Origin of the sequence: Cellulophaga sp. RHA19, from assembly GCF_002813425.1 — a bacterium.
Lineage (GTDB): Bacteria > Bacteroidota > Bacteroidia > Flavobacteriales > Flavobacteriaceae > Cellulophaga.
In genome coordinates, this window is record NZ_PHUL01000001.1 from 2,632,401 (window position 1) to 3,522,500 (window position 890,100).

The 890,100-nt window shown below is 31.2% G+C and carries 732 protein-coding genes, 4 tRNA genes, 2 other RNA genes, 2 pseudogenes and 1 riboswitch (1 of these 741 cut by a window edge); of the genes and pseudogenes, 394 read left to right on the plus strand and 346 right to left on the minus strand.

Features of this window, described 5'->3' with window-relative positions:
* Positions 1 to 642 carry the 3' portion of a DUF3307 domain-containing protein gene (locus AX016_RS11645; protein WP_100895773.1) on the plus strand. Its footprint begins 78 nt before the window's first position, so the window shows 642 of its 720 coding nt (coding positions 79-720); its start codon lies off the left edge, out of view; it ends in the stop codon at positions 640 to 642.
* 7 nt (positions 643 to 649) lie between these two features.
* Positions 650 to 1,390, plus strand: a complete 741-nt coding sequence (locus AX016_RS11650) for a hypothetical protein (protein WP_100895774.1) — start codon at positions 650 to 652, stop codon at positions 1,388 to 1,390.
* A 149-nt stretch (positions 1,391 to 1,539) separates the two neighbouring features.
* Here AX016_RS11650 and AX016_RS11655 read toward each other — a convergent pair whose 3' ends face one another.
* From AX016_RS11655 to AX016_RS11675, 5 genes are all read right to left on the minus strand, one after another.
* On the minus strand, positions 1,540 to 2,169 hold the full coding sequence (locus AX016_RS11655) for a response regulator (protein WP_100895775.1): 630 nt from the start codon (positions 2,167 to 2,169) through the stop codon (positions 1,540 to 1,542).
* Positions 2,170 to 3,050: 881 nt separating this feature from the next.
* Positions 3,051 to 5,063, minus strand: coding sequence for a PorP/SprF family type IX secretion system membrane protein (locus tag AX016_RS11660; protein WP_100895776.1), 2,013 nt, complete (start codon positions 5,061 to 5,063; stop codon positions 3,051 to 3,053).
* A gap of 109 nt (positions 5,064 to 5,172) precedes the next feature.
* Positions 5,173 to 6,390: a TolB family protein gene (locus AX016_RS11665; protein ID WP_100895777.1), complete on the minus strand. Its 1,218-nt coding sequence runs from the start codon at positions 6,388 to 6,390 to the stop codon at positions 5,173 to 5,175.
* Between the two features lie 138 nt (positions 6,391 to 6,528).
* Positions 6,529 to 6,909: a response regulator gene (locus tag AX016_RS11670; protein WP_100895778.1), complete on the minus strand. Its 381-nt coding sequence runs from the start codon at positions 6,907 to 6,909 to the stop codon at positions 6,529 to 6,531.
* A 3-nt stretch (positions 6,910 to 6,912) separates the two neighbouring features.
* Positions 6,913 to 8,472, minus strand: coding sequence for a sensor histidine kinase (locus tag AX016_RS11675; RefSeq protein WP_100895779.1), 1,560 nt, complete (start codon positions 8,470 to 8,472; stop codon positions 6,913 to 6,915).
* 958 nt (positions 8,473 to 9,430) lie between these two features.
* Between AX016_RS11675 and AX016_RS11680 the strand changes: the two genes are divergently transcribed.
* From AX016_RS11680 to AX016_RS11690, 3 genes are read left to right on the plus strand one after another with little or no spacing between them, the layout of a single operon-like run.
* Entirely contained in the window at positions 9,431 to 13,042 is a 3,612-nt protein-coding gene (locus AX016_RS11680) for a carbohydrate-binding protein (RefSeq protein ID WP_100895780.1), read from the plus strand.
* A 57-nt stretch (positions 13,043 to 13,099) separates the two neighbouring features.
* Positions 13,100 to 15,037: a CBM96 family carbohydrate-binding protein gene (locus AX016_RS11685; protein WP_100895781.1), complete on the plus strand. Its 1,938-nt coding sequence runs from the start codon at positions 13,100 to 13,102 to the stop codon at positions 15,035 to 15,037.
* Positions 15,038 to 15,090: 53 nt separating this feature from the next.
* Entirely contained in the window at positions 15,091 to 17,829 is a 2,739-nt protein-coding gene (locus AX016_RS11690; RefSeq protein ID WP_100895782.1) for a right-handed parallel beta-helix repeat-containing protein, read from the plus strand.
* Positions 17,830 to 17,952: 123 nt separating this feature from the next.
* Here AX016_RS11690 and AX016_RS11695 read toward each other — a convergent pair whose 3' ends face one another.
* From AX016_RS11695 to AX016_RS11710, 4 genes are all read right to left on the minus strand, one after another.
* Positions 17,953 to 18,642 carry a hypothetical protein gene (locus AX016_RS11695; protein ID WP_100895783.1) on the minus strand — a complete coding sequence of 230 codons (690 nt, stop codon included), beginning with the start codon at positions 18,640 to 18,642 and terminating at the stop codon, positions 17,953 to 17,955.
* Positions 18,643 to 18,739: 97 nt separating this feature from the next.
* Entirely contained in the window at positions 18,740 to 18,997 is a 258-nt protein-coding gene (locus AX016_RS11700) for a hypothetical protein (protein ID WP_100895784.1), read from the minus strand.
* A 22-nt stretch (positions 18,998 to 19,019) separates the two neighbouring features.
* Positions 19,020 to 19,274, minus strand: a complete 255-nt coding sequence (locus tag AX016_RS11705; protein ID WP_100895785.1) for a hypothetical protein — start codon at positions 19,272 to 19,274, stop codon at positions 19,020 to 19,022.
* Positions 19,275 to 19,391: 117 nt separating this feature from the next.
* Positions 19,392 to 20,765: a hypothetical protein gene (locus tag AX016_RS11710; RefSeq protein ID WP_100895786.1), complete on the minus strand. Its 1,374-nt coding sequence runs from the start codon at positions 20,763 to 20,765 to the stop codon at positions 19,392 to 19,394.
* A gap of 419 nt (positions 20,766 to 21,184) precedes the next feature.
* On the opposite strand from AX016_RS11710, the gene AX016_RS11715 reads away from it, so the two are divergent.
* The 16 genes from AX016_RS11715 (at position 21,185) to AX016_RS11790 (ending at position 46,196) form a co-directional block, all read left to right on the plus strand.
* A complete protein-coding gene (locus AX016_RS11715) occupies positions 21,185 to 22,171 on the plus strand; it encodes a GntR family transcriptional regulator (RefSeq protein ID WP_100895787.1) in 987 nt (328 codons plus the stop codon).
* Positions 22,172 to 22,173: 2 nt separating this feature from the next.
* Positions 22,174 to 23,658, plus strand: coding sequence for a xylulokinase (locus AX016_RS11720; protein WP_100895788.1), 1,485 nt, complete (start codon positions 22,174 to 22,176; stop codon positions 23,656 to 23,658).
* Position 23,659: 1 nt separating this feature from the next.
* Positions 23,660 to 24,985: a xylose isomerase gene (xylA, locus tag AX016_RS11725; RefSeq protein WP_100895789.1), complete on the plus strand. Its 1,326-nt coding sequence runs from the start codon at positions 23,660 to 23,662 to the stop codon at positions 24,983 to 24,985.
* A gap of 88 nt (positions 24,986 to 25,073) precedes the next feature.
* Complete coding sequence (gene xylE / locus AX016_RS11730) at positions 25,074 to 26,504, plus strand: D-xylose transporter XylE (protein WP_100895790.1); 1,431 nt, start codon at positions 25,074 to 25,076, stop codon at positions 26,502 to 26,504.
* Between the two features lie 329 nt (positions 26,505 to 26,833).
* On the plus strand, positions 26,834 to 39,679 hold the full coding sequence (locus AX016_RS11735) for a T9SS type B sorting domain-containing protein (RefSeq protein WP_100895791.1): 12,846 nt from the start codon (positions 26,834 to 26,836) through the stop codon (positions 39,677 to 39,679).
* A 117-nt stretch (positions 39,680 to 39,796) separates the two neighbouring features.
* Positions 39,797 to 39,991, plus strand: a complete 195-nt coding sequence (locus tag AX016_RS11740) for a hypothetical protein (protein ID WP_100895792.1) — start codon at positions 39,797 to 39,799, stop codon at positions 39,989 to 39,991.
* 127 nt (positions 39,992 to 40,118) lie between these two features.
* The gene (locus AX016_RS11745; RefSeq protein WP_100895793.1) at positions 40,119 to 40,478 is read left to right on the plus strand and encodes a hypothetical protein; all 360 of its coding nucleotides are present in this window, start codon (positions 40,119 to 40,121) and stop codon (positions 40,476 to 40,478) included.
* A gap of 6 nt (positions 40,479 to 40,484) precedes the next feature.
* Positions 40,485 to 40,973 carry a hypothetical protein gene (locus AX016_RS11750; RefSeq protein WP_100895794.1) on the plus strand — a complete coding sequence of 163 codons (489 nt, stop codon included), beginning with the start codon at positions 40,485 to 40,487 and terminating at the stop codon, positions 40,971 to 40,973.
* A gap of 29 nt (positions 40,974 to 41,002) precedes the next feature.
* Positions 41,003 to 42,217, plus strand: a complete 1,215-nt coding sequence (locus AX016_RS11755) for a DUF4272 domain-containing protein (protein ID WP_100895795.1) — start codon at positions 41,003 to 41,005, stop codon at positions 42,215 to 42,217.
* A 29-nt stretch (positions 42,218 to 42,246) separates the two neighbouring features.
* Positions 42,247 to 42,777 carry a hypothetical protein gene (locus AX016_RS17300; RefSeq protein ID WP_198519434.1) on the plus strand — a complete coding sequence of 177 codons (531 nt, stop codon included), beginning with the start codon at positions 42,247 to 42,249 and terminating at the stop codon, positions 42,775 to 42,777.
* A gap of 20 nt (positions 42,778 to 42,797) precedes the next feature.
* A complete protein-coding gene (locus AX016_RS11765) occupies positions 42,798 to 43,058 on the plus strand; it encodes a hypothetical protein (RefSeq protein ID WP_100895796.1) in 261 nt (86 codons plus the stop codon).
* Between the two features lie 144 nt (positions 43,059 to 43,202).
* The gene (locus AX016_RS11770; RefSeq protein ID WP_100895797.1) at positions 43,203 to 43,823 is read left to right on the plus strand and encodes a hypothetical protein; all 621 of its coding nucleotides are present in this window, start codon (positions 43,203 to 43,205) and stop codon (positions 43,821 to 43,823) included.
* 41 nt (positions 43,824 to 43,864) lie between these two features.
* Complete coding sequence (locus tag AX016_RS11775; RefSeq protein WP_100895798.1) at positions 43,865 to 44,353, plus strand: AAA family ATPase; 489 nt, start codon at positions 43,865 to 43,867, stop codon at positions 44,351 to 44,353.
* A 23-nt stretch (positions 44,354 to 44,376) separates the two neighbouring features.
* Positions 44,377 to 44,760, plus strand: a complete 384-nt coding sequence (locus AX016_RS11780; RefSeq protein WP_100895799.1) for a hypothetical protein — start codon at positions 44,377 to 44,379, stop codon at positions 44,758 to 44,760.
* Positions 44,761 to 44,789: 29 nt separating this feature from the next.
* Positions 44,790 to 45,473: a hypothetical protein gene (locus AX016_RS11785; protein ID WP_100895800.1), complete on the plus strand. Its 684-nt coding sequence runs from the start codon at positions 44,790 to 44,792 to the stop codon at positions 45,471 to 45,473.
* 129 nt (positions 45,474 to 45,602) lie between these two features.
* A complete protein-coding gene (locus AX016_RS11790) occupies positions 45,603 to 46,196 on the plus strand; it encodes a DUF3592 domain-containing protein (RefSeq protein WP_157811124.1) in 594 nt (197 codons plus the stop codon).
* Here the strand turns inward: AX016_RS11790 and AX016_RS11795 are convergent.
* Both AX016_RS11795 and AX016_RS11800 read right to left on the minus strand, forming a co-directional pair.
* The gene (locus AX016_RS11795; RefSeq protein ID WP_100895802.1) at positions 46,178 to 47,002 is read right to left on the minus strand and encodes a hypothetical protein; all 825 of its coding nucleotides are present in this window, start codon (positions 47,000 to 47,002) and stop codon (positions 46,178 to 46,180) included. The two genes, AX016_RS11790 and AX016_RS11795, sit on opposite strands and share 19 nt — an antisense overlap.
* Before the next feature lie 35 nt (positions 47,003 to 47,037).
* Complete coding sequence (locus tag AX016_RS11800) at positions 47,038 to 47,490, minus strand: hypothetical protein (RefSeq protein WP_100895803.1); 453 nt, start codon at positions 47,488 to 47,490, stop codon at positions 47,038 to 47,040.
* 158 nt (positions 47,491 to 47,648) lie between these two features.
* Between AX016_RS11800 and AX016_RS11805 the strand changes: the two genes are divergently transcribed.
* The 13 genes from AX016_RS11805 to AX016_RS11865 all read left to right on the plus strand — a co-directional run bounded on the left by AX016_RS11805 (position 47,649) and on the right by AX016_RS11865 (position 58,105).
* The gene (locus AX016_RS11805) at positions 47,649 to 49,493 is read left to right on the plus strand and encodes a tetratricopeptide repeat-containing sensor histidine kinase (RefSeq protein ID WP_100895804.1); all 1,845 of its coding nucleotides are present in this window, start codon (positions 47,649 to 47,651) and stop codon (positions 49,491 to 49,493) included.
* Positions 49,490 to 50,224 (plus strand): LytR/AlgR family response regulator transcription factor, encoded by a 735-nt coding sequence (locus AX016_RS11810; RefSeq protein WP_100895805.1) that lies wholly within the window; start codon positions 49,490 to 49,492, stop codon positions 50,222 to 50,224. Before AX016_RS11805 ends, AX016_RS11810 begins: the two co-directional genes overlap by 4 nt.
* Before the next feature lie 110 nt (positions 50,225 to 50,334).
* A complete protein-coding gene (locus AX016_RS11815) occupies positions 50,335 to 50,745 on the plus strand; it encodes a hypothetical protein (RefSeq protein ID WP_100895806.1) in 411 nt (136 codons plus the stop codon).
* A 12-nt stretch (positions 50,746 to 50,757) separates the two neighbouring features.
* Positions 50,758 to 51,219 carry a DUF3806 domain-containing protein gene (locus tag AX016_RS11820; RefSeq protein ID WP_100895807.1) on the plus strand — a complete coding sequence of 154 codons (462 nt, stop codon included), beginning with the start codon at positions 50,758 to 50,760 and terminating at the stop codon, positions 51,217 to 51,219.
* A gap of 14 nt (positions 51,220 to 51,233) precedes the next feature.
* Positions 51,234 to 51,788, plus strand: a complete 555-nt coding sequence (locus AX016_RS11825; protein ID WP_100895808.1) for a hypothetical protein — start codon at positions 51,234 to 51,236, stop codon at positions 51,786 to 51,788.
* Positions 51,789 to 51,824: 36 nt separating this feature from the next.
* Positions 51,825 to 52,544, plus strand: a complete 720-nt coding sequence (locus AX016_RS11830) for a DUF6882 domain-containing protein (protein WP_100895809.1) — start codon at positions 51,825 to 51,827, stop codon at positions 52,542 to 52,544.
* Positions 52,545 to 52,715: 171 nt separating this feature from the next.
* Positions 52,716 to 53,204, plus strand: coding sequence for a MepB family protein (locus AX016_RS11835; protein ID WP_100895810.1), 489 nt, complete (start codon positions 52,716 to 52,718; stop codon positions 53,202 to 53,204).
* Positions 53,205 to 53,332: 128 nt separating this feature from the next.
* Positions 53,333 to 53,827 (plus strand): hypothetical protein, encoded by a 495-nt coding sequence (locus AX016_RS11840; protein ID WP_100895811.1) that lies wholly within the window; start codon positions 53,333 to 53,335, stop codon positions 53,825 to 53,827.
* Positions 53,828 to 53,839: 12 nt separating this feature from the next.
* A complete protein-coding gene (locus AX016_RS11845) occupies positions 53,840 to 54,418 on the plus strand; it encodes a DUF1287 domain-containing protein (RefSeq protein ID WP_100895812.1) in 579 nt (192 codons plus the stop codon).
* Positions 54,419 to 54,542: 124 nt separating this feature from the next.
* Positions 54,543 to 55,133, plus strand: coding sequence for a hypothetical protein (locus tag AX016_RS11850; protein WP_100895813.1), 591 nt, complete (start codon positions 54,543 to 54,545; stop codon positions 55,131 to 55,133).
* A gap of 79 nt (positions 55,134 to 55,212) precedes the next feature.
* Complete coding sequence (locus AX016_RS11855; RefSeq protein ID WP_100895814.1) at positions 55,213 to 55,500, plus strand: acetyltransferase; 288 nt, start codon at positions 55,213 to 55,215, stop codon at positions 55,498 to 55,500.
* Between the two features lie 20 nt (positions 55,501 to 55,520).
* On the plus strand, positions 55,521 to 56,120 hold the full coding sequence (locus tag AX016_RS11860) for a DUF4272 domain-containing protein (protein ID WP_100895815.1): 600 nt from the start codon (positions 55,521 to 55,523) through the stop codon (positions 56,118 to 56,120).
* A gap of 137 nt (positions 56,121 to 56,257) precedes the next feature.
* On the plus strand, positions 56,258 to 58,105 hold the full coding sequence (locus AX016_RS11865) for a PLP-dependent transferase (protein ID WP_100896857.1): 1,848 nt from the start codon (positions 56,258 to 56,260) through the stop codon (positions 58,103 to 58,105).
* A gap of 796 nt (positions 58,106 to 58,901) precedes the next feature.
* On the opposite strand, the gene AX016_RS11870 is transcribed toward AX016_RS11865, so the two are convergent.
* Complete coding sequence (locus AX016_RS11870; protein ID WP_100895816.1) at positions 58,902 to 59,936, minus strand: flavin-containing monooxygenase; 1,035 nt, start codon at positions 59,934 to 59,936, stop codon at positions 58,902 to 58,904.
* A gap of 282 nt (positions 59,937 to 60,218) precedes the next feature.
* Here AX016_RS11870 and AX016_RS11875 point away from each other — a divergent pair, with 282 nt between their 5' ends.
* The 3 genes from AX016_RS11875 (at position 60,219) to AX016_RS11885 (ending at position 62,017) form a co-directional block, all read left to right on the plus strand.
* Positions 60,219 to 61,028: a hypothetical protein gene (locus AX016_RS11875; RefSeq protein ID WP_100895817.1), complete on the plus strand. Its 810-nt coding sequence runs from the start codon at positions 60,219 to 60,221 to the stop codon at positions 61,026 to 61,028.
* Positions 61,029 to 61,075: 47 nt separating this feature from the next.
* Positions 61,076 to 61,333, plus strand: coding sequence for a hypothetical protein (locus AX016_RS11880; protein WP_100895818.1), 258 nt, complete (start codon positions 61,076 to 61,078; stop codon positions 61,331 to 61,333).
* A 141-nt stretch (positions 61,334 to 61,474) separates the two neighbouring features.
* A complete protein-coding gene (locus AX016_RS11885) occupies positions 61,475 to 62,017 on the plus strand; it encodes a hypothetical protein (protein ID WP_100895819.1) in 543 nt (180 codons plus the stop codon).
* A 114-nt stretch (positions 62,018 to 62,131) separates the two neighbouring features.
* Here the strand turns inward: AX016_RS11885 and AX016_RS11890 are convergent, their stop codons facing one another.
* Positions 62,132 to 62,524, minus strand: coding sequence for a hypothetical protein (locus AX016_RS11890; RefSeq protein WP_100895820.1), 393 nt, complete (start codon positions 62,522 to 62,524; stop codon positions 62,132 to 62,134).
* A 181-nt stretch (positions 62,525 to 62,705) separates the two neighbouring features.
* Here AX016_RS11890 and AX016_RS11895 point away from each other — a divergent pair, with 181 nt between their 5' ends.
* From AX016_RS11895 to AX016_RS11945, 11 genes are all read left to right on the plus strand, one after another.
* Positions 62,706 to 63,164: a hypothetical protein gene (locus tag AX016_RS11895; RefSeq protein ID WP_100895821.1), complete on the plus strand. Its 459-nt coding sequence runs from the start codon at positions 62,706 to 62,708 to the stop codon at positions 63,162 to 63,164.
* A 24-nt stretch (positions 63,165 to 63,188) separates the two neighbouring features.
* On the plus strand, positions 63,189 to 63,383 hold the full coding sequence (locus tag AX016_RS11900) for a hypothetical protein (RefSeq protein WP_100895822.1): 195 nt from the start codon (positions 63,189 to 63,191) through the stop codon (positions 63,381 to 63,383).
* Positions 63,384 to 63,414: 31 nt separating this feature from the next.
* On the plus strand, positions 63,415 to 63,780 hold the full coding sequence (locus AX016_RS11905) for an arsenate reductase family protein (RefSeq protein ID WP_100895823.1): 366 nt from the start codon (positions 63,415 to 63,417) through the stop codon (positions 63,778 to 63,780).
* 89 nt (positions 63,781 to 63,869) lie between these two features.
* On the plus strand, positions 63,870 to 64,715 hold the full coding sequence (locus tag AX016_RS11910; protein WP_100895824.1) for a universal stress protein: 846 nt from the start codon (positions 63,870 to 63,872) through the stop codon (positions 64,713 to 64,715).
* A gap of 143 nt (positions 64,716 to 64,858) precedes the next feature.
* Positions 64,859 to 65,710 carry a universal stress protein gene (locus AX016_RS11915; protein ID WP_100895825.1) on the plus strand — a complete coding sequence of 284 codons (852 nt, stop codon included), beginning with the start codon at positions 64,859 to 64,861 and terminating at the stop codon, positions 65,708 to 65,710.
* A gap of 145 nt (positions 65,711 to 65,855) precedes the next feature.
* Positions 65,856 to 66,077, plus strand: coding sequence for a hypothetical protein (locus AX016_RS11920; RefSeq protein WP_072302358.1), 222 nt, complete (start codon positions 65,856 to 65,858; stop codon positions 66,075 to 66,077).
* 428 nt (positions 66,078 to 66,505) lie between these two features.
* Positions 66,506 to 68,950, plus strand: a complete 2,445-nt coding sequence (locus AX016_RS11925) for a UvrD-helicase domain-containing protein (protein WP_100895826.1) — start codon at positions 66,506 to 66,508, stop codon at positions 68,948 to 68,950.
* Positions 68,951 to 69,050: 100 nt separating this feature from the next.
* A complete protein-coding gene (locus AX016_RS17305; RefSeq protein ID WP_198519435.1) occupies positions 69,051 to 71,282 on the plus strand; it encodes an McrB family protein in 2,232 nt (743 codons plus the stop codon).
* A gap of 1 nt (position 71,283) precedes the next feature.
* Positions 71,284 to 72,528: an McrC family protein gene (locus tag AX016_RS11935; protein WP_100895827.1), complete on the plus strand. Its 1,245-nt coding sequence runs from the start codon at positions 71,284 to 71,286 to the stop codon at positions 72,526 to 72,528.
* 57 nt (positions 72,529 to 72,585) lie between these two features.
* Positions 72,586 to 73,044 (plus strand): RNA methyltransferase, encoded by a 459-nt coding sequence (locus AX016_RS11940; RefSeq protein WP_100895828.1) that lies wholly within the window; start codon positions 72,586 to 72,588, stop codon positions 73,042 to 73,044.
* A gap of 156 nt (positions 73,045 to 73,200) precedes the next feature.
* A tRNA-Ser gene (locus tag AX016_RS11945) sits at positions 73,201 to 73,285 on the plus strand.
* Positions 73,286 to 73,807: 522 nt separating this feature from the next.
* Here AX016_RS11945 and AX016_RS11950 read toward each other — a convergent pair.
* From AX016_RS11950 to AX016_RS11975, 6 genes are all read right to left on the minus strand, one after another.
* Positions 73,808 to 74,569, minus strand: a complete 762-nt coding sequence (locus AX016_RS11950) for an RDD family protein (RefSeq protein ID WP_100895829.1) — start codon at positions 74,567 to 74,569, stop codon at positions 73,808 to 73,810.
* 118 nt (positions 74,570 to 74,687) lie between these two features.
* Entirely contained in the window at positions 74,688 to 75,068 is a 381-nt protein-coding gene (locus AX016_RS11955) for a Fur family transcriptional regulator (protein ID WP_100895830.1), read from the minus strand.
* A gap of 92 nt (positions 75,069 to 75,160) precedes the next feature.
* The gene (locus tag AX016_RS11960) at positions 75,161 to 75,640 is read right to left on the minus strand and encodes a DUF4625 domain-containing protein (protein ID WP_100895831.1); all 480 of its coding nucleotides are present in this window, start codon (positions 75,638 to 75,640) and stop codon (positions 75,161 to 75,163) included.
* A gap of 53 nt (positions 75,641 to 75,693) precedes the next feature.
* The gene (locus AX016_RS11965) at positions 75,694 to 76,482 is read right to left on the minus strand and encodes a DUF4625 domain-containing protein (protein WP_100895832.1); all 789 of its coding nucleotides are present in this window, start codon (positions 76,480 to 76,482) and stop codon (positions 75,694 to 75,696) included.
* A gap of 27 nt (positions 76,483 to 76,509) precedes the next feature.
* Positions 76,510 to 78,873: a TonB-dependent receptor gene (locus AX016_RS11970; protein ID WP_100896859.1), complete on the minus strand. Its 2,364-nt coding sequence runs from the start codon at positions 78,871 to 78,873 to the stop codon at positions 76,510 to 76,512.
* A 156-nt stretch (positions 78,874 to 79,029) separates the two neighbouring features.
* On the minus strand, positions 79,030 to 79,338 hold the full coding sequence (locus AX016_RS11975) for a hypothetical protein (protein WP_157811125.1): 309 nt from the start codon (positions 79,336 to 79,338) through the stop codon (positions 79,030 to 79,032).
* A gap of 294 nt (positions 79,339 to 79,632) precedes the next feature.
* Here AX016_RS11975 and AX016_RS11980 point away from each other — a divergent pair, with 294 nt between their 5' ends.
* The 3 genes from AX016_RS11980 (at position 79,633) to AX016_RS11990 (ending at position 82,305) form a co-directional block, all read left to right on the plus strand.
* On the plus strand, positions 79,633 to 80,385 hold the full coding sequence (locus AX016_RS11980; RefSeq protein WP_100895834.1) for a sulfite exporter TauE/SafE family protein: 753 nt from the start codon (positions 79,633 to 79,635) through the stop codon (positions 80,383 to 80,385).
* Positions 80,386 to 80,400: 15 nt separating this feature from the next.
* Complete coding sequence (locus AX016_RS11985; RefSeq protein ID WP_100895835.1) at positions 80,401 to 81,033, plus strand: nitroreductase family protein; 633 nt, start codon at positions 80,401 to 80,403, stop codon at positions 81,031 to 81,033.
* Between the two features lie 78 nt (positions 81,034 to 81,111).
* The gene (locus AX016_RS11990) at positions 81,112 to 82,305 is read left to right on the plus strand and encodes a DegT/DnrJ/EryC1/StrS family aminotransferase (RefSeq protein ID WP_100895836.1); all 1,194 of its coding nucleotides are present in this window, start codon (positions 81,112 to 81,114) and stop codon (positions 82,303 to 82,305) included.
* An 80-nt stretch (positions 82,306 to 82,385) separates the two neighbouring features.
* On the opposite strand, the gene ribB is transcribed toward AX016_RS11990, so the two are convergent.
* Genes ribB through tpx form a run of 6 tightly spaced genes read right to left on the minus strand, consistent with a single transcriptional unit; the run spans position 82,386 to position 88,993 of the window.
* Entirely contained in the window at positions 82,386 to 83,516 is a 1,131-nt protein-coding gene (gene ribB, locus AX016_RS11995) for a 3,4-dihydroxy-2-butanone-4-phosphate synthase (RefSeq protein WP_100895837.1), read from the minus strand.
* Positions 83,506 to 84,999, minus strand: coding sequence for an LptF/LptG family permease (locus tag AX016_RS12000; RefSeq protein WP_100896860.1), 1,494 nt, complete (start codon positions 84,997 to 84,999; stop codon positions 83,506 to 83,508). Before AX016_RS12000 ends, ribB begins: the two co-directional genes overlap by 11 nt.
* A gap of 25 nt (positions 85,000 to 85,024) precedes the next feature.
* The gene (locus AX016_RS12005) at positions 85,025 to 85,666 is read right to left on the minus strand and encodes a LolA family protein (protein ID WP_100895838.1); all 642 of its coding nucleotides are present in this window, start codon (positions 85,664 to 85,666) and stop codon (positions 85,025 to 85,027) included.
* 20 nt (positions 85,667 to 85,686) lie between these two features.
* Positions 85,687 to 88,083, minus strand: coding sequence for an FtsK/SpoIIIE family DNA translocase (locus AX016_RS12010; protein ID WP_100895839.1), 2,397 nt, complete (start codon positions 88,081 to 88,083; stop codon positions 85,687 to 85,689).
* A gap of 38 nt (positions 88,084 to 88,121) precedes the next feature.
* Entirely contained in the window at positions 88,122 to 88,493 is a 372-nt protein-coding gene (locus AX016_RS12015) for a diacylglycerol kinase (protein WP_100895840.1), read from the minus strand.
* 2 nt (positions 88,494 to 88,495) lie between these two features.
* Positions 88,496 to 88,993, minus strand: a complete 498-nt coding sequence (gene tpx, locus AX016_RS12020; protein WP_100895841.1) for a thiol peroxidase — start codon at positions 88,991 to 88,993, stop codon at positions 88,496 to 88,498.
* Between the two features lie 228 nt (positions 88,994 to 89,221).
* On the opposite strand from tpx, the gene AX016_RS12025 reads away from it, so the two are divergent.
* Together AX016_RS12025 and AX016_RS12030 are read left to right on the plus strand one after the other, a co-directional pair.
* Entirely contained in the window at positions 89,222 to 90,679 is a 1,458-nt protein-coding gene (locus AX016_RS12025; protein ID WP_100895842.1) for a catalase, read from the plus strand.
* Between the two features lie 60 nt (positions 90,680 to 90,739).
* Positions 90,740 to 91,213 carry an ankyrin repeat domain-containing protein gene (locus tag AX016_RS12030; RefSeq protein WP_100895843.1) on the plus strand — a complete coding sequence of 158 codons (474 nt, stop codon included), beginning with the start codon at positions 90,740 to 90,742 and terminating at the stop codon, positions 91,211 to 91,213.
* A 137-nt stretch (positions 91,214 to 91,350) separates the two neighbouring features.
* On the opposite strand, the gene AX016_RS12035 is transcribed toward AX016_RS12030, so the two are convergent.
* The 5 genes from AX016_RS12035 to AX016_RS12055 all read right to left on the minus strand — a co-directional run bounded on the left by AX016_RS12035 (position 91,351) and on the right by AX016_RS12055 (position 94,638).
* Positions 91,351 to 91,608: a DUF6952 family protein gene (locus AX016_RS12035; RefSeq protein ID WP_100895844.1), complete on the minus strand. Its 258-nt coding sequence runs from the start codon at positions 91,606 to 91,608 to the stop codon at positions 91,351 to 91,353.
* A complete protein-coding gene (locus AX016_RS12040; RefSeq protein WP_100895845.1) occupies positions 91,589 to 91,903 on the minus strand; it encodes a thioredoxin family protein in 315 nt (104 codons plus the stop codon). The genes AX016_RS12035 and AX016_RS12040 overlap by 20 nt, the downstream gene beginning before the upstream one ends.
* A 7-nt stretch (positions 91,904 to 91,910) precedes the next feature.
* The gene (locus AX016_RS12045) at positions 91,911 to 92,555 is read right to left on the minus strand and encodes a peroxiredoxin (RefSeq protein WP_100895846.1); all 645 of its coding nucleotides are present in this window, start codon (positions 92,553 to 92,555) and stop codon (positions 91,911 to 91,913) included.
* Positions 92,556 to 92,673: 118 nt separating this feature from the next.
* A complete protein-coding gene (locus tag AX016_RS12050; protein ID WP_100895847.1) occupies positions 92,674 to 94,338 on the minus strand; it encodes a Na+/H+ antiporter NhaC family protein in 1,665 nt (554 codons plus the stop codon).
* 87 nt (positions 94,339 to 94,425) lie between these two features.
* Positions 94,426 to 94,638: a hypothetical protein gene (locus AX016_RS12055; RefSeq protein WP_100895848.1), complete on the minus strand. Its 213-nt coding sequence runs from the start codon at positions 94,636 to 94,638 to the stop codon at positions 94,426 to 94,428.
* Positions 94,639 to 94,867: 229 nt separating this feature from the next.
* Between AX016_RS12055 and lpdA the strand changes: the two genes are divergently transcribed.
* Complete coding sequence (lpdA, locus tag AX016_RS12065; protein ID WP_100895849.1) at positions 94,868 to 96,268, plus strand: dihydrolipoyl dehydrogenase; 1,401 nt, start codon at positions 94,868 to 94,870, stop codon at positions 96,266 to 96,268.
* A 54-nt stretch (positions 96,269 to 96,322) separates the two neighbouring features.
* Here the strand turns inward: lpdA and thiD are convergent, their stop codons facing one another.
* The 3 genes from thiD to AX016_RS12080 all read right to left on the minus strand — a co-directional run bounded on the left by thiD (position 96,323) and on the right by AX016_RS12080 (position 98,691).
* Positions 96,323 to 97,141: a bifunctional hydroxymethylpyrimidine kinase/phosphomethylpyrimidine kinase gene (gene thiD / locus AX016_RS12070; protein ID WP_100896861.1), complete on the minus strand. Its 819-nt coding sequence runs from the start codon at positions 97,139 to 97,141 to the stop codon at positions 96,323 to 96,325.
* Positions 97,142 to 97,279: 138 nt separating this feature from the next.
* A complete protein-coding gene (locus AX016_RS12075; RefSeq protein WP_286142099.1) occupies positions 97,280 to 97,525 on the minus strand; it encodes a CDGSH iron-sulfur domain-containing protein in 246 nt (81 codons plus the stop codon).
* Positions 97,526 to 97,572: 47 nt separating this feature from the next.
* Positions 97,573 to 98,691, minus strand: a complete 1,119-nt coding sequence (locus AX016_RS12080; protein ID WP_100895851.1) for a heparan-alpha-glucosaminide N-acetyltransferase domain-containing protein — start codon at positions 98,689 to 98,691, stop codon at positions 97,573 to 97,575.
* Positions 98,692 to 98,815: 124 nt separating this feature from the next.
* On the opposite strand from AX016_RS12080, the gene AX016_RS12085 reads away from it, so the two are divergent.
* From AX016_RS12085 to AX016_RS12125, 9 genes are all read left to right on the plus strand, one after another.
* Positions 98,816 to 99,346, plus strand: a complete 531-nt coding sequence (locus AX016_RS12085) for an NADPH-dependent FMN reductase (protein ID WP_100895852.1) — start codon at positions 98,816 to 98,818, stop codon at positions 99,344 to 99,346.
* A gap of 4 nt (positions 99,347 to 99,350) precedes the next feature.
* On the plus strand, positions 99,351 to 100,655 hold the full coding sequence (locus tag AX016_RS12090; protein ID WP_100895853.1) for an anthranilate synthase component I family protein: 1,305 nt from the start codon (positions 99,351 to 99,353) through the stop codon (positions 100,653 to 100,655).
* Positions 100,656 to 100,675: 20 nt separating this feature from the next.
* The gene (tilS, locus tag AX016_RS12095; RefSeq protein WP_100895854.1) at positions 100,676 to 101,983 is read left to right on the plus strand and encodes a tRNA lysidine(34) synthetase TilS; all 1,308 of its coding nucleotides are present in this window, start codon (positions 100,676 to 100,678) and stop codon (positions 101,981 to 101,983) included.
* Between the two features lie 84 nt (positions 101,984 to 102,067).
* Positions 102,068 to 104,461 carry a penicillin acylase family protein gene (locus tag AX016_RS12100; RefSeq protein ID WP_100895855.1) on the plus strand — a complete coding sequence of 798 codons (2,394 nt, stop codon included), beginning with the start codon at positions 102,068 to 102,070 and terminating at the stop codon, positions 104,459 to 104,461.
* 88 nt (positions 104,462 to 104,549) lie between these two features.
* Positions 104,550 to 106,085, plus strand: coding sequence for a YifB family Mg chelatase-like AAA ATPase (locus AX016_RS12105; RefSeq protein ID WP_100895856.1), 1,536 nt, complete (start codon positions 104,550 to 104,552; stop codon positions 106,083 to 106,085).
* Positions 106,086 to 106,194: 109 nt separating this feature from the next.
* On the plus strand, positions 106,195 to 107,427 hold the full coding sequence (locus AX016_RS12110) for an Nramp family divalent metal transporter (RefSeq protein ID WP_100895857.1): 1,233 nt from the start codon (positions 106,195 to 106,197) through the stop codon (positions 107,425 to 107,427).
* On the plus strand, positions 107,427 to 108,167 hold the full coding sequence (pxpA, locus tag AX016_RS12115) for a 5-oxoprolinase subunit PxpA (RefSeq protein WP_100895858.1): 741 nt from the start codon (positions 107,427 to 107,429) through the stop codon (positions 108,165 to 108,167). Before AX016_RS12110 ends, pxpA begins: the two co-directional genes overlap by 1 nt.
* A gap of 6 nt (positions 108,168 to 108,173) precedes the next feature.
* Entirely contained in the window at positions 108,174 to 108,899 is a 726-nt protein-coding gene (pxpB, locus tag AX016_RS12120) for a 5-oxoprolinase subunit PxpB (protein ID WP_232732622.1), read from the plus strand.
* On the plus strand, positions 108,880 to 109,737 hold the full coding sequence (locus AX016_RS12125; RefSeq protein WP_232732623.1) for a biotin-dependent carboxyltransferase family protein: 858 nt from the start codon (positions 108,880 to 108,882) through the stop codon (positions 109,735 to 109,737). Before pxpB ends, AX016_RS12125 begins: the two co-directional genes overlap by 20 nt.
* Positions 109,738 to 109,852: 115 nt before the next feature.
* Here the strand turns inward: AX016_RS12125 and AX016_RS12130 are convergent, their stop codons facing one another.
* Entirely contained in the window at positions 109,853 to 112,708 is a 2,856-nt protein-coding gene (locus tag AX016_RS12130) for a VPS10 domain-containing protein (RefSeq protein WP_100895861.1), read from the minus strand.
* Between the two features lie 378 nt (positions 112,709 to 113,086).
* Here AX016_RS12130 and AX016_RS12135 point away from each other — a divergent pair, with 378 nt between their 5' ends.
* Both AX016_RS12135 and AX016_RS12140 read left to right on the plus strand, forming a co-directional pair.
* Positions 113,087 to 113,908, plus strand: coding sequence for a GLPGLI family protein (locus AX016_RS12135; RefSeq protein WP_100895862.1), 822 nt, complete (start codon positions 113,087 to 113,089; stop codon positions 113,906 to 113,908).
* A 96-nt stretch (positions 113,909 to 114,004) separates the two neighbouring features.
* Positions 114,005 to 116,596 (plus strand): hypothetical protein, encoded by a 2,592-nt coding sequence (locus AX016_RS12140; protein ID WP_100895863.1) that lies wholly within the window; start codon positions 114,005 to 114,007, stop codon positions 116,594 to 116,596.
* Between the two features lie 39 nt (positions 116,597 to 116,635).
* On the opposite strand, the gene AX016_RS12145 is transcribed toward AX016_RS12140, so the two are convergent.
* Genes AX016_RS12145 through AX016_RS12155 form a run of 3 tightly spaced genes read right to left on the minus strand, consistent with a single transcriptional unit; the run spans position 116,636 to position 118,621 of the window.
* The gene (locus tag AX016_RS12145) at positions 116,636 to 117,400 is read right to left on the minus strand and encodes a TIGR02757 family protein (protein WP_100895864.1); all 765 of its coding nucleotides are present in this window, start codon (positions 117,398 to 117,400) and stop codon (positions 116,636 to 116,638) included.
* Positions 117,400 to 117,957, minus strand: coding sequence for a CPBP family intramembrane glutamic endopeptidase (locus tag AX016_RS12150; RefSeq protein WP_100895865.1), 558 nt, complete (start codon positions 117,955 to 117,957; stop codon positions 117,400 to 117,402). The genes AX016_RS12145 and AX016_RS12150 overlap by 1 nt, the downstream gene beginning before the upstream one ends.
* A 1-nt stretch (position 117,958) precedes the next feature.
* The gene (locus AX016_RS12155) at positions 117,959 to 118,621 is read right to left on the minus strand and encodes an ABC transporter ATP-binding protein (RefSeq protein WP_100895866.1); all 663 of its coding nucleotides are present in this window, start codon (positions 118,619 to 118,621) and stop codon (positions 117,959 to 117,961) included.
* Positions 118,622 to 118,787: 166 nt separating this feature from the next.
* Here AX016_RS12155 and folE point away from each other — a divergent pair, with 166 nt between their 5' ends.
* Genes folE through AX016_RS12180 form a run of 5 tightly spaced genes read left to right on the plus strand, consistent with a single transcriptional unit; the run spans position 118,788 to position 121,653 of the window.
* Positions 118,788 to 119,387, plus strand: coding sequence for a GTP cyclohydrolase I FolE (folE, locus tag AX016_RS12160; RefSeq protein ID WP_100895867.1), 600 nt, complete (start codon positions 118,788 to 118,790; stop codon positions 119,385 to 119,387).
* 52 nt (positions 119,388 to 119,439) lie between these two features.
* Positions 119,440 to 119,742 (plus strand): hypothetical protein, encoded by a 303-nt coding sequence (locus AX016_RS12165; protein WP_100895868.1) that lies wholly within the window; start codon positions 119,440 to 119,442, stop codon positions 119,740 to 119,742.
* 1 nt (position 119,743) lies between these two features.
* Complete coding sequence (locus tag AX016_RS12170) at positions 119,744 to 119,929, plus strand: hypothetical protein (protein ID WP_100895869.1); 186 nt, start codon at positions 119,744 to 119,746, stop codon at positions 119,927 to 119,929.
* A gap of 21 nt (positions 119,930 to 119,950) precedes the next feature.
* Positions 119,951 to 121,171, plus strand: a complete 1,221-nt coding sequence (locus AX016_RS12175; RefSeq protein ID WP_100895870.1) for a sulfite oxidase — start codon at positions 119,951 to 119,953, stop codon at positions 121,169 to 121,171.
* Positions 121,171 to 121,653 (plus strand): monoheme cytochrome C, encoded by a 483-nt coding sequence (locus AX016_RS12180; RefSeq protein WP_100895871.1) that lies wholly within the window; start codon positions 121,171 to 121,173, stop codon positions 121,651 to 121,653. Before AX016_RS12175 ends, AX016_RS12180 begins: the two co-directional genes overlap by 1 nt.
* A gap of 35 nt (positions 121,654 to 121,688) precedes the next feature.
* On the opposite strand, the gene AX016_RS12185 is transcribed toward AX016_RS12180, so the two are convergent.
* The 6 genes from AX016_RS12185 to AX016_RS12210 form a co-directional block, all read right to left on the minus strand.
* A complete protein-coding gene (locus AX016_RS12185) occupies positions 121,689 to 122,009 on the minus strand; it encodes a DUF6787 family protein (RefSeq protein ID WP_100895872.1) in 321 nt (106 codons plus the stop codon).
* 32 nt (positions 122,010 to 122,041) lie between these two features.
* Positions 122,042 to 122,494: a DUF6146 family protein gene (locus AX016_RS12190; RefSeq protein WP_100895873.1), complete on the minus strand. Its 453-nt coding sequence runs from the start codon at positions 122,492 to 122,494 to the stop codon at positions 122,042 to 122,044.
* Between the two features lie 80 nt (positions 122,495 to 122,574).
* The gene (locus AX016_RS12195; RefSeq protein ID WP_100895874.1) at positions 122,575 to 123,216 is read right to left on the minus strand and encodes a DUF937 domain-containing protein; all 642 of its coding nucleotides are present in this window, start codon (positions 123,214 to 123,216) and stop codon (positions 122,575 to 122,577) included.
* 82 nt (positions 123,217 to 123,298) lie between these two features.
* On the minus strand, positions 123,299 to 124,252 hold the full coding sequence (locus AX016_RS12200; RefSeq protein WP_100895875.1) for an NAD(P)-dependent oxidoreductase: 954 nt from the start codon (positions 124,250 to 124,252) through the stop codon (positions 123,299 to 123,301).
* Positions 124,253 to 124,278: 26 nt separating this feature from the next.
* Positions 124,279 to 125,343: a 3-phosphoserine/phosphohydroxythreonine transaminase gene (gene serC, locus AX016_RS12205; protein ID WP_100895876.1), complete on the minus strand. Its 1,065-nt coding sequence runs from the start codon at positions 125,341 to 125,343 to the stop codon at positions 124,279 to 124,281.
* Between the two features lie 161 nt (positions 125,344 to 125,504).
* Positions 125,505 to 126,566 (minus strand): acyl-CoA reductase, encoded by a 1,062-nt coding sequence (locus AX016_RS12210; protein WP_100895877.1) that lies wholly within the window; start codon positions 126,564 to 126,566, stop codon positions 125,505 to 125,507.
* 87 nt (positions 126,567 to 126,653) lie between these two features.
* Between AX016_RS12210 and AX016_RS12215 the strand changes: the two genes are divergently transcribed.
* Entirely contained in the window at positions 126,654 to 127,007 is a 354-nt protein-coding gene (locus tag AX016_RS12215) for a 4Fe-4S dicluster domain-containing protein (protein ID WP_100895878.1), read from the plus strand.
* 67 nt (positions 127,008 to 127,074) lie between these two features.
* On the opposite strand, the gene AX016_RS12220 is transcribed toward AX016_RS12215, so the two are convergent.
* Positions 127,075 to 129,765 (minus strand): TonB-dependent receptor, encoded by a 2,691-nt coding sequence (locus AX016_RS12220; protein WP_100895879.1) that lies wholly within the window; start codon positions 129,763 to 129,765, stop codon positions 127,075 to 127,077.
* A gap of 108 nt (positions 129,766 to 129,873) precedes the next feature.
* Here AX016_RS12220 and ychF point away from each other — a divergent pair, with 108 nt between their 5' ends.
* The 4 genes from ychF to AX016_RS12240 all read left to right on the plus strand — a co-directional run bounded on the left by ychF (position 129,874) and on the right by AX016_RS12240 (position 136,734).
* A complete protein-coding gene (gene ychF, locus AX016_RS12225) occupies positions 129,874 to 130,968 on the plus strand; it encodes a redox-regulated ATPase YchF (RefSeq protein WP_100895880.1) in 1,095 nt (364 codons plus the stop codon).
* 229 nt (positions 130,969 to 131,197) lie between these two features.
* On the plus strand, positions 131,198 to 133,054 hold the full coding sequence (locus tag AX016_RS12230; protein WP_100895881.1) for a DNA topoisomerase IV subunit B: 1,857 nt from the start codon (positions 131,198 to 131,200) through the stop codon (positions 133,052 to 133,054).
* Positions 133,055 to 133,085: 31 nt separating this feature from the next.
* Positions 133,086 to 135,725, plus strand: a complete 2,640-nt coding sequence (locus AX016_RS12235; protein ID WP_100895882.1) for a DNA gyrase/topoisomerase IV subunit A — start codon at positions 133,086 to 133,088, stop codon at positions 135,723 to 135,725.
* A gap of 49 nt (positions 135,726 to 135,774) precedes the next feature.
* Entirely contained in the window at positions 135,775 to 136,734 is a 960-nt protein-coding gene (locus tag AX016_RS12240; protein WP_100895883.1) for a sterol desaturase family protein, read from the plus strand.
* A 151-nt stretch (positions 136,735 to 136,885) separates the two neighbouring features.
* Here AX016_RS12240 and AX016_RS12245 read toward each other — a convergent pair whose 3' ends face one another.
* Positions 136,886 to 137,266, minus strand: coding sequence for a hypothetical protein (locus AX016_RS12245; RefSeq protein WP_100895884.1), 381 nt, complete (start codon positions 137,264 to 137,266; stop codon positions 136,886 to 136,888).
* A 65-nt stretch (positions 137,267 to 137,331) separates the two neighbouring features.
* On the minus strand, positions 137,332 to 137,694 hold the full coding sequence (locus AX016_RS12250) for a helix-turn-helix transcriptional regulator (RefSeq protein WP_100895885.1): 363 nt from the start codon (positions 137,692 to 137,694) through the stop codon (positions 137,332 to 137,334).
* 304 nt (positions 137,695 to 137,998) lie between these two features.
* On the opposite strand from AX016_RS12250, the gene AX016_RS12255 reads away from it, so the two are divergent.
* From AX016_RS12255 to AX016_RS12265, 3 genes are all read left to right on the plus strand, one after another.
* On the plus strand, positions 137,999 to 139,114 hold the full coding sequence (locus AX016_RS12255; protein WP_100895886.1) for a M14 family metallopeptidase: 1,116 nt from the start codon (positions 137,999 to 138,001) through the stop codon (positions 139,112 to 139,114).
* Positions 139,115 to 139,221: 107 nt separating this feature from the next.
* A complete protein-coding gene (locus tag AX016_RS12260) occupies positions 139,222 to 139,701 on the plus strand; it encodes an Lrp/AsnC family transcriptional regulator (protein ID WP_013622539.1) in 480 nt (159 codons plus the stop codon).
* Positions 139,702 to 139,775: 74 nt separating this feature from the next.
* A complete protein-coding gene (locus AX016_RS12265) occupies positions 139,776 to 140,291 on the plus strand; it encodes a DinB family protein (RefSeq protein WP_100895887.1) in 516 nt (171 codons plus the stop codon).
* A gap of 13 nt (positions 140,292 to 140,304) precedes the next feature.
* Here the strand turns inward: AX016_RS12265 and AX016_RS12270 are convergent, their stop codons facing one another.
* Positions 140,305 to 140,604: a hypothetical protein gene (locus tag AX016_RS12270; protein ID WP_100895888.1), complete on the minus strand. Its 300-nt coding sequence runs from the start codon at positions 140,602 to 140,604 to the stop codon at positions 140,305 to 140,307.
* Positions 140,605 to 140,702: 98 nt separating this feature from the next.
* Positions 140,703 to 141,764 carry a 3-dehydroquinate synthase gene (gene aroB / locus AX016_RS12275; protein ID WP_100895889.1) on the minus strand — a complete coding sequence of 354 codons (1,062 nt, stop codon included), beginning with the start codon at positions 141,762 to 141,764 and terminating at the stop codon, positions 140,703 to 140,705.
* Between the two features lie 95 nt (positions 141,765 to 141,859).
* Between aroB and AX016_RS12280 the strand changes: the two genes are divergently transcribed.
* Positions 141,860 to 143,026 carry a proline dehydrogenase family protein gene (locus AX016_RS12280; RefSeq protein WP_100895890.1) on the plus strand — a complete coding sequence of 389 codons (1,167 nt, stop codon included), beginning with the start codon at positions 141,860 to 141,862 and terminating at the stop codon, positions 143,024 to 143,026.
* 78 nt (positions 143,027 to 143,104) lie between these two features.
* Here the strand turns inward: AX016_RS12280 and AX016_RS12285 are convergent, their stop codons facing one another.
* The 4 genes from AX016_RS12285 to AX016_RS12300 form a co-directional block, all read right to left on the minus strand.
* The gene (locus tag AX016_RS12285) at positions 143,105 to 143,491 is read right to left on the minus strand and encodes a hypothetical protein (protein WP_100895891.1); all 387 of its coding nucleotides are present in this window, start codon (positions 143,489 to 143,491) and stop codon (positions 143,105 to 143,107) included.
* 1 nt (position 143,492) lies between these two features.
* Positions 143,493 to 144,692, minus strand: coding sequence for an alanine dehydrogenase (locus tag AX016_RS12290; protein WP_100895892.1), 1,200 nt, complete (start codon positions 144,690 to 144,692; stop codon positions 143,493 to 143,495).
* A gap of 85 nt (positions 144,693 to 144,777) precedes the next feature.
* Positions 144,778 to 145,185, minus strand: coding sequence for a tRNA (adenosine(37)-N6)-threonylcarbamoyltransferase complex ATPase subunit type 1 TsaE (gene tsaE / locus AX016_RS12295; protein WP_100895893.1), 408 nt, complete (start codon positions 145,183 to 145,185; stop codon positions 144,778 to 144,780).
* 55 nt (positions 145,186 to 145,240) lie between these two features.
* Entirely contained in the window at positions 145,241 to 146,785 is a 1,545-nt protein-coding gene (locus AX016_RS12300) for a T9SS response regulator signal transducer PorX (protein WP_100895894.1), read from the minus strand.
* Between the two features lie 37 nt (positions 146,786 to 146,822).
* Here AX016_RS12300 and AX016_RS12305 point away from each other — a divergent pair, with 37 nt between their 5' ends.
* The 19 genes from AX016_RS12305 (at position 146,823) to hisIE (ending at position 165,629) form a co-directional block, all read left to right on the plus strand.
* Positions 146,823 to 148,046, plus strand: coding sequence for an HD domain-containing protein (locus AX016_RS12305; protein WP_100895895.1), 1,224 nt, complete (start codon positions 146,823 to 146,825; stop codon positions 148,044 to 148,046).
* A gap of 227 nt (positions 148,047 to 148,273) precedes the next feature.
* Positions 148,274 to 149,299 (plus strand): UDP-3-O-(3-hydroxymyristoyl)glucosamine N-acyltransferase, encoded by a 1,026-nt coding sequence (lpxD, locus tag AX016_RS12310; protein WP_100895896.1) that lies wholly within the window; start codon positions 148,274 to 148,276, stop codon positions 149,297 to 149,299.
* Positions 149,289 to 150,692 (plus strand): bifunctional UDP-3-O-[3-hydroxymyristoyl] N-acetylglucosamine deacetylase/3-hydroxyacyl-ACP dehydratase, encoded by a 1,404-nt coding sequence (locus tag AX016_RS12315; RefSeq protein ID WP_100896862.1) that lies wholly within the window; start codon positions 149,289 to 149,291, stop codon positions 150,690 to 150,692. The genes lpxD and AX016_RS12315 overlap by 11 nt, the downstream gene beginning before the upstream one ends.
* Position 150,693: 1 nt before the next feature.
* Positions 150,694 to 151,479: an acyl-ACP--UDP-N-acetylglucosamine O-acyltransferase gene (gene lpxA / locus AX016_RS12320; protein ID WP_100895897.1), complete on the plus strand. Its 786-nt coding sequence runs from the start codon at positions 150,694 to 150,696 to the stop codon at positions 151,477 to 151,479.
* An 8-nt stretch (positions 151,480 to 151,487) separates the two neighbouring features.
* Positions 151,488 to 152,054 (plus strand): elongation factor P, encoded by a 567-nt coding sequence (gene efp, locus AX016_RS12325; protein WP_100895898.1) that lies wholly within the window; start codon positions 151,488 to 151,490, stop codon positions 152,052 to 152,054.
* A 45-nt stretch (positions 152,055 to 152,099) separates the two neighbouring features.
* Positions 152,100 to 153,035, plus strand: a complete 936-nt coding sequence (locus AX016_RS12330) for a UDP-3-O-(3-hydroxymyristoyl)glucosamine N-acyltransferase (RefSeq protein ID WP_100895899.1) — start codon at positions 152,100 to 152,102, stop codon at positions 153,033 to 153,035.
* 69 nt (positions 153,036 to 153,104) lie between these two features.
* Positions 153,105 to 153,977, plus strand: a complete 873-nt coding sequence (sucD, locus tag AX016_RS12335) for a succinate--CoA ligase subunit alpha (RefSeq protein WP_077399679.1) — start codon at positions 153,105 to 153,107, stop codon at positions 153,975 to 153,977.
* A gap of 185 nt (positions 153,978 to 154,162) precedes the next feature.
* Positions 154,163 to 154,909 carry a 3-oxoacyl-[acyl-carrier-protein] reductase gene (fabG, locus tag AX016_RS12340; RefSeq protein WP_013622522.1) on the plus strand — a complete coding sequence of 249 codons (747 nt, stop codon included), beginning with the start codon at positions 154,163 to 154,165 and terminating at the stop codon, positions 154,907 to 154,909.
* A gap of 43 nt (positions 154,910 to 154,952) precedes the next feature.
* Positions 154,953 to 156,989, plus strand: coding sequence for a vWA domain-containing protein (locus AX016_RS12345; RefSeq protein ID WP_100895900.1), 2,037 nt, complete (start codon positions 154,953 to 154,955; stop codon positions 156,987 to 156,989).
* 8 nt (positions 156,990 to 156,997) lie between these two features.
* Positions 156,998 to 157,813, plus strand: a complete 816-nt coding sequence (locus tag AX016_RS12350) for a prohibitin family protein (RefSeq protein ID WP_100895901.1) — start codon at positions 156,998 to 157,000, stop codon at positions 157,811 to 157,813.
* Positions 157,814 to 158,068: 255 nt separating this feature from the next.
* Positions 158,069 to 158,926 (plus strand): ATP phosphoribosyltransferase, encoded by an 858-nt coding sequence (gene hisG / locus AX016_RS12355; protein WP_100895902.1) that lies wholly within the window; start codon positions 158,069 to 158,071, stop codon positions 158,924 to 158,926.
* The gene (gene hisD / locus AX016_RS12360) at positions 158,926 to 160,209 is read left to right on the plus strand and encodes a histidinol dehydrogenase (RefSeq protein WP_100895903.1); all 1,284 of its coding nucleotides are present in this window, start codon (positions 158,926 to 158,928) and stop codon (positions 160,207 to 160,209) included. Before hisG ends, hisD begins: the two co-directional genes overlap by 1 nt.
* The gene (gene hisC / locus AX016_RS12365; RefSeq protein WP_100895904.1) at positions 160,209 to 161,258 is read left to right on the plus strand and encodes a histidinol-phosphate transaminase; all 1,050 of its coding nucleotides are present in this window, start codon (positions 160,209 to 160,211) and stop codon (positions 161,256 to 161,258) included. The genes hisD and hisC overlap by 1 nt, the downstream gene beginning before the upstream one ends.
* 43 nt (positions 161,259 to 161,301) lie before the next feature.
* On the plus strand, positions 161,302 to 162,435 hold the full coding sequence (gene hisB / locus AX016_RS12370; RefSeq protein WP_100895905.1) for a bifunctional histidinol-phosphatase/imidazoleglycerol-phosphate dehydratase HisB: 1,134 nt from the start codon (positions 161,302 to 161,304) through the stop codon (positions 162,433 to 162,435).
* Between the two features lie 25 nt (positions 162,436 to 162,460).
* Complete coding sequence (gene hisH, locus AX016_RS12375) at positions 162,461 to 163,042, plus strand: imidazole glycerol phosphate synthase subunit HisH (protein WP_100895906.1); 582 nt, start codon at positions 162,461 to 162,463, stop codon at positions 163,040 to 163,042.
* Positions 163,043 to 163,091: 49 nt separating this feature from the next.
* The gene (locus AX016_RS12380; protein ID WP_100895907.1) at positions 163,092 to 163,445 is read left to right on the plus strand and encodes a four helix bundle protein; all 354 of its coding nucleotides are present in this window, start codon (positions 163,092 to 163,094) and stop codon (positions 163,443 to 163,445) included.
* 62 nt (positions 163,446 to 163,507) lie between these two features.
* The gene (hisA, locus tag AX016_RS12385) at positions 163,508 to 164,236 is read left to right on the plus strand and encodes a 1-(5-phosphoribosyl)-5-[(5-phosphoribosylamino)methylideneamino]imidazole-4-carboxamide isomerase (protein WP_100895908.1); all 729 of its coding nucleotides are present in this window, start codon (positions 163,508 to 163,510) and stop codon (positions 164,234 to 164,236) included.
* A gap of 18 nt (positions 164,237 to 164,254) precedes the next feature.
* A complete protein-coding gene (hisF, locus tag AX016_RS12390; RefSeq protein WP_100895909.1) occupies positions 164,255 to 165,010 on the plus strand; it encodes an imidazole glycerol phosphate synthase subunit HisF in 756 nt (251 codons plus the stop codon).
* A gap of 22 nt (positions 165,011 to 165,032) precedes the next feature.
* Positions 165,033 to 165,629 carry a bifunctional phosphoribosyl-AMP cyclohydrolase/phosphoribosyl-ATP diphosphatase HisIE gene (gene hisIE / locus AX016_RS12395; RefSeq protein ID WP_100895910.1) on the plus strand — a complete coding sequence of 199 codons (597 nt, stop codon included), beginning with the start codon at positions 165,033 to 165,035 and terminating at the stop codon, positions 165,627 to 165,629.
* Here hisIE and AX016_RS12400 read toward each other — a convergent pair.
* Entirely contained in the window at positions 165,626 to 167,113 is a 1,488-nt protein-coding gene (locus tag AX016_RS12400) for a sensor histidine kinase (protein ID WP_100895911.1), read from the minus strand. The two genes, hisIE and AX016_RS12400, sit on opposite strands and share 4 nt — an antisense overlap.
* Before the next feature lie 2 nt (positions 167,114 to 167,115).
* Positions 167,116 to 167,808 (minus strand): response regulator transcription factor, encoded by a 693-nt coding sequence (locus AX016_RS12405; RefSeq protein WP_100895912.1) that lies wholly within the window; start codon positions 167,806 to 167,808, stop codon positions 167,116 to 167,118.
* A gap of 218 nt (positions 167,809 to 168,026) precedes the next feature.
* Here AX016_RS12405 and AX016_RS12410 point away from each other — a divergent pair, with 218 nt between their 5' ends.
* Entirely contained in the window at positions 168,027 to 168,908 is an 882-nt protein-coding gene (locus AX016_RS12410; RefSeq protein ID WP_100895913.1) for an anti-sigma factor, read from the plus strand.
* 82 nt (positions 168,909 to 168,990) lie between these two features.
* Here the strand turns inward: AX016_RS12410 and AX016_RS12415 are convergent, their stop codons facing one another.
* Positions 168,991 to 169,476 carry a hypothetical protein gene (locus tag AX016_RS12415; protein ID WP_100895914.1) on the minus strand — a complete coding sequence of 162 codons (486 nt, stop codon included), beginning with the start codon at positions 169,474 to 169,476 and terminating at the stop codon, positions 168,991 to 168,993.
* A 183-nt stretch (positions 169,477 to 169,659) separates the two neighbouring features.
* Entirely contained in the window at positions 169,660 to 170,097 is a 438-nt protein-coding gene (locus AX016_RS12420) for a hypothetical protein (protein ID WP_100895915.1), read from the minus strand.
* 87 nt (positions 170,098 to 170,184) lie between these two features.
* On the opposite strand from AX016_RS12420, the gene truA reads away from it, so the two are divergent.
* Complete coding sequence (truA, locus tag AX016_RS12425; protein WP_198519436.1) at positions 170,185 to 170,979, plus strand: tRNA pseudouridine(38-40) synthase TruA; 795 nt, start codon at positions 170,185 to 170,187, stop codon at positions 170,977 to 170,979.
* A gap of 26 nt (positions 170,980 to 171,005) precedes the next feature.
* On the opposite strand, the gene cysM is transcribed toward truA, so the two are convergent.
* Together cysM and AX016_RS12435 are read right to left on the minus strand one after the other, a co-directional pair.
* Positions 171,006 to 171,887 (minus strand): cysteine synthase CysM, encoded by an 882-nt coding sequence (gene cysM, locus AX016_RS12430; protein ID WP_100895917.1) that lies wholly within the window; start codon positions 171,885 to 171,887, stop codon positions 171,006 to 171,008.
* Complete coding sequence (locus AX016_RS12435; RefSeq protein ID WP_100895918.1) at positions 171,877 to 172,671, minus strand: serine O-acetyltransferase; 795 nt, start codon at positions 172,669 to 172,671, stop codon at positions 171,877 to 171,879. The genes cysM and AX016_RS12435 overlap by 11 nt, the downstream gene beginning before the upstream one ends.
* Before the next feature lie 98 nt (positions 172,672 to 172,769).
* Between AX016_RS12435 and AX016_RS12440 the strand changes: the two genes are divergently transcribed.
* Positions 172,770 to 173,450 carry a DUF2461 domain-containing protein gene (locus tag AX016_RS12440; protein WP_100895919.1) on the plus strand — a complete coding sequence of 227 codons (681 nt, stop codon included), beginning with the start codon at positions 172,770 to 172,772 and terminating at the stop codon, positions 173,448 to 173,450.
* On the opposite strand, the gene AX016_RS12445 is transcribed toward AX016_RS12440, so the two are convergent.
* Positions 173,442 to 173,849 carry a glyoxalase gene (locus AX016_RS12445; RefSeq protein ID WP_100895920.1) on the minus strand — a complete coding sequence of 136 codons (408 nt, stop codon included), beginning with the start codon at positions 173,847 to 173,849 and terminating at the stop codon, positions 173,442 to 173,444. The genes AX016_RS12440 and AX016_RS12445 overlap by 9 nt on opposite strands.
* A 102-nt stretch (positions 173,850 to 173,951) precedes the next feature.
* Between AX016_RS12445 and AX016_RS12450 the strand changes: the two genes are divergently transcribed.
* From AX016_RS12450 to AX016_RS12485, 8 genes are all read left to right on the plus strand, one after another.
* Entirely contained in the window at positions 173,952 to 174,848 is an 897-nt protein-coding gene (locus AX016_RS12450; protein ID WP_100895921.1) for a DUF72 domain-containing protein, read from the plus strand.
* 31 nt (positions 174,849 to 174,879) lie between these two features.
* Complete coding sequence (locus tag AX016_RS12455; RefSeq protein ID WP_072302246.1) at positions 174,880 to 175,269, plus strand: acyl-CoA thioesterase; 390 nt, start codon at positions 174,880 to 174,882, stop codon at positions 175,267 to 175,269.
* Positions 175,270 to 175,549: 280 nt separating this feature from the next.
* The gene (locus AX016_RS12460; protein ID WP_157811126.1) at positions 175,550 to 177,223 is read left to right on the plus strand and encodes a response regulator; all 1,674 of its coding nucleotides are present in this window, start codon (positions 175,550 to 175,552) and stop codon (positions 177,221 to 177,223) included.
* A 10-nt stretch (positions 177,224 to 177,233) separates the two neighbouring features.
* Positions 177,234 to 177,608 carry a response regulator transcription factor gene (locus AX016_RS12465; protein WP_330400365.1) on the plus strand — a complete coding sequence of 125 codons (375 nt, stop codon included), beginning with the start codon at positions 177,234 to 177,236 and terminating at the stop codon, positions 177,606 to 177,608.
* A 3-nt stretch (positions 177,609 to 177,611) separates the two neighbouring features.
* Entirely contained in the window at positions 177,612 to 179,513 is a 1,902-nt protein-coding gene (locus AX016_RS12470) for a HEAT repeat domain-containing protein (protein ID WP_157811127.1), read from the plus strand.
* Between the two features lie 25 nt (positions 179,514 to 179,538).
* A complete protein-coding gene (locus tag AX016_RS12475; RefSeq protein WP_100895925.1) occupies positions 179,539 to 180,969 on the plus strand; it encodes a glycosyltransferase family 2 protein in 1,431 nt (476 codons plus the stop codon).
* Position 180,970: 1 nt separating this feature from the next.
* The gene (locus tag AX016_RS12480; RefSeq protein ID WP_100895926.1) at positions 180,971 to 183,298 is read left to right on the plus strand and encodes a sulfatase-like hydrolase/transferase; all 2,328 of its coding nucleotides are present in this window, start codon (positions 180,971 to 180,973) and stop codon (positions 183,296 to 183,298) included.
* A 31-nt stretch (positions 183,299 to 183,329) separates the two neighbouring features.
* Complete coding sequence (locus tag AX016_RS12485) at positions 183,330 to 184,559, plus strand: YaiO family outer membrane beta-barrel protein (RefSeq protein WP_100895927.1); 1,230 nt, start codon at positions 183,330 to 183,332, stop codon at positions 184,557 to 184,559.
* Between the two features lie 445 nt (positions 184,560 to 185,004).
* Here the strand turns inward: AX016_RS12485 and AX016_RS12490 are convergent, their stop codons facing one another.
* Entirely contained in the window at positions 185,005 to 185,868 is an 864-nt protein-coding gene (locus AX016_RS12490; RefSeq protein WP_100895928.1) for a sigma-70 family RNA polymerase sigma factor, read from the minus strand.
* Between the two features lie 209 nt (positions 185,869 to 186,077).
* Between AX016_RS12490 and AX016_RS12495 the strand changes: the two genes are divergently transcribed.
* The 5 genes from AX016_RS12495 to AX016_RS12515 all read left to right on the plus strand — a co-directional run bounded on the left by AX016_RS12495 (position 186,078) and on the right by AX016_RS12515 (position 191,201).
* The gene (locus AX016_RS12495; protein WP_100895929.1) at positions 186,078 to 186,587 is read left to right on the plus strand and encodes a DUF6155 family protein; all 510 of its coding nucleotides are present in this window, start codon (positions 186,078 to 186,080) and stop codon (positions 186,585 to 186,587) included.
* Between the two features lie 149 nt (positions 186,588 to 186,736).
* Entirely contained in the window at positions 186,737 to 188,248 is a 1,512-nt protein-coding gene (locus tag AX016_RS12500) for a DEAD/DEAH box helicase (RefSeq protein WP_100895930.1), read from the plus strand.
* 11 nt (positions 188,249 to 188,259) lie between these two features.
* The gene (locus tag AX016_RS12505; RefSeq protein ID WP_100895931.1) at positions 188,260 to 189,495 is read left to right on the plus strand and encodes a glycosyltransferase; all 1,236 of its coding nucleotides are present in this window, start codon (positions 188,260 to 188,262) and stop codon (positions 189,493 to 189,495) included.
* Between the two features lie 13 nt (positions 189,496 to 189,508).
* Positions 189,509 to 190,351 carry a 1,4-dihydroxy-2-naphthoyl-CoA synthase gene (locus AX016_RS12510; RefSeq protein ID WP_170932137.1) on the plus strand — a complete coding sequence of 281 codons (843 nt, stop codon included), beginning with the start codon at positions 189,509 to 189,511 and terminating at the stop codon, positions 190,349 to 190,351.
* A gap of 238 nt (positions 190,352 to 190,589) precedes the next feature.
* On the plus strand, positions 190,590 to 191,201 hold the full coding sequence (locus AX016_RS12515) for a DEAD/DEAH box helicase (protein WP_100895932.1): 612 nt from the start codon (positions 190,590 to 190,592) through the stop codon (positions 191,199 to 191,201).
* A 154-nt stretch (positions 191,202 to 191,355) separates the two neighbouring features.
* Here the strand turns inward: AX016_RS12515 and AX016_RS12520 are convergent, their stop codons facing one another.
* From AX016_RS12520 to AX016_RS12540, 5 genes are all read right to left on the minus strand, one after another.
* Positions 191,356 to 192,687: an alkaline phosphatase D family protein gene (locus tag AX016_RS12520; protein ID WP_100895933.1), complete on the minus strand. Its 1,332-nt coding sequence runs from the start codon at positions 192,685 to 192,687 to the stop codon at positions 191,356 to 191,358.
* A 228-nt stretch (positions 192,688 to 192,915) separates the two neighbouring features.
* Positions 192,916 to 194,157, minus strand: coding sequence for a right-handed parallel beta-helix repeat-containing protein (locus AX016_RS12525; RefSeq protein ID WP_100895934.1), 1,242 nt, complete (start codon positions 194,155 to 194,157; stop codon positions 192,916 to 192,918).
* Between the two features lie 18 nt (positions 194,158 to 194,175).
* A complete protein-coding gene (locus tag AX016_RS12530; RefSeq protein WP_100895935.1) occupies positions 194,176 to 194,571 on the minus strand; it encodes a hypothetical protein in 396 nt (131 codons plus the stop codon).
* Positions 194,572 to 194,696: 125 nt separating this feature from the next.
* Complete coding sequence (locus AX016_RS12535; RefSeq protein ID WP_100895936.1) at positions 194,697 to 195,467, minus strand: TIGR03915 family putative DNA repair protein; 771 nt, start codon at positions 195,465 to 195,467, stop codon at positions 194,697 to 194,699.
* Positions 195,468 to 195,476: 9 nt separating this feature from the next.
* A complete protein-coding gene (locus tag AX016_RS12540; protein ID WP_100895937.1) occupies positions 195,477 to 196,739 on the minus strand; it encodes a putative DNA modification/repair radical SAM protein in 1,263 nt (420 codons plus the stop codon).
* Between the two features lie 135 nt (positions 196,740 to 196,874).
* Between AX016_RS12540 and AX016_RS17370 the strand changes: the two are divergent.
* The 4 genes and pseudogenes from AX016_RS17370 to AX016_RS12555 all read left to right on the plus strand — a co-directional run.
* Positions 196,875 to 197,051, plus strand: a pseudogene (locus AX016_RS17370) (helix-turn-helix transcriptional regulator); the annotation flags it as partial.
* Positions 197,046 to 197,477: a transcriptional repressor LexA gene (gene lexA, locus AX016_RS17210; RefSeq protein ID WP_232732660.1), complete on the plus strand. Its 432-nt coding sequence runs from the start codon at positions 197,046 to 197,048 to the stop codon at positions 197,475 to 197,477. The pseudogene AX016_RS17370 and the gene lexA, both read left to right, overlap by 6 nt.
* 332 nt (positions 197,478 to 197,809) lie before the next feature.
* Entirely contained in the window at positions 197,810 to 198,388 is a 579-nt protein-coding gene (locus AX016_RS12550) for a hypothetical protein (protein WP_157811129.1), read from the plus strand.
* 175 nt (positions 198,389 to 198,563) lie between these two features.
* Positions 198,564 to 199,196 carry a hypothetical protein gene (locus tag AX016_RS12555; RefSeq protein ID WP_100895939.1) on the plus strand — a complete coding sequence of 211 codons (633 nt, stop codon included), beginning with the start codon at positions 198,564 to 198,566 and terminating at the stop codon, positions 199,194 to 199,196.
* A 217-nt stretch (positions 199,197 to 199,413) separates the two neighbouring features.
* Here AX016_RS12555 and AX016_RS12560 read toward each other — a convergent pair whose 3' ends face one another.
* Entirely contained in the window at positions 199,414 to 199,566 is a 153-nt protein-coding gene (locus AX016_RS12560; protein WP_100895940.1) for a YqaE/Pmp3 family membrane protein, read from the minus strand.
* Positions 199,567 to 199,929: 363 nt separating this feature from the next.
* Here AX016_RS12560 and AX016_RS12565 point away from each other — a divergent pair, with 363 nt between their 5' ends.
* Positions 199,930 to 201,363, plus strand: coding sequence for a T9SS type A sorting domain-containing protein (locus AX016_RS12565; protein WP_198519437.1), 1,434 nt, complete (start codon positions 199,930 to 199,932; stop codon positions 201,361 to 201,363).
* A gap of 149 nt (positions 201,364 to 201,512) precedes the next feature.
* Here AX016_RS12565 and AX016_RS12570 read toward each other — a convergent pair whose 3' ends face one another.
* Positions 201,513 to 205,226, minus strand: a complete 3,714-nt coding sequence (locus AX016_RS12570; RefSeq protein WP_100895942.1) for a YobI family P-loop NTPase — start codon at positions 205,224 to 205,226, stop codon at positions 201,513 to 201,515.
* Positions 205,227 to 205,985: 759 nt separating this feature from the next.
* A complete protein-coding gene (locus AX016_RS12575) occupies positions 205,986 to 206,348 on the minus strand; it encodes a helix-turn-helix domain-containing protein (protein WP_100895943.1) in 363 nt (120 codons plus the stop codon).
* Positions 206,349 to 206,979: 631 nt separating this feature from the next.
* On the opposite strand from AX016_RS12575, the gene AX016_RS12585 reads away from it, so the two are divergent.
* From AX016_RS12585 to AX016_RS12680, 20 genes are all read left to right on the plus strand, one after another.
* A complete protein-coding gene (locus AX016_RS12585; protein WP_100895945.1) occupies positions 206,980 to 207,384 on the plus strand; it encodes a hypothetical protein in 405 nt (134 codons plus the stop codon).
* Between the two features lie 278 nt (positions 207,385 to 207,662).
* Entirely contained in the window at positions 207,663 to 208,619 is a 957-nt protein-coding gene (locus AX016_RS12590; RefSeq protein WP_100895946.1) for a hypothetical protein, read from the plus strand.
* A 251-nt stretch (positions 208,620 to 208,870) separates the two neighbouring features.
* Positions 208,871 to 209,545 (plus strand): response regulator transcription factor, encoded by a 675-nt coding sequence (locus AX016_RS12595; protein WP_034643588.1) that lies wholly within the window; start codon positions 208,871 to 208,873, stop codon positions 209,543 to 209,545.
* A gap of 14 nt (positions 209,546 to 209,559) precedes the next feature.
* Positions 209,560 to 210,813: a sensor histidine kinase gene (locus AX016_RS12600; protein ID WP_034643585.1), complete on the plus strand. Its 1,254-nt coding sequence runs from the start codon at positions 209,560 to 209,562 to the stop codon at positions 210,811 to 210,813.
* A 59-nt stretch (positions 210,814 to 210,872) separates the two neighbouring features.
* Complete coding sequence (locus AX016_RS12605) at positions 210,873 to 211,268, plus strand: hypothetical protein (RefSeq protein WP_232732624.1); 396 nt, start codon at positions 210,873 to 210,875, stop codon at positions 211,266 to 211,268.
* A gap of 123 nt (positions 211,269 to 211,391) precedes the next feature.
* Positions 211,392 to 215,726, plus strand: a complete 4,335-nt coding sequence (locus AX016_RS12610; RefSeq protein ID WP_034643579.1) for a CusA/CzcA family heavy metal efflux RND transporter — start codon at positions 211,392 to 211,394, stop codon at positions 215,724 to 215,726.
* Positions 215,727 to 215,730: 4 nt separating this feature from the next.
* Positions 215,731 to 216,936, plus strand: coding sequence for an efflux RND transporter periplasmic adaptor subunit (locus AX016_RS12615; RefSeq protein WP_100895947.1), 1,206 nt, complete (start codon positions 215,731 to 215,733; stop codon positions 216,934 to 216,936).
* Positions 216,937 to 216,939: 3 nt separating this feature from the next.
* Positions 216,940 to 217,353 (plus strand): Fur family transcriptional regulator, encoded by a 414-nt coding sequence (locus AX016_RS12620; protein ID WP_028283530.1) that lies wholly within the window; start codon positions 216,940 to 216,942, stop codon positions 217,351 to 217,353.
* Positions 217,354 to 217,409: 56 nt separating this feature from the next.
* Positions 217,410 to 217,772: a DUF3703 domain-containing protein gene (locus AX016_RS12625; protein ID WP_042506456.1), complete on the plus strand. Its 363-nt coding sequence runs from the start codon at positions 217,410 to 217,412 to the stop codon at positions 217,770 to 217,772.
* The gene (locus AX016_RS12630; RefSeq protein ID WP_100895948.1) at positions 217,769 to 219,718 is read left to right on the plus strand and encodes a heavy metal translocating P-type ATPase; all 1,950 of its coding nucleotides are present in this window, start codon (positions 217,769 to 217,771) and stop codon (positions 219,716 to 219,718) included. The genes AX016_RS12625 and AX016_RS12630 overlap by 4 nt, the downstream gene beginning before the upstream one ends.
* Before the next feature lie 61 nt (positions 219,719 to 219,779).
* A complete protein-coding gene (locus AX016_RS12635; RefSeq protein ID WP_100895949.1) occupies positions 219,780 to 220,193 on the plus strand; it encodes an HYC_CC_PP family protein in 414 nt (137 codons plus the stop codon).
* Positions 220,194 to 220,304: 111 nt separating this feature from the next.
* A complete protein-coding gene (locus AX016_RS12640; protein WP_100895950.1) occupies positions 220,305 to 224,033 on the plus strand; it encodes an efflux RND transporter permease subunit in 3,729 nt (1,242 codons plus the stop codon).
* Positions 224,030 to 225,247: a TolC family protein gene (locus AX016_RS12645; RefSeq protein ID WP_100895951.1), complete on the plus strand. Its 1,218-nt coding sequence runs from the start codon at positions 224,030 to 224,032 to the stop codon at positions 225,245 to 225,247. Before AX016_RS12640 ends, AX016_RS12645 begins: the two co-directional genes overlap by 4 nt.
* Positions 225,248 to 225,249: 2 nt before the next feature.
* Entirely contained in the window at positions 225,250 to 227,751 is a 2,502-nt protein-coding gene (locus tag AX016_RS12650; RefSeq protein ID WP_100895952.1) for a heavy metal translocating P-type ATPase, read from the plus strand.
* 19 nt (positions 227,752 to 227,770) lie between these two features.
* A complete protein-coding gene (locus tag AX016_RS12655) occupies positions 227,771 to 228,253 on the plus strand; it encodes a DUF305 domain-containing protein (protein ID WP_034643558.1) in 483 nt (160 codons plus the stop codon).
* Positions 228,243 to 230,018 carry an efflux RND transporter periplasmic adaptor subunit gene (locus AX016_RS12660; RefSeq protein WP_100895953.1) on the plus strand — a complete coding sequence of 592 codons (1,776 nt, stop codon included), beginning with the start codon at positions 228,243 to 228,245 and terminating at the stop codon, positions 230,016 to 230,018. Before AX016_RS12655 ends, AX016_RS12660 begins: the two co-directional genes overlap by 11 nt.
* A 36-nt stretch (positions 230,019 to 230,054) precedes the next feature.
* Positions 230,055 to 230,453 (plus strand): heavy-metal-associated domain-containing protein, encoded by a 399-nt coding sequence (locus AX016_RS12665; protein ID WP_100895954.1) that lies wholly within the window; start codon positions 230,055 to 230,057, stop codon positions 230,451 to 230,453.
* Between the two features lie 164 nt (positions 230,454 to 230,617).
* Positions 230,618 to 233,035 carry a TonB-dependent receptor domain-containing protein gene (locus AX016_RS12670; RefSeq protein ID WP_198519438.1) on the plus strand — a complete coding sequence of 806 codons (2,418 nt, stop codon included), beginning with the start codon at positions 230,618 to 230,620 and terminating at the stop codon, positions 233,033 to 233,035.
* A gap of 130 nt (positions 233,036 to 233,165) precedes the next feature.
* Positions 233,166 to 233,924: a COG4705 family protein gene (locus AX016_RS12675; RefSeq protein WP_330400368.1), complete on the plus strand. Its 759-nt coding sequence runs from the start codon at positions 233,166 to 233,168 to the stop codon at positions 233,922 to 233,924.
* Positions 233,925 to 234,011: 87 nt separating this feature from the next.
* Complete coding sequence (locus AX016_RS12680; RefSeq protein WP_100895956.1) at positions 234,012 to 234,452, plus strand: PepSY-like domain-containing protein; 441 nt, start codon at positions 234,012 to 234,014, stop codon at positions 234,450 to 234,452.
* 50 nt (positions 234,453 to 234,502) lie between these two features.
* Here AX016_RS12680 and AX016_RS12685 read toward each other — a convergent pair whose 3' ends face one another.
* On the minus strand, positions 234,503 to 234,856 hold the full coding sequence (locus AX016_RS12685) for a phosphatase PAP2 family protein (RefSeq protein ID WP_157811130.1): 354 nt from the start codon (positions 234,854 to 234,856) through the stop codon (positions 234,503 to 234,505).
* Between the two features lie 512 nt (positions 234,857 to 235,368).
* Here AX016_RS12685 and AX016_RS12690 point away from each other — a divergent pair.
* From AX016_RS12690 to AX016_RS12705, 4 genes are all read left to right on the plus strand, one after another.
* Positions 235,369 to 236,250, plus strand: coding sequence for a diacylglycerol/lipid kinase family protein (locus AX016_RS12690; protein WP_100895958.1), 882 nt, complete (start codon positions 235,369 to 235,371; stop codon positions 236,248 to 236,250).
* Positions 236,251 to 236,650: 400 nt separating this feature from the next.
* Positions 236,651 to 238,294, plus strand: coding sequence for an LTA synthase family protein (locus AX016_RS12695; RefSeq protein ID WP_232732625.1), 1,644 nt, complete (start codon positions 236,651 to 236,653; stop codon positions 238,292 to 238,294).
* Positions 238,295 to 238,323: 29 nt separating this feature from the next.
* Positions 238,324 to 238,863 (plus strand): phosphatase PAP2 family protein, encoded by a 540-nt coding sequence (locus AX016_RS12700; protein WP_034643529.1) that lies wholly within the window; start codon positions 238,324 to 238,326, stop codon positions 238,861 to 238,863.
* An 11-nt stretch (positions 238,864 to 238,874) separates the two neighbouring features.
* Positions 238,875 to 239,477 carry an HD domain-containing protein gene (locus AX016_RS12705; RefSeq protein WP_157811131.1) on the plus strand — a complete coding sequence of 201 codons (603 nt, stop codon included), beginning with the start codon at positions 238,875 to 238,877 and terminating at the stop codon, positions 239,475 to 239,477.
* Between the two features lie 306 nt (positions 239,478 to 239,783).
* Here AX016_RS12705 and AX016_RS12710 read toward each other — a convergent pair whose 3' ends face one another.
* The 8 genes from AX016_RS12710 to AX016_RS12745 form a co-directional block, all read right to left on the minus strand.
* Positions 239,784 to 241,130, minus strand: a complete 1,347-nt coding sequence (locus AX016_RS12710) for a vanadium-dependent haloperoxidase (RefSeq protein WP_100895961.1) — start codon at positions 241,128 to 241,130, stop codon at positions 239,784 to 239,786.
* Positions 241,111 to 244,281: a glycerol kinase GlpK gene (gene glpK, locus AX016_RS12715; RefSeq protein ID WP_100895962.1), complete on the minus strand. Its 3,171-nt coding sequence runs from the start codon at positions 244,279 to 244,281 to the stop codon at positions 241,111 to 241,113. Before glpK ends, AX016_RS12710 begins: the two co-directional genes overlap by 20 nt.
* Before the next feature lie 31 nt (positions 244,282 to 244,312).
* Complete coding sequence (locus tag AX016_RS12720; protein WP_100895963.1) at positions 244,313 to 245,968, minus strand: solute:sodium symporter family transporter; 1,656 nt, start codon at positions 245,966 to 245,968, stop codon at positions 244,313 to 244,315.
* Positions 245,969 to 245,972: 4 nt separating this feature from the next.
* Positions 245,973 to 247,745: a glycoside hydrolase family 36 protein gene (locus AX016_RS12725; protein ID WP_100895964.1), complete on the minus strand. Its 1,773-nt coding sequence runs from the start codon at positions 247,743 to 247,745 to the stop codon at positions 245,973 to 245,975.
* On the minus strand, positions 247,742 to 251,095 hold the full coding sequence (locus tag AX016_RS12730) for a VCBS repeat-containing protein (RefSeq protein WP_100895965.1): 3,354 nt from the start codon (positions 251,093 to 251,095) through the stop codon (positions 247,742 to 247,744). The genes AX016_RS12725 and AX016_RS12730 overlap by 4 nt, the downstream gene beginning before the upstream one ends.
* Positions 251,096 to 251,188: 93 nt before the next feature.
* Positions 251,189 to 252,766 (minus strand): RagB/SusD family nutrient uptake outer membrane protein, encoded by a 1,578-nt coding sequence (locus AX016_RS12735; RefSeq protein WP_100895966.1) that lies wholly within the window; start codon positions 252,764 to 252,766, stop codon positions 251,189 to 251,191.
* An 18-nt stretch (positions 252,767 to 252,784) separates the two neighbouring features.
* Positions 252,785 to 255,805 (minus strand): SusC/RagA family TonB-linked outer membrane protein, encoded by a 3,021-nt coding sequence (locus AX016_RS12740; RefSeq protein ID WP_100895967.1) that lies wholly within the window; start codon positions 255,803 to 255,805, stop codon positions 252,785 to 252,787.
* Between the two features lie 162 nt (positions 255,806 to 255,967).
* Entirely contained in the window at positions 255,968 to 256,984 is a 1,017-nt protein-coding gene (locus AX016_RS12745; protein WP_100895968.1) for a GntR family transcriptional regulator, read from the minus strand.
* A 647-nt stretch (positions 256,985 to 257,631) separates the two neighbouring features.
* Between AX016_RS12745 and AX016_RS12750 the strand changes: the two genes are divergently transcribed.
* Together AX016_RS12750 and AX016_RS12755 are read left to right on the plus strand one after the other, a co-directional pair.
* Positions 257,632 to 257,937, plus strand: coding sequence for a hypothetical protein (locus tag AX016_RS12750; protein ID WP_100895969.1), 306 nt, complete (start codon positions 257,632 to 257,634; stop codon positions 257,935 to 257,937).
* A 198-nt stretch (positions 257,938 to 258,135) separates the two neighbouring features.
* The gene (locus AX016_RS12755; protein ID WP_100895970.1) at positions 258,136 to 258,438 is read left to right on the plus strand and encodes an HPF/RaiA family ribosome-associated protein; all 303 of its coding nucleotides are present in this window, start codon (positions 258,136 to 258,138) and stop codon (positions 258,436 to 258,438) included.
* A gap of 58 nt (positions 258,439 to 258,496) precedes the next feature.
* On the opposite strand, the gene AX016_RS12760 is transcribed toward AX016_RS12755, so the two are convergent.
* Complete coding sequence (locus AX016_RS12760; RefSeq protein WP_100895971.1) at positions 258,497 to 260,473, minus strand: alpha-ketoacid dehydrogenase subunit alpha/beta; 1,977 nt, start codon at positions 260,471 to 260,473, stop codon at positions 258,497 to 258,499.
* A gap of 129 nt (positions 260,474 to 260,602) precedes the next feature.
* Here AX016_RS12760 and AX016_RS12765 point away from each other — a divergent pair, with 129 nt between their 5' ends.
* The 5 genes from AX016_RS12765 (at position 260,603) to AX016_RS12785 (ending at position 264,734) form a co-directional block, all read left to right on the plus strand.
* Complete coding sequence (locus AX016_RS12765) at positions 260,603 to 261,553, plus strand: isopenicillin N synthase family dioxygenase (RefSeq protein ID WP_100895972.1); 951 nt, start codon at positions 260,603 to 260,605, stop codon at positions 261,551 to 261,553.
* 130 nt (positions 261,554 to 261,683) lie between these two features.
* Entirely contained in the window at positions 261,684 to 262,013 is a 330-nt protein-coding gene (locus tag AX016_RS12770; RefSeq protein WP_100895973.1) for a translation initiation factor, read from the plus strand.
* A 69-nt stretch (positions 262,014 to 262,082) separates the two neighbouring features.
* Positions 262,083 to 263,015 (plus strand): DUF1835 domain-containing protein, encoded by a 933-nt coding sequence (locus AX016_RS12775; protein WP_100895974.1) that lies wholly within the window; start codon positions 262,083 to 262,085, stop codon positions 263,013 to 263,015.
* Between the two features lies 1 nt (position 263,016).
* On the plus strand, positions 263,017 to 263,886 hold the full coding sequence (locus AX016_RS12780) for a nucleoside phosphorylase (protein WP_100895975.1): 870 nt from the start codon (positions 263,017 to 263,019) through the stop codon (positions 263,884 to 263,886).
* 2 nt (positions 263,887 to 263,888) lie between these two features.
* Positions 263,889 to 264,734 (plus strand): substrate-binding domain-containing protein, encoded by an 846-nt coding sequence (locus AX016_RS12785; protein WP_100895976.1) that lies wholly within the window; start codon positions 263,889 to 263,891, stop codon positions 264,732 to 264,734.
* Between the two features lie 13 nt (positions 264,735 to 264,747).
* On the opposite strand, the gene AX016_RS12790 is transcribed toward AX016_RS12785, so the two are convergent.
* Positions 264,748 to 265,413, minus strand: a complete 666-nt coding sequence (locus tag AX016_RS12790) for a uracil-DNA glycosylase (protein WP_100895977.1) — start codon at positions 265,411 to 265,413, stop codon at positions 264,748 to 264,750.
* A gap of 66 nt (positions 265,414 to 265,479) precedes the next feature.
* On the opposite strand from AX016_RS12790, the gene AX016_RS12795 reads away from it, so the two are divergent.
* The gene (locus AX016_RS12795) at positions 265,480 to 266,976 is read left to right on the plus strand and encodes a YfcC family protein (protein ID WP_100895978.1); all 1,497 of its coding nucleotides are present in this window, start codon (positions 265,480 to 265,482) and stop codon (positions 266,974 to 266,976) included.
* A gap of 160 nt (positions 266,977 to 267,136) precedes the next feature.
* Here AX016_RS12795 and AX016_RS12800 read toward each other — a convergent pair whose 3' ends face one another.
* From AX016_RS12800 to AX016_RS12815, 4 genes are all read right to left on the minus strand, one after another.
* Positions 267,137 to 267,736 carry a DUF6642 family protein gene (locus tag AX016_RS12800; protein WP_100895979.1) on the minus strand — a complete coding sequence of 200 codons (600 nt, stop codon included), beginning with the start codon at positions 267,734 to 267,736 and terminating at the stop codon, positions 267,137 to 267,139.
* Between the two features lie 58 nt (positions 267,737 to 267,794).
* Positions 267,795 to 268,316: a DUF421 domain-containing protein gene (locus AX016_RS12805; protein WP_100895980.1), complete on the minus strand. Its 522-nt coding sequence runs from the start codon at positions 268,314 to 268,316 to the stop codon at positions 267,795 to 267,797.
* 162 nt (positions 268,317 to 268,478) lie between these two features.
* Positions 268,479 to 268,949: a nucleoside deaminase gene (locus AX016_RS12810; RefSeq protein WP_100895981.1), complete on the minus strand. Its 471-nt coding sequence runs from the start codon at positions 268,947 to 268,949 to the stop codon at positions 268,479 to 268,481.
* A 134-nt stretch (positions 268,950 to 269,083) separates the two neighbouring features.
* Positions 269,084 to 269,275 (minus strand): cold-shock protein, encoded by a 192-nt coding sequence (locus AX016_RS12815; protein ID WP_027075965.1) that lies wholly within the window; start codon positions 269,273 to 269,275, stop codon positions 269,084 to 269,086.
* A gap of 357 nt (positions 269,276 to 269,632) precedes the next feature.
* Between AX016_RS12815 and AX016_RS12820 the strand changes: the two genes are divergently transcribed.
* Complete coding sequence (locus AX016_RS12820; RefSeq protein WP_100895982.1) at positions 269,633 to 270,202, plus strand: Crp/Fnr family transcriptional regulator; 570 nt, start codon at positions 269,633 to 269,635, stop codon at positions 270,200 to 270,202.
* Between the two features lie 81 nt (positions 270,203 to 270,283).
* Positions 270,284 to 271,027, plus strand: a complete 744-nt coding sequence (locus AX016_RS12825; RefSeq protein ID WP_100895983.1) for an acyl-CoA desaturase — start codon at positions 270,284 to 270,286, stop codon at positions 271,025 to 271,027.
* 71 nt (positions 271,028 to 271,098) lie between these two features.
* Here the strand turns inward: AX016_RS12825 and AX016_RS12830 are convergent, their stop codons facing one another.
* Positions 271,099 to 271,698, minus strand: a complete 600-nt coding sequence (locus tag AX016_RS12830; RefSeq protein WP_100895984.1) for a hypothetical protein — start codon at positions 271,696 to 271,698, stop codon at positions 271,099 to 271,101.
* A gap of 238 nt (positions 271,699 to 271,936) precedes the next feature.
* Between AX016_RS12830 and AX016_RS12835 the strand changes: the two genes are divergently transcribed.
* Entirely contained in the window at positions 271,937 to 272,797 is an 861-nt protein-coding gene (locus AX016_RS12835) for a sigma-70 family RNA polymerase sigma factor (protein WP_100895985.1), read from the plus strand.
* Positions 272,798 to 272,895: 98 nt separating this feature from the next.
* Here AX016_RS12835 and AX016_RS12840 read toward each other — a convergent pair whose 3' ends face one another.
* The 7 genes from AX016_RS12840 to AX016_RS12870 form a co-directional block, all read right to left on the minus strand.
* A complete protein-coding gene (locus AX016_RS12840) occupies positions 272,896 to 273,633 on the minus strand; it encodes a LytR/AlgR family response regulator transcription factor (RefSeq protein ID WP_100895986.1) in 738 nt (245 codons plus the stop codon).
* 3 nt (positions 273,634 to 273,636) lie between these two features.
* Complete coding sequence (locus AX016_RS12845) at positions 273,637 to 274,677, minus strand: sensor histidine kinase (protein ID WP_232732626.1); 1,041 nt, start codon at positions 274,675 to 274,677, stop codon at positions 273,637 to 273,639.
* Between the two features lie 5 nt (positions 274,678 to 274,682).
* A complete protein-coding gene (locus AX016_RS12850; RefSeq protein ID WP_100895987.1) occupies positions 274,683 to 275,903 on the minus strand; it encodes an ABC transporter permease in 1,221 nt (406 codons plus the stop codon).
* A 2-nt stretch (positions 275,904 to 275,905) separates the two neighbouring features.
* Entirely contained in the window at positions 275,906 to 276,649 is a 744-nt protein-coding gene (locus tag AX016_RS12855; protein ID WP_100895988.1) for an ABC transporter ATP-binding protein, read from the minus strand.
* Positions 276,650 to 276,654: 5 nt separating this feature from the next.
* Positions 276,655 to 277,860, minus strand: a complete 1,206-nt coding sequence (locus AX016_RS12860) for an efflux RND transporter periplasmic adaptor subunit (RefSeq protein ID WP_100895989.1) — start codon at positions 277,858 to 277,860, stop codon at positions 276,655 to 276,657.
* An 11-nt stretch (positions 277,861 to 277,871) separates the two neighbouring features.
* Complete coding sequence (locus AX016_RS12865) at positions 277,872 to 279,200, minus strand: TolC family protein (RefSeq protein ID WP_100895990.1); 1,329 nt, start codon at positions 279,198 to 279,200, stop codon at positions 277,872 to 277,874.
* A gap of 255 nt (positions 279,201 to 279,455) precedes the next feature.
* Positions 279,456 to 280,214 (minus strand): hypothetical protein, encoded by a 759-nt coding sequence (locus tag AX016_RS12870; RefSeq protein ID WP_100895991.1) that lies wholly within the window; start codon positions 280,212 to 280,214, stop codon positions 279,456 to 279,458.
* A 333-nt stretch (positions 280,215 to 280,547) separates the two neighbouring features.
* Between AX016_RS12870 and AX016_RS12875 the strand changes: the two genes are divergently transcribed.
* The 4 genes from AX016_RS12875 to AX016_RS12890 are packed head-to-tail and all read left to right on the plus strand — an operon-like array spanning position 280,548 to position 285,639.
* The gene (locus tag AX016_RS12875; RefSeq protein WP_100895992.1) at positions 280,548 to 281,228 is read left to right on the plus strand and encodes a TetR/AcrR family transcriptional regulator; all 681 of its coding nucleotides are present in this window, start codon (positions 280,548 to 280,550) and stop codon (positions 281,226 to 281,228) included.
* Complete coding sequence (locus AX016_RS12880) at positions 281,218 to 282,885, plus strand: peptidase domain-containing ABC transporter (protein WP_100895993.1); 1,668 nt, start codon at positions 281,218 to 281,220, stop codon at positions 282,883 to 282,885. Before AX016_RS12875 ends, AX016_RS12880 begins: the two co-directional genes overlap by 11 nt.
* A gap of 3 nt (positions 282,886 to 282,888) precedes the next feature.
* A complete protein-coding gene (locus AX016_RS12885; RefSeq protein ID WP_100895994.1) occupies positions 282,889 to 284,244 on the plus strand; it encodes an HlyD family secretion protein in 1,356 nt (451 codons plus the stop codon).
* A 6-nt stretch (positions 284,245 to 284,250) separates the two neighbouring features.
* Positions 284,251 to 285,639 carry a TolC family protein gene (locus AX016_RS12890; protein ID WP_100895995.1) on the plus strand — a complete coding sequence of 463 codons (1,389 nt, stop codon included), beginning with the start codon at positions 284,251 to 284,253 and terminating at the stop codon, positions 285,637 to 285,639.
* Positions 285,640 to 285,694: 55 nt separating this feature from the next.
* On the opposite strand, the gene AX016_RS12895 is transcribed toward AX016_RS12890, so the two are convergent.
* The 8 genes from AX016_RS12895 to AX016_RS12930 form a co-directional block, all read right to left on the minus strand.
* Positions 285,695 to 286,180, minus strand: coding sequence for an Mpo1 family 2-hydroxy fatty acid dioxygenase (locus AX016_RS12895; protein WP_100895996.1), 486 nt, complete (start codon positions 286,178 to 286,180; stop codon positions 285,695 to 285,697).
* 10 nt (positions 286,181 to 286,190) lie between these two features.
* Entirely contained in the window at positions 286,191 to 286,817 is a 627-nt protein-coding gene (locus tag AX016_RS12900) for a TetR/AcrR family transcriptional regulator (protein WP_100895997.1), read from the minus strand.
* 143 nt (positions 286,818 to 286,960) lie between these two features.
* Complete coding sequence (locus AX016_RS12905) at positions 286,961 to 287,845, minus strand: carbohydrate kinase family protein (RefSeq protein WP_100895998.1); 885 nt, start codon at positions 287,843 to 287,845, stop codon at positions 286,961 to 286,963.
* The gene (locus AX016_RS12910) at positions 287,846 to 289,342 is read right to left on the minus strand and encodes a mannitol dehydrogenase family protein (protein ID WP_100896865.1); all 1,497 of its coding nucleotides are present in this window, start codon (positions 289,340 to 289,342) and stop codon (positions 287,846 to 287,848) included. It abuts the gene before it with no gap.
* A 13-nt stretch (positions 289,343 to 289,355) separates the two neighbouring features.
* A complete protein-coding gene (locus tag AX016_RS12915; protein ID WP_100895999.1) occupies positions 289,356 to 290,324 on the minus strand; it encodes an ABC transporter permease in 969 nt (322 codons plus the stop codon).
* 18 nt (positions 290,325 to 290,342) lie between these two features.
* Positions 290,343 to 291,866, minus strand: a complete 1,524-nt coding sequence (locus AX016_RS12920) for a sugar ABC transporter ATP-binding protein (protein ID WP_100896866.1) — start codon at positions 291,864 to 291,866, stop codon at positions 290,343 to 290,345.
* 1 nt (position 291,867) lies between these two features.
* Positions 291,868 to 292,932 (minus strand): substrate-binding domain-containing protein, encoded by a 1,065-nt coding sequence (locus AX016_RS12925; protein WP_100896000.1) that lies wholly within the window; start codon positions 292,930 to 292,932, stop codon positions 291,868 to 291,870.
* A 20-nt stretch (positions 292,933 to 292,952) separates the two neighbouring features.
* Positions 292,953 to 293,783, minus strand: coding sequence for a hypothetical protein (locus tag AX016_RS12930; protein ID WP_100896001.1), 831 nt, complete (start codon positions 293,781 to 293,783; stop codon positions 292,953 to 292,955).
* Between the two features lie 261 nt (positions 293,784 to 294,044).
* On the opposite strand from AX016_RS12930, the gene AX016_RS12935 reads away from it, so the two are divergent.
* Positions 294,045 to 294,776: an NUDIX hydrolase gene (locus tag AX016_RS12935; RefSeq protein ID WP_100896002.1), complete on the plus strand. Its 732-nt coding sequence runs from the start codon at positions 294,045 to 294,047 to the stop codon at positions 294,774 to 294,776.
* 346 nt (positions 294,777 to 295,122) lie between these two features.
* On the opposite strand, the gene AX016_RS12940 is transcribed toward AX016_RS12935, so the two are convergent.
* Both AX016_RS12940 and AX016_RS12945 read right to left on the minus strand, forming a co-directional pair.
* The gene (locus AX016_RS12940) at positions 295,123 to 296,586 is read right to left on the minus strand and encodes a CotH kinase family protein (RefSeq protein ID WP_100896003.1); all 1,464 of its coding nucleotides are present in this window, start codon (positions 296,584 to 296,586) and stop codon (positions 295,123 to 295,125) included.
* A 186-nt stretch (positions 296,587 to 296,772) separates the two neighbouring features.
* Positions 296,773 to 297,867 (minus strand): alkene reductase, encoded by a 1,095-nt coding sequence (locus tag AX016_RS12945; protein WP_100896004.1) that lies wholly within the window; start codon positions 297,865 to 297,867, stop codon positions 296,773 to 296,775.
* A gap of 300 nt (positions 297,868 to 298,167) precedes the next feature.
* Here AX016_RS12945 and AX016_RS12950 point away from each other — a divergent pair, with 300 nt between their 5' ends.
* Positions 298,168 to 299,646: an Iota-carrageenase gene (locus tag AX016_RS12950; protein ID WP_232732627.1), complete on the plus strand. Its 1,479-nt coding sequence runs from the start codon at positions 298,168 to 298,170 to the stop codon at positions 299,644 to 299,646.
* 54 nt (positions 299,647 to 299,700) lie between these two features.
* Here AX016_RS12950 and AX016_RS12955 read toward each other — a convergent pair whose 3' ends face one another.
* From AX016_RS12955 to AX016_RS13000, 10 genes are all read right to left on the minus strand, one after another.
* Entirely contained in the window at positions 299,701 to 301,590 is a 1,890-nt protein-coding gene (locus AX016_RS12955; protein ID WP_100896006.1) for a monovalent cation:proton antiporter-2 (CPA2) family protein, read from the minus strand.
* A gap of 4 nt (positions 301,591 to 301,594) precedes the next feature.
* Entirely contained in the window at positions 301,595 to 302,188 is a 594-nt protein-coding gene (gene kefF, locus AX016_RS12960) for a glutathione-regulated potassium-efflux system oxidoreductase KefF (RefSeq protein WP_100896007.1), read from the minus strand.
* A gap of 67 nt (positions 302,189 to 302,255) precedes the next feature.
* Positions 302,256 to 303,044, minus strand: coding sequence for an SDR family NAD(P)-dependent oxidoreductase (locus tag AX016_RS12965; RefSeq protein ID WP_100896008.1), 789 nt, complete (start codon positions 303,042 to 303,044; stop codon positions 302,256 to 302,258).
* 76 nt (positions 303,045 to 303,120) lie between these two features.
* Positions 303,121 to 304,083 carry a 2OG-Fe(II) oxygenase gene (locus AX016_RS12970; RefSeq protein ID WP_100896009.1) on the minus strand — a complete coding sequence of 321 codons (963 nt, stop codon included), beginning with the start codon at positions 304,081 to 304,083 and terminating at the stop codon, positions 303,121 to 303,123.
* Between the two features lie 163 nt (positions 304,084 to 304,246).
* The gene (locus AX016_RS12975; RefSeq protein ID WP_100896010.1) at positions 304,247 to 305,110 is read right to left on the minus strand and encodes an AraC family transcriptional regulator; all 864 of its coding nucleotides are present in this window, start codon (positions 305,108 to 305,110) and stop codon (positions 304,247 to 304,249) included.
* A 202-nt stretch (positions 305,111 to 305,312) separates the two neighbouring features.
* Positions 305,313 to 306,146 carry a DUF4437 domain-containing protein gene (locus AX016_RS12980; protein WP_100896011.1) on the minus strand — a complete coding sequence of 278 codons (834 nt, stop codon included), beginning with the start codon at positions 306,144 to 306,146 and terminating at the stop codon, positions 305,313 to 305,315.
* A 21-nt stretch (positions 306,147 to 306,167) separates the two neighbouring features.
* Entirely contained in the window at positions 306,168 to 306,644 is a 477-nt protein-coding gene (locus AX016_RS12985; protein ID WP_100896012.1) for a cupin domain-containing protein, read from the minus strand.
* A gap of 96 nt (positions 306,645 to 306,740) precedes the next feature.
* Positions 306,741 to 307,748, minus strand: coding sequence for a zinc-binding alcohol dehydrogenase family protein (locus tag AX016_RS12990; protein ID WP_100896013.1), 1,008 nt, complete (start codon positions 307,746 to 307,748; stop codon positions 306,741 to 306,743).
* 21 nt (positions 307,749 to 307,769) lie between these two features.
* On the minus strand, positions 307,770 to 308,429 hold the full coding sequence (gene nfsB, locus AX016_RS12995; RefSeq protein WP_100896014.1) for an oxygen-insensitive NAD(P)H nitroreductase: 660 nt from the start codon (positions 308,427 to 308,429) through the stop codon (positions 307,770 to 307,772).
* A gap of 217 nt (positions 308,430 to 308,646) precedes the next feature.
* The gene (locus AX016_RS13000; RefSeq protein WP_100896015.1) at positions 308,647 to 309,276 is read right to left on the minus strand and encodes an alpha-ketoglutarate-dependent dioxygenase AlkB family protein; all 630 of its coding nucleotides are present in this window, start codon (positions 309,274 to 309,276) and stop codon (positions 308,647 to 308,649) included.
* Between the two features lie 290 nt (positions 309,277 to 309,566).
* On the opposite strand from AX016_RS13000, the gene AX016_RS13005 reads away from it, so the two are divergent.
* From AX016_RS13005 to AX016_RS13015, 3 genes are all read left to right on the plus strand, one after another.
* Positions 309,567 to 310,460: an AraC family transcriptional regulator gene (locus tag AX016_RS13005; RefSeq protein ID WP_100896016.1), complete on the plus strand. Its 894-nt coding sequence runs from the start codon at positions 309,567 to 309,569 to the stop codon at positions 310,458 to 310,460.
* A 132-nt stretch (positions 310,461 to 310,592) separates the two neighbouring features.
* The gene (locus AX016_RS13010; RefSeq protein WP_100896017.1) at positions 310,593 to 311,069 is read left to right on the plus strand and encodes an Hsp20/alpha crystallin family protein; all 477 of its coding nucleotides are present in this window, start codon (positions 310,593 to 310,595) and stop codon (positions 311,067 to 311,069) included.
* Positions 311,070 to 311,138: 69 nt separating this feature from the next.
* Positions 311,139 to 311,606: a hypothetical protein gene (locus AX016_RS13015; RefSeq protein ID WP_100896018.1), complete on the plus strand. Its 468-nt coding sequence runs from the start codon at positions 311,139 to 311,141 to the stop codon at positions 311,604 to 311,606.
* 67 nt (positions 311,607 to 311,673) lie between these two features.
* On the opposite strand, the gene AX016_RS13020 is transcribed toward AX016_RS13015, so the two are convergent.
* The 3 genes from AX016_RS13020 to AX016_RS13030 all read right to left on the minus strand — a co-directional run bounded on the left by AX016_RS13020 (position 311,674) and on the right by AX016_RS13030 (position 315,238).
* Positions 311,674 to 313,536 carry a T9SS type A sorting domain-containing protein gene (locus tag AX016_RS13020; RefSeq protein WP_100896019.1) on the minus strand — a complete coding sequence of 621 codons (1,863 nt, stop codon included), beginning with the start codon at positions 313,534 to 313,536 and terminating at the stop codon, positions 311,674 to 311,676.
* A 373-nt stretch (positions 313,537 to 313,909) separates the two neighbouring features.
* Positions 313,910 to 314,530, minus strand: coding sequence for a hypothetical protein (locus AX016_RS13025; RefSeq protein ID WP_100896020.1), 621 nt, complete (start codon positions 314,528 to 314,530; stop codon positions 313,910 to 313,912).
* Positions 314,531 to 314,668: 138 nt separating this feature from the next.
* Positions 314,669 to 315,238, minus strand: a complete 570-nt coding sequence (locus tag AX016_RS13030) for a phosphatase PAP2 family protein (RefSeq protein ID WP_100896021.1) — start codon at positions 315,236 to 315,238, stop codon at positions 314,669 to 314,671.
* An 81-nt stretch (positions 315,239 to 315,319) separates the two neighbouring features.
* Here AX016_RS13030 and AX016_RS13035 point away from each other — a divergent pair, with 81 nt between their 5' ends.
* On the plus strand, positions 315,320 to 316,132 hold the full coding sequence (locus tag AX016_RS13035) for a DUF1853 family protein (protein WP_100896022.1): 813 nt from the start codon (positions 315,320 to 315,322) through the stop codon (positions 316,130 to 316,132).
* Between the two features lie 9 nt (positions 316,133 to 316,141).
* Here AX016_RS13035 and AX016_RS13040 read toward each other — a convergent pair whose 3' ends face one another.
* Both AX016_RS13040 and AX016_RS13045 read right to left on the minus strand, forming a co-directional pair.
* Positions 316,142 to 316,849: a LytR/AlgR family response regulator transcription factor gene (locus tag AX016_RS13040; RefSeq protein WP_100896023.1), complete on the minus strand. Its 708-nt coding sequence runs from the start codon at positions 316,847 to 316,849 to the stop codon at positions 316,142 to 316,144.
* Position 316,850: 1 nt separating this feature from the next.
* Positions 316,851 to 317,828, minus strand: coding sequence for a sensor histidine kinase (locus tag AX016_RS13045; RefSeq protein ID WP_100896024.1), 978 nt, complete (start codon positions 317,826 to 317,828; stop codon positions 316,851 to 316,853).
* Positions 317,829 to 318,041: 213 nt separating this feature from the next.
* Here AX016_RS13045 and AX016_RS13050 point away from each other — a divergent pair, with 213 nt between their 5' ends.
* From AX016_RS13050 to AX016_RS13070, 5 genes are all read left to right on the plus strand, one after another.
* Positions 318,042 to 319,364, plus strand: coding sequence for a serine hydrolase domain-containing protein (locus AX016_RS13050; protein ID WP_157811132.1), 1,323 nt, complete (start codon positions 318,042 to 318,044; stop codon positions 319,362 to 319,364).
* Between the two features lie 4 nt (positions 319,365 to 319,368).
* Positions 319,369 to 320,232, plus strand: a complete 864-nt coding sequence (locus tag AX016_RS13055) for an ABC transporter ATP-binding protein (RefSeq protein WP_100896026.1) — start codon at positions 319,369 to 319,371, stop codon at positions 320,230 to 320,232.
* Between the two features lie 4 nt (positions 320,233 to 320,236).
* Positions 320,237 to 321,784, plus strand: coding sequence for a hypothetical protein (locus AX016_RS13060; RefSeq protein ID WP_100896027.1), 1,548 nt, complete (start codon positions 320,237 to 320,239; stop codon positions 321,782 to 321,784).
* Positions 321,785 to 321,830: 46 nt separating this feature from the next.
* A riboswitch (SAM-I-IV-variant riboswitch) is annotated at positions 321,831 to 321,929 on the plus strand.
* Positions 321,930 to 321,976: 47 nt separating this feature from the next.
* On the plus strand, positions 321,977 to 323,293 hold the full coding sequence (locus AX016_RS13065; RefSeq protein ID WP_100896028.1) for a Na+/H+ antiporter NhaC family protein: 1,317 nt from the start codon (positions 321,977 to 321,979) through the stop codon (positions 323,291 to 323,293).
* A 45-nt stretch (positions 323,294 to 323,338) separates the two neighbouring features.
* A complete protein-coding gene (locus AX016_RS13070) occupies positions 323,339 to 324,241 on the plus strand; it encodes a DMT family transporter (protein ID WP_100896029.1) in 903 nt (300 codons plus the stop codon).
* 15 nt (positions 324,242 to 324,256) lie between these two features.
* On the opposite strand, the gene AX016_RS13075 is transcribed toward AX016_RS13070, so the two are convergent.
* The 4 genes from AX016_RS13075 to AX016_RS13090 are packed head-to-tail and all read right to left on the minus strand — an operon-like array spanning position 324,257 to position 326,600.
* Entirely contained in the window at positions 324,257 to 324,985 is a 729-nt protein-coding gene (locus tag AX016_RS13075; protein ID WP_100896030.1) for an SCO family protein, read from the minus strand.
* Positions 324,900 to 325,388 carry a toxin-antitoxin system YwqK family antitoxin gene (locus AX016_RS13080; protein ID WP_232732628.1) on the minus strand — a complete coding sequence of 163 codons (489 nt, stop codon included), beginning with the start codon at positions 325,386 to 325,388 and terminating at the stop codon, positions 324,900 to 324,902. Before AX016_RS13080 ends, AX016_RS13075 begins: the two co-directional genes overlap by 86 nt.
* Positions 325,389 to 325,443: 55 nt before the next feature.
* Entirely contained in the window at positions 325,444 to 326,289 is an 846-nt protein-coding gene (locus AX016_RS13085; protein ID WP_100896031.1) for a YHYH protein, read from the minus strand.
* A 20-nt stretch (positions 326,290 to 326,309) separates the two neighbouring features.
* On the minus strand, positions 326,310 to 326,600 hold the full coding sequence (locus tag AX016_RS13090; RefSeq protein ID WP_100896032.1) for an EF-hand domain-containing protein: 291 nt from the start codon (positions 326,598 to 326,600) through the stop codon (positions 326,310 to 326,312).
* A 192-nt stretch (positions 326,601 to 326,792) separates the two neighbouring features.
* On the opposite strand from AX016_RS13090, the gene AX016_RS13095 reads away from it, so the two are divergent.
* Positions 326,793 to 327,824, plus strand: a complete 1,032-nt coding sequence (locus tag AX016_RS13095) for a sensor histidine kinase (RefSeq protein ID WP_100896033.1) — start codon at positions 326,793 to 326,795, stop codon at positions 327,822 to 327,824.
* Positions 327,817 to 328,494, plus strand: coding sequence for a LytR/AlgR family response regulator transcription factor (locus AX016_RS13100; protein ID WP_100896034.1), 678 nt, complete (start codon positions 327,817 to 327,819; stop codon positions 328,492 to 328,494). Before AX016_RS13095 ends, AX016_RS13100 begins: the two co-directional genes overlap by 8 nt.
* 65 nt (positions 328,495 to 328,559) lie before the next feature.
* Here AX016_RS13100 and AX016_RS13105 read toward each other — a convergent pair whose 3' ends face one another.
* The 3 genes from AX016_RS13105 to AX016_RS13115 all read right to left on the minus strand — a co-directional run bounded on the left by AX016_RS13105 (position 328,560) and on the right by AX016_RS13115 (position 334,297).
* Positions 328,560 to 331,067 (minus strand): outer membrane beta-barrel protein, encoded by a 2,508-nt coding sequence (locus tag AX016_RS13105; protein WP_100896035.1) that lies wholly within the window; start codon positions 331,065 to 331,067, stop codon positions 328,560 to 328,562.
* A 79-nt stretch (positions 331,068 to 331,146) separates the two neighbouring features.
* Positions 331,147 to 331,962 (minus strand): AraC family transcriptional regulator, encoded by an 816-nt coding sequence (locus tag AX016_RS13110; protein ID WP_100896036.1) that lies wholly within the window; start codon positions 331,960 to 331,962, stop codon positions 331,147 to 331,149.
* A gap of 211 nt (positions 331,963 to 332,173) precedes the next feature.
* Positions 332,174 to 334,297 (minus strand): M3 family metallopeptidase, encoded by a 2,124-nt coding sequence (locus AX016_RS13115; protein WP_100896037.1) that lies wholly within the window; start codon positions 334,295 to 334,297, stop codon positions 332,174 to 332,176.
* Between the two features lie 150 nt (positions 334,298 to 334,447).
* Here AX016_RS13115 and AX016_RS13120 point away from each other — a divergent pair, with 150 nt between their 5' ends.
* From AX016_RS13120 to AX016_RS13150, 7 genes are all read left to right on the plus strand, one after another.
* Complete coding sequence (locus AX016_RS13120; RefSeq protein ID WP_100896038.1) at positions 334,448 to 335,029, plus strand: pseudouridine synthase; 582 nt, start codon at positions 334,448 to 334,450, stop codon at positions 335,027 to 335,029.
* Positions 335,030 to 335,122: 93 nt separating this feature from the next.
* Positions 335,123 to 335,491, plus strand: a complete 369-nt coding sequence (locus AX016_RS13125; protein WP_100896868.1) for a DoxX family protein — start codon at positions 335,123 to 335,125, stop codon at positions 335,489 to 335,491.
* Positions 335,491 to 336,072, plus strand: a complete 582-nt coding sequence (locus AX016_RS13130; RefSeq protein WP_100896039.1) for a TetR/AcrR family transcriptional regulator — start codon at positions 335,491 to 335,493, stop codon at positions 336,070 to 336,072. The genes AX016_RS13125 and AX016_RS13130 overlap by 1 nt, the downstream gene beginning before the upstream one ends.
* A 26-nt stretch (positions 336,073 to 336,098) precedes the next feature.
* Complete coding sequence (locus AX016_RS13135) at positions 336,099 to 336,731, plus strand: NAD(P)H-dependent oxidoreductase (protein ID WP_100896040.1); 633 nt, start codon at positions 336,099 to 336,101, stop codon at positions 336,729 to 336,731.
* Between the two features lie 10 nt (positions 336,732 to 336,741).
* The gene (locus AX016_RS13140) at positions 336,742 to 337,740 is read left to right on the plus strand and encodes an NADP-dependent oxidoreductase (RefSeq protein ID WP_100896041.1); all 999 of its coding nucleotides are present in this window, start codon (positions 336,742 to 336,744) and stop codon (positions 337,738 to 337,740) included.
* A 34-nt stretch (positions 337,741 to 337,774) separates the two neighbouring features.
* Positions 337,775 to 338,932 (plus strand): iron-containing alcohol dehydrogenase, encoded by a 1,158-nt coding sequence (locus AX016_RS13145; RefSeq protein ID WP_100896042.1) that lies wholly within the window; start codon positions 337,775 to 337,777, stop codon positions 338,930 to 338,932.
* Positions 338,933 to 338,941: 9 nt separating this feature from the next.
* Complete coding sequence (locus tag AX016_RS13150; protein WP_198519439.1) at positions 338,942 to 339,748, plus strand: type 1 glutamine amidotransferase domain-containing protein; 807 nt, start codon at positions 338,942 to 338,944, stop codon at positions 339,746 to 339,748.
* Positions 339,749 to 339,889: 141 nt separating this feature from the next.
* Here AX016_RS13150 and AX016_RS13155 read toward each other — a convergent pair whose 3' ends face one another.
* The 7 genes from AX016_RS13155 to AX016_RS13185 form a co-directional block, all read right to left on the minus strand.
* A complete protein-coding gene (locus tag AX016_RS13155; protein WP_100896043.1) occupies positions 339,890 to 340,339 on the minus strand; it encodes a KTSC domain-containing protein in 450 nt (149 codons plus the stop codon).
* Between the two features lie 77 nt (positions 340,340 to 340,416).
* Positions 340,417 to 341,676 (minus strand): NAD(P)/FAD-dependent oxidoreductase, encoded by a 1,260-nt coding sequence (locus AX016_RS13160; protein ID WP_100896044.1) that lies wholly within the window; start codon positions 341,674 to 341,676, stop codon positions 340,417 to 340,419.
* 142 nt (positions 341,677 to 341,818) lie between these two features.
* Positions 341,819 to 342,010 carry a cold-shock protein gene (locus tag AX016_RS13165; RefSeq protein ID WP_013622397.1) on the minus strand — a complete coding sequence of 64 codons (192 nt, stop codon included), beginning with the start codon at positions 342,008 to 342,010 and terminating at the stop codon, positions 341,819 to 341,821.
* 162 nt (positions 342,011 to 342,172) lie between these two features.
* Positions 342,173 to 342,679, minus strand: coding sequence for a peroxiredoxin-like family protein (locus tag AX016_RS13170; protein ID WP_100896045.1), 507 nt, complete (start codon positions 342,677 to 342,679; stop codon positions 342,173 to 342,175).
* A gap of 132 nt (positions 342,680 to 342,811) precedes the next feature.
* Positions 342,812 to 344,362 (minus strand): SDR family oxidoreductase, encoded by a 1,551-nt coding sequence (locus AX016_RS13175; protein ID WP_100896046.1) that lies wholly within the window; start codon positions 344,360 to 344,362, stop codon positions 342,812 to 342,814.
* A gap of 3 nt (positions 344,363 to 344,365) precedes the next feature.
* Positions 344,366 to 345,676: a DEAD/DEAH box helicase gene (locus AX016_RS13180; protein WP_100896047.1), complete on the minus strand. Its 1,311-nt coding sequence runs from the start codon at positions 345,674 to 345,676 to the stop codon at positions 344,366 to 344,368.
* Positions 345,677 to 345,690: 14 nt separating this feature from the next.
* A complete protein-coding gene (locus AX016_RS13185; protein WP_100896048.1) occupies positions 345,691 to 347,028 on the minus strand; it encodes a DEAD/DEAH box helicase in 1,338 nt (445 codons plus the stop codon).
* 101 nt (positions 347,029 to 347,129) lie between these two features.
* On the opposite strand from AX016_RS13185, the gene rlmF reads away from it, so the two are divergent.
* The gene (gene rlmF, locus AX016_RS13190) at positions 347,130 to 347,993 is read left to right on the plus strand and encodes a 23S rRNA (adenine(1618)-N(6))-methyltransferase RlmF (RefSeq protein ID WP_100896049.1); all 864 of its coding nucleotides are present in this window, start codon (positions 347,130 to 347,132) and stop codon (positions 347,991 to 347,993) included.
* Positions 347,994 to 348,058: 65 nt separating this feature from the next.
* Entirely contained in the window at positions 348,059 to 350,233 is a 2,175-nt protein-coding gene (locus AX016_RS13195) for an endonuclease MutS2 (RefSeq protein WP_100896050.1), read from the plus strand.
* 1,031 nt (positions 350,234 to 351,264) lie between these two features.
* On the opposite strand, the gene AX016_RS13200 is transcribed toward AX016_RS13195, so the two are convergent.
* Positions 351,265 to 353,223 (minus strand): thiol-activated cytolysin family protein, encoded by a 1,959-nt coding sequence (locus tag AX016_RS13200; protein WP_100896051.1) that lies wholly within the window; start codon positions 353,221 to 353,223, stop codon positions 351,265 to 351,267.
* Positions 353,224 to 353,581: 358 nt separating this feature from the next.
* On the opposite strand from AX016_RS13200, the gene AX016_RS13205 reads away from it, so the two are divergent.
* The 5 genes from AX016_RS13205 to AX016_RS13225 all read left to right on the plus strand — a co-directional run bounded on the left by AX016_RS13205 (position 353,582) and on the right by AX016_RS13225 (position 359,858).
* Entirely contained in the window at positions 353,582 to 355,459 is a 1,878-nt protein-coding gene (locus tag AX016_RS13205) for a tetratricopeptide repeat protein (RefSeq protein WP_100896052.1), read from the plus strand.
* A 38-nt stretch (positions 355,460 to 355,497) separates the two neighbouring features.
* Positions 355,498 to 355,905, plus strand: coding sequence for a thiol-disulfide oxidoreductase DCC family protein (locus AX016_RS13210; protein ID WP_100896053.1), 408 nt, complete (start codon positions 355,498 to 355,500; stop codon positions 355,903 to 355,905).
* A gap of 69 nt (positions 355,906 to 355,974) precedes the next feature.
* On the plus strand, positions 355,975 to 357,240 hold the full coding sequence (locus AX016_RS13215; RefSeq protein WP_100896054.1) for a mechanosensitive ion channel family protein: 1,266 nt from the start codon (positions 355,975 to 355,977) through the stop codon (positions 357,238 to 357,240).
* Positions 357,241 to 357,348: 108 nt separating this feature from the next.
* Positions 357,349 to 359,376, plus strand: a complete 2,028-nt coding sequence (locus tag AX016_RS13220; protein WP_100896055.1) for a DUF4139 domain-containing protein — start codon at positions 357,349 to 357,351, stop codon at positions 359,374 to 359,376.
* A gap of 26 nt (positions 359,377 to 359,402) precedes the next feature.
* Positions 359,403 to 359,858, plus strand: coding sequence for a hypothetical protein (locus AX016_RS13225; protein ID WP_100896056.1), 456 nt, complete (start codon positions 359,403 to 359,405; stop codon positions 359,856 to 359,858).
* A 38-nt stretch (positions 359,859 to 359,896) separates the two neighbouring features.
* Here the strand turns inward: AX016_RS13225 and AX016_RS13230 are convergent, their stop codons facing one another.
* Together AX016_RS13230 and aroC are read right to left on the minus strand one after the other, a co-directional pair.
* Entirely contained in the window at positions 359,897 to 361,228 is a 1,332-nt protein-coding gene (locus AX016_RS13230) for a dicarboxylate/amino acid:cation symporter (protein WP_100896057.1), read from the minus strand.
* 126 nt (positions 361,229 to 361,354) lie between these two features.
* On the minus strand, positions 361,355 to 362,416 hold the full coding sequence (aroC, locus tag AX016_RS13235; protein ID WP_100896058.1) for a chorismate synthase: 1,062 nt from the start codon (positions 362,414 to 362,416) through the stop codon (positions 361,355 to 361,357).
* Between the two features lie 166 nt (positions 362,417 to 362,582).
* Here aroC and AX016_RS13240 point away from each other — a divergent pair, with 166 nt between their 5' ends.
* Positions 362,583 to 363,449 carry a UDP-2,3-diacylglucosamine diphosphatase gene (locus AX016_RS13240; protein WP_100896059.1) on the plus strand — a complete coding sequence of 289 codons (867 nt, stop codon included), beginning with the start codon at positions 362,583 to 362,585 and terminating at the stop codon, positions 363,447 to 363,449.
* Between the two features lie 13 nt (positions 363,450 to 363,462).
* Here the strand turns inward: AX016_RS13240 and AX016_RS13245 are convergent, their stop codons facing one another.
* A complete protein-coding gene (locus AX016_RS13245) occupies positions 363,463 to 366,369 on the minus strand; it encodes an FAD-binding and (Fe-S)-binding domain-containing protein (protein ID WP_100896060.1) in 2,907 nt (968 codons plus the stop codon).
* Positions 366,370 to 366,459: 90 nt separating this feature from the next.
* On the opposite strand from AX016_RS13245, the gene AX016_RS13250 reads away from it, so the two are divergent.
* Positions 366,460 to 366,975 (plus strand): hypothetical protein, encoded by a 516-nt coding sequence (locus AX016_RS13250; protein ID WP_100896061.1) that lies wholly within the window; start codon positions 366,460 to 366,462, stop codon positions 366,973 to 366,975.
* A 105-nt stretch (positions 366,976 to 367,080) separates the two neighbouring features.
* The gene (locus AX016_RS13255) at positions 367,081 to 368,190 is read left to right on the plus strand and encodes a TlpA disulfide reductase family protein (RefSeq protein WP_100896062.1); all 1,110 of its coding nucleotides are present in this window, start codon (positions 367,081 to 367,083) and stop codon (positions 368,188 to 368,190) included.
* A gap of 78 nt (positions 368,191 to 368,268) precedes the next feature.
* Here AX016_RS13255 and AX016_RS13260 read toward each other — a convergent pair whose 3' ends face one another.
* Both AX016_RS13260 and AX016_RS13265 read right to left on the minus strand, forming a co-directional pair.
* Positions 368,269 to 369,906, minus strand: coding sequence for a hypothetical protein (locus AX016_RS13260; RefSeq protein ID WP_100896063.1), 1,638 nt, complete (start codon positions 369,904 to 369,906; stop codon positions 368,269 to 368,271).
* A gap of 116 nt (positions 369,907 to 370,022) precedes the next feature.
* A complete protein-coding gene (locus AX016_RS13265) occupies positions 370,023 to 370,670 on the minus strand; it encodes a rhomboid family intramembrane serine protease (RefSeq protein WP_100896064.1) in 648 nt (215 codons plus the stop codon).
* Between the two features lie 58 nt (positions 370,671 to 370,728).
* On the opposite strand from AX016_RS13265, the gene AX016_RS13270 reads away from it, so the two are divergent.
* Positions 370,729 to 371,616 carry a lysophospholipid acyltransferase family protein gene (locus AX016_RS13270; protein WP_100896065.1) on the plus strand — a complete coding sequence of 296 codons (888 nt, stop codon included), beginning with the start codon at positions 370,729 to 370,731 and terminating at the stop codon, positions 371,614 to 371,616.
* A 56-nt stretch (positions 371,617 to 371,672) separates the two neighbouring features.
* On the opposite strand, the gene glmM is transcribed toward AX016_RS13270, so the two are convergent.
* Positions 371,673 to 373,061 carry a phosphoglucosamine mutase gene (gene glmM / locus AX016_RS13275; protein WP_100896066.1) on the minus strand — a complete coding sequence of 463 codons (1,389 nt, stop codon included), beginning with the start codon at positions 373,059 to 373,061 and terminating at the stop codon, positions 371,673 to 371,675.
* 95 nt (positions 373,062 to 373,156) lie between these two features.
* Here glmM and AX016_RS13280 point away from each other — a divergent pair, with 95 nt between their 5' ends.
* Together AX016_RS13280 and AX016_RS13285 are read left to right on the plus strand one after the other, a co-directional pair.
* Positions 373,157 to 373,750, plus strand: coding sequence for an acyl carrier protein phosphodiesterase (locus AX016_RS13280; RefSeq protein WP_100896067.1), 594 nt, complete (start codon positions 373,157 to 373,159; stop codon positions 373,748 to 373,750).
* A gap of 12 nt (positions 373,751 to 373,762) precedes the next feature.
* A complete protein-coding gene (locus AX016_RS13285) occupies positions 373,763 to 374,452 on the plus strand; it encodes a hypothetical protein (protein ID WP_100896068.1) in 690 nt (229 codons plus the stop codon).
* 34 nt (positions 374,453 to 374,486) lie between these two features.
* Here AX016_RS13285 and AX016_RS13290 read toward each other — a convergent pair whose 3' ends face one another.
* The 3 genes from AX016_RS13290 to AX016_RS13300 form a co-directional block, all read right to left on the minus strand.
* Complete coding sequence (locus AX016_RS13290; protein ID WP_100896069.1) at positions 374,487 to 375,839, minus strand: DEAD/DEAH box helicase; 1,353 nt, start codon at positions 375,837 to 375,839, stop codon at positions 374,487 to 374,489.
* A 124-nt stretch (positions 375,840 to 375,963) separates the two neighbouring features.
* On the minus strand, positions 375,964 to 376,413 hold the full coding sequence (locus tag AX016_RS13295) for a cold-shock protein (RefSeq protein ID WP_013622372.1): 450 nt from the start codon (positions 376,411 to 376,413) through the stop codon (positions 375,964 to 375,966).
* Between the two features lie 257 nt (positions 376,414 to 376,670).
* Positions 376,671 to 377,243: a uracil-DNA glycosylase family protein gene (locus tag AX016_RS13300; protein ID WP_100896070.1), complete on the minus strand. Its 573-nt coding sequence runs from the start codon at positions 377,241 to 377,243 to the stop codon at positions 376,671 to 376,673.
* Positions 377,244 to 377,409: 166 nt separating this feature from the next.
* Here AX016_RS13300 and AX016_RS13305 point away from each other — a divergent pair, with 166 nt between their 5' ends.
* Positions 377,410 to 377,673, plus strand: a complete 264-nt coding sequence (locus AX016_RS13305) for a hypothetical protein (RefSeq protein ID WP_100896071.1) — start codon at positions 377,410 to 377,412, stop codon at positions 377,671 to 377,673.
* A 60-nt stretch (positions 377,674 to 377,733) separates the two neighbouring features.
* Here the strand turns inward: AX016_RS13305 and AX016_RS13310 are convergent, their stop codons facing one another.
* The 11 genes from AX016_RS13310 to AX016_RS13360 all read right to left on the minus strand — a co-directional run bounded on the left by AX016_RS13310 (position 377,734) and on the right by AX016_RS13360 (position 387,372).
* Positions 377,734 to 378,342 carry a hypothetical protein gene (locus tag AX016_RS13310; protein ID WP_100896072.1) on the minus strand — a complete coding sequence of 203 codons (609 nt, stop codon included), beginning with the start codon at positions 378,340 to 378,342 and terminating at the stop codon, positions 377,734 to 377,736.
* 2 nt (positions 378,343 to 378,344) lie between these two features.
* Positions 378,345 to 378,833: an RNA polymerase sigma factor gene (locus AX016_RS13315; protein ID WP_100896073.1), complete on the minus strand. Its 489-nt coding sequence runs from the start codon at positions 378,831 to 378,833 to the stop codon at positions 378,345 to 378,347.
* Positions 378,834 to 378,948: 115 nt separating this feature from the next.
* Entirely contained in the window at positions 378,949 to 379,533 is a 585-nt protein-coding gene (locus AX016_RS13320; RefSeq protein ID WP_100896074.1) for a nucleotidyltransferase family protein, read from the minus strand.
* 9 nt (positions 379,534 to 379,542) lie between these two features.
* Positions 379,543 to 380,610: an XdhC family protein gene (locus AX016_RS13325; RefSeq protein ID WP_330400373.1), complete on the minus strand. Its 1,068-nt coding sequence runs from the start codon at positions 380,608 to 380,610 to the stop codon at positions 379,543 to 379,545.
* On the minus strand, positions 380,555 to 381,754 hold the full coding sequence (locus AX016_RS13330; protein ID WP_100896076.1) for a molybdopterin molybdotransferase MoeA: 1,200 nt from the start codon (positions 381,752 to 381,754) through the stop codon (positions 380,555 to 380,557). The genes AX016_RS13325 and AX016_RS13330 overlap by 56 nt, the downstream gene beginning before the upstream one ends.
* A 2-nt stretch (positions 381,755 to 381,756) precedes the next feature.
* Positions 381,757 to 382,821: a HesA/MoeB/ThiF family protein gene (locus tag AX016_RS13335; protein ID WP_330400374.1), complete on the minus strand. Its 1,065-nt coding sequence runs from the start codon at positions 382,819 to 382,821 to the stop codon at positions 381,757 to 381,759.
* A gap of 11 nt (positions 382,822 to 382,832) precedes the next feature.
* Positions 382,833 to 383,435 carry an NTP transferase domain-containing protein gene (locus AX016_RS13340; protein WP_100896078.1) on the minus strand — a complete coding sequence of 201 codons (603 nt, stop codon included), beginning with the start codon at positions 383,433 to 383,435 and terminating at the stop codon, positions 382,833 to 382,835.
* Between the two features lie 30 nt (positions 383,436 to 383,465).
* Positions 383,466 to 384,449 carry a GTP 3',8-cyclase MoaA gene (moaA, locus tag AX016_RS13345; protein ID WP_100896079.1) on the minus strand — a complete coding sequence of 328 codons (984 nt, stop codon included), beginning with the start codon at positions 384,447 to 384,449 and terminating at the stop codon, positions 383,466 to 383,468.
* Positions 384,450 to 384,474: 25 nt separating this feature from the next.
* Positions 384,475 to 384,720, minus strand: coding sequence for a MoaD/ThiS family protein (locus AX016_RS13350; RefSeq protein WP_100896080.1), 246 nt, complete (start codon positions 384,718 to 384,720; stop codon positions 384,475 to 384,477).
* Positions 384,721 to 384,723: 3 nt separating this feature from the next.
* Positions 384,724 to 386,889 (minus strand): xanthine dehydrogenase family protein molybdopterin-binding subunit, encoded by a 2,166-nt coding sequence (locus AX016_RS13355; protein WP_100896081.1) that lies wholly within the window; start codon positions 386,887 to 386,889, stop codon positions 384,724 to 384,726.
* A gap of 21 nt (positions 386,890 to 386,910) precedes the next feature.
* Positions 386,911 to 387,372 carry a (2Fe-2S)-binding protein gene (locus tag AX016_RS13360; protein WP_100896082.1) on the minus strand — a complete coding sequence of 154 codons (462 nt, stop codon included), beginning with the start codon at positions 387,370 to 387,372 and terminating at the stop codon, positions 386,911 to 386,913.
* 213 nt (positions 387,373 to 387,585) lie between these two features.
* On the opposite strand from AX016_RS13360, the gene AX016_RS13365 reads away from it, so the two are divergent.
* Together AX016_RS13365 and AX016_RS17220 are read left to right on the plus strand one after the other, a co-directional pair.
* Positions 387,586 to 388,686, plus strand: a complete 1,101-nt coding sequence (locus tag AX016_RS13365; RefSeq protein WP_100896083.1) for a vWA domain-containing protein — start codon at positions 387,586 to 387,588, stop codon at positions 388,684 to 388,686.
* Positions 388,687 to 388,856: 170 nt separating this feature from the next.
* Positions 388,857 to 389,024 carry a hypothetical protein gene (locus tag AX016_RS17220; protein WP_157811133.1) on the plus strand — a complete coding sequence of 56 codons (168 nt, stop codon included), beginning with the start codon at positions 388,857 to 388,859 and terminating at the stop codon, positions 389,022 to 389,024.
* Here the strand turns inward: AX016_RS17220 and AX016_RS13370 are convergent.
* Positions 389,021 to 390,499, minus strand: coding sequence for a M14 family metallopeptidase (locus AX016_RS13370; RefSeq protein ID WP_100896084.1), 1,479 nt, complete (start codon positions 390,497 to 390,499; stop codon positions 389,021 to 389,023). The genes AX016_RS17220 and AX016_RS13370 overlap by 4 nt on opposite strands.
* An 87-nt stretch (positions 390,500 to 390,586) precedes the next feature.
* Here AX016_RS13370 and AX016_RS13375 point away from each other — a divergent pair, with 87 nt between their 5' ends.
* On the plus strand, positions 390,587 to 391,921 hold the full coding sequence (locus AX016_RS13375; RefSeq protein WP_100896085.1) for a serine hydrolase domain-containing protein: 1,335 nt from the start codon (positions 390,587 to 390,589) through the stop codon (positions 391,919 to 391,921).
* A gap of 609 nt (positions 391,922 to 392,530) precedes the next feature.
* On the opposite strand, the gene AX016_RS13380 is transcribed toward AX016_RS13375, so the two are convergent.
* Both AX016_RS13380 and AX016_RS13385 read right to left on the minus strand, forming a co-directional pair.
* Positions 392,531 to 394,084, minus strand: a complete 1,554-nt coding sequence (locus AX016_RS13380; protein ID WP_198519440.1) for a DEAD/DEAH box helicase — start codon at positions 394,082 to 394,084, stop codon at positions 392,531 to 392,533.
* 110 nt (positions 394,085 to 394,194) lie between these two features.
* Complete coding sequence (locus tag AX016_RS13385) at positions 394,195 to 395,130, minus strand: EamA family transporter (protein WP_100896087.1); 936 nt, start codon at positions 395,128 to 395,130, stop codon at positions 394,195 to 394,197.
* A gap of 149 nt (positions 395,131 to 395,279) precedes the next feature.
* Between AX016_RS13385 and AX016_RS13390 the strand changes: the two genes are divergently transcribed.
* Positions 395,280 to 395,993, plus strand: a complete 714-nt coding sequence (locus AX016_RS13390; RefSeq protein ID WP_100896088.1) for a pirin family protein — start codon at positions 395,280 to 395,282, stop codon at positions 395,991 to 395,993.
* Here AX016_RS13390 and AX016_RS13395 read toward each other — a convergent pair whose 3' ends face one another.
* From AX016_RS13395 to AX016_RS13425, 7 genes are all read right to left on the minus strand, one after another.
* On the minus strand, positions 395,994 to 396,590 hold the full coding sequence (locus AX016_RS13395) for a Crp/Fnr family transcriptional regulator (protein WP_100896089.1): 597 nt from the start codon (positions 396,588 to 396,590) through the stop codon (positions 395,994 to 395,996).
* Entirely contained in the window at positions 396,574 to 397,329 is a 756-nt protein-coding gene (locus tag AX016_RS13400) for a GNAT family N-acetyltransferase (RefSeq protein WP_100896090.1), read from the minus strand. Before AX016_RS13400 ends, AX016_RS13395 begins: the two co-directional genes overlap by 17 nt.
* Positions 397,326 to 397,775: a DMT family transporter gene (locus AX016_RS13405; RefSeq protein WP_100896091.1), complete on the minus strand. Its 450-nt coding sequence runs from the start codon at positions 397,773 to 397,775 to the stop codon at positions 397,326 to 397,328. The genes AX016_RS13400 and AX016_RS13405 overlap by 4 nt, the downstream gene beginning before the upstream one ends.
* Positions 397,772 to 398,401, minus strand: coding sequence for an NAD(P)H-dependent oxidoreductase (locus AX016_RS13410; protein ID WP_100896092.1), 630 nt, complete (start codon positions 398,399 to 398,401; stop codon positions 397,772 to 397,774). The genes AX016_RS13405 and AX016_RS13410 overlap by 4 nt, the downstream gene beginning before the upstream one ends.
* Before the next feature lie 71 nt (positions 398,402 to 398,472).
* Positions 398,473 to 399,069, minus strand: coding sequence for a Crp/Fnr family transcriptional regulator (locus AX016_RS13415; RefSeq protein WP_100896093.1), 597 nt, complete (start codon positions 399,067 to 399,069; stop codon positions 398,473 to 398,475).
* Positions 399,070 to 399,714: 645 nt separating this feature from the next.
* On the minus strand, positions 399,715 to 400,299 hold the full coding sequence (locus AX016_RS17310; RefSeq protein WP_198519441.1) for a hypothetical protein: 585 nt from the start codon (positions 400,297 to 400,299) through the stop codon (positions 399,715 to 399,717).
* 16 nt (positions 400,300 to 400,315) lie between these two features.
* On the minus strand, positions 400,316 to 402,241 hold the full coding sequence (locus AX016_RS13425) for a heavy metal translocating P-type ATPase (protein WP_100896094.1): 1,926 nt from the start codon (positions 402,239 to 402,241) through the stop codon (positions 400,316 to 400,318).
* Positions 402,242 to 402,535: 294 nt separating this feature from the next.
* Here AX016_RS13425 and AX016_RS13430 point away from each other — a divergent pair, with 294 nt between their 5' ends.
* A complete protein-coding gene (locus AX016_RS13430) occupies positions 402,536 to 402,970 on the plus strand; it encodes a COG2426 family protein (RefSeq protein ID WP_442861207.1) in 435 nt (144 codons plus the stop codon).
* 5 nt (positions 402,971 to 402,975) lie between these two features.
* Here AX016_RS13430 and AX016_RS13435 read toward each other — a convergent pair whose 3' ends face one another.
* Positions 402,976 to 403,731, minus strand: a complete 756-nt coding sequence (locus AX016_RS13435; protein WP_100896096.1) for an XRE family transcriptional regulator — start codon at positions 403,729 to 403,731, stop codon at positions 402,976 to 402,978.
* A gap of 158 nt (positions 403,732 to 403,889) precedes the next feature.
* On the opposite strand from AX016_RS13435, the gene AX016_RS13440 reads away from it, so the two are divergent.
* Positions 403,890 to 404,963, plus strand: a complete 1,074-nt coding sequence (locus AX016_RS13440) for a copper resistance protein NlpE (protein WP_232732629.1) — start codon at positions 403,890 to 403,892, stop codon at positions 404,961 to 404,963.
* A gap of 167 nt (positions 404,964 to 405,130) precedes the next feature.
* Complete coding sequence (locus tag AX016_RS13445; RefSeq protein WP_232732630.1) at positions 405,131 to 406,207, plus strand: hypothetical protein; 1,077 nt, start codon at positions 405,131 to 405,133, stop codon at positions 406,205 to 406,207.
* Positions 406,208 to 406,289: 82 nt separating this feature from the next.
* On the opposite strand, the gene AX016_RS13450 is transcribed toward AX016_RS13445, so the two are convergent.
* Complete coding sequence (locus AX016_RS13450; protein WP_100896097.1) at positions 406,290 to 406,817, minus strand: hypothetical protein; 528 nt, start codon at positions 406,815 to 406,817, stop codon at positions 406,290 to 406,292.
* A gap of 125 nt (positions 406,818 to 406,942) precedes the next feature.
* Here AX016_RS13450 and uvrA (AX016_RS13455) point away from each other — a divergent pair, with 125 nt between their 5' ends.
* The 5 genes from uvrA (AX016_RS13455) (at position 406,943) to AX016_RS13475 (ending at position 416,437) form a co-directional block, all read left to right on the plus strand.
* Entirely contained in the window at positions 406,943 to 409,771 is a 2,829-nt protein-coding gene (uvrA, locus tag AX016_RS13455) for an excinuclease ABC subunit UvrA (RefSeq protein ID WP_100896098.1), read from the plus strand.
* 53 nt (positions 409,772 to 409,824) lie between these two features.
* Positions 409,825 to 410,511: a TIGR00730 family Rossman fold protein gene (locus AX016_RS13460; protein WP_100896099.1), complete on the plus strand. Its 687-nt coding sequence runs from the start codon at positions 409,825 to 409,827 to the stop codon at positions 410,509 to 410,511.
* A gap of 6 nt (positions 410,512 to 410,517) precedes the next feature.
* On the plus strand, positions 410,518 to 413,361 hold the full coding sequence (locus AX016_RS13465; RefSeq protein WP_100896100.1) for a metalloprotease: 2,844 nt from the start codon (positions 410,518 to 410,520) through the stop codon (positions 413,359 to 413,361).
* 163 nt (positions 413,362 to 413,524) lie between these two features.
* Positions 413,525 to 415,936 carry an alpha-ketoacid dehydrogenase subunit alpha/beta gene (locus tag AX016_RS13470; RefSeq protein WP_100896101.1) on the plus strand — a complete coding sequence of 804 codons (2,412 nt, stop codon included), beginning with the start codon at positions 413,525 to 413,527 and terminating at the stop codon, positions 415,934 to 415,936.
* A 120-nt stretch (positions 415,937 to 416,056) separates the two neighbouring features.
* Positions 416,057 to 416,437, plus strand: a complete 381-nt coding sequence (locus AX016_RS13475; RefSeq protein ID WP_100896102.1) for a DoxX family protein — start codon at positions 416,057 to 416,059, stop codon at positions 416,435 to 416,437.
* Here AX016_RS13475 and holA read toward each other — a convergent pair whose 3' ends face one another.
* Positions 416,438 to 417,439 (minus strand): DNA polymerase III subunit delta, encoded by a 1,002-nt coding sequence (holA, locus tag AX016_RS13480; protein WP_100896103.1) that lies wholly within the window; start codon positions 417,437 to 417,439, stop codon positions 416,438 to 416,440. It abuts the gene before it with no gap.
* Positions 417,440 to 417,465: 26 nt separating this feature from the next.
* Here holA and AX016_RS13485 point away from each other — a divergent pair, with 26 nt between their 5' ends.
* The 3 genes and pseudogenes from AX016_RS13485 to AX016_RS13495 all read left to right on the plus strand — a co-directional run bounded on the left by AX016_RS13485 (position 417,466) and on the right by AX016_RS13495 (position 419,881).
* Positions 417,466 to 417,912 (plus strand): type I restriction enzyme HsdR N-terminal domain-containing protein, encoded by a 447-nt coding sequence (locus tag AX016_RS13485; protein WP_100896104.1) that lies wholly within the window; start codon positions 417,466 to 417,468, stop codon positions 417,910 to 417,912.
* Positions 417,913 to 417,950: 38 nt separating this feature from the next.
* A pseudogene (locus tag AX016_RS13490) lies at positions 417,951 to 418,956 on the plus strand (glycosyltransferase family 2 protein).
* Positions 418,957 to 419,029: 73 nt separating this feature from the next.
* Positions 419,030 to 419,881, plus strand: coding sequence for an OmpA/MotB family protein (locus AX016_RS13495; protein ID WP_100896105.1), 852 nt, complete (start codon positions 419,030 to 419,032; stop codon positions 419,879 to 419,881).
* 80 nt (positions 419,882 to 419,961) lie between these two features.
* On the opposite strand, the gene AX016_RS13500 is transcribed toward AX016_RS13495, so the two are convergent.
* From AX016_RS13500 to AX016_RS13510, 3 genes are all read right to left on the minus strand, one after another.
* A complete protein-coding gene (locus AX016_RS13500) occupies positions 419,962 to 420,582 on the minus strand; it encodes an L-threonylcarbamoyladenylate synthase (RefSeq protein WP_100896106.1) in 621 nt (206 codons plus the stop codon).
* 83 nt (positions 420,583 to 420,665) lie between these two features.
* Positions 420,666 to 421,268, minus strand: a complete 603-nt coding sequence (locus AX016_RS13505) for a zinc-ribbon domain-containing protein (protein ID WP_100896107.1) — start codon at positions 421,266 to 421,268, stop codon at positions 420,666 to 420,668.
* Between the two features lie 78 nt (positions 421,269 to 421,346).
* Complete coding sequence (locus AX016_RS13510) at positions 421,347 to 423,668, minus strand: ATP-dependent helicase (protein ID WP_100896108.1); 2,322 nt, start codon at positions 423,666 to 423,668, stop codon at positions 421,347 to 421,349.
* A gap of 154 nt (positions 423,669 to 423,822) precedes the next feature.
* On the opposite strand from AX016_RS13510, the gene AX016_RS13515 reads away from it, so the two are divergent.
* The 3 genes from AX016_RS13515 (at position 423,823) to AX016_RS13525 (ending at position 427,296) form a co-directional block, all read left to right on the plus strand.
* Complete coding sequence (locus AX016_RS13515; RefSeq protein WP_100896109.1) at positions 423,823 to 424,284, plus strand: GNAT family N-acetyltransferase; 462 nt, start codon at positions 423,823 to 423,825, stop codon at positions 424,282 to 424,284.
* A gap of 46 nt (positions 424,285 to 424,330) precedes the next feature.
* Positions 424,331 to 425,611 carry an amidohydrolase gene (locus AX016_RS13520; RefSeq protein ID WP_100896110.1) on the plus strand — a complete coding sequence of 427 codons (1,281 nt, stop codon included), beginning with the start codon at positions 424,331 to 424,333 and terminating at the stop codon, positions 425,609 to 425,611.
* A gap of 104 nt (positions 425,612 to 425,715) precedes the next feature.
* Complete coding sequence (locus AX016_RS13525; protein WP_100896111.1) at positions 425,716 to 427,296, plus strand: FMN-binding glutamate synthase family protein; 1,581 nt, start codon at positions 425,716 to 425,718, stop codon at positions 427,294 to 427,296.
* Positions 427,297 to 427,329: 33 nt separating this feature from the next.
* Here the strand turns inward: AX016_RS13525 and AX016_RS13530 are convergent, their stop codons facing one another.
* Together AX016_RS13530 and AX016_RS13535 are read right to left on the minus strand one after the other, a co-directional pair.
* Positions 427,330 to 428,751, minus strand: coding sequence for an ArnT family glycosyltransferase (locus tag AX016_RS13530; RefSeq protein WP_100896112.1), 1,422 nt, complete (start codon positions 428,749 to 428,751; stop codon positions 427,330 to 427,332).
* 12 nt (positions 428,752 to 428,763) lie between these two features.
* A complete protein-coding gene (locus AX016_RS13535; protein ID WP_100896113.1) occupies positions 428,764 to 429,513 on the minus strand; it encodes a glycosyltransferase in 750 nt (249 codons plus the stop codon).
* A gap of 189 nt (positions 429,514 to 429,702) precedes the next feature.
* Here AX016_RS13535 and AX016_RS13540 point away from each other — a divergent pair, with 189 nt between their 5' ends.
* Both AX016_RS13540 and AX016_RS13545 read left to right on the plus strand, forming a co-directional pair.
* Positions 429,703 to 430,446: a hypothetical protein gene (locus AX016_RS13540; protein WP_100896114.1), complete on the plus strand. Its 744-nt coding sequence runs from the start codon at positions 429,703 to 429,705 to the stop codon at positions 430,444 to 430,446.
* Positions 430,447 to 430,535: 89 nt separating this feature from the next.
* A complete protein-coding gene (locus AX016_RS13545) occupies positions 430,536 to 431,054 on the plus strand; it encodes a DUF7935 family protein (RefSeq protein WP_100896115.1) in 519 nt (172 codons plus the stop codon).
* A 141-nt stretch (positions 431,055 to 431,195) separates the two neighbouring features.
* Here AX016_RS13545 and AX016_RS13550 read toward each other — a convergent pair whose 3' ends face one another.
* From AX016_RS13550 to AX016_RS13565, 4 genes are all read right to left on the minus strand, one after another.
* On the minus strand, positions 431,196 to 432,266 hold the full coding sequence (locus tag AX016_RS13550; protein ID WP_100896116.1) for a hypothetical protein: 1,071 nt from the start codon (positions 432,264 to 432,266) through the stop codon (positions 431,196 to 431,198).
* An 83-nt stretch (positions 432,267 to 432,349) separates the two neighbouring features.
* Positions 432,350 to 433,255 (minus strand): patatin-like phospholipase family protein, encoded by a 906-nt coding sequence (locus AX016_RS13555; protein WP_100896117.1) that lies wholly within the window; start codon positions 433,253 to 433,255, stop codon positions 432,350 to 432,352.
* The gene (locus AX016_RS13560) at positions 433,252 to 434,157 is read right to left on the minus strand and encodes a patatin-like phospholipase family protein (protein ID WP_100896118.1); all 906 of its coding nucleotides are present in this window, start codon (positions 434,155 to 434,157) and stop codon (positions 433,252 to 433,254) included. Before AX016_RS13560 ends, AX016_RS13555 begins: the two co-directional genes overlap by 4 nt.
* A gap of 2 nt (positions 434,158 to 434,159) precedes the next feature.
* On the minus strand, positions 434,160 to 436,250 hold the full coding sequence (locus AX016_RS13565; RefSeq protein ID WP_100896119.1) for a M1 family metallopeptidase: 2,091 nt from the start codon (positions 436,248 to 436,250) through the stop codon (positions 434,160 to 434,162).
* Between the two features lie 68 nt (positions 436,251 to 436,318).
* Between AX016_RS13565 and recG the strand changes: the two genes are divergently transcribed.
* The 5 genes from recG to leuB (AX016_RS13590) all read left to right on the plus strand — a co-directional run bounded on the left by recG (position 436,319) and on the right by leuB (AX016_RS13590) (position 443,309).
* Complete coding sequence (gene recG / locus AX016_RS13570; protein ID WP_100896120.1) at positions 436,319 to 438,424, plus strand: ATP-dependent DNA helicase RecG; 2,106 nt, start codon at positions 436,319 to 436,321, stop codon at positions 438,422 to 438,424.
* Positions 438,425 to 438,570: 146 nt separating this feature from the next.
* The gene (gene leuC, locus AX016_RS13575; protein WP_100896121.1) at positions 438,571 to 439,962 is read left to right on the plus strand and encodes a 3-isopropylmalate dehydratase large subunit; all 1,392 of its coding nucleotides are present in this window, start codon (positions 438,571 to 438,573) and stop codon (positions 439,960 to 439,962) included.
* A gap of 106 nt (positions 439,963 to 440,068) precedes the next feature.
* The gene (leuD, locus tag AX016_RS13580; RefSeq protein ID WP_100896122.1) at positions 440,069 to 440,665 is read left to right on the plus strand and encodes a 3-isopropylmalate dehydratase small subunit; all 597 of its coding nucleotides are present in this window, start codon (positions 440,069 to 440,071) and stop codon (positions 440,663 to 440,665) included.
* Positions 440,666 to 440,699: 34 nt separating this feature from the next.
* Positions 440,700 to 442,214, plus strand: a complete 1,515-nt coding sequence (locus AX016_RS13585) for an alpha-isopropylmalate synthase regulatory domain-containing protein (protein WP_100896123.1) — start codon at positions 440,700 to 440,702, stop codon at positions 442,212 to 442,214.
* A gap of 39 nt (positions 442,215 to 442,253) precedes the next feature.
* Positions 442,254 to 443,309, plus strand: a complete 1,056-nt coding sequence (leuB, locus tag AX016_RS13590; RefSeq protein ID WP_100896124.1) for a 3-isopropylmalate dehydrogenase — start codon at positions 442,254 to 442,256, stop codon at positions 443,307 to 443,309.
* A 66-nt stretch (positions 443,310 to 443,375) separates the two neighbouring features.
* Here leuB (AX016_RS13590) and AX016_RS13595 read toward each other — a convergent pair whose 3' ends face one another.
* Together AX016_RS13595 and AX016_RS13600 are read right to left on the minus strand one after the other, a co-directional pair.
* The gene (locus AX016_RS13595) at positions 443,376 to 444,938 is read right to left on the minus strand and encodes a TPM domain-containing protein (RefSeq protein ID WP_100896125.1); all 1,563 of its coding nucleotides are present in this window, start codon (positions 444,936 to 444,938) and stop codon (positions 443,376 to 443,378) included.
* Between the two features lie 67 nt (positions 444,939 to 445,005).
* The gene (locus AX016_RS13600; protein WP_100896126.1) at positions 445,006 to 446,196 is read right to left on the minus strand and encodes an MFS transporter; all 1,191 of its coding nucleotides are present in this window, start codon (positions 446,194 to 446,196) and stop codon (positions 445,006 to 445,008) included.
* A 233-nt stretch (positions 446,197 to 446,429) separates the two neighbouring features.
* Between AX016_RS13600 and AX016_RS13605 the strand changes: the two genes are divergently transcribed.
* Together AX016_RS13605 and AX016_RS13610 are read left to right on the plus strand one after the other, a co-directional pair.
* Positions 446,430 to 448,586, plus strand: coding sequence for a TonB-dependent receptor (locus AX016_RS13605; protein ID WP_100896127.1), 2,157 nt, complete (start codon positions 446,430 to 446,432; stop codon positions 448,584 to 448,586).
* A gap of 107 nt (positions 448,587 to 448,693) precedes the next feature.
* Positions 448,694 to 449,332 carry a hypothetical protein gene (locus tag AX016_RS13610; protein ID WP_100896872.1) on the plus strand — a complete coding sequence of 213 codons (639 nt, stop codon included), beginning with the start codon at positions 448,694 to 448,696 and terminating at the stop codon, positions 449,330 to 449,332.
* A gap of 34 nt (positions 449,333 to 449,366) precedes the next feature.
* Here AX016_RS13610 and AX016_RS13615 read toward each other — a convergent pair whose 3' ends face one another.
* Both AX016_RS13615 and ilvA read right to left on the minus strand, forming a co-directional pair.
* Entirely contained in the window at positions 449,367 to 450,953 is a 1,587-nt protein-coding gene (locus AX016_RS13615; protein ID WP_100896128.1) for an NADP-dependent glyceraldehyde-3-phosphate dehydrogenase, read from the minus strand.
* Positions 450,954 to 451,109: 156 nt separating this feature from the next.
* On the minus strand, positions 451,110 to 452,360 hold the full coding sequence (ilvA, locus tag AX016_RS13620) for a threonine ammonia-lyase IlvA (protein ID WP_100896129.1): 1,251 nt from the start codon (positions 452,358 to 452,360) through the stop codon (positions 451,110 to 451,112).
* 293 nt (positions 452,361 to 452,653) lie between these two features.
* Here ilvA and AX016_RS13625 point away from each other — a divergent pair, with 293 nt between their 5' ends.
* Entirely contained in the window at positions 452,654 to 453,778 is a 1,125-nt protein-coding gene (locus AX016_RS13625) for a hypothetical protein (RefSeq protein WP_100896130.1), read from the plus strand.
* 82 nt (positions 453,779 to 453,860) lie between these two features.
* Here the strand turns inward: AX016_RS13625 and ilvC are convergent, their stop codons facing one another.
* The 8 genes from ilvC to AX016_RS13665 all read right to left on the minus strand — a co-directional run bounded on the left by ilvC (position 453,861) and on the right by AX016_RS13665 (position 466,389).
* Positions 453,861 to 455,336, minus strand: coding sequence for a ketol-acid reductoisomerase (ilvC, locus tag AX016_RS13630; protein ID WP_100896131.1), 1,476 nt, complete (start codon positions 455,334 to 455,336; stop codon positions 453,861 to 453,863).
* A gap of 46 nt (positions 455,337 to 455,382) precedes the next feature.
* Positions 455,383 to 455,910: an acetolactate synthase small subunit gene (gene ilvN / locus AX016_RS13635; RefSeq protein WP_100896132.1), complete on the minus strand. Its 528-nt coding sequence runs from the start codon at positions 455,908 to 455,910 to the stop codon at positions 455,383 to 455,385.
* 60 nt (positions 455,911 to 455,970) lie between these two features.
* The gene (gene ilvB, locus AX016_RS13640) at positions 455,971 to 457,704 is read right to left on the minus strand and encodes a biosynthetic-type acetolactate synthase large subunit (RefSeq protein ID WP_100896133.1); all 1,734 of its coding nucleotides are present in this window, start codon (positions 457,702 to 457,704) and stop codon (positions 455,971 to 455,973) included.
* Positions 457,705 to 457,784: 80 nt separating this feature from the next.
* Positions 457,785 to 459,461, minus strand: a complete 1,677-nt coding sequence (gene ilvD / locus AX016_RS13645; protein WP_100896134.1) for a dihydroxy-acid dehydratase — start codon at positions 459,459 to 459,461, stop codon at positions 457,785 to 457,787.
* 405 nt (positions 459,462 to 459,866) lie between these two features.
* Positions 459,867 to 461,630, minus strand: coding sequence for a hypothetical protein (locus AX016_RS13650; RefSeq protein WP_100896135.1), 1,764 nt, complete (start codon positions 461,628 to 461,630; stop codon positions 459,867 to 459,869).
* Between the two features lie 10 nt (positions 461,631 to 461,640).
* Entirely contained in the window at positions 461,641 to 462,864 is a 1,224-nt protein-coding gene (locus AX016_RS13655) for a DUF4249 domain-containing protein (protein WP_100896136.1), read from the minus strand.
* 6 nt (positions 462,865 to 462,870) lie between these two features.
* Positions 462,871 to 465,639: a TonB-dependent receptor domain-containing protein gene (locus AX016_RS13660; RefSeq protein ID WP_100896137.1), complete on the minus strand. Its 2,769-nt coding sequence runs from the start codon at positions 465,637 to 465,639 to the stop codon at positions 462,871 to 462,873.
* Positions 465,640 to 466,389 (minus strand): hypothetical protein, encoded by a 750-nt coding sequence (locus AX016_RS13665; protein WP_157811134.1) that lies wholly within the window; start codon positions 466,387 to 466,389, stop codon positions 465,640 to 465,642.
* A 290-nt stretch (positions 466,390 to 466,679) separates the two neighbouring features.
* Here AX016_RS13665 and AX016_RS13670 point away from each other — a divergent pair, with 290 nt between their 5' ends.
* The 8 genes from AX016_RS13670 (at position 466,680) to AX016_RS13705 (ending at position 473,731) form a co-directional block, all read left to right on the plus strand.
* The gene (locus AX016_RS13670; protein ID WP_100896139.1) at positions 466,680 to 467,123 is read left to right on the plus strand and encodes a hypothetical protein; all 444 of its coding nucleotides are present in this window, start codon (positions 466,680 to 466,682) and stop codon (positions 467,121 to 467,123) included.
* 118 nt (positions 467,124 to 467,241) lie between these two features.
* Positions 467,242 to 467,928 carry an SGNH/GDSL hydrolase family protein gene (locus AX016_RS13675; protein WP_100896140.1) on the plus strand — a complete coding sequence of 229 codons (687 nt, stop codon included), beginning with the start codon at positions 467,242 to 467,244 and terminating at the stop codon, positions 467,926 to 467,928.
* Between the two features lie 4 nt (positions 467,929 to 467,932).
* Positions 467,933 to 468,940, plus strand: a complete 1,008-nt coding sequence (locus tag AX016_RS13680; RefSeq protein ID WP_100896141.1) for a glycosyltransferase family 2 protein — start codon at positions 467,933 to 467,935, stop codon at positions 468,938 to 468,940.
* A 53-nt stretch (positions 468,941 to 468,993) separates the two neighbouring features.
* The gene (locus AX016_RS13685; protein ID WP_100896142.1) at positions 468,994 to 470,913 is read left to right on the plus strand and encodes a BatA domain-containing protein; all 1,920 of its coding nucleotides are present in this window, start codon (positions 468,994 to 468,996) and stop codon (positions 470,911 to 470,913) included.
* Complete coding sequence (locus AX016_RS13690; RefSeq protein WP_100896143.1) at positions 470,910 to 472,166, plus strand: dihydroorotase; 1,257 nt, start codon at positions 470,910 to 470,912, stop codon at positions 472,164 to 472,166. The genes AX016_RS13685 and AX016_RS13690 overlap by 4 nt, the downstream gene beginning before the upstream one ends.
* A gap of 70 nt (positions 472,167 to 472,236) precedes the next feature.
* The gene (locus AX016_RS13695; RefSeq protein ID WP_100896144.1) at positions 472,237 to 472,659 is read left to right on the plus strand and encodes a hypothetical protein; all 423 of its coding nucleotides are present in this window, start codon (positions 472,237 to 472,239) and stop codon (positions 472,657 to 472,659) included.
* Between the two features lie 87 nt (positions 472,660 to 472,746).
* Positions 472,747 to 473,070, plus strand: coding sequence for a hypothetical protein (locus tag AX016_RS13700; RefSeq protein WP_100896145.1), 324 nt, complete (start codon positions 472,747 to 472,749; stop codon positions 473,068 to 473,070).
* A 1-nt stretch (position 473,071) separates the two neighbouring features.
* Positions 473,072 to 473,731: an alpha/beta hydrolase gene (locus AX016_RS13705; protein WP_100896146.1), complete on the plus strand. Its 660-nt coding sequence runs from the start codon at positions 473,072 to 473,074 to the stop codon at positions 473,729 to 473,731.
* A gap of 68 nt (positions 473,732 to 473,799) precedes the next feature.
* Here AX016_RS13705 and AX016_RS13710 read toward each other — a convergent pair whose 3' ends face one another.
* On the minus strand, positions 473,800 to 474,312 hold the full coding sequence (locus AX016_RS13710; protein ID WP_100896147.1) for a hydrolase: 513 nt from the start codon (positions 474,310 to 474,312) through the stop codon (positions 473,800 to 473,802).
* Between the two features lie 11 nt (positions 474,313 to 474,323).
* Positions 474,324 to 475,091: an MBL fold metallo-hydrolase gene (locus AX016_RS13715; protein WP_232732631.1), complete on the minus strand. Its 768-nt coding sequence runs from the start codon at positions 475,089 to 475,091 to the stop codon at positions 474,324 to 474,326.
* Between the two features lie 89 nt (positions 475,092 to 475,180).
* Between AX016_RS13715 and AX016_RS13720 the strand changes: the two genes are divergently transcribed.
* Entirely contained in the window at positions 475,181 to 476,626 is a 1,446-nt protein-coding gene (locus AX016_RS13720) for a nicotinate-nucleotide adenylyltransferase (RefSeq protein WP_100896149.1), read from the plus strand.
* A gap of 42 nt (positions 476,627 to 476,668) precedes the next feature.
* On the opposite strand, the gene bcp is transcribed toward AX016_RS13720, so the two are convergent.
* Positions 476,669 to 477,121: a thioredoxin-dependent thiol peroxidase gene (gene bcp / locus AX016_RS13725; RefSeq protein ID WP_100896150.1), complete on the minus strand. Its 453-nt coding sequence runs from the start codon at positions 477,119 to 477,121 to the stop codon at positions 476,669 to 476,671.
* Between the two features lie 52 nt (positions 477,122 to 477,173).
* Here bcp and AX016_RS13730 point away from each other — a divergent pair, with 52 nt between their 5' ends.
* On the plus strand, positions 477,174 to 477,836 hold the full coding sequence (locus tag AX016_RS13730; protein WP_100896151.1) for an endonuclease III domain-containing protein: 663 nt from the start codon (positions 477,174 to 477,176) through the stop codon (positions 477,834 to 477,836).
* Between the two features lie 225 nt (positions 477,837 to 478,061).
* On the opposite strand, the gene AX016_RS13735 is transcribed toward AX016_RS13730, so the two are convergent.
* Positions 478,062 to 478,643 (minus strand): RNA polymerase sigma factor, encoded by a 582-nt coding sequence (locus tag AX016_RS13735; protein ID WP_077405619.1) that lies wholly within the window; start codon positions 478,641 to 478,643, stop codon positions 478,062 to 478,064.
* Between the two features lie 255 nt (positions 478,644 to 478,898).
* On the opposite strand from AX016_RS13735, the gene uvrA (AX016_RS13740) reads away from it, so the two are divergent.
* Positions 478,899 to 481,676, plus strand: a complete 2,778-nt coding sequence (gene uvrA, locus AX016_RS13740) for an excinuclease ABC subunit UvrA (RefSeq protein WP_100896152.1) — start codon at positions 478,899 to 478,901, stop codon at positions 481,674 to 481,676.
* Between the two features lie 117 nt (positions 481,677 to 481,793).
* Positions 481,794 to 483,002 carry a hypothetical protein gene (locus tag AX016_RS13745; protein ID WP_100896153.1) on the plus strand — a complete coding sequence of 403 codons (1,209 nt, stop codon included), beginning with the start codon at positions 481,794 to 481,796 and terminating at the stop codon, positions 483,000 to 483,002.
* Between the two features lie 68 nt (positions 483,003 to 483,070).
* On the opposite strand, the gene AX016_RS13750 is transcribed toward AX016_RS13745, so the two are convergent.
* From AX016_RS13750 to AX016_RS13765, 4 genes are all read right to left on the minus strand, one after another.
* Complete coding sequence (locus AX016_RS13750; protein WP_100896154.1) at positions 483,071 to 484,534, minus strand: lipopolysaccharide biosynthesis protein; 1,464 nt, start codon at positions 484,532 to 484,534, stop codon at positions 483,071 to 483,073.
* Positions 484,518 to 485,804, minus strand: a complete 1,287-nt coding sequence (locus AX016_RS13755) for a glycosyltransferase family 4 protein (RefSeq protein WP_100896155.1) — start codon at positions 485,802 to 485,804, stop codon at positions 484,518 to 484,520. The genes AX016_RS13750 and AX016_RS13755 overlap by 17 nt, the downstream gene beginning before the upstream one ends.
* The gene (locus tag AX016_RS13760; protein ID WP_100896156.1) at positions 485,804 to 488,239 is read right to left on the minus strand and encodes a YfhO family protein; all 2,436 of its coding nucleotides are present in this window, start codon (positions 488,237 to 488,239) and stop codon (positions 485,804 to 485,806) included. Before AX016_RS13760 ends, AX016_RS13755 begins: the two co-directional genes overlap by 1 nt.
* 109 nt (positions 488,240 to 488,348) lie before the next feature.
* Entirely contained in the window at positions 488,349 to 488,615 is a 267-nt protein-coding gene (locus tag AX016_RS13765; protein WP_100896157.1) for a DUF4834 family protein, read from the minus strand.
* A 104-nt stretch (positions 488,616 to 488,719) separates the two neighbouring features.
* On the opposite strand from AX016_RS13765, the gene AX016_RS13770 reads away from it, so the two are divergent.
* Positions 488,720 to 489,742 (plus strand): transporter, encoded by a 1,023-nt coding sequence (locus AX016_RS13770; protein ID WP_100896158.1) that lies wholly within the window; start codon positions 488,720 to 488,722, stop codon positions 489,740 to 489,742.
* Positions 489,743 to 489,826: 84 nt separating this feature from the next.
* On the plus strand, positions 489,827 to 490,945 hold the full coding sequence (locus AX016_RS13775; protein ID WP_100896159.1) for a GTP cyclohydrolase: 1,119 nt from the start codon (positions 489,827 to 489,829) through the stop codon (positions 490,943 to 490,945).
* Positions 490,946 to 491,002: 57 nt separating this feature from the next.
* Here the strand turns inward: AX016_RS13775 and AX016_RS13780 are convergent, their stop codons facing one another.
* From AX016_RS13780 to AX016_RS13790, 3 genes are all read right to left on the minus strand, one after another.
* Entirely contained in the window at positions 491,003 to 492,262 is a 1,260-nt protein-coding gene (locus AX016_RS13780) for an aminotransferase class I/II-fold pyridoxal phosphate-dependent enzyme (RefSeq protein ID WP_100896160.1), read from the minus strand.
* A 123-nt stretch (positions 492,263 to 492,385) separates the two neighbouring features.
* Entirely contained in the window at positions 492,386 to 493,426 is a 1,041-nt protein-coding gene (locus AX016_RS13785; RefSeq protein WP_100896161.1) for a PLP-dependent cysteine synthase family protein, read from the minus strand.
* A gap of 74 nt (positions 493,427 to 493,500) precedes the next feature.
* Positions 493,501 to 495,639 carry a S9 family peptidase gene (locus AX016_RS13790; RefSeq protein WP_100896162.1) on the minus strand — a complete coding sequence of 713 codons (2,139 nt, stop codon included), beginning with the start codon at positions 495,637 to 495,639 and terminating at the stop codon, positions 493,501 to 493,503.
* A 69-nt stretch (positions 495,640 to 495,708) separates the two neighbouring features.
* Between AX016_RS13790 and AX016_RS13795 the strand changes: the two genes are divergently transcribed.
* Together AX016_RS13795 and AX016_RS13800 are read left to right on the plus strand one after the other, a co-directional pair.
* Positions 495,709 to 496,035 carry a YbaB/EbfC family nucleoid-associated protein gene (locus AX016_RS13795; protein ID WP_100896163.1) on the plus strand — a complete coding sequence of 109 codons (327 nt, stop codon included), beginning with the start codon at positions 495,709 to 495,711 and terminating at the stop codon, positions 496,033 to 496,035.
* A gap of 41 nt (positions 496,036 to 496,076) precedes the next feature.
* Positions 496,077 to 496,532: a thioredoxin family protein gene (locus AX016_RS13800; RefSeq protein WP_100896164.1), complete on the plus strand. Its 456-nt coding sequence runs from the start codon at positions 496,077 to 496,079 to the stop codon at positions 496,530 to 496,532.
* A 286-nt stretch (positions 496,533 to 496,818) separates the two neighbouring features.
* On the opposite strand, the gene AX016_RS13805 is transcribed toward AX016_RS13800, so the two are convergent.
* A complete protein-coding gene (locus AX016_RS13805; protein ID WP_100896165.1) occupies positions 496,819 to 497,919 on the minus strand; it encodes an OmpA family protein in 1,101 nt (366 codons plus the stop codon).
* Positions 497,920 to 498,158: 239 nt separating this feature from the next.
* On the opposite strand from AX016_RS13805, the gene AX016_RS13810 reads away from it, so the two are divergent.
* Positions 498,159 to 498,464 (plus strand): YegP family protein, encoded by a 306-nt coding sequence (locus tag AX016_RS13810; RefSeq protein WP_100896166.1) that lies wholly within the window; start codon positions 498,159 to 498,161, stop codon positions 498,462 to 498,464.
* Between the two features lie 5 nt (positions 498,465 to 498,469).
* Here AX016_RS13810 and AX016_RS13815 read toward each other — a convergent pair whose 3' ends face one another.
* A complete protein-coding gene (locus AX016_RS13815) occupies positions 498,470 to 499,492 on the minus strand; it encodes a threonine aldolase family protein (protein ID WP_100896167.1) in 1,023 nt (340 codons plus the stop codon).
* Between the two features lie 20 nt (positions 499,493 to 499,512).
* Complete coding sequence (locus AX016_RS13820) at positions 499,513 to 501,912, minus strand: zinc-dependent metalloprotease (protein ID WP_100896168.1); 2,400 nt, start codon at positions 501,910 to 501,912, stop codon at positions 499,513 to 499,515.
* 94 nt (positions 501,913 to 502,006) lie between these two features.
* On the opposite strand from AX016_RS13820, the gene prfB reads away from it, so the two are divergent.
* The 4 genes from prfB to AX016_RS13840 all read left to right on the plus strand — a co-directional run bounded on the left by prfB (position 502,007) and on the right by AX016_RS13840 (position 506,552).
* Positions 502,007 to 503,105, plus strand: a protein-coding gene (gene prfB, locus AX016_RS13825) for a peptide chain release factor 2 (protein WP_157811135.1) whose coding sequence is annotated in 2 segments (ribosomal slippage) — positions 502,007 to 502,069 and positions 502,071 to 503,105 — 1,098 coding nt in all. Because the reading frame shifts where the segments join, the coding sequence is not laid out codon by codon here.
* Positions 503,106 to 503,122: 17 nt separating this feature from the next.
* The gene (arsC, locus tag AX016_RS13830) at positions 503,123 to 503,464 is read left to right on the plus strand and encodes an arsenate reductase (glutaredoxin) (RefSeq protein WP_100896169.1); all 342 of its coding nucleotides are present in this window, start codon (positions 503,123 to 503,125) and stop codon (positions 503,462 to 503,464) included.
* A 107-nt stretch (positions 503,465 to 503,571) separates the two neighbouring features.
* Positions 503,572 to 504,045: a hypothetical protein gene (locus AX016_RS13835; protein ID WP_100896170.1), complete on the plus strand. Its 474-nt coding sequence runs from the start codon at positions 503,572 to 503,574 to the stop codon at positions 504,043 to 504,045.
* Positions 504,042 to 506,552, plus strand: a complete 2,511-nt coding sequence (locus AX016_RS13840) for a TonB-dependent receptor domain-containing protein (RefSeq protein ID WP_100896171.1) — start codon at positions 504,042 to 504,044, stop codon at positions 506,550 to 506,552. The genes AX016_RS13835 and AX016_RS13840 overlap by 4 nt, the downstream gene beginning before the upstream one ends.
* Positions 506,553 to 506,728: 176 nt before the next feature.
* On the opposite strand, the gene AX016_RS17315 is transcribed toward AX016_RS13840, so the two are convergent.
* Positions 506,729 to 506,902: a hypothetical protein gene (locus tag AX016_RS17315; RefSeq protein ID WP_013622269.1), complete on the minus strand. Its 174-nt coding sequence runs from the start codon at positions 506,900 to 506,902 to the stop codon at positions 506,729 to 506,731.
* 267 nt (positions 506,903 to 507,169) lie between these two features.
* Here AX016_RS17315 and AX016_RS13845 point away from each other — a divergent pair, with 267 nt between their 5' ends.
* Positions 507,170 to 509,602 (plus strand): outer membrane beta-barrel family protein, encoded by a 2,433-nt coding sequence (locus AX016_RS13845; RefSeq protein WP_100896172.1) that lies wholly within the window; start codon positions 507,170 to 507,172, stop codon positions 509,600 to 509,602.
* A 113-nt stretch (positions 509,603 to 509,715) separates the two neighbouring features.
* A complete protein-coding gene (gene fumC, locus AX016_RS13850) occupies positions 509,716 to 511,113 on the plus strand; it encodes a class II fumarate hydratase (RefSeq protein ID WP_100896173.1) in 1,398 nt (465 codons plus the stop codon).
* Positions 511,114 to 511,185: 72 nt separating this feature from the next.
* Here the strand turns inward: fumC and AX016_RS13855 are convergent, their stop codons facing one another.
* Complete coding sequence (locus tag AX016_RS13855; RefSeq protein ID WP_100896174.1) at positions 511,186 to 512,073, minus strand: hypothetical protein; 888 nt, start codon at positions 512,071 to 512,073, stop codon at positions 511,186 to 511,188.
* Positions 512,074 to 512,240: 167 nt separating this feature from the next.
* Here AX016_RS13855 and AX016_RS13860 point away from each other — a divergent pair, with 167 nt between their 5' ends.
* Positions 512,241 to 512,708, plus strand: coding sequence for a GNAT family N-acetyltransferase (locus AX016_RS13860; RefSeq protein ID WP_100896175.1), 468 nt, complete (start codon positions 512,241 to 512,243; stop codon positions 512,706 to 512,708).
* Between the two features lie 42 nt (positions 512,709 to 512,750).
* A complete protein-coding gene (locus AX016_RS13865; protein ID WP_232732632.1) occupies positions 512,751 to 513,497 on the plus strand; it encodes an MBL fold metallo-hydrolase in 747 nt (248 codons plus the stop codon).
* Between the two features lie 72 nt (positions 513,498 to 513,569).
* On the opposite strand, the gene ettA is transcribed toward AX016_RS13865, so the two are convergent.
* The 3 genes from ettA to AX016_RS13875 all read right to left on the minus strand — a co-directional run bounded on the left by ettA (position 513,570) and on the right by AX016_RS13875 (position 516,574).
* Positions 513,570 to 515,261: an energy-dependent translational throttle protein EttA gene (gene ettA, locus AX016_RS13870; RefSeq protein WP_100896177.1), complete on the minus strand. Its 1,692-nt coding sequence runs from the start codon at positions 515,259 to 515,261 to the stop codon at positions 513,570 to 513,572.
* Between the two features lie 87 nt (positions 515,262 to 515,348).
* Complete coding sequence (locus AX016_RS17320; protein WP_170854685.1) at positions 515,349 to 515,525, minus strand: CAL67264 family membrane protein; 177 nt, start codon at positions 515,523 to 515,525, stop codon at positions 515,349 to 515,351.
* A gap of 65 nt (positions 515,526 to 515,590) precedes the next feature.
* Positions 515,591 to 516,574, minus strand: coding sequence for a Gfo/Idh/MocA family protein (locus AX016_RS13875; RefSeq protein ID WP_100896178.1), 984 nt, complete (start codon positions 516,572 to 516,574; stop codon positions 515,591 to 515,593).
* 92 nt (positions 516,575 to 516,666) lie between these two features.
* Between AX016_RS13875 and AX016_RS13880 the strand changes: the two genes are divergently transcribed.
* Positions 516,667 to 518,295, plus strand: coding sequence for an acyl-CoA carboxylase subunit beta (locus tag AX016_RS13880; RefSeq protein WP_100896179.1), 1,629 nt, complete (start codon positions 516,667 to 516,669; stop codon positions 518,293 to 518,295).
* Positions 518,296 to 518,324: 29 nt separating this feature from the next.
* On the plus strand, positions 518,325 to 519,599 hold the full coding sequence (locus AX016_RS13885) for an MFS transporter (RefSeq protein ID WP_100896180.1): 1,275 nt from the start codon (positions 518,325 to 518,327) through the stop codon (positions 519,597 to 519,599).
* A gap of 39 nt (positions 519,600 to 519,638) precedes the next feature.
* Here the strand turns inward: AX016_RS13885 and AX016_RS13890 are convergent, their stop codons facing one another.
* From AX016_RS13890 to AX016_RS13960, 15 genes are all read right to left on the minus strand, one after another.
* A complete protein-coding gene (locus AX016_RS13890) occupies positions 519,639 to 521,735 on the minus strand; it encodes a VWA domain-containing protein (protein WP_100896181.1) in 2,097 nt (698 codons plus the stop codon).
* A gap of 5 nt (positions 521,736 to 521,740) precedes the next feature.
* Positions 521,741 to 522,337 carry a carboxypeptidase-like regulatory domain-containing protein gene (locus tag AX016_RS13895; protein WP_100896182.1) on the minus strand — a complete coding sequence of 199 codons (597 nt, stop codon included), beginning with the start codon at positions 522,335 to 522,337 and terminating at the stop codon, positions 521,741 to 521,743.
* A gap of 92 nt (positions 522,338 to 522,429) precedes the next feature.
* A complete protein-coding gene (locus AX016_RS13900) occupies positions 522,430 to 523,485 on the minus strand; it encodes an AMP-binding protein (RefSeq protein ID WP_100896183.1) in 1,056 nt (351 codons plus the stop codon).
* The gene (locus tag AX016_RS13905; RefSeq protein WP_100896873.1) at positions 523,475 to 524,413 is read right to left on the minus strand and encodes a CPBP family intramembrane glutamic endopeptidase; all 939 of its coding nucleotides are present in this window, start codon (positions 524,411 to 524,413) and stop codon (positions 523,475 to 523,477) included. Before AX016_RS13905 ends, AX016_RS13900 begins: the two co-directional genes overlap by 11 nt.
* Positions 524,404 to 525,453, minus strand: coding sequence for an o-succinylbenzoate synthase (locus AX016_RS13910; protein ID WP_100896184.1), 1,050 nt, complete (start codon positions 525,451 to 525,453; stop codon positions 524,404 to 524,406). Before AX016_RS13910 ends, AX016_RS13905 begins: the two co-directional genes overlap by 10 nt.
* Before the next feature lie 12 nt (positions 525,454 to 525,465).
* Positions 525,466 to 526,146: a metal-dependent hydrolase gene (locus AX016_RS13915; protein ID WP_100896185.1), complete on the minus strand. Its 681-nt coding sequence runs from the start codon at positions 526,144 to 526,146 to the stop codon at positions 525,466 to 525,468.
* Positions 526,147 to 526,168: 22 nt separating this feature from the next.
* Positions 526,169 to 528,199 carry a sensor histidine kinase gene (locus AX016_RS13920; RefSeq protein ID WP_100896186.1) on the minus strand — a complete coding sequence of 677 codons (2,031 nt, stop codon included), beginning with the start codon at positions 528,197 to 528,199 and terminating at the stop codon, positions 526,169 to 526,171.
* 301 nt (positions 528,200 to 528,500) lie between these two features.
* Positions 528,501 to 529,247 (minus strand): LytR/AlgR family response regulator transcription factor, encoded by a 747-nt coding sequence (locus tag AX016_RS13925; protein WP_100896187.1) that lies wholly within the window; start codon positions 529,245 to 529,247, stop codon positions 528,501 to 528,503.
* Positions 529,248 to 529,284: 37 nt separating this feature from the next.
* Positions 529,285 to 530,190 carry a 1,4-dihydroxy-2-naphthoate octaprenyltransferase gene (menA, locus tag AX016_RS13930; RefSeq protein ID WP_100896188.1) on the minus strand — a complete coding sequence of 302 codons (906 nt, stop codon included), beginning with the start codon at positions 530,188 to 530,190 and terminating at the stop codon, positions 529,285 to 529,287.
* A gap of 2 nt (positions 530,191 to 530,192) precedes the next feature.
* Positions 530,193 to 530,801 carry an SPOR domain-containing protein gene (locus tag AX016_RS13935; protein WP_100896189.1) on the minus strand — a complete coding sequence of 203 codons (609 nt, stop codon included), beginning with the start codon at positions 530,799 to 530,801 and terminating at the stop codon, positions 530,193 to 530,195.
* Between the two features lie 152 nt (positions 530,802 to 530,953).
* Positions 530,954 to 531,781, minus strand: a complete 828-nt coding sequence (locus AX016_RS13940; RefSeq protein WP_100896190.1) for a CvfB family protein — start codon at positions 531,779 to 531,781, stop codon at positions 530,954 to 530,956.
* An 83-nt stretch (positions 531,782 to 531,864) separates the two neighbouring features.
* Positions 531,865 to 532,209 carry a DUF2853 family protein gene (locus tag AX016_RS13945; protein ID WP_100896191.1) on the minus strand — a complete coding sequence of 115 codons (345 nt, stop codon included), beginning with the start codon at positions 532,207 to 532,209 and terminating at the stop codon, positions 531,865 to 531,867.
* Between the two features lie 41 nt (positions 532,210 to 532,250).
* Positions 532,251 to 534,008: a 2-succinyl-5-enolpyruvyl-6-hydroxy-3-cyclohexene-1-carboxylic-acid synthase gene (gene menD / locus AX016_RS13950; protein ID WP_100896192.1), complete on the minus strand. Its 1,758-nt coding sequence runs from the start codon at positions 534,006 to 534,008 to the stop codon at positions 532,251 to 532,253.
* Positions 534,009 to 534,073: 65 nt separating this feature from the next.
* Positions 534,074 to 535,183, minus strand: a complete 1,110-nt coding sequence (locus AX016_RS13955; protein WP_100896193.1) for a chorismate-binding protein — start codon at positions 535,181 to 535,183, stop codon at positions 534,074 to 534,076.
* A gap of 4 nt (positions 535,184 to 535,187) precedes the next feature.
* Positions 535,188 to 535,613 (minus strand): PaaI family thioesterase, encoded by a 426-nt coding sequence (locus tag AX016_RS13960; RefSeq protein WP_100896194.1) that lies wholly within the window; start codon positions 535,611 to 535,613, stop codon positions 535,188 to 535,190.
* A 90-nt stretch (positions 535,614 to 535,703) separates the two neighbouring features.
* Between AX016_RS13960 and AX016_RS13965 the strand changes: the two genes are divergently transcribed.
* Positions 535,704 to 536,351, plus strand: a complete 648-nt coding sequence (locus tag AX016_RS13965) for an alpha/beta hydrolase (RefSeq protein WP_100896195.1) — start codon at positions 535,704 to 535,706, stop codon at positions 536,349 to 536,351.
* A 5-nt stretch (positions 536,352 to 536,356) separates the two neighbouring features.
* On the opposite strand, the gene AX016_RS17225 is transcribed toward AX016_RS13965, so the two are convergent.
* The 3 genes from AX016_RS17225 to dnaK form a co-directional block, all read right to left on the minus strand.
* The gene (locus tag AX016_RS17225; RefSeq protein ID WP_157811136.1) at positions 536,357 to 536,572 is read right to left on the minus strand and encodes a hypothetical protein; all 216 of its coding nucleotides are present in this window, start codon (positions 536,570 to 536,572) and stop codon (positions 536,357 to 536,359) included.
* A 239-nt stretch (positions 536,573 to 536,811) separates the two neighbouring features.
* Positions 536,812 to 537,756: a hypothetical protein gene (locus AX016_RS13975; protein ID WP_100896197.1), complete on the minus strand. Its 945-nt coding sequence runs from the start codon at positions 537,754 to 537,756 to the stop codon at positions 536,812 to 536,814.
* Positions 537,757 to 537,879: 123 nt separating this feature from the next.
* Positions 537,880 to 539,778: a molecular chaperone DnaK gene (gene dnaK / locus AX016_RS13980; RefSeq protein WP_100896198.1), complete on the minus strand. Its 1,899-nt coding sequence runs from the start codon at positions 539,776 to 539,778 to the stop codon at positions 537,880 to 537,882.
* A 235-nt stretch (positions 539,779 to 540,013) separates the two neighbouring features.
* Between dnaK and AX016_RS13985 the strand changes: the two genes are divergently transcribed.
* From AX016_RS13985 to AX016_RS13995, 3 genes are read left to right on the plus strand one after another with little or no spacing between them, the layout of a single operon-like run.
* Complete coding sequence (locus tag AX016_RS13985; protein ID WP_100896199.1) at positions 540,014 to 541,438, plus strand: L-serine ammonia-lyase; 1,425 nt, start codon at positions 540,014 to 540,016, stop codon at positions 541,436 to 541,438.
* 24 nt (positions 541,439 to 541,462) lie between these two features.
* Positions 541,463 to 543,310: a Xaa-Pro dipeptidyl-peptidase gene (locus AX016_RS13990; RefSeq protein ID WP_100896200.1), complete on the plus strand. Its 1,848-nt coding sequence runs from the start codon at positions 541,463 to 541,465 to the stop codon at positions 543,308 to 543,310.
* Positions 543,311 to 543,318: 8 nt separating this feature from the next.
* The gene (locus tag AX016_RS13995) at positions 543,319 to 543,810 is read left to right on the plus strand and encodes a hypothetical protein (protein WP_100896201.1); all 492 of its coding nucleotides are present in this window, start codon (positions 543,319 to 543,321) and stop codon (positions 543,808 to 543,810) included.
* A gap of 2 nt (positions 543,811 to 543,812) precedes the next feature.
* Here AX016_RS13995 and AX016_RS14000 read toward each other — a convergent pair whose 3' ends face one another.
* A complete protein-coding gene (locus AX016_RS14000; protein WP_100896202.1) occupies positions 543,813 to 544,265 on the minus strand; it encodes a nuclear transport factor 2 family protein in 453 nt (150 codons plus the stop codon).
* A gap of 114 nt (positions 544,266 to 544,379) precedes the next feature.
* Here AX016_RS14000 and panB point away from each other — a divergent pair, with 114 nt between their 5' ends.
* Together panB and AX016_RS14010 are read left to right on the plus strand one after the other, a co-directional pair.
* On the plus strand, positions 544,380 to 545,198 hold the full coding sequence (panB, locus tag AX016_RS14005; RefSeq protein WP_100896203.1) for a 3-methyl-2-oxobutanoate hydroxymethyltransferase: 819 nt from the start codon (positions 544,380 to 544,382) through the stop codon (positions 545,196 to 545,198).
* Positions 545,199 to 545,244: 46 nt separating this feature from the next.
* Positions 545,245 to 545,937: an RluA family pseudouridine synthase gene (locus tag AX016_RS14010; RefSeq protein ID WP_100896204.1), complete on the plus strand. Its 693-nt coding sequence runs from the start codon at positions 545,245 to 545,247 to the stop codon at positions 545,935 to 545,937.
* 1 nt (position 545,938) lies between these two features.
* Here the strand turns inward: AX016_RS14010 and AX016_RS14015 are convergent, their stop codons facing one another.
* Positions 545,939 to 547,483, minus strand: coding sequence for a hypothetical protein (locus AX016_RS14015; RefSeq protein ID WP_100896205.1), 1,545 nt, complete (start codon positions 547,481 to 547,483; stop codon positions 545,939 to 545,941).
* Between the two features lie 147 nt (positions 547,484 to 547,630).
* Here AX016_RS14015 and AX016_RS14020 point away from each other — a divergent pair, with 147 nt between their 5' ends.
* On the plus strand, positions 547,631 to 548,803 hold the full coding sequence (locus AX016_RS14020; protein ID WP_100896206.1) for a 2-isopropylmalate synthase: 1,173 nt from the start codon (positions 547,631 to 547,633) through the stop codon (positions 548,801 to 548,803).
* Position 548,804: 1 nt separating this feature from the next.
* The gene (leuB, locus tag AX016_RS14025; protein WP_100896207.1) at positions 548,805 to 549,923 is read left to right on the plus strand and encodes a 3-isopropylmalate dehydrogenase; all 1,119 of its coding nucleotides are present in this window, start codon (positions 548,805 to 548,807) and stop codon (positions 549,921 to 549,923) included.
* On the opposite strand, the gene AX016_RS17440 is transcribed toward leuB (AX016_RS14025), so the two are convergent.
* Both AX016_RS17440 and AX016_RS17445 read right to left on the minus strand, forming a co-directional pair.
* Positions 549,916 to 550,560 carry a peroxiredoxin family protein gene (locus tag AX016_RS17440; RefSeq protein ID WP_330400381.1) on the minus strand — a complete coding sequence of 215 codons (645 nt, stop codon included), beginning with the start codon at positions 550,558 to 550,560 and terminating at the stop codon, positions 549,916 to 549,918. The genes leuB (AX016_RS14025) and AX016_RS17440 overlap by 8 nt on opposite strands.
* Before the next feature lie 47 nt (positions 550,561 to 550,607).
* Entirely contained in the window at positions 550,608 to 551,153 is a 546-nt protein-coding gene (locus tag AX016_RS17445; RefSeq protein WP_330400382.1) for a hypothetical protein, read from the minus strand.
* Positions 551,154 to 551,279: 126 nt separating this feature from the next.
* Between AX016_RS17445 and pheT the strand changes: the two genes are divergently transcribed.
* Complete coding sequence (gene pheT / locus AX016_RS14035) at positions 551,280 to 553,706, plus strand: phenylalanine--tRNA ligase subunit beta (RefSeq protein ID WP_100896208.1); 2,427 nt, start codon at positions 551,280 to 551,282, stop codon at positions 553,704 to 553,706.
* A gap of 4 nt (positions 553,707 to 553,710) precedes the next feature.
* Here the strand turns inward: pheT and AX016_RS14040 are convergent, their stop codons facing one another.
* Positions 553,711 to 554,265 carry a fasciclin domain-containing protein gene (locus AX016_RS14040; protein WP_100896209.1) on the minus strand — a complete coding sequence of 185 codons (555 nt, stop codon included), beginning with the start codon at positions 554,263 to 554,265 and terminating at the stop codon, positions 553,711 to 553,713.
* A 122-nt stretch (positions 554,266 to 554,387) separates the two neighbouring features.
* Complete coding sequence (locus tag AX016_RS14045) at positions 554,388 to 556,010, minus strand: ABC-F family ATP-binding cassette domain-containing protein (protein ID WP_100896210.1); 1,623 nt, start codon at positions 556,008 to 556,010, stop codon at positions 554,388 to 554,390.
* Positions 556,011 to 556,179: 169 nt separating this feature from the next.
* Here AX016_RS14045 and AX016_RS14050 point away from each other — a divergent pair, with 169 nt between their 5' ends.
* Positions 556,180 to 557,574 carry a thioredoxin-like domain-containing protein gene (locus AX016_RS14050; protein WP_100896211.1) on the plus strand — a complete coding sequence of 465 codons (1,395 nt, stop codon included), beginning with the start codon at positions 556,180 to 556,182 and terminating at the stop codon, positions 557,572 to 557,574.
* A gap of 85 nt (positions 557,575 to 557,659) precedes the next feature.
* Here the strand turns inward: AX016_RS14050 and fsa are convergent, their stop codons facing one another.
* From fsa to ffs, 3 genes are all read right to left on the minus strand, one after another.
* Entirely contained in the window at positions 557,660 to 558,313 is a 654-nt protein-coding gene (gene fsa, locus AX016_RS14055; RefSeq protein WP_100896212.1) for a fructose-6-phosphate aldolase, read from the minus strand.
* 76 nt (positions 558,314 to 558,389) lie between these two features.
* Complete coding sequence (locus AX016_RS14060) at positions 558,390 to 559,199, minus strand: SDR family oxidoreductase (protein ID WP_100896213.1); 810 nt, start codon at positions 559,197 to 559,199, stop codon at positions 558,390 to 558,392.
* An 83-nt stretch (positions 559,200 to 559,282) separates the two neighbouring features.
* Positions 559,283 to 559,380: signal recognition particle sRNA small type (gene ffs / locus AX016_RS14065), an RNA gene on the minus strand.
* Positions 559,381 to 559,468: 88 nt separating this feature from the next.
* On the opposite strand from ffs, the gene AX016_RS14070 reads away from it, so the two are divergent.
* The 7 genes from AX016_RS14070 (at position 559,469) to AX016_RS14100 (ending at position 565,965) form a co-directional block, all read left to right on the plus strand.
* On the plus strand, positions 559,469 to 560,518 hold the full coding sequence (locus AX016_RS14070) for a glutaminyl-peptide cyclotransferase (RefSeq protein ID WP_100896214.1): 1,050 nt from the start codon (positions 559,469 to 559,471) through the stop codon (positions 560,516 to 560,518).
* Between the two features lie 3 nt (positions 560,519 to 560,521).
* Positions 560,522 to 560,923, plus strand: coding sequence for an acyl-CoA thioesterase (locus AX016_RS14075; RefSeq protein ID WP_100896215.1), 402 nt, complete (start codon positions 560,522 to 560,524; stop codon positions 560,921 to 560,923).
* Between the two features lie 352 nt (positions 560,924 to 561,275).
* Positions 561,276 to 562,007: a LytR/AlgR family response regulator transcription factor gene (locus AX016_RS14080; RefSeq protein WP_100896216.1), complete on the plus strand. Its 732-nt coding sequence runs from the start codon at positions 561,276 to 561,278 to the stop codon at positions 562,005 to 562,007.
* A gap of 138 nt (positions 562,008 to 562,145) precedes the next feature.
* Positions 562,146 to 562,409: a hypothetical protein gene (locus AX016_RS14085; RefSeq protein WP_100896217.1), complete on the plus strand. Its 264-nt coding sequence runs from the start codon at positions 562,146 to 562,148 to the stop codon at positions 562,407 to 562,409.
* Between the two features lie 89 nt (positions 562,410 to 562,498).
* On the plus strand, positions 562,499 to 564,478 hold the full coding sequence (locus AX016_RS14090; RefSeq protein ID WP_100896218.1) for a tetratricopeptide repeat-containing sensor histidine kinase: 1,980 nt from the start codon (positions 562,499 to 562,501) through the stop codon (positions 564,476 to 564,478).
* Positions 564,479 to 564,501: 23 nt separating this feature from the next.
* The gene (locus AX016_RS14095; protein ID WP_100896219.1) at positions 564,502 to 565,167 is read left to right on the plus strand and encodes a response regulator; all 666 of its coding nucleotides are present in this window, start codon (positions 564,502 to 564,504) and stop codon (positions 565,165 to 565,167) included.
* Between the two features lie 150 nt (positions 565,168 to 565,317).
* Entirely contained in the window at positions 565,318 to 565,965 is a 648-nt protein-coding gene (locus AX016_RS14100; protein WP_100896220.1) for a hypothetical protein, read from the plus strand.
* Positions 565,966 to 566,021: 56 nt separating this feature from the next.
* Here the strand turns inward: AX016_RS14100 and glyA are convergent, their stop codons facing one another.
* Positions 566,022 to 567,293 carry a serine hydroxymethyltransferase gene (gene glyA, locus AX016_RS14105; protein WP_100896221.1) on the minus strand — a complete coding sequence of 424 codons (1,272 nt, stop codon included), beginning with the start codon at positions 567,291 to 567,293 and terminating at the stop codon, positions 566,022 to 566,024.
* 111 nt (positions 567,294 to 567,404) lie between these two features.
* Between glyA and fahA the strand changes: the two genes are divergently transcribed.
* Positions 567,405 to 568,688 carry a fumarylacetoacetase gene (gene fahA / locus AX016_RS14110; protein WP_100896222.1) on the plus strand — a complete coding sequence of 428 codons (1,284 nt, stop codon included), beginning with the start codon at positions 567,405 to 567,407 and terminating at the stop codon, positions 568,686 to 568,688.
* Positions 568,689 to 568,906: 218 nt separating this feature from the next.
* Positions 568,907 to 570,091 (plus strand): hypothetical protein, encoded by a 1,185-nt coding sequence (locus AX016_RS14115; protein ID WP_100896223.1) that lies wholly within the window; start codon positions 568,907 to 568,909, stop codon positions 570,089 to 570,091.
* Positions 570,092 to 570,144: 53 nt separating this feature from the next.
* Here the strand turns inward: AX016_RS14115 and ytxJ are convergent, their stop codons facing one another.
* Positions 570,145 to 570,537 carry a bacillithiol system redox-active protein YtxJ gene (ytxJ, locus tag AX016_RS14120; protein WP_100896224.1) on the minus strand — a complete coding sequence of 131 codons (393 nt, stop codon included), beginning with the start codon at positions 570,535 to 570,537 and terminating at the stop codon, positions 570,145 to 570,147.
* Positions 570,538 to 570,704: 167 nt separating this feature from the next.
* On the opposite strand from ytxJ, the gene clpB reads away from it, so the two are divergent.
* From clpB to AX016_RS14135, 3 genes are all read left to right on the plus strand, one after another.
* Positions 570,705 to 573,293 (plus strand): ATP-dependent chaperone ClpB, encoded by a 2,589-nt coding sequence (clpB, locus tag AX016_RS14125; RefSeq protein ID WP_100896225.1) that lies wholly within the window; start codon positions 570,705 to 570,707, stop codon positions 573,291 to 573,293.
* 100 nt (positions 573,294 to 573,393) lie between these two features.
* Positions 573,394 to 573,990: a TetR/AcrR family transcriptional regulator gene (locus AX016_RS14130; protein ID WP_100896226.1), complete on the plus strand. Its 597-nt coding sequence runs from the start codon at positions 573,394 to 573,396 to the stop codon at positions 573,988 to 573,990.
* A gap of 103 nt (positions 573,991 to 574,093) precedes the next feature.
* Complete coding sequence (locus tag AX016_RS14135) at positions 574,094 to 574,639, plus strand: histidine phosphatase family protein (protein ID WP_100896227.1); 546 nt, start codon at positions 574,094 to 574,096, stop codon at positions 574,637 to 574,639.
* Here the strand turns inward: AX016_RS14135 and AX016_RS14140 are convergent.
* Positions 574,626 to 575,363, minus strand: a complete 738-nt coding sequence (locus AX016_RS14140) for a DUF6503 family protein (RefSeq protein WP_232732633.1) — start codon at positions 575,361 to 575,363, stop codon at positions 574,626 to 574,628. The genes AX016_RS14135 and AX016_RS14140 overlap by 14 nt on opposite strands.
* Before the next feature lie 85 nt (positions 575,364 to 575,448).
* Between AX016_RS14140 and smpB the strand changes: the two genes are divergently transcribed.
* Positions 575,449 to 575,910, plus strand: a complete 462-nt coding sequence (smpB, locus tag AX016_RS14145) for an SsrA-binding protein SmpB (protein ID WP_198519469.1) — start codon at positions 575,449 to 575,451, stop codon at positions 575,908 to 575,910.
* Here smpB and AX016_RS14150 read toward each other — a convergent pair.
* On the minus strand, positions 575,907 to 576,548 hold the full coding sequence (locus AX016_RS14150; RefSeq protein WP_100896229.1) for a protein-L-isoaspartate(D-aspartate) O-methyltransferase: 642 nt from the start codon (positions 576,546 to 576,548) through the stop codon (positions 575,907 to 575,909). The two genes, smpB and AX016_RS14150, sit on opposite strands and share 4 nt — an antisense overlap.
* A gap of 173 nt (positions 576,549 to 576,721) precedes the next feature.
* Here AX016_RS14150 and AX016_RS14155 point away from each other — a divergent pair, with 173 nt between their 5' ends.
* Positions 576,722 to 577,300, plus strand: coding sequence for a PhnA domain-containing protein (locus AX016_RS14155; protein ID WP_100896230.1), 579 nt, complete (start codon positions 576,722 to 576,724; stop codon positions 577,298 to 577,300).
* 31 nt (positions 577,301 to 577,331) lie between these two features.
* A complete protein-coding gene (locus tag AX016_RS14160; protein ID WP_100896231.1) occupies positions 577,332 to 578,072 on the plus strand; it encodes a tyrosine-protein phosphatase in 741 nt (246 codons plus the stop codon).
* 52 nt (positions 578,073 to 578,124) lie between these two features.
* On the opposite strand, the gene AX016_RS14165 is transcribed toward AX016_RS14160, so the two are convergent.
* From AX016_RS14165 to AX016_RS14180, 4 genes are read right to left on the minus strand one after another with little or no spacing between them, the layout of a single operon-like run.
* Positions 578,125 to 580,500: a GumC family protein gene (locus tag AX016_RS14165; protein ID WP_100896232.1), complete on the minus strand. Its 2,376-nt coding sequence runs from the start codon at positions 580,498 to 580,500 to the stop codon at positions 578,125 to 578,127.
* A 33-nt stretch (positions 580,501 to 580,533) separates the two neighbouring features.
* Positions 580,534 to 581,322, minus strand: a complete 789-nt coding sequence (locus AX016_RS14170; RefSeq protein ID WP_100896233.1) for a polysaccharide biosynthesis/export family protein — start codon at positions 581,320 to 581,322, stop codon at positions 580,534 to 580,536.
* A 17-nt stretch (positions 581,323 to 581,339) separates the two neighbouring features.
* The gene (locus AX016_RS14175) at positions 581,340 to 583,271 is read right to left on the minus strand and encodes a polysaccharide biosynthesis protein (RefSeq protein WP_100896234.1); all 1,932 of its coding nucleotides are present in this window, start codon (positions 583,269 to 583,271) and stop codon (positions 581,340 to 581,342) included.
* The gene (locus AX016_RS14180) at positions 583,268 to 584,395 is read right to left on the minus strand and encodes a DegT/DnrJ/EryC1/StrS family aminotransferase (protein WP_100896235.1); all 1,128 of its coding nucleotides are present in this window, start codon (positions 584,393 to 584,395) and stop codon (positions 583,268 to 583,270) included. The genes AX016_RS14175 and AX016_RS14180 overlap by 4 nt, the downstream gene beginning before the upstream one ends.
* A gap of 426 nt (positions 584,396 to 584,821) precedes the next feature.
* Between AX016_RS14180 and AX016_RS14185 the strand changes: the two genes are divergently transcribed.
* Genes AX016_RS14185 through asnB form a run of 12 tightly spaced genes read left to right on the plus strand, consistent with a single transcriptional unit; the run spans position 584,822 to position 598,980 of the window.
* On the plus strand, positions 584,822 to 585,820 hold the full coding sequence (locus AX016_RS14185; protein ID WP_100896236.1) for an SDR family oxidoreductase: 999 nt from the start codon (positions 584,822 to 584,824) through the stop codon (positions 585,818 to 585,820).
* An 18-nt stretch (positions 585,821 to 585,838) separates the two neighbouring features.
* Positions 585,839 to 587,125, plus strand: coding sequence for a nucleotide sugar dehydrogenase (locus AX016_RS14190; RefSeq protein ID WP_100896237.1), 1,287 nt, complete (start codon positions 585,839 to 585,841; stop codon positions 587,123 to 587,125).
* Between the two features lie 40 nt (positions 587,126 to 587,165).
* Entirely contained in the window at positions 587,166 to 588,689 is a 1,524-nt protein-coding gene (locus AX016_RS14195) for a lipopolysaccharide biosynthesis protein (RefSeq protein WP_100896238.1), read from the plus strand.
* Positions 588,690 to 588,724: 35 nt separating this feature from the next.
* Positions 588,725 to 590,008 (plus strand): hypothetical protein, encoded by a 1,284-nt coding sequence (locus tag AX016_RS14200; protein WP_100896239.1) that lies wholly within the window; start codon positions 588,725 to 588,727, stop codon positions 590,006 to 590,008.
* Positions 590,009 to 590,011: 3 nt separating this feature from the next.
* A complete protein-coding gene (locus AX016_RS14205; RefSeq protein WP_100896240.1) occupies positions 590,012 to 590,992 on the plus strand; it encodes a polysaccharide pyruvyl transferase family protein in 981 nt (326 codons plus the stop codon).
* A 4-nt stretch (positions 590,993 to 590,996) separates the two neighbouring features.
* Positions 590,997 to 592,106: a glycosyltransferase family 4 protein gene (locus AX016_RS14210; RefSeq protein ID WP_100896241.1), complete on the plus strand. Its 1,110-nt coding sequence runs from the start codon at positions 590,997 to 590,999 to the stop codon at positions 592,104 to 592,106.
* Positions 592,107 to 593,309 (plus strand): glycosyltransferase, encoded by a 1,203-nt coding sequence (locus tag AX016_RS14215; protein WP_100896242.1) that lies wholly within the window; start codon positions 592,107 to 592,109, stop codon positions 593,307 to 593,309.
* A 34-nt stretch (positions 593,310 to 593,343) separates the two neighbouring features.
* Positions 593,344 to 593,901, plus strand: coding sequence for a serine acetyltransferase (locus AX016_RS14220; protein WP_100896243.1), 558 nt, complete (start codon positions 593,344 to 593,346; stop codon positions 593,899 to 593,901).
* Positions 593,902 to 593,903: 2 nt separating this feature from the next.
* Positions 593,904 to 595,001 (plus strand): EpsG family protein, encoded by a 1,098-nt coding sequence (locus tag AX016_RS14225; RefSeq protein WP_100896244.1) that lies wholly within the window; start codon positions 593,904 to 593,906, stop codon positions 594,999 to 595,001.
* A 6-nt stretch (positions 595,002 to 595,007) separates the two neighbouring features.
* Entirely contained in the window at positions 595,008 to 595,907 is a 900-nt protein-coding gene (locus AX016_RS14230; RefSeq protein ID WP_100896245.1) for a glycosyltransferase family 2 protein, read from the plus strand.
* A gap of 37 nt (positions 595,908 to 595,944) precedes the next feature.
* Positions 595,945 to 597,045, plus strand: coding sequence for a glycosyltransferase family 1 protein (locus AX016_RS14235; RefSeq protein WP_232732634.1), 1,101 nt, complete (start codon positions 595,945 to 595,947; stop codon positions 597,043 to 597,045).
* 24 nt (positions 597,046 to 597,069) lie between these two features.
* The gene (asnB, locus tag AX016_RS14240; RefSeq protein ID WP_100896247.1) at positions 597,070 to 598,980 is read left to right on the plus strand and encodes an asparagine synthase (glutamine-hydrolyzing); all 1,911 of its coding nucleotides are present in this window, start codon (positions 597,070 to 597,072) and stop codon (positions 598,978 to 598,980) included.
* A gap of 53 nt (positions 598,981 to 599,033) precedes the next feature.
* On the opposite strand, the gene AX016_RS14245 is transcribed toward asnB, so the two are convergent.
* A complete protein-coding gene (locus AX016_RS14245) occupies positions 599,034 to 601,028 on the minus strand; it encodes a NosD domain-containing protein (protein ID WP_100896248.1) in 1,995 nt (664 codons plus the stop codon).
* A gap of 375 nt (positions 601,029 to 601,403) precedes the next feature.
* Between AX016_RS14245 and AX016_RS14250 the strand changes: the two genes are divergently transcribed.
* From AX016_RS14250 to AX016_RS14270, 5 genes are all read left to right on the plus strand, one after another.
* Entirely contained in the window at positions 601,404 to 602,573 is a 1,170-nt protein-coding gene (locus AX016_RS14250; protein ID WP_100896249.1) for a glycosyltransferase family 4 protein, read from the plus strand.
* Positions 602,574 to 602,751: 178 nt separating this feature from the next.
* Positions 602,752 to 603,819 (plus strand): hypothetical protein, encoded by a 1,068-nt coding sequence (locus AX016_RS14255; RefSeq protein WP_100896250.1) that lies wholly within the window; start codon positions 602,752 to 602,754, stop codon positions 603,817 to 603,819.
* A 26-nt stretch (positions 603,820 to 603,845) separates the two neighbouring features.
* Complete coding sequence (locus AX016_RS14260) at positions 603,846 to 604,460, plus strand: sugar transferase (RefSeq protein WP_100896251.1); 615 nt, start codon at positions 603,846 to 603,848, stop codon at positions 604,458 to 604,460.
* Positions 604,461 to 604,569: 109 nt separating this feature from the next.
* A complete protein-coding gene (locus tag AX016_RS14265; RefSeq protein WP_100896252.1) occupies positions 604,570 to 606,264 on the plus strand; it encodes a NeuD/PglB/VioB family sugar acetyltransferase in 1,695 nt (564 codons plus the stop codon).
* A gap of 10 nt (positions 606,265 to 606,274) precedes the next feature.
* Entirely contained in the window at positions 606,275 to 607,303 is a 1,029-nt protein-coding gene (locus tag AX016_RS14270; protein ID WP_100896253.1) for a peptidoglycan bridge formation glycyltransferase FemA/FemB family protein, read from the plus strand.
* A 22-nt stretch (positions 607,304 to 607,325) separates the two neighbouring features.
* Here the strand turns inward: AX016_RS14270 and AX016_RS14275 are convergent, their stop codons facing one another.
* From AX016_RS14275 to AX016_RS14320, 10 genes are all read right to left on the minus strand, one after another.
* The gene (locus AX016_RS14275; protein ID WP_100896254.1) at positions 607,326 to 608,267 is read right to left on the minus strand and encodes a hypothetical protein; all 942 of its coding nucleotides are present in this window, start codon (positions 608,265 to 608,267) and stop codon (positions 607,326 to 607,328) included.
* A 4-nt stretch (positions 608,268 to 608,271) separates the two neighbouring features.
* Positions 608,272 to 609,720, minus strand: coding sequence for an MBOAT family O-acyltransferase (locus AX016_RS14280; RefSeq protein WP_100896255.1), 1,449 nt, complete (start codon positions 609,718 to 609,720; stop codon positions 608,272 to 608,274).
* A gap of 24 nt (positions 609,721 to 609,744) precedes the next feature.
* On the minus strand, positions 609,745 to 610,926 hold the full coding sequence (locus AX016_RS14285; protein WP_100896256.1) for an OmpA family protein: 1,182 nt from the start codon (positions 610,924 to 610,926) through the stop codon (positions 609,745 to 609,747).
* Positions 610,927 to 611,035: 109 nt separating this feature from the next.
* Positions 611,036 to 612,181 carry an N-acetyl-alpha-D-glucosaminyl L-malate synthase BshA gene (gene bshA, locus AX016_RS14290; protein WP_100896257.1) on the minus strand — a complete coding sequence of 382 codons (1,146 nt, stop codon included), beginning with the start codon at positions 612,179 to 612,181 and terminating at the stop codon, positions 611,036 to 611,038.
* Between the two features lie 18 nt (positions 612,182 to 612,199).
* On the minus strand, positions 612,200 to 615,136 hold the full coding sequence (locus AX016_RS14295) for a glycoside hydrolase family 3 N-terminal domain-containing protein (RefSeq protein ID WP_100896258.1): 2,937 nt from the start codon (positions 615,134 to 615,136) through the stop codon (positions 612,200 to 612,202).
* Positions 615,137 to 615,230: 94 nt separating this feature from the next.
* Positions 615,231 to 615,719 (minus strand): ABC transporter ATPase, encoded by a 489-nt coding sequence (locus AX016_RS14300; RefSeq protein ID WP_100896259.1) that lies wholly within the window; start codon positions 615,717 to 615,719, stop codon positions 615,231 to 615,233.
* A 69-nt stretch (positions 615,720 to 615,788) separates the two neighbouring features.
* Entirely contained in the window at positions 615,789 to 616,580 is a 792-nt protein-coding gene (locus tag AX016_RS14305) for a (Fe-S)-binding protein (protein ID WP_013622165.1), read from the minus strand.
* A gap of 19 nt (positions 616,581 to 616,599) precedes the next feature.
* Positions 616,600 to 617,934, minus strand: coding sequence for a (Fe-S)-binding protein (locus AX016_RS14310; RefSeq protein ID WP_100896260.1), 1,335 nt, complete (start codon positions 617,932 to 617,934; stop codon positions 616,600 to 616,602).
* 13 nt (positions 617,935 to 617,947) lie between these two features.
* Positions 617,948 to 618,916 carry an MlaD family protein gene (locus tag AX016_RS14315; RefSeq protein WP_100896261.1) on the minus strand — a complete coding sequence of 323 codons (969 nt, stop codon included), beginning with the start codon at positions 618,914 to 618,916 and terminating at the stop codon, positions 617,948 to 617,950.
* Between the two features lie 33 nt (positions 618,917 to 618,949).
* Positions 618,950 to 620,224, minus strand: coding sequence for an N-acetylmuramoyl-L-alanine amidase family protein (locus AX016_RS14320; RefSeq protein WP_100896262.1), 1,275 nt, complete (start codon positions 620,222 to 620,224; stop codon positions 618,950 to 618,952).
* A gap of 103 nt (positions 620,225 to 620,327) precedes the next feature.
* Here AX016_RS14320 and AX016_RS14325 point away from each other — a divergent pair, with 103 nt between their 5' ends.
* Both AX016_RS14325 and AX016_RS14330 read left to right on the plus strand, forming a co-directional pair.
* Positions 620,328 to 623,024 (plus strand): putative LPS assembly protein LptD, encoded by a 2,697-nt coding sequence (locus AX016_RS14325; protein ID WP_100896263.1) that lies wholly within the window; start codon positions 620,328 to 620,330, stop codon positions 623,022 to 623,024.
* Positions 623,025 to 623,069: 45 nt separating this feature from the next.
* On the plus strand, positions 623,070 to 623,450 hold the full coding sequence (locus AX016_RS14330) for a RidA family protein (RefSeq protein ID WP_100896264.1): 381 nt from the start codon (positions 623,070 to 623,072) through the stop codon (positions 623,448 to 623,450).
* Between the two features lie 84 nt (positions 623,451 to 623,534).
* Here AX016_RS14330 and AX016_RS14335 read toward each other — a convergent pair whose 3' ends face one another.
* From AX016_RS14335 to AX016_RS14350, 4 genes are all read right to left on the minus strand, one after another.
* The gene (locus AX016_RS14335) at positions 623,535 to 624,386 is read right to left on the minus strand and encodes an N-acetylglucosamine kinase (RefSeq protein WP_100896265.1); all 852 of its coding nucleotides are present in this window, start codon (positions 624,384 to 624,386) and stop codon (positions 623,535 to 623,537) included.
* A gap of 86 nt (positions 624,387 to 624,472) precedes the next feature.
* Positions 624,473 to 625,474, minus strand: a complete 1,002-nt coding sequence (gene gap / locus AX016_RS14340; protein WP_100896266.1) for a type I glyceraldehyde-3-phosphate dehydrogenase — start codon at positions 625,472 to 625,474, stop codon at positions 624,473 to 624,475.
* Positions 625,475 to 625,495: 21 nt separating this feature from the next.
* Positions 625,496 to 626,482 (minus strand): 6-phosphofructokinase, encoded by a 987-nt coding sequence (gene pfkA / locus AX016_RS14345; protein WP_100896267.1) that lies wholly within the window; start codon positions 626,480 to 626,482, stop codon positions 625,496 to 625,498.
* A 206-nt stretch (positions 626,483 to 626,688) separates the two neighbouring features.
* Positions 626,689 to 631,014, minus strand: coding sequence for a translocation/assembly module TamB domain-containing protein (locus AX016_RS14350; protein WP_232732635.1), 4,326 nt, complete (start codon positions 631,012 to 631,014; stop codon positions 626,689 to 626,691).
* Positions 631,015 to 631,153: 139 nt separating this feature from the next.
* Here AX016_RS14350 and tsaD point away from each other — a divergent pair, with 139 nt between their 5' ends.
* The 5 genes from tsaD to AX016_RS14375 are packed head-to-tail and all read left to right on the plus strand — an operon-like array spanning position 631,154 to position 635,878.
* Positions 631,154 to 632,182, plus strand: a complete 1,029-nt coding sequence (gene tsaD, locus AX016_RS14355; RefSeq protein ID WP_100896269.1) for a tRNA (adenosine(37)-N6)-threonylcarbamoyltransferase complex transferase subunit TsaD — start codon at positions 631,154 to 631,156, stop codon at positions 632,180 to 632,182.
* A 30-nt stretch (positions 632,183 to 632,212) separates the two neighbouring features.
* Positions 632,213 to 632,920 carry a 16S rRNA (uracil(1498)-N(3))-methyltransferase gene (locus tag AX016_RS14360; RefSeq protein WP_100896270.1) on the plus strand — a complete coding sequence of 236 codons (708 nt, stop codon included), beginning with the start codon at positions 632,213 to 632,215 and terminating at the stop codon, positions 632,918 to 632,920.
* 26 nt (positions 632,921 to 632,946) lie between these two features.
* Positions 632,947 to 633,597 (plus strand): DUF4159 domain-containing protein, encoded by a 651-nt coding sequence (locus AX016_RS14365; protein ID WP_100896271.1) that lies wholly within the window; start codon positions 632,947 to 632,949, stop codon positions 633,595 to 633,597.
* A 6-nt stretch (positions 633,598 to 633,603) separates the two neighbouring features.
* Positions 633,604 to 634,692 carry an AI-2E family transporter gene (locus tag AX016_RS14370; protein WP_100896272.1) on the plus strand — a complete coding sequence of 363 codons (1,089 nt, stop codon included), beginning with the start codon at positions 633,604 to 633,606 and terminating at the stop codon, positions 634,690 to 634,692.
* Between the two features lie 7 nt (positions 634,693 to 634,699).
* On the plus strand, positions 634,700 to 635,878 hold the full coding sequence (locus AX016_RS14375) for a THUMP-like domain-containing protein (protein WP_100896273.1): 1,179 nt from the start codon (positions 634,700 to 634,702) through the stop codon (positions 635,876 to 635,878).
* Here the strand turns inward: AX016_RS14375 and AX016_RS14380 are convergent.
* The 5 genes from AX016_RS14380 to AX016_RS14400 all read right to left on the minus strand — a co-directional run bounded on the left by AX016_RS14380 (position 635,875) and on the right by AX016_RS14400 (position 640,722).
* Positions 635,875 to 636,798, minus strand: coding sequence for an alpha/beta hydrolase (locus AX016_RS14380; RefSeq protein ID WP_100896274.1), 924 nt, complete (start codon positions 636,796 to 636,798; stop codon positions 635,875 to 635,877). The two genes, AX016_RS14375 and AX016_RS14380, sit on opposite strands and share 4 nt — an antisense overlap.
* Positions 636,799 to 636,810: 12 nt before the next feature.
* Positions 636,811 to 637,536: a M15 family metallopeptidase gene (locus AX016_RS14385; protein WP_100896275.1), complete on the minus strand. Its 726-nt coding sequence runs from the start codon at positions 637,534 to 637,536 to the stop codon at positions 636,811 to 636,813.
* Between the two features lie 5 nt (positions 637,537 to 637,541).
* Positions 637,542 to 638,210 carry a hypothetical protein gene (locus tag AX016_RS14390; protein ID WP_100896276.1) on the minus strand — a complete coding sequence of 223 codons (669 nt, stop codon included), beginning with the start codon at positions 638,208 to 638,210 and terminating at the stop codon, positions 637,542 to 637,544.
* An 82-nt stretch (positions 638,211 to 638,292) separates the two neighbouring features.
* Positions 638,293 to 639,000: a gluconate 2-dehydrogenase subunit 3 family protein gene (locus AX016_RS14395; RefSeq protein ID WP_100896277.1), complete on the minus strand. Its 708-nt coding sequence runs from the start codon at positions 638,998 to 639,000 to the stop codon at positions 638,293 to 638,295.
* 3 nt (positions 639,001 to 639,003) lie between these two features.
* On the minus strand, positions 639,004 to 640,722 hold the full coding sequence (locus tag AX016_RS14400; RefSeq protein WP_100896875.1) for a GMC family oxidoreductase: 1,719 nt from the start codon (positions 640,720 to 640,722) through the stop codon (positions 639,004 to 639,006).
* A gap of 438 nt (positions 640,723 to 641,160) precedes the next feature.
* Between AX016_RS14400 and AX016_RS14405 the strand changes: the two genes are divergently transcribed.
* The 6 genes from AX016_RS14405 to AX016_RS14430 all read left to right on the plus strand — a co-directional run bounded on the left by AX016_RS14405 (position 641,161) and on the right by AX016_RS14430 (position 651,635).
* Positions 641,161 to 643,962, plus strand: a complete 2,802-nt coding sequence (locus AX016_RS14405; RefSeq protein ID WP_100896278.1) for a M16 family metallopeptidase — start codon at positions 641,161 to 641,163, stop codon at positions 643,960 to 643,962.
* A gap of 19 nt (positions 643,963 to 643,981) precedes the next feature.
* The gene (locus AX016_RS14410; protein WP_100896279.1) at positions 643,982 to 645,361 is read left to right on the plus strand and encodes a TlpA disulfide reductase family protein; all 1,380 of its coding nucleotides are present in this window, start codon (positions 643,982 to 643,984) and stop codon (positions 645,359 to 645,361) included.
* A gap of 228 nt (positions 645,362 to 645,589) precedes the next feature.
* Positions 645,590 to 647,575: a cytochrome c biogenesis protein CcdA gene (locus AX016_RS14415; protein ID WP_442861203.1), complete on the plus strand. Its 1,986-nt coding sequence runs from the start codon at positions 645,590 to 645,592 to the stop codon at positions 647,573 to 647,575.
* A gap of 46 nt (positions 647,576 to 647,621) precedes the next feature.
* Positions 647,622 to 648,071, plus strand: coding sequence for a protein-disulfide reductase DsbD domain-containing protein (locus AX016_RS14420; RefSeq protein ID WP_100896280.1), 450 nt, complete (start codon positions 647,622 to 647,624; stop codon positions 648,069 to 648,071).
* A gap of 165 nt (positions 648,072 to 648,236) precedes the next feature.
* Positions 648,237 to 648,950, plus strand: coding sequence for a YebC/PmpR family DNA-binding transcriptional regulator (locus AX016_RS14425; RefSeq protein ID WP_100896281.1), 714 nt, complete (start codon positions 648,237 to 648,239; stop codon positions 648,948 to 648,950).
* Positions 648,951 to 649,166: 216 nt separating this feature from the next.
* The gene (locus tag AX016_RS14430) at positions 649,167 to 651,635 is read left to right on the plus strand and encodes a VPS10 domain-containing protein (RefSeq protein WP_100896282.1); all 2,469 of its coding nucleotides are present in this window, start codon (positions 649,167 to 649,169) and stop codon (positions 651,633 to 651,635) included.
* 119 nt (positions 651,636 to 651,754) lie between these two features.
* Here AX016_RS14430 and AX016_RS14435 read toward each other — a convergent pair whose 3' ends face one another.
* The 7 genes from AX016_RS14435 to AX016_RS14465 all read right to left on the minus strand — a co-directional run bounded on the left by AX016_RS14435 (position 651,755) and on the right by AX016_RS14465 (position 658,255).
* Complete coding sequence (locus AX016_RS14435) at positions 651,755 to 652,291, minus strand: 1-acyl-sn-glycerol-3-phosphate acyltransferase (RefSeq protein WP_198519470.1); 537 nt, start codon at positions 652,289 to 652,291, stop codon at positions 651,755 to 651,757.
* Between the two features lie 50 nt (positions 652,292 to 652,341).
* Positions 652,342 to 653,475 carry an FAD-dependent monooxygenase gene (locus AX016_RS14440; RefSeq protein ID WP_100896284.1) on the minus strand — a complete coding sequence of 378 codons (1,134 nt, stop codon included), beginning with the start codon at positions 653,473 to 653,475 and terminating at the stop codon, positions 652,342 to 652,344.
* 93 nt (positions 653,476 to 653,568) lie between these two features.
* The gene (locus tag AX016_RS14445) at positions 653,569 to 654,648 is read right to left on the minus strand and encodes an iron-containing alcohol dehydrogenase family protein (protein WP_100896285.1); all 1,080 of its coding nucleotides are present in this window, start codon (positions 654,646 to 654,648) and stop codon (positions 653,569 to 653,571) included.
* A gap of 80 nt (positions 654,649 to 654,728) precedes the next feature.
* Positions 654,729 to 655,433: an HAD family hydrolase gene (locus AX016_RS14450; RefSeq protein WP_100896286.1), complete on the minus strand. Its 705-nt coding sequence runs from the start codon at positions 655,431 to 655,433 to the stop codon at positions 654,729 to 654,731.
* Complete coding sequence (kdsB, locus tag AX016_RS14455) at positions 655,424 to 656,152, minus strand: 3-deoxy-manno-octulosonate cytidylyltransferase (RefSeq protein ID WP_100896287.1); 729 nt, start codon at positions 656,150 to 656,152, stop codon at positions 655,424 to 655,426. The genes AX016_RS14450 and kdsB overlap by 10 nt, the downstream gene beginning before the upstream one ends.
* Before the next feature lie 12 nt (positions 656,153 to 656,164).
* Positions 656,165 to 656,734 (minus strand): DUF4126 domain-containing protein, encoded by a 570-nt coding sequence (locus tag AX016_RS14460; protein WP_100896288.1) that lies wholly within the window; start codon positions 656,732 to 656,734, stop codon positions 656,165 to 656,167.
* A gap of 81 nt (positions 656,735 to 656,815) precedes the next feature.
* Complete coding sequence (locus AX016_RS14465; RefSeq protein ID WP_100896289.1) at positions 656,816 to 658,255, minus strand: ATP-dependent DNA helicase; 1,440 nt, start codon at positions 658,253 to 658,255, stop codon at positions 656,816 to 656,818.
* A 103-nt stretch (positions 658,256 to 658,358) separates the two neighbouring features.
* Here AX016_RS14465 and AX016_RS14470 point away from each other — a divergent pair, with 103 nt between their 5' ends.
* Genes AX016_RS14470 through AX016_RS14480 form a run of 3 tightly spaced genes read left to right on the plus strand, consistent with a single transcriptional unit; the run spans position 658,359 to position 660,365 of the window.
* Positions 658,359 to 659,012 (plus strand): hypothetical protein, encoded by a 654-nt coding sequence (locus tag AX016_RS14470; protein ID WP_100896290.1) that lies wholly within the window; start codon positions 658,359 to 658,361, stop codon positions 659,010 to 659,012.
* Positions 658,990 to 659,817 carry a DUF3822 family protein gene (locus AX016_RS14475; RefSeq protein WP_100896291.1) on the plus strand — a complete coding sequence of 276 codons (828 nt, stop codon included), beginning with the start codon at positions 658,990 to 658,992 and terminating at the stop codon, positions 659,815 to 659,817. The genes AX016_RS14470 and AX016_RS14475 overlap by 23 nt, the downstream gene beginning before the upstream one ends.
* Complete coding sequence (locus AX016_RS14480) at positions 659,817 to 660,365, plus strand: RsmD family RNA methyltransferase (RefSeq protein WP_100896292.1); 549 nt, start codon at positions 659,817 to 659,819, stop codon at positions 660,363 to 660,365. The genes AX016_RS14475 and AX016_RS14480 overlap by 1 nt, the downstream gene beginning before the upstream one ends.
* Here AX016_RS14480 and rnpB read toward each other — a convergent pair.
* An RNA gene (gene rnpB / locus AX016_RS14485) (RNase P RNA component class A) lies at positions 660,365 to 660,677 on the minus strand. The genes AX016_RS14480 and rnpB overlap by 1 nt on opposite strands.
* Before the next feature lie 121 nt (positions 660,678 to 660,798).
* On the opposite strand from rnpB, the gene AX016_RS14490 reads away from it, so the two are divergent.
* On the plus strand, positions 660,799 to 662,598 hold the full coding sequence (locus AX016_RS14490) for a DNA polymerase III subunit gamma/tau (RefSeq protein ID WP_100896293.1): 1,800 nt from the start codon (positions 660,799 to 660,801) through the stop codon (positions 662,596 to 662,598).
* A gap of 189 nt (positions 662,599 to 662,787) precedes the next feature.
* Entirely contained in the window at positions 662,788 to 664,179 is a 1,392-nt protein-coding gene (locus AX016_RS14495) for a hypothetical protein (protein ID WP_100896294.1), read from the plus strand.
* A 59-nt stretch (positions 664,180 to 664,238) separates the two neighbouring features.
* On the opposite strand, the gene AX016_RS14500 is transcribed toward AX016_RS14495, so the two are convergent.
* Positions 664,239 to 664,964 (minus strand): ThuA domain-containing protein, encoded by a 726-nt coding sequence (locus tag AX016_RS14500; protein ID WP_100896295.1) that lies wholly within the window; start codon positions 664,962 to 664,964, stop codon positions 664,239 to 664,241.
* Between the two features lie 456 nt (positions 664,965 to 665,420).
* Between AX016_RS14500 and AX016_RS14505 the strand changes: the two genes are divergently transcribed.
* Entirely contained in the window at positions 665,421 to 666,002 is a 582-nt protein-coding gene (locus tag AX016_RS14505) for a tRNA-(ms[2]io[6]A)-hydroxylase (RefSeq protein WP_100896296.1), read from the plus strand.
* A 2-nt stretch (positions 666,003 to 666,004) separates the two neighbouring features.
* Here AX016_RS14505 and AX016_RS14510 read toward each other — a convergent pair whose 3' ends face one another.
* The 5 genes from AX016_RS14510 to AX016_RS14530 all read right to left on the minus strand — a co-directional run bounded on the left by AX016_RS14510 (position 666,005) and on the right by AX016_RS14530 (position 671,075).
* On the minus strand, positions 666,005 to 666,901 hold the full coding sequence (locus AX016_RS14510) for a Ppx/GppA phosphatase family protein (RefSeq protein WP_198519442.1): 897 nt from the start codon (positions 666,899 to 666,901) through the stop codon (positions 666,005 to 666,007).
* Between the two features lie 9 nt (positions 666,902 to 666,910).
* The gene (ppk1, locus tag AX016_RS14515; RefSeq protein WP_100896298.1) at positions 666,911 to 668,986 is read right to left on the minus strand and encodes a polyphosphate kinase 1; all 2,076 of its coding nucleotides are present in this window, start codon (positions 668,984 to 668,986) and stop codon (positions 666,911 to 666,913) included.
* Complete coding sequence (locus AX016_RS14520; RefSeq protein ID WP_100896299.1) at positions 668,979 to 669,464, minus strand: SixA phosphatase family protein; 486 nt, start codon at positions 669,462 to 669,464, stop codon at positions 668,979 to 668,981. The genes ppk1 and AX016_RS14520 overlap by 8 nt, the downstream gene beginning before the upstream one ends.
* A gap of 94 nt (positions 669,465 to 669,558) precedes the next feature.
* Positions 669,559 to 670,734 carry a GlmU family protein gene (locus AX016_RS14525; RefSeq protein ID WP_100896300.1) on the minus strand — a complete coding sequence of 392 codons (1,176 nt, stop codon included), beginning with the start codon at positions 670,732 to 670,734 and terminating at the stop codon, positions 669,559 to 669,561.
* Positions 670,735 to 670,823: 89 nt separating this feature from the next.
* Positions 670,824 to 671,075 (minus strand): type B 50S ribosomal protein L31, encoded by a 252-nt coding sequence (locus AX016_RS14530; RefSeq protein ID WP_077403788.1) that lies wholly within the window; start codon positions 671,073 to 671,075, stop codon positions 670,824 to 670,826.
* 171 nt (positions 671,076 to 671,246) lie between these two features.
* Between AX016_RS14530 and AX016_RS14535 the strand changes: the two genes are divergently transcribed.
* The 7 genes from AX016_RS14535 to AX016_RS14565 are packed head-to-tail and all read left to right on the plus strand — an operon-like array spanning position 671,247 to position 677,907.
* Positions 671,247 to 671,750 carry a DUF4199 domain-containing protein gene (locus tag AX016_RS14535; protein WP_100896301.1) on the plus strand — a complete coding sequence of 168 codons (504 nt, stop codon included), beginning with the start codon at positions 671,247 to 671,249 and terminating at the stop codon, positions 671,748 to 671,750.
* Between the two features lie 41 nt (positions 671,751 to 671,791).
* Positions 671,792 to 672,742 carry a glycosyltransferase family 2 protein gene (locus AX016_RS14540; RefSeq protein WP_100896302.1) on the plus strand — a complete coding sequence of 317 codons (951 nt, stop codon included), beginning with the start codon at positions 671,792 to 671,794 and terminating at the stop codon, positions 672,740 to 672,742.
* Between the two features lie 31 nt (positions 672,743 to 672,773).
* Complete coding sequence (locus AX016_RS14545) at positions 672,774 to 674,483, plus strand: phospho-sugar mutase (protein WP_100896303.1); 1,710 nt, start codon at positions 672,774 to 672,776, stop codon at positions 674,481 to 674,483.
* Entirely contained in the window at positions 674,483 to 676,312 is a 1,830-nt protein-coding gene (locus AX016_RS14550; protein WP_100896304.1) for an ABC transporter ATP-binding protein, read from the plus strand. The genes AX016_RS14545 and AX016_RS14550 overlap by 1 nt, the downstream gene beginning before the upstream one ends.
* Before the next feature lie 52 nt (positions 676,313 to 676,364).
* Positions 676,365 to 676,907, plus strand: a complete 543-nt coding sequence (locus AX016_RS14555) for an RNA polymerase sigma factor (protein ID WP_100896305.1) — start codon at positions 676,365 to 676,367, stop codon at positions 676,905 to 676,907.
* 33 nt (positions 676,908 to 676,940) lie between these two features.
* Positions 676,941 to 677,468, plus strand: a complete 528-nt coding sequence (locus AX016_RS14560) for a hypothetical protein (RefSeq protein WP_100896306.1) — start codon at positions 676,941 to 676,943, stop codon at positions 677,466 to 677,468.
* A complete protein-coding gene (locus AX016_RS14565) occupies positions 677,458 to 677,907 on the plus strand; it encodes a hypothetical protein (RefSeq protein WP_100896307.1) in 450 nt (149 codons plus the stop codon). The genes AX016_RS14560 and AX016_RS14565 overlap by 11 nt, the downstream gene beginning before the upstream one ends.
* A 15-nt stretch (positions 677,908 to 677,922) precedes the next feature.
* Here the strand turns inward: AX016_RS14565 and AX016_RS14570 are convergent, their stop codons facing one another.
* Positions 677,923 to 678,951 carry a WD40/YVTN/BNR-like repeat-containing protein gene (locus tag AX016_RS14570; RefSeq protein ID WP_100896308.1) on the minus strand — a complete coding sequence of 343 codons (1,029 nt, stop codon included), beginning with the start codon at positions 678,949 to 678,951 and terminating at the stop codon, positions 677,923 to 677,925.
* Positions 678,952 to 679,234: 283 nt separating this feature from the next.
* Between AX016_RS14570 and AX016_RS14575 the strand changes: the two genes are divergently transcribed.
* A complete protein-coding gene (locus tag AX016_RS14575; protein ID WP_100896309.1) occupies positions 679,235 to 680,446 on the plus strand; it encodes an RsmB/NOP family class I SAM-dependent RNA methyltransferase in 1,212 nt (403 codons plus the stop codon).
* Between the two features lie 80 nt (positions 680,447 to 680,526).
* Here the strand turns inward: AX016_RS14575 and AX016_RS14580 are convergent, their stop codons facing one another.
* Entirely contained in the window at positions 680,527 to 680,961 is a 435-nt protein-coding gene (locus tag AX016_RS14580; protein ID WP_100896310.1) for a hypothetical protein, read from the minus strand.
* A gap of 731 nt (positions 680,962 to 681,692) precedes the next feature.
* Here AX016_RS14580 and purL point away from each other — a divergent pair.
* Together purL and AX016_RS14590 are read left to right on the plus strand one after the other, a co-directional pair.
* Positions 681,693 to 685,352, plus strand: coding sequence for a phosphoribosylformylglycinamidine synthase (gene purL, locus AX016_RS14585; protein WP_100896311.1), 3,660 nt, complete (start codon positions 681,693 to 681,695; stop codon positions 685,350 to 685,352).
* A gap of 107 nt (positions 685,353 to 685,459) precedes the next feature.
* Positions 685,460 to 685,942: a CIA30 family protein gene (locus AX016_RS14590; protein WP_100896312.1), complete on the plus strand. Its 483-nt coding sequence runs from the start codon at positions 685,460 to 685,462 to the stop codon at positions 685,940 to 685,942.
* 4 nt (positions 685,943 to 685,946) lie between these two features.
* On the opposite strand, the gene AX016_RS14595 is transcribed toward AX016_RS14590, so the two are convergent.
* On the minus strand, positions 685,947 to 686,399 hold the full coding sequence (locus tag AX016_RS14595; RefSeq protein WP_100896313.1) for a hypothetical protein: 453 nt from the start codon (positions 686,397 to 686,399) through the stop codon (positions 685,947 to 685,949).
* Positions 686,399 to 686,953: a hypothetical protein gene (locus AX016_RS14600; RefSeq protein WP_100896314.1), complete on the minus strand. Its 555-nt coding sequence runs from the start codon at positions 686,951 to 686,953 to the stop codon at positions 686,399 to 686,401. The genes AX016_RS14595 and AX016_RS14600 overlap by 1 nt, the downstream gene beginning before the upstream one ends.
* Before the next feature lie 144 nt (positions 686,954 to 687,097).
* On the opposite strand from AX016_RS14600, the gene AX016_RS14605 reads away from it, so the two are divergent.
* The gene (locus AX016_RS14605; RefSeq protein WP_100896315.1) at positions 687,098 to 687,751 is read left to right on the plus strand and encodes a DinB family protein; all 654 of its coding nucleotides are present in this window, start codon (positions 687,098 to 687,100) and stop codon (positions 687,749 to 687,751) included.
* A 92-nt stretch (positions 687,752 to 687,843) separates the two neighbouring features.
* Here the strand turns inward: AX016_RS14605 and AX016_RS14610 are convergent, their stop codons facing one another.
* Positions 687,844 to 690,435 (minus strand): DUF6923 family protein, encoded by a 2,592-nt coding sequence (locus AX016_RS14610; protein WP_100896316.1) that lies wholly within the window; start codon positions 690,433 to 690,435, stop codon positions 687,844 to 687,846.
* Positions 690,436 to 690,876: 441 nt separating this feature from the next.
* Here AX016_RS14610 and AX016_RS14615 point away from each other — a divergent pair, with 441 nt between their 5' ends.
* The 6 genes from AX016_RS14615 (at position 690,877) to AX016_RS14640 (ending at position 700,476) form a co-directional block, all read left to right on the plus strand.
* The gene (locus AX016_RS14615) at positions 690,877 to 692,646 is read left to right on the plus strand and encodes an AMP-dependent synthetase/ligase (protein WP_100896317.1); all 1,770 of its coding nucleotides are present in this window, start codon (positions 690,877 to 690,879) and stop codon (positions 692,644 to 692,646) included.
* 168 nt (positions 692,647 to 692,814) lie between these two features.
* Positions 692,815 to 693,249 (plus strand): MarR family winged helix-turn-helix transcriptional regulator, encoded by a 435-nt coding sequence (locus tag AX016_RS14620; RefSeq protein WP_100896318.1) that lies wholly within the window; start codon positions 692,815 to 692,817, stop codon positions 693,247 to 693,249.
* Between the two features lie 28 nt (positions 693,250 to 693,277).
* A complete protein-coding gene (locus AX016_RS14625) occupies positions 693,278 to 695,683 on the plus strand; it encodes a 3-hydroxyacyl-CoA dehydrogenase/enoyl-CoA hydratase family protein (protein ID WP_100896319.1) in 2,406 nt (801 codons plus the stop codon).
* Between the two features lie 74 nt (positions 695,684 to 695,757).
* Complete coding sequence (locus tag AX016_RS14630) at positions 695,758 to 696,948, plus strand: acetyl-CoA C-acyltransferase (protein ID WP_100896320.1); 1,191 nt, start codon at positions 695,758 to 695,760, stop codon at positions 696,946 to 696,948.
* 126 nt (positions 696,949 to 697,074) lie between these two features.
* Positions 697,075 to 698,883, plus strand: coding sequence for an acyl-CoA dehydrogenase family protein (locus tag AX016_RS14635; protein ID WP_100896321.1), 1,809 nt, complete (start codon positions 697,075 to 697,077; stop codon positions 698,881 to 698,883).
* Positions 698,884 to 699,060: 177 nt separating this feature from the next.
* On the plus strand, positions 699,061 to 700,476 hold the full coding sequence (locus AX016_RS14640) for a pyridoxal phosphate-dependent decarboxylase family protein (RefSeq protein WP_100896322.1): 1,416 nt from the start codon (positions 699,061 to 699,063) through the stop codon (positions 700,474 to 700,476).
* Positions 700,477 to 700,537: 61 nt separating this feature from the next.
* Here AX016_RS14640 and AX016_RS14645 read toward each other — a convergent pair whose 3' ends face one another.
* The gene (locus AX016_RS14645) at positions 700,538 to 702,340 is read right to left on the minus strand and encodes a glycoside hydrolase family 15 protein (protein WP_100896323.1); all 1,803 of its coding nucleotides are present in this window, start codon (positions 702,338 to 702,340) and stop codon (positions 700,538 to 700,540) included.
* A 102-nt stretch (positions 702,341 to 702,442) separates the two neighbouring features.
* Here AX016_RS14645 and AX016_RS14650 point away from each other — a divergent pair, with 102 nt between their 5' ends.
* From AX016_RS14650 to AX016_RS14670, 5 genes are all read left to right on the plus strand, one after another.
* Entirely contained in the window at positions 702,443 to 704,650 is a 2,208-nt protein-coding gene (locus AX016_RS14650) for a bifunctional alpha,alpha-trehalose-phosphate synthase (UDP-forming)/trehalose-phosphatase (RefSeq protein ID WP_100896324.1), read from the plus strand.
* A gap of 50 nt (positions 704,651 to 704,700) precedes the next feature.
* Positions 704,701 to 705,876 (plus strand): MFS transporter, encoded by a 1,176-nt coding sequence (locus AX016_RS14655; protein WP_100896325.1) that lies wholly within the window; start codon positions 704,701 to 704,703, stop codon positions 705,874 to 705,876.
* 19 nt (positions 705,877 to 705,895) lie between these two features.
* Positions 705,896 to 707,233 (plus strand): M28 family peptidase, encoded by a 1,338-nt coding sequence (locus AX016_RS14660; RefSeq protein WP_100896326.1) that lies wholly within the window; start codon positions 705,896 to 705,898, stop codon positions 707,231 to 707,233.
* A 74-nt stretch (positions 707,234 to 707,307) separates the two neighbouring features.
* Positions 707,308 to 707,778 carry an FKBP-type peptidyl-prolyl cis-trans isomerase gene (locus AX016_RS14665; protein WP_100896327.1) on the plus strand — a complete coding sequence of 157 codons (471 nt, stop codon included), beginning with the start codon at positions 707,308 to 707,310 and terminating at the stop codon, positions 707,776 to 707,778.
* A 110-nt stretch (positions 707,779 to 707,888) separates the two neighbouring features.
* Positions 707,889 to 709,511, plus strand: coding sequence for a M1 family metallopeptidase (locus AX016_RS14670; RefSeq protein WP_100896328.1), 1,623 nt, complete (start codon positions 707,889 to 707,891; stop codon positions 709,509 to 709,511).
* 82 nt (positions 709,512 to 709,593) lie between these two features.
* Here the strand turns inward: AX016_RS14670 and AX016_RS14675 are convergent, their stop codons facing one another.
* Complete coding sequence (locus AX016_RS14675) at positions 709,594 to 712,446, minus strand: M16 family metallopeptidase (protein ID WP_100896329.1); 2,853 nt, start codon at positions 712,444 to 712,446, stop codon at positions 709,594 to 709,596.
* Between the two features lie 36 nt (positions 712,447 to 712,482).
* Positions 712,483 to 713,019, minus strand: a complete 537-nt coding sequence (locus tag AX016_RS14680; protein ID WP_232732636.1) for a hypothetical protein — start codon at positions 713,017 to 713,019, stop codon at positions 712,483 to 712,485.
* Between the two features lie 106 nt (positions 713,020 to 713,125).
* On the opposite strand from AX016_RS14680, the gene AX016_RS14685 reads away from it, so the two are divergent.
* Complete coding sequence (locus AX016_RS14685) at positions 713,126 to 713,701, plus strand: YdeI/OmpD-associated family protein (RefSeq protein ID WP_100896331.1); 576 nt, start codon at positions 713,126 to 713,128, stop codon at positions 713,699 to 713,701.
* Position 713,702: 1 nt separating this feature from the next.
* Here the strand turns inward: AX016_RS14685 and AX016_RS14690 are convergent, their stop codons facing one another.
* Complete coding sequence (locus tag AX016_RS14690) at positions 713,703 to 715,169, minus strand: magnesium chelatase (protein WP_100896332.1); 1,467 nt, start codon at positions 715,167 to 715,169, stop codon at positions 713,703 to 713,705.
* 81 nt (positions 715,170 to 715,250) lie between these two features.
* Positions 715,251 to 716,378, minus strand: coding sequence for a vWA domain-containing protein (locus AX016_RS14695; protein ID WP_100896333.1), 1,128 nt, complete (start codon positions 716,376 to 716,378; stop codon positions 715,251 to 715,253).
* A gap of 155 nt (positions 716,379 to 716,533) precedes the next feature.
* Here AX016_RS14695 and AX016_RS14700 point away from each other — a divergent pair, with 155 nt between their 5' ends.
* From AX016_RS14700 to AX016_RS14725, 6 genes are all read left to right on the plus strand, one after another.
* The gene (locus AX016_RS14700) at positions 716,534 to 717,094 is read left to right on the plus strand and encodes a PepSY-associated TM helix domain-containing protein (protein WP_232732637.1); all 561 of its coding nucleotides are present in this window, start codon (positions 716,534 to 716,536) and stop codon (positions 717,092 to 717,094) included.
* 49 nt (positions 717,095 to 717,143) lie between these two features.
* Entirely contained in the window at positions 717,144 to 720,350 is a 3,207-nt protein-coding gene (locus tag AX016_RS14705) for a WD40/YVTN/BNR-like repeat-containing protein (protein ID WP_100896335.1), read from the plus strand.
* Positions 720,351 to 720,402: 52 nt separating this feature from the next.
* A complete protein-coding gene (locus AX016_RS14710; protein WP_100896336.1) occupies positions 720,403 to 721,059 on the plus strand; it encodes a YceI family protein in 657 nt (218 codons plus the stop codon).
* Positions 721,060 to 721,165: 106 nt separating this feature from the next.
* Positions 721,166 to 721,744: a superoxide dismutase family protein gene (locus tag AX016_RS14715; protein ID WP_100896337.1), complete on the plus strand. Its 579-nt coding sequence runs from the start codon at positions 721,166 to 721,168 to the stop codon at positions 721,742 to 721,744.
* 79 nt (positions 721,745 to 721,823) lie between these two features.
* Positions 721,824 to 722,354 (plus strand): RNA polymerase sigma factor, encoded by a 531-nt coding sequence (locus tag AX016_RS14720; protein WP_100896338.1) that lies wholly within the window; start codon positions 721,824 to 721,826, stop codon positions 722,352 to 722,354.
* 4 nt (positions 722,355 to 722,358) lie between these two features.
* Positions 722,359 to 723,159 carry an anti-sigma factor gene (locus tag AX016_RS14725; RefSeq protein ID WP_100896339.1) on the plus strand — a complete coding sequence of 267 codons (801 nt, stop codon included), beginning with the start codon at positions 722,359 to 722,361 and terminating at the stop codon, positions 723,157 to 723,159.
* A gap of 546 nt (positions 723,160 to 723,705) precedes the next feature.
* Here the strand turns inward: AX016_RS14725 and AX016_RS14730 are convergent.
* The 3 genes from AX016_RS14730 to AX016_RS14740 all read right to left on the minus strand — a co-directional run bounded on the left by AX016_RS14730 (position 723,706) and on the right by AX016_RS14740 (position 726,453).
* Positions 723,706 to 724,983 (minus strand): tetratricopeptide repeat protein, encoded by a 1,278-nt coding sequence (locus AX016_RS14730; RefSeq protein WP_100896340.1) that lies wholly within the window; start codon positions 724,981 to 724,983, stop codon positions 723,706 to 723,708.
* Between the two features lie 75 nt (positions 724,984 to 725,058).
* Positions 725,059 to 725,754, minus strand: a complete 696-nt coding sequence (locus tag AX016_RS14735) for a hypothetical protein (protein ID WP_100896341.1) — start codon at positions 725,752 to 725,754, stop codon at positions 725,059 to 725,061.
* Between the two features lie 21 nt (positions 725,755 to 725,775).
* Positions 725,776 to 726,453, minus strand: coding sequence for a DUF4331 family protein (locus AX016_RS14740; RefSeq protein ID WP_100896342.1), 678 nt, complete (start codon positions 726,451 to 726,453; stop codon positions 725,776 to 725,778).
* A 144-nt stretch (positions 726,454 to 726,597) separates the two neighbouring features.
* Here AX016_RS14740 and AX016_RS14745 point away from each other — a divergent pair, with 144 nt between their 5' ends.
* A complete protein-coding gene (locus tag AX016_RS14745; protein ID WP_100896343.1) occupies positions 726,598 to 727,782 on the plus strand; it encodes an LETM1-related biofilm-associated protein in 1,185 nt (394 codons plus the stop codon).
* A gap of 92 nt (positions 727,783 to 727,874) precedes the next feature.
* Here the strand turns inward: AX016_RS14745 and AX016_RS14750 are convergent, their stop codons facing one another.
* The 5 genes from AX016_RS14750 to AX016_RS14770 all read right to left on the minus strand — a co-directional run bounded on the left by AX016_RS14750 (position 727,875) and on the right by AX016_RS14770 (position 731,057).
* Positions 727,875 to 728,630 (minus strand): LytR/AlgR family response regulator transcription factor, encoded by a 756-nt coding sequence (locus AX016_RS14750; protein WP_100896344.1) that lies wholly within the window; start codon positions 728,628 to 728,630, stop codon positions 727,875 to 727,877.
* A 92-nt stretch (positions 728,631 to 728,722) separates the two neighbouring features.
* A complete protein-coding gene (locus AX016_RS14755; RefSeq protein WP_100896345.1) occupies positions 728,723 to 729,064 on the minus strand; it encodes a 2TM domain-containing protein in 342 nt (113 codons plus the stop codon).
* Between the two features lies 1 nt (position 729,065).
* A complete protein-coding gene (locus AX016_RS14760) occupies positions 729,066 to 729,398 on the minus strand; it encodes a 2TM domain-containing protein (protein WP_100896877.1) in 333 nt (110 codons plus the stop codon).
* Positions 729,398 to 729,703, minus strand: coding sequence for a 2TM domain-containing protein (locus AX016_RS14765; protein ID WP_100896346.1), 306 nt, complete (start codon positions 729,701 to 729,703; stop codon positions 729,398 to 729,400). The genes AX016_RS14760 and AX016_RS14765 overlap by 1 nt, the downstream gene beginning before the upstream one ends.
* Positions 729,704 to 729,734: 31 nt before the next feature.
* Positions 729,735 to 731,057: a 2TM domain-containing protein gene (locus tag AX016_RS14770; RefSeq protein ID WP_100896347.1), complete on the minus strand. Its 1,323-nt coding sequence runs from the start codon at positions 731,055 to 731,057 to the stop codon at positions 729,735 to 729,737.
* Between the two features lie 227 nt (positions 731,058 to 731,284).
* Here AX016_RS14770 and rluF point away from each other — a divergent pair, with 227 nt between their 5' ends.
* The 5 genes from rluF to AX016_RS14795 all read left to right on the plus strand — a co-directional run bounded on the left by rluF (position 731,285) and on the right by AX016_RS14795 (position 735,069).
* Positions 731,285 to 732,022 carry a 23S rRNA pseudouridine(2604) synthase RluF gene (gene rluF, locus AX016_RS14775; RefSeq protein WP_100896348.1) on the plus strand — a complete coding sequence of 246 codons (738 nt, stop codon included), beginning with the start codon at positions 731,285 to 731,287 and terminating at the stop codon, positions 732,020 to 732,022.
* Positions 732,015 to 732,845: an endonuclease/exonuclease/phosphatase family protein gene (locus tag AX016_RS14780; protein WP_100896349.1), complete on the plus strand. Its 831-nt coding sequence runs from the start codon at positions 732,015 to 732,017 to the stop codon at positions 732,843 to 732,845. The genes rluF and AX016_RS14780 overlap by 8 nt, the downstream gene beginning before the upstream one ends.
* A 2-nt stretch (positions 732,846 to 732,847) precedes the next feature.
* Positions 732,848 to 733,444, plus strand: coding sequence for an FMN-binding negative transcriptional regulator (locus tag AX016_RS14785; RefSeq protein ID WP_100896350.1), 597 nt, complete (start codon positions 732,848 to 732,850; stop codon positions 733,442 to 733,444).
* A gap of 123 nt (positions 733,445 to 733,567) precedes the next feature.
* On the plus strand, positions 733,568 to 734,398 hold the full coding sequence (locus AX016_RS14790; RefSeq protein ID WP_157811137.1) for a metallophosphoesterase: 831 nt from the start codon (positions 733,568 to 733,570) through the stop codon (positions 734,396 to 734,398).
* Positions 734,399 to 734,640: 242 nt separating this feature from the next.
* Positions 734,641 to 735,069, plus strand: coding sequence for a DUF2141 domain-containing protein (locus AX016_RS14795; protein WP_100896352.1), 429 nt, complete (start codon positions 734,641 to 734,643; stop codon positions 735,067 to 735,069).
* An 82-nt stretch (positions 735,070 to 735,151) separates the two neighbouring features.
* On the opposite strand, the gene AX016_RS14800 is transcribed toward AX016_RS14795, so the two are convergent.
* Entirely contained in the window at positions 735,152 to 735,625 is a 474-nt protein-coding gene (locus AX016_RS14800; RefSeq protein ID WP_100896353.1) for a Dps family protein, read from the minus strand.
* A gap of 106 nt (positions 735,626 to 735,731) precedes the next feature.
* Between AX016_RS14800 and AX016_RS14805 the strand changes: the two genes are divergently transcribed.
* Positions 735,732 to 736,682, plus strand: a complete 951-nt coding sequence (locus AX016_RS14805; RefSeq protein ID WP_100896354.1) for a LysR substrate-binding domain-containing protein — start codon at positions 735,732 to 735,734, stop codon at positions 736,680 to 736,682.
* Between the two features lie 36 nt (positions 736,683 to 736,718).
* Here the strand turns inward: AX016_RS14805 and AX016_RS14810 are convergent, their stop codons facing one another.
* Positions 736,719 to 736,916, minus strand: coding sequence for a hypothetical protein (locus AX016_RS14810; RefSeq protein ID WP_100896355.1), 198 nt, complete (start codon positions 736,914 to 736,916; stop codon positions 736,719 to 736,721).
* Between the two features lie 105 nt (positions 736,917 to 737,021).
* On the opposite strand from AX016_RS14810, the gene AX016_RS14815 reads away from it, so the two are divergent.
* Together AX016_RS14815 and AX016_RS14820 are read left to right on the plus strand one after the other, a co-directional pair.
* The gene (locus AX016_RS14815; RefSeq protein WP_100896356.1) at positions 737,022 to 738,317 is read left to right on the plus strand and encodes a D-alanyl-D-alanine carboxypeptidase/D-alanyl-D-alanine-endopeptidase; all 1,296 of its coding nucleotides are present in this window, start codon (positions 737,022 to 737,024) and stop codon (positions 738,315 to 738,317) included.
* Between the two features lie 35 nt (positions 738,318 to 738,352).
* The gene (locus tag AX016_RS14820) at positions 738,353 to 738,736 is read left to right on the plus strand and encodes a hypothetical protein (protein ID WP_100896357.1); all 384 of its coding nucleotides are present in this window, start codon (positions 738,353 to 738,355) and stop codon (positions 738,734 to 738,736) included.
* A gap of 139 nt (positions 738,737 to 738,875) precedes the next feature.
* Here AX016_RS14820 and AX016_RS14825 read toward each other — a convergent pair whose 3' ends face one another.
* Positions 738,876 to 739,331: a DUF4442 domain-containing protein gene (locus tag AX016_RS14825; protein WP_100896878.1), complete on the minus strand. Its 456-nt coding sequence runs from the start codon at positions 739,329 to 739,331 to the stop codon at positions 738,876 to 738,878.
* Positions 739,332 to 739,570: 239 nt separating this feature from the next.
* On the opposite strand from AX016_RS14825, the gene AX016_RS14830 reads away from it, so the two are divergent.
* The 5 genes from AX016_RS14830 to AX016_RS14850 all read left to right on the plus strand — a co-directional run bounded on the left by AX016_RS14830 (position 739,571) and on the right by AX016_RS14850 (position 744,602).
* The gene (locus AX016_RS14830; RefSeq protein WP_100896358.1) at positions 739,571 to 739,915 is read left to right on the plus strand and encodes a PadR family transcriptional regulator; all 345 of its coding nucleotides are present in this window, start codon (positions 739,571 to 739,573) and stop codon (positions 739,913 to 739,915) included.
* Complete coding sequence (locus tag AX016_RS14835) at positions 739,908 to 741,641, plus strand: PspC domain-containing protein (protein WP_100896359.1); 1,734 nt, start codon at positions 739,908 to 739,910, stop codon at positions 741,639 to 741,641. Before AX016_RS14830 ends, AX016_RS14835 begins: the two co-directional genes overlap by 8 nt.
* Positions 741,642 to 741,741: 100 nt before the next feature.
* A complete protein-coding gene (locus AX016_RS14840; RefSeq protein ID WP_100896360.1) occupies positions 741,742 to 742,458 on the plus strand; it encodes a head GIN domain-containing protein in 717 nt (238 codons plus the stop codon).
* 90 nt (positions 742,459 to 742,548) lie between these two features.
* Entirely contained in the window at positions 742,549 to 743,559 is a 1,011-nt protein-coding gene (locus tag AX016_RS14845; RefSeq protein ID WP_100896361.1) for a dipeptide epimerase, read from the plus strand.
* Entirely contained in the window at positions 743,559 to 744,602 is a 1,044-nt protein-coding gene (locus AX016_RS14850; RefSeq protein WP_100896362.1) for an aminotransferase class I/II-fold pyridoxal phosphate-dependent enzyme, read from the plus strand. The genes AX016_RS14845 and AX016_RS14850 overlap by 1 nt, the downstream gene beginning before the upstream one ends.
* 10 nt (positions 744,603 to 744,612) lie before the next feature.
* On the opposite strand, the gene AX016_RS14855 is transcribed toward AX016_RS14850, so the two are convergent.
* The 4 genes from AX016_RS14855 to AX016_RS14870 all read right to left on the minus strand — a co-directional run bounded on the left by AX016_RS14855 (position 744,613) and on the right by AX016_RS14870 (position 751,735).
* Positions 744,613 to 746,097: a SusD/RagB family nutrient-binding outer membrane lipoprotein gene (locus tag AX016_RS14855; protein WP_100896363.1), complete on the minus strand. Its 1,485-nt coding sequence runs from the start codon at positions 746,095 to 746,097 to the stop codon at positions 744,613 to 744,615.
* Positions 746,098 to 746,107: 10 nt separating this feature from the next.
* On the minus strand, positions 746,108 to 749,230 hold the full coding sequence (locus AX016_RS14860; protein WP_100896364.1) for a SusC/RagA family TonB-linked outer membrane protein: 3,123 nt from the start codon (positions 749,228 to 749,230) through the stop codon (positions 746,108 to 746,110).
* A gap of 291 nt (positions 749,231 to 749,521) precedes the next feature.
* A complete protein-coding gene (gene trxB, locus AX016_RS14865) occupies positions 749,522 to 750,478 on the minus strand; it encodes a thioredoxin-disulfide reductase (protein WP_100896365.1) in 957 nt (318 codons plus the stop codon).
* Between the two features lie 111 nt (positions 750,479 to 750,589).
* Positions 750,590 to 751,735, minus strand: coding sequence for a formylglycine-generating enzyme family protein (locus AX016_RS14870; protein ID WP_100896366.1), 1,146 nt, complete (start codon positions 751,733 to 751,735; stop codon positions 750,590 to 750,592).
* A gap of 336 nt (positions 751,736 to 752,071) precedes the next feature.
* On the opposite strand from AX016_RS14870, the gene AX016_RS14875 reads away from it, so the two are divergent.
* Positions 752,072 to 753,427, plus strand: a complete 1,356-nt coding sequence (locus AX016_RS14875; protein WP_100896367.1) for an MFS transporter — start codon at positions 752,072 to 752,074, stop codon at positions 753,425 to 753,427.
* Between the two features lie 78 nt (positions 753,428 to 753,505).
* Here the strand turns inward: AX016_RS14875 and AX016_RS14880 are convergent, their stop codons facing one another.
* Together AX016_RS14880 and AX016_RS14885 are read right to left on the minus strand one after the other, a co-directional pair.
* A complete protein-coding gene (locus tag AX016_RS14880) occupies positions 753,506 to 754,282 on the minus strand; it encodes a patatin-like phospholipase family protein (protein ID WP_100896368.1) in 777 nt (258 codons plus the stop codon).
* Between the two features lie 11 nt (positions 754,283 to 754,293).
* Complete coding sequence (locus tag AX016_RS14885) at positions 754,294 to 754,884, minus strand: DUF6134 family protein (protein WP_100896369.1); 591 nt, start codon at positions 754,882 to 754,884, stop codon at positions 754,294 to 754,296.
* 448 nt (positions 754,885 to 755,332) lie between these two features.
* Between AX016_RS14885 and AX016_RS14890 the strand changes: the two genes are divergently transcribed.
* The 5 genes from AX016_RS14890 to AX016_RS14910 all read left to right on the plus strand — a co-directional run bounded on the left by AX016_RS14890 (position 755,333) and on the right by AX016_RS14910 (position 764,527).
* Positions 755,333 to 756,967, plus strand: a complete 1,635-nt coding sequence (locus AX016_RS14890; protein ID WP_232732638.1) for a hypothetical protein — start codon at positions 755,333 to 755,335, stop codon at positions 756,965 to 756,967.
* 242 nt (positions 756,968 to 757,209) lie between these two features.
* Positions 757,210 to 760,293, plus strand: a complete 3,084-nt coding sequence (locus tag AX016_RS14895; protein WP_100896370.1) for a SusC/RagA family TonB-linked outer membrane protein — start codon at positions 757,210 to 757,212, stop codon at positions 760,291 to 760,293.
* A 20-nt stretch (positions 760,294 to 760,313) separates the two neighbouring features.
* Positions 760,314 to 762,044, plus strand: coding sequence for a RagB/SusD family nutrient uptake outer membrane protein (locus AX016_RS14900; RefSeq protein WP_100896371.1), 1,731 nt, complete (start codon positions 760,314 to 760,316; stop codon positions 762,042 to 762,044).
* A 10-nt stretch (positions 762,045 to 762,054) separates the two neighbouring features.
* Positions 762,055 to 763,620, plus strand: coding sequence for a PKD domain-containing protein (locus tag AX016_RS14905; protein ID WP_100896880.1), 1,566 nt, complete (start codon positions 762,055 to 762,057; stop codon positions 763,618 to 763,620).
* A 91-nt stretch (positions 763,621 to 763,711) separates the two neighbouring features.
* Positions 763,712 to 764,527, plus strand: a complete 816-nt coding sequence (locus AX016_RS14910; RefSeq protein WP_100896372.1) for a sugar phosphate isomerase/epimerase — start codon at positions 763,712 to 763,714, stop codon at positions 764,525 to 764,527.
* Between the two features lie 25 nt (positions 764,528 to 764,552).
* On the opposite strand, the gene AX016_RS14915 is transcribed toward AX016_RS14910, so the two are convergent.
* Genes AX016_RS14915 through AX016_RS14925 form a run of 3 tightly spaced genes read right to left on the minus strand, consistent with a single transcriptional unit; the run spans position 764,553 to position 767,270 of the window.
* Complete coding sequence (locus tag AX016_RS14915; RefSeq protein ID WP_100896373.1) at positions 764,553 to 765,797, minus strand: NAD(P)/FAD-dependent oxidoreductase; 1,245 nt, start codon at positions 765,795 to 765,797, stop codon at positions 764,553 to 764,555.
* Between the two features lie 5 nt (positions 765,798 to 765,802).
* Entirely contained in the window at positions 765,803 to 766,111 is a 309-nt protein-coding gene (locus tag AX016_RS14920) for a 2Fe-2S iron-sulfur cluster-binding protein (protein ID WP_100896374.1), read from the minus strand.
* Position 766,112: 1 nt separating this feature from the next.
* On the minus strand, positions 766,113 to 767,270 hold the full coding sequence (locus tag AX016_RS14925; protein WP_100896375.1) for a cytochrome P450: 1,158 nt from the start codon (positions 767,268 to 767,270) through the stop codon (positions 766,113 to 766,115).
* Between the two features lie 182 nt (positions 767,271 to 767,452).
* Here AX016_RS14925 and AX016_RS14930 point away from each other — a divergent pair, with 182 nt between their 5' ends.
* The 11 genes from AX016_RS14930 to AX016_RS14980 all read left to right on the plus strand — a co-directional run bounded on the left by AX016_RS14930 (position 767,453) and on the right by AX016_RS14980 (position 778,154).
* A complete protein-coding gene (locus AX016_RS14930) occupies positions 767,453 to 768,289 on the plus strand; it encodes an AraC family transcriptional regulator (RefSeq protein ID WP_100896376.1) in 837 nt (278 codons plus the stop codon).
* Positions 768,290 to 768,439: 150 nt separating this feature from the next.
* A complete protein-coding gene (locus AX016_RS14935) occupies positions 768,440 to 769,345 on the plus strand; it encodes a YihY/virulence factor BrkB family protein (protein ID WP_100896377.1) in 906 nt (301 codons plus the stop codon).
* A 104-nt stretch (positions 769,346 to 769,449) separates the two neighbouring features.
* A complete protein-coding gene (locus AX016_RS14940) occupies positions 769,450 to 770,469 on the plus strand; it encodes an AI-2E family transporter (RefSeq protein WP_100896378.1) in 1,020 nt (339 codons plus the stop codon).
* Between the two features lie 192 nt (positions 770,470 to 770,661).
* Positions 770,662 to 771,318 (plus strand): NADPH-dependent F420 reductase, encoded by a 657-nt coding sequence (locus AX016_RS14945; protein WP_442861208.1) that lies wholly within the window; start codon positions 770,662 to 770,664, stop codon positions 771,316 to 771,318.
* Positions 771,319 to 771,366: 48 nt separating this feature from the next.
* On the plus strand, positions 771,367 to 771,666 hold the full coding sequence (gene hpf / locus AX016_RS14950; protein ID WP_100896380.1) for a ribosome hibernation-promoting factor, HPF/YfiA family: 300 nt from the start codon (positions 771,367 to 771,369) through the stop codon (positions 771,664 to 771,666).
* Positions 771,667 to 771,738: 72 nt separating this feature from the next.
* Entirely contained in the window at positions 771,739 to 772,053 is a 315-nt protein-coding gene (locus AX016_RS14955) for a hypothetical protein (protein ID WP_100896381.1), read from the plus strand.
* A gap of 40 nt (positions 772,054 to 772,093) precedes the next feature.
* A complete protein-coding gene (locus AX016_RS14960) occupies positions 772,094 to 773,482 on the plus strand; it encodes an NAD-dependent succinate-semialdehyde dehydrogenase (protein WP_100896382.1) in 1,389 nt (462 codons plus the stop codon).
* Positions 773,483 to 773,697: 215 nt separating this feature from the next.
* The gene (locus tag AX016_RS14965; protein WP_100896383.1) at positions 773,698 to 774,147 is read left to right on the plus strand and encodes a ferritin-like domain-containing protein; all 450 of its coding nucleotides are present in this window, start codon (positions 773,698 to 773,700) and stop codon (positions 774,145 to 774,147) included.
* A gap of 260 nt (positions 774,148 to 774,407) precedes the next feature.
* Positions 774,408 to 774,962, plus strand: coding sequence for a helix-turn-helix domain-containing protein (locus AX016_RS14970; protein ID WP_100896384.1), 555 nt, complete (start codon positions 774,408 to 774,410; stop codon positions 774,960 to 774,962).
* 12 nt (positions 774,963 to 774,974) lie between these two features.
* Positions 774,975 to 775,421: a response regulator gene (locus tag AX016_RS14975; protein ID WP_100896385.1), complete on the plus strand. Its 447-nt coding sequence runs from the start codon at positions 774,975 to 774,977 to the stop codon at positions 775,419 to 775,421.
* Positions 775,422 to 775,574: 153 nt separating this feature from the next.
* Positions 775,575 to 778,154: a PAS domain-containing sensor histidine kinase gene (locus tag AX016_RS14980; RefSeq protein ID WP_100896386.1), complete on the plus strand. Its 2,580-nt coding sequence runs from the start codon at positions 775,575 to 775,577 to the stop codon at positions 778,152 to 778,154.
* Between the two features lies 1 nt (position 778,155).
* Here the strand turns inward: AX016_RS14980 and AX016_RS14985 are convergent, their stop codons facing one another.
* Positions 778,156 to 778,950, minus strand: a complete 795-nt coding sequence (locus AX016_RS14985; protein ID WP_100896387.1) for a TerC family protein — start codon at positions 778,948 to 778,950, stop codon at positions 778,156 to 778,158.
* Positions 778,951 to 779,169: 219 nt separating this feature from the next.
* On the opposite strand from AX016_RS14985, the gene AX016_RS17230 reads away from it, so the two are divergent.
* From AX016_RS17230 to AX016_RS14990, 3 genes are read left to right on the plus strand one after another with little or no spacing between them, the layout of a single operon-like run.
* Entirely contained in the window at positions 779,170 to 779,316 is a 147-nt protein-coding gene (locus tag AX016_RS17230) for a hypothetical protein (RefSeq protein ID WP_157811138.1), read from the plus strand.
* A 48-nt stretch (positions 779,317 to 779,364) separates the two neighbouring features.
* The gene (locus AX016_RS17235) at positions 779,365 to 779,511 is read left to right on the plus strand and encodes a lmo0937 family membrane protein (RefSeq protein ID WP_157811139.1); all 147 of its coding nucleotides are present in this window, start codon (positions 779,365 to 779,367) and stop codon (positions 779,509 to 779,511) included.
* Positions 779,512 to 779,537: 26 nt separating this feature from the next.
* On the plus strand, positions 779,538 to 780,569 hold the full coding sequence (locus tag AX016_RS14990; RefSeq protein ID WP_100896388.1) for a helix-turn-helix domain-containing protein: 1,032 nt from the start codon (positions 779,538 to 779,540) through the stop codon (positions 780,567 to 780,569).
* A 280-nt stretch (positions 780,570 to 780,849) separates the two neighbouring features.
* Here the strand turns inward: AX016_RS14990 and AX016_RS14995 are convergent, their stop codons facing one another.
* Positions 780,850 to 781,341, minus strand: a complete 492-nt coding sequence (locus AX016_RS14995; RefSeq protein ID WP_100896389.1) for a Dps family protein — start codon at positions 781,339 to 781,341, stop codon at positions 780,850 to 780,852.
* Between the two features lie 270 nt (positions 781,342 to 781,611).
* Here AX016_RS14995 and cls point away from each other — a divergent pair, with 270 nt between their 5' ends.
* Both cls and AX016_RS15005 read left to right on the plus strand, forming a co-directional pair.
* Complete coding sequence (cls, locus tag AX016_RS15000) at positions 781,612 to 783,033, plus strand: cardiolipin synthase (protein WP_100896390.1); 1,422 nt, start codon at positions 781,612 to 781,614, stop codon at positions 783,031 to 783,033.
* A gap of 22 nt (positions 783,034 to 783,055) precedes the next feature.
* Complete coding sequence (locus AX016_RS15005) at positions 783,056 to 783,658, plus strand: hypothetical protein (RefSeq protein ID WP_100896391.1); 603 nt, start codon at positions 783,056 to 783,058, stop codon at positions 783,656 to 783,658.
* A gap of 27 nt (positions 783,659 to 783,685) precedes the next feature.
* Here AX016_RS15005 and AX016_RS15010 read toward each other — a convergent pair whose 3' ends face one another.
* The 13 genes from AX016_RS15010 to AX016_RS15070 form a co-directional block, all read right to left on the minus strand.
* The gene (locus AX016_RS15010; RefSeq protein WP_100896392.1) at positions 783,686 to 785,209 is read right to left on the minus strand and encodes a GH3 family domain-containing protein; all 1,524 of its coding nucleotides are present in this window, start codon (positions 785,207 to 785,209) and stop codon (positions 783,686 to 783,688) included.
* 384 nt (positions 785,210 to 785,593) lie between these two features.
* Positions 785,594 to 786,886, minus strand: a complete 1,293-nt coding sequence (locus AX016_RS15015) for a DUF4832 domain-containing protein (protein ID WP_157811140.1) — start codon at positions 786,884 to 786,886, stop codon at positions 785,594 to 785,596.
* A gap of 346 nt (positions 786,887 to 787,232) precedes the next feature.
* Positions 787,233 to 790,322 (minus strand): right-handed parallel beta-helix repeat-containing protein, encoded by a 3,090-nt coding sequence (locus AX016_RS15020; protein ID WP_100896394.1) that lies wholly within the window; start codon positions 790,320 to 790,322, stop codon positions 787,233 to 787,235.
* 377 nt (positions 790,323 to 790,699) lie between these two features.
* Positions 790,700 to 791,803 carry an acyltransferase family protein gene (locus AX016_RS15025; RefSeq protein ID WP_100896395.1) on the minus strand — a complete coding sequence of 368 codons (1,104 nt, stop codon included), beginning with the start codon at positions 791,801 to 791,803 and terminating at the stop codon, positions 790,700 to 790,702.
* Positions 791,804 to 791,915: 112 nt separating this feature from the next.
* A complete protein-coding gene (locus AX016_RS15030; protein ID WP_157811141.1) occupies positions 791,916 to 792,818 on the minus strand; it encodes a PKD domain-containing protein in 903 nt (300 codons plus the stop codon).
* A 31-nt stretch (positions 792,819 to 792,849) separates the two neighbouring features.
* Positions 792,850 to 794,211, minus strand: coding sequence for a DUF4832 domain-containing protein (locus AX016_RS15035; RefSeq protein ID WP_198519443.1), 1,362 nt, complete (start codon positions 794,209 to 794,211; stop codon positions 792,850 to 792,852).
* A gap of 31 nt (positions 794,212 to 794,242) precedes the next feature.
* Entirely contained in the window at positions 794,243 to 795,601 is a 1,359-nt protein-coding gene (locus AX016_RS15040) for a Gfo/Idh/MocA family protein (protein ID WP_100896398.1), read from the minus strand.
* Between the two features lie 118 nt (positions 795,602 to 795,719).
* Positions 795,720 to 797,195 carry a RagB/SusD family nutrient uptake outer membrane protein gene (locus AX016_RS15045; protein WP_198519444.1) on the minus strand — a complete coding sequence of 492 codons (1,476 nt, stop codon included), beginning with the start codon at positions 797,193 to 797,195 and terminating at the stop codon, positions 795,720 to 795,722.
* Between the two features lie 10 nt (positions 797,196 to 797,205).
* On the minus strand, positions 797,206 to 800,484 hold the full coding sequence (locus AX016_RS15050) for a SusC/RagA family TonB-linked outer membrane protein (protein WP_198519445.1): 3,279 nt from the start codon (positions 800,482 to 800,484) through the stop codon (positions 797,206 to 797,208).
* A 382-nt stretch (positions 800,485 to 800,866) separates the two neighbouring features.
* Entirely contained in the window at positions 800,867 to 802,795 is a 1,929-nt protein-coding gene (nagB, locus tag AX016_RS15055) for a glucosamine-6-phosphate deaminase (RefSeq protein WP_100896400.1), read from the minus strand.
* 130 nt (positions 802,796 to 802,925) lie between these two features.
* Complete coding sequence (locus AX016_RS15060; RefSeq protein ID WP_100896401.1) at positions 802,926 to 804,245, minus strand: sugar MFS transporter; 1,320 nt, start codon at positions 804,243 to 804,245, stop codon at positions 802,926 to 802,928.
* Positions 804,246 to 804,396: 151 nt separating this feature from the next.
* Positions 804,397 to 805,470, minus strand: a complete 1,074-nt coding sequence (locus tag AX016_RS15065; protein WP_100896402.1) for a phosphotransferase enzyme family protein — start codon at positions 805,468 to 805,470, stop codon at positions 804,397 to 804,399.
* A 1-nt stretch (position 805,471) separates the two neighbouring features.
* Positions 805,472 to 806,380 (minus strand): nucleotidyltransferase family protein, encoded by a 909-nt coding sequence (locus AX016_RS15070; RefSeq protein WP_100896403.1) that lies wholly within the window; start codon positions 806,378 to 806,380, stop codon positions 805,472 to 805,474.
* Positions 806,381 to 806,545: 165 nt separating this feature from the next.
* Here AX016_RS15070 and AX016_RS15075 point away from each other — a divergent pair, with 165 nt between their 5' ends.
* A complete protein-coding gene (locus AX016_RS15075; RefSeq protein WP_100896404.1) occupies positions 806,546 to 807,583 on the plus strand; it encodes a LacI family DNA-binding transcriptional regulator in 1,038 nt (345 codons plus the stop codon).
* 5 nt (positions 807,584 to 807,588) lie between these two features.
* Here AX016_RS15075 and AX016_RS15080 read toward each other — a convergent pair whose 3' ends face one another.
* The 3 genes from AX016_RS15080 to AX016_RS15090 all read right to left on the minus strand — a co-directional run bounded on the left by AX016_RS15080 (position 807,589) and on the right by AX016_RS15090 (position 808,813).
* Positions 807,589 to 808,230, minus strand: coding sequence for a sugar-binding protein (locus AX016_RS15080; protein WP_100896405.1), 642 nt, complete (start codon positions 808,228 to 808,230; stop codon positions 807,589 to 807,591).
* A 353-nt stretch (positions 808,231 to 808,583) separates the two neighbouring features.
* Positions 808,584 to 808,658 (minus strand) — tRNA-Pro (locus tag AX016_RS15085).
* Positions 808,659 to 808,724: 66 nt separating this feature from the next.
* A tRNA-Ser gene (locus AX016_RS15090) sits at positions 808,725 to 808,813 on the minus strand.
* A gap of 385 nt (positions 808,814 to 809,198) precedes the next feature.
* Here AX016_RS15090 and AX016_RS15095 point away from each other — a divergent pair.
* Both AX016_RS15095 and AX016_RS15100 read left to right on the plus strand, forming a co-directional pair.
* Positions 809,199 to 809,272 (plus strand) — tRNA-Arg (locus tag AX016_RS15095).
* Positions 809,273 to 809,564: 292 nt separating this feature from the next.
* A complete protein-coding gene (locus tag AX016_RS15100) occupies positions 809,565 to 812,309 on the plus strand; it encodes a hybrid sensor histidine kinase/response regulator transcription factor (protein WP_100896406.1) in 2,745 nt (914 codons plus the stop codon).
* Between the two features lie 419 nt (positions 812,310 to 812,728).
* Here the strand turns inward: AX016_RS15100 and AX016_RS15105 are convergent, their stop codons facing one another.
* On the minus strand, positions 812,729 to 813,526 hold the full coding sequence (locus AX016_RS15105; protein WP_100896407.1) for a hypothetical protein: 798 nt from the start codon (positions 813,524 to 813,526) through the stop codon (positions 812,729 to 812,731).
* A gap of 94 nt (positions 813,527 to 813,620) precedes the next feature.
* Between AX016_RS15105 and AX016_RS15110 the strand changes: the two genes are divergently transcribed.
* Complete coding sequence (locus AX016_RS15110; RefSeq protein ID WP_100896408.1) at positions 813,621 to 814,052, plus strand: hypothetical protein; 432 nt, start codon at positions 813,621 to 813,623, stop codon at positions 814,050 to 814,052.
* Between the two features lie 259 nt (positions 814,053 to 814,311).
* On the opposite strand, the gene AX016_RS15115 is transcribed toward AX016_RS15110, so the two are convergent.
* From AX016_RS15115 to AX016_RS15145, 7 genes are all read right to left on the minus strand, one after another.
* Complete coding sequence (locus AX016_RS15115; protein ID WP_100896409.1) at positions 814,312 to 814,548, minus strand: hypothetical protein; 237 nt, start codon at positions 814,546 to 814,548, stop codon at positions 814,312 to 814,314.
* Positions 814,549 to 814,583: 35 nt separating this feature from the next.
* The gene (locus AX016_RS15120) at positions 814,584 to 815,801 is read right to left on the minus strand and encodes a TlpA disulfide reductase family protein (RefSeq protein WP_100896410.1); all 1,218 of its coding nucleotides are present in this window, start codon (positions 815,799 to 815,801) and stop codon (positions 814,584 to 814,586) included.
* Positions 815,802 to 815,812: 11 nt separating this feature from the next.
* Positions 815,813 to 816,994, minus strand: a complete 1,182-nt coding sequence (locus AX016_RS15125) for a TlpA disulfide reductase family protein (RefSeq protein WP_100896411.1) — start codon at positions 816,992 to 816,994, stop codon at positions 815,813 to 815,815.
* 15 nt (positions 816,995 to 817,009) lie between these two features.
* Positions 817,010 to 818,209 carry a TlpA disulfide reductase family protein gene (locus AX016_RS15130; protein WP_198519446.1) on the minus strand — a complete coding sequence of 400 codons (1,200 nt, stop codon included), beginning with the start codon at positions 818,207 to 818,209 and terminating at the stop codon, positions 817,010 to 817,012.
* Between the two features lie 212 nt (positions 818,210 to 818,421).
* Positions 818,422 to 819,972, minus strand: a complete 1,551-nt coding sequence (locus AX016_RS15135; RefSeq protein WP_100896413.1) for a RagB/SusD family nutrient uptake outer membrane protein — start codon at positions 819,970 to 819,972, stop codon at positions 818,422 to 818,424.
* Between the two features lie 12 nt (positions 819,973 to 819,984).
* Entirely contained in the window at positions 819,985 to 823,635 is a 3,651-nt protein-coding gene (locus AX016_RS15140; protein ID WP_232732639.1) for a SusC/RagA family TonB-linked outer membrane protein, read from the minus strand.
* A gap of 100 nt (positions 823,636 to 823,735) precedes the next feature.
* Positions 823,736 to 824,914: a FecR family protein gene (locus AX016_RS15145; protein WP_100896415.1), complete on the minus strand. Its 1,179-nt coding sequence runs from the start codon at positions 824,912 to 824,914 to the stop codon at positions 823,736 to 823,738.
* A 110-nt stretch (positions 824,915 to 825,024) separates the two neighbouring features.
* On the opposite strand from AX016_RS15145, the gene AX016_RS15150 reads away from it, so the two are divergent.
* Positions 825,025 to 825,636 carry an RNA polymerase sigma factor gene (locus AX016_RS15150; protein ID WP_100896416.1) on the plus strand — a complete coding sequence of 204 codons (612 nt, stop codon included), beginning with the start codon at positions 825,025 to 825,027 and terminating at the stop codon, positions 825,634 to 825,636.
* Between the two features lie 57 nt (positions 825,637 to 825,693).
* On the opposite strand, the gene AX016_RS15155 is transcribed toward AX016_RS15150, so the two are convergent.
* From AX016_RS15155 to AX016_RS15175, 5 genes are all read right to left on the minus strand, one after another.
* The gene (locus AX016_RS15155) at positions 825,694 to 827,448 is read right to left on the minus strand and encodes an alkaline phosphatase (RefSeq protein ID WP_100896417.1); all 1,755 of its coding nucleotides are present in this window, start codon (positions 827,446 to 827,448) and stop codon (positions 825,694 to 825,696) included.
* Positions 827,449 to 827,577: 129 nt separating this feature from the next.
* Complete coding sequence (locus AX016_RS15160; protein WP_100896418.1) at positions 827,578 to 829,164, minus strand: RagB/SusD family nutrient uptake outer membrane protein; 1,587 nt, start codon at positions 829,162 to 829,164, stop codon at positions 827,578 to 827,580.
* A 22-nt stretch (positions 829,165 to 829,186) separates the two neighbouring features.
* Positions 829,187 to 832,258 carry a SusC/RagA family TonB-linked outer membrane protein gene (locus AX016_RS15165; RefSeq protein WP_100896419.1) on the minus strand — a complete coding sequence of 1,024 codons (3,072 nt, stop codon included), beginning with the start codon at positions 832,256 to 832,258 and terminating at the stop codon, positions 829,187 to 829,189.
* A 180-nt stretch (positions 832,259 to 832,438) separates the two neighbouring features.
* Positions 832,439 to 836,149 carry a two-component regulator propeller domain-containing protein gene (locus tag AX016_RS15170; RefSeq protein WP_100896420.1) on the minus strand — a complete coding sequence of 1,237 codons (3,711 nt, stop codon included), beginning with the start codon at positions 836,147 to 836,149 and terminating at the stop codon, positions 832,439 to 832,441.
* A gap of 220 nt (positions 836,150 to 836,369) precedes the next feature.
* On the minus strand, positions 836,370 to 837,857 hold the full coding sequence (locus tag AX016_RS15175) for an aminotransferase class V-fold PLP-dependent enzyme (RefSeq protein WP_100896421.1): 1,488 nt from the start codon (positions 837,855 to 837,857) through the stop codon (positions 836,370 to 836,372).
* 616 nt (positions 837,858 to 838,473) lie between these two features.
* Here AX016_RS15175 and AX016_RS15180 point away from each other — a divergent pair.
* Genes AX016_RS15180 through AX016_RS15190 form a run of 3 tightly spaced genes read left to right on the plus strand, consistent with a single transcriptional unit; the run spans position 838,474 to position 848,464 of the window.
* Positions 838,474 to 845,568 (plus strand): Ig-like domain-containing protein, encoded by a 7,095-nt coding sequence (locus tag AX016_RS15180; protein ID WP_100896422.1) that lies wholly within the window; start codon positions 838,474 to 838,476, stop codon positions 845,566 to 845,568.
* Positions 845,569 to 845,577: 9 nt separating this feature from the next.
* The gene (locus tag AX016_RS15185; RefSeq protein ID WP_100896423.1) at positions 845,578 to 846,531 is read left to right on the plus strand and encodes a PorP/SprF family type IX secretion system membrane protein; all 954 of its coding nucleotides are present in this window, start codon (positions 845,578 to 845,580) and stop codon (positions 846,529 to 846,531) included.
* A 1-nt stretch (position 846,532) separates the two neighbouring features.
* Positions 846,533 to 848,464 (plus strand): OmpA family protein, encoded by a 1,932-nt coding sequence (locus AX016_RS15190; protein ID WP_100896424.1) that lies wholly within the window; start codon positions 846,533 to 846,535, stop codon positions 848,462 to 848,464.
* Between the two features lie 61 nt (positions 848,465 to 848,525).
* Here the strand turns inward: AX016_RS15190 and AX016_RS15195 are convergent, their stop codons facing one another.
* The 5 genes from AX016_RS15195 to AX016_RS15215 form a co-directional block, all read right to left on the minus strand.
* Positions 848,526 to 849,233 (minus strand): hypothetical protein, encoded by a 708-nt coding sequence (locus AX016_RS15195; RefSeq protein WP_100896425.1) that lies wholly within the window; start codon positions 849,231 to 849,233, stop codon positions 848,526 to 848,528.
* Positions 849,233 to 852,571 (minus strand): alpha-amylase family glycosyl hydrolase, encoded by a 3,339-nt coding sequence (locus tag AX016_RS15200; protein ID WP_100896426.1) that lies wholly within the window; start codon positions 852,569 to 852,571, stop codon positions 849,233 to 849,235. The genes AX016_RS15195 and AX016_RS15200 overlap by 1 nt, the downstream gene beginning before the upstream one ends.
* 109 nt (positions 852,572 to 852,680) lie before the next feature.
* Complete coding sequence (locus tag AX016_RS15205) at positions 852,681 to 853,709, minus strand: SusE domain-containing protein (protein ID WP_100896427.1); 1,029 nt, start codon at positions 853,707 to 853,709, stop codon at positions 852,681 to 852,683.
* Positions 853,710 to 853,723: 14 nt separating this feature from the next.
* Positions 853,724 to 855,325 carry a RagB/SusD family nutrient uptake outer membrane protein gene (locus tag AX016_RS15210; RefSeq protein WP_100896428.1) on the minus strand — a complete coding sequence of 534 codons (1,602 nt, stop codon included), beginning with the start codon at positions 855,323 to 855,325 and terminating at the stop codon, positions 853,724 to 853,726.
* Positions 855,326 to 855,335: 10 nt separating this feature from the next.
* Positions 855,336 to 858,281: a SusC/RagA family TonB-linked outer membrane protein gene (locus tag AX016_RS15215; protein WP_100896429.1), complete on the minus strand. Its 2,946-nt coding sequence runs from the start codon at positions 858,279 to 858,281 to the stop codon at positions 855,336 to 855,338.
* Between the two features lie 265 nt (positions 858,282 to 858,546).
* Here AX016_RS15215 and AX016_RS15220 point away from each other — a divergent pair, with 265 nt between their 5' ends.
* The 6 genes from AX016_RS15220 (at position 858,547) to AX016_RS15245 (ending at position 867,489) form a co-directional block, all read left to right on the plus strand.
* Complete coding sequence (locus AX016_RS15220) at positions 858,547 to 859,584, plus strand: LacI family DNA-binding transcriptional regulator (protein ID WP_100896430.1); 1,038 nt, start codon at positions 858,547 to 858,549, stop codon at positions 859,582 to 859,584.
* Between the two features lie 135 nt (positions 859,585 to 859,719).
* On the plus strand, positions 859,720 to 861,096 hold the full coding sequence (locus AX016_RS15225) for an MFS transporter (protein WP_100896431.1): 1,377 nt from the start codon (positions 859,720 to 859,722) through the stop codon (positions 861,094 to 861,096).
* A 1-nt stretch (position 861,097) separates the two neighbouring features.
* Positions 861,098 to 861,754, plus strand: a complete 657-nt coding sequence (gene pgmB / locus AX016_RS15230; protein WP_100896432.1) for a beta-phosphoglucomutase — start codon at positions 861,098 to 861,100, stop codon at positions 861,752 to 861,754.
* Between the two features lie 59 nt (positions 861,755 to 861,813).
* Positions 861,814 to 864,117: a glycoside hydrolase family 65 protein gene (locus tag AX016_RS15235; RefSeq protein ID WP_100896433.1), complete on the plus strand. Its 2,304-nt coding sequence runs from the start codon at positions 861,814 to 861,816 to the stop codon at positions 864,115 to 864,117.
* Between the two features lie 14 nt (positions 864,118 to 864,131).
* Positions 864,132 to 866,054: a glycoside hydrolase family 13 protein gene (locus AX016_RS15240; protein ID WP_100896434.1), complete on the plus strand. Its 1,923-nt coding sequence runs from the start codon at positions 864,132 to 864,134 to the stop codon at positions 866,052 to 866,054.
* A 1-nt stretch (position 866,055) separates the two neighbouring features.
* Positions 866,056 to 867,489, plus strand: a complete 1,434-nt coding sequence (locus tag AX016_RS15245) for an alpha-amylase family glycosyl hydrolase (protein WP_100896435.1) — start codon at positions 866,056 to 866,058, stop codon at positions 867,487 to 867,489.
* Positions 867,490 to 867,557: 68 nt separating this feature from the next.
* Here the strand turns inward: AX016_RS15245 and AX016_RS15250 are convergent, their stop codons facing one another.
* Genes AX016_RS15250 through AX016_RS15265 form a run of 4 tightly spaced genes read right to left on the minus strand, consistent with a single transcriptional unit; the run spans position 867,558 to position 873,151 of the window.
* Complete coding sequence (locus tag AX016_RS15250; protein ID WP_100896436.1) at positions 867,558 to 869,105, minus strand: acyl-CoA carboxylase subunit beta; 1,548 nt, start codon at positions 869,103 to 869,105, stop codon at positions 867,558 to 867,560.
* A 1-nt stretch (position 869,106) separates the two neighbouring features.
* The gene (gene accC, locus AX016_RS15255) at positions 869,107 to 870,585 is read right to left on the minus strand and encodes an acetyl-CoA carboxylase biotin carboxylase subunit (protein ID WP_100896437.1); all 1,479 of its coding nucleotides are present in this window, start codon (positions 870,583 to 870,585) and stop codon (positions 869,107 to 869,109) included.
* 2 nt (positions 870,586 to 870,587) lie between these two features.
* On the minus strand, positions 870,588 to 871,067 hold the full coding sequence (locus AX016_RS15260) for an acetyl-CoA carboxylase biotin carboxyl carrier protein subunit (RefSeq protein WP_100896438.1): 480 nt from the start codon (positions 871,065 to 871,067) through the stop codon (positions 870,588 to 870,590).
* Between the two features lie 47 nt (positions 871,068 to 871,114).
* Positions 871,115 to 873,151, minus strand: coding sequence for an HD family phosphohydrolase (locus tag AX016_RS15265; RefSeq protein ID WP_100896882.1), 2,037 nt, complete (start codon positions 873,149 to 873,151; stop codon positions 871,115 to 871,117).
* A 132-nt stretch (positions 873,152 to 873,283) separates the two neighbouring features.
* Here AX016_RS15265 and AX016_RS15270 point away from each other — a divergent pair, with 132 nt between their 5' ends.
* Together AX016_RS15270 and AX016_RS15275 are read left to right on the plus strand one after the other, a co-directional pair.
* The gene (locus AX016_RS15270) at positions 873,284 to 874,459 is read left to right on the plus strand and encodes an acetyl-CoA C-acyltransferase (RefSeq protein WP_100896439.1); all 1,176 of its coding nucleotides are present in this window, start codon (positions 873,284 to 873,286) and stop codon (positions 874,457 to 874,459) included.
* A 23-nt stretch (positions 874,460 to 874,482) separates the two neighbouring features.
* Positions 874,483 to 875,235 (plus strand): C40 family peptidase, encoded by a 753-nt coding sequence (locus tag AX016_RS15275; RefSeq protein ID WP_100896440.1) that lies wholly within the window; start codon positions 874,483 to 874,485, stop codon positions 875,233 to 875,235.
* Between the two features lie 78 nt (positions 875,236 to 875,313).
* Here the strand turns inward: AX016_RS15275 and AX016_RS15280 are convergent, their stop codons facing one another.
* A complete protein-coding gene (locus tag AX016_RS15280) occupies positions 875,314 to 876,579 on the minus strand; it encodes a tetratricopeptide repeat protein (RefSeq protein WP_100896441.1) in 1,266 nt (421 codons plus the stop codon).
* A gap of 33 nt (positions 876,580 to 876,612) precedes the next feature.
* The gene (gene gyrA / locus AX016_RS15285; protein ID WP_100896442.1) at positions 876,613 to 879,168 is read right to left on the minus strand and encodes a DNA gyrase subunit A; all 2,556 of its coding nucleotides are present in this window, start codon (positions 879,166 to 879,168) and stop codon (positions 876,613 to 876,615) included.
* Positions 879,169 to 879,425: 257 nt separating this feature from the next.
* Here gyrA and AX016_RS15290 point away from each other — a divergent pair, with 257 nt between their 5' ends.
* Together AX016_RS15290 and AX016_RS15295 are read left to right on the plus strand one after the other, a co-directional pair.
* Positions 879,426 to 881,975, plus strand: a complete 2,550-nt coding sequence (locus tag AX016_RS15290) for an ATP-dependent Clp protease ATP-binding subunit (protein WP_100896443.1) — start codon at positions 879,426 to 879,428, stop codon at positions 881,973 to 881,975.
* 207 nt (positions 881,976 to 882,182) lie between these two features.
* Positions 882,183 to 882,605 (plus strand): STAS/SEC14 domain-containing protein, encoded by a 423-nt coding sequence (locus AX016_RS15295; RefSeq protein ID WP_198519447.1) that lies wholly within the window; start codon positions 882,183 to 882,185, stop codon positions 882,603 to 882,605.
* A gap of 28 nt (positions 882,606 to 882,633) precedes the next feature.
* Here AX016_RS15295 and AX016_RS15300 read toward each other — a convergent pair whose 3' ends face one another.
* Positions 882,634 to 884,178, minus strand: coding sequence for an NAD(P)H-hydrate dehydratase (locus tag AX016_RS15300; RefSeq protein WP_100896445.1), 1,545 nt, complete (start codon positions 884,176 to 884,178; stop codon positions 882,634 to 882,636).
* Positions 884,179 to 884,447: 269 nt separating this feature from the next.
* Between AX016_RS15300 and thrA the strand changes: the two genes are divergently transcribed.
* The 3 genes from thrA (at position 884,448) to AX016_RS15315 (ending at position 889,973) form a co-directional block, all read left to right on the plus strand.
* Positions 884,448 to 886,892: a bifunctional aspartate kinase/homoserine dehydrogenase I gene (gene thrA, locus AX016_RS15305; RefSeq protein WP_100896446.1), complete on the plus strand. Its 2,445-nt coding sequence runs from the start codon at positions 884,448 to 884,450 to the stop codon at positions 886,890 to 886,892.
* 2 nt (positions 886,893 to 886,894) lie between these two features.
* Entirely contained in the window at positions 886,895 to 887,821 is a 927-nt protein-coding gene (locus AX016_RS15310; RefSeq protein WP_100896447.1) for a homoserine kinase, read from the plus strand.
* A 157-nt stretch (positions 887,822 to 887,978) separates the two neighbouring features.
* Positions 887,979 to 889,973 (plus strand): DUF349 domain-containing protein, encoded by a 1,995-nt coding sequence (locus AX016_RS15315; RefSeq protein WP_100896448.1) that lies wholly within the window; start codon positions 887,979 to 887,981, stop codon positions 889,971 to 889,973.
* Positions 889,974 to 890,100 lie beyond the last annotated feature (127 nt).

Sequence of the window (890,100 nt, forward strand, 5' to 3'; positions counted from 1 at the left end):
GACAAGCAAGAAAAGAAACAAAAATCTGTATACCTTTATTTGCACATACTTGTACATTTAACTGCTTTGCTTGTAATTTTTGAGTTTAACTTAACCTACTTTTTAGGAATAGGAACAATTATAATTACTCATTATTTAATAGATTTAGCAAAACTTATATTACAGAATGATGCCAATGCAAGAGTGTTATTTTTTTTAGATCAAGCATTGCACTTGGTAATATTAGTATTGGTAGCTACTACTTATACAGATTATAGTTTAGACCTAGCTTATTTAACTACTCCTAATGTAATACTATTTTTAATAGCTATTTTTTTACTTACAAATGTGTCTTCTATTTTAATGAAAGTTATAATTTCTAAATGGAAATTAGAGGACGACACAAAAAAATCACTAAAAAATGCAGGTGCTTACATAGGTGTGTTAGAGCGCTTGTTTATTTTTATGTTTATTGTTTTGGGACAATGGAGTGGAATAGGGTTTTTACTAACAGCTAAATCTGTTTTTAGGTTTGGAGATTTATCTAAAGCAAACGATCGTAAGTTAACAGAATACATATTAATAGGAACTTTAATAAGCTTTGGGTTGGCTATTTTAATAGCTTTAGGATATAATTATATAATAGAACAATTACCTAAATAGTATTGTTATGAAGTTAGGGAACGAAAAAACATCGCCTTCTAAAATGCAAAAAATGTTACATTTAAACTATGATAGGGATGATGATATTTGGCTAACTAATACTCAGACTTTACGTAAATTAATAGGTGTTTTAGGCATTATATTACCTGTGCTATTATTTGGTTTTTTATGGCTTACAACAGAGCATCCAAGCACATTAGAATCTATTAGTCATTATTACTATACACGTGCAAACCCTATTTTTATTATAGTTGTAAGTATTATGGCTATATTTTTAATGGTATATAAAGGCAGAGAGCCTATAGATTTTTATGTCTCTTTTATAGCAGGGCTTTTTGCAATTTTATTACTACTGTTTCCTACAGATAATATAGCGGTTACGTGTTGTGATGCAGATGCAGCATATAGTGTAACATATATAGAAGATAGTGTTTGGCGTGTACGTTTTCATTACATAGCAGCAGCTATATTTTTGCTAAGTCTTAACTATATGTCGCTCTTTATTTTTACAAGATCTAACAAACCAAAGGCAGAACGCACTAAAGAAAAAAAGCAGCGCAATACCATTTATAAAATAAGCGGAATATTAATGTTGTCTGCATTAACTGTAATAGTGCTAGGTTTATTAAAAGTAATACCAGAAGATGTGTATTACCAAAACCACATTACTTTTTGGATGGAGACCGTTGCTATAGAGTGTTTTGGAATAGCTTGGTTAGTAAAAGGAGAAACTATTTTTACTGATTAAAAGTATAAAACCCCTGAAAAAATCAACAATTTCAAGGGTCTTATGGTAAAATATGGACAATCTACATAAATAGCCTAGACTATTTAAATTTTAGCATAAGCAAATAGCATAAGTAGGTTTTTGTATGTTTTTGCTTTGCTTGTGTGCTTTTAAGCACAATCTAACTGTCTTAGCCTGTCCAATGCTTCAGACTTAGAATTTACATTAAGTTTTAAGTATATGTTTTGAATATGAAAGTTTACTGCACTTGCAGTAACAAATAATTTTTCTGCTATTGTTTTGTACGTAGCTCCTTCAAACAATAAATCTATAATTTCGTTTTCTCTTTTAGAAAACTCACTAAAAGATTTACGCTGAAACATAGATATTACTTGCTTAGCAATATCATTACTAAGTGCAGCGCCATCAACTTTAATAGAGTTTAAGGCATCATAAAGCCTCATTTCTGTAAGCGGTTTAGTTAGGTAACCATTTGCTCCGTTTTTAAAAGCTTTTTTAATTAGCGTAAAATCATTTTGTTCACTAACAATTATAATTTTAGCATTAATTGCTTTCTTTTTAAATTTAATAAGTACGTCTATACCACCTAATTCTTCTTCAGGAATATCTGTAATAATAATATCTGGTGATACAGTTGTAGAAGATCTTAAAGCTTCTTTTGCAGAACCATATATACCAATTAGGTTGTAGTCTGAGTATAACTCAAAATAGTGCTTGTACGTTTTTTTAAACAGTGGATCGTTATCTATTACAATAACATTTAAATTTTTAGTTTGCATAAGTTGGGGGTTTTTGCATACTTAAAAGCATACAGGTTAAGTTTATAAGTGAAATTTGGGGTAGTATTTATTTTTAAAATAGGCCATAGAAATCCATTCTTAACTATTTTTTACAATAATTAAGTACTATTTAATAGATAAATATTATACTTAAAATTAAAAGGGTAGGGGTTACTCTTATTTTTTAATTTTAGCTACAATACTATATAAATAATAGTTTTCTAGACAGTCAAAAAAAATTAAATACTGAGATTAAAATAACGTTTACAGCGTAGATGATCATTTTTTTGTAGGGGTAAAAATGACTGCTGATTGCAGTTTTTGTAGGCTTGTTTTTGGTTACTTTTTAAAGTGTAAAAAAGTGTCATATAATTTGGGTTTTTCGGGGGTTAAAGAAACCTTTTTACAAGCTTCTAAATTTAATTTTTAGAGTAGATAAATATTATATTTTAATTGATTTAAGCTTTTTCCTAACGTTCATTTTAATAGAAAAAGCTTTGTTTATTAAATAGGTTCTATACTATTTATCTGTATCTCTATACTAAAGATATGACTTTTGCGTTATCTGGCAAAATTTAAAAGTAAGTAAAATCGTATTTAAAAATAGTTAAACTGCATTTCAACGTCACTTTTGTGCTTTTGAGCGTTTATCAGGAAAGGGCTAATCGATAAAGTGTTAAAAAATTAACACCTTATTTAGAATAATTCTAAAGTATGTTTATTAGATGAAATACACTTTTTTGTAAAAAAAAATAGTCCAAAAGACAAGTATAAGAACGTTATATACTTTGTCTTTTAGGACTACCCGCAACCCCCGATGCGTAATTTTCACTTATAAAATAACCCAATTTTTCCTCTTGGGAGAGGCAACTTATATTGTATTAATCTTCATATATATTTGAAGCTGTAGCAGTTGAAGCAGAATATGTAGGTTTGTCTACCTTTAATATCCATTTTTCATCCTGGTATTTACCGTTTAGGTTAGATGCGTATGCATCTTCAGCATCTTGCATATAACTGTAGTCTGCTAAGTACACATAGTAAAGATCATTTTCTTTATTATAAAATTGCTTAGCATCTATATTTTCTTTTTTAAGTTTAGCCATAAAAGCATCTAAGTACTTTTTTGTTTTATACACATTTGCAATAACGTAGAAGCCAGACTTAACACCATCCATATCTGATTGGTTTACTACTTTTAAAGGAATCTTCTTAAATTTTTTGTTCTCTGTTGTTGCAGCAACTTTTTTATCTGCATCTAACTTATAAGTAACCTTTTTAGTTGTTGTAGCTGCTACAGCGCTGTTAGGTACTGTGTTTACTTCTTGTGCTGTAGTTTGTAGGTTTTGTTTAATATCGTTTCTTAAAATACGTACTATAGACTCAAACTTTTTTTCTAAATCTCTGCTTCTAGCATTTTCTATAGAATCTTGTCTTAAAATAAGCTCATCTAAAATTAATCTGTTTTCATAAGCTAAAGAGTTTACGTCTGTTTGTACAGTTGTTTGCTCTGTAACAGCTCTAGATTTAGAAGCTCTTTTATTTTTACGGTTGTCTTTTTTCTTTTTGCTATTTAATGTAACACTTTGCGACTCAAAGTTTTTTACAATTGAGTTAAACTTATCTTGCACTTTGTTTTTTGGAGTATTTGTAGTGCTAGCGTATGTGTTTATGTTGCTATTGTTAGTAGTGTTACTTTTAGGAGTATTGTCTTGCTCTCTTTTTAAGCTATTTTGCTTTGTTATTAATGCTAATATTTCATTTTCTCTTTTTTTGCTAGAAATAGCCATTCTGGTAGCAACTTTACCGCTTTCTAATGCTACAATTCTTTCTTTATCTCTTTTTTGATCTTCCATAAGAGCTAAAATTTGCTCTTCATAATTTCTTATAATATTGTCTACTTTACGGTCTTGTGATTCTTGCTTATCATTAGTAGCAAATGCAGGACCGTTGTTTTTAAATGTATATGCTAAAGACAACTCATGGTTCCACCCTAAATCTGTTTCGTTGTTCATTATATCTTTTTCTAGCAAATAACCTAAAGACATTTTGTTGTTTAAGTTAAATCCTAACCCCATAGATACTCCGTGTTCGTTGTCTATTGTAGATTGTAACCATCCGTACTTAGGTAAATCTAATAACATAGAACCTATATAAGATATGTTTCCGTTTTCGTTTTTACCCACTTGTACAAGAGGCATAAACCTTGCTTCTGCAAATAAACCTCTAGTAGCATTAAATGGTTGTGTGTATTGTAAAGATGCCTTTACACTTTTATCATTAAAGTTAGTAGAAAAAGCATTTGTTGTTTGGTTATATCTTACTAAATCTTTAGCGTAAATACCAACATCAAATCTACCAACAGATAGTGTAATAGCAGGCTGTATAGCTAATTTACTTTCTTTTTTAGCATCTATTAACTGTAAATCGTTATTGTCTGCTACAATTCTGTTTTTATCTAATCCCTCGTTAAAATAAGTAACATTAGCGCCAAATGTAAGCATACTCTTTTCACCTAGTTGTACAGCAGTTGCATAATTTGCATTAAAGCCAAACTCTTGTACAACACCAGCCCACTGACTGTAAATACCAATACCAAAAGCGGCATTGTCGTTAATTTTACTACTAAAACCTACAAAATAGTTTTGTACGTTATCATCAAAAGTTGCGTACTGGTTTCTATGCAAAATGTTTAAGTAAGATTTATTTTCTCTTACCAATGAAAAGGTAGGATTTATTAAAAATCTATTAAAAAACATTTGATTGTGGTACGAATTGCTTGAACTATTTTCTGAAACAGTAGCTTCTTGTGCAGTTACTGTTTGTAAGCCTAATACAATACATATTAAAGCTAGTAAATAGATTTTGTTAGATGATGAAACTTGACTTTTCATAGTAGTAAAAATTACGGTTATTTTTGGGGTGAAAGTGATAAGTACTTTTTTTTACTTAAGTACTGTAAAAGAATTATAAACTAAGGGGGTGGTTTATAATACTTGGTTCTTAATCTTCAAAAACAGATGTTGAGTAGTTTATTGATGATTCATCATTAACAGCCTCTAAAGAGTTAAAATCTCTTTTGTTACTGTTGGTATAAGTAAAGGCTACTTTTTCTACATTACCTTGTCCTCGGTTAGACATTACATAGCCCATTCCATTTTTAGATCTTAAGTCTAAAGAAAAATCATCTTTGTCGCTATTAATTTTACTTCCTAAGTTTGCAGCAATACCAACTTTACGTTGTCCAACTTCTACCATATATATATCTAGTCCGCCATATCCTTTATGTCCGTTAGATGCAAAAAATAAAGAGTTTCCGTTTACTACTTTAGGATACAAGTCGTTTTTTTCTGTGTTTACTTTTTTTCCTAAGTTTTTAGCAACTCCAAATTCTCCTTTTGAGTTAATAGAAGCTACATATATATCAAACTTACCAAAAGTACCAGGCATATTAGAAGCAAAAAATAAACGTTTACCATCTTCAGAAACAGTAGGGTGCATTGCCGAGTAGTTTTTAGGTGCTAAAGCAATTTCTTTTACGTTTTTCCATTTTCCGTTAACATTTTCAGCTCTATATATTTTATGAACTATTTCTTTTTTAGAAAAAATTCCGGTAGCTGGCTTCACATAAACACCTTTACTAAAGTAAGCTGTTTTACCATCTGCAGTTACTGCAACTGGTGTTTTGTATGCATTGTGTTTATCTTTAATTTCTTCTAAGTAATTATTTTGCTGAGATACTGTTTCTAGAGAAGAATTACCTCTTGGGTTAAAACTATAGTCGCCATATTTACCAGCATAAGTAGTATTGTTTTTTTGCTTTGTAGTTTTATAATCACTAGCAACAGCTTTCATCCAATCTTTATTGTCACTAGCATTGTCTGTAGTGCTTACACCAACTTTTTTAAGTGCAAATTGGTAACGTTCTTGGTAGCTATTGTTTAGCATTTTATCTTTGCTAACATCTTTTAGTTTCTTGTACCAAAAAATAGCTGTTTTGTATTTTTTTACTAAAAAGTTAGCGTTACCAAGATCTTCGTAAATCTCTTTGTCTGCGTAACCTAAGTTTTTAAGTTGTTTGTAGTTGTCAATTCTTTTTTGAACTTCTACGGTTGTAGTTTTTGAAGAGTTATGAGCAACTGATTTTTGTGCTGATAACGAATAGCAAAAGAAAGTAGATATACATACTATTGCTGCTTTGTGGGTTATTAAATTTTTCATAAGATAAGGGGTTATATTATTCTTACATCAAAGATCTAGAATTAACCCGTTACTTATACTAGTAAATATTCATAGGTTTTTGTAAAAAAGGCTCATTTCATCGATTAAAATCATTTTTTATATGCTGAAATGCACTTTTTAGAGCTTTTCGACTAGTTTTCCACATATAATTTCAAACTCAGCCTTTAACTGATTTTCATCAATAGGTTTACGAATTATGTGCATTGGGTTTGTTTTATTTGCTCTTTCTATTGTAGATGCATCAGAGTTACCAGTTATAAAAACAAATGGTATTTGATAATCTTTATTTATTACCTCTGCAACTTCAATACCGTCTTTATCTCCGCTTAATCCTATATCTAATAATATAATGTCTGGTGAAAAAAAGCGTAAGGCAGACATAGCCTCGTTACTATTACTTGCTGTTCTAACAATATTATTGTCTATACCTTCTATAATGCTCTCTATAAACATTTGGATAATCATATTATCCTCTACTATGAGTACTTTTAATGCCATAATTTATGATGTTTGTTCTATTTCTTGAAATGTGATGATGTAATTTGTTCCTTTTTTAGAGTTGTCTTTTTCTATGTTACCTCTAAGTTGTAGGGCTAGCTTGTGTATAAGTTTTAAACCCAGTGATTTTGTGTTTCTAAAATTTATACTTTTTGGAAATCCTTTTCCGTTATCTCCTATTAATAGTAAAAAATTTGGGTACACCAGTTTTTTTACTTCAATACTTAAAGTACCCTCTTCTGTATTTGTAAAGCCGTACTTTAATGAATTTGTAATTATCTCGTTAATCATTAAACCTAATGGTACAGAGGTATCAATATTTAAAAATAAATCTGTTGCTTTAATGTCTAATTTTATGTTTGTGTTATTGCCTTTCATAGAAATTAGCATTGTGTTTGCTAATTGGCTCATATACTCACCATAATTAATTCTACTTAAGTCATTAGAGCGGTATAACATTTCATGAATAATAGCCATTGAGTTTATTCTATATTGGCTATACCTAAATAAAGCTCTAGTTTCTTCGTCTTTAATAAAGCTAGACTGCAGGCTTAATAAGCTAGTTATAACCTGTAAATTATTTTTTACTCTATGGTGTATTTCTTTTAAAAGTGTATCTCTTTCTGATAATCTAGACTCTACTGTATGGTTTAATTGAGATATATTTTCGTTTTTAATGTATAGGCTATATACAATAATTAAAAAAATGAGCAATCCTAAATTAAGTAAAGCAGCATTCTTATAGGTCTCAAACTCAAACAGAGCAATTTTTTCTTTGGTATTATTGGTTTTGTGTGTTGTATATATGGTCCAATTGTGGTTGCCCTCTAAGCTTAATTGTTTTGTAAAAAATAAATTATTACCATTTTCATCTTTTTTATTAAAGTCTACGTCATCTTTTTTATATAATTTTTTACTGTCTCCATAGAATATTTCACCTTTTGCATTTAAAATGGTTAGGTTATAATTATCTAAGTTTTTAAACCAGTTTTTTGCATTTAAGTTTAAACCAACAATTCCTTGTAATTTTTTATTTGCATATACTGGTGTAAAAAATCGTATTGTTGGTCTGTATGGTTTTTCAATTTGTTTTTTCTCTACATTAAGATCTAAATGAGAAACATAAACTTCGTTTTTATGTAATTGTATAGCTTCTTTAAAGTAATACCTGTTAGATTTATCTTGAAATTTTTCAGATGAAGTTAAAGAGTCTATATCTACACGTATAACTTCTATACCTTTAGAGTTAATTAATCTAGCCTGAAAATAATTTGGGTCTACATCTATAAAACTTTTTAATTTTTTTTCAATTTCTAAGATAGATACGTTATTTTCTAAATCTAATTCTACTAATTGACTAATAAATAATACGTTTTTTCTACTAATATTATATAATTCATTTAGTTTTGATTCTGATTCTACTAGCTTGTTGGTAGATTTAATACTCTCTACCAAAACTATATTTTTTGTGTACGACTGTACTTGATTATATGAAACGTTCCATATAATCACAGAAATTATCAAGAATAGTACTACAGATATGAGTATGAGTTTTTTGCCCATAGTATAGGTGGAAAAAAGGGGGTTAAAGGTTTGTAACTTTTAAATGGTACTATAAAGCTACAAAATACTTCTTGTTTATGTAGTATTTTTAACACCTAAAATTTTAACTATTTTGTTACAATAGTATAGAAAGCAGGCATTTAATTATAGACTGTATCTTTTTATGTATGGTTGGTAAATACTAATTTGTTCTTTTTTTACCTAAATGTTAAAGACTTCTTAATTAGTTATTTGATATTTGTATTGTTTATGTTTTTATGAACTTTTATATTTATTATTTATCTGTAAGTTTGCTTATTTATTACAGATTATTCTTTTAATAATATAGTCTTATCTTACATAAAATGTAGTTAAGTATTGCATTATAGAATAGCTTAATCCTTTTGTTTTAAATTAATTAAATTATGTAGTATTTATTTTTATTTCTTTATAAGAAATTACTTACCTTTGAATTCCCCAAGCATTTTACAAACTTAATTATTTACGATATGAAGAAAATTGTACTCAAATTCTACTTTATTGCTAAAAACAAGTTTTTGGCTTGTAACTCTTTCTATAATAACTATTTAAAATTTAGTCATTCTATATTAGGCTGTACAGCTTAAAGTTTTGTTTTATAAAAAACATATAGTGTGTAATTATACAATATAGCTGCTTTTTAGATTACAGTTAATACTCTAACAGGTTATATTATTAGTTGTAGCTGTGCTTTTTTATGAAAACAGACTTTTGCTCTTACATAAAAATATAATAAATCTTATGACTACTTACTAAAGTTTTTTAAACAAAAAAGTATAGACATTAGAAAGTTCCTTGTGCGTAAATTTTATAATTTATCTTCAAGGGCAATAGGACTGGTATGTCTATTCTTATCTGTTAAAAACAAAGTCAAAATCTTTTATTTAGGTCATAAGTAATTTATTATCAATTAATTAATTCTTAATTTAATTTTACTACTATGAAATTATTAAAACCTTTTTTATTAGTTACATGCTTGTTTGTAAGCGTGTTTTTAAAGGCTCAAACTCCAGACGGAGAACTAAAACGATGGCACAAATTATCGTTAACATTTAATGGGCCAAGTACAACAGAGACCTCTAACCCAAATCCATTTTCAGATTACAGGTTAGACGTTACATTTACACACATAAGCAGTAGCAGAAGTTATACTGTGCCTGGTTATTTTGCAGCTTGTGGTGATGCAGAAAACACAGGTTGTAGCTCTGGTAATAAATGGAGAGTAAATTTTGCTCCGGATGATATTGGAGCTTGGAACTGGACAGCTGTTTTTAAGTCAGGATCAAATGTAGCTATTAATGGTGGTGGTTCTAATGCAGGATTTATGAATGGTGCAACCGGAACCTTTAACATTGCAGAATCTGATAAATCTGGTAAAGATTTTAGAAGAAAAAACCTAGGTAGGCTACAGTATGTGGGAGAACACTATTTAAAACATACTGGTACTAACCCTAATAAACCAAATGGTCCTTGGTTTTTAAAAGTAGGCGCAGATTCTCCAGAAAATAGGTTTCACTACGTAGATTTTGATGGTACACCTGGTAACACAGCAGGTGGTAACAAAAGTAAAACTTGGCAAGCACATACTAGAGATTATGTAGCTACAGATGCTAGTGCTTATACCTGGAACGGTGGTAAAGGAAAAGGTTTGCTAGGTTCTATTAATTACTTATCTGGTCAGGGAGCAAATGTGATATCTTTTTTAACATGGGCAGCTGGTGGTGATGATGGTGCTGTTTTTCCTCATATATTAAAAGTTTCATCAAGCGATTATTCTAGTACGGGTAAATCTGGACAATGGAATAAATTACATAAAGATAGGTTTGATGTATCTAAACTTGCCCAGTGGGAGAAAGTGATGGAATACGCTGATAAAAAAGGAATGTATCTGCATTTTAAAACAATGGAAACAGAGAATTGTGAAAAAATGGATGGTCATACTTTTGGTAGAGAAAGAAAACTGTATTACCGCGAGTTAATTGCTAGATTTGGTCACCATTTGGCATTAAACTGGAACTTATCTGAAGAAACGACACTTAAAGATGAAGTTGTAAAATCTACAGTTAATTACATAAAAAACCTAGATCCGTATAAGCACCATATTGTATTACACACATATCCAGGACAACAAGACCAAAGATACAATCCGTTAATTGGTAATAAATCTAACCTTACAGGTGTATCTGTACAAACAAGTCAAAATAATGTACATAAAGATATACGTAGATGGGTAATAAACTCAAGAAATGCTGGTAGAAAATGGGTGGTAGCAAATGATGAGCAAGGTAGTGCAACACAAGGTATTATGGTGTCTGACAAGCAGGTTAGAGAAAAAGTACTTTGGGCAACATTTTTAGCTGGTGGTGCTGGTGTAGAGTATTACAGTGGTTACACTAGTGATGATGGAGATCTTAACGGTCAAGATCATAGAAAAAGAGGAGCTAAATATAAAGAAGGAAGCTATGCTCTTAACTTTTTTAATGAAAACCTTTTATCTGGTATAACAAAAATGGTTTCAGATGATGGTATTACTGCAGATAGTAAAGATTATGTTTTTGCTGAAGAAGGAAAAACATATGCTATTTACAGACCAAACGGAGGAAGCACATCTTTAAGCTTACCTAGTGGTAACAATAAATATAATGTGCAATGGTTTAACCCTAGAGCAGGAGGTAATTTAACAGCTAAAACTACTTTGGGTTCTAATTTAGTAGCTCCAGATAATAATGACTGGGTTGCTTTAGTTACAAGTAAAAATGACGACGGTAATGCAGGTGGTTGTACTAATAACCTAGCAGCAACACTAACTCAAGATGCTTATTTGCAAGGAACAACAAGGTTTAATAACGGCGATTTAAGAGTTGAGAGTGGTAAAAGACTGGCTTACCTACAATTTACCGTACCAGCAACAACTAAAACGGTTACAAGTGCAAAACTAGAGTTAACAGTTTCTAGTGATGGTGGTAATGGCTTAATAGAGGTTTTTAAAGGTAGTGCAAACAGTTGGTCAGAGGCTAACTTGTCTAATTCTAACAAACCATCAGAAGGTGTTAAATTAGGATCATTAAATACCAATTACAGTATTGGTAATACATACACTTGGAACCTGTCTAACGTAACACCAGGACAAACAATTTCTTTAATTGTAAAGCAAACAGGTGGTAATGATGTTTCTTTTTCTTCAAAAGAAGGAGTGGCTTCTCCAAGACTTATTTTAAATATTGAGTGTGATGAAGTTAGTAGTGCAGTTGATACTTCTATTTCTTTACCAGGAATTTTAGAAGCAGAAAGTTTTACAGATCAATTAGGTATTGAAGTAGAAAACACATCTGATGTTGGTGGAGGAAAAAACATTGGATATGTAGAAAGTGGTGATTTTACCAGCTACAAAGTAAGTGTAGCAGAAGCAGGTGTTTATAAAGTGCAGGCTAAAGTAGCAACAAAAACTACAGGAGGTAAAATTAAGATTAATGCAGATGGTACCAGTGTTGGTGAACTAACAGTTGCAAACACAGGAGGCTGGCAAACTTGGCAAACGGTAAGCACAACTGTTAATTTAGAAGCAGGAGAGCAAACACTTCAATTAAACTTTACAGGTGGTTCTGGTTATTTATTTAATGTAAATAAGCTAATTTTTGAAGAAGATGTTACTACCGTAGAGCCTGGCAATGATTGTATTGCTGTAGAAAAAAATGGAGTAGTAGCTGTAGAAGCAGAACATTTTCATAGTCAGTCTAAAGATGGAGATAGAAAATGGTATACTTTTAATGAAACTACAACAGGTACTACAACTCCAGATCCAGATGCAAACCACTATAACGGAGCAAGTGGTAGTGGATATTTAGAAATTTTACCAGATACAAGGGTAACTCACAGTGACCCTCTTAACGCTCAGAGTTTCTCTAATCAACCAGGAAAAATAGCAATAGTAGATTACAAAGTAAAGTTTACTAGTCCAGGAAAGTATTTTGTATGGGTAAGAGCATACTCTACAGGATCTGAAGATAATGGTGTACACGTTGGTATTAATGGTACTTGGCCAGCTTCAGGACAAAAAATGCAATGGTGTTCTGGTAAACAGCAATGGACTTGGGAGAGCAAACAACGTACAAATGCAAATCATTGTGGAGAACCACAAAAAATATTTGTTGATGTACCAAGTGCAGGAGTGCATACAATTTCTTTTTCAATGAGAGAGGATGGGTTTGAGATGGATAAGTTTGTACTTTCTAAGACGTATACTAAACCTGTTGGATCTGGACCAGAAGAAGTTTTAGAGGGCTGTTCTAGTTCTAGTTCTAGAAGTGCTGCTGTTACTTTAAAAGTTATGAGTAGTGAGGTTAAAGTTTTTCCTAACCCTGCACAAGATTATATAACTGTTTCTGGTGTTACTACTGGAGAACAAATTATTGTATATGATTTTACAGGCAATGTAGTACTTAAAAAAGTAGCTAGTACTACAGCTGAAACCTTAGATGTATCAACCTTAAAATCGGGTAAATATATAATTAAAACTCAAGGAGAAAAAGGCATTCATTTTTTAAAAAAATAATTAACCTATAGCTATTTGGGAGTATATCCCAAATAGCTTTTTTAAAAATTAAAAATTATGAAAACTTCTCTTTTTAAACAAGTTTGTAATGTTGTTAGCTGCTTAGTTTTTTTATTATTAATAGGTCAAAAAGTAAGTGCTCAATTAAAAGTAGGTGATCCAGGAGTAACGTTTGATGCTAGTAAGTATGATAACCGTTACCCGCAAATGAAAGAATGGCAAAAAGCCGGTGTTAGAGGTGGTATTCCGTTTTTAAAAGATGTAAAAATTGTAAAAACACTTACAAACGGAGCAAATAGTGACGCTATTAATAGTGCTATAAATGATGCATCTAAACAAAGTGGGTTAGTAGCAGTTTTACTTAAAAATGGAACTTATACTATTGATAAGCGAATTAAAATGAAATCTAATGTCTCTTTAATAGGAGAAAGCAGAGATAATGTAAAGTGTATTATAAAAATGAACAGTGGTGATGCTTTTAGTTTTTATAAGGTTCGTAAAAGTGGTATTTACACACTAACTATACAAGGTAGTTGGGGAAAACCTAAATACGACTGGAACTATAGTTTGGATGCTAATGATGAGCTAAAAAGTAACAATAATATCTCTGTTAAGTTTAATGACTCTGAAGATTGTTGGTTAGATAAAGTTAACATTTTAAATTCTGCTAGAGATCCTGTTAGAGTACCAGCAAATCATATAACGTTAAGAGATTTAAACGTTGATGGTGCGCATAAAAAAGCAGGTGGCGCACAAGGATATTTTTTTATTCAAGGTGCATATAACTTAATTACGGGTTGTAAGGTTACACATTTAAGACATATTTCTTTACAAGGAGGTAATGTAGAGTACAATGTGGTTTATGATAATGATTTTAGACAAGAGGTAAGTTTCCATAGCGGAGATAAAGGCAATAATTTAATAGAGAATAATAAAATTACTTTGCCTTTTGATATGCCAAACTCTAAAGCAGATACACCTAATGCGGTTTACAACAATAGTAATGAACCTAACTATTATGCTATTATGGGACCTTGGTCTAGTCAGCATCAAAACTCAGAAAAGCCTAATTTTATTTTTAAAAATAACTGTTTAGAAAAAAACCATAATAATGCTAGGCCTTGGTCTAATCCTAGTTTATTATATAAGGGACCTAGACAAGTAAAGCCATCTAATCCTGCTACTAATTTCCCTGCATTATCTGCAAGTTTAACACCTAAGGGAGGTACATTGTATCCTATGATTTTGAGTAAAAATACAGGAGGCTCTAATGCTTGTAATAGTACAGTAACGGTTGCTGGGGCTAATGATGCATACTTACAGCAATCAGCTAAATATAATACTAATGAGTTAAGAGTAGAGGGCAATGAACGAGTTAGTTACTTGCAGTTTAAAATACCTGCTAATTCTGCATCTATTGTAAATGCTAAGTTGCAATTAACTGTGTCAACAGATAGTGGTAGTGGCCGAATTGATGTTTTAAAAGGTAAATCTAATAGTTGGACAGAAGATAACTTGTCTACTACAAACAAACCTTTACAAGGTGCTAAATTAGGTACATTAACAACTACTTATACAAAGGGTGAAACTTATAGTTGGACACTAACGGACTTGCAACCAGGAGAAACTTTAACCTTAGTTGTAAAACAAGTTAATGGTAACGATGTTTCTTTTTGGTCTAAAGAAGGTGTAAAACCACCAAAATTAGAGCTAAAGTTAAGTTGTAATTCAGCTGCTTCTAAAAGCATACTAAGTTTAGAGGAAAAAGAACTTACATCTGCTATAAAAGTATATCCTAATCCTACGCAAAATTATGTAACAGTTTCTAATATAAAAGCAGGTCAGGAGCTTATTATTTATGATTTTTCAGGAAATGTAATATTTAAAAAAGTAGCTAATAGTTCTGCAGAAACCTTAGATACTTCTGGTTTAAAACCAGGAAAATATATAATTTCAATTCAAGGAAAAAAAGGCATTCAATTTATAAAAAAATAATAATCAAAAGCCGCTTAGCTATTATAGTTAAGCGGTTTTTTAATACTCTTACTATGATATTAAATAAACAAAAAATAAAAGCATATTTGTTCTGTGCTTTTCTATTATTAAGCGCACTATCTGTAGTTGCACAAAAAAACTATTACGTTAGTGCTTCTGGTAACGATGCTAACAACGGAACATCTGAAGCATCTGCATGGAAAACAATAAATAAAGTAAATAACTCAAAAAACAATATTAACGCAGGTGATATTATCAATTTTAATAAAGGAGACGTTTTTTATGGTTCTTTGGATTTAAAAGGAAAAAAAGGATCATCTGGTAAATCTATTGTGTTAAAGGCGTATGGTTCTGGTACAAAACCAGTAATTAGAGCAACAAAAAGGGTTAATAACTGGACACGCCACAGTGGTAATATTTGGAAAACAAACCTAGGTAAGGTAAATAATGGTAGAATTGCGTCTCTGTTTTTAAACAACCAAGCACAGCAAATAGGTAGGGAGCCAAATGTTAGTGCAGCTAATGGTGGTTACAGAACAATAAAATCTCACGCAGGAAATAATAAATCTATTTCAGAAGCATCAAGTTTACCATATGCATCAAACAGGTTTAAAGGCGGTGAAATTACTATTAGAACTACAGACGATAATGTAAAGGTAGAAACAGTTACATCTCACGGAGGTACAACGGTAAATTTTAGTTTATCTGATCCTAGTGCAGGTTTTGAAAACAATTTGGAAAACAATTTTGGATACTTTTTTCAGAATCACGTTAACACATTAGACAAAAACGGAGAATGGGCACACGATACCAATGCTGGTGTTTTGTATTTGTATAGCAATGGTAACCCTAACAATTTAAATGTAGAAATACCATCAGGGGAAGAGGCTTTAGCTTTAAATAATACCAATTTTATTAAAATTCAGGATTTAAGAGTAGAAGGAGGTTTAAGTCAGACTTTATCTATTAGCGGTGCATCTAACTTAACTATTACAAACTGTAATTTTTACAATGGTAATAACTACTTGTCTTTAGGTTTTACCTTAAGCAATATTAAAGTAACAAATACTGTTTTTGAAGAAAGTAATAACGTAGCAATACGTTGGGAAGGTATAAATGGATTAACCTTTAGCAATAATACAGTTAAAAATATTGGTATGCGTACTGGTATGGGGGCACCAGGTTTTATTGGTTATACAGGAGTTAGGTTTATTAGTAAATCTGGATCCTCTACTAACATTATAGAAAAAAACACAATTAAAGATATAGGATATCATGCATTAAATTTTGGTGGAGGTAATTTAAAAATTAGGTATAACAACATTAGTAATTATTGTTATACTAAAGATGATGGTGGTGGTATATATTCTGTTGGTAATAAAAACGGAAATAACAGCATTTATAACAATATTGTACACGATTCTCCTGGTGCAATTAGAGGTATACCAAGTGGTAGAGGCTTTAAAACAGCTGGTATTTATATAGATAACGATTCCCAAAACCAGTTAATTTATGAGAATACAGTATACAATATAGTAGGTTGGGGTTTAATGGCAAACTTGTCTAGTAAAAATACAATTAAAGATAATACAGTTTATAATTGTGATAATGGATTGGTACTATCTACTTATAGCAATAGTTTTGGTGCTGGTGGTAGTGTAGCAAAATCAACAAATAACACTATAACTAATAATATTTTGTTTTGTAAAAATCCAAATCAATTTTCTGCAAGGTATACCAACCAAATTACAGATGCTGGTTTTAATACCTTTTTAGGAGATGTAAATAGTAATTATTACTGTATGCCTTTTAATGGAAGTAAACAAATTAGTATAAGAGCAGGCAGACAAAATACAGAGTATAACTTAGGTGAATTTAAATCTAAATATCCTAATTACGAGGAAAAAGGAAAGAGTGCTCCGGTTACTTTTGCAGCAACAGCAAACCCTAATACTTTTATAAAATTTGAAGTAAATAATACAGGTGTTGCAAAATCTGTGAGTTTAGGGTCTACAGAGTATGTAGATGCTAAGCATAAAAATTACACAGGCAATATAACTTTAGCTCCTTACTCTGCTATAGTATTATTAAAAGGTAAGGGTGATGATGCTTTGCCAATAACTTCTCAGTTAATAGATAACGGTATGTATACTTTGGAGTCTGTAACCTCTAACCAAAGACTTTTATCTAGAGCCTTAGAGACATTTAACGCTAAAATGGTAAATCCAGGTAATTTTGATGATCAAAAATGGATTTTTACACATTTAGGTGATAACGTATACACTATAAAGAACAAAGCAAACAATAGATTTTTAGAAGTGCCTAATGCTAAATGTGAGAATAAAGTACAAGTAGCAACTTATACTAGTGCAGCTGGCAAACACCAACAGTGGAAAGTTGTAGAAAACGGAACTAATGTATACGGCTTATTGCCTAACCACTGCCAAACACAAGGTTTAGACCGTAATAACGGAACACTTAATACCAATGCTATAACTTATACTTATGAAAAAGGAAATGGCAATCAAAAATGGAAAATAGTACCAACAACAGCTAGTTTAAGAAGCAGTGAAGCTGTTTTAACAGTATATCCTAATCCTGCAAGTGAATTAATAAAAGTAGCAGGAGTAAAAGTAGGAGACAAGCTTGTAGTTAGGAATATGAATGGTGTTGTTGTAAAAGAAATGAATGCAACAGCAGAAGAAGCGGTTATTATTTTAGACAATTTAAAATCTGGAATGTATATTATTTCTATACCAGGAACAGAAAGCAAACAGTTTTATAAACAGTAATACTTAAAAATTAGTAAAATGCCACCTAAATGTAACGTTTGGGTGGTTTTTTAGTTTTCTGTTACTCTGCTTACTTGTTACGGCACGAGCGTGACGCTCGCGCTAGCGGGGGTAAATAAAAACTCAATCGATTATGGAATTATTAAAATCTTCATTTTCAAGATAACTTATTAATCTTTGTAATATTTCATAATCTTTTCCATATTTCGTTGCATTTATCTCGACTCCTTTTTTATAAGCACTTAATGCCCATTCTTTAAAATCAATATATTTAGAACTATTACATAATTTCATTATTATAAGAACTTTAAAATTAGTTTGTCCTGGTATATAGTTCGCATATTCTTCTTTTGACAAGTCATTTAAAATTTCATCATTTACAGACTTGGCATTAGGAAACTTTTCAAAAAACGGTAGAATATAAGAATCTATGTGACTTATTATTTCATTTTCAAACTCTTTAATATCTAAGTCTGTTTTAAGGGGAAGGCTTTCTAATTCATCAAATATTTTATTATATTTTTCTTTGTTTTTATACAAATCGTAGTTCACTACAACAGCTTCATAAACATTTGGTCTAAGCTCTATAAATCTACTTAGTATATCTATTACATTAGTAAAAGATATTCTTCCATAAACATTGACAAAACCTTTTGTTGTATCATCAAGTTCAAGAGTTATTTGATAATTACTATGTTTATTTGATTTATAAAAACTTAGACTTCCACTACGCTCTGAATAAGTTGATTCTGTTAATCCTCTATTTTTTAAAATTGGAATTAAAGAATTAAAAATTTGTTTATTAAGCTTCATATTAATTTGTTTTTAACACTCCTCCTTCATTAAATAACTTTATAAAATCCCCGCTAGCGCAAGCATCTTGCTTGTACCGTTAAACAAACTAAAAGTTTTACTTGTTTTTACTAAAGTTTCTTATAATTTTATAGATGTAATAAGCGCTTAAAACAAGTAAAGTTCCTTTACCTAAAAATACACCAAATTTGTTGTTGTGTAGGTATCTTAATATTGCTTCTAACAAACCAGCTCGCCAACTAGAAGGAAATTCCTCCATAGGTGTCCAAAAGTCATAAATATAGTAGAGAAACTCTAAACAGAGTACCGCAAATAAGTTATGTAACAGCTCTTGTGTTTTATCTGAGAGTTTCATTATAACATACAAATTATTAAACCTACTTTTTACTAAAGTCCCTTATTATTTTATAAATATAATAGGTGCTTAAAACAAGTAAAGTTCCTTTACCTAAAAATACACCAAATTTATTGTTGTGTAGGTAAGCTAATATAGCTTCAAATAATATAGGTCGCCAACCCGAAGGTTGAGTTTCACTAGGCGTCCAATAATCATATATGTAGTAGAGAAACTCTAAACAGAGTACCGCAAATAAATTATGTAACAGCTCTTCTGTTTTATCTGAGAGTTTCATATTTAAAATATTAACTCTTGCCTAAATATTTTATAAAATATTTAAGCAAGAGTTTCTGTAAGTTAATAAAGTTTTATTTATCTAAATAAAATTCTGTTTTAAAATTTAATGTGTTATTTATTTACAATTTTTATAAGCTGTAATTATTTTTTTTAAACCTTCAGCTTCATCTAAGTTAATTTCTGCAGTATTTAAATTCTCTTTAAGGGAAGGACAATCATTTAAATATTCAAATAATTTTTCAAACATTTTTTCTGAATTGTCTTTTTTGAATATTGTAGAACCCTCTACAATAAGCCCTTTTTCTTCACTGTCTTTCTTTAGAATATGGTATGTACTAGTTATAGATTTATATAACTTTAAGTTTTTAGAGTCATCTATAATTAAGTTAAATTTAGGTCCAGTTACTCCTTTAGTCGCAATCCCTGCATAGCAATCTCCAGATTCTTTTAAACATATTTTTACACCATCCTTAGCTTTGTAAGTTGTGTATTTATCTTTACCATTTTCTTTTTTTGTTATTAGGGACGCTACACCACCATAATTTTTAATAGAAGACATTCCAGATTTTTCTGATTCTAATTCATAAAACTCTATTGTTACAATACCTTCTATTTTTTCTCCTTCTGTCGTATAAACTATTGCTTCTTTTTTGTAAATATTGTCAGAAGTTTTCATTTCTGCCAATACTTCGTTTTTATGATTTTCTCTATTGATATTAAATTGCTTTGTTTGCATATCACCAAGAGTATAACCACTCATTATCATACGCTCTATTACTCTTTTTGCAATTTCATCACTATTGGTAGATTTTAAAGTATAATCTATGCCATTTTTGTTAAAAAGTGAAATTTCTCCCTTCTGATAAGTACCAGTTAAAAAATTAGTGGCATCGTATACCTTTACAATTGTTTGTTTTGTAGAACTATTGTAATTTGTTTTATAATGGCCGATAATAATGTCCTCTGCACCACCTTTTATAATGTTATTTTTATCAAATTTCAGGTTAAAATTTTCAACAACTTTATAAGCTTCTTTAAATTGGGCTATTTTATCATCTACAATAGAGTTTCTGGGTCTTGGCTTAGCAAAAAAAGCATTAATTTTATCATAGTTAATACCAGTGTCGCTTATAAATTCATTTTTTTTAACTAAATGTCTAACAATATTTTTTTCATTGCTAAGTGAAAACTTTAATCCAGTATCATCATAATCAAAAAAGTAAATATCGTTATTGTTTGGTTTACTAAATTTAAAAAATTTAAATGTTTCATCTCCTTTTAAGGATATTATGTTTTCTGATTCTACCTTAAAACTAAGTATGTCTTTATCGTTTAAATCTTTAAGGTCATAATGATTTAGCTCTATTTTAATAAGCTTACAAACTTCATTTTTATTAAGACTTAAAATATCTTTTTTTACCTTAACATCTTGGGCTATAGATGTTAATGATGTTAAAAACAAAGCAGCAATGAGTATTTTTTTTTTCATAATTATATTTAATTTATTTGATGAATATTTTTAGTTATTTGTGAACTCTCTAAAGTGTTAGAGTTTATGGTAATTTAATTATTGTAGACAAGTTACTTTAGTAGTTTTTTCAAGCTATTTTTTGCTGGCAATATAAGAATTTACTTTGTTTTGTAGTAGTTTAGTTTTAATCACTTGATTTATATTCTTACACATAAATTCCCTTTCCATAACAGTTATAATAGGTTCTTTACTATTGTTCTATTAATGAATTATGTATACTGTTTAGTATTTATTTTAGATGAAATAATTAATATAGTCGACGTATTGCATCTTTGATTTAAGAATTTACTTACTATTGATATTTACTAATTATGACTTATTTATTAATTAAAAATAATTTTCTATATTTGACTAACCAGAACAGAACAGAACGGTTTATGAAATTTAAAATTAATTCTAACAGTGATATTCCAAAATACTTACAATTGGTTAATGCAATTAATGATGCTTTAGCTAGTAATACTTTAACTAGTGGTGATGCTTTACCTTCTGTAAATAATGTATGTAAAGATTTTAGTTTGTCTAGAGATACCGTATTTAAAGCATATTCTATTTTAAAAGAAAATGGTGTTATAATATCTGTTCCAAATAAAGGATATTATATAGCAAATGATACTAAAAAAGTACTTCTAGTTTTAGATACTTTTAAAGCGTACAAAGAAGTTTTATATCATTCTTTTGTAAATAACTTGCCTAAAAATGTAATTGTAGATGTGCAGTTTCACCATTACAAAATAGAAAACTTTAAAACCATATTAAACAACAGCAAAGGAAAGTATTTTAAGTATGTTGTTATGAGTTTTAATGATAATGAAGTTGCCGAGGTGTTGTCTAATTTTGATAATGACGACCTGCTTTTAATAGATTGGAATATACACGCAAAAGAATATAACAATTATGTATTTCAAGATTTTGGCGTTTCTTTTTCTAATGCTTTAAAAGAGGCTATCTCTAATTTAAAAAAATACAAGCGGCTGGTATTTGTGTATCCTACATTCACATTTCATCCTTTTGAAACGGTTACATATTTTAAGAAATTCTGTAAGGAAAACAATTTAGATTTTGATGTTGTATTAGATGTAAATGACTTTAAGGTTCTAAATAATGAAGCTTACATAAGTGTAAGTGATAGAGTTTTAGGTAATTTTTTAGAACAGTGTAAAGATCAAAATCTGGAGCCAGGTACAGATGTAGGTTTCTTGTCTTATAATGAAACTCCAATGAAAAAATTTATATATAAAGGTATTAGCGTTGTATCTACAGATTTTAAAGCCTTAGGTTCTACAGCTGCTTCTTTCGTTACTAATGATGAGCCTTTGCAAAGCTATATTCCAACAAAATTAATATTAAGAGAATCTTTATAAGTATGTATTATATAGGGTATGATATTGGTAGTTCTTCTGTTAAAGCAGCATTGGTAGATGCAGATACAGGCAAACAAATAATTATTGTTAATGAGCCAGAAAGTGAAATGGAAATTATTGCTCATCAACCAAATTGGGCAGAACAAGATCCTAATGAATGGTGGAAACACGTTTGCAACGCTACAAAACGAGCAATTAAAGAATCTGGTATTAACGCATCTAAAATATCTGCAATAGGTATTTCTTACCAAATGCACGGTTTAGTAATTGTAGACAAAGAGTTAAAGTCATTACGTAATTCTATTATTTGGTGTGATAGTAGAGCTGTAGAAATAGGGGAAAATGCTTTTAATAAAATTGGCAAAAAAGAATGCGCAGCAAGACTTTTAAATTCACCTGCAAATTTTACGGCATCTAAACTAAAATGGATTAGAGATAATGAACCAGATGTTTATAGTAAAATTTACAAATATATGCTTCCAGGAGATTTTATTGCAATGCAACTTACAGGGGAAGTAAACACTACAAAAAACGGATTGTCTGAAGGGATTTTGTGGGATTTTAAAAATGATGAATTGGCTTCGTTTTTATTAAATCATTATGGGATAAATGAAGGGTTAACACCAACCATTGTATCAAACTTTAAAAATCAGGGTGTTGTAACTAATAATGCATCTTTGGCTTCTGGACTTCCTGTTGGTATTCCTGTAAATTACAGAGCCGGAGATCAACCAAATAATGCACTTTCTTTAAATGTATTTAACCACGGAGAGGTTGCAGTAACCGGAGGTACATCTGGTGTAGTATATGCAGTAACAAGCAATTTGCAGTCTAAAGAAACATCTAGAATTAACCATTTTGCTCACGTAAATTATACTCAGAATACGCCTGTATTAGGTAAACTCTTAAATATAAACGGTGCCGGAATTCAATACCGTTGGTTAAAACAGAATTTAGGAGCTACTAGTTATGATGAGATGAATAAAATGGCCTCTAAAATTTCTGTAGGGTCTAATGGATTAAGTTTGATACCATTTGGTAATGGAGCAGAACGTATGTTTAATAATAAAACTATAGGGACTCATTTTTGTAATCTAAACCTAAATAAACATACAAACGCACATTTATATAGAGCAGCATTAGAAGGTATTGCTTTTTCATTTGCTTATGGTATGCAAATATTAATAGAGGATAATACAGCTATTAATGTTATTAGAGCAGGAAACGATAATTTATTTAGGTCTCAAATTTTTTCTGAAACAGTAGCTACTTTAATTGGTTATGAAATAGAAATATACAATACCACAGGCGCTGTTGGTGCAGCAAAGGTTGCGGGTGTAAAAAATGGTGATTTTACAGTATTTAAAAACAATAGCACAACTAATGATCACATAAAAACATACAAACCATTAAAAGATAAAACTCCTTATGTTTTGGCATACGAGAAATGGAAAAACGAATTAGAAATCATTTTAAAACATAAATAATATGGCATTAATTGGCAATAAAGAATATTTTAAGGGTATTGGAGATATCAAGTTCGAAGGGAAGGAGTCTACAAATCCTTTAGCGTTTAAATATTATAATCCAGACCAAATGGTAGCTGGTAAAACAATGAAAGAGCATTTTAAATTTGCTATTGCGTATTGGCATTCTTTCTGTGGTCAGGGTTCAGATCCTTTTGGGCCTGGGACTCAAAATTTTCCTTGGGACTCTTCATCAGACCCATTACAAGCAGCAAAAGATAAAGCAGATGCTGCATTTGAGTTTATTACAAAAATGGGATTTGATTATTATTGTTTTCACGATTTTGATTTGATTAATGAAGGTTCAACTTTGGTAGAATCGGAAAAAAGAATTCATAGTATTACAGATTATCTTAAGGATAAAATGGAAGCTTCAAAAGTGAAGTTACTTTGGGGAACATCAAACTGTTTTTCTAACCCAAGGTATATGAATGGTGCTGCTACTAATCCAGATTTTAATGTGGTTGCAAGAGCAGGAGCACAGGTAAAATTAGCATTAGATACTACTATTGCTCTAAACGGAGAAAATTATGTGTTTTGGGGTGGTAGAGAAGGTTATATGTCTTTGTTAAACACAGATATGGGCAGAGAGTTAGATCATATGGCGCAGTTTTTAACTACAGCTAGGGACTATGCTAGGTCACAAGGGTTTAAAGGTACATTTTTTATAGAGCCAAAACCTATGGAGCCAATGAAACATCAATACGATTTTGATTCGGCTACTGCAATTGGTTTTTTACGTAAGTATGGTTTAGATAAAGATTTTAAAATTAATATAGAGGTAAATCACGCTACTTTGGCACAACATACTTTTCAGCATGAGTTAGAGGTTGCAGCTAACGAAGGTATGCTTGGTAGTATTGATGCAAACCGTGGTGATTACCAAAATGGTTGGGATACAGACCAATTTCCTAATAACATACAAGAAACTACAGAGGCAATGTTAGTATTTTTAAAGTCTGGAGGTTTACAAGGTGGTGGTGTTAATTTTGATGCTAAAATTCGTAGAAATTCTACAGATTTAGAAGATGTTTTTTTAGCACATATTGGTGGTGCAGATACTTTTGCTAGAGCACTGTTAACAGCAGAAAAAATTATAAATTCTTCTGCTTATGATGAGCTTAGAAAAAAACGTTATGCTTCTTTTGATACAGGAAAAGGTAAAGACTTTGAAAACGGAAAATTAAACCTTCAAGATTTACATAAAATAGCATTAGAAAATGGTGAGCTAGATTTAAAAAGTGGCAAGCAAGAATTGTTTGAGAATATCATAAATCAATATATATAATAAAAATATAACTTAAGGTGCATAAGCCACATAAACTGGCTTTGCACCTTTTTTTATTAACAAGTACCAACCAAAAACCTTAAAACTTATGAAAACCTCAACCAATACCTTAACCAATACCTTATTTCTATGGAGACTAACCTTGGTAGCTACTTTAGGCGGACTCCTATTTGGTTATGATACTGCAGTAATATCTGGAACAGTAAGTTCTCTGGAACAGTTTTTTGTATTACCATTTGGGTTGTCTGAAACAGCATCTAATGTAAGACTTGGCTTTTTAGTGTCTAGTGCGCTAATAGGATGTGTTATTGGTGGTGTTTTTGGAGGTTTAATAAGTAAAATACTTGGCAGAAAAAAAGGGTTAATCTTAGCAGCTACTTTGTTTTTAATATCAGCCTTAGGTTCTGCTATGCCAGAGCTGTTTATAAAACCAATAGGAGAGGCAGACCATACTTTTATGTATATATTTATCTTATACCGTATTATTGGAGGTATAGGTGTTGGTTTAGCGTCTATGTTATCACCTTTATACATTGCAGAAATTGCTCCAGCTAATAAAAGAGGAAAGTTAGTTTCAATGAATCAGTTTGCTATAATTTTTGGTATGCTTATAGTTTATTTTGTAAACTATTCTATTTCAAATCAAGGAGATGAAAATTGGTTAAATACAATTGGTTGGCGTTGGATGTTTGCTTCAGAAATAATACCTGCAAGCTTGTTTTTACTGTTATTGGTTTTTGTACCAGATACACCAAGATCTTTAGTTTTAAAATCTAATCCAGATAAAGCGCTAGACGTTTTAATTAAGGTTAATGGTGAGCGAGAAGCTTTACATATTTTAAATCAAATTAAAAATACGGTTACAAGTAATTCTGCTAAATTATTCTCATATGGTATACCTGTTATAATAATAGGAATTTTGCTATCTGTTTTTCAGCAATTTGTAGGCATAAATGTAGTCTTGTATTATGCTCCTGAAATTTTTAAAAGTATGGGGTCAGAAACAGATACTGCTTTATTACAGACCACTATTGTTGGAGCCATAAACCTACTTTTTACAATATTAGCTATACAAACAGTAGATAAGTTTGGGAGAAAACCATTAATGATTATAGGAGCTATAAGTATGGCAGTGTCTATGTTTGCTCTAGGAACCTCTTTTTTTACAGCGTCATTAGGTGTTTTTGCATTATTGTGTATGTTAATTTATGTTGCAGGTTTTGCTATGAGTTGGGGACCTGTTGCTTGGGTTTTGTTATCAGAAATTTTTCCTAATAATATTAGAGGCAAAGCACTGGCAGTAGCTGTTGCTGTACAATGGGTAGCTAATTATTTGGTGTCTTTGACTTTTCCTATGATGGATAAAAACAGTTATTTAATTGAAAAATTTAATCACGGTTTTGCATATTGGGTTTACGGTATAATGGCAGTTTTAGCAGCATTTTTTGTTTGGAAATTTATACCAGAAACAAAAGGAAAAACATTGGAAGAAATGAATGATTTGTGGCGTAAAAAATAACCCATATTTTAAGTCATTCAACTTAATTTCTTGTTATAAATTTTAGCCTAAACAAAGAAATTTTTAGGTTAAAAAGCTATTAAAACACGATAAAATTCATTTGTGTTTTTTGTTCTTCATTTTCTCTTGAGCGCTCTATTATAGTACGTTCACCGATGTTTTTTACATATTTAAAAAAATCATTTTAACTTTTAATTTTTCTTGATGTTCACAAATGTAGTTGTGGCAACATTCTGATGGCGTTTTACAACAAAATATTGCAATTATGCCTACTAAATGTTCTTTTTGATAGTATTAATAATAGTGAAGTTACAAACAAATACCATCTGATGAACAAAAGAATACTTATTTTACTTTTCTTACTTCTCGGCTTTAGTTTTTCAATAAAAGCCCAATTAAGTGATCTCCATTATTTGCCCCCATTAAAGCAAGGTCAAAATAATCAAGCTGTACAACAACAGGCTGTTTATTTGTCTACACCAGAGCCAACAACTTTTACGGTTAATGCTTACAGAGGTACAAATACAACACCAATTGCAACGTTTAACATTTCAAATGTTAGTCCGGCTGTATACACACTTGGTAACGGAGACAACAATATTACGTTGGTTACAAATGAAAATACGGGTGTTGTATTAAGCAACAGTGGTTTACGTTTTGAATCTCCTAGTGGAAATAAATTCTATGTTAATTATAGAGGTTATTCTGCAGCTCAGGCCGCATCTTTAACATCTAAAGGTAGAGTTGCAATGGGAACAAGTTTTAAATGGGGAGGTATTCCTAATTTAGGACAGCACTCATCTAAATCTAATACATTAGGTATAATGGCTACAGAAGATAATACTGTAGTAGATGTATATGGTTATGATCCAGATTGTGTATTTAGAAACGGTAATGATGTAGATGGTCATACAGATAATACTTATCAGATAACATTAAACGCAAATGAGTCTTTTGTTTTTGAAGCTTACGTTGGTAACTCTCCAACTCAAGCTCAAAGAGATGGGTGGATTGGAGCATCTATTAAATCTACAAAAGATATTGTAATTAGTAATGGTGGTATGAACTTTGGTCGTCAGGCAGGTTCATCAAACCGAGATGCAGGTATAGATCAACCTGTGCCAGAAAATAGATTAGGAAAAGACTATGTTTTTGTAAGAGGTAACGGTAATACAAATGGTACAACAGAGTTTCCTTTAATTATAGGAACAGCAGATAACACAAATATATATGTTAATGGTGGCACAACACCAATAGCAACAATTGATGAAGGAGAGTATTTTGAGGTGCCAAGCAGTTACTATTCTGGTAACAGTGTTGGTGCAAATATGTTTGTACAAACCTCTAAAGATGCTTATGCTTACCAATGTATGGCAGGTGCAGCAGAAGTGTATACACAAGGTTTAAACTTTGTTGCTCCTGTAAACTGTTTGCTGCCAGATAATATGGATAATATTCCTAATATTAGAAATATGGCAGGTACTACTGTAACAGGTGGTGTAACTATTATTGCGGCAACTAATACTCCAGATGCAAACATAAAAGTTTATGAAAACGGAACAGAAATAACATCTATGCCAGCTTCTGTAGCAGTTGCAGGAACATCAGACTGGAAAACATTTTTTATTCCTAACTTAGATGGTAATATAAGTGTACAATCTACAGGACCAGTAGCTGTTGGCTTTTTTGGTTATAATGGTGCCAGAGGTGTTGCAGGATATTTTTCAGGTTTTGATACAGTACCAGAAGTTATTTTAGAAATAAGAGGAGGTAGTGGTTGTTTTGTTGGATCAGAAATATATGAAGCAACAAATAATTTTGATGCCTACCAATGGTATGAAGACGGAGTACTTATACCAGGAGCAAATAGTCCTAATTATGCGCCTTCTGGAGCAGGAGAATTTTTTGTAAGAGGAACAAAAGGACCTTGTACTTATGATTCTCAGCCAATTAAAGCACTTTATTGTGATCCAGATGTTGTTTTAGACAAAACGGTAGACAAGTCTGAGATAGTAGAAGGTGAAACTGCGACCTTTACAATTAAGGTTCGTAACTTAGGTCTTGGGCCATTAACCAATCTTCAAATAACAGATAATATACCAACAGGCTTAACATTGGTATCTAACTTTACAATAACAGGTTCATTTAGTGGTAATGTTTGGAACATAGGTACACTAGATGGAGGAGAAACTGCTGAATTAGAATTAGTGGTTAGAGGAGATGAGATAGACATACTTCCTTTATTAAATTTAGTAAATACAGTAACTAACACACAAGATCAAACAGATACAAATAGAACTACAGATAGTCCAACAGCAAGAATTATTGTACATAATGATTATGATAATGATGGTGTAATTGACTCTATTGATTTAGATGACGATAATGATGGTATCTATGATTCTGTAGAGCAACTTTGTACTATATCTGGAGATGTAACTTTTGGAACTCCTTCATCAACAGTACAAGGAGGAACACCAATAACAGAAATTTTTACCAATTTTAATGATTTTTGGAGAAGTTCTTCTACAAGTATAAATAGTGTAAGACCAAACTTATCTCATGAATTATTAGCTTTTACTTCTGGCGGAACAACTTTTTCTACAGGTGTCATAGATGATGATCTTTTTGACGCTAATAGTAATGGCTTAATGGATGGTATTGACACTAATAACGATGGTTTTGCAGACTTAACCGTTTCAGAATCTAATTGGTTAGGGTTAACGCCTTCTAATAATATTTTTGGAGAAATGACTATAGAGGGTAGTCTTAACGATGGTGATGTAAATAATGCTTTAGGTTTAACAGTAGTAGGAGACCCTACAACAGACCCACTAAACCCTTTATTAACTAACGGTCAAAATAGTTTAGATTTAGGTACAGCAATTGCAAATATTGGAAATAACTGGACCTATGAAATAGATCCGATTGTAGCAGCTACAGTTGGTGATGGTATTCCAGATATTTTATTAACACAAGTTGCACAACCAGGTGGTGCAGGGCATATTATTAGTTTGTACGATGCTACAGGTGCTCCTTTAGGTAATGCTGTACAAATACAAGCTTCAGGTAGTGGAGCATTGTCTACAGTAGTTGGGGCTTATAATTTAGATGTCTATTACCCAAATGGTAGCGTTTTCTTTGCAAACACAACCAGAGAATATCGTTTAGCTACTATTGAATTATCTGAATTTGGTATACCAGCTAGTAGTATAAGTGATGTTGCATTTTTACGTTTAGAATTATCTAGTGATGCAGACATTGCTTTTTTAGCTTACAATACAGACTCATTCTCTGGATTTTGTGCTAATTTAGATACAGACGGCGATGGTATTCCAGATCACCTGGACTTAGATAGTGATGGTGATGGGTGTAGTGATGCTAACGAATACTATAAAGATGATAATGCAGATGGTGGTGATGATGGTGTTTATGGTGTAGGAACACCTGCTGTAGACCCTACAGACGGTACAGTAATTGCCGCTTCATACACACAGGTTTTTGCTCCAGAAATTTTATTAGAAAATACAGTTGAAGATTTATCTGGTACCGATATTAATGGTGATGCAGTTAGCTTAGGGCAAACAATGCAGTATGTACTTCGTTTTCAAAATACAGGAGATGATGATGCTACAAATTATACTATTAGAAATATACTACCAGAGAATGTTATTTTAGACGGAGTAGATTTTTCTGGTGCTCCAGGAGCATCTTATACAGAAGATGTTGCTAATCACACATTAAACTTTACTATTCCAAATAGCTTAGTAGAAGTAGGAGATCCAGAATATATTATAAGAATAAAAGTATCAATTACAGCCAATTGTTCTGAGTTTGTAGCAGCTTGTTCTTCAACATTAGAAAACATAGCATACTCTACTTACCAAGGTACAGTAAATACAAATACTTTTTCAGATGAGGGTGGTGCAACTTCTATAGGAGCTTGTACAAGAGATCCAGAAGTGGCTAGTAATTCAATTTTAGATGATTTAGCAGCTTGTAACCAAGCAAGAACAGTACAATTGTGTGGAGATGATGTTGTTTTGTCTGCAGGTACTGGTTTTACGGCTTACAACTGGGTATTAGATAATAATGATAACGGCATTGTAGATGCTGGTGATACGGTATTAAATGATGGTGATCCAGATACAGATCCTAGTACATACTTAACAACTGTTATTGGTAATTTTATTGTAGAAAAAACAGGAGATGCTACTTGCCCTAATTTAATAGAGCGTATAAAAGTAGAACGTTTTGGTACTACGCAAACAAACCCTGTATTAGACTATTTTAATTTTGTAAATAGTGATGCTAACCCAGATAATGATATGCAAGGTGAAATAGCTACTTGTCCTATAGACGGTAGTTTATTACCTAAAATTTATTTATGTGGTGCAGCAGATGAGGCTACAATACAGTTAGGTATTACAGATGCAGATAGTATTACTTGGGAAAAATTAGATGATACTAGTTGTTCTGATGCTGGTGATGACTGTGCAAATAAAAATGGAACCTGTACTTGGAATGCTGTATCTAATGTAGATAACTATACAGCTACAGAAAGCGGAGAATATAGAGTTGTTGTTCGTTACTCAGGTGGTTGTTTTAGTCGTTTTTACTTTACAGTTTTTAAAAATGAATTAGATATAGAATTTACAACTAAAAATATCTTATGTGATACAGATGGTAACATAAGAGTAACTAATGTAGGTGCTGGTTACGGTTTTCAGTTGGTAGATGCAATTAGTGGTGCAGTAGTTGTTCCTTTTTCAGCTAACAACGGACCAAACTTTGATATTGCTACAATTGGTACATATAGAGTACAAGCAACACAATTAAACCCAGCAGATAATACACCTATAGACGGTGCTTGTATTTTTGAAACTGAAGATATAGGTATTAGGGAAGATATTTTTACTGTTAATATAACTACAACTCCAGAAGATTGTAATACGGGTGGTACAATATCAGTACAAGTAACTAACGCATTACCAAATTACGGTTACGAACTTCGTTTAGATGATGGGGCTAATGGAGGCGATGGTTCTCCATTACGTAACCATCCAACTGTGAATGATAATACATATGAGTTTACAGGTGTTTCACCAGGAGATTATATTGTAATTACAACTACACAAGATGGTTGTTTAAATTCACAAGATATAACAGTAGGTGAAATAGAAGAGCTTAAATTAGGTGCCGTTACTACAGAAAATATTACTTGTACAGCCGGTGTTGTAAACTTAACTCCTACGGGAGGTTTACCTAGCCCTGTATATGAAATGGCTATTTGGAGTAAAGACGGAGTAGCATTATATGCCGATGAAGCTTCTATTCCAGATTCAGCCTTTACAGAAAGTACTACTTTCTTATTTGGATACAGAGGTGCGCCATTAACTTATTTTGATAATGAGGAAGGTGAGTACACTTTTATAGTAAGAGATAAGAATGGATGTTATGCTACGTCTGTTCCTGTTATTATTGAAGATTTAGGAACTCCAGAAATAACAGCAACACATAGTACAATTACCTGTGCAGATTCTGCAACATCTACACTAACAGTTAATGTTACAGGTGGTACAGCACCTTACAGATATAGTCTAGATGGTGGTACAAATTACCAAACAGTAAACACATTTAATAATTTAGCTGCAGGTATTTATACTATTACAGTTATGGATTCTAGCGGAGCTACTATAGACACAGGTTGCGAGGTAAGCGAAGATTATGAAATAGACCAACCTTTTAGGTTATCTGCTTCTGCATCTATTATAGAAGACGCTTCTTGTAACCCAGCTGGAGCCTTAATAAAAATATTAAATCCTAATGGAGGAGATGGTACATACGAGTATAGTTTTAACGGCGGTACAAGCTTTAGTGCTACAGATACAGCTAATTTAGCTCCTGGAGATTATGAGTTAGTACTGCGTGATGGTTTAGGTTGTACTTACGAAATGGAAATTACAGTTCCAGACCCAATTACAGCACCAACATTTTCTAGTAGTGTTACGTATGACTGTATTGGAGATGGTACAATAACTATGACACCGTCTAACACAACAGACTTTAGTTATATTTATAAGTTAAATACAATAGACAATACACCACCAAGCAATAATGTATTTGCAGGAGTTAGTAATGGTAGTTATACGGTTACTGTAGACTATGCAAGTGTATTAACTGCTGGTCAGTCTACATTGTTCTATGAGAGTTTTGGAGCAGGTGCTACTACACAAATAGCAGAAATAGGATCAGATTATTGTTATGAACCGCAAAGTGGTGCAGAAACAGCTTGTAATCGTGGTCCGGCTGGTATTCTAGTAAATGGTGAGTACACAGTTACTAACACTGTTACCAATCCGGTTCCTAGCTTCAGAAGCCCTAACGACCATACAGGTTTAACAGACGGTCGTTTTTTAGCTATAGATGTTAGTACATTCTCAGATGTATATGCAGCTCCAGTTTTAAACGGTGTTTTATGGTCTAGAAACGGAATAGAAGTATTAGCTAACCAAGATATTACTTTTTCATTATGGGCATATAACTTAATGCAAGTAGGTAGCAGCGGTAATAACCCAGAAATGACAATAGAATTAGTAGATGGTTCTGGTACTGTTATTTCTAGTGTAGCAACTGCAGAAATACCTAAAAATACAAGTGCAGACGACTGGCATAACCGTACGGTTACTTTTAACCCAGGAGCTAATACAACTGTAGGTATTGTTATACGTAATAACGTAAATAGTAATGATGGTAACGATTTAATAATAGATGACCTTAGAGCTACACAAGCACCAGAAGCTTGTGCGCAATCTGCAGATGTTACTGTTGTAGTAGAAGATAATAAAGAGTTTAGTGCAGCATTACTTGGAACAAAAGATCCTAATTGTAATGGTGGTTCAGATGGTAATATCCGTTTTGAGGTTTCTAATTTTGATGCAGCAACAGGATTTGAATATTCTGTAGATGGAGGTACAAACTGGGTAACATCTTTAACATCACCAGTAACAACAGCATCTAATTTAGCAGATGGTGCATACAATGTACTTATTAGAAAAGTAAGCGATAATGCTTGTGTTACAGATATTGATGCAACATTAACAGATCCAACAGCAATAGTACCAAGTTTAAGTGAGACTTCTGCATATACGTGTTTTAACACAGGCGCAACATTAACAGCTTCTGCTACAGGTGGTTCTCCAGGTTATGAATATCAGTTAGAAAGAGCTGCTGATAATTCTATTGTAAGAGCATACCAAACAGATGTTAACTTTGTAAATGTTACAGAAGGAGATTATGTAGTTCGTGTTAAGGATGATAAAGGTTGTGAGCTTGCTTCAACAGTAGCTGTAACAGTAGATAAATTTGAAGATATAGATTTTGATTTAACTGCTACATCTTGTTATGATGGAGCAAACAACGCTACTGTAACTGTTACAGTTACAAGTGGTAATGGCGACTACAATTTTAGAATAAATGGAGGTGCTTGGATTACTCCAATCCCATCAACTTCTAATACGCATACATTTACAGGTTTACCAAATGGTAGTTATGATATTGAAGTTACAGATGCTTTTGGATGTGTATCAGTATTAAAAACAATAGTTATACAACCAAACTTAAATGCAACTGTAAATGTTGTAGATGTAAGTTCTTGTGCAGATGGTAGTATAACCGTAGATGCTAGAGGTGGAGATGGTAATTTAGCTTATGCTTTTGTACCAACAACAACTCCTGTTACTGCAGCAGATTTTTCAGTAACAGATACATTTGCTGTAGCAGCAGCAGATGCAGGTAGTTATGATGTGTATGTTTGGGACAATGGAGCGGCAGACCCACATTGTGAGTATATGGAAACTGTTACAGTGAACCCAGCAACACCTTTAACTTTTACTGCAGATCCAACAGATCCTGATTGTTATAACGGCTTAGGAACAATAGCAATAGAAATAACTTCTGGTATTGCACCTTATACTTATGAGATTGTAGATATAGATAACGCTGGTGCCTCTAACGAGACAGTTACCAATGTAATTAACAACACCAAAACATTTTACAACTTAGCACCAGGAAATTATACAATTAATATTACAGACGCAAGTGGATGTGCAGTAACAACTACTCCTAATGTAACCATTAATAACCCTGATGAGTTGACGGCAGATATTATAGGTATTACACCTGTTACTTGTACAGGTACTGCTAGTGATTTTGGTTTTAGATTTGATGCTTATCCATCTACTTTAGGAACTATAGAATTTAGTGCAGATGGTGGTGCTACCTGGACTGCAGATAACTCTGTACCTGGAACGACAGATAGGTTAACTGGTTATTTGTCAGGAGATAGTGTTTACCCTTCTATGAGAACGGTAGATGGCTCAGGAAATACAATTTGTCAAACAGATTTTCCAAGGTATACAATTCCTTATCCTTTAGATAATTTAGATATTACGATAGATGCTGTTGTTGTAAATTGTAATGAGTTACAAGTTAAAGTACAAGGTTCTGAGGGTACTCCGGGTTATGAGTATGCAATTTCTGAAGATCCAGCAAACTTTAACCCTGCTGCTGCTACTTGGATAGCTGGTGGGTCAGTAAATGATTCTTCTGGATCTGCTGTACCGGTTACAGCAGGTCACGGTAATTACTTGTGGACAGGCTTAACTCCTGGTAGAACATATGTTTTTTATGTGCGTGATTTTAACGGTTGTGTTCGTCAGAGTGATGTGAATGTAAACGATATTGTAAATCCACTTCCTTTAGATGTAGATTTTACATCTACTCCTTCTTGTGATGGAGCAGATAATGCAACAATAGATTTTACAATTACAGATAATGATCTCCCTTTTGGATCACAATACAGATGGGAATTGTACAATATAGCAGGTAACATTATTAGATCTAGTGGTAATGGTACTACTCCTGGTATGGCAGGTACTATAGTTACTTTTGATAGTAATTTACAAATAACCAATTTGGTGCCAGATGAATATTACATTGTAGTAACAGAAATTGATGGTGCTACAGATACGTGTATATCTGCATCAGAGAATGTGTTGTTAGAAGAATTAGAACCTATTACTGCTACTTTAAGAAAATTAGAAGATATTGCTTGTGACACTCCTGGACTTATTGCAGTAGAGAGTATCACAGGTGGTGGCGGTACATATACATTTACGCTTACAGATCCTTCTGCAACAGTAATTGCTACTGGTACACCAGATAATCCTTTAGAAATTCCTGCTGGTTCTGTAGCAGGTAATTATACTGTTAGTATTAGTGACCAATATGGTTGTGAGTATCCTTTAGGAACAATTAATATGTTATTAGCTGCTAATCCAACAATTGATGGTATTGAAGTTGATAACTGTAGTACATCTACAACGGTAACAGTGAATACAACTATTGGAGATTCATCAACTTTAGTTTACTCTATAGATGGTGGTGCAAATTACGTTTCTAACGGAGGTGTATTTACAAATGTAACTGTGGGCAACTATACTATTTTTGTAAAAGATGGTAATGGGTGTATAGATTCTAGCACTGTAGATGTTTATCCTTCATTGCAGGCGTCTGCTACTCTAGAAGAAAGTTTAGGTTGCACCAATGATGCCGAGATTTTAATAAAGGCAACAGATGGATCTGGTAATTATGAATATAGAATTGTTAACTCTTCTGCCACTGAAATTGTAGCTAGAACAGGTTTCACAACTTCAGTAAATGCAGTAGTAACAACTGCAGATACCTATACTGTAACTGTATATGACACTAATTCTGTTCCAGAATGTTTAAGACAATTTACAGTTGTAGTTGCACCAGCAATACAGCCAAACTTTACAGCTACGCCAACAGACGTAACTTGTAATGGTGGTGTAGATGGTGTTATTAAAATTACCGAAGTAAATAATGGTAATAACCCATTAACATATACAATATCACCAGCAGCAACTTATGACCCAGTTACAAATTCGTTCTCTGGTTTATCTGCAGGATCTTATGACGTTACAGGTACAGGGCCAAACGGTTGTGTAACTACTAGAACATCTGTAGTGGTAGGTGAGCCAAATGTAGTAGCGTTTGCTACACCAGTTGTTAACCAATTTGGTTGTACATCAGATAATACTGCAAACAATGCAACTATTGTTTTAGATGAAACTAGTATAATAGGAGGTAGTACTACTTACGTTCGTTATGAGTTTGAAGATGTAGCTACTGGTACTGTATTGCAAAGTGGTACAAATGCAACATATAACTATACAGAGTTTGCTGGAGGTAATGTTATTGTTCGTGTTATTGATGATAAAGGTTGTAGTGCAGAGCAAACAGTTACAGTGTTAGCATACAATCAATTGCTAACGGCCAATGCTGTTGTAACAGACGCAATAGCTTGTTCTAATGCCGGCGAAGATATTAGGGTAGATGTTACAGGTAGCATTACAAGTTATACTACTGGTGCTAACCCTGGTGATTATCAATTTACATTATTGCCAAGTGGTACACCTCAAGCATCTAATTTGTTTGCAGATTTACAACCAGGTACGCATACTATATTAATAGAAAATACAACTACTGGTTGTCAAATAACTACAGAGCACATTGTAGCAGAGCCTAATACTTTTGATGTTCATGTTGAGATAGTATCTGATGTTATTTGTTTTGGTACTGAAGGACTAGTTAGGTTAACTATAAGTGATGCCACTTATACAGGAGGATTTACATACAGAATTTATGAAACTAATAATACACCAGCAGATCCTTTAGATGATGGTATGGCTATTAGAAGTGGTAGTTCTGCAGATTTTGGACCTACTGCACCTATAAACCTAGACGCTGGTAATTACAGAGTAGAGGTAATACAAGATGGTTTCCCAGATTGTACTCAAAATAGATTGTTTAATGTAAAGTCTCCAAGTGCTGCTTTAGCATTAGATCCTATAGCTACAGAGGATGTTGGCTGTACAAATGATATGGGTACGGCAAATATTAAACCAACAGGAGGTTTAGCTCCATATACAATTTCTATTGTAAATAATGTTACTCTGGCTACAGAAACAGTAAGTGGTGTTAACTCATACTTATTCCAAAACTTAGCTGCAGGCCAATACACTGTTACTGTAGATGATGCTCTGGGATGTTCTAACACTTTCTCTAATGCGTTTAATTTGGTAGTTCCAGATCCTATTTCAGGAACAATTACAAACACAGATTTAGTTTGTTATGGAGATTCTGATGCAACAGTAACCTTAACTGTAAACCCAAGAAATGTTACTACTACTTACAAGTATGTATTAAATAAATACACAGATGCTAGTGGTAGTACATTAGAAACAAGTAGTGTTAGTCAGTCTGCAGACACATTTGGTAATTTAAGTGCAGGTTTCTATAGCATAAGTGTTGTAGATGCTATGTACTGTGACTTTGAATCTTCAATTATAGAAATTGTAGATCCATTAGAACCAAATGCTAGCTTGGCTACAGAAACATCATTAGGTTGTACTACAGGTGCAGCATTAGAGTTGTCTGCTACAGGTGGTACTGCTCCTTATACTTGGAGTACAGATGGTGTAATATTTACAGCAATGAACAATGCAAACGGTCCAGGAACGCATTTGTTTACAGGCCTTTCAGATGGTACATATCAATATTATGTTAGAGATAATTTTAACTGTATCTCTACTGTATCTAATGTTGTTGTTATAGATCCAATTGCACCTTTAACACTTGTTGTAGATGAAAGTGCAGCGGTTATTAATTGTAACGGAGAAAGTACAGCTGTAATTACTGCTAAAGCAGATGGCGGGTTAGGTAACTATGAATACGGATTATTTACAGACGCTACGTTAACTAATCAAGTTAGAGCATACCAAACCTCTGAAATATTTGCAAACTTACCAATGGGTACGTACTATGTAAATGTACAGAGTCAGGATTGTGAAACATTATCAAGTGTAATAAATATAACAGAACCAACACCATTAAATGTAGTACCAGATATTACAAATGTGAGTTGTAATGGTGATGATGATGGTAGTATTGTATTAAATGTAACTGGTGGTACAGGTAATTATCAATATGCAATATCTCCAGATCTTAATAAATTTGATGATGAAAATATGTTTGATGAGCTTGTTGCTGGTGATTACAGTGTAATTGTACAAGATGAAAATGGATGTTTTGATCTTATAGAGTTTACAATTACCGAACCAGTAGAGTTACAAATGAGTTTAGCATCTACACCAGAAATTTGTGCAGGTGAAGAAGATGGTACAATTACAGTAACTGTAACTGGAGGCACAGCGTCATACAGTACTAGTATAAATAGTAATGCTGATGCAGATTTTGTAGAGGGCAAAATGACGTATACAGATTTAGCAGCCAATAGTTATGTAATTTTTGTTAAAGATGCTATGGGTTGTATTACTAATGAAATTGTAGAAATTGCAGCAGGTGCAAACCTAACAGCATCGGCTGAGGTTATGTATGAGTGTACTGGTGATACTCCAAATAACAGTGTTGCTATAATTTTTGAAGATCCAACAGTTACAGCAGATGTACTGTATGGTTTAGATACTACAGACCCAGCATTAATGGTATTAGATCCAGACTTTACAAACTTGTCTCCTGGTATGCATTATATTACTATTGCACACGCTAATGGATGTATAAACACGGTAGATTTTGAAATAGAAGACTTTACACCATTACAACTAATTGCAGAGCAGCAAAGTATTAATGAAATTACAGCTTTAGCAACTGGTGGTAAACCAGGGTATACATACTACTTTAACGATGTTAATAATGGAGATGATAATACATTTTACATTAAAAAGACAGATACGTATACAGTAAGAGTTGTAGATGAAAACGGATGTGAGTCTATACAAACCATATTTATGGAATTTATAGATATTGAAATTCCTAATTTCTTTACACCAGATGGTGATGGTCAAAACGATTTTTGGATACCTAAAAACATAGATCAGTTCCCAGATATTTATATTACTATTTTTGACCGTTATGGTAGAGAAGTATATAAATTAGAGGATAATGAACAAGGTTGGGATGGTTTATACCAAAATACAAATTTACCAACGGGTGATTATTGGTATGTTATTAAATTAAATGGTGAAAGTGACGAAAGAGAATTTATGGGTCACTTTACATTATACAGATAAGCAATTTTAAAATTGATATTAACCCTTCTAAATTTTTAGAAGGGTTTTTTATTTTGGCAAGCTTTTAAAATTGTATTTACTACATTTGAAAAATTATTACACAAATAAACTTTAAGGTTGGACTCCACCAAATTTGTATTATTTACCGCAGACAATAAATACGTAGTAGAGTATTTATTGCAACAACTTATACTTAGCGATAGTATTACAGAAGCCTTAATTTTTGAAGAGTACGACCTAGCAGTAGGTTTTAGAAAAATGCTAGCTAAAAACTGCAAATTAGACTGCTCTATAAATACGTATATAGAATAATTTTTTTGCTCCATTAAAAAACAATCTCTAAATTACTCTCTGTAAGAACTATCTTTTAATTTTATAGGAAAGAAGTCTTAGATCATAAGCTTTTATTAGAATTTCAAGGTAAACAAATAACAATTAATTGAATAAAACAATAAGAAATAATAAAGCAAAAAATAAGATACTAAAATATCTTACAAAAGATTTTAAATATTATTTAATTTTTGATGTTTCAAAAAATGAAAATATTGATGAAGATTTAACTTTTGTATGCGCTGAAGAATTAGAAAGATTAGAATTTATCGATATAATGGACGTTTCTACTCAGCAAGGCCCAGGAATTAAATTAAAACTAACTAGAAAAGGGAGTTTATTTTTAAAGGATGGAGGTTTTCCATTTACTAAGTATGAAGTATTTAAATTATTTATCAAAAACCATAAAACAACAATTATTTCAATACTAGCACTTATTTTAAGTATTATTAACTTTTTTATAAAATAAATTAGAGTGGGACTATTCAATTTCTTTAAAAAAAAGAACACCAACACAAGTAAAAGTGAATCATCTTTAGATGACAAACAAAATAATTTTATAAATGATATGACTAAATCTGCTGATTTTTTTGTGAGTAGTAGTTCAGAAAAATTTAAAGGATTAGATTATTCCGTTAAAAGTTTAGAGGTTGTTGATAATATGTTAGACGAAGCGTCTGATTTTTATAAGCAAATGGATAAGGAACAACAGCAAAATTTAATTACAACAGTTGGTTCATATATTTTTGAAGTAGCACGGCAAAATTTTGGAGGAAAATATTTTTGGTATGATAAATTAAACCAGCCAATATTAGTTACTGGTCAACCTAATTTTGAAGCTTCAATTATTGCTAATGACAAAGTAGAAAAAAGATTAGTTAATGGTGTAGAAGATAATATTCCTTTTTATTTTGAGGGCTATGTGCAACTTATTAATGCAGAGAAATCAGGAATGATTGTTTAATATCAATCTTATAAAAAACAATAATACATATGATATGTACCGTATACACACATAAAATTGGTGTAGATAAAATTGTAGAAGTACTAAAAAAAAGTATTTCTAATGTAAGTGTAAATACTACAGGAAACTCTAGTAAAGTAGTAGCAGAAACCAAAGGTGGTTTGTTTGGTAAAGGCAGTAAATTACTAATTAATTATAGAGAACGGTTACAGCCAGATTATCAAATTCATGCAACAGAAGATTGCCCTTTAAACGAGAACTTAAAAGGTTTGTATGGTTATATAAATTCTTTGCCTACCAATAATGAAAATGTAAAAGGCTTGTGTTTAGCCAAAGTACAAACATTAAACGCAGAGTTTTCTATTCAGCAAGAGGGTACCATTAAAAACTTAAAAGAAATAATATTAGAGTTAGCACAAGAATTAGATGCCGTACTTTTTGTACAGCCAGACGCTCTAATTTCAAAATCTAATGGTCAGCATTTTTTAGATAAAAATTTAGACTTAATTATAGATGGTGATGGTAATTGTGAAATAGAGGAATTAGTTGTAAATATAGACTCTAAGTATTATGACAAACCTCAAACAGAAGCTACAGAGGACCAAAAATTAAGAAAAGAACAAAATGATGCCTTTATAGCATCAAAAAATATAAAAGTAAATAAGAATTTACCATTTGTAGAGAGTGAAGATAGTGTAGAAATTCGTTCAGCAAAAGAAATAGCAGAGCGTGTAACTATACTAGCTGTTACTAATTTTGTTGCATTTAATTCTATGTCGGGTTCAGATGCATTAGAGTATATAAGTAAATATAATTTAATTGATTTAGTAACACCAAAAGAATTAGATTTTTTACAAAACCCTACCGAAGACAAAAAAAGTCAAGAAACTTGGAAATGCGAGTGTATTTGGGTGCTTTTTTGGGCATTAGACAAGACAACAGAAATAGGTTTTCCTAACGCATTGGCTGACTTAAATAATATACCAACAGAGCAATATCCCGTAGGTAAAGATAAAGATCCTTGGAATTTTATAAACGCACAAACTAGTGTAAAAAGTACAGCAGAAATATTAAATGCAAACGACTTATATTACCGTTTAGATTGGGCTTGTGTAGACGCAAGAATTAATGGTTTACAAATAGAAGAAGTACACCCAGGCGTAGTTTACGAGCGTCATTACGCATTAAACTGGCTTATAAATTACAACAATGCCCAGTGGGATGATGTTAGTTGCGACACTTAAAATTTTAAATTGAATAAAAATCTAAAAATATGCCTAGAGCTATTATTTTAATTATTGTTGTATTTGCTGCAATTATAATTTTTTCTGTTTTTATTATGCCTAAAAAGAAAAAGAATAATATAGCAGTTGTTAACGACACTAAAAGTTTAAAGTCCAGCAAGGTTCCTGTTGTGGTTGCTAATCAATCTTTATCTTATGCAGATAGACTTTTAGAAACCAAAAAGTATTATCCTTTTGCTATGTGGCAAACAAACTTTACAGAGTTTAATATGGAGCAGTACACAGAGGAAAATTGTAGTGCAGCAAGGCATATTTTTAATACCTTAATAGCTAATTTAATTACTTTAGGAGAAAATGGAAAAGAAATAGAGAAAGTTTCCTTTTTTGAAACTGCTGTAACTGAACTAAATAATTTAAATAGTAATGCTGACGGTTTAATAGAAACCGGAGAAAGAGAAGATTTATGTGAGCTTATAGATCATATTACAATAGCAGCTGATTTAAAACCAGATGATTATGCAGATGGTGAAGGATTAGCCGATTTATGGAGAGAATGGTAAGTTTTAACTAAAAAAACAAGATGAAAACACAGGACCTAAAAAATAAACCAACAGATAAATTAAAAGGAGAACTAAAAGGGTTAAAAGTAATTACAACTGCATTAACAATTGTAGTCTCTTTTTTAATTATTATATGTATTTATGGTTTAGTCGCAAAAGGTAATAATGCTGTTTTTACTCCCTTGTTAGTTGTTGCTTTCTCTACTGGAAGTATGATTCCTTTAAACTATATGAATATGAAAAAAATAAAAAAAGAATTAGAGTCAAGAGAGGTAAATTAAACTTTCTTAAAAACAAAGTATAGACTAAAACTAGTACCAGTTTTTTTCAAATATAAAACTATACACTACGCATATAAAAGCATTTTTTTAGTTAAGAATATTTACTGTATTTTCAATATTCAGTTTAAATAAAATAGTAGAAGAATGAGTGACACTGTTCATGGCGATGAAAAATCTAAAGAAGAAATTGAAAAATTAGCACAACAAGCAGAAAGTGGTGCGTATAAAATTTACCCAATACTTAAACCGGGAGACTGGGTTGGTATTAAGGCAGGTGCTGTAAAATCTAACTTAATAGGTACAGAAGAAGATTTAAAAGTTGTTGTAGGTTTTGGGTATGATACTCCAGATAATTTTGTGTTTTTAACTCATCAGCATTTAGAAAAATTAGATCCTGATGAAGTTTTACAAGAAGCTTTTAAAAATTTAGAAGAATTTGAGACAAAATTCACTGCAGTAGATAAGTTAGACAATAAAGTTTTGACTTCTAGCGGACTAGATTTTTGTAGTGAACGCATATTATCTGCAAAGCATATGCGTAAAGCACATGAAATGTTAGGAGCAGAAGAAATTTTGGTTAGTATACCTAGACGTACTTGTATGATGGTTGTTGCTAGGCACGCAGATACACAATTGTTAGGCACATTTATAAACTTGCACGTTGGTACTTGGGAAGATGACAGTTACGGTAATGCTCCTATTGCAAATTTACTTTTTGTGTTAAAAGAAGGCCAAATAGTGGGTACAATTCCTTTAGAAAAATAATTTTCCTTATTTTTTTATCTAAAAATCAATAATTACAAAAGATGATACATTTAATTGTAGGAAACACTGGTTCTGGTAAAACAACCTACGCTAACAAATTAAAAAATAAAACTGGCGGAATTGTTTTTTCTATAGATAAATGGAATAACACATTGTTTCTTGCAGATAAAAAGCCAGAAGATGGTTTAGAGTGGTTTTTAGAACGAATAAATAGGGCAGAAGAGTTAATTTTAAACCTGGTAACACAGCTGCAAAACACTAATGTAGATGCTATTTTAGATTTAGGGTTATCTAAATTAGAACACAGAGAAAAGTTTAGAAGATTTGCAAGTGTAAATGATTTTAAACTAACAACTCATTTTTTAGATATACCCAAAGAAACCAGACTAAAAAGGGTATTACAAAGAAATACAGAAAAAGGTGAAACGTTTGAGTTTGAAGTTACAAAAGAGAATTTTGACTTTATGGAAACTTGGTTTGAAAAACCAAGCGCAAACGAAATGAAAAATGGAATTGTTATTACAGCGTAATAACAGCTAAAAAATATATACAGATGATTGCAATACGTTTAGACGAAAAAATAGATGGAGAAGTACAAAATCTAATGATAGATACTTTTGAAGTTGTTGGTGCCAATAAAGGTAATTTAACTACTGATGATTTATTAAAAGGAGAAGAAAAGTTAGAACAAGTATTTTTTAAAGTAAAAGAAACTGGTTTTTACAAAGAAAAAGAGGTTGTAAGCCTTGTTAAAGCATTAAATATAGAGTTTCAGGAGAATAATAATACTATTGAAGATGCACTTTATAAAGCTTGGTCTACTATGGTTGCTACAATGAACAAGGCTACATCACAAGAAGATTTTAATGCTAAGTTTGCGTTATTTGTGCCGTTAGTTTTAAAAAAAATGAACGAATTTAAAGCACAAGCAAGCTAATTAGATTTTTTACTTTTTAAAATAGATGTATGAACAACTTGCTCTATGAGGTTAAATATGCTGTAGAAACACATTTTAAATTTCTTCAGGACAATTATAATTTTACACCTTTTGAGCAGGTTTCGTTAGCATATGAATATCACTTTAAAGCAAATGATAGCGCAGGTAATTTTATAAATATTCATATAGAGTTAATAGCCTCTACGCCAATATGGGTAAATTTTAATGGTGTTTATATAGAAAACTTAATTACAGATAACCTTGTAGATAAGTACAATATAGAGTTGCATAATTTGTATGATAGTAACTTTAATAAATACTTAAAAACAAAAGATACAAAGTATATAAGTGCCAATATAGATAACTATAATTTATATGGTAACACTATAAATAACAACCGTTTACAGCGTATTGCTGAACTAATAAAAGAAGATTTTTATAAATTAGTTAGTGCTAGTAAAAAATATAAGGATCTTAAGGAGGAGGAAGCTGTAAAACAAAATCAGCAAATAAATTCTAATACGCTTAAAGAGTTTGCATTACTGGCAAACTCACAAGAATTTAAAGAGAAATTTATTAGTAACAACGTATTAATTGTAGATACAGATAAATGCCAAATAGACATAACATCTATAAAAGAACTGAAAAGTTTAATAAATACATTAACAAAAAATAAAAACAATGTAGTAATTGACTGGCATTTTGTTAATTAATTTAATTATGATTACTTTTTATTGTGTTTTACTGTATAATTCTAATCATTTTTCTTTCTTTTTTAATAAATGTTGTATAACTTAACTATCTAAGTAACTCCTTAATTTTGTAAGTTATATATGGCTATAGTGGCAAGTTCAATATTTGTAATAATAGGATTATTTTTAATTCTTGGTTTTCTTTACATTTTAATTAGAAATGGAAAGATAAAAAGAAACGGAATCCTAACTACAGCTAAAGTGGTATCTATATCTCTAGAAAAAGGTTCTGAAAATGAAGAAGGATTTTCTGGTGTTATAAAAGTACCTGTGTATAGTTTTGAGTATTATAAAAACGGAAACTTGCAAAGCCATAGAATTAAAGGAAGAAGTAACTCTAAAGTAGAAATAGGAGATGTAACTCCTGTTTATTATAATCCTAAAAACCCGCCAAAGGATTACTATTTGCCAAAGAAAGACTTTTTTATAAAGTATGTTTTTTTGGTAATAGGATTTGGTTTTTTTGCTATTGGTATCTCCAAAGGGTTTGATTTTTACAGCAATTATTTTTATGTGTTTGGCATTCCTAATATAGATAAAGAAGGCTTCTTTATTAGACTATTCTTTGTGTTTTTAGGGTTTATCTTATGGTCTTCTATTACAAGGATAATTAACAACCTTATTTTTAAAAAGAAAAATAAGGCCGTTGATTTACAGCATAAAAATTACAAGGAATCTATTTGATTCCAATCTGTTTTTTGGTACTCATCAATCCATTCTTTTGGATAGGTAGCATACAAGTCTTTTAATAGTTTCTTGTTAGTATCTGATTTTTTAAAATCCTTGTAAAAGCTACCTAATAACCAAACGTTAGTATTTTTTAAATTTAACTTATGCAGATTATATAAAACTTCTTTAGAGCTAGTATTAGTATCTAAAAGTAAAAGAACTAAAGAACCAGAAGTTATAAAATCGCTCTTAAAATAAAGAGATAACCCGTTTTTAATACGACGCATTATTGTTTCGTTTTCTAAAAACTGAATAAAGCGAGCTCTCTTTTTACGTAAATTAGGAAATGTTGTATATGAACCACATAGGGTAATAAATTTTAGGCTTTCTGTATAATCTTCATAAGCGGTATCGTAAACACTATCAGCATTTTCGTTATTAATTATTCCAAATAAAAAATATAAATGAGTTGGGTTTAAAAATGTATTATCTAAATCGTTATCATCAATATTATGAGCTACAGCCTTTAAAAATAAAGGATAATGCTTTTCTAAGGGTTTATATATGTTTCCAAGTTTAAGTTGGTAGTAAAATGCCAAATAAATATCTTCATCATCAATTTTAGACATTTTAGAACTCATTACACGGTTTATTTCATAATGATAAGAAGGATAAAACTGCCCTTGAAAATTGTTTTCATAAGCTTCTTTTTCACTAGCTATAAAATGCTTTATAATACCAATATTGTCTTTTTTAATTTCTGCAGCAAAATTTAAATTGCCGTATAATTCATTTTGTTTCTCCAATAAATCGTTTTTCATTTTATACGTTAATTTAACTTTTATTCTGTATAATTTTAAATAGTATCTACTAAATAGTTTTTTGCAGCTTTATTTGCTAGTCTTTTTGCTTTAGTTTCTTGGGTGTTAAAAGGGGCAATGTTAGAAAGAGAAACACCTAGTTCTTTCTCTATTTTCTCTTTAGAAATCTCCAATGCTTTATGCATAAATAAAGGATACATATCTTTAAAAAACCAGTCTTGTAGATTGTTGTAAAACTTATTATCAAAATCGTAAAAAGTATTTTTTGTGCTTATCTCGTATTTTTTATCATTTAAAATAAAAGAGTAGTGTAAGGTAATAATTATACTAGTGTTGGCACCTTCTTTATCATCTGGCCAGTCATAAATTAAAAATATAGCATTATCTACGCCAATTTTGGGAGTAACTTTTTTAGTCACTTCTTTTTTGCTTGTAATCTCAAAGCCGCCACCAGTGGTTATTTTTAGTATATGTTCTGGATAGTCCATTATATTTTTTGTTTAAAAATATAAGAATTATGTATTGGTTATAAATGCCTTTTGTAAGTGTTACTATTTGTTTTGTATTTGCTATTTAGATGTTAAAAATATTCCTGTTTTAAAATGAAAAGGTTAGCTTCGTTTTTATAAGAACGCATACCGCATACATGAAATATTGCTTTTTAAATAATAGTTTAATATACAGTAGTTTACTCTTTTTAGTGTTAAGTTGTACACAACCTAAAAACAACCTAGTAGAGTTTAATAACACTATAAAAATAACAGACAGTCTTTCGCAATTTAAGTCTGAAAAGTCAATACAAATATTAGATAGTTTACAAACTAATTTTATAGGAATTACACCTGAGCAAGAAGCTTTAATTCTGTTTAAAAAAGGCGAAATATACTATGTTAACAATATGTATTTAGAGGCTATAACTGCACAAAAAAAAGCAAATAGCTTATTTACAGCCCAAAAAGATATTTACAATAAAACAAGGAGTTTAATAACGCTAAGTGCAGCCAATTTACGTTTTAAAAATCTAGAGAAGTCTCAAGGATACGCTTTAGAAGCACTAACCAATGCTACAGAGTTAAAAGACAAAAGATTGCTGGCTAAAGCTAATAATTTATTGTTTCAGTTACATTTTACTTTAGAAGATTACCCTAAAGCTTTAAGCTACATACAAAAGGCAGATAGCCTTTTTACCTACCAAAAAGATACAACATCTGTTATTGCTATAAAAAGTAATATTGCAGCCATTTATTTAAAGGAAAAAAATTATAATAAAGCCTTAGAGGCATACCAAAAAGCACTGCAATTAGGACAATATACCAAGTCACCCCAAACCTTAGTTAAAATTTTAAATAACATAGGTTTTACGTATATAGAAACAGAAAATTATGCATCTGCAGCAAAGTTTTTACAAGCAGCTATAAAGGTAAATAAAAGCATTACGGCTAAAAACGGTGCGCCATATAAAGGCTTAGGGTATACTTACTTTTTAAATAACAATTTTATAATTGCAGAAGGCTATTACAAACAATCGTTAGAAATTTACCAACAGAATAAAGACACGCCACAACAAATACAAATTTTAGACAAGCTTATAACTATTGCCATACGTACTAATAAGCCAGAAGATGCACTTGCGTATCAACAAAAAAGAGATGTACTACAAATAGAGCAGCATAACAAAGAAACAGAACGTTTATTAAATTTTTCTAATGTAAAATATAAAACAAAAGAAAAAGAGGCTGAGTTACTATTTTTAAAGCAAATTGCTGCTAAAAACAGATTACTTTATGGTAGTTTGTTTGCTGCGTTATTGTTACTATTGGTTTTGTTAGGTGCCTATTTGTACATTACAAAACTAAAGGCAGCCAATAAGGCATCACAACTAGAGCAGAGCTTGCTTAGAATGCAAATGAATCCGCATTTTATATTTAATACACTTGCCGCAATACAAAATATTACTTTAGAGAAAGACCCTATAAAATCATCTAACTACATAGCTAAATTTGCTAAATTAATTCGTCAGAATTTTGACTATGTACGCAAAGAATCTATTAGTTTAGAACGAGAAATTAATATGATTTCTAACTACATAGAAACACAACAATTACGTTTTGATTATGCTTTTAATTACGTTTTAAATGTTGCTAAAGATTGTGATGTGCATACTTTAAAAGTACCACCAATGTTGTTACAACCGTTTTTAGAAAATGCTATAGAATATGGTTTAAAAGAAAAAAAGCAAGGCGGTATTTTAGAGTTATCAATTTATAAAGAAGATGCTAAATTGTGTTTTGTTATTACAGATAATGGTCTGGGAAGATCACATCAATCTAAAACAAAAAAAAGTAAAGAATTGCACGCTACAGATGTTTTTATAGAACGATTAAAATTGCGTAAAAAAGCAGAAGAAAAGAGCTTTGTAATTGAAGATTTATTTAACAAGGATAACCAACCTATAGGAACAAAAATAGCCTTTAAATTAAGTATTACATGATAAAAGTAGTTATAGTAGAAGACGAGTTTAATGCTCAAAATACCTTATCTAAATTACTAAAATACACTCAAAAAGATATAGATGTAATAGCAACAATAGATACGGTTAATGATGCTATTTTATTTTTAAATGAAAATACACCAGATTTAGTTTTTATGGATATAGAACTAATTGGTGGTAATGCATTTACAATATTAGATGCATTAGATAAAATATCTTTTAGAATTATTTTTACTACTGCTTATGATGATTTTGCTATACAAGCTATACGTGTAGATGCTATAGATTATTTACTTAAACCAATAGATTCTGATGAGCTTACAGCGTGTATAGACAGGTTTAGAACTTTATACAAGCAAGATAAGAAGGTGCTTAGTTTAGAAATGAAAATTCAGGATTTAGAAACTAAGGACGAGCATAAGAATTTATTAATTAAAACCACTCAAGAGCAACACATATTGCCTTTAAATGACATTATTAGGTGCCAGTCTGATGGGAGTTACACTATTTTTTACACAGCAGATAAAAAAATAATGAGTGCCCGTAATTTAAAGTATTATGAGAATATTTTAAGCGAACAAATATTTGTTAGAGTACACCAATCTCATCTTATAAATATAAATTATATAGAGTCTATTGTGCTAAATAATATTTTATTAAAAGACGGAGAAAAAATTCCGTTAGCCTCTAGAAAAAAGAGCTACTTAAAACAGTTTTTAGCCAATTTGTAAACGGATTTAAAACAAAAAACAACGCTTGTAAAACCGTTTATCACATAAGTGTGTTTTAGTGCTATTTTAGAATCATAGATTATTAAAATTAACACTTAAAACATACAATTATGGGACTTAAAGAAAAGAAAATTACAAAAGCATTTCAAGACGAAAAATTTCCTGCGTTAAAAGAACAAATAACTAAAGCAGCTGGCTTTGATGTTCCTTTAGAAATAGAATGGGAAACATTATTTGAAGACCGTTTTACGCATTTGTATATGGATACATATTCTCAAATTTATTTTGAGCCATTAGTAGAAGCTTTTACAGCAATTACTGCAGATGATATGGGTAAAGAAGCATTACAAGAAGGGCTTAAAAAAGTTGTAATTGTAAACAGAGATAATCACCACAATCCAGAAAGAGCTTATACTTTTACAGATGGTGTTTTAGAAGTAAATCACTGCCCAGTAAGTAATGCTCCAGATGTTAGTAGCAGAGTAAAAGTACTTACAAATTTGTTAGAGAATAACTTGTAAAATATAAGTTATATGCAAACTACTCTAAGAGATTTAACACAAGGAGAAATAAATAATTTAGAGCTAGATTTAGATTTGGCGTATTCTATTTGTAAAAAATATGAACCTGATTTTAATGGTTCATTTACAGCTAGTCTGTTAACCAAAGTTTTTGGACTTTGGTTAACAGATTCGTCAAATTTTGTAGCTAATGAAGATATAGCAGACTTTAACTCTAAATGTCTAACCAAACCAACGCCTAAAATGGTAGAGTTTGGTTTAGGAAGTGCTTACGGCGAAGTCCTAAACGAGGAGTTTGGTACCAGTTGGAAGCATATTACAGATGAGTATGGTGCAGAAATTTGCATTCGTAATGAAGATCCTGTGTATACTACTTTCCCTTATACAATAGTTCAAAAAAGAATAGATTCTAAAGAAACTTCTTTTTTTGAGCCTATAATGGAAACTATGAGGTATAACATAGGTAAAAAATAAGAGGCAATTATTTAATGACAGATGATGATAAGGGAAAAGTAGACCTGCAAAAGTCAATAGTAAATAACACCTATGCAGGTTTATTGTTGTTTTATAGAGATTGTGATTTAGATGAATCATTAATTTCTAAGTACAAAAAAAATCAAATTTTAAAAGAAGAAGGCTTTACAGACGTATCTGCATTTAGTGCAGGCTTGTCTAAAAAGGTTAGGTTTACAATTGCAAGTAACAAAGCCATAAATATGGCTAAAATTAATCCGGATGTAGCTAAGTTTGGCTTTTATGTAGTTAGGGCGCCTGGCTTTTTTAAAGTGTTAGATGTATATAAAACAGGAGATAAAACACATATTATTTTACTTCATATAGATAAAGATTATGTTGTGTTTTTTAAAAGGAGCAGCATGTCTTTAGACGAACAAATTATAAACTTAGCAAAAAAGAGATTTTCAAGAAATTTAGTAGCAGATTATAATGTGTTTTTATATGAAGAAGAATGGCTAGAGAGAACTAAAAACCCTATAGGAATGACTGATGATGGAGAGCTTTTTTTACTTACAGCCAATAAATAAAACTAAAAAAACCAAGATTAATACTTAAAAATGTAAATGGAAAACGAAAAAAATAACCAAGAATTAAATATGGCTGACTTTAAGATAATAGAGAAATTAAAACCACAATCTTTTAATGATTTAGTTGAAAATTATGCAGGTTTGTCTTTTGAAAAACAATATGTTTTTGGCGATGTAATAGGAGATAATGGTTGGCAACTAGATATGGGTAAAGCTACTATTACTTTTGGAGAGTTATCTTTTCCAATACAAGTAATAGGTTCATTATCTTTTAATACAAGTTCTTGGATGTGGGGTTGGGCAAACACGCAAAGCGGAATTCCAGAAAATTTATTGCTACAGTCTAATAAGTTGAAAGAATTTGGAGAAGAACATGCTATTAAAGAGCTTATAGAACCTCATTTTAATGTAGATGAAAATTTTGAGCATAAAATGGGAATGGTTGCTTGTGGTTTGTTTAACTCTAAAAGCTACTACTGTGCTAATTACGGACAAGGAACATTGGTTGTAACTATAGATGATGATAAAATACCAGCAATAGATAAGAGCAAACTAGAGAAGGTTTTAACTGTATTTCCTCAGTTAATAAGCTCTATAAGTATAGCGCACGTGAGTGCTTTAAAAAACTATTTAATAGATCGTGACTTTAAACTTAGTATGTCTGATAAGGAGATAAAAGGAGAAAAAGATGGTAAAGTAGTTACGGCTGAGTTTGATGATTTAGGAAGGTTACAGTCCTTAAGTGGTAAACTCTAAATATTAGAATCCAACTAAACCAAATAAGTAAAGCTCTGTAGCGTAAATGTTACAGGGCTTTTTATGTTTTAAGTATTTAAATAGTATCAAAATTGAATAATAAACATTAAATTCTTAATTAATTTTTTAGTTTTATTTTCTTAAAAAATAATCTGATATCAAACTAAATAAATGAACAACCAATTAAGTCTAATTAAAACTAAAATTTACGATAAGTGTAAACTCACCATAACCAACTTTATATTAGAAGAAGAAAGTAAGGAATATGATGCTTGCAGGTTTTTGTTAGGCGGACACGTTATTATTAGCAGAAACTCTAAAATAACACCTAAAAAACTTGGTCAGTTTGTTACGTTTTGGAAAAGAAGTAAAAGTGGACCAATAGAGCCATTTAATGCCACAAATAACATAGATTTTTTTATTGTAAACGTAGCAGATCAAGATAAGTTAGGGCAATTTGTTTTTCCTAAATCTGTTTTACTAAAAAAAGGAATACTATCTACAGAGAAAAAGGAGGGTAAAAGGGCATTTAGAGTATACCCTAGTTGGGTTGTGCCAATAAGTAAACAGGCTTTAAAAACCCAAGAGTGGCAATTAAAATATTTTTATATTATTAATGATGAAATCAATCTAGAGGAGGTTAATGCTCTTTATAGTTAGTTCATATAAGTTAAATTAATTCCCTGTAAAAAGGGTGGTGTTTTCACTAGATATAGGCTTATAATCCTAGTGAAATAGTTACATCTTTGAAGTATCTAAATATTGTAATACAACTTTAAAAAGATGGTATGAAACTAAAACACACTTTATCTCTAATATTACTAGCAGCTTTGTTTTTTACTTCTTGTAAAGACCGGCAATATGCTTCTAACATACAAACCAACTATCTAACTAAAAGTAAGGGAGATATTTTTATGAGTAGTAGAATAGAACTATTAGAAGATACCATTAGAGACTTGAAAAAAGAGGTAGCTTCTTTAACGTCTTATAAATCAAAGGTTGTAAGCGGAAAATTAATATTTGGAGTAGAAGTTGCAACTTTTCAGCCTTGTGGCAGTGATAAAATATTTTGGATTACTGATAACTATAAAAAAACTGGTAAATTAGAGAAACTTTATTATGCCTTGGCAAACGGAAAAGAACCTTATAGTCCTATTTACGCTAAAATTGAAATAATAGATAAAGGCAAGGATAAGTATGGTTTTGCAGCAGATTACAATGGTACATATGAGTATGTTAATGTTTTAGAGGTAAGACATATAAAGTCTTCAGATTGTAAATAAAATTATATATTGATGAAAAAAATACTTTTACTCTTATTTTTAGGTATACAATTTGGCTTTGCGCAAACAAGTGTTAAACAAATTAGCTTGTCAGACGCCGCATTGCAATTAACCAAGGATAATGTAACCTACGATCCTAGCTATTTTTCTATAGATTATCCTAATGGCGATGTGCCTAGTGATAAAGGTGTTTGTACAGATGTTATAGTTAGAGCGTACCGAAAATTAGGAATAGATCTACAAAAAAATGTGCATTTAGATATGAAGTCTAATTTTAATGTCTACCCAAAATTATGGGGTTTAAAAACTACAGATAAAAATATAGATCACCGCAGAGTACCTAATTTAATGACCTATTTTAAAAGAAAAGGAGAAGAAAAATTAATATCTAAAAAAGCAGAAGATTATGTTGCTGGCGATATAGTTTGTTGGAATTTAGGAGGAGCCATTACACATATTGGTATTGTTGTAAATAAAAAATCTAAAGATGGTAAAAGAAACTTAATTGTACACAATATTGGAGGTGGCCAAGTTTTACAAGATTGCCTTTTTTCTTTTAAAATTATTGGTCATTATAGGTATAAAATATAGACTTTATTACCCTGTAAACTGCTAGTTTGTTTTTACCATAAGTAGGTTATTTTTAAGCACTAAATATCTTCAACTTTGTTACCTTAATATTTGTAAAGAACCAACAGGTAAACGTTTAATTTATATGCGTATTTATAAAACTATTACATACTTCTGCTTTTTTTTGGTAATGTGCTCTTGCGCAACACTAAAAAATACACCTACGGCAGCAAATAGGGTAGAGTTAACAGCAGATAATTTACATTTAATAAATGGTACATATCAAAATAACATAAAAAATACGCCTTACGCTTCAGAGTTTTTTTGGGGATCTTTTTTTAGCAAAAAGGAGAGTGATGCTGTTTATGGTAATGAGTCCAAAGAAAAACCACCTTTTTTTATCACACTAAAAGCAGTAAACAAAAAAAGAATAAATGCAACTGTTACGGTAAATGATAGTGTTTTAAAAACAATAAAAATTAGAGGCCGAATTAAAAATGGATACTTTGAACAAAACAGAAAAATGTATATTATTCCTATTGCAATTATAAATGTTGCTTATTCATCAAAATTTAGAATAGGACTAATGAGTAATAGCAACGTTACTACAGATTTCCAAAAGATAGAAACAGGAACGGTCTACTTTTTTCATCCATTTAATAACAATATTGCTAGTTATAATTTAGAACATAAAAAAACAGCTAATTTTATTACAGCTCAAAGAGTTTTTAAGTGAGATACAATTAAAACAACAAAAATAGACACAAAATAAAAGTAATTAATAGCAGTTACAAATACTAAAAAGGCAATATAAGATGTTTTACATTATAATAATTATACTAACTATAATTAGTGCATTAACACTAGGTATGTTTAGGAAAAATGCTGTAACACAACCTAAAAAATATATAGTTGTAGTGTCTGCAATAGGCTTAGTTGTAAGCCTAATAATGGGGTTTTATATAGGAACCGCGTATACTCACGGTTTTGATATTCCGTGGTGGTTTTTTAGTATTCTATTTTTTATAATGATACTAGTCCCGTGCCTTATTTTAGTTGCATTAGCACAATTAAAATTAAAAGTAAAAAAGCACAGAGATTAAAAAGTAATTCTAGAACAGTAATGAAAGATGATTTAAATAATAAAAACTTAGATATGGATAACGAAGAGTTAGAAGATGATATGCAAGTAAGAACTAAAACTGCAGTAGCAGAACGTATTTTAGGTTTGCTAGCAATTATAGGTAAGGTTCATCAAGGACAAGAACCTAGTTTTAAGTCTTGGGTTACCAATAATGGCATAAATAATTACTTGTCTTTTAAAGAAACAGAATTTATAAATTCAGTAGAGCCAGAAGAAAATGACATTGTATACTATAGTTGGCGAGCAGAGGCCTTAACATCTTTGTTTTGGGCTGTAAATTTAATAGAAGAAATGCCAGCCTTAAATACACAGTTTGATGTGTACAGCATTAGAGAGCTTGCCGAAATAATAGGCAACCCTAAAGCATTTATAAAATCTGTTACGCTAAGGTCTGATGAGGATTTAATGGCCATAGAAACAGAGTTGTATAATCAGCATTGGCGAGTAAGAGACGCACAATTATTTGGTAAAGAAATGCCAGAAGAATTAAACCCTAGTGTTGTATATGAAAGAAGATATGCACTTAGTTGGATAATTGGCTATGGTGATGATTGGGACAGTGTGCCAACAGACACCTAAAAATTATAATTAGTATGTTAATACAGTAAAAAACACAAGGCGTTAAATCTATGGTAAAATAGAACAATACGCCTTGTATCACTTCATAAAAAAGTCTAATTAACGTATCTTGCAGGCTTCTTTTAAAGATGAATCTTATGCAAGACAATAAAACACTAAATTATATAAAAGATGTAGTAGCAAATATGCCAAAAGATTGGTTAAACTTAACTACACATCGTCTAGATATCTACAATGAAGAACTAGCTAAAGTTCAGTTTTTAAACGAGCTAGAGGCTTTATATGTAGCAAATAATAGTACTACAACTGCTTTAAGTGAGTTACACACTGCTTATGACTACATTAGACTAGGTCATCCTTTATCTTGTGTGCTAGAGTGGGGAATAGCAAAACTACACGGTTTAGACACACAAAATGTAATAAGTTTTGACTCTAACACTGTTCCTGTTTTATCAATATTGCGTAAAAATTTATTTGATAAAAAAGAAACTCAAATACTATATACAGGTGAGTTGCCAGCTAATTTTAATGTAGATGTTATTAAAAATGTTTATGGCTACAATTTCAACCTAAAAAAAATAAATAGCGCTAATGATGTTACTGCTTTTAATGGTAGTACCGTTTTTATTGAAGATCAGAAAACCATTGGTGCAGTTACCTTAAATTCTAACATAGATTTTTACATAAGCCTACACGGCAAATTAGGTAGTGTTTTAGTAGTTAATACTACAGAGAATACTGCTACTTATGTAAAAGACATACAGCACGTGCGCAGAAGAGAAACAATTGCAATGACACCTGCAAACTCGCTTTTAGCTTTAAACTCACTTACAGCAGAAGCAGAGTATGTATATGAAGAAGAAGACGTAAAGGCAGATAAGGCAAGTGTTTTAGCATCTATAAAAGACATTACCCGCGCAAGTACCAAACCATTAGTAGCCTCTAGCGGATTATCTATACAATATGCTATTTTAATGGGCTTGGTTAATGATGCGTTAGAAAACCATAAAGGAAAAGCTATAAAAATTATTGTACCACCAAACTGTTATGGCGGTACAAATGACCAGGCTAGGAGAGTAGCAGCTTGTTTACAAAATGTTGCTATAGTAGATTTGCCTGTAGATGGTGATAATGATATGGTACAAAGCGTACACACTGTTTTAGACGCTATTGCAGCAGAGGATGCAGTGCCTTTAATTATAGCAGAAATACCAACAAATCCACGTGTAGAAGTTCCAGATTTAATTGCGTTAAAAGATGCATTAAGCAAGGAGCGTAAAACACCATCTGGAGCAATAGCAATAGATCCTGTTTTTATATTAGATCAGACATTTTGCCCTAACGTACACTTTTTAGGAGAAGATGATGTATTATCTTCTGTTAGAATAATTTCTTTTGCAAGTGGCTCAAAATTTCCTAGTGGAGGAAAATGTACAGCTGGTTACTGTGTTGGTAATACTAAGGCAGCAGACCTAATGGAGAAAATAGAGTTGCATTTAACGCTTTGTGATAATGAAGCAACGGCATTGCAGTATAGTATATTGGCAGAACAATTGCCAAGTATGAACCAGAGAATTGCAGATGCGTATACAAATACGCGTGACTTTGTAAACTTTATACACGCTAATTTACCAGGAGCAAAAATTAACTTTGTGTCTAAAGAGTTAGCATCAGAAGGCTTTACACCGTCTGTTTTTTCTCTAGACCTACCAACTAAAGGTAATACAGAAGAAGAAAGAGAAACATACAAACGTGCATTAAATTTAAAATTGATTAATTTAATGATAACTAAAATACCAAACGAGAGTAAGTTTTGTGTTAGTTACGGACAATTAAAAGGGTGCTACTGGACTATACCAGCAACCTCTACACAAGGAACAACAAAAGAAGGTGATAAGGATTATATAGTACGTGCATCTTTATCTCCTAATTTAGACTTAGATTTACACAAACAAGTGTTTTTAGAGTTTGTAGCATCAATCTAAAAACAGTTTAAAAACGCATTTATAAATCGTAGATTGAGAATTGTCTTAAGGCTTTCTCAGTTTACGATTTCGTTTTTTAATCAATGAATCTCAAAGTATCGGGACTTAAATAATTAATAGTATTAATTGAAGATAAATTTCACAATGCTTCTAATTAAAAACGAGCAGTTTAATTTTAGACAGACCTACGAAAGTATTGTGTAAAACTAAAGTTGATATTTCTTGCAAATAATCCGTTTGTTATGAATTCAAACAGCGTTTGAAGAAGTTAGCGATTATTTAGAAATTGAGACGTATAGTTTAGCAATGTGTTCGTGAGTCTAGATTTTTTGGGATAGCTCACAAGATTTTTATTGTTTTTAAAGGAGTTCGTGAATCTATATTGTGATTTGCCTAATGGCAATCTCAATCTGCGATTTCGTTTTTTTATCAATGAAAAAAATGAACAAGCTTATTAAAAAGGCAAATGTTACTTTGTAATAAATCCCTAAGTATTGGGACTTGTATAAATAATAGTATTAATTAAAGATAAATTTCACAATGCTTCTAATTAAAAACGAGCAGTTTAATCTTAGGCTGACCTACGAAAGTATTGCGTAAAACTAAAGTTGATATTTCGTGCAAATAATCCGTTTGTTATGAATTCAAACAGCGTTTGAAGAAGTTAGCGATTATTTAGAAATTGAGACGTATAGTTTAGCAATATGTTCGTGAGTCTAGATTTTTTTGGTTCGTTTTTTTATCAATAAAAAAATGAACAAAAGCCTGTTTTAAGGCAATGCCTCTTTTACAAACATTATTCAATAACACTAGCCAAATAACTAGCATCTTTTTGGACACCACCCAAAGTAGCAGAACCACGCGTATACATCCACGGCAAGCCAATAAAGTACAAGCCTTTAATATTACTAACACCACGTATGTTTTTTGGGTAATTATCAGCATCTAATTCCAAACCTTCAATCCAGTTAAAATTAGGACGGTAACCCGTTGCCCAAACAATATTTTTAATGGTAGAAACCTTCTTTTTCTCAAAAAATAACATTTCGTTTAAAGCATCATTAGTTCTACCTACAGGAATAACGTTTTCTCTAGCTAAAATTTCTTTTACATTAGTACCAATTACAGGTTGTTTGGCAGCATTTATACGCTTACCTAACCAACTATATTTGGTAAAACTTAAAAAACCAGTAACTGTAAACCACCACCAAATGGTTTTACCTAAAAATTGTTGCGGAATAGATTTTACAGTAGTATCGCCAGAAAAATAAACAGTTCTAGAACCATCTTTAGAGAGCTCGTTTAAAATTTGGTAACCAGAATCTCCTGCACCAACAACCAAAGCATCTCCGTTTTGTAATTGTTCTGGTGTTTTGTAGTAGTTGCTATGCATTTGTAGTATGCTGTCTGCAAGTTTTGTATGGCAGGGCGGAGTGTAAGGTATATGAAAAGGTCCAGTAGCAACAATAACATTTTTAGCTCTAATTTCTCCGTTTTTATGCGTAATAAAAAAACCTTTGTTTGTTTTACGTACTGCAGTAACTAGAGTATTTAATTGTACCGGAATATTATACTCTTGCACATAAGTTTTAAAGTAATTAGCAACTTCAAACTTAGAAGGGTAGTGGCCCTTAGGCGCATCAAATTTTAAACCAGGCAAATTATTGTAGGCTGTACAGGTAAAAAGCTTTAGAGAATCCCATCTGTTTAGCCAAGATGCACCAATTTGGTCTTCGCCATCTACAACTAAGAAATTCTTATTCATTTTTTTTAAATGATACGCCATAGCTAATCCTGCTTGGGCACCACCAATTACCACATAATCTAACATTAAATTGCGTTGTTTAATTTGTACAAAAGTAGCAACATTTGCAAGACCAACAAGGAAGTGCGTAGTAAAGCTTAAAACAATTACTTGTGAACAAATAGTATAGCATAAGAAATTAAAATTATAACTATCTATAAAATAAAATATGTCTAAAAATACTACGTTAATTAAAAAAGTAGCACGAAAATACTTTTTGTGCTTACGTTTATAGGTTCGCTATTTTAAACTGTAGACTTTAAATGTAATTTTAGCTTATAAATTATTAGATAATTAATTAGTAAACGTATGGGTTGGGATATAAGTTATCATCCAATTAATGAAAAGCAAATAAACAGTTGGTATTTTGATGTATTAGATAACCAAAACTTAATAAATACACTTGCAGAAGAACATAGTCTAGATGATTTTTACAAGGATAAATATATAGATGTTATAAAAGTTGCATTAGAAACGAGTAAAGAAGATAGTTTTGATATGACACACGGCTATTATGTAGCTGTTGTACAGGGTTTCTTTAATAAATATTTTTACACTAGAGGAGCAGCTTTATCTTTTTTAGAACAACCATTTTTTGAAAAATACTATAAAAAATGGGATCAAATAATAGATCAAGACAAATACTCAAACAACATAAGCAATAGTATAAGTACTAATTATAGTTCTGGTGTTTATATACCAGCTAATATGGTTGTTCAGTTGTTACAGGATTATGATACAAACGCAGAAGTTAAAAGTGAACTAGATAATTTATTTTCATATGATAGAATTATAGTTTTTTTAAAGGCTTTAAATTATGCAAAAGAACACAATTTAGGACTTTTAGAAGCAACGGAAGTTGTAGAGCCTAACCCTATGGATTTAAATAAATCGGCTTGTTATTCTAATCTGTTTAACTGTGATCTAGAAGGTGCGTTGCTATACCAACAAGCAGCACTAGAACAACTTGCAGAAATAGAAAAAAAGGAAGGTTTGCCAGAGGGTCATATCTCATCTAAGGCAGAGTATGAGGTTACTAATATAAACCCAACAGAGGTAATTAACCCAAAAGAAGAAAAAGTAAAAAAGAGTTTTTGGAAGCGATTATTAGGTAAGTAGCCAATTGTAAGATTAATTAAAATTAAATAACCATATCAATAAAAATTATGTTAGAAAGATTATTATTAAAACATTTAACTAAAAAAGGAAAAATAGGATATTTTGTAGGTATAGTGGTATTATTTGTCTTGTTGGCAGTTTACCTTTTTGGAATAGAAGATTACAGTATGGATCGTGGGCGTAACCCATTTTTTATAGGAATGATTATCATAAACCTATCTTGGGCAGGTGTTTCTTATGCTTTATGGAAAAAACCTAAAGAAGAAGAGAGTACAACTACTAAAGAAGAAGTTTTAAATAAATAGAACACAACAGTACTTAATTTATATTATAAACCTCAAAACAACGTGTTTTTGAGGTTTTTTTATTCTAGAACTAGTAGTAAGGAGTAGACAATTTTTCTATATTTATGAGCTAAACAACCACAAAAGCATTAATCATTACTAATGAGTTTATACTCTTTATACCCTAAGTTAAAATTAACACACCAAGATTATCTGGACTATAACACCTATTTTGTTAAACATACTAGTGACAGGGTTTCAAAAAACGACATTGAGTCTAGGTTGCGTTTTATAGCAGATAGTTACAACAAAAAACACGCTTTGCTAAGTGATGAAGCTATTTTGGCCATTAATAACAGAGTAAAGAAAAAACTAAAATCAGAAAAACGCATTTTTTTATCATTTGCCTTTGCTGCTATGGTATTGTTGTATTTTGGAATTAAATATTTAAAACCAGTTATAGGAGTAAGTGTTTATTATAATGTACCTGTGGTTGGTAATAATCCTTGGGAAATTATTCTTGTTGTGCTTATATTTTTATGCGCTTGGTGGTACGAGAAAAAGAATTATAAAAACAAACTTATAAGTGGCGTAAAAAACCAAATTATAGCAAGTGTAGAGACGTATATTGCTTCATCAGAATACCGTAAACAGCAACACAGTAAAAAACAACAGCATAAAGTAACTAAAAGACGTAGATGGTAATTGGTTACACTATCTACTAAAAATACCCTGTGATAATAACTTTTAATTTACCTACTAAGTAAGAAAATCAGTGTTAAGGTTTAGTATTTTTATTTTGTGGTTTTATTAGATTGCTTAATTTTCTCCCATTTCTGCTTGGGTAATATTGGTAAACGTTGGTAAACCTTCTGTAATACTACCAGCACCTTTTTTGTTTATTTTAAAAGTAACGTCTTTTGTAGTTGTAAAAAGTAATACCGAAAAAAATGAAGTTCTTAAGTGCTTTTGTATTATTGGAAAAGCTTCTTCTAGTGTTAGTTTTTTTTCAATATCCTCGGTTTCTCTAGATCTGTAACGTAATTTAAGTAATACCATAAATCCGTCATCAGCATATACAGGACGCACAAAAATATTTTTTAAGTCTGGCTTACCAATAGTTTTAGCCATAGTTAATTTTGCAAAACGGTTTTCTTCAACACTCTCTTTTACTTGTTCCCAAAACTGAACAAAAACATCATTATACGGCATAAATTACAGCTAAAATTATAAGTTATTTAGGGTGTCAAAAGTACTACATATAATTCAATTCATAAATCTCAAATCATTATTAATAGCAGAATAATTTACACGCTTCTTTTTGTTTCACAAATGATTTAAGTCATATTATAAACAAATTTGCATACCTACTTTTACTACAAAATAAATTAGTATGAGCATTTTTAGAAACAGACCACAAGACAACTACATTAACGAGGCTAACTGGCAAGAGCTTTACACTTTAACAGAACATTGGAAATCAGACCTATTATTTTATAAAGACGATTTAAGATTTTTACATCAACTAATTAAAAAATATTTAGTGTGGATTTCTAAAAAAGAGAATTTAGATTTAGTTAAAGAAATTGAAGTTAGTTTGTTAGAAGTAGACCATCAATGTACCTCATTGTTGGAGCGTACCACAAAGCATTTACATCATTTAACAGAGCTTATAGAAAATCCTTTTGCTTACGATTCTCATAAATTTAGAACAGAACACGGAGTTTTAGAGGACGATTTATCAAAATTTGTAAAAGACTTTAGAAAAAACAGAAAAGAAGTTTTTAGCATTACAGAATATATTATAGATGGTGAGCAATTGGTAAGGCATTACACAGATTTGGCAGACTAATTAGTAATTTAAAAGTAACAAGCTATGAAAAGTGTAGATGACATTTTAAAAGAAATTACAGATATAACTACAGAGATAGAGACCAATTACCCAGAGCTTTATCGTAATTTAGATGAAAACCCTATTACGCTTAAAGAAAATCATAGTTCGCATTTAAACAAAAAAGCGCTTCAAGATTATTTAGAGCGTTTAAAGCAACTATTAAAACATCATACCTAACAAATATGGTATAACCAATAAAGACAAAAATATGGGAGAAATAGCTAAGTCTAATAGGCAAATTACATTGTATTATAGTTCTGAGTCTATTAGGGCAAAACAAACCTTAGCTTATGCAAAAACAGAAGGTTTTATAGTGCAAGAAGTAGACATTTTAAAAGAAAAACTTACAGGCTTACAAATTATAGAGCTGGCAGATAGGTTACACATAACGGTTGCAGAATTGGTAAACCAGCAGCATCCTAAGTACAAGAAAAATTTTGAACCTCATAACTTTTCTACCAACGATTGGATAAAGATGATACAACACAACCCTACTATAATGAAGCAGCCCATTGCTTTAAGAGGAGATATTACCATTTTAATAGAGACACCTACAGACATTCTTAAAATTTAGTGCATTTTTAAATGAATTTGTATGACATAAGTCATTTTATATCTGGTATTTAGAGGTTACATTAGAGTGTAATTAAAAAACGCTCTACAATGAAAAAAATAGTTATTCCAACAGATTTTTCAGAAACAGCTATGAATGCCATAATGTATGCCATACATTTATTTAAGCATGACATTAGTCAAATAACAATAGTACACGCCTTTGCAGACGAAGTATATAAAAACACAACCACGTTAGATAGAGAAGATTTTGAGGAGTACAAAAATGCCTATCAAAAAAAAATAGAAACAGCTTTACAAAAAGAAGTTGCAGATATATTAGAAGCATCTCCCAACCCAAAACACAAATACACTTATGTCTCTTGCTTTGGTAGCTTGGTAGATGAGATAAACCAAATTGTAGAACAACAAAATGCAGACTTGGTTGTAATGGGCACAAAGGGCAAAACAAACAACCGCAATATAACTTTTGGTAGCAATACATTGCAAGTTATAAAATATGTAGAATGTCCGGTTTTAGCAGTACCGGTAACGTACCACAGAGAGTACCCTAAAAACATACTTTTTCCTACAGACTATATGCTGGCGTACAAACGCAGAGAGTTAAAGTTGCTAAGTACCTTGGCAAAAAACTACAGTGCTACGGTAAACTTCTTGTATGTGTCAGATTTTAAACCATCATCACACAGGCAGCTAGACAATAAAATGTTTTTAGACGCCACATTTAAAGACAATACCTGTACCAACTTAAAAACCTCTGGTACAGATATAACAGCAAGCATAAATAACACCATAGCAGCAGAAAAAATAGATATGTTAGTAATGGTAAACCGCAGACACTCATACCTAGAAAACATACTTTACAGTTCTACTATAGAAGAAATAGGGTTGCAAATTAAAATACCATTTTTGGTATTACAAAACCTTAGTCGTTAGTAGTTTATAACTAGTAATTATAAAAAATAGGTTTGTTTTTTTATAGGTATATGTGTTTAAGGTTTTAAAAAAGTAAGCACATATACCACAGTATTTTACAGTACCACACATTTAAAATTTTAACCATTTAAAAACCAGTTGTTATGAAAAAAAAGATACTATTACCTACAGATTTTTCGGCAAATTCTAATAACGCAATACACTATGCAATTAAGCTTTATAAAGAAGAGCAATGCGAGTTTTTTATACTACATTCTTGCTACGTACCAGGTTATGCCAAAAGCAACCTTTTAAGTTTAAACAATGTAGACCAAACTTTAGCGGCAGCAAAAGAAGCAGCAGCAGAAAAAATGGAAGAATTAAAAAAACAACCTTCGTTTAACGTTACAAACACCAACCATACTTTTAAGTATCTTATAAAAATTGGCGACCTCACAGACAACCTAAAAGAGACCATAAAAAGCAATAACATTGCATTGGTAGTAATGGGTACAAGAGGAGAAACAGACAGCAAACACCTAATTTTAGGGAGTAATGCCGTAGTAACTATGGAAAAAGTTAGAGCTTGCCCAGTACTAGCCATTCCTGGGCATATTGCATATAAAGCACCATCAGAAATTGTATTTCCTACCAGTTTTAAAACAACATATACTAAGGCAGAGTTGGCAACTTTGGTAGAAATAGCAAGCCTAACCAATGCACCAATACGCGTATTATATATACAGAAAAACTTAGATTTTAGTAATAAACAAATAGAAAACAAAGCACTATTAAATACAATACTAAAACCAACAACATTTACACACCATAAATTATACAGCCAAAACCTACACAATGGCGTACGGTCTTTTGTGCAGAGTAGAGATAGCGGTTTAATAGCCTTTGTAAATAAAAAACACAATTTTTTTGGTAGTATATTTTCTAATCCTATGGTAAAAGACCTAGGTAACAACACCAATGTGCCTATATTAGCATTGCATAATTTAATAAACTAAAGCAACCCCATATATTTAGTTTAAAAGCCCTTTTAGGGCTTTTTGGTGTTTAATAGCCAAGTATATCCTTAATTTGGGTTTTTATTGCCTAAATTGTGTAAAACACAAACACTAAGTATACCCACTACAATTATAAAGCACAATTATGAAAATAAACCTATTATCCTGTGATGCTCAAAGACCAGACAAAAGAGCTATAGCCAAATGCATAACAGAAATTTCTGCAACAGATAACTCCTTAGCCAATGAGCTAACAGAAATTCTTTTAGAAGGCGATGCTGTAGACATAGAAATAGAAGATAAAAATACAGGCTCTGCCCTAAGAGCATTGCGTAAATTAGATATAGATTACGAGATTGTAGAGTAATAAAAATATTAGACACTAAAAAAAGCCATTGCAAACCATTGTAATGGTTTTTTTTATGTTTTAAACTATGGTTTAGTAGTTTTTTATAAGTAAAAATTACAATTAAGAGTCTAAGACTCCCAACTATAAAGTATTTGTACCCATTTATACATTAGTAGTCTTGTTTTATATAAAATAGAATTACATTACTTACCTAAAAATATAATGTATCTGCGTTTGTAATTACAGTTGTTATTAAGTTAAATAACAGTAGTTAATATTAACTAGTGTAGATTTATTTTTTTGTGAGCTTTTACGGAAAAGCGTAAAAAAAGCATATTGTTTTTTAGGATATTTACAAGTAAGAATTTACAGTAAATAAGTATATTTAAACTTTAGTTTAAATATACTCAAATTATATTTTTTGATGTACTCCAAACTCCAATCAAATGAAAACAATACCTACAAGAACCAATTTAAGTAGCTTAAACAACCAGCAACGTAAAGCTGTATTATCAGCCGAAAAACGGATACTTGTACTTGCAGGTGCAGGCTCGGGTAAAACTAAAACATTACTTAATAAAATAGACTACTTAATAAATGATGAGCAGGCAGATTCCGATAGTATTCTGGCTATAACATTTACCAAAAATGCGGCAAACGAAATGGTAGATCGTATGATTTTATCTGCTGATAAAACGGGATTCTATAAAAAAGTAATGGAAACTAAAGGTGTTACTCAAAAAGACTTGGCGATAGAGCGTAAAAATATGCTTGAAAAATACCCGTGGTTAAATAGAATTACCATTAAAACGTTTCATAGTCTATGTTATCAAATTATGCGGGAAGATGGAGTTAATGTTTTTGATAATCAATTTAAATTGGTACCTAAATATATAGATGATTCTTCAGAATATAAAGGGTTAAGTGCTACTGAAACAGAACAAGAAATAATACAGAAAGTAGCTATAAAGTTATCAGAAAACAGGAATTATTTAATCGCTTTAAAACGCTACATTATTGATTATTATGTAGATTATATTAGGGAAGATGAAGGTGGGGCAGAGTTTAGACCAAAAGGTAAACTATTTACAACACTAAAGGGTGAAAAGGTAAGGTCTAAATCTGAACAATTTATAGCCGATTGGTTTTTCCGTAATAATATAGATTACAAATACGAACGTAAAGAACGTATTTCTAAAACGGCTTTTCATCCCGATTTTTTTATTCCATCGGCAAACGTGTATTTAGAGCATGTTAGTAATTTAAGTCATCCCACATTTTGGAAAGAAGAAGAACTCAAAAAAGGCGGAATCACATGTATAAAAACCTATGATAAAGCCACTCAAAATTCAGCAGTATTCAATAAAGTATTAGATACGGTTATAAAGGGACGATTAACTGAAGGTTTAGACTCAGCTACAGTTTTACATTATCACGAAGAATTTTCTGGATTTAAAAAAGAGCTAAAAAAGTTTTACAGATCTGTATTTGATGTAAAAGGCGCTATTGAAAATGCAAATAAAACTATTGAAACCGTTGGTTTAGAAGCCAAAAAGAGTGAATATGAGCGTGTACGCCTTTTTTATAAAGTAGCGTTGCCGATTATAAGAGACTATGATGTGTATTGTACAAACCGATCTTATTTAGGCTTTGACGGATTGGTTGAATACTCTTTAAAACTATTCAAAGAACACCCAGAAACAAGAGGTAGATACCAAAAGAAATATAAATACATTTTGGTTGATGAGTTTCAAGATGTAAATAACAAACAAGTAGAGTTTTTGAAATATTTAATAAATGATAATTCTCAACTTTTTTGTGTTGGTGATGATTGGCAAAGTATTTATGGTTTTAGAGGTTCAGTAGTAGATTATATTGTAAACTTTAAAGACCATTTTGATAATTCGGAACTCATTAAACTGAACTTAAACTATAGAAGTACCGACCGTATTGTTAAGGCTTCGAACGAAATTATAAAAAAGAATAAGTTTCAAATAGCAAAAGATATTTCAGCTGTAAAAAAAGGAGGTGCTAAAATAGAGGTTAATTATGCAGAGGTAGATGGGGAGACTGAAAATTTTATTTATGGCAAAATTCAACAACATATAGCAGAAGGTATTAGTCCAGATAAAATACTAATTCTATACAGGCGTACAGCAATGAAAGCCAATGTAGAGGAGAAGCTGAAGAAAAGCGGTGTATATGTGCAATTTAAAACGATACATGGAGCAAAAGGTCTAGAGGCAGAGGTTGTATTTGTTTTAGGTTTAAACTCGGCTCGTGGAGGTTTTCCAGATCCATGGATGCAGGATAAAATTTACCACGTTATTAAAAAAACAGAATACAATACCTTACTAGAAGAGGAAAGAAGGCTGTTTTATGTGGCACTTACTCGGGCTAAAACACAGCTTTATTTAATGTCGCAAAAAGGTAATGTGTCTGAGTTTATAAAGGACATCCCAAATGAACTGATGCTTATTAATGAAGATGAAGCTTCTGTTCCAGAATTTGAATTAACAGTATGTAAGAAATGTAATTCTAAAATAGAAGATCATTTTAAATTTTGTGCAGAGTGTGGAAGCGCTATAACTGTTAAGGAACCTATAATCTACAAGGAAGATAAGTTGTTTGATGTTATTAAGCGAAAAGTGAAAGCATTGCCTTTAAAATATCCTGACGGTAAAGATGAAATTGTTACTAAGGCTAGGTTAAAAAATACAAGAGCTTATGAGCCGTGGAGCATTGCGGAAGATAAATTGTTGTGTGATTGTATTGATGAATTTAGTAACAGTGATTTATGTGTTTTGTTCGGTAGAAGTTTAGGTGGTATTAAATCGAGGTTGATAGAGTTGAATTTAGAAAAACAAAAGAATTACAAGACCTTTAGGTAACTATTCTTTTAAAGATAAAATAACAAACCTGTTTCTTTTATTAAAGTTAAAAAGGATATAATAAACGAGTTACTTTCTATAAAAAAAATAAGTATCATCTATGATTAGCTATAAAGAATATGAAAAGGTAGTTTTTGAATGGTTAATTCAAAAACACAAAAAAGATTCTGATTTTACGTTTTCTTTAAGGAAAAAAGGTTCTAAGGGGGCAGAGCAAGACTATTTTATTGGTAGGGAAAAATCAAAATATTTTGGTATGACTTTTTGGAATATACCAACAGGTGGTTACCCAGGGTCAACGGGTGGTTGCATAACTCTTATTTTTAGTTACTCAAAGGATACATATAGTTACAGATTTGAGTTTGTACAGAGTAAAAATTACAACGACCTTCAAAATAAATCTATCATAAAACTTTTGCTCAAAGTAAAAAAATCTATTGAAAGTTCCATAGGTTTTTCCTATATAAGTCCCGTTGAAAATAAAAAACTAATACTTCATACAAAGCAAATAAAAAGTAGTTATATATCCTTAGAAACTATGTTGGTTGATGTAGACAAAGAATTAAATATTTTAATTCCTGCTGTAAATAATGCGATTGCAGAAATTAAATTAGATAATCCAGAATTTATAGGTTACAGGTTTACAATAAATGAATTTAATAAAATGCTAAACAAGCTTAAAAAGCGTCTTAAAACTGCACCAACAAAGCATTCTAAAACTGATCAATCAACTTTAATAAGGGAAAAATATTCTAATTGGTTAAAAGGAAATGAAAAGAGTAATAAAGTTAATTCTTACTTAAGATCCATTGAAATTTTAAATGAAATTTTAGCCAAAGATATTTATTTAGAAAACGATATAGAGTCCCTAACATTATTATACAAAGATTTAATAAAACAACAAGGAAATGAGAATAGTAGATATTATTACGAAAAAGCTCCTTCTTACGGTAATAGTGGCTTTTATTCTGCTTCTGTAAAATCCTTTATAGATTTTTTAAATGAAGAATCCATGATTAGCTCAAAAAGCAACAAAGAGCTTAAACCTATTAACCAAATATTATACGGTCCTCCAGGAACAGGAAAAACATACTTTTTTAAAAATGAATTGTTTGAAAAGTATACATCCAAACAAACATCAATTACCAAAGAACAACATTTTGAAACAGTAGTGGGTAATTGTTCTTGGTGGCAGGTAATTGCTATAGCTCTATTAGATTTAGGTAAATCTAAAGTAACTAACATTTTTGAGCATAAGTGGGTTCAGAAAAAAGCTAGCTTATCAAACTCTAAAACAATAAGACCAACACTTTGGGGGCAATTGCAAAGTCATACAGTTAATGAGTGTAAACATGTAAATGTGTCTAGTAGACAACAACCTTTAATTTTTAATAAAACGGAAGATTCTTATTGGGAAATTTTAGAAGAAGAAGTAAAGGAGTTGACTCCTGAACTATATGATTTTAGAGATTCAGTAGAAAACTACAATCCAGATCCAGATAAAGTTGTTAAGCATTATAATTTTGTTACTTTTCATCAATCCTTTGCTTATGAAGATTTTATTGAAGGTATAAAACCAATTCTTCCTGAAAACATTGAGGAAGCAGGTGATTTAGGTTATAGAATTGAAGATGGGATATTTAAAGATTTATGTATTAAAGCTAAAAATGATCCATCTAAAAGATATGCTATTTTTATAGACGAAGTAAATAGGGGAAATGTTTCAGCAATCTTTGGAGAATTAATAACCCTTATTGAGACAGATAAAAGAAAAGGCGCCAAAAATGAAATGAGTATTACTTTGCCATATTCTAAAAAGGAATTTAGTGTGCCAAAAAATTTAGATATTTATGGCACTATGAATACCGCAGATAGATCTGTAGAGGCCTTAGATACAGCTTTAAGACGTAGGTTTGAGTTTAAGGAAGTGATGACAAACTATAATGTGATTAAGAATGAAGAAGTAGATGGGATAAAATTAGCTGGTGTTTTAAAAATAATTAATGAACGTATAGAATTATTACTAGACAGAGACCACACTATTGGGCATTCTTATTTTATTGGATTAGATAAAAATAAGAAACTAGCTAATGTTTTTAATAATAAAATAGTGCCTTTACTACAAGAGTATTTTTATGGTGATTATGGAAAAATAGGTTTGGTTTTAGGAGATGGTTTTGTTGAGGAAAAAAAGAATAAAGACCTCAATTTTTCAAGTTTTAAATATGATGGGAAAGAAGATTTTATTGCACCTACGTATCACTTAAAGAAAGTAACTTCTGAAAATATAATAGAAGCTGTAAAAAACATTTTTAACACGGATAATAATTAAATTGAAAACTCTAAAGGCGATATCTGTTTTTGAACACCAAAGCTTGGCTATTGGTGAACAAGGCTTTAAACAAGCTCATTTAGATGCGCTTTTAAAATTAAATGAGTACCATAACGGTACTTATTTTCAGCCTATAGCAAAAGGTGTAAAATTTAATCAATATGTAGGTGTGATACAAGTAGATGGTTTAACTATAGAAATAAACCCTAAAGCAGATAAAGACGATGATGACGCTAAATGGAAAGGAGTTCTGTTAAAAATGCTTCAATCTTGTGGTAAATTAAAGGCAAAATCTACTGGAGCAGCAAATGTAAAAAGAAAGCACTTAAACCTTTTAGAGGTCTATTTTGAACTTTACTTGTTAGAAGTAGAAAGTCTGGTGCGTAAAGGACTTATTAAGCAATATAGAAAGGAAACTAAAAATACAAAATCATTAAAGGGCAAGTTAGAGTTTGCAGGTCATTTACGTCGTAATATAATACACAAGGAACGTTTTTATACAAAGCATCAAGTATATGATGCTGATCATTTACTACATCAAGTGCTACAAAAAGCATTAGGTATTGTATCTCTTTTTACAAATGGTTCTAGACTACAGGATTTAGCCAATAGAGTACAATTAAATTTTCCGAAAGTAGCTAATAAAACTATAACTGCAAAGGAGTTAAATACAATACAATTAAACAGAAAGTCTAATGGTTATAGTTATGCTTTAGAGTTAGCACGTTTAATTATTTTAAACTATTCGCCAGATATTGCTAGTGGCAAAGAAAAAATGTTGTCTTTACTTTTTAATATGAACGAGCTTTGGGAAACGTTTATTTTAAAGCAGTTGCAAGAAATATCAGAAGCAAATGGAATAGATATTTCTGGACAAGAAACAAAATCGTTTTGGGGAGCCAATTATTTAAAGCCAGATATTGTTTTAAGAAAAGGAGATAAGACCTTTGTACTAGATACAAAATGGAAAAGGCCGCAAAATAACAGAGTTTCAGTTGGAGATCTACGTCAAATGTATGCATACTGTCGTTTTTGGGACGCAGAAAAAGCTCTTTTATTATATCCTGGTTATTTCAGGAGTAACTCATTTAAAACTTATAAAACAGATGATTATTCCCTCTATAATACAAATAAAGTATCAGAAATAGCTCATCAGTGTAAAATGGGTTATGTTTCTGTTTTAGATGAAAATGGAGAATTATCTACAACTGTAGGAGAATCTATTTTAGAATTATTAGAATTATAAAATCATCAAAAAAAGAAACAGACATTTAAACCAGCAAAAGTTTAATATTTTTGCGGTATGAATAATAATTTTGTGAATGAATACTTTGGTATAGGCATACAAAACGGTAAAACGCCAGAAAATTTAGGCGTTTTATGGCGTACAGCACAAAACTTAGGCGCTAGTTTTATTTTTACCATAGGCAACAGATATGCAAAACAAGCTTGTGATACACACAATGCGGTAAAATCTATACCGTATTACCATTACAATACGTTTGAGGATTTTAAAAATAACATTCCTGTAGGCACCAGAATAGTAGGAGTGGAGCTAGATGATACTGCGGTAGATTTAGAAACCTTTGAGCATCCTAGACGCTGTGTGTATTTACTAGGAGCAGAAGATCACGGTTTAAGCAAAGAAGCCATAGAGGAGTCGCACTTTTTAGTAAAATTTAAGTCTACCTTAAGTTTAAATGTAGCAGTTGCGGGCAGTATTGTACTTTATGACAGGCAACTTGATAAACCAAGAAGTTAATTTGTAATTTTTTTTTAGGGTCTAATTTTTTAAGAAACAAAGAGTTATCTAATATGCCAATAAAAATTACAGAAAAAAGCACAAAATAGTTTTATAGAATAAAAAAAGGTTCTTATATTTGCACCCGCATTAAGGGAATAACCTTATGAGACACTTGGAGAAATGGCAGAGTGGTCGAATGCGGTAGTCTTGAAAACTATTGAGGGTCACACCTCCGGGGGTTCGAATCCCTCTTTCTCCGCAAAAGAAACCCGTAACGAAAGTTACGGGTTTTTGTTTTTTATAACTACGCTGAAAATTTATTTTCATAAGTAGTTATAAAAAACAAAAATCTACAAACGTAGTTTGTTAGGGTTTTATGCTTGCTCGGGATACTTATCTGGGATGCACGCAGTGAATCCTAGTTAATTAAGATTTTAAGATTTAGGCATTTGAAAAATGCCGTAAGAGGGATAACGCAGTAATCCCTTTTGCTTGTGTTTTAGTGTAGTTTGTTAGGGTTTTATGCTTGCTAAGGATACTAATCTGGGATGCACGCAGTGAATCCTAGTTAATTAAGATTTTAAGATTTAAGCATTTGCAAAATGCCGTAAGAGGGATAACGTAGTAATCCCTTTTGCTTGTGTTTTAGTGTAGTTTGTTAGGGTTTTATGCTTGCTAAGGATACTTATCAGGGATGCACGCAGTGAATCCTAATTAATTTAAGATTTTAAGATTTAGGCATTTGCAAAATGCCGTAAGAGGGATAGAGTATTTTTTTATATTATTTACTAAGCTCTATTAGTTCCCATTCGCCATTACTCTCTTTAGTTAGGTAAACATCTACATTAACATCTTTATCATTGCCAATTACTTTTATTCCTAGTAGAGCCTCACCATAGCCGTTAGTCATATTAATGCTCCCTGTTGGCATCATACCATAGTCTTTTATGCCTCCAGTTTCAGATTGTATTTCTTCATTTTTTTCAATTTCAATAATAGCAACCTTATAAGCGTCAGAGTTTTTCATTACAGAGCCAACAAAGAAAAATATAAATATAAAAAAGGTAAATCCTGTTGCTACTAACGCTATTATTCTTGGTAGTTTTGATGGTTTGTTAGGGTTTTTAACTACAATTGCTTTTGCTGTTTTATCTCCTAATCTTTTTTTATTTTGATTGGTAGCAAGAACTATAAATTCTACTGGCCAAATAATTAAAAATAAGTTTCTAGTTAATAACCTTCCAAAAGAAGGAACCTCAGAGGGGTTATTTTCATCACGAACCATAATTCCCATGATCCATTTACCAGGACTAATACCTTTTATAGTATCTTTTGAAAAGTAAATTAATAAGCCAATAACCATAGATGGTAACATCTTAAACAAAATGTTACTAAAATTGGTTTCGTTTATAAAATCCGACCCAAGTGATAAAAAAACAATACTTACAATTAAAAATGTGAATAAACAGTGATCAATAGCAAATGCAACTATTCTTCTTTTTCTGCTAGATAAATTATACGTGTTTTCTAAATTTTGATTCATCGGTTGGTGGTTATTATTTATGATTGGGTTTGTTAGTAAATGTATAAACTATTTAAAACTAAAAAAAGAGATAATGACAATTACCTCTTTTTTTAGAATTATAAGTTATGTTTTGTGTTTATGTATGGCACTGCTCGCACTTACCTTGTAAAAGTACTTGTGAAACATCTACAACCCTGTTAGGTATTTTAGGTATTACAACATCTGCAGGCAGGCAATCTACCTTACCACAGTTAGAACATTGAAAATGTGGGTGCGCATCTGAATGATTGCTAGATGAACATCCATTACATTTTGCGTACCATTTATGACCGTTTTTGCCTAAAAATGAATGTAAATAACCATCATCTTCAAACTTATCTAAAACACGATAAATAGTAGTTTTATTCATTTGAGCACTAAAACGCTCAATTAAAGTAGTTACAGAAATTGCAGCTGAACTTTTATCAAATTCATCGTGTAATATTTTAACCGACTTTGTTTTTCTTACAATACCCATAGTACAAAAATAATGCAACTGGAATGCAAAAAAAAGAATCTGCTTAGTTTTAACTTAATTAACACCTAGCATTGTACTACTTAACGGTAAAATTAATCTACTATTTTTATGTCTATAGAGGTTCTAGATTGCCAGCCTGTTTGGTCTGTTACAGAGTAAGCACAGTGGTAATCACCCGTATCAATATCGTCCGGAATTGTTAAGCTTACGTTTATTTCATAACTGGTAGAACCTTCAGGAATCGTATAGTTTTCCATATAAATAAAAGGGTTTATGGCTTGTTTAATAGGTTCTAAATTACATTCTCCCTCTTGGTCATCATGGGTATGATGGTCAAAATTATTATGAACATCTAAACTATAAGATGCCAAAGCTTTGTTGTCTGTAACCTGAGCTCTAAAACTATAGGTTTCTCCTTTTACTAATTGCACACACGGTTGTGGAAAACCTTGAGTGTAATTAATGCTAATTGTTGGTTTTTCTTCATCTTTATCACTACTATCATCACTAGAACAAGAAGAAATAATAGTTAATAATGGTAAAAAAAAGAAATATTTTAATTTAATTTTCATTTTCAGAATTTTTAAAACCGCATAGAGAAAAACACTCTATGCGGTATTTTTTATTATTCAGTTACATCAATATGTGTATCGTATTTTTTGGTGTTACCGTCTTCATCTTCAACAGTAAAAACCATATGATACTCGCCAGCAGGTGCAGTAGCAGGCACATCTATATGCTCGTGAAATTCAGCTTCAGTTTTTTCATGGTATTTTTCTAAGTATTCTTTTTCAAAATCCCATTCTTCTTCACCATCTTTAAGAGTAAGACCGTGAGCGTGTATATCTACAGTAATATTATGTATACCATTTACAGCATTTATCATAAATTCTGCATGAAAATCCTTTCCTCTAACAACGCTTGCATCTAAAGAGATATCACTTAAAGCAATAGGATCTTTAATATCTATATGACCTTCTACTTCAGTGCTATTTCCTTCTTCATCTGTAACAACCAACTCTATGTGGTACTCACCAGCAGGTACATTAGATGGTACATCTATGTGCTCATGAAATGTAGGATTAATTACTTGGTAGTTAGCACCAGTATAAACTTTTTCAAAATCCCATTCTTCTTCACCTTCACCAACTTCTAAGTCGTGTGCATGAATGCTAATAGCAATACTTTTTACAGTAGCTTCTGCATTAATTTTTGCTTCTAAATGAATGTCAGAACCTCTATAAACGTACTGTTCTGTAGAATGGTCACCACCTTCGCCATACTCAAAATCTGTAATTAAAGGAGCATTTAAAGCATTAGAATCATCATCACTACTACATGATTGTAAAAAGAGTCCTAGAAAAGCAACGATTGCTAAAAATTTAAAATTTGCCTTTTTAATGTTTGTTTTCATTTTTTTAATTTTAATTGTTGTTTGTATTTATTTAAATGGAATTGTTAATGACACCGAAATGTTTCTACCAGCTTCAGGAACATCTATCAGCCTATAAAAACTAGTGTGATTGTAATATTTGGTATTGAATACGTTATTTAATTTTAGTCTTAAATCTACTGGAGCACTGTTTTTAAAAATGTTCATTTTTGATGTAAACGACATATGCAGCACATTGTAACCGTCTGTAGTCTGCTCTGGAGGTACAATTTCTTCTTGTGCTGCAGTAATTTTATAATCTACAGAGATTAGAGGTCTTTTAAAAAATGAAAAATCTTTAAATTGATAAGAGGCAGAAAATAGACCAGATAATGGAGGTGAAAAAGGGAGTGTAAAATCTTTTTTTAACCCACTAGTTTGCCTAGAGTACACATATTCTGCAGATGCGCTTAGTGTTACATTTTTTATAACTGTGGTACTTGCATTAAATTCTCCGCCAAACCTAAAAACTTTGCTTTGTGTGTATTCGTAAATTTGTAATGTTTCAAAATAATTTGAGGTTGGATTTAAGTATATGTAGTTCTCAAATAAATTAATAAAAGGGCTAATGCCTAAACTAAACTGTTTTTTAGTGTGATTTATATCTAAGTCTAGTTGATAAGCTACCTCTGGTTTTAAGTCTAAATTTCCTTTCTCAAACCTATACATATGATAATTAACACCGTCTGATGCCAACTCGTTAGCTAGTGGCATCCTAAAGCTTTTACCAAGGTTTATTTTGTAAGTTGTATTGTTGTTAATATAGCTAAGACCAACAGAAGCACTTAAGTTATTAAAGTTTAAACTTTTGTTTTTAGAGCGTTGTAAATATTCTTGGGAGGTAGAGCCATCATTGTTTTTTACAGTAGAAGGAAACCAATCATAATACGCTTTAGTGTCTATAATACCATAGTCATAACGTGCACCAGCTAGTAGGTGTAAATTAGAGTTAATTTTAAACTGATCATACCCAAAAGCACCAACAGTAAAACGATTATATTCAGGAATTAAAAATCCCCAACCACCAATAGTGTTGTTTTGCAGTTCCATATTTACACCCATTACCATATGGTGTTTGTTATGAATGTTAAATGCATCTCTGGCATTTAAAGTGTAGGTATTTTTAGTAAAAACACGTTCTTTAGTATTTGGTGGCTTGGGCATATACCCATGCGGAATAGGTTCTGAGTGTTCTTCTCTTTTGTTGTTCTGAAAACCTAAATCAAAATGTAAAATATGTTCACCTGTGTTTACAGTAGTGTTATTGCTAACTCTAAAATGATTTACTTTGTGGTAGGGTAAATCTATATCTCTGTTAGAGGTATCATAATCTATTTTAGATGTTCTAACCTCTAAACCATGTGCATTTGCAAAAAATCCGTTTTTAGCATTTACATTGCTAAATAGTGTTTCTGTTTTTATATTATCTGCAACGTAACCAATACTAACACTGGCATTGGCCTCTTTACCAGCAGTGTTTCTTAAATTATTTTTATGAAGCTCAAAAATGTAATTTTCATAATTAATTTTAGATGTAGGTACTTTGTAGTCACCATAATCTCTATATGTTAATCTTGTACGATAAAACCATTTTTCTTTTCTAGATGTTAAGCCTACAGATACACCAAGTAAGTCGTTATTACTTTCTCCAAGAATATTTAGGTCGCCATTAAAAGAGTTTTGTAATGGTATTTTATTTGGTTGAATATTAACAACGCCTGCAATAGCATCTGACCCAAAAAGTAATGAAGCCGGACCTTTTATAATTTGTATGTTTTCAATTCCTTGTTGGTCTATTTCAAGTCCGTGATCGTTACCCCATTGTTGAGCCTCGTGTTTAATACCGTTTTGCACCACAGCAACTCTATTAAAACCAAGCCCTCTTATAACGGGTTTACTTTGTCCAGAACCAATATTTATAGTACTAACACCAGGTATTTTACTTAAAGTCTGCATAAGACTGTTTTCTCTGTTTTTATCTAGAAATTCTTTGCTAACTGTATGTGTAACTATTGGAGATTCTTTTGCTTTTCTACGTTTAGTTTTTCCTGTAACTGCTACTTCATTTAAAACGGTAGAAGACTCTTTTAAAAGTACTTTAATGTGTTTGTTAGCATTATTTTTTAAATTAATAGTAACAGTTTCTGAAGCATAACCTACGTGAGATATAGTAATAGAACTAGTTTGTTTTTTGTTGTTTTTAATAATAAACTCTCCTGTAGAAGAAGAAACGGCAAATAAATTATTACCCGTAATATTAGCACCTTCTATAGGTTTTAAGGTATTGGCATCTAGCACAGATCCTTTTATCTTAAAAGAATTTTGCGCTGTTGCAGTAGAACATATGCTAATAAATAAGCATATACTCAGCATTTTATAAAGCATAATTAGCTGTTATGTATTGTTATAATGGTATTTAACTAATAAATATGTCTATAGCTTTATGTGTAGTTTAACATTCATAAGGTTAGCATTGTAACAAAGCAAACTAGCTCAATTACAAAATAAACACACAACTATAAAAGACAATTAGCAGTAAGGCGGAGGAGGTCTACAAAATAACTGAACACTACTATCTGGGTTAGAAAAGTAAACATTGTAACCTTTAGTAATTTTTTGTGCTAAAATAGGTTTTAGCTTACAAACTTCTGTAAAAGTAAAGTTTACAGAAAGTATGGGAGTATTGTTTTGTACAGTTATATAATCGCAAATAGCACAGTCTGTATGCTCATCATGATTGTCTAAGTGAGTTATAGAGTGTAGTCCTGCTATTTTCATTGTAAAGAAAAGGGCAAGTAACAAATATGTAATGCTATTTTTAAACTGATGTAATTTCATAAATTACTACAAACAATACTTTTATATTACAACTATGTTGCGTTAACTGAGTGCAAATATATTATTATTTTATTTTAATGCAACTAAAGCGCAATAATAAAAATTTTAAAAAGTATGGAGCAAAAACTAAGTAGCATATTTCTAATATATTAAGTGTTTATAGTACTTTTTGAAGAATAGATATAAAAGTATTATTGGATGTAATAATGTGTTTTTTGATCAGTTTTACGGTTAAAAATCACTAATAAACCAAAAGTTATATAAAAACACTATAAAACCGTATTTTTGCACGCTATGGAAGAATGGTATCATTACCTACTATTAATTGTAGTTGGTTTTGCAGTAGGATTTATTAATACAGTTGCAGGTGGAGGATCCTTAATTTCATTGGCAGTATTAATATTTTTTGGTGTGCCACCTAGTATAGCAAATGGTACCAATAGGGTAGCAGTAGCTATACAGTCTGTCTTAGGTGTTGCAGGTTTTAAAAGTAAAGGTGTAAGTACTTTTCCGTTTAATATTTACTTAGGTATATCTGCAATGTTGGGTTCTATAGTTGGCGCAAATATAGCTGTAGAGGTTAGCGGTGAAACTTTTAATAGAATTTTAGCTGTAGTAATGATGGTTGTATTGCTCATCATTATTTTTAAACCAAAATTAAAAACCGAAGATATACACGAGCGTATTACAGGTAAATACTTGTGGATTGGAGTAATAGCCTTTTTCTTTTTTGGTATTTATGGCGGCTTTATTAATGCAGGTTTAGGTTTTATAGTTATTCTGTTTTTACATTATGCCAACCGTATGACCTTAGTACGTGCCAACGCAACAAAAGTAGCGGTAGTTTTAATCTATACTTTAGCGGCGCTTGCGGTTTTTATATATTATGATAAAATAATTTGGGAAATAGGTCTTGTTTTGGCAATAGGTAATGGTTCTGGTGCTTGGGTAGCAAGTAGAGTTTCTGTTGCTAGGGGAGACGGATTTATAAAAAAGTTTTTAATGCTAATGATTGTTGTTATGGCTATTAAACTTTGGTTTTTTTAATACAATTGATGAAAAATGGAGATTATTAAAAAGTTAGAATGGCGTTACGCTGTTAAAAAGTTTAATGAAGATATTGTACTATCAGATGCAAAAATAGAAGCAATAAAAGAAGCTTTTAACTTAACAGCTACATCATATGGTTTACAACCTACAAAAATGGTTGTTGTTAAAAACAAAGCATTACAGCAGCAGTTGGCAGCAAGCTCATACAAGCAACAGCAAGTGTCGCAGGCGTCTCACGTATTGGTTTTATGTAGAGAAACTGAAATAAGCTCTGCTTATATAGCTAATTATTTTAAACGAGTACAACAAGTAAGAGGTACTAGTTCTGATATTTTAGATCCGTTTAAAGAACAATTAACAGCTAGTTTTAGTAAAAAAAACGAGCAAGAAATAGCACAATGGGCAATTAATCAGGCTTACCTTATTTTAGGAAACTTGTTAACTGTTTGTGCTGCGGTAGAAGTAGATGCTTGCCCAATGGAGGGCTTTGTGCCTGCAGAATATGATACACTATTAGGATTAGATAAGCTAAATTTGGCTTCTGTTTTGGTTATGCCAATAGGTATAAGAGCAGATGACGATGTGTTTTCTACCTTTAAAAAAGTACGTAAAGAGACTGTAGAAAGTGTGATAGAAATAGCCTAAAATTAGTAACTTTACAGTTCTATTGAAGCTATTTTATAATAGCGTTGTTAAGATTAAAAAATAAGAAAAATATACAATATGCCAGGATTTGAATTTTTTGGAGATAAGGAAAGAGCAGAAGTACAAAAGGTACTAGACTCAGGTGTTTTAATGCGTTATGGTTTTGACGGTATGCGTGGCGACCAATGGAAGGCATTAGAGCTAGAGGAAGCCTTAACTAAAAGAATGGAAGTAGGTTATGCACAATTGGTAAGTAGTGGTACTGCAGCTTTAACAGTTGCATTGGCTAGTGCAGGTATTGGTGCAGGAGACGAAGTAATTATGCCAACATTTACTTTTGTTGCTAGTTTTGAGTCTATTTTAGCATTAGGAGCTGTTCCTATTTTAGTTGATGTAGATAATACGTTAACCTTAGATCCAGAAGCGGTAGAAAAAGCAATTACGCCAAAGACAAAGGTAGTTATGCCTGTGCATATGTGTGGTTCTATGGCTAATTTAAGTGCTTTAAAAGCTATTTGTGACAAGCATAATTTATTGTTATTAGAAGATGCTTGCCAAGCAATTGGTGGTACTTATGAAGGTAAACCTTTAGGTAGTTACGGAGATTTAGGATGTTTTTCTTTTGATTATGTAAAAACAATAACTTGTGGTGAAGGTGGTGCTGTAATTACTAACAATGAGCAGTACTATAAAAATGCAGACCATTATTCAGATCATGGTCATGATCACATAGGTAAAGATAGGGGAGCAGAAGATCACCCATTTTTAGGATACAACTACAGAATTTCAGAATTACACGCAGCAGTAGGTGTAGCTCAGGTACAAAGATTAGATGAATTTATAGCAATACAGAAAAAAACGTATACTATTTTACGTAATACATTGTCTACAATACCAGAGGTAACTTTTAGAGCTGTACCTGAAGGAGGAGAAGAAAATTACTCTTTCTTATCTATATTTTTACCAACAGAAGAATTAACTAAAAAAGCGCATAAAGCTTTAGGTGAAAATAGTGTTGATGCTTGTTTTTACTGGTATGCAAATAATTGGCATTACTATAAAAAATGGGCTCACTTAACTAATTTAACATCTTTAGGTAAGCTACCTAATGAGGTTAAAGAGCAACTGCCAGATTATAGCAAGTCAGACTTTTCTAAATCTGACCAATGGATTAGTAGAACAATTTCTTGTCTAGTAAAATTAGGATGGACTGATGAGGAAGTAGAGCAGAGAGCTGCTAATATGGTTAAAGCAATAAAATCTGTATTATAATTTAGTATAGATTATTAAAAATAGAAAAATCCCTTAAAACTTAGTTTTAAGGGATTTTTTATTTGTTGTAGTTAAGTTAATTAGTACTTAACGTAATCTATAATTTCTAAACCATAACCAACAATACCCACACGTCTAGATTGCGTAGTATTAGTTAGTAGTTTTACTTTGCTAATATTTAAATCGTGTAATATTTGTGCACCAACACCAAAATCTCTACTATCCATATCTACTTTAGGTGCTTTAACTAAACCGTTACCTTGTAGTTTTTTAAGCTGAGATAATCTATTTAATAAATTAAGAGACTGAGATTCTTGGTTAATAAAAACCATAGCTCCTTTACCTTCTTTATTAATAGCGGCAAACATATCCTCTAATTTCTGATCTGGATTATTGGTAAGCGTACCTAAAATATCATTATTTACTAAGGTAGAGTTTATACGCGTAAGTATTTGTTCATCCTTATTCCAGCTACCTTTTGTAAGAGCAATATGTATTTGGTCATTAGTTGTTTGTTGGTAGGCGTGTAGTCTAAATTCACCAAAACGAGTTTCAATTGTAAATTGTTCTTTCTTTTCAATAAGACTATCGTGCTCCATTCTATATGCAATAAGAGCTTCAATAGAAACAACTTTTAAGTCAAACTTTTTGGCAACATCTATCAATTGTGGCAAACGAGCCATAGAACCATCTTCGTTCATTATTTCAACAATAACACCAGCTGGCTTAAATCCTGCTAAACGAGCAAAATCTATTGCAGCTTCAGTATGTCCTGTTCTACGTAAAACACCACCTTCTTTAGCAATTAAAGGAAAAATATGTCCCGGTCTTGCTAAATCTTGAGGTTTTATATCGTTCTCTGTAAATGCTTTTACAGTTGCAGCTCTGTCTCCTGCAGAAATTCCTGTAGTAACGCCTCTACCTTTTAAATCTACAGATACTGTAAAAGCAGTTTCCATAGGGTCTGTATTATTGGTTACCATTACGTGTAAACCTAATTCTTTACAACGACCTTCTGTTAAAGGAGCACAAATTAAACCACGACCGTGAGTAGCCATAAAGTTTATCATCTCTGGAGTAACAGCTTCTGCAGCAGCTACAAAATCACCTTCATTTTCTCTATCTTCATCATCAACAACAATAATAACTTTTCCTTTACGGATGTCTTCTATTGCTTCTTCAATTGTATTTAACTGTATTTTATTTTCCATTAGTTTTAGTCTTGGAATTTTTAATAAACTGTTTTTTTATCAAGTAAATAATATCGCCAAAAGAAATTAGGCCCTTATCATTTGTTGCTCTTATGGTTAAAAATACACCTAGAGGTAGCATTACTAAAGTAGGGATCCAAGCAGCTAGTGCTGGTGGTATTTTACCAACTTTAGCTGAGTTACCAACAAATACTCCTAAAAAGTAGTATGCCAAGAAAAGTACAATAGCAATTACCATAGGTAATCCCATACCACCTTTTCTAATAATAGCGCCTAACGGTGCACCAACAAAAAATAAAATGATACAAGAAAAAGCCAATGCATATTTACTATGTAGGGCTAATATATGTATGTTGTAACGTTGGTATTTAATAACTAATTCTTTTTTTCTGGCAGTAACAGAGCTTAATACATTGGTAGTAGAACTGTGTGCTGAGTTATATAATTGCATTTGCATAGGCTCTTCATACAACGCTGCAATATCTCCAGTATAAACAATGGTATCTTTATTAGTCTTTTCGGCTTTTTTGTTTTTTACTACAGTAGCAACTTCTTCTTTAGAAGCCTCGTCTAACATAGGTTTTGGCTTTTTAAATCCAAAATCTGCTTTAAAAGCACCAGATCTACTAATTATATTTTTAGAAAAAGCTTTTATAGTTTTTATGTTATCTTCTCTAATAGAATCTATGTCTACAATAAGTCTAGATACCTTTTTCATTTTTTCGGTATCTACATTACGATCCTCTTCTAAATCCTGATCGTCCATAGAAAGTACAATATTTATAATGTACTCGTTAAACTTAGCTTTAGCAAACGGAACTTTTTGCTTGGTTTTACTATTTTTAGACTGCACATCTTCATAATAGTTACCGTCTTTTAGTATAAGTTTTACAATATCAGAATCTTCACTACTAACTAATTCACCTTTTTTAGCTTTTATAACTACATTGCTAATATTATTTTTAGTTTTTTTGTGAATGATAATATTATCTAAAAAACGATCGTTTTCTCCGGACTTTTTATCAACCTTGATGTTCATCCCTTCAAAATCACTAAAAATACCTTCAGCAATAATGGCGGCAGGTTTTACGTTACCAATGTTTCGTTTTAGGTTATAAATTTTATGAGCAGCAGCAGGGGCTACGTTGTTTGCAAAGAAAAAAGCAACAGTACCTAAAAGCAAAACAAATACCACAATGGTACGCATTGCACGCTGCAAAGAAATACCCGAGGCTTTCATTGCTGCAAACTCATAATTCTCTGCTAAAGTACCAAAGGTTAAAATAGAAGAAAGCACCACCGTTAAAGGCAATACTTTATCTACTAAACTTGGCATAAAGTAAAAAATAAACTTACCAATAATAAGTAAGTCTAGTCCTTTACCAGCTAAGTCTCCTATATACAACCAGATCGTTTGGAATATGAAGATTAACATCAATATTGCAAACGAACTGAAAAAGTTAAAAAGAAACTTTGTTAGAATGTAACGATCTAATAATTTCAATGGCTTAATTTCTTATGATATAGTACCCGTCATCCTCGTACTTTTTAAGGTCAAAAGTAAATAAGCTTTTTGATAAAGTTTGATTTGTTTTAAAAGAATTAACAGTAATTGTGGTTTTTGTACCATTATCACCAGTTTCTATAAGGTTGTAGATGTGTTTTGTTTCTACATCTATACCTAAAAGCCTAGATTTTATCTCAGAATTAGAGTCTATCGGAATTAATTTAATGTATTGTATTTTTCTTCCGTTTACAGTTTGTAATTTATCCCAAGCATAATTATGTCCAGATTTGTAAAATGTAAGCATTTTAGAAGGTGTCATTGCATTGTCATCATTAGACTTATCTTCAATAGTCACTTCTTCGTTATCTGGTACAACAGTATAGACTTTTTTACCATCAAACAATTGCATAGAACCAAGGTAGTTAAACAAGTATTTTTCACCTTGTAAAGTAACGTCTCCTCTTGTTTCTCTATTTATATTGGCTTCACTATTGTTAAGTGAGTGTTTAAAGTCCACAAAAATATTATTATAGCTAGTTACTTTATTATAAACCTTGTCTAATAAAGCTTTTGCTTTCTCGGAATTTTGCGCAAAAGATACATTTGCTATTAATATGAATACTAAAACTCCTAATTTTCTCATTTTATATGATTTATTAATTGTTATTTTTTTTCGTTTTCTAATAATTGATCTAGAGCCATCATATCTGGTACCAAAACCTGTCTTGCTTTACTACCTTCAAATTGACCAACAATGCCTGCAGCCTCTAACTGATCTATAATTCTACCTGCTCTGTTATACCCTAATTTTAATTTTCGTTGTATTAAAGAAGCAGATCCTTGCTGTGCAATTACTATAACTTCTGCAGCTTCTCTAAATAATTTATCGCGATCTGCTATATCATTAGCAATACTTGTGCCAGACTCATCTGGACCAACATATTCTGGCAGTAAAAGAGCTTCTGCGTACGCTCTTTGTGAGCCTATGTAACCTGTAATTTTTTCTACTTCTGGCGTATCTACAAAGGCACATTGTACACGAATTACATCGTTACCCTGTGTATAAAGCATATCTCCACGACCAATTAATTGGTCTGCTCCTTGTGCATCTAGTATAGTTCTAGAATCTATTTTAGAAGTTACTCTAAATGCTATACGTGCTGGGAAATTTGCTTTTATAATACCTGTAATTACATTTACAGAAGGTCTTTGTGTTGCTATAATTAAGTGAATACCAATGGCTCTGGCCAATTGCGCTAAACGAGCAATAGGAGTTTCTACCTCTTTACCAGCTGTCATAATTAAATCTGCAAATTCATCTATTACCAATACAATGTATGGTAAAAACATATGACCGTCATTTGGGTTTAGTTTACGAGCTTTAAATTTAACATTGTATTCTTTTAGGTTACGTACCATTGCAGCCTTTAGCAACTCGTACCTGTTATCCATTTCTATACAAAGAGAATTTAAAGTGTTTATAACTTTTGCATTATCTGTAATAATGGCATCTTCAGAATCTGGCAGTTTGGCTAAAAAGTGACGTTCTATTTTATTAAATAGCGTTAATTCTACTTTTTTAGGATCTACCAATACAAATTTTACCTCTGCTGGGTGTTTTTTGTATAGGAGTGATGTTAATACAGCATTTAAACCAACAGACTTACCTTGCCCAGTAGCACCGGCCATAAGTAGGTGTGGCATTTTAGCTAAATCTACCACAAGTGTTTCATTACTAATGGTTTTACCAAAAGCAATTGGTAGCTCCATTTCTGCTTTCTGAAATTTTGTACTTGCTATTACAGAACGCATAGATACTATAGAAGGGTTTTTGTTAGGAACCTCTATACCAATAGTTCCTTTACCAGGTATTGGAGCTATAATACGTATGCCAAGTGCAGCTAAAGAAAGTGCAATGTCATCTTCTAAGTTTTTTATTTTTGAGATACGCACACCAGCATCTGGTACAATTTCATACAATGTAACTGTAGGTCCAATAGTGGCTTTAATTTGTGCAATTCCTATTTTGTAGTTTTTTAAAGTTTCTACAATTTTGTTTTTATTTTCTTCTAGCTCTTCTTGGTTAATTGTTATTCCGCCACCTGCACCGTGTTGGTCTAATAACTCTATGTGTGGAAACTTGTAGTTTGCAAGTTCTAAAGTAGGATCAAATTCACCAAAATCATCAACTAGTTTATCTGCTAGGTTGTCAATCTCTTCTTTTTCTTCAGTAATTTTTTCTACCTCTATATTTAAGCTTTCCTCTACATTTTCTTCATCTTCGGCTACAGTAACCTCAAAACTATTATCCTCTACAGGTTTTTCCTTTTCTATAGGAGGAATTTTTTCTTTGTGAGTATAAGTATCTACAACTACAGGAGTTTCCTCTACAATAACCTCTTCAGTTTGCTTTTCTTTTTTGGTTGAAGTAGAAGACTCATCATCAACATTATTTAACTCATCAGTTAAAGCAGTTTTTTTCTGTTTAAAATACTGTAAAGCACTTTCTGGTGTAAACTTAAATAGTCGGACTAAAATAAATATCAATCCAAAAATTAGAAGTAGTAAAACACCAATTTTACCGGTATAGTCTTGTAGAAAATCGTTCATTTCAAAACCAACTAAACCACCTAATAAAGGCCACTTAGCGGCAAAGAAACCTAGTGCTACAGATAACCACAGTACAAATATTAACCCCCAAATCCATTTTTTTACAAGTCCGTTTTTAGGTAAACTAAAAAATAAAGTTAAACCAGATAAAAATAATAGAACAGGAAAAATAAATGAAGCAACTCCAAATCCTTTATATAAAAATAAATGACCTATGCTTGCGCCAAATTTGTTTAGTAAGTTTTTAGCTTGTTCGTTTCTATTAGCAAATTCAGACAATAAACTTTGATCGTCTTGCCACGTAAAATAGAAAGATGTAAAAGAGAAAAACAAAGCAATAGCAAAAAGCATTATAACACTACCTAACAATATTTTATTTTGTTTAGATAAGCCAATACTGCGTTTCTGCTTAGGAGTAGCAGCTTTCTTTTTAGTAGTCTTTTTTGCCATTAAATATGTATACCTTAATATATGTAACTTAAATTTGGTTACAAGTTAAAAATTTTTGGAATGTAAATAATACATCCTATAATAGATGCTGCTATAGAAACTATCATAACAGCACCTGCAGCTACGTCTTTTATAAAGCCAATTTTTGCATCAAACTCTGGTTGTATGTAGTCTGCTATTTTTTCTATAGCAGTATTAACACCTTCTATGCCCATAACTAAACCAATGGCAAATATCTGTAATATCCATTCTATATTAGATATATTATAATAAAAACCAAAAATGGTAATTAAAATACATATAAAGAACTGAACCTTTATACTAGCTTCAGTCTTTAAAAGTAAAAAAGCACCCTTTAAAGCGTAACCAACACTACGAATTCTGTTTAATACAAAATTTTCTTTTGGCATACTTATAGAGCTTCTAAAGCTGACTTATAATTTGGTTCTTCAGTTGTTTCTGCTACTTGTTCTGTGTAAACAACGTTTCCTTCTTCATTTAAAACAACAATAGATCTAGACAATAAGGCTTCTAATGGCCCATCTGCAAAAGATAAATTATAAGCTTTACCAAAGTTACCGTCTTTAAAATCTGATAACATTTCTACATTATCTAAACCTTCTGCACCACAAAAACGTGCTTGTGCAAATGGTAAATCTTTAGAAATACATAAAACAACAGTGTTTTCTAATGTAGATGCTTCTTTATTAAATTGTCTAACAGACTGTGCGCATGTGCCAGTGTCTACACTTGGGAATATATTTAATACTACTTTTTTACCCTTGTAATTTTCTAAGGTAGCAGTAGATAAATCGTTTTTAGTTAATTTAAATTCTGGAGCTGTAGCACCAACTTCTGGTAAATTACCTAATGTATTTATTTTATTTCCTTTTAACGTTACTGTAGCCATAATGTGCGTGTTTTAATTTTGGTGTGAAATTAAAAAATATATGAGTGATATGTAACTATTTTAATAAAAAAGAATATTGCATGGATTGAGTCTATTTTAATAGCGTAAATTTATTGATTTTACTTTTAGTATAAGGTTAATTTATTCTTTGATAAAATCTATCAATTTCTTAACTTATATCCGAAAAGATTTTTAGCTAATTTTATCTCAATAAAAATATAGACTGTTATGGAAAATAAAAAACTTACCACATCTGCAGGAGCTCCAGTATCTAACAATCAGCGTTCACAAACGGCTGGTGATAGAGGGCCTGTTTTAATGCAAGATTACAAGCTGTTAGAAAAGTTAGCACACCAAAATAGAGAGCGTATACCAGAACGTGTAGTACACGCAAAAGGTTGGGGGGCAATGGGTACTTTTACGGTAACCCACGATATAAGTAAATATACAAGAGCAAAAATATTTTCATCTGTAGGTAAAAAAACACCTGTTTTATCTCGTTTTTCTACAGTAGCAGGTGAAATGGGAGCTGCAGATACAGAAAGGGATGTGCGTGGTTTTTCTGTTAAGTTTTATACAGAAGAAGGTAATTGGGATATGGTAGGTAACAATACTCCAGTTTTCTTTTTAAGAGATGGTTATAAATTTCCAGATTTTATACATACACAAAAAAGACATCCTAAAACAAATTTACGCTCACCAGAAGCAATGTGGGATTATTGGTCTTTGTCTCCAGAGAGTTTGCACCAAGTAACTATTTTAATGTCTGATAGAGGTATACCTGTTACACCAATGCATATGAATGGTTACGGGTCACATACCTATAGCTTTTGGAATAATGACGGAGAACGTTTTTGGGTAAAATTTCACTTTAAAACACAACAAGGTCACAAACATTACACCAATGAAGAGTCGGCTAAAATAATAGGAGAAACTAGAGAAAAATACCAAGAAGAACTTTTTGGAGCTATTGAAAAAGGTGATTTTCCTAAGTGGACATTAAAAATACAGGTAATGCCAGAGGCAGATGCTGAAAAAACACCATACAATCCGTTTGATTTAACTAAGGTTTGGCCGCATGCAGATTACCCGTTAATTGAGGTAGGAGAGTTGGAGCTAAATAAAAACCCAGAAAATTACTGGCAGTATATTGAAAATGCGGCTTACTCACCATCTAACATAGTACCAGGAATAGGTTTTTCTCCTGATAAAGTACTACAAGCTCGTATTTTTTCATACGCAGATGCTCATAGGTATAGATTAGGTACGCATTATGAAGCTTTACCGGCAAATGCAGCTAAATCTGAAGTTAATCACTACCATAAAGATGGTTCTATGCGTTTCTTCACCAATGATTTTGGTAACCCAGATGCTTATTATGAACCAAATAGTAAAGGAGGAGCTGTAGAAGACCCAACTGTAGAAGAACCACCAATGAAAATTAGTGGTGATGCCAAACGTTATGAAGAAAATGATACGTATGGCGAGTATAAGCAACCAGGAGATTTGTTTAGAATGTTTGATGAGGGGCAGAAAAACAGATTGTTTAGCAATATAGCTGCTGCAATGCAAGGTGTTTCTATGGAAATTATAGAGAGACAGTTAGTGCATTTTGATAAGGCAGATCCTGCTTATGGAAATGGAGTACGTAAGGCTTTAGGTATATCAGAATTAGAAAATTATTAAGATAATAACGCATTATTTGGGGTAAGCATTAGTGCTTATCCCTTTTTTTATAACTATAAAATGACAGAAACTACAACAGCATTTTTTAATGCAATACGAGAAGAGAATACAGAAGAAGTAGCAAAAATGTTAAAAGAGAACCAAGAATTAGTATCTGTAAAAGATACACGTGGCTCTACACCTTTAATTTTAGCAACTTATTATAATTACTTAGATATAGCTAAGGTTTTACTAGACAATAATGCACCAATAGATGATAAGGATTCCTCTGGAAATACGGCTTTAATGGGAGTATGTTTTAAAGGTTTTGATGCAATTGCAGAATATCTAATTGGAGAAGGAGCAGATGTAAACGCAGTTAACTTATCTGGAGCTACTCCTTTAATTTATGCGGCAACATTTAATAGACAGTCAATTATTAAAATGTTATTAGATAAGAATGCAGATAAAACTGTAGCAGACCAAAGAGGTAATACAGCATTAGATCACGCAAAGATGCAAGGTTTAAGCGATTTAGAATCTCTTTTAGTTTAGTGTAAGAATAAAAAAACCTCTGAAAATTAATTTCAGAGGTTTTTTTAGTAGTTTGTTGTAACAGTTTCTTTAATAAATAAAAGCCACAATTCTAATTTCTAGAATTGTGGCTTTATTATGTAACAGTGTTTTACTGTTTATTTGTCTATAGAACCTAATACACGTTTCATAAAACTGTTTAGAGCTTCTTTTTCTGGCACACCTTCTTTAATAGATTTTTGTACCTCTAAAGCACCATACATATTAGAAATTAGTTCTCCAATAACATCTAGTTCTTCATCTTTTATAGATGATACTTCTGTTAGCGCCTCTAAAGTTTCAATTGTTTCAAGAACGTAATCTTCATCGTTCTCTTTTATAAAACTTGTAAGGTGTTTAATTACTGGCAATTTCATGTACTAATTCTTTTAAAACATCATATTTATTTGTCTGCGTCTGGTTTTTAATGTTTCCGTTTTCAAACGTAGCAAACGTAGGTAAATTATCTACATTGGCTAATTTTCTAGATTCCGGAAATTTTTCAGCATCAGCTAAAATAAATGTAATGTCTTCGTTAGCAGCAGCCTCTTTTTTAAATTTAGGCTTCATTATTCTACAGTTTCCACACCAAGTAGCAGAGTATTGCACAACCACTTTTTTGTGCTCAGCAATTAGTTCTGCTAAATTGTCTTGTTCTAGTTCTAGTAACATACTAAAATTAGTTTACGTTAGAAGCTAAGTATTCTGCAGTACCTTTAGCGTTAGCTTGCATAGCTTCTTTACCTTCTTCCCAGTTTGCAGGACAAACTTCACCTTTTTCTTGTACGTGAGTGTAAGCATCTACTAAACGTAAAAACTCGTTTACATTTCTTCCTAAAGGCATATGGTTAATTCCTTCATGAAAAACAGTACCTTCTTCGTCAATTAAGTAAGTTGCTCTATAAGTAACATTGTCACCATCTACAGTTATAACTCCTGTTTCATCATTATAAGTTTCGTTAGATATATCTAAGATTCCTAATGTAGAAGCTAAGTTTCTGTTGCTATCTGCTAAAATTGGGTAAGTAACACCTTCTATACCACCATTATCTTTTGGCGTATTTAACCAAGCAAAGTGTACTTCAGGAGTATCACAAGAAGCTCCAATTACTATTGTATTTCTTTTTTCAAATTCTGCTAATGCAGACTGAAAAGCGTGTAATTCCGTTGGACATACAAAAGTAAAATCTTTAGGGTACCAGAATAATAATACTTTTTTATTATTGTTCTTAGCTTCTTCCAATACGTTTAGTTTGAAAGTATCACCCATTTCGTTCATTGCATTAACGTTTAAATCTGGGAATTTTTTTCCTACAAAAGCCATATATTTTTTATTTAAGGTTATACATTTTGTTACTGCAAATATAACCTACAAATATGCTTTTTTAGTTTAATAAAATTTTAATTCTTTATAGAAGAATAAAGATTCTTTATGTTAAAATTTATTTAGAACGTAACTGTCTTATTTTAATGTTTAAAGCAGCAAATAATAATGTAGTAAATGGGCTTAACCAGTTAAACATAGCGTAAATAAAATACTCGCCAACTCCAACGCCTAAAACACTAGATTGATAAGCTCCACAAGTATTCCAAGGTATTAGTACAGAGGTTACAGTACCAGAATCTTCTAAGGTTCTACTTAAGTTTTCTGGAGCAAGACCTTTATCTTCATATGCCTTTTTAAACATTTTACCAGGAATAACAATTGCTAAATATTGATCACTAGCAATAGCATTTAAACCCAAACAACTAGCAACAGTACTAGCAAACAAACCAAAGGTAGTTGTAGCTATAGATAGTAGTGCTTTGGTAATTCTTGCTAAGGCTCCAATACCATCCATAATACCACCAAAGACCATTGCGCAACATATTAGTAAAATAGTCCAAAGCATACCATTAATTCCGCCAGCACTAAATAGTTTTCGTAATCGCTTTTTGGTAATTAATTTATCTAAATTATCAGCAGTACTTGCTAAAACACTTTTGTCTTTAGTTAGACCAGAAAAAACAGCTGCTAAATCTTCTTTTGTATAAATACCTTCTAAGTCATCACCAGTAAAAACTTTGCTTAAGTCCTTATTTTGTTTAATAACTGCTATTTCTTCGGTAGAAAATTTTGCTACTTGTTCACTATCATCTATACTTACATTAGTATCTGTTAGGACAGCAGTAACAATAGAGTTTATCTTAGAATCACTTAATTTATCTAGTAATTTTGGCTGAAAGATAAAAGCAAATACTATAGCTAAGCCTACACCAGAAAGTAATGCAACCAAAGGTTTTGTTTTTAATAAAATAAGAGCAACTACAGCCACAGGTACTATAAATAATAATGGTGTTATGGTAAAATTAGCATCTATTGTATCTAAAATAAAGGCAATATCTGTAGTGCCATTTGTATCTATATTGGCACTTAAAACACTAAAGAAAATAAGTGTAACTATAAGTGTTGGCACAGTAGTAATAGTCATATATTTTATATGTGTAAACAAATCTGTGCCAGCCATAGCAGGAGCAAGGTTGGTTGTGTCACTTAAAGGAGACATTTTATCTCCAAAATAAGCTCCAGAAATTACAGCACCAGCAATCATTCCTGGGTTAATACCAAGGGCAGAACCAATACCAATTAATGCAATACCAACTGTTGCAGACGTGGTCCAGCTACTACCTGTAGCTATAGAAATTATAGCAGCAATAATAACAGAGGCAGGTAAAAATATACTAGGATTTAAAACTTGTAATCCGTAATAAACCATAGCAGGTATAATACCGCTAACCAGCCAAGTACCAGCTAAAGCACCAACCATAACCAATATTAGTATAGGTATAAAAACACTTTTTAGGTTTTCCCAAACTTCTTTTCCCATAGTAACAAAAGAAGTTTTATTAAATAACCCAACAATTGCAGCAATAACACCACCAATTAAAAGTATTATTTGATTTGTGTATGCACCAAACCATTCTTGTCCGTCTACAAAGAAGATATTGTAAGCTAAAAGCGACATTAAAATTAAAACCGGAATTAAAGCTTCAAAGAAATTTAATTCTTTATTATCTACAATATGCTCATTTTTAGGGTCTGAGGTGCTTAAGTTTTGGTTTTGCATTAAATTGAGTTAGTTAATTACCTTGTAATATTACAATTTTGGAGCGTTTCTTGCAAGTTTTATATCTTCATACTAGTGGTTGTATTATTATAAAATAGCCAAGTTTTGTTTACACTTTTTTATCAAATTATAAGTTCTTTTAATATCATTATCTAAAACAATAGATAGTCTAATTAAACCATTAGATAGTCTAATTAGTTCTTTTATTTTTGATTGATATAGGTGTAATTGTAATTCTGGAAATACAATATGTAAACCATTCTTTTTTTTAATTCTGAGATCATTATATTGTGTTTTCAATGTATTTATGTTTGTTAAGTCAATAGCATTAAACCATATTGGTAGTACGCAAAGTTCTTTTGTAATAAATGAGGTAAAACATACTACAGCTATAGAACTTGGCGTTTAGTTTATGTGTTTATACGCACTAAAACGCTAAAAATTTGTTATAATAAAAAGAGGAAGGTATTATAATTTCCTATCCACAAAAAATAGTGCTAATTTTACAACTTTAATCAAAGAAAAAGATATGAATTCATATGATGTTGCCGTAATAGGCTCAGGTCCTGGAGGGTATGTTGCAGCTATACGTTGCGCACAATTAGGAATGAAAACAGCAATAATAGAGAAATATTCAACTTTAGGTGGTACGTGTTTAAATGTAGGCTGTATTCCGTCTAAGGCGTTGTTAGACTCTTCTCATCATTATGAAGATGCAGTAAAGCATTTTGAAGAGCACGGAATTGATATTCCTGGCGAAATTAAAATCAATTTAGAGAAAATGATTTCTCGTAAGCAAGCCGTTGTAGACCAAACTACTGGTGGTATTGATTTTTTAATGAAAAAAAATAAAATAGACGTTTACGTAGGTACTGGTTCTTTTAAAGATGCTACGCATATTTCTATAGTAGGTGAAGAAACTACAGAAATTGAAGCAAAACATACAATTATAGCAACTGGTAGTAAACCATCTACCTTGCCTTTTATTAAGTTAGATAAAGAGCGTGTTATAACATCTACAGAAGCATTAAAACTTAAAGAGGTGCCAAAGCACCTTATTATTATTGGTGGTGGAGTTATTGGTTTGGAGTTAGGACAAGTATACAAAAGGTTAGGTGCAGAAGTATCTGTTGTTGAGTATATGGACCGTATAGTACCAACTATGGATAAAGGAGTTTCTAAAGAACTTAATAAAGTTTTAAAGAAACAGAAATTTAAAATGAACTTGTCTCATAAGGTAAAATCTGTGGAACGTAATGGTGATGAAGTTATAGTTAAAGCAGATAATAAAAAAGGTGAAGAAGTTACTTTCACTGGAGATTACTGTTTGGTAGCTGTTGGTCGTCATGCTTATACAGATGGTTTAAACGCAGAAGCTGCTGGTGTAAAACTTACAGACAGAGGTTTAGTAGATGTTAATGAGCATTTGCAAACAAGCGCTTCTAATATTTATGCAATTGGTGATGTAATTAAAGGTGCTATGTTGGCTCACAAGGCTGAAGAAGAAGGTACTTTTGTTGCAGAAACTATTGCGGGTCAAAAACCACATATAGACTACAACTTAATTCCTGGTGTTGTTTATACTTGGCCAGAAGTTGCTGCTGTAGGTAAAACAGAAGAGCAGTTAAAAGAAGCTGGTGTTGATTATAAAGTTGGTCAGTTTCCTATGCGTGCTTTAGGTAGATCTAGAGCTAGTATGGATTTAGACGGTTTTGTAAAAGTACTTGCAGATAAAAATACAGACGAAATTTTAGGTGTACATATGGTTGGTGCACGTGCAGCAGATATGATTGCAGAAGCAGTTGTTGCTATGGAGTACAGAGCTAGTGCAGAGGATGTATCTAGAATGTCTCACGCTCACCCAACATTTACAGAGGCTATTAAAGAGGCGGCTTTAGCTGCAACAGGAGATAGAGCTTTACATATTTAAGCTTTTATCTTAATAGATATAAAAAAGGCTGCTCAACAGAGCAGCCTTTTTTGTTTAATGTAGTTTGTAAAAATGGTCTACAGGACCATTTCCTTTTCCTAGTTCTTTACTTTTACCAGCAACTATTGCGTGGTGTGTGTAAGTTATTCCTTTTTGTACAGCGTCTTTTAAACTATTTCCAAGTGCTAAATGTGTAGCAATAGCAGAAGATAATGTACAACCAGTACCGTGTGTGTTTTTAGTGTTTACCTGTGTTTTACTAAAATTGTGTAACGAGTTGGTTTGGTAGTTGTATAATACGTCTACTAAGGTTTGACTATTTTCTATATGTCCGCCTTTTAACAAAACCGATGTTTTGTACATTTTTCCAATTTTTTCTGCCATTTGTGGCATATTTTCAGGAGAAATAGTATCAATCTTAAGTAAAACTTGTGCTTCTGGTATATTTGGAGTTATTAAGGTTGCTAATGGCAAAAGTAACTTTATGGCCTCTAAGCCTACATTGTCTAACAAATTATCTCCAGAAGATGCTACCATCACAGGGTCTAAAACAATAGGCATGTCTTTATGAGCTTCTAGAGTTTCTAATACTGCTTTTATAATCTTTGCAGATTGTAGCATTCCAATTTTTATAGCACCAACATTTATATCGCTTAATACAGCTACTATTTGGTTTTTAATTTCTGTAGTAGGAATTGGATAGATTGCATTAACTCCTAACGTGTTTTGTGCTGTAATAGCTGTAATTGCAGTAGTTGCAAAGCCTCCGTTAGCACTAATGCTTTTAATATCTGCTTGTATGCCTGCGCAACCTCCAGAGTCGCTCCCTGCAATAGTTAATACAGAGTTGTAAATGGTTGTAGTGTTTTTCATTCGTATTTTAATGTCAGTATGCAAATCTATATAATTTGTAGTTTTTTGTACTAAATTGTTTCTAATTAACATACGTGTAAAACACAAAAAAAGTCCTCAAGAAAAATTACTTAAGGACTTTTTTATGTTGTAGTGTGCTTATTTTTTATGAGAACCGTCGCAAAATGGAGGGTTGCTTGTTAATTTACAAGTACACATATTGTAGGTTTTTGCTTCTTCAACAGAAAAACGCATAGACGGTGTTGCGTTATGTGCCTTGTGAGAACCATCACAAAATGGTTGGTTGCTGCTGTGTGCACAAGTACACCATCCGTAGTTTTTATCTTTTTCTAATTCTACTTTAATTGGCGAGTATTGTTTGTCGTTGCTCATTTTTATAGTTATTTGGCTGTAAACATAGCGTAAAACTAAGCATCAAAAAATAGCAAAACTTAATTTTTAGCTAGTCTAAATAGCTTTAAAGTAGCAAACTTTACTTTTTGTATTCTGTTTTTAATTTTAAGTTCGTGTTTATCATACAATAAGGCCAAGTATGTAGAGCTAAACATAAATAAAGCAGCGCCAATTATTGCTTTTGCAGGGGTTAAAGAATATTTAAAAAAGTGATAAAACCCAAGTCCAGTAAAACTACCGTATAAAATAACAAAGTGTATTACGTAAATGGCAAGCGTGTTCTGACCAATTTTTAAAATAGTTTTATTAGTAAGGTAGTAGCGTAGCATCATAAAAATAGAGAATATGATGAGCACATCTCCAAGCCTGATGAATAAATAATTGTTAGTGTACACAGCATACAAAAAACTTGTATTTGTTATATCGCATATAAAAGCAAATAAAGGCGATGATCCAAAAATTAAAAATAGTCCTGTAACAACACATATTGGTATAGCTGTTATGTATAGTTTTTGGTAGTTTTTATATTTTGTAAATAACATAGCCATAAAAGCACCAAAAGTAGCATAGCCAAACCAAGGTATTATAGTAAATACAGAACCATATAATTTAGTAATGTAGTTAGCAATAGCTTGTGGTAAATAAGAGTGTGGTAGTTTGTCGTATGTTGGTTCAAATAAAAATAAAACAATTGTAATTGTCACTAATATAGTAGTAAAAATAACTGGCTTTGTTTTACTTGTTAGTAAATACAAGGCTATTATTCCTAAGATAGAGAATCCAATGCAATGTAGCACATCTACGTAGAAAAAGGAGTCGTAGATTTCTCCAAAAATAACACTAAAAAGGTTCATTCTTAATAAATAGCCTATTAGAATTAATTGTAATCCACGTTTAATTCCTTTTTTTACTCGCGGATTTTTTAATCCTTTTTTATCTCCTCTAACAAGTAAATACGTAAATATAAAGCCAGAAACTGTAAAAAAAACAGGAGCAGTCATTCCTCTAAAATAACTCCATATAGCATAAGCTAAAATAGATTTATCTCTATATTCAAAATCTAATAATCCGTCTATAAAATGACCTTGTAACATCATTAAAATAGCCCAAGCACGCATTGCGTCTATAAAGTATAATCTGTTGGTTTTATTCTTCATTAGTGGTTTAAAAAAAAGCTATGTGCTTGTTTTACAGTTGGTTTTATTATTTTCGTTTGCAAAATTAGCTAAAATGCTCGCAATTGATTGTTTTTTACGGTATTTTCGTTAAAAACTATATAAAATGAGTACTATTTTAGCCTTTGCAGGAAGCAATTCTAGCACCTCTATAAACCATAAATTAGCAACATTTACAGCAGGTATTTTAGGCAATAATGATGTAACAGTTTTAGATATGGCCAAAGTTACTATCTCAATGTATAGTGAGGATGCAGAGAAAAACAACGGGTTTTCATCAGAACTAAAAGAAATTAATGATGCTATTGCCAAGGCAGATGCTCTTGTTATTTCTGTAAATGAACACAATAGTGGTTTATCTTCCTTTTTTAAAAATTTAATTGATTGGCTATCTAGATTAGATCGTAATTTTCTTGAAGGTAAAAAAGTACTTTTATTGGCAACCTCACCAGGTAAAAGAGGCGCTTTAAGCGCTTTAAAACAAGCAGAAGGTGTATTGCCTCGCTTTGGAGCAGAAATAGTAGCTACCTTTGCTTTACCATCTTTTAACGACAATTTTAAAGAAGGTGTTTTAATTGCTTCAGATGTAAAAACAGAGTATCAAGCAGCTGTTAATCAATTTTTAGAAAAATTATAAGCCCTTGCGTAAGTCTTTTTCTTTTAAAGTTGATGATGTACAAGTTTTTAAAGCTAAATTACTTGTATGGAGTCAGCAGTTCTATGAGGTTGTTTGGTTAGACAGCAACTCACATAATAACCAATATAGTTCTTTTGATGGTATGTTGGCAGTAGATGCTTTAACCGCATTGTCTACAGATAGTTTTAATGCTTTTGATGATTTAAAAACGTATCAAACAGAAACAAAAGACTGGATTTTTGGTTATCTAACGTACGATTTAAAGAATAATGTAGAACGATTAAAATCTGAGAATTTTGACGGACTTCATTTTCCTGAATTATATTTTTTTCAGCCTAAAAAAATAATACAAATACAAGGTGATACTGCTCATTTTATATACCTAAATATGGTTGATGATGAGATAAAAATTGATTTTGATGAGATTACCAATATCACCCTTAAAAACAAAAAAGAGACAAAAGAAAAGAACATACATATTAAAATGAGAATTTTTAAAGATGATTATTTTGATAGAGTAGGTAAAATGCTTCAAAAAATACATAGAGGAGATATTTACGAAGCTAATTTTTGTCAGGAATTTTATGCTGAAGACACAGAAATTAATCCGTTAGAAACTTATAATGAACTTAATAAAATATCTGAAGCTCCTTTCTCAGTTTTTTTAAAGTTGAATGATAAGTATGTGGCATCTGCTTCCCCGGAACGTTACATAAAAAAAGAAGGTACAACAGTAATTTCTCAGCCTATAAAAGGCACAGCAAAACGTTCTTTAGATAAATTAGAAGACGAAAAACTACGAACAAATTTGGCGTTAGATGAAAAAGAACGTGCAGAGAATGTAATGATTGTAGATTTGGTGCGGAATGATTTGTCTAAAAGTGCCATTAAAGGAAGTGTGCAAGTTACTGAGTTGTGTAAGGTGTATACTTACAATCAAGTACATCAAATGATTTCAACAATTACTTCAACTGTTAAGAGTGATAAAAATGTGGTTGATATTTTAAAAGAAACGTTCCCAATGGGTAGCATGACAGGTGCACCTAAGGTTTCTGCGATGAAAATTATTGAAGAATTAGAAGCTACAAAAAGAGGTGTTTACAGTGGTACCGTTGGGTATATTACTCCAGAACAAGATTTTGATTTTAATGTGATTATACGTAGTATTTTATACAATGCCACAGAAAAATATGTATCATTCTCTGTTGGTGGTGCAATTACAGCAAAAGCTAGTCCAGAAAAGGAATACGAAGAGTGTTTGCTAAAAGCTAAAGCAATGAGACAGGTTTTAGAGGGTAAAGTATCTTAAACTTTAGTTACATTTGTAGTGTGCTAAAAGAATTTAAACACCATATAAAAACAAATTTTCCGTTGTTATTGCAACGTCCATTTTTGGTGGCCTGTAGTGGTGGTGTAGACAGTGTTATTTTAGTGCATTTGTGTGCGCAATTAAATTTAGATTTTTCTATAGCGCACTGTAACTTTAAGCTGCGTGATAGTGCTAGTGATGCAGATGAAGAATCTGTTCGTAATTTAGCACTACAGTTAAATAAAAAAATATATGTAACTAATTTTGATACAAGTGGTTATGTGAGTAAAAATAAAGTATCTATTCAAATGGCAGCAAGAGAGTTAAGGTATGCTTGGTTTGCCAAATTAATAGAAGAAAACAACCTTTGCACGTTACTAACTGGTCACCAAGCAGATGATAATTTAGAAACCTTTTTAATAAACTTATCTCGTGGTACAGGAGTAGATGGTTTGCTTGGAATTCCGTCTAAAACAGCTTCACTTTCTAGGCCATTATTACCTTTTACTCGCGCTCAAATTTTGGACTATGCTAAATTAAATAATATTATCTGGCGAGAAGATAAAAGCAACCAAGAAACCAAATATTTAAGAAACAGAATAAGGCATAATATAGTGCCAGAGTTAAAAGAGCTGCATCCAACTTTTTTGCAAAACTTTAGTAATACACAGACTTACTTGCAAGAAACCAATATACTAGCAAAGGATTATATTAGACTACTTAAAAAAGAGCTATTTATATCAAAAAAGGGAATAACAGAGATATCTGTACAAAAACTATTAAGTTATACACCCTTAAAAACCTATTTGTATGCATTGTTTAGTGATTATGGCTTTACAGAGTGGCAAGATGTTGCCAATTTACTTACTGCAATGAGCGGAAAGCAGGTTTTATCTAGAACACACAGATTAGTAAAAAACAGAGAAAATTTGTTACTACAAGAGCTAAAAGAGCCTAATTCTGATGTTTACCTAATAAATAAAGAACAAGATATATTAGACCACCCAATACACATAAACTTAAAAGAGGTTGCTGACATAGAAAAACCAGAGGTGACAACTATTTTTGTAGATAAGTCAAAGCTTAAATTTCCATTAGTACTGCGTAAGAGGGAAGAAGGAGATGTTTTTTACCCATTTGGACAGCACGGAAAAAAGAAACTAAGTAAATTTTATAAAGACATAAAATTAAGTGTAGTGGCTAAAGAAGAACAGTGGTTATTATGTTCTGGCTCCGCTATAGTTTGGGTAGTTGGTATACGTGCAGACAATAGATTTAAGGTTGATGACGAAACATCTAAAATTCTTAAAATCAAATTGTTAAAATAATACCGTTATTTTTTTATTTTTTGCTGTTGAAATAGATTTTCTTTTTTAAAATTTAATTTTACCTTTAGGCAAACAACCTACGCCATGCGCCGATTGAAAAAGATACTAAAAATAACAATCCCAATCTTAGGATTGTTATTCTTGGGACTTTGTATTTTTCTTTACTCCTTAACTCCTGTTTATGAAGGGGAGAACGATTTAAAAAATTTATCAGAAAAAGTAAATGTCTATTATGATAATTACGGTATTCCTCATATTTATGGAGCTACAGAAAAAGATGCAATACGCACACTAGGGTATGTGCATGCGCAAGATAGGTTGTGGCAAATGGAATTACTTAGACGTATTGGAGCAGGAGAATTATCAGAAATTTTTGGTGAAGACTTAGTAGAAACAGATAAACTGTTTTTAGCGTTAGGAATAGATGATTACTCTAAAAAAACTGTAGCTAATTTAGATCCAAATAGTGACTATGTAAAGCTTGCAGAGGCTTATTTAGATGGTGTTAATCAATTTATGGAAGAAGGTCCAACTCCGGTAGAATTTTATCTTACAGGAGTAGATAAGCGCCCTTTTACACTTAAAGATATACACAATACCATTGGGTATATGGCTTTTAGTTTTGCTATGGCACACAAAACAGACCCGTTACTTAGCAATATTAAAAACAAGCTTGGCGCTGCTTATTTGCAGGATTTATCTATAGATACGGAACCAACATCAACCTATATTAAAAATTATGATCCTTTAAAAGATACACTGCAGCTAAATTTAGCTAGTAAATTAGCCTCTGCATTAGAAAAGCTGCCAGTGCCACAATTTGAGGGGAGTAACAGCTGGGTTTTATCACCAGATAAAACAAAGAATGGAGCTGTAATACTGGCAAACGATCCGCACATTGGGTTTTCACAACCTACCGTTTGGTATGAGGCGCATTTGAGTACGCCAACCTATAAAAAATACGGGTACCATTTAGCAGGAGTTCCTTTTCCTCTATTAGCACACAACAGACAGTTGGCCTATGGTTTAACAATGTTTGAGAATGATGATGTAGATTTTTATTACGAGGAAACTAATCCGCAAGATACTACAGAATACAAAACAGAAAACGGCTGGAAAAAATACACTTACAAGGAAAAAGTTATAAAAGTAAAGGGAGAAGACGATGTTAAATTCACACTTAAATTTACAAGGCATGGAGCTGTATTAAACGGTTTAGCTGCAAGTGTAGCAGGAGAAAGTCCAGTGACAATTTCTTGGATATACACACAGGTAGATAATAAATTACTAAGTGCCTTATACGGAATGTCCCATTCTGAGTCTATGAGTACTTTTAAGCGTCATTTAAGAGATTTACACGCACCTGGCCTTAATATTATGTATGGTGATGCAGATGGTAATGTAGCTTGGTGGGCAACTGCTAAACTTTATACAATGCCAGATAGTACCAATACAAAGTTAATTTTAAATGGAGTAAGTGGAGAGCAAGAGCGAGGAGATTTTTTAGATTTTTCTGAAAATCCACACGCAGAAAATCCACCTTGGGAGTTTGTGTACTCTGCCAATAACCAGCCAGATACTATTAATGGAAGATTTTTTCCAGGATATTACTTACCAGAGAACAGAGCAAAACGTATAGAGCAGCTTTTAAAACCTAAAAATGACTGGGATAAAGAGTCGGTTTCTAAAATGATTACAGATATTACTTCTTCTGTAGATCCAATGGTTGCTAAAAATATGTCTAAAAATATAGATATTAGTAATTTAACAGATGATGATATTAAGTTGCTAGATAAGCTAACCAATTGGGACGGCAGTGCCACCACAAGTAGCATAGAATCTAGTATTTACCAACGTTGGGTATTTTTTATGCTTAAAAATACATTTAAAGATGAGTTGGGTGATGAGCTTTTTAAACAATTACTAACTACACATTTTCATAAGCGACTAATTGCACCCTTGGTAAGCAACAAAGCTTCTATTTGGTGGGATAATGTAAGCACAACCAAAGTAGAAACTGCAGATGACGTTTTTCAGGCTTCTTTTGTAGATGCTCTAACCTCATTAAAAACACAATTTGGCACAAATACAGATGTATGGACGTGGGGAAAAATACACACACTAGAACACGAGCATCCTATTGGCAAAGTAGCATCTTTAAGAAAATATTTTAATGTTGGTCCTTTTCCTGTAAATGGTACAAAAGAGGTTATAAATAATATGGGTTTTACGTATAGCGGAGATAGTGTGTACAGAGTAACTTCAGGGCCATCTACACGTAGAATTATAGATTTTTCTGATATAGAAAACAGTATAAGCATACTACCAACAGGGCAATCTGGTAGTCCGTTTAGCTCGCATTATAATGACCAAGCTAAAATGTACTTAAAAGGTGAGTTTCGCAAAATGATGATGAATAAAGAGGAGATTATAGCAACAAAAAAATCTTTATTAGTTTTTAAGCCAGAAGATAAGTAGAGCAGGATCTTATATGTGTATTCATATTAAAATATACAAGCGTTAACTTTTAGATTATTTTTCTTACTTTTAAGAAAAATAAAATTGAATGCTTACAAAGGTTTTTGGTAGTGCTGTTTTTGGAGTAGAAGCTACAACAATTACAGTAGAAGTTAATATTAACAAAGGTATTGGCTACCATTTAGTAGGTTTGCCAGACAATGCAATAAAAGAAAGTAACTACAGAATTGCTGCTGCTTTGCAGAATAACGGTTACAAAATTCCAGGTAAAAAAATAACAATAAATATGGCTCCGGCCGATTTACGTAAAGAGGGTTCTGCGTACGATTTAACACTTGCTTTAGGAATTTTAAGTGCATCTGGACAAATAAAATCAGACAACATAGAAAAGTATTTAATAATGGGAGAAATTTCTTTAGACGGAAGTTTGCAACCTATTACTGGTGCTTTGCCAATAGCTATTAAAGCTAAAGAAGAAGGTTTTGAAGGATTTATATTGCCTAAACAGAATGTAAAAGAAGCTGCAATAGTATCTGGATTAAAGGTGTTTGGAGTAGAAAATATTACAGAAGTAATAGAGTTTTTTGATAAAGATGTGCCTCTAGAACAAACTATTGTAGATACGCGAGAAGAATTTTATAAAAGTTTAGAGTTTCCAGAGTTCGATTTTTCTGATGTTAAAGGGCAAGAAAGCATTAAACGAAGTATGGAAATTGCTGCAGCAGGCGGACATAACATTATTTTAATAGGTCCTCCAGGAGCAGGAAAAACAATGTTAGCCAAGCGTTTACCATCTATTTTGCCTCCAATGACACTACACGAGGCTTTAGAAACCACTAAAATACATAGTGTAGTAGGTAAAATTAAAAACGCAGGATTAATGAATCAGCGTCCGTTTAGAAATCCACACCACACCATTAGCTCTGCTGCTTTAGTAGGTGGCGGAAGTTACCCGCAACCAGGCGAAATATCTTTATCTCATAACGGAGTTTTATTTTTAGATGAGCTGCCAGAGTTTGAGCGTAAAGTGCTAGAGGTTATGCGCCAACCAATTGAAGATAGAGAGGTAACTATTGCTAGAGCACGTTTTACGGTAACCTATCCAAGTAGTTTTATGTTGGTTGCAAGTATGAATCCTAGTCCGGGTGGTTATTTTAACGATCCAGATGCTCCAGTAACATCTTCACCAGCAGAAATGCAACGGTATTTAAGTAAAATATCTGGCCCCTTGTTAGATCGTATAGATATACATATTGAAGTTACTCCTGTTCCTTTTGAAAAACTATCAGAAGAACGAAAAGGAGAAAGTAGTGTGCTAATTCGTAAACGTGTAACCGCTGCTAGAGAAGTGCAAACCAAACGTTTTGAAGCCTTAGAAAACATACATTATAATGCGCAGATGAATACCAAGCAAATACGTGAGTATTGCGCTTTAGATACAACTTCTAAAGAATTATTAAAAACAGCTATGGAGCGTTTAAACTTATCTGCTAGAGCGTATGACAGAATTTTAAAAGTAGCAAGAACAATTGCAGACTTGGCTAATTCTGATGCTATTTTAGGAGATCACATTTCTGAAGCTATACAATACCGTAGTTTAGACAGAGAAGGGTGGTTGGGGTAAGCTTAATCAATCTTAAAAAAACAGAACACTTTATTTAATATTTGTCACATTTTAGGTACAATAAACTTATAAGTTTTTTATCTTTCAACTAAAATAACCAACTTACAGAATGATAAAAAAATGGTTTAAAAACATTGGTCCAGGTCCGCTAGTTGCTGCAGCTTTTATTGGTCCAGGAACCATAACGGTATGCACGTTAGCTGGTGTAAATTTTGGATTTGCTTTGTTGTGGGCTATGGCACTTTCTATAGTTGCTACAATTGTTTTACAAGAGATGTCTGCTAGAGTAGGTATTGTATCTCAAAAAGGACTCAGCAATATTATACGTACAGAAATTAAAAATCCAATTTTAAAATGGTTTACTATTCTGCTTATACTTTCTGCAATTGTTATAGGTAATGCTGTTTATGAGGCTGGTAATATTAGTGGTGGTATATTGGGGTTAGAGGCACTTTTAGGAGAATCTTATGTAAGTTTTGGTAGTTTTTCTTTTAATTACTTAAGTATATTAATGGGTGTAATTGCTTTTGTTTTACTGTTTATTGGTAATTATAAGGTTTTAGAGAAAGCACTAATTTCTTTAGTAATAGCAATGAGTTTGGCTTTTTTAATTACTGCAATTATTACCAAACCAGATTTAATAGCAATTTTAAGCGGTATTTTTAAGCCCAGTTTACCTAAAGACGGGTTATTAACTGTTATTGCTTTAATAGGAACAACTGTTGTGCCTTATAATTTATTTTTACACGCTTCATTGGTTAGTGAAAAATGGAAATCTGTTACAGACTTGCAATATGCTCGTAAAGATACTATTGTTGCCGTAATTTTAGGAGGTGTGGTATCTATGTGTGTTATAATATCTGCTGCTGCAATACAGGGTAGTGACATTAACTCTGCAGCCGATTTAGCCAAAGGACTAGAACCTTTGTTTGGTAGTTTTGCAAAGTACTTTTTAGCTATTGGTTTGTTTGCAGCTGGTATTACTAGTGCAATTACAGCTCCATTAGCTGCTGCCTATGTTACTTGTGGTTGTCTGGGGTGGTCTACAAATTTAAAATTTTCAAAATTTAGAACTGTTTGGATGCTTATTTTGTTTTTAGGTGTTTTGTTTTCTTCATTAGGAATTAAACCTATTGACATTATAAAATTTGCTCAAATAGCAAACGGAATTTTACTGCCAATTATAGCTGCTTTTTTATTGTGGATAATGAATAAAAAATCGGTTTTGGGTGTATATAAAAACAATGTTTTTCAAAATACATTAGGCTTTATAATTCTTGCTATTAGTATTTTACTATCTGTAGCAACTTTAAATAAAGTGTTTTCTTTAAATTTATTTTAATGGCAGTAAAAACAATAGATATTAATGTAGATGTTGGTGAGGGTGTAGGTAATGAGTCGCAATTGATGCCTTTTATTTCCTCATGTAATATTGCTTGTGGTGGTCACGCTGGTACTATGGATTTAATGAAACATATTGTACGCTTGGCAAAAATAAATCACGTAAAAATAGGTGCACATCCTTCTTTTCCTGATAAAGAAAATTTTGGAAGAGTGGCAATGGAAATTAGCAATGATAAGCTGTTAAACTCCATACAAAAACAATTACTAAACTTACTAACTGTAATTGTAGAGGAGAAAACAGTATTACACCACATTAAGCCACATGGCGCTTTGTATAATTTGGCAGCTATAGACGAAAACATTGCAAAAGTGGTTGTAAAAGCTGTAAAAAGTATAGATTTACCTGTAAAATTATATGTTCCTTACAATTCAGTAATTGAAAAAATAGCAATAAAAGAAAATTTAAAAATTAAGTACGAGGCATTTGCAGATCGTAATTATAATGATGATTTAACACTGGTTTCTAGGTCTCAAAAAAATGCAGTTATAGTAGATTTTGATAATTTATTTAGTCACGTTTACGGTATGTATACCAATAAAACTGTAATAACGGCTCAAGGTTCTATAAAGAAAATAATGGCTGATACATTTTGTCTGCACGGAGATAATCCTAATGCTGTAGAAATTATGAAGCAGTTAAAAAATAAATTGAAGAGTTTAAATATTGATGTTGCTTAAGATATTATGACTAACGTAAACTATAAAATATTTGGAGACACTTCTATTTTGGTAGAATGGGAGCAAGTTATAGCAAAAGATATTTTGTATGATGTATTAGCGTTTAAATTTAAAATTGAAGCAGCTTACACATCCGGAATTCAAGTTACAACGGCATACAATTCTCTTTTAATAGTTTTTGATGATTTTAAAGTTGATTTGTCTGATGAAATTGAAAATTTAAAACAAATATACCTTCAGAAAAGAAAAAAAACAGATTGTAATAGTATGCTTTGGAAAATTCCTGTTTGTTATGAAGATGAATTTGGAATAGACCTTAAAGAAATTGCTAAAGAGAAGAATACATCAGTAACCAAAGTAATAGAATTACACACAAAAACAGTGTATACAGTATATTTTATTGGGTTTTTACCAGGTTTTTTGTATTTAGGCGGATTGCCAAAAGAGTTAACAATGCCAAGAAAAGCAACGCCTAGGTTAAGAGTAGAAAAAGGTGCTGTGGCAATAGGAGGTAACCAAACTGGTATTTACCCAGTAGAAAGCCCAGGAGGTTGGAATATTATTGGCAACTCACCACTTTCTTTTTTTAATGCAAACAAAGATGTTCCTTGTTTTGCTAAAGCAGGAGATGCTATTCAGTTTCATTCGGTTACAAAAAAGGAATATGATGATATTAAAACTTTAGTTAATGCTAATGTTTTTTTAATAGAAAGTGATATTTACAATGGTTAAGGTATTGCAAACAGGTTTTTATACATCGGTACAAGATTTAGGTAGATTTGGCTATCAGCAATACGGAGTACCTTACGCTGGTGTTATGGATAAAAGAGCTGCTATGTTGGCTAATTCTTTGTTAGGAAACACTACAAATGCAGCTGTTTTAGAGTTTACAATGACAGGACCAAAGCTTCAGTTTTTGTGTAGTACTAGAATATGTATTACTGGAGGAGATTTTCAGTCAAAATTAAATAACATACCAGTAAGTAATAATAGTGTAATTGTTGTAAAAAAGGATGATATTCTCTCTTTTGGAGTGAAAAAGAGTGGTTTTAGAGGTTATATTGCTGTTTTAGGTGGATTTTTAACTGAAGTTGTGATGAAAAGTAGAAGTATGTTTAAAAACGTTACTCAACATCAAACCATACAAAAAAATCTCCTTTTGTCTATTGATAGTGTTGAAACTCTAGAAAAACAATCAAACGCTAGTTTAGCTGTAAATAATGTTTATTTAGATGAGAAAATCATTAAAGTTTACAAGGGTTCTGAGTTTTGTAAGTTAAATGCTCATCAACAAAAAAAACTATTAAACACTGTGTTTACGGTATCTAAAAATAATAGTAGAATGGCATATCAACTATCAGAACTGGTAGAGAATAGATTAGAACCCATAATAACCTCTGTGGTTTTGCCAGGAACAGTACAGTTAACTCCGTCTGGTCAACTTATAATTTTAATGAAAGATTGCCAAACAACAGGTGGTTACCCAAGAGTGTTACAACTTACAAGTGCTGCTATAAGTGTGCTAGCTCAGAAATTTACAGGAGACGAAATTGCTTTTGAGGTGATTTAGAGTTATATGTTAAGAATCAAGTGGCAAGAAAATAGAAAAGATAAAAAAACAAACAATAGTAAAGAGTAGAAGAAGTTAAAAGGCTATCAAAAATGACAGCCTTTAACTAATATAATTATTTTAGAATTACTTTTTTTGTAAAGCTTTTAGTTTCATTTTTTGGCTTAAACTGAACAAAATATATTCCTTTTTTTAAACCAGAAAGAGATACCTCTTTTGTTGAATTTTCACCTAGAAATAAGCTTTTAACAATTTCTCCGTTAAAATCAAAAATTGTTATATCGCAGTTGTTTAAACTGGATCTAATTTTAAGAATATCTGTAGTAGGGTTAGGAAAAATAGAGAAGCCGTTATCTTTTTCTAAACTATTGTCTTTAGATGTAGTTTTTGATATAGCACTTAATGTATTGGTGTTATTCCAAGTTGCTTTGTACCAACCGCTTCCCCAACCAGAACACCAAAATGTGTTTTCGTCCTTATTATCGGGTTTAATATCTGTAATAGAGTGTGCGTGTGCTAAATTTTTGTTGGCTTTAATCCATGAGTTTCCTCCGTTTTTAGATATATAAATGCCTGGGTTTTTGTGTTGTGGAGATCTTGGGACTGTAACAGCAATAATTTCAGGGTTAATTGGAGAAGTCTCGGTTTGCCAAACATAGTTTAAATCAAATATTTTTTTCCAAGTTTGTGCATTGTCTTTACTTCTCCAAACACCTCCTGAATTATTATTTGTAGACCCTTTTACTCCGCATGAGATGTAAATATCTTTTGTAGTTTTATCTATATGTACATTATTTACAGATTTTATGGAAGATGGTAATGTATTTATTTTAGTCCATATTTGGGCTTTATTGTTAGTTCTGTATAACCCACCATTTACACCTTTGTATAAATTTGAAGCAGCATAAATTATGTTACTATTTGTAGGGTGCATCTCTAATCTTCTTATACTAGATTTAGCTGGTAAACCATTATTTTTTAAAGACCAACTTTTTCCTCCATCTGTGCTTTTGTATACACCATACTTACTAAAATTAGTCACTGGAGTACCTTCATTAATTTCTGAAGGACTGTATCTCATAAGTGTAAAATATATAGTTTTTGCAGACACAGGATCTATCATTAAAGAAGAACTGTAAAAGTGCTGAGACGATAGGTTTGTGTCAGGATAATCAATAGGAGTACTTATATTTTCCCAAGTTTTTCCGCCATCTTTAGATCTTCTAAATTTATCTCTGTGTTTTTGTCTAAATTGTAGTGTGTATATTATATTGGGATTGTTAGGGTGTACTGCTAAAGTTGCTATAGAATGTGCTCCGTTTGTATTATTTTGACCTTCTAATTGGGTTGTAGCAACTTTATTAGAGTTTGCAAACCTACCTAAGCCTGTAGATTTCCATAATCCGTGTTCTCCGCTTAGAAAAAGTTTTCTGTTGGGAATTCCGGTTTCAAGATAAATATATCTACCAGGGAGATTACTACCTCCTTTACCTATCCATGATTTACTGCCGTAAAAAGTTTCATCATCATCAATCTGTTTCCACTTATTTTCACCATTAGTAAGTTTAAGTACTTGTTGGTCTAAGCTAGTAAATACGTTCCCTTCTACATCAATAGACATAAACCTACATCCCCAAATTTCTTCTCTTTCATCCATATTTTTTTGTATGTGAGCAAATTTGGTATTACTACCAGATACTTTTACTGCTCTGCTATTCCAGTAATTTTGGTCTGTATTATTTTTCCAATATTTTCCTGTTCTAGCAATAGGAAACCAAGTTTGTCCGCCATTGTTTGTTTTCCAGATGTCTCCAGGACCAAAAGAAAAGTCATGTTTTACATTGTGAGAAACGTAGATCTGGTTTGAGTTTTTTGGGTTGACAACTATTCTATTATAGTTTTGCAATATATTTTTAGGTAAATTATTACTTACATCAGAAATATTAATTCCTAACCATTTAGCAATAGACCTTTTATAGTAATATTTTGTAGGATTACTAGTTATTTTAGTTAAGTTTATACCTAAATCTCCTGTTATTGAAGTCCAACTTTTACCACCGTCTGTGCTTTTGTAAATACCACCTTTAGAAGAAAATGTATTTTCAGATTTGTAAAAACTAGTTTGATCTACTAAAAATAAAGTGAATTTATTTGTTTCCTTATTATAATGAGATGTCATATCTCTAGGAAGGTTATTAGGTAAGCCATTATTTTTAGCCAAAGTCCAACTTTCTCCCTTGTTAGAGCTTAAATAAAGGCCTGTATTTGCAGCCATTATTACGTTATTGGTGTTAGTTGGATCAACAATAATTTTAGCTACAGCAAGTTTTGCAGGAAGTCCGTTTGTAATTTTTTTCCATGTAGAGCCTTTATTAGTACTTTTATAAATATGGCCTAAAATAGCTTTGGGTCTAAAAGTACCTCCAGTTTTATCATTAGCGGTTCTATGAAACCTTTTAGAATCCCAAAAAGTTCCTGCTCCAATATACCAAATATTGTCATTTTTTGGGTCTACAGCTATTTCATTATGTGCTCCACCTAAATTAAAATTTGTTTTTTTCCAACTTCTTCCTTTGTTTGTTGTCTTATATAGTCCAGCGAGTTCATCAGTTGCAAAGCCTAAATTTGGATTTTGTCTAGAAAATTCAACATCATAAGTTCTTCCCATATCAAATCCTTCTCCATCATAATCTTTAATAGTTTGCCATGATTTTCCACCATCAAAGGAACCGTAGCCATTAAACATATCTGGAGCCATTAAAATAGTATTTTTATCCGTAGGGTGATTCCAGAAAAATTCGCAATATCCAGACATTCCTGGACCAAATTGAACCCAATTTATAGAATTGGTAGAAATTACTTTTTCTGTTCGTAGTTTATTAAAATAAGCGGCATTTTGTGCATAAGATATATTTATACACAAAAAAGTAAACGCATATAATAGTTTAATAAATAAGAGTTTTTTCATCATAGTAAGTAGTTATTTATAAGTGGTTAATAGTATTATTGACCTTTATTCTAAAAAATATTATAGGATATAAGTCTTGATGTACTATATATAATACAAGCTATAAATGTATGAATAAATCTATTTAAAAGTAAGTTTATTATTACAAATAAATATTTATGATATATATTTATTGTGAGAAGATATTACTATGTTTAGTATTATAATTGTATTTAAATTTTAAGAGCTAGTCTTTACTATATAGTGGTTGTTCTTAGTAGGAAATGAAAATATATTGTTTTTAACTTAAATATATAAAGTATTCATAATTTTTTCTATTAAACGCTGTTTTTCTTACAATAAGTAGTATTTTCCGACTAATTAGAAATTAGTTTGCTAAATATGTTAAGAAATACATTTCTTATAATAATAACATTATTAACTTTTTACAGTGCGTTTGCACAAAAAGATTCCATAAATATTTACAAAGTGCTGTATGAGAGAATTTTAACTATTGAAGAAGGTAGAAAACCTTTTATAGGTGTTTATGAGCTAAATAAATTTGTAGAGCTAAATAAGTCTATTTACACAAAAAAAAGCAAATCAAAAATTACAGAAGTTGTAATTACAGATGAAGATGACGATTCTAGATTTACTTTTACGCCAACTGGTAAAAATATTAGTACGTTATTTAAGGACTATAACAATGGCACCTTTTATTCTAAACATGAAGTTGCTTACAAGTATTTTGTTGTTAAGGATAGTCTAAATATTTTTAATTGGAGCATTCAAAATAATTCAAAAGAAATTTTAGGTTTTAAATGCCAATTAGCAACAATGGACTTTAGAGGTAGAAAATATGAGGCTTGGTTTACATCAGATCTACCTGTAGGTGGCCCTTATAAATATGATGGCTTACCAGGTATGATTTTAGAACTGAAATCTATAGATAACTTTATATCTTTTAAACCTATAAAAATTAAAAATACTAAGCTAAAATTAGCTACTTTAGAAAATCCTTTTGATACAAAAGATGCACTAACTTGGCAGGATTATAAAGACTTGTACAAGAAAAAAGCAATAGAACTTTTAAGTTATAGACCTAATGAAAATACTGGAGGTGTAGTATCTTCTAGAGGTGGTATTGAATTATATATAGATGAAGACGACAAAGAGTATAATGATGCACTAGATAAATACCATAAGAAATTTTCTAAAAAATAATACCACACACAACTTTTGAAAAATTTCCTTTGTTCTAAAATTTTACTAGTACTATTCCTTTTATTGAGTAGTATAGCATTAAGCTATTCACAAGTAATGAAAGGTACAGTTACTACTAGTGATAATACACCTATAAACGCACAAATACTACTAAAAGAACCTAATGCTAGTGTAATTAAAGAGTTTGTACTTGTTACTAAAGGAGCGTTTACTTATAAACTTAAAAAAAGTTACTCTACTAATAGTTTGTTTTTAACTGTTAAAGCCACAGGGTATACAGCTTATACAGAAGAGATAAAAGGATTAAAACCATTAGATACATTAACTTTTAAGTTTGTATTGTTTAAAGAAAAGATTGAATATTTAGATGAAGTTGTAGTTGAAAAAAAGAAAGCATTTACAATAAAAGAAGATACTGTTACCTACAATGTAGATTCTTATGCAGATGGTACAGAAAGAAAAGTAGAAGATTTACTAAAGAAACTTCCGGGTATAGAGGTTGATAGTGGTACGGGTAATATTAGTTACAGGGGTAAATCTATAGAAACTGTTACAATTGAAGGAGATAATTTGTTTGATTACAATTATACTATAGGTACTAAAAATATAAATATAGACTTAATTGAAGAAATTGAAGCTATAGAAAATTACTCTGAAAACAAACTTTTAAAAGGGATTGAAAATAGCCAAAAAGTTGCTTTAAATTTAAAACTAAAGAAGAATAAAAGTGATATTTCTGGTAGTGTAGATATTGGGTTGGGTGGTTTTACCAAGTCTAAAAAAAGCCCGCTAGATGTATCAACAAATTTATTGGCTATAAATAAAATACATAAATCTTTTGCTGTAGGTACTTACAATTCTATTGGTGAGAATTCGTCTCCTTTTAATTATTCTGGTAATCAAATTACGCAGGAGCAGTTAAAGGATGAAAATTACCATACTCAAAATATAATTCCAGAATATAATATTAATCAGGTTACTAATAACAATTTATCAAATCAAAATAGTCAGTTGTTTACTAATTTTAATAGTATTTATAAATTAAATGACAAATTAAAGGCCAAAGTAAATTTATATTATTTGTCAGATAAAATAAACAGTAACCAGTTCTCAGAAAGTTCTATAATTACTGGGGATGAGCAGTTTGCAATTTTTGATGATAATTATATAAACAAAAAACCTTTGCATTACAGAGGAGATTTAGAATTAAAGTACAACACATCTAAAACTTCTTTGTTAGAGTATAACGTTAGTTTTAGGGATGAAACGATAGATACAGAATATAGAACTATATCTAACCAAGAGAATGATTTTAATTCACTACTTAATACCCAAAATAAATTGTTTAAACAGAACTTGGAGTATACCAACAAGGTGTCAGGTAACAAGGCTTTACAGATTAACTTGATAAACTCTTTTAATAAATTAGATCAAAGTTTTACCATTAATCCTTCTGTTTTTAATACAAAAAAATTTAATAGTGATATACAAAGTAATTCTTCTAAAAAATACTACACGGATTTTAAAACAGTTTTGTTAGGTAAAAGCAAAAACAACAATAAATATAGTGTTTTAGTAGGGTTTAATTTAGATAAAGAAACTTTTTATTCTAATTTAATTAGCAAAAATAACACTCAACAATTAGCAGTTGATGGTAGTTTAAATGATATCAATTTTATTAAAAATAGTATATACACTCAAGGGTCGTATAATTGGAAAATAGGAAAATTTTCTATTTCACCAAAACTCTCTTTTCAACAACTTTATCAGGAGTTAAAAGGCGCTACAAACCCATTAGATGATATTTTTATTTTTGAACCTTCATTATCAGTGATGTATAAGTTTAATTTAAATTCGTATTTAAATTTGAATACAGGTTTTAATCAAAACACACAGAAAATTCAGAATGTATTTGAGAACCAAGTTTTAATTAGTAATCGTATGGTAAAAAATAATATACCTGATATTACAACACGAAAAAATCAAAAATATAGTCTTATGTACTCTAAAAATGATCTTTTTAATCAGTTAACATTATCTTTTGGAGTGGATTACTTAAAGCAAAAAGGCAATTATTTTTCAAATACAGATATAAATGAAAACGCTATAAAAACAACAAGTTTTTTTCTGAATGAATACACAGATAATACTAGTTTTTTCTTGAATTTTTCAAAATTAATCCCATCAATAAAAACCAATTTCAAAATTTCATCAAACTATTCAATTTATAATTATAAAAACATCATTAATAATTCAGGTTTGAGAGACAATAAAGCTCTTTATTTGTTTAATAGTCTTTTCTTAAAAACCGCTTTTAATTCATCAATTAATTTTGAAAATATAACGAAGTTTACTTATCAAGAAACCGTAAATCAGAGTTCATTTGTAAATAAGTCTTTAGAAAATAATTTTAAACTACTGTTTAAACCATCAAGATCCTTATTTAGTACTGTTTCTTATAACTACTTTATTCCAAATTTTACAGATAAGGGTACAACCAATTCATTCTTAAATTTTGATGTAATGTATAGACCAGAAAATAAAAACTGGCAATTGGGATTAAAAGGGGTTAATTTATTAAATAACACTTCATTTATAGAGAGAAATGTAAATGAATTTTCTATAAATTCTCAAAAAACGAATTTATTTGGTAGATATCATTTACTTAGTTTTATGTATTCATTTTAATTCTTAATAAAAGCATTTATTAGTAGTTGATAAAACTATCTAAAACCCTTCAAAAACACCAAGACCAAATAAAGCAAAATCGTACTTAGATGGGTCTTTTGAGTCTAATTTTCGTAAGCTTTTGTCTAGTTCTGCTAAGGCTTTAGCATCATTTTGTTTACGCTTTAATAACCCCAATTTACGAGCAACGTTGCCAGAGTGTACATCTAATGGGCAAGATAGTAGTGCAGGATCTATGGTTTTCCAAATACCAAAATCTACTTTGCTACTAGCATCACGTACCATCCAACGTAAAAACATATTAATACGTTTAGCGGCAGAACCTTTTAAGGGATCAGATATGTGTTTTGTTGTACGTTTTGGGTGTTCAATCTCAAAAAAGGTAGCTTTAAATTTAGAGATTGCGGTTTGCAAGTCATTACCTTGGGTGTGTTTAGCAAAGAGAGCCTCTAAACCACCGTGATTTATATAAATATTACGTAAACTCTGTACAAAAAAAGTAAAATCGGTTTCATTAAATGTACGGTGCACAAAATCTTTAAAGTTACCCAAATCGTCATCAGAATGGTTTAAAACAAAATCGTGAGGAGAGTTGTGCATAAGAGCCATCATTTTATCCGCATTTTTAATAATACTCTTACGGTTTCCCCAAGCTATAGTTGCCGTTAAAAAACCAGCAATTTCTATATCTTCTTTTTTTGTAAAACGATGCGGAATTTGTAACGGATCTGACTCTATAAAATCTGGATTGTTGTATTGTACAACCTTAACATCTAAAAACTCTTTTAACTCGGCTTTTGTCATTATTCTATAGGAAGTTCTAAAAGTTTAATAAGTGCTAAAGGTAAAAACAGGATAAAGTTGTGACAAGCGTGTAGTGCAATAGACCAAATTAGTCCAAACTTAACTCTAATAAAACCAGCAAAAGCACCTAAAACCAATTGTGGAGCTACTAAAAATGGAGATAACGCTAATGCCATTGGTGTAATTTCAAAATTACTAATGTGTACGGCACCAAATAATAAAATAGATACATATAAAGCTATTTTAAACCTTTTGGTTTCTTTAAAAAAAGCAAGTGGACCTCTAAAAAGTAATTCTTCAAACAAAGGAGCAACTATAACAATTAATAAAAATAGCATAGGAGTAGTATAGTCGTCCATAGCAGAGCTTAAAGCGTGCTCGTTAGGCCCTAAAATACCTGTAGTTTCCCAAATAGAGTTAAAAACAACTATGCCAATACCTATTAATAATCCCCAAAAAAGTATTTTTATAAAAGATATAAATCTGTATCCAAAATCTGTGTTTTCATCAGGAGTATTGGTTGGATTTTTTAAAAACTGGTAAACTATTTTTAGCATATTATGTTGTTATTTGTCCGTCTACCATTACCAATTTTCTATCTGCCATATCAGCAAGTTCTTCATTGTGTGTTACAATCACAAATGTCTGTCCAAATTCATCTCGTAATTTAAAAAATAATTTATGAAGGTTATCAGCGCTTTCAGAATCTAAGTTACCACTAGGTTCATCAGCAAAAATAATAGAAGGATTGTTTATTAAAGCTCTTGCAACAGCAACACGTTGTTGTTCCCCTCCAGATAATTCGTTAGGTTTATGTTGGTATCTATGAGAAAGCCCTAGAAAGTCTAAGAGTTCTTTTCCTCTTTTTTCTGCTTCCTCTTTAGGTGTTTTTTTTATGTAAGCAGGTATACAAACATTTTCTAAAGCAGTAAACTCTGGTAATAGTTGATGAAACTGAAAAATGAAACCAATGTTTTCATTCCTAAACTTAGCTAACTCCTTATCTTTTAGTTTTGTAACATTTGTGTTTTTAATTAATAACTCACTAGAAGATGTTTTAGAAATAACATCTAGAGTTCCTAGTATTTGTAATAAAGTTGTTTTACCAGCACCAGAAGAGCCAACAATAGAGACAATTTCTTTTTCTTTAATATGAAGATTTACACCTTTTAAAACCTGAAGTTTCCCGTAAAACTTTTGAATATTTTTAGCTTTTATCATTCCTTGTCTTTTTCGCTGATGAAAGTACTCATTAGCGTTGATATGGCAAAAATAAATAAAAGAAAGCGGTATTCAATTTTAATACCTATTTTTGAAATAGAAGAGTCTGTTTTAGTTAAACAAGGACTTTATCAACCCAAAAACAAGTATAAAACACAATATATAGATGTCTTTTTATAAAAATTTTGAAGAATATAATTTAGAAGCAACCGAATCTGTAAAAGAAAAATACGCTAAAATTATTGAAGGTGTAGGCGAAGATGTAGAAAGAGAAGGTTTGGTAAAAACACCAGAAAGAGCAGCAAAAGCTATGATGTTTTTAACGCAAGGTTATGAGCAAGATCCGGTAAAAATATTAAAAGCTGCAATGTTTAAAGAGGATTATGATGATATGGTAATTATTAAAGATATAGAATTATACTCTTTATGTGAGCACCATATGTTGCCTTTTTTTGGTAAAGCACACGTAGCATATATACCAAACGGACATATAGTTGGATTAAGTAAAATACCTAGAATTGTAGATGTTTTTGCAAGAAGGCTACAAGTGCAAGAACGTTTAACACATGATATTTTAGAATGTTTAAATAATACCTTAAAGCCACAAGGAGTTGCAGTTGTTATAGAGGCATCGCATATGTGTATGATGATGCGTGGCGTACAAAAACAAAACTCTGTAACCACAACATCTGGTTTTAGAGGGCAGTTTGAGAAACAAGAAACACGTAATGAGTTTTTAAAGTTAATAAGCTCAGACTTATCCTAATAAACACTGGCATTACTTTTGTATATTAGTAGATAACATTAACTATTTTAATATGACAAATAAAAAAAATACAAAATACAGAGACTTACTCTTAGGTCTTCTTTTTGATGCTATAGGAATGCTTTCATTTTCTGTTTTAGGAATAGGAGAGTTTTCAGACGTTGTTTGGGCGCCACTTTCTTTTTGGTTAATGACCAGAATGTATAAAGGTACTGCTGGTAAAGCAGCTGGTATGGCATCTTTTGTAGAAGAATTAATACCTGGCACAGATTTTATACCTTCATTTACTATTATGTGGATTTATACTTATGTTATAAGTGGGTCTAAATTAGGAGAAGTACTAGAAAAAAAATAGTATGAGTAAAAAAATTATACCATTTATTGTAATATTCTTCTGTTTATTACTAATTTTAATGCACTTACTTACTGCAGACTTTAACAATTTAAGCATAGGATTTTATGTAGGCATCATATCAGCTTTGGTAGTGTCTGTTGCTATGTTTTTTAATATTAGAGCAAGAAATAGGGGTGAAATTGAGTAATAATTTGATTTTATAATTAGTTTGAAAAGAAGAAATTTTGTTAAAAAGGCTACTTTAACTACTATGGCAGGTATTATTGGAGCAGATATTGTTTTTGGTTCTAAAATGCCAGAAAATTACCAACCTTTAGCCATACAAGATACAGACCCGTTTACCTTGTTTAATTTAGATAAGGAAATGGTTGTTTTAAATGATAAACCTTGGAATATTGAAGCTAAAGCACATTTGTTAGATGAGAAAGTAACATCTAATAAAAATATGTTTATCAGAAATAACGGAATTCCGCCAGAAGATGTAGATATATCTGCATGGACACTTACCATAGATGGCGAATCTGTACAACAGAAAAAAACTTATACTTTATCAGAATTAAAATCAAAATTTAAACAATACACTTACCAACTTACGGTAGAGTGTGGTGGTAATGGTAGGTCTGAATTTAATCCGCCAGCAAAAGGTAACCAATGGACCGTTGGTGCGGTATCTTGTGCAAGCTGGACAGGAGTTAGACTTAAAGATATACTTGATGATGTAGGTATTAAAGATTCTGCAGTTTATATTGGGTACCACGCTGCAGACTCACATATTAGTAGAGATCCTAATAAAGAGCCTATCTCTAGAGGCGTGCCTATGCATAAAGCATTGCAAGATGAAACTTTGGTTGCTTTTAAAATGAACGGTAAAGATATACCAGCAGCTCACGGTTACCCTTTACGCTTAGTTTGTGGTGGTTGGCCAGCATCTACATCTGGTAAATGGCTAAATGGTATTAGCGTAAGAAACAAAGAACATGATGGGGCTAAAATGAAAGCTCCGGCATACAGAGTGCCTAAAAACCCTGTAGCTCCAGGAGAAAAGGTTAAAGACGAGGATATGAAAATTATAGAGTCTATGCCTGTAAAATCTTTAATTACTTACCCTAAATCTGGAGCAATGATAAATTTAGGAAAAAAACTAAACATTCGCGGACACGCTTGGGCAGGAGAGTTAGAGGTGGTTAAAATGGAGTTTTCTATAGATTTTGGTGCTACCTGGCATACTTGTACTGTAGAAAAACCTGTAAACAGGTTAGCGTGGCAGCATTTTAATGCAGTAATCGCATTTCCAAAAAAAGGATATTATGAGGTTTGGGCTAGAGCAACAGATGTAAATAATGTAGCGCAGCCAATGCTTGTACCTGGCTGGAACCCTAAGGGGTATTTAAACAATGCTTGTCATAGAATAGCTGTAAAAGTGAAATAATGAGCGAAGAAAACAAGTTTAAAAATCAGGCTAAACAAGTATATAGAATGCTTATTATGGTGTGGTGCATAGTACTTTTAGGAGTAGTATTTGCAATTTATGCGCTTGTAGACCCTAACTTATCAGCATTTAAGACTGATGAGGAATTACAACCTGTTGTAGTAGAAAACACCATTGAAGAAGATGATTGGGACAAAATTGAAAATGGTATACACTTAAGAACAGGTTTTGTAGAGGATGAAGGGGTAATGACTGTAGTTAATAATTGTACTAGCTGCCACTCGGCCAAAATGGTTACTCAGAATAGAATGACAAAAGAGCGTTGGATAGCCACAATTAGATGGATGCAAGAAACTCAAAACCTTTGGGATTTAGGAAATAATGAAGAGATTATAGTAAACTATTTAGCCAAAAACTATGCACCCAAAAGTATGGGCAGACGTGCTAATTTAGAAAATATTGATTGGTATCAATTGAATTAGCTATAGAACTAAAATGTTTGTTTGATAATAAAAAGTTACTCTTTTAAAAAACGTCCTAAACCTAATCTTGATAGCATCTTTTTTTCAAAAGCCCAAAAGAATTTAAACTGACCAAACAACCAACCAAAAGCAACAAGTAGTATTTGATATATTGGAAATATGATTAATATGCGGACTGTCCAATATAAAATTGAAAAATACCAATCTGAAGGAAAAATTTCTCTTGTAAAGCCTATAAAGTCCAAAAGTGGTCTTGCAACTTTTAAAGATGAAGATCCAGTTACGGCAAATACAATAAGTATCATAACAATGGCGAAATTAGAATCTATTCCCCAACGTTGTTTTAATTTTTCCATAGTAGCATTTAATCGATCGCAAATATAATAGCTTATATGCGAGGAACAAAATGACCAAGACGTTGATTGTATTTTCTTTGAAAATAAATGAAGTAATTGTATAGTTTGTAGTTTACTTCATAGCCATAATCTATGTTTGCTGAATAGTTAATTTGCATTTCATATAAATTAGGGTCGTATCTAAAAGGTTGTGTAGCTCTTTGGTTCCATTCTGTTACATATAAACGGTTTCTTGTTTCTAAATAACTCTGAGAATAAAATTGCTCTGGCCTAGCAAAACTAACTAACCAGGCATTAAAACCAGGATCTATTATTATAATTTCGTATTCAGATTCTTCATCAGCAATTACAACTGATTCTCCTTCTTTCTGATTAAAAACATTTTTTTCTGCTTCTGATATAGCAACTACTTCTTTAGTGCTTGTGCAATTTGTAAATAGGATAGAGGTAAGTAGTAAGCCAATTAAATATAGTGTCTTTTTCATAACTTCTGTATTTATTCTAATATACAAAAAAAAGCCACTTGATTTTTTCAAGTGGCTTATATATGTTTGTTAAAGTGTGCTTATTTTCCGAAAAGTCCGCCTAAAAGACCTCCAATTCCAGAACCTCCACTTTTGTTTCCGCCAAGAACCATACCTGCAACATCATCTAAAATGCTACCATCTCCGTCAGAATCTAAAAAAGACTCAATTAAAGATTGCTCTTTATTGCTGTTTTCATCACCTCCTAGTAAACCTCCTAAAAGATTTCCTATACCGTTAGACTCAACAACATTTTCATTTCTTGCTTGTTTACCTAAAACACCCATTAAAAGTGGTGCAGCAACTTTTAAAATAGTAGCAACAGTATCAGAACTTACACCAGCTTTTTGGCTTAGTGCATTTTCTACCTGTGGTTGTTTTGCTCCTAATACGTGATTTAAAATTCCCTGACCATCGTTCATAACGTTGTCATCTACACCTCCGCCAAATAAACCACCTAGGTTATCTAAAATGCTACCATCATGCTTATTTGTTAAAGCACTCATAAGTCCTTGAGCACCTTCTGGAGTAGCTGTGTTTTTTTTCATTGCACCCATTAATAAAGGTAGTGCCATACTTAGTACACCTGCTGTTTTTTGCTCAGATTCTCCTGCTTGACCTGCAACACCTTTTATAATTTGTGAACCTATTGGGCTATTTAATAAATCTAATAATCCTGACATCTGTTTTGTTTAGTTAATGTTTAATAATGCTTCAATTTACAAAAAAAAAGAATGATATTATAGAATAACCGATAATCTGCAATTATTTAAGCAAAGTAGTAATTTTTGAGGCTAATTCTTCACCAATTCTGTCTTGTGCTTCTTTAGTTGCTGCCCCAATATGCGGAGTTAAAGAAATTTTTGGATGCATTAATATTCTAATCTCAGGATTTGGTTCGGACTCATACACATCTAAACCAGCAAAAGCTACTTTATTTTCTTCTAAAGCATCAACTAAGGCAACTTCATCTAAAGCACCACCACGAGCAGCGTTAATAATACCAACTCCATCTTTCATTTTGTCAAAATCACTATCACCAATAGTATATCCTTTTTGTGCAGGAACGTGAATAGTAATAAAGTCAGCTTCTTTTAAAAGCGTGTCTTTGGTAGTGTTTTTAAAGTTAAAAGAAACCGATTGCCCATCAAAAAAAGGAACAGAAACAGTAGCTTCTTCTACTTCAGTATCATGGTAAATAACCTTCATACCTACACCAAGTGCAATTTGTGCAGTAGCCTGACCAATTTTACCAAAACCAATAATACCAATGGTTTTTCCTCTTAACTCAACACCTTTAGCATAGGCTTTTTTAAGCTGTTTAAATTTACTATCGCCTTCTAAAGGCATAATACGGTTGGCATCATATAAATAACGAACACCATTATATAAATGAGCAAACACAAGTTCTGCAACAGAGGCAGATGAAGCTGCAGGTGTATTAATAACGTGTAGTCCTTTTTCTTTGGCGTAAACTACGTCAATATTGTCCATACCAACACCACCACGACCAATTAACTCTAAAGTAGGGCAGTTGTCTATAATATCTTTACCTACTTGTGTAGCGCTACGCACTAACAAACCTGCAATTTTATTTTCGTTTATGTAATTAGCAAGCTGTTCTTGTGCAACATTGGTTGTAACTACTATAAAACCAGCTTTTTCTAATGCGTCTATACCATTTTGAGATATACCGTCGTTTGCTAATATTTTTTTCATACTTAATCTTAATTATTTATAACAGCTTATGCGTTTCTTTCTAAATCGCTCATAACATCTACAAGTGCACCAACACTATCTAATGATAATGCATTGTACATAGAAGCTCTATAGCCACCAATAGATCTGTGACCGTTAATACCGTTAATGCCTGCTTCTTTACACATTGCATCAAAAGAATCTTTTAGTTTTTCATCAGTTAAAGTAAAAGTAGCATTCATATTAGAACGGTCTGCTTTATCTGCGTATCCTTTAAATAATGGGTTTAAATCTATTTCTGAGTATAATAACTGTGCTTTTTTATTATTTATTTCTTCAATAGCATCAATACCTCCAAGGTCTTTAAGCCATTGCATAGTTAGCATAGATGTGTAAACAGCAAAAACAGGAGGAGTGTTAAACATACTGTCTTTACTAATATGTACTTGGTAGTTTAACATAGAAGGTATTTGTCTTGTTACTTTACCAAGAATATCTTCTTTAACAACAACTAGAGTTGTACCAGCCGGACCCATATTTTTTTGTGCACCAGCGTAGATTAAATCAAATTGAGAAAAATCTAATTTACGAGAAAATATATCAGAGCTCATATCGCAAACCATTGGAATTTTAGTTTTAGGAAACTCTTTAATTTGTGTTCCAAAAATGGTATTGTTAGAGGTAAGGTGAAAATAATCTAAATCTGCAGGAACCATATAGTTTTTTGGTATGTAGTTAAATTTTTTGTCTTTAGATGATCTTACTTCAACTATTTCTCCAAATAATTTTGCTTCTTTAATAGCTTTGTCACTCCAAGTACCTGTATTTAAATACCCTGCTTTTGTTTCTAATAAATTATAAGCTGTCATTAAAAACTGCATACTTGCACCACCTTGTAAAAACAATGCTTTATATCCTTTATCTGTAAGGCCTAAATGTTCTAAAGCTAAAGATTGAGCTGTTTCCATAACAGCTACAAAATCTTTACTGCGGTGAGATATTTCTATTAAAGATAATCCTGAACCATTAAAGTCTACAACAGCTTCTGATGCTTTAAGTAATACTTCTTGTGGTAAAATACAAGGTCCTGCGCTAAAATTATGCTTTTTCATTTGTATGTGTTTTGTTTGTAATTGGTTTGTTGGCCAATTAATGTTTAGAGAGATAGGTAATTAATTGTTAATTAGCAGCTTATCTCTTTATTAAAATTGTTTAAATATAAGGTAAAGGTCTAAATTTTATAACAATAGACCTTTTAAAATTGTAATTAATTCTAGGATGTTTTCAACAAGAATTTAACAGTATCTATATTATCTGCATAATCTGTTAAGCTAGGTTGTTGTGTTTGCCCAAAAGCAACTTCAGTATCTAATAAGCCATTTGCAACTACGCATTGTATTTTATCTTCATCATTCTTTAATTTCTCTTTTAAGGAGTCTAAAGAGTCGTAATACTCATAAAAAACAGAAGAAATAGGTGAGGCGTAGCTTTCATCTTCTTTAATCATTAAAAAACCATTTTCTAAAATATTAAATTCGCTCATTAAATACACAGCTTTGTTATAGTCGTAGTTGTTTGCGTATTTTACGTGGTGTATAATATCTTGTTTAGGATACATTGCTTTAAAAAATGCATCAAAATCATAGCCCTTTGGAACAAATAGTTTGGATACACTTCTGCAACCTAATCCATAATATCTAAAAATATCTTCACTAAGGTTTTCTAGTTGTTCTTTGGTTTCGTTGCCTGTTAAAACTGCAACAGAATTTCTATTTTTTCTGATAATATTTGGCTTTTTACCAAAGTAATGCTCAAAATAACGAGCAGTATTATCGCTTCCGGTAGCAATAACGGCATCAAAACCTTCTAATTTTCCATCTACATACACAATAGAATTAGCTAGTTCTGGTAATTGTTTAATTAAGAATGAAGAAACAAAAGGTAATAGTATTTTATCGTTTGAAGATAACTTAACTAAAGCAGTATTACCACTTAATATTGTAGCTAAAAAATCATGAAAACCAACAAGCGGAATATTACCAGCCATTATAATAGCTATGTTGCTGTTTTTTATAGAGTTTAAGTCATAAGATTTAAACCAATTGTTTAACTCTTTTTTAGTTAGTAATTTGCTCCAACTATTAATACAAAAAAGAATGTTTTCTTCTGTAAACCAACCATTGTGTAAGCTAGCTGTGTGTATTGCATCTTGTAGTTTTATAATCCACTCGTTTGTGTTTTCTTCTTGTTTTTCTGAGTTTGCATATTCGTAATAATCTGCAAACAAAGTTCCTAATTTAGAAAAAGCAACTATTCTATCTTCAAGTTTAGCCATTTTATTTGTATAGTGATTTAATAGGGTTTACCTTTGTGCAAAAGTAGATATACTGATTAAATATCAGTCTAAAAATTGATATAAATTATGGCAATAATAATAACAGACGAATGTATTAATTGTGGAGCTTGTGAGCCAGAATGTCCAAATACAGCAATATATGAAGGTGCAGACGATTGGAGATATGCAGATGGTACGTCTTTAGAAGGCACAATTGTTTTACCAAATGGTAAAGAGGTTGATGCGGAAGAGTCTCAAGAGCCTATTAGTGATGAAATTTACTATATATCTCCTGATAAATGTACGGAGTGTAAGGGTTTTCATGAAGAGCCACAATGTGCTGCTGTTTGTCCTGTAGACTGTTGTGTACCGGATGAGGATATTGTAGAAACTGAAGAAGAATTACTAGGTAAGCAGCGTTTTATGCATCCAGAAGATTAAGATTTTAAACTTATTTAATATAAAAAACGAGGACTAATTGTCCTCGTTTTTTTGTTTGTAATATTTCTTAGAAATTAAAATTAATTCTACTAAAGATATAGGTCCCATCAGAACCCATTTGTACAGAATCTGCTAAACCACCTTGATCTGTCCATCCATCAAATTGTGGAGTAGGGTACTCATTAAATAAGTTGTTAGCGCCAACAGTAAGTTTTAAATTCTTGCAAAATTCATAACCAACACTTAAATCTACTACAAGAGCAGCTTCGTAAATATCTGTAGCTACAGGGTAAAGTAAATCTGCTTCCGCTTGTGTTGTAGCAGGTGTATCCACCCACTGAAAATCTTGTAACTCTACTTCACTAAACTGTGTTAATGTTGCCTGTGCGTTAAATTTAGAGTTTGTGTATCCAAGATTAAGTCCAAACTTATAATCTGGTGCAGCAGCTTCTAAATAAGCTTGAGAAAAAGGACCAAAGAATGTAAATTCATTTAAATTACCATTGTGTATTTCTTTTACCTCTAAATCATTAAAGTTACCAATTAAACCAATACTAGCTTTTCCGTTAACACCAACACTAGTGGTGTAGTTAAGTACAATGTCTAAACCAGTGGTTCTGGTATCTACGCCATTAGCAAAAAACTGCGCAGCATCTACACCTAAAGGACCTAATACAGCTTGGTCTGTAAAGTTATCAGTTAAAATAATACGATCATCTACAGCAATAGAATATGCATCTATAGTAGCAGAAAAACCACCATTTGTGTAGGTAAACCCTAAACTTGCATTAAAAGCTTTTTCTTCATTTAACTGTCCAATTCCAAATGCCTTTGTTACAGTGCTGTTATTTGCAGATAATAAAGACGGTACAGACCTACCAGCTACTATGTTTGTAAATATTAAGTTATAGTATAGTTGCGCTAAAGAAGGTGCTCTAAAACCAGTAGAAACAGAGCCTCTAAAAGCTAAATCATCACTAACTTTATATCTACTTGCTAGTTTAAAGTTAAATGTATTACCAAAATCGCTGTAATTTTCATAACGTAAAGCACCACCAACCATAAACTCTTCAGTAACATTTAACTCGGAGTCTACATAAATACCATAATTTGTTCTGCTACGGTCAACTTCATTTGCAGGGCTGTAGCCAGGAAAACCTTGTGAGCTGCCAGGTAATTCGTCCCCATTGCCATCCTGTGCTGCTGTTTGTGTAGCAGGGTTAGTAATAACAACTCCGTTATCATCATATAAAGAATACGAAGATTCTTCTCCAGAAAAGATTCCGAAATTCTCTGTTCGATATTCAAATCCGTAAGCTACATTTAAGCCAGCTGCAACATCTTCAAAATACTTATTAAGTTCTAGTCCAGTAGTGTTCATAGAAAGGTAATGTCCACCTGCATCAAAATCTGTAGGAGAAGCATCTTTCATAGAGGCATTATTAGTGTTTTTTACAAAATAATGAAAGTTGTTTTTGCCGTAAGTGTTGTTGAAATCTACATTCCAACCATTTTTAGTTTTACTTCTAACACCAGCAGAAACAGAAACATCTGTAATTAGAGATGTAATTTGAGGTGTAAATCCGTCTGGGTACAAACTTGGAACAGCTCTATTGTCACCATCGGCAAAGCCATCTCTAGAAAAAGCATTTGCATTGGTATCTCTGTAGTTTCTACCTCCAAAAGCATATACTTCTGTATTTTCATCAATAGGGACAGCAGAATTAATCATAAAGTTAAATCCATCAATAGCAGCACCACCATACCCTTTTCTCCAGCTAAAACCAGGTCTAAGTGTTTTTTCTTTTGATAAGAATTCGGTTGTAACGTTAAAGAAACCACCATTTTCTCCAAGAGCCATACCGTAGTTAAGGTCTATTTTGGTAGTTTCACCATCAAAATTTTTGTTTTTTCCATCTAATCTGTTTTCTCCTTCAACATTAAAAAGTGTTTCTCCAGATTCTTCTGCCCAACCATCTCCAATAGCAGTGCTGTATGCTCCGTAAGTAATTCCACCAGAAAATCCGTTTGTATTATTTTTTAATACAATATTAATTACCCCAGCAATGGCATCAGAACCGTACTGTGCAGAAGCTCCATCTCTTAAAACTTCAATTCTTTTAATAGCGGAAGCAGGAATTGCGTTTAAATCTGTACCAGAATTACCACGACCTCTAGTACCAAAAATGTTTACTAAAGAAGATTGATGTCTTCTTTTGCCGTTAATCAAAACAAGAGTTTGGTCTGGACCTAACCCTCTTAAGCTAGCAGGTACAATGTGGTCTGCACCATCAGAACCAGACTGTTTAGTGGCATTAAAAGAAGGAGCAGCGTATTGTAATATATCGTTAACTTCTACTTTGCCTGTATTAGAAGCAATTTCAGCAACATCTAAAACATCAATAGGTACTGCAGTATCTGTTGCGGTACGCTTAGGGCTTCTAGAACCAACTAGTTGTATTTCATCTAAAAGCATACCCTCAGACAGGGTTACGTTAATAGTTGTTTTTCCAGAGGTGCTAATTTCTTGTGTGTTAAAGCCAATATAGCTAAATACTAGTGTAGCGCTTGCTTGTGTTTCTATACTGTATTTTCCATCAAAATCTGTAGATGTTCCGTTTGTAGTACCTTTTTCAAGAATATTTACTCCGGCTAGTGGTGCTCCTTCATCATCTACTACAGTACCTGTAATTGTAGATTGACTAAACGCGAACGAGAAGCATAAAAGGCTTAAAATAAGAATGCATTTTTTTTTCATATAGATTGATATTTAGGTTTTTATAAATCTAAAGGTAATCAAAAAACGTTTTATTTGTTCTTCAAAATTTATAAATGGTATATTTGCGGCACTAAAATAGAATTAGAAATGAAAGCAGGTATTGTTGGATTGCCAAACGTGGGGAAATCTACCCTTTTTAATTGTTTATCTAATGCAAAAGCGCAAAGTGCAAACTTTCCGTTTTGTACTATAGAGCCTAATATTGGGGTGGTGAATGTACCAGACTCAAGATTACAAAAATTAGAAGAATTGGTAGACCCAGAGCGTGTTTTACCAGCAACTGTAGAGATTGTAGATATTGCAGGTCTTGTTAAAGGTGCTAGTAAAGGTGAAGGTTTAGGAAATCAGTTTTTAGGGAATATACGTGAGACTGATGCTATTTTGCATGTGTTACGTTGTTTTAATGATGATAATATAGTGCATGTAGATGGTTCTGTAGATCCTATTAGAGATAAAGAAACCATAGATATGGAGTTGCAGTTAAAAGATTTGGAAACTGTAGATAAAAAATTAGAAAAGGTTAAGCGTACAGCTAAGACAGGTAATAAAGAGGCTCAGAAAGAAGAAGCTGTTCTTTTAAAGTTAAAAGAAGGTTTAGAAGCTGGTGTTTCTGTTAGAGCCATAGAGGTTGATGAAAAAGATCATTTAGAATTTGTAAAGCCATTACAGTTTATTACAGATAAGCCAGTAATGTATGTTTGTAACGTAGATGAAGAAGGAGCTGTTAATGGTAATGAATATGTAGAGAAAGTAAGAGCAGCTGTTGCAAAAGAAAATGCAGAAGTTATTTTTTTAGCAGTTGGTACAGAGGCAGATATTACTGAATTAGATAGTTATGATGAGCGCCAAATGTTTTTAGAGGATTTAGGTTTAGAAGAGCCTGGTTCTGCTAAATTAATTAGAGGAGCTTATAAATTATTAGACTTAGAAACATATTTTACGGCTGGTGTTAAAGAAGTTAGAGCTTGGACAATACCAGTAGGGGCAACTGCACCACAAGCTGCAGGTGTTATACATACAGATTTTGAAAAAGGATTTATCCGTGCAGAGGTTATTGCTTATAATGATTATGTTACTTTTGGTAGTGAGACAAAAGTGAAAGAAGCAGGTAAAATGCGAGTAGAAGGTAAAGAGTATATTGTAAAAGATGGAGATGTAATGCACTTTAGATTTAATGTGTAAGTACACTCTTTGTTAAATAATAATAAAATGCTGTAACCTTGTTGCAGCATTTTTTTGTGGTTTATGGTTAAATTGATGAATTTTTATGACCGTACACCATATGTAACTACTTAATTTCTATCTATCAACAAAATAAAATGCACTATTGTTAATTACTTTAAGCTGTATCAGTTTCATTTTTTTCTAACACTTACTATATTAGCGTGCAAACTGCAATTATCCTAAATCAATGTCAGACAATACTAAATATACCGAAGATAATATTCGTTCGTTAGACTGGAAAGAGCATATACGTATGCGTCCGGGGATGTATATAGGTAAATTAGGTGATGGTTCATCTGCAGACGATGGTATCTATATTCTTTTAAAAGAGGTTTTAGATAACTGTATAGATGAATTTGTGATGGGAGCTGGTAAAACCATTGAAATTGGAATAAGAGACAATGTAGTTAAGGTACGAGATTATGGTCGTGGTATACCGCTTGGTAAGGTTGTAGATGTAGTGTCTAAAATGAATACTGGTGGTAAGTACGATTCTAAAGCCTTTAAAAAGTCTGTTGGTTTAAATGGTGTTGGTACTAAGGCTGTAAATGCTTTGTCTAACTTTTTTAAGGTAGAATCTTCTAGAGAGGGTCAGTCTAAATGGGCAGAATTTAGTCAAGGTAATTTAATTGCAGAGGAAGGACCAGTAGAAAGCTCTAAACGAAAAGGAACTAAAGTTTCTTTTACTCCAGATGAAGCTATCTTTAAAAATTACAAGTATAGAAATGAGTATGTAATTCGCATGCTTAAAAACTACGTATACTTAAATCCTGGGTTAACTATTGTTTTTAATGGAGAAAAGTATTTCTCTGAAAACGGATTAAAAGATTTACTTGAAGAAAATAATAATGCAGAAGATTTATTATATCCTATTATTCATTTAAAGGGAGATGATATAGAAATTGCTATAACACACAGTAAAACTCAATATAGTGAGGAGTATCAATCTTTTGTTAACGGACAACATACAACACAGGGTGGTACGCATCAAGCAGCTTTTAGAGAGGCAATAGTTAAAACTATTAGAGACTTTTACGGAAAAAATTACGAAGCTTCAGATATTCGTAAGTCTATTATTTCTGCTGTTTCTATTAAGGTGATGGAGCCTGTTTTTGAGAGTCAGACTAAAACAAAGCTTGGTTCTACAGATATGGGAGGTAATTACCCAACTGTACGTACCTATATTAATGATTTTGTAGGTAAGTATTTAGATAATTACTTGCATAAAAACACTGAGACTGCAGATGCTTTGCAACGTAAAATTATACAGGCAGAGCGAGAACGTAAAGATTTGTCTGGCATACGTAAATTAGCTAAGGATAGAGCTAAAAAAGCAAGTTTACACAATAAAAAGCTTAGAGATTGCCGTGTACACTTGGGTGATTTAAAAAAAGATAGAAGATTAGAGTCTACTTTATTTATTACAGAGGGAGATTCTGCATCTGGTTCTATAACTAAGTCTAGAGATGTAAATACACAGGCTGTTTTTAGTTTACGTGGTAAGCCATTAAACTCTTATGGAATGTCTAAAAAGATAGTTTATGAGAATGAAGAGTTTAATTTACTACAAGCAGCATTAAATATAGAAGAATCTATGGAGGATTTGCGTTACAATAATATTGTAATTGCTACAGATGCTGATGTAGATGGTATGCATATTAGATTATTGTTAATAACCTTCTTTTTGCAGTTTTTTCCAGAGTTAATAAAAGAAAATCATTTATATATATTACAAACGCCTCTTTTTAGGGTTCGTAATAAAAAACAAACTTTCTATTGTTACAGTCCAGAAGAAAAAGCTGATGCAATTGAAAAATTAACTGGTAAGCCAGAAATAACCCGATTTAAAGGTTTGGGGGAAATTTCTCCAGATGAGTTTCAGCACTTTATTGGAGATGATATTCGTTTAGAACCTGTAATGCTAGATAAGGCTATGTCTATAGAGCAATTACTTAGTTTTTATATGGGTAAAAATACGCCAGACCGACAAAAATTTATTATTGAAAACCTTAAAGTAGAACTTGATATAATCGAGGAAAACTAATTATAAACCAGATAAACACGAGTCTTTCTTTATGGAAGAGAACGAAGAAGTAAACGAGAATCTAGATAGTAACATAGATGATCCCCAGAATGAGCTTACCAAGGTCACAGGGATGTATAAGGATTGGTTTTTAGATTACGCCTCTTATGTAATTTTAGAACGTGCTGTCCCTGCTATAGAAGACGGTTTTAAGCCTGTGCAACGTAGAATTATGCATTCGCTAAAAGAGTTAGATGATGGTAGATATAATAAAGTAGCTAATGTTGTTGGTCATACAATGCAGTATCATCCACACGGTGATGCAAGTATTGCAGATGCTATGGTGCAAATTGGTCAAAAAGATTTGCTTATTGACACTCAGGGTAACTGGGGTAACATATTAACAGGAGATAGGGCTGCAGCATCTAGATATATAGAAGCGCGTTTGTCTAAATTTGCTTTAGATGTTGTTTTTAGTCCAAAAATTACAGACTGGCAACAGTCTTATGATGGTCGTAAAAAAGAACCCGTAAACCTCCCTGTAAAATTTCCATTATTATTGGCTCAAGGAGCAGAGGGTATTGCTGTAGGTTTGTCAACAAAAATATTACCTCATAATTTTATAGAGTTAATAGATGCTTCAATTAAGCATTTAAAAGGTCAAAAATTTAAGCTGTTTCCAGATTTTCCTACATCTGGTATTATAGATGTATCTAATTATAATGATGGTTTACGCGGAGGAAAAATTAGAGTTAGAGCAAAAATAGCTCAATTAGATAGGAATACACTGGTTATAAGTGAAATTCCATACGGAACTAACACCTCTTCTTTAATAGATTCGATCTTAAAAGCAAACGAAAAAGGGAAGATAAAGGTTAAGAAAATTGAAGATAACACAGCTGCAGATGTAGAAATTTTAGTGCATTTACCATCTGGAATATCTCCTGATAAAACCATAGATGCATTGTATGCATTTACTGCGTGTGAGTCTTCTATTTCTCCTTTAGGTTGTATTATTGAAGACAATAAGCCGCTTTTTATTGGTGTTACTGAAATGTTGCAACGTTCTACGGATTATACAGTAGAGCTTTTAAAAGCTGAATTAGAAATTCAATTAGGTGAGTTAGAGGAACAATGGCATTTTTCTTCATTAGAACGTATTTTTATAGAAAATAGAATTTATAGGGATATTGAGGAAGAAGAAACTTGGGAAGGAGTTATTTCTGCTATAGATAAAGGGTTAAAGCCGCATACAAAACATTTAAAGAGAGCTGTAACAGAAGAAGATATTACTCGCTTAACAGAAATTAGAATTAAGCGTATTTCTAAGTTTGATTTAGACAAAGCGCAACAATTATTAGATAGTTTAGAGGAGCGTATTGCAGAAGTAAAGCATCATTTAGAGCATTTAATTGAATTTGCTGTAGATTACTTTAAAAATCTTAAAGATAAATACGGTAAGGATCGTGAACGTAAATCAGAAATTAGAATTTTTGATGATATTGAGGCAACTAAAGTGGCAATTAGAAACACAAAACTTTATGTAAATAGGGAAGAAGGTTTTGTAGGAACCTCTTTAAAGAAAGATGAGTATGTTACCGATTGTAGTGATATAGATGATATTATTGTGTTTACTAAAGATGGTCATATGATGGTTTCTAAAGTAGATTCTAAGACTTTTGTTGGTAAAAATATTATTCACGTCGCTGTGTTTAAGAAGAAAGATAAGCGTACTATTTACAATTTAATTTATAGAGATGGTAAAGGTGGTCCTAGTTATATTAAGCGATTTAATGTTACGTCTGTAACAAGAGATAGGTTGTATCCTTTAACTACTGGTAAGCCAAATTCTGAAGTCTTATATTTTTCTGCAAATCCTAATGGAGAGGCAGAAGTAGTTACTATACATTTAAGGCAAGTTGGTAGTATTAAAAAATTAAAGTGGGATATGGATTTTTCAGACATTCTTATAAAAGGAAGGTCTTCAAAAGGAAATATTGTTAGTAAATACGCTGTTAAACGTATCGACTTAAAAGAAAAGGGTGTTTCTACTTTAAAACCTCGTAAAATTTGGTTTGATGATGTTGTTAGTCGTCTAAACTTAGATGGTAGAGGTGAATTACTAGGAGAGTTTAAAGGAGATGATTTAATTTTGATAATTACTCAAAAAGGAATCGCAAAGACCATTAAGCCGGAAATTACGATTCATTTTGATGAGGATATGATTGTTTTGGAAAAGTGGAATCCTAAGAAGCCAATTTCAGCCATTTATTTTGATGGAGCAAAGGAGCGATATTATATTAAGCGTTTTTTAATAGAGAACGAAAATAAGGAGGAATTGTTTATCTCTGAACATCCAAAATCTGTTTTAGAGTTAGTTTCTACAGATTGGCGACCTGTGGTAGAATTGGAGTTTGTAAAACCTAGAGGTAAAGAGCAGAAACCGAATCAAGAAGTTGATGTAGAGGATTTTATAGCTGTTAAGGGGATAAAAGCTTTAGGTAATCAACTGACTGCAGATAAAATAAAAAACACAAATGTTTTAGAATCTTTACCTTATGAAGAAGTTGAGGAGGTAATTGAGGCTCCTAAGAAAACAGAAGTAGCAGAAGAGGAGGATGTTACATCAAAAAAAACAGATAGTAAAGAAGATTTAGAAGATGATGATACGGAACAAACAAGTCTGTTTTAGAAAAATTAACCTTTAATAGTCTTATCTTAGCAAAAAAAATATTTTTTATATGGATTTAACAAACCCGCTAGTTTACGGCGGTCCAGCGTTTATAATTTTTATATTATTAGAATTAACATATAGTAAAAACCATGAGGAACATCATGATCTTTACGACTGGAAAGATCTTTTTGCGAGTGGTTTTATGGGTGTTGGGTCTGCAATATTAGCAGCGGCACTTAAAGTAATATCAGCAATTGTAATTTTTGAATTTGTTTTTGAACTATGTAATCCGGAGGTAAACGGTGTGCATACTAATATATTGGGCTACCAATCTTTTGGATATGCTTGGTATGTTTGGTTGCTTTGTCAGCTTGCGGATGATTTCACATACTATTGGTTCCATAGAGCTAATCATGAAATAAGAATTTTATGGGCAGCTCACATTGTGCACCACTCATCAGACAACTTTAATTTAGGTACAGCTGTTAGAAACGGTTGGTTTACATTGTTGTATAAGCCATTGTTTTATATGTGGATGCCAGCAATAGGTTTTGAGCCAGAAATGGTGGTATTTTGTTTGGGAATTGAGGCTTTATGGCAATTTCAATTGCATACAGTATTATTACCAAAACTTGGTATTTTTGAAAAGTTTATGAATACACATACAATGCACCAAGTACATCATGCGCAAAATGTGGAGTATTTAGATAAGAATCACGGTGGTTTTTTAAATATTTTTGATAGAATATTTGGTACATGGTTACCTTTAGATGATGGTATAGATGTTAAGTATGGTGTAATACATGCGCCAAATTCTAATAATCCAATAGTTATTTTAACACATGAGTTCAAGGATATTTGGGCTGATATGAAGAAGTCTAAAAAACTGTCACATAAATTAATGTATATTTTTGGCCCTCCAGGTTGGAGTCATGATGGTAGCACAATGACCGTTAAGCAACAACAGAGACAGTTTAAGGAGTATGCTAAAGATCATCCTAAAAAATCTTTTGAAAGGCCTAATTAGTATTCTGCTTGTAAAATAAAAAACCTCGCTTATTTTTTAATAAGCGAGGTTTTTTATTTTAAGTCTTTTTAAGCTTGTTTTTCTTTGTTTCTGGTAGTTTGGTGGCGTTATGTTTAAAACACTGTTAATTGTAATTTAAATTAACTCTAAGCTACTTCTTAACTCTAACAGCTGTACCTTTCATAACTACTAACTCCTTTTTTGGATCTCTAGCAGCATTGCTGTATTCAAAAGTATAGCTGTCTTTGGTTGTTTCTAAAATTTTAAAATGTATAGATGATTGGTCTTTAAGTGATTTTAATACAAATTCGCAATCGTTTATCCATCTTACAGAGGAGCTGTCTACTTTGTTTTCGTAATACTCTACACTGTATTCTTTATCTCTTGTAAAACGGCCTGTTTTTTCTTCTCCGTTAATCTGATAGTCAAACGTAAATTCTCCTGTTTTAAAGTCAGCGCAATTTCTTGTTGGATTGTAGCAAGATGTAAAGCAAAGAGCAGAAGCTAGTATGTAAAAATATTTTATTTTCATAAGCACAAAAATAAATAATTAATAGAAAGCTATTTGCTTTTTGCTGTTAAAATAAGTGTTGAAACTTATTTTTTGTCAAAGGTTTCAAAAGTGCCATCGGTGTAAAAAATAATTACTTTACTAACTTCTTTTTTTAAGTCTGTTTTGTTAATTATTGTTTTGGTATTTTCTTTTGGTAGAGGCTTAGTTTCTTTTTTCTCAACAAAAGGAAAACTTCCTTTTCCGTTTAGTAACCAATATAAATTTACCTCAGGAAATTGAGTTACAACTTTTAAAACAAATTCTAAGCTTGGTTTGTTTCTGCCAGATAATAGGTGAGAGATGCTAGAGCGTTGCACTTCAACTTTATCAGCAAAAGCAGCAGCGGTTAAGCCGTAGTAATTAATTACTTTTTCTAATCTTTTTATGAACTCTTCAGAATTTACCATTGTAATTACATCTTAATTATTTTGCTTAGTTTGTAGGGAGATTAGATTTGATATTTCTATTAGTTTTAATTCTATTAAACTTTAGATAAAATAACTTAAGTTGTTGATTTTAAGATTTTTATTGTTTTTTAATAGAATTTACTGATATAAGCAGTAGTATTGTGTTACAAATGTAATCATTTTAAATAAATAGCAATGGTTTTTAGTTTACATTTGTAATGTTTAATGTTACAAATGTAATAAATACTGTTACATTTGTAATTCAATATAACGCTATCTTTACGCTTTACTAATACCTTTTGTAATGATAGATTTTAAGCAGATATTTAAAGATTGTAAGGTTAATAATATAACTGGTCGTTATGTGACAAATAGTTTGGTTTTTCCTTTTTTAGGAAAAACATTGTTTAAAAATGATATAGAAGAAATTGGAAAATCTGTTTTAAATGAGCCTATAAAAATGATTACTATAGGACACGGAGAAACTAAAATTTTAATGTGGTCTCAGATGCATGGAAATGAATCTACAACTACAAAAGCAGTTTTAGATTTTATTCATTTTTTAGAAAAAACATCTTCTTTGCAATCATCAATTTTAGATAATTGTACTATAAAAATTATTCCTATTTTAAACCCTGATGGAGCAAAAGCATATACTAGAATTAATGCTAATGAAATTGATTTAAATAGAGATGCGCAGAATAGGACTCAGCCAGAAAGTAAAATTCTTAGAGAGGTTTATGACAACTTCAAACCAGATTTCTGTTTTAACCTACATGATCAGAGAACAATTTTTAATGTAGGTGAAACAAATAAGCCAGCAACTGTATCTTTTTTGGCGCCTGCTTTTAATAAGGAAAGAGGTATGTCTGTTGCCAGAGATAAAAGTATGCAGTTAATTGTGGCTATGAATAGTGTTTTGCAAAATTTTATTCCTAATCAGGTTGGCAGGTATGACGATGGTTTTAATAGTAATTGTGTTGGTGATGCTTTTCAAATGTTAAACACTCCAACTGTTTTATTTGAGTCTGGCCATTACCCAGAGGACTATGAAAGGGAAAAAACTAGAGAATTTATTTTTTATTCTTTATTAAAAGGAGTAGAGGTAATTGCTACAAACTCGCTAAATAAGTATAAGGTAGATGCTTATTTTGAAATTCCAGAGAATGGCAAACAGTTTTTAGACCTTATTATATATAATACTAAAAAAATAAATACTTTACATCCAGAGGCTAATTCCTTAGGGGTTCTGTATAAGGAAGTGTTAAAAGATAAAAAAATTATTTTTGAACCAGTAATAACAGAAACGCAAGGGGTAGAGAAATTTTACGCTCACAAAACTCTTAACCTTCTAGATAAGAGTGATTTAGATTATGTTGAAAATAACATTCTTTTATCTAAGTCTTTACTTGGTAATTAACAATTTAATTAGTACATGTAAAATAATTGCATTATTGATAAAAAAAAGATAGATTTAGTGCGTATATCTTCTTATTTTACTATTTTTGTTCCAAATTTAATTAAATAATGACTAAAGTTAAGCTAGACGAAATTGATCACCAGATTCTGGATATGTTAATAGATAACACCAGAACTCCGTTTACAGATATTGCAAAGAAATTATTAATTTCTGCGGGTACTGTTCATGTTAGGGTAAAGAAAATGGAAGAAGCCGGAATTATACAAGGTTCATCTTTAACGTTGGATTATGTTAAATTAGGTTATTCTTTTATTGCTTATGTAGGTATATTTTTAGAAAAAACACACCAAACTAAGTTTGTTTTAGAGCGTTTAATTGGTATTCCTTATGTTACCGTTGCGCACATTACAACAGGTAAGTTTAATATTTTTTGTAAAATTAGAGCTAGAGATACGCAACATGCAAAAAATATCATTTTTAAAATAGATGATATTGATGGTATTAGTAGAACAGAAACAATGATTTCTTTAGAGGAGAGCATTAACGATAAAAAGCGTTTAATGCATACAATTTTTAATGAATTGTAGATTTCTTAATTTAAGAGATGAATTAATAACACTAAGCTCAATGTAAATTACATTGGGCTTTTTTATTTTATTTTATGAAAGCATCAGAATTAACACCACTAGATTACAACCCTTATTATAAAAGTTATATAGATTTGGTAGAAGATACAAGTTTGTTAACAGCTTTAGAAAATGGTAGAAAAAAGTTTAAAGATTTAATTGCTGTAATACCAGATAATAAATTGAATTATGCTTACGCCTCTAATAAATGGACAACAGCAGAAGCGCTAGTGCATATAATAGATACGGAGCGTATTTTTCAGTACAGGGCTATGCGTTTTTCTAGATTAGATGCTACGCCTTTGCCTGGTTTTGAACAAGATGATTACGTGCCAACTTCTAATGCAAACAATAGAACTAGACAAAGTTTATTGCAAGAGTTTTTAGATGTAAGGGCGTCAACAATTTCATTGTTTACGCATTTAACAGAAAAACAGTTAAAGTTTGTGGGCACAGCAAGTGATTCTCCTATGAGTACAGCTGCTGCAGGTTTTGTAGCGTGCGGACATCAAGAACATCATTCAAAAATTATTATTGAAAGATATTTATAGGGGTAGCAATGCATTAATCCTCTAATTCTTTAGTGTTTTCTGTATAGACAGTTTCAGACATATTAGAAACAGGGGATTCTAGCTCTTTTTCAATGGTGTCATCAAAATTAGCAATAAAGTTAGATAAACTTTTACTTATTCTAACCAAGTAAATGGTGTCTTCTGTTTTTACTTCTACAGCTTCTACAAATTCTCCTTTTGCATTTTTAAAAACAATAATGTCGTTATCTCCATATCCATGTGGATAGGATTCTATTAATTTTGTGGCTACTGTGTGGTCAAGTTTTTTGTAATCTACTAGTTTGCGTAACATAATTCATCGGTTTTAGTTTTATAAGAACTAAACTAAAACTTTTTTCACTGCAAAAATGTAATTAGTTGTGTAACAGTGTTTTTATGTAGGTGTGCAACTTAAACTTTGTAGTAAGCAAAAGACTGGTGTAATAAATCTTCAGGAACGGTTACATCTATTTGACAACTACCAATAGATTTTAGTAAAACAAAATTAATATTGCCATGAGAGTTCTTCTTGTCAAACTTTAAATATGTAAGTATATTTTTTATATCCTCTTCTGTAAATTCAACTTTGCCATATCGTTTTGTAAATGTAGATTTTATAGCATTTAACTCTGTCTCGGACAGGTTAGTTAGTTTGCTGCTTATGTATGCTTCCAAAACCATACCAACTGCAATAGCCTCACCGTGTAATAATGTTTTTTTGCTTTCTGTTTCTAAAAAGTAAGACTCTACTGCGTGGCCAAGAGTGTGGCCAAAGTTTAGTATTTTACGTAAGTTTTGTTCTGTTGGATCAATAGTAACAACATCATTTTTTATAACTACAGAGTCGTAAATAAACTCATCTAAATTATTAAAATCAGAAACTAAATTAAGTTCGTTCCAATATTTTTTATCTTTAATTAAGCCGTGTTTAAGCATTTCTGCAAAACCACTGTGTAGTTGTCTTTCTTTTAAAGTTTGTAGAAAAGAAGAAACAACTAGTACCATTTGTGGTTGATTGATAACGCCTACCTGGTTTTTTAAAGAACCTAAATCTACTCCTGTTTTACCTCCAACAGAAGCATCTACCATAGATAGTAATGTAGTAGGTACGTTTATAAAATCTATTCCTCTTTTAAAGGTTGATGCGACAAAACCACCTAAATCTGTAATAACGCCTCCGCCAAGGTTAATCATAACGCTTTTTCGGTCTGCATCTAGTTCAGATAAAACGTGCCAAACTTGTACACAAGTTTCTATAGTTTTGTTTATTTCGCCTTCTTCAATTTCTATAATTTCATAGTTGTAATCACCATAAATCTGAGCCATAAAGCTAGGTAAGCAGTGCTGATGTGTATTTTCATCAACTAAAATAAAAACCTTAGAATAATTTGCTTTTTCTAAGTGAGAATTTAATTCTGTATATGCTTTTTCATTAAAATGAACTGAATATGTACTTGCTAAAATTGACTGCATAATTATATATTTACATCACGCAAAATAAAGACATATTTTAGTTATTAGAATACAAAATCTGTATTTATATTTGCTGCATTACGAAATTCATAAAAATGGAACAAATTTTTGAAAATACAGCAACTGCTTTTGCTCTAAAATCAGATTCTGAACTAGAGAGAGCGTATTTTTTGTTTAAGTTAATAGCAAATGAACCATTGGTTCGTATTGGTACTGCTGTTACTAATTTTGCTATAAAAGCTCATTTACCTGTAGAAGGTTTAATAAGAGCTACTGTTTTTGACCATTTTTGTGGTGGTGTTAGTGAGCAAGATTGTATGCCAGTTGCAGACAAAATGTACGATAAAAAAGTAAGTACTATTTTAGATTATTCTGTAGAGGGTAAAGAAGATGAGAGTCATTTTGATGAGGCTTACGAGAAAATATTACACGTATTAGATTTTGTTAAAGAAAAAGAGGCTATTCCGTTAGCGGTTTTTAAGCCTACCGGATTTGGAAGATTTATTCTTTTTGAAAAAGTAGGAGCTGGTATAAAGTTAACAGATGTTGAGCAGTTAGAGTGGGATAGAATTGTGTCTAGGTTTGATAAGGTTTGTAAAAAAGCTTACGATTTAGATGTGGCTCTTTTGGTAGATGGTGAGGAAAGCTGGATGCAAGACGCTGCTGATGATTTGTGCGCGCAAATGATGCGAAAATATAATAAGGAGAAAGTTGTAGTTTATAATACATTGCAAATGTATCGTTGGGACAGGTTGGCTTACCTTAAAAAATTACATTTAGAAGCAAAAGAAGAAGGCTTTAAAATAGGGATGAAGGTAGTGCGTGGTGCATATATGGAGAAAGAAAATGAGAGAGCTGAAAGAAAAGGGTATCCAACACCAATTTGCGCCAATAAAAAAGCTACAGATGATAATTTTGATGCTGCTGTGGTTTATATGATAGAGAATTTAGATGTGATGTCTATTTTTATGGGGACCCATAATGAAAATAGTTGCTATAGTTTGATGCGTATAATGCAAGAGAAAAATATTGCACACTCTGACTCGCGTGTTTGGTTTGGGCAACTGTATGGTATGAGTGATCATATTTCTTTTAACCTAGCAGCTAGTGGTTATAATGTTGCTAAGTATTTGCCTTTTGGGCCTGTTAGAGATGTTATGCCTTATTTAATACGTAGAGCAGAAGAAAATACCTCGGTTGCAGGGCAAACAACAAGAGAGTTGTCTTTATTGAAAGAAGAGCGTAAAAGAAGAAAAATTTAATAAAAATATAGCGTTTTAAATAAAAAAAAAGGTGAGTTTTAAAAACTCACCTTTTTTTATGTGTTGACTTAGTTAAACCTAATTAACTAAATCTATTTTATCTACAACTACTTTGTTTGTACAGTTTATTACAGTTAAAATAGCTTCTTTTTCTTTAACTAAACCTTCAATTTTATAGGTTTTGCAAGGAGTAGATTTTGTGTCACTATTTCCAAAGTCTATATCACCATCATTTAAAAAATAAGAGACCGTTGTAGAGTCTATAGTTTTATTATTGAGTAAGACTTTAATTTCGTCAGAATATGATAAAGGTTTAGAGCGTAAATCTTTTAAAACTCTGCAGTTTGGAAAATAACAGAACTCGGTTCCTGTTTCGTCTGATTTCTTTTTCAGGAAAAAAGTTAAAAATACAATGCCGATTGATAGTCCAACTAAGTACCATCCTAATCGTTTGATGAATGCCATATTAAAAAATTAAAAAATTGATATCACTATACTGCAAGTCGTACCATTCTCCTACAGATTTGTTTGTTAAAATTCCGTGGTACATATATAGTCCGTTACGCAAGCCTTTATCAAAACGCAATGCATTTTCCATTCCGCCATCTTCTCCAATTTTTAATAAATAAGGAGTAAAGATGTTACTAATAGATATTGAAGATGTTTTAGGGTATCTAGATGGTATGTTGGGAACACAGTAATGTATAACACCGTGTTTTTTTATTGTTGGTTTATTGTGTGTTGTGAGTTCAGATGTTTCAAAGCAACCACCCATATCTATACTAACATCTATAATTACTGCATCTTTTTTCATATTTTCTACCATGGTTTCTGTAACTACAATAGGTGAGCGGTCTTTGCCTCTAATTGCGCCAATAGCAACATCACATCTTTTTAAAGATTTTAAGAGGTTTTTAGGTTGTAAGGTAGATGTGTAAACTGTTTGTTTTAGGTTGGTTTGTATTTGTCTTAATTTGGTAATGGAGTTATCAAATATTTTTACATTAGCACCTAGTCCAATTGCAGATCTAGCGGCAAATTCTCCAACGGTTCCTGCGCCAATAATAACAACTTCTACAGGTGGTACGCCACTAATATTACCAAACATTAGGCCGTTACCATTATTAGTAGTAGCCATTAATTCTGATGCTATTAAGACAGATGATATACCAGCAATTTCACTTAATGAGCGTACTGCAGGATATTTACCATCTTCATCTTGTATGTATTCAAAAGCAATTGCTGTAATTCGTTTTTTTGCTAATTCTTCAAAATATTTTTTAGATTGTGTTTTTATTTGAAGCGCAGATATAATAGTTGTCTGCGGGTTTAGCATTTGTATTTCTGATATTGTAGGTGGCTCTACCTTTAGTATAATAGGACAAGAAAATACTTTTTTAGTATCTTTTGTAACTTCAGCACCAGCATTTGTATAGTCTAAATCTGTAAAATTTGCACCTTCACCAGCACCAGACTCAATTAAAACTCTATGTCCGTTGCAAGTAAGTGCATTTACGGCATCAGGAGTTAGACAAATTCGTTTTTCTTGATACTGGTTTTCTTTCAGCATACCAATGAATAATTCACCCTTTTTTCTAAGAATTTCTAGCTTCTCTTCCTGTGGTAATAATTGGAATTTGCTAAAAGGCGAAGAAGGCTGATTCATATCCGTTAGTATTTGTTATTTTGACCATCAAAATTACAATTTTATTTTTAAAATAGTTGCTTTAATTACTTTTTCTAAAAGTGTTTTAAAAACTGATTTTACGGTCGGTAGGGTTAATTACTTCTAGTTTTATATTGGTAGCATCTTCAGGTAAAAATGAACTTATTTTTTCTGGCCACTCTATAAATACCCATTTGTTTGCGTAAAAATAGTCTTCTACGCCAATGTCTAAAGCTTCCATTTCGTCTTCAAGTCTATAAAAATCAAAATGATAAGCTAAAGTGTTGCTCTTGTTGTCTTGGTATTCGTTTACAATGCCAAAAGTAGGACTAGAGGTGTCGCCAACCACACCAAGCTCTTTCATTATAGCTTTAATTAAAGTAGTTTTTCCTGCGCCCATTTCACCGTAAAAACATAAGGTTTTGGTTGGTGCATTTTTAATTATATCCTTAGCAATATCCTGAATTTCTGGTGTAGAAAAAGTTTTATTCATTTTTTATAAAAAATTACAAGCGTACAAAAGTAATTAGTAGTAAGTTTTAAAACAATTATCTAGGCTCTAAAACAGCAAATGGTATAATCATTTCTTCTAGTGAAACACCACCGTGTTGGTAGGTATTTCTGTAGTAGCTAACGTAGTGATTGTAATTATTTGGGTAAGCAAAAAATAAATCGTTTTTAGCAAATATAAAAGAGCTGCTCATATTTATTGTTGGCAGTTGTAAATCTTTAGGGTTTTTAGCAGCTAGTACATCTTTATCCTCGTAAGACAAGCTACGACCTGTTTTGTATCTTAGGTTTAGACTAGTGTCTTTATCACCAACAACCTTAGATGGTTGTTTTACGTTTATAGTGCCGTGATCTGTGGTTATAATTAATTTTTGTCCCATTGTTTGTGCTTGCTGTATAATTTCTAACAAAGGGGAGTTTTTAAACCAGCTAACTGTTAAAGATCTGTAGGCTTTGTCGTTACTAGCAAGCTCTTTTATTACTTCCATTTCTGTTTTAGAGTGAGAAAGCATATCTACAAAATTGTATACAATAACTGTTAGGTCGTTGTCTTTTTGTGATTTATAATTTTGAGATAATTGTTTACCTTGTTTTAGACTGCTAATTTTATGGTATTCCCATTTTAAATCTAATCCAAGTCTTTTTAATTGTGCGCCAAGAAAATCTGCTTCGTGTAAATTTTTACCGCCTTCTTCAGTGTCGTTTTTCCACCAATTTGGATGTTGTTTCTCCATTTCTAAAGGGGTTAGGCCAGAGAAAATGGCATTACGAGCATACTGGGTAGCAGTAGGTAAAATACTAAAGTAAGGTTCTTCTTTAACTTTTTTGTAAAATGAGTTAACAGTACTTTCAAAAGCTAACCATTGGTCATATCTTAAGTTGTCTACCACAACTAAAAGCGTAGGTTTTTCTTTTAGTTCTGGTTTTATTAATTTTTTAAATAGATTTTGGGATAAAACAGGAGCATCTCCGCCAGCAAACCAGTCTGGGTAGTTTTTTTCAATAAACTTGCTAAATTGATTATTTGCTTCAATTTTTTGAGATTCTAGAATTTCAAACATTCCGGTATCTTCAATTTCTTCTAATTGCAGCTCCCAGTGAATTAAGTTTTTATATAAATTTACCCATTCTTCATAGCAATTAACCATAGATAAATCCATCGCTATTTTACGAAACTCTTGTTGGTAGTTAGACGTTGTTTTTTCAGATATTAATCTAGAGTGGTCTAAGCTCTTTTTTAAGCTAAGTAGTATTTGGTTTGGGTTAACAGGTTTTATAAGGTAATCTGCTATTTTAGAGCCAATTGCCTCTTCCATAATTAACTCTTCTTCACTCTTGGTAATCATTACAACAGGGAGAGATGTATGTGTTTTTTTTATTTCAGATAATGTCTCTAAACCACTAATACCAGGCATATTTTCATCTAAAAAAACAATGTCCACTTTTGTATCTTCTAGTTCTTCTAAAGCTTCTCTACCACTTTGGCAGGTTATTACTTCATAATTTTTCTTTTCTAGAAATATAATGTGTGGTTTAAGTAAATCTATTTCATCATCTACCCAAAGTATTGTTATCTTGTTCATTTAGTGTCTATATTTGTAATTGTAAAGAAAGAAGATTTTGATTATATCTAACAAACTTAAAATATTCAATGATCCAATTTACGGATTTATTGGCATACCAAGCACGCTAATTTTTAATATTATTGCGCATCCTTATTTTCAGAGGCTTCGTAGAATATCACAAACGGGCTTAACTTATTTGGTGTATCCTGGCGCACAGCATACTAGATTTCAGCATGCTCTTGGTTGTATGCATTTAATGGAACAAGCTGTGCAAATACTGCGCTTTAAAGGAGTAAAAATAACAGATGTTGAAGAAGAAGGGCTTTTATGTGCTATTTTATTGCATGATATAGGTCACGGTCCGTTTTCACATGCAATGGAGCATACTATTGTAGAAGGTGTAGATCATGAAGCTATTTCATTAGTGTTTATGCAGCAATTAAATAAAGAGTTTAAGGGCAAGTTAGATACTGCAATTGCTATATTTAAAAAAGAACATCCTAAAAAGTTTTTAAACGATTTGGTGTCTAGTCAGTTAGATATGGATAGATTAGATTATCTAAAAAGAGATAGCTTTTACACTGGTGTAGCAGAAGGTAATATTAATGCAGAGCGTTTAATTACAATGCTTAACGTTGTAGACGGTGATTTGGTTATAGAGGAAAAAGGAATTTACTCTGTAGAAAAGTTTTTAATGGCTCGTAGGTTTATGTATTGGCAAGTTTACTTACACAAAACAGGCTTAGTTGCAGAGCAATTGCTTATAAAAACACTAAATAGAGCAAAAGAATTAATACATAAAGGAGAAAATTTACCTTGTAGCTCTATTTTATCATTCTTCATAAAAAATAAAATAGAGTTGAAAGATTTTAATGCAGATGTGATTAAAAAGTTTTCTGAGCTAGATGATGTAGATATTATGGCAGCTATAAAAGAGTGGCAACATAATAGCGATTTTGTTTTATCTACATTAAGTAGAATGATATTGCATAGAGATTTACTTCATATTAAAATGAAGAAAAAGCCAATAGCGACATCAAAACTTAAAAAAGAATTTTCTGCTTTTAAAGAAAAATACAATTTATTTGATGAAGAAACAGCATATTTTGTTTTTAGTGGAGAAATAAAAAATACGGCTTACATACAGCATACACAACCAATTAAGGTGTTAAAAGAAAACGGAAAAGTAACAGATGTATTAAAGGCATCAGACCAATTAAATAGTAAAACGTTATCAAAAACGGTAACTAAATACTACGCTTGTTATCCAAAATTATAATATGCTAGCGTAAAAATATTGTAAAGTATTTTTATTAATATTACAATAGTTTAATCCGTATAACACAGCATTTTACTAGGTTTTAATATAAGCCAACTTAAGTTAAGTATAATAATTTCACTATTTTTCTTACTTTTGTGGCCGTTAATTGTGGTTTTATAAAAAAGCCTTAATTTTTACTCATATATAATAAAGGATAAAATACCTTAATAATTAATTAACAATAAGTGAAGTTTACAGCTAGTCAGATTGCAGGTATTTTAGAAGGTGAAGTTCAGGGAGATCCTGAAACAACCGTACATACACTTGCTAAAATAGAAGAAGGAGAAGCGGGTTCGCTTACCTTTTTAGCTAATCCCAAATACATACCTTACCTATATACTACAAAATCATCTATAACAATAGTTAATAAAGATTTTACTCCAGAAAAGGAATATACAACTACCTTAATAAAGGTAGATGATGCTTACCAGTCTTTTACAAAATTATTAACTTATTATGATCAGGTTAAAAATGACAAAAGCGGTATAGAGCAACCGGTTTATATAGATGAGTCATCTAGTTATGGAGAAAATGTTTATTTAGGTGCATTTAGTTACATAGGTAAAAATGTTACAATTGGTAAAAACGCTAAAATTTATCCTAATGTTTACATATCAGATAATGTAACTATTGGCGATAATGTATCTTTGTTTTCTGGTGCAAAAATATGTTCAGATTCTATTATAGGAGATAATTGTGTTATACATACAGGAGTAATTATAGGTTCTGACGGATTTGGTTTTTCTCCAAATGCAGATGGTACTTTTACAAAAATACCTCAAATAGGTAATGTAATTTTAGAAGATAATGTAGATGTTGGTGCAGGTACTACTATAGATCGTGCAACAATGGGGTCTACTATTATTAAAAAAGGAGTTAAGCTAGACAATCAAATACAAATAGCACATAATGTAGAAATTGGAGAAAATACTGTAATTGCAGCGCAAACCGGTATTGCTGGTTCTACTAAAATTGGTAAAAATTGTATGATTGGTGGTCAGGTTGGTATTGTTGGTCACATTTCTATTGGAGATAATGTGCGTATACAGGCTCAGTCTGGTATTGGAAAAAATATAAAAGATAATGAGGTTTTACAAGGCTCACCAGCTATGAATTATGGTGATTTTAATAAATCTTATGTGCATTTTAAGAACTTACCAAAAATAGTAAAAGGAATAAATAACATTGAAAAAAAGTTTGATGGCAAATAAACCAAATGCAAAACAGAGAACTATAGCTAAGGAAGCTACCCTTACAGGTGTAGGTTTACATACAGGTGAAAAAGTTACAATGAAATTTTTACCTGCTCCAGAAAACCATGGTTATGCTTTTAAACGTATAGATTTAGAAGGAGAACCTATTATAGAGGCAGATGCTAATTATGTAGAAAATACACAACGTGGTACTAATTTAGAAAAAAAAGGAGTTAAAATACAAACTCCAGAACACGTTTTAGCAGCTTTAGTTGGTTTAGAAATAGACAATGTTTTAATAGAGTTAAATTCTCCAGAACTTCCAATTATGGATGGTTCTTCTAAATACTTTGTAGAAGCTTTAGAAGGGGCAGGTGTTGTTGAGCAAGAGAAAGAAAGAGAAGAGTATATTGTTAAAGATGTAATCTCTTATAAAGATGAAGCTACTGGTAGTGAAATAACTATTATACCTTCTGATGAATACCAAGTAACAACTATGGTAGATTTTGGTACTAAAGTATTAGGTACTCAAAACGCTACCTTGTTAAAGTTGTCAGATTTTAAAGAGGAAATTTCTAATGCAAGAACTTTTAGCTTTTTGCACGAATTAGAAATGTTATTAGAACACGGGCTTATTAAAGGCGGTGATTTAAATAATGCCATAGTATATGTAGATAAGGAAATATCTGATGAAACTATGAAAAAGCTTGAAAAAGCTTTTGGAAAAGAGAAGTTATCTGTAAAACCAAACGGAATTTTAGATAATTTAACATTGCACCAGCCTAATGAAGCTGCGCGTCATAAATTGTTAGATGTAGTGGGTGATTTAGCTTTAACAGGTGTAAGAATACGTGGTAAAGTTATAGCTAACAAACCAGGGCATTTTGTTAATACACAATTTGCTAAAAAATTGGCTAAAATAATTAAGTTAGAGAAAAGAAATAGTGTGCCTAAATATGATCTTAGTCTGCCTCCTTTAATGGATATTCACCAGATTATGGATATGCTGCCACATAGACCTCCTTTCTTATTAATAGATAGAGTTTTAGAGCTTTCTGGTAACCATGTAGTTGGTATGAAGAATGTTACTATGAACGAACCCTTTTTTGTAGGGCATTTTCCAGGGGCACCTGTGATGCCAGGAGTATTACAAGTAGAGGCAATGGCGCAAACAGGAGGTATTTTGGTTTTAAGTACTGTACCAGACCCAGAGAATTACTTAACATTTTTTATGAAAATAGATAAAGTTAAGTTTAAACAAAAGGTTTTACCAGGAGATACATTAATATTTCACTGTAGCCTTATAACACCAATACGCAGAGGAATATGTCATATGCAAGCGTATGCTTATGCAAATGATAAATTAGTTTGTGAAGCCGAAATGATGGCACAAATAGCAAAAAAACAATAGAATGAATCAACCTTTAGCGTATATACACCCAGGTGCTAAAATCGCAAAAAATGTTGTTGTAGAACCTTTTACAACAATACATAACAATGTAGTAATAGGCGAGGGAACTTGGATTGGGTCTAACGTAACTATTATGGAAGGCGCAAGAATAGGAAAAAATTGTAATATTTTTCCAGGCGCAATTATATCTGCTACACCGCAAGATTTAAAATATGCTGGTGAAGAAACTATTGTAGAGATAGGAGATAACACAACTATAAGAGAATGTGCTACAATAAACAGAGGTACATCAGATAGACAAAAGACTAAAATTGGTAAAAATTGCCTAATTATGGCATATTGCCACGTTGCTCACGATTGTTTTGTGGGTGATAATTGTATTTTTTCTAATAATTCTACATTAGCAGGTCATGTAACAGTTGGCGACAATGTAGTTTTAGCTGGTTTGGTTGCTGTGCATCAATTTGTATCTATTGGTAACCATGCATTTGTAACTGGTGGTTCTTTGGTACGTAAAGATGTTCCTCCTTTTGTAAAAGCAGCAAGAGAGCCTTTATCTTATGTAGGTATCAACTCTGTAGGTTTACGTAGAAGAGGAATAACTTCTGAAAAAATTAGAGAAGTTCAAAATATTTACCGAATATTATATCAAAAAAATTATAATAATAGTCAAGCTGTACAGATAATTGAAGCGGAAATGGAAGCAACTCCAGAACGTGACGAGATTTTGCAGTTTATTAGAGATTCTCAAAGGGGAATTATGAAAGGCTATTTTAGTTCAAATTAAATAAAAGTATGGCATCAACATCAGACATTAGAAAAGGATTGTGTATTAGATACAATCATGATATTTTTAAAATTATAGAATTTTTACATGTTAAACCAGGAAAAGGTCCTGCTTTTGTAAGAACTAAATTAAAAAGTGTAACAACGGGTAAAGTAATAGATAATACTTTTTCTGCAGGTCATAAAATTGATGATGTTCGTGTAGAAACACGTTCTTATCAATTTTTATATGCAGAAGGTCCAACGTATCATTTTATGAATACGGATGATTATAACCAGATTACATTAGAAGAAAATAGCTTAGATGCACCAGGATTGTTAAAAGAGGGTGAAGTTGTAACTATCTTATTTAACACAGAAGATAGTTTGCCATTATCTGTAGATATGCCAGCTAGTGTTATTTTAGAGGTAACATATACAGAGCCAGGTGTAAAAGGGAATACAGCAACAAATGCGACTAAACCAGCAAAGGTAGAAACTGGGGCAGAAGTAAATGTTCCTCTTTTTATTAATGAAGGTGATAAAATAAAAGTAGATACAGAAAAGGGTTCTTATATGGAACGTGTAAAGGAATAAACTCTTTGCAATTTTGTAAAATATAAATATACGTACAATAGAAGTTTGAAATTTCCCATTCCACATACTTTAAAGCAAATTGCAGCTATTATAGACTGTAATTATGTAGGTGAAGATAGTTTTTCTGTTTTAGGGATGAACGAGATTCACGTAGTTACCAAGGGCGATATTGTTTTTGTAGATCATCCAAAGTACTATGATAAGGCCTTACAATCTAAAGCAACCATTATTTTAATTAATAAAGAGGTAGCTTGTCCAGAGGGTAAAGCATTATTAATTTCAGACGATCCGTTTAGAGATTTTAATAAACTCACGACGTATTTTAAGCCTTTTTTAAAATCTGTTTCTACGGTTTCAGAGACAGCAAAAATAGGAGAGAACACAGTAATACAGCCTAATGCTTTTGTTGGTAACAATGTAACTATTGGTAAAAACTGTGTTATACATTCTAATGTCTCTATTTATGATAATTGTGTGTTAGGTGATAATGTAACAATACATGCGGGTTCTGTTTTAGGAGCAGATGCTTTTTATTATAAAAATAGGCCAGAAGGATTTGATAAGCTATTATCTGGAGGAAGAGTTGTAATAGAAAGTAATGTAGATATTGGAGCTCTTTGTACTATAGATAAAGGTGTTACAGGGGATACTACTATTGGAGAAGGTTCTAAGTTAGATAATCAAGTGCATGTTGGTCATGATACTGTAATTGGTAAAAAGTGTTTAATAGCTTCGCAAACGGGTATTGCTGGTTGTGTTGTTATAGAAGACGAAGTTACTCTATGGGGTCAGGTTGGTACAACTAGCGGCATTACAATAGGTAAAAAAGCTGTAGTAATGGGTCAAACTGGTGTTACAAAATCTATTGTTGGTGGTAAAAGTTATTTTGGCACTCCAATTGAGGAATCTAGGGAAAAACTTAGACAATTGGCTAATGTTAAAAAAATACCATCTATTTTACAAAATATTAAAAATAAATAAACAAAGAATACTTTAATAATCGCTAACAAAGCTATATTTTTGTGAAGCGAAAAAATAACAAACGATATAATGAGTGTTTTAGTAAATAAAGATTCCAAAATAATTGTACAAGGGTTTACAGGTAGTGAAGGTACTTTTCACGCTGAGCAAATGATAGAATACGGTACCAATGTTGTTGGTGGTGTAACACCAGGTAAAGGTGGTCAAGAGCATTTAGGAAGACCAGTTTTTAATACAGTTTTAGAAGCTGTTGAAAAAGTTGGTGCAGATACAACTATTATTTTTGTACCGCCAGCTTTTGCTGCGGATGCAATTATGGAAGCTGCTAACGCTGGTATTAAAGTAATTATTACTATTACAGAAGGTATCCCTGTTGCTGATATGGTTAAAGCTTCAGATTATATTAAAGATAAAGATTGTCGTTTAATAGGTCCTAACTGTCCAGGTGTTATTACTCCAGGTGAAGCTAAAGTAGGTATTATGCCTGGTTTTGTATTTAAAAGCGGTACAGTAGGTATTGTTTCTAAGTCTGGTACTTTAACTTATGAGGCGGCTGACCAAGTTGTACGTCAAGGTTTAGGTATTACTACTGCAATTGGTATTGGTGGTGACCCAATTATTGGTACAACTACTAAGGAAGCTGTTGAATTACTAATTAATGATCCTGCTACAGAATGTGTAGTAATGATTGGTGAAATTGGTGGACAGTTAGAAGCAGATGCAGCAAAATGGTATAAAGAGAGTGGAAGTAAAAAGCCAATTGTTGGTTTTATTGCTGGTGAAACTGCTCCTGCAGGTAGAACAATGGGGCACGCAGGTGCTATAGTTGGTGGTAGTGATGATACTGCACAGGCTAAAAAAGCAATTATGAAAGATTGTGGAATTCACGTTGTAGATTCTCCTGCTGAGATAGGTAAAAAAGTGAAAGAAGTAATGGGTTAATCCATATTCTTTTTAAAAATATAAAAGCGTTTACTTATTTAGTAAACGCTTTTTTTTATGCATCAACTTAATGGGTTGCACTGTTGTAAAGTTTTTGTTTATCAATCTTAAAAAAAAGAAGTATGTCTTTTAAAGGTGTAAAACATACCCTATATTTGGCTTGCAACAACGCAAAATTTTATTAGATGAAATTGTTAGAAGGAAAAAACGTAATTATTACTGGTGCTAGTAGAGGTATTGGTATGGGAATAGCAAAAGTATTTGCAGATAATGGTGCAAATGTAGCCTTTACATATAGTTCTAGTGAAGCTCCTGCTTTAGAATTAGAAAAAGAATTAACTGCTAAAGGTGTAAAAGCTAAAGCATATAAAAGTAATGCAGCAAGTTTTTCTCAGGCAGAAGAATTAGTAGCAAATGTATTAGAAGATTTTGGTGGTATAGATGTATTAATTAATAATGCAGGTATTACTAAAGATAACTTGTTAATGCGTATGGGAGAGGAAGATTTTGATGCCGTAATTGAAATTAACCTAAAATCTGTTTTTAATATGACAAAAGCAGTACAACGTACGTTTTTAAAACAACGCAAAGGTTCTATTGTAAATATGAGTAGTGTTGTTGGTGTTAAAGGTAATGCAGGACAAACTAATTATGCAGCGTCTAAAGCCGGAATGATTGGTTTTACTAAGTCTGTAGCTTTAGAACTAGGTTCTAGAAACATTAGATGTAACGCTATTGCACCTGGTTTTATTGAAACTGAAATGACTGATAAGTTAGATGAAAAAGTTGTTCAAGGATGGAGAGACGGAATTCCTTTAAAACGAGGTGGTTCTCCTGACGATGTGGCAAATGCTTGTTTGTTTTTTGCTTCAGATATGTCTGCTTACGTTACTGGCCAAGTGCTTAACGTAGATGGCGGAATGTTAACATAATAGAATACTTAAATTTATATTGAAAAATAGAGACAATTAATACATGCAAATTACAACTGTACTGTGGGTAATTTTAGCAGCAATATTTGCGCTGCTTGTAGTCTTGTTTCAATATTATTATAAAGCTAAAAGGAGAGGTAAACTTATTGTTTTACTCTCCTTTTTACGTTTTTTAGGTATTTTTGGAGTTTTGCTACTACTTATCAATCCAAAAATCACTAAAAATATTTATACGGTAGAAAAAACTAAACTAGTGGTTTTAATAGATAATTCTGCCTCTATAAAAAATAGTAAGTCAGCTAATAAAGTACTAGAAGTAGTAAATAATATTAGTGAAGATGTAGATCTAAAAAGTAAATTTACAATAGACACGTATTCCTTTGGTGGTAGTTTAAATAGCTTACAAGATAGTTTAACATTTAAAGAAGTGAATACGAATATTGGTGCTGCACTACAAGGAGCAGAAGATATTTATAGAAACACCAATACGGCTATAGTTTTAATAACAGACGGAAACCAAACATTAGGACAGGATTACGAGTTTTTAACATCAACCTATAAAAAGCCTATTTATCCTATAGTTGTAGGAGATACTACAAACTACACGGATTTAAAAATAGATCAGGTTAATAAAAATAATTTTGCTTTTCTAAATAACAAATATCCTGTAGAAATTTATGTTTCGTACACAGGAAATAAAACTGTAACAAAGCAGCTTACTGTTACTGAAAATGGTAAAAATGTATTTAAGGAAAATATAACCTTTTCTAAAACCGAGAACAGCAAATTTATTACAACAAATATAGAAGCAAAAAGTATTGGTGTTAAAAAACTTAGGGTAGCAATTTCTACTTTAATAGATGAAAAAAACACCATAAATAACACTAAAACAATAGCTCTGGAGGTTATTGATGAAAAAACAAATATTGCAATTGTATCTAATGTAGAGCACCCAGACTTAGGCGCGTTAAAAAAGTCTATAGAAAGCAATGAGCAACGGTCTGTTACTATAATTAAACCTAATAGCTCGCTTAGTTTATGGCAAAACACAGATGTGTTTATATTTTATCAGCCAGTAAATAGTTTTAAAAATGTTATAGACTATGCTGTAAATTCTAATAAAAACTCTTTTGTAATTACTGGTTTGCAAACAGATTGGAATTTTTTAAACTCGGTTCAAAACACTTATGTTTTTGAGAGAGGCTTTCCTGTGCAAGAAGTAATGCCAACTATAAATTCTTCTTTTTCTAAGTTTGATGTGTCTAAGTTTTCAACTAATAATTTTCCTCCTTTGCAAAGTAACGTTAGTCCTGTTTTTCCTAAAAATGAAAGCTTAACTATTTTAAAAACAACCATTCGTGGTATAGCTATAGAATCTCCTTTACTGTCTGTTTCTGATATAGATAAAACAAAGCAAGTGTATTTGTTTGGTGAAGATATTTGGAAATGGAGAATGCAGACCTACAGAAATGATAAGGATTTTAAGTCTTTTGATGATTTTATAGGTAAAATAATACTGTATTTGGCGTCCAGCAACTCTAAAAATAGTTTTACTCTAGATTATAAGCAAGTGTATTTGGGTAGTAATGAAGCGGTTATTAATGCATCAGTTTTTGATGACGCTTTTGAGTTTGATTCTAATGCTACTGTTATTCTAAAAATAAGGAATAAAGAAAAATCAACCTATAAAGAAATTCCAATGTTGCTAAGCGGGTTTAATTATAAAGCAGATTTAAGTAGTTTGTATGCTGGTGATTATACATTTACTGCAACTGTAAAAAACACAAATACTTCTAAATCTGGTGCTTTCACTATTTTAGATTATGATGTAGAAAAGCAATTTACATCTAGCAACTATAAAAAAATGGATCGTGTTGCAGAAAACACAAATGCAACACTGTTTTTTATTGATGATATAAGTGGTTTAAAACAAGATTTACTAAGTAAAGAAGCCTTGAAACCAGTACAGAGGAGCAAGGAAAATATTGTATCTTTGGTAGAATTTAAATTTCTATTAGGATTAATTTTATTGGTGTTTGCAATAGAATGGTTTCTTAGGAAATACAACGGATTAACTTAAAAATTACTATGGAAAGATTACCCAAAATTGCATTACCTGTATTATTCGCTGTAATACTTGTTATTGTATTAATATCAAAATCTGCTGTTACTATTGATTCAGGTAAAGCAGGAGTATTGTATAAAACATTTTCAGATGGTGTTGTTACAGATGAACCACCAATGGGAGAAGGTTTTCATATAGTAGCTCCTTGGAATAAAGTATTTATTTATGAAGTACGCCAACAAGAGGTTTTAGAAAAAATGAATGTATTATCTAGCAATGGTTTAGATATAAAATTAGAAGCTTCTGCTTGGTTTCAGCCAAAACGCAATGAGTTAGGAAAATTGCACCAAGAAAAAGGAGAGGACTATATACAAAGAGTTTTGTTGCCAACTATTAGATCTGCAGCACGTTCTGTTGTAGGTCGTTACACGCCAGAGCAGTTATATTCTAGTAAAAGAGATGCTATACAACAAGAAATTTTTGATGAAACAAAAAAAATTGTTGATGGTGAATACATTCAATTAAATGAAATTTTAGTTCGCGACGTTACTTTACCACCAACAATTAAAGATGCTATTGAACGTAAGTTAAGACAAGAGCAAGAATCTTTAGAATATGAATTTAGATTAGTTACAGCTAAAAAAGAAGCAGAAAAAGTAACTATAGAAGCACAAGGTAAGGCAGATGCAAACAAGATATTAAGTGCGTCTTTAACAGATAAAATTTTACAAGATAAAGGTATAGATGCTACAATTAAATTGTCTGAATCTCCAAACTCTAAAGTTATTGTAATTGGTAGTGGAGACTCTGGTTTGCCGTTAATTTTAGGAAACCAATAAATTAACGTTTGTTTGTTAAGAAATTATTAATAGTGAACTAAAATTATAAATTCCCTTTTTTATAATAGAAATAAGTTTTACTTTTACACCATAATGAGAAATAAAAACACACATCATCATCACTTTACTCCTTGCTTTCAGGCGAGCTAGAAGTGTTTTGCAGTGTTTAAACATATATCTAACCCGTTTGAGAAATCAAGCGGGTTTTTTGTTTTTAATCCCTTTTGATTTCTTAAACATATACTAAAAAAAAGAATGACTAAAATTAGAATTGCAATTCAGAAAAGCGGACGTTTAAACGAAGATTCCATAGCTATTTTAAAAGACTGTGGTATCTCTATAGACAACGGTAAAGATCAGCTAAAAGCATCTTCAAGAAATTTTCCAATGGAGGTTTTTTACCTTAGAAATGGTGATATTCCTCAGTATTTAAGAGATGGTGTAGTAGACATTGCTATAATTGGAGAAAATGTTTTGATTGAAAAAGGAGAAGACATAACATTTTCTGAAAGATTAGGTTTTTCTAAATGTAAAGTATCTTTGGCGGTACCTAAATCATTTGAGTACACATCTGTACAAGATCTTCAAGGAAAACGCATAGCAACATCATACCCAAATACCGTTAAAAATTATTTAGAATCTAAAGGTGTTACAGCAGATTTACACATTATTAATGGTTCTGTAGAAATAGCACCAAATATTGGTTTAGCAGATGGTATTTGTGACATAGTATCTAGTGGTAGTACATTATTTAAAAATAACCTTAAAGAGGTAGAAGTAATGTTAACTAGTGAAGCCGTTTTAGCAGTTTCTCCTAAAATATCTGAAGAACGTAAAGAGATTTTAAGTCAGTTAGAGTTTAGAATAGAATCTGTTTTAAGAGCTAGACAGTCTAAATATGTGCTTTTAAATGCACCTAATAATAAATTAGATACTATTATTTCATTATTACCAGGAATGCGTAGTCCTACTGTATTACCATTAGCAGAAGAAGGTTGGAGTTCTGTACACACAGTTATAAACAAAGATAAATTCTGGGAAGTAATTCAAGAACTGAAGAAGGAAGGCGCGGAAGGCATTTTAGTTTGTCCAATTGAAAAAATGGTATTGTAATGAATAAGATTGATAATCCGCCTTTTGAAAATTGGAAACAAGTTTTAGAAAGGCCAACACAAACTGTAGCAGATATAGAAGGTACTGTGGTTTCTGTTTTTAATGATGTTAAACAGGATGGCGATACAGCAATACAAAAATATACAGCTAAGTTTGATGGTGTAACTTTAGACTCCAACGTAGTCTCTAGTGAAGAAATTATAGAGGCCGAAGCATTGGTTACTAAAGAGCTAAAAGAGGCAATACAATTAGCAAAAAGTAATATTGAAGCTTTTCATAAAGCACAAAAAACTAGTAAAGTAAGTATACAAACAACAAACGGAGTAAATTGTTGGCAAGAGAAAAGACCTATACAAAAGGTTGGTTTATATATTCCTGGTGGTACAGCTCCATTATTTTCTACCATTTTAATGTTAGCAACACCAGCAAACATTGCTGGTTGTAAAGAAATTGTTCTATGCTCACCTCCTAATAAAGAAGGTAAAATAAACCCTGCTATTTTGTATGCAGCAAATTTATGTGGTGTTACCAAAATATATAAAGTTGGTGGTATACAAGCTATTGCAGCTATGACGTTTGGTACAGAAACAATACCACAAGTGTATAAAATATTTGGTCCTGGTAACCAATTTGTTACAGTGGCTAAACAAATTGCAACTAAGTATGGAGTAGCAATAGATATGCCAGCTGGTCCAAGTGAGCTGTTAGTTTTAGCAGATGATACAGCTAACGCTGCATTTGTAGCATCAGACTTATTAAGTCAGGCAGAACACGGTACAGATAGTCAAGTAATATTGGTATCTACTTCTAAAGAAATGATCTCTGCTGTAGAGGCAGAAGTAGAAAAACAATTATCAGTTTTACCACGTGTAGAAATAGCTACACAGGCAATTGCAAATAGTAAGCTTATTTACATAGAAACAATAGAAACAGCTATGCAATTGATTAATGAGTATGCTCCAGAACACTTTATTGTTTGTGTAGAAAATGAAGACTATGTGTTAAGCACTACAGAAAATGCTGGTTCGGTTTTTATTGGTAATTATACACCAGAGAGTGCTGGTGATTATGCTTCTGGTACCAACCACACATTACCAACAAACGGCTATGCCAAACAATACAGTGGTGTTAACTTAGATAGTTTTACTAAGAGTATTACGTTTCAAAAAATATCTGAAGAAGGTATACAAGGTATTGGTAAAGCTATAGAACTTATGGCAGAGGCAGAAGGTTTACAGGCACACAAAAATGCAGTTACATTACGTTTAAAGAGTTTAAAATAATGAAAAATTTTAACTTAGATAAATTAACTAGAGAGAATGTAAAAGGACTTAGTCCGTATTCTTCTGCTAGAGATGAGTATGTTTCTGATGGTACTGAAATGGTCTTTTTAGATGCCAATGAAAATCCTTTTTCAAACGGAGTAAATAGATATCCAGACCCACAACAACGTAGTTTAAAATCTATTTTAGCAGAACAAAAAGGTATAAAGTCAGAAAACTTGCTTTTAGGTAATGGTAGTGATGAAGTTTTAGACTTAATTTACAGAGCGTTTTGCGAGCCTAAAGAAGATAATATTATAACGTTACCGCCAACTTATGGTATGTATAAAGTATTATCTGGAATTAATAATATAGAGAATAAAGAGGTGTTGCTTACTGCTGATTTTGAACCTAATGTAGATGAAATTTTAGCAACAGCAGATAACAATAGTAAAATTTTATTTTTATGTTCGCCAAACAACCCAACTGGTAATAGCTTTGCTACAGAAAAAATGCATCAGTTGTTAAATAATTTTAATGGTTTGGTTGTAGTTGATGAAGCTTACATTGATTTTTCGTCAGAAGAAAGTTGGGTTTCTCAATTAGATAATTATCCTAATTTAATAGTTACGCAAACACTGTCTAAAGCGTACGGATTAGCAGGTGTAAGATTGGGAATTTGTATTGCGTCAAAAGAAATTATATCAGTTTTAAATAAAATAAAACCACCTTATAACGTAAACGAATTAACACAACAACGAGCAAAAGAGCGTGTTTTAGATCTAGATTCTGTAAAACAGGAAGTGTCTGAAATTATGAAAGAAAAGGAAGTTTTATCTAAAGTATTACTTGAAGTTGGTTTTGTTGAAAAAGTATATGCTTCTGACGCTAATTTTATTTTAGCAAAAGTAGATGATGCCACAAAAAGGTACAATCAGCTTTTACAAAAAGGAATTGTAATACGTAATAGAACTACACAGCCTTTATGTGAAAATACATTACGTTTTACCGTAGGTACACCAAAGGAAAATAAGCAGCTAATAAGCGCATTAAACCAAATTAATAACTAACCGTAATTCTTTTTTAAAATTGAATTATAACGAACTATAGAAGATGAAAAAAGTATTATTTATAGATAGAGACGGCACCATAATTAAAGAGACTGTAGACGAACAAATAGATGCATTTGAAAAAATGATTTTTTACCCAAAAGCATTTACTTTTTTGGGTAAAATAGCTAAAGAATTAGACTATGAGCTTGTAATGATAACCAACCAAGATGGTTTAGGTACAGATGTTTTTCCTGAAGATACGTTTTGGCCAGTACACAACTTTATTTTAAAGTCTTTTGAGAATGAAGGTGTAGTTTTTGATAAGGTGTTTTTAGACAGAACTTTTCCTCATGAGAATGCAAATACACGTAAACCTGGAACAGGCTTGTTAACGGAATATTTTTCAGCAGAATATGATTTAGCTAATTCATTTGTTATTGGAGATCGTTTAACAGATATAGAATTAGCCAAGAACTTAGGTTCTAAGGGTATTTTTATTAATGATGAAACCAATCTTGGTACCGGAGAAATTACGGTAAAAAGAGATGAGTTAAATGATGTTATTGCTTTAGAAAGTAACGACTGGGAGAAAATATACGAGTTTTTAAAGCTAAAGGACAGAGTTTCTGAAATAACACGTAAGACTAATGAAACTGATATTTACATTAATGTAAATTTAGATGGCACTGGTAAAAGTGACATAAAAACGGGATTGTCTTTCTTTGATCATATGTTAGATCAACTGGCTCGTCACGGTCAAATGGACTTAGAAATTAAAGTAAATGGCGATTTAGAAGTAGATGAGCACCACACTATAGAAGATACTGCTATTGCTTTAGGAGAGGTATTTGCTAAGGCTTTAGGCACCAAATTGGGTATAGAACGTTATGGTTTTTGTTTACCAATGGACGACTGTTTAGCACAAGTTGCTATAGATTTTGGTGGTCGTAATTGGTTAGTATGGGAAGCTGATTTTAAACGAGAAATGGTTGGTGATATGCCTACAGAAATGTTTCTACACTTTTTTAAATCATTTTCAGACGGAGCAAAGGCTAATTTAAATGTTAAAGCAGAAGGTGTAAACGAGCATCATAAAATTGAGGCTATTTTTAAAGCATTTGCGAAAGCAATTAAAATGGCGGTAAAAAGAGATGTAGAAAAAATGGTTTTGCCTAGTACAAAGGGAATGCTGTAAATAGTGTTAATACTTAAACTTTAAAATGAAAATAGTAATTATAAATTACGGCGCAGGAAACATACAGAGCATTAAGTTTGCTATAAAACGACTTGGTTTTGAAGCCATTTTAACAGATAATGTAGATGAAATTTTAAATGCAGATAAAGTTATTTTTCCTGGTGTAGGTGAAGCTAGTAGTGCTATGAGTAAGTTACGAGATAGTGGTCTAGATGCTTTAATTCCTACATTAAAACAACCTGTTTTGGGTATTTGTTTAGGTATGCAGCTAATGTGCAATGCATCTGAAGAAGGAGAAACAAGAGGTTTGGGAATTTTTAATGTTGATGTAGTAAAGTTTTCAAACAAGGTGAAAGTTCCACAAATTGGATGGAACGAGATATCAAACTTAAAAACAAATCTTTTTAGTAAAGTAAAAGAAAAGTCTCATATTTATATGGTACATAGTTTTTACGCTCCAGTTACTAATGAAACCATTGCAACATCTAATTATGATGTAGATTACAGTGCTGCATTACAAAAAGATAATTTTTACGGCACCCAATTTCACCCAGAAAAGAGCAGTGAAGTAGGAGAGCAGATTTTGAGGAATTTTCTAGAAATGTAGAAGTTTAATTAAGTCTAAAGTCAATAGTACGAAGTATTAAGTAAATAATATGAATAAATATGAGAATTTAATTGTTTGGAAAAAGGCTATGGATCTAGTTGAGGAGGTTTACAAATTAGTAAAGGTTCTGCCAGATGATGAAAAGTTTGGTTTACCATCTCAAATAAAAAGATGTAGTGTCTCTATTCCTTCCAATATTGCAGAAGGAGCTGGAAGAAATTCAAAAAAAGAGTTTAAAAATTTCTTAAGCTATGCGAATGGTTCTACAACAGAATTAGATACTCAATTACTACTAGTAATCAGACTAGGTTTTGTAGAAAAAGAAAATATAGAACCTTTATTACGGTTGGCTACTGAGATTAAGAATATGAATTTTGCTTTACAAAAGAGCTTACAATTATAAATTAGTATTAAAACTTATGACTTTGTTCTTAAAACTTAATACTTTCTTTACAAAAAACAAAAATGAGAATAATACCAGCAATAGATATTATAGATGGCAAATGTGTACGCTTGTCTAAAGGAGATTACAACACAAAAAAAATATATAACGAGAATCCTTTAGAGGTTGCTAAAGAGTTTGAGGCTCACGGTATAGAATACTTGCATTTAGTTGATCTGGATGGAGCAAAGTCTAAGCACATAGTAAACCATAAGATTTTAGAACAAATTGCATCTAAAACAAGCCTAAAAATAGATTTTGGTGGCGGATTAAAGTCGGACGATGATTTACGAATAGCCTTTGAAAGTGGTGCTAACCAAATAACAGGTGGTAGTATTGCAGTAAAAGATAGAGAGGTATTTTCTTCATGGCTTGAAAAATTTGGCGCAGATAAAATAATCTTAGGAGCCGATGCTAAGGATGAAAAAGTAGCCGTTTCTGGTTGGTTAGAAGAATCTAAAGAAGAATTAGTACCATTTATACAAGCGTATCAAAAGCAAGGCGTAAGCTATGTTATTTGTACAGATATTAGTAAAGACGGTATGTTAGAAGGACCATCTTTTGATTTGTATTCTAAAATTTTACAATCATCAGAAAAAGGATTAAAATTAATAGCAAGTGGAGGAATCTCTACTTATGATGAGCTTCCTAAACTAGCAGAAATTGGTTGTGAAGGTACTATAATAGGAAAAGCTATTTATGAAAATAGAATTTCTATGAAACAGTTAGAAGAATTTATATTAAATAAATAAGGAATTTGAATAAAAACTATGTTAACAAAAAGAATAATACCTTGTTTAGATATTAAAAACGGACGCACCGTAAAAGGAGTCAATTTTGTAGATTTACGAGATGCTGGTGACCCAGTAGAACTAGCAGAAATATATGCGCAAACAGGAGCAGATGAGCTTGTCTTTTTAGATATATCTGCTACAGAAGAGCGTAGAAAAACATTAGCAGATTTAGTATTGCGTGTTGCAGAAAAAGTAAATATTCCTTTTACTGTTGGTGGTGGTATTTCATCAATTGAAGACGTAGATATATTGTTGCAAAATGGTGCAGATAAGGTATCTATAAATTCATCTGCAGTTAAAAATCCGCAATTAATAAACGATTTGGCAGCCAAATTTGGCTCTCAGTGTGTTGTTGTGGCAATAGATGCAAAAAATATAGATGGCAACTGGGTTGTACATTTAGTTGGTGGTAAAGTACCAACAGAACTTAATTTATTTGATTGGGCAAAAGAGGTAGAAGAAAGAGGAGCAGGAGAAATTTTGTTTACTTCTATGGATAATGATGGTACCAAAGATGGTTTTGCAAATGAAGCATTAGCTAAATTATCAACCGAATTAAATATTCCTATTATAGCTTCAGGTGGTGCTGGTTCTATTCAGCACTTTACTGATACTTTTATAGACGGTAAAGCAGATGCGGCATTGGCAGCAAGTGTTTTTCACTTTAAAGAAATAGAAATAAAAGATTTAAAAGAAGAATTAAAAACTAACGGCATACCAGTTAGATTATAATATCAATAGTAAAACGAATAAAATGACAATAGATTTTACAAAAAGTACAGATGGTCTAGTACCTGCTGTTGTACAAGATGCAACTACCAAAACAGTTTTAATGCTTGGCTATATGAATAAAGAAGCTGTGGACAAGACAAATGAAACAAAAAAAGTTACGTTTTATAGTAGAAGCAAAAATCGTTTATGGACTAAAGGAGAAGAAAGTGGTAACTTTTTAAATTTAGTTGATATAAAGGTAGATTGTGATAACGATACCTTATTAATTACAGCAAACCCTGTAGGACCAACGTGCCATACTGGTTCTGATACATGTTGGAATGGCGATAATACAAGCAATTATGGTTTTTTAACTGAGCTTGAAGATATTATTACAGACCGTAAAGAAAACCCAGAAAATAAAGACAGCTATGTAGCCTCTCTTTACAGAAAGGGAATTAACAAAGTTGCCCAAAAAGTTGGGGAAGAAGCCGTAGAAGTAGTTATTGAAGCAAAAGATAGTGATGACCACTTATTTAAAGAAGAAAGTGCAGATCTACTATTTCATTACTTAATTTTATTACAAGCAAAAGGCTTTAAATTAAACGATATTGTTAAAGTATTAAAAGATAGACATTAGTGCACAGGTAATGTAAAACTAAAGGTGCTGCCTTCTTTGGGTTTGCTAAGTACAGTAATAGTGGTGTCATGCATTTCCATTATTTTCTTAACTATGGCTAAACCTAAGCCAGCGCCTCTTTTCTTTTCAGACTTGTCTAGCTGCTTGTAACGATCAAAAATATAAGGTTGCTCGTTAATTGGTATTCCTGCACCAGTATCTGTAATATTAATCTCTACTTTTTTAGCTTGCTTTTTAATTGCTAATGTTACTTTTCCGTTTGGTTCAGTATATTTAATAGCATTTTCTAGCAAGTTTTGTAATGCACGTTCTACCATACTAACATCTGCATATACAAGGTTGTTTTCATTAGAAGCATCCATTTCTAAAACAATTTGTTTCTTTTCAGCTATTACCTTAAATTTTTCAATTAAGTCATAAGACAGTTCTGTTATAGAAAAGGGTTCTTTTACAGGTGTAACCTGTTCAGACTCTAACTTAGAATACTCAAACAATTGGTTTATTAAGTTTGATAATCTGTCTATGTTGTTATGAGTAATTTGTAAATACTCATCTTTCTGAATTTCTGTAAGTGTATCTTTTTTAATTTGAAGCGTTTCTACATATCCTTTTAAAATAGCAAGTGGTGTTCTTAAATCATGTGATACGTTAGCAATTAATTCTCTACGTAATGTATCTACAGACTGTATTTTATCAATATTACTAACAATAGTATCTGCCATATCATTAAAAGAGTTTGCAAGAACTTCAATATCAGATTTTTTTGTGTCTTTGATACGTGCAGTACGGTCTCCTTCTTGAAATTTATTTACAGTACTAATCATTACACGTAAGTTTTTAGTTAAAAACCAAATACTTAGTAGGCCTAATAATGCAGCAAAAAGCATAGTCAGTAGGGTAGCACCAAGCCCTAACTTCATAAAATATTGAGATAACAAACTATTACTTATAGCCTGAAACTCTTGACCTGCAAGAATAATATATATGTAACCTTCTTTATCTCCGCTTTTATAAGGAGCGGCAGAAAATATTTTTTGTTCTTCTGTATTTCTAGGATCATCACCCAGAATATACTTTTGTCCGTCTGTTTTTATAAATTCTTTAATAGGATCTAGTGATACGTGCTTAATAGGCTCATTGGCATCATGTTTTAAAACAACAGAATATAGTACAGAGCCTGCATTGTCTAGTAAATACACTTCTATACTACGGTTAACCGCCATCATATCATGCATTAAGTCCCCAAACAATGGTTTATTTACACTACCATCTTCTAAAAAAGGAGAAGCATCTTTAAACTTTTCTTCAATAAGGTGGTTAGCTACTTTTGCGTTTACTTTTTGTATTGTAGCTTCATTGTATTTATTAGCAAAGTAACCAGTTATAAGTATGTAACAGGCTCCCATTAATATGATAATGAGAATAAAGGCAATCCACAATTTTTTTATCAGCTTAGTGCCAAGGACTTTTTTAGATGTTCCCATAGTTATATTTCTTCATTAAATTTATAGCCAACTCCCCAAGTGGTAAGTATATACATAGGGTTAGCCATATTAGATTCTATTTTAGCACGCAACCTGTTTATATGTGAGTTTACAGTATGCTCATAACCTTCAAAATTATAACCCCAAATAATGTTTAACAGTTCTGTTCTAGAGTAATTTCTTCCTGGGTTAGAAGCCATTAAAACTAATAACTCAAACTCTTTTGGAGATAGCTCTATCTTTTGCTTGTTATGTAGTACCTTACGTTTATCAATATCTATAAAAAGACCTTCAAAATTTAAGGTAGTAGAGTTGTTTTCTTCTATTTTAGGAGCATCAGACCTACGTAAAACAGCTTTAATACGAGCAAGTAATTCTCGTATGCTAAAAGGTTTAGTTAAATAGTCATCTGCACCAATTTCTAATCCTAATACACGGTCTATTTCTTCAGACTTAGCAGTAAGCATTATAACAGGAGTATTTTTTTTAGTTCTTAGTTTTTTACAAACCTCAATACCGTCCATAATAGGTAATGTAAGATCTAATAAAATAAGGTCATAATCATTTTCTAAAGCTAAATTTAGACCAGTTTCACCGTCCATAGCTTTAGTTGTGGTATATACCATATCTGTTAAATGTATTTCCAGCAATTGTATAATTTCTGGATCGTCTTCTATAATTAAAATCTGTTTCATAATATGGTTGCAAAGAAGTTAATATATATCACAAAGCTATCACAAACTTAAAAAGTTTATAATGTCAATGAAATTAAGGCTTTTAACGCTTTGTGACTACTGTAAGGTAGAATTTATCACAAATACCTTACAATATTGGCTGTAAAGTTTACTTTTTTGTGATTTCATCGTTAAAAACAACCCGTTAATTTGTCTCATAATCTTAAAAACTCTAAAATATGAAAAAGTTACTATTATTATTTATGGCAACAGCTCTTGTAGTAAGTTGCGATAGTGATGACGACACAAATGAACCACAAACAGCAAATTTAACAATGGGTATTGATGGTCTAGAAGACTTAGGTGCCGATTATGTTTACGAAGGTTGGATAATTGTAAATGGCGCTCCAGTATCTACCGGAGTATTTACTGTAAATGGCGATGGTGTACCATCTAAAACATCTTTTAGTGTAGATGCCGCAACACTAGACCAAGCAACAGCTTATGTACTTTCTATAGAGCCAGCTGTAGATAATGACCCAGCACCAGCTACAACTAAATTATTATCTGGTGCATTTGCAGCAGAAACAGCAACTGTTAGTATTACAGATTTAGTAGGTGATTTTTCTAGCGCAAGTGGTGAATTCTTTTTAAGAACTCCAACAGATGAAGATGATGGTATGAATAATGGTAACGACCAATACGGAATTTGGTTTGGAATACCAGGAGCACCACCTGCAACAGGTTTAGAATTACCAGTTTTACCTGATGGATGGGTTTATGAAGGATGGGTAGTAGGAGCAGAAGGACCAATAACTACAGGTACATTTATGGATCCTACTGCACAGGTAGAAGATTCTGGCAACCCTTTTAGTGGTGCTAATCCAGGACCTCCAATTCCAGGTGAAGACTTCTTTAATAATGCACCAACAGGATTTATGTTTCCTTTAGATGTTAGAGGTAAAACAGTTGTTATATCTGTAGAACCATCACCAGATAATAGTCCGGCTCCATTTTTACTAAAACCATTAGTAGGAGTATCTGGACAGGAAACAGCACCAACAACTCATACTTTAAGTTTAAACAGTGATTCTTTTCCAACTGGTTGGGTTAAAAGATAATTTATTTTAGTTCATAAAAATAGCCTCTAGAAAATCTAGAGGCTATTTTATTTATGTTTGTATTTGGTTTTGTTTTAGTTCTTTAAGGCCAAGTATCTAAGTCTTCTTCTTCATAACAATCTGTACTGTAATTTCCAATTTCGTTTTTACGAATAGAAAATATTTTTAATGTAACCAAGCACAAACCTAAATAAGCAAGTACAATTGCAATACCTACAGGTAAAAAGTGATTTGGTAAAATAAGATCATCGTATGTACTGTATCCAAAAACAATACTAGCTATATCTACCATTTTATAAATGTAAAAAGCGAAAATAGCATAGAAACCATATTCTAAGTTTCTCATTTCTTTATCTGGGTATTCATTTTCGGTTAATTTAAACCAAAAAGCATACAAATAAATAATGTGTACTGTAGCTAAAAGAATAAAAAAATAACTACCAGGCTGGTTAAAGTGAAATTTGTCTGTTAACAATCCGTAAAAGTTTGAAAACGATACAAGAATTAGTAAAATAACAGATATTAGGACAGATAACTTCCAAGAAATTTTTATTGTTGGTATTTTCATATCATTATAGAGTATAAAGCGGGGGGCTCTATGTTTAATTTAACACAAAATTATATCTTATGTTAAATTTTGATAAATAAAATCGGTTAAACACATAAATATAAGTGTAACTGTATTAGTTTAGATAAACGGTATTTTAGCATAGATAATGTGCACATTAAATAGCTAAAAACAATTAAAACTCTATACTAACCAGCCCTTTTTTGTAGCATAATTAGAGAATAAAAATAGAAATACAGCAATTACTATTATCATTATAGGAAAATAGATAGAAGATGTACCTAAAACTTTTAATGCATTACTCATAAAAAAGGTATACACATTTTGCGCTATAATACCTGCTAATGAGATTAAGAATACAGTTTTAGCTGCTTTTTTACGTATAAGAAGTAACATACTTGCTAATACACCACCAAAAACGGCTATTGCGTAAGCTCCTGTGACCCAAGAAGGTCTTTTATTGTATAACTCTTGTACTTCTTTGGTAAAAGAAGAGAAAATTTCATCAGATATATAAGCCTCTGCTATATATGCCATAACACCCATACAGTTCCAAATTAATGCTATAACAGCAATAACCCAGAACCAAACTGGAATTTTACTTGTGGTTTCGGTATTCATTTTGGTTGGTTTTGTTGGTTAAACAATTGTAAAATACAAAAAAATAAGTTGTTTCTAGTGTTTTATTAATTGCATACTTTTGCTTTTGTGAAAAAACAGAAACAATATTATTTAATAAGATTACAATTTTTGGGCTACAGATTTAGTGGATGGCAAAAGCAACCAGGTTATAAAACCATTGAAGGTATGTTAGCCAAAACACTAAAATTTATACTTCCAGAACGTCAATATAAAATTCTAGGAGCTGGTCGTACAGATGCTAAAGTATCTGCTTTAGATGCTGCTTTTGAGCTTTTTTTAGATGGTGAACCGTTAGAAGATTTAGATTTTTTTTTAAGTGATTTTAATAAAAACTTACCATCAGATATTAGAATTGTTGATGTAAAGCACGTAAAAGAAAAATTTAATATAATACAGCATAGTAAAGAAAAGGAATATGTGTATTTATTTTCTTTTGGAGAAAAAAATCATCCTTATGCTGCACCATTTATGGCAAATATACAGGCAGAGTTAGATTTAGATTTAATGAAAAAAGCTACTAGCTTATTTGTAGGCACACATAACTTTAAAAGTTTTACTGCCAAACCTAAAGAAAATGGCAAGTTTATACGAAAAGTAAACTCTGCAGAAATAAAAGAAAATACAATTTTAAAGGCAAATTTTTTTCCAGAAAAGTCATATGCTTTTCACATCAAAGGCGAGGGGTTTATGCGTTACCAAGTACGTATGTTAATGGGAGCTTTAATTCAGCTAGGAAAAGGAGAAGTAACCCTTTCTGATATAGAAGAAGCCTTAAAGCTAGACAGTACAACTAAATTTGTATTTGTAGCTCCAGGCTCTGGCTTAATGCTACATAGTTTAGATTTTAAAGATGATGCTTAAGAGTCATAAGCATCATCTTAATTTTTTTATCCAAATAAACCAGAAGACAAATATCTGTCACCTCTATCACATACAATAGAAACTATGGTTCCACTGTCTAAAGTACTGGCTAATTTTGCAGCAGCAAATGCTGCGCCACCGCTACTGACACCAGCAAAAATGCCTTCTTTTTTAGCTAGTAGTAATGTTGTTTGTTCTGCTTCTTCTTGGCTAACATCTATAATTTTATCAACCTTAGAAGCATCAAATATTTTAGGTAAATATTCTTGTGGCCATTTACGTATACCAGGAATTTTAGCACCCTCTTTAGGTTGTACACCCACAATTTGTATGTCTTTGTTTTGTTCTTTTAAATAGGTAGATGTGCCCATTATAGTACCTGTTGTACCCATAGAAGAGACAAAATGTGTGATTTTATTATCAGTATCTCTCCAAATTTCTGGTCCTGTAGATTTGTAATGTGCTTTCCAATTATCATCATTACCAAACTGGTTAAGCATTACAGCCCCTTTTTTAACTTGCTCGTCTGCATAATCTCTAGCGCCTAAAATCCCAACACTTGCTGGGGTTAAAGTAACTTTTGCTCCATATGCACGCATTGTTTGTATGCGTTCTTTAGTAGACCCTTCAGACAATACAATTTCTATATCCAAATTAAAAATACCAGCAATCATAGCTAGTGCAATACCAGTATTACCACTAGTTGCTTCTACAAGCTTGGTTGTTTTGTCAATATCACCCCTGTCCAAAGCACTTTTTATCATATTATAAGCAGCTCTATCCTTAACACTTCCGCCAGGGTTGTTGCCTTCTAACTTAAAAAGTAATTTAACATTTGGGTTGGTATTTAAAACCTTAGACTCTACTAATGGCGTATTACCAATTAAATCTAGAATACTATGAGACATTTTGTGTAGTTTTTATTTGTATTTCAGATTTATAAAAAACCTTTGAATTTGCTGGTATAGAGCTAGTAACCCAAGCATTACCACCAATAATTGTATTTTCTCCAATTACAGTATCACCTCCTAAAATAGTAGCGTTGGCATAAATTGTAACATTGTTTTTTATAGTTGGGTGTCTTTTGGTTTGCTTTAAATTTTTAGCAACATATAAAGCCCCTAGTGTAACACCTTGGTATATTTTAACGTGGTCTTCTATAACAGCAGTTTCGCCAATAACAACACCAGTTGCATGGTCTATAAAAAAAGAGTTTCCTATTTTGGCTCCAGGATTAATATCTACACCAGTTAACCTATGTGCATACTCCGTCATTAAACGCGGTACTAAAGGAAAACCAATAGTGTGTAATTCATGTGCCAATCTGTAAATAGCTATGGCATAAAAGCCAGGATAAGCCATATAAACTTCTTCAATAGATAACGAAGCAGGATCACAATTTACTATTGCTTCTGCATCTAAATTAAGTTTTTGCAATATACTAGGTATGGTAACAACATATTTGTCCCAAATTTTTTTGCAGGGTTTTTCAAGTTGCCAGCAAGCAAGATTTACGAGTTCATCAAATTGTACTTCTAATTGTTCTAAGTTTTCAGCTACAGGTGTCTGCGTATCAAACAAAGTATAAAAAAGTTTTTGTGTAAAAACTTCGGTTTTCTCTTTTAGACTAAAGTTTAAATTGGGTTGTTTTTTATGTAACTCAATCTCTTTAATTACAGATTTTAGTGTCATATGTAATGTATTCAACTATCAAAATTAACTATTATTTCTATAAAAAAACTTTTAAAAACAGTTAACTTTAGCATAAATAATAGATTAGTAAGATTTTTATGAAAAATGATGTAATCTCTAAAAATACATTCAATTTTTTAAATAAGTTGAAAGAAAACAACACTAGAGAGTGGTTTTTAGAGCACAAAGACGAGTTTAAGGTTGAAGAAAATGCGTTTAAAGGATTTATTTCTTTGTTAGCTGAAAAATTGAATGAACACGATGATATTGAAAAATCTAAGGTATTTAGAATTTATAGAGATGTACGTTTCTCTAAAAATAAAACACCATACAAAACACATTTAGCAGGTTCTTTTACTAGGGCAGGTGCGCGTTTACGTGGTGGTTATTATGTACATATAGAGGCAGAAAATAGCTTTATAGCTACAGGATTTTGGGCTCCTAATAAAGAAGACTTATTTAGAATAAGAAAAGAGTTAGAGCTTGATGCGTCTGAATTTAGAGAAGCAATAGGTTCTAAAAAGTTTAAAGCCGTTTGGGGAGAGTTAGCTGGTGAAGAACTAAAGAGAGCACCTAAAGGCTTTGATGTTGAGCACAGCGATATAGATTTAATACGTAAAAAACAATACATCTTTACCAAAGAATTTACAGATAAAGAGGTATTGTCTGCTAACTTTTTAGATACCGTAAACGAGTCGTTTGCCACTATTAGACCGTTTTTTGATTTAATGAGTGATGTATTAACGACTAATTTAAATGGCGAGTCTATTTTAGACTAAAACAGGCTCATTAAAGTATTGTAATTGATCTTTTAACCTTGTTATAGACATAGACATCATTCTTTTATTAAGCGCAGAAGAGTTAAGAATATAAGTTTCATATTCTTCAACTGTAAATTGCCCTATAATTAAGCCTTTTAAAGCATTTCTAAATTTAATGTCTCTTTGTATGGCATTTTCAATATACTCTAGTCTTTTTTCTAAAGTAAGGTTGTAAAATTTGTTTTTGTGTTTTTTAATGTAGTTTTTAAAAACAAGTAGAATTAAATCGTTTTGCAATTTAAGAATAGGTCTAATTGTTTTGTTCTGAAAAAGTTCGTCATTACTAATTCCTTCTGCTACTTTAGTAGCTTTAATCTCTGGCCTTATGCGTAAGAGATCTGTAGATCTTTGGTTCATAACTAGCATTTTTACTAAAGGTACAACAAGATATTACCCTAAATAAGTTAGGTTAATATAGTTTTTAACTGGTTTATGAACATTTAACAAAAATGTATTAAAATGAAATTTGGAAAAGTTACCAATCCAGAATTATTAAATTTAAAATTACCAAAAGACCATATAGACACTGCAGCTGTTTTAAAAAAAGTAACAGTTAATAGTAATTTAAATATATCTGTTGGGTGCGCCAAGTGGAACAAACAAGATTTAAAAAACTTTTATCCAAAAGGAACAAAAGATGAGCTAAAGTACTATGCATCTCAATTTAATTCTATAGAGTTAAACGCTACTTTTTACAGGATTTTTCCAGCAGAGCAGTATCAAAAATGGTATGACAAAACACCAGAAGATTTTAAGTTTTATCCTAAAATAACTAATGAAGTTAGTCATTTAAATAGGCTAAATAATAATGTTTACCCTATTTTAGATAGGTATTTACAAGCAACATCAACTTTAAAAGAAAAGTTAGGAACTATATTTTTACAATTGCATACTAATTTTGATACTAAAGAATGGGACAAAGTAGTACAGTTTGTAAAGTATTGGCCCAAGGAATTTAAGTTGGCAATAGAATTTAGACATCCAGACTGGTTTGCAAACAAAACTATAGCACAAGAATTGTACTACTTGTTACAAGAAAATAATATAGCAAATACCATTGTAGATACTGCAGGCCGTAGAGATTTGTTACATATGAGATTAACAAACAATGAAGCTTTTGTACGTTTTGTAGGTGCAAACCATAAAAGCGATTATGATAGGCTAGAGGAGTGGACAACAAGGTTAGAAAATTGGAAAGAAAAAGGGCTTAAAAATATTCACTTTTTTGTGCATCAGAATATGGAATTAGAGTCACCATTATTATCGGCTAGTTTTATTGCCAGTTTAAACAAAAAAGTTGACTCTAATTTAAAAATCCCTAAAACTTTGTTAGATAATCGTCTAACTTTATTTTAATACCTAATTTTGTAATCTAAATCGTAATATTATGAGATTTCACAGTAGAAAATGGGTTAAGCCAGGAGATTTAAATGCAAATAAAACACTTTTTGGTGGTAAAGTTTTAGCGTGGGTAGATGAAGAGGCTGCGTTGTATACCATTATACAGTTAGAAAATAAGAAAGTGGTAACCAAATATATGTCCGAGATTAATTTTATGAGCTCTGCAACAGAGGGTGACATTGTAGAAATAGGTATTGAGGTTGAAAAATTTGGAGTATCATCTTTAACTTTAAATTGCGAAGTTCGTAATAAAATGACAAGAGAAACTATTTTAACTGTAGACAATATAATTATGGTTAATCTAGGGCCAGACGGTAAACCTAAGCCACACGGAAAAACAAAAATTGAATACGTAAAAGACAGGTTGGCACAGTAACTTTTACAAACATAAATAGCAAGTCCTAGTAGAAATACTAGGACTTTTTTTTTGAAAAAAAGCGAATGTTATTCTTATTAAAATAAGATAAAAAGTCAATAATAACGGTTATTGGTAACTTTCTGTAAGTATTAAACTAACAAATAAGGTTGTTTCACAACATAAAAAGGCATATATGTAACATTTTATTGTTAGTGCCTATGTAATTATTGAGATTTACATTGTAATAAGTCAGTTATTTTAAAGATTTGTTATTTAATAATGTAAAATTTCCTCCAAATTGAAATTGAACGACCTACATACTTCATTATCTAATTTGCAAGAAAAACTAAACAGTTTTTCTTTTAACGAGTTGTCTGTTAAACAAGCAGATGCACTTAGGGGTGTCCTAAATAATTTTAAAAAACTTCTTGTAGAAAAAAATAAGGAGCGCGAGTTTTCTTTAGGCTTTTCAATGCATAATAACACTGCTACTGTACAAGATAGTTTAATATCCAAAGCAAATAATGAAATTAAGCAACCTTTAAATGGCATATTAGACAATACAGAAAAGCTATTAAAAAGTAATTTAACTATGGAACAAGAGAAAATAGTAAAAGACATACAAGCCACCTCTAACACAATGTTAAACGTATCTAAAGATTTATTAGATTTTAAAGATGCAAACGCCGTTAATAGAAATGTTAATGAGAGTATTTCTATAAAGTTTCAGAATGTAGTTAATGATGTTTTGTTTTTGTGTAATACATTAATAACAAATAATAATCTTGTTTTAAATAAGCAAATAGATGCTGCTATACCAGAGGAGTTAATAGGAGATCCTTCAAAATTATCTCAAATACTATTAAATATTGTTGGTAACAGTATACAATCTACTGCTAAAGGTGAAATTTTAGTTACTGCTGCAGTCAAAGAAACGTATGCAGAAACTGTTGTTGTAGAGTTTACTGTAAATGATACCAACGGAACTATTTCTGATAAAAAGGTTCTAGAAATTTTTGATATCTATAGTCAAGATAAGTCTAAATTAGGTTTAGGCTTAAATGTAGCTAAGGAATTAATAGAGTCTCTTAACGGTAAAATAGAAGTATCTAATAGAGAAAATGTTGGTACAACTTTTACTTTTACTATCCCTTTTAAACGACAAATAAAAGCTAATTCTGTAGAAAGTATTAGAGGGATGAATGTTTTGGTTTTTGAAGATAATAAGCTAAATCAGAAATTGTTAGAGTTTAAGTTAGATAAATGGAAATGTAAATCTTTTGTTACAGATAGTTGTAGTACAGGATTAGAAATTCTTGAAAACAATATTATAGACATCATTTTAATGGATTTAAGAATGCCAGAAAAAAATGGTGATGAAATAGCAGAAGAAATTAGAAATCATAAAAATATAAGAATAAGCAATACCCCAATTATTGCTGTTACAGCAGATGATGAAATAGAAACAAGTACAGAATTTAATACCTCAAATTTTACTAATTTTTTATTAAAACCCTACACCTCTAATGAGTTACTTAACATTTTATTAGAGCAATTACAAAACAATGCAAATATGGAAACATTAACAAGCAATCATATTAATGATCAAGGAGATGTAAGAAAGCTTAATTTAACACCTGTATTAAATGAATGTATGGGAGATTTGGCAATGCTCCAAGAGCTAGTTAAGTTATTTAAAAATAATGCCTTAGAGTTTATAGGTAAAGCAATAGTACACATTAAAAATGAAGATTACGAGGCTTTAAAATTTGCAACTCATAAAATTAAAGCTGGTTTAAAAATGATGAAGGCAGATGCCTTATTTGAAAGTGTTTTACAAATAGAAAATGCAATTAAAGATGATATAGATGTTAAACATCTAAACTTTTTATATAACTGTTTTGTTAGTGAGTACCCTAGTATAGAACAGCAATTAGATGATGAGTTACTAAGGTTAGCAGAAGAAGTATAAAAAAGATATTATGCAAAAGAGGTTATTGCTAGCAGAGGATGATGAATTACTTTCTTCTCTATTAAAATTTAGATTACAAAAAAGTGGCTATATAGTAGATGTTGTTGTAAATGGTAAAGAAGTTAAAGAATACCTTACAAACAATACTCCAGACCTTATAGTTAGCGATATAATGATGCCTTATATGTCTGGAATAGAGCTTATTGATTATGTTAGAAATACATTAAACTCTATGCTTCCCATTATTATTATATCATCTGCAGGTAATGAAGAAAATGTTTTAAATGCTTTTGAAATGGGGGCAAACGACTTTTTATCAAAACCAGTCAGTCCACCAGAATTATTAATTCGTGTAGCAAGAGTATTAAAAAGAATACCTGTTTAGTAAATGAATAAAGCCAATTACATATTTATGAATATAGCACCAAAAATTGGTGTTGATTTGTTATGGATATTGGCTATTGTTTTTGCCATTGTAGCAGCTATATACATAGCAATTACTTTTTATGCTAAAAACAATATTACTCTTGGTTTAAAATACAAAAAAATAAAGAAGAAAGAGTTAGGTCCTATAGTAAGTGAATTTCTCTTTTTTGATGAAAAAACAGCAACGTTAGAGGATAAAAACAATTACGTACGTCTTAAAATTAAAATAAGACAAATGCTAAAAAATAAGCGTAATAGAACTGTTTTTTCTGAAGTATTAGTAGAGTTGAGTCAAGATTTATCTGGAGAAACATTAAAATTTTTACATAGTTTATATAAAAATTTAGGTTTAGATAAAGATGCGCTACAAAAGCTTAAAAGCTGGCGTTGGCATACAATATCTCAAGGTATTGTAGAGCTTACACAAATGAAAGTAACAGACTCATATGAGCAAATTACAAGGTTTGTTAACGGTAGTAGAGGAGTAATTCGTAAACAATCTGTAATAGCAATTGTTTCCTTGAAAGATGAAGGTATTAATTATTTTTTAGATACTACTCAGCATAAAATATCAGAATGGCAACAGTTAAAATTATTAGAGATTCTTCAGAACAAAAAAAATTATAATCCTCCTAGATTTAAAAACTGGTTATTTTCTAAAAATACAGATACGGTACTTTTTGCATTACGCTTAGTAAAACATTATGACCAGAGTGATGCTAATGATTCTATTGTACAATTAATTAGACATAAAAACAGTCAAATTAGACAAGTAGCCATACAATGCGTTAGTGAATTTAACTTGGTGGAAGCAAGAGAATCTCTTAAAAAAGTATTTAATAGTAGTACCAACGATAGTAAATTATTAATAATTGAAGCGTTAGAAAACCTTGGTTTTCAGGAAGATGTTCAGTTTTTAAATACAATAGAAGACCGTACAGAAGTTTTTGCTGTTAAAAATAAAGCATTAGTAGCTATTAATAGCTTATTACCAGATAATCATTTAGAGTTAGAAGGGCTAGAAGAAATGGCTACAACAACAATACCCGTTGCAGATACTAAAACAATTAACCCATTAGAGGTAACAGTAACTCCAAGAACTGAGGTAGAAAAAGATTTAGCTTCTGTAATAGACCAGTTAACAGACAATACAGATGATTTAGCAATTGTTAATGATGTTAGTGAAGAAGACGAGGATAAGGAAGAACTTATGACTTTTGCTCTAGAAGATACTATAGAAGTTGTTACACAAGTAGCTCCTATGGATGATGATAAACATTTAGAGTTTGTTAGGTTTTTAGAAGCTAAAAAAGATGTATCTGATGAAGAAGTTGATAATGCAGTTTATTTTAATTTAAGTGAGCCTAAAGAAGTTAAGGAACATACATCTAAGTCTTTAGGATTAGAGTCACAAACTGTTTTTAAAAGTTTATATGACGGTTGTGATACCGAAGCTAAACTTATATTATTGGATGAAATAGGTGCTCTAGGAGATCAAAAAGAACTGAATTTTGTAAAAACGCTATTAAACGATAAAGAACAAGAAATTAGCAAAAAAGCAATAGCTGTTAAGGCTGCAATTGAAAATAGATTAGAAAAGATTGCAAAAGAAGATGCAACAGAAGAAAGTTTTAATGAGTTAAACACATCTACAACAGAAAATAATGTTGTTACTCTACAACCTACAATAGATACCTCTTTAAAAAATACAACTACCAATATAGTATTACCAGAAGAAAAAAAGCTTAAACCTTTAGAATTTTGTTTTTTACAAGAAGAGGAAGAAAAACCAACTAAAGGGTTTAGTTATTTAGATATTGACTTTTTATTATCTGAAGAATTTTACAAAGATAATAGCAACTAACATCCAGTCAAAAACTTGACATTATATGTTTCAGAGTGATTTTTTTACTATTCTAGTAGATTATATAAACGTTATTTTTTTAATGTTTACTATAATTTTATTCTCTGGATACACAGTAATGGGGTATTTAGCAACTAAACACACATTACATTATCGTAGAAAAAATAGCTTTGGAGACTTATCTAAAGTTATGGCATCACCTTTAGCACCTAGTATTACAATAATAGCTCCTGCCTATAATGAAGGAATGAATATTGTAGAAAATGTAAGGTCTTTATTGTCTTTAAACTATGTAGATTATGAGGTCATGGTTGTTAATGATGGGAGCAAGGACGATACTTTAGAAAAAATGATTAATGCCTATGATCTTGTTAAAATTGAACAAGAAATAGATCCTAATTGGCAGTCCAAGCCAATAAGAGGAATTTATAAATCTAAGCAAAAGGCATTTCATAAATTAACAGTAATAGATAAAGAAAACGGAGGCAAGTCAGATGCTTTAAATACAGGAATGCAACTATCTAACAATAGGTATGTTGGCTGTATAGATGTAGATTGTTTATTGCTACCTGATGCGTTATTACACGTTGTAAAATCATTTTTTCAAAGATCAGGAAAAAGAGTTATTGCTGTAGGCGGAGTTATACGTGTTGCTAATTCATGTATAATAGATGGTGGTGAGTTAGAAGAAGTAAGGTTACCAAAAAACTGGTTAGCTAAATTTCAACTTTTAGAATACACAAGATCTTTTATTTTGGGTCGTATGGCTTGGGGTAGTATAGATAGTTTACTAATTATTTCTGGTGCTTTTGGTTTTTTTGATAGAGAAATAGCCTTGGCAGCTGGTGGTTATGATACCAACACCGTGGGTGAAGATATGGAGATTGTTTTTAGAATGCGTAGATATATGCATGAGAGAGATCTACCGTACACAGTAGAATACATTCCAGATCCTTTATGTTGGACAGAAGTTCCTGAAGAAGTAAAAATATTTGTAAACCAAAGAGATAGGTGGTCTAGAGGAAATTTAGAAACGTTAACTAAGCATAAGGATATGTTTTTTAACCCTAAGTATGGGCGCTTAGGTATGCTAAGTTACCCTTATTGGTTTTTTTACGAGTGGTTGGCTCCTTTGTTAGAGTTTTTTGGGTTTTTATCTATTATACTATTTTATTATTTGGGAATTTTAAATTTTCAATTTTTCATTGCTATTACAGCGGCAGTATTTTCATTCTCTGTAATGTTTTCCTTCTTTGCTATATTTTGGGAGGTTTATGCTTATAATCAATACAAAACAAAAGATATTTTGGTTTTAATGGTATTTGCCATTTTAGAACCTTTTATTTTTCATCCCTTAGTTACCTACTCGGCGGTTAGAGGTAATTATAAAAAACTTTTTAAAATAAAGTCGGGTTGGGGTACAATTACACGTAAAGGGTTTACAAAGGCTGCTTAGTATGAGTATTACTACACTAAATACAAATCCAGATTTATCCTTAAAGCACTACACAAGGTTACTAATTGCATTTGCTTGTGTGTTATTAATCTTGTCCTTATACCAATATATTGTGCTTTACAATAGAGGTATAATTAGCAGTGTTTTTAGTATTAGTTTTTTGCTAAGTATTACTCATCATGTTGGTTTTGCTGCATTTGTTGGCTTGCTACTTGTGGCGCCTTACTATTACTTAGAAAAATCTAAATATTCTAGAGGCTACAGATTTACATTTTTTATTTTAATTATTTTACTAGCCTTAGAGTGTTTTTTAGTTTTATATTTTACAAGAGCATATATACCCTTAGGAGCTAACATATTAAATTATGGTTTTTTAGATTTAAAAACAGCAATAAATAGTAATGTTGTAGTTCCATTTCTTTTTTTATTAATGTTTATCATAATAGTTTTATTGTTTTATGGCTTGTATTTAATTACATCAAAATACTACCATTATGTAAATAAAATGTTTCCATTCACCTTTTTTTTACTTACCGTTTTTGTAGCGTCTATGTTTATGTCTGGGCAACCAATAAACCAAAATAAGACCCAATACTTAGCTGTAAATTTATTTGAAAACTTTATGGAGGATGATAGTTACTTTGACAATAAAAATAATCCGCCTTATCCTTTACTAAAAACAGCAAAAAACGATTATAGCTTAGGAGGTAATTTTAATTTATCAACCAAAAAGCCAAATATTGTAATAGTAATGGTAAATGGTTTGGGTAAGGATTTTGTTGGTAAAGAATCTGTTTATAATGGATTTGCACCTTTTTTAGATTCGCTAGCACAAAAATCTCTTTACTGGAAAAATTGTTTTAGTACAACAGCAAAAAGTTTTGGTGCTTTACCAGCTATTATAGGCTCTTTACCTTATGGTAAGCAGGGTTTTATGAGTATTCCTAAACCTATAAACCGTTTAACACTATTTGGTATTTTAAAAAATAATGGGTACGCCACAGCCTATTTACAAGGTACAAATAGCTCTTTTAATAATGTAGATAATTTTTTACAACAAGAGCAAGTAGACTTAGTTATAGATCGCAGCTATTTTGGTGCAAAATATATGCTTTCTCCCAAAGATAAAGCTGGCGAATCTATAGGTTATCCAGACAAGGAGTTATTTAAAAAGAGTTTTAATACTCCCAGAAATAATAACAAACCAAAATTAGAGGTGTATTTAACAACTTCATTAAAAGAGCCTTTTTTAATACCTAATAAGTCTAATTTTATAGATAAAGTAACAAATATATTAGCAAGGTCTAAGGCATCAGAACATATAAAAAAGCAGCAGAACAATAATAAAGATGTTATGGCTAGTATTTTATATACAGATACTTCATTAAAATACTTTATAGAGTCATATAAAAATAAAGAAGAATTTAAAAATACCATATTTATAATTACAGGAACACATAGGTTATTAGAGTTACCCGTAAATAATGAGTTGTCAAAGTATAACGTACCATTATTAATATATAGTCCAATGTTAAAGGCACCAAAAAAAATAGAATCTATTACATCTCATTTAGATATTACCCCATCTTTAACAGGACTAATGGTTAATAAATACAAAATAAGTGTGCCTAAAAAAGTAGCTTGGTTGGGAGAGACTTTACCTTTACAGACTACATTTAAAGCCAACAGAAGCGTGCCTTTAATGCGCGCTAAAAACCAAATAGAGGAATATTTATATCAAAATTATTTTTATTCTTCAGGAACAACTTTTAAGGTTGATGACAATCTATATCTAACACAAAGTGAAAACGATAGTGTATATGCAGCTCTTAAAAGGTTTAGATCTATAAATGCTTACGTAACAAAATACGATAAACTTTTACCACAGAATTTAGCTGTTTTTAATATTAAAAACATTGTGTTTACTGAAGAGGATAAAATATGGATTAACAGTGTTTTAAACGGGCAAAGTTTTGATAGTGCTTATAAAACGGCACAAAAAATGGCTTTTAATGGTAAAACTGAAGACGCTTTACGCTTGTGTAACTACATTATACAAGAAATTCCTAGCCATATTGATGCTAAAATATTAAAAGGCAGAATTAAGTCTTGGAGTAAAAATTATGATGAAGCAGAAAAGATACTATTAAAATGCATTGCTACAAATCCTACATATGCAGATAGTTATAATGCTTTACTTGATGTTTACTTTTGGTCTAATCAAAATAATAAAATTAAAGAAATAGAGTCTATAATTATAAAAAACGATGTAAAAGACAAAAGCCTGTCATTAAAAATAGAAAGAGCACATACAGAACTTACAAAATAAGCGTTATACCTACAACTACCTTTTATAACATATGAAGTTTCCCAAATACATAGTTTTACTTTTTTTATTGATTAATACAGTAGGTATTTGTCAAAGTAAATACAAAGGAGACCCAGATGTATCTTTTAATGTTGCACGTCAATTAGCTTTTAATAATAAACGAGAACAAGCAAGAGACACATTAAAACTTATACTAAGCAAATATCCAAATTACACAGATGTACAAAATTTATTAGCCAAAACTTTAACTTGGGATGCTAATTACAACCAAGCCAGACTAATTTTTAATGAGATAATTACAAGAGATAAAAGTAACATAGAAGTTTGGGTAGCCGCAATAAAAAATGAAATGTATGCTAAAAACTATAATATAGCTATTGGATTAGCCAATAAAGGATTAAAATCTATACCAGGAAATAAAGATTTAATTGCGTTAAAAAATGATGCCCTAACTGAAATAGAAAAAACAAATGTGGTTAATCAAGATTTAGCACAAACTATAGAACAAGAAGAACAATTAGAAACTGAAAGTAAAAATGCAATTTTAATAACAGCAGAGGCACAGTCTTTTAACAAAGTATATAGTACAATGTCTATTGCTAGTATTGCTTATAAACGCACTACTAAATACGGAGATGTAATACCAACAATTAATTATAGTAACAGGTTTAATACAAATGGTGTGCAGTTTCAATTAGATGCATACCCCAAAATTGGTGAAAAAATGTATGCTTATACGAGCTATGCATTTTCAGATTCAGAAATTTTCCCTTCCCATAGAATAGGAGGTGAGTTGTACAGGTCTCTACCAAAGTCCTTAGAAGTATCTGTAGGTGCACGCTATTTAGAATTTAGTGGTAAAAATGCAACGGTATTAACCGGTTCTGTTAGTTGGTATCCGGGCAACTATTATTTATCATGGAGACCTTACGTAAACCCTAGTAATGATGGTTCTGTAAGTTTTTCTAATAGTTTTACGGCTCGTAGGTATTTAAAAGACAAATACAATTATTTAGATGTACAGTTTGGTTTGGGGTTTTCTCCAGAAACTACACAGTTAACAGAAAATAATGTTTTACTATCTGAGTCTATTTTTTACTTAGAGTCACAAGATATTGCGCTAACCTATAATTTTACAGTAAAAAGTACCAATAATATACTAGCAGCAACAGTAGGTTTAACAAGGCAAGAATTAATTTTTACTTCTAATGAGTTTTATTTGGCGGTAACTGGTAGGTTAAAATATCAATTTAATTGGTAATTATATTAAAGGTGATGTTTCACAACAAAAAAGAATAAGTTCACCACATTTAATTGTCACACCCAAAGTGTTTCTGTAGTTTTAGACCAGATTAGAAACCCAAATAACCTACTTATTATGTTATACGATACTTACGGAGAAGAATACCTAAACTTCTTACATGATTTAAACGAAATTTTAAGTCTTAATGAATTAATAGAATTAGATTACATATAAGTTTTATTCTTGTTTCTATACATTTAATAAACCCCAAAAAAATCTTTTGTTATGGCAAACCAAAACAACTCGGCTTACTTATCATTTGTAGAGAGCCTAAATGAAATTTTATCAGAAGTAAATATTACAAAACTAAATTATTCTTAGTTAGGTATTTACATTGAAAAAAATCATAAAAAAAGGAGCAACTGTATTAGTTACTCCTTTTTTTATGATATAAAACTAAAGCTTATCCCAAATATGTTTTTAAGATTTTGCTTCTAGAGTTATGTTTTAATTTACGAATTGCTTTTTCTCTAATTTGCCTAACACGCTCACGTGTTAAATCAAAAATCTGACCTATTTCTTCTAAAGTCATAGAATGTTTATCACCTATACCGTAATATAATTTAACAACATCTGCTTCTCTAGGAGATAAAGTTTCTAATGCTCTATTAATCTCTGTATTTAAAGATTGATGCATTAATTTTTCATCTGGGTTAGGAGATTCTCCGTATTTAATAACATCGTATAAGTTAGAGTCTTCGCCTTCTTTAAAAGGTGCATCCATAGATACGTGTCTTCCAGAGTTTTTCATAGACTGCTTAACCTCACTAACAGACAATTCCAATTCTTTTGCAATTTCTTCTGCAGAAGGAGGTCTTTCATGTGTTTGTTCTAAATAAGAAAAAGCCTTTTTTATCTTATTAATAGATCCAATTTTATTTAATGGCAAACGCACAATTCTAGACTGCTCAGCTAAGGCTTGTAAAATAGACTGTCTAATCCACCAAACGGCATAAGAAATAAACTTAAAACCTCTAGTTTCATCAAATCTTTTAGCAGCTTTAACCAAGCCAACGTTACCTTCATTAATTAAATCTGGTAATTTTAAGCCTTGGTTTTGATATTGTTTAGCAACAGACACAACAAATCTTAAGTTTGCATTTGTTAATTTTTCTAGGGCAGCCTCATCACCTGCACGTATTCTTTGAGCTAACTCTACTTCTTCATTTGCAGTAATTAGATCTATTTTGCTGATATCTTGCAGGTATTTGTCTAATGATTTTGATTCTCTGTTAGTTACCTGTTTGATGATCTTTAGTTGCCTCATATATCTGTTCTGTTAATTTAAAGTTTAAAGGTACAGTATACATTTTAAAATGTTATTTTCCAAACATTTAACATATACTTTATACATTACTTATAAATAAAATACTTACCTTTTTAAATATCAATGTTTTTAAGACCAAAAAGGTTTTAAATATATTTCTTTAATTTTTTGATTTATTTGGTAACTTTCCGCAATTATAGATTTTTTGTATGAGTAAAAGAGCTTTAAAAAAGTATTTATCAGAATTAAAAAAAGGAGAATTAGAAGAACAACTTTTAGGGTTGTATGAAAAATTTCCGGCTGTTAAAGCATACTACAGCTTTGTTTTTAATCCAAAGGAAGAAAAACTGGTACAAGAAGCTAAATTAAAAATAGGTAATGAGTATTTTCCTGTAAAACGCAAACGCCCCAGAGCTCGTAGATCTGTAGCTCAAAAATACATTAAAAACTTTTTGTTATTAGGTGTAGATGCTCCTTTGGTAGCAGATGTTATGCTATATAATATAGAAATAGCACAGGAGTTTGCACAGCACAAAAACGTGCCAGATGCTTTTTATAAAAGTATGCTTAATTCTTTTGAGCAAGCTGTACAGTATGTAGCAGTTAATGCAATTTTACCAGAGTTTAAAGACCGTATTTTAGTTATTTACAAGCATACGCAAGACAATAATTGGATGTTTCAAGACGGTTTTTCTAGAGCTTTAGATAGTATAGACTAAGCGCTAGGCTGCCTATTTAACAGCACTTTTTATCAGTTTTATGCTTTTAAGTTTTCTTAAAGCACAAAAATCGACTAATTTAGCAAGGTTTATTTTTAAACTTAAATACATCGTTTTTCTACGATTAATTACAAAATAGGTTATCCCATTTGGAAGAACAAAAGACAACTACAGAAAAAACATTATACGACTATCAGCAGGAAGATTTAAGTAAAATATTTACTTATTTTGATGAAAATCCTCCTGGTACAAACCTGTTGTATCAATTGCCTACTGGTGGCGGAAAAACTGTTGTTTTTTCTGAAATAGCCCGTAGATATATAGCACAAAAAAACAAAAAAGTTGTTGTGCTTACCCATAGAATTGAGTTAAGCGCACAAACATCTAAAATGTTAGATAGTTTTGGCGTACATAACAAAGTAATAAATAGTAGTGTAAAAGATTTAAACGATCAAGATAGTTACAAATGCTTTGTAGCTATGGTAGAAACTTTAAATAACAGGCTACAAGAAGAGAACGTGGAGCTAAAGGACATTGGACTTGTAATTATTGATGAAGCCCATTATAACTCTTTTCGTAAGCTATTTAAATACTTTAAAGATTCGTCTATACTTGGTGTAACAGCAACGCCGCTTAGTTCTAATATTAAGCTACCAATGAAAGACAATTATAAAAAGTTAATTATTGGCGAGTCTATAAAGTCGTTAATTAGCAGAAACTTTTTGTCTAGTGCCAACCAGTATAGTTATGATGTAGGTTTAAAAACTTTAAAACTAGGTATTAATGGAGATTATACTGTTAAATCTTCAGATGAGTTATACAGTAACCAAACAATGCAAGGCAAGCTATTGTCTTCTTATGAAGAGCTAGCAAAAGGTACAAAAACCTTAATATTTAACAACGGTATTAGCACATCATACTACGTGTATGAAACCTTTAAAAAAGCTGGGTATAATATTCGCCATTTAGATAATAAAAATTCGGCATCAGAACGTAAAGAAATTTTAGAGTGGTTTTCTACAACACCAGATGCTATATTAACATCGGTTAGTATATTAACCACTGGTTTTGATGAGCCTACAGTAGAAACCATAATCCTAAATAGGGCTACACGGTCTTTAACATTGTATTTTCAGATGATTGGTCGTGGTTCTCGTGTAACAGGTACCAAAGAAGAATTTACGGTTATAGATTTAGGTAACAATACCAAAAGATTTGGGTTGTGGAGTGAACCTATAGATTGGCAAGAAATTTTTCATTTTCCTGATTTCTTCTTAGAAAATATTAAGAATGATGAAGAAATAGAGCGCGATTTTGTTTACGAAATGCCTCAGGCCTTACGAGATGAATTTTCTAAATCTGAAAACATATTTTTTGATATTAAAGCCGAATATAAAGATGCTTTTGCGAAAGGATTAAAATCTAAATCGGTCTTAGAAAAAAGTATAGAACAACACGCAAAAATATGCGTAGAAAATAGCGAAGATGTTTTTGATGCACGTATCTTGGCCAAAAAGCTTAAAGAAGAGATACAATTTAGAGTAAGACAATACTCTTACTGTATAATGAATAATACAAAAAACTATAAAGAATGGTTAGAGGAGGATTATGAGCGTAAATTACGACTTAGTATTTCTCAGAAATTTTCTTCTAAAATGTAAATTCTTCTAGCGTGAAAAATGTTTTATTTATTGGTTTTGTTTGGCCAGAGCCCACAACAACGGCAGCTGGTGGCAGAATTCTACAGCTTATTACATATTTTACACAACAAAACTATACAGTTACATTTGCTAGTACGGCAGCAAAATCTGTCTACTCTGTAGATTTTTCATCTTTAGGTGTGTTAGAAAAGCAAATACAGCTTAACAATACTAGTTTTGATGATTTTATAAACGATTTAAATCCAGATATTGTTGTTTTTGATCGGTTTTTAACTGAAGAACAGTTTGGCTGGCGAGTAGCACAAGTTGTGCCAAATGCAATACGAATTTTAGATACTGAAGATCTTCATTTTTTACGCAAAGCAAGAGAAGAAGCGTTTAAAAACGGAAAATTACAACCTACTGAAGAAGCATTAAAAAAATTAGAGATTACTAAGAGAGAAATTGCAAGTATTTATCGCTCAGATTTTTCATTAGTAATATCAATGTATGAGGAGCAGTTGCTAAAAAACACCTTTAAAATAGACAGTTCTTTGCTATTACATCTTCCTTTTATGTTAGATGCTTATAGTAATACTGGTAATAGTTTTAAAAACAGGAAAGATTTTGTGTGTATTGGCAATGGAAAACACAAACCTAATGTAGATGCTGTTTTGTGGTTGCATAAAGAAATTTGGCCGCTAATACGCAAAGAGCTTCCAGAAGCAAAATTACATATTTATGGCGCCTATTTACCACAGCAGTTAACAGAAAAACACAATGCTAAAACAGGGTTTTTAGTACACGGTTGGGGAGAAGATGCAAACCAAATAATGCAACAAACTAAAGTAAATTTAGCCCCATTGCGGTTTGGAGCGGGCATAAAAGGTAAATTAATAGATGCTATGCGTAACGGAACACCAAGCGTAACTACTAAAATAGGGGCAGAGGGTATGTACGGTAATTTAGCTTGGAGCGGAGAAATTGCAGATACCGCAGCTAATTTTGCTACTAACGCTGTAAACTTATATACAAATGAAGCTGCTTGGTTACAAGCACAAAAAAACGGAGCGGAAATTCTAAATACCTATTATGCTAAGACTAATTTAGAAACCAAGTTATCTAATAAAATTAGTACTTTGCAAAAAGATTTAGAAAAACATAGAAATGCCAATTTTATAGGCAGTTTACTACAGCACCATAGTATGATGAGCACAAAATACTTATCTAAATGGATTGCAGAAAAAGAACAAAAAAACGAAGTCTAAAAATAAGATTAAAATGAAAAATATTGAGTGGAAAGTAGCTCAGGAGTTCGAGGATATTACGTATAAAAAGTGCAATGGCGTAGCGCGTATAGCGTTTAACAGACCAGATGTGCGTAATGCGTTTAGACCAAAAACTACAAGCGAGTTATACAAAGCATTTTATGATGCACAAGAAGACACGTCTATAGGTGTTGTTTTATTATCTGCAGAAGGCCCATCTAGTAAAGATGGAGTGTATTCTTTTTGTAGCGGAGGAGACCAAAAAGCCAGAGGCCACCAAGGATATGTTGGTGAGGACGGTATGCACAGACTTAATATTTTAGAAGTACAGCGTTTAATACGTTTTATGACTAAAGTTGTTATTGCTGTAGTTCCGGGTTGGGCTGTTGGTGGCGGTCATAGTTTACACGTAGTTTGCGATTTAACTTTGGCTAGTAAAGAGCATGCTATTTTTAAACAAACAGATGCAGATGTTACTAGTTTTGATGGTGGTTATGGTTCTGCTTATTTGGCAAAAATGGTAGGACAGAAAAAAGCTAGAGAAATCTTCTTTTTAGGACGTAATTATTCTGCACAAGATGCTTATGAAATGGGAATGGTAAATGCTGTTATTCCGCATGATGAGTTAGAGGATACTGCGTATGAGTGGGCCCAAGAAATATTAGAAAAGTCGCCAACATCTATAAAAATGCTAAAGTTTGCTATGAACTTAACAGACGATGGTATGGTTGGTCAGCAGGTTTTTGCTGGTGAAGCTACTAGATTAGCGTATATGACAGAAGAAGCTAAAGAAGGCCGTAATGCATTTTTAGAAAAGCGTAAGCCAGACTTTGGTAAAAATAAGTGGATTCCTTAGTAGTTAAGGAATAAGTGTTGTAAATGAAAAAGAGTCTTGTCGACAAAAACAAGACTCTTTTTACGAGAACACTATATGAAAATGAAAAATTTATTACTCTTTAACAACACTGCTAAAGTATAGTAGCTTTAACTTTAAATAAAATCTATGTTGTTAATACAATGGTTATTGTTGTATAACTTTGCAATTAAGTTGTAAGCTTATTTACAAATAGAGAAAACTGCTAAAAAAATATAAGATGTCGTTTAAAAAAATACATCCAGAGTTAAAAGAAGCCTTAGAACGTTTAAAAATTACAGAACCATTACCTTTTCAAAAAAATGTACTTTCTAAAATAAAAGGCGGAGCCAGTATTTTTGGTTTAGCACCAAAAGGGTCTGGTAAAACAACAGCTTTGGTTATTAGTACATTACAAAAGTTAAAGTGCCAAGAGTATCAAGATGCTCCTAGAGCTTTAATATTTGTAAAAGACAAGCAATCTGCATTAGACTTAAAACAAGAGTTTGATAGGTTTACATTTAGAATGTCTATACGTACGTACTGTGCTTATGAAGAGCAAAATATAGATGATCAAAGAGATGATATTTATGATGGCGTAGATATTGTAATAGCAACTCCAAAAAGACTAAATCGTATTTTTTATACAAATGGTATAAACTTAAATGTACTACAATTGTTTATTGTAGATGATGCAGAGTTTTTAGTAAAGCCAAGTTTGTTTTCTGAGGTTATAAGAACACCAGAAAGTATAGATAAATGTCAGTATTTGGTATTTGGGACAAAGTTTGACGACCGTATGCAGCGTATGCAAGATTCTTTTATGGCTTCTGCACAGATTGTGAAGTTGTAATTTTCTATTTGCAACTGTTACTTTTAAAGGTGAAAATGTATCACTTTTCTAAGTAAAACGAGAAGTTTAATTATTGATAGACCTATGAAAGTATTTTACAACTATATTTAGGCTATTGCATACAATAAAAGTATAACCAAAAAGTAATTGCTTTTTAGTTATACTTTAAATCTTTCTCATTAATTTTTTTGGACCATAACTCTTTACCATCTTTATTAAAAATAGAAATAGTAAGCTCACGTTCTTTACGTGGGCCTTTTACATTTAAAATTCCAAAGTTATGCTCGCCTACAATGGTATCATCAATTTTGTAAACATTTAAAGGTTCTTTGTTATTATTAGCACCAGCTGTTAAAGAAGAACACGTAAGGTCATATAACGGATATACACTATTGCTTTCTTGCATGCGACTTAATACAGTGTGGTGCCTGTCTCCATCAAGAAAAACAACACCTTCAATTTTTGCTTCACGTATTTTTTCAATTAAGTAATTACGCTCTTTAGGAAAAGTAGCGTGGTTTTCATACATCGCTTCAGAACTTACTACTTGCCCGCCAATAACAACAAACTTAAAAGGAGCATCACTAGTAGCTAAAGCATTTATAAGCCAGTCTATTTGTGTTTTACCAAGTATTTGTCTTTCTGTAGTGTAATTATTATTAGCAGTTCTGTAGTAGCGATTATCTAATAAAAAGAACTCTAAATCTGCCCATGTAAAAGAACCTGTGATTCCGCCTTTATTAATAATGTCATAATTAGGATTACCCCAAAATAGTTTAAAAATTTCTGATGAAGTTTCTTTTAGAGGAAAACTACTGTTTGAGTTATCTGGACCATAGTCATGATCGTCCCAAATAGCATAATTGTGTGTAGAAGCCAACAACGGCTGAAGTTCTTGTAAAGACCTAGTATGTGTATAGCGGTGTAATAAACCAGTACGTGAGCCCCAATCTGGTTCTCTTAAGTACGTGTTGTCTCCTAACCACAACATAAAGTTTGGATTTTTTTTATGTATAGATGTAAAAATGTCAAAATCGCTACCATATGGTTTTCCATTTCTATCAAAACGTTCTTCGTTTACATAATTACAACTACCAATAGCAAAACTAACCTCAGGTGGGTCTGTTCTCCATTTCCATAGTTTTTGAGACTCAAACTCCATAGCGTAATCTCTTTGTATCTTTTTACCATTTACAAACAACTCATATACGTAGTTTTTACCAGGCAAAACCTTATCTGCAATTAGTTTAGCTACAAAACCAGTATTGGCCTCTGTAGTATACTTTTTTGTTTTAAACCTTTGTTTAGCATTTCCTTTTTCATAATACTCAAAATGTACCTCTGCCGCTTTAGTAGTTTGTGTCCAAAGTAACACCTCTCTCATAGTAGAATATCCTACCATGGGACCAGATTGCACTAAGTCTTGTGCACATAATAAGCTAATGTTTACTATAAATAGAAGTACAAAAAGTATATGCTTTTTCATAAAAAAAAGAAGGTTTATTTAAGCTCGTAAAATTACAAGTTAATTAAAAATTACTGTTAACTAAAGCTAAATATAGTACTAATTTTATGTAAAGTATTTTTTATTTAAGGGTATAGGAGGGATGTATATTAGTTGGAAAATACTGAAGATTAAAAACAATTATTAAATTAACTGTCACATTTTAAGATGTATAAATTCATCTTTAATGTGACAGTTTTAATTTTTAACTTATTCAGCTTTTATATCAGAAACGTAGTATATATCTCTTTTAATTTTTAGAGGTTCATTTTTTATATCCGAGTATAACTTTCCTTTCATTCTTGTTTCATCAGCAATTTTTAGACTAGTATTTGTGTTACTTCTTCTAACGTTTAGAGCTTTTTTTCTAGATGTTATAGTATTATTTCCTTTGAACGTTAAATAACCATTTAAATAAGTTGCACTAACAGCATCTAAGTCTGCATCAATAATGTTATTTGTAATTATAACATTTCCAGATCCTTTAGCTTTTTTTTCAGCTTCTGTAAAATTTCTTCCTTGTCCGTGACCTACTTTGCCTGTAGAAAACAATAAAATTGCTACCTGCTTACTTTTCATTTTGTTGCCTGTAATACTAATGTTTTTACATCTATCTTCAATGTGTATAGGTTGTGAATAAGACTCTGTACCACCATCTATTTGGCTATTATTTCTTATAATAACATTGTGAGTATTAGCTAAAGCGATATTAAAAGACTTTGAAATTTTAAACTTACTTTTTTCAATTATGATATTATTATGCTTTGTTAGTCTTTCTCCAATACCATAAGTTGGATCATTTTCATCTAATAACGCACCATCAAAGGATATTTGATGACTTCCGTTACTAAATTCACATTCAGTAATTTTAAAGCTATCTAAAGTAGGGCAGTCTCTAGCAACTAGTCCAAACCAAAAATTAAATTTACAGTTTTTAACTAATATGTTTTTAAAACTTCCCTCAAAAAAGAGACCTCTTGCTGTGTCTCTAGCATTTTTTTGAACAAAATTGCAATCTATAAATTTTAAATTACTGTACATTACTTTTCTATTTGCAGGCAAACCAACATCAATTGCCTTATATCCAGTGTTATCATAAATTACAAGATTAATGTTTTCAATAGTAACATTGCTAGAGCGTATTAGTAAAATGTTTCCTTTACTACGATTTCCATTAATTGCTTTTCGTATTAATTTATATCTATCATTTGGTTTATTAGCACCTCTAATAGTAATACCTTTTGTTATTGTAATTGTTTTATCACCTGCATTAAAAGGTATGTTTAAGTCTAAAATTATGACATCGCCAGCATTTGCATTTTTAATTGCGTTTTCAAACTTTTTATAAGGTGTTGTACCTGTTGTACTTTTTACAAAGATATTTTTTGCACTAAGACTTACAGAAGCTAAACATAGCAATATAATTATATATGTTTTATAAGTAGGTTTCATATTTTAATGGTGTTAAAGTTAATATTTAGCATATGTAATTACTGTACCAGATAGTTCTCCAGAGTAAGTTAACTCAAGTAAGTTATCAGTTATTTTTAGACTTCCGGTTACAGTCTCTTCTTCATTTTTAAATTCATTATTTAATGTATTTACGTTTGCAGATTCATAAGAAATAGCGGAGCATTGACCATTAGATGTATCAAAAAATATTTGATTTAGTTTATTTTCTGTTGTCAATTTTAAGGTATTTTGTTTGTCACATTCAGTAGTGTAGTCAATTCCATTCTGTACTATACTTACAAGTTCCCAACTATTATTAGTTGTTACGCTTTGTTCATAAAGATCATCTTCTAGTTTCTCGTTTTCACATGAAAATAGTAGCGCAATTGTTAAAAAAGGCAATAATTTTTTCATAGTATTTAATTTTAAAGATTAAGTTACTAATATCTAAATTTTGTAGTAAAATTCTTTAAAATAAATAAGAAAAATATTTTTTTGTTTAATTTCTGAATGTGTTTGTAGAAGTTAGCGATTATAGTTTAAAGAATACTTTTCTCGCTTAAGTATTTCCAATAGCGTTTAGGAACATGTTGTACGTGTAGTTTCATATTTTTTCTAGAAGCAATATTTGTACTCTTAAAATAATCGTTCCATAACTGCTGAAACTCTAATTCTATTTCAGCAAAAATTTCTGAAGACGTTTTAGTAGGATCAAAATCTGCACCTAATTCTAGAGTAATAATATCTACTTTTTCTAAGTTGTAATACAAGCCATACTTCCGTCTTAAATCGTAAATAAGCCATTTTTGGTCTGCATAACGCTTCTCAAAATGCCTTTTTATTAGTGGTAACACATTAAAATCTGGCTCTATGTTAGCAAAGTAAACACCATCTTTAGTAAGTTTAAAACGTACAAAAGCTTCCATTCTATGCTTTTCTCGTCCTACGTTTTTAGTTAGTTTAGCTATTTCTAATATATGTTCATTTGTATAATCTGCTCCAACATTAACTTTAGCAGCAAATACATACACAATGGCATTAAATAAGGTATTTTCTACAGTTGGTTTTTCACTTAAAAAAGCATAATAAAACCTGCGTAAATCATTGCTAGGCATTTTCTTTTTTAAACCTGCCCAAACACGGTTACTTTTTTCTTGGTCTGTATACACAGTTTCAAAACTACCAAACAAAGGTTGCTGAAATCTTTGTTCTGTAACAATAGTCACTGTTTTTAATTTCATTTCAAAAGCAGTAAAAACAGCCGTTAAAAATCCATCAAAAGAGGCGTCATAAATTAGTGTAGTTTCCATAGCAAAAGTCTATCCAAAAAGGTTTAACTGGTTGCTAAGCATATCTGTGTATTTACTTTTAGAATTTTGTAGAATTAGACCTTTAATTTTCTCGGCTGTTAAATCTCGACTTTCAAACTTGTTAGATGCACAAATTAAAAAGTATTGTGCACGGTTTAATGACACGCCAATTGCCTTTAAATGTTCCCAATTAAGTTGTCTGTAACGCCTTGCTTTTAGTATTTTGTATACAGATTTCATACCTAAACCAGGAATTCTAGCTAACATATGCTTGTCTGCCTTATTTACATCTATAGGAAACTCGTGCATGTTACGTAATGCCCAACCCAATTTAGGATCAATATCTAAATCTAAATGTTGATTATGCTCATTTAAAATTTCTTCAATATTAAAACCATAAAAGCGTAACAACCAATCGGTTTGGTACAATCTGTTTTCGCGTAGCATAGGAACAGGAGTACCAATTTGTGGCAAACGTGTATCATAACTAATTGGCACATAACCAGAGTAGTACACACGCTTTAAATTAAAATTCTTATAAAAGTAGTTAGAGGTGTACATTATTTGCATATCATTTTCACCACTAGCGCCCACAATCATTTGTGTACTTTGCCCACCAGGAGCGTATTTAGGCGTGCTTTTTATAAGCTTTTTCTCGTTTTTATACTGTATAATTTCATTTTTAACCTTAATCATAGGTTTAATAAAATCTTCTCTGTTTTTATCTGGAGCTAAAAGTTTTAAGCCTTTTTTAGTCGGAATTTCAATATTAACACTAAGTCTGTCTGCATACAAACCAGCCTCTCGCATTAGCTCATCACTAGCACCAGGAATAGATTTTAAGTGTATGTACCCATTAAAATTTTCTTCTAAACGCAATTTTTTAGCCACCGCAACCAAACGCTCCATAGTATAGTCTGCACTTTTAAAAATACCAGAGCTTAAAAAAAGACCTTCAATATAGTTACGTCTGTAAAAATTTATAGTCAAATCTACCACCTCTTGCACTTTAAAAGCAGCACGTTTAATATCATTGCTTTTACGTGTAACACAGTAAGCACAGTCAAAAATACAATGGTTGGTTAATAATATTTTTAGGAGAGATACACAACGGCCATCCTCTGTGTAGGTATGGCAAATACCAGAAGCAGACGCATTACCCAATCCTTTATTGGTATTGGTTCTGTTGCTGCCGCTAGAGGAGCAAGACACATCATACTTTGCAGCATCTGCAAGGATGTTTAATTTTTCTTGTACACGTTGAAAAGACATACCTTAAAATTAGAGTTTAGACTGTAAAGATACAATGTAAACTAATAAAAAGCACATTTTACAATTAATTTATATCTCATATTATGATATATAAGTATGTAATTTACTATATTTGACACTGAAAATAATACAATTATGAACCGTATTAAGTACGTATTAGATGATAAAGGAATTAAGCAAACCTGGTTGGCAGAAAAACTAGGTAAAAGCTACAATATGGTAAATTCTTATGTACAGAATAGGAGGCAACCCAGTTTAGAGTTACTGTATGAAATTGCACAAATTTTACAAGTAGAAGCCAGAGACTTGTTAGATGGTAACCAAGCCGTATTTAATACAACTACAACAGAAACAGATACGGTAAACATACCTTTAATAGGCTCTGTAGCTTGCGGTTTACCAATATTTGCAGAAGAACATATAGAGGCACAAATTGCCATATCTACAAAACTAGTAAAAACACCTTCAGATTATTTTTTGCTAAGAGCTACAGGAGACTCTATGAACAAAAAAGGAATAGACAGTGGTGATTTACTACTAATTAAACGCCAGCATACTGCAGAAACCGGAGATTTAGTATTGGCCTTGTTAGATGATGAAGCTACGGTAAAAGAGTTTAAAAACAATGGTAGCAACCTTGTTTTAAAGCCGCACTCTACAAACCCAAAACACCAACCAATTATTTTAACTACAGATTTTAAAGTACAAGGTATTGTAGCAGATGTTATTAAGGTGTAGTTAAATACATAAACTTTTTAATATTTTCTTTTGCAAAAAGTAGGAGGGAAGTTGCATTTTCTCCCCAACTGTAGAAAGTGTTACCAATAACTAATTTTATACCATTTATAAATAAATAGTACCCAATTACACATATCCGTAATTGTAGTAAAAAAAATAGTTTTACATTGTAGGAAAATTTAACAACCAAAACTAGCAAAACTACATTATGTGCGTTTATACACCCGTATTGGCGGAATAAACGTTAGTATTTGAGTTTATATGTAGTTCTAAGCAATTTGAAAAAAACCGTACTTAAAATATTAATTCTGACTTTAATTTTGACTAGTTGTATGCAAAACAATAAATCGGAATTAAAAACTCGTGAATTAACTCAAATTGAAATTAGCGATGGATTTAAACTTGAATTTCTAAATCAAATCTTATCTGATAATTCAAAATCGAGATTATTATTTGATAAAAAGGAATTGATTTCTAATTTATCTATAAATGTTCCTCCGACTTTACCAATAGGATTAAAAAATCCCAAAAAGACAATATCTCATTCGGAATTTATATCTGATACCTTAAGAATAAATGATACTGACTTTGTAAAAAAACAGTTCCAAAAGAACAAAGACTTTGACATTTCGAAAATAAAAAAATACGGATTTAATATAATTGACATAAAACAATACACAGAAAATGAAATTGCGTGGGATTCAATAAATAATATTGCTGAAAAATATTATAAGAAAAATAGTCTTAAAAATATTTATTCAATTTTATACATAACCAAACCCATTTTCAATAAAAAACTGAATTTAGCTTATGTGCGTATTAGACAAGGCTCTGGTGGAATGACTCGGATTTATGAAAAACAGAACGAAATTTGGAAAGTAAAGTATGAATTAGATGAATGGGTAGAATAAAACAGCTTAGAACAACGTGTATAATTAATTGCTAGCCCTAACCTACTTACGAAAGTCTTCTCAGATTTTCTATTCGGTTATTATTTTCTAAATTAGATGCTTAAACCACGCAGCAAACCATATACATAAACGTTGTGTACTATTTAAGAAAAATTACATCTGAAAGAATACTTTAATGAATAAACATTTTTTAATAATTGCTATATTTTCAATCCTATCACTTACTTCTTGTGATCCATACGGAGTAAATAAAGACAGAGATTTTCAAGCAATAAGAAATCAATTATCGGAAAACTTAAATGTGAATTCAATAGAAATTAAAGACAATGAAAACTTATTGATTAAAGTAAAAAGTCCTTTTAAAGAAAATAAAGGTTCATTCGAAAATTTTGCTTCTGTGGCTCAATATATTATCGGAAAAAACTATAAACCGAATACTTTGAGTATGGATAAAAATATAATTATTGAAATGAGAGATACATTGAATAATAATTACAAATCCCAAACAGACTTTAAATCAATATTTTATCTTGAAAAATTTTTCGATAAAACTTTAAACCATTTAGAATTAATTTTTAACCCAGAATATAATGGAAAAGAATATGCAATTATTGAATTTCACAAAACAGATTGTTTCAAAAAAATAATAAGTAACGGAATTAAATCAACAAATATCGTTGGGATTGAGAAAGATAAAACTGGAAAAGTAAATGTAATTATTATAACGGAAGCAAACAAAGAGCATTATTTAAAAATCAATTACACTGGAACAGAATTAGATACTATAAAATGTTTAAATAATAAATAAAACAGTACACAACACCGCAGTAGGTAATAACTGAATTATGTCATATACAATTTCAAAATTTTCAAAATAACCATACATAATAATTTACCTTTTTTATTACTTGGTTAAAGTTGTACATAGTTAGTCCAACTCAAAAAAAATCGTGTATCTGTACTTACGTACTGATACACGATTTTTGAGATTATGTATTTTTATTAAACTTAAGTTACTAACACATTTAATCATTAACTATAAATGCGTGTATAACTCCTGGTAACCACCCAATAATAGTTAGTATAAGACTAATTAAAAATGTTTTTCCTATTCCGTGTTTCATAAATACGGCTAATGGTGGTAGTATAATATTTAGTATAATTGTTACTAATGACATATGTAGTTGTTTTAATTGTTAAACAGTTATGGTATTTGTTTTTGTAAGTATTTTTATGCTAAATTAAATGTATTATAACTAGTGTTTTATCTCAGTTAGTCATATTGTTAACCTTATCAAGTAAATAGTAATTTGCACATCGTTTTTATAAATTTTCTACTCTATTTCTTCGCTAATATTTAGCAACAAAAGAATATTTAAATGTAAACTCCCTTAATAAGTAGTTAATTATCCAATGCTAATACTATTTTATCCAACCCGTTTATCATATATTTTTGTAATACAATTCTTACTACTTTTGATTCATAGTTAGAACTATAATTATTAATAACACAAAAGAATTTAGTTATGAAAACAAAAATTATGAGAACAAAAAAGTTAGCTTTAAGTTTTCTTCTAGTAGGTGTATGCTTCATAGGATACAGTCAAAAACCTAAAGGACAAACATCAAATCCAAATGATAATTTTAAATTATTAAACGATTTTTCTGATGAATTTAATACAGGAAATATCAATTGGAACAAATGGAGTAAAACAGCTAATTTACCCAGTACAAAAGCCTGGAAATGGAATAACAATGCTAATACTAAATCTGTAAATTTTAGTGGAGAAGGTGCTGTTGAGTTAACTATGCGTCAAAATGCAAATAATGCTATAGATGGTATTACTTATTTTAAAAGTGGCTGTTTACAATCTATTAAACAATTGCCTAAAAACTTTGTAGGCTATGTAGAATCTAGAATTTATGGTGCAGAAATTAATTCTCCAAAAGCTACAGGTCTTGACAAAAATAGAGGCGTATGTCCTTCCTTTTGGTTATACAGTAAGTTCTTTGATAATAAACCAATTGGAGAAGCTGTTTATACAGAAATTGATATAGTAGAACTACAGCAATTTGATTTTGACCCTAATGGTCCTGTTGGTCACCAACAAGATTTTATTACAGATGCAGAATCTAATCTACACTTAGTAAAAAAAGCAAGTTTTGGTAGAGATTGGTTTAGGCCAAAACAACCAAAAGCAAGAGCTACTCAATTAAATAAGTATGAGCTACCTGGTAAATTTGATCCCACGCAAGGTTGGCATACCTATGGTTGTGAAATTACACCTACTAAATTATATTTTTATGTAGATGGTGTAAGAGTAGGTAGGGCTTTAAACAACACATACTGGAGCGATAATCCAATGTATGTTATAGCATCATTAGGGTTAAGAGTTCCTTTTGTAGACTTTAAAGGAAATGTATTTGAGCCTGTTAACCCAGAAGTAAATCCTAGAGCAAAAAAGAATATAGACGAAATGCCAGTATCTATGCACGTAGATTATATAAGAGTTTGGAAAAAAGAGGGTACAGGAGCAGCTAGTAATGCTACAGATGGTAATTGCTCATCAGCTACAACTTGGAAAAAATCAGGAAATTTTTTAATAGGAGACAAAGTAAAGCTTAACAATGCAATTTATGAACTAAAAGTTGGTAATGGCACTTGTAGACCAGGTGGCGCTTCTAGCTGTTCTGTAAACCAATGGACTAAAGTTTTAGATTGTACATCTAATAGCAGTATTATTAATACTGACTCAGGAACTGTATATCCAAACCCTGCTAATACAGTAGTTAATGTGGTAGCTAGTAAAGGAGATTTTATTAGAATAATTACCTCTGTAGGCACAGTAGTACGTACCGTAAAGGCTAAAAATAGTACAACTGTAATAAATATTTCTGCATTAACACCAGGTTTATATACTGTTACAATTACTGGTAACAATAAAAATGAAACAAAACAATTGCTTGTTCAATAGCTGAAAATTTACATAAATTAAATAATAAAGGCAGAGTTAAACTTAGGTTTGATTCTGTTTTTTTTTGTTTTTTAATGAAACAGCGTAGGAGGGAAGTGGAATGTGTGTGGAATTAATACGCAGCTATTATAATATTATCAAACGGTATTCTATTTTTTTACGAAGTTCTTTAACCAAACTCTTATTTTTTTATTCTTGGCTTCTTTACATTTACCAGCAATACCTTTATTCTGAAGTAACGTTATTAATTCTAAGTTATATTCGTTATCATTTATCATCAACTGAGAACTAGAAACAACATTATAATTTCTAGGTAGACTTTTTTCCAAAATATGTATTAATTCTAAATTAGTCAACTTAGATCCGTACAATACAATAAGTTTCACTTTTTGCTCAATTGTTATTTTCTGATTAAGTAATGCTACTAACTTTTCTGTAGACAAAAGCAAACTACTTGTATTTATAACTAGATTACATAACTCTTCAGACAATTCTTCACTACTGTTTATTTCAATTACGGAAACTTTATCTACCAATAATAATTTATTTTTATTGGCTAATTGTGAGTTTTGTAAAAGGAGTGTTTTGTCATCTAAATCTATGTCGTAATCTTTTATAAATTCTTTATAGCTTGATTCTTTTTTAATTAACAATTCAATATGCAATTCAGGATGATATTTTTTTAAAGAATCATAATATGTAGCCTTTAATTCAATTACATTTTCTTTTATTAGAATTTCAACTTTATCTTCATTAATAGATTCAAAAGCAAAATCACTAAATAATTCAAAATCATTTGGAATGCAATTTAAGAATTCTGTATATGGATCTATTTCTAAAAAATTATTACTTATTAGAGTTGAAATGAATTTAAGCTTCTTTTCAGTCTGTATCTCAAAAGAAATTTCACCTTCAAGGCTGAGATTGATATAGTTTTCGTCGTCATTAAGGTATCTATTTAATGACTTATCAAAAATATTATCAGACTCAAGGTAATAGTTGTAAATATTACTCCAAGTCGCTGTAATGTTATTATACTCAAATACCAAACTAAAGAAATTTCTATCTTCAATATCATATAATTTATTGATTTTTACTTCTTGATTTTGAAGAAAAAGTATAACATTTTCTTCTAAGACACCTTTTTCATTTATTACTTTTAAAATGTTTACTTCATCATCATATTGATTGCTTTCTAACTTAGAGTATAGATTAGATAAATACAAATTGAAACTATCATTTTCTAAATAGTCAATTAATTCTATTAAGTTGGAATTAATTATATAACTCAAATTAGAGTTTTCAAAAGAATCTTTATCAAAATTTGTATCTAAATAATACTCTAATAGCTTCCCAATGTTATTATGATTGATATCATATCTATTATGTTCATATATAAATTCAAACAATTTTTTATATTTATTAGCAAAAGGAATTAATTCTTTAAACTTTATATCTAATACTTTTTTTGAAAAAACTTCCTCTATTCTTTTCAATTGACTATCCGAATTATAATTATAAATAATTTCAATATTATTGGCTATATAATCACTCAAAACCTTTTCCTTATTTAAGGATATTAAGGTTTCATTATCCAAATTACTAAGCATTAAAAATAGAAGTTGCTTTTTATCTTTTTCTAAAAAGTCAGAATTTGAATGTATTTTACTCCATAAATCTTTCCAGGTTCTAGCTAATTCTTTGAGTAGTATTTCTTTTTTAGTCCCGTGATAAAGAAATTCTGTAAAAAACTGTTGACTTCTTTTATCCCATTTAGAAATAACTTTAAGTGATGCTGCAAGTTTAGATGAGTAAGACCCCTTATGAATTACTAGAAAATCTATTAAATTAATATTTAAAATTCTGCTATCATCAAAATAGTTAATTGGCAAGTCATTAACAATTTCATCAATATTTGATAGTTCGTAATCAAAAGGCTTTGGCTCATTTACTCTAGATATAATATTGATTTTAAATTCCTGGTCTTTTTCTGTAATACCTCCTTTTTGAAATGTAGAAATATAAACTCTGTAATGTTCATCTATATATCCATTTTCCAATAAAAAAACTAAAAGTAAATCATTATAAATACGCTCTTTTTCATCTTTGATTTCACTTTCTACATAAAAGCTTTCAAATTCTTCTTTTAATTTTTCTTTTGATAAATCTTTTTCTTTTAGAATTTGAGAAAGAGATTCATTTTTTATTTTTTTTATTGATATTCTTAATTTATCTATTTCATTCTCTTTTTCTTTAATTAATATATTTTCATTTACAATAATATTATATTTTTCAGAATAATTATGGCCTACTAATTTATCTATTTTTTCTAAACTCATGTCTAGAGAATATTCATAATAGTTATTATACCAATTAATATTATTATCATATAATGGATTTAAATCAATACTTTCATCAAGTATCTCTTTAAATGTCTTTTTTGTATCTCCAATTTTCAATCCATTTGCTGATACTTCTCCAATTTTCTCTCTAATATAGTATAAAAAAATAGTATTTAGTTCTGCAATATTTTCTAGATTCTCTTGATTAATATTGTCTATTGCTTTGGTTATCTCATCTATTTTTCCCGTATGTTTTTTTATTGAATTTTCAATTAACTTACTTTTATTAGAAAAAACAATATCAATATTACTATCACCATTATGTAGTCTTGAAAAATCCTTTGGTCTTAAATTTTTGTATATTATTAGGGCTAGAAGCTTTTCTTGGTTGAATTCTTCTATTTGTAGTTTCTGTTGCTCTTTATAAATGATGAACTCATTTATAATATTAATAAGTATTCTATTATCAGTTATGAATGCAGATACCGTATTAATAAAATCTTTATTACCATTGGGGTTATTAAAAAGGTTCTTTTCATTTTTATATAAATCAATTAATTTCTTTGTTAAAACATTTTTAGAATTACTGAAGTTAACGAATGGAATTGTTGGAATAATTAAGTCGAAAAATTTAGTTCTTTCAAATTCATTTAAAAATAAATCATCTTTAATAGCATATAGAAAAGTAACTTTTTTAAATTTTTGAGTAGTATTTTCAAGATAATTATTGAGTATAAAATTTAATTCTCTAAGTGTTCTATATATTTCTGTACTATTAAATCTGTCTAAATCTTCTATAACTACAATATCAATATTAACTTTTTCAAAAAAATATAAAATTTCATCGATATATTTATTTAGAAAATCTTTATGTTCAACTTTACTACCAAGTTCAGCTTCTCCTTTTACACTTATCTTATTGATTTTAGAATTAGACATTATTTTAATCAAAAATTGCCCAATAAAAAAAGAAGATCCTAAAAAGAGTAAAAAAGAGATAAAGCTCCACCAACTAAACCCTAAAGAGACACTCCAGTGATTTGGATTTAATTCAGATGTAAAAAAATTTAATATTGAGTATGTAGAAATTAAAAACACCAATAATACAATTACTTTTAAAAGATGACTCTTTTTCCATATATCTATTTCTCTAATACGGTTAATTCTTGAATCTGGTAATTTTTCTGAATCTTGACTATAAATTATTTGTTGAAGAATCGATAATTGTATTTGATCTTTAAATTCATCGTACTTTACTGTTTCATTGAATGAAGCTAAAGAAATGTTAAGTATTTTTTTAGTAGGGTATTTTGATTTATAAGATTTAATTATTGTACTCTTTCCTGAACCATAAACTCCTGTAAGTGCTAAGTTTCTAACCTCAGACTTTGAAATAGCATCATTAATATGCTTAATATATATTTGTACTCTTTTATCTTCTTTTTTATTTAAAGGTGTAAGTAAATCTAATTCAATTGGCTTTTCATCATTAAAGTTTTTATCAATAATTTCACTTTCCATTTAATTGGATTTTAAAAATTCACACTTTCAAATTTAATAAGAAGATTCCATCATTGTAAGCTTTAGTTTTTAACATTAATCAAATGTTTTTAACAATTATATTTTTAATTAGTTATATTTTTAACTGGAGCCGTATATTTTAAATTTATAGCGCTTAAATACTGTTGTATAAACTAAGTTTAATATTAATTCAAAATAAATTTAACGAGTTACAATGCATTCTAATATATAGCGAATGAGCTGTTAATTGTTTCCAAAATTATATGCAGCCTTTGTCCAGACGATTCGGGATTGTTTCTTTTATTTTAAGAGATTATTCTTTTTATCTAAAATACCAATTCCACGAGAATCGCGTATTTAAAAATTTCTGTACCTAATTACAGAATACGCAAATTATAAGCAGTATGCGTTTTGTTGTAATTATAGGTTCAATTGTAATTTTATAACTTTTTGTGAAAATGTATTTTAGTTTTACATAACGACTAATTATAGCTACACATCTAAATTATTCTAACTAAGCCACAATTAGATTTACATAATTACTCAATATAAGCATAAAGTCAATTATATCATTAATTATGTAAAATATCGCTGAAATTGTAACTGTTAATTTAAAATTGACATTTCGAGTTACGGTAAAAAACTCTCGATTTATTAATGTTTATAGGAGGTAAGAAGTTTTTTTGAAAATATACCTAACAATTTAAAACTGCTAAAAAAGCATTTTTTTAGATTAATGCTAAATTAAAATTACCATTTTTATTTTTTAAGCATTTCTTCATTTATTGATGATTCTAAAATCACAAGATCAAAAATCTTCTCTATTGCATTTTTAGACTCTTTACTTATTACTTCTAAATTTTTAAGCTTTGTATATTTTGCATCCAATTTTATAAAATCTGGATCATCATTATTTGTAGTGTAGATTAACTTATTAGTTAACTCTTCTATTCTAACATTTAAAGCATTAGCAAGCTTAAGAATTGTTTTCGCTGATGGTTTGGCTTTGTTATTTTCATATCTACCTATTTGTACAAAGGACACACCTGATTTGTTCTCTAGTTCAACTAAAGTTAGTCCTCTTAGCGTCCTTAATTCTTTAAGTCTCTCACCTATTGTCATTGTTTTTTGAATATTAAACTTTTTTATATTATTTTTATATTATTTTTATACTTTTATAAAAAACTAAATAGCTTTTAGTGTAAAAAGCAATTTTTATTAAGTACATATTGTTATTTACAATATATGCAATACCTGCAATACCTGCAATATAAATAAAAGGGAATCCCGATTTTCTTAATTAGAATTTTTTAGAATAAAGATTAGAATAATATTATTTAGATACAATGACTTAAAAGTATATATTAATTAAACTCTTGACAAATGGATAATTACAAGATTAAAGATAAGAAACTAATAATTTCTATTGATTATTTAGTTGATTTAGGTTGTAACCGAAGAACTATGGAAAATAGTATCTCAAAGTTCAACAAAGGTAATTCTATTTTTTTTCACGCCCATAAGGATCCAATAACCAATAAGAAATGGATTTATTATGAGTCCATTCCGAAACGTCTTTTAAAAAAGTTTAATATTTCTACAGATAGGGATATAGCCCTAAAAACATTAAGAGAAATAGAAAAAAATGACATTTTTAAAATTAGAAGTGAAATTAATTTGTTATTAAAAATTCAATGGGATAATCCAATATATTGGAAACAGTATATACCCAATTATGTACTATATTTTTTAGATGCTGAAAAAAGAAATAATCAATCTTATCGGAAAAAACAAAAAATTATATGCTGTAATAATTTCTGAATTGAGTGCTTGTAATGAAATTAAATATCTTGAATCTTCAGACTCGTTTATTATTGAAACTAATATTGGACTAAGTGCGTATTCAAATAAAAAATATTTGGATAAAAACTGGGGCATAATTTTGGGATGGCTAAAAAACTTTGCTCAAATATTTATACCAATTGTTTCTCTATTTATTGCGGCAATGGCATTATGGATTAAAATTGAAATGCAAAACGATATGCAAAATAACAAAATACAAGAAATAGAATCACGAATTGAGAGTATAGAAAAACTTGAATATAAAAAGCAAGAGTCTACCAAAAATGATGGAATCGATACTTTAAATCTGAGATAAAATTGAACATATCTAGGTCTGAAAATAGTACTCTAAAAAAAATAACATTTGCTAACAAAACCTAAACGTAATCCGGACTTTAGGGCAAAATCGAAAGGTCTGTGTATATTTATAAAGTCACTAAATCTTATGAATTTAGCTTTGGAAAAGAAAAAATAAAACTAAACAATAAGCTTTAGCTTCGTGCGCAGACGGAAACGAAAAGTTTCCTTGCCTACGCATTACGCTTAGCCCAGCCGTTATATATAACCCTGCAAAACTAATTCAAAATTTAGAAAATGGGCAGTTTACAAGACTTGAGTGACAAACTAGGAGAATTTAAAAATCACATTGAGGATATATCAAAAATGGTAATTCCAATTATTCCAGATAAAAATGGAATGATTGACAGGCAATGTCCCAAAAGTGAATGTGAATCCCTTTTTAAAATACATAGAGAAGATTGGTTAAAGATTGTAAGAGAAGAAGAAGTATTTTGCCCTTTTTGCAAGAATAATTCCGAGGCTAAAAGTTATTTGACAGTCGAGCAAAATAATGAAGTGATTAGCGATTTGAAAAAATCAATAAGGGAATTTTGGAATTATGGATATTCGCAAACTGGACAAAACATATCCATTAAACCGAGAGAGGAATTCGAGTTAAACCTAAAATGTGTAAAATGTAATTGCAGATATTCAGTTGTTGGCTCTGCATATTTTTGTCCATCGTGCGGAAACAATAATATTGAAGAAAACGCTAAAAAAGCCGTTGAAAAAATTCTTTCTAATACCAATAATATAGAAAAGATTCAAGAGACCCTAGAAACAAATTTAAATAAAGACGAAGCAACAGTAATAACAAAATCTATAATTAAAAACTCCATTTCAGAAATAATAGGGACTCTCCAAAATTATAGTGAGTTGAGATATAATTCAATATCTAGTAAAACAGCACCATTTAATGCCTTTCAAAATGTTGAAAAAAGTAATAAACTATGGTTTACATTATTTGGAACTGGGTACGATGATTGGTTAACAAAGACTGAACTAGAAAATCTATATAAATACACTCAAAAAAGACACCTAATAGAACATAAGGCTGGAATAGTAGACCAGAAATACATAACTAAAACTGGAGATATAAATTATCAAGAAGGAGAAAGAATAATAATAAAGCCCAATGACGTAGTATGTTTAGGAAAAATAGTTATTAAACTTTTAAATGAAATATCAATGCTAAAAAAAGACAGGATATAACACAACCTATAAAACCAAAAAAAGTGAATTACGGAACTGTTCCTGTTTTTAAGGATTTATACGGAAATTTATGGGACTTACTGGAATTAAATCCTAAATCCTGAACGGCTGCTTAAACTCTGTAAAATTCATAGCAAGTACAAGCGTGCTAACGAAAAGCCTTCAGGTTTAAATTCATTTATAAATAATATTTTCAACTTTAATATTTCTTTAGAATCAAATATTAATTTTATTTTTTTAAATTCATTAATATGAAATATTTAGTAGCTGAAGATGAACTAGATTTACAACAATCTATTGTTACCTATTTGCAACGTGATGGGAATATTTGTGAAGTTGCTTCAGATTTTGGTGAAGCTTCAGAAAAAGCAGCTATTTATGATTATGATGTAATTATCTTAGATATTAATCTTATTTCTGGTAGTGGTCTAGACGTGCTCCGTTTTTTAAAAAAAGAGAAAAAGAGGGCAGGGGTTATTATTATTTCGGCAAATAACTCTTTAACAGATAAGTTAGAAGGACTTGATTTAGGTGCAGATGATTACATTACAAAGCCATTTCACTTAGCAGAATTAAATTCTCGTATAAAAGCAGTTCTTCGTCGTGGCAAATATGGTGGGGACGAAATTATGGAGTTTAACGAGATAAAAATAGATACAAAATCTAGAACGGCTTACATAGACGGTAAAGCAATCGCGTTAACTCGTAAAGAATATGATTTACTTGTGTTTTTTATATCTAACAAGGGTCGTGTACTTTCAAAAGAAATTATAGCAGAACATCTTTGGGGAGATAATAGTGATTTGTTAGATAATTTTGATTTTATTTACGTACATATTAATAATCTGCGTAAAAAGTTAACTGCTGAAGGCGCTAAATATATAAAAACTGCCTATGGTAGTGGATATAAGTTTATTGAAGATTAATAAATTATTTAAACGTGTCAAAAAAAACAAGACTTATACAAAAAACCTCTAAGACTTTTTTGTTTGGAGGTGTACTTTTAGTATTATTAAGCTCTTTAGCGTTGTATTTTTACACCAGCTATCTTTTAAAAAGTGAGGTAGAAGAAGTTTTGTATTCAACAGAGTCTAGAGTTGCAGATGCCATTAAAAATGATAGTGTTGTTTTTTCTTTATCACCGGTTATAGAAGTTAAAAAAACGGATAATGTACAAAGTGAAGTATTAAAGGATACAATTATTTATGACCCTTCTCAAGACGAAATGGAATTGTTTAGAGAACTTTCAACTTATAAAAATATTAATGGCATAGACTACCAAATAACAGTAAGAAATATGGTTGTTGAATCTGAAGATTTAGCTTTGGCAATTGTTATTTCTAACATTACGATATTTGTAATTGCGTTTATATTTCTTTTTTACTTTAATACTACTAGAAACCTTAAATTATGGGATCCGTTTTTTAAGAACTTAGAACAAATGAAACGTTTTTCATTAACATCTAAAGATACCTTAAATTTAGTAGATAGTGATGTTTTAGAATTTTCTGAATTAAAAACCGAAATTGAAACTTTAGCGGATAAAGTAAGGAAAGATTACGAAAGTTTAAAACAGTTTACTGAGGATGTATCACATGAGATGCAAACGCCATTAGCTATTATCCAGGCCAAGATAGATAATATTATAAACGAACACGAAATAAGTGATAAACAGTTTGAGCAAGTAACATCCATTCAAAAAGATATTCAACGTTTAAAACAGCTTAATAAAAGAATAACAACTTTAACTAAGATTGATAATAATCAATTTATAAATATTGAAAATGTCAACGTATCTGATTTAATTAATGAAAAGATTGAAAGTTTTAAAGAGCTCCAATTTGCAAACCTAGTTTATAATCCAGAAAACAAACTCTCTGTTTCTATGGATGTATATCTAGCAGATATATTAATTAATAACTTAATTTCTAACGCTATTAAGCACAGTAAAAAGAATGAAGAGATTACAATTATAACCAAAAGTAAATTGTTGATTATTTCTAACTTTGGAGAGAAAGTTTTAGCAAATCCAGAGAATTTATTTTTACGATTTTATAGAGAATCTAGTACAAATCAGTCAACAGGATTGGGATTAGCTATTGTAAAAAAAATATGTGATTTATATGAATTTAAAATCTCATATAAATTTGAGGTTGATCAACATATATTCTCAATAGACTTTTTAAGAAATTAAGAGTTAGTCTTTTTTGCAATACCACTGCATTAAATAATTTATATATTTGTCAAAATTATATGAAAATATTCTTTTCCATATTAATGTCTGTTTTATTCCTTTTTCAAGGAATAAGCATAGATATGGACTTCTGTGGACCGATTAAAGATATTTCAAAAGTCATTACCCATTATCAAGACCATAAAGTTTATGGAGACTCTTTCTTTGAATATGTAGTTGAAGATTACATTGATAATAATGCTCAAAATAAAGAGCATCATCATAGCCCAGATAAAGAAAATACACCTATTCATTCCCATAATCAATGTTGTCACCCATTGGTATTAATTATTGCCAACAATACTTTGGCTTTAACCAATCAACTAAATTTTGAAGAGAAAAAACAGTATAATTTACATAAAGTAAACTTCACTTCCAGATATTTGGAATCGCTTTTCCAGCCACCAAGGGCATAATTCAGTTTTTTTAAAGGATAACTATATCCAATTTTGAACCTATATGGTTCTTTTCATTTCGTGTAATTCTATTTTCTATATCAGAATTATACCGAAAAGTTTAACTGAATTAAAACATTTTCTATGATTAATAAAATCATTGATTTTTCAATCAATAACAAATTCATTATTGGTTTGCTAACGCTTACCATTGTTGGAGCAGGTATTTGGAGTATGACCCAAGTGCCCATCGATGCTGTTCCAGATATTACCAACAACCAAGTACAGGTTATTACACAAGCACCCAATTTAGGTACAGAGGACATTGAACAATTTGTAACCTATCCAGTAGAAGTTGCAATGAGCAACCTACCTGATGTAAAGGAAATCCGTTCCATTTCTCGTTTTGGTTTATCTGTGGTTACTATTGTTTTTGACGATGATATGGGAACCTATCTACCACGTCAATTAGTAGCTGAAAAGCTAAACGAAGTTAAAGAACAAATTCCAAGTGGTTTTGGCGAACCTGCTATGGGACCTATCTCTTCTGGATTAGGAGAAATCTATCAATACACACTTAAAGTAAAACCAGAGTATAAAGACAAATATTCAGTTACTGATTTGCGCACAATGCAGGATTGGATTGTACAACGTCAAATGGCAATGGTTCCTGGTGTGGTAGAAGTAAACGCTATTGGTGGTAAAATTAAACAGTACGAAGTAGCAGTTGATCCAAACGAATTAAACGCTATTGGTCTAACAATTACAGATGTGTTTAATGCTCTTGAAGCCAATAATCAAAATACAGGAGGTGCATATATTGAGAAGAACCATCAAGCTAACTTTATTCGAGGAGAAGGTTTGGTACGAAATTTAGATGATATTAAAAAAATCACTGTCAAGAATATTAATAACATTCCTGTTACTATTGACGATATTGCCAAAGTACAATTTGGTTCAGCTATTCGTTATGGTGCATTAACACAAGATGGAGAAGGCGAAGTAGTAGGTGGTTTGGTTATGATGCTAAAAGGAGCAAATTCCAATGATGTTATTGCAAACGTAAAAGAGCGAATGTCTCAAATTGAAAAGTCATTACCCGAAGGCGTAATTATTGAGCCATTATTAGACCGAAGTAAATTAATTAGCGAAACAACTTCTACGGTTACAACTAATCTTATTGAAGGCGCATTAATTGTCATTTTTGTGTTGGTTTTTTTGTTAGGTAATTGGCGAGGTGGTTTAATAGTGGCTTCTACTATTCCATTATCCTTATTATTCGCTTTTATTTTAATGAACGTTTTTGATGTTTGGGTAAATTTAATGAGTTTAGGAGCAATAGATTTTGGAATCATTGTAGATGGAGCTGTAATTATTGTCGAAAGCACTGTTTTTCTTATAGCATCACAGGTTTTGAAAAAGAAACAACTTACATCTAAAGAAAGAGATAAAGTTGCTACTAATGCTTCAAAAAAGATGATGAATGCTGCTTTCTTCGGTCAATTAATTATCCTTATCGTTTTTCTTCCCATTTTAGCCTTGCAAGGTATAGAAGGAAAAATGTTTAAACCAATGGCTTTGACTTTTATTTTTGCTATGATTGGAGCAATGGTACTGTGTTTAACCTATGTACCAATGATGTCAGCTTTAATATTAAGAGCACCAAAAAATGATAAAAAATCCTATGGAGATAGATTTGTAAATTGGGTTGAAGACAAATATCAACCTTTATTGGTTAGAGCCTTACGAAAAGGTAAATGGGTAATTGGCGTTGCAGTTGTATTGTTCGGAATTACAGTTTTTATGTTTTCTCGAATAGGTGGTGAGTTTATCCCGCAATTGGATGAAGGGGATATTGCATTTCACGCTATTTTAAAACCAGGTAGTTCCCTTACAGAAACCATTGAAACTACGACTAAAATAGAACAAATAGTAAAAGCAAAATTTCCAGAAGTCGATAAAATTGTTAGTCGTATTGGGGTTGCTGAAATTCCAACAGACCCAATGCCAATGGATATTGCTGATGTTTTTGTGATTCTGAAACCCAAAAGCGAATGGACAACAGTAGAGTCAAAGGATGAATTAATTGAAGCAATGAAAGAAGCAGTTGGAATGGTTCCTGGTGTTAATTATGAGTTTACCCAACCTATCGAGATGCGCTTCAATGAATTGCTTGAAGGAGTTCGTGAAGATATTGCCATAAAGCTCTATGGTGAAGATATTGACATTCTATCTCAAAAAGCAGAAGAAATATCTAAAATTATTGCAGGTACTGAAGGTATTGGAGATATGAAAGCGGAAGCCACAACAGGTCTACCACAAATGACTATTAATTACAATAGAAATAAATTGGCACAATACGGACTTCAAATAAATACGCTTAATCAAACCATACAATCTGCATTTGCAGGTGGTATAGCAGGTGTTATTTTTGAAGGTGAAAAACGTTTCGATTTGGTAGTACGTTTAAGTGCTCAAAACCGAAAAGATATTTCCGATGTTCAAAACTTGTATATCAACCTACCTTCTGGCTCTCAAATTCCATTACGTGAAATTGCGGATGTTAGCTACAAAGCTGGTCCAATGCAAATCAGTAGAGACAATACAAACAGAAGAACTTATGTAGGTGTCAATGTTAGAGGGCGTGACGTAAAATCGTTAGTTACAGAAATTAAATCAAAATTAGATGCACAATTAAAACTTCCATCAGGTTATTTTATTCGCTATGGTGGTGCTTTTGAAAATTTAGAACGTGCCAGTAACCGTTTACAAACTGTTGTTCCTATTGCCTTGTTACTCATTTTTGTACTGATTTATTTTGCATTAAAATCCTTATCACAAACCTTGATGATTTACATCGCAATCCCAATGGCAACCATTGGTGGTGTTGTAGCGTTGTGGTTACGAGATATGCCATTTAGTATCTCGGCAGGTGTTGGTTTTATTGTTTTGTTTGGTGTTGCAGTATTAAACGGATTAGTAATGATTAGTGGTCTGAATGAATTAAAAGAAGAGGGTATTACCAATCTAAAAGATAGAATTATAGAAGGTACTAAACGAAGAATCAGACCTATTATGCTAACTGCCTTTACAGATGTATTAGGCTTTTTACCAATGGCTATTTCATCATCAGCAGGTGCAGAAGTACAACGACCTTTAGCAACCGTTGTAATTGGTGGTTTGTTAACCTCTACATTATTAACATTATTCGTTTTACCTATATTGTATCATTGGGTAGAAAACAAATCATTTAAGTTTAGAGCAAATAAAAAAGTAATTACAGTTACTGCTGTCATAGCTTTTATGTTTTTGTTGCCAATAACAGGAGATGCGCAACAAATAAATGATTCTTTACCAATTATTTCGATGCAAGAAGCTGTAAAATTGGCTAAAGAAAACTATCCAAGTTTAAAACAACAACAACTCGAAATTGATAAGCAACAACAATTAAAAGGAACTGCTTATGATTTTGGAACGACTCAAATTTTTACGGGAGGTGAAGAAATCAATAACGGAAATGGTATTTACACCACTATTGGAGTTGGTCAATCAAATATTGATGTATTTGGTATAGCACCAAAGAGAAAATTACTGGAGCAACGTATTCAGTTAGCTAAAAAAGCGTTTCAGCTTTCAGAATTAGATTTAGAATTGGAAGTAAAGAAAGCTTGGGCAAATGCTTTACAGAGTAAAAGGAATTATAATTTATACAAAGAGTTAGATTCCATCTATACCAACTTTGAAAAAGCAGTTGCTTTAAATTATGAAGTAGAAGCCATTTCTAAACTGGAATATGCAGCAGCCAAAAATCAAGCCTTACAGATTCAGAATAAATTTTTGCAATCAAAAAGCAAATATGTTATTGCTTTACAACAATTAAACTTGTGGTTGATTTCAGATGATTTTTATACGGTTTCAGATGAAATTGATATAGCGAGCGAAATAAATGTAGAATCCTTTACTTTAGAAACACACCCTTTATATAGTTTTTCTCAACTTCAACTCGCAGAGGCAGAAGCAAACTTTAAAGCTGCCAAAGCTGAAAATTTACCAAAGTTAAACCTTCAAGGTGGTTTACAAAAAGTAAATGGAAATTCAGGGTTTTATACCTATCAAGCTGGTATTTCCATACCGTTTTTATCTGGTACAACAAAAGCACAAGTTAGAACTGCAAAAATTGATAGGCAAATTGCCGAATCAAATATGCAGTTCAAGCAAAAGGAAGTGCAATCTAAATTTAATCAAGCCAAAGAAAATCACCAAAAATGGAAAACATCTTGGCTGTTCTATAAGGATGAAGTATTACCACTTATTAAAGAACAAAAAACTGGTGCTTTGTTTGCTTATAAAGAAGGAGAGATTGATTACACAGCGTTTACACAACTTATAAAAGAAGCTATTCAATCTGAATTACAATCTCAAGAAGCATTAATAAATTATTTAGAAAGCACATTTCAACTACAATATTTTAATCAATAAGACAATGAAAAACACACAATATATAATTTTAGCACTACTAACAGTTTCATTTTTAGTTGTTGCTTGCGGAAATAAAGAAAGCCATAAGGAAGGTGATGGTCATTCCCATAACGAGGAACAAAAGATTGAAGAAAACGATGACCATAGCGAAGGCGAAGAAGTGATGCTTTCACAACAACAGTTTGAAGCTTTAAAAATGAAGATAGACACCATTGCATTGCGTAATATGAGTGGTTATGTAGAAGCAAATGGCACATTGGAAGTACCACCACAAAGTGAAGCAGCAATAACTTCTGTAGTTGGTGCAAATGTGTTATCCATAAAAGTGATTGAAGGAGACAAAGTGAATAAAGGTCAAATTGTGGCATATCTTTCACATCCAAATATTATTCAAATGCAAACCGATTATTTGAATGCTTTTAGCAATAGTAATTTTTTAAAGAAGAACTTTGAGCGTCAACAAAAATTATATGATGCAGGAGTTGGCTCTGGTGCAAATTTTCAAAAGGCCGAAGCCGAATATGATGCCTCTAAAGCTATGGTAAATGGATTGGAAGCGCAGTTGAAACTATTAAACATAAATACGTCATCAGTACGAAATGGAACAATTGCTCAAAGTATATCATTACGCAGTCCTATTGAAGGCTATGTGCAAAAGGTAGAAGTAAAAACAGGACAGTATGTTGAACCACAAACTGAACTCTTTGAAATTGTAAATACAGATCACGTTCACGCTGATTTAATGGTCTTTGAAAAAGATGTGTATAAAGTTAAGAAAGGTCAAAAAGTAAGCTTTAATATACAAATAATGCAAGATGAAGAATTAACAGCAGAAATCTATTCCGTAAGCAAAACATTTGAAGATGACCCTAAAGCAGTACACGTACACGCTGAAATTGAAAACAAGAAAGGTAACTTAATTCCTGGAATGTATATCCAAGGTAAAATTCAAGTAGAGAACACCAAAACAAAAGCACTTCCTGAAAGTGCGATAGTAAAAGAAGGTGATAGATTTTTCGTGTTTTCGGCAGAAAAAGAAAATGACGATTGGAGTTTTAAACCTATTGAAGTGCTTTTAGGAGCAAAAGATGGCAATTGGGTAGCTGTTCAATTTACTGAAGAACAAGATAAAATCACAAAATTCGCTTATAACAATGCGTATTATTTAATAGCCGAAATGAAAAAAGGCGAAGCAGAACACGAACATTAGATTATGCAAACCATAGAACAATTATTAGAGTTAAAAAATATTCGCGTTACGGCAATGCGTTTATTGATTTATAAGTTTCTTGCAGAGAAACAAGTAGCAGTAACATTAAGTGATATAGAAAATGCTTTTGAAAAAGCAGATAGAACTACATTGTACAGAACTATTAAAACATTCGAGGAAAAAGACATTGTACATCAAATAGATGATGGTACAGGTATTACCAAATATGCTTTATGTGAACAAGGTTGTAGTTGTGATATAAATAAAGATTTACACTTACATTTCCATTGTAACAATTGTAATGAAACCATTTGCTTAACAGACCATAAAATACCAAAAATTAAAGTGCCTGATGGCTTTGTTTCAGAAAATGTAAACTTGGTTGTAAAAGGTATATGTGATAAGTGTAGTGGATAACAAATGCACTTCCATTGCACTAACGATTGTACTACTTTTATTCAAAATTAATGGATATGAAGTTTAATACTAAAATACCTAAACCTCTTAAACAGGCTTATATAGAAGAATTAAAACAATACAGTTTCTGTTTAGAAAATAAGCAGTATAGTAATGCTTGGTATCATTTAGAACGCAGTCATATCATAGGGCAATCTTACCCAATAGAACATACCTATTCACATTGGTTAATGCTAAAGTTTGGATTTATGCAAAAAGATACTAAAGAAGTACTCGGCCAAATTATTAGGTTACTTGTTGGTGGTTGGAAATCATTTATTGACCACGTGCCACTTGGTAACACAGGCAGTGCAAACGTACCACCATTAAAATCTATGCCTATACCTAATGATATTAAAAATTTATTCAATTCAAAATGAAAAAAAAGAAAGTCAATTTAAGAGATTTAAAACCAAATTCAGAAGAGCAACATTCTCACGATGATGGTCATAATCACGGTAATGGAAGTGCATTTAAAACTTATGTGCCAGCAATTATAAGTTTTACGATGCTTATGATGGGTATAGGTTTAGATTATTTTGATGTTTCTTTTTTTAAGAATTGGACTCGTATTGTTTGGTACAGTATAGCATATTTGCCTGTAGGTTTTCCAGTAGTAAAAGAGGGTTGGAATAGTATTAAAAAGGGTGATATTTTTACAGAGTTCTTTTTAATGTCTATAGCTACTATTGGTGCGTTTATAATTGGTGAATATCCAGAGGGTGTAGCAGTAATGTTGTTTTATGCAGTAGGAGAATTATTTCAAAATGCAGCAGTAAATAGAGCAAAAGGAAATATTAAAGCATTATTGGATGTTAGACCAAATGAAGCTCTGGTATATCGCAACAATAATTATGTGTCTGTAAGTCCAGAAACGGTTGAAATTGGTGAAAAAGTGCAAGTACGTGTTGGAGAAAAAATCCCTTTAGATGGTATTCTACTTTCCGACAAAGGTTCATTCAACACAGCAGCATTAACAGGCGAAAGCAAACCTAATACGATTGTAAAAGGCGAAAAAGTATTTGCAGGGAGCATTAATTTGGATGGAGTAATTGAAATAGAAACCACCAAAGAATTTAAAAATAGTTCCATAGCAAGAATTTTGGATATGGTACAGAATGCCACAGCTCGAAAGTCTAAAACAGAATTATTCATTAGACAATTTGCAAGAATTTACACGCCAATCGTTGTGTTATTAGCCATAGGTGTTACGTTTCTTCCATACTTTTTTGTGGATGATTATGTATTTAGAGATTGGTTGTATCGTGCCTTGATTTTTCTCGTGATTTCGTGTCCTTGTGCATTGGTAATTTCAATTCCGTTAGGCTACTTTGGCGGATTGGGAGCAGCTTCAAAAAACGGAATTTTATTTAAAGGCGCTTCGTTTCTCGATGCAATGACCAAAATAAATACGTTGGTTATGGATAAAACAGGAACTGTAACCAAAGGTGTTTTCAAGATTAAAGAAATTAAAGCAATTGGTTGGGAAGAAACCGAATTTATGAAATATTTGATGGCGATGGAAGAACAATCTACGCATCCAGTCTCCAAAGCAATTTTAGAATATAAAGCAGACGGAGCAGATTTTGAGGCTACAGAAGTTTCAGAAATCGCTGGAAAAGGTTTGAAAGGTATTGTAAATGACAAAACCGTTTTAGTTGGAAATAAAGCCTTAATGACTTCTAATAATATTGATATACCATCTGAAACGGAATCTATTGTAGAATCTATCGTTTTAGTCGCTATCGATGGAAAATTTGCAGGTTATGTGGTTATTGCGGATGAATTGAAAGACGATGTAAAAGACACAATTATTAATTTACAAAAAATAGGCATAAAAAATATTATGATGCTTTCGGGAGACAAAGATTCCATAACTCAAAAAGTTGCTTCCGAATTAAACATTGAAAAAGCCAAAGGCGGATTATTGCCAGAAGATAAGCTAAATGAGGTTGAGCTTTTAAAGAAGAATCTCGAAAACAAAATTGCTTTCATTGGCGATGGAATTAACGATGCGCCAGTTTTGGCGGCAAGTGATGTCGGAATTGCAATGGGTGGTTTAGGTAGCGATGTCGCAATAGAAACAGCAGATGTCATCATCCAAACAGACCAACCTTCAAAAGTCGTGAGAGCAATTAAAATTAGTCGTTCTACACGAAAAATTGTATGGCAAAACATCATTTTAGCATTTGGTGTTAAGGTCATTGTTCTAATTTTAGGAGCAGGTGGTTTAGCAACAATGTGGGAAGCAGTTTTTGCCGATGTAGGAGTAGCATTATTAGCAATTTTAAATGCGGTTAGATTACAAAAAATGAATTGGAATTAACCTCTAAACTTCTATTAAACAAAATCAATAGTTGTTAAAATTTTGTAACTTCGCAATTAATATGAAACAAGTATTCCATAGAATAATGTCTTTAGCAATGGCTTTTGTAGTGTTATACTCTACAATGTCATTTACGCTCGGTATGCATTATTGTGGAGATACTTTGGTAGAAACTGCTATGTTCCATAAAGCTGAAGGATGCGGAATGGAAATGGATAATCCTTCAACTGAAGGTTGTTCTATTACAAAAAAGAATTGTTGTAATGATGAACAATTGGTAGTTGATGGTCAAGACGAACTACAATTACAAGTTGACAAAATTTCTTTTGAACAACAAGTATTCATCGCTTCATTTGTTTATACCTATATTAACCTTTTTGAAGGTTTAGAAAACAATGTATCTTCTTTTGAAGAATACGAACCACCACTCGTCATAAAGGAAATCTTCAAGATTGACGAGACTTATTTAATTTGATTTTTAAACAATAGACTGTTTTATCCTATGACTTTATAATGTCATAAGGATAATTTGCTGTATTCGGTGTTTTCTTAACGCCAATGTCTAACTGTTTAATAATCAAATCATATGCTTAATAAAGCAATCAAATTTCTTATAGAGAATAAACTCGTTGCAGTTCTGCTACTTGCTCTTTTTGTTGGATGGGGAACTGTAAACGCACCTTTCAATTGGGATACTCGATTTTTACCAAGTAATCCTGTGGCTGTTGATGCCATCCCAGATATCGGAGAAAATCAACAAATTGTATTTACAAAGTGGGATGGTCGTTCGCCACAAGATATTGAAGACCAAATTACCTATCCATTAACCACATCCTTATTAGGTATTCCAGGAGTAAAAACCATTCGTAGTTCGTCTATGTTTGGGTTTTCAAGTATCTATATCATTTTCGAAGAAGATGTAGAATTCTATTGGAGTCGTAGTCGTATTCTAGAAAAACTAAACTCATTACCAAGTGGATTATTACCTGAAGGTGTTAATCCTGCTTTGGGTCCAGATGCAACAGGATTAGGACAAATATTCTGGTACACACTTGAAGGTCGTGATGAAAAAGGAAACGTGACTGGTGGTTGGGATTTACACGAATTGCGTAGCATTCAAGATTACTACGTAAAATATGCTTTATCTAGTGCAAGCGGTGTTTCTGAAGTTGCTTCTATTGGTGGTTATGTTCAAGAATATCAAGTAGATGTTAATCCAGAATTGATGCGTCAATATAGCATTAGCTTAAACCAGATTGTAAAAGCGGTTAAAAGTAGCAATCAAGATATTGGTGCGCAGACTTTAGAAATCAATCAAGCTGAATATTTAGTGCGTGGTTTGGGTTATGTGAAATCTGTTGAAGATATTGAAAATGCTGTAGTGACATCAGAAGATTTTACCTCAATTAAAATTAAAGACATAGGTAAAGTATCATTAGGTCCAGCAACACGAAGAGGTTTATTGGATAAGGAAGGTGCGGAAGTTGTTGGTGGTGTTGTAGTGGCAAGATATGGTGCTAATCCAATGGAGGTTATTAACAATGTAAAGGCGCAAATTGAGGAACTGAAAGGTGGATTACCTTCAAAAGTATTGGCAGATGGACGAACATCTCAATTAACAGTCGTTCCCTTCTATGACCGTACCGAGCTTATTGAAGAAACATTAGACACGCTTAATGAAGCATTGACACTAGAAATATTAATTACCATTTTGGTTATTATTGTGATGGTTTTCAATTTAAGAGCTTCTATTTTAATTTCTGGATTGTTGCCTGTTGCAGTCTTAATGGTTTTTGTTACGATGAAACTTTTTAACGTAGACGCCAATATTGTAGCACTTTCTGGTATTGCTATAGCTATTGGAACTATGGTAGATGTAGGCGTCATTCTCGCAGAAAATATGATTCGCCATCTCGATGATGACAAATTACGATTACGAGAAGACGGTACAGAGTTAACTACAAATGAAGTGGTTTATAATGCCACAGCCGAAGTTTCTGGAGCGATTTTAACTGCAGTATTAACCACAATTATCAGTTTTGTTCCTGTGTTTACAATGATTGGTGCAGAAGGAAAATTGTTTAGACCACTTGCATTTACCAAAACGATGGCGTTATCAGCATCTTTGGTTATTGCCTTATTTCTAATCCCGCCATTAGCAGCTTATTTATTCAGAAAAACATCACTTAAAAATTCTTTTAAGCATATTTTAAATGGTGCTTTAATAATTGCCGGAATCGCAATTATTGGTGTTGGATATTGGTTAGGGATAATTTTAATTGCTTTTGGTGTCACAGGTTTATTAGGAGTTTCGAGAAAACTCAACAAAAAGAATAGCAATCTTGTTAATATTATCATCTCATGTGCTGCTATTGTATTCTTACTTGCTGAATATTGGAGACCGCTAGGTTTTGACAGAAGTATCTTCATCAACTTAATTTTTGTCGCTATCATTTGCTTCGGAATTTTAGGAATATTTTCAATTTTCAGAAGGTATTATGGACAGATTTTAAACTGGGCTTTAGCCAACAAACTTTTGTTTTTAATGATACCAACTACCGTACTTATTTCTGGTATTTGGATAATGAACAATACTGGAAAAGAATTTATGCCATCTTTAAATGAAGGTTCATTTTTATTAATGCCAACCTCATTACCACATTCTGGTGTTGAAGAAAACAAAAGAGTGCTTCAACAATTAGATATGGCAGTAGCTACTATTCCAGAAATTGAAACCGTAGTTGGAAAAGCTGGTCGAACAGAATCGGCTTTAGACCCAGCACCTTTGTCGATGTATGAAAATATGATTCAGTACAAATCTGAATATATGCGAAATTCCGAAGGAAAAAGGCAACGTTATAAAGTTAATGAGGATGGTGCTTTTGAATTGAAAAATGGAACATTTATAGCTAACCCTAATAATTCCGAAAATGTTGTTTTTACAAAAGTTTTACATTCTCAACTTATCGAAGATAATGATGGAGAATACTACAGGAATTGGCGACCAGAAATACAATCACCAGAAGATATTTGGAATGAAATCGTTAAAGTTACCAAATTACCTGGCGTTACGTCTGCACCAAAATTACAGCCCATAGAAACCAGATTAGTTATGCTTCAAACAGGTATGCGAGCACCAATGGGAATAAAAGTAAAAGGACAAGATTTAAAACAAATCGAAGCGTTTGGTTTGCAATTAGAAAGTCTTTTAAAACAGGCAGAAGGTGTTAAGGTTGAAGCTGTTTTTGCAGATAGAATTGTTGGTAAACCGTATTTGCTCATTGATATTGATAGGGAAAAGATAGCACGTTATGGTGTGTCAATTGAAGATGTGCAAAACGTGCTAAAGTTTGCAATAGGTGGTATGGCTTTAACTCAAACGGTTGAAGGTAGAGAGCGTTATGCTGTTAGAGTACGTTATCCAAGAGAGTTGCGTGGTAATCCAAACGATATAAAAGGTATTTATATTCCTGTTGAAAAAGGAAGCCCTGTTCCATTAAGTGAGTTGGCGACTATTCAGTATGAACAAGGACCACAGGTAATTAAAAGTGAGGACACCTTTTTAGTTGGCTACGTGTTGTTTGATAAATTAGATGGGTTTGCAGAAGTGGATGTTGTTGAAAATGCACAGGCATTGTTTCAGCAAAAAATAGATGCAGGAGAATTAACGGTTCCTAAAGGCATCAGTTATAAATTCACAGGAACTTACGAAAATCAGTTACGAGCAGAAAAAACATTGTCCGTTGTCGTTCCATTAGCACTTGCTATTATTTTCTTGATTCTGTATTTCCAGTTTAAATCTGTTACTACCTCACTAATGGTATTTACAGGAATAACGGTTGCATTTGCAGGTGGTTTTATAATGATATGGCTGTATGGTCAAGATTGGTTTTTTAATTTTAGTTTGTTTGGAGAAAATATGCGAGACCTTTTCAATATGAAAACCATCAATTTAAGTGTAGCGGTTTGGGTAGGTTTTATAGCATTATTTGGGATTGCAACAGATGATGGTGTCGTTATGGCAACATACCTCACGCAAACTTTTGAGCGAGAAAAACCTTCGGATAAAAAGAGCATTAGAACTTCCGCTTTACAAGCAGCCGAAAAACGTATTCGTCCGTGTTTAATGACTACGGTAACTACCATTTTGGCGCTGTTGCCAGTATTGACATCCACAGGAAAAGGAAGTGATATTATGATACCTATGGCAATTCCAATATTTGGAGGGATGGTTATAGACATTACCTCTTACTTTATTGTACCAGTATTATATAGCTGGAGAGAAGAGTTTAAATTGAAAAGAGCAAACAAATGAAAAGAATAATTTATACACTCATAGGTTTATTAATTTTTAGTGTCTCAAATGCACAAGAATTAGAAGTACTTATTAATGAAGCATTAAATAATAATCCTGAAATTCAAAAATTTGAATTACAGTATCGCATTGCTTCCGAAAAAGTGAATGAAGTCAATACCATTCCTAATACCGAATTTAGCGTGGGTTACTTCGTAAGCGAACCAGAAACCAGAACAGGAGCGCAACGTTTTAAAGTATCGGCAAAACAAATGTTACCGTGGTTTGGTACAATTGCTTCACGAGAAAATTATGTGAGTGCTTTGGCAGATGCTAAATACGAAGACATTGTTGTAGCTAAAAGAAAATTGATGGCTTCTGTAGCACAATCCTATTATTATCTTTACGCTAATAAAGCAAAACAAGAGGTTTTAAGCGAGAATATTAAACTATTGGAAACCTACGAAACGTTAGCATTAACCTCGGTTGAAGTTGGCAAAGCTTCAGCTGTAGATGTGTTACGATTGCAAATGCGTCAAAATGAAATGCAACAACTAAAAGATGTTTTAAGTCAACAGTTTTTAGCAGAACAAACTAATTTCAATAAGCTTTTGAACAGGAAAAATGATACTGCTGTTAGTGTGGTAGATGGTTTAATGATGCCTTCAGAAGACTTTGAAATCACTACTAAAAATTTAGCCTTACACCCTGAATTGTTAAAGTATGATAAACTATATCAATCCATAGAACAATCCGAATTACTAAACCAAAAAGAAAGCAGTCCTATGATTGGTTTTGGCTTGGATTATATCAATATTTCCGAAAGACCAGATATGAATTTCTCTGATAACGGTAAAGATATTGTAATGCCAATGGTTTCGGTGTCCATCCCAATATTCAATAAGAAATACAAATCTCAAACCAAGCAAAATAAGTTGCAACAACAGGAAATTACGGCTCAAAAACAAGAACGATTAAACACTTTGGAAACGCTTTTAAGTAAAGCAATTAATGAGCGTATTTCGACAAGAATAAGTTATGAGACTCAAACCAAGAACTTAAAACAAGCCAAAGATGCTGAAGACATTTTAATCAAAAGCTACGAAACAGGAACGATAGATTTTAATGATGTTTTGGATATTCAAGAACTACAATTAAAGTTTCAAATGAACCAAATAGAATCTGTGAAGACCTACTATGTTCAGAGTACTATAATTAATTATTTAATACAATAGTAATGAAACATACATATCACATACACGGAATGACGTGCAACGGTTGTCGTACTCATGTAGAAGAAACACTTTCTAAAGTGGAAGGTGTTTCAAAAGCAACAGTCAATTTAGAAAAGGCAGAAGCTACAATCGAAATGGAATTGCATATTCCTATAGAAACATTTCAAGAAGCCTTAAAAAATGATGGTGGGAGATACAGTATTCATAAACAAGGTGAACATCATCACCATTTAGAAGATAAAACAGAAAAAACATCAAAAGGCAAAGGCACAGGTACATTTTATTGCCCAATGCATTGCGAAGGTGATAAAACCTACGATAAATCAGGCGATTGTCCTGTTTGCGGAATGGATTTGGTTGAAGAACAAAATCTATCGACAGCTTCAACAGAACAATGGACGTGTCCAATGCATCCAGAAATCGTAAAAGATGAACCAGGTTCGTGTCCTATTTGCGGTATGGATTTAGTACCAATGCAACCAGATGTTTCAGCAGAAGAAAAGACCTATAAAAAATTATTGAAGAAGTTTTGGATAGCAACTGCATTCACATTACCAATATTCTTAATGGCTATGAGCGAAATGCTCAATAACAATCCATTGTACGATATAATGGAACAGAAATATTGGAATTGGATTCAGTTTGCATTATCTATTCCAGTTGTATTTTATGCGACTTGGATGTTCTTTGAGCGTGCTTATAGAAGTATAAAAACGTGGAATCTCAATATGTTCACACTTATTGGAATCGGTGCAGGTGTGGCTTGGTTATTTAGTGTGTTTGGGATGTTATTTCCAGATGTGTTTCCAGCACAGTTTAAAACTGAATCAGGTGCAGTACACGTCTATTTTGAAGCAGCAACGGTTATTCTAACCTTGGTGCTTTTAGGACAGTTGTTAGAAGCGCGAGCACACAGTAAAACCAATTCCGCAGTAAAAGAGTTACTAAAGTTAACACCTAATAAAGCCATAAAAATAATTGATGATGAAGAAATTGAAGTCAGTATAGATAAGATAGAATTAAATGATATTCTAAAAGTAAAACCAGGTGATAAAATTCCTGTAGATGGTGTAATAACAGAAGGAGAAACAACCATTGATGAATCTATGATAACAGGAGAACCTATTCCTGTAAATAAATCACAAGACGATAAAGTAAGTAGCGGAACCATTAATGGGAATCAATCATTCTTGATGAAAGCGGAAAAAGTAGGAAGTGATACCTTACTCTCACAAATCATACATATGGTTAATGATGCCAGTAGAAGTCGCGCACCTATTCAGAATTTAGCAGATAAGGTATCAGGTTATTTTGTGCCAGTTGTAGTTCTTATTTCTATTATCACATTTATGGTTTGGGCAATTTGGGGACCAGAACCTGTTTATGTATATGCGTTTGTGAATGCAATTGCAGTTTTAATCATTGCGTGTCCTTGTGCTTTAGGTTTAGCAACACCTATGTCTGTAATGGTTGGTGTGGGTAAAGGTGCTCAAAATGGTGTATTAATTAAAAATGCCGAAGCTCTCGAAAAAATGGATAAGGTAAATACACTTATAGTTGATAAAACAGGAACTATTACAGAAGGAAAACCAACGGTAGAAACAGTAGGTGCTTTTAGTGATACTTTAAACAAAAATGAACTACTTCAATACATTGTTTCATTAAATGCCAATAGTGAACATCCTTTGGCAGAAGCGACAGTTAAATATGGAAAGGAACATAACGCTGAAAGAATAAAATCTAAAAACTTTAGTGCTGTCACAGGAAAAGGTGTTGAAGCTATAATAAATGATAAAAAAGTGGCTTTAGGGAATCCTAAAATGATGGAATATGCCAAAGCAGATATTACTTCTACAATGAAAGACGAAGCTAAATCTTACCAAAAACAGGGTAAAACAGTTTCTTATTTGTCATTAGATGAAACCGTTGTTGGGTATGTAGTTATAGGCGATATAATAAAAGAAACAAGTGCCAAAGCGATTAAAGTACTTCAAGATAAAGGTATTGATGTAATAATGCTAACAGGCGATAATCACGATACAGCACAAGCAGTAGCATCAGAGCTTAATCTTGCAGATTTTAAAGCCAGTATGTTACCAGAAGATAAACTCAAAGAAGTAGAGAAACTGCAAGAAAATGGAAAAGTGGTTGCTATGGCAGGTGATGGTATTAATGATGCACCAGCATTGGCAAAAAGTGATGTAGGTATTGCAATGGGAACAGGAACAGATGTAGCGATAGAAAGTGCAATGATAACCCTGGTAAAAGGTGATTTACACGGCATAGTAAAGGCTAAAAATTTAAGTCATTCCGTAATGAAGAACATAAAGCAAAATCTATTTTTTGCACTTATTTATAACACATTAGGAGTACCTATTGCAGCAGGCGTATTATTCCCATTTTTTGGCATTTTATTGTCGCCAATGATAGCAGCATTAGCAATGAGTTTTAGTTCTGTTTCGGTAATAGCAAATGCTTTAAGATTAAGAACAATTAAAATTTAACTATAAAATCAAACTAATTATGGAAAATTCAAAAGAACACACAAACAAAGGAAACTATAAAACATTTTTTTTAATGTTAGGGTTATCATTTATAGCTATGTATATAACAATGTACTTAAATACATATTCCATAGACCACGTATGGTTTAGCTTAACACGTTTCTATATGACGTGTTTGGGTATTTCAACAATGGCTGTCATAATGTGGTTTTTTATGCGAAAAATGTATAACGACAAAAAAAAGAATATAGCAATACTTGCAGGTAGTTTTATTCTCTTTGTAAGTGCATTAGGATTAGTAAGAACACAAGCACCAATTATTGGTGATGTCCTTTGGATGAAAGCAATGATACCGCACCATTCCATCGCAATATTAACAAGTGAAAGAGCGGATATAAAAGACCCAGAAGTTAAAAAATTAGCAGATGATATAATAAAAGCACAAAAGAAGGAAATAGAAGAAATGAAAGCAATGATAAAACGATTAGAAAATGAAAAATAATAAAATAGTGATATATATAGGCTTAGTTACTATAGGTCTATTGTTGGGGTGGTTACTTTTTAGTGGTTCATCAAACGAACAGACAGAACATAATCACGACGAGCTTGCAGAAACCAATCAAATGTGGACGTGTTCTATGCATCCACAAATTATGCAACCAGAACCAGGTGATTGTCCTATTTGTGGGATGGACTTAATTCCTGCCGAAAATGGAAGTGATGGTCTGTTAGCAGACCAATTCAAGTTAACCGAAAATGCGATGGCTTTAGCCAATATTCAAACAACTGTTGTAGGTAAAGGAAATGTTGATGGCAACACCCTTAAATTATCTGGTAAAATTGCTGAAAATGAAGAGGCAAACGCAGTACAAGTCAGTTATTTTTCGGGTAGAATAGAACGTTTGAATGTTAGTTTTACAGGCAAAGAAGTTCGTAAAGGTCAATTATTAGCAACCATTTATTCGCCAGAATTGTATGCAGCACAGCAAGAGTTAATTACGGCATCATCTTTAAAGGAATCCCAACCTGAATTATATAAGGCAGTTCGTAATAAATTGAAGTTGTGGAAGCTTTCTGTAAGTCAAATCAATCAAATTGAAGAAACCCAAAAAGTAAAAGAAAACTTTCCAGTTTATGCAACAGTTTCAGGAACAGTTACCGAAAAATTAGTAGAACAAGGCGACTACATCAAACAAGGTCAACCATTGCTTAAGATTGCAAATCTCAATACGGTTTGGGCAAACTTTGATGTCTATGAAAATCAAATCGATTTATTTAAAAAGGGACAAGAAGTTTTAGTGACTACAAACGCTTATGCTAATAAGGAATTTAAAGGGAAAGTAGATTTCATTGAACCAATTTTAAATACTAAAACAAGAACAGTAACCTTACGTGTGGTGCTTAATAACAAAAACGATGTATTTAAACCAGGAATGTTTGTAACCGCAAATATTGAACGAGTTTCAAGTAGTAATGATGCGGTATTAACAATCCCTGCATCTGCTGTACTTTGGACAGGTAAACGTTCTGTGGTCTATTTAAAAACCAATCCAGACCAAACCATTTTTGAAATGCGTGAAGTTGTTTTAGGGAACCAAATTGGTAATGAATATGAAGTTTTAGAAGGTTTATTTATTGGAAATGAAATCGTGACTAACGGCACATTTACAGTAGATGCAGCAGCCCAATTACAAGGTAAAAAATCAATGATGAATAAGGATGGTGGCAAAGTAATGACAGGTCACGAAGGACATTTAGGTATGGATAATAAGGCATTAAAAGAAGAGAACGACCATACCAATATGAATGAACGTTTGGAAGTGTCAGAAAAATTTCAAGAACAATTAAAAGTTGTTTACAATGATTATATCAATTTAAAAGGTGCTTTAGTCAATGAGGATTTTAAAACTGTAATGACAATATCAAATAGCTTATTGGATAATATATCTAAAGTATATATGAAGTTACTAAAAGATGAAGCACATACACATTGGGTGTCATTGGAAAAAGAAGTAAAAATTGCTGCGACATCTATTTCCAAAACATCAGATATAAAGGAGCAAAGAGTTCATTTCAAAGATCTATCATCACAATTAATAAATGCAGTACAACTGTTCGGTATTAATGAAAAAGTGTATGTGAAGTTTTGTCCGATGGCAGAAAACAACAATGGCGCTTATTGGTTGAGTAAAGAAGAAAAAGTAATCAATCCCTATTTTGGTAGCACCATGTTAACCTGCGGAGAAGTAAAACAAGTCATAGAATAATAATAAATCAAATAATAACAATTAAATTTTAAAAAAATGAATAAAGTAATTTTAAGTGTAGCTATAATAATGGCTATAGGATTAACAAGTTGTAAAAATGAAATTAAAAAGGAAGCTGAAACATCAACTACTGAAATGTCCAAAGAAATCGCAATGACAGATTTATCTTTTGGCGTAAGAGGCAATTGTGGTATGTGTAAAAACACCATTGAAAAAGCAGCCTATAGTGTTGAAGGTGTTACTGCTGCAAACTGGGATAAAGACAAAAAGAAGATTGATGTTTCTTTTGATGATACCAAAACAGATGCTATGACAATTCACAAAGCTATTGCAGCTTCAGGATATGATACCGAAAAAGTTGCAGGTAGTGAAGAAGCTTATGATGGTTTACCAGGTTGTTGTCAATACGACCACGAAATGATGATGAATCAATAAAATTTGAAATGTTTACAGGCTGTTTGAAAATGACAAAATCATTTTTATTGACAGCCTTTTTTTTAATAATTTTTATAAATTAAAAGTTCAATATCTCACAACTTAACTTCTTTAGTATCCCTTTAGATTTCAACACTACATTTGTCCTGTAAAAATTGAAACTAATGATAAAACAAACGCTTACAGTACTTATACTATTTATTTCATTCTTTGTAAATGCACAAGAAACAATTACTATTACTGGTCAAATTATAGACCAAGAAACTCAAGAAACTTTGCCTTTTGTTAGTGTTTCTATAAATGATGAAGCTACTAATGCCATAGTTACAGGAACCATTAGCGATGATAATGGACGATTTGAAATCAAGGATTTAAAAACAGGGAAGTACATCATAAATATTACCTATTTGGGTTTTGAAACGATACAACGAAAAATTGCTTCAGGTGGATTAAACCCAATTTTCGATTTAGGTAAAATAGAACTAAAATCCTCTGCTGAAGCTTTAGATGAAGTAACCATTGAAGCAAAACGAGCGACTGTAAATTCAGCATTGGATAAAAAGTCTTTTAGTCTTACTGATAATGTGGCGCAGTCTGGTGGTTCTGTGGTGGATGCTATGAAAACAATGCCAGGTGTTGCTTTCGACCAAGAAGGAAAAGTGGTGTTGCGTGGTAGTGATAAAGTAGTGGTTTTAATAGACGGCAAACAATCGAGTCTTACTGGTTTTGGTAACCAAAAAGGATTAAGCAATATTCCGGCATCTAATATTGAACGTATTGAAATCATCAACAATCCATCCGCAAAATACGATGCTAACGGTTTTGCAGGTATTGTAAATATCATTTATAAAAAGGAAAAGCAAACAGGTTTGAATGGAGACGTGGGTTTGTCGTTCGGTTTGGGTGCGTTATCTAAACGAAAACAAGATACACCTACAGATTATGGAAGTTTTTCAGTTAATCCTAAACTGATTCCAAGTTTAAACCTTAATTACAGAACAGATAAGCTTAATTATTTTCTACAATCAGAGTTCATCATTCAAGAAGCGTTACCTAATAATGAGTTTACAACAAGAAATTACGATGATGGTCGTAACATCATTTCACAAGTTCCCGAAAACAGAAGACAGTTTCGTTCTATAATTACGGGAGGAGTAGATTGGGAACTTAGCGATAATGATGCCATTACCTTTTCTGGAATGTTCGACAGGGAAAAACATATAGATACTTCGCAAGTTGCTTTTATTAATTTAGATAATAATGTTCGTAATCGTTTGTACACTTGGAAAGAAGAAGAAATTACAAGCTTTATAAACGTCGCAGCTAATTATAAACATAACTTTCCTCAGGCAGGTCATTCGTTAACGGCGAATACTCAGTATACAAAAGGTCTAGAAGATGAAAGTTATTTTCTAAACGATAGTTCTGCTATTAGAATAGGTAGAGATATGACTAATATTAGAGCCATAGAGCACACCACAAGCTTATCTACAGATTATGCACGTGCATTAAGTAGTGGTAAAATTGAAGCAGGAGCAAAGGTGAGATTCAGAAATTTGCCTGTAAATTATACTGTAAATAGAGGTAACCAATCTATTATCTATCCTAATTTAGGTGATTTCTCAAAATGGAAAGAAAACCTATATGCTTTTTATGGTAATTATCTTTTAGAGAAAGAACGTTTTGATGTTGAAGCAGGATTAAGGGCAGAGCAAACAGATGTATCATACAAATTAGACCCTGCAAATACTTATTATGCAGCTAATGATAAATATGATTATTTCGAATTATTCCCAAGTGTGCGGTTTACGTATAAATTAAATGATAAAAACAAACTTTCATTATTTTACAATCGTCGAGTAGATAGACCAGGCGAACCCGAATTGCGCATCTTTCCAAAATATGATGACCCAGAATTATTAAAAGTTGGAAACCCGTATTTACGTCCGCAGTTTACAAACAGCGTAGAAGCAGCACATCGTTATAATTGGGGTTCAGGCTCATTGTTTTCAGCCATCTATCACAGACAGATTAAAGGTGCTTATCAACGCATTTTTAGTGTAGATAATAGCAATCCAGATTACGATATTGTTAATCGAGTTTATCAAAATACAGGAGAAAGTACCAACACTGGAATGGAGTTGTTATTTAGTCAAGACATTACACTAAATTGGAAATTAACGGCTAGCACAAATATTTACATAAATAGTATAAGTGCTTATGAAGGTACATTATTATTTCCTTTTGTAAGAAATTTCAACATTACTAAATCATCAGACACAGCAGGTGATTTTAAAATATCAAACGCATTTATGCTTCCTTATAAAATAGAAGCCCAAGTTACCGGATTGTATTATTCTAAACGAAATATTCCTCAAGGAGAAGAGTTAGCAAGGTCTTCAATAGATTTAGGCTTAAAGAAATCTATTTGGGATAAAAAAGGGGAAGTCACATTATCCGTAAGTGATTTGTTTAACAACTTTGGATTAAGGCAGCGCATTTCAGGAGAAGGATTTACTGCACTTTATGAAAACTACTACGAAACCCAAATTATAAGATTAGCAATGAAATATAAGTTTTAGTTTTAAGAATATGTAGCTTAAGTTTTTCTTTAAAATTACATATTACTTTTAGTGTACAATGCAAGACCTGTAAGAGAAAGTAATCCTTACTATTTAAAACTATTTTCTTTTATCAGGTACAACTAAATTTATGAAACTTATGGAAACTAAAACATTAAATAAGGTAGCAGAAATAACAGCATTATTTTGGTTGATGAAAATAATAGCCACTACATTGGGTGAAACCTTAGGAGATTTTATTGCACAAACTTTAGGTTTGGGTTATTCTGTAGGTATTTTAATTACATTCACGTTTTTTTTAATTGCTCTTGGCATTCAGTTATATTCAAAAAAGTATGTGCCATTATATTTTTGGCTGGTTATTATTGCTACAACAACATTAGGAACAGAGATTTCTGATTTTATGGATAGAAGTCTTGGCCTTGGTTATACCTATGGTAGTTTAGTTTTAGCTATTGGTTTAATAGGAACACTTTTTCTATGGTATAATAAATATAAAAATTTAGAGGTAAATCCAATTATCTACAAAAACAAAGAATTATTTTTTTGGACTGCAGTATTATTTTCAAATAGTTTAGGAACTGCATTTGGAGATTATTTGAGTGATGAAATTGGTTTTAGTTATTTAATAGGTGCATTAGTTACTGCATTAATTATAGCATTGGTTATTCTACTTCATTATTTCACAAAAGTGAATCAAATACTACTATTCTGGATTGCATTTGTCTTTACACGCCCCTTTGGAGCAACATTTGGTGACTTTCTTACTAAGCCTTTAAATAAAGGAGGGCTAGATCTAGGAACATTACCTGCGTCTACAGTGTCTGTTGGATTAATAGCAATACTAATTTATATCTCTCATAAGCAATATCAAAAGAAACTATTATAGCCTAATTACTCTTTAGATTTGCTTGAAAATATCTTTAGAATTGATTACTAGATTTATACTAGTATTAATTTAAAAATTATATAAGATATGAAATCATTAAAAGTAATTTTAGGAGCCTTTTTAATATGTACAATTTTTGCTTTTTCCTCAGGAGTAGATAAAGTCCCGCAAAAAGTAAAAGAGGCATTTACTAAAAAGTTTCCCACTGTTAAAAAAGTAAAATGGGAAAAAGAAACTGCTACCGAATGGGAGGCTGAGTTTAAAATGAATAAGGTTGAATATTCAGCAAACTTTCTAGAAGACGGTTCTTGGCGAGAAACAGAACACGAGATTAAAGAAAAAGATATTCCTAAAAATGTAAAATCTACTTTAACAACTACTTTTCCTGATTATGAAATGGAAGAAGCCGAAATATCAGAAACCCAAAATGGTATAGTCTATGAATTTGAAATAGAAAAAGGAGAAACTGAAATGGAAGTTACAATAGACCCTAACGGTAAAGTTGTAAAGCATAAAGTTAAAAATTGATTAAAAGAGAAAGGGATACTTCAGATATAAAATGAAATATCCCTTTTATATCAAAAGGTTTTTTTAAAATATACTCCATAGTGATTTTTATCTATTTTTGGATATAAGTTAATTCCTTTTACTTTTTTAAAGGGGTTCCATTTAATTATAGGATCAAATAAATATACTAATTCCGTTACCAATATTCCAATACCTGCGCTAACTATTACATCACTAAACCAATGTGAATTGTTTGCAATTCTTAATCCTCCTGTGGCTGTCGCAAAAGCATAGCCACTATATGCCAAATAAGGAGATGAGTCTTTAAATTCTTGATATAGAACCCCAGCATTTGTAAAGGCAAAGGATGCGTGTCCTAACGGAAATGATTGCAAGTCTTCTTCGCCTTTTGGCCTAGCTTTCATTGTCCAGTTTTTTAACCTGAATGTTATGAAGTCTGAAATTATGATTGAGATAGTCAAATTCTTTGATTGATCAAACCAATGATTTTTAGATTTTATTCCAAAAGCATCTGCAGCATACATTTCTAAGATAGGAGCATACCTTAAATAATCATCAACATTGGTTTTAAAATTGTTACCAACTAAATCCCTAGTATTTTTTTGAAAATCTTTTTCTAATTCACTTCCACTAACAAGACTTCCGGTTATAATTAAAGAAATAGGAAGAATATTTTTTTTAAAAAATTATTCTTCTGATTAGAAGTAATTATTATCGAATCCTTTTGAGCATAGATGCAAATAGTATTGAAACTAAAAATAATTAATAAGGCTGTAGATTTCATAATGTAATTTTTTTAGTTTAAACCTAAACCAGAAATCTAAAGAAACTTTAAAGCAAATTCTCTTTAAAATTTCTTTAGATTCTCTATCTACTTTTAAAAAATATAATTCTATTATAATCTTATTTCAAAGAGTTGATTGATATTCATTTTATTGTAAATCCTATAGCAGGTTCTGGTAATAATATTTTTACTACAGAGTATCTGCAATCATATTTTAATGCGGAATTATATATTGTAAAAATTAAAGTATCAGAATATAAAGGGCATCCTTTAATTTTAGCGCAAAAGTCTATATCGCAAAGAGCTAATATAATTGTTGCGTGTGGAGGTGATGGTACAATAAATGAAGTAGCTACTAAATTGGTAGGGACTAATATCATCTTTGGTATTGTTCCTTTAGGCTCAGGTAATGGTTTAGCTTCAAATTTAAAAATACCATTTTCTATAAAAAATGCTCTGTTAAAAATTAAAATTAAAAACGTAGAGAAAATTGATATTGGCCTAATTAATAGTAAACCATTTTTTAGTAATATGGGAATAGGTTTTGATGCTGAAGTTATTAAAGATTATGAAAAATTTGAAAGAAGAAATTTTTATAGTTATTTAATATCTAGTATAAAAACATTAAGAAGATTTAAAAAGAATACAAAAAAAGTAATTTTATTAGATAAAGGTAAAAAACTAATAAATCCGTTTATGGTTTTTATTTCCAATACAAATCAAATGGGATATGGTATTAGCTTAACTCCTAAAGCTTTATTAAACGACGGAAAGCTAGATGTTGTAGTTATTCCAGAAATATCTAAAAGAAAAATTATTTTATTAGGATTATTAATGTTGCTAAAAAAAACACACCTTTTTAAGCCTTTAGAATATTATCAGTCTAATTCTATAGTTGTTAGAAACTTAAGTAAAAAACCTTTAGACAGTCAAATTGATGGTGAGTATACTAAGCAAATGAATGATATGTTAAATATTGAAATATTAGAACAGTCATTATCTGTCATTGTGTAGAAATTAAATCCTCCTTTTACAATAAACTAGCTTAAGATTATCTTTAGAATTGAACAATACTTTTAACACTTAAATAATTTAATTGTTGAGTATGGAGGTGTTTAATAAATTTTTATCTAAAGTTAAATTTACAAAACCTATTGTAACTTTTTTTTTAATTGGATTAGCTATTACAACTTTGAGTAGAGTTTTTATTCTAATCTTTTTCTGGGAGAGAGTTTCAAGCTCAGAAAACTTTTGGTTGTTATTTCCAATTGGAATTAGAATGGATGTTATATTATTAAGTTATATCTCTATTTTACCTACATTTTTAATTGTCTTTTTACCTAACGTAGCTTTAAAATTTATAAAACCATTTTTCAGGTATTTTTTAGGTATAATGTTAGTTCTGTTCCTATTTATGGAAATAGTTACACCTACATTTTTATTACAGTATGATACTCGACCAAATAGACTTTTTATAGAATATTTAATATACCCTAAAGAGGTGTCTAATATGTTATTAAAAGGTTTTGGTTTACAGATATTACTTTGTGTTTCATTACTTGTTTTAGGTTCTATATTTATATTTAAAAAAAGTAAAAACTGGTTTTCTTTAGATTTTAGTACTCAGTATAAATGGAAAATTTTTCTTTTTCCTTTACTAGCTTTTTTATTATTCTGGGGAGCTAGATCGTCATTAACATCTTTAAGACCAATAAACCCTAGCAGCGCTATTTTTTCGCCAGATCAATTTACCAATAGTCTCGCAATGAGTTCTTTATATACTGTTTCATTTGCTGTTTACTCTTTAAGAGATGAAGTAAATAGTAATAAGATGTATGGAAAAATGGATGAGAAAGAAGCCATAGAAAGAGTCCAGAAATATATGACAACAAATGGGGCTTCTAGTTTTACTAACAAGGATATTCCTTTATTACATCAGCAAATTAGTACTCATAAAACTGATAAACCATATAATTTGGTGATTTTTCTACAAGAAAGTTTGGGAGCAGAGTATGTTGGTTATATGGGAGGTTTGCCATTAACTCCAAATTTAGATAAACTTTCAAAAGAAGGTTTAGCTTTTACTAATTTGTATAGTACTGGAACAAGAAGTGTGAGAGGTATAGAGGCAGTTGTATCTGGTTTTTTACCAACTCCTAGTAGAAGTGTTGTTAAGTTAGGTAAGTCACAACAAGGTTTTTTCACTTTGGCAGATGTGCTTGGTAAAAAAGGATATGAAACTAGTTTTATATATGGGGGGCTTGCTAATTTTGATAATATGGCAAGTTTTTTTAATGGTAATGGATTTAAGAATATTGTAGACGAGAACGATTTTGATAAAAATGAGTATGCTTTTAAGGGGGTATGGGGAGTCTCTGATGAAGACCTCGTAAAAAAAGCAAATTCTCTATATAAATCTTACGGAGATAAACCATTCTTTTCATTAATGTTTTCATCTTCAAATCACGAGCCATTTGAGTTTCCTGATGATAGAATTGAATTGTTTGATAAAAAGAAAAATACTGTAAATAACGCTATTAAATATGCAGATTATGCGATAGGTAAATTTTTTGAAGCTGCTAAAAAGGAAGCTTATTATAATAATACTGTTTTTATCGTGATTGCTGATCATAACACAAGAACTTACGGTAAAAACTTAATACCCGTAAATAAGTTTCATATTCCTGCATTAATTATAGCTCCAGGAATAGAAGGAGGAGTTAATTATGATAAACTATGTAGTCAAATAGACATTCCTCCAACCTTATTAGATCTTACAGGGTTAACTGTTGAAACCCCAATGCCTGGTAGAAATATTTTTGAATTAGATTCACTTACTCCTGGTAGAGCAATGATGCAATTTTATACTACAAATGCATTTAGGGTAGGTAATGATTTAGTTGTGCTACAGCCTAATAAACCAGCAGTTCAGTTTCAATTATTAAATGACACCGTTTTTATAGAAAAACCATTAGATAAGGAGTTAGCAAAAGATGCTCTAGGTCATATAGTTTCTGCTTCTAATATGTATAAAAATGGTACGTATAAAATTGAATAATCAAATATAAATCAAGAAATTTTATTAAAATGAAATTACTATTAAGTACAGTTTTAATCATACTACTTTTATCTTCTCAACTCGTTAGCTCTCAAAAATCAGATATCGAGAAGGCGGGTGATATAGGTTTATTACTGGTTCCAGTATCAGCTTTGTCTTTAACACTATTAAAAGAAGATAAAAAAGGAGCTTGGCAATTTACAAAAGGGTTTATTTTAAATAAAGCTCTAACATACAGTTTAAAAGTAAGTATTAAAAAACCTAGACCAGATAATAGTAACACTAAAGCTTTTCCATCAGGACATACCTCTACAACATTTCAAGGAGCATCTTTTATTCATATGCGATATGGTTTTAAATATAGCATATTACCATACGCAATAGCTGGATTTACTGCATTTAGTAGAATAGATGCTAATAAACATGATGGTTGGGATATACTAGCTGGTGCAGTAGTTGGGATCGGCAGTACATATTTATTTACAACACCATATCAAAAAAAACACTTAGAGCTTGTGTACAATAGTTATGAAGGGTCTCATTTATTAGGGTTAAAATATAAATTTTAAAAATAATAGTTTTGAGTAATATAGTAGATAAAACTAAGGAATATTGTCTAAAAATAATAAGAGAAAGTAATTGTAAATACTTAGCTTTTCATAATGAAGAACACACGCTGGATGTATTAAGGAATGTAAGAATAATAGGGGAGTACGAGAAAATTTCTGAACGAGATATGGAAATTTTAAAAATAGCTGCACTATTCCATGATACAGGTTTTTCTTTAGATTATAGTTGTCACGAAGAATCTAGCGTTATTTTAGCTAATAATTTTTTAAAACAGAATAATTACAAAAGTGATAAGTTACAAACTGTTATAAGCTTAATATTGGCTACAAAAATGCCGCAAAATCCAATGTGCGAAATAGAAAAGATTCTGTGTGACTCAGATTTATTTCATTTAGCGAGTGATAACTTCATCGTTAAAAATAAATTACTAAGAACAGAATGGGAAAATCAAATTAATTTAAAATTTGAAGACCTAGATTGGTTAAATTTAAACATAGAATTTCTACAAAATCATAAATACAAGTCAAATTTTGGCTGTATTAAATTGGAAAAAGATAAATTAAAGAACATCGTTTTATTGGAGAAAGAAATTAAGCCAAAGTACTCTAATTGATTAAGTATTTTTATAAATTTTATTTTTGTGAAAAATTATCAGCTGTTATTAATTTATAGATCTCAATTTTCACTAGTTTTTCACAATAATTATCACACATTATTTTTATAACCCATTGTGATTTAGGTAACTTGATATTTATATAAGCTTTATGATTGTCACTTTTAAATTATCGGGTTTTCCATTTTAATTTAACGGTAACAAAATGCCCTATTTCGGTAATTGCAACAAAATGCCTTATAATTTATATTATGTAAAATAGAATATTTAGAACCACTGTTACACTCCTAATTCTTGTACAATAACTTATTTAGTTAAGTTTAGTGTTTCTACTATGTGTTTGCCTACATTTTGGCCTTGTACAACACCATTGTCTATTGCAGCCCTGTAATGTATACCACCATATAATCTGCTAACTGCAGCTTCTTTAGCAGCATTATTAAAAGAACTAAATTTACGTACTGGTAAACCATATGGAGTTTCAGTATCATCAGAAAAACTAAAGTTATCTCCAAATAACTGAGTTAAAATGGTTGCAGATGCGCCAGATACTACAGAATGTCCGCTTGTGTACTCCGGAAAAGGCGGCGTTTGTAATAATGGTGTCCATTCTTTATCTATAGTATTGTTAATTAGAGTTTCGGGTCTAATTAAGTTGCTACGGTATTTCTCATCCCAACAACTAATAAAAGCATCAAAAATACCTATAGATGTTATTGTATTTGCGTGTACAGCAGCTGTAAAGTCTAGCTTTTGCTGTTTGCACGCTATTTTTGTTATTCCTATCCAATGTGCACCTGGAGTAATTTTTTTTGTGGCAATCATTAAATGGCCTTTGCTAGTAGATACATACGGATTACAGTCCCAAAACTTTGCAATTTCTACTTCTTCAGACGTATCTCCGTTTTTACGTATCTCGTTAGTAACTGTATATACTTCTTGTAATTCTTTATAAAATGTACTTTCTGGATCCATAGAAAACTCTGGGTGCCTAATTGGTTTAAATTGCGAAGCAGAATCTAAAACCATTGGTCTTATTTTATTCCAATGTGGCTCTATACCATCCATATACGCAGGTGGTGTTGGTTGCCATCTGCCAGGATTATCTGTAGTAACCTCATACCCTGCAAAAGATCTGGTTTCTTTATAATTGTCTTTGTGTAACCAGTCTTTTACGCGGTTAGCAACTTTTAAACCATAAGCCTTAGACACCGTAAACTCTGTTGTATTGGTCTTTTCCCAACTTGTAAAAAGGCTATCTGCATACGTAGTTATAATATTATCTTTAAAAATAAGCTCTTTACTAACATCTATATATGCCACAAGCGCAGCAACCTCTAAATTAACATCTTTAGTTGCTTTTGGTATAGGCTGTAAACTTTTAATTTTTGTAGTTAAAGAGCTGTATTTGGTATTGTTCTGCGTTATAATCTCGTAAGCAGCAACATTTGGGTACATATATATTCTACTAGCCACAGGTGGCGAAAATATATCATGAATCATAGTTTCTGTAATTTTATCTACAGCACTAAAGTACACATCTACAGGTACTTTTATAGGTTGCTCCTTGTTTTTACATGATTGTAAAACAGCGAATACTACTAACAATACAAGGACTAAACCTTTGCTTTTTTTATTTAAAATCTTCTGCATAATATGTTTCAGCATCATTTAACAACAATTGCATTTTTTCTTTCTCTAAAATTACTCTTTTATCATCCCAATCTAAATAGTTTACAAAGTCTTTAACAACAATGTCCATAAACGTAGAAATACTAGAAATGTTAAAGTACAAACGCCCTGTTCTGCGTACAAAAAAGTCTGCAAGACTATTGGTCATTTCATAATTTACACAATACCAAAGTTCTGCTCTTATTAGGTTTTCTAAGGCATTACCAGTTCTAAAAAAGCTTATTTTCTCTAAAATTGCAGAAGCTTTTTTGCCGTATGTTGTGCATAAATACCAAGCGTAATAACTGTCTTCTATTCCTATTTCTAGTAGTTCGTTTTCTAATTCCTTTTGGTAGGCCACAACCTCATTGGCAGAAGTCATTGTTGGGGTTACCAATGCGATATCTTCTGTAATAGATTTTTTTAAATGCTTCTTTTTCTTTTCAGGAATGGTTTTTAAAACTGTATCTATAACACGCTGCGCCATTTTTCTGTATCCAGTTAATTTTCCGCCAGCAATAGAAACTAAGCCACTTTTAGAAACAAAAATTTCATCTTTTCTAGACAATTCAGACGGGTCTTTTTCTTCTTCGTGAATAAGTGGTCTTAAACCTGCCCAGTTAGACTCTATATCGTTTAAAGTTAAATTTACATCTGGAAATGTGTGGTTTGTAGCCTTTAGTAAATACTCAGCATCTTCTTCTGTAGCCACTACCCTTTCTAAATTCCCCGCATAATTGGTGTCTGTTGTACCAACATAAGTAGATCTACCACGCGGAATGGCAAAAATCATACGGCCATCTTCTACGTCAAAATAAACAGACTGTTTAATAGGTAATTTTTCGTGCGGAAAAACAATATGTACACCTTTGGTTAAGTGTAAATGTTTGTTGTTCATAGACGCATCCTTTTTACGTAAAGTATCTACCCAAGGGCCAGCAGCAGAAACATAATTACGTGCTGTAATATTTAGTCTTTTTCCTGTGTTTTTATCAATACAATTTAGGCTTTCAATTTTTTGCTCGCTATCATAAACAAAAGATTCCATTTCGCAATAATTTACAATAGTAGCGCCAAATTCGGTTGCTTTTTTAAGTATTTCTATGGTTAGTCTGGCATCATCAGTTCTGTATTCTGCATAATATCCGCTACCTAAAACAACTGCATCATCTAATAAAGGTTCTTTATCTAAAGTTTCCTTTTTATCTAACATTCTCCTACGGTCATCACCACCAACATTTGCTAGCATATCATACACTTTTAGGCCAACAGACGTCATCATTTTACCATATGTACCACCCTCTATAAGTGGTAAAAGCATTTTTTCTGGTACAACTAAATGTGGTGCTAATTTATGTACAATAGCACGCTCAGAGCCAGATTCCCTTACCAAACCAATTTCTAATTGTTTTAGGTAACGTAAACCACCGTGTATTAATTTAGTAGACTTATTACTGGTACCCGAAGCAAAATCGTTTTTCTCTACCAAGCACACATTTAAACCTCTAGACGATGCATCTAAAGCAATACCTGCACCTGTTACTCCGCCTCCAATAACTATCAAATCGAACTTTTTAGAAACTATTTTTTTTAACTGTTTAGGTCTGTCTAAAATAGAAAAACGTAAAGGCTTATTTTTTGGTTTAACTTTGGCAATACTCTTTGTTTTTTCTACCGCTTTTTGCCATCCTTTGTACTTTTTGTTTCGTACTTTAGATTTCATCTCTGGTTTAAAAACAGTATCAATTTCTCTTATTTCAGAAATGTTATCCTTATTCCAAAAATTAGCTTTTATACCAGCCAATAATGCAGCACCAAAAGCAGTAACCTCAATCATTTTTGGTCGGTCTACTTCTACATTTAAAATATCAGACTGAAACTGCATTAGATAGTTATTGGCACTAGCGCCACCATCTACTTTTAGTGTTATAATTTCTTTTTTGCTATCTTCAATCATAGCATCAATAACGTCCTTAGTTTGGTAAGCTAAAGCATCTACGGTGGCTTTTATAAGTTCTTTTTTACCTGTATCTAACGTCATCCCATAAATACTACCCTTTGCATTGGCATCCCAATACGGAGCTCCTAAACCAGCAAAAGCAGGTACAACATACACACTTTTTAAAGGCGGAATACTGTTGCAAATTTCTTCGGTATCAGCAGCATTATCTATAAGCTCTAGTCTGTCTCTTAACCATTGTATAGATGCGCCACCCACAAAAATACTACCTTCTAAAGCGTATTTTATAGGTTCAGAATCTAGGCTACACGTTAATGTAGTTAATAATCCTTTGGTAGAAACCACTTGTTTTTTACCAATATTAAGCAACATAAAACATCCTGTACCATAAGTGTTTTTTGCAATACCAGATTTAAAACCTCCTTGTCCAAATAATGATGCTTGTTGGTCACCGGCAACACCATAAATAGGAATTTTTGTTCCTTTATATTCCACATTTCCAAAGTCCGACGATGATTTTTGCACCGTTGGCAGCATACTTTTAGGAATTTCTAATGCATTAAGCAACGTATCATCCCACTTTAAATTTTTAATATCATACACAAGTGTGCGCGATGCGTTTGTATGATCTGTAAGGTGTTTTTCTCCGTTAGTAAATTTAAAAATTAACCAACTGTCTATAGTTCCAAAACAGAGTTCTCCCCTATTTGCTTTTTCTTTTGCACCTTCTACGTTATCTAAAATCCATTTTACTTTGGTAGCAGAAAAATAAGAATCTATAACCAAGCCCGTGTGTTCTCTTACATATGAAGTATACCCTTTGTGTTTAAGATCTTCACAAATAGGCGTTGTACGCTTGTCTAGCCAAACAATAGCGTTGTATATAGGTTCTCCTGTATTTCTGTCCCAAACAACGGTAGTTTCTCTTTGGTTGGTAATACCTATAGATGCTATTTCTTCAGGAGAAATTCCAGATTCTTCAATTACCTTATAAAACGTACTTAATTGATCTTTATAAATTTCTACAGGATCATGTTCTACCCAACCAGATTGTGGATAATGCTGTGTCAATTCTTTCTGAGAAATGGCTTTTATACCACCTTTTTGATCAAAAATGATTGTTCTAGTGCTTGTAGTCCCTTGGTCAAATGCTATTACATATTTTTTTTCCATTCTCTATAAAATCTGATTGTTACTGCGTTGCTTAAAAAATAAGGTATGTACTTAATACTAAGATAGTAATTATTAAACCGATAATTTTTGCATATTTCCAAGGTACAATATCTATTTCCTCTGTAACCTTTGGAATATACTCATCTTGTTTTGGTTTTATTTTGGCTACTATTAACATTATAATACTATTTACTACAAATAAAATCCCCATAATATGTAAAAAATGTGGATATGCTTCTGCTTTAATTATTGCGAGTTGTTCTGTATTTGTGATGCCAAAAAGTGCAGCGTCTTTTAGTGCTTTATTTACAAAATATGGGCTTAGTACAAACTGACTCACCAAATACATTATAACACCACCAATAAGCACAATTTTTGCACCAATTGCAGGTACTTTTTTAGAGACAATCCCCATTGTAACAACCGCTAAAATAGGCACACTTAAACTACCTAAAGATTCTTGTATATACGCAAACAAACCATCAGGAGCATTTGCTATTAAAGGAGAAATTAATATAGATACAATAGCTAGGAAAAAACCAAATATTTTACCTGCTCTTACTGTTTGGCTGTCTGATGCATTTTTACTAAAATACTGTCTATATAAATCAAATCCAAAAAGCGTGGCACTACTATTTAATAAACTGTTAAAAGAACTTAATATAGCACCAAATAATACCGCAGCAAAGAAACCTAAATAAGCACCAGGCAATACTTTACGCACTAATGCAGGGTATGCCTGATCTGCGTTTTCTAAATTCCCCTCGAATAAATGCCATGCAATAATACCAGGTAAAACCACAATTACTGGAATTAAGAATTTTACAAATCCGGCTAAAATCATTCCTTTTTGACCTTCTTTTAAGCTTTTTGCACCAAAAACACGCTGTAATATAGATTGGTTGGTTCCCCAGTAATACATTTGAGCAATCATCATACCCGTAAAAATAGTCCCGAAAGGAATAGAAGAAGTAACACTACCCTTGGCGTTAAACTTCTCTGGGTTACTGGTCCACAAAATATCTAAACCGTTTGTAACACTACCATCACCAATTACCATTAATCCAAAAATTGGAATTAAAAGACCGCCTATTAGTAACCCAATAGCATTGACTAAATCTGAAATAGCCACAGCCCTTAATCCACCAAAAATAGCATAAATAATACCTATAATACCAATAGACCAAACACAAAGCTGAATTACAGCTCCTTGAGAAATATTTAGTGTTTCGGGTAAATTAAACATAGTACTAAAAGCCAAGGAACCAGAGTATAAAATGGTTGGCAATAAAACCACACCAAATGCTATTAAAAATAAGATAGATAAAATGGCTTTTGTTTGCCCATCAAACCTGTCTTGTATAAACTCTGGTATTGTAGTTATACCAGAACGCATATACTTAGGTAACAAGTAAATTGCAGTAAAAATCATTGCAATTGCAGCCAATGTTTCCCAAGCCATTACCAATACACCTTCTGCAAAAGATTGTCCGTTTAAGCCTACTATTTGCTCTGCAGATAAATTGGTTAGTAGTAAGGAGCCTGCAATAGTAATGGCTCCTAAACTTCTACCGCCCAAATAATATCCGTCTGCAGTACTTTCATCGGTTTTTCTTGTGGCATACCACGCTACAAAACCTACTAAAATGGTAAACCCTAAGAATGATATAATAGAAAGTGTATCCATAATTTTATTGTTTTTGTGTTAATCTAAGTAATCCGCAAGACGGAATTTCTACAGCTAAAATTCCTTTATTTAAAGCATACTTTTTGGTACTTATTACGGTACCCTCACAATTGTAAATTGTTCCTGTATATGTACCTAAATCTTGCGTATTCTGTACAATTAAACTAGTAGAAAGCTTGCCGTTTAAAATATCTATATATTGAGTTTTGCTGTTAATTTGTGCCACATAATCATCAAAAACACCTAAAAGCAACTTATTTTGGTTTACAACTTGCTTTACAGGGTAATTAGCTAAAGGCTTAAAAGGTGTAAAATTACCCGTTGTAATCAGTTCTTTATTTTTATTCCAATATTTGGTATAAAAACCAATCATATTTAAAAATTCTTGTGGAGCATCTTTTAATAAAACCGATAATTGTGGTACTCCAAACAAAGTATTTACAAGTTGTAAAGCTGCTACTTCTAAACGCTCATCATTATGCCAGGTAATCATATCAGAATGTACTGCAGTATTACCAGCTAGCATTTTAATATCTGCTATTCTAATACGGTTCATAGTTGCGTCTCCAGGGCAATCAAAAGCTCTAAACATATTACCATATTTACGCATAGCCGGACCTGTATATTTTTGTCTAAATTCTACAAAAACATCTGGTTTTATTGCTTTTAAAGTACTTATAACGTCTAAAAGCAGTCTATCTACCGCTTCATTAACAGACGTATAATCCATATCTGTGGTAATTTCTTTTTTAGTTTCTGGGTAAAACTTAAAATCATCAATAAAATCTAATTTAAATCCGTCTAAGTTCCAATCAACTAAAGCCGATTTGTAAATGTTTATTAAATAATCTCTAACCTCTGGGTATCTGGGATCAAAAACAGGAGCCCATCTGTGGTTTTCTGTTAAAAACTTGCCCTTAAAACGTTTGTATGCTTTAGATTTTTTTCCGCAAAAAGGTACAGAATACCAAAAGCCTACTTTTAAACCTGTAGCGTGTACTTTACTTACAAACTCTTTTGTTTTGGTGATACGTTCTGGCAACCAATCTCCCGTATAATCATAGCCTCTGTTGTCATCGTTTGTTTGCCAACCATCATCAATTATAATAGCTTTATACCCTAATTCGCTAGCCTTTTTACATTCTTTTTCTAAAAGGTCTTCATCTAAATTTTGATGAAAATTGTACCAAGTAGAATATAAAGGAGCATTTGCAATTTCTGGTACGCTTGTAGGTTGTAAATCATCAAAAGTTTCCCACCATTTAGAAACATCTTTTAATACATCAGAAAAATGAATATCTCTAGCATCTATTCTAAGTTGCATATTAAATTCACTTAAAGGAAAATGACGCTCTGTAAAGAGTGTTACAAAACAGTAGAAACAATCATCTTCTTCTCTAATTTGTGCATTTAACTCAAGCATATTTATGGCATTAGAACACGCAAAAGTATGCGTGTTTGTATCGTCATTACCAAATAAGCTAATAATTGGTGCGTCTATAGAAACGCGAGACTCCATAAATTGCAACTCCCAATCTGCTTGTATTCTTTTATTAAAATCTGTAGTAGGCTTCCAAACACCTTTAACGTTATGTGCAGGAATTTTCCATTTTAATGAAATTGGTCCTGGTATTTGTGCTTCTTTAGCGTTTATACTAATATTAAATATAGTTACTTGGTCTTGTGTAGACAAGTTGGTTATTGTGGTAATAAAATTACTTGTATTACCCTCTATTTGTATATCTTCAGCAGAAATGATAGTCGTTTGTTTTATCATTTTATATTTTTATTAATTGTAAAGTTTTGTGTTTTTGTATTGTTTTGCGTTGCAATAAATAAGCTGTTGTTATCTTTTGTATTTACTTCTATTATATGGTTAGATTGATGTGGTACGTAGAAACCCGAATTAGCAGTGTTTATTACTTTAAATCCATTTTCACTACCTTTTAAATAAACTCCTTTTATAGCTTCTGTTGTGCCATAAATTGTTTCTGCTGTAGTGTCGTTACCAACAAGAAGGGCATCTAAATAGCCATCGTTATTTATGTCTTTAACAAGAATGTCGTTTATTGGAGCAAGCTGACAAGCTTGTGGTAATTTGGTTATTTTAAAAGTGTTATTGCCTAAGTTCTCTATGTAACTGCTAGCAAAAGTGGTTGCTTTAAGCGTTTCTTCATCTAAATTTTTTATATCTAATAGTGTTACAAAATCTGGTTTAGAAAAATCTTTATAGCTATTGTATTTCTGTTTTAAAACAACCAATTGTTTCATAACATCATCTCTAGTTTGTACAGGAAGTAAAACGTTATTTTTGGTTGGGTCGTTAAAATACTGCGCCACAATAGGGTCTATACTTCCGTTGTTATCAAAATCTTTATTGTAGACGTATACAGGTTTATTTTCTTTAGGGCAAACAAAACTATTTTCTCCTTGGTTACCAGCAATAAAATCTATATCGCCATCATTATCAAAATCACCAGCTTTAATGGTGTTCCACCAACCCAAAACTTCTGTGGCTTTATTAGCAGCGTTTACCCAGTTAGGAGTGCTCTTTTTTAAGGTACCATTGTTATTTATAAAAATTGAAATAGACATCCACTCTCCTACTACAATTAGATCTTGCCAACCGTCATTATTAACGTCTTGCCACGTTGCATCTGTAACCATACCAATGCCTGTTAAAGCATCGTTTTTAATAGCAGTAAAAATGCCCGAATTATTTTGTAATAAGCTACTTTCTGGTGTTGTTGGGTAACGGCCTTTAACCAATCTACTACCTATAAAAAAGTCTATATCGCCATCCTTATCATAATCATTTGCAGCAATACAAGACCCAATATTTGTTATTTTTGGTAAATTATTAGTAGCTAAGGAAAAAACTCCTTTTCCGTTGTTAATGTAAATTCTGTCTTGTAATTCAGGTGAATTTTCAGCAAACTCAGATCCTCCACTTGCTACGTAAATATCTAAATCGTTATCATTATCTATATCTATAAAACTAGCCGCAGTATCTTCATAAATACTATCTAATTTTTGAGTAATTTGATAAACTCCGTCCTTATTCTGTGTCCATACAGTAGAAGGTTCTCCTTTGCTACCACCAATAAAAAGCTCATCTCCAACTTTTAAATCTACGTTAGCAGCCGCTATACACGGTCCAAATTTAGAGTATTGGCGCATTAATAAATGTTGAGAAACAAAATCGTGTCCACTATTTTCTTTATGTGTAAATGGTAAAATAGATGTATTGGTTTGTAATATAGTTGCTGTTGCAACTGTTTTTATATTGTTTTCTTTAGCTGATGAAATATCTATTTCTAAAACTGAATTAATTTTAGGGTTATACAAAGTAGAAATCAAATTGTTTGGCCATATAACCTGTAGAGAGTCTACCTTTGTAGTTTTTACACCAAAGTGAAGAATTGGTTCTACAGACGATAAATAACCACGTGTAAGCGACTGGTATTGCGTTTGCAATACACCATTAGACCACAAATTTACTTTTGCGCCAATTGCTTTTTTATTTTTTGATGTTCCTTTAAGCTTTAGCCTTAAAAAGTTAGATTGTGGCTCTAAAGTTGTTGTGTTATTTTGGAGAATAAATGCATTTTGATTTATGTTATTTACTACAATATCTAAATCTCCATCATTATCTAAATCTGCAAAAGCAGCACCATTACTAAAAGAGTTTTTAGGAGAAACCCAATTGGTACTAACATCTGTAAATTTTAAGCTATTGTTATTCTCATAAAAATAGTTTGGAACAAAAACACCTGGAGCCTTAGCTATTAGTTGCGATAATTTTTTGTTTTTTGAATCTTCTGAGCCAAAAATAGTACTCTGCTTAGAGTAATTTATAAAATCTAAATCTGTAATATCTTTTACATAGCCATTAGTAATATATATGTCTTTATCACCATCATTGTCAAAATCTACCATCATAGGAGACCAACTCCAGTCTGTGGCAGCAATACCAGACAAATTACTAGTTTCACTAGCCTTTAAAATAGAATCTTTTAATAATCCATTATTAATTTGCAGAGAATTATGCATAAACTGCGGTGTGTAATTATTTCTTTTAGAGGTTAAAAACTTATCATAGTTCATAGTCCCTAACATACTTTTTTGTCTGCTGTAGTTTTCAGGAAACATATCTAAAACCAGCACATCTGGATACCCATTATTGGTAACATCTGCAATATCTACACCCATTGCATTATAGGTTTGCTGACTTAAAAATTTCTTATTTATTTCAGAAAAACCTCTGTGCTTGTTATTTGTAGTGTCTATACCTTTATTTAGGTACACTAAATCTTCTGTTAAAAAGTCGTTTGTAACATAAATATCTGGTAGATTGTCATTATTAATATCTTGTACACTTACACCCAATGAAAACCCTTGATATGTAATGCCCAAAGAATCTGAAACATTTGTAAAAATAGGATGGTCTACTCCTTTTTTACTATCATTACGTAGTAAATAATCTGCCAATTCTTTTGGCATATAATGTTTTGGTACTGGTGAATTTTGAGAAAAGCGAACCTTGCCATTATGACCAATAAACACATCTAAATCACCATCTAAATCATAATCTAAAAATACAGCTTGTTGACTGTATCTAGGATCGTTTAATTGGTATGCCTCTGCTTCTTCTTTAAAAGTTGGTACACCATTTTTGTTTAATTTTTGATTAATAAAAAGTAAGTTATTACAGTCGTTATTACAATTTGGTCCGCCAACGCTTAAGTAAACATCATCCCAACCATCTGCATTAATATCTACAATTGCAACACCTGTTACCCAAGAATTGGTAGTAAAATTGGCCTCTTCAGAAATATCTAAAAAAGTAAGCTTGCCTTTATTTAAGTATATTTTAGATGATACTTGGTTTCCTGTAAAGACAACATCTTGTAAACCATCATTATTAAAATCGCCAATACCAACGCCTCCACCATTATATATGTATTGAAACGTAACTATATTTAAGCTATCATTATCTATAATAGTATTATTAAAATCTAGGTTTGAGTCACTGGTAGTAACGTACGTAAAACGTTCCTCTTTGTTTTGGTTAGAACAAGAGAAAAATAATGTTAGAATGGCGCAATAAAAGATTAGATATTTCAAAATAATAAAGAGTTTAGTTATAAGAGCCAAGTTATAAAAACTTGGCTCTTATTTGTAAATTAAAAAAATTCAAAAAAAAACTAACTCAATTCTTTAATAATTAGGATTCTGTTTTAAATTAGGATTAGCATCTCTTTCTGAGTTAGGAATCCAAATAACTTCATCTCTACCAGGAGTAAACGTACCACCACTAATAGATTTTGGATGATTAGGTTGTGCACCATTTGTTACGTGTAAAGATGTTGCTCCCAAATAATCGTCTGCTAATCCCCAACGTACTAAATCAAAATAACGATGACCTTCACCAGCTAATTCCATTGCTCTTTCTTCTATTATAGCCTGTCTAACTTCGTCTTGAGATACAGCTGTAGTTGCTGTTAAACCAGAACCTGTTCTTTCTCTAACCATATTTAAATATCCTATAGCCTCTGCTGTTTGTGCATCTTCATTTAATGCTTCTGCTAACATTAGTAAAACATCAGAATATCTAATAACCCTCCAATTAGTACCAACATTAGTCCCTAATCTATCAACTTCTGTTCTTTCTCCTATATCTAAACCAGCATATTTTTTAGAGAATATAGGTTCTACACCAAAATCTTCTGCAATAGCTATATCTTCTGCAAAATCTGTAAAATAGTCAGACCCGCCGTAACCTGTAGAACCAGGGTAATCATAAACTAAAGTTTCATTTCTTCTAAACGTATCTCCATTATCTTCAAACAATTTTTTTAACCAAGGATTAAAAATATGTCCGTTGTCAGCAGATTTAGCTGGCGGAGCATAATCTATATGAAAATTACCCATTGTACCAGTTTGCGGAATATCTGAACCCCAAACAAAGTTTGTTTGACCTAAAAATTGTAATTCAAATACAGATTCTGCATTGTTTTCATTAGCTTCAGTAAAATTATCTCCGTATTCTGATGCTGGTAATAAGGCATATTTACCAACCAAGGTACTTAATGTTTGGTGTGCATTTGTCCAGTCTTTCATATACAAATAGCTTTTACCTTTTAAAGCTGTAGCAGCACCAGACGTTACTCTACCTAAATTGGTGCCATCCCAACTTTCAGGTAACATTGTTTCTGCTTTTTCTAAGTCTTCAATTATTTGTTTCCAAACATCTGCTTGTGGAGCCTGGTTTAGTAAAAGATTGTCAAAATCTGGAGTATCTGGAATAATAGGAACATTACCATATAAGTTTAATAAGTACCAATAATCAAAAGCTCTTAAAAAATATGCTTGTCCAACTAAAGGATTGTAATCTTCTTCTGCAATACTTTCTTTAGATGTATTAACTATTATATTATTACATCTAGAAATAGATTTGTAAAGTTCTTGCCAAAGCTCTGTAGACCAACGATCTCCTGGTTTACCTTGTAGAGTAGACATTGTTGTATTAAGATCTAAAGGTATTACGTTATACTCATCTGATCTTAAAAATGCTCCAGTGTGTATAATTCTTCCCCAGAAAAAAGTTCCTGTTATTGGATGAAAAGCTCCGTTAATAGCCGTTTCTACTTGTTCTGCTGTATTACCAAAATTCCCTGTAGAGGTTGCATTATTATTTGGTTGATCTAAAACATCATCAGAACAACTAGAGATAAACACCATAGATACTAATAATAGCGTACTAAAAGGCGATTTTATTTTATATATATTTTTCATAATTGTATGAGTTATTTTTTAAAAACTTGCTGTTACACCAAGACTAATTGTTCTTGCATTTGGATAAGATCTAGCATCTAAACCCCTGCCTAATAAAGGGTTTACAGCAGCTCTAACACCAGGCACACCAGAATTAATGTTTGCTCGGCCACCATTTGTTGAGGCAACATCAGGATCATAACCGCTGTAACTAGTAATTACAAATACATTTTGTAGGTTTAGTGATACTCTTAAATCTTTTACCCAATCAGTACCTAAAACTTCATTAGGAAATTTGTATCCAAGTTCTATATTTTTTAATCTAAAGAAAGAACCATCTTCTACAAAGAAAGATGAAGGAGCTCTATTACCCTGCTCATCAGCAATTGTAGCTCTTGGTATATTTGTATCTGTATTGGTTGGAGTCCAGGAGTTTAAAACTTCTGTTAGTTTACCGCCATCTTGCCATAAAATGTTGTAATAACGACCAACGTTATAAATTTCATTTCCTTGTACACCATTAAAGTTTAATGCAATATCAAAATTTTTATATTCTCCAGTAAAGTTTAAACCATATGTAAAATCTGGTGTTGGATCTCCAATAATACCTATATCATTTTCATCTACAATACCATCTCCACTAGTATCAACACGTACAAAATCTCCTGTAGCTGGATTAACTTTGTCTTCAACCGTCCAACCATAAAAAGCACCAACAGGGCTATTTGCTTGTGTTCTGTTTACAATACGCAAATCTTCATCTATTTCTGGGCCTAATATGGTAGCAGGTATATCTTTTGCTTCATTTTTAAGGTTAAAAGAGAAATTTGTGCTTACATTATATTTAAAGTCTCCATCAGATTTTTTGTAACTCAAATCAAACTCAAAACCATTATTTACTAATGTACCAGCATTTCTAATAACAGGTAAACTAACACCAGCAGTAGAGGGTACACTAATAGGTACTAGAGCATCATCTACATTTTTTGTGTAATAATCTGCTGTAAATTTAAGAGCATTGTTAAACATTGCTAAGTCTACACCAATATCAAAAGTTTTAGTTGTTTCCCAAACTAAGTCAGGATCTGCTAGTCTTGTTTGCGCTAGTCCAGGTGCTAAAGTACCACCAAAGCTAGTGTTAGACTGATTGGCTAAAAATACTGATTGTGTTGGGTAAAAAGCATCTGGATAAGATCCAAGTTCACCATATGAAACTCTTAATTTTAAAAAGTTAACTGTTTCTGACTCAAAAAAGTCTTCGCTACTAATATTCCAAGCACCAGAGAAAGCAGGAAAATAACCAACTCTATTGTCTTTATTAAATCTAGATGATGCATCTCTCCTAACTGTAGCAGAAAATAAATATTTACTGTCATACCCATAGTTAAAACGCCCAAAATAAGATAATAAAGCAGCTTTATTATCTTCACCTAATGGTTGTATTAACGTACCTAAAGCACTAGCCACTCTTGTATTATTACTAGGAGTATCCTCACCGTACAAACCGTTGCTTGTCTGGTTTTCTAAAAATCTTGTATATCCTAAAACAACATCTACCTTATGTAAATCATTAAATGTTTTTTTATAATTAATAGTAGGCTCAAACAACAAGTTTACATCCTCTTGCGTATAGTTTGTTAAATCATTTACCACATTTAAGTTACGCACAGCATCTATTGGATTGTTAGGATCTGTCATCTCAAACGTTGGAGTAAATTGGTAATTTTTTCTGTGTCTATAATCTAAACCAAAATTTACAGCGGCAGATAAATTGTCTGTAATATCATAATCTAACTTTAAGCTTGTAAATAATGTTCTTGTAGTTTCTTTATTATCTTCTAAAGATGCCAAGCCGTACTGGTTTAAACCACCAGGACCGTGAATAGGCAAAGAAGGCCCATCAAAACCACCTTCATAATTTGGATTAAATAATGCAATTGTTGGTGCTGTTACGGCATCAAAACCATACCAATTATTACTTTGTAACTGCCCTTCTGTAATACCTAAAGAATGTGTTATTTTTAATTTATTAAATTGATGTTCAGAATTAAACCTTGCATTTAACCTTTTAAATCCAGAGCCTACTAAAATACCATCTTGGTTAAAATAGTTTACAGACCCAAAATAAGATGAAACTTCACCGCCACCATAAATAGACAATCCGTAATCTTCTACAATACCAGATTGTAAGGACTCTTCTTGCCAATCTGTACTTACTCCATTCCAAGTTACAGAGTTAGCAGAACCATCATTAATAAAACGTTGGTTTAAGTAATTGGTATATTGCTCACCATTAATAAAATCTAATTTTTTACTTGGAGAATCTACACCTACTCTGGCATTAAAATCTACTTTTAAAGCCTGATTTTTTCTACCATGATTTGTTTTAATTAAAACCACACCATTTGCTGCTCTAGAACCATAAATTGCAGCAGCAGCGGCATCTTTTAATACAGATATATCATCAATATCCTTTGGATTTACATAATCCATATTGTCTACAAATAAACCATCTACAATGTATAATGGGTTAGCATTACTTAAAGAGTTTATACCCCTTACAAACACATTTGGAGATCCGCCTGGTTGGCCACCTGGAGCTTCAATTTGTATACCAGACAGTTTACCTTGCAGTGCCGTTGTTGGGTTACTAGCAATTGTATTTACTACTTCTTTACCTTTTATTGTAGCTACTGCACTAGTAGCCTCTCTTTTACTTGAGGTACCGTAACCAACAATTACAACTTCGTCCAATGCTTCTGCATCTTCTTTCATTACAACATTTACAGTTTCTTGATTGGTATATGCTATTTCTTGAGTAATGTACCCAACATAACTAAATACCAAAACATCACCAGAAGTTAAGTTCTTAATAGTATAAAGACCATCAAAATCTGAAATTACTCCATTGGTAGTTCCCTTTACAGAAATATTCACATCAGGTAGTGGATATTCCCCATCTGTAACAGTACCTGTTACAGTGTTTGTTTGTGCATTTGTTACAAAGCCAATAAGTAATATGGCTGCATAAAACAAAAGCTTAAGTTGTTGCTTAGTCATTTAATAAAGTGTTAAAGTTTATAGTTGTTCTATTTCAATTTTAACAAAACTGTGATACAGTATGCTACAAGCAAATATATACATAAATATCATATCTTCAAATTTTTGCAAATAAATTTAAAGATTAGCTAATAAACTGTGACTAAAAATTAGGTATTGATACTAAAGAGAATTTCTCTTCTTTATTTGAGAGGGAATAATTTTATGAACAGCAATTTTATCTTTAACAAATGTAGCTGCTTCAATAGCCATTTCTTTAAAATCCGCGGAAATAGTGGTAATGCCGTTAAAAATAATTTCTTTAGCATCACTATCATTATGCGTAATAATACCTACATCTTCTCCTAACTTGTAACCTTCTTGAACTGTGTCTTTTAACACTTGCCACAAATTGGTATCACTAATAAAAAAATAAAGTGTATTTTTTTTAACACTACCTTGTTTGTGAGTTTTTTGTATAGATCCGTTTATAGAGTAATCATCAATAAACCTTGTAAACCCATTTTTTATACCTTCTGGATAATCAGAGTCACTTCTATAAAAAAGAATCATTTTATCATACTTTTTAATACCATCATATAATTCTTGTAGTCTTTGATAGGTAGAGTTTTCAAACTCTTGAGAAATAAAAGAATACTCCTGTGGCATTTCTATATATCTATCTATAATAAGCAATTTTTCAGATGGTATTTGGCGTAGCATTACCCCTACTTCTGGTACAGGAATAGGCGCTATAACATACATCCCATATTTACCATTAACAGTATCTATTATATTTTTAAAAACCTCTAGGTTATTATGATGAAAAAAAATATCTATTTGGTATTTTTTACCAAGCTCTTTTCTAAATGTATTGTAAAAATCCTCGTGGAAAGCCTGAAACGCATATAATAACAAAGCAATTTTTAGCTTAGATTTTGTATTTATGTTAGCTATATAATAGCCTTTAAAGTTTTTAGACTCTACAATGCCTCTTCCTTTAAGGTCTTCATAAGCCCTAACGATAGTTTTACGGGCAAAACCAACTTCCTTTACCATGTTATTAATAGAAGGCAAACGATCTCCCTTTTTTAAATCCTTGTCATTAATAGCATTTATAATACCAGTTACTAATTGCTCATGCTTAGACCTTAAACTTTCGTCTTTTAATTCTTTTATTTTATTAAAAAGCTCATTCATTTATATAGTGGTTACTCTAATAACTTATTGGTACAAGTTCTCAAATTATAAAAATCAAAGTTATTAAACTAATGTTAGATGAGTTGTACTACTTTTTTTACAACATCAATATTGAAATATTAATTTTAAAACACCCTTAAAACAAAGGGTTTTACAATATAAACCTATATTATTTATCATTTACTCAGTATATAATAAAAATAACTACATATTTATGACTTTTATAACATCTAGGGATTATAGCTAAAACGTACATAGAATTTAACCTTTAAACAAAGGTTTATGAGAACACTAAGTTTTAGGTACAGCTGTTTCAACTTTGTTTCTACAGAAATATTTACAGGAACCTAAGAAGAGGAGATTAAAAACGTTTTGTAGACTTAGAATTGCTAAAAGATGAATAAAAACTTCAAATACATTGCTATTCTACAACGCATTTCAGTTATAAATACCAATAAAACTAAAATTTAACATATTTTCTTACAAAACAAATAAAGTGTTGATTTTAAGTGATTTAAATTTGTTTATTATGTTAAATTTATAACTTATACATATTAAAAATACATAAAAGTAAATTTTTACAACATCTAAAGCTATTTTTTGTGCGTAGATATACCAGTTATTAACCCTAAATAAATTTGAACACTATGAAAACATTATCAATTGTATTATTTGCATTAGCTACGGCTGTAACTTCTTTAGTATCAACAGAAAATGTAACTGCAACTTATGCTGGATTTGAAAACGAAGTATATCAATTCTCTGCGGAAGATGGATCTACTTTGGAATTTCAAGGAGTAAGTGCAGAAGCATTAGGTAAGTATGATTTATCTGACGAAGCCTTTAAAGGTAAAACGTTTGCTATTACATACGAATCTGAAACTGTTGTTGATGCAGAAACAGAAGAAGAAACAACTACTAGCATTATTACAGACCTGGAATTGCAGGAGTAATTGCTATTTATCATTAAATTACTAAAAGCACAACTTAATTGTTGTGCTTTTTTTTGTATTTAGTAATTATACAACCTATTAATTTTTAATGTCTTAAATTTAGAACTAGCAACAATGTTTTAACTTTAATATAATATTAGGTTTAAACATTTGATTTTTTAGTGTACTATATGTATCTTCAAATAAAATACTAGACCTATGAATATAAACTTTCACTACGATGGTGTTACAGCAAGTAACCGCTTAGAAATTTTAGTAGCTAAAAAAATTGATAAACTTTTAAACAAGTACGACTTTATTGTAAGTGCAGACATTTTCTTTAAAAAAGAAAATACTTCTTCGCCTGAAACAGGAAAAGTAATTGGCGTACGTTTAAGTGCACCAGGACCTAGATTATTTTCAGAATCTAGTGAGGCATCTTACGAAGCTGCTATAACATCTAGTGTAGATGATTTAAGCAGACAATTAGAAAAAAGAAAAGCTAAAATGAAAACATATTAATTCTGTTTTCATCTTAACTTTTAAGTAGTCTTTTAGGCTCTAAAAAATTTGCTAGTTTTTAATATGCTAGCAAATTTTTTAGTTCTTGCTCAAATCTATTTTTAGATTGGTATTCATTTTCTAAGTCTCTAGCAAAAGGTATTGGTGTTTCTATACTAGCTACACGCTTTACAGGCGCATCTAAATACTCAAAACAATTTTCCATTACCATTGCAGATATATCACTAGCAATACCTCCAAACATAGTATCTTCTTGTAAAATTATAAGTCGGCCTGTTTTTTTAACAGATGCATAAATTGTTTCTTTATCTAAAGGAGCTAACGAACGTAAATCTATAAGATCTGCGCTAATATCTTTATTGTTTTCTAATGTGTTTAAAGCCCAATGTACACCTGCACCATAACTTACGATAGTTACGGCACTACCCTCTTTTAAAATGCTTGCTTTACCTAAAGGCAATGTATAATAATTTTCTGGTACGTCTTGGTAAATACTTCTATACAATCCTTTATGCTCAAAAAATAAAACCGGATTAGGATCTTCTATAGCTGTTGCTAATAACCCTTTGGCATCATAAGGAAAAGCAGGATACACCACTTTTAAACCTGGTATTTTGGTAAACCAAGCTTCATTTGTTTGAGAGTGAAAAGGACCTGCACCAACTCCGCCACCACAGGGCATACGTACCACAACATCTGCATTTTCTGCCCAACGGTAATGAGACTTAGCTAATAAGTTTACTATAGGATTAAAACCACTACTTACAAAATCTGCAAATTGCATTTCTACAACAGCTTTGTGCCCGTTTATAGATAAGCCCATTGCAGTAGAAACTATAGCAGACTCACATATTGGCGTATTCCGAACGCGTTCTGTGCCAAATTCGGCAACAAAACCCTCTGTAATTTTAAAAACACCACCATATTCGGCAACATCTTGTCCCATAATTACAAGGTTTTTATACTTTTCCATAGCTTGTTTTAAGCCTTGAGAAATAGCATCAACCAAACGTATATTTTTAGATTCACCTACAGGTAAAATTTCTTCAAAATTAAAAGGTTTAAAAACATCATTTAATTCGTTTTCTACTGTAGACGTTATTGTTTGCTCTTCAAAAGCAACTTGCAAGTTATCATTTATTTCAGCTTTGTAATTAGCTGTAATACCTACAATTAAGTCATCATTTAAAACATTATTTTTCTTTAAAAAAACTTCGTAATTTGCAATAGGATCTTTTTTTGCCCACTCATCTAATAATGCATCTGGCACATAAGCAGTACCACTAGCCTCTTCATGGCCTCGCATTCTAAAAGTTAAAAACTCTATTAATATTGGTCTAGGATTTTTTCTAATGCTTTCACACAATTGGTTAACCTTACTATATACCTCTATTATATTGTTACCATCTATTTGGTGAGATTCTATGCCGTAACCAATACCTTTATCTACCAAATGCTCACAATAATATTGCTCTTTTGTTGGCGTAGATAAGCCGTAGCCATTATTTTCTATACAAAACAATACAGGAAGTTGCCAAACAGCAGCAACGTTTAATGACTCATGAAAATCACCTTCGCTGGTAGCGCCTTCTCCTGTAAAAACAGCTGTTACTTTGCCATTATCTTTTAATTTATTAGCTAAAGCAATACCGTCTGCAACACCTAATTGTGGGCCAAGGTGAGATATCATTCCAACAATATTAAATTCTTGTGTCCCAAAATGAAAACTACGGTCTCTACCTTTGGTAAAACCGTTTGCTTTTCCTTGCCATTGAGAAAATAGTCTATATAAAGGAATATCACGAGTTGTAAACACACCTAAATTACGGTGCATAGGAAGAATATATTCGTTTTTTTGTAAGGCACTAGTGACACCAACAGCAATGGCTTCTTGACCAATACCACTAAACCACTTAGAAATTTTGCCTTGACGTAATAAAATAAGCATTTTTTCTTCAATTAAACGCGGCTTTATCATACGTTTGTACAGTAATAACTGCTCTTCTGAAGAAATTGTTTTATTATTGAATTCCATTTAGAGGAAAATTTTATAAATTGAGAAATAAAAGTAACAAATTAGAAGAGATATTGTTATAAAAATTAATAATTTATCAGAAAATGTTAGATTATTATTAAATTTGAATATATAAAAAAATATTATACGATGAGTTCTATTCCAAGTGTCAATTTACAGGAATTTTTATCTGACGACAAGACACAAAAAGAAAAGTTTATCAATGAAATTGGTAGTGCTTTTGAAAACATAGGTTTTGTTGCCTTAAGTGGCCACTTTTTATCTGATAAGTTAGTGGCAGATTTATATGAAGAAATTAAAGTCTTTTTTAATCAGCCTCAAGAATTGAAAGATAGTTATGAGATTGAAGGTATTGGCGGTCAGCGTGGATATACTTCTTTTGGTAAAGAGCACGCAAAAGGTAAAAAAGAAGGAGATTTAAAAGAGTTTTGGCACTTTGGACAGTATGTAGAAAATGATGCTAAATTAGAAGCCGAATACCCAGATAATGTTATAGTAAAAGAGCAACCTAACTTTAATGTTATAGGTGAAGAAACTTTTAAAATGTTAGAAAAAACAGCTAAGTATGTACTTAGAGCTTTAGCATTGCATTTAAATTTAGAAGAAACGTATTTTGATGATTACATTAAAAACGGAAACTCTATTTTAAGGCCTATACATTACCCACCAATTAAAGATGAACCTAAAAATGCAGTACGTGCTGCAGCCCACGGAGATATTAATCTAATTACATTGTTAATGGGTGCCCACGGTAAAGGTTTACAGGTTAAAAACCATAATGGTGACTGGGTAGATGCTATTGCACGTCCAGACCAGTTAATGATTAATGTTGGCGATATGTTATCTAGACTAACAAACAACAAATTAAAGTCTACCATACACCAAGTGGTTAACCCACCAAAAGAATTATGGGGAACTTCTCGTTATTCTATCCCGTTTTTTATGCACCCTGTTAGTGAAATGCCACTAAATTGCTTAGAAAATTGTGTAGATGATAACAACCCAAAACAGTTTGAAGATATTACTGCTGGTGAATTTTTACACGAAAGATTGATAGAATTAGGACTTATTAAAAAGTAATAATTTTTAAAGAAGTATACACAAACAACTAAATATTGGTATTTTAAAACTCCAATATTTAGTTGTTTTTCTTTTTTAAATTGAAGAACCAATATCCTTAATAAAAGCATTTAACCAATATTATAGTAAAATGGACTTACAAGACCAATTAAAAAATCTTTTTCCGGACCATAAACCAAGTGAAGATGTAGAAAAAAAAGCACCTAAAAGTGATATTTGGCTGCAAGATGATCCTATTATTTGTAAGTACGAGAAAAGAAAAGGGAAACCAATTACTATACTAGAAGGTTATACTGGTGCAGATGCAGATTTTAAGTTGTTAGCTAAAGAATTAAAGCAAAAACTTAGCGTTGGCGGTAGTTTTAAAAATGATAGCATTATAATTCAGGGAGATTATAGAGACCAGATTATGAGCATACTAAAAGAGAAAGGCTTTAACGTTAAACGCGTTGGTGGTTAAAAGTGTTAATTTTTTTTTGATTATTTAGATAAAAATGTAATTTTAATAGTTCAAATCTAGAAAACTACTATGGGGTCCATCTTACACATAACCAACGGAGGAAACTTTACAGATAGATTGAAAAACTTACCTATAAAAGGAGACATTATTACCTGGAATGAGATGTTGTGCGAAGGCAAAACATTAAATAACGTAGGTAGTGAAAGTTTTTGGAAAGCTAGGTTTGATTTTTTAAGCAAAAACTATAAGGTTACTAAAGCAAAGTTTATTGATTTAACATTAAAAGAATACAGGTCTTTATGTAATCATAAAAAAGAAGATAAAATTGTTTTATGGTTTGAGTATGATTTGTTTTGTCAGATTAATATGCTTGCCGTTGTTAGTTGGTTAAAAATGCACCGCAGATACGCAGAAATATCTGTAGTTTGTAGCGGAGAAATAGAAGGAAAATCTAAACTTTATAGTTTATCTGAGTTAACAAACGACCAACTACTGCAGCATTATGAAGAGCGTACGTTTTTACGGCAAGATGATATAGAATATGCAGATTATATATGGCAGTTGTATTGTAGTGATAACCCTATTAGGTTAGAAAACTTAACAGATTTTGCCAAATATAGATTTCCTTACTTAGAAAAAGCTATAGATCTTCATTTACAACGCTTCCCTTCTATTAAAAATGGCTTAAATGCAGTAGAAAATAATCTTTTGCAATTGGCATCAACCAAAAAACCAAAAACCAAAAACGAACTTATTAAAAAGTTACTTGTAGCAGATAATAACTACGGTTTTGGAGATATTCAATATCAAAAAATAATAACTTCTTTAAAACCTTTATTTGGTTCTTTTAACCCAGTTAAACTAACTAAAAAAGGAAAAGAAATACTAGAACAACAAACAAGTTATTACTCTTGTATACAAGATAATGACGTTTATTTAGGTGGTGCATTAAAGTATAACTTTTTGTACAACACCAATACAGACAGAATCCTTAAATTATAATATGCAATTAAGTCCATCGGAGTTAATTTTAAATGCTGACAATAGCATTTATCACCTTAATATATTACCAGAAGATATAGCAACTACCATAATTACTGTTGGCGATCCCGACCGTGTTGGTGAAGTATCTAAGTATTTTGATACCATAGAGCTTAAAAAAGGTAAAAGAGAGTTTATTACACATACTGGTGTACTTAACGGAAAACGTATTTCTGTTATTTCTACAGGTATTGGTACAGATAATATAGATATTGTTTTAAACGAATTAGATGCTTTAGTAAATATAGATTTTACTACAAGAACTATTAAAGAAGAGAAAACAACTTTAGATATTATTAGAATTGGTACATCTGGTGCAATACAAGCAGATATTCCTATAAATTCTTTTCTAATGAGCGAATATGCCATTGGCTTAGATAGCTTGTTGCAATTTTATGATAGCAAACACGTACAGCATACTGAAATTCAGGATGCTTTTGTGACACATACAAATTGGGCAAAAGAGAAATCTACACCCTATGTTGTTACTTGCAGCACAAAACTAGCAGATAAAATATACTCAGATAAATTTGTAAAAGGTTTTACCGCTACAAATGTTGGTTTTTATGGTCCTCAAGGCAGAATTTTACGTTTAAACACTCAGGATAACGAGTTAAACAACAAAATAGTATCTTTTAGGCATAATAATTTAAAAGTTACCAATTTAGAAATGGAAACTTCTGGTATTTATGGCTTAGCAAAATTGCTTGGTCATAATGCATTATCATTAAACGCTATTTTAGCTAATAGAGCTAACGGAGAGTTTTCTGTAACACCATCAGAAACTGTAGAAGAGTTAATAAAATATACGCTAAACAAGCTAACATCATAGTATTGAAAACAGTTAAAATAATAGGAGTTCCGGAGCATTTTAATTTACCTTGGCATTTAGCTATAGAAGAAAATGCATTTAAAGACCGTGGTATAAATTTAGAATGGACAGATATTCCTGAAGGTACAGGAAGAATGTGTCAAATGTTGGCAGATAACGAGGCAGATATAGCTATTATACTTACTGAAGGTTTGGTAAAAAGTATTACTGCAGGTACAAAAGCAAAAATTGTACAAGAGTATATTGCAACACCTCTTTTATGGGGAATACATGTTGGTGCAAACAGTAAGTACCAGACTATAGAAGATCTTATAAATACCAAAGCAGCAATTAGTAGGTTTGGTAGTGGTAGTCATTTAATGGCATATGTTAATGCACAAAATAAAAATTGGGACACCAGCAAATTACAGTTTCAAATTATTAATAATTTAGATGGCGCTGTAGAAGGATTAACTAACGGTACCGCAGATTATTTTATGTGGGAACATTTTACCACAAAACCTTTAGTAGATAATGGAACTTTTAGAAGAGTAGCAGACTGCCCTACTCCTTGGCCTTGTTTTGTAATTGCTGCAACAGATAATTTTATTGCAGAAAATTCTGGCACACTACAACATATTTTAGAAGTTATAAATATGTATACTGAAGAATTTAAAACCATACCAAGTATAGACCGTACACTTGCAAATAGGTATGAACAACAGTTAGGAGACATACAAGAATGGATGTCCAAAACACGTTGGAGTCAGTCACAATTAAACACAAAAACATTAGAAAAAGTACAAGACACTTTGCTTTCTTTAGATTTAATAGATAAAAAACTAGACAGTAACTCTGTTTTACTTTAATAAATAAGCTCAATTACCATTCTACCTGTGCCTTTCCACTATCTTTTAGAATGGTATTTGCAGCGCTAAAATGTTTGTTTCCAAACCAATACCCTCTATTTGCGCTTAAAGGAGATGGGTGTCCGCTTGTTAAAATATGATGCTTTTTAGTATCTATTAATTTTGATTTCTTTTTGGCAAATCCACCCCAAAGTAAAAAAATAACACCTTCTTTTTCCTCAGATATTTTACTAATAACAGTATCTGTAAACGTTTCCCATCCTTTTTTTTGATGACTACCAGCCTCGTGCGCTTTAACAGTTAATGTAGCGTTTAATAACAAAACACCCTGTTTAGCCCATCGTTCTAAATTACCACTTTCAGGATACGATATATTTAAATCGGTTTCTAATTCTTTAAAAATATTTATTAGTGAGGGCGGATGCTTAATATCATCTTTTACAGAAAAACACAATCCGTTTGCCTGGTTTGGTCCGTGATAGGGATCTTGACCAATAATTACCACTTTAGTATCATTAAAAGAACTCCAATTAAAGGCAGCAAATATGTCTTTTTTTTCAGGATAACATGTATTTTTTTTATACTCTGTAGTAACAAAAGAAGTAAGCTCTTTAAAATACTCTTTTTTAAACTCTGGTAAAATAATATGACTCCAACTTTCTGGTATACTTGTTTTCATTCTTTATCAAAACTAATTATTCAACTAAAATAATACTATCTTTAAACCCTTGAAAAAATATACGCATTGAAAAAATTAAAATTTCCTTCTGCACAAGCAATTTTATTGGTAATAGCAGCACTTGTAGCTGTTTTAACATATTTAGTGCCGGCTGGTAAATACGACACATTAACGTATAATGAAGCTGATAATACTTTTGTTAGAAAAAGTGGATCAGAATCTACTGTAATACCTGCCACTAAAGAGGTACTAACTACATTGCACATTAATATTCCTTTAGAAAAATTTAAAAACGGAGATATAAGAAAGCCTATAGGTATACCTGATACTTATAAAGAGATTGAGGCACAACCACAAGGTGTAGCAGCTTTTTTAAAATCGCCTATAAAAGGAATAATTGAAGCTGCAGACATCATTTTTTTAGTCTTAATTATTGGTGGTTTAATTGCCATAATGAATTTAACTGGTGCATTTGATGCCGGAATTGCCTGGTTAGCTAATAAGTTACAGGGAAAAGAATACATATTAATAATTTTGGTTACTTGCCTTATTGCTTTAGGCGGAACAACTTTTGGTTTAGAAGAAGAAATAATAGCCTTTTACCCTATTTTAATTCCAATATTTTTAGCTGCTAAATATGATGCAATGGTTGCTTTGGCATCTATTTACATTGGTTCATGTATAGGTACTTTAGCTTCTACCATAAATCCGTTTAGTGTTATTATAGCATCTAATGCAGCTGGTATAAACTGGACATCTGGTATAGATGGTAGAGTTATTACACTTGTTTTGGGTTTAATTATTTGTATTGTTTACATTACTAGATATGCACAGCGTGTTAAAAAGGACCCTACTAGGTCTATTATTTATGACCAAAAAGCAGAGATAGAACACTTATTTGGATCAGACGCTAGTAAGACTAACTTAAAATTAACTGGTAGACTACGCTTAATATTGCTTGTATTTACAGCTTGTTTTGTTGTAATGGTATACGGTGTATCTAGTTTAGACTGGTGGTTTGTAGAGATGACAACTGTGTTTTTAGTAGGCTCTATAATCATAGGCATTATTGCAAAAATTAAAGAAACACAATTTATAGATACTTTTGTTAAAGGTGCAGGAGACCTTTTGGGAGTTGCTTTTATTATAGGTATTGCCAAGGGTGTAACCGTTTTAATGCAAGATGGTGCAATAGGAGATACATTATTATACTATGCCTCTAGTGTTACTAGCGGTATGGAAAAAGGTATTTTTATTAACTCTGTAATGTTGGTGTATAGCGGACTTTCATTTTTTATACCTTCTACATCTGGTATGGCTGTTTTAAGTATGCCTATAATGTCGCCTTTAGCAGACACAGCAGGTATTGGCAGAGAAATGATTGTAAATGCGTATTTGTATGGTATGGGATTATTTAAGTTTATAAACCCTACCGGATTAATACTTGCTTCTTTAGCAATTGTGAAGGTTGGTTACAATAAATGGCTAAAATTTGTATGGCCTTTAGTAGCTATTTTAACCATATTTTTAATGGTAGTGCTTACTGTATCTGTTTATTTATAAATAAAACTAGCTTTATATTTATACAGTGATAGAAATTATTTTTTTCAACAACGTTAAAAAATAGAGTTGTCACAAATGGCGTATTTTGTAATTATGTACAGATATTTTTAAATACGCGATTCTCGTAGATTTGGAATTTTAAGTAAAAAATAATTTCTACTTAGTAGTACAATCTAAAATCTAGTAGTTTACACATTTTATAATGCCTTTGGTGTAACTCTTCTACAACATCAAACATATTATCATCTTCTTTAAATAAATTAAAGAATGCTTTATCTAGTTCTGAGCTGGTTACCCCATTAAATTCATTACCATAGCCAGAAACACCTTTAGCACCAGTTATGTCTATAAAATACTGAGCTTCTTCTTCGTCTAAATCTAAGACTTTAGCATTAGAAAAGTGTAAAATTTTATCTTGTAATTTACCTTCAAAAATTTCTGCTATTTCTTGTAAACTATAATAATAGTCATTTAGGCAAATACTATTAGCTTCGCCAGTTATCACTAAGTAAATTATTTCGTAGTTTTTAAAATTATGATCATCTAAAAGCAGTGTATTTAAACTAGCTTCTAAACCTTCAATAGTGTCACAAGTTTTATAAATACTAGCTACTCCATATTGCTTAGTTAACTCTCCTAATTTTTTTTGAGCATCAGTAACTGTATCAATTTCTATATCATCTACCGCTTCTAAACAGTAAATAAAATAATCTGGATCTATTAATTCTTCTTGGGGTAATTGTTGCCTTTTTTCTAACAAACTTTAGTATTTATGATAACAAATAAAATGCAAAAATAATACTTATCTTTTAGTCTATTTATTTTTTAACACCCGTTAAAATTTCATCAGACAAGCCAATATCTTTACTCTTATGTATTACAGATATATCTCCGGTACTCTCTAAAACAACAGCTAAAGCTTCACTTTTATCTTTTACATTTGCCTCTCTAAGCTTAGCGTAAACATCTTTAGCATCTACATTTGTTTTTCTTAAATTATTAAGGATAAATTCTCCGTTTTCCATTAATAACATTGGTTTATTGGTAAACAAATTATTAAACCATTCAAAATTTCGTTTGCAATATGAAAAAACAGATTGAAATAAGATGATGCCACCCAAAGCTATTGCTCCTTTAGTAATAGATTGCCCTGAGTTTAAAACTATAGATGCTAATATAGAGCCTATTGCTATTGTAGAAGCAAAGTCAAAACTAGACATTTTTGCAAAAGTTCTTAGCCCAGATATTCTGGTAATTACAATAATTATTGTAAAAATTGCTAAAATACTTAGTATAACTCTTCCTATAATATCACCTGAGGCAAACAACCAATTTTCCATATCTATTTTTTTATTTCAAAACTATAGATATTAGTATTTTGTAATTGTCTTAATTAGATTTTATGTTAACGCTATACATTTTTTAGCCTTTTAAATAAAAAAGCACTAACAAAACCAGATGTTTACTAGTTTAATTAGTGCTTAAAACGGAATACTCTTTAATTAATACTCTGTTTTATCTTCTTTTTTAGTCCATTCGTTAAAAGGCTTTATTGCTATCTCTGGAGACAATTGCTCAAACGGGATGCTTCTTTCATTGTATGGTAACGGAATTTCTTTGTAAATAAACTCGTCATCAAACCCAATATTAGCAGCATCTGCTTGGCTACTACCGTAGTAAACTTTGTCTGGTCTAGCCCAATAAATAGCACCTAAACACATAGGGCAAGGCTCACAAGAGGTATAAATTGTACAACCATCTAACTGAAAAGAATCTAAATTTTTACACGCATCTCTAATTGCAGTAACCTCTGCATGTGCAGTTGGGTCGTTAGTAGATGTTACTTTATTATTTCCTTTTCCTATAATTTTACCATCTTTTACTATAACGCAACCAAATGGTCCGCCTTCATTGTTTTGCATTCCTCTTAAAGCTGCATTTACAGCTTCTTGCATAAACTTTTCATTACTCATTTTATTTCTATTTTTTAGCAAAATACAAATCATTTTAAAATAAGCTCATATTTATTACAATTACTCGTTTTTGGGCATAAAAAAAAGTCCATCAAACTAATGATGGACTTTTTGTAAAAACTTGAAATATATATTTAGATAACTTTTACGTTTACTGCATTTAATCCTTTGTTTCCTTCTTGTAAGTCAAATTCAACTTCATCACCTTCACGGATTTCATCAACTAATCCTGAAATGTGTACAAAATGATCTTTCTCTACTCCTTCTTCAGTTATAAATCCGAATCCTTTTGTGTCGTTGAAAAACTTTACTGTTCCTTTACTCATAATAATATTGTATTAATAATTTGATATCAATAGTGCAAAGATAGTGCCAATAAAAATAGAAAGGCTCTTTTTTGTAACTTATTATTAATAAATAAATTACAAAAAATATTTAAAGTACTAATTAAAATGATTTTTAGTTGGTTTTATTACTGAAAATTTAATTGTTATTTAAAGGTATTTCTATTTCAAAAGGTACACTAATAGTATGCTTATTTATATAGTTATAAAATGTATAATTCTCTTTATCTATTTTTGATGAACTCTAAACTATATTAATAGTAATAATATCTCTAAATTGATGGTGAAAAACCAGTAATACGTATCTTTACAAACTTAAAACACTAGTATTTATAAGGTTTGGAGCAGATAAAAGCGTACTTAGATCAAATAGCAACAATTTCTAATGAAGATTGGGAGTTTTTCACTTCTAAATTACAACGTAGAGTAATACCCAAAAAAGAGGTTTTTTTAAAGCTAAATGAAATAGAAAACCATATTTCTTTTATAGAAACTGGTGTAGTACGTTTGTTTATACCAAAGGATAACCCAGACAAAGAAATTACGTTTGGTTTTAGTTTTGACAATCAGTTTATTAGTGCATACGACTCTTTTTTAACTCAGCAGCCCTCTGCATACGAGTTACAAGCACTTACCAAAACCACTTTATTAAGTATAACTTATGAAGATTTGCAGCAAGTATATGCAAAAACACAAATTGGTAATTTTATAGGTAGGTTAACAGCAGAGCGTTTATTTTTAATAAAGTCTAAACGAGAGCAAAACTTACTTAACCTTACTGCAGAAGAACGTTACCTAAAGTTATTTAAAGAACGTCCAGAACTTTTAAAGGTAATTCCGTTAAAGTACATAAGTTCTTACATTGGTATTACAGCACAGGCTCTAAGCCGTATAAGAAAGCGCCTATAAGCCAGCATATATTGGCTTTTTATTGATTTAGGTTCATTGTTTTGCGAAAAACTCCAATTTACCTTTGCAAAAAAAAGTTATATGGCAGTAGTCATTTTTGTTTTGGTGTTATGGTACGGAGGTTTATTTTTTCAGTCGTTCTTTTTACACCGTTATGCAGCCCACCAAGTTTTTACAATGTCTAAAACTATGGAGCGTATTACCTTTGTATTAACCTGGATTTTTCAAGGTTCTAGTTATTTAAGTGCCTATGGTTATGGCGTAATGCACCGCATGCACCACGCCTATACAGACACAGAAAAAGATCCGCACTCCCCTGCCTATGACGACAATTTGTTTTCTATGATGTGGCGTACAAAAACAGTATACCAAGACATTAATAAAGAGCGTATTGCAGTAGACAAACGTTTTACTAAAAATGTACCACAATGGAAATCTTTTGATGCTTTTGCAAGTTCTAGATTCTCTAGACTTTTATGGATAGCACTATACATTTTATTCTTTGCCTATTTTACTACAGCCGCTTGGCAATGGGCTTTGTTACCAATTGCTTTTTTAATGGCACCAATACACGGCGTTATTATTAACTGGTTTGGACACATTTACGGTTACGTAAATTTTAAAATGAAAAACACTAGTAAAAACCTTTTTAGGTTCGATTTTTTAATGATGGGCGAAGGTTACCACAACAACCACCACAAATATGCTAGTAGAGCTAATTTTGGAGTAAAATGGTACGAGGTAGATGTTACCTATGTTATTATTAAAATACTTAATGCCTTTGGACTTATTAAGCTTAGAACTATTAAAGTATCTAGTAAATAAGTTGTTTTATAGTATAAATATCGTTTTTAGTTTTACGTAATACTTTCGTAGGTCGGCCTAAAAGAATATTCTTATTGAATATTTTTCTTTTGTACTATTACTAAATCCTCTATTGTATCATTTATTTTTTTTATTGACTTATTTATATTTTCCAAGAAAAATGGAATTCGACCGACATAAGTATTCGGAGGAGTTATTTTACCTATACCACTGGTTTCTGCAATGCTTAAATCAAAAGTTGTTTTTATTTTTCTTTTAGTAATATCCTCATATGAAGCTTCAATTTTAATAGTTTCATTATTCACCTTAGTATGATTCTCTTTGTTAACATTAAGTAAATAATAATTAAATTTTTGATTTGGATAAAATGCTGCTACCCCGTTTTTAAACACACCTTTATTTTTCACATCAAAATAGTCATCAGAATAACTACTTAAATTACTTAAAAAAATAAAATTAACATTCAACGCAGTTCCAAAACCTTTGTTTTCTAGAACTAAATAAACATAATTAGTTTCTATTTCCCCTCGTTCAAAATATATCCTAATATCTGGCTTAAGTTGAAATTCCCTCATCATTCTTGTCTCTTTTACAAGTTTCCAAGTTAATATCGCATATACAATAGTTGAAAGAGTTACTATTCCTGAAAATATAATTTGTAAAATTTCCATATTTATTTTAAATAATAATTAACCCAAACCTACAAAAATTAACAAGTAGCCTATTACGCTTTTCCGTAATGCTTTCCAATAGTTATTAATTAAACAATAAAACAATTAAAAAAAGGTACTATTTTAACCGTAAACAATACTTTTTCCTAATTAAATTGATAAAATATGCAATTTAATTAGGAAATACGTAAAAAAAATAGTATTATAAAGTAAGAGAATTATTAACTAAAACACATATATGAGGCAACTAAAGATCACGAAGCAAATTACAAACAGAGATACAAAATCATTAGAGAAGTATTTTCAAGAAATATCTAAATTAGATATGGTTACCGTTGATGAGGAAGTAGAACTGGCAAAAAGAATACGAGAAGGTGATCAGGTTGCTTTAAACAAATTAGTAAATGCAAATCTACGTTTTGTAGTTTCTGTTGCTAAACAATACCAAGGTAGTGGTTTACGGCTATCAGACTTAATAAACGAAGGTAATGTAGGGCTTGTAAAAGCGGCACAACGTTTTGATGAAACTAGAGGTTTTAAATTTATATCATACGCCGTTTGGTGGATTAGACAATCTATTTTACAAGCAATATCTCAACTATCTAGGTTAGTGCGTTTACCATTAAATAAAATTGGAGAAATTAGTAAAATAAACAAAGTATTTTCTTCTTTAGAACAAAACTACCAAAGACCCCCAAATGCTGTAGAAATTGCTAAGGAATTAGATATGAGTGCCAGCCAAGTAAAAGGTGCTCTAAAAAACACAGGCAAACACTTATCTATGGATGCTCCTTTTGCAGAAGGAGAATCGTCTAACCTTTACAATGTTATATCATCTAAAGAAGCTAATAGTCCAGACGCTAAAATGATGCAAGAATCACTTAGCTCAGATATTACTCAGCTTTTAAAGAACTTACCTCCTAGAGAAAGCGAAATTATACGTTTGTATTACGGTATAGGAGAAAAAACACCATTAAGCTTATCTGAAATTGGAGAACTTTTTGATTTAAGTAGAGAACGTGTTAGGCAAATTAGAGAAAAGGCTATTTTATTGCTACGCAGAAAGCCACAAAACCAACTTTTAAAAGCGTATTTATAGTATTTTTTTATAAACCAATTATAAATACAACTAACCAATACAGAATTAAAAGAGAGTCATTTTTATAAAATGACTCTCTTTTTGTATAAATTCTACTCTTACGTATTAAAAGAGTTGTTTTGTATGTAAGCTAAAAACTGTGGTTTGTATTGTTCTGAGACGGTTATACGCTGATTGTTTATTACTATCTGACTACGTTCTATAACTTCTATGTTCTTTAAAGAAACAATAAAAGAACGGTGTACACGCATAAAATCTGTACTTGGTAATTCTTCTTCTAACGCTTTTAAACTTTTTAAAGTAAGTATGGGTTTAGGGTTGTTTTTAAGCCAAATTTTTATGTAATCTTTTAAACCTTCAAAATACAACACATCTGCTAATTTTATGCGTAGTTGTTTATACTCAGACTTTACAAACAAAAACTCTTTTTCATTTGTTTGCTTTGTTTGCTGCTCGTTACGTTTGGTTAGACTAAACCAATTGTTTGCTTTATTGGCTGCGCTTAAAAACTCTGCATAATCAAACGGTTTTAACAGGTAATCTAAGGCTTCTACTTTAAAGCTTTCTAAAGCATACTGGTCAAAAGCTGTGGTAAAAATTACACGTGTATTTTTGGGTAACATTTTAGAAAATTCTATCCCTGTTAAATCTGGCATCTGTATGTCTAAAAATAATAAGTCTACAGGGTTTTCTTGTATAAAACTTAATGCTTCTATAGCACTATTGCACTTATTTTTTAGCTCTAAAAAAGGTGTTTTTTGTACATAGTTCTCCACTAAATTAAGTGCCATAGGCTCATCATCTACAATAACACAAGTAATTTTTGAGATACTCATAATTTAACTAGTTTCAATTTCTAATTGGGCAACAAAATTATTGTCTTCTACGCTTGTAGTAAACAAATGCTTGTTTGGGTACAACAACTGTAACCGTTTTTCTATATTAGGTAAGCCAATACCAGAACCACTTTTATCGTCTGTTTTTTTAGGAAAATTAGTATTTACAATAGTAAAAAGTACTTTGTTATTGGTACAGCTCATCTGTATATTAATACTACTATCTTTACTTGCAGAAACACCGTGTTTAAAAGCGTTTTCTATTAAAGATATAAATAATAATGGAGCAATTTTTATTCCTGTTTCTGTAGTAAGAAAACTATAATTTACTGTTGTTTTATGAGATACACGCAATTTCATTAATTCTATGTATTTTTTCATAAAATCTATTTCTTTAGATAATGAAACCTGCTCTACATTAGTTTCATACAACATATAACGCATAAGTTTACTTAAACTATGTATAGCTGTTTTAGCCTCGTCTGGCGATACATCTACCATAGCATAAATATTATTTAATGAGTTAAAAAAGAAATGTGGTTGCAACTGATAGTGTAAATGTTGTAACTCTGACTTTAATTTAAAATTAGCAGCCTCTTTACGTTCTGCCTCAGTTTTAACCCAGCGTTTGGTTGTTTTAACCGCAATAGAAAACAACAATGGCGCCATATATGATACCATTTGAACATAAATAAACATTTTAAATCTTGGGCCTCCACCTTCTTTGGTATTGACACGATTTTTGGTTAGCTCTTCAAAAAAAGTTGCTTCTATAGTCTCTTTACAAAAAATGAAAAAAGAAATTATAATTATGTTGATACCTACAAACCAAATTGTTTTTTTTGGAAACAAAAATTTATCAATTAGCACAAAATAATTAAAGTAAAATAGAATTGCTGAAAACACTAATGGAGTCCAAAAATGAATAACAACTCTATTTATTTCTTGTTCCTGTCCGTAAGATAATAAGTAAGGCATACTAAAGAGTACAAACCAGACCAGTATATGCGATAATAGGGTTATATTTTTGTTTTTTAACATCATATATATTATTCGTAACGTAAAGCAGTTATAGGGTCTAAAGCAGAAGCTTTTCTTGCAGGATACCATCCAAAAAAGATACCTGTAATTGCACAAACTGCAAAAGATATTATTATAGAATACATAGCTACACTTGTTGGCCAATTTAAGAATTTTTCTATAAATACAGTTGCTCCCAGCCCTAAGATTACACCAAGCACACCACCTGTAATACTTATTAAAATTGCTTCTATTAAAAATTGCATTAAAATATCAGATCCTTTTCCGCCAACAGCCATTCGTAATCCAATTTCTTTTGTACGTTCTTTTACAGACACATACATAATATTCATAATACCTATACCTCCTATTAATAAAGATATACTGGCTACTGCAACTAGTAAAATAGTAAGCATTTCACTAGTAGAACTAAATGTAGAAATTAACTCCTCCATAGACCGTACACTAAAATCATCTTCTTGATTGGCTTGCAGCTTATGTTCTGTTCTTAAAATTTCAGATACTTGTGTTACTGCTGCTGGTGCATCATCTTCGCTAATTGCAGAAGCTATTATTTGGTTTAGATGGTCTATTGCCAAAATACGTTTTTGAACTGTTGTATAAGGAGCAATTACCACATCATCTTGGTCTTGACCAAAGGTGTTTTCTCCTTTTTCTTCTAAAACACCAATTACTTTAAACGGAATATTATTAAAACGAATCATTTGCCCTACTGGCTCTTGACCATCTGGAAAAACGTTTTCTACCACAGTCTGACCAATTACTGCTACTTTAGAAGCAGAAGTTACCTCGGCATCTGTAAACATACTACCACTTTGCAAACCAACAACCTTAATGTCTAAATATTCAGGGTTTACACCATAAATTGAAGAAGGCCAGTTGTTAGAACCATTAATAACCTGTCCAGAACCATTTACCACGGGAGTTATATAACTAAGCAAAGTAGATTGCTCTTTTATAGTTTTGTAATTAGCAAGTGTTAAAGTTTGTACATCTCCACCACTACCTCTAGCAGGTCCTCTGCTATCTGCTCCTGGTTGTATGGTTATCATATTAGATCCCATTGCAGAAATAGTAGTACGTATACTTTCTTTAGAGCCTTCTCCTATTGCAAGCATTGCAATTACAGAAGCTACACCAATGATAATACCTAACATGGTAAGCAAGGTTCTTGTTTTATTAAGAATAATTGCTTTTGTTGCTATTTTAAATAAGTTTAATAGTCTCATAATTAATGGTCTTGTTTAGGTAATTTAGCCAATTCATCTGCCGCAGATTGTACTTTATGATTTTTATAATCTTGCATAATTTCGCCATCTTTTAACACAATAGTTCTGCTACTAAACGTAGCAATATCAGGCTCATGCGTAACAAATGTTATAGTTATACCTTGTTTATTTAATTCTTGAAATAACGACATAATCTCGTAAGAGGTACGCGTATCTAAATTTCCTGTAGCTTCATCTGCTAAAATCATAACCGGATTATTAACTAAAGATCTAGCAATAGCTACACGTTGTTGTTGCCCTCCAGACAACTGTGCTGGTGTATGGTGTAATCGCTCTCCTAACCCTACCATTTGTAAAGCTTTAATAGCACGTTCTCTACGTTCATCAGACGAAACTTTACTGTTGTACAACAACGGTAGTTCTACATTTTCAATAGCAGATGTTCTTGCAAGTAAATTGTAAGATTGAAAAATGAAACCAATTTTTTCGTTTCTAATGGTTGCTAATTGATTTCTGTTTAAATCCTTTACACTAACACCATCAATCTCATACAAACCAGAGGTTGGCTGGTCTAAACATCCTAAAATATTTAGCATTGTACTTTTACCAGATCCACTAGAACCCATTATGGTTACAAACTCACCTTCTTTAATATCAAATGATATTCCTTTTAGCGCATGAACAGTTTCTGTACCCATAGTAAACTCTCGTTTTAGGTTTTCTATTTTGATAATTTCTTTACTCATAGCTATTATTTTTTTCTGTTACCTCCTGGACGTTGTGGCATAAATGGACTTTCGCTTTTCTCTGAAGTTTCTGCTTCTGATTTAGACACACCTTTTAAGCTGTATACTAATTTATCACCCTCATTAACACCACTTAAAATTTGAACATTTACACCATCACTAGCACCAAGTGTTACTACTTTAGGCACAATAGCACCATTAGATTCTAATACCCAAAGTGTTTTATTTTCTCTAGATCTTTCACCATTACTAGCCTCTAATTTATGTTGCTGATTGTATGCTAAAAAGGTTTCTCTTTCTGGTTTAAAGTTAATTGCTTTAGCTTCTGCTGTTAATACATTATTTAACTCTAAAGTAAAAATAGAAATGGTTGCCGTTAAACCTGGTTTAAGTTTTAAATCTTCATTTTCTGCTTTAATTACAACAGTATAAGTAACTACATTAGAGGTTACTGTAGGATCTAAACGTACTTGTGTAACTATACCATTAAACTTTTCTCCTATGTAGGCATCTACTGTAAACTCTACACGTTGTCCTTCTATAACTTGTCCTATATCTGCCTCATCTACATTTGCCTCTACTTGCATTTCTTTTAAATCTTGTGCAATGGTAAATAATGTAGGTGTACTATAACTAGCAGCTACTGTTTGTCCTTCTTCTATATCTCTAGACAAAACCACACCATTTATTGGCGAGTAAATATTAGCATATCCTAAATTTGTTATTGCAGATTGTAAGTCAGAATAACGTTGAGTTACCGTTCCTTTTGCTGTTTGATAGGCGTATGCTGCATCATCAAAATCAGATTTACTTATAACTTGATTGTCATATAAAGTTTTTTGCCTGTCGTAAATTGTTTTTGTATAATTTTTTTGACTAATTGCATTATCATAAACAGCTTGTGCTTGTGTCTTTGCAGCTTGTAAATTAGTTTTGTCCAATTCTGCTATAAGTTGTCCTTCCTTAACAACACTATTGTAGTCAACATAAATTTTTTCAACTACGCCAGATACTTGTGTACCAACATCTACCTGGTTAATAGGCTCCATGGTTCCGGTAGCAGTTACCATTGTAGTAACATTTGCTTTTTTAGCAGTAACTGTTTTAGGTTCTATAATTATTGCATTATCGCTTTTAAAAAAGCTGTACCCAACAATTGCTAGTGCAGTTAATACTATACTGACTATTATTATGTTTTTTTTATTTTTCATAACTATATTGATTAAAGTTTTATGTCGTTTCCTTGGTAAAATTGTAATAATTCGTGATATAAAATATGTAGATACTTTGCTTGTAAATAGTCTTCTTGTGCACTGGTATAAGTGTTTTGACTAATTACCAAATCTGTTGTACTTAAGCCTCCTAACTCATATTTTTTTTGAGCTAATTGGTAAGACTGTTTAGCAGCTTCCATAGAAGACTCTGCAGCAAACAATTGCTCTTGAGCTGATATTGCATTTTGATAAGCAGTTTCTACTTTACGATATATTTCTTTTTCTGTAGATAGCTTTGCTATTTGTGCTTTTTCAATATTAATTTCTGCATTTTGAACAGCCGCTTTGGTTTGATTTTTATTAAAAATTGGAATGTTAAGAGACAAACCTATTCGTTGGTTAAAATTAACTTCAAACTGATCTGAAAATGTGTTATTATTAATACTTGTATAACCTGTTCCTATGCTTGATGTTAAAGACAAAGTTGGTAAATAAGCTCCTTTAGCAATATCTAAATCTTTTTTGCTAGACGCTATATTTAAATCACTAGCATTTACCTCTGGTAGAATACCTAGAGCCTTACTATATATTTCTGTTTTATCTAATAATATAGATGAGTAATCTGTGTTGTTGTCTAGTGGCTCTATCACTATATCATTAGCAGGGTTTAGCTCTAGTAATTGTTTTAAGGCTATAACATATTGCTGATATGTGTTTTTAGCATTTATTAAAGTATACTTATTAGATGCTTGCTGACTTTGAGCTTCTGTATAATCATTAAGTGCTATTGTACCAGCATCTAACCTTGCTTTAGCACGTTCTACCTCTGCCTCAGATGATTTTAAGTTGTTTTCTGCTATAGCAATACCTTCTTTAGCGTGTAACACTTGCAAGTAATTTTCTAAAACACTTAAAATAATATTGTTTTTAGCCTCTTCTTGCAAAAACAAACTTTGGTTTGCAAGTATTTTATTTTTTGCAATTTCATTGTTAATTTGATTGCCCTGAAAAAGTGCAACTGAACTATTTAAACCTACATTGGTACTATATATTTGATCTGTTACAAAATCACTTGTAATAGGATCTATAGAGCTACCATTGGTAAAGCTTTGAGACGCAGAGCCAAAAAGATTTGGCAACCTAGAAGATTTAGCTTTAAAATAAGCTACATCTGCTTGAGATTTGTCTAATGCTGCATCTTTTAGTGTTATGTTATTTTCTACAGCATAGGTAATACAATCTTGTAGTGTCCAAGTTGTTTTTGCTAATGCTTCATTTGTTTGTGCAAAACTTACTTGCACTAAAAAGCCTATGGTTATAATTAGTAATCGTTTCATATAACGTGTATTTTAATTTACACTTCAAAAGTGAAACAAAAGCCAACCATAATAAAGTGTAATAGACGTTTGGGGTTATTCTCTATACCAAAACCCTATTTTAATCGATGAGATTTTGAGCAACTAAATACAATTATAGATTATAAGTATAAGTGTTAATGCGTTGTATTTACAGCTAATTAAAAAACATAACGCAAAAAAAAACCGACTACGGTTACGTAATCGGTATTTAATAAACTATAATGGTTAGTGTTTCTATTTATTTTTTTTTGGATAAAGCTTAAACCAAAAATCTATTTTATTTTCTGTTGTTGCAGTTCTTTGCGGAGGTACACCACTGTTTCCTCTACCAGCACCACCACGACCACCGCCTCTGCCGCCAGAAGGTCTGCCTTGGCCACCACCTTGTCTACCGCCCATACTTACACTAGGCTGTTGTTGGTTTTGTGCTAACTTATTAGAAACAATACCTATAGATAGCTTAGTCAAATCTACCTTGTCTTCAGATATTTTAGAAGCCGGAATTTTTAAATGATATACTAAAATTGGACCTTGATTGGCATCTTCATAATTATAGTTCATTGTAATTCCTAAATCATTTATATCTAAATTAAAATCTCTAGAAGAATCAAAATAGGTGTAATTTGCCTTTTTAGGAGCATTTTCAATCATTTTTGCTATATCGGGACCTTTTTGCTCACTATTTTTATCTTTTTCTCTACGTTCTCCTCTTTCTGGTTTAGAACCTTTTTCTGGTCGTCCTGCGTTTAAAGGATATTGTATACTTACATTTTTCTTCTTCTTCCCTTTTACATCAAAATATATAGTATAGCCACGGTGCAACATAGATTGCATAGTTTCTTTAAACTCTGAGCGCAGCGTTAAATACAAATTTTCACCATCAAAAATTACTTTGTATTCTACATTATCCTCACGCCCTGTTAGAGAATCTTTTTCCTGTGCAGTAAGAACTGTACAGATTAAAATAAGTATAGCAGTTAATTTTATTTTCATAGTCTTATTGTAATTACATTCTTTATTCAAATCTATGTATTAAAAATTCCTCAAAAAGTAAATTTCTGTAAACACCATTCAATTTTCAGTGAAACCTCCACTCCATTAGGTTTTTGTTACTTAATCATTTCAATTATTATTACTAATACTCTACCTAAGTTATATATTCAAAAAAAATGACTATCAACTTTTAACATATATTTAATTATTACTCTAAAGGCCATATTCTACTAGTATTTTCTTAATTTTATCGTAGTCACATTGGGCTAATTAATAGACAGTATTTCTTTTTTAATAGTATTACTATTATATTTGCATATAATAGTTTTAGTTATGAAAAAATTACTTTCAAACATTAAAATAGAAATACCTGAAGGAATTTATTTAAAAGATCCTGAATCATCTACATTAGGTAAAAAAATTATAGAACACAGTATTGTTCTTTTAGAAGAAATTGGTTTTGAAGATTTTACATTTAAAAAACTAGGTAAAAATATTGGCTCTAATGAGAGTTCTATTTATAGGTATTTTGAGAGTAAACATAAGCTACTTATGTACCTAACAGCTTGGTACTGGGGTTGGGTAGAATACCAACTAGTTATAGAAACTTATAGCATTACAGACACTTCAGAAAAATTAAAAAAAGCTATAGAGGTTGTTACCAAAACTACAGAACAAGATAATAAGTATGGCCACATAAACGAGGAGTTACTGTATTCTATTATTGTTAATGAAAACTCTAAGGCTTATTATACCAAAGGCGTAGATCAAGATAATAAAGAAGGTTTTTTTATGCCATATAAACGTACTGTACAGCGTATTGCAGAAATTATTACAGCTTACAGCCCTACTTATAAATACCCTTTAAGTTTTGCTAGTAATTTAGTAGAAGGTGCTTTACACCAGCACTTTTTAAAACTACATTTTAAGTCTATTACAAACTGTAATAGCAAAATTACACCAACAGATTTTTATACAGACTTAACTTTTAAAACACTACTAAATGTCAAATAAAACTTTAACACCTTGGAAACGATTTTTGGGGTTATTGCAGTTAGAGCGTAAAGATATATTACAAATTGGTTATTATGCTGTTTTTGAAGGGATTGTAGCACTTAGCTTACCTATTGGTATACAAACTATTATAAATTTATTACAAGGTGCACAAGTATCTGCTTCTTGGATTGTTTTAATTGTTTTAGTTACTATAGGAGTTGCTTTTTCTGGTGTACTAAAACTAATGCAAATAAGAATTATAGAAACAATACAACAGCGTATTTTTACACGCGCCTCTTTTGAGTTAAGCTATCGTTTTCCTAAAATAAAAATGGTAGAATTAAGAAATTTACACTTTCCGGAATTGGCAAATAGGTTTTTTGATACCTTAACAATACAAAAAGGGTTATCTAAAATTTTAATAGATGTACCCTCTGCCCTATTGCAAATAATTTTTGCTCTAATTTTACTTTCTTTTTACCATCCGTTTTTTATTCTATTTGGAATATTGTTGGTTCTTTTAGCATATGTTGTTTTTAAATACACTTCTCAAAAAGGATTAGACACTAGTTTAAATGAATCTAAAAATAAATATAGAGTTGCTCACTGGTTACAAGAAATTTCTAGATCTGTAATTAGTTTTAAACTGTCTGGTAAAACATCATTAGCATTAGAAAAAACAGATTATTTGGTAGATAAGTATTTAAAATCTAGAGAAAGTCACTTCTCTATTTTAAAGGTACAATTTTTACAAATGATAGGGTTTAAAGTTATAGTAACAGCGGGTTTATTATCTATTGGTGGTTTTTTAGTACTAGACCAACGTATGAATATAGGACAGTTTGTTGCTGCTGAAATTATAATTTTATTAGTTATAAATTCTGTTGAAAAATTAATATTAGGTTTAGAATCTTTTTACGATGTTCTAACCTCTATTGAAAAACTTGGTCAAATTGTAGATAAACCTTTAGAACCACAAACAGGTGAAATTATTAATGAAAAGGATGATTTTACTTTAGAATTAAATAACATATCATATACTGTAGGAGAAAGAAATAAAACAATTTTAAAAGATATATCTTTTACGGTTAACCCTAAAGATAGAGTTTTAGTTACTGGAGAAAGTGGATCTGGAAAGTCTACTTTGTTACAATTAATGGCAGGTGTTGTATTACCTACAAGTGGCTATTTACACGTGAACGACTTGGCTATTAGTGGTTTATTTATAAATAACTATAGAGCTAACTTAGGAATGTCTTTATTTGAAGAAACTACGTTTGAAGGTAGTATTAGAGAAAATGTAACCTTTGGAGACGAGGAGATTAGTGATGAAGCTATATACACTACTTTTCAGCACTTAGGATTAATAGATTTTCTAAAACAACAAACTTTAGGTTTAAATACAATATTAATACCAGAAGGCAAGCAAATTGCTTACACAACAACTAAAAAATTGGTTTTAGCTAGAGCAATAGTTAAACAACCCAAGGTATTAATTTTAGAAAATCCATTAGATTTATTTGAGGAACAAGAAGCAAATCAAATTATAGATTATTTATCGCTAAAAACTCACCCTTGGAGTTTGATAATTGTTAGTAATAATAGAAGTTGGGAAAATAAATGTAATAAGAAAATAACATTAAAAAATGGTGTTATAATCTCTTCTAAATCATAAGCTATGCTAAATATATCTAAAAATCAAGTAGCTAAAAATATAGACTTATCTAACTATAGGTCTGGAAAAGAAATATTTAATAAAGAGTATCACAAAGGTTTTAAAAATTTTCTAAAATTTTTTAGTGTCTTTTTACTGCTAATTCTCTTTTTGCCTTGGACACAAAACATCACAAGCCAAGGTAATGTTACCACTCTTAAGCCTAACCAAAGACCACAAACATTACAATCTCAAATTCCAGGTCGTGTAGAGCAATGGTATGTACAAGAGGGTAATTTTGTAGAAAAAGGTGATACTATACTTAGAATATCAGAAGTAAAAAGCGATTATTTTGATGAAAATTTAGCGCAAAGAACTAATGATCAACTTACAGCTAAGTCTTCTTCTGTAGTTGCTTATAAAAACAAAACTGATGCCTTAAAAAACCAAATAGCAGCTTTGCAACAAGAGCGTGTTTTAAAATTAGAACAAGCAAAAAATAAAGTAGCACAAACTGCTTTAAAAGTTACCAGTGATAGTATAGACCTTGAGGCTTTAAAAATTAACGCAGATATTGCAAATACACAATACCAACGTACAATTGCATTACAGACAGAAGGTATAAAAGCAGTTAAAGATGTAGAAGAAAAGCAATCTAAATTACAAGAAATAAATGCCAAGCTAACATCACAACAAAACAAATTGCTAAGCACTAGACAAGACTTAATTAACAGCAAGTTAGCCATAGGAACTTTACGTGCTACTTATGCAGATAAAATTGCAAAAGCACAAAGTAGTTTATATACTGCAGAATCTAGCGGATTAGACACAGAAGCGCAAGTTTCTAAACTAGAGACTAGTTTGGCTAATTACACCAAACGTAGTAGTTTATTATACATTACTGCCCCACAAGCTGGTTACATTAATAAAACAATAAAAGCAGGTATAGGAGAAACCTTTAAAGAAGGAGAACCATTAGTAAATATTATGCCTGCTAATTATGATTTAGCTGTAGAAATGTATGTTAGCCCAATAGACCTACCTTTAATACATATTGGTGAAGATGTGCGCGTACAGTTTGATGGTTGGCCGGCAATTGTTTTTAGTGGTTGGCCAAATGTATCTTATGGTACCTATGGAGCAAAAATTGTAGCCATAGAAAATTTTATTAGTGCTAACGGAAAATATAGAGTTTTACTAAAACCTAACTCTAATGAGGTTGCTTGGCCAGAAGCCATACGCGTTGGCTCTGGTGCTAAAACAATAGCTTTATTAGAAAATGTTCCTATTTGGTTTGAGATTTGGCGACAAATAAATAGTTTTCCACCAAATTACTATACTCCAAAAGCTCCCAAAGAAACAGCTTCACCTAAAAAATAAATACAAATGAGGAATTATATTATATTATTTTGTTCTTTATTTTGTGTTTTTACTCACGCACAGGGTAATGATAGTATTCTTAGCTTAGAAGAGTATTTAGGTTACGTAAAAAAATATCATCCTATAGTTAAGCAAGCGCGTTTAATAACTACAGAAAGTGAGGCCAAATTAATGAAATCTAGAGGTGCTTTTGACCCTAAATTAGAAGTAGACTTTAACAATAAAGAATTTAAAGGAACTACTTATTATGATAAACTAAACGCTGCTTTTAAAATACCTACCTGGTATGGCATAGAGCTAAAAGCAAATTATGAAAATAATGACGGTACCTATTTAAATCCAGAATACAATACTCCAGATGATGGTTTGTATAGTGCTGGTGTTTCTGTTTCTTTAGCTAAAGGCTTATTAACTAATAAAAGAATGGCCACTTTAAAACAGGCCAAATTGTATACAAAACAAGCTAGTGCTAAACAAAAACAAATAATAAACGACTTTTTGTTTGCTGCTACAGAAGCTTATTTTAACTGGTTAAAAAACTACAAAGCAAAACTTGTTTACGAAGTATATTTAAAAAATGCAGAAACAAGATTAGTAAATGTTAAAAAGAGTTTTTATGCTGGAGACAAGCCTGCAGTAGATACCTTAGAGGCTAATATTAACTATAAAAATAGATTATTAGATATTGAAAAAGCAAAAATTGGTTATTTAAAATCTAAGTTAGAAGTCTCTAATTTTTTATGGTTGCAAAATAATTTGCCTTTAGAAATTGAAGATGCTATTGCACCAGATATAACCACAATTAATAGTATTAATACGGTATTAAATAGTGCTATACTAAACACTACTGATGAGTTGGTTGAAAATCATCCAAAATTAAAAGAATTACAAGCTAAAAAGGAGATATTAACTATTGACAAAAGGTATAAAACCAATAATTTGTTACCTAAAGTAGATTTACAGTATAATTTTTTAAGTTCAGATTATCAAAATTTAGATAGTTTTAATACATCAAACTATAAAACAGGATTAGTAGTTAGTTTTCCTTTGTTTTTGAGAAAAGAAAGAGCAGATTTAAAACTGGCAAAAGTAAAATTACAAGATCTAAATTTTGACATAATGGCTACTAAAGTAAGTTTAAGTAACAAAATAGAAAGCAGTTTACAGGAAATAGAATCTTATAATAATCAGTTTAAAATATTAAATAACCTAGTACTAGATTATAAAAAACTGGTACATACAGAAGAGCGTAAATTTAGTTTAGGTGAAGGTTCTTTATTTTTAGTGAATTACAGGGAGGTAAAACTCATAGAAAGCCAGCTAAAAGAGATAGATACGGAATATAAATTGTTTTTAAGTAAGTCTAAACTATTAAGCACCATTAATGCTTTATAAAAATAAAAACACAGATTAATGCTGTGTTTTTATTTTACAATATTATTATTTGATTTTAAAATTTAATATCCAAAGCCTCAAAAAAGTGGCTCATTGTCCAGGCCGGACCAATCATTAAAAATTGTAAATCCTTTAAAAAAGATGGTTTTTTGCCCTCGTGGTTATGCCCTATAAATTGTCCTACCCAAGCAACTATAAAAATTAGCAACATAGTTAACCACAAAGGAGTAGGAACAAACAGTGCTACAAAATTTATTGTTAAAAGTACTATTGTAGAAAAAAATACCATTCCTACAAACAAAGATTTAGATAATTTATAGTAATAAAATAAACCAAAAATTATTACAAGAGTACCTAAATGAGCATAAGGCAGTAAAAAAGTTGGTAAAATATTTTGTAATTCACTAGGCATAGGTATACTAGCCAACAAGCCAATTAGACTAAAAAAAATAAGTGGTACACAAATATAATGTATAGTTATATTTAGCTTTGTTTGATGACTTACAGCATATTCTGCCAATAGATTATCAATTTTTCTCATAGTTGTATATTTAGTTGGCAGGTAATTTTACAAATTTTCTAAGCTGTTTGTATTCCTCTAGGCCTTTTGTTGTTAAATAAGGCAATAAAATACTCCAAAGCATTTCTATAGATCTACATTTATTAACAGTATAACTGGCTGTATTTATAGCTAGTTTTTGAGATTGCCAAAATGTACTTGTCATCCAAATATTATAAATAGTCTTATTGTAGTTTATAAAATCATTTTCAGGTACAATTCGTTCAGTTTCTATATAATAATCTATTAGTTTTCTGGCATCTTTAAATCTCACAATGTTAGATTTCTCATACTGTTTTGCTATCTCTGGGTAAGTTTTAATTATATGAACTATATCATTAAAAAAGAAGCAATAACGTTGCTGCAGATCATCAAACTTTAGCATCATTTCTTCAAAATGAAAAAGAGTTATATATGTATTTTCAGGAAGAATATAATCTAAAGTTTCCGCATACATATCACTATATATAACAGCCAAAAGTGTTTCTTTAGTTTTATAATGATATCTTAAATTGCCAGCACTAATTTTTAGTATATCGGCAACTTGTTTCATAGAAACATTGGCTATTCCGTTTGTGTTAAATATTGATATTGCTGTTTTTTTTATTTTCTCTTTCAAAATGAAAATATTTAAAAATACTAAATTAGTAAGCGTTTACTAATTTAATTAAAATATTAGACATTCTTTACTTATTATAGTCAAAAAGCAAAAAAGACACTAAATGTGTTAGTGTCTTTTATAGTATTTAATAATCTTATAAATTATTTTTGCAACATAAATTCATCAATTTCTTTATTAGTAATTTTAGGGTTAGCACCTTTACTACCAGCAACCAAAGCCCCAACAGCACAAGCATAATCAATGGCTTTTTGTGGATTGTTTTTTGCTAGTAATTTATTAATTAAAGTTCCTAAAAAAGAATCTCCTGCACCAACAGTATCTACAACATCTATTTGGTAACCACTATTGTAGTAAAAAATATTATTATAATATAAAATAGCTCCATTACTACCTTTTGTTACACATATGGACTTTGTATTTGTTGTTAATGCTATAAATTTTATAGATTCTTCTAAGGATTGAGTTTTTAAGTTTAGACTAGCTGTAATTTCAAAAATTTCATCGTCATTAAATTTAATAAAACTAGCCTCATTCATTAAATAATTTAAAACTTCAGTTGTGTAATAAGGACTTCTTAAGTTCACATCAAAAATTTTAAACTTAGCTAGCCTTAATAAGCTATACAGTGTATCTCTAGATGTTGTGTCTCTAGCAACTAAACTACCATATATAAAAGCATCAGAACTTTTTACAATTTCCTCTGTGCTGTTTGTGAGTACTATATTATCCCAAGCTCTAGGAAACTGAATGTCATAAGTAGCAGAACCTTTAGCGTTAAGTAGAACCTTTACTTCTCCGGTATGCAAAGTATCATCTACCTGAAGGTTATTGATATTTACACCTTGTTTTTGAATATATTTTTTAATTAATTCACCGTTTTCATCATCACCAATTTTACTGATAATTGACACATTATTATGTAAAGAATTTAATCTTAATGCAACATTTAAAGGTGCGCCTCCAATTTTTTTATGAGTAGGAAAAATATCCCAAAGGACTTCTCCAAAACATACAATTTTTTTCATTTAAATTTGACTTAAACTATTACTATTTATCTCTTTTAAACATTGCTCTACTCCATTATTAGTAATGTTGTTGTATGCTTTAATGTATGCTTCTTTAAACTTTTTAGCATTTTTTAGTTCTCCAAAAATAGTATCTAATTCTAAAAATGCTTCTGGCTTAGTAATAGCAGCTGTTGCTTTTACATCTAACAATAATTTATTAGCATCTTTTATAACTAATGGCACTCCTTTTTCACTTTTACCAAGGCTATATATTGCCCAAGCTGCCACTACAAAAGCAGCTAAGTCTACAGAACCATTATTTTTTAATTGAGCATTAACCGTAGGCAAAATAAATATTGGAAATTTAGCAGAACTCTCAGAACAAATTCTTTCTATCTGATCCTTTATGTTTTTATTTCCAAACCTCTCTAATAGCGTTTTTTTATATAAATCTAAATCTAAGCCTTCTAAATTACCCAATACTGGTGTAACTTCTACATTCATATACAAATGTAAAAATGTGCTAATATTTTTGTTATGTACAGCTTGGTCTATGGTTTGGTAACCTAATAAAGCTCCTAAAATACCAATTACAGAATGACCTGCATTTAACAAACTTAATTTCATTTTTTCATAAGGCACAACATCAGTAACAAACTGTGCTCCTACATTTTCCCAATCTGGTCTGCCTTGCACAAAATCATCTTCAATTACCCATTGTTTAAATGGCTCACAAACTACTGGCCAAGCATCTAAAATACCTGATGTGTTTTTTAGATTAGCAATATCTTCTAAGGATGTAGCTGGTGTTATACGGTCTACCATTGCATTGGGAAAAGATACGTTTTCTTTAATCCAGTCACCTAAGCTTGGTTGCGCCTTTTTTACATAACTAAGTAACATATTTTTAATCATATGTCCGTTTTCTTGTATATTATCACAAGACTGTATGGTACAACCTTTTAAACCTCTTTCTTTTCTTAATTTAAAAGCTTGTGTTAAGTAACCGTATATGGTCTTAGGGTTATTAGGAAATTCTAAATCGTGCTTAATTAATGCATTATCAAAGTCAAAATCTTTAGTAGCTTCGTTATAGTTGTAGCCACCTTCTGTAATGGTAAGTGTAATAATTTTCACATCAGAATTAGCCATTTTTTCAATCACCTTTGCAGGGTTTTCTGGAGCAAATAAATACTCTACTATAGACCCTATAACTTGTTTGGTATGTGTACCATCTAACTCTTTAACTATTAGTGTATACAATCCATCTTGTTCCTTTAAAGTGTTGTAAATTTTAGTATCAAAATCTAATAGAGCAACACCACAAATTCCCCAATCTTTATTTTTATTGTTTTGCAAAAGCAAATCTGTATAATAAGCTTGGTGAGCTCTGTGAAAACCACCAATACCAACGTGTACAATACCTGTTTTAATGTCTGACCTATTGTAATTAGGAACCAAAACTCTTTCTGATATTTTAGAAAGATTACTGTTATTTAATTTTAAATTTTCCATTGATGAATCTTTTTTATTTACGCTCAAACCTTTGTAATAAAACAGCAAATATGATAATACCACCTTTAACTACTTGTTGTGGGTAAGATGGCACATTTAATAAGTTTAAAATATTACCTATAAGTCCTAAAATTAGCACTCCCATTAAAGTATTAATAGCAGTTCCTTTACCACCATTTAAACTGGCACCACCAATAACTACAGCAGCAATAGCATCTAACTCCCAAGACATTCCCATATTAGGAGAACCTAAGTTTGTTCTAGAAGCTACAATTATAGCAGCTGTTGCTGCCAATGTGCCAGAAATAGCATATACTAAAAACTTATATTTATTAACCTTAATCCCAGAAAGCCTAGAAGCTTCTTCGTTACTACCTATAGCAATAATTAATCTACCAAAAACATTATACCTAAGCATAACCATAGTAATACCAACTATAACAAAAAATACAATTGCAATATTAGGAACACCCAAGGTAGAGTTGTTTGCAAAATTAGACATATATAGCCCTCCATAGGTTTTAAAAGTTACAGGAGAACCCTTAGAGTAAATAAAACCTAAACCACGAGCAATTGTCATTAATGCCAATGTTGCTACAAAGGGTGCCATTTTTTGATAAGCAACTAAATAACCTGAAATACTACCTAAACCAAAACCAATGGCAAGTGTCATTAAAATTGCTAATGGTAAAGCAAAAATATTAACTAAAATGGCAAATGTTACTGCAAGTAATGCTACCATAGAGCCTACAGAAAGGTCTATACCGCCAGTTAAAATTACTATAAGCATACCAATGCTTATAATTCCTATTCCAGATACTTGTTTTAATAAGTTAGATAAATTTACCGATGTAAAAAACACATCTGAAATTAGTGCCGAAAATAGCACCAATAATAAAAAAATAAATACTGTATTATATTTTACTAAAAACTTAAGAACACCACCTGGGCTGCTTAATTGCTCTTTTAATGTGATAGCCATAATGTTGGTTTTATATTATTAATTAGTTTGTTTTAATGGTTCTCCTATAGAGTAACGTAGAATGTTTTCTTCAGAAAATTGATGCTTTTGTAGCTCTCCATAAATTGTTCCTTGGTGCATTACCAAAATACGGTCTGTAATTCCCATAATTTCGGGCATATCAGAAGATATAACTACAACACCAACTCCTTTTTTAGCAACTTCATTTATAAGCTTGTAAATTTCAATTTTAGCACCAACATCTACACCTCTTGTTGGCTCGTCTATAAAAATTACTTTACTATCTATACTTAGCCATTTTGCTAATGCTACTTTTTGCTGATTTCCTCCACTTAGGTTTTTTACATTAACCTCTGAGTTTGGAGTTTTTATATTTAATTTTTCAATTAAACCCAATACCTTTTTATATTCACTATCTATATTTATAAAACCTAACTTGCTAGAGATAGATTTAAAGCTAGTAACACTTATATTGCGCCTAATAGATAATGGTAAAAACACACCTTCTTCTTTTCTGTCTTCAGACACAAAACCAATTTGGTGAGCAGCTGCATCTACAGGAGAATTTGTTTTAATTTCTTTTCCTTCTAAAAACAATGTGCCCGATTTTTTTTTGTCTGCACCAAAAATAAGCTTAGCCGTTTCTGTTCTTCCACTACCTCCTAAGCCAGCAATACCTAATATTTCACCTGGTTTTACAGAGAAGGATACATCATAAACCATAGTATCTTTTGCAGTTAATTTTTTAACTTCAAAAACAGGATTTTCTCCTATTAAATTATCTTTTTTAGGGTACAAATCCCTTAATTCACGACCAATCATTAAATGAATAACACTGTCTTTATCTGTATCTGAAGTAGACATACTGCCTGTATCTACACCATCTCTTAACACAGTAATGGTATCTGCTATTTTAAAAATTTCATCTAAATGATGAGATATATAAATAATAGAAATCCCTTTTTCTTTTAATTTAAATAGGTTACTAAATAGTTTTTTTATGTCTGTAGGGTCAAAAACTGTTGTTGGCTCATCTAGCACCAATACTTTAGTATCTTCAGAAATGGCTTTTGCTATTTCTACTACTTGTTTTTGTACAATACTTAAGTCTCTAACTCTTGCTGAAGCGTTAATTTTAAAACCTAAAGAGTCTAATAATTCTTGTGCATTATTGGTTAACTCTTTCCAGTTCATCCAAAATTTAGTAGTACCAAGTTTGTGCAAGTAAATGTTTTCTGCAACAGATAAATCTTGCACCAATGACAACTCTTGGTACACCACGTTTATACCTAAAACCTGACCATCATGCGTGTTTTTTGGTGTAATTTCTTCACCATCTAAAACCACCTTACCCGTATCTTTTTGGTGTACACCGCTTAGTATTTTAATTAAGGTAGATTTTCCTGCACCGTTTTCACCTAGTAAAGCGTGAATTTCTCCTTGCTTTACTTTTATGTTTACATCTTTTAATACTGAAACATTTCCAAAACTTTTAGAGATTCCAGACATTATTAATCGGTACTCATTATCAGAATTTTTCATATTAAAATAATGCTTTTGGATTGTAGTATTTTGAGGCATTCTCTTTTGTAATTAACAATGGAGCAGTAAAAGATGTTTTGTCAAAATCTCTTTTACCATTTAAGTACTCAATTGCATATTTTACAGAGTTTATACCAATTTGCACAGGACTATTCATTGCTGTACAACCATAAAAATCTGTGTCCATTATGTACTTTATAGCTTCTTTTTGTCCGTCTGCACCAGCTACAATTAATATCTCATCAGTTTTGCCAGCTTGTGCAATAGCTTTTATAGCACCAAGCACACAAACATCAGACTCTGTAATTACTACATTAATATCAGGGTGAGCCACTAAAATATCTTCCATAGCTTTTAGACCACCTGCATAAGACCAATCTGTGTAAGCTTGAGTTTTTACATTTAAGTCTATTTTACCTTGAGTTCTTAGCTGTTCTTCTGTAATACCTTGTAATAAACCTTGCTTACGTTTTTTACCAACAGGGTTACCTGCGTTACCACTTAGCAGGGCTATATTCATTTTAGTTTTCCCCATTTTTTTTACCAGCCACTCACCTGCTAATTCACCATTTGCCAAATTATTAGATTGTATGGTAGTAATATACTCTGCAGCAGGACTAATAGAACTATCTATAATAAATACAGGTATACCCGCTTTATTTGCCATTTTTGTTACACCAACTAAAGCATCAGGATCTTTAGGGTTTAAAAGCAATACATCTACACCTTTAGTTATTAAATCTTCTACGGCAGCTACTTGCTTATTTATATCATCCTGACCATCTGCAGAAATAAATTCCATTCCGTTTTTTTCTACAGTAGATTTAATGCTTTGTAATAAAGCTTGATAATAAGGTGCATTTAAAGATGGAGTACAATAGCCCACTTTTTTACCACTTAAATTTATAGCACTTTTAAAAATTTGTCCGGTTTCTTCTTCATCACCATTAGATTGCTTGGTTGTTTTTATTTCCTCTGCACAACCAACAATATTTATGAGTAAAGTAAACAACAGTAACGGCACACATAGCTTATTAAAAGCTATTTTAAAGTTCTTATTTTTCATAGTTTATTTTTTTGTTGTTATTAAAATAAGGTTATATCTAATTGTAATACAGCTTTTTCTGCTTCTGGATTCCACATTAAAGTTACATCTACTGGCAATTTATACCCTTTTATATCTATATTTTTATTGTAAGTTGTACCAACGTTTATAATATTACCACTACTTTCTGTATAAAAAGTTTTGTCTGTTATAAAAGACCAAGCTCCACCAGCAAAAACTGACAAACTAGAGTTTTTATCTTGCCAAACTTTACTATTAATTTCAAAATAATGCGTCCAAGAATTTTCTAAACTTCCATCATCTAAAACTTCATAGTCTCCAGAACCTCCATTTATAATTGTTGCTAAGTATAATAATGTATTTGGTGTAACATTATATCCAAAATTAAGGTCTACAAAGTTGTATCCTTGGGTTTTATCATAACTCCAATAGCTTAATTTATCTCCTCTTTCTTCTACTCCAGTATAATTATTATGTGTAACTGCTTCTATAAAAAAATTGTCAGAAAAGCGGTATTTGGTATAAATAGATAATTCTTTGTAATACGCACTTACATTATCTCCCGTATCTTTATTTATTACATCTGTAGTAGCAAAACTTCCTCCACCCCAAAAACCAAACGTAAACTTTTCATTTTTTGAGTTAAACTCTAAACTTGTAGCTAATACGGCTCCAGAGTGCACCACAAATCCGTGCCATATATGCATATTTTTAACGTGTGCACTAACGCTAAATGGCTTATAATCAACTATAGTATCATTTTGTGCATGAATTAAATTTACTCCAAAAACAAATACCAAACCAATACACAGACTAATATTTTTTGGTAATAATAGCTTTAAATCTTTCATCTCTTATAACATATTATCTACATAATTTTATAAACGTCATTTTTACGTTTGTTTTCAAATGTAAATAAATAATAACTTAAAAACCTAATAAAAAGTGTTTAAAATGTATTAATTTAACATTTAAGTGTATTATTTTACCCTTAAAATGAGATATTATCAATTTAAAATGAAAATCAACAAAACGTATTTAGCACGTTTAATAATAAAAAATACTTATATTAGCCTAAATATTATCTATAATCCTTTAGATTGATTTATACTATGGAACAGAAAAAAATATTAAACATATCTGTAGATTGTGTTGTTTTTGGTTTTGATACCATTACCAAATCTTTAAATGTTTTGCTCATTAAAAGGTATTTGGAGAAAGATAAAGAAGTACTTGTAGATGATTATGTATTAACAGGATACCATGTATATGAAGACGAGACGTTAGACCAAACAGCCACAAGAGTATTAGAAGAACTAACTGGTTTAAAAAATCAATATAAAAAACAATTTAAGGCTTTTGGTGATCCAAATAGATTGATGAATAAAAAGGATCTTGTGTGGATTAGGAATGAAGAATTTAATTTACGAACCATAACTATTGCCTATTATTTTTTATTAAAGACAGATGATGTAGATTTAAATAAGAATAAATACAACGCTAAATGGTTTCCTGTTAACAACTTACCAGAAGTTGGCTTTGACCATAAAAACATTATCTTAGAAGCTTATGAAGATTTAAAAGTAAAATGCTTGTCTGAACCTATAATTTTTAAATTATTACCAGACAAATTTACCATTAATGAGGTTCAAGATCTTTACCAGTCTATTTTATGTATAGAAATTGATAATAGAAACTTTAGACGAAAGCTTATTAATAAAAAATACATCATAGCTTTAGATGAAAAACAGGTTGGCGTTTCTAAAAAACCTGCACAATTGTATATGTTTAGTAAAGATATATATGATAAAATGTTTCAGAAAAATTATTTAATTAGCATATAATAAACTCTTAGTTATTAAAAATAAAAAACCGGTTATTAAAAAATAACCGGTTTTTTAAAACTAACTCAACTACTAACCAATTTAACTACCAACTACAAATAGTTAAATTTCAATCAATCTAAAAAAACTACTATTATCAAAAATCTTATTTACACTACAAAGATGCGGTATTTAGTAATGCTAATGTTGAACAATCTGTGTATTGGTAGTGGTTTTCTGTAAATACCCTATTTAATTCTGTAATTGTATTTTACACTAATATACCTTTAGATGTGCATACTCAAAAACACAAAAAGCCAGTTATAGTAGAATAACTGACTTTTGTAAAATTGATATTGTTTACCGACTAATTTAAATAATTTTGAACCGTTGTTGCGCGTTCGCTAACGTGATTTTTTAATTCGTCTACCGCTATATAAAAATCTGCACTAGAATTTAAGAATGTATGCCCTTCTAACTCTGTAGTTGCATAAGGTTCTATTAATGATGCATAATTAGTGTATTTAGATTGCATAGTACTAGTATTAAATGCATTGTCTACTACATCTTGTACATAAGCATTATAGGTAGTTTTATAAATATCATCTGCATATAAATAGCCAATTAAAGGCCATTCTGTTGAGTTTATATCAGAAAAATCTAAAGCTAAAGAGCTTTGCATATTTCCATTTTGTAATGCTTCATTATTGTCCCAAGGTATCCATTGTAACTTTTCTGTATCTGGATTGTTGTATAAAAAGTAATTATGCGTCATTCTACCATACGTATCCCAGTTTTGTATAACAGTATTTACAGCTAAATATTTTAAAAACTTATCTGTATCAAAAACCGATTCTAAATTTGTTCTCCAAGTTTCAGGGTCTGTAGTTCTATTCTCTGCGTGTAAAGCTTCAAAAACGCTTAAAATATCTGAATAATCTTCATCGTCTTCATTTGTTTTCTTTACAAAAACATCTTCAGTAAAAGAGCCATCTGCAAAGCTTGCGCCATCACCATCTGGTTTGTACAAGTTTCCATCATTATCTGCAAACTGCGTATCTATAACTGTATCATCTACTTCTTCTACCATAGTGTATAAACCAAAATACACAGGTTCGTCTCCGTAATCTACATATACAGCATAAAAAGCAGTGTGTGAGCTAACAACACCTGCAGCTGTAAACATATCTGCAGCAACTTTTTCTCTAAGCATAGATTTGTCATTGTAGTTGTTTTTTAAACTCAATTTTTTAAATCCATAAAAACGCTGATTGTCTATCTGCGGATATTCATCTTCAAACTCATCAAAGTCTAACTTAAATGATAGCTTTAAATTGCCATTAGACCAAGTAGATTGTAAACTTGAGTTTCCTTTAAAACGCAAACCCACTCTATACCATTCTTTACCTTCATAATAAACATCACCAGGAACAAAAATAGGATCTTCTTCTGTTTCTACTAATCCGTTACCGGCAGGAGGGCCACCAGCACCTGGACCTGAATTAGTACTTGTGCCAAATTCACCATAATTAGTTGTCATATCATTTAACATTGCTTGCCAACGTTCTTCTGTGATCACTAAATCTAACCTCTTTACCTCTGTGCTACTAAATACTTCATCAAAATTAGGATCTGCACTTTTACTGTGAGTAGCGTCTGTCCAGTCTGTAGCTTCAAAGTCACTATCTTCAAATGTTTCTACATAAGCTGTAGTTTCTGTTTCTGTCTGTTCTTCCGTTGTATCTATGCTATCATTAGAATCATTAGTACATGATATAAATAATAAAAACGGGGCTATAAATAGTATGGTAAATACGTTAATTTTTTTCATTATTATTTTGTATTAAAATTAAATTGTATAACAAATATGAAAAATAGAATAACGTTGAATAAAGAGTTTCTGTGAACCAACCTCTGTTTTCTGTAAAAAGTTAAATGCAAACAGTAAAATTATTTTAATGCACAAAAAAAAGGTGCTATCCGTAGATAACACCTCTAATATTTATAAAACATCTAACTAATTAGTCGCTTTTGGGTAGTCTGTATACCCTTTTTCTCCTGGAACATAAAAAGTACTGTCATCCCACTCTGCAAGTTCTACATTATCTCTAAAACGCTCCACCAAATCTGGGTTAGATATAAACGGTTTACCGTAAGCAACTAAATCGGCAAAACCATCTTCTATTACTTTATTACCAGATTCTTTATCAAAACCAGAATTAATCATTAATGTTCCATTATATAATGGTCTAAAGTGTTTTGCTATTTCGGTAACTGCAAATGGTATGTTAGACACATCTGTAAATGGTTCAGATAAATGAACATATGCTAAGTTATAATCATTTAGCTTTTTTATAATGTATTCAAACGTTGGTATAGTTTCTTCATCCATAGTAATACCAAATAGTCCGTTTAAAGAAGGATTAAAACGTACACCTATTTTTTCTTGCGGAATTACTTGTTTTATTTCATCTAAAAGTTCAAAGAAAAAACGAGCTCTATTTTCTATACTACCTCCGTACTCATCTGTTCTAGTATTAGAGGTTGCTGTAAAAAACTGATGAAACAAATAACCGTTACTAGAATGAATTTCTACACCATCAAAACCTGCCTTTACAGCATTTTTAGCAGCATTTTTAAAATCTTGTATTGTTTCTTTTATTTCAGATAGTGTCATTGCTTTTGGCGTAACAGTATCTTTAAAACCCTCTTCTGTATAAGATTTTTCATTAGGATTAATAGCAGACGGTGCTAGTGGTAATTCTCCGTTATGAAAATCTGGATGTGATATACGACCAACGTGCCAAAGCTGAATAAATATTTTACCACCTTTATCATGCACTCGTTTTGTAACTTTTTTCCAGCCTTCTACTTGCTCGTCAGAATAAATACCAGGTGTATTTATGTAACCAACAGCTTTTTTAGAAACCTGAGACCCCTCTGTAATTAGTAAGCCTGCAGATGCTCTTTGCTCATAATAAAGTCCTTGCAACTCATCTGTTGCTGCTTTTTCTTTATTAGTTGCACGGCTACGAGTCATTGGTGCCATTGCTACTCTATTTTTAAGCTCTATATTTTTAGTATATGGTTTTAGTAAGTTTTGCATACTCATTAAATAAAATTTTATAATTATGGTGAATTACAAATTTACAAGAGCTTATTGTCAATTTCATTGATCTATATCAATTATGATATATTTAACTCTTGAATATAGCACTAGAAATTTAGTTCTATTTAAAATAAAACCCAAATTTGTTAATAAACATAACACATTCTAGCCATTCAAATAAGATTAATAATTATGAATATAGATAAAAAAATGTTAAAATAATGCCATTTAACAATAAAATACATCTACATATGTAGGAATATACTTTTTAATATTGCATCATATTAATTTAAAATTTTTACTATGATGAAACTAAAAATTAAACATGTGTATTTAGCAACAATGGCAACTATGCTTATTGGTTGCTCTAAAGAAATTGAAGAAGTAGAAAATACAGAACAAGCAGAAGTGCTTACAGAAGTAAGTGCACAAGCAACTAACTTTTATAAACCACCGACAGCAGCAGTTTTAGCTAATAAAGTAAACTTAGTAACTGCGTATGGGGTAAATAATAGAGACGCTAATGATGATACAGAAAAATTAAACAAAGCTATAAAAGACATTTCTGGGTCTGGGGGTGTAATTATTATTCCTGTTGGTAAATATTATTTAAATAAAGTTAGAATGCGCTCTAACGTTCATCTACAGATTGAAAAAGGAACAACAATTTACCCTACAAAAGGTTTAACTCCAGCAAAAAATCATAGAATTTTTGACTTTGCTAATAAAACAGAAGACAAAATAAAAAATGTTAGTATTACTGGTAAGGGAGGTAAATTTAATGTAGATGTTAGAGGTAATTCTTCTAAAAACATTATTGTAGCAGACGTTGGTAATGTAGATAATTTTAAAATAGCCAACTTTTCTATTAAAGATGACAAAACAGTATTTGCATCTATACTTATTAGTTTTACAGGCAAAGCTGGTGATGCTTGGCCACATAATGGTATTATAGAAAATATAAACCAAACCAATGCACATACAGGTTATGGTTTAATACAAGCATATGCTGCAGATAACATACTTTTTAATAACCTAAGTTGTACTGGTGGTGTAACATTAAGATTAGAGACAGATAACCTTGCTATGAAAACGGCTAAAAAAGGAGGCGTAAGAAAAATATTTGCAACAAATATTGCAAATAAAAATGGCTTAACTCCTGTTATGTTCTCTCCTCACTTTATGGAAAATGGAAAAGTAACTATAGATGGTGTTTCTGCAGTTGGTTGTGCTTATGCTGTACGTGTAGAACACGGTTTTATAGAACTTTTTGACAAACAAAACAGACCTAGTGCAGAAGCTTTTAAAAACTATATAGAAGGTATTTTAGGTGCAGGTTCTGTACAAATTGTTTACAAACGTAATAATGGAAGAACTTGGGCTGCTAGAATTGCTAACAATTTTAGTGAAATTGCATATAACCACCCTAACCCAGCTGTTAACGGTATTAAACCAGGAAGTTTTAAAAACTCTACAGTAAAAAATGTAAAAGTAACTTACAAAAACACAGGAGCTAAATTAAAACAAGCCTTTTTACCTTATTTACCTTGCTCAGAATGGTCTAAATTGTGTAAACCTGGACCTTCAGGTTTTGAGTATAACGGTCCATCTTTAGGTGTAACCATAGACAACACTAAAAATGATAACAGTCTAGGTAATTACAATGTAAATGTAACTACATCTAGGGTACAAGGTTTTCCTAGCAATCATATTTTAAATGTAAAACACAACACTGCTAAACTTTGTAATAAAGGTGTTGGCACTATTAACTCTTGTAATTAAAATTACATTCTAATTTTATAAAAAAGCCAATCTATTTAGATTGGCTTTTATTAATTACTTCTCAATATTTTCTTCTAAGGCTGCTCTAATTTGTTCGCCATCCCAATGCCTATCAAACTCTACTATACCTCTTTTAAAATCTTGTTCTAATAATTTTTCTTGCTGTTCTAATTCTTTACGAGCTTTAAAAATATAATTATCATCGCCAATTTTTTTCTCTTTAGCCAATCGTCTTATACTATCTTCATCATATTTTATAAAATTTTGTATTTGACGCTGTAGTGTGTATTTTCTAAACCCCATTTGACTTAAAACTTCACTAGCTAGTTTTAAAGAAGTCTCTAATGATTCTCTATAGATATGATCTATTTCCATATTTAAAAACTCATACGCTGCGTACCTACTTTTTGCTCTAACCATTAGCTTTACTTGTGGATAATTACTTTTTACTGTTTTAGCTAATTTTTTAATAACATCAGGATTATCCATAGCACATATCAATATATTTGCCTCTGCAATACCTGCAGATTCCAATAAATCTGTTCTTGTTGCATCTCCATAATAAACATCAAATCCCATTTTGCGTAAAAAATCTACTCGGTTAGAGTCGTGATCCAAAATAGTGGCTTCTACGCCGTGTGTACGTAAAAAACGACCTATAGTACTACCAAAATGTCCAAAACCAACTAAAATAATTTTTTGCGATTTTGCTATATGGTCCGTTGGTCTTTTTATGGACTCTTTAGTTCCTAAACGCGGTAATATAACCCGCTCGTTAATAATACCTATTATTGGTGTAACAGTCATTGTTAATGCTGTTACAACTAGCATAATATCTAACTGGTCTTGTTTTAATATATTTAAAGAAAAAGCAAAGGATAGTAATACAAAAGCAAACTCTCCTACTTGTGCTAAACTAAAAGTAAGTAATATTTTTTGGTTTAGTTTTAACTTAAAAAAAGAAGCTGTAATAAATAACACCAATGCTTTTAAACCTATTACGGCCAACAAAATACCACCTACAGTTAACGGACTTTTAGCTATTACAATAAAGTTAATAGATGCACCAACTGCCATAAAAAACAGTCCCAATAACAAATTTTTAAATGGTTCTAGAGTACTTTCTAACTCGTGTTTAAACTCGCTGTTAGATAATACTACACCTCCTAAAAAAGCTCCTAAGGCCGGACTTAAACCTACCAACTCCATTAAAAATGATATTCCAAATACAATAAGTAATGCCGCAGCAATTAATAATTCTCTAACACCTGTTTTTGCAACTTTACGTAGCATTGGAACTATTAAATAACGACCTGCTACAACTATTAAAACCACAGAAACTAAAATGGCCAAAGTTTGTAAACCCAAAGGTAAATTTTGTAATAAATTTGCCTTTTCGCTATGGTTCTCTACAACTTTTTTATCTGTGTTTGCTAATAAGGGTAAGGCACCAAGCATAAAAATTACTATAATATCCTGAAACAGTAATATAGAAAAAGATGATGCGCCAAATGTTGTATTTAACAGACCTTTTTCTTTAATTGTTTGCAGAGCTATTGCTGTAGAAGATAAAGCTACTGCCATAGAAAAAGTTAAAGCTACTTTCCAATCAAAATCAAATAATATAAATAAAAAATAAGAAAGTAACATTGTACCTGCAACCTGTACACCTCCCATTCCTAGAATAGTTTTTCGCATTTTCCAGAAGTTTTTAGGCTCTATTTCTAAACCAATTAAAAACAACATCATAACAACTCCAAACTCTGCAAAATGTAATATATCTTCTCCTTCATTACCTATAAACCCAAATACATAAGGGCCAATTAATACACCTGCTAATAAGTAACCTAAAACAGAACTAAGTCCTAAACGTTTAGCTACAGATACACAAACAATGGCTCCCAGTAAAAAAACTATGGCTTCAAAAAGAATACTACCCGTCATACATTTACGTGTTTAATTGTGGAATATCATTTAAAAAATAAAAGCCACTAACATCTGTTACAGCCATATTTTGTTGCAATAAGTCTAATAGTTTGTCATACTGCTGTGCATAATCATTTAAAATTTCTTGAGCCACTTTATGTGTACCCATAACTGCAAAAGGAGGAAAATAAAGCATTCCGCATAGGTTTGCTGTTTGCTCAAAAGGTCGTAAAAATTCGTTTACAGAAAAACTATTGGTTCCTGTTTCACAATACACTGCTCTAGAGCCACCTGTTGTAATAACATTTAAACTCTTTTTACCTTGTAAAGCATTTCCGTTGGGACCGTAAGCCCAACCAAATTCTAATACCATATCTATCCACTGTTTCATTAGAGGCGGACAACTATACCAATAAAAAGGATGATGCCATACTATAATATCGTGCTCTAAAAGCAGTTTTTTTTCAACCTCTACATCTATATTAAAGTCTGGGTAACACTCATATAAATCGTGAAATGTTACTCCTTCTTTATTTTTAATTTTATCAACTAAAGCTGCATTTGCCCTAGATTTTTCAAACTTAGGGTGAGCAAATAAGACAAGTACTTTTTTCATTTTACTAATTTAGTTGAAAACATAAGATACAAAAAATGAATTTTAATTATTTATATAACATACTAATTTACAACACTATATTATTACTAATTTTAATTAACTCTTCAATTTTAGCTTCGTTATAAGCATCTGGATGTGCTTTTGAGTAATCTCCTTTGTCATTATCAAAATAACTTTCTGTTTTAGCCATATCTGTTATACTTAAATCATACAAAATATCAACTCCTTTTTCTGCAGGAGACCAATGCTGACCATAAGCCTCATTTGCCATTTTAGTGTTTAAAAGAGATCCAGGATTTACAGCAACTACTGTAATACTAGGTTCTTTTTTAGCTAAATTAAAACTCCACATTGTTAAAGCTAACTTACTCTGCGCATAGGCTTCATTAGCTCCTAAATTCATTTTACCTTGTAATGCTTTTAAAGAAATAGGAGATTGTGCAGCAGAACTTAGATTTACTATTCTAGGTGTATTAGATTTTTTTAATAAAGATAGCAATGATGTTGTAAGCTGATAAGGAGCTAAATAGTTAACCACTAAACGAATATCTATTTCATTTGCTGTAGCATCTGCTTTAGTCATTAAAACACCTGCATTATTTACAATAACATCTAATTTTGGTAATGTATTATTTATTTCTAACGCCATTTTTTTTACCGCGTCTAAATCTGAAAAATCGGCTAAAAAGCCTATAATATTATCGCTATTAGATTCTTTTTTTAACTCTGTTAACGTTGCATTCAATTTGGCTTTACTTCTTCCATGAATGGCAATAAAATGTCCCTCTTTTGCTAACCGTAAGGCTAATAGTTTGCCTATTCCGTCTGTACTTCCTGTAATTAATATATGTTTCATTCTTTTTTGACTTTAGATTGATTTAATTTAAATTATTGGCAGAAGTATATTCTGCCAACAATTCTTATCGTGTTTTTTAAAACGGAGCAATGGTGTCTTTAGGAGCCTCTGGTATACTCCAACGATCACGAGCACTAATACTTTGTGTTGCTACAACTTTAGATTCTGAGTTACCTGCACTACCATAGCTACTTGCTCCTCCTCTTGGTATTTGCATACGGTCTCCGTACAACCAAACCACTAAATTATTACGTTGTCCGCTAGTAATTGGGTGTGTAGCGTGTGGCACATTTCCCGTATGAATTATTGCTTTACCTGGCTCAAAAATAGTTTGTACAACTTTACCTGTGGTTCTGTTATGAAAATCTACTTCTGACCCAGTAAATTCTTCATCTGGTAAGTTAATATTAATATTTAAAGTAGCAGATGAAGCATCGGTGTGTGCCTGTAAATCTTTGTCTTTATCTGGGTTGTACTGAATAGAAAAACCAAATGTTTGGTTATCATAACCATAAGTACCAAGTAATAAACGAGCTATTGGGCGCATATAACGATCCATAATTTCATTATAAAATGCCTGAAAACTTGGTGCTGCAAGATATCCTTCAGAGCGTGGATCTAGCATAACTCCGTAACGATTTAATTGAATACCGTAAGGTGCACGTCTAGGAATTTCAGAATTTACTGTAGCTTCTAAATACTTACGAAATTCCGCCAAGCGTTCTATATCAAAAAACTGAGCAGAATACACACCTGGTATAATTTCTTTCCATAAATCAGCAACAGCGTTTTCCTTTTCAGGGTTTTCCCAAGCCTCATTTATCGCTTTTCTCAATTTAGGATCAAGTAGTGTTTCATCTGGAACTAACAAACTGTCTTTATTTTCAAATTCCCATACATCCCAAGCATCTTCAAGTAGTTTTCGGTTACTATTCCAGAAATGAGATACAGAAGGCTCTCGTCTTAAAGAAGCTTCTCTAGTAGGTAATGTAAGCGCATGAGCTTCTGCAAGTGCATTTTTATTTGTTGTTGTTTTCATAATATCATTGTTTTTTGCTAAAAATTACTATCGTAGTATATTTTAGTTTTTATAACTATTTATTCGTCTTAATAATCTAATAACAAAGGTATTTAGACACACAAGCTTAAAAAGAGTAAAAAACAAAGGGCTTTTAGTAAAAAAAGAGGTAATTGGTAATTTATTAGGAGATGCTTGACTTGTAAGCGCCAATAGTCATCCCTTTATAAGTTTGGAAGGTCTTGTTAAGGTGACTAGAATCTGTAAAGCCTAATTCCATTGCAATTTCAGAATATTGCAAATCTGTATATTTTAATCTAGTTTCAACAAGCTTTAATTTGTAGTTGATAATGTACTTTTTTAGCGACACATCGGTGTGCTTTTTAAAATATTCACTGATGTAATTATCTGCCATATGAAATTCCTCAGCTAAACTTTTAGTAGATAATAACTCCGAATTATAAATATTAGAATGAATATAATTGATGATTTGCTGAATTTTAGACGATTTTACTTCTTTTACCGATTCTGAAGTGTTTATAAACTGAATATTTCGGGCAATTAAATGTAAAATAACCGATAATGAATTCTGAATAATGAAGATATCAAAAGACTGTTTGTTTAAATATTCGGTAGCCACCATATTTACTAAAGCTACTAAATGCGAACGATCTGCTTCGGTTTCAAACTGCATTTCACGAAGTTCGTGACTTTCACTATTTAATATTTCTTCAATTTTACGAAACCAATTATTAACAGGAAGTGTTTCATTTTGAGAAGACGTGTTTTTAAAAAAACTCTTTAAAAATTTAATAGCTACAGTTGTAGTTGCTGTTTCTGGATTAACAATATAAATATCATCAGGAATAAATACAAAAAAACTATTGGCTGAATAATTTACCGTTTTACCATTAATTTTTATAGTACCTGACCCTTTTTCAAAATAAACAATTTCAAAAAAACGAATGGTTGTGTACTTACAAAACTCAAAAAAAGTTTGTTCTTGATATTTAGCAATTACAATGTTTTCTATAATGGTACGTGCCATAATTAATGGTTTAATTATTTATAAAAAAAAGTTGCCCTAAAGCAACTTTTTAATTGGGGAACCGTCTTTTAGTAAGATACTAAAAAACAGCGTGTAAACGGTTAAGCTTATATTATTTTTTTTATCTAAAAGAAATGCCTGCTACAATTGGCTTAAATCTGAAAATATAAAAAGGTTTTGTTGCCACATACCTTTTTCATAACTACTTTATTTTAAAATTTCCGTTGCTTCTAATGTAAAGAACTGTTTCTTTATCTGTTGAAATTATTGAAGTCCCTTTTTTTTCTGCTCCAAAATAAGAAGGAGCATCTAATTGGTTTACAGCTCCTTTTTTGGAGAACTGATGTGTTAATCCTCCCGAAATAACAACAGCTCTAAAATTAGGACTCAAATTTTTAATTTTTCCTTTAAAACCTGCTGGCAATCTTAAAAGTGTTGCACGTAATTGGTTCTTTTTATGACTTCCCCATAAAAAGGCAGTTTCTACATTACTTTTTGAAGCTACCCACTTTATATCGTTAGCATTTAGCCAAACCATATTGGTTTTATCCACATTAATTGGACGCTCTCCATTGTCAAAAGCTTCTGATGTTGGTTGTACCAAATACGGTCCTTCTTGTATATCTAAAAATGCCATATTTTCTTGTCCATCTGCAGCAGTTATATGCGCTTCACCAGCTGGTTGTTGCCAATAAGAGCCTGCTGGCAACCATTGTTTTTCTGCTTGTTCGTCATCATTATGCAATAATCCTTTTATCACCACACCACGATAGGTAATGTTATGAATATGAGGTGGCGAAGAAAATCCTTTGTTGAATTTTACTAAAAATCCTGCTGGTTCGTTTTTAGTTCTGTCTCCCCAAAGTTTCCCTGCAGCCGGACTTTTATCTCCTCGTAACGGATTTAACCAGCCCCATTCTAAGTTGTCTGCAGTGACTACTTCATTTACAGATTTTGTAGTATCTGTTGTTGGTGTCTGTGCATTTGCAAAAATTCCAGCTACTAATGCTAATGCGATTAAGATACTTTTTTTCATTTTAAAAATTTTGAAATTGTACTAATCTTGTTTCTCTGTCTTTTTTAAATAATCTGGTAATTCTTTAGACAGCCAATCTTCACGTACAGGAACGTGCACATCTAAATCTACAGTTTGTTCTAAAGCCCAAAATTCGTGAGGAACATTTTCAGGAAAAACAATTACTTCTCCTGCTCCAACTTCAACAAATTCTTCTTTACCATCAATAATAGTTTTGATTTTAACTTTACCAGACATTATGTATGTTATCTGTTCGTTTGGGTGTTGGTGCCAAGGAATATGTGCATCTTTTTCTAAATTAAAAATCGTCATTTGTCCTTTTTGACCGTGAAACCACTTACGTTTAATTCCCTTGCCAATAGTTTCAGATTCCATTTGGTCAAAATTGAAATGTTGCACTTTTGATGTTGCTACAGAATCTATCGTGTTTACTTGAGCATTTGCTGTGTTGCTTGCAGATAATGCTATTACAGCAAGTAGTATTACTATATTTTTCATTTTAAATATTGATTAAATTAAAAATGTCAATTAAAGTGATATTTTTTGTTTTATTATTTTCACCTTAATTGACATCTTCATAATATGCTATTGGGTTTAAAATCCTTCTAAAACAATTTTACCTTTTGCTTTACCAGTTTCTAAAAAAGCGTGTGCTTTTCTAAGGTTTTCAGCATTTATAGTTCCAAAATTTTCTCCTAAGGTTGTTCTAATAGTTCCGTTATCTATTAATTCAGAAACCTCGTTTAAAATGTTATGCTGCTCAATCATATCCTCTGTCTGAAACATAGAGCGTGTAAACATTAACTCTATATGTGTAGACACTGCTTTGCCTTTAAAAGGCATTACATTCATTACTTTAGGATCATCAATAAATCCAAATTTACCTTGTGGTTTAATTAATTTTGCAATTTCGTCTACGTGCTGTTCCGTTGCATTTAAACTCACTACATATTCTGGAGCAGGCGAGTCGTATTTTTCAAACTCTTCGCTTAATTTATTTCTGTGATTAATAACCGTATCTGCACCTAACTCTTTTAACCAAGCCGTAGTTTCTTCACGAGAAGCTGTCCCTATAATATTCAATTTCGTCAGCTTTTTAGCCAATTGAACCAAAATAGAACCCACACCACCAGCAGCACCAATTACTAAAATAGATTTGTTGGCATCGTCTTTAGAAACCTGCAATCTATCAAACAACATTTCGTAAGCGGTAAGCGTAGTTAATGGCAATGCAGCAGCTTCTGCAAACGATAAGCTTGAAGGTTTTTTACCCACAATACGCTCATCTACCACCTGATATTCTGCATTACTCCCTTGACGTGTTAAATCGCCTGCATACCAAACTTCATCACCTACTTTAAAGAGTGTAACACCTTCTCCAACAGCAGTAACAATTCCGGTTGCATCCCAACCAATTACGCTCCAATTATCATCTGGTGACGGTCTGTTGGCTCTAATTTTATAATCTACAGGATTTACAGAAATGGCTTTTACTTCTACTAAAATATCTCTACCTGTTGCTTTTGGCACCTCTAATGTGATGTCTTGAAGAGAATTTACATTGTCAATTGGTAAATTCTCTTTGTATCCTATTGCTTTCATCTAACTAAAAAGTTTTTGAAATTATATTACCGTAAAAATTTCACTTTCTGCTAATCTAGATTTTGGAGTTTTTTCTGTAGAGTTAAAATCCGATTCTGCTCTATACCCTAAAGAAACAGCAACTAAAGATGTATATCCTTTTTCTCTTAATCCAAATTCTTCATCTAAAGCTTTTACATCAATACCTTCCATTGGTGTAGCGTCAATACCTAAACTAGCAACACCTAATAAAAAGCTACCAATGTTAAGGTATACTTGCTTTTCCATCCAGTGTTGTAAATCTTTTAAATCGTATTTATGAATTCCAGCAAACGCCTTTACAGCTCCTAAAAATCCGTTTTTAATATCTTCGTTAGGAAATCTTCCGTCTTTATCTTCTGTATCTGCAATGTGCTTGTAGTAAGTATCATCTGCATCTGTTTTTACACAAAATAAAACTACTGCTGAAGCATTGGTTACTTTAGGTTCGTTAAAACTAAAAAAGCCTTGCGTCCCTTTTGCTATACGTGCTTTACCTTCTGTAGTTTCTGCAACTATAAAATGCCAAGGTTGTAAGTTTACACTAGAAGGACTCATCCTTAACAAGTTTTTAACTTCAGCCATATCTGCTTCAGATATTTTCTTGGTTGTGTCGTATTCCTTTGTAGTGTATCTCCAGTTTAAAATTTCTTGTAAATTCATTTGTATGTGTTTTATAAGTTGATTAATAATTACTTTGCAAAGGTATATACATACACCTATAATTTTACTGTATAAAAAAAGGTAATACAGGTATAAAAGGAGGTTTTAAAGAGGTTTTTTCTTAAAATTTCCCTAAAAAAGGTAAAAAAAGATGTTTTTTGACATTAAAATGTACATTAAGCAAATGTTAAACCTTTATTAATACAAAGTTTGCTATTTAAGCAATCCACCTAAAAGTTAAATTTATTCTTGGATGAATCTGCTTTTTTGTTTTAGGAATTTTATGTTTCCAATTGTTCTGCGTAGCACCTTGCATTAATAAAAGACTACCGTTTACCAAAGGGATATCTACACGTTGCAGATCTTTACGGGATACGTGTTTTAGTTGAAATGGTCTGGTTTCTCCAAAAGTAACCGATGCAATTACCGTGTTTTTACGCTGATCTCCTTTATAATCTTGATGCCAATCTACACTGTCTTTTCCATCTCTGTAATAATTTAAAAGACAGCGTGAGAATTTAACGTCTACCTCCTGTTCTATTCGCTCTTTGATAAAAAGTAAATCGTCATTCCATAAATGCATTTTACTTTTGGTAGTGGTATATTTTACGTCTTTATTAATATCGCCATACCAAGCGGTTAACCTAGGATAATCTACCAGTTTACCGTGAATAATAATTTGCTCTTGTTGCCACGGTGTGTTATTTAATAAACTCTTATACAGCTTATTACTTTCTTCTATGCTGAAGAAATTTTCAAATAAAATAACATCTGCTCCTGGTAAATCATATATTGTTTTACGGACTTCTTCTGTTGAAAATAAATTGGTTTGATTAAATAAATCCATTCGTACTACCTATTCTTTATAATGCATCAAATATGTCGTAAATTCAGTTTAAAACTTACCAAAAGTAGCAGTTCTGTAGTATTTATTTTACAACCATTTTTTGATTACTTCGTTCATTTTTTTTTAAGGTTGATTTATAATTACAATGCAAAGATAAAATCAGTATAAAATAAAACTTATGTATTTAAAAAGGGTTGTTATGTATAAAAAGAGGTTATATAGTAATTTATATGGAGTGATAATCTTTATTTACCTAAATTTGCTTCATATTATTTAATAATTACGTAAAAATGCAAATACTAGAAGCTTATAAACCTTTTGAAATACAAGAAATAGAATTATCAGATTGGAAACAACGTCCTGTTAAAAACAATTTTTTCGAGTTAGTTTTAATTAAAAATGGTGACGGAACTCAATGTATAAATTACAATGACTATGAATACGAAAAAGGAAGCATCTTTTTATTACCTCCATTAAAATGCCATTCTTTTAATATAAACAAACCAACAACATTTGTCTTTTTAAAATTTACTGACTCGTTTTTTAAAAATGCCAATAGAATAACTATTGACAGAAACGAGTGGTTTAAAGAAGCTTCCTATATTTTATCTAACTATAACCAACTTCCTGGAGATATTATTAAAAATGAAGTTGACAGAAATTATTTAGAAAACCTAGTTGGTATGATTTTACAAGAATCTAGAAGCTATGGTGAAGAGTCTGTAAATTTAGTAACAAGCCTTATGACTAGTGTGTTAGAAATATTAATACGTAATATAAAAAGGAGTACTTATTTTGAAACCCCAAAAAATAATACGGATGACAGAATTACAAAAATGCTGACATATATAAACGAGAATATAGACAAAACACAATTGCTTAAAGTTGAAAATTTGGCAGATGTTTTTAGTATGTCTCCTACTTATGTTAGTGAGTTTTTTAAAAAACAAATAAGTATGTCTTTACGAGAATACATTATTAAAGCCAAGCTTAAACTAGTAGAAATTCGTTTATTAAACTCAGACTTTACACTTACACAAATTGCAGATGAATTAGGTTTTACAGATGTTAGCCATTTATCTAAAACCTTTAAACGCTATGCAGGTACTAGTATACGTGAGTTTAAAAACAATGGTGAATATATGTTGTTAAAAAGAGGTGCTTGTGCTTCTCCAACAGCATAGATTTTAACTTCTAATTTTTAAGATTTTTTTAATATGTCAGCATAATATGTTGGCATTTTTTTTGCTGATAATATTTTACAGCTTAAGTGTTTAAGCTTTTGATTTTTTGTTTAATTTAAAATTTTTGTAATTATGAGCAATTTAATTAATGTTCCTAAAAACGGAGGTTTAACAAGCACAAATTCACCTATTAACTTCCCAAATTGGTCTAGAGTTATAGACGATATGTTTAATGTAGATTTACCTACGGTATTTACATCAAACTTTAATACTGGTATTTCTTTGCCCAAAGTAAACATTAAAGAAACTCCAGACTCTTATTTAGTCTCAATGGCTGCCCCTGGTTTAAGCAAGTCTAATTTTCAGGTAGAAATAGACAATCATTCCTTATCTATTTCTGCAGAAATTAAAGAAGAAGAGCAAACCAATGAAGAACAATATACACGTAGAGAGTTTGGATATTCTTCTTTTAAAAGGACTTTTACGCTGCCAGAAACTGTTAATGACTCAAAAATAGAAGCTACATACGATATGGGTATTTTAAACATTAATTTACCAAAAAAGGAGGAGGCAAAACAAAAGCCAGCCAGAAAAATTAATATTTCCTAATTACTAATTTTAACAGGAAGCAGCTAAAGCTTCCTGTTATTTTATAGAGTTTAATTAATTTATAAGGTTATGAAAAAGTATATATTAATATCATTTCTAATTTTACTTAACGTTAGCTGTAACGGACAAAATAGCAGCAATAAAATAAATACAGAAACTACTAAAAAGGTACCAGAAGGCAATTGGAAGGTTAATAAACAATATGATGACAAAGGAAACTTGGTACAGTATGACAGTGTTTACTCTTGGTCTTCTTCTAATAAGTATGATGATTTGTCTGATGTACAAAGAGACAGCATTATTAGCAATTATAAATCTAAGTTTTTCTCTAGCTTTAATACGTTTCCTAAGCAAATGACATTAGATTCTTTGTTTATGGATGACTTTTTTAATGAAGATTTTTTTTCTAGTGATTTTGGAGAAGACTTTATGCAACTAGACAAGATCAGAGATAGAATGATGCAACAGCAGCAGCAGTTTTTTAATAAATATTCTTCTAAAAATAAACTTAAAGAAAATGAAAAAACTAAATTATAAATAAATAAAACCCAAAACATAACTAATGTTTTGGGTTTTAACTTATCAAAGAGTATTATTATTATTATTATTTAGATATAACAATTTTTTGCTTTGTAGATTCTCCGTTTTTCTTAGCCAATTCTAGTACATACATACCATTTTCTAAAGAAGAAACATTTAGTTTACCGTCAGCTATATCTTTTCTTAATACAACCAATCCTTGTAAATTATAAACCTTAGCTTGCACATAGTCTGTATTGCTAATATTTACAGTATTTTTAGCTGGTATTGGAAAAACAGTAAGTTCCTCTTCTGCTATTTTTTCTGTAGAAATTAGTGCTCTTTCTGCAGTATTAGATTTAGCAAAAGTTAATCTATTTAAAGACCAATACTCATTTGCGCTAGCAGAAACATCTACCTTTAAAACTCCATTAGAAACAACTACGTTACGTAACACTGCATTTTTATACTCACCTGTTTTTGTAGATACCTTAACAGATTTATTACCACAATTAATAGCATTATTTTTATGAGGTCCTAAACGATCTCCAAAAGTTGCTGTAACATCATAAGTACCATTTTCTACAGTAAATTGTAACGTTCTAGTGTTACCTAAACCATATGCAAAATCTCTATTTAAATCATTTGTACCGTTAAAGCTGCCTCTATCTGCATAATTAACTCCGTTTTTAGTAGTCCAAATATCATCATTTAAACCATAAGAAACTCTAGTGTAATTAGGAAAAAGTGCAGAACTCTTAGAACCAAAATCAAAAGACCCTGAATTTAAAACACCAGAATTTACAGCACTATTAGAAGCTACAGGCTTATAAACTCTAATCCAATTTACAAGTAAATTATTATCTTCAAAATTGTCTAATTCTGCATCTGTAGAAGACCTATTGGCCTCTGCTTGCCAACTCTGGTCTTCTACATTAATTATAATATCCATTTCTTTTGTAAACTTTCTTCCATTACGTAAATAATTAAAAGGATCTATAACACTAATATTAGACTTGTTTTTTGCATCGTTTAAGCTTGTAGCAATTTTCATTTTTTGATAGCCATTTACTCTATCTAATTGTCCATTAACACCTGTACTTGTTACGCCTGCTGGATAAGTATACTGCCAAGTACCGTCTGCCAATCTAGTTTGTACTGCTGTATCATCCAATACACGTACCATTTGTCCGTCTACATAATACTCTAACCTTGTAGGCGAAACCCAATTAACTCCAATTCTTACTACTCTACCACCCCATTGTGATACTCCATCTTTTCTCCACCAACTATTAACATCTGCAGGTTGGTAATCTTTAAAATTAGGAGGTCTAATAAATACATGGTGACTTAGGTGAATTTTATTTGAAAAGAAACTATTTCTATTATCATCTCCAGGTCCACCGTAACACTCAATTATATCTATTTCTTGTTTATCATCTGGACTAAGTAACCAAATGTCTGATGCTAAAGATGAGTTCATCACTTTAATACTTGCCTCTACAAAAACTGGGTATTTAACACGAGTTTTATTAGTAATACAACCAGCTCTAGTTTCTGGTCTAGATATTAAGCTACCAGTAGAACCTACAAATGATTTTGTTGCTCCAGGTACTCTAGAAGCCCAAATGTTTAGACTTCCTCCAGAAACAGCAACATGATCTTGTCTCCATACGGTTGGTCCTGGTCCTGGCCAATTATTAGGTTGACCATTTGCTTGGTTATGAAATTTATTATACCATTTAGCATTATTAGTGGGACCAAAATCTGATACACTATTTGTTGGCATAAATTGATAATTAAAATCATCACTGGCATTTGTTTGTAATTTCCACTGTTTACCAGAACCCGCATTTGCAGGTATGGGTATGTTATCCCAGTCGTACTGACTGTGAACTAATAGAAATTGAAAAAATGCAAAAATCGATAGTAGGCTAATCTTCTTCATAAAAATGTAGTTTAAATATTAATTAAATTATTTCTCTGTTGAAAATTCATATCCTGGGGAAGACTAAATTTTTATTACACAGCTAAATTAAAATTTAACAAGATTATTATGACAAGTCTAGACTAGACTTATACTCAACATTGTATGTTTTAGAAATAAATGCACACATACTACCATTCTGTTAAACGTCTAAAACATTGTGTGTTTTCAACTTACAGATACTTCAAATTAATAATTAATAATAAATTACTTACAAATTAATTTAATAGCAAAACTATAGTTTGTCTATATTATAAAACAAAAAAGGTTGCCTATAGGGACATAGGACAACCTTTATTAAAAGCGGGGACTGCTTTATATTGTATATTTAAAATTAGTCTTTTATGGTAAGTTCACCATTTTCATCGGCTTCAAACTCAACTTCGTAAAAATTAGTTACTATGTTACGCCCTTCTATAGTTTCGTTATTAGGTTCTGTAACATGTATTTCAAAATCTGATGATACCTTGTTTGTTTTGCTATTCGCTTCAATGTAATATTTTCTAACTTGGTAGTTATCTATTTCCATTTCATCTTCAATAAGCACAACTCCTTTATTTATATTAGAAAACATTGCATCTACATCTATATCACTGATTTTTAGTTTACCCTGAGCGTTTTTTATATAAAAGTTTTTCTGAAATGTATCACTCAAAGCCTCTTCATCTTCTAAAATAGCTTCTACATTGCTCGTTTTTGTAGCGTAACGTCTGCTATACAATTTGCCATCTTTTAAATATTTAATAGTTATGCTTCCTAAATCTGAGTTTAAATCTTCTTTAGAGTATAACTCAAATCTGTAAACTTCTAAATCTGCTCCAAAACTAGTTATTGCTAATTGTTTGGCTGCTTGTAAGCCTTCTAGTGTAGAAATCCTAATTGTATCTTTATCGCTACCACAAGAGGTTATTGCCAACATCATAAGGATAAACGTAATTTTTAAAGTATTTTTCATTTTTTTGTTTGATTGTTTCACACTTCAAAACTAGCCAAACAGTAGTAAAATCTTACATTAGAATGTAAAAATGAAGCTATCTAATATATATTTAAGTGTAGTTGATATATTTCCGTACTAAAAGTAAAAAAACAATATCTAAGAGATAAGTAGTAAAGTAGCTCCAAACAATGAACCTATAATTAAGCCTGTAACAACTTCTTTAGGTGTATGCCTTTTTAGCACTAATCTAGACCATAAAACAAGTAAGGTAAAAACAATTAATGTAGAGCCTAACATTAAGTTTACATGAATAATAGCAAGTGCCAAATAAATATTAATGGACACGTGCATAGAAATTTTGATGAAAAAATTAATTCCAAAAGAAACTATTAACATTAAAGTAGCTAAAGAAAAGCTTGTACATATATAGCTTGGCTGGTTTGTATACAATAAAAAAGCCAATACAATTAACATTAATGGTATGGCAAATATATATAAGGATTTACGCTCTTTTTTATTAGAGACATCTAAATCTGTATACTTACCTCTTCTTTTACCTATATAAACCCAAGCTATTAAGACCAAAAAAAAGATCCCATAAATAAGAGTTAGCGTATGGGAAAAAGTGTTTTTAGTATCGTTTAGATTAAAAATTAGAATTAAAAAAGGAAATAACAATAAAGGATGTCCTAATATTGATAAAAATTGAGCTATTTTAATTTTCATTTAAACCATTTATTATCACAAATATAGTTTTATTTGTACAAATAGTTAATTAATTACTGTAAGTGTTTTTTTTTACTTTAGATGATAACAAACCATAAAAATATAGAACTGCAATATACTGGTTATATAAACACTCCTTTATTATGGGTAGATAAACTTGTTTATGGACTACAACAGTTTAAAATTAATAATATAAAAACAGCAGTCTTTAGCGAGCAATTACCCTCCAATTTAAGATTAGGCAAACGTGTAGAACGCTATGTTAGTGCAGAACTAAATGAATTAAAAAGCATTAATGTTTTAGCAGAAAACATACAAATACAAAACAATAAGCTTACCATTGGAGAATTAGATTGTATTTTAACTAAGGATGATGTACCACATCACGTAGAAATAATATTTAAATTTTATTTGTTTGATGCCTCTGTTGGAAACACAGAAATAGAACACTGGATTGGGCCAAACAGAAACGATACATTACTTAAAAAGCTAACCAAGTTAAAAGAAAAACAACTACCACTACTCTACAACACACATACAAAACCATTATTAAAAAGTTTAAATGTAGATGCAAATGCAATACAGCAATTTGTTTTTTTTAAAGCTCAGCTATTTATACCCTTTAATACTAACGTAGAATTTAAGGACTTAAATAAAAATTGCATTAAAGGATTTTATGTTAAGCATACAGCTTTATTACAGTTTAAAGATTGTAAATTTTATATTCCGTCTAAAACTAATTGGCTACAAGATGTACAAACCCAAGTAAACTGGCTTAAATATGATGAGTTTATTTTTGAAATAAATACCTTAATAACAGCTAAAAAGTCCCCTTTATGTTGGATTAAGTTCCCAAACGGAGAGTTACAAAAGTTTTTTGTGGTTTGGTGGTAGTTATAAAAATTAGCCAGATACTTTATCTAAAATACTTTTTCTATACAACTTTCCTAAGGGTAGTTTACTATTGTTTTCTAGTATAACCTGGTTACCGTCTATTAGTTTTAGTTTATTAAAATTGATAATAAATGATTTATGTACACGGATAAATGAGTCAGGTAGTTTTTCTAAAAAGCTTGACAGTGTTTGTGGTGTTAAAATCATCTTATCAGCAAATATTTTTATATAATTACCATAAGCTTCAATATATAAAATATCATCAAAATTAACTTTAATAATTTTCTTATCACTCTTTACAAAAACAGAAGTTTGTACTTTATTTAAATTTACTGCTAAGTTGCTAGTTTCAGTCTTTGGTTGTTTATGTTGTACTTTTAATACGGCTTGTAAAAAACGTTCTAAAGAAAATGGCTTTAGCAAGTAATCCGTAACAGCAAGCTCAAAACCCTCTATAGCATACTCAGGATAAGCAGTTGTAATAATAACACTAGGTTTTTGTTGTATTGTTTTTAATAAACTTAAACCTGAAAATTTAGGCATATTAATATCTAAAAATAATAAATCTACTTGCTTTTCATGTAAAACCTCCAAAGCCTCAAGAGCATTTTTACACGATGCTATAACTACTAAATTTGGTATAGTTTCTATATAATTTTCTAAAATTTGACGTGCAATTGGCTCATCATCAACAACAATACATTGTAATTCTTTCATATTAAAAATGCAACATTAGCACTACACTAAAAGTTTCTTCTTTATTATTTATGGTTAAGTTATGTTTTTCTGGATACATTAAAGCTAGTCTTTTCTTTGCATTTACAAGACCAATTCCATTTTTTTCTTTTTCTAAACTGTTATGATTTAATGAGGTAAAATCTTTAGTATTTTCACATTTAAAAAAAAGTTTATTTGATTCTACTTTTAATGATATAGATACTTTACTTTTTTTAGCATTTAAAACACCTAAATGTTTAAACGCATTTTCTACAAAAACAATAAAAAGCATTGGCGCTATTTTTATAGAAGATGTATTACCCGATTTTTCAAAATTAATAATAGTGGTCTCCTCTAATCTTATTTTTTCTAAAGAAATATAATTATCTAAATATTCAATCTCCTTTTCTAATGGTACTAATTTTTCCTTTGTTTCATATAAACTATAGCGTAACAAATCTGATAGTTTTAACATTAAATCAGGTAATTTATTAGACTTAATTACAGATAAACCATATAAATTATTAAGTGTATTAAATAAAAAATGAGGGTTTAATTGTGCTTTCAGTAGTTTTAATTCGGCTTCCTTTTCTTGTTGTCTTCGTAAAAAACTATCTCTTGCAAATTTTAGAGATGAAGCAAAAACTAAAACCAAAACCATTATTCCAAAGAAATTAATAAACATTCCAATTTTAAAATCTTGATGTGTAGCCTCTTTAATTAATAAGACAGATATAATGGTAAAAAACACTGTGTTTAAAATAAAAAACAAGAAAAAAAGGTGTTTTTTTTCTCTAAAATAAGGCAGAACCAATAAGTTATTTATATAAACAGAAGGTGCTATTAATAGTATAGTAAATATTGCAGAAATTATTACATTCTCTGTATTTATTGAAGTTAACAGAATGATAAAAAAGAAAAACCAAATAAAGAGGTTTTGCACAATTTTATTATCTATCCAAGAATCTAATTTTGACATTTATGTTATTTAATGAACTACTCAAAAATAGTACTTCATCTCTAAATTTCTCTTTTTTAATGACAAAAGTTAACTAACAGTATCTATACTCCTCTTTTTTAATGATAACCGTAGTTTTCTTGTCTTATCATTTTAGAGATACCGTTTGTCACTATTTATTTTTAATGGCAGTTTATTAGATGAATTTTGATGTATAAATTAAAATATATACATATGAAAACTTTACAAAAACTAACATTATTAATGTTTATACTCATCCAACTCATTGGAAATAGCCAAACAAAAGACATTAATATTTTTGCAGAAAAATATAATTCTATATTAAAAAAGCAAAACAAAGGAATTGCAATTTTAGTTAGAAAAAATAATAAAACAGAACATATAAGTCTTGGCAACTTTAACCTAACAGAACATAGCGTTTTTAATATAGGTAGTGCTACCAAAACCTTTACTGCTATTCTTATTTTACAAGAAATGGAGAAAGGAAATATTAAACTTACAGATAGTATTGGCAAATACCTTTCACCTATAAAAAACGTAGACCCTTCTTTAACTATTAAAAGTCTATTAACACACGAGAGTGGATTAGATGAAGTTATAGGAGAAAACATAGAAAAAATTTTCTATGCTAAAAAAGATTCACTGTATAACATAAATTTATTAAATGAGGTAGAAAAAAGTAACCCCAAACTTAAAGGTAAATTTAATTATTGCAATACTAATTATTTTCTTCTTGGAAAAATCATAGAAAAGGTAACAGATCAAAACTATTTTGATTTGCTAAGAGAACGCATTTTTATACCTATTAATATGAAAGAAACCTACCCGTATGTTCACAAAAACATCAACAATTTAGCAACTCCTTTCTATAAAAATAAAGATGTTACATCCTACATAGATTATAGATATTTTGCAAATATTGCATATGCAGCAGGTAGTATTGCTTCTACATTATCTGATATGGAAATATTTTATACCTCTCTCTTTGAAACCGAGAAACTATTACAAAAAGAAACATTAAAACTAATGTTAGAGTCTGGTAATAAAACTTACGGTTACGGCATATTTAAATTCAATTTTAATAATAAAAACTATTACGGTCACGGAGGAAATAATATAGGATACGCTTTTAGAAATGAATACAACCCAACAACTAAAAATTTGTATTTAATATTTTCTAACTCAAAAAGCATTACTTCTAAGAAAGCAATTACTAGCGATTTATTGGCTTATGTAAATGACAATTCAATATCTAACTTTAAAAAAATAGACTTAAAAAAATTTAAAAAATACACAGGAACTTATTTACTTAAAGAAGCTAATTTAACTTTAAATATAATACAAGAAAATAATAAAATGTATCTAGTAGTTGATGCTCAAAAGGTTAAGAGTGAACTAATTCAAAAAAATGACAAAGCTCTTTATGATACTACTGTAGGGGTTATTTTAACTCAAATAGAAGGAGATAGTAATAGTCTAGAGTTTAATCAAAATGGGTTTAAAACTGTAATTAGTAAAATAAACTCTAAAAATTAATACTATGACACTAGAAATACAAAATGTATCTAAAAAATACAATAAAAACCAATATGGTGTGAAAGATTTTTCTATTAGTATAGAAAAAGGAATATTAGGCTTATTAGGTCCTAATGGGGCAGGAAAATCTACTTTATTAAAAATGATAGCTACAGTTAATAAACCAACTAAAGGCTGCATTATATTAAACAAAAACAATATTATTAAAGATGCTAATTATATGCGAAAACAATTGGGTTTTTTACCTCAGGATTTTGGTGTATACCCAAACTTAAATGCATACGAATTTTTAGAGTACATAGCAGCTATGAAAGGAGTTGGCGGAAATAATCTAAAATCTAGAATATCAAAATTACTAGAAGGTTTAAACTTAATTGACGCTGCTAAAAAACCAATAGGAAGCTATTCTGGAGGAATGAAACAAAGAGTTGGTATTGCACAGGCTTTACTTAACAATCCTAAAATTGTAATTTTTGATGAACCTACAGTTGGTTTAGACCCAGAAGAACGTGTACGCTTTAGAAATTTAATATCTGACTTAGCAAACGATTGTATAGTTATTTTATCTTCTCATATTGTTTCTGACATTGATACTATTGCAGATAAGGTTGCAATTATGAAAAAAGGCACTCTACTTTCTTACGGAACTCAAGAAAATATATTACAACACGTAACAAATAAAGTATTTGAGACAACTATTGATAAAGAGAATTTAACAGCTTTTAAAGCTGATAAAATTATAGTTAGTGCATCAAGAAAAAATAACCAATTATTAGTACGCTATATAACAAATACACCTATTGAAAATTCTATAAAAAAAACAGCAAATTTAGAAGATGCTTATCTCTACTTAACCAAAACAAAATAAGGCTATGAATTCATTTTTTAGTATTGTAAAATTAGATTATAAACAACGTACAAGAAGTTATGCTTTTTTAATAACTCTTTGTACTAGTTTAGCAATTGCGTATACTTTTGTGCCAGAGCCTAATGCTAACTATTCTACAATTAGAATAGCTGATTATGTTGGAGTTTATAATTCTGCTTGGTTTGGCTATGTTACCGCTATAATGACAAGTATTTTTTTATCGTTAATAGGTTTTTATCTTGTTAATAGTGCAATAAAAACGGATACAAATACTAAAGTTGGACAAATTATAGCTACTACAAGAATTAAAAATTTTAGTTATTTACTTAGTAAAGTATTAAGTAACTTTTTAGTTCTTTTAACTATAGCTCTTGTAGTTTTTATAATGAGCATCATACTTTTCTTTTTATATAATGATAATTATTCTTTTAACCTTTTACAGTTTATAAAACCATACGCTCTTATTACTACTCCTGCATTGTTTTGCATTGCTGTTATTGCTGTTGTTTTTGAATTAGTATTAAGTAAATATTCTGTTTTACAAAATGTCTTATTCTTTATTATTTATTCTACTCTAATTTTGTTTTCTCCTAAAACAGAAAACAGTTACACATTAGACATTTTAGGAAGCAATGTTGTAATACATCAATTAGAGAAACAAGTTAAAACCATTACAAAATCTACAACAGATACAAATTTAGCAATAGGATATATAGTAGGAAATACAAGTAACTTTAACAAATTTGAATTTAACGGTATAGATTTCCCTACTTCTTTTATTATAAGTCGTTTTCTATTGGTGGTTTTAGGTCTTATTATAATACTTGTTTTGTCCAAATTTTTTCATCGATTTAATATAACTAAGTATTCTACATCTAAGGAACAAGAAAAGAGAATAAATAAGCCTAATACAACACACCAAATTAATTTAAAAGAACTATCTAATGCGCAAATAAATTATAGTATTTATCCATTATTAAAAGCAGAAATACTACTTATACTTCGAAAAGGAAAAAAGTGGTTATGGATTATAAATATATTGGGAATGTTACTTTTACTATTTCTTCCAATAGCTGTTTCTTTCAAATTTATTTTACCTATTTTATGGTTTTTACAAGTACATAGGATTTCAGATTTATCAGTAAAAGAAACAACATATAATGTAGACTATTTTTCTTACTCTGCTTACAAGCCTATTTCTAGAGTGCTGTTTTCTCAACTATTAGCGGGTGTTTGCTTATTCATTTTTTTAGCTTTACCATTAATATTACGTTTGACCATTAACTTAAATTTTTCATCTGTAGTTTCTATATTGTTGGGAAGTATATTTATAGTATTATTAGTAGTTACGCTTGGTATATTATCTAAAGGAAAAAAACTTTTTGAGGTCTTGTTTTTTATGATAACCTACGCAAACATTAACAATATTAATTATGCAGGTTATTTTGGAGCCTTAGGAAGTACTAATTTGTTTAACTGTAAAATGATGTTGTTATTAGTGGGTTTAAGTACATTCTGTATTATAGCAAGAAAAAGAGAACTTAAAAAATAACAGAAAATTATGATTTTATCTCGTTGTTATGCTTTAGTTTTGCGCACTTAATTATCAAGAATCTCAAAAAAGAGATAGCAACCTGCATTAACAAGCAAGGTGCTAAAAAAGGATAAGCCAATACTTTGGAAAAAATGTTAATTCAGCTCCACTTATTTGTCCTTTTCTTTTTGGTTCTGCAAAACTAAAAAAATGACACCCATTAAAAACAACAAGCCTAGGTTTATTGCTTTACTCCCTTTATTTGTATTTGTATTTACATTTTTAGGTGTAGGTATTTATCAAAATGATTTTTATGCTTTACCTGCACCTATAGCAGTTATAGCCGGTATTATTGTAGCTTTTTTAATTTTTAAACAAAGCATAAACTCTAAAATAGAAACACTTTTAGCTGGTTGCGGAGATAGTAAAATACTAACAATGTGTTTAATATATTTGTTAGCTGGTGCTTTTGCTACAATTACAAAAGAGACCGGTAGTGTAGATGCTATTGTGAACCTTGGTTTAGATTTTATAGCCATACAATATATCTACTTTGGAGTATTTATAATTGCTGCATTTTTATCTATATCTACAGGCACATCTGTTGGTGCAATAGTTGCACTAACTCCTATTGTTATTGGCTTTGCAGATAAAGGAGGTGTGTCATTAGCTATACTTTGCGGCGCTCTATTAGGTGGTTCTATGTTTGGAGATAACCTTTCGGTAATATCAGATACTACAATTGCAGCAACACAATCCTTAGGCGTAAAAATGAGTGATAAATTTAAGCAAAACATAAAAATTGCCTTGCCAGCAGCACTCTTTACAATTGCTATTTTAATAGTTAAAGGCGCTGCTTTAGAGTCTAACAATTTAGAAGATGTTACATACAATTATTCATTACTAAAAATAGTTCCTTACATATTAGTAATTGCGCTATCTGTAATTGGCGTAAACGTATTTGTTACACTATTGTTAGGTGTATTAATAGCTGCCGCAATTGGTATTTTTTATGGTGATTTTACGCTTATTGAATCTACCAAAATTGCTTACAATGGATTTACAAGTATGACAGAGATTTTTCTACTATCATTACTATCTGGTGGATTAGCAGCATTAGTAGCTAAAAATGGCGGTATAGATTATATTTTAAATAAGATTAAAACCCTTATAAAGAGTAAAAAATCTGCTCAATTTGGTATTGCAACCTTAGTTAGTACAGTAAATATGGCTATAGCAAACAATACAGTTTCTATTATTATTTCTGGTTCTATTGCAAAAACTATTAATGATGAGTATAAATTAGATAATAAAAATACAGCTTCAATTTTAGATATTTTTGCCTGTATTACACAAGGTTTACTACCTTATGGAGCACAAGTATTAATGATTTTGAGCTTTTCTGATGGAAACCTAACTTACACAGAACTTATTGGTAATACTTGGTATTTACTTTTGTTAATTATCTACACCATTATTTACATTAGCTTGTATCCTTTTAAATTGAAGAAAAGTAGTATAAATTAAGATATAGTTCTATTAAAATTTATCTAAAAAGTTATCTTCGCGGCCATGTGGATGTATTTAGGTCTTTTATCGGCTTTATTTTTAGGATTACATAATTTATGTAAAAAACACGCTGTACAAGGTAATGAAGTGTTTCCTGTACTTTTAGGTACTATAACAGCAGGTTTTTTGCTCTTATTACCTTTTTATTTAGGTTCTAAATTTTATCCTGAATATACTAAAGAAGTAGGTTTTTACATTACAGATATTCCTTGGCAAAAACACGGTTATATTGTTGTAAAATCTATGCTAATGGCTGGCTCTTGGGTTTTAGCATACCAAGCACTAAAGCATTTGCCCATTACTATTGTAACACCCATACGCTCTGCAGGACCTTTTTTTACATTTATAGGTGCTATTTTTATTTACCAAGAAAGACCTAATCACTGGCAATGGATAGGCTTTTTTTTAATTATATTTTCTGTTTTTTTATATTCTAGAATTGGAAAAAAAGAAGGTATCAATTTTAAAAATAACAAATGGATTTTTGCTATAATTGGTGCCACATTTTTAGGTTCGTCTAGCGGATTATATGATAAATTTTTAATACAAAACGTAAATTTAAATCCCCAAACATTACAATTTTGGTTTTGCTGGTATACAATTTTAATTTTATTGGTAATACTTGCTATAACTTGGTTTCCTAAGGCAGAAAAAAGAAATGCTTTTAAATGGAGATGGTCTATACCAGCTGTTGGTATTTTATTGCAAACAGCAGATTATTTTTACTTTAAAGCATTACAAGATCCTGATGCTTTAATTATGTTATTATCTGCAATAAAAAGAAGCCAAATATTAATTGCTGTTGTCTTAGGCGGAATTTTATTTAAAGAGAAAAATAAGCGTAAAAAGCTAATTCCGCTTGCAGGCATACTTTTAGGCGTAGCATTAATACTATACTCTAACTAGCTTATATACTATATTTTAAAAGCTCTCTTTTAAAGTTTTAATATCTTTTATTAATTGCTGTATAGCTGTTTTGTTTAATCCATTATAAATACCTCGTATACGTTGGTTTTTATCAATTAACACAAAATTTTCTGTATGTAAAAAATCGTTTTCAGTTTTTAATTCACCCAAATCTTCTTCAATAAAGTAGGCATTTCTACCTAAATCATAAATATTACTTCTATCTCCTGTAACCAAGTGCCACTTATTAGATACTATACCTCTATTCTCTGCATATTCTTTTAAAATAGCTACAGTGTCAATATCTGGTGTAACGCTATGTGATACTAATAAAACATCGTCATCATCTTTAAAAGTCTCTTGTAAAACACTCATATTTGAAGTCATTTTAGGACAAATACCAGAACAAGTAGTAAAGAAAAAATCTGCTATGTATATTTTATCTCTAAAAGTATTACTTGTTACTATGTTACCGTCCTGATTTAGTAAACTAAAATTAGGTATTGTATGTATTTCTTTAAGTTCTTTACTATCTTCTGCTAGCCATTTTGGAGTAAAACTAGATTCATTATAAAACGGCAAAGCACTTACGCTTTGGTTTTCTAGATTTTGCTTACAGCCAACAAAAAGAGTCGTAACTAAAAAGATAACAACTACATTACTTAATTTGTACAATCTCGTCTTCCAACTGAAAACAAAGGTTTGCTCTTTTAAGTCCAAAAATTCTTCCGTCTTTAGCTTCATAATTATTATAAATTTTTCCGTTTTTTCTCCAAGCTTTTTGTATGCCTTCTTCTCTACCGTTAACAATATTCATTTCTTTAAACTTTGCCCCTGTATTATACCACTGTTGTTGCAACCCATTTACAACTCCTTCTTTAAAAACAGATTTAGACCTAAGTTTACCATTACGCCACCAAGAATTTACAACACCTTGTTTTTTTCCGTTTTTATAATATGCTTTATAACTAAGTAAACCTGTGTAAAACCACTTTTTATAGTCGCCCTCTTTTTTACCGTTTTTATAGCTAATACTTTCAGATTTTCCTCCGTGTTTATAAAAACTAACGGCCAAACCAGTAAAAGGCTTGCTTTTGTAATACACAAGCCCTTCATTACTTTTTACTTCTAATTTTTTCTTAGACACAGCAATACTAGGTGTGCAACTACTAACAAAAAAGAGTATTGCAACTAATACTAATTTATAAAATAGTATTTGGCGTTCCTTGGTAATCACCTGGAAATAAGATGTAAAATTGATTAAGATATAATTCATTTTGTATATGATAATGGTATTCTTCCTCTGTTGTATGTTGTGTGGTACCTATGTGTCCGCCAGAAGCATCTAAATCTGTAGGGTAATCACTTGTAGCATTACATTTTCTTCCATACAGAAAAAAACCATCTGCCATAATACCAATTAAATTTTGATCATCATTAGACCACGCTTTAGTTTCTAAATGATAATGATAACTTTGTGGACCTGTATGAGCTGCTGTAAAATCTAAAGATCCTATTGCATCATCTAAAGGCACATTTGGTCCCTCTTCATCATTATAAATCATTGCGCCACTAATTGCAATGCCAATTGCTCCTAGACCTGTAGATATACTTGTTGTTGCTTTAATGGGGTTTTGGGGAACAGTCAGCGAGTATGAACCATTAAAGTCATCTATATTTCCAGGAGCCATTTTATCATAACTTGTAACCGTAGGTTCTACAAATAAAGCGTGATTTGTATCTGCGGCTTCAGTTGTAAGTGTGTTTCCCATTGGGTCTACTGCACTACGTTCTGTAGTATTAGACCAATACGGAGACGTATGGTTTGGCATTCCGTTAGTTTCTATTTCTACATCAGAGCCGTTTAACAAAATAGTTACATTATCTGTATCAAATTCAGCAAATGCTGCATGTAATTCTCCAGTTAACTCAGAGTCGTCTGTATCATTTTCAATAGAATTACTATCATTACTACAGGCTAAAAATGCTACTGTAGTAATTATAGCAAGTACTAATATGTTTATATGTATTAATTTAATCTTCTTCATATTTTTATATTAAATAATTCCTATTTAGATGGCTTTTCTCTTTTTTCTGGTTTAGGCATTTTTTCTATTTCTTTTTTAGTTAAAAAGCCATCTTCATTAGTGTCAATTTTTTTAAAATCTTTTAATAAAGGCCCTTTTACTTCTTTTTTTGAAAGTTTACCATCTTTATTAGCATCCATCTGCTTAAAAATTTCTTCAATTGTTGGTCTTTTTCGTTGCTCTCCTTTTGGTGGTTGGGCTTTTAAACCAATTGCAAAAAATGCTATTAACACCACTCCTAAAACTCCCTTTTTTACTCTTGTACACTTCATAATATTTGTTTTTAAAATTCAACTATTTAGATGTCAAAGATGTATATTAGTTTACTACAGATGTTGTGTTTTAAGTAAAATTACTGCGGTTTTAAGTAGAAGCAGGTGCACATTCTGTGAAACCCTATTATGTGTAGATGAATGATGCTGTTTTTGACGTTGAATTGATTTTTTATTTTATTTATTTGCAATATGAATGCAACTATTAGATTTATTTTTCAGTCCATATTATGGCTACTACTTTGGTTTATTTTATGGTCACAACAAGGCTATGACACTATTTTTTTAGAAAGAAATAGTTTTTCTGCTATAGGTCAAATAATTCTAATAGCACTACTTATATACTATACTGCACCAAAATTTTTGTTTACTAAAAAGCACTTTAAATTTGTTTGTATTTCTATTATAGCGCTTACTATATTTATTATAATACCATCTACTTTACTACCACTAGACCAAGCGCAACATATCCCCAGAATGCCACAAATAAGGAATGTAAACAGACCATTACCTATGCCACCATCTAGGCATCTAACACAGGTATTATTACTTTTAATAGCATATATTTTAGCAACCGTAGTAGAATTTGTGGTTTATACTAAAAAGAAAGAAGAGGAAATAATTATTAGTAAAAATGAAAATTTAGAAACAGAATTAAAGCTGCTAAAATCACAGATAAATCCTCATTTTTTATTTAATGCATTAAATAATATTTACGCATTATCTGCTATTGATACTGCAAAAACCCAACAAAGTATAAGTTATTTATCTACAATGCTTAGGTATGTATTATATGAGTGCGAAAGACCTTTTGTTTTACTATCTAAAGAAGTAGAATATATAGAAAACTACATAAAGTTATTTACGCTAAAAAGCAGTAAAAAATATCCTATTACAATGACATTTAACACGCTAGACAATAACATACAAATAGCCCCTATGTTATTAATACCATTTGTAGAAAATGCAATAAAACATAGCAATATAGAGCAAAGAAAAGATACCTTTATAACTATAAATTTATCAGCAGATAAAGAAAACATAAACTTTAAAGTAGAAAATAGTATTGCAGATAAAGATATTTTAAAAGATGAAGTTGGTGGTATTGGCCTAGATAATGTTAAAAAACGATTAGAAATACTATATCCCAACAAACATACTTTGTCTATTTCTAAAACCAGTGGTATTTTTAAAGTTGAATTAAACCTACAAAAAAATGTATAAGTGTATTGTTATAGATGATGAGGAGCTAGCAAGAGCTTTGTTAATTAGTTATATTGATAAATTAGACTACCTGGAGCTTGTAGCTGATTTTGAAAATCCTGTTGAGGCTATAAGTACAATTAAGTCTGAAGCTATAGACCTACTCTTTTTAGATATACAAATGCCTAACTTAAAAGGAACAGATTTTGCCAAAATAATACCTTCATCAACCAAAATAATATTTACCACAGCTTACTCTGAGTATGCTTTACAAGGCTATGAACTTAATGCGTTAGACTACTTATTAAAACCTATAACTTTTGAGCGTTTTTTACAAGCCGTAAATAAATTAGAAACCAAAAATGCAATTGCTAAACCTGCAAACGATACCATAACTATTAAATCTGGTTACGACTTACACAAAATACAATTAAAAAATATTACGCATATAGAGAGTGATAGTGAGTACGTTAATTTTTATATGGTAGATGGCAAAAAAATAATGAGTCACCAAACATTAAAATCACTAGAAAAATCTTTAGACCCTAATTTATTTATGAGGGTACACAGGTCTTTTATTGTAAATAAAACCAAGGTTACAAGCTTAAAAGGCAGAGACTTATTGCTATCTACTTTAAACATACCTGTAAGTGATAGTTATTATGAAAAAGTGAAACAACAGTTATTTTAATTAAAAGCAAAAGCCTAGTTATACAAACATTAACTAGGCTTTAATTTACAAATTTAACAGTCTAATTAAAACTCTCTTTTTCCAAATTCACTATCAATAAATTTAGATTTATTTTTGTTTGCATTAAATGTATAAGACAGATTTAAAGAAACCATATCTACCTCATACTTATAATTTGTTGTTGTATAAAATTGGTCTGGTCTAGATGTAGTAATACGTTGCTCATTTGTATTTAAAAGTCCCATATCTATATTTTGCCATTGCAACGTTGCTGTTAATTTATTATCTAAAAACGATTTTCTAAAAGTCAAATTTGGCGAATAAAACCTGGAGTCCTCTCCCATTGCCGTGTTTCTGTCTGATAAATAATTAAACGAAAACTGTGCGCTAGCATTTTGCCAAAAATTATAAGTAGAGTTTAAGTTTATAGAGTAAATAGTTGCTTTACTATTTATACCGTATGTGCGTGCAATACCATCTCTGTGATTAAAGTTTAAAGCACCTTTAATATTATAACTATATACATTTGCACCTATAAAGTTAGACCAGTTTTTAATGGGTTTAATAGTTGCACCTACCTCTAAACCATAAGAATCACTTTTACCTACATTAGAAAAAACACGATTAATAATGGTATCTATAACAGCACCATTTTCTTGATAAGCAAGCACATTAACACGGTTAATTACATTTTCTACGTGCCTGTAATATGCAGTAGCAAAAAAGGAATTTCCACCTTTTAATTTTTGTGTTATACCTACTTCTACTAAATCAATAAACTCTGGTTCTAGTTTATTATCACCCTGCTCAAATACTTCAGAGTGCTCACGCTCTGCAAAACTATTCATTTTTAAAGTAGTTGTACGCTCTACTCTTTTACTGTAAGCTGTTTTTAGTTTTGTTTTATCACTTAACTTATATTGTAATGATGCAGACGGAAAAAGCTTTACAAAATCATAGGTATAAGTATCAGGAGATGTTTCACTCTTTAAAGATTCTGTATATTCCCTATCCATAGACTCCAACCGCACACCAGCAGCATAATTCCACTTGTTTTTTGCTCCTGTAAGCTGTGTGTATCCAGAGTGTATGGTTCTATCTAAAGACACATCACTAGAAAACTCTGGCACTAAAATACCATCTCTTTGATAAACAAATTCTCCTGTATGATCTAAATTACGAAACTGATAACCAAGCTCTAAAGTACCAAAAGAAAAAGGTTTAAACTTATAATCTAAATTTACACGTGTACCATACAACGGGTTATCATTTGTATTGTATTCTTGCTGATAAATAATAGTATTATCAGGATTTCCTAAATTATCGTTTACTGTTGGTCCGCCTAAAAATGTATATTCATATAAAAATGATGCAAATAAATTAGAGTCATCATCAAACTTATGCTCATAATCAAAACTACCCAAAGCAAAATCTCCTTTTCTAATTCTTAAGTTGTGATTGTAATATGTAAATGTATATAACCTATTATCACTATTTGATGGTGACACTGCATGATTGTCATAATAAACAATATCTGCTAGCCTATCTTTTGTATGTTTTCCTGCAAAAAAACCAACAGAATAACTATCTCTCTTATTAGGAGTATAATCTACATTAAACCTACCATTATAACTAATTTCGTCAAAACTACGTTCACCATCAGAAGGTAAAAAAGTAGTTTTATTTTCGGCTTGGTTTACAATAAACATATCTCCTTCTCTTCTACCTGTTTTATCATTACGTTGGTAACTAGCCCCTAAAGAAAAGTTCCATTTATCCGTACGTTTATTTAGCGTTGCATCTATACCGTAACGCTGTGCAGCTTCTTTTGTATCATACTCTTCTATAGACGGAAAACCGCCACGTACATTTACCTGTGCGTACGTACCGTTTGTAGCTCCTTTTTTAGTTATAATATTTAAAATTCCGCCTTTGCCCTCAGGGTCATACTTTGCAGATGGCGCTGTAATTAGTTCTACAGACTCTAAAGCATTAGCTGGTAATTGTGCTAAAATTGCACTAGCATCTCCTTGCGTTGGTTTACCGTTGACTAATACAGAGAAACCTTGGCTACCTCTAACACTTATTTCTCCCTGACCATCTACAGTAACAGATGGTAAATTTTTAACTACATCTACAGCAGAACCTCCTTCACTACTTTGATATTTTTTAGTATCAAAAACCTGACGATCTATTTTATGCACAACAGCAACCCGTTCTGCTTGTACAACTACTTCATTTAACTGGTTCCCTAAGGATAGTTGTATGGTTCCTAAATCTATACTAGCACCTTTTTTAGATACAATAACGTCTACTCTTTTTGTAGTATAACCTAAAAAAGAAGCTTCTAAAAAGTAGATTCCTGCTTTTACATTAGGTATCACAAAGGAGCCATTTAATTCTGTAATAACACCAGTAACTAAACTAGAGTCTTTCTTTTTATAAAGTGCAGCTGTAGCATATTCTAAAGCTAAGCCATTGCCAACGTCTGTAATTTTACCTGTAATTTGTGCTGCTGCATTCTGTCCTAAAAAGCATAAGACAAAAAGAGATAATAGTATTTTAAGTTTCATATTTGTAGTAAATTTTAGTTGCTAATTTACTTGCATTAACAACGTAAGAATGGTGTATATAACTAAATAATGGTCTAATTTATAAGCTAAAAGATTTTTTGTACTGTAAAGGTGTTTGCAATACATATCGTTTAAAATATTTTGTAAAGTGCGATGTATCTTTAAACTCTAAATCATATGCAATTTCACTAACAGATTTGTTGGTATATAATAGCTGCCTTTTTACTTCTTTTATAATATGTTCTGCTATAACATCTGATGCTGTTTTACCAAAAACCTTATTACATAATGTATTTAAGTTTTGAGAAGTTACCCCCAATTTATCTGCATAAAAAGTCACGTTATTTTTAAGATTTAATGATAATAGTTCTAAAAAATTAGAAGTAACATTTGTAGTACCCAAAGTAGATTCTTCATTTAAAAAGCTAGCCAACTTAGCTAGAATTGACTTTAAACCAACCTCAATAACCTCCTGATTAACATATTCTTGTTTAATTTCTAAACTCATAGCTTTAAACAAGTATTCTAAAGAACTATTAACTTCTTTAATTCTAACCTTAGAACTATTTTTTAATTTGTGTAGTTGGGTATTTATAAATTTATCTAAGGTCTTGTCTAAAAAGCTTTCTTTAATAATTATGACATAACCTTTTGGTTCTGTATCTATTCCCCAATTGTGAACCTGGTTCTTTTTTACTAAAAAAAATACAGGAGGTTTAATCTCATAACTTTTAAAATCTATGTGATGATAGCCAGATCCTTTGGTAAAGTAAACAATCTCTAAATACTTGTTGTGCTTGTGTGGTTTTGTATAACGTTTACGTGTATCAAATGGTTCTATTTTTATATCTAAACTAGAAGAAATTTTATTATATGTTTTAATAGAACTTTGCAAGTTAATTTAAATTTGGTTTTAGTAAATGTAAAAAATATAAGAGGTAATTGATAAAAGGAGTATCTATAAAATTTGTTAAAACCACGAAAAGGATTTCGCTAAATACTAACTTTATAATGTTTATACAACACTTAAAATAAAGCTAAAATTTAGCGTGCTAAAAACAAAAAGGAGCCATATAGGCTCCTTTTTAAAATTTATATAATCGCGTTTATTTTAATCCACGTGCTTTTAGCATTGGTTCAATTTTTGGGTCACTACCTCTCCAATTTTTATACATAGCTTCTAAATCTACTGTATTTCCTCTAGAGAGTACCATATCTCTAAAACGTTGCCCATTGTCGCGAGTTAAACCTCCATTATTTTCAAACCAATTATATGCATCATGGTGTAACATTTCTGTCCATAAATAAGAGTAGTATCCAGCAGCATAACCACTACCAAAAATATGTGCAAAATAAGTAGACCTGTAACGTGGTGGCACAGCACTAACAACATCTAACTTAGTTTTATGCAATGCATCTTTTTCAAAAGCATTGGCACTACTTACATTAGCATCTGAAGCAATTGTATGCCATTGCATATCTAAATTAGAAGCAGCTAAGTTTTCTGTTAAACTATATCCCTGATTAAATGTACCTGCTTTTTTAATTTTATCTATTAAAGCTTGTGGTATCTGCTCTCCTGTTTTATAATGTAACGCATAATTTTTTAATATTTCTGGATACAAGGCCCAATTTTCATTAAACTGAGAAGGAAACTCTACAAAGTCTCTTGCAACAGCAGTACCAGATAAAGAAGGATATTCTTGATTTGCAAAAAAGCCGTGTAATGCGTGTCCAAATTCATGAAACATTGTACTAACGTCATCATAAGTAATTAAAGCAGCATCACCTTCTGCAGGTTTAGGGTAATTACACACATTATAAATTACAGGCTTTTTGTTGTATAAGTGAGACTGAGTTACAAAATTACTCATCCAAGCACCACCCCTTTTACTTGGTCTAGCAAAATAATCTGCATAAAATAGACCTAATTTATCTCCGTTTTCTTCAAACAACTCATACACCATAACATCTTTATGGTAGGTAGGAATGTCTTTTCGTTCTTTAAAAGTAATACCATATAACTTTTCTGCAGCATAAAAAACGCCTTTTTCTAAAACAGTTTTTATTTCAAAATATGGTTTAATAGCGTTTTCATCTAAGTCATATTTTTCTTTTTTAACCATTTCTGCATAGCGGTTCCAATCCCAAGCGGCTAAAGTAAAATCTTCTCCATTTTTGGTAATCATTTTTTGTATTTCTTCTGCTTCATTTTTTGCTTTAGCAGTAGCAGCTGGTATTAAACCATTAAACATATTAAATACATTCTCAGGTTTTTCTGCCATAGTACCTTGTAAACTCCATTCTGCATAATTAGTAAAACCTAATAACGCTCCTTTTTTAGCTCTTAAATTTGCAATTTGCAGAATTATATCTTTAGTATCATTTTTAGTACCGTCTGCTCTGTTAAAAGCTGCTTTAAATATTTTTTCTCTGGTAGCTCTGTTTTCTAAGCTTTGTAATAATGGTTGCTGCGTTGTGTTAAGCAATGGAATTTTCCAACCTTCACCATCTTTATTTTCTAATGATTTTAATTGAGCCTCTGTTAAGCCAGCTAAATCTTCCTTTTTTGTAAAAACTATAGCTCCGTTATTATTGGCAGACAACAAAGTTTTATTAAAACTATTAATAAGCGTTGCCAGCTTTGTGTTGTATTTTTTTAACGTTTCTTTATCTTCAGAACTTAGGTTTGCTCCTGCTTTTTCAAAAGCTTCAAAGTAAGTTTCTAATAACTTATAAGACTCTGGATCTAAAACTAAACTATCTCTTTTTACATACAACTCTTTTACGCGCTCAAACAAATTTTCGTTTAAGTAAATACCATCTTGTAGTTCAGAGAATTTAGGTGCCATTTCTTCTTGTACAGCCTGTAATTCATCATTGGTATGTGCACCTGTTAATCCAGAAAAAATGTTTTGTACGTTTTGCAATTGCGTACCACTTTTTTCTAATTCTAGTATTGTATTATCAAAAGTAGCTGGTTCTGTATTATTTGCAATTTTAGCTACAGCTTTATTCTGTGCAGCAATACCTTGTTGCAAAGCAGGTTTAAAATGTTCATTTTTAATTAATGTAAAGTCAGGCGCACCGTAAGGTAGCTTACTTTCTACTAGCAAAGGGTTGTCTTTTGTACTCATAGCATCTGGTGTAGTTGTTTCTACTTTATTTTTACCGTCTTTACAAGAGGCAAACAAAATAGTAACAAGGGCTACTGTGTATATATTTTTCATTAATAATAGTTTTTTTAAATTGGATATAAAGATACTTTTGTTACTAAGGTAACACTCTTAAAATTGTCTTAATATTTGTGGTATATAAGGCCCGCTATGAAGTCTAACTCTCTTTTATTCTTATTATTTTTGCACACAAATTAATTTTTTATGTCTAACAGTCATCATATTCACTACAAAATGTATAAACCTTATGGTGTACTTAGTCAGTTGGCTAGTAATGACAATAATCAAATTAAAAAAAAGTTTTTATCTGAACTTTATAATTTTCCAAAGGGAATAATGCCAGTTGGTCGGTTAGATGAAAAGTCTGAAGGTTTACTCCTTTTAACTACAAACGGTAAGTTAAGTGATGACATAAATAGATCTGGAATAGAAAAAGAATACTACGCACAATTAGATGGTTTAATTACTGATGAAGCTATAGCTAAACTTGAAAAAGGGGTAGAAATTGGTTTAAAAGGAACTACTTATATAACAAAAACTTGCATTGCTAAACGTATTGAAGAACCTACAAATTTACCAACACCAAATGCTAAAATAAGACTAGGCAGACACAGACCAAGTAGCTGGGTTAGTATTTGTATCACCGAAGGTAAGTTTAGACAAATAAGAAAAATGACTGCAGCTGTAGGCTTCCCTACTCTACGTTTGGTGCGTGTACGCATAGACAACATAATGCTAGATAACCTTACCACAGGAGAAGTAATTCCTATATTATTAGAGTACTAGAATTTAACGTTTTTGTTAATTTGATATTAAATATCGTTAAAAAAAAGAATGAACATTCATTTTTATATATCTTTGTACTCTCAAAACAAAAACATGAAATTAATTTGGAACATTTTAAAAGTACTTCTTGCTGTATTTATAATATATGCAGGACTACAACATTTTGTAAAGCCAGATTTTTATAACCCTTTTGTACCAGATGTATTGGTATTTAAAACCTTTATAATCTATGCTTCAGGAATTTTAGAAGTTGGTTTAGGTGTACTACTACTTGTTCCAAAATTTGCTAAAAAAGCAGCTTTTTTAATATTTATATTAATGTTAGTTTTTTTACCAATACATGTTTGGGATGTATTTTCTAGCACACCAGCAATTGGTAGTCACCAAGCAGCATTAATAAGGTTACCAATACAATTAGTATTAATTGCATTGTCTTACAAATTATATAAAATTAACGCATAATGGCAAAATTACAGAAAAGCATAGATAAGCGTAACGCCCTTGTTAAAGCAACTATAGAGTTGGTAAACAACAATGGTTTCCACGCTACACCTATGTCTAAAATTGCTAAAATGGCAAATGTTTCACCTGCTACAATCTATTTATATTTTGAAAATAAGCAAGACTTAGTAAACAAGACTTATATAGAAGTTAAAGAAAAGTTTACAGCCTATGCCTTTGCTACCTATAAAAAAGAAATGTCTGTAGAAGAAAGTTTTAAATTGATATGGAACAGAATTGCAGATTTTAAATTTAATAATACTGAAGAAGCTATGTTTTTAGCTCAGTGTGACAATACACCAATGGTAGACGAACCAAGCCGTGAGGAAGGAATTAAACATTTTCAGACATTATTAGATATATGGGAACGTGGAAGAAAAGAGGGTATACTTAAACAATCATCTGATTATTTAATGTATGCATATACAATTATTCCTCTATCGTTTTTAATTATATCACAAAAAAGAGGCGCAATTAAATTAACCGAAGAACATATACAAGAAGCATATTTATCTGCTTGGAATAGTATAAAAGCAATATAAAACACAAATTAACATACATATACAATATGGAATTATTAGATAAATTAAATTGGAGATACGCTGCCAAAGCAATGAATGGAGAAATAGTTGCAGAGGATAAAATAGAACGTATTTTAGAAGCTGCACGTTTAGCACCAACATCTAGCGGTTTACAGCCTTTTGAAATTTTTGTAGTAAAAAATCAAGATATAAAAGAACAAATTAGACCAATAGCTTGGAACCAATCTGTAATTACAGACTGCTCTCACCTATTAGTTTTTGCTGCTTGGGACACATATACACCGGAGCGTATAAATTATATGTTCGACTTAACAAACGAAATTAGAGGTTTTGAAAATGAAGGTTGGGAAAACTACCGTCAAATGTTGTTAGGTATGTACCCGCAAAAAGACCCTGAAGAAAATTTTACACACGCTGCTAAACAAGCATATATTGCCTTTTCTCATGCAATTATGGCTGCTGCTTATGAAAAAGTAGATGCCACACCATTAGAAGGTTTTGAGCCAGATGCTGTAGATAAAATTTTAGGACTAAGAGAAAAAGGCTTGCGTAGCGCAGTTTTATTACCATTAGGATATAGAAAAACAGAAGAAGATTGGTTAGTAAATTTAGTTAAGGTAAGAAAACCTATGACCGATTTAGTAACTGTAATAGAATAAAAACAGTATTATGATTCAAACAATTTTATTAAAAAACAGACCTGCAGGGAAGCCTTCAGTATCAGATTTTGAATATGTAACAAGTGAATCTGATTTAAAAATTAAAGATGGTGAGTTGCTTTTAGAAACAGCTTACGTATCTGTAGATCCTTATTTAAGAGGTAGAATGAGCGATGCCAAATCTTACGTTCCTCCTTTTGAATTAAACAAACCAGTGCATTCTGGTGTTATAGCAAAAGTAATTGCTTCTAAAAATGAAAATTTTGCAGAGGGCGATTTTGTTTCTGGTATGTTAGACTGGAAAACACAGCAAGTATCTACAGGAGAAGGCCTACTAAAAGTAGACAAATCTAAAGCTCCATTAAGTGCTTATTTAGGTATTTTAGGTATGACAGGTTTAACTGCTTACTTAGGATTAACAGAAATAGGAAAACCTAAAGCAGGTGAAACACTTGTTGTTTCTGGTGCTGCCGGAGCAGTTGGTAGTGTAGTTGGCCAAATTGGTAAACTTTTAGGACTACGTGTAATTGGTATTGCCGGTACAGATGAAAAGGTTGAGATGCTAAAATCTAAATTTGGTTTTGACGCTGGCATTAACTACAACACTACAGAAAATATGACTGCAGCAATTGCAGAAGCTGCACCAAATGGTGTAGATGTTTATTTTGATAACGTAGGCGGACCAATATCTGACGCTGTCTTATACAATATCAACAAATTTGCTAGAATGATAATTTGTGGAGCAATATCCGTATACAACAATACAGAGTTGCCGCAAAGTGTAAGTGTACAGCCATTTTTAGTAAAAAATAGTGCTTTAATGCAAGGCTTTATTGTTTCTAACTACGCAGATAAATTTCCAGAGGCAATGAAAGAATTATCAACTTGGTTAGCACAAGATAAGCTAACTTATACAGAGACTATTGTAGAAGGTTTTGAAAATATTCCTGCTGCTTTTATAGACCTGTTTGATGGTAAAAACAAAGGTAAAATGATTGTAAAAATCTAAAAGATAGATTTTATCAACTTAAAAACTAAAGAAAATGAACAATTTTGAATACAAAAACCCAACTAAAATAATTTTTGGGAAAGATACAATTGAAAAATTAACTTCAGAAATACCAGCAGATGCTAAAGTTTTAATGCTTTACGGTGGTGGTAGTATAAAGAAAAACGGAATATACGACCAAGTAAAAACTGCTTTGGCAAAAGTAGATATGGTAGAGTTTGGTGGTATCCCAGCAAATCCTGAGTATGATACTTTAATGGAGGCTTTAAAAGTTATTAAAGACGAAAAAGTAACGTATTTATTAGCTGTTGGTGGTGGTTCTGTAATAGATGGTACCAAATTTTTATCTGCTGCTGCATTGTATGATGGTGATGAGCCTTGGCAAATGCTTAAAAATAAAGAGCGTCCTAGTAAAGGACTACCTTTTGGAACAGTATTAACATTACCAGCTACAGGTTCTGAAATGAATTCTGGTTTAGTTGTCTCTAGAAAAGAAACTAAAGAAAAACTTTCTATGGGCGGACCAGCATTGTTTCCAACCTTTTCTATACTAGATCCTCAAGTTATTACATCTATTCCAAAACGTCAATTAGCTAATGGTATTACAGATGCTTTTACACATGTTTTAGAGCAGTATATGACCTACCCAGTAGGCGGACTTTTACAAGATCGTTTTGCTGAAAGTATTTTACAAACACTGGTAGAGGTTGCTCCTACTGTTGTAAAAGATCCAACAAATTACGAAGCTGCATCTAACTTTATGTGGAGTTGTACAATGGCTTTAAATGGCTTAATACAACAAGGAGTTCCTGGAGATTGGGCTATACATATGATGGGACACGAGTTAACAGCCTTGTTTGGTATAGACCACGCACGTACGTTAGCTGTAGTTACTCCTAGTCACTACAAATACAATTTTGAAGCTAAAAAAGAAAAATTGGCACAATATGCAGAACGTGTTTGGAATGTAACAGAAGGTAGTATAGACGATAAAGCTTATGCGGCTATAGAAAAAACTGAAGCTTTCTTTCACCAATTAGGTATAGATACTAAATTATCTGACTATACTAAAGATTACGAAGGTACAGCAGAAGAAATAGCAAAGCGTTTTACAGAGCGTGGATGGAAATTAGGCGAACACCAAGCCCTATTACCAGAAGATGCTGAGAAAATTGTAAAAATGGCATACTAAGTAATAAATATGAATTTAATTAAATCTGCAATTGTAGCATTGACTATAGTTATGGCTACAGCTTGCAACACTAAAAAAAACAATCAAGTTTCTGAAAAAGCTTTAGAGACAGTAAAAACTAAAAAAGAAAATAAAATGAAAGTATTATTTGTATTAACATCACACGATAAATTAGGTGAAACTGGTAAAAAAACTGGTTTCTGGGTAGAAGAATTTGCAAACCCATACTACACATTATTAGACAAAGGTGCAGAAATTACAATTGCAACACCAAAAGGTGGAGCTGCACCAATAGATCCTAGTAGTGATTCTCCAGACGCTGCTACAGAAGACACAGAGCGTTTTAACAAGGATGCAGAAGCAAAAGATAAAATTGCTAACACTAAAGTTTTGGCAGATATGAATGCTGATGATTTTGATGCTGTATTTTACCCAGGTGGTCACGGTCCTTTATGGGATTTAGCAAACGATGAAAAATCTATTGCTTTAATTGAAAAATTTAATGAGCAGAAAAAACCTGTAGCATTTGTATGTCACGCTCCTGCTGCCTTAAAAGGTGTCAAAGGAACAGATGGTACCCCATTAGTTAATGGTAAAAAAGTAACAGGATTTACAAATTCTGAAGAAGAAGCTGTGCAACTTACAAATGTAGTGCCATTTTTAGTTGAAGATATGCTAAAAGAAAATGGAGGTATCTATTCTAAAAAAGAAGATTGGGCTGCATACGCAATACAAGACGGTAACTTAATTACAGGTCAAAACCCAGCTTCGTCTGAGTTAGTTGCTGATAAATTAGTTGCTGAATTAAATAAATAATTGTAGTTGTTTGTTTATAATAAAACGCCTGTAAAGTAGATCTTTACAGGCGTTTTTATTTAATTTAAAAAAATTTGTATTACAAAATATAATTATCTGTAAAACAAGTTTTTAACACCAACAACTTAAATAAATAAGTTACTATGCTTCTTGCGTGTTTTTCTTAGACTTACGGTACATATAAGACTCAAAAATATTACGTTTTGCAAAACGATAAATCTTATCAGAATTAATCATTTTTGCATATATTTTTTTAGGAACTCCAAAATACTCATAAGTAGTACCATCTAAAAATGTTACTTCTAAAAGCTGACCATTATGCTGAAAATCTAAAATACCAGAAGTAGTTGTTAATGCCTTATATTCTTCTGCATTAGCCACTTTAGTTTCTGGAGCTATACTTACAAGAAAATGGTAACCATCTATAATTTCTCTACTTTTAATTTCTGCTTCTTCACGCTTAGCGTCACCTTCTTGAAACTTATCTGGATGCCACTCTTTAACTAATTTTCTATAACTAGTTTTTAATGACTTAAGTTCTATGTTATTCTCAACAGAGAACATTTTCTTATATTGATTTATTCGTTTCATTCAGGTACTTTTTTAAAACCAGCCGCGAAATTACGTCTTTTAAATTGATTATCAACCTATATAACAATAATAGCGTATTATTTTCTTTTGCTAAACGGTCTAATAATTAACCCCAAGGGTCTATCATAGGTAAAATAGTTCGTCATCCATCCTATAAAAGCAGATAATTTATTTTTAAACCCTACTAAAGACATAATATGTATAAACATCCAAACCAACCAAGCAAAGGTTCCCTGGAATTTAAATTTAGGTAAATCTACAACTGCTTTTTTACGACCTATAGTTGCCATTACCCCTTTGTTCTTGTACACAAAAGGTTCTAACTCTTTATTATTAGCTAATCTAATTATATTTTTTGCCAAGTGAGTACCTTGCTGTTGTGCCACTGGTGCTAACATTGGTAAACCTTTGGGATCTTCTTCAGAAATATGCGCAGCCACATCACCAATAGCAAAAATATCTTTAGTCTGCACTACTTGGTTGTATGCATCAATTGCAATACGGTTACCTCCTATTATAGCTTGTTTTGGCAAACCTTCTATTGGAGCTGCTTTTACACCTGCTGTCCAAATTACGGTATCAGTATAAAAACTATTATCACCTATCTGCAGCTTATTATTCTCATAAGAGCTTACTCTAGAGTTTAAGTGCACATTAACACCTAATTTGGTTAAATACAATAAACTCTTTGCAGAGGCCTGTTTAGACATAGCATTCAATAGATTAGGAGAAGCCTCATAAAGATTTATACTCATTTTAGAAATATCTAAATCTGGAAAATCTTTAGGTAACACGTGTTTTTTCATTTCTGCTAAAGCTCCTGCTAATTCTAAACCTGCAGGTCCTCCACCAACAATAGCAATATTTAAAATCTCGTCTAATGGCTCTTTATCTTTTTTTGCTAAAGCTTTTTCTAAATTCTGAAAAATGTAGCTTCTTAAATTTAAAGCATCAGGAATAGATTTTAAAGTTAGCAGTTCATCTTTTATTGGTTCAAAATTGAAGAAATTATTTTGACTCCCAGTTGCTATTACTAAATAGTCATAACTAATAGCACCAATAGTTGTGTTTAGCTCTTTGGTTTTAGGGTTAACAGCAATAACATTTGCCATTCTAAAAGTAACATTGTCATATCCTCTAAAAATACGCCTTACAGGGTATGCAATACTATCTGGCTCTAAACCTCCAGTGGCAATTTGGTACATTAAAGGCTGAAAATTATGGTAATTATTTTGATCTATTAGACGTACATCTACATTTTTGTTTTTAAAAGCTTTTGCTATAGTTATACCGCCAAAACCAGCACCTATAACTACTACTTTTTTTCTGTCTCCCATAAGTTTAAATTGTACTATAAAGATACAAAATAAGGATGTTTTTATAGGTTGATTTAGACCATGTTTTACGTTAATAATAAGACAAAAAAAAGAGTCTATTCTTGCGAATAGACTCTTAGCTTAAAGCTTTTACTAGTATATGTTATAAAACTCTTACGTTTGCTGCGTTTAAACCTTTTTTACCTTCTGTAACCTCGTATTCAACTTCATCGCCTTCACGAATTTCGTCTACTAAACCAGAGATGTGTACAAAGATATCTTTACCTGAACCTTCTTCAGTGATAAAACCAAAACCTTTTTCATCGTTGAAGAATTTTACTGTTCCTTTACTCATTGTATTGTATTTATAATAAATTAATTTAAAACAAAAATACTACTAATAATCATATCTCCAAAATTTATTTAAAGACTTTATAATCAGTTAACTTAAACTTAATATTACAAATTATTTTTTTAATCAACTGTCAACTACTATTTTAGATAAACAAATACAAAATTATGCTTCTCCTCTAGCAGGGTAGTCAGCTTTTAAAATATAATCTATTCCACCTAAAACATCTCTAAATTCTGGACGTCCAAAAGGCATAGATTGTATAGACTCCCAGTAAATTGTTTGGTCTGGTGTAATTAAAAACAGCCCTGGTTCTGCAAAAAACTCAGGCTCTTGCTTTATTCCACTAGAAATAAATAATCCCCATTTTCTTGCTTCATCAATAGAAAAACTGTGTCCAAGCGGAATATCATTAATATCCCATTCTTTGTGTGTTGCTTTTACTACCTCTTCTGTATCTGTGCTAATGGCAATAACATTAACGCCACGCTCTGTAAATTTAGGAAGCGATTTTTGTAATTGCTCTAATTGTTTTTGACAAACAGGACAATGTTTACCTCTATAAAAAAGAATTAAAGTAAAGTTTTCTGGTGATTGTTCACTCAACTTCCAAGTGGTATCATTTACTAACTCTATACTTAATTCTGGGGCTTTTTCTCTAGGTTTTATCATTCTATATTATTTTTTATTAAACTTAATTTATTGATGTTACCATCAACTAATGTTAAGTTACAAAAAATGAAAATCAATATAGAGCGTTTAACAAAGCCTAACACAAGTTTAACGTCTCCTTAAATTTAAGTACTACCAATCTATAGGTCTGTAATCTTTTAAGAATTTACCACTCCAATGTTTTCCTGTATTAATACCATCAATTAACGGATCCATAACACGTGCAGCACCATCTACAATGTCTAATGGAGGCTGAAAATCGTGTAATTCTGCTTTTCTTTTAGATAATTCTGCCGGATCTTCATCTGTAACCCAACCAGTATCTACAGCATTAATATAAATACCATCTTTTGCTAAACTACCAGCGGCAGTGTGTGTAAGCATATTTAAGGCTGCTTTAGCCATATTGGTATGCGGGTGCCTATCTTCTTTAAAGAATCTATGAAATTTACCTTCCATGGCAGAAACATTTATAATATGCTTTTTACCTGTGTTTTCTTTCTTCATAACTTCAGAAAGTCGGTTGCATAATACAAACGGAGCAACAGAGTTTACCAATTGCACCTCTATCATTTCTGTTGTTTCAATTTCTCCAAGCTTTAAACGCCAGCTGTTTGTTTTACGTAAATCTACCTGTTGCAAATCTGCATCTAACTCTCCTTCTGGAAAAACTTCTGAAGTTTGTAATGAATTATCAAAACTATATGGTATTTGAGACAACTTTGCAGAAGCTCTAATTCCTATACCTGGTTCTGGTCCATGCCAAGTAACTGGCATATTTTTATTAGGAGATGCTCCAGAGGTTAACTCCTTTAACTCTTGCATACAACCCACATGATCTTGCAGTAAATCTGCAGCATACTTTGGTAAATCTGAAATTGGTTTTTCTTCATTAGCCATTAAGTGCGTGTAAAAACCTGCTGGTCTACGTACTGTTTGCGCTGCATTATTAATAAGAATATCTAAATTCTCGTACTTTTGTTCTATAAAATTACAGAAGATTTCTACACTAGGTATATGTCTTAAATCTAAACCGTGAATTTTTAAACGATGTCCCCATTGCGTAAAATCTTCTTCTTTAGAAAAACGCAAAGCAGAATCTACCGGAAACCTTGTTGTTGCAACTACAGTAGCACCTGCACGCAATAACATTAATGTAATATGATAACCAATTTTTAATCTAGAACCCGTTATTACTGCAACCTGCCCTTTTAATTCTGTTGTTTGAAAACGCTTGGCATAGTTAAAATCTCCACAACTAGTACACATTTGGTCATAAAAATGATGCAGCTTAGTAAACAAATCTTTACAAACGTAACAGTTTCTTGGCGACTCTAACTCCAACTCTTTTTGGTTAGATAAATCTGCCTCTGGCAACAATTTAGGAGCAACAAAAACTACAGCTTCACGGGCACTACGTATACCAGTTTCTTTACGAGCATTACGGTCCCTAGCATCTTGTTTACGTTTTTGTGCTTTTTTAGCATCTTTTTTTCTACGAGAAAACTCTTCTCTACTTGGTCTAGAAAGTTGACCAGCAGCTTTAATTAAAGTTGTTCTTTTTTCTTTAGAAATTTCAAAAATTTCATCGGTATTAGAAATTAAGTGTTCTAAAACAGAAATACACTTATCTATTTCTTCTTGTGATAATGCATTGTCTGCATTAGTATTCTCTTCTTTCATACATTAAATAATGCTAATTCTAACTTTCTTCTTCTTTAACCTTGTATTATTTAGTTTTTCTACAAGTTTAGGGGCAATAACTGCAGGTACAGATACAAAAGTACAGTCTTGTTTAAGTTCTATAACTCCTAATTCATCCTTATTAATATTACCTTGTTTAAAAAATAAACCAGCAATATCACCTTTAGATATTTTATCTTTTCTACCCCCAGAAATAAATAAAGTTGTCCAATACGGTGGTTTTCTTGTGCCTGTTTTACTAATTTTTGCAACTGGTGCATTTTTAATAAAATCTGGTAAATCTTCTTCTTCCCACTTTAAAACATAAGCAGTTCCTTTAGCATTTACACGCGCGGTTCTACCGTTTCTGTGTATAAATTCTTCATTTTTATAAGGCAGCTCATAATGTATAATATATTTCATCTCTGGAATATCTATACCACGTGCAGCCAAATCTGTAGCTACAATAACATCATAAGTTCCGTTTCTAAATTTTAGTAAAGAACGTTCTCTGTCTTTCTGTTCCATATCACCATGGAAACAGCCATGCGTAATATTATTTTTTTCTAAAAACCGACTAACTCCCTTTATACTTTCTCTTAAATTACAAAATATGATACCCGGGTTATTCCCTTCATTATTAAGTAAATTTAGTAACGTTCTTAACTTATCTCTATTAGGAGAAACTACAGTTTTAACTGCTAGTTTATTTTTATTTTCCTTTAAAAAATTAATAGTTACAGCTTTATCTAAACGTACAAATTTTGGAATAGTAACACCCTGTGTAGCAGATGTTAAAATACGTCTATTTAAAGCAGGTAGTAAACTAATAATATATTTCATTTCTTCTTCAAAACCTGTTTCTAAAGACTTATCAAACTCATCTAAAACAAGTGTCTTTATATATTTTATAGAAAAACGTTCATTATCAAAATGGTCTGCAATTCTTCCTGGTGTACCAATTAATATTGCAGGTATGTGCTTAAGCTCTATTTTATCTTTAGACATTGCTCTACCACCATACACTGCATTAACTTTATAACCAGAGCCCATAGAACGTATAACCTGCTCTATTTGTATGGCTAATTCTCTAGATGGCACTAAAATTAAAGCCTGTATTTCCTCTAAATCTGGATCTAACCTATCTATTAATGGCAACAAAAAGGCAAGTGTTTTACCTGTTCCTGTTGGCGATAATAATACTGTGTTAGTTGTATTTTCTATTACAGAAAGAGCCTCTTGCTGCATAGGGTTTAATTGATGAATATTTAATTTTTGTAAAATATCCTTTCTATTTTTAATTGTATTTGCCATACTATTTTATGCTATTAAAGCGTAAAGTTGTTATCTTCTAATGAGCTAGAACCAAGTTTTTTAGTTTGCCCTAAATGATGTGCTAAAATTTTATCTACCAATTCTTCTTTTGTTAAATGATGAAAAACGGTATGTACCTTTTCTTTAAATTCAGCAGATATAGTGTGATTAGGTTTTGTTTTAAAAATCTTTTTAGCCCAAAGTAATGTATTGTTTTCTTCAATACTACTAGCATCTGCTTTTTTAAACTTTTTAAAACTTAATCCTAATTCGTTTTCAAAATCTGTAATGTCTTTTTCTTCTTCTTTCTGCAAAATAGTTAAAGAAAATCCTTCTGCTCCTGCCCTTGCTGTACGCCCACTTCTATGCACGTAAGTTTCATAAACATCTGGCAAATGATAATTTACAACATAAGATATTTCTTTTACATCTAACCCACGAGCAGCCAAATCTGTAGCCACTAATATTTTTATGTGCCCTTCTCTAAACTGACCCATAATACGGTCTCTAATTGGTTGTGTTAAACTACCATGTAATGCGCCAGAAGAGAACTTATTTATAGCCAAGTTTTTTGAAAGTTTGTTAACTGCGGCTTTGGTTTTACAAAATATAATTCCTCTTTGCCCATCTCTAGAGTTTAAAAAGTGCATTAAAACCTCTAATTTTTCAATAGGTTCTACAACAACATATTGGTGATCTATACTAGTATTACCAACGGTTTCCATATTTACACTAACCTGTGTAACGTGTTTAGATAAATAGTTTTGTACCATTTGCTTAATAGCGCCAGGCATTGTTGCTGTAAATAATATAGTTCTTTTATCTTTAGGTAAGGCTGCTACAATAGTATCTAAACCATCTTTTAAGGAAGTTACCATTTCATCTGCCTCATCTAAAACAAGGTATTTAGAATTTTTTAGACTGATAGCGTTACGTTTTAACAAATCTATTAACCTACCAGGAGTAGCAATAACTATATGAGTATTTTCTTTTAAACGTTCTATTTGCGGCTTTATAGGTGTACCACCACATATTGATGCTATTGAAACAGCAGGCATATGTGAAGCAAAAGAAACTAAATTGCTGTAAATTTGCTGACCTAATTCTCTTGTAGGTACAACTATTACAGCCTGTATGTTGGCATTATCTGTATCTATTAATTGTATAAGTGGCAAACCAAAAGCTGCGGTTTTACCAGTACCTGTTTTTGCTAAACCAACAAAATCTTTGTTAGCCTCTAGTAAAACCGGAATAGATTTTACTTGTATTTCTGTAGGAGTCGTAATTTCTAATTCGGCTAAACTTTTAAGAAGAGGAGTAGAAACTCCTAGTTTAGAAAACTTTTTTGACATAATATAATTTTGGGCAAAGATAGTCACTCTTTTCACTAGAATCCACAAAAAAATAGGTGATCTCTTTAGATATCATCTTACATTTGTAAAAAACAGTTGCTGTGCATCCAAAAAATCTACATAATACGCCTTATCAATTTAAAAAATTAATAGAAGTACATATTCCTTTAGCTCCTTTTGTACACACTAATGAGTTTGGTAACAGCACTATAGATTTTTTTAATCCTAATGCCGTTTTAGAATTAAATAAAGCGCTATTAAAGCTACACTATAATGTTACTAATTGGAGTATACCTACAAACTACCTTTGTGCACCAATTCCCGGACGTGCAGATTACATACACCATATAGCAGACATACTTAACAAAGTAAATATAAATACACCTGTTAAGGGTTTAGATATTGGTGTGGGTGCCAATTGCATTTATCCAATACTGGGCAGCCAAATATACAATTGGAAAATGGTAGGTTCAGATATTAATGAAGTAGCTGTAGCATCTGCAAAACAAAATGTAACTGCAAATACTAATTTAGTTGATGCTATTGAAATTAGACATCAAAAAGATAATGCTAACATTTTTGCAGGGATAATTAAATCCAATGAAAAGTTTGACTTTACAATGTGTAATCCGCCTTTTCATTCATCAGAAAAAGAAGCAAAAAAAGGCACACAACGCAAACTTAAAAATTTAGGAAAACAAGCTAGTGAGCTAAAGCTTAACTTTGGTGGTATGGCTAATGAGCTTTGGTGTAATGGTGGCGAAGCTCTATTTTTAAAACGATTAATAAAAGAAAGTGTTTTATTTAAAGACCAGGTTACTGTTTTTACCAGCTTAGTATCTAAAAGCAATAACTTAACTAAATTACAAAAACAACTTACTAAACTAAAAGCTAGTTATTTTATAGTGCCTATGGAACAAGGCAATAAAAAAAGTAGAATTTTGGCTTGGAAATTTAATGACTAAATTCAAAATTACAAACTTCTAGTTTCATCACTTATCTTTACCTTTGCAAGGTTTAAAATTATACAATGCATAAAATTCACCCTAAAACATTACAAGACCTAGAATTTAACACCGTATTAGAGCACATTAACTTGCGCTGTAGTACAGAATTAGGGAAAGAATTAGCACTACACGTTACTCCTTTTAGTAGTAAAGAAGAAATTTTAGAAAATCTAGGAAAAACTAGTGAATACGTAGCATCTTACGATAATGAAAACCGTATACCAAATCACGGTTTTGATGCCATTACTAAAGAATTACATTTATTAAAAATAGAAAACGCAACCTTAGAAATAGGAGGTTTTAAAAAAATTAGCAGTATTTGCAATACTATTGTTGTACATATTAAGTTTTTTAAAAAGTTTAAAGAATATTACCCATTATTAAGTAACTATTCTGAAACACTAAATGTGCTACCAGAAATACCAAACGCTATAGATGCTGTTATAGATAAGTTTGGCGAGGTTAAAGATAAAGCATCAAGCAAATTATACGATTTACGTAGAGAAATTAATTCTGTAAAAGGTAAAATTAACTCTAGTTTTTTATCTGCTTTAAACTCTTATAATTCTGCAGATTATTTAGACGAAATTAGAGAATCTGTAGTAGACAACAGGCGTGTTTTAGCTGTAAAAGCAATGTACAGAAAAAAGGTGAAAGGTGCCGTTATGGGGGCTTCTAAAACTGGTAGCATTGTTTATATAGAACCTGAAGCTACGTTACGCCATAGTAGAGAGTTAAACAATTTAGAATATGATGAAAAAGAAGAAGTAAATCGTATTTTAAAAGAATTAACAGCAGCAATTAGACCTTTTGATTATATTTTAGCTAGTTACCAAGAGTATTTAGCAGAAACAGACGTTACTGCTGCAAAAGCAAAGTATGCACAAGATACAAACTCTCTCTTGCCAAAAATTAGTGAAGAAAGAACTATGTTTTTACGTGATGCTTATCACCCACTCTTGTACTTAACTAATACAAGGAAAAATGAAAAAACCTGGCCACAAACTATAGAACTAAAACAGGACAACAGAATTATTGTAATTTCTGGTCCTAATGCTGGTGGTAAAAGTATTACCTTAAAAACAATTGGTTTGCTACAGGTGATGTTACAAAGTGGTATGCTAATTCCTGTTCATGAACGTAGTACGGTTTGTTTGTTTGAAAAAATATTAACAGACATAGGAGATAATCAATCTATAGAAAACCACTTAAGTACCTATAGTTATCGCCTTAAAAATATGAATAGCTTTTTAAAGAAGTGTAATGATAAAACACTTTTTTTAATTGATGAATTTGGTACTGGTAGTGATCCTGAACTTGGTGGCGCATTGGCAGAAACTTTTTTAGAAGTTTTTTATGAGCGCGGTGCTTATGGTGTAATTACTACGCATTACGCCAATTTAAAAATGCTAGCTAATGAATTACCGCACGCTACAAATGCCAATATGTTGTTTGATGCTAAAAGTTTAGAACCAACTTTTAAACTTGTATTAGGGCAAGCTGGTAGTTCTTTTACTTTTGAAGTTGCTCAAAAAAATGGTATTCCGTATAGCTTAATTAACAAAGCCAAAAAGAAAATAGAACGTGGTAAAGTCCGTTTTGATGCTACCATTGCTAAAATGCAAAAAGAACGTAGTAAAATGGAAAAAACAGGTTCTAGGCTACAAGAAGAAGAAACTAAAGCAAGGCAAGAATCTAGACGTTTAGAAGAGCTTAACACAAAAATAAAATCTAAGCTAGAAAACTACCAAGAATTGTACGACCATAACCAACGTATGATTTATTTAGGTAACAAGGTAAATGATGCTGCTGAAAAATATTTTCAGGATAACAAAAAACGTGTGTTAGTCTCAGAACTAATACGTGTTGTAGAAACTGAAAATAGCAAACGTAAAAAGAAATCTGCAAAAGAAGTTAAAGCACAAAAAGCCAAAAAGAAACAAGTAGAGCAAGAAGTTGCTAAAAAGGTAGAGGTAATACGTGAAAAGAAAAAAGTAGAAAAGAAAAAAGCTATTGTTAAAGAAAAACTTAAACCTAAGTATATTTTTAAAATTGGTGATAGAGTCCGTATGCTAGATGGAAAAGCTGTTGGTAGTATAGATTCTTTAGAAAAAAACAAAGCTATTGTTAACTACGGATTATTTACTACAAATGTAAATGTAGATCAGTTAGAACTGGTACAGGCCAAAAAAAAATAAACAGCCAGCATTAAGCATTATGAAGTTTACAAAGACTACTTAAGAGGCCGACTGTTCCCCATTTTTAAAAAACTAATTTAAATTGTGATTGTAAGCCTTAAAACTTACATTAAAGTAAATTTGTTTTATTTATAAATTGTATACCACTAATAAATATTAGTAGCGTTTATATGCTAAATAAAAATAAACAGCCAGCATTAAGTTTAATGAAGTTACAAACCACTTAAGAGGCCGACTGTTCCCCAATTTTTAAACTAAATAATTTTTGTATTCAATTATTTAATTTTTAATATTTTCTTACACTGCAAAAGTAAGCCTAAACCAAATGTTTTTAAAGAAAACACCATGGACAAAGCATGGACAAGTGTTAATTTTTTCTTATAAAACACAAAAAAAATACAATTACAACTAGACTTCTACGAGTAACACACTATATACGTGCATTTATTAAAAATAGTTGTCAAAAAAATATATTTAGATTCAATTAACTGAAAAACAGAATTTTAAAAATTAATTATATTCATTTTTCTACAGTTTTAATTATAAAAAACGAAAAATAATCGGTTTATTTTACTAACTATCAAATTAACATATTAATTTATTCTTTTATGAAGTTAATATATAGCCTATGTAAGTAAAAAGGGAAGGTTTAGATAGCTTATAAAGACATACAGCTGTTATTATGCTGTAAAAGACTAAGTATATTCTGCCTGTTTCGTATACTAATTCTTTAATTTAGGGTATAAACAACAAGTATACTTTTAATAAATTAAAAAGTAAAACACCATTAACCAACAATCAAATAAAAAACAATACTAATGGACTTAGCATAGATTGGTTAAAAAACTATTATTTTAAACTTGAGTAAAAAAAAAACTGGGCAATAATTAAATTGCCCAGTTAAACTAACTCAATTCTGTATAATTATTAACAGTTATTAAGACCATTACATAATTAAATGTAATCATAAGTAGGAAGCAAAATTTGAGAATAATTTAGAGCTAGTTATTTAGATGTATTTTATTGAATACTTAAAGACTAAAAATTGGAGAATAATCACCCGTATTATTACCAGAAACAGTGTATTTTGTACCAGTTATATCAAAAAACACAGTTCTTAATTTATCTCCTAAATAAAAGTTAAAAGATGCACCTACAGTCTCTAAGGGTATATTTTTAAATAAAACGTTTTTAGAATCTTTAATAGCATATACGTTTAATGGTAATACCGTTCCTTCTTCAGTATTTCCCGCTAAAAAGTAGACAATTCTTTTACCTAATTTGTCAAACGCTATTGTTATACTCTGGTCAGAATCTTCTTCTTTTAAGTCATAAAATTCATTTAACAAAGCTCCTATACCTTCTGTACCAAAACCTTCACTACTACCTGCTCTTCCTAATTTCTCTATAGAAAGGTCTTCTAAAGAGGTGAAATTTTCCCATGAATTTGAACTAACATATTTAAACTGTAACCCGTTTTTTGATATTGCTAGAAACTGTTTTTCTTTATCTACACTGCTGTATTCTCCATTTTTTCTAAGATTTACAATAGCTCCTATACCATCAAACTCTCCACTGTCTTTATCACCAGTAAAGAATGGGTATTCACCACCAAACAAATCAGTTACAGAAAAAGGACCTTCTAAAGCACCGTTAAAACTACGCATATATTTATCTCCAGAAGTATTTACAAGTATAAACTCTCCTTTATTGCGCTCAAAAGCTGCACCAACGCCTCCCATTTTATTTAAAATATTACCTCTCCAATGCTTTGTTTGTATTGGTTCTCCATTATCAAAAAGAGGTTCGCAATTAGTTTCGTTATACTTTGTAGCAAGCTGCACACCAACTATTTGATTTGTATTTACACTACGTACCACATAACTTATAGGTAATCCTGAACCTATGTTAGCACTCTTGGACAGTAAGCTAACTAGAGAGCTTAAATTTGTTTCGCCTATAGTAGATATAGTAGATTCTGTATCACCACCAAAAGCAATAACTTTTACATTAACATTTTTTAGCTCTTTTAAATGGTTAACCTCTAACTCTGCCTTAACTTTAGTACTAAACACACCAAAACTAGCATTAGCAGCTACGTTTAGCTCTTGGTAAGATGAGCTTGTTTCTATCAACATATAATAAACTCTACCATAGGTAACATCACTAATATATGTTGCAGGATTATCTTCTTGTATATATTTAGCTAAATCTTCTGGTGTTACCGTGTCTGCAAATAAATCATCCTTACTAGTTGGCAAATTCATAGACATAGTGTAAAACGTTTGTTTCAACTTTACCAAGATTCTATTTTTATTGTCTCCGTTTTTAAAGTCAAAACTAGCACCTGCTTTTACAAAGGCAGATTTTATATCTAACCCCATACTAATAGCTAAAGCCTCTCTACTTTGCACTTGTTCATACTCAAAAGTAAAATTTGCTGGCGTTACATCTGGTGATGCTGCTATTATCTGGTTCATAGCATCTTGTATACTACTTTTAGACACCACATCTACAGTTACATTACTAGATATGTTACCATTTACCAAATCATAAGACACTGTTCCTCCAGCTCTATCAACTGCTATTACGTCTGGAGTTGTATTTTTAAGTGTTTTTCCCTGTAACAAGCTACCTGGATAAATTATTTTAGCATTTGGACTAAATAATGGAAAACCATCTTCTCCACCAGATTCCCTTTTTAAATCATAAGTAGTTGTTGTGCAACTCCAGTTTTCTATAGTTGAGTTACCCTGATCGTCTGTTGTAGTAATTGCTTGCTCACTTTGTGTAGAAGAAACCTCTATCTGTTGTTGTATTGGATCTTCTAAATCTTCACCAACAGCAAGAACAGCATTAAAACTACTCTTTTCGGATTCGTTATCTTTTTGCGAAGAATCATCTTCCTTACTACAAGACAACAATGATGTAAATAGTATTAAAAACATTAGTAGGTTTGTTTTAATACTATATGAATGCATTTGCTTCATAATATATTATTTTAAGATTTGAGAGGACAAAAATAATTTTTTACAAGCTCTTAAACATCAAATATACAATGGACAAAGTATGGACACGTATATTAAAAACTATACAAAACAAAGGACGTACAATATGATTTTATAAGAGCCAAAACAAACTCGTATCCTATAAAAATCAATAGGTTAAGTCAAAAATAAAAGTTTAAAAACCTCTTAATAAAAATCAAAAAATATATGGACAAATGAAGAATAATAGATTTTTATATATTTAAATTTTTAAAAAAATTAATATCTTAGATGCAAAGAAAGAAGGTAAAGTCCCCAATTATTTTATTCTTTATATAATTAACTTTATCAGAATTAACTTATGAAAACCATATTAATTACCTTTTTGGTAATAAGTGTTACAACTTTTTCTTTTAGTCAAAATAATCAAAAAATAGATAGCTTAAAAAATGTTTTACAAACTGAAGTATCAATAACTCAAAAATTAAAAATACTAGACAGTTTACATTCAAATCTTAAGTATAGTAATCCAAAGTTATCTTTAAAATACTCCTTAGAGGCATATAATTCTGCTAAATTAATATCAGATAAACCCAAAATAGTTTCTAGCGCATACAATAGTGCACTGGTATATAAAGTAATTCACAAATTAGATTCTTCTGTCTATTATCATAAAATTGCTATGTCACTAGCAAAGGAACTTAATGATGATGTAAGCTATGCTAAAGGCCTTAATGAGTTAGCTGATATTGAAAGGCAAAACTCTAATTTAGATAGGTCTTTAAAAATGTTTAACAAGGCCAAAGATATTTTTAAAAAGAATAATAAAACAACACTTTACAGCAATTGTATTGGTAATATAGCTAGTGTTTACCTAAGTAAAGGTCAGTATAGATTATCTCAAAAAATGTATATGGAGTCTTTAGGTATTTTAGACTCTATAGGAGAAAATAGCGTATCTAAAGCAGATATTACTGCCAAAATTGGTGAAATACAAAATCGTATTGGTAATTATAATGAAGCCATCACATATTACAATAAAGCTCTTGAAGTATATAAGTTAAAAGATGATAGTAATTGGATGTGTAATATGTACCTGCAAATAGGAACTGCTTTTGTTAATTTAAAAAGGTTTGATAAAGCTATTATAAATTTTACAAAGAGTTTAAAAATAGCAGAAGATCAAGGATTAGTATCTAATCAAGGTTTACTATATACCAACATTGGATCTGTATACAGAGAGTCTAAACAATTTGAAGAATCTAAAGTATACTTAGAAGAAAGCTTAAGGTTTCATGAAAGAGAAGGCTTTTTATATAACTATATAGATGTTTTAAAAGAACTAGGAAAGTTATATATAGATTTAGGTGAACCAAAACAAGCCATTATATACCTAAACAAAGCTATAGAAAAATCTAAACCTATTAAAAGGCTAGACTATTTAATGGAGAATTACAAGTTACGCGCATTGGCTAATGAACAGCTTGGTAAAAGCAACTTAGCTCTGAGTGATTTAAAAAAGCATCAAAAATTTAAGGATAGTATTTATAACTTAAAAAAAATACAACAGATTGAAGAATTAAAAACTATATACGAAACTGAAAAAAAACAAACTCTACTAGCTCTTAACGAAGAAGAAATTAAAAACTTACAACAAAAAGATAAACTAAATACCTTAACTATAAGTCTTTACGCTGCTGGTATGGTAGCTGTAATTTCTATTTCAATTATGCTGTTTTTTATATTTAAACACAGAATGAAGAAAAATATAAATAAACAGAAAAAACAAGATGAACTATATAGAAAAGAAATAGAGCACAAACAAAAAGAATTAGCTAGTTTAACAGTGCACTTAGTACAAAAGAACACGTTTACACAAGAACTTATAGATAATTTAAAGGAACTTAAAAATAACCCAGATAAATTTAAATTAGAGTTTAGACGTATATTAATGCTATTAAAAAAACAAACTGCAGACGACAAAGATTGGGAATTATTTAAGTCTTACTTTGCAGATGTTCATAATGATTTTGATAATAAACTAAAAAAAATATACGCGGACATATCTGATAAAGAAATTAGACTTGCTGCTTTTTTAAGGATGAATTTATCTACTAAAGAAATCGCCGCTATTTTTAACGTACTACCAGACAGTATTTTAAAGTCTAAATATAGATTAAAAAAGAAGCTAAGTCTTAAACGAGAAGTAGATCTAAGTGATTTCTTAAATTCATTATAAAACACTTTTATTTGTTTAAGGTATTTTATCTTTGCCTTGTGGTAGTAGATAAAAAAATTATTCTTTTTGATGGCGTTTGCAACTTATGCAACAACGCTATACAGTTTATTATTAAACATGATAAAAAAGACCTGTTTAGGTTTGCAACATTGCAAGGAGAAACTGGCAAAAAACTTATTACAGAACGCAATATAAACACATCTAAAATAGACTCTATTATTTTAATAGAACCTAACATTGCTTATTACATAAAATCTACTGCTGCACTAAAAATTGGTCGTAATTTTGGAGGTGTTTGGATATTTTTATGGGTTTTAGAACAAATTCCTGTTGGTTTTAGAGATTGGGTATATAGTTATATTGCTAAAAACAGGTATAACTGGTTTGGAAAAAAAGATAATTGTATGATTCCTACTCCGGAATTAAAAGCTAAATTTTTAGATTAATTAGCATCTAATTAATATTATTAATCAATTACTTAACTTAATTTCACCTAAATATATTAATCTTTTTTTATGTACAGTTTAAATCAAATTTCATATTCACTGCACGACTATTTAGTTGACTTTGGTTTAGATGATATTTACGCTAAATACCTAAACACACTAATACTTTTAGTTCTTTTAGTTATTGTTCTCTATATTTTTGATTTTGTTTTAAGAAAGATTTTTATTTCTGTCTTTGCAAAATTTACAAGCATATCTAAAACCAATTTTGATGACTTTTTGGTTAAAAATAAGGTACCAAGAAATGTTGCTCATATAGTACCTATTATTATTGCTTACAACGCTGTTCCATTGGTTTTTAACGGTTTCATAAAAGCACAAGGTGTAATTTTAAAAGGGTTAGAAGTTTTTGGTATTGTATTAACTCTATGGGTAGTTAGGAGTTTGCTTAACACTTTAAAAGATTTCTTTAAAACATTACCAAATCTAAAAGACAAACCTATAGATAGTTACATACAAGTATTTATGATATTTTTATGGTCTATTGGTATTTTGTTAGCTATATCTATACTTACAGACATAGAACTTTGGAAATTTTTAACTGGTTTAGGTACCGCCTCTGCTGTAATATTATTAATTTTTAAAGACACCATACTTGGTTTTGTTGCCAGTATACAAGTATCTATAAATGATATGGTGCGTATTGGCGATTGGATTTCTTTTAATAATTACGGTGCAGATGGTGATGTTATAGAAATTAACCTTGCTACAGTTAAAGTACAAAACTTTGATAATACAATTACAACTATACCAACATACGCCTTAATTTCTGATTCTTTTAAAAACTGGAGAGGAATGACAAATTCTCCTGGACGTAGAATTAAACGTGCTTTAATAATTAAGCAAGAGAGTATTAAATTTTTAGCTCCAAAAGATATTCAAAAATTAAAAAAAATAAGTCTCATAACAGAGTATATTGTTGGCAGACAAGAAACAATTACAGAGTACAACCAAAGTAACAACATAGATAAATCTATCTTAATAAACGGAAGAAACCTTACTAACATTGGTCTTTTTAGAAAGTATGCAGATACCTATTTAAAAAATCATTCTGCCATAAATAAAGATATGATGGTTATGGTTAGGCAGTTAGCCCCTACTGCACAAGGTATACCTTTAGAGGTTTATGCTTTTAGTAGTGATAAAAGATGGGAAAACTACGAGTATATAATGTCTGATATTTTTGATCATTTACTTGCTGCTATTCCATTTTTTGAATTAGAATTGTTTGAGCTTCCTAGCAGCACAAACTTTAAAAGTACTTCTAAACCGTAAACTAGCTCAAAAGTTAACTTTACTCACTCTAAAGACCACTTTACAAACTATTAGTTTTTTTCAAGTATTGCTATTCTTAGGTTTACGCAACCTTAAAAACTAATATCTATGAAAAAGCTACTTTATCTATTGTTACTAATTCCCATAGCAATAACTGCGAACGACAAAAAAACTCCTTCTACCATAAAAGAGGTTACAGTTTACTTAAATGGAGCACAAATTACACGCACAAGTAATTTTACGCTTAAAGAAGGTACAACCGAGTTAAAGTTTACTGGTTTATCTTCTAAAATTGATGAAAATAGCATTCAAATATCAGGGTTACAATCTGTTTCTATTTTAGCAATGGATTACGGTATTAACTATTTAGATAAGTTTATGGTAACTCCTGAAGCTACAGAATTACAAAATGAAGCCAAATTACTATCTAAAAAAATTCAACTATTAAAAAATAGAATATCTGGTTTACAAGAAGAAGAATTATTAATTACCAAAAACAGACAAGTAAGCGCAACTACAGAAAATTTAGACCTAGAGAAGCTTAAACAAATAAGTACTTATTACAGAAAACGCATTACTGAAATTAGAGATGAGATATTTACTATAAATAATGAAATAGAAAAAATAAGCACAACAATTAGAGATCTAAATTTACAAGTAAAAGAGCTTACAACTGGGCCTGCTATAGCGCAAGGAGAATTAATTGTTAAGTTTGATGCCCCTTTAGACATTAACATAAACTTAATTTTGTCTTATGTTGTTTCAGATGCTGGTTGGGTGCCAACTTATGATATAAAATCTAAAAATACAGCCAGTAATCTTCAACTTAAATACAAAGCTAATGTGTACCAAAACACAGGTAATGAGTGGAAGAATGTAAAAATTAATTTATCAACCGGAAACCCTATAAAACAAACAACTAAACCGGTTATAGACACTAAATATCTAAACTTTACAAACGGGTACAATTACCAATCTAAAGCTATAAAAAAGAGTAAATATTATTACAATCCTTCAGTAAAAAAAGTAACAGGGGTGGTTACAGACGCATCCGGACAACCTTTACCTGGCTGTACTGTTTTAATAAAAGGCACTAACATAGGTACACAAACAGATTTTGATGGAAACTACACCATAGCAACCCATACTGGGCGAGAATTACAGTTTTCTTACATAGGAATGCAAACAACAGAACTACCAATTTATGCATCTATAATAAACACAAAATTAGATGAAGATAATGAAGCCTTAGATGAAGTTGTAGTTACAGGTTACTCTAGTTCTTTACAAGGTAAGGTAGCGGGCGTAAAAGTTAGAGGAACATCTACCCTAACTACAAATAAACCAGAATTGCCTTTGTATATTGTAGACGGCGTGCCAATGGAAAATTTTATAGAAGGTGATATTGATGCCAACGATATACAATCTTTAGAAAAATTAAATGGAGTTTCTGCAACTGCTGTTTACGGTTCTAGAGCTACTAATGGTGTGATTGTAATTACTACTAAAAAGAGTACTACAGAAGACGATGTTACCAATACAACTTTTGCAATTAAAAAACCGTATTCTATTAAGTCTGATGGAGATATAATAGCCATAGAAATTAATACCTTTAATTTAGATGCTACATACGAGTACCTTTCTATACCCGTATTAAATGAAAATGTTTTTTTAACTGCATCGTTTAAAAACTGGGAACAATACAATTTATTACCTGGTGAGGCTAACATATACTTTAAAGGTGGTTTTGCTGGTAAAACGGTAATAGATCCATACAAAACAACAAAAGAAATGGTAGTTTCTTTAGGTGTAGATGCAGGTATTACAGTTACAAGAAAGCAAGATCGAAACTTTAAAGGTAAATCTTTATTTGGTAATAATCGTGTGTTAAACAGAGCGTATGATTTAGAAATTAAGAATAATAAAAGCACAGCGATTACCGTAAAGTTAATAGACAGGATTCCGTTATCTGAAAATAAAGAGATCAAAGTAAGTGAAATAGAAACATACAATGCAAATTATAATGACGCTAAAGGTTTGCTAACGTGGAAAATAGATTTAAATAGTAAAGAAACACAAAAAGAACGTTTTTCTTACCAAGTTAAATATCCTAAAAACAAACATATCTCTTTATAATTTACAAACTTATTTAACATACAATTATGGTCATATTAATAATCCTATTTATAGCTATCGTCTTATTTTTCATTTTTAATTGGGCTTTAAAAAAAAGCAATAGAATTGCTTTAAAATATAAAAAAATTACTGCAATAGGACTATCTATTGTTTTTGCTCCATTAACATACATCTTTAGCATATATTGTTTTGTAGCAATAATTTCCTACTACCCTAAACATCAGTTTAATCAACAAAAATGGAACAACAATCCTGAGCAACGTTATGAGTTATCTACTGATATAATTGAGAGTAATATGCTAATTGGTAAAACTAGAACAGAAGTTATACAATTATTAGGTGAAGATTTTTATGAATACAACCCAGAACATATTGCTTATATATTGGGGTTTAAACCTGGTATTTTTAGTATTGATACAGACGCATTAGATATTATTTTTAAAGACAATATAGTTATAAAAGTAAAACAGCATCAAACTTAATTGTTTGATGCTGCTTTTATATATTAAAAGTAGTTATGCTACTTTACTTCGTCATAATTATCATCCCAATTTTTAGCCTTAGGATTATCATGTAATTTACCAGCAGATTTAGCAACAATCATAGATACTGTAGCATCTCCTGTAACATTTACTACTGTTCTACACATATCTAATGGTCTGTCTACAGCAAAAATTAACGCCAATGCAACAGGGTATAAATCTGCCGGAAAACCAATAGCTTCCAACACTATAACCAACATTACCATACCTGCTCCTGGTACTGCTGCAGAACCTATAGAAGCCAATAATGCTGTTAATACAATAGATAGTTGGTTACCAAAAGTTAAACCTTCTGGCCAAAGTACCTGCATAATAAATACAGCAGCTACAGCTTGGTATAAACTTGTACCATCCATATTAATTGTAGCTCCAACTGGTAAAACAAAGCTTGATACTTCCTTATCTACCCCAATGTGCTCTTCTACCCTTTCCATAGTTACTGGCAAAGTTGCCGCACTAGAACTAGTAGAAAAAGCTAATAATTGAGCCGGACTCATTTGTTTTAAAAACCAAATAGGATTCTTTTTTGTATAAAAATATACTAGAGAACAGTAAAAAGCTATCATTAGTATCAACCCTAAAACAACTACTCCTGCATAAGATAGTAACTTCTGTAAAATTTCTGGATCATCTGCAGTAACTACAACCTGACTTAATAATGCAAATACAGCAAAAGGAGCGGCAAGCATAATTAAATCTACCATTTTAAGAATAACATCATTTAGTGAGTCAAAAAAATCTTTTAAAGGTTTAGATCTTTTTTCACCAACTAACAACATAGATATTCCCATAAAAATAGTAAAGAATATAACTTGTAACATTAGTTTATTATTACTCATAGCTGCCAAGGCATTGCTAGGTACCATATCTACTAAAAACTGCAATGGGCCACTTTCTTTTTGTGTTGTAGCTTCCGCAATTTTACCTTGCAAACTACTATCGTTAGCATAGGTATTAGTTAGTTTTGTTATAGTTTCTTGAGAAATACCTTCACCTGGCTGCAATACATTTACTAGTACAAGGCCTATGGTAATAGCTATTACTGTTGTAAACATATAAATACCAATAGTTTTAAAACCGATATTTCTAAATTTGGAAATATCTTTTAAGTCTGATATTCCTTTAATTAACGATGCAAGTATTAACGGAACCGCAATTAACTTTAGGAGGTTTACAAATATTTGTCCAAATGGTCCAATCCAGTCTAGTATAAAATCTTTGCCCCATGTAAGTTGTGCCATGCCAAAACCAAAGAGGATACCAAAAACCATCCCTATCATAATCTGCCAGTGCAGCTCCAATTTCTTCATACTTCTATTTTATAAAAATTTTTGTGAGTAATATACCATTTTGGTCTGTTACGTTCCAAATAAAATTGAATCAATAATTTTTAACATCAATTATTACTAATAATTCAATGTAAAAATATCTGTCAATTATTTAATACTGTTGTTTATTAAGGTGTAATCTGCTAAAACTAAAGCTGCCATTGCCTCTACAATTGGTACGGCTCTTGGCACAACACAAGGGTCATGACGACCTTTACCTTGAGTTTTCACCATATTACCATCCTTATCTATTGTTTCATAAGGCTGTATAATAGTAGCAACAGGTTTAAACGCTACGTTAAAATAAATATCCATACCGTTGCTTATACCACCTTGTATACCACCACTAAAATTGGTTTTTGTTGTGCCATCTGTATTAAATTGGTCGTTATGCTCACTACCTTTCATAGCTACACCACTAAAACCACTACCATATTCAAAACCTTTTACAGCATTAATACTAAGCATTGCTTTTCCTAATTCTGCGTGCAATTTATCAAAAGCTGGCTCACCTAAACCAATTGGCACATTTTGTAGAACACAAGTAATAACACCACCAATAGTATCTCCTTGTTTTTTAATATCCTTAATGTATGTTTCCATTTTAGCAGCCATATCTTGGTCTGGACAACGTACAGGGTTTAACTCTGTATCTGCTAAATTTAACTCGGTATAATTTTTATTTAATTTTAATTCTCCTACCTGAGAAACATAAGCATTAATTTTTATGTTAGATAAAAATTGCTTTGCAATTGCACCAGCTACTACTCTACTAGCAGTTTCACGAGCAGAACTACGTCCGCCGCCACGGTAATCTCTAAATCCGTATTTTTTATCATACACATAATCTGCATGCGATGGTCTATACGAGTCTTTTATATGTGAGTAATCATGAGATTTTTGGTTAGTATTGCGTATGGCAAAACCAATTGGAGTTCCTGTAGTTTTACCTTCAAAAATACCAGAAAAAAATTCTACCTCGTCTGGCTCTTTACGCTGTGTAACTATTTTAGATTGTCCAGGTTTTCTTCGGTTTAACTCTGTTTGTATAGCTTCCAAATCTATTTCTATGCCTGCTGGGCAACCATCTAATACTCCGCCTATTGCTACTCCGTGTGATTCTCCAAAGGTTGCTACCTTAAAAAGGTTACCAAAAGTGTTTCCTGCCATCTAATTATTTTATTGGTATGTATAAGTTCCAAAGATAATTTATAAGCATCAGAATATAAAATTTAGATATGTCTTAATGTACACTTAACACAATCATCACAAAATTTTCATTAGTTGTTTATATTCAGTTCATATGTAAAGGGTTAGTTTGTATAAACTGGTAAAGATGAAGAAAAGAAAAATTGAGGTTGCTGTTATTTCTGACGTTCACTTGGGTACTTATGGTTGTCATGCAGACGAAATACTAATTTATTTAAATAGTATTGACCCAAAAATTTTAATATTAAATGGAGATATTGTAGATGTTTGGCAATTTAGCAAGCGGTACTTTCCATCTTCACATATGAAAGTTTTAAAAAAAATTATTGGTATGGCCTCTAAGGGCGTACGAGTATATTACATTACTGGTAACCATGATGAAATGCTACGTAAATTTAGCGGTACAATTATGGGTAATGTGCATATTGTAGATAAACTTGTTTTAGATTTAGACGGAAAAAAAGGGTGGTTTTTTCATGGTGATGTTTTTGATGCTTCTATTACAAATGCTAAATGGTTAGCTAAATTAGGTGGTAAAGGATATGATTTATTAATATTAATAAATAGAGCCTTAAATTGGGGATTATCTAAAATGGGAAGAGAAAAGTATTCTTTATCTAAACGAATTAAAAACAGTGTAAAAGGTGCTGTAAAATATATTAGTAATTTTGAAGAAACTGCTGTTAATTTAGCCATTGAAAAAGGATATGATTATGTTGCTTGCGGACACATACACCAGCCTAAAAAAGAGTTAAAAGAAAACAAATATGGTCGCTGCGTGTATTTAAACTCTGGAGATTGGATAGAAAACTTAACTGCTTTAGAATATTCTTTTAAGCGTTGGAAACTATACCAATACAATCATGATAAATTATCCCCTTTTTTTGCTGACGAAGAAATAAAAAATATGGATATGCAAGAGCTTATAAACTCTATTACCAGCAATAATCCTATTAAAAATGGTAATAAAATTGAAGATAACACTACAGAATAGAAACACTTGCTATTTAAACAAGTGCTTCTTTTAAAATTGTTATTGGATGTAATGCTTTACGTTTTGTACCGTCATAAATTTGATGTCTACAACTAGTGCCATTTGCAGAAATAATGACATCATTATTACTCTTATTAATTGCCGGAAATAATTTTAAATTACCTACAGCCATACTAGTTTCATAATGTTCTTTTTCATAACCAAAAGAACCTGCCATACCACAGCAACCAGAGCTTATTATAGATACTTTATAATTTTCTATAACGTTAAGCACATCAAAAGTTACTTTTTGGTTGCTTAAAGATTTTTGATGACAGTGATTATGAATTTTTACAGTTTTAGCTTCTTTGGTAAATTGGTTTTTAGAAATGTTTCCTTTTTCTATTTCACCAGCTAAAAACTCTTCAACAATAAACGCATTTTTAGCAACAGCATTTACCAATTCCTTATCACTCACTAATTTTTTATATTCATCTCTAAAAGTTAAAATAGCAGAAGGCTCTAAACCAACTACAACTACACCTTTATCTGTAAATTCTTTTAATTTAACTACGTTCTTTAAAGCAAGTTCTTTAGCTTGTTTTAAAAATCCTTTTGATATAAATGTGCGTCCACTCTCTGCATAAAACAACTCTACATTGTACCCTAACTTAGTTAATACTTGTATAGCATCTATACCAATGTTAACATCTAAATATTTTGTAAATTCATCTATATACAAAACAACTTTGCCAATACTTTTTTTACCATTAGTATCTATTTGGCTTAAGTATTTGTCAAAATTAAATTTGTAAACATTTGGTAAACTACGCTCTGGAGCAACACCACTTATATTTTTAATTACACCACCAAAAAGTGATGAATTAAACATAAAATTAGTCATTTTGGGCATTTTACTACCTAAAGCGTTGTATTTTGTATTAAAAGCAAACAATTTATTTCTAAAAGAATACCCGTTAACTTCTTGGTATTGGTAACTAAACTCTGCCTTTAAAGTTGCTATATCTACATTACTAGGGCACTCACTAGAACAAGCTTTACAACTTAAACAAAGATCAAAAACCTCTTTAAGCTCTTTTTGGTTAAACTTGTTAGCCTCCTCTGTATTAGTTAGCATTTCTCTTAGCGCATTTGCCCTACCTCTAGTAGTATCTTTTTCATTACGAGTAACGTGGTAACTAGGACACATTGCACCAGAAGACTTTTCTGTTTTTCTACAATCACCACTACCGTTACATTTTTCGGCAGCTTTTAATATTCCTTCACTTTCTGTAAAATCTAATAATGTTTCTATTTCAGGTTCTTTCCGGTCAATTTCATACCTAAAAGACTCATCCATTGGGTAGGAGTCTACAATTTTACCTGGATTAAAAATTCCTCTAGGATCAAAGTAAGATTTTATTCTGCGTAGCAATTGGTAATTTTTATCACCAATCATTAACGGTATAAACTCTGCTCGTACAATACCATCTCCGTGCTCACCACTAAAAGAGCCATTGTATTTTTTAGTTAATTTAGCTACATCAGTTGTAATATCTCTAAATAATTTAACATCATCTCCTTTTTTTAAATTTAATATAGGACGCAAATGTAACTCGCCAGCTCCCGCGTGTGCGTAATACACAGCACTCTGGTTATGACCTTTCATTATTGTTGTAAACTCACCAATAAATTCTTTTAAATCTTCAATAGCAACGGCAGTATCTTCTATACAAGCAACTGCTTTTTTATCGCCAACCATATTACCCAAAAGCCCTAAACCAGCTTTACGTAGTTCTACAGCCTTTTTTATATCATCTCCAAATAAAATAGGATTAGCATAACTAAGACCAGATTTTTTTATGGTATTTAGTAAACTATCTATAAAATAATTTAAGTCTGCTTTAGTGTTTGCTTTTAACTCTAGCATTAATAATGCAGCAGGGTCTTCTTCTACAAAAAATCTATTTGCTAGTTGTGCTCTGTTATTTTTTGTACAATCTAAAATAACCTTATCCATCATTTCACATAAATGCAGTTGGTGCTCCATAACAGGGACTACATCTGCCAAACAATCTTCTAAAGAATTGTAATGAGTAACAACCATTGCCGCATACTTTGGCGGAATAGGATCTAAGCTTAGTGTAATTTCTGTAGTAAAAGCTAAAGTACCTTCACTACCACTTAACAGTTTACACATATTAAACTTACCATCGTTACCAAAAACACTATTATGCAATAATTCATCTACTGCATACCCTGTATTTCTACGATGAATAGATGGTTTTGGAAATTCTTTTATAATTTCTTCTTGGGTTTCTTTTATACTTAATTCATTAAAAATAGAATTGTAAATTTTACCCTCTAACGTATCCTCTTCTCTTTTTTTATGAAACTCATCTTTAGTTAAATCTCCAAAGTTAGCCTCTGTACCATCAGACAATATAGCTTTTAAAGAAACAGTTTTTTCTCTTGTAATACCATACTGAATAGATGTTGTACCAGATGAATTATTACCAACCATACCACCAATCATACATCTATTAGAAGTAGATGTATTTGGTCCAAAAAACAACCCATAAGGTTCTAGAAAAAGGTTTAACTCATCTCTAATTACACCAGGCTGTACTGTAACTTGCCTTTTATCTTTATCTACACTAATTATTTTAGTAAAATGTTTAGATACATCTACAACAATACCATCACCAACACATTGACCCGCTAAAGATGTACCTGCAGTTCTTGGTATTAACCCAATGTTGTTTTCTGATGCAAAATTAATTAGCTTTTTTAGATCACTAGTAGTTTTTGGTAGAGCAACAGCTAAAGGCATTTTTCGGTATACAGATGCATCAGTAGCATACAAAGTTGTAGAAAGTTTATCTACAAATAAATCTCCTTCTAAATTCTGTTCTAGTGAGTTAAGTAGTTTGGTATTCAATTTGGTATAATTTTTGGGAACTAAAATAAGTTTTTATTCACTTAAATATGATTTAAACGTCATATTTTTACATCAAAAATATATAGTATTATGAAAATCTTAAAAGTAATTCCATTTTTTGTTTTTTTGATAACCGCCACTTTAAGTGCACAAGATATTGCAGAACATACTGCCGGTTTAAGACTTGGAGATAGTAAGGGGTTTGGTGCAGAATTATCATACCAAAAAAGTTTAACAAGGTACACTCGTTTAGAAGCTAATTTAGGCTGGAGAGATAGTAAAAATTACGATGCTTTTAAGCTTTCTGGTATACACCAATGGGTTTTTGCTATAGATAATGGCTTTAATTGGTACTATGGTGCTGGTGCTGGTTTTGGTAGTGTAGATTTTGAACCAATTGCAAACCCTAATGACCCAACTGATATTAGAGAACCAGATGGAGGCTTATTTATTTTTGCTGCCGGAGATGTTGGTATAGAATATAATTTTGACTTTCCATTACTAATTTCTTTAGACATAAGACCAGAAATAGGCTTAACAGGATACAAGCACTTTAGTGATAATTTTGATTTTGATATAGCTTTAGGTTTACGTTATAAATTTTAAACTGTAAACTAGCCAATAACAAGCCCTTACATGCAAAATGTTAAGGGCTTTTTTTATGACTTTTAGTTTCCCTACATTTGTAACACTAAATTATAAAAACAAATAATGAAAAAATTACTAGTTATTCTTACTATTGCTGTATTAGCAGTGTCTTGTGGAGAAAAGACCGATTCATTTGTATTAAACGGAACCTTAAGAGGAGATGTTGCAGATGGAACACAAGTGTTTTTAAAAACAGCAGGAGAAAACAACTCTATTAAAGAAGTAGATACTGTTACAGTTAAAGAAGGAAAGTTTGTATTTAATACACCTACGCCAAAAACTTTAGATCCTTACTACGTATTTATTGATAAGGTTAGGGGTAATATGATGTTTTTTCCTGAAAACGGAACAATAGAAATGTCTGCCCATAGAGATAGTCTAAGAAATGTAGTTATTAGTGGAACACCACAAAATGATATGTTTTCAGATTTTATTGAAGGTTCTAAACTTATAGGAGAAAAAGTACAATCTATACAGCAAGATTACCAAAAAGCTGCTATGGCTAAGGATACCGCTACAGTAAAAGCATTACAAGACGAAATTAAAGAAATACAAGAAGAAGGTAAAGATTACGAGATTAACTTTACTAAAGCAAATCCTAATGCTGTTATATCTGCAATGATTATTAACAGACTGTTAATGAACAAAATTTTAACAGAAGATGAGATTAGTGAATTAGTTAGCGGTTTATCTGAAGAGGTTAAGCAAACTGCTGCAGCCAAATCTGTTTTAGAAATAATAAACAAAAACAAAGCAACTTCTATTGGTGCCAAAGCTCCAGAGTTTACAGCGCCTAGTTTAGATGGTACACCTTTAGCATTAAATAAAGCATTGGGTAAAGTAACTATAGTAGATTTTTGGGCTGCCTGGTGTGTACCTTGTAGAAGAGAAAATCCTAATGTTGTAAATGTATATAATAAATACCACGACAAAGGTTTAAATATTGTTGGTGTTTCTTTAGATAAAAATGCAACTGAATGGAAAAAAGCTATTGAAGAAGATGGCTTACCTTGGAGTCACGTTTACAATGAAAAAGACGTACAAGAAATTGCTAAATTATACAATGTAACTTCTATACCTTCTACTTTTATTTTAGATGAACAAGGAGTTATTATTGCTAAAAACCTAAGAGGAGACGACTTAGAAAAGAAAATAGCAGAGTTATTACAATAATATATTGTAATTTTAATTGCATAAAAAAGTCCGAAACTAAAATTAGTTTCGGACTTTTTTTATAGTAATTATTCTTTTTTAAAACTTGTTTCTAACATCTCTGTATGTACCAATAACTTTAGCTGTTGGCGCTTTAGTTACTGTTCCAAAAACGTTTACCACAGAGTCTTCTCCTAAAAACTCTAAAGTTGCACCCTCTTCTAAAATAACATTACCGTAAACATACAAATTGCCTTCTACTCTAAAAGTAGCATCTTTTTTAATTGTTAAAGAAGATCTACTACTATTTGTTGCCATATAGTAAGAACCTCTCATCTCTAACAAAGCAGCTTCCTCTACAATTGTATTGTATCTGGTAGACCAAGAACCACATAATAATAATTCTCCGCTAGTAGTAACAGAATTAAATCTTGTATACCCTGTATACTGAGCAATTTCACCTTTATTAACTGTTAAGTTAGATGATCCTCTGTACCATTCTAAACCTGTACATTTAGACTCTAAACTTGTAGTAGGTCTGTTTAATTTTATAATTTGCAATCCTTCTGTACCAGTAGCAGCAAATACGTAATCATCTTTGGTAGTTACATAATTTACAGATCCATCAATATCAATAACTCCAAAAATACTTAATTCTCCATCTTTTTCTTCTGCTAACGATAAACCAGCTGCACCATTCGCAATCATTACAACATTCTCATTTTTAGAAATTGCATTGGTTACATTATCTCCGTTAGCGTCTGCGTCTGGATGAGCAGAAATTGGAATATATTTAATACGTTCTCCTGATGCAAAGTTGTATACTCCAACTCCTTTATTAGCTTCAGGTACAAGAATTTTAGTAGACGTAAAGTCCATATTTTTTTTAGTACCAATACCTAAATCTGTATTGATAGCAATTGTACTAATCTTTTCTAAATTAGAGTTATAAACAGTAACTCCAAAATCTCCGTCTAAAACAGCTATTTTATTATCGTGCGTAGCAATAGAAAGTAAGTCGTTAGCCTCAAACTGACTTTCAATTGTCATATTTGCAGCACTATAAACTGTTAAAGTACCTTCTTTACCACTAGTTGCGTATATTTTATTATTAAACGATAATACGTCTGTACCAGCTTTTCCTTGTTGAAAACCGTATGTTATATCATTTAAATTAAAAGAACCATTACTTGTACTTATTTTTGCAACAAAAGAATTGTCTGTTGCTGTTGCAGATAGTTCTGCGTCAACACTACCAGCAGCATAGACATAACCGTTAGATACGGTAACAGAATTAATGTCTGCATTTGTATAATTTAACCTTGCAGTTACTTCAGGATTGTGAGGGTCACTAATGCGCACAATATCTATAGCACCACCATAAGTGTCAAACTGAGTGTTATAAGATACATAAGCATAATCACCATCTACAGCAATATGAGTGGCAGCTAAGTTTGCGTTTCCATTATAAGTAGGCGCTTTTACCTGTGCAACTAAAGTTAGCGGGTAATCACCAGCTTGGCCATCTTCTTCTTTTGAAAATTTACCAGTTGATTTATCTTCTTCAAAAACACCAAGTACTCCGGCTTTTTCAAAATCGATACTATTTGTAAGAGTTTCTTGATTTACTTCTAACTCAGCTAATTTTTCTGCTTCATTAAACACGGTAGTCTCATCACTACACGCTACAAATCCTAAGGCAATAGCCATAGAAAATATTAAAGATCTAAACTTCATAATAAGTAGGTTATTAATTATTTGGGATAATTATAACGCAAAAATACACCAAATAGTATATAATTTATATTATGAGTAATATTTTAGCTGTATTAGGCATTTATACCGATAAAAGTCTATAGTTTACCTAATTTATCAAGTATAAATAATACTATAATTGGTATTGCCATTAAAATTACCACAAGTGTATCTGTAAAAATTAAACTTGGCATAAAAAACAAAGTAGTTACATAACCACCTATTGCACCACCAAAATGTGCTGTATGCCCAATATTACCTATACGTTTTTTCATCCCATAAATAGAATATAATAAATACCCTATACCAAAAACGTAAGCTGGCATTGGTAATGGTATAAACATTAACCCTAAACGCATATTTGGCTCCAATAAAATTGCAGCATATAAAATACCTGTTACAGCACCACTTGCCCCTACTGCACTGTAGTATGGTTCATCTTTATGAAAAAACAAAGCAAGTAAACTACCAGCCAATAAACTAATTACATATATAAGTACAAAATATAGAGCACCTAAATATGCTATTACTACGTTAGCAAAAAAGTACAACGTAAACATATTAAAGAAAATATGAGAAATATCTACGTGTAAAAAACCAGAGGTAAACATACGCTCTTTTTGTCCTGCCTTTATACCACCTATACTAAACTTGTAACGTTCAAAAAAAGAAGTGTCTTTTAACCCTTTTAAGGTAAAAATTATATTTAAAGCAATAATAACTATTGTAACTGGGTGTAATTTCATTTTTTAACTGCTATAGTTTAGCCTCAAATATAGTTATATTTGCATAATTTTATTATTAATGCAGCTACTAGTTTTTATTTTAGTTTACCCTATACTTTGGGTTATTTCTATATTACCACACACTCTATTTTATGGGGTTTCTAACGTAATGTACTTTATTGTTTTTCGGATAGTTGGGTATCGAAAAAAAGTGGTCTTAGATAACCTAAAACTTGCTTTTCCTAATAAGTCTAATGATGAATTAAAGTCTATTTGTGTTAATTTCTACAAACATATGTGTGATGTGTTTATGGAGATGGTTAAAACGATGAACTTATCTAAAGCTGCTGTAAAAAAAAGATTTAAAATTGTAAATCTTGAAGATTTAAAACAAATAGAGAAAAATAAAAGCGTTCTAATTGTATGTGCACATTATGCTAACTGGGAGTGGCTAGTTAGTATTAATAATTTAATAGATACAAAAGGTTATGCTGTGTATCAAAAAATTGCTAATAAGTATTTTGATAAATGGATTAGAAACCTAAGAGCACGTTGGAACACTACTCCTATATCACAAAGAGATACTGTAAAAACAGTTATTAGAAATGAAAAAAAGGGAGTTAGAGCTATTTACGGAATGGTTAGCGACCAGTCTCCTCAATATTCTAAAGCTCAACACTGGAGCAATTTTATGGGATTAAACGTACCTATACATAACGGGCCGGAAACTTTGGCTAAAAAGTTAGATTTAGCAGTAGTTTACGCAAAGGTTTCTAAAGTAAAGAGAGGTTATTACCAAGTTGAATTTATACCTATTACACTAGCAGGTAAAGAAACTGAAAAAAATTATATAACAGAACAGTTTTTACGCTTAACAGAAGAGCAAATAAAAGAAAAACCAGAGTATTATTTATGGACTCACAGGCGTTGGAAGCACGCAGGAAAAAAACCTAAGTTTAATAAATAAAAAAAACTCATTGCTATTAAAAGCAATGAGTTTTTTTGTTTAAGCCAGCTTGTATATTACAAACCTGCTACTTCTTTTATTTCTCCAATTACACGATCTGCAAGTAAATCAGCTTCAGTCTGGCTCTTTGCTTCTGTGTATATTCTAATAATTGGCTCTGTGTTAGATTTACGTAAGTGTACCCAATTTTCTGCAAAATCTATTTTAACACCGTCAATAGTAGATATTTCTTCATCTTTATATTTTTCTGCCATAGCAACTAGTATACCATCAACATCTAAACCAGGTGTTAATTGTATTTTCTTTTTGCTCATAAAATAACTTGGGTAACTAGCTCTTAATTCTGCTACTGTACCTCCTTTTTCGGCCATTAACATTAAAAATAAAGCGGAACCTACTAAAGAGTCTCTACCATAATGACTTTCTGGGTAAATTATACCTCCATTACCTTCACCACCAATAACTGCGTTATTAGCTTTCATTTTAGTAACTACGTTTACTTCACCAACTGCAGCAGCTTCATACGTACCACCGTGTTTTTCTGTAATATCTCTTAGTGCTCTAGAAGAAGATAAATTAGACACCGTATTTCCTTTAGTTTTACTTAGTACATAATCTGCACAAGCTACTAAAGTATACTCTTCTCCAAACATTTCACCATCATTACTAATAAATGCCAAACGGTCTACATCTGGATCTACAACAATACCAAAATCTGCTTTTTCCTTAACTACCAAATCACAAATATCTGCTAAATGCTCTTTTAATGGTTCTGGGTTATGAGGAAAATGACCTGTAGGATCACAATATAATTTTACAACTTCTACTCCTAATTCTTCTAACAATTTAGGAATTGCAATACCACCTGTAGAGTTTACACCATCTACAACTACTTTAAATTTAGCTGCTTTAATTACTTCTTTATCTACTAATGATAGGTTTAATACTTCATCAATATGAATATCTATATAAGAATCATTTCTTAAAATAGAGCCTAAATCATCTACATCTGCAAACGTAAAATCTTCTTTTTCCGCTATAGCTAATATTTTTGCTCCTTGTGCTGCATCTAAAAACTCTCCTTTTTCATTTAAAAGCTTTAAAGCGTTCCATTGTTTTGGGTTGTGACTAGCTGTTAAAATAATACCACCATCTGCTGCTTCTAAAGGAACAGCAATTTCTACTGTTGGCGTTGTAGACAAGTCTAAATCTATTACATCTATTCCTAAACCTACTAATGTAGATACTACTAAATTCTGAATCATTTCTCCAGACAATCTAGCATCACGACCAATAACTACCTTTAATTTTTCTTTTTTAGCATACTCCTTTAACCAAATACCATATGCTGCGGCAAATTTTACTGCGTCTAATGGTGTTAAGTTATCTGAAGGTTTACCTCCTATTGTTCCTCGTATTCCCGAAATAGATTTGATTAGTGTCATATTTATTATAAAAGTTTTTACAAATATACATGTACAAAAGCAATTCTTAGGTTTTGAATTTGTAAATTCGATTTTAACAATGCTAATATCGATTTATGAATTTTTTGGCACATATTTACCTTTCTTTTGAAAACGATGAAATTACTATAGGAAATTTTATAGCCGATAGTATTAGAGGCAATAAGTTTAAACACTTGCCAAAAAACATACAAAAAGGAATTACACTGCATAGGCACATAGATACTTTTACAGATGCGCACAAGACTGTACGTAAAAGCACAAAAAAGCTACACGAGAATTACGGACATTACAGTGGTGTAATTGTAGATATTTTTTACGATCACTTTTTAGCTAAAAACTGGAGTACCTACTCTAACACACCTTTAGCTGAGTTTGTAGATAATTTTTATGACCTTTTAGAAGATAATTATCTGATATTACCAGAAAACACTAAGCGCATGATGCCTTATATGATTGCTGATAACTGGATACTTAGTTATGCTAGTTTAACAGGTATTTCTAAGGTTTTAGACGGAATGAATAGACGTACTAAAAACAAATCTAAAATGAATTTTGCCATTGTAGATTTAAAAGAGCATTATGAGGAGTTTGAGAAAGAGTTTACATCTTTTTTTGAAGAATTAACAACCTTTGCTAAACAAAAATATATTTCCTTATTGGAAGAATAAGATGGGGTAAAAATGACTAATTACGAAACAACAAAAATAAGGCAATATGAAAAATTCATTAGAAATATTTTAACTGTTATTACTCAAAAAATAGATTTAGAGAAATTAGATAATGAAAAAAAGAGTTTTTTAGCCAAAATTAAAGAAAGACTTTGTTTAGAAAAAGACGATAGTTGGAAATTTTTAAAGAACTCTTTAGATGTAATTGGAGATTCTGAATTTGCAATCAATGTATTTTTAAATACTTTTTTGAAAAAAAAATCAGTATCTAATCAAAAATACCTTGAATTATATGGTGTTCTTAGCGCTAGTTATATACAACAACAAGCTATATTAGAACTTTCAACTTTATTTAAAATTGATGATAGAAGGAAAATAAAGGAAAGTTTTGATAATTTAGATATTACTTTTTTAAGACACAGTATATCAGCTCATCCTACAAACTATAATAACGAAGGAACAAAAGTTTGTTATTCATTTGTTAGAAGTTCTTTTTATAGTACTGATGGACTTCTAGAAATAATGGATGAAGATAGTAATATTCAAAAATACAATATCATTGATTCTATTATAGAATATAGCGCTTTTGCAGAAAAACACTTAGAAAATGTTTGTAGAAAATTAATTTCCAATTGCTACAAAACAGCTAAATTAAAATATGATGAATTAAATATTGAATTAAATGAAATATCAAATAATTAAAAACTCTTGAAAATAAATACTTTATTACTATATTTTACTTCTTCTTATTACGTTTATTATAGTTTTTATCCCCTCTAGTTTTTGGCTTTTTATATTTTCTTGCTATTTCAAACTTATAAGAACCACCTTTGTTAACCTTTTGGTTTTTCTCTTTTTTCTCATGAAAACTAGCACCTCTTTCTTCCGCATTAAGATTAATAGGATTATGGTGCTCTAAAATTTTTGGTCGTTCTTCTGGTATTAATTCTTTAGATATCTCAACTGTTTCAGGAATATCTATGGCCGGAATATTATAATCCATTAATTCCTCAATAGCATCCTTATATTGCTCTTCCTTTTCTGTGTAAAATAAAATAGAATTTCCTTGTTCTTCAGCTCTACCTGTTCTACCAATACGGTGCATGTAGTTTTCAGGAAAAGTAGGTGTATCAAAATTAATTACGTGAGATATTTTATCTAAATCTAAACCACGAGCCATTACGTCTGTAGTTACAAGAATCCTATTAACACCTTCATCAAATTGGTTTATAGATCGTATTCTATAATTCTGTGTTTTATTAGAGTGTATTACACACAACTCATCAGAAAATATTTCATCTAAAGATTTAAATAAACGGTCTGCAAAACGTTTGTTTGCAACAAAGACTAATACTTTTTTATACGTTTCTTTATCCTTTAACAAGTCTACCAATAAATTAGCTTTTGTATAAAAGTTAGGAACTGCATAGCTAGTTTGTGATATATTATCTAACGGAGTACCACTAACAGCAATAGAAACCTTTTCTGGATTTATAAAAAAGTCATTTATTAACACCTCTACATCATCTGTCATTGTAGCAGAAAACATAATGTTTTGTCTACGACTAGGCATCAACTCAAAAATATTTGTGATCTGAAAACGGAAACCTAAATCTAACATTACATCTACTTCATCTATCACTAATTTTTTAATAGATTTTAGTTGCAATGCCCTAGCCAATACAAGATCGTATAAACGGCCTGGTGTTGCCACAATAATATCTGATCCTTGAGATACTGCTTGTGCTTGTGTATTCATATTTGTACCACCATAAACACCCATTACACGTACATTTATGTACTTAGCAAAACTGTTTATTTGTTCTACAACTTGTAAAACTAATTCTCTTGTTGGTACTAGAATTAATACTCTTGGATTTTTTTGTTTAGAAAAAGCCAAATCTTGTAAAATTGGCAACATATAAGCAAAGGTTTTCCCTGTACCTGTTTGCGCAATACCTATCATATCTTTACCAGACATAACTACCGGAAAAGCTTCTTTTTGTATAGGTGTTGGAGTTGTAAACCCTAAGTCGTCAATTGCATAATGCAATTGTTTTTTAAGATTAAAGTCAGAGAAAGATTCCATTTATAATATTTTGGACAAAGTTACAAGTTATTTTCTAGTCGTAGAGTGGTGACTACAAAATTAGATTTAAAAAAAACGGTCATATTAACTATGACCGTTTTGCATACAATATGTTAGTATTGTATTATATTCTTTTTACACGAACAGCATTCATACCTTTCATACCTCTTTCTAGTTCATAACTTACTTTATCATTTTCAGATATTTCATCTATTAAACCACTAACGTGTACAAAATACTTTTCATTATTTTCTGCGTCTATAATAAAGCCGAAACCTTTAGAAGTATCAAAGAAAGAAACTTTACCGTTTCTTACTGGATCTTCTTCTTCCATTTCTTCTTTCTTAGGAATACCTATAACAATACTTTCTGCGTCAACTTTAACTTTTTTAGTTGGATCTGGAGGCGTATCGGTAAGGTGTCCATTTTCATCAACATACGCAATCATATCTTCAAACTCTCCACCTTTAGAGTTTGCTTTTCTTTCTATTTTACGCTTTGCTTTTTCTTCACGTTTTTTTAAACGTTTCTTTTCTTTTTCTTTTTTACCGAATGTCTGTTGCGATCTCGCCATTAAAATTAACTATTTTTTAGAATTGTACTTAGCCTGTATAGCTCTTTAAAAAGGAATGGAGTAAATACGTAGATGGGCGACTTTTGTTTAAGAACCTGTCTAAAAAGATCTAGAATCAGGATTTATAGGGACCACTTGTTGTGTATTTACACTTTCTTTTAGGCTACAAATATACAAAATTTAAAATATAAATTAGTATTTAGGTGTATTTTCAAAGTTAATTTTTTGATACCTAATGGTTTTAAAACAATTACTCATTACTCTAGTATTGCTTTTACTTGCAATTTTAGTTCTGGTAACACATCTGTAGTAAACCATTTATTTTTTGCTTGCCATATATTATTTCTGGGTGAAGGATGCGGTAATACCATATAATTAGGTAAATATGTATGGTAATTTTTAACTGTTTCTGTAAGTGTTCTTTCTTTTTTATTACCTAAATAATAAGCTTGTGCATAGGCTCCTATTAAAAGTGTTAAACTAACATCTTCTATATCGTCTAAAATTTGTTTGTGCCATAATGGTGCACATTCTTTTGTTGGGGGTAAATCTCCAGATTTTCCTTTTCCAGGATAACAAAAACCCATAGGTAGTATGGCTACCTTGTCTTTATTGTAAAAATCATCGGTAGAAATACCCATCCATTTTCTTAAATTTTCTCCGCTTTTGTCATCCCAAGGAATTCCTGTATTATGTACTACACTACCAGGAGCCTGACCAATAATTACTATTTTACTTTTTGGTGAAGCACTTACTATAGGCCTTGGCCCTGAAGGCAATTTTGCACTACAAACTGTACAATTTTTTATTTCTGATAATAATTTTTTCAATTACATATAAATTTATAGCATTAAAACTAATACAAAATATAATTGATGTACTGTAATAGTGTAATAATTATACTTTTTTTATGGTATTAAATTAGAGGTTACACATATAAATATTTAATTTTGTTTTTTAATAAAATTGATAAAACACACCTAACAAAACATAAAAATGAGTTTACTTTCTGATAACGTAATACCTGGAAACCACGGAAAAATTTTTACAACTAATGCTAAAGAGCAAGCAGAAATAGCTAAAACTGTAGCGGCTATACTAACTGTTGAAGGTATTAAAGATGTATTAATAAATGCTGATGTTTTTCCTGCAGAACTTACAGTACATACTACAGCAATTGTAGAAATTGAAAAAATTGAAAATGCTGTCAAAACTACAGGATTTCATGCAATTCCTAAAGGTGGTTTGTTTCAACTATAAACAACAATCTTTTATAAAGACAAAAGCAGCTAATATTGGCTGCTTTTTTTATATTATTAATTAATCTGTAACATCTTCTAACTCTTTTAACAAGGTTTCTGCCGAATTTGTTATCTTTTTATAACAGTTGTATCCCCATTTAGACACAAAAATCATTAATGTTATTAATATTGGTAATAACCAATACCAAATAGCATTTGTTGTTACAAAAACATCTTTGTCTTTAAATAACTTAGAAAAAACAGGAATTACTAACAATAGTGCAGCAAAATTTAAATAAATGCCCAATTGTTGCGCAAGCATTAATTTATTTTTAGCTTTTACATATTTTTTTAAAGTTGATGCAAAACTAGCTACATCAATTTTTATTGCTTTTATAGCGTATAAAGACTTTAAAACAAACGCTGGCAATGCAACAAAATAAGTAGTTAAAAGTATTCCGCATAAAATTAAGTACCAAGTATCTAATTTATTAAAGTTTAGTACAATTACAAATGCTGCTATAAAACAAATAAGTGCTCCCAGAGTTTCATAAGTAGCTAATTTGCTAAATTTATTAGTAAAACGCTCTTGTGTCATTTTTAAAATTAATGTGTTTGTTAATTTTTTTTGATGTTCTAAATCTTGTCCCATTTTTTCCCAAACGTTTTGCATATCTTCAATATTCATAGTTATTGTTTTAAAATGTTATTCTTTAACTTTTGCTTAATTCTAGAAATTTTAGTTCCTACATTACTTGCTGTAATACCAATAATTTCTGCTATTTCGTCATATTTTTTTCCTTCTAACAATAACAACATTAATGCTTTTTCTAAAACATTTAGTTGCTGTATTTGTGCATAAACTAGTTTTAGTTGTTCTTCATAATTACAATCATAATTTTCTGTTTGCTGCAATACAACCTTTTCTATAGGTATACTTTTAGGTCTTTTAGTATTCTTTTTAAGTTTAGTTAACGCAGTATTTAAAGCAACTCTATACATCCAAGTACTAATTTTAGATTCGTTTCTAAAACCATCAAAAGACTTCCAAAGTTGATACACAATATCCTGGTATAAGTCTTGCTGGTCTATTTTATTATTTGTGTATACTGTTGTTACCTTAAAAATTAATCCTTGGTGATCTTGTATTAACTGTACAAATTGTTCTTCCTTGCTCATAAGCAATATTCATTTATAACATTAGTATAATTTACTTTAAAAAAATCACACTTTAGCGCATAAAAAAACCTCTAAAATTTTAGAGGTTCTATAAATACAAGTATTTAAAACAGTATTAATGTGCTATACTATTGTAATCTTGCTGTGTATCTACATCAATTTCTTTTCCGTTTGGCTCTACCATTACTATTTCACTTGCGTGTTTAATAAGAATTTCTTTAGCTCCAAAATCCTCATTTAAACCTCTAAGTTCTGCAAAATATTCAGAATCAAAAATTGCAGGTACTCCTACTCTTTCTCCATAATTAGTAGCTACTATTGTACTAACTGATGTTGAAAACAGACTTACCATTTTAGTTAAGTAAGCACTGTCTATTAGTGGCTGATCTGCTAACGATATTAAAACTGCATTGTATTCTTCGTCTAATTTTTGCAGCTCAATAATTCCGTGAGCAATAGAACTCCCAAGTCCTTTTTTCCAATTGTGGTTATTAAAAACTTGTTCTTCTTTAACGTTAATTTGTTTTTTAATTTCATCTGCATTTGCTCCTAAAACTAAATAAACATCTAACAGAGCTGTGCTCTCTGCTTGTTGTATTGCATTGCCCAAAAGTGTTGTATCCTTATAAGGCAATACTTGTTTAGTCTGTTGCATTCTGGTTGATGAACCTGCAGCTAAAATAAGATTTGCTATTTTCATTGTTATAGTTTAGTTGTGTATTTTTCCAATTTTATCTTTTAATCGTATAGGCTTTGTTTTTCTTATGACTGTTAATATTTCTGCTACTATTGATATAGAAATCTCTTGTGGCGTTTCTGCTCCTATGTGTAAACCAGCCGGACCATGAACTACATCTAAAAATGCTTCATCTACCTCAGGATAATGTTCTAGAAACTCATTTAATAATTTTTCTCTTCTTGTTGCTGGGCCTAATAGACCAATGTATACTGGTTGTGTATTTTTTAAGGCTAGTAAATATTGTAAATCCTTTACATAACTATGTGTCATTAAAACAATAGCTGTTTGATTATCAATTTTAGAAACATCTAAATTCTCTGGTATAGTAGCTTGTAAACTCTCTGCGCCAGGAAAATCTAAAAGTTGTTTTTCTTCATTTGGAATTACACAAACCATTACTTCCCAACCTGTAAGCGCTGCATAAGATGTAAGTTGTACAGCATCATGTTCTGCACCTATCACCATTAATTTAAAACAAGGTTCTAATTCTTGTTTAAATGTTTGTAACTCTTCATTTAATGTAAATTGACTAAAAACTGGGTTTTTATCATCAGAAAAACTAAAAACAGAGCCAAAACCAATGTTTTCTACATCTTTTTGCTCAAAATAAGATGTGATACTAAAGTTATTTCTACTTTTAATTGTATTCCAAAAATTAGTACAAAATGCTACACTAGGCTCAAAAGGCTCTATTAAAATATATAAAATACCTTCACAACCTAATCTATAACGTCCATCATAAGTCATTACTTTGGCTATACCTGTCTTAAATACAGATGATGCTTGCCTAATAACTTCTTTTTCTACACAACCACCACTAACAGCCCCAACAGTTTCTCCGTTATTTAATATTAGCATACGTACTCCAGGCCGCCTATAAGATGATCCTTTTAAAGCAACAACAGTAGCTAAAACAGTTTTTATATTTTGCTGTTTTGCATTGGTATAAGCAGTGATTATCTTTTTAAGTTCGTGCGTCATTCTAAAATAATCTTCTTGTTTGTATAAAAGGGAGCAAAGATCCTTTACTGTAAACATCTTGTTTAGGAGCAACACATATAAATCCGTCACAGTTGGCTAAACTAGTTAAATCTCCAGATCCATTCTCTACTATTCTATTGGCCAGTAATTTTCCGTTATCAAAACTAATCTTAGCTCGTAAAAATAAGGTTAAACTACCTTTATTATAAAGTTCTTCATTTAAAATAACATAATTGTTAGCTACAGTTAAACCTAAACTTTTTTGTAGCCAAGGTTTAAAGTAAATATGATAATTAGCAAAAGTAGATGCTGGGTTTCCTGGGAACGAAAAAATAACAGTATTAGTTGCTTTGTGCACACCAAACCAAAATGGTTTCCCTGGTTTCTGTAATACTTTATGAAACACTTTTTCTACGCCCAATTCTTCTAGCACAACAGGCAAAAAATCAAACTTACCTTTACTAACACCACCACTTAAAAGCAAAACATCATTAGTTTGCAAGGCAATTTCTAGTTCCCTTTTAAGATCCTCTTTACTATCTTTTAAATGTAGACATTTAGCTATAATTTGCTCGTTTAATAATGCTGCGTATAACGAGTTTATATTAGATTTACGAATTTGATTTGCTAGCGGCTTTTCTGTAACTTCTACCAGCTCATTACCTGTAGCAATAGTAGTTATTTTAGGTAGTTTTTTTACTGATACTTGTGCCTCTCCAACAGCAGATAGCACTCCTATTTCTGCAGCTGTAATTAATGTATTTTTATGTAATACAATAGCACCTTTAAGTTTATCACTGCCTTGTATATGTATATTTTGACCTTGTACAGGTACTTTTTGCAATTTTGCAACACCATTCTCAATATTAATATCCTCATACATTACAACAACATCTGTACTATTTGGTACAACTGCGCCTGTCATAATTTCTACACAAGAAGTTGTCTCTTTTAATTCTATAGTTGGATTACCCGCAGCAATCACAGCTTCAATTTTAAAAGAATTCTGACCTTTTTCTATAGCCTCATAAGACAATGCTATACCATCCTTAGTTGACCTATTAAATGGCGGAAAATCTCTATCAGCACTAACATCAATAGCTAAAACTCTACCAACAGCATCTTTTAAAGGTAACTGTTCTACTCCATAATCTACACTATGTTCTAAAACTTTAGTATATGCTTCTTTAAATGTAATCATTTCTAATGTGCTATTTCTAAACTTCTATAGGCGTTAATTCCGCCCTCTACGTTTATAACCGTAATTTCTTTTTCTAAAAGCTGATTTTGAGCAATTCTGCTGCGTTTTCCAGACTGACAAATGACATAAACAGCCTTGTTTTTTTCTATTTTAGATTGATATTTATCTAACTCTAACAAAGGAATATGCGTAGCATTATTTATATGATACTCATTAAATTCTTCCAATGTACGTACGTCTACCAATTGAAAATCTTTATTAGCAGAAATAAGCCCTTTAAAATCATTAATTGTTATTGATAAACCTGTAGAACAGCCATTATCTCCATAAGAATCTTCTAAACTTGTACGCTCTAAATTTTCTTTTACAACAGTAAATTTTATTTTATTATATGCCTGATGCAAACCATTAAACAAGAGTAATTCTCCAGACAATACCTCTCCTATTTCGGTTATTAATTTAACCGTTTCTAGAGCCTGTAAATTACCAATAATACCAGGCACAACACCTAGCACTCCGTTCTCATTGCAATTAGGTATTTCATTAGCAGATGGCATATTAGGAAACAAACAACGGTATGTTGGTCCGCCTTTATAATTAAATACACTTAACTGGCCTTCAAAACCTTGTATTGCACCAGAAACAAAAGGTTTCTTTAAAATAACACAAGCATCGTTAACCAAATATCTGGTTGCAAAATTATCAGATGCATCTACAACAACATCAAAATTAGAAACTATATCTAAGACATTCTCTTTTGTTAAAAATGTATTGTATGTTTTAAATAGTGTTGTGCTGTTTTGTGCTTTTAGCTTATTAACAGCAATTGCTAATTTAGAGTAACCAACCTCAGCCTCTGTATACAATACCTGACGCTGTAAATTGGTAATATCTATAGAATCTGCTTCTACCAAACCTAAAGTACCAACACCCATTGCATTTAAGTATTGCAAAACAGGAATACCTAAACCACCAACACCAATAACTAAAACCTTTGCTTTAGTCAATTTTTCTTGTGCTGCCTCTCCAAACTCTTTTAAAACGGTTTGTCTTACGTACCTCATCATAATTTATATAACTACTTAGTAAGTTGTGTTTCTATTCTTTGTAATGCAACTTTATATTCTTCTTTAGAATTTGCATTAAGCAAAACTTGGTCTTGCTCTGGATAAACAAGTTTAACATTAGCATTATTAATTAAAAATTTACGTGGACAACTACCATTACCTTCATTTAAATAATCTACAGACGTTTTTAAGGCATTTGGCTCCCAAATAGCACACAAGGGCTCTGGCAATTTACTCTCTGTTGTTGCAAAAGCTGTTGCTAGTTTAGTGTTATCTCTTTCTTGTTTTAATTGTTCTAATACAGCAATGTTAAGCAAAGGCAAGTCACAAGCAACTACCAACCATGCAACATTTTTATTGTGTTTATAAGCACTTAGCAAACCATTATAAGGACCTTTAAACTCATTTTTATCTACAATAACATTGTCATTTGTAAATTCTGTTTGTTGATCTTCTCTTATGCTGTAAAAAGTAGCATCACATACTTGATCTAGTAAATTATATACATAATCTCTTTGTGGAATATTGTGGTAAGTTATAGCTCCCTTATCTGTACCCATTCTGGTACTTTTACCGCCAGCTAATACCAGTCCGTAAAGTTGTGTTTTTTTCAAAGTAAAATAGTTTTTTTGATTGTAATAAGTTTACCCTCCTATAGATGTCATAGAGTTACTAAAAATACCATCGTATTTCTCTTGAGCTTCAAAACCTGTTTTTGCTCTACTACCAACAGCCTTTAAAATTTGCTCCTTCACAGATTCATCAGAATTCCCCTCTCTTAAAATAGCTCTTAAATTAGCACTAGGCTTAGCATATAAACAAGTAATAATATCACCAGTTGCAGAAATACGAAGTCTATTGCAAGAACCACAAAAAGTTCTACTAAAAGATGGTATTAAACCAAAGGTACTCTTATGACCTTTTATTTTATAGTTGATAGAAGTTGATGTAGCAGGAGACTCTAATTTTTCAATTTTAGGAAAAGTTGTTTTTATATGATTAAAAATACTTTTGTAATTCCATTTTATGGTTGAAAACTCTTTTGAACCTCCATTAAATGGCATTTCTTCTAAAAATCTAATAGAAACGTTGTAATGCTTCATTAGCTCTAAAATAGGAATAATATCCTCTGTATTTTGGTTATCTAAAACAATAAAATTAATACGTACATTAAAGCCTTCTGTTATTAGCTTTATTAAGTTACTATGTACTGTGTCATAAGTATCTCTACGTGTAATTTTATTAAACGTTTGCTTATTAATTGCATCTAAACTTACATTAACATTTGTAATGCCTAGTTCTTTTAGTTCTGCTATATGTGGGCCAATTAGTGTTGCATTAGTAGTTATAGAAATATCGTTTAAACCATTTAAAGCAGCTAGTTTACGAAGTAAAACCATAAGATCTTTACGTACAAAAGGCTCACCACCAGTAATTCTAATTTTATCTATACCCTGCGAAACAACAATTTCGCTAAGTTTCACCAATTCTTCAATAGTAAAAAGCTTATCGTTTTTTGCAAAATTAATACCCTCAGATGGCATACAATAGTTGCAACGTAAATTACATCTATCTGTAACCGCTAAGCGCAAGTAGTTTATTTTTCTATTATGATTATCTATCAGCATTATTCTCCTTTCGTTTGTCTATAATTTATCCGCCACTAACTGGTGGTATTAAAGCAATTTCATCTGTCTCTTGTAGAGTAACACTCTCTTGTGCATAACTATTATTTACAGCTATAGCTAAAGATGACAGTTTTTTTAAATCTGGATATTTTTCTTGCAAATACTGGTGTAACTGTCCAACCGTTGTATCTGCGTTGGTTGCAAAATTAGAAACATCTAATATACTAGAACCAATGATATCTTTTGTTACACCAAACAATAAAACTTTCATAAATTATCCTATTATTTCTTTATTTTTTACTCGCATATGCTCTGGGTTTTTAGCAAAAGGCTGTTGTGTAAACCTATGCCCTGTTACCGCTTTTAATGCATTTGCAACTGCTGCGCCTGCTGGTGGTAAAGTTGGCTCTCCTAAACCTGTTGGTGCTAAAGTGTTTTGCACAAAATGAGTTTCTACAACAGGAGCTTCTTTCATTCTAATTAATCTATATGTATCAAAGTTTTTAGACGATGGAACACCTTTATTAAAAGCAAAGTCCCCATACATTGCATGGCCTATACCATCTACAACTCCACCTTGAGCTTGGTTCTCCGCTCCTATTGGATTAACTACAACACCACAGTCTATAACACAAGTTACTTTTTTAACAACAGGTTCGCCATTTATCACCTCTACATTTGCAACCTCTGCAACGTGAGAGTTGTGACAATAATAAGCTGAAAAACCTTGGTATATATTATTAGGTGTTTTTCCCCAGTTAGATTTCTCTACTGCCAATTTTATAACATTCTCTAAACGTTCTGGAGAATATTGTATTTTTTCATCTGTAGTACCTTTTACTTTTTGTAACAAATCTAATCTCATTTGCACACGGTCTACATTTAACTCATCGGCCAACTCATCAAAAAAGCTTTGTTCTGCAAAAGCTAAAAAATTGGTATATGGTGCACGCCAAGCACCAGTGGTTATTTTACTTTGGTAATTAGCAGCATCTACCTTATAATTGGCTATAGCTCCTGCCGGAAAAAAATTAGGTATTAAACCGTACATATTACCATTTACGGCTGCCTCTCTTAAATGATATCCTGTTATTTCACCATTTTTTATAGAGGCTTTTATTTTATATTTAGATGCTGGTCTGTATATACCAGCCGTCATATCGTCCTCTCTAGAGTACACAATTTTTATTGGTTTTTTGGCTAAATTAGATATGGTTGCTGCTTCTATTGCAAAGTCGCCATACAAACGTCTACCAAAACCACCGCCCATACGTGTCATCTCTAAATGTACTTCTTCTGCCTTTCTTCCAAAATTACTTGCTATAACAGCAGCTGTGCGCTGTGGTGTTTGTATAGGACCAACTAAGTGAATTTTATCTTCTGTTACATTAGCATAGAAGTTCATAGGCTCCATACAATTGTGTGGTAAAAAAGGCGCCTCGTATGTACGTTCTAATATTTTATCTGCTTCTGCAAAGGCTTTTTGCACATTGCCATCTTCACGTAATACCTTAGCTTCTTTATTTTGTAGTAATTCTTTGAGTATTTTATCGTGGTCTTCTGTACTCTCTAATTCTACATCAGCTTTCCATTCTGCTTTAATAGTTTTTTTTGCTTTAAAAGCAGACCAAGTATCTTTTGCTAAAACAGCAATTTTATTATCAAACTCAATTACATCTACAATATTACTAGATGCTTTAGCCTCAGAATCATCAAAAGAAACAAGTGTTTTACCAAATGCGGGCGGACGTACAACAGCAGCATACACCATACCATCTGCCTTATAATCTATACCAAATAAGGGTTTGCCTGTTATAATTTTATCTATATCTACATTTACCGCATTTGTACCAATTATGGTAAAATCTTTTGGATCTTTTACACTTACATTCACTGGTACTTCTAATTCAGCAGCTTCTGCTACAACCTCTCCATAACCTAGAGTCTCTCCTTTAGAATTGGTTATTACGCCATTTTTTGTAGTACAGCTACTAGGGTCTACTCCCCAACGAATAGCTGCTGCATTAATTAACATTTGACGAGCTGTTGCACCTGTTTGGCGTAGAGGTTCCCAACCCAAGCGTATAGATTGACTACCACCAGCTACTTGCCTCTGAAAATTTACAGTATCTAAATCTCCTTGCACAACATTTACATTTTTCCATTCTACATCTAACTCCTCAGCTATTAGCATTGGCATAGCAGTTTTAACACCTTGTCCTATCTCTGGATTAGGAGAAAAAATAGTTACTGCTCCGTTCTCTGCTATTTTTATGTATGCATTAAAATCTTTGTAATCTAAATCAGCTAAATTTACAGGTGCTTTAGCATTGGGTTTACAGGAGTTAAAAAGATTAAACCCTATTAATAATCCACCACTTGCTAAAGAAGATGTTCTTATAAAATTTCTTCTACTAAATGCTATTTTTGAATTTGACATGGTTGTTGCTTTTAACTGTTATTAAACTAATTTAGTTGCAGCAACTTCTACTGCTTTATGAATTCTATTGTAAGCTGCACACCTGCAAATATTACCGTGCATTGCATTTTTAATTTCATCTGAAGAAGGACTCGTATTTTTTGATAAAAAAGCAGAAGCCGTCATAATTTGTCCGGCTTGGCAATAGCCACACTGTGGCACATCTACCTCTTTCCAGGCTTCTTGCACAGGATGTGTACCGTCTGCAGACAAGCCTTCTATTGTAGTAACTTCTTTTTCTGCTATTACACTTATTGGAGTAGAACAACTGCGTACCGCATTGCCATTAATATGAACTGTACAAGCACCACATTGCCCAATACCACAACCAAACTTAGTACCTACCAAGTCTAAATGATCTCTTAAGACCCATAACAATGGAGTATCTTCACTTACAATTACTTGTTGTTTTTTTCCGTTAATCTTAAGGTTATATGTTGGCATATTTTTTGATTTAAGAAGATTAGTAATAAGGGTAAATCATTAGCAATGACAATTTACTTAAAAAAAAAGTATTGAGTGGCACTATTATAACTATTAATAGCTCTGTAACTATTTAATGTAAAACCTTAACATTTTTTAACAGCGTTTGCTTTAATAGGTCTATAATTTTGTACGTTTACAGCCGTTAACATTAATGAACATAAATTATTATATATGAAATTGAATTGGAAGATTTTTTCACTTTTTTGCCTAACACTTTTATTTATTTCTTGCGGTAATGCAGACGATGATGTAAAGTTTGACTTTAACGATAAAGGTGAATTAGGAAAAGGAACAACCGTAGATGATTGCCTTGGTTTTGGCGAGAATGATCTAATATTATCTATACAAGAACAATACACAGCTAAACCCTCTAAAGTATCAGTGTTTTTTAAAGTATCTGACGCAGACGGTAACCCTGTTGTTGGCCTAGTAGAAGATGACTTTACAATATATGAACAAGGTAGAAATGATGACTGTTTTAATAGAATATCTACTACCGAGTCTTCAAAAGATATATCTCCTAACGGACAAATATTTAATAACAGCACATTACTTGTATTAGATTTAAGTAAAAGTGTATTAGATAGTAGTTTAGATGAATTAAAAGCTGCGTCTATTAGTTTTATAAATAATGTAATGCCAGAAGAAGACAAAAAAAGTGACTCTTTTAAAATGAGTATTCATTGGTTTGATGGTGAAGATAAATTACATGAATTAAACCCTTTAACTTCTTCTAGAGACGAGTTAATTGCTGCAATAGAAAGTATCACAAGTACTATTAGCTCTGATGCCTCTACAGATTTATATGGGGCAGCAATAAGATCTACAGATTTAGCTAGTAAATATTTAAAAGATAATACAGCAAAAGATGTTATTGGCGCAGCCTCTGTAGTTTTATTTACAGATGGTACAGACCAAGCGTCTAGATACACTAAAGCTGCTGCCTTAAAAAAGGTAACAGATGCAGATCCTAACATATCTTTCTTTTCTATTGGTTTGGGTAGTGAAATTGATACTGAAGTTTTAAAAGAACTTGGTAAAACATTTAGTGTATTTGCCACTAATAAAGAAGAGTTAGAAACTACATTTAACGAGATTTCTACTAAAATATCTGAAAGAGCTAATAGTTTTTACTTATTTGAGTACTGTACTCCTAAAAGAGATGGTAGTGGCACAAGTAACCTGGTAATACAAGTTAAAAAACAAAACAGAGAAGGCGCTGTACAAACCAAATTTAGCGCAGACGGTTTTACTGGTGGTTGCGGTCTATAATATTAATTTTATGAATTAAAATTAAAAAGAGTTTCTAATTTAGAAGCTCTTTTTTTTGCCTAAAAAGTAGGGTTTTCCTAGCTATAGTTGTTTTAATAATATACCAAGCAATTAGTATTTATATGAAATGCAATTGCAAACCAATTACTAACACTATAACATATAATAAAATGGGAATACTAAAAGAAATTATCCACGAAAGCGCCATTGGCAACAAACCAGCAATTTACAAAGCATTTGTAATAAGTGTATTTATTAGCATAGTATTAATTAGTTTTACAATGCTAACTGCAATACTTAGAAACCCACAACAAGTAATTACTGGATTTGGGTACTAATCATTTTTTAATACCAAACCATTTGTAAAAGTACCTTTACCTGTAGTTAAATCTATTAAATAACCATTAACAACTGCGTAAACGATTTTACCATTTTTCTCTAAAAAGAAATTAGGATTTTTACCCGGTGTTAATCGTAACGTTTTAGGTAATACATAACCAGTATTAACTATATGTAAGGGTAATTTGGTACTTTTAACTTTACTAGGTATTGTAGCAACAGGAATATACATAAAACCTTCCTTTAAAAGAGAAAGTGCATTTAAACCTAAAAACTGATCTAAATTAGCTATTGTTTTAGGATATACTTTTGCAGGTACTATAGTATAACCTTTTGCATTAAAAGTAAAATACCCATAATAGGTAGATAAGTCTCCCTGATCTGCTATTTTACCTAAATTATAAAAATCGGTGTGTTTAGGGTTATCTATTTCTGTATGGTTAATTCCTATATCTAACTTGTATGTTTTACCTAACAAATTATAACTAACGTTAGTCATTTTTAAGTCGAACATTTTTCTATCGTTTTCAGGGATTTTATTATAATCATCTATAGGAATATTAGCATAAGACCCATTTGCAATAGTGTATATAGCAGATAATATAGATACGTAATTTAGCTTACGTATTTCTTGCTTCTCTATGTCATCATAATTACCACCAGATTCTATTAAAATAGCACTTGTACCCCATTTTTGTATATTATCACCAAAAGCACGCGGTTCAAAATCATCATTATAACGCCCTACTTGTCCTGGCGCATATTTTTGTATAATGCTATTCATAAACACAATTACCTTCATAGCATTACCACGTACGCTATTAATATCTTTTTCGTAGTTATAAGCAGGTGCTAAATAAGATATAGTTGCAGGTTTGTTTGTACGCTCTGCATTGTAGTACGTACTTTGGTCGTGTAAATTAAAGCCAAAATCTGCCTTAAGACTATCTCTAACTCTTTTTAAAACCCTACCCTCTGGAGATTGTAAATGCAAAGCATCTCTATTTATATCTATACCTAAAGTATTACTACGAGTATAATACTCTGCTCCATCTGGATTAAGCATTGGTAAAAAGTGTAAAGTTAAGTTACTTAATATTTCTTTTTTTTCATCAGTAAAAGAATCTGCATTTAAAAAATTAAGAATATCAAAAATAGCTTGTGTAGCTGTAGGCTCATCTCCGTGCATCTGAGACCATAAAAAGACATTAATTTTACCTGTACCAATACTTACCAAAGATATACTACGCCCTTCTATAGACTCTCCTACTTTAGCAACCTTAAACTTAGTGTTGTTTGCAAACTTCTGCAATAATGGCTGTATGCTTTTATGTTTAATTCTACGCTCTTTTAAACTACCTTCTTTATATGTATCATAAGTACTATATAAACTACTAGTTATTTCTTTTTGTTGCGCATAACTATTAAATACAACACTTAAAACAACCACAATGCTAAGGACTAAAGACTTCATACTATTATTAATTTATATTACTGCAAGATAATGAATGGTATTAAGTAAAATCTACTATTTTTGAAATAGAGATTAACCCATTCTAAAATGAAAAATTTAAAAAGAGTATTACTTGTTTTGTTAGTTGTTGTAATTGTAGCCGTTGTTTACAATTACCCAAAATTAAATATGATTTCTGGTTATGCAGTTAAAAATATGGCATCTAATGTTTTTATTGCAGATAGAACAGCTGAGGAAATTAATACCGTAGATAACAATGTACCATTAATAAAATTAGCAGACTCTAAGGTTGATAAAAATACCAAAAGTGCTACGTCTTCAGTTTTTGGATTAATGACGCGTAAAGCGGTTTACAGAGATGGTTTAGGAGCTGTTTTAATTAATGATGATTATGACCCAACTAAGTTTACGCTACAACCACGTAGAAATTTCACAAAAACTGGCTTGCCTTTTCCTTATGGCGATAAAAAACAAAAAGACACTGTATTTACTACCGTAGACTATACTGCATTACAAAAAGCTATAGATATAGGTTTCTCTAACCCAGATATTCAAAAAACAAGAAGTACAATTGTTATTTATAAAGACCAGATTATTGCAGAAAATTATGCTGGCGGTTTTACGGCTGATACTAAAATTTTAGGTTGGTCTATGACAAAAAGTATTGTATCTACCTTATACGGAATATTGCAGTGTAAAGGAAAATTAAACGTTAACCAATTAGCTCCTATTCCTGAGTGGCAAAATGACGAAAGAAAAAACATCACTTACAATCATCTACTACGTATGCAAAGTGGTTTAGAATGGGATGAAAACTACACAGAAATATCTGATGCTACTAAAATGCTTTTTTTAGAGTCTGATATGACTTTGGTTCAACAAAAAAAAGAAGCTATTGCTAAACCAACAGAAATTTGGAATTATTCTTCAGGTACATCTAACTTATTATCTGGTTTATTAAAAAAGAATTTTAAAACTCATCAAGAATACTTGGATTTTCCTTATGCTAGTTTAATAGATAAAATAGGAATGCACTCTATGTTAATTGAAGCAGATATGGAAGGTAATTACGTAGGTTCTTCTTATGGCTGGGCAACCACTAGAGATTGGGCTAAGTTTGGATTACTATACTTACACAAAGGAAATTGGAATGGGAAAAGAATTTTTGATTCTGAGTGGGTAGACTATGTTTCTAAACCTACTGCACACTCAGACGGTACTTACGGTGGTCATTTTTGGTTAAATGCAGAAGGCAGGTTCCCTGATGTTCCTAAAGATATGTATTACGCTAGTGGTTACCAGGGGCAGTATGTTTTTGTAATACCTTCTAAAGATTTAGTTGTTGTAAGAACCGGACTTGCAACATATCCTATTTTTGACTTAAATGGCTTTTTAGGAGCTGTTGTTAAAGCAGTAAAATAATAGAATAAGTTTAAAGTATAGATAAGCCTACAACATACTTATCTACACTAACCACATATTAGAACACGTTGACAACATAAAGTTTTACAAACCTTAAAATCACTATATATTTGCTGTATAGTTAGTTAGAATAAAATTTTCATTTTCATATAGTGTTCTCGTAAAAAGAGTCTTGTTTTTGCCGACAAGACTCTTTTTCATTTTAAAAGCTTTTTATATAGCACACTAATTAGCTTCAAGTTATTTTAACTCAAAAAAAGAAACCATTTTTCTGTAGGCCCAATAATTGCTTTTTAAAACGAAATTAAGAGCACAAAAAAGCCCCACAACATAAACTTCTATTTTTACCACATAAAAGAGCTCTTTTACAACATAAAATTTTAAAACCTTTAAAGTCTATATATATTAGTAGTGTTATTAAAAAAGAATAAATTTTTCATTTTCATATAGTGTTCTCGTAAAAAGAGTCTTGTTTTTGCCGACAAGACTCTTTTTCATTTTAAATACTTTTTAATGAAAAAATATCACTCAGTATATTCCTATTATTTATACCAAAAAAAAAGTGCTCAATAATTATTGAACACTTTTAATATTAATAGATTTAGAAAATTAATCTTCTGGTGGATAACCGTGTATTTTTTCAAAATCTCTATCAAAATTCTCTCTTAAATAAGCTGTTAATCTCTTTTTGTAATCATCTTTTAACCAACTTAAAAAGTTAAATGTACTTCTGCTTATACACTTTGCGTACATTTGTATACGGTGATCTATATCACCATCTAATATTTTAGACAAAGCAAGAGCATCATAAACATCTTCACTGTTTTCTATACATATTTTTGCGTGCTGCTCTATAGAACGTTCTAAAACTACTTTAGACGATTCACCTCCAGAAACGGCACTTACATATGTTTCTTTTATATCAAAATAAACCTCTTCGGATTTTGCAAATTGCTCACGAATTTCCTCTGGCATCTCGTGCTTAAAGGTACTTTCTATATCTTCATCGTTCTTTAAACGATCCATATAAAAATTAGGATTGCTAAAGATTGTTTGCCAATCTAAATCTGCTCCCCAAGGTCCAAACCTATGGTAATTGTTACCTAAATCTATTACCGTAAATTTAGATTTATTATTTAAAATACGAGAACCACGACCAATCATCTGATAATACAATGTAAGAGATTTGGTTGCTCTGTTTAATATAATAGTGTCTATTGTAGGCTCATCAAAACCAGTAGTTAAAATACTCACAGATGTTAAAATGGCATCTGGAGTTTCTTTAAACCAGTTTAATATTTGTTTACGCTGTTTTTTTGTGGCCGTATTATCTAAATGCATTACAGGGTAGCCAGCATCTTTAAAAGTATAATATACTTGTATAGATGTGTTAATACCGTTATTAAAAATAAGTGTTTTTTTATTTTTAGAATGCTCTTTATAAGCCTCCATAAGCTTATCTAACATTGCTGTGCTAGAGTATAAATCTTCTGAAGATTTTACGGTATAATCACCATTAGAACCAATTTCTAACGATGTTAATCCCATATTATATTGGTGTACTTCTGCACGAGCCAAAAACTCGTTTTCTATAAGAGAACCAATGCTTTCACCTGTAATTAGCTCATCATAATTATCTTTCATTGGTAAGTTCTTGTTAGAACTTAAAGGTGTTGCTGTAACTCCTAAAATAAAAGATTTATCAAAAAATTTAAAAAGCTTAGTAAATGAGTTGTAATGTGCCTCATCAATAATTACAAGACCAATGTCAGATATATCTAACATATCATCATTTAAACGATTGTTAAGGGTTTCTACCATTGCAACAAAACAACTATACCTTTCTTGGTCATCTAAATTTGCTGTACTGTTTACTACCTTACTAATTACACCAAAACTATCTAACATTTTAGACGTTTGGTTACACAGTTCTACACGGTGCGTCATAATTAACACCTTTTTTTGGTGGTGCTTAAGGTACTGTCTTACTATTTCAGAAAATATAACAGTTTTACCACCACCTGTAGGCAATTGGTATAGTAAATGATGGTCATCTGGAGCAGACTCAAAGCGCTCAAAAATCTCATTTAAAGCTCCTTTTTGGTAGTCATAAAGCTCTTTGTCTGTCTTCTTTTCTTGTAATTCGAAAGCAGTCTTCGTCATAGTATCCATTTCTATTGGGCTGCAAAAATACATTCTTTAGCGCGCTTTTAACGAATAATTAGCGAAAAAACTATTCACAAATTTTAAAAAAAATATAGATATAGTAAAAATTAAGACTTTTTTCCTATTCGGTTAGAGAATCTAGAAAATATCATAATTTTTTTCTTGGTATTAATAAAATAAACTCCTGTTAAAAGTATTACTGCGGCCGCAACAGATTGTGCTGTAATAGTTTCATCTAAAAAATACCATCCTAAAAGTAATGCTATAATTGGGTTTACATAGGTAGAAGTTGCAACTTTTTCTGGTGATACAAACTTTAATAAATAATTAAAAGAGGTAAATGCAACTATACTACCAAATACAATTAAAAGTAGCATTGCCATTTGTGTTTTTCCTTCCCATTCTGTTGGTAATGACCAAGTTTCACCAAAATAAAAACTAGCAATTAATAAAAAGAAACCACCTGATAACATTTGATAACCAGTATTTACAAAATAATTTTTAGGCAAGTCATACTTAGCAACAAACAAGCTACCACTAGACCAACTAATCATACAAATAAATATCATTATCATACCTAAAAGCGATCCTTCTTGGTTAACAACTTGTTTTTGACTAACCAATAAGTAGATACCAATAATGCCTAAAACAACACCAACAATAGACATTGGTTTTATTTTTTTACCCTGAAAAATTCTCATTAACAATAAAACCACTAGTGGTTGTGCAGATATTTCTAATGCAGCAAAACCACTATCTACATAACGTAAAGCCCACACCACTACTCCGTTTCCTAAAGCTAAAAATAAAAAGCCAGCTATTACTGTATTTAGCAATTGTTTTGCTGTTACTTTTATTTCTATTTTTAAAAATTTACTTATAATAAAAACTAGTAAACCAGCAGTAATAAAACGTATTGCCGCTAACATAAAAGGTGGCAACTCTGTTACAGCAATTTTATTTAATAAATAGGTAGATCCCCAAATTACATAAATAGAGAAAAAAGCCAGTATTATTAAGGTGGTATTAGAGGATTTATTCATTATAAAAACAACTAGTTTAGAAAAGCACAAAAATAAGTATAACTTTTAAGTTTATAAGAGTAAAATAAAGTCTTAATATAAGTTCTTAACATACATCAATGTAAAATATAGTATAGCTACTTAAATTTGCATTATACTAACATATGGTTATGAAAACAATACTACATAAAGCAGATACAAGAGGACACGCAAACCACGGTTGGTTAAACTCTTACCACACCTTTAGCTTTGCTAATTACCAAGACGCAGAACGTATGAATTTTGGTGCATTACGTGTATTAAATGATGATACCGTTACAGAAGGCAGAGGCTTTGGAACTCACCCACATAAAAATATGGAAATAATTTCTATACCATTAATGGGCGATTTAAAGCACCAAGACAATATGGGTAATTCTACAGTAATTAAAGAAGGAGACATACAAGTTATGAGTGCTGGTACTGGAGTTATGCATAGTGAACATAACAAAAACCTAGATAAAGCTGTTCAGTTTTTGCAAATTTGGATTATTCCCAATACAGAAAATGTTAACCCTAGATATGATCAAATTTCTACATCAGAGCTACATAAACCTAATAAGTTATACCAAATATTGTCTCCTAATAAAGAGGATGCCGGTGTATGGATTTACCAAGATGTTTGGTTTAATTTAGGTGATTTTACTAATGATACAACTACTACCTATACTATAAACAAAAAGGGCAATGGTATATATGCTTTTGTTTTAGAGGGTGATATAGAAATTGAAAATCAACAGTTAAATAAGCGTGATGGTTTTGGTCTTTGGGAAACAGACAGTATTACCATAAATGCTAGTAAAAACAGTAAAATATTACTTATGGAAGTTCCTATGTTTTTTTAATTACTGATTAGGTATACTATTCTGCTTAGCTAAATCTTTTCGTATTCTACTTAAACTCTCGGGTGTTATTCCTAAGTAGGAAGCAATCATCCACTGTGGAACACGTAACAAAACATCTGGATACAATTTTACAAACTCTAAATATCTTGATTTTGCAGATGCTCCTAAAAGCAAATGTATTCTTCTGTTTAAATGACGAATGTGATTGTGTAGTAATTTTTCATTTTTTTTTCTAAAAGAAGGATTTAATTTTGCTACTAACTCTAAAAAATCTTCATCTAATAATACTACAGTTGTATCCTCTAAAGCATCTATAAAATAGTTTGATGGTTCTTTAAAATATACACTATCTCTATCTGTAACAAACCAATTTTCTGTACCAAATTGCAGAATATTTTCTTTGCCATTTTCATCTAATCCGTACAAGCGTAAAACACCTTTTTCTACATAAAATGTATGCAGACATACATCGCCAGATTTTAGAATTTGTTCTCCTTTAAAAACAACTTTACTTTTTATGTGAGGCTCTAATTGCTTGTAGGTAGCAGTGTCCACTCCCATTTTATCAAAAAGATATGTTTTAAAGTTTTGTAACATTTTGGTCTAAAATATAATTTTTAATCACGAATTGATCTTTAAAACCTAATTTTAAATATAAGTTTTTCCCCATACTTGAGGCTTGTAAAGTTATATACTCAACTTTATATTCTATACTCTTATTTATAAGTAATTTCATAATACTTTCTGCAAATCCTTTTCTTCTCATTTCTGGCGGTATACCTACAGAATGTATCCCCATTACATTATTAGTTTTATATAACATAGCCGTACCTACAGCAACTCCGTCTTTATACGCAATATAATATATAATGTTTTTTAATGTTTCTTGTATTGTAATAGGACTAATTTTATACCCAAATGACTTAGCAAATATAGTCGACCAAAGTTTAGTATCGTTAATACTTGTAACCTGTTTTATTTTTACATTATTATTGATAACAAAGGATTTATTAACTTTTAAGAACATACCCACTTGCTCAAATTTTAACCTAAAGCCATTACGTATTAAAATAGTATCATCATCTTTATCATAAATGTTCCATAAAGGAACCGTTATATTTTTTGAAATGGTTGTTAATTTTATTTTTAACTCATCTACTATTCCCTGTGTTATATTTTGTTGTAGCCATAATCTATTTGGCCATTCAGAATCTTTAATCTCACAATACTCAAAGTTCAATTCTCTCTTATAGGAACCAAATGCAACTCCAACGGTTCTCCACAGTGATATTAAATTATTTAAGTTACTATTTATTAAGTTTTGTTCTTTTTTCATTTTATATTAATTAAAATAATTCCAAACATCATTACGAAAAACCCTAATAATCTTTTAAATGTTAAAGGTTCTAATGGTAAATTTAACCATCCAAAATGCCCTGCAATAATAGAGAATGTTAACTGTCCAAATAAGCCAAAAGATATCATTGTAGATATTCCTAATTTAGGAATAGTATAATAGTACAGGCTTATTCCTAAGACGCTAAACAAACCTCCTGAAAACCATAGATAAATAGGTATTTGCTTTAAGTCTGACGCATTAGGTAAACTTTTAGTACTAAGTAACACAAAAATTATGGCAAAAATTGTACTAGTTAAAAAAGCAATTACAGATGCTAATAATGGATTCTTTAACAAAACACTTAAAGTTGAATTTAAAGCTCCTTGAGCTGCTAAAAACACACCTCCAATTATTGCCAAAACAGAAAAAGTAGTCTGATTCATATAACCTGAAATAATTGATTAAACGATTTCCTAACTTTTAAACGATTTTGCGTATAATCTTCGCTTGAACGATAACCAATAGTTGCAATTACAGCGGCATTTAGCCCTTGTTCAGAAAGCTCTAATATGTCATTATACTTTTTAGATTCAAAACCCTCCATAGGACACGAATCAATTTTTAATTCTGCACATGCACTTAATAAAATCCCTAACCCTAAATAAGTCTGCCTAAAGGTCCAATTAAAGACTTCAGATACTGTCATTTCTTTTAATTTTTCCTTTATAAAATCTCCGTAATTATTTAAGCTTGTTGCATCAATACCTTGAGTCTCTGCAGTACGCTTTATAAAATCATTTATATTTTGGTCGCTTACGCTGGTGTAATTACAAAAAACAATCAAATGAGATGCATCTGTAACTTGGTCTTGATTCCAAGAGGCGATTTTTAATCTCTTCTTTAATTCAGCTTTTTCAATAATTATAACTTTATATAATTGTAACCCGTATGAAGATGGTGTAAGTTTTATAGCCTCTTTTAATTGATTTAAATGTTCTTGAGATACTCTTTTAGTTGAATCAAATTTTTTAGTTGCATAACGCCATTTTAAGTTTTTTATATATTCCATAATAGTTTTGTTTTAAATTATAAAGCAAAACTATTACGGAAAAAAACCTCTGGCATTTACATATGTTGATTCTAAAATTTATTTTTTAAATCTTTACGAATTCTACTAAGTTGAGTTGGAGTAATTCCTAAATGAGATGCTAAATAAGATTGTTTTATCCTTTCTTGAATGTTTGGGTGCTTTAATAGTAAGTCCAAGTATCTCTTGGTGGCATTCTCCATAACAAGAGATACTTCTCTTTCTTCTTTTTCCACAACCCAGTTATTTTCTAAATAAGCGATATACATATTTTTTAAATCACTATTTGTATCTATAAAATGTCTGTATTTTTTGTAATTAATACTAATAAGAGTAGTATTTTCTATAGCTTCTATGGTAAAACTTGAAGGTTTATTTAGTAAAAATGAAACTGTTGATCCAGCAAAATCAGTTTCTAAAAAAATATTTTTACTATACAGGTTGCCATTATAATCTGTAACATATGCCCTTAAGGCTCCTTTACATACAAAATATATGTTTTTAGCAATCTGTCCGTTTTCAAGTAAAACATCATCCTTTTGTAATTCCTTAAATGTAACTATTGACTTTATTAAATTCCAAGATTCTTCGGTGATTTGATTATAACTTTCAAATTTTAATCTTAGTTCTGAAATGTATTTATCCTCCATCAAAAGCTATTATATTTAAGCAACTCATTAATTTTATAAAAACTTAACTATTTCAACCTATTAAATTGAATTAACCTACAAATAATATTATTTTTATTTATATAATTACTAACTATTATCATAAAAAAGATAATTTTAGAATATTATTTTTTGAAAAATTAATACTTTTTTATTCTTTTCTTTTCTATCTACAACAGGATAAAACACAATAGCATAACCATTTTCTACTGTTTTATTTACGCTAGATAAAATTAGATTAGACTCTTTTAACTCTAATACTATATTATTAACCAAGTCTTTGTAACCTTTTACATCTTTACTATAAAAAAGTTCTAAAATTTCATCATTTTTTATTGTTATCCATCCATTGCCAAATTCCGTATTAAACCTAACTACAAAAGTATTTTCATTAATTTGTACAGGATTCCAAGTATTATAAAACCTATCTTTAATATCTATTAGAGTTTTAGAGGTACAAACATTATTTGGCGTTATAGTTTCTATACTAATTTTACCTTCTTCTTCACTTAAAACGTAAGAGTTAGACTCAAAAGATAAACTAATAATTTGCCTAAAATAATTTGTAGTAGCATTTAGCTCTCTACTTCTTAACTCAACTCCTTTTTCATCTATTTGCCTATGTAATCACGTACTACCTTTGCTACTTAACAAATGTATTTCATCTCTACCTATAAATATGTTATTGTTTCTTGGTAGTGGAACCTTTTTATTGTGCTTCTTTTTTAGAATACCATTTTTAAATTCTATTGCTAAAAGTTTGTCTGGCTTTTTGTCGTTCCAAATATCTACGTCATAAAATATTGAAAATTGATTAGAAACTCCAATAAACTTTCCTGTAAAAGGTCTATTACCTTTAGGTAGTTTAGTTTCTTCTCTATTAAAAAGAGGTATACTAACTTCTAATTCTTTATTTGGATGATATGGAACAACAGATACGTAGTTTTCTAAAGACGGACTAAGAAATAAGCTTGGTAAAATGCCATCATTCTCTATAAAGCTTTCTACCTTTCCTTTGTCATCTATAATAGTGTAAACTAAATTATATCCTCCGTCTTCATTATAAATATAATTAGCCAATAAAGTTTGTTCCTTACAACAAATACTATTTTTTACTGATACCTCGTTATTAGTTTCTAATGTAGTAACAACACCAAAACTCAACTCCTGATTAGTAATATTAAAAGGTGATGTTTTCTCTATATTTTTCATACACTAACTTATTGTTTTACCATTTCATTCTTTGTAATCTAACAGCATTTAATATAGCTAGTAATGCAACACCAACATCTGCAAAAACGGCGCCCCACATTGTAGCCAAACCTAAAGCTCCTAAAAGTAATACAATTAACTTTACGCCAAAAGCCAATACTATATTTTGCCAAACTACCTTACGTGTAGATCTTCCTATTTTTATAGCTTTTACAATTTTAGATAACTGGTCTGTTTGTATAATTACGTCTGCTGTTTCTATAGCTAAGTCACTACCCAAGCCTCCCATTGCTATACCAACATCACTAACAGCAAGTACAGGTGCGTCATTAATACCATCTCCAACAAATGCTACAACAGCTTTGGGATCTTTCATTAATTCTTCAACCTCTTTTAATTTATCTTCAGGTAACAGTCCGCCTTTGGCACGTAAAACATTTGCTTCTTTTGCTACTTTTTTTGTAATGCAATCTCTATCACCAGAGAACATATAAAAATCTTTAACTCCTATTTTGTAGGCTTCTGAGACTGTTTCTTTAGCATCTTCTTTTATCTCATCAGCAATTATAACGTAACCAACAAACTGGCCATCTATAGCTACTAACACACTAGACTCCACAATGTCTTCAATTTCAGTTAGCGCATCTATCTTATAATCTAACAATAACGCCGTATTGCCTACCAGAACTTTTTTACCGTTAACAACACCTCTAATTCCTTTACCAGCTACCTCTTGTATATCTGTAGCAATGTATGTTTTATCTAAAGGATAATCTAAAAGTGCTTGCGCAATTGGATGTGTAGATTTAGACTCTAACGCAAGCATATATTGCATCATTTCTTTTTCATCTATACTAAAAGAAACTAATTCCTGAATTTTGAAGACTCCTTTTGTAATTGTTCCAGTTTTGTCCATTGCTAAAGTATTTACCTTAGCTATTGTATCTAAAAATGATGCTCCTTTAAATAAAATACCATTTTTAGACGCTGCTCCTAACCCTCCAAAATAACCTAATGGAATAGAAATAACCAATGCACAAGGACAAGAAATAACTAAAAATATTAACGCCCTATATAACCAATCTCTAAACACATAGTCATTTACAAAAAAGAAAGGTAAAAGCGTTAAACCTATAGCTAAAAACACTACAATTGGCGTGTATATTTTAGCAAATTTTCTAATAAATAATTCCGTTTTAGATTTGAGAGCTGTAGCATTTTGCACTAAATCTAATATGCGAGCTATAGAACTCTCTTTAAACTTTTTAGTTGCTTTAACTTCTATTACATCTTGTAAATTAATACTACCAGCATAAACTGTTTCATTTTTACCTATGGTATTTGGCTTGCTCTCCCCTGTTATAGCTGCTGTATTTAATGATGCTCTAGCAGATAACAAAACTCCATCTACAGCTACTTTTTCCCCCACTCTAACCTGTATTTTCTCTCCTACTTTTATATCCTCTGGCGCTACAGTCACATAGCTATTTTTTCTAAAAACAAGAGCCTCATTAGGCCTTACATCCAACAGAGCTTGTATGTTACTTTTAGCTCTTTTAACAGCAGATCCCTGAAAAAGTTCTCCTACCGCATAAAAAAGCATTACTGATACACCTTCTGGATATTCCCCCAAAATAAACGCCCCAATTGTAGCTATAGACATTAATAAGAACTCTGTAAAATAGCTACCTTTTTTTATACTTTTCCACCCCTGTTTTAATACTGGTAGGCCTACTGGTAAATATGCAATAGTATACCAAACTAATCTAATTGTACCATTAAAGAATGAGGCAATTTTAAAATAATCTAAAGCAAGACCAAAAATTAGCATGATAAAACTAATTATTGCCGGCTTATATATTTTTAATTTAGATGTATTTAAGTTATGGTTGTACTGGTGGTTTTGGTTATTTATATTTTCTAGCTTTATCTTCTCTTTCATATTCAATTTTCTATAAAATATACGTGCAAAACAATGTCTTGGACTTAGCGTTCATTGTTCTAAATATATGGTACTAAAAAATGAAGAGCATCACAAGTATATGAGCAATTCATTTTAATATTTTTTCTAAAAAGAGGATTTTATAAAAAAAGAAATACTATTACGACTAATATGACGTTTTTATAGCTGTTATAAACATTAAAATTAATATTTTTTTATGTTTATTTTAGAATGGGAATGTTAGATTTGCATTTTTAAAAATTAGCAAGAGTGATTATAGAATATATTATAGCAATGTTGTGGAGCTTATCTCCGTTTGGAGAAGCCAAAGTTGGCATACCTTATGGTATGTACAATGGGTTAAACATATACCTTGTTTTTATATTATGCTTTGCTTCTAATGTACTTGTTTTTCCAATAATGCTTTTTTTCTTAAATAAAGTAAATCATTATTTATTAAAGTGGCGTGTGTATAAAAAAGGTGCAATTTTTGTAGCTCGTAAAGCAAAAACTGGTTCTGGAGATAAAATTAAAAAGTATGGTTTTTGGGGCTTAATCTTTTTTGTAATGCTGCCTGTACCTGGTACTGGTGTATACGCAGGTACAATTGCAACTTATTTATTTAAAATTGAAAGAAAAAAGGCTTTTTTAGCTAACGTTATTGGTATTTTCTTTTCCTCTGTAATTGTATGGGTTGTTACCTATTTAGCAATGCAAGGTATGGCATAAGCTTATTACTTTATTCTTTTTTTTAACTCTTCCATAGATTCCTGAAGTTCTTTTAATAATCCTTTTTCTGTGGTTGTATCTAAACCAAAAGAAATTTTACTATTTACTTGCCAAAGTTCTTGTATTTGATTTGCAGCTACTTGGTAAGGCGGATACGTCTCATTTAAGGAAACTAATGACACAAAATTACTATTTGGGACTTTCTCTATTTTTTTAACCAAAACAGCATCATACAAAACCACAACATACATTTTATTTGCACTAATGTCATTTAAACTCTCTGTAGCCTTAGCCAAGACCCATTCTCCTGGATACAAATTAGGCAACATACTATCTCCTTCAACCTGAAATCCTCTGTAAGTTGCGTTTCTAAACTCTGGAATAGGTAAATCAAAAGCAGGTAATTGTTTATACCAACTAACATCTTGTATATTTTGTGGGTAGCCAGCTGCAGCTTTTGCATTTACTAAAACCATATTCTCGTTATCTTCTGCATCTACTGTAATAAATTTAGGAATAACACTATTTACTGCTGCAGATAGGTATTTCTGATTTCCATCACCAAAAAGCCAAAGCGGATTAATTTCAAACTGTTTTAAAAGTTCTTTTACAACTTTACCAGATAGCTTAGTGCGTCCCCGCTCTATATCTGCTGTTGTATTAGATACACCTAACAACTTAGCAAATTCTGACTGTGTAAACCCCAATTCTCTGCGGACTTCTATAAAACGTTGTACTTCTATTGTTTGATCATTTCCCATATGCTAATATACAAATTTTGGAATATATCCATAAGTAAAATGGAATAAATCCATCAAAATAAAACTTAGATCTTTTAAATTCTATATTACACAACATCAAGGCACTAAAAAACAATCATATACGTTTGTTAAACTTATAACCTTAATCAATTACAATAATGAAAAAAATTAACATTATGCTTGTGTGCTTTTTAGCACTAAATTTTTTCTCTTGTTCGTCTGATGATGACTCATCTGTAAAAAATAACGACGCAGAAATTAATGCTCAAGAAAATGAACCTTTAGAAATAAACAAAGTAAGCTCCGCATTAATTATAGAAGGTGCTACTAAAAAAACTGGATCGCTTACTCCTACTGGTGGTTTAGAGTTTACTATGGATTATAGCAAACAATCTGCTTTTCAGCAGAACGGATTTGAAATTGAATTTAATTCTGCGTCAAATTATACTGGCGTTTATATACAGTTAAAAGATGAAAACGGAATGGCAGATTCTTATTTTGATGTTCCTAGATCTGAGATTTATATTTCTGGTAAAGGAGACCAAACTAAAAAAGATAAAGGCTTTCTAAAAGGAAAATCTGCTGGCAAAGAAAATGATGCTGCTATTGAAGTAAACCTTGAAGAAAGTGTTACAGCAGGTACTTTTTGCTATGTTATTTGCTTGTATGATAGTGAAGGCAACATTAGTGAACCTACAGAAGTTTGCGTAACGGTTGAAGCTTGGGGTGGTAATAGTGATTTAGTTGGCACTTGGAATTTCACAAAAGACATAGAAGATGGTAAAGAGACAAAAGTAAATGAAGTAAAGTGTTATAATTATAATGCAGATATATGTGAAATTGAAACTGCTGTGAATAATTGTGATACTATAAATTCTTTAAAGCTTGAACTTAATAGTGATGGTACATACGAATTAAATGAGGCCTCTTTAGAAAAAAATATAAATTGGGAAGCAAGTAATCAGAATTGTCAAGCTATTTATGAAGAGTCTAATTACACTTACAAAGCTATTGGTAAATGGGCTTACAGTAAAGACGGTACACTTACTTTATTAACATTTTCTGATACAGAAACGTATGATGAAGAAGTATATGATGATATTTATGAAAATGGAGATATCGATATAAACGATAAAATTACATTAAATGGATCATCTTTAATTGTAAATATTCCAGATACAGATGACAATGGGAATATATTTTTTGATCAGTATTTCTTTGAAAAGGAATAACTAATCTAAAATCAGAAGATTAACAAATTATTAGCCCAAACTATATTTTAGTTTGGGCTTCTTTATTTATATACTTACCACTTAAAATATACGAAATAACTTACATACTTATACTAAATTAGTACTACATTCGTTCATTTAACTTATAACCTTAATCAATTATTATAATGAAAAAGATTAACATTATGCTTGTGTGCTTTTTAGCACTAAATTTTTTCTCTTGTTCGTCTGATGATGACTCGTCTGCAAAAAATAACGACGCAGAAATTAATGCTCAAGAAGACGAACCTTTAGAAATAAACAAAGTAAGCTCTGCATTAATTATAGAAGGTGCTACTAAAAAAACAGGATCTCTTACTCCTACTGGTGGTTTAGAGTTTACTATGGATTACAGCAAACAATCTGCTTTTCAGAAAAACGGATTTGAAATTGAATTTAATTCTGACTCAAATTATACTGGAGCTTATATACAGTTAAAAGATGAAAACGGAATGGCAGATTCTTATTTTGATGTTCCTAGATCTGAGATTTATGTTTCTGGAAAAGGAGAACAAACTAAAAAAAATAGAGGCTTTTTAAAAGGAAAATCTGCAGGTAAAGAAAACGATGCTATTATTGAAGTAAACCTTGACGAAAGTGTTACAGCAGGTACTTTTTGCTATGCTATTTGCTTGTATGATAGTGAAGGCAACATTAGTGAACCTATAGAAGTTTGCGTAACTGTTGAAGCTTGGGGTGGGAAAAGTGAGCTAATTGGATCCTGGAACCTCACCAAAGAAATAGAAGATGGAGAAGAACTTAAAGTTAATGAAGAAAATTGTTTTAATTTTGATACTACAGTATGCGGACAAGAAGTTACAGTAGGAGAATGTGATAGGATAATTTCTTTAACTATAAAATTTAATTCTGATGGAACTTATGAAGGAAACAACTCTACATTTGATAGAATATTTAATACAGAAAAAAGTGAAGCTGCTTGTGACGTAGTTAATGATGAAATAGATGGCTCTTATAAAAGCACTGGTAAATGGGCTTATAATGAAGAAGAAAATATACTAACTATAATTTCTTTTTATGCAGTAGAAACTTATGATGGAGAAATAGAAACATATAATAATAAAAGCGGTAAAGTAGATATTAACGGTTCTGTTACAATTTCTGATTCTTCTTTAAAAATTGTAGATATCTACTCCTATGGTGATGAAGAAGTTGAAATCTCTGAATACTATTTTAATAAAAAATAAGAATATTTTACCAAAAAATATATTCAGAAATAATTAAAAGCCCAGACTATGTTTTAGTTTGGGCTTTTTTTAATATTTTTCTCTATTTACTTCGTTCACCTACAAATTGGTCTTCTTTGCTTTTAAATAACACATTAAAAGACGTTAAGCTACCATAAATACGTGTAATATATTGTTGCAAGTCTATCTTTTCCTGATCTACAAGGTTTTTACTTGCATTAATTTTTTGCTCCATTACTCTAATTCTGTCACGAACCATAACTATTTTATGAAAAAAAGTATCAATAGGTATTTCTTTATTTGCAGATTTACCATCTCCTGGCTCTAATACAAGAGTTCCTTTTTTCCATTTATCAGCAATTGGTGTTATGCTAGATGCATCACTCCATTTTCTTAATATTGCAATTAAAGAGTTTTCTACGTCAGAAAAACTAACACTGTCCACTTCATCTTCTACAGCTTCAATCACCTCAAAATCAGCATCAACATCTATCGTTTCTAATCCGTTTTCTATAAAAGTAACCCAATAATGTTTGCTGGTGACATTGGTAACCACACCTTTTCCTAATTCATTATGTTGTATTCTAGAGCCTATTCCTAATAATTGCATTCTTCTGTATTTTTTAGTTAATACTGCTAAAATATAATTACGTTATTAATTAACAAAAACTAAATAGACGCAATTATTAAATTAAAATCCAAAATCGTAACTTAGCAACTTTGCCAAATTAGTAGATGATTACATACGAAGAAAACATAGAGGTAAAAGGTGCACGTGTGCACAACCTTAAAAATATAGACGTTACAATACCTAGAGAAAAGCTTGTTGTTATTACTGGCTTATCTGGTAGTGGTAAGTCTTCATTGGCTTTTGATACCATTTATGCTGAGGGACAACGTAGATATATAGAAACTTTTTCTGCTTACGCTCGTCAGTTTTTAGGTGGTTTAGAACGTCCAGATGTAGATAAAATAGATGGTTTATCTCCAGTTATTGCCATAGAGCAAAAAACAACTTCTAAATCTCCAAGGTCTACAGTAGGCACTATCACAGAGATTTATGACTTTCTAAGATTACTTTTTGCACGTGCTGCAGATGCTCATAGTTATAATACCGGAGAAAAAATGGTTAGTTATAGTGACGCTCAAATAAAAGAGCTAATTATAACAGATTTTAAAGACAAAAAAATAAACGTTCTTGCTCCTGTTATTAAATCTAGAAAAGGTCATTACCGTGAGTTGTTTGAGCAAATTGCTAAACAAGGATTTGTAAAAGTAAGAGTAGACGGCGAAATTGTAGACATTGTTAAAGGTTTAAAATTAGACCGTTACAAAGTACATGATATAGAGATTGTTATAGACAGGTTAAAAATATCTGATAACGCCGATCTAGACAAACGTATTACAGAAACCATAAATACAGCAATGTATAGTGGTGATAATGTATTAATGATTTTAGAAGAAGGTAAAAAGGAACCTCGCTATTTTAGTAGAGATTTAATGTGCCCTACTACAGGTATATCTTACCCAAAACCAGAGCCAAATACATTTTCTTTTAACTCACCTAAAGGTATGTGTCCTAGCTGCAGTGGCTTAGGTCATAAATACCAAGTTAACACCACTAAAATTTTTCCGGATACTAAATTATCTATAAAAGAAGGTGGTATAGCTCCTCTAGGAAAATATAAAAGTTCTTGGGCTTTTAAACAGTTAGATGTTATTGCGCAACGTTACAAGTTTAAACTAACAGATCCTATTTCTAAAATACCAGAAGAAGCTATAGAAGTTATTTTAAATGGTGGAAACGAAACTTTTGAGGTAGACTCAAAAACCTTAGGTATAAAACGAAACTATAAAATAGAGTACGAAGGTATTTCTAACTTTATTGAAAGTCAATACAATGAAGCTAACTCTGCTCCTATTAAACGTTGGGCAAAAGAGTTTATGGATAAAGTAGTTTGTCCTACCTGTGAAGGCTCTAGACTACAAAAAGCATCTTTATATTTTAAGTTTGATGATAAAAATATTGCAGATTTAGCAACTATGGATATTGTAGACTTAACAGATTTTTTTAGTAAAGTTGATAAAAAGCTTACTAAAAATCAACTTAAAATTGCTGAAGAAGTCATTAAAGAAATTAAAACTAGACTACAATTTTTATTAAATGTTGGTTTAGACTATTTATCATTAAATAGAAGCTCTAAATCCTTATCTGGTGGTGAGGCACAGCGTATACGTTTGGCTACTCAAATAGGATCACAACTAGTAGGTGTTTTATATATTTTAGATGAACCAAGTATTGGATTACACCAAAGAGACAACGAGCGTTTAATTGCCTCTTTAGAAGCATTAAGAGATATAGGAAACTCCGTTATTGTTGTAGAACATGATAAAGATATGATAGAACGTGCAGACCACGTTATAGATATTGGACCAAAAGCTGGCAAACATGGCGGACAAATAATTTCTGAAGGAAAACCAGAAGATTTAAAAAATTACAATACACTTACTGCTGATTATATTACAGGTAAGAGAGAAATTTCCGTTCCTAAAAAACGAAGAAAAGGAAATGGTAAAAAAATAAAACTAACGGGTTGTACCGGCAACAATTTGAAAAATGTTTCGGTAGAATTTCCTTTAGGTCAAATGATTGGAGTTACAGGTGTTTCTGGTAGTGGTAAATCTACCTTAATTAATGAAACCCTCTACCCTATTTTAAATGCCTATTATTTTAATGGTGTAAAAAAACCAATGCCGTATAAAAAAATTACAGGTTTAGAACATATAGACAAAGTAATTGATATTAACCAGTCTCCAATTGGTAGAACCCCTCGTTCTAACCCAGCAACATATACTGGTGTTTTTGGAGAGGTGCGTGCATTATTTGCAAAAACGCAAGAAGCAGCTATAAGAGGCTACAAACCAGGTCGTTTTAGCTTTAATGTTACTGGCGGTAGGTGTGAGACTTGTCAAGGTGGTGGTTTGCGTGTTATAGAAATGAACTTTTTACCAGATGTTTACGTAGATTGTGAAACCTGTAATGGTAAACGTTTTAATAGAGAAACTTTAGAAATTAGATACAAAGGAAAATCTATTGCAGATGTGCTAGAAATGACCATTAATGAGGCGGTAACATTTTTTGAAAACATCCCAAAAATTAATCGCAAATTAAAAACCATACAAGATGTTGGTTTAGGATACATTTCTTTAGGGCAACAGTCTACAACTTTATCTGGTGGAGAAGCACAACGTATTAAGTTAGCCACAGAGTTATCTAAAAGAGATACTGGTAACACATTTTATATTTTAGATGAACCTACAACAGGATTGCATTTTGAAGATATACGTGTATTAATGGAAGTTTTAAACAAATTAGTAGACAAAGGAAATACGGTTTTAGTTATAGAACATAATATGGATGTAATTAAAATGGTAGATTATATTATAGATATTGGTTACGAAGGTGGCCGTGGTGGCGGTAAGTTAGTTGCTAAAGGTACACCAGAAGAAATCATCAAAGACAAAAAAAGCTACACAGCTAAATTTCTTAAAAAAGAATTATAACATTAAAAATAATGCATACAGAGTAACGTATGCAGGTAATAAATTAGAATAGAATGAGAAGAGAAAAACACCCAAAAGGCTGGAACGAGATAAAAACAAACGATTCTTGGGCCTTATTTAAAATAATGGGAGAATTTGTACACGGATTTGAAAAAATGAGCGCCATTGGCCCTTGTGTTTCTGTATTTGGATCTGCCCGTACAAAAGAAGGTTCTAAATATTATGAACTAGCTGTAGATGTAGCAAAAAGTATTGCAGAAGCCGGTTACGGTGTTATTACTGGTGGTGGACCAGGTATAATGGAAGCAGGTAACAAAGGTGCACATTTAGCTGGTGGTACATCTGTTGGCTTAAATATAGAATTACCTTTTGAACAGCATGACAACCCATATATAGATCACGATAAAAGTATAAACTTTGACTACTTTTTTGTTAGAAAAGTAATGTTTGTAAAATATTCTCAAGGTTTTGTTGTAATGCCTGGCGGATTTGGAACATTAGATGAGCTTTTTGAAGCTATTACTCTTATACAAACTAATAAAATTGGTAAATTTCCAATTATACTTGTAGGTACTACTTTCTGGACAGGTTTAATAGACTGGGTAAAAGATACTATGCTTAGCGAAGGTAATATTAGTGCTAAAGATTTAGATCTTATAAAAATAGTAGATACCGCCGATGAAGTTGTAGAAATAATTGATGCTTTCTACAAAGGACATGATCTAAGTCCTAACTTCTAAAGTTATATGATAGCATTAAAATTTAAAAATAATGTAATGTATACAGCAATAGGAATTCTTTTCTTTTGCTGTATACAACTACATGCACAACATACAACTGTTATTAATGCTAACTTGGATACTTCTTGCCATGAAATAACCATAGAGCAAGAGTTTAATTATAAAAACACATCAAAAGACACATTAGAAGTTTTATATTTTAATGATTGGCCTAACGCTTATTCTAGTAAAAAAACTGCATTAGCTAAGCGCTTTGCTGAAGAATATAAAAAAAGTTTACACTTAGCTAAAGCTAAAGAAAGAGGTTATACAAACATATTAAGAGCTAAAGATGGCAAAGGAAATAAATTAGCAAACAAGCATACTAAAAGTAAAGACATTTTAATGTTTATACTTAACAAGCCTCTTGCCCCAGACACCACATTAACTTTAAAAATAAATTACAAGGTTCAATTACCGCCAAACAAATACACCAAGTTTGGATATAGTAATGATAGTACCTATTATCTAAAAGATTGGTATTTAACACCTGCTTCATACAAAGACAAATGGCAGCTATATTCTAATAAAAACTTAGAAGATCTACAAACAGACGCTACAACTACAAAACTTTATCTTACTATTAATAAAGATTTTTTTGTAACTACAAACCTTAACAAAACTAACGAGTATAGCGTTAATGGAAATAAAACCATCGTAATAGATGGTAAAAACAGAAAAAGTGCTGAAGTAATTTTAAGCAATCAAAAAAAGTTTGTTACACATATTACTCCAGATTTAACTTTAGAAACAGATTTTAAATCAAAAAAATATCCAGAAATATTACAAGGAATTTCTATAAACCGAGTTACTAAATATATAAAAGATAACTTAGGCGAATTTCCACATAAAAAACTACTTGTAAGCGAGCTAGACTACAAAAAAAATCCATTATATGGCATTAACCAACTACCATCTTTTATAGTTCCTTATTCTGAAGAATTTAATTACGAGCTTAAATTACTTAAAACATCCTTATATAACATTTTAGATGAAAGTGTACACTTAAACCCTAGAAAAGAAAAATGGGTTACAGACGCTATAGTTAATTATTTAATGATTACTTATGTTGATGAATATTATAATGGACAAAAACTATTAGGCAAGTTTTCAAAAATTTGGGGAGTAAGAAGTTTTGAAATTGCTAAGTATGATTTTAATGATCAATATGCATTAATGTCTATGCTTACAAGCAGAAAAAACTTAGATCAACCACTAACTGCTTCAAACGATTCTCTAATAAAATTTAATCAGCAAATAGCAAACAGCTATAAATCTGGTTTAGGTTTAACCTATTTATCTGAATACATTGGGTATGATAATGTAAAAAATAGTATTAAAGATTTTTACAAGAATTACAACCAAGAAAAAGTTTCAACTAAAGATTTCGAAAATATTTTAAAAAAATCTACAGATAAAAATATCGATTGGTTTTTTAATGAATTCATCTCTACTAATGATAGAATAGATTTTAAAATAAAAAATATTGAAAAAACTGAGGACTCTTTAAAAATAACTGTAAAAAACAAAACATCAACTAATTTACCTATTTCTTTATTTGGTTTAAAAAAAGATTCTATAGTATCTAAATATTGGATATCTAATATTATAAATGAAAAAAATATAACCATTCCAAGAAATGGAGAAGATAAGCTAGTATTAAATTACGACAAAAAAATACCCGAATACAACCAAAGAAATAACTGGAAGTCTTTAAAGGGCTTTTTGGGAAGTAATAAAAAATTACGTTTTCAATTTTTTAAAGATGCTGAAAACCCTTATTACAACCAAATTTTCTATAACCCAGAAATAAGATTTAATGCTTATGATGGGCTAACTCCATCTATTAAACTACATAATAGTACTTTACTAGACAGACCTTTTACTTTTTCAATAGCACCCGCTTACGCCACTAAAGAAAACTCTTTAGTAGGGTCTGGTAATTTCACAATTAGAGATCAACATAAAAACAAAAACTTATTTCTTACTACCTACGGATTTAGTTATTCTACATTTCACTTTCAAGAAAATTCTAGATATACAAAAATAACTCCTTCTTTTGGTTTAGGTTGGAGACCAAAAGATTTAAGGTCTAACAGAAGTCAAAGTTTTTTTATGCGCTACATAAGTGTTTTTAGAGATTTTGATGAAAATATTATATTAGATACCGAGTTTGAACCGGATTATAGTGTATTAAATGCCAGGTTTAGGGATACTAATAACGGATTAATAAATTATTTATCATGGTTTGCAGATGCACAATATGCAGGTAACTTCTCTAAACTATCTTTTGATCTAGAATACCGTAAACTGTTTCAAAACAACAGGCAATTAAATGTTAGGTTTTTTGCAGGTAAATTTATAAGCAATAATACCGACTCTAATTACTTTAGTTTTGCTTTAGACAGACCTACAGATTATTTATTTGATTACGCATACTTAGGAAGATCTGCTTCTACAGGTATTTATAGTCAGCAAATAATTATAGCCGAAGGCGGATTTAAATCTAAATTAGAGAATCCTTTTGCTAATGATTGGATAGCAACAACAAATGTAAGCACCAATATTTACAAGTGGATAGAAGCCTATGGAGATGCTGGCTACATAAAAAACAAAGGAGCCAAAGCTAATTTTGTTTATGACACTGGTATACGCCTAAACTTAGTAACAGATTATTTTGAGTTATTTTTTCCTATGTATTCCAACAACGGATGGGAAGTATCACAACCTAATTATGGAGAAAAGATAAGATTTATTGTAACCTTAAGTCCAAAGTCCTTAACTGGGTTATTTACAAGAAAATGGTTCTAATTAAATAACATATATTTAATTTAAACTGTATTTTTTAAGTATTTCATAATTTGAAACACCTAAATAGATCTTATTTTATTAAATATTCAATAACATATCGTTCTCATCTATTGCAAAAACCAATCAAATTTGGTACTTTTGCAGAAATATAACTTCGTAAGCTATGAGCGTAAAACCACAAACAAAAGACGATATTTCTTTCGACGATTTTAAATCGCAAATCATTAAAGATTATGAAGTAGCCGTATTAAGTAGGGAGTGTAGCTTGTTAGGAAGACGAGAAGTCTTAACTGGTAAAGCTAAATTCGGAATATTTGGTGACGGTAAAGAGCTACCGCAATTAGCAATGGCTCGTTCTTTTAAAAATGGAGATTTTAGAAGTGGGTATTACAGAGACCAAACTTTTATGATGGCTTTAGGTTTACTAAACGCAAAGCAATTTTTTCACGGGTTATATGCAACTACAGATATCACTAAAGATCCTATGAGTGCTGGTAGACAAATGGGTGGTCATTTTGGTACACATAGTTTAAATGAAGATGGTAGTTGGAAAAATTTAACAGAACAAAAAAATAGTAGTCCAGATATTTCTCCTACAGCAGGACAAATGCCAAGGTTATTAGGTTTAGCACAGGCATCTAAAATATATAGAAATGTTTCTGGTATTGACGCCACCAATTTTTCAAACAATGGTAATGAAGTTGCTTGGGGTACAATTGGTAATGCAAGTACTAGTGAAGGTCACTTTTTTGAGACCATAAATGCTGCTGGTGTTTTACAAGTACCAATGGTAATTAGTGTTTGGGATGATGCTTATGGTATTTCTGTACACGCAAGACATCAAACTACAAAAGAAAATATTTCAGAAATTCTTAAAGGTTTTCAAAGAGATGAAGACAATAAAGGCTACGAAATTATAAAAGTTAATGGCTGGGATTATACAGCATTAATTCACGCTTACGAAAATGCTTCAGAAATTGCTAGAAACGAGCACGTTCCTGTACTTATTCACGTAAATGAATTAACACAGCCTCAAGGACACTCTACGTCTGGTTCTCATGAAAGATACAAATCTCCAGAACGTTTAGACTGGGAAAAACAAAACGATTGTAACAAACGTTTTAAAGAGTGGATTTTAGAAAACAACATAGCAAAAGAAGAAGAATTATCTGCTATAGATAAAGAAATAAAAAAAGAAGTACGTACTGCTAAAAAAGAAGCTTGGACAGAGTTTATTAGCCCTAATAAAGAAGCTAAAAAAACATTAGTAGTTCTTTTAGAGAATGTGGCAAGTAAAAGTCCTAACAAAAATTTTATTGCAAAAATTAAGAACGATTTAATTGCTATAGAAGAACCTATTAAAAGAGATTTAGCATCTAGCGCAAGAAAAACATTACGTTATTTAATTGGTGAAGATACAGCAGAAAAACAAGCGTTAATTAATTGGATTTCTTCATATATTGATGAAATACAACCAAAATATAGCTCTCATCTTTATAGTGACTTGCCAAACAAGGCAACCAATATAGAAGAAGTAAAACCAGTTTACTCTGATGAATCAGAGACAGTAGATGGTAGAGTTATTTTAAGAGATAATTTTGATTATATATTTGGTAACAACCCTGAAACACTAATCTTTGGTGAAGATGCCGGTGCTATTGGTGATGTAAACCAAGGGTTAGAAGGTTTACAAGAAAAATATGGAGAATTTAGAGTAGCTGATACAGGAATTAGAGAAGCTACTATTATTGGTCAAGGTATTGGTATGGCACTTAGAGGCTTAAGACCTATTGCTGAAATTCAATATTTAGATTACTTAATGTATGCTTTACAGACATTAAGCGATGATTTAGCAACTTTACTATACCGTACTGTTGGTAAACAAAAAGCTCCATTAATAATTAGAACAAGAGGTCATAGATTAGAAGGAATATGGCATTCTGGTTCGCAAATGGGAGGTTTTATTCATTTATTAAGAGGTATGCACATTCTTGTTCCTCGTAATATGGTAAAAGCTGCTGGTTTTTATAATACACTATTAAAGTCTGACGAGCCTGCATTGGTTATAGAATGCCTAAACGGTTACAGGTTAAAAGAAGAAAAACCAACAAATTTAGGTGAACACTGTACTCCTATTGGTGTTGTAGAAACTGTTAAAGAGGGTACAGATATTACTGTACTATCATACGGATCTACTTTACGTATTGTGGAACAAGTTGCTAAAGAGTTACTAGAAGTTGGTATTGACATAGAAGTAATTGATGCACAAAGTTTACTACCTTTTGATATTAATCATGACGTTGTAAAAAGTGTACAAAAAACCAATAGGTTATTGGTTGTAGATGAAGATGTACCAGGAGGTTGCTCTGCTTATTTATTACAAGAAATAACAGAAAAACAAGGGGCTTACAAGTATCTAGACAGTATGCCACAGGCTATAACTGCTAATGCACACAGACCAGCTTATGCAACAGATGGCGATTATTTTTCTAAACCTAATGCAGAAGATATTTTCGAAAAAATATATGCTATAATGCATGAAGCTAACCCAGCTAATTTTCCAAAACTTAGGTAATTGTTGTAAATAACACTTTTTGTCTATTTTTATTTGATTATTAGTGATAATTTATCGTGTATTCAAAAAAATATTTCTAAATTTGAGATACATAGAATTTTTTTATCCCCGAGCCTAATAATGAGAGATAACATTAAGACAAATATAGGATTGGCACTACTGCGTATTGTGCCATCTGCAATGATGCTTACACACGGAATACCAAAATTACAGAACTTTTTTAGTGGTGATGAAATAAAATTTCCAGACCCTATAGGTATAGGAGCTAGTCCTTCTTTATTTTTAGCAGTCATAGGCGAAGTTTTATGCCCAATATTTATAATATTAGGTTACAAAACTAGATGGTTTGCTGTGCCAGCAGCCGTAACAATGTTAATTGCTGCTTTTGTACAACATGCTGCAGATCCTTTTAGTGTAAAAGAAATGGCTGTACTTTACCTTCTGTTTTTTATGATAATATTTTTATTAGGACCTGGTAGATTTAGTGTAGACGGTAAATAATTAAAAAACTTTTACTAAAAGTTCTTTAAGTAAATCTGCCTGAGACATATTATAAGCTCCAACTCCTTTACCTTTTAAATCTAAATCTCGTAAAGTAGATATAATTCCGCTTACTTTTTTCATTGGAAAGTTTTTTGCTGCTGTTTGGTATTCTCCAACAAAATAAGGGTTTACCCCTAAAACTCTTGCAACATTTCCTTTAGAGCGGTCTTTTAATCCGTGATATTGTAGTATTTGAGTAAAATAAGTATGTAATACTGTTACTGTTACTAAAAACGGATTATCCTTAGGGTTTTGGGCAAAATAATTTACTATGCGCGCAGCTTTTAATGTGTTGCGTTCCCCTATTGCTTTTTTAAGTTCAAAATTATTAAAGTCTTTACTAATACCTATATGCTTCTCAATTGTAGCAGGAGTAATCTCTGTATCTTTTGTAATTACAATTTTAAGTTTTTCTAACTCATTATTTATCTTACTTAAACTAGTACCTAAATACTCTACTAATAATTGAGCAGCAATTGGAGTTATAGTATAACCACTTCCCTTAAGTACTTTTTTAATCCAATCTGCTACTTGATTTTCGTATAATTTTTTACTCTCAAATAAAACACCGCTTTTTTGTACTGCTTTATATAGCTTTTTACGCTTGTCTAATTTTGCGTACTTATAACATATTACTAAAACTGTAGTTAATTGCGGATTATTAGCATAACTAGTCAAGTTATCTATAGTTCTAGACAAATGCTGAGCCTCTTTAATTACAACAACTTGTTTTTCTGCCATCATTGGGTAACGTTTGGCATTGGACACAATATCATCTACAGTAACATCCTTACCATAAAGTACCATTTGGTTAAAACCACGCTCCTCCTCTGTTAATACCATTTTTTCAATGTACTCAGATATCTTATCTATATAGTAAGACTCCTCTCCCATTAAAAAATAAATAGGTTTTACGTTTCCGTTTTTAATATCGGAGATTAGTTTTTTTACTTCGTCCATTTAAAAAAAATCATCAAATTTGCAGTATGCAGAAGCTAAATTTTACTACACAAAACTTCCGTTTCAAAAATAGCGAAAATAAAGTCTATATTTTTGATGTGATAAGAAAAAAATTTGTGGTATTACAACCTGAAGAATGGGTAAGACAACACGTGGTACATCATCTTATTTATCAAAAAAAATACCCAATAAGCCTTATAAATGTAGAAAAACAGCTGGTAATTAACAACTTAAAAAAAAGATACGATGTTGTTGTTTTTAACACAGACGGAAGCATAAATATTTTGGTTGAGTGTAAAGCTCCCGAAATAAATATTACACAAACTACCTTTGACCAAATTGCACGTTACAATATGCAATTAGACGCTAATTATTTAATGGTGACTAACGGTTTAAATCATTTTTACTGTCAAACAAATATAACAGAAGATAATTATGAGTTTTTACGTGATATTCCTGATTTTAACCGTTAAATTTGTACAAGAACTTATAAGAAAAGTAAGATTATATTATGCTTAAAATCGCTGTTGTTATTCTAAACTGGAATGGTGTAAAACTACTAGAACGTTTTTTACCGTCGGTACTAGAGTTCTCTGACAATCATAAAATATATGTTGCAGATAACGCATCTACAGATACATCTATAGCATTTATAAAAAAAAAACTACCCAACTGTACAAATTATACAAAACACAACTAACGGTGGTTATGCAAAGGGATATAATGATGCTTTAAAACATATAAATGAAGATGTATTTTGCCTACTTAATTCTGATGTAGAAGTAACTCCAAACTGGTTAACACCTATAGCTAATTATTTTACAAGTGATACTGAAACAGCTATTATACAACCTAAAATATTAGACTTAAAAAAGAAAACTCATTTTGAGTATGCAGGTGCTGCCGGTGGATATATAGATAGCTTAGGCTACCCTTTTTGCAGAGGTAGAATTTTTGATACTTTAGAAGAAGACAAAGGACAATACAATGATACTGTTCCTATTTTTTGGGCAAGTGGCGCTTGTTTATTTATACGTAAATCTACTTTTACTTTGTTAGGTGGTTTTGATGAAGATTATTTTGCTCACCAAGAAGAAATAGATCTATGCTGGCGAGCACAAAATATGGGACTGAAAATTATGTATGTAGGAGCTTCAACTGTTTATCATTTAGGAGGTTCTACACTTAATGAAATGAATCCAAAAAAAACATTTTTAAACTTTAGAAATTCTCTATTTAGTATTGTAAAAAATATACCTTTTTACAAGGCATTTTTTATAGTTATGGCAAGGTTGTTGTTGGATGGTATAACAGGTTTGCGTTTTATGTCACAAATGCGATTTTCTCATTGCTTAGCAATCATTAAAGCACATTTTAGTTTTTATTGGAACTTACCTAAAACGCTTAAAAAGAAGCAAGTAAAGAATAAAACAAAAAAATATTATCAAATTAAATCCATTGTGTGGGCTTATTTCGTAAATGGTAATAAAGAATTTAACAATTTAGTAAAAGATTAACTAAATTAAAGTACCAATAGATAGAACATTTTATATAATTTTGAAACAAATAACAATTAATAGTAATATGAATATGAAAAAGATTTTTTTAGGAGCTTTAGGAGCTACAATATTATTATCTTCTTGCGTGTCGCAAAAGAAATATGCGGAGTTAGAAGCAAAAAATAAAGAAACTGAAGATTTATTAAACTCAGCAACTGTTAAATTAAACAGCTGTATATCAGATAAGGCAACTGCAGATGCAAGGTTAAGAACTTTAGAAGATCAGAACGATTTTCTTAAAGCAAACAACCAAGTGCTAGTTGACAATATGGGTAACCTAACAGATTTATCTGCTAAAGGTGCTGAAAACTTAGAAAAATCTTTAGAGAGCTTAAAAGAAAAAGATTTAACAATACGTAAATTAAACGATGCTATTACACGTAGAGATTCTGTTAACTTATCTTTAGTACAGAGTTTAAAAGGTGTTCTTGGTAACTTAGATGATGAGGATATTGAAATTAGCGTAGAAAAAGGTGTTGTTTTTGTTTCTATATCTGATAAATTATTATTTAGCAGCGGTAGTTACAACGTAGCAACAAGAGCTAAAGAAGTTTTAGGTAAAGTTGCACAAGTAGTAAACAATAAGCCAGATTTTGAATTTATGGTAGAAGGTCATACTGATGCTGTACCTTACAGAAAAGGCGTTTTATTAGATAACTGGGATTTAAGTGTTAAGCGTGCAACTGCTGTAGTTCGTATATTACAAAAAGAGTATGGTGTAGATCCTAAGCGTATGACAGCTGCAGGTAGATCTCAATACATACCTGTATCTTCTACAGATAAAGCTAAAAACAGAAGAACAAGAATTGTAGTTCTTCCTAAAATTGATCAATTCTATAGTATGATCGAAGAAGGAATGAAAGATCCTGCAATAAACAACTAGTAATACACTTTATTACAATAGAAAAGCCTCGCATTTTGCGAGGCTTTTTTTATTAGGTAAAACTTATATTATATTTATTATTAAAATATATCTATATTTCCTTTCCCCTCTCTTATAATTTCTGGCTCACCTTCTGATAAATCTACTACAGTAGACGCTGTATTATCTCCGTAGCCACCATCTATAACAATGTCAACTAAATTATCCCACTTTTCATAAATTAACTCAGGGTCTGTAGTATACTCTAACAACTCATCTTCATCTCTAATAGATGTAGACACAATAGGGTTACCCAGTTCTTGCACCAACGCATTTGCTATAGAATTATCTGGTACACGTATACCAACAGTTTTCTTCTTTTTAAAATCTTTTGGTAAGTTATTATTACCAGGAAGTATAAATGTATAAGGACCAGGCAAAGCCCTCTTTAGTATTTTAAAAGTTGCTGTATCTATTTGTTTTACATATTCAGACAAATTACTTAAGTCTGCACAAATAAAAGAAAAATTAGCTTTAGCCAATTTTACACCTTTTATACGCGCTATTTTTTCTAAAGCTTTAGTGTTTGTTATATCACAACCTAAACCATACACTGTATCGGTTGGGTATATAACCAATCCGCCTTTTTTTAAAACATCTACAACCTTTTTAATTGCAGTGGGATTGGGGTTGTCTGGATATATTTTAATAAACTGAGCCATAATTTATTGTTTTTTAAAAACTGATTACAGTAATTTTCCTTGCTAATATTAGTCTTGTATTACTGTAAAAACTTACATAAAAACTAGTCTCTATCTACTTCGTAAATAATCTTATCTTTATATAAGCCTTTTAATTCTTCTACTGTGTAACCGTATTGTTCTTTACTGTAATTTTTAGCAATGTCTATTTCGTTAATTCCTGATTGTTTATTTGTTTCGTATTCATTCACTTTAAAATAAATACTATCAGAAATTGCTGCTATTTTCATAGTTGAGAAATAACTAGCTTCTGTTTTAAATCTATATACATCATTAACTTGTGGCTGATTAATATAGTCCTCTGTATTTTTTCCATCTAAAAAAGATGAAAAACTTAAACCAGCTATTAAAATTCCTATTATAAATAATGCAGAAAAATGTTTTATAGGTGTTTTGGTTTCACCCTTAACATTTTTGTATTCTAACTTTAAGTTATGATCCATTTGTCTTGGCTCAAAAACACTATTACAATTAGTACATACTGCTGCACCTGTTTTACCTATTGGAAAAATAGGAATCCAATATAAATGGGCATACTTACCGTAGACCTCTACACTAAACTTAGCGCTTTCTTTGCAATTACTACAAGGTATTTGCCTTGTTAATTGGGATTTTAAATGTGATGAATTAGATCCGTAAAAAATCATATTTGATGGTTTTTATAGTTGTTATTTAATTAAATATACTACAAATAAAACCATTTAGTAAGAAAATTACATCCCTGTTTACAGTACTTCTAACTTAGCAAAACGTAGTAGTAATTTTTTTATATCACCTTTATCAAACTTAATCTCTGCTTTTTTGTCATTACCTACACCATCAATTTTTATAATTACACCCCTCCCAAATCTTGTATGATTTACAGCTGCACCTTCTACCAAACCAGGATCTAAGTTTGAATTATTAGCAATAGGCTGTGCTAACTCTGGCTTTAGTTTTCTTAATTTACGTAGTTGGTTTTCATTAGGTTTAGGTGCGCTTGGCGGTATACCAGATACAGGTTTAGCTTGCCTAAGCTTACTTTTATCTACTTCACCAAAAATATTCTTATCAATAAGAGATTTATATTTGTAGTTACTAACTGGTGTTAGATTTTCTATAAACTTCTCGTCTATTTCTTCAATAAACCTACTAGGTTCTGCATCTACTAATTTACCCCAACGGTACCTACTTTCTGTATACGTTAAATAGGCTTGTTTTTCTGCTCTTGTTAATGCTACATAAAATAATCTACGTTCTTCCTCAAGCTCAGTTCGCGTGTTCATACTCATTGCAGATGGAAACAAATCTTCTTCCATACCTACAATAAATACGTGTGGAAACTCTAGTCCCTTTGCCATATGTATTGTCATAAGCGCAACACGGTCATCATCTCCCTTATCATTATCTAAATCTGTAGCAAGTGCCACATCTTCTAAAAACTCAGCTATATTACCTGTGGCATCAGCAAGTTCCATTTGACCTTCAACAAAGTCTTTTATACCATTTAAAAGTTCTTCTATGTTTTCCATTTTGGCAATACCTTCTGGTGTACCATCTTTTTTAAACTCTAAAAGAATACCTGTTTTTTTGGCAACGTGTTCAGACAAAGAAAAAGCATCTGCTCCTTTGTTCATTATCTGAAAACCTTTAATCATATTAACAAACTCTGTTAGCCTACGTTTGGTTCCTGAATTTATTTTTAGTTCTATTTTATCTATGTTCTCCATAACCTCGAACATAGATCTGCCGTAATGGTTAGCTGTAACTAGTAATTTATCTATTGTAGCCTGCCCTATTCCTCTTCCTGGAAAATTTATAACACGCTTTAATGCTTCTTCATCTTTAGGGTTTATTACCAATCTTAAATAAGCCAAAACATCTTTAATTTCTTTACGTTGGTAAAAAGATAATCCACCATATATTCTGTACGGTATATCTCTTTTTCGCAAAGCATCTTCAATAGACCTAGATTGTGAGTTGGTACGGTAAAGCACTGCAAATTCACCGTTGTGCAGCTGCTCATTCATCCTAGTTTCAAAAATAGTACCAGCAACAAACCTACCTTCTTCTGCATCAGTAATACTGCGGTGAACCTTAATTAATGGTCCGTCTTCATTAGAAGTCCAAACAACCTTTTCTAACTGATTTTTATTTTTTTCTATAATAGAGTTAGCTGCATTTACAATATTACCAGTAGAACGGTAATTCTGCTCTAACCTGTACATTGCAACATTATCGTAATCCTTTTGAAAGTTTAGAATATTACTAATGTTTGCCCCTCTAAAGGAGTAAATACTTTGTGCATCATCACCCACAACACAAATGTTTTGGAATTTATCTGATAATGCTTTTACAATTAGGTATTGAGAGTGGTTTGTATCTTGGTACTCATCAACCATTATATACTGAAACCTATTTTGGTATTTTTGAAGTACTTCTGGAAAAACGTTTAAAAGCTCATTGGTTTTTAACAATAAATCATCAAAATCCATTGCACCTGCCTTAAAACATCTATCTACATAATTTTTATAAATTTCACCAGTACGTGGGCGTTTTGCCATTGCATCTGCCTCTACTAAATCTGGATTATTAAAATACGCTTTTACAGTAATTAAACTATTTTTATAAGATGATATTCTATTTTGTATTTGTTTGTATTTATAAACATCCTTGTCTAACTGCATTTCTTTAATAATAGAAGCAATTAAACGCTGAGAATCCTGAGTATCATAAATAGTAAAATTGTTAGGATACCCTAACTTATCAGCTTCAAAACGTAATAATTTAGCAAAAATGGAGTGAAAAGTACCCATCCATAAACTCTTGGTCTCTGCACTACCAGCAATATCTGCTATACGCACTTTCATTTCTCTTGCTGCCTTGTTGGTAAACGTAAGCGACAAAATATTAAAAGGATCCACACCTTGTTGTATTAAATATGCAATACGGTAAGTTAATACCCTTGTTTTACCAGAACCAGCTCCGGCAATTACCATTAATGGTCCTTTTGTATGTAAAACAGGTGCTTTTTGAGCCTCGTTTAGTTGGGCAATAAATTCTTCCAATTGATTTTGTATTAAAAATTTTAGAGAAGTGTAAATTTAACCATAATTACTGCCAGATAAAACAAGTACTATTAATAATTATAAACAATAAAATTTACAATCAGTTTTATTTTAAATATCTTTAGAGAATACTACTTTTAAAACATACATTATATTGGAAAATATTGAAATTAGAATAGCTAAACTTGAAGATTTAGAAACACTTAAGTCTTTTGAGCAAGGAGTAATTTTAGCAGAACGTCCTTTTGATGAAACTTTAAAGCCAGACCCAATTTCTTACTACAGTATTGAAGATTTATTAAAGGATCCTAAAACAATTGTAGCTGTTGCCACATTAAACAATACGCTTATTGGCTCTGCTTATGCTACAATTAGGGAGGCTAAAAAACATTTAAAACACAGTACCTACGCCTATTTAGGTTTTATGTATGTAGATCCCAAGCAACGTGGCAAAGGTGTAAACAAAAGTATAATAGACTTTTTATTTAAATGGATAAAACAGCAAAATACCACTGAAGTTAGATTAGATGTTTATAGTGAAAATGCCGCTGCCTTACGAGCGTATGAAAAAGCAGGATTTAAAAAGCATATGGTAAATATGAGAATGAAAATCTAATTTTAAAGATTGATAAAAACCAAAATAACTGACTAATTACAACTATATGAAAACTAAAACCAATTTATTACTAGCAGTTCTGCTAAGTAGCTTTGCTTTACAAGCACAGAATTACAAATTAGATACTGATTACAAGAATATTGAAAAAAAAGTTATTGAATGGAGGCATCATTTTCATCAAAACCCAGAACTATCTAACCGAGAGTTTAAAACTGCAGAAAAAATTGCTGAGCATTTAAAATCTTTAGGAATAGAAGTACAAACAAAAGTAGCTGTAACAGGCGTTGTTGGTATTTTAAAAGGGAAACATCCAGGAAAAGTAATTGCTTTAAGAGCAGATATAGATGCATTACCTGTAACAGAACGCAATAATTTACCATTTAAGTCTAAAGTTAAAGACCAATTTTTAGGGGTAGAAACTGGTGTTATGCACGCTTGCGGACACGATACACACACGGCTATATTAATGGGCGTTGCAGAAATTTTAGCTCAAAACAAAGATAAAATAAATGGTACTATTAAGTTTATTTTTCAACCTGCAGAAGAAGGTGCCCCTCCTGGAGAAGAAGGTGGTGCTGCTTTAATGATAAAAGAAGGCGTTATGCAAAACCCTAAAGTTGATGCAATTTTTGGATTACATATTAATTCTGGTACTCCTGTTGGTTTAATTAAATACAAAACGGAAGGTATAATGGCAGCTGTAGAGCGTTTTGTTATTAATGTTAAAGGCAAACAAACACACGGCTCACAGCCTTGGTCTGGTGTAGATCCTATAGTAATATCTGCTAAAATTATTGATGGTTTGCAAACCATTATTAGTAGAGAATCTAACCTTACGGAAGAAGCTGCTGTAATAACTGTAGGTAAAATTACTAGCGGCGTACGCTTTAATATTATTCCTGAAAGTGCAGAACTTATTGGTACCATTAGAACATTAAATCCGGATATGCGTGAACTTATTTTACGCAGAATGAAAGAAATGACAGAGACTATTGCTAAAGCATATGGCGGTACAGCAACTTTAGAAGTAGAGAGTCAAACTTCTATTACCTATAATGATGTTGCTTTAGTAAACCAAATGTTACCAACTATGCAGCGTGTCGCAGGCGAAAAAAACGTTCATTTAACAAAAGCTACAACTGGTGGTGAAGACTTTTCATACTTTCAAGAGGTTGTACCTGGGTTTTATTTCTTTTTAGGCGGAATGACACCAGGTAACAATGAAGCTTATCCTCACCACACACCAGACTTTAAAATTGATGATGCAGGAATGCTTTTAGGTGTTAAAACACTAACAGAAATGAGTTTAGATTATTTAAACAAATAACGTTAGGCCAAACAATAAATAACTATAGATTTGGTTATTTTTGTAGCATAATTACAAAGTTAAATTTATATAAAATTTGACTTTAAAAAACAAATACAGATTAAATGGATTCTTTTTTAAATTTTATATCTAGTATCTCTTGGTGGATATGGTTATTAATTGGGTTAGCACTAGTTGCTATTCGTGACATTTTCTTTCAGAAAAAACATACTATTTCTCATAACTTTCCTATCGTTGGCCATATACGTTATATGTTAGAAAGTATTGGTCCTGAGATGAGGCAGTATTTTGTTGCTAACAATAGAGAAGAACTTCCTTTTAACCGTATAGAGCGTGGATGGATTTACGCTTCTGCTAAAAGTGAAAATAATTACGAGGGTTTTGGTACAGATAGAGATGTATATGCACACCAACATATTTTTGTAAAAAACCAAATGATGGCGTACAAGGTTGCAGACAATCATCCTAATACAATTGATAAAACATTTTTACCTTGTGCTAAAGTAATAGGTGCATACAATAAACGTAAAAAGCCATTTAGACCAGCATCTGCTATAAATGTATCTGCTATGAGCTTTGGTTCTTTATCTGCAGCAGCTGTAGAAGCGATGAACAAAGGAGTGTTAAAAAGTGGCGCATACCATAACACTGGTGAAGGCGGTTTATCTCCATACCACAAACAAGGTGGTGATGTTGTTTTTCATTTTGGAACAGGTTATTTTGGAGTTAGATCTAAAGACGGAAATTTATCTATGGATAAATTAATAACTTTAACAGAAAATAATCCTTGTATAAAAGCTATTGAAATAAAACTATCTCAGGGAGCAAAACCTGGTAAGGGAGGTGTTTTACCTGGGGCTAAAATTACTGCAGAACTTGCAGAAATACGTGGTGTAGAAATTGGCAAAGATGTTTTGTCTCCTGCAACACATAAAGCATTTAGTACGGTACAAGAATTAGTAGATTTAATTGAAGAAATAGCAGAAAAAACAGGATTACCTGTTGGTATTAAAGGCGCCATAGGTAAATTAGATCAATGGGAAGAGCTAGCAGATATTATGCTAAAAACAGGTAAAGGACCAGATTTTATTACTGTAGATGGTGGTGAAGGTGGTACGGGTGCTGCTCCACCAAGTTTTGCAGACCACGTATCTTTACCTTGGGTTTATGGTTTCTCTAGCCTATATAAACTATTTTTAGAAAAAAAATTAACAGATAGAATTGTGTTTATTGGTAGCGGTAAATTAGGTTTCCCTGCTAAAGCTGCTATGGCATTTGCTATGGGTGTAGATTGTATTAATGTTGCCCGTGAAGCAATGATGAGTATTGGATGTATACAAGCACAAGCTTGCCACACAAATACATGTCCGGCTGGTATAGCAACACAAAACCAATGGTTACAAAGAGGTGTAAATGTTCCTCTTAAGTCAGATCGTTTAGCGCAGTACTTTAAAAGTTTTAGAAAAGAATTGATAGAGATTACGCATGCCTCTGGTTATGAGCATCCTTGCCAATATACGATGGATGATATACAAGTAAACTTAGATGATAATGAACTAAATAGAAGTTTAGCTTTTACATACGGTTATAACAAAGCAAAAGTTCCTTTTAACGGTATGCAAGAACTATATGATTGTGCTCACTTAGGCGGAAAAGAGTATATGAAAAACGAGCCTAAAAAATAGACTCGTTTTATACATTAATATTTAGAAAAGCACTTATTTATTATAAAGATAAAGACGTGCTTTTTTTGTTGTATCTATTACCTGTAATTTACTTACGTACTTTTTAGGTAAAAGGTAAAACTCTCTTTTATCCGATAAAATATAAAGTTTATCATAAGCCTCTAAAATAGAATCTATTTTAGCAGGTTCATCTCTAGTATCTATAACATTACCCTTATTGTAAAACTGACTAGAATATGTTTTAGAATCAAGGTACAAAACAGGCGGGTTCTTATCAATTTTTAATTCTTCTGATTTTGCTATAAGTAACTTATCAGAGTTCATATATACTTTCCACTGGTCTGTAACCAAAAGTCCTGCACCAGCAATAAAAACTAAAATAGGAAATATAGAGCACGCAATTAAAGCCCTTCTTTTATGCTTGTACTCTGGCCACCAATGCGCTATTAATAATGCCAAAGGTATTGTAGATGGTAAAATATAAGTATGCAAAATGTTTTTAGAAATAGTGAAGAAAATTGGTGTCCACAACAACCAAAACAATAAAAAAGCTGTGTATTTATCATCTAAAATACGCTTTTTAAGCTTTACTATTTTTGCTATTACAATATAAAACCAAGGCAAACAAAAAGACAACATAAATACCCAAATTAAACCTAATGGTTGTGTTTTTGGCTGACCATATAAATCACCACTCCATCCTGGTTTTAAAAACCTATTAAAATGTTCACCTACTATAAAATAATCTATAAAGCCTGGTGATCTTTGTTCTGTTAACAAATACCAAGGTAAAGCAATTACTACAGTTATTAGTAAACCAACTATCCAAGGTAATTTGCCTAGGTTATAAAAAAATGTTTTACGGTCTAACAACAACCAGAAAAATACTGGAGCTCCCGTTAACACCAACACTAAAGGCCCTTTAGCTAAAAACCCTAAACCTAAGCCAACAAAAAATAGATAGTTCCAAATTGATTTTTTATCTGATGTAATACTTTTCCAGAATGATAGCATAATTAACATTACACTAAAACACAAAGCAGAATCTGTAGACACTACCCCCATGTGTATTAAAAATTCTGGAGTTGTAACTAAAACTAAAGCTGGGAGTAACGGAGATACTTTTGTTTTTTTAACAAAATATCCTAATATAAATAACATTGCCACACCTAATAAAAACGAAGGTAGCCTTGCAGTTAATTCATTTACACCAAAAAGTTGAAAACTCATTGCAGACATCCAAGTAGATAATGGTGGCTTTGCCCAAAATGGTTCATTATAATCAATTTGTAAAACAACCCACTCCCCTGTTTCTTGCATTAATCTAGATATTTCTGCATAACGAGCTTCTGTTTTATCTAGTAATGGTATGGCTCCGGTAATAATAAACCTAAATACAACGATAGACAAAACGGCTATCAACATATAATTAATGGTAGTTTTTTTATCAGTCATTTTATACTGTTATTATTGTGCATTAGCACTTTGTTTACAAATTTTATTAATTTTATACAAGTCTAACCAAAGCTGAAAAAAGTAAGATGTTTTTACTTTAGAATCTCCTTGATCTACCCAACGTTTAAGTGGAATTTCTAACATTTTTTCTAATGCTTTTTCTTTACCATATAGCACTACAATTCTGTTAAAAATTTCTACATCAAAAAGCCAACGAGAAACAAAAGGTTTATTAAAAACTTCTAGAGCCAATTCTTTCTTAAATAGTTTACAACCACATTGTGTATCGTAAACTTTTAAATCTAATATAATAGAAATTACAGTAGCTATAAATCTTCCTATAAAAAAACGAGACGTTTTACGCTCTATTGTAGAACCTAGCTTCATAATTCTAGATCCAAAAACAAAAGAAACATTTTGGTCTACATAGTTTGTTAATGAAGTAAACTCTTCTAAAGATGTTGCCAAATCTGCATCTAAATAACCAACAAGGCTTATATTGTAATTAGTGCAAACAAAGTTTACTCCGTTCCTCACAGACTCTGCTTTTCCTGTATTTTTTGGATTTTTGTAAACAACAACTTTATTAGGGTATTGTGTTTCTAACGATTTTAGTTGTGAGTATGTACCATCTGTGGAGCCATCATCTACAAAACAAATAAGTGTATCTGTATTTTCTTTTAAAAAACCATCATAAACTCTATTTTTAAGTTCTTTAACTTCATTATAACAGGGTATTACTACACATGTAGTATAAGACATTTGCTGCAAACTAATTAATTTTGGGCTGCAAGATATTAAAAAACAATATGACAGTCATTATTACGGTACATCTTTAAGTTAATATTAAAGTATAAAGAGTCTATTTTAATTGAAAAAAAGCAACTTCATAAAATTAATTTGTCACCTTAATTAAATGTTTAAATTTGTCTCTTAAATCTTATATGTTTTATGAAAAAAATTACCCTATCTACCCTACTATTTTTATGTTTTACAATTACCACTATCGCACAAAAAAAGAGCGACTTAATAGAACAAGTTGAAACCTTGAAAGATAGTATTGCACAGACTAATATTGCTTTAGCCGAAGCAAAAAAAATAGCTAAAGTTAGCGTTGCAGAAGCTGATTTATACAAAAGCCAAGCAACAGAATTGCAAAATGCAAACAAATCATTACTTACTAACCTTAAGAACTTTACACAAGTATCTAGTCAAAATTCTAAAAATATGGCTAAAACTTTAGAAGCCTTAAAGTCTAAAGAATCTCAGCTTTCTATTATTGAAGATACTTTTAGTAAAAATGATTCTACAGCAATAGTTATACTAACTAATGCCAAGCAGTCTTTAGGAGAAAATGCAAAAATTGCCGTGACTAATGGTGAAGTAGTAATTACAGAGACAGAACAAAATATCTTAGATGCATCAAAAGCCAAAGTAAGTGCTACAGGAGAAGCTTTTCTAGAAAAAATATCTAATATTTTACTTTTAAACGTAGATTCTAAAGTTACAATATCTAGTACAGCTACAAGTTTATTTGCCATACAAAACTCATTAATAACTAAGTATAACATTCTTGCAGAGCGCATAACTTTAGAAAGCACTACGCAGAGTAATTCTAATGTTAATTTTAAAATACATACAAATTACGCTAACTTTTACTTACGTGTTAGAGAGCATATGAAAAGTATAAAGTAATTTTTAGTTACTTGATATTTTATAGTCATATAATTTTTGTGAAAATTGTGCGTTTTAAAATCGTAATCAAACTTTAAAGATAACCCGCAATGACAACAGAAATAATATTACAAATGTTTGCCTATTTATTACCAAGTGTTGTAACTGGTATGGTAGCTTTTTACTTTTTTAAAATGCATACTAAAAATGAAGAAGGCAGAAGACGTTTTTTATTACATAAAGATTCTCAAAAAAGTACTATACCTACTAGATTACAAGCTTATGAGCGTATGGCTTTATTTTTAGAGCGTATTTCTATACCAAGTTTAGTTGTACGTGTTGCACCTGTTGGTAATGACAAAAATGCATACGAAACTTTATTAATAAAAAATATTGAAAAAGAATTTGATCACAACTTATCTCAACAAATATACTTGTCTGATGAAAGTTGGAACATTATAAAAACAGCTAAAAGTGCTACGGTACAAACCATACGTAAAGCAGCTATGAGTGAAGCTGACTCTGCAGATAAATTAAGAGAAGATATTTTAAGTAGTACTATGGATAAAGCATCACCATCTGCAACTGCTTTAACGTATATAAAAAAGGAAATAAGCGAATTGTGGTAACATAAAAAGCTTATTGTAAAATATAAAAGACTGTCTTAATAGGCAGTCTTTTTTTTTACGATTATTTTTAATTTTTTTATAAAACAAAAGCATCTAAAGTAACTCTTAGATGCTTTGTTAGTACTGTAAATAATTTAATTGTTATTCTTTTTTAGGTGTTGGAATCTCTATATTTAAGGTTGCCTTTTCTTTAGTAGCTTGCCAAAAATTATAGGTATTACTCCAAGAAGCATCTGGCGCACTATTTCTTGAAAAATTCTCTATGTCATCTTCTATCTTTTGTAGTTTATCCTTAGATATAGCATTTTTGGAAATTACAACTACAATAGCATTAAATGCTTTTTGAGAAGTAGCTACTGATGGCTTTCTTTCACCATGTTTAGCTACTATATCATTAGCAGTTAAAGTTATTATTTCATCTGCAGTAAACTCGCCATACTTAGTGGTTTTAGCGTTTTTAGCTATTTTTATGTCCTTTAATTCGTCTACACCAATTAAACCCATTAAATAAAGTTCTGCATTACCATAAGCAATACTATTACCACCATTGGCAAAAGTTCCAAATCCTTCTTCGCCATTTAATTTTCCTGTGTATGTGCCATCTCCAGAAGCAATTAACTCATCAAAACCTCCCAATTGACCACCTACTGAAGAAAAACCCCAATGTCCGCTTTCTTGCGTTTCTATAAAGTTATAATTTCCCCAATAATGCATTATTTCATGTAAAAAAGGACCATTTTTAATATACTCTGTTTTAGGCATATGAATAATACTTTTTAATCTTCCTGAAGAACCATATTTTGCAGTACCATTATAAAGATTTCCTCCTATTCCTTCAACATCATTTTGTGCGGTATATGAGACACCGTAATATAGTCCGCTAGGCTGATCATCTTCTGTAGAGAGAATAAAAATAAAATCGAACTCATCTTCAAAATGACTATATACTTTCTTTGTTATTTTTGAAAAATCTTTCTCTGTATCAGGCACTAAAAAAGAATTGTAATCTTTTGCTGAAAGAATGTAGTTTGCAACAGTTTTGTCTTTATTTAAATAAAAATCTTCATCTAACTTTAACTCATCTTCAACAACCTCTTCTTCTTCATTATTATTACTAGTATCATCTTTACTACAGGAGGTAAAACTAAAAATACTTACAGAAAGTAAAGATATAAACAAAGGAAATCTATAGAACTTAGGTCTTATTATCATAATTTAAGTATACATATTTTTGTAAACATAAATAACGATAAAAAACAGCTTTTCGTATTAAAAACACGGCAATTATGACGAGCCTATTGTAAGATTTTTTTAAATTTTGCTGCTTTCTTTTCGGCATAGTTAAACCCTTGCTCCCACCATTGTGCCATTAGCTTTTTATTAAACACCAATGAGTTTTCTGTTAATTTAGTTGGTGTGTAGTATAAATTTAATTTAACACCTTTGTGCTTTGCGTAAATTACACCTTCAGAAATGTCATGATGCTCTATTTGGTCTAAAACAAAACCGTAAATACTTAGCATTAAAGAAAAAGGGTTTTTTCCTAAAACCTTATTATGCTCCATTTTTTCTGACTCTAAAATTATAGCATCTACCTCTGTAGCACCGCGTTCTATAGCCTCTCTAATTGGTAATACACAACCTAAGCCGCCATCACCATACTCATAACCATCTTTTTTTACCAAAGACATAAATGGTATGTAATTGCAAGAAATCCATACCCAATCACAAAACTCTTCATAACTAAAATCTCTAATAGACTTATACTCTACTCTATTTTTAGATAAATTAGATACTGTAACAACTACATCTTTAGACGTATTTTCTATAATTTGCCTATAGTCTGATATTGTAAAATGTTTTTTTATTGTAGAACGTAAAGACCTACTTTCTCCAAATGTTCTTTTACGCTTTATAAACTGTAATAAAACATTAAAATAATTAATAGATACAAACTCCCTATCTCCTTTGCGTTTAACTACAAAAGGATTTAAACTAAAAATTTTACGCTGATTTACATTGGTATACAAATCATACAGCAAACCAACATTGTCTAATGCTAAATGAGAAATTAATAAACTACCTGTAGAAGTACCTACAAGAATATCGTATTTTCTATTTTCAATTTCCATTAAATACTGAGCTACACCACCAGCAAATGCACCTTTACTACCGCCACCACTTATTACTAATGCTCTCATTCTATATCTATATGGTTTGTTTCTGTATTCTTGTTTTTTGCAAAATCATAACCACTCTTCCACCAAGTAGTCATTTTTTTCTCTTCAAAAATAAGAGAATTTGTAGTTAAAATTGTAGGAGTATAGTAAAAGTTAATAATTGCGTTATTATGATTGGCCACATATTTACCTATACGTATGTTTTGTTGCTCTATCCTATCTGCCATAAAAGCAAACATATTTGTTAATAAAGAGAATGCGTTTTTAGATGGCATTCTATTAAATAAATTAGTTTCTGTTTGTAAAACAATAGCATCTACAATGGTTGCTCCTCTTTTAATAGCTTCTTCAATTGGTACCATACTACCTAAACCACCATCTGCATATTCACAACCATTTTTTTTAACTAAGCTCATAAAAGGCGTATAGTTACAAGAAATCCATACCCACTCACAAAACTCATTATAAGTACAATCTTTTATAGATTTATACTCTACTTTATTTAAAGACAGGTTGGCAACAGTAACAACAATTTCTGTATTATTTTTTTTAAGTTGATAAAACTCTTGCTCCGTAATAGATTTTTTTATCAATTTTAAAAGGCTATAGCTCTCACCAAAAGTTTTACTACCACGTAGTATATTTTTTAAGACTCTAAAATGATTAATACCAATGGTTTCTATACCGTGTTTTTTTGAAATAGTATACGGACAAGAACTAAAAATATCCTGTTGATTAACAGACGTATAAATTTGCTTTATTTTATCAATTTTTTGCAATGCTAAATGAGAAATAAGTAAACTCCCTGTAGATGTACCAATAAACATATTGTACTTATGCATAGCATCTTGTATTAAGTATTGTGCAACACCACCTGCAAAAGCGCCTTTGCTACCACCACCAGAAATTACCATTGCACGCATATTTACAACTTACTTTTTACATAGTTAAAATTAGACTTAGAAACCTTTGCTTCTAAAGCTACAAAAAGCTTTTTATATTCTTTTTTTTGTATTAAATCATCAACCATATTTCTAGCAAACTTTTTAAACTGCCATACTGGGTGGTTTGTAGCATATATTAAATCTACTAAATTAGTTTCATCTAAATAAAACAAATCATTTAAATAAGAAAAAGCTAGTTGTCTAGTTTCAAAATACTCGCTATTATTTGTATATCCTTGTAACTCTTTTAGGTAATCATTTTTATAATTTACATCATATTCCTTTGTCATAATAGCCAATGCTAACCACAATTGTCTAACGTTTTTGTTAGAAAAACCTATAACACCTTTTGTTTTATTTAAATATGTAGCTCTTTTAGCAAGGTTATATATCCATAATTTATACAGTGCATTTTCTATTGTAGTATAACTTTTATCGGTTAAAAAAGATTCAAAATAAGTAACATCTTCACCTAATAACTTTTGTGTATTTAATAATAAAGTTTGTCTTAATGTTACATCAGTAGAATTTAAAATTTCAGTTTTAATTTTAGAAGATAATGACTTATAATAAAATTCTACAATGTATTTTTTTAGTTGGGTTGATGTTGTTTTACCCCAATACCTGTCTATAATTATACTATTTTGCTCTTTACTAACAGTAAGCTCTTTTTGCAATTTATAAAACGTTGCTATTGATGAAGAAGATTTTTTTAAAATTGACTTAGCCTTACTTATAGGAAATTCTTTTGCTGTTAACCAGTTTAATTTATAATCCTGTAAACTAACACCACTAGCCTCTTCTATACTAGATATAAAATCTGTTACTTTAACATTTTTATACTTATACTTTTGTAAGTAACTTTTAACTCCTTTATTAAAAGCATCTTTACCAACCTTGTGTACTAATGCGTGTAGAGCCCAAGCTCCTTTTTCATAAAAAGTTAAACTACTAGCTTTTGGGTTTAACAAAGCTTCGCCTCCGTTTTCCCTACTAAATTTATCTAGTTGTAAGCTTGTAGCAAATAGTTTCCAATTAAAATGCTCTTCGCCTAATACTTTTTTTTCTGCTAAATACGCATAGTAAGTTGCAAAACCCTCATGTAACCAATGACTTTTACTATCTACTTCTGTAACTAAGTCTCCAAACCATTGGTGAGCCAATTCATGTGCATTTACATTTATATAATTTTTATCATTATAAGCAATAGAATCTACAACATAAGCATCAGAAAAAATAGTTGTTGTTGTGTTTTCCATACCTGCGTACAAAAAGTCTCGTACTGGTACCTGCTTGTAAACTTGCCATGGATATGCTACACCAATTTCTTGTTCTAAAAAATTAAAAATAGCTTTGCTATACCTATATGTTGGCTCTACTTTTACAGAATCTTTTGGGTAATAATACAGCTTTAGTGGTACACCAGAGTCAGAAATTTGTTTATGTACAGTGTACTTACCAATTGCAAAGGCCAATAAATAACTAGACATTGGATTATTCATACCGTACTGCCACCTTTTTAAAGTATCTTTTACACTCGTATTTTTAAGTTTTCCGTTAGCAATTACTTGATAGTTTTTATTGAAAGTGATATTTAAATTAAAAACAACTTTCTCGTTCATATCATCAAAACTCGGTAACCAATTACTAGTATATTTTCCTTGTCCTTGTGTCCAAATTTGATTGTTTTCATCATCACTATTATTCCAACCAAAAAAGTACAACGCTTGCTTTGGCTTTGCACTGTAAACTAATTTTAAGGTATATTTCTTATTCTTTTTTAGTTTCTTAAAAATTGTAATTTTACTATCATTAATAGTAAATTTTACACGCCTATTATTAAGTAAAACTTTTGTGAAATTCATTTTTTTAGCATCTAAAAAAACCGAATCTACTGCTGCCAACGTAGTAAAAACATAGTTAACAGTACCACTAATCATTTTTGTTTGTACATTTGGTTGTACATCTATATCTGCTGTTAAAAAGTCAACTTTTGACTGCTCTTGTGCCTGTAAAACAAGACATTGTGCGCATATAAAAAGTAAAGAAAAGTATCTAAAAAAAATCATCATTCTAATTTTCAACCAAAATAAGCATTTTCATCTTTTGTGGTTGTTCAGATTCGGTTTATTTTAGTCGTATGAATCCTAATTATTTACAAACTCCTATTGCATACCTAAAAGGTGTTGGTCCTAGTAGAGCTCAAACTTTACAAGGAGAGTTAGGTGTGTATACCTATCAGGATTTATTAAACCTTTTTCCTAACAGATATTTAGATAAAACCCAGTTTTACAAAATAAATTTATTACAGCGTAATAGCGCAGAAGTACAAGTAATTGGTAAAATAATACACTTAAAAGAAATTGGTCAAAAAAGAGGAAAAAGACTAGTTGCAACCTTTGTAGATGACACCGGAAAAATGGAACTTGTGTGGTTTAGAGGTCAAAAATGGATTAAAGAAAATATTAAACTAAATGTGCCGTATGTTATTTACGGTAAAACAAATTGGTTTAACGGTACATTTTCTATGCCTCACCCAGAAATGGAACTACTAGAAGACCATAAAAAAGGGCTTAAAGTTAGTATGCAACCTATTTACCCGTCTACAGAAAAACTAACAAATAAAGGCATTACTAATAAGGTTACAAGTAAATTACTACAGCAACTATTTTTAGATACAAAAGCAAGGTTTGCAGAGACCTTACCTAATTATTTATTAAATGAATTAAAGTTAATTGGTAAGAGTGATGCACTACTAAACATACATTTTCCTAAAAGTCAAGAAGAATTAGCAAAAGCACAATTTAGACTTAAGTTTGAAGAATTGTTTTACATACAAATGCAGCTTATTGCTAAAAAAATGGTTCGTAAAAACAAAATTAAAGGCTTTCCTTTTAATGCTGTTGGCACCTATTTTGGTGATTTTTATAACAACCACTTACCATTTGAGCTTACAAACGCTCAAAAACGTGTAATAAAAGAAATTAGAGCAGATTTGGGTAGTAATGCACAAATGAACAGGCTTTTGCAAGGAGACGTTGGCTCTGGTAAAACTATTGTTGCTCTAATGACTATGTTGTTGGCTTTAGATAACAATTTTCAGGCGTGTTTAATGGCTCCTACAGAAATTTTAGCAACCCAACATTACCACGGAATAACAGAGTTGTTACAAGGTTTAGACATTAAAGTATCTTTACTAACAGGTTCTGTAAAAAAATCGGCAAGAAGAATTATTCATAAAGAATTAGAAAGTGGTGAATTACACATATTAATAGGTACGCACGCACTTTTAGAAGATAAAGTGCAATATAAAAATCTAGGGTTAGCAATTATAGACGAGCAACACAGATTTGGAGTGGCACAACGCGCTAAACTATGGCGTAAAAATACGATGCCACCACATATTTTGGTTATGACAGCTACACCTATTCCTAGGACTTTAGCTATGAGTTTATACGGTGATTTAGATATTTCTGTTATAGACGAACTACCACCAGGTCGTAAACCAATTAAAACTGTGCATAGGTTTGACTCCAACCGATTAAAAGTATTTAGTTTTTTAAAGGACGAAATAAATTTAGGCAGGCAAGTATATGTTGTATACCCATTAATTAAAGAATCTGAAGCTTTAGATTACAAAGACTTAATGGATGGTTACGAGAGTATTGCAAGAGATTTTCCTGCTCCAAAATATCAAATATCTATTGTACACGGCCAAATGAAACCAGATGACAAAGAGTTTGAAATGCAACGCTTTATTAAAGGAGAAACTCAAATAATGGTTGCCACAACTGTAATAGAGGTTGGTGTAAACGTGCCCAATGCATCTGTAATGATTATAGAAAGTGCAGAACGTTTTGGCTTATCTCAACTACACCAATTGCGCGGTAGAGTTGGTAGAGGTGCAGACCAAAGTTATTGTATTTTAATGACTAGTCATAAACTATCTGAAGATGCAAAAACAAGACTAGAAACTATGGTGCGCACCAATGATGGTTTTGAAATTGCAGAGGTAGATTTAAAACTTCGCGGTCCTGGAGATATTATGGGTACACAACAAAGTGGAGTTTTAAACCTTAAAATAGCAGATATTATTAAAGACAACGACATTTTACAAACGGCTAGGCATTATGCTATTAAAATTTTAAAAGAAGACCCAAGTCTTAGCAACCCCAATAATTCCGTGGTTTCTGAAGCTTATGCACAACTTATAAAGCATAAAAACATATGGACTTACATAAGTTGAACATCGTAATTTAAAACTATCTTTTAACAGTTAAATTATAGTATTCTTTATTTTTGAGAGTTAGAGGTTTTATATAGATTATAAAACAAGAATAGCGTAATAATACCCTATTTTTTTATCTAAACCAAGACGAAAATAAATTATACATGAAAACACTGTTTGACAAGGTGTGGGACTCCCACGTAGTAAGAAAAATAGAAAACGGACCAGATGTTCTTTTTATAGACCGACATATGGTACATGAAGTTACAAGTCCGGTTGCATTTTTAGGTTTAAAAAGTAGAAATATTGGAGTAAAACATCCAGAAAAAACATTTGCTACTGCAGACCACAACACACCAACTATTAATCAGCACTTACCGGTTAAAGATCCTTTATCTGCTAACCAATTAAAAGCATTAGAAGAAAACTCTAAAGCACACGGTATTAGCTACTGGGGATTAGGTCATGAAAAAAACGGTATTGTGCACGTTGTTGGTCCAGAATATGGTATTACACAACCAGGAGCTACTATTGTTTGTGGAGACTCACACACCTCTACTCACGGTGCCTTTGGCGCTATTGCTTTTGGTATAGGAACCTCTGAGGTAGAAATGGTTTTAGCTACACAATGTATTATGCAACCTAAGCCAAAAAGTATGCGTATTAATGTTGTTGGCGACTTAAACAAAGGAGTTACACCTAAAGATGTTGCCTTATATATTATATCACAACTTACCACATCTGGCGCTACAGGTTACTTTGTAGAGTATGCTGGTGATGTATTTAAAAATATGACTATGGAAGGCCGTATGACGGTTTGTAACCTAAGTATAGAAATGGGCGCCCGTGGCGGTATGATTGCTCCTGATGAAAAAACATTAGACTACGTAAAAGGAAGAGAGTTTACACCAACTGGTGCAGCTTGGGATAAAGCAAAAGCATACTGGGATACTTTATATACAGAAGAAGACGCTACTTTTGATAAAGAACTAACGTTTAACGGCTCAGATATAGAGCCAATGATTACCTATGGTACTAACCCTGGTATGGGAATGGGTATTGGTAAAGATATACCTACTGCAGAAAGCTTAGAGGGTGGTGTATCTACCTACAAAAAGTCTTTACAATATATGGCTTTTAATGAAGGGGATTCTATGATTGGTAAGCCAATTGATTTTGTTTTCTTAGGAAGTTGTACTAACGGAAGAATTGAAGATTTTAGAGCTTTTACAGAGATTATTAAAGGAAAACAAAAAGCACCAAACGTTACTGCTTGGTTAGTTCCTGGTTCTCATAAAGTAGAGGCTGCAATTAAAGAAGAAGGATTGCTAGACATTTTAACAGCTGCTGGTTTTGAGCTTAGAGAACCTGGTTGCTCCGCTTGTTTAGCTATGAATGATGATAAAGTACCTGCTGGTAAATATGCGGTAAGTACATCTAACCGAAATTTTGAAGGAAGACAAGGTCCTGGATCTAGAACCTTATTAGCTTCTCCGCTTGTGGCTGCCGCAGCTGCAGTAACCGGTAAAGTTACAGACCCTAGAGAATTGCTATAAAATAGCTATTAGTTGTTAGCGCTTAACCCTTGGTTAAAAGCTACATAAAAATTGATAATTAAAATATACCAATAGCCAAAAGCTAGAGGACAAAAGTAAATTTAAAATGGCATACGATAAATTTAATATATTAAAAAGTAGCATTGTACCGCTACCTATAGAAAACGTAGATACAGACCAAATAATACCAGCAAGATTTTTAAAAGCTACTGAACGTGTAGGTTTTGGAGATAATTTATTTAGAGACTGGCGTTACAATGCAGATAATACACCTAAAGAAGACTTTGTATTAAACCAAGATAAATATTCTGGTAAAATATTAGTTGGTGGTAAAAACTTTGGATCTGGTTCTTCTCGTGAGCACGCTGCTTGGGCTGTTTACGATTACGGATTTAGATGTGTAGTATCTAGTTTCTTTGCTGATATTTTTAGAAATAACTGTTTAAACGTTGGTGTTTTACCTGTACAAGTATCTGCAGAGTTTTTAGAAAAAATATATGCAGAAACAGAAAAAGATGCTACTGCACAGGTTGAAGTTAATTTACAAGAACAAACAATTACTATTGCGGGTACTGGTGAAAAAGAATCTTTTGATATTAATGCATACAAGAAAGAAAATATGCTTAATGGATTTGATGATATAGATTACCTATTAAATATGAAAGAAGAAATTACTGCATTTGCAGAAAATACTCCTTTGTAACTTAATACGTACCAGAATAACCGCCAACACTAGAATGAAAAGAAAAATAGAAATAATGGATACCACACTTCGTGATGGTGAACAAACCTCCGGAGTGTCCTTTTCTGTTTCTGAAAAACTAACTCTTGCTAAATTATTATTAGAAGAGTTAAAAGTAGACAGAATTGAGGTTGCATCGGCACGAGTATCTGATGGTGAGTTACAAGCTGTACAACAAATAACAAGTTGGGCAGCTACGCATCAGTTTTTAAATAAAGTTGAAGTTTTAACTTTTGTAGACAAAGGTGTCTCTATTAAGTGGATCCAAGATGCGGGTGCTAAGGTTCAAAATTTGCTAACCAAAGGCTCTTTAAATCATTTAACTCATCAGCTTAAAAAAACACCTAAACAGCATTTTAAGGAGATTGAAGAAACTATTTTGCTTGCTCAAAAGCATCAAATAGAAACAAATGTTTATTTAGAAGACTGGAGTAACGGTATGCGTAATTCTAAAGAATATGTGCATCAATTTTTAGACTTTTTATCACATCAACCTATAAAAAGAGTTTTACTACCTGATACTTTAGGTGTTTTAACTCATACTGAAACGTTTGAATATATCTCAGAATTAGTACAAAAATATCCTAATCTGCATTTTGATTTTCACGGTCATAACGATTATGATTTAAGTGTTGCCAATGTAATGGAAGCCCTAAAAGCAGGTTGTCACGGTTTGCACTTAACTGTAAATGGTATGGGAGAACGCGCTGGTAATGCACCTATGGCTAGTGTGGTTGCGGTAATAAACGATTTTTTACCAGATATTGAAATTGCCTTAAAAGAAACATCTTTATACAAAGTAAGCAGACTTGTTTCTACGTTTACTGGTTTTGGTATACCAGCAAACAAACCTATTGTTGGTGAAAATGTGTTTACGCAAACCGCAGGTATTCATGCAGATGGAGACAGTAAAAAGAATCTTTATTTTAATGATTTGTTACCCGAGCGTTTTGGCAGAAAAAGGCAATATGCTTTAGGCAAAACGTCTGGCAAGGCTAATATTTTAAAAAACTTACAAGAGCTTGGATTAACATTAAATGATGATGATTTAGGTAAGGTTACCCAACGTATTATAGAGCTTGGTGATAAAAAAGAAAAAGTTACTAAAGAAGATTTACCTTTTATAATTTCTGATGTTCTTGATAGTGATAGCTACCAAGAAAAAGTAATTATAAAAAGCTATGTACTAACCCATTCTAAAGGTTTAAAACCAAGTACAACAGTTGCAGTAGAGATTGAAAATGAGGTTTTTGAAGAAAATGCTCAAGGAGACGGACAGTATGATGCGTTTATGAATGCAATTACCAAAATTTTTAAAGCTAAAAAAATTAAGCTTCCTAATTTAATAGATTATGCTGTGCGTATACCACCCGGAAGTAATTCTGATGCCTTATGCGAGACAATTATAACATGGCAAAACGGAAGTAATGAATTCAAAACTAGCGGATTAGACTCTGACCAAACAGTATCTGCTATTAAAGCAACAGAAAAAATGCTAAACATTATATAGCAAAAAAATAGAAATAAAACTAAAGAGAAAAACATACTTATGAAATTAAATATAGCACTACTAGCAGGAGACGGCATTGGTCCAGAAGTAATAGACCAAGCAGTAAAAGTATCTAATGCTATTGCAAAAAAATTTAATCATGATATTAACTGGACACCAGCATTAACTGGTGCTGCAGCTATTGATGCTGTTGGAGAACCTTACCCAGATGAAACACATGCTATTTGTGAAGCTGCAGATGCTGTTTTGTTTGGTGCTATTGGTCATCCTAGGTTTGATAATGACCCGTCTGCTAAAGTAAGACCAGAACAAGGTTTGCTTAAAATGAGACAAAAATTAGGTTTATTTGCTAATGTTAGACCTACATTTACATTTCCTTCTTTAATAGATAAATCGCCTTTAAAAAGAGAGCGTATTGAAGGCACAGACCTTATAATTTTGAGAGAACTTACTGGCGGAATTTATTTTGGTGAACGTGGACGTAAAGACAATGGCGATACTGCTTTTGATACTTGTACCTATACAAGAGCTGAAGTACAGCGTTTGGCTAAAAAAGGATTTGAATTAGCTATGACACGTTCTAAAAAGCTTTGTTGTGTAGATAAAGCAAATGTATTAGAATCTTCTAGATTGTGGAGAGAAACTGTACAGGCAATGGAAAAAGAATACCCTGAGGTAAAAGTTTCTTATGAGTTTGTAGATGCTGTAGCTATGCGTTTGGTACAATGGCCAAACTCATATGATGTAATGATTACAGAAAACCTTTTTGGTGATATTTTAACTGATGAAGCTTCTGTAATATCTGGATCTATGGGATTAATGCCATCTGCATCTGTAGGAGAAAAAGCAAAGTTATACGAACCAATTCACGGATCTTACCCGCAAGCTGCGGGTAAAGATATTGCAAACCCATTAGCAACAGTATTATCTGCTGCAATGTTATTTGAAGATTTTAAATTGACTGAAGAAGCACAAGCTATAAGAGATGTTGTAAACAAATCTTTAGCAGAAGGCATAGTTACCGAGGATTTATCTGAAGGTGGTAAAGCATACAAGACTAGCGAAATTGGAGACTGGCTAGCCAAAAACATATAATCTTAGTACAATTATATAGTAGTTAAAAGCCTCTAAATTTGATTTCAGAGGCTTTTTTTATGTTTATTACCAACTAACACCTGCTCCACCACCACCAGAACTACCACCACCAAAACTTGATGATGAAGAGGACGATGATGATGATGATGAATAACTACTTGAAGAACTAGAACTGCTTGATGAACTAGAGCTTTCTCTAACCAACTTAGCTAAAACAACTACTTGAGATGTTTTATCATTACAATTTTTACACTCGTAATAATCTACACGTTCACCTTCTCTATCGTAATTTGGACTTTTTGTAACCCTTGACCTAGTTTTACCTTTAGTTTTATAATTACACTGACTACATTTTGAATATTTTCTACTAGAATTACCATCATATTTTAATATTAAAATATCACTTTTATCCTTAGTAACCCAAACATCATAGTCTACAGAATTTATATCTTCTTCTACAATTTCACCCTTTTTTAAAAAGTCTCTTTCTTTTTTAGAGTCTAATAAAATTAAAGGTTTACCATTTACTTTACTAAATCTTGGGTCATATCTATATTGCTTTAACCTTGTTTTTATAGTTTGACTCATACCCCATAGAGGAAAAGGAAATAAAAAAGCAAAACAACCTATTTCTATCTTTTTTAAACTATTGTATTTATCATAATAATCTTCTTTAGATGTATCTATAAATCTAATTTTTAGAGAATAATAAATGGTAAGAAAAATTAGAAAAAACACATATATAATCGAAAAAAGAATCCACTTATTTATTGCTATTACGTCATCTATAAATAATAAAAATGCAGAATCGCCATCATCTACTTCATAAGTAACATCATTAGAGTATATATAATCTATAGCATCTGGAGTTACTACAAACTCTTTTACCCTCTCTGCTGCTTTTAAAAGGCCTTCACCATATTCACCTTCTTTAAAAAACGGAACAATTTCATCTGTACCAATTCTGTAACAAATATTATCTGTTAATATAGCCTCTAAACCATAACCAGTTTCAAACTCGGTTCTACGTTGGTCCATTACGGTTAAAATTAGCAAACCGTTGTCTTTATCTGCTTTACCTATGCCCCATTTATTAAAAAGTTCTGTTGCAAATTTTTTAGGTATTTCTTCACCTATACTTTTAACAATAACAATGGCAACCTCTGCAGAGGTATTCTTTTCTAACTCAAATAATACTTTGTTAATCTCCTCTTCATAAACAGCAGAAATATAACCGTCTGGGTCTGATACATATCCTAAAATACCTTTTCCTCTTGGTTTAGGAATTTCTAATATAGAATAATAGTCTATTTCTCTATTAGAATATGTTGGTGCTGTAAAAACAGGGTATTTAAAAGGCTTGTTAGTCTGTTTAGTAGATGTTGCATCATCAAAAGTTGCATCATCAACTGTTTCTGATATTTCTTCGTTTGTAATATAGCCTTGAGTTACAACTTCTTCTACTTCTTCTTCAACTGTGTTTAATTGTATTGGTATTTCATCATCTGAATCATCATAAATTACAGCTTCTTCAATTTCAGAATAATCTATTTCTTCGGTATTTTTCTCTTTACAAGACGCAACTAAAAAAAAGAACAGTAAAAAATAGCAGTAGTGTTTAAATTTCATAGGTTAGTTATATAAAAACTAATCTAGAAATAAAAAATAAGGCAGGCAAACTAAAATTACTTGAGCATTAATCTTCAGAAATATTTAATTTTCTTTTTCTCCTTCTACTAATCACAATACCAACTGCTATTAGTGCTCCTGTACCAGCCAATATAGCACCTACATAACTAGAAGAAACCACACTATACCCCATTGCAATTGGTAAACCTGCCAAAAATGCACCAGACGCATTCCCCATATTAAAAGCACTTTGGTTCATAGAAGAACCCAACATTTCTGATCCTTTAGATGCATTAATAATAGCCATTTGTAAAGGTGTAACTACGCTAAAAGAAATAGCCCCTATAACAAATGTTAGCACTAATACTAAAACCGGACTAGCAGCCACTAATGCATTAATTATTAAAACAGTTGCCATTAGCCCTAAGCTAGTAATTACAGCTCTCATTGGCGACAATTTTTCTGTTAGTTTTGCTCCTAAAAAGTTACCGGCAACCATACCCAAACCAGCTAAAATCATAGCATAACCAATCATATACTCTGGGTATTTAGAGACATCTGTAATTAATGGTGCTATGTAACTATACCAAGCAAAAAAGCCACCTGTACCTACAGTTGTTAATAGTATTAATATCCAAAGTTCTATTCTTTTAAAAATTTTAAAATCTTGTTTAATACTAACTGTAGATGCTGGTTGTAGTTTTGGCATCCAAAAATAAACCGTTAGCATTGCCAATATACCAACAACACCTACCATCATAAAAGCTACATTCCAGCTAAAATGATGTCCAAAATATGTACCTATTGGCACACCAATAACATTAGCCACAGTAAGACCTGCAAACATAATTGCCATAGCTTGTGGCTCTTTACCTGGTGTTGCTAATTTACCTGCAACAACGGCTCCTATACCAAAAAATGCTCCGTGAGGTAAACCAGATAAAAATCTGAAAATTAATAAAGACGTGTAATTATCTGCAAAGGCAGATAGCGTGTTAAAAACTGTAAACCAAAGCATCAAACCAAGTAGCATTTTATGAGATGGCCACTTACTCCCAAGACTAGACAGGATTGGGGCACCAACTACTACACCTAAAGCATATACGGCAATAAAATGTCCTGCCTCTGGAATTGTTATATTTAATGCATTAGCTACATCTGGCAAAATTCCCATAATAACAAACTCGGTCATACCAATACCAAACCCACCAATTGCTAAAGCAAGTAACGCTTTTTTATTCATCTTTTTTGTGCTCATTTTTCTACTGCTTTCTAAATAAATTAGAGTCTCTTTTACATTTAAAATAAGCAGACAAAGGTAGCCAGAATACAATTGAAACTAGTATGTAGAATTAACACATTTATGTTAATTAATGCATAAAAAACAATTGGTCTCTAAAATTCTACAATTGGGTATTTCTTTTTATTAAAGCATTAGAAACAAGATCACATTTGTAGCATCAATCAAAATAAACAATAAAAAAAATTAAAATGAAACAGCTTATTTTTTTACTCTTTACATTATCAACTTGTTCTTTAATTGCACAAACAACAATTAGTGGTAAGGTTACAGACAATAAAGGTGTGCCAATAAGTGGTGCTAATGTATATTTAAATGGTACTTATGATGGTACAGCAACTATAAATGATGGTAGCTTTAAATTTACAACTGAAGAAATAGGAGAGCAAACTCTAATAATTTCTTTTGTTTCTTTTGAAAGCTATAGTAAAACCGACTTACTAAAGAACCTTAATAACCTACAAATAAAACTTAAAGAAGATGTAAATACTTTAGATGCAGTTATTGTAAATGCAGGGTCTTTTAAAGCAGGTGAAAATGCTAAGGTTACAGCGTTAAAACCCTTAGATGTAGTTACAACTGCTGGCGCAATGGGAGATTTTATTGGAGCTTTACAAACATTACCAGGTACTTCTAATGTAGCAGAAGATGGCAGATTATTTGTACGTGGTGGCGATGCAGAAGAAACTCAGATTTTTGTAGATGGTATGCGTGTTTTTACGCCCTACTCACCTACAGCCAATAATATACCTACACGTGGCAGATTATCTCCTTTTTTATTTAAAGGAATTACTTTTTCTACTGGTGGATATTCTGCTGAATACGGACAAGCATTATCTAGTGTTTTACTCTTAAATAGTATTGATGAGCCCGATGAAGAACGTACAGACATATCTTTAATGACTGTTGGTTTAGGCGTAGGAAACACACAAAAATGGGAGAAAAACTCTTTAAGCGTAAATGCTTCTTATATAAATTTACAGCCTTACCAAGAACTTTACCCAGACAATAATGAGTGGCACAGACCAGTACAGTCTTTAGGTGGTGAAGCAGTTTACAGACATAAAATTAATGACAATGGCTTACTAAAATTATACGGCGCTTTTAGTGCTTTGGATTTTGATTTAACACAAGAAGATATAAATATTGATGAAGGTGTGCGTTTTGGAATGAAAAACAGAAATTTGTACTTTAATGCATCTTACAAAGACTTTTTTAAAAACGATTGGAGCATACAAACTGGTTTGTCTTATGCCAATGATTATTCTGATTTAGACATTGTAGATGATACAGTACAAGACACAGAAAACTCGGCTCACTTTAAAATAAAACTAAGTAAGTTTTATAATAGCAGATTTCGCTTAAATTTTGGTTCTGAATATTTTATAACCAACTTTAATGAAGATTATACTAATAATCTTAACCAAAAATATAACTTAGATTTTAACAATAATATAGCAGCTTCTTTTGCTGAGACAAATATCTTTTTCTCTAAAAAATTAGCTGCAAATGTTGGCTTACGTGCAGAGTACTCTAGTTTATTTAAAGATTTTACAATATCACCTAGAGCATCTATTGCATACAAATCTGGTCAAAATTCTCAAGTTTCATTAGCATACGGACAGTTTTATCAAAATCCTAAAAACGATTATTTAAAATTTAACACCAATTTTTCAGCTGAAAACACAACACATCTAATTGCTAATTATCAATATGTAAAAAACAAACAAATATTTAGAGCGGAAGCATACTACAAAGATTATAATAGTCTTGTAAAATATAACACAGAACAGCCCATAGCAACTTCAAATTATAGCAATAATGGTTCTGGTTTTGCAAAAGGATTAGATTTATTTTGGAGGGATAATAAAAGTATTAAAAATACAGAATACTGGGTGTCTTACTCATATTTAGATACTGAACGAGATTATAAAAATTACCCAACTAAAGCTACTCCAAGTTTTGCATCACAACATAACGCCTCTTTGGTTCTAAAGCATTTTATAAGCGATTTAAAAAGTCAGGTTGGTATAAGTTATAATTTTGCCTCTGGGCGTAACTATACAGACCCAAACAAAAGTGGTTTTTTAAATAGTAAAACAAAAAACTACAATGCTGTAAATGCTAACTGGGCATATTTAATTAATCAGCAAAAAATATTGTATTTCTCTGTTAGTAATGTTTTTGGTACGCAAAATGTAAATGGGTATCAATTTAAAAATCAATTAAATAGCAATGGTGTTTTTGAAAGTAGAACTATAAGACCAGCTGCGGATCGTTTCTTTTTTGTTGGGTTCTTTTGGACTATTAGTGATAATAAAAAAGACAACCAACTAGATAATTTATAAATCTACGTTTCAGAAACTAAAAGTAACAATTGAGTAACTTAAAAATGCATAACCAACCAAAGGTTATAATATTTGAAGAAATAAACAACAACATAAAAATTAATAAGATGAAAAAGATTGCCCTATTATTAGCCTTTGTATGTGTAACAAGTTTAAGTGCACAAACACAATATGAAAAAGGAATGACCAAAGCTTTTGAACTATGGAAAAATAACGAGAGTGCAAAAGCAGTACAAATGTTTGAGCGTATTTCTAGTGTAGAAAAAGAAAATTGGCTACCACCTTATTATGCTGCTACTGTAGAAATTATTAGTGCATTTGGTGTTAAGGATGAAGCCGTACTAACTGCTAAACTAAACAAAGCAAAAACATTTTTAGATGCTGCTGACAAACTATCTAAAAACAACCCAGAAATATTAATGTCATATGCGTTATTAAACACAGCATATATTGCTTTTGACGGACAAAAATATGGAATGACGTTATCTGGTAAAAACATTGCAATTTATAATAAAGCATTAGCAATTGCACCCAATAACCCAAGAGTAGTTTTAGGTAAAGCTGAATGGGATATGGGAGCTGCTAAGTTTTTTGGACAACCACTAGAGCCATTTTGTAAAGATGTAAAGAAAGCTATAGAGTTATTTGAGAAAGAAGAACAAACAATTAAATTTTACCCGTATAGTGGTTTAGACAGAGCTAAAGAAATATTGGAAAACTGCGAAAAAAAATCCTCTCAAAATTAATTGAGAGGATTATTATATGTTTAAAATTTTAGTTCTATAAAATATAATCTGTACTAATAAAGTTAGATAATCTAGTCTCTAACAATTGCTCTATAATTTCGTTATTAAGCTCATTGTCTTTAGAAGCTACAAAAGTACGTACAGAAAAAGAACGTAAAGCATCGTGCACACTTAATGTTGCTTGTGCAGAGTCTTTACGACCTGTAAATGGGTAAACATCTGGACCTCTTTGGCAAGAGCTATTTAAGTTTACTCTACAAACTAAGTTTACTAACGTATCTATTAACGGAGCTAGTGTATACACATCTTTACCAAATAAACTAACTTGTTGACCGTAATTAGATGCAGCCATATCATCTAAAGGTTCTTCTATGTTACTAAAAGAAACTACTGGTACTACTGGTCCAAATTGTTCTTCTTGGTACACACGCATATCTTTAGAAACTGGGTATAATACCGCAGGCCAAATGTAATTATCTGTAGTTTCTCCTCCTTTTTTATTTAAAATTGATGCTCCTTTTGCTTTAGCATCATCTATAAGTTCTTGTATGTATGCAGGTTTATTAGGCTCTGGTAATGGTGTTAGTTTAGCTCCATTATCCCAAGGGTTACCAAACTTAAGTTCGTCTACACGTTTAGCAAAACGCTTGTTAAATTCTTCTGCAATACTCTCGTGTACATAAACAACTTTAAGAGCTGTACAACGCTGACCATTAAAAGATAACGTCCCAGCAATACACTCATCTATAGTTAAATCTAAATCAGCATCTGGTAAAATAATTGCAGGGTTTTTTGCTTCTAAACCTAAAACCAAACGTAACCTATTACTTTTTGGGTGCTGATCTTGTAATGCATTTGCAGACTTACTATTACCAATTAAAGCAAGTACATCTACCTTACCTGTTTTCATTATAGGACTAGCTACTGCTCTACCTCTACCAAAAATAATGTTTACAACACCATTTGGGAAAGATGATTGAAAAGCCTCTAACAAAGGAGTAATTAACAAAACACCGTGTTTAGCAGGTTTAAATATTGTTGTATTCCCCATTATTATTGCAGGAATAAGCAATGCAAAAGTTTCGTTTAGTGGGTAATTATAAGGTCCTAAACAAAGAACAACCCCTAATGGTCCTCTGCGTATATGAGCATAAACACCATCGTGTTTTTGAAACTTAGCAGCATCCCTGTCTAACTGCTTATAGTCTTCAATAGTATCTTTAATATAAATTACTGTACGGTCAAATTCCTTTTCAGAATCTGGTAAAGACTTACCTATTTCCCACATTAAAAGTTTTACAACTTCATCACGCTTAGTAATCATTTTTTCTACAAACTTCTCCATACAATCTATACGTTCTTTAACACGCATAGTTGGCCAAGCTCCTTGACCTTGGTCGTAGGCTTTTAAAGCTGCATTTAATGCATCTAAAGCCTCTTCTTCTCCCATATCTGGAATACTACCTAATAAAGTAGGTTTATATTCTTCAGTAGATGATATTGTAGAAAATACTTCTGTTGTTGCACCATCCCATTTTTTAAGATCGCCACCAACTAAGTATTCTTTTTGCTCTATTAACTCTGTAATTTTATATTCTTCAGGTATTTTTATTGTACTCATTTTATATCAGTTTAAAGACTATTTCTAATATCTTGAGTAGTGAATTTACTAAATCTTACGTTTAAACTTGTTGTTATAATAGATTATATTTTCTGTTGTTAGAGCGAAAACGTTTTCAATTTCATTTTTTAATAAAAAATTAGCAAAATGTGTCTTTTATACTAGATATTGAAACAAATCTGGCTTATTATTTAAGTAGTCTCCAAAGAAATTATTTTCTTTCATTCTAGTAATTAATGGTTCTAAATCCTCAGGAGTTTTCAACTCTATACCAACTACAGCAGGTGCATTTTCTTTGCTCGATTTTTTAGAATATTCAAAATGAGTAATATCATCTGTTGGACCTAAAATTTCTGCAACAAACTCTTTTAAGGCTCCAGGGCGTTGCGGAAAACGAACAATAAAGTAGTGCTTTAAATTTGCAAATAACAAAGCACGTTCTTTTATTTCTGCAGTTCTAGTAATATCGTTATTACTACCGCTTACAACACAAACCACATTTTTACCTTCTATTTGTTTTGCATATTGGTCTAAGGCTGCAATAGTTAAAGCTCCCGCAGGTTCTACAACAATAGCATCTCTGTTATACAAGTCTAAAATAGTTTGACATACTTTACCTTCTGGCACTGTAATAACAGCATCTAAATACTCTTTACAAATCTCAAAAGTTAAATCGCCCACACGTTGTACTGCAGCACCATCAACAAATTTATCAATTTGTGTAAGTTGGGTATTTACTCCATTTTCTATACTAGTTTTCATAGATGGTGCACCAGCAGGCTCTACTCCTATAATTTTAGTAGTAGGAGATAACGCTTTAAAAACACCACACAAACCAGCAGCTAAACCACCACCACCAATAGCTACAAAAATATAGTCTATTGTTTTTTTAGATTGATGAATGGCTTCTAAGCCAACTGTAGCTTGGCCTTCTATAGTTTTTGGATCATTAAAAGGGTGTACAAATACCTTTTGGTGCTCTTCACAAAACTGAAGAGCTGCTTTAGAAGAATCGTCAAAAGTGTCGCCTTCTAAAACAATAGTAACCCAATCTCCACCAAACATTTCTGTTTGTTCTACCTTTTGCTTTGGTGTAACAGAAGGCATATAAATTGTGCCTTTAATTCCTAAATGATTACACGCAAAAGCTACACCTTGAGCGTGGTTACCTGCACTTGCACAAACAACTCCTTTTTTTCTTTCCTCATTACTTAAAGAGCTAATTTTATTATATGCTCCTCTAATTTTATAAGATCTGACTCTGTGTAAATCTTCTCTTTTTAAAAGGATATTTGTGTTAAATAATTTAGAGTAGCGAATACTCTCTAATAATGGTGTTGTATCTGCAACTGCACTTATTGTATCAGCTGCTTTGCGTATGTTTTCTATATTAGGAAAATAATTCATAGTGTAAATTTAAAAAACCTTTGTAGTTGAAACCTAAATATTCTTATGAATTTATCTTTAAATAAACACTTAAATTAACTTAACAATCTCCAAAAGTTAACACCTACTATTTTTTTATAATAAAAAGCTATTAAAACCAATTTTCCCCTCTAAATTATAATTTGTCAGTTCTTGTCTAGTCTGTATACAGTACATTTTTCTTTTTAAAATTTATTTTAGCGACATTATTAATCATTATCAATTTAATACCTATAAAAATATTGAATTGACAATTTATACTCCAAATATATATTATGAAAAACTGTAAAATTTTTATTTACTCACTACTTACTTTTATGTTAAGCTGTAGTTCTAAAGACATAGAGTCTCCTGATTTAGAAAATGAAACATCAGAAATTGTTAATTTAGATATTAATGACCACATAATTTCTACAAAGTCTGATTGTAATCTTACCAACACTCAATTATTTGACACCCCTGCTACTAAAAATGGAGTTTCTGTAAACAGAGGCGAATTTGATATGGGGGCTTGGAAAAAAGTTGAAGAATTATCTGATGAGTTTAATTACCCTGGAGGAAAAACTTCTCCTACCTTTTCTGAAAAATGGAACTTAGGTTATGTAAATAGTTACACTGGACCTCTCCCAACTGTATGGACAGGAAACTCTATTGGCTTTGAAAATCAAGGATCTAATGATAATAGAGTATTGACATTAACAGCACAAGTAGAAGGTTCTGGGAATTCTAAAACATTAGAATGTGGTATGATTTCCACTAAAGCTACAAGTAGTTATCCTTTGTTTCAGGAAGCAAGAGTTAAAGTAAGTAATTCACAATTAGCTAATGCTGTTTGGATGATTAGTAATGACTCTGGACAGTTTGAAGAAATTGATAATTTAGAAACATATGGGCCAAGAATTAGACTTGATGGAGAAGAATGTGATAAACCTTATTTTGCTGATAGGTTACATTTAAGCCATCATACCTTTAAAAATGTAGATGGTGAGAGACTAGATTATCAACCTCAGAAAGAAACTTGGATGTCTAGAAAACAAAATTCATCAAGTTGTGGCAGGGATAACGATGTAAAATGGAATGAAGCATACCATACCTATGGTGTAAAATGGGTAAGTCCTGAAGTACTTGAATATTTTGTTGATGGAAAAAGAGTAAAAATCATATCTGGATTACGAGACGAAGACGGTATTGATCCGGAGAATTATACAACTTGCGGAGATGGTCTTACAAAAGAAATGCATATGCTAATTAGTCAAGCTGCTCAAGTATGGAGATATGGCGGAGTTACCGAGTTTTGGAATAGTACCGATATTAAATTTGGAGCCGACACCAAAATGTCTGTTGATTGGATTCGTGTATATACACCAACTGGAACTACTAATAAAATAAACTGTAATTAAGAGAAAAGCTTTAAAAATAAAAAACGTATTTAACTCCACTGTAATTGTTTTGTTAAATACGTTTTTTAAAAAGATATACTAATTATACAATAGGTTTCATTGCAGTCATAGACGCTCTTAATCTAGCACCAACAATTTCTACCGGATGCTCTCTTAATGCCTTGTTCACAGCAATTAATTTAGCATTATCTACACCATTACCTGCGTCTGCAGCATATGGTTTTCCAATAACAGAAGTATCTACTTTAGCCATAAAATCTTTTAATAGAGGTTTACAAGCATGGTCAAATAAATAACAACCATATTCAGCTGTATCAGAAATTACTCTATTCATTTCAAATAACTTTTTACGGGCAATTGTATTTGCAATAAGTGGTGTTTCATGCAACGACTCATAGTATGCAGATTCTGCAATAATACCAGAATCTGTCATAGCCTCAAAAGCAAGCTCTACTCCTGCTCTAACCATTGCAATCATTAACACGCCGTTATCATAAAATTCTTGCTCAGAAATTTCTACATCACCAGCAGGTGTTTTTTCAAAGTTAGTTTCTCCTGTAGCTGCACGCCAATCTAACAAGTTTTTGTCGCCATTGGCCCAGTCCTCCATCATTGTTTTAGAAAACTCACCTTCCATAATATCATCCATATGTTTTTGGAATAACGGACGCATTATATCTTTTAACTCTTCAGCTAATTCAAATGCTTTTATTTTTGCAGGATTAGACAAACGATCCATCATATTAGTAATACCACCATATTTAAGACCTTCTGTAACAGTTTCCCATCCGTATTGAATTAATTTAGAAGCATAACCAGCATCTACGCCTTCTGCTACCATTTTATCAAAACAAAGAATAGAACCTGTTTGTAACAAACCACATAAAATAGTTTGCTCTCCCATTAAATCTGATTTTACTTCGGCAACAAAAGAAGACTCTAAAACACCAGCCTTATGACCGCCTGTACCTGCTGCATACGCTTTAGCTTGTGCCAAACCTTTACCTTCTGGATCGTTCTCTGGATGTACCGCAATTAATGTTGGTACACCAAAACCTCTTTTATATTCTTCACGCACCTCTGAACCTGGAGATTTAGGAGCAACCATTATTACAGTTAAATCTTTACGTACTTGTGTACCTTCTTCAACAATATTAAAACCGTGAGAATACGATAACGTAGCTCCATTTTTCATTAATGGCATTACAGTGTTCACAACATTTGTATGTTGTTTATCTGGAGTAAGGTTAATTACTAAATCTGCCGTTGGTATTAAATCTTGGTAGTTACCTACTGTAAATCCGTTTTCTGATGCATTTTTGTACGATGCTCTTTTTTCTTGTATAGCAGCATCACGCAAAGCATAAGAAATATCTAAACCAGAATCTCTCATATTTAGTCCTTGGTTTAAACCTTGTGCTCCACAGCCAATAATTACTATTTTTTTGCCTTTTAAGGCTGTTACACCATCAGAGAATTCTGTAGTATCCATAAATCTACATTTACCCAACTGAGTTAATTTGTCTCTTAGTGATAAGGTGTTAAAATAATTTGACATTTTCTGTACTCTTTTTTCTCTCAATATCTAAACTGAGAATGATTAATTAATTATGTTGAAATTCTTCTAATAAGCTACTAATTCGCATTTCTGCTTTACTCACTGCAATTCTACCAGAACGTACAAACTGCATAATACCATAAGGTTCTAGTTGGTCATGCATTTTATTAATTTCGTCTCTTTTTCCGGACTTAGAAAGCACAAAAAAATCGCGTGCAACAGTAACTATTTGTGAGTTATTTTCTTTGATAATGTTTTGAATCTCTCGCTCATCAAACAATAAATCTGATTTTATTTTAAACAAAGCAGACTCTTGATAAATAATATCATCATCACAATGGTAATATGCTTTAATTACCTCTACTTGTTTTTCTATTTGACCAACAATATTTATGACCCATTGCTCTGTTGTATTTACAACAATTGTAAATTTAGAAACGCTATTGATCTCTGATTTTGATACATTTAAAGCTTCTATATTGATGTGCCTTTTTAAAAATATGCCTGATATTCTATTTAACAATCCAACGTTGTTTTCAGAATAAACCGATATGGTATACCAATTATTTTCCATTTTTTTATTGCCCCAATTTTACTTTAATAAAAAGTTATTTTGGAATTTTTTTAATTAAACTTATTTTAATCTAACGTCTGATACTGAAGCTCCCGAGGGAATCATAGGAAATACATTATCCTCTTTCTCTACCTTAACTTCTAAAAAATATGGATCTTTAGATGCTAACATTTCTTCTATAGTAGATTTTAACTCACTACGCTCACTAACACGCTTAGATTTAATATGATAGCCTTCTGCTATTTTTACAAAATCTGGATTTACCATTACAGTAGATGCATATCTTTTGTCAAAAAATAACTCTTGCCATTGGCGTACCATACCTAAATGATCGTTATTTAAAACAATAATTTTAACAGGCACGTTATGCTGAAAAATAACACCAAGTTCTTGTATTGTCATTTGATAACCACCATCACCAATAACAGCAACTACTTCCCTATCCATAGCTCCCATTTTAGCTCCTATAGCTGCAGGTAAAGCAAAGCCCATTGTACCTAAACCACCAGATGTAATATTACTTTTTGTTTGGTTAAATTTTGCATATCTACAGGCTATCATTTGGTGTTGACCAACATCACTAACTATAACAGCACTGTTTTGGGAAGCCAGATTTACCTGTTCTATAACCTCGCCCATTGTGAGCTTCTCTTTAGTTGGCTTAATATCTTTTTTTATAACTGTATCATACTCTACTTGATACATGTCTTTAAACTTATTGTGCCAATTAGTATGTTTGTTATCATTTAAAAGAGGAAGTAATGCCTCTAAACTATCTTTAGCATTACCCAATACAGCTACATCTGTAGGAACGTTTTTGTTTATTTCTGCAGGATCTATATCAAAGTGTATAATTTTAGCCTGTTTAGCGTAACTATCTAAATTACCAGTTACACGATCATCAAAACGCATACCTATAGCAATTAAAACATCACACTCATTAGTTAAAACATTTGGCGCATAATTACCATGCATACCTACCATACCAACATTTAAAGGATGTTCGCTATCTAAAGCAGCAACGCCCAAAATTGTCCAAGCAGCAGGTACTCCTGTTTTTTCTATTACAGCTTTAAGTTCTTTTTCTGCTTTACCCAAAATAACACCTTGTCCAAATACTATTAATGGCTTTTTAGCAGAGTTAATTAGTGCCGCAGCAGCTTCAACCTTTGCTGTATCTATTTTAGGAAACGGATTGTAACTACGAACACCAACACAAGCTTCATAACTAAAATCGAACTCCTCAAACTGAGCATTTTTTGTAATATCTACTAATACAGGACCTGGTCTCCCAGATCTAGCAATGTAAAATGCTTTAGCTAATATCTCTGGAATTTCTTCTGCTTTTGTAACTTGATAATTCCACTTTGTAACCGGAGTAGAGATACCAATAATATCTGTTTCTTGAAAAGCATCTGTACCTAATAAATGTCTTGGAACTTGGCCTGTAATACAAACCATTGGAGTAGAATCTATTTGAGCATCTGCTAAACCTGTAACTAAATTTGTTGCTCCAGGACCAGAAGTTGCCATAGCAACACCTACTTTACCAGAAACTCTTGCATATCCTTGCGCAGCATGTGTAGCTCCTTGCTCGTGACGCGTTAAAATGTGCGTTAATTTATCTTGAAATTTGTATAATTCATCATAAACGGGCATAATTGCACCGCCAGGATAACCATAAATTAAATCTACACCTTCAGCTAATAAACAATGTATAATTGCCTCTGCTCCACTTATTTTTATGGTCTTTTTGTTTTTTGATGTCGTCTTTTTTTCTTTTACTGTTTCCATCTTCAAAGAGTTAAAGTAAAAGTGCTATTGTTAAGTTTTTAAAAACTGAGCAATGGTACTTTTATAATTTTATTTTTTAGTTAAAATTCATCAGTTACACAACCCTGTGCAGCAGATGATACTGAACGTGCATATTTATACAATACACCTTTTTTAAATTTTAATTCTGGTGCTACCCAAGCAGCTTTACGCTTTGCTAATTCTTCTGAAGTTATGTCTACATTAATAGCATTTGTTTCTGCATCTATAGTAATTACATCACCATCTCTAACAAGTGCAATTGTACCACCGTCTTGAGCTTCTGGCGCAATATGACCAACTACAAAACCGTGTGTACCACCAGAAAAACGACCATCTGTAATTAAAGCTACGTCTTTACCTAGACCAGCACCCATAATAGCTGCTGTAGGTTTAAGCATTTCTGGCATTCCTGGACCTCCTTTTGGCCCTTCATACCTAATGACGACTACATCTCCTTTTTTAACTTTTCCGTCTCTAATACCATCATTAGCATCATACTCACTATTAAAAACCTTTGCAGTACCTTTAAATAGTAAACCTTCTTTGCCTGTAATTTTTGCTACAGAACCATTTTCTGCCAAATTACCATATAACATACGTAAGTGACCAGTTGCTTTTATTGGATTTTCTAGAGGACGAATAACATCTTGACCTTCTATTAAACTTGGTACATTTTCTAAGTTTTCTGCTAGCGTTTTACCTGTAACAGTTAAACAATCTCCATGTAATAATCCGTTTTCTAATAAGTATTTTAATACCGCTGGTATACCACCAATACGGTGTACATCTTCCATTAAATATTTACCACTAGGTTTTAGATCTGCGATAAAAGGTGTAGTGTCACTAATTTTTTGAAAATCTTGAAGAGTAAAGTCTATATCTGCTGCTCTTGCAATAGCTAAAAAATGCAATACAGCATTTGTAGATCCTCCCATAATTGTTACCAAACGAATAGCGTTTTCTAACGATTTTCTAGTAACTATATCTAACGGTTTAATATCCTTTTTTAGCAAGTAATACATTTGTTTACCTGCATCTATACACTCTTGTTTTTTTTCTTTACCTGTTGCAGGATTAGAAGAATTATAAGGTAAAGACATTCCTAAAGCTTCTATTGCAGATGCCATTGTATTTGCTGTGTACATTCCGCCACAAGCACCAGCACCAGGAATAGCTTTTTTAATAATACAACCAAACTCTTCTTGCTGCATTGTACCTGCAACCTTTTCTCCCCAAGCCTCAAAAGCAGAAACAATATCTAACTTTCTATCGTTATGACAACCAGAGGCAATAGTACCTCCATAAACTAAAATAGATGGTCTATTTAAACGTATCATTGCCATTAAAGCACCAGGCATATTTTTATCACAACCAACAACGGTAACTAAACCGTCATAAGACATACCTTGTACAACAGTCTCCATAGAGTCTGCTATAATATCTCTAGATGGTAAAGAGAAGCGCATACCAGGAGTTCCCATAGATATACCATCACTAACACCAATTGTATTAAAAATTAAACCAACAGATTCGTTTGTATTAACACCTTCTTTTACCTCTTTAGCTAAGTCATTTAAATGCATATTACACGGGTTACCTTCATAACCAGTACTTGCAATACCCACAATTGGTTTACTAAAGTCTTCATCTTTAAAGCCTATCCCGTACAACATAGCTTGTGCTGCTGGTTGTGTTGGATCTTGTGTTACGTTCTTACTATACTTATTTAACTCCATTTGGTTATATCTTGTAATTCTTTGACTTTTTTGAATATAATTTACTATTCAAATATAATTCTTTCACTTTCTTCATTTTTTTAACAATGTTTTTTAGTATAAATTCAACCTACTGTATATTTATTTAATTCACTTATAATCAACACATTAAAACCTTATTTTGTATCACATTCAGCTATTTTTATTTGTATAAATTGATAGTTATTTTAAAAAGCACTTATAGTTTAAAACAAAAAAAAGCCTGTGTCAATTTTATATGACACAGGCTTTTCTTAAAATCAATATAAGACCGTATCACCCCCAGAGAGAGATAATAATGACTAATACGATAATAATTATGTTGTTTTTCATTCTAATAACAATATTAGATATTATTTTTATAAATATGCACTATTTTTAAAAAAATTATTCAACTATAAAATCCTTTTTTACTGATACTTCTTTACCATTATCTGTAAATCCTTTTAAAGTTAGCGTAAAACTTCCTTTTACATCTGATGTATAGAACTCTATTTCTTTAGTTTTTAAATCTTTAAACGTAATATTTGGCTCCCATAATAATTGATATCTAAAATCTGGAATATGCTTATTAATATCATTTTTTTCATATTTAGGTTTGTAATAAATTATTTCTTGTGTAGGTTTGAATAAGTTATGATTTAAAATACCAGAGTTAGGATTAGATAATTTGAAATCTCTTTTTTTAGTGAAAATTTCAATTATTCCTTGATAGACTTCTTCTCCATAAACATATTTTCTTTTTAAAAGACTAATACTCTCTATTTTTCTAGCGTCGTAATCCATCATAATTGTATGATCCTGTATTACTACACCATCTACAAGAACAAGAGCCTTTATTTCAGGTAATTCAAAATAATCATAAGCTTTATTCTCCATCCTTACTTGAAAAACATATTTATCATTATTTATTTTTTTAGACCAAACATTGTCTATCACTTCTATTAATGTTTCTTTTACTGTTTTAAAACGAGTGTAATCATCTAGTCTATAAACAATCTTATTATCCATTGTAAAAGGCTCGCTATTTTTATGAATTAAAATTGAATCTGGTTTTAATTCAAAATAAGCATTCTCTATTTGGTTGTGAATACTTCGATTTAATATTAATTGATTAGCCGAATATGGTATTCTTGGTTTTTTATATATTAAGTTTGACAAATCTACTCCTGCATGTGGTAACATTGTTAACTTGTAATCTTCAGCGTTTTTACTAATAACTTGAATAATAGCATTAGCTGCATCATATTCTTTATCCAAAATAAATTCAAACTCCCCTTTATTATTTGTTTTTGAAAATTTTAAAAAGTATCCATTACTACTAGGAATAGAAATAGAAACAGATATATTTTGAATTGGTAAAGAAGTATCAGTTGTTTTTATAGCTCCTTTTATTAGCTCTCCACGTAACTCCGGTAAAGAAATATTATTCTCTTTTACTAAGTCTATATAATTAGCTTCTTCAGTTTTAAAATCTTTGTAATTATTTAAAAAGTCACTTTTGTTTAATATTATTGAGTTTTTCTTATAAACAGACACAGAGTAATTACCATTAGTATGTATTTGTGTTGGAAATAACGATACATTTACCTTTGATCTTTGCTTGTAAACTTTTTTTGATAATTTAACATCAATACTATTATTACTGGAGATATTATTAACTACACCTGGATTATTACTTACTAAATTTTCCTCTGCAACAAAATCTATATTTTGTTTATTTTGATAAGGATTTATGAGAGCTATATCTCCTTCAAAAAAAGATGTGCTTTTATTATTTTTCATCCAATTGGTATACCCTATAATTTTATAGTTTCCAGTAGGTACAGAAACGGGTATAAAAAAATCTCCTCTTCCTAAACCATCAACAAGCCTAACTTTTTGACGAACAATAACCTTATTACCTTTTCCTACTAGTGCTACATAACCAATTTTACTAATACTACTTGGTTCTTGATTTTTTAAATAGGTACAATACATAGTGTAATGTATATACTCACCTACAAATAACAAATTAGAATTATAGTGTATATAAACCTGTTCCTTTAAAGCTTTGGAGGTTACGTGTTTTATATTATTATCCTGACCGTTTAAATGATTAGAAAATTGAATAAAAAAACACAAAATAAAAATTTGATATATTTTTTTCATTAACTAGGTTTTAATCTTCCCAAAAATCAGGAACTATACTACTACTAAAAACGGTACAATCTCCACATTCTACTTTTACATAAACATTGGGACCATTTTCTATGTCACCATAAGGGCAAAACTCATTAGTACAAGGCTCTGGCTCATCTGTTACCCATGTGTAGCTATTATTTTTAAGAATTTCTATTACTTTCCTTGCATCTGCAGGTGCTATAAATGAACAAGAATAAGGGTACTTAGCTGTAGAAGATTTATCTGTAAAAATATCTTTATACTCAAAAAATATTCTTTTGGAAGAAACAGATGAAGCTTCAAAAAAACCAACGACTTTTTCATTTTCATCATTTATACTCTCTATATTACCCTTTAACAAACCTGGTTGTATTTGAGAAAACAAACCCTCCGAACTAGAAAAATTCTCTAGAGTTTGGTAAAAAGTATGCGCTTCTCTAGATATAATATATTGTTTAACTAAAACGGTATACCTGTTCAAAATTTTGTAATCATTTCTATCTATAAACCTTACTGGAAAATTAACTAATTGTCCTGCACTTAACTCCTCTGTAGACCCTATAATTAAAGAATTAGACTTTTTAGTACTAAAACAAACTTTGCCCGTTTCATCATTAAAATATTCAATTTTTATTTGAGGTGGTTCTTCTGAAACAATAACAGCTTTTCTCTTTCTAAACCAAGGTGCTATAATTTTATGTGTCTCTTCATACTCATATCTGTAATACTTTACTTCTCCTGAAGCTTCATTAACATCTACCATTATAGAAACACCTTCTTCTAAATTAGAGTTAGTTGTTTTTTTAACAGATACTTTATCTATACCACTACCTGTACTTAAAAAGCTAGGAGTAGATTTATATTCTTTACCTTTAGCTGTTTTTATATGTAATACATAAGCTATATTTTCTGCTTTAAAAGCCATATCAGACACATATTCTCCTGACTCTAGCTCACTAAAACTATATTCATTATTTAAATCATCTAAAATAGTAACAGTAGCTCCTTCTTCGCTTTTAGCTCCGTCCTCTTCAAATTTAAAAGTTCTACTTAATTTTATTTTCTGATACTTGTACTCGTCTGTTAAAACAGCTTCTACAACTAATATGCTGTCATAGTCTTTGGTTACTGGAGAAAACTCCTCTATACAACCTGCTAATAAAAAGGTAGCTAGTAAAAAAACGAACAAAGATTTATAATGTTTTATAATGTTTTTTATCATTTGCAGTTAAAATTTAATATTATAGGTTATGGTAGGAATTGGAATAGAAAAAATAGAGCTTTTATAAGCCTTAACTTCATTGTTCTCTGTTACAAAATAAACCGAATAAGGATTATTTCTTCCTAGTACATTGTATATAGATATGTTCCAAAAACTATGTCCTAACTTTTTAAGTTTATGATTACCTTCTACATTAAAACTTAAATCTAACCTATAATAATCTGGTATTCTAAACTTATTTCTGTCGCTATAAATTGGATAATCTGATCCTTGATATGTAAAATTACCTATAGGGTATGTTACTGGTCTTCCTGTTTGATATGTAAAATTACCTGAGAAGCTAAACCTACGGGTTATTTTAAAATTAGAAACCAAATTTAAATTATGTGGTTTGTCATAATTTGAAGGGAAATAATCGCCATTATTAACTTGCTCTTCGGAAAACTCACTGTTTAACTTTAAAAAAGATTTAGAATATGTGTAACTTAACCAACCATTTATATCTCCTGCATTTTTACGCACTAAAAATTCTACTCCATATGCTTTTCCTTTACCTTGCAAAATTTCAGTTTCAATATTTTCATTTAAAGTTAACTCTGCTCCTGTTTTAAAATCTGGCACATTATTAGACAATTTGTAGTACCCTTCTAAACTTATTTCATAATCATTACCCTCTATATTTTTATATATTCCTAAAGCAAACTGTTCTGCTTTTTGAGGTTTAATGTTATAGTCTGATAGTTTCCAAGTATCAATAGGAGAACCCGTAGTATTATTAGATAAAGTGTGTATGTATTGATACATTTTATTATAACTAGCCTTAATAGATAAATTATCTTTTAGTAAATATCTAGCAGCTACTCTAGCTTCTATCCCTCCATAAGTTTTTACTTCTTCATTTTTATCAAAGTTTAATATCTCTTCTACTGTTTCATCATTTTTAGGTTCTCCTTCTTTATAAACTCTTGTTGTATTTTCTCCTAAAGTTGTAAAGTTTGAATATCTAACTCCCAAATTAAACATTAATTTATCATTAAATTCAAAGTCATCTGATAAGAAAAGAGCTGATTCTAGTCCTTTTTCTTTATCCAAGTTAATTTTTTGCACATCAGACTCATCTCCTAAAGGCTCTTTATTACCTGGGGTAACATTATATAACTTACTAGTTATTCCATAGTTAATTTTATGCTTGCTATTATATAAATAAGTTACTTTGTATTTAAAACCTGTTTCTACTATTCCGTAATCAAAAGCAAAGTCAGTATTTGTATCCCCATCATAATCTATGTTAAATCCGTAGTGAGTATTAAAAAGAGATAAATTCCCCACGTTTTTATCATTTAATTGATTGTCCCAACTTAGCGAAAAAACTGCATTATTATAACTGTATAAAGAATCTGAAGTTATACTAAAAACATCTTTACTATAGTATGCTGTAGCTCTTATATCATTTTTATCATTAATTTTATGATTATACTTTGCTATTACATCATAAAAATTTGCCCTACTCTTTTTTAAATCATCATCGTCTAATGATTTAAGAACCCAGTCTGAATAAGTAGATCTACCACCAACCATAAATGACGATTTACCTTTAACAATAGGAAGTTCTAATGCTATATTATTTGTAATTGGCCCTATAGATGCCTCGCCAGCAAAATTATCTACATTACCATCTTTAGATTTTATATCAAAGACTGATGATAAGCGTCCTCCAAATTCTGAAGGAATACTGCCTTTATAAACTTTTAAACTCTTTGTTGTAAAGGGATTTAAAGCCTGGAAAATACCAAAAAAATGAGATGGGTTATAAATAACAGCATCATCTAAAAGTATTAAATTCTGATCTGTTTTACCTCCTCTTACATTAAAGCCTGTAGCTCCTTCACCTGCAGTGGTAATACCTGGTAATGTAGTTGCTACTTTTAGTATATTTCTTTCTCCTAAAACCAATGGTATGTTTTTAGACTCTTCTGAATCTATTTCTGAAGTCCCCATTAAGGTTTCTTCTACATTAACATCTTGTGCGCCATCTACTATAATTTCATCTAATTGTTCTATCTTTTCTTTTAAGCTAAAATTTAACTGTCCATTATTAAATAAAAAGACTCTTTTTACTTGTGCTTTTACACCTATAGAACTCACTTCTATTAAGTTTTCTCCTTTTGGCAACTTAATTTCGTAAAAACCATTATTGTTTGTAGATACCCCTAAATTTCTATTCTTTACATATATAGTCACATTAGGAATGGGTTCATTATTTAAATGTTGTTTTATGTAACCACTTAATATAAAAGTACTTTTAGTATCATTTATAGTAGACTTACCAATCCTAAGAGTTTCAATAAAACTATTACCTAAATCATTACTTTTTTTATTGTAAAAAACAGGAGTAATAGTATTATTTTTTTTCTCTTTAGTACTAGTTGTATCATTTACTGGAGCAGAAAAAATTTTAGGTAACTCATTATATACTATTCTATTCTGTAAAACATAAACATTTGTTTTATCAACAAAATAATTTAAATCTGTATTTTTAAAAATATCTTCTAAAATGGTTGTTAATTTCTCATCTTTATAAATACCAGAAACTTTACCATTGCTAAACCAGTTATTAGAAAAATAAAAGTTAAAGTTATAACTGTTTTCAATTTTACTTAAAACGTCTTTAATAGGAGAATCTTTAAATTGAATAGTTATCAAAGTTTCTTTTTGCTGAGAGTAAATTGTAAAACTAAAGAATAATATTAAAAATAAAATTATATATTTTTTCATTTATAACGCTTTAGTTTTTTTATTCATTAATAAATTTATTTTTTTTAATAAATCTATAATATTAGAGTCATTGCTTTTATAATTCACTGAATATTTTCTAATGACAGATTTATACTCTGGAAAAATTTTACTTAGATTTCTAATTTTTTTTATTTTTATTAGACTCTTATTATAATGTAATAAGTTATAATTCCTATCTGAGAACTGATATAATAACTTGTTATTAGATCTTTTTTCTATTCTACTTTTTATATGTTTTTTGTAAAATTGAAAATTCTCATTATTCAATAATAATTCCACATATCCATTATAACTCCCCTGCTCAACAGTCAAGTTATCTATATTTACAAAGTATTGAGAATTCAACATAAAACTATCTACCTTATTATTTATTGGTTGAATAGTTATTAAGTTATTATTACTGTTTTTTAAATTGATTAGTAATTCATCTTCAAAAACATCATATTTAATTTTTACATTATTAAATAACTGCCTATCGTATACTATACTTCCATTAAAAAATTCAAATTGTTTATAATATCTATTTGTATTTTCAAATGATCTATTTTTTTCAAAATAACCATCTCCATCATCTAAAAAACCGTTATAAATAACTGTTTTTTCTAATCCAATTTCTTTGTCAAACCAACTATATAGGTCAACATTGGATTTTACAAAATCATTTTTAAGCTTTAATTGACCATAGGAAAAAGGAGAAATATAAAACATAGTAACACATACTATGATCATTATGCATTTGTGGTTCATACTAGAGACAGAGGTTTGGTAAGGTTACTTATTATCTCAAATATATATTTTCTAACAAGAATTAATAAAATTTTAACAAATATTCATAAATTTTTAACAATCTAACAGTTTAATATTTATAATTCTCAGGAAGATGTAAATATCAATTATTATCCTAAAAGTGTGCATTTCATCTAAAAAGTAAATGCAAGTGTGTATTTCATCGAAACGTAAATAATAAACCTAAAAAAGTACGGTTATAATAACCCCAAACCTTATTAAACCTACTATTAATGACTTGTTTAGAATGTAAGAAAGAGCTTAGCTATATTGACCATAAAAATGCAATAGACGCATTTGGAGTAGAGTTGTGTGCAAAGCATCAAGTGAGATTAAACAGACTCATCTTAAAAAATAATACACCCATAGAGGCCATACAATTATATTATGGACTTAAAAGCAGAGGATTAACACCTATGTTAGAATGGTGGGATGGTAAAAAATCTATAGATATTGCTATTTCTAGAGTTAAATTAAATATAGAAATAGATACCGAATATAATATGCTTACTCACGAGCAAGCAATTAACGACTTAGAAGAGGCTATGCATTCTTTTAAAAACGGTTTTACGACTATCCGTATCCCCAACGATTTAATTAAACATCATTTTACAGAGACTATTAATAATATTCTTGGCATTGTAGAAGGGCTAAACGCTAATATTAAAAAAATATAGAAACGTACTTTACTAAGTAATTTAATAATTTTTAGGCCTACCCACACCCTATTACTTTTATTAAATTACTATTACTTTTTCATTTTTTATTATCTTGGTACTTTAACCTCAATAAAAAATGAAAAAAGTAATAACATTCCGTATTTTAATTCTATGTTTTTTTATGTCATGCAACTCACAAGCACAAGACTGGGCTAACCTAAATAAATATAAAAAAGCAAACACAGAACTAAAGGCTCCTACATCTAATGAAAATAGAGTTGTTTTTATGGGCAATTCTATAACAGAAGGCTGGAGCAATGCAATGCCTAGTTTTTTCGAAAATAAAAATTACATTAACAGAGGTATAAGCGGACAAACAACTCCGCAAATGTTATTACGTTTTAGACAAGATGTTATTAACCTTAACCCTAAGGTAGTTGTAATTTTAGCTGGCACAAATGACATTGCTGGTAATACTGGGCCAACTACTTTAAATGAAATTACCGATAATATTAAAAGTATGGCAGAACTTGCTACCAAAAACAATATTAAGGTTATAATTTCGTCAACACTACCAGCTTTTGATTATCCTTGGGCTCCAAATAAAAACCCAAATACTAAAATACCTAAGTTAAATGCGATGTTAAAATCATATGCAACTGATAATAATTTTATCTACTTAGATTATTTTTCTGCTATGGCTACTAAAGAAAATGGACTTAGAAAAGAGCATTCTGGAGACGGTGTTCATCCTAACAAAAAAGGATACCAACTTATGGCTCCTTTAGCAAAAGAAGCAATTGCTAAAGCATTAAAGAAATAATAAAATGCCAACCCCTTTAGTTAGTATATTAATACCCTTCAAAAATGTTGAAGCTTTTTTAGATGAATGTATTAACTCTATAATATCACAAACCTATACCAACTGGGAAATACTGGCTATTAATGATCATTCTACAGATAGTAGCGCTTCAATTTTAGAAAATTATGCTAAAAAAGATAGCAGAATTAAAACAACGCTAAATAATGGGCAAGGTATAATTAAAGCTCTACAATTAGCCTATAAATTATCTAATGGTACTTATATAACCAGAATGGATTCTGATGACATAATGATGCCTAATAAGATTAAAATAATGCTTTCTTCGCTCTTAAAAAATGGCACCAAGCATATTGCTGTAGGAAAAGTAAAATATTTTGCAAAAAATGGTGTAAATGATGGTTATAAAAAGTATGAAGAGTGGTTAAACCAATTAACTACAACTGGTGATAACTACTCAGAAATATATAAAGAATGTGTGATACCGTCTCCTTGTTGGATGGTACATAAATCTGATTTTGATGCAGTAGGTGGTTTTGAGCCTAACACCTACCCAGAAGATTATGACTTAGCCTTTAGATTTTACAAACACAAAATAGAATGTATTCCGTGTAATACCATTTTACATAAATGGAGAGACTACTCAACAAGAACATCTAGGACTAGTGAACATTATGCGCAAAACTACTTTTTAGAGTTAAAACTTAATTATTTTTTAGAGATAGAATATCTACAAACAAATACACTTGTAATTTGGGGAGCTGGTAAAAAAGGAAAAGAGATTGCTAAAAAACTAATAGAAAAAAATATTCCTTTTCTCTGGGTATGTAACAACCAACAAAAAATAGGCAAAGACATATATAATCAAAAATTAAAACATTTTTTAGCTATAAACAATGTTAAAGATCTACAAATAATAATTACAGTTGCTAACCAAAAAGAGCAATTAACTATTAAAAGTCATCTTAATACATTAAACCTTAAAGCTGTAAAAGATTATTTTTTCTTTTGCTAATGTGCTATTTCCTTTGGTTCAATTTCATTATATTTGAAAAATTAAATTAAGGAATGCAGTTTAAATATCCGGAACTTCTTTGGGCTTTATTTTTACTATTGGTTCCATTATTTATTCATCTTTTTCAACTCCGTAGATTTAAAAAAACGCCTTTTACCAATGTTGCTTTGCTTCAAAAGGTAAAAACACAATCTAAAAAAACTCGTAATCTAAAAAAATGGCTTCTTTTAGCTGCTAGACTTTTTTTATATACCGCATTAATAGTTGCATTTGCACAACCATATTTTGCTAAAAAAGATGTTTTTAAAAAGAGAGAAACTATTATTTATTTAGACAACTCTTTTAGTATGCAAGCGCTAAATAATGGTACTACCCTTTTACAAAATGCCGTACAAGAACTTATAAAGAGTAACGCCAAAGAAAAAGAGTTTAGTCTTTTTACTAATACTAATACGTATAAAAATGTTGTTTTAAAAGATATTCAAAATAATCTACTTTCATTAGATTATAGTAGTAATCAACTACACATAAAAGATGTTATTTTAAAAGCAAATACCTTATTTAGCAAAGATAATAGTAGTGTAAAGGATCTTATAGTTATTTCTGATTTTCAGCAAAAAAATGAAGCTTATACTATAGACAGCTTACAAACTAATATATACTTTGTAAAACAAAATACTGAGAACTTTACAAATATTAGTATTGATAGTTTATATGTTTCTAATACAGACGCTACAAATTTAGAACTAACAGCTAACCTTAAAGCTAATACTAATGCAGAGAACACTGCTGTTGCGTTATATAATAATGATACTTTAATTGCAAAAACATCTGCCTTATTTAATAATAGTAAAGAAGCTAAAGTTAACTTTACATTACCAAAAGACGTTGGTATTAAGGGCAAAATAGAGCTAACAGATACAGGTTTAATGTATGACAACAATTTTTACTTTAACATTAATAAAAGAGACAAAATAAAAGTGTTAGCTATTTCTAACGCTGATAACACCTTTTTAAATAAGATATTTACTAATGATGAGTTTAAAACCAATACAACCACTATAAACCAATTAAACTACAGTCTAATTCCTACTCAAAATTTAATTATATTAAATGAGCTTAAGGCAATACCAGAATCTTTAAAAAATGCATTAACTTCATTTACTAAAAACGGAGGTTCGTTGGTTGTTATCCCTTCTTTAAAATTAGACGTTAATAGTTACAATGCTTTGTTATCTAACTATTTTTCAACCAAACTAAAAAGTTTAATCAATATAGAACGTAAGGTAACTGGCATCAATTTTTCTCATCCATTATATACAAATGTATTTCAAAAAAAAGTCACTAATTTTCAATATCCAACGGTAAACAGTTCTTTTATTACTAACAGTTCTGCTCCTAGTCTTTTAAGTTACCAAGATAATTCTCCTTTTTTAATGGGTGCAAATGGCTTTTACTTTTTTACAAGTAGCTTATCAAAAGAAAACTCTAATTTTAAAGGTTCTCCGTTAATTGTTCCTACACTATATAATATGGGTTACACAAGTTTTAAAATTCCAAAACTATACACAACAATTGGTAAAGCCACAACTGTAGATGTAGAAACTAAAGTTAATAAAGATCTTGTTTTAAAAATTACAAAAGATAAAAACGAATTTATTCCGCAACAACAATCTTTTACAAATAAAACCGTATTAACTTTTTCTAACACTCCGCAAAATGCTGGTATTTATACCATAAAAAAAGGAGAGTCAGAATTAGGGTCACTAAGTTTTAATTATAATAGAGAAGAAAGTAAACTTATATATACAGACATTAATAGTATTGCAAATATCAAACAAAGCACTAGTATTAGTCAACTATTAACCAATTTAGAAAATAACCAAAAGGTAAATGAGCTTTGGAAATGGTTTGTTATTTTTGCGTTGTTTTTCTTAATACTAGAAGTTCTTATTCAAAAATATTTTAAATGAATATATTAATAAAATCTGCCAAAATTTTTGATAAATCTAACAAAGATTTACATTTAAAAACTAAAGATATTTTAGTACAAAATGGTGTTATTACAAAAATTTCTGATGCTGTAACACCTACAGAGGATGCCGTAATTGTATCTAAAAAAAACCTATGTATTTCTATTGGTTGGTTAGACACTAGTGTATCTTTTGGTGAGCCTGGTTTTGAAGAAAGAGAAACAATAAAAAACGGACTAAAAACTGCAGTTAAAGGTGGTTTTACAGATATTATACTTAATACAAATACAAACCCAATACCATACACTAGCGCTACACTTGCTTTTATTAAAGATAAAGCCAAAGAAGAAGTAACCAATTTACATCCGCTAGGTGCTTTAACTGTAAATAGTGAAGCAATAGATTTAGCGGAATTGTATGATATGAAAAATGCTGGTGCAGTTGGCTTTTCAGACTATAAGAAACCGACTAGCAACTCTAACCTATTAAAAATAGCGTTGCAATATGCTCAAAATTTTGATGGCTTAATTTACTCTTTCCCTTTAGATTGCAAAATTGCCGGAAAAGGAATTGTGAATGAAGGTGATGTATCTACAAGTCTTGGCTTAAAAGGTATACCTGCTTTAGCTGAAGAATTACAAGTTGCCAGAGATTTATTTATTTTAGAATACACAGGTGGCAAATTACACATACCAACCATTTCTACTGCAGGCTCTGTAAAATTAATAAGAGAAGCAAAGAAAAAAGGATTAGATGTAAGCTGTAGCGTTGCTTTATACAACCTACTATACTCTGATGAAAAACTAACAGAATTTGACACTACTTATAAAGTATTACCTCCGTTAAGAACAAAAGAAGATATTACTGCGCTTATAGAAGGTGTTAAAAACGGAACCATAGATTTTGTAACTACAGACCATAACCCTTTAGATATAGAACAGAAAAAAGTTGAATTTGATAATGCTGCTTATGGTACCATAGGTCTAGAATCATCATTTGGTATATTAAATACTATTTTTGATACGGAAACTACTATAGAAATTTTAACTAAAGGTAGAGAGCGTTATGGCTTACAAACTCCAAAAATAAAAGAAGGTAATACTGCTTGTTTTACCTTGTTTGATAATGACACATTACACTACATTAACAAACAAACATCTAAGAGTAGAGCTAAAAACTGTATGTTTTTTGAAGAAAAACTAAAAGGACAAGTTTTTGGTGTTTTAAATAAATATGTAGCAGAAATACTATAATTTGTTTAGGTGCGTTAATTAATAGACTAAAAGTTAGTCAACTTGTTTAACCAACTAATACCACAAAATTATGATTTTCGGAATTACGCTAATAATACTAGGTATTTTAGCTGCACCATCTTTATTACTATCTAAAAAACCAAATGCACAAGAACTTCTAGACAAAATTACACCTTACCAAGGTTGGATAGGTTTAGGATTTTGTGTTTGGGGAGTAATTAGTATTGTTCAAGCTATTTTAAGAATAGGTTGGCTTACTACTTATCCTATTTACTGGATAACTTATATTGCTGTAGCCGTTGTTACAGCTGCATTAGGTTTTATTTTAGGTTACGGAATGATAAACAAACTTTTATTATCTAAAAATGAAGAAGCAAAAGCAAAAGGAGAAGCTTTACTTGCAAAACTTAGACCTTTACAAGGTAAATTAGGATTAGCAGCAATTATCTTAGGAGTTTGGGCTATTATTTCTAGCTTATTATTTTTTATGTAACTATAAGCATCATATAAAAATGTAAAAAGAGGTCTTAATTAGACCTCTTTTTTTTTACAAAATTTTTACCTTGCACAAAAAAGTAAAATGAATAAAAAACCTAAAGGAAAAACTACCGCAATAGTATCTTACTTTACAGGTGTAGGCACCTTAATTGCAATTACTATGAATATGGATGACAAACATGAGTTTGCTCGTTTTCATATTAGACAAAACTTTGGTTTAAATTTATTTTTTGTAGGTTTTGCATTATTTATTAGCCAATGGTTAAGTATTTACGCTTCTATGGGTTTATATATATCATATATTGTATTATGGACCTATGGTTTTATTGGTATGCTAAACAATAAAAAACAAGAAATTCCTTTTATAGGAAAAGCTTCTCAAAAATGGTTCACTTTTATAAATTAGTATGACGACAGCACCACTATCATTAGAACACATTATACAACCAGCAACTATAGAACAAGAAAAAACTCCTGTTTTATTTATGCTACACGGTTACGGTAGTAATGAAGAAGATCTTTTTTCTTTTGCTACAGAATTACAAAAAGAGCTTTGTATTATATCTATACGTGCTCCCTACCCTATGCAGCCATATGGCAATGCTTGGTATGCTATAAATTTTGATGCCGAAAAAGGAAAATGGAGTGATGATGTACAAGCCGCAGAATCTATAGAAAAAATACTTGTTTTTATAGATGAAGCTTGCAAAGCTTACCATCTAGACAAAGATAACGTTACACTATTAGGCTTTAGTCAAGGTGCAATTTTAAGTTATGCTACAGCAATTTCTTATCCTGATAAAGTAAAAAATGTAATTGCACTAAGTGGTTACATCAATGAAAATCTAATAGACAAATTAAAGACTGATAAAGACCCTAGCAAACTAAACATTTATGCTTCTCACGGCACTGTAGACCAGGTTATACCTGTTAGCTGGGCACAAAAGACACCTAATTATTTAAAAGGTTTAGGTATAGATTGTACTTATGAGGAATACCCTGTTGGTCACGGTGTTGCACCACAAGGTTTTTATTCTTTTAAAGAATGGTTGTCTACTAAAATATAACTTAAAAAAAATCAAAAAAATAACCCCTGAATTTTCATTCAGGGGTTATTTTTATATAGTAAACTAGATTAATCTCTTCTGTACAAAAGATGATCCATCATTGTAAAATCTACTCCTAAATTGTCTTTAAGGTCATACTTTATAAGTAATTCTCCCCAATATTTGCCATCAGAAAAATCGGCTATAATCCATTTATGGTTTAAAACCTTAATTTTATTTATTTTAAAATTTCCTTCCATACCAGCATATGGCACTAATGGGTTATCTCCTTTAGATTCGTTGGTTTCTATCAATTTATCCTCAATATATCTTGCCGGATTTTCTAACTTTAAATGATCAAAATTAGTTAAAGCATCATCATTATTTTCTAGTAAAAAATACTTTAAATCTAACTGGTTTATTGTGGCCTGTTGTATAGAATCTTCTAACTTAGTATTTTCAGTTTCTAGCTTTTCTATTTTTTCCTGTAGCTGTGCAAATCTTGTGTTAGTAGCATCTATCATTTTATTTGCACTTACAAATTGGTATAGGGCTATTAATGCTGCAAAAATAAATAGGTATAAATATAAATACTTTTTCATTTGGTATTATTCTATATGTTTATGGTTAAATTATCGTATGCCAAATGTACATTTTTTGGCAAAGATTTTTCTACTTCTTCATGAAAACCTAACAAGTGACTTATATGTGTTAAATAAGCTGTTTTTGGCTTTACTAAATTTATAAACTCTAATGCTTCTTCTAAATTAAAATGAGAATGATGCGCCTCTAAACGTAAAGCATTTACAACCAATACCTTTACATCTTTAAGTTTAGCTATTTCTTCTTTAGAGATACTTTTTACATCTGTTAAATACACAAAGTCATCTATTCTAAAACCAAAAACTTCTAACCTGTTATGTAGCGCTTTTATAGGTATAGCAACTTTATTTCCTATTTTAAAAGGTGTATTCTCTTTAATTTGATGAATAGCTACTGCCGGAGCACCTGGATACCTATTAATATCTGCAAAAATATAAGCAAAGCGTTTTTTAAGAGCTTCTATTACTTGACTATCTGCGTATATTGGTATATCTCCTTGTCTAAAGAAAAAAGGTCTAATGTCATCTATACCCGCAGTATGGTCTGAGTGTTCATGAGTAAACAATATACCATCTAAATTTGGTATAGGATTTTGCAACATTTGCTGCCTAAAATCTGGACCACAATCTATTACAAAGTTATAGTCATCCCATGAAATTAAAACAGATACTCTTAATCTTTTATCCTTTGGATCCTTACTTAAACATACAGGATGTTTACTACCAATAACTGGTATTCCTTGAGAAGTTCCTGTACCCAAAAATGTGATTTTTAACAATTCGGCCTTTTTTATCAAATTTATAACATATTTATTTAATAGATAAATCTATCTTGTTAACTTTGTATACCGTAAAAAAACAACAAAGAATGTCATCAGTCTTAAAAAAAGATTTTGCTTTTGAGAATATTCCTTCTACTAAAGCCAAAACACTAAGAATAAATTTAAATCCTGATATCTACGGTACTTTTGCAGAAATTGGTGCCGGACAAGAGACTGCCAGACACTTTTTTAGATCTGGTGGCGCATCTGGAACCATTGCTAAAGCAATGAGTGCATATGATAAAGATTTTAGTGACGCTATATATGGCGTAGAAAACGATGGTAGATATGTTACCCAAGCTCGTTTAAAAACGATGCTTTCTCATGAAATGGGATTAATGGAGGAGCGTATTAGTAGAGAAAAACACCCAGAGCGTTTATTTTTCTCCTATGCAAATACTGTTGCCACTATAGATTTTGCTAAAAAATACAAGGGGCACGGATGGATTGGAATTCGTTTTCAATTAGATCCAGACCAAAAAGAATTTGATGAAATTATTATGCACGTTCGTTTTAAACAGAACGAAGCTAGATTGCAGCAAGAAACTTTAGGTATTTTAGGTGTTAACCTTATATATGGTGCTTTTTACAAATACCATAAACCAAGAAAATTACTTAAATATCTTTATGACCATATAGATAAGGATACTGTAGAAATTGATATGATTAATTTCTCTGGTCCTAATTTTGAAAAAGTAGATAATAGGTTAATTAGCTTACAGTTAATTAAAAATGATATGACGGATGCCGTTATGTTTGGCCCTGATGGTAACAACTTATTACCTGCTGCTGTACTTTATAAAAAAAACATACTTGCTTTACGTGGTAGTTATAGACCCGTAACAAAGGTAAATATGGATATGTTTGAAAAGTCTCATAATATTTTTATGAACGAACAAACAGTTAATCCTGATAAAACCATTGTAATTTTTGAAATTACTTTAGCTAATTTAAAAGCTAGTGGAGAAATAGACGAACAAGATTTTATGGACAGAGCAGAACTTTTATGTTCTCTTGGCCATACAGTAATGATCTCTAAATTTCAGGAATACTTTAGACTTGTAGAGTACTTTAGTAATTATACAAAAGCAAAAATTGGTTTAACAATGGGCGTTAACAATCTTGTAGAGGTTTTTGATGAAAAGTATTACAGACACTTAAGTGGCGGTATACTTGAAGCTTTTGGTAAATTATTCTTTAAAGATTTAAAAGTTTACTTATACCCAATGAAAAACGAAGAAACTGGTCAGATTATGACGAGTAACAACGTTAAAGTACACCCAAGAATGAAAGAACTTTATAAGTTCTTTAAATATAACGGTAAAGTAATGGACATTTTTGATTATGATCCTGAAATACTACATATTTTTTCTAGAGATGTTTTAAAGAAAATTACAAACGGAGATAAAGACTGGGAGAAAATGCTACCAGAAGGTATTGCAGAAATTATAAAAAGAAAAGAGTTATTTGTACGTAAGGCAGATAAAAAATAATAAAAAAGCCACATTTTAAAATGTGGCTTTTTTTATATGATATTATTCTAATATTTGTGCAGCGTGGTCTTTTGTTTTAACCTTATCTATTACTTTGGTTACAACACCGTTTTCATCTATAATAAATGTTTTTCTATGTATACCGTCATAAACTTTACCCATAAACTTTTTTGTACCCCAAACGCCAAAAATATTTAATACAGTATGGTCTTCATCTGCTAGTAGAGGAAAAGGAAACTCATACTTTGTTTTAAAGTTAGATTGTCTTTTTGCAGAATCTGCACTAACACCTAAAAGTTCATATCCTTGGTCTTGTAATTCTTTATAATTATCTCTTAAATTACAAGCTTCTGCAGTACAACCAGGAGTACTTGCTTTTGGATAAAAGAACACAATCAACTTTTTTCCTTTATAATCTGATAAGCTTACAGCATTACCATCTTGATCTTTTGACGTAAAATCTGCTACTTTGTCTCCTACTTTTAAAGTATTCATAAGTAATTTATTTAAATTCGTTTTTTCTAATTTTTAGTAAAGCTAATCAAAAATGACCAAGGCAGAAAAAGTTACTTTTACAATAGACAAACTTAAAGAGTTATACCCAACAATACCAGTACCTTTAGACCACAAAGATCCGTATACACTACTAATTGCAGTATTAATGTCTGCACAAAGTACAGATGTACGCGTAAATAAAATTACACCATTATTGTTTAAAAAGGCAGACAACCCATATGATATGGTAAAACTAACCGTAGATGAAATTAGAGAAATTATAAAACCTGTTGGTTTGTCTCCTATGAAAGCTAAAGGAATACACGGTTTATCACAAATGTTAATAGATAAACACAATGGCATAGTTCCTAAGGATATGGAATCTTTAGAAAAGTTTCCGGCTGTAGGTCATAAAACTGCAGGTGTTGTAGTGTCACAAGCATTTGGTATACCTGCATTTCCTGTAGATACACACATACACAGATTAATGTATAGATGGGGATTTACAAATGGTAAAAATGTGGTACAAACAGAAAAAGATGCAAAAAGATTATTTCCTAAAGAATTATGGAACGATCTTCATTTGCAAATTATTTGGTACGGTAGAGACTATTCTCCTGCTAGAGGATGGAATCTAGATAATGATATAATTACAAAAACGATAGGAAGAAAAACAGTAATTGAAGAATATTATAAAACAAAAAAGAGCCGTTAAGGCTCTTTTTCTAGTTCAAAATGTTTTCAAATTGCATCTCCTTGTATGTAATTACATTCATCGATTTTGAATAATTCAGTAAAAACTGAATTTTGCTTGCCGATGTTGTCATTCCACAAGAATTGTTTTGTTGTTTAGAGTAAATTTTTTCCATATAAAATAGTATTGTTATAGTAAGATAACGGTACTATTTTAGAAATATTATACTCTTAGGTTAAAAACCTATTAATTCGTTAAAACGATATTATGTTTTTCTATAATTTTTCTCATATTAATTAAAGCATATCTCATTCTTCCTAATGCAGTGTTAATGCTAACTCCTGTATTTTCAGAGATTTCTTTAAAACTCATATCCTTATAGATACGCATTAATAAAACTTCTTTTTGATCTTCTGGTAATTCTTCAATAAGAACTTTAAGGTCAGAATCGATCTGATTTTTTATTAATTGTTTTTCTGCGTTTAACTTATCATCACTTATTACAGAAAAAATATTAAAATCATCGCTACCTTCAAACATTGGCATACGCTTATTTTTTCTAAAGTGATCTATAATTAAATTGTGTGCAATTCTCATTACCCACGGTAAAAATTTACCTTCTTCACTATAAGAACCCTTTTTTAAAGTTTTTATCACTTTAATAAAAGTATCTTGAAATATATCCTCAGTAATGTCTCTATCTAATACTTTAGAGTAAATAAAACTACTAATTCTTTGGTTGTGTCTATTTATTAATATTTCTAGAGATTTTTCATCTCCTGTAATATATTTTTTTACTAATACTGAGTCTTCAATTTGTAGATCCATTTCGAGTTACTTTTTTTGGTTATTTAATGCGTACCCCTTCCCTATATGGGAATAAGTTCATTTAATAGTGTTTAATAATTTTTAAAAAAGTAATGTTCGCTATATAGGCCTATAAGTTTAATTACACTTCAAATATATATAAAATAAGAGGTTCCTAAAAAATCTATGTTGTGATTACCCTTATTTTTGATGTAAAAGCGTCTTTTATGGTTATTAAAAGGTACATATTGTATCTTTACAGTATTAATTACGGATATGAATACACTTTTAGACGTCGACCCAAAACACAATATTATTATTAAGGGTGCTAAACTGCACAACCTCAAAAATATAGACGTAATAATTCCTAGAAATAAATTAGTTGTTATTACTGGATTATCTGGTTCTGGTAAATCTAGCCTTGCTTTTGACACGCTTTATGCAGAAGGGCAACGTAGGTATGTAGAGAGTTTATCATCTTATGCACGTCAATTTTTAGGGAAATTAGATAAACCTAAAGTAGATTATATAAAAGGTATAGCTCCTGCAATTGCTATAGAACAAAAAGTAAACTCTACTAACCCGCGTTCTACAGTTGGTACAACAACAGAAATTTATGATTATTTAAAACTGCTGTATGCAAGAATTGGTAAAACCATATCTCCTGTTTCTGGTAAGCAAGTAAAAAAGCATACCGTTACAGATGTAATAAACTTTATTAAAGAATTTAACGACAATACTAAGTTGTTATTGTTAGCTCCTATTAAAGTTAAAGAAGATAGAGAACCTTTAAAAGCTTTAGAAATGTTTTCTAAACAAGGGTATGCTAGAATAAAACATAAAGGTAAAGTTATACGTATAGACGATTCTATTACAGAAATGGATAGAGAATTCTTTTTAGTAGTAGATAGAATTATAACTAAAGATGATGAAGATTTTTATAACAGACTTGCAAATGCAGTAGATACTGCTTTTTTTGAAGGAGAAGGTAATTGTATTATAGAAGAACTAGAAACAGAGAAACAAACTCCTTTTAGTAATAAGTTTGAGTTAGACGGAATTAAATTTATAGAACCAAACGTACACCTATTTAGTTTTAATAACCCTTTTGGCGCATGTCCAACTTGCGAAGGTTATGGTGATGTTATTGGTATAGACCAAGACTTGGTTGTTCCTAATACAGCACTATCTGTATATGAAGGTGCAATTTTTCCTTGGAAAGGAGAAAGTATGGGTAAATATAAGGACGACTTTATAGCTGCGGCTTATAAGTTTGATTTTCCTGTGCACAAACCTTGGTTTGAGTTAACCGATGAGCAAAAACAATTAGTTTGGGATGGTAATAAATCTTTTACCGGACTAAATAAGTTTTTTGCAATGCTTGAAGATAAAAGCTACAAAATACAAAACCGAGTAATGTTATCTCGTTACAGAGGAAAAACAAAATGTAGTACTTGTAATGGCAAACGTCTACGTCCAGAGACAGATTATGTAAAGGTTAATGATAAATGTATATCTGAACTTGTAGAACTACCTATAGAGTTGCTAACAGATTTTTTTAACTCTTTTAAGCTTAACAAGCACGATGCACAAATAGCTAAACGACTTTTAGTAGAAATTACAACAAGACTTAACTTTTTAAATAAAGTAGGTTTAAGTTACTTAACGCTAAACCGAAAATCTAATACATTATCTGGTGGCGAGAGCCAGCGCATAAACCTAGCAACATCTTTAGGTAGTAGCTTGGTTGGTTCTATGTATATATTAGATGAGCCAAGTATAGGATTACACCCAAAAGATACAGAAAACTTAATAGATGTTTTAAAATCTTTAAGAGATTTAGGAAACACTGTTATAGTTGTAGAACATGATGAGGATATTATGAATGCTGCAGACCAAGTTATAGACATAGGTCCTGAGGCTGGTACACACGGTGGCGAGGTTGTTGCCAATGGCACAATGGCTGATATTTTAAAATCTACATCCTTAACAGCTAGTTACCTTAATGGTACTAAACAGATAAAAGTTCCTGAGAAAAGAAGAAACTTCACCAATTTTATTAGAATAAATGGTGCAAGAGAAAATAACCTCAAAAATATAGATGTTACTTTTCCTTTAGGTATACTAACCGTTGTAACGGGTGTATCTGGTAGTGGTAAAAGTACATTAGTTAAAAAACTACTATATCCTATAGTATTAAAAGAAATTGGAGGCTATGGAGAAAAAGCCGGACAGTTTACTTCTGTAGAAGGAGAATATAAGGATATTAAAAATGTAGAGTTTGTAGATCAAAACCCAATTGGTAGGTCTTCTAGATCTAACCCTGTAACTTATATAAAGGCTTACGATGATATTAGAGCATTGTTTGCTTCTCAAAAATTAAGTAAACTTAGAGCCTACCAAGCAAAACACTTTTCTTTTAATGTAGATGGTGGTCGCTGTGAAAAATGTAAAGGTGAAGGAGAAATTACTGTAGAAATGCAGTTTATGGCAGATGTACACTTGTTATGTGATGCTTGTAATGGTAAACGATTTAAAAAAGAAGTTCTAGAAGTTAAGTTTCAGGATGCTAATATAGATGATGTTTTAACTATGACTATTGATGATGCTATTGCATTTTTTGAAGAGCATCAACAAACAAAAATAATGAATAAGCTTAAACCATTGCAAGATGTTGGTTTGGGTTATGTTACTTTAGGTCAATCTTCTTCTACCCTATCTGGTGGTGAAGCACAACGTATTAAATTAGCATCGTTCTTAATTAAAGGTAAAACAACTAACAAGTCTTTATTTATTTTTGATGAGCCAACAACTGGTTTACACTTTCATGATATTAAAAAATTATTAAAATCTTTTAATGCTCTTATAGCCAAAGGACATTCTGTTGTGGTAATAGAACACAATATAGATTTAATTAAATGTGCAGATTTTATTATAGATTTAGGGCAAGAAGGTGGTACTAAAGGTGGCCAATTAATAGCTACTGGTACTCCAGAACAAATTGCAAAAAGTAAAAAATCGTTCACAGCTAAATATCTTCAAGAAAAACTATAGTTTAAATTTTACTGATTTACAGGTGGTTACAGTTTAAATCTGTTTTTTGGCACGCTGTTTGTATTATAGATACCAGAATGTAAATAGTTACATTCAGAATTTATAAAACCTTATAGTATGAAAAAATCAGTACTACTTTTTACAGCACTTTTAATAGGTACTTTTAGTACAATGGCTGTAACTACAGAAAACACAGAGAATAAGGTTGCAAGCAGCAATACTTTATTACAAAACAACTCTTTTACTTTTATAGAGAACGGAGTTACATTTTCAGTTTTCCCTGATGGCGAATTCGATTTCTTTATTGATAATAGAGTAAATGTAAATGCTAATATAAATTTAGGAAGAAATGCAAATATTACCTTTAACACAGGTTACAACTACAATGCTTACGTACAGTATGATGATTACGGAGCTGTAATACAAGTAGAAAACGTTCCTATTTATTATGACTATTATGGTAGAGTTGAGCAAATTGGTGATATAAACATTAATTACAGAAATAATAGAGTTCATAGATTAGGTGGTATGTATGTATATTATAACTCTAGAGGTTATTATGACTACCATAGAGGTTATATAAACAGATACAACAGAAACTATACATTTAACAGATACAACAGTTATTTTCATAGACCAGCAGTAAACTTTTGTTTAGTACAATCTAGACCATACAGAAGATATTATGCACCTACTAGATATACATACTATAGTCCTTACAGAAATAACTATAGAAAATCTTATGTAAGAGTTGGTAAGTCTTATAAATATAACAAACGTAACAATTATAGGTCTGCTAATGTGTACAGAAACGATAAAAGAGTTACACCAAGAAGCAACAGAACTGTTGGTATTTCTAGAACAAACACTAGAACCGTAGCTCAAAACTCAAGAAAAAGCGACAGAACTATTATTAACAGAAATAATAGAGCTGCAAGGTCTACAACAGTAACTAGAACAAGTAGTAGAAAACCAACTACATCTAGAACAGTTTCTAGATCTACAACATATAAAACTCCTGCTAAAAGCAGAACAAATAGTAGAGTTGGTAATACTAGAAGTACAACAACTAGAAGTGTTGCTAAAACACCAAATAGAACAAGTACTACAAGAAGTACAACGGTTAACAGAAGACCACAAAGTACAAATAGTAGAGCAACAAGAAGCACCACTAGAACCACTACAAGAGTTACAAAAACTCCAAGTAGAAGTAGTTCTTCTAAAAGTAGAGCTACATCAGTAAAAAGTAGCTCTAGAACATCAAGTAAAGCAAAAACTCCTTCTAGATCTAGTAGAACTAGCTCTAGTACTAGAAGCAGAAGATAATAAAGACAGTTTTTTAGGTTGTTAGTTGTTAAAGCCCTTGGAGAATTTATTCTTCTGGGGCTTTACTTTTATTTGCTTTTTTTGTTGAAATAAGGAGATACTATACTGTACACATCTTCAGAGACTCTAAGTTTATAAAGCACAAAAATATAAACAATACTAATTATGATACTTTTTAAAGCAATGTTTATTACAGGATAAAAATTAAAATTAACATAGAAAAACAAACCACCTAACACACATAAAAGTAACAACACCTTAAGAGTATCTAAACTAAACGGATGCATTTTAAACTTGGAATACACATAGCCTATTTTTACAGCATTAAAACTTGCTATAGCTATAAATGTTGCCCAAGCTGCACCTTCTAACCCATACGCAGGAATTAGAACATAGTTTAAGACCACAACTAAAATAGCCAGCATTACTCCCATTACTAAAATTGCTCTGTAATAGTCAGAATTAAAAAGGATAGAATTACTATTTCCTAAAAGAGCATCTAAAACTTTTGTTAGACCAATTAAAAACACAACTAACATTCCTCCTCTATAAGCCACAGGCATTAGCTTGTATAGCTCCTGAAGATTTAAGATTATCAACAAAAAAATAATTCCTGATATAATAAATAAGGTTAAAGAAGATTTTTTATACAATTTACGTAACTCTCGCCTGTCATTGTTGTTAAGCAATTTTGCAGTAAGCGGATGTGTAATTTGATGCATAGCTCTAGACGGTACAGTAATTACAGTAGCTATAAACACAGAAACACCATAAAAAGCAACATTTTCTATAGCAACATACTGGTTAAGCATAAATTTATCTATCTCTAATAATATAACAGCTGCAGAACCACCTAGTATTATAAGTGCACTGTATTTTACAATTGAAATATAATTTTTTGGAAGCTTAAAACTAAAACCAGGCATTTCTAAACTAAAGGCATAAAGTTTCATTATTAGCAAACGCAGTACGTAAACACCAACCAAAGCTTTTAAAAAAAAGTCTACTCCAATTATGTTGTAATATACCAATACAAGTAAAATAGCTATACAAAGCCTACCAAAAACTTCTTTCATAAAGTTTCCAAAAACAGATTTCATATGCACTTTTACCCAGGAGTAAAAAATTTCAAAATAAGACATAGCAAGGCCTACTAAAAAAATATACCAAACATAACCTCTTACTTCTTTATTTTTTTCAGCTAAAAAATCTCCTATAAAATCGGTAGCAAAAAAAGTAAACAGTGCAAATGGTATAATTATAAGTAAAGGCAAATAAAGCATAAGGCTTAAAAAAGCAGTGGACTCCTCACCATCTTTATAACTACTATAAAATTTAACTAGTGTATTTTGTACACCAAACGTTAGCAGAGGCATTAATAACGCAGCAGTTGCCAATATAACGGTTACTAAACCGTAATTTTCTTTAGATAAAAAATTGGTATAAAAAAAAAGAGTATTAATGGCACCTATACCAAAACCAACAAAGGTTACAATAGTATTGTTAAAAGTTTGTTTAAATACGATACCCATATAAATGATTGGCTAATTTAGCTGTACGTTCTTTTCTACTGTATGTATTAATATTAGTAGAATTAACGTTTAATTTTTTTGTTTGATATTTATAAAACCAATCTAAAAGTAAACTTTTTAAATTAGATGTATCATTGTAATTAAAAGCAACTCCAGTATTTGTCTCTTTTATTATGGTACTTACCTCCCAACCTTTAGGTCCTATTGCTAAAATTGGCCTTTTTGCCCGCATATACTCAAACAACTTGCCTGCAATAATACCAATTGTATCTGCAGAATCTATTTCTGAAAGTAATAATACTTGTGATTTTTCTTGATATGCCAATGCTTCTGTATGTGACACGTAACCAATTAAATTTACGTAAGACTTTAAATTGTATTTGTAAATTGTTTCTAAAACATCTTCACTTACTACACCAATAAACTGAAGCGATAAACTATTTTTAAACTCTTCGTTTTCATTACACAACTCAGACAATGCTTGCCACAAATTTTCTGGGTTACGCCCAGTTAGTAAAGATCCTATATGAGAAATGGTAAACATAGCATCTAAGGCTACACCACTAGAAATAGCACCATCAAAGCCGTTAGTTATTACCTCTATTGGTTTAGTTGTTATTTCTTTAAACTCAGTTTTAGTAGTATTACTTGTAACAATAATACTATCTGCGCTATTTAATACTAAATGTTCTAAATACTTATGTTTTTTAGCTGATGCCTTACTTAACTTTAGTTTTTTATGGTACCCAATAGACGTCCAAGGATCTCTAAAGTCTGACACCCAATTTACCCCTAATTTATCCTTTAGTTTTAAACCTATTAAATGTACACTATGTGGTGGTCCTGTTGTTATTATTGTATTTATTTGCTCTTCTACTAGTATTGAAGATAAATAATTAACAGATGGTTTTACCCAATTTTTACGAGCATCAGGTATAAAAAAATTACCACGAACCCAAAGCAAAATTTTTTCTATTACAGATTGATTTTTACTCTGTATTAGACCTGAACTAATTTTCTTTGTTTTATTTTTTGATAAAAAGCTAGCCCAACCATAAGGTTCATTTATTTTATGTTTGTAAATTTTAATGCCATCTGGGATTTCATTTACAAATGAAGTATCTACAATTGGGTAACTAGGATTTTCTGGCACATAAACTACAGGCTCTATATTAAAATCCCTTAAGTATGTAACAAATTTAAGCCAGCGCTGCACACCAGGACCACCTGCCGGTGGCCAATAATAAGCAATAATTAGCACCTTCTGCATTATGCATCTTCCTTTTTAGTTGTTTTTTTAAAACTAAAAATAATACCTCCAATAACTATTAAAGCTAAAAGAATATTACTAGCTAATGCAATTTTACTTCCGTTTTTAACCACTTCTGGTTCAAACTTAAATTCAATTTTATGTTTACCTGCTGGTATTTGTAACGCTCTAAGCGTATAATTTACTTTAAAGTATGGTGAACTTTTTCCATCAATATACGCATTCCATCCGTTCTTATAGTACATTTCAGAAAACACAGCTAAAGCGTCATTTTGTGTTGTTGCTGTATACGTTAAATGGTTAGGCTCATACTTATCTAAATTAATAGTAGCTGTAGAATCTTTTGCAAATGAAAACTTAGTTAACAACGGAAATTCTGACGTATTTACAACAGCATCAGTCTTTATATTTAAACTATCTAAAGCCATTATTTCATCATTAGAAGAAGTTACCTTTCTTAAATTCTGAACAAACCAAGCATTACCCATAGCATTAGGGTTTACAGCTGGGTAAGATCGTCCTTCTTCATCTTCCTGAATTACATATTTTACGTTAAGCATACTTAAAACCCTAACGTTATTTTTATAAATATGAAAATCAAATAAATCTTGCATAGTAGCCGGCTTAGCGCCATGGTAACCACCAATAGAGTTGTGGTAATAAGATGTGCTTGCACCATTTAAACCTTCTTTTGGGTTGTAAACGCGGTACACAGATGTATCTTGATTAATTTGCTTATTTGTAGTTGTTAACGGAAAAGGTTGTTCCATTTGTCTAGCACTAACAAAATCATCCTCTGTAACATACCTTTTTGCAACAGGTACTAAATCTGCTAAAATTAATATTCCTATTACTATTACAAATATGTTTAACTTAAGTCTTTTATGTATAAATAAAGATATGGTTACAGCTGCAAGTAATACATAAATTAAAGAACGTAACACATCACTAGTATATACTTCTTGGCGGTCTAGTTTTATCATAGTTAAAACTTCATCACCAAAATATTTTCTATAAGTATCATCACTTAAAGCATCAAAAGTAAAGGTTCCTTTAACTAAAAATAATAGTATTAATGTTCCTAAAACTAATCCCGCGCTTATTAGTAATGATTTGTTGTATTTAGCTCTGTTTTCTTTCTCCTTAAATAAAGTCATTAAAGCTAAAATACCAAGCAAAGGAATACATAATTCTAATACTACTTGTATAGATGAAACTGCCCTAAACTTATCATATAAAGGAAAATTATCTATCATAAAATTGGTTAAACCACTAAAGTTTTTACCCCAAGAAAGTAGTAAAGACATTATTACGCCTGCTAAAAGCCACCATTTTACTTTACCTTTTACGATAAATAATCCTAAAATAAACAAGAAAAATAAAACCGCACCAACATAAGCAGCTCCAGAAACTCCGGGTTGGTCTCCCCAATACAACGGTAAGCCTTCTGCAAAATCTAATGCTTGTTTTCTTGGCAATCCCTTACGAATTAGAAATTCATATGCTTTAGAATCTGTTCCTAAATTCTCTGAGTTAGAGCCTCCAAATAACCTTGGCACAAAAATGTTTAAAGATTCTGCTATTCCGTAACTATATTGCGTAATATATTCTTTATCTAAACCTCCTGTACTTTCTCTTGGAGACCCATCATTATTTATAGTTAAATTAGATTTTCCTCTAGTACTCCAATCAGAGTATTCTTTTGTTGCCATTAAATTAGTGGCATTTGTAGCAACGCCAATAAGTACAGCTACTAACAATAAACCAACAGAAGTAAAATAATGTTTTAACTGTTTTTCTTTAATTGCATATATTAAGTAAATAATACCCAAAATTAATATAAACAACATAAAATAATAGGTCATTTGGTAGTGGTTTGCATTAACCTCTAAAGCCATTGCAAATGCTGTAAGTATAAAACCTAAAATATATTTTTTTCTAAACATTAAAACAATACCACCTAATAACATTGGTATATACCCTAGTGCGTGTGCTTTTGCATTGTGTCCAACCCCTAAAATAATTATTAAATAGGTACTAAAACCAAAAGCTAATGCGCCAATAGCTGCTAATCTATAATCTACCTTTAGGCAACATAAAAGAATATAAAAACCTAAGAAGTATAAAAACAAATAATCTGCGGGTCTAGGTAAAAACCTAATTAGTTTATCTAATTTTTTAATGTAATTATGCGGATAATTAGCTCCTAATTGGTAGGTAGGCATTCCGCCAAAAGCACTATTTGTCCAATATGGTTCTGTATTTGTTTTTTCTCTAAAGTTATTTTGCTCTTTTGCCATTCCTGTATATTGAGCAATATCTGACTGAAATATTTTTTTACCTTGTAATACAGGAGTAAAATATGCCAAAGAAGCAACTACAAATAAAATAAGAACAAAAAAGTTTATTAAAATTGATTTAAAATTGATTTTCATTATGTTGTTAGTGTTGTATTTAAATTATCACACAAAAGTTTAGCAAAATAAGCATTTTTTAATTGCCCAAATACTAAACTCATTAAAGGTTGGTTGTTATTTATTAGGACTATTCTACTTCTTCAAAATCTATATACTCCCCTACTTTTTTTGATGGGTTAGATTTAAATTTTGTTTTCTTTTTTGAAGCAGAAGACTGTGTTGTATTAGGATTACCTTGATTAGGGTTTTGAGAAAATTGTTCAAATTTTTTCTTTAAATGTTCCTCTGTTTTTTTAGCTGCATAGTTCATCATTTTTGGTGCATATAAGCGCACTAAAAACTTTAGCAGGTAATAAACCGTAATAATTACGAGAATAGCTATTAAAAAATCCATAATTGTTGTAAAAATTTATATCAAAAATACAATTCTACCGTTGTATATAAAGATTATATCTCTTAAAATAATAATAAAAGTGACATTTAGGTAAGCTCATAGGTATGAAAAAATTAAAAAATATATTCTCTTTATTTCTTTTTACACTTCCTTTTTTAGGAATATCACAATACACAGACGTTATAAACTCTAACAGACCAGGACAATCTGTAAGCGCATATTCTATTGGTACTGGGGTAATACAAGCCGAAACAGGAATATCTTATGAAAAACAAAGTCACAACACTTTGCAAACAGACTCTAAATTACTTGGCATAGATTTAGCCCTTAGATATGGTTTGTTTTTTGAAGAATTAGAAATTATTTACGAGGGCACATATACTAATGAAAATAGAACTTATTCTACCATTGGATTCCCTGATCAAAAATATACAGACTTTAAAAGAAACAGAATAGGGCTAAAATATTTAATTTTTGACCCCTACAAGAGTGAAGAAAGAAGAAAACCCAATTTATATAGCTGGAAAGCCAACAATACTTTTCAGTTAAAGAATTTAATACCAGCAATATCTGTATATGCAGGTGCTAATTTTGTTTTAGGTGACAATCCTTATTATCCTGGTGAAGCCACTATTTCTCCAAGAGGTATGATTGCAACACAAAGTAGATTATCTCCTAAATTTGTACTTATTACAAATGTAGCTTATGACCGTATTGGTACAGAATTTCCTGAGTGGAGCTATATTGTTTCTTTATCTCATGCTTTTAGAAACCCTAAATGGAGTGTTTTTGCCGAAAACCAAGGAATTAAAAGTGATAGGTATTCTGATGTTGTTTTTAGAGGCGGTACTGCTTATTTAATTGATGAAAATATGCAAGTAGATATGCACTTAGGAGCTAATATAAAAGATACACCTACACGTTTATTTTTTGCTGCCGGATTCTCTTATAGGATAGACAACCACAAGGATAAAGAAATTGCAATTGAAGATCAAAATGCAACCACCAAAGACGGAAAAATCAGAAAAAAAGATCTTAAAAAGAAAAGAAAGCAAGCCAAGAGAGATGCAAAATCTAAAAAAAGCACAAAAAAGAAATCTAAAGATGAAGAACCTATAGATTTTTAATCCAATCCTATAATTTTTATAAGTACAAACTTTCTCTTATTAATTAATATCCCTAATATTGATGTAGCAAAAAGATATTAGAATATGATTACTATTGTTGAAGCTAAAACGAAAGCAGATTTAAAAAAATTTGTGAAATTTCCGTTTAGTATATATAAAGATTCTCCGTACTGGGTACCTCCTATTATAAGTGATGAATTAGACTCTTTTAATAAAGATAAAAATCCTGTATTTAAAGATGCAGAAGCTTGGTTTCTGTTAGCTTATGATGGACCTAAACTTGTAGGTAGAGTTGCTGCTATTATTAACTGGATAGAAATAAATCAGCAAAAAGTAAAAAAAATGCGTTTTGGTTGGTTTGATTTTATTGATGACACAAACGTGTCTGAAGCGTTACTACAAAAGGTTGAAGAAATAGGAAAAGAACACAACTTAGAGTATATGGAAGGGCCTGTTGGTTTTTCTAACCTAGACAAAGTTGGTGTTGTTACAGAAGGTTATGAGCATATTGGTAATATGATAACTTGGTATAACCACCCTTACTATGTAAACCACTATGAGCGTTTAGACTTTAAAAAAGAAAAAGAATATTTAGAAAATAAGTTTCCATTTGCAAATGCTAAACCAGAGTTTTTTGAAAGGATACAAGCCTTAATAAAAAAGAGATATAACTTAAGAGAGCTAAACTTTACAAAAACTAAAGATGTAATGCCTTTAGCTGACAAAATGTTTGACCTTTTTAATGAGTCTTATGCTTCTTTATCTTCATTTGTACCTATAAACGACATACAAAAAGAGCATTTTAAAAATAAATACATAAGCTTTATAAACCCAGAGTATATAAAATTTGTAGTTGATAAAGATGATAACTTAGTAGCATTTTCTATAGTTATGCCATCGTTTTCTAAAGCTTTACAAAAATCTAAAGGAAAGTTATTTCCTTTTGGTGCATACCATTTGTTACAAGCAAAAAAACACAGTAAAGATGTTATTTTCTATTTGATAGGCGTGCATCCAGATTACCAAAACAAAGGTGTTACAGCTATTCTTTTTAATGAATGCTACAAGACCTTTAAAGCTAAAAATATAGAAAACTGTATACGAACTCCAGAATTAGAAGAAAATACAGCAATTAGGCAAATTTGGAAGAATTTTGATCCTAAAATATTTAGAAGACGTAGAACATACCGTAAAAACTTATAAAAACTAAAAAACCCAAGCAAGTAGCTTGGGTTTTTTACTATATGTAATAAAAGATTTTTACTCTCCCATTGCAGCTGCAACAGCGGCAGATAATCTTTTGTATGTACCGTTAGTTAAACGCTCACGTATTGCATCAAAAGCATTAAGTGTTTCGTTTACATCTTCTAGTGTATGAGAAGTTGTAGGTATCATTCTTAATAAAATAAGTCCTTTTGGAATTACTGGGTAAACTACTATAGAGCAGAAAATACCATAATTTTCTCTTAAGTCTCTCACCAATGCCATAGCTTCTGGTATACTACCATTTAAAAATACTGGAGTTACACAACTTGTTGTTGTACCAATATCAAAACCACGATCTTTTAATCCTGTTTGTAATGCATTTACATTTTCCCAAAGTTTGTTTTTTAACTCTGGCATAGTCCTAAGCATATCTAAACGCTTAAGTGCACCTACAACCAATTGCATTTGCAAAGATTTTGCAAACATTTGAGAACGTAAGTTGTATTTTAAGTAATCTATAATTTCTTTATCTGCAGCAATAAAAGCTCCAGTACTAGCCAAAGATTTAGCAAATGTTGCAAAGTAAACATCAATATCGTCTTGTACGCCCTGCTCTTCACCTGCACCAGCACCAGTTTTACCTAAAGTACCAAAACCATGAGCATCATCAACTAAAAATCTAAAGTTATACTTTTTCTTAAGTGCAACTATTTCTTTTAGTTTTCCTTGCTCGCCACGCATACCAAAAACACCTTCAGAGATAACTAAAATACCTCCACCAGTTTGCTCTGCCATTTTTGTAGCACGCTCTAAGTTTTTTTCTAAACTCTCTACATCGTTGTGCTTATAAGTAAAACGCTTACCCATATGCAAACGTACACCGTCTATAATACAAGCATGAGAATCTACATCATAAACTATAATATCATCCTTAGATACCAAAGCGTCTATAGTAGACACCATACCTTGGTAACCAAAGTTTAATAAGTAAGCTGACTCTTTGTTTACAAATGCCGCTAACTCATTCTGTAATTGTTCGTGTAAGTCTGTGTGTCCAGACATCATACGTGCACCCATTGGGTATGCAGAACCGTAATCAGCTGCTGCCTGTGCATCTACTTTACGCACTTCTGGGTGGTTTGCTAATCCTAAATAATCATTAACACTCCATGTAATTACTTCTTTCCCTTGAAACTTCATTCTGTTAGAAATAGTTCCTTCTAATTTAGGGAAAACAAAATATCCCTCTGCTTGCGATGCCCATTTTCCTAATGGTCCTTTGTTCGCTAGTATTCTATCAAATAAATCTCTCATCTAAGCTATTTTGGCTGTCTGCAAAAGTACAGAATTTCAGCAAGGTTTCATAACAATTTTATGAACAAAAAAAAACAATGAATTAAAATTCATTGCTTTTTTATTTTTTATATTCTAAGTTTTCTACTTAACAAATTGAATTTCTGGCTTTTCCTCTGTTTCTACAGCATTTAAAAAACCTTGAGCTTCCATCCATTCATCACTATATATTTTACTCATATATCTAGATCCGTGGTCTGGAAATATAACTACTACTCTACTGTTGGCATCAAATTCACCTTCTGCATATAGTTGTTTTACAGCTTGCATAGCAGCTCCACTTGTATACCCAACAAACAAACCTTCTGTTCCAGATATTTGTCTTGCTGTGTGTGCACTTTCTTCATCTGTAACTTTAATAAACTTATCTATTACATCAAAATCTGTGGCTCCTGGAATTAAGTTTTTACCTAAACCTTCTATTCGGTATGGGTAAATCTCATTAGCATCAAACTCACGTGTTTCATGATATTTTTTTAGTACAGATCCAAAAGCATCTACACCAATAACTTTTACATCTGGGTTTTGCTCTTTTAAATACTTTGCAGTACCTGATATTGTACCTCCTGTACCACTACAAGCTACTAAATGTGTAATATTACCATTTGTTTGCTCCCAAATTTCTGGGCCTGTAGATGCATAGTGTGCTGCTCTGTTTAACTCATTAAAATACTGATTAATGTAAATAGAACCTTCTGTTTCTGTATGCAATCTTTTTGCAACTTCATAATAAGAACGTGGATCATCTGCACTTACGTGAGCCGGACAAACATAAACTTGCGCGCCCATAGAGCGTAACATATCTATTTTATCTGGAGATGATTTAGAACTTACCGCTAGTATACATTTGTATCCTTTAACAATACTTGCCATTGCTATACTAAAGCCTGTATTACCAGATGTAGTTTCTATTATTGTACTGTCTTCGTGTAATAATCCTTTACGTTCTGCTTCTTCAATAATATGAATTGCAATTCTGTCTTTAGCAGAATGTCCTGGATTAAAAGCCTCTACTTTAGCGTAATATTCTCCTTTAAAGGAGCTAGTAACATTATTAATTTTAATTAACGGAGTGTTACCTATTAACTCTAAAACATTGTTATAGGCATTAATTTTATTTTCCATGCGTATTTGGTTATAAAATGATAAGACTTCGTTGGTTTGCTTATCAATTACGTGACAAATTTAGCCTTTTTTTTTTACTTAGCTATTTTTCCTTCTAAATCTATTAAAAAAGCATAGTCTTTTGCTACTTCTTTTAATGCTTCAAACCTACCTGACGCACCACCATGGCCTGCATCCATATTGGTATCTAAGAACAATAAATTAGTATCTGTTTTATATTCTCTTAGCTTAGCAACCCATTTAGCTGGTTCCCAATACTGTACCTGTGAATCATGCAAACCTGTTGTTACCAACATTGTTGGGTAATTTTGGGCCGTAACATTATCATACGGAGAATAAGATTTCATATAATCATAATACTCCTTGTCATTAGGATTACCCCATTCATCATATTCACCTGTTGTAAGCGGTATAGAATCATCTAACATTGTAGTTACTACGTCTACAAAAGGTACACTTGCAATAACACCATTGTAAAGTTCTGGTGCCATATTAACTATTGCACCCATAAGTAAACCACCTGCAGAACCTCCTGATGCATACAAATGTTTATTACTTGTGTAGTTATTATCAATTAAATGTTTAGAGCAATCTATAAAATCTGTAAAAGTATTTCTCTTTTTAAGTAACTTACCATCTTCATACCATTTTCTACCTAAATACTCACTACCACGTATGTGCGCTATTACATAAATAAAACCTCTATCTAACAAACTTAAACGCACTGTAGAAAAATAAGGATCTATAGTATGCCCATAAGAGCCGTAAGCGTATTGTAATACAGGGCTAGAACCATCTAACTTAGTATCTTTATGGTATACAACAGACATAGGTACTTTTACTCCATCTCTGGCTGTTGCCCAAATACGTTCGGACTTATAATTATCTTTATTAAACTTACCACCTAAAACTTCTTGCTCTTTTTTTATTTCCTTAGATTTTGTTTCCATATCAAAATCTATAACAGAACTTGGCGTAGTTAAAGAGTTGTACCCATACCTTAGTATTTTAGTGTCAAAATCTGGATTTGTACCAACATAACACGTGTAAGTTTCATCTTCAAATGGTAAGTAATACCCATTATTAGTATCCCAACGTACTATTTTTAACTTATTTAAACCGTTTTCTCTTTCAGACAAAACATAATAGTCCTTAAAAATATCTAAATCTTCAAGCAATACATCTTCTCTATGTGAAATAAATTCTGACCAATTTTTAGATGCCGTAGCAGAATCACTACAAGTCATCAATTTAAAATTAAAGGCATTATCTTTATTAGTAAGTATAAAAAACTTGTCTCCGTAATGAGCTATAGAATACTCTAAACCTCTTTCCCTTGGTGAAAATATTTTAAATTCTGAATCTGGCTCCTCTGTTTTTATAAACCTATATTCAGATGTTAAGGTACTAGATGAGCCTATAACAATAAACTTTTTAGATTTTGTTTTGTATATATAGGTGTTAAAAGTTTCATCTTGTTCATGATATACCAACTCATCCTCAGATGCTGGCGTACCTAATTTATGCTTGTATATTTTATCTGACCTTAAAGTAACAGGGTCTTTTTTGGTGTAAAATAAAGTTGAGTTATCTGCGGCCCAAACACTACTACCTGTTGTTTTTTCTATAACATCATCATAAATTTCACCCGTTTCTAAGTTTTTTATTCTAATGGTATATTCTCTTCTAGAAATAGTGTCTACACCAAATGCAGCCAATGTGTTATCAGGACTAATTGCAATACCATTTAAGCTAAAATAGTCTTTATCCTTAGCTAAGTCATTACAATTAAAAATAATTTCTTCATCTGCTGTTTCAGTTCCTTTTCGTCTAGAATATATTGGGTACTCTTTTCCAACTTCATACCTAGTACAATACCAATAACCATTTAATTTATAAGGTACAGAAGAATCATCTTCTTTTATACGACCTTTCATTTCAGCAAAGAGCTCTTTCTGAAAATCTTTGGTATGCGCTGTTAATGTATTATAGTAAGCATTTTCTTCCTCTAAGTATGCAATTACTTCTTTATCTTCTCTGTTATTTAACCAATAGTAATCATCCTCTCTAACATCATTGTGTTTAGACAGTTCTTTTGGTTCTTTTTTTGCAACAGGAATTTTAATAGTAGCCATAGGCTTATCTTTATTTTGACATGAAGCAGCAAAAATAATACTAACTAACAGAACTATGCATTTTTTTATGACTTTCATTTTTTTTTAAGATTGATTGACTAACAATTTAGTAATTTTGAAACATATTAACTATAATAAAGAAAAATTATGTTTGGAGATATGATGGGAATGATGGGTAAATTGAAAGAAACCCAGCAAAAAGTTGAAGAAACAAAACAACGCTTAAACACTGTATTAATTGATGAAAAGTCTATTGATGAAGCAATTAAAGTAACTATAACAGCTAATAGAACTATAAAAAGTATAGAGATAGATGAAAGTCTTTTAAATGACAAAGAACAACTTGAAGATTACCTAATTATAACATTAAATAAAGCTATAGAAAGAGCAACGAAGGTTAATGAAACCGAGCTGGCTGCTGCTGCAAAAGATGGTTTACCCAATATTCCAGGAATGGATTCGTTATTTAAATAAAAACTGGCAGGTTTTTTGCAAGAATATAAAAAAAGACACAAATGAAACACTTATTAATTGCCTTAATTTTTCCATTACTATTTGGAACAACTTCAACCAACAAAGTTATTGGAGATGTAGAATGGAGCACAGATTACGAAACGGTTATTAAAAAAGCCAAAAAAGGAAATAAAAACATTATAATTTATTTTACTGGTAGTGATTGGTGTGGACCTTGCAAAATGCTTAAAAAAGATTTGTTTGCAACTGAAGAATTTAAAGAAATTGCAAAGCACTACGAGCTACTTTACATAGATATTCCTAGAAATAACGATTTACTTACAGAAAAGCAATTAAAACACAATATGGATTTAATGGCTAAATATAATAAAAAAGGAGTTTTTCCTAATTTAAAAGTACTGGATAGTAAAGGCAGGGAAAAAGGGGCTTTACACGGCTATAGTATGAACGGTGAAGTACAACATCACATTAAGTTTTTAAAAAAATATATGGATTAAAAATCCTTATATAAAAAAAGCAAATTAAAGCCTTCAATTAATTTTGAAGGCTTTTTTTATAGATCAAAATAACCCTGTTTTATATATTAGACTAACACTTAAATACTAAATACATTAGTTCATGTAGCAGTAACTAATTAGGTTATAAAACTAAATAGTAATAAAGTTATATGTGATATGATTACTAAAATGAAGAATAGCTTTATGTATTAAAAAGCAAAAAGGCTTTCAAAATTAATTGAAAGCCTTTTGTTATTATTTAATAATTAACTTTAATAGTTACCTATTAGTTGTTAATTAATCTAAATTCAGTTCTTCTGTTTGCTGCGTGCTCTCTTTCAGTACAAGAAACACCGTCTTTACATCTGTTCTTTAATTTGTTTTCACCGTAACCATTAGCTACTAATAAGCTAGAGTTTATACCTTTAGAAATTAAGTAATCTGCAACAGATTTAGCTCTTTTTTCAGATAAACTTTGGTTAGATGCATTATTACCTCTTGCATCTGTATGAGAAGCAATCTCTAATTTAACACCTGGGTTTTGCTTTAAAACTGGCATTAATCTAGAATCGATAATACTTTTAGCTGCAGGAGTTAAAGTAGAGCTACCTAAGTTCCAGTTAATAGGTAAAGCTTGGTATTGTACTAAAGAACACTCAACTTCGCTCCAAGTAGTTAAACCACCTTTTTCCTTTAATACTTCTTTTGTAATTGTTTTAGTTACAGCTGGTACAGATACGTTTGTAGTGTAAGCATCTTTATCTAATACAGTTTTAGTAATTTCTTTATACTCAGCAGGAATAACAGTTTCTACAACAGAAGGTCCAGAGATTAATACAGTTTTCTTGTAAGTTGCGTTTCTTGATCCAATTGGAGTTTTTGATACAGAAGCATCTGCACCTAAAACCTGAGTTTGAATAGTTGTAAATTCTGCTGGGTAACCTTTGTAACACCAGTATCTACAATCATCTGGGTTACCAGAAGCACAATCAGGAGCAGAAGCACCTAATTCCCATACTGCATAAGCAGGTTTAACTTCTACAGTTTCTGAACTAGGGTTAAAACTAGCTGGTGTAATGCTAATAGTGTTACCACCTTCTTTAGCTACATAAGAAATTGTTTCTGTACCCCATTTAGCAGGAACTACTTTTAACGTCTTACTTTCATCTTTTATTAATACACGCTCTGTAACAGTCTTAAAAGTTGCTGGTACTGCCTTTAATACAGAATATGCAGGCTTAGTAGTAATTGTAATTGACTCATTTACGTAAACATCTGGAGTAGTACAACGTACATAACATTTACCTGGTTCTGGATTAGTTGGCAAGTCTTGAGCCATTGTAACAGATGCAGTCATAACTGCAAATAAGAATAATAATTTTTTCATTTTTGGTTAATGTGTTTAATTAATGTTAAAATATGTTAAATAATTATACTGCAAATATAAAATTTTATGATCGATAAAACACAAAAAAGCAGACAAAATTATTAAAAATACCAGTTTTACTGATATCAACGGGTTAACAGAGGTTAATTATTAAGTAAATACATTATCTTAATTAAATCTTAAAATTAATTTAACCAACTCCTTTAAAAAAATCTTATCTTTAAGAAAAATGTGGAGTTATGATAGATATAATTAAAAAAGAGGATAACACTTTCACTTTTCGTTTAAAAACAAAGAATAATATTGTTTTGCTACAAGGGAATAGTTTTAATAGTAAGGAAGAAATAAATAATACTATAAAAGAAATAAAGCCGTCTATAAACAGTTTAAACGTTTTTGAGCGCAAAACAGCTTACAACGGCAAATTTTTATTCAATTTAAAAAACCTGAACGGTAAAATTATAGGTAAAAGTCAATTCTACTCTTCTGAAGCAGGAATGGAAAATGGTATAAAGAACTTAAAAAATAGTTTTTTATCAATTTAATAAACCTATAAATGCTTTAAAATAGATAAAAAGGAATTATGCATACTATCTGTATAATCTAAATGCGTTACTATACGTAGTTTACCTTGCCCCATTCCTATAATTTCTATATTGTTTTTAAGTAGTTTTTCTAAAAATTCTTCTTGCGTAATTTTAGTTTCATCAATTGCAAAAATTATAATGTTAGTTTCTATTGGTTCTACAGATTTTACAAAGTCAAGATTTGTTAAAACCTCTCCTATTTCTTTTGCTTTTGTATGGTCTTCTTGTAAACGCTCTATATTATTATCTAAGGCATAGATAGCCGCTCCTGCCAAATAACCAGCCTGTCGCATACCGCCACCAAATAGTTTACGCACACGTATTGCCCTTTGTATATCTGCGTTAGAGCCTACTAAAACAGAACCAACAGGACAACCTAAACCTTTACTTAAACAAACACTTATAGTATCAAATAAATCTCCGTATTGCTTTGTAGTCTCTCCTTTGGCTACTAAAGCATTCCATAAACGAGCACCATCTAGATGGTATTTTAAATTATGCGCATCACAAACTGCTTTAATTTTTTTTAACTCTTCAAAATCCCAACAAGCTCCTCCTCCTTTATTAGTTGTATTTTCTATACTAACTAATGTTGTTAAAGGACTATGGTAAAAATCTGGTGGATTTATAGCTTCCTCTACCTGTTTTGCCGTCATCATACCTCTATGACCATCTACTAACCTACATGAAACTCCACTATTAAAACTAACACCACCACCTTCATAATTAAAAATATGAGCATATTTATCGCATATTAATTGTTCTCCGGGTTGTGTATGCAACTTTATTGCTGTTTGGTTAGCCATAGTTCCACTAGGAAAAAACAAAGCAGCTTCTTTACCAAACATAGCTGCCACTTTAGCCTCTAATTTATTTATGGTTGGGTCGTGTTTAAAAACATCATCTCCTACTTCTGATGCAAACATTGCTTGCAACATTTCTGGTGTTGGCTTAGTGACTGTATCACTAATAAGGTTAATCTTCATTCTTTACAATTTATATTTTTTTAATTTGAAAAACATTCCATTCCTATAGGTGAACCATCTGGCATTTTAGGAGAAACTATTGTTTTAAAAAGTTCTGGATGTTTTTGAAAATGTTCAATTCTATTTACAACCTCTAAGGCATAAGGCTTATTTCTATCTAAAAATTTATCTTTTAACTCTTGTAATTTAAAATTAGCTATTGCATTTACTTTTGGATGCACATTTTTACTTGCTGCTAAGTTTTTAATATAGTACAACACTCTAAAATTAATATTCTGTTGCACTTCATTTAAATAAGTATCTCTATAATTATTTTTAAATGTGTTATTTATTAGTTGATCTAGCACCTCTTGCAATCCAATTTGTTTAGTATTTAAACTTTTTTGTTGTACTAATCTAGATGCTCTCTGCGGGTGCAACAAAAATGAAAGAGTCATATCTGCAGCAGTTTCTGCAGCTGACAAGGCATCAAAAGAAACTCCTGTTTTACCACTAAAAGATTCTCTTGTACTATTGTATCCTAAAGCTCTTGGCGGAAACAAAGACAACTTATTTTTTGGAATTGCTATTTGTTCTGCGTTTACTGTTCTTAGTAAACTGCTTAAAGCATCTTCTTGTTCTTTTTTAGAAACTGTTTTTACAGTAAACTGCGAGTCGCCTTTTACAGTGTAATTATAATCTAAACCTCCTATTAATTTAGATGCCGCTTCTGTTTGGTATCTATGAAAAAAGTACAGTGGAGCAAAAACATCTTCTAAAACCGAATTTGGTTGTCCGTCTTTTATATTATCAATTGAAAAATTAGAAATACCAATAGCTCTTATTTTTAAAACTTTATCTAATTCATCTGCCGCATTTGCTCCATTGTCCCAAAGATGGGCATAAGCGTGCGCACCACCACTTGCTCTTGCATCTCTGTCTGATATAAACCGGTAGCCTTCTTTGTGAGATTTTTCAATAATACTTTTTAATTCTTTTTCTTCGTTTACACCGTCTTTAAAATCCGAATAAGAATAGGCTACTGCATACTTATCCCATTCTCCTATTCCTTCTGCATAAGCATTAGAAAAATCAATTGTAGAACCTTTTAATTTAAATTGAGGATGCGGATAATCCATTACAGAAGCTCTGTTATTACTACTTGCTGCAAAATTATGTGCAAAACCTAAAGTGTGCCCAATTTCGTGTGCAGATAATTGGCGTATACGTGCCAAAGCAAGTTTTAGCATTTCCTTGTAATTATCATCGTTTTTAGCAAAGGGTTTATTTGTAAGCGCTTGTGCAATTAAAAAATCCTGTCTAATTCGTAAACTACCTAAACTTACGTGTCCTTTTATAATTTCTCCTGTTCGTGGGTCTGTTACACTTGCGCCATAACTCCATCCTCTAGTAGACCTATGTACCCACTGTATAGCATTGTATCTAACATCCATTGGGTCTGCATCTGCTGGTAATATTTTTAACTGAAAAGCATTTTTATAACCAATAGCTTCAAAAGCCTGGTTCCACCATTTACCACCATCTAATAATGCAGAACGTACAGGTTCTGGTGTACCATTATCCAAATAATAAATTATTGGTTCTATGGCTTCACTTATTGCTGCATTAGGATTTTTCTTTTCTAATCTATGTCTTGTAATAAACCTCTTTTTTATATCCTCTTGTACCGGAGTAGCATAATCAAAATAAGAAAACATAAAAGAACCACTACGCGGATCATAAGCCCTTTTTTTATAGTTACCATCTGGAAGTTCTATAAAAGAATGATGTTGCGCTACAGTAACCAAACTAGATGTTGGTGTTACAGAACCAATGTTTCTTCCTTTAGCTTGCCCCTTAAAAGTTAAAAATACATCAAACTCTATGTTTTTAGGAAACGCTTTAGTACGTTCTAAATTAAAAGCACTTTTACTAACATCTAAGCTATAAGATCCTTGTGACGTATTCTTTAACTTATTAATAACACCGTGAGTGTCTTGCATAAATAAACTGGTAATATCTATTACAAATTTCCCATCTTTTTCTTCTTCTATTTTAAAACCTCCTAAAATAGATTTTGCAAAAGCTTGTTCTACAGACTGCTTTTCTAATACATTTTCTGTTAATGCCCTATATTGTAAGTTTGGTTGCACCAAAAGCAACTTACCACCTGCTCTTTTAAAATAAACTACACGAGTTTTGCCTAATTGCCCCCTATCTAAACCAATATCGTTACTACCTACACCGCTACTTAATGAGTTTACATATAAAAACTCTTTTTCTAAATCTTTAACCTCTAAATAAACCTTATCTGTTTTATTATCATAATAAAACGAAAAATAACCAGAGTATTTTTTAAGATCCTTTTTATTACTTGTAAATTGTGCATTTACAGAGAAACAATAAGTTATCAATAATAAAAATATAGATATATGCCTCATAGGTTGGTTTTTTTTTAGATTTTCTAAATTTATATAAAATAGATTGTACAACCATAGTTTAGTGCTATTTTTGCTTTTAAAATTATTTTAATAAATGATAACAACAGATCAATACAAAGATCTTTTAGATCGCCTTGGTGCGTTAAGGAGGTATCTTTGACATAGATGCCAAGCTTATAGAAATAGAAAACGAAGAAGAAAAAACCCTAGCTCCAGATTTTTGGAACAATGCGCAAGTGGCACAAGCGCAAATGAAAGTTTTACAGTCCAAAAAAAAATGGGTTAAAGATTTTGATGATGCAAAAATTCTTATTGCAGATTTAGAGGTTCTACTAGAGTTTTTAAAAGAAGGCGATGTTACTGCTGAAGAAGTAGAAAACCATTACAACAAAGCAAAAACTCATATTGAAGGCTTAGAGTTTAAAAATATGCTTTCTGATGAGGGAGATGAACTCACAGCTATTTTACAAATAACAGCAGGTGCTGGTGGTACAGAAAGTTGTGACTGGGCAGCTATGCTCATGCGTATGTACTTAATGTGGGCAGAAAAACAAGGCTATAAAGTAAAAGAATTAAACTACCAAGCAGGTGATGTTGCTGGTATAAAAACTGTTACATTAGAAATAGAAGGCGATTATGCTTTTGGCTGGTTAAAAGGTGAAAATGGCGTACACCGCTTGGTACGTATTTCTCCGTTTGACAGTAATGCTAAAAGGCACACCTCTTTTGCTTCTGTTTATGTTTATCCCCTTGCAGATGATAGTATAGAAATAGAAATTAACCCTGCAGATATAGAAATTACAACAGCACGTTCTAGCGGTGCTGGTGGGCAAAATGTAAACAAAGTAGAAACAAAAGTACAGCTAACTCACAAACCTACAGGTATTCAAATTTCTTGTTCAGATTCTCGTTCTCAACACGATAATAGAGCTACAGCAATGAAAATGCTTAAATCTCAGTTATATGAAATTGAACTTCGTAAAAAACAAGAAGCTCGTAGCGAAATAGAAGCAAGTAAAATGAAAATTGAATGGGGATCTCAAATACGTAATTACGTAATGCACCCTTACAAACTTGTTAAAGATGTACGTACAGCAGAAGAAACAGGTAATGTAGATGCAGTAATGGACGGACAAATAGACCAATTTTTAAAAGCCTATCTAATGATGATGGGACAAAAAGATGAAGATTAACAATTAGAGAATAAAAAATGATACAAATTTACCATAATAATAGGTGCAGCAAGTCTAGAGCCGGTGTTGCTTTTTTAGAAGAATCTGGTAAACCTTTTAAAATTGTAAAGTATTTAGAAAATGTACCTACAAAACAAGAACTAAAAGATATTATTAAACTTTTAGCCATTGAGCCATTAGCTTTAGTGCGTAAAAACGAGGCTATTTGGAAAGAGAACTACAAAGGTAAAGAACTGTCTAACGAAGACATTATTGATGCTATGATAGCCAATCCTAAATTAATAGAGAGACCAATAATTATTAACGGAGACAAAGCTGTTATTGGCAGACCAACTGAAGCAATAAAAACTGTAATTTAGTAACAGTTTAATTTTTGGCATTTTTATTGTTATTCATTTTAACAAACATTTAACCAAACCAGATTAAACCTTAGGGTAATTTTAAAATCTTACTAATTCAGAAAGTTATGAAAATTAATAAAATATTTTTTTATGCAACAATAGTATTTGTATTGTCCTTTTCTACTGTAGAAGCACAGTATGGCTATGGCAACGGCTATAATAATGGTTATGGAAGTGGTAGAGTTAGAAACCAAATGCCACAAACACAATCTAATGAAAAGCCAGACCCACTTACAGCAGAAGAAATTGTAGAATTACAAATGCCAAAAATTCTGGAGGTTATAGAACTTAATAGTTTTGAAGAAGCAGTACTTAGCACAACATTAACTAAATACATAAAAAAGTTTATGGAGCTGCAGATTTTAAAGCTAGAGGGCGATAAAATGAAAGAAAGCATAGAAAAATTAAAAAAAGAACAGACTGAAGAATTAAAAGCTGCACTGCCAAAAGAAAAATATGAGGCATATGTTGCTTTAGAAAAAGAAGGTTTTAAAAAAGCCAAAAAAAAGAAAAAGAAAAAAACTAAACGAAAAGAATGAAACAACTACTTTCCTTTGTACTATTATTTGCAACAGTAATTACGTACGCACAAGGTCCCAACGCACAATCTACAAATCCTAAAAAAATTAAGGTTACCGGTACCGTAGTCGATGATGAAACAGGAGATCCGTTAGAATATGCAACTTTAATATTGCAAAGTGTAAAAGACCCAGCAATAGTTACAGGCGGAATTACAAATCAACAAGGGAAATTTGATGTTACTGCTGATGCAGGTTTATACAACATTAAAATAGAGTTTTTATCTTATAAAACTTACACTTTAAACAATCAAAACTTAAGTAAATCTACAAACTTAGGTGTTATAAAATTAGGTTTAGATGTAGAGCAGTTAGACGCTGTTGTCCTGGTTGCCGAAAAAACTACCGTAGAGCTTAGATTAGATAAAAAAGTTTATAACGTAGGTAAAGATTTAACTGTAAAAGGTGGTTCTGTTACAGATGTTTTAAACAACGTACCATCTGTAGATGTAGATGTAGAAGGCGCTATTAGTTTACGTGGTAATGAAAGTGTTAAAATATTAATTAACGGTAAGCCATCTGCCCTATCTGGTTTAGACAATGCTGCATTAAAGTCGTTACCTGCAGATGCTATAGAAAAAGTGGAAGTTGTAACAAACCCATCTGCTAGATATGATGCTGAAGGTACTGCTGGTATTTTAAATATAATTTTAAAACAAAGTAAAACTGCTGGTCTAAATGGCTCTGTTTCTGCTACTATTGGCGACCCAGAACAATATGCTGGTTCTGCAAACATAAACCTTAGAAGAGACAAGTTTAACCTGTATACAAACTTAAGCTACAGAGACAGAACAGGTCCTGGTAATGCATTTTTTGAAAATGAATATTTTAATGAAGATGGTACTACTGCAAGTTTTGAAAACGAATACAGAGATTACGACCGAAGTAATAAAAACTACAACGCTAATATTGGTTTTGAGTATTTTATTGATGAAACAAGCAGCATTACAAATTCTGTATTATACAGAAAGTCTAATGGTTTAGACAAAGCAGATATAAACTTCTTTAATTTTGATGGCAATATGAATCCTACCATTGAAAGACAAAGAAATACTTTAGAAGATGATGATGAAGAAACTGTACAATACTCTTTAAATTACGAGAAGAGGTTTAATGATGATGGAAACAAGTTAACTATAGACTACCAGTACTCAAGATCAGACGAATTAGAAAATGCTAGCATTCAAGAAACAGTTAGTGGTAGCACAACTAATAGCCCACTAGAACGTACAATTACAGACAACAATCAAATAAAGCAATTAGTACAATTAGATTATGTGTTGCCGTTTGGTAAAGATTTTGGCTCTCAGTTTGAAGCTGGTTACAGAGGTAACTTTAACAATTACACTACTGATTATGACTTTGGTCAAGAAACAAATGGTGTATTTAACAGCAATCCAAACTTTAGTAACACACTGTTTTTTAATGAGACAGTAAATGCTGCTTATGTACAATTAGGTACTAAAATTAATAAGTTTAGCCTTTTAGGAGGTTTACGTGTAGAAGATACAGACATAGAAATAGAATTAGCTGAAACTAGTGATGTTAACACTAAAAAATACACAAACTGGTTTCCTTCTGTCTTTTTAGGATATGAATTATCTGAGATGGAGCAATTTACTGTTAGTTACAGTAAAAGATTAAGAAGACCAGGTTCATGGTTTATTAACCCTTTTCCTTCTAGATCTAGTAACACAAACTTATTTTTTGGTAATCCAGATTTAGATCCAACATTTACAGATGCTTACGACTTAGGCTATTTAAAAAGATGGGATAAAGTTTTATTCAACATTTCTGGTTACTACAATCACTCTACCGGTGTTTTTCAATTTATAACACAAGAAACGGGAGATTTTGTTAGTATTGAAGATCCTGCAAACCCAGGTAGTTCTGTAGATATTCCTGTACAAGCAAGAACACCAATTAACTTAGCTACAGAAACTAGGTATGGTTTAGACATTACATCAACCTACACGCCAATGAGAAATTGGAGATTTAGCTTAAACCTTAACTTATTTCAGCAAAATGTAGAAGGTGAGCATACGTATACAAATTTCCAAGACGAAATTATTACGCAGAACTTTGATGCTGAAAACTTTAGTTGGTTTACAAAATTTAGTGCAAAAATACCTTTACCTGCAGAAATAGATTTTCAAACTAACTTAACGTACAGAGGTCCTTCTAAAAATGCTCAAACAACAAGAAAAGGAATGTTTAATTCTGATTTAGCTTTAAGTAAAGATCTACTAAATGATAAGGCTACATTATCATTAAGTGTAAATGATATTTTTAATTCAAGAAAACGTAGATCAGAAAGTAGAACAGAAAACATTTTTTCTAACAGTGAATTTCAATGGAGACAAAGAAGTGTAGCACTAACTTTTACTTACAGATTTAACCAACAGAAAAATCAACGTAGTAAAGGAGAAATGAGAGATAGTGGCGGAGATATGGAAATGCAAGGGTAACACACCAACTATATAAATATAAAAAAGAGGCTGTTTATTTTAAACAGCCTCTTTTTTATTATGTTAATAGATTAATTTATTGGATATAAACTAAAATACAAACGTACATTTCTATTTTTAATATTTAAAAATAGGACACAAAAAAAGAGACTTTTTATAAGTCTCTTTTTTGTTTTTTATTCTAAACGCTTTGCTTTTTTAGCTTCTCGTTTTTCTTTCAGAAATTCTATAAGTGATCCGCCCAACCAATAAGGTATAACAAATGTTAATAAAAATATCATTAGCCAAAATCCTATTGTTAGGATAGTTAAAAAAGCTAAAAAACCTAAATACTGGTCAAATTCAAACATAAGTAATTTATTTTAACGGTTACAAAGATACTTGTTAAGATGAATAGAACAAATCTAAATCAAAAAAAAATAGAATTATTTTAATATTTTTATATATTTGTAGTATAAGACGTACTAATTTTACCTTAAAAGACTTATAAAAAATAAGGTAAAACAAAACGTTTTAAACTAACAAACTCAACCCAATAACCTACTTTAAACTCATGCGTAAGAATATACATAATTGCCTAGTCTTTTTATATATCAATTATTAAAGACTAGCCACTAATGAAAAATATTTTATTTTTGTTTTTAGCCTTAACCACAGCTATTAACGCTCAACAAAACCAAGATAGCAACAGTAATAATTCTGTTAAACTAACAGGCACGATTATAGATGCCAACACACAAAACCCTTTAGAATTTGCTACACTTATAATACAAGATGTTAATAATCCCCAATACATTTCTGGAGGCATTAGTAACAAAAATGGCAAGTTTTCTATTAATGATCTTCCTAAGGGAGAATACAATATTAAAATCGAGTATATTTCTTACAAAACATATCATTTAAAAAACTTAAAGCTTCAAAAATCTAAAAATATTGGAAGCATTAAGCTAGAGTTAGATGTTGAAGAATTAAATGAAGTTGAACTTATAGCCGAAAAAACTACTGTAGAATTAAGGCTTGACAAAAAAATATACAATGTAGGCAAAGATTTAACCTTAAATGGCGGTTCTGCATCTGATGTTCTAAACAACATACCTTCTGTTTCTGTAGACCCAGAAGGATCTATTAGTTTAAGAGGTAACAATAATGTAAAAATACTTATTAACGGCAAACCCTCTACCCTTTCTGGTATTAGTCCAGAAGCTTTAAAACAAATGCCTGTGAGCACTATACAAAAGGTAGAGGTTATCACAAATCCTTCATCTAAATATAGTTCTTCTGGTACTGCTGGTATATTAAATATTATTCTAAGAAAATCTAAAAAATCTGGTTTTAATGGATCTATTACAACTACAATTAAAGATCCTGAGTATTATAAAGTTGGACTTGCTTTAGGCTTAAAAAAGAAATTATTCAATATATTTTCTAATATCACATATACAGACAGAGAAAGACCTGGATATTCACTTTTTTATAACGATTTTTTTGATACCAATAATACTAACATTGGTTTTGAAAATGAATACAGATCATTAGACCGTAATTATAAAAATATTACTGTAAATGCTGGCATAGAGTTGTTATTAAATAAAACTTCTAGCATCACTAATTCTATGGCTTATACAAAAGCATCGGGTTTAAATTATACCGGTATAGATTTAAATAATTTTAATGCTGTAAGCAATACAACCATTAACAGAAATAGAAATACGGAGGAAGATAGCGATGAAGAAAATATACGCTACTCATTAAATTATAAAAGAAAATTTAATTTAAAAGGTCATATTTTAAGTGCTGATTACCAATTTTCTAGAAGTTATGAATTAGAAGATAGAGCTATTAACGAAGTTATATTAGATAATAACAACATTGGTTTGTTTGAAAAAGCAATTACTGATGACCACCAAATAAGCCAACTTGCACAAGTAGACTATACACTTCCTTTTGGTAAAGATTATAGCTCTAAATTAGAAATTGGATATAGAGGCGTTTTTGATGATTATAAAATAGACTATGCAGAAGGTTCTATAGTAAATAGTCAATTCTTTAAAAACAATACATATAGTAACAATCTTGTGTATAGGCAAGATGTTAATGCTGGTTATCTACAGTTTGCACAGGGTTTTAATAAATTAACCGCTTCATTAGGGATACGTGTAGAACATACAGATGTATCTGTATTATTGACTAATTTAAATACAAAAGACGCAAAGTCTTACATTAATTGGTTTCCTTCTATGTTTTTAAGTTATGAATTTACTAACACAGAAAAAATTAGTTTAAACTACAGTAAAAGAATTAAGAGACCAACAGCTGGTAACTTAAATCCTTTTCCTAATAGAGTTAGTAAAACTAATTTATTTTATGGCAATCCAAATTTAGACCCAATGTTTACAAATTCTTTTGAGTTTAATTATTTAAACAAATGGGATAAAATAACTTTTAATGGCGCCCTATTCTATTCTAAAACTGAAGACGTAATACATAACGTTTTAATAGAAACAGGAGAAACAATAGTAATTACTAATAATAGCAATACTATTTCTACACCTGTTATTGCTAAAACTAAAAGAAATATTGCAGAAGAAGATAGGTTTGGGTTAGATGCTACATTTACTTATGTTCCTATAAAAAAATGGCGTTTTTCTTTAAACCTGTTTATGTACAAACAAAACTTAACCGGTAAATATGCATACGCAGATACTAATAACCAAATGGTTAACGTAAATTTTAATGCAAACCAGTTTAGATGGACAACTAGTTTTAGTGCTAAACTTCCACTACCCTATGATGTTAATTTTCAAACAAATTATTACTATATAGGAGCAGATAACAACTCACAAACAAAAACAAAGGCTTTAGACAGACTAGATTTTGCTTTTAGTAAAACTATTTTAAAAAATAAAGCTTCAATTTCTATAGGAGTTACAGATATTTTTAATGCGTACAGACGATATTCTACTACCAACCTAGACAGCTCTACTTCGTACAACGAGCTTCAATCTGACCAAAGAAATCTTAGAGCTACACTTACATATAAATTTAATTAACATTATTTTTAATTAAAGTTCATATTTACTCCAAAATAAACTAAAATCACCAAATAAATAAGCACTAAAAATTTTCCAAATTCTTACCTTTGTATCTATAAAAAATTAGTACAATGAGCTTTAGAATAGAAAAAGATACAATGGGCGAGGTACAAGTACCTGCTGATAAATATTGGGGAGCACAAACAGAACGCTCTAGAAACAATTTTAAAATTGGACCAGCTGCATCTATGCCATTAGACATAGTTTACGGATTTGCTTACTTAAAAAAAGCAGCAGCTTACACCAACTGTGAATTAGGTGTTTTATCTACAGAAAAAAGAGATTTAATTGCAAAAGTTTGTGATGAAATTTTAGAAGGTAAACACAACGATCAATTTCCTTTAGTTATATGGCAAACAGGCTCTGGCACACAGAGTAATATGAATGTTAACGAGGTTGTTGCTAACAGAGCTCATGAAATAGCTGGTAATGTTATTGGTGAAGGTGAAAAAACAATACAACCAAATGATGATGTAAACAAATCACAATCATCTAACGATACATTCCCTACTGGAATGCATATTGCTGCCTATAAAAAAATAACTGAGGTTACTATTCCTGGAGTTAAACAATTAAGAGACACTTTAGAAAAAAAATCTAAGGAATTTGCTAATGTTGTAAAAATAGGTCGTACGCACCTTATGGATGCTACACCATTAACATTAGGTCAAGAATTTTCTGGGTACGTATCTCAATTAAATCACGGTTTAAAAGCACTAGAAAACACATTACCACACCTAGCAGAGCTTGCTCTTGGTGGTACTGCTGTAGGTACAGGTTTAAACACACCTGCTGGATATGATGTTCTAGTTGCTAAATATATTGCAGAATTTACAGGTTTACCTTTTATTACTGCTAAAAATAAATTTGAGGCATTAGCTGCTCATGATGCAATTGTAGAAAGCCATGGAGCTCTTAAGCAATTGGCGGTTTCTTTAAACAAAATTGCAAATGATATTAGAATGATGGCTTCTGGACCACGTTCTGGTATTGGCGAAATAATTATACCGGCTAATGAACCTGGAAGTTCTATTATGCCAGGAAAAGTAAACCCTACACAAGCAGAAGCTATAACTATGGTTTGTGCACAAGTAATGGGTAATGATGTTGCTATAACTGTAGGTGGTACGCAAGGACACTATGAGCTTAACGTTTTTAAACCAATGATGGCTGCAAATATATTACAGTCTGCACAATTAATTGGTGATGCTTGTGTTAGTTTTGATGTTAACTGTGCTGCTGGTATAGAGCCAAACCATGCTATAATTAAAGAATTATTAAATAACTCTTTAATGCTTGTAACTGCTTTAAATACTAAAATTGGATATTACAAAGCTGCAGAAATTGCAAATACAGCACATAAAAATGGTACTACATTAAAAGAAGAAGCCATTAATTTAGGTTACGTTACTGCAGAACAGTATGATGAATGGGTAAAACCAGAAGAAATGGTAGGTTCTCTAAAATAGTAAACCAAACCAGTATAAAACAAAAAAGGTGCAATTTAAAATTGCACCTTTTTTATATCTATAAATAAAAGTTTATTTAAGAGTAAACTCGCTTTTACCTAATATTTTTAATTTAGAATCATAAACTATAGCCATATAATTTCCTTTTTGAAAATCACCAGCTGGCTTATTTACATAATCACAGATATCTAAAGTTCTGTTCTCGTAGTAAAAAGCAGTTGCTTTACTATAAGTTAAAGATGCTCCACCTTCGTTAGATTTTGTAGTTCCTTCTCCTAAAACATTTCCTTGAGGATCTAAAACTTCTAAATAAAATTCTCTATCACCTGCTTGTGCAATTGCATTGTCTGCAACTGTAAAACAAATTTTAAGTTTATCTGCTCTACCTGCTCTAGTTGTAGAAACTAATTTACCACTACTACGCTCTTTTACTGCATCTACAGAAAACTTAGCTAAATTTAATGCAGAACCTTTTTCTACTGCATCAGCTAATTGTGTATTTTGTACAACTAAAGAATCATTAAAAACTGTTTGTCTAGATAATTCTTGGTAAGTACTATCTCTTTCTATTGCTAGCATAGTGTTAGAAGTAGTTAAAGAATCTACTTTTTTAAGTAAAAAAGCTCTTTCTTTCTTTAATAAACTAACTTGTCTTCTATATCTAGATAATGAAGAGATATCTGTTTTCATTGTTTTAACAGAATCAATGTATTTAGCAATTCTGTCTCTAGCTTCAACTAATTCCTCATTAGTAGCATTACTTTCCATAATAGCTTTGTCATACTCAGACTGTAAGCTAGTTAAATCATTAACTACATATTCTTTCTCTTGTGTTAAAACAGTTTTGGTCTTTTCTCTATCCTTATATAAAGATACAGTATAGGCTATAGACCCTAACAATCCTACTCCTAATAAAACAGCAAGTACTTTTAACCCCGTATTACTCTTTTTCTCACTCATAACAATACTATTAATTCAGTTTAATTTATTAACTTGACTTAAGTTAATCTTTTGGTTCAATTTATATACGTTTTGGTTTAACCATTTAGATTATCTCTACCCAAAAATTGGTTGTAGGTATAGATTAATCGTCTAACGGAAATAATTACTTAAAATTATAATTAACAATGAATAATTTAACATTTATTCCCTTTCAGCCAAAATACGCTAAAACCTTTAAAAAACTAAATTTAGAGTGGATAAAAAAGTATTTTGAAGTAGAAGAAAAGGATATAGAGCTCTTAAACAAGTGCGAAGAGAATATTATAAATAAAGGAGGATACATTTTTTTTGCTAAAATTGATGATACCATTGTAGGATGTGTGGCTTACATTAAAATTAAAGAAAACGTTTATGAGCTAGGTAAAATGGCAGTAAATGAAGATTATCAAGGAAAACGAATTGGCCAAGCATTATTAGATTATGCTATTGAGTTTGCTAAAAAAGAACACTGGGAACAAGTAATTTTATACTCTAGTGTTAAACTTAAAAACGCTTTGCATATTTATAAAAAAATTGGTTTTGTAGAAATTCCTATAGAACCAGATGTTGTATATAAAAGAAGTAGTATAAAAATGGAACTAAACTTAAAATAAAATGAAAAACTAACGAGTATTGTTGTTATTTGCTTATTTCTAGTGAGCTGCAAAGACGAAAAAAAAACAGACATAGCAACAAAAAATACCACAATAGAAAATTCTAAAAAACGTAAAAGCAACTTTAAAGTTATTCCTATAGAACACGCAACAGCTGTTTTTAACTGGGGAGATAAAACTATTTACATAGACCCTGTTGGTGGAGTAAATATGTTTAAAAACCAAGATAAACCAAATTTAATTTTAGTTACAGATATTCACGGAGATCATTTAAATGTAGAAACCCTAGAAGCTATCAACACAGAAAAAACAACAATTATTGCTCCGCAAGCTGTTGCTGATAAATTGTCTGATAATTTAAAAACTAAACTTACTATACTAAATAATGATGAGTCTGTAGATTTTGCTGACATAAAAATTACAGCAATACCAATGTATAATTTAAGAGAAGAAGCTATTAAATTTCACAGTAAAGGTCGTGGTAATGGTTATCTACTAGAAAAAAATGGAGAACGAGTTTATTTCTCTGGTGATACAGAAGACATACCAGAAATGCGCGCTTTACAAAATATAGATAAGGCCTTTATTTGTATGAATTTACCATATACAATGACGGTTAACAGTGCTGCAAGTGCCGTACTAGAATTTAAACCTAAGCAAGTGTACCCTTACCATTACAGAGGAAAACCAGATGTTAGTGACATTGATAAATTTAAAAAATTAGTAACCGAAAGTAATAAAGATATTGAAGTTATACAGTTAGACTGGTACCCAAATAACTCATACTAAAAAACTTAATAAAAGTAAAAAGCTCCTTATATTTTTATAAGGAGCTTTTTTTATCAAAATAATTAAAGGTAATTACCTAATTAATTTTTTATACTTAATACGTTTAGGAATCAAGTCACCACCTAATCGTTTCTTTTTATTCTCTTCATAATCAGAGAAAGAACCTTCAAAGAAATAAACTTGCGAATCCCCTTCAAAAGCTAAGATATGCGTACAAACACGATCTAAAAACCATCTATCGTGAGAAATAACTACAGCACAACCTGCAAAATTATCTAAACCTTCTTCTAAAGCACGCAGTGTATTTACATCCAAGTCGTTTGTTGGCTCATCTAAAAGTAACACGTTACCTTCTTCTTTTAACGTCATTGCTAAATGTAAACGGTTACGCTCACCACCAGACAACATACTTACTTTTTTATTTTGCTCACTACCAGAGAAATTAAACCTACTTAAATAAGCTCTAGAGTTTACTTGCTTACCTCCCATCATTACCAACTCTTGCTCATCACTAAAGTTTTGCCAAATTGTTTTTTCTGGATCAATTTTAGAGTGACTCTGATCTACATATGCAATTTTAGCTGTTTCACCAACACTAAACTCGCCCTTATCCGGAGTTTCCTCTCCCATTATCATTCTAAATATTGTTGTTTTACCAGCTCCGTTAGGACCAATAATACCTACAATACCAGCTTGTGGTAAATTAAAGTTTAAGTCTTCGTACAATAATTTATCATCAAAAGCTTTACTAACACCTTTAGCCTCTATTACGTTTGTTCCTAAACGTGGACCATTAGGTATGTAAATCTCTAATTTTTCGTCAAGTTGTTTTTGATCTTGACTCATTAATTTATCGTAGTTTTTTAAACGTGCCTTTTGTTTTGTTTGGCGACCTTTAGCTCCTTGGCGTACCCAATCTAACTCTCGTTCTAAAGTTTTTTGGCGTTTAGAGGCTGTTTTGCTTTCATCTGCCATACGTTTAGATTTTTGATCTAACCAGCTAGAGTAGTTTCCTTTCCAAGGAATACCTTCACCTCTATCTAACTCTAAAATCCAACCAGCAACGTTATCTAAAAAGTATCTATCATGCGTTACGGCAATAACAGTACCTTTATATTGTGCTAAATGGTGCTCTAACCAATGTACAGACTCTGCATCTAAGTGGTTGGTAGGCTCATCTAATAATAAAATTTCTGGTTCTTGTAATAACAGTCTACATAAAGCAACTCTTCTACGTTCACCACCAGATAATACACTTATTTTTTTATCGCCATCTGGAGTACGTAATGCATCCATAGCAATTTCTAGTTTAGTATCTAACTCCCAAGCATTACTAGCATCTATCTGGTCTTGTAACACAGCCTGTCTGGCCATTAACTTATCCATTTTATCTGCATCAGAATACACTTCTTCTAAGCCAAACATATCGTTTATCTTATTGTACTCATCTAAAATAGCAACAGTTTCTGCAACACCTTCCTTAACTATTTCTATTACCGTTTTATCATCGTCTAATTGTGGCTCTTGCTCTAAATAACCTACTTTATATCCTGGAGAAAAAACTACATCACCTTGGTAATTTTTATCTAAGCCAGCTATAATTTTTAATAAAGTAGATTTACCAGATCCGTTAAGACCAAGAATACCAATTTTGGCACCGTAAAAGAAACTTAAATATATATTTTTTAATACTGGTGTATTTGCCGTTTTAAAGGTTTTTGTAACACCAGACATTGAAAAAATGACTTTTTTATCGTCAGACATATCTTTTATTATTATTTAGTTGTTAATTGAATTAAAAAAAGGCAAAACAGCATAAGATTACGCTGTTTTGCCCAAATATATTGTGTTTTACACTCTTCCTTTAAGTGCATTAAAAACCCAAGCAATAGCAAAAAAGCCAAATCCTACGGCTGCAAATCCCCATCCGGCAACATCATCATACCTAAAAGCACCAAGTGCAATTAACGCCAAGCCTACAAATATCATTATAAATGTAGCCCACGCTAAAACTGTATTTTTATTCATCTTCTAATTTTGTTGGTTTAGTAATTGTCAAATATCGTAATTTTATAGGTAATTTACCTAATAAATTAGGCTTCAAAAGGAAAAACTATGTTTGTTTTTTCTCTAATTTGATCTAATAATTGTATTAAGTCTAAACTATTTTGATGAGACCATAGTTTACTTTCTATTTGGTTGTTAGTTATACATTTATGCACCTCCTCTATTTCATAGGTGTAACCTACTCCTAATTTTGGTGTTTTAAAATATTCTTTTTCTCTAGACTTTTCAATATAATAACCTTCTGCTTCATGCCATCTAGTTTCTAATTTTAAAAGACCTTTATCACCTGCTATCTCAGAGCTTGTCTCGGTATTAGCAGTTAAAGCACTATACAAATGCGCCTGTGCATTATCATACTTAAAAATAATAGAAACTTGTTTTTCTACACCTGTTTTATAAAAATTTGCTGTAGCTATTATTTCATTAGGCTTACCCAAAAGTAAATACGCTAAAAAAACAGGATAAATACCAATATCTAATAAAGACCCACCCGCTAAATTTGGATTTAAAAGCCTGCTTTCCTCTGCTCTATCTAAACCATAAAAAGCAAAGTCAGATTTTATATAGCTTATTTCTCCTAACTCTTTTGCATCTACAATTTGCTTTACTTTTTGTATTGATGGCAAAAACCTACTCCATAAAGCTTCCATTAAAAAAACATTGTTTTTTACAGATGCAGCAATCATATTTTTAACCTGTTTTGTATTAACACCCATAGGTTTCTCGCACAAAACGTGTTTACCGCTATTCATTGCCATAATGCTTAGCTCTTTATGTAACGTATGTGGTGTTGCTATATAAACCACGTCTACATCTGCACAGTTAAACAAATCTTGTGCGTTATTATAACTATTTTTTACATTATGCTTGGCAGCAAAGTCTTGAACTTTAGTTTTACTTCTAGAAGAAATTGAAACTAATTTTCCAGTATTAACCAATGCTAAATCTTTAGCAAATTTCTCTGCAATATTCCCTAAACCAACTATACCCCAACCAATTTTTTCTCGCATGAAATAAACTTTTTTTCTAACTTTTATCAAAGTTAAGTAATATCATATATATTATTCCACTTATCTTTATGGTCTAAAGCAATTTTTACAGAATGGATATAAATTTCAATAAGAACGAGGATCACAACAAACTTCTTTTATCAGATTTAAAACATAAATTAAGTAAAGTAAAGTTGGGTGGTGGCAAAAGTAAAATTGAAAAACAACACGCCAAAGGCAAAATGACAGCCAGAGAGCGTATAGATTACCTTTTAGATGATAAAGCAGATGCTATAGAGATTGCTGCTTTTGCCGGTGAAGGTATGTATAAAGAGCACGGTGGTTGCCCATCTGGAGGAGTTGTTATTAAAATAGGTTACGTACAAGGCAAGCAATGCATAGTTGTTGCTAATGATGCTACTGTAAAAGCTGGTGCTTGGTTTCCTATTACCGGAAAAAAGAATTTAAGAGCGCAAGAAATTGCCATAGAAAATAGATTACCAATTATTTACTTGGTAGATAGCGCTGGTGTTTATTTACCTATGCAAGATGAAATTTTCCCAGACAAGGAACACTTTGGGCGTATTTTTAGAAACAATGCTGTGATGAGTAGTATGGGAATTACTCAAATTTCTGCAGTAATGGGAAGTTGTGTTGCTGGTGGTGCTTATTTGCCAATTATGAGTGATGAAGCTTTAATTGTAGACAAAACAGCTAGTATATTTTTAGCTGGCAGCTACCTTGTAAAAGCGGCTATTGGTGAAAGTATTGATAATGAAACTTTAGGTGGTGCAACTACACATTGCGAAATATCTGGTGTTACAGATTACAAAGCTAAAGATGATGCTGATGCTTTAGATAAAATTAAAAAAATAGTAAATAAAATTGGTGATTTTGATAAAGCTGGTTTTAACAGAATTGAAGCTAAAAAGCCAAAATTAGACCCTAAAGATATTTACGGTATTTTGCCAAAATCTAGAAGTGACCAGTATGATATGCTTGAAATTATTAAGCGTTTGGTTGATGATTCTGAGTTTGAAGAATACAAAGAAGGTTACGGAAAAACTATAATTACAGGGTATGCTCGTATAAATGGTTGGGCTGTTGGTATTGTTGCAAACCAACGTAAGCTTGTAAAAACCAAAAAAGGAGAAATGCAATTTGGTGGTGTTATTTATAATGACAGCGCAGACAAATCTACCCGTTTTATAGCAAATTGCAACCAAAAGAAAATTCCGCTTGTATTTTTACAAGATGTTACTGGCTTTATGGTTGGTAGTAAAAGTGAGCATAGTGGCATTATAAAAGATGGTGCTAAAATGGTAAATGCTGTTAGCAACTCTGTTGTACCAAAATTTACAATTGTTATTGGTAATAGTTATGGAGCTGGTAATTATGCTATGTGTGGTAAAGCATACGACCCTAGGTTAATTGCTGCTTGGCCAAGTGCAGAACTCGCTGTAATGAGTGGTAACTCTGCAGCTAAAGTTTTAATGCAAATTGAAAAAGCTTCTTTACTTAAAAAAGGAGAAGAAATAGACGAGAAAAAAGAAAAAGAATTATTTGACAAAGTAAAAGCAAGATATGATGAGCAAATATCTCCATATTATGCTGCTTCTCGTATTTGGACTGACGGTGTAATAGACCCATTAGATACAAGAAAATGGATCTCTATGGGTATAGAAGCTGCAAACCACGCTCCTATTGAAAAGCCTTTTAATTTAGGAGTAATACAGGTTTAAACTAGCAATACACCACAATAAAATTATATATCGACACTAAAAAACAACATAATTGGTTATACCTGTTTCTCCTAATACTATCAGGAGAAGCAGTGTTTATATTACCTTTTGTTTTAGCTAGAGTTTTTAGACCTACAGTTTTGGAGGTTTTTAATCTCACAAATTTAGAACTAGGAACTTGCTTTTCTGTTTACGGTTTTGTTGCAATGGGTTCTTATTTATTAGGCGGACCAATTGCAGATAAATTTCCTCCTAGAAAGCTAATTGCCATTGCTTTATTTTCTACTGCTTTAGGCGGATTAGTACTTGCTGCAAACCCTAGCTATTTTGTACTAAAAGTATTGTACGGTTATTGGGGTTTTACAACAATTTTTTTGTTTTGGGCACCAATGATAAAAGCTACTCGTGTTTGGGGCGGAAATACTTCTCAAGGTAAAGCATTTGGCTTTTTAGATGGTGGCAGAGGTTTAGTTGGTGCTAGTTTTGGAGCCTTAGGAGTTTTTATATTTTCTTTATTTATAATTGGTTCTGTAGAAACTGCAAGTTTAGCAAATAGAGCAGAAGCATTTAATTACATTGTTTGGGTAACGTCTGCCATAATTGTTGTAATTGGCATAATTGTATGGTTCTTTTTAAAATCTAAAGAAATTAAAGAAGAAGAAATACAACTACAGTCTATCTCTACGCATCAAATAAAAACGGTATTAAAAATACCATCTGTTTGGTTATTAATGGTTATTATTTTGTGTGCTTATGTTGGCTACAAAATTACAGATGTTTTCTCGCTCTACGCAAAAGAAGTAATGTTATATAATGAGGTTAAATCTGCAGAAATTGGAACACTTTTACTCTTTATTAGACCCGTTATTGGTATTTTAATAGGCTTTTTAGCAGATAAAAGCAAAACTACACTTTGGCTTATTATTAGTTTTATACTTAGTATTATAGGAGCTTTACTATTTGCATCGGGAGTTATAACACCTACTAGCACAGCACTATTTATTACATCCATACTAATTACAGTAACCGGAGTTTACGCTGTACGCTCTTTATATTTTGCAACTATGCAAGAAGGTCACATACCTTTGCTATTAACAGGTACTGCCGTAGGCTTAATTTCTATTATTGGCTACACACCAGATATTTTTGCAGGTCCATTAATGGGTATGTTACTAGATAATTCTCCTGGAGAACTAGGACATCAACACGTATTTGTAATGTTAGCTAGCTTCTCTTTAATTGGCTTACTAGCTTCTGTTTTTTTTTACAGATTGCAACATAAAAAAAGTGCCAACAATATTTAGTCAGCACTTTTTAAAAAACACAACCACCATCACTTTTCCTTATAACTCTTTATCCGTTGCATTTACCAAGCGTATAAACTCTGCTCTATACCCTTGCTTATCTTCTCCTCTGCCCTCTTGTGCTAACTTAATAACCGCACTTAAACTTGCATTATTTGTAAACTGAGATTTACGTAATTTAAGTCCAAATAAAGCAACTGCAGAAGCAAATTTAAAATCTGCAGACATTACTGTTTCTTCATTTTTTTGAATGTGAACCATTTCTACACTTGTATCAGAATTTGGTTTTTTATATCTAAACTTAACCGTAAACAACTCATCTGTATAGTTAGCTGCAGCTTCTGTATTTGTATACTTTAACTCTGCTACATCTTTTACATAATCACTTTTTACGCCAACGGGAACAACCTCGTAAAGAGCAGTAACCTTATGTCCGCTTCCTAACTCACCAGCATCCTTGGTATCATCTACAAAATCTTCATCTGCCAAAAGTCTATTTTCATAACCAATTAAGCGGTATGCTTGTACTTTAGCAGGATTAAATTCAACCTGAATTTTTACGTCTTTAGCAATAGTATATAATGTACCCCCAAACTCTTTACCAAATACTTTTTGTGCCTCTTGCATAGTATCTATATAAGCGTGGTTACCATTGCCTTTATCAGCAAGAGTTTCTAACTTAGAGTCTTTGTAATTACCCATACCAAAGCCAAGTACAGATAAAAACACACCAGATGCTCTTTTTTCCTCTATTAGCTTTTCCATATCGCTATTACTAGACGCACCAACATTAAAATCGCCATCAGTAGCAAGTATTACCCGGTTATTTCCGTTCTTTTTAAAATTCTTCTCTGCTAATTTATACGCCAATTGAATACCTTGTCCGCCAGCTGTAGAACCACCCGCTTCTAATTTTTGCAATGCATTTATTATTTTTTCTTTTTGATTTCCATTAGTTGGCTCTAAAACAACTCCTGCAGCACCAGCATATACAACTATAGCTACTTTGTCTTTTTCTCTAAGTTGATGCACTAATAATTTAAAAGCAGATACCAAAAGTGGTAACTTATTATAGTCTTCCATAGACCCCGAAACATCTATTAAAAAAGTTAAATTAGAAGCTGGTAATTCTTCATTTAAATACTCTTTTCCTTGTAAACCTATACGAACCAATTGTGTTTGTATATTCCAAGGCGTTTTAGCTACATCTGTAGATATAGAAAATGGATGCTCGTCTGTTGGTTGTGGGTAATCATAATCAAAATAATTAACCATTTCTTCAATCTTAACAGCATCAAAAGGAATATTTTCTCCGTTATTTATCATTCTTCTAACGTTACTATAACCAGCTTTATCAACATCAATAGAAAAAGTAGAAAGCGGATCTAGTGTAACTTTTTTAAACTGACTTTCTGATAACTTAGCATATTCTTCATCATAATTAATTGTACTAGTATATCCTTTTGTTGTAATAATTACGCATCCATTTTTACCTGCTTCACCAAACAAAACACTTGCCTTAGCAGATTTAAAAACCTCCATAGATTTAATTTTTGATGGTTTAATTTTATAAATAGCTCTGTTACCCTCTTTTGCAGGAACTCCGTTTACAACGTATAATGGTTCATTACCTGCGCTAATTGAAGATACACCTCTAATCTGTATTGGCTTAGCTGTTTTTTTTGTACCCTTTGTAACCTGCACACCTGCAACTTTACCTGATAATTGACTAGAAATATTGTTTTGTATTTTTTCTCTCTTTGTTACCTTTCTAACATTACGTGCTCTACTTGAATATGCCAACTCTGAAGAGCTTGCATAACTTGTGATAACTACTTCATCCAAAGCTGTATTATCTTCTTCTAAAACTACATCTATTTTAAGATTATCTTTTACTACAACCTCTTTGTATTTATAGCCTATGTAGGTATATGCTAACGTATCTCCTTTACTAGCTTTTATAGTGTATAAACCATCAAAATCTGTAGTTGTTCCGTATTTTGTCCCAGAACTAATGATATTTACTCCTGGTAAAGGGCCAGTAGCATCTGTAACTGTACCTGTAATTGTTAATTCTTGTGCTTTTGCTTGTATGCTACATACAATTATGCAAAGTATAAATAATAGTTTTTTCATAAGTTTTAGTTTCTTTTGGTTAGTAAATAGTTAGATGCCGCTACAGAATTAGCTACATATACTTTTTCTATATCTAAAGGGTTTATAGTCTGTAAGATTGAAGTATCTGTATAACGAATACCATCAATAATAACAATGGTATTACTATCACCACGCATTGTAATTTTTGGTATGTTATTATTTTGAGTATTGGTTATTTGTACACCCGGAACTTTAGCTCTAATTGTATTGTACAAGTCTTGCTGTGTGTTTATATTCTCAGTTCCAAACTCATAGATGTTGAATGGAAGATTATCTGATAGTTTTGGAAAGCAAATTGTAAAATCTTCCTGTAGGTTAACTGTTGACTTTACTTTTTTCTGTTTAATTTCTTTAGATTTATAACCTAAATATGTAAAGACAAGTTTATCATTTTCCTTAGACTTTATTGAAAAATGACCATTAAAATCTGTTAATACACCTTTGTTTGATCCTTTAACAACAACATTTACTCCGGGCAAAGGGATGTTGTCACACATTACAGTTCCTGTAACTATTTTAGTTTGAGCACTTAATTGTGTGCTACAGAAAATAATACATAAGGCAATTAAAAAGTTTTTCATAATGACTGGTTTATAAGTTTAAAACAAACCTACAATACAGACATTAATAGAAAAACACAGAATTAGGGAAGTGTACTTTTGAGTGAGTAAAGTTACTTTTTAAGCAATTGCAGAGTTTTAGTACGTTTAATTTTACCAGAATTGGTACGTGTAAACTCTTGTATATAGTAAACATCTTTAGGTATTTCATAAAAAGTAAACACCTCAGATTCTTTTAGTGCAGCTAAAATATCTTCATTTTGTTGCTCATCTTCTATTAGCAAAACAAGCTTGTTTTCTAAAATAGGGTCTGGCAAACTAGATACAAAAAAATCGGTTTTAATATAGTCAGATAATTTAGCTTCAATCTGCTCTGGATTCAATTTTATTCCTCCAGAATTTATAATATTATCAAACCTACCTAACCATATAAATTCAGATTCTGAAACTAATTCTACTACATCATTAGTTATTATAATTTGCGTTGATACTTTTGGTGCATCTATTACCAAACAATTACGATTATCTAAAGAAATTTTTACGTTTGGCAGAGTTTTAAATGATGTAGATTTTATTTCTTTTAAAGCAATATGAGTAATAGTCTCTGTCATCCCATAAGTTTCATACAAATGTGTAGAGGCATTTTTTAATTTATCTTTTAAATCTAAAGAAACTGCTGCGCCACCAATTATAAGTGTATCTATTATATGTAATTTTTGTAAACTATTATTTACCTGCATAGGAACCATTGCAGAAAACTTGTATTGTTTGCTTACTTTATTTAAAGGATTAGAACTAGGATCTACATAGTCTATTTCTAAACCAAGAACTAATGCTCTAACTAACATCATTTTACCTGCTATATAACTCGCTGGCAAACACAACAAAGCAGTATCACTTTCTTTTAAATGAAAAAAAACACCAGTTGCTAAAGCAGAATTCATCATCTGCTTTTTATGCACTATTATTGGCTTAGGTGTACCTGTAGAACCAGAAGTGTGTATAATTAATGTTGGCGAATTAGAAAGCCAATCTTGCAAAAATAAACCTATGGCATTTTCAAAATTATCTTTTTTAATTAATTCTAAAGTAAACGCTTTTAGACTATCATAAGAGAAAGAAACACCATTAAGTTTAAATTTAGGATGTATTTTTGTATTAAAATGCATTGTCTGTAAGTTGCTCAGGAGTCAATTCCTCTTCTTTTAAAACTTTACCAGTTAGTTTTTCTTTCCAGTTTGTCCACTTATATTTTTTAGCAAAAAGGAGTATTAATATTGGATATATTACTAAAACAGGTACAAAAATATCCCAACCTAGTTCTGGCTTACTCACATCTACATAAATAGAATCTGTCTGAAAAACGGTCCAATCTGCAGTAACCAACAAAGCTCCAATTAAATTATTAGCAGCGTGAAAACCAAGGGCAAGTTCTAAACCGTCATCCATTAAAGTTATAATACCTAAAAAGAAACCTGTACCAATGTAGTACACCATTATACCATAACCAAGTGTTTCTACCTCTGGGTTAGCCATATGCATAACACCAAATAAAACAGATGTTACAATTAAAGGTACTAGCTTATTACCTGCTAAAATACCCAGACCTTGCATCATATGTCCTCTAAAAAGGTATTCTTCAAAACTGGTTTGTAAGGGTATTAAAAGTATGCTAATAATAGCTAAAGTTATAAAAGGTCCTAGTTTAAAGTTAAAAACAAAATCCTCTGGAGAGAGTACAAAACCTATAGCAAATAAGAATATGGTTAGTAACCCCCAAAAAGCAAATGAAAAGCCAATACGTTTAAAGTCTATCTTTTTTCTTGCGGTAGTTAAAGATGTTACAGACTGTCCGTGAACAAGTTTTGTCCAACCTAAAACAACCAACAAACCAAAAGCTAAAGGTACTAGGTTAATAGCAAACACAAGGTTTCTGCCAAGTTGCTCTATCATTTTATCCATTAACTCATCTACAGGCACAGGAGAAGCTTTAACAGAGATATAATTAAATATCATTAAAATTATAAAACCTGTAGGAAGAATAAAATACTTCCACATACCTCTTGTTTTTGCTTTTAGTCCTTGTTCTATATACATAAATCTTCTATTAAATTTTGTTGCCAATCTAGGTTATTACGGTAACTAATAGCTCCGTTACTAACCTCCAAAGGGCTATTAAAATTGTTGGTATACAAACTACCTGTACCCAAGCCTTGCGGCATTTTACTCTGTAAACTGTAGGTCCATTGTGCAATGGCATTTAAGCCAATATTACTTTCTAAAGCACTTGTAACCCACCAACCAATATTATACTTTTCTGCAATAGTAATCCATTCTTGGCAACCTTTAAAACCACCAACTAGACTAGGCTTTAAAATAATATATTGAGGTTGTATAGTTTGTAGCAGTTTTTCCTTTTTTGTTACACCAAAAACACCAATTAATTCTTCATCTAAAGCAATAGGTAATGGCGTAACGGCACACAAATTTTTCATTTGCGCATAATTACCTTGCTTAATTGGCTGTTCTATAGAGTGTAAGTCTAATTCTGCTAAAATTTTAAGTTTATCTAAGGCATCTTCTTTAAAAGCACCATTAGCATCTACACGTAACTCTATTTCCTCTTTTTTATATTTTTTTCTAATCGATTTTAAAAGCGAAACTTCTTTATCAAAATCTATTGCTCCTATTTTCATTTTAATGCAACTAAAACCGTCTTGTAGTTTTTGTTGTATTTGTTGATGCATAAAAGACTCCTCTCCCATCCAAATTAATCCGTTTATAGGAATTGTAGCTTCTTTGGTTGAAAAATCATTTTTAAATAGAATAAAAGGATTTTCTGCTGCTAAAGATAAAAATGCTTGCTCTAAACCAAATTGTATGCTAGGATACTCTACTAAAACACTCAAAAGAGCATCTAATCCCAAATGAATGTTGTTACACACCCAATTTAGCTTTTCCTCATAATTTGGAACATCGTCTATACTTAAACCTCTTAAAATTCCGCATTCTCCAATTCCTGTTTTATTATCGTTTATTAAAATAATAAACCAAGTCTCTTTTTGGGTTAGTATACCACGTGACGTACCACTAGGTCTTTTAAAATCTAGAGTGTATTTTTTATAAATTGCTTTCATAAGACTACAGTATTATACTGTAAGAGAATCACCTATTGGCAATAAATGTAGTTGTTTACCGGCTGCTTTAAACTTTTCTACAGCTTTAGCTTCATCAATCTCTATAAAGCCAAAGGTATCAAAATGGTAACCTAAAATAGTATTACATTCTACAAAGTTAGATGCTATAATAGCATCATCTACACCCATTGTAAAATTATCGCCTATAGGTAAAACAGCTAAGTCTAATTTGGCAAACATTGGTATAAGTTTCATATCCATAGTTAAGGCTGTATCGCCAGCTATGTAAATACTTTTATTTACTGATGTAATAATAAATCCGCCAGGAAGACCACCTTCAGAACCATCTGCAAATGAAGATGTATGTATTGCGTTTACATATTTTACGGTTCCAAAATCAAAAGTCCAACTACCACCGTGGTTCATTGGGTGCACTTTTAAACCTTTGTTTTCATAATATGTAGCAATTTCAAAATTACTAACAATTACCGCATTGGTTCTTTTTGCTATGTCTTCTACATCTAAAACATGATCTTGATGCGCATGCGTAACTAATATATAATCAGGATTTAAAGTATCTTTATCTACTTGATTATTATTCTTTGGGTTTCCTGAAATAAATGGATCTACCAAAACAGTTTTGCCTCCAACTTTTAGTAACAAAGTTGCGTGACCAAGAAATGTAATTTTCATAGTATGTTATTTTAGTTCAAATTTATTTAAAATTGAACCAAAAACGAACTCCTTCTACAGATTTATCTATATTAAGTGTAGATTGTAACTGATTTACCAAACGGTTCATTAAACGAATACCCATAGATGACTTTGTTCTTTCGTCTGTATCCTCTGGTAAACCTACACCGTTATCTGTATACTCAAAGTAACCACCAGTTTCTGTGTTTCTTAAATGAATGTATATTTTTCCGTTTTCATCATTATCTGGAAAAGCATATTTAAAGGAATTAGATACAAGCTCATTTAATATTAAACCAAAAGGGATTGCTCTGTCAATATCTAACTCTACACCTTCTGCATCAATGGTAATATTAATGTTATGTCCGCCTTTTTTAAATACAGACTGCACACTGTTTACCAAACTCTCTACGTAGCCTTGCATTTCTATTACCGATAAATCATCATTCTGATATAATTTTTGATGAATTAAAGCCATTGCTTTTACTCTACTTTTACCCTCTTCTAAAGCCATAATTGCAGCCTTACTTTTAGTATTTTTAGTTTGCAAGCTTAACAAACTAGATACCATTTGAAGGTTATTTTTTACTCTATGGTGAATCTCTTTTAAAAGCGAATCTTTTTCTGTTAACTGACTTTCTATAATGTTATTTTGCTTTGCAATAACACGTTGATTTTTAATACTTTTAATATACGCAAATACTAAACCTCCTAAGCCTAATAATGTAAATATTAGTGATATTAAAATAAGACTCATACGCTCATCACTAGCTTGAGCCTCTATTTTTGCATTCTCTAATTCTATCTTTTTTTCGTCTAATCTATCCTCAGAATTTTCTAGTTCTTTTTCAAAAACTGTTGCTATTTGCTGATGCTTTTTTAGCGTTTCATTAACTCTGATAGAATCGTTAATTCTGATATTATTATTTAAATAGAAGTTTGCTCTTCTATAATCGTCCATTTTTTGGTAATAAACCGCTAACAATTGGTTTTTACGCAACACATTAGACACCTTAATTGTTTTTAAGTCATCGTTAATAAGCTCTAAAACCTTGTCTAATTTATTAGTTTGCAAATAACAGTTAGCTAGGTCTAGAGTATTTTCTACAGCATCTTGAGAATAAACTTCTACATTATTTTCTCTAATTTTTACCAAACTAGAGTCTAACAAGGGTATTGCCTCTTCGTATCTTTTTAATAACATATAGCATTTACCAATGTTACCTTCTATAACTCCTTTTAACAGCACTCCTTTTACCAATTCATCTTCAGTCTTTGGTCTTGCTATTGTATCTAGATATGTGTTTATAAATTTGCGCGCTTCTTGGTATTTTTCTAGTGCTACTTGTGATGATTTATCTAACCTTAAAAAATCTCCAATTTTGTTGTTATAAACAGCTTGTCCGTAATAATCTTGACTAATAACAACATTGCTTTTTTCTCTTATATACTCACTTCTTGCTTTTTGATAAAGTCCTTGATCTGCATAAATATCAAAGAATGAAATATTATCTGCTAAACCTAGTTCCTTTTTTTCTTTGCGTATTGCAATTTGCTTTTCATATAATTTAAGTTGAGAATAATTCTCATCCATAATATCTAAAAGAGCACTTTTAAGCGTATCACTTAGCTTTGTTTTATCAATATACAACTCGTTAGTAATTGCAATACTTTTATCATACTGAACTAAGTCTTGGTGTATGTGAGCTTGTAATATTCTATAATATTCTACAGAACCATCATCTGGAGCATTTTTTGCCTTTGTTAGCATAGAGTCTATACGCTCTAACCACTCATAACTAGAGTTTTCTTTATACCTATTTGGTGTTTTATAAAAGTATGCAAACTTGTCTTTTGCAGACGGAATTTTAACAAAGCTATCCAAAACAGTTTGTTGTAACTCTATATCTTGTGCTACAGAGGTATTAGTAATTGCAAGTAAAAAAAATAATACTGTTACACATATTTTTGTAGAAAATACGCTGGTGTTAGTTTTTAAAGTGTACTCTATGTTTTTATTGTTACTTAAAAATTTAGCAATTTTTGTAATCATATTAGGGGTCTATTATAAAAAAATTTTGACTTACTTGGGTATAAGTAAAAGAGTGAATTGCCCTAAAACGCTCTTTCTTCTTAAGTTTTTGTTAAACTATAGGGCAAGTTATGATTTTCTTAATAATTATAAGCTCAAAATAGCAAAAATAATAAGGCAAAACTGCTTAAAATGTATAAATGAACCGTAGTTATGTAAGAATGGTAATATATTATTTAATATTACAAGGTTTCATTAAATATTAGCAACAAAAAAGCCTTGCTAGAAAATTAGCAAGGCTTTGTAATATATTTTAGGGTAACTAGGAGTTCATTGAAGAAATAATAAACTCTTTAAATTCTTTTGATATAGGGATTAACTTATCATTAATCATAACATCTTTGGAGTTCACAGCACCAATATGATCTACATTAACAATGTAAGATTTGTGAGCTCTATAAAACTTGTCTCTAGGTAGTTTTTCTAAATAATCTTTTAGTGGTGATCTAACTAGGAATTTTTTATCTGCAGTGTTTACTTCTAGGTATACGTTATCAGCTTTTATAAACTGTATATCTGTAAAGTTTATTCTGTAATATAAATGCTGCTTTTTAACAAAAATAGAATCCTTTAATACAGAATTGGACATTGGCTTTTCTACATCATCCTCTGTAAGACCTTGTTTATCTAAATAATTAAAGTTAGATAATGCAATTTCTATTGACGTATATAAATCTTGTTGCTCAAAAGGTTTTACTAAATAACCATTTGGCTTAACAACTTTTGCCTTTTCTACTGTAGCTCTATCAGAGTTAGATGTTACAAAAATAAATGGTATGTTATAGTTGTCTCTAATATGCTTACCTAAATCTATACCGGTTTTGTCTGATGCTAGTATGATATCTATAAGAACTAAATCTACCTCTGTTGTTCTTAATACTTCTTCCGCTTGCTCGTATACAATTACGTTACCAACTATTTCATAGCCAATTTCTTCTAGCATAGATTGCATATCATCTGCTATAATAACGTTATCTTCTACAATTAATATTTTTATGGGTTTTTCCAATTCTGTTGGTTTTATAATGGACTTTATCTATGCTAATTTACAAAAAATTATTAAAACTAAAATAAAACAAAATAGCGAATAAAAAACTGCTTAAGGCTACTATTTTGAGTTCTGGATCCATTGTTGATGAATCCTTCATTTTTAAAACTTTTATAAAGTGTTTAGCAATAGGGATATAAGCTAATATCCACAGAAAGTTTAAAAAATTTGTATAATTATATACCGTAAAATACAATACGCATATAAAGCTAGTTATAAGTATTGAATAATGGTATCTTTTTCCGTTTAAAAAACCCATTTTAACTACAATCGTGTTTTTTCCTGAGTTTTTATCAGAAACAATATCTCTTAAATTATTTAAGTTAAGTACAGCTACACTTAGCAACCCTATGGTAACTGCCGGTAAAATAGTTATTATATACAAAGACTTTGTAAGCAAAAACATAGAACCAAGTACACTTACAAGTCCAAAAAAGATAAATACAAAAACATCTCCTAGACCTCTGTAGCCGTAGGCAGATTTACCAACAGTGTATTTTATTGATGCCCAAACAGCAAAAACTCCTAGTAAAAAAAATATTCCTATATAAATAAGGCTATCTGTAGTAAAAGCAGATAATACTAATGCTATTATTAAAAAAAGACTAATTACAATAGCAACTATAATTCCTTTTTTAAGTTCCTTACGGCTAAGTATACCACTTTGCAAGGCACGTTTTGGACCTATTCTGTCTTCATTATCTGTGCCTTTTACGCCATCTCCATAATCATTAGCAAAATTAGATGTTACCTGTAAGGCAACAGTAGTTAAAAGTGCTAATACAAAAATGGTAATATTGGCAAAACCATAAAAACTAGCTAAAGCATAACCAACAATAATTCCGGAAATAGATAATGGTAAGGTTCTTAACCTGGCTGCATTTACCCAAGCTTTTAATTTCATTCTTAGTTAGGATTCTCTATTTTTAGTCTTTTGCCATCTTTATATGAAGCAACAAAAGCATCTTCAAAACCCATTTTTACAAGCTGTAACCTAAAAGTTCTTGCTTCTTCAATAGTTTCAAAATTTCCAATAGAATATGTATAAAAAGGGTTATTCTTTACAAATAATGTATTTGCTAAAGAGTTAGATACTAATGTAACATTGTTGTCTACAAATGTTTTTACTTGTACAGAATAAATTGTTTGTTTTTCTAGAATATTACGAGCTAAATAAAAATCATTAACAAAGTTTAATTCTTCGTTTTGCTCCTTTAGGTTATTTATACGAGATTTAATAACATCTAAACTATCTATAGAAACTAAAATATTATTATTCTCTTCTGTATTAAAAGCTCTTGCTCTTGTAGATAAACCTGCTGAAAAAGAAGTAAACACCAAAGTACCAAGAAAAAATACAGCCGCAATTACACCTAAGACATTACGCTGCCTTCTCTTCCTCTTTAATTCTTTATTTTTATATTTAATTTGATCTAATAAACGTTCGTTCATTAATTGAGCCTTATCAATATCTTTGTGTAGCTCTAATAAATCTACTTCTTCAATAAATGGCATATTTTAAATTTACAGGTTGGTTAATGTTTGCTTATAGTTATATGGTCTATGCAATTTAACGTTTTTTAAACTAAAATAAAATATTGTAGTATTTAATTTAAGGCACAATATTACTATTGTAAGTTTAATTTTACAAACTAACTCCTAATTATTTAAATCAAGTATATTCCGTCTGGTTTAATTTCTATTCTACGTTCTCTGTACAATGTTCCAATTCCTTTTTTAAAGGCCTTTTTACTTAGCTGTAGTTCTCTTTTTATATCTTCAGGATCAGACTTATCATGCAAGCCTAAAAAGCCTCCATTATCCTTTAATTTTTCGTAAATAGTATTAGCCGTTGGCTCTAAAATTAAATGCCCTAGAGGTTGTAGAGAAACATCAATTTTATTGTCTGGTCGTATGTTTTTAATATATCCTATTTGTTTATCGCCAATTGCTATATCTTTAAATACTTCATTAGCATACACCAAACCTTTATGCAGGTTATTAATTATTACTTCCCAACCAAGATCGGTTTTACGAGTAAATAATACATTTACCTCATCATTATTCTCTACAGTTAACTCTTCGTTAGATAAAAACTTATCTAATTTATTAGATGCAACCAACCTATCTGTTTGTTCATCTAAATAACAATAAACAATGTACCATTGATTGTCTACCATTTTAGTTCGTTGTTCTCTAAATGGCACTAATAAATGCTTCTCTAGTCCCCATTCCATAAAAGCACCAAAGTTATTAACCTCAGCTACACGCAACAAATGAAAATCATTACGAATAATGTATGGTTTTAATGTTGTTGCAATAGGTCTCTCATCATAATCTAAATAGCAGAATACAGTAAGCATATCTCCTATTTCAAAATTCTCTGGTACATATTTATTTGGTAACAAAACATCGTTACCGTCTGTATCTCCTAAAAACAAACCAACACTGGTATCTCTTAATATTTCTAAAGAGTTGTATTTTCCTAATTCCATCTTACTATTATATGCTACAAAAGTACAGTAAAAAAAAGAGGCTACCTTACTTAGGTAGCCTCTTTTACATAATTTATTAAAATCTATTTATTGTAAACAGACTCCTTTTTAAAATGTTGTGCTAATTTGTAATACACAACAGCTCTATGTTTGTTTCTGTTAGAAGCACCGTATTTATCCATAACAGCTTTAATACCTTCCATTAACTTAGGATCATCACTCATCCCTAACTTTTTCATTAAAAAGTTTTTCTTCACTGTTTCTAATTCTTTTTCATCTGAACCAGATACTTTAGAAGAATCTTTATTATAAATAGACGGACCTAAACCAATAGTTACTTTTGTTAATAAATCCATATCTGCAGTTTCTCCAAATTTATCTTTTAAATCCGCTGCATACTTTGTAATTAAATCATCTCTTTGACTCATAATTTTAATGTTCTTTTGTATAGTTAATGTTAATAATGCTTCTAAGATATAAAATCAAAATAACTAAGCAAAATTTTATTGTTTATTATTCTAGGTGTTTTCACCTCTAATAATTTTGCTTTATCAGATTCATTGTAAAAATCTTCTAAATGTTGCTTTAACGTTTCTTCGTCCTCAGCCAACTTATAATCAACACCATACATAGTACACAAATTAGAAATTTCTAAATTATGAGCGGTTTCAAAATATGTTTTATAATTTTCTGTTTCTTCTTGCCCTGGTAGAATCCTAAAAATACCTCCACCACTATTATTTATTACAATTATTCTAAAATTAGGTTTTACATAATTGTTCCAAAGTGCATTGCTATCATACAAAAAGCTTAAATCTCCTGTAACCAGTAACGTTGGCTTTTTGTTATAGATTGATGCACCTACGGCTGTAGACGTACAACCATCTATACCACTAGTTCCTCTATTACAATATACTTTTAGCGTATTTTTTAAAGGAAATAACTGCGCATACCTTACCGTAGAGCTATTAGATAAATGTACTTGGTACCCATCTGGTATGCTTGGTAATATGTTTGAAAAAGCTAGCATATCAGAAAACTCAATAGTCTTTAAGTAAGCATTACGCTTTTCTTCATAATTCTCTTTTACTTTAGACCATTTAGCAAAGTACGTACTATCTACAAACTTTGTCTTGTCTAAAAAAGTATTAAAAAACGTATTTGTGTCTACTTTAAAGTGATGAGACAAACTAAAGAATGTATTGTATGCCTTTTTACCATCTATATGCCAATGGTGTTTAGGCTTATAATTGCGTAAAAAATGTTTTATTTTTTTTGATACTACTAACCCGCCAAAGGTTAATAACACATCTGGTCTTAGTGCAGAAAATAACTCTTCTTTATTCTCAGATTTTTCAATAGGAGCTAAAATGCTATCTATACTATTAAAAAATGTTGGATGGTGTATGTTAGATGTTGTTTCTGTAAATACAATTACAGATTCATCTTCTGCCAATTCATCTAAAAACTGCTGTTCTACTACATTTGGCTTATTAACACCTACTAAAATCATTTTTCTAGTAGAAGTATTCCATATAGAAGCAAAATCATCTAACCTAGAACAAGTTTTTGGCATAACATCTTCTTCTTCCTTTACTGTAGGATATACACAACTATGCTCCTCTGTATTATACAAAGGCTCCTCTAAGGGCACATTAATATGTACTGGAGCAAACTCCTGCATAGCATAATCTATAGCATTTTCTAACTCAACGCCATTGTAAATATTAATATTTTTTTGTTGCTCTTCTATTGTTTTTTTAGAAGACAATATAGACTGTCCAAATTTCTCAACTGTTTCAGTAGCATGGGAAACATCCTGCTTTAAATTGGCTTGGTAACCAATATGGTTTTTAAAAGCATCCTCTTGCCGTATTGTTTGTCCGTCTCCTATGTCTATTCTATAACTTGGCCTATCTGCAGAAATTACAAGTAAAGGAATATCACTATAATAAGCCTCTGCTACTGCTGGGTAATAGTTAAGCATAGCACTACCAGAAGTACACACTACAGCTACAATTTTACCCGTATTTTGTGCAATACCTAGTGCAAAAAAAGCAGCACAACGCTCATCTACTACACTATAACACTTAAAATACGGATCTTCTGTAAACCCAATAGTTAATGGTGCATTTCTAGAACCTGGTGATATTACAATATCTTTAACCCCTTTAGCCTTACAATGCAGTATTACAGATTGGGCAGTAGGTATGCTAGAGTATCTCAAATTATAAGAATATTTATTAGTAATTTAATTATGCAAAAGTACATCCTAAAGCATAGTTTACCCAATTATTTTAAAATAATACGCAACATAGTACCACTTTTAGCAACAGTTTCTTCCCATTCCTTTTCTGGGTTAGACCCAATGGTAATACCACCACCTACGTATACTTTAACGGCGTCATTAGTAAGTTCTGCACAGCGTAGATTAACGTATAAATTACTAACCTTAGTTATAGCTGAATATGCTCTGTTTTCTATATTTCGCTTTGTTTTTGCCCTATATTGCTCTTTACTAAAGTTTAGTTCTCCTAAAAAACCAGTATAAAAACTTCTTTTATAACTTTCGTTTTCTAATATAAAGTCTTTAGCTTTTTGCTTAGGCAAACCACAAGTAGCTGGCGTAGGATGTAGTGCTTCTAAAATATCTTTTAAATTGTTTTGCATTACTCCCGTTATTTTGGTGCGTAAATGCCATAATTTGCCTGCTCTTACAGATGCTACTTCTGTAGCTTTTAAATTAGTTACTTTATCTGCCAGTTCTTTTTTAATAAACTGCGTAACAACATCCTGCTCATTATATTCTTTTTCTCCCCAAACTGGCTCCTGTCCTTTTTTATATACTTGAGTACCTGCTAAAGACGAAGTCTCTAAACGCTGGTTATTTGTTTTTAGCAATACTTCTGGTGTTGCCCCCAACCACATTCCTACTTTAGGATGATACCACAAATAACAAAACGCAGTATTATAAGTAGCCAATAACTCTTTAAATAACTGTAAAGGCTCTTTTTTACTTGGTTCTTTTATACTGCGAGACAAAACAACTTTTGTTAACAATCCTTCTGAAATTGCAGCTACGCCACTTTTTACAAGTGCAATATGTGCTTCTTTTTCTTTTTGGGTTGATGAAATAACTACATCACCATCTACAGTAGAAGTTGTTTGTTCTTCTACAATGTAGTTTGATGTTATAACAGTTGTGTTAGGTATTATGATTGATGCCGTAGTACTATCAAACGGAGCAAATACAAAACCAGACTCCTGATAGTCTTTTACGTGGTGTAATACAGTATCTTGCTGTAAAACAGCTGTAACTACAGCTTCATTTGGTTTTCTGTAAACTACAAAAGGCTTTTGGTTATTAAGCTGCGCTTGTAATTGCTCAAAAAAATGATTCATTTAATTACTTTTTTCTTGGTAAAGAAATAGTTGTTAACTTACATAAAGATACCAATTCTTCAGCATCATTAGTAACTCTAATTTCCCATAGCTGCGTAGTTCTTCCTCTATGTATAATACTAGCTTTAGCATACACATTACCATCCTTAACGCTCTTAACGTGGTTTGCAGTAATTTCTAAACCACGTACAAAATATTCTTTTCCATCTAAAAAAATATAAGACGCTGCACTACCAACACTTTCTGCTAATGCTGCTGTTGCTCCGCCATGTAAAATACCATCTGGTTGATATACCTTTGGTGTTACTGGCATTTTAGCAACTAAAAAATTCTCACCAACTTCTACATACTCTATATCTAATGTTTCCATTAGCGTATTCTTAGAGTTTTCATTACAAATACGTAGTATTTTTTCTTGAAATTCGTTCATCTTCTATTTTTTTGTAAAAATAACCAATCCAAATACAACAAAAGCCATAACTTTAAATTTTGATTTTTATACCTATACAAACAATAGTTTATGCAGCTTACAGAAAAAGAAGTAACTTATACTACAACTAACTCTTACGCTACTCTTAATACCTTAACCAAGGATACTAAAAACGTATGGCTTGTATGTCACGGAATTGGTTATTTAAGTAAATATTTTCTACGTTACTTTAAAGAACTTAATACCAAAGAAAATTACATAATTGCACCACAAGCACCATCTAAATATTACTTAAACAATAAGTTTACCCATATTGGCGCAAGTTGGCTTACTAGAGAAAATACCGTTGCAGAAACAAAAAATATTATAACATATTTAAACACCGTTTACAAAACAGAAAACATCCCTGAACATACTAATTTTATAGTATTAGGGTATTCCCAAGGAGTATCTGTTGTTACAAGATGGTTAGCTCAGGAAAAAATTAAATGCAACCACTTTGTGTTATATGCTGGTACTGTGCCAAAAGAACTCTCTAAAGAAGACTTTACTTACCTAAGTGATAATAAAACAAAAACTACTTATATAGTGGGTGATGAAGATGCTTATTTTGATGATGATCGCAAGCAGTTAGAAAAAATAAGAATTAAAAACATTATAGACCCTAACACCAACTTTATAACTTTTAAAGGAGTACACGAAGTAAAAAAAGAAATAATAAATTCTTTAGTAGAATAAACGATTCACATAGAATCATATACACCTAGACTTATCAACTTTTCACTAAAATGATTAATTAAATTTTTAGTAGAGTTAATACTCATCGCAGTAGTTTCTTTATCATTAAAATACCTACTTTCACCATACTCTTCAGTATTAATAACTTCTAGTAACTCTCTTTCTTTTTTCAACAAAATAGATAATCTAGTTTCTGCAATCTTAACTAACAAGTATATCATCTCAATTAAATTTGAAAACTTAATATTATATGAGTTCTCTTGATCAAAACAAACTAAATTATAAACATCTTGGTTATCTGAAGAATTCTCTTCTTTACATAAGTCTTCTAAAATTATTCCAGTATTTTTAATCTGTTTATAGAATCTAAACTTATATAAAACTACAATTTTGTTATAAATGTCTAATTTAAAATTATATAACTCCATTTAAACACAAAAAAATATCTTAATACATAAAATTATTGCTTAACAGTTTTCTCTTCAGTAGATATTTCTTCTTCTGGATAATACTCTATCTTACGTGTAGTATACGTATTGTCTGGTGATATTACCTGTTTAATCCAGTTTCCTTTATCACCGTCAAACTGGTGCATATAGGTTATTTCTTTAGTTGTTTTACCTTTTGTTACTGTTATCTTATCTATAACTAGTTCTTCTGGCTTGTAGGTGTAAGTTTCTTTTTTATCAAAAACAAATTTAGACTCTGTAGCATCTGGCACAAAGTAATCTTTATAAATAATAGTACCATTTTCTTTACTAACTACTTCCTCTGCCTTTAAAGGTTTGCCATCTAAGAATTGCTTGGTTAAAACCGTTTTTATTTTTTCGTTTTTTGTATTTGTCTTGTATGATTCTCTAACAGATTTTAAAATTTTTCCGTTTAAGTAAAATGCTTGTTCTTTTTCGTTATCTGTGGTAGTGTACTTTATTGTGGTTTCATCTACCTCTTCATTATTAATACGCTTAATTACTATTAATTTGTCATCAGCATCAAACTCATACTCATACTGGTCTAAAAACTTTTTACTATATGTAAGTATCTTCTCTGTAATATGTTTGTTATTGGTAGTATCTATTTTAAGAATATGAGCTATAGATGTGCTTTTATCAAAAACACCATCTCTATAGTTTTCTAGACGTTTTTCTAAAATCTCGTTGTTCTTGTACCTGTAGTATGTTATACTGTAATCTTGGTCTGTATAACGTGTAATGGACTTATTTAACTTTCCATCCTTATTAAAGTAAAATTCCTCTTTACCGTACTTAGTAATTACGGTACTCTTTTTAACATTGCCAACTAAATTAAAATCTGCTTTTGTAAAAATACGTAACTCTTGTGCGCCTATAGAAAAAGGCAATAGAAAAATAGCTAATAAGTACAGATGGTGTTTGGTTAACGTCATACTCCAAAATTAGGCTATTTATTAGTTATAAAAAATTAAATAGAAGGTAAAACATTACTTTTAATTACTAAAAAACCCACTAAAAATTAATTTAGTGGGTTTTTATATGGTAAGTTAAAAATGTTACTTTACTTCTTCAAAGTCTACATCTTCTACATCATCACCTTCTTTTGCTTCTGCACCAGCATCTGGTCCTGGAGCTGCACCGCCTTGAGCTTCTGCTTGGGCTTTGTACATTTCTTCAGAAGCACCTTTCCAAGCTTCATTAATTTTATCTAAAGCCGGAGTAATAACTGCTAAGTCTTTAGTTTCGTAAGCTTTCTTTAATTCTTCTAAAGCTTCTTCTACTGGTTTCTTATTGTTATCAGAGATTTTATCTCCAAACTCTTTTAATTGCTTTTCTGTTTGGAAAATCATTCCGTCTGCTTCATTTAATTTATCAGCAGTTTCTTTAGCTTTCTTATCTGCTTCTGCATTAGCTTCAGCTTCAGCTTTCATTTTCTTGATTTCTTCTTCAGTTAAACCAGAAGAAGCTTCAATTCTAATGTCTTGCGTCTTGTTAGTAGCTTTATCTGTAGCAGATACTTTAATAATACCGTTAGCATCAATATCAAAAGTTACTTCAATTTGCGGAGTACCTCTTTGTGCTGGTGGAATACCATCTAAATGAAAACGACCTATTGTCTTGTTATCATTAGCCATTGGACGCTCACCTTGTAAAACGTGTATTTCTACAGATGGCTGATTGTCTGCTGCCGTAGAGAACACTTGAGACTTTTTAGTTGGTATTGTAGTGTTAGCTTCTATTAACTTAGTCATTACACTACCCATAGTTTCTATACCTAAAGATAATGGTGTAACATCTAATAATAATACATCTTTAACATCACCAGTTAATACACCACCTTGGATAGCTGCACCTACTGCAACAACCTCATCTGGGTTAACACCTTTTGATGGTTTTTTACCAAAGAATTTCTCAACAGCTTCTACTACTGCAGGAATACGTGTAGAACCACCTACTAAAATAATCTCATCAATATCACTCTTAGATAAACCTGCAGATTTTAATGCAGACTCACAAGGAGCTATTGTTCTTTTTACTAAATCATCAATTAACTGATTAAATTTAGCTAACGTTAACGTACGTACCAAGTGCTTAGGACCAGAAGCCGTAGCTGTTACGTATGGTAAATTAATTTCTGTTTGTGCAGAAGAAGATAATTCAATTTTAGCTTTTTCAGCAGCTTCACGTAAACGTTGTAATGCCATAGCATCTTCACGTAAGTCTATGCTTTCTTCGCTTTTAAATTCATCAGCTAACCAATCAATAATTTTTTGGTCAACATCATCACCACCTAAGTGTGTATCTCCGTCTGTAGATAATACTTCAAAAACACCATCACCTAATTCTAATATAGATACATCATGTGTACCACCACCAAAATCAAATACTACTATTTTCTGGTCAGTATCTTTTTTATCCATACCGTATGCTAAAGAAGCAGCAGTAGGTTCGTTAATAATACGCTCTACTGTTAAACCAGCAATTTCACCAGCTTCTTTTGTAGCTTGTCTTTGCGCATCATTAAAGTATGCAGGAACTGTAATTACAGCTCTAGAAACATCTTGTCCTAAGTAATCCTCTGCTGTTTTCTTCATTTTCTGAAGAATCATTGCAGATAATTCTTGTGGAGAATATAAACGACCATCTATATCAACTCTAGGTGTATCGTTATCTCCCTTTACTACGTTATAAGGTACTCTATCTGCTTCTTTATTAGACTCAGAGTATTTGTTACCCATAAAACGTTTAATAGAATATATGGTTTTAGTAGGATTTGTAACCGCTTGCCTTTTAGCAGGGTCACCAACCTTAATTTCTCCACCTTCTACAAATGCAATCACAGATGGTGTTGTTCTTTTACCCTCTGCATTTGGAATCACAACCGCTTCATTTCCTTCCATTACAGAAACACAAGAATTGGTTGTTCCTAAATCTATACCAATAATTTTACTCATATTATATTACTTAAATAATTAGCGTTTATATTTTTTAATTTTGATAATACAATGACAAACAATATGCCAAGCAAACAAAATATGACAAGGTGGCAGTACACATTTTTCATTTTATTTTAATACTTTTATTTTGGCTGATGACACACAACCACTATAAATAAACAAATACCACAAAAAGGTTTAATATATGATTCCAAAATGTATATTTGTCCGCAGTAATAAAACGTTTTCGTAAATGGAATGTATCAGTGTTTTTGATATGCTTAAAATTGGTGTGGGACCATCTAGTTCGCACACACTTGGACCTTGGAGAGCTGCAGAGCGTTTTCTGCAAGAACTACAAGAGATTCACTCTATAAATAGTGTTAAAACTATACACACAGAATTGTATGGTTCTTTATCCTTAACTGGTAAAGGTCATGCAACAGATTTAGCCGTAATGCTAGGCCTTTCTGGTGAAGACCCCGTAACTATGCAAGTGCAGAATATAGGGACTATTATAAATACTATAAAAGAAACCAGCAAATTATTGCTTCTTGGCAAATATGCCATTACATATAATATTACAGAACATATTGTTTTTTTAAAAACATCTTTGCCATTTCATGCAAATGGTATTAAATTTTCTGCCACTTTGGACAATGGTAGTACTTATGAAGACACTTTTTACTCTATTGGTGGTGGTTTTGTTGTAAAAGAAGAAAGAGTACACGCTAAAGAAAACATACAAGTATTTAAAACTTTTCCGCATCCAGTAAATTCTGGTGTTGCTCTATTAGAACATTGTAAAGCTGGTAACAAAACAATATCTGAAATTGTTTTAGAGAACGAGCTATCATTACGTACACCGGAACAAGTAGATACCGATTTAAAAGCTGTCTGGGACACAATGTTAGAGTGTATGCATATTGGCTGCCATACTCAAGGTACTTTACCTGGCGGATTAAATGTACGTAGACGTGCTTTTGATATGCACGAAAAACTTAAAGGAGAACTATCTTATAACTCTCCTGAAGAATGGTTACAAACCATACGTAAAACTGAAGTTAAATTTAGACAAATATTAAAATGGGTTAGTTGTTTTGCATTAAGTGTAAACGAAGTTAACGCATCTCTTGGCCGTGTTGTTACTGCACCAACTAATGGTAGCGCTGGTGTTATACCTGCGGTATTAATGTATTATATGGTAATAGAAAATCACGAAGCAGATTTTAATCACATTAAAAAGTTTTTACTAGTTGCTGGTGAAATTGGTAGTTTATTTAAAAAAGGAGCTACTATTTCTGCTGCTATGGGCGGTTGCCAAGCAGAAATTGGAGTGTCATCTGCAATGGCAGCTGGTGCTTTAACTGAATTACTTGGTGGTACCCCAGAACAGGTTTTAATGGCCGCAGAAATTGCTATGGAACATCATTTAGGCTTAACTTGTGACCCTATTGGTGGTTTGGTACAAGTACCGTGTATAGAACGCAACTCTATGGGAGCTATTAAAGCTATAAATGCTGCAGAATTAGCATTAGATTCTGACCCTGCAAACGCTAAGGTCCCAATAGACAAGGTAATCAACACTATGTGGGAAACCGCAAAGGATATGAATTCTAAATACAAAGAAACATCTACAGGCGGTTTAGCTGTTGGTGTATTTTTAAGTGATTGTTAAATAATAAATTAAAAATTGATTGTTATGAAAACTACAATACAACGCAAGATAAACAGTGTATCTAAATTTTTATTTTTTTTAGTATCTGTAGTCGGAATTGCGCAAACTGAAAAAACCGTCCCCGTATTTAAAGATGGTGAAGCACAAATTGTAGAAGGTTTTAGCAATCCTGATAAATGGATAAGACACGATTTATTTGTAGAGACTACTTTTGATACTGATGGCGATGGCAAATTAGATCGCATGCACGTTAGCGTTACTAGACCAGAGCAAACTTCTACTGAAGATTTAAAACTACCAGTTATATTGTGCTCTAGTCCGTATTACGCAGGCACAGCTACTGGCGCTGAAGAAGGTTTATTTTGGAATGTAAAGCATGAACTTGGAGAAAAAGCACCAGAACGTTCTCACCCAGAAGTAAAACGTAGAGGACAACGCCCAATAATATCTAACTCACATATACAAAAATGGGTTCCTAGAGGATATATAGTTGTACATACATCTGCTCCTGGAACAGGTTTTTCGCAAGGTGCGCCAACAGTTGGTGGCCCAAATGAAGCTCTTGCCCCAAAAGCAGTTATAGATTGGCTTTGCGGACGTGCTAAAGGCTACGCATCTCCAGATAATAGCGAAGAGGTTAAAGCTTTTTGGTCTACTGGTAAAGTAGGTATGACAGGAACATCATACAATGGGACAATTCCGCTTGCTGCTGCAACTACTGGTGTAGCTGGTTTAGAGGCTATAATACCTATTGCACCAAACACATCATCATACCACTATTATCGTTCTAATGGTTTGGTTAGAAGTCCTGGAGGTTACTTGGGTGAAGACATAGATGTTTTGTATGATTTTATACACAGTGGAGACCCTGAAAAACGTGCTTACAATAATAAAACCATTAGAGACACAGAGCTTAGAAATGGTATGGATAGGGAAACTGGAGATTTTAATGATTTTTGGGCTGGTAGAGACTACCTAAATAAAATGGCTCCTATGAAAGCTGCTTTATTAATGTCTCATGGCTTTAACGACTGGAATGTTATGCCAGAACATAGCTACCGTATTTATAAAGCTGCCACAGAAAAAGGCTTACCTACACAAATATACTACCACCAAAACGGACACGGCGGACCGCCACCAATAAAAATAATGAACCGTTGGTTTACACGTTATTTACACGGTGTAAAAAATGGTGTGGAAAGTAACAAAAAAGCGTGGATTGTTCGTGAACATGATACTCAAGACAACCCTACTCCCTATGATGCATACCCTAATCCTAATGCTTCTGACATTACTCTGTATTTAAAAAACGGAGCTCCTACACAAGGAAAATTAGTTTTAGAGCCTACAAAAAAGCAAGCTCCAGAAACTTTAATAGATGACCATAACATTGCTATGGAAGATTTAGCGCAAGCTGCTTCATCAAAAAACAGGTTAGTATTTACTACACCTACACTAACAAATGATGTTCATATATCTGGATTAGCATCTATTACCATAAAACTTGCAAGTAGTAAACCTGCTGCAAACTTATCTGTAGCTTTAGTTTCTTTACCTTGGAACACAACTGAAGGTGCTGTTATTACAGACAATATTATTACTCGTGGTTGGGCAGATCCTCAAAATCACAAATCTATTTCTGAGAGCAAGCCTTTAAAACCTGGTAAATTTTATACTATGACTTTTAATTTTCAGCCAGATGACCAAATAATAAAAGCAGGACAGCAGATAGGATTAGTTGTGTTTTCTAGCGATAATCAATTTACTATTTTACCTAAACCTGGAACAGAATTATCTGTAGACACTAATAACACAAAAATTACTTTACCAATTGTAGGCGGACAAGAAGCATACAAAAAAGCGGTAAACTAATAATAATTATGGAAGATAGAAATTCGCTTACATTTAAAGGTTTTTTAAAAGTAATGTCTGTTATGCACATTGCTTTTTCTGGCGGACTAATACTATTTACAGCAATATTATATTTTCAGCAAGAAAAATGGACGTATAGTATTCCTGTAAGTAGTATACATATTGTAATTACTCCTCTTGTTGCCATTACAGGCATTTTTTTAGGTAATTACATTTTTAAAAAGAAAATTGAACCCGTTTTAGGTAAAAAATCTTTAAAACAGAAACTAGAGGTTTATCAATCTGCATTATTAACCAAATATGCTTTTATAGAAGGTGCTGCCTTTATTAGTTTGCTTTTTGCTTTATACAACAGTAATTTATTTTACTTATTTATTACTATCGCTGTTATTATTTACTTTTTATTTTTAAGGCCAACAAAAGGTAAAATAGAAAAACAACTACAACTTAAAGGAGAACAAAAGGAACAGTTTAAAAGAGAAAATGATGTAATAACTTAACATTAATTACACCCATTTTTACGTCTTGTATCTATTAGATAAATAATTTTCCACTTACCATTATCCTTAAATAATTGAAAAGAATTTACACCACAGTGACTAAATTTTCCATTTAACCAAAATTCATACTCTGTCCAAGCATTGGCCATATCTCCATCTACCTTGATACTATAAGAGGTTAGCTTTTCTCTAAAGTTTACTTCTTTAGGTATGCTTACAATGTTTTTAATAAAATCTGAATAATTCTCTGTTTTTAGAACTGTATTACCATCTTTATCTACCCCTATAGTTTGTAATATAACAGTGTTAGTAGCTACCGCTTTTAATTGCATAGAATCTTGCTTATGAAAAGCATCAAAAAACAAGTTTATTGTATTTTTAACTTCAACTTCATTAGCTTGTGCAGATACAAAAACATTAAATAAGATTGTAAATACCAGTAAAATATTTTTCATCATATTAATTTTTATCAATTTATAAAAAATATATCACATTCTTAAGTTTGATAAACGCCATAATTCTTAATCTTTTTTCATAATTTTAGACCATCTAAACTAAATAAACTTACAATGTCAGTTGCCAAAAAAGAATACAAGAGAGTTACTGTAAAGTCGCTCATAGATATGAAAAAAAACGGAGAACGTATCTCTATGCTTACTGCTTATGATTACTCTATGGCTAAGATTATAGACGATGCCAATGTAGATGTAATTTTGGTTGGTGATTCTGCTAGTAATGTAATGGCTGGTCATGAGACTACATTACCTATTACGTTAGACCAGATGATTTACCACGCCTCTTCTGTAATACGAGCTATAAACAGATGTTTGGTTGTTGTGGACATTCCTTTTGGTAGTTACCAAAGTGACCCTAAAGAGGCTCTACGTTCTGCAATACGTATTATGAAGGAAAGTGGCGCACACGCTATAAAAGTAGAAGGTGGTATAGAAATTAAAGATTCTGTAAAACGTATACTCAATGCCGGAATACCTGTTATGGGGCATTTAGGATTAACGCCACAATCTATCTATAAATTTGGTACTTATACCGTAAGAGCTAAAGAAGAGGCTGAAGCTAAAAAACTTAAAGAAGATGCCTTATTGTTGCAAAAACTAGGATGCTTTGCTATTGTTTTAGAAAAAATACCTGCTAACCTTGCCAAGGAAGTAGCTGCAAGCTTAACAATACCAGTTATTGGTATTGGTGCTGGTGGTGATGTAGACGGACAAGTATTGGTTATACACGATCTTTTAGGTATGACAAAGGAATTTAACCCTCGCTTTTTAAGACGTTATATGAACTTATATGAAGAAATGGGTTCTGCTATTTCGCAATACGTAGATGACGTAAAAACTAAGGATTTCCCTAATGAAGAGGAACAATACTAAGTAGTTAATACAAATTATCAATAGCTCTTTTTAGAATATATTTTAAATGAAAACCGTTTCTACTCCTCAAAATCTTCAGGTATTATATGAAGACAATCACCTTATTGCTATTAATAAACGTGTTGGTGATATAGTACAAGGAGACAAAACTGGTGATGCTCCTTTAAGCGATATTGTAAAAGCTTATATTAAAGAAAAATATAACAAACCAGGCAATGTATATCTTGGTGTAGCACATAGATTAGACAGGCCAACTACTGGCATTGTAGTCTTTGCAAAAACATCTAAGGCACTACCTCGTTTAAACAAACTTTTTGCAGAAAAAGATGCTAAAAAAACTTATTGGGCTGTTGTTAAACAGCAGCCTAAAAAGCAAAAAGATACACTTGTAAATTGGCTTAAAAGAAATACAAAACAAAATAAATCTTACGCCAATATAAAGGAAGTTCCAGATAGCAAAAAAGCAATTTTAGATTACTCAATTCTTAAAAAGCTAGACAATTATTACCTATTAGAAATAAATTTACAAACCGGAAGACACCATCAAATTAGATCTCAATTATCTGGTATTGGTTGCCCTATTAAAGGCGATCTAAAATACGGATTTAACCGAAGTAATTCTGATGGAGGCATACATCTACACGCTCGTAAATTATCTTTTATTCACCCAGTTAAAAAGGAGCCTTTAGAAATTATAGCTCCTTTACCTAAAGATCCTATTTGGGATGCTTGTTCTTAGTTTACCTTGTTAATTTTTTAGCTTTTTCGCGTACAATTTCACCAACAGGTTTATTGTATAAATGACTCTCTAACCAAGAGATAATATCTAAATATAAAAAGGCTCTTTTCTCGTATGGATGATTCTCATACTTTTTTAACTCGGTATGCAATTTTTTAAACTCGTTACGCAAATCTGTTGGGTAAATGTCTCGTAAGTTTCTTAAAAACTTTATCATCTCCTTTTGTACAGCGTGCATATCATTCATCTTAATTAAGAATTTATAAGTACTTTTTAACTGTACCTCTAAATGGTAATCCATACCTGCTTCATAATGTGCAACCAGACTTAAAACACGAGAAAAACACATAAGATCTTCTCTCATTTTTAAGTTTTTATTATTTATAATTTTCTTTAAATACTGTATACATAATTTATTATCACCAACACCAAAATACAAACAAGCACACTTGTAATAAAGCAACATTATATGATGCTCATCTATACGGTCTTTATGCTTATTAATGCCATATTCTACAATACGTACCAAGTATAAACCTTTTTCAAAAGTACCTTCTAAAAAGTGCTGATTTAGTTTGTTAGAATTTAAATACAAGAAAGCCAGCGAAGAAATATTATCATTTTTAGGAAAACTTTTACTCTCTATCATTGCTTCCATTTTTGTTAATGTAGCTTTAAATTGAGTACTATACTTTACGTAAAACAAAGATTCCAGTAAATAATGGTTACCTTTTAAAAAGAATACTGGATTTAAGTAAATCATATCCTTATTTTCATAAAAAAGATCTACCCATTTATTAGCGTATTTGTAACAAGATAAAAAATCCTGTATTAAAAAACTATACCATAAATATGCTTTGTATAACCATAGTTTTTCTCTAAAACCTAAATCTTCAATATTGTAAATTGGCAAATGATCATTAAAGTAGGTTTTTACTTTTTTTAAGTCTTCATCACTACGTACATACCCTACTTTTAACATCATACCATACAACTGCAAAGACAAGTTGCTAAGCTTACTTGTCATTACATTATGCGCAGACAACTCTTTAGCTTGTACAGCCAACTCATTAGCCCTGTCAGGAATACTACGCGTTATATATTGAGTTTCAATTACTTTTTCTAACTCTACTATTTCATAAGCTATATTTTTTTCCTCGTTTTCTATAGCTATACCTTTTACTTTATCTAAAAGTTTTAAACTCTGTTTATATAATCCCTTTTGATATAAAATAGTAGCAAAATCTAACTGCTCTCTAATTTGAACACGGATATTTTGATTAACTGGATTTAATCTAAGACTAACAAGAATTTGCTTATATAGGTGTGCTTTTAAGTTAGATAGCTGTGCTTTTTTTACAATACCACTATCTAAAATAACTTTTTCGCTATAGGTTTTTGCTTTATCTAAAAGATTAAAAAGAGATAAAAACTTGGCATCTGTATTAACCCCTAAGCGTCCTACATACAATTTAAACTGTCGCTTTTCTGACTTAGAAAGTGACTTTACCAATACAAACAAGGCATCTTTATGAGGAGTTGTCATCGTAAAAAAATGAATTTAAATAACTGATTATCAATTGATTAACATTTCAAAAAAGCACTTAAACGTTGTAAATGTTTTTTTGCTGATTCAATATTAATAATAAAGGACTATATATTCGTATAGCAGCCCAAAATTAAATAAAATAAAATGAGTAAAGATAAAGTTCAAATATTTGACACCACACTAAGAGACGGAGAGCAAGTCCCAGGATGTAAGTTAGACGCTAAGCAAAAGCTAATAATAGCAGAGCGTTTAGACTTATTAGGGGTAGATGTAATAGAAGCTGGTTTCCCAATATCTAGCCCAGGAGATTTTAATTCTGTAATGGAAATATCTAAATTAGTTAAAAATGCAACAGTTTGTGGTTTAACTAGAGCTGTAAAAAAAGATATAGAAGTTGCTGCAGAGGCTGTAAAATACGCTAAAAGACCAAGAATACATACTGGTATTGGAACATCTGACTCGCACATAAAGCACAAATTTAATTCTAACAAGGATCAAATTATAGAAAGAGCTGTGGCTGCTGTAAAATACGCAAAAACATTTGTTGAAGATGTAGAGTTTTACGCAGAAGATGCAGGTAGAACAGACAATGAATTTTTAGCAAGAGTATGCACAGAAGTTGTAAAAGCTGGTGCAACTGTATTAAATATACCAGATACAACTGGATATTGTTTACCTGAAGAATACGGTGCTAAAATGAAATACTTATATGAAAATGTAGAAGGCATTCACAAAGCAATTTTATCTTGTCACTGTCACAACGATTTAGGTTTAGCAACTGCAAACTCTATTGCTGGTGTTATGAATGGTGCAAGACAAATAGAATGTACTATTAACGGTATTGGAGAACGCGCTGGTAACACTTCATTAGAAGAAGTAGTTATGATATTAAGACAGCATCCAAACCTTAATTTAGATACAGATATTAATAGTAAACTACTTTATGATACTAGTTTAATGGTATCTAGCAAAATGGGAATGCCAGTGCAACCTAACAAAGCAATTGTTGGCGCAAATGCATTTGCACATAGTTCTGGCATACACCAAGACGGCGTAATTAAAAACAGAGAGACTTACGAAATTATAGACCCTGCAGATGTTGGCGTTAACGAATCTTCTATAGTACTTACTGCACGTAGTGGTAGAGCCGCTTTAGCTTACAGAGCTAAAAATATTGGTTACGAACTTACTAAAACACAATTAGATGTGGTTTACACAGAGTTTTTAAATTTTGCTGATAGAAAAAAAGAAGTAGTAGATGAAGACATACATGAAATAATAAGTGTCTGTAACATACAAATAGAAACAACCGTATAATATGAATTTAAAAATAGCTCTTCTTGGCGGTGATGGTATAGGACCAGAGGTTCTTGCACAAGCTGTTAAATGTCTACAATCTGTAGAAACTACATTTAACCACCATTTCACCTTTTCCCCTGCCTTAGTTGGCGCTACTGCTATAGACCAAACTGGTAATCCGTTGCCAGATGAAACCTTAGAAATCTGTAGAAACTCAGATGCTGTTTTATTTGGTGCTATTGGCGCTCCTAAATATGATAATGATCCTAATGCTAAAGTTCGCCCAGAACAAGGTTTACTTAAACTTAGGAAAGAGTTAGGCTTGTTTAGTAATGTTAGGCCTGTACATGTATACCAGAGCCTAATAGACAGATCACCGCTAAAAAAGGAAATTATTTCTGGAGTAGACTTTACCATTTACAGAGAATTAACTGGTGGTATCTATTTTGGAGAAAAAAAATTAAACGAAAAAGGAACAGTTGCATCTGACCTTTGTGAGTATTCTGAAAAAGAAATAAGCAGAATTGCTCATTTAGCATTTAAAGCGGCAAAAAACAGAAGAAAAAAAGTAACACTTGTAGATAAAGCAAATGTATTAGAGTCTTCTAGATTATGGCGTAAAGTAGTTACTAGAATAGGTGAAAGTTATCCTGAAATAGAATTAGACTTTTTATTTGTTGATAATGCTGCTATGCAAATGATATTAAATCCATCACAGTTTGATGTTATTTTAACTAACAATATGTTTGGCGATATTATTTCTGATGAAGCTAGCGTTATAACTGGTTCTATTGGTTTACTTGCCTCTGCATCTGTAGGTGCAGAAAATGCAATGTTTGAGCCTATACACGGTTCTTTTCCGCAGGCAACGGGCTTGGATATTGCCAATCCAATTGCCGCTATATTATCTGCCGCAATGTTACTAGAACATCACGGTTTAAATGAAGAAGCACAAGCCATACAAATGGCTGTAGAAAATGCTATTATTAATAATGTTGTTACATCAGATCTAAATCCAGATAGCACATTAGGAACAGATTATGTTGGCGATTATATTGCTAACAGCATTGTAGATACAGATGAATATTTACACTTAAACAACGAAAACATAGGCTTAGGAAAATCTACTATTATTTAGTAGATTTTTCCTTTAATAAGCTATTTATTGTTTGCGTAAAATCGGTTTTAAATTCTGTGTATTTTTCTCCTGTAGCAGGCCCATTAAACCCTGTGTGTATTTTACGCACATTACCACTTCTATCAATTAGTATTGTTGTTGGGTAAGACAAAATATGATTTAACATTGGTAATTTCTGTTGTGCCTTTTGCTTGCTAGAATTACCATATTGCGCCAATAAAATAGGATACTCTACTCCTATTTTTTCTTTTAAACGCTTTATTTTATTAAAAGCACTTTCTTTTGTTTTAGCATATTCAAAAGCTAATGAAATTATTTTTAAATCTTCATTTTTATTGTCTTTTAAAAACTGAGTTAAAAACTTTGTTTCATCTAAACAATTAGGGCACCAAGTACCCATAATTTGTACTATTACCACTTTATTTTGATAAACCTTATCACTTAAAGAAATGGTCTTGTTATTTACATCAGGAAAAGAAAAATCTAACTTTTTATAACCTTCATTTAAATAGGTAAGTGTGGTATCTGCAGGCAGCTCATAACTTTCGTTTCTTTTTGCTAAAAAAGGTTCTTTAAAATGATTACCAGAATAAAAAGTTCCTTCTAAAACCGAATCTGTTAATTTACCAGTAAACAAAAACGCATGTGCACCATCAAAAGTAGAAAGTTTTAAAGAGTCGCCATCTACAACCCCTCTAAATACCTATAATCACCCGTAGTGGTTCTAAAAGTACCTGTTACTTTAGTATTATTCTGTTTAAAAACACCTTTAGCAATGTAACTATCTTCTGTTTCTGGACTAAAAATAGTCTCCCAAACTCCACTAACATTTTTATTTGGAGTTTTATCCACTTTAAATCGTTCTACATCATTATTAAAAACAGCTTTAAACGGCACTACCCTATCTAAACTTTCTTTAATAAAACTTCCACTAATTTCTGTAGCTGTAAATTTTCCTTTTAAATACCCTTCAAAAACCGGCATTTTAATCGTTATAGAATCGTTTTCTATACTAATTTCATCTACATCTATTACTTCCTCTGCATTAAAAACTTGTATTGCAATTACATTTTTATCGTTATAATTTAATGCAAAAATAAAGGGTAGCACCTCATTATCTTGCACTTGCAGTTGAGCCAACCATTTACCTTCTTTTAATTTTTCTGTTTTAGGTGTTGAACAAGAATAAACAAAAAATAAAACAATAGTTAACAGTCCTAATTTCTTCATAATAAAGTGGTTTTTGTAAAAATCGTAATATAAACTAAAAGCTTACAATAAAAAATGGAAAATGGTTTAAATATGTGTTGAATGTCTTTACGCATTGTCCTATCTTTGGGGCTTTAAATTTTTAGAATGAAAATATCTTACAACTGGTTAAAACAGTTTTTACATATTGATTGGGAAGCTGATAAAACGGCAGAATTATTAACAGATTTAGGTTTAGAAGTAGAAGGCATTTCTGAATTTGAAAGTGTTAAAGGTGGACTAAAAGGTATTGTGGTTGGGCACGTATTAACATGCGTAAAACACCCTAACGCAGATAAACTAAAATTAACTACTGTAGATATAGGCGCAGATGCTCCTGTACAAATAGTTTGTGGCGCTCCCAATGTAGACAAAGGACAAAAAGTACCCGTTGCTACTATTGGCACTACCCTTTACACGGAAGAGGGTGAAGCTTGGAAAATTAAAAAGGGAAAAATACGTGGTGAAGAAAGCCACGGAATGATTTGTGCTGAAGACGAACTTGGTTTAGGCAAAGGTCATGATGGTATTATGGTTTTAGCAGAAGACTTAAAACCTGGAACTCCTTGTTCTGAAATTTTTGAAATAGAATTAGATACCGTTTTTGAAATTGGTTTAACACCAAACCGAGCAGATGCAATGAGCCACTTTGGTGTTGCAAGAGATTTAAGAGCCGGATTAATTCAGCAAGAGATTAAAAAAGAATTAATTACACCTCCTGTAACAAATTTTAATGTTGAAAATAGATCATTAAAAGTTGCTGTAGATGTTTTAGATAAAGATTTAGCACCTAGATATTGCGGTGTAACCATAAGTAACTTAGAAGTTAAAGATTCTCCTGATTGGTTAAAAAACAGGTTACGATCAATAGGGTTAACTCCTAAAAACAACGTTGTAGATGCTACCAACTATGTACTACATGAGCTAGGACAGCCATTACACGCTTTTGATGCTAACAAAGTTAAAGGTCACAAAATAGAAGTTAAGACTGTTGCTGCTGGTACAAAATTTACAACCTTAGATGATGTAGAAAGAGAACTACATGAAGAAGATCTAATGATATGTGATGAAGAAAAACCATTATGTATAGCTGGTATTTTTGGAGGCAAAGACTCTGGAGTAACAGAAAATACTACTGCAATATTTTTAGAAAGTGCTTATTTTAATCCTGTTTCTGTACGTAAAAGTGCCAAAAGACACGGTTTAAATACAGATGCTTCTTTTAGATTTGAAAGAGGTATAGACATACAAAATGTAGAATATGCATTACGCAGAGCAGCTTCATTAATTAAAGAAATTGCTGGTGGTGATATTACATCAGACATTGTAGATCTTTACCCTAAAAAAGTTGAAGATCACGAAGTATTTTTAACGTACGAAAAAATTAACAAGTTAATTGGTCAAAACATACCAGGAGAAACAATAAAATCTATTTTAACATCCTTAGATATTAAAGTAAAAAATGTTTCGGAATCTGGAATGGGACTTGCCATACCTTTTTACCGTGTAGATGTACAAAGACAAGTAGATGTTATTGAAGAAATTCTTAGAGTTTATGGTTATAACAACATTAACTTTACAACAAAACTTAATGCATCTATAGCTTCTACATCTAGGTTTGAAGATTATAAGTTACAAAACGTAATTGGAAACCAATTGGCTAGTCAAGGTTTTTATGAAATTATGGCAAATAGCTTAACAACTATAGACTATAATAAACACTCTGAAAACTTAAAGGATGACAACTCTGTTGTTATGCTAAACCCTCTTAGCTCTGACTTGTCTGCATTAAGACAGTCTATGCTATTTAGCGGCTTAGAAGCAATATCACACAACATAAACAGAAAGAGTCTAAATCTAAAGTTTTTTGAATTTGGAAAAACGTACCATAAATTTTTAGACAAAAGAATAGAAAATAAGCATTTATCTTTATTCTTAACAGGCAAACAGGAAGATGACAACTGGTATGCTACACAAAACAAATCAGATTTCTTTTACCTAAAATCTTATATAGAAACTGTTTTTAGTAAACTTGGAATACTTAAAACAAATTCTTCTCCTGTTGAAAACGATATTTTTCAAGAAGGTTTAGTATTAAAATCTAAAAAACTTACTCTTGTAGAGTTTGGTGTTATTAAACCATCTATTACATCAGATTTTGATATAAAACAAGAAGTATTATTTGCAGATTTTAACTGGGATAATATTATAAAGTTAGCAGCAGAAAATACAGTTGCATTTAAAGAAATTAGCAAATACCCTACTGTAAAAAGAGATTTTGCTTTATTGCTAGATACAAAAGTTAACTTTAAAGATCTTTATGATATAGCTTTTGAAACAGAAAAGAAGTATTTAAAAGAAGTTAATTTATTTGATGTGTACACAGGAGATAAACTTCCTGAAGGTAAAAAATCTTATGCGGTAAGTTTTACCCTGTCTGACGATAAAGACACATTAAAAGACAAGCAAATAGATAAAATTATGTCTAAGCTTAGAAACAACTACGAGAAAAAGTTAGGAGCAGAATTAAGATAGTATCTTAAATCTGCTTTGGCAAAATTACGCTGTCTATAAGATGCATTACACCATTACACTGTTCTGCATCTGCAGCTGTAATTTTTGCAGAATGCCCTAAAGCATCTGTAAGTATAATATCTGTACCTTTCATTGTAGCAACAATTTTTTTACCTTGTATAGTAGTATAAGTTGCAACACCATTACCCTGGCACATTGCCTTTAAAATTTTTGATGCAGATATTTTACCTGCAATTATATGATAAGTAAGTAAAGAGGTTAAATCTTTTTTATTTTCACTTTTAAGCAACTTAGTTATTTTCTCTGACGATATTTTACTAAAAGCTTTGTCATTAGGTGCAAACACCGTAAAAGGACCATCGTTACGTAACAAGTCTTCTAAATCTGACCCTTGCATTGCTGCCAATAAAGTCTTATGTGTTTGTGATTGTTGTGTATTCTCTACAATGGAAAAATCGGGGTTCATCCCTTGATTTGCAGTAGTTGTAGAAGAATTTTGAGCTGATAAATAGCCTGCAGATACTAAGGCTAGTAGTAGATGAATTAGGGGGAATTTCATACGAATGTAAAAGTAAATATAATTAAGATTGTCGGTGAACAGTGAAGTTCACCGACAATATACAACTTTTACATTACTGTACAACTATAAAATGTGTATTTTATCGATAAGATAACCTTAAATTAAGATTGGTACAGCTTTTCTCTTTGCTCTTTTATAGACTTATCAGACATATACTCATCAAAAGTTAAGTATCTATCTATAGCTCCATTAGGCGTCAACTCTATTATTCTATTAGCAACTGTATTAGCAAACTCATGATCATGTGTAGTAAACAATACTGTTCCTTTAAAGTTTTTTAATGAATTGTTAAACGCAGTAATACTCTCTAAATCCAAGTGGTTTGTAGGCTCATCTAGCATAACAACATTAGCTCTAAGCATCATCATTCTACTTAACATACAACGCACTTTTTCACCTCCGGAAAGTACTGTACATTTTTTTAACCCTTCTTCTCCACTAAAAAGCATTTTACCCAAAAAGCCTCTAATGTGTACTTCTTCTCTTTCTTCTTCAGTTTTTGCCCATTGACGCAACCAATCTACTAGGTTTATTGGTTTATTAAAGAAATCTGAGTTATCTGCTGGCAAATAAGATTGTGATGTTGTAACACCCCATTGAAATTCACCTGTAGTAGCTTGTTTGTTATTATTTACAATTTCATAAAAAGCAGTACTTGCTCTAGAATCTTTAGAAATTATAGCTACCTTATCTCCTTTGGCTAAATTTATATTTACATCTTTAAAAAGTAAATCACCATCTTCTGAGGTTGCTGAAAGATTTTCTACATTTAATATTTGATCTCCGGCTTCTCTTTCTCTTTCAAAAATAATTGCAGGATACCTTCTACTTGATGGTTTAATATCATCAATTTTTAATTTAGAAAGCATCTTTTTTCTAGACGTTGCTTGTTTACTTTTTGCAACGTTAGCACTAAAACGCATAATAAACTCTTGTAGTTCTTTTGCTTTTTCTTCTGCTTTCTTATTTTGTTGTGCCCTTTGTCTTGCTGCAAGTTGACTACTCTCATACCAGAACGTATAGTTACCAGAATACAAGTTTAGTTTACCAAAATCTATATCACCTATAGAAGTACAAACAGCATCTAAAAAGTGTCTATCGTGAGATACTACAATTACAGTATTATCATAACCAGCTAAAAAGCGCTCTAACCAATTAATGGTTTCATAATCCAAGTCGTTAGTAGGCTCATCCATAATTAAAACATCAGGACTACCAAATAAAGCTTGAGCTAATAACACACGTACTTTTAATTTTGAATCTAAATCTGCCATTGAAGAAAAATGAAACTCTTCAGATATACCCAAGTTAGACAACATTGTAGCGGCTGCACTATCTGCATTCCAACCATCCATTTCTTCAAAAAGAACTTGCAACTCCCCTATTCTGTCTGCATTAGCATCATCATAATCTGCATAAAGGGCATCAATTTCTTTCTTAATTTTATATAATGGCTTATTACCCATTACCACTGTTTCTTGCACTGTAAACTCATCATAAGCATTGTGGTTCTGCTCTAGAATAGACATTCTTTTTCCTGCCTCTAAATGTACGTGTCCAGAAGTGGCATCAATTTGCCCAGATAGTACTTTTAAAAAGGTAGATTTACCAGCACCATTGGCACCAATTATACCATAACAATTTCCTTGAGTAAAAGTTACGTTAACATCATCAAAAAGGATTCTTTTTCCAAATTGAACAGATAAATTAGATACTGATAGCATAGTTTTATTTTAAAATTTGTGCAAAAATAGTGAATTTAAACCCCTAATACCAATACATTTTAACCAATAAACTATGTATTTCATCTTTGTATTAATTTTTTTAACTACACATTAACAATAGTACACCCTAAGGTTCATTAAATTTGTGTGTAACGTTAGCTATTACTATATGAATAAATTTTTACTCTTTCTTTCCATTTCTTTATTAATAAGTTGTGGTGAGAAACAAAAAAACTCCCCATACATATACTTTGCTGGTGAAATTGTAAACCCCAAAAACGACAGTGTTGTCTTATATAAAGATGACCGTAAAGTTTGCTCTAGAAAATTAGACAATGATAATAGGTTTGCTTTTGAATTAGATTCTTCTGCTGAAGAAGGTTTATATCATTTTGGGCATAAAGAAGTACAATATATATACTTAGAAAAAGGAGATAGCCTATTAATACGAGTTAATACGGTAGATTTTGATGAGTCGTTGGTATTTGATGGTATTGGTCAAGAAATAAATAACTTTTTACTTGAAATGTTTTTGATTCATGAGAATGAAGAATTAAACATTGTAGATAAACTATATGTTTTAGAGCCTAAAGCATTTAGTAAAAAAGTTGACTCCTTACACAGTATAAAAATAAATGCATTAAATAATTTAAAGATTGATGCTAATTTATCTGATAACGCGGTAACAATTGCTAAAACAGGAATAGATTACACTACCTATTTATACAAAGAAAAGTATCCTTTTAAACACAGAAGAGCTTTAAAAGAAAAGGCACTTATGCAACCGCCTGAAGATTTTTATGCTTATCGAAAAGATCTTACATACAACAACCCAAATTACACTTACATTACTCCATATTATAATTTTATGAAGCAACACTTTGGAGGTATGTCTTATATTAATTGTAAAGAAGGTTGCGAGCTAAATGGCAGTTACTACATAAACCAATTACATTTTAGCGAACACCAGCTTAGGCTTATAGACAGTATGGTTGGAGAAAAAAATTTAAAAGACAACCTAATAAGAAATGTAGCTTTAAATTACCTTTTACGTTCTGATGATACTTATGAGAACAACAAGGCATTTATGACAGACCTACATAAGATTGCTAGCAAAAACAAACATATAGCAGAAATAGATTCTTTATTTGTTAATATAGAAAAACTACAACCAGGTTCAGTTTTACCAGGAATATACGTTCAGAATATTAACGGAGAACAAAAGACACTAAAAACAATTAGCGAAGAACAAAAAAATGTAGTTTTTTACTTTTGGATGGGAGAAAATAATATTCATTTTAAAAATATCATAAACCGTGTGAATGATTTAAAAGAAAAAACCAAAAACAACTACACTTTTGTTGGTATAAGCTTAAGAACAAATAAGAAAAACTGGGAAAATATTGTAAAAGCTAACAACTTAACCAAAGAAACTCAGTATAGAGCAGATGATTTAAAAAAGATAAACAATGCTTTAATAATAAACGGTAAGCTTAACAGAGCTATAATAACTAAAAATGGTAAAATTACTAATGGCTTTGCTAATATGTATGGTCAGTTCTAGAGAGTAAAAATCATAACTTATATATAACAAAAAAAATCCCCTAGAATTGCTTCTAGGGGATTTTTTTATATTAGAAAAAGAAATGTTAGTTTCCTTTTTTGTAATCTTCTAAAAATTTAGCCAATCCGCTATCAGTTAAAGGATGTCTTAACAAACCTTCTATAGATGACAAAGGCCCTGTCATAACATCTGCACCAATTTTAGCACAATCTATAACGTGCATTGTGTGCCTTACAGATGCGGCTAATATTTCTGTTGGAAAAGCATAGTTATCATAAATATGTCTAATTTCTGCAATAAGATTTAAACCATCTGTAGAAATATCATCTAACCTACCAATAAAAGGAGAAACATAAGTTGCACCAGCTTTTGCTGCTAATAATGCCTGACCTGCAGAGAAAACCAAAGTAACATTAGTTCTAATTCCTTTATCAGAGAAATACTTACACGCCTTAACACCGTCTTTAATCATTGGTAATTTAACAACAATTTGCTCGTGTAGTTCAGCCAACTCAGTACCTTCTTTTATCATTGCTTCATATTCCGTAGCAATAACTTCTGCAGAAACATCACCATCTACAATGTTGCAGATATCTACATAATGTTTTAAAATATTATCTCTACCTGTAATGCCCTCTTTGGCCATTAAAGAAGGGTTAGTTGTTACACCGTCCAAAACACCTAGTTCTTGTGCTTCTTTTATTTGTGCCAAATTTGCTGTGTCAATAAAAAATTTCATCTTTTTGTTATTTTAAAAATTATGATTTAAATAATAGGTTCACTGTTAATCAGCTTATTTTACAATTTCTGCAAAATTACAATTTGTAATGATTCAATAATAATTTTTCATATGTTTTATCTGGCAAAATACTCTTTAAAAACAATGAAAATTTCTGCATAAAAGCACCTACTTTGTAATGCACTTTTGGCTTTTTTGTATTTATTATCTTAAACACCATTTTAGCAACTTGTATTGGATCCTCGCCAGAATCTACATGTTCATTCATTACCTGTAATGTATTACCATAAGGAGTTTTATAAGCAGAATCATTTAAAAGAGGTGCATGGTACCTACCAGAAGCTATATTTGTAGCAAAATCTCCCGGCGCAACAGTTGTTATATGCACCCCAAAATCTTTAACCTCCATACGCATTGCCTCTACCACAAGACCTAAAGCACCTTTACTTGCAGAATAAATTCCTCTGTAAGGCAAGCCCATATAGCCAGCTATAGAAGTAATATTTATAATTAGACCATTGTTTTGCTTTCTCATTTGCGGCAAAACAGCCTTCATTAAGTGTATTGGTCCGTTTAAGTTAATATTAAACGCATTTAAAATTTCTTCGTTAGGAGTTTCTTCTATTGGTCCAGTTATACCAACACCAGCATTGTTAACCAAAACATCTAATCTCCCCTCTTTTTCTATCACAAAAGAAACGGCAGACTTTATTGTTTCTGGTTTTCTAACATCTAAATCAACTAAATTAAAATGATTAAAATCTGGATATTTTTCTTTATTCCTTGTTGTACCATATACGGTATAGCCTTTAGCAGTTAAATATATACCTATAGATTTACCTATACCTGAAGAACCGCCTGTTATTAAGACTACTTTATTACTCATATTACTTTAAATAATTATGAGTGCAAATTAACAAATAAATAAAGGATGGTGGAAATTATGCTTTGCTAAATTTAGCGCATAAAAAAAGGCAAGCTACCTACATCGCACCGCTCAACCGCGTACCCTTGCTGCGTTCCCACCCTGGGGGATTAAACAGGAGCTGGTCGTGTAGGACTTGCCGGTTGCAAATATACAATCTTTTAAATTTTTCGCAATCATTTTTCATTCTAATTTTAATTAAATACCTTGCTAATACTAACACCATTATTATGAAAACACTTAAGCTTTTAACTTACAGCGCACTAACAGTTTTATTATTTTCTTGCGGAGGAGCAAATACTCCTGCTTCTAGCCTATTTGAAATTCAAATTACCGGCAAAAAAGCTAAATTTCACCAAAATGAAACAGTAAATATTAACCTTAAGAACAAAAAAAACAAAACTATTAATGCTATAACATACACTATAGATGGTGAAAAAGTTGAAGTAAATAATAATAAATTAGTATTAGATTCTAAAAAAGTAGGCAACAAAACTATTACCGCAGAAGTAAGTTATGATGATACTACAGCTAAGGTTTCTAAAAAAATAACCGTGTTTGCTGGTACATCACCTAGTATTTATACTTATGAGATTTTAAATGAGTATCCGCATAATCCAAACTACTTTACTCAAGGCTTAGAGTTTTACAAGGATACCTTATATGAGAGTACTGGAAAGAGAGAGAAATCTGTATTGGTAAAAAAAGATTATAAAACAGGTACTATTTATAAGGAGCATAAATTAAAAGATACCCAGTTTGGAGAAGGTATAACTATTTTAAAAGATAAAATTTACCATTTAACGTGGCAAAGCAACATTGGATTTGTTTACGATGTAAATACTTTTAAAGAAATAGACCAATTTACATACGGAAAAAGTAGAGAAGGCTGGGGTTTTTGTAATGATGGAGAAAAATTATATAAGAGTGATGGTTCCGAAAAAATATGGACATTAAATCCTGATACTTTAATTGAAGAAGATGCTATTGAAGTATATACAAATAGTAAAAAACTTATTAAAATAAATGAGTTAGAGTATGTTAATGGAAAAATTTACGCTAACACTTGGCAATCTGGCCAAGATGTAGCTGTAATTATAGATCCAAAGAGTGGTGTTGTAGAGGGCATAATTAATTTTAACGGTTTAAAAGATAAGGTTACAAAAACTGATGATGTAGATGTTTTAAATGGTATTGCATATAACCCAACCACCAAAACATTTTTTGTTACTGGTAAAAATTGGGATAAAATGTTTGAGGTAAACATTTTAAAAAAATAAATAGTGAAAATCTACAACAAAACTATTACTGTCACCGCAGATGATTTAGACGATTTAAACCACGTTAATAACGTTAGGTATTTGCAGTGGGTACAAGATATATCTAAAGAACATTGGCAAGCATCTGCTAGCAAAGAAATACAAAATAACCATATGTGGGTTGTTAGCACTCATTTTTTAGAGTATAAATCTGCTGCTGTTTTAAATGATGTTATTAAGGTTAAAACCTATATTAAAAAATCTGAAGGAGCAATATCTATTCGTATTGTAGAAATGAAAAATGCAGAAACAAACAAACTTATTTTAAAATCTAAGACAGAATGGTGCCTTTTAAATGCTAAAAGCTTAAAACCTATACGTGTATCAGAAAAAATAAAGAATATTTTCATTGATACCAATCAATAAAATATAAAATTCTACTCCTTATCATATAGCAATCATTTGTATTACTATATAATAAGGATATTACAAACTACCATTACAGTTTAAAAAACTTCACTCTTAATTTCTTTTTTAAACAAACCAAAGTGACTCTAAAATTTTACTAGTAAATAATAAAAATTTATCATCTTAAAATTAATGCTTACAGTTTTCTAGAAAACAATTAATTATTCTATTTTCCTTTTCATTTGTAAGTTTTTACCCCTAAAAGGCAAAAAAAGGGACATTTTAACACTCAAAACCACAAAAAATTAGAGGTTTACGTGTAATCTGTTTCATAAATGTATATGTAATTTTATGCTAGAGAATATTAGCAATGAATTACTCATACACAATAATAGGTAACTCTGCTTCTTCTAATTTGCAACTTCAGCATTTTTTAGAAGAGTATAATGACTTTATGTGTGTAGATATTTCAGAAAATTCTAACAGTGCATTAAATAGTATTTTAAAATATAGTCCTGATATTATTTTCGTTGACCTACAAAAAAATGCTGAAGAATATTTTAGAATGGTTTCAGATTTATATCAATATATAAATAACATTCCTTTAATAATAGGTGTAAGTAAAAATAAGGAACACGCCTATGATGCTATAAAGAATGGATTTTTTGATTATTGGCTACTACCATATAATGAATTTGATATTAGGAAATCTGTTTTAAAAATAAGAAAGCAAACTCCTGTAAAGGAAACTTCACCAACATTATGTCTTCAATCTTATAAAGATTACCAATATATTGACACTTCAGATATATTATATTTAAAAGCAGACAACAACGCCACAGATATATACTTGCATAGTGGTAAACGAATAAGCGCTTTTAAAACATTAAAGACATTTGAAAACAAATTACCCGAAAATTTCATAAGAATACATCAAAGTTACATCATAAATAGCAGCTACGTATCCGGAATTAATTACGGAAAAAGCGTATGCGTCATAAGAAAAAGTGATGTAAAACTACCCTTTTCAAAATCATACAAAGAAAAAATAGATACTATAAAGAATAAGATTAGTAAAAATGCTATTTCTACACATAATTAATCAAATACTAATAAAAATAAACTATAGACTCACAAAAACCAACTACATACTAATGAAAATAAATTCTTACTATTTTTATAAGATATTGATTATACTTTAGCAAAGCAATAAAAACATATTTAACCTAAAACAAAAATTATGAAAAACCTAATTAACCTACTTGCCTTGTTTATTTTCAGTCTATTATTATTTTCTTGTGATGCTGATAGTAACTCTAATGATGCTCTGTATGAAAATGTAAGCCTTACTGATGATGATGAAATAGAAAGACCTAAGGGAAGTGGCGGAGAAGCAGTTACAGATGATGATGAAGTAGAAAGACCTAAAGGCAGCGGAGGTGTAGCAGCTACAGATGATGATGAAATAGAAAGACCTAAAGGTAGTGGTGGTTCTGTGGATTAAATATCAACTAAAAAATAAAAAAGTAAAGCCTTAAATGTTAAATTTAAGGCTTTTTTTATACCTTAGACTATTCTAAAAATTCAATTTTCGTGCAAAAAATATGTACTCTACTTATTATAACTACATTACTCTTTTCATGTAAAAATGAAAAAGAAAAAATAGAGACCACAGTTAATGTAAAATACGAGCAAAAAAATAGTGATACAACCAATTTACTACAACATAAAAAAGATTCCTTGTATAGAAAAAGGTTACACTCATTAGCTTATACATATCTAACACAAAATGATTCTCTAAAATTTAGAAAAACGAACCAAAAAGTAATAGAGTTATCTAAAAAACAATACGACTCTACCCTATTATCAAATGCATACTGGGATTTAGGATATTTTTTTGAAAAAGCAGTAAAAATAGACAGTAGTTATTTTTACTATTTACAAGCTCAAAAAATTTTTAATTTACAAGGTAATGCTATAAAAGAAGGTAAAGTGCTTCAATCTATCGCTTTTATACAATCTAATGTTAAGGACTATAGAGGTAGTGAAATTTCTACCATAAAAGCTATTGAATTATTTGACAACAAAAAAGAAACAGATATAGATTTATATCACTCTTATAACAACTTAGGGTCTGTTACTAATGCTTTAAAAGAACATGATAGAGCCTTAAAATATTACAACAAAGCTCAAGAATACTACAAAAAAATAAAACCTAAAAGCAAAATAAATACTGCATTAGTTAATAATATAGCAAATGTATATAGAGATAAAGAAGATTATAATAGCGCCATTAAAAACTACGAAAAAGTACTAGCTGTAGATAGCCTATATGAGAAAAAAACTTTGTTCTACGCTAAAGTATTAGACAATTACGCCTACACAAAGCTAAAACTAAAAGATACTGTTAATGTAGAGCAACAACTATTACAATCATTAAATATAAGAGATAGTTTAAATGACATTTCTGGTTTAGCAGTGAGTCACTTCAACTTAGCAGAGTTTTATATTCTAAAAAAAGATACTTCAAAGGCTTTAGATAATGCTAAAAAGGCTGAAGAATATTCATTAAAAACAAAAAACAATAAAAGATTATTACAGGCTTATGACCTACTCACATCTATAGACCCTATTAACGCCAGTAGTTATGCACATAAATACATTGTGTTAAACGATAGCTTAATTGCAGAAGAAAGGTTACTACAAGATAAGTTTACCAGAATTAAATATGAAACAGACGAAGTTTTAGAAGAAAAAGAAGTTTTAGAAGAGCAAAAACAGCTACTTATATACATAGTTATTGGTGCACTACTACTGGCTTTTGCAGTTTTTGTAATTGGTAGTCAATATATAAAAAATCAAAAATTAAGGTTTGAACAAGAGCAGCAAGAAACCAACTTAGAGACTTTTAATCTAATGCTAGATCAAAAAGGTAAACTAGCAAAAGCTAAACAAGAAGAGCAAATAAGAATATCTCAAGAGCTACATGATGGTGTTTTAGGCAGTTTAACAGGAATAGGTTTAATATTAAAAGCTACTAACAAAAGAGCAGACCAAGAAGCCATTGATGAACGCTTAGATCTTATAAAACAATTACAAGAAACAGCAGAAGAAATTAGAACAATTTCGCACACCTTAAGTGCTGCTTCTTCTAAAAAAATGCAAAACTTTACAAATTCTATTATTGAATTACTACATAACACTGGCAAAGCTTCAAACATAAAAACAGGTTTTACATTTGATAATAAAATAGATTGGGATCATTTAAATGCTGAAATTAAAATTAACCTTTATAGAATGATACAAGAAGGGGTTCAGAATTGTGTAAAATATTCTAAAGCAGAAAATATTTTATTAGATTTAAGTATGAAGAATTCAAATTTATCAGTAATTTTATCTGATGACGGTGTAGGTTTTAACCTCCAAAAGAAAAAAAGAGGCATAGGGCTTAAAAATATATTTTCTAGAGCTAATAAAATAAACGCTAAAGTAAATATTGACAGTACATTAGGAAATGGAACAAAAATTCACATTTCTATACCGCTAGATAAAAAAGATACATTTAATACATAACCCAGATCAAAGTTTAATAAAATATGCGAACCCTAAAAATATTAGCTGTTGATGATCATCAACTTATACTAAAAGGATACCAGTATACATTTGCAGATATAAACCCAGCTAAATATAATATAAACTTAACCACAGCAGGTAGTTACCAAAAAGCAAAACAATTAATAGAATCTAACATTTTTGATGTTGCTTTTTTAGATATTCAGATAGAAAGGCCTGATAAAGATAATATTGATGGTAATAAAACAGGAGAAAACCTAGGAATACTTTTAAGAGATATTTCACCAAAAACAAAAATAATATTTCAATCTTCATTTAGTGATAGTTTAAGAATTAGTAACATCTTTTCATCAGTAAATCCAGATGGTTACATTGTTAAAACAGAAGTTAACGAGGAGGTTATAGAAAAAGCATTAGACAATGTTTTAAACGACAGCACCTACTATTCTAAGTCTGCTATAGATGTTTTTAGAAAAACAATGACTAATAACATTATGATTAATGAAGATGATAAAGAAATTCTTTACCGTTTATCATTAGGTATAAAAACTAAAGATTTGGTTGACTATGTAAATTTATCTGTTACAGGTATAGAAACAAGAAAACGTAAATTAAAATTTATTTTTGATATTGAAAATGAAAACGACCTTGCTTTAATTAACGAAGCAAAAAGGAGGGGTTTTATTTAAAAGCTTGTAAGTACCAACTTACCTTGTTAAAAAATTTAACATATTTTTTGCCGTTTGAGCTAATAACCTCAAAAAATCCAAGGTTTACGTATAATCCAAACTCAAAAAATCATCATAGTTTTGTAGTAAGTATAACCTACAATTCATACTATGATGCCTAACCCATCGAGATATAAAGACATACGGTATTCTAATAACGTCCCAGAATGCATATTAGAACAACTAGAAATTTTTAGGAATGAACTAGAGAAAGCATATTTCTCTAAAGTTCTAATTAGAGTATTAAATAATAAGCCTGATGCCTATGAAATTGGAATAGAATTTCAATCTAACTTTTGGTTATCTGAAAGCGTTTGCTATTATAATAACTCTAATTGGCTAAAAGACAAGTTAGATATTAACTCATCTAGATTAGAGCAATTTTATAAGAGCTTAGAAAAACTAAGGTGTAATACAGAACAATTTGTAGATATAGCAGAATGCGCAATATATTTAGCAGATACATCTGTAATTATAAGTAAGGTGTGCACTAACAGTATTATAAACAGTTTAGATGCTATATTAGATACGTTAGTTACTAATGTAGAGTGTTTAATGACTGAAAATTTAGAGCTACCTACAGAAATACACTTACCAATTTTATCTGAAGATAATATAAACTTAACCAATAATATAACTGAAAAATCTTACTTCGGGTTCTGGGGACTTTATTATGAGTCTGAAGAAGATGCCGTTATTTATGATGTGCGCAACAACAGCACAAATAGAGGTGACCTATTTATGATAGATCATATATAATAAATGGAAAACCAATTAAGGTTTTCCATTTATTTAACGGTTTTTTATTTAAAATATTAATTAAACAATGCTCTACCTTCCATTAGAGCATTTACTTTATCTCTAACATTTAAAATAACCTCTTCATCTTCTGGGCTATTAATTACGGCATCTACAAAGTCTACAATAGTTTGCATATCTGCTTCTTTTAAACCACGTGTTGTAATAGCTGCAGTTCCAAAACGGATACCAGATGTTACAAAAGGAGATTTATCATCAAAAGGAACCATATTTTTATTTGCGGTAATGTCTGCTTTTACCAAAGCATTTTCTGCATCCTTACCAGTAATATTTTTATTTCTAAGATCTATAAGCATCATATGGTTATCTGTACCACCAGATATAATTTTATAATCTTTTTTAACAAATGCTGCGGCCATAGCTGCTGCATTTTTCTTTACCTGAATCATATAATGTAAATACTCATCAGTTAACGCCTCTCCAAAAGCTACTGCTTTTGCGGCAATAATATGCTCTAAAGGTCCGCCTTGGTTCCCTGGAAAAACTGCCAAATCTAATAAAGCAGACATTTTACGCAAGTTTCCGTTTTTAAGCTTAATTCCAAATGGGTTTTCAAAATCTTTCCCCATCATAATCATACCTCCTCTTGGACCACGTAATGTTTTGTGCGTAGTTGTTGTAACAATATGGCAATGTGGCATAGGATCATTTAAAATACCTTTAGCAATTAAACCAGCTGGATGAGAGATATCTGCTAACAACAAAGCACCAACACTATCTGCAATTACTCTAAAACGCTCAAAGTCTATATCTCTAGAGTAAGCAGAAGCACCAGCAATAATCATTTTTGGTTTTTCTTTAGTAGCTATCTCTTGTATTTTATCATAATTTAAAACTCCTGTTTCTTCCTCTACTCCGTAAAAAACTGGGTTATACAAACGACCAGAAAAGTTTACTGGAGAACCGTGAGTTAAGTGTCCACCGTGAGACAAATCAAAACCTAAAATAGTATCTCCTGGTTTTAAACAAGCGTGGTATACAGATGCATTTGCTTGTGAACCAGAGTGTGGCTGTACGTTTACATATTCTGCACCAAAAAGCTCTTTAGCTCTATCAATAGCTAATTGCTCTACTTCATCTACAACCTCACAACCACCATAATAACGCTTTCCAGGATAACCTTCTGCATATTTATTGGTAAGCACAGAGCCTGCAGCTTCCATAACTTGTGGACTCGTAAAATTCTCTGAAGCTATTAATTCTATTCCTTCTAATTGACGTTCTTTTTCGTCATTAATTAAATCAAAAATTTGGTTATCGCGTTGCATAGATATTTTATTGCGTTAATAAAGTGTAAAAATACAAATTGCGATTCTTTAATCAGAAGAAAATAATATATTTGAAAAGAAATTTATCAAAAAAAAATTAACACGTACAATATGCCTATAAAAACTAACGATCCTTCAAAAAAATCTTGGATTTCTGTTGATTCTACTTCAGATTTTCCAATTCAGAATATTCCTTTTGGTGTATTTTTAACTAGGGAAGATATTATTACCATAGGTACTCGTATAGGAAACTATGCTATAGATTTAGGTGCATTGCACCAATTAGGGTATTTTGATGGTATACCGTTAACAGATGATATATTTTTACAAGATTCTTTAAATGATTTTATATCAGACGGAAAAAAAACTTGGCGTTTAGTTCGTAACAGAATTAGCGAAATATTTGATATAAATAATACAGCATTACAGAACAACGAAGAGCACAAAAAAATTGTGTTATTTACTATGGACGAAGTAGAAATGCAACTACCAGTTCAAATTGGTGATTACACAGATTTTTACTCTAGTAAAGAACACGCTACTAATATTGGTACAATGTTTAGAGATCCTAACAATGCATTGTTACCTAACTGGCTGCATATACCTGTTGGTTACCACGGTAGAAGCTCTACAATTATACCAAGCGGAACTCCTGTACATAGACCTAACGGGCAAACATTACCAAAAGGAGCAGAAACACCTGTATTTGGACCTTCTAAACTAGTAGATTTTGAATTAGAAACAGCTTTTATTACTACTGATGCTAACCTTTTGGGTGAGGCAATACCTGTAAACGAAGCTGAAGACTATATTTTTGGAATGGTTGTTTTTAACGACTGGAGTGCCAGAGATATTCAAAAATGGGAATATGTACCACTAGGGCCATTTTTAGCTAAAAACTTTGCTTCTTCAATCTCTCCTTGGATTGTTACTCTAGATGCTTTAGAACCTTTTAGAACCGCTAGTCCTGTACAAGAACCTAAGCCACTACCCTATTTACAGCAAACAGGAGAAAAGTCTTTTGACATTAATTTAGAGGTAGATATTACACCAGAAAATGGTGAACCAACAACAGTATCTAAATCTAATTTTAAGTATATGTATTGGACAATGGCACAACAACTTGCACACCACACAGTAAATGGTTGTAAAGTTAATAGTGGAGATATGATGGGGAGTGGTACAATTTCTGGTCCTACACCAGATTCTTACGGCTCTATGCTAGAACTATCTTGGCAAGGAACTAAGCCTGTAAAATTAACCAACGGAGAAACTAGAAAGTTTATACAAGATAATGATACAGTTACCTTAAGAGGTTACTGTGAAAATAACGGTGTACGTATTGGTTTTGGAGAAGTTTCTACAAAATTACTACCTGCTATTCCTTTAAAATAAAATAGCTCAACTTTTAAAAAATTCCCTTTATAAGGGAATTTTTTTTGCCTAATAATTATACTATAAATCAAAATAGTAGACAATAAGTTTAGTCTTACAAGAAAAATAAAAAGGTTAAAACCCCTTGTAAAATATACTATTAAGCAGCATACGGCGTTTGCTCTTTTGTATATTGGCACGACTATTGAAAATGTACCTACAATATTAAACCAAATGTTATGAAAAAAATTCTACTATTAACCGCAGTATCTATTTTTTTAGCCTCTTGTAGCGGAGTTAAAAAAACACAAGAAGCTATTAATACAGGTAATTACTTATCTGTAATACAAACATCTGTTAAGAACTTAGCAGCCAACAAAACTAAAAAAAGCAATCAGCCATATATAAGCTTGTTAGAAGATGCTTTTAAAAAAAATACAGATAGAGAATTAAATCAAATTGAGTTTTATAAAAAAGATGGTAATGCTTCTAATTACGAGCATATTTTTAATGCTTACAATCGTCTTAAAAATATTCAAGAGCAAATTAAGCCACTATTACCTTTAAGAATTATAGAGGAGAATAGAAATGCTAATTTTACCATAACTAATTATGATGATAAAATTTTATCATCTAAAAAGCAACTAGCAGAGTATTTGTACAATAATGCTAGTAACTTACTTGCAAATGCCGTAAACAAAGATGATTACAGAAGAGCTTATGATGATTTTAATTATTTAAATGAATTAAGTCCTAACTATGCTGACACTAGGTTAAAGATTGAAGAGGCTCACAACAAAGGCATAGACTATATTAAAGTTAAACTTGTAAATAGTACAGATAAAATTATACCTGTACGTTTAGAGGACGACCTATTAAACTTTAATACTTATGGTTTAAATGATTTATGGACGGCATACCACACACAACCTATAAACAATGTAGTGTATGATTATGAGATGAAAGTTGATTTTAGAGAAATTAATATTTCACCAGAACAAATTAGAGAAAAAGAGCTAGTTAAAGAATCACAAATAAAAGATGGTTATAAATATGTATTAGATGAAGATGGACAAGTTGTTTTAGATGAAGATGGAAACAAAGTAAAAACAGATAAGTTTAAAACTGTTAGATGTAACTTTTATCAATTTACACAATCTAAATCTGCACAAGTAACCGGTGTGGTTAGCTTTACAGACTTAAACACAAAACAACAAGTAAATACTTACCCATTAGCTAGTGAGTTTATTTTTGAACACAATTACGCTAATTATAGAGGTGATAAAAGAGCTTTAACAAGTGATTTAATTTCTATGTTAAGTTTAAAATCTGTACAATTTCCAAGCAATGAACAAATGGTTTATGATGCCGGAGAAAGTTTAAAAGCTAATTTAAAAAACATTATAACTAGACATAAATTCTAACATTTAAAATTTACAAACAACAAAAAAGCCCTTGCAATTGCAAGGGCTTTTTTTTAAATATACTTTTCAAAATCTAGTTCAGAAATACTACCGTGAGATGCATTAGCAACTGCAACACCATTTTTTATAACTAATAATTGTGGTGATTGGTGAATAACTTGAAACTTATAACCTGTTTCATTAGACACCTCTCTGTATTGCAACAAGTCTAAATAATACAAATCTGCCTGCTCCTCTGTAAAATTATACGTATCTCTAAACATCTTAATTACCATACGGCTAATACCACAAGTAGTAGAGTGTTTAAAAATAATTTGAGTTTTGGTTTTAGATTTTTCTTCAATCTCTTGCAATTGTGCAACTGTAGTTAAGGGTATCCAAGGCAATTGTTTTTCCTCTTTTTTATTTTCATCCTTACTTCCAAATATACCTTTAAATAATCCCATTTTATTCTTAATTTTATAGTTAAGTCGATGCAAAGCTACAACCTTACAACTGACTATTTGTCTTGCGAAAACAAGTAATAACAGCCATTTTGTCCGTCTTATCGCTTTGGTAAGATAATTGACTTTAATCTTGTAAAAATACTAATACTATAAAAAATACAACATATATGAACATTAATAATTTTACAATAAAATCTCAAGAGTCTTTGCAGCAAGCGCAATTGCTAGCACAGGAACTTGGGAATCAGCAAATAGAAAACGAACATTTATTTAAAGCTTTAATTAAAGTTGATGAAAACGTAATGCCTTTCATCTTAAAAAAATTAAATGTAAATGTTGCACTATTAACACAGATTGTAGACAAAGAACTACAAAGTTTACCTAAAGTAACTGGCGCAGATATTATGATGTCTCGTGAAGCTGGTAAAACAATTAACGAAGCAATTATTGTTGCTAAAAAAATGAATGATGAGTATGTATCTACAGAACACCTACTCTTAGCCATTTTTAAATCTAAAAGTAAAATATCTCAAATCTTAAAAGACCAAGGAGTAACAGAAAAAGATTTAAATGCTGCAATAACAGAATTAAGAAACGGAAACAATGTAACATCTCAAAGTGCAGAAGAAAACTATAATTCTTTAGAGAAATACGCTAAAAACCTAAACAGACTAGCAGATGAGGGCAAATTAGACCCTGTAATTGGTCGTGATGAAGAAATTAGACGCGTACTACAAATTTTATCTCGTAGAACAAAAAATAACCCTATGCTAGTTGGTGAACCAGGCGTTGGTAAAACAGCCATTGCAGAAGGTATTGCACACCGTATTATACAAGGTGATATTCCTGATAATTTAAAAGACAAAATAATTTATTCTTTAGATATGGGAGCCCTAATTGCTGGTGCAAAATACAAGGGTGAGTTTGAAGAACGCTTGAAATCTGTAATTAAAGAAGTTACAAGTGCAGACGGACAAATTGTGCTGTTTATTGATGAAATACACACATTAGTAGGTGCTGGTGGCGGAGACGGAGCTATGGATGCCGCTAACATACTTAAACCTGCATTAGCTCGTGGAGAATTACGTGCTATTGGCGCCACTACTTTAGATGAATATCAAAAGTATTTTGAAAAAGATAAAGCACTAGAGCGTAGGTTTCAAAAAGTAATAGTAGACGAGCCAAGCACAGAAAGCTCTATCTCTATTTTACGTGGTATTAAAGAAAAATATGAGGCTCACCATAAAGTACGTATTAAAGATGAAGCTGTTATTGGAGCCGTAGAACTATCTCAACGTTACATTACCAATCGTTTTTTACCAGATAAAGCAATAGATTTAATGGATGAAGCTGCCGCTAAATTGCGAATGGAAATTAATTCTAAACCAGAAGAATTAGATGTTCTTGATCGTAAAATAATGCAATTAGAAATTGAGATTGAAGCCATTAAAAGAGAAGACGATAAAGACAAACTAAAAATACTTAACGTAGACCTTGCAAATATTAAAGAAGAACGTAATGAAATTTTTGCAAAGTGGGATAGCGAAAAAACTGTTGTAGATAACATACAGCAAGTAAAACAAGATATAGAAAACTATAAGTTAGAAGCAGAACGTGCAGAACGTAATGGAGATTATGGTAAAGTAGCAGAAATACGTTATGGTAAAATTAAAGAGTCGCAAGAAGCTTTAGATAAATTACAAAACACCTTAGCAGAACAACAAAGTAACGGTACTTTAATACAAGAAGAGGTTACATATGAGGATATTGCAGATGTAGTTGCAAAATGGACAGGTATTCCGGTAACTAAAATGCTACAAAGCGAAAGAGAAAAGTTACTAGACCTTGAGTCTGTTTTACACAAACGTGTAGTTGGACAAGAAGAAGCTATAGAGGCAGTATCTGACGCCATTAGAAGAAGTAGGTCTGGTTTGCAAGATGCAAAACGCCCAATTGGCTCGTTCTTATTTTTAGGTACAACAGGTGTTGGTAAAACAGAACTTGCTAAAACTCTTGCCTCTTATTTGTTTGATGACGAAAATGCATTAACCAGAATAGATATGAGTGAGTACCAAGAAAGACACTCTGTAAGTAGATTAGTTGGTGCACCTCCAGGTTATGTTGGTTATGATGAAGGCGGACAGTTAACTGAGGCTGTAAGACGCAGACCTTATTCGGTAATTTTATTAGATGAAATTGAAAAAGCACACCCAGATACTTTTAATATTTTATTACAAGTGTTAGATGAAGGTAGATTAACAGACAACAAAGGTCGTGTTGCAGATTTTAAAAATACCATTATTATAATGACAAGTAATATGGGTAGCGCTATAATACAAGAAAGTTTTGATACGCACAAAGATGCTGTAAAAGCAACAGAAGCTGCTAAAACAGACGTATTAGGTTTGTTAAAAGCAAACATTAGACCAGAGTTTTTAAATAGGATAGATGATATTGTAATGTTTACACCATTATCTAAAGACAATATAACTCAAATTGTACGTTTGCAATTAAATGCTCTTAAAAAACTAGTAGCAGAACAAAACATAACTATTGACGCTACAGATGAAGCTATTGCATTTTTAGCTAAAAAAGGATATGATCCACAGTATGGAGCAAGACCAGTTAAGCGAATTATACAAAAAGAAGTATTAAACAATTTATCTAAAGAAATATTATCTGGCAAAGTAACTACAGACAGTATTGTTTTAATAGATAGTTTTGATGATAAATTGGTGTTTAGAAACAATAATTAATATAATTTAACAAGAATAGTAAAAAAAGCTTCCTTTAAGGGGCTTTTTTTATGGTTCTATTTTATAGATTTTATATATTCGTAGAAACAACAAAGAGCATATGTCCACCAAGGCAGAAAAAACCAAAGAATTTATCATTAAAACTTCTGCGCCAATATTTAGCAAACAAGGCTATGTTGGTACAAGTATGAGTGATATTACCAAAGCAACCAACCTCACAAAAGGGGCTTTATATGGTAATTTTAAAAATAAAGAAGAAATTGCTCTAGCTTGTTTTGAGTACAACACCAATAAACTTTTAACAAAAATAGACGAACGCTTAAATATAGACGGCACTTCTTTAGATAAAATATACAGCTTAACTAGTTTTTACAGGCAGTATGCTGTATTTACTTTAGATATGGGAGGATGCCCCATAATAAATGTTGGTGTAGATGCTGAGTATAATAATAAAATACTATCCAGTGCAGCCAAAGAAATTGTACGCACTATAGAAGGTAAAATTGCTGCTGTGTTAGAAAATGGTGTTAATAACAACGAATTAAAGTTACCTGTTACTCCTTTACAATTTGCAAAACAATTATATACAATGCTACAAGGCTCTGTGGCAATGGCTACCATTACACAAGATCGCAAGTATCTTTTAAATACAGTTAACTATATTAATCACTTAATAGAAAAGGAAGTTAAGTTATAAGTTTTCTTTTTTCTTGATAATAAAAGGCAGCATAAATTATATACTTTTTTGGCTAAAATTTAGTTATTGTATATACAACAACATCAAAAAAAATATTACATAAATGAAATTTTTAAAACCAACACTTTTAATATTACTTTTTTCAGTAATACTTGCTTGTAAAAATGATAAAAATGGCGCTTCTAATGAAGAAGCTAATAATACAGTTTCTACCTTCTATTTTATAAGACACGCAGAAAAAGATAGGTCGGACCAAGAAAACCAAGATCCAGAATTAGCCCAAGAAGGCTTAGGAAGGTCTATTTTTTGGGCTAAGGTTTTTGAGCCAATTGCTCTAGATGCCATCTATTCTACAGACTACCAAAGAACACAAATGACAGCGGCACCTACATCTGTACAAAAAAATATTTCTGTTACAAGTTATGATCCTTCAACCATAGAACCACAGCAATTTGTAACTGATAATTACGGTAAAAAAGTTTTAGTAGTTGGCCACAGTAACACTGTACCAAAGTTTGTAAATGCAATTATTGGTGAAGAAAAATTTGAACAAATAGATGATTATGACAACAGCGGCTTATTTATAGTAACAATAATTGGTACACAAGCCACTGCTGTAAAACTTAACTTAGATATTAGTAGACAATAATATTATCTAGTTCAATTTTAGATAATAATTCCAACTCATTGTTTTGGAACATTTTATCAATCTCTAAAATATTCATAGACTCGGTTTTAGGTTTGTAATTTTCATAATCTACAAATCTAATTCCGTTTACATAACGTTCGTTATAAGCAACTCTAAAACGCATACCTCCATCATTAACATAAAACTTGTACGCTAAATAGTCTGGTTTAGTAGTTTCTTTATTAAACCAATACAAGTAGGTATCCTCAAAATCATCACCTCCGTTTTCCTCACTAAAAGTTATTTTTACCTTATAGTATTGCTTTTCTTTAATAGTAACTTCTCCTAAAAATTCTTTTTTAACAGCTGCATCATTTAAACCATAAGGCAAAAGAGCAAAGTAAAAAACAGAGTTAATAGCATTATCAAACTTAACAGCCATAGAATCTGGCACGCTAACCAAACTATCATTTACTAAACGTGTTAACTTAGCTGATTTAATATCTGTAATAGTAGAAGAATCTTGTTTAAAAATACGCTTCATTATTCTACCACCGTTGTCTTGCAATAAAACATACTTTTTGTTTCTAAAATCAAAAGATATATTTTTAGTTTTATACAAACTGTCGCCTGTAGTTTTAATTGCATTGTCAACAATAGACTGCGCTGTTACTTCTTGTTTCTTTTCATTCTTACAAGCCGAAATTACAATCAGCAATAAGAAAAACATACTTTTTTTAATCATAAAATAAAATCTTTAGTGCATTAGTTGTAATGCTTTTAAAATCTTTACAAAGTTGGTTTAAAATATTCTATTTTTGCAGTCTATGATGCAGAAAAAAATCAATATTAAAAATAAAAGAGCTAGGTTTGAGTATGAGCTGTTAGATACTTATACAGCAGGCTTAGTTTTGTCTGGTACAGAAATAAAATCTATAAGAGAAGGTAAAGCAGCTATTACAGAAAGCTTTTGTGAATTTAATGACAGAGGAGAACTTTTTATAATTAATATGCAGGTTGATGAGTACTCTCACGGATCTCACTACAATCACCAACCAAAAGCATCTAGAAAATTATTACTAAATAAAGGAGAGCTTAAAAAACTTGAAAAAGAAGTTAAAAATACAGGATTAACTATAGTACCGTTAAATTTATTTTTAAATGACAGAGGTTTGGCTAAAATTAACATTGCATTAGCCAAAGGTAAAAAACTGCATGATAAAAGAGACTCTATAAAAGATAGAGACAATAAACGAGACTTAGACCGTATAAAAAAGAGCTTTAATAATTAGTTTTTATTCTCTAACAGCGGTACAAATTTAAAAGAACCAAATTCTTGTTTCTCAAATTCTAAATCGGATTTACGCACAAATAAAGTCATTATTTGGTCTTCTACTCCTACAGGTATCACCAACCTACCTCCTATTTTCAATTGTGCTAGTAATGGCTTAGGAACTATTGGCGCGCCAGCAGTAACAATAATACCATCAAAAGGAGCTTCTTCTGGGTAACCTTTATAACCATCTCCTAAAATTGCCTTTTTAGGCCTAATTCCCATTTTAGGGAAAAACAGCTTATTTTTTTTAAATAATTGAGATTGCCTTTCTATAGTAAATACACGAGCACCTAACTGTAATAAAACAGCAGTTTGGTATCCACTTCCTGTTCCTATTTCTAAAATAACATCATTAGGCTTTACCTCTAATAATTGTGATTGAAAAGCAACTGTGTAGGGCTGAGAAATAGTTTGCTCTGCACCTATAGGAAATGCTTTGTCTTGGTAAGCATGATCCTCAAAACTACTATCTAAAAACAAGTGTCTAGGAACCTTTTTTATAGCTTCAATAACCTTTGTATCTGTAATACCTTTTGCTACTAAAGTGTTAGCCAAAAGATTACGTTTACCACGATGTTTTAAGGTATCTTTCAAAAGAGAATATTGGTTTAGTTTGAGCTACAAATTTAAGAATAAAAAGAAGATTTTATAGTAAAAACCAACTGTAGATATAAAATTAAAATTAGGTTTAATTAAAGTAATCAACATAGCAAGCCTAGTAGAAAGATTATATGTATTTTTGGCAATAATTAATAAAAAAATACCTAATGAGCATTGAAAGAGAATTAAGTAAAAGAAGCCAAAACAAATGCGAACTTTGCTCCAATGAAGAAAACTTAAAAGCTTACCAAGTTTCACCTACAAAAAATGGAGATTTACAAGATACAATATTTGCGTGCAACACGTGTATCACACAAATTGAAGATCCAGAACAAACAGACCCTAATCACTGGAGATGTTTAAATGATAGTATGTGGAGTGAACAAATACCTGTACAGATTATTGCTTGGCGTATGCTAAACAGATTACGTAAAGAAGGTTGGCCACAAGATCTTTTAGATATGATGTATTTAGATGATGATAATTTAGAATGGGCAAAAGCTACAGGTGAAGGTGAAGATCCTGAAGATAAAATAATACACAGAGATAGTAATGGTGTTATTATTAATGCAGGTGATAGCGTAGTGCTTATTAAAGATTTACCTGTAAAAGGCTCTAGTATGGTTGCTAAAAGAGGTACTGCCGTACGTAGAGTATCTTTAGATCATGAAAATGCAGAGTACATAGAAGGTAAAGTAGACGGGCAACAAATTGTGATTATTACTAAGTACGTAAAAAAGATATAAGTACTAACAAATACTAAAGTACAAGCAAATAATGTTTCATTTTTTTAGTAAAAAATATTTTTTAGTCGATTATTTAGAAGGCTGCACAGACATACACAACCATATTTTACCAGGTATAGATGATGGTGCAAAAACACCAGATGAATCTTTAGAAATATTAGATGGCTTTAGTGACTTTGGAGTAACCAACTTTATATGCTCACCTCATATAATGAGTGGGTACTACCCTAATAATCCGCATACTATAGCTTCTTCTTTAGCTGTATTAAAGAATGAATTAAAAAATAAAAATAAAACAGGTTTTACTATAGATGCAGCCGCAGAACATATGGTAGATCCTTATTTTGAAGAGCTTATAGCAACTAAAGAATATATGCCTCTAAAGAAAGATTTTATACTAATTGAAATGTCTTTTTTACAAGAATCAATAAACTTTAAAGAAGCTGTACAAAAATTAAATAAAATACCGTTGTCTCCTATCTTAGCCCATCCAGAACGCTATGCATTTGCACATAACAGATTTAAAGATTACAATTATTATAAGGAGCTTGGTACATTTTTTCAATTAAACCTATTGTCTTTGTGTAATTATTATGGTCCAGATGTACACAAAACAGCTTTAAAGTTATTAGATAGCAAAATGTATAACTTTATTGGGTCAGACATACATAACATTAGACAATTAAAAGTCCTAAAGGAGATTAAACTTCCGCTTAAAACAATAGAGTTGTTAAAACCTATTATAGAAAATACCAACTACAATTTTGGTTAAAAAAAAAGTCCCAGTTAAAACTGGGACTTTTTTTATGTTAATTAATGTGCACTTATTTTTTAAATATATGCCACCATCTTTTTTTATTAATTCCATAACCATAGCCATATTTACCTCCGTAGCCTAAATCAGATTCAGGAACATCATTAACAATAAAACTCAGGTTATTAATTTTACCCTCTTCTTTTAAATGAATTGGGTGCTGAATTACTTTATTTTCTGTAGAACCAGCTCTAGTAACATATAGTAACTGATCTGCATACTTACTAATTAATAAGGTATCTGTAACTACAACCATAGGAGCTGTATCTACAATAACATAGTCATATTGCTCTGATACTTCATCTAATAAAGTTTTCATTTTATCACTCATTAATAATTCTGCTGGGTTTGGCGGAATTTTACCTGAATAGATAATATCTAACTCTGTTTCACCATGCACAGTAGACTTAACAATATCTTGTATTTTAATGTTAGATGTTAAGTACTCTGTTAAACCTATGTTTTTTGTACGCTTATTTCCTTTTTCTTCAGATGGATCAAAAAACGTATACAGTTTAGGATTTCTAATGTCAGCACCTATCAATAATACTTTCTTATCTGTATTTGCAAAAATAAGAGCTAAGTTAGATGCTATAAAAGTTTTACCTTCTCCTGAAACACTAGAACTTAAATAAATAATATTATTCTTTTTACCATTGCTCTTTTTAGTATGCATCAAATAATCAATATTTGTTCGCAAAATCCTAAAAGATTCTGCCTGCACAGATCTATCGTTCTTTTTAACTAAACTTGGTTTTTTACCCAAACTTGGTATCTCAGCTAAAACAGGAATAGAACCAACTAACTTTTCTAAGTCTAATTTGTTATGAATTTTATTATCTAATAAATCACTAACATAAATAAACCCAAAAGGAATAAATAGACTTGCTACAATTGCTAACAAATAAATATTTCTTTTAACAGGGTAAACAGGTCCATAACCATAGTTATACGCATTATCTATAGTTTTTAATTTTGGCGTAGCTGAAGCAAAAGCTATTTGAGACTCTTCTCTTCTTTGCAATAAAAACAAATAAATACCCTCAATACTATTTTGCTTTCTGGCTATATCTGTTAACTTTCTTTGGTTTATAGGAGAGGTGTATAATTTAGATCTAAACTGACTCACTTGTTTACTTAAATTATTAACCTGTAATCCTAAGGCATTTTTAGTACTAGATAAACTAGAAGCTACCCCTTGTTTTATACCTGCCAATTGGCTATTTAACGCAAGAACTGCAGGGTTATTTGCACTAGCATTTTTCAATAAATTTTTTCTCGTAATAACCAGTTCATTGTACTTATTTACAGCACTTGATATAGAAGGGTCTTGCATTACACCAGTTGGCAACACATCAAAACCTCCCTGGTTATCAACCTGATCTTTCATAGCATCAACAATTCCTAACTGTATCCTAGCACTTTCTAGCTCTTGACTACTAGAAGTACTCATACTATAATTTAAACTAGTTTCACCTTGAATATCTGATACACCCTTCTGACTTTTAAAATCCTGAGCTTCCTGATCGTAACTAGAAAGATTAGAGGCTATAACTTTAATTCTTTCATCTATAAAGTTAGATGTTTTGTCAGCTATCGCCTTTCTAGAGTCTAGTGCATTTTTATTAGATATTCTTATCAATTCATTTAAAATATCTTTTGCTTTTTGCTGATCATTATCTGTTAAACGTAAATCTAGCATTTTAGACCCTTTTTCTGTAGGTTCTATACTTACTTTAGCTCTGTAACCTTCTGCTATTATCTCAACAGGTAAAACAACCACCTTAAATTTTCTTCCTTTGTAATTTTTAACATCTTTAAAAGAAGGTGTTATTACAATATCACCTGCAGCTGTTTTAACTTTAGAACCAAATGTATACTTTTCTACGTTTGATTCTTCTGTTTTAGAAAAACCAAATTTTTCTTCAGATATATAATTAATATAAAAAGAGAAGTTTGCTTTATCTACAATAGAGTCTTGCTCTAAAAAATTAAATGTAAATGGAGGTTTTTTATAGACTTCTGTTTCTAAAATTCTACCCTCTGTATATACCTTTACATTTAGATCTAAGTTTTTAACTACTTCAATAAAGTTAGATCTTGATTTTATAGACAATATTTCATCTAACACTTCTACATCACTGTCTGAAGAAAAGCCACCCATATCTTTTAAAACACTCAATTCACTTTTAGATCCTTCTTCAGATAAAATTTGAATTTTAGCTATTGCGGAGTATTGCGGCGTTGAATAGCGTAAATAGATAAAAGCTAATGCCAGTGCCAAAAACATTGAAAGTGCAAACCACTTCCAATTTTTGGTGTAATTTTTAATTATTTCTTTTATATCAATACCACTTTTAGTACTGCTTGTAGAATTTAAATCCATAAAATTTAATCAATTATTTATGATTACTGTATTTTAGTTTCTTAACAAAACAACCACTGTAGTTGTTAGTGTTAATAATAAAGAAGCTACAGATAATGTTAAAGCTCTATTACCAGATTTAGATTCATTAACCTTAGACTTGTTTGGCTCTACATAAATTACGTCATTTTGTGTAAGGTAATATACAGGAGAATTTAAAACCTCTTTTCTTGTTAAATCTATACGCGTAGACACTTTTGTGCCATTAAAATCTCGCATTACTAAAACATTGGTTCTGTTACCAGTAATATCTAAATCACCAGCCAAGCCTAAAGCCTGTAAAATTGTTATACGCTGCCCCGGTATGTAGTATGTACCTGGAGTTCTAACCTGTCCTAAAACAGTAACATTAAAACCGTCTAAAGCCACAAGTACTTGCGGATCTTTTAAAAGACCTCCATCTATTAATTTACTTCTTATAGACGCTTTAACTTCTGGTATAGACATTCCTAATACTTTTTGTGATCCCAAGACCGGTAATGTAATATTACCATCTACATCAACTAAATAATAAGTCATTCCTGCAGACTCTTGCTCTCCACTAGCAGTTACACCAGTAGACATGTTAAAAGGAGCACTTGCAATTGGGTTTTCACTTGTAATATTTAAAGCTACTTTATCTCCTACTTTCAACCTTGGAGTATATGTTTCTGTGTCTACCATTGTTTCAAACGCAGATAAGTTTTGAAAATAAACTACATCCTTTTTAGATGCACAAGAAATAGTCATTACAATAGCAAGTAATGGAATAGACTTTTTTAATATAGATTTAACGGTTTTCATATTCTAGTTTTACTAAGTTAGTTAATGTTTGTTAGTATTTTATTCTCTTTAGTTACAGCAAGCTCCTTATCTATTTCACATAAATCTGAATTACTAGAAATAAACTCTGGCACTATTTGCTTCATTAAGTTTACAGTATTTGGTTTAAAAAACATATTATTAATACACAACTCATCAATTAAAGAGCGTGTTTTAATATAATCTAATTCTCTCACCTTGCTTATCATAATTTTTTTATGATACGTTGGCATTGTATTTTCCCCGTTGGCTAACAACTCTTCGTACAGCTTTTCACCAGGTCTTAAACCCGTAATTTTTATATCCATTTCTTCTGGATACTTTAAACCACAAAGCTTAATCATATTTTTAGCTAGATCAAATATTTTAACAGATTTACCCATATCAAATATAAAAATCTCTCCACCTTCTCCCATTGCACCTGCCTCTAAAACTAATTGAGATGCTTCAGGAATAGTCATAAAAAAACGAGTTACATCTTTATGAGTTACCGTTAAGGGACCTCCCTTGTCTATTTGTTTTTTAAACAATGGAATTACAGAACCATTAGAACCAAGTACATTACCAAAACGAGTTGTAATAAACTTTGTCTTCTTTTCTTGTTGCATACAACTAATATACATTTCTGCAATACGCTTAGTACCTCCCATTACATTAGTAGGGTTAACAGCTTTATCTGTAGATACAAAAACAAACTTATCTACATTGTGTTGTACAGATAAATCTGCCAAAACTTTAGTACCAGCTACATTAATTTTTATAGCCTCATAAGAGTTGTATTCCATCAAAGGCACATGTTTATATGCTGCTGCATGAAACACAATATTAGGCTTATGCTCGCTAAAAATATGATTTAATCTATTTTTATCTCTAATATCGCCTACAATAGGAAAAAAGTTATGGTATCCATTTTGTTTTAATTCTTGCTGTAGGTCATACAAGGCAGACTCTGCCTGATCTATAACTATTAAAGCTTTGTAGTTATACTTGCATATTTGCCTAACTAACTCACTACCAATAGACCCTGCACCGCCAGTAACCACAACAACTTTATCCTTTAACTCATCAGAGATTTTAGAATTTTCAATGTTAATTGGTGCTCTATCTAGTAAATCTTCAATCTGTACTTGCTTAATCTGAGAAAATTTAAGCTCACCGTTGATCCAATCTTCAACTGGAGGTACAATTTTCACCTTAACAGGATAATCTACCATACCCTCAACCAACTCTCTAAGTGCAGTTGGGTTAATATTCTGAATTGAAAAAATTACCTCAGATATATCATTGCTTACTAAAAATTGCTCGTTTAATTCACTTTTAGCGTAAACAATAACTCCGTTTATACTTTTTCCTACTTTTTTATTGTTATTATCTACATAACCAACAACTTTTACATTAGATTTAGAATGGTTAGTTATTGCACTGTGAGTTATAATACCAGATTCTCCTGCTCCGTAAATTAAAACTCTTTTTGTATTATGTAGACTTTTATTTACAATAGTGTTATACATTGCTTTAAACAAGTATCTAGATGCAGATAATGCTAAAAAAGCAATTAAACTATGTACAATAATAATTTGTAAAGGGATGGTAGTCCAGCTAAAAACATCTAATTTTTTATTCGCTAAAACTAGTAATATCATTAAAATACTAGATAAACATATAGCATTAAAAATATTATAAACATCTTTTACACCAGTATGCCTAACTACTCCTTTATAAGAACCAGTTATTAAAAAGGCTAAAGCTGCAACTACAGCCACTATTGGTATTTGAAAAGGCAACTGGGCAACATCAAACTCTAGTGTTAAGTTGTATCTTATTAAATACGATAGTATAAAAGCTACTACCATAATTACAACATCTATTGCTAAAACTAGCCATTTAGAGGCATACCTAGTAACATTATTATTTAAGTAATTCTTAATCATAAAAACTGAGACTTAATTTTATCTACTACTCTTTGCAAGTCTTTTTGTTCTAAATTAGATCCGCTAGGCAAACATAACCCTTTTTCAAAAAGATCCTCTGAAGTTCCATCCATATAACTAGCACTAGCGTTAAAAACAGGTTGTAAGTGCATTGGTTTCCACAACGGACGAGACTCTATGTTTTCATCCAATAATGCTAATCTAACTTTTTCTCTAATTTCAAAAGACGGCAACAAAATACAGCTTAACCATCTATTAGAATAGAAGCCATCTGGCTCATTTAAAAATTCGATTTCATTTATTGTATGTAAATTATCATAATAAAATTGATAATTAGCTCTTCTGGCCGCTACTCTATCATTTAGCACTAACATTTGCCCACGACCAATACCTGCCAGTACATTACTCATTCTATAATTATAGCCAACAACACTATGTTGGTAATGCGGTGCATCCTCCCTTGCCTGTGTAGCTAAAAAAACTGCTTTATTTTTAATTGCCTCGTCTTTTGTTACTAATGCTCCACCACCAGATGTAGTTATTATTTTATTTCCATTAAAAGATAAAATACCAATTGCACCAAAACTTCCACATTGTACACCATTATGCGTACTTCCAAAAGCTTCTGCACTATCTTCTACAACAGGTATATTAAACTCTTTTGCTACAGCAGATATTTCATTAACTTTATACGGCATACCATACAAATGTACAGCTACAATTGCCTTAGGCTTTTTACCCTTAACAATTCTATCTTGAATAGCCTTCTTTAATAATACAGGAGACATATTCCATGTATCTTTTTCACTATCTATAAAAACCGGATTAGCTCCTAAGTATTTAATAGGATTGGCCGACGCTGAAAAAGTGAATGTTTGGCATAATACTTCGTCACCAGCACCTACTCCTAAAATTTCCAACGCTAAATGTATAGCTCCTGTACCAGAGCTTAGAGCAGCTACGTGTACATTATTATCTATATAATTTGCAATATCATTTTCAAATGAAGTTACATTTGGTCCAAGTGGTGCAATCCAATTGGTATCAAAAGCTTCTTTTACAAATTTTTGCTCATCGCCTCCCATGTGCGGAGAAGACAACCATATTTTACTTTGTTCTGGCATAGTGTTTATTAACTGGTATTACTGTTATTCCAAATTAAGAACAACAAAGTCAAATTTATTGCAATTTCCCTCAATATTATATAACTAGTTTATTAATTCGGTAAAGATTAGTAAAAATCGTTTAAATACGATTTTTACTCCTATATGAAAGCCATATACTTTAGCACACCACTACTCTTCAACTATAATGCCACAATATATAACATCTTATCTAAAACACTTAATCACACCCTAAAAACAAGCACTACGCAAGTAGCTATAACTTAAAAAAAACACCACAAAATATTTACGCAAACGTTTTATAAAAATACGAGATGAAAACTTTAACCACTATAAATTACAATTCATCGGAAATAACATTGTTCTAAAGTAAAAAAGCAGTTATTTCGTGCTTTTAATTACACTTTTGCATTTCAAAATAAACAAATGGATATTACAACACTAAATTTAAGTCCCAATTTACATATTTTAGTTACAGGTGGTGCCGGTTTTATTGGCTCCAATTTAATTGAAGCTCTTTTAAAAAATGGCAATAAAGTAACTTGTTTAGATAACTTTGCTACAGGTCACAGAAAAAATATAGAGCAGCATTTTAACAATCCTAATTTTACTTTAATAGAAGGAGATATTCGTAATTTAGATGACTGCCATACAGCTTGTAAAGGAGTAGACAACATTATGCACCAAGCTGCATTAGGGTCTGTACCTAGATCTATTAACGATCCTATTACTAGTAATGCTGTTAATGTATCTGGTTTTTTAAATATGCTAGTTGCTGCTCGTGATGCTAAGGTAAAACGATTTGTATATGCAGCAAGTTCATCAACTTACGGCGACTCTAAAGGCTTACCTAAGGTTGAAGATAAAATAGGAAAACCATTATCTCCTTATGCTATAACTAAATATGTTAATGAATTGTATGCAGAAATTTTTTCTAAAACGTATGGTTTAGAAACTATTGGCTTACGTTATTTTAATGTTTTTGGTCGCAAGCAAGATCCTAAAGGTGCTTACGCTGCAGTAATCCCAAAATTTGTAATGCAGTTTATGGATTATGAGTCTCCAATTATTAACGGAGATGGATCTTTTTCTAGAGATTTTACGTATATAGACAACGTAATACAAATGAATGTTTTAGCTGTAGCCACAACAAACAAAGATGCTATTAATACAGTATATAATGTTGCTTATGGTGAACGTACAGATCTAAATGAACTTACAACTTTACTTAAAGAGTACTTAAGTAAGTTTGACTCTAAAATTAAAGATGTTGATGTTAAGTTTGGACCAGAAAGACAAGGAGATGTACCACACTCTTTAGCATCTATAGATAAAGCAAAAAACTTGTTAAATTACAACCCTCAATACAACATTGAAAAAGGCTTAAAAGAAGCTGTAGATTGGTATTGGGAAAATTTAAAATAATTTAATAAACACTATAATATGAATACCTCAAAAATTGCAATTATTGGTCTAGGATACGTTGGCTTACCATTGGCTCGCTTATTTGCTACCAAATACCCAGTAATAGGGTTTGACATAAACCAAGGCAGAATTGCAGAGTTGCAATCTGGTACAGATAGTACTTTAGAAGTAGAAGATGCTGTTTTACAAAGTGTATTGTCACAAACACCAGACATAAAGGATACTGGTTTGTATTGTAGCAGTAATTTAGATGATATAAAAGATTGTACTATTTACGTAGTAACAGTACCTACTCCTGTAGATAAAAATAACAGGCCAGACTTAACACCTTTGTATAAGTCTAGTGAAACTGTTGCCAAAGTTTTAAAAAAGGGAGATATTGTAATATATGAATCTACTGTATACCCGGGTGTTACAGAAGATGAGTGTATTCCTGTATTAGAAAAATTTAGCGGACTTAAATTTAATGTAGATTTCTTTGCGGGCTATTCACCAGAGCGTATAAACCCAGGAGATAAAGAACATACTGTAGAAAAAATATTAAAAGTAACTGCTGGTTCTACACCAGAAATAGGAATTAAGGTAGACAATTTATACAAGTCTGTAATTACAGCAGGTACACACTTAGCTCCTACCATTAAAGTTGCCGAAGCTGCAAAAGTAATAGAAAACTCTCAACGAGACATTAACATTGCATTTGTAAACGAATTGGCTAAAATTTTCAATTTAATGGATATAGACACACACGCTGTGCTAGAGGCCGCTGGTACTAAATGGAACTTTTTACCATTTAAACCAGGTTTAGTTGGTGGGCATTGTATAGGTGTAGATCCTTATTATTTAGCACAAAGAGCCCAAGAATTTGGGTACCATCCAGAAATTATACTAGCTGGCCGTAGGTTAAATGATAGTATGGGCGGTTATGTAGCTGCAGAAGTTATTAAGTTAATGCTTAAAGCAGATATAAAAGTTAAAAACGCAAATATTTTAGTACTAGGAGTTACGTTTAAAGAAAACTGTCCAGATGTACGTAACACACGTGCTGTAGATGTTATACAACAATTAGAAAGCTACAGTGCTAATGTTACTATTTATGACCCTTGGGCAAACCCTGCAGAGGTAGCACATGAGTACAATTTAGAAACAACCACAGCATTACCAAATAAAAAATATGATGCCGTCGTATTAACCGTAGCTCACAAAGAGTTTTTAGCATTAGACCTACAAAGCTTATTACAACCAAATGGTATTTTGTACGATGTTAAAGGCATTTTGGATCCTAGTAAAGTTAACGGAAGATTATAACTAGTGCCAAACCACTAGTAACTTATAAAAACTAACCATTTTGAGTCAACTAAAAAAAGGAGCATTTTTAAACTATGCCACTATATTTTTAACAAATGTAGTGGGTATTTTACTTACCCCTTTTATACTTAGTCACATAGGGGCATCACAATACGGTATTTATATCACTATTGGAGCGCTCGTTGGTACAATATCTTTGTTAGATTTTGGACTAAACAATACTATTGTACGTTTTGTAGCAAAATATAGAGCAGAGAAAGATAAAAAGGGAGAAGAAAACTTTTTAGCTACTACAATGCTAATATTTATTGCCATATCTGCAACAATAGTAGTTATAGGGCTAGTATTTTATAACTTTTTTATCGATTCCTATTTTACAAAAATGAATGGAGATGAAATTAAAATAGCCAAAACCATTTTTGGCATTCTAATTTTTAACCTAGCATTAAGTTTACCAGGAACTGCATTTACAGGTATTTGTTATGGCTACGAGTCTTTTGTATTTCCTAAAACGTTAAATATTATTAGGTATATATCTCGCTCATTAACTGTTGTAGCTGTGTTAACCCTTGGAGGTAAAGCAATTTCTCTAGTTATATTAGACACCATATTTAATGTACTAATAATAGGTATAACCTTAACTTTTGTTTTTAGAAAACTAAAAGTAAAAATTAAGTTGCACAGCTTTTCGTTTGTGTTTATCAAAAAAATATTTAGCTACTCTGGTTGGATTTTTATTTTTGCTCTAGTAAGTATTTTTCAATGGAAAGCTGGTCACTGGGTATTAGGTAGTACTAGTGCTCCAGAAGTATTAACAATTTATGGTATTGGTATTACATTAGGTACTTATTACGGAGCTTTTTCTACCGCAATATCTGGTGTTTTTTTACCAAGAGCCACCCAAATGACAGTTGGTAAAGCTACAGGAGAAGAGTTAACAGATATGATGATTAAAATTGGAAGACTTTCCTTTATTGTACTCATGTTTATTTTTGGAGCTTTTTTGTTTTTCGGACATCAGTTTGTTTTGTTGTGGGTAGGTAAAACTTTAGGCCCAGAAGGTAGTTATGAAGCTTGGTTAATTGCCATACTAATTATGGCAGCTTACACACTACCACTAGTGCAAGGTTTTGGCAATTCTATTTTAGAAGCAAAAAGTAAATTAGCTTTTAAAGCCATATTATATTTATCTTTTATGATACTCGGTACAATTTTAGGTGCTGTGTTATCTACAAAATATGGTGCTTTGGGTATGATTACCGGTTCTGTTATTGCCTGGGTAATTGTACAAAACACTATGAATTTTTATTACCACAATAAAATAGGTTTAAATATTATTCGGTTTTTTAAGCAGTTGTTAAATAAGACTTTCATTGCTATTGTTCTCGCTTTTGGCCTAGCTTACATTATAAATATATTACCAGGAAACGACTGGTTTAACTTTGTATATAAAGCAATTATATACACTATAGTTTACAGTATACTTATGTATACTCTAGGATTAAATACTTTTGAAAAAGATTTATTTAAAAAACCTATCAACAAATTACTAAAAAGACAATAAAATTAGATATATACAATATGTCAAAAAATGAGAATATGAAACTGTATCTAAAATCATTAAAGATTATAAACAATAATACAATTGTTTATGATTACACTGTAAGTGATGATATTAAAGAATATTTTAATTTAAATAATAAATTTTATGCTAAATATGACCAAAATATAGCAGATACACCAAACAGTATTGCGGTTATTCCATTTTTAGCTAACATAATGCCTATAGCTTGGTTTGTTGGTTTTGATGTGTATATAGATGATATAGATAGTACATTCTATAACTCTTTAAAAGAATTGAAAAAACAATTTATCAAGTTTCACCCAACAAAAAATATAAAAGGAGAACTACACATAAGCAATAAAATTGATACCATTTTAGACGGAAGTAATACATCATTACTATTTAGTGGAGGATTAGACACATATGATTCCTATAGTAGATTATACAATAAAGACCCTTATTTAATATCTATACACGGGGCAGATGTAAAAATTAATGATAGAGATAAGTGGAACAAATTTGTAAAATTTAATTCCGAAGAAAAAATCATTAATCATAATAAGCTATTTTATATAGAGTCTAATTTAAGAGAGTTTTACACCTATAAAGTAGACCTGTTAGTTGAAGGTTTAGGTTGGTGGGGAGCTGTACAACACGGCATGGCATTATTAGGTGTTTTAGCTCCGTTAAGCTATAAACATAAAATAACAGACATAAATATTGCAGCTTCAGCTACTAATGAAGTTACATATAGCTGGGGATCTTCTCCGTACATAGATGAAAATATGAAATGGGCCAACACCAAAGTTACCCATAATGGCTACGAATTTAGAAGAACTGAAAAAACCCAGAATGTTGTAGACTTTGTAAACAGTATAGATCATCAATTAAAATTAAGAGTTTGCTATGCAGACGAAAGAGTAGATTACAACTGTAATGTATGTCACAAATGCCAACGAACTATTCTTAGTTTAATTTTATCAAATGCAGACCCTAAAGATTATGGGTTTACAGTACCTTCTAATTTTTACAATTTATTATTTAAAAATTTTGGAGATGACGCTGTAATGACCAAAGGTCTTAAGTACCAATGGACGTGCATACAAGACAAGGCAAGAGAAACAGATGTATTTTTTGTAATTGAGGATAAAGCTAAAGAAGAAGAGGCTATAACTAAGTTTATAAATTTGGACTTAGATGCCATTATTAATAAAAACCAAGAAAGTGTATTAAAAAGGAAGAAAAGTAGATTTCTATTACAAAAAAAATATCCTTTACTATATAAAATATATAAACTAATTAGATACCAAAAAATTTAAAAAATGAAATACGGATTATTTACTTACGCAGAAAACAAACGTTTTTTTAACGTTGGAGATAACATCCAGAGTCTTGCTGCCAAACAATATCTACCGCAAGTAGACGAATATATAAATCGTGAAAAATTAGCGGATTACAAAGGGGATGATATTGACATAATTATGAATGGTTGGTTTACACACAATACTACCAATTGGGTGCCTTCAGAACCTATAAATCCTTTGTTTGTATCTTTTCATATGAACAATACAGCAGCTCCTAACATGTTAAGCGAAAAAGGAATTGCTTATTTAAAAAAACATGAACCTATTGGTTGTAGAGATAAATTTACCGCAAAAACATTACAAGAAAAAGGGATAGACGCTTATTTTTCTGGTTGTTTAACGCTTACATTAGACACGTATAAAGTAGATGACAGTGAACGTACAGATGACATTTACATTGTAGATCCATTATACAATTATCCAAGATCAGAAAAGGTTTTTTATGATTTAAAACGAAGTGTAAGGAGTGTTCTAGACGGTAAAGCTTTTCAGTTAGGAAAAAAAGCAAAACATTTGCGTAACTTTATTAGTGACGACTTATTAGAGTCTGCAACATTTATCAATCAAGAGCCAAAAGCAAATACATATTCTGATGAAGAAAAGTTTGCTATGGCAGAAGATTTACTACAAAAATACGCAAAAGCAAAACTAGTGATTACTTCTCGTATACATTGTGCGCTACCTTGTTTGGCTATGGGTACTCCTGTAATTTTCATCAATAGTTTTGATAGTTTTGTAGACTCTTGTCGATTCGATGGTATTTTAGAGCTTTTTAACCACATTACTGTAGATAGTAAAACTGGTGATTTTAAAGCTAATTTTGATTTACCCGGTAAAATAACTAAGGATACAATGGTTACCAATTTAGGTTTACACCACAAATTAGCTGAACCACTTAAAGAAAAGTGTAAAAAATTTATAGCTAGAAAAAACAATTAATATTTTGAAAATAGTCTATATTACAAACGGAGTATCTGGACCTGGCGGTTTAGAACGAGTACTATCTATTAAAGCTAGTTATTTTGCAGATACTATGCACTATGATGTGCATATAATTGCGTTGAATAATGATAGTTCCGATTTGTTTTATAATTTTAGTAATGCCATAACTTTTCATAACGTAAAAGCAATTGGCAATCCGTTTTCTTATTTTAAACAGTACAGAAAAGGAATTAAAGACTATTTAAAAGAAATTAACCCAGACCTTGTAAGTGTTTGCGATGATGGATTAAAAGGGCTACTCCTACCCTACATTATTGGCAAACCTTGCCCAATGGTTTACGAGAGACACGTATCTAAGAATATACAAATAAAAAAGGGTGCTTCTTCTTTTTTAGACCAACTTAAAAATAAGGGAACCTTTAAGCTAATGGATATAGGAGCTGCCAAATATGATGCATTTGTGGTTCTTACCAACGGAAATACTAAGGAGTGGCACTTACAAAATATGGTTGTCATTGCAAACCCTTTGTCGTTTTTCCCAAAAGAAGAAAACCTTAGCTCATTAAATACCAAGAAAGTATTGGCTGTTGGCAAGCAAAGTTATCAAAAAGGCTACGATCGTTTATTGCAAAGTTGGAAAATTGTAGGTGCAAAACATCCTGATTGGGAATTAGACATTTATGGTACCATAAGCGAAAAAGAGCAACTGCCAAAACTAGCTGAGGAATTAGGAATTACAAAGAGTGTACACTTTTATGAACCCGTAAAAAACATTGCTGATAAATACCAGGAGGCTTCTATTTATGTCATGTCTTCTAGATACGAGGGTTTTGGCATGGTATTAACAGAGGCTATGGCATATGGTGTACCTTGTGTTTCTTTTGATTGCCCTCATGGTCCGGCTGATATTATCACACACAATAAAAACGGTATTTTAGTACCTAACGACGATTGTGATAAACTTGCTAACGGACTTTTACAGCTTATAGAAAATGATGGCAGTAGGCAAAAAATGGGCACTGCTTCAAGAAAAGATATACAGCGCTATGCTATAGAAAAAATAGCACTAAAATGGGATACGTTATTTAAAAAAATAAAACATAAAACATAAATGAAGAATATTTTACTTGTCATACCCTATGGTGGTGTTGGAGGAATGGAGAGATTAGCTTATTCCTTCTATAACTATTACAAAAAAAAAGGTTATTATATTAAGGTTTGTAAGTTTATAAAATTAGAAAACGATATAGTAAATTTTGGAGAAGATGAAAACTTTTTTTCTGATATTGATTTTAGCAGTATGTCTAAAATGCAACGATATCTGTTTTATATTACAGTACCATTTAAACTTAGAAAAATTATAAAAAACCATAACATAACACATACGATTTCCTTTGGAGCAATGCCTAATGTTTATAGTTCAATGACATACACTAAAGATTATAAAATAGCTAGTATACACGCATTAAAAAGTGTAGAGTTAAGTAATAATTCATTATTAAGTAAAATGACTAGATTTGGCTATAAATACACTTATGGAAAATTAGACAAGGTAGTTTGTATCAGTAATGCTATAAAGGATGATTTAATAAAAAAATGTAATTTTAAATTTATAAACAAATTAAAAGTAATATATAACCCACATGATTTAAAAGAAATAGAAAAACAATCATTAGAAAAAATAACTTCAATTAAAGAAGTTGATCTTTTAAAAACAAATAGCATTTTATTTTTAGGGCGTTTTTCAATTCAAAAATCTCCTTGGCATCTAATTAAGTCTTTTTCTATAGTCGATAAAAATGTGCCAAACGCAAACTTAATCATTATTGGTGATGGCGATGATTCTGTTTTGAAACATATAGAAAAACTAATCAAAGAATTAGGAATAGAGACTAAAGTTCATTTTCTGGGAAGAAGAACAAATCCTTATAAATACCTAGTAAAAGCAAAAGTTTTAGCTTTATCCTCTCATTACGAGGGGACACCTAATGTTATTGTAGAAGCAATTGCACTCAACACACCTATTGTTTCTTCTTGTTGCACTGATGGTATTATAGAATTGATGAGTATAGAAAATAAGGTTATGAAAAATTCTAATATAAAAGTAGATGCTGGTATTATAACTCCTAATTTATACAAAAATCAATTAGGCCTTCCAAAAGATAATAAAATTATTGATGAAGAAATACTATTAGCTGAAGGATTAAAAGATATTTTAACATCAGAAAAACATAAAGAACATTTAATAAAAACTAGATCGCTTCTACTTGATAAATTTAATTTAGATAGGGTTGCCACGGAATACCTTAGTTAATACCTACTTGATTCCTTCAAGATATAAAGCTCGTATGAAAAAAATATTACAAATAATAAAAAAAATAACATTAATACCTCACATATTAGTTTATTATTATAGTTGGAACAAATCAGATATTGACAAAGATTTAAATCGCTGGGCAACAGCTAAAAATATACAAAAAAGTAATACAGGACTCTTATTGCATTTTTTAGCCGTTTCACCAGATTTTAGAACACTGTTTTATTATAGAACAAGAAGCTTAACTTCACATATTTTAAATTTATATTGTAGAAAACAGAACAACTTTACTATTGACGTTACTACTAAATTAGCTGGTGGTACATTAACTGGTCATCCTTACTGTACCATATTAAATGCCAATAGTATTGGAGAAAACTTTTATGTAAACCACTTGGTTACCGTAGGCGAGGTGAACGGCAAAAGACCTACCATAGGTAATAATGTATCTATTTACACTGGAGCTATAGTTATAGGCGATATTACAATTGGCAATAATGTAAAAATTGGTGCTGGTACCGTAGTTGTAAAAAATGTACCCGATAACTGCGTGGTCGTAGGTAACCCTGGAAGAATAATAATTAAGTAAATATGGAGACTTTCATCAGTGCTAAAAATTACTATGATGTATTTATGAATGCATGCTTGTATTTAGTCATATTTACTATTTTTCATTCTATAGTATTAAGATTAGATGACCCAAAAAATAAGCAATTTATACAATTCACTGGATATACATTATTAATTGTAACCATTCTGTATATAGGATTACGACCAATTAGTCACCTTTTTGGTGATACTATCAATTATTACAGATCCTACATAGCATATGAGTATGGAGCAAACATTAGTGAAAAGGTTGGTGATTATGGCTGGCATGTATTTATGAAAACTGCTGCACAATTTATGCCTATACAAGCCTTTTTTACAATTTGTGCTTTTATTTATGTTTTTCCACTATATCGCATCTCTAAAGAGTTTTTTAAAGAATATTGGTATTATTCATTTTTATTATTTGTGGTTTCTTTTTCTTTTTGGACCTATGGTGTTAACGGGGTTCGTAATGGTGCAGCCGCCTCTTTATTTTTATGGGGTGTAAGCTACCATCGCAAAAAGATAATAATGGCTATTTGCTTTCTTTTAGCCATTCAGTTTCATAAAACATTATTACTACCTATAATTGCTTTTAGTGCTACCTTTTTATATAACAATCCCAAAACTTATTTTAAAGGATGGTTTGCTTGTATCCCTTTATCTCTTGTGATGGGAGGAGTCTGGATTACAATTTTTGCTAGCTTAGGATTTGGAGATGAGAGACTCGCTGGGTATCTAACTGCAGAAGCTGATGCTGGTACATTTAAAAGCACAGGATTTCGTTGGGATTTTTTATTCTATAGTGCTTTTGCTGTTTTTGCTGGTTGGTATTTTATAATCAAAAGGAAATTTAAAGACCAAGTTTATTTTCAACTGTTTAACACCTATTTGATATGTAATGGATTTTGGATCTTGGTCATACGTGCCAATTATTCCAATCGTTTTGCCTATTTATCCTGGTTTATGATGGCTATAATTATTATATACCCAATGTTAAAACAACAATTTTTTAAAAACCAACATCTAATGATTGGTAAAATAGTACTTGCTTATTTTGCTTTTACCTATTTAATGTATAAAGTATATTATCCATAAAAAAATATGATAAACACGAAAACCATAACCGTATTTACCCCTACGTACAACCGTGCGTATTGTTTAGACCAAATTTACCAAAGCCTAGTAAAACAAACCAGTCAAGATTTTTTATGGTTAGTTATAGATGATGGATCTACTGACAACACAAAAGAAGTAGTTGCAAATTGGATTGCTGAGGGTAAAATTGCCATAAAATACCACTACCAAGAAAATTTAGGAATGCATGGTGGACACAATGCTGCCTATAGATTAATTACTACAGAATTAAATGTTTGTATAGACAGTGATGATTTTATGCCTGTGGATGCTATAGAAAAAATACTATACCACTACCCTAGCATTAAAGACAATCCTAAATTTGCTGGTTTGGTTGGCCTTGATGCAGATAAAAAAGGAGACATCATAGGCTCTAAGATTCCAGAAATTGTAAAAGAAACAACATTAATTGACTTATATCAAACACATAAAGTTACTGGTGACAAAAAATTAGTTTACAAAACTGCTATAATAAAAAAATACCCAGCCTACCCTATATTTGAGGGAGAACGTTTTGTCCCTTTAGGATATTTATACCAATTGATAGATCAGGATTATGTTTTAAAGCCTGTTAATGAGGTATTTTGCATTGTTGAATACTTACAAGATGGCTCTAGTTTAAACATGTTAAAGCAATATAGAAGACATCCTAAGGGTTTTGCTTTTTCTAGAATTACTGAAATAAAATATGCTAAAAATTTTAAAGAAAAAATTAAAAAAATAATACACTTTATCTCAAGTAATTTACTCGCTAAAAATTTTAAATTCATAAGTAAAAGTCCAGAAAAAACACTTACAATATTAGCTCTTCCTTTAGGTTTTATGCTTTATTTATACATATTAATTAAAACTAAAAAAAACGTTTAAAATGGAGCCTATACGTGTATTACAAGTATTAACCATTATGAACCGTGGTGGTGCAGAAACTATGATTATGAACTATTATAGAGCAATGGACCGAAAAAAAGTTCAGTTTGATTTTTTACTTCATAGAAGAGAGAAGGGTGCCTTTGATGACGAAATTAAAGAGTTAGGTGGTAACATATATTATATGCCCGCAATCAGCCCAAAAAATTATATTAACTACAAAAAAGAATTAAACTCTTTTTTTTATAAAAACAAAAATTATAAAATTGTTCATTCACATTTAAATGCTTTAAGTTTTTTTGTTTTACGTGCTGCTAAACAAAACAATGTACCTGTACGAATAGCCCATAGCCACACTAGCTTACTAAACTTAAATTTGAACCCATTTTCAAAGAAAAGAGATAGTTTCAAATTTATATTCAAGTTTGTTTTACAAAACTATTTTAAAAGTAAAGTAACTAATTATGCTAATTATTATTACACCTGTGGGGAGAAGGCAGGCAACTGGTTATTTGGAAAAGACTCAAATTATAAAATAATAAATAATGCTATTAATACATCTAGTTTTACATATAATAAAAGTATTGGAGATAATTTAAAAAGAGAGCTATGTATTCATAATAAAAAAATAATTGGTCATGTCGGAAATTTTGTGCCAGAAAAAAACCATACTTTCATTTTAAACGTTTTCTATGAATTTAAGAAAATAGAAAATGATTCTATTTTACTTTTAATTGGTGGTGGTAACAATGAAACCATTAAAAAACAAGCTCAAGAATTAGGTATATTTAATGATGTAATGTTTTTAGGTGTACGTAGTGATGTTGCTAACCTGCTACAAGCGATAGACCTATTTCTGTTTCCCTCTACAAATGAAGGACTACCTGTAACACTAATAGAAGCACAAGCTGCAGGTTTGAAAGTAATTGCATCTGATGAGATCTCTACTGAACTTAAAATAACAGATCTAATTTCTTTTTTGTCTTTAAAAGAAAGCCCTAAAAACTGGGCAAAGACAATTAAGAGGGAATTAAATTATCAAAGAAAAAATACAATGCAAAATATTATTGATGGTGATTATGACATTAAAAATAATGCTAAATCATTAGAAGAATTTTATTCAACATCAGTTTTATAATAATAAATTTTAATAGATTAGACTATGTGTGGAATAAATGGTTTTATATATAAACAAAATACCTCTAAGGATATCCTTAATTCTAAAATACATTCTATGAATAATTTAATTATTCATAGAGGTCCGGATGATGATGGTGTGTTTACAGAAGAAAACAAAAATTACAGTATTGCAATGGGTATGAGGCGTTTATCAATTATAGATTTACACTCAGGAAAACAACCTATTTCTAATGATAACAAAAGTATAACTATTGTTTTTAATGGTGAAATATACAATTATCTTGAACTAAAAAAAGAGTTACTAAACCAAGGCGCAAGTTTTAAAACGAATAGCGATACCGAAGTAATCCTTAAATTATATGAATTAGAAGGAGTAAAATCTTTTTCTAAACTAGATGGTATGTTTGCCTTTAGTATTTATGATAAAAAAACAGGTAAAGTTTTTATTGCCAGAGATTTTTTTGGTGAAAAACCATTGTACTACACTAACAATTCTAAAAAGATTATTTGGGCTTCAGAACTAAAATCTATAATAAAGGATTTAGATGTAAAACCCAAAATAAACAAAAAAGGTTTAAATCTATTTTTTAGATTAACTTATATCCCTGCACCCTATTCTATTTATGAAGACATACATAAATTAGAGGCAAATCATTATATTTCTTATGATTTGAATAATGGTAGTTTAGACATCTTCCCAATAGAAGAAAGTAAAAAGTATATTATTGATAATTCAATTACATTAACTAAAGCTAAAAAGGATGTAAAGGAGTTGATGTATAACAGTGTGGAAAGCAGAGCCATTTCAGATGTTCCATTGGGGACTTTTTTATCTGGCGGTGTAGATTCTTCTATTGTTTCTTTATGCTTGTCACAGGCCTCTAGTAAACCTATTGACACCTTTTCTATTGGTTTTCAGAAAAAATCTTATGATGAATCTGATAAATCTAGAGTTGTTGCTAAAATGATAAAAAGCAACCATCATGAATTTATTATTAGTGAAAAGGATTTAGAGGAAAACATCCATGAAATTTTATTAAATTTTGATGAGCCCTTTTCAGATTCTTCTTCTTTACCTACATATCTAGTAGCTAACAAAACAAGAGAACACGTAACTGTGGCTTTAACAGGTGATGGTGGTGATGAAATGTTTGGAGGCTACAATAAGTATTATATGGGAAAACTAAACCAAAAATATACAAGTTTAGTTCCTAAAATAATTCATAAAAGTTTCAACAAAATAATTGCACCAGCCCTAAAAGTATCTAATGACAATAGAGGTATACGCTTTAAGGCAAAAAGACTATTAAATTCTATAGATTATAATGGCCAGTTTTATTGGGATATAATTTCTTTAGGTTACACTAAAAATAGTCTTCATAACTATTTAAAGCCATCTTCATTAGATGATGATATTTTTACATATTACAAGACTAAAACAGGTATTGACAAACCAAAATCTATATCAGATTTTAGAACAATTGACAAACACTTAAGTCTAGAAGGTGATATGTTAGTTAAAGTAGACAGGACAAGTATGTTAAACTCTTTAGAGTGCAGAGCTCCTTTTTTAAATAAAAAAATATGGAACTACTCGCACACTCTTCCAGAGAAGTTTCTAATGAAAGGTTGGGACAAAAAATTTATTTTAAAAGAAGCGTTTAGAGATCAGTTTACTAAAGGCTTTTTAGATAAAAGTAAAAGTGGTTTTGGTGCTCCTGTAGGTGATTGGCTAAAATCTACTTTACGTGCAGAATTAGAGAGTTACATTTTAGAAGAAGATTTAATTAACCAAGATATTTTTGATGCTACTAAAATTAGAGAACTGGTGTACAACCATTTGTCAGGTAAAGAAGATAATACCTTTAAAGTGTGGACTTTTTATTGCTTTCAAAAATGGTATAAAAATATTTATCTAAACACAATTTTATAATATAAAAAGGCCTTAATAAATAAAAAGTATTAAGGTCCTTTTTTTATATTCACTTAATTACATGTGTTATTACTCATCACAATCTCACTCTTACTTGTTGTAGAAGCTATTTTAATACACTCATAATTGTTAATATTTAAATATGTAATTTTATTATTATTTAAAGTTACATCGTAATTTTCTTTATTTAGAGCAATTCCATGACTATTTGATGTATTTATAATATTATTAGAAATTGTCAAATTATCCGCATTTACGGATTGAATACCTCCAAAAAATGAATTTCTTTCTAGTTTTATTCCTTTAGAACTGGTAATAGTAACTGCTCCCTTAGTATTAAAATTATTATCATAAACATTAATAGTATACTCAGAAGCATAATCTTTCTTATTTAATTGAACAAAGTATAAAGGATTACTGGGTACTGAAATATCATTATTGTATATATCTACATTATTAACATTTGCAATATGCGCCATAATACCCCTACTTGTAGATATATTACTAGTAATAACGTTTTTATATATTTTCATATCAGTAGATTCTTTTAATTGAATTCCTGTTCTACAATTTTCAATTTTATTTTCAAAAATATCTACTAATTTGTGATTCGCAGAAATACCTACTTCATAACCAAATATTACATTTCCTGATATTTCATTATCATAAACGGTTTCTCCTTTGCCACCTGCTATAATTGCCGGTTTACGAGGATCACTAGTTGCTGTAAAATTATTATTCCTTATCTTAGAATTAGTTGCAAATGTATAACTTACAACATTTTCTAATTCATTATTCTCAATTATAATATTATCACCAGAAAAAATTGTAATTGCGCCTTCTCTACTACCCGTTTCCTTATTATTTTTTATTACTACATCATGAACTTTTTGGTACAAAACAAGATCTCCTGTAGCAGCATCACGTTTTCTTACTGGCTCCATATTAATAGCATACCCAACTACCCCTCCATCAGATTTAGATGTAGGTTGTGAGCTATCTATAAAAGTATTATTGTCAATAGAAATATCGTAGCCATCTGTCAAGGCCAAACTCATCATACGCACTTTTTCAAAGGTGCAGTCTTTTATTATTACGTCATTAGTAGGTATATAGTCTGAATTGAATGTAAAGCCATAAGAATTGATATTTAATCCTCCTAATGAACCCATTGTAAAAGTAATGTTATCCAAAACAATATTATTTGAACTTTTAACTAAAAATAAATGTGATCCTTCTTCTGCATTTTTCTTAGAATAGTTACGTAAATCTCTATCACCATATAAAGTACCTCCTTTGACTATAGTATTAGATACATTGTCTAACGCTAATAAAGTAGCAGCAACTTTACCTACAGTAGGAAAAACACGTAAAATAGTATTATCCGTCATTAGTAAAGTAAAGTCGCCTGGTATATTAACCGCTTCTTTTTGCGGGTAAAAATTCTGGTTTGTTGTTGTACTTGTAACCTTAGACACTTCAAAATAAGCATCAAACTTGTCTATTGTAAATGTTGTTGCTCCTATACTTTTTGTATAGAACATTAAATCTTCAAGATTATTATTGTTTTTTTGTGCTATCTGAGACGTAGTAATTCCTTGTACAATATCCCAACGACTTGGGTGAAATTCAAAGGTTTCGCTTAGTAAACTAACATTACCCTCTACAGTTAAATTTTGGTTTAATAAATTGCCATCAATTTTACCACCAGCGGTAAAGTTTAAAGTACCATTAATAATTTCGCCTCCTTTATACTCTAAGGTAACTCCTGTTGGTAAACTTACTGTTTTGCCGTCTAAGTCTAATTGGCATTCTATAGCCAAAGTAGTTCCTGCTGCTATACCGTCTAAAGTATAGTCACAAGGTGTTGTATTTATTTTTAAGTCATCTACAGGTTGTACATCTGGTTCTGTATCTGGTTCTTCTTCAGCTGCATTTTCTTCAATTACATTTGCTAACAAATCTTCTTGACTACATGAAACTGTTGTTGTAGCTATAACTAAGCTATAAACTAAAACTTTTACTAGGGTTAATGGCTGCTTATACATTTTACTATTTTACTGGGGATTAAAGATACTATTTTAATGCAATAATCGATTAAATGTTAATAAAAATCGACAACTAACTTATTCAAATACGAAACAAATTCAGTTTTGGACGTTAACATGCTCATTTTTAACAAAAAAACGTATAAAATATTATTTTTGTAGTATTCTACTTTATATGAACAAAGCATATACTTTAAATTAAACTCATTTTATGTCCTTTTTAGTATAACCGTTACCGTTAAAATTTACCATTTAATAGATTAAATGTAAAAATTAGTGCCTTTTATAAGTAGCTTTGGCTCAGTTTTTAAAAACTACAGTTATTTTTTTACTTAAAAAAAGACCTTTAGTAATCCATAGCAAGCATATAAAAATATGAAACAAAAAATAATACGTGTTACTACTGTACCTGTTTCTCTTAAAGGTTTATTAAAAGGGCAGTTAAAGTATATGAGTAAATACTACACTGTAATTGGCGTATCTAGCGGAGGAGATGCACTTAAAGATGTACATAAACAAGAAGGTGTGCCTGTTATTGCGGTAGAACTAACCCGTAAAATAACACCTATTAAAGATTTAAAATCTGTATATAACCTATACAAAGTTTTTAAAAAAGAAAAGCCCTTTATAGTGCATAGTCACACGCCAAAAGCTGGTACTGCTGCTATGTTAGCTGCTAAATTAGCTGGCGTACCACACAGGTTACATACTATTGCTGGTTTACCATTATTAGAAGCTACTGGTATAAAAAGAACCATTTTAAATCTTGTAGAAAAAATAACTTATGCTTGTGCAACTAAAATTTACCCTAATTCTTTTGGGTTACAAGACATTATTATAAATGAAAAATTTACAAACAAAAATAAATTAAAAGTAATTGGCAAGGGCAGTTCTAATGGTATAGACACCAACCATTTTAACCCAAATTTATATAGTGCAGAAGATAATTTAAACCTAAGAACAAAATTAGGGTTTACAGCTGAAGATGTTGTTTTTACTTTTGTTGGTAGATTAGTTGCAGATAAAGGTATTAACGAGTTAATAGCAGCTTTTAAAAAGTTAAGCGAAACACAACAAAAAGCAAAATTACTATTGGTTGGTACTTTTGAAACAGAACTAGATCCTTTGCATAAAGAAACTTTAGATTTTATAAATAGTAGTAACAATATAGTTAATGTTGGTTGGCAAGAAGACGTACGCCCTTATTTTGCAATATCTAATGCATTAACATTTCCTAGCTACAGAGAAGGTTTTCCTAATGTTGTTATGCAAGCTGGCGCTATGAAACTGTATAGTATTGTAACAGATATTAATGGTTGTAATGAAATTATACAAGAAGGTATTAATGGTACTATTATTCCTGTAAAAGATGCAGATGCGTTGCATGCTAAAATGCTTCAGTTTTATGAACAAAAAGATAGTTTATACAATCCTAATACTTGTAGAGAAGTTTTAGTTAAAAACTATGAACGATCTTATATTTGGGAACAACTACGCAAAGAGTATGAGTCTTTAGAAAAAAATAAACTACATAGTAACAGTTAACGGGTTACAACCTGACTAAGAACAGAAGTAAACTTCTTAAAAATATTATTAAAAGTACATTAAACAATAAGGTACGTTAATCTAAAATATGCTACCGTATAACCATATATCTGTATATATTTATGTACCCCTTTTTTTTTGATTATTTTTGAACTATAATAATTAAGTTTAAAAATTAATGGATAGCAAAGCGGGTATAGGATCTTTTTTTCATAGTACAGATGCTAATGCTATAGCTAATTTTAATACTCAAGACTATATTACAGAGTATGAACTTTTTTATACAGGTAGACACGCTATTAAATATATTTTTGATAAGCTTATTTCTGAAGAAACTATAGAAAAAATATGGCTTCCAAAATATTACTGCCAACATGTTACTAGTTGGTTACAAAACTGTTATTCTAACATTTTTTTTTACACAATAGATCCTTTTAACGAAGCGCACAATTTAAATGTATTAGATTTTGCTACTGAAAAAGATATTGTGCTTTTAAATAATTTTTGGGGATTTTTCTCCTATAACATTCCTACTTCATCTAAAAAACCTTTTTGCATAGAAGACCATTCTCACGGATGGTTAAGTACTGGCTGCTTAACTAGTAAGGCTGATTATTGTGTTGCATCTTTACGAAAAACATTACCTATACCCTTAGGTGGTATTTTATGGAAACCTAATAATGGTAAAATAAAAAACTCTAGTATAAAGGCTTTATCTGATACCGCATTTTATGATAATTGGGACCTTGTACACAAAGCAATGCATTTAAAAAAAGAATACATTGCCAATACAGCTGAATCTAATATAAAAGACACGTTCTTAAAACTTATAGGAGCATCTGAAACTTATTTACAACACCAATATGATGTAGTTGCACTTAAAGAAGAACATAAAATTTATATGGAGTCTTATTTGTATAAAGATTACACTTTTTATAAAAAGGAAAATTTAAAATCTCTTTTACAACTTATAAATAATAATGGTAACTTTATAATTCTAACAAATACTATAAATACACCTTTTGGCCTACATTTAGCTTTTAAAGATAGAGCTGCTTTTACAAGTCTAAAAGCATTTTTAATAAGCAAAGATATTTACCCATCTGAGTTATGGCCTGGAAATGAAAAAACAGATAGCTGGTCTTATTTATTAAACATACATATAGACTACAGATATACAAATAAAGATATGGCTTATATAGCCACCTCAATTAACCAATGGGGTAATTCTAATACAACAAATTAAACACAAGAACCAAAACAACCAAAAACATGTACATTAATTTTTTTAAAAGAATCATAGATTTTATACTTGCTGCCATAGGCTTTGTATTTTTATCTCCTTTTTTCTTTACTGTTGCCATTGTATTATTTTTTTCTAACAATGGTAAAATTTTCTTTTTTCAGCCTAGGCCAGGTAAAAATGAGAAGATTTTTAAAGTAATAAAGTTTAAGTCTATGAACGACAAAAAAGATGAAAACGGAGAACTACTACCTTTTCATTTACGAGTTACAAAATTTGGTAACTTTATACGTAAATATTCTTTAGATGAAATACCTCAGTTACTAAACGTATTAAAAGGAGAAATGAGTTTAGTTGGGCCTAGACCCTTGTTAGTGCAATACTTACCATTGTATAACGATTTTCAAAAACAAAGACATGTAGCAAAACCAGGTATTACTGGCTGGGCGCAAGTAAATGGTAGGAATGCCATTTCATGGGAACAAAAATTTGAGCTAGATGTTTGGTATGTAAAAAATAGATCTTTTAAAACAGATGTTAAAATTTTACTACTAACAGTAAAAAAAGTATTTGTAAAAGAGGGTGTTAATAGTAGTGAAAACCTTAATATGTCTACATTTACTGGCACACCAACAACTAATTAATTAATATTTAGTTAAAAGCTTCCCCCGTTTCAAACTATAATTACTTTTATAACAATACATAAAAGTTTTTAGTAAATTAATAGTATACTTAATCTTATTTTTTGCAAAAATGGATGAATCTAACAAAATAAAAGTTCGTTTGTATGGTGCAGGTGGTCATGCACACGTAATTATTGATACATTAAAATCTAATGGCTACGAAATTACAGATGTTTTTGATAATGCGCCAAAAAATAGCCTATTTGCATCTTTAAAAGTAGAAAAAATTGACGCTAACTTTAAAAACTTTCCTAATTCAGGTAGTCCTTTAATTATTGCTATTGGAAACAATAAAATAAGAAGAAAAATTGCAGCAGTATTAGATGTAGATTACATTTCTATAAAACATAACTCAGCTATAGTATCTACCAGTGCCAAAATAGGAAAAGGTACTGTAATTTTTGCAGGAGCAATAGTACAAGCAAATAGTAACATTGGAGAGCATGTTATTATTAATAGTGGTGCAAATATAGATCATGATGCAAAAATTGAAGATTATGTTCATATAGCTCCTCAGGTTACTTTATGTGGAGATGTATATATAAAAGAAGGTGCATTTATTGGTGCTAACTCTGTTATAATACCTCAAATTACAATTGGTAAATGGGCTACAGTGGGTGCTGGAACAGTTGTTTTAGAAAATGTTCCTGATTATGCTACAGTTGTTGGAAATCCAGGAAAAATAATTAAGAAAAAAGCTAAGGGAAAACAGTATGATTTATATGTAAAAAAGCTAAATACTGTAGAGGAAATAAATACATACAAAGAATTACTTAGTAATTATTGGGATAATAATGTTTACTACACCTATGAGTATTTAAAATATTATGAAAATGAACATGATCAATTACGTTATTTTTTATTAAATGTAGATGGAATTCCTAATACTATTATGCCTTTTTATATAAGAGACATAAAAGACAAAACATATAAGGATGTAATTACTCCTTATGGTTACGGAGGTCCTTTATGCAAAAATTGTGATGACACAAAAATATTATCTAAATTTTGGGAATTAGCAGATAAATGGTATCGTAAAAACAATATTGTATCAGAATTTGTACGCTTTAACCTAAATGGGAATCACACTAATTATAGTGGAGAATTAACCGAGACACTATTAAATGTAAAAGGTGAAGTAAAAGAAACTGATGAAGAACAATGGACTACTTTTTCTTCAAAAGTTAGAAACAACTACAGAAAAGCCGAAAAACACCAACTAACGTTTAAATTATACGAAGGAAAAGCGATTACTGACAGTGTGATAGAAAATTTTCATAAAGTATATATTGAAACAATGGACCGTAATAATGCTAAGGATATTTACTATTTTCCTAAGCAGTACTTTGAAAATCTAATAAAAGCAAATCCAGACAGTTTTGCAATAGCTAAGTCTTATAAAGATAATGTAGTGGCTTCTGTAGAGCTAATTATTATAAATGAAGCTACATTATACGCTTTTTTAGGAGGCACTAGAGCTAAATATTTTGAATGCAGACCCAACGACTTTTTAAGAGTAGAAATTTTAAAATGGGCTGTACTAAACAATAAAAAATATTACGTTTTAGGTGGCGGTCTTACTAATGGTGACGGACTTTATAAAAGTAAAAAAGTGTTTTTTCCAAAAGATGAGGATGTTATATTTTACACGGGTAGAAAAATAATTAATGAAGATGCATACACACTACTAAGTAAAAACATTATTAACTCTAAAAAATATGATGAAAATTGTAATTTTTTCCCAGTTTACAGACTAAGTTTGTAAACTATGTTTAATGATTATTACCATTACGACTAAAGATCATTGGGATTCTTTTTTGACAAAAATCAATAGTTATGATTTTTACCACACCTATGACTACCACAAACTAACAGTAAAAGATACAGAAAGTTTTAGATTATTAACTTATACAAAAAAAGAAGTTTGCATAGCTATACCCATTATAGTTAGGCCTATTGATGGCTCATTATATTATGATGCAACTTCTGTTTATGGTTATGCTGGTCCGCTTGAAAACGGAATTAATGATGAATTTATTAATGATGATTTTATAAGTTGCTTAAATACTTATCTAAAAAAAGAAAAAATTATATCTATATTTTCAAGGCTAAATCCTTTTGTAAATTATCAAGAAAAAATACTTAAAAACGTTGGCTTAGTAGATAATATGGGGCCTATAGTAACTATAAACTTAGGACTAACTGCAGAGGAACAGCAAAAACAATTCTCTAAAACAACAAAAAGGTATTTAAAAAAAACTAAAAAACATTGTGATATAAGGTATAGCAAATCAGAATCTGATCTTGATACTTTTATGAAGCTGTATTATGAAAATATGGATAGAGTTAACGCAAAGGAAGAATACTATTTTACAAAAGAATACTTTTATAACTTGCTAAAATCTAATTCTTATAACACACAGTTAATTTTTGCTACCCTTAAAGAAACAGGTGAAATAATTTCTGGAGCACTGTTTATTAATGCCACTAATAAAGTTATTCAATACCATTTATCTGGAACCGCTAATAAATACTTATACCTAACACCAATAAGACTTTTTATAGATGAAATAAGAATTAAAGCGAATGAAAATAATTATAATTTTTTAAATTTAGGAGGAGGATTAGGCAGTAAAGATGATAATCTTTTTAGGTTTAAATCATCATTTTCTAATGAATATAAAATGTTCAAAACCTGGAAATACATTGTAAATAAAAGTGCATATGAAGAGTTATGTAACACTAAAAACATAAGTATTGATAAAGAAGTTTACAAAGGATTCTTCCCTGCATACAGACAATAAAAAAAGCCCTTTTGGGCTTTTTTTATTTTAATTTTTCATTTTTAATATAGTCTACAATCTCATCTGCTATAATTTCTCTTCCTAAATTATTCCAATGCTGATCATAGATTAAAGTTTTAGGAGAACTACTTTTTTTAAAAGCCTCATTAAAATTAATAGTTTTAAAATTGTTCTGTTTTAAGTAACTTAAAAATTCACTGGAACAAAGGCTATAATCTAACAACAAAACATTCTTTTCCTTATCATAATTATAGGTTTTCACTAGCTTCTTAAAATTAGCTAAATAAATAGAATCCTTATGAACCTCTATATTATCATTAGGCTTAACTTTTTTTATAAAGTTTACTGTTGACTCCACTGCATTTTTAACAGGATCAAAAGCTCCAATATCTTTAGCATATACTATAAGCTTACTTTTTTTAAGTAATCTATTCATAGGAGTATCTAAAGACAATCTACTAGAAACAGCATATTCACCCGTTATTAAATCATCTGTAAATCGCATGTAAATAACTACTCTATCTATATCTTTAAACAAATGCTTGTAAGAAGCAATAAGATTAAATTCCTCTGCTAGGTGATAACCAGAATAACCAAATTCTAAAACCTTAATGTTAGGTAATTTTTTTTCTACTTTTCTACTTATAGATTTCGTATAGTCTTGATGAAAGCCTTCTATAAATGAATCGCCAATAATAGCAACCTCTATACTATCTTTAGATACGGTATAATTATCATAAACAGAATTGAATCCAAAATTATTAATTCTATACTCACCTACATTTTGTCTTCTATTTCCTGTAACAGAATATCCTTTTTGATTTGGCACCCATTTTTCTACTCCGTATTCATCTAAATACCGTTGTGGCCTATCATTATGTAAATGAAAAACACGAACAAGTAATTCTAATGATAAAAGAAGAATAACAGCATACAAAATACTTTTTAATATAGCTCTTTTCATACCCCTAAAATTGAAAGTAAATAAATGATCTATCTACACCATCGTCATAAAACAACAGCATTAAAAATACTAGCAAAATATATACAGACAATCTCACATACTTATTTTTAAAACCAATTGGATTACGTTCCTTACCTCTAATAATGTATTCATAAACAATAAAGAACAGTAGTAACAATCCGTAATCTATTAATCTATACCCATTAGGGTGGCTGTAATTACCTATTGATAACTCGGTCACTATGCGTTTTAAATAATTAAACGCATCAGAAATAGTTTCTGCTCTAAAAAATACCCAACCAATGGTTACCAATATAAAAGTTAATATTGTCCTGTATATATTAGATATGATGGTAAATATATTTAACCTTTCCTTTTTTACTTCTGCATATTTTCTATTAGTCCCTATTAAAAAACTAGGTAAAAATAATAGTGCATGAAATAGTCCCCAGACTAGAAATGTCCAATTTGCTCCGTGCCAAAAACCACTAACTATAAAAATAGCAAATACATTTCTTATACCTACCATTTTAGAGCCTCTAGACCCCCCTAAAGGAATATATAAATAATCTCTAAACCAAGTAGACAATGATATATGCCAGCGCCTCCAAAACTCTCCTATGTTCTTAGATAAGTAAGGAAATTTAAAGTTAGACATTAGTTCTATTCCAAATAGCTTAGAAGTACCTATTGCAATGTCTGAATACCCACTAAAATCACCATAAATCTGAAAAGCAAAAAAAACAGCTCCCATAATTAATACTGGAGAAGATAATGTGCTGTAATTAGCAAAAATGTCATTTACGATGGGAGATAAAGAATCTGCTATTACAACTTTTTTAAATAAACCCCATAACATTAAACGTAATCCGTCCTTTGCTTCACAATAATTAAAACTCCTTTTTTTTAGTATTTGGGGTAGTAAATTAGAAGCTCTTTCTATAGGGCCAGCAACTAATTGCGGAAAAAAGCTTACAAAAGCTGCAAAAGCTATAAACTTTTTAGTAGGTTCTAAATTACGTTTATACACATCTATTGTATAGCTTAGAGTTTGAAAGGTATAAAAACTTATACCTACTGGTAAAATAATGTTTAGAGTACCTATTTCTATTTCTTGTCCAAAAAATGTGAATGCATCTACAAAACTATTTACAAAGAAATTATAGTACTTAAAGAAACCTAAAAAGCCTAAATTTACTACAATACTTATCCATAAGTACAACTTACGTTTGCCTTGTTTTTCTTCTCTACCTAATAAAACACCTAAAGTATAATCTACTAATGTGCTAAAAGCTATTAAAGATAAAAAACGCCAATCCCACCAGCCATAAAACACATAACTTGCTATTAATAACAAAAGATTTTGCAGTCGTAAATTTTTATTTACAAGACCCCAATACAGTAAAAATACTATTGGTAAAAAAATTGCAAAATCTAGGGAGTTAAAAAGCATTTTCGTTATCGCGGTTGGTTATGGTTAAATTTTATCAATCTGAATTTCTATTCTACGGTTAACACTATGCTCTTGCTCTGTACAGTAAACACCATCTTCACAGTTATTTAATAATACTTCTTCTCCGTAAGCATTAGCTGTTATTTTTTCTACTACAACTCCTTTAGAAATTATATAATTTAAAGAACGCTGCATTCTCCTTTGTGACAACCATAAATTGTACTTGTCTGTACCTCTAGAATCTGTAAAAGCACCTAGTTTAACTGTCACTGTTGGATTTTCTTTTAATAATTCTGCAATAGAATCTAATGTCTTTTTAGAAGTCTTATCTAAATAAGAACTATTTAAAGCAAAGTTTATACGACCAAAACTATTAATTTTTACTTGTAAATCTTCTCTTCTTTGCTTTTGTGCAGCTGCCTTTTCTTTTTCTGCTTCTAATAAACGTAATGCTTCTTTCTCTTTTTTAAGTTGCTCTGCAAGCAACCTAGCCTCTTCTTTATGCTTTTTAGCAATTGCTGTAGAATCTGCAACGCGTTGCTGCTCTTTTAAAATTTCTTCAATCTGAGCCTGTTTCTCTAATCCTTTTTTAGATAATTCTTTTTCTGCCTTAAACTGATATACAACACCAACTGCATGTTGCAAATGGTTTGTTACCCCATCTCCTTTGTTCATTGCCCATTTACCAGAAGAACTAAAATCTAAGCCAATGCGTTCTGTAATCCAGGTTCTAAAACCTATAACTCCGTTATACGTTCCTCTTCCTTTATTATTGGCATCTGTGTATCCTAAACCAACGCCTACATAAGGATCAAACCAAGCGGTTTCTCCAATAATTTTGTTTAAATCGTAACTTACTCTTGTATCAATAGCATAATAATCTGTCTCTTCTAAGTTTACAAAGCCATCTACAGTTTTACCAACCTTATACTTATTATAACTACCAATAGCCTCTACACCTATTCCGCTTTCAAAATATTTTCCAATGCTAATTCTAGAGGGAAAAGCTACTGCATTCCATTGTTTATCCACATCTAATAATTCATCAAAAACATCTCCAGAATCATCTACAAAATTATAGCCTAGACCAAACATCCAAGAACTTTTAACAACGCTATCTTTTGCAGTAAGTTGTAAATCTTGAGCCCATACGGACCCCATTGTGTGAAGTAAAATAATTAAAACACCAACATTAATCTTTTTCATAATCTAATTTTCCCAAATATGATTACGAAGTTATTCTGTTACTAACCTACCTACAATAAAATCGTGTAAACAGTAGCATTCATCGATGTAGAACAAATTTTAACAAAACTTATTGATGCAAATTTTTGTAGTACTTTTTAAAGGCTTTTTCATAGACGTTTTCATACATTGGGAGAATGTTTACAATATCAAATTTATGCGCCTCTTTTTCTGCATTATCCTTAAACATATTTAAGGTTTCATCATCCTTTAAAATCTTTAAAGCATTTAGTGCCATACTATCTACATCACCAACATTACTCATATAACCAGTTACACCATCTACATTAACTTCTGGTATACCGCCAGTGTTACTAGATATAACAGGCACTCTATGCATCATTGCTTCTAGAGCTGCTAAACCAAAACTTTCTGTTTCTGAAGGTAATATAAATAAATCTGTGAAGCATAAAATACGATCTACTTCATTGCTATTTCCTAAGAAAACAACTCTATCTTTTATACCTAGATCTTCGGCTAATTGTTCTGCTTTTTCTTTTTCAGGTCCTTCACCAACCATAATTAACTTGGCAGCTGTTTTATCTACTATTTGCTTAAATATTTGTATTACATCTGGTATTCTTTTAACTTTTCTAAAGTTACTAATGTGTGTTATAATTCGCTCATCATCATTTGCCATTAAAGAACGTTGACAATCTGTATAGTCTGCATTATAGTTGCTCTTATCTATAAAGTTGGGTATTACATTTATCTCTTTTTTAATATGAAAAAGATCTAACGTACTCTGTTTTAAATTTTCTGAAACAGAGGTAACTACCTCAGATTTATTAATGCTAAATGTTACGGCTGGCTTATAAAACGGATGCTTACCCACCAATGTAATATCTGTACCGTGTAAGGTAGTGACCATAGGTATATAAATACCTTCTTCCTCTAGCATTTTTTTAGCCATATAGCCTGCATATGCGTGCGGAATAGCATAATGCACATGTAATAATTCTATACCAAAAAACTTAACTGTATCTACCAATTTACTAGACAAAGCAAGCTCATAAGGTTGGTACTGAAACAAAGGATATTCTGGCACATTTACTTCATGAAAATGTATGCGTTCGTTTAATAATTCTAACCTTACCGGCTGCCTATAGGTAACAAAATGTATCTCATGTCCTCTATTTGCAAGAGCAATTCCTAACTCTGTGGCAACAACACCACTTCCTCCAAAGGTTGGGTAACAAACTATAGCTATTTTCATTCTCGCAAAATTAATATTTTAATTCAGTATAGAGTCGTAAATGACTTGCTGAATTCTGGTTCTTAACCCAGATTTAACTAAAAGGTTGTTATTTTGAGTAGGATAAGTTCTGTTAGATAGAAAAACATATACAATTTCCTCTTCTGGATCTGCCCAAGTATAGGTTCCTGTAAATCCACTATGTCCAAAACTTTTTCTAGAAACGCAACCACAAGTAGAACCAGATCCTTTTATTTGTGGCTTATCAAAACCTACTCCTCTACGCACATCTTCGTCACAAAAATAACAGGTATTAAATTTTTTAATGGTTCGTTCTTTAAAGTAACGTTTACCACCATAGTAACCACCTTGTAAATACATCTGCATAATTTTAGCAACATCATTAGCATTGCTAAATAAACCTGCATGACCACCTACTCCACCCTGCATAGCTGCTCCCATATCATGCACATAACCTTGTACGGTTGCATAACGGTAGTAATTATCTTTTTCTGAAGGAACTATCATATCCTTAGAAAATTTATTAAGTGGATTATAAGCCGTACGATTTGCTCCTATAGATTGATACAAGAAACCATCTACCAATTTATCTAAATCATCTTTATAAGTGTCTTCTATGTACTTTTTAAATACATAATAGCCAACATCACTATACCTGTACCTATTAGATTTTAAATCTTGTCTACCTATTCTATTATACATAGAATCTTTGTAAGCTTTTGTTAAATACAAATGATCAAAAACTTTGTAAGGATAATCATCAGATTTTTCACTACTATAAAATTCTCTAGAGGGTTTTCTATTTTTATCCAAGGTACTCACATAAAAAGCTATCCAAGCAGGTAATCTACCGTAATGAGACAATGCCTTTAGTACCGTAACATCTTTTAATTCTGTATCTGCATACTCAGGAATTAAATCTTTAAATGTATTGTTTAATGCTATTTTATTCTCCTCTTCCATTTTCATAACCATAGGAAGTGTTCCTAAGATTTTGGTCACAGAAGCAAGATCATAAATATAATTATTGGTTATTTTATCAGAAGACTCATACGTAGGCTTACCAAAACTTTTATTATAAATTATTTTTCCTTTACGAGCCACTAAAACTTGTGCTCCCGGAAACATTAAAGAATCTATACCAGCACGCACCATTGTATCTATTTTTTGCAAGCCATAGGTACTTAAACCTACTCTTTCAGGATAATCATACCCTAATCTTTTTAAAGATTCAAATTTAACACCCGTACCTACAGGATACTCAACACTAATAGATACTGGCAACTTACCTTTAGCTCCTATTGCTCCAAATAACATTTGTGCTGTTTTTTGCTGTGCTAAAATACTATTCTGATACCCTACTACAACAGCATCTAAGTTAGACAAGTTTTTATTTAAAAGCGTGTACGGTTTTGCAAAGTTTACCAAAATAGAGTTTGATGTTCTTAATGCCGAAACAGCCTTTACAATTTCTGCATCTTTGGCTGAAAATTGATACGATTTCCAAGGGCTACCATTACTTTTATGATGACCTATAATAACAATGTTATACTGTTTTAATTTTTGAAGCAGAATTTGAAGGTTATCTTCTTTTACCTCTGTTACAGTAGTATAATTTTTAAGTTCTTGTAAAAAACTCTTTCCAGAGGCATCGCCAAGGTTTAAGTATGCTATTTTTTTATTCTCTAACTTTACAATTGGCAATAAATCTAGCTTATTTTTTATAACAGTAATAGCTTCTTCTATAGCCTCTTCATACACTAAATCATTCTCTAATGTATTTAAATCTTTATACAAGTTTTTAAGATCTACTAATTTATGTTGATGTAAACCTACTTTATATTTTGCTTTTAAAATCTTTTTTACAGAACGCGCTAATCGTTCTTCTGTAATAACACCGTAATTATATGCCTCAATAATTTTATGTTTTCCTTTTGCCACATCTAAAGGCATTAATAAAATATCATTACCAGATAAAAAAGCAGATAAATCTGCGTCTCCAGGGTCTGTATGGTCTGCAACACCCTTCATATTTAAAGCATCAGTAAAAACCAAACCTTTAAACTGTAATTCTTTCTGTAATAAGTTTGTTACTATTTTTTCTGATAGAGATGAAGGGTAATTAGGTTTATCATCCAAACTAGGAATATTTAAGTGCGCTACCATTACGCTACTTAATTTTCCGTGATTAATTAGTTTTTTAAAAGGATAAAGTTCTATACTGTCTAACCTTTCTCTACTAAAATTTATTACAGGTAATGTTTTATGAGAATCTGTTGAAGTATCTCCGTGTCCAGGAAAATGTTTACCACTAGATAATATTCCTGCTTTTTCAAATCCGTTTACAAAAGCTATTCCTTTTTTTGCAACATTTCTTTTATCTTCTCCAAAAGATCTGTTACCTATAATAGGATTTAATGGGTTGGTATTAATATCTATATCTGGAGCAAAGTTAATATGAACCCCCAAACGTTTAGAGTGCTTACCAATTTGCTTAGCAACTTTTTCTACAACAGCATTATTTCTAATAGCTCCTAAAGTCATATTCCACGGAAAAGCATAAGTAGAATCTAAACGCATTGCCAATCCCCATTCTGCATCCATACCTACTAAGAGTGGTAATTTTGCTGCTTTTTGGTAGCTGTTTGTTAATTTTGCTTGACGCACAGGTCCGCCTTTAGAAAAAATAACACCACCAATATGCTCTTTAGCAACTAACTCTTTTATTTTATCTGTACTTGTTTTATTTTGATTAGATGCTACACTTACCATAAACAACTGCCCTACTTTTTCATCTAAAGTCATTGCATTGTACTGCGCATCTACCCATTTTTTTTGCAAAAGAGAATCCTTTGTGATTAAAGGGTCTACTGTTACAACTAACGAGTCTAATTCTTGACCATTAATAACTAATAAACTAAAAAAAAATAAAGAAATTGATACAAATAACCGCATAAACTGATATAAAACAGGTTTATTTTTAAGTAAATCTGTAGGTTAAGAACTCTGTATATAAACAAAGAAGTATAAAAAGGATTGGGGAAACTTTTTATACTACCATAAATCTACTGTGCCAGCTCTCTTCTGCAGGAACTTCCCAGTGATTTAAATACTCATGCTTATTAGCAACAAGATTATTAAATACAATAGTATTTTTAGAAACCGATTTATTTTTGGCCATCTTTTTAAAATCTACCAATGTCTTGTAGGCTACAAACTCTCCTTGCTTGTAAGATACATTCATCTTATCTAACAAATCTATATTATATTTCTGCTCTAAACCTTGTATAAAACGCACTGAAGCATCTATAGAACAACCTGTTGCAGATGCATTAGTTTGGTCTAAAGCTAAAATGATAAAACGTTTGTATTTTATCTCGTAACCAGCGGTAAGGTTACTTCCGTGAGCTGTCCAATCTACTATAAAAGCATCTAAACCTTCTTTTATCTCTGCTAACTCTTCTGGAGTTAAAGACCTATTGGCCTGGTATATCCAAATACGAGATGTATCTGGTAAATCTTTAAAATCTACTAGCATAATTAATTTTATTAAAAGTAAATAGACGTTAATTACTTAAAAAACTTCCAATCTACCTAAAAGATTATTTTACAAATCTTCTGCATTAGCAATAAGTTCTGCTATATCCAAAACTTCTACTTCTCCTTCTTTTTCTTTACTCTTAACACCGTCTGTCATCATTGTATTACAAAAAGGACAACCTGCAGCAATAATCTCTGGTTTTGTACCTAAAGCTTGTTCTGTACGCTCTACATTAACATCTTTGTTACCATTTTCTGGTTCCTTAAACATTTGCGCACCACCAGCTCCACAACACAATCCTTTTTTCTTGCAGTTTTTCATTTCTACAAGTTCTGCATCTAACTTACGTATTAAGTCTCTTGGTGCTTCATAAACACCATTTGCTCTACCTAAATAACAAGGATCATGAAAAGTAATACGTTTTCCTTTATATTGTCCGCCTTCCATAGTAATTCTACCTTCAGACAATAAATCTTTTAAAAACTGAGTATGGTGTACAACCTCGTAATTACCGCCTAATCCTGGGTATTCATTTTTTATTGTATTAAAACAATGAGGACAAGCAGTTACTACTTTTTTAACTTCATATGCGTTCATCACCTCTATATTGGTAACAGCTTGCATTTGAAATAAAAACTCGTTCCCTGCTCTTTTTGCAGGATCTCCAGTACAACTTTCTTCTGTTCCTAAAACAGCAAAACTTACGTTTGCTTTATTTAATATTTTAACAAATGCTTTGGTAATTTTTTTTGCTCTGTCATCAAAACTTCCTGCACATCCAACCCAAAATAAAACTTCTGGTTGTTTACCCTCGGCAAATAACTCTGCCATTGTTGGCACTTTTAACTCGTTACTCATAAATATTTTGGATTTCTATTTAAGATTCGTTTTTCCAGTTTAACCTGTCCATTTGATTAAATGGCCAAGGCGCTCCGTTGTTTTCTATATTCCCCATCATATTATTTAAATCTGATGGAGCTGCAGATTGCTCCATTACCAAGTAACGACGCATATCCATAATTATAGATAAAGGATCTATGCTTACAGGACAAGCTTCTGTACAAGCGTTACAAGATGTACACGCCCATAATTCTTCTTCTGTAATATAATCTCCTAATAATTGTTTGCCATCTGCTACAAACTCGCCTTTATTTTTGTCAATATTATTTCCTACTTCTTGCAACCTATCTCTGGTATCCATCATTATCTTTCTTGGCGATAATAATTTACCTGTTTGGTTAGCAGGGCACTCACTAGTACACCTACCACATTCTGTACACGTATATGAATTTAGTAGTTGCACCCAATTTAAATCTGTAACATCTGATGCTCCAAACTTGTCTGGCTCACCAGTTTCTTCTGCTCCTTCTGCTGGTGCTGCAAAAGGATCTGCATCTGGGTCCATCATCATTTTAACCTCTGCAGTAACAGCTGCTAAATTATCTAATTGCCCTTTTGGTTTTACTTTTCCGTAATATGTATTAGGAAATGCTAATAATATGTGTAAGTGCTTAGAATAGTATAAGTAATTTAAGAAAAGTAAAATACCTGTGATGTGTAACCACCAAGCAGAACGTTCTACTATAATTAAACTCGCCTCTGACATACCACTAAATATTGGTGCTATAAACTGACTAATAGGGAAAGAACCTGCTTTTACATAATGTATAGCATCTATTGTTTGTAATTGATAATCTGCCGCATTCATTGTTAAAAAAAGAGTCATTAATACAAGCTCTATATATAGAATCATATTACCATCTTTTTTAGGCCATCCTTTCATTTCTGGATTTAAAAAACGCTTAATTTTAATAACATTTCTTCTTATCCAAAATATAACTACAGATACAATAACTAAAAAGGCAAGAATCTCAAAAGAACCTATTAAAACATCATACACTACTCCTAATGAAGCAAAAATACGGTGTGTACCAAAAAGTCCGTCTATAATAATTTCTAAAACCTCAATATTTATAATAATAAAACCAACATAAACAACTATATGCAATATACCAGCTACAGGGCGTACTACCATTTTTGTTTGGCCTAGCGCAATACGCGCCATATTTTTCCATCGTTGTGGTTTGTTATCACTTACATCTACATCTCTACCTAACTTAATGTTACGAGATAATGCTTTTACGTTTTTAGCAAAAAATCCTATACCAGCAACTAAGACTAGTAAGAAAATAATGTTGGGAAGGTACTCCATATATAATAGTTAGTTATTTAGTTTTTAATGTATCTGCAGGGTCATTTTCTGGTAAGGTATATTCTTTTTGTTTTTTACCAAAAACAGAAACGTTTACATACCTTTTTGGGTTTAACCTAAAGTCTTGCAAAAGTAAGTCTAGCTCTTTAGATGCACCTGCCAAGTTATTGTAAAGTTCTTCATTGTTCATTAATTTTCCTAATGAACCTTCACCTTTATCTATCTTAGTTAATAAATTATCTAAATTGGTTACTGTTTTTTGCAAACCAGCAATGCTCTTATCTAACTCTGCTTCAGACAAGGATGTAGATATTTTTGCAAAATCATCTGTAATTTTTTTAATATTAGCCATAGACCCCTCAATCTCATCTTTATTAGTAGCCATTATGCTATTTAATGAGTTTGTAGTTACTTTAAAGCTTTTTATTAAATCGTTTAAACCTGCAATACTACTTTGTAAATCTTTTTTAGTTTTTGCATCTAAAACATCATTTACATTTATCAAAAGTGAATCTGCATTAGATATTGCTCCTTCTACTTTTGTTTGTAATGGTGCTAAATTTTGCTGTACAAGATCTGTTAAACCTGGTTTTGTCTTAGTTACTAGTGTATCTCCAGATTGGGCCAGTTTAGCATCATCAAAAACTGGTATAATTTGTATTCCTTTGCCTCCAATAATACCTGTATCATATAATTCTGCTATACTGTTTTTAGAAAACTGAAAATCATTATCTACAGTAAAGGTAACTAGTAATTTTCCGGATTTATCCTTAAATCTTATATCATTTACTTTACCAACACTAAAGCCATTTATAGACACTTGTGTTCCTGGCTGTAAACCTCCAACATCATCATAAACTGCATAAAATGTTTTACTGTTATCAAACAAAGGTGTTGCTTTTAAATAGCTAAAACCTAATATAAATAGCAATATTCCGCCAATAACAATTATTCCTGTTTTTAATTCTCTAGATAGTTTCAATAGAAATATGTTTTACTCTAAATTTAATTAGAATTATTCTTTTAAATATTTAATAGCGTCCTCTACATTAATTCGCTTACCATCTTTATAAGCTACAATGTATGAAGAAGTATATCCTTTTATATCTGCATTAGATTTTATCATTTTAGCATCATAATACGTTTTTGCTCTACCGCTCATATAACGATACAAATTATTAACTGGCTCTTTTGTTAACGTATTTAAACCTTTAAAATTATCTGGTTTTAAAGGTATAGATTTTCCGCTTGCAAATAGCTGAACTCTAAACTCAATATTTTTATTTAATGCAGTTGTCTCTGTTTTACTAACTACTTCTTCTGTTTTTTTTACAACAACAGGCTCTTTTACCTGAGGCTTCTTTACAACTACAGTCTCTTTTTCTTTAACAACCTCTGGTTTTTTCTTTACCACAACTGTAGCAACTTCTTTCTGTGGTTCTAGTTCTGGTTCTGGCGTACTACTAGATGCTGCTAAAGCATTAGACACTAACTGATCCATATATCCTAAAACAGACTCTGCAATTGCCGTTCCCATTTCTAACTGTCCAGATTTAGAATTTAAATAAGCCCCTTCTCCCTTATTTGTTAAAAAGCCAGTTTCTACTAAAACACTCGGCATAAAAGTTTGGTGTAGCACTATAAAACCAGCTTGCTTTACTTTACGGTCTGTGCGCTTTAGTTTATTAGAAAACTTGTCTTGCATAAGTTTTGCCAAAGCAATACTCTGGTCTAAAAACTCTTCTTGCATTATAGTTAGTCCAATAACAGACTCTGGAGAGTCTATATTATACTCAGAGTACTTAGCTTGGTAATTATCTTCTAAGTAAATAACCGAGTTCTCTTTTTTTGCAATTTCAAAATTTTGTTTGTTTGCGTGTAAACCTAAAACAAAGGTACCTGCTCCGTGAGCGTCTGATGTATGAGAATCACAATGTACAGAAACAAATAAATCTGCGTTTGCTTTGTTTGCGATTTCGCCACGCTCAAATAGGTCTACAAAAGTATCATCCTTTCTTGTGTATATTACTTTTATATTAGGATTTTGAGATAGCAACTCACCTGCCTTTAAAACAATGTTTAATGCTATGTTTTTTTCTAGATAACCATTACCTAAGTTACCTGGATCGTGACCTCCGTGACCAGCATCTAAAACAACAACAAACTTATCTTGCGCTGTGGTAGAATTAAAACTGATACTAAAAGATGATACTAAAAAAGTAAGCAACAATAGCCTTACAGGTAAAAAGCTGTTAAATTTTAATATATAATTATTAAATGTTTTATTCATTTAGGTTAAATTTATTCTAATGCGTATTCTAAAATAAAAAATATGCGTAAGTTTGAAGCCCAAAACGTAGAGCCAAATCAATACAAAAATAGGATTTATAGCCTTGCAATCAAATAAACATCGTTTACTTTTTTCTTTACTCCTGTTTTTAGGGGTTTTAAGCCTATCTGCACAAGAGGATAAGGTTATCCCATTAACAATAAAGAAACAAAAAGATACTATAGTAGCACCTTTGATCCCTGTGGATATTTTAGGAGCAACCGTTAAACAAGATAGTACTATACAAGACTCTACAAAAGCAAAAGCTCCATTACTGGCAGACATTGTAAAGAGAAAAGCTGAAGGTTATATGCGTTATGACCGTAAAGAGCAAAAAATTTACTTGTATGACAAAGCTGAGCTTTATTACCAAGATACGGAATTAAAAGCCGGAATTATAATAATGGACCTTGCTAAAAACGAAGTCTACGCAGGTAGAATTAAAGATTCTACTGGTGTATACTCTCAATTACCAGATTTTAAACAAGGTAGCCAAGTTGTAAAACCAGATTCTATTAGGTTTAATTTTGATACACAAAAAGCGCTTATTTGGAACTCTAGAACAGAACAGCAAGCTGGTTTAGGTAGTATTGGTAGTGATGCTATGAAGGTGTACGCCGAAAAAACTAAAAAAGAGAACGACTCTGTTTACTTTATGAGTAGAGCCAAGATTACTACATCTAATGACACTATAAATCCAGATTACTATATTCTTGTACGTAAAGGTAAATTTGTACCTGGCAAAAAAATGATTGCCGGCTATAGTAATATGTTTATTGCAGATGTACCTACACCTATTGCGTTACCTTTTGCTTATTTTCCTATGACAACTGGTAACACTGCTGGTTTAATTTTCCCTACTTTTGGTAGTGATCCAAATCGTGGTTACTTTTTACAAAATGGTGGTTATTATTTTCCTATTAATGACCACGTAGACCTTACATTACAAGGTGACTTTTACACCAATGGTAGCTATGGATTTAGGGGGCAGTCTGTTTACACAAAACGTTATAAATACAAGGGTAATGTTAATATTAGGTATGAAAACCAGATTAACAGCCAAAAAGGGTTTGAAGATTATTCTATTGCAAGAAACTACAACATACAAATATCTCATACACAAGACCCTAAAAACAACCCTAATTCTAGATTATCTGCCAGTGTAAACTTAGGTAGTAGTGATTATTACAGAAGTTCGTTAAACCAATATAACGTACCCAACACACAAAATAATAACTTATCATCATCTGTATCGTACTCAAAAACATTTCCAGCATACCCTTCTGTAAATATGAGTTTAACAGCTACACATAACCAGAACACAAATACAGACGTTATAAACCTTACGCTGCCAACAATGCAGGCTAGTATGGAGCGTATTTTTCCGTTTGCAAAAAGAGATGGTTTAAAAAAGGGAATTATACAGAATATAAATTTTCAGTATGATGTAAATGCCCAAAACCAAATAACAACAGTAGATTCTCTTTTCTTTAAGTCTGAAATGTTTGATGACGCACGTGTGGGTGCTAGACACAGAATTCCAATTAGCACCAACTTTAAAGTATTTAAACAATTAAGTGTTAGTCTTGGTGGTTCTTATGAAGATATATGGACGCTAGAAACATACAACAAATCTTACGATGCTACTACAGAAGAGGTTGTTTCTGAAAAAATAAATGGTTTTGACCGTTACAACAAATATAGCTTTAGCGCTAGTTTAGGAACAACTATTTATGGTACTTGGACTTTTGCTGAGGATAATAATATACAAGCAATAAGACATACTATGAGGCCTTCTATTGGCTATAGCTATTCTCCGTCTTTTGAAAAAACGTACGACGAGTATATGAATGCCGACGGTGAATACATACAATATAGTAGATTTGAGGGCACGTTAAACGGTGCTCCTGGACTTACGCAGAGTAGCGCTCTTAGTTTTTCATTACAAAACACATTAGAAGCAAAAGTAAAAGACAAAGACTCTACTGCTACAGAGCCTAAAAAAATATCGTTATTAAGTAGTTTTAATATTTCTACTAACTATAACTTTCAGGCAGACTCACTACGTTTAAGTCCGTTTAGAGTAAATGGTGGTACTACTATTTTAAATAAAAAAATGTCTATTAACTTCTCTGCAAACCTAGATCCTTATGCAATAGACAACAAAGGAACAAGAATTAACACTCTTAACGTTAATAATGGCGGTAGCTTATTTAGACTAACAACTGCAAGAGCCAATGTTGGATACTCTATAAGCAGTAAAATGTTTGACAAAGATAAGGATGAGAAAGAAGACGAAGAAGATGATGACTCTTATGTAGCAGCCAGTGGTGGTAGAACAGATGATTTATTTGGTACTGCAGACAACTTTAACACTGGTAAACCAGGAAATCCCGACGATGATGATGATGAAGTAAAAGAAAACCCACCATACAAAAATGCTATTCCTTGGGATTTTAGACTTGCTTATGCCGTAAGTTACAGTAACCCTAATAGGCAAGATGAAATTAGTAACCACTCTTTGATGTTTTCTGGAAACATAGATTTAACACCTAGATGGAAAGTTGGCGTTTCTTCCGGTTACGATTTTAAAAATCAAGGTTTTTCTTTAACTCAATTACGTTTTGAGAGAGATTTAAAGAGTTTTAGACTTAACTTTAACTGGACACCTTTTGGTACGTATGAAAGATGGTATTTCTTTATAGGAATTAAGAGTAGCATACTTAAAGACCTTAAATGGGAACAAAGAAGTCAGAGATAAAATACTATTTATCTTTTTAAAATAATTAAAAAACACTTAATTAAGATGAAAAAAATTATCACAACAACAAATGCACCTGCTCCAATTGGTCCTTACAACCAAGCAGTATTAACTGGTAATACATTATATATATCCGGACAAATACCTATTAACCCTAAAACAAGAGATTTAGTAGAAGGAGATATTAAAGCAGAAACAAAACAGAGTATGGAAAACTTAAAAGCTATACTTACAGAAGCTGGTATGACGTTTGAAAACGTTGTAAAATCTTGCATATTTGTTAATGATATGCATCAGTTTGCAGAAATTAATGAGGTTTATGGTTCTTATTTTAATGCAGATACTGCACCAGCAAGAGAAACTGTAGAAGTAGCTAATTTACCTAAGTTTGTAAATGTAGAAATTTCTATGATTGCTGTACAATAACATCAAACTACAAGAAGCATAAAAAAAGCGCAATCCATAACAGATTGCGCTTTTTCAGTTTATGTGTTATTGTAAACTTATGTATTAAATTGTGCTTTTATGAAAATCTACCAAACCTTCTATTGGTCTTCTTCTTATAACACCTAAAATAAGATCGTTTCTTTCTATCACTTTAGCCAACTCATCTCTTAAAAAATAAGAAATACTACCTACAAAATTCACAGGAACTTTAGTAGCTAAGTCAAACTGCATTACATTATTATTTATAAACTGCTGCAAACCTTTATTAATAACACCTTTACAATAAGGATGATCTTTATTCTCTATTATAAACTTAGCAAAGGTTGCTAAATATGTATTAGGATTAGGCTGCTTGTATAAGTTTTCCTTAATAAGATCTGCTTCTAAATCATATTCAGATGCAAATTTGTCTGCCAAATCTTTAGGTATTTTATGAAAATAATAGTCTCTTAATAATTTTCTACCAAAGAAATTACCACTACCATCATCCATTAAAATATAGCCAAGAGATGTTACTTTTTGATGTACATTTTCACCATCATAATAACTACAATTAGAGCCCGTACCTAAAATACAAACAATACCAGGATCACCTAATTTAGTAGTAGCGTGTATTGCAGCATAAGTATCTTCTTTTACTTGAGCTTCTGCATTAGGAAAAAAGGTTTTAAAAATATCTTTTAAAAACAAACGCATACGTTCTGTACCACAACCAGCACCATAAAAAAACAATTTAGTGACTTGTTCTTTGTTTTTAGATAATTCAAAATTATTTGCCAGTCTGTCTTCAATAACCTCTCTAGTTAAAACTTCTGGGCTTAAACCTAATGTTTGCGTCACAAATAATTGTTCACCTTTTTCATCCAAGGCAATCCAATCTGACTTAGTAGCACCGCTATCTACAATTAATATCATACGTTATTACTTAAAATTAATGTATCCTGAAAAAAAGTAAATTTTCACCAATTTTCAGGATACTATATCACAATTATAAAATAGGTTTATAAACTAGCTACGTGCTGAGCTAAATCTACTAACTTATTAGAATAACCAGCTTCATTATCATACCAAGAAATAATTTTGAAGAAAGTTGAGCTTAACTCAATTCCTGCTCCAGCATCAAAAACACTAGTTTGTGCTTCTCCTACAAAATCTTGAGAAACCACATCTTCTTCAGTATATCCTAAAACACCTGCTAATTCTCCTTCAGAAGCAGCTTTAAATACCTTTTTAATTTCTTCATAAGAAGTCTCTTTTTTAACTCTTACAGTTAAATCTACTACAGAAACATCTGGCGTAGGAACTCTAAAAGCCATACCAGTTAATTTTCCATTTAATTCCGGAATAACCTTACCTACCGCTTTTGCTGCACCTGTAGAAGAAGGAATAATATTTGCCATTGCAGATCTACCTAATCTATAATTTTTTCTAGATGGAGAATCTACAACAAACTGAGTAGAAGTACTTGCGTGGATAGTAGTCATTAAAGCTTCTTCTATACCAAAATTATCATTTAAAACTTTGGCTACAGGAGCTAAACAGTTTGTAGTACAAGATGCATTAGATACAATTAAGTCTGATGCTTTTGCTTCTTTATGGTTTACACCCATTACAAACATTGGCGCATCTGCAGAAGGTGCAGAAATAACCACTTTTTTAGCACCACCATCAATATGCAATTGTGCTTTTTCTAAAGTTGTAAAAATACCAGTACACTCAGCTACAACTTCTGCACCAGCTGCATCCCACTTAATGTTTTTAGGCTCACGCTCAGCTGTAATACGTACAACTTTACCGTTTACTACTAAATTACCATCATTTACTTCAACAGTACCATCAAACTTTCCGTGAACAGAATCATACTTTAAAAGGTATGCTAAATGTTCTACATCTAATAAGTCATTAATTGCAACAACATCTACGTCTCCTCTTTTTATTGTTGTTCTGAAAACCAACCTACCTATTCTTCCAAATCCGTTGATTCCTATTTTTAAATTTGACATTTTCTTACTTTTTGTTATTAATTATGTTGACATTATGTCTGAAACTCTAATGAGTTCTTTATCTATTTTTGTGTGTCCTTTTATAGCTTGTTCTATTGGTGTAAGTATAATTTTATTATCCTGTATACCTACCATTAGATTGCTTTGACCTTCTAACAAAGCTTCTACCGCTTTAACTCCCATTCTACTCGCTAATACACGATCAAAACAAGAAGGAGAACCACCACGCTGCATATGACCTAGAACAGATACACGTACATCGTAAATTGGTAAATGTTCCTCTACATACTCCTTAAGTTCAAAAACATTTTTACCTGTTTTATCTCCTTCAGCAACAATTACTATACTAGAAGATTTACCAGATTTTTTACTACGTTTTAAAGATTCTAACAAACGATCTAAACCTAAATTTTCTTCAGGAATTAGTATTTCCTCTGCTCCTGCTCCTACACCCGCATTTAATGCAATGTGTCCCACATCTCTACCCATTACTTCTACAAAGAAAAGTCGGTTATGAGAACTAGCAGTATCTCTAATCTTATCTATTACATCTACAACTGTATTTAAAGCCGTATCAAAACCTAAAGTGTAGGTAGTACCAAAAATATCATTATCTATGGTACCCGGAATACCCATTACTGGGAAGTTGTATTCTTTATTAAAAATCATTGCTCCGGTAAAGCTACCATCACCACCAATTACAACAAAAGCATCTATATTATTTGCTATTAAATTATCATAAGCTTGCTTACGACCTTCTTCTGTTCTAAAAGAATCTGAACGTGCAGACTTTAATATAGTACCTCCTTTATTGATAATATTGTTTACACTACGAGCATCCATTGGTTTAAAGTCACCTTCAACCATACCTTCATACCCTCTATAAACACCTACACATTCTACTTTTAAATAAGCACATGTACGAACTACAGATCTTATTGCTGCATTCATTCCTGGAGAATCTCCTCCAGAAGTAAAGACTGCTATTTTTTTAATTTTTGAAGCCATTTATTAATTTATAGTAGTAAAGCTAGGAAACTTATTTTAATAAATTAGTGGTATTAACCCTAAATTTTGACGCAGCTAAAACTTCAAACGTTTTCGTTAATAAGTTTTATCAAAAGCTCTTAAAAATGTGTGATTTTAAATTGAAAAAAAGGAAGAAATTGAAGAAAAAAGATATTTCCCTTGCTACTTTTCAAGTATGTGTAATTTTAGTTTTGAGGCATTTTTTTATTTTCCTCTACTTTTAGCTCTTCTTCTTTACGTGCTTTTTTAGGAAAAATTTTAGTCATCAACTCTTTAAATGTATCAAAATCTACTTGATAACTTAAACCAACTCCTTGTGTGTACCCTTGACGTTCTGCTAAAAATTGCTGAATCTCGTTTTCTCTATTAAATACTTTAGCACTAAGTGTACCTTTATCATTTAAAATAATTTGCACTTCCATATCACCAGCAACAACAGACTCGCCTACACCACCTACAGGAACACCAAACTTACCATTAAATAATATACGCTCTCCTAACTTTGTAGATACAGTAACACCTACTCTATTTTCTGTTTGTATGGCATTAGGGTTTAAGTTTCCTTGCTCGTAAACTATACCTAAATCTAAATTTTCTCCGTTACTTTTAAAAACAGAATTTAATAACCCAGATGCTGTTTGAGTTAAATTACCACTTAACGCTGTTGCATTTAAACCACTTTCTTCATTTACAAATGTACCTTGCATTAATAAGTAAAATGCATTGTTTTGCTCAAAATTATGGTCTAATAGTCTATATTCTAATTCGGATTTTACTATTGAACTAGTACTTGGAAACTCTATATTAAAATCTACTTCAGTTTTTTCTAACGGCCCTACCAAACTAACAACAACATCTACAGGTATACGGTTTGTATAGTTAGAGTTATCTAATAAAGGTGCTGGGTTAGCATCTAAAGAATAAATTGCGCGCATATTAACCTCTGCGTTTAAAGGTGAGCCATCCCAAATAATTGTACCTCCAGGCTCCACAGTGAATTTACGATTTATTATACCTCCGTATTTATAATTATACTCACCTGTAGCTACAGCAAATTCGCCATACATATTAAATTTATCGTTGGTATTAATCTCCATTAATATAGTACCACCACCAGTACCTTTTAAGGAGCTTTTTGTACTAGGATCTATTACTATTTCTACTTCAGCCTCTGGCGTAACATCCAAGTCAAACATAAGTTCTAGGCCTTCATACTTTTGCAACTCTCTATTTTTTTCTTCTTCTGTTTTTTTAGTGACAAAATTTATAAAACTATAATCGCCAACTGCTGCAACATCACTTAAAGGTATTTTTAAAGAAGTTCCCTTAGCTGTAGCTCCTATAACGTCTATATTTAATGCCTTGGTAGAACCGTAAATTCTACCTGTACCATTTAAATATCCTGTACCGTAATACAAACTCTCTTCTGTATAGTCTGTATTTAATATTAGAAAACGATTGTTGTTTGTATTTACTTTTAAATCTAAATCCCAAGCTGCAAAATCTTTATGACCAATAGTACCATCTAAAGTTGCGCTTGTATTTTTAACTACATCAGTTAGTTGTATGTTTTCAAAGTCAAAAGTTTGCTTGTATAGATTTACTACAGAATTTTTTCCAAAGCTATAATCTACATTTAAGTACTCTATACCCAAACCTGCATTATTTAGTAGTAATTTACCATTAATATCTGGGTTACTTAAACGCTCTGTAATTTTAGCTTTACCACTTATAGAGCCTCTAATATTAGATATTATACCTTCTCCTAAGTTAGAAAAAGGTTCCATTAAAAAATCTGCAAATTCTACGTCTAAGTCTGCTGTAGGTATATTATTATTGTTATTAATTTTACCCATTACAATTAACCTATCTTCTCCCTTGTTACGCAAGTGTGTTTCTACATCAAAAGAAGTTAAATCATCATTACCAACAATTTCTACACCCAAATTACCTAGTCTAATATCATTAACGGTAAAATCTGTCATTGTTAAATTACTAGAAGGCAAATACTTGCCTTCTTCTTGGTAAATATTTAAAGAACCGTTTACCTCCCCTTTAAGATCTATATTTTTTAAAGCAGGAGTTATTTTATGTAAAGACACATCATTAAATTCTAACAATAAATCTTTATAAGTAGAATCTATCACCTTACCACTTAAACGTATTTGCTCATTAGCATTGTTATTAAATACAATTTCTTTAATATCTATACTATCTAATGTTCTATTAACAATTACTTTGTTTTTCTTATCTCTATTTTTATTGACAACCCACTCATTTCCCTTTAGTAAAATAGAAGAACGTTTAAGACCTATTACAGATCTATTGTCTTTATTAAATGTGTGATAAAAGTTTAAAAAATAGTTATCATCATACCCACGACCACCTGCAAATTCTGTTCTAAAAAACAGTGTATCTTTTAACTTGGTATTTATCAGTTTAAAATCTTTAACATCATAAAAATTAGTTGATGCATCATTTACTGATATAAAAGTATTGAAAAGCGGATTTTTATTATCAATCTTTACATTAATACTGTCTAGTTTGTTACCAAAAGCTTCAATTTTTGGCGACTTAAATGTAAGTTTAAAATCACCCTCATCTGCAACTACTTTACCCCTAATAAATGTATTGGAACCAAACTTTACTTCAGGAAAAAATACGTCTACAATTTTATTATAAATATTAAATTTAAAGTCTACTTTTTGCCCTTTGGATATCTCAAACGGTCTATAATTGGTATAAATACTACCAATAGAGTTTTGTATAAGCTTATCTAACTCATTTACTTTAAAATTACCTTCTAAATAACCAGTTATAATGTCTGGAGAATTAATGGTTATTTTACGCAGAGAGTCGGTCTCAAAATTAGAAGTAACTTCAAAATCTTCAAAATAATAGGTATCGTTTTTATTTTGATAACTAGTTTCTCTAAACTTTATAGCTCCAACAATATTATCTAGTGTATTACCTGTAATATCCATATTAATATTACCCTTAAAAACAGAAACGCTATCATTAATAAAATTTAAAGCCTTAAAATTAGCGTGGTCTACAGAAGCTATAAAATCAAATGTATTATTAGCTGATGAAAAATCTGCTAAACCTTTAAAATTTAGTTTTAAATTAGGATCGTTACTAATTAAAGCGCCATCAAAAAACTGTTCTTTTAACGTACCAGAAACTACTTTTATATTTTTGTAGGTGTATTTGTTAAAATAAATACTATAAACCTCTCCAGTTATTTCTGTGTTCATAGTTTCTGCAACAAAACCTTTACCATCTACATTAATATCTACTGTTGCTTTACCAACTGTATTGTTATCTAAAAACTTACCTAAATCAAAATCTATAAGTGATATAAACCCGTGGTAGTTTGCATTATCTATATTATTAATATTGGTAAGTTCTACATCAGAATAACTACTACCTATAGCTGTGTTTATATTTACTTTAGCTTTTACTAAAGTTTCTGTAATAGAGGTTGTTCCCCTAACCGTAAACTGACCAAATTTTGCAAATGAAGATGGTAACACATTACCAAGTATGTTTGGCAACAGAGAACGTAACTCATAATAACTAGTAGTTACACTTTTCATATCTGCATCTATAACATATGGCTTGCTTAAAGTAAATAGGTTTTTAAAGTTAAAATCTCCTCTAACACCTGTATTATCAGAAAAAAGCATTAATCTTTTTGTAGTAAGATCGTTTAAAACACCACTAACATTTGTAGACAAACTAACTTTTTTACCACTACCAAACTGGTTGTAAAGCATATTTATATCATCTAAAGCAACTTCAGAATCTGTAAAATTGGCATCTATTTGTACTTTATTTATAAAATCTTTAAAGTCTTTACGGTCATAATTAAAAACTAAATTCCCTTTTAAGTCAGACTCCTTTGTTTTTATCTGCAACGCATCAAACCTCATTTGTGTTCTAGAGTATTTAAATGCTGTGGTTAGGTTTTCAACCTTTGGTCCTCTTCTACTTGTAAACGTAAGTGTGTTAATTTGTGTAGACACATCTGGACCTAGAATTAAAAAATCTGTTGCACCTATATTTAAATTTTTAAAATCTAACTGCTTTGGCTTTTCTAAATTCTCATTAATTAATTGAAATCTACTATTACCAATATTTACATTACCAGAAACCATTTTAAAAGGTTTAGCTCCTTTGGCTCTAGGTTTTTTATTATCTAACTTATCTATAAAAATCTCTAAATTAGAGGCGCTTTGTCCCTTGTATGTTTTTAATTTTAAATGAAGGTTATCTACGTCTATATCTCCAAACTCTAACTGCCCTTTAATTAAATTATTAATATCTAGAATAGATGTTGTTAAATCTCCAATGTAAAAAAGAGTATCTTTTTGTTCATCTGCCGCATAAATTCCTTTTGCAGATGTATTCCAAGTAATTAAATTAACCTTAAGCTTGTCTATATTTAAATTAGTGCCATATTCTTTATTAATATTATTTGTGGCATAATTAGCTAAACGAGTTTGCACAGATGACAACGAGAAAATAAAGGTCGCTAAAAGACAAAGCAGTAATAAAACCAACAATATTCTTAGTAGTATTTTAAATAATTTTTTGATAGCCCTTTATGTTTTACCTTTGTTACTTCAATATTTATTCCAAAAATACGTGGAAAAAAACAATATCTATATACTTGCAATAGAATCTTCTTGTGACGATACGTCTGCTGCCGTTTTACACAATAGTAAAATGCTTAGCAATGTGGTTGCTACGCAAAAGATTCATGAAGAATACGGTGGTGTTGTTCCCGAGCTAGCCTCTAGAGCACACCAACAAAATATTGTACCTGTGGTGCACCAAGCCTTAGCTAAGGCAAATATCAACAAAAAAGACTTATCTGCAATAGCTTTTACAAGAGGACCAGGATTAATGGGATCTTTGCTTGTAGGCACCTCTTTTGCTAAATCTTTAGCTCTTGGTTTAGACATACCTTTAATAGAGGTAAACCATATGCAGGCACATATTTTGGCCCATTTTATTGATAATGAAACAGGTAAAAAGCCAGAATTCCCTTTTATAGGGATGACAATTAGCGGCGGACACACACAAATTGTGTTGGTTAAAAGCTATTTTGATATGGAAATTCTAGGTCAAACTCTAGATGATGCCGTTGGTGAAGCTTTTGACAAAAGTGCTAAAATTTTGGGTTTACCTTACCCTGGCGGGCCATTAATAGACAAATATGCACAGTTAGGTAATCCAAAAGCATTTCCTTTTCCTAAATCTAAAGTAGGTGAATTAAATTTTAGTTTTAGCGGTTTTAAAACAAGTGTACTCTATTTTATACAAAGAGAAACACAAAAAAACCCTAATTTTATTGCAGAAAATTTAAATGATATTTGTGCATCTATACAGTATACAATAATTAATGTGTTGCTAACAAAGCTAAAAAAAGCAGTTACACAAACTGGTGTTAAGCAAATTGCAATTGGCGGTGGCGTGTCTGCAAATTCTGGTATTAGAAAAGTGTTACAAGAAGCAGAACAAAAACATGGTTGGAAAACCTTTATACCACCTTTTCAATTCTGTACAGACAATGCTGCAATGATTGGTATAGTTGGTTATTTAAAGTACAAGGAAGAATTATTTTCTACACAAGAAATAACAGCAAAAGCACGTTACGTAATTAACGAATAAATAAAAACAGTAACCTAATTAATATATTTTATGCAATTATTTTATAACAGCACTTTAGATAACAGTATTTCTCAATTTGTTTTTTCTCCGGAAGAAAGCAAACATATTGTAAAAGTGCTACGTAAGGTAGAAGGAGATGAATTGTACATTACAAATGGTAAAGGCTATTTATTTACTGCTAAAATAATGGTTGCTGATATTAAAAAATGTAAAGCACAAATTACATCTAAAGAAAAAAAACACAGGCCAATGCATTGGATGCATATAGCTGTTGCTCCTACTAAAATGAATGATAGGTTTGAGTGGTTTTTAGAAAAAGCAACTGAAATTGGTGTAGATGAAATTACGCCTATTATTTGTGACCACTCTGAACGTAAAGTTTTAAAGTTAGAACGTATGGAGAAAGTTTTACAATCTGCAATGAAACAGTCTTTACAAACCTATTTACCAAAATTAAATGCTCCTGTTCCTTTTTCTGAATTTGTAAAAAAAGAACATAAAGATTTGCTGTTTATTGCCCACTGTGAAGAAGAAGAAAAGGCAGAACTAAAAAGAAGAGTAGCTGCAGATAAAGATGTTACCGTATTAATTGGTCCAGAAGGAGATTTCTCTGAGTCTGAAATTACACAAGCTTATGAAAATGGTTTTGTTCCTGTATCTTTAGGTAAAAACAGATTACGTACAGAAACAGCCGCTATAGTTGCTTGTACTACTGTTGCAATGATAAACAACGGATAAATTACTTTTTAAATAACCATAATTTTATGAAAAAAATAGCAACTCTATGTTTGTTTCTTTTACTAGCTTTTATGACAAAGTTACAAGCCCAAGAAATTGCTATTCTAAAATATAATGGTGGCGGAGATTGGTACGCTAACCCTACTGCTCTACCCAATTTAATTGCATTTTGTAATAAAGAGATAGCAACCAAAATAAATTCTAAACCACAAACTGTAGAGGTGGGTAATATTGGTATTTTTCAATATCCTTTTTTACATATGACAGGGCACGGAAACGTTGTTTTTTCTAATGAAGAAGCAGAAAACTTAAAAACCTACTTACTATCTGGTGGGTTTTTACATATAGATGATAACTACGGTATGGAACCGTATATTAGAAAAGAAATAGCTAAATTATTTCCTAATAAAAAGCTTGAAGAGTTAGGCGCAAATCACCCTATTTTTAATCAGAAATTTAAATTTAAAGATGGTTTACCTAAAATACACGAACATAACGGAAAAAGACCACAAGCTTTTGGCATAACTCACAATAATAGACTTATATTGCTATTTACTTTAGAGAGCGATTTAGGTGATGGATGGGAAGACCCAGAAGTACATAACGATGGTCCTAAAGTACGAGAAAAAGCACTGCAAATGGGTGCTAATATTATAAAATACGTTTTTAATAACTAAGTATAAATGAAAGCAAAAACAATAGCAGATGGTATTTTACGTGCATTGGGCATTATAGTAGGTATACTATTACTTTGCTTTTTTTTATATAAAATTAGTTCTGTTTTAGTCTATATATCTATTGCTGCCGTAGCTTCTTTAATTGGCAGACCTATTGTTTTATTTTTGCGCGATAAATTAAAGTTTAACAACACCTTAGCCGTTATTATTACAATGTTGTTTTTAATAGGTATTGTTGGTGGTATAATTGCACTTTTTATTCCGCTTATTATTCAGCAAGGACATAATTTAGCGTTATTAGATATTAACCAACTACAAGGAAACATACAAGATTTATATACAGAGATTGTAAATTACTTTGGTGTAAGCACTAGCGAGCTTGAAGAAAACGTAAAGTCATCAAACTTTTTAACAAGTCTAGATTTTGCTTTTATTCCAGATTTTCTAAACTCTCTTATAGGTGTACTTGGCAGTTTAAGTATTGGTCTGTTTTCTGTTTTATTTATCACTTTTTTCTTTTTAAAAGATCGTAAATTATTTAGTGACGGACTATTAATGTTAACGCCTCAAAACAAAGAAGGAAGATTTAAAAAATCTATGGATACCATAAGTAGTCTACTATCTAGATATTTTGTTGGATTGGTTTTTCAGATACTAATATTATTTGTTATTTATACCATTGTTTTACTAGTTGTAGGTATAGAAAATGCCATTGTAATAGCATTTTTATGCGCTTTATTAAACTTAATACCATATGTAGGACCCATTATTGGTGGCGCTTTAATGGTTACACTTACAATGTCTAGCAACTTAGGCGAAAGCTTTAGCGATGTTATTTTACCAAAAACAGGCTATGTAATGATTGGTTTTATTATTGGGCAGTTAGTAGATAATTTCTTTTCGCAACCTTTTATATTTTCAAGTAGTGTAAAATCTCATCCATTAGAAATTTTTCTAGTTATAATTATTGGTGGTTTACTTTTTGGTATCACTGGGATGATTATTGCTGTACCTGGTTACACTGCAATTAAAGTAATTTTAAAAGAATTTTTTGCAGAAAACAAGATTGTAAAATCTATGACAAAAAATTTATAGTTTTAGTTTGAATACCGCTATTTTACATACCAACGTACAAAATTTTATTGCTGAAAATTTAGAAACAGACATTATGCCTATTCTACTTAAAAAAGATACATTTAACGATGTAACCAATAAAGAATTAGCAGCACAAATTGAAGCTAAAAACAAGTGTAAAAGCAAACTACCAACGTGGTTTACAACGCCAAATATCTATTATCCCAACAAGTTAAACATAGAGCAAACCTCATCAGAAAAAACAGCTACATACAAGGCCTCCCTAGTAAAAGGAAAAACGCTTATAGACCTTACCGGTGGCTTAGGAGTAGATTGCTTTTATTTTGCTAAAAAAATAGCTTTAGTTCACCATTGCGAAATTTCTGAAAACGTATCTAAAATAGCAGCACACAATTTTAAAACTTTAGGTGTAAAAAATATTAATACATGCAGTGAAAATGGGATAGATCATTTAAAAAACACAGATTTATTTTTTGATTGGGTTTACATAGATCCATCTAGAAGAAATGATGCCAAAGGAAAAGTGTTTTTTTTAGAAGATTGTTTACCAAACGTACCAGAACATTTAGATTTAATTTTTAGCAAAGCTGATAATATACTTATAAAAACATCTCCGTTATTAGATTTTTCAGTTGGTATAAAATCATTACAAAATGTAAAAGAAATACACGTTGTTGCACTTAATAATGATGTAAAAGAATTGCTTTGGGTTTTAGAGAAAGACTATACAGGAGACATACATATTAAAACCATAAATCTAACTAAAACTGAAGATTTGGTTTTCTCTTTTAATTATACTAATGAAAAAGAGGCTGTATTTACCTATAGTGAACCTCAACAATACATTTATGAACCTAATTCTGCTATTTTAAAAGCAGGAGCATTTAAGTCTGTAGCAGCACATTATAAATTACACAAATTGCATGAGCATACCCATTTGTACACCTCTAATGACTTAATAGATTTTGCTGGGAGATGTTTTAAAGTTGAAACACAAATTGTATTTAATAAAAAAGAAATTCAGCACTTACAACTAACAAAAGCAAACATTACCACACGTAACTTTCCAGAAAGTGTAGCTAATATTCGCAAAAAATTTAAAATAAAAGAAGGCGGTAATATTTACTTATTTTTTACAACAGACTGCAATAACAAAAAAGTTGTTTTATTGTGTAGCAAAGCTTAATCTAAGTTATTAATCCAATTTACAAGTAAGTTAGTCCAATTAGACAGTTTTTTATTTTTAAACCCTAACGCAAAACCGTGACCACCAGACTCATAAATATGCATTTGTACCGGTACACCTTTATTTTTTAAAGCGCTATACATTAGTAAACTATTTTCTACAGGAACAGCAGTATCATCTGTAGCATGTACCAAAAATGTTTTAGGAGTTTCTTTTGTTATATTTAATTCTGCCGAAAATTGTTTTTTACTAGCTTCAGAAGCTACTAAATTTTGCAATAAGTTATTTCTACTTCCTTTGTGTACGTATTCTTCTTTAACAAAAGTAATTACAGGGTATACAAGAGCCATAAAACTTGGCTTTGCAGAAATAGAATCTATTTTATCTTTTGCTTTATATATCTCATCATTAAAGTGTGTTCCTAGTGTAGATGCTAAATGTCCGCCTGCAGAAAAACCTAATATCCCTACATCATCAGAATTTATATTCCATTTTTTTGCATTGCTACGCACAAGTCTTATTGCTCTTTGAGCGTCTTGCAAAGGAGCATTAGAGCCTACCTTTAAAGATTTAGAATTTGGCAACCTGTATTTTACAAGTATACCTGCTATACCTTTAGTGTTTAAAAATTTAGCAATATTTATACCTTCCCAGTCATAAGCAATAAACCCATAACCTCCTCCAGGAAAAATTACAACAGCTTTTCCGTTTGCAATTTCTTTTTTAGGCAAGTAAACTTCTATTGTAGGTTTTTGAACATTGCTAACTTTTATAATTTTATCAGTAACTACTTTCTCTACCTCCTTAGTTACTTTTTGATTAGGAATTTGATCATTCCATAATGGTAAAATTATATTTTGAGAATATGTATTTACATAAAAGAACAGAAATACTGCTGCTGTAAAAAGTAACTTTTTCATACGTATAATTATTTATTTACAATCCCATTTAAAGTTAGCCACTTTGGCATTAGACATAGCGGATAAATTGTAATGCCACCACTCTGTACGTATAGACCAAAAACCATGTTTTTCCATTGTTTCTTTTAACAACTTTCGGTTGGCTAAAATTTCTTCTGGTAAATTGGTATTATCGTGATATGCTTTTTTACCAAAAAAATCAAAATCTGTTCCCATATCTACTTCTATACCGTCTAATGTCTCTAGTGTAATATCTACAGCACCACCTTTATTGTGTATAGACCCTTTTTTAGGGTTTGCAACATATTGCGGGTTTGGTACAATCTTCCACATTTTATATTGCACAGAATTTGGTCTGTAACAATCAAAAAACTTAATACGGTATCCAAGCTTTATAAAATCTGAATTAGCTGCTAAAAGTGCTTTAGCTGTTTTTGCACGAGTATAACACTCTGGACAATCATATACTTTTTCTTTTAAAAAATTATTAGTAGTTGCATATCTCAAATCATAAGCAAAATCACCACTAAAATCTGCTATACGCACAAATGTAGTATCTGCAATACCTATAAGGGATTTGTACTTTATTTCTGTTTTAACTGGTGGTACAACAACAGTATCTTTTTTAACTAGCGTAGTGTCTTTAGTTATTGTATTGGTAACAGCTGTTGTTTTACTGTCTTTACAGGCAATAGTAATACAAATTAGTAATATTGGTAATAAGTGTTTTGATGTCATAGTATTTAATTGCCGTAAATTAATTCTCCTTGCTCTATTAGTTTATCGTTATAATCATCCTTTATCCTAAGGTCTATTATTTCAAAAAAGTTATGCTTATAAAATCGTTTATAGAGTATTTTTTCAATATGATTTATATCTAAATTATCAGTTCCAGAAATTTTATATCCTATTACGGTATAAGGAGATTCATACTCTTTTGTATTAATAAACTCTGCAACGTATACATTTTCAACTGGAACCAAATTTTTATTTAGCTCTTTTATTGTTTTATATATTTCTTTTTTTTCCGTTTTATCGACTTTAGAAAAAATAGTATGCATAATTTTTATGTCTACTTCTTTATTAACTAAACTATTAGAAGTTATATTTAGCATAATATCCTGAGTAACATCTATACCTCCTTTTTTGTTGGATTTATAAATATTATACGTTAAAAAAGGGCCTTTAAATATAAACCAAGGTCCAAAAAATAGATTCAGTTTATTATATTTTTTCATATAATAATCTAGTTCTATCTTGTTCTGAATAAAAATTGCAGGAGAAAATCTTAGTAAAGAAATAAAACCTAAACTAACTCTATAATTAAAAACTACAAATTTACCACCAGAATCTACATTGCTTTTAAGAATCTCGAGGTCGCTAGTTTTTAGATTATCTAACTTATGTATCATAAAAATTGACTTAAAAACAAAAATTGCCTTTAGATTATAACTCTAAAGGCAATTTAACATTCTTAATTTAAAACCAAATGATTTATGTAATTAAATTCATATCATCATCCCATTCTGCCATAATATTACGTTTACTTTGGTCTACAAACTTAGGCATCCAGTCTTTTGGATAAGATTTTCCGTGTTTGTCTAATACATCTTGTGGTACTCCATCCCAAACATTAGGCGTATTTCCTTTATAACCTAAGTCTTCTAACCCTTCTTTAGATGTGTAATAACCAGTAACAGTTAAATTACGCATTAGAGAAAAGAAGTTTTGCTCGTACGTAGGCTCTTTCTCATCTGGGAAAGCTATACCGTCTAAAATAACTTTTTGTTGTTCTGGGGTTGCTTTTTTAAACTCTACACTATAATCTTTATTACTAGTATGGTCTAACCACATTAAGCCTCCTTTAAGCTGAGTTTGATAAGCTGGTATATCTTTTGCCATAAACTCTATAAAATCTGGCACACCTGCATCTGTAGCACTACCGTACTTTTCATTAGCAGGTAAAATTAGAGCACATAGTACACCTAATGTTTCCATTTGGTGCTCGTTAAAAAATTGTTCTGCTTGTAACTTTGCTATTTGTTCTTTTTCTTCTGGTGTACGTCCAAAATACTTTTCGTCTATAGCAGCTTCTTCAGGTGCAACAGCATCACTATCTGTACCTGGTTTACAACCGTTTAAAGCTAAACCACCGGCAACACCGCCAAGAATAATAGATTTTATACTTTTTCTTCTATCCATAACTTAGATATTTTGCTTTTTAAACTGTTCTACTATATAATCTGATGTTCTCCAAGCCAATGCTAAAATTGTCCACGTAGGGTTTTTATCGGCTTGTGACACAAAAGGGCCTGCATCTACAATAAAAACATTGTCTACATCATGCATTTGCTCGTATTGGTTTACTACAGATGTTTTTGGGTTATTACCCATACGTGTAGTACCTACCTCGTGTATAATTTCTCCTGGTTTGTTTAGACCATAATCTTGTTCTGCGGTTGGTGTATCTCCTAACACCTTACCACCCATATTATGAATTATTTCTTCAAAAGTTTGCTGCATATGCTTTGCTTGGTTACGCTCGTAGTCTGTCCATTTATAATTAAAACGTAATACTGGTATACCAAATTCATCTACAGTTGTTGGGTCTATCTCACAGTAATTACTTTCTTGTGCAATAGATTCTCCTCTACCACCAAAACCTAGTGTAGCTCCGTAATACTTTTTAACATCAGAACGCAAACTATTACCATAGCCACCTACTTTTTCTCCAAAGTACTCATTAAAACTATTTGGGTTAAAGCCAAAACCATAATTAGGCATACCCATACCTCCCCAAACCTCTATGTGGTAACCTCTAGGGAAATCTAATTTTTTATTATCTAACCACCATGGCGAATATACGTGCATACCACCTACTCCGTCTTCGTTATACATTTTACGATCCATCATAGCTGGTATAAAACCACCTCTACTAGCACCGGTAGAATCATGGAGATATTTACCTATTAAACCACTGCTATTACCTAAACCGGCAGGGTGTTGTTCACTTTTAGAATTTAAAAGAATACGAGCAGAACTACAAGCAGAAGCAGCCATTACTACAACCTTACCTTTTAGTCTATACTCCTTACGATCTTCTTTATTAATATATAATACACCGGTTGCTTTACCCTCATCATTGGTAGTAACCTCTCTAACCATAGAGTTTACAAACAAATCTATTTGTCCGCCATTATTTTGGGCCGGAAAAATTAAACAACTCCCAGAAGAGAAATCTGCATAGTACTGGCAAGATCTACCACATTGACCACAGTATACACATACGCCACGATCTTTGTTTACTTTTTTAGTTACCATAGACATACGAGCAGGAATTACAGGAACACCCGTTTTTTTGGCTCCATCCATATAATACAACTCGTGTAACCTAGGTTTTGGTGCAGGTAAAAAGAATCCGTCTGGCTCGTTTACCAAACCTTCTTTAGAGCCAAAAACACCAATTAACTTATCTACTTTATCGTAATACGGTTTAACATCATCATAACCAATTGGCCAGTTATCTCCTAAACCATCTACATCTTTATGTTTAAAATCTCTTTCGCTAAAACGTAAAGAAATACGTCCCCAGTGGTTGGTTCTACCACCTAACATTCTAGATCTAAACCACGCAAATTTAGAACCGTTTTTTTGTGTGTAAGGTTCTCCTTCTATATCCCATCCTCCAAGAGCCATATCAAACTCTCCAAAATCTCTAACGGTATTTGCTCCTCTACGTGGAGACTCATAAGGCCATTTAAATTGTGTTTGTTGTTTAGGGTCTTTAGGATCAAAAAACGGACCTGCTTCTACTACAGCAACTTTAAGTCCGGCTTCAGACAAAACTTTGGTTGCCATACCTCCACCAGCACCAGAACCAACTATGATAACGTCATACATAGTTGAAGATTCTATTATCTGCATATTATTTTTATTTGAGTTAATTTGGTTAATTGCAATAATCAAAGTGGCTAATTAAGCCCTTTAATTTTATTTTTTGTTTGGTAATCTTCAAAAAACTGAAGTCACTAATTTAGAATTTTTAATTCTAATACAATTTAAAAATATGTTAATACGAGTAAATCTTTGTGTATTTATAGACGGATAACAAATTATCATCGACTAGCGTAAAAAAATAAAAAGCATTAGCAACTTACAATTTCTGCAGCATAAATTTAGAGTTATAGTCCCAAACAGTACCTATAATATTAGTCAACTTAAAAAAAAGACAACACATTTTGTAACAAGTTAGGAATAGGAACACTAACCTTTTATAGTTTATTTAACAAAATAATTATAAGGGTTACACTTTGTTTTAACGTCTTTTATTAAATACTCATTAAAAACTAACAAATTTAAAGAATGAAAAAAATCACAACATTACTTAGTTTATTTCTTTGCATTGGGTTAAGTGCCCAACAGCTAGATTTAAACCAACCATTGCCTGTAAACACTAAATTTAAAAAAGGTGTTTTACCTAATGGAATGACCTATTATATATACAGTACAGATGTAACCAAAGATGTTGCCAGTTACTATATTATACAAAATGTAGGATCTGTTTTAGAAAAAGATAACCAACAAGGTTTAGCTCACTTTCTAGAACATATGGCCTTTAATGGCACAAAAAACTTTGCTGGTAAGGGAATTTTAAACACTTTACAAAAACACGGTGCTGTATTTGGAAGAGACATTAATGCTTACACAGGTTTTGATGAGACTGTTTATAATATGGATAACATACCTACTAAAGATGGTTTAATTGATACTTGTTTATTAGTATTACATGATTGGTCTAATTACCTATTACTTACTGATGAAGAAATAGATGCAGAGCGTGGTGTTATTAAAGAAGAATGGAGAACACGCCAAAATGGTAGAATGAGGATTTTACAGCAATCATTACCTGTTATGTTTAACAACTCCAAATACTCTAATAGACTACCAATTGGTTTAATGGACGTTGTAGAGAATTTTGAATACAAAGCTTTACGAGATTTTTACCACGATTGGTACCGTACAGACTTGCAAGCTATTGCAATTGTTGGTGATATTAACGTAGATGAAATTGAGCAAAAAATTAAAGATAAGTTTTCTAAAATACCTGCTGTTAAAAACCCTAGAGAACGTTTTTATGTAGAAATTCCAGGCAATAAAGAAATGCTATACAATATAGCTATGGATGAAGAAGTTTCTACAGCTGGTATAAGTTTTAGTATTAATCACCCTAAAAAAATAAAAGAGCAAACTATTGGAGATTTAAAAACATCTCTTTTAAGAGGTATGGCTACATCTATGGTCTCTACAAGACTTAATGAAATACAGCAACAACCAAATGCTACCTTTTTAGCTGCTAGAGTAAAATTTGGAGAAAAAGCAAAATTAAATAACGACTTTTCAATTGATATTACTCCTAAACCAGGACAGCAACAAAATGCTTTTGCTGAAGTAATGAACGAAGTTAATAGAGCTTTAAAATTTGGTTTTACAGAAGGAGAAATAGATCGTATAAAAAAACAATACGTTAACTATTATGAAAATGCAATTAGTAAAGAAGATGATACGTCTCACGGACAATTAATAAATGCTATAAAGGCAAATTATTTATCTAAAGAAACTATTACCCCTATTGCAGAAGAATATAAAATTGTACAAGCAATATTTGCATCTGTTACTAAAGAAGATTTTAATAATACTTTTAAAGCCCTATATACCAAAGAAAACAGAACGCTAAGTGTTACTGGTGTTAAAGGAAAAAACAATCTTACAAAAGAAGAAGGATTGGCTATTATTGCTGCATCAGAAAATAATAATGAGTTAACAGCTTACACTGATAAGTTTAGTGGCAAAACATTAATCTCTGGTGTGGATATTAAAGCAGGTAGTATTGTATCTGAAGAAGAAAATAAAAATACAGGAGCTACAATATTTACATTAAGCAACGGTGCTAAAGTGTATTACAAATTTGCAGACAAAAATAAAAATGACGTTAGACTAACTGCTACTAGTTATGGTGGTACATCTTTATTAAATACAGAGGATCTACCGTCTGCAAATATTATGGGGAACATAGTACAAATGTCTGGTTTAGGAAGTTTTTCTGCTACAGAATTGCCAAAAGTACTTGCAGGTAAAACAGCTAGTACAAGTGTTAACCTATCTAGCTTATCAGAAAACATTAGTGGTTCTTCTACAACTAAAGATGTAGAGACTATGCTACAAATGGTTTATTTACGTTTTGAAAAACCAAGGTTTGATGAAGATGCGTACAAAGTTTTACAAGGTAACATTACCAACTATTTGGCACGTAAAAGCAAAGACATAAATTCTAAAATGCAAGATAGCGTTACCGTAACTTTATACGGTAATAACAATCCTAAAGTTCGTCTTATGGACAAAGCTTATATGGAAGATGTTACGTTTAATAAAATGAAATCTGTTTACTTAGATAGATTTAAAAATGCTGCTGATTTTACTTTCTTTATCGTTGGCGATATTCAAAAAGATGCTTTAAAGCCGCTATTAGCTAAGTATATTGCTAGTATTTCTGCCAGTACAACAAGAGAAAATTACAAAGTAGATCCTAATGTTTGGGTAAACAATAGTATAGACAAAGATATCTTCTTAAAAATGGAAGACAAAAAAGGTTCTATTAGAATTGGGTACAAAAACAAAATGAAATACAGCATAAAAAATGCTATTTTAGCTAGTGCTTTAGGAGATATTTTACAGTTAAGAATTACAGAAACCGTTAGGGAAGCAGAAGGTGGTGCATACTCTCCAAGAGCAGGTGCTAGCTTTAGTAAAAGACCTGTATCTGAAGGTTCTATTTCAGTTAGTTTTGATTGTAATCCTGACAAAGTAGACCAACTAATTAAAATTGTACATACTGAAATTAAAAAAGTTGCTGATGGTAAAATTAACCAAGTAGACTTAGACAAAACCTTAACCAACTTTATTAAAGAACGTAAAGAATCTAAAGATTATAATAGGTATGATATGAGCCTATTACAAAATTATGTTTTGGAAGGTTATAATATGAACGATCCTAAGAATTTTGAAAACATTGTAAACTCAATTACAGCTAAGGATGTTCAAAAATTTACTAAAACATTATTAAAAGGCGCAAAAACTTACGAGATTGCGTTTAAACCAAAATCATAATAATACCAAATAACTATTTATGAAAAAATCATTATATACATTAAGTCTTGCTGTAATTAGCTTAGCAGCCTGCAAAACAGAAAAACCTGCCCCAATAGATTATGCTATTGTTAGCGGAAAAATTACCAATGCAAGTAACACAGAATTATTAATTGCAAGCTATAAAGACAGGAGTGCTATAGATACTTTAACAATAGCTGCAGATGGTACTTTTACAGATACTATACAATCACCTAAAGGTCAGTATGCATTAGTTAACGATAAAAATAGAACTAATCTTTACTTAGAAGAAGGTTTTAATTTAGCTGTTAATGCAGATGCTAATAATTTTAATAAGAGTGTAACCATTACAGGTAATGGTTCTGCAGAAAATAATTTCTTTAAGAGCAAAAGCGAAAAAGAAGCTAGTTTTAGAGGAGGAGACAATCCTTATACTTTAGAAGAAGTAGCTTTTAAAGAGAGAATGACTAATCAAAAAAATGCTATTAACTCATTAATTGATAGTACCAAAGGATTATCTGAAAGTTTTAAAACGGCACAAAAAAAAGATGCTAATTATAGCTACCTACTAAACTTATCTAATTATGAAAGTTATCACCAGCACTATGCTCAAAAGCCTGACTTTAAAGTTTCTGAAAACTTTTTAACTGAGTTAAATGCTGTTGACTTAACTAACAAAGAAGATTTTAACAACTCTACTTCTTACAAATCTTTAGTAGGTGCACACTATGGCAAAATTGCAGGAGAAAAAGCAGAGAAAGATTCTATGTCTTATGACCTTGCTATGTTAAAAACAATTGCACCTATAGAGTCAGAGGTTATTAGAAATGGTTTATTAAAAGAATCTGTTTTTGGAATTACAGTTACAGAAAAACTAGATGAGTATTACACTACTTTTATGGCAGCATCTACAGATGAAGATCAGAAAAAAACAATAAAAGAGTATTACACTAAATTAAAAGCTGTAGAAAAAGGCAATCCTTCTCCTAAGTTTGTTGGTTATGAAAACCACGCTGGTGGCAAAACATCTTTAGAAGACTTAAAAGGAAAATATGTATATATAGATGTTTGGGCTACGTGGTGCGGACCTTGTTTAGCAGAAATCCCTGCTTTAAAAGAAACAGAAAAAGCATACCACGGTAAAAACATAGAGTTTGTAAGTATTTCTGTAGATAGAACAGATGCTTATAATAAATGGAAACAAATGGTTGTTGACAAAGAATTAGGTGGTATACAACTAATCGCCGATAATAATTTTGAATCTAACTTTATACAAGACTACGTTATACAAGGTATTCCTAAATTTATTTTATTAGATACAGAAGGTAATATTGTAAATGCAAATGCTCCTAGACCATCTGACCCTAAGTTAAAAGAAGTTTTAAATAGCCTGTTGTAATACAGTAAACTATACACTTTAAAATATAAAAATCATCTTGGTAAATTATCAAGATGATTTTTTTTATTATATATTTTTATTTTTATGTCACCCAAACCACTTGTAATCTACTCTTATATTAACAAAGCGTAAACTTAACTTTAAAATATTAACCAAATTTAACAACATTAAAGTAAGGGTTCTTTGTTATTTTTACGTCTTAAATTATATATCCATAAATATTATATTTTGAACAAACGTACTTTTTATTTTCTCCTAGTTATTTTTACTACTATTTTTAGTAGTAATGTAAAAGCACAGATACTAGATCCTGTTAGTTGGTCTACATCTGTAGAAAAAATTTCAGAAACAGAATACGACTTAGTAGTAAAAGCTACTATAGATGGTTCTTGGCATTTGTATTCTCAACATTTAGAAGAAGGCGGACCCGTAGCTACTGAATTTACTTTTGCAGAAAGTGAGGACTACACATTAGTAGACTCACCAACTGAAGAAGAAGGACATTCTGCTCCAGAACCTGCTTTTGATAATATGATGGTTAAATATTTTGAAAACTCTGCAACATTTAAACAACGTATAAAACTTGTTAACAAAGAGTTATCTATTGTAAACGGAGAAGTAAGTTATATGGTTTGTAATGACTCTAAATGCTTACCTCCTACTTACAAAGACATTGTATTTAATATAAAAACAGAAAAAACTCCTGCAACAACAGAAGCTAAAAAAGACGAAGCTAATACTAGCAAAGAATCTAAAGAAAAAGATAGTTCTAAAAAGGGGTTATTTTCTATATTCTTTTTAGCATTTTTATCTGGGTTTGCAGCCTTGCTAACTCCGTGTGTATTTCCTATGATACCTATGACAGTTAGTTTCTTTACAAAACAAAGTAAAACTAAAGCTAAAGGTATACGTAATGCAGTTATTTATGGCCTTTCAATTATTATAATATACCTTTTATTAGGTATTATAGTTAGTGCAGTTTTTGGTGCAGATGCATTAAATGCGCTTTCTACCAATGTATGGTTTAATGTTATTTTCTTTTTACTATTATTAGTATTTGCAGCGTCATTCCTTGGAGCTTTTGAAATTATGCTACCAAACTCATGGGCAAATAAAGTAGACAAACAAGCAGACCGTGGTGGTTTGGTTGGTATTTTCTTTATGGCTCTTGCCTTAGCTATAGTTTCATTCTCTTGTACAGGTCCAATTGTTGGTACATTGTTAGTACAAGCCGCTTCTGGTGGTAGCCAAATAGGGCCAATCGTAGGTATGTTTGGTTTCTCTTTAGCAATTGCATTGCCATTTGCGTTATTTGCAGCTTTCCCTGGTTGGTTAAACTCTTTACCTAAATCTGGTGGCTGGTTAAACTCTGTAAAAGTTGTTTTAGGATTTTTAGAACTTGCATTAGCATTTAAATTTTTATCTAATGCAGATATGGTTTTACAAATGCATTTATTAGAGCGTGAAGTATTTATAGCAATATGGATAGCTGTTTTTGGAGCCTTAACTTTATATTTATTTGGAAAATTACAATTACCACATGATTCGCCTTTAAAACATATTTCTGTAGGTAGATTAAGTTTAGGTTTGGTAACATTGGCATTCACTATTTATATGATACCTGGTTTATGGGGAGCTCCATTAAACTTAATTAGTGCTTTTCCCCCACCACAACATTATAGTGAGTCTCCTTACGGTGTTGGTAATATGCAAAATGGTGGTGGCGCAGCTACACATACTCAAGAAATACCAGAAGGTGCACATTTAATGGCACCCCATAACATACTTGCTTTTAATGACTATGAAAAAGGATTAGCTTACGCTAAAAAAGTAAACAAGCCCGTTATGATAGATTTTACAGGTCACGCTTGTGTAAACTGTAGAAAAATGGAACAAAACGTTTGGGTAAAAGACAACGTTTTAGATGTTTTAAAGAATGATGTTATTTTGATTTCTTTATATGTTGATGAAAAAATTAAGTTTGAAGGCGAAGCTCCTGACTCTAAATTACGCCCTGGAAAAAAGCTACGTTATACTGGTCAGCAATGGAGTGAGTTACAACAAATACGTTATGGCACAAACGCCCAACCATATTACGTTCTTATAGACCATGATGAAGAAAATTTAAATCCCCCAGTTGCTTATACACCAGATGTAACTGAGTATCACAACTGGCTAAAAGAAGGAGTTGGTAATTTTAAATCTAAAAAATAATTGGTATGCATTTTGCAAACCTAAAGTATAACCTTAAAAAAATACAATGAAAAAATACATTTTAGCAGCCGTAGTTTTAATGATTAGTATAAGTTCTTATGGACAAATATTAGAGCCAGTAAAATGGACAACATCAGTAAAAAAAATATCTTCAACAGAGTACGATTTAATTGCTACCGCAACAATAGATGCTGGTTGGCATTTATATTCTCAAAATGTTCCAGAAGGCGGGCCAATAGCCACTACTTTTATTTTTGAAGAAGGTAGTAACTATAAACTATCTGGAAAAACAATAGAAGAAAAAGGACATACTGTAGATGACAAAATGTTTGATATGAAAATTACATATTTTGAAAGTAAAGCAAAATTTACACAACGTGTTAAATTAGCAAAACCAGGAAAAACAAATGTTATTGCAGAAGTAGAATTTATGGTTTGTGATGACACTAGATGCTTACCTCCTACTTATGTAGATTTAGATTTTGCTATACAGTAAAAAATAATTCACAAATAACTTTTAAAAAGAGAGTAGCCAATTGGCTACTCTCTTTTTTTTTTACAAAAAACTCAATTTAGTTGGCTAAAAGATTAACCATCATTTGCTACGGTCTTAAAATTTCTTAAATTTGCTTTTATACTAATTTTTATAGCATTTTAATTTATGGGAAGAGCGTTTGAGTTTAGAAAGGCACGTAAAATGAAGCGTTGGTCTGCAATGTCTAAAGCATTTACTCGTATTGGTAAAGACATTGTAATGGCAGTTAAAGAAGGTGGTCCAGATCCAGATTCTAACTCTCGCTTAAGGGCTATTATCCAGAATGCAAAGTCTGTAAATATGCCTAAAGATAACGTAGAGCGTGCTATTAAAAGAGCATCAGACAAAAGTTTAGGAGACTTTAAAGAAGTTCTTTTTGAAGGATATGCACCACACGGTATTGCTATTTTAGTAGAAACAGCTACAGACAACAATACAAGAACTGTTGCTAACGTACGTAGTTACTTTAATAAATGTAACGGTAATTTAGGTACTTCTGGTTCTGTAGAATTTATGTTTGACCATACTTGTAACTTTAGAATACCTGCTGAAGGTTTAGACCCAGAAGAACTAGAACTAGAGTTAATAGATTTTGGTGCAGAAGAAGTCTTTGTAGATGATGATGGCATTTTAATATATGCTCCTTTTGAAAGTTTTGGTGCCATACAAAAAGAGTTAGAATCTAGAGAGTTAGAAATATTATCTTCAGGTTTTGAGCGTATACCACAAGTAACAAAAGCTCTTGATAATGAAGAGCACGTTGCAGAAGTAGAAAAGCTTTTAGAAAAATTAGAAGAAGATGATGACGTACAAAACGTTTATCATTCTATGCAAGAATAATATATATTAAATACAATACAAAAGGCCTTCAAAAATATTATTTTGGAGGCTTTTTTATATCAAACAACCACATTAGCAACTACCTATGAGCTAATGCAGCTTAATTAATAAAATATTAAATTACATCTAAATACATTTTTTTGTAAGAAAATTAATACATTTATAATAGGTTTAATAACCTACTATGATTTTATATTAACCTATTAATTTTTAAAAATGAAAAAATGTATTACTTTTTTTTGGCTGTTACTTACTTCAATTATTTTAAACTCACAAAACCATAATTGGCAAAGAACAAACCCCGGAGGTGGTGGTTGGTTTGGGTCTATTGGAGTAAGCAAATCTGGCATTGTATTAGCCGGAAGTGATTTAAGTGGAGCTTATAGAAGCAAAGATGGAGGGAAAACTTGGGACGTTTGTGGTAACTCTAGAGGAATTAGTGGAACTCATATATCTGGTATGGGATTTCATAAAACTAAAGGTAATGTAATGTTTGTGGCCAGTAACGGACTTTACAAAACTACAAACGGAGGAGATTCTTGGAGAGTTGTGCTACCTGATGGTAACAAAGGATATATAAGTGATATTGAGTTTGGCACCAATAACCCATCTATAGGTTATGCTGCAAGACATCAAGGAAACTGGAACACTTTAAATGCAGAAATTTGGCGTACTGTTAATGAAGGAAATACTTGGAAAAGAGTAGATGTAGATTTACCTAATACTAGAATAATTAAAGTTGTAGTAAATCCTAAAAAAGCAAATGAAGTGTACGTTATAACAGGAAAAGGAAGACCTGTATGTGCTGTAGCAGATGTTTATAAAAGTACCAATGGAGGTAAAAATTGGAAAAACATAACTGCAAACAATAATTTTGGAGGATTTACAGAAGTAGCAGATTTTGCAATTGACCCAAATAATCCTAATACACAATACCTTACCGCTGTAAAAGCTGACTGTAGTAATAAATTCTGGACAGAAGGTTTAGATAGTAAGCTTTATAAAAGTACTAATGGAGGTAACTCTTGGTTTCAAATACAAGAAAGAGGAGGTATTATATTAATTAATCCAATAAATTCTAATGTTACAACTATAGACACTAGGGCTACTGCCACTTGGAATCCTCGTTCGGGAACTTGGGTCTCACAAAATAAGGGTACAAATTTCACAAAACTAGGAGATGTATCAACCTGGGAAACAGCATCTCAAGGAAATACACAAGGTACTTACGGCAGTATTGGCGATGGGTATAGCAGAACAATAGCACAAGACCCGTCTAATCCAAATAACTTATACTGGACAAATTCGCAATGGGTATTGGGATCCAAAGACGGAGGTAAAAAATTTACTGTAATGCACAGTAATAAAGAAGGAGCTAAAGATTGGCAAAGTACTGGGGTAGACAATTTGGTTAATATAGATGCAGAAATAAGTAAAAAAGACCCAAATTTAATTTACCTAGCACTTGCTGATATGGGTATATGGAGAAGCTTAAACAAAGGGAAAACTTGGGAGAACTGTAACACTGACGACGCAAAATACGGTTGGGGAAATGGAAGAGGTGGAAACTTTCATTCTATTGCATCAGACCCTTCTAGGTCTAATGTTGTTTGGGTTACTTGTAAAGAAGGTTACATACTTAAAAGCACAAACAAAGGAGAAAGGTCTAGTTGGGTAGAAAAAAATAAAGGAATTTTATCTAAAAAATATGTAAATGGCCTTTCTATTAATACAAAAAGCCCCGTTAGCAATAGAACCCTTTATGTAACAGCTAATGGAGATGTATATAGAAGTAAAGATGACGGAAATAATTGGTCTAGAGTATTACAAGGAAAATTTTGCAATCATACCCAAGTAGATAACTTTAACGGTAACATTGTTTATGCAGGAGGCACTAAAGGTTTATGGAGGTCTACGAACGGTGGGGACAATTGGCAAAAAGTAAATCAATTAAGTGATTTACCAAGTAATAATAATGATTTAGACATTAGAATTAAATCATATAAAGGGATTAGTGATATTGTTACAGATCCAAACAATGCAAATTGGGTATATGTTGCAGTAACAGGTTTTGGAGAAAACAGAGGTTTATACCTTAGTAAAAATAAAGGAAACAGCTGGGAAAAAATTCTTACGGATAAGTATATGAGAAAAGTAGCTATTATGCCAAAAAACTCAAATATTATTTATGCTACATCTTCAAGTGCCATTGGTTCTGGAGGATTACTTAATGGAAGTAATGGTATATGGTTTTCTAACAATGCCGGCGCTACGTGGACTAAACAAAATAATGGCGCTGCTTACCCTTTATTTAATGCCATAGACGTATCAAACGAAAACAAACCCTATGTTTTAGCTGGTTCTCAGGGTACAGGTTTTCAAAAAGCTGAAGTTGTATTACCTAACACCAGAAGTTTAATTAATACTGGAGGTAATTTAGAATTAGAAAGTAGTACTCCTAAAAAGCTAACTATACACCCAAATCCTGTAGATAATATTTTATATATAACTGGATTATCAAAAAAAGAACACTTATTCAATATCTATAACTCAACCGGAATAGCTGTTATAAACGGAAGTATTGCTGTTGCAGAAGATATAACATCTTTAGATGTAAGTAACTTAAAAAAAGGTGTTTATATTTTATTTATTGATAGTGAAACAATTCGTTTTTTAATTAAATAGATGAATTATATAAAATCTAATTTTATTTATAATTTTTATCCTAAATAAATTAAACATATTAAAAAAGCTGAACAATTTTAAATTGTTCAGCTTTACTTATTTTATTATCAATACAAAAACTACATATTATTTTTAACCCTACCTTCTACTCCTTCAAAAAAAGCTTCGTAGGTTTTAAAATCTAATTCTGTATTATCTGTAGTACCTAGAGCTTCAGATATTTTTATTTCTTTTTTACCATAATCAAATGCCACCATAACTACAGGTACATTTGCTTGTTTTGCAATGTAATAAAACCCTGTTTTCCATTTAGAAACTTTACTACGTGTACCTTCTGGTGCTAGGGTTAAATGTATTTTGCTAGTGTTTTTTATCAAGTCTGCACAAGCATCAACAAAATTATTACTCTTTGTACGGTCTATTGGCATACCGCCTTGCCATCTAAAATACCAACCATAAGGCCATTTAAACAAGCTTTTTTTTCCAACAAAATTAAACTCTTCATTAAGAACTCTACGTATAAGCAAGCCTAAGAAAAAATCTAAATTGCTAGTGTGTGGTACAACTATTACAACACATTTATCAATTTTTGGAAAAGACCCATTTAGAGTCCACCCCATTATTTTAAAATATATAAATTTAGCTATTGCGTGCATCATCAATCTCTCTTCTTAAAATTTATCTCTTTTTCTACCGCAAAAATACACTACTCGTTATCTAATTTATAAACGTAATGCATTTTTTTATCAATTAAAGATTTAGGAAGGTTTTTAAAAACCATATTCCTAATTATAGATCCAAAGCCTAAATGTGCTATTTTACCTGTTATCCAAGACTGGTTTACAATAGAAGAAACTTTTTTATAACGTACTTTTTGAAATTCTTCAAATGCATTTTTCGTTTTATTTTCAACAATAATTTTAGCTAAAAAATAGGCGTCTTCAATTGCTTGCGCACCACCCTGCCCCATATTTGGTGTTGTAGCGTGGCCTGCATCACCTAACAAACATACCTTATCTGAATACCATTTTTTAATTGGTTTAAGATCTATAATGTCATTTCTAAGGATATTACTTGTTTCTGTATTCTCAATTAAATCTTTAACTACAGTTGTATAATCATTATACTTTTTAAGTAAATCCTCTTTTAAAGTCTCTCTATCATCCGTTAAAAATGGCTTACTCTTAACTACCGCAAACCACGAAGTTTTATCTTTAGAAAGCTTAGATATACCAAACCTTGTTTCTTTTCCCCACATTTCTAAACCACGATGATTAAATTCTTCTGGCAATTTATACTCTGTAACGCCACGCCAACAGGTTTGTCCGCTATATCTAATTTTACTCTCTGGAAATAGTTGCTTACGTATTACAGAGTTTATACCGTCTGCTGCAATTACAAAATCTACCGTAGTTGTAGTAGCATCTAAAAACTGAAGTTCTACTCCTTTATTAGTTTCTGTGTAACTCTCCAGACCTTTTCCCCAGCTAATATTAGAATTAGCTACATTTTTAGCCAGTACTTTTTGCAATTCTGCCCTATGTATAGCAATAGTAGAATAACCATACTCCTCTTTAGCTTCATCTTGTCTACTGTCTGTAAGTGGTTTTAAATCTGCTGTTGCTATTGTTATACGATCTATAGAGTTACCTGCATCTTTAATCTGATCTAAAATACCCAACCACTCATACACTTTTAGTGCATTTGGAGCCAACCATATTCCTGCTCCAATAGCATTAATACTTTCTGCTTTTTCGTATAAATGATACGGTATACCTAACTTTTTAAAAGCCAAAGCCGTTGTTAAACCTCCAATACCAGCACCTATTATAGCGTACATTTTATTTTATTTATAGTTATTTATAAAATTACTACAAAAAAAGCCGAAAGTGCATACACACTTTCGGCTTTTTTTAAATTATATAAAAGTCTATTATATTTTTGCGTAAATAGATCTTAATTTCTCTGGTGTTGCAGTTTTTTTCCAATCTTTACCTAAAGCATTTTCCCAAAGCGGCTCTAAGCTTAAGGCAACATTAATCATAGTTGTAAACTCATCTTCAGTAAGATCTTTACAAATACCAGTTGGTAATGTAATATTATGTTTATCCATCATTTTATAAAACAATTTTACACCTTCAGGATAAAACTCTTCTAAATGATTAAACACTAAACAGTTTCCTATACCATGTTTTACTCCTAACAAATAAGACAAACCGTAACTTAACGCATGTGCTACACCTACTTGTGAGTAAGCAATACTCATACCGCCGTGCCAAGATGCCATCATTAATTTGTCTCTAGACTCGTCTTCTGGAATATCTTTTAAATACACATCATTACAAAGCTCCATTGCTTTTTCGCCATAACTTTGACTAAATGCATTTAAAAAAGTACCTTCTAAAGACTCTACACAATGTATGTAGCAATCCATACCTGTGTAAAACCACTGATCTTTTGGTACGCCTTGTGTTAAATCTGGATCTAATACAACTTGATCAAAAGGAGTGTAATCTGAATTTATACCCAATTTACGTTCTGGGCCTAATAATACTGTTGTTCTAGAAACCTCTGCACCTGTACCACTAATTGTAGGTACACCAACGTGATAAATAGCTGGGTTTTTAACCAAATCCCATCCTTGGTATTCTGCAGAACTACCTGGGTTGGTTAACATAATAGCTACAGCCTTTGCCATATCTAACAATGTACCACCACCAATACCTATAATACCAGAAGGCAACTCATTATACTCTGCTTTTATTTGTTCTACTAGAGCATCTACTTGGTATGTTTTTGGTTCAAATTCTGATGAAACAAATATAGTTTTATCATTCTCTACCAAAGGTATTCTGGCAGCTAACTCTTTACCTTTAAAAACATCATCAATTAAAAAAATAAAAGGTGCATTCGCACTTTTACGTTTCAATTTTAAAATATCTCCTATTTGGCTAAAACTACCGTTCCCAAAAATTACTCTAGGTACCATTGGGAAATTTCTATATGTTGTCATAGTATTATATCTATTAAGTATGATAAGACAAATTTAAGCAAACCTATCTTGTTATATGAATTTCTTATTCTAAAAAAATGTTATTTTAAATAGTCCAAAATATCTTCAATCTTGTCTAAAGTTAAATAGGTATTAGATTCCTCTTCTTCTTTAGATACCGTTTCATGAACCCAAGTGGTATGAAAAGGAATGTGTACCGCTTGTGCACCCAGCTTAACAATAGGTAACACATCAGACTTTAAAGAATTACCAAGCATTATAAATTCTGATGTTTTAATTTGAAGGTGATCTAACAAGTTTTTATAGTTCTCTTCCTTTTTATCACTTAAAACTTCTACGTGATGAAAGTATTTTTTTAATCCAGATTTTTCTAACTTTTGTTCTTGATCTAATAAATCTCCTTTAGTTAAAACTATTAATCTGTATTTAGACTGAAGCTTTTGTAAAACAGACTCAACACCTGGTAATAACTCTACCGGTTGCTCTATCATCTCTTTACCTATATCTAAAATTTTAGCTATTACAGAATTGTTTACTTTATTGTTAGACAGTTCTAAAGCAGACTCTACCATAGACAATACAAATGCTTTTATGCCGTATCCGTACCGACCTAAATTTTGCATTTCCATTTTAAAAAGCTCTTGATCTATTTTGTTTTTAGTCTCATACCCTTCTAACAGCTCTGCAAAACGTTCTTCTGCCTCTCTAAAGTACGTTTCATTAACCCAAAGCGTGTCATCGGCATCAAAACCAATAACTTTTATATTCTTGTAGTCTACTTCCATTCTGCCTGTGCTCTTTCTAAATCCTCTGGCGTATCTATCTCTATACCAGATGTATTATCTACAATCATTTTTATTTTTTTACCATATTCTAAATAGCGTATACACTCTACTTTTTCTGATGCTTCTAAAGGCAACATTGGTAAATTATAAAAATCCATTAATGCAGATTTTCTAAAAGCATAAACACCTTTATGCTCGTAGTATTTTAGATCTACATTTTTTTCTCTAGGATATGGTATTGGAGAACGAGAAAAATACAGTGCAAAATTTCTGTTATCTACTATAACTTTTACAAAGTTTGGATCTTTAATATCTTCTTCATTTGTCATTTCAGACATAATAGTGGCCAGATCTATTTCTTTTTTATCGTCGTTTTTAAAAACAGATAACAACTCTTCTAATCCCTCTTTTGGAGTAAAAGGCTCATCACCCTGAATATTAAAAACAATATCTACATCCATATTTTCTACAGCCTCAGCTATACGGTCGCTACCACACTCATGCTCCTTAATACTCATTATAGCTTTGCCACCAGCTTTTGTAATAGTATTGTAAATAGTATCGCTGTCTGTAACTACAAATACATCATCAAATAAATTTGTTTTTACAGCTGTTTCATAAGTTCTAACAATTACGGGCTTACCCGCTAAATTTTGCATTAGTTTACCTGGAAATCTAGATGCTGCATAACGCGCAGGAATCATTGCAATAATCTTCATGTATCTCTTTTTCTATTTTTTACGTTTGGGCATTAATTTTCTGTACATTCTAAAAATTAATGCTAGTATTATTACTACCAAAACAGCTCCAATTACAGGAGCTACAATGGTTGCTGTAGATACAACCACAGCTGTGCCTGTTTCTACAGTTGCTACAATTGGGTTTGCTAAACCACCTGTTGTAGCCGTAGATGTTAATCTTGTTGCGGCAGAAGTACCTTTAATAGCGCTAGCTGTACCACCACCAGCAATAATTGCCAAGGACCAAGTTATAACTGGATCTAAATTTGCAACTGTAGATACCATAACTGCGGTACCTGCAATTGCAGCCAAAGGTATGGCAGCAGAATCTAATATATTGTCTACCCAAGGAATAAAATAAGCAAAAATTTCTACTACTGTTGCTACTCCTAAAACTATTAAAGCTGGTAAGCTCCCAATCCAGTTCCAACTTTCATTTAGCTCCCATACACCAAAGTAAGAGGCTAAACTTAATGCAAATAAAGGTAAAAAGACTCTAAAGCCTACAGATGTAGCCAAGCCTATCCCTAAAAAAATACTAATAATGGTTTCTGATGTCATTTGTAATGGTTTTATGTGTTTAAGTTGCTCTTAAAAGCAGCTATATGGTTAGTTATACACATATATTGTACCAAAAATAGGCTATTCCCAATCAAGAAAAAAATCGTTCTTAAATCCTATTAAATACAATTGTTTTTTAGCTCTTGTTACTGCAGTATATAACCAACGTAGATAATCTTTATCTATACCATTAGGCAAATATGGTTGCTCTACAAACACAGTGTCCCATTGCCCGCCCTGACTCTTGTGACAAGTAATAGCATAGGAGAATTTTACCTGTAGCGCATTAAAATACTTGTTATTTTTAACCTTTAAAAACTTTTTATATTTAGAGGTTTCATCTGCGTAGTCTAACATTACCTCTTGGTACAACCTATTACTTTCTTCATAAGGTAAAGATGGTGTTTCTGCATCTATAGTATCTAAAAGTAAAACGGTTTCAAAAGCTGGCATATTAGGATAATCTACCATTTTTACATTAACCTCTGCAAACCTAAAACCATATAATTCTTTTATTGCAAAAATTTCTAGTACCTCTAATATATCTCCGTTAGCAATAAAACCAGCCTCTGTGGTTGGTTTTATCCAGAAATAATTATTTTTAACTACCATCATATAATCACCAGTAGAAATAACATTTTCTAGATATAAAATTCTGTTTCTAATATTTGCATTGTACAAATTTGCTCTTTTGTTAGAGCGCACTATAAAAGCTGTTTCTTCTTTTCCATTTTTAGAATAAGAATCTTCTATAGCTTCTAGAATGTCATTACCTTCTATTAAACGTACTACGTCTTTGTACGGATTCACATCAAACTTAAAATCATCAAAAAAATTGCCGTGTAATTGCTCTCTTAAATTGGTGGCGTTCATTAAAATACCAGAGTCTTCAGCTTGCCTCATAACTTCATCTAGTTCTACCCTGGTTACATCTTTATTGTAATTTAAAGATAACCTGTCTTCATCCAAAGCCGGACTAATATCTAACCTAACAGGTGGTAATTGAGCCGTATCTCCTATTAAAACAAGTTTACAATTGTGTCCAGAATATACATAAGACATTAGATCATCTAGTAAAGATCCGTTTTCAAAAAGTTTAGAGTCAGTTGGTGCATCAGGTATCATAGATGCCTCATCTACAACAAAAATTGTGTCTCTGTGTTTGTTTGGTGCCAATGTAAACTGCACACCTCCTCCACTTTGCTTTTTAGGAAAATATATTTTTTTATGTATGGTTAAAGCCTTTGTATTTGCATAGTTAGACATAACTTTTGCAGCCCTACCAGTTGGAGCTAAAAGCACAGCTTTCATTTTTATATTCCACAAATTTGTAACTATAGTTCCAATAATTGTGGTTTTTCCTGTACCTGCGTAACCTTTTAAAAGAAAAAGATTGTCCTTATTTTTAGATAATAAAAACTGAGAAAGCTTCTCTAAAGTGATGAGCTGCTTTAAAGTAGGCTCAAAAGGAAATTTTTCTTTTAAAATATTAAAGAATGATGTAGGGGTGGGTAGATTCATAAGTGTTCAAAGATAATGATGAAATTTAAGGTGAAATACTTTTGTGATTAAAAAAAAATTGTAGATTTGTGTCAAACCACTAAATAAAAACAACATTATAATAATGAAAACCGTAATTAAAATTGTTCTTTGGTTAGCAGCTATCTTTTTTGGATACATGATATACCAATCTGTAAATGGTCCTATAGAGTTTAAAAAAGTAAAACAAGAGCGCTTCCAAGCTGTAGTTAATTCTTTAAAAGATATTAGAAACATACAAGAAGCTCACAAATCTGCCACTGGTAAATTTGCTCCTAACTTTAATGCTTTAGTTAAGTTTGTTGATAACGGAAACTACTACATTATACAGCAAAGAGACTCTTCTTATATGGAGTATGATAAAGACTTTGGTATTGATTTACAAAGAGATGTAAAAATTGTAGATACATTAAATATTATACCTGTAAAAGATTCTTTATTTAAGAATGATGACAGATATAAAACACTTAAGTTTGTTCCTTTCTCTAAAGATGGTAAAGCTGAAATACAAATGAGTACTTCTACTATTGAAAAAGGTGGTAAACAAGTATCTGTATTTAAAGCATTTGTTGAAAAAGATGTAGTTTTATACGATCAGCCAAAAGACTTAGTAGCTAGAGAAAATGCTCAAAATAGTGTTGAAGAAATAAATGGTACTGAAATTATAGTTGGTGACTTACAAGATGTAAGCACTAGTGGTAACTGGCCTCCAATTTATGACAGAAAAGCAAAAAAATAATACATTAGATACTACATCTAATTATAAAAAATTGTCCATTCAAATTAGTTTGAATGGACTTTCTTTTTGTGTTGTTGATACTCTAGATAATACTGTATTGGCTTCTGAAAGAAAAATATTTGATACCGAACTTGATAGTTTAGAGCTAGAAAAAGAATTGGTAACTATGTTAAAAGAACATAACATTACCAATAATACTTACGCAGAAGTAATAGCCACACACAGAAATACGCTATTTTGCTTTGTTCCAAAATCTTTATTTGTAGAAGATGAAGCTCATAATTATCTAAAATACAACACAAAAGTTTTAGCAACAGATCTTATAGCACAAGATGAAATTGCAAACTTTGACATTGTAAATGTTTTTGTACCATTGGTAAACATTAACAACTACATTTACGATCTGTTTGGTGATTTTACATACAAACACAGTTCTTCAATTATAACATCATCTTTATTAAATGCAAATACAAATAACGATATTACTTGTTATGTATATGCATCTGAAAGACAAATGGATATTATTATAATTGACAAAAAGAAATTACTCCTTTTTAATAGTTTTGAATATACTACCACAGAAGACTTTTTATATTATTTACTTTTTACGTGCGAACAATTAAAATTAAATAATGAAACTGTTTTGCTTCGCTTGTTTGGAGACATAGAAGAAGATAGTACTATTTACAAAAATTGCTACAATCATTTTAAAAACATTTGTGTGTACGCACCAGACCATAGTACATTTCAACTAGGAGATTTTACTAAAAAAAATATAGACTTTACCGCTTTAAACGCTTTATAATGCGCATAATATCAGGAAAATTTAAAAGTAAAAGGCTAACAGCACCAAAAAAATTGCCCGTTAGACCAACAACAGATATGGCTAAAGAAGCCCTATTTAATATTTTAAATAACCATTATTATTTTGAAGATATAAGTGTATTAGACCTATTTGCTGGCACTGGTAACATAAGCTATGAGTTTGCTTCTCGCGGAACAGAAAATATTATTTGCGTAGATGCAGACTATGGTTGTATAAAATTTATTAGTCAGACTGCTAAAGATTTAGAGGTAGATATATCTACTATTAAAAGTGATGTTTTTAAGTATCTAGAACGTACATCTATTAAATCTACTATTGTTTTTGCAGATCCTCCTTACGATTTCTCTAAAGAAAATTTTGCCAAAATACCTGAGTTAGTTTTTAAAAACGACTTGCTTACTGAAGATGGTTTGTTAATTGTAGAACACTCTAAACACACAGATTTAGAAGATTTACCAAATTTTTCATACCTAAAAAGATATGGTGGCAGTGTTTTTAGTTTTTTTGAAATTAAAAATGAAGCTTAAAAAAGAGCAGGTCATAAGCCGGATTCTGTAAAGCCAATAAGTAGCTCCTCTATCATTTATCTAGACTTTTGGTTACCCAAAAGCTCAAACCGCCTACCCTTTAGCTTGGGCGTGTACCCTTATAGCGCTAATTTACATGGCGTTGCACCGCATAGAGTTTACCTGGTTTCACTACAGCATTACCTGTACATACTTTCTGCTGCACTTGTCCTCGTTTTACAACGGACGGGCGTTACCCGCTATGCTACACTATGGTGTCCGGACTTTCCTCTTTACAAATCAAGTTTGTAAAGCGATAGAGTAACCTGCTCGCGGCAAAGGTAATTTAATTGTTGATAAGTAAGTACTATATCTTTACAAAAAACAAGGTAAAATAAGAGGGTATTTTTATATTTGTAATATAAGAGTAGTTCACTAAAAAAAAGCATAGTAATTGGAACCATTTGTAGTATCAGCTAGAAAATATAGACCCCAAACATTTAAAGATGTTGTTGGGCAACAAGCTATTACAAATACACTTCTAAATGCCATACAAAACAACCATTTAGCACAAGCTTTGTTGTTTACAGGTCCTAGAGGTGTTGGTAAAACTACGTGTGCTCGTATTTTAGCAAAAATGATAAACTCTGACGGAGAAGAAAACTCTGAAGAAGACTTTGCTTTTAATATTTTTGAACTAGATGCTGCATCTAACAACTCTGTAGACGGTATTAGAAGTCTAATAGATCAAGTACGTATACCACCACAAGTTGGTAAATACAAAGTATATATTATAGATGAGGTGCACATGCTTTCTCAGGCTGCTTTTAATGCTTTTCTTAAAACATTAGAAGAACCACCAAAGCACGCTATTTTTATTTTAGCAACTACAGAAAAGCATAAAATTATACCAACTATTCTATCTCGTTGTCAAATATTTGATTTTAAAAGAATTACAGTTAAAGACGCAGCAGAATATTTAAAATATATTGCAGAAAACCAAGGTATTGAAGCAGATGATGACGCTTTACATATTATAGCTCAAAAAGCTGATGGCGCAATGCGAGATGCTCTTTCTATATTTGATAGAGTTGTTAGTTTTTCAGGCAAACAATTAACCCGCAAAGCAGTTACAGAAAACTTAAATGTATTAGATTACGATACATACTTTACTGCTACAGATTATATATTACAAAACGATATCCCTTCATTACTAATACTATTTAACACAACACTTAGTAAAGGTTTTGATGGACACCATTTTATTATTGGCTTAGCATCTCATTTTAGAGATCTAATGGTTTGTAAGCATCCAAACACAATAAACTTACTAGAAGTTGGGGACGAAGCTAAAAAACGCTATTTAGAACAAACGCAGCAAACAAATAATGCTTTTCTACTAAAAGCAATAGATATTGCAAACAGTGCAGATCTAGATTACAAAACAAGTAAAAATCAACGCTTGTTAATAGAACTTGCCTTAATGAAATTAGCCTCTATCACTTTTGATGGAGAAAAAAAAAATCCTGAATCTCTAGCTTTACACAATCAAATTATATCTTTAGTACCTGCTTCTCATTTTAGAAAAAGCAATCCAAATAGTACCCAAACTACTAAAGCTAAAGAATCAACACCCAATACAGAGCAAGCTACAGTAGCTAATACCACTACAGAAACAGCTCCTGTTGCTACTCCAAAATCTGTTACACCTACTGCTGTATCAAAAACAAATACAGCAACCACAGAGGTAGCTACAGCTCCCGCAATAAAAAAATTAGACATAAATGCACCTAAAAGAGTTTCTGGCTTATCTCTTTCTAGCTTAAAAGCAAAACAACAGCACAAATTAAATAAAGTTGATGTTGTTGTAGACGAGAGTAAACTACCCAATGAAGACTTTGCTGTAGAAAAACTACAAGAATTATGGAATATTTTTGTAAATAAAATTGAAGCTGAAGGGCAACGTATTTTAGCTTCTAACTTAAATAGTGACACTCCTACCTTAAAGGATAGAACAACTATTAGCATACAACTACCTAATGACACTATGAAAAAAGAGGTTGAACGTGAAAAGTACGACCTTATGGAATACCTAAAAAAAGAGCTAAATAATTATTTTATTACTCTAGAAGTTACAGTTAATGAAGAAGCTGTAAAAAAGTTTGCGTTTACTCCTGAAGAAAAATACCAAAAATTAAGAGAAAAAAACCCTGTAATAGACTTACTAAGGCAGGAATTTGATTTAAGTATATAGTAATAATTGACCTAGTTTTATTAAAAACGATTTCTACAACCAAAATTAAGGTAAAGTACCAACTCCTCTAAAACAAATAGTTACACTTTACAATTAACAGTTTTTTACTTACAAATACATCTAATAAACTATTAGAAACAAATTACATTTAGTACAGTTTTTAATTTGCGAAAAATTAAAAATATACAAATGAAGAAAAACAATTTTAAGTCAATTATCTCTGCATTATTAATGATTATAACAATAATATCATGCTCAAATAAAGATGATGACTCAAATGAAAAACAAGACTCTATAAAAAATAATGATCCGCTTGTTTACACAGGAGAAACAACAAACGATAGATTAACAGATAACGAAGAAAGATTTTACTCAAACAAAATACCAAACAAACAAATAGTAGTAAACTTAAATGGAGATTGTAACCCTATAGACAGCGATATATTAAATAACGAAATAGAATCATTATCCAATGAAGGTGGAGGGATTATAAGAATACCTAAGGGCAGATACTGCTTTAAAGATATATTATTAAGATCTAATATTCATTTAAAAATAGACTCTGAGGCTATAATAGAACCAGATTTAAGCGGTAACATTAAAAATAAAAACATAACCATATTTGTTGTTGGTGAAGATTTTTATACAGAAAACGTTGCAATAACAAGCTTAGACGAAGATAATACTGATAAAAGTACCTGGTTTAAGTCTAATATTCCTAATGGAGAATATGGAGGTGTTAAATTAGTAGAATTTGGTAATGTGAAAAATTTCAAATTATCTGGGGTAACATTAACAGATAGCTTCTCTAAGTTTTCTAATATTGTTTTAAACCTACCTTCTAGTTCAAAAACAGATGAAATATCCACAAAAGGTATTATAAAAGATATATTTATGACTAATATGCATGTTGGCTATGGAATTATACAAATGCAAACCGGCAGAAGTATTTTATGTAAAAATTTAAGTGGTGAAGGCGGCATTACAATGAGAGTAGAAACTGGTGCCGCAGAAACAAATATGGTAAATGAAAAAACTGTAGACGATATTGTGGTTAGAGATATTTACGTTAAAAATGGTGATGCTGCTATGAATTTTTCTCCTCACAGAGTAGATCAAGGCAGAGTAGATGTTGAAAGAGTTGTTGCTATAAACTCAACGCATGCAGTACAAATAGCTGCTGGTTTTTTAGATAATAATACTAATGGTATAAATAATTTAGGTACGTTTGACAGTAAATCCTACGTTGGAGACGTGACAGTTACTGGTGGCTATGGAGCACAAGTTAAAGGAAAAGACTATAAATATTTTGGATGTGATAAACGAAAAGAACTAATAGAAAAATGCTATAATCCAGATGACGAAAGTGTTACAGGTTCATCTATAAGTGCTGTTAGAAATAACGCTAGTATCAACGCTGATTGCGCTAACGGTAGTGAAGATGGTTGTTATGAAATAATTATAGGAAGAATAACTAAAACCAATGAAGATTTTGAGCTAGATGATTTTTTTACTTATCCAAGCAGTGAAGTAAGAGGTTGTCCTAAAGTTGAAAAACCTAAGGAAGGTAATTGCAATTAATTAGTTATTCAAAATAAATAAAAAAAGCGTCTAGTTTTAAAACTAGACGCTTTTTTTACTTACTTCTCTCCCATTGCATACTGCAAACCTCCATAGAGATGTGCCAAAAACACTGGATTTTTAAAAGTAACTTTTGTGTGTCCTAAACCTGTATAAAAAGCTCTACCACCATCGTACTCATGATACCAAGCCATAGGATGCTTATCGCCATTTTTACCACCAGTATAACTCTTTTCATCTAAATTTAAAAGCACATTAATATCCTTATTTATATCTTTATAGTTATACCACTCATCAACTTTTTCCCAGGTAGTGTCTAACATTTTTGTTGAGGAATGCGTATCATCTACAACTTGTAAAGTAGCTTTTTGAACTTTAGGATGACCGTTAAAATAACCTCCAACTAATTTATTATACCACGGCCAACTATATTCTGCATCTGCTGCAGCATGTATTCCTACATAACCTCCTCCAGATCTAATATAATTTTCAAAAGCAGCTTGTTGTTTTTCATTTAATAAATCTCCTGTAGTATTTAAAAACACAACAGCTTTATACTGCTTTAAATTAGCCTCTGTAAACATATCTGCATTAGCTGTAGTGTCTACAATAAACTTATGCTCCTTAGCCATTTTTTCAAAAGCAATAACACCATCCTCTATAGAACCGTGTCTAAAGCCCTCCGTTTTTGTAAATACTAAAACTTTTGAACTTTGTAAACCACATGAAAAGAAGGTTACACTTAAAAATATAAAAACAAAAACTTTTAAAAAGGTAGATTTCATATAATAGATTTTATAAAATTGGTTGTTATTAATAATTGGTAAGTTAGTAAAATTATGAAAATGTAACCTATTTATTTTCAATTAGATAAACATACACCAAAAGAAAAATTATTATTAAAAACAAAGCTAAACTGCTGTTTAATAGTATATTAACATCATTTAAGTTATTATAAAATAGAATTATTCATTTAACAAATAGTACAAATTTGTTACTTTTCTGATTATTTTATTTCATTATTGAATGATTTATACTACATTTAGGCTTTAGTATAATTTTAACAAAAACACCACTAATTGTATTCTACTACAATAACAAGTGTTCTTAAAATAAATATTATATTTAAAATAACTGATCAACCAAAACCTTTAAAAGGCATATTTTCTATATTAGAAAATATGTCTTTTTTATTTGCATACAAATCAATATGACTATTTTTGCAGCTAAATTTGTGTGCTATGCTAGGTTTAAAATTACCAACAGACCCAAGATGGGTTAATATTGTAGAAAAAAATATTGATGATATATTAACAGATCATGCTTTCTGTGAGCAAAAAGCAGCATCTACAGCAATTTCCTTAATTGTAGGTTTTCCAGAGTACACAGACTTAGTACAGGAAATGGTAGCCTTAACTAGAGAAGAAATGGGACACTTTAAAATGGTACATGACCGTATTATAGCACGTGGTAACACTCTTGGTCGTGATCGTAAAGATTTGTACGTAATAGACCTTTTAAAGTTTTTTCCAAAAGGAGGTAGCAGAACAACACAATTGGTACACAGGTTGTTATATGCTGCGTTAATAGAAGCGCGTAGCTGTGAACGCTTTAGATTATTATCTGAAGAATTAACAGACAAAGACTTAGCTGAATTTTACCGTAAATTAATGATTAGCGAAGCAGGACATTATACCATGTTTTTAAACTTTGCTAGACAATATGGAGACCGTGAAGAAGTTGACCAAAAATGGCAAGACTTACTAGAATATGAAGCCGAACTAATGAAAAATTTGGGTGAAACAGGTAATGTACACGGCTAATACTAAATAGAATCTTTGTTTTTTTGATACAGCGTCTTTATCATACCATCTGATAATCCAATTTTTGGGACATGTATTTTTTTAGATCCAGACCATTTAGCTGAAGATAAAAAAATACGTGTTGCTGGTATAATTACATCTGCTCTATCTTGGTTTAAACCAAGTTCAGATACCCTATCTTCATAACTCATACTCTCTAAAAAATGATACTGAGCATTTAGCCAAATATAAGATAAAGGCTCACCTATTTTACGGCCAGACATTTTGTGTAACTTATTTATATTACCTCCAGAACCAATTATAGATACTTTAGGCAAGTCCTTTGTATAAAGCTTTATCCATTCTTCAATCTGGTTCCAAACCTTAACACCTACCATATCATTTAACAATCTTACAGTACCAATTTTAAAAGATTTTGATGCTACCAATTTCCCTTCAGAAAAAACAGTAAATTCTGTACTACCACCTCCAACATCTATATATAAGTAAGCTTGGTCATTATTAATAAGCTCCTTTAAGTCTGTAGAAGCAATAATAGCTGCTTCCTTTTTACCATCAATTACTTCTATATTAACACCTGCCTCATTACGAATTTTTTCTATAACCTCATAACCGTTATTTGCTTCTCTAATTGCAGATGTAGCGCAAGCCATATAACTATCTACACCATTTACACTCATGAGTAATTTAAATGCCTTCATAGCATCTAACATACGCTCTATATTTCTCTCAGATATTTCACCTACTGTAAAAGAATCTTCACCCAAACGTATGGGCACCCTAACTAAAGAACTTTTCCTAAATTCGGTTTTCTTGTCTTTAGTTTCAATAATATTATGTATTAATAAACGTATGGCATTGGAACCAATGTCTATTGCTGCAAGTTTAAAAATCTTCAAAATATAAGTCTATTTACTTAATTGCTTTTTATAATAATCATACAATTCAAACTGAGAACGCAATTCTGGAGCATCGTTTATACGATAAGCATTATCTTGTTTATCTGAAAAGATACGTGCTTTTAAGTTATCATTCCATGAAATATCAAAAGTTTCTAATAATTGTTGTTTAATATCTCTGTCATAAATAGGACAACCAACTTCCACTCTAAAATCTAAATTTCTAGTCATCCAATCTGCTGAAGAAATATACACTTTAGGATCTCCGTCGTTTCCAAAAACAAAAAGTCTAGTGTGTTCTAAAAATTTATCTACAACACTAATAGCTTCAATGTTTTCACTCATTCCCTTAACACCAGGAACCAAACAACATACACCTCTAATAATTAACTGTATTTTTACACCAGCATTGCTGGCCTCATACAACTTATCTACCATTTTATAAGATGTTAAGCTATTCATCTTAATTCTTATAAATGCTTCTTTTCCTGCTTTTGCGTTTTCAATCTCTTGATCTATTAACGCTCTAAAAGCGTTTTTTGTATAATGAGGTGACACAATTAAATGTTTGTACTTATGAACTTTATAACTAGTTTCAAAAAAATCAAAAACTTTATTTAACTCTTTTAATATAGGTGAGTGCGCTGTAAAAAGAGTATAATCTGTATATATTTTAGCTGTAGACTCGTTAAAATTACCTGTACTAATAAAACCATATCGTTTTAAACCTTCAGCTTCTTCTCTCTCTATAACACATATTTTACTATGCACTTTTAAACCTGGTACACCAAAAATAAGCTTTACTCCTTCTGCTTGTAGCAATTCTGCATACTGTATGTTTGCTTGTTCATCAAACCTAGCCTGTAACTCTATTTGCACAGTTACCTGCTTGCCGTTTTTAACAGCATTTATTAATGAAGACACTACCTGAGAATTACTTGCCAACCTGTAAACGGTTAACTTAATAGTTCTTACCTGCGGGTCTAAAGCTGCCTCCCTTAAAAATTTAGTGATGTAAGAAAAAGTATGATAAGGTGTATATTGTAAATGATCTTTTACTGCTATTTGCTCTAAAATACTACCTTCAAAATTAAAATCTTTTACCAATAATGGCGTAATCTTATCATACATAAGATCTTTACGCCCAAGACTAGGAAATTTCATATAATCCCTACGATTATGGTAAATACCACCAGGAATAATACTATCTGTTTCTTCTATTCCCATTTTCTCCATAAGAAAAGACAGCGTATCTTTTGCTATTCTTTTATCATAAACAAAACGCACAGGATCACTAATTTTACGGTGCTCCACACTAGAAGATATTTTCTCTATAAAACTTTTACTTAAATCGTTATCTATATCTAATTCTGCATCTCTAGTTATTTTAATCATATGTGCAGAGATAGACTCATAAGTAAACATATTAAAAATATGGCGCAGAGAATATCTAATTAAATCATCTAAAATAATAATGTAGTTTTTATCACCCTCTTTAGGTAACACTACAAAACGGTCTATATCTTTAGGTATTTCTATTAAAGCATATTTGTTCTCTGGCACATCTTCTGCACCATCTAAACTGGTTAATACCATTTTAACTGCCAAATAAGCTGCAGTGTCTTTTAATAAAGGAAACTCTCTTAAATCATTTAAAACAATAGTCATTAATCTTGGACTTACCTTTTCCATAAAGTAAGTCTTAATAAAATCTGCCTGACTTTTACTAACCTCTTTTTCGTTAATAATAAAAATGTTTTCTGCCTGTAGTTCCTTTTCAATATCACCAAGAATCTTTAAACTTTTTGTTTGTTGTTTAATTACAATCTTAGTTATTTCCTCAAGTAAATCTTTTGCTTTTTCTCCTCCTAAAACACTTTTACCTGTTTTACCAGCATCTACAATACGTTTTACAGTAGCATAACGCACCTTAAAAAATTCATCTAAATTATTAGAGAATATTCCTAAAAAACGTAATCTTTCAATTAAAGGCACTTTAATATCTGCACTTTCTTGTAATACACGCGCATTAAAGCTTAACCAGCTAATTTCTCTATTTATATATTGATTTTTTGACTTAATCATTCTTTAAATGTTTAGGAAATATTACATTCTGAGTATTGCCTTTTACAATACCACTCCACTCCAAAGTATTAAAATTTAACTCTACCAAGCCCGCTGTTGGCACATTCTCTATCTCTTTATCTCCGTACATATTTACAATGTGAGTTAAAGCGTGGTTGTGACCAAAAATAACAACGTTGTTAAACTTGTTATCTAAAGATTTTATAAAGTTGATAACATACTCTCCAGAAAAATCATAAAGCTCATCATAAATACGCAACTCACTAGAAGGTATATTTAAGACTCTTAAAAAGATATTACAAGTGTGTAATGCTCTATTAGCTGGACTTGAAAAAACAGCATCAATAATTGGCTCTTTTAGTGCACCAGCAACCAAATAAGCATCGTTAATACCACGCTCCAACAAAGGTCTATCTCTGTCCGATACATTGTAATTCCAAGAGGATTTTCCGTGACGAATTAAAGTAAGTTTTTTCATTTAATTTTAATACTATTATAGATTAAAAATTAAATGGAAAAATACAAAAACTTATTAGATTTAACTTAATGTATTAGCGCTTCTTAATTATTTTTTAATCTTTACGCCACTTTTTTGTTTCCTCAAAAATGTGCGTTAAAATAGCTTCATCTTGTTCTGTAAATTCTACATTACGCCTAGCCATCATAATTTTTGCAGTATCAAAAGCTTTTTTAGTACCATATGTTGTAAAGCCAGAAGCACCACCCCAACTAAAACTAGGAACAAAATTCCTAGGAAAACCTGGCACATAAATGTTAACATTAACACCTACCACTGTACCTGTATTAAACATAGTATTTATTGCACTTTTACTATGGTCTCCCATCATTAAACCACAAAATTGTAAGCCAGTTTGCTCAAAACTTTCGCTTTCATAGTTCCACAATCTAACTTTAGCGTAGTTATTTTTTAAATTAGAGTTGTTAGAGTCGGCACCAATATTACACCATTCTCCTAAAACAGAATTACCTAAATAACCTTCATGACCTTTACTAGAATAACCAAAAATAACAGAATTACTTACCTCTCCACACACCTTACTGTATGGACCTATAGTTGTAGCTCCATATATTTTTGCTCCCATTTTTATCACTGCATTGTCACACAACGCTAAACCACCACGTACCATAGCACCTTCCCAAATTTCTGCGTTTTTACCCACATAAATAGGACCTTTAGTTGCGTTTAACATACAATACTCTACAATTGCTCCTTCTTCAATAAAAATATTATCAGGATTTATAAGTGTATTTGTATCAGATATAGGAGCACTTATTCTTCCTTCAGTAACCAAATCAAAATCTGCCTGCAAAGCTTCTTCATTTTTAGCAAAAATATCCCAAGTATTTTCTACAGTTATCACATCTTCTGTATAAGTAATAGCTTTGTAGGTATCAAAATCTATTTCTTCTTGTGCTTCTTTAGCAAAAAAAGCAACAATATTATCGTTGTGATATATAACTTGGTTCTCCTTTAAATCTTCAATTAAAGCAACTAAACTAGCATTAGGTAAATATGATGAATTTATCATTACATTTTCCTCTAGCTCCACCATAGGGTGCTTTTCACTTAAATAGTCTTCTGTTATTGTACTTGTTGTGCTACCCAAATACTTTTCCCACTTTTCTCTAATGGTAAGTATTCCTATTCTAATCTCTGCTACAGGCCTAGTAAAAGTAAAGGGCAATAAAGCTGTTCTTGCTGCGCCATCAAATAAAATATAATTCATAAGACTATTAAGGTTTTGTATTAAACTAAAAAAGCCACGTTTCAAACTTAATTGAAAAGTGACTTTTAAATATTATGATAAAGAAATTACTATTTAGTAAATTTCTTGTACTTGTTCTTAAATTTATCAATACGCCCAGCTGTATCTACTAATTTAGCTTTACCAGTGTAAAATGGGTGTGATGTTCTAGAGATTTCTAACTTTACTAATGGGTATTCAACACCATCAACCTCTAATGTTTCTTTTGTATTTGCTGTAGATTTTGTTAAAAATACTTCATCGTTAGACATATCTTTAAACGCTACTAATCTATAATTCTCTGGGTGTATACCTTTTCTCATTTTTTAAAACTTTAATTCTTCTAAATAAATTTAGCGGTGCAAAAATACTCTTTTTTATGAAAACTACAATAGCTAATTAAAAAAAAAGATAAAAAAATACTTTCCTTTGCAGTGTAACAAAAATACAAAAAAGAATACTTACTAGATAACAACTAAAAAATAAAAATTAATATGGATAATAAGAACATTAAAGAGTTTATACTACCTATAGCTTTAATGGCGGGTTTAGCAAGAGTTATACTAGATTTTTTACCTAAAATGCTAGATGCTTCTCCTGCTATTTATTATAGCACTTTTTTAATCTGTTTTATTGCAGAAGTTGTATTACTGACTATTGTAACTAAAAGATTTAAAAAACTAAACGACAATTATTTAACCACAAGACAAGCAATTAGTATTGGAGTTACTGCTATGGTAATTATAGGTACTTTATATGGCTTATCATCATATATATATGATAATTTTATAGATGAGTTTTACCAAACAAACACAATGATTCGTTGGGGACAAATGTGGGGCCCAGAAGCAGAGCAAGCAATAAACCAACAAATAAAAGACAACCCTCCGGTAACAAATATTACAGCAATATTTATTACTATTGTTAGATTTAGCATACTTGGCTTAATAATATCTGCTATTATTGGTGCAGTTTTAAAAACAAAGAAGTTAGAATAGTTTAATATTTGTACTTTTGAATATATTTTCAAGAGTACCCTATGAATTTATCTATTGTTATTCCTCTTTTAAACGAGGAAGAATCTTTAAAAGAATTACATGATTGGATTGTATCCGTAATGCAATCCAATCATTTTTTATATGAAATACTATTTATAGATGATGGTAGCACAGATAATTCTTGGAAAATTATTTCAGAATTATCTACCACTAACGCCAATGTAAAAGGCATTCGTTTTCAACGAAATTTTGGTAAGTCGCAAGCACTACACGCTGGTTTTAAAGCTGTAAAAGGTGATGTTGTAATTACTATGGATGCAGATTTACAAGATAACCCTGAAGAAATACCAGAATTATACAACCTTATTATTAAAGATGGCTTTGATCTTATCTCTGGTTGGAAAAAAAAGCGCTACGACTCTGTAATTGCTAAAAATTTACCATCTAAACTATTTAATTGGGCTGCACAGCAAACATCTGGTGTTAAACTACATGATTTTAACTGCGGATTAAAAGCTTACAAAAAAGATGTTGTTAAAAACATTGAAGTATCAGGAGAAATGCACCGTTATATTCCTGTACTTGCAAAAAATGCAGGTTTTACAAAGATTGATGAAAAAGTGGTACAACACCAAGCACGTAAATACGGAAGCACTAAATTTGGAATGGAACGGTTTGTAAATGGATTTTTAGACCTAATTACAATTTGGTTTTTATCTAAATTTGGAAAAAGACCAATGCACCTTTTTGGAGCCTTAGGAGCTGTTATGTTTATTATTGGTTTTGGTTTTGCTTTATATTTAGGAATAGATAAACTTTTTCTTAATAAATTTGGCAGGTTAATTACAGAAAGACCACAATTTTATATCTCTTTAACCGCTATGGTTATGGGTAGTCAGTTATTTTTAGCTGGCTTTATAGGAGAAATTATTGTCCGTTCTAAAAAAAATGAAACAAGATATTCTATCTCAGAAGAGTTAAATATCAACTAAAAAATATTGTACACTTAAAAAACCATTAGATATGAGTTCAATTTTAGATACAGCAAAAACTTGGCTTACAACTACTTTTGATACCGATACAAAAACAAAAGTAGAAGATTTAATAAAAAACAATACAGAAGAACTTAATGATAGTTTTTACAAAAACTTAGAATTTGGTACTGGTGGTATGCGTGGTATTATGGGCGTTGGCACCAATCGTATTAATAAATATACATTAGGTAAAAACACCCAAGGGATTAGCAACTATCTAAAAAAAGTATACCCTAATGAAGAATTAAAAGTTGTTATTGCTTACGATTGCAGACACAATAGTGATACACTTGCTAAAACTGTTGCAGAGGTGTTTTCTGCTAATGGTATTAAAGTATACTTATTTTCAGATTTAAGAACCACTCCTGCATTATCTTTTGCGGTAAAGCACTTAAATTGTCACGTTGGTATTGTACTTACTGCATCTCATAATCCACCAGAATATAATGGTTATAAAGTATACTGGACAGATGGCGGACAAATTGTACCACCACAAGACAAGGAAATTATTGCAGAAATAAATAAACTAGATTTTAGTGAAATTAACTTTAATGCTGATGAAACTAAAATTGAATTGATTGATACAGAAGTTGATGAAGCTTTTTTAAGTGCATCTGTAAAGAATGGTAGTTTTAATGCTAAAGATAAAGACAACTTTAAAATTGTTTTTACATCATTACACGGTACTTCTATTACTGCTGTACCAGAAGTTTTAAAACGCGCTGGTTATAAAAATGTAACTATAATAGAGGAACAAGCTAAACCAGATGGTGATTTTCCAACTGTAGTTTCTCCTAACCCAGAAGAACCAGAAGCACTTTCTATAGCTATAAAAAAAGCAGAAGAAATTGGAGCAGATATGGTTATTGGTACAGACCCAGATTGTGACAGACTAGGTATTGCTGTTCGTAATTTAGAAGGGAAACTAGAGCTACTAAACGGTAACCAAACTATGGTTCTAATGACCAAGTTTCTTTTAGAACAACGTAAGCAAAAAGGATTTACAGGAGATGAGTTCATTGGTTCTACTATTGTATCTACACCAATGATGAACAAGTTGGCAGATTTATATAAAGTAGAATGCAAAACTGCTTTAACAGGCTTTAAATGGATAGCTAAAATGATAAAAGACGCACCTAACCAATATTTTGTTGGTGGTGGCGAAGAAAGTTTTGGTTTTATGGTTGGCGATTTTGTACGCGATAAAGATGCAGTTACCTCTACCCTATTGGCTTGCGAAATAGGAGCAAATGCTAAAGCAAACGGAAGTTCTTTTTATAAAGATTTAATAGACACTTATGTTGACTGTGGTTTCTACAAAGAAAAGTTAGTCTCTTTAACCAAAAAAGGTGCCTCTGGTGCAGAAGAGATTAAACAAATGATGGCAGATTTTAAAGACAATCCTGTTACTACAATAGATGGTTCTAAAGTAGAGTGGATACAAGACTATAATACATCTACAGTTAAAAACGCAATTACAGGTGAAGAAAAAGAGGTTGCAATTCCTAAATCTAATGTACTTATTTACATAGCAGAAGACGGCACAAAAATGGCTGCAAGACCAAGCGGTACAGAGCCAAAAATAAAATTCTATTTTAGTGTAAACACCAATTTAGAAAAAGCTGAAGATTTTACAGCTAAAAACGACGAATTAGAACAAAAAATAAACAGAATTCTAAAAGAACTGAATTTAAATTAATGAAATATTTTAATAAAATACTAGTATATGCCAAGCCTTATAAGACGTACGCAATACTAAACATAATTTCTAATATCTTTTACGCTTTATTTAGCACGTTAGCAATGGTATCGTTATTTCCTATGCTATCTGTATTATTTGGACAAACTGAATCTATCACTGTTGCGCCAGAATGGACAAGTATCACAGAAATTAAAGATTATACTATAGACTATTTAAACTATTACATAACGCAAAACGTTGGTAACGGCAATCAAGGAGATGCTTTAATGTTAATGGTTGGTTTAGTAATAGGTATGTTTTTCTTAAAAAACTTATTTGGCTACTTAGCTATGTATTTTATTGCCTTTTTAAGAAACGGTGTATTAAAAGATTTAAGAAATGCTTTGTATGATAAAACTGTAGAGTTACCAATATCTTACTATTCAGAAAAAAGAAAAGGAGATACTATTGCACGTATTACATCTGATGTTTTAGAAATTCAGCATTCTTTTTTATCTGTTTTAGAGTTAGCTGTTAGAGAGCCACTTACCATTATTTTTACCATAGCAATGATGGTTGCCTTTAGCGCCAAACTAACAATTTTTGTATTTATTTTTCTTCCTATTTCTGGTTTTATTATTTCGTTAATAGGTAAATCATTAAAAAAGAAATCTGATAAAGTACAAAAAGAGCAAGGTACTTTTTTATCAATTTTAGAAGAAACTTTAGGAGGCTTACGAGTTATAAAAGCGTTTAATGCAGAAAAAACATTTGCAGGTACATTTCAAAAATCAACCAACAGATTTTTTAAATTCTCTAATAGCTTATTAAATAGACAAAATTTAGCTTCACCGGCTAGTGAATTCTTAGGCATTGGTGTTATTGGTATTTTACTTTGGTATGGCGGACAAATGGTATTGGTAGAAAAAAGTATAGAACCAGAACTTTTTATCACTTATATGGGGCTTGCTTACCAAATATTAACTCCTGCAAAAGCCATAAGTAAAGCATCTTATGGTGTTAAAAAAGGTAATGCAGCAGCAGAGCGTGTTTTAGAAATTTTAGAAACTGAAAATCCTATTGCTGAAAAAGAAAACGCAATTGATAAAAAAGAGTTTAACAACAACATTACTCTAAAAAATATCTCTTTTAAGTATGAAGATGATTATGTACTTAAAAACTTTAATTTAACAGTTAACAAAGGAAAAACCGTAGCCCTTGTTGGTCAGTCTGGTAGTGGTAAAAGTACTATTGCAAATTTAGTTACACGTTTTTATGATGTAAACGAAGGTGAAATTGTTATAGATAATGATAACATTAAAGACTTAACTAAAAAATCTCTTAGAGATTTAATGGGATTAGTTACGCAAGATTCTATTTTATTTAATGACACCATTAAAAATAACATTGCATTAGGTAAAACAAATGCAACTGAAGAAGAAATTATTGAAGCTGCAAAAATTGCAAATGCACACGACTTTATAATGGAACAACCAAATGGTTATGACACTAACATTGGTGATAGCGGAAACAAACTAAGTGGCGGACAAAAACAACGTTTATCCATTGCACGTGCGGTTCTTAAAAATCCTCCTATAATGATATTAGATGAGGCCACTTCTGCATTAGACACAGAAAGTGAACGCTTGGTACAAGATGCATTAGAAAAAATGATGCAAAACAGAACCTCTATTGTAATTGCCCACAGGCTATCTACCATACAAAGTGCAGATACTATTGTAGTTTTACAAAAAGGAGAAATTGTAGAAAAAGGTACACACTCAGAACTTATAAACAACAACAACGTCTACAAAAAATTAGTAGATATGCAGTCTTTTGACGTTTAGTTTTTAAACCTTTATATTTTAATTAAGTTAAACATTTAAATAAGTACATTTTTTGATAACCGAAGAAGCTTTAGTACATCAACTTAAAGATAAATCCTCCCAAGCCAAGGCTTTTGAGGTGCTGGTTGACACCTATAAAGAAAGGCTTTATTGGCACATACGTAAAATTGTACTAAACCACAATGACGCTGATGATGTGCTTCAAAACACATTTATTAAAGTATTTAGAAATATAGATAAATTTAAGGGAGACAGTAAGTTATTCTCTTGGATTTACCGTATTGCTACTAATGAGTCGTTATCTTTTTTAAAAACAAAATCTAAAATGCTTGGTGTAACTAGCGAAGAATTACAAAGTTTATTGCTAGACAACCTACAATCTGATGTGTATTTTGAAGGAGATGAAATACAACTAAAATTACAAAAAGCGATTAGTACATTACCAGAAAAGCAAAAATTGGTATTTAATATGAAATATTTTGACGAGTTAAAATATGAAGAAATATCAGAGATACTGGGCACTTCTGTTGGTGGTTTAAAGGCATCTTACCATCAAGCAGTAAAAAAAATTGAAAATTATTTAAAAAGCAATTAAACCATTTAGAGTATTGATAGTCAAATTATAAGTATGAAAAGCCTACCAAAAAATAGCGGATTTAAAATGCCAGAGTCTTATTTAGATAATTTCTCTGCAAAACTGAATAATTCTATTAACCAAGAAGAAACTGCTTTACCAAAAAAAGAAGGCTTTACTGTACCTAATAATTATTTTGATAACGTACACAAAAACATACAAACCAAACTAAACCAAAAAACAGAAGTTAAGGTTATAAAACTAAGTTCTTTTAAAAAGAAACTCTATGCAGCATCTAGCATTGCAGCAGCGGTAGCAATATTAACAGTAGCTATAGTTTTTAACTCTAACTCCACTCCTATCTCATTTCAAGATATAGCGGCATCAGATATTGAAAGCTATTTTAATGAAAGTAACGTAGAATTTTCTACTTACGACTTAGCCCAAATATTACCCGTAGATGACATTAATATATCTGACGTTGTAGAAAGTGAATTTAACGAAGATGAAATTATGAACTATTTGGAGTCTAACAACGGTATAGACATACAAGGTATTTATTTAAATGAAGATGAAAAATAACACCCGTAACATACTTACAATTTTAGTTTTCTTTTTAGGAACTACATTCTTTTATGGTCAAAAAAACGACTGGGAAAAAATTAAATCATTAAAAGTAGCCTACTTTACTGATAAATTAGAGCTATCTAGCAACGAGGCTAAAGATTTCTGGCCTGTTTATGATGAGTTTGAAAAAGAACTACATACGCTATATGATAGTAGAAGAGATTTAAAAAGAAAGTACGATTACAACAACTTATCTGAAGAAGACTCTAAACACTTACTTGAAACGTATTTAGATTTTGAAAAAGAAAAGGTTGATATCACTAAAAGATACTATGCAAAAATTAGTAAAGTTTTAAACTATAAAAAATCTTATAAACTTGCCCGCGTAGAGGAAGAGTTTAAACGTCGTTTAATAAGTGAATATAGAAACAAACATAAAAAAGGAAAGCAATAAGCTTTCCTTTTTTATTTATTTAAAAATCAATTTAGATATTCTGTCCTTACCAGCCGCGTAAGCAACACTATCATTTACAAATCTTATAGTGTAAAAGCCTTCGCTAGACAGTTCTTTCCAAGTCTGTCCCTTATTTTTAGAGTATGCTACTCCTGTAAAACCAACAGCAACAAGCTCATTACCTTTACGCCCAGGAACAAATTGCACACAACTTTTATAATCTGGCTCTTTACCATCTGCTACCAACGTCCAATTTTTACCACCATCTGTAGTTATAGCTTTATTTTTTATGTTTTGTTTTGGCTTAGTAAAATCGCCTCCAATAGCAAAACCTAAATTTTCATTATAAAAATCTATAGAAAAAATTCCGTGTGTTTCTCCTAAACCTGTCATTGGCACGCTATACACATCCCAAGTAACCCCTTTATCTGCAGAATAAAAAATACGACCTTTAGTTGTTGCAACCCAAGTTTTGTCTCCAACAATTTTTATATTGGTATTACTTGCAGCAAATGCTCCTTCACCAGCAATGCCTTCAGGTAAATTATTACAAGTTATTTTATTCCAAGTAGTGCCACCATCTCTGGTTACAATAACAGACAAGCAACCATCTACACTATCGCCAACTGCAATACCTTCTTTTGTGTTCCAAAAATTTATAGCATCATAAAAAACACCATCTCCTTTTTCTGTATAAACTAATTCCATTTTTCCGTTTTCACCGGTTTTGTATAATAACGCAGGGTTAGTTACAGAAAGCATAAAAAAATCTGTTCCCGTTGTACCAACAGCTCTAAACTCTGGTAAAATAGTATCATACTTCTGTACATTGGTCAACACTTCATCTGTTTTTAAATTTATAGATCCAAAAACACCATTACTACCAGCAAAACCAATACTACCATCTAAAACCTCAATAGCCCTAACACTAACATTTTTAGTATACACATCTTTTACCGTAACTGCTGTAAATGGTTTTACCTCATTTTTTTCTTCACAAGCAAAAAGTGCTAGCGCACAAATTGCAAATACTATTTTCTTCATTTTCATTTAATTTTGTGCATTCAGTAAATACCGTAAACTACGGCTTTCTACTATTTAAATACGCAGTTACAGGACTAAATAGCTCTTTACACACATATATTTCATCAAAAATAAGCGTATTCCTTTCTAAAACAATACCTTTGCAGCCATATTTTTTTAAACGAATTAAATGTAATTTTTCTACTATGAAAATTTACATAGCGTCAAATTAAATTTATATGTATTCTAGCATATGTTTTTGTTTTAAAAACTCCTAGAAATCAAAAAAAAATAAAAAGTAAAAATGAAATTACACAGAAACTTAGTATTTGCGGTTATAGACGCACTAAACCTTATTTTTAATGAAGATGAATATGCAGATAAGGTTGTAGAAAAAGTTTTAAAGTTTGATAAACGTTGGGGTTCTAGAGACCGTGGTTTTATAGCAGAAACTACATACGAAATTGTTCGTTGGAAAAGACTGTACACAGAAATTGCAGATGTTAAAGCACCATTTAGCAGACCTAACCTTTTTAGAATTTGGGCTGTTTGGGCAGTTTTAAAAGGAATTGAATTACCAGATTGGAAACAAATAGAACCTACTCCTACACGTAGAATTAAAGGTAAATTTGATGAATTATCTAAAATTAGAAAATTTAAAGAATCTATTCCAGATTGGATGGATGAATTAGGTGAAAAAGCTTTAGGTGACAAAAAATGGACAAAAGAAATTAATGCACTTAATAAGCAAGCAGAAGTTGTACTAAGAGTAAATACTTTAAAAGCAACAAAAGCCAGCTTACAAAAAGCATTATTAGAAGAAAATATTGTTGCCAACCCTATAAAAGGATACCCAGATGCACTAACACTTACAGAAAGAGCCAATGTTTTTAGAACAGAGGCTTTTAAAAACGGAATGTTTGAAATGCAAGATGCTTCATCACAATTAGTAGGTCACTTTTTAGACGTAAAACCAGGTCAACGTGTTATAGACACTTGTGCTGGTGCTGGTGGTAAAGCTTTGCATATAGCTGCTTTAATGGAAAATAAAGGACTTTTAATTGCTTTAGATATTTATGGTAATAAGTTAAAAGAACTAAAAAGACGTGCCAAAAGAGATGGCGCTCACAATATAGAAACAAGAGAAATAGACTCTACTAAAGTAATTAAAAAACTATACAATAGTGCAGACCGTGTTTTAATAGACGCACCTTGTACTGGTCTTGGAGTTTTAAAACGTAATCCGGATGCAAAATGGAAATTACAACCAGAATTTTTAGATAAGATTACAAAAACACAACAAGAAATTTTACAAAGTTACAGTAGAATGGTTAAAAGTGGTGGTAAGTTAGTTTATGCTACGTGTTCTATTTTACCTCAAGAAAACAACGACCAAGTAATTGCTTTTTTAGCTTCGGAGGCTGGTGCAGATTTTACACTTACTAAAGAAAATAAAGTATATGCATCTGACTCTGGTTATGATGGTTTTTATATGGCTTTATTAGAAAAAAAATAAAACCTAATATATATAAATTAAAAAAGTCGGCTCTAACCAGCCGACTTTTTTGTTCCCAAATACAAATTATAAATTATCAATTATAATCCAATTCTAACGCTAGGTACCCTAATACCAACATTAGTTCTTACAACAGTTGAGCGTCTTGGTGCTCTTCTGTAATTATTGTAGCTATAGTAATACGTTGTGTGACTATGGTAATAATCACTATGGTGACAATGAGAATTACAGTGCTCAGCGTGTTCTGCATATGCATCTCTTTTTCCTCTCATATACGCTCTATAGGCTTTTTTATCTCTTTTCCTTAAATTCTTCTCATAAGCTTTTTGATCTTCCCAAAACTCTTCTTCATCTTCTAAAGCTACTTCTGTAGATTGTTCATAGGCAGCATCTTGTTTTGCTCTTTGCTCGTAATAAGACAACTTTTCCTTTTCTGTAGGTTCTTTTTCTTGCGCTACTGCAGTAAATGATACAGTTACTAAAATTGCCGTAAGTAAAAAATGTACTTTCTTCATAAAACTTGGTTTTTAATTTAAGCTATTACAACACTTAATAGCATTGTAATACACTACTATAACAATTACAAAAAAGAAAACCCTACCAAAAATTTTAAATTATTTTTAAATCAATAAAATTCACTACAACAAAAGCACCTTAGCTAACAACAATTATATAGCAATTGACAACATAAAGTTTAGTAAACTACATCTCCTTTATATATTCGTAGTATAATTAGTCAGAATAAAATTTTTCATTTTCATATAGTGTTCTCGTAAAAAGAGTCTTGTTTTTGCCAACAAGACTCTTTTTCTTTTTAAACCTTTTTTATTTTAGTAGTAACAAGATAAGCGTGCGACACATATATACAGCTCATCAAAGAACAATCTACATTCATTTTTTTAATAGATAAATAAGCAAAACAACAAAAGCTCCTTGGCTAACAACAACTATAGTGTTATTTACAACATAAAGTTTAGTAAACTACATCTCCATTATATATTTGTAGTATAATTAGTCAGAATAAAATTTTTCATTTTCATATAGTGTTCTCGTAAAAAGAGTCTTGTTTTTGCCAACAAGACTCTTTTTCTTTTTAAGTAGATTTTATATTTATATGAATAAAATAAAAATTAAACATAGAAGAAATTAACAATCTCCACCAAAAACTGTTAACTATTCTTCTAAAAATTTACACTTAAAAAGTGTAAATTTGTGACTTGTTAAACAAAACAACACAAGAGCTACAATGATTCACTTTTTCGGAGACCAGACCAGCAAAATTTTTGCTGTAGAAACCAAAAATAATCTTACACAAGAAGATATTTCTAAATTAACATGGCTTTTTGGCAACAATACTAAAATAAATGCGGCGTCTCTTGACGCCTTTTTTGTTGGCCCAAGAGCAGCAATGATTACTCCTTGGAGTACCAATGCTACTGAAATTACTCAGAATATGGGTATTGAAGGCATTTTAAGAATTGAAGAATTTTTTGCTTCTACTGCAGATGTAAAAGATTTTGACCCTATGATATCTCAAAAATATACTGCTTTAACTCAAGATATTTTTACAATAGCTATTACTCCAGAAGAAGTTTTACCTATTGAAGATATTGCTGCTTATAACCAACAGGAAGGTTTAGCTTTAAGTGATGAGGAAGTTGAGTATTTAGAAAGTGTAGCTACAAAAATTGGCAGAAAACTAACAGATTCTGAAGTTTTTGGTTTTAGCCAAGTAAACTCAGAACACTGTAGACACAAAATATTTAATGGTACGTTTGTAATAGATGGACAAGAAAAACCATCTTCTTTATTTAAATTGATAAAGAAAACATCTAAAGAAAATCCAGGTACCATTGTATCTGCTTATAAAGACAATGTTGCTTTTATAAAAGGCCCAACTGTAACTCAGTTTGCACCAAAGACAGCAGATAAGCCAGATTTTTATACAGAAGAAGAATTTAACTCTGTTATATCATTAAAAGCAGAAACACATAATTTCCCTACAACTGTAGAGCCTTTTAATGGTGCTGCAACTGGTTCTGGAGGAGAAATTAGAGACAGGTTAGCTGGTGGTAAAGGTTCTTTACCTTTAGCAGGTACTGCGGTTTATATGACATCTTACTCTAGGTTAGAAGAAAACAGACCTTGGGAAAAAGCAATGGAAGAACGTCCTTGGTTATACCAAACACCAATGGATATTTTAATAAAAGCATCTAACGGGGCGTCTGACTTTGGAAACAAATTTGGGCAACCTTTAATTACTGGTTCTGTTTTAACTTTTGAGCATCAAGAAGATGCTCGTAAACTTGGGTTTGATAAAGTTATTATGCAAGCTGGTGGTATTGGTTACGGTAAAGATAACCAAGCTTTAAAAGACGAACCTAAAGAAGGCAATAAAATTGTTATTCTTGGTGGAGACAACTACCGTATAGGTATGGGTGGTGCAGCTGTTTCTAGTGCAGATACGGGTGAGTTTGCTTCTGGTATTGAATTAAATGCCGTGCAACGTTCTAACCCAGAAATGCAAAAAAGAGCAGCAAATGCTATTCGTGGTTTAGTAGAAAGCAATGAAAACCCAATTGTTTCTATTCATGATCATGGTGCAGGCGGACACTTAAACTGCTTGTCTGAACTTGTTGAAGATACAGGCGGACATATAGATTTAGACAAATTACCAGTTGGTGACCCAACACTTTCTGCTAAAGAAATTATTGGTAATGAGTCTCAAGAACGTATGGGACTTGTTATAGGTAAAGATGATATGGGCTTGCTAGAGCGTATTGCAGAGCGTGAGCGTTCTCCAATGTACGAAGTTGGTGAGGTTACAAACAACCATAGATTTACATTTGAGTCTAAAACTACAGGGGAAAAACCTATGGATTTAGCTTTAGAAGATATGTTTGGGAGTTCTCCTAAAACAATAATGACAGATAAAACCGTTACTCGTAATTACCAAGATGCTAGTTATTCATTAGAGTTTTTTCACGATTATTTAGAGCAAGTTTTACAATTAGAAGCCGTTGGCTCTAAAGACTGGTTAACTAACAAAGTAGACCGTTGTGTTGGTGGCCGTGTTGCCAAACAACAATGCGCAGGCCCATTGCAATTACCACTTAACAATTGTGGTGTTATGGCGCTAGATTTTAAAGGTAAAGAAGGTATTGCAACTTCTATTGGGCACTCACCTATTTCAGGATTAATAGACCCAGCTGCAGGTAGTAAAAATAGTATTACAGAAGCTTTAACTAATATTGTTTGGGCTCCTTTAAAAGATGGTTTACAATCTGTTTCTTTATCTGCTAACTGGATGTGGCCTTGTAAAAACGAAGGTGAAGATGCGCGTTTATACGAAGCTGTAGAAGCGGTATCTGCGTTTAGTATTGCTTTAGGCGTTAACGTACCAACTGGTAAAGATTCGCTTTCTATGAAGCAGAAATACAAAAATGAAGAAGTTATAGCTCCTGGAACCGTAATTATTTCTGCTGCTGCAAACTGCAACAATATTAACCAAGTAGTAGAGCCTGTTTTACAAAAAAACAACAATGCTATCTACTACATAAACCTATCTAAAGACAACTTTAAATTAGGTGGTTCTTCTTTTGCACAAACTCAAAACAAAATAGGAAACAATGCACCAAATGTTACAGATGCTGCTTATGTAAAAACAGTGTTTAACACATTACAAGACGCAATAAAAGCTGATAAAATTAACGCCGGACACGATGTTGCCTCTGGTGGTTTAATTACAACTTTACTAGAAATGTGTTTTGCTGATGTTAATTTGGGTGCCAACTTAGACTTATCTGCGTTAGGAGAAGAAGATACCATTAAATTATTATTTGCTGAAAATGCTGGTGTTGTTTTTCAGGCAGATGAAAGTGTAGAAACTTTATTTGCTAACGCTGGTGTAACTGCTACTAAAATTGGTTCTGTGGTTGAAGAAGCTACATTAACAATAAAAAATAACGGTATGGAAATGGGACTAAACGTAACTTCATTAAGAGATACGTGGTCTAAAACATCATACTTATTAGACAACAAACAAACAGCAAATAATTTAGCTAAAGACAGGTTTGACAATTATAAAAATCAGCCTTTACAATACACTTTCCCTGCTAACTTTACTGGTAAGTTACCAACAGTAAACGGAGAAAGACCAAAAGCTGCAATTTTACGTGAAAAAGGAAGTAACTCTGAACGTGAAATGGCAAATGCAATGTATTTAGCTGGTTTTGATGTAAAAGATGTGCATATGACCGATTTAATATCGGGACGTGAAAACCTAGAAGACATTCAGTTTTTAGGAGCCGTTGGTGGTTTCTCTAACTCAGATGTACTAGGCAGTGCAAAAGGTTGGGCTGGTGCCATTAAATACAACGAAAAAGCCAACAAAGTAATAAACAACTTCTTTAAAAGAGAAGATACATTGTCTATTGGTATTTGTAACGGTTGCCAGTTATTTATGGAGTTAGAGCTTATTAACCCTGAGCATGAGCAACACGGAAAAATGACATATAACGATTCTCATAAACACGAGAGCAACTTTACATCTGTTAAAATTGAAGAAAACAACTCTGTAATGCTATCTACTTTAGCGGGCACTACACTAGGAGTTTGGATTAGTCACGGTGAAGGTAAATTTAGCTTACCACAAAACAAAGAGGACTACAATATTGTTTCTACTTATGGTTATGAAGGTTATCCTGCAAATCCAAACGGTAGTGATTTTAATACTGCTATGTTGTGCGATAAAACAGGAAGACACTTGGTTACAATGCCACACATAGAGCGTTCTACATTCCAATGGAACTGGGCAAATTACCCAACAGACCGTATGGATGAAGTTACACCTTGGCTAGAAGCATTTACAAATGCTAGGGAGTGGATTTTAAAACAAAAAGGATAATATTTCTTTTTAAATTATAAAGTGTAATCCCGTTTCTTAGTTGAAACGGGATTTTTTACATCCAATAAAAACAGACTATCTTCACGCAATAAAACTCTTTAAATCATATGAAAACTATTATCGATTTTACTTCCTTAACAGACTCTAAAGAATGGCATACGATTACAGATGTTGTTATGGGTGGTGTATCTAAAAGTAATTTTGAAGTTTTAACTGATCATATTGGTGTTTTTAGTGGTCACGTATCGCTAGATAATAATGGTGGCTTTGCTATGGTTAAACATAAAACAACGTTACACTGTAAAAATTACACCACTATTTGTATTACATTAAAAGGTGACGGCAAGGCATATCAATTTAGAATAAAAGAAAACACAGAAACTAAACATTGGTTTATTGCTCCTTTTACTACTAATGGAGAATGGCAGACTATAGATATTAAATTAAATAGTATGTATGCAATGTATAGAGGAAATGAGGTTAACATTCCTAACTTTAATGGTGATAGTATACATGAGATTGCCTTTTTAATAGGTAATAAAAAAGCAGAGGATTTTAAATTAGAACTTAAAAATATTACGCTAAAATAAGAGCCTACTTCTTAAAATTTTGCTTACTTATAAGTCTTTTTAACTGTAAAAAGCCATTGGTTATATTTCCTTTATTTACAACAATAGGTATCGCTAAAGTTACCAAAAGAGCAATACACGCTGCAGAACCTAATCCGCCTCCAAAACCTGTAAAGTAAGTACTTGTATTTAAATAAAGCACCGTAAAAATTACTCCAGAAATACTTATTACCCAATAACTCTTTGTAACACTAGAAGACACCATACCTATAAACGATGCTCCAAAACAAACTAAAGGCAAATGATGAGAAAAATAACTTGGCAACAAATTAGGAAATAGAAATACAAATCCGCCAGACAAAACTCCCACTAATGCAGATGCCCTAACAGCGCTTTGCTTATACTTAAACTGCAATAAAAAAGTTACAATAGCAGATAAACTTCCAATAAGTAGCAATACAAAGTGTTCTGTTCTCATTATGATAGTAAAAAGGTTATAAAAAAGGCCAATACTACACCTCCAAAAGCTAGCGTACCAAGCTTGCCTCCCACTCCATTAAAACTGCCTTTAGACCCCACCAATAATACTCCTGTAAACAAACTAGCCAAGGAGATAAACACATAATCTGGTGCTATGCTAGCATTTGTCATACCCACAAAAGCACCGCAATACACAGCGGTAGGTATTGTATTAACAAGCGTATTATTTTTAATTAAATTAGGCAAAAAACTAATAACTAAACCCACAACAGATGCTGCCAAAACTGCTGTAAAACCAAAAGAAGTATGTAATAAGTATGTGATTATTGCCCCAAAAAATACAAATGAAATAGTTAAAATATGCTCCAACGTGTGATTTTTAGCACTTAGAGGTGTTTTTTTATAGGTAACAAATAATAAAATTAAAGCTATAATTAAAAAGCCCGTAATTAAATAATTGTTCTGTTTTTCAAACAAAATAGCTGTCAAAAAACCTAGATAACATAGAATTATAAGAATAAAAGTAAGCTGTTTTGCACGCTTCTTAATCATACTAACAAATTTACAAGTTGCAAAAATAAGGAATATAACAACTTTAAAATCAATTAAACCGTAAGAAATAAGAGCAAAAAAAAGATGTATTTCTGTTAAGGTGATTTTTGTAACTTACCTCATAAATCATCAATCTAAAAAAAAATGGAAAAAAAAGAACAAAACAGCAGTAGAAGATCTTTTATTAAAAATGCATCTTTGCTTACAATGGGAACAAGTAGTTTATTAGCTTTTCCGCTAGGCAAACCTACAACTACTATTTACACACAAGATACAGATATAAATATTATTGGTCCTAAAGAAGGTTACAGTTCGCAAATAGGAACCTTGGTTTCGATGATGACATGGATGCGAATGGTTATACTTGCTCCAGTGCGTAATATGAGTATTTCTGATTTAGATTATTTAGTAGATGACAATGCTAACTCTATTGGAGCAATGCTCATGCATTTAGCTGCAACAGAACGCTTTTACCAAATACATACTTTTAATGACAAAGCTTGGGGAGATTGGCCTAAAGAGGATACTAAAAGATGGAGTATTGCTTCTGGATTGGGAGATAAAGCTCGTAAAAAAATAAAAGGTAATGAATTAAGTTATTATTTAGATGCTTTAGACGAAGTAAGACAAAATACACTAAAAGAATTTGCTAATAGAGATGACAAATGGTTATTAAAAGTTGACGAAAAATTTCCTTGGGCTCCAACAAATAACTACTGTAAATGGTTTCACGTATGTGAGCACGAGTCTAACCACAATGGGCAATTTAAATTTATAAAAAGTAGAATACTAGCATAGAAAAACAAAAAAGGCAGGATTATAAAAATCCTGCTCTTTTTTTTGAATGGTTGTGTTTATGTAATGGTTAGTGTTTACATTAATGGTTGTATTTATTTTTTTATCATTTTACCACTCCAAATAGCATTGTTAGAGCTAATTAACTTGTAAAGGTAAATTCCTGTTGCCAAACTAGACACGTTAACATCTATGCTATTTTGTCCTTGTTTTGCACTCCCAACTATAGTGTACGCAGGCATTAATGTTCCTGATACAGTATAAATTTCTAGTGTGTAAGTACTTGGTAACTCTTCAAAAAAGTATAGTGTTGTATTATTCTGTACAGGATTAGGTAATAATACAGATTTAGTCCTATTTTTTTCTAAATAAGCATTACGCTCTTCTGTGTTATTAAAATCAATATCAGACAATTGCAATTCTTTTTCCTGTAAAGAGCCATCACCAGACTTTAAGTTAAATAACAATACTTTTAATGAATTAAAATCTGTATCGCCACCAAATTCATTTTTAAAGTCATTGTCTTCTAGTACAAAACGTTGTTCCTCATTAGTTAATTCCACTGTTGTTACATACGGTTCTCCTGATGCTTTTAATAGTTTTACTTCTAATGTACCAGTGCCAGAAGCTGTAAAAGACAACTGCTTATATTCTGATAAATCTACTGCTAAAAACCTTGGATTAAACGCTCTGTAAGTACCAATATATTCTTGTGTTGTTCCTTTTAAATGTACATTACGCTCTATTCTATACCCATCTCCTAAATAAGGCGAACTGTTTTGTTCCACTTCATACATTGTTACATCTGTAGTAGCTGTAGAACTATCTACTCCCCAAGGTGCATCTGCAACAAATAAATCATCCGGAGTATCTCCTTTTTCATTTTTAAGCCTAAAACCTAAATCAAACAAAGCACCAGTTTCTACAACTACTGTGTCTATATACCTATCTAAAGAAGCCTGTAATGTAACCATATCAGTTTCACTAGTTTCTGTTCTTTTTAAACCACCCTCCAAAGTCATTTTTTTAGATACGTTTGTGTTTACAACTGTCATTTCTACAGTACCGTTTGTATATTTTGCAGATCTTACAAATACAGGTGGTGGTGTAGAACCCTTATAACCTTCTATTGCAGCATTGGCTTCAAGCAGAGATAAAATTTCTTCTGCCATAACAACCAAATCATCTACAGAATTAGACCATATTTGAAAATTGTAAAACATATTATCTTTTTCATATGCATCAATATTCCAGTGAGACTCTACTGTAAAACTATTATTTGGATTAACTCTTGCAGAAAAAGACAAAGCAAACTCCTTGCTACCATCTGCTTGTTTAATTATAGATTTTATAAAATTATTATCTCTTATATTTAAATTAGATACAGAAAGTAATTCTGCTCCTAAAAAACGATCGCATATAAATTTACTGTGTTCATAAACAGTATTATCTGTTTTTATAACCATTAGAGCACCAATGGTTTGCTCTCCTTTTAAATAATCTACAGAAAAAATATCACTTGCATTAGTTAATGCTAACAAATCTGCAGGAGAAGATTCTATTGTACTAGTTTCTCCTAAAACATTTAATGGTACAAGAGCAGATAACGGTATATTATCACTAGAATATTTTCCGCTTAATTTGTATCCTTTATCTTTTATAACCTGCTTGGCTGTAGTTTTATCAAAAATATAATTGTTTTTTACTCTATTGTAATTTCTGTTTGTAATAAGGTTTGCAAGTCTATCATTACTCTCTAAACCTCCATCATTACCTCCAGATGTTGTTGTAATTGCAGGACATAAACTAATTCCTGAACAAGAAGGATCATCACAATCTACAAGTCCGTCTCCGTCATCATCTATACCATTAATACAATCTTCTTGTGGTACTGGAGCTGTAGGACAACGTGCTCCGTCATTAGAAGAACTTGCTGGTCCAAAGGCAAAAATATTAGATATCATAAGGTTAGAACTTATGTTTTGCACCTCATTAATTTTGTAAACAGATCCTGTTTGGTTTGCAGATATATAAAGATTACCATCTACATCAAAATAAACAGCTCCATAGGTGTAATTAAAACCCGATAAGATTGGTACTTCACCCAAATCTTCTACGGCACCTGTTTCTGCTGTAATTCTATATAACCTATTTGTACCTTTACTAACCGCATATAATTTACCGTCTACAGAATTAAAAGCCCAATCATGAATACTAATACTAGTATCCAAAGTATAAGATCCAATGTACCCTAAGTAATTATTAGATTCAGGATTTAAATCTATTGCGTAATATGTAGAACCTCCTGCCCTTAAATAATAAATTCCATCTAAGTTAATGTCTCCAACATACTTATTTCCATTATTTGGTAATTCAGGAATAGTGTGCACTGTAGGCGTAAAGTCTTTACCTATTTGCACAATAGAAATTTGCGGAGAAGACAAATACCCCCAAATGTAACCATCTGCAGAGTTGTATGCTGCAGCATTAATGTTTCCTGGTACAACATCGGCTGCTACTAGGTATGAACTTCCAGATGCTAAATCTAGAGCATAAATATCATTTGTTTGAAAGAGGTACGCATTATAATCGCACTCAAAAGGCTCTGACTGTGCAGTTGTACTTAAAGCACAGAATACCACACTAAGTAGCAGCAAGTAGGTTTTTAAAGGTAAAATTTTAGTCATAATTAATGATTTGGGGCGTTAATTAATTACAGCAAAAATGCCTCTTTACTTCTTATTTTAGTAGTAGCACAAGATTAAAGGCTTATTTAGTGCGATAAAATGCTGTTTAGTGTAGACAAACGGTTAATTCGCAATAAAAGAGGCAAATAGACTCTTTTGTAAATAAAAATATAACAATTTATTATACTTCCAATACGAGTAAATAGTTTAATTTAGGGTATAGATTATTAAAATATTAAACCGTTTAACTGCTCTACAAGTATAAAAACAAAACAAATGTTCATATTTTTTTAAATTTTAACAAAAACTTAACTTGTTATATTATAGCTGATTAATAATACTAACTAAGAAAATAATAGAAATTATGCTATTTTTTTACGAATCTAATTTTAAAATAAGCATTCCTTTTCTTAATTTGCAACACTGATACAATCAATTCTTATGCAAGAAGTAACTAGATTATTTGACTTTCCTTATTATCAATTAAAAGAGTACAACCTACAAAAGTCATTAGCAACTAAGCACAATGACAAGTGGGAATATATGTCTACCCAAGAGTACTTAGACAAAGCAAATACAATGAGTAGAGCCCTATTAAGATTAGGTGTTTCTAAAAACGATAAAATTGCCGTGATATCTTCTACCAATAGAATGGAGTGGAATATTATGGATATTGGTATTCTTCAATTGGGTGCGCAAAATGTACCTGTATACCCTACTATTTCAGAAGAAGATTATGCATATGTATTAAATCATTCTGAAGCAAAATATTGCTTTATTTCTTGTAAAGATGTTTTTGACAAAGTAAATCAAATAAAAGACCAAGTACCGTCTTTAATAGAAGTTTACTCTTTTGATGAATTAGATAATTGTAAAAACTGGTCTGAAATTTTAGATCTTGGTAAAGACAAATCTAACCAAGATGAAGTAGAAAAATTAAAAGACTCTGTTAAGCCAACAGATTTGGCAACACTTATATACACTTCTGGTACAACCGGAAGACCTAAAGGTGTTATGTTATCACACGATAACCTAGTAAGCAACGCGTTAGAAAGTTTTAAAAGAATACCAATAGCATTAGGAACATCAAAAGCCTTAAGCTTTTTACCATTGTGCCACGTATATGAGCGCATGCTTATTTACTTATATCAGTACTGTGGTGCAGCTATACACTATGCTCCCATAGACCAAATTAGTGAATATGCACAAGAAGTGCACCCACAAGTAATGACGGCTGTACCAAGATTATTAGAAAAAGTATACGATAAAATTATTGCCAAAGGAACTGCTTTAACTGGTTTTCAAAAAAAAGCATTCTTTTGGGCTGTAGAAGTAGGTTTACAATATGAACCATACCAACAAAATGGCTGGTGGTACGAGAAAAAATTAGGCTTGGCTAGGAAATTAGTTTTTAGCAAGTGGAAAGCTGCCCTTGGTGGCGAAGTTGGCGTTATGGCTTCTGGTAGTGCTGCCTTACAACCAAGACTTGCACGTGTATTTAACGCTGCTGGATTTGGTGTTATGGAAGGATACGGACTAACTGAAACATCGCCAGTAATATCTGTAAACGATATGCGTAATGGCGGATTTAGAATTGGTACCGTGGGTAAACCATTAGACCGCACAGAAGTTAAAATAGCTGAAGACGGAGAAATATGCATTAAAGGTCCACAAGTAATGATGGGCTATTACAAGGATGATGCTAAAACTGCAGAAGTAATTATAGACGGTTATTTTCATACAGGAGACATAGGAGAAATAGATTCAGATGGTTTCTTAAAAATTACAGACCGTAAAAAAGAAATGTTTAAAACATCTGGTGGTAAATATGTAGCTCCACAGTTATTAGAAAACAGATGTAAACAATCTAGGTTTATAGATCAAGTAATGGTAATTGGTGAAGGCGAAAAAATGCCTGCAGCTTTTATTCAGCCAGATTTTGATTTTGTTAAAGAATGGGCTAAACGTTACAATATTACCATTACAAGTAATGAGGACTTGGTTACTAATGAAAAGGTAATAGCTCGTTTTCAGGAAGAGGTAGACGCTGCCAATGAAAACTTTGCTAAATGGGAAAAAATTAAACAATTTAGACTTACTCCAGATGTTTGGAGTATAGAAGGCGGACAAGTTACTCCTACTTTAAAATTACGTAGAAAAATAATAAAAGAGAAATACAAGGCTCTTTACAATGATATTTACGGATATTAATTTTTTTTAGCTGCTAAGACTCTAAAACCTTAGCAGCTAATTAACTACACTTCTACCCACTTTACTTAATTTTAATGTTAAGTATATATTAAGGACACATTTTTTCTTGAATTTATTATGCATGCATAATAAATTTTCACTATATTTGGTAACCTATTCAAATTACAAATGAAAGAGATTACCATAGATTATGCTTTACGAGAAACTTGGCTAGCGGTAGCTAAGATGTATAATGAAGAAGCAAAAAACCATAATAATACAATGGCAATGGCTTTTACTTTATTAAGCATAGACCCAAAAACAGGTACTGCATCTACTGCATTAGGACCAAAAATGGGGATGGAAGCCACCAGCTTATCTAGAATACTTAAAAGTTTAGAAGCAAAAGAGTTTATAGTTCGTAAACCCAACCCTAATGATGGCAGAGGTGTAATTATTCACTTAACAGATATTGGATTACAAAAAAGAACGTTATCTAAAGACACTGTCTTTCAGTTTAACAGTACTGTTAAAGCTAATATATCAGAAGAAAAGCTAAACAATTTTTTTGAGGTTACAGAAACAATCAACTCGCTTATAGCTAAAAAAGAGATTTTTAAATAATATAACTAATAAATAGGTCTAAATAGAAATGAACAAACACATTAAAAAAATAGCCATAATTGGCTCTGGTATTATGGGTAGTGGCATTGCCTGTCACTTTGCAAATATTGGTGTAGAAGTGCTATTGTTAGACATTGTTCCTAGAGAACTAAACGACAAAGAAAAAGCAAAAGGCTTAACACTAGAAGATAAGGTAGTTAGGAATAGATTGGTAAACGATGCTCTAAAAGCTTCTTTAAAATCTAAACCCTCTCCTATTTACAGTCAAAAATTTGCAAACAGAATTACAACAGGTAACTTAGAAGATGATATTTCTAAAGTTGCAGATGTAGACTGGATTATGGAAGTTGTTGTTGAAAGGTTAGATATTAAACAACAAGTTTTTGAAAAATTAGAAAAATACAGAACTCCAGGTACGTTAATTACTTCTAACACTTCTGGTATTCCTATACACTTTATGAGTGAAGGTCGTTCTGAAGATTTTCAGAAAAACTTCTGCGGAACTCACTTTTTTAATCCTGCACGTTACTTAAACTTATTTGAAATTATTCCGGGACCAAAAACTGATGCTGCGGTATTAGAATTTTTAAACGGTTACGGAGAGAAATTTTTAGGTAAAACATCTGTAGTAGTTAAAGATACACCTGCTTTTATAGGTAACCGTATTGGTATTTTTAGTATTCAAAGTTTATTTCACGCAGTTAAAGATTTAGACTTAACTATAGAAGAGGTAGATAAATTATCCGGACCAGTAATTGGTCGTCCTAAGTCTGCAACTTTCCGTACAGTAGATGTTGTTGGTTTAGATACTTTAGTACACGTAGCAAACGGTATTAGAGAAAACTGTCCTAAAGACGAACGTTTAGAGCTTTTTAAACTACCAGACTTCATTAATACAATGATGGAGAACAAATGGTTAGGAAGTAAAACGGGACAAGGTTTTTATAAAAAAACAGTTTCAGCAGAAGGTAAAAAAGAAATTTTATCTCTTGACTTAAACACATTAGAATACAGATCTGCTAAAAAAGCAAAATTTGCAACTTTAGAACTTACCAAAACAGTAGATAAAGTAGTAGACAGATTTAAAATATTAGTAAAAGGAAAAGATAAAGCGGGTGAGTTTTACAGAAAAAGCTTTACTGCCTTATTTGCTTACGTATCTAATCGTATTCCAGAAATCACAGATGAGCTATATAAGATTGATGATGCAATGAAAGCTGGTTTTGGATGGGAACACGGTCCTTTTCAGATTTGGGATGCAATTGGAGTAGAAAAAGGTATTGAATTAATGAAAGCCGAAGGTTTAGAGCCTGCTGCTTGGGTAAATGAAATGGTTGCTTCTGGCAATACATCTTTTTACACAGTTAAAGATGGTGCTTCATTCTTTTATGACATTCCTTCTAAACAACAAGCAAAAATTCCAGGTCAGGATTCATTTATCATTCTAGACAATATTAGAAAAACATCAGAAGTATTTAAAAATTCTGGCGTTGTTGTTGAAGATTTAGGTGATGGTATACTTAATGTTGAGTTCCAATCTAAAATGAACACTATTGGTGGTGATGTTTTAGCAGGATTAAACAAAGCTATTGACCTTGCTGAAAAAGACTTTGCTGGATTAGTAGTAGGTAACCAAGCAGCAAACTTTTCTGTAGGTGCTAACATAGGTATGATATTTATGATGGCTGCTGAACAAGAGTATGATGAGCTAAATATGGCTATTAAATACTTCCAAGATACAATGATGCGTATGCGTTACTCATCTATACCAACTATCTCTGCTCCTCACGGTATGGCATTAGGTGGTGGTTGTGAACTATCATTACACGCAGATAAAGTAGTTGCAGCTGCAGAAACTTATATGGGATTAGTAGAGTTTGGTGTAGGTGTTATACCAGGTGGTGGTGGTTCTAAAGAAATGGCTTTAAGAGCATCTGATCTTTTTAGCAAAGGAGATGTACAGTTAAATGTACTACAAGAGCATTTCTTAACTATTGGTATGGCAAAAGTATCTACTTCTGCTTATGAAGCCTTTGACTCTAACCTTTTACAAAAAGGAAAAGATATAGTTGTTGTTAACAAAGCACGCCAAATAGCAGTTGCAAAGCAGCACGCTAAACTAATGGCAGATATGGGCTATACACAACCAGTACGCAGAACAGATGTAAAAGTACTAGGTAAACAAGCTTTAGGTATGTTCCTAGTAGGTACAGATTCTATGGAAGATAGTAACTACATTAGTGAGCACGATCATAAAATTGCAAATAAATTAGCTTATGTAATGGCTGGTGGAGATTTATCTGAACCAACATTGGTAAGTGAGCAATATTTATTGGATTTAGAGCGAGAAGCTTTCCTAAGTTTATGTACAGAACGTAAAACTCTAGAAAGAATTCAGCATATGTTAACTAAAGGGAAACCTCTTAGAAACTAGAAACAAGAAGTAAGACTTGGAGATTCAAGAAAATTTGTCTTGACTCTTGATTCTATTAATCTTAAAGAAAAAAAATGAAAACAGCATATATAGTAAAAGCATACAGAACCGCAGTTGGTAAAGCACCAAAAGGCGTGTTCCGTTTTAAAAGAACAGATGAATTAGCTGCAGAAACCATTAAACATATGATGACTGAGCTACCTAGTTTAGATCCAAAGCGCATTGATGATGTTATTGTGGGTAACGCAATGCCAGAAGGTGCACAAGGTTTAAATATGGCACGTTTAATCTCTTTAATGGGATTAGATATTGTAGATGTTCCTGGGGTAACTGTAAACCGTTTTTGTTCTTCCGGAATAGAAACAATTGGTATGGCTACTGCAAAAATACAAGCCGGTATGGCAGATTGTATTATTGCTGGTGGTGCAGAAAGTATGAGTAGTGTACCAATGACAGGTTTTAAACCAGAATTAAATTATGACATAGTTAAAGCTGGTCATGAAGATTATTATTGGGGAATGGGTAACACTGCAGAAGCGGTTGCAAAGCAGTTTAAAGTTTCTCGTGAAGACCAAGATGAATTTGCATTTAACTCTCATATGAAGGCGTTAAAAGCACAAGCAGAAGATCGTTTTCAGGATCAAATAGTACCAATAGATGTAGAACAAACTTATGTTGATGCTAATGGTAAAAAAGCGACAAAGAAATATACCGTAACTAAAGATGAAGGTCCACGTAAAGGAACAAGTAAAGAAGCTTTAGCTAAATTACGTGCTGTATTTGCTGCTGGTGGTAGTGTTACTGCAGGTAACTCGTCTCAAATGAGTGATGGTGCTGCTTTTGTAATGGTAATGAGCGAGGATATGGTTAAAGAGTTAAACTTAGAGCCAATTGCACGTTTAGTTAATTATGCAGCTGCAGGTGTAGAGCCTCGTATTATGGGTATTGGCCCAGTTAAAGCCATTCCAAAAGCATTAAAGCAAGCAGGTTTAAAACAAGAAGATTTAGGTTTAATTGAGTTAAACGAGGCATTTGCTTCTCAATCTTTAGCTGTAATTAGAGAATTAGATCTTAATCCAGATATTATAAACGTAAACGGTGGTGCAATTGCATTGGGTCACCCATTAGGTTGTACAGGAGCAAAACTTTCTGTTCAACTTTTTGATGAAATGCGTAAGCGTGATATGAAAGGTAAATATGGAGCCGTTACAATGTGCGTAGGTACAGGACAAGGGGCTTGCGGTATATTTGAGTTTCTTAATTAAGAAATTCAAATAAATTAAATTTCAGAGGAAAATAAACAAATACAAAAATGATTTCAAGTTTCAAATCCAGACTTAAGCTGTCTTGATTCTTGGTTCTAGAAATCTTAAAATCTAATAAAAAAACAAATGGCAGATACAGAAAAAGATATCCTACGCGGAGGTCAATTCTTAGTAAAAGAAACAAATTGCGAAGACGTTTTTACTCCTGAAGATTTTTCAGAAGAACAAACAATGATGAAAGAAGCGGTAGCTGAATTCAACGAACGTGAAATTATAGCGCACAAAGCAAGGTTTGAAGCTAAAGATTATGCATTAACGGAAGAAGTTATGCGTAAAGCTGGAGAATTAGGCTTTTTAGGTGTTGCCGTACCAGAAGCGTACAATGGTTTAGGAATGGGCTTTGTATCTACAGTATTAACGTGTGATTATATCTCTAGTGGTACAGGTTCTTTTAGTACTGCTTTTGGTGCACATACAGGTATAGGTACTATGCCAATTACTCTTTATGGTACAGAGGAACAAAAACAAAAATACGTTCCTAAATTAGCTACTGGCGAGTGGTTTGGCGCTTACTGTTTAACAGAGCCAGGTGCAGGGTCTGATGCTAACTCAGGCAAAACTACTGCTGCACTTTCTGAGGATGGAAAATCGTACAAAATTAACGGACAAAAAATGTGGATATCAAATGCAGGTTTCTGTAGCTTGATGATTGTTTTTGCTCGTATTGAAGATGATAAAAACATTACAGGTTTTATTGTTGAGTATGATCCAGAAAATGCAAACGGAATTACATTAGGTGAAGAAGAGCATAAATTAGGTATTAGAGCTTCATCTACAAGACAAGTTTTCTTTAACGATACTGTTGTTCCTGCAGAAAATATGCTTGCCGGTCGTGGAGAAGGATTTAAAATTGCAATGAACGCATTAAACGTTGGTCGTATTAAATTAGCTGCTGCTTGTTTAGATTCTCAACGTAGAATTGTAACAACAGGTGTACAATATGCTAACGAGCGTAAGCAATTTAAAACTCCTATTTCAGACTTTGGAGCTATTAAAATAAAATTAGCAGAAATGGCAACTAACGCTTACGTTGGTGAGTCTGCAACATACAGAGCTTCTAAAAATATAGAAGACCGTATTGCTATGCGTGAAGCTGCTGGTAACACACACCAAGAGGCAGAACTTAAAGGTGTAGAAGAATATGCTATTGAGTGTTCTATATTAAAAGTTGCAGTATCAGAAGATGTACAGAGTTGTGCAGATGAAGGTATTCAAATTTTTGGAGGTATGGGCTTTTCTGAAGAGACACCTATGGAAGCTGCTTGGAGAGATGCTCGTATTGCTCGTATATACGAAGGTACAAACGAAATTAACCGTATGCTTTCTGTAGGTATGTTGGTTAAAAAAGCAATGAAAGGTCACGTAGATTTATTAGGCCCTGCTAGTGAAGTACAAAGTGAACTAATGGGTATACCATCTTTTGAAACTCCAGATTTTTCTGAGTTGTTTTCAGAAGAAAAAGTAATGATTAAAAAGTTAAAGAAAACTTTTTTAATGGTTGCTGGTGGTGCTGTTCAAAAATTTGGACCGCAATTAGAAGAACACCAACAGTTATTAATTGCTGCTGCTGACATTTTAATTGAAATTTATATGGCAGAATCTGCTATTCTTAGAACTGAGAAAAATGCCAAACGTTTTGGTGAAGATTCTCAGAAAACACAAATAGCAATGTCTAAATTATATTTATACAACGCTGTAGATATTATTGAGAAAAAAGGTAAAGAAAGTATTATTTCTTTTGCTGAAGGTGATGAGCAACGTATGATGTTAATGGGACTTAAACGTTTTACTAAGTACCAAAACTACCCAGACATTGTAGACTTACGTAATGAAATTGCTGAAAAAGTAAAAGCTGAAAACAAATATTGTTTTTAACAGATAAAACCGTACATTTACAAAGATACAACCTACATAGATTTAGCTTGTATACAATGATTGACTAATTCAAATTGAAGCTTATAAAGCAGAGATTTAACAAAACCATCAGTTTTACTGATGGTTTTTTGTTTTTAAAAGGCCTAATTTTACAACTAGTATTTTAAATGCATAAGATTGAAAAAATTAGTTGAAGCATACAGTCCAGAAAACTTTAGAAAAAGGGGGCACGAGTTAATAAATGAACTAGCAGACCATTTTGAAAACACTTTAGAAAATAAGAACAACAAAACCATACATTGGAATCAGCCAAAGGATGAACATCTTTTCTGGAAAGATTATTTAAAAAATAGTGATGAAAAAAACTTATTTGGCACAATAATTAGTCACTCTATACACGTACATAATCCAAAATACATTGGTCACCAAGTAACCCCTACCCTACCAATAACAGCATTAAGCGCACTTGTAAGCGCTTCTTTAAACAATGGTATGGCTGTTTATGAAATGGGAGTTGCTGCCTCTGCTATAGAACGTATAGTTACAGATTATCTATGTAAAAAAGCAGGTTATACACAAGCCGCAAATGGCATATTAACATCTGGTGGTACGCTGGCTAATTTAACCGCATTACTTACAGCACGCAAATCAAAAGCATCTACAAATGTATGGGCACAAGGTAGCACCAACTCATTAGGAATTATGGTTAGTGAAGAAGCGCATTATTGTGTAGACAGAGCAGCTAGAATTATGGGTTTAGGCGATGCTGGAATTATAAAAATACCTTCTACCGAAAATTTTAATATGAATCTGAATTTGCTTGAGCAATATTATCAAAAAGCAAAAGAGAATGATATAGAAGTATTTGCTATTGTAGGTAGTGCACCCTCTACATCTACTGGTATTTATGATAATTTAGATGCCATTGCAAACTTTAGCCAAGAAAAAAACATATGGTTTCATGTTGATGGTGCTCACGGTGGTGCAGCTATATTTTCTAAAACCTACAAACACACTGTAAGGGGTATAGAAAAAGCTGATTCTATTGTTATTGATGGTCATAAAATGATGATGATGCCAGCACTAACCACTGCCCTACTATTTAAGGATGGCAATACATCACACGCTACTTTTAGTCAAAAAGCAGATTATTTATTAGAAGAATCTAAAGAGGAAGACTGGTATAATATTGCAAAACGCACGTTTGAGTGCACTAAAACAATGGCAAGCATACATTGGTATACAATTTTAAAAACTTATGGAGATGAGATTTTTGATGAATATGTTACCACGCTTTATGACTTAGGTCATCAGTTTGCAGAAATGGTTGTTGCAGATCCAAATTTTGAAATTGCAGTACAACCTGCATCAAACATTGTATGCTTTAGATATGTTAACCAAAACTTATCAGAAAAAGAAACAAATACTTTAAATGAAAAAATTCGTCAATCTATATTAGAAAAAGGAGAATTTTACATTGTACAAACAAAACTAAGAGGTATACATTATTTACGTGTTACTATTATGAATCCTTTTACAACCAAGGTACATTTAAAGCAATTACTAGAATGTGTTTTAGAAGAAATTAACTAAAACAAAACCCTTATCTTTTATATAGATAAGGGTTTTGCTTTTATTCAAAAAAACTACAAAATTATTCTCTCATAGATTCTAGTACTTTTTCATCATTCTCCTTAGCAGAAAAATTAAGTGCACATTCTATTAATGCTAAATGAGAGTATGCCTGCGGAAAGTTACCTAAGAGTCTTTTTGTTTTAAAATCTACATCTTCACTAAACAATCCTAAATGGTTGCTATAGCCTAGTAACCTATCAAAATACATACGTGCTTTTTCTTCTTCTCCTATTTTAAATAAGCTATTTATAAACCAAAAAGTACAAATTGTAAACGATGACGATGGCAACCCAAAATCATCTTCATTTTTATATCTATACAACAAACCATCGTTGCATAAGTTGTTCTCTATAGCTTTTACCGTTGCTACAAATTTAGGATGTTTTGCGTGTATAAAACCGTAAGATTCCATTAACAAAACAGATGCGTCTAAATAAGTAGAACCGTAAGACTGGGTAAACGCATTGACTTCATCATTCCAAGCATTATCTAGAATGTCTTTTTTAATTGCCTGCTCTAACCTAGTCCATTTTTCAATTTTGTGCGACTTATTAAAAATTCTAGCAACTTTAATAGCTCTATCTATTGCAACCCAACATAAAACTTTAGAAAAGGTAAAGTGACGATCTTCTGCTCTAAATTCCCAAATTCCCTTGTCTGCCTCTTTCCAGTGTTTATCTACTATCCAAACAATACCTTTTGTTATTCCCCAGAGATCTTCTCCATTTTCTAAGTCTGTAGAAAACTTTACTAGTTGCTCATAAATAACATCCATAAGAATGCCATAAATATCGTTCTGCTTTTGCTTGTATGCAGCATTACCAACGCGTACAGGTTTAGAGCCTTTGTAACCGTCTAAATGCTCTAGTGTCTCTTCTGTAAGTTCTTTTTCGCCATTAATACCGTACATAATTTGCAATTTTTCATCCTTATCTGGTATAAGATTTATTATAAATTGCAAGTATCTTTTGGCTACGTTTTTGTGTCCAAGCTCAGACATTACTTTTATAACCATAGAAGCATCTCTAATCCAACAAAAACGATAATCCCAGTTTCTTACTTCTCCAATAGTTTCTGGTAAAGATGTGGTTGCAGCGGCCAAAACAGCTCCAGTTTTATCGTAAGTTAATAGCTTTAAGGTTATGGAACTCCTGTTTATTTCTTTATTGTATAAATGATACTTAGGAATTTTTCCACTCCAGTTTAACCAATAAACTTTGGTGCGTTGTTGTTCTAAATAAACTTTTTTTACTGATGGCGAAAAAATCTTTTCATTGTACCCAAATAAAAAATAACCATCTTGGGTAAGCTCTATTTCATTACCACTAACTACACGTTCTTTATTAAAAGAAGTGTATAAAAAAACGGTATCAAACTTTTCTCCGTGTGTTAAACTAGTAATAAATTCTTTTTTTATATAAGTTTTTGTTTCGCCAGCTGCATATTCTAACTTAGGATTGTACAATACTTTAAAAGTAGGTTTACCAGACACATACCTTATATAGCGTATAATTTCTGGTGGTGAGTAATACGAACCGTCTTCAGTCTTATATCTTGGCATAAAATCACGTACTTCAAAAATATGATTACCATTAGTATATGTAGTAACTAATATTGCAGTTTGTGTTATATAATTCTGAGTAATTTTATAATCGCTACTTGTTAGGATTTCAAAACTACCACCTTTATTTTCATCTAAAATTTTAGCAAAAACTGAGGAAGAATCAAATGCAGGCAAACAGCTCCATTCAATTGCACCATTCTTAGAGATAAGGGCTGCGCTTCTACAATTTCCTATAATTCCATAGTCTAAATTATCCATATAATAAATTAGGGTTAAACATTTCTAATTAGTAGGTTTTATTACCAATTTTATCGAAATTTATACAAAAATCAATTAAATTCTAGCAAAAAATACCGATTTATGAGTAAAACTATCATTATCTCAAATAGACTACCAGTACAATTAGAAATTCATAATAATGAAATAAAAACAACACCTAGTGTTGGCGGATTGGCAACTGGTATGAAATCTGTACACTCTGGAAGTAATGATTTATGGATAGGATGGAGTGGTTTAACAGATGAAAATATACCAGAAGGTTTAGAAAGTAATATTGATGCTACCTTAAAAGATCACGGTTGTGCTAAAGTTAAATTAAATGCAGAAGAGGTAGATGGATTTTATTTTGGATTTAGTAATAGAACTATTTGGCCTTTATTTCATTATTTTTTAGAGTATTCTGAATTTGAACTTGATAATTGGGAAATATACAAAGCCGTAAATCAAAAATTTGCAGATGAAATTATAGCCAAAGCAGATGATGATGATATTATTTGGGTACACGACTACCAATTAATGCTAGTACCACAAATGGTTAAAGAAAAAAAACCAGATATTTCCATTGGTTTCTTTTTACATATTCCTTTTCCGTCTTACGAAATTTTTAGAACGCTACCTTGGCGTGAAGAAATTTTACGAGGCTTAATGGGGTCAGACCTTATTGGTTTTCATACCTATGATTACGAAAGACATTTTTTAAGTTCTGTTAGACGTTTACTTGGTTTAGACGTTAGCTTTAATGAAGTACATATAGAAAACAGAATTGTAAAAGTAGATTCTTTTCCTATGGGAATAGATTATAAAAAATTTAGTGAAGCTGGTAAAGCAAACTCATTAAACGCTACAGAAAACCAGTCAGATTTTCAACAACGATTAAACGCTCACAAAGCATCTACTAAAGACGCTAAACTAATTTTATCTATAGATAGGTTAGATTACACTAAAGGAATTGCAAAAAGATTAAACGCTTTTGAGTATTTTTTAAACAAGCATCCAGAGTATAAAGAAAAAGTTAGACTAATAATCTTAGCCGTACCATCTAGATCTAACGTGCCACAATACCAACTACTGAAAAAAGAAGTTGATGAATTGGTTGGTAGAATTAACGGAGAATTTTCTACAGTGAACTGGACACCAATATGGTATTTCTACAGGTCTATGCCTTTTGAAAACTTAATAGATTTATATACCTCTTGTGATATTGCTTGGCTTACTCCTATTCGTGATGGTATGAACCTTGTTGCTAAAGAATATATTGCTACTAGAACAGACAAAACAGGGGTTTTAATTTTAAGTGAAATGGCTGGCTCTGCTAATGAAATGAACGAGTCTTTACTAATTAACCCTAATAACTTTGAGCAAACTGTAGAAGCGCTGCAGCAAGCAATTAATATGCCTGTAGAAGAGCAACAAGAACGTAATGATATTTTGCAAAAAAGACTAGAGCGTTATAATGTAGAAAAATGGGCTAACGACTTTGTAAATTCTTTAAAAGAACAAAAAGAAAATAGCATTTCTTATGTATCTAAAAAATTAGGAAAAGAGCTTTTAAATACTGTAGAAAAAAACTACAAACTAGCTAAAAAGAAGTTATTATTTATAGATTATGATGGTACTTTAGCTGCCTTTAAAAACGATCCTCAAAAGGCTAGCCCAGACGAAGAGCTTTACACTTTATTAGATAATATTGCTGCACAACCAAATACAGATATGTACTTAATTAGCGGTAGAGATAAAGAAACTTTTACCAAGTGGTTTTTACATAAAAAATATAATATGATTGTAGAACACGGTGTTTGGATTTCTCAAAACGGAGAAGAATTTAGAATGCTAGAAAATGTAAAGAAAGAATGGATGCAAAAAATTCATCCTGTTTTAGAATCATTTGTAGACCGTACACCTGGTAGTTTTATCGAAGAAAAAAATTATTCTTTAGCTTGGCATTATAGAAAAACAGATCCAGATTTTGGAAACAAAAGAGCAACAGAATTAAACACAGTACTTACCAGTTTAATTGCTAATGATGATTTAAGCGTACTAAATGGTAATAAAGTAATGGAAATTAAAAGTAGTAACGTAAACAAAGGTCGTGCTGCTATGCGTGTTTATAATGATGATACGTATGATTTTGTTTTTGCTATTGGTGATGACTGGACAGATGAATTTATGTTTCAAGAATTACCAGAAAGTGCTATTACCGTAAAAGTAGGTCACCAAAAAACACAAGCAAAATATTATGTAGATGGTACTACAGATGTGCGCAAACTATTAAAACGTTTTATAGATTAATATTTTAGGATTTAGGTTTAGTACTTTTGTACGACCAACCAAAAACCTATATGAATAGCTTAACAAGGAAATCCTATATTTTACCATTATTAATAGTATCGCAATTTGCGTGTACATCTTTATGGTTTGCTGGTAATGCTATTGTAGACGATTTAGCTTTAAAAACCGGACTAGGAAACAGTATAATTGGTTATGTTTTATCCTCTGTACAATTAGGTTTTATATTAGGTACTTTGGTGTTTGCCTTATTAATGATTGCAGACCGGTTTTCACCATCTAAGGTTTTTGCAATTTGTGCTTTGTTTGCGGCATTATGCAATTTTAGTTTACTTGCAGATACTATTACCAAATGGCACATTTTAGGTGCTAGATTCGGAACCGGTTTTTTTTTAGCCGGAATATATCCTGTAGGTATGAAAATTGCCTCTGATTATTACAAAAACGGACTTGGTAAAGCGTTAGGCTATTTAGTTGGTGCTTTAGTTCTAGGAACAGCTTTTCCTTTTTTAATTAGTGGCTTAAATTGGGGCAGTAATTACCAAACAATATTACAAGCAACATCAATTTTAGCTTTACTAGGAGGCTTAGTAGTTGTTATTTTTGTTCCTAACGGACCTTACAGAAAACAAAGTTCTAAACTTAAACTAAAAGCAGGCGTACAATTGTTTAAAAATCCCATTTTTACAAAAGCTGCAATAGGTTACTTTGGTCATATGTGGGAACTCTATGCATTTTGGGCATTTACACCATTAGCTATAAAAACAATAAACAACATACAAAACACCAACTATTCTGTTCCTATTTTCACCTTTATGGTTATTGCTTTAGGTGCAGTATCCTGTGCTGTTGGCGGCTCTTTTTCTAAAAAGCACGGTAGCTATAAAGTAGCTGTAATTGCTTTATTTATTTCTGGACTCTGCTGCTTTTTATCTCCTTTATTTTTTAAACTACCTGCGCTATTTTTTATTATTAGTTGGTGTATTTGGGGAATGGCAGTAACAGCAGATTCTCCACAATTCTCTAGTCTAGTTGCACAAGCCGCACCAACAGAATTAAAAGGAACTGGACTTACACTTGTAAACTCTATAGGGTTTGCTATTAGCATTTTAAGTATTCAGCTTTTAGCAGCTTTAGCAACAAGCATTAATGCTTCTTTTATTTTCTTATTTTTAGGCATTGGACCACTTATTGGTTTATTTGCTTTACTTAAAAAGAAATACAACTAACTCACATAAAAACTAAAAAATGACTCTCAAAAAATTATTCTTACTATTATTTATTCTTGGTATAACGTTTACAAATGCACAAACAAACTCTAAAATTTACGATATTATTAATGCGGTTTCAGAAGAGCGCATTAAAAATGATATTACTACACTAGCTAACTTTGGCACACGTAACACCTTTAGTGACACTGTATCTAATACAAGAGGAATTGGAGCTGCAAGAAGATGGATAAAATCTGAATTTGACAAAATGTCTACCGAATGTAACAACTGCTTAAATGTATTTTATCAGAAAGATTTTGTTACAAAAAAAGGAAACGGTAGAGTACCACATGATGCGTGGGTTGTAAATGTTGTTGCTATACAAAAAGGCACAAAGTATCCTAACAGATATATAATTATGAGTGGCGATATAGACTCTAGAGCTAGTGACACTATGGATTTTACTACAGATGCTCCCGGCGCAAATGATAATGCTAGCGGTATGGCTGGCACAATGGAAGCTGCACGTGTCTTATCAAAATATAAATTTGAAAATAGTATAATTTATGTAGGTCTTTCTGGTGAAGAACAAGGCTTATTTGGTGGTGCTGGTTTAGCTAAATATGCCAAAGAAAAAGAATGGGATATTATTGGTATTCTAAATAATGATATGATTGGAAATATTAAAGGTGTTGATGGCGTAATAAGTAATAGGGATTTTAGAATTTTTTCTGAACCTGTACCTGCAAACGAAACAGAAAGGCAACGTAAAGCAAGACGTTTTTATGGTGGTGAGGTAGACGGTATATCTCGCCAATTAGCACGCTACATTCACAAAAATGTAAAAACATATATGCCAGAAATGAATCCGATGATGATTTATAGGTTAGATAGATTTGGTAGAGGTGGGCATCACAGACCTTTTAACGATCTTGGTTTTCCTGGCATAAGAATAATGGAAGCGCATGAAAACTACACTCAACAACACCAAGATATTAGAACGGAAAATGGCATTGCTTATGGCGATGTTGTAGAACACGTTAATTTTGCATATGCTAAAAAACTAACTGCTGTAAATGCTATAACAATGGCTAATTTAGCTTGGGCCCCTCCTTCTCCTACAACAGTTAAAATTGGAGGTATTGTAGAGGCTTCTGCCAAACTTGAGTGGTCGCCGGTAGAAGGTGCTTTAGGTTATAAAATATATTGGAGAGATACTACTTCGCCTACTTGGGACAACAGTAAATATGTAGGTAATGTTACAGAGCAAACTTTAAACGGTATTGTAATTGATAATTCATTTTTTGGTGTTGCAGCCGTTGGAAAAGATGGTTTTGAGAGTGTTGTAGTTTTTCCTAATAAAATTATGAGGTAGTTAACATTAACTTATTTTTAAAATTAAAGCTAAAGCTAAACACTTATATTTGCTAAGCTTAAAAAAAACTATAAATGAAATACGGAATACTGATACTTGTTTTTACACTATTTATATCTTGTAAAAATGACGATGTTACAATTAAAGAACCTGTAGATTACACTGCACAAAACGAAGCAGAAATTAAAACTTACATAGAAAAAAACAACCTTACTGCTCTAAAAAGTGATAGCGGTTTATATTATGTTATTAATGATGAGGGTAACGGAATAAGACCAACAGCAAGCTCTGATGTTACTGTAGCTTATAAAGGATATTTTACAGACGGCAACACTTTTGATGAAAGTGATGCTAACGGAATTTCTTTTAATCTACAACAAGTAATTGCTGGCTGGACAGAAGGTATTACCTACTTTAAAGAAGGTGGTAATGGTGTGTTACTAATACCATCTAGATTAGGGTATGGCAGTAATGATGTAAGCCGCATACCAGGAGGATCTGTTTTAATTTTTGATATTAATCTACTAAGTGTAAATCAAAATTAAACCTTAAAAATACAAGTTAAACAAGCCATTAATTAGGAAACTCTTTAATGGCTTTTTCTTTTTATTACATTTACAGATAAATATATTTGTACTACTAACAAACTACTCATATGAAAAAAGCTTTATTAATTTGTGCTACCCTACTCCTATCTTTTGGTGTATATGCACAAAAAACATTTACAAAAACAGATACTTTACGTGGCACAATTACTCCAGAACGCGCTTGGTGGGATTTAAATTACTACCATTTAGACGTAACAGTAGACCCTGCTACAAAGTATATTTCTGGTAAAAACACCATTATGTATACTGTTTTAGATGAAAATCAAGTGCTTCAGGTAGATCTACAACCACCTTTAAAAATTACCAAAGTAACACAAAAAGGGAAAAAGCTAAAATTCACCTCAGCAACAAATGCGCATTTTATAAAACTAAAGCAAAAACAACAAATTGGTGCCGTTAACCAAATTGTGGTGTATTATGAGGGTAACCCTAAAGAAGCTGTAAATGCACCTTGGGATGGTGGTTTTTCTTGGTCTAAAGATGAAAACGGAAAACCATTTGTAGCTACATCTTGCCAAGGTTTAGGTGCCAGTGTTTGGTGGCCAAATAAAGACCATATGTATGACGAGGTAGACAGCATGCGTATTAGTGTTACCAACCCAAAGGGTTTGTCTAATATCTCTAACGGAAGACTAGAAAAAATTGAAGAACACGCTAATACTGTAACATCTCATTGGGTAGTTAAAAACCCAATTAATAACTATGGTGTTAATGTTAATATTGGTGACTATGTACAATTTTCTGAAGTTTATAAAGGTGAAAAAGGTCCTTTAGACATGAATTATTATGTGCTACGCGATAACTTAGAAAAAGCAAAAGTACATTTTAAAGATGCTCCTAAAATGATGAAGGCTTTTGAGCATTGGTTTGGACCTTATCCTTTTTATGAAGATGGTTACAAACTGGTTGAAGCTCCTTATTTAGGTATGGAACACCAAAGTTCAGTTACGTATGGTAACAAATATATGCAAGGTTATTTGGGTAGAGATTTGTCTGGTTCTGGCTGGGGTTTAAAGTTTGACTTTTTAATTATTCACGAATCTGGTCACGAGTGGTTTGCAAATAACATTACCAACAAAGACATTGCAGATATGTGGATACATGAGAGTTTTACGGCTTATTCTGAAAGTCTATTTTTAGATTACTATTACGGAACCCAAGCTGCTAACGAGTACGTTATTGGTACTCGTAGAAGCATTGCAAACGACATTCCTATTATTGGTAATTACAATGTAAATGATGAAGGCTCTGGAGATATGTATTACAAGGGTGCTAATATGATACATAGTATTAGGCAGTTGGTTGATAATGATGAAAAATGGAGACGTATTTTAAGAGGGTTAAATAAAGACTTTTACCATTCTGTTGTAACCACAGATGAAATTGAAGATTACTTAAGTCATCAATCTGGAATAGATTTAACAACTATATTTAATCAGTATTTAAGAGACGTACGTATTCCTAACTTAGAATATAAAATTGAAGACAATAAACTAAAGTACAGATATACAAATATTGTAAGTGGTTTTGATATGCCTATAAAAGTAAAAATTAACGATAAAGAACAATGGGTTTTTCCTTCTGCTGATTGGAAAACAACTAAAGTATCTTCTGAAAACGCTACTGTAGTTTTTGATCCTAATTTTTACATCAATCTTAAAAAAATATAAATATATAGCACTTATAAAATGAGTATAAAAAAATCCGCTTTACAATGTGTAAAGCGGATTTTTTATGATTAAAAACTAGTGTTTAGTCTTTTAATATCACATCAGGATTTAATAATTCTGGCTCACCGTACCCTAACTTATTAAGTTTATTAAGCTGCGTTTTAGCATCACCCACAATTAAGTAAATCATTTTATCTGGATTAACATATTCATCTGCTAATGCTTTAACATCTTCTACAGACATATTTTTTACTCCTTGCTCTCTTTGCTTAGCATAATCTACAGGATAATTATACATACTAATATTCTCTAGCATATTTAATTTAGACCCCATAGTTTCAAAAGCTCTTGCATTACTTTTTACCATATAGCCTTTAGATACCTCCAAATCGTTTTGGTTATAGCCTTTACTATAATTTTTCATAATATCTTTAACCAACTGAGAAGCCTCATAAGTTACATTGGTACGTACACCACTAGATACTGTAAATAAACCAGATGTTTTACCACCACTAAAGCTAGAGCCTACCCCATAAGTATATCCTTTACCTTCTCTAAGTTCTTGTGTTAATTGCGATGCAAAACTGCCCCCACCTAGTCTATAGTTCATTACCTGCGCAGGATAAAAATCTTTATCTGTGGCAGCAATTGCTGGTGTCCCAAATAACAATATAGATTGTTTAGCATCTGGTACATTATAAAAATACACTTTAGATTTTTCTGGAGTTTTAGCTGCAATTACTGTTGGTACAGTTACATTTTTTTGTTCCCATTTACTATTTAAAGTCTCTAAAGATGCTGTAGCGTTTGCTGCAGTAATATCTCCTACTATATGAAAATTAGCAACAGTTGGCGATACATTAGCATTGTAGTATTCTTTTAAATCATCTAAAGTTATTGTCTTTACAGATGTTGTTGTACCTGCATTATTATTTGCTAAAATATTGTCTGCACCATAAAGTACTTTATAAAATTCGTTTCTAGCAATACTATTAGGGTTAGCTTGCGCTCTTTGCAATTGACTAATAGTACTTTGTTTAAGCAAATTAAACTCTTTAGGATCCCAACGTGGTTCCAAAATAATTTCATTAACCAAATCCATTACTTTTGTATAGTTTTTAGCTAAACAATTGCCAGAAATTATAATATACTGGTTGCTTGCAGATGCAACAATTGTTGCTCCTAAAGTTTCTATAGCATTCTCTAATTCTTCTGGCGTTTTATTTTTTGTCCCTTTGGTTAACATAGATGCTAGCAAATTAGAAACACCTATTTTATTTTTATCTTCTAGTAACATACCACCATTAATTATAAAATTAAATTCTACTAGTGGCACTTCATTATTCTCTATACCAAATACCTTAATTCCAGATGAAAGCTCCTCTTTATAAACGTCTGGTACTTTTACATCTGGGCTATCTCCGTAAGGAGGCTCTATACTACGGTCAAAACTAGAAGGTGTTTTTTGGTAAGTAGCAGCAATACTAGGATCAAAAGTACTTTCTTTACCTTCAACAATTTTCTCTTCTACAACCTCAGCTTTTATAGATCCTTCTAAAACCAAAGAAGATTGACCTTTTGGCACAGCACTTACCGCAACAAAATTCTTTCCTTTTACATACGTGTTGTACACACGCATAACATCTTCTTTAGTTACTGCTAATATATTTTTTACATCTTCACTAACATAACCAGGATCACCAGCAAAAATCTCATATTGTGCCAACTGAAATCCTTTACCCAATACACTAGAAAGTGAATTGTAAAAATCTGTTTCTTGACCTGCTTTTATTCTGTTAATATCTGCATCAGAAATACCATCTTTTTCAAACTTAGTAAAAGCTTCTTGTACAGCATTATTTACACTTGTAAGCTCTGTAGTATCAAAAGCAGTAACAGATAATGTTAATTCACCTGCAAGCTCTGATGAGTAATTATACATACGCACACGATCTGTTAGCTTTTTATCTTCTACCAAAACCTTATATAAAGGTGCTTTTTTACCATATGCTAGGTATGATGATAATACATCTAATGCATACGCATCTTTATGAAACTCTGGTACAGATGGCCACGTTATAGATAGTTGTGGTAAACGTGCAAAGTTATCTTCATAGTATAACTTTTTAGTTTCTGGTAAAGCAACAGGCTGCTTCTCTAAAGCTGGTATATCATCACCTTTTTTAATTTCATCAAAATACTTTTTAACCCATTCTTTTGCTTGGTTTTTATCAAAATCACCAGCAATTGTTAATGTAACATTATTAGGAACATACCACTTATTGTAAAAATCTTTTACATCTTGTAAAGTTGCATTTTGCAAATCTTCTAAAGACCCAATAACTGTCCAGCTATATGGGTGACCTTCTGGATATAATGCTTTTGTTTGCACATAGTTTACGTGTCCGTAAGGATTGTTATCTACTCGTTGTCTTTTCTCATTTTTTACAACCTCTTTTTCTTTGGCTAAAACAGGTTCTGTAACTGTATTTATAAAATACCCAAGCTTGTCTGCCTCTGCCCAAATCATTTTTTCTAAGGCATCTTTAGGCACTGTCTGAAAATAATTGGTACGGTCTCTACTTGTAGATCCGTTTGCACCAGAACCGCCAATACGCGCACTCATTTTGTCTAAACCACCTTTACCCAGATTTTCAGATTCTAAAAACAATAAGTGCTCAAATAAATGAGCAAAACCTGTTCTGCCTACTTTTTCACGAGCAGAACCAACGTGACTAGTTAATGCTACTGCCACAACAGGATCTGACCTATCTATATGAAAAATAACTTGCAAGCCATTATCCAATGTAAATTTATCATAATCTACTTTAAATTCTGTTTTTGCTATTTCTTCTGATGTTTTTTCTGTTTTCTCCTTACAAGAGATTACAAGCAACACAGTTACTGCTGCCAAAAAAGATTGTAATTTTCTCATTTTTTTATTGATGAATTAGTTTTAAGTTAAGTATAATTATTTTTTAGTTCCCATTAATACATTTACCCCTTTAGGCATTGGGTTTCCAGAAGATCTGCGCATAACTACTATTTGTCCGCTGTGCCATATTGCATCTGCAATAGGTCCGTTTATAGCATTCCAAAACGGAAGCTTAAATTCTTCATTAAAAACCAACTCGTGTTCTTTTAAGTCAGTCGCATTTTTTAAAATATCACTAGCTTTTTTAAAGTTCTCTAATGTTTTTTTTCTTTTTTCCTTAAAGGTTAGTTTTTGGTTTTTATCTTCATCAATCTTTAAACTGGTTGTTTTTAAAATCATTTTAGATAAACCATAAATATGATCTACGGTTTCACCAGTGCTCCTACCCTCTTTGTTTGGTTTATATTCTAAATCTTTTGGCTGTAACCCTTCTGTTGCCCAATAATATCTAAAACCCAAGGCGTCTATAGTTCTGGCAGCTACTGTGCCAGCTGTAAAACTGTTTGGTGCCTCTGGTATTTGATAATATGGTAGATCTTGTTTAGACAGTTCTTGCGCATTTAAAGACATCATAATTATAAAGGTTAAAACAATAAAGGTATAAGTACGTTGCATCTTTTTAGTTATTTTTGGATATAAATATACATTAAAGTTTATACTAAAATATCACCAAGCCAAAATGGAAACAAAACCAGAACTCTATTTTAAAAACACTACCGAATGGCGAGAGTGGTTGCATAACAACCACAAAACTAGTTCTGGAATTTATATAATACTATACAAAGTAAGTCACGCTAAAGAAAGTATGCTTTGGGAAGATGCGGTTAAGGTTGCACTTTGTTTTGGTTGGATAGATAGTACCGTTAAAAATTTAGGTGACGGAAAAAGAAGGCAATATTTTTGCAAACGAAAAGCAAAAAGCGTTTGGAGTAAATTAAATAAAACACATATAAAAAATCTAATTGCTGCTGATTTAATGCACCAAAGTGGATTAGATAGTATTAAAATTGGTAAGCAAAATGGTTCTTGGACAGCTTTAGATGATGTAGAAAACGGAGTTATACCTAAAAACTTACAAGAAGCTTTTAATGAAAACCCCAATGCTTTTAGAAACTACAATAGTTTTGCTCCATCCTATAAAAAACATTATCTATACTGGTTAAACCAAGCCAAAAGAGAGGAAACAAAGCAAAAAAGAATCGCAGAGATTATAAAACTCTGCGATGCCAATATAAAATCTAGGAATACGTGGTAGTTTACAATCCGCTTATATAATTACTATACGGATCTTTAAACTGTATACCTTCTGTAAATCTGTATTTACTTAATTGCTTAAACTGTACTAAGCCCCAAAGTATAAACTCTTTTACAAAATAGCTTTCTTCTTTTTTTAATTTTGGTTGATGTGCTCCTAACAAATCATCTAAAGGAGAAACAGCATCTAACATATTCTTGTATTGTTTATCACTTAAATCATCAAGAAGTTCAAATCCGGCTTCATTATTAAAAAACCAAGAAACTACATCGTCATAAGGACTATCGTCTTCTTGTTTTTTAAGTTTTTCAATTTTAGGAAAATAATCTACAAACAACGTTTGTACCGCATCACCAATTAGATTATAAGCTACGCTTGCTGCACCTTCCTGTTCTCCTTCATAAACTAACTCTACTTTACCCGTAATTGCAGGTATAATACCTATAAAATCACTAAGTCTAACCGTAGTTTTAGTGTCTCCGTTTTTTAATGCTCTAAGTTCTGCTGTACTTAATAAGTTTTCAAAAGCAGTAATACTTAGTCTAGCACTTACACCACTTTTAGCATCTATATATTCGCTTTTACGTGCTTCAAAAACAATTTGTTCTAATAGGTCTTTTGCTAGCTCTGGAACCATTACAGCATTAGACTGCCTTTCGTCTAACTTAGCCTCTTGCGCTGTTATTACTTTAGCAGTTTCTATATCTTCTGGGTAATGAGTTAAAATCTGTGACCCTATTCTATCTTTTAAAGGCGTAACAATACTACCACGGTTGGTATAATCTTCTGGATTTGCTGTAAAAACAAATTGCATATCTAAAGGCAAACGTAATTTAAATCCTCTAATTTGTATATCGCCTTCTTGCAATATATTAAACAATGCAACCTGAATTCTTGCTTGTAAATCTGGCAGCTCATTAATAACAAAAATACAACGGTTAGCACGTGGTATCATTCCGTAATGTATTACTCTATCATCTGCATAACTCAACTTTAAGTTTGCTGCTTTTATAGGATCTACATCTCCAATAATATCTGCTACAGTAACATCTGGTGTAGCCAACTTTTCTGCAAAACGCTCGCTTCTGTGCAGCCAAGTAATAGGTGTACTATCTCCTTCTTCTTTAATAAGTTCTACAGCGTATCTAGAAATTGGCTGTAAAGGATCATCATTAATTTCAGATCCTTTTACCACTGGTATATATTCATCTAATAAATTAAGCATTAGTCTAGCCAAACGTGTTTTTGCTTGTCCGCGTAAACCTAATAAGTTTATGTTGTGTCTAGATAGTATAGCACGCTCTAATTCTGGTATTACAGTATTTTGATACCCGTGAACACCTGTAAATGTGGTTTCTTTATTTTTAATTTTTTCTATTAAATTATCTCTTAGCTCATCCTTTATAGACTTACTTTGGTAACCAGCTTTTTTTAAATCGCCTAGTGTTTTTATTGTATCTATTTTCATATTTTCTTTTTAGAAAAGAGGTTTATAAATTTAAGAAAACTGACTTTATTGTCTTATCTTATTTCTATTCTCTAAATTCTTTTATCCTTTAATTCGTTTTTTTCTATTGGTTTCGTAATCTTCAAAAATCATTTCTCCAAGTCCTTTTAAACCTGTATAAAATGCTTTTCCTTGGTTTGCGTGTGTGAACTCCCTTACAAATTGCATTAAATATGGGTCTTGCGCAATCATAAATGTAGTTATAGGTATGTGTAGCTTTCTTGCTTGTTGTGCCATACCGTAGCATTTATTTATAATGTTCTCGTCTAAACCAACACTATTTTTATAATACGTACCATCTGGCATTTGTAAACAACTTGGTTTACCATCTGTAATCATAAAAATTTGCTTGTTGGTATTACGCTTTCTACGGAGTAAATCCATTGCCAATTGCAAACCAGCAACAGTATTAGTATGGTAAGGACCAACTTGTAAATACGGTAAGTCTGCAATTTTAATAGGCCAAGCATCATTACCAAAAACAAGAATATCTAACGTATCTTTCGGGTAACGTGTGGTGATTAATTCTGCCAAGGCCATTGCAACTTTTTTAGCAGGAGTAATACGGTCTTCTCCATAAAGAATCATACTATGGCTAATATCTATCATAAGTACAGTACTCATCTGCGACTTATGCATAGTTTCTTCAACCACCAAATCATCTTCCGTTAACCTAAAATCACCAATACCGTTATTTACTTGTGCATTACGGAGACTTTCTGTCATAGACACTTTATCTAAAGCATCTCCAAATTGGTAATTTCTAAAATCGCCAGTATGCTCATCACCTGCTCCAACACCTTTGCTTTTATGGTTACCAGAACCGTTACGTTTTATTTTACCAAAAATTTGGTCTAATGCGGCTTGTCTAATAGCTCTTTCTGTTTTAGCCGTAATAGCAGTACCATTGCTACCATCTGGTTTTATTTCTTCTCTAATATAGCCTTTAGCCTTTAGGTCTTCTATAAAATCATCAATAGTATAGTCTTCTGTAGTAAGTTTATATTCTTTATCCAACTCCCGCAACCAATCTATAGCTTCATCAAAATCTCCAGATGTATGTGTAATTAACTCTTTAAAAATCTCAAAAAGCTTTTCAAACGGAGTTTGTGAAGGGGCTTTGTATTGCTTAAACACAAAACCTTTTCTGTTTATTTTATCATTCTTCATACAAGTATAAAAATACGGCTTTTTCAATAAACCTTCTATTTTCAAAAACGTATTTGTATTAAATGTTTGCTAAATGTAAGCTTGCTTTGTTAACATATTATTATGAAATTTTGGTGCAGTTTTCGTTATTTTCGGAAACTTTAAATAAGTTCCTATTGAAAATTAAGATTAACAAACTCGCAAAAAGCACTCGTTTATACAGAAATCTACATAAAACAGTAGCAATAATTTTGGTTGCTTTTATATTAATTATAAGCGTTACAGGAGCTTTGCTTGCCTGGAAAAGCGAACTTTACTTAAAACCTTCTACCTACAAAATAACTGCAAAAAACAATACTCTTGTTCCTTTAAAAACTATAGAAGAAAATGCCATAGCGTATATAGATTCTTTACAATTATCTACAATAATAGACCGTATAGATTACAGACCTAAAAAAGGTATAGCTAAAGTTAGGTTTGATGAGCATTTTACAGAGTTACAAATTAACTGCTACACTGGCAAAGTTGTATCTGTAAAACAACGTACAGATACTATTATTGAAAAAATACATGATGGATCTATTATAGATTATTTTATAAAAAATGATGCTTCAATATTTAAACTTTTATATTCTACTATACTTGCTTTAGGACTCATATTTATTAGTGTAAGTGGTATTATACTATGGATAAACCCTAAGAAGATAAAAAAAATAAAGACCACTAATAATCAATAACTTAACTCAATATTACTTATTTTTAAAAATCAACTAACAACTCTAAAAAATGAAAAAACTACACTCACTTTTATTCTTTTTTACTGTTTTGTGCTTGTCTGCGCAAGACTTTAAAATGGATTATGTACAAGACTTAAAGCCCAGAAACATTGGCCCCGGAGGTATGAGCGGCCGTGTAACTGCTATAGATGCTGTACATAGTAATCCTGATGTTATTTATGCAGGTACAGCCTCTGGTGGATTATGGAAATCTACCTCTGGAGGTATAAAATGGGACCCTATTTTTGATAAAGAAGTTACAGCTTCTGTTGGTGCTGTTGCCATACAACAAAGCAACCCCTCTGTAATTTGGGTAGGTACAGGAGAAGGTAACCCTAGAAATAGTTTAAATGGTGGTTATGGCATTTACAAGTCTTTAGATGGCGGTAAAAACTGGTTACCAATGGGCTTAGAAAAAACCAGACATATACACAGAATTGTAATAGACCCAACAAACCCAAACATTGTTTATGCTGGTGCAATTGGTTCTCCTTGGGGAGAGCACCCAGAACGTGGTGTTTTTAAAACAACAGATGGTGGTGTTACCTGGAAAAAAATACTCTTTACCAATAACAAATCTGGTGTTGCAGATTTGGTAATGGACCCTACAAACCCAAACAAGCTAATTGCTGCAATGTGGGAGCACAAAAGAGACCCTTGGTTTTTTAAATCTGGTGGTGTTGGTAGTGGCTTATATATGACGCACGATGGTGGAGAAAACTGGAAAAAAATTACTGAAGAAGATGGTTTACCTAAAGGAAATTTAGGCCGTATTGGTGTTGCAATTGCGCGCAACAAAACTAATGTTGTTTATGCTTTAGTTGAAGCTAAAAAAAATGCATTATACAAATCTACCGACGGTGGCTTTAAATGGAAAAAAATTAATGATAAATCTGATATAGGAAATAGACCTTTTTATTACTCAGAAATTTATGTAGATCCACAAAACGAAAATAGAATTTATTCTGTTTTTACTTATATAAATGTATCTGAAGATGGTGGTAAAAACTTTAGCCAATTAATGCCTGCTTATGGTGCAGATAATGGCGTACACCCAGATCATCACGCCTGGTGGATACACCCAGAAAACGGACAGTTTATGATGGACGGTAATGATGGTGGACTAAATATTACCAAAGACGGTGGTAAATCTTGGCGTTTTATTGGTAACCTACCTGTAGCGCAGTTTTACCATATTAATGTAGATAACGAGTTCCCATACAACGTTTATGGAGGTATGCAAGATAATGGCTCTTGGCGTGGACCTGCTTTTGTTTGGAAAGCACAAGGTATACGTAACAGCTACTGGCAAGAAATTTCTTTTGGTGATGGTTTTGATGTTGTACCAGATTTAGATGATTCGCAATTTGGTTATACAATGAGTCAGCAAGGAAATGTATCCAGATATGATTGGAAAACAGGGAACAATTACTCTGTAAGACCAACACCACCAGACGCAGAAACAAAATTGCGTTTTAATTGGAACTCTGCTATTGGTCAAGATCCTTTTAACAATGCTACAGCATATTTTGGTAGTCAGTTTGTACACAAAACAACAGACAAGGGGTTAACGTGGACAATTATTTCTCCGGATTTAACCACTAATGATCCAGAAAAACAAAAACAAAGCGAAAGTGGCGGATTAACTATGGATGCTACCGGAGCAGAAAACCACTGTACTATTTTAGTAATAGAACCTTCTCCTGTAGAAAAAGATATGTTGTGGGTTGGTACAGATGATGGCCGTGTACACGTAACACAGAATGGCGGTACCAACTGGACAGATGTGACCAAAAATATAAAAGGTCTACCAAAAGGTAGCTGGATACCACAAATTAAAGCATCTAACAAAAATAAAGGAGAAGCTTTATTAGTTGCTAACGATTATCGTAGGTTTAACTACGCACCTTACGTTTACAAAACTGTTAATTATGGTAAAACGTGGACTAGAATTGTAGATGAGGGCGATGTTAAAAGTTATGCTTTATCTATTGTAGAAGATCCAGAAACACCAAACTTATTATTTTTAGGTACAGATGATGGTTTGTATATATCTTTTGATGCTGGTAGTAAATGGCAAAAATGGACAGAAGGTTTCCCTACTGTATCTACAAAAGATTTAATAATACACCCTAGAGAAAACGACCTTGTAATTGGTACTTTTGGTAGAGCTGCTTGGGTTTTAGATGATATTAGACCACTACGTGCTATAGCAAAAGACAAAACTGTACTAACTAAAGATGTTGCTTTATTTACACCTCCTGTTGCCTACCAAGCAGCTTACCAACAACCTACAGGTAGTAGATTTGGTGCAGATGCATTATTTAATGGTGAAAACAAAAAAGGTGGTGCTATGCTAACGTACTTCTATAAAAAGAAAGAAAAAGTAGAAAAGCCTAAAGATGAAAACAAAAAGGAAGAAAAAGAAAATACTCCTACAAAAAAAGATGGTGTAGCTTCTAAAGATTCTTTACAATTTCAGTTTTTTAATGGTGAAGAATTAATACGTACTATTAAAATTAAAGCTCCTAAAAAAACAGGATTACACCGTTACTACTGGAATATGTCTGAAAAAGGTTCAGAAAGACCATCACGTAGCATACGTAAATCTAAAAGAGAACCAAGCGGACAAAGAGTTAAACCTGGTACTTATAAAGTACAGTTAACCTACGGCTCAACCACAGATGAAACAATGCTAACTGTAAAGTCAGACCCAAGGTTAAATGTATCTAAAGCTAATATTGATGAAATATACAATGCTAGCAAAACATTAGCAAGTTATACCCAAACTGCTGCAGACGCTGTTAAACAACTTGTAGAAAGTAAAAATACTGCCACAAAGTACAAGTCAGATTTATCAAAACTAGACAAAGAAAAATACAAAGAAGAAATTAAAGCTTCTGCAACTATTATAAAAGATATAGATGCCGTTATTGCTCTTTATATAGGTAAAGTAGATAAAAGACAAGGAATTACAAGAAACCCAGAAATTACAGTTATGCAAAGAATTGGGGCTGCAAACGGTTATGTACGTAGCAGAAAAACAGGTTTAACTAGCACAGAAAACAACCTAATACAATTTGCTAAAAAAGAGTTAGAAACGGCTTTAGAAAAAACAAATACCTTTTTCTCAGAAAAATGGAATCCGTACAAAACAAAAATTAGCAGTTTAGAAACCAATTCTTTTAAAGAAATAAAAACCTTTACAATTAATTAAAAGGATAAGAGTAATAGATTTTTTACCTTTATACTTTAAAATTTATAGTATTATGAAAAAGATAAAATTAGTATGTGTAAGCTTATTAGCTGTAGCAGCTTTTAGTTGTAAAAATGCAAACAAAGAAAACTCTCATAACTCTGAAGATCATAAAAACGCAGATCATAGTCACACAGAGGCAGAGGCTCAATATACTTTAGTTGCAGACTCTACAAAAGCTAGTTTTACAGCATATAAAACTACAGATAAAATTGGTGTTGGCGGTACATTTAAAACGGTTAACATTAAAAAATCTAACACAGGATCTACTCCTTTAGAAGCTTTAAACGGTACAGAGTTTAGCATTCCTGTAAGTAGTTTATTTACAAATGATGGCACTGGAACAAGAGACCCAAAAATTATAGAATTCTTTTTTGGAGTGATGAAAAACACAGAATTAATTTCTGGAGTTTTAAAAGTTGAAGATGATAAAGCTTCATTAGATGTTACTTTAAACGGAGAAACAGCAAACATTCCATTAGAGACTGAAAAATTATCTGATAATAAATTTACATTTACAGGTGTAATGAATTTAGAAAACTGGAATGCTTTAGACGCAGTTGCATCTATAAACAAAGCTTGTGAGGCTTTACATACTGGTGCAGATGGTGTTAGTAAAACTTGGAGCGATGTACAGATAAAAGGCGAAGTACTTTTAGCTAAGAAGTAATTTTTTAATTGATAGCGTTACTATTTACTTTTTATGGGTTAAAGATATAAGAGCATTACTCTTAGTTTAGTGCAATAATTTTGTACTAATAGAAAACCATAATAAGATGAAAAAAATAATAGTAACGCTATCAATTCTTTTTATAAGTTTTACATACAGCTGTAAAAATCAAAATAAAAAAGCGGAGGAAACAACTACTACAAATGCCACCGTAATTCCTGATAATAAGGAATCAAAATCATTAACAATTACATTAGAGCCTAAAAGCAACAGTAATGTTACTGGTAAAATTACCTTTACCCAAAGCAAAAATAAAGTGGCAATGGTTGCCAACCTTACTGGTTTAAAACAAGGTGAATATGCCATACATATTCACGAAAAAGCAGATTGCTCTTCTGAAGATGGTAAATCGGCAGGCGGACACTGGAATCCTACTTTTGAAAAACACGGAAAATGGGGTGATAAAGAAGGATACCATAAAGGAGATATAGGTAATTTTATTACAGATAAAAACGGTAATTCTGAAATTAAATTTAGCACCAATGAATGGTGTCTAGATTGTGAAGATCCCAAAAAAAATATTTTAGGAAAAGGAATAATAGTTCATGAAGGTGTAGACGATTTTACATCTCAGCCAAGTGGAGATGCTGGTACAAGAGTAAGTTGTGCCGGAATCATAGAATAAATTAAACAAACTTATACATTATAAAAAAGCTACACTTATGTAGCTTTTTTATATTATCTTACAACAGTAAATACAATATATGCAATTAGAAACCCTAGTAATACAATTTCAAAAGAAAGACCCCAAAGCTTTTGAAAAGCTATATAATATGTATGCTGAAAATATCTGTGGCGTTATAAATACAATTGTAAAAAACACAGACATCTCGCAAGAAATTTGTCAAGACGTGTTTGTTAAAATTTGGAATAACTCAGACAAATACAACTCTTCTAAAGGCAGGTTTTTTACTTGGATTTTAAATATAGCTCGTAATGCTGCAATAGACGAAGTGCGTTCTAAATCCCACAAAAACAGTAAACAAAACCTATCTGCAGATTACTTCGTAAGTATACTTGAGGATGGTAATAATCTTGATAGTCAAATGGATGCTATTGGAATTAAAAAGTTTTTAGTAAATCTAAAAGACAAGTGCGTACAAATTATAGAAATGCTATACTTTAAAGGCTACACTCAAAAAGAAGCTTCAGAAGAATTAGATATTCCTTTGGGAACAATTAAGACAAGAAATAGAAGTTGCATATCGCAACTAAGAAAAAATGTATTAGACTAGGTATATGAATATTGAAGAATACATAGCGTCGGGAAAATTAGAACTTTATGTTGCTGGGTTACTCTCTGAGGAGGAAAACCTGCAAATACATAAAGACGCAGAACAGTACCCGGAAATTAAAAAAGAAATAGAGGCCATAGAAGCGTCTATACTAGCACTTAGTAAATCTGCTTCGCCTAAAATAAATAGTGGTATGTTTACCTCTATTAAGCGTAAACTTAATTTTACAGAAGAGACTAAAGTTGTACAATTACCTAAACAAAAAACCAGCTGGGCAACTTATACTGGTTGGGCTGCTGCTGTGGTTTTATCTGCAGGTATGTTGTGGATGTACAACCAGAATAAAGATTTAGAGTCTAAGATCGAAATAGTTTCAAAAGAGAAAGTAGACTTAGAATCTAAAATTGACAATGCAAATAATTCTTTAACTGAAACACAAGATTTATTAAATACAATTAGAGATAAAGATATAGATGTTGTTGCTTTAGGAGGACAAACAATTTCTCCAGAGTCATTTGCAAAAGCATATTGGAACAAAAAGGAACAAAAAGTATTTATAGATGCTAAAGGATTACCAGAGCCACCAGATGGTTTTGTTTACCAAGTGTGGTCTTTAAAACTTAATCCTTTAACACCAACTAGCTTAGGATTACTTGAAGACTTTAAGGGAGATGAAAATAAAATATTTGCTTTAGCAAATGCCAACAATTCAGAAGCCTTTGGTATTACCTTAGAACCTGCAGGTGGTAGCGAGTCTCCTACACTGGAGCAATTATACACTTTAGGTGTAGCCGCTAGTTCTTAAAAAAATCACATATTAGATAAAAAAATCCTCTAGAAATAGAGGATTTTTTTATGCGTAAAACTTATAACAATAAAAAAAGCCCTGCGAACACAGGACTTTATATTTAACAAAACCAATAAATGTTAAACAAACATATTTTAATTCAGAATTTAAAAAACACTACTTGTGTATTTTAATCTGTTTTTCTTTTAATTTATGAGCGTTATTATACTCTACTTTTTTCAAAGACTTATGAGCCGAAAACAACTTGTAACAATAAAATGCCATTACGGCTATCCAAATAATAAAAAAATAATATTCCATAACAAATATGTTTTAATAGCAATAGTTCTTAAATAGTACTACTCCTATTTCTACTACATACGGAGTTTTAGGTTAAGTGGTTTTATTAAAACTGCATTTTTATTGTTTTAGTATATTAACATAAAAAAATCTTAAAATTACACTTCACTAAAAAGCACCGAAACCCAACCGTTTCAGTGCTTTAAGCAACAACCTACAACTAAACTCTACAAAAGTTGTACTTGTAAATATTTTATTACCTACCTATAAACTTGTTATTTTCTTCTCCATATTTGGCCCTAATTCATAAATGGCACCTGTTAATTCTGTCTTTAACTCTTTTACCTTTTCTGTATCACCTGCTGCTTTGTATATTTCTGCTACATTGTATAAAATATGCGGTTCAAACGTTTTACCTTCTATGTGCTCTTTAATAATGTTTACGGCATTAGATACATCTCCTTTTTTGTAAAAACTATGTGCCAGTAACATATAGGATTCTGGTGTTTTTCTGTTACTAATCTCTTCTTTTGCAATTTCTAAAGCTTTGCCATACAAATCTGTATAGTCTAAGTAAAAGTTAACATTATAAGCATTATACATAGCTCCGTAAGCAGGGTTTTTGACTGCTTTTATGTATCTATCCATATTTTTAAGCTTCTCTGTTTTGTTTTCTTGATATTCTGCTATTTCAGCTTTTAACAAGTAATAATCTGGAGTGCTATAATTTTTAGTAATTGCATTTAAAATACGTAATGCCTCTGTTGGGTTACGTTCGTAAGAAAAAGCAATCCAAGCAATTCCTTTTTTAGCATATGCATTGTGAGGTTCTAATTCTAAAGATTTTAAATAATACTTGTAAGAGTCTTTAATTCTTCCGGCGTGCCCGTAATAGTCTGCTATATTTGTATAAGACCATACTTTTAAATTAGTATTGTTAGACATTTCTGCCAACTGTTTAGCTTTTTCCATATAAACTATAGTAGCATCTAAATCTCCTTTATAGTCTTTCCATTTTGCTATTCTAATTAAATAACCAAAGCTGTTTTTATCTTTTAATGATAATAAATTTTCTTCTGCCTTTTTATATTCACCTAGTTCCATATATACATCAAACAAAAGGCTATGTGTTTGCGCTACTCCACTTCCCATTTTTTGGGCTGCTAGTGCCATTTCTAAAGCTTCTTTAAACCTATGCTGAGAAATATAATTACGACCCAACGATCTGTAAAAATCTGCTTTATTAACTGCTGCAACATCTACGGCTCTTGCTAAACATTGTTCTGCCTTTTTAAGATATTCTATTTTACCCGTGTTTTTAAAGTACCTGTTGTACTCTTGTGCAACCATACCAAAACTGACAATTTGCATACTGTCTGGCTTTATTTTTGAGTTCCATAACTCATATTTTCTTGAAGTTGTTTTTTTTGCATCAACCTTTAAAAAAGCGTTATAATCTTTGGCATTTGTAATTACTGTATTACCTTCTAAATTACAAGAAGCAAGCGTAATTAAAAGGGAAAATAAGGCTATATTTTTCATTTTATTAAAATTTGTAGAGTTATAAAAAGTAGTAATAAAAGGAGGCTACACACCTCCTTTTATGGTTATTGTATTTTAGTTTTCTGGAGTTCCTAAAAAAGGAAAATCTGTAGATACTGTAGCTGTTAAGCCAACACCGTCTGATGTTAAACGAGGTAAATCTGCTGTACCATCACCATCTGTATCTTGACCACTAAAACGGTCTCCTTCTGCTCCTCCAAAAAGCAATATTAAAGACACATCAATAACATCATCTGTTATTAGTCTTCCAGTTAAAGCAACTTCATCGCCATCTGGAACAAGAATTCTTCCATCACCATCATTATCTGTACCTGGATTAAAATATGTAGTTGGTAAGTTTGGAGCAACTTCTAATACATCTGCTGCTAAATAGCTAGTTAATGTTACTGCATCTAGACCTAAAATATTGTTCTCGTAGTTTACATCTGCAGGATCTGCTCCTAATAAATTAGCATAAACATCATGGTACTGCTCTAATCTAGCCTCAAAACCAGCCTGAAACATTGCACCCATTTCTGAAGGCACTGTAACATTTTGGGCATCTTTTACACTTGGTTGCCCATCTATATCATAAGACAAAACAGTGTTAATACCTGGTCTACCCATATGGTCTACCTGTGTATATGTACCAGAAAAATCTGTTGCCTCTGGCTCCATATTCATATCTCCGTTATCATCATCAGAACAAGACGCTATAGTTAATGCCGCCCCAAAAACTAAGGCAAGGTGTTTTATATTATATAATTTCATAATTGTAAGTTTTTAGTTTTATTATTTTTTATTTGTAGTTACCCAAGTTTTATACACTTCTAAACCTAAAGCATTAGTAGCTGTAGCAGTACCCAGCATAGCATTAGGAATTTCAATAGCAATAGACATAGTATTGGCACCATTAAAAGTATCTGTAGCTTCATCTGAAGCCTTAAAACCTTCTGGAGCCATACCACCTATTACAGCATTAAACTGTGTAAAGTCAAAAAAGAAAGCATCTTGTCTAGGACCAGCAAATAACTTAACACCATTAGATAGTTCCTCTATAGTAGCTGTAGCACCAGATATAGCAACAGACCCTAAAGGAGCATTTACCATAACTTCTCCATTTAAACCAGTAGAAGAAGGCTCTACAGGACCAAAAAAGTACATTTTACCATCTCTAGGTATTGCTTGTATTACCAAATCCTCTACCAAATCACCATCTCTATCAATATTTATTTCAGTTAATACACCTTCATCAAAAGAACCATAAGCTAAATCTGGTAAAACGTTAGTTTGTAGATCAACAACAAATACTGTATTGTCTGAACCAGTTGTTGGTTCAAAAGCATAAAAATCTGCAATATCTGCAGTTTGTCCTGTAGTAGAAGGCGCATCAATATGATCTGCCGCTACTAAAACTACACCCACTATTGCTAGTAAGCATACAACTAATAAATTTCTGTTTTTTCTCATTGTAGTATGTTTTAATTATAAATTCACCCCTACTTACGGAGCTTTAAAAAGTAGGGTTTGGTTTTTAATTGTTAAAATTTTGTTAAACAGAAATAAAGCATATATTACATCTATACAATATATAGTTTAGCAAAAAATTAAGTTATGAACCCGTCTGCTTCTGGTTGGATAGATAAGTTTGGACAAGTAGTTACTAATAGTAATGTTGTCTACACTAATTTTAATGACTTATACCGTAGTCTTTGTACTACAGGTTTCATATATGGAATTCACGTAAAATGGCTACAATTCATTCCAATTACACACACACCTACAGAAGATGAAAATGCAAAAGCTAATCTAATTTCTGCCCTATATTTTACATATATATTAGAATATAAAGATTATAATTACGCTAATTTCATAAAAAAAACAACTCATTTTTATGAAGCTTTAGATGTAAACTCTAGCTTTTTTGATACGATTTTTACAGGATCTAAAGCAAGTAATAAATTAGAAGCTATTTTAAAATCTAGAGTATTTTTAGAGGAAAATTTAATTAATAAAACATTTGGAAGCTCTGTTACCAACACCTTACTTTTTGTTGATGTTTTACTTTTTAAGCGTTTTTTAACTGATGAAAAAGGCATAAAAAAATATGCAGAAGAGATAGAATATATCTTAATAAATCTTGTACACCACACCTTAAATTCTAAACAACAGCAAAAATATGATGAGCGTTTAAGTTATTTATTTATTGCTTCATTATCATTTTTACCAGACGATTATCATCATTTTGATGCACATTACAGAGCGCGTTTAATTGATAAATTTACACCAGAAGTATATCAATATTTAATGGATATTGTATGCGTTACAGCATGGGAAGATTTAACTTTAGACTACCAAGAATCTGAGTTTGTTTTTAGCATTGCAAACGACCTAAATTTAAAACGAAAAAAGGTTAAAAAATCTATTAAAAAAGTAGCTGTTTTTTTTAAAGAAAACGCAAAGGAAATTCCGTATTTAAAGGATCATAATTTAGCAGAAAAATTTTATAATAATACCTCTAAATTTGCTAACAAATTAATACTAAGAAATAGCAAAAGGTTACAAAAAGAATTGGCAGAAAGTAAAGAATTGGTTGCGTTAATATCTAAATCTACCATTACAAATTTAAGTGTGGAAGAGAAGAGAAAAGTACAAAACCAACTGCTAGATATTTTTAAGAGTATACCTTCTTTAGCTATTTTTATGTTACCAGGAGGAGCTATATTGCTTCCTATTTTTATAAAATTAATTCCTAAATTACTACCATCTTCTTTTGATGAAAACAGGATTGAAGAATAAGCCTAAATTGCATAAAAAAACCTAGTATAGATAAATCTTATACTAGGTTTTTTATTGTACTAATAAATTTAATACCAATATTTTAAAAAGGTTTACTCTAACCACAACTTAAAGTCTTTTACTTTTTCTCTACTTACTATAATTTCAGAATCATTATACTTATTTAATACCAGTTGAAGTCTAGAATTTGTGTAAGATACAATATCTTTTATATAGTTTACATTTACATAGAACTTACGACTAACCCTAAAAAAGTTTTTAGGTTCTAACTCAGATTCTAAATTTTCTAAAGTAATGTCTAGCAAATAATTTCTACCATCTGCAGTTGCTGCGTATGTACCTTTGTTCTCACTAAAAAAACATTCAATATCATCTGCGTTTATAATTTTTATATGCTGCCCTACTTTAACAGTAAATCGTTTTTTATACTCGCGTTCTATTGGGTTTACTAGTAGCTTTTTTATGTCTTCAAAATCTACCGATATTTTTGCGTTAGAAGCGGTCATATTTTTATACTTATTTACAGCAACTTCTAGCTCTTCATCATCTATTGGTTTAAGTAAATAATCTATGCTATTTAATTTAAAAGCTTGCAGTGCATATTCGTCATAAGCAGTGGTAAAAATAATAGCACTTTTTACATCTACCTGTTCAAAAATTTCAAAAGATAAACCGTCTGATAATTGTATGTCTAAAAAAATTAAATCTGGGTGCTTATTCTCATTAAACCAAATTATAGATTCTTCAACCGAGTGCAACATTGTAGAAACTGTTACATCTAATTCTGCAAGTAATCTACTTAGTCTTCTTGCTGCTGGTTTTTCATCTTCAATAATAATTACATTCATTAGTTTGGTTATTTATTTGTTGTTGGCAAAATAGAAAAAATCAATTTAATACTCCTATGCTATTTTATAAATTAAGGTTCTGTAATTTAAAACTACATGTATTTTACATCGTCATCCTGTTCCATATATTTTTCAATTTGTCTTTGTTCCCAATTTTTAAAAAACTGAAACTTATCTTTAAAAACATATAGTCCGTGGCAGGTTAACCCAAACAGCCAAAGTAATGGCATTACTGTCATATTAACATCTATCCAAACGGTTATGTTTTTTCCTACAGAAACAGAATCAAAAGAGAAGATATCAAACAGCTTAAATCTAATAATTAATACCACAATATTTACCACTAAAAACCAACCTAAATGATTGTAAAAATCTTTAATTTCTTTTACTTTTTTCTCTGCTCTTTCTAACTTACTTAATGGTGCTTTTTTCATCTTATTTCTTTTTTAAAAAGTCATCTGACTCCCTTTTTTCTTTTTCCATATACTTTTCAATCTGACGTTTTTCCCAATCTTTACTAAAAAATGGTAATGAGCCGTGAACTTTAGAGTAATGTGCTACTAAACCTATTCCCCAAAAAAATGGTGTAAAATATGTACCTATATTTAAAAATCCGTTCCAACCAGAACTAAAAATAACACTACCTACAATAAACAGGTTTACTAAAATAAACACCGTTAAATGAATGTAAAACCCTTTTAGTTCCTTTATTTTTTCTTTAGCTCTTTCTAGCTTTTCGTTTCTATATTGTTGATTATAATCTTCCATTACCTCCATTTTTTGTTGGTTTCTTCTTCCTCTTTCATTAATTGGTTAATTTTCTTTTGTTCCCAATCTTTACCCATAAAAGGGAAAATATTAAAAGCTTTAACCGCCTTAAATACAAGGCTAATACTTAAACCTAATACAACCCACAAAAACCAAGGATTACTAAATTCGTTAACGTAATAGTTAATTGCAGCTACTACAGCTACAGTAAAAGCAGATGATATTACTTTGTTGTAAAACTCTTTTTCTTTCTTTACACGCTCTTTGGCTCTTGTGTATTTATCTTCGTTAGTATTAATCTCCATAGTTGTATTTTTAGTTGGTTAGTTATTTCTCTTAAAATTTATCGTCTTCCATATACTCTTTAATCTTGCGGTTTTCCCAGTTTCTACCAAATAAAGGGTTATAACCAAAGGCTTCCATACCGTGAGCTGCTAAACCTAACCCCCAACCAAAGGCAGGGAATACCGACCAAGGAAAATCTGTTGTTTGGTAGTTTAACCATATTAAAAACGGAATTACAAAACAGTATGATACTAAGTTGTATGTAAATCCTTTTATTTTTTCTACTCTCTCTTTTGCTCTTTGATAGCGTTTTTCGTCTAAATGTACTTTTTGTGTTTCCATAGTTGATACTTGTTTGGTTAAGATTGGCAAGTGCACACTAAATTCTGTTGCGTCTTTGTTGATGATTACTGTTCTGTCTGTTAACATTTGGTAGCGTTGGTGTATATTTTTAAGTCCTACTCCACTACTCTTTTTAACTACTTTTTTCTCTTGTAAATTATTACTCACAATTAGCATACTATCTACTTCTTCAACCTTTAGGTGCAAAGGCTTGTTAGACGATACTATGTTGTGCTTTACCGCATTCTCTAACAATAATTGTAGCGATAATGGTATTATTTTGGCATCTGGATTACTACTTTTTTCTGGTACATCAAAAACAATACTATCCTCAAACCTCATTTTTAGTAAGCGTATGTATGTTTTTGCAAATTTTAACTCCTCGTCTACTGTAACCAAATCTTTATTCTTCTGTTCTAAAACATACCTATATACTTTAGATAATGATGTGGTAAACTTTTGTGCCTGGAACGGGTCTTCTTCTATTAAACTAGTTAACACATTTAAGCTATTGAATAAAAAATGTGGATCTAACTGATTTTTTAAAGCATCAAACTTTGCAGATGCTGTACCTGCTATAATTTTTTGCTCTTTTATTTTAGAGTCTTGTATATACTTATAAAAATAATAAGCATGTAGTGCTAAAGAAACCACTATAGATATTAGTATAGCAATCATATACGGAGATAACGTTTGGCTGTTTACATACTGCTCTACACTATTACCAAAAAGTACAATAGCTATTATAAACTTTACAATTGCAAAGGCAATAAGTGTTAGTACTACAGACCCCAATGCACCAAGCCATAGTCTTTTTTTAGGTTGCTCTTCCCAGCTATAAATACTAGATATATACTGAAAATAATAAGAGTTTACACAACTTAAAACAAATGAATACAAAAAACCAATGGCCACACTACGTAATGTATTGGTTAAAGAAAAGCCGTTACTAATAGTACCCAACACATTTATAATTGTTAGTACAATTGTAATGTAAATACTTATTTTTAATATTTTTTTAATATTGAACATTTTAAAATCTGATTTGGCTCTAATTTACTAAATAATTACTGTTCTTATCTGTTACAAAGTTGAGGCATTAGTTACTTTACTCAAATAATTTAGAACCCAATTGTAAATATTTACAGATGAGTTGTAAAAAATTAATGCAATCCTGTAGTTTAAGGTGTAAAACCAATAGTTTTTAAGAGCATAAAGCAAAACAATCTACTATCTTTGCTACCAGAGAAGCAATTATAATGAAAGAAGTACAGGCTACCAGAATTAACAAATACCTAAGTGAAGTTGGTTATTGTTCTCGCCGAGCGGCAGACAAACTTATAGACCAAGGACGTGTAACCATTAATGGAAAAATACCAGAAATGGGCACCAAAATAGTTCCTACAGATGAAGTACGCGTAGATGGCGAATTAATATCTGAGTCTAAAGAAGATTTTGTATACCTAGCATTTAACAAACCCGTTGGCATTGTATGTACTACAGATACACGTGTAGAAAAAGACAATATTATAGACTACATAAATTACCCTAAACGTATTTTCCCTATTGGTAGATTAGATAAACCTAGTGAAGGTTTAATTTTTTTAACTAATGATGGTGATATAGTAAACAAAATTCTGCGTGCTAGAAATCATCACGAAAAAGAATACATTGTTAAAGTAGACAACATTATTACAGATGATTTTATACACCAAATGAGTAATGGTATCCCTATTTTAGATACCATTACCAGAAAATGTAAAGTAGAAAAATTAAGTAAATACGAGTTTAAAATTATACTTACACAAGGTTTAAACAGACAAATTAGAAGAATGACGGAGTATTTAGGATACAACGTTGTAAAACTAAAACGTGTACGTATTATGAACATTTCTTTAAATATGCCAGTTGGTACATACCGAGAGTTTACAAAAGAAGAGCTCAAAGAAATAAACAAGTTAGTATCTACCTCTACAAAAACCTATAGAAATGAGTAAAAAATTTATAGTAGCGCTAGTTTTTGCATTTGCAACAAATACAGTTATTAGTCAGGCAATAAAAGCAATGACTTACAATATAAAGTATGATAATACTAGAGACACTATAAATAATTGGAACTACCGAAAAGATAAAATGGTAGAGTTAATACAACATTACAATCCTTCTTTTTTAGGTATTCAAGAGGGTTTACACAACCAAGTTAACCACCTAAACATTAATTTACCTAACTATAATTACATAGGTGTTGGCAGAGATGATGGCAAAGAAAAAGGAGAATACAGCGCTATTTATTATAATAATGACTTTAAGCTTATAACTTCAAATACATTTTGGCTATCTACAACACCTAATAAAATATCTGTTGGTTGGGATGCCGCAATGGAACGTATTTGTACGTACGGTTTATTTCAACATAAAAAAACAAAACAGTATTACTGGGTTTTTAATGCACATTTTGACCATATTGGTGTAGAAGCCCGTAAAAATTCTGCTAAGTTAATTGTAGAAAAAATTAAGACCCTAAACACAAAAAACTACCCAGTTATTTTAATGGGAGATTTTAATGTAACTCCTACAACAGAAGCCATTACTACAATTACAAACTACATACCAGATAGTTACAGCGTAAGTAAAACAGCTCCATACGGTCCTAAAGGAACTTTTAATGGATTTACAGATCGTATCTTAACAAAGAGAATAGATTATATTTTTGCAAAACACTTAAATGTATTGTCTGTAACAATTATAGATGATAGGTTAGATAATAACAAACATATATCAGACCATTTACCCGTATTAGCAACAGTAATAAAAGAATAAAAATGTATATACCGCCAAGCTACCAAAACAATAACACAGAAGAAGTTAAAACCTTTATTAAAAACAATAGTTTTGGCATACTAGTTAACCAAACTAACGGTAAACCTTGGGCTACACACATACCGTTAGAGTTGCAAACAAAAAACGGAAAAGATATACTTGTAGGTCATATTGCAAAAGCCAATCCGCAATGGCATAATTTTAAACAAACACCAGAAGTACTTTGTATTTTTAATGGCCCACACAGTTATGTATCATCATCATGGTATAAAGACGAGGAAGTACCTACCTGGAACTATATTGCTGTACACGTTTATGGCAAAATTACCATTGTAGACCAAGACTCCGCTATGGAAGGATTACATAATTTGGTTGATAAGTATGAACAAGCATCAGAATGTCCGTTACATTTAGACAACCTATCTAAAGGCACATTAGCACAAGTAAAAGGTATTGTTGCTTTTGAGATTGAAATTACAGACATACAAGCTACCTACAAACTCTCGCAAACACGAGAAGAAGACAAACCAAAAATAATTGAAGAGTTAGAAAAAAGAGATCCAAGTGCCAAAGAAATTGCCAAACATATGAAAAAATAACACAGTTATTTACTGTTAATCAAGTAAGTACTGCTTTATTTTGTATTTTTAAGTATGATAATCATTATCCGCCAACCTTTATTATTTAAATTAATAGTACTTGTATTTTTAGCAACACAAACTATGTCTTGCTCTACTGATTCTAACAATGACAGTAGCAAACCAAATGAAGACCCAAAAGCTATAGAACCAGTTGTTTTTACAGCAATTGGCGATGTTCCTTATAATGACTTTCAAAGAGATTCTATACCCAAAGTAATTGCGGCACACAATGCAAAGGCTAAATCTAGTTTTGTAATTCACGTTGGAGATATAAAACCAGGAGCAGATGCTTGCACAGAAGATGTGTATGTAGACGTAAGCAATCTTTTAAAGCAATTTACAGTCCCTACTTTTATTGTTTTGGGTGATAATGAATATAATGACTGTACAAACCCAGAAGAAGGGTTAGCGTTTTGGAACAAGCACTTTTTAAAATTGAATACAAATTGGACCTTTAGCCCTAAAATTAGTTACCAAACAGAACGTCCAGAAAACTTTAGTTGGATACAAAATAAAGTATTATTCCTAGGTATTAATATTGTAGGCAGTAGCGTACATAATATCACCGAATGGGAAACTAGATTAACAGATAATGCCAATTGGGTACAACAACACCTGCAAGCAGAAAAAGACAATGTAAACGCCGTAGTTGTATTTGGACACGCAAATATTACAGAAGGTGATGCTACCAAGTTTAACACATTTACCAATGCTTTTAGAAGCAGTGCTGCTACTTTTAATAAACCTGTACTTTATTTACAAGGAGACGGACACGTTTGGTTTACAAACAAACCTTGGCCAGAAAAAAACATTACACGTGTACAAATAGATGGCGGACACAGAGCTGTAGAAGTAACCGTAGATCCAAACAAAAGTAATCCGTTTAGCTACAACCGCACTTTTTTAGACTAATTAATAGGTTTCGTTTTCCTGTCCACAACACCTGTTTTTTATTTTATAGCATTACGCAACACTTTTAAAACTTTCTACTTTAAAGTTTATTCTCTCTATTCTCTACATTCTATTATTCATATTTCATCAATTAAAGCAATCTACAACTCAGCTTAAAAAAACTACAGTTGGGTTTATTGTATTTTAAAAAATTAAACTAGTACAGCATCTTTGTATCATAATCAACTTAAAAACAAAATATTATGAAAACTATAGCTTTATTATTCGGATTATTTTTAATGACAATTACTTCAAATGCTCAGGCAGAAACAGAAGCAAAAACATTTACAATTACTATTACCATAGATAATGTTTTAAATGATGACGGAACAGTTATGGCTGGCTTGCACACATCAGAGACTTTTATGAGAGGTATGGGTTTACAAAACAAAATTACAACTATAGAAGATGGTAAAGTAACCATTGTTTTTAAAGATATTGTAGCAGGAGAATATGCTATTTTAGCAATGCACGATGAAAATAACAACAAACAAATGGACAGAGAAGCTAATGGTATGCCTAAAGAAAGTTACTGTATTTCTGGATCATCAACACCTTATGGTCCACCAAGCTTTTCAGAAGCTAAATTTATGGTAGAAGACAAAGATTTAAAATTTGCACTAAGATTTTAATAACAGTAAATAAAAGTAAAAAAAAAGGAGATAAAGCTATGCTTTATCTCCTTTTTAAATAGAACAATTTGGTTACAATCATCTATTCTTCTAACCAAGCATTCATCATCCAAATTGTTTTTTCCTGTTCAGCAATAAAATCGCTCATTAAAGAGTTTGTTCCTTCATCATTAGCATCATCAGAAAGGTCTAATAAATCGCGCTCTATAACTAGTAATTCTTTTAAAGAATTTACAATTAATTTTATAGCTTCTACATCTATAGATATGTTTTTACCTACTGGCAATTTAGATACAGCCATATAATCTTCAAAAGTGTGCAAAGGCTTACCTCCTAAGGTTAAAATACGCTCTGCAATCATATCTACTTTTTCATTTGCGTCTGTATACAACTCTTCAAACTTAATATGTAAATCAAAAAAACGTCTACCTCTAATATTCCAATGAACACCTCTTAAATTTTGGTAATAAACCTGGAAACTAGATAATAAAACATTTAATTTACTGTTTAGCTCTTTAGCTTTTTCTACTTCTAATCCTATACTGTTTAATTCCATAACATTTATCTTTTTTGTGATACAACAAAGTTAGTTAGTATTTACTATTTTTGGGGATGATTAAAATCATTTGTTTTTATAATTTTATAGTTTATACCTATTAAGAATGACCATAACTCAATTACAATATGTTTTGGCAGTTGCCAAATACCAAAACTTTACATTAGCAGCAGAAAAAAGCTTTGTTACACAGCCAACTTTAAGTATGCAAGTACAAAAGTTAGAAGACGAGTTAGATGTTCAGATTTTTGATAGGAGTAAAAAACCAATTTCTATTACAGAAGTAGGCGAAAAAATTGTTGCGCAAGCTAAAAACATTGTAAACGAGGCAGACCGTATTAAAGATATAGTAGATCAAGAAAAAGGGTTTATTGGTGGCGAATATGTTTTAGGTATTATACCTACTATTATGCCTACTCTTTTACCTATGTTTTTAAAAGCATTTATATCTAAGTTTCCAAAAGTAAACTTAGTTATTAAAGAACAAAGCACAGATACGCTAATTAGAAATTTACAAGACGGACAAATAGATGCTGCAATTGCTGCAACTCCTTTAGAAATTGAATTTATAAAAGAGAGACCTTTATATTACGAACCATTTGTGGGGTATATTCCTAAACAACATAGGCTAGCTAACACAGAAAAATTAACTCCCGAAGATTTAGACATAGATGATGTGCTTTTATTACAAGATGGACATTGCTTTAGAGATGGCGTTATAAACCTTTGTAAATCTCCAAAAAACAACACTGTTGACCATTTTAGATTGCAAAGTGGTAGTTTTGAAACACTAATAAACTTATCTAATGAAGGTTTAGGAATGACGTTACTACCCTATTTAAACACACTTGAGTTAGATGACAAAAAGAAAGAAAATTTAAAGCATTTTGAAGCTCCTTCTCCTGCTAGAGAAGTGAGTTTAATATATCATAAAAAAGAACTTAAAGTACAAATTACTGATGCTTTACACGATGTTATTACAAGTGTTGTACGTGGAGCAATTGCTTTTCAGGATGTAAAAATTATTAGTCCTATTAACAATAAAATTAAAGCATAAAAAAAAGCCACCGTTATGGTGGCTTTTTAGCATTTCCTATTTTTTGATGTAAATCATACACTGCCTCAATTCTGGCTTATCTGTAGTAAAAGAGTTTAACCAGAGTTTAAGCTCGTCTACCTCATAAGGTAATAATCTTGAAATTGCTTTTTCTAGCTCTTTGCAAAACAACTTAGAATCAAAACTTACTTTTTGCAAAACAGTTTTAGTGTAATCAAACATTGCTCTTGCCATATTTATAATTATTAAATTATTATTCCATAAATTTAACGATAAAAGAGCTAATTATTGTCTATATAAAATGTTAAATATTTAAATTATTCAATTAAAACATACGTAATGTCCTACAATATCAGATTTTACAATAACTACAGAACTTTTATATATTTTACAATTTTAGTACTCTTAAGTAGTTGTGCTTCTACAAAACAAAAAATTACCAAAAAAACCAATAGTAAATTAGATACTTCGCTTTTTAAAAATCACTTTGTAGGTATTAAAGTTTATGATCCAGAAAGTAAAAAAACTATTTTTGAGAAAAACAGCACCAAATATTTTACACCTGCCAGTAATACAAAAATATTTACGCTTTACACTGCTTTAAAACTATTACCAGAGTATAGCCCTTTATTAAAATATGGTGTAAAAGATAATATTACTTACATACAAGGAACAGGAAACCCAACAACATTACACCCCTATTTTAAAGATAGTACAGCTATCACATTTTTTAAACAACAACAAAATATAGCTTTATACTTGGCTAATTTTACATCAGATAAGTTTGGTGGCGGTTGGGCTTGGGAAGATTTTGATACTTATTTTTCACCAGAACGTAGTGGTTTTCCTCTTTATGGTAACGTAGTAACTGCTTATAAAAAAGGAGAAATTAAAACCTACCCTAATTATTTTAAAGATAGTGTTTCTAGAAAACCACACAGCTTTAAAAGAGAAATGGTTAAAAACATTTTTTATATAAGTCCTAACTTAAAAGATACTATAGAAGTTCCTTTTAAAACAAGTAATAAACTAACAAAAACACTAATAGAAAAAGAAATAAATAAAAAAATTAAAAACACCAATACATTACCAAATACAAAAAAAACAACACTTTACGGTATTGCTACAGATAGTATTGCACGCCGTATGATGCTTGTAAGTGATAATTTTTTAGCAGAACAGTTACTGGTTATGGCCTCTAGCACTTTGTCTGATACCCTAAATGTGAATAAAGCAATAAAACATATTTTAAAAACTGACTTAGCAGATCTAGAACAACAACCACGCTGGGTAGATGGCTCTGGACTCTCTAGATACAACTTATTTACACCAGCATCTTATGTGCAAGTATTAGATAAAATGTATCGTCAAATTTCCAAAAACAGGTTATTTTCTTTATTTCCTGTTGGTGGCGAATCTGGAACCTTAAAAAACTGGTATAAAGGCACTCCTAAACCATACATTTACGCAAAATCTGGTAGTTTGGGTAACAATTATAGTTTAAGCGGATACTTAATTACCAAATCTGGAAAAACGTTAATTTTTAGTTTTATGAATAATCATTTTAAAACAAAAACTTCTGATGTAAAAAAAGAAATACAGACTGTTTTAGAAATGATAAGAGATAATTATTAATCCTATTTTACAAAACTAAAGACATAACTATAATTATGACAGTAGTAATAATCGGTATTTTATACGCATTAACAGTGCTATACTTGATAAAAAACAACAACATAAATAAGTTAGAAGCAAACAATAGTAAGTTGTTATTTATATGCAAATCAACACTTAAAGGGTTTATTCTTTACACCATTACAGGTTGCTTATTGGCTTCTGTAATACTATTCTTTTTAATTTACAAAAACGGAGAGCCTCACTCTCACAGTATGCCCGAGTTATTGTACATATGGTTAGGAGCAGCAGGGGCTATTACAGGTTGCATTCTAGGTATCTTTTTATCTGTACTAAACACCTCTAGTATAAATAAAAAACTAATAGTTGGTTCTTTACTTTTTGTAATAGGATCTTTTATCTGGTTAGAACTTTTATAATTCTAATACCAATTATTTGTTTTCAATTTTAAACTAACAAATAGTTAAAAAACTTTTTTACAAACTAAGTTTTATACCTCTATAAGTTAATTTGTGCACAAAAATTAAAACGTAAGTAAACACTTTTAACTTATTACCTTTACTTTCTTAAACGTATTGTCCAGTCAAAATTAAAGGTAGACACCACTACTCCGTCTTTATTAACACCAACAGATTTCATTGTAAAAATTTGTCCTTCTCCAGTTGCAACGGTTTTAGCAATAGCATCTTCAATTAAGTGTCCGTCTTCACAAGTAAACGTAATTCTTCCTGTAGCCTTTTTAGTAAATGTTGCATTGTTACTCGCAACTAACATAGATATTTTTTTACCACTTTTCTCAATTTGGTCAATAACCATAATACCTGTTGCATATTCTGCAGCCATACCTTGCACAGCCCAAAACATAGAGTTAAAAGGGTTTTGGTTAAACCATCTGTGCTTTACAGTTACTACCGCTTTTTTTTCATCTATATGCTGTAAACGTACGCCACACCACCAAGCAGACGGTAGTTTAAAAAAATTAAATACGTTGTATTTTAATGTGCTCTTTGCCATTCTATCATTTATAATTTCTATAAAAGTATTGAAAATAGTTGAATTTATAAATGTTAAATTAAAGTTAATTTTCAGTACTATGTTTTGCATAATACCTTTTTAAAGATATATATTTGCATAAGAAACTAACAAGTTAGAGTTATAGAACTTAATCAATTCTGTAAAAAAATAATTCAGCGGAGTTTGTTCATCAAATCAATTAACCCCTTTTGGTGGGTTATTAAAAGAATATCTAAACTATGAAGATAGAAAACACAAAGGCACAAATGCGCAAAGGTGTTTTAGAGTATTGCATCCTCTCTATACTTAAAGGAGAAGATAAATATACTTCTGAAATTCTTGCAACATTAAAAGATGCCAAAATGCTAGTTGTAGAAGGCACTATTTACCCTTTATTAACAAGATTAAAAAATGCAGGACTACTAACTTACCGTTGGGAAGAGTCTACATCCGGCCCACCAAGAAAATACTACGCGCTTACAAAAACAGGAGAAGAATTTTTAACCGAATTAAATGCTACCTGGGACGAACTAAGAAATGCCGTAAACCTAGTTACCAACTCAAAAAAAACGAACAATGAATAAGACGATAAACATAAACCTTGCTAACTTATTCTTTCATATAGACGAAGATGCATACCGCAAACTAGACAATTATTTAAAAGCAATAAAGCAATCATTAAACAACGGTGCGGGTAGCGATGAAATTATTTCTGATATTGAAGCCAGAATTGCAGAGCTTTTTCAGGAAAAAGTTAAAAACGACCAACAAGTAATTACTAAAACAGATGTAGAAGATGTTATTGGTGTTATGGGGCAACCTGAAGATTACCGTGTAGACGAAGAGATTTTTGAGGACGAAGAGCAACCTACATCAAAATCTAAAGCAAAAAAACTATACAGAGATACAGACAATAAATACATAGGAGGTATATCTGCTGGGATGGCACACTATTTAGGTATTAACCCTTGGTGGGTTCGTTTATTATGGGTTGTACTTACACTGGCTACTTTTAGCGGATTTATAGTAATTTATATTCTATTATTATTTTTAATTCCAGAAGCTAAAACAACCTCGCAAAAACTAGATATGCGTGGTGAGTCTATAAACATTAGCAACATAGAACGTACTGTAAAAGAAAGTTTTAACACTGTTACAGATAAAGTTAAAAATGCAGATTACAATAAAGCCAGCGGAAAGCTAAAAACTGGTATTCAAACTTTTTTTGATGCTGTAGGCACCTTTTTTAGCTTTATATTTAAAAGTATTGGTAAAATTATAGGTGTATTCTTTATTTTAATTGGTGGTGCTGTGGTAATAGGCACCTTTATAGGCTTATTTACTGCGGGTTTTACAGATGCGTTTGTTATTAACAACACACCTCTTTATAGTATAGTTAATAGTACAAGCGCACCAATTTGGCTTATATCATTACTAACATTTTTTGCCGTAGCAATACCATTTTTCTTTCTACTTTATTTAGGATTAAAAATTGTTGTATCTAACTTAAAATCTATTGGTACAATTGCAAAAATAACATTGTTTGGTGTTTGGTTAGCTGCTATTATAGGTTTAACAATTGTTGGTATTAAAGAAGCTACAGCTAATATGTACAAGGGTAGTGTTAATAAAACAGAGGAGTTAAAATTTACACAGCCTTTAGACACTTTATATATTTCTACTAGAACTAGTAAAAACTATGACAGACCAGAAAATTTTAGAATTAATGGAATGACATTTACTATAGATGAAAACGGTAAAAAACTGTTACTAGACAACGATTTTATATTTGATATTGTTAGGTCTAATGATGACGTAGCTAGAATTAAAATACAGAAAGTATCTCAAGGTGGTTCTTTTGATGAAGCCAGACAAAGAGCTAAAACCATAGACTATAATTACCAAGTGCTAGATAATAAAATAATATTAGACAATTTTTTATTGCTAGACAGCAAAGGTAAAATTAGAGATCAAGAAGTAAACGTTACTCTTTATATTCCTAAAAATGTAATTATTAAGTTTGATTTTGATGCTGACACACACAATATTGGTTGGCATACATCATACAAAGAAGAAATTTACAGGTCTGAAGTTAAAGACTACACTTGGGTTATGAGTAAACAAGGTGTTCTAGAGTGTTTAGATTGTATTGATGAGGAACTTATAGAAGGTGAAGAAAAACAAGTTAATGAAGAGTCCAACTTATCTGTAGATGATGATGGTGTAAACATTAATATAAATGGAAATGAAAGTTCTTTAAATATTAAAATAGATGAAAACGGAGCACGTATCAAAGCTTCAAAAAATTAAAACATACAATTCAGAACTAAAAAACAACAATTCAGTCTATCTTTTTATAAATAACACTAACATTTATAGACTTTTACATCATCAATCAAAAACAACAATTATGACAACACTATCTAAAATCACAATCGCATTAATACTAAGTTTACTATTAACTTCTTGCTCTGTAAACTTTGGAAATGGTAAAAAAGGAAACGGAGTACTAACAGAACAAAGCAGAGATATTGCAGCTAGTTTTGACCGTGTTTCGGCATCAGAAGGCATTAATGTTTATGTAACGCAAGCAAAAGAATTTAGCATACGAGTAGAAGCAGACGAAAATGTTATAGACCTAATTGGTACAGACGTTAAAGATGGCAAACTTAAAATACACGCTATTGAAAACATTGGTAGAGCTACTAAAAACGTACACGTTACACTACCTGTTATTACTGCTTTATATAGTTCTAGCGGAGCAGACTTAAATTCAGAATCTCAAATAGAAGCTGACGAAATTGATTTAAAAGCTAGTAGCGGAGCTGATATACAAATTGCTTTAGTAGCAAACTCTGTAAACGCAGATTGTAGTAGTGGAGCAGATATTAAGTTAAGTGGTAAAACAAATAACTTAACTGTAAATGCTAGTAGCGGTTCTGATATTGATGCTCGTGAGTTAAAAACAAAAAACTGTGATGCAGATGCTAGTAGCGGAGCAGATATTAGCCTAGATGTATCAGATTCTTTAATTGCAGATGCAAGTAGTGGAGCAGATATATTGTATACGGGTAATGCTACTGTTAAAAAAAATAAATCTTCTTCTGGTAGCGTAAAAAAGAGATAAATACTAAATGTTAAAAGCGTTTTATTAAGGTCAATCTTGTTTTGTTTACAAGGTTGACCTTATTATATTAGTATAAATTTAAATACTGATATGAATTTAACCTTAACAAAGTATATTCTTCCCCTAAAACATACATTTAGTATTTCTAGAGAGTCTCATAATTTTCAAGACAGTATGGTAGTAAGTCTTGGTTTAGAAGGTAAAGTTGGTTATGGTGAAGCTACAGCAAACCCTTACTACAAAATTACTTTTGAGAGTATGCAACAAGAAATTGAAAACATACGAACAGAAATAGAACATTATAATTTTACTACACCTGAAGATTTTAATCAATTTTTAAACAAAAAACAATTAAGCAACTTTGCTATTTGCGCTTTAGATTTAGCTGCACACGACTTGTATGGTAAAATTTTAAACAAACCATTGTATAAAATATGGAATACAGATAATAGCACCTACCCTATCACCAACTTTACCATTGGTATAGATTCTATAGATAATATGGTTGCTAAAATGAAAGAACAACCTTGGCCTATTTACAAGATTAAATTAGGTACAGACCAAGATGTTGCTATAGTTAAAGAACTTAGAAAACATTCTGACGCTATTTTTAGGATTGATGCCAATTGCGCCTGGACAGCAGAAGAAACTATTAATAATGCTCCTGAACTTAAAAAGTTAGGTGTAGAGTTTTTAGAGCAACCACTAAAAGCAGATGATTGGACAGGAATGGAGCAAGTAATGCATGCTAGTGTTTTGCCTGTTATTGCAGATGAAAGTTGCATAGTAGAATCTGACGTAGAAAAATGTGGCTATCATTTTAATGGTATCAATATAAAACTTACCAAGTGCGGTGGCTTAACTCCTGCTCTTAGAATGATAAAAAAAGGTAAAGAACTTGGACTAAAAGTTATGGTTGGTTGTATGACAGAGTCTTCTGTAGGAATTTCTGCAATAGCGCAATTAACGCCACAATTAGATTATGTAGATATGGATGGCGCAATGCTACTTAGCAAAGACATTGCAAAAGGAGTGGAAATAGAGCCAAACGGAAATTTAATTTTTCCAAATAGTGGTGGTTCTGGTATTACACTTTTATAATGACCTACGTTTCTTCTTTTCCTGCTAGAAAAATTAAGGTTAATGGTGTTAAAAAATTATATTTTGGAGGTACCGCATACCTAGGACTTCAAAAGCACAAGAAGTTTTTAAAAATTTACTTTAAAAATATTAAAAAGTATGGTACCAATTATGGTGCTTCCAGAAAGTCAAATATTAAAATTGATGTGTATGATGAAGCAGAAAAACACCTTGCAAAGCTTGTAGGCAGTAAAGCGTGTGTAACCTTATCCTCGGGCTATTTAGCAGGACAATTAGCTTGTAATTACTTTAAAGCACAAGGGCATAGTTTATTTTATGCTCCAAACTCACACACTGCTCTACATCAAAACAACTCTAGCAATTACGCAAGTTATAGTGACTTGGCTGTTGCAGTAGAAAATCATATTAAAAAATCTAATGTTACTCCTGTAGTTTTTTTAGATAGCTTAGATTTTTATGGCCTAAATTATCCCAATTTTAAAGGGTTACAACAATTACCATTAGATAAAATAATAGTAGTTGCAGACGACTCACACACTATAGGTTTACCCTTAAATAATGGTACTGGCTGTTATGCTCAATTACATAAATTAAATCCAAAAGAACTTATAGTATGTAGTTCACTTGGCAAAGGTTTTGCTGTGCAAGCAGGAGCTATTTTTGGCACAACTAAAAGAATAGAAGAATTAAAAAATACAGCATTTTTTGGAGGCGCTAGTCCGGCTACACCTGCAAACATAGCTACAATACTAACTGCAGAAAGTATCTATAAAAAAAGACAACAAAAGTTAAAACAACACATTCAACTTTTTTTAAAGGGCTTAAATAATAAAGAGCTGTTTACGTTTATGCCAAACCACTCAGCTTTTACATACAGTGATCAAAAAATAACTACTTATTTAAAAGAGCACAATATTATAGTTACTAGTTTTAATTATCCAGACAAAGATTCACCTACTATGAGCCGTATTGTGCTAAGTGCACACCATAAAAAAAAGGATATTAATAAAGTTGTTAGCCTTATTAATACCCTTTATGATTAAGTTTTACTTACTAGTTATCCCACCAAACTGGAGTAACAGGTGTTTGTTGGTTTGCTAGTACATTTTCTTCATTTCTATTAACTTCAGAAGATGGGTACTCTGCTCTTCTAAACCACTGACCAAAATATTCATTATCATCACTAGCCTCTTCCTCTCTAATAGTTAAACCTTTAAAAACCTCATCAGAAAAATTATAACGTCTAAAATCTACAAAAGTTTCTGGGTTTAAAAAGTTATGTATATATTTCTCTTTCATTATGTGCTGCAACATTAAATTGCCTTCGCCAACATTTATAGCTGTATCCGCTAAGTAATCTGTACCATCTACATCATACATTTCCATACTTGCAGCAATACCATCTAAGTATGCTGTGTAAGCATCTGCATTAGAACCTACACTAGTTGTATTTCCTCCGTTTGCTAAAAAAGCAGCTTCTGCTTTTATAAACATAGCCTCTGCATAACTTATTAACATTAAAGGAGCATCTATTCTTGTATAATATCCATCTACAGCAAAACCTGCATTAGCATCTGTACCATCTGGAGCTAAACCAACACTACCACTAACATAACCTTTCCATTCTGCTTCTCCTCCGTTATCCGCAAAAATTGGCAATCTTGGATCAATACTAACATCACCACCTTCAAAAGGAAAGTAATCTCCATTCATAGAGCTAACCAATTGACTAGCAATATCATTATGAGCGTTTCCTGTATTTTTAGCTAAAACCTCTGCAGAATACCAAGGGTTTATATTTTTATCATCGTAATACATTAGAAAATCATCATCTGTAGAAGTAAAGCCATTAGCGATAGTACTTAATACATCAGCTGCTGTAATTTCTCCTTTTTGTACTAAGTGTAATTGATATCTAGCCTTAATGGTATATGCCGCTCTTAACCACTTATCTGTATCTCCGCCATATATTAGATCTTCACTACCTAATGTAAAACCAGAATAATCTGGACCTTCTAATGCACTAATAGCTCCATTTAAAAGTGAAAATATACTTGTATAAATTTGCTCTTGTGTATCAAAAGCAGGAAAATTATTATCTGGACCATCTGTAGCATCAGAATACGGAATATTATCCCAAGTATCTGTAGCAATACCTAAATTTACGGCAGTTAATATATCTGCAACTGCTTTATAATGTACTGCTCCGTTTGCTGTAGCTTTTTCGTTAATAGCATCTATATTAGGTAAAATGTACAAATACACCTGTGTCCATAATCCGCTTGCTGTTGTTTGTCCAGCTGCACCTCCACCTTGAATAACAAAGTTTTGCACATAATTTCCAAAAGATAATTCGGCAGAACGTTGCCCTTCCATTGTACTATGTATAACTGGTGCTAACAAATCTTGCATACGCAACTGATCTAATTTTGCTGTATTAGATGGCGTATTCACATCAAAATAATCATCACTACAAGCTGTAAATACAGTTATAAATAATGATAATACTATTATTTTATATATACTTTTTCTCATCATATCTATTTTTTTAAAATCCTATATTAATACCAAAATTATAACTTTGAGATAAAGGAATATTTAAACCAGTAAACCCATAAACATTACTACCCGCGCTATATTGGTTCCCTTCTGGGTCATACCCATCATATGGTGTCCAAACCAAAATATTTTGAGCACTAGCAGATATTGAAAATCTATCTAAGTTTATTTTTTCAACAAATTTAGAAGGTAAATCATATGTTACACCAATGTTTCTAAGTTTTACCCAAGATGCATCTTGAACTAAAATTTCTGAAGCTCTATTGTAATCAGTAGAGCTACGATAGTAGTTTTGATCTATTAAAACCTCTGTTGTGTTTGGTATGTAACCACCATTACCATCATCCATAACTCCACTTAAAATTGTAGTTTCGTCTCTAAATTCGGTAACTTCTAAGATTCCATTTCTTATAGAGTTTCTTCTGCCAGCATCATAAATATCTCCTCCTTTTTTATATTCCAATAAAAAGTTAAACCCTAGATTTTTCCATTTAAAATTATTAGCTAAAGAAGTAATATAATCAGGAAAAGCATTACCTACTTTTTGACGCTCTGTAAAGTCTATTTCTGGCTTACCATTTGCATCTATATAACGTTCACCGTTTTCATAACGCCATTTCCAACCGTACAAAGACCCCATTTTATCACCTTCTCTAATTTCTGATGTTACACCTGCAAAACCAGAATCTGCAAAAATAATACTCTCTATATCATCTGGAATATCTAGTACTTTACCCTCACTAGTAGACCAGTTTAAGACTACCTCCCATTTAAAATCTTGAGATTTAATAATATCTGCACTCAATAGAAATTCGTGTCCAAATACTTCAAAATCTCCTGCGTTCCTAACAATTCTTGATATACCAGAAGAGTATGCCGTACCAACACCAAAAATTTGATCTTTTACCCGTGTTTTATAATATGCATAGTCCAAACGGATACGATTTTTAAAAAATCTCAAATCGGCTCCAATTTCTGTAGATTGGTTTCTTTCTGGTACAATGTCTAAATCTCCTAAAGCTGTACTAGACCTGTAACCACCTGCTCCTCCAAAAGGAAAGTCTCCATCTACAACAAAATAATGACCTACTTGCCCAAATAATGGCCCTTTACCTACCTCTGCCCAGGATGCTCTAAGCTTACCAAATGTAAACACATCATTATCTCCAAAAACGCCCGAAACATCATAAGCTAAACTTACAGACGGATAAAAGAATGACCTATTGTCTTTTGGTAAAGTAGAAACCCAGTCATTACGACCTGTTACTGTTAAAAATAACTTATCTAAATAACTTAGTTTAAGTTCTCCAAATACACCAACATTACGCAACTGAGTAACACTCTCATTAGCAAAAGTATTTATAGTATTACCTAGCTCATTAATACCTGGCACATTTAGCGTTTCTCCTCTTACATCTGCATAATTTCTTTTTGTGTCTGATACTTGATGACCTAAAGTAAGATCTGTTCTAAAATCATCAGACCAATCTTTGCTCATAGCAACTAAAAAGTTAGATTCTAAAGCTGTAAAGTTTATATTTTGATTTACAATAAAGCCTCCAACTTGTGTCCCTACATCTAAATCTGCTGGCACAAAACGGTTTCTTTGGTCTGAGTAATTATCTACCTGAGCAGAATACGTAATATTTAGCCAATCTTTAGGTGAGTATTTAAGTATTGCGTTACCTACCCAGCGATTAACATCATCAAATAAACTACTTTTTTCTATAAAATATCTTGGATTATCTATAACACCAAATGTATAATTACGTTGTGTACCATCTGGATTTTGGTAATCGTTAATAGGAAATGTACCAGAGTAGTATGACAAAGAACTCATAACTGACTTATCTCCAGAATTACCTCTGTTACCTCCAGATTTTGAGTAAGAGATAGATGTGTTGATGCTAAAGTTATCTGTTACTTGATACCCACTTTTTAATCTAAAGTTAGTTTTATCATAATAAGTTCCTGGTAAAATACCTTCTTCATTATTATTTCCTACAGAAAAGAAATAATCCATTTTTTCTGTAGCTCCGCTTATGTTTAAATTAACCTGAGTGTTTACTCCTGTTTTAAACAGATCATACGGACTATAAAACTGATCATTAGTTAAATCTACTACATCACCAGATTCAAGAGTATATGAGTCATCTGTGTATTTAGGTCCCCAAGAATAAAATGAAGTACCATTTTGAACCCTGTTAAACCCCGTATCTGAGTCTGGGTCATATAACGTTCTAGGTGCTCCGCTAAAACCCTCTCTATAGGTTTCTTGTAAATTAGGTGTTTTTTCTAAATTTCTAAAAGTTGTTGAAGCAGTAAAATTAACCTTAGCCTTGCCTTTTTTTCCTTTTTTAGTAGTAATTACAATTGCTCCGTTTGCTGCTCTTACACCGTATAATGCGGTTGCAGCAGCTCCTTTTAAAACATTATAACTTTCTATATCTTCTGGGTTAATATCACCAGCTCTATTAGAAAAGCTAAATTGCTCTGAACTGCTAGGCGAATTAGATCCTGCACTAGGAGAAACGTTTCCTGAAAAAGTATCGTTATTTAACGCTATACCATCTACAATAATTAGTGGTTGATTACTACGATCTGGATTTACAGAGGTTACACCTCTAATTAGAATGTCTACACCGCCACCAGATGATCCGGATGTTCTATTAATTTGTACACCAGCAACTCTACCTTGTAAAGCTTCTAATGCATTTGCTTGACCAGTTAAATTAAGGTCTTCAGATTTTACTTGTGTTACAGAATACCCTAAAGATTTCTCTTTCTTTTCTACTCCAAAAGCTGTAACAACAACCTCATCTAACTGACTAGCATCTTCTTCTAAAGTTACATTAACTACCGTAGTTGTACCTACTGTGACTTCTTTAGGAAGCATTCCGATATAAGAAAACTTTAAAACATCTGCTTGTTTGGCATTGATAATGTACTTGCCATCAAAATCTGTTGTAGTTCCGTTTTGTGTACCCTTTACTACTATTGTAACGCCTAATAACGGAATTCCCTCACTGTCGGTTACAGTACCAGAAATTTGTTGCGAATAAGCAATGGTTGTAAAAAGCACACTAAAGAGTAATACTAATGTGTTCTTCATAAAAATTGAGTTTTTGATTAATAAATTAGTTAAGTGAAACTAAAGTCAATAAAAAAATCAATAAATCAAATTAAAGAAGAAATAAATATTAAATTATTCTTAATTAAACAGGTAATTTCTCACAAATACATTAATAAAAGACAAATTTAAGTTAATTATAATCACTAAAAGTCTTAAAAAACTAAGTTTGTAATAAATATAACAATTGTTAATTCTTCAATGAACATAAGTAATTTAAAACAAAAAAAAGACTGCATTACTGCAGTCTTTTAAATCAATCATATATATATTTTAAGCTATTTCTTCTATAGCTGCTAAATAACGTTCTGCATCTAAAGCTGCCATACAACCTGTACCTGCAGCAGTAACTGCTTGTCTATATTCTTTATCTTGTACATCTCCACTGGCAAATACACCTGGTAAATTTGTTTTAGTAGACTTACCCTCTGTAATTAAGTAACCTGTTTCATCCATATCTAATTGTCCTTTAAATATGTCTGTATTAGGTTTATGTCCAATAGCAATAAAAAGTCCTGTAATTGCTATTTCTTCTTTTTCTTTAGTTTGATTATTTACCATACGTAAACCTTCTACAACCTGCTCTCCTAATACTTCATCTACCTCGGTATTATATTTTACAGTGATATTAGAAATACTATTTACTCTATGCTGCATTGCTTTAGATGCTCTCATTTCATCTCTACGCACAAGCATAGTAACGTTGTTACAAATATTTGCTAAGTATGATGCCTCTTCTGCAGCAGTATCTCCTGCCCCAACAATAGCAACATCTTGTCCTTTATAAAAGAAACCGTCACAAACAGCACATGCAGATACTCCGCCTCCACGTAAACGTTGTTCGCTTTCTAATCCTAAATATTTTGCAGTTGCTCCTGTAGAAATAATAACTGTTTCTGCTTCAATAGTTTTAGAGTTATCTACAGTTACTTTGTGTATACCACCCACAGTTTCGTTAAACTCTACTGCTGTAACCATACCTATTCTTACTTCTGTACCAAAACGTTCTGCTTGAGCTTGCAATTGCGTCATCATTGTTGGTCCGTCTATACCTTCTGGATACCCTGGAAAATTATCTACCTCTGTAGTAGTTGTTAATTGTCCGCCTGGCTCCATACCGGTATACATTACAGGTTTCAAATCTGCTCTAGAAGCATAAATTGCAGCAGTATATCCTGCTGGTCCAGAGCCTATAATAAGACATTTAATTCTCTCTATTGTATCTGACATAATATTAGTTCAAAGTTTAGTTTAGAACACAAATGTAATTTTTTTATGCAAACTGAAAAGCTTATTGCCATAAATTGTTACAATAGAGTCATAGTCATATATAATTTGACTTTATTTTAACATTTTTACCGTAGCAACTGTTCTAAAACCTGTGTGTTCTGCAGAAGAGTCTACACTAGATCCCATACGAGCAGATATTCTATAACTAGCACAGTAACTGTCACTACATAAGAAAGATCCTCCTTTTATAACTTTTTCTTTTATATAAAGGTTTTGAGGGTTGTATGCATCTGTTGCTCCAAGCGGATTTTTTTTAGTTGTAACAGCTGCCAATTCTTTATAATAATTAACATTGTACCAATCTGTTGTCCACTCCCAAACATTACCTGCCATATCATACAATCCATAACCATTAGGCTGGTAACTTTTTACAGGTGCACGATTCTCATATCCATCTTTTTTACTGTTTTCTACAGGAAATTCTCCTTCCCAACTATTGGCGTTTTTAGATAACACAGATTTATCATCTCCCCAAAAAAATATGGTTCCTGTTTTCCCTCCATTTGCAGCATACTCCCACTCTGCTTCTGTTGGCAACCTTCTTCCTGCCCAATTGCAATAAGCCATTGCATCTTCATAACAAATTTGCACTACCGGATAATTATCTAGTCCTTTTATAGAGCTTTTTGGTCCGTTTGGATGTTTCCAATTAGCACCAATTGTCCAGTCCCACCACTGAGAAAAATCGAATAAATTAGGGACCGATTTTTTACTTTTTTTAAACGTTAATGAGCCTGGCTGTAGTATAGAGTCGTGTGGTTTTGGTGTTCCTTCTGGAACTTGTTTTTTCATTTCTTCCCAATCTATTGCTCTTTCTGCAACAGTAATGTAACCTGTTTCCTTAACAAACTTAGCAAACTGCGCATTGGTCACTTCTGTAATATCCATAAAAAAACCATCTACAGCTACTTTGTGTGCAGGTTTCTCATGCTGCATTGCCATTTTATCTTGTGGCACTGCTCCTTGTACAAACATACCTCCAGGTATCCAAACCATACCTTCAGGCACTTTTACATCTTCAGGTTTTTCTATTATTAAGGTATAAGTAGTATCCTTTTTTACATTATCCTTTTTTGGAGTAACAGTTTTCTTTGGTTCTTGCTGTTCTTTTTTAGGTACATCTTTACATTGTGTACAAACAATTGCTACAAAAGATAAAAGTAAAATATAATGTAGGCTACGCATTTTAAGTTTCATAATTTAATTTGATAAAAAATAAGTAGTAACAAATATATAGATCTAAAAAAAGTTTAATGTATTTCTCAGTAATAAATACGTGCTTATTTGTATAACAAATGGTATTTATTGACTATTTACAGTAGTTACAAATGATTAAAAATTATCAAATTGATAAAAAACACCCCTATAAAAAATATATAATAAAATTATATCCTAGTCATTACTATTAAATTTGTATTTAGAAGTAAAACTTTATTACTTTTAAAAATTAACAACTGAATTACTATATAAAGTCTATTTTAGATTTTTTTTAAAACTTAACTAAAACTCAATTTTACCAAACAAAACTAACTTATGGAAAATACAATTACGGGAACAGGAACAAATGCCAAACGGTTATTTTATGGCAGTTGCTTTGCTTTAATCTCTACTGCTTTATCTTTTAGTATTAGAGCCGGAATTTTAAAACAATTAGGAGAAGAGCTTAGCTTTAATGCCGAGCAATTAGGTTTTATAAATTCTATGTGGTTTTTAGGTTTTCCTATTTCAATGGTTATTGGTGGTTTAATTTATCACAAAGTTGGCGGTAAGGTTATTATGCAATTTGCATTTTTTGCACATGCAATTGGTATTGTTATGACTATTTATGCTAACAGTTATGTTGGCTTACTTATATCTACTTTATTAATTGGCTTAGGTAATGGCTGTACAGAAGCTGCTTGTAACCCAATGATTGCAGATGCTTTTAAAGGAAGCAAAATGAGTACAATGCTAAACCGTTTTCATATGTGGTTTCCTGGTGGTATTGTAATAGGTAGTTTACTATCTAAATTTATGACAGACGCAGAAATGAGTTGGCAATCGCAAATCTGGATGATTATGATTCCTACTATAATTTATGCTGTTTTCTTCTGGGGACAAAGTTGGCCTAAAGCTAAAATTAAAGAGGCAGCCACTATTGGTAGTAACCTAAAAGCAATGCTTTCTCCGTTATTTATTTTTATGATTATTTGTATGGCATTAACTGCTATATCTGAATTTGGACCACAACAATGGTCTGGATTAATATTAGAAAAAAGTGGTGCTAACCCTATGCTTATTTTAGCGCTAGTTACAGGTTTAATGGCTGTAGCCCGTTTTTTTGGAGGATCAGTAGTAAAACAATTTGACCAAACAGGTGTGCTACTTGGTTCTGCTGTTTTAGCAACTATTGGTATATACTTGTTTAGTACACAAACGGGAGAAATGGCTTATGTAGCAGCAATTTTCTTTGCTCTAGGTGTTGCCTATTTTTGGCCAAATATGATTGGTTTTGTTGCTGACAAAATACCTAAAAGTGGTGCTCTAGGTATGTCTATTATTGGAGCTGTAGGAATGTTTGCTAACTCTATTTTTTCTCCAATTATTGGTGGTTGGATTGATTCTGATGTTGATAAAATAGCCAATTCTTCACTTAATGTTTCTGGAAAAATATTTAATGAGGCTAAAAATATTTTTGAAAGTAAAGAAAATCTAAATGAAGCTGCTTCATTAATTAATGTTAGCAAGAGTAATTTAGAGTCTTCAATAAATAACGTAATTTTAGAGTCAGGCCAAGAAACTTTAGGTACTATGGTACTTTTTCCGGCAATATTAATTGTATTATTTACCATATTATATTTTTGGATGAAAAGCACAAAAGAATCAAGCAAAGAAACCGCTAGTGCATAATGTTGTTTTAGCTTAAAATATTAAAAAAGCTTCTCTATTACAGAGAAGCTTTTTTAATTATAGACTTTACATAGTAATTTAAACACTTTTAAAATTAGATAAGTTTGCATCAGTTTCAAGAAGCTTTTTTGTTGCAGAATAACCAAGTTCAAATATAGTATCAATACTTCCCATATCAAACGTACCAAAATCAGATAATCCTTCAGGTAAAACTATCATATCACATAAATTAAATTTAAGCATAGATTCTGATGCAGACTTTAATTTGTAAGCACGTTCTACAACTGTATAAGAATGTTTTAAGTCTTCTATTTTTATTTTCTTTAATGGATTTACATATACTCCTATAATTTTATCACAGTCCTTTTGTAGTGGTTCTATAGGAAAATTGTTTAAAACACCACCATCTACATAATAAGAACCATCTATTTTTATAGGGGTAAACATACCCGGAAAAGAAGCCGAAGCAAGTACAGGTCTAATAACAGGCCCTTTATCAAAAACCTTTAATGTACCCTCTATTATATTGGTACCTGTAACATACAACGGTTTTTTTAACGCACTAAAATCATCTTCAGGAAAAAAGCCTTTAAAATTTTCATAATATTTTTCAGTGTCTAAAAAACCAGGCTTACTACGGGCGTAATTATGTCTATTAAATAAAGGTATTGTTTTAAAAAAGTGTAAAATATGCTCCCAACTAGCTCCACTAGCATATAAAGAACCTACAATTGCACCTGCACTTGTACCTGAAATATGAGTCGGAAAAATATTGTTTTCCTCTAAGGCTTTAATTGCTCCAATGTGAGCTACACCTCTAATTCCTCCTCCAGAAAGCACAAGACCTATATTCATTATAAACTATTTTATTTTTTTAATTGAATTACAAAGTTAATTAAACCACCATCTATAGTTGCTTCATATAAAACTCCATTTTTATATACATACACATTTTCATTTCCTTTACTATTAATTTTCTTGTATTTATGATTTCCTAAAGAAACTAGTGTATTAAAAGACCCGTCTTGCTCAGAGTAACACTCTTTAACATTTATGGGCTCTTTAAAATACAGCAATACAGTGCTATAGACAATTGAATCTTGTAATTTAAGTACCTTTTTATTTTTATTTACTAAATATTCTCCATTCCTAAACAATGTACTTGTTTCTGCTAAAGACTTACCATTAAGTAAAATACTAACGTTAGACTTAAAAAGTTTATCACTATTAAAAGTTACATTATAATCGTATTTTAAATCTACAGTTGTTATAATTTTAGTTTGTATTTGTGTAAAACTATGGTAACTAATTATATCCCCATTAATAACTTTGGTTGCTACTAAACTACCAACAACTTTATTTTTGTGAAGAATATTAAAATTTAAAACAGTTGTGTCTGCTTTAGTATTACTTAATAAACCACAAAAAAATAATAAAAGCGCTATGTTTTTTATCATATAATTTAAAATAGTATTTATTTAGTTTAGCATCATTTAATACCAAGCTATTTAATTTTAATTAATTTAAAAATGATATAAATCAGTATAAATTTTAACTACACATTACTTAAAATTTAGTAAATATATTAACACTCTTCTTCTTTATATTACCACATTTTAATTCTAAAAAGTCAATTTTTAGAATATTTACACCAAAATAAGTCATTTTAAACTAGACTAAAACTAGACAAATGCGCATTGTAAGTAAAATACGACTAGACCTAGTTGTATTTTTAACTACTTTTATTTTTTGTAATTTTTACAATAACCAGACCAACACAATTAAATTATTAACAAACTAAAAACTATAAACAACAAGCTATAAAATTTTCAACTACACATTATTAAGTACTTATAAGTAATAAACCATTAAAAATAGTTGCAAAAAATAGCAAATTCATATTTTATGATATCCTCCATACTTAAATTAAAGCTTAACTTAAGACTTACAATTTTAATATTAGTTGTCTTAAACACAACAAACATTTACTGCCAAGACAATAGACAAACAGAAAATTATTTAAATTTGGCACGTGAGTGGGCTCACAAAAATCCTGACAGTTCTGCTTATTATTTTAAACAAAAAATAGACTTAGATCTTGAGAAAAAAGACACCATTTCTGCAATAAAGGCATTAAAAGAAATATCTATTTTATATTCTCATAATTTAAATTACAGCAAGTCTTATGATGGATACTGGAAAGCACTCTTACTTGCAGACAAAATAAAAGACCCTAAGTTAACAGCAGATGTTTACCAAGAAATTGGGTGGCTTTATAGTTTTTATAAGCGTGATGAAAAAGCTCTAGAATACTTTAATAAAAGTATTAAACTTAGAAAGATAAAATTTAAAAAAAATGAATCTAACGCCCATTTTATTGCGAGTGATTATTTTTCTATAGTTAATTTATACAGAGGTAATAAAAATTACAAAAAAGCAGCACAATACCTAGATTCTTGTATTTACTACCAAGCTAAATTAGAACCAAAATTAACTAGTTATTATATTAAAGCGGAAAAAGGATATTTAGAAGCTGTTAAAGGCAACTATAATACTGCAATAGAAAAACTAGACAGCTGTAAAAACCACTTCACCTACAAAGACAAAACATACCTGGCAGTTATATACGCACTAAATGCAGATGTATATAGAATGATGCATAAGTATGACGAAAGTATTTTAGAGTATAAAAAATCTATAAGCTTATCTGAAAATAATAAAAGTCATTTAAATTATAAGCTAAAAGCATATGAAGGGTTAAAAGAAATTTACCTTGACTTAAAAAATTACAAAGAAGCTTACTACTATTTAAATAAGGAAAAAGTTCTAAATAATAAAATATTCGGAATTACTAGTGAAAACAGTAAACATCTACTAGAGATTAAAGATAATTATAGATTAGAAAAAGAAAAACAAGAAGACGCTTTACAAGAACAACTAATAGCTAATTATGAACAGGAGGACAAAATTTGGCTTTTAAAGTCAATAATTCTCATCATTCTTATTATATCCCTTCTTTTTTACGGTATTGTTTTAATAAAACAAATAAAAAACAAGCACAGAACTGAAAAGCAAATAATTACCGAGAAGCAAAAATTAAAAACTCAGAAAACAAATGAGGTTTTAGAATTAAAAAACAAAGAGCTTACCCAGGCAGCATTAAGATTAATAGAGAAAGATGAATTTATTGCTGGCTTACAAAAGAAGATAGAAGTAGCAGGAGAAACTGTAAATAAAAAAGTTATTTTAAGAGCCCTAAAAACTTTTCAAGGGACTCCTAGTAAAAATTGGTCTGAGTTTGAAGCTCGTTTTACTACAATAAACCAAAGCTTTTACGAAAATCTTAGAGTAAAATTCCCACAGTTAAGCCAGACAGATCAAAAAATATGCGCTTTAGTCCGCTTAAATTTCCCTAGTAAGGATATGTCTAAATTACTGGGTATTTCTGTAGAAAGCGTACACACATCTAGATATAGGCTTAGAAAAAAACTTGGTTTAAAAAGAGAAGATAACCTAGAAGATTTTATCAGTAGATTTTAAAACTACGTCGTTATACATTAACACCATTGGTTCAGAAAAAAAAGGATTAGCATTTAAATCACAGAAATGTAAACCACTGATAACAAGTAGCTAATAAAAATAAACAAATGCAAATTGTTCATTACAAGTCTAGTTAAAATTGCATTTTGTAGTGTTTTGTTTAGTTCTAGTCTAGTTAAAATAACACATACATGGGTTAATATAAACAACATTTGTAGCTAATTAACTTAAACAAACTTTTTATGAAAATTAAACTTAATTTAACAAGAAGGTTAAAGCCCAAATTACTCGTTTGGGTGCTATTCTTCAGTTTTACCTTTGGGTATGCACAAACTAGTGAGGTAAAAGGTACCGTTATTGCTGAAGGCTTTCCTATTGGAGGCGTAAATGTAATAATTAAAGGTACAATTAATGGTACTTATACAGATTTTGATGGTAACTATACAATTAAAGCCGAAAAAGGTAACACTCTTGTTTACAGCTATGTTGGTTACAAGTCTAAAGAAATTTTATTAACCGGCCAGGAAAATATTAATGTAACTTTAGAGCCAGATGCTGCTGCTTTACAAGAAGTTATAGTTATTGGTTACGGTACTCAAAAGAAAAAAGAAGTTACTGGTGCTGTAGTAAATATTAGTAATGATGTAATAGACAAAACAGCTACATCAGATCTTGGTACAGCTCTACAAGGCCAGGTTGCTGGTGTAAATATACAAGCTAGTAGTGGTAGACCTGGAGAAGCTGCAAATGTACAAATTAGAGGGCTAGGCTCTGTTAGTCCAAATGCTCTAGGCCCATTATACGTTGTAGATGGTATTCCTTACGAAGATAATCCAAACATATCTCCAGAACTTATATCTTCTGTAGATATTTTAAAAGATGGTGCAGCAGCATCAATATATGGTACAAGAGCATCTAACGGTGTTATACTTATAACTACAAAAAAAGGAAAGTCTGGTAGTATAAAAGTAGACTTTAACACTTATACAAGCATACAAGATATTACATCTGGTACAGCTTTAATGAATACACAACAGCAGATATATGCAGAAGATGTAATGCTTAAAGCACTAGGGAGAGATCCTTTAATTTTCTTTTTTAATCCAGATGCATTAGATTATGACTCAGATTTTGTGGGTGATGTTCAAAATGATGGCGCTATAATAAGAAACTACAGTTTAGGTGTTTCTGGTGGTAGTGAAAACTTAACACTAAGCTTCAATACAAATTACTTTAACCAAGATGGTATTTTAGTTAATTCTGGTTTTGACAGGCTAGCAACTCGTTTTACAGGTGAGTTTAGAAAAAATAAATTTAAAGCATTTGCTACAATTGGCTATACAAATGAAAATAGAGAGCAAGAGCCTTGGGGTTTGTATGAGTATTCTATAGCTCAAAAACCTTGGCAACCACCTTTAACTGGTTTAAACAGCGTTGGTGGTAACGGCGTAGAAATTCCGGTACGTAATGCTATATTATACAGTTACCTTTCTCAGCAACTAAATAATGAAGACGACCGTAAAACAACAAGCGTAAATATTGCTGCTAATTTACAATATGAGTTCTTTGATGGTTTTACGTATAAAGTAAACCTGGGTAGAAATACATATGACTATAGTCGTTCTTTCTTTCAACCACAATATTTAGTATATGACAAAGATGGTTTAAACCCTACTGCATCTAGAGAAAATGCAAAATTAGAAGAGAACTTTGTTTCTACAGAAAGAAACGTTATTGAAAATATGTTTACCTATAAAAAATCTTTAGGGAAACATAATTTAAACTTTTTAGCTGTTTTATCTTATGAAGAGTTTAATTCTAAATCACTAGGTTTAGGGGTTAACTTTAGTGAGGAGTCTGGTAACAGTTCAAAAACACTAGGTTCTGGTAGTGACCCTATTGCTCCTACTTCTTTTATTGATGAAAGAAAGCTAGCTGGTAAACTTGGGAGAATACAATATAATTTTGATGAGAAATACTTATTTTCTGCTAGTTACAGAAGAGATGGTTCTTCTCGCTTCTCAGAAAAAAATAGATATGGTGACTTTTATGGATTTTCTGCCGGTTGGAATATTCATGAAGAAAACTTTTTTAAAAATATATCTTTTGTAAACCAGTTTAAACTTAGAGTTAGTTATGCAGAGTTAGGAAATCAAAACATACCTTCATACTCATACATACCATCTATAGAAAGTGGTGTTAATTATCCTTTTGGTGGTAATGAAACATTAAGCTTTGGATTAACACAAAGAAGATTTGTGGATCCAAATATTAAATGGGAAACTACAATATCTAAAAACATTGGTATAGATCTTACTTTATTAGAAAACAAACTAAACATTACAGCAGATGTTTACCAAAACGATAAAAAAGATATGCTACTAGAGGAGCGTTTACCTTCCTCTGCAGGTACTTATCACCCTAACACTAATGTTTATGACACTAAAGTTATTAACGCTGGTAATATGGTTAATAAGGGTATAGAGTTGGCCGCAAGCTTTAAAAACAGGTCTAAAAAAGGAGATTTTGGTTATACAATTAGTGCAACTTTTACTAAGAATGATAATGAGGTTACTAACCTTAATGGCACAACAAGAGGTTATGGTAACGGAAGACCTTCTACAGTTTTAGGTGGTAATATAGATTTTACTACTTTTTTAGCAGAAGGTTATGAGGCTGGCGCCTTTTTCTTAGTACAGCATGATGGTGTTATTAAAACACAAGAACAGTTAGATGCTTACAAAGTAATTAATAAAAGTGCACAGTTAGGAGATATGATGTACAAGGATATAGATGGCAATAATGTTATTAATGACAATGACCGTGTGTACTCTGGATCTGGACAAGCAGATTTTGAAGCTGGCTTAAGCTTAAATTTAGATTATAAAAACTTTGACTTCTACATTCAATCTTATTTCTCTAAAGGAGCAGAAATTTATAACGGAGCTAAATACTATGCTTACACTCAGGGTAGGCACTTAGAGCAATTTTATATGTGGAGCCCACAAAATCCTAATTCTGATGTTCCTACAAATAGGCAAAACTCTATTCATAATAATGTAAGGTCTAGATCTGATTATTTTTTAGAAGATGGTACTTACTTTAGAATTAGAAACATTAGCCTTGGTTATACACTTAAAGACATACCAGAACTAGGACTAAATTCTGCAAGAATATACCTTTCTGCAACTAACCCATTTACGTTTACAGAATACACAGGTTATGATCCTGAGGTTGGTGGTGATGGTATATTTACTAGAGGAATTGATAAAGGTAACTACCCAGTTGCAAGACAATTTTTACTTGGAGTGCAATTGCACTTTTAATAACTGATTAATTTACAATTATGAAAATATCAAAAATACATTTAACTATAGCAACACTTGTTACTATACTTATACTCACAAGCTGTAATGAAGACAGGTTTTTTGACCAAGAAAATCCTAACTCTATTACATCTGAAACTTTTTGGAAAACAGAACAACAATTTAATAGTGGACTAACAACTGTATACGGTGCTCTACAGTTTCAAAGTATTAGTGGCGGAGAATTACAATTTGAAATGGCTCTAGGAGACATTGCAGGATCTGAATCTTGGTACAGGCCAACTGCCTTTAGAAACTTAACATATACAGATGCTACGTACTACGTTACCGATAAATGGAACGAACTATACATTGGTATATTTAGAGCAAACCAAATTATAGAGTTTATTGAAAAAGCAGACGAATCTAACTTTACTGGAGATAGTAAAGCACAGATTGAAGCACAGGCAAAATTTTTAAGAGCTTTCTTTTATTTTCAAGTAGCTAACACTTACGGTGGTGCTATAATACACACGGGGATACCTAAAACAGAAGAAGAATTAAACAAACCTATGTCTACCATTGCCGATGTAAATTCATCTATAATTATTCCAGACTTATTGTTTGCTCAAAATAATTTACCAAGAACTTGGGGTGCAGATGATACTGGTAGAGTTACTTGGGGAGCTGCAACATCTTTATTAGGTAAAGTATACTTATATGCTAAAGATTGGCCAAATGCAGTTACACAATTTAAAAATGTAGTAGAGTCTGATTTGTACCAACTAACACCTAATGTTATGGACAACTATACAGATGAGAATGAATTTAATAGCGAGTCTATTTTTGAAGTTGCTTACTCTGCAGAACTAAGCCCTGGAGTACCTGGTGGTAATGTAGACGATACACCTAGCAACTCGGGCGCAGAGGCCTCTACTATGGCAACTGCTTTAGGGCAATTAAGCTTTGGCGCATACAACACTCTATTACCAACATATTATTTACACGAGCTTTTTACAAATGATGAAGTAGACCTTACAAACCCTATTAACGATGGCAATACTTGGTCTAAAAGAATGAATTCTAGTATTGTACCAATTAATGGTGAAGGCTTGTATTATGGCTTAGAGATTGGTGAAAAAGGAGGCTGGGCATTTGGACAAAGTGCTTATATTAAAAAATTTACAAATTGGTATAGCTTAAAAGCAGAGGATAGTAGAAATAGATCTGGTATTAACTTTAGACACATTAGACTTGCAGATGTATACTTAATGTATGCAGAAGCAGTAATTAATAATAGTAGCGATTTTGCAACGGCTATTACATATATAGATCTTGTAAGAAGCAGAGCTGGTGTAAAAACACTACAACAATATATGGATGAAAACGGAGGTATGTTTCCGCAATTACACATAAGCAAGCAAGTACATGGCACACAGCCATTAGTTACTGCTTCTCCTAGCAGTGTAATGACTCATATACAAAGAGTAGAGAGACCATTAGAGCTATGTTATGAAGGTCACCGTTGGAAAGATTTAGTAAGGTGGGGTATTGTTAAAGACGTATTTACAGAGCTAAGAGCAGACGAGGTTTGGAGAACAGAAAACAAAACAGCATTAGCTATAGATGATAACGGTATTGCTCCTTTATTTATTAAAGAACGTATAAGACCAGATTTCTTTTTGGCTGTAGATAATTATGATTCTACTACCCATGACTACTTTCCTGTACCTGCGCAAGAATTACAAACAAATGATAATTTTAACAACTAAAAAACACAATATGAAACATATATTAAGACCAAAATTATTGTGGTTGGCTTTTATGTCTTTTATCTTTATTGCTTCTTGTAATGAGGATGATACTGAAGGGTTAACAGAACCTAGTCACAGGGTTATATTTACCTCTGAGATGGATTTTGAAAATAAAGTAGAAATTAATGGTAGTATTACTTTTGGTGATGCTTCTCCTGGTGTAGTATCTAGAGAATGGAATTTTCCAGAAGGTACAGCAAACGTAAGTAATTCTGCAGAACAAAACGTAAAAGCTACATTTAAAAAAGCGGGTGTACATAATGTTACTTTAAATCAAGTTTTTAAGAATGATGCTTATGTTGGTACGCAGCTTAAAGGAAAAGAATTAGACACAACAATAGTTGTTACTGTTTTAAATCCTGTAAAAACAGAAATTAAAGCTAATTACATAAATCCAGACGGTACTTTAGGTGCTGCGTTAGATATTAGTGATAATGCAGAAAATGAAGTTGTTGCCAGTAGATCTGTACAATTTTCATATGTTGTAGATGGTGAACCTGAAGTTTTTAAATGGAACATAGACGGTGGTGACCCTGCAACTTTTGATGGTACTGACACAGAAGTTAATGTAAAATACAAAAGACAAGGCACATACAATTTAAGCTTTGCTGCTACAAGACAAAGACCTTTTGGTGGCGATACAATTTCTTTTAAAAATTTAATAAAAGTAATACCTTCTACAGACCCTGTAGACTTAGAAAAGGTTGTTGATAAAAACGGAGCTATTGCACTTGTTTTTAGTAGAGAAATGGATGAAACATCTTTAAATGCTGCTGACTTTAATGTTACAATAACAAATAATGAAACCAATATACCTGCAACTGTTGGTACAGTAAATATAGACAGTGATGAGGGTAACATTGTATTAATTAATTTAGATGGTACTACTATTTATAATAATGATATTATAAACGTAAGTTATACCAAAGGAGCATTAAAAACTTTAGATGGTGTAGAGTCTGAAAGCTTTGTAGATAGTCAGCTTATTTTTAATAAAGTAAATATTTTGAAAGAATCATCAGACTATGATTATAGTTTTGAAAACTCTACCGCTGCTAATTGGCCATATACAAATTGGGGAGCTCCATGGGATGCATATAGCTTAGAAATTTCTACTGACCAAGCACAAGATGGTACTAAGAGTGCTTATATAGAAATGGATGCCAATGGAGGTATGATAATTGGACACAAAACAACATCTGGAGACAATATAACTTTTTCTGTAGAAGCTGGTAAAACTTATGAAATTGGTGTTTGGGTGTACGTAACTAGTTTAGGTAATAATAATGCCGCTGGTTTTGATCCAGATCTACGTTTCTTTTGGTTCCCAGACACAGATTGGGCCGTAAGTGGAAATCCAAATTTTGGTAGTGACTTTACTGTAGGTGAATGGGTATACAGTTCTACTTTTGTAGAATTTAGCACCACTGGTGATAAATCATTTCAAATAAGAGGTTATAACCAAGATAATCCTGAAATAATAAGTTTTTATATGGATAATTTAAGCGTTTCTGAGGCTTCACTTAGACCATAATATTTAACTGTTAATATTTTAAAACTTGCTCTTGTTTATTACCGTAAACAGGAGCAAGTTTTGTATTTTTATTGCTCATACTTTTTATAAAATGAAACTAAAATATGTATGCCCTTTTTGGGGTCAAGACGGCAAAAGTGCTAACGTTTTTATAGATAATGTTATTAATGCTGGTTACAACGCTGTAGAAGTAAATATACCTGCTAATATTAATTTTGAGACACAATTAAAGTCTATTTTAAGCTCTACAGATTTAGATCTTATTGGCCAGCAATGGTTACAACCTTTAAATGAGTCTGTAACTGAATATAGTAAACGTTTAGAAGAGCGTTTATATAAGTTAGCAGAGTTTAACCCAATTTTTATTAACTCGCATACAGGTAGAGATTTTTTTACTTTTGATGAAAACTGTGCTATTTTAGAAACTGTTTTTAAATTTGAAAAAGAAACTGGTATAAACGTATACCATGAAACACATAGAGGTAGGTTTAATTATAGTGCAAAAACTACAGAGAACTTTATTAATAAGTTTCCTAATTTAAAACTTACCGCAGACTTTTCACATTGGACTGTAGTATCAGAAAGTTTATTAGAAGACCAAAAAACAGCTGTAGATAAAGCTATAAATAACTCGAGGTATTTACACGCTAGAATAGCAGATACACAAAAGTCACAAGTAAATTACCCTTTTACAGATGAAAATAAAATATACTTAGATACATTTACCAATTGGTGGAAACAAATTATTAGCAATGCTCAAAAGACCAAAAAGGACACATTTTATATTTGTCCAGAATTTGGTCCTTATCCCTATATGCCTTATCAACCTAATACAACAAAACACCTGGTAGACCAATGGGATTTAAATGTAAAAATGATGCAGTATTTAAAGCAACAAAAATTTTAGATAAATAACATATTACTTTGTGCTTTTAAAAAGCCAAAGCAAGGTCTTTAGATAAAGGAATACTAGCTTTTGCTAATTTTTCTTTATCTATTTTTTTACCCTCTTTAATAAATTTTGTTCCTAAAACATATGCCTTTGTATTGTTTATGGCATTTACAGCTAGTAGTTCATCGTTTCTAAAGTACCATACAGAAATTACATTTTCTTTATTTTGTTCTTCTCTAACAATACTATCTGTGTAGTTATTTGCTAAACCAACAATTTGGAGCTTTATATTATATTGATCTGACCAAAACCAAGGAATTGTATCATAAACGTATTCTTTACCTGCAATAGATGCTGCAACAACTTTTGACTGGTCTACTGCATTTTGTACAGACTCTAACCTTATATAAGTTTTATAATGTGGATTATAATGATAACTGCAATCACCTACTGCATAAATAGACGTATTACTTGTAACACCTGTATTAGAAACACAAATTCCGTTTTTTAAATCTAAGTTTGCCATTTTAGCCAAATCTGTATTGGGAACTACACCTACACCTAAAATAAGAATATCTGCCTTGTAACAAGACCCATCTGTAGAATAAACTTTAGTTACATCTGCTTCATTTTCAATTTTATTTACTTCTTTATTTTCAAAAATTTGCACTCCGTTGTGGGTATGTAAATCTCTAAAAAAATTAGAAATAACACTAGTAGCTACTCTTTTTAAAATTCTAGATTCGCGCTCTAAAACAACTACCTCTGCTCCTATTTTTTGCAATGATGCAGCAGTTTCTAATCCAATATATCCGCCACCAATAATAACCACTCTTTTATTTTTACTGGCATTATAAGCTTTTTTAATATTGGTAACATCTTCTGCTGTACGTAAACAGAAATAAGCTTTACAATTTTGCAAACCTGTAATTGACGGTACAATAGGTTTTGCTCCGGTGGCTAAAACTAACTTTGTGTAATTAATTTTAGTAGCATCATCTAATACCAACTGTTTGGTAGACTCATTTAAGTGAGTTACTTTTTTTCCTAAAAGTAACTCTATGTTTTCCTTTTTATAACTCTCTACTGGTTTTAAAAGGTTTTTAACAGATGCATTATCTGTTAAATAAGTTTTAGATAAAGGTGGTCTGTGGTATGGTAATTCTGGATCTACGTCTATTAAAATAATCCTACCCTGCCACTTTTCTTTACGTAAATTAAATGCTGTATTTACACCTGCGTGGCTAGCTCCTATAATTACACAAATATCTTTAGAAGTATACATCCTATTTATTTAGCTACAGTAAAAACAACATTATCTAGTGCATCTGTTACAGGAATTTGACAACAAAGTCTACTGTATTCATTTGCATCATCTGCCAGCTCTAACATATCTGTTTCAATTTCACTTGCTGTACCTACTTTGTCTAGATCTTCTGGAACAACAAATATATGACAAGTAGCACAAGAGCATACGCCACCGCAATCGCCATCTATACCAGCTACATTATTATTTACTGCTAACTCCATAACAGAGCCCTCTGTACCATCTACAGTTATTTTTTCATCACTACTTGTTATAAATGTAATTTTTGCCATTTTATTTTTTCTTAAATGTTGCTTTTAAAAAGTTGTACCCTACTTTTCTATTAAAATCTCCTAAATTCTCTATATTTTCTTCTGCTTCTAAAACAGTAATATCACTTACTTTTTCTGCTAATAGTTTTACTGTAATTCTCATAATTTGTCTTGCGTGTGTTGCTCCTAAACAATTATGGTGACTAAAACCAAAACCTACGTGCGGATTAATTTTTCTGTCTAAAACTACCTCATCAGCATTCTCAAAAACTTTTTCATCTCTATTAGCAGATGCCCAACATAGAGATATTCTACTATCTGCTTTTACAGCGTGTTGGCAAACTGTAGTATCTTCTGTAACAACACGTCCCATATGGGTTAAAGGAGAAAAATATCTTATAAATTCTTCAACAGCATTGTTAATTATATTAGGGTTAGAATTTATGTATTGCAATGCTTTTTTATTTGCAGAAAAGTAGCTAATCATATTAGTTAAAGCATTAATAACGGTATCTCTACCACCTGCAAAAGTTAATATTAATACACCTTTTACTTCCTCTTTTGTTAGCTTTTTACCATTTACCTCTGCAGCTAATAATATACTATACAAATCATCAGATGGGTTTTGTATTGCTTTGTCTATTTCTTCATCAATATAATTGTAAAGAATAGCTGCTTTATCACCGTCTAAAGCTTCTCCTTCACTTCTAAATACGTGAGTTCCCCAAGATATCCACTTTACAGACTTATCAAACGGAACATTTAATAAAAGAGTTAAAGCTCTAGATTGTATAACTAATGCCAAATCTGATACCACATCTACTTTATCCTTAGATAAAACATCATCTAAAACAGTACTAATTATAGTAGTTAATTTGTCTTTATAAACATCTTGCAAAGGTCTTTTAAACCAAGCCTCAAGTATAGACCTATATTCTTTATGCATTGGTGGGTCTACCTCAAAAGGTATTTGGCGGGTGGTACGTATATTTACCTCAGAGGGTACTACTATACGACCTGGAACAGCTTCTGATGAAAATGCCTTATAATTATGGGCTGCCTTACGTACATCTTTATGGTTTAGCAACATAATTACAGGGTCTCCCTGATCATCCATTTTACCTATTCCAGAAGTTTTCCTCTCTGCTTTAAAAGCATCTGCAAATTCACACTTTCCCATAAGTATAGTTTAATAGTTTAGATTAAAACAAATATCTATGTTTAAGCAGTAGTATTAATTCTCTATTTCATCAAAAAAATAAACTATTTAATCACTTTAAAATTTAAATTAGACACTAATTAATAAAATAAACTATATTTAATTAAAATTGATGATATGTATATCATCTATATTTACTTAAAATGAAACCAATATTAGAAACTATTCCTTTAGGTGTTGAAAAAAGTATTGTAGCTTTTAATTATATAAATGATAATTTTGAAACACCGTGGCATTTTCACCCACAACTAGAGCTTACTTATATTGAAGAGAGTTACGGCACAAAGTTTATTGGTGATTATGTTGGTGCTTATGAACCAGAAGAATTAGTTTTAATACAATCTAATGTGCCACATTGTTGGACAAATTATAAAAGTAGTGCTATAAAATCTAACTCTTTTGTTATACAATGGAACAAAGATATTTACGCTAACATACCAGAGTTAAAAGAGCTAAATATATTATTTAACACAGCTTCTAAAGGAGTTATTTTTAATAAAAAAGAAAGTAAAAAAGTTATTTCATTATTAAAAGAAACTATAAACCAAGATGGCAGCAATTTGTATGTTTCTCTTTTAAAATTATTATTAAAATTAACCCATATTCCCTACAAAACATTATCTAACAGTAGTTTTACAAAAAACATATCTAACGAGTATACTAGTAAAATTTCTAAGGTTCATTCATTTATAGCAGAAAACTATACCCGTAAAATTTACTTAAAAGAAGTAAGTAAAGAGGTAAATATGTCAGAACAATCTTTCTCTAGATTCTTTTTAAAAATTATGGGTCGTACATTTTTTATATTTTTAAATGAGTATCGTATAAATATTGCTACAAGAATGTTACTACACACAAATAAATCTGTCTCCGAAATTGGATACGCTTGTGGTTATGAATCTCTTCCCTTCTTCTTTAAAAAATTTAAAGAACTACACCACTCCTCTCCTGCTCAATACAGAAAAAATTATAGTAAATAATCCTATCAAAAACTTTAGAACGGAATTGCATTAACAATAAATTCATTTGGATTAATGCCTTTTAATAAAAACAAGCAACTTTGGTTTACTAATGTAGTTTGTAACCAGCACCTAACTTTATTAGATGTGCTTTATTAAAAGACAACACAAATGATACAAGAAAAAAAATCTTCTAATTTTAAGCTTAAAGAGTTGCCATCTCTATTAAAAGAAACATATACTTCTTGGATGGCAGATGACCCTTTTAGGCTTAGTGCAATTGTTGCCTATTATACGGTTTTAGCTTTACCTGCATTACTAGTTATTATTATAAATGTTGTTGGTTCTATATGGGGAATAGATATTGTACAAGGAAATTTAACAGAAGAGTTTTCCTCTGCTTTAGGTAGTGATGCTGCTAAAGCTATAGAAAACATTATTGGGGAAACTCAAGGCTCTGATAAAAACCTTATTTCTACTATTATTGGTATAGGAACCTTACTTTTTGGTGCTACAGGTGTGTTTTATCAATTAAAAATATCTTTAAATGAAATATGGAAAATTAAAACAAACCCTAATGCTAAAATCTGGAAAATAATTACAGACCGCGCCCTTAGCTTTGCTTTTATACTAGTTATTGGTTTTTTATTACTTGTTAGTTTTATTGTTACCACTGCAATTAGTGCCTTAAATAATTACATACGCGAAGTTTTACCAGATGTTTTATTATACCTAGCTTACATTTTAGATTTTACACTGTCTATTGGTATAATATCTATACTATTTGCTTTAATGTTTAAATACTTACCAGATGCAAAAATTAAATGGAAAACAGTATGGATTGGCGCTATTTTAACAGCTGTACTTTTTGTTGTTGGTAAGCTTTTATTAGGTATTTATTTTGGTCAGGCAGATCCTGGATCTACATATGGTGCAGCCGGAAGCATTATTCTTATACTTTTATGGGTTTCATACTCTTCGCTAATTTTATTTTTTGGAGCAGAGTTTACTTATGTTTTTGCCAAACGATACGGAGATGGTATAGAGCCAAAATCTATTAGTATAAAAAAAGAATAACTGCTTTATAAGAGTTAACCTTTTATCTGATACAATTAAGAGATCTCCGGGTATTTTCTAAAATTTGATGTACACAATAATCACCTAACTAAATACATTAAAATATGAAATACATTAGCCCACACATTATAAGACAAATATTTGTTTTAATGCTTATAGTACTTATGGGCGGACTCATATTTAAAGAGATTCTACCCTATTTAAGTGGTGTTTTAGGTGCTATTACCATTTACGTTATTCTAAAAAAGCCAATGCAAAAATTGGTAAACAAAGGCTGGCTCCCTAACATTGCTGCTATTTTTTTAATGATACTTTCCTTTTTATGTATAATGATTCCTATTGCCGGCTTAGGTCTAATGATGGGAACTAAAATAAAATACGCCGTAGATAACTCACAAAAAGTTATAGATGCTAGTAAAGAGCAATTACAAAAAGTAGAGTCTTTTTTTAATATAGATATGGGTACAGATATAGATACCAGTTCTATCACCTCTTGGTTATCAGAAAATCTTCAAAATTTTGCTGGTGGCACATTTAATATGGTTATCTCTATAACTATAATGTACTTTATTCTATTTTTTATGCTAACCAACAGAAAAAAGCTAAAAGAATCTCTGTTTGAGTATATACCAATTAAAGATAAAAATTTAAAAACAATAGGTAAGGAAACAAGTGCAAATGTAAAAGCTAACGCATTAGGTATTCCTTTAGTAGCTATAGGTCAAGGTGTGGTTGGCCTTATTGGTTTCTTAATTTTTGGTATAGAAGATCCTTTCTTTTGGGCAGCAATAGTAACCGTTGGCTCTATGATACCCTTTGTAGGTAGTGCCTTAGGAACTATACCCGTATTTATATTAGCACTTTCTAATGGTGATACTTTCCAAGCCTGGGGAATTTTAATTTATGGCTTAGTAGCCATTGGAGCAACAGATAACGTTTTTAGATTATTTATTTTAAAAAGGTTAGATGATGTACACCCTTTAATTACGCTTGTTGGTGTACTAGTGGGTGTTCCTTTGTTTGGTTTTATAGGATTAATTTTTGGTCCTTTATTGGTTAGTCTTTTTTTAATATTAGTACGCATTTACAAAAACCAGTACGGCGAATCTCAGGAAAGTCTTTAAACCAAAAAATCCTCAAAAACATTAAAAAACGTTCAAAAACTCGCAAAAAACATCTATTTCTTTCAAAAAAAACCATAAATGCTTCATTTTACGGATAGCATTAAAAAAGAACCTTTTTCAGTTAATCCAAACTTTTAATCTGTTGTAATATTGATGTAACAAGAAAAGTATAACATTCTGTTACATCAGAATATAAAACAATATAATATGAAAATAGGAATTATAGGAAGCGGAAATATTGGAGGTAATTTAGGTAAACATTGGGCAAAAGCAGGACATAATGTTATGTTTAGTTCTAGACACCCAGAAGAATTAGGTAGCTTAGTTAAAGAAGCTGGTCCTAATGCAAAAGCAATGAGTGTTACAGATACTTTTGAAGCTAAGGCAGATGTTTATGTATTAGCAATGCCATACAAAGCTATAGACCAAATATCTGAGCTTTATGCTGGCGAATACGCAAATAGCGTAATACTAGATGCTACAAACCCATATCCAGAAAGAGACGGAGAAATGGCACAAGACGTTAGAGATGCAAACTACAACGCGTCTGAGTATACTGCTATGAAGTTTAGTTCTGCCAAAACAGCAAAAGCTTTTAACACCATTAAAGCTTCAGATTTAAAGAACCGTGCTTTTGAAGACACAGATAAATTATCTGTACCATTTGCAGCACAAGATCAAGAAAGTAAATCTGTAGTAAAAGAATTAATAGAAGATATTGGTTTTGATGCAGTGTATGTTGGTAATTTAAGTGATACCAAAATTATGGATCCAGACCAAGAAATATATGGTTTAAGCACATCTAAATCTAATTTATTAGAAACCATAAACTCTCAAAGATCATTTTAAATAGTAATTACTGCCATTTAAAATAAAATACAAACTTAAAAGAAAAATATGCAAATTATATACGAATACCACGATGTTACAGCAAGCAGTAGATTAGAAGCTATAGCTAAAGAAAAACTAGATAATTTACACAAGAAATTCAATTTTGTACACCGTGCAGATGTATTTTTTAAAGTACAAAACAGGTCTGATGATCAAGAGCAAATTTGCGATATACGTTTAAGTATGCCAGGCCCTAGAATTTTTGCATCTACTAATGCAGATAATTTTGAAGCTGCAATAGCAGAGACTATTCGTGATTTAGAACACCAGCTTAATAAAACAAAAGATAAAATGGGTGTTAGGTAGTATAAATTTAGAATAGCAATTGCTTTTTTAAGCAAGAATGAAGAAAGAAACATCACATTAAAAAAAAATATAATGAACACAGATAAAAAAAATAAAGTTAATACAGATACAGAAACTTATAATTCTAACATTACTGAAGAGGACTTACAAGCCATTGGCAAAAAAGGTTTAAGAGTAGATACAGGTGACGATGAGTTATTATTAAATAGAAAAGAACCGATAGATTTTCAAGGAAAAGATTTGGATATACCTGGTAGAAATGAAAGTAAAATTTACACTAAGAACAATTTAATTGATGAGGAAAACAGTTTGTTTGGTCAAGGTGGTGAATTAAAAGAAAATTTGGAAGAGCCAGAAAGGGCCAACACAAATAAAGATAATTTATAGTAGTAAGACGGAGAAGAGGAATAAATTAAAAGAACACACAATGAGCACAGACAAAAATAAATTTAAAACAATAAATCCTGCTACTGAAGAAGTCATAGCAGAGTATACATATTTAAATGGTGATGAAGCTGCCAAAAAGGTAAAAGATTGCCACAATGCTTTTTTAGATTGGAAATTAAAATCTTTAGAAGAACGAGCAGAAGTATTAAAATCTATTGGTAAAGCTTTAGAAAAACATAAAGATGATTATGCTGCGCTAATGACCCAAGAAATGGGTAAACTACTTAGCCAAAGCTATCAAGAAATAGATTTGTGTATTGCAATTTGCAATTACACTGCTACAGAAGGAATAAAACAATTACAAGGTGAAGAAAGACCACTTTATGATGGTGGTAAAGGTACCATACACTACTCGCCAATTGGTGTAGTTTATGGTATACAACCTTGGAATTTTCCTTTGTACCAACCTATACGTTACTCTATTGCTAGCTTAATGGCTGGTAATGGTGTTTTACTAAAACACGCTAAAAATGTAACTGGTTGTGCTTTAAAGTTAAAAGAAATATATGAAGAGGCTGGCTTACCAAAAAATCTGTTTCAAGTACTTGTTATAGACCACGATGTGTCTGATGAAATAATTGCTAACAATTATGTTAAAGGTGTTACTTTAACTGGTAGTTCTGCTGCTGGTAAACACGTTGCTGTAAAATCTGCAGAGGCAATTAAAAAAACAGTTTTAGAACTGGGTAGTAATGATGCATACATTGTTTTAGATGATGCAGACGTTAACAAAGCGGCAAAAATCTGTGCAGAAGCTAGACTATATAATAACGGAGAAACGTGTATTGCTGCAAAAAGATTTATAGTAGCAGATAAAGTTTATGATGCATTTAAAACTGAATTTGTTAGCATTATGAAAAGTATGACATATGGTGACCCTACCAAAAATGAATTTGATTTAGGACCTATTGCACGTAAAGATTTAAGAGAGCAACTGCATGATAAAGTAGAAAAAAGTGTAGAAAAGGGTGCAGAGATTTTGTGCGGCGGAAAAATACCTGATACAAAAGGGTACTACTACCCTTCTACCGTAATTGCAAACATTACTCCAGACCAACCCGCGTATAGCGAAGAACTTTTTGGTCCGGTTGCATCTTTAATAAAAGCTAAAGATAATGATGACGCTATGCGTATTGCAAATGATAGCAAATTTGGCTTAGGTGGTGGTATTTTTAGTGAAGATATTGATAAAGCCATGGACCTAGCTAAAAATTATTTTGACACAGGTATGATACATATAAACTCTTACGGTTTAGCATACCCAAATATGCCTTTTGGTGGAGTTAAAAACTCTGGTTACGGAAGAGAACACGGAGGTTTTGGTGTACGCGAATTTATTAATGCAAAAGCCATTACACAAGGCAGCTAAAACATAAGAAATAATACTCTTTACTAACGCTAAATCTTAAGACTAAGATTTAGCGTTTTTTTGTAAAAAAACAGTAATTGTACTCTTAAATCATATGAGCAAAAAAGTAAACTATTTGCGTTAATCTACCCCTTACATTACTCGTAAATTTGAGTATGATATTAAACGGACTATATCACTAAAAATAAGTTCGGTAATTTAATCTTTATATAAAAATGACAACATACACTGAACAAGTAGGAACAAAATTAAACAACTTATTAGAAAAAACATACGATGCTGAAAAAGGGTATAAAAAAGCAGCAGAAAACACAGACCACAACGCTCTTAAAACATACTTTAATAAAAGAAGTCAAGAGCGTTATGATTTTGGACATCAGTTAAAATCTGAAATTGCTAGGTTTGGAGAAAAACCAGAAAAAGGTGGTAGTATTACTGGTACTATGCACAGAGCTTGGATGGATACCAAAGCATTTTTTGCAGACCAAGAAGCAGAAGCAATGTTAGAAGAGTCTATTAGAGGAGAAAAAGCAGCTGTAGAAGAGTATGAAAGTGTTTTAAATGATACCACTTTACCGTCTAGTACTGCTAGCGTGTTATTAACACAAATGAATACCATAAAATCTGAACTAAACACTATCAAATTTTTAGAAGATATTAGCTAGTACAGTTAAAAAAATATAGAATAAAAAAGAGATGCATATTGCATCTCTTTTTTTATACTTAAATTCTACAAATAAGTAAAAACTAAACACACATAACTACCTAAAAATTAACAAACTAAAAAATAAACTGGTTTTTTTGTCGCGTATAGACTATAAAACATATGTATATTGATAAAAAGCCTATATTTAGCAAAATAATTTTGACAGTATATAACGCATATTTTTAAAAATAATATAGCTTTAAATTAGCATCAGTTTTTATGAAAATGAATATCAAATTTGATTATAACTTTATCTGTAAAGCCGTTTTACAGGAGCAGTTACACGCATTAAATTTGGAATACAAATTACACAGTTTAAGTGAGGTTGAGTTTAAGAAAAAACCAACAGATGCAGAGTTAAAGAAAATAACAGAAGTATTAAATAAATACGGTATAGAGGTTATTGCTAACCCACAAGACGCACTAGTACAACGCATTAAAGAACTTATTACTACGCTAATAAATGATCCGGAAAAATCTAATAAGTACAATGTATCAGACTATTTAGCAGAAGAGTTAAACTATTCATATGCGCATTTGTCTTCTGTTTTTTCAGAAACAACATACTCATCTATAGAAAATTTTATAATTCTAAAAAAGATAGATTTAGCTAAAGAGTTAATTATACATAGAGATTATACTTTAACAGAAATTGCGCATCAATTAAATTATAGTAGTGTAGCACATTTATCTTCCCAGTTTAAAAAAACAACTGGTTTAACACCTTCTGCTTTTCAGCGGATAATTAAGAAACGAAAAAAAAATGAATCATAAAACCTTAAACATATGGCTATAGATATTATGAATATAGTTTTAGCCGACGATGACTCTGACGATCGATTATTGTTTGAGGAAGCTATTACGGAGATTGATGTAAAAACAAAATTATCGTTATTTAATGATGGTAAAGAACTTATGGACTACATAACTTTACCTGACGTTGTTTTACCAGAAATTGTATTTTTAGATTTAAATATGCCTATAAAAAACGGCATGCAATGTTTAAAAGAAATACGAGACAATGCTACGCTTAAAGATTTATGTGTTGCAATTTACTCTACATCTTCATCTGAGCAAGATATAGAGGAAACGTTTGTTAACGGAGCCAACATATATATTAATAAGCCAAATAGTTTTTCTGCGTTAAAAAAAATTATAGAAAAAATAGTGAAAATTAATTGGCAATACCATACCTCTGCTTTAAACAGAGATAACTTTTTACTTCGTTTATAACTACAATAAAATAGAGCATAAAAAAATTTATTCCTTTTTGTGCTCTATCCATTTTATTTTTACCTCAATCCATTACATCACACCAAAAGAACTTTTTATAAAAAATTGTTTTGGTACATTAGCGAGTCTGTTATTTTAATTAAAACATAGAACGTGGTTAAGTCTTACAAAATATTTATAATTCTACTAATTATTGCTATTGCCTTACTTGCTTTTTTGGGCAGTAATAGTTACAAACAAATAAGAGAACAAGAGAAAACAGCAGAATTAGTTGTATATACTTTACGTGTAGAGAGTGAAATTAACACCTTGTTTTCTGAGTATGCTTTAATGCAATCTCAAGTACTTAAAAACAAGCTTTTTAATAAAGTAAACCATACTATTTTATTAAAAAAGTACAAAGACAGTGCCAGAGAAACCTTTAGTAAACTTAGTTTTTTAATTAAAGATAAACCAGAACAGCAAAAAAGATTAAATGAACTTGCTACCATACAATTTAAGTTTTATGAAGCTATAGACGAGTTTAATGCTTACAAAACAGATACAAAAAAAGAAAAAGTAAACGATAGTGCTTTGTTACAAAATGTATCTGTGCTTATGGCTAAAATTGAAGGTATAAAAAAAAATATGCTTAGTCATGAAGAACTGTATTTGCAAGAACAACGAGACCAACTAACAACCTCCAGACGTTTAAATCCTATTACTACTCTTTTTTTAGGAATGTCTGCTATACTTATTTTTATAATATCTTTTTGGCAAATAAATAAGCAGCGCAAAAAAAATGATACAACAACTGCTTTTTTAAAAAGTGTTTTAAAAAACACAGAAAACATAGTTAGTTATTACACTCCTGTAAAAAACTCATCAGAAAAGATAATAGATTTTAAAATTGTTTACATTAATCATAACATAGAAAATATATTAGGTACTAAGGTAAAGGAAATGAAAGGCAAATTACTGTCTAACATATTACCTATGCAATTTAAAAATGGCGTTTTTGAACATTTGGTTACATGTTACGAAACCGGGAAAATGCAAAAATTTAAAAGAAACTATGAGTTTAATAAAACTGACTACAGGTTTAAAAGTAGTGTTGTAAAATTAAATGATGGTGTTTTAGTTACTGCTGCTGATATTACAGATGAACATATTATAAAGAAAAACTTAACTGCTGCAAAAGATAAACTAGAATCTCAGAATTTATTATTACTAGATAATCGTGCATTTTTAAGTAATGTTTTTAAAAGTACGTCTAATATTGTAACCCACTTTAAATCTATCAGAGATGCTTCAAACAAAATAATAGATTTTGAAATTTTGTTTATTAATGACTCTCAAAACGAGAGTATTAAAAATAATATTCCTTCAGAATTAAAATATAAGAAAGCTTCTGAAATTTATCCAGATATTTTTAAAAATGGTGTTTTTGAAAAAATGGTTAATTGCATAGAAAAAGAACAGCAAATAGAGTATGAAACTCATATAGAAAAAAATGGTAAAACTATTTGGTTAAATGCAACAGCCATTAAACTTAATGACGGTGTTACTGTTACGTCTAGAGATATTACGTTAGAAAAAATTAGGGCAGAAAAACTAAATATACTTAATGCCGAGTTAGAAATACAAAATTCTATTTTTAAAGATGCAGAAGAGGTTGCAGATATTGGCAGTTACGTTTGGTATTTAGACTCTGGTACTGCTGTAATATCAGACAATTTTTATCGTATTTTAGGATATGAGCCTAAAGAATTTGAAGTTACTTTTGATAGTTACCGTAGTTTTATACACCCAGATGACTTAAAACTATACGACCAATTAGGCAAAGAAACAGTAGAAAATGGTACATCTACCATACATACTTACCGTGTTATAACAAAATCTGGTGCTTTTAAGCATATTTACATCAACGGGCAAAAAGTTGTTAAAGATGGTAGAGATGCATCTGTTGGTGTGGTACAAGATATTACAGATAGTGTTAAAACTGAAGAAAAATTAAAAGCAAAAAATGAAGAACTAAAACGTTCTAACGCAGAATTAGAATCTTTTAACCGCGTGGCTAGTCATGACTTACAAGAGCCTATGCGCAAAATACAAATGTTTATCTCTAGACTCTCTGAAGGTGAAATAGAAAAACTATCAGACAGGGGAAAAATGTATTTTAATAAGATTGATAGCTCTGCTAACAGAATGCAAACTTTAATTAAATACCTACTTGCCTACTCTAGAATAAACAGAACAAAAAAAGATTTTGTGAAAATTTCTTTAAATGATACTATTGAAAAAGTTTTAGGTGATTTAGAAGAGTTAATTGAAGAATCTGGTGTAAATATTACAATTGATAATTTACCTACCATAAAGGCCATACCTTTTCAAATGGAGCAACTATTTAATAATTTGGTTAATAATGCCATTAAATATAGATCTACAACAGAAACTCCTAAAATTACTATTGAATGCAAAAAACTTACACGAACAGAAATTACCGATACCTTTAATAAAAGAAGAAAAAACTACTACCGCTTAACTATAAAAGATAACGGTATTGGTTTTGACCAAGAAAACGCAAAAAAAATATTTGGTCTTTTTGAGCGCTTACACCAAAAAGAACAATACTCTGGTACTGGTATAGGGTTGGCTATTTGTAAAAAAATAATAGTAAACCACAGAGGACATATTATTGCTAAAAGTAAACCTGGTGAGGGCTCTACATTTAGCGTGTACTTACCAGCTTAATTTATTTTTTTGATGATTTTTTCTTGAGTTTCATATTTAAAAATTCTACTAATAAAGAAAATGCTATAGCAAAATACAGATAGCCTTTTGGTATAGCGCCAATAGTTTGTCCAAAAAATACTGTGCCAGATAAGTGAGCTGCCTCTGTTATAAGCATAAACCCAATTAATATTAAAAATGATAAAGCAAGTAACTGCATAGATGGGTGCTTACTTATAAATTCTCTTATTGTATTAGCAAAAGCCATCATTATAGTTATAGATATTACAACGGCTATAATCATTAGTATTAATGAGTGGTTTGCATGTGTACCAATACCATTTGTCATTCCTACAGCTGTTAATATAGAGTCTATAGAAAAAATAAAATCTATAATTACAATTTGTACAATTGCTTTGGGCAATGTGGTTATTTTTTTTGCTTTTAATTCTTCTTCCTCTTCTCCTGGTTCATCTAGTTTTTCATGAATTTCTGATGTACTTTTATATAGAAGAAAAAGTCCGCCAAAAAATAAAATAAGTGCCTGCCAACTTATGCCTACTTCTAACCAAGAAGTTGTAATAGTATAAAACGGCTTTTTTAATCCTACTAAAAAAGATACTCCTAATAATAAAAGGATACGTTGTACCATAGCCAGTAACAAACCTAAGTTAGTTGCTTTTTTTTGCTGCTCTTTTGGCAACTTACCGGCAGCTATAGAAATAAACACAATATTATCTATACCTAATATTATTTCTAAAAAGGTTAGGGTTATTAATGCTATCCAAGCATCTGCACTAGAAAAAATCTCTAACATAGTTAATGGCTTTTATGTAAATAAGTTGTTTTAGGAATGTTTTATAAAATTAAAAAAAATACCAACAAAACATTTAAAACAGCTTAAAAGGATTAAAATTTAATGCCATAAGGGCCAAAAACAGGGCTTTTCTAATAATTATATAACATAAAGCTAAAATTGTATAACAAAAAAAGACGGTCTCTTCACCAACTTTGCACCAAACAAAACAACAACGCTATGATACATATAAAACAAGCATGCATTACAAATTCTAGAGTTGGACGTAGCTGGGTTAAAGAATCTCTACGAACTAATAAAGAAAAGCAAATATCTAATGATACAGATACAACTACAGATGGTCTAGAAAGCTTAAATAAAGAATAAGGAATTTCCTTATTAGTATTTAATAAAACAATGATCAAAAAAAATAATATGAAAAAGCTATTAATACCGTTGGCAGTAATTTTAATAATAATTTGGGCTTTAGCCTTTTTTATCTACGCGTTAGGTTACATAGCACATATATTTTTAGTAGTAGCAACTATCCTTTTTATTATAAAGGTTTTGCAAGAAAAATAATTAAGAATCCCTAAACAAGAAGCATTATGAAAGTTATAAATCTTAGAACAAACAATATAGAACAAGACTTTAATCAATTTAAAGAAGATCTAGGCGGCCGTTTAGAGTATACTCACAAAGAGTATTCTTTAGAATTAGATAATGATTTTGGGAAGGGAGAAATTAAAGGAGTATCTGTAAATAAAAATATATCTTTTATAGAGTATAATTTAATATTTGCACAAGACACTGTTATTATTAGAAACACTCCTATTACTAACCCTATTTACTTTTTATACTGTGCAGAGGGGCAAATGAGTCACAGTTTTGGACAAGACGGTAAGCAAAGGTCATTAAACCAATTTCAAACAGGAATTTTTGCAAGTGACCCTAGTAAAGACGCTTGTTTTTTCTTTAGAAAAGGACAATCTGTAACATTTTCTAATATTAGTATTAATACATACTCAGAAAATAAAGATGATGAGGCAGATGACTTATTACAAACTCAACTTTTAAAAACATTTATGCCATCTAAGGAAAAAGAGATTTTTGCTTATGTTGGATCTTACAACCTAAAAATTGCTGAAAAAATGCAGCAATTAGAAGCTATAAAACAAAAAGGAATTGTTAGACAATTACTTATCAAGGGTATTGTACACACCGTTTTAGCTTTAGAAATAGAACAACACAACCAAGATAAAAAGAATGGTGCTACAAACTTTGGTTCTTTAACTAGAAGTGAAATGGATACCGTTAACGAATTATCTAGCTTTATAAAAAATTACCCAGAAATTAAGTATACACTAGTTTATTTAAGTAACAAGGCTGGTATGTCTCCTGCTAAACTACAAGAAGGTTTTAAACTGTTACACAACCGTACAGTATCTGACTTTATTAGAAATACACGTGTAGAAAAGGCAGAAAACTTACTAAAAACTACAGATCTTAATATTTCTGAAATTGTATATACAGTAGGATTAACTAGTAGAAGTTATTTTTCTAAGATATTTAAAGAAAAATACAACTGTAGTCCTAAATACTACCAAGAAAATCAATATTCTGCAGCACTTACTGCATAAATATTAAATATAAATACAATATTAAAAATCCGCTTATTAAGCGGATTTTTTTACGTTTAAAACGTAATCAATATCTAAAAATAACTTGTAAAGAGTTTTAGGTGATTATTGCTTAACGTATACACAAACAACAACTAACTACACACGCTATTTTAAAGCAACATACACTATTAAAAGCATTGTTTTTTACAACTATAATTTTAAATAGTAACATAAAAATAGTGCATAAAAAAAGGCGGTAAGATTAAAACCTTACCGCCTTTTTATTTAAATAGTTATTCTATTTAAAACTTTTTAAAGATGAACGTAACATCCAAGCCATTTGCTCATGCATTTGCATTATTGCCGTAATAAAATCTGCTGTACCTTCATCATTATGTGCTTCTGCATTTTCGCCTATGCTCTCTCTAATAAATTTAATTATTGTTTGGTGATCGTCTAAAAGAACTTTCATAAAGCTAGCACTATCATTTTGGTCTGGTCCGTTTTCTTTTAACTCAGACAACTCTATAAATTGTTGCATACTACCAGGAGAATAAAACCCTAACATACGTATACGTTCTGCTACTTCATCAATAGTATTTTCTAATTTACCATATTCCTCTTCAAAAAATACGTGCTTGCTATGAAAATCTATCCCTTCTACATTCCAGTGTGCATTTCTGTATTTTGTATACATTACATACTCATCTGCAAGTAACTGCTTTAGCATATTTACTACCGCTTTTCTATTGTCTTTTTTAATTCCTATAGCTGTTTCTACTGTTTCCATTTTATATTTTTTTATGATTATAGTATAAAGGTAAGGCTAAGTACAAGCCTAGATTATCTCTATTAATTTAGAAATTAGCTCTAAAAAAAGTAACAAATCTATCTACATAGCAAAACAACAAAATAAACATAACTAACTAATAATGAGTAAATATCACTAAAACTCATAAAATAATTAACCTAATCAAACCAATTTTTAGCTCTAAACAAAGGTCTTAACAATTAAAAAAAAGATGTTACCTATATTGTATACTACAAACACAAAACAACTATGAATACTTTTTTATGGATATTATATGCAGTGGTAACACTAAGGAGTATAAGTAGTATTATATTTCATGGCAACAGACCAACAAAATCTTTAAGCTGGTTTTTAGCAGTGCTACTATTACCATTTGCTGGTCCGTTACTATATTATATGTTTGGTGTAAACCGAAGAAAATTTAAATTCTTTAGAAAGAAACAAGAAGATAAAAAAAAGCATTTTGAGAAAAAATACAGAGAAATTCATAAGTTAGATAACACTGTAGATTTTAACTCGCCAAAGAAAAAGAAACTATCTAAACTTATTGAAACTAGTACTCTTTTAAAAGCATACAGTAACAACAACATTACAGTACTTAACAATGGCAAAGAAACTTTTGATAGTATTTTTGATGCATTAAAAAAGGCTGAAAAATATATTCATTTACAATATTATATTTTTTCTAAAGGTGAATTAACAGAGCAATTTTATTCAATTTTAAAAGAGAAAGTTAACGCTGGCGTAGAAGTTCGCCTAATTTACGATGCATTTGGAAGCTACTCCTATAGAAATAAAACAATAAAAAGGTTTAAAGATATAGGTGTAAAAGCCTACCCAATGATGCCTATAGAATTTGGCAGCTTATTATTTAGCTTAAATTATAGAAACCACAGAAAAATAATTATAATAGATGGTAATGTGGGCTTTACAGGTGGTGTAAATGTAACAGACAAGTATATAAAACCAATTTCTAATGTTGGCATTTGGAAAGATATACACATAAAACTAGAAGGCCCAGTAGTAAACAGTTTACACAGGGTATTTATAAAAGATTTTTATTTTGCTAGTAATGATGAAGTTCTATTACATAAAAAATATATTTCTAAAAATGAGGTTAAAGGGCAACATACTGCTCAAATAGTAGCAGCTGGTCCAGACTCTAAGCAACCTGCCATTATGCAGCAATATATAGAGATGATAAATATTGCCGAAAAATGTATTTGCATTGCTAACCCATACTTTATACCAAGCACATCTGTACTACAAGCTTTAAAAATTGCGGCTTTAAGTGGTGTAACTATAAATATTTTAATCCCAAAAGTGTCAGACTCACTGGTAGCAAAATACAGTATGTTCTCTAGGTTAGAAGAACTTTTAGAAGTTGGTGTAAATGTTTTTTTAAGACCAGATTTTTCTCATAGTAAAATGATATTAATAGATGGAGAAATAACATCTATAGGCTCTGGTAATTTTGATTACCGAAGCTTTGAGCACAATTTTGAAACCAACGCCATTATATATGATAGCGCAATAACCAAAAAAATACAAGCAGATTTTAATACAATTTGTAAACAAGACACTAAACTTAAGTACAACAAATTTAAAAACAGACCGCTATGGCACAAACTTTTTGAAGGTGTAGCCAAGTTTTTTAGTCCATTATTATAAAAATTAGATACAGTAACAAACAATGAAATTTATAATTTATATAGCATTATTTATGAGTGTACAATACATAAACGCACAACATATTACTCCGCAAATTATTAAAAAAGAAGCCTTAATTGCTTTATCCTATTACCCACAATTAAAAAATACAGAAATAGAATTTAGATTTAAAAACAACATTAAAAAATCTACAATGCAGGCACAACCTGTATTTGGTAGTCTTTTACGATCTAAAAAAAAGAGAAAGTATTTAGTTTTAATAAGTGAAAAATTTAAAATATCTGGTAAAGAATTTAAAACTACAGATGTAGACAGCGACATATTAATTGGCTGGTTAGGTCATGAACTTGGTCATATTTTAGATTACCAAAACCGTAGTAGTTTAAATTTAATGTGGTTTGGTATAAAATACTCTTTGTCTGACAATTATATAAAAGAAGCTGAGCGCGCAGCAGATTCTTATGCAGTAAACTCTGGTATGGCTAACTATATTTTAAAAACCAAAAAGTTTATTTTAAACAACGCAGAGATTGATGAAGACTATAAAGCACGAATTAAAAAGTACTATTTATCTCCTGAAGAAATAATGGTATTAGTAAATGAATTAGAAAAAAAGAAGCAATAATTAATTGCTTCTTTTTTTCTAATTCATTTAAGAGTTATTTATCACAAAGTCTTCCCACTCTGCAAAACGCTCTTGCCCCATTACCCTTTCCATTTTTACTTGTCCGCCTTTCTTTTTATTACTTCCACTCCACTCATGAAAAACAGAAGGCATAACCGTAGTTACTTTAACACCCTCTAGAGCTTTAGACCTAGCAACCTTATAATTTTTATTTGCTTCTGTTAAAAAACGATCTAATTCTTGTGCTAACTCTGTGTTATTAATATTAGATTCTGTGCCTAAATACCAACAATGGTAAAAATCATCGTTAATACGGTTGGCACATAATGTATATTCTTGTATTTCTATATTAAATTGTTTTTCTAAATGTTGCACAGCATCATTTAACTTATTTACAGATAATTGCGAACCTACAGTGTTTAAAAAAAACTTTGTTCTACCTGTAATTTTAATTTCTGCACGTTCTATATCTGTAAACTCTATAGTGTCTCCTATAAGGTAACGCCAAGCACCAGCAACACTACTTAATATTAAAACATAATCTTGATTTAGCTTTACCTCTGCTATTGTAAGTGAAGGAGCATTTTGCACTAAAGAACCATCTGGCTTAATATAATCTGGATTAAAAGGAACAAACTCAAAATAAATTCCGTTATCTGTAACCAATTTCATGGCATCGGTTTCTGGTCTTTGCTGAAAAGCAATAAAACCTTCAGATGCCAAATAAGTATCTATAACTGTTATTGGCTTTCCTAATAGCGCATTAAAGCTTTTTTCATACGGTCCAAAAGCTACACCACCAGAGGTGTACACTTGTAGGTTAGGCCATATTTCATGTATGTTTTTTAGTCCGTTGTAGTCTATTACTTTTTTTAACATAAGCTCCATCCAAGACGGTATACCACTTAAGGCTCCTATATCCCAGTCTGATGCTTTCTCTGCTATACGTTGTACACGTGTATCCCAATCTGCAATTTGAGCAATCTCTTTTCCTGGCTTGTAATAGTTTTGAAACCAAAACGGAATATTACTAGCGCTTATTCCACTAATTTCACCTTCTAATGCGTTGTTATATTCTTCTAAATCTGTAGAACTACCCAGCATCATAATTTCTTTTTCAAAAAAATCTGCAGGTAAATCAAAGTTTTTAAGTGCCAAAACTTGTTGTATACCAGCATTACGTATGGCTTTAACCATATCATCTGTAACAGGTATACGCTTGCTAGTTTTTCCTGTTGTACCAGAACTTAAAGCAAAATAATCTGGACTATTAGGCCAAGTAATATTTTCTTCTCCTTTTTGTACATTTTGCCACCAATTAGTAGTTATTTGGTCATAGTCTGAGAAGGGTACTATATTTTTAAACTCTTTCTCTATATTACCTGAGTTTAATATATGACCAAACTTATAATGCTTTCCAAATTTTGTATTTTCTGCTGTACTTAATAAACTTTTAAGTACTGCTTTTTGTTCTTCTACTACATTATTACTTGTAGAGATAATATCTGAAGCATGGATAATTCCTTTAATTATGTTTCCTATTATAGCCATTTGTTAGTGTTTAAGGTGATTTAATATGCAACTAGGCCTATTGAAAAAAGTATCTAGGTCATAGAGCAACAAAAGTCTTATAATTTTAAACAGGAGTTTAACTCATTTAAAACTATTATTAACACTAAGAAAATAAAAAGATGGTTAAAATTTAAGCATAAAAAAACCAGTAAATAAATTTACTGGTTTTGTTTTTTAGCTTATTGCCAAACAGTTATACTAATTAAGTAATACAAAGTTATGATGTTTAATGACTATTCCCCAAATAGTATTAATACTAACTCCAACGTTTTAACTTAAACACATATTACCTGGCATTGTTGCAATCTTAACATATTTAACACTCAAAAAAACTAATATTTCTGAAGGCAATAAGACTAAAATTTAGTACGAATTAACAAAGTCTATTACTTGGCCATCTAATAACCTTGGACAATAGATTTCTAGCTCTTCATCACCGTCATGATCAATAGTAAATACACTTTCTTCTCCTGGCATTAATGATTTAAGTGATTCGTTAGAATCATGACCTGCTATAGATAAGTAAGCATCATAATAAATTGGAGCTATACCATTATTTTTTACTGTTAAAATTGATTTACCGTCTACTTTAACAAATTTTGTTACCTCAAACTTATAACCAGTAGCTAAACTTGCTTCTTTAATTCTGTTTTTGCTTTGATATTGAAACTGGTCATTACCTATCATATATGTAATATGAAAACGCGCTGCAAAAGACTCAAAAGACTCTTCGTGTGGGCCATTAGGCGAAAGCACGTTTCTTTGTTCATAATCAGTATAATAACTAAACTCTCCTCCTATAGGTGAATTTTCAAATCTATCTCTTCCAAAAAAGTTATGCATATCTGTATTATAGTCACCGTGCTTCTTGTGCATAAAAGAATCATCAAAAACACCAAAAGGTAAATTTAATAAAGATGTATTTTCACTAAACGGACTGTATTCAGAGTCTCCTGCATCAATAGAAAGTGACCAATGTAGGTTGTAAAACTCATCATTTAACTTATTTAAAAATGTTGTTTGAAATGATTTACTAGGAAAAGTTCTTCCCAAATCAATAAGACCGTCATAATTATGATATTCTGCATAATGCCCAAAACCTACTTGTATAAATGCCAATCTGTTATCTTCATCATACTTCTCAGCAAATTTTTCATAAAATTCTAAAATAAAGTCTTTTAACTCTTGGCTTCTCCAATCTGGGTACCAAGTATCCTTTTTTTCTGCTTTAGCCTCTATTTCTTCATATCCATTACTATTTTTAATATACTGTGGTACAGTTGTCTCAAAACCTGGATATGAAATTCTAAATCTTAAAATTGCTTGATGATTTCTAGATGCTATATCATTTAATTTATTTTCAACAGCTGTCCAATCATAAACTCCTTTTTGAGATACAATATCATCATAATTCATATATGAATATTCTAAGCTATTTACCCCTTTGTTATTATTATTATTATCATCCCAAAGTACTATTCCTGTCATTGGTTGCACTTTAGTAATTTCATCTACACCACCTAAATTATCTACGGTGACATCAATTACTTCTTCGTCTACGTTTTCTTCAATATCATCAAAAAATTCGTCATACTTACCATCACAACTAACGGCAAAAGCACTAGCAATTAACACTACAAATAATAATTTTTTCATAATTTTTATTTTCAATTTAAAGTTAAAAAGAGCTCTTTTATGTTTTTTTATAAGCTCCATTATTTTTTTGGTTACTCTATATGGTTATTTGGCTTAGTTAACTTTAAGAAAAATACTTACGTGTAATTTCCTTTTACTAGATCTTTAATAAGAAATACTCTACAAACAACTAATTATTGTAATTAGCCTTTTATTGTTAGACTATGGTAGCAACAATAGTCTTATTAAACAAACAATATTAAATAGCGCAGCAATTAATCCTACAAGCAATATTTTCTTCATAATTTTTAAATTTTAATTAGAAAAGAGCTTGCATTATTTTTGCAATACAAGCCCGTGTATTAATTTATTTTAGAATAATTTTTTTTGTGGTTGTATTGTGTGGTGTTTTAACTTTTAGTATTACCATACCTCTTAATAAACTTTCTACAGGAACAACCTCTGTATGGTTACCAGTTTTTACATATGTATTTTTTGAAAAATATACAGCTCCATCCATACCTACTAGTTGTACAGATACTTCTCCTGCAATTTCTACTGAGTAATTAATAGAAATTTCATTTATTGCAGGGTTGGGATAAACTATTAAGTCTAAGTTAGTAACATCTACTTCTTCTTTTACTTTGCTTACTGCAATAACTTTACTAGCCGTAGTAGCTTTGTTAGCTGTAGAAGTACCTAATGATAAGTAAACCATACTATTACCATTTGCAGGTACAGCACCTAAACTATTACCCCAATTTTTAGTATGCCCTTCTAAACCTATACCTATAGTACCAGAGTTTCCTAAACCTAACTGAGACTTAAGTATTTTACCTTCTATACTTGTTGGGGTCATTACAAACTCTATACCCTCTGAGTTAATTACATTGCTAAAAGGCCACCCTGTACTTGCACCATTGTATTGGTGCAATACATTGTAATTTGCATCTATAAAATAATCGGTTTTATCTGTCCACATATAAGGGTGACCAGTTGCTCCGTTAGTATTTATAAAAACGTTGTACTCATCTAGCTCTTGTGCATCAATATCTGCGTATAAATAAATATAATTATCATCTGCATAACCGTAAATACTACTAAAAGAACTGCCAGTAACACCTGTAATTAATGGTTGATAATCCTCTACTGGGCTTTTATAACCATCTACAGCTAAAGTTCCTGCACCAGATCCTCCGTTTAAAGTTAAATACACCATTCCGTTATTTTGTAAAGGAATAGACCCTACAGATGTTGGCCAATTATCAGTATAACCTATAATACCTAAACCTATGGTACCGGTATTACCAATGCCTAATGCATATTTAGGTATACGCCCTTCTATAGTTGTTGCTGTTTTAACACATCTAACATTCATAACACTATTATCTGCTGCAAAAGGCCAAGCTGCGTTACCGTTTTCATTGTAAGTGTTTAAAAGGTTTAAGCTTCCGTCTACATAGTAATTTGTTTTTTCTACCCAAGTTTCTTTAAAACCAGTACTAGAATTTGTATTTACAAAAATTGAATATTCTGGTAAACTACCTGAGTACTCTGCATATACGTACACAAAGTTTTCATCATCATAAGCATATATACTAGACCATACTCCTTGGTTTACGCCAGTTTGTAATGCTATGTAGTTTTCACTAGCACTATTTACACCATCTATCGCTGCAGATTGGTCTCCAATACTAGCTCCGTATTCTATAGCGCCGGCATCTACTATATCATTAAATATTCTTTCATTACCCAAATAGTCTACTTCATCTTCAGCTACTGTATATAAAGGGTCTCCAGCATCTATAGCTCCAGATGTAGGTAACAAGTTAAAGTCTACATTTGGACTTGAAGTATTCACAAATTTAGGATCTACAAACTGTGAGTTTTGGTCTAAATTTGGTTTTTGTTGTTGGTAATAAGCAAAATTTCCATATCCATCACCACCAGCATTAGACCAGTCAAAGTAACCATTATGAGTACCTTCTGTATCTGTGTAATAAATATTATAGTCAAAATCTATAGTACTTAAATAGGGTACATTAGCATCTGAAGGTTTTGCTACTACTACTAAACTTTTATGATCAACAGCATAAAAAATGTTATTTTTAACAGTTAAGTTTCTTACATTTCTAGCTATAATTAATTCAGCTCCTGTTAATACATCAAGGTATGTATCATTAGTACTACCATTTCTATAAGAAGTATTTCCTATTACTTTTATACTGTCTACATAAGCTTCTTCCTTACCTTCTGGCACTCCCAATATAAAACCTACGTAAGAGTTATCATAAGCAATATTATTTTTAAGCGTATGGCCACCAGAGTTGGTATTTTTAGTCTCATTCCCAATAGAAAAACCAACTTGCCCATCTGAAACTATATTATTTTCTATTGTAACGTATTTAGAACCATCACAATAAATACCAGCAGCAGTGGCAATAGGAGACCTACAGCTAGTTACTTTGTTATTTTTTATAAGACCATTACGTGCATAATTGTACTTTTCTAGTAAAGTAGCCCCAGTAATATCCATAACCCATTCGTACCTACCAGCCGCAACAATTCCTATATTTTGTACTTCTGTAATTGTATTGTTTATTATTTTAAACCCATCAACATTACCATTAACCTGTATACCCTCTGTCCAACCTGGTATAACATGGTGTATATAATTATTTTTTATAACCACACCCTTAATAGCAGTAGTACTTGTACCGGTTACATTAATTGGCCCACAATTATCACTTCCAGTTGCAGATTTTAATATTGCTTTTTCTGATTCATTAAAATTTACTCTATTAATTAAAGGATCTACATTTGGAGTCCATGAAAAATCATAAATTTCATTACCTACTATTTCTATTTTTTCAGATGTATTTGCCAACTGTATACCAAACTTAGAATCCTTTATAATTGTATCATTTTTTATAGTTTTTAAACTCTCATTACAGCGCATATTTTCTAGTTTAAACCCCTGTACTCTTACACTTTTAGCTCCAGATGTTACTGCTATTAATGAAGCAAACTTAACACTGTAAAGGTCTCTACCATTTATAATTACCTCTCCTTGGGCTTGTAATGTAAACCAATTACTACCTTTACCACCATTGGCAGATGTTATAAATATTCTTGTAGCTTCTGTTGGGTAATACGTACCAGGCTTAACTATAATTTGCTCATCAGAAACCATATTAGCAATACCTAACACATTACCTCTGTAGTCTAACGCAGCTCTTATTGTTTTAAATGGATACGTTTCAGAACCATTTGATGCAGTGGTTCCTGTATAACTTGCATCTACATACAAGGTTGTTGGTCTTGTTTGCGCTACACTTGTTTCTATTTGTGTAATACATAAAAGAAATGTAAACAAAATTAAGCTTCTAAGTCTATAATTTAGACTGGGCTCTTTTTTGGTTAAAACTGTTTTTAAGTAGTTCAAAATTGTTTTCATAGTAGTAATAGTAGTTTTTAGTTATTTTTTATAATTGTGGTTATCTATTTTTAAGTGCATTCTATTTGTTAAAAATCTAATTATCAGTTTTAATTTAAAAATGTGTTCGAGCACATTTTAAAGCAAATATATAAAAATATTTAGTGTTCTCGATAACATTTTTTAAAAAAATATTAATATTATTATAAATTTTGATTAAAAAAAACAATATTAACAGACTAAAAATCTTACAAGACTAGGTTCTTAAGTACTAAAAACATTAGGAAAAATAGAATTATATGTTTGGATAGTAAATAAAAAATATGATTAAAATAAAATTAATAGTTAAACCTAGTCTGGCAAATTATAATACATAACGAGCTACAATTTGTTAAAAATTATATTTTTATATAAGTTTTATTTTTATACATATACCATAATAAAAGATACATAATACAAAACCCTCCAAATGATGTTAATGCATTGTAATATGCTCCAAAAAACTGTTCTAGACCAAATAAAATATCTTCTGAAATTTTTGGAAAATTTAATACGTGAGACAGAACATAAGCTGTAATTGCATTAACTCCTATAATTTTTAAAGGAAGACTCCATTTTACAATACCTTTTACATCTATAACTAAATAAAATATATTGTACAAAAGCATACATAACCCTGATGATAATAAAACAAATGTACTGTTCCACAACTTTTTAACACTAGGATGAAATATATTTAAAAACAAACCTATTGTAATAAATGCTAACCCTAATAAAAAAATATGTAATGCTGTTTTTTTGGGAGATAAGTTTGATTTTAGTATTTCTCCTATAAATAAACCCGAAAGTGTAGTTGCTGTAAACCCTAAACTACTTAACAGCCAAGTGTACTGGTAACCATCATCAAACCTACCAAAAACTATATTGTCTACATAAATAGCAATATTTTTATCTGGTAATAACTCACTAATCCCTATACCTGGTACAGGTGCAAGCTCTAGCAACAATATATATATAATGAGAAACGTTGCAAAAGCTATATATCTATTTATTTTACTTAAATGAATATAAAATATACAAGCAAATAAATAGCCAACTGCAATGGCTTGTAATGTATTACTAAAAATTTTAAACTCATTAATACTAAAGTGTAGTAAATTTCCCTGTACAACCCAGCCTAGTATAAATAAAATAAAAAAGCGTTTAATTATGTGCGGGTAAAGCTTTAATTTATTATCAATTTCTTTTTTTCGTTTTTCTAAAGAAAAAGGAATTACCACTCCTACTAAAAATAGGAATAAAGGCATAATAATGTCATAAAAATGAAAACCAAACCATTTTGGATGCTTAAATTGAGTAGCTAAAAAACCAGAAAAATTAGTTTGCGAAGCGTTATGTAAGTTTTCAAAAAAGTGATCTGCAAAAATAATCATAAGCATATCAAAACCTCTTAACGCATCTATTGATAATAACCTCTTATTTTGTTTATTTAAATTATCCACCTAAAAAATTATTAAACTTATGTGTAATAAAGCTGTCTAAATATTTTAAAAATTGATAAATTTTAGACTAGCCTTTTATTTTTTATGGGGAAAATATTAGTTTGTATTATTTTTACTCACAAAGTCCTGTAGACTCAATAGGAACCTCATAACTAACAAATTTACTAGTGCCTGTTACGTTAGGAAAAGTACCAACGGCAGCCCAACCAATAGTTAACTCTGTAAAAGCAAAGCTTATGGTACTACCTATAGAGCCAAACTGAGTTTTTGGAATACTAAATTCTATAGCGTTTGTATCATTATCTACACTAATAACACCAGATGAAGTAAGGTTTTCTCCAGAACCAGCTAAAGCAGACCAACCCCAACCTCCATTAGGATCTGTATGTTGAAAAAAAGACCCCCAAGAATTACTAAGCAAAGGACCTTCAAACAATAGTTCTGCTCCAGAGCCCTCTGGCCACTGCCAGCTTAAAAAACCGCTAGATGCGTCTCCGTCTGTACTTATAAATATATTAACTAGCTCCATTTGCATAGTAGAATTGCCTTCTAAGTAAACATTTACGTTATCTCCTTTTCCCCATACTTTTATTTTTTGCATGGATGCTGCTGTTGGTTCTTGATATAAATATTCTATAGATTCCCAATCTGTAAAATCACCATCAATTGCTATATCTACATCAAGAACTTCTGGAGCTGTAATTATTTTTGTTACAGCAGCCTCTTGTCCTAAATCATTAATTGCGGTTAATGTTACCTTTATCTCCCCTCCTATATTAACATACCTATAAGTAGGGTTCTCCTTGTCACAGTAAAAACTTAAATCTCCAAAATCCCATCTATAGGTAGTTGCACCTTCAGAAAGGTTTGTAAATGAAAATAAATTATCGTCATTAGAAAATGAAAAATCTGCAACAACATTACCATTATCAGAATTAGTGTCAGTGTCATCTGATCCGCAGCTCAAAATGAGAAAAACAGAAAAGGTGCTTAGTAAGAAAATTATTTTTTTCATAATCATTATAGTTAAAGATTAAATTTTGATTTTAGTTAATGGTTAGTGTGTGAGAAAGCTTATTTAAACCTTCTAATGCGTTCCAAGTATCAATATTTGCTAGTTGTATTGCGTATTCTGGCCTGTCTGCCAATTTACTGCTTTGGTCTTCAATTTTTAAAAACAAGTCATATTTTCCTGCTGGAATTCCTGTTAATGCAACAGACTCATTTAATTGTAAATCTACATTAGGTAACACCTTTCTAACATCAAAATTTAATGCCTTTTTATACAAGGTTCCATCTGTAGCTTTAAGTACTAAAAAAGTATTTTTCTGATTATAAACTGGAGCATACCCAACATTACTTATCACTGCATTTAAATTAAAATTACTGCTAGCAGTTACTTTTTTTTGTAATTCTGCAGATTTTAAAACAAGTCTGTATCCTAACTTTTTTTGAAAATCTACAAAGCAGCTATTATTTCTCCAGACATTAAGCACTGGGCCATACCAATCTAAGTTTAAATATGTCCATTTTAACAAAGTCATTTCCTCCTCTGCTGTAGCACAACTAGCTGTTGGTATTCCGCTAGGCGGACAAGTTTCTCCGCCAGTAGGCACAAAACTTGCTTCATCACTAATATAACTTTTTTCAATAGTTACATTCTGATAAGTACCGTAATCATCTACACTAGCTAAAAAACAATCGTTATGAAAACCCACACGGGCTATGTCTGTTGTACCGTACCCAACGGTTTCATCTATAGCATTGGTATAATCAAAAACTTCTTGCTTATATTTTGGTGTTCTTAATTGTATTTTTACTTCTTTAGGAAATACATCTAACAGCTTGTTTACAACAGCTTTTCTACTTTCTGTTGTTGTTAAGTTATTTGTTGAAAAAGCCCATTCTCCCCATGAGCCAATAAAACCAGCTTGTACAAAAGCTATTACATCTGCATTATCTGACACTATTGGTTTAAGCTGATCTAAGTGGTTTTCTATTATATTTAATGGAGCATCAGTTTCATCAGAATTACTATTATATGCAAAACGTAAAACACATTTAATTCCTGCTTCCCTTAACCTTTCAAAATCTGTTTTAATCAGGTTTAACTGAACTTCACTTAAATCTGAATTTTTAAAAGCATCTAAATAGTATAGTCGTAAAATAATAGTAACATTTTCATTTTTTAAACTGTTTAATGTCACTAAACTTAACGGATCTCCTTCAGAGAGAACACTCCAGCTATGCATAAATCCACGTTCTGGATTAGAAATTACTTCTAAAGATTCTGTATATTTTATTTCACTTAACGTGTCATCTGCAATTACCTCATCATCACCAGAAGAACTACTACTACAGCTAATAACCATAATTAATAGTGTTAACGCTAAAATTCTATTTTTCATCATTTTATTTTTTATAATAGTTAAAAGGGTATTAGTACGTATTTTTTATCCAGTTATATGGTTTTCTTTTAACCCAATTACCTCTTGTAAAGTCAGGGAAATCTTGAGGTTCACCATTGTTTTCTATAGATGCTTCTGACAAAGGTGTTATGGCGCTCCAGGCAGCTGCATCATAAGCATCCATTGGTGGTGCTATATTTTTTTTAGCAGCTTCTACAAAAGCATGAATTACAAAAAAGTCCATACCTCCATGTCCAGATCCATTAGCTAAATCGCCAAATTTTTTCCATAATGGGTGGTCATATTTTTTTAACCACTCATCTGCTTTATCCCATTTATGAGGCTCTGTTATTTTATCTATATGAATTCTATTACCATCTACTTCCCATAAACCATTTGCACCCTGAACTCTAAAACCTAAGGAATAAGGTCTTGGTGAATTGGTATCATGAGTAACAATTATGCTTTCTCCATTAGATGTTTCTATGGTAGATGTTATTACGTCTCCCAGTTTAAAATTTAATTTTGCATTTGGATGATGTTTTCCTCCGTTCTCTACTATGTAATTATGAAGCCCTACTGCTTTAGTAGCTGTAGATGTTAGTGTCATAAACCTGTTACCTCTATTAATATCACACATTGCAGCCACAGGTCCAATACCATGAGTAGGGTAAATATCTGCATTTCTTAATAAGGAGTGTTGTGTTCTCCATGCAGATTCTGATATTCCTTTTTCTCCAAACTCTACACCTTTACCGTAGGGTGTTTTACCATCATTAAATTTTACATGTCTTAAGTCATGCTGATAACCACATCTAAAATGTAATAGTTCTCCAAAAACGTTTTGCTTTACCATATTAAGTACAGCCATAACGTCTCTTCTGTAATTAACATTTTCTAAAATCATTAAATGTGTTCCGGTTTCTTCATGTGTATTAACAAGATCCCAACATTCTTCCATTGTGTTGGCTGCAGACACCTCTAAACCGGTATATTTACCAGCTCTCATTGTATCTTTTGCCATAAGCGTATGCCACAACCACGGAGTAGAAATAATTACAGCATCTACATTGTTTAAATCTAAAAGGTTTCTGTAATCATAATCATCTTTACCAAACGTTAAGGGCTTTTTTTGCCCTTTACTTGTAATTTTATTTACTGCAATATCAATTCTTTTAGGGTCAATATCACATATTGCAGTTATTGTAATATCGTCCCTTAACAAAAGGTTATCTAAATGGTTAGTGCCGCGTAAGCCTACGCCTATCATACCTATTTTAAGGTTATGATGTTTATTATTATTATTAATTCCAAAAGTCAATCCTGGTAAAAGAGATATTCCTGTTCCTAGAATTGTACTTTTTTTTATAAAATTTCGTCTAGAGTCCATTATATTTTCTTAATTATTCTGTGTAATTAGTTGTTGTATTAAAGTGTAATTAATTTAGATATAAGGATTGCCTATTTATCTACAAAATAAACAACCCTCACCTACTAAACTAACTGAACTAATTGTAACCTGGGTTTTGTAAAAAAGCACCTTTACCCTCACTTACCTTATCTAGAGAAAAAGGAAAGAGAGCTTTATGTGGAGCTGTTTGACTAGAAACACCATTTAAATCTATATTATAATCACTGTATTTACCGTGTCTAATTAAATCTGCTCTGTATTGGCCATTTTCACACCAATATTCATGAGACCTTTCTAATAGAATCATTTTATTAAATGTATCTATGTCTGCATAATCTGCTAATAAAATTGCATCTAAACCTGCTCTATTTCTAACCATATTAACTAAATCTATAGCCTGTTGGCTAGGAGTGTTATTTTTATTAGCCAAAGCTTCTGCCTTAGACAATAAAACATCTGCATACCTATACATTACAATATCTACCGTTGTTATTGCTGTACTTCTGGCTGCATCTTCTGAAATTTTTAATGGTATAGGTCCGTATTGCATAATAGTACCAGGGTTACTTCTATTATAGGTAACACCATCTGTACCCACATACTCTGCTATAAGATTTGTTTTTCTTATATCTTGCTCTTCAAAAGAATCATAAAATTTCCAAGAGCTTTGTATTGTTCCCCAACCTGCTCTTCCTGGATAGTTTGATGGTAACACCATTAACTGCCATTGATTTTCGCTGGTACCAGCATAATCTGCAGGTATAGCCCAAATAATTTCATTACTATCTACAGGTGCTTGCACATCAAACATGCTCAAATAATCATCCTCTAACTCATAATGGTTCATAGCCATTATTAAATTAGCCTGTTTTTCTACGTCTGCCCATCTTTTTTCATGCAAATACAGCCTAATTAATAACATACGAGCCATACCCTGACTAAATCTCCCGTATTTAGCTTCTGATGGAGGTAACAAGTCTGAAGCTGCATCTAATAAATCTTTTTCAATAAAACGCACCATTTCATCATTACTTAACCTAGCTAAAGGTTCTTCACTTAAAGGATTTTTTAATACCTCTAATGGTGCTACTACTATTGGTCCATACATGTCAAAAAGTTCATAACACAACAGTGCTCTTGCACATTTTATCTCTGCTATTCCAGATATTTTTAAATTTTCATTAACAGAAGAGTTTTGAATTCTATCAATACTCAATGTCATGCTACTTATTTTATTATAAAAATCATCATAAAAACGGGTTATGCCTCCACTATTTTGCGCAGTATAACTATGTAATGTAGCTAGTTGTTGAACTCCAAAATCACCTTGAAGAATTTCAGTAGTTGCATCTAAAACAAACATAGTACCTTTTTCAGATGTGGAATGGATACCATCAGAATAAGCTCCTCTTAAAGGGTAATAAGCTGCATAAACCAATGATTGGATATCAGCCTCTGAGGTAGGAAAAATATCAGGATTAATTTCATCATAATTTACTGACTCTAATTCTGGATTACATGCAAATGATAAAGTTAAACAAGTGCCTAATAATATTAGTTTAATTTTTTTCATAATCATTTTTTTAAAATTTTAAGTCTAGACCAACAGTAAAAGTTCTAACATTAGGGTAAGATGCTACTAAATTTGATGTATCTCCACTAACATCAGGATCATAACCATTTGTTTCTGGATCTACTCCCTTATAAGGTGTAATAACAAAAATATTTTGTCCGCCTACACGTAATGCTGCACTAGACAAATGTTTACCAAAACAATTTTTAGGAAATTGATATGATAATGAAATATTACTTAAACGTATAAACCAGGCATCTTGTAAAAAGAAATCACCAGAGTCATATAATGAATAACCAAAATTAGATCCTGGCCTTGTTGTAGATGGGTTTTCTGGTGTCCATCTATTCAATATATTTCTTAATGCATTTGCACCATTTTTTGCTACACCGTCTGTAGATACCCCGTAAGTAAAATCTGTTGCATCTATAATTTCTCTACCAAACATTGCATTAAAATGAAAGTTTAATTGAAAGTTTTTGTAAGTAATCATATTACTAAAACCTGCAATAAAATCTGGGTCTGAAGAACCAAGTAATACAATATCTGCTTCATCAATTTTTCCGTCTGCTTCTCCTGTTCTTTGAAAAATACCATTTTCATCAACAATAGGGTTTCCAGATCCGTCTCTTAAATAACCGTTTACATCTTTTAATTTTATTTGACCAGGAAATAAATCTGGTTGTGCAGTTACTACTTCACCTGCTTGCATTATTCCATCAGATAAATAACTAAACTGCGCACGTATAGGATCATCTACATTTTCATAAACTGCTGGTTTCCAATCCGGAGCCCTTTCTAGCCACCTATCATCAAAGGTTGAATAAGTGAATGTACTTTTCCAAGTAAAATTTTTAGTTTGAATATTTACTGTATTTAAAGTAAACTCTATACCTCTACTTTGGGTTTTTCCAATATTTGCCCAAACTTGATTTATCTCGTTATATGAGTTAATTGGGTTTAAACTTAAAAGGTCTGAAATTTCTTTATCAAAAAGCTCTACAGATCCAGAAACTCTATTTTTAAAGAAACCAAAGTCTAATCCTAAGTTTTTTTCTGTTGTTGTTTCCCATTTTAAGCTTGGATTTGCTAACCTTGATGCAAAAACACCAACTAGTACAGATTCATCAGGATTTAAATAAGCTGGTTTTGCAAAATATGAAGCAAATGCATTACCGCCTATATCTGCATTACCTGTTTGCCCATAACCATACCTTAATTTAAGCTGTGATACTTTACCCTTTAAACTTTTCATAAATGGTTCTTCTGCTATATTCCACCCTATTGCCATAGAAGGAAAGATTGCAAATTTGTTATTTTCTGAAAAATTACTGGAACCATCTCTACGTATTGTAGATGTTAAAATATAACGATCTTTATATATGTAATTTAACCTACCAAAATAAGATACTATTTTACTAGTAGATTTAGAGGAGCTTACATCTGGCACTCCTGCTCCTGCATTCATATTATTCCATAAAAAAGCATCTGTAATAAAATCATTATTAGCTAACGAATTTCCACTAGACTCAAAATTTTGATGAGAGTAACCAGCCAACAAGTTTAAACTATGATCTTCTAAAATATTAGCTTTATAATTTAAGGTAATGTCTAAAAGTTTATCATTTTTTTGTTCACTAGCTATAGAAGCTCTTCCGTTTTCATTTTCTCCCCATAACGTAGTTCTTGGCAAATAAGTGTTTCTTACACTTAAGCCCTGGTCTATACCTGCTTGGGTTCTTAAAGTTAAACCCTTTAATGGTTTTACTTCTAAATACACATTTGCTAATGTCCTATCTGTTCTTGCCTCATCAGATATAGTAAGTAGAGATGCTGGGTTAGGAATTATAGCATAATCTGGATTAGTTGGATAATTACCAAAACTATCTACCTCGTCTATTAACGGACTATATTGTAATGCAGACCTTATTATTCCTGAGTTTTCAAAAGCTTGCCCACCTAATTGTGTATTTTGATTATTTATTGTACTCTTTGTAAAGCTTAGACCAATACTAATTTTATCATTAAATTTTTGATTTAAATTAAAACGTAAAGAAGCTCTTTCAAACTCAGAACTTTTTAAAACTCCTTTATGCTCAAATAAATTACCAGACAAATAATATTTAGTAGACTCTGTACCTCCTTTTAATGAAATATTATGTTGTTGTATGCCGCCATCTCTAGTAACTATATCAAACCAATCTGTTCCTTTACTTGCATTATTTATTTGATCGTCTGAATAAACCCTTGTAAACGGAATACCATTTACAGGATTTGCAATAGCATCCTGTAATGTTCTGTTGCTATATGGAGCTACTCTATTTAAAAAAGCCCAATTTTCATAAACAGCTTCATTTCTTAACTGCATATACTCAGGCGCATTTAAAACATCATAATTATTTTCATAAGCTTGGTAAGAGTATGATGTGGAATAATCTACTTGCACTTTACCGGCTTTTCCTTTTTTAGTGGTAATAATCACAACTCCGTTTGCTGCCCTGGCTCCGTATATAGCTGTTGAACTTGCATCTTTTAAAACCTCTATAGACTCTATATCATTAGGATTAAATGAATTTAAAATACCTTGTGTACCACCACTATACCTGTTACCATCTCCTGGCTCTGTTAATTGAGATATTGGAAAACCATCTACAACAATTAAAGGTTCATTACTAGCATTTATTGATGCTGCCCCACGAATTCTAATATCTAAACCACCACCTGGTTGTGCACTATTTTGAATAATTTGTAACCCGGCTGCTTTTCCCTGTAGCGCATGTGCTATTGAAGGTGTAGAAGACAAGACTAAATCATCTCCTTTTACCTGAGATATAGCACCTACCAAGTCTTTTTTTCTTTGGCTACCATAACCAACAACTATTACTTCCTCTAAGCTTGTATTATTTTGTGCTAATTTTACATTAATTACAGTTTGATCTGCCACTAACACCTCTTTACTTACATATCCTAAATAGGTGAAAATTAATGTTGCTGTACCGTTCTCTGGAATATTTATTGCATAAATACCATCAAAATCTGTTTCTACCCCAATAGAAGTACCTTTAACCTGAATAGATGCACCGGGTAAAATTTCACCAGCTTCATTAGTAACTTTACCTGTTACAATGCTCTGCTGCATATGATTTTTTTCTGTCTTTAGAGCAACAGAAATTTTATTATCAAATGACTTTGCACTAATCTCTAAAATTGAGAATATTACTAATAATAGAGCCAGATTAAACTTTAAATCATAACTCTTTATGCTTGGCAGCATTTTAAGTTTTTTCATATCGAGTGGTTTTGTTATTTAGTAAATTAATGTAATTACTCTATTTCTTATCTTATTAAAACTACACTTACTATAAGATGTAATATTTTATATTTCATTAATTTATGTAGCTAATATATGTCAATTAATTTGAAAAACAAGGCAAAAACACAAAAAATGTGTTCGAACACATAAAAACTTAAAACTATAAGCAATGTAATAAAAAAATGCACATGTGTTAATATAAAAACATACAGTATAAACTTATTTTAAACTAGTATTAAACACTAAAAAAAATAATAAAAACCTTGTTAAAAATTATAGTGCATATATACAAAACAGAAAGAACAGGCTATTATATTAGAATCTTAATTATATTGACTAATAATATAAATGGTTAAAGCTAAAATTCCCATTTTACAAATGCTTCCATTGCTGCATAATAAGATAATCCCAACTGATCATAAATAGATGCAGTTTCTTTATTTCGATCTTCTGCTCGTTGCCAAAACTCTCTACTATCTGCGCCCTGAAAAACTACACCATCTTTTTGAGACTGATGTTTAAAAATACCGCGTCTTTTTTCTAATACCTGGTCTGGTCCCATTGGCACAGCCATTTCTATTTCATCTATTCCCCACTCTTGCCAAGCTCCCCTGTACAACCAAACCCAACAATTGTTCATATATGGTTCTGACTTTAATCTTTTTACTGCTTCAAAAATAGCATCTAAACATACTTTGTGTGTGCCGTGTGGATCTGCTAAATCTCCTGCTGCATAAATTTGATGTGGTTTTATTTGATCTATAAGGTCTATAGTAAACTTAATATCTACTTCTCCTAAAGGATTCTTTTCTATTGTACCTGTTTCATAAAAAGGAAGGTTCATAAAATGAATTTGGTCATCATTTAAACCTACAAAATAGCTTGTAGCTCTTGCCTCTCCTTTTCTTATTAAGCCTTTTATATAACGTACCTCTTCTATATCTACTTCACTAGCTTTTTTATTGGCTAAAAATTTAGCCGCTTTAGCAAAAATCTCTTCTGCCTTTTTGTCTTCAACAGAAAATTTCTCGTTATAATCGCACACAAAACTAGCAAAACGCAAAGCCTCATCATCTGCTACTGCTATATTACCAGAGGTTTGATATGCTACGTGTACTTCATGACCTTGTTCTACCAATCGTTTAAAAGTACCACCCATACTAATAATATCATCATCTGGGTGTGGACTAAAAATTAGTACTCGTTTTTTTTCTGGTGTGGCACGTTCTGGCCTATTACTATCATCTGCGTTAGGTTTACCACCTGGCCAACCCGTAATTGTATTCTGCAGCTTATTAAATATTTTTATATTGATGTCGTAAGCCGGACCAGAATCTGCCAACAAATCGCTCATACCATTTTCTATATAATCCGCATCTGTAAGCATTAAAATTGGCTTATTTAAATGAAGAGCCAAGCTTAATACCGATTTTTTAATCAACTTATCTGTCCACTCTACTTTTTCTACCAACCAAGGAGTATCTACTCTTGTTAGTTTAGAAGCCGCTTCTTTATCTAAAACAAATACAGCATTGTTATGTTCTTGCAAAAAAGACGCTGGTACTTTATTTGTTACTTCTCCTTCTACTGATTGGGCTATAATATTAGACTTACCCTCTCCCCAAGCCATTAGAATTACTCTTTTGGCTTCCATTATTTTTTTTACTCCTAATGTTATTGCTGTTCTTGGTGTATTACTTAAACCTCCAAAATCTTTACTTGCTGCAACTCTAGTAATATGGTCTAATGCTACTAATCTTGTTTTAGAGTTTTGCAAAGATCCAGACTCATTAAAACCTATATGACCATTACCTCCTATACCCAAAATTTGTAGATCTAAACCACCAGCTGCTTCAATTTTAGATTCATAATCACTACAGTATTTAGAGATGTTTGTTTTGGTTAAAGTACCATCAGGAATATTATAATTTTCTGGTAAAATATCTACTTGGTCTAAAAGTAGTTCTTTCATAAACCTAACGTAGCTGTGTATAGAGTCTGGCTCCATAGGGTAATACTCATCTAAATTAAATGTAACTACGTTGTTAAAACTTAGCCCCTCTTCTTTATGTAGCCTCACTAATTCTGCATATAAACCTTTGGGCGTAGAGCCTGTAGCTAAACCTAATACGCACCTTTTATTCTCTTTTTGTTTTTCTCTAATTAAATTTGCAATTTCATTTGCTACGGATTTTGATGCGTTTGTAGAGTTTTTAAAAACAACCGTATTTATATTTTCAAATCTTTTTTCAAAACCTGTAGCCTTATCAATATTACTTTTTAACATCTTCTAATTTTTTATGTTTGTTTTTATAACAATATAATTGCTGACTAATACGTAGAATTATAACCGTATTAATTTGATACTCTACATTAGTAAACACTGTATAAATAGGTAATTGGTTAAATATTTATCACTATTTACCTTTTCTCCAACTCTTAATTTTATGTCCCCAAATAGCAAAAAAGAGAATTAAAATATAGCATGGGATCAAAATCCAGTAACTACTTGTAGCTGCTATGGTAGTAGCTTCAGCTTCCTGCATTCCGGCGGTAATTAATTTGTATTTATCTGCATCTACAATTTTACCATACAACGGAGGTATTATTGCCCCTCCTGATATTGCCATAATTAACATTGCAGAACCTTTATTTGTGAATTTTCCTAAACCATTAAGTGTTAAGGGCCAAATAGCTGGCCAAACTAAGGCATTTGCAATACCTAAGGCAGCTACAAATAGTACAGACGTAAACCCAGTAGTATTTAAAATAGCTATGCTAAAAATAAGTCCTAAAAAAGCACTGATAATTAAAGCTGTTCTTTGTTTAATATATTTTGGAATTAAAAATATACCTAAAGTATAAGTAGCCACCATTGCTAGTAATGTATAGGTTGTAAAAAATTTAGCCTCTTCTCCTGTAAAACCTAAAGAAATTCCGTAAGCTATAATAGTATCTCCTGCTATAACTTCTGCGCCTACATATGCAAACAAGGCTAATACACCTAGCCACAAATGAGGAAATTGAAATATGCTAGTTTTTTCTTTCTCTCCTTGGCTAGATACTTCTGGTTTACTTACCTCTACATTGGGTAATTGCGCTTCCTTAATTAAAACTCCCAAAAAAGCTAACACTGTTGCCATTATAAGATATGGAGCAAATACACTATCTGCCATCATATCTAATGTTCGTTCTTTTTCTTCTAAAGAAACAGATTCTAGCTTTTCTTTAACTCCGTCTATACCAGATAGTAAAATAGCTCCAAAAATTAAAGAACCTAAAGCTCCTGCCACTTTATTTGCAATTCCCATAATAGCTATACGCTTTGCACCGCTTTCAATAGGACCTAGAATGGTTATATAAGGGTTTGCAGCTGTTTGCAATAATGTCATTCCCATACCCTGTATAAATATGCCTAATAAAAAAAACCAATAAGTTCTGGCTTCTGCAGCAGGTATAAATATTAAAGCTCCTACTGCCATAATAAACAAACCTAAAGACATCCCTTTTTTATATCCTATTTTTCCTAAAATATAAGAAGAAGGTAGTGCCATTATAACAAATGAAATATAGGACGCTGTAGCCACCAAATAGGATTGTGCATCTGTAAGTTCATTTATAGTTTTCATAAATGGTATTAACGCACCATTTATCCAGGTCACAAAACCAAAAATAAAAAATAACCCTGCAATTATTGCTACAGGCATTATTGTACTATGTTTCTTTTTTACCGTCATTACTTTTAGTCTTTATATTAATTTTTACTTCATTACTAAAATTATCTTTGGTTACTTGCAGATGCTATAAACATCATTTTGGGTTAGGATAGGTTAGGTCTGTTTTTGTTAACTTTAGTGTTTATAATTAGTATTCTTAGATTTAAATATTTTATATTTTCATTTTATTAAATTGCTCTGTTAAACTTTCTATTAATTTAAACTGGTTTTTACAACGATCTAAATTATGTTCTAAATAAGATGTTTTATAGTAGGTATCGTTATTTAAGTAGTCTGTTAAAAAACGAAGCCCCATTATAAAAATCATTGTTTTAGCTCCTAATGGCAGGTATTCTATTTCTAATGCAGTAAGGTCTGGTTTCATTTCTTTTAAAAAACCCTGTACGTAAGCGTCATAATAACCAATATTAAACTTTACTTTACTTAGATCTTTCTCGTCTTCTGCAGCAGTATTACAAATGGTTCTTATTGCATCACCAAAATCATAATGCACAATACCTGGCATTACAGTATCTGTATCTATTACACAAAGTCCTTTTTTATCTAAATCAAACAGTATGTTAGAAATTTTGGTATCGTTATGAGTTACTCTTAATTTTATGTCTCCAGACGCTTTTAAATTCTCAATAATATGCATCTCTTCTTTTAAATCAGAAACCAACTTTATATATTTATTTGCTTTAGACAACCTATCTTCAGATGCTTTACTTAACGCTTCATTAAACTGATTAAACCTAAAAGACATATCATGAAAATTAGGAATAACATCTATTAAATTACTAGGATTAAAATCACTAGTTAGGTTTAAAAAATCTCCCATTAATTTACCTCCTTCATAGGCAACCGTTTCACAACTCACTGTTTCATATGTAATACTGCCTTTTATATAAATCATCAAATTCCAGTAATTACCATCGTTATCTTTATGGTAATTAGCACCATTTAGTGTTTTTACAAAAGACAGTACTCTACGCTTTAATTCAATTGGAGATAAATGCTTTTTTTTATCTTTTAAATGATTACTAATTAACACTTTGTTATTTATTAAACCTGGCACATCTTTAAACACCCCACTATTAATCTGTTGTAATATGAAAAAGGAATTTTGTTTGGTTTTTATAAAGTATGTATCATTAATATGACCAGAAGCTAATTGATCAAATGAAATGATTTCATCATTATTATTAAAGTATGCATAAATAGAATTTAATTTATTCAATATCATATTACCAAAGTTTAGAAGGATAAATATTAGCGTTTATTAATTTTTGAATTTCTTGCTGAACTATTTTTTTATCTTCCTTATAAGTAACTCCAAACCATTTTGAATTTGACTTTAAAACTTTGACAGTTGTTTTTTCAGAATTTAAAATATTGTTTACAACTGTTGGTATATAAAATTCTGCCTTTAAATTATTTTTATTTTCTTCTAAAAATTTAATAAAGAGATCACTTCCAAACTCAAAACATTTTGGAGTAAAACCCCAAAAGTTCATAGAAACAATTGTTTTTCCACTTATACTAACCATATGCTCATCATCACTCTTATAAAAAATTTCATTGTCAATTTTCTCTATATGAGTTCTTTCTGTTACACTAGTTAGGCAACCGTTTTCACTTATTTTACACTCTCCTCTAGAAACATAACCGTAGTCTGACACTGTATTTTCTAAATAATACGCCATTGTATTAAAGTTATAAGACTCGCTATCTGTATTAATTAAACAATCAGCCATTTTCTCAAATGCTTTTTTACCATAAAAATCATCTGCATTTATTATTGCAAAATTTTCTTTAACAATATTTTTAAGCATCAAAAAAGCATGGCCAGTTCCCCAAGGCTTTTTACGTTCAGGGTTTATATACTTCTCAGGAACACTATCTATTTCTTGAAAAACATAAACCAACTCTACTTTATCTCTAAGCTTATTTTCTATTAGCTTTTTAAACTCATCCTCAAAGCTTTTTCTAATAATAAATACAAACTTTCCAAACCCTGCTTCTATAGCATCATAAATTGAAAAATCCATTATAGTTGCCCCATCTTGGGTAAACTTATCTAACTGTTTTAACCCTCCATAACGGCTTCCCATTCCTGCTGCTAAAATGACTAAAGTTGGCTTGGTGTTACACATATTTAATTCTTAAAATTATTATTCTAAATACTCATTCCCCTGCTAATGTATAAATGAATTTTGATAAAAAAAAGAAAAACAGGTAAAAATGTGCTCGAGCACACCAAATAAATGTTTTCGAGCACATTTTTAGATATTAGTTAAAAAGTTTTTTATCTTTGTTTTATGAGAAAACACACTATTAAAGACATTGCTAAACTTGCCGGTGTATCTAAAGGAACCGTAGATAGAGTATTACATAACCGTGGAAAAGTTTCCCAAAAAGCATTGGAAAGTGTTAACAAAGTTCTTAGTGAAATTGATTACAAGCCCAATATTATTGCTAGGAGCCTAAAAAACAATAAAATACATAAAATTTGTATTTTACTACCAGATCCAAATTTAGACTCATATTGGTTACCGTGTGTAGAAGGTATTAATGAAGCAATAACAGAGTTTAGCTCTTTTAATGTTGATATAGAAATTTTTTACTTTAACCCTACCAGCATTACTTCGTTTATAAAAACTAACGATATTTTATTAGAGACATCTCCTGATGCAGTTTTACTAGTTCCTCTTTTCTATAAAGAATCTCTTGATATTATTGACAATTATAATTCTTTAGGTATACTATCTGGTACATTTAACAATCAAATAAAATCTAGAATAATAAATAGTTTTGTTGGACAAGATCTATTTCAAAGCGGAAGAGTTGCTGCCAGCCTTATAGACTTATTTTTAAATGAAGGTTTAATTGCTATTGTACATATTGATGAAGAGTATGAAAACGCTCTACATATGCAAGAGAAAGAAAAAGGTTTTAGAAATTATTTTTCAGAATCTAAAAATCAAAACTTTGATATAAAAACATTAAAGTTAAAGTCTGACAATGTAGATGAGAGTTTTAGTGATTTTTTAAAAAACAGTCCTGATTTAAAAGGAGTTTTTGTTACTACCTCTAAATCCTATCAAATTGCCGAAATAATATCAAAAAATAAAAATACAGATGTTGCTTTTGTAGGCTATGATTTACTGGAACAAAACATTAGCTATTTACAAGATAAAACAATAAAGTTTTTAATACATCAAAATCCAAAAAAACAAGCTAACATTGGGGTTACACTGTTAGTAGAGCATTTAATTTTTGATAAAAAAATTACTGAAGAAGTTTTATTGCCTTTATATATTATTAATGGTGAAAATGTAAAAGATTACCTTAACTAAACACATTATTTGTCTAGTAAATTTAGTACACCAAAAGATGATGATGTATGAAAATTTGGATATTGGGTATTAGGATTTACCCAAGAAATCCAAGTTGACTCATAATTACAATTTTCTGTTTTACTATATTTTGCTCTAAAAATTCCAGTTTCAATTTTATAATTTTTAATTAAACCCAACTCTTCTAAAGAATTTATAGTAATAGAACCTTCTACCGTAAAATAATTGCATTTAATGTTAGACTTTACAACCAATTCATTCTTAGGCCAATTCCAATCAAATTCAAACTTCCTTTTTGCATTAGCTCTAAAGTCTAAAATTCTTGACGTAGGATCAATCTCTATACAGTAATACGGATTAAGAGAATCGTTCATTTTAAAAAACAGCTCTACCCTATCAGAATTACCTATACTTTGCACACTATCATCTTCTTTATTTATTAAAACTTGAGAATCATAAACTTTAAAGTAGAAGAATAACTTTTTTGAATCCCAAAGAGACCTAAATTCTATTCTAGAATTTGGCCTTCTGTCCCAAGCAGAAACAAAATCTGAAAGAACCTCTGCTTTACCCCATAACATATGGTCTCCCTTACCATTAATAACCAGGCTATCTTCTTTAATAAACTTAACATTATAACTCTTCATACAGTATGGTTTATTGTCACTATTTTATACTAAAAACGCAACATTATTGCTAATCTATTTAAATTTTAAAAGAAAGAAAAAGAAAAAGGATTAATTTTGTGTTCGAGCACATTTTTTTAAGTAATAATTACTAATAAGTGGATAAAAATGTATTATCAATAATATAAAAGGTATTTTTTATTTTTAAAATAATAATTGTTGCTTCAATTATTAAAAATTTAATTACACAACATACAAATACACCTAAACATTAAGTTAAATAGTAGAAAAATACTAAATAGGTAAAAATTAGGCATAAAAAAAGCCAGTAAAAAATTACTGGCTTAATTATTTTGAGTCTTTCTACTCAATTGTCGGGGTGGCAGGATTCGAACCTGCGACCTCCGCGTCCCAAACGCGGCGCGATAACCGGGCTACGCTACACCCCGATAGGTTATCAATAATTTCAATTTAGAGAAATTTTCTGTCCTCGCAATTTGCTTTGACAGCTATTGCGGAGAGACAGGGATTCGAACCCTGGGTAAGTGTTTCCACCTACGACGATTTAGCAAACCGTTCCTTTCGGCCACTCAGGCACCTCTCCAATACTCTTTAATGAACTTGCGCAGTTTTCAATTGCGAGTGCAAATATATAACGATTAAGGGTAGCTACCAAGCTATTTTAAACTTTTTTTGACTTTTTTTTAATTCTTTTTTCTAACCGCTTCATTATAAGAACATTTGTAGTAAAACTTTTTTTCACTTTATTTTAAATTTGATGCTATTACTTAAAAATGTCTCTTATTTGAGCATCTTATATATATAACTATAGTATCTATATATTAATTTTTATTCTTTAAAAAAGTTCAAGATTTGCTTCAAAATAATAAAAATAAAAAAAGTGAAAATAAATATAAATTTTACTTGCATATTAAACATAGGTTATTGTATATTTGCACCCCGAATAACAAACCATTTGTTATTTAAATGGTCGCGTAGCTCAGCTGGATAGAGCATCTGCCTTCTAAGCAGACGGTCAAAGGTTCGAATCCTTTCGCGATCACAAAAAGCCTTCAGTTTTACTGAAGGCTTTTTTGTTTTATATTAAAAAATTCTTCTATACATTTTAAGGTTACATCGCACTGTTTTTTCAAAAGAAAAAGACATAAATAGTTAATAATCATTTTTTTAGTAAAAATTATTAATATTTGTTTAAATTTAAAACATAAAAGTACTTAGTTAGTCATTTAAAATACTTTCTTTTAGCTTTTTATTTTCTTACTTTAATTATGTTTTATTAGGCTTGATTAACTAAAGAAAATATATATCTATTAGTTAATTATAAAACACATAAAATGCTACGTTTTAATTTTAGTAAGCTTGCTGTTATTTTTGCTTTAATAATATGCTACGGATGTAATAACAGCAAAGAGGATGCTAAAAAATTAACTATTGGATTTTCACAAACTGGAGTAAATGATCAGTGGAGAAAATCTATGAATGAATCTATGCAAATACAGAGTGATTTTAATTCTGATATAGATTTAAAAATACTTGACGGAAAAGATAATGTAGAAAAACAGATTGAAGATATTAAGCAGTTTATTAAAGAAAAAGTAGACGTTTTAATTATATCTCCTATAAAATCTAAACCAATTACACCATTTGTTAATAAAGCAATAGAACAAGGCATACCTGTATTAATTGTAGATAGAAAAATTGATGGTCAAAATTACACCTCATATATTGGTGGAGATAACATACAAATTGGTAAAAACGCAGCTAACTACATAGCATCTTTAAATAAGAATGATGATAAAAAAATATTAGAAATAACAGGACTAAAAGGATCTTCACCTGCTAAAGAACGTCATTTAGGTTTTAAATATGTTATAAGTGCAATAACCAATTTAAGTATTACACATACTATAGAAGGTAACTGGGAGGCCAACTCTATAAAAGAACCATTAAATACTTATTTAGATAAGAACAAAGACATTGATTATATTTTTTGTCACAACGACCGTATGGCTCTAGGTGCTTGGGAAATACTGGTTGATAAAAAACTAGATAAAAAAATAGATGTAATAGGTGTTGATGGATTAACTGGTGCAAACGGAGGTATACAGCTTGTAAAAGATAAAATATTAAAGGCTACTATATATTATCCTACTGGTGGTGATGAAGCTATAAAAACTGCAATTAAAATTATTAACGGAGAAAAAGTAGCTAAAAAAAACATATTAGAAACTATCGTTATAGATAGTAGAAATGCTGATATTATGAGTAATCAGTTTGATAAAATCATTCAGCATCAAAAAGACATTTTAAAACAACAAGAAAAAATTAAATTACAAGAAGAAACCTATACAAACCAAAGTAACGTTTTAAAAATAGTATTTGGCTTGTTTATTTTAAGCATTGTTCTTGGTATATTTAGTATCTATAGTGGTTATAATATTAAAAAGAAAAAGCAAGAGTTAGAAGCAAGTAATATTGAAATAAAAAAACAACGAAATAAAATTAAAAAAATAGCAACAGAAGCTGAGTTAAGTAATGAGGCTAAAGTTAACTTTTTTACAGGCTTATCTCATGAATTTAAAACCCCTATTACACTTATACTTTCTTCTATAGAATCTTTATCGGACAATAAAACCATACGAGATAATAATTTAACAAAAGATATAAGGTTAATTTTTAACAACTCTAAACGTTTGTTACGATTAATTAACCAACTATTAGATTTTAGAAAAGCAGAAGAACATCAGTTTAAATTAAAAGCTTCTAAAGTTAATTTATTAGAGTTTTCTGAAACAATTTATGAGGACTTTAAATATGAAGCTCAAAAAAAAGATATCAAGTTTACACTAGAAACAAACAATAAAGATTTAGAAATTTATATTGACAAAAATTTAATAGATAAGGTTTACTTTAACTTGCTCTCTAACGCTTTTAAATTTACACCAGAAAATGGAGAAATTACTATAAAAATTGAAGATCATAAGAATAAAGATTTTATAAACATATACTTTAAAGATACAGGTATAGGAATACCACGTGATGATTTAGATAAAGTATTTAAAGCTTTTTTTAGAGGTACAAACAACAACAAATCTAGTTCTGGAATTGGCTTACTACTATCTAAAGAATTTATAGAACTACATAAAGGCTCCATAGCTGTTAGCAGTAAACTAGGAACAGAATTTACTATAAAATTACACAAAGGTAGCAGCCACCTAAGCGAAGATGAAATAATTTGTGAAACTGATGTTTTAGAAACTTCTGTTATCAACTTTTTTAATGAAGATGAAGACAATGTTTTTAATGAATCTTCAATAGCAGATAGCCAAGATAATTACGTTATTTTAATTATTGAAGATAATCTAGATTTAATAAAATTTTTAAAAAGTAAATTATCTCTAAACTATGAAGTTCATTTATCTAACGGAATAGATGCAATTGAAAAAGCATTAGATATTATACCAGATATAATTATTTGTGATGTTAATTTGCCAGATAAAGATGGGTTTACTATTTGTGAAGTTTTAAAAAATGATTTACGTACCTCTCACATACCTACAATAATACTAACCGCATTAGAATCTAAAGATTCTTATATAAAAGGACTAGAATCTGGTGCAGATTTGTACCTTACTAAACCATTTAGTTTCTCTGTTTTATCTCAATCTATAAAGACAACAATATATAATAGAGAAAAATTAAGATATTACTTTATTAATAATATTCATAAAATTAACTCTCAAGAAAACTTTGGCTCTACAGAACAAGATTTTATAATACAAATTAATAATTTAATAGAGGATAATATAGACAACTCTAATTTTTCTGTAGAGACAATGGCAGAAAATTTAAACATATCAAGGGTTCAGCTTTACAGAAAACTAAAGGCTATATTAGGTGTAAATGTTAGTGACTATATTTTAAATACAAGACTAGACAAAGCAAAAAAACTACTTAAAGAGTCTTCTTTATCTATTTCGGAAATTGCCTATGCAACTGGCTTCTCTTCTCCTAATTACTTTTCTACAAGCTTTAAAAGTAAATTTGATACATCTCCAAAACAATACAGAGACACTTAATTATTTAAAAATTTAGGTTTAACAGGACTTGGACTTTAATTAATTAATAATTGAAACGATAAATGTATGTATCAATTTTATACAAAAGCTGTATCAATTTTAAACACTCATCTACACAAACCACAAAACAAACACTTAAACAACTAATTTTAAATTAGTTAGACACTCATTACATTATCAAACTTAATTGATTCAAATAAGAAAGTGTTTCTTAAAATTGAAGCGTAACTTGCACTTCACTTTAAAAACTAATAATAAAGATAAATACGCTTAAATAGTGTAGGCTGGCATAAATATTGATTTCTTTTTAAAGAAAATAAATTAAGTCATAATATCTTTTTAACGATATAAAAATAAACTACTGTTCCCCAAACAGGAAGCCTTACTAATATATATTAGCAAGGCTTTTTAGGTTAAAATTATTTTTTTAGATATTCTCTTAATTTTATAAAAGGTGCTGTTTTACGGTTTTTAAAAGCGTGTATAAAACTACTTATTATTAAAATACCTGCAGCAGCATAGGCAATATAAACTAACTGCTCCTCTACTCCTTTATTAGCAATTGCAATTGCAATTAAAGCCCAAGCGCCAACAAGGGCAAACTCTCGCATATTACGTGTCCATGTTACAATTAAGTTAATTATCACTGCTATTACAATCATTATAATAGTCCATACAAAAGGTGCTATACCAAAACCACCCCAATTAGTTTTTACTAAGTATGCAGATACATTTGCAATACTAGCAACAGTTACCCAGCCAGCATACAATACAAAAGGCCACCATAAAAATGCAATTACAGTAATTGGCGCATCCCACAACTCCATTTTATTATTTAATATGATTTTTAAAATTGAAAAAAGTAATATAAAAATAAATACACAAGACAATGCCGTGTAACCATATATCCAACTAACAATCCAAAAACAATTGGCTAAACAAGAAATTACAAACCACCATCCTATTTTTAATACAAAGTCATTATCTCTAACCCTTACAACTAGGCTCCTGCCTTGATATAGTATAAAAACAAACAACAAAAGATAAATAACCCCCCATATAGAAAAAGCATAACCAGCAGGTGTAAATAAGGTTTTTAAACCTCCAGACACCTCTCCTATAGTTGTACCATTCATTTTACCTGTATTAGACAAGTAATTTACTATTAACGTAGAAATAAATGCAATACCGTTAGCTATTTGTAAACTTTTCTTCATCTTTTTTCTTTTTCTATAAGTTACAAAAGTAATACTGCAAAACCAATTCTGTTTTGCTAGTTTTGTAAGTATGTAAAGTAACTATAAAATACAAATGAGCAAGAAAAAACCAATTTCAAAAATAATATATGTCTTTGCTGCGCTACTTTCAATTTGGGCAACAATTCTTATTTTTCAAAGATTATTTTTAAATGATATGGATTATTACAACCCATATAACAACGAGCTTGTTTTTCCTCTTTTTATATGTCTATTTTACATTAGCTTATGTATGTGGCTTATTCCTAAAATGAAAAATAAAATTTTTAGAAATTTCATTTTTATAATTAGTCCACTATTATTAATATCATATGCGTTTTTTGACATTGCAGATAGCAATAAAATAGAATTTGGCACTACTTGGACAGCATCAGAAGTTTTTATAGAGTTAGTATATAGTAAAACCTATTTTATACCTTTATTATTAATTGGTATGTCTTTAAACTTTATAGTAAATCTATGGTATTACAATAGTAAAGCTAAATAAATTAACTGTAGAGAGTATAAGTGTTTTTTAGTAACAGGCTTTGTATTTTACAAAATATTGCTTGAGTAGATAAAATATTTGGTGATAATATTAGACGTAAAGATGGAAATTCTGACCTTATAATCAAGCCCCAAGCGTCAAAAAATGACTGGTTTGGTGCTAAAAAAATTGAAGCTAAGCTTTACTTACAAAACATAAAGTTCTAATAAAATAAAATTTTATAATAAAAAAAAGCCACCGTAATGGTGGCTTTCATATTTTAGATAATTATAAACTTATAACCATCTCCTTCAGAGAAGTAAAGATTTTTATGGTTCTTCTTAAACCAATTTCCCCATTCCTTATCTGTTTTAAAGGTTTGCTTAGTATATCTTAATAACAAGCGGTACGCCATTTCTTTATCTCTTCCAATTTTTAACATAGATACAGCCTTCTCTAACAATTTAATATCATTATTTGCTATACCAAGAGACTTAGCATCTTCGTCTAAAATCATTTTATACCAACCATACTTTTCAGGATAAAAATAGTCTAAGTTTTCTTTATAATAGTTTTCATTAACTCTTTTAATTTATTGTCTAACTCTTCCTTAGTTGGGTTTCTTAAAATAATTTTTCTGTTGCTATCTATTAATAAGGTGGTTGGCAAATGTGGTACCCCATAAGATTTTGCTACAGCTCCGTACGCATGATTTTCACTAGGGTCATAAACGTGACTCCAAGGTGTTTGATCTTCTATTATTGCTTTCTCCCATTTTTCTTTTTCATCTGCTGTACCAACACCAACAATTGTAAAGCCTTTTTCTTTATATTGTTTTCTTAGTTCTTTTAAATGAGGAAAAGATGCTCTGCATGGCACGCACCAACTAGCCCAAAAATCTACTAAAATATATTTGCCCTCTACCTTAGACAGGGTTAACTCTTCTCCTTTATTGGTATTTAAAGTAAAGTCTGGAGCTGTATTACCTACACCAATATTTTCAAAATTATCTTTATATATTTTTGTAATAAAACCTTTAAAAAAAGCCGTTTTACGAGCGTCACCTTTAAAAATGTTGTAAAATTCTTTTAACTCGTCTCTCGTCATTCTACCTTCTGTATACTGTACTCCCAAAACATATGGAGCCAAAGTAGAGCTAGGGTTTTCTCTAACGTAATTGTATTTTAAAGCAACACGTTCATCATTTCTTTGTAACATTAAAGGTCTAAGTTCTTCCTGTAATACCATTGCTTTATTAAGATCTTCTTTACTTTTAGTTTCTTTGGCTTTTGCGTATAATTCTCTAATTTTTTCTAATGGCTTATATTTTTCGTTATTAAATAAACTTTCTTGTAATTTCTTTATTTTCTCATACTCATCATTAGACTTAGAACCTTTAACATCTAATGTAAATCTAATATCTCTCCCTGTTATATTAGATACGTCTCCACTTACAGTTATATCACTGTTTTCTATGAAAAAAGAACTAACATATTTATCTACCATAAGGGTGACTTGATCCGGAAACTCTACTTTACCAGAAAACTGAAACTTACCATCTTTAATTATTGTACTATCTAAAACTACAGCTTCATTAAAGTTTAAAGAGCTACTACTTAATAGCTTTGCATAAGTATTATTTGCTCCCTTTATTATTCCGTTTATAGTGTAACCTTCAAATTTTGGTTGTTCTTTTTGCTTTTCTTTACAAGAATAAAAAGCGGTAGTTACACTTATAAATACTACTAATACTTTTAATATTGATCTCATATTATCATATTTTATTTTAATAACTCTTCTAACATTTCAAATGCTTCTTCTCCACCGCCAACAAAGCGTTTAACAATGTTACCTCGTCTGTCTATAATAAACTTTGTTGGAAAACCTTGTACATTAAACCTATTTACAAAATTGTCTGTTGTGTTAGCTTTATCACTTAATAACTGCTGCCAACCATACCCATTCTTGGTTACAAAAGCCGCAATTTTTTCTTTTGTATCACCAGAGTTAATTCCTAATACAACTAAATTATCTTTATGTTTTTCCTGAAACTCTTTTACCTGAGGCATTTCTGCTACACAAGGTCCACACCATAACCCCCAAAAATCTATTAATATATACTTCCCTTTTAATGAGTTAATATTAAACTCTTTACCCTCTAGGGTTGCTGTTGTTTTTATAGATGGTACTGGTGAGCCATCTGCAGTAGCTTTTATTCCGTTTATACGTAATTCTACGGCTTTATAATCTGGATACTCAGCCAAGTCTCTAGATAAAGAAGCAAATAACTCCTCTGCCTCTTCATTAGTAACTTGTGTACGCAGAATTAAATCATTTAAATACCAAGCTGAGGCTACAGAATTTGGATTACTTTTAATATGATTTGTTAAAGCTTTAATAGATTTGGCATAAATTGCTTCTGCTTGTTTATTGTTTGCTTTTATTTGCACAGAATCTGTCTCATAAGTATTTTTTACCGCTAAGTTTCCCATTTGGTTATACATTGGGTACATTAACTTATTTGCTTTAGCTAAACTGTTGTTAAATTTATCGCCGCTTGGGTAAGCATTCATAAAATCTGTTGCCTCTCCTTTTACTGTAACATTTGCTCCAGGAAAAGCGTAAAAATTTAGATAAGCGCTTTTTACAGGAAACATTCCCTTACCTCCTTTTGGTTTTTTAAAAAGTTCTCCATCAGGACCATTAAAACCAGGGTATACCCGTATCTGAGACATATTTGAAATAGTACTAGAAAAACTAAATTTTCCGTCTGTTACAATTATAGAGTCTGGTAAAGTTTCTCTTGTATACTTTTTATCTGGATGTCTAAAATACAAGTTACCTTTTAACCCTTTTATTTCTCCTTTAAGTGTAAAAGTATCTTTTGTATCTTGGGCATTAACACTACCTAATAAAGCTAAACTAGCTGTAAAGGATAAAACAATGTTCTTTATCAATTTCATATTATAATTATTTTATTACTTAAAAAGCTCTTTTAGTTTAGCATCTAACTCTTCTTTAGATGGGTTTCTTAATACAATTGTTCTATCACGATCTATTAATAGTGTTGTAGGTAAATGAGGAACACCATAAGATTGCGCTACTGGACCGTAAGCATGGTTTTCACTTACATCATAAACATGATTCCAAGGCGTTTTATCTTCTTCAATTGCTTTCTTCCATTTTTCTTTTTCATCTGCTGTACCTACACCAACAATTGTAAATCCTTTTTCTTTATACTGTTTTCTTAGTTCTTTTAAATGAGGAAAAGATGCTCTACATGGCACGCACCAACTAGCCCAAAAATCTACTAAAATGTACTTACCTTTTACGTTTGATAAAGTTAATTCTTCACCCTGCACTGTTTGCAAAGTAAAATCTGGCGCAGTATTACCTATTCCTAGATTCTCAAAATTATCTTTATATATTTTTGTTATAAATGTTTTAAAAAAGGTTGCTTCACGTGCATCTCCGGTAAAAATTTCATAATATTCTTTTAATTCTTTTCTAGACATTCTGCCCTCTGTATACTGCACTCCAAGAACATAAGGTGCAATTGCTGAACTTGGATTTGCTTTTACAAAATCATATTTAATATTCTTATATCTTGCTCTTCTTTCTTCTGCTAAGCTTTGTAAACTCTCCTGTTTTTTTACAGCTTCATTTAATAATTCTTCATTACCCTCTTTTTTAGCTTTTGCATACATTTGCCTAACCTCTGTAAAAACATCATATTTTGGATCTTTAAAAATTGCTGATGCTTTTTCTTCAATTTCTTTATACTTATCTTGTCCCTTAGATCCTTTTACGTCCAAGGCAAACATATTCTCCCTGTCTTTTAAAGTCTCTACATCTGTTGCAATTTCTATAACACTATTCTCTAAATAAAAATTTGACTTATACTCTCCTAATACTAATGTAACCATATCAGGATTAGCTATCTTACCTTCAAATTTAAATTTACCGTCTACAACAGCTACACTGTCTATGACATTGATTTTATTTTGATTAAAAATTTGGTAATCTGTAATTTTAGCATAAGAATTATCTAACCCATTTACCGTTCCTGTAATAACATAACCATCTTCTTTTAGTTGATTCTTTTCTTTGTTTTTACAAGAGGTAAAAGCAAGAGCTACAATAGCAATTGTTATATATATTGTTTTTATGATTTTCATTTTTTTGATCATTTAATTTTTATACGATAATGATTTTATCTATTATCTATTTTTTTGACTGAAACAGAAGGTTTGTTTTACAAGAACTCCCTTAAAACAGATGCCAACTTTAATAATAAATTATTTTAATACAGAAGAGAAAGCAACAATGTGCCTATTAAAAGAATTACTAAGAATTATATAACTCTTAGTAATTCTAATTTTATAATTTATTAATATTCATTTTGTTTAATAACACCTCCTGAAGTAATAATTTCTTGATTTGGTATTGGGTGTGCATATCTTCTTGACCCTTTAGGTAAAGTATAAGTTTGTAAGGATGAATTATGATCTATAGTTACTTGGGAATAAGGATAAAAATTTCTAGTAATATTATCTACATCATCAGATGGGTCTTCATTAGAATTATAACGTTTTAAATCGTACCATCTTAAAACAAAAGGTAGTTCTCTTCTACGTTCTTCCAATACTTTAACTAATGCATCTGACTGTGATGTAGCTGACAAGTTAATAACATCTGCTGGTGCGTTTACATCTATTCTGTTAGCACGTAAAACGTTTGCTGTTTGCAACCCATCTGCCCAAGAGCCTTGTCTTATTTGGCATTCTGCTTTAATTAAAAGCATCTCTGCCGCTGTAGGCCCTGATATTAAATGACTAAAAACTGTTTGATAACCAGACTGGCTATACAATGGTAAACCTATACCATCACTCCCTCTCAAATAAGATAAATTTTCAACAACAAAATGTTTGTACCTTAAATCATAACTAGCATTGTACGTACTTAACAAATCTTCTGAAGGCCAAAGTTGACCAATAGGGCTAGACATTTCTCTATTATAATACGCTTCAGTCCAATAAAAGATATCATTAATTACTGATGTATTAACAATATAATCTCCATTGTAAATTTCGGCTGTTTCAGATGTACTAGGATCTCCGTCACTCTCAATATTTACTATAATCGAAGTCTCTACAATATCTGTATTAAAATTAATTAATGTACTTTTTTCACTAAGAGCATCCTGTGCATATTTTTGAGCTTTCTCGTAATCATGCAATGCTAAATAATACCTAGCTGCAAAACCATTAACAGCCACTGTACTTGCTCTCCAGATACGATCTAAACCATTAAATTTTTCTAACTGACGATTAATTTTAAGAGCCTCTTCTAAATCCTCTGTTATAAAATCATAAGTATCTTGTAAACTAGCTCTTTCTAAAGTCTCTTCATAACTAGTGCTTCTCTTAATTGGCAAGCCCATTTCTTGCTCATTCCCCTTTAGAGACAAACAATAAGTATTTGCTAATAAAAAATAGCTATATGCTCTTATAAAGTGAGCTTCTGCTTTTAAATTAGCTTTTTCTTGAACAGTACCTTCTACATCATTTAATGCTAACAAAACTAAATTAGCATTAAATATTTTTTTCCATTCACCATTCCATACACGAGTACCTCTTGCGTCTAATGCTGGAAACTCTGTATTCCAAGTATACTCATGTGCTACCGGTGCCGTAAACTCATTAACATCTGCATTAAAATAATCTATATTAATACCAAAGTCATCTGTAGAATAAATTAACTCAGAAGAATTTTCTTGACTAAACACTCTAAGGTCATTTAATAAGCCTGCAATATCCTCTATTGTAGTAGGTACTACTCCCTGAGATTTTGAGGGAGCCTCGTCTAAATAATCATCACTGCACCCTACATATAGAGTACTTACAAACATTAGTAAGGTTAATAATTTATATGTTTTCATCTTAAGTTAGTTTTAAAAAGTTAAGTTAATACCAAATGTATAGCTAGGTTGTAGCTGTATACTACCTCTTGGATATTCTGGATCTTCACCAAAATCATTAAATAAAATTGTACCCAAGTTATTTCCTTGCAAGTAAAACTGTAAGGAATTAACACCTAGTTTATCAACTACAGTTGAAGGCAGGCTGTAAGTAACATTAACTTCTTGCAATCTAATATGTGAAGCATCCTCAATGTAACTATCTATATACGGTGCATAAGTCCCATACCTAAAATAAAGAAAATTATCTGTTATAATTGGAGGAGTAGCTGAGTTATCCCCTGCATTTAAAGCCTCAGAAACATAACTGTTTATTGGCCTATTGGTTTGTGACTGGTAATCAAATGACGGGCGTCTAAATTTATGTCCAAATTTACCTTGAAGGATAAAAGATAAATTAAAGTCATAAACTTTAAAAGAATGACTAGTACCAACAAATGTAGGACTAACACTAGTACCAGATGGCAACAAAAAGTCTACACCATTTCCTGTAGCACTACCTAAAAAAGAAACTAACTCTCCATTTAGACCATAAAATGATGGTGCGTCAACTCCTGAAACATTATTTACTCCTGCATATTGATAAGACCATAACGTATTAGCATTATAACCCTCCGTGTAAGCAAATGAAGGAGAATTAACAGCAACAGAAGTTAATTCTCTAGAATCATAATTTGTCTTAAAAAAACTCTTTATCTTATTATCGTTATGAGAATAATTAACAGAACCATTCCATACAATATCGTTTCCTTTTATTTTTACAGAAGTTCCTAAATCTATCTCGAACCCTTTATTTTCCATAGCACCATTATTAATCTGTGCTGTGGTATTACCATTAACATTTGGTATAGATTGTAAAACAATTAAATCACTACTCTGTTTATTATAGTAATTAACAGAACCGTTTAATTTATTATTAAAAATAGCAAAATCTACACCTACATTTAATGATTTAGTTTTCTCCCACCTTAATAAAGGGTTACCAACATTAGAAACCGAAGATAAAGCTTCACCTGTTACAGCATCTGGTACTGGGTTAAGACTTAATAAAGGAATAGCAGATGTACTGCTATCTACATTACCACCTACACCATAAGTAGACCTTAAACTTAAACTATTTAACCAATCTACGTTGTTTAAAAAAGATTCATTATGCATATTCCATGATAAACCAACAGACCAAAAAGGATTTGACCTTATAGATGTGTCATCTGCAATTAAGTTTGACGAATCTGTTCTATAACTACCTGTTACTGTATATTTATTATCATAAGTATACCCAATGTTTGAATATACACCAACAAACCTATCTATATTCTCTGTTAAAACAGTTTGATTGGTATAGGAAAACGGAATAAAAGGAGAATTTATTAAATAATTTAAAACCGGTCTACCAAAAGCATAGCCCGCATAACTTTGTCCAAAAGTTATATTATCTGGTACCCCACCTATTGTTTGTAATGTTTTTTCATTAAATCCAAATTTTGTTGGGTCTACAGTAGATTTAGCTACTCTTTCTTCTGCTTGAAAACCCGCTAAAAAAGTGACTGCATGCTTGTCTGCAAATGTGCGATTAAAGTTTAACTGATTTCTAAAAGTATAAGCATTAACCCTCTGATTATTTGTTTGTAATATACTTCCAGATGGTATCACCTGGTTTGGAACTCCAAAACCAGAAGCGTTAGGGATTGAGCTTAAAATTATAGCTTCTCTTACCCTGTAATTGTTTTCGTTATAGAAATTTCTTCCTTTAGTATCAAAAATTTCATATTGTATACTAGATGTTACATTTAAGTTTTTTGTAATATCATATCTTAATGCTGCTTGAACACGCGTATTTAATCTTTTTGTTGTTAAATCTCTATTATTAGCATCTGTAATTGGATTATAAGACAAATCTCCTCCGTAAGGAAATAAGTTTAAATCTGGACGAAACATATTTTGAGCAAAAATATTATTGTACAAATAAGACATATCTACCAAACTACCGTCTTCATTCTTTAACATATCTGATCTAGATAACGCGCTCAACTCAGTTAGACTAGCTCCGTTATTTTTTTCCTCGTTGTATTGTAGCATTGCAGAAAAATCTAACTGAAGCTTATTGGTAAGTTTTGTTGTATTACGAAAATTAATCAAATACTTGTTTACGTTATTACCTTGAAAAAAATCTCTGCTATCTTCATACAATAAAGATAAATTATTACTCATTTTAGAGTTTCCGCCAGATATATTAATATTATGCTGCTGAATCATAGGATTTTGCAACAAATTATCTTCTATTTGCTTTGTATTATCTAAGTTAGCATACTTAGACAGTAAAGCATCCCTTTGATCATTTGTAATACCTCCGTATTGAGCATCATAAAAAGCAGTATACACTGCTGATCTTGATGCACCATATGCAAGTAAACTATTAGGCGTAATTGGATTAAAGCCCCTACCAAAATTACTACCGTCAAAAGCTAATTTTAAATATGCTATTTGATCTTTACTAGTAGCTCTGTTTAAAGAGTAATTAACATCTAACTTTGGTGAAATTCTAACAAACGACGACGCAGACACTTTAAGTTCTGTAGATGTATTATTTTTTGTTGTAATAACAATAACCCCGTTAGATGCTTTTGCTCCCCAAATAGAAGATGCAGCTGCATCTTTTAAAACAGTAACACTTTCTACATCATTTGGGTTAATACTACTAAAACCACCTTCTACAGGAAAACCATTTAACACTATTAAAGGTTCTTTATCTGCACCTAATGTTGTAAGACCTCTAATTTGAATACTAGAATTACCATCTGCATCTACAACTGATTGAACACCTGATAGCACTCCGTTTAGCCTTTCTGATATGTTAGAGGCTGGTTTTTCTAACTGGCTCTTTTTTACAGATGCATAAGCTCCTGTAGACCTCTCTTTTGTTATTTTTTGATACCCTGTAGAAACAAGAACAACTTCTTCTAACTCACTTATTCTTTCTTTTAAAGTGACTTTGTAACTTGTTTTATTCTTAACTATTTGAGAAACAAACCTTTCGTAACCAATTCCGGTAATAGCAAGGTAATTGCCTACATCTCCCATAATTTTAAAATTACCATCAAAATCTGTAGTAGTACCTCTAGTTAAAAAATCTTTATTTTTTTCTGAACCATCCCACTTACGGGTTGTAACAAAAACGTTCATACCTAATAAAGGGTTCCCAAACTCATCTACAACTTTACCTGTTATTTGAGTTTGGTAAAAAACCTTTTTATTAGTTTTTTTTACAATTGCAATTGTTTTGTTTTGCAAAAACTCATAAGATACATCACTACCTTTTAAAGTTTTATCTAACAGATCATTTGCTTTTATAATCCCTTTATGTAATGCTATTTTAGGGTACGCATCAAAAAAACCTTCACTATAAATAAATTTATAGTCGGTTTGTTCCATAATAATATCAAAAACCATATCTACGCTTACAATAGCATCTGCTTTGATACTAATTTTAGCATTTTGTGAAAACGAATTTGTAGTGGTAAAACTAAAAATTGCGGTACACCATAAAAAGATAAAAGCTTTCATAATCGTCATCATTAGTTTTCTTCTATAGCAGAAGAGAACATTCATTAATTTAATTTTCATAAATTTGAGTGTTTTTTTGGTTAGTTACTTAATTAATCGAGATTCAAATAAAAATGGGGGATAAAGTGTTATTCTTTGGACGGCATAAACTTTGTTCCCTTTATTTTATATAAACTATTCTATTTTCTATTTCATAGGCATTTATATTACTTGTGTTTTTAATTATTTGTAAAATTGTTTCTATATCTTGATTTTTACCTAGTACTCCTTTAAAATTGATATTCTCTAATTCTTTATTTTCAATAACAAAATCTACATCATACCATCTAGATAGTACTTTCATTATTTCTTTTAAAGACTTGTTCTTAAAATTAAAATTACCTTTTCGCCAAGCAATTTCGTTTTCTACATTTACATTGTATACCTCAACTTTTTTAGAAATGCCATTTGCTATTACGGCTTGTTGTCCTGGCAACATATCTGCTTTAAAAGATTTATTTTCTAATACAATATGCCCTTCTACCAGAGTAGAATAGATAAAGTTTTCATCCTTATAAGCTTTAATATTAAACTCGGTTCCTAAAACAGCAATATTTTGTTGGTTCGTTATTACATTAAAACCATCTCCGTTATTATCTTCACTAGAGGTAACATCAAAATAAGCTTCTCCGTATACTAATTCTACAGATCTAGTTCTTCCCTTTTTAAAATGAACAGGATATTTTAACTTAGACTCAGAATTTAACCAAACCTTTGTACCATCTGCTAGTTCTAAAGCAAATTCTCCTCCTCTTGGTACAGTTAAAGAATTATAAATAACTTCCTTATTTTGCTCATTACTTGGTAAATAGGTTAACTCTTTACCATTAGTTGTAGCATTACCAACATTAACTTGTTTACCGTTTTCTAAAATAACAACAGAACCGTCTTCTAAAGAAAGTGTTGGTTTACTTAAACCTCCTTTTATTTCTGTTTTTACAACTTGTGTATTATTAGTGATAGTATTAAAAAGTGATGCTTTAAAAAACACCCCTGTAATTAAGGTTCCTGCAAATACAGCAGCGGCAGCATACTTTACAAGTTTTATTACCTTAGCATTTGTTGCTTTCCTTTTATCTTCTGCTATTGTATGTAAAAGAGCTGTTCTAGTTTTTTCAATATCAAATTTTTGAAGCACAAAATCTGAAACTACATTTATTTTAATGTAATCTTCCAGAGATTCTTTGCTTTTTACCTCTTCGTTAAGTTCTTTTTCTAGTTTATCTAACTCTTTTTTGGAAGACTCTCTAGTAAGGTACTTAACTATTAGTTTATCTAACTTTGAAACTTTTTTCTTCATTATATTTTAAACATATATACATTAATACGTATGCATTTTACATAACCCTAACATTTTATTAAACTTTTTTATATATTGGCAACATATTTAACCAATGTTTGTCATTTTATATGAACCCCCAACTAAATAACAACATTAAATTTATTAACGCACTAAAGTCTGGTGATGAGTCTGCATATAATAAATTGGTTACAGATTACCACCAAAAGCTTTGTGTATATGCACATAATTTAACTCATGACCGTGACGAGGCAGAAGATATTGTACAAAATGTTTTTATGAGGATTTGGCGTAAAAGAGATAAATTAAAAGCCGATTTTTCTTTACAGAGTTTTTTATACAAATCTGTTTATAATGAATTTATAGATCATTATAGAAAGCAAAAAAATGTATTCCCGTTAGAAAAAAAATATTTAGATGCGCTACACAATTTAGTAGAAGAGACAGATGTAATATCTTTTGATAACCTGATAAAGAAGGTTAAAACAGAAATACAAAATTTACCTCCAAAATGTAAAAACGTATTTCTTTTAAGTAAACAAGAAGGCTTAACTAATATAGAAATAGCAGAATATTTAAATATCTCAATAAAAACAGTTGAAGCACAAATAACAAAAGCATTTTTTATTTTACGCACTAAGATTAATAAAAAAACAGATAGTAATCTATTTTTATATTTTTCTGTTTTAAAACTCAAAAGAGTATTACTTTTTAAAAACTAAAAAGACGCAACAAAAAACTGCTACGCCTAATTAACTAAAAAACGAATTATTAAAAAACTATTTTTCTATATCTAAGATTTTTAAAATTTTAGAAAAAACTTCTGTATTTTCATAAACCCCAGAAAAATTATAAGATTGTGGGCCATATGCAAATATTGGCACCATAACACCTGTATGATCATGAGTTACAAAACCGCCTTCTATTTCATGTTCTGCTACACTACCGTTAGATACACTTAATCCTCCTGTTTCATGATCTGCTGTTATAATTACTAATGTTTCTCCATTTTTATCAGCAAACTTAATTGCCTCAGTAATAGCTCTGTCAAAATCTATAGTTTCTGCAACAACACCCTCTGTATCATTGTAATGCCCAAAAGAATCTATTTGTGCAGCCTCTACCATTAAAAAAAAAGGTTTATCTTTTTTATGTAAAAAACTTATAGCTTCTTTAGTTGTTGCTGCTAGTAAATTACCTCTATCTGTTTTTATAGACGGCACACCACCATCTGCTAAAAAAACACCTAACTTATCTGCTGTACTTTTATTTATTTCAGAAGTTTCATCTACCATTATGTACTTACTTTTCAATGGTATTTTTTTGTACAAATTTGCTCCACCTGCGGCAAAAAAATGTAGCTCAGTTTTAAGTAAATCTTCTGCTATTTTTTGTGTTTCTCCCCTATCTTTTTGTTTTGCATAAAAAGAGGACGGAGTAGCACCTGTTATTTGATCTGTAGTTATAATTCCTGTAGAAAAGTTAGACTTAGCTAGTATGTCTACTAAGGTTGGTAATGGCTTGCCATTTATGTCTGTACCTATAGCCCTATTATTTGTTTTTTGTCCTGTTGCTAATGCTGTACCAGCAGCAGCAGAATCTGTTATTAAATCGTCTGCAGATTGTGTTTTAATTAATCCTATAGATTTAAGCTGTGTAAGGGTTAAGCTGCCGTTATTAGCTAAAACGGCAGCCGTAATTTGAGATAACCCCATACCGTCTCCAATCATTAAAATTACATTTTTAATTGGCTTTTTACTACCATCTAAAGCATAAGTAGGTTTGTAAACATTAGATGTAATTAAAGCTGTTGTAGTACGGTTTTTTAAAGTTTTTACATAGGTTACACATTTGTTAGGCATATCTGTATTAACAACGTCTACCCCCATTTCTACAAATGCTCTCCAAGCTGTTTTAGAATCTGGAGTTGCCCAAAAACGAAATGGTTTATTTAATTTTTTAGCAGCCACTATTGCTGCATTTACTTTAGCAAAATCATTGTGTGTTAACCTGCCTTTACCATTCCACTCAGTATATTTTTTAAAACTAGTACTAACCATTGCTACTTTTTCCCAGTCTTTATTATCTAGTGTATTACTAAGTTCTTGATGGTCAAAAGAAATATACTCAGGGTATGTGTGATATGTATTAGCTTTTGGTCTATTACCAGATATTAAAAACTCTACATTATTGTGAGCTATAACTTCTGGATATTTTTTTAGTACAGAGATTACTTTTTTTAAAGTCTTCTCTGCATGAGACTTAACATCTACCATTACTATTAGTCTAGATGTACTAAGTTGTTTGTTTTGTACCGCTTGTTGTAAAGGATTTAAATATAAACTTTGTAGTGTATTATTTTCTAAAATTTCATTTTCAGTATGTGCTATGTATAATTCATTGTTTTTTAGCCAAACATCTGCTTCTACAATATTGGCTCCGCTAGAAAAAGCATTCCAAAAAGATACATTTTGTAGATAATCATTATGAGAATGAATAAGAACTTGATTTTCTTTTTGAGCAAAAGAAATCATTGAAAAAAAACTTACGGCAAGTATGATACATTTTTTCTTAAATGTTAACATATAAGTATATTATAAAAAGGTGCTGCGCAATTACAGCACCCTTTCTTGTTAAAAAAAACTAATTGAAACTTTATTATTTTACCATCCTTTGTTTTGTGGTATTCCTGAAGATTCTATAACAGTATTTGGAATTGGCCATACATTCATAAAAGAAGCATCAAAATTTCTGGCAGGCCATACTATTTCTGATGTGTAAGGAGAATCAGGATTAGCTCTGTCTGCATAAATTCTACCATAAATTGGCTCTCCGTAAGTAGCTGCTGCATCTCCCCAACGAACCAAATCAAAATGTCTGTTAGCAAATTCACCTGCTAATTCTACTCTACGCTCGTGCTTAAGATCTTCCATAGTTGCGTTAGTTACTGGTGCTAAACCAGCTCTATCTCTAACCATATTTAAAGGAACATCTCCATTTTTACCGTCTGCAATTAACGCCTCTGCTTTCATTAACAACACCTCAGCGTAACGCATTAATGGTACATTGTAAATTGTAGTTGGGTTATCTCCATTCGTATTTACATACTCTCCTATTGGATCTTTAAATTGGAACTCATACATATACTTATTAAACTGAAATCCAGAGATTGAATTTTCAGACTGATACCTTCTATCTTCTCCAAAATATTTAAAGTCGTCTCCAAAATTTAAGATAGTAACACCTCTACGTACGTCTCCTGCTTCATACTCATTATACAACCCTTCTGACGGAGTGTAGTATCCCCAGCCGTTATATTTACCCCAACCTTTGTTTTCTAACATAACACCAGATAAAATACTACCACGATCTAAACCAGAATTAACAGACCAAATGTACTCGCTTGTCCAGTTGTTTATATGACTATGTAACTCTCTATAGTCTACTTCTGGATTATCTGTATCTATTAAAGCTCTACCAGAACCAGATGTTGCAATTGCATCTGCATACTTTACAACCTCTGCGTATCTAGAGGCATCATACGCTGCCCAATACAAATTAGTTTTTGCTAAATATCCTAAAGCGGCATCTTTGTGAGGACGACCGTAATCTTCTGCTCCGTACTCTGTAAACAATGGTAATAAATCCATCGCTTTTTTAAGATCTTCTTCAATTTGCTTGTAGTTTTCTACAACAGAAGCTGGTCTAGCGTAGCTACCACCGTCATCAAACATATTATCTACGGTAATAATTGGCACACCTCCGTTTACATCATCACCATAAGTATGAGCCACCCAAAAGTAACTAAAGGCACGCATAAAATAAGCTTCACCCAACACACGATTTTTTGTGCTTTCAGATATTTCCATTTCTGGTACGTTTAATAAAATATCATTAGCACGTCTAATTACCTTATAAGATTTAGAATAACAAGTAGACGTGTAACTACCCTCACTACCATCTATATTAAAATCTTTAATAACATCTGCTGTAGCTTTAATACGACCCGTAATCATATCATCTGATGCATTAATGTACCAGAAAAAACCTCTACCAAACATTTCTTGGTCAGACATTAATAAATACAAACCATTTGCTGCCTGTATAGCGTCAGAATCTGTTTTCCAAAAATTCTCGTTAGATACTTTTCCTATTGGCTCTAAATTTGTAAAATCTTCTGAGCAAGATGTTAAGCTTACCCCTAAAATAGCTATAGCTATTAATCCTATTTTTTTATATGTATTTTTCATTGTATTCTTTTTTTTAGCGTGATTATAATGACAGTAATAATCCTAATGTGAATGTTTTAGCTACAGGATATTTAGCTATATCTAGCCCCTTACCACCTACTTCTGGATCTAGACCAGAGTAGTTAGTAAATGTTACTAAGTTTTCTCCTGATATGTACATTCTTAATGATGATCCTTTAGATAAATTATCCATTACTTTTGAGCTAAAAGTGTACCCAAATGTTACGTTTTTAATACGTAAATATGATGCGTCTTCTAAATACCAGCTAGATGCTGTACCAAAGTTTTTATTATCATCTTTTGTAGAAATAATAGGAATATCTGAATCTGTATTTGTTGGTGACCAAGCATCTAAAACTCTATTGTCTAAGTTATAACCAGATAATGCAGCATTATAGGTTGTAAATTTATAGCCATTAAAAGCTTTTACTCCTGCTACACCTTGTAATATCACATTAAAATCGAACCCTTTATAGTCTAAATTAGCACCTAAATTATAAGTTACTTTAGGTTGGTAAGCATCATAATACTTACGATCCTCAGACCCTATTTTACCATCGTTATTGGTATCTTGAAACTTAAAATCTCCAGGTCTTGCATTAGGTTGTATTAAGTTACCATCTTTAGTATATGCATCTATTTCTGCTTGTGTATTAAATATACCCAATTGTGGTATTAAATATGGTGTATATAAAGCACCTCCAAACCTTGTTTGATAAGGTTTTAAAACACCTCTTACATTATCTCCATGGTAAAAAACTGTTTGCCCTACAGAACCATATCCATTTAAATTCTCTAACTTATTTTTAATAGAAGTTGCATTGGCATTAATACTATAGTTTAAGGCTCCATTTGTGTTTGTGTAAGTAGCAGAAACCTCTAAACCTGTATTTTTAATTTGCCCTCCATTTGTATTAGAAGGATCTATACCTTTGTTTGCATCTGTAAACCCAAGAATAATCATTCCTTTGGTAGATTTTTCGAAATAATCTACAGTTAAATTTAAACTATTGTTAAATAGTGATGCATCTAAACCAAAATCTAAAGACTCTGCTGTTTCCCATCTTAAATCTCTATTTGCTTCTCTTTTTACATAACTACCAACTGTATTAAAGTAATTTCCGTTTTCTCCCATTACTACATTACTACTAGCTATTGGAACATCAAAAGGATAATACCCATCTACAGATTTTATGTTTCCTATTTCTCCCCAAGATGCTCTAAATTTTAAATCGTTTATTGCATCTACATTAAAGAAAGACTCGTTAGATATTCTCCAACCTGCAGAAACAGAAGTAAAAGTATCTGACTGATTTTCTAATGCTAACCTAGAAGATTTATCTGTACGTAAACTACCAGAGATATAGTATTTATTATCATAATTATACATTAACCTACCTATTGCAGAAGTTAATGCTTCTTCATATGGATTATTACTTGGTTTATTTAGTAACTCTGCATTTTGTATGTATTGGTTAAATGGTTCTTCTGATGAAAAACCTGTACCACGCAAAGAAATATAGTCACCTTTTGTATTTTGTGCCGAATAAATTGCTGTTGCATTTAAGTTATGCTTACCAAAAGATTTGTTATAAGACAATTGATTGTCCCATATCCATTTATTAACAGTGCTATTACTTTGTGTTAATGAATTTTGGTTGTTACTACGTCCTAATTCTGGTACACGAGGGTAAAACTCTTTTGTTTTATTATCTCTATAAGAATAAGAGTAATTAGACTTAAATGATAAACCGTCTAACAAATCATACTTAAAATATACGTTTGCATTTATAAATGTACTTGGAGACTCCTTTGTTGGTCTTAACAATAAAGATAAAGGATTGTAAACATCTCCGTAAGCACCTGCAAACTGAGATAAACTTTCTGGTACAACACCAGCAAAACTACCATCCTCATAACGCGTTGGTGATGCTGAAGGCATATAAATTGCATTTATAATTGTACCAGAGTAAGGATTATCTGTGTTTGTACCATAAGCCTCATCTCTAGAGAAATAAATATTTTCTCCTACTGTAATTTTATCTGTAATATTATAGTCAGACTTTAATCTTAAACTATAGTTTTGAGAACTAGTACCTTCTAAAACACCTTCTCTATCTCTAAAAGCAAAAGAAGTATAATAATTAAATTTTTCACCTGCACCACTTAAATCAATATTTAAATTATTTACAGTGGCATCTCTAAAAATAGCATCAATCCAATTTGTACGGTTTACTTGTCCGTAAGGGTTTTGGGCTGCATCATGAGCAGACTGTCTTGGTGTACCTGCATTATCTGCTGCCAAGTTATATACCTCAGATTGTTGTTTTGCCGTTAAAGGTGTTGGTAAATTAGACGCTGTTTTAATACCTGTATAGTAGTTAATATTTAACCTTGGCTTACCTGTTTTTCCTTTTTTAGTTTCTATTACAATTACACCAGATGCAGCTTGTGCACCATAAATTGCAGCAGAAGCCGCATCTTTTAATACAGATATAGAAGCTATATCATTAGGGTTTATTTCTGGTCCGTTATACGGCATACCATCTACAACAACTAATGGAGATTCTGAGTTAAAGCTACCAATACCTCTAATTTTTATACTAGCAGTACTTGTTGGGTCACCACCAGAACTTAATACGGTAACACCTGCTATGTTACCTTGTAAAAACTCTTTATAATTACCAACTGGCCTACTTGTAATTGTACCAACATTTGCCGCTGTACCAATTGCCGAGGTTAAATCTCCTTTTTTAGTAGAGCCATAACCTATAAGTACAACCTCTTCTAAAGAATTTGTAGCTTCATCTAAACCAACAGATACTGTTTGGTTTCCACTATAAGCAATTTCTTTAGATGCAAAACCTAATGAAGATATTACAAGTACTCCATTTTCTTCTTTTAACTCTAAAGTAAAGTTACCATCAAAATCGGTTGCCGTTCCTGTTGTAGTTTTACCTTTAATAGTTACTGCGGCACCAGAAATTGGTAACCCATCATTGTTAGACACTACTGTGCCCTTTACTGTTACCTGCGCTAACATGGTAGATAAACACCCTAAACTGAGTGTTAGAAAAAAGTATATTTTTTTCATTTTAATTTATAGTTTTTGTTTTTTTTCAAATGTATTGTGTGGTTGTTTTTAGTGGGGGTAAAATTGTTTCAGTAAAGAGGATTATTAGTGCAAAAAAACCTTAGTGAGCATCAAAAAATAGGACTTTTGTTACAGTAACATTAACCTAACATACAGCTAATCCTAAGCATACAATGCACGCTATACTTTTTGCTCCTTGTATACCTTGGGGCTTACCCCAAAATGTTTTTTAAATGTGCGTCCAAAGTATTTGCTATCACTATACCCACACTCAAAACCAATTTCTGAGATGTTAAATTTTTTGTTTTTTAGTAAATATTCGGCTTTTTGTAAACGAAGAGATGTTATAACATCTGATGGAGACTGCCCTAAATGCTCCTTGAATAATCTATAACATTTAATTCTAGATATTTCTAAAATAGAAATAAGTTTTTCTACATTAAAAGATGGGTTAGATAGTTCTTCTTTTATAACTTCTAAACTACGTTTTAACAGCTTTTCATTACCAGATTGCATATCATTTTCTTCAGTAAGAATTTTAAAAATCTCTTGCTGAAACTTGTTATGTCCCCGACCTAAACTTCTATTAACTAAAGATGTTATTTTATTACTGATAAAAGTTTTACTTGCTGGCAATTGTATTACCGCATCTATACCAAACTCTAAAGAAGTCTCTTGTAAAGCATAATTAATTTCTTCTGATATGTACACCAAAGGAACTCTGTCTTTCTTTGGTATTTCTTTATATTTTTGTAAAAAATAGGCTATTTCTTTAGTAAAACCTACTTGGTAAAAGACCAAAACATCTAAACGTAATTGTTTTAATGCCGATGATAAATTGGTTACTACATTTTCAAACAGTAAATAATTACTTGTGTTTTTTAATAACTGATTGGTTATATCAAAATTAGATGCATCTGTATAAACAAGAATATTATTTTTATTAGCCGGAAGATTTTCTTTTAAGTCTAGATGCTTCCAAGAAATAGTTTCTACTGCCTTAACGTTGTTTTGAAGAACAGCAACTGGCAAACAAAATTGAAAATTAAACCTATCTGCTTCTAATATATTGCAAGTACCATTTAAATCTTTTATTAAAACCAAAAATGCTTTGTAATAAGGACTATAATTTAAAATATTTTTTACATTACTTTGCAATAAGGTACTAGTAGATGTTACTTTAAATTGCAGCTGATTACCATTTATAAGAACGGAAACATCTAATGTACTTTTGGTTTCTGAGTATTTTATAATATCATTAAAAATATACTTTAGTAAAAGTTTAAGCCGCAATAAATCTACCTCTACCCAGGCAATATTTTTATCTAACTGGGCATTAAAATTAGCGTTATTTTCTTTTAGTTTTTCTTTTACATTAGTTACTATGCTTTTTAAAATTGGCAGCAAATTAACCGACGTTAATTTTACTTCTCCCAAGTCTTTAATATGGTCTAAATAGTTCCATTCTGATACTAGATCTATTATTTTTCCTGATTGTTGTAACAGCTCCTTTTTTACATTCTCATTATTTTTTATATCATGAGATGCCTTTAAGATAATAGATAATGGTTGCTGAAATTGAGATAATACAAAGGTTTTAAACTTATCTACCTCAAAATCCTGATTTTTTAAATTATTATGTAAGTCTAGTAGCTTTTCTTTTTGAAGTAATATTTCCTGGTTTTTCTCATCTAACTGACCATTTATTTTTAAGAGATCTTGTTTCTGCTTTTCTATTAATTGTGTACGGTTAGCTATTTGCTCCTCTAGCTTTTTATGTTGTGCTTTAGATGCCTTACTTTTTAAGTGAAAAAATGCAAAAGCCGCACTTATGAATACAAATAAAACTAATGTAAAAAAGGTTATGGTTTGATAAAATGCTTTTTCAATATGTAGTGTAAACACCTCTTTACCAGCTTCATTTTTATCATTCTTAACCATAAAAGAATATGTACCAGAAGCTAAATTTTTAAATTGAAGACGTTGTTTACCCTTTGCTAAAATCCAATCTTCATTTTTACCGTGTAGCTTGTAATAGTAGCTAGTATTTTTATCAACCGGAAAAACTACAGGGGTAATAGTTACTACAACATCATTTTTACTATGCGCTCTTGTCAGCTTTTTTTCTGTTATTTTTTGCTGATTAAACTCTACCTTAAGTTTTGGTTTATTGGGATTAAAACTCATAGCATTAGGATTAAAGTAATTTAACCCATTAACGCCACCAAAGAACAATAACCCCTTATTGTCTTTATAATATGCTCCTTCAGAAAATTCTGATGCTTGCCAACCTTCTTTAGGATTAAAAGCAGTAATAGTGTAGGTTTGCTTGTCTATTACAGCAATACCTTTTGTGGTACTAATCCATACTTTATCTTCATTATCTAACAAACCATATACCATATGGCTAGGTAAACCTTCATTGTCTGTACTGTTATTTATTATTCCTTTTTGCTTGTTATAAATACTTATACCTCCCAAAGAACCAATCCAGTAATTATCTGTTTTAGGGTCTATGTATAGAGAATAAATACTGTTTCCTAAAATTCCGTTTTCTTTTTTAAGGTGTGTTAATTCTTCTGTTTGTAAATTAAAAAACAAAACACCGTCATCTTCTGTAGCAAGAACAAGCTCATTTTTATATTTTTTTATATTTCTAATGTGGTAACTATTAAGTAATTCTTGTCCTTTAAAAGACTCAAACTTATTAGTGTTTAGGTTAAATTTTGCTACTCCTCCCCAACAAGCAATCCATAGTATTTTATTTTTGTCTTCATAAAAAGAGTAGCTTCTATTGCTGGGCAATTCTGGTATATTTAATGCATTAAAAGCCTTGTATGAATTATTTTTTACCCGAAGTAAACCTGCATAAGTACCAGCCCAAATACTACCATCACTTGCTGTATAAAGACTTCTAACACGCTCCCACTCGTAATTATTTTTTGACTCTTTTACTTTAAACTTTAAATAACACTTAGTTTCTTCACTGTAATGGTATAAACCACCGTTGTAATAGCCTATCCAAATGTTACCATTATTATCTTTTGTAATTGCCCTTGTAGTTTCTACTGGTAAATGAGGAAACTTAATAGGGTGCGGTGTTACAGACGAAATTTCTTCAGACCCGGTATAAGCCATACTTATACCTCCATCTTTTTGCCCCAGCCATACGTTACCAAACACATCTTGACTAAGTGCTGTTACCTCATTACTATAAAAGCTATACGGTGTATACAAATCATAAGTATAATGATGAACCACATTTGTATTTAAATTTGTAGTGTGGTTTGGTATTATATAAATTCCGTTTTTAAAAGTAGCAAACCATAAATTGCCTTGTTTATCTTTTAAAACATCATTTATAATTAAATCTGGGTATTTATCTAGAATAAGTTTTTTGTAGGCTTTATTTGGGCTTGTATAATCTATATTCTCTTCTGTTTTTACAAAACCATTGTTGGTATATGTATACGTAAAACCTCCTGCTTTTACATTAAGGTCTCCGTTAGTTGCTAAGAATAACCTATCTGCTTTGGCTTTAAAACTAAAATGTTTAAATTTATTATTACCCAGGTACTTACTTATATGCCCTTCTTTAGTATAAATCCAAATATTATCTTCTGCATCTTTTTCTATATTAGTTAAATAATTATTTGGCAGAGATTCTGGGTCATTTGCGTTATGCTTAAAGGTTTTAAATGTATACCCATCAAAATAATTTAAGCCATCTAAAGTAGCAATCCATAAACCGCCATCATTATCATTCTCTATGTCTAAAATAGAATTGTTAGATAATCCCTGATCTGTAGTATAACTTATAAATTTTAATTGTTGTGCGCTGCCAAAGAAACAAGGTAATAAGGCTAATAGTATATATATTTTAGTTTTCATCGCTATTTTTACAAATAGCTAAAATACCTTGTCAAAGTCAAGTTAATATTAGGTTTAGATTAACAAAACCTTTATTTAATATTAGCATATGATGTTACAAAACAACGTTTCTAGTAAATTAAAATAGCGTAAAATTTTAATTATAAAAACGAAAACGCTGATAACAAATTGCTACCAACGTTTTCCAGAAATAAAAACTAAATTAAACTCTTGCTAAAGATTACAAACTAAACCATTTGCAAACTTCTTGTTTTATAACTTGATCTCCTCTTTGCAAACAATCCCATTCATTTGTTGCTTGGTTGTACCTGTAATCGCCTTTCCAAAGAGAAATCTTTTTTTGTATTTCTTTAATAGCATCACAAATAAATAATAACTCTTTGTTAGTCATTAGTGGATGTAAAGATAAACGTACCCAACCAGGCTTAATAGTTAGATCTTTATTTATAATGTTACGCGTAATTTTTTTAGATGTTCTTTTATCTATATCAAGCAGATAATGACCGTAAGTACTTGCGCAAGACCAACCTCCCCTAACTTGTATACCAAACCTATCGTTTAATAAACGTACCATAAGGTTGTAGTGAATATTTTCTACTGTAAAAGAAATACAACCAATTCTAGGAGCATCTAAATCTCCTAAAATATGTAAACCATTAACCTCTAAAAGCTTTTCGTAACTTAACTTAATAAGTTCATCTTCTCTTCTATGCATTTTAGAAACATCCATTTTGTCTTTTAATCTAATAGCCAAAGCAGCTCGCATAGTTTGTAAAAAGCCTGGTGTACCACCGTCTTCTTTAACCTCTATATCATCAAAATAACTATAACTTCCCCAAGGATTTGTCCATTTTACATTACCTCCTCCTGGAGTATCTGGACATTTAGCATTGTACATTTTTTTATTAAAAACTAGAACTCCACAGCTACCTGGTCCTCCTAAAAATTTATGTGGAGAAAAAGCAATAGCATCTAAATAAGCTTCAGGGTCTGCAGGATGCATATCCATTTTTACATAGGGTGCAGATGCTGCAAAATCTACCACGCAATACCCATTATGTTTGTGCATAATTTTAGCTAACTCATGGTAAGGAGTAATAATGCCTGTTACATTAGAACAAGCTGTAAATGCACCTATTTTTGTAGGTCTATCTGCATATTCTATCAGCTTTTCCTCTAAAATATTTACATCTACAAGTTTATTTTCATCACACTCTAAAATCACAACATCTGCCAAGGTTTCCATCCAAGAAACATGATTAGAGTGGTGCTCCATATGTGTTATAAAAACAACTGGCCTGTCTACTCTATTTGGTTTGTGTTTAAAGCTTTTACGTAACCCTATTAAACGTTGAAGCTTAACAATTGCCCCAGTCATACCAGTACCAGTTGTTACTAAAATATCTTCTTCATTTGCATTAACGTGCTCTTTAATTACTTTACGAGCTAATTTATATGCGTACGTAGATGCTTTACCTGTTTCACTAGAAAAAGAATGCGTATTAGCAACCATTGGTCCTATTTTATACTGCATTTTTTCTTCAATAGGCGCATATAACCTTCCACTTGCTATCCAATCTGCATACACCAATTTTTGTTCCCCATAAAGGGTTTTAAAATAATGGTTACTTCCAATGACTCCCTTAGAAAATTGCTGAAAGTAATTTTCTAAATTTTCTTTCACTAAGACTTCTTCTTTAACACTCACAACTTTTAATTTAATTCGGTTTTTTTGGTCGATTTTTAATGTAATATTTAAAAAGGGCTACCCACTAAAAAATAGCCCTTTAAACAACATTCTTTCATTTTTTATTGATTGACTAATTCAAAAATTTATACTAAAAAACAAAGCATAAAGAAAGGTGCTGTTATAGATATACTTTACTACAAAATAATAAAGCTTTATTTTTTTATTATTGATATTGTACTATATATTATTAAGACGATTAATTTTTAATTAACCCTTACTTATGTAATGTTAATTTTATTTTTATGTTATTTTTTTAATCAAAATCAGAAAAATTAAAGTTCTTTATTTTTTAAAAAAAGTAGTGTAATTACTTTACTAAAACAGAGAAAACAAGCCTTAACAGAGAAGCACTTTACAGTCGTAATATGTTAACTAAGTAAAAACAAATGTTCATTTTAATTTCTTCAACTACATCTATTCAATTAAAAAAAAGTATCATAAATAAGCTTACGCATACAAAAGCCTAGTATTCACAACATTAATACACTGTTCGGTATTTTTCAATATAAATTAGCTATTTAAATTGAATAACTTTTTTAACCAAACCATTAGTTTATTCATAAGAAACTTTTTTATGATAAAATTGAATCTAATATTATCTCTCACAAACAGAATAAAATTTGCCAAACTATTCACGCTTTTTATTTTCTTATTTGTGTCTCAATTATTTTTTGCGCAAACCTCTGGCGTATGGTCAGATGCTGGTGGGGGAAAATGGACATCTATAAGCTCAGATGGTTTAGTTAGAATTGAGGTAACCGTTACTGGCTACGTAGATATTCTTGGCGGTGATACTATGCTTTGTTCTCCTGATGCTTTTAGTGACCCAACTATTACGGGAACTCCTTCTCTTGCATTAGACATTGATGGCAGTAATGGTACTATCTCATTTGAGTTTTATGACACCAGAACAAATGCATTAGCAGATATACAAAACCCTATTTTACACGTTGATAAAGTTGGAGCAACTGGTGGAATATTTACTAATACTACAGGTGTTTTCTATTTACAAGACGGATACACTTGGAATGAACTAAGCGCTACTGATAGATTAGAAACTGACTCTGTTTTTTTTAGAGGAGAAAATTTATTTGAAATATTAGGAGGAACTGGTGAATGCGCTAATACCGCTGGAGGTAGTTTACAAATAACAGATTTATTAAACACAATAAATATTAATACAAGTTTAGAAAAAAACCCTACTCTAGTAATACCCGCACCTGACAGAGACGAAGTAGAATTTGCTTTTTCTAACCTGGTAATAAACCCTTGTACTTCTGGAGCTATAATTGGTACACCTACAGAGAACGACACAGATGGTGATGGTATAAATAATAGTTGCGATTTAGATGATGATAACGATGGTATTTTAGACACAGAAGAAGGTATTTGTACTCCTGTACAGTCTGGTTCTTGGACAATTGCTGGCACTACTGCTTCTTTTGACTATGGTAACGGAGTTATTGCTAATGTTACTACTACAAACTCTACCAACTTTGTAAGCGGTAATTTTACTAGTCCAGCTCCAAATTTCTGGACAGAAGATTTACAAGGAGATACTTCTCTTGCTGCAACCTATGATAACGGAGTAACAGTTACAGTTGAATTTGTAGATGCTGCCAACAATCCTGTTTTTGTAGATAAACCTACGCTCCATTTAGACCGTATTGGTGGTGACGATGGCACCGATCAGACCTCAGCAGAGATAAGCCTTTTAAACGGTTTAACGTGGTCAGAACTTGCTGGTACATTCGATTTTGTTTCTACTGCAACCACAGTAAAAGATGGCGGTACTGGTTTACCATCAGACGGATATAGTCCAGAAAGTTCTTTAAAAGATAGTGATGGTTCTGCTGCTGGTACGTTACAAATTAATCAAAGGGTATCTACTTTTACATTGCAATTGGCACAGACATCTTCTACAGGAGCTGAGGATGAAATAGAACTTATACTTTTTGCTTGTAAAGACAGAGATTCTGATAACGACGGAATTCCAGATTTATTGGATTTAGATTCTGATAACGATGGTATTTTTGATGTTATTGAAGCCGGACATAAACAACCGCATACAAACGGAATTCTAGGAACAACAGTTAGTGATGATGGTATTTTTGATGCCTTGCAAACTAGTAGTGGTGTTAATAGCGGTAGTGTAGATTATACAATTACCGACTCAGAAGCTACACCAAATGGCACTCCAGATTATTTAGAGCTAGATGCTGATGGTGATGGTTGTAATGACGTTTTAGAAGCAGGATTTACAGATCAAAATAACGACGGAATACTTGGTAATTTACCAACAGTTACTGCAGCTAATGGTACTGTTATTAGTGGTATGGTTGTAGACGGTTATACCACGCCTACCAATACAGATAGTGGTTCTGGAAATACTGACTTTGATTTTCAACAGGTAGGACAAGCGCCAACTATAATTAATACAGCAAACCAACCACAAGATATTTTAACCAATGGCACTAACCCAGAAAATTTTGTAGTTACTGCAACTGGCGAAGCTTTAGCTTATAAATGGCAAGTAGACCGTTTAGATGGTAATGGTTTTGTAGATATAAATGATGCCAACACTGTAGATATTTATACAGGAAGCACAACTAGCACTCTTACATTAACAGGAATAACAGCTAGTTATGATGGTTTTTTATATCAGGTTATTATTAATGATGAAACTTTTTCTTGTGCCACTCTTACTTCTAATAGTGCCACAATTATTTTTGATGATACACCACCAGATGCCCCTATAGTTGTAATTACTGAAGACGTAAATAATGATGGTTTTTTAAATACAAGCGAATCTGTTGGAGATGTTGATGTTACTATTACATTACCTGCAAATGCCGCTGAGAATGATATTTTAACTGTAAACGGTACAAATCAAACATTAACTGCTACAGATATTACAAACGGAGAAATACTTGTAACCTTTACTCCTCCTGCAGAAGATGGCTCTTTAACTGTGACTGCTACTATTACAGATCCTGTAGGTAATACAAGTAATCCTGGGGTAGATACTATCACTGTAAATACTGCTCCAACTTCTGCTCCTACAGTTGTAATTACTGAAGATATTAACGATGATACTATTATAAACAGTACGGAATTGGTGGGAGATATTGATGTTACAATCACTTTACCTGCCGAAGCTGTAGAGAACGATATTTTAACCATAAATGGGACTAATCAGACTTTAACAGCGGCCAACATTACAGCTGGTGTTGTAACTACAAGTTTTGTTAGTCCGGGTGAAGGTAATACAATTACTGTAACTGCATCAATAACTGATACTGCAGGAAATACAAGTACAAACGGAAGCGATTCTGCTACAATAGAAACTGTTGCTACATCTGCCCCTATAGTTGTTATTACTGAAGATGCCAATAATGATGCTATTATAAACAGCACAGAATTGGTGGGTGATATTGATGTTACCATTACGTTACCTGCTGAAGCTGTAGAGAACGACATTTTAACCATAAATGGTACTAACCAAACTTTAACTGCTACAGATATTAGTACTGGTACTGTAACTACTAACTTTGTTAGTCCGGGTGAAGATAACACCATTACTGTTACAGCATCAATTACAGATGTCTCAGGAAATACGAGTCCAGAAGCTAGTGATTCTGCTAAAGTAAATACTACCTCAACTTCTGCTCCTACAGTTGTAATTACTGAAGATATTAATGACGATGCTATTATAAACAGTACAGAATTAGTGGGTGATATTGATATTACTATTACATTACCTGCCGAAGCTGTTGCTGGAGATATTTTAACTATAAACGGTACTAACCAAACTTTAACAGCTACAGATATTACTGCTGGTACTATAACGACTAGTTTTGTTAGTCCGGGTGAAGGTAACACCATTACTGTGACTGCATCAATTACTGATGCTGCAGGAAACACTAGTACAAACGGAAGCGATTCTGCTACAGTGGAAACTGTTGCTACATCGGCTCCTACAGTTGTAATTACTGAAGATGCTAATAATGATGGAATTATAGGTAATTCTGAGCTTTCTGGCAATATTGATGTTACCATTACTTTACCTGCTGAAGCTGTAGAGAACAATATTTTAACCATAAATGGTACCAATCAAACTTTAACTGCCACAGATATTACTGCTGGTACTGTAACTACTAGCTTTGTTAGTCCGGGTGAAGGCAATACTATTACTGTGACTGCATCAATCATTGATACTGCAGGAAATAGAAGTCCAGAGGCTAGTGACTCTGCTATAATTGACACTACAGCAACTTCTGCTCCTTCAGTTGTAATTACTGAAGATATTAATAATGATGCTATTATAAACAGCACGGAATTAGTTGGTGATATTGATGTCATTATTACGTTACCTGCCGAAGCTGTAGAAAACGATATTTTAACCATAAACGGTACTAATCAGACTTTAACTGCTACAGATATTACTGCTGGTACTGTAACTACAAGTTTTGTTAGTCCGGGTGAAGGCAATACAATTACTGTTACTGCATCAATTACTGATGCTGCAGGAAACACTAGTACAAACGGAAGCGATTCTGCTACAATAGAAACTATTGCTACATCGGCTCCTACAGTTGTAATTACTGAAGATGCTAATAATGATGGAATTATAGGTAATTCTGAGCTTTCTGGCAATATTGATGTAACCATTACTTTGCCTGCTGAAGCTGTAGAGAACAATATTTTAACCATAAATGGTACAAACCAAACTTTAACTGCTACAGATATTACTGCTGGTACTGTAACTACTAGCTTTGTTAGTCCGGGTGAAGGCAATACTATTACTGTGACTGCAACTGTTACAGATACCTCAGGAAATATAAGTCCAGAGGGTAGTGATTCTGCTGTAATTGACACTACAGCAACCGCTGCTCCTACAGTTGTAATTACTGAAGATATTAATGATGATGCTATTATAAACAGCACGGAATTAGTTGGTGATATTGATGTCACAATTACATTACCTGCCGAAGCTGTTGCTGGAGATATTTTAACCATAAACGGTACTAATCAGACTTTAACTGCATCAGATATTACTGCTGGTACTGTAACTACAAGTTTTACTAGTCCGGGTGAAGGCAATACAATTACTGTTACTGCATCAATTACTGATGCTGCAGGAAACACTAGTACAAACGGAAGCGATTCTGCTACAATAGATACCACTGCTCCTGTTCCTACTTTAACTATTGATAACGTTACTGCAGACAATGTAGTAAATGCTAGTGAGGCAACATCAACCATAACTATCACGGGTACTGTTGGTGGCGATTTTAATACTGGAGATCTTGTGACTCTTACGATAAATGGAAATTCGTATTTTAATGGTGTAGATGCATCTGGTAATTTTAGCATTCCAGTTAATGGTAGTGATCTTGCCGCAGATGCAGATTTCGTTATAAATGGCGAGGTAAATACCTTAGATTTGGCTGGTAATGTTGGTACTGCTACTAACAATAAACTTTATGATGTAGATACTACTTTGCCTATACCCATTATTACAATAAATAATATTACGGCAGACAATACTATTAACACTACTGAAGCTACAACCACAATAACAGTAATTGGTAATGTTAGTGGAGACTTTTTAACCGGTGATGTGGTTACTTTAGTAGTAAACACTATATCATACACTAATACAGTAGATGCCTTAGGTAATTTTAGTATACCTATTACGGGTTCTGAACTTACTGCAGATGCAGATTTAACCATAAATGGTAGTGTTAACACAACAAGCACAGCAGGAAATACAGGTACAGGAACAACAAACAAAACATACAATGTAGATGTTACTGCTCCTACACCTACCCTAACAATAAATGATGTTACTACAGATAACATTATAAATGCCACAGAATCAACATCAAACATAACTATTACAGGTAGTATTACAGGAGAATTTAATAACGGAGATACAGTTACGCTATTAATAAACGGTGTTTCTACTACAGGTACTGTTAATGCTTCCGGTATTTTTAGCATTACTGTTAATGGTGGAGACCTCCTTGCAGATGCAGATGTAACTATAAATGCTAGCTTGGCTACCACAGATACTGTTGGTAATAGCAATACAATTAATGCAACAAAAATATATGCTTTAGATATTACTGCTCCTACACCAACAATTATTATTGATAATGTAACCGCTGACAATACCATTAATGCTATTGAAGCTTCTGGTAATATAACTGTAACTGGTACTGTTACCGGAGAATTTAACACTGGAGATACGGTTACACTTTTAATAAACGGTATATCTATTACTGGTACTGTTAGCAATACCGGAACGTTCAGTATAATAGTGTCTGGAAATAATTTAGCTTTAGATGCAGATACTACTATAAATGCTAGTTTAACTACTACAGACTCTGCAGGCAATAACAATACAGTTGCTGCTACTAAACTATACAATGTACAAACTGCAACTATTGCTACACCAGTTATTAGTAGCATTAGTATTGATACAAATATTCCTGATGATGCAATTACATCTGACAATACTCTGTCTATTTTTGGAACATCTGAACCAAACAGAATTATAGATATTTATATTGATGGTGTTATAATAGGTACTGCAACTGCTAATGCTACAGGTAATTGGACTTTAGACCACACTGCAACTGTTTTACCAGATGGAAACTATGATATTACTGCAGTAGCAAGCGATACTTTTGGCAACATTAGTTTTTCTTCTACAGTATATCCTATTGTTATAGATACCGTAACTCCTATTGTAAACGATGAAATAACAGATAACCTTACTCCTGTTATTACTGGTACTGGCAGTATAAATGAAACCTTGCTTATTAGTATAGATATTGATGCTGATGGTACACCTGAAGTTACTTATACAGTTATAACAGATGCTGCAGGTAACTTTAGTTTAGATACAAACATGGTTAGTCCAAATAGTGGTGTTTTACCTAATTTAAGTTTCCCTAATACATTAGATATTACGGTTTCTGATACAGCAGGTAATACTAATACAGCTGTTATTTTTATTACAGATGATTTTGATAATGATGGCTTAACAAATGATGATGAAGTTGCACTTGGTACAGACCCTAATGACGCAGATACAGATGATGATGGCGTTACAGACGGACAAGAAGTTACTGATAATACAAATCCTTTGGACGATTGTGATTCTCTTAACGGCACTCCTTTAAACACGTCTGATTGTGATGCAGACGGCTTAACTAATGAAGAAGAAAATACAATAGGAACAGATCCTAACGATGCTGATACAGATAAAGATGGCATTTTGGATGGGCAAGAAGTTGTAGATAATACAGATCCTCTAGATGCTTGTGACTCTATTGGCGGTACACCTCCTTTAGGAGTTGCTTGTGATATAGAAATACAAAATGAAAACATTACGCCTGGTACTGCAGATGGCACATTTGTAATAGTAAACATAGAAGCTTTTCCTGATAATACTGTAGAAATATTTAACAGATGGGGTGTAAAAGTATACAGCACAAAATCTTATGATAACGCATCAAGAGCATTTACAGGTATTTCTAATGGTAGAGCCGTAGTTAAATCTAGTAGTACGTTACCTGCTGGTGTGTATTATTACATAATTAACTATTTAAAAGATGGAGAAGCTAAAACTAAAAATGGCTATTTGTACCTAAATTAATTATAAAAAATGATATCAATATATAAACATAAAAAACACGTATTTAGCCTTATTGGTGTACTGTTATTTGCTTTTGGAGTTAACGCTCAACAAGATGCGCAGTATACACAATATATGTACAATACAATTTCTATAAATCCGGCTTATGCTGGCTCTAGAGGTGCGTTAAGTATAGCCGCATTACACCGCTCACAATGGGTTGGTTTAGATGGTGCGCCTGTTACACAAACTTTTAATATTCACGCTCCAGTTTCTGCAAAATCTGGCTTAGGATTATCTGTTGTTAATGATGAAATTGGTAACGGTACAAACCAAGACACTTACATAGATGCTTTGTATTCTTATACCATTAAAGCATCAGAAAAAGGAAAAATTTCCTTTGGATTAAAAGCTGGTGGTCATTTTTTAAATATAGATCACAACAAACTAAGAGCCAACAACCCTACAGTTGCTGTACCAGACAATGGTGTAGATAAGCAATTTTCTCCAAATTTTGGTGCGGGTATTTATTATCACGAAGATCGGTTTTATGCAGGTTTATCTGTTCCTAATTTTTTAAAGACCAAACATTTTGATGAATCTTCAACAAGCACATCATACATTGCAGAAGAGCAAGTAAACTGGTATTTAATTACAGGTTATGTTTTTAATTTAAATTCTGATTTAAAAATGAAACCAGCCACATTACTTAAAACAACTTCTGGTGCACCGTTACAAGTAGATGTATCTACTACGTTTTTGTACAAAGACAAATTTTCTATGGGTGTTGCTTACAGGTGGGATGCTGCCTTAAGTGCACTTATTGGCATACAAGCAACCCAACGCTTAATGCTTGGTTTGGCTTATGATAAGGAAACTACAGCTTTAGGAGGAACCAATTTTAATGATGGTTCTTTTGAGGTTTTCCTTAGATATGATTTTAAATCTAAGATTAGAAATGCACTAACACCAAGATTCTTTTAATATGAAGATAGATAAAACTATAATTGGTTTGTTTTTGCTTGTAATTGCACAGTTCTCTGCTGTTGCACAGACAAAACAGTTAGCAGAAGCAGACAGACTTTTTAATACTAAAGCCTATGCACTTGCAATAGATGCTTATACTAAAGCAATAGAAAAAGGAGAAACCTCTATAGATATTTATAAAAAATTAGGTGATGCTTATTACCTAAATGCTAACTATAAAGAAGCTGCTAATTGCTATTCAAAATTAATAATGCCAGATCTGAAAAATTCTGATTCTGAATACTTATTTAAATACGCTCAAACGCTAAGGTCTAACGGTAATTATGACCAAGCAGATAAAATAATGCTTCAGTTTAATAAAATTAAACAGCAAGACTTAAGAGCTTCTAAATTTATTGAAAAACTAGATTATTTAGAGAATCTAAAAAACATCAAACAAAAATATACTTTAACTAATTTAGAATCTAACTCTGTAGAGTCTGACTTTGCCCCGTCGTTTTACAAAGACTCATTAGTTTTTTCTAGCGCAAGAGATACCGGTTTTTTAGTAAATAACTTACACGAGTGGAACAATAGGCCTTTTTTAAATTTACATACCGCAAAAAAAGACAGTTTAAATTATGTATACCTTGGCAATTTTGCAAAAGAATTAAACACAAAAACACACGAGTCTTCTTCTACATTTACAAAAGATGGTAAAACAGTATATTTTACAAGAAATAACTCTGAAAACGGTAAGTTTTCTCCAGATAAAAACGGGCTAAGCAGACTTAAAATTTACAAGGCTACATTAGAAAATGGAAAGTGGACAAATGTAACCGAGTTACCTTTTAATAATGATGAGTATTCTGTTGCTAACCCAACCTTAAATTACACAGAAGATAAGCTTTATTTTGCTTCAGATATGCCTGGTACACTTGGTGCTTCAGATATTTTTGTTGTAGCTATTAATAGTGATGGTAGCTTTGGTGAACCACAAAATTTAGGAGCTACAATTAATACCGAAGGCAGAGAAACATTTCCTTTTATTTCTGAATCTGAAACCTTGTATTTTGCTTCAGACGGACATCCTGGTTTAGGTGGTTTAGATATTTTTTACATCAACCTACAACAAGAAAATGCTGAGGTTCGTAATATGGGAAAAGGAGTTAATAGTAGGCAAGATGATTTTTCTTTAATTATAAACGAATCTAAAAATGAAGGTTTTTTAGCATCAAACAGACCAAAAGGTAAAGGAAGTGATGATATTTATAGGTTTATTAGAGAATCTGTAACCAAAGTAATAAAGGGTAAAGTTATAGACAAAGAGACCAATACAATTGTAGCTAATGCTATGGTAACCATTTATGATTATGAGAATAATAATTTAGTAGAAACTGTTAGTGATGAAAATGGTTTTTTTACAACAGAAGTAAATTTACCTGAGAAAAAATATCGTTTTACAGCTAAGAGTGATGGTTATGCAAATGCTGTAAAATATATCTACTCACCTAAAAACAATACTAAAATTGAAGAAGTAGTTTTAGAGTTAGAAAACTCTAAAGAAGCAACTGCTGTAGGTTCTGACTTATCAAATTACTTAAAACTAAAATCTATTTATTTTGATACAAATAGTTCTTATTTACGAGTAGAATCTTATCCAGATTTAGACAAAGTTGCAAACTATATGCTAGAGAACCCTACGGTTGTAATAGAAGTTGGCTCGCATACAGATAGCACAGAGAGTGATACCTACAACCTGTGGTTATCTAAAAGAAGAGCAAAATCTACTGTAAAATATCTTGTATCTAAAGGTGTAGACCAAAGTAGAATTACGGGTATTGGTTTTGGAGAATCTCAACTACTTAATAAGTGTAAAAACGGTGTAAAATGTTCTAATGAAGAACACGCTGTAAACAGAAGGTCTGAGTTTATTATTATTACCAAATAAACAAAAAAAGCCAGAAATACTTCTATTTCTGGCCAAACAAAAAAACTTACTAACATCTGGTTTAATTAACTTTAAACTCAAATATTTGTGAATTAGAACTGTTATTCTCTTGGTCTGTTGTAACAACTTGCCAATAATACACAGTTCCAGAACTTACAGAACTCTCTAAAAAAGCATCTGTAGTTGTACCTATACTTGTTGCTGGCGGTGATGTTGTAGCTAAAAACACTTCATAATCTTTAATGTCATTATCTACATCTGCTCCGTGCCAATGCAATGTAATTTTGTTGTTAGATGCAGATACCGTTTCTCCTATCTCTGGAGATATTGCTTCTGCCATAAAAGGTGCATAATTTACAATTCCGTCTCCTGCTAAATAAAATTTCCAAACATCACTCTCTGCAGTTTCTGTAGTTGTGTTAGATGTAGAAACTACGTACCAAGAATACGGTTCCCCTTTTGTTAAGGTAATTGTTGTTGTTTCTGCTGTTGCCGTAAATGTATTAATTTGCTCTGTAGTCAAATTTTTAACAACAACATTGTAACCATTTGCATTAGTTGCTCCTTGCCACGTAAATGCTACCGAAGCCTGGGTGTTATTTATAGTTGTACCTGTTAAGCAAACCTCGTCATTAGCTGGCAAACTTAATGTAGATGCTGTTGGAGCAAAAACTTCTGGTTCTGCCGGACTATCATCACCTCCGCCACCGCAACTAGATAAAATTACTGCAGCTATAAATCCGTATATTTTTAAATACTTTGTATGCATTACTTAATAATTTTAAATGTTTTGTTTATTGTTTTTCCTTTTACCACAACAACATACTTACCTGTTTTTAAGCTCGTAGTTTGTATCGCTATTTCTCTATTAGCATCAATACTTTTAGTATCCGTTAGTAATTGTCTTCCTGTAAAATCAAACAAAGAAACAGTTACACTGGTATCCTTACCTGCACAGTAAACCGTTAAATTTGTTACAACAGGATTAGGAAAAAAGCGTACTTCCTCAGATACAAAAACTTCTTCGGTAAACTTACCTTGACAATCTATACCCGTTTGGGCAGATATCCTGTTCATTCCTGGTTGCAACTGTAAATCAATATGTTTATCACTAGTTTCATACGTAATTCCATTTAAGGTTACAAAGTAGACCTCAGCCCCCTTTAAGGATAAACTCACGCTTTTTGAAGATCTATCTATTTTAGAAGAAACCGATAAATCTTCAGGCTCAGTAATAACCAGTGTAAAACATTGCTCGTAATCTGTTTCACCCTCAATAGTAAAACAAACTGTATATGTACCGGCACTTAAATCTTCTAAAACTAGCTCTGCTGTAAAGTTTTCCTGTACAGAAAAACTATTAGGTCCAGATACTGTTGCCGTGTAATTTAAATTTTCTGCCGTAGTAATATTAATTTTGCCGTTGTTAGCATCTTTACAAGTTTCGCTAACAGTAGCAATTTGGTAATTTGTAGCGGGTAATGTAAACAGACTACAACCGGTAACAGTTACAGTAGTGCCAACAGGAGTGTTAGGACATGCGTCATTAGCATTTACAACACCATCACTATCCAAATCATTAGGATCTACAAAAGGTTTATCTGCATAAATTATGAACTCACCTGCTTCTAAATTTATGCCTGTAGTGGTTGCAGTTACTTCTAGCGGTGTGTTTTTACTTAAAAGATTATACCAAGTACCAGTTTCCTGAAAATCTGCAATTATACTTTGCGCAGACATTCCAAAATTACCTAAAACAACTATATGCTTTATTTGGTCTACTGTTGCACTCTCTAGCGTTAAATGTATTTTCTTTAAACCGTTTGTGTTAGATGCATCAATAGTAAAATTAGAGGTGCTAAATACTTCTGCATTTTTCTTTAAATTGATAATCTTGCTCCAACTATTGTAAACTGCTTTTCTATTAGGATTATCTGCATACTCCCACAGTATTGGCTTATTCCCTACTCGGCCATTTTCATCAATAGAAATATCATACCCTAATTCTCCAAACTGCCATATCATTTTAGGTCCAGGAACTGTAAAGAAAAAAGCTCCTGCTGTTTGCAAACGCTCTAAAGATGTATTTAAGTTTTTAGTAGAGTAATTACCTTCTTCGTTACCAAAATTTAAACTCTTATAAAGCAATCGTTCCTCATCGTGACTCTCCATAAAAGATACTGCAGAAGCTTGCTTAAATCCTTTTTGAGCATAAGAAACTTCAGAAAAATTAGATTTCCCAGCTGTATTGTAGCCCATTAAAGCCTCGTTGTAAGCCTCCGTTTGTTTGTTCCAAAGTAAAATACCTTTGCCTTCTGCTACTCTATAATCTGCCCATTGCTCTTCTTCTGTTATACCACCTAGATGCTCAAAAATGATATAAAAATCATCATTTACAGCCCATTGGTCATCTGCATATTGTTTTAAAACATCTACTCTGTCTTGCTGGTATGCGTTGGTACAAGCATCATCGCTTTCTGCACAATTTTGAGTAAACCCTTTTGTTAAATCCCACCTAAATCCGTCTAAATTATATTCATTAATCCAATATTGAGCAGTACGTTTAACGTAGTCTTGTGTTGCCGTAGATTGATGATTATAATCGTTAAAAACGCTATAAGAGTGCTTTGCTTCCTGGTTAAAAAATGGATTATCTGCAGTAGCTTTTCCTCCTAAGCCACCATTACTATCATTCCAAAGCCTAAAATATGGGTTTTGACCACTAGCGTGATTGTAAACTACATCCAAAATTACAGCTATACCTCTGCTATGGCATTCATCAATTAAACTTTTAAAAGCATCTTTTGTACCGTAATATTTGTCTAATGCCATATGAAAAGATGGATTATATCCCCAGCTTTCATTACCATCAAACTCACTCACAGGCATAAGTTCTATAGCATTTACTCCTAACTTTTGTATATAGTCTAACCTGTTTTCTAAAGCTTCAAAAGAATGCAAAGCATCAAAATCTCTAAGCAATACCTCATAAACTACTAGGTCTGTTTTGTCTGGTGCAACAAAATTTGTTGTTTCCCAGTTATAATCTGTATCACCAGTACGCAAAACAGTTACAGCCTCAGTTGTCAAATTTGTTGGGTAAGCAGGTAAATTAGGATAAGTAACCTCATCTATAAATTGATCTGAATATGGGTCTAAAACTAAAGTAGAATAAGGATCTGCCACATTAATTTCAAAATTCACCAAATACTGATACATATGGTTGGTTTGCGGTGTTAAACCTGTTAACTCTACCCAAAACCTATCTGATGCACTATCTTTTTTCATAAGATAGTTATTGTCTATTTGCCAGTTATTAAAATCGCCAATAACGTGCACAAAATCTTTTAAAGGAGCATATAAAACCAGTGTTGCTTTTGTAGCGTCTACTGGGTCTAAATTAATACCGTCTAACATACCAGCAGGTACTGGAGCTTCTTCTACCGTTGGTGAAACTACAGCATTAAATAGTGCCGACTTAGTTTCAGTATCTTTTGTAACTTCTAAACTAAAGTTACTATTTTCTGTTACAGCATAGCTATAACTATAGTCTGTAATTGCTGTTTGCGTGTCTACTATTATATTGTTTGCCTTTAAAACAAACGTTGCACTTATTGAAGAAGTAGCAACAACGGATATACTCTCGCCAGAATTTAAAACAGTTGTAGTTTTTGCTGGTGAATTAAGGTTAAATTGAAATGTGCCAACATTAAAAATATAGTCTTGCGCTTTTTTATCACCATCCCCATTTTTTGCTTTAATAAGTATTCCTATTTGTCCAATATTAGTTCTATTAAAAAAACTAGAGGGAGTTAAGGTAAAGCTATAAGTACCATCACCATTGGCTGTAAGTTTTTGGTTTTCATTAGAGTTTGTCCAGCTACCATTAGTAGGAGAATCTTGAGAGTTTTCACCGTCTGCATCTAAGGACCAAGCCCAAAGATATGCATCAGAAACACCCCAAGCAGATACATCTAAATTAGATACTGTAATGGTAATTTCATCGTTCTCACCAAAAGCTTCTGGAGAAACTGAATAGGTTATGTTTTGCTGTTGTGCAAAACAATAACCACTTATTAAAATAATAAATATTAAACACTTTTTCATAAGGTTCAAATTATGTGGTTGATTATTAAATATTAATTATAAAAAATAAGGCTGATTACAAATTATAATCAGCCTTAAAAACTAAAACTTAACTACTTACTCAGCAACTCTATTTTATGCTATATTCTAAAGTTACTGGGTTAAAAGTTATACTATAATCTCCTGCAGATACTGCAATGTTGTTTTCAGATTCCGTATCTAAAATTCCGTCTAACTCTAGATCTCCAAAGTTTACTTTCCAATCATTATTTTTCCTTATTTTTATTTCACCATCAACTAAGGTAACCTCAGCTACCCAGTTGTCAAACAAAGGATTGTAAGTAAAAGGCATATCTGGACCATCCCATCCATTTGTTGTTGCACTACCTACAACTCCCCATGAATACAACTCTATAGAGTAGGTTAAATCATTCTCGTTAAAAACGATTTTATATGTACCAGCTGTAACGACTATATTTGATCCATCTGCCTCTAAAACACCATCAGATCCACCATAATTTGTATCCCAAGCATTGTCTGCTCTAATCTTTATTTCACCATCTGTTAATGTTACATAAGCAACAAAAGTACCTGCGTCCAAAGATTTATCTGTAGTCTGATAAAATGGCATATCTGGACCATTCCAACCATTTATTGTAGCATCACCCACTAATCCCCATTTAGAGCTTAAATCTAACTCTGCAGCGTACGGTGTTATGCTTAACGTACTAACGTCAGAGAACATACTGGTATCAGAAGATAAAATAGTTTCTATTTTTACTTGAATTTCTGTAGCTACACCCGGCTCAGCTCCCAAGTTTATTAAAATCTGATTTACTTCTTCTGTCTTAAAAGTAAAAGTTGTATTTTCTTCAATACTTTTAACCTCTGCACCACTAAAATCACCTCCTACTAAATCAAATAAAAGTTGGTAACTTTTTCCTGAGGCAACTCCTAATTCTGGTTCATTAAAATTAATAGTTAAAGCATCTGCCTCTTTATCGTCTTTATCTAACACTAATGTAGTAGTAGAAAAATTTGCAACTCCTGTAGATGCTGTTGATGATATTTGTGCCAAGTCTGAGTCATCATCACAAGATGTAAACAGTGCAAGACTCAAACAAAGAATCCATATATTTTTTAATATTATTTTCATCATTTTAAGTTTTTAGGTTAGTATCCAGGTGTTGGTACAAGGTTTGGATTTGCATTTAACTCTGCACTTGGCATTGGATACAAATCTCTAAAACTTTCTGAGGTTCTACCTGCCGGAATTCCTCCTTTAAACGGCCAAACACCTACATCTGAAAATTGTCCAAAACGAATTAAATCTGTTCTTCTATGGTTTTCCCAATATAACTCTCTTGATCTTTCATTTAGAATAAAATCTAAGGTTAAATCGCTTGCTGTAATGTTACCACTAGTATCACCATAAGCTCTTTCTCTTAACAAGTTTACATAGTTAACAGCATTTGTAACATCACCACCTGCACCTCTAACATAAAGCTCTGCATACATTAAGTAAGCATCTGCTAAGCGAAAAACAGGAAAATTAACATCTACATTATTACCAGAAGCATCTGACCCTTGTACACCATTAATATCTACATTACGATATTTAGTTACAGCATATCCTTCTGTAAAATCAAACGGGTTAGTAATTTCTAAAGACTGACCATCTGTATAAAACATTGCTCTAGAATCTGTATCGCCAGAAATATCATCAAACTTTTCTACAAGACCTTTAGTACTTCTAAGACCTCCCCAGCCACCATTGACTCCAAATTCTGCAGGATCCATTGTGCCGCCAATTGCCGCATGAACTAGATAAGTTGTACCTCCAAATGCTGCATTTGTAATACCATCAAATAAGAATGGATAAATAATTTCATTCTCGGCTCCGTTTCTGTCATTGTCGGCTAAAAACAAATAGTTATAATTTGGAACTAAAGAATAAGCGTTGCTGTTAATAATTTTACTAGTAAAATCTAAAGCTTCTACATTCATTGCAGTACCCGTATACACTTCTGCATTTTGGTATAATTTAGCTAGTAACATCCAAGCAAAAGCTTTATCTGCTCTACCATATTCATTTTGGCGAGGTTCTGGCAATCTTGTTTCTATGTCTAACAACTCAGCTTCTACAAATTCAAACACCTCTTTACGTGTAGCTTGTGTAGGTAAAAAAGCTCCAACAGGATCGTTTTCATCTACTAATGGGATATTACCATACATATCTATACCGTGCCAATAACTAAAAGCTCTTAAAAAACGAACTTCATCTCTATATCCGCTTATTTCACTTTTTAAAGAAGCATCAACATTACCACGACCATCTAATACACTTTCTTCTGTTTCTCTTAAAAACTGATTAGCCAATCCTATTTGAAAATAAATTCTTGCATACATTGCTGTTACAAAAATATCTGAAGAAGTCCATACGTGGTTATTAATATTATGTATGGTCTGATCATTCCATGCAATAATTGCTTCTTCTGTAGACAATTCCTGAATAGTAAATAACATTCTTAAATAGTTAGAAAAGTTACCGTCTATACCAGAAATATCATCAAAATTACCACTAGTGTCTTGTCCTCTTAAAGAAAAACCTCCATATATTTTAGCCATAAACTGTTTATATGCAGCAGTATCACTAAATGTATTACTAGATGTTTGCGATGTAAGAGGCTCTAAATCTAATTCGCTTTCACACGAAGAAAAAATAAAAGCAAAAACAATGGCAAACGCTCCTAATTTTAATTTTATATTTTTCATACTGTTATCTTTAAAATTTTAAGTTTAATCCTAACAAGAAAGTTCTTGGTCTAGGGTAAAAATTATTATCTATACCACCACTAATCTCTGGATCTATACCATCATAATTAGTAATTGTAAACACATTTTGTACAGTAGTTTGTAATCTTAAACTAACTTTATCATCTTTAAATGCATTCTTAAAATTGTAACCAAGCGTTACGTTGTCCATTTTTAAGAAAGAAGCATCTTGAATATAGTAATCTGACAATAATTGGTTGTTTTTAAAACCTGTATCTAAAATAGAAGTACTTACGTTTCTGTTAGAGCTTAATGAATTTAAACCAAACTCGTTACCCGTAGAAGAAGCAACGTTGTTATAGGCGTAATTACCTATACTAGCTCTCATTGTAAAGTTTAAATCCCAATTTTTATAATTTGTATAAGAAGAAAAGCCTAGTAAATAATCTGCAGAAGGGTTTTCTTTAACATATAAATCTCCTGTATCTGATGAACCACCAGAAACACCATCACCATCCCTATCTACATATACACCTTCTAATGGTTTACCATCTGCATCATAAACTTGTTGGTATACAAGAAAAGAACTTTGTGCAGAACCTACTTGGTGTATTTGCACAGTGTTACCTACTCCTCCAGATATACCTCCTGTAGCTACGCCTATAAAACTAGGATCATCAACAGTGTTTAATTTTGTTATTTTATTAGTTAAATAAGATAAATTAAAACCAAGGTTCCAATTAAAATCTTCTCTGTGAAAAATATCAGAGTTTATAGAAAATTCAAAACCACTATTCTCTAAATCTCCAATATTTGTAATTAATTGGTTTGTAAGATTAGATCCAGAAGGTATAGGTATTTGGTTTAAAATATCATTACTTTCTCTTGTATAATACTCTATACTACCATTAATTCTATTATTAAAAAAACCATAGTCTAAACCAATATTGTATGTTTTAGATTCTTCCCACTTTATATTAGCATCATAACCTGCTGGTCTTATAGTATTGTAAAAAGTATCTCCTAATTGATATTGCTGATTATCTGTACTAACTTGGTAAACTGGAAGGTATCCAAAATCCTGATTAATTTCTTGTTGTCCTGTTTCTCCGTAACCAATACGTAATTTTAAATTAGATACAGTTTCAGAATCTTTTAAAAAGTTTTCTTCAGATATGTTCCAAGCAAAAGCTGCTGCAGAGAAATTACCCCATCTGTTATCTCCACTAAATCTAGAAGAACCGTCTGTTCTATAACTTAGCGTTAATAAATATTTACTATCATATGAATATCGTAATCGAGATACATAAGACTCAATTGCATTGTGCGTAGCAAAAAAAGTAGAATTTTCTGTACCTGATATCAAAGGATTGTTTGCATAGTTTTCTCTATAAAATTTTTGAAAAGTATGACCTACTGTTAATTCAAAAGTACTTTTAATACTTTCTACCTCTTTCTTATAATTAACAAAAAAGTCTGCTAAAGTACTTCTACGCAAGCTACCGTAGCTACCAGTAATACTTTGTGCATTTTGTGCTGAAGCTGAGTTAGGGTCTGTACTTGTTTTACCATATCTCTCGTTATAATCAAAACCAAGAGTAACATTAAAGTTAAGTCCGTCTAAAAAAGGAGCATAATAATCTAATTTAATATTACCTATTGCTCTTTTTGTTTCCGCTTCATTTGATGACTGATTAATTAACCCTAGTGGGTTTCTAGGAGCTAAGTTATTTATACTTCCATCATTATTTAACCACTCATAATAACCTCCATAATTGTTATTACCACTATATATTGGTTGTGTAGGATCAAACTGTAAAGCTGCCCCTATTACACCTCCGTTAACAAAATCATCATTGGTTATAGATCCATTTAGGTTTACGTTAATTTTTAAGTCATTATCAAATAAGTTCTGACGAAAATTTAAAGAACCAGAAGTACGCTCAAACTTAGAAGTTTTTACAAGTCCTTCTTGAGTTGTGTATCCAATAGACCCTCTGATCGCAGAACTTTCAAAACCTTTTGAAATTGTTAAGTTAGCATCTGTACCATAAGCTTCTTGAAAAATTTGATCTTGCCAATCTGTATCTGCATTTCCTAATAAAGGAACAGCTAAAGCTTCGTTTTGACTACCAATTAGCACATTTCTGTACTGACTAGCGTTAAGTACATCTAATTTTTTTTGAACTGTACCAACAGAACCATTTGTATTTACCTCTACTTTTAAAGGAGCATTTAATTTACCACTTTTAGTAGTTATTAAAATTACCCCTGCAGAAGCTCTAGAACCATATATTGCTGTAGAAGACGCATCTTTTAAAACAACAAAACTTTCTATATCATTTGGGTTAATTGAGTTTAAAGCAGAAACAGAACTTCCGCCTGTTGTACCTTGATCTACAGGAACACCATCTATAACAACAAGTGGACTATTATTAGCTGATAATGAAGAATTACCTCTAATAGTTATAGTTGCTCCTTGTCCTGGCTGGCCTCCTGGTGCAACTACGCTAACACCTGCAGTCTTACCTGTAATTAATTGCTCTGGTGAAGTAATTGCTCCAGAGTTAAATTCATCTGTACTCACTTTTTCAATAGATCCAGTAGCATCTTTTACGGTTGTAGTACCGTAACCTATAACTACTACTTCGTCTAAAGCTTCTGTAGATTCTGTCATTTCTACATTTAAAGTACTAGAAGTAACTTTCACTTCTTTAGGATTATAACCAATAGAAGTAAATAAAAGTACATCACCCATATTTACATTCTTAATTTCGTACAATCCATCAAAATCTGAAATAGATCCATTAGTTGTTCCTTTTACAACAACATTTACTCCTAATAATGGAGACTTTGTAACGTTGTCTGTAATTTTTCCTGATACTGTTTGTTGTGCAAAAAACAGTAAGGGAAAAAGAAGAAACACTCCTAAAAAGATATTCTTTAGTTTATTCATAAAGTTAGTTTGAGTTAATAATTTGATTAAAACTTAACACATTTTTATATTTCGCTTTGTGAAAGTATATGCTTAACTTTAATTTAACAAATCTGAAGAGTTACGCAACGGGTTGCATGTTAACAACTTTATCAAAAAGTGTGTTTTTATGGTGAAAAATTAGTCCAATTTTAATAGATTGTTATTTATTTGCTATAAAAAATTAAGTATTATCAATTTAGAGTTAATACTTAGTTGATGTTCACAAACGTTGTATCTTTATACTATGAAAGCCAAAATTACCATAAAAGACATTGCAAAAGAACTTGGTGTGTCTTCTTCTACTGTCTCTAGAGCCTTAAAAAACAGTCCAGAAATTAGCGAAGAAACTCGTAAAAAGGTAAAAGCTTTTGCAGACCTATACCATTACAAACCAAATATGCTAGCGCAAAAACTACGCAATAATAAAACAATGGTTATAGGTGTAATTATTCCTGAAATTGTACATCACTTTTTTTCTAGAGTTATTAGCGGAATTGAAAAAATAGCTAACGGTAGAGATTACAATGTTATGATATGTTTATCTAACGAGTCTTACGAAAAAGAAAAGTTAAACATACAAATGATGGCTAACGGAAGTGTAGATGGTTTACTTGTTTCTATAGCCAAGGAAACCCTAGAAAAGGGAGACTTTGAACACTTTAATGAGTTAAAAGATTATAATATTCCTTTGGTTTTATTTGACAGAATATCTGATGATATTACTTGTGATAAAGTTATTGTAGATGATATTGGTGGTGGTTACAAAGCAACAAAACACTTACTAAATGTAGGATGTAAAAATATTGCTATTTTGTCTACACCAGACCACGTAAATGTTGGAGCATTACGCACAATTGGTTACAAGAGAGCCTTAGAAGAAAAAGGAATTACCATTAATGAAGATCTTATTTTTAAAGTTAATGATAACTCTAGTATTACAGAGCAAATAAGTGCATTTATGCATAATTCTACTTTAAATTATGATGGTGTTGTTGCTGTAAATGAAATATATGCTGCCAACGTTATTAAAATTGCCAAAGAAAAAGATTTACAAATACCTAATGAGCTTTGTGTTGTTGGCTTTACAGATGGATTAATATCCTCTTTTTCAACACCTTCTCTATCTACAATAGACCAGCATGGTATAACCATTGGTGAACATGCGGCTGAGTTATTATTGGATCGTATTCAAAATAAAGACATAAATAAAGAATACCAACGAAAGGTTATTTCTACAGATTTAATCATTAGAAAATCATCAGAAAAAAATACAGTTTTGTAATCTGTATCAAAAATTTTATATCTTTACCGCATCAAAATATTAAACTTAACACTTAATATTTTTATACTTCGCACCGTATACACGCCATACAGACACTAATCTTGGCGCTGTATTTTTATATTTAATATTTACATTATGGAAAAACAGAAACTTGGTTTCTGGCAGATCTGGAACATGAGTTTCGGGTTTCTGGGAATTCAATTTGGATTTGCCTTACAAGGAGGTTTTATGTCCAGAATTTTTCAGACGCTAGGTGCAGAAAAAGATGATATACCTCTTTTATGGATTGCTGCTCCCTTAACGGGACTGGTTGTACAACCAATTATTGGTTATTTAAGCGATAGGACTTGGAGTGCTCGTTGGGGAAGAAGAAAACCTTACTTTTTAATTGGTGCTATACTTAGTTCCCTTGCTTTATTTTTAGTACCACACTCACCTGTTCTATGGGTTGCTGCTGGTTTTTTATGGATTTTAGATGCATCTATAAATGTATCTATGGAGCCATTTAGAGCTTTGGTAGCAGATAAATTACCAGATTCACAACGTTCTTATGGGTTTGTTATACAAACTTTAATTATTGGTATTGGCACCTGGGTAGCTAGTAACCTACCTTGGATGGTTTCTAAACTTGGTGTTAGTGATGCTGCTCCGTCTGGAGTTGTCCCTATGTCTGTTAAAGTAGCTTTTGCTATTGGCGCTGTAGTGTTTTTAATAAGCATACTGTATACCATTTTTACAACCTCTGAGTATCCACCAGAGGATATGGAAGAGTTTAAAAAAGAGAAAGCTAAAAAAAATCAGTTTATTCCAGATATCCTAAACAATATCGGAAATATGCCTTCTACTATGAAAAAATTAGGAGTTATTCAGTTTTTTAGCTGGTTTGCCTTTTTTACAATGTGGAGTATGGCCAATCCTGCCTTAACAGAGCACGTATTTAATTCTCCTGCTCCTATAGAGGCTAATTATAATATGGAAATAGCTTCTGATGTAGAAGCTTTTAATATAACAAACGAAGCGTTTCAGAAATCATCAAACTTAGTAGGTTCTTACATGGGAACTTACGGTTTATCATCTATGGCATTTGCTTTAATTCTAGTCTTATACACTTCAAGAAAAAGAATTAACAGAAAAATGGTACATATGTTTTCTTTAATTATTGGAGGTGCAGGTTTTATACTAATGTATTTTATTCCGTCTCCAGAGTACTTAACAGTTTGCTTTGTACTTATTGGTTTTGCTTGGGGTAGTATTTTATCTATGCCATATGCAATGCTTTCTAGTGCTGTAGATCCAAAAAGAATGGGAGTTTTTATGGGCATTTTTAATATGTTCATTGTAATACCACAAATTATTGCGGCTATTGGCGGCATAAATATTATATCAAACTTATTAGGAGAAGAAGCTATAAATGCAATGATTGTTGCTGGTATCAGCTTGATTATTGCAGGATTATGCAACTTCTTAATTACCGAAAAAAGTGCAATTTCTTATCAAACAATAGAAGAATAAAATGAAAAGAAAAGGATTCATATTTGACCTAGATGGCGTTATTGTAGATACTGCCAAATACCATTTTTTAGCTTGGCAAAAACTAGCTAATTCTATTGGTGTTGAATTTACTCATGAACAAAATGAGCAATTAAAAGGTGTTAGTAGAGTAAAATCTTTAGAAAAAATACTTAACTGGGGTAATATTACTCTAGAAAACGAAGAGTTTATTGGCTTAATGGCTAAAAAAAATGAAGATTATTTACAACATATAGAAAAAATGGATGCTTCTGAAATTTTACCAGATGTACCAAGAATTCTAGAGTTATTAGAAACACAAAACCAAGGCATTGCTTTAGGTTCTGCAAGTAAAAATGCAGAAGTAATACTACAAAAAGTAAGCTTAATACAAAAATTTAGTGCCATTATAGATGGTAATGGTGTTACTAAAGGCAAACCAGATCCTGAGGTATTTTTAAAAGCTGCAAATGCACTATCTATTGCCCCTGAAGATTGTATTGTTTTTGAAGATGCAACAGCTGGTATAGATGCTGCTAATGCCGCAAATATGATTAGTATTGGTATTGGAGATGCATCAATATTAAGCAAGGCTGACTATGTTTTTAAAGATTTTACAGAAATCTCATCAGACTTTATACAAGAATTAATAAAAAAATAAATGTAGATAATAGCTTACTCAAAAAGTAACATCTGCAAGAATCAATAGCATAAGAAATTATGAATCAAGATTATATTATACCAAACAACTGGTCTATCATAGAAGAAGGTTTTAACACAGACAGAGTTAAATCTTCAGAAAGCTTGTTTAGCATTGGAAACGGTGCAATGGGACAAAGAGCTAATTTTGAAGAACACTACTCTGGACCTACTTTTCAAGGTAGTTACATAGCTGGTGTTTATTACCCAGATAAAACTAAAGTTGGTTGGTGGAAAAAAGGATACCCTGAGTATTTTGCTAAAGTATTAAATGCTCCTAATTGGATTGGTATTAACGTGCAAGTTAATGGCGAAAACCTGGATTTATTTACGTGTAAAGTAGATAATTTTAAAAGAGAATTAAATATGCAAGAAGGTTGGCTGTCTAGAACTTTTACAGCTACTCTAAAAAATAACGTAATTGTTTCTGTAAAAACAAAACGTTTTTTAAGCTTAACATTAGATGAAGTTGGTGCTATTGACTATACCATTACTCCTATAAACGTAGATGCTACAATAACATTTAGTCCTTATTTAGATGCAGGTATTACCAATGAAGACACTAACTGGGATGATAAGTTTTGGGAAATAACAAACATAAATTCTATAGACAACAAAGCATTTATAGAGGCACATACTTTAAAAACAGAGTTTAACACCTGTACTTTTATGGAGTCCGAATGTTTTTTGAATGATAAAAAAGCAGGTATTGTTCCTATAGTTGAAAAAATAAAAAACAAAATAACATATAGCTACACTGCAGATGTAGATGCAAACTCTACTTTTTCTATACATAAATTTGCAGGGTATACAGTAGATAGGAATCACGCTAAAGAAAACTTAATTTCTGCAGCTACAGAAGCATTAAACAAAGCTACTAAAACAGGTTTTACTGCATTATTGCAATCACAAAAAGATGCTTGGGCTACTATTTGGGAAACATCAGACATAACAATAGATGGCGATGTAAAAGCGCAACAAGGTATTCGTTTTAATATTTTTCAGTTAAACCAAACATACTTAGGTACAGATGCACAACTAAATATTGGACCTAAAGGTTTTACCGGCGAAAAATATGGTGGTAGTACGTACTGGGATACAGAAGCTTATTGTTTGCCATTTTATATGGCTACTAAAGACCAAAATGTTGGTCGCAATTTATTAGCATACAGGTACAATCACTTAGAAAAAGCTATTGAAAATGCAGAAAAATTAGATTTTTCTAACGGAGCTGCCTTGTACCCAATGGTAACTATGAATGGCGAAGAGTGCCATAATGAATGGGAAATTACCTTTGAGGAAATACACAGAAACGGAGCCATTGCTTTTGCTATTTATAATTATTATAGGTATACAGGAGACTACAGCTATATTCCAGAGAAAGGATTAGAGGTGCTTATTGGTATTGCTCGTTTTTGGCACCAAAGAGCTACTTTTTCTACCAAGCAAAATAAATATGTTATTCTTGGTGTTACTGGTCCTAATGAGTACGAAAATAACATAAACAATAACTGGTATACCAACTATATGGCACAATGGTGTATTAATTACACCGCAGAAACTATAGCTACTGTTAAAGAGAAATACACTACAGATTATGAACGTGTTATGTCTAAAGTTAATTTAACTTCTGATGAAATTAAAAAGTGGAAAGACGTAGCAGATAATATGTATTTCCCTTTTTCTGAAGAGCATAATGTATTTTTACAACAAGACGGATTTTTAGATAAAGAATTAACTCCTGTTTCTGATTTGGATACTGCTTTTAGACCTATAAATCAGAAATGGTCTTGGGACAGAATTTTACGCTCGCCATACATTAAACAAGCAGATACTCTACAAGGTTTTTACTTATTTGAAGACAACTTTACAAATGAAGAAATAGAGCGTCATTTTGATTTTTATGAGCCTTTTACAGTGCACGAAAGTTCACTCTCTCCTTGTGTACATAGTATTTTAGCTGCAAAGTTAAACCGTATGGACCAAGCATATAGCTTTTATTTAAGAACATCAAGATTAGATTTAGATGATTATAATAAAGAGGTAGAAGAAGGCTTACATATTACATCTATGGCTGGTACTTGGATGAGTATTATTGAAGGCTTTGGTGGTATGCGCGTACGTAACCACAAACTATCTTTTAGCCCTAAAATACCTAAAGAATGGGAAGGCTATTCTTTTAAAGTTAATTTTAGAAACCATACAATTAAAGTAAGTGTAACTCAGTCTAAAAATATTTTTGAGCTATTAAAAGGAGAAGAGCTTACGATACTTGTAAATGGCAACTCTATTACTATTAAACAGAATAATTTAATTACTGCTTAAATATTATTTTAGCTATGAAAAAAGGATTTTTAAGTGTTTTTGTATTAGTTTTTGCTCTTTTTGTTTCTTGTTCTCCTAAAAAAGAACAGAAACAAGAAGTAGCGCCTATTACAATTTCTAATGATATAGAGCGCATAGAACCACCAAATTGGTGGGTAGGTTTTAAAAACAATAATTTACAATTGCTTGTTAAAGATCCAAATATTACAGAAGCTACTGCTACTATTTCTAAAACAGGTATTTCTATAAAAAAAGTAACTAAAGGTGATAGTCCTAACTATTTGTTTGTTGATTTAGAAATTGATGAATCAGTAACCGCAGGCAAATTCAACATTACTTTTACTACTAAAGATGGTGCTAAAAAAGTTGAGACATATGAACTTAAAGAACGAAATAAAAAAGCTGATGATTACTTAGGTTTTTCTAGCGCTGATGCTGTTTACTTAATTACCCCAGACCGTTTTGCAAATGCTGATACTAGTAATGATATAGACAGCACCTTAAATGAAAAAGCAATAGACCGTACTAACGATTATGCCAGACACGGAGGAGATATTAAAGGCATTACAAATAATTTAGATTATATAGATAAATTAGGTTTTACCGCTATATGGCCAAGTCCGCTTTTAACAAATAATATGTATAATGCATCTTACCATGGCTATGCTATTACAGATTTTTATGGTGTAGATCCTAGATTTGGTACTCTGGAAGAGTATAAAGAGCTTGCTGTAAAAGCAAATAAAAAAGGTATTAAAATTATTATGGACCAAGTGGCTAATCATTGCGGATTAGAACATTGGTGGATGAAAGATTTACCTTTTAAGGATTGGGTTAACTACCAGGATGAGTTTACAAACAACAAACCTGTAGAAATATCTAACCATAAAAGAACCAGTAACCAAGATATTTATGCATCTAAAACAGATAATAAAATAATGACTCACGGTTGGTTTGGTAACCATATGCCCGATTTAAATCAGCGTAATCCTTTTTTAGCAACATATATAATTCAAAATAGTATCTGGTGGATAGAGACTTTAGAATTAGGAGGTATACGCCAAGATACATACCCTTATCCAGATAAATATTTTATGGCAAATTGGGCCGGCTCTATTATGGCAGAATATCCTAACTTTTCTATTGTTGGTGAAGAGTGGAGTTACAATCCTTTACTAATTGCTTATTGGCAAAAAGATAATAAAAATAAAGATGAATACCAGTCTAACCTTACCTCTACTATGGATTTTGCCATGCAACAAAACATTGTAGATGCCTTAAACCAAGATGAAACTTGGGGTACAGGACTAGTAAAAGCATATGAAGGGTTAGCTAATGATTTTGCGTACCAATCTCCTAAAGATATTATGGTGTTTTTAGACAATCATGATATGGACAGAGTGTTTACTCAACTTAATGAAAATGTAGAAAATACAAAAATGGCAATAGCCTACACAGCTTTGTTACCACGTATTCCTCAGTTTTATTACGGTACAGAAATTTTAATGCAAAACACGGCTAAACCAGGAGATCACGGTTTAATACGTACAGATTTCCCAGGAGGATGGAACACTGACACTACAAATGCATTTACAGGAGAAGGCTTAACTACCAATCAAAAAGAAATGCAAAACTATATGAGTACACTATTAAATTTCAGAAAAAATAGTGAGACTATTCATAATGGCAAAACTATACATTTTGCTCCTGAAAATGGCGTTTATGTATTATTTAGAATTTTAAATGATGACGTAGTTACCATCATCCTAAATAAAAATGAAGATCCACACCAACTAGATCTTTCTAGGTTTAAAGAGGTTGGTTTAGAGGGTAAAAAAGTAACTAATATTATAACAAACAAATCTTTTAATTGGAAAGAAAATTTACTATTACCAACCAAAGGAGCTACAATACTAACAACAAAAATTAATAAATAAAATGAAAAAAGTAATTGCAATTTTATCCTTATTTACAGTAGTATTATCCTGTAAAGAAGAAGTAAAAAAAGAAGAAAAAGTAGTTGCAGAAAAAGAACCAATTGCCGTAACACAAGTTATGGAAGATGGAGTTATTTATGAAGCAAACATTCGTCAATACTCACCAGAAGGAACTTTTAATGCTTTTTCTAAGGATATTCCTGTACTAAAAAAATTAGGCGTTAAAGTTATTTGGGTAATGCCAATTAATCCTATTTCTAAAATAAAGCGTAAAGCTACTGGAGAAAAATTTACAAGTGAAATTGAAAATGAAGAAGAACGTAAAAAATACTTGGGAAGCTACTACTCTGTATCAGACTATAAAGCAATAAATCCAGAATTTGGTACGTTTGATGACTTTAAAAATATGGTAACTACTGCACACGATAATGGTATTTTAGTTATTGTAGATTGGGTACCAAACCATACAGGTTGGGATCATCCTTGGATTAAAGATCATCCAGAATATTATACTCAAAACGAGCAAGGAGAAATTATAGATCCTATAAACCCAGAAACAGGAGAATCTTGGGGATGGACAGATGTTGCTGATTTAAATTACGATAATAAAGATATGCGTAAGGAAATGATTAGTGATATGAAATTTTGGGTAGAAAAAGCAGATATCGATGGTTACCGAATGGATGTTGCACACAAAGTCCCTGTTGATTTTTTTAATACTGCTATAAAAGAAATGAAAACTGTAAAACCTGTTTTTATGCTGGCGGAAGCAGAACAACCAGATTTGCTACAAAATGGTTTTGATATGCAATATGGTTGGGAAGTTCACCATATTTTTAATGAAATAGCTAAAGGAGAAGCTTCTGTTTCTGAGTTTGATACTTATATGGTTAAACTAGATACTATTTTAGAAGCAGATGATATTAATATGAACTTTGTTACCAACCACGATGAAAACTCTTGGAACGGTACTTTATTAGAAAGAATGCCTAATAACAAAGAAGTATTTACAGCATTAACTTATGTTATGCCTGGTATGCCATTAATTTATTCTGGTCAAGAGTATGATATGGAACATAGATTACGCTTTTTTGAAAAAGATACAATTCCTAAAACTAAAGGAAAGTACTTTACTTTATTAGAAAAACTAGGAGCTCTAAAAAATACAAATGCGGCTTTAAATGGTGGTAAAAAAGCGGCTAATTATACCAGAGTAAATACATCTAATAACGAGGCTATTTTAGCTTTTAAAAGAGAAAAAGATGAAGAAACTGTTTATTTTATTGCTAACTTAAGTGATAATGAAGAGAAAGTAACAATAGCTTTAAACGGCGATTTTACCGACTACATCTCTAACAACACTTTTGCCATTGAAGAAAACACAGATTTAAAATTAGCTCCTTGGGAGTATCATATTTTAATTGCTAAAAAATAGAAAACACACTTATAAAAAAAGCGCCAATTTTAATTTAAAATTGGCGCTTTTACTTTTTAAAATATAATCTACAACGGAATATTACCGTGTTTACGCTTAGGCACATTTACAACTTTATCCTCTAACATTGCCATAGCTTTTATAAGTTTTTTACGGGTATCTTTTGGCAAAATAACCTCATCTATAAAACCTCTTTGAGCAGCACTGTAGGGATTAGCAAATGCATCTGCATACTCTTGTTCTTTTTCTGCTAATTTGGCTGCAGAATCTTCTGCCGCTTGTATTTCTTTTCTAAAAATAATTTCACTAGCTCCCTTAGCTCCCATTACTGCTATTTCTGCTCCAGGCCAAGCATAGTTCATATCTGCACCAATGTGTTTAGAATTCATAACATCATAAGCTCCACCATAAGCTTTACGTGTAATTACGGTTACTTTTGGCACTGTAGCTTCACTTAAAGCATATAACAATTTGGCTCCGTTTGTAATAATACCATTCCATTCTTGATCTGTTCCTGGTAAAAAACCTGGTACATCTACCAATACAAGTAGAGGAATATTAAAACAGTCACAAAAACGTGTAAAACGAGCTCCTTTCTTAGAACTTTCTACATCTAAAACTCCTGCTAAACTCATTGGTTGGTTGGCAACAATACCAATACTCCTACCCGCTAAACGAGCAAAACCAACAACTAAATTATCTGCGTAATCTTTATGTATTTCAAAAAACGAATCTTCATCAATAATTCCGTTTATAACAGTACGCATATCATAAGGCTGATTTGCGTTTTCAGGAACCATAGTTTCTAATTCCTCTCTAATTTCATCACCCAAAGTATAAGGTAATTTAGCTGGTTTATCCTCACAATTTTGAGGCATATAGCTAATCATTTCTTTAATTTGGTTAATACATTCTATGTCATTGGCTGCAGTAACGTGTGTTACTCCAGATTTAGTAGCGTGTGTTTTTGCACCTCCTAATTCCTCTGAGGTTACCTCCTCATTTGTTACTGTTTTTACAACATTAGGACCAGTTACAAACATATAGCTAGAGTTTTCTACCATTAAAGTAAAATCTGTCATAGCTGGCGAGTAAACAGCACCACCTGCACAAGGTCCCATAATTGCAGAAATCTGAGGTATAACACCAGAAGACATCACGTTTTTATGAAAAATATCTGCATAACCACCTAAAGAACGTACACCTTCTTGTATTCTTGCTCCTCCACTATCATTTAATCCAATTACAGGTACGCCAATTTTCATAGCCATATCCATAATTTTACATATTTTTTCTGCGTGGGTTTCAGATAATGCACCTCCAAAAACAGTAAAATCTTGTGCAAAAACACAAACTTGTCTTCCGTTTATTGTTCCGTAACCAGTTACAACACCATCACCATAAAACTGTTGTTTATCCATTCCAAAGTCAGACGTTCTATGGGTTACTAAAATTCCCATTTCTTCAAAAGAACCTTCATCTAACAAAAAATGAATACGCTCACGAGCAGTTAATTTACCTTTAGCGTGCTGTTTTTCTATACGTGCTTTACCACCGCCTAATTTAGCTAAATCTATTTTAGACTGTAATATATTTTCTTTGCTTTGCTCTCCCATTTTACTTTGTATTTCTGTTAGTTCTCCAATTGGAAGTTTCTTGTTCTGGTGTTTTTACTATTTTAGTATACTCGTTAAATAAGTGTACGCCAAATAAGGCTGCCACTTTATGTTCTGGTAAACGAGCTGCTATTAACTTATCTGCAGAATAGTATTTTTTAACAAAATGTGTATCAAAATCTCCAGATAAAAATGCAGGATGCTCACAAACAAACTTTCCAAAAGACAGTGTTGTAGATGCTCCTTCAATTTTATAATCTTCAATAGCAGTAAGCATTAATTGTATTGCTTCTTCTCTGGTATCTCCGTAGGTTATTAATTTAGACAACATAGGATCATAATAAATAGGTATTTCCATACCTTCTTCAAAACCATCATCTAAACGTATGCCTTTACCTTTTGGTCTTTTGTAGGTTGATAACGTACCAATACTAGGCATAAAGTTATCCAAGGGATCTTCTGCATAAACCCTAACTTCTACAGCATGACCTTTTATTTTTAAATTGTTTTGTGTGATTTGCAATGTCTCATTTCTTGCAACTTTAATTTGTTGCTCTACCAAGTCTACACCTGTAATTAATTCTGTAACAGGATGCTCTACTTGTAAACGTGTATTCATTTCTAAAAAATAGAAATTTTTATCAGCATCTAATAAAAATTCAACTGTACCCACACCAACATAGTCACAGGCTTTTGCCACTTTTATAGCAGCATCTCCCATAGCTTCTCTAATTTCTGGAGTTAGTACAACAGAAGGCGCTTCTTCTACCACTTTTTGATGTCTACGTTGTATGCTACATTCGCGCTCATATAAATGAACCACATTACCGTGATTATCTGCTAAAACCTGAATTTCTATATGTCGTGGAGAAGCCACATATTTTTCAATAAAAACAGATCCGTCTCCAAAGGCAGCAACAGCTTCACTAATGGCACGTTTCATTTGCTCTGGCAACTCTTCAATATTTTCTACAACTCGCATACCTTTACCACCCCCACCAGCAGCAGCTTTAATAAGTATAGGAAAGCCTATTTCTTTTGCTATTTTGGTTGCCAAAGCTACATCTGTAATAGCTTCTTCAATACCAGGAACCATAGGAATATTATAATCTTTAACCGCTTCTTTTGCAGCTAACTTATTTCCCATAACTTCTATAGCGTGTGGCCTTGGACCAATAAATGTGATACCTGCTTTTTCTACTTTTTTAGCAAATTCAGCATTTTCACTTAAAAAACCATATCCTGGATGTATACCATCTGCCCCAGTATCCTGTGCAGCTTTTAAGACTTTTTCCATAACCAAGTAAGACTCAGAAGATGGTGCTGCTCCCAAGCATACCGCTTCATCTGCAAACTTTACGTGTGGTGCCTCCCTATCTACATCAGAAAAGACAGCAACAGTTTTTATTCCCATTTTTTTAGCAGAGCGCATTACTCGTAATGCAATTTCTCCTCTATTTGCAACTAGAATTTTTTTCATTTTTATGCGATCTCTATTAATAATTGTCCTTTTTCTACCGCATCATCCTTAGCAACATTTATTAACTTTACTACGCCATCACTAGGTGCCGTAATAATGTTTTCCATTTTCATTGCAGATAATACCAATACTTGCTCTCCTTCATTTATCTCTTGACCTTCAGCAACCAAAATATCTAAAATAAGCCCTGGCATAGGAGCATTAATATTCTTTTCTTTTTTAGTGTTAGATGTTAGTAACCCCATTTGTTTAACCATTTGGTCGTACTCATCTGCAATAGCAATAGTATATGTATTTCCGTTTACCTCTACGGTAAGCTCTTTTGCTAAATAATTTGCGTGCAATAATTTAGCACTATACTTTTTATTATCTTCTAAAATATGGAATTCCGATTCTGATTTTTTAACAATATCTAACTCAGAAATATCCTTACTATCTAAAGCTATTTCTTCATTATTTACTGAAACAACGTATGTTTTCATAATATAATAGTTTATAAAATTTAATGGTTAGTTAGAGTAACTTTTAATTACTCTGGATATTCTATTCTAAGGTGATAAATATTGGTAAGCTTTAACTTTAAGACCTTTTTAATTTCTACAATTTCTTTAAAGGTAATGTTTGCATTAGAGTATTGGTTGGCTCTCATTTGTCCGTCTATAATCTTATCTACAAACTCATCTATCATTAAAAAAGTAGGATTTTTTAAACTTTTAGATGCAGCTTCTACAGCATCTGCCATCATTAAAATTGCTGTTTCTTTAGAAAAAGGTAATGGACCAGGATATTTAAAATCGTCCTCATTTACATTTTCATCTATCTCAGATTGCTTTTTGTAAAAATAATACACTTTAGATGTTCCGTGGTGTACTCTAATAAAATCTATAACACGGTCTGGCAAATTATTTTTACGTGCTATTTCTATTCCGTCTAAAACGTGATTAATTATAATTTTTGCACTTTCTATTGGTGTGTGCTCGTTATGCGGATTTACATTAGTTACCTGATTCTCTGTAAAATAGGTAGGATTTTTCATTTTACCAATGTCGTGGTATAAAGCACCTACCCTAACCAACATTGCATTTGCTCCAATTTCTTGTGCTGCAGCCTCAGCTAAATTTGCTACTTGTAAAGAATGATGAAATGTACCTGGTGCTTTGTTAGACAGTTCTTTAAGCAACTTAGAGTTGGTATCTGATAGTTCTAGTAGAGACACATCAGAAACCAAACCAAATATTTTTTCATAAATGTAAATAAGCGGTTGCACAAAAAGTGTAATCATTCCGTTTAATAAAAATACTCCAAAAGTAATAGCGTACATATTATTTAAATTACCCTCGTGTATAATATGAAAAGCAAAATAACCTATAATATATATTAACGTAATTTGACCAACAGAAATAAATAAATTGGCTCTTTTATATAGTTGAGAAACTGTTAAAATGGTTACAATACCTGCCATTATCTGAAGAAAAATATACTCAAAACTATTAGGCACTACAAAGCCTAAAATAAGCAATGTAAGTACGTGTACAAAAAGTCCCAAACGGGCATCAAAAAAAGTTTTTAATATTAACGGTAAAATACAAAGTGGTACTACGTAAACATAGGCTTCATTATACTTTATAACCATAGTAGTTATAAAAACCATTAATAAAATATTGAAAAAGATAAAGGTTACCTTGGTGTTATTTTTAAATACAGATGTTCTATATTTTTTTAAAAAAAGTAATAACATAAGTAATACTAATGCTACCAAAATAGTGTAACCAGATACTATTACGTAATAATTATTTTCAGTCCAAAGCTCAGACTCAAACTCCTGTTTTAAAGAGTTTAATATTTTATAGTTTTCTGCCTCTACAACTTCTCCTTTTACAATAATTAGCTTACCCTCGTCTACGGTTCCTCTTGTTACAGAAATTTTAGCTAATTCTTCATTTAAAGATTTTTTAGAGATATTATCATTGTAAAACACATTAGGTTTAACAATATCAAAAAACAATTGTTTAAACTTTGTATTATACCCTGTTAACTGTTTTTCACGTAATACAGAAGTTATAATTTTATCTATATTTTGTATGCTTGTAATATCTTTAAAGCTTAATTCTTTAGCTTCATTATTACGTAGTAAAAAAAGCTTTTGGGCTTTAGACGTAACTTTATTCTTTTTTAAAATTCCGTTAGCATAAAGTGTACCTAATATTTCTTTACCAACAGTTTTTAAGTATCTTTTTTCTTCGGAATTAAAATCAGAATTTTTAAAAACCTTATCAAAATTAGTCGTGTAGTTTTTATAAACAGATGAAACTATGTCTTGATTGTAGCTGTAATAGTCTAGATGATTATTTGTAACCGTTTGCTTTTCCTTATCAATCTCAGATACATCTTTCTTTATTGAAAAATCAAACGGTGCGTATAAATTCTCGTACTGCCAAGGTTTTCCTTTTTGAAACTCATACTTAAACTTACCTCCTTTTGGAAAGAAAAATACAATTAAAAAGATAGTGCCAACATAAAGAAAGCACTTGTAAAGTAACGATTGATTTTTATATATTTTCTCCAAGATATTTTTTGTAGTTAAAGTAACTTTTTCCAAAAATAGAAAATTATGCGCTTAAAAAATGGTTTTGACAAAAGAACCCTGTTCTATGTGCATTAATTTATTAATTTTGCAACACCAAAAAATTTAGAATTTATGAAAGATGTTGTTATAGTTTCTATGGCAAGAACTCCAATTGGGAGTTTTTTAGGATCATTATCTAGTGTTGCTGCACCAAAATTAGGTGCAATTGCTATAAAAGGCGCTTTAGATAAAATAAAACTAGAGCCATCTCAGGTTCAAGAAGTTTTAATGGGTAATGTAGTACAAGCTGGTGTAGGGCAAGCTCCTGCAAGGCAAGCGGCTATTTATGCTGGTATACCTAACACAGTTCCTTGCACAACAATAAATAAAGTTTGTGCTTCTGGTATGAAAACTATAATGCAAGCTGCACAATCTATTGCTTTAGGTGATAATGATATTGTTGTTGCTGGTGGTATGGAAAATATGAGTATGGTACCACACTATGTACATTTAAGAAACGGACAAAAATTTGGACCAACATCATTAGTAGATGGTTTACAAAAAGATGGTTTAGTAGATGCGTATGACCAAAACGCTATGGGCGTTTGTGCAGATGCATGTGCTACAGAATATGAGTTTAGTAGAGAAGATCAAGATAATTTTGCAATACAGTCTTATAAGAGATCTGCAGCTGCATGGGAACAAGGTAAGTTTGCTAATGAAGTAGTACCTGTAGAAGTACCACAAAGAAGAGGCGAGCCTGTTATTGTTTCTGAAGACGAAGAATTTAAAAACGTTAAACTAGAAAAAATACCAGCATTAAGACCTGCTTTTACAAAAGAAGGTACTGTAACTGCTGCTAACGCATCTACTATTAATGACGGTGCTGCTGCTCTTGTACTTATGAGTGCAGATAAAGCAAAAGAATTAAACCTAACACCATTAGCTAAAATAAAAAGTTATGCAGATGCTGCACACGAACCAGAATGGTTTACAACAGCACCATCTAAAGCATTACCAAAAGCTTTAGGAAAAGCAGGTATAGAAATAGGAGACGTAGATTATTTTGAGTTTAACGAGGCTTTTTCTGTTGTTGGTTTAGCAAATATGAAAATATTAGGTTTAACAGATACTAATGTAAATGTAAATGGAGGCGCAGTATCTTTAGGACACCCACTTGGTTGCTCTGGAGCCAGAATTGTAATTACTTTACTAAGTGTATTAGAACAAAATAACGGAAAAATTGGAGCTGCTGCTATTTGTAATGGCGGTGGTGGTGCATCTGCAATTGTTTTAGAAAAAGCGTAATATAGCGGAATAGAACAATTTTTATGCAATACGGTATTTGTAATCTTAGTATAGTTCCAGTAAGGTTAACCCCAGAAGAAAATTCAGAAATGGTCGCACAGCTTTTATATGGCGACCATTTTAAGGTTTTGGAACACCGTAAATTTTGGAGTAGAATAAGAATTGCTTTTGATGGTATTGAAGCTTGGGTTAGCAATAACCAATACGTACTTATAGAGGAAGATGAATATACAGCTTTAGAAGCCACTACAGATGTTGCTTTAAGCTCTGACTTAATAGCTTTTATATCTGCAGGTAGTAATGACTTAATGCCAATTTTAGTAGGTTCTGTTTTAAACGGAATTCCAATATTAGACCACTCTTATGATGGTAACTATATACAGGGTGTACAAGCTAAAGCAAAACTTATAGATGCTGCATTAATGTACTTAAACAGTCCGTATTTGTCTGGCGGAAAAACTCCGTTTGGTACAGATAGTGCTGGTTTAACACAAATGGTTTATAAAATAAGTGGGTACAAATTATTACGTACAGCACAAGAACAGTCTACACAAGGAGAACCTTTAAGTTTTATTGAAGAAAGTGAACCTGGAGACTTGGCATTTTTTGATAATAAGGAAGGTATTATAGATCACGTGGGTATTATTATGCAAGACAATTATATTATTCATTGTCACGGAAAAGTACGTATAGACCGTATAGACCATACTGGAATTTTTAATGCTGAATTGAAAAAATACACTCACCAGTTACGAGTTATAAAAAAGATTATTTAATAACAATTTAACTTGTTTTACACGCATAAAAAAAGCCTTCATTTCTGAAGGCTTTTTTAGTTATTATATATTAAAAGATTACTCTCCTAACAACTTCTTTAAACGCATAAAGTTTTCTGTATCACCTAATGCACCATAAATATTCTTTAACTGTGATAACAATGCTTGGTTACCTGGAGTTTGTTTTAAAGCATCTTCTAAAATTTGAGCTCCTTCTTTAAACAACCCGTCTTTTTGTGCTTTTAACTCATCATACTTAGCAATATCTGCTCTAGAACTTCCTAGTGCATTCATCGCATCAATTAATCCGTTACCTTCGTTTACATACGTAGTAGATAAGTTTAATTGCGCGTTAACATAAGCTGGATTAAGTTCAATTGCTTTTTCATAAGCAGATCTTGCTTCTGCAATATTATCTTGCTCCATATTAATAACACCAATATTGTAAAACAAATCTGGATTGTTAGGGTCTACTCTAGTAGCTTCTGCCATTAATACTTTAAACTGATCTTTATGACCCAATTTATACTGTAAGTTAGCCTCGTTTAAAATTAAATTTACATCACCAGGATTATTGGCTCTTGCTTCTTTGTAAGCTTCTAATGCTTTTTCATCTTCTCCTAATTGAGTATAAATAAGTGCTATGTTTTTAACAATTTCTGCTTTTCTAGATGGAGACTTCTCCTCTTTTGGCTCTTTGTATTGTTTAGACTTCACCATCAAATCTCTTTGTGCTTTAGCCATTTCTTCTCTTTCTCCTGTTGCAATGTTTACAGCAGAGTATTTTACTTCGCTACCATCATAGTTTAAGTCTTTAAGTTCATTATAGTACTTAAGTGCTTTTTCCATATTTTGTGCATTAACAGCACTGTTAGCAGCATAAAATAAATAAACTGTATCTTTTTTACTTAAATTATATGCTAAGTAAAGTTTATCTGCACCAGCATCAAACTTTTTCTCGTTATTATCTTTAATTGCAGCATTAACAATATCACCAGTCATACCAGTCATAGCCTGTTTAGCTTCTACTGTGTATTTCTTTTTACCTACTTCTTCTTCGTAAGCAATTAAATCATTAAAAGCAGCAATAGACTCTTTAAAAGCACCTTGCTCACCAGCCTTAGCTAGTTTAGAATATGTTTTTCCTTTTACTAAGTAGTATAACGCTTTTGTTTTTGCATCTGCAGATCCTAATAATGGTTCTGCTTTTGCTAGAGCAGCTTTAGCTTCTGCTGCATTATCAGATTTTAATGCTTTATCAGCAGCCTTAACTTCATTCTTTTGTGCAAAAGTCATTGCAGAAAAAGACATTGCTGCCGTTAATATTAAAAATTTAGTTTTCATTTCAATTTCTATTAAATAATTAGTGTAAAAAATTTATTCTTCAGTTGATTCCGTTGTATCATTATCAAGAGCCGTGCCATCTTCTGTAGAAGCATCACCTTCTATAGCGTCAGGAGTTTCTCCTTCTAAACCTTCTTCGTCTACAGCGTCTTCGTCTTTCATAACTTTTGCAACTGCTGCAATAGAATCTTTTCCTTTTATATTTATTAATCTAACACCTTGTGTTGCTCTACCCATTACACGTAAATCTTCTACGCCCATACGTATTGCAATACCAGACTTATTAATAATCATTAAATCATCAGAATCGGTAACATTTTTAATAGCTACAAGTCCTCCTGTTTTATCAGTAACACTAATAGTTTTAACACCTTTACCTCCTCTGTTTGTAATTCTGTAATCTTCTAAGCTAGAACGTTTTCCGTAACCTTTTTCAGAAACTACTAAAATATTATCATCAAAGTTGTGTACAGATATCATACCTACAACTTCATCATTATCGTCTGCAAGTGTAATACCTCTAACACCAGAAGCATTTCTACCCATTGGTCTAGTCTTGCTCTCCTCAAACCTAATTGCTTTACCAGATTTTAATCCTAAGAATATTTGACTAGTACCTGTTGTTAATTTAGCTTCTAATAACTCATCACCGTCTTTAATACCTATAGCATTAATACCGTTTAAACGAGGTCTAGAATACTGTTCTAAAGATGTCTTTTTAACAGTACCTTTTTTAGTTGCCATAATAACGTAGTGACTATTTACGTACTCTTCATCTTTAAGATCTTGTGTACATATAAAGGCCATTACCTTATCATCTTGCTCTATATTAATTAGGTTTTGTATTGCTCTACCTTTAGATGTTTTACTACCTTCTGGTATTTCGTAAACACGCATCCAGAAACATTTTCCTTTTTGTGTAAAGAACAACATATATTGGTGATTTGTACCAACAAATAAATGCTCTAAAAAGTCTTCGTTTCTTGTAGATGATGCTTTTTGTCCTACACCACCTCTATTTTGTGTTTTGTACTCTGTTAATGGTGTACGTTTAATATAACCTGCATGAGAAATGGTAATTACCACTTGCTCATCTGGTATCATATCTTCAATACTTAAATCGCCACCTGCAAAATTAATTTCAGATCTTCTTTCGTCTCCGTATTTCTCTTTAACTTCAGTAAGCTCATCCTTAATAATTTGCATTCTACGCTCTTCATTAGCAAGAATATCTTTTAAGTCTGCTATAGTTTTTACTATTTCGTCATACTCTGCTCTTAACTTGTCTTGTTCCAGACCTGTTAATTGACGCAAACGCATTTCTACAATTGCTTTAGCTTGTATTTCTGAAAGTTTAAACCTCTCTATTAAGTTTTCTCTAGCTTCATCAGCATTAGAAGAGCCTCTAATTATAGCAATTACTTCATCTATATTATCAGATGCAATAATTAAACCTTCTAAGATATGAGCTCTGTCTTCTGCTTTTTTAAGCTCGTACTGCGTTCTACGTACAACAACCTCATGCCTATGTTCCACAAAATAGTGAATCATTTCTTTAACATTAAGTAACTGTGGTCTACCTTTTACAAGTGCAATATTGTTTACACTAAAAGATGTTTGTAACGCTGTATATTTAAATAAGGTATTAAGTACAATATTAGGTATAGCATCTCTTTTTAAAATGTATACAATACGCATACCGTTTCTATCAGATTCATCTCTAATAGTAGAAATACCTTCTATTTTTTTATCGTTAACAAGATCGGCTGTTTTCTTAATCATATCAGCCTTATTCACCTGGTATGGTATCTCTGTAACTACAATACACTCTCTACCTTGAACTTCTTCAAAAGTAGCTTTTGCACGCATCATTACACGACCACGACCTGTTTTAAAAGCCTCCCTAACACCGTCATAACCATAAATAATACCACCCGTTGGAAAATCTGGTGCCTTAATATGTGTTATTAACTCATCAATCTCTATATCATTGTTATCTATATATGCTATTGTACCATCTACAACTTCAGACAAGTTATGTGGTGGCATATTTGTAGCCATACCTACTGCAATACCAGAAGCTCCATTAACTAATAAGTTAGGAATTCTTGCAGGTAAAACTGTCGGTTCTTTTAAAGAATCGTCAAAGTTTAACTGGTGATCTACTGTATCCTTATCTATATCTGCCAACATGTCATCGGCAATTTTACGCATACGTGCTTCTGTATAACGCATTGCTGCAGGGCTATCACCATCTATAGAACCAAAGTTACCTTGACCATCTACAAGCATATAACGTAAACTCCACTCTTGAGCCATACGTACCATAGAATCATAAACAGAAGTATCTCCGTGTGGGTGATACTTACCTAAAACCTCACCCACAATACGGGCAGATTTCTTATGTGCGCTATTGGAACGAACACCCAATTCATGCATACCATATAAAACCCTCCTATGTACTGGCTTTAAACCATCTCTTACATCTGGCAAGGCACGTGATACTATAACCGACATTGAATAATCAATGTAGGCAGATTTCATTTCGTCTTCTATGTTTATTGGAATAATTTTTTCCCCTTCTGCCATATTAAAATCTTAAATACTAATTTGATTAAAAATTCATGCCAATATACATAAAAACATCACGAGAAAAGTAATATTTACTCACTTTAATACATTATTTATTAACACTTTTTAATATGCAAATAGTTAATAATTATTTAAAATATGATAGTCCAAGCCGCTTTTTTCGACAAATAATCAAACTTTAACGAATATAGGAACAGTATTTGCCTTATATAAAAATAGATTTATTACTTTTATAATTGATTAAGGATTAATTTATGGATGACAATTTTTCACCTAGAGTAAAGGATGTAATTGCGTATAGCAAGGAAGAGGCGTTAAGACTTGGACACGATTTTATTGGTACCGAGCACTTAATGCTTGGGTTACTAAGAGACGGAAACGGAAAAGCAATTAACATATTAGATGCATTAGAGGTAGATTTAGATCATTTGCGACGCAAGGTGGAAATACTAAGCCCAGCAAACCCTAGTTCTGACAATTTGCAAAAAGATAAAAAAAACTTGCACTTAACAAGGCAAGCAGAACGCGCGTTAAAAACAACATTTTTAGAAGCTAAACTTTTTCAGAGTTCTTCTATTAATACTGCGCACTTATTATTATGTATTTTGAGAAACGAAAACGACCCTACAACAAAACTTTTACACAAGCTAAAAGTAGATTATGATAATGTTAAAAGCGAATTTAAAACTATCATCACTAAAGATGAAGACTATATAGATACACCAAGAGCAGAATCTTTTCCTGGTGACTCTGATAGTGACAATGATGAAAAGGAAAGCTTTGGAGGCTCTACCGCTGGCCCAAAATCTAACAAAAAATCTAAAACTCCTGTTCTAGATAATTTTGGTAGAGATTTAACCAAAATGGCAGAAGAAAACAAGTTAGACCCTGTTGTTGGTAGAGAAAAAGAGATAGAGCGTGTATCGCAAATTTTATCTCGTCGTAAAAAGAACAATCCGCTTTTAATTGGTGAACCTGGCGTTGGTAAAAGTGCCATAGCAGAGGGCTTAGCTTTACGTATTATAAATAAAAAAGTATCTAGAATTTTATACAACAAGCGTGTTGTAACACTAGACTTAGCTTCTTTAGTTGCTGGCACAAAATACCGTGGACAGTTTGAGGAGCGTATGAAAGCTGTTATGAATGAGCTAGAAAAGAATGATGATATTATTCTTTTTATTGATGAAATACACACTATTGTTGGTGCTGGTGGTGCTACCGGAAGCTTAGATGCATCCAATATGTTTAAACCTGCATTAGCTCGTGGAGAAATTCAATGTATTGGTGCTACAACTTTAGATGAGTATAGACAGTATATAGAAAAAGATGGTGCCTTAGAACGTCGTTTTCAAAAAGTAATTGTAGAGCCTACTTCTGTAGATGAAACAATAGAAATTTTGCAAAATATTAAAGGTAAGTATGAGGAACACCACAATGTAAATTATACAGATGAAGCTTTAGTAGCCTGCGTAAAATTAACGAACCGTTATATGACAGATCGTTTTTTACCAGACAAAGCTATTGACGCTTTAGACGAAGCAGGATCTAGAGTACACATTGTAAATATGGATGTACCTAAACAAATTCTTGAGTTAGAAAAACAATTAGAAGATGTTAGGGAACTTAAAAATACTGTTGTTAAAAAACAACGTTATGAAGAGGCTGCTAAGTTAAGAGATGATGAAAAAAGAATTGAAAAAGATTTAGCACTTGCTCAAGAAAAATGGGAAGAAGAAAGTAAATTACATAGAGAAACTGTAACAGAAGAAAATGTTGCAGATGTTGTATCTATGATGAGTGGTATCCCTGTAAACAGAATTGCACAAACCGAAATTAATAAGTTAGCTGAATTACCTAACCTTATTAAAAGTAATGTTATTGGCCAAGATGATGCAGTTGCAAAAGTATCTAAAGCAATACAACGTAACAGAGCCGGACTTAAAGATCCTAACAAGCCAATTGGTTCGTTTATATTTCTAGGTCAAACTGGTGTTGGTAAAACACAATTAGCAAAAGTACTTGCTAAAGAGTTGTTTGATTCTGAAGATGCACTTATACGTATTGATATGAGTGAGTATATGGAGAAATTTGCAATCTCTAGATTAGTAGGTGCACCTCCAGGATACGTTGGCTATGAAGAAGGAGGACAATTAACTGAAAAAGTACGTAGAAAACCTTACTCGGTTGTATTATTAGACGAAGTAGAAAAAGCGCATCCAGATGTGTTTAACATGATGCTACAAGTATTAGATGATGGTTTTTTAACTGATAGCTTAGGTCGTAAAATTGATTTTAGAAACACTATCATTATTATGACATCTAATATTGGTGCACGTCAATTAAAAGACTTTGGACAAGGTGTTGGTTTTGGTACGTCTGCTAAAAAAGCACAAGCAGATGAACACCAAAAAAGTGTTATAGAAAACGCTCTTAAAAAAGCGTTTGCTCCAGAATTTTTAAATAGAATTGATGACGTTATCGTCTTTAATCCTTTAGAAAGAGCAGATATTCACAAAATTATTGACATAGAATTAAGTAAACTATACACTAGAATTAAAGATATAGGATACATTTTAACATTATCTGAAAAAGCTAAAGACTACATTGCAGATAAAGGATTTGACAAACAATATGGCGCAAGACCTTTAAAAAGAGCTATTCAAAAGTACATTGAAGATGCTTTAGCTGAAGAAATAGTAAATTCTAAACTAGAAGAAGGTGATAGTATTTTTATGGATTTAGATGATGACAAAAATGAACTTACAATTAAAATTGAAAAAGAGGGTAAAGCTTCTGAAGCATAAACAATTATAAGTAACTTATTAAAAAAGGGATCAATACATATTGATCCCTTTTTTTTATACCTAAAAACTTTTAACTTAAAGATTTTGCCATTCATTATTCATATTAGCAACTGTTAAAGGATATATTAACCTTTTATCTAGTTTTTTTCTAATTATCTTAACATAAAATTATTTTAGCGCCCGAACACTATTTTATTACATACATATATGAAGATGGGGCAAACCAGAAAGGCTGTAATTGTTAAAGAATATCAATTAGAGTCTGGAAAAATATACATCTATGATAATTATATGGTAGCTTCTTTTGATGAAGGCACTACTATTACATTAGAAAAAGTTTTTCAAATTATAGGCATTTCAGAAATACATTTTAGAGACAGAGATTTTGGATACATTAGTTTACGCAAAAACTCTTACGCAATAGACCCTACAGTTTATAACTTTGTTAGAGGATTAGAAAATTTAAAAGCATTAGCAATTGTTTCTGTAAAAGAAATAGATATGCATAATTTTAAAATTGAAAAAATGTTCTACAAAAAACCAATGAAGTTTTTTATAGAATACTCTAACGCATTAACTTGGGTAAAAAGAAGATTAGGTTCTGCAGCGACAGCAAAAGCTAAAGAATAACTTTTAGTGCCGCTACTCTAACCTATATTTAAGCTTTTTGCTGTTCCTGTTGTTGTGGAGCCTCTGGCCTTTTAAATAATTCTATAAACGCCCCTCCTATAGAATTTGCAATATTAGAAGCTGTTAGAGATTGATATCCCAAACTCTCTACAGCCAAGTCCCCTGCACTACCGTGTAAATAAACACCAAAAATTGCAGCAACTACTTGCGGATATCCTTGTGCAATTAACCCAGTTATTACTCCTGTTAACACATCACCACTACCAGCAGTTGCCATCCCTGGATTACCTGATGTATTTATAAATCCTTTGCCTTTATATAATACTATAGTATGGGCTCCTTTTATAACAAGCACACATTTGTGTTCTACAGAAAACAACTTAGCTTTTTCTAATTTATCAAAATCATTATCCCACTTACCAACCAAACGCTCTAACTCTTTAGGATGCGGTGTTAACACACTATCTTCTGGTAATAAACTAAATAATTCTTTATTTTCTGATAAGATATTTAGAGCATCAGCATCTATAACTAAAGGTGATTTATTTTGCTTTAAAAAGCTTACAAAAGCAGTCACAGTTTCCTTTTCTTTTCCTAAACCAGGACCAACACCTATTACTGTTGGCTCTAAATCAAAATTAAAATCAGAAACAATAGTGTCATTGTCTGCTGTCTGCACCATAATTTCTGGCATAGAACTCTGCATAGGCACATAACCACACTTAGGTAAAAAGGCAGATACCAATCCGCTACCAGCATTTAAAGCTCCTTTAGCTGCTAGTATTGTAGCTCCAATTTTACCATAACTACCACCAATTATTAAAGAATGACCATAAGTTCCTTTATGACCAAATTTTTCTCTGGGAATATAACTTTGTAAAACTTCATTTTTACTAATTAATGTGTACTCCGTTTCTGTAACGGTTAAATATTCTACATCAACACCTATATCTATTATTTCCCACTGATTGCAATAAATACCCGTTTGCGGTAAAAAGAAAGCTAATTTAGGTGACTGAAAAGTAAGTATATGATTTGCCTGTATTATAGCATTAGGATCCTCTACAACTTTATTTAAAAATAAGCCCGATGGAACATCTACCGCTAAAATAAAAGCTTCTGTTTTGTTTATATGAGTCATCAACTTAGCTACCCAAGTCACAGGTGTTCTATTTAAACCAATACCAAAAATAGCATCTACAACAATATCTTCTCTACCTATTTGTGGTAATTCCGTCTCCTCAGACAAAAAGTTAGGCCAAACATTTCTATCCTTTAAACGTTTTAAGTTTGTTAAAAACTCATCTGTTCTTTTTTCATTATAATTTACAATGTACACTTCTATATTATAACCGTGCTCTTGTAAATGTCTTGCAACAGCTAAACCATCTCCTCCATTATTACCTATACCACAAAACAAATGTATTTTAGGTTGTGCTCCTTGCAAACGCAAGTGCAACCAGTTAAATATTTGTACTGCAACACGCTCCATTAGCTCATCACTAGTAATTTGCTGTTTTTTAATTGTAAATTTATCAGCTTGGTATATCTGTTCTCCTGTAAAAATCTTCATTCAATAAAAATATTAGGCTTTTACTATTAAAATGGTAAAAGTTTTAGAAATCATTTGTTTAAAAAGACAAAAGTACTACATTTGATTTGTTAATAAGCAAAGCTTAAACAAACATTTTGGACAACGTAACTACATTTTCTACTACAATTTTTACTTGTGTTATTACTAACACAACAATTACCCCATTGGGGTAATTTGCTATATAATACACGTCCGTTATACGTATTGTTTTATCAATACAACTTACAAAAATCTATAATTATTTTACAATGAAAGTATTAAAGTTCGGCGGAACTTCGGTTGCCAATGCCAATAACATAGGGTTAGTTAAAAATATAGTTAAAAATTCTACTGAAAAGACAGCTGTAGTTGTTTCTGCTTTTGGAGGCGTAACAGATCTATTATTAAAAGCTGCAGAATTAGCTTCAATACACCAAGAAGACTACAAAAAAGTATTTTTAGAGATTGAAGATAGACACCTTTCTACCATAAAAGAACTAGTGCCTGTTACTAACCAAAGTAGAGTTTTAAGTAAAGTAAAAAACGAGCTAAACATTTTAGAAACCTTATTAGAAGGTGCATTTTTTATTGGAGAAATAACACCAAAACTATCTGATAAAATTGTTAGCTATGGCGAGTTACTATCTTCTTATATAATTAGTGAATATTTTATTTCTCAAGACTTAGATGCTGTATATAAAGATAGTAGAGAGCTTTTAAAAACAAATTCAAATTACGGAAAAGCAGCTATTTATAATTTTGATGACACAAATAATTCAATTGAAGATTTTTTTAATAATAATTCTGCTAAAATTACGGTATTGGGTGGTTTTATAGCTTCTTCAGTAAAAGGAGACTCTACTACTTTAGGTCGTGGTGGATCAGATTATACAGCTGCAATTATTGCAGCTGCTGTTAACGCAAATGATTTAGAGATTTGGACAGACGTTAGCGGTATGTATACTGCCAATCCAAAACTTGTAAAACAAGCTAAAGCTATAGTTAATATATCATATAAAGAAGCAATGGAGCTTTCTCACTTTGGTGCCAAAGTACTGTATCCTCCTACAATACAACCTGTACTCACAAAAGGAATTCCTATTACAATTAAAAACACATTTAATCCTGAATCTCAGGGTACTACTATTACAAAAAATCTGGAACAAAATGGTAAAACAGTTCGCGGTATTAGTCATATAGAAAATATAAGCCTTATTTCTTTAGAAGGTCCAGGTATGGTAGGAATTCCAGGAATATCTAAGCGCTTTTTTGAAGTTTTATCTATAGCACAAATAAGCATTATACTTATTACTCAAGCATCATCAGAACACTCTATTTGTGTTGCAATTGATGCCAATGACGTTAATTTAGCAGAAGAAGCTATTAATAATGAATTTGAATATGAAATCTCATTAAAAAAAATAAAACCAGTATTAGTAGAAAATGATCTTGCTATTATAGCTTTAGTTGGTGATCATATGAAGAATCACCAAGGGTTAAGCGGTAAAATGTTTAGCACGCTAGGAAAAAATAATGTAAACATTAGAGTTATAGCTCAGGGATCATCAGAACGTAATATTTCTGCTGTTATAGATAAAAATGACGTTAAAAAAGCCCTAAACTCTCTTCACGAAAAGTTTTTTGAAGAAAACACAAAACAATTAAATTTGTTTATTATGGGAGTAGGCAATGTAGGTTCTAAACTATTGCATCAAGTTAAACAACAAAAAAAATATCTAAAGGAAAATTTAAAACTAAATATAAGAGTTATTGGTATTTCCAATTCAAGAACTATGTTTTTTGACGAAGAAGGTATCTCTCTAAAAAATTGGGAAACATTGCTTACTAGTGGAGAAAAAGCAAATAAAGAAGCCTTTTTTGATAAAGTAAATAAACTAAATTACAGAAACAGCATATTTGTAGATAATACAGCTAGCGCAACAGTATCTAATACTTATGCAGACTATTTAAGCAATAGTATTTCTGTGGTTACATGTAATAAAATTGCCTGTTCATCTGAATATACTAATTATAGTAAATTAAAGTATTTAGCGCAAAAATACAATGCTCCGTTTTTATTTGAAACTAATGTTGGTGCTGGCTTACCAATTATAGATACTCTAAAACATTTAATTGCTTCAGGAGATAAAATTTTAAAAATACAAGCTGTTTTATCTGGTAGTTTAAATTTTGTATTCAATAATTTTAATGATAAAACTACATTTCATGATGTTGTAAAACAAGCACAAGAAGAAGGCTACACAGAACCCGACCCTAAAATTGATTTAAGTGGGATTGATGTTGCTCGTAAAATTTTAATTCTAGCAAGAGAAAGTGGTTATAAATTAGATATTGAAGAAATTAAAAATGCACCGTTTTTACCTGAAGAAAGTTTAAAAACAACTAATAATGATGACTTTTTTGCTTCATTGATTAAACATGAAGCATCTTTTCAAGACATGTATAAAGCAGCGGCAGAAAAACACTCAAAATTAAAGTATGTAGCTCAATTTGAAGACGGTAAAGCTAGTGTTGGACTACAACATATTCCTAAAGGACACGATTTTTATAATTTAGAAGGAAGTGACAATATTGTTTTATTTTTTACTGAAAGATACCCTAACCAACCTATGATTATTAAAGGTGCTGGTGCAGGTGCAGATGTTACGGCTTCTGGAATTTTTGCTGATATAATAAGAATAGGAAACTTTTAATTATGAAAAACGAAATCAGAGTATTCTGTCCTGCAACTATTGCTAATATTTCTTGTGGTTTTGACGTTCTAGGAGTTGCACTAGACAATGTTGGCGATGAAATGGTTGTAAAAAAAACAACTAAAAAAGGCATTACAATAACCAAAATAGAAGGTCAAGATTTACCTTTAGAAACACATAAAAATGTAGCTGGCGTAGCTGGCTTAGCGTTATTATCTGCTACTAATTACAGTGGTGGTTTTGAAATAGAAATTTATAAAAAAATCAAAGCTGGCAGCGGTATTGGAAGTAGTGCAGCCAGCTCTACTGGTGCCGTTTGGGCTATGAACAAGTTATTAGGAGAACCTTTTTCTAATTTAGAATTAGTGCAATTTGCTATGAAAGGTGAAGAATTAGCCAGTGGAGTACAACATGCAGATAATGTTGCTCCTGCTATATATGGCGGTTTTACTTTAGTCCGAAGCTATAATCCTTTAGATATTATAAAAATAAATACACCTAGAGAATTATACGCTACTGTAATTCACCCGCAAATAGAAATTAAAACATCAGACTCAAGAAAAATACTAAAAACAACTATTTATTTAGCAGACGGTATAAAACAATGGGGAAATGTTGGCGGATTAATAGCTGGTCTTTACACAGAAGATTATGAGCTAATAGGAAGATCTCTAGAAGACCACATAGTAGAACCTATAAGATCTATTCTTATACCTGCTTTTGACAATGTTAAATCTGCATCGTTAAATGCTGGTGCGTTGGGTTGTGGTATTTCTGGTTCCGGACCTTCAATCTTTGCTTTAAGCCAAGGAAAAGAAATTGCAGAAAAAGTAGCAAAAGAAATGCAAAATGTATATAATAAAGTAGGTATAGACTATGATATTCACGTTTCTAACATTAATACCATTGGAGTAAAAAAAATAGCATAGCATTTAAATTTTTACAACAACACATTAATTATAATAACAACAACATTCAAGACCTGTTTTATATTGATTTTTAGACATCTAAAAAAACATATTAAGTTTTGTGGTTTGTTTGGTTGTTAGTATATTACCAGTATAAAGAAATCCAAATACAAACATTATGTTGGAAGACAGCAAAGAAGAACTACAAAACAATGTAGGGGGTGAAGAAAATTCAGAAACTACTGATGCTAATACTGTTTCAGAGAAAACTACTGAAATAACAAGCGAAGGTGCAGCTAAAAAAGAAACATCTGAGGAAATAAACAAAGATGAAAAAGAAATTTTAGATGAGATTGAAGAAACCAATGCAGAAGATGCAGAGGATAATGACAATCAACAAAGACACGAAATTCCCCTATTAGATTACCATGCTATGAGTATGGAAAACCTAGTTGGAGAACTACAGCGCTTAGTAAAGAATGAAAAAGTACAAGCCATTAAGAAACATATTGATGGTATCAAATATGAATTTGATTTAAAATTTCAAGAATTTCTTGAGCACAAGAAAGAAGAATTTATAGCTAATGGTGGTAATGAAATTGACTTTAGATACAACTCCGTAACTAAAAGACAGTTTAATGAAGTGTATTCGGATTATAGAGAAAAAAAAGATGCTTATTACAAAAACTTAGAAAGCAACTTAAAAACTAATCTAGAAAAGCGTCTTCAAATAATTGAAGACCTAAAAGGGTTAGTAAATGTTGAAGAGGATATAAACACTACCTACAAAAACTTTAAAGACCTACAGGAAAATTGGCGTAACGCAGGTCCTATTCCTAGGACCGACTATAACAATGTATGGCGTACTTACCACCACCACATTGAAATATTCTACGACTTTTTACACTTAAACAGAGAGTTAAGAGATTTAGATTTTAAGCACAATTTAGAAGAAAAACTTAAACTTATTGTTCGTGCTAATGCATTAGCCAATGAACCAGACTTAAACAAAGCTTTTAGAGAGCTACAAACATTACATAAAATCTGGAAAGAAGATATTGGTCCTGTTGGTAAAGATCATAGAGAACAAATTTGGGAAGAATTTAGTAACGCTACTAAAGTTTTACATCAAAGAAGACAAGATTACTATAAAGATCTAGACAAAGTTTACGAGGTTAACTTAGAGAAAAAGAATGATATAATTTCTAAGATCAAAGACATTGCAGAAAACACTTCTAGCAATCACAAAGAACTTCAAAAACAAATTAAAGAAATTGAAGCTCTAAGAGAAGAATTTTTTAAAGCAGGTAAAGTACCTCAGAAATTTAATGAGGAAACTTGGGCAACATTTAAGGAAGCCGTTAAAACATTTAATAAATCTAAAAATGCTTTCTACAAAAATTTAAAGAAAGAACAACAAGACAATTTAGATAAAAAAAGAGCATTATTAGAAATTGCTCTTGCCACCAAAGATAGTGAAGATTGGGATGTTGCTACTAAAGAAATGAAACGTATACAAGGCGAATGGAAAACTATTGGCCATGTCCCTAGAAAGTATTCAGATAAAATATGGAACGAGTTTAAAGGAGCTTGTAATCATTATTTTGATAGATTACACGCTTTAAAAAATCAATCTAGCAAAGAAGAACTTGTAAACCTTGAACACAAAACAGCGTGTTTAAACAAACTTAAAGAATTTCAATTATCTGGAGACAGATCTAAAGACGTTGCTGATATAAAAGAATTTATTAATGAATGGAAAAAGTATGGTCACGTACCTTTCAAAAAGAAAAACATTAATAACAAGTTTAATACCATTTTAGATGCTATTTTCAGAAAGCTAGATATTAGTAAACAAGAATCTGAATTACTTAAGTACGGTGATAAAATTCAAAAATTATCTGCAAGCGATAATGAAAACGCTATCTACAAAGAAAGATTATTTATTAAAAGGAAAATTGATGAAAGTAAAAATGAAATACGTCAATTAGAAAATAATTTACAATTCTTTTCTAACGCTTCAGAAGAAAATCCTTTAGTAAAAAATGTTCTTAAAAATATAAATAGTCAAAAAGATTCTTTAAATACCTGGAAAGCAAAGCTGAAGAAGTTAAACATACTAGAAAACAGTATTAACAAAGAAGAGGAAGATACTTCAGGAGAAGAAGAATAAATAACATAAATACAATTTTACAGAAGAGAGTAACATAATGTTGCTCTCTTTTTTTGTTTACACGCATAAATATAAACAACAAAAGTCCTAGAAGTTAGCTTCTAGGACTTTTGTTTTGTTTGGTATA

Excerpts from the sequence above, each read along its gene's own strand:
- AX016_RS14575 (WP_100896309.1), top strand. The coding sequence starts at position 679,235 with ATGAAATTACACAGAAACTTAGTATTTGCGGTTATAGACGCACTAAAC.
- AX016_RS13390 (WP_100896088.1), top strand. The coding sequence starts at position 395,280 with ATGAAAACAATACTACATAAAGCAGATACAAGAGGACACGCAAACCAC.
- AX016_RS12875 (WP_100895992.1), top strand. The coding sequence starts at position 280,548 with ATGAAAAAATTACTTTCAAACATTAAAATAGAAATACCTGAAGGAATT.
- AX016_RS17320 (WP_170854685.1), bottom strand. The coding sequence starts at position 515,525 with ATGAATAAAAATACAGTTTTAGCGTGGGCTACATTTATAATGATATTT.
- AX016_RS12035 (WP_100895844.1), bottom strand. The coding sequence starts at position 91,608 with ATGAAATTGCCAGTAATTAAACACCTTACAAGTTTTATAAAAGAGAAC.
- AX016_RS15080 (WP_100896405.1), bottom strand. The coding sequence starts at position 808,230 with ATGAAGAGTTATAATGTTAAGTTTATTAAAGAAGATAGCCTGGTTATT.
- AX016_RS14845 (WP_100896361.1), top strand. The coding sequence starts at position 742,549 with ATGAATTTAACCTTAACAAAGTATATTCTTCCCCTAAAACATACATTT.
- AX016_RS13160 (WP_100896044.1), bottom strand. The coding sequence starts at position 341,676 with ATGGGAGACAGAAAAAAAGTAGTAGTTATAGGTGCTGGTTTTGGCGGT.
- AX016_RS12100 (WP_100895855.1), top strand. The coding sequence starts at position 102,068 with ATGCGCCGATTGAAAAAGATACTAAAAATAACAATCCCAATCTTAGGA.
- AX016_RS14660 (WP_100896326.1), top strand. The coding sequence starts at position 705,896 with ATGACTCTCAAAAAATTATTCTTACTATTATTTATTCTTGGTATAACG.
- AX016_RS14235 (WP_232732634.1), top strand. The coding sequence starts at position 595,945 with ATGAACCGTGGTGGTGCAGAAACTATGATTATGAACTATTATAGAGCA.
- AX016_RS14605 (WP_100896315.1), top strand. The coding sequence starts at position 687,098 with ATGGAAAAAAAAGAACAAAACAGCAGTAGAAGATCTTTTATTAAAAAT.
- AX016_RS15215 (WP_100896429.1), bottom strand. The coding sequence starts at position 858,281 with ATGAATAAACTAAAGAATATCTTTTTAGGAGTGTTTCTTCTTTTTCCC.
- AX016_RS14430 (WP_100896282.1), top strand. The coding sequence starts at position 649,167 with ATGAAAAAATGTATTACTTTTTTTTGGCTGTTACTTACTTCAATTATT.
- AX016_RS12475 (WP_100895925.1), top strand. The coding sequence starts at position 179,539 with ATGTTTCAGAGTGATTTTTTTACTATTCTAGTAGATTATATAAACGTT.
- AX016_RS13835 (WP_100896170.1), top strand. The coding sequence starts at position 503,572 with ATGAAAATTAATAAAATATTTTTTTATGCAACAATAGTATTTGTATTG.
- leuC (WP_100896121.1), top strand. The coding sequence starts at position 438,571 with ATGAAAACACTGTTTGACAAGGTGTGGGACTCCCACGTAGTAAGAAAA.
- AX016_RS14395 (WP_100896277.1), bottom strand. The coding sequence starts at position 639,000 with ATGGATAGAAGAAAAAGTATAAAATCTATTATTCTTGGCGGTGTTGCC.
- AX016_RS14965 (WP_100896383.1), top strand. The coding sequence starts at position 773,698 with ATGACAACATACACTGAACAAGTAGGAACAAAATTAAACAACTTATTA.
- AX016_RS17220 (WP_157811133.1), top strand. The coding sequence starts at position 388,857 with ATGGGAATACTAAAAGAAATTATCCACGAAAGCGCCATTGGCAACAAA.
- AX016_RS14930 (WP_100896376.1), top strand. The coding sequence starts at position 767,453 with ATGAAACCAATATTAGAAACTATTCCTTTAGGTGTTGAAAAAAGTATT.
- AX016_RS12610 (WP_034643579.1), top strand. The coding sequence starts at position 211,392 with ATGATTAATAAAATCATTGATTTTTCAATCAATAACAAATTCATTATT.
- AX016_RS15250 (WP_100896436.1), bottom strand. The coding sequence starts at position 869,105 with ATGGGAGAGCAAAGCAAAGAAAATATATTACAGTCTAAAATAGATTTA.
- AX016_RS13755 (WP_100896155.1), bottom strand. The coding sequence starts at position 485,804 with ATGCAGAAGGTGCTAATTATTGCTTATTATTGGCCACCGGCAGGTGGT.
- AX016_RS12845 (WP_232732626.1), bottom strand. The coding sequence starts at position 274,677 with ATGATGTTAAAAAACAAAAATATAACCCTATTATCGCATATACTGGTC.
- AX016_RS13050 (WP_157811132.1), top strand. The coding sequence starts at position 318,042 with ATGAAAACTTTACAAAAACTAACATTATTAATGTTTATACTCATCCAA.
- AX016_RS14740 (WP_100896342.1), bottom strand. The coding sequence starts at position 726,453 with ATGAGAAAAAACAGAAATTTATTAGTTGTATGCTTACTAGCAATAGTG.
- AX016_RS13960 (WP_100896194.1), bottom strand. The coding sequence starts at position 535,613 with ATGAACGAATTTCAAGAAAAAATACTACGTATTTGTAATGAAAACTCT.
- AX016_RS14795 (WP_100896352.1), top strand. The coding sequence starts at position 734,641 with ATGAAAACTATAGCTTTATTATTCGGATTATTTTTAATGACAATTACT.
- AX016_RS13000 (WP_100896015.1), bottom strand. The coding sequence starts at position 309,276 with ATGGATTTATTTAATCAAACCAATTTATTTTCAACAGAAGAAGTCCGT.
- ilvA (WP_100896129.1), bottom strand. The coding sequence starts at position 452,360 with ATGAATTATTTTCCTAATATAGAAAACATACGCAAAGCAGCTGATACA.
- AX016_RS14855 (WP_100896363.1), bottom strand. The coding sequence starts at position 746,097 with ATGATGAGAAAAAGTATATATAAAATAATAGTATTATCATTATTTATA.
- AX016_RS12865 (WP_100895990.1), bottom strand. The coding sequence starts at position 279,200 with ATGAAACGATTACTAATTATAACCATAGGCTTTTTAGTGCAAGTAAGT.
- hisA (WP_100895908.1), top strand. The coding sequence starts at position 163,508 with ATGAGAATAATACCAGCAATAGATATTATAGATGGCAAATGTGTACGC.
- AX016_RS11690 (WP_100895782.1), top strand. The coding sequence starts at position 15,091 with ATGATATTAAATAAACAAAAAATAAAAGCATATTTGTTCTGTGCTTTT.
- AX016_RS13625 (WP_100896130.1), top strand. The coding sequence starts at position 452,654 with ATGAAAAACTGTAAAATTTTTATTTACTCACTACTTACTTTTATGTTA.
- AX016_RS13285 (WP_100896068.1), top strand. The coding sequence starts at position 373,763 with ATGACTAATTACGAAACAACAAAAATAAGGCAATATGAAAAATTCATT.
- AX016_RS12465 (WP_330400365.1), top strand. The coding sequence starts at position 177,234 with ATGCAAAAGAGGTTATTGCTAGCAGAGGATGATGAATTACTTTCTTCT.
- AX016_RS14155 (WP_100896230.1), top strand. The coding sequence starts at position 576,722 with ATGAGCATTGAAAGAGAATTAAGTAAAAGAAGCCAAAACAAATGCGAA.
- AX016_RS13170 (WP_100896045.1), bottom strand. The coding sequence starts at position 342,679 with ATGATAAAACCTAGAGAAAAAGCCCCAGAATTAAGTATAGAGTTAGTA.
- AX016_RS12170 (WP_100895869.1), top strand. The coding sequence starts at position 119,744 with ATGAGTAAAAAAATTATACCATTTATTGTAATATTCTTCTGTTTATTA.
- AX016_RS14170 (WP_100896233.1), bottom strand. The coding sequence starts at position 581,322 with ATGAAAACCGTTAAATCTATATTAAAAAAGTCTATTCCATTACTTGCT.
- AX016_RS11870 (WP_100895816.1), bottom strand. The coding sequence starts at position 59,936 with ATGTTAGATTATGTGGTAATTGGTGGTGCCCAAGCAGGATTAGCTATG.
- AX016_RS14595 (WP_100896313.1), bottom strand. The coding sequence starts at position 686,399 with ATGAGAACAGAACACTTTGTATTGCTACTTATTGGAAGTTTATCTGCT.
- glyA (WP_100896221.1), bottom strand. The coding sequence starts at position 567,293 with ATGCAACGCGATAACCAAATTTTTGATTTAATTAATGACGAAAAAGAA.
- AX016_RS14130 (WP_100896226.1), top strand. The coding sequence starts at position 573,394 with ATGTCCACCAAGGCAGAAAAAACCAAAGAATTTATCATTAAAACTTCT.
- AX016_RS12620 (WP_028283530.1), top strand. The coding sequence starts at position 216,940 with ATGCAAACCATAGAACAATTATTAGAGTTAAAAAATATTCGCGTTACG.
- AX016_RS11755 (WP_100895795.1), top strand. The coding sequence starts at position 41,003 with ATGATATGTACCGTATACACACATAAAATTGGTGTAGATAAAATTGTA.
- AX016_RS14690 (WP_100896332.1), bottom strand. The coding sequence starts at position 715,169 with ATGAAAATAGATACAATAAAAACACTAGGCGATTTAAAAAAAGCTGGT.
- AX016_RS12220 (WP_100895879.1), bottom strand. The coding sequence starts at position 129,765 with ATGAAAAAAAAATGCATTCTTATTTTAAGCCTTTTATGCTTCTCGTTC.
- AX016_RS13425 (WP_100896094.1), bottom strand. The coding sequence starts at position 402,241 with ATGAAAGAGAAGATAAAGCTAGAAAATATAAATAACCAAAACCACCAG.
- AX016_RS13385 (WP_100896087.1), bottom strand. The coding sequence starts at position 395,130 with ATGAATAAATCCTCTAATACCACCTTAATAATACTGGCTTTTTTCTCT.
- ilvN (WP_100896132.1), bottom strand. The coding sequence starts at position 455,910 with ATGGAAAATAATTGGTATACCATATCGGTTTATTCTGAAAACAACGTT.
- AX016_RS14185 (WP_100896236.1), top strand. The coding sequence starts at position 584,822 with ATGGATATTACAACACTAAATTTAAGTCCCAATTTACATATTTTAGTT.
- AX016_RS15105 (WP_100896407.1), bottom strand. The coding sequence starts at position 813,526 with ATGAAGAAAAGTTTACAAATAGCTAACGGTATTGCATTTATTTCTACG.
- AX016_RS14440 (WP_100896284.1), bottom strand. The coding sequence starts at position 653,475 with ATGTACGCTATAATAGGTGCTGGTATTGGAGGTTTAACAACGGCTTTG.
- AX016_RS13650 (WP_100896135.1), bottom strand. The coding sequence starts at position 461,630 with ATGAAAAAAATATATCAAATTTTTATTTTGTGTTTTTTTATTCAATTT.
- AX016_RS13045 (WP_100896024.1), bottom strand. The coding sequence starts at position 317,828 with ATGTCAAAATTAGATTCTTGGATAGATAATAAAATTGTGCAAAACCTC.
- AX016_RS14360 (WP_100896270.1), top strand. The coding sequence starts at position 632,213 with ATGCAATTATTTTATAACAGCACTTTAGATAACAGTATTTCTCAATTT.
- AX016_RS17230 (WP_157811138.1), top strand. The coding sequence starts at position 779,170 with ATGATACATATAAAACAAGCATGCATTACAAATTCTAGAGTTGGACGT.
- AX016_RS12910 (WP_100896865.1), bottom strand. The coding sequence starts at position 289,342 with ATGGAAAATTTAAAATTAAATAACAGTAATCTTTCTAAAATATCAGAA.
- AX016_RS14450 (WP_100896286.1), bottom strand. The coding sequence starts at position 655,433 with ATGGAAGTAGACTACAAGAATATAAAAGTTATTGGTTTTGATGCCGAT.
- AX016_RS12510 (WP_170932137.1), top strand. The coding sequence starts at position 189,509 with ATGAAAAATATTGAGTGGAAAGTAGCTCAGGAGTTCGAGGATATTACG.
- AX016_RS12840 (WP_100895986.1), bottom strand. The coding sequence starts at position 273,633 with ATGAGTATCTCAAAAATTACTTGTGTTATTGTAGATGATGAGCCTATG.
- AX016_RS11800 (WP_100895803.1), bottom strand. The coding sequence starts at position 47,490 with ATGGACTATCCAGAACATATACTAAAAATAACCACTGGTGGCGGCTTT.
- AX016_RS13995 (WP_100896201.1), top strand. The coding sequence starts at position 543,319 with ATGGAAGATAGAAATTCGCTTACATTTAAAGGTTTTTTAAAAGTAATG.
- AX016_RS13150 (WP_198519439.1), top strand. The coding sequence starts at position 338,942 with ATGAATTTAATTAAATCTGCAATTGTAGCATTGACTATAGTTATGGCT.
- folE (WP_100895867.1), top strand. The coding sequence starts at position 118,788 with ATGTCTTTTTATAAAAATTTTGAAGAATATAATTTAGAAGCAACCGAA.
- AX016_RS13940 (WP_100896190.1), bottom strand. The coding sequence starts at position 531,781 with ATGGAATTAGGAAAATACAACTCTTTAGAAATATTAAGAGATACCAGT.
- AX016_RS12145 (WP_100895864.1), bottom strand. The coding sequence starts at position 117,400 with ATGACAAAAGCCGAGTTAAAAGAGTTTTTAGATGTTAAGGTTGTACAA.
- AX016_RS12630 (WP_100895948.1), top strand. The coding sequence starts at position 217,769 with ATGAAAAAAAAGAAAGTCAATTTAAGAGATTTAAAACCAAATTCAGAA.
- AX016_RS14815 (WP_100896356.1), top strand. The coding sequence starts at position 737,022 with ATGTCCTACAATATCAGATTTTACAATAACTACAGAACTTTTATATAT.
- AX016_RS11900 (WP_100895822.1), top strand. The coding sequence starts at position 63,189 with ATGAAAAGTGTAGATGACATTTTAAAAGAAATTACAGATATAACTACA.
- AX016_RS13525 (WP_100896111.1), top strand. The coding sequence starts at position 425,716 with ATGGATTCTTTTTTAAATTTTATATCTAGTATCTCTTGGTGGATATGG.
- AX016_RS13685 (WP_100896142.1), top strand. The coding sequence starts at position 468,994 with ATGCAGTTTAAATATCCGGAACTTCTTTGGGCTTTATTTTTACTATTG.
- AX016_RS11885 (WP_100895819.1), top strand. The coding sequence starts at position 61,475 with ATGAGTTTATACTCTTTATACCCTAAGTTAAAATTAACACACCAAGAT.
- AX016_RS12990 (WP_100896013.1), bottom strand. The coding sequence starts at position 307,748 with ATGAAAGCAATAGGATACAAAGAGAATTTACCAATTGACAATGTAAAT.
- AX016_RS13670 (WP_100896139.1), top strand. The coding sequence starts at position 466,680 with ATGACTTGTTTAGAATGTAAGAAAGAGCTTAGCTATATTGACCATAAA.
- AX016_RS12940 (WP_100896003.1), bottom strand. The coding sequence starts at position 296,586 with ATGAAAAAAATTAACGTATTTACCATACTATTTATAGCCCCGTTTTTA.
- AX016_RS11795 (WP_100895802.1), bottom strand. The coding sequence starts at position 47,002 with ATGAAAAACGATTTATTGGAGAAACAAAATGAATTATACGGCAATTTA.
- AX016_RS12755 (WP_100895970.1), top strand. The coding sequence starts at position 258,136 with ATGAATATAAACTTTCACTACGATGGTGTTACAGCAAGTAACCGCTTA.
- AX016_RS14420 (WP_100896280.1), top strand. The coding sequence starts at position 647,622 with ATGAAAAAATACATTTTAGCAGCCGTAGTTTTAATGATTAGTATAAGT.
- AX016_RS15005 (WP_100896391.1), top strand. The coding sequence starts at position 783,056 with ATGAAATTTATAATTTATATAGCATTATTTATGAGTGTACAATACATA.
- AX016_RS14915 (WP_100896373.1), bottom strand. The coding sequence starts at position 765,797 with ATGTATACTTCTAAAGATATTTGTGTAATTATAGGAGCTAGCCACGCA.
- AX016_RS12905 (WP_100895998.1), bottom strand. The coding sequence starts at position 287,845 with ATGAAAAAAATTGTATGTTTTGGAGAAGTCCTTTGGGATATTTTTCCT.
- AX016_RS14505 (WP_100896296.1), top strand. The coding sequence starts at position 665,421 with ATGCTAGGTTTAAAATTACCAACAGACCCAAGATGGGTTAATATTGTA.
- AX016_RS14860 (WP_100896364.1), bottom strand. The coding sequence starts at position 749,230 with ATGAAGAACACATTAGTATTACTCTTTAGTGTGCTTTTTACAACCATT.
- AX016_RS14630 (WP_100896320.1), top strand. The coding sequence starts at position 695,758 with ATGAAAACAGCATATATAGTAAAAGCATACAGAACCGCAGTTGGTAAA.
- AX016_RS12850 (WP_100895987.1), bottom strand. The coding sequence starts at position 275,903 with ATGAGACTATTAAACTTATTTAAAATAGCAACAAAAGCAATTATTCTT.
- AX016_RS13005 (WP_100896016.1), top strand. The coding sequence starts at position 309,567 with ATGCAAATACTAGAAGCTTATAAACCTTTTGAAATACAAGAAATAGAA.
- AX016_RS13785 (WP_100896161.1), bottom strand. The coding sequence starts at position 493,426 with ATGGAAAATAAAATTAATGCCTATAACAATGTTTTAGAGTTAATAGGT.
- bshA (WP_100896257.1), bottom strand. The coding sequence starts at position 612,181 with ATGAAAATAGCTATAGTTTGTTACCCAACCTTTGGAGGAAGTGGTGTT.
- AX016_RS11680 (WP_100895780.1), top strand. The coding sequence starts at position 9,431 with ATGAAATTATTAAAACCTTTTTTATTAGTTACATGCTTGTTTGTAAGC.
- AX016_RS14955 (WP_100896381.1), top strand. The coding sequence starts at position 771,739 with ATGAACACAGATAAAAAAAATAAAGTTAATACAGATACAGAAACTTAT.
- thiD (WP_100896861.1), bottom strand. The coding sequence starts at position 97,141 with ATGAAAAACACTACAACCATTTACAACTCTGTATTAACTATTGCAGGG.
- AX016_RS13115 (WP_100896037.1), bottom strand. The coding sequence starts at position 334,297 with ATGAAAAATATATACACAGTAGCCCTTGTTACTATTTTGTTTGCCTCT.
- AX016_RS12260 (WP_013622539.1), top strand. The coding sequence starts at position 139,222 with ATGACTAAAGTTAAGCTAGACGAAATTGATCACCAGATTCTGGATATG.
- glpK (WP_100895962.1), bottom strand. The coding sequence starts at position 244,281 with ATGGAAAAAAAATATGTAATAGCATTTGACCAAGGGACTACAAGCACT.
- AX016_RS12915 (WP_100895999.1), bottom strand. The coding sequence starts at position 290,324 with ATGGCTATCACATTAAAAGAGCAATTAAGCAGCCCAGGTGGTGTTCTT.
- AX016_RS13505 (WP_100896107.1), bottom strand. The coding sequence starts at position 421,268 with ATGATTTTTTACGGATCTAATTCATCACATTTAAAATCCCAATTAACA.
- fahA (WP_100896222.1), top strand. The coding sequence starts at position 567,405 with ATGCCTATAAAAACTAACGATCCTTCAAAAAAATCTTGGATTTCTGTT.
- AX016_RS14010 (WP_100896204.1), top strand. The coding sequence starts at position 545,245 with ATGAAAACCGTTTCTACTCCTCAAAATCTTCAGGTATTATATGAAGAC.
- dnaK (WP_100896198.1), bottom strand. The coding sequence starts at position 539,778 with ATGAGTAAAATTATTGGTATAGATTTAGGAACAACCAATTCTTGTGTT.
- AX016_RS14745 (WP_100896343.1), top strand. The coding sequence starts at position 726,598 with ATGAACCCGTCTGCTTCTGGTTGGATAGATAAGTTTGGACAAGTAGTT.
- AX016_RS12495 (WP_100895929.1), top strand. The coding sequence starts at position 186,078 with ATGAGTAAAAGAGCTTTAAAAAAGTATTTATCAGAATTAAAAAAAGGA.
- AX016_RS14310 (WP_100896260.1), bottom strand. The coding sequence starts at position 617,934 with ATGGAGTACCTTCCCAACATTATTTTCTTACTAGTCTTAGTTGCTGGT.
- AX016_RS12080 (WP_100895851.1), bottom strand. The coding sequence starts at position 98,691 with ATGAAGAATAAAACCAACAGATTATACTTTATAGACGCAATGCGTGCT.
- AX016_RS13025 (WP_100896020.1), bottom strand. The coding sequence starts at position 314,530 with ATGAAAAATACTTTAAAAATTACGTTTATCCTTATGATGTTGGCAATA.
- AX016_RS14100 (WP_100896220.1), top strand. The coding sequence starts at position 565,318 with ATGATGCCTAACCCATCGAGATATAAAGACATACGGTATTCTAATAAC.
- AX016_RS14540 (WP_100896302.1), top strand. The coding sequence starts at position 671,792 with ATGAATTTATCTATTGTTATTCCTCTTTTAAACGAGGAAGAATCTTTA.
- AX016_RS12140 (WP_100895863.1), top strand. The coding sequence starts at position 114,005 with ATGAAAGGTACAGTTACTACTAGTGATAATACACCTATAAACGCACAA.
- AX016_RS14135 (WP_100896227.1), top strand. The coding sequence starts at position 574,094 with ATGAAATTTTTAAAACCAACACTTTTAATATTACTTTTTTCAGTAATA.
- AX016_RS13135 (WP_100896040.1), top strand. The coding sequence starts at position 336,099 with ATGGAATTATTAGATAAATTAAATTGGAGATACGCTGCCAAAGCAATG.
- AX016_RS12455 (WP_072302246.1), top strand. The coding sequence starts at position 174,880 with ATGAGATTTCACAGTAGAAAATGGGTTAAGCCAGGAGATTTAAATGCA.
- AX016_RS13790 (WP_100896162.1), bottom strand. The coding sequence starts at position 495,639 with ATGAAAGTCATAAAAAAATGCATAGTTCTGTTAGTTAGTATTATTTTT.
- AX016_RS14535 (WP_100896301.1), top strand. The coding sequence starts at position 671,247 with ATGGATAATAAGAACATTAAAGAGTTTATACTACCTATAGCTTTAATG.
- AX016_RS13545 (WP_100896115.1), top strand. The coding sequence starts at position 430,536 with ATGACAACAGAAATAATATTACAAATGTTTGCCTATTTATTACCAAGT.
- AX016_RS13695 (WP_100896144.1), top strand. The coding sequence starts at position 472,237 with ATGATTTTCGGAATTACGCTAATAATACTAGGTATTTTAGCTGCACCA.
- AX016_RS14370 (WP_100896272.1), top strand. The coding sequence starts at position 633,604 with ATGAAAGCAAAAACAATAGCAGATGGTATTTTACGTGCATTGGGCATT.
- AX016_RS15170 (WP_100896420.1), bottom strand. The coding sequence starts at position 836,149 with ATGAAAACTAAAATATATATACTATTAGCCTTATTACCTTGTTTCTTT.
- AX016_RS14735 (WP_100896341.1), bottom strand. The coding sequence starts at position 725,754 with ATGAAATTATATAATATAAAACACCTTGCCTTAGTTTTTGGGGCGGCA.
- thrA (WP_100896446.1), top strand. The coding sequence starts at position 884,448 with ATGAAAGTATTAAAGTTCGGCGGAACTTCGGTTGCCAATGCCAATAAC.
- AX016_RS14790 (WP_157811137.1), top strand. The coding sequence starts at position 733,568 with ATGTCTTGCTCTACTGATTCTAACAATGACAGTAGCAAACCAAATGAA.
- AX016_RS12680 (WP_100895956.1), top strand. The coding sequence starts at position 234,012 with ATGAAATCATTAAAAGTAATTTTAGGAGCCTTTTTAATATGTACAATT.
- AX016_RS11835 (WP_100895810.1), top strand. The coding sequence starts at position 52,716 with ATGAACAACCAATTAAGTCTAATTAAAACTAAAATTTACGATAAGTGT.
- AX016_RS11990 (WP_100895836.1), top strand. The coding sequence starts at position 81,112 with ATGCCAGGATTTGAATTTTTTGGAGATAAGGAAAGAGCAGAAGTACAA.
- AX016_RS12210 (WP_100895877.1), bottom strand. The coding sequence starts at position 126,566 with ATGGCTAAACTTGAAGATAGAATAGTTGCTTTTTCTAAATTAGGAACT.
- AX016_RS14755 (WP_100896345.1), bottom strand. The coding sequence starts at position 729,064 with ATGAAAAAAGCACCATTAAGTAAGTTAGAAAGAGCAGAGAAAAAAGTA.
- AX016_RS12440 (WP_100895919.1), top strand. The coding sequence starts at position 172,770 with ATGAAAAATGATGTAATCTCTAAAAATACATTCAATTTTTTAAATAAG.
- AX016_RS13130 (WP_100896039.1), top strand. The coding sequence starts at position 335,491 with ATGGCAAAATTACAGAAAAGCATAGATAAGCGTAACGCCCTTGTTAAA.
- nagB (WP_100896400.1), bottom strand. The coding sequence starts at position 802,795 with ATGTTAAAAAGTAATATTGATAAGGCTACAGGTTTTGAAAAAAGATTT.
- AX016_RS14850 (WP_100896362.1), top strand. The coding sequence starts at position 743,559 with ATGACCTACGTTTCTTCTTTTCCTGCTAGAAAAATTAAGGTTAATGGT.
- AX016_RS12670 (WP_198519438.1), top strand. The coding sequence starts at position 230,618 with ATGATAAAACAAACGCTTACAGTACTTATACTATTTATTTCATTCTTT.
- AX016_RS11960 (WP_100895831.1), bottom strand. The coding sequence starts at position 75,640 with ATGAAAATTAAATTAAAATATTTCTTTTTTTTACCATTATTAACTATT.
- AX016_RS14255 (WP_100896250.1), top strand. The coding sequence starts at position 602,752 with ATGGATAGCAAAGCGGGTATAGGATCTTTTTTTCATAGTACAGATGCT.
- clpB (WP_100896225.1), top strand. The coding sequence starts at position 570,705 with ATGAACATTAATAATTTTACAATAAAATCTCAAGAGTCTTTGCAGCAA.
- AX016_RS12650 (WP_100895952.1), top strand. The coding sequence starts at position 225,250 with ATGAAACATACATATCACATACACGGAATGACGTGCAACGGTTGTCGT.
- AX016_RS13770 (WP_100896158.1), top strand. The coding sequence starts at position 488,720 with ATGAAAAAATTAAAAAATATATTCTCTTTATTTCTTTTTACACTTCCT.
- AX016_RS12570 (WP_100895942.1), bottom strand. The coding sequence starts at position 205,226 with ATGGAAAGTGAAATTATTGATAAAAACTTTAATGATGAAAAGCCAATT.
- AX016_RS11825 (WP_100895808.1), top strand. The coding sequence starts at position 51,234 with ATGACAGATGATGATAAGGGAAAAGTAGACCTGCAAAAGTCAATAGTA.
- leuD (WP_100896122.1), top strand. The coding sequence starts at position 440,069 with ATGGCATACGATAAATTTAATATATTAAAAAGTAGCATTGTACCGCTA.
- hisC (WP_100895904.1), top strand. The coding sequence starts at position 160,209 with ATGAAAAATTTTAACTTAGATAAATTAACTAGAGAGAATGTAAAAGGA.
- AX016_RS15110 (WP_100896408.1), top strand. The coding sequence starts at position 813,621 with ATGAGCAAGAAAAAACCAATTTCAAAAATAATATATGTCTTTGCTGCG.
- AX016_RS15135 (WP_100896413.1), bottom strand. The coding sequence starts at position 819,972 with ATGAAAACATATAAATTATTAACCTTACTAATGTTTGTAAGTACTCTA.
- AX016_RS12110 (WP_100895857.1), top strand. The coding sequence starts at position 106,195 with ATGATAAAAAAATGGTTTAAAAACATTGGTCCAGGTCCGCTAGTTGCT.
- AX016_RS15115 (WP_100896409.1), bottom strand. The coding sequence starts at position 814,548 with ATGATTTTAGACGAAGATGCTAAGTCTCTTGGTATAGCAAATAATGAT.
- AX016_RS12645 (WP_100895951.1), top strand. The coding sequence starts at position 224,030 with ATGAAAAGAATAATTTATACACTCATAGGTTTATTAATTTTTAGTGTC.
- AX016_RS13375 (WP_100896085.1), top strand. The coding sequence starts at position 390,587 with ATGAAAAATTTAAAAAGAGTATTACTTGTTTTGTTAGTTGTTGTAATT.
- AX016_RS13990 (WP_100896200.1), top strand. The coding sequence starts at position 541,463 with ATGAAAACTACAATACAACGCAAGATAAACAGTGTATCTAAATTTTTA.
- AX016_RS12565 (WP_198519437.1), top strand. The coding sequence starts at position 199,930 with ATGAGAACAAAAAAGTTAGCTTTAAGTTTTCTTCTAGTAGGTGTATGC.
- AX016_RS13350 (WP_100896080.1), bottom strand. The coding sequence starts at position 384,720 with ATGAAAGTTTTATTGTTTGGTGTAACAAAAGATATCATTGGTTCTAGT.
- AX016_RS12290 (WP_100895892.1), bottom strand. The coding sequence starts at position 144,692 with ATGAATCAGCCTTCTTCGCCTTTTAGCAAATTCCAATTATTACCACAG.
- AX016_RS13560 (WP_100896118.1), bottom strand. The coding sequence starts at position 434,157 with ATGCGTGCAATGGTAATTTCTGGTGGTGGTAGCAAAGGCGCTTTTGCA.
- AX016_RS11860 (WP_100895815.1), top strand. The coding sequence starts at position 55,521 with ATGAAAGATGATTTAAATAATAAAAACTTAGATATGGATAACGAAGAG.
- AX016_RS13105 (WP_100896035.1), bottom strand. The coding sequence starts at position 331,067 with ATGAAACTTAAAATACTATTATCTCTTTTTGTCTTATGCTTTTTAGGA.
- AX016_RS12435 (WP_100895918.1), bottom strand. The coding sequence starts at position 172,671 with ATGACACTAAAATCTGTAATTAAAGAGATTGAGTTACATAAAAAACAA.
- AX016_RS12185 (WP_100895872.1), bottom strand. The coding sequence starts at position 122,009 with ATGGAAAAATTAAAACAACGTTGGGGAATAGATTCTAATTTCGCCATT.
- AX016_RS17445 (WP_330400382.1), bottom strand. The coding sequence starts at position 551,153 with ATGAAGAAATTAGGACTGTTAACTATTGTTTTATTTTTTGTTTATTCT.
- AX016_RS12415 (WP_100895914.1), bottom strand. The coding sequence starts at position 169,476 with ATGAAAATACCAACAATAAAAATTTCTTGGAAGTTATCTGTCCTAATA.
- AX016_RS14475 (WP_100896291.1), top strand. The coding sequence starts at position 658,990 with ATGACAGAAAAGCAAAAAAATAATACATTAGATACTACATCTAATTAT.
- AX016_RS12410 (WP_100895913.1), top strand. The coding sequence starts at position 168,027 with ATGAAAAAGTTACTATTATTATTTATGGCAACAGCTCTTGTAGTAAGT.
- AX016_RS13145 (WP_100896042.1), top strand. The coding sequence starts at position 337,775 with ATGAACAATTTTGAATACAAAAACCCAACTAAAATAATTTTTGGGAAA.
- tpx (WP_100895841.1), bottom strand. The coding sequence starts at position 88,993 with ATGGCTACAGTAACGTTAAAAGGAAATAAAATAAATACATTAGGTAAT.
- leuB (WP_100896207.1), top strand. The coding sequence starts at position 548,805 with ATGAATTTAAAAATAGCTCTTCTTGGCGGTGATGGTATAGGACCAGAG.
- AX016_RS12085 (WP_100895852.1), top strand. The coding sequence starts at position 98,816 with ATGAGTACTATTTTAGCCTTTGCAGGAAGCAATTCTAGCACCTCTATA.
- AX016_RS14970 (WP_100896384.1), top strand. The coding sequence starts at position 774,408 with ATGAAAATGAATATCAAATTTGATTATAACTTTATCTGTAAAGCCGTT.
- AX016_RS13985 (WP_100896199.1), top strand. The coding sequence starts at position 540,014 with ATGGAATGTATCAGTGTTTTTGATATGCTTAAAATTGGTGTGGGACCA.
- AX016_RS11805 (WP_100895804.1), top strand. The coding sequence starts at position 47,649 with ATGAAATATTGCTTTTTAAATAATAGTTTAATATACAGTAGTTTACTC.
- AX016_RS15130 (WP_198519446.1), bottom strand. The coding sequence starts at position 818,209 with ATGAAAATCATAAAAACAATATATATAACAATTGCTATTGTAGCTCTT.
- ytxJ (WP_100896224.1), bottom strand. The coding sequence starts at position 570,537 with ATGGGATTATTTAAAGGTATATTTGGAAGTAAGGATGAAAATAAAAAA.
- AX016_RS11820 (WP_100895807.1), top strand. The coding sequence starts at position 50,758 with ATGCAAACTACTCTAAGAGATTTAACACAAGGAGAAATAAATAATTTA.
- AX016_RS14470 (WP_100896290.1), top strand. The coding sequence starts at position 658,359 with ATGAAAACCGTAATTAAAATTGTTCTTTGGTTAGCAGCTATCTTTTTT.
- AX016_RS12970 (WP_100896009.1), bottom strand. The coding sequence starts at position 304,083 with ATGAAAACAACAACAAATAAAAATGCACTTGCAGAAGCTCATGCGCTT.
- AX016_RS15155 (WP_100896417.1), bottom strand. The coding sequence starts at position 827,448 with ATGATTTCTTTTGCTCAAAAAGAAAATCAAGTTCTTATTCATTCTCAT.
- AX016_RS13720 (WP_100896149.1), top strand. The coding sequence starts at position 475,181 with ATGTCATCAGTCTTAAAAAAAGATTTTGCTTTTGAGAATATTCCTTCT.
- AX016_RS14820 (WP_100896357.1), top strand. The coding sequence starts at position 738,353 with ATGACAGTAGTAATAATCGGTATTTTATACGCATTAACAGTGCTATAC.
- ppk1 (WP_100896298.1), bottom strand. The coding sequence starts at position 668,986 with ATGATTAAGTCAAAAAATCAATATATAAATAGAGAAATTAGCTGGTTA.
- AX016_RS12870 (WP_100895991.1), bottom strand. The coding sequence starts at position 280,214 with ATGAAAATAAAATTAACTGCTATACTTATTTTAATCTGTACAGTTCTT.
- AX016_RS12515 (WP_100895932.1), top strand. The coding sequence starts at position 190,590 with ATGTCGTTTAAAAAAATACATCCAGAGTTAAAAGAAGCCTTAGAACGT.
- pfkA (WP_100896267.1), bottom strand. The coding sequence starts at position 626,482 with ATGGCTTCAAAAATTAAAAAAATAGCAGTCTTTACTTCTGGAGGAGAT.
- AX016_RS11855 (WP_100895814.1), top strand. The coding sequence starts at position 55,213 with ATGTTTTACATTATAATAATTATACTAACTATAATTAGTGCATTAACA.
- AX016_RS13445 (WP_232732630.1), top strand. The coding sequence starts at position 405,131 with ATGAAAAAGATTAACATTATGCTTGTGTGCTTTTTAGCACTAAATTTT.
- AX016_RS13945 (WP_100896191.1), bottom strand. The coding sequence starts at position 532,209 with ATGAGTCAAAGAGATGATTTAATTACAAAGTATGCAGCGGATTTAAAA.
- AX016_RS12380 (WP_100895907.1), top strand. The coding sequence starts at position 163,092 with ATGAATAAATATGAGAATTTAATTGTTTGGAAAAAGGCTATGGATCTA.
- glmM (WP_100896066.1), bottom strand. The coding sequence starts at position 373,061 with ATGACACTAATCAAATCTATTTCGGGAATACGAGGAACAATAGGAGGT.
- AX016_RS14480 (WP_100896292.1), top strand. The coding sequence starts at position 659,817 with ATGCGCATAATATCAGGAAAATTTAAAAGTAAAAGGCTAACAGCACCA.
- AX016_RS14960 (WP_100896382.1), top strand. The coding sequence starts at position 772,094 with ATGAGCACAGACAAAAATAAATTTAAAACAATAAATCCTGCTACTGAA.
- AX016_RS13810 (WP_100896166.1), top strand. The coding sequence starts at position 498,159 with ATGATAGATATAATTAAAAAAGAGGATAACACTTTCACTTTTCGTTTA.
- AX016_RS14665 (WP_100896327.1), top strand. The coding sequence starts at position 707,308 with ATGAAATACGGAATACTGATACTTGTTTTTACACTATTTATATCTTGT.
- AX016_RS13915 (WP_100896185.1), bottom strand. The coding sequence starts at position 526,146 with ATGAAAATTACATTTCTTGGTCACGCAACTTTGTTACTAAAAGTTGGA.
- AX016_RS12950 (WP_232732627.1), top strand. The coding sequence starts at position 298,168 with ATGATGAAACTAAAAATTAAACATGTGTATTTAGCAACAATGGCAACT.
- AX016_RS14270 (WP_100896253.1), top strand. The coding sequence starts at position 606,275 with ATGATTATTACCATTACGACTAAAGATCATTGGGATTCTTTTTTGACA.
- AX016_RS14925 (WP_100896375.1), bottom strand. The coding sequence starts at position 767,270 with ATGGGAAAGTGTGAATTTGCAGATGCTTTTAAAGCAGAGAGGAAAACT.
- AX016_RS14760 (WP_100896877.1), bottom strand. The coding sequence starts at position 729,398 with ATGGAAGATTATAATCAACAATATAGAAACGAAAAGCTAGAAAGAGCT.
- AX016_RS11970 (WP_100896859.1), bottom strand. The coding sequence starts at position 78,873 with ATGCTGAGTATATGCTTATTTATTAGCATATGTTCTACTGCAACAGCG.
- AX016_RS13840 (WP_100896171.1), top strand. The coding sequence starts at position 504,042 with ATGAAACAACTACTTTCCTTTGTACTATTATTTGCAACAGTAATTACG.
- AX016_RS12855 (WP_100895988.1), bottom strand. The coding sequence starts at position 276,649 with ATGAGTAAAGAAATTATCAAAATAGAAAACCTAAAACGAGAGTTTACT.
- AX016_RS12195 (WP_100895874.1), bottom strand. The coding sequence starts at position 123,216 with ATGTCAGGATTATTAGATTTATTAAATAGCCCAATAGGTTCACAAATT.
- AX016_RS15060 (WP_100896401.1), bottom strand. The coding sequence starts at position 804,245 with ATGACGGTAAAAAAGAAACATAGTACAATAATGCCTGTAGCAATAATT.
- AX016_RS13070 (WP_100896029.1), top strand. The coding sequence starts at position 323,339 with ATGTGGATGTATTTAGGTCTTTTATCGGCTTTATTTTTAGGATTACAT.
- AX016_RS12740 (WP_100895967.1), bottom strand. The coding sequence starts at position 255,805 with ATGACTAAGCAACAACTTAAGCTTTTGTTTTATGCAGCCATATTACTT.
- AX016_RS15195 (WP_100896425.1), bottom strand. The coding sequence starts at position 849,233 with ATGCATACAAAGTATTTAAAAATATACGGATTTATAGCTGCAGTAATT.
- AX016_RS13880 (WP_100896179.1), top strand. The coding sequence starts at position 516,667 with ATGGATATAAATTTCAATAAGAACGAGGATCACAACAAACTTCTTTTA.
- AX016_RS12050 (WP_100895847.1), bottom strand. The coding sequence starts at position 94,338 with ATGCAAAACCAAAACTTAAGCACCTCAGACCCTAAAAATGAGCATATT.
- AX016_RS13230 (WP_100896057.1), bottom strand. The coding sequence starts at position 361,228 with ATGAAGAAATTGGAGCTGCACTGGCAGATTATGATAGGGATGGTTTTT.
- AX016_RS11700 (WP_100895784.1), bottom strand. The coding sequence starts at position 18,997 with ATGAAACTCTCAGATAAAACACAAGAGCTGTTACATAACTTATTTGCG.
- AX016_RS12590 (WP_100895946.1), top strand. The coding sequence starts at position 207,663 with ATGGGCAGTTTACAAGACTTGAGTGACAAACTAGGAGAATTTAAAAAT.
- sucD (WP_077399679.1), top strand. The coding sequence starts at position 153,105 with ATGAGTGTTTTAGTAAATAAAGATTCCAAAATAATTGTACAAGGGTTT.
- AX016_RS12180 (WP_100895871.1), top strand. The coding sequence starts at position 121,171 with ATGAGCGAAGAAAACAAGTTTAAAAATCAGGCTAAACAAGTATATAGA.
- AX016_RS13435 (WP_100896096.1), bottom strand. The coding sequence starts at position 403,731 with ATGGGAAATGATCAAACAATAGAAGTACAACGTTTTATAGAAGTCCGC.
- AX016_RS11920 (WP_072302358.1), top strand. The coding sequence starts at position 65,856 with ATGAAAATAAACCTATTATCCTGTGATGCTCAAAGACCAGACAAAAGA.
- ilvB (WP_100896133.1), bottom strand. The coding sequence starts at position 457,704 with ATGGAAACAGTAAAAGAAAAAAAGACGACATCAAAAAACAAAAAGACC.
- AX016_RS14280 (WP_100896255.1), bottom strand. The coding sequence starts at position 609,720 with ATGCTTTTTAACTCCCTAGATTTTGCAATTTTTTTACCAATAGTATTT.
- AX016_RS12445 (WP_100895920.1), bottom strand. The coding sequence starts at position 173,849 with ATGAACCAAAGATCTACAGATCTCTTACGCATAAGGCCAGAGATTAAA.
- AX016_RS11815 (WP_100895806.1), top strand. The coding sequence starts at position 50,335 with ATGGGACTTAAAGAAAAGAAAATTACAAAAGCATTTCAAGACGAAAAA.
- AX016_RS13615 (WP_100896128.1), bottom strand. The coding sequence starts at position 450,953 with ATGAGTACAATAAAAATACCTGAAGAATATAAAATTACAGAGTTAATA.
- AX016_RS12155 (WP_100895866.1), bottom strand. The coding sequence starts at position 118,621 with ATGATAAAAGCTAAAAATATTCAAAAGTTTTACGGGAAACTTCAGGTT.
- AX016_RS12405 (WP_100895912.1), bottom strand. The coding sequence starts at position 167,808 with ATGAAACAGATTTTAATTATAGAAGACGATCCAGAAATTATACAATTG.
- hisD (WP_100895903.1), top strand. The coding sequence starts at position 158,926 with ATGAATAAGATTGATAATCCGCCTTTTGAAAATTGGAAACAAGTTTTA.
- AX016_RS13165 (WP_013622397.1), bottom strand. The coding sequence starts at position 342,010 with ATGAGTAAAGGAACAGTAAAATTCTTCAACGATGAAAAAGGTTTTGGT.
- AX016_RS14520 (WP_100896299.1), bottom strand. The coding sequence starts at position 669,464 with ATGAAAAAACTTACTTTAATTCGTCACGGAAAATCCTCTTGGAATTAC.
- AX016_RS12780 (WP_100895975.1), top strand. The coding sequence starts at position 263,017 with ATGCAATTAAGTCCATCGGAGTTAATTTTAAATGCTGACAATAGCATT.
- AX016_RS12450 (WP_100895921.1), top strand. The coding sequence starts at position 173,952 with ATGAAATTTGGAAAAGTTACCAATCCAGAATTATTAAATTTAAAATTA.
- arsC (WP_100896169.1), top strand. The coding sequence starts at position 503,123 with ATGATACAAATTTACCATAATAATAGGTGCAGCAAGTCTAGAGCCGGT.
- AX016_RS11710 (WP_100895786.1), bottom strand. The coding sequence starts at position 20,765 with ATGAAAAAAAAAATACTCATTGCTGCTTTGTTTTTAACATCATTAACA.
- AX016_RS15295 (WP_198519447.1), top strand. The coding sequence starts at position 882,183 with ATGAAGATGGGGCAAACCAGAAAGGCTGTAATTGTTAAAGAATATCAA.
- AX016_RS14180 (WP_100896235.1), bottom strand. The coding sequence starts at position 584,395 with ATGCCAGAACAAAGTAAAATATGGTTGTCTTCTCCGCACATGGGAGGC.
- AX016_RS12665 (WP_100895954.1), top strand. The coding sequence starts at position 230,055 with ATGAATAAAGTAATTTTAAGTGTAGCTATAATAATGGCTATAGGATTA.
- AX016_RS14875 (WP_100896367.1), top strand. The coding sequence starts at position 752,072 with ATGGAAAATACAATTACGGGAACAGGAACAAATGCCAAACGGTTATTT.
- AX016_RS14230 (WP_100896245.1), top strand. The coding sequence starts at position 595,008 with ATGATAAACACGAAAACCATAACCGTATTTACCCCTACGTACAACCGT.
- AX016_RS15125 (WP_100896411.1), bottom strand. The coding sequence starts at position 816,994 with ATGAAATTGATAAAGAACATTGTTTTATCCTTTACAGCTAGTTTAGCT.
- AX016_RS14250 (WP_100896249.1), top strand. The coding sequence starts at position 601,404 with ATGAAACAAAAAATAATACGTGTTACTACTGTACCTGTTTCTCTTAAA.
- AX016_RS12980 (WP_100896011.1), bottom strand. The coding sequence starts at position 306,146 with ATGAAAAAAAGTATCTTAATCGCATTAGCATTAGTAGCTGGAATTTTT.
- AX016_RS13260 (WP_100896063.1), bottom strand. The coding sequence starts at position 369,906 with ATGAAGTTTAGATCTTTAATATTTTCTATGGCTATTGCCTTAGGATTT.
- AX016_RS12490 (WP_100895928.1), bottom strand. The coding sequence starts at position 185,868 with ATGAGGCAACTAAAGATCATCAAACAGGTAACTAACAGAGAATCAAAA.
- cls (WP_100896390.1), top strand. The coding sequence starts at position 781,612 with ATGAATACTTTTTTATGGATATTATATGCAGTGGTAACACTAAGGAGT.
- AX016_RS14615 (WP_100896317.1), top strand. The coding sequence starts at position 690,877 with ATGCAAGAAGTAACTAGATTATTTGACTTTCCTTATTATCAATTAAAA.
- AX016_RS11890 (WP_100895820.1), bottom strand. The coding sequence starts at position 62,524 with ATGCCGTATAATGATGTTTTTGTTCAGTTTTGGGAACAAGTAAAAGAG.
- AX016_RS13410 (WP_100896092.1), bottom strand. The coding sequence starts at position 398,401 with ATGGAATATATAAAAAACTTAAAATGGCGTTATGCAACTAAAAAATTT.
- AX016_RS12280 (WP_100895890.1), top strand. The coding sequence starts at position 141,860 with ATGGAACAAATTTTTGAAAATACAGCAACTGCTTTTGCTCTAAAATCA.
- AX016_RS12930 (WP_100896001.1), bottom strand. The coding sequence starts at position 293,783 with ATGAAAGATTTAAAGCTATTATTACCAAAAAATATTAGTCTGTGTATT.
- AX016_RS12420 (WP_100895915.1), bottom strand. The coding sequence starts at position 170,097 with ATGAATACCGAAACCACAAGTAAAATTCCAGTTTGGTTCTGGGTTATT.
- AX016_RS13155 (WP_100896043.1), bottom strand. The coding sequence starts at position 340,339 with ATGAAACGAATAAATCAATATAAGAAAATGTTCTCTGTTGAGAATAAC.
- trxB (WP_100896365.1), bottom strand. The coding sequence starts at position 750,478 with ATGTCAGATACAATAGAGAGAATTAAATGTCTTATTATAGGCTCTGGA.
- AX016_RS13125 (WP_100896868.1), top strand. The coding sequence starts at position 335,123 with ATGAAATTAATTTGGAACATTTTAAAAGTACTTCTTGCTGTATTTATA.
- AX016_RS14905 (WP_100896880.1), top strand. The coding sequence starts at position 762,055 with ATGAAACATATATTAAGACCAAAATTATTGTGGTTGGCTTTTATGTCT.
- AX016_RS13100 (WP_100896034.1), top strand. The coding sequence starts at position 327,817 with ATGTATAAGTGTATTGTTATAGATGATGAGGAGCTAGCAAGAGCTTTG.
- AX016_RS14045 (WP_100896210.1), bottom strand. The coding sequence starts at position 556,010 with ATGCTATCAGTATCTAATTTATCTGTTCAATTTGGAAAAAGAATCCTT.
- AX016_RS14320 (WP_100896262.1), bottom strand. The coding sequence starts at position 620,224 with ATGAATAAAACATTTAATAATTATATATTAAAATTTAACAGCTTTTTA.
- AX016_RS12540 (WP_100895937.1), bottom strand. The coding sequence starts at position 196,739 with ATGTCTTTTCAACGTGTACAAGAAAAATTAAACATCCTTGCAGATGCT.
- AX016_RS12135 (WP_100895862.1), top strand. The coding sequence starts at position 113,087 with ATGTTAAGAAATACATTTCTTATAATAATAACATTATTAACTTTTTAC.
- AX016_RS14435 (WP_198519470.1), bottom strand. The coding sequence starts at position 652,291 with ATGCACGCAATAGCTAAATTTATATATTTTAAAATAATGGGGTGGACT.
- AX016_RS12660 (WP_100895953.1), top strand. The coding sequence starts at position 228,243 with ATGAAAAATAATAAAATAGTGATATATATAGGCTTAGTTACTATAGGT.
- AX016_RS13910 (WP_100896184.1), bottom strand. The coding sequence starts at position 525,453 with ATGAAAGCAATTTATAAAAAATACACTCTAGATTTTAAAAGACCTAGT.
- AX016_RS13305 (WP_100896071.1), top strand. The coding sequence starts at position 377,410 with ATGAGTTTACTTTCTGATAACGTAATACCTGGAAACCACGGAAAAATT.
- AX016_RS14830 (WP_100896358.1), top strand. The coding sequence starts at position 739,571 with ATGAAGATAGAAAACACAAAGGCACAAATGCGCAAAGGTGTTTTAGAG.
- AX016_RS12775 (WP_100895974.1), top strand. The coding sequence starts at position 262,083 with ATGGGGTCCATCTTACACATAACCAACGGAGGAAACTTTACAGATAGA.
- AX016_RS13900 (WP_100896183.1), bottom strand. The coding sequence starts at position 523,485 with ATGCATTTTAATACAAAAATACATCCTAAATTTAAACTTAATGGTGTT.
- AX016_RS12285 (WP_100895891.1), bottom strand. The coding sequence starts at position 143,491 with ATGGCATTCATCAAACGATTAGGATGGTACTTAGTTGGACTATCAATC.
- AX016_RS14910 (WP_100896372.1), top strand. The coding sequence starts at position 763,712 with ATGAAACTAAAATATGTATGCCCTTTTTGGGGTCAAGACGGCAAAAGT.
- AX016_RS14580 (WP_100896310.1), bottom strand. The coding sequence starts at position 680,961 with ATGAAGAAAGTACATTTTTTACTTACGGCAATTTTAGTAACTGTATCA.
- AX016_RS12890 (WP_100895995.1), top strand. The coding sequence starts at position 284,251 with ATGAGGAATTATATTATATTATTTTGTTCTTTATTTTGTGTTTTTACT.
- AX016_RS15015 (WP_157811140.1), bottom strand. The coding sequence starts at position 786,886 with ATGAAAAAATTATTATTTGTAGTGTTAATTGCTAGTGCTTTTGCCGTT.
- hisIE (WP_100895910.1), top strand. The coding sequence starts at position 165,033 with ATGACAATAGATTTTACAAAAAGTACAGATGGTCTAGTACCTGCTGTT.
- aroC (WP_100896058.1), bottom strand. The coding sequence starts at position 362,416 with ATGGCAGGAAACACTTTTGGTAACCTTTTTAAGGTAGCAACCTTTGGA.
- AX016_RS14080 (WP_100896216.1), top strand. The coding sequence starts at position 561,276 with ATGAATTACTCATACACAATAATAGGTAACTCTGCTTCTTCTAATTTG.
- AX016_RS13760 (WP_100896156.1), bottom strand. The coding sequence starts at position 488,239 with ATGAAAATCAATTTTAAATCAATTTTAATAAACTTTTTTGTTCTTATT.
- AX016_RS13440 (WP_232732629.1), top strand. The coding sequence starts at position 403,890 with ATGAAAAAAATTAACATTATGCTTGTGTGCTTTTTAGCACTAAATTTT.
- AX016_RS11915 (WP_100895825.1), top strand. The coding sequence starts at position 64,859 with ATGAAAAAAAAGATACTATTACCTACAGATTTTTCGGCAAATTCTAAT.
- AX016_RS12525 (WP_100895934.1), bottom strand. The coding sequence starts at position 194,157 with ATGAAACCTACTTATAAAACATATATAATTATATTGCTATGTTTAGCT.
- AX016_RS13040 (WP_100896023.1), bottom strand. The coding sequence starts at position 316,849 with ATGAAAGAATTACAATGTATTGTTGTTGATGATGAGCCAATTGCACGT.
- AX016_RS14770 (WP_100896347.1), bottom strand. The coding sequence starts at position 731,057 with ATGTTCAATATTAAAAAAATATTAAAAATAAGTATTTACATTACAATT.
- AX016_RS14590 (WP_100896312.1), top strand. The coding sequence starts at position 685,460 with ATGAAAACTATTATCGATTTTACTTCCTTAACAGACTCTAAAGAATGG.
- AX016_RS11810 (WP_100895805.1), top strand. The coding sequence starts at position 49,490 with ATGATAAAAGTAGTTATAGTAGAAGACGAGTTTAATGCTCAAAATACC.
- AX016_RS13215 (WP_100896054.1), top strand. The coding sequence starts at position 355,975 with ATGTACAGTTTAAATCAAATTTCATATTCACTGCACGACTATTTAGTT.
- AX016_RS12615 (WP_100895947.1), top strand. The coding sequence starts at position 215,731 with ATGAAAAACACACAATATATAATTTTAGCACTACTAACAGTTTCATTT.
- AX016_RS11905 (WP_100895823.1), top strand. The coding sequence starts at position 63,415 with ATGGGAGAAATAGCTAAGTCTAATAGGCAAATTACATTGTATTATAGT.
- AX016_RS15030 (WP_157811141.1), bottom strand. The coding sequence starts at position 792,818 with ATGAAAAAAATAATTTTCTTACTAAGCACCTTTTCTGTTTTTCTCATT.
- AX016_RS13200 (WP_100896051.1), bottom strand. The coding sequence starts at position 353,223 with ATGAAGCAAATGCATTCATATAGTATTAAAACAAACCTACTAATGTTT.
- AX016_RS13035 (WP_100896022.1), top strand. The coding sequence starts at position 315,320 with ATGATAACAAACCATAAAAATATAGAACTGCAATATACTGGTTATATA.
- AX016_RS15075 (WP_100896404.1), top strand. The coding sequence starts at position 806,546 with ATGAGAAAACACACTATTAAAGACATTGCTAAACTTGCCGGTGTATCT.
- AX016_RS13550 (WP_100896116.1), bottom strand. The coding sequence starts at position 432,266 with ATGATAATAAGACCTAAGTTCTATAGATTTCCTTTGTTTATATCTTTA.
- AX016_RS14400 (WP_100896875.1), bottom strand. The coding sequence starts at position 640,722 with ATGCAGATAATAGAATCTTCAACTATGTATGACGTTATCATAGTTGGT.
- AX016_RS12945 (WP_100896004.1), bottom strand. The coding sequence starts at position 297,867 with ATGAGTATGCAAAACTTACTAAAACCATATACTAAAAATATAGAGCTT.
- AX016_RS13065 (WP_100896028.1), top strand. The coding sequence starts at position 321,977 with ATGACACCCATTAAAAACAACAAGCCTAGGTTTATTGCTTTACTCCCT.
- AX016_RS14410 (WP_100896279.1), top strand. The coding sequence starts at position 643,982 with ATGAAAAAATCATTATATACATTAAGTCTTGCTGTAATTAGCTTAGCA.
- AX016_RS12350 (WP_100895901.1), top strand. The coding sequence starts at position 156,998 with ATGGAAAGATTACCCAAAATTGCATTACCTGTATTATTCGCTGTAATA.
- AX016_RS13010 (WP_100896017.1), top strand. The coding sequence starts at position 310,593 with ATGAGCAATTTAATTAATGTTCCTAAAAACGGAGGTTTAACAAGCACA.
- AX016_RS12520 (WP_100895933.1), bottom strand. The coding sequence starts at position 192,687 with ATGAAAAAGCATATACTTTTTGTACTTCTATTTATAGTAAACATTAGC.
- kdsB (WP_100896287.1), bottom strand. The coding sequence starts at position 656,152 with ATGAAGATTATTGCAATGATTCCTGCGCGTTATGCAGCATCTAGATTT.
- AX016_RS11975 (WP_157811125.1), bottom strand. The coding sequence starts at position 79,338 with ATGAAATTACATCAGTTTAAAAATAGCATTACATATTTGTTACTTGCC.
- AX016_RS14620 (WP_100896318.1), top strand. The coding sequence starts at position 692,815 with ATGAAAGAGATTACCATAGATTATGCTTTACGAGAAACTTGGCTAGCG.
- gyrA (WP_100896442.1), bottom strand. The coding sequence starts at position 879,168 with ATGGCAGAAGGGGAAAAAATTATTCCAATAAACATAGAAGACGAAATG.
- AX016_RS14825 (WP_100896878.1), bottom strand. The coding sequence starts at position 739,331 with ATGGCAAAGAGCACATTAAAATACAACGTATTTAATTTTTTTAAACTA.
- AX016_RS11775 (WP_100895798.1), top strand. The coding sequence starts at position 43,865 with ATGATACATTTAATTGTAGGAAACACTGGTTCTGGTAAAACAACCTAC.
- AX016_RS12345 (WP_100895900.1), top strand. The coding sequence starts at position 154,953 with ATGCAAATTACAACTGTACTGTGGGTAATTTTAGCAGCAATATTTGCG.
- AX016_RS13665 (WP_157811134.1), bottom strand. The coding sequence starts at position 466,389 with ATGATCATAGTATGTGTTACTATGTTTTATATTTCTCCTTTTTCCTAT.
- AX016_RS11925 (WP_100895826.1), top strand. The coding sequence starts at position 66,506 with ATGAAAACAATACCTACAAGAACCAATTTAAGTAGCTTAAACAACCAG.
- AX016_RS13250 (WP_100896061.1), top strand. The coding sequence starts at position 366,460 with ATGAAAATCTTAAAAGTAATTCCATTTTTTGTTTTTTTGATAACCGCC.
- AX016_RS14220 (WP_100896243.1), top strand. The coding sequence starts at position 593,344 with ATGAAAAAAATATTACAAATAATAAAAAAAATAACATTAATACCTCAC.
- AX016_RS14600 (WP_100896314.1), bottom strand. The coding sequence starts at position 686,953 with ATGATTAAGAAGCGTGCAAAACAGCTTACTTTTATTCTTATAATTCTA.
- hisG (WP_100895902.1), top strand. The coding sequence starts at position 158,069 with ATGACTAAAATTAGAATTGCAATTCAGAAAAGCGGACGTTTAAACGAA.
- AX016_RS15035 (WP_198519443.1), bottom strand. The coding sequence starts at position 794,211 with ATGAAAAATAGAATTTTAGCGTTAACACTATTAATTATGGTTATTAGC.
- AX016_RS12700 (WP_034643529.1), top strand. The coding sequence starts at position 238,324 with ATGAAATTACTATTAAGTACAGTTTTAATCATACTACTTTTATCTTCT.
- tsaE (WP_100895893.1), bottom strand. The coding sequence starts at position 145,185 with ATGAATAAAACTTTTTCTACACCAGAAATTCAGGATATTGCTAAGGAT.
- AX016_RS14885 (WP_100896369.1), bottom strand. The coding sequence starts at position 754,884 with ATGATAAAAAACATAGCGCTTTTATTATTTTTTTGTGGTTTATTAAGT.
- AX016_RS14725 (WP_100896339.1), top strand. The coding sequence starts at position 722,359 with ATGAATATTGAAGAATACATAGCGTCGGGAAAATTAGAACTTTATGTT.
- AX016_RS13890 (WP_100896181.1), bottom strand. The coding sequence starts at position 521,735 with ATGAAAAAACTATTATTTATACTTTGCATAATTGTATGTAGCATACAA.
- AX016_RS15010 (WP_100896392.1), bottom strand. The coding sequence starts at position 785,209 with ATGGCTATAATAGGAAACATAATTAAAGGAATTATCCATGCTTCAGAT.
- AX016_RS12215 (WP_100895878.1), top strand. The coding sequence starts at position 126,654 with ATGGCAATAATAATAACAGACGAATGTATTAATTGTGGAGCTTGTGAG.
- AX016_RS14175 (WP_100896234.1), bottom strand. The coding sequence starts at position 583,271 with ATGATTAAGAATTACTTAAATAATAATGTTACTAGGTATGCCTCTAAA.
- hpf (WP_100896380.1), top strand. The coding sequence starts at position 771,367 with ATGCAAATTATATACGAATACCACGATGTTACAGCAAGCAGTAGATTA.
- AX016_RS13905 (WP_100896873.1), bottom strand. The coding sequence starts at position 524,413 with ATGTATATAGAACAAGGACTAAAAGCAAAAACAAGAGGTATGTGGAAG.
- AX016_RS13495 (WP_100896105.1), top strand. The coding sequence starts at position 419,030 with ATGAAAAAGATTTTTTTAGGAGCTTTAGGAGCTACAATATTATTATCT.
- AX016_RS12815 (WP_027075965.1), bottom strand. The coding sequence starts at position 269,275 with ATGAGTAAAGGAACAGTAAAGTTTTTCAACGACACAAAAGGATTCGGA.
- AX016_RS12240 (WP_100895883.1), top strand. The coding sequence starts at position 135,775 with ATGGATTTAACAAACCCGCTAGTTTACGGCGGTCCAGCGTTTATAATT.
- gap (WP_100896266.1), bottom strand. The coding sequence starts at position 625,474 with ATGTCAAATTTAAAAATAGGAATCAACGGATTTGGAAGAATAGGTAGG.
- ribB (WP_100895837.1), bottom strand. The coding sequence starts at position 83,516 with ATGGAAAATAAAATACAGTTAAATACAATTGAAGAAGCAATAGAAGAC.
- AX016_RS13220 (WP_100896055.1), top strand. The coding sequence starts at position 357,349 with ATGAAAAAGCTACTTTATCTATTGTTACTAATTCCCATAGCAATAACT.
- AX016_RS12760 (WP_100895971.1), bottom strand. The coding sequence starts at position 260,473 with ATGGAATTCAATAATAAAACAATTTCTTCAGAAGAGCAGTTATTACTG.
- AX016_RS13030 (WP_100896021.1), bottom strand. The coding sequence starts at position 315,238 with ATGAAAATTAAAATAGCTCAATTTTTATCAATATTAGGACATCCTTTA.
- AX016_RS14390 (WP_100896276.1), bottom strand. The coding sequence starts at position 638,210 with ATGATACATAAGTTAGATAATCTAAAAACTAGCGACCTCGAGATTCTT.
- AX016_RS13470 (WP_100896101.1), top strand. The coding sequence starts at position 413,525 with ATGAGCGTAAAACCACAAACAAAAGACGATATTTCTTTCGACGATTTT.
- AX016_RS13020 (WP_100896019.1), bottom strand. The coding sequence starts at position 313,536 with ATGAAGAAGATTAGCCTACTATCGATTTTTGCATTTTTTCAATTTCTA.
- AX016_RS13965 (WP_100896195.1), top strand. The coding sequence starts at position 535,704 with ATGCAGCTTACAGAAAAAGAAGTAACTTATACTACAACTAACTCTTAC.
- AX016_RS15120 (WP_100896410.1), bottom strand. The coding sequence starts at position 815,801 with ATGAGATCAATATTAAAAGTATTAGTAGTATTTATAAGTGTAACTACC.
- AX016_RS14140 (WP_232732633.1), bottom strand. The coding sequence starts at position 575,363 with ATGATTAAAAAAAGTATGTTTTTCTTATTGCTGATTGTAATTTCGGCT.
- kefF (WP_100896007.1), bottom strand. The coding sequence starts at position 302,188 with ATGAAAAAAGTACTTGTCTTATTTGCTCACCCTAAGTTTGAAAAATCT.
- AX016_RS13015 (WP_100896018.1), top strand. The coding sequence starts at position 311,139 with ATGAAAAAGTATATATTAATATCATTTCTAATTTTACTTAACGTTAGC.
- AX016_RS13205 (WP_100896052.1), top strand. The coding sequence starts at position 353,582 with ATGAAAACCATATTAATTACCTTTTTGGTAATAAGTGTTACAACTTTT.
- AX016_RS12920 (WP_100896866.1), bottom strand. The coding sequence starts at position 291,866 with ATGAAAAATTCTGATAATGAGTACCGATTAATAATGTCTGGAATCTCT.
- fabG (WP_013622522.1), top strand. The coding sequence starts at position 154,163 with ATGAAATTGTTAGAAGGAAAAAACGTAATTATTACTGGTGCTAGTAGA.
- fumC (WP_100896173.1), top strand. The coding sequence starts at position 509,716 with ATGAGCTTTAGAATAGAAAAAGATACAATGGGCGAGGTACAAGTACCT.
- AX016_RS12190 (WP_100895873.1), bottom strand. The coding sequence starts at position 122,494 with ATGAAAAAGACACTATATTTAATTGGCTTACTACTTACCTCTATCCTA.
- AX016_RS14560 (WP_100896306.1), top strand. The coding sequence starts at position 676,941 with ATGAAAAGCCTACCAAAAAATAGCGGATTTAAAATGCCAGAGTCTTAT.
- AX016_RS13120 (WP_100896038.1), top strand. The coding sequence starts at position 334,448 with ATGTCTAACAGTCATCATATTCACTACAAAATGTATAAACCTTATGGT.
- AX016_RS11950 (WP_100895829.1), bottom strand. The coding sequence starts at position 74,569 with ATGAATCAAAATTTAGAAAACACGTATAATTTATCTAGCAGAAAAAGA.
- AX016_RS14610 (WP_100896316.1), bottom strand. The coding sequence starts at position 690,435 with ATGACTAAAATTTTACCTTTAAAAACCTACTTGCTGCTACTTAGTGTG.
- ilvD (WP_100896134.1), bottom strand. The coding sequence starts at position 459,461 with ATGGAGTTAAATAAGTATAGTAAGAACGTAACACAAGATCCAACACAA.
- AX016_RS13520 (WP_100896110.1), top strand. The coding sequence starts at position 424,331 with ATGAAAACTAAAACCAATTTATTACTAGCAGTTCTGCTAAGTAGCTTT.
- AX016_RS13745 (WP_100896153.1), top strand. The coding sequence starts at position 481,794 with ATGAAAAAATCAGTACTACTTTTTACAGCACTTTTAATAGGTACTTTT.
- AX016_RS14785 (WP_100896350.1), top strand. The coding sequence starts at position 732,848 with ATGTATATACCGCCAAGCTACCAAAACAATAACACAGAAGAAGTTAAA.
- AX016_RS11830 (WP_100895809.1), top strand. The coding sequence starts at position 51,825 with ATGGAAAACGAAAAAAATAACCAAGAATTAAATATGGCTGACTTTAAG.
- AX016_RS11650 (WP_100895774.1), top strand. The coding sequence starts at position 650 with ATGAAGTTAGGGAACGAAAAAACATCGCCTTCTAAAATGCAAAAAATG.
- AX016_RS14465 (WP_100896289.1), bottom strand. The coding sequence starts at position 658,255 with ATGAATCTACCCACCCCTACATCATTCTTTAATATTTTAAAAGAAAAA.
- AX016_RS11715 (WP_100895787.1), top strand. The coding sequence starts at position 21,185 with ATGAAATTTAAAATTAATTCTAACAGTGATATTCCAAAATACTTACAA.
- AX016_RS13325 (WP_330400373.1), bottom strand. The coding sequence starts at position 380,610 with ATGTTTACAGTAAAGGATCTTTGCTCCCTTTTATACAAACAAGAAGAT.
- AX016_RS12550 (WP_157811129.1), top strand. The coding sequence starts at position 197,810 with ATGCAAAACAATAAATCGGAATTAAAAACTCGTGAATTAACTCAAATT.
- AX016_RS12805 (WP_100895980.1), bottom strand. The coding sequence starts at position 268,316 with ATGGAAAATTGGTTGTTTGCCTCAGGTGATATTATAGGAAGAGTTATA.
- AX016_RS14500 (WP_100896295.1), bottom strand. The coding sequence starts at position 664,964 with ATGAAATCTACCTTTTTAAAAGTTTTTGTTTTTATATTTTTAAGTGTA.
- AX016_RS13365 (WP_100896083.1), top strand. The coding sequence starts at position 387,586 with ATGAAATTGAATTGGAAGATTTTTTCACTTTTTTGCCTAACACTTTTA.
- AX016_RS11685 (WP_100895781.1), top strand. The coding sequence starts at position 13,100 with ATGAAAACTTCTCTTTTTAAACAAGTTTGTAATGTTGTTAGCTGCTTA.
- AX016_RS11865 (WP_100896857.1), top strand. The coding sequence starts at position 56,258 with ATGCAAGACAATAAAACACTAAATTATATAAAAGATGTAGTAGCAAAT.
- AX016_RS13295 (WP_013622372.1), bottom strand. The coding sequence starts at position 376,413 with ATGGCGAGATCGCAACAGACATTCGGTAAAAAAGAAAAAGAAAAGAAA.
- AX016_RS11655 (WP_100895775.1), bottom strand. The coding sequence starts at position 2,169 with ATGCAAACTAAAAATTTAAATGTTATTGTAATAGATAACGATCCACTG.
- AX016_RS12150 (WP_100895865.1), bottom strand. The coding sequence starts at position 117,957 with ATGCTAAAAATAGTTTACCAGTTTTTAAAAAATCCAACCAATACTCCT.
- AX016_RS12830 (WP_100895984.1), bottom strand. The coding sequence starts at position 271,698 with ATGGAAATTTTACAAATTATATTTTCAGGAATAGTAACTCTTTCAACT.
- AX016_RS14840 (WP_100896360.1), top strand. The coding sequence starts at position 741,742 with ATGACAACACTATCTAAAATCACAATCGCATTAATACTAAGTTTACTA.
- AX016_RS14935 (WP_100896377.1), top strand. The coding sequence starts at position 768,440 with ATGATACAAGAAAAAAAATCTTCTAATTTTAAGCTTAAAGAGTTGCCA.
- recG (WP_100896120.1), top strand. The coding sequence starts at position 436,319 with ATGAATCCTAATTATTTACAAACTCCTATTGCATACCTAAAAGGTGTT.
- AX016_RS11875 (WP_100895817.1), top strand. The coding sequence starts at position 60,219 with ATGGGTTGGGATATAAGTTATCATCCAATTAATGAAAAGCAAATAAAC.
- AX016_RS13475 (WP_100896102.1), top strand. The coding sequence starts at position 416,057 with ATGAGAGATAACATTAAGACAAATATAGGATTGGCACTACTGCGTATT.
- AX016_RS11695 (WP_100895783.1), bottom strand. The coding sequence starts at position 18,642 with ATGAAGCTTAATAAACAAATTTTTAATTCTTTAATTCCAATTTTAAAA.
- AX016_RS13405 (WP_100896091.1), bottom strand. The coding sequence starts at position 397,775 with ATGAATCAGACTACTTTTTCTGTTTTGGCAATAATTGGAGGTGTGTTT.
- AX016_RS12790 (WP_100895977.1), bottom strand. The coding sequence starts at position 265,413 with ATGAAAACAAGTATACCAGAAAGTTGGAGTCATATTATTTTACCAGAG.
- AX016_RS12810 (WP_100895981.1), bottom strand. The coding sequence starts at position 268,949 with ATGAGTAATGAAAAGTTTATGCAAGAAGCTGTAAATGCAGCTTTAAGA.
- AX016_RS14920 (WP_100896374.1), bottom strand. The coding sequence starts at position 766,111 with ATGGCAAAAATTACATTTATAACAAGTAGTGATGAAAAAATAACTGTA.
- AX016_RS13780 (WP_100896160.1), bottom strand. The coding sequence starts at position 492,262 with ATGAGAGATTTATTTGATAGAATACTAGCGAACAAAGGACCATTAGGA.
- AX016_RS13555 (WP_100896117.1), bottom strand. The coding sequence starts at position 433,255 with ATGAGAGCATTAGTAATAAGTGGTGGCGGTAGTAAAGGTGCATTTGCT.
- AX016_RS13690 (WP_100896143.1), top strand. The coding sequence starts at position 470,910 with ATGAATATATTAATAAAATCTGCCAAAATTTTTGATAAATCTAACAAA.
- AX016_RS11675 (WP_100895779.1), bottom strand. The coding sequence starts at position 8,472 with ATGGGCAAAAAACTCATACTCATATCTGTAGTACTATTCTTGATAATT.
- leuB (WP_100896124.1), top strand. The coding sequence starts at position 442,254 with ATGAAATTAAATATAGCACTACTAGCAGGAGACGGCATTGGTCCAGAA.
- AX016_RS12925 (WP_100896000.1), bottom strand. The coding sequence starts at position 292,932 with ATGAAAAATAAGAACTTTAAAATAGCTTTTAATAAGCTATGTGTGCCG.
- AX016_RS14655 (WP_100896325.1), top strand. The coding sequence starts at position 704,701 with ATGAATAGCTTAACAAGGAAATCCTATATTTTACCATTATTAATAGTA.
- AX016_RS15160 (WP_100896418.1), bottom strand. The coding sequence starts at position 829,164 with ATGAAAAATACATATAAAAAAATAGGATTAATAGCTATAGCTATTTTA.
- AX016_RS14020 (WP_100896206.1), top strand. The coding sequence starts at position 547,631 with ATGAGTAAAGATAAAGTTCAAATATTTGACACCACACTAAGAGACGGA.
- ychF (WP_100895880.1), top strand. The coding sequence starts at position 129,874 with ATGAAAGCAGGTATTGTTGGATTGCCAAACGTGGGGAAATCTACCCTT.
- AX016_RS15300 (WP_100896445.1), bottom strand. The coding sequence starts at position 884,178 with ATGAAGATTTTTACAGGAGAACAGATATACCAAGCTGATAAATTTACA.
- AX016_RS13735 (WP_077405619.1), bottom strand. The coding sequence starts at position 478,643 with ATGGATCTACAAATTGAAGACTCAGTATTAGTAAAAAAATATATTACA.
- AX016_RS12720 (WP_100895963.1), bottom strand. The coding sequence starts at position 245,968 with ATGGATACACTTTCTATTATATCATTCTTAGGGTTTACCATTTTAGTA.
- AX016_RS12745 (WP_100895968.1), bottom strand. The coding sequence starts at position 256,984 with ATGAATGAGCTTTTTAATAAAATAAAAGAATTAAAAGACGAAAGTTTA.
- AX016_RS13705 (WP_100896146.1), top strand. The coding sequence starts at position 473,072 with ATGACGACAGCACCACTATCATTAGAACACATTATACAACCAGCAACT.
- AX016_RS12655 (WP_034643558.1), top strand. The coding sequence starts at position 227,771 with ATGGAAAATTCAAAAGAACACACAAACAAAGGAAACTATAAAACATTT.
- AX016_RS14800 (WP_100896353.1), bottom strand. The coding sequence starts at position 735,625 with ATGGAATTAAACAGTATAGGATTAGAAGTAGAAAAAGCTAAAGAGCTA.
- AX016_RS14040 (WP_100896209.1), bottom strand. The coding sequence starts at position 554,265 with ATGAAATTCCCCCTAATTCATCTACTACTAGCCTTAGTATCTGCAGGC.
- AX016_RS12255 (WP_100895886.1), top strand. The coding sequence starts at position 137,999 with ATGATAGATTTTAAGCAGATATTTAAAGATTGTAAGGTTAATAATATA.
- AX016_RS13485 (WP_100896104.1), top strand. The coding sequence starts at position 417,466 with ATGCAGAAGCTAAATTTTACTACACAAAACTTCCGTTTCAAAAATAGC.
- AX016_RS14670 (WP_100896328.1), top strand. The coding sequence starts at position 707,889 with ATGAAAAAAGCTTTATTAATTTGTGCTACCCTACTCCTATCTTTTGGT.
- AX016_RS14225 (WP_100896244.1), top strand. The coding sequence starts at position 593,904 with ATGGAGACTTTCATCAGTGCTAAAAATTACTATGATGTATTTATGAAT.
- AX016_RS12470 (WP_157811127.1), top strand. The coding sequence starts at position 177,612 with ATGAATAAAGCCAATTACATATTTATGAATATAGCACCAAAAATTGGT.
- AX016_RS12480 (WP_100895926.1), top strand. The coding sequence starts at position 180,971 with ATGAGTATTACTACACTAAATACAAATCCAGATTTATCCTTAAAGCAC.
- AX016_RS13530 (WP_100896112.1), bottom strand. The coding sequence starts at position 428,751 with ATGACTGATAAAAAAACTACCATTAATTATATGTTGATAGCCGTTTTG.
- AX016_RS13140 (WP_100896041.1), top strand. The coding sequence starts at position 336,742 with ATGATTCAAACAATTTTATTAAAAAACAGACCTGCAGGGAAGCCTTCA.
- AX016_RS13565 (WP_100896119.1), bottom strand. The coding sequence starts at position 436,250 with ATGATGATTTTTTTTAGATACTTTTCTTTACTTTTTATATGCGCACAA.
- ilvC (WP_100896131.1), bottom strand. The coding sequence starts at position 455,336 with ATGTCAAATTATTTTAACACCTTATCACTAAGAGACAAATTAACTCAG.
- AX016_RS13330 (WP_100896076.1), bottom strand. The coding sequence starts at position 381,754 with ATGATTACATTTAAAGAAGCATATACTAAAGTTTTAGAACATAGTGTA.
- AX016_RS12045 (WP_100895846.1), bottom strand. The coding sequence starts at position 92,555 with ATGGCTTTTGTAGGAAAAAAATTCCCAGATTTAAACGTTAATGCAATG.
- AX016_RS15270 (WP_100896439.1), top strand. The coding sequence starts at position 873,284 with ATGAAAGATGTTGTTATAGTTTCTATGGCAAGAACTCCAATTGGGAGT.
- AX016_RS12165 (WP_100895868.1), top strand. The coding sequence starts at position 119,440 with ATGACAAATAAAAAAAATACAAAATACAGAGACTTACTCTTAGGTCTT.
- AX016_RS12750 (WP_100895969.1), top strand. The coding sequence starts at position 257,632 with ATGAAAACATTATCAATTGTATTATTTGCATTAGCTACGGCTGTAACT.
- AX016_RS11965 (WP_100895832.1), bottom strand. The coding sequence starts at position 76,482 with ATGAAAACAAACATTAAAAAGGCAAATTTTAAATTTTTAGCAATCGTT.
- AX016_RS12130 (WP_100895861.1), bottom strand. The coding sequence starts at position 112,708 with ATGATGAAAAAACTCTTATTTATTAAACTATTATATGCGTTTACTTTT.
- AX016_RS11910 (WP_100895824.1), top strand. The coding sequence starts at position 63,870 with ATGAAAAAAATAGTTATTCCAACAGATTTTTCAGAAACAGCTATGAAT.
- AX016_RS12315 (WP_100896862.1), top strand. The coding sequence starts at position 149,289 with ATGGCAAATAAACCAAATGCAAAACAGAGAACTATAGCTAAGGAAGCT.
- accC (WP_100896437.1), bottom strand. The coding sequence starts at position 870,585 with ATGAAAAAAATTCTAGTTGCAAATAGAGGAGAAATTGCATTACGAGTA.
- AX016_RS14425 (WP_100896281.1), top strand. The coding sequence starts at position 648,237 with ATGGGAAGAGCGTTTGAGTTTAGAAAGGCACGTAAAATGAAGCGTTGG.
- AX016_RS14245 (WP_100896248.1), bottom strand. The coding sequence starts at position 601,028 with ATGTATAAGCAGCCATTAACCCTAGTAAAAGTTTTAGTTTATAGCTTA.
- AX016_RS12985 (WP_100896012.1), bottom strand. The coding sequence starts at position 306,644 with ATGAAAAATATAGTAATACTACTTGCTGTAATAGCATTATCTGCAAGC.
- cysM (WP_100895917.1), bottom strand. The coding sequence starts at position 171,887 with ATGTCTCATAGTATTCTAGATTTAATTGGTAATACGCCATTAGTAGAG.
- AX016_RS14085 (WP_100896217.1), top strand. The coding sequence starts at position 562,146 with ATGAAAAACCTAATTAACCTACTTGCCTTGTTTATTTTCAGTCTATTA.
- AX016_RS13060 (WP_100896027.1), top strand. The coding sequence starts at position 320,237 with ATGAATTCATTTTTTAGTATTGTAAAATTAGATTATAAACAACGTACA.
- AX016_RS14730 (WP_100896340.1), bottom strand. The coding sequence starts at position 724,983 with ATGAAAAATATAGCCTTATTTTCCCTTTTAATTACGCTTGCTTCTTGT.
- AX016_RS14115 (WP_100896223.1), top strand. The coding sequence starts at position 568,907 with ATGAAAAAAATTCTACTATTAACCGCAGTATCTATTTTTTTAGCCTCT.
- AX016_RS14565 (WP_100896307.1), top strand. The coding sequence starts at position 677,458 with ATGAAAAATAACACCCGTAACATACTTACAATTTTAGTTTTCTTTTTA.
- AX016_RS13750 (WP_100896154.1), bottom strand. The coding sequence starts at position 484,534 with ATGGGTATCGTATTTAAACAAACTTTTAACAATACTATTGTAACCTTT.
- AX016_RS14705 (WP_100896335.1), top strand. The coding sequence starts at position 717,144 with ATGAAAAAACTACACTCACTTTTATTCTTTTTTACTGTTTTGTGCTTG.
- AX016_RS17300 (WP_198519434.1), top strand. The coding sequence starts at position 42,247 with ATGCCTAGAGCTATTATTTTAATTATTGTTGTATTTGCTGCAATTATA.
- AX016_RS14445 (WP_100896285.1), bottom strand. The coding sequence starts at position 654,648 with ATGACAACATATAGAAATTTCCCAATGGTACCTAGAGTAATTTTTGGG.
- panB (WP_100896203.1), top strand. The coding sequence starts at position 544,380 with ATGTCAGTTGCCAAAAAAGAATACAAGAGAGTTACTGTAAAGTCGCTC.
- AX016_RS17235 (WP_157811139.1), top strand. The coding sequence starts at position 779,365 with ATGAAAAAGCTATTAATACCGTTGGCAGTAATTTTAATAATAATTTGG.
- AX016_RS14275 (WP_100896254.1), bottom strand. The coding sequence starts at position 608,267 with ATGAAAAGAGCTATATTAAAAAGTATTTTGTATGCTGTTATTCTTCTT.
- AX016_RS12250 (WP_100895885.1), bottom strand. The coding sequence starts at position 137,694 with ATGGTAAATTCTGAAGAGTTCATAAAAAGATTAGAAAAAGTAATTAAT.
- nfsB (WP_100896014.1), bottom strand. The coding sequence starts at position 308,429 with ATGAATTTACAAGAAATTTTAAACTGGAGATACACTACAAAGGAATAC.
- AX016_RS14900 (WP_100896371.1), top strand. The coding sequence starts at position 760,314 with ATGAAAATATCAAAAATACATTTAACTATAGCAACACTTGTTACTATA.
- AX016_RS14205 (WP_100896240.1), top strand. The coding sequence starts at position 590,012 with ATGAAATACGGATTATTTACTTACGCAGAAAACAAACGTTTTTTTAAC.
- AX016_RS12535 (WP_100895936.1), bottom strand. The coding sequence starts at position 195,467 with ATGGAAACTACACTAATTTATGACGCCTCTTTTGATGGATTTTTAACG.
- AX016_RS13955 (WP_100896193.1), bottom strand. The coding sequence starts at position 535,183 with ATGAATCATTTTTTTGAGCAATTACAAGCGCAGCTTAATAACCAAAAG.
- AX016_RS13845 (WP_100896172.1), top strand. The coding sequence starts at position 507,170 with ATGAAAAATATTTTATTTTTGTTTTTAGCCTTAACCACAGCTATTAAC.
- AX016_RS13180 (WP_100896047.1), bottom strand. The coding sequence starts at position 345,676 with ATGGCAAATACAATTAAAAATAGAAAGGATATTTTACAAAAATTAAAT.
- AX016_RS13395 (WP_100896089.1), bottom strand. The coding sequence starts at position 396,590 with ATGTTACAAAACTTTAAAACATATCTTTTTGATAAAATGGGAGTGGAC.
- AX016_RS13815 (WP_100896167.1), bottom strand. The coding sequence starts at position 499,492 with ATGAAGATTAACCTTATTAGTGATACAGTCACTAAGCCAACACCAGAA.
- AX016_RS14695 (WP_100896333.1), bottom strand. The coding sequence starts at position 716,378 with ATGAAGAATGATAAAATAAACAGAAAAGGTTTTGTGTTTAAGCAATAC.
- asnB (WP_100896247.1), top strand. The coding sequence starts at position 597,070 with ATGTGTGGAATAAATGGTTTTATATATAAACAAAATACCTCTAAGGAT.
- AX016_RS15275 (WP_100896440.1), top strand. The coding sequence starts at position 874,483 with ATGCAATACGGTATTTGTAATCTTAGTATAGTTCCAGTAAGGTTAACC.
- AX016_RS14545 (WP_100896303.1), top strand. The coding sequence starts at position 672,774 with ATGAGTTCAATTTTAGATACAGCAAAAACTTGGCTTACAACTACTTTT.
- AX016_RS14460 (WP_100896288.1), bottom strand. The coding sequence starts at position 656,734 with ATGACATCAGAAACCATTATTAGTATTTTTTTAGGGATAGGCTTGGCT.
- AX016_RS12825 (WP_100895983.1), top strand. The coding sequence starts at position 270,284 with ATGGCAGTAGTCATTTTTGTTTTGGTGTTATGGTACGGAGGTTTATTT.
- AX016_RS13380 (WP_198519440.1), bottom strand. The coding sequence starts at position 394,084 with ATGACGAAGACTGCTTTCGAATTACAAGAAAAGAAGACAGACAAAGAG.
- AX016_RS12245 (WP_100895884.1), bottom strand. The coding sequence starts at position 137,266 with ATGAAAATAAAATATTTTTACATACTAGCTTCTGCTCTTTGCTTTACA.
- purL (WP_100896311.1), top strand. The coding sequence starts at position 681,693 with ATGATTCACTTTTTCGGAGACCAGACCAGCAAAATTTTTGCTGTAGAA.
- AX016_RS13775 (WP_100896159.1), top strand. The coding sequence starts at position 489,827 with ATGATTACTATTGTTGAAGCTAAAACGAAAGCAGATTTAAAAAAATTT.
- AX016_RS13710 (WP_100896147.1), bottom strand. The coding sequence starts at position 474,312 with ATGAAAAAGTATTTATATTTATACCTATTTATTTTTGCAGCATTAATA.
- AX016_RS15070 (WP_100896403.1), bottom strand. The coding sequence starts at position 806,380 with ATGTGTAACACCAAGCCAACTTTAGTCATTTTAGCAGCAGGAATGGGA.
- AX016_RS14095 (WP_100896219.1), top strand. The coding sequence starts at position 564,502 with ATGCGAACCCTAAAAATATTAGCTGTTGATGATCATCAACTTATACTA.
- AX016_RS17310 (WP_198519441.1), bottom strand. The coding sequence starts at position 400,299 with ATGAAAAATATAGAGAAAACATCACCTTTTAATATTACTAATCAGGAG.
- AX016_RS14715 (WP_100896337.1), top strand. The coding sequence starts at position 721,166 with ATGAAAAAAATAATAGTAACGCTATCAATTCTTTTTATAAGTTTTACA.
- AX016_RS14890 (WP_232732638.1), top strand. The coding sequence starts at position 755,333 with ATGATATCCTCCATACTTAAATTAAAGCTTAACTTAAGACTTACAATT.
- AX016_RS15050 (WP_198519445.1), bottom strand. The coding sequence starts at position 800,484 with ATGAAAAAACTTAAAATGCTGCCAAGCATAAAGAGTTATGATTTAAAG.
- AX016_RS15200 (WP_100896426.1), bottom strand. The coding sequence starts at position 852,571 with ATGAAAAAGTGTTTAATATTTATTATTTTAATAAGTGGTTATTGTTTT.
- AX016_RS13280 (WP_100896067.1), top strand. The coding sequence starts at position 373,157 with ATGAATTTTTTGGCACATATTTACCTTTCTTTTGAAAACGATGAAATT.
- AX016_RS13090 (WP_100896032.1), bottom strand. The coding sequence starts at position 326,600 with ATGAAGTGTACAAGAGTAAAAAAGGGAGTTTTAGGAGTGGTGTTAATA.
- AX016_RS13335 (WP_330400374.1), bottom strand. The coding sequence starts at position 382,821 with ATGATGAGGTACGTAAGACAAACCGTTTTAAAAGAGTTTGGAGAGGCA.
- AX016_RS12270 (WP_100895888.1), bottom strand. The coding sequence starts at position 140,604 with ATGTTACGCAAACTAGTAGATTACAAAAAACTTGACCACACAGTAGCC.
- AX016_RS13765 (WP_100896157.1), bottom strand. The coding sequence starts at position 488,615 with ATGGATTTTTTAATAGCTATTCTCGTAATTATTACGGTTTATTACCTG.
- AX016_RS15180 (WP_100896422.1), top strand. The coding sequence starts at position 838,474 with ATGATAAAATTGAATCTAATATTATCTCTCACAAACAGAATAAAATTT.
- AX016_RS12575 (WP_100895943.1), bottom strand. The coding sequence starts at position 206,348 with ATGACAATAGGTGAGAGACTTAAAGAATTAAGGACGCTAAGAGGACTA.
- AX016_RS15245 (WP_100896435.1), top strand. The coding sequence starts at position 866,056 with ATGAAAAAAGTAATTGCAATTTTATCCTTATTTACAGTAGTATTATCC.
- AX016_RS13320 (WP_100896074.1), bottom strand. The coding sequence starts at position 379,533 with ATGAAAATAGCAAATCTTATTTTAGCTGCAGGTTCATCAACCAGAATG.
- AX016_RS15020 (WP_100896394.1), bottom strand. The coding sequence starts at position 790,322 with ATGAAAACAATTTTGAACTACTTAAAAACAGTTTTAACCAAAAAAGAG.
- AX016_RS13600 (WP_100896126.1), bottom strand. The coding sequence starts at position 446,196 with ATGAGCACAAAAAAGATGAATAAAAAAGCGTTACTTGCTTTAGCAATT.
- AX016_RS12605 (WP_232732624.1), top strand. The coding sequence starts at position 210,873 with ATGAAAATATTCTTTTCCATATTAATGTCTGTTTTATTCCTTTTTCAA.
- AX016_RS14975 (WP_100896385.1), top strand. The coding sequence starts at position 774,975 with ATGGCTATAGATATTATGAATATAGTTTTAGCCGACGATGACTCTGAC.
- AX016_RS13175 (WP_100896046.1), bottom strand. The coding sequence starts at position 344,362 with ATGAAAGAAGAGAATACTAATGCAGACAATGCATTATCACAAGAAGAA.
- AX016_RS14625 (WP_100896319.1), top strand. The coding sequence starts at position 693,278 with ATGAACAAACACATTAAAAAAATAGCCATAATTGGCTCTGGTATTATG.
- AX016_RS15190 (WP_100896424.1), top strand. The coding sequence starts at position 846,533 with ATGAAGATAGATAAAACTATAATTGGTTTGTTTTTGCTTGTAATTGCA.
- AX016_RS13085 (WP_100896031.1), bottom strand. The coding sequence starts at position 326,289 with ATGAAGAAGATTAAATTAATACATATAAACATATTAGTACTTGCTATA.
- AX016_RS13605 (WP_100896127.1), top strand. The coding sequence starts at position 446,430 with ATGAAACAGCTTATTTTTTTACTCTTTACATTATCAACTTGTTCTTTA.
- AX016_RS13795 (WP_100896163.1), top strand. The coding sequence starts at position 495,709 with ATGTTTGGAGATATGATGGGAATGATGGGTAAATTGAAAGAAACCCAG.
- AX016_RS13935 (WP_100896189.1), bottom strand. The coding sequence starts at position 530,801 with ATGCCATTTATTGAAGAAGTAGATTTATTAGAGCTACACAAAGATATT.
- AX016_RS14940 (WP_100896378.1), top strand. The coding sequence starts at position 769,450 with ATGAAATACATTAGCCCACACATTATAAGACAAATATTTGTTTTAATG.
- bcp (WP_100896150.1), bottom strand. The coding sequence starts at position 477,121 with ATGAATACTTTAAAAGTAGGAGACAAAGTAGCAGATTTTACGTCAAAA.
- AX016_RS13370 (WP_100896084.1), bottom strand. The coding sequence starts at position 390,499 with ATGAAGTCTTTAGTCCTTAGCATTGTGGTTGTTTTAAGTGTTGTATTT.
- AX016_RS14295 (WP_100896258.1), bottom strand. The coding sequence starts at position 615,136 with ATGCGGTTATTTGTATCAATTTCTTTATTTTTTTTTAGTTTATTAGTT.
- rluF (WP_100896348.1), top strand. The coding sequence starts at position 731,285 with ATGAAAGAAGTACAGGCTACCAGAATTAACAAATACCTAAGTGAAGTT.
- AX016_RS11940 (WP_100895828.1), top strand. The coding sequence starts at position 72,586 with ATGAATAATAATTTTGTGAATGAATACTTTGGTATAGGCATACAAAAC.
- AX016_RS13585 (WP_100896123.1), top strand. The coding sequence starts at position 440,700 with ATGAAAAGAAAAATAGAAATAATGGATACCACACTTCGTGATGGTGAA.
- AX016_RS17315 (WP_013622269.1), bottom strand. The coding sequence starts at position 506,902 with ATGTTTGAATTTGACCAGTATTTAGGTTTTTTAGCTTTTTTAACTATC.
- AX016_RS14835 (WP_100896359.1), top strand. The coding sequence starts at position 739,908 with ATGAATAAGACGATAAACATAAACCTTGCTAACTTATTCTTTCATATA.
- AX016_RS13450 (WP_100896097.1), bottom strand. The coding sequence starts at position 406,817 with ATGCAATTATTAGGAATAGGCTCTAGAATACAACATAATGAATTAGGA.
- serC (WP_100895876.1), bottom strand. The coding sequence starts at position 125,343 with ATGAAAAAGCATAATTTTAGCGCAGGACCTTGTATTTTACCACAAGAA.
- AX016_RS11780 (WP_100895799.1), top strand. The coding sequence starts at position 44,377 with ATGATTGCAATACGTTTAGACGAAAAAATAGATGGAGAAGTACAAAAT.
- AX016_RS15145 (WP_100896415.1), bottom strand. The coding sequence starts at position 824,914 with ATGAAGAAAAAAGTTTCAAAGTTAGATAAACTAATAGTTAAGTACCTT.
- AX016_RS12595 (WP_034643588.1), top strand. The coding sequence starts at position 208,871 with ATGAAATATTTAGTAGCTGAAGATGAACTAGATTTACAACAATCTATT.
- AX016_RS13680 (WP_100896141.1), top strand. The coding sequence starts at position 467,933 with ATGCCAACCCCTTTAGTTAGTATATTAATACCCTTCAAAAATGTTGAA.
- AX016_RS11665 (WP_100895777.1), bottom strand. The coding sequence starts at position 6,390 with ATGAAAAATTTAATAACCCACAAAGCAGCAATAGTATGTATATCTACT.
- AX016_RS15140 (WP_232732639.1), bottom strand. The coding sequence starts at position 823,635 with ATGAAAATTAAATTAATGAATGTTCTCTTCTGCTATAGAAGAAAACTA.
- AX016_RS14720 (WP_100896338.1), top strand. The coding sequence starts at position 721,824 with ATGCAATTAGAAACCCTAGTAATACAATTTCAAAAGAAAGACCCCAAA.
- AX016_RS14780 (WP_100896349.1), top strand. The coding sequence starts at position 732,015 with ATGAGTAAAAAATTTATAGTAGCGCTAGTTTTTGCATTTGCAACAAAT.
- uvrA (WP_100896152.1), top strand. The coding sequence starts at position 478,899 with ATGAATACACTTTTAGACGTCGACCCAAAACACAATATTATTATTAAG.
- AX016_RS14365 (WP_100896271.1), top strand. The coding sequence starts at position 632,947 with ATGAAAAAAATAGCAACTCTATGTTTGTTTCTTTTACTAGCTTTTATG.
- efp (WP_100895898.1), top strand. The coding sequence starts at position 151,488 with ATGGCATCAACATCAGACATTAGAAAAGGATTGTGTATTAGATACAAT.
- AX016_RS13595 (WP_100896125.1), bottom strand. The coding sequence starts at position 444,938 with ATGAAATTTAAACACTACTGCTATTTTTTACTGTTCTTTTTTTTAGTT.
- AX016_RS15240 (WP_100896434.1), top strand. The coding sequence starts at position 864,132 with ATGAAAAAAGGATTTTTAAGTGTTTTTGTATTAGTTTTTGCTCTTTTT.
- AX016_RS11785 (WP_100895800.1), top strand. The coding sequence starts at position 44,790 with ATGAACAACTTGCTCTATGAGGTTAAATATGCTGTAGAAACACATTTT.
- AX016_RS12010 (WP_100895839.1), bottom strand. The coding sequence starts at position 88,083 with ATGGCAAAAAAGACTACTAAAAAGAAAGCTGCTACTCCTAAGCAGAAA.
- AX016_RS12105 (WP_100895856.1), top strand. The coding sequence starts at position 104,550 with ATGCTTACAAAGGTTTTTGGTAGTGCTGTTTTTGGAGTAGAAGCTACA.
- AX016_RS14635 (WP_100896321.1), top strand. The coding sequence starts at position 697,075 with ATGGCAGATACAGAAAAAGATATCCTACGCGGAGGTCAATTCTTAGTA.
- AX016_RS11850 (WP_100895813.1), top strand. The coding sequence starts at position 54,543 with ATGCGTATTTATAAAACTATTACATACTTCTGCTTTTTTTTGGTAATG.
- AX016_RS12895 (WP_100895996.1), bottom strand. The coding sequence starts at position 286,180 with ATGAGAAAAATTGATAATCTATTGGCAGAATATGCTGTAAGTCATCAA.
- AX016_RS15210 (WP_100896428.1), bottom strand. The coding sequence starts at position 855,325 with ATGAAAAATATAAAATTAAAATTAGGAGCGTTTGCCATTGTTTTTGCT.
- AX016_RS13700 (WP_100896145.1), top strand. The coding sequence starts at position 472,747 with ATGAATAAAAAACCTAAAGGAAAAACTACCGCAATAGTATCTTACTTT.
- AX016_RS12585 (WP_100895945.1), top strand. The coding sequence starts at position 206,980 with ATGCTGAAAAAAGAAATAATCAATCTTATCGGAAAAAACAAAAAATTA.
- AX016_RS15065 (WP_100896402.1), bottom strand. The coding sequence starts at position 805,470 with ATGATATTGAATAAATTAAATTCTATTTATGCATACTTTAATAATAAT.
- AX016_RS11705 (WP_100895785.1), bottom strand. The coding sequence starts at position 19,274 with ATGAAACTCTCAGATAAAACAGAAGAGCTGTTACATAATTTATTTGCG.
- AX016_RS14215 (WP_100896242.1), top strand. The coding sequence starts at position 592,107 with ATGAAGAATATTTTACTTGTCATACCCTATGGTGGTGTTGGAGGAATG.
- menA (WP_100896188.1), bottom strand. The coding sequence starts at position 530,190 with ATGAAATTAAAAGCTTGGGTAAATGCAGCCAGGTTAAGAACCTTACCA.
- AX016_RS15225 (WP_100896431.1), top strand. The coding sequence starts at position 859,720 with ATGGAAAAACAGAAACTTGGTTTCTGGCAGATCTGGAACATGAGTTTC.
- AX016_RS14200 (WP_100896239.1), top strand. The coding sequence starts at position 588,725 with ATGAAACTGTATCTAAAATCATTAAAGATTATAAACAATAATACAATT.
- AX016_RS12030 (WP_100895843.1), top strand. The coding sequence starts at position 90,740 with ATGACAGAAACTACAACAGCATTTTTTAATGCAATACGAGAAGAGAAT.
- aroB (WP_100895889.1), bottom strand. The coding sequence starts at position 141,764 with ATGCAGTCAATTTTAGCAAGTACATATTCAGTTCATTTTAATGAAAAA.
- AX016_RS14870 (WP_100896366.1), bottom strand. The coding sequence starts at position 751,735 with ATGAAACTTAAAATGCGTAGCCTACATTATATTTTACTTTTATCTTTT.
- ettA (WP_100896177.1), bottom strand. The coding sequence starts at position 515,261 with ATGTCTGACGATAAAAAAGTCATTTTTTCAATGTCTGGTGTTACAAAA.
- AX016_RS14805 (WP_100896354.1), top strand. The coding sequence starts at position 735,732 with ATGACCATAACTCAATTACAATATGTTTTGGCAGTTGCCAAATACCAA.
- AX016_RS12735 (WP_100895966.1), bottom strand. The coding sequence starts at position 252,766 with ATGAAAAATATATATAAAATAAAATCGCCTTTTAGTACGCTATTATTA.
- AX016_RS13675 (WP_100896140.1), top strand. The coding sequence starts at position 467,242 with ATGAAAAAAGTAATAACATTCCGTATTTTAATTCTATGTTTTTTTATG.
- AX016_RS14685 (WP_100896331.1), top strand. The coding sequence starts at position 713,126 with ATGGAAACAAAACCAGAACTCTATTTTAAAAACACTACCGAATGGCGA.
- AX016_RS12040 (WP_100895845.1), bottom strand. The coding sequence starts at position 91,903 with ATGTTACTAGAACTAGAACAAGACAATTTAGCAGAACTAATTGCTGAG.
- AX016_RS12200 (WP_100895875.1), bottom strand. The coding sequence starts at position 124,252 with ATGAAAAAAATATTAGCAAACGACGGTATATCTCAAAATGGTATAGAC.
- AX016_RS12880 (WP_100895993.1), top strand. The coding sequence starts at position 281,218 with ATGTCAAATAAAACTTTAACACCTTGGAAACGATTTTTGGGGTTATTG.
- AX016_RS13895 (WP_100896182.1), bottom strand. The coding sequence starts at position 522,337 with ATGAAAAACTTTTTAATTGCCTTATGTATTATTTTCTGTAGCACACAA.
- AX016_RS14525 (WP_100896300.1), bottom strand. The coding sequence starts at position 670,734 with ATGAATTATATTTTATTTGATGGCGCAGCAAGAACAGCTTTATTGCCC.
- AX016_RS15040 (WP_100896398.1), bottom strand. The coding sequence starts at position 795,601 with ATGGACTCTAGACGAAATTTTATAAAAAAAAGTACAATTCTAGGAACA.
- AX016_RS14530 (WP_077403788.1), bottom strand. The coding sequence starts at position 671,075 with ATGAGAAAAGGTATACACCCAGAGAATTATAGATTAGTAGCGTTTAAA.
- AX016_RS13415 (WP_100896093.1), bottom strand. The coding sequence starts at position 399,069 with ATGGAGGATAAATACATTTCAGAACTAAGATTAAAATTTGAAAGTTAT.
- AX016_RS15235 (WP_100896433.1), top strand. The coding sequence starts at position 861,814 with ATGAATCAAGATTATATTATACCAAACAACTGGTCTATCATAGAAGAA.
- AX016_RS14300 (WP_100896259.1), bottom strand. The coding sequence starts at position 615,719 with ATGCTAGTAGATTTTAAAGATTTACCAGATACATCTCGTATTTGGATA.
- AX016_RS13430 (WP_442861207.1), top strand. The coding sequence starts at position 402,536 with ATGTTGTGGAGCTTATCTCCGTTTGGAGAAGCCAAAGTTGGCATACCT.
- AX016_RS13075 (WP_100896030.1), bottom strand. The coding sequence starts at position 324,985 with ATGAAGCTAAAGACGGAAGAATTTTTGGACTTAAAAGAGCAAACCTTT.
- pgmB (WP_100896432.1), top strand. The coding sequence starts at position 861,098 with ATGAAAAGAAAAGGATTCATATTTGACCTAGATGGCGTTATTGTAGAT.
- AX016_RS12695 (WP_232732625.1), top strand. The coding sequence starts at position 236,651 with ATGGAAATAGTTACACCTACATTTTTATTACAGTATGATACTCGACCA.
- AX016_RS12530 (WP_100895935.1), bottom strand. The coding sequence starts at position 194,571 with ATGAAAAAATTATTGCCTTTTTTAACAATTGCGCTACTATTTTCATGT.
- AX016_RS12710 (WP_100895961.1), bottom strand. The coding sequence starts at position 241,130 with ATGCAGAAGATTTTAAATAAAAAAAGCAAAGGTTTAGTCCTTGTATTG.
- pheT (WP_100896208.1), top strand. The coding sequence starts at position 551,280 with ATGAAAATATCTTACAACTGGTTAAAACAGTTTTTACATATTGATTGG.
- lpxA (WP_100895897.1), top strand. The coding sequence starts at position 150,694 with ATGAATCAACCTTTAGCGTATATACACCCAGGTGCTAAAATCGCAAAA.
- AX016_RS13660 (WP_100896137.1), bottom strand. The coding sequence starts at position 465,639 with ATGAAAAAATATATAATTTTATTTTTAATATTATTCTTTAGTTTTACA.
- AX016_RS13655 (WP_100896136.1), bottom strand. The coding sequence starts at position 462,864 with ATGATAAAAAACATTATAAAACATTATAAATCTTTGTTCGTTTTTTTA.
- AX016_RS14330 (WP_100896264.1), top strand. The coding sequence starts at position 623,070 with ATGAAAAAAATTATCACAACAACAAATGCACCTGCTCCAATTGGTCCT.
- AX016_RS14165 (WP_100896232.1), bottom strand. The coding sequence starts at position 580,500 with ATGGATTTAAATTCTACAAGCAGTACTAAAAGTGGTATTGATATAAAA.
- AX016_RS13055 (WP_100896026.1), top strand. The coding sequence starts at position 319,369 with ATGACACTAGAAATACAAAATGTATCTAAAAAATACAATAAAAACCAA.
- AX016_RS12025 (WP_100895842.1), top strand. The coding sequence starts at position 89,222 with ATGGAAAATAAAAAACTTACCACATCTGCAGGAGCTCCAGTATCTAAC.
- AX016_RS14645 (WP_100896323.1), bottom strand. The coding sequence starts at position 702,340 with ATGGATAATTTAGACTATGGAATTATAGGAAATTGTAGAAGCGCAGCC.
- AX016_RS13875 (WP_100896178.1), bottom strand. The coding sequence starts at position 516,574 with ATGCGAGAAAAAATTGGTTGGGGTATAGTTGGTTTAGGGAATATTGCA.
- AX016_RS11880 (WP_100895818.1), top strand. The coding sequence starts at position 61,076 with ATGTTAGAAAGATTATTATTAAAACATTTAACTAAAAAAGGAAAAATA.
- AX016_RS11985 (WP_100895835.1), top strand. The coding sequence starts at position 80,401 with ATGGAGATTATTAAAAAGTTAGAATGGCGTTACGCTGTTAAAAAGTTT.
- AX016_RS11980 (WP_100895834.1), top strand. The coding sequence starts at position 79,633 with ATGGAAGAATGGTATCATTACCTACTATTAATTGTAGTTGGTTTTGCA.
- AX016_RS12640 (WP_100895950.1), top strand. The coding sequence starts at position 220,305 with ATGCTTAATAAAGCAATCAAATTTCTTATAGAGAATAAACTCGTTGCA.
- AX016_RS13535 (WP_100896113.1), bottom strand. The coding sequence starts at position 429,513 with ATGTCTTATACTACATGTGTAGTAATACCCTGTTATAATGAAGTTAAA.
- AX016_RS14750 (WP_100896344.1), bottom strand. The coding sequence starts at position 728,630 with ATGAATGTAATTATTATTGAAGATGAAAAACCAGCAGCAAGAAGACTA.
- holA (WP_100896103.1), bottom strand. The coding sequence starts at position 417,439 with ATGGACGAAGTAAAAAAACTAATCTCCGATATTAAAAACGGAAACGTA.
- AX016_RS14985 (WP_100896387.1), bottom strand. The coding sequence starts at position 778,950 with ATGTTAGAGATTTTTTCTAGTGCAGATGCTTGGATAGCATTAATAACC.
- AX016_RS12965 (WP_100896008.1), bottom strand. The coding sequence starts at position 303,044 with ATGAAACATATATTAATTACAGGAAGTACAGACGGAATAGGCAAACTA.
- AX016_RS14650 (WP_100896324.1), top strand. The coding sequence starts at position 702,443 with ATGAGTAAAACTATCATTATCTCAAATAGACTACCAGTACAATTAGAA.
- AX016_RS12675 (WP_330400368.1), top strand. The coding sequence starts at position 233,166 with ATGAAACTTATGGAAACTAAAACATTAAATAAGGTAGCAGAAATAACA.
- AX016_RS14070 (WP_100896214.1), top strand. The coding sequence starts at position 559,469 with ATGAAAACACTTAAGCTTTTAACTTACAGCGCACTAACAGTTTTATTA.
- AX016_RS13265 (WP_100896064.1), bottom strand. The coding sequence starts at position 370,670 with ATGAAATTACACCCAGTTACAATAGTTATTATTGCTTTAAATATAATT.
- AX016_RS15290 (WP_100896443.1), top strand. The coding sequence starts at position 879,426 with ATGGATGACAATTTTTCACCTAGAGTAAAGGATGTAATTGCGTATAGC.
- AX016_RS12300 (WP_100895894.1), bottom strand. The coding sequence starts at position 146,785 with ATGAACAAGATAACAATACTTTGGGTAGATGATGAAATAGATTTACTT.
- AX016_RS14810 (WP_100896355.1), bottom strand. The coding sequence starts at position 736,916 with ATGGCAAGAGCAATGTTTGATTACACTAAAACTGTTTTGCAAAAAGTA.
- pxpB (WP_232732622.1), top strand. The coding sequence starts at position 108,174 with ATGACTAACGTAAACTATAAAATATTTGGAGACACTTCTATTTTGGTA.
- AX016_RS15260 (WP_100896438.1), bottom strand. The coding sequence starts at position 871,067 with ATGAAAACATACGTTGTTTCAGTAAATAATGAAGAAATAGCTTTAGAT.
- AX016_RS12485 (WP_100895927.1), top strand. The coding sequence starts at position 183,330 with ATGAAGTTTCCCAAATACATAGTTTTACTTTTTTTATTGATTAATACA.
- AX016_RS13185 (WP_100896048.1), bottom strand. The coding sequence starts at position 347,028 with ATGTCAAAAAAGTTTTCTAAACTAGGAGTTTCTACTCCTCTTCTTAAA.
- AX016_RS15045 (WP_198519444.1), bottom strand. The coding sequence starts at position 797,195 with ATGAAAAAAATTAAACTAATATTATTAGGCACTTGTTTAACTTTATCA.
- pxpA (WP_100895858.1), top strand. The coding sequence starts at position 107,427 with ATGGCAGTAAAAACAATAGATATTAATGTAGATGTTGGTGAGGGTGTA.
- AX016_RS12400 (WP_100895911.1), bottom strand. The coding sequence starts at position 167,113 with ATGGGAACATCTAAAAAAGTCCTTGGCACTAAGCTGATAAAAAAATTG.
- AX016_RS15165 (WP_100896419.1), bottom strand. The coding sequence starts at position 832,258 with ATGAAAAAAATATACTTTTTTCTAACACTCAGTTTAGGGTGTTTATCT.
- AX016_RS15310 (WP_100896447.1), top strand. The coding sequence starts at position 886,895 with ATGAAAAACGAAATCAGAGTATTCTGTCCTGCAACTATTGCTAATATT.
- AX016_RS13730 (WP_100896151.1), top strand. The coding sequence starts at position 477,174 with ATGACCAAGGCAGAAAAAGTTACTTTTACAATAGACAAACTTAAAGAG.
- AX016_RS12265 (WP_100895887.1), top strand. The coding sequence starts at position 139,776 with ATGAAAGCATCAGAATTAACACCACTAGATTACAACCCTTATTATAAA.
- xylE (WP_100895790.1), top strand. The coding sequence starts at position 25,074 with ATGAAAACCTCAACCAATACCTTAACCAATACCTTATTTCTATGGAGA.
- AX016_RS12885 (WP_100895994.1), top strand. The coding sequence starts at position 282,889 with ATGCTAAATATATCTAAAAATCAAGTAGCTAAAAATATAGACTTATCT.
- AX016_RS13095 (WP_100896033.1), top strand. The coding sequence starts at position 326,793 with ATGAATGCAACTATTAGATTTATTTTTCAGTCCATATTATGGCTACTA.
- AX016_RS12230 (WP_100895881.1), top strand. The coding sequence starts at position 131,198 with ATGTCAGACAATACTAAATATACCGAAGATAATATTCGTTCGTTAGAC.
- AX016_RS14680 (WP_232732636.1), bottom strand. The coding sequence starts at position 713,019 with ATGATGTCTTTAAATGCGCAAGAACTGTCTAAACAAGATCTACCATAT.
- hisH (WP_100895906.1), top strand. The coding sequence starts at position 162,461 with ATGAAAATAGTAATTATAAATTACGGCGCAGGAAACATACAGAGCATT.
- AX016_RS13400 (WP_100896090.1), bottom strand. The coding sequence starts at position 397,329 with ATGAAAAAAGAACAAAACTTAATAAATAGTAACTTAAATAATTTAATA.
- AX016_RS14895 (WP_100896370.1), top strand. The coding sequence starts at position 757,210 with ATGAAAATTAAACTTAATTTAACAAGAAGGTTAAAGCCCAAATTACTC.
- AX016_RS15220 (WP_100896430.1), top strand. The coding sequence starts at position 858,547 with ATGAAAGCCAAAATTACCATAAAAGACATTGCAAAAGAACTTGGTGTG.
- AX016_RS13360 (WP_100896082.1), bottom strand. The coding sequence starts at position 387,372 with ATGCCAACATATAACCTTAAGATTAACGGAAAAAAACAACAAGTAATT.
- AX016_RS13355 (WP_100896081.1), bottom strand. The coding sequence starts at position 386,889 with ATGTCAAATTCAAAAATAGCATTTAGTAGAAGAAATTTTATAAGAACA.
- AX016_RS13855 (WP_100896174.1), bottom strand. The coding sequence starts at position 512,073 with ATGAGTGAGAAAAAGAGTAATACGGGGTTAAAAGTACTTGCTGTTTTA.
- AX016_RS11765 (WP_100895796.1), top strand. The coding sequence starts at position 42,798 with ATGAAAACACAGGACCTAAAAAATAAACCAACAGATAAATTAAAAGGA.
- AX016_RS14265 (WP_100896252.1), top strand. The coding sequence starts at position 604,570 with ATGGATGAATCTAACAAAATAAAAGTTCGTTTGTATGGTGCAGGTGGT.
- AX016_RS14160 (WP_100896231.1), top strand. The coding sequence starts at position 577,332 with ATGTTTCATTTTTTTAGTAAAAAATATTTTTTAGTCGATTATTTAGAA.
- AX016_RS12975 (WP_100896010.1), bottom strand. The coding sequence starts at position 305,110 with ATGGCACGTACCATTATAGAAAACATTGTAATTGCTAAATATCAAGAA.
- AX016_RS12015 (WP_100895840.1), bottom strand. The coding sequence starts at position 88,493 with ATGCCAAAAGAAAATTTTGTATTAAACAGAATTCGTAGTGTTGGTTAC.
- AX016_RS14675 (WP_100896329.1), bottom strand. The coding sequence starts at position 712,446 with ATGAGAAAATTACAATCTTTTTTGGCAGCAGTAACTGTGTTGCTTGTA.
- AX016_RS12955 (WP_100896006.1), bottom strand. The coding sequence starts at position 301,590 with ATGACGGGTAGTATTCTTTTTGAAGCCATAGTTTTTTTACTGGGAGCC.
- lpdA (WP_100895849.1), top strand. The coding sequence starts at position 94,868 with ATGAATTCATATGATGTTGCCGTAATAGGCTCAGGTCCTGGAGGGTAT.
- hisB (WP_100895905.1), top strand. The coding sequence starts at position 161,302 with ATGAAAAAAGTATTATTTATAGATAGAGACGGCACCATAATTAAAGAG.
- AX016_RS11770 (WP_100895797.1), top strand. The coding sequence starts at position 43,203 with ATGAGTGACACTGTTCATGGCGATGAAAAATCTAAAGAAGAAATTGAA.
- AX016_RS12005 (WP_100895838.1), bottom strand. The coding sequence starts at position 85,666 with ATGAGAAAATTAGGAGTTTTAGTATTCATATTAATAGCAAATGTATCT.
- AX016_RS17305 (WP_198519435.1), top strand. The coding sequence starts at position 69,051 with ATGATTAGCTATAAAGAATATGAAAAGGTAGTTTTTGAATGGTTAATT.
- AX016_RS14385 (WP_100896275.1), bottom strand. The coding sequence starts at position 637,536 with ATGACATCAAAACACTTATTACCAATATTACTAATTTGTATTACTATT.
- AX016_RS14990 (WP_100896388.1), top strand. The coding sequence starts at position 779,538 with ATGAAAGTTATAAATCTTAGAACAAACAATATAGAACAAGACTTTAAT.
- AX016_RS11955 (WP_100895830.1), bottom strand. The coding sequence starts at position 75,068 with ATGGGTATTGTAAGAAAAACAAAGTCGGTTAAAATATTACACGATGAA.
- AX016_RS12935 (WP_100896002.1), top strand. The coding sequence starts at position 294,045 with ATGGAACAGAAAAAAATATTAAACATATCTGTAGATTGTGTTGTTTTT.
- AX016_RS13240 (WP_100896059.1), top strand. The coding sequence starts at position 362,583 with ATGAAGAAAAGAAAAATTGAGGTTGCTGTTATTTCTGACGTTCACTTG.
- uvrA (WP_100896098.1), top strand. The coding sequence starts at position 406,943 with ATGATTACATACGAAGAAAACATAGAGGTAAAAGGTGCACGTGTGCAC.
- AX016_RS13465 (WP_100896100.1), top strand. The coding sequence starts at position 410,518 with ATGATAGCATTAAAATTTAAAAATAATGTAATGTATACAGCAATAGGA.
- AX016_RS13975 (WP_100896197.1), bottom strand. The coding sequence starts at position 537,756 with ATGACGTTAACCAAACACCATCTGTACTTATTAGCTATTTTTCTATTG.
- AX016_RS15100 (WP_100896406.1), top strand. The coding sequence starts at position 809,565 with ATGCTACGTTTTAATTTTAGTAAGCTTGCTGTTATTTTTGCTTTAATA.
- AX016_RS12235 (WP_100895882.1), top strand. The coding sequence starts at position 133,086 with ATGGAAGAGAACGAAGAAGTAAACGAGAATCTAGATAGTAACATAGAT.
- AX016_RS14405 (WP_100896278.1), top strand. The coding sequence starts at position 641,161 with ATGAAAAAAATCACAACATTACTTAGTTTATTTCTTTGCATTGGGTTA.
- AX016_RS12560 (WP_100895940.1), bottom strand. The coding sequence starts at position 199,566 with ATGTCATTAGTAACAATTATACTAAATATTATACTACCACCATTAGCC.
- fsa (WP_100896212.1), bottom strand. The coding sequence starts at position 558,313 with ATGAAATTTTTTATTGACACAGCAAATTTGGCACAAATAAAAGAAGCA.
- AX016_RS13270 (WP_100896065.1), top strand. The coding sequence starts at position 370,729 with ATGCAGCTACTAGTTTTTATTTTAGTTTACCCTATACTTTGGGTTATT.
- AX016_RS13820 (WP_100896168.1), bottom strand. The coding sequence starts at position 501,912 with ATGAGGCATATATCTATATTTTTATTATTGATAACTTATTGTTTCTCT.
- AX016_RS11670 (WP_100895778.1), bottom strand. The coding sequence starts at position 6,909 with ATGGCATTAAAAGTACTCATAGTAGAGGATAATATGATTATCCAAATG.
- AX016_RS12860 (WP_100895989.1), bottom strand. The coding sequence starts at position 277,860 with ATGAAAAATAAAAAAAACATAATAATAGTCAGTATAGTATTAACTGCA.
- AX016_RS14570 (WP_100896308.1), bottom strand. The coding sequence starts at position 678,951 with ATGAAGAAAATAGTATTTGCAATTTGTGCGCTAGCACTTTTTGCTTGT.
- AX016_RS13310 (WP_100896072.1), bottom strand. The coding sequence starts at position 378,342 with ATGAATATTGAAGATATGCAAAACGTTTGGGAAAAAATGGGACAAGAT.
- AX016_RS11660 (WP_100895776.1), bottom strand. The coding sequence starts at position 5,063 with ATGAAAAGTCAAGTTTCATCATCTAACAAAATCTATTTACTAGCTTTA.
- AX016_RS14260 (WP_100896251.1), top strand. The coding sequence starts at position 603,846 with ATGTACATTAATTTTTTTAAAAGAATCATAGATTTTATACTTGCTGCC.
- AX016_RS13195 (WP_100896050.1), top strand. The coding sequence starts at position 348,059 with ATGCATAAAATTCACCCTAAAACATTACAAGACCTAGAATTTAACACC.
- AX016_RS13290 (WP_100896069.1), bottom strand. The coding sequence starts at position 375,839 with ATGGAATCTTTCTCTGACTTTAATCTTAAAAAACAATTGCATTATGCA.
- AX016_RS15205 (WP_100896427.1), bottom strand. The coding sequence starts at position 853,709 with ATGATGAAAATAATATTAAAAAATATATGGATTCTTTGTTTGAGTCTT.
- AX016_RS14550 (WP_100896304.1), top strand. The coding sequence starts at position 674,483 with ATGAAATATTTTAATAAAATACTAGTATATGCCAAGCCTTATAAGACG.
- smpB (WP_198519469.1), top strand. The coding sequence starts at position 575,449 with ATGCAGAAAAAAATCAATATTAAAAATAAAAGAGCTAGGTTTGAGTAT.
- AX016_RS17225 (WP_157811136.1), bottom strand. The coding sequence starts at position 536,572 with ATGATATACTTGTTAGTTAAGATTGCAGAAACTAGATTATCTATTTTG.
- AX016_RS12625 (WP_042506456.1), top strand. The coding sequence starts at position 217,410 with ATGAAGTTTAATACTAAAATACCTAAACCTCTTAAACAGGCTTATATA.
- AX016_RS12635 (WP_100895949.1), top strand. The coding sequence starts at position 219,780 with ATGAAACAAGTATTCCATAGAATAATGTCTTTAGCAATGGCTTTTGTA.
- AX016_RS13920 (WP_100896186.1), bottom strand. The coding sequence starts at position 528,199 with ATGATTACAAAAATTGCTAAATTTTTAAGTAACAATAAAAACATAGAG.
- AX016_RS12770 (WP_100895973.1), top strand. The coding sequence starts at position 261,684 with ATGGACTTACAAGACCAATTAAAAAATCTTTTTCCGGACCATAAACCA.
- moaA (WP_100896079.1), bottom strand. The coding sequence starts at position 384,449 with ATGCTGATAGATAATCATAATAGAAAAATAAACTACTTGCGCTTAGCG.
- AX016_RS15315 (WP_100896448.1), top strand. The coding sequence starts at position 887,979 with ATGTTGGAAGACAGCAAAGAAGAACTACAAAACAATGTAGGGGGTGAA.
- AX016_RS15150 (WP_100896416.1), top strand. The coding sequence starts at position 825,025 with ATGAACCCCCAACTAAATAACAACATTAAATTTATTAACGCACTAAAG.
- AX016_RS13460 (WP_100896099.1), top strand. The coding sequence starts at position 409,825 with ATGAGAAGAGAAAAACACCCAAAAGGCTGGAACGAGATAAAAACAAAC.
- AX016_RS14880 (WP_100896368.1), bottom strand. The coding sequence starts at position 754,282 with ATGAATATAGGTCTTGTGCTTTCTGGAGGAGGAATTAGAGGTGTAGCT.
- AX016_RS13860 (WP_100896175.1), top strand. The coding sequence starts at position 512,241 with ATGAATAATTTAACATTTATTCCCTTTCAGCCAAAATACGCTAAAACC.
- AX016_RS14190 (WP_100896237.1), top strand. The coding sequence starts at position 585,839 with ATGAATACCTCAAAAATTGCAATTATTGGTCTAGGATACGTTGGCTTA.
- AX016_RS14495 (WP_100896294.1), top strand. The coding sequence starts at position 662,788 with ATGAAGAAAAACAATTTTAAGTCAATTATCTCTGCATTATTAATGATT.
- AX016_RS14710 (WP_100896336.1), top strand. The coding sequence starts at position 720,403 with ATGAAAAAGATAAAATTAGTATGTGTAAGCTTATTAGCTGTAGCAGCT.
- AX016_RS14060 (WP_100896213.1), bottom strand. The coding sequence starts at position 559,199 with ATGAGTAATAAAGTAGTCTTAATAACAGGCGGTTCTTCAGGTATAGGT.
- hisF (WP_100895909.1), top strand. The coding sequence starts at position 164,255 with ATGTTAACAAAAAGAATAATACCTTGTTTAGATATTAAAAACGGACGC.
- AX016_RS12765 (WP_100895972.1), top strand. The coding sequence starts at position 260,603 with ATGAGTTCTATTCCAAGTGTCAATTTACAGGAATTTTTATCTGACGAC.
- AX016_RS13225 (WP_100896056.1), top strand. The coding sequence starts at position 359,403 with ATGGTCATATTAATAATCCTATTTATAGCTATCGTCTTATTTTTCATT.
- AX016_RS13805 (WP_100896165.1), bottom strand. The coding sequence starts at position 497,919 with ATGAAAAAATTATTATTCTTATTTGCAGTTATGACTGCATCTGTTACA.
- AX016_RS12835 (WP_100895985.1), top strand. The coding sequence starts at position 271,937 with ATGAGGCAACTAAAGATCACGAAGCAAATTACAAACAGAGATACAAAA.
- AX016_RS13610 (WP_100896872.1), top strand. The coding sequence starts at position 448,694 with ATGAAAAAGATTGCCCTATTATTAGCCTTTGTATGTGTAACAAGTTTA.
- AX016_RS14335 (WP_100896265.1), bottom strand. The coding sequence starts at position 624,386 with ATGATATTAATTGTAGATAGCGGTGCTACTAAGTCAGATTGGATTGCC.
- AX016_RS15185 (WP_100896423.1), top strand. The coding sequence starts at position 845,578 with ATGATATCAATATATAAACATAAAAAACACGTATTTAGCCTTATTGGT.
- AX016_RS13800 (WP_100896164.1), top strand. The coding sequence starts at position 496,077 with ATGAAACACTTATTAATTGCCTTAATTTTTCCATTACTATTTGGAACA.
- AX016_RS11735 (WP_100895791.1), top strand. The coding sequence starts at position 26,834 with ATGAACAAAAGAATACTTATTTTACTTTTCTTACTTCTCGGCTTTAGT.
- AX016_RS12685 (WP_157811130.1), bottom strand. The coding sequence starts at position 234,856 with ATGAAAGCTAGGCCAAAAGGCGAAGAAGACTTGCAATCATTTCCGTTA.
- AX016_RS14305 (WP_013622165.1), bottom strand. The coding sequence starts at position 616,580 with ATGAGTAACGAGTTAAAAGTGCCAACAATGGCAGAGTTATTTGCCGAG.
- AX016_RS12555 (WP_100895939.1), top strand. The coding sequence starts at position 198,564 with ATGAATAAACATTTTTTAATAATTGCTATATTTTCAATCCTATCACTT.
- AX016_RS15280 (WP_100896441.1), bottom strand. The coding sequence starts at position 876,579 with ATGAAAACTAAATTTTTAATATTAACGGCAGCAATGTCTTTTTCTGCA.
- AX016_RS14050 (WP_100896211.1), top strand. The coding sequence starts at position 556,180 with ATGAATAAATTTTTACTCTTTCTTTCCATTTCTTTATTAATAAGTTGT.
- AX016_RS13540 (WP_100896114.1), top strand. The coding sequence starts at position 429,703 with ATGAAAAAAATTACCCTATCTACCCTACTATTTTTATGTTTTACAATT.
- AX016_RS14285 (WP_100896256.1), bottom strand. The coding sequence starts at position 610,926 with ATGAAAAAGATTAATGTTGGTGTTTTAATTATTTTACTTCACACAATG.
- AX016_RS11720 (WP_100895788.1), top strand. The coding sequence starts at position 22,174 with ATGTATTATATAGGGTATGATATTGGTAGTTCTTCTGTTAAAGCAGCA.
- AX016_RS14380 (WP_100896274.1), bottom strand. The coding sequence starts at position 636,798 with ATGAAAAAGTTACTTTTTACAGCAGCAGTATTTCTGTTCTTTTATGTA.
- AX016_RS14765 (WP_100896346.1), bottom strand. The coding sequence starts at position 729,703 with ATGGAGATTAATACTAACGAAGATAAATACACAAGAGCCAAAGAGCGT.
- AX016_RS11840 (WP_100895811.1), top strand. The coding sequence starts at position 53,333 with ATGAAACTAAAACACACTTTATCTCTAATATTACTAGCAGCTTTGTTT.
- AX016_RS13255 (WP_100896062.1), top strand. The coding sequence starts at position 367,081 with ATGAAAAAATTACTAGTTATTCTTACTATTGCTGTATTAGCAGTGTCT.
- AX016_RS11845 (WP_100895812.1), top strand. The coding sequence starts at position 53,840 with ATGAAAAAAATACTTTTACTCTTATTTTTAGGTATACAATTTGGCTTT.
- AX016_RS11895 (WP_100895821.1), top strand. The coding sequence starts at position 62,706 with ATGAGCATTTTTAGAAACAGACCACAAGACAACTACATTAACGAGGCT.
- AX016_RS12725 (WP_100895964.1), bottom strand. The coding sequence starts at position 247,745 with ATGATAAAACAAACGACTATCATTTCTGCTGAAGATATACAAATAGAG.
- AX016_RS13500 (WP_100896106.1), bottom strand. The coding sequence starts at position 420,582 with ATGGCTCAGTTTATTAAAATATATCCAGACAACCCCAATCCCACTGCA.
- AX016_RS13315 (WP_100896073.1), bottom strand. The coding sequence starts at position 378,833 with ATGAGCAAGGAAGAACAATTTGTACAGTTAATACAAGATCACCAAGGA.
- AX016_RS14995 (WP_100896389.1), bottom strand. The coding sequence starts at position 781,341 with ATGGAAACAGTAGAAACAGCTATAGGAATTAAAAAAGACAATAGAAAA.
- AX016_RS14015 (WP_100896205.1), bottom strand. The coding sequence starts at position 547,483 with ATGACAACTCCTCATAAAGATGCCTTGTTTGTATTGGTAAAGTCACTT.
- xylA (WP_100895789.1), top strand. The coding sequence starts at position 23,660 with ATGGCATTAATTGGCAATAAAGAATATTTTAAGGGTATTGGAGATATC.
- AX016_RS14000 (WP_100896202.1), bottom strand. The coding sequence starts at position 544,265 with ATGAAAAATATTTTACTGGTATTTACAATCTTATTTAATGTTTTTGTA.